At 62.9% G+C, this 922,746-nt stretch carries 800 protein-coding genes, 7 tRNA genes, 20 pseudogenes and 2 riboswitches (1 of these 829 cut by a window edge); of the genes and pseudogenes, 405 read left to right on the top strand and 422 right to left on the bottom strand.

Annotation, left to right across the window (positions count from 1 at the left end; translation table 11 throughout):
- Positions 1 to 85: 85 nt before the first annotated feature.
- The 4 genes from V1273_RS26290 to V1273_RS26305 all read left to right on the top strand — a co-directional run bounded on the left by V1273_RS26290 (position 86) and on the right by V1273_RS26305 (position 4,792).
- Positions 86 to 1,657, top strand: coding sequence for an ABC transporter ATP-binding protein (locus V1273_RS26290; protein WP_334411379.1), 1,572 nt, complete (start codon positions 86 to 88; stop codon positions 1,655 to 1,657).
- Positions 1,641 to 2,732, top strand: coding sequence for an ABC transporter permease (locus V1273_RS26295; RefSeq protein ID WP_334411380.1), 1,092 nt, complete (start codon positions 1,641 to 1,643; stop codon positions 2,730 to 2,732). Before V1273_RS26290 ends, V1273_RS26295 begins: the two co-directional genes overlap by 17 nt.
- Entirely contained in the window at positions 2,719 to 3,636 is a 918-nt protein-coding gene (locus tag V1273_RS26300; protein ID WP_334411381.1) for an ABC transporter permease, read from the top strand. Before V1273_RS26295 ends, V1273_RS26300 begins: the two co-directional genes overlap by 14 nt.
- A gap of 76 nt (positions 3,637 to 3,712) precedes the next feature.
- Positions 3,713 to 4,792 (top strand): BMP family ABC transporter substrate-binding protein, encoded by a 1,080-nt coding sequence (locus V1273_RS26305; protein WP_334364152.1) that lies wholly within the window; start codon positions 3,713 to 3,715, stop codon positions 4,790 to 4,792.
- Between the two features lie 49 nt (positions 4,793 to 4,841).
- On the opposite strand, the gene V1273_RS26310 is transcribed toward V1273_RS26305, so the two are convergent.
- A complete protein-coding gene (locus tag V1273_RS26310; protein WP_334381078.1) occupies positions 4,842 to 6,191 on the bottom strand; it encodes an 8-oxoguanine deaminase in 1,350 nt (449 codons plus the stop codon).
- A 143-nt stretch (positions 6,192 to 6,334) separates the two neighbouring features.
- Here V1273_RS26310 and V1273_RS26315 point away from each other — a divergent pair, with 143 nt between their 5' ends.
- Positions 6,335 to 7,156 carry an FAD binding domain-containing protein gene (locus V1273_RS26315; RefSeq protein ID WP_334411382.1) on the top strand — a complete coding sequence of 274 codons (822 nt, stop codon included), beginning with the start codon at positions 6,335 to 6,337 and terminating at the stop codon, positions 7,154 to 7,156.
- Complete coding sequence (locus V1273_RS26320) at positions 7,153 to 9,876, top strand: molybdopterin-dependent oxidoreductase (protein WP_334411383.1); 2,724 nt, start codon at positions 7,153 to 7,155, stop codon at positions 9,874 to 9,876. Before V1273_RS26315 ends, V1273_RS26320 begins: the two co-directional genes overlap by 4 nt.
- A 154-nt stretch (positions 9,877 to 10,030) precedes the next feature.
- On the opposite strand, the gene V1273_RS26325 is transcribed toward V1273_RS26320, so the two are convergent.
- The 9 genes from V1273_RS26325 to V1273_RS26365 all read right to left on the bottom strand — a co-directional run bounded on the left by V1273_RS26325 (position 10,031) and on the right by V1273_RS26365 (position 18,280).
- Positions 10,031 to 10,378 (bottom strand): RidA family protein, encoded by a 348-nt coding sequence (locus V1273_RS26325; protein ID WP_334411384.1) that lies wholly within the window; start codon positions 10,376 to 10,378, stop codon positions 10,031 to 10,033.
- A complete protein-coding gene (locus tag V1273_RS26330; protein ID WP_334364157.1) occupies positions 10,375 to 11,517 on the bottom strand; it encodes an NAD(P)/FAD-dependent oxidoreductase in 1,143 nt (380 codons plus the stop codon). Before V1273_RS26330 ends, V1273_RS26325 begins: the two co-directional genes overlap by 4 nt.
- Positions 11,514 to 12,932, bottom strand: coding sequence for an FAD-dependent oxidoreductase (locus V1273_RS26335; RefSeq protein ID WP_334411385.1), 1,419 nt, complete (start codon positions 12,930 to 12,932; stop codon positions 11,514 to 11,516). The genes V1273_RS26330 and V1273_RS26335 overlap by 4 nt, the downstream gene beginning before the upstream one ends.
- Positions 12,929 to 13,225, bottom strand: coding sequence for a (2Fe-2S)-binding protein (locus V1273_RS26340; RefSeq protein WP_065749465.1), 297 nt, complete (start codon positions 13,223 to 13,225; stop codon positions 12,929 to 12,931). Before V1273_RS26340 ends, V1273_RS26335 begins: the two co-directional genes overlap by 4 nt.
- 34 nt (positions 13,226 to 13,259) lie before the next feature.
- Entirely contained in the window at positions 13,260 to 14,399 is a 1,140-nt protein-coding gene (locus tag V1273_RS26345; RefSeq protein ID WP_334411386.1) for an NAD(P)/FAD-dependent oxidoreductase, read from the bottom strand.
- An 8-nt stretch (positions 14,400 to 14,407) separates the two neighbouring features.
- Entirely contained in the window at positions 14,408 to 15,214 is an 807-nt protein-coding gene (locus V1273_RS26350) for an ABC transporter permease (RefSeq protein WP_334411387.1), read from the bottom strand.
- Positions 15,211 to 16,119 carry an ABC transporter permease gene (locus V1273_RS26355; RefSeq protein ID WP_334381073.1) on the bottom strand — a complete coding sequence of 303 codons (909 nt, stop codon included), beginning with the start codon at positions 16,117 to 16,119 and terminating at the stop codon, positions 15,211 to 15,213. The genes V1273_RS26350 and V1273_RS26355 overlap by 4 nt, the downstream gene beginning before the upstream one ends.
- Positions 16,116 to 17,159, bottom strand: a complete 1,044-nt coding sequence (locus V1273_RS26360; protein WP_334381072.1) for an ABC transporter ATP-binding protein — start codon at positions 17,157 to 17,159, stop codon at positions 16,116 to 16,118. The genes V1273_RS26355 and V1273_RS26360 overlap by 4 nt, the downstream gene beginning before the upstream one ends.
- Positions 17,160 to 17,245: 86 nt before the next feature.
- Positions 17,246 to 18,280, bottom strand: coding sequence for an ABC transporter substrate-binding protein (locus V1273_RS26365; RefSeq protein WP_334411388.1), 1,035 nt, complete (start codon positions 18,278 to 18,280; stop codon positions 17,246 to 17,248).
- 258 nt (positions 18,281 to 18,538) lie between these two features.
- On the opposite strand from V1273_RS26365, the gene V1273_RS26370 reads away from it, so the two are divergent.
- On the top strand, positions 18,539 to 19,468 hold the full coding sequence (locus V1273_RS26370; protein ID WP_334411389.1) for a LysR substrate-binding domain-containing protein: 930 nt from the start codon (positions 18,539 to 18,541) through the stop codon (positions 19,466 to 19,468).
- On the opposite strand, the pseudogene V1273_RS26375 reads toward V1273_RS26370, so the two are convergent.
- The 13 genes and pseudogenes from V1273_RS26375 to V1273_RS26435 all read right to left on the bottom strand — a co-directional run.
- Positions 19,449 to 19,535 (bottom strand): annotated as a pseudogene (locus V1273_RS26375) (ribose-5-phosphate isomerase); the annotation flags it as partial. The gene V1273_RS26370 and the pseudogene V1273_RS26375 overlap by 20 nt on opposite strands.
- A 116-nt stretch (positions 19,536 to 19,651) precedes the next feature.
- Positions 19,652 to 20,827, bottom strand: a complete 1,176-nt coding sequence (locus V1273_RS26380; RefSeq protein WP_334411390.1) for a Gfo/Idh/MocA family protein — start codon at positions 20,825 to 20,827, stop codon at positions 19,652 to 19,654.
- Between the two features lie 13 nt (positions 20,828 to 20,840).
- On the bottom strand, positions 20,841 to 21,896 hold the full coding sequence (locus V1273_RS26385; protein WP_334411391.1) for a sugar phosphate isomerase/epimerase family protein: 1,056 nt from the start codon (positions 21,894 to 21,896) through the stop codon (positions 20,841 to 20,843).
- Between the two features lie 84 nt (positions 21,897 to 21,980).
- Complete coding sequence (gene dinB / locus V1273_RS26390) at positions 21,981 to 23,228, bottom strand: DNA polymerase IV (RefSeq protein WP_334411392.1); 1,248 nt, start codon at positions 23,226 to 23,228, stop codon at positions 21,981 to 21,983.
- Between the two features lie 446 nt (positions 23,229 to 23,674).
- Positions 23,675 to 24,544, bottom strand: a complete 870-nt coding sequence (locus tag V1273_RS26395; RefSeq protein ID WP_334411393.1) for an amidohydrolase family protein — start codon at positions 24,542 to 24,544, stop codon at positions 23,675 to 23,677.
- A gap of 3 nt (positions 24,545 to 24,547) precedes the next feature.
- A complete protein-coding gene (locus V1273_RS26400) occupies positions 24,548 to 25,525 on the bottom strand; it encodes an aldo/keto reductase (protein WP_334411394.1) in 978 nt (325 codons plus the stop codon).
- An 87-nt stretch (positions 25,526 to 25,612) separates the two neighbouring features.
- On the bottom strand, positions 25,613 to 26,545 hold the full coding sequence (locus V1273_RS26405; protein WP_057843321.1) for a sugar-binding protein: 933 nt from the start codon (positions 26,543 to 26,545) through the stop codon (positions 25,613 to 25,615).
- A gap of 87 nt (positions 26,546 to 26,632) precedes the next feature.
- Entirely contained in the window at positions 26,633 to 27,715 is a 1,083-nt protein-coding gene (locus V1273_RS26410) for an ABC transporter permease (protein WP_334411396.1), read from the bottom strand.
- Positions 27,715 to 28,479 (bottom strand): ATP-binding cassette domain-containing protein, encoded by a 765-nt coding sequence (locus V1273_RS26415; protein WP_334411397.1) that lies wholly within the window; start codon positions 28,477 to 28,479, stop codon positions 27,715 to 27,717. Before V1273_RS26415 ends, V1273_RS26410 begins: the two co-directional genes overlap by 1 nt.
- Positions 28,480 to 28,491: 12 nt before the next feature.
- A complete protein-coding gene (gene xylA / locus V1273_RS26420; protein WP_334411398.1) occupies positions 28,492 to 29,814 on the bottom strand; it encodes a xylose isomerase in 1,323 nt (440 codons plus the stop codon).
- Positions 29,811 to 31,268 carry a xylulokinase gene (xylB, locus tag V1273_RS26425; RefSeq protein ID WP_334411399.1) on the bottom strand — a complete coding sequence of 486 codons (1,458 nt, stop codon included), beginning with the start codon at positions 31,266 to 31,268 and terminating at the stop codon, positions 29,811 to 29,813. Before xylB ends, xylA begins: the two co-directional genes overlap by 4 nt.
- 82 nt (positions 31,269 to 31,350) lie before the next feature.
- Positions 31,351 to 32,394 (bottom strand): LacI family DNA-binding transcriptional regulator, encoded by a 1,044-nt coding sequence (locus tag V1273_RS26430; RefSeq protein WP_334411400.1) that lies wholly within the window; start codon positions 32,392 to 32,394, stop codon positions 31,351 to 31,353.
- A 405-nt stretch (positions 32,395 to 32,799) separates the two neighbouring features.
- Positions 32,800 to 33,402 (bottom strand): TetR/AcrR family transcriptional regulator, encoded by a 603-nt coding sequence (locus V1273_RS26435; protein ID WP_334411401.1) that lies wholly within the window; start codon positions 33,400 to 33,402, stop codon positions 32,800 to 32,802.
- A 202-nt stretch (positions 33,403 to 33,604) separates the two neighbouring features.
- On the opposite strand from V1273_RS26435, the gene V1273_RS26440 reads away from it, so the two are divergent.
- The 10 genes from V1273_RS26440 (at position 33,605) to V1273_RS26485 (ending at position 51,553) form a co-directional block, all read left to right on the top strand.
- The gene (locus V1273_RS26440; RefSeq protein WP_334411402.1) at positions 33,605 to 34,846 is read left to right on the top strand and encodes an efflux RND transporter periplasmic adaptor subunit; all 1,242 of its coding nucleotides are present in this window, start codon (positions 33,605 to 33,607) and stop codon (positions 34,844 to 34,846) included.
- A 26-nt stretch (positions 34,847 to 34,872) separates the two neighbouring features.
- Positions 34,873 to 38,061 (top strand): efflux RND transporter permease subunit, encoded by a 3,189-nt coding sequence (locus V1273_RS26445; RefSeq protein WP_334411403.1) that lies wholly within the window; start codon positions 34,873 to 34,875, stop codon positions 38,059 to 38,061.
- Positions 38,062 to 38,688: 627 nt separating this feature from the next.
- Entirely contained in the window at positions 38,689 to 43,521 is a 4,833-nt protein-coding gene (locus V1273_RS26450; RefSeq protein WP_334411404.1) for an NAD-glutamate dehydrogenase, read from the top strand.
- Between the two features lie 370 nt (positions 43,522 to 43,891).
- Entirely contained in the window at positions 43,892 to 44,719 is an 828-nt protein-coding gene (locus V1273_RS26455; RefSeq protein ID WP_247830608.1) for a sugar phosphate isomerase/epimerase family protein, read from the top strand.
- A gap of 111 nt (positions 44,720 to 44,830) precedes the next feature.
- Positions 44,831 to 46,468, top strand: a complete 1,638-nt coding sequence (locus tag V1273_RS26460) for an ABC transporter substrate-binding protein (RefSeq protein WP_334411405.1) — start codon at positions 44,831 to 44,833, stop codon at positions 46,466 to 46,468.
- Between the two features lie 5 nt (positions 46,469 to 46,473).
- On the top strand, positions 46,474 to 47,466 hold the full coding sequence (locus tag V1273_RS26465) for an ABC transporter ATP-binding protein (protein WP_334411406.1): 993 nt from the start codon (positions 46,474 to 46,476) through the stop codon (positions 47,464 to 47,466).
- The gene (locus tag V1273_RS26470) at positions 47,463 to 48,461 is read left to right on the top strand and encodes an ABC transporter ATP-binding protein (protein ID WP_334411407.1); all 999 of its coding nucleotides are present in this window, start codon (positions 47,463 to 47,465) and stop codon (positions 48,459 to 48,461) included. The genes V1273_RS26465 and V1273_RS26470 overlap by 4 nt, the downstream gene beginning before the upstream one ends.
- The gene (locus tag V1273_RS26475) at positions 48,461 to 49,396 is read left to right on the top strand and encodes an ABC transporter permease (protein ID WP_334411408.1); all 936 of its coding nucleotides are present in this window, start codon (positions 48,461 to 48,463) and stop codon (positions 49,394 to 49,396) included. Before V1273_RS26470 ends, V1273_RS26475 begins: the two co-directional genes overlap by 1 nt.
- 1 nt (position 49,397) lies before the next feature.
- Entirely contained in the window at positions 49,398 to 50,261 is an 864-nt protein-coding gene (locus tag V1273_RS26480; protein ID WP_334411409.1) for an ABC transporter permease, read from the top strand.
- Positions 50,262 to 50,284: 23 nt separating this feature from the next.
- Positions 50,285 to 51,553, top strand: a complete 1,269-nt coding sequence (locus V1273_RS26485) for an alkaline phosphatase family protein (RefSeq protein ID WP_334411410.1) — start codon at positions 50,285 to 50,287, stop codon at positions 51,551 to 51,553.
- A gap of 186 nt (positions 51,554 to 51,739) precedes the next feature.
- Here the strand turns inward: V1273_RS26485 and V1273_RS26490 are convergent.
- Positions 51,740 to 51,814, bottom strand: a tRNA-Gln gene (locus V1273_RS26490).
- A gap of 290 nt (positions 51,815 to 52,104) precedes the next feature.
- On the opposite strand from V1273_RS26490, the gene V1273_RS26495 reads away from it, so the two are divergent.
- Positions 52,105 to 53,886 (top strand): acyl-CoA dehydrogenase, encoded by a 1,782-nt coding sequence (locus V1273_RS26495; RefSeq protein ID WP_334411411.1) that lies wholly within the window; start codon positions 52,105 to 52,107, stop codon positions 53,884 to 53,886.
- 200 nt (positions 53,887 to 54,086) lie between these two features.
- The gene (locus V1273_RS26500; protein ID WP_334411412.1) at positions 54,087 to 55,364 is read left to right on the top strand and encodes a hypothetical protein; all 1,278 of its coding nucleotides are present in this window, start codon (positions 54,087 to 54,089) and stop codon (positions 55,362 to 55,364) included.
- A gap of 96 nt (positions 55,365 to 55,460) precedes the next feature.
- Here the strand turns inward: V1273_RS26500 and V1273_RS26505 are convergent, their stop codons facing one another.
- On the bottom strand, positions 55,461 to 56,597 hold the full coding sequence (locus V1273_RS26505; RefSeq protein ID WP_334411413.1) for a hypothetical protein: 1,137 nt from the start codon (positions 56,595 to 56,597) through the stop codon (positions 55,461 to 55,463).
- 622 nt (positions 56,598 to 57,219) lie between these two features.
- Here V1273_RS26505 and V1273_RS26510 point away from each other — a divergent pair.
- A complete protein-coding gene (locus V1273_RS26510) occupies positions 57,220 to 57,435 on the top strand; it encodes a hypothetical protein (RefSeq protein WP_057843360.1) in 216 nt (71 codons plus the stop codon).
- Positions 57,436 to 58,354: 919 nt separating this feature from the next.
- Positions 58,355 to 62,635, top strand: coding sequence for a hypothetical protein (locus tag V1273_RS26515; RefSeq protein WP_334411414.1), 4,281 nt, complete (start codon positions 58,355 to 58,357; stop codon positions 62,633 to 62,635).
- Between the two features lie 239 nt (positions 62,636 to 62,874).
- On the opposite strand, the gene V1273_RS26520 is transcribed toward V1273_RS26515, so the two are convergent.
- Positions 62,875 to 63,828 carry a ring-cleaving dioxygenase gene (locus V1273_RS26520; RefSeq protein ID WP_334411416.1) on the bottom strand — a complete coding sequence of 318 codons (954 nt, stop codon included), beginning with the start codon at positions 63,826 to 63,828 and terminating at the stop codon, positions 62,875 to 62,877.
- Positions 63,829 to 64,049: 221 nt separating this feature from the next.
- Here V1273_RS26520 and V1273_RS26525 point away from each other — a divergent pair, with 221 nt between their 5' ends.
- The 8 genes and pseudogenes from V1273_RS26525 to V1273_RS26560 all read left to right on the top strand — a co-directional run bounded on the left by V1273_RS26525 (position 64,050) and on the right by V1273_RS26560 (position 73,463).
- Entirely contained in the window at positions 64,050 to 65,714 is a 1,665-nt protein-coding gene (locus V1273_RS26525; protein WP_334411417.1) for a bifunctional metallophosphatase/5'-nucleotidase, read from the top strand.
- Positions 65,715 to 65,805: 91 nt separating this feature from the next.
- Entirely contained in the window at positions 65,806 to 66,732 is a 927-nt protein-coding gene (locus V1273_RS26530) for a histone deacetylase family protein (RefSeq protein ID WP_334364194.1), read from the top strand.
- A 131-nt stretch (positions 66,733 to 66,863) separates the two neighbouring features.
- A complete protein-coding gene (locus tag V1273_RS26535; protein ID WP_028346794.1) occupies positions 66,864 to 67,115 on the top strand; it encodes an exodeoxyribonuclease VII small subunit in 252 nt (83 codons plus the stop codon).
- Positions 67,116 to 67,262: 147 nt separating this feature from the next.
- Entirely contained in the window at positions 67,263 to 68,561 is a 1,299-nt protein-coding gene (locus tag V1273_RS26540) for a hypothetical protein (RefSeq protein ID WP_334411418.1), read from the top strand.
- Between the two features lie 328 nt (positions 68,562 to 68,889).
- Positions 68,890 to 70,837, top strand: a pseudogene (dxs, locus tag V1273_RS26545) (1-deoxy-D-xylulose-5-phosphate synthase).
- 64 nt (positions 70,838 to 70,901) lie between these two features.
- Positions 70,902 to 71,465: a nucleoside 2-deoxyribosyltransferase gene (locus V1273_RS26550; protein ID WP_334411419.1), complete on the top strand. Its 564-nt coding sequence runs from the start codon at positions 70,902 to 70,904 to the stop codon at positions 71,463 to 71,465.
- Between the two features lie 2 nt (positions 71,466 to 71,467).
- Positions 71,468 to 72,223, top strand: a complete 756-nt coding sequence (locus V1273_RS26555; protein ID WP_334381043.1) for a TlyA family RNA methyltransferase — start codon at positions 71,468 to 71,470, stop codon at positions 72,221 to 72,223.
- Positions 72,216 to 73,463: a class I SAM-dependent RNA methyltransferase gene (locus V1273_RS26560; RefSeq protein ID WP_334411420.1), complete on the top strand. Its 1,248-nt coding sequence runs from the start codon at positions 72,216 to 72,218 to the stop codon at positions 73,461 to 73,463. Before V1273_RS26555 ends, V1273_RS26560 begins: the two co-directional genes overlap by 8 nt.
- Before the next feature lie 201 nt (positions 73,464 to 73,664).
- Here the strand turns inward: V1273_RS26560 and V1273_RS26565 are convergent, their stop codons facing one another.
- Positions 73,665 to 74,525: a DUF1194 domain-containing protein gene (locus V1273_RS26565; RefSeq protein ID WP_334411421.1), complete on the bottom strand. Its 861-nt coding sequence runs from the start codon at positions 74,523 to 74,525 to the stop codon at positions 73,665 to 73,667.
- A 160-nt stretch (positions 74,526 to 74,685) separates the two neighbouring features.
- On the opposite strand from V1273_RS26565, the gene V1273_RS26570 reads away from it, so the two are divergent.
- Positions 74,686 to 74,823 (top strand): hypothetical protein, encoded by a 138-nt coding sequence (locus tag V1273_RS26570; protein ID WP_334411422.1) that lies wholly within the window; start codon positions 74,686 to 74,688, stop codon positions 74,821 to 74,823.
- A 42-nt stretch (positions 74,824 to 74,865) separates the two neighbouring features.
- On the top strand, positions 74,866 to 75,171 hold the full coding sequence (gene clpS, locus V1273_RS26575) for an ATP-dependent Clp protease adapter ClpS (protein WP_028346801.1): 306 nt from the start codon (positions 74,866 to 74,868) through the stop codon (positions 75,169 to 75,171).
- Here clpS and V1273_RS26580 read toward each other — a convergent pair.
- The gene (locus V1273_RS26580) at positions 75,149 to 76,123 is read right to left on the bottom strand and encodes a LysR family transcriptional regulator (protein ID WP_334364201.1); all 975 of its coding nucleotides are present in this window, start codon (positions 76,121 to 76,123) and stop codon (positions 75,149 to 75,151) included. The genes clpS and V1273_RS26580 overlap by 23 nt on opposite strands.
- A gap of 126 nt (positions 76,124 to 76,249) precedes the next feature.
- Here V1273_RS26580 and V1273_RS26585 point away from each other — a divergent pair, with 126 nt between their 5' ends.
- Entirely contained in the window at positions 76,250 to 77,014 is a 765-nt protein-coding gene (locus V1273_RS26585; protein ID WP_334411423.1) for a glutathione S-transferase family protein, read from the top strand.
- Between the two features lie 11 nt (positions 77,015 to 77,025).
- Here V1273_RS26585 and V1273_RS26590 read toward each other — a convergent pair whose 3' ends face one another.
- Complete coding sequence (locus V1273_RS26590) at positions 77,026 to 78,210, bottom strand: adenylate/guanylate cyclase domain-containing protein (protein WP_334412267.1); 1,185 nt, start codon at positions 78,208 to 78,210, stop codon at positions 77,026 to 77,028.
- 110 nt (positions 78,211 to 78,320) lie between these two features.
- Here V1273_RS26590 and V1273_RS26595 point away from each other — a divergent pair, with 110 nt between their 5' ends.
- Complete coding sequence (locus V1273_RS26595) at positions 78,321 to 80,015, top strand: GMC family oxidoreductase (RefSeq protein ID WP_334411424.1); 1,695 nt, start codon at positions 78,321 to 78,323, stop codon at positions 80,013 to 80,015.
- A 15-nt stretch (positions 80,016 to 80,030) separates the two neighbouring features.
- On the opposite strand, the gene aroC is transcribed toward V1273_RS26595, so the two are convergent.
- The 3 genes from aroC to fabI all read right to left on the bottom strand — a co-directional run bounded on the left by aroC (position 80,031) and on the right by fabI (position 82,666).
- Positions 80,031 to 81,119 carry a chorismate synthase gene (gene aroC, locus V1273_RS26600; protein ID WP_334411425.1) on the bottom strand — a complete coding sequence of 363 codons (1,089 nt, stop codon included), beginning with the start codon at positions 81,117 to 81,119 and terminating at the stop codon, positions 80,031 to 80,033.
- A gap of 104 nt (positions 81,120 to 81,223) precedes the next feature.
- Positions 81,224 to 81,823, bottom strand: coding sequence for a histidine phosphatase family protein (locus V1273_RS26605; RefSeq protein ID WP_334411426.1), 600 nt, complete (start codon positions 81,821 to 81,823; stop codon positions 81,224 to 81,226).
- A gap of 12 nt (positions 81,824 to 81,835) precedes the next feature.
- Complete coding sequence (fabI, locus tag V1273_RS26610) at positions 81,836 to 82,666, bottom strand: enoyl-ACP reductase FabI (protein ID WP_334411427.1); 831 nt, start codon at positions 82,664 to 82,666, stop codon at positions 81,836 to 81,838.
- Between the two features lie 184 nt (positions 82,667 to 82,850).
- On the opposite strand from fabI, the gene V1273_RS26615 reads away from it, so the two are divergent.
- Together V1273_RS26615 and V1273_RS26620 are read left to right on the top strand one after the other, a co-directional pair.
- Positions 82,851 to 83,339, top strand: a complete 489-nt coding sequence (locus tag V1273_RS26615; protein ID WP_334411428.1) for an RNA polymerase sigma factor — start codon at positions 82,851 to 82,853, stop codon at positions 83,337 to 83,339.
- Between the two features lie 53 nt (positions 83,340 to 83,392).
- Complete coding sequence (locus V1273_RS26620; protein WP_334364206.1) at positions 83,393 to 84,163, top strand: anti-sigma factor family protein; 771 nt, start codon at positions 83,393 to 83,395, stop codon at positions 84,161 to 84,163.
- Positions 84,164 to 84,568: 405 nt separating this feature from the next.
- On the opposite strand, the gene V1273_RS26625 is transcribed toward V1273_RS26620, so the two are convergent.
- Both V1273_RS26625 and V1273_RS26630 read right to left on the bottom strand, forming a co-directional pair.
- A complete protein-coding gene (locus V1273_RS26625; protein WP_334364207.1) occupies positions 84,569 to 85,537 on the bottom strand; it encodes a J domain-containing protein in 969 nt (322 codons plus the stop codon).
- Between the two features lie 124 nt (positions 85,538 to 85,661).
- On the bottom strand, positions 85,662 to 86,060 hold the full coding sequence (locus V1273_RS26630) for an RT0821/Lpp0805 family surface protein (protein WP_334411429.1): 399 nt from the start codon (positions 86,058 to 86,060) through the stop codon (positions 85,662 to 85,664).
- Between the two features lie 122 nt (positions 86,061 to 86,182).
- Here V1273_RS26630 and pdxH point away from each other — a divergent pair, with 122 nt between their 5' ends.
- On the top strand, positions 86,183 to 86,824 hold the full coding sequence (pdxH, locus tag V1273_RS26635; protein WP_334364209.1) for a pyridoxamine 5'-phosphate oxidase: 642 nt from the start codon (positions 86,183 to 86,185) through the stop codon (positions 86,822 to 86,824).
- A 41-nt stretch (positions 86,825 to 86,865) separates the two neighbouring features.
- Positions 86,866 to 87,618, top strand: coding sequence for an SDR family NAD(P)-dependent oxidoreductase (locus V1273_RS26640; protein WP_065748956.1), 753 nt, complete (start codon positions 86,866 to 86,868; stop codon positions 87,616 to 87,618).
- Between the two features lie 118 nt (positions 87,619 to 87,736).
- On the opposite strand, the gene V1273_RS26645 is transcribed toward V1273_RS26640, so the two are convergent.
- Positions 87,737 to 87,958 (bottom strand): hypothetical protein, encoded by a 222-nt coding sequence (locus V1273_RS26645; protein ID WP_334411430.1) that lies wholly within the window; start codon positions 87,956 to 87,958, stop codon positions 87,737 to 87,739.
- A gap of 129 nt (positions 87,959 to 88,087) precedes the next feature.
- On the bottom strand, positions 88,088 to 89,065 hold the full coding sequence (locus V1273_RS26650; protein WP_334381036.1) for a magnesium transporter CorA family protein: 978 nt from the start codon (positions 89,063 to 89,065) through the stop codon (positions 88,088 to 88,090).
- 339 nt (positions 89,066 to 89,404) lie between these two features.
- Here V1273_RS26650 and V1273_RS26655 point away from each other — a divergent pair, with 339 nt between their 5' ends.
- Positions 89,405 to 90,094 (top strand): L,D-transpeptidase, encoded by a 690-nt coding sequence (locus V1273_RS26655; protein WP_057843542.1) that lies wholly within the window; start codon positions 89,405 to 89,407, stop codon positions 90,092 to 90,094.
- Between the two features lie 28 nt (positions 90,095 to 90,122).
- Here the strand turns inward: V1273_RS26655 and V1273_RS26660 are convergent, their stop codons facing one another.
- Positions 90,123 to 91,277: an extensin family protein gene (locus tag V1273_RS26660; protein ID WP_334411431.1), complete on the bottom strand. Its 1,155-nt coding sequence runs from the start codon at positions 91,275 to 91,277 to the stop codon at positions 90,123 to 90,125.
- A gap of 84 nt (positions 91,278 to 91,361) precedes the next feature.
- On the opposite strand from V1273_RS26660, the gene V1273_RS26665 reads away from it, so the two are divergent.
- Complete coding sequence (locus V1273_RS26665) at positions 91,362 to 92,990, top strand: fatty-acid--CoA ligase (protein ID WP_334381034.1); 1,629 nt, start codon at positions 91,362 to 91,364, stop codon at positions 92,988 to 92,990.
- A gap of 105 nt (positions 92,991 to 93,095) precedes the next feature.
- On the opposite strand, the gene V1273_RS26670 is transcribed toward V1273_RS26665, so the two are convergent.
- The gene (locus V1273_RS26670) at positions 93,096 to 94,130 is read right to left on the bottom strand and encodes a hypothetical protein (protein ID WP_334411432.1); all 1,035 of its coding nucleotides are present in this window, start codon (positions 94,128 to 94,130) and stop codon (positions 93,096 to 93,098) included.
- A 657-nt stretch (positions 94,131 to 94,787) separates the two neighbouring features.
- Here V1273_RS26670 and V1273_RS26675 point away from each other — a divergent pair.
- A complete protein-coding gene (locus V1273_RS26675; protein WP_334364214.1) occupies positions 94,788 to 95,639 on the top strand; it encodes a DUF1499 domain-containing protein in 852 nt (283 codons plus the stop codon).
- 139 nt (positions 95,640 to 95,778) lie between these two features.
- Here V1273_RS26675 and V1273_RS26680 read toward each other — a convergent pair whose 3' ends face one another.
- From V1273_RS26680 to V1273_RS26695, 4 genes and pseudogenes are all read right to left on the bottom strand, one after another.
- Positions 95,779 to 96,696 (bottom strand): MBL fold metallo-hydrolase, encoded by a 918-nt coding sequence (locus V1273_RS26680; RefSeq protein WP_334411433.1) that lies wholly within the window; start codon positions 96,694 to 96,696, stop codon positions 95,779 to 95,781.
- A 179-nt stretch (positions 96,697 to 96,875) separates the two neighbouring features.
- Positions 96,876 to 98,091: pseudogene (locus V1273_RS26685) on the bottom strand (acyl-CoA dehydrogenase).
- A 187-nt stretch (positions 98,092 to 98,278) separates the two neighbouring features.
- A complete protein-coding gene (gene ribB / locus V1273_RS26690) occupies positions 98,279 to 99,352 on the bottom strand; it encodes a 3,4-dihydroxy-2-butanone-4-phosphate synthase (protein ID WP_334411434.1) in 1,074 nt (357 codons plus the stop codon).
- Positions 99,353 to 99,833: 481 nt separating this feature from the next.
- A complete protein-coding gene (locus tag V1273_RS26695) occupies positions 99,834 to 101,561 on the bottom strand; it encodes a cation:proton antiporter (RefSeq protein ID WP_334381025.1) in 1,728 nt (575 codons plus the stop codon).
- A 76-nt stretch (positions 101,562 to 101,637) separates the two neighbouring features.
- Here V1273_RS26695 and V1273_RS26700 point away from each other — a divergent pair, with 76 nt between their 5' ends.
- Together V1273_RS26700 and V1273_RS26705 are read left to right on the top strand one after the other, a co-directional pair.
- Entirely contained in the window at positions 101,638 to 102,021 is a 384-nt protein-coding gene (locus tag V1273_RS26700) for a DUF3124 domain-containing protein (RefSeq protein ID WP_334411435.1), read from the top strand.
- 68 nt (positions 102,022 to 102,089) lie between these two features.
- The gene (locus V1273_RS26705) at positions 102,090 to 103,331 is read left to right on the top strand and encodes an aminotransferase-like domain-containing protein (protein ID WP_334381023.1); all 1,242 of its coding nucleotides are present in this window, start codon (positions 102,090 to 102,092) and stop codon (positions 103,329 to 103,331) included.
- 23 nt (positions 103,332 to 103,354) lie between these two features.
- Here V1273_RS26705 and V1273_RS26710 read toward each other — a convergent pair whose 3' ends face one another.
- A complete protein-coding gene (locus V1273_RS26710; protein WP_334411436.1) occupies positions 103,355 to 104,341 on the bottom strand; it encodes a Bug family tripartite tricarboxylate transporter substrate binding protein in 987 nt (328 codons plus the stop codon).
- Between the two features lie 35 nt (positions 104,342 to 104,376).
- Here V1273_RS26710 and V1273_RS26715 point away from each other — a divergent pair, with 35 nt between their 5' ends.
- Both V1273_RS26715 and V1273_RS26720 read left to right on the top strand, forming a co-directional pair.
- Complete coding sequence (locus tag V1273_RS26715) at positions 104,377 to 106,089, top strand: FAD-dependent oxidoreductase (protein WP_442894113.1); 1,713 nt, start codon at positions 104,377 to 104,379, stop codon at positions 106,087 to 106,089.
- Between the two features lie 7 nt (positions 106,090 to 106,096).
- Positions 106,097 to 106,975 (top strand): DMT family transporter, encoded by an 879-nt coding sequence (locus V1273_RS26720; RefSeq protein ID WP_334411437.1) that lies wholly within the window; start codon positions 106,097 to 106,099, stop codon positions 106,973 to 106,975.
- Positions 106,976 to 106,987: 12 nt separating this feature from the next.
- Here the strand turns inward: V1273_RS26720 and V1273_RS26725 are convergent, their stop codons facing one another.
- The 8 genes from V1273_RS26725 to V1273_RS26760 all read right to left on the bottom strand — a co-directional run bounded on the left by V1273_RS26725 (position 106,988) and on the right by V1273_RS26760 (position 118,659).
- Positions 106,988 to 108,268, bottom strand: coding sequence for an amidohydrolase/deacetylase family metallohydrolase (locus V1273_RS26725; RefSeq protein WP_334411438.1), 1,281 nt, complete (start codon positions 108,266 to 108,268; stop codon positions 106,988 to 106,990).
- Positions 108,269 to 108,623: 355 nt separating this feature from the next.
- Positions 108,624 to 109,796: a thiolase family protein gene (locus V1273_RS26730; RefSeq protein WP_334364224.1), complete on the bottom strand. Its 1,173-nt coding sequence runs from the start codon at positions 109,794 to 109,796 to the stop codon at positions 108,624 to 108,626.
- Between the two features lie 355 nt (positions 109,797 to 110,151).
- A complete protein-coding gene (locus tag V1273_RS26735; RefSeq protein ID WP_334411439.1) occupies positions 110,152 to 111,093 on the bottom strand; it encodes a tripartite tricarboxylate transporter substrate-binding protein in 942 nt (313 codons plus the stop codon).
- Between the two features lie 70 nt (positions 111,094 to 111,163).
- On the bottom strand, positions 111,164 to 112,177 hold the full coding sequence (locus V1273_RS26740) for a Gfo/Idh/MocA family protein (RefSeq protein WP_334411440.1): 1,014 nt from the start codon (positions 112,175 to 112,177) through the stop codon (positions 111,164 to 111,166).
- An 84-nt stretch (positions 112,178 to 112,261) separates the two neighbouring features.
- Entirely contained in the window at positions 112,262 to 112,702 is a 441-nt protein-coding gene (locus tag V1273_RS26745) for a GlcG/HbpS family heme-binding protein (protein ID WP_334364227.1), read from the bottom strand.
- A gap of 176 nt (positions 112,703 to 112,878) precedes the next feature.
- Complete coding sequence (locus tag V1273_RS26750; protein ID WP_334411441.1) at positions 112,879 to 114,450, bottom strand: alkaline phosphatase D family protein; 1,572 nt, start codon at positions 114,448 to 114,450, stop codon at positions 112,879 to 112,881.
- Between the two features lie 100 nt (positions 114,451 to 114,550).
- Complete coding sequence (locus tag V1273_RS26755; protein WP_334411442.1) at positions 114,551 to 115,042, bottom strand: hypothetical protein; 492 nt, start codon at positions 115,040 to 115,042, stop codon at positions 114,551 to 114,553.
- A gap of 143 nt (positions 115,043 to 115,185) precedes the next feature.
- On the bottom strand, positions 115,186 to 118,659 hold the full coding sequence (locus V1273_RS26760; RefSeq protein ID WP_334411443.1) for an indolepyruvate ferredoxin oxidoreductase family protein: 3,474 nt from the start codon (positions 118,657 to 118,659) through the stop codon (positions 115,186 to 115,188).
- Positions 118,660 to 118,855: 196 nt separating this feature from the next.
- On the opposite strand from V1273_RS26760, the gene V1273_RS26765 reads away from it, so the two are divergent.
- The 3 genes from V1273_RS26765 (at position 118,856) to V1273_RS26775 (ending at position 121,189) form a co-directional block, all read left to right on the top strand.
- Complete coding sequence (locus V1273_RS26765) at positions 118,856 to 119,797, top strand: hypothetical protein (RefSeq protein WP_334364231.1); 942 nt, start codon at positions 118,856 to 118,858, stop codon at positions 119,795 to 119,797.
- A gap of 42 nt (positions 119,798 to 119,839) precedes the next feature.
- Entirely contained in the window at positions 119,840 to 120,640 is an 801-nt protein-coding gene (locus V1273_RS26770; protein WP_334364232.1) for an SDR family NAD(P)-dependent oxidoreductase, read from the top strand.
- Positions 120,641 to 120,964: 324 nt separating this feature from the next.
- Positions 120,965 to 121,189 (top strand): hypothetical protein, encoded by a 225-nt coding sequence (locus V1273_RS26775; RefSeq protein WP_334381012.1) that lies wholly within the window; start codon positions 120,965 to 120,967, stop codon positions 121,187 to 121,189.
- A 132-nt stretch (positions 121,190 to 121,321) separates the two neighbouring features.
- Here V1273_RS26775 and V1273_RS26780 read toward each other — a convergent pair whose 3' ends face one another.
- The 3 genes from V1273_RS26780 to V1273_RS26790 are packed head-to-tail and all read right to left on the bottom strand — an operon-like array spanning position 121,322 to position 124,248.
- Positions 121,322 to 121,705 (bottom strand): cupin domain-containing protein, encoded by a 384-nt coding sequence (locus tag V1273_RS26780; protein ID WP_334364234.1) that lies wholly within the window; start codon positions 121,703 to 121,705, stop codon positions 121,322 to 121,324.
- Between the two features lie 18 nt (positions 121,706 to 121,723).
- Positions 121,724 to 122,428 (bottom strand): SDR family oxidoreductase, encoded by a 705-nt coding sequence (locus tag V1273_RS26785; protein ID WP_334411444.1) that lies wholly within the window; start codon positions 122,426 to 122,428, stop codon positions 121,724 to 121,726.
- A gap of 20 nt (positions 122,429 to 122,448) precedes the next feature.
- Positions 122,449 to 124,248 carry a thiamine pyrophosphate-binding protein gene (locus tag V1273_RS26790; RefSeq protein ID WP_334411445.1) on the bottom strand — a complete coding sequence of 600 codons (1,800 nt, stop codon included), beginning with the start codon at positions 124,246 to 124,248 and terminating at the stop codon, positions 122,449 to 122,451.
- Positions 124,249 to 124,394: 146 nt separating this feature from the next.
- On the opposite strand from V1273_RS26790, the gene V1273_RS26795 reads away from it, so the two are divergent.
- From V1273_RS26795 to V1273_RS26810, 4 genes are all read left to right on the top strand, one after another.
- Entirely contained in the window at positions 124,395 to 125,351 is a 957-nt protein-coding gene (locus V1273_RS26795; protein WP_334411446.1) for an IclR family transcriptional regulator, read from the top strand.
- 187 nt (positions 125,352 to 125,538) lie between these two features.
- Positions 125,539 to 126,783 (top strand): ABC transporter substrate-binding protein, encoded by a 1,245-nt coding sequence (locus tag V1273_RS26800; protein ID WP_334411447.1) that lies wholly within the window; start codon positions 125,539 to 125,541, stop codon positions 126,781 to 126,783.
- A gap of 102 nt (positions 126,784 to 126,885) precedes the next feature.
- Positions 126,886 to 127,761, top strand: coding sequence for a branched-chain amino acid ABC transporter permease (locus V1273_RS26805; RefSeq protein WP_334411448.1), 876 nt, complete (start codon positions 126,886 to 126,888; stop codon positions 127,759 to 127,761).
- The gene (locus tag V1273_RS26810; RefSeq protein WP_334411449.1) at positions 127,758 to 130,292 is read left to right on the top strand and encodes a branched-chain amino acid ABC transporter ATP-binding protein/permease; all 2,535 of its coding nucleotides are present in this window, start codon (positions 127,758 to 127,760) and stop codon (positions 130,290 to 130,292) included. Before V1273_RS26805 ends, V1273_RS26810 begins: the two co-directional genes overlap by 4 nt.
- A 99-nt stretch (positions 130,293 to 130,391) precedes the next feature.
- Here V1273_RS26810 and hemC read toward each other — a convergent pair whose 3' ends face one another.
- The 4 genes from hemC to V1273_RS26830 all read right to left on the bottom strand — a co-directional run bounded on the left by hemC (position 130,392) and on the right by V1273_RS26830 (position 135,528).
- A complete protein-coding gene (gene hemC / locus V1273_RS26815) occupies positions 130,392 to 131,378 on the bottom strand; it encodes a hydroxymethylbilane synthase (protein ID WP_334412269.1) in 987 nt (328 codons plus the stop codon).
- 188 nt (positions 131,379 to 131,566) lie between these two features.
- The gene (locus V1273_RS26820) at positions 131,567 to 133,672 is read right to left on the bottom strand and encodes an acetate--CoA ligase family protein (RefSeq protein ID WP_334411450.1); all 2,106 of its coding nucleotides are present in this window, start codon (positions 133,670 to 133,672) and stop codon (positions 131,567 to 131,569) included.
- Between the two features lie 9 nt (positions 133,673 to 133,681).
- Positions 133,682 to 134,464, bottom strand: a complete 783-nt coding sequence (locus V1273_RS26825; protein WP_334364241.1) for an enoyl-CoA hydratase/isomerase family protein — start codon at positions 134,462 to 134,464, stop codon at positions 133,682 to 133,684.
- A gap of 53 nt (positions 134,465 to 134,517) precedes the next feature.
- Positions 134,518 to 135,528, bottom strand: a complete 1,011-nt coding sequence (locus tag V1273_RS26830; RefSeq protein ID WP_334364242.1) for a tripartite tricarboxylate transporter substrate binding protein — start codon at positions 135,526 to 135,528, stop codon at positions 134,518 to 134,520.
- Between the two features lie 238 nt (positions 135,529 to 135,766).
- Here V1273_RS26830 and V1273_RS26835 point away from each other — a divergent pair.
- The 9 genes and pseudogenes from V1273_RS26835 to V1273_RS26875 all read left to right on the top strand — a co-directional run.
- Positions 135,767 to 135,922: pseudogene (locus tag V1273_RS26835) on the top strand (helix-turn-helix domain-containing protein); the annotation flags it as partial.
- Between the two features lie 6 nt (positions 135,923 to 135,928).
- Positions 135,929 to 136,522 (top strand): IclR family transcriptional regulator domain-containing protein, encoded by a 594-nt coding sequence (locus V1273_RS26840; RefSeq protein WP_334412270.1) that lies wholly within the window; start codon positions 135,929 to 135,931, stop codon positions 136,520 to 136,522.
- A gap of 122 nt (positions 136,523 to 136,644) precedes the next feature.
- Positions 136,645 to 137,892, top strand: coding sequence for a multidrug effflux MFS transporter (locus tag V1273_RS26845; RefSeq protein WP_334411451.1), 1,248 nt, complete (start codon positions 136,645 to 136,647; stop codon positions 137,890 to 137,892).
- Positions 137,893 to 137,982: 90 nt separating this feature from the next.
- Positions 137,983 to 139,401, top strand: a complete 1,419-nt coding sequence (locus V1273_RS26850; RefSeq protein WP_334381004.1) for a M20 family metallopeptidase — start codon at positions 137,983 to 137,985, stop codon at positions 139,399 to 139,401.
- A 182-nt stretch (positions 139,402 to 139,583) separates the two neighbouring features.
- On the top strand, positions 139,584 to 141,380 hold the full coding sequence (locus V1273_RS26855) for a peptide ABC transporter substrate-binding protein (protein ID WP_334381003.1): 1,797 nt from the start codon (positions 139,584 to 139,586) through the stop codon (positions 141,378 to 141,380).
- 21 nt (positions 141,381 to 141,401) lie between these two features.
- A complete protein-coding gene (locus V1273_RS26860; RefSeq protein ID WP_334364247.1) occupies positions 141,402 to 142,361 on the top strand; it encodes an ABC transporter permease in 960 nt (319 codons plus the stop codon).
- A complete protein-coding gene (locus V1273_RS26865) occupies positions 142,327 to 143,247 on the top strand; it encodes an ABC transporter permease (protein WP_334364248.1) in 921 nt (306 codons plus the stop codon). Before V1273_RS26860 ends, V1273_RS26865 begins: the two co-directional genes overlap by 35 nt.
- Positions 143,247 to 144,239 (top strand): ABC transporter ATP-binding protein, encoded by a 993-nt coding sequence (locus V1273_RS26870; protein WP_334381002.1) that lies wholly within the window; start codon positions 143,247 to 143,249, stop codon positions 144,237 to 144,239. Before V1273_RS26865 ends, V1273_RS26870 begins: the two co-directional genes overlap by 1 nt.
- The gene (locus V1273_RS26875) at positions 144,236 to 145,204 is read left to right on the top strand and encodes an ABC transporter ATP-binding protein (RefSeq protein ID WP_334364250.1); all 969 of its coding nucleotides are present in this window, start codon (positions 144,236 to 144,238) and stop codon (positions 145,202 to 145,204) included. Before V1273_RS26870 ends, V1273_RS26875 begins: the two co-directional genes overlap by 4 nt.
- A gap of 148 nt (positions 145,205 to 145,352) precedes the next feature.
- Here V1273_RS26875 and V1273_RS26880 read toward each other — a convergent pair whose 3' ends face one another.
- Both V1273_RS26880 and V1273_RS26885 read right to left on the bottom strand, forming a co-directional pair.
- The gene (locus V1273_RS26880; protein WP_334364251.1) at positions 145,353 to 145,598 is read right to left on the bottom strand and encodes a hypothetical protein; all 246 of its coding nucleotides are present in this window, start codon (positions 145,596 to 145,598) and stop codon (positions 145,353 to 145,355) included.
- A gap of 825 nt (positions 145,599 to 146,423) precedes the next feature.
- A complete protein-coding gene (locus V1273_RS26885) occupies positions 146,424 to 146,624 on the bottom strand; it encodes a hypothetical protein (RefSeq protein WP_334364252.1) in 201 nt (66 codons plus the stop codon).
- Between the two features lie 111 nt (positions 146,625 to 146,735).
- Here V1273_RS26885 and V1273_RS26890 point away from each other — a divergent pair, with 111 nt between their 5' ends.
- Positions 146,736 to 147,167 carry a hypothetical protein gene (locus V1273_RS26890; RefSeq protein ID WP_334381000.1) on the top strand — a complete coding sequence of 144 codons (432 nt, stop codon included), beginning with the start codon at positions 146,736 to 146,738 and terminating at the stop codon, positions 147,165 to 147,167.
- 21 nt (positions 147,168 to 147,188) lie between these two features.
- Here the strand turns inward: V1273_RS26890 and V1273_RS26895 are convergent, their stop codons facing one another.
- The 3 genes from V1273_RS26895 to V1273_RS26905 are packed head-to-tail and all read right to left on the bottom strand — an operon-like array spanning position 147,189 to position 149,725.
- Positions 147,189 to 147,419 carry a hypothetical protein gene (locus V1273_RS26895; RefSeq protein WP_334411452.1) on the bottom strand — a complete coding sequence of 77 codons (231 nt, stop codon included), beginning with the start codon at positions 147,417 to 147,419 and terminating at the stop codon, positions 147,189 to 147,191.
- A complete protein-coding gene (locus V1273_RS26900; RefSeq protein ID WP_334411453.1) occupies positions 147,416 to 147,970 on the bottom strand; it encodes a hypothetical protein in 555 nt (184 codons plus the stop codon). Before V1273_RS26900 ends, V1273_RS26895 begins: the two co-directional genes overlap by 4 nt.
- A 3-nt stretch (positions 147,971 to 147,973) precedes the next feature.
- Positions 147,974 to 149,725 carry an acyl-CoA dehydrogenase family protein gene (locus V1273_RS26905; protein ID WP_334411454.1) on the bottom strand — a complete coding sequence of 584 codons (1,752 nt, stop codon included), beginning with the start codon at positions 149,723 to 149,725 and terminating at the stop codon, positions 147,974 to 147,976.
- 181 nt (positions 149,726 to 149,906) lie between these two features.
- Between V1273_RS26905 and V1273_RS26910 the strand changes: the two genes are divergently transcribed.
- The gene (locus V1273_RS26910; RefSeq protein WP_334411455.1) at positions 149,907 to 150,845 is read left to right on the top strand and encodes a LysR substrate-binding domain-containing protein; all 939 of its coding nucleotides are present in this window, start codon (positions 149,907 to 149,909) and stop codon (positions 150,843 to 150,845) included.
- A gap of 89 nt (positions 150,846 to 150,934) precedes the next feature.
- On the opposite strand, the gene V1273_RS26915 is transcribed toward V1273_RS26910, so the two are convergent.
- Complete coding sequence (locus V1273_RS26915) at positions 150,935 to 151,381, bottom strand: hypothetical protein (RefSeq protein WP_334411456.1); 447 nt, start codon at positions 151,379 to 151,381, stop codon at positions 150,935 to 150,937.
- Between the two features lie 421 nt (positions 151,382 to 151,802).
- Between V1273_RS26915 and V1273_RS26920 the strand changes: the two genes are divergently transcribed.
- Entirely contained in the window at positions 151,803 to 152,369 is a 567-nt protein-coding gene (locus tag V1273_RS26920) for a 4'-phosphopantetheinyl transferase family protein (protein ID WP_334411457.1), read from the top strand.
- 4 nt (positions 152,370 to 152,373) lie between these two features.
- Here V1273_RS26920 and V1273_RS26925 read toward each other — a convergent pair whose 3' ends face one another.
- The 3 genes from V1273_RS26925 to V1273_RS26935 form a co-directional block, all read right to left on the bottom strand.
- Complete coding sequence (locus V1273_RS26925; RefSeq protein WP_334411458.1) at positions 152,374 to 153,672, bottom strand: lysine N(6)-hydroxylase/L-ornithine N(5)-oxygenase family protein; 1,299 nt, start codon at positions 153,670 to 153,672, stop codon at positions 152,374 to 152,376.
- A gap of 21 nt (positions 153,673 to 153,693) precedes the next feature.
- Positions 153,694 to 154,692, bottom strand: a complete 999-nt coding sequence (locus V1273_RS26930; RefSeq protein ID WP_334411459.1) for a GNAT family N-acetyltransferase — start codon at positions 154,690 to 154,692, stop codon at positions 153,694 to 153,696.
- A 293-nt stretch (positions 154,693 to 154,985) separates the two neighbouring features.
- Positions 154,986 to 156,689 carry a cyclic peptide export ABC transporter gene (locus V1273_RS26935; protein WP_334411460.1) on the bottom strand — a complete coding sequence of 568 codons (1,704 nt, stop codon included), beginning with the start codon at positions 156,687 to 156,689 and terminating at the stop codon, positions 154,986 to 154,988.
- A 314-nt stretch (positions 156,690 to 157,003) separates the two neighbouring features.
- Between V1273_RS26935 and V1273_RS26940 the strand changes: the two genes are divergently transcribed.
- Together V1273_RS26940 and V1273_RS26945 are read left to right on the top strand one after the other, a co-directional pair.
- On the top strand, positions 157,004 to 158,065 hold the full coding sequence (locus V1273_RS26940; protein WP_334411461.1) for a siderophore-interacting protein: 1,062 nt from the start codon (positions 157,004 to 157,006) through the stop codon (positions 158,063 to 158,065).
- A gap of 70 nt (positions 158,066 to 158,135) precedes the next feature.
- The gene (locus V1273_RS26945; RefSeq protein WP_334364264.1) at positions 158,136 to 158,960 is read left to right on the top strand and encodes an ATP-binding cassette domain-containing protein; all 825 of its coding nucleotides are present in this window, start codon (positions 158,136 to 158,138) and stop codon (positions 158,958 to 158,960) included.
- A 45-nt stretch (positions 158,961 to 159,005) separates the two neighbouring features.
- On the opposite strand, the gene fhuB is transcribed toward V1273_RS26945, so the two are convergent.
- The 13 genes and pseudogenes from fhuB to V1273_RS27015 form a co-directional block, all read right to left on the bottom strand.
- On the bottom strand, positions 159,006 to 161,012 hold the full coding sequence (gene fhuB, locus V1273_RS26950; protein WP_334411462.1) for a Fe(3+)-hydroxamate ABC transporter permease FhuB: 2,007 nt from the start codon (positions 161,010 to 161,012) through the stop codon (positions 159,006 to 159,008).
- Positions 160,999 to 161,934 (bottom strand): ABC transporter substrate-binding protein, encoded by a 936-nt coding sequence (locus V1273_RS26955; protein ID WP_334411463.1) that lies wholly within the window; start codon positions 161,932 to 161,934, stop codon positions 160,999 to 161,001. The genes fhuB and V1273_RS26955 overlap by 14 nt, the downstream gene beginning before the upstream one ends.
- A 76-nt stretch (positions 161,935 to 162,010) precedes the next feature.
- The gene (locus tag V1273_RS26960) at positions 162,011 to 163,015 is read right to left on the bottom strand and encodes an alpha/beta hydrolase (protein ID WP_334411464.1); all 1,005 of its coding nucleotides are present in this window, start codon (positions 163,013 to 163,015) and stop codon (positions 162,011 to 162,013) included.
- Between the two features lie 8 nt (positions 163,016 to 163,023).
- Positions 163,024 to 179,469, bottom strand: coding sequence for a non-ribosomal peptide synthase/polyketide synthase (locus tag V1273_RS26965; protein WP_334411465.1), 16,446 nt, complete (start codon positions 179,467 to 179,469; stop codon positions 163,024 to 163,026).
- Positions 179,462 to 186,053, bottom strand: a pseudogene (locus V1273_RS26970) (amino acid adenylation domain-containing protein). Before V1273_RS26970 ends, V1273_RS26965 begins: the two are co-directional and overlap by 8 nt.
- Positions 186,054 to 186,055: 2 nt before the next feature.
- Complete coding sequence (locus V1273_RS26980) at positions 186,056 to 195,808, bottom strand: amino acid adenylation domain-containing protein (RefSeq protein ID WP_334411468.1); 9,753 nt, start codon at positions 195,806 to 195,808, stop codon at positions 186,056 to 186,058.
- A 54-nt stretch (positions 195,809 to 195,862) separates the two neighbouring features.
- A complete protein-coding gene (locus V1273_RS26985) occupies positions 195,863 to 196,831 on the bottom strand; it encodes a TauD/TfdA family dioxygenase (protein ID WP_334364271.1) in 969 nt (322 codons plus the stop codon).
- Positions 196,800 to 197,555: a thioesterase II family protein gene (locus V1273_RS26990; RefSeq protein WP_334411470.1), complete on the bottom strand. Its 756-nt coding sequence runs from the start codon at positions 197,553 to 197,555 to the stop codon at positions 196,800 to 196,802. The genes V1273_RS26985 and V1273_RS26990 overlap by 32 nt, the downstream gene beginning before the upstream one ends.
- Before the next feature lie 22 nt (positions 197,556 to 197,577).
- Positions 197,578 to 197,805 (bottom strand): MbtH family protein, encoded by a 228-nt coding sequence (locus V1273_RS26995; RefSeq protein WP_334411471.1) that lies wholly within the window; start codon positions 197,803 to 197,805, stop codon positions 197,578 to 197,580.
- A gap of 48 nt (positions 197,806 to 197,853) precedes the next feature.
- Entirely contained in the window at positions 197,854 to 198,084 is a 231-nt protein-coding gene (locus V1273_RS27000; protein ID WP_334411472.1) for a hypothetical protein, read from the bottom strand.
- 116 nt (positions 198,085 to 198,200) lie between these two features.
- A complete protein-coding gene (locus V1273_RS27005; protein WP_334411473.1) occupies positions 198,201 to 200,519 on the bottom strand; it encodes a TonB-dependent receptor in 2,319 nt (772 codons plus the stop codon).
- Between the two features lie 273 nt (positions 200,520 to 200,792).
- Positions 200,793 to 201,941, bottom strand: coding sequence for an amidohydrolase (locus V1273_RS27010; protein ID WP_334411474.1), 1,149 nt, complete (start codon positions 201,939 to 201,941; stop codon positions 200,793 to 200,795).
- 337 nt (positions 201,942 to 202,278) lie between these two features.
- Positions 202,279 to 202,355: transfer RNA gene (locus V1273_RS27015), tRNA-Pro, on the bottom strand.
- A gap of 69 nt (positions 202,356 to 202,424) precedes the next feature.
- On the opposite strand from V1273_RS27015, the gene V1273_RS27020 reads away from it, so the two are divergent.
- From V1273_RS27020 to V1273_RS27035, 4 genes are read left to right on the top strand one after another with little or no spacing between them, the layout of a single operon-like run.
- On the top strand, positions 202,425 to 203,417 hold the full coding sequence (locus tag V1273_RS27020) for an L-threonylcarbamoyladenylate synthase (RefSeq protein ID WP_334411475.1): 993 nt from the start codon (positions 202,425 to 202,427) through the stop codon (positions 203,415 to 203,417).
- 11 nt (positions 203,418 to 203,428) lie between these two features.
- Complete coding sequence (locus V1273_RS27025) at positions 203,429 to 204,856, top strand: FAD-binding oxidoreductase (RefSeq protein WP_334411476.1); 1,428 nt, start codon at positions 203,429 to 203,431, stop codon at positions 204,854 to 204,856.
- Positions 204,853 to 205,314, top strand: a complete 462-nt coding sequence (locus V1273_RS27030; protein WP_334411477.1) for a GNAT family acetyltransferase — start codon at positions 204,853 to 204,855, stop codon at positions 205,312 to 205,314. The genes V1273_RS27025 and V1273_RS27030 overlap by 4 nt, the downstream gene beginning before the upstream one ends.
- 14 nt (positions 205,315 to 205,328) lie before the next feature.
- Complete coding sequence (locus V1273_RS27035; protein WP_334411479.1) at positions 205,329 to 205,910, top strand: NUDIX domain-containing protein; 582 nt, start codon at positions 205,329 to 205,331, stop codon at positions 205,908 to 205,910.
- A 144-nt stretch (positions 205,911 to 206,054) separates the two neighbouring features.
- On the opposite strand, the gene V1273_RS27040 is transcribed toward V1273_RS27035, so the two are convergent.
- The gene (locus V1273_RS27040) at positions 206,055 to 206,822 is read right to left on the bottom strand and encodes an SOS response-associated peptidase (RefSeq protein ID WP_334411480.1); all 768 of its coding nucleotides are present in this window, start codon (positions 206,820 to 206,822) and stop codon (positions 206,055 to 206,057) included.
- Positions 206,823 to 206,884: 62 nt separating this feature from the next.
- Between V1273_RS27040 and V1273_RS27045 the strand changes: the two genes are divergently transcribed.
- From V1273_RS27045 to V1273_RS27065, 5 genes are all read left to right on the top strand, one after another.
- Positions 206,885 to 207,397, top strand: a complete 513-nt coding sequence (locus V1273_RS27045) for a hypothetical protein (protein ID WP_442893665.1) — start codon at positions 206,885 to 206,887, stop codon at positions 207,395 to 207,397.
- Between the two features lie 92 nt (positions 207,398 to 207,489).
- Entirely contained in the window at positions 207,490 to 207,909 is a 420-nt protein-coding gene (locus V1273_RS27050) for an NUDIX hydrolase (protein ID WP_334411481.1), read from the top strand.
- A 62-nt stretch (positions 207,910 to 207,971) separates the two neighbouring features.
- A complete protein-coding gene (locus V1273_RS27055; RefSeq protein WP_028346913.1) occupies positions 207,972 to 208,349 on the top strand; it encodes a TIGR02301 family protein in 378 nt (125 codons plus the stop codon).
- Between the two features lie 87 nt (positions 208,350 to 208,436).
- Entirely contained in the window at positions 208,437 to 209,072 is a 636-nt protein-coding gene (locus V1273_RS27060; RefSeq protein ID WP_334412271.1) for an HAD family hydrolase, read from the top strand.
- Positions 209,073 to 209,225: 153 nt separating this feature from the next.
- Positions 209,226 to 209,492, top strand: coding sequence for a hypothetical protein (locus V1273_RS27065; RefSeq protein ID WP_334364416.1), 267 nt, complete (start codon positions 209,226 to 209,228; stop codon positions 209,490 to 209,492).
- A gap of 108 nt (positions 209,493 to 209,600) precedes the next feature.
- On the opposite strand, the gene V1273_RS27070 is transcribed toward V1273_RS27065, so the two are convergent.
- The gene (locus V1273_RS27070) at positions 209,601 to 210,935 is read right to left on the bottom strand and encodes a dihydroorotase (protein WP_334364417.1); all 1,335 of its coding nucleotides are present in this window, start codon (positions 210,933 to 210,935) and stop codon (positions 209,601 to 209,603) included.
- A 149-nt stretch (positions 210,936 to 211,084) separates the two neighbouring features.
- Here V1273_RS27070 and ygfZ point away from each other — a divergent pair, with 149 nt between their 5' ends.
- From ygfZ to V1273_RS27095, 5 genes are all read left to right on the top strand, one after another.
- Complete coding sequence (gene ygfZ / locus V1273_RS27075; protein ID WP_334411482.1) at positions 211,085 to 211,966, top strand: CAF17-like 4Fe-4S cluster assembly/insertion protein YgfZ; 882 nt, start codon at positions 211,085 to 211,087, stop codon at positions 211,964 to 211,966.
- Positions 211,963 to 212,589 (top strand): DNA-3-methyladenine glycosylase I, encoded by a 627-nt coding sequence (locus V1273_RS27080; RefSeq protein ID WP_213290264.1) that lies wholly within the window; start codon positions 211,963 to 211,965, stop codon positions 212,587 to 212,589. The genes ygfZ and V1273_RS27080 overlap by 4 nt, the downstream gene beginning before the upstream one ends.
- Entirely contained in the window at positions 212,586 to 213,197 is a 612-nt protein-coding gene (locus tag V1273_RS27085) for an HD family hydrolase (RefSeq protein WP_334364419.1), read from the top strand. Before V1273_RS27080 ends, V1273_RS27085 begins: the two co-directional genes overlap by 4 nt.
- A gap of 132 nt (positions 213,198 to 213,329) precedes the next feature.
- Positions 213,330 to 213,836, top strand: a complete 507-nt coding sequence (locus tag V1273_RS27090; RefSeq protein WP_334380839.1) for a tyrosine phosphatase family protein — start codon at positions 213,330 to 213,332, stop codon at positions 213,834 to 213,836.
- A gap of 133 nt (positions 213,837 to 213,969) precedes the next feature.
- Complete coding sequence (locus tag V1273_RS27095; RefSeq protein ID WP_334411483.1) at positions 213,970 to 216,672, top strand: DUF2339 domain-containing protein; 2,703 nt, start codon at positions 213,970 to 213,972, stop codon at positions 216,670 to 216,672.
- Positions 216,673 to 216,683: 11 nt separating this feature from the next.
- Here the strand turns inward: V1273_RS27095 and V1273_RS27100 are convergent, their stop codons facing one another.
- From V1273_RS27100 to V1273_RS27115, 4 genes are all read right to left on the bottom strand, one after another.
- Entirely contained in the window at positions 216,684 to 216,917 is a 234-nt protein-coding gene (locus tag V1273_RS27100) for a DUF6894 family protein (protein WP_334364422.1), read from the bottom strand.
- A gap of 156 nt (positions 216,918 to 217,073) precedes the next feature.
- Entirely contained in the window at positions 217,074 to 217,691 is a 618-nt protein-coding gene (locus V1273_RS27105) for a hypothetical protein (protein WP_334364423.1), read from the bottom strand.
- Between the two features lie 110 nt (positions 217,692 to 217,801).
- A complete protein-coding gene (gene acuI / locus V1273_RS27110) occupies positions 217,802 to 218,788 on the bottom strand; it encodes an acrylyl-CoA reductase (NADPH) (protein ID WP_334364424.1) in 987 nt (328 codons plus the stop codon).
- 43 nt (positions 218,789 to 218,831) lie between these two features.
- On the bottom strand, positions 218,832 to 220,082 hold the full coding sequence (locus tag V1273_RS27115) for an MFS transporter (RefSeq protein ID WP_334411484.1): 1,251 nt from the start codon (positions 220,080 to 220,082) through the stop codon (positions 218,832 to 218,834).
- Between the two features lie 430 nt (positions 220,083 to 220,512).
- On the opposite strand from V1273_RS27115, the gene V1273_RS27120 reads away from it, so the two are divergent.
- A complete protein-coding gene (locus V1273_RS27120; protein WP_334368994.1) occupies positions 220,513 to 221,757 on the top strand; it encodes an IS4 family transposase in 1,245 nt (414 codons plus the stop codon).
- A gap of 178 nt (positions 221,758 to 221,935) precedes the next feature.
- Here V1273_RS27120 and V1273_RS27125 read toward each other — a convergent pair whose 3' ends face one another.
- The 3 genes from V1273_RS27125 to V1273_RS27135 form a co-directional block, all read right to left on the bottom strand.
- The gene (locus V1273_RS27125; RefSeq protein ID WP_334411485.1) at positions 221,936 to 223,363 is read right to left on the bottom strand and encodes a cell wall hydrolase; all 1,428 of its coding nucleotides are present in this window, start codon (positions 223,361 to 223,363) and stop codon (positions 221,936 to 221,938) included.
- A gap of 402 nt (positions 223,364 to 223,765) precedes the next feature.
- Positions 223,766 to 226,636 carry a pyruvate, phosphate dikinase gene (ppdK, locus tag V1273_RS27130; RefSeq protein WP_334380835.1) on the bottom strand — a complete coding sequence of 957 codons (2,871 nt, stop codon included), beginning with the start codon at positions 226,634 to 226,636 and terminating at the stop codon, positions 223,766 to 223,768.
- Between the two features lie 92 nt (positions 226,637 to 226,728).
- Positions 226,729 to 226,884 carry a DUF3096 domain-containing protein gene (locus V1273_RS27135; protein WP_082637306.1) on the bottom strand — a complete coding sequence of 52 codons (156 nt, stop codon included), beginning with the start codon at positions 226,882 to 226,884 and terminating at the stop codon, positions 226,729 to 226,731.
- 242 nt (positions 226,885 to 227,126) lie between these two features.
- On the opposite strand from V1273_RS27135, the gene V1273_RS27140 reads away from it, so the two are divergent.
- Positions 227,127 to 227,486 (top strand): DUF1236 domain-containing protein, encoded by a 360-nt coding sequence (locus tag V1273_RS27140; RefSeq protein WP_334364428.1) that lies wholly within the window; start codon positions 227,127 to 227,129, stop codon positions 227,484 to 227,486.
- Positions 227,487 to 227,746: 260 nt separating this feature from the next.
- Here the strand turns inward: V1273_RS27140 and V1273_RS27145 are convergent, their stop codons facing one another.
- The 7 genes and pseudogenes from V1273_RS27145 to V1273_RS27180 form a co-directional block, all read right to left on the bottom strand.
- The gene (locus tag V1273_RS27145) at positions 227,747 to 228,349 is read right to left on the bottom strand and encodes a class I SAM-dependent methyltransferase (protein WP_334364429.1); all 603 of its coding nucleotides are present in this window, start codon (positions 228,347 to 228,349) and stop codon (positions 227,747 to 227,749) included.
- Between the two features lie 3 nt (positions 228,350 to 228,352).
- A pseudogene (gene glyS / locus V1273_RS34130) lies at positions 228,353 to 230,882 on the bottom strand (glycine--tRNA ligase subunit beta).
- Positions 230,882 to 231,817, bottom strand: coding sequence for a glycine--tRNA ligase subunit alpha (locus tag V1273_RS27160; protein ID WP_334411486.1), 936 nt, complete (start codon positions 231,815 to 231,817; stop codon positions 230,882 to 230,884). Before V1273_RS27160 ends, glyS begins: the two are co-directional and overlap by 1 nt.
- 220 nt (positions 231,818 to 232,037) lie before the next feature.
- Positions 232,038 to 232,229, bottom strand: coding sequence for a hypothetical protein (locus V1273_RS27165; protein WP_028346932.1), 192 nt, complete (start codon positions 232,227 to 232,229; stop codon positions 232,038 to 232,040).
- A gap of 110 nt (positions 232,230 to 232,339) precedes the next feature.
- A complete protein-coding gene (locus V1273_RS27170; RefSeq protein ID WP_334364432.1) occupies positions 232,340 to 233,245 on the bottom strand; it encodes a S49 family peptidase in 906 nt (301 codons plus the stop codon).
- Between the two features lie 248 nt (positions 233,246 to 233,493).
- Positions 233,494 to 234,255: a tRNA1(Val) (adenine(37)-N6)-methyltransferase gene (locus tag V1273_RS27175; RefSeq protein WP_334411487.1), complete on the bottom strand. Its 762-nt coding sequence runs from the start codon at positions 234,253 to 234,255 to the stop codon at positions 233,494 to 233,496.
- Positions 234,248 to 234,475: a putative signal transducing protein gene (locus tag V1273_RS27180; protein ID WP_065744676.1), complete on the bottom strand. Its 228-nt coding sequence runs from the start codon at positions 234,473 to 234,475 to the stop codon at positions 234,248 to 234,250. Before V1273_RS27180 ends, V1273_RS27175 begins: the two co-directional genes overlap by 8 nt.
- A gap of 133 nt (positions 234,476 to 234,608) precedes the next feature.
- Between V1273_RS27180 and V1273_RS27185 the strand changes: the two genes are divergently transcribed.
- Together V1273_RS27185 and V1273_RS27190 are read left to right on the top strand one after the other, a co-directional pair.
- A complete protein-coding gene (locus V1273_RS27185) occupies positions 234,609 to 235,619 on the top strand; it encodes a polyprenyl synthetase family protein (RefSeq protein WP_334364434.1) in 1,011 nt (336 codons plus the stop codon).
- A 143-nt stretch (positions 235,620 to 235,762) separates the two neighbouring features.
- Positions 235,763 to 236,392: a LysE family translocator gene (locus V1273_RS27190; protein WP_334364435.1), complete on the top strand. Its 630-nt coding sequence runs from the start codon at positions 235,763 to 235,765 to the stop codon at positions 236,390 to 236,392.
- On the opposite strand, the gene V1273_RS27195 is transcribed toward V1273_RS27190, so the two are convergent.
- The 3 genes from V1273_RS27195 to V1273_RS27205 form a co-directional block, all read right to left on the bottom strand.
- A complete protein-coding gene (locus V1273_RS27195) occupies positions 236,389 to 237,273 on the bottom strand; it encodes a 4-(cytidine 5'-diphospho)-2-C-methyl-D-erythritol kinase (protein ID WP_334411488.1) in 885 nt (294 codons plus the stop codon). The two genes, V1273_RS27190 and V1273_RS27195, sit on opposite strands and share 4 nt — an antisense overlap.
- A 27-nt stretch (positions 237,274 to 237,300) precedes the next feature.
- A complete protein-coding gene (locus tag V1273_RS27200) occupies positions 237,301 to 239,082 on the bottom strand; it encodes a tetratricopeptide repeat protein (RefSeq protein ID WP_334364437.1) in 1,782 nt (593 codons plus the stop codon).
- Between the two features lie 265 nt (positions 239,083 to 239,347).
- Positions 239,348 to 241,006 (bottom strand): electron transfer flavoprotein-ubiquinone oxidoreductase, encoded by a 1,659-nt coding sequence (locus V1273_RS27205; protein WP_334380828.1) that lies wholly within the window; start codon positions 241,004 to 241,006, stop codon positions 239,348 to 239,350.
- 133 nt (positions 241,007 to 241,139) lie between these two features.
- Here V1273_RS27205 and V1273_RS27210 point away from each other — a divergent pair, with 133 nt between their 5' ends.
- On the top strand, positions 241,140 to 241,964 hold the full coding sequence (locus V1273_RS27210; RefSeq protein WP_334368993.1) for a uracil-DNA glycosylase: 825 nt from the start codon (positions 241,140 to 241,142) through the stop codon (positions 241,962 to 241,964).
- A 28-nt stretch (positions 241,965 to 241,992) separates the two neighbouring features.
- On the opposite strand, the gene V1273_RS27215 is transcribed toward V1273_RS27210, so the two are convergent.
- The 5 genes and pseudogenes from V1273_RS27215 to V1273_RS27240 form a co-directional block, all read right to left on the bottom strand.
- Positions 241,993 to 243,498, bottom strand: a complete 1,506-nt coding sequence (locus V1273_RS27215; RefSeq protein ID WP_334364439.1) for a glycosyltransferase family 39 protein — start codon at positions 243,496 to 243,498, stop codon at positions 241,993 to 241,995.
- Positions 243,499 to 243,576: 78 nt separating this feature from the next.
- A complete protein-coding gene (locus V1273_RS27220; protein ID WP_334364440.1) occupies positions 243,577 to 244,368 on the bottom strand; it encodes a ribonuclease HII in 792 nt (263 codons plus the stop codon).
- A gap of 60 nt (positions 244,369 to 244,428) precedes the next feature.
- A pseudogene (locus V1273_RS34135) lies at positions 244,429 to 245,003 on the bottom strand (GNAT family N-acetyltransferase).
- A 60-nt stretch (positions 245,004 to 245,063) separates the two neighbouring features.
- On the bottom strand, positions 245,064 to 245,513 hold the full coding sequence (locus V1273_RS27235) for a VOC family protein (RefSeq protein WP_334364442.1): 450 nt from the start codon (positions 245,511 to 245,513) through the stop codon (positions 245,064 to 245,066).
- A gap of 174 nt (positions 245,514 to 245,687) precedes the next feature.
- Positions 245,688 to 246,848 carry a PA0069 family radical SAM protein gene (locus tag V1273_RS27240; protein WP_334380822.1) on the bottom strand — a complete coding sequence of 387 codons (1,161 nt, stop codon included), beginning with the start codon at positions 246,846 to 246,848 and terminating at the stop codon, positions 245,688 to 245,690.
- 190 nt (positions 246,849 to 247,038) lie between these two features.
- Between V1273_RS27240 and V1273_RS27245 the strand changes: the two genes are divergently transcribed.
- The 3 genes from V1273_RS27245 to V1273_RS27255 all read left to right on the top strand — a co-directional run bounded on the left by V1273_RS27245 (position 247,039) and on the right by V1273_RS27255 (position 248,837).
- Entirely contained in the window at positions 247,039 to 247,611 is a 573-nt protein-coding gene (locus V1273_RS27245; RefSeq protein WP_334380821.1) for a glycosyl transferase, read from the top strand.
- 153 nt (positions 247,612 to 247,764) lie between these two features.
- The gene (locus V1273_RS27250) at positions 247,765 to 248,685 is read left to right on the top strand and encodes a bifunctional helix-turn-helix transcriptional regulator/GNAT family N-acetyltransferase (protein ID WP_334411490.1); all 921 of its coding nucleotides are present in this window, start codon (positions 247,765 to 247,767) and stop codon (positions 248,683 to 248,685) included.
- Complete coding sequence (locus tag V1273_RS27255) at positions 248,682 to 248,837, top strand: hypothetical protein (protein ID WP_334411491.1); 156 nt, start codon at positions 248,682 to 248,684, stop codon at positions 248,835 to 248,837. Before V1273_RS27250 ends, V1273_RS27255 begins: the two co-directional genes overlap by 4 nt.
- On the opposite strand, the gene moaB is transcribed toward V1273_RS27255, so the two are convergent.
- A complete protein-coding gene (gene moaB, locus V1273_RS27260) occupies positions 248,812 to 249,375 on the bottom strand; it encodes a molybdenum cofactor biosynthesis protein B (RefSeq protein WP_334411492.1) in 564 nt (187 codons plus the stop codon). The two genes, V1273_RS27255 and moaB, sit on opposite strands and share 26 nt — an antisense overlap.
- Before the next feature lie 165 nt (positions 249,376 to 249,540).
- On the bottom strand, positions 249,541 to 250,479 hold the full coding sequence (gene ypfJ, locus V1273_RS27265; protein ID WP_334411493.1) for a KPN_02809 family neutral zinc metallopeptidase: 939 nt from the start codon (positions 250,477 to 250,479) through the stop codon (positions 249,541 to 249,543).
- A gap of 278 nt (positions 250,480 to 250,757) precedes the next feature.
- Here ypfJ and V1273_RS27270 point away from each other — a divergent pair, with 278 nt between their 5' ends.
- The 3 genes from V1273_RS27270 (at position 250,758) to V1273_RS27280 (ending at position 253,281) form a co-directional block, all read left to right on the top strand.
- Entirely contained in the window at positions 250,758 to 251,891 is a 1,134-nt protein-coding gene (locus V1273_RS27270; protein ID WP_334364448.1) for a site-specific DNA-methyltransferase, read from the top strand.
- Between the two features lie 242 nt (positions 251,892 to 252,133).
- On the top strand, positions 252,134 to 252,460 hold the full coding sequence (locus V1273_RS27275) for a hypothetical protein (RefSeq protein ID WP_334364449.1): 327 nt from the start codon (positions 252,134 to 252,136) through the stop codon (positions 252,458 to 252,460).
- Positions 252,461 to 252,594: 134 nt separating this feature from the next.
- Entirely contained in the window at positions 252,595 to 253,281 is a 687-nt protein-coding gene (locus V1273_RS27280) for a glutathione S-transferase family protein (RefSeq protein WP_334411494.1), read from the top strand.
- 55 nt (positions 253,282 to 253,336) lie between these two features.
- Here the strand turns inward: V1273_RS27280 and V1273_RS27285 are convergent, their stop codons facing one another.
- Both V1273_RS27285 and V1273_RS27290 read right to left on the bottom strand, forming a co-directional pair.
- Positions 253,337 to 253,468: a DUF1127 domain-containing protein gene (locus V1273_RS27285; protein ID WP_334364451.1), complete on the bottom strand. Its 132-nt coding sequence runs from the start codon at positions 253,466 to 253,468 to the stop codon at positions 253,337 to 253,339.
- 90 nt (positions 253,469 to 253,558) lie between these two features.
- Entirely contained in the window at positions 253,559 to 253,993 is a 435-nt protein-coding gene (locus tag V1273_RS27290; protein WP_334411496.1) for a nuclear transport factor 2 family protein, read from the bottom strand.
- Positions 253,994 to 254,082: 89 nt separating this feature from the next.
- On the opposite strand from V1273_RS27290, the gene V1273_RS27295 reads away from it, so the two are divergent.
- Positions 254,083 to 255,006: a LysR family transcriptional regulator gene (locus V1273_RS27295; protein ID WP_334411497.1), complete on the top strand. Its 924-nt coding sequence runs from the start codon at positions 254,083 to 254,085 to the stop codon at positions 255,004 to 255,006.
- 137 nt (positions 255,007 to 255,143) lie between these two features.
- Here V1273_RS27295 and V1273_RS27300 read toward each other — a convergent pair whose 3' ends face one another.
- The 3 genes from V1273_RS27300 to V1273_RS27310 form a co-directional block, all read right to left on the bottom strand.
- Positions 255,144 to 255,761 (bottom strand): glutathione S-transferase family protein, encoded by a 618-nt coding sequence (locus tag V1273_RS27300; RefSeq protein ID WP_334412272.1) that lies wholly within the window; start codon positions 255,759 to 255,761, stop codon positions 255,144 to 255,146.
- 82 nt (positions 255,762 to 255,843) lie between these two features.
- The gene (locus V1273_RS27305) at positions 255,844 to 256,320 is read right to left on the bottom strand and encodes a nuclear transport factor 2 family protein (RefSeq protein WP_334380816.1); all 477 of its coding nucleotides are present in this window, start codon (positions 256,318 to 256,320) and stop codon (positions 255,844 to 255,846) included.
- On the bottom strand, positions 256,301 to 257,161 hold the full coding sequence (locus tag V1273_RS27310; RefSeq protein WP_334411498.1) for a helix-turn-helix domain-containing protein: 861 nt from the start codon (positions 257,159 to 257,161) through the stop codon (positions 256,301 to 256,303). The genes V1273_RS27305 and V1273_RS27310 overlap by 20 nt, the downstream gene beginning before the upstream one ends.
- A 115-nt stretch (positions 257,162 to 257,276) precedes the next feature.
- On the opposite strand from V1273_RS27310, the gene V1273_RS27315 reads away from it, so the two are divergent.
- The 6 genes from V1273_RS27315 to V1273_RS27340 all read left to right on the top strand — a co-directional run bounded on the left by V1273_RS27315 (position 257,277) and on the right by V1273_RS27340 (position 262,268).
- Entirely contained in the window at positions 257,277 to 257,651 is a 375-nt protein-coding gene (locus V1273_RS27315; RefSeq protein WP_334411499.1) for a nuclear transport factor 2 family protein, read from the top strand.
- 154 nt (positions 257,652 to 257,805) lie between these two features.
- Positions 257,806 to 258,084, top strand: a complete 279-nt coding sequence (locus V1273_RS27320; RefSeq protein WP_334411500.1) for a hypothetical protein — start codon at positions 257,806 to 257,808, stop codon at positions 258,082 to 258,084.
- A gap of 363 nt (positions 258,085 to 258,447) precedes the next feature.
- Positions 258,448 to 258,855: a hypothetical protein gene (locus V1273_RS27325; RefSeq protein ID WP_334411501.1), complete on the top strand. Its 408-nt coding sequence runs from the start codon at positions 258,448 to 258,450 to the stop codon at positions 258,853 to 258,855.
- 145 nt (positions 258,856 to 259,000) lie between these two features.
- The gene (locus tag V1273_RS27330; protein WP_334411502.1) at positions 259,001 to 260,017 is read left to right on the top strand and encodes a methyltransferase; all 1,017 of its coding nucleotides are present in this window, start codon (positions 259,001 to 259,003) and stop codon (positions 260,015 to 260,017) included.
- 155 nt (positions 260,018 to 260,172) lie between these two features.
- Positions 260,173 to 261,462 carry a flavin-dependent oxidoreductase gene (locus tag V1273_RS27335; protein WP_334380813.1) on the top strand — a complete coding sequence of 430 codons (1,290 nt, stop codon included), beginning with the start codon at positions 260,173 to 260,175 and terminating at the stop codon, positions 261,460 to 261,462.
- A gap of 17 nt (positions 261,463 to 261,479) precedes the next feature.
- A complete protein-coding gene (locus V1273_RS27340; protein WP_334411503.1) occupies positions 261,480 to 262,268 on the top strand; it encodes a bestrophin-like domain in 789 nt (262 codons plus the stop codon).
- 30 nt (positions 262,269 to 262,298) lie between these two features.
- Here V1273_RS27340 and V1273_RS27345 read toward each other — a convergent pair whose 3' ends face one another.
- A complete protein-coding gene (locus tag V1273_RS27345; protein WP_334364460.1) occupies positions 262,299 to 262,718 on the bottom strand; it encodes a PaaI family thioesterase in 420 nt (139 codons plus the stop codon).
- A gap of 75 nt (positions 262,719 to 262,793) precedes the next feature.
- A complete protein-coding gene (mutY, locus tag V1273_RS27350; RefSeq protein ID WP_334411504.1) occupies positions 262,794 to 263,894 on the bottom strand; it encodes an A/G-specific adenine glycosylase in 1,101 nt (366 codons plus the stop codon).
- 171 nt (positions 263,895 to 264,065) lie between these two features.
- Here mutY and V1273_RS27355 point away from each other — a divergent pair, with 171 nt between their 5' ends.
- The 9 genes from V1273_RS27355 to V1273_RS27395 all read left to right on the top strand — a co-directional run bounded on the left by V1273_RS27355 (position 264,066) and on the right by V1273_RS27395 (position 274,439).
- Positions 264,066 to 264,545, top strand: coding sequence for a DUF721 domain-containing protein (locus V1273_RS27355; protein WP_334380810.1), 480 nt, complete (start codon positions 264,066 to 264,068; stop codon positions 264,543 to 264,545).
- 117 nt (positions 264,546 to 264,662) lie between these two features.
- The gene (locus tag V1273_RS27360; protein ID WP_334411505.1) at positions 264,663 to 265,319 is read left to right on the top strand and encodes a DsbA family protein; all 657 of its coding nucleotides are present in this window, start codon (positions 264,663 to 264,665) and stop codon (positions 265,317 to 265,319) included.
- A 226-nt stretch (positions 265,320 to 265,545) separates the two neighbouring features.
- Positions 265,546 to 269,010, top strand: a complete 3,465-nt coding sequence (gene smc, locus V1273_RS27365) for a chromosome segregation protein SMC (RefSeq protein WP_334380808.1) — start codon at positions 265,546 to 265,548, stop codon at positions 269,008 to 269,010.
- Positions 269,011 to 269,174: 164 nt separating this feature from the next.
- Positions 269,175 to 270,152, top strand: a complete 978-nt coding sequence (locus V1273_RS27370) for a small ribosomal subunit Rsm22 family protein (RefSeq protein WP_334411506.1) — start codon at positions 269,175 to 269,177, stop codon at positions 270,150 to 270,152.
- A gap of 288 nt (positions 270,153 to 270,440) precedes the next feature.
- Entirely contained in the window at positions 270,441 to 271,001 is a 561-nt protein-coding gene (locus V1273_RS27375; protein WP_028346966.1) for a LemA family protein, read from the top strand.
- Positions 271,002 to 271,167: 166 nt separating this feature from the next.
- Positions 271,168 to 272,364, top strand: a complete 1,197-nt coding sequence (locus tag V1273_RS27380; RefSeq protein WP_334411507.1) for a M48 family metalloprotease — start codon at positions 271,168 to 271,170, stop codon at positions 272,362 to 272,364.
- Between the two features lie 164 nt (positions 272,365 to 272,528).
- A complete protein-coding gene (locus V1273_RS27385) occupies positions 272,529 to 273,278 on the top strand; it encodes a hypothetical protein (RefSeq protein ID WP_028346968.1) in 750 nt (249 codons plus the stop codon).
- A 59-nt stretch (positions 273,279 to 273,337) separates the two neighbouring features.
- Complete coding sequence (locus tag V1273_RS27390; protein ID WP_334364469.1) at positions 273,338 to 274,006, top strand: hypothetical protein; 669 nt, start codon at positions 273,338 to 273,340, stop codon at positions 274,004 to 274,006.
- 100 nt (positions 274,007 to 274,106) lie between these two features.
- The gene (locus V1273_RS27395) at positions 274,107 to 274,439 is read left to right on the top strand and encodes a GIY-YIG nuclease family protein (protein ID WP_334411508.1); all 333 of its coding nucleotides are present in this window, start codon (positions 274,107 to 274,109) and stop codon (positions 274,437 to 274,439) included.
- A 170-nt stretch (positions 274,440 to 274,609) separates the two neighbouring features.
- On the opposite strand, the gene V1273_RS27400 is transcribed toward V1273_RS27395, so the two are convergent.
- From V1273_RS27400 to petA, 6 genes are all read right to left on the bottom strand, one after another.
- Positions 274,610 to 275,149, bottom strand: coding sequence for an adenine phosphoribosyltransferase (locus V1273_RS27400; RefSeq protein ID WP_057841738.1), 540 nt, complete (start codon positions 275,147 to 275,149; stop codon positions 274,610 to 274,612).
- Positions 275,150 to 275,302: 153 nt separating this feature from the next.
- The gene (locus tag V1273_RS27405; RefSeq protein WP_334411509.1) at positions 275,303 to 277,468 is read right to left on the bottom strand and encodes an anthranilate synthase component I; all 2,166 of its coding nucleotides are present in this window, start codon (positions 277,466 to 277,468) and stop codon (positions 275,303 to 275,305) included.
- A gap of 411 nt (positions 277,469 to 277,879) precedes the next feature.
- The gene (locus V1273_RS27410) at positions 277,880 to 278,782 is read right to left on the bottom strand and encodes an NAD-dependent epimerase/dehydratase family protein (RefSeq protein WP_334411510.1); all 903 of its coding nucleotides are present in this window, start codon (positions 278,780 to 278,782) and stop codon (positions 277,880 to 277,882) included.
- Between the two features lie 33 nt (positions 278,783 to 278,815).
- A complete protein-coding gene (locus V1273_RS27415; RefSeq protein WP_334411511.1) occupies positions 278,816 to 279,490 on the bottom strand; it encodes a dienelactone hydrolase family protein in 675 nt (224 codons plus the stop codon).
- A gap of 143 nt (positions 279,491 to 279,633) precedes the next feature.
- Positions 279,634 to 281,706, bottom strand: coding sequence for a cytochrome c1 (locus V1273_RS27420; RefSeq protein WP_334364473.1), 2,073 nt, complete (start codon positions 281,704 to 281,706; stop codon positions 279,634 to 279,636).
- A 69-nt stretch (positions 281,707 to 281,775) separates the two neighbouring features.
- Complete coding sequence (gene petA / locus V1273_RS27425) at positions 281,776 to 282,306, bottom strand: ubiquinol-cytochrome c reductase iron-sulfur subunit (RefSeq protein ID WP_334380801.1); 531 nt, start codon at positions 282,304 to 282,306, stop codon at positions 281,776 to 281,778.
- A 281-nt stretch (positions 282,307 to 282,587) separates the two neighbouring features.
- On the opposite strand from petA, the gene V1273_RS27430 reads away from it, so the two are divergent.
- From V1273_RS27430 to V1273_RS27460, 7 genes are all read left to right on the top strand, one after another.
- Positions 282,588 to 283,073 carry a tRNA (cytidine(34)-2'-O)-methyltransferase gene (locus tag V1273_RS27430; protein ID WP_028346976.1) on the top strand — a complete coding sequence of 162 codons (486 nt, stop codon included), beginning with the start codon at positions 282,588 to 282,590 and terminating at the stop codon, positions 283,071 to 283,073.
- Complete coding sequence (queE, locus tag V1273_RS27435) at positions 283,070 to 283,702, top strand: 7-carboxy-7-deazaguanine synthase (protein WP_334364475.1); 633 nt, start codon at positions 283,070 to 283,072, stop codon at positions 283,700 to 283,702. Before V1273_RS27430 ends, queE begins: the two co-directional genes overlap by 4 nt.
- A 31-nt stretch (positions 283,703 to 283,733) precedes the next feature.
- Positions 283,734 to 284,099, top strand: coding sequence for a 6-pyruvoyl trahydropterin synthase family protein (locus V1273_RS27440; protein WP_334364476.1), 366 nt, complete (start codon positions 283,734 to 283,736; stop codon positions 284,097 to 284,099).
- A gap of 113 nt (positions 284,100 to 284,212) precedes the next feature.
- Complete coding sequence (gene hemF, locus V1273_RS27445; RefSeq protein ID WP_334364477.1) at positions 284,213 to 285,100, top strand: oxygen-dependent coproporphyrinogen oxidase; 888 nt, start codon at positions 284,213 to 284,215, stop codon at positions 285,098 to 285,100.
- Positions 285,101 to 285,169: 69 nt separating this feature from the next.
- Positions 285,170 to 285,433 carry a YodC family protein gene (locus V1273_RS27450; RefSeq protein ID WP_065745887.1) on the top strand — a complete coding sequence of 88 codons (264 nt, stop codon included), beginning with the start codon at positions 285,170 to 285,172 and terminating at the stop codon, positions 285,431 to 285,433.
- A gap of 145 nt (positions 285,434 to 285,578) precedes the next feature.
- Positions 285,579 to 286,307: an HAD family hydrolase gene (locus V1273_RS27455; protein ID WP_334364478.1), complete on the top strand. Its 729-nt coding sequence runs from the start codon at positions 285,579 to 285,581 to the stop codon at positions 286,305 to 286,307.
- Between the two features lie 140 nt (positions 286,308 to 286,447).
- On the top strand, positions 286,448 to 287,488 hold the full coding sequence (locus V1273_RS27460; protein ID WP_334411512.1) for a hypothetical protein: 1,041 nt from the start codon (positions 286,448 to 286,450) through the stop codon (positions 287,486 to 287,488).
- A gap of 5 nt (positions 287,489 to 287,493) precedes the next feature.
- Here V1273_RS27460 and V1273_RS27465 read toward each other — a convergent pair whose 3' ends face one another.
- Genes V1273_RS27465 through V1273_RS27485 form a run of 5 tightly spaced genes read right to left on the bottom strand, consistent with a single transcriptional unit; the run spans position 287,494 to position 291,080 of the window.
- Positions 287,494 to 288,255: a sulfite exporter TauE/SafE family protein gene (locus V1273_RS27465; protein WP_334411513.1), complete on the bottom strand. Its 762-nt coding sequence runs from the start codon at positions 288,253 to 288,255 to the stop codon at positions 287,494 to 287,496.
- On the bottom strand, positions 288,252 to 289,511 hold the full coding sequence (locus V1273_RS27470) for a CCA tRNA nucleotidyltransferase (RefSeq protein ID WP_334411514.1): 1,260 nt from the start codon (positions 289,509 to 289,511) through the stop codon (positions 288,252 to 288,254). The genes V1273_RS27465 and V1273_RS27470 overlap by 4 nt, the downstream gene beginning before the upstream one ends.
- On the bottom strand, positions 289,508 to 289,771 hold the full coding sequence (locus V1273_RS27475; RefSeq protein ID WP_334364482.1) for a DUF6111 family protein: 264 nt from the start codon (positions 289,769 to 289,771) through the stop codon (positions 289,508 to 289,510). The genes V1273_RS27470 and V1273_RS27475 overlap by 4 nt, the downstream gene beginning before the upstream one ends.
- Positions 289,768 to 290,430 carry a CoA pyrophosphatase gene (locus tag V1273_RS27480; protein WP_442893666.1) on the bottom strand — a complete coding sequence of 221 codons (663 nt, stop codon included), beginning with the start codon at positions 290,428 to 290,430 and terminating at the stop codon, positions 289,768 to 289,770. The genes V1273_RS27475 and V1273_RS27480 overlap by 4 nt, the downstream gene beginning before the upstream one ends.
- Positions 290,431 to 290,438: 8 nt before the next feature.
- On the bottom strand, positions 290,439 to 291,080 hold the full coding sequence (locus tag V1273_RS27485; protein WP_334364484.1) for a DUF1285 domain-containing protein: 642 nt from the start codon (positions 291,078 to 291,080) through the stop codon (positions 290,439 to 290,441).
- A gap of 260 nt (positions 291,081 to 291,340) precedes the next feature.
- On the opposite strand from V1273_RS27485, the gene V1273_RS27490 reads away from it, so the two are divergent.
- The 4 genes from V1273_RS27490 to V1273_RS27505 are packed head-to-tail and all read left to right on the top strand — an operon-like array spanning position 291,341 to position 298,163.
- Positions 291,341 to 292,342, top strand: coding sequence for an AAA family ATPase (locus tag V1273_RS27490; RefSeq protein ID WP_334364485.1), 1,002 nt, complete (start codon positions 291,341 to 291,343; stop codon positions 292,340 to 292,342).
- Positions 292,342 to 293,286 (top strand): DUF58 domain-containing protein, encoded by a 945-nt coding sequence (locus V1273_RS27495; protein ID WP_334364486.1) that lies wholly within the window; start codon positions 292,342 to 292,344, stop codon positions 293,284 to 293,286. Before V1273_RS27490 ends, V1273_RS27495 begins: the two co-directional genes overlap by 1 nt.
- Positions 293,286 to 296,096: a DUF4159 domain-containing protein gene (locus V1273_RS27500; RefSeq protein ID WP_334412273.1), complete on the top strand. Its 2,811-nt coding sequence runs from the start codon at positions 293,286 to 293,288 to the stop codon at positions 296,094 to 296,096. The genes V1273_RS27495 and V1273_RS27500 overlap by 1 nt, the downstream gene beginning before the upstream one ends.
- Positions 296,097 to 296,099: 3 nt before the next feature.
- A complete protein-coding gene (locus V1273_RS27505; RefSeq protein ID WP_334380794.1) occupies positions 296,100 to 298,163 on the top strand; it encodes a hypothetical protein in 2,064 nt (687 codons plus the stop codon).
- Positions 298,164 to 298,290: 127 nt separating this feature from the next.
- Here V1273_RS27505 and zigA read toward each other — a convergent pair whose 3' ends face one another.
- Positions 298,291 to 299,499: a zinc metallochaperone GTPase ZigA gene (gene zigA, locus V1273_RS27510; RefSeq protein ID WP_334380793.1), complete on the bottom strand. Its 1,209-nt coding sequence runs from the start codon at positions 299,497 to 299,499 to the stop codon at positions 298,291 to 298,293.
- Positions 299,500 to 299,817: 318 nt separating this feature from the next.
- Between zigA and V1273_RS27515 the strand changes: the two genes are divergently transcribed.
- From V1273_RS27515 to V1273_RS27525, 3 genes are all read left to right on the top strand, one after another.
- Positions 299,818 to 300,240 (top strand): DUF2946 family protein, encoded by a 423-nt coding sequence (locus V1273_RS27515; protein WP_334411515.1) that lies wholly within the window; start codon positions 299,818 to 299,820, stop codon positions 300,238 to 300,240.
- 108 nt (positions 300,241 to 300,348) lie between these two features.
- Positions 300,349 to 302,733, top strand: coding sequence for a TonB-dependent receptor (locus V1273_RS27520; RefSeq protein WP_334411516.1), 2,385 nt, complete (start codon positions 300,349 to 300,351; stop codon positions 302,731 to 302,733).
- Positions 302,734 to 302,861: 128 nt separating this feature from the next.
- Complete coding sequence (locus V1273_RS27525) at positions 302,862 to 304,658, top strand: cation:proton antiporter domain-containing protein (protein WP_334411517.1); 1,797 nt, start codon at positions 302,862 to 302,864, stop codon at positions 304,656 to 304,658.
- A 29-nt stretch (positions 304,659 to 304,687) separates the two neighbouring features.
- On the opposite strand, the pseudogene V1273_RS27530 reads toward V1273_RS27525, so the two are convergent.
- From V1273_RS27530 to V1273_RS27545, 4 genes and pseudogenes are all read right to left on the bottom strand, one after another.
- A pseudogene (locus V1273_RS27530) lies at positions 304,688 to 305,201 on the bottom strand (GNAT family N-acetyltransferase).
- 69 nt (positions 305,202 to 305,270) lie between these two features.
- The gene (locus V1273_RS27535; RefSeq protein WP_334411518.1) at positions 305,271 to 306,206 is read right to left on the bottom strand and encodes a glycosyltransferase family 2 protein; all 936 of its coding nucleotides are present in this window, start codon (positions 306,204 to 306,206) and stop codon (positions 305,271 to 305,273) included.
- A gap of 47 nt (positions 306,207 to 306,253) precedes the next feature.
- Positions 306,254 to 307,393 (bottom strand): hypothetical protein, encoded by a 1,140-nt coding sequence (locus V1273_RS27540; protein WP_334411519.1) that lies wholly within the window; start codon positions 307,391 to 307,393, stop codon positions 306,254 to 306,256.
- Positions 307,394 to 307,459: 66 nt separating this feature from the next.
- Positions 307,460 to 307,948: an NUDIX domain-containing protein gene (locus V1273_RS27545; protein WP_334380788.1), complete on the bottom strand. Its 489-nt coding sequence runs from the start codon at positions 307,946 to 307,948 to the stop codon at positions 307,460 to 307,462.
- Positions 307,949 to 308,043: 95 nt separating this feature from the next.
- Between V1273_RS27545 and V1273_RS27550 the strand changes: the two genes are divergently transcribed.
- Positions 308,044 to 308,934 carry a metallophosphoesterase family protein gene (locus V1273_RS27550; RefSeq protein WP_334364496.1) on the top strand — a complete coding sequence of 297 codons (891 nt, stop codon included), beginning with the start codon at positions 308,044 to 308,046 and terminating at the stop codon, positions 308,932 to 308,934.
- On the opposite strand, the gene V1273_RS27555 is transcribed toward V1273_RS27550, so the two are convergent.
- The 3 genes from V1273_RS27555 to V1273_RS27565 form a co-directional block, all read right to left on the bottom strand.
- The gene (locus V1273_RS27555; protein WP_334364497.1) at positions 308,931 to 309,485 is read right to left on the bottom strand and encodes a hypothetical protein; all 555 of its coding nucleotides are present in this window, start codon (positions 309,483 to 309,485) and stop codon (positions 308,931 to 308,933) included. The genes V1273_RS27550 and V1273_RS27555 overlap by 4 nt on opposite strands.
- Positions 309,486 to 309,803: 318 nt before the next feature.
- Entirely contained in the window at positions 309,804 to 310,013 is a 210-nt protein-coding gene (locus tag V1273_RS27560) for a DUF4170 domain-containing protein (protein WP_036013800.1), read from the bottom strand.
- Positions 310,014 to 310,087: 74 nt separating this feature from the next.
- Entirely contained in the window at positions 310,088 to 311,725 is a 1,638-nt protein-coding gene (locus V1273_RS27565; RefSeq protein ID WP_334411521.1) for an isocitrate lyase, read from the bottom strand.
- Positions 311,726 to 311,920: 195 nt separating this feature from the next.
- Here V1273_RS27565 and V1273_RS27570 point away from each other — a divergent pair, with 195 nt between their 5' ends.
- From V1273_RS27570 to V1273_RS27580, 3 genes are all read left to right on the top strand, one after another.
- The gene (locus V1273_RS27570; protein ID WP_334380784.1) at positions 311,921 to 313,366 is read left to right on the top strand and encodes a helix-turn-helix domain-containing protein; all 1,446 of its coding nucleotides are present in this window, start codon (positions 311,921 to 311,923) and stop codon (positions 313,364 to 313,366) included.
- Between the two features lie 657 nt (positions 313,367 to 314,023).
- Entirely contained in the window at positions 314,024 to 314,251 is a 228-nt protein-coding gene (locus V1273_RS27575) for a hypothetical protein (protein WP_334364500.1), read from the top strand.
- Positions 314,252 to 314,520: 269 nt separating this feature from the next.
- Positions 314,521 to 314,796, top strand: coding sequence for a hypothetical protein (locus tag V1273_RS27580; protein ID WP_334364501.1), 276 nt, complete (start codon positions 314,521 to 314,523; stop codon positions 314,794 to 314,796).
- A 125-nt stretch (positions 314,797 to 314,921) separates the two neighbouring features.
- Here the strand turns inward: V1273_RS27580 and V1273_RS27585 are convergent, their stop codons facing one another.
- From V1273_RS27585 to V1273_RS27610, 6 genes are all read right to left on the bottom strand, one after another.
- Positions 314,922 to 315,335, bottom strand: coding sequence for a VOC family protein (locus tag V1273_RS27585; protein ID WP_334380783.1), 414 nt, complete (start codon positions 315,333 to 315,335; stop codon positions 314,922 to 314,924).
- 43 nt (positions 315,336 to 315,378) lie between these two features.
- Positions 315,379 to 315,840 carry a hypothetical protein gene (locus tag V1273_RS27590; protein WP_334364503.1) on the bottom strand — a complete coding sequence of 154 codons (462 nt, stop codon included), beginning with the start codon at positions 315,838 to 315,840 and terminating at the stop codon, positions 315,379 to 315,381.
- Entirely contained in the window at positions 315,833 to 316,429 is a 597-nt protein-coding gene (locus V1273_RS27595) for a DinB family protein (RefSeq protein ID WP_334364504.1), read from the bottom strand. The genes V1273_RS27590 and V1273_RS27595 overlap by 8 nt, the downstream gene beginning before the upstream one ends.
- A 204-nt stretch (positions 316,430 to 316,633) precedes the next feature.
- On the bottom strand, positions 316,634 to 318,919 hold the full coding sequence (locus V1273_RS27600; RefSeq protein ID WP_334411522.1) for a xanthine dehydrogenase family protein molybdopterin-binding subunit: 2,286 nt from the start codon (positions 318,917 to 318,919) through the stop codon (positions 316,634 to 316,636).
- 18 nt (positions 318,920 to 318,937) lie between these two features.
- Positions 318,938 to 319,414: a (2Fe-2S)-binding protein gene (locus V1273_RS27605; RefSeq protein WP_334411523.1), complete on the bottom strand. Its 477-nt coding sequence runs from the start codon at positions 319,412 to 319,414 to the stop codon at positions 318,938 to 318,940.
- 3 nt (positions 319,415 to 319,417) lie between these two features.
- A complete protein-coding gene (locus tag V1273_RS27610; protein ID WP_334411524.1) occupies positions 319,418 to 320,287 on the bottom strand; it encodes an FAD binding domain-containing protein in 870 nt (289 codons plus the stop codon).
- Between the two features lie 297 nt (positions 320,288 to 320,584).
- On the opposite strand from V1273_RS27610, the gene V1273_RS27615 reads away from it, so the two are divergent.
- Both V1273_RS27615 and V1273_RS27620 read left to right on the top strand, forming a co-directional pair.
- Positions 320,585 to 321,934: a lytic murein transglycosylase gene (locus tag V1273_RS27615; protein WP_334411525.1), complete on the top strand. Its 1,350-nt coding sequence runs from the start codon at positions 320,585 to 320,587 to the stop codon at positions 321,932 to 321,934.
- 284 nt (positions 321,935 to 322,218) lie between these two features.
- Positions 322,219 to 322,722 carry a DUF1993 domain-containing protein gene (locus V1273_RS27620; protein ID WP_334364509.1) on the top strand — a complete coding sequence of 168 codons (504 nt, stop codon included), beginning with the start codon at positions 322,219 to 322,221 and terminating at the stop codon, positions 322,720 to 322,722.
- Positions 322,723 to 322,725: 3 nt separating this feature from the next.
- Here the strand turns inward: V1273_RS27620 and V1273_RS27625 are convergent, their stop codons facing one another.
- Positions 322,726 to 323,313, bottom strand: a complete 588-nt coding sequence (locus V1273_RS27625) for an HD domain-containing protein (RefSeq protein WP_334411526.1) — start codon at positions 323,311 to 323,313, stop codon at positions 322,726 to 322,728.
- A gap of 6 nt (positions 323,314 to 323,319) precedes the next feature.
- Positions 323,320 to 323,760, bottom strand: a complete 441-nt coding sequence (locus V1273_RS27630) for a hypothetical protein (RefSeq protein ID WP_334380777.1) — start codon at positions 323,758 to 323,760, stop codon at positions 323,320 to 323,322.
- Between the two features lie 378 nt (positions 323,761 to 324,138).
- On the opposite strand from V1273_RS27630, the gene V1273_RS27635 reads away from it, so the two are divergent.
- A complete protein-coding gene (locus tag V1273_RS27635; protein WP_213288421.1) occupies positions 324,139 to 324,528 on the top strand; it encodes a RidA family protein in 390 nt (129 codons plus the stop codon).
- An 87-nt stretch (positions 324,529 to 324,615) separates the two neighbouring features.
- On the opposite strand, the gene V1273_RS27640 is transcribed toward V1273_RS27635, so the two are convergent.
- Positions 324,616 to 325,164 (bottom strand): DUF2380 domain-containing protein, encoded by a 549-nt coding sequence (locus V1273_RS27640; protein WP_334411527.1) that lies wholly within the window; start codon positions 325,162 to 325,164, stop codon positions 324,616 to 324,618.
- 227 nt (positions 325,165 to 325,391) lie between these two features.
- On the opposite strand from V1273_RS27640, the gene V1273_RS27645 reads away from it, so the two are divergent.
- A complete protein-coding gene (locus V1273_RS27645; protein WP_334411529.1) occupies positions 325,392 to 326,159 on the top strand; it encodes an SDR family NAD(P)-dependent oxidoreductase in 768 nt (255 codons plus the stop codon).
- Positions 326,160 to 326,166: 7 nt separating this feature from the next.
- A complete protein-coding gene (locus V1273_RS27650) occupies positions 326,167 to 327,339 on the top strand; it encodes a cytochrome P450 (protein WP_334364513.1) in 1,173 nt (390 codons plus the stop codon).
- 21 nt (positions 327,340 to 327,360) lie between these two features.
- On the opposite strand, the gene V1273_RS27655 is transcribed toward V1273_RS27650, so the two are convergent.
- A complete protein-coding gene (locus V1273_RS27655) occupies positions 327,361 to 327,558 on the bottom strand; it encodes a hypothetical protein (RefSeq protein ID WP_334364514.1) in 198 nt (65 codons plus the stop codon).
- Between the two features lie 241 nt (positions 327,559 to 327,799).
- On the opposite strand from V1273_RS27655, the gene V1273_RS27660 reads away from it, so the two are divergent.
- Positions 327,800 to 327,952, top strand: a complete 153-nt coding sequence (locus V1273_RS27660) for a hypothetical protein (protein ID WP_156438217.1) — start codon at positions 327,800 to 327,802, stop codon at positions 327,950 to 327,952.
- A 322-nt stretch (positions 327,953 to 328,274) separates the two neighbouring features.
- Here V1273_RS27660 and V1273_RS27665 read toward each other — a convergent pair whose 3' ends face one another.
- Entirely contained in the window at positions 328,275 to 329,204 is a 930-nt protein-coding gene (locus V1273_RS27665) for an alcohol dehydrogenase catalytic domain-containing protein (protein WP_334411530.1), read from the bottom strand.
- A 267-nt stretch (positions 329,205 to 329,471) separates the two neighbouring features.
- Here V1273_RS27665 and V1273_RS27670 point away from each other — a divergent pair, with 267 nt between their 5' ends.
- A complete protein-coding gene (locus tag V1273_RS27670) occupies positions 329,472 to 329,786 on the top strand; it encodes a hypothetical protein (RefSeq protein ID WP_334380772.1) in 315 nt (104 codons plus the stop codon).
- 10 nt (positions 329,787 to 329,796) lie between these two features.
- On the opposite strand, the gene V1273_RS27675 is transcribed toward V1273_RS27670, so the two are convergent.
- The gene (locus tag V1273_RS27675) at positions 329,797 to 330,063 is read right to left on the bottom strand and encodes a DUF2277 domain-containing protein (RefSeq protein WP_028347019.1); all 267 of its coding nucleotides are present in this window, start codon (positions 330,061 to 330,063) and stop codon (positions 329,797 to 329,799) included.
- A gap of 130 nt (positions 330,064 to 330,193) precedes the next feature.
- Here V1273_RS27675 and V1273_RS27680 point away from each other — a divergent pair, with 130 nt between their 5' ends.
- From V1273_RS27680 to V1273_RS27695, 4 genes are all read left to right on the top strand, one after another.
- Positions 330,194 to 330,433 (top strand): DUF2188 domain-containing protein, encoded by a 240-nt coding sequence (locus V1273_RS27680; protein WP_334364517.1) that lies wholly within the window; start codon positions 330,194 to 330,196, stop codon positions 330,431 to 330,433.
- 81 nt (positions 330,434 to 330,514) lie between these two features.
- Positions 330,515 to 331,579: an alpha/beta fold hydrolase gene (locus V1273_RS27685; protein ID WP_334364518.1), complete on the top strand. Its 1,065-nt coding sequence runs from the start codon at positions 330,515 to 330,517 to the stop codon at positions 331,577 to 331,579.
- A 196-nt stretch (positions 331,580 to 331,775) separates the two neighbouring features.
- Positions 331,776 to 332,129, top strand: a complete 354-nt coding sequence (locus tag V1273_RS27690) for a hypothetical protein (protein ID WP_334364519.1) — start codon at positions 331,776 to 331,778, stop codon at positions 332,127 to 332,129.
- A 6-nt stretch (positions 332,130 to 332,135) separates the two neighbouring features.
- Positions 332,136 to 332,792, top strand: coding sequence for an MSMEG_1061 family FMN-dependent PPOX-type flavoprotein (locus V1273_RS27695; RefSeq protein ID WP_442893667.1), 657 nt, complete (start codon positions 332,136 to 332,138; stop codon positions 332,790 to 332,792).
- A 213-nt stretch (positions 332,793 to 333,005) separates the two neighbouring features.
- On the opposite strand, the gene bfr is transcribed toward V1273_RS27695, so the two are convergent.
- Together bfr and V1273_RS27705 are read right to left on the bottom strand one after the other, a co-directional pair.
- Positions 333,006 to 333,491, bottom strand: coding sequence for a bacterioferritin (gene bfr / locus V1273_RS27700; RefSeq protein ID WP_334364521.1), 486 nt, complete (start codon positions 333,489 to 333,491; stop codon positions 333,006 to 333,008).
- A gap of 150 nt (positions 333,492 to 333,641) precedes the next feature.
- Positions 333,642 to 333,917, bottom strand: coding sequence for a (2Fe-2S)-binding protein (locus tag V1273_RS27705; protein WP_334364522.1), 276 nt, complete (start codon positions 333,915 to 333,917; stop codon positions 333,642 to 333,644).
- Between the two features lie 432 nt (positions 333,918 to 334,349).
- Here V1273_RS27705 and V1273_RS27710 point away from each other — a divergent pair, with 432 nt between their 5' ends.
- Entirely contained in the window at positions 334,350 to 334,661 is a 312-nt protein-coding gene (locus tag V1273_RS27710; RefSeq protein WP_057841790.1) for a hypothetical protein, read from the top strand.
- Positions 334,662 to 334,918: 257 nt separating this feature from the next.
- Complete coding sequence (locus tag V1273_RS27715; RefSeq protein WP_057841791.1) at positions 334,919 to 335,191, top strand: hypothetical protein; 273 nt, start codon at positions 334,919 to 334,921, stop codon at positions 335,189 to 335,191.
- 290 nt (positions 335,192 to 335,481) lie between these two features.
- On the opposite strand, the gene V1273_RS27720 is transcribed toward V1273_RS27715, so the two are convergent.
- The 4 genes from V1273_RS27720 to V1273_RS27735 form a co-directional block, all read right to left on the bottom strand.
- Positions 335,482 to 336,750 carry a lytic murein transglycosylase gene (locus V1273_RS27720; protein WP_442894114.1) on the bottom strand — a complete coding sequence of 423 codons (1,269 nt, stop codon included), beginning with the start codon at positions 336,748 to 336,750 and terminating at the stop codon, positions 335,482 to 335,484.
- On the bottom strand, positions 336,750 to 337,340 hold the full coding sequence (locus V1273_RS27725) for a TIGR00645 family protein (protein WP_028347030.1): 591 nt from the start codon (positions 337,338 to 337,340) through the stop codon (positions 336,750 to 336,752). Before V1273_RS27725 ends, V1273_RS27720 begins: the two co-directional genes overlap by 1 nt.
- 127 nt (positions 337,341 to 337,467) lie before the next feature.
- On the bottom strand, positions 337,468 to 339,117 hold the full coding sequence (gene ettA / locus V1273_RS27730; protein ID WP_334364524.1) for an energy-dependent translational throttle protein EttA: 1,650 nt from the start codon (positions 339,115 to 339,117) through the stop codon (positions 337,468 to 337,470).
- On the bottom strand, positions 339,081 to 339,464 hold the full coding sequence (locus V1273_RS27735) for a hypothetical protein (protein ID WP_334412323.1): 384 nt from the start codon (positions 339,462 to 339,464) through the stop codon (positions 339,081 to 339,083). Before V1273_RS27735 ends, ettA begins: the two co-directional genes overlap by 37 nt.
- Before the next feature lie 238 nt (positions 339,465 to 339,702).
- Between V1273_RS27735 and V1273_RS27740 the strand changes: the two genes are divergently transcribed.
- Positions 339,703 to 340,662, top strand: a complete 960-nt coding sequence (locus V1273_RS27740; RefSeq protein ID WP_334411532.1) for a D-2-hydroxyacid dehydrogenase family protein — start codon at positions 339,703 to 339,705, stop codon at positions 340,660 to 340,662.
- Between the two features lie 255 nt (positions 340,663 to 340,917).
- Here the strand turns inward: V1273_RS27740 and V1273_RS27745 are convergent, their stop codons facing one another.
- The gene (locus V1273_RS27745) at positions 340,918 to 341,883 is read right to left on the bottom strand and encodes an NAD-dependent epimerase/dehydratase family protein (protein ID WP_334411533.1); all 966 of its coding nucleotides are present in this window, start codon (positions 341,881 to 341,883) and stop codon (positions 340,918 to 340,920) included.
- A 197-nt stretch (positions 341,884 to 342,080) separates the two neighbouring features.
- Positions 342,081 to 343,436, bottom strand: coding sequence for a L,D-transpeptidase (locus tag V1273_RS27750; protein WP_334412274.1), 1,356 nt, complete (start codon positions 343,434 to 343,436; stop codon positions 342,081 to 342,083).
- A 346-nt stretch (positions 343,437 to 343,782) separates the two neighbouring features.
- On the opposite strand from V1273_RS27750, the gene V1273_RS27755 reads away from it, so the two are divergent.
- Entirely contained in the window at positions 343,783 to 344,598 is an 816-nt protein-coding gene (locus V1273_RS27755) for a hypothetical protein (protein WP_334411534.1), read from the top strand.
- A gap of 17 nt (positions 344,599 to 344,615) precedes the next feature.
- Here the strand turns inward: V1273_RS27755 and sseA are convergent, their stop codons facing one another.
- From sseA to V1273_RS27770, 3 genes are all read right to left on the bottom strand, one after another.
- Entirely contained in the window at positions 344,616 to 345,470 is an 855-nt protein-coding gene (gene sseA / locus V1273_RS27760; protein WP_334411535.1) for a 3-mercaptopyruvate sulfurtransferase, read from the bottom strand.
- A gap of 126 nt (positions 345,471 to 345,596) precedes the next feature.
- Positions 345,597 to 346,007, bottom strand: coding sequence for a rhodanese-like domain-containing protein (locus V1273_RS27765; RefSeq protein WP_334364530.1), 411 nt, complete (start codon positions 346,005 to 346,007; stop codon positions 345,597 to 345,599).
- Positions 346,008 to 346,166: 159 nt separating this feature from the next.
- Positions 346,167 to 347,342 carry a vWA domain-containing protein gene (locus V1273_RS27770; RefSeq protein ID WP_334411536.1) on the bottom strand — a complete coding sequence of 392 codons (1,176 nt, stop codon included), beginning with the start codon at positions 347,340 to 347,342 and terminating at the stop codon, positions 346,167 to 346,169.
- A gap of 141 nt (positions 347,343 to 347,483) precedes the next feature.
- Between V1273_RS27770 and V1273_RS27775 the strand changes: the two genes are divergently transcribed.
- The 3 genes from V1273_RS27775 (at position 347,484) to V1273_RS27785 (ending at position 350,252) form a co-directional block, all read left to right on the top strand.
- Positions 347,484 to 347,726 carry a GlsB/YeaQ/YmgE family stress response membrane protein gene (locus V1273_RS27775; protein ID WP_028347039.1) on the top strand — a complete coding sequence of 81 codons (243 nt, stop codon included), beginning with the start codon at positions 347,484 to 347,486 and terminating at the stop codon, positions 347,724 to 347,726.
- 98 nt (positions 347,727 to 347,824) lie between these two features.
- On the top strand, positions 347,825 to 348,667 hold the full coding sequence (locus V1273_RS27780) for an AAA family ATPase (RefSeq protein ID WP_057850028.1): 843 nt from the start codon (positions 347,825 to 347,827) through the stop codon (positions 348,665 to 348,667).
- Positions 348,668 to 348,749: 82 nt separating this feature from the next.
- On the top strand, positions 348,750 to 350,252 hold the full coding sequence (locus V1273_RS27785; RefSeq protein ID WP_334411537.1) for a flavin-containing monooxygenase: 1,503 nt from the start codon (positions 348,750 to 348,752) through the stop codon (positions 350,250 to 350,252).
- 133 nt (positions 350,253 to 350,385) lie between these two features.
- Here the strand turns inward: V1273_RS27785 and V1273_RS27790 are convergent, their stop codons facing one another.
- On the bottom strand, positions 350,386 to 351,180 hold the full coding sequence (locus V1273_RS27790; RefSeq protein WP_334411538.1) for a hypothetical protein: 795 nt from the start codon (positions 351,178 to 351,180) through the stop codon (positions 350,386 to 350,388).
- A gap of 116 nt (positions 351,181 to 351,296) precedes the next feature.
- Entirely contained in the window at positions 351,297 to 351,848 is a 552-nt protein-coding gene (locus V1273_RS27795; RefSeq protein WP_334411539.1) for a hypothetical protein, read from the bottom strand.
- Between the two features lie 141 nt (positions 351,849 to 351,989).
- Between V1273_RS27795 and V1273_RS27800 the strand changes: the two are divergent.
- Positions 351,990 to 352,216 (top strand): annotated as a pseudogene (locus V1273_RS27800) (FAD-containing monooxygenase EthA); the annotation flags it as partial.
- Positions 352,217 to 352,259: 43 nt separating this feature from the next.
- On the opposite strand, the gene V1273_RS27805 reads toward V1273_RS27800, so the two are convergent.
- A complete protein-coding gene (locus V1273_RS27805) occupies positions 352,260 to 353,336 on the bottom strand; it encodes a methyltransferase (RefSeq protein ID WP_334411540.1) in 1,077 nt (358 codons plus the stop codon).
- 150 nt (positions 353,337 to 353,486) lie between these two features.
- Between V1273_RS27805 and V1273_RS27810 the strand changes: the two genes are divergently transcribed.
- Genes V1273_RS27810 through V1273_RS27820 form a run of 3 tightly spaced genes read left to right on the top strand, consistent with a single transcriptional unit; the run spans position 353,487 to position 356,283 of the window.
- Positions 353,487 to 354,536 carry an aromatic ring-hydroxylating dioxygenase subunit alpha gene (locus V1273_RS27810; RefSeq protein WP_334411542.1) on the top strand — a complete coding sequence of 350 codons (1,050 nt, stop codon included), beginning with the start codon at positions 353,487 to 353,489 and terminating at the stop codon, positions 354,534 to 354,536.
- Positions 354,537 to 354,540: 4 nt separating this feature from the next.
- A complete protein-coding gene (locus V1273_RS27815; RefSeq protein ID WP_334411544.1) occupies positions 354,541 to 355,293 on the top strand; it encodes a GntR family transcriptional regulator in 753 nt (250 codons plus the stop codon).
- Positions 355,294 to 355,302: 9 nt separating this feature from the next.
- Positions 355,303 to 356,283 (top strand): PDR/VanB family oxidoreductase, encoded by a 981-nt coding sequence (locus V1273_RS27820; RefSeq protein ID WP_334411545.1) that lies wholly within the window; start codon positions 355,303 to 355,305, stop codon positions 356,281 to 356,283.
- Between the two features lies 1 nt (position 356,284).
- On the opposite strand, the gene V1273_RS27825 is transcribed toward V1273_RS27820, so the two are convergent.
- The 8 genes from V1273_RS27825 to V1273_RS27860 form a co-directional block, all read right to left on the bottom strand.
- On the bottom strand, positions 356,285 to 356,992 hold the full coding sequence (locus V1273_RS27825; protein WP_334411546.1) for a hypothetical protein: 708 nt from the start codon (positions 356,990 to 356,992) through the stop codon (positions 356,285 to 356,287).
- Between the two features lie 52 nt (positions 356,993 to 357,044).
- A complete protein-coding gene (locus V1273_RS27830; RefSeq protein WP_334364537.1) occupies positions 357,045 to 357,236 on the bottom strand; it encodes a hypothetical protein in 192 nt (63 codons plus the stop codon).
- Between the two features lie 1,254 nt (positions 357,237 to 358,490).
- Positions 358,491 to 359,396 carry an EamA family transporter gene (locus V1273_RS27835; RefSeq protein WP_334380755.1) on the bottom strand — a complete coding sequence of 302 codons (906 nt, stop codon included), beginning with the start codon at positions 359,394 to 359,396 and terminating at the stop codon, positions 358,491 to 358,493.
- Positions 359,397 to 359,593: 197 nt separating this feature from the next.
- Positions 359,594 to 360,004, bottom strand: a complete 411-nt coding sequence (locus V1273_RS27840) for a hypothetical protein (protein WP_334411547.1) — start codon at positions 360,002 to 360,004, stop codon at positions 359,594 to 359,596.
- Between the two features lie 16 nt (positions 360,005 to 360,020).
- Complete coding sequence (locus V1273_RS27845; protein WP_334380753.1) at positions 360,021 to 361,664, bottom strand: GMC family oxidoreductase; 1,644 nt, start codon at positions 361,662 to 361,664, stop codon at positions 360,021 to 360,023.
- Positions 361,665 to 361,688: 24 nt separating this feature from the next.
- A complete protein-coding gene (locus V1273_RS27850) occupies positions 361,689 to 362,282 on the bottom strand; it encodes a GNAT family N-acetyltransferase (protein WP_334380752.1) in 594 nt (197 codons plus the stop codon).
- 81 nt (positions 362,283 to 362,363) lie between these two features.
- Positions 362,364 to 363,290 (bottom strand): SMP-30/gluconolactonase/LRE family protein, encoded by a 927-nt coding sequence (locus V1273_RS27855; protein WP_334380751.1) that lies wholly within the window; start codon positions 363,288 to 363,290, stop codon positions 362,364 to 362,366.
- 149 nt (positions 363,291 to 363,439) lie between these two features.
- Positions 363,440 to 364,273 carry an AraC family transcriptional regulator gene (locus tag V1273_RS27860; RefSeq protein ID WP_334411548.1) on the bottom strand — a complete coding sequence of 278 codons (834 nt, stop codon included), beginning with the start codon at positions 364,271 to 364,273 and terminating at the stop codon, positions 363,440 to 363,442.
- Between the two features lie 117 nt (positions 364,274 to 364,390).
- Here V1273_RS27860 and V1273_RS27865 point away from each other — a divergent pair, with 117 nt between their 5' ends.
- Positions 364,391 to 365,497 carry a mandelate racemase/muconate lactonizing enzyme family protein gene (locus tag V1273_RS27865; RefSeq protein WP_334411549.1) on the top strand — a complete coding sequence of 369 codons (1,107 nt, stop codon included), beginning with the start codon at positions 364,391 to 364,393 and terminating at the stop codon, positions 365,495 to 365,497.
- Between the two features lie 16 nt (positions 365,498 to 365,513).
- On the opposite strand, the gene V1273_RS27870 is transcribed toward V1273_RS27865, so the two are convergent.
- Positions 365,514 to 365,909 carry a hypothetical protein gene (locus tag V1273_RS27870; RefSeq protein WP_442894115.1) on the bottom strand — a complete coding sequence of 132 codons (396 nt, stop codon included), beginning with the start codon at positions 365,907 to 365,909 and terminating at the stop codon, positions 365,514 to 365,516.
- A 194-nt stretch (positions 365,910 to 366,103) separates the two neighbouring features.
- Between V1273_RS27870 and V1273_RS27875 the strand changes: the two genes are divergently transcribed.
- Positions 366,104 to 366,337: a hypothetical protein gene (locus V1273_RS27875; protein WP_334364544.1), complete on the top strand. Its 234-nt coding sequence runs from the start codon at positions 366,104 to 366,106 to the stop codon at positions 366,335 to 366,337.
- Between the two features lie 83 nt (positions 366,338 to 366,420).
- Here the strand turns inward: V1273_RS27875 and V1273_RS27880 are convergent, their stop codons facing one another.
- The 3 genes from V1273_RS27880 to V1273_RS27890 form a co-directional block, all read right to left on the bottom strand.
- Positions 366,421 to 366,558, bottom strand: a complete 138-nt coding sequence (locus tag V1273_RS27880; protein ID WP_334364545.1) for a hypothetical protein — start codon at positions 366,556 to 366,558, stop codon at positions 366,421 to 366,423.
- A gap of 5 nt (positions 366,559 to 366,563) precedes the next feature.
- Positions 366,564 to 366,998, bottom strand: coding sequence for a cupin domain-containing protein (locus tag V1273_RS27885; RefSeq protein WP_334364546.1), 435 nt, complete (start codon positions 366,996 to 366,998; stop codon positions 366,564 to 366,566).
- A gap of 301 nt (positions 366,999 to 367,299) precedes the next feature.
- Positions 367,300 to 367,953 carry a glutathione S-transferase family protein gene (locus V1273_RS27890; RefSeq protein ID WP_334411550.1) on the bottom strand — a complete coding sequence of 218 codons (654 nt, stop codon included), beginning with the start codon at positions 367,951 to 367,953 and terminating at the stop codon, positions 367,300 to 367,302.
- A gap of 176 nt (positions 367,954 to 368,129) precedes the next feature.
- Here V1273_RS27890 and V1273_RS27895 point away from each other — a divergent pair, with 176 nt between their 5' ends.
- Positions 368,130 to 369,353, top strand: coding sequence for a polyhydroxyalkanoate depolymerase (locus V1273_RS27895; protein ID WP_334411551.1), 1,224 nt, complete (start codon positions 368,130 to 368,132; stop codon positions 369,351 to 369,353).
- Between the two features lie 196 nt (positions 369,354 to 369,549).
- A complete protein-coding gene (locus V1273_RS27900; RefSeq protein WP_334384153.1) occupies positions 369,550 to 370,344 on the top strand; it encodes a substrate-binding domain-containing protein in 795 nt (264 codons plus the stop codon).
- Positions 370,345 to 370,436: 92 nt separating this feature from the next.
- On the opposite strand, the gene V1273_RS27905 is transcribed toward V1273_RS27900, so the two are convergent.
- The 6 genes from V1273_RS27905 to V1273_RS27930 form a co-directional block, all read right to left on the bottom strand.
- A complete protein-coding gene (locus V1273_RS27905; protein ID WP_334411552.1) occupies positions 370,437 to 372,173 on the bottom strand; it encodes a bifunctional protein-serine/threonine kinase/phosphatase in 1,737 nt (578 codons plus the stop codon).
- 62 nt (positions 372,174 to 372,235) lie between these two features.
- The gene (locus V1273_RS27910) at positions 372,236 to 373,087 is read right to left on the bottom strand and encodes a formate/nitrite transporter family protein (protein WP_065744419.1); all 852 of its coding nucleotides are present in this window, start codon (positions 373,085 to 373,087) and stop codon (positions 372,236 to 372,238) included.
- Between the two features lie 648 nt (positions 373,088 to 373,735).
- The gene (locus V1273_RS27915) at positions 373,736 to 374,482 is read right to left on the bottom strand and encodes a transporter substrate-binding domain-containing protein (protein WP_334412276.1); all 747 of its coding nucleotides are present in this window, start codon (positions 374,480 to 374,482) and stop codon (positions 373,736 to 373,738) included.
- A 112-nt stretch (positions 374,483 to 374,594) separates the two neighbouring features.
- On the bottom strand, positions 374,595 to 375,257 hold the full coding sequence (locus tag V1273_RS27920; RefSeq protein WP_334364550.1) for an OmpA family protein: 663 nt from the start codon (positions 375,255 to 375,257) through the stop codon (positions 374,595 to 374,597).
- Entirely contained in the window at positions 375,257 to 375,673 is a 417-nt protein-coding gene (locus V1273_RS27925) for a hypothetical protein (RefSeq protein ID WP_334411553.1), read from the bottom strand. Before V1273_RS27925 ends, V1273_RS27920 begins: the two co-directional genes overlap by 1 nt.
- Positions 375,674 to 375,859: 186 nt before the next feature.
- The gene (locus V1273_RS27930) at positions 375,860 to 377,053 is read right to left on the bottom strand and encodes an MFS transporter (RefSeq protein ID WP_334411554.1); all 1,194 of its coding nucleotides are present in this window, start codon (positions 377,051 to 377,053) and stop codon (positions 375,860 to 375,862) included.
- A gap of 68 nt (positions 377,054 to 377,121) precedes the next feature.
- On the opposite strand from V1273_RS27930, the gene V1273_RS27935 reads away from it, so the two are divergent.
- From V1273_RS27935 to V1273_RS27945, 3 genes are all read left to right on the top strand, one after another.
- Positions 377,122 to 377,922, top strand: a complete 801-nt coding sequence (locus V1273_RS27935; protein WP_334411555.1) for an AraC family transcriptional regulator — start codon at positions 377,122 to 377,124, stop codon at positions 377,920 to 377,922.
- A gap of 237 nt (positions 377,923 to 378,159) precedes the next feature.
- On the top strand, positions 378,160 to 379,512 hold the full coding sequence (locus V1273_RS27940) for a malonyl-CoA decarboxylase (RefSeq protein WP_334364554.1): 1,353 nt from the start codon (positions 378,160 to 378,162) through the stop codon (positions 379,510 to 379,512).
- Between the two features lie 21 nt (positions 379,513 to 379,533).
- Positions 379,534 to 379,965 carry a GNAT family N-acetyltransferase gene (locus V1273_RS27945; protein ID WP_334411556.1) on the top strand — a complete coding sequence of 144 codons (432 nt, stop codon included), beginning with the start codon at positions 379,534 to 379,536 and terminating at the stop codon, positions 379,963 to 379,965.
- Between the two features lie 14 nt (positions 379,966 to 379,979).
- Here V1273_RS27945 and serA read toward each other — a convergent pair whose 3' ends face one another.
- From serA to V1273_RS27980, 7 genes are all read right to left on the bottom strand, one after another.
- Positions 379,980 to 381,239 (bottom strand): phosphoglycerate dehydrogenase, encoded by a 1,260-nt coding sequence (gene serA, locus V1273_RS27950; RefSeq protein ID WP_334411557.1) that lies wholly within the window; start codon positions 381,237 to 381,239, stop codon positions 379,980 to 379,982.
- A gap of 343 nt (positions 381,240 to 381,582) precedes the next feature.
- Positions 381,583 to 381,831 carry a DUF3297 family protein gene (locus V1273_RS27955; protein WP_334411559.1) on the bottom strand — a complete coding sequence of 83 codons (249 nt, stop codon included), beginning with the start codon at positions 381,829 to 381,831 and terminating at the stop codon, positions 381,583 to 381,585.
- Between the two features lie 17 nt (positions 381,832 to 381,848).
- A complete protein-coding gene (locus V1273_RS27960) occupies positions 381,849 to 382,325 on the bottom strand; it encodes a glutathione peroxidase (RefSeq protein WP_334364557.1) in 477 nt (158 codons plus the stop codon).
- Between the two features lie 68 nt (positions 382,326 to 382,393).
- A complete protein-coding gene (locus V1273_RS27965) occupies positions 382,394 to 383,785 on the bottom strand; it encodes an amidase family protein (protein ID WP_334411560.1) in 1,392 nt (463 codons plus the stop codon).
- 72 nt (positions 383,786 to 383,857) lie between these two features.
- Entirely contained in the window at positions 383,858 to 384,424 is a 567-nt protein-coding gene (locus V1273_RS27970) for a c-type cytochrome (RefSeq protein ID WP_334411561.1), read from the bottom strand.
- A gap of 132 nt (positions 384,425 to 384,556) precedes the next feature.
- Complete coding sequence (locus V1273_RS27975; protein WP_334411562.1) at positions 384,557 to 385,909, bottom strand: PQQ-dependent sugar dehydrogenase; 1,353 nt, start codon at positions 385,907 to 385,909, stop codon at positions 384,557 to 384,559.
- A 177-nt stretch (positions 385,910 to 386,086) separates the two neighbouring features.
- On the bottom strand, positions 386,087 to 386,344 hold the full coding sequence (locus tag V1273_RS27980; protein ID WP_028347078.1) for a DUF6894 family protein: 258 nt from the start codon (positions 386,342 to 386,344) through the stop codon (positions 386,087 to 386,089).
- 305 nt (positions 386,345 to 386,649) lie between these two features.
- Here V1273_RS27980 and pqqA point away from each other — a divergent pair, with 305 nt between their 5' ends.
- The 11 genes from pqqA to V1273_RS28035 all read left to right on the top strand — a co-directional run bounded on the left by pqqA (position 386,650) and on the right by V1273_RS28035 (position 398,356).
- Entirely contained in the window at positions 386,650 to 386,730 is an 81-nt protein-coding gene (gene pqqA, locus V1273_RS27985; protein ID WP_082637312.1) for a pyrroloquinoline quinone precursor peptide PqqA, read from the top strand.
- A gap of 143 nt (positions 386,731 to 386,873) precedes the next feature.
- Entirely contained in the window at positions 386,874 to 387,803 is a 930-nt protein-coding gene (gene pqqB, locus V1273_RS27990) for a pyrroloquinoline quinone biosynthesis protein PqqB (protein WP_334411563.1), read from the top strand.
- Positions 387,804 to 387,823: 20 nt separating this feature from the next.
- Entirely contained in the window at positions 387,824 to 388,579 is a 756-nt protein-coding gene (pqqC, locus tag V1273_RS27995; RefSeq protein WP_334412277.1) for a pyrroloquinoline-quinone synthase PqqC, read from the top strand.
- A 42-nt stretch (positions 388,580 to 388,621) separates the two neighbouring features.
- A complete protein-coding gene (gene pqqD / locus V1273_RS28000) occupies positions 388,622 to 388,933 on the top strand; it encodes a pyrroloquinoline quinone biosynthesis peptide chaperone PqqD (RefSeq protein WP_334411564.1) in 312 nt (103 codons plus the stop codon).
- Entirely contained in the window at positions 388,930 to 390,138 is a 1,209-nt protein-coding gene (gene pqqE, locus V1273_RS28005; protein WP_334364561.1) for a pyrroloquinoline quinone biosynthesis protein PqqE, read from the top strand. Before pqqD ends, pqqE begins: the two co-directional genes overlap by 4 nt.
- Positions 390,128 to 391,114 carry a prolyl aminopeptidase gene (pip, locus tag V1273_RS28010; protein WP_334411565.1) on the top strand — a complete coding sequence of 329 codons (987 nt, stop codon included), beginning with the start codon at positions 390,128 to 390,130 and terminating at the stop codon, positions 391,112 to 391,114. The genes pqqE and pip overlap by 11 nt, the downstream gene beginning before the upstream one ends.
- Before the next feature lie 11 nt (positions 391,115 to 391,125).
- Positions 391,126 to 391,791, top strand: coding sequence for a hypothetical protein (locus tag V1273_RS28015; RefSeq protein WP_334364563.1), 666 nt, complete (start codon positions 391,126 to 391,128; stop codon positions 391,789 to 391,791).
- Positions 391,792 to 392,224: 433 nt separating this feature from the next.
- Positions 392,225 to 393,424 (top strand): chromate efflux transporter, encoded by a 1,200-nt coding sequence (gene chrA, locus V1273_RS28020; RefSeq protein ID WP_334411567.1) that lies wholly within the window; start codon positions 392,225 to 392,227, stop codon positions 393,422 to 393,424.
- A gap of 257 nt (positions 393,425 to 393,681) precedes the next feature.
- On the top strand, positions 393,682 to 395,484 hold the full coding sequence (locus V1273_RS28025; protein WP_334364565.1) for an FAD-dependent oxidoreductase: 1,803 nt from the start codon (positions 393,682 to 393,684) through the stop codon (positions 395,482 to 395,484).
- The gene (locus tag V1273_RS28030) at positions 395,454 to 397,304 is read left to right on the top strand and encodes a 2-oxoacid:acceptor oxidoreductase subunit alpha (protein WP_334411568.1); all 1,851 of its coding nucleotides are present in this window, start codon (positions 395,454 to 395,456) and stop codon (positions 397,302 to 397,304) included. The genes V1273_RS28025 and V1273_RS28030 overlap by 31 nt, the downstream gene beginning before the upstream one ends.
- Positions 397,301 to 398,356 carry a 2-oxoacid:ferredoxin oxidoreductase subunit beta gene (locus V1273_RS28035; RefSeq protein WP_334364567.1) on the top strand — a complete coding sequence of 352 codons (1,056 nt, stop codon included), beginning with the start codon at positions 397,301 to 397,303 and terminating at the stop codon, positions 398,354 to 398,356. The genes V1273_RS28030 and V1273_RS28035 overlap by 4 nt, the downstream gene beginning before the upstream one ends.
- Here the strand turns inward: V1273_RS28035 and V1273_RS28040 are convergent, their stop codons facing one another.
- From V1273_RS28040 to V1273_RS28050, 3 genes are read right to left on the bottom strand one after another with little or no spacing between them, the layout of a single operon-like run.
- Entirely contained in the window at positions 398,357 to 399,901 is a 1,545-nt protein-coding gene (locus V1273_RS28040; RefSeq protein ID WP_334364568.1) for a SpoVR family protein, read from the bottom strand.
- Positions 399,898 to 401,169, bottom strand: a complete 1,272-nt coding sequence (locus V1273_RS28045) for a YeaH/YhbH family protein (RefSeq protein WP_334369005.1) — start codon at positions 401,167 to 401,169, stop codon at positions 399,898 to 399,900. Before V1273_RS28045 ends, V1273_RS28040 begins: the two co-directional genes overlap by 4 nt.
- A gap of 19 nt (positions 401,170 to 401,188) precedes the next feature.
- Positions 401,189 to 403,132: a PrkA family serine protein kinase gene (locus V1273_RS28050; RefSeq protein ID WP_334364569.1), complete on the bottom strand. Its 1,944-nt coding sequence runs from the start codon at positions 403,130 to 403,132 to the stop codon at positions 401,189 to 401,191.
- Between the two features lie 508 nt (positions 403,133 to 403,640).
- Between V1273_RS28050 and V1273_RS28055 the strand changes: the two genes are divergently transcribed.
- From V1273_RS28055 to V1273_RS28085, 7 genes are all read left to right on the top strand, one after another.
- Entirely contained in the window at positions 403,641 to 404,240 is a 600-nt protein-coding gene (locus tag V1273_RS28055; RefSeq protein ID WP_334411569.1) for a DsrE family protein, read from the top strand.
- A gap of 408 nt (positions 404,241 to 404,648) precedes the next feature.
- Positions 404,649 to 407,495: a bifunctional transaldolase/phosoglucose isomerase gene (locus V1273_RS28060; RefSeq protein ID WP_334411570.1), complete on the top strand. Its 2,847-nt coding sequence runs from the start codon at positions 404,649 to 404,651 to the stop codon at positions 407,493 to 407,495.
- Between the two features lie 12 nt (positions 407,496 to 407,507).
- Entirely contained in the window at positions 407,508 to 408,503 is a 996-nt protein-coding gene (gene gnd, locus V1273_RS28065) for a phosphogluconate dehydrogenase (NAD(+)-dependent, decarboxylating) (protein WP_334411571.1), read from the top strand.
- 6 nt (positions 408,504 to 408,509) lie between these two features.
- Entirely contained in the window at positions 408,510 to 410,021 is a 1,512-nt protein-coding gene (gene zwf / locus V1273_RS28070) for a glucose-6-phosphate dehydrogenase (RefSeq protein ID WP_334411572.1), read from the top strand.
- 3 nt (positions 410,022 to 410,024) lie between these two features.
- The gene (gene pgl, locus V1273_RS28075) at positions 410,025 to 410,780 is read left to right on the top strand and encodes a 6-phosphogluconolactonase (protein ID WP_334411573.1); all 756 of its coding nucleotides are present in this window, start codon (positions 410,025 to 410,027) and stop codon (positions 410,778 to 410,780) included.
- A complete protein-coding gene (locus V1273_RS28080; RefSeq protein WP_442894116.1) occupies positions 410,749 to 411,291 on the top strand; it encodes a gluconokinase in 543 nt (180 codons plus the stop codon). Before pgl ends, V1273_RS28080 begins: the two co-directional genes overlap by 32 nt.
- Positions 411,288 to 412,091: a Cof-type HAD-IIB family hydrolase gene (locus V1273_RS28085; protein WP_334411574.1), complete on the top strand. Its 804-nt coding sequence runs from the start codon at positions 411,288 to 411,290 to the stop codon at positions 412,089 to 412,091. The genes V1273_RS28080 and V1273_RS28085 overlap by 4 nt, the downstream gene beginning before the upstream one ends.
- Positions 412,092 to 412,301: 210 nt before the next feature.
- Here the strand turns inward: V1273_RS28085 and V1273_RS28090 are convergent, their stop codons facing one another.
- Complete coding sequence (locus V1273_RS28090) at positions 412,302 to 414,107, bottom strand: glycoside hydrolase family 15 protein (protein WP_334411575.1); 1,806 nt, start codon at positions 414,105 to 414,107, stop codon at positions 412,302 to 412,304.
- 72 nt (positions 414,108 to 414,179) lie between these two features.
- Positions 414,180 to 416,126, bottom strand: a complete 1,947-nt coding sequence (gene malQ, locus V1273_RS28095; RefSeq protein ID WP_334411576.1) for a 4-alpha-glucanotransferase — start codon at positions 416,124 to 416,126, stop codon at positions 414,180 to 414,182.
- A gap of 299 nt (positions 416,127 to 416,425) precedes the next feature.
- Here malQ and treS point away from each other — a divergent pair, with 299 nt between their 5' ends.
- From treS to treY, 5 genes and pseudogenes are all read left to right on the top strand, one after another.
- Positions 416,426 to 419,719, top strand: coding sequence for a maltose alpha-D-glucosyltransferase (gene treS, locus V1273_RS28100; RefSeq protein WP_442893771.1), 3,294 nt, complete (start codon positions 416,426 to 416,428; stop codon positions 419,717 to 419,719).
- The gene (gene glgB / locus V1273_RS28105) at positions 419,716 to 421,863 is read left to right on the top strand and encodes a 1,4-alpha-glucan branching protein GlgB (protein WP_334364578.1); all 2,148 of its coding nucleotides are present in this window, start codon (positions 419,716 to 419,718) and stop codon (positions 421,861 to 421,863) included. The genes treS and glgB overlap by 4 nt, the downstream gene beginning before the upstream one ends.
- Before the next feature lie 3 nt (positions 421,864 to 421,866).
- Entirely contained in the window at positions 421,867 to 423,942 is a 2,076-nt protein-coding gene (gene glgX / locus V1273_RS28110; RefSeq protein ID WP_334364579.1) for a glycogen debranching protein GlgX, read from the top strand.
- A complete protein-coding gene (gene treZ / locus V1273_RS28115) occupies positions 423,939 to 425,690 on the top strand; it encodes a malto-oligosyltrehalose trehalohydrolase (RefSeq protein WP_334364580.1) in 1,752 nt (583 codons plus the stop codon). Before glgX ends, treZ begins: the two co-directional genes overlap by 4 nt.
- Before the next feature lie 4 nt (positions 425,691 to 425,694).
- Positions 425,695 to 428,485 (top strand): annotated as a pseudogene (gene treY, locus V1273_RS28120) (malto-oligosyltrehalose synthase).
- Positions 428,486 to 428,489: 4 nt separating this feature from the next.
- Here the strand turns inward: treY and V1273_RS28125 are convergent.
- A complete protein-coding gene (locus V1273_RS28125) occupies positions 428,490 to 428,801 on the bottom strand; it encodes a polyhydroxyalkanoic acid system family protein (protein ID WP_334364582.1) in 312 nt (103 codons plus the stop codon).
- 165 nt (positions 428,802 to 428,966) lie between these two features.
- On the opposite strand from V1273_RS28125, the gene V1273_RS28130 reads away from it, so the two are divergent.
- Entirely contained in the window at positions 428,967 to 429,131 is a 165-nt protein-coding gene (locus V1273_RS28130; protein WP_065727178.1) for a DUF3309 family protein, read from the top strand.
- Positions 429,132 to 429,232: 101 nt separating this feature from the next.
- On the opposite strand, the gene ligD is transcribed toward V1273_RS28130, so the two are convergent.
- Positions 429,233 to 431,899, bottom strand: a complete 2,667-nt coding sequence (gene ligD / locus V1273_RS28135; RefSeq protein ID WP_334411577.1) for a DNA ligase D — start codon at positions 431,897 to 431,899, stop codon at positions 429,233 to 429,235.
- 98 nt (positions 431,900 to 431,997) lie between these two features.
- On the opposite strand from ligD, the gene ku reads away from it, so the two are divergent.
- Together ku and V1273_RS28145 are read left to right on the top strand one after the other, a co-directional pair.
- Positions 431,998 to 432,882, top strand: a complete 885-nt coding sequence (gene ku / locus V1273_RS28140) for a non-homologous end joining protein Ku (protein ID WP_334364584.1) — start codon at positions 431,998 to 432,000, stop codon at positions 432,880 to 432,882.
- Between the two features lie 109 nt (positions 432,883 to 432,991).
- Positions 432,992 to 434,599, top strand: coding sequence for an AMP-binding protein (locus V1273_RS28145; protein WP_334411578.1), 1,608 nt, complete (start codon positions 432,992 to 432,994; stop codon positions 434,597 to 434,599).
- 203 nt (positions 434,600 to 434,802) lie between these two features.
- Here the strand turns inward: V1273_RS28145 and V1273_RS28150 are convergent, their stop codons facing one another.
- From V1273_RS28150 to V1273_RS28195, 10 genes are all read right to left on the bottom strand, one after another.
- Positions 434,803 to 435,408 carry a pyridoxamine 5'-phosphate oxidase family protein gene (locus V1273_RS28150; RefSeq protein WP_334364586.1) on the bottom strand — a complete coding sequence of 202 codons (606 nt, stop codon included), beginning with the start codon at positions 435,406 to 435,408 and terminating at the stop codon, positions 434,803 to 434,805.
- 210 nt (positions 435,409 to 435,618) lie between these two features.
- Positions 435,619 to 436,179 (bottom strand): hypothetical protein, encoded by a 561-nt coding sequence (locus V1273_RS28155; RefSeq protein ID WP_334411579.1) that lies wholly within the window; start codon positions 436,177 to 436,179, stop codon positions 435,619 to 435,621.
- Entirely contained in the window at positions 436,157 to 437,173 is a 1,017-nt protein-coding gene (locus tag V1273_RS28160; RefSeq protein WP_334411580.1) for a serine hydrolase domain-containing protein, read from the bottom strand. Before V1273_RS28160 ends, V1273_RS28155 begins: the two co-directional genes overlap by 23 nt.
- 106 nt (positions 437,174 to 437,279) lie before the next feature.
- On the bottom strand, positions 437,280 to 437,969 hold the full coding sequence (locus V1273_RS28165) for a response regulator transcription factor (RefSeq protein WP_334380711.1): 690 nt from the start codon (positions 437,967 to 437,969) through the stop codon (positions 437,280 to 437,282).
- Positions 437,966 to 440,683, bottom strand: a complete 2,718-nt coding sequence (locus V1273_RS28170; protein WP_334364589.1) for a sensor histidine kinase KdpD — start codon at positions 440,681 to 440,683, stop codon at positions 437,966 to 437,968. The genes V1273_RS28165 and V1273_RS28170 overlap by 4 nt, the downstream gene beginning before the upstream one ends.
- Positions 440,684 to 440,724: 41 nt before the next feature.
- A complete protein-coding gene (locus V1273_RS28175) occupies positions 440,725 to 441,327 on the bottom strand; it encodes a K(+)-transporting ATPase subunit C (RefSeq protein WP_334364590.1) in 603 nt (200 codons plus the stop codon).
- A 114-nt stretch (positions 441,328 to 441,441) separates the two neighbouring features.
- Positions 441,442 to 443,556 carry a potassium-transporting ATPase subunit KdpB gene (gene kdpB / locus V1273_RS28180; RefSeq protein ID WP_334411581.1) on the bottom strand — a complete coding sequence of 705 codons (2,115 nt, stop codon included), beginning with the start codon at positions 443,554 to 443,556 and terminating at the stop codon, positions 441,442 to 441,444.
- Between the two features lie 24 nt (positions 443,557 to 443,580).
- Entirely contained in the window at positions 443,581 to 445,284 is a 1,704-nt protein-coding gene (kdpA, locus tag V1273_RS28185) for a potassium-transporting ATPase subunit KdpA (RefSeq protein WP_334411583.1), read from the bottom strand.
- 115 nt (positions 445,285 to 445,399) lie between these two features.
- Positions 445,400 to 445,489 (bottom strand): K(+)-transporting ATPase subunit F, encoded by a 90-nt coding sequence (locus V1273_RS28190; protein WP_016846764.1) that lies wholly within the window; start codon positions 445,487 to 445,489, stop codon positions 445,400 to 445,402.
- Positions 445,490 to 445,925: 436 nt separating this feature from the next.
- Positions 445,926 to 447,170 (bottom strand): IS4 family transposase, encoded by a 1,245-nt coding sequence (locus V1273_RS28195; protein ID WP_334368994.1) that lies wholly within the window; start codon positions 447,168 to 447,170, stop codon positions 445,926 to 445,928.
- Positions 447,171 to 447,543: 373 nt separating this feature from the next.
- On the opposite strand from V1273_RS28195, the gene V1273_RS28200 reads away from it, so the two are divergent.
- Positions 447,544 to 448,008 (top strand): hypothetical protein, encoded by a 465-nt coding sequence (locus V1273_RS28200; RefSeq protein ID WP_334411584.1) that lies wholly within the window; start codon positions 447,544 to 447,546, stop codon positions 448,006 to 448,008.
- Positions 448,009 to 448,036: 28 nt separating this feature from the next.
- Here V1273_RS28200 and fdhF read toward each other — a convergent pair whose 3' ends face one another.
- From fdhF to mobB, 8 genes are all read right to left on the bottom strand, one after another.
- The gene (gene fdhF, locus V1273_RS28205; protein WP_334411585.1) at positions 448,037 to 450,802 is read right to left on the bottom strand and encodes a formate dehydrogenase subunit alpha; all 2,766 of its coding nucleotides are present in this window, start codon (positions 450,800 to 450,802) and stop codon (positions 448,037 to 448,039) included.
- Positions 450,799 to 452,517, bottom strand: a complete 1,719-nt coding sequence (locus V1273_RS28210; RefSeq protein ID WP_334364596.1) for an NADH-ubiquinone oxidoreductase-F iron-sulfur binding region domain-containing protein — start codon at positions 452,515 to 452,517, stop codon at positions 450,799 to 450,801. Before V1273_RS28210 ends, fdhF begins: the two co-directional genes overlap by 4 nt.
- A 308-nt stretch (positions 452,518 to 452,825) precedes the next feature.
- On the bottom strand, positions 452,826 to 454,478 hold the full coding sequence (locus V1273_RS28215) for an OFA family MFS transporter (protein ID WP_334411586.1): 1,653 nt from the start codon (positions 454,476 to 454,478) through the stop codon (positions 452,826 to 452,828).
- Positions 454,479 to 454,844: 366 nt separating this feature from the next.
- Positions 454,845 to 456,869 (bottom strand): sensor histidine kinase, encoded by a 2,025-nt coding sequence (locus tag V1273_RS28220; RefSeq protein WP_334411587.1) that lies wholly within the window; start codon positions 456,867 to 456,869, stop codon positions 454,845 to 454,847.
- Entirely contained in the window at positions 456,862 to 458,295 is a 1,434-nt protein-coding gene (locus tag V1273_RS28225) for a sigma-54-dependent transcriptional regulator (protein WP_334411588.1), read from the bottom strand. The genes V1273_RS28220 and V1273_RS28225 overlap by 8 nt, the downstream gene beginning before the upstream one ends.
- 109 nt (positions 458,296 to 458,404) lie before the next feature.
- Positions 458,405 to 458,641 (bottom strand): sulfurtransferase TusA family protein, encoded by a 237-nt coding sequence (locus V1273_RS28230; RefSeq protein ID WP_065744462.1) that lies wholly within the window; start codon positions 458,639 to 458,641, stop codon positions 458,405 to 458,407.
- 41 nt (positions 458,642 to 458,682) lie between these two features.
- Entirely contained in the window at positions 458,683 to 459,939 is a 1,257-nt protein-coding gene (locus V1273_RS28235) for a molybdopterin molybdotransferase MoeA (protein ID WP_334411589.1), read from the bottom strand.
- Between the two features lie 8 nt (positions 459,940 to 459,947).
- Positions 459,948 to 460,475: a molybdopterin-guanine dinucleotide biosynthesis protein B gene (gene mobB / locus V1273_RS28240; RefSeq protein WP_334411590.1), complete on the bottom strand. Its 528-nt coding sequence runs from the start codon at positions 460,473 to 460,475 to the stop codon at positions 459,948 to 459,950.
- Positions 460,476 to 460,694: 219 nt separating this feature from the next.
- On the opposite strand from mobB, the gene fdhD reads away from it, so the two are divergent.
- From fdhD to V1273_RS28255, 3 genes are all read left to right on the top strand, one after another.
- Positions 460,695 to 461,585: a formate dehydrogenase accessory sulfurtransferase FdhD gene (gene fdhD / locus V1273_RS28245; RefSeq protein ID WP_334411591.1), complete on the top strand. Its 891-nt coding sequence runs from the start codon at positions 460,695 to 460,697 to the stop codon at positions 461,583 to 461,585.
- Positions 461,530 to 462,195, top strand: coding sequence for a molybdenum cofactor guanylyltransferase MobA (gene mobA / locus V1273_RS28250; protein WP_334411592.1), 666 nt, complete (start codon positions 461,530 to 461,532; stop codon positions 462,193 to 462,195). The genes fdhD and mobA overlap by 56 nt, the downstream gene beginning before the upstream one ends.
- A 315-nt stretch (positions 462,196 to 462,510) precedes the next feature.
- A complete protein-coding gene (locus tag V1273_RS28255; RefSeq protein WP_334411593.1) occupies positions 462,511 to 463,101 on the top strand; it encodes a hypothetical protein in 591 nt (196 codons plus the stop codon).
- Between the two features lie 62 nt (positions 463,102 to 463,163).
- On the opposite strand, the gene V1273_RS28260 is transcribed toward V1273_RS28255, so the two are convergent.
- The 3 genes from V1273_RS28260 to V1273_RS28270 are packed head-to-tail and all read right to left on the bottom strand — an operon-like array spanning position 463,164 to position 467,423.
- On the bottom strand, positions 463,164 to 464,294 hold the full coding sequence (locus V1273_RS28260; protein ID WP_334364605.1) for an FAD-dependent monooxygenase: 1,131 nt from the start codon (positions 464,292 to 464,294) through the stop codon (positions 463,164 to 463,166).
- Positions 464,295 to 464,347: 53 nt separating this feature from the next.
- Positions 464,348 to 466,309, bottom strand: a complete 1,962-nt coding sequence (locus V1273_RS28265) for a molybdopterin biosynthesis protein (RefSeq protein ID WP_442894117.1) — start codon at positions 466,307 to 466,309, stop codon at positions 464,348 to 464,350.
- 1 nt (position 466,310) lies between these two features.
- A complete protein-coding gene (locus V1273_RS28270) occupies positions 466,311 to 467,423 on the bottom strand; it encodes a molybdopterin-binding protein (protein ID WP_334411595.1) in 1,113 nt (370 codons plus the stop codon).
- A gap of 180 nt (positions 467,424 to 467,603) precedes the next feature.
- Between V1273_RS28270 and V1273_RS28275 the strand changes: the two genes are divergently transcribed.
- Positions 467,604 to 468,815, top strand: coding sequence for an ABC transporter substrate-binding protein (locus tag V1273_RS28275; RefSeq protein WP_334364608.1), 1,212 nt, complete (start codon positions 467,604 to 467,606; stop codon positions 468,813 to 468,815).
- 33 nt (positions 468,816 to 468,848) lie between these two features.
- Here V1273_RS28275 and V1273_RS28280 read toward each other — a convergent pair whose 3' ends face one another.
- On the bottom strand, positions 468,849 to 470,093 hold the full coding sequence (locus V1273_RS28280) for an IS4 family transposase (RefSeq protein ID WP_334368994.1): 1,245 nt from the start codon (positions 470,091 to 470,093) through the stop codon (positions 468,849 to 468,851).
- 375 nt (positions 470,094 to 470,468) lie between these two features.
- A complete protein-coding gene (locus V1273_RS28285; protein WP_334380696.1) occupies positions 470,469 to 471,434 on the bottom strand; it encodes a TAXI family TRAP transporter solute-binding subunit in 966 nt (321 codons plus the stop codon).
- 171 nt (positions 471,435 to 471,605) lie between these two features.
- On the opposite strand from V1273_RS28285, the gene V1273_RS28290 reads away from it, so the two are divergent.
- A tRNA-Ile gene (locus V1273_RS28290) sits at positions 471,606 to 471,681 on the top strand.
- Between the two features lie 414 nt (positions 471,682 to 472,095).
- Here V1273_RS28290 and V1273_RS28295 read toward each other — a convergent pair.
- Positions 472,096 to 472,779 carry a TetR/AcrR family transcriptional regulator gene (locus tag V1273_RS28295; RefSeq protein ID WP_334411596.1) on the bottom strand — a complete coding sequence of 228 codons (684 nt, stop codon included), beginning with the start codon at positions 472,777 to 472,779 and terminating at the stop codon, positions 472,096 to 472,098.
- A gap of 114 nt (positions 472,780 to 472,893) precedes the next feature.
- Here V1273_RS28295 and V1273_RS28300 point away from each other — a divergent pair, with 114 nt between their 5' ends.
- The 5 genes from V1273_RS28300 (at position 472,894) to V1273_RS28315 (ending at position 476,953) form a co-directional block, all read left to right on the top strand.
- Positions 472,894 to 473,787: an NAD(P)/FAD-dependent oxidoreductase gene (locus V1273_RS28300; RefSeq protein ID WP_334411597.1), complete on the top strand. Its 894-nt coding sequence runs from the start codon at positions 472,894 to 472,896 to the stop codon at positions 473,785 to 473,787.
- A gap of 21 nt (positions 473,788 to 473,808) precedes the next feature.
- A complete protein-coding gene (locus V1273_RS28305; RefSeq protein ID WP_334364659.1) occupies positions 473,809 to 474,282 on the top strand; it encodes a methyltransferase family protein in 474 nt (157 codons plus the stop codon).
- Positions 474,283 to 474,440: 158 nt separating this feature from the next.
- Positions 474,441 to 475,304 (top strand): class I SAM-dependent methyltransferase, encoded by an 864-nt coding sequence (locus V1273_RS28310; protein ID WP_334411598.1) that lies wholly within the window; start codon positions 474,441 to 474,443, stop codon positions 475,302 to 475,304.
- Between the two features lie 162 nt (positions 475,305 to 475,466).
- The gene (locus V1273_RS34140) at positions 475,467 to 475,736 is read left to right on the top strand and encodes a DUF7660 family protein (RefSeq protein WP_247383583.1); all 270 of its coding nucleotides are present in this window, start codon (positions 475,467 to 475,469) and stop codon (positions 475,734 to 475,736) included.
- An 806-nt stretch (positions 475,737 to 476,542) separates the two neighbouring features.
- Positions 476,543 to 476,953: a hypothetical protein gene (locus V1273_RS28315; RefSeq protein ID WP_334411599.1), complete on the top strand. Its 411-nt coding sequence runs from the start codon at positions 476,543 to 476,545 to the stop codon at positions 476,951 to 476,953.
- Between the two features lie 8 nt (positions 476,954 to 476,961).
- Here V1273_RS28315 and V1273_RS28320 read toward each other — a convergent pair whose 3' ends face one another.
- Positions 476,962 to 479,673: an alkaline phosphatase family protein gene (locus tag V1273_RS28320; RefSeq protein WP_334411600.1), complete on the bottom strand. Its 2,712-nt coding sequence runs from the start codon at positions 479,671 to 479,673 to the stop codon at positions 476,962 to 476,964.
- A 1,037-nt stretch (positions 479,674 to 480,710) separates the two neighbouring features.
- On the opposite strand from V1273_RS28320, the gene V1273_RS28325 reads away from it, so the two are divergent.
- From V1273_RS28325 to V1273_RS28350, 6 genes are all read left to right on the top strand, one after another.
- Complete coding sequence (locus V1273_RS28325) at positions 480,711 to 481,220, top strand: hypothetical protein (protein WP_334411601.1); 510 nt, start codon at positions 480,711 to 480,713, stop codon at positions 481,218 to 481,220.
- Positions 481,221 to 481,229: 9 nt separating this feature from the next.
- Positions 481,230 to 481,898 (top strand): hypothetical protein, encoded by a 669-nt coding sequence (locus tag V1273_RS28330; protein ID WP_334411602.1) that lies wholly within the window; start codon positions 481,230 to 481,232, stop codon positions 481,896 to 481,898.
- 9 nt (positions 481,899 to 481,907) lie between these two features.
- Positions 481,908 to 482,222: a hypothetical protein gene (locus tag V1273_RS28335; RefSeq protein WP_334411603.1), complete on the top strand. Its 315-nt coding sequence runs from the start codon at positions 481,908 to 481,910 to the stop codon at positions 482,220 to 482,222.
- A 24-nt stretch (positions 482,223 to 482,246) separates the two neighbouring features.
- Positions 482,247 to 482,558, top strand: coding sequence for a hypothetical protein (locus V1273_RS28340; RefSeq protein WP_334411604.1), 312 nt, complete (start codon positions 482,247 to 482,249; stop codon positions 482,556 to 482,558).
- Positions 482,559 to 482,989: 431 nt separating this feature from the next.
- Complete coding sequence (locus V1273_RS28345; RefSeq protein ID WP_334411605.1) at positions 482,990 to 483,652, top strand: DoxX family protein; 663 nt, start codon at positions 482,990 to 482,992, stop codon at positions 483,650 to 483,652.
- Between the two features lie 29 nt (positions 483,653 to 483,681).
- Positions 483,682 to 484,428, top strand: a complete 747-nt coding sequence (locus V1273_RS28350) for a class I SAM-dependent methyltransferase (RefSeq protein ID WP_334411606.1) — start codon at positions 483,682 to 483,684, stop codon at positions 484,426 to 484,428.
- Position 484,429: 1 nt separating this feature from the next.
- On the opposite strand, the gene V1273_RS28355 is transcribed toward V1273_RS28350, so the two are convergent.
- From V1273_RS28355 to V1273_RS28375, 5 genes are read right to left on the bottom strand one after another with little or no spacing between them, the layout of a single operon-like run.
- Entirely contained in the window at positions 484,430 to 485,203 is a 774-nt protein-coding gene (locus V1273_RS28355) for a glycosyltransferase family 2 protein (RefSeq protein WP_334411607.1), read from the bottom strand.
- Positions 485,200 to 486,279 carry a radical SAM protein gene (locus V1273_RS28360; RefSeq protein ID WP_334411608.1) on the bottom strand — a complete coding sequence of 360 codons (1,080 nt, stop codon included), beginning with the start codon at positions 486,277 to 486,279 and terminating at the stop codon, positions 485,200 to 485,202. Before V1273_RS28360 ends, V1273_RS28355 begins: the two co-directional genes overlap by 4 nt.
- Complete coding sequence (locus tag V1273_RS28365; RefSeq protein ID WP_334364673.1) at positions 486,276 to 487,649, bottom strand: glycosyltransferase 87 family protein; 1,374 nt, start codon at positions 487,647 to 487,649, stop codon at positions 486,276 to 486,278. The genes V1273_RS28360 and V1273_RS28365 overlap by 4 nt, the downstream gene beginning before the upstream one ends.
- Positions 487,646 to 488,350, bottom strand: a complete 705-nt coding sequence (locus tag V1273_RS28370; protein ID WP_334380685.1) for a TIGR04282 family arsenosugar biosynthesis glycosyltransferase — start codon at positions 488,348 to 488,350, stop codon at positions 487,646 to 487,648. Before V1273_RS28370 ends, V1273_RS28365 begins: the two co-directional genes overlap by 4 nt.
- Positions 488,347 to 489,156, bottom strand: coding sequence for a nucleoside phosphorylase (locus V1273_RS28375; RefSeq protein ID WP_334384146.1), 810 nt, complete (start codon positions 489,154 to 489,156; stop codon positions 488,347 to 488,349). Before V1273_RS28375 ends, V1273_RS28370 begins: the two co-directional genes overlap by 4 nt.
- Before the next feature lie 316 nt (positions 489,157 to 489,472).
- On the opposite strand from V1273_RS28375, the gene V1273_RS28380 reads away from it, so the two are divergent.
- Together V1273_RS28380 and V1273_RS28385 are read left to right on the top strand one after the other, a co-directional pair.
- The gene (locus tag V1273_RS28380; protein WP_334364675.1) at positions 489,473 to 490,618 is read left to right on the top strand and encodes an acyl-CoA dehydrogenase family protein; all 1,146 of its coding nucleotides are present in this window, start codon (positions 489,473 to 489,475) and stop codon (positions 490,616 to 490,618) included.
- A 122-nt stretch (positions 490,619 to 490,740) separates the two neighbouring features.
- Entirely contained in the window at positions 490,741 to 491,586 is an 846-nt protein-coding gene (locus V1273_RS28385; RefSeq protein WP_334411609.1) for a phosphate/phosphite/phosphonate ABC transporter substrate-binding protein, read from the top strand.
- A gap of 48 nt (positions 491,587 to 491,634) precedes the next feature.
- Here the strand turns inward: V1273_RS28385 and V1273_RS28390 are convergent, their stop codons facing one another.
- The 3 genes from V1273_RS28390 to nagA form a co-directional block, all read right to left on the bottom strand.
- A complete protein-coding gene (locus V1273_RS28390) occupies positions 491,635 to 492,669 on the bottom strand; it encodes an Rv1681 family radical SAM protein (RefSeq protein WP_334412279.1) in 1,035 nt (344 codons plus the stop codon).
- A 208-nt stretch (positions 492,670 to 492,877) separates the two neighbouring features.
- The gene (locus tag V1273_RS28395) at positions 492,878 to 494,080 is read right to left on the bottom strand and encodes an aspartate kinase (protein ID WP_334364678.1); all 1,203 of its coding nucleotides are present in this window, start codon (positions 494,078 to 494,080) and stop codon (positions 492,878 to 492,880) included.
- Complete coding sequence (gene nagA / locus V1273_RS28400; protein ID WP_334412280.1) at positions 494,081 to 495,268, bottom strand: N-acetylglucosamine-6-phosphate deacetylase; 1,188 nt, start codon at positions 495,266 to 495,268, stop codon at positions 494,081 to 494,083.
- Positions 495,269 to 495,379: 111 nt separating this feature from the next.
- Between nagA and V1273_RS28405 the strand changes: the two genes are divergently transcribed.
- From V1273_RS28405 to V1273_RS28415, 3 genes are read left to right on the top strand one after another with little or no spacing between them, the layout of a single operon-like run.
- On the top strand, positions 495,380 to 496,318 hold the full coding sequence (locus V1273_RS28405) for a BadF/BadG/BcrA/BcrD ATPase family protein (RefSeq protein ID WP_334411610.1): 939 nt from the start codon (positions 495,380 to 495,382) through the stop codon (positions 496,316 to 496,318).
- 19 nt (positions 496,319 to 496,337) lie between these two features.
- Positions 496,338 to 497,294: an N-acetylmuramic acid 6-phosphate etherase gene (locus tag V1273_RS28410; RefSeq protein ID WP_334364681.1), complete on the top strand. Its 957-nt coding sequence runs from the start codon at positions 496,338 to 496,340 to the stop codon at positions 497,292 to 497,294.
- Positions 497,295 to 497,305: 11 nt separating this feature from the next.
- Positions 497,306 to 498,304: an SIS domain-containing protein gene (locus V1273_RS28415; RefSeq protein WP_334364682.1), complete on the top strand. Its 999-nt coding sequence runs from the start codon at positions 497,306 to 497,308 to the stop codon at positions 498,302 to 498,304.
- Positions 498,305 to 498,423: 119 nt separating this feature from the next.
- On the opposite strand, the gene V1273_RS28420 is transcribed toward V1273_RS28415, so the two are convergent.
- The 9 genes from V1273_RS28420 to V1273_RS28460 all read right to left on the bottom strand — a co-directional run bounded on the left by V1273_RS28420 (position 498,424) and on the right by V1273_RS28460 (position 509,618).
- Positions 498,424 to 499,578, bottom strand: a complete 1,155-nt coding sequence (locus V1273_RS28420) for an alpha/beta fold hydrolase (protein WP_334380680.1) — start codon at positions 499,576 to 499,578, stop codon at positions 498,424 to 498,426.
- A 58-nt stretch (positions 499,579 to 499,636) separates the two neighbouring features.
- The gene (locus tag V1273_RS28425) at positions 499,637 to 501,025 is read right to left on the bottom strand and encodes a DUF4403 family protein (protein WP_334411611.1); all 1,389 of its coding nucleotides are present in this window, start codon (positions 501,023 to 501,025) and stop codon (positions 499,637 to 499,639) included.
- A 522-nt stretch (positions 501,026 to 501,547) separates the two neighbouring features.
- The gene (gene cbbX, locus V1273_RS28430; RefSeq protein WP_334364685.1) at positions 501,548 to 502,462 is read right to left on the bottom strand and encodes a CbbX protein; all 915 of its coding nucleotides are present in this window, start codon (positions 502,460 to 502,462) and stop codon (positions 501,548 to 501,550) included.
- Between the two features lie 130 nt (positions 502,463 to 502,592).
- Complete coding sequence (locus tag V1273_RS28435; RefSeq protein WP_334364686.1) at positions 502,593 to 503,012, bottom strand: ribulose bisphosphate carboxylase small subunit; 420 nt, start codon at positions 503,010 to 503,012, stop codon at positions 502,593 to 502,595.
- A gap of 12 nt (positions 503,013 to 503,024) precedes the next feature.
- Positions 503,025 to 504,485, bottom strand: coding sequence for a form I ribulose bisphosphate carboxylase large subunit (locus tag V1273_RS28440; protein WP_334369011.1), 1,461 nt, complete (start codon positions 504,483 to 504,485; stop codon positions 503,025 to 503,027).
- Positions 504,486 to 504,540: 55 nt separating this feature from the next.
- On the bottom strand, positions 504,541 to 505,626 hold the full coding sequence (gene fba / locus V1273_RS28445; RefSeq protein ID WP_334364687.1) for a class II fructose-bisphosphate aldolase: 1,086 nt from the start codon (positions 505,624 to 505,626) through the stop codon (positions 504,541 to 504,543).
- Positions 505,627 to 505,659: 33 nt separating this feature from the next.
- The gene (tkt, locus tag V1273_RS28450; protein WP_334364688.1) at positions 505,660 to 507,696 is read right to left on the bottom strand and encodes a transketolase; all 2,037 of its coding nucleotides are present in this window, start codon (positions 507,694 to 507,696) and stop codon (positions 505,660 to 505,662) included.
- Entirely contained in the window at positions 507,693 to 508,568 is an 876-nt protein-coding gene (locus tag V1273_RS28455) for a phosphoribulokinase (protein WP_334364689.1), read from the bottom strand. The genes tkt and V1273_RS28455 overlap by 4 nt, the downstream gene beginning before the upstream one ends.
- Positions 508,569 to 508,580: 12 nt before the next feature.
- On the bottom strand, positions 508,581 to 509,618 hold the full coding sequence (locus tag V1273_RS28460) for a class 1 fructose-bisphosphatase (protein ID WP_334364690.1): 1,038 nt from the start codon (positions 509,616 to 509,618) through the stop codon (positions 508,581 to 508,583).
- Between the two features lie 145 nt (positions 509,619 to 509,763).
- Between V1273_RS28460 and V1273_RS28465 the strand changes: the two genes are divergently transcribed.
- From V1273_RS28465 to V1273_RS28485, 5 genes are all read left to right on the top strand, one after another.
- A complete protein-coding gene (locus V1273_RS28465; protein ID WP_334411612.1) occupies positions 509,764 to 510,735 on the top strand; it encodes a LysR family transcriptional regulator in 972 nt (323 codons plus the stop codon).
- A 268-nt stretch (positions 510,736 to 511,003) separates the two neighbouring features.
- Positions 511,004 to 511,549, top strand: a complete 546-nt coding sequence (locus tag V1273_RS28470; RefSeq protein WP_247512247.1) for a TRAP transporter small permease — start codon at positions 511,004 to 511,006, stop codon at positions 511,547 to 511,549.
- A gap of 1 nt (position 511,550) precedes the next feature.
- The gene (locus tag V1273_RS28475; RefSeq protein WP_334411614.1) at positions 511,551 to 512,858 is read left to right on the top strand and encodes a TRAP transporter large permease; all 1,308 of its coding nucleotides are present in this window, start codon (positions 511,551 to 511,553) and stop codon (positions 512,856 to 512,858) included.
- 14 nt (positions 512,859 to 512,872) lie between these two features.
- On the top strand, positions 512,873 to 513,847 hold the full coding sequence (locus tag V1273_RS28480) for a TRAP transporter substrate-binding protein (protein WP_334411615.1): 975 nt from the start codon (positions 512,873 to 512,875) through the stop codon (positions 513,845 to 513,847).
- A 436-nt stretch (positions 513,848 to 514,283) separates the two neighbouring features.
- Positions 514,284 to 515,075, top strand: a complete 792-nt coding sequence (locus V1273_RS28485) for a calcium-binding protein (RefSeq protein ID WP_334411616.1) — start codon at positions 514,284 to 514,286, stop codon at positions 515,073 to 515,075.
- Between the two features lie 65 nt (positions 515,076 to 515,140).
- Here the strand turns inward: V1273_RS28485 and V1273_RS28490 are convergent, their stop codons facing one another.
- Together V1273_RS28490 and V1273_RS28495 are read right to left on the bottom strand one after the other, a co-directional pair.
- A complete protein-coding gene (locus V1273_RS28490) occupies positions 515,141 to 515,908 on the bottom strand; it encodes an SDR family oxidoreductase (protein ID WP_334364695.1) in 768 nt (255 codons plus the stop codon).
- A 131-nt stretch (positions 515,909 to 516,039) separates the two neighbouring features.
- Positions 516,040 to 516,906, bottom strand: coding sequence for a TetR/AcrR family transcriptional regulator (locus V1273_RS28495; RefSeq protein ID WP_334412281.1), 867 nt, complete (start codon positions 516,904 to 516,906; stop codon positions 516,040 to 516,042).
- A 29-nt stretch (positions 516,907 to 516,935) separates the two neighbouring features.
- On the opposite strand from V1273_RS28495, the gene V1273_RS28500 reads away from it, so the two are divergent.
- From V1273_RS28500 to V1273_RS28610, 23 genes and pseudogenes are all read left to right on the top strand, one after another.
- Positions 516,936 to 517,937: an alpha/beta fold hydrolase gene (locus V1273_RS28500; RefSeq protein ID WP_334411617.1), complete on the top strand. Its 1,002-nt coding sequence runs from the start codon at positions 516,936 to 516,938 to the stop codon at positions 517,935 to 517,937.
- Positions 517,937 to 519,364: an MATE family efflux transporter gene (locus V1273_RS28505; protein WP_334411618.1), complete on the top strand. Its 1,428-nt coding sequence runs from the start codon at positions 517,937 to 517,939 to the stop codon at positions 519,362 to 519,364. The genes V1273_RS28500 and V1273_RS28505 overlap by 1 nt, the downstream gene beginning before the upstream one ends.
- A 200-nt stretch (positions 519,365 to 519,564) precedes the next feature.
- The gene (locus tag V1273_RS28510; RefSeq protein ID WP_334380665.1) at positions 519,565 to 520,815 is read left to right on the top strand and encodes an ABC transporter substrate-binding protein; all 1,251 of its coding nucleotides are present in this window, start codon (positions 519,565 to 519,567) and stop codon (positions 520,813 to 520,815) included.
- A gap of 139 nt (positions 520,816 to 520,954) precedes the next feature.
- Positions 520,955 to 521,782, top strand: a complete 828-nt coding sequence (locus V1273_RS28515) for an AraC family transcriptional regulator (RefSeq protein ID WP_065745730.1) — start codon at positions 520,955 to 520,957, stop codon at positions 521,780 to 521,782.
- Between the two features lie 130 nt (positions 521,783 to 521,912).
- Entirely contained in the window at positions 521,913 to 522,923 is a 1,011-nt protein-coding gene (locus tag V1273_RS28520) for a branched-chain amino acid ABC transporter permease (protein WP_334380662.1), read from the top strand.
- Position 522,924: 1 nt separating this feature from the next.
- Positions 522,925 to 524,007 carry a branched-chain amino acid ABC transporter permease gene (locus V1273_RS28525; RefSeq protein ID WP_334411619.1) on the top strand — a complete coding sequence of 361 codons (1,083 nt, stop codon included), beginning with the start codon at positions 522,925 to 522,927 and terminating at the stop codon, positions 524,005 to 524,007.
- On the top strand, positions 524,000 to 524,782 hold the full coding sequence (locus tag V1273_RS28530) for an ABC transporter ATP-binding protein (protein WP_334411620.1): 783 nt from the start codon (positions 524,000 to 524,002) through the stop codon (positions 524,780 to 524,782). The genes V1273_RS28525 and V1273_RS28530 overlap by 8 nt, the downstream gene beginning before the upstream one ends.
- Positions 524,775 to 527,009 carry an ABC transporter permease gene (locus V1273_RS28535; RefSeq protein WP_334411621.1) on the top strand — a complete coding sequence of 745 codons (2,235 nt, stop codon included), beginning with the start codon at positions 524,775 to 524,777 and terminating at the stop codon, positions 527,007 to 527,009. The genes V1273_RS28530 and V1273_RS28535 overlap by 8 nt, the downstream gene beginning before the upstream one ends.
- 2 nt (positions 527,010 to 527,011) lie before the next feature.
- Positions 527,012 to 527,845 carry a phosphoenolpyruvate hydrolase family protein gene (locus V1273_RS28540; protein WP_028347174.1) on the top strand — a complete coding sequence of 278 codons (834 nt, stop codon included), beginning with the start codon at positions 527,012 to 527,014 and terminating at the stop codon, positions 527,843 to 527,845.
- A 24-nt stretch (positions 527,846 to 527,869) separates the two neighbouring features.
- On the top strand, positions 527,870 to 530,779 hold the full coding sequence (locus V1273_RS28545) for a flotillin family protein (protein WP_334380659.1): 2,910 nt from the start codon (positions 527,870 to 527,872) through the stop codon (positions 530,777 to 530,779).
- A gap of 9 nt (positions 530,780 to 530,788) precedes the next feature.
- On the top strand, positions 530,789 to 531,226 hold the full coding sequence (locus V1273_RS28550; RefSeq protein ID WP_057842976.1) for an SRPBCC family protein: 438 nt from the start codon (positions 530,789 to 530,791) through the stop codon (positions 531,224 to 531,226).
- 1 nt (position 531,227) lies between these two features.
- A pseudogene (locus V1273_RS28555) lies at positions 531,228 to 531,672 on the top strand (SRPBCC family protein).
- Between the two features lie 16 nt (positions 531,673 to 531,688).
- Positions 531,689 to 532,507 carry an FAD binding domain-containing protein gene (locus V1273_RS28560; RefSeq protein ID WP_334364707.1) on the top strand — a complete coding sequence of 273 codons (819 nt, stop codon included), beginning with the start codon at positions 531,689 to 531,691 and terminating at the stop codon, positions 532,505 to 532,507.
- 6 nt (positions 532,508 to 532,513) lie between these two features.
- Positions 532,514 to 532,993, top strand: coding sequence for a (2Fe-2S)-binding protein (locus V1273_RS28565; RefSeq protein WP_334411623.1), 480 nt, complete (start codon positions 532,514 to 532,516; stop codon positions 532,991 to 532,993).
- A gap of 11 nt (positions 532,994 to 533,004) precedes the next feature.
- Positions 533,005 to 534,591: a xanthine dehydrogenase family protein molybdopterin-binding subunit gene (locus V1273_RS28570; protein ID WP_334411624.1), complete on the top strand. Its 1,587-nt coding sequence runs from the start codon at positions 533,005 to 533,007 to the stop codon at positions 534,589 to 534,591.
- A 2-nt stretch (positions 534,592 to 534,593) separates the two neighbouring features.
- A complete protein-coding gene (locus V1273_RS28575; protein ID WP_334411625.1) occupies positions 534,594 to 535,616 on the top strand; it encodes a xanthine dehydrogenase family protein molybdopterin-binding subunit in 1,023 nt (340 codons plus the stop codon).
- A gap of 8 nt (positions 535,617 to 535,624) precedes the next feature.
- Positions 535,625 to 536,506, top strand: a complete 882-nt coding sequence (locus tag V1273_RS28580; protein WP_334380654.1) for an AAA family ATPase — start codon at positions 535,625 to 535,627, stop codon at positions 536,504 to 536,506.
- On the top strand, positions 536,503 to 537,621 hold the full coding sequence (locus V1273_RS28585) for a vWA domain-containing protein (RefSeq protein ID WP_334411626.1): 1,119 nt from the start codon (positions 536,503 to 536,505) through the stop codon (positions 537,619 to 537,621). Before V1273_RS28580 ends, V1273_RS28585 begins: the two co-directional genes overlap by 4 nt.
- Positions 537,618 to 538,508 (top strand): amidohydrolase family protein, encoded by an 891-nt coding sequence (locus V1273_RS28590; RefSeq protein WP_334411627.1) that lies wholly within the window; start codon positions 537,618 to 537,620, stop codon positions 538,506 to 538,508. The genes V1273_RS28585 and V1273_RS28590 overlap by 4 nt, the downstream gene beginning before the upstream one ends.
- Before the next feature lie 45 nt (positions 538,509 to 538,553).
- Positions 538,554 to 539,402, top strand: coding sequence for an MBL fold metallo-hydrolase (locus V1273_RS28595; protein WP_334411628.1), 849 nt, complete (start codon positions 538,554 to 538,556; stop codon positions 539,400 to 539,402).
- Between the two features lie 19 nt (positions 539,403 to 539,421).
- Positions 539,422 to 540,999 carry an isochorismatase family protein gene (locus tag V1273_RS28600; RefSeq protein ID WP_334380650.1) on the top strand — a complete coding sequence of 526 codons (1,578 nt, stop codon included), beginning with the start codon at positions 539,422 to 539,424 and terminating at the stop codon, positions 540,997 to 540,999.
- 13 nt (positions 541,000 to 541,012) lie between these two features.
- Positions 541,013 to 541,639, top strand: a complete 627-nt coding sequence (locus tag V1273_RS28605; RefSeq protein WP_334380649.1) for an FMN-dependent NADH-azoreductase — start codon at positions 541,013 to 541,015, stop codon at positions 541,637 to 541,639.
- 73 nt (positions 541,640 to 541,712) lie between these two features.
- Positions 541,713 to 542,726, top strand: a complete 1,014-nt coding sequence (locus V1273_RS28610; RefSeq protein WP_334411629.1) for a zinc-dependent alcohol dehydrogenase family protein — start codon at positions 541,713 to 541,715, stop codon at positions 542,724 to 542,726.
- 32 nt (positions 542,727 to 542,758) lie between these two features.
- On the opposite strand, the gene V1273_RS28615 is transcribed toward V1273_RS28610, so the two are convergent.
- Entirely contained in the window at positions 542,759 to 543,685 is a 927-nt protein-coding gene (locus V1273_RS28615; RefSeq protein ID WP_334411630.1) for a DUF2066 domain-containing protein, read from the bottom strand.
- A 490-nt stretch (positions 543,686 to 544,175) separates the two neighbouring features.
- On the opposite strand from V1273_RS28615, the gene V1273_RS28620 reads away from it, so the two are divergent.
- From V1273_RS28620 to V1273_RS28635, 4 genes are read left to right on the top strand one after another with little or no spacing between them, the layout of a single operon-like run.
- Positions 544,176 to 545,249: an efflux RND transporter periplasmic adaptor subunit gene (locus V1273_RS28620; protein WP_334411631.1), complete on the top strand. Its 1,074-nt coding sequence runs from the start codon at positions 544,176 to 544,178 to the stop codon at positions 545,247 to 545,249.
- Positions 545,250 to 545,296: 47 nt separating this feature from the next.
- Positions 545,297 to 545,977 (top strand): ABC transporter ATP-binding protein, encoded by a 681-nt coding sequence (locus V1273_RS28625; RefSeq protein ID WP_057842962.1) that lies wholly within the window; start codon positions 545,297 to 545,299, stop codon positions 545,975 to 545,977.
- On the top strand, positions 545,974 to 547,134 hold the full coding sequence (locus tag V1273_RS28630) for an ABC transporter permease (protein WP_334411632.1): 1,161 nt from the start codon (positions 545,974 to 545,976) through the stop codon (positions 547,132 to 547,134). Before V1273_RS28625 ends, V1273_RS28630 begins: the two co-directional genes overlap by 4 nt.
- 2 nt (positions 547,135 to 547,136) lie before the next feature.
- Complete coding sequence (locus tag V1273_RS28635) at positions 547,137 to 548,327, top strand: ABC transporter permease (RefSeq protein ID WP_334364721.1); 1,191 nt, start codon at positions 547,137 to 547,139, stop codon at positions 548,325 to 548,327.
- A 5-nt stretch (positions 548,328 to 548,332) separates the two neighbouring features.
- Here the strand turns inward: V1273_RS28635 and V1273_RS28640 are convergent, their stop codons facing one another.
- Positions 548,333 to 549,310: a Bug family tripartite tricarboxylate transporter substrate binding protein gene (locus tag V1273_RS28640; protein WP_334411633.1), complete on the bottom strand. Its 978-nt coding sequence runs from the start codon at positions 549,308 to 549,310 to the stop codon at positions 548,333 to 548,335.
- A gap of 224 nt (positions 549,311 to 549,534) precedes the next feature.
- Here V1273_RS28640 and V1273_RS28645 point away from each other — a divergent pair, with 224 nt between their 5' ends.
- The 3 genes from V1273_RS28645 to V1273_RS28655 all read left to right on the top strand — a co-directional run bounded on the left by V1273_RS28645 (position 549,535) and on the right by V1273_RS28655 (position 555,006).
- The gene (locus V1273_RS28645) at positions 549,535 to 550,479 is read left to right on the top strand and encodes a LysR family transcriptional regulator (protein WP_334380644.1); all 945 of its coding nucleotides are present in this window, start codon (positions 549,535 to 549,537) and stop codon (positions 550,477 to 550,479) included.
- Between the two features lie 275 nt (positions 550,480 to 550,754).
- Positions 550,755 to 551,999, top strand: coding sequence for an IS4 family transposase (locus tag V1273_RS28650; RefSeq protein WP_334368994.1), 1,245 nt, complete (start codon positions 550,755 to 550,757; stop codon positions 551,997 to 551,999).
- A gap of 328 nt (positions 552,000 to 552,327) precedes the next feature.
- A complete protein-coding gene (locus V1273_RS28655; RefSeq protein WP_334411634.1) occupies positions 552,328 to 555,006 on the top strand; it encodes an alpha/beta hydrolase fold domain-containing protein in 2,679 nt (892 codons plus the stop codon).
- A gap of 54 nt (positions 555,007 to 555,060) precedes the next feature.
- Here V1273_RS28655 and V1273_RS28660 read toward each other — a convergent pair whose 3' ends face one another.
- Positions 555,061 to 555,450, bottom strand: a complete 390-nt coding sequence (locus V1273_RS28660; RefSeq protein WP_334411635.1) for a TfoX/Sxy family protein — start codon at positions 555,448 to 555,450, stop codon at positions 555,061 to 555,063.
- A 148-nt stretch (positions 555,451 to 555,598) separates the two neighbouring features.
- Here V1273_RS28660 and V1273_RS28665 point away from each other — a divergent pair, with 148 nt between their 5' ends.
- Both V1273_RS28665 and V1273_RS28670 read left to right on the top strand, forming a co-directional pair.
- Positions 555,599 to 556,099 carry an L-2-amino-thiazoline-4-carboxylic acid hydrolase gene (locus tag V1273_RS28665; RefSeq protein WP_334364725.1) on the top strand — a complete coding sequence of 167 codons (501 nt, stop codon included), beginning with the start codon at positions 555,599 to 555,601 and terminating at the stop codon, positions 556,097 to 556,099.
- A gap of 106 nt (positions 556,100 to 556,205) precedes the next feature.
- Positions 556,206 to 557,057: a phytanoyl-CoA dioxygenase family protein gene (locus V1273_RS28670; RefSeq protein ID WP_334380640.1), complete on the top strand. Its 852-nt coding sequence runs from the start codon at positions 556,206 to 556,208 to the stop codon at positions 557,055 to 557,057.
- A gap of 177 nt (positions 557,058 to 557,234) precedes the next feature.
- Here V1273_RS28670 and V1273_RS28675 read toward each other — a convergent pair whose 3' ends face one another.
- From V1273_RS28675 to V1273_RS28685, 3 genes are all read right to left on the bottom strand, one after another.
- Positions 557,235 to 558,686, bottom strand: coding sequence for a flavin-containing monooxygenase (locus V1273_RS28675; protein ID WP_334412282.1), 1,452 nt, complete (start codon positions 558,684 to 558,686; stop codon positions 557,235 to 557,237).
- Positions 558,687 to 558,707: 21 nt separating this feature from the next.
- On the bottom strand, positions 558,708 to 558,899 hold the full coding sequence (locus V1273_RS28680) for an NAD(P)-binding protein (RefSeq protein WP_334411636.1): 192 nt from the start codon (positions 558,897 to 558,899) through the stop codon (positions 558,708 to 558,710).
- A gap of 169 nt (positions 558,900 to 559,068) precedes the next feature.
- On the bottom strand, positions 559,069 to 559,800 hold the full coding sequence (locus V1273_RS28685) for a gamma-glutamylcyclotransferase (RefSeq protein ID WP_334364728.1): 732 nt from the start codon (positions 559,798 to 559,800) through the stop codon (positions 559,069 to 559,071).
- A 204-nt stretch (positions 559,801 to 560,004) separates the two neighbouring features.
- On the opposite strand from V1273_RS28685, the gene V1273_RS28690 reads away from it, so the two are divergent.
- The gene (locus V1273_RS28690; protein WP_334380639.1) at positions 560,005 to 561,597 is read left to right on the top strand and encodes a gamma-glutamyltransferase family protein; all 1,593 of its coding nucleotides are present in this window, start codon (positions 560,005 to 560,007) and stop codon (positions 561,595 to 561,597) included.
- A 138-nt stretch (positions 561,598 to 561,735) separates the two neighbouring features.
- Here the strand turns inward: V1273_RS28690 and V1273_RS28695 are convergent, their stop codons facing one another.
- From V1273_RS28695 to V1273_RS28715, 5 genes are all read right to left on the bottom strand, one after another.
- Positions 561,736 to 562,950 carry a DUF1236 domain-containing protein gene (locus V1273_RS28695; RefSeq protein WP_334380638.1) on the bottom strand — a complete coding sequence of 405 codons (1,215 nt, stop codon included), beginning with the start codon at positions 562,948 to 562,950 and terminating at the stop codon, positions 561,736 to 561,738.
- 114 nt (positions 562,951 to 563,064) lie between these two features.
- Positions 563,065 to 564,357 (bottom strand): NAD(P)/FAD-dependent oxidoreductase, encoded by a 1,293-nt coding sequence (locus V1273_RS28700; RefSeq protein WP_334380637.1) that lies wholly within the window; start codon positions 564,355 to 564,357, stop codon positions 563,065 to 563,067.
- 10 nt (positions 564,358 to 564,367) lie between these two features.
- Positions 564,368 to 565,099 (bottom strand): amino acid ABC transporter ATP-binding protein, encoded by a 732-nt coding sequence (locus V1273_RS28705; protein WP_334411637.1) that lies wholly within the window; start codon positions 565,097 to 565,099, stop codon positions 564,368 to 564,370.
- Positions 565,096 to 565,749: an amino acid ABC transporter permease gene (locus tag V1273_RS28710; RefSeq protein ID WP_334411638.1), complete on the bottom strand. Its 654-nt coding sequence runs from the start codon at positions 565,747 to 565,749 to the stop codon at positions 565,096 to 565,098. Before V1273_RS28710 ends, V1273_RS28705 begins: the two co-directional genes overlap by 4 nt.
- Positions 565,749 to 566,516, bottom strand: a complete 768-nt coding sequence (locus V1273_RS28715) for an ABC transporter substrate-binding protein (protein WP_083754544.1) — start codon at positions 566,514 to 566,516, stop codon at positions 565,749 to 565,751. The genes V1273_RS28710 and V1273_RS28715 overlap by 1 nt, the downstream gene beginning before the upstream one ends.
- A 161-nt stretch (positions 566,517 to 566,677) precedes the next feature.
- On the opposite strand from V1273_RS28715, the gene V1273_RS28720 reads away from it, so the two are divergent.
- Positions 566,678 to 567,373, top strand: a complete 696-nt coding sequence (locus tag V1273_RS28720) for a cupin domain-containing protein (protein ID WP_334411639.1) — start codon at positions 566,678 to 566,680, stop codon at positions 567,371 to 567,373.
- Positions 567,374 to 567,390: 17 nt separating this feature from the next.
- Complete coding sequence (locus V1273_RS28725) at positions 567,391 to 569,688, top strand: molybdopterin-dependent oxidoreductase (RefSeq protein ID WP_334411640.1); 2,298 nt, start codon at positions 567,391 to 567,393, stop codon at positions 569,686 to 569,688.
- 154 nt (positions 569,689 to 569,842) lie between these two features.
- Here the strand turns inward: V1273_RS28725 and V1273_RS28730 are convergent, their stop codons facing one another.
- Both V1273_RS28730 and V1273_RS28735 read right to left on the bottom strand, forming a co-directional pair.
- Complete coding sequence (locus V1273_RS28730; RefSeq protein ID WP_334411641.1) at positions 569,843 to 571,108, bottom strand: D-amino acid dehydrogenase; 1,266 nt, start codon at positions 571,106 to 571,108, stop codon at positions 569,843 to 569,845.
- Between the two features lie 63 nt (positions 571,109 to 571,171).
- On the bottom strand, positions 571,172 to 572,500 hold the full coding sequence (locus V1273_RS28735; RefSeq protein WP_334411642.1) for an aspartate aminotransferase family protein: 1,329 nt from the start codon (positions 572,498 to 572,500) through the stop codon (positions 571,172 to 571,174).
- A 153-nt stretch (positions 572,501 to 572,653) separates the two neighbouring features.
- Between V1273_RS28735 and V1273_RS28740 the strand changes: the two genes are divergently transcribed.
- Positions 572,654 to 573,202 carry a cupin domain-containing protein gene (locus V1273_RS28740; protein ID WP_028347208.1) on the top strand — a complete coding sequence of 183 codons (549 nt, stop codon included), beginning with the start codon at positions 572,654 to 572,656 and terminating at the stop codon, positions 573,200 to 573,202.
- Positions 573,203 to 573,299: 97 nt separating this feature from the next.
- Entirely contained in the window at positions 573,300 to 573,716 is a 417-nt protein-coding gene (locus V1273_RS28745) for an ester cyclase (protein WP_334411643.1), read from the top strand.
- A 151-nt stretch (positions 573,717 to 573,867) separates the two neighbouring features.
- Here V1273_RS28745 and V1273_RS28750 read toward each other — a convergent pair whose 3' ends face one another.
- On the bottom strand, positions 573,868 to 575,430 hold the full coding sequence (locus V1273_RS28750; RefSeq protein ID WP_334411644.1) for a winged helix-turn-helix domain-containing protein: 1,563 nt from the start codon (positions 575,428 to 575,430) through the stop codon (positions 573,868 to 573,870).
- A gap of 147 nt (positions 575,431 to 575,577) precedes the next feature.
- Between V1273_RS28750 and V1273_RS28755 the strand changes: the two genes are divergently transcribed.
- Entirely contained in the window at positions 575,578 to 575,835 is a 258-nt protein-coding gene (locus V1273_RS28755) for a DUF1127 domain-containing protein (RefSeq protein WP_334411645.1), read from the top strand.
- A 23-nt stretch (positions 575,836 to 575,858) separates the two neighbouring features.
- Here the strand turns inward: V1273_RS28755 and V1273_RS28760 are convergent, their stop codons facing one another.
- Positions 575,859 to 576,470 (bottom strand): TetR/AcrR family transcriptional regulator, encoded by a 612-nt coding sequence (locus tag V1273_RS28760; RefSeq protein WP_334411646.1) that lies wholly within the window; start codon positions 576,468 to 576,470, stop codon positions 575,859 to 575,861.
- Between the two features lie 120 nt (positions 576,471 to 576,590).
- Here V1273_RS28760 and V1273_RS28765 point away from each other — a divergent pair, with 120 nt between their 5' ends.
- Positions 576,591 to 577,079: a tautomerase family protein gene (locus tag V1273_RS28765; protein ID WP_334364741.1), complete on the top strand. Its 489-nt coding sequence runs from the start codon at positions 576,591 to 576,593 to the stop codon at positions 577,077 to 577,079.
- Positions 577,080 to 577,129: 50 nt separating this feature from the next.
- The gene (locus V1273_RS28770; protein WP_334411647.1) at positions 577,130 to 577,909 is read left to right on the top strand and encodes a crotonase/enoyl-CoA hydratase family protein; all 780 of its coding nucleotides are present in this window, start codon (positions 577,130 to 577,132) and stop codon (positions 577,907 to 577,909) included.
- Between the two features lie 19 nt (positions 577,910 to 577,928).
- Here the strand turns inward: V1273_RS28770 and V1273_RS28775 are convergent, their stop codons facing one another.
- Positions 577,929 to 578,855: a LysR family transcriptional regulator gene (locus V1273_RS28775; protein WP_334380625.1), complete on the bottom strand. Its 927-nt coding sequence runs from the start codon at positions 578,853 to 578,855 to the stop codon at positions 577,929 to 577,931.
- A gap of 89 nt (positions 578,856 to 578,944) precedes the next feature.
- On the opposite strand from V1273_RS28775, the gene V1273_RS28780 reads away from it, so the two are divergent.
- Positions 578,945 to 579,382 (top strand): cupin domain-containing protein, encoded by a 438-nt coding sequence (locus V1273_RS28780; protein WP_334411648.1) that lies wholly within the window; start codon positions 578,945 to 578,947, stop codon positions 579,380 to 579,382.
- 48 nt (positions 579,383 to 579,430) lie between these two features.
- Here the strand turns inward: V1273_RS28780 and V1273_RS28785 are convergent, their stop codons facing one another.
- Positions 579,431 to 579,709, bottom strand: a complete 279-nt coding sequence (locus V1273_RS28785; RefSeq protein ID WP_213289204.1) for a DUF1488 family protein — start codon at positions 579,707 to 579,709, stop codon at positions 579,431 to 579,433.
- 169 nt (positions 579,710 to 579,878) lie between these two features.
- On the opposite strand from V1273_RS28785, the gene V1273_RS28790 reads away from it, so the two are divergent.
- The gene (locus V1273_RS28790; RefSeq protein WP_334411649.1) at positions 579,879 to 580,283 is read left to right on the top strand and encodes a DUF4864 domain-containing protein; all 405 of its coding nucleotides are present in this window, start codon (positions 579,879 to 579,881) and stop codon (positions 580,281 to 580,283) included.
- A 3-nt stretch (positions 580,284 to 580,286) separates the two neighbouring features.
- Here V1273_RS28790 and V1273_RS28795 read toward each other — a convergent pair whose 3' ends face one another.
- Entirely contained in the window at positions 580,287 to 581,486 is a 1,200-nt protein-coding gene (locus V1273_RS28795; protein WP_334412283.1) for an MFS transporter, read from the bottom strand.
- A 97-nt stretch (positions 581,487 to 581,583) separates the two neighbouring features.
- Between V1273_RS28795 and V1273_RS28800 the strand changes: the two genes are divergently transcribed.
- The 3 genes from V1273_RS28800 (at position 581,584) to V1273_RS28810 (ending at position 584,053) form a co-directional block, all read left to right on the top strand.
- Positions 581,584 to 582,108, top strand: a complete 525-nt coding sequence (locus V1273_RS28800) for a hypothetical protein (protein WP_334411650.1) — start codon at positions 581,584 to 581,586, stop codon at positions 582,106 to 582,108.
- Positions 582,109 to 582,244: 136 nt separating this feature from the next.
- On the top strand, positions 582,245 to 582,706 hold the full coding sequence (locus V1273_RS28805) for a cupredoxin domain-containing protein (RefSeq protein WP_334364749.1): 462 nt from the start codon (positions 582,245 to 582,247) through the stop codon (positions 582,704 to 582,706).
- A gap of 273 nt (positions 582,707 to 582,979) precedes the next feature.
- Positions 582,980 to 584,053 carry an AI-2E family transporter gene (locus tag V1273_RS28810; RefSeq protein ID WP_334411651.1) on the top strand — a complete coding sequence of 358 codons (1,074 nt, stop codon included), beginning with the start codon at positions 582,980 to 582,982 and terminating at the stop codon, positions 584,051 to 584,053.
- Between the two features lie 123 nt (positions 584,054 to 584,176).
- On the opposite strand, the gene V1273_RS28815 is transcribed toward V1273_RS28810, so the two are convergent.
- Positions 584,177 to 585,019, bottom strand: a complete 843-nt coding sequence (locus tag V1273_RS28815) for a GNAT family N-acetyltransferase (protein WP_334411652.1) — start codon at positions 585,017 to 585,019, stop codon at positions 584,177 to 584,179.
- Between the two features lie 211 nt (positions 585,020 to 585,230).
- On the opposite strand from V1273_RS28815, the gene V1273_RS28820 reads away from it, so the two are divergent.
- From V1273_RS28820 to V1273_RS28830, 3 genes are all read left to right on the top strand, one after another.
- Positions 585,231 to 585,632 (top strand): hypothetical protein, encoded by a 402-nt coding sequence (locus V1273_RS28820; RefSeq protein WP_334364752.1) that lies wholly within the window; start codon positions 585,231 to 585,233, stop codon positions 585,630 to 585,632.
- A 735-nt stretch (positions 585,633 to 586,367) separates the two neighbouring features.
- Entirely contained in the window at positions 586,368 to 586,556 is a 189-nt protein-coding gene (locus V1273_RS28825; RefSeq protein ID WP_082637412.1) for a hypothetical protein, read from the top strand.
- Entirely contained in the window at positions 586,553 to 586,957 is a 405-nt protein-coding gene (locus V1273_RS28830; RefSeq protein ID WP_334380618.1) for a hypothetical protein, read from the top strand. Before V1273_RS28825 ends, V1273_RS28830 begins: the two co-directional genes overlap by 4 nt.
- A 521-nt stretch (positions 586,958 to 587,478) precedes the next feature.
- Here the strand turns inward: V1273_RS28830 and V1273_RS28835 are convergent.
- From V1273_RS28835 to V1273_RS28845, 3 genes are all read right to left on the bottom strand, one after another.
- Complete coding sequence (locus V1273_RS28835) at positions 587,479 to 588,081, bottom strand: hypothetical protein (RefSeq protein WP_334411653.1); 603 nt, start codon at positions 588,079 to 588,081, stop codon at positions 587,479 to 587,481.
- A 355-nt stretch (positions 588,082 to 588,436) separates the two neighbouring features.
- Entirely contained in the window at positions 588,437 to 588,787 is a 351-nt protein-coding gene (locus V1273_RS28840) for a DUF6665 family protein (protein WP_334364755.1), read from the bottom strand.
- A 45-nt stretch (positions 588,788 to 588,832) separates the two neighbouring features.
- Positions 588,833 to 589,981 (bottom strand): OpgC domain-containing protein, encoded by a 1,149-nt coding sequence (locus V1273_RS28845; protein ID WP_334411654.1) that lies wholly within the window; start codon positions 589,979 to 589,981, stop codon positions 588,833 to 588,835.
- A 531-nt stretch (positions 589,982 to 590,512) separates the two neighbouring features.
- On the opposite strand from V1273_RS28845, the gene V1273_RS28850 reads away from it, so the two are divergent.
- Positions 590,513 to 593,851, top strand: a complete 3,339-nt coding sequence (locus V1273_RS28850; RefSeq protein ID WP_334411655.1) for an adenylate/guanylate cyclase domain-containing protein — start codon at positions 590,513 to 590,515, stop codon at positions 593,849 to 593,851.
- A gap of 198 nt (positions 593,852 to 594,049) precedes the next feature.
- Here the strand turns inward: V1273_RS28850 and V1273_RS28855 are convergent, their stop codons facing one another.
- Positions 594,050 to 595,042 carry a LysR family transcriptional regulator gene (locus V1273_RS28855; RefSeq protein WP_334380614.1) on the bottom strand — a complete coding sequence of 331 codons (993 nt, stop codon included), beginning with the start codon at positions 595,040 to 595,042 and terminating at the stop codon, positions 594,050 to 594,052.
- A 93-nt stretch (positions 595,043 to 595,135) separates the two neighbouring features.
- Here V1273_RS28855 and V1273_RS28860 point away from each other — a divergent pair, with 93 nt between their 5' ends.
- Positions 595,136 to 595,699, top strand: coding sequence for a YybH family protein (locus tag V1273_RS28860; RefSeq protein ID WP_334411656.1), 564 nt, complete (start codon positions 595,136 to 595,138; stop codon positions 595,697 to 595,699).
- 374 nt (positions 595,700 to 596,073) lie between these two features.
- Positions 596,074 to 596,463 (top strand): VOC family protein, encoded by a 390-nt coding sequence (locus V1273_RS28865; RefSeq protein WP_334411657.1) that lies wholly within the window; start codon positions 596,074 to 596,076, stop codon positions 596,461 to 596,463.
- Positions 596,464 to 596,516: 53 nt separating this feature from the next.
- Here V1273_RS28865 and V1273_RS28870 read toward each other — a convergent pair whose 3' ends face one another.
- Both V1273_RS28870 and V1273_RS28875 read right to left on the bottom strand, forming a co-directional pair.
- Positions 596,517 to 597,158, bottom strand: coding sequence for a hypothetical protein (locus V1273_RS28870; RefSeq protein WP_334364760.1), 642 nt, complete (start codon positions 597,156 to 597,158; stop codon positions 596,517 to 596,519).
- Positions 597,159 to 597,507: 349 nt separating this feature from the next.
- On the bottom strand, positions 597,508 to 597,693 hold the full coding sequence (locus tag V1273_RS28875) for a hypothetical protein (RefSeq protein WP_334411658.1): 186 nt from the start codon (positions 597,691 to 597,693) through the stop codon (positions 597,508 to 597,510).
- A gap of 308 nt (positions 597,694 to 598,001) precedes the next feature.
- On the opposite strand from V1273_RS28875, the gene flhA reads away from it, so the two are divergent.
- Both flhA and V1273_RS28885 read left to right on the top strand, forming a co-directional pair.
- On the top strand, positions 598,002 to 600,137 hold the full coding sequence (gene flhA, locus V1273_RS28880; protein ID WP_334364762.1) for a flagellar biosynthesis protein FlhA: 2,136 nt from the start codon (positions 598,002 to 598,004) through the stop codon (positions 600,135 to 600,137).
- Between the two features lie 328 nt (positions 600,138 to 600,465).
- Positions 600,466 to 600,672: a hypothetical protein gene (locus V1273_RS28885; RefSeq protein WP_334364763.1), complete on the top strand. Its 207-nt coding sequence runs from the start codon at positions 600,466 to 600,468 to the stop codon at positions 600,670 to 600,672.
- Positions 600,673 to 600,841: 169 nt separating this feature from the next.
- On the opposite strand, the gene V1273_RS28890 is transcribed toward V1273_RS28885, so the two are convergent.
- From V1273_RS28890 to fliI, 4 genes are all read right to left on the bottom strand, one after another.
- Complete coding sequence (locus V1273_RS28890; RefSeq protein WP_334364764.1) at positions 600,842 to 601,747, bottom strand: anti-sigma factor; 906 nt, start codon at positions 601,745 to 601,747, stop codon at positions 600,842 to 600,844.
- Positions 601,748 to 601,750: 3 nt separating this feature from the next.
- Positions 601,751 to 602,308 carry a sigma-70 family RNA polymerase sigma factor gene (locus V1273_RS28895; protein WP_334411659.1) on the bottom strand — a complete coding sequence of 186 codons (558 nt, stop codon included), beginning with the start codon at positions 602,306 to 602,308 and terminating at the stop codon, positions 601,751 to 601,753.
- Positions 602,309 to 602,505: 197 nt separating this feature from the next.
- Positions 602,506 to 602,922, bottom strand: coding sequence for a flagellar export protein FliJ (fliJ, locus tag V1273_RS28900; RefSeq protein ID WP_057842912.1), 417 nt, complete (start codon positions 602,920 to 602,922; stop codon positions 602,506 to 602,508).
- Positions 602,923 to 603,031: 109 nt separating this feature from the next.
- Entirely contained in the window at positions 603,032 to 604,357 is a 1,326-nt protein-coding gene (gene fliI, locus V1273_RS28905; RefSeq protein WP_065746183.1) for a flagellar protein export ATPase FliI, read from the bottom strand.
- A 366-nt stretch (positions 604,358 to 604,723) separates the two neighbouring features.
- Here fliI and ctrA point away from each other — a divergent pair, with 366 nt between their 5' ends.
- From ctrA to V1273_RS28930, 5 genes are all read left to right on the top strand, one after another.
- The gene (gene ctrA / locus V1273_RS28910) at positions 604,724 to 605,425 is read left to right on the top strand and encodes a response regulator transcription factor CtrA (protein ID WP_016848562.1); all 702 of its coding nucleotides are present in this window, start codon (positions 604,724 to 604,726) and stop codon (positions 605,423 to 605,425) included.
- Positions 605,426 to 605,588: 163 nt separating this feature from the next.
- Complete coding sequence (locus tag V1273_RS28915; RefSeq protein ID WP_334411660.1) at positions 605,589 to 606,395, top strand: cytochrome P460 family protein; 807 nt, start codon at positions 605,589 to 605,591, stop codon at positions 606,393 to 606,395.
- A 145-nt stretch (positions 606,396 to 606,540) separates the two neighbouring features.
- Entirely contained in the window at positions 606,541 to 606,945 is a 405-nt protein-coding gene (locus V1273_RS28920) for a DUF350 domain-containing protein (protein ID WP_213289180.1), read from the top strand.
- 2 nt (positions 606,946 to 606,947) lie between these two features.
- Positions 606,948 to 607,349 carry a hypothetical protein gene (locus tag V1273_RS28925; RefSeq protein WP_334411661.1) on the top strand — a complete coding sequence of 134 codons (402 nt, stop codon included), beginning with the start codon at positions 606,948 to 606,950 and terminating at the stop codon, positions 607,347 to 607,349.
- 5 nt (positions 607,350 to 607,354) lie between these two features.
- Entirely contained in the window at positions 607,355 to 608,512 is a 1,158-nt protein-coding gene (locus V1273_RS28930; protein WP_334380605.1) for a glutathionylspermidine synthase family protein, read from the top strand.
- A gap of 191 nt (positions 608,513 to 608,703) precedes the next feature.
- On the opposite strand, the gene V1273_RS28935 is transcribed toward V1273_RS28930, so the two are convergent.
- Genes V1273_RS28935 through V1273_RS28945 form a run of 3 tightly spaced genes read right to left on the bottom strand, consistent with a single transcriptional unit; the run spans position 608,704 to position 612,404 of the window.
- Positions 608,704 to 609,009, bottom strand: a complete 306-nt coding sequence (locus tag V1273_RS28935) for a hypothetical protein (RefSeq protein WP_334411662.1) — start codon at positions 609,007 to 609,009, stop codon at positions 608,704 to 608,706.
- Positions 609,010 to 609,054: 45 nt separating this feature from the next.
- Entirely contained in the window at positions 609,055 to 610,971 is a 1,917-nt protein-coding gene (locus V1273_RS28940) for a putative bifunctional diguanylate cyclase/phosphodiesterase (protein WP_334364770.1), read from the bottom strand.
- Between the two features lie 2 nt (positions 610,972 to 610,973).
- The gene (locus V1273_RS28945) at positions 610,974 to 612,404 is read right to left on the bottom strand and encodes a sensor histidine kinase (RefSeq protein ID WP_334411663.1); all 1,431 of its coding nucleotides are present in this window, start codon (positions 612,402 to 612,404) and stop codon (positions 610,974 to 610,976) included.
- 211 nt (positions 612,405 to 612,615) lie between these two features.
- Between V1273_RS28945 and V1273_RS28950 the strand changes: the two genes are divergently transcribed.
- Complete coding sequence (locus V1273_RS28950) at positions 612,616 to 614,094, top strand: sensor histidine kinase (protein ID WP_334411664.1); 1,479 nt, start codon at positions 612,616 to 612,618, stop codon at positions 614,092 to 614,094.
- Positions 614,087 to 614,476 carry a response regulator gene (locus V1273_RS28955; protein WP_334364773.1) on the top strand — a complete coding sequence of 130 codons (390 nt, stop codon included), beginning with the start codon at positions 614,087 to 614,089 and terminating at the stop codon, positions 614,474 to 614,476. Before V1273_RS28950 ends, V1273_RS28955 begins: the two co-directional genes overlap by 8 nt.
- Positions 614,477 to 614,502: 26 nt before the next feature.
- Here V1273_RS28955 and V1273_RS28960 read toward each other — a convergent pair whose 3' ends face one another.
- Positions 614,503 to 615,294: an outer membrane protein gene (locus V1273_RS28960; RefSeq protein WP_334411665.1), complete on the bottom strand. Its 792-nt coding sequence runs from the start codon at positions 615,292 to 615,294 to the stop codon at positions 614,503 to 614,505.
- Positions 615,295 to 615,416: 122 nt separating this feature from the next.
- On the opposite strand from V1273_RS28960, the gene V1273_RS28965 reads away from it, so the two are divergent.
- Positions 615,417 to 616,910, top strand: a complete 1,494-nt coding sequence (locus tag V1273_RS28965) for an aminotransferase class I/II-fold pyridoxal phosphate-dependent enzyme (protein ID WP_334411666.1) — start codon at positions 615,417 to 615,419, stop codon at positions 616,908 to 616,910.
- A gap of 228 nt (positions 616,911 to 617,138) precedes the next feature.
- Here V1273_RS28965 and V1273_RS28975 read toward each other — a convergent pair whose 3' ends face one another.
- The 6 genes and pseudogenes from V1273_RS28975 to chpT all read right to left on the bottom strand — a co-directional run bounded on the left by V1273_RS28975 (position 617,139) and on the right by chpT (position 623,780).
- Positions 617,139 to 618,017, bottom strand: coding sequence for a CheR family methyltransferase (locus tag V1273_RS28975; RefSeq protein WP_334411667.1), 879 nt, complete (start codon positions 618,015 to 618,017; stop codon positions 617,139 to 617,141).
- Positions 618,014 to 619,180 carry a protein-glutamate methylesterase/protein-glutamine glutaminase gene (locus tag V1273_RS28980; protein WP_334411668.1) on the bottom strand — a complete coding sequence of 389 codons (1,167 nt, stop codon included), beginning with the start codon at positions 619,178 to 619,180 and terminating at the stop codon, positions 618,014 to 618,016. The genes V1273_RS28975 and V1273_RS28980 overlap by 4 nt, the downstream gene beginning before the upstream one ends.
- A gap of 80 nt (positions 619,181 to 619,260) precedes the next feature.
- Positions 619,261 to 619,626: a response regulator gene (locus V1273_RS28985; protein WP_028347253.1), complete on the bottom strand. Its 366-nt coding sequence runs from the start codon at positions 619,624 to 619,626 to the stop codon at positions 619,261 to 619,263.
- A gap of 58 nt (positions 619,627 to 619,684) precedes the next feature.
- Entirely contained in the window at positions 619,685 to 620,155 is a 471-nt protein-coding gene (locus tag V1273_RS28990; RefSeq protein WP_334411669.1) for a chemotaxis protein CheW, read from the bottom strand.
- Positions 620,156 to 620,227: 72 nt separating this feature from the next.
- Positions 620,228 to 622,940: pseudogene (locus V1273_RS28995) on the bottom strand (hybrid sensor histidine kinase/response regulator).
- Positions 622,941 to 623,132: 192 nt separating this feature from the next.
- A complete protein-coding gene (gene chpT, locus V1273_RS29000; protein WP_334373217.1) occupies positions 623,133 to 623,780 on the bottom strand; it encodes a histidine phosphotransferase ChpT in 648 nt (215 codons plus the stop codon).
- 150 nt (positions 623,781 to 623,930) lie between these two features.
- Between chpT and V1273_RS29005 the strand changes: the two genes are divergently transcribed.
- Entirely contained in the window at positions 623,931 to 624,755 is an 825-nt protein-coding gene (locus tag V1273_RS29005) for a 3'(2'),5'-bisphosphate nucleotidase CysQ family protein (RefSeq protein ID WP_334411670.1), read from the top strand.
- 62 nt (positions 624,756 to 624,817) lie between these two features.
- Here the strand turns inward: V1273_RS29005 and V1273_RS29010 are convergent, their stop codons facing one another.
- The gene (locus tag V1273_RS29010) at positions 624,818 to 625,282 is read right to left on the bottom strand and encodes a YHS domain-containing (seleno)protein (protein ID WP_334380594.1); all 465 of its coding nucleotides are present in this window, start codon (positions 625,280 to 625,282) and stop codon (positions 624,818 to 624,820) included.
- 263 nt (positions 625,283 to 625,545) lie between these two features.
- Here V1273_RS29010 and V1273_RS29015 point away from each other — a divergent pair, with 263 nt between their 5' ends.
- The 3 genes from V1273_RS29015 (at position 625,546) to V1273_RS29025 (ending at position 627,792) form a co-directional block, all read left to right on the top strand.
- The gene (locus tag V1273_RS29015; protein ID WP_334364783.1) at positions 625,546 to 626,178 is read left to right on the top strand and encodes a DUF1134 domain-containing protein; all 633 of its coding nucleotides are present in this window, start codon (positions 625,546 to 625,548) and stop codon (positions 626,176 to 626,178) included.
- Between the two features lie 139 nt (positions 626,179 to 626,317).
- Positions 626,318 to 627,601: a hypothetical protein gene (locus tag V1273_RS29020; protein ID WP_334411671.1), complete on the top strand. Its 1,284-nt coding sequence runs from the start codon at positions 626,318 to 626,320 to the stop codon at positions 627,599 to 627,601.
- 116 nt (positions 627,602 to 627,717) lie between these two features.
- A tRNA-Val gene (locus tag V1273_RS29025) sits at positions 627,718 to 627,792 on the top strand.
- 357 nt (positions 627,793 to 628,149) lie between these two features.
- Here the strand turns inward: V1273_RS29025 and V1273_RS29030 are convergent.
- Entirely contained in the window at positions 628,150 to 628,350 is a 201-nt protein-coding gene (locus V1273_RS29030; RefSeq protein ID WP_028351264.1) for a hypothetical protein, read from the bottom strand.
- A 180-nt stretch (positions 628,351 to 628,530) separates the two neighbouring features.
- Between V1273_RS29030 and V1273_RS29035 the strand changes: the two genes are divergently transcribed.
- Both V1273_RS29035 and V1273_RS29040 read left to right on the top strand, forming a co-directional pair.
- Positions 628,531 to 628,659 carry a hypothetical protein gene (locus V1273_RS29035; RefSeq protein ID WP_334364786.1) on the top strand — a complete coding sequence of 43 codons (129 nt, stop codon included), beginning with the start codon at positions 628,531 to 628,533 and terminating at the stop codon, positions 628,657 to 628,659.
- Between the two features lie 1,045 nt (positions 628,660 to 629,704).
- Positions 629,705 to 630,079, top strand: coding sequence for a nuclear transport factor 2 family protein (locus V1273_RS29040; RefSeq protein WP_334364787.1), 375 nt, complete (start codon positions 629,705 to 629,707; stop codon positions 630,077 to 630,079).
- 313 nt (positions 630,080 to 630,392) lie between these two features.
- Here the strand turns inward: V1273_RS29040 and V1273_RS29045 are convergent, their stop codons facing one another.
- The 5 genes from V1273_RS29045 to V1273_RS29065 form a co-directional block, all read right to left on the bottom strand.
- A complete protein-coding gene (locus V1273_RS29045; RefSeq protein WP_334369288.1) occupies positions 630,393 to 630,533 on the bottom strand; it encodes a hypothetical protein in 141 nt (46 codons plus the stop codon).
- Positions 630,534 to 630,633: 100 nt separating this feature from the next.
- Positions 630,634 to 630,813, bottom strand: a complete 180-nt coding sequence (locus tag V1273_RS29050; protein WP_156433882.1) for a hypothetical protein — start codon at positions 630,811 to 630,813, stop codon at positions 630,634 to 630,636.
- Between the two features lie 122 nt (positions 630,814 to 630,935).
- Positions 630,936 to 632,255 (bottom strand): M20/M25/M40 family metallo-hydrolase, encoded by a 1,320-nt coding sequence (locus V1273_RS29055; RefSeq protein ID WP_334411672.1) that lies wholly within the window; start codon positions 632,253 to 632,255, stop codon positions 630,936 to 630,938.
- 22 nt (positions 632,256 to 632,277) lie between these two features.
- Positions 632,278 to 632,793, bottom strand: coding sequence for a hypothetical protein (locus tag V1273_RS29060; RefSeq protein WP_334411674.1), 516 nt, complete (start codon positions 632,791 to 632,793; stop codon positions 632,278 to 632,280).
- A gap of 147 nt (positions 632,794 to 632,940) precedes the next feature.
- On the bottom strand, positions 632,941 to 634,488 hold the full coding sequence (locus V1273_RS29065; protein WP_334364790.1) for an acetolactate synthase large subunit: 1,548 nt from the start codon (positions 634,486 to 634,488) through the stop codon (positions 632,941 to 632,943).
- A 229-nt stretch (positions 634,489 to 634,717) separates the two neighbouring features.
- On the opposite strand from V1273_RS29065, the gene V1273_RS29070 reads away from it, so the two are divergent.
- The 3 genes from V1273_RS29070 (at position 634,718) to V1273_RS29080 (ending at position 637,375) form a co-directional block, all read left to right on the top strand.
- Positions 634,718 to 635,314 (top strand): L,D-transpeptidase, encoded by a 597-nt coding sequence (locus V1273_RS29070; RefSeq protein ID WP_334364791.1) that lies wholly within the window; start codon positions 634,718 to 634,720, stop codon positions 635,312 to 635,314.
- A gap of 175 nt (positions 635,315 to 635,489) precedes the next feature.
- Complete coding sequence (locus V1273_RS29075) at positions 635,490 to 636,224, top strand: DUF2927 domain-containing protein (protein WP_334380326.1); 735 nt, start codon at positions 635,490 to 635,492, stop codon at positions 636,222 to 636,224.
- Between the two features lie 152 nt (positions 636,225 to 636,376).
- On the top strand, positions 636,377 to 637,375 hold the full coding sequence (locus V1273_RS29080) for a LysR family transcriptional regulator (protein ID WP_334380325.1): 999 nt from the start codon (positions 636,377 to 636,379) through the stop codon (positions 637,373 to 637,375).
- A 10-nt stretch (positions 637,376 to 637,385) separates the two neighbouring features.
- Here V1273_RS29080 and V1273_RS29085 read toward each other — a convergent pair whose 3' ends face one another.
- On the bottom strand, positions 637,386 to 638,489 hold the full coding sequence (locus tag V1273_RS29085; RefSeq protein WP_334380324.1) for a M48 family metallopeptidase: 1,104 nt from the start codon (positions 638,487 to 638,489) through the stop codon (positions 637,386 to 637,388).
- A 21-nt stretch (positions 638,490 to 638,510) separates the two neighbouring features.
- Positions 638,511 to 639,668: a DUF898 family protein gene (locus V1273_RS29090; RefSeq protein WP_442894118.1), complete on the bottom strand. Its 1,158-nt coding sequence runs from the start codon at positions 639,666 to 639,668 to the stop codon at positions 638,511 to 638,513.
- A 346-nt stretch (positions 639,669 to 640,014) separates the two neighbouring features.
- On the opposite strand from V1273_RS29090, the gene V1273_RS29095 reads away from it, so the two are divergent.
- Positions 640,015 to 641,028, top strand: a complete 1,014-nt coding sequence (locus tag V1273_RS29095; protein ID WP_334411675.1) for a hypothetical protein — start codon at positions 640,015 to 640,017, stop codon at positions 641,026 to 641,028.
- A gap of 11 nt (positions 641,029 to 641,039) precedes the next feature.
- Here V1273_RS29095 and V1273_RS29100 read toward each other — a convergent pair whose 3' ends face one another.
- The gene (locus V1273_RS29100) at positions 641,040 to 642,212 is read right to left on the bottom strand and encodes an isovaleryl-CoA dehydrogenase (RefSeq protein ID WP_334411676.1); all 1,173 of its coding nucleotides are present in this window, start codon (positions 642,210 to 642,212) and stop codon (positions 641,040 to 641,042) included.
- A 223-nt stretch (positions 642,213 to 642,435) separates the two neighbouring features.
- On the opposite strand from V1273_RS29100, the gene V1273_RS29105 reads away from it, so the two are divergent.
- The 3 genes from V1273_RS29105 to V1273_RS29115 all read left to right on the top strand — a co-directional run bounded on the left by V1273_RS29105 (position 642,436) and on the right by V1273_RS29115 (position 646,813).
- Positions 642,436 to 643,707 (top strand): cytochrome P450, encoded by a 1,272-nt coding sequence (locus V1273_RS29105; RefSeq protein ID WP_334411678.1) that lies wholly within the window; start codon positions 642,436 to 642,438, stop codon positions 643,705 to 643,707.
- Positions 643,708 to 643,739: 32 nt separating this feature from the next.
- Positions 643,740 to 645,014 (top strand): cytochrome P450, encoded by a 1,275-nt coding sequence (locus V1273_RS29110; protein ID WP_334411679.1) that lies wholly within the window; start codon positions 643,740 to 643,742, stop codon positions 645,012 to 645,014.
- 329 nt (positions 645,015 to 645,343) lie between these two features.
- A complete protein-coding gene (locus V1273_RS29115; protein WP_334412285.1) occupies positions 645,344 to 646,813 on the top strand; it encodes an FAD-dependent monooxygenase in 1,470 nt (489 codons plus the stop codon).
- Positions 646,814 to 646,973: 160 nt separating this feature from the next.
- Here V1273_RS29115 and V1273_RS29120 read toward each other — a convergent pair whose 3' ends face one another.
- Positions 646,974 to 647,276: a hypothetical protein gene (locus V1273_RS29120; protein ID WP_334411680.1), complete on the bottom strand. Its 303-nt coding sequence runs from the start codon at positions 647,274 to 647,276 to the stop codon at positions 646,974 to 646,976.
- A gap of 525 nt (positions 647,277 to 647,801) precedes the next feature.
- Between V1273_RS29120 and V1273_RS29125 the strand changes: the two genes are divergently transcribed.
- Together V1273_RS29125 and V1273_RS29130 are read left to right on the top strand one after the other, a co-directional pair.
- Complete coding sequence (locus tag V1273_RS29125; RefSeq protein WP_334411682.1) at positions 647,802 to 648,404, top strand: helix-turn-helix domain-containing protein; 603 nt, start codon at positions 647,802 to 647,804, stop codon at positions 648,402 to 648,404.
- Positions 648,405 to 648,415: 11 nt separating this feature from the next.
- Positions 648,416 to 649,204, top strand: a complete 789-nt coding sequence (locus V1273_RS29130; RefSeq protein WP_334411683.1) for an SRPBCC family protein — start codon at positions 648,416 to 648,418, stop codon at positions 649,202 to 649,204.
- 453 nt (positions 649,205 to 649,657) lie between these two features.
- Here V1273_RS29130 and V1273_RS29140 read toward each other — a convergent pair whose 3' ends face one another.
- Positions 649,658 to 650,878, bottom strand: a complete 1,221-nt coding sequence (locus V1273_RS29140; RefSeq protein WP_334364802.1) for an ABC transporter substrate-binding protein — start codon at positions 650,876 to 650,878, stop codon at positions 649,658 to 649,660.
- A gap of 390 nt (positions 650,879 to 651,268) precedes the next feature.
- A complete protein-coding gene (locus V1273_RS29145; protein WP_334411684.1) occupies positions 651,269 to 652,192 on the bottom strand; it encodes a LysR family transcriptional regulator in 924 nt (307 codons plus the stop codon).
- 128 nt (positions 652,193 to 652,320) lie between these two features.
- Between V1273_RS29145 and V1273_RS29150 the strand changes: the two genes are divergently transcribed.
- The 5 genes from V1273_RS29150 to V1273_RS29170 all read left to right on the top strand — a co-directional run bounded on the left by V1273_RS29150 (position 652,321) and on the right by V1273_RS29170 (position 657,980).
- Entirely contained in the window at positions 652,321 to 653,487 is a 1,167-nt protein-coding gene (locus tag V1273_RS29150) for an acyl-CoA dehydrogenase family protein (protein ID WP_334380314.1), read from the top strand.
- Between the two features lie 9 nt (positions 653,488 to 653,496).
- Complete coding sequence (locus V1273_RS29155; RefSeq protein WP_334411685.1) at positions 653,497 to 654,627, top strand: CaiB/BaiF CoA transferase family protein; 1,131 nt, start codon at positions 653,497 to 653,499, stop codon at positions 654,625 to 654,627.
- Positions 654,624 to 655,475, top strand: a complete 852-nt coding sequence (locus V1273_RS29160) for an FAS1-like dehydratase domain-containing protein (RefSeq protein WP_334411686.1) — start codon at positions 654,624 to 654,626, stop codon at positions 655,473 to 655,475. Before V1273_RS29155 ends, V1273_RS29160 begins: the two co-directional genes overlap by 4 nt.
- Before the next feature lie 120 nt (positions 655,476 to 655,595).
- Positions 655,596 to 657,224, top strand: a complete 1,629-nt coding sequence (gene mdlC / locus V1273_RS29165; protein ID WP_334411687.1) for a benzoylformate decarboxylase — start codon at positions 655,596 to 655,598, stop codon at positions 657,222 to 657,224.
- A gap of 324 nt (positions 657,225 to 657,548) precedes the next feature.
- Positions 657,549 to 657,980: a hypothetical protein gene (locus tag V1273_RS29170; RefSeq protein ID WP_334411688.1), complete on the top strand. Its 432-nt coding sequence runs from the start codon at positions 657,549 to 657,551 to the stop codon at positions 657,978 to 657,980.
- A 138-nt stretch (positions 657,981 to 658,118) separates the two neighbouring features.
- On the opposite strand, the gene V1273_RS29175 is transcribed toward V1273_RS29170, so the two are convergent.
- Both V1273_RS29175 and trhA read right to left on the bottom strand, forming a co-directional pair.
- Complete coding sequence (locus V1273_RS29175; protein ID WP_334364809.1) at positions 658,119 to 658,913, bottom strand: SDR family oxidoreductase; 795 nt, start codon at positions 658,911 to 658,913, stop codon at positions 658,119 to 658,121.
- Between the two features lie 27 nt (positions 658,914 to 658,940).
- Positions 658,941 to 659,639 (bottom strand): PAQR family membrane homeostasis protein TrhA, encoded by a 699-nt coding sequence (trhA, locus tag V1273_RS29180; protein ID WP_334380308.1) that lies wholly within the window; start codon positions 659,637 to 659,639, stop codon positions 658,941 to 658,943.
- Positions 659,640 to 659,910: 271 nt separating this feature from the next.
- Here trhA and V1273_RS29185 point away from each other — a divergent pair, with 271 nt between their 5' ends.
- Entirely contained in the window at positions 659,911 to 661,374 is a 1,464-nt protein-coding gene (locus tag V1273_RS29185; RefSeq protein WP_334411689.1) for a YcjX family protein, read from the top strand.
- Positions 661,371 to 662,402, top strand: a complete 1,032-nt coding sequence (locus V1273_RS29190; protein WP_334364811.1) for a YcjF family protein — start codon at positions 661,371 to 661,373, stop codon at positions 662,400 to 662,402. Before V1273_RS29185 ends, V1273_RS29190 begins: the two co-directional genes overlap by 4 nt.
- 191 nt (positions 662,403 to 662,593) lie before the next feature.
- Here the strand turns inward: V1273_RS29190 and V1273_RS29195 are convergent, their stop codons facing one another.
- On the bottom strand, positions 662,594 to 663,166 hold the full coding sequence (locus V1273_RS29195) for a hypothetical protein (protein WP_334411690.1): 573 nt from the start codon (positions 663,164 to 663,166) through the stop codon (positions 662,594 to 662,596).
- Between the two features lie 783 nt (positions 663,167 to 663,949).
- The gene (locus tag V1273_RS29200; protein ID WP_334412286.1) at positions 663,950 to 665,449 is read right to left on the bottom strand and encodes a glycosyltransferase family 39 protein; all 1,500 of its coding nucleotides are present in this window, start codon (positions 665,447 to 665,449) and stop codon (positions 663,950 to 663,952) included.
- 402 nt (positions 665,450 to 665,851) lie between these two features.
- Here V1273_RS29200 and V1273_RS29205 point away from each other — a divergent pair, with 402 nt between their 5' ends.
- Together V1273_RS29205 and V1273_RS29210 are read left to right on the top strand one after the other, a co-directional pair.
- Positions 665,852 to 667,582, top strand: coding sequence for an adenylate/guanylate cyclase domain-containing protein (locus V1273_RS29205; protein ID WP_334380303.1), 1,731 nt, complete (start codon positions 665,852 to 665,854; stop codon positions 667,580 to 667,582).
- Between the two features lie 383 nt (positions 667,583 to 667,965).
- A complete protein-coding gene (locus V1273_RS29210; protein WP_028351035.1) occupies positions 667,966 to 668,166 on the top strand; it encodes a cold-shock protein in 201 nt (66 codons plus the stop codon).
- A 148-nt stretch (positions 668,167 to 668,314) separates the two neighbouring features.
- Here V1273_RS29210 and V1273_RS29215 read toward each other — a convergent pair whose 3' ends face one another.
- Positions 668,315 to 668,974 (bottom strand): hypothetical protein, encoded by a 660-nt coding sequence (locus V1273_RS29215; protein WP_442894119.1) that lies wholly within the window; start codon positions 668,972 to 668,974, stop codon positions 668,315 to 668,317.
- A gap of 246 nt (positions 668,975 to 669,220) precedes the next feature.
- On the opposite strand from V1273_RS29215, the gene putA reads away from it, so the two are divergent.
- The 3 genes from putA (at position 669,221) to V1273_RS29230 (ending at position 674,206) form a co-directional block, all read left to right on the top strand.
- Positions 669,221 to 672,232: a bifunctional proline dehydrogenase/L-glutamate gamma-semialdehyde dehydrogenase PutA gene (putA, locus tag V1273_RS29220; protein ID WP_334380302.1), complete on the top strand. Its 3,012-nt coding sequence runs from the start codon at positions 669,221 to 669,223 to the stop codon at positions 672,230 to 672,232.
- A 109-nt stretch (positions 672,233 to 672,341) separates the two neighbouring features.
- On the top strand, positions 672,342 to 673,547 hold the full coding sequence (locus tag V1273_RS29225) for a CaiB/BaiF CoA transferase family protein (RefSeq protein ID WP_334380301.1): 1,206 nt from the start codon (positions 672,342 to 672,344) through the stop codon (positions 673,545 to 673,547).
- 11 nt (positions 673,548 to 673,558) lie between these two features.
- The gene (locus V1273_RS29230) at positions 673,559 to 674,206 is read left to right on the top strand and encodes a glutathione S-transferase family protein (protein ID WP_334380300.1); all 648 of its coding nucleotides are present in this window, start codon (positions 673,559 to 673,561) and stop codon (positions 674,204 to 674,206) included.
- A gap of 27 nt (positions 674,207 to 674,233) precedes the next feature.
- On the opposite strand, the gene V1273_RS29235 is transcribed toward V1273_RS29230, so the two are convergent.
- Together V1273_RS29235 and V1273_RS29240 are read right to left on the bottom strand one after the other, a co-directional pair.
- Positions 674,234 to 675,736: a hypothetical protein gene (locus tag V1273_RS29235; RefSeq protein WP_334364819.1), complete on the bottom strand. Its 1,503-nt coding sequence runs from the start codon at positions 675,734 to 675,736 to the stop codon at positions 674,234 to 674,236.
- 89 nt (positions 675,737 to 675,825) lie between these two features.
- Positions 675,826 to 676,824, bottom strand: coding sequence for a hypothetical protein (locus tag V1273_RS29240; RefSeq protein WP_334380299.1), 999 nt, complete (start codon positions 676,822 to 676,824; stop codon positions 675,826 to 675,828).
- 240 nt (positions 676,825 to 677,064) lie between these two features.
- Between V1273_RS29240 and V1273_RS29245 the strand changes: the two genes are divergently transcribed.
- The gene (locus V1273_RS29245; RefSeq protein WP_334380298.1) at positions 677,065 to 677,439 is read left to right on the top strand and encodes a Crp/Fnr family transcriptional regulator; all 375 of its coding nucleotides are present in this window, start codon (positions 677,065 to 677,067) and stop codon (positions 677,437 to 677,439) included.
- Positions 677,436 to 678,248, top strand: coding sequence for an MBL fold metallo-hydrolase (locus V1273_RS29250; protein WP_334380297.1), 813 nt, complete (start codon positions 677,436 to 677,438; stop codon positions 678,246 to 678,248). Before V1273_RS29245 ends, V1273_RS29250 begins: the two co-directional genes overlap by 4 nt.
- A 272-nt stretch (positions 678,249 to 678,520) precedes the next feature.
- Here V1273_RS29250 and V1273_RS29255 read toward each other — a convergent pair whose 3' ends face one another.
- The 3 genes from V1273_RS29255 to V1273_RS29265 are packed head-to-tail and all read right to left on the bottom strand — an operon-like array spanning position 678,521 to position 680,540.
- Positions 678,521 to 679,018 (bottom strand): TPM domain-containing protein, encoded by a 498-nt coding sequence (locus V1273_RS29255; RefSeq protein WP_334380296.1) that lies wholly within the window; start codon positions 679,016 to 679,018, stop codon positions 678,521 to 678,523.
- A gap of 2 nt (positions 679,019 to 679,020) precedes the next feature.
- Positions 679,021 to 679,911 (bottom strand): TPM domain-containing protein, encoded by an 891-nt coding sequence (locus tag V1273_RS29260; protein ID WP_334411691.1) that lies wholly within the window; start codon positions 679,909 to 679,911, stop codon positions 679,021 to 679,023.
- A gap of 20 nt (positions 679,912 to 679,931) precedes the next feature.
- Positions 679,932 to 680,540, bottom strand: coding sequence for a LemA family protein (locus V1273_RS29265; RefSeq protein ID WP_334411692.1), 609 nt, complete (start codon positions 680,538 to 680,540; stop codon positions 679,932 to 679,934).
- Positions 680,541 to 680,703: 163 nt separating this feature from the next.
- Between V1273_RS29265 and V1273_RS29270 the strand changes: the two genes are divergently transcribed.
- Genes V1273_RS29270 through V1273_RS29280 form a run of 3 tightly spaced genes read left to right on the top strand, consistent with a single transcriptional unit; the run spans position 680,704 to position 683,921 of the window.
- Positions 680,704 to 681,555 (top strand): enoyl-CoA hydratase, encoded by an 852-nt coding sequence (locus V1273_RS29270; protein WP_334380293.1) that lies wholly within the window; start codon positions 680,704 to 680,706, stop codon positions 681,553 to 681,555.
- A gap of 22 nt (positions 681,556 to 681,577) precedes the next feature.
- The gene (locus V1273_RS29275; protein ID WP_334411693.1) at positions 681,578 to 682,711 is read left to right on the top strand and encodes an acyl-CoA dehydrogenase family protein; all 1,134 of its coding nucleotides are present in this window, start codon (positions 681,578 to 681,580) and stop codon (positions 682,709 to 682,711) included.
- A 13-nt stretch (positions 682,712 to 682,724) separates the two neighbouring features.
- Positions 682,725 to 683,921 carry an acyl-CoA dehydrogenase family protein gene (locus V1273_RS29280; RefSeq protein WP_334411694.1) on the top strand — a complete coding sequence of 399 codons (1,197 nt, stop codon included), beginning with the start codon at positions 682,725 to 682,727 and terminating at the stop codon, positions 683,919 to 683,921.
- Positions 683,922 to 684,112: 191 nt separating this feature from the next.
- Here V1273_RS29280 and V1273_RS29285 read toward each other — a convergent pair whose 3' ends face one another.
- Both V1273_RS29285 and V1273_RS29290 read right to left on the bottom strand, forming a co-directional pair.
- On the bottom strand, positions 684,113 to 686,440 hold the full coding sequence (locus V1273_RS29285) for a xanthine dehydrogenase family protein molybdopterin-binding subunit (protein WP_334411695.1): 2,328 nt from the start codon (positions 686,438 to 686,440) through the stop codon (positions 684,113 to 684,115).
- Between the two features lie 145 nt (positions 686,441 to 686,585).
- Entirely contained in the window at positions 686,586 to 687,686 is a 1,101-nt protein-coding gene (locus tag V1273_RS29290; RefSeq protein WP_334380290.1) for a S1C family serine protease, read from the bottom strand.
- 321 nt (positions 687,687 to 688,007) lie between these two features.
- On the opposite strand from V1273_RS29290, the gene ftsH (V1273_RS29295) reads away from it, so the two are divergent.
- Positions 688,008 to 689,849 carry an ATP-dependent zinc metalloprotease FtsH gene (gene ftsH, locus V1273_RS29295; protein ID WP_334364831.1) on the top strand — a complete coding sequence of 614 codons (1,842 nt, stop codon included), beginning with the start codon at positions 688,008 to 688,010 and terminating at the stop codon, positions 689,847 to 689,849.
- A gap of 22 nt (positions 689,850 to 689,871) precedes the next feature.
- Here the strand turns inward: ftsH (V1273_RS29295) and V1273_RS29300 are convergent, their stop codons facing one another.
- A complete protein-coding gene (locus V1273_RS29300) occupies positions 689,872 to 690,747 on the bottom strand; it encodes a dihydrodipicolinate synthase family protein (RefSeq protein ID WP_334364832.1) in 876 nt (291 codons plus the stop codon).
- A 401-nt stretch (positions 690,748 to 691,148) separates the two neighbouring features.
- On the opposite strand from V1273_RS29300, the gene V1273_RS29305 reads away from it, so the two are divergent.
- Both V1273_RS29305 and V1273_RS29310 read left to right on the top strand, forming a co-directional pair.
- Positions 691,149 to 692,894 carry a hypothetical protein gene (locus tag V1273_RS29305; RefSeq protein ID WP_334364833.1) on the top strand — a complete coding sequence of 582 codons (1,746 nt, stop codon included), beginning with the start codon at positions 691,149 to 691,151 and terminating at the stop codon, positions 692,892 to 692,894.
- 41 nt (positions 692,895 to 692,935) lie between these two features.
- On the top strand, positions 692,936 to 693,346 hold the full coding sequence (locus tag V1273_RS29310) for a hypothetical protein (RefSeq protein ID WP_171583683.1): 411 nt from the start codon (positions 692,936 to 692,938) through the stop codon (positions 693,344 to 693,346).
- Here V1273_RS29310 and V1273_RS29315 read toward each other — a convergent pair whose 3' ends face one another.
- Together V1273_RS29315 and V1273_RS29320 are read right to left on the bottom strand one after the other, a co-directional pair.
- On the bottom strand, positions 693,347 to 695,446 hold the full coding sequence (locus V1273_RS29315) for a BTAD domain-containing putative transcriptional regulator (protein WP_334411696.1): 2,100 nt from the start codon (positions 695,444 to 695,446) through the stop codon (positions 693,347 to 693,349).
- Positions 695,447 to 695,485: 39 nt separating this feature from the next.
- Positions 695,486 to 696,547, bottom strand: a complete 1,062-nt coding sequence (locus V1273_RS29320) for a YcaO-like family protein (RefSeq protein WP_334411697.1) — start codon at positions 696,545 to 696,547, stop codon at positions 695,486 to 695,488.
- Between the two features lie 12 nt (positions 696,548 to 696,559).
- Here V1273_RS29320 and V1273_RS29325 point away from each other — a divergent pair, with 12 nt between their 5' ends.
- Both V1273_RS29325 and V1273_RS29330 read left to right on the top strand, forming a co-directional pair.
- Positions 696,560 to 696,865: a hypothetical protein gene (locus tag V1273_RS29325; protein WP_334411698.1), complete on the top strand. Its 306-nt coding sequence runs from the start codon at positions 696,560 to 696,562 to the stop codon at positions 696,863 to 696,865.
- Positions 696,866 to 696,915: 50 nt separating this feature from the next.
- Positions 696,916 to 697,470 carry a hypothetical protein gene (locus V1273_RS29330; RefSeq protein ID WP_334364835.1) on the top strand — a complete coding sequence of 185 codons (555 nt, stop codon included), beginning with the start codon at positions 696,916 to 696,918 and terminating at the stop codon, positions 697,468 to 697,470.
- Positions 697,471 to 697,661: 191 nt separating this feature from the next.
- Here the strand turns inward: V1273_RS29330 and V1273_RS29335 are convergent, their stop codons facing one another.
- From V1273_RS29335 to V1273_RS29355, 5 genes and pseudogenes are all read right to left on the bottom strand, one after another.
- A complete protein-coding gene (locus V1273_RS29335) occupies positions 697,662 to 698,108 on the bottom strand; it encodes a helix-turn-helix domain-containing protein (protein WP_334364836.1) in 447 nt (148 codons plus the stop codon).
- Positions 698,109 to 698,170: 62 nt separating this feature from the next.
- On the bottom strand, positions 698,171 to 698,527 hold the full coding sequence (locus tag V1273_RS29340) for a hypothetical protein (protein WP_334364837.1): 357 nt from the start codon (positions 698,525 to 698,527) through the stop codon (positions 698,171 to 698,173).
- A gap of 243 nt (positions 698,528 to 698,770) precedes the next feature.
- Positions 698,771 to 700,412 (bottom strand): annotated as a pseudogene (gene pgm / locus V1273_RS29345) (phosphoglucomutase (alpha-D-glucose-1,6-bisphosphate-dependent)).
- A gap of 97 nt (positions 700,413 to 700,509) precedes the next feature.
- On the bottom strand, positions 700,510 to 700,764 hold the full coding sequence (locus V1273_RS29350) for a DUF3551 domain-containing protein (RefSeq protein WP_334364839.1): 255 nt from the start codon (positions 700,762 to 700,764) through the stop codon (positions 700,510 to 700,512).
- A gap of 72 nt (positions 700,765 to 700,836) precedes the next feature.
- Positions 700,837 to 702,480 carry an ATP-dependent acyl-CoA ligase gene (locus V1273_RS29355; RefSeq protein ID WP_334411699.1) on the bottom strand — a complete coding sequence of 548 codons (1,644 nt, stop codon included), beginning with the start codon at positions 702,478 to 702,480 and terminating at the stop codon, positions 700,837 to 700,839.
- 201 nt (positions 702,481 to 702,681) lie between these two features.
- Here V1273_RS29355 and V1273_RS29360 point away from each other — a divergent pair, with 201 nt between their 5' ends.
- The gene (locus V1273_RS29360; protein WP_334411700.1) at positions 702,682 to 704,304 is read left to right on the top strand and encodes an AMP-binding protein; all 1,623 of its coding nucleotides are present in this window, start codon (positions 702,682 to 702,684) and stop codon (positions 704,302 to 704,304) included.
- A gap of 22 nt (positions 704,305 to 704,326) precedes the next feature.
- On the opposite strand, the gene V1273_RS29365 is transcribed toward V1273_RS29360, so the two are convergent.
- From V1273_RS29365 to V1273_RS29390, 6 genes are all read right to left on the bottom strand, one after another.
- Positions 704,327 to 705,484 (bottom strand): ABC transporter substrate-binding protein, encoded by a 1,158-nt coding sequence (locus V1273_RS29365; RefSeq protein WP_334411701.1) that lies wholly within the window; start codon positions 705,482 to 705,484, stop codon positions 704,327 to 704,329.
- A 27-nt stretch (positions 705,485 to 705,511) separates the two neighbouring features.
- On the bottom strand, positions 705,512 to 706,297 hold the full coding sequence (locus V1273_RS29370) for a cyclase family protein (RefSeq protein ID WP_334364843.1): 786 nt from the start codon (positions 706,295 to 706,297) through the stop codon (positions 705,512 to 705,514).
- 28 nt (positions 706,298 to 706,325) lie between these two features.
- On the bottom strand, positions 706,326 to 707,567 hold the full coding sequence (locus V1273_RS29375; RefSeq protein WP_334411702.1) for an SDR family NAD(P)-dependent oxidoreductase: 1,242 nt from the start codon (positions 707,565 to 707,567) through the stop codon (positions 706,326 to 706,328).
- The gene (locus V1273_RS29380) at positions 707,564 to 708,742 is read right to left on the bottom strand and encodes a thiolase family protein (protein WP_334411703.1); all 1,179 of its coding nucleotides are present in this window, start codon (positions 708,740 to 708,742) and stop codon (positions 707,564 to 707,566) included. The genes V1273_RS29375 and V1273_RS29380 overlap by 4 nt, the downstream gene beginning before the upstream one ends.
- Positions 708,743 to 708,876: 134 nt before the next feature.
- The gene (locus V1273_RS29385) at positions 708,877 to 709,674 is read right to left on the bottom strand and encodes an aspartate/glutamate racemase family protein (protein WP_334411704.1); all 798 of its coding nucleotides are present in this window, start codon (positions 709,672 to 709,674) and stop codon (positions 708,877 to 708,879) included.
- Positions 709,675 to 710,172: 498 nt separating this feature from the next.
- A complete protein-coding gene (locus tag V1273_RS29390) occupies positions 710,173 to 711,009 on the bottom strand; it encodes an alpha/beta fold hydrolase (protein ID WP_334411705.1) in 837 nt (278 codons plus the stop codon).
- 139 nt (positions 711,010 to 711,148) lie between these two features.
- Here V1273_RS29390 and V1273_RS29395 point away from each other — a divergent pair, with 139 nt between their 5' ends.
- From V1273_RS29395 to V1273_RS29410, 4 genes are read left to right on the top strand one after another with little or no spacing between them, the layout of a single operon-like run.
- A complete protein-coding gene (locus V1273_RS29395) occupies positions 711,149 to 712,297 on the top strand; it encodes an ABC transporter substrate-binding protein (RefSeq protein WP_334411706.1) in 1,149 nt (382 codons plus the stop codon).
- Between the two features lie 38 nt (positions 712,298 to 712,335).
- Positions 712,336 to 713,379 carry a branched-chain amino acid ABC transporter permease gene (locus V1273_RS29400; protein ID WP_334411707.1) on the top strand — a complete coding sequence of 348 codons (1,044 nt, stop codon included), beginning with the start codon at positions 712,336 to 712,338 and terminating at the stop codon, positions 713,377 to 713,379.
- The gene (locus V1273_RS29405) at positions 713,376 to 715,145 is read left to right on the top strand and encodes a branched-chain amino acid ABC transporter ATP-binding protein/permease (protein WP_334411708.1); all 1,770 of its coding nucleotides are present in this window, start codon (positions 713,376 to 713,378) and stop codon (positions 715,143 to 715,145) included. The genes V1273_RS29400 and V1273_RS29405 overlap by 4 nt, the downstream gene beginning before the upstream one ends.
- Before the next feature lie 5 nt (positions 715,146 to 715,150).
- Positions 715,151 to 715,855, top strand: a complete 705-nt coding sequence (locus V1273_RS29410) for an ABC transporter ATP-binding protein (RefSeq protein ID WP_442894171.1) — start codon at positions 715,151 to 715,153, stop codon at positions 715,853 to 715,855.
- 84 nt (positions 715,856 to 715,939) lie between these two features.
- Here the strand turns inward: V1273_RS29410 and V1273_RS29415 are convergent.
- The 3 genes and pseudogenes from V1273_RS29415 to V1273_RS29425 form a co-directional block, all read right to left on the bottom strand.
- Positions 715,940 to 716,534: pseudogene (locus tag V1273_RS29415) on the bottom strand (IS5 family transposase); the annotation flags it as partial.
- Between the two features lie 121 nt (positions 716,535 to 716,655).
- Positions 716,656 to 717,573, bottom strand: coding sequence for an alpha/beta fold hydrolase (locus V1273_RS29420; RefSeq protein WP_334411710.1), 918 nt, complete (start codon positions 717,571 to 717,573; stop codon positions 716,656 to 716,658).
- 79 nt (positions 717,574 to 717,652) lie between these two features.
- Positions 717,653 to 718,528: an aldo/keto reductase family oxidoreductase gene (locus V1273_RS29425; protein WP_334411711.1), complete on the bottom strand. Its 876-nt coding sequence runs from the start codon at positions 718,526 to 718,528 to the stop codon at positions 717,653 to 717,655.
- Positions 718,529 to 718,624: 96 nt separating this feature from the next.
- Between V1273_RS29425 and V1273_RS29430 the strand changes: the two genes are divergently transcribed.
- Positions 718,625 to 719,560, top strand: a complete 936-nt coding sequence (locus V1273_RS29430; RefSeq protein WP_334411712.1) for a LysR family transcriptional regulator — start codon at positions 718,625 to 718,627, stop codon at positions 719,558 to 719,560.
- Positions 719,561 to 719,919: 359 nt separating this feature from the next.
- On the opposite strand, the gene V1273_RS29435 is transcribed toward V1273_RS29430, so the two are convergent.
- From V1273_RS29435 to V1273_RS29465, 7 genes and pseudogenes are all read right to left on the bottom strand, one after another.
- Entirely contained in the window at positions 719,920 to 720,897 is a 978-nt protein-coding gene (locus tag V1273_RS29435; RefSeq protein ID WP_334411713.1) for a 3-hydroxybutyryl-CoA dehydrogenase, read from the bottom strand.
- Positions 720,894 to 721,985: an NAD/NADP-dependent octopine/nopaline dehydrogenase family protein gene (locus V1273_RS29440; RefSeq protein WP_334411714.1), complete on the bottom strand. Its 1,092-nt coding sequence runs from the start codon at positions 721,983 to 721,985 to the stop codon at positions 720,894 to 720,896. Before V1273_RS29440 ends, V1273_RS29435 begins: the two co-directional genes overlap by 4 nt.
- Positions 721,986 to 722,025: 40 nt before the next feature.
- The gene (locus V1273_RS29445) at positions 722,026 to 722,673 is read right to left on the bottom strand and encodes a flavin reductase family protein (protein WP_334411715.1); all 648 of its coding nucleotides are present in this window, start codon (positions 722,671 to 722,673) and stop codon (positions 722,026 to 722,028) included.
- Between the two features lie 9 nt (positions 722,674 to 722,682).
- Positions 722,683 to 723,594 (bottom strand): fumarylacetoacetate hydrolase family protein, encoded by a 912-nt coding sequence (locus V1273_RS29450; protein WP_334411716.1) that lies wholly within the window; start codon positions 723,592 to 723,594, stop codon positions 722,683 to 722,685.
- Positions 723,595 to 723,701: 107 nt separating this feature from the next.
- Positions 723,702 to 724,830: pseudogene (locus tag V1273_RS29455) on the bottom strand (cupin domain-containing protein).
- A gap of 43 nt (positions 724,831 to 724,873) precedes the next feature.
- Positions 724,874 to 725,278 carry a RidA family protein gene (locus V1273_RS29460; protein ID WP_334411717.1) on the bottom strand — a complete coding sequence of 135 codons (405 nt, stop codon included), beginning with the start codon at positions 725,276 to 725,278 and terminating at the stop codon, positions 724,874 to 724,876.
- Between the two features lie 40 nt (positions 725,279 to 725,318).
- Positions 725,319 to 726,494: an acyl-CoA dehydrogenase family protein gene (locus tag V1273_RS29465; RefSeq protein WP_334411718.1), complete on the bottom strand. Its 1,176-nt coding sequence runs from the start codon at positions 726,492 to 726,494 to the stop codon at positions 725,319 to 725,321.
- Positions 726,495 to 726,775: 281 nt separating this feature from the next.
- Here V1273_RS29465 and V1273_RS29470 point away from each other — a divergent pair, with 281 nt between their 5' ends.
- Genes V1273_RS29470 through V1273_RS29500 form a run of 7 tightly spaced genes read left to right on the top strand, consistent with a single transcriptional unit; the run spans position 726,776 to position 734,570 of the window.
- Positions 726,776 to 728,938: an indolepyruvate ferredoxin oxidoreductase subunit alpha gene (locus V1273_RS29470; protein WP_334411719.1), complete on the top strand. Its 2,163-nt coding sequence runs from the start codon at positions 726,776 to 726,778 to the stop codon at positions 728,936 to 728,938.
- A complete protein-coding gene (locus V1273_RS29475) occupies positions 728,935 to 730,479 on the top strand; it encodes an indolepyruvate oxidoreductase subunit beta family protein (protein WP_334411720.1) in 1,545 nt (514 codons plus the stop codon). The genes V1273_RS29470 and V1273_RS29475 overlap by 4 nt, the downstream gene beginning before the upstream one ends.
- Before the next feature lies 1 nt (position 730,480).
- Positions 730,481 to 731,443, top strand: coding sequence for a PDR/VanB family oxidoreductase (locus tag V1273_RS29480; RefSeq protein ID WP_334411721.1), 963 nt, complete (start codon positions 730,481 to 730,483; stop codon positions 731,441 to 731,443).
- An 11-nt stretch (positions 731,444 to 731,454) separates the two neighbouring features.
- Positions 731,455 to 732,768 carry an aromatic ring-hydroxylating dioxygenase subunit alpha gene (locus V1273_RS29485; RefSeq protein ID WP_334364861.1) on the top strand — a complete coding sequence of 438 codons (1,314 nt, stop codon included), beginning with the start codon at positions 731,455 to 731,457 and terminating at the stop codon, positions 732,766 to 732,768.
- A 1-nt stretch (position 732,769) separates the two neighbouring features.
- The gene (locus V1273_RS29490; protein ID WP_334380265.1) at positions 732,770 to 733,282 is read left to right on the top strand and encodes an aromatic-ring-hydroxylating dioxygenase subunit beta; all 513 of its coding nucleotides are present in this window, start codon (positions 732,770 to 732,772) and stop codon (positions 733,280 to 733,282) included.
- 6 nt (positions 733,283 to 733,288) lie between these two features.
- Positions 733,289 to 734,023 (top strand): SDR family NAD(P)-dependent oxidoreductase, encoded by a 735-nt coding sequence (locus tag V1273_RS29495; protein ID WP_334380264.1) that lies wholly within the window; start codon positions 733,289 to 733,291, stop codon positions 734,021 to 734,023.
- A 19-nt stretch (positions 734,024 to 734,042) separates the two neighbouring features.
- On the top strand, positions 734,043 to 734,570 hold the full coding sequence (locus tag V1273_RS29500) for a MarR family winged helix-turn-helix transcriptional regulator (protein WP_334411722.1): 528 nt from the start codon (positions 734,043 to 734,045) through the stop codon (positions 734,568 to 734,570).
- A 33-nt stretch (positions 734,571 to 734,603) separates the two neighbouring features.
- Here V1273_RS29500 and V1273_RS29505 read toward each other — a convergent pair whose 3' ends face one another.
- Positions 734,604 to 735,440 carry a dienelactone hydrolase family protein gene (locus tag V1273_RS29505; protein WP_334411723.1) on the bottom strand — a complete coding sequence of 279 codons (837 nt, stop codon included), beginning with the start codon at positions 735,438 to 735,440 and terminating at the stop codon, positions 734,604 to 734,606.
- 154 nt (positions 735,441 to 735,594) lie between these two features.
- On the opposite strand from V1273_RS29505, the gene V1273_RS29510 reads away from it, so the two are divergent.
- The gene (locus tag V1273_RS29510; RefSeq protein ID WP_334411724.1) at positions 735,595 to 736,524 is read left to right on the top strand and encodes a GlxA family transcriptional regulator; all 930 of its coding nucleotides are present in this window, start codon (positions 735,595 to 735,597) and stop codon (positions 736,522 to 736,524) included.
- A 29-nt stretch (positions 736,525 to 736,553) separates the two neighbouring features.
- Here V1273_RS29510 and V1273_RS29515 read toward each other — a convergent pair whose 3' ends face one another.
- From V1273_RS29515 to V1273_RS29545, 7 genes are read right to left on the bottom strand one after another with little or no spacing between them, the layout of a single operon-like run.
- Positions 736,554 to 737,972 carry an aldehyde dehydrogenase family protein gene (locus tag V1273_RS29515; protein ID WP_334364867.1) on the bottom strand — a complete coding sequence of 473 codons (1,419 nt, stop codon included), beginning with the start codon at positions 737,970 to 737,972 and terminating at the stop codon, positions 736,554 to 736,556.
- A gap of 43 nt (positions 737,973 to 738,015) precedes the next feature.
- Positions 738,016 to 738,777, bottom strand: a complete 762-nt coding sequence (locus V1273_RS29520; protein ID WP_334364868.1) for an SDR family NAD(P)-dependent oxidoreductase — start codon at positions 738,775 to 738,777, stop codon at positions 738,016 to 738,018.
- 16 nt (positions 738,778 to 738,793) lie between these two features.
- Complete coding sequence (locus V1273_RS29525) at positions 738,794 to 739,765, bottom strand: Bug family tripartite tricarboxylate transporter substrate binding protein (protein ID WP_334364869.1); 972 nt, start codon at positions 739,763 to 739,765, stop codon at positions 738,794 to 738,796.
- 44 nt (positions 739,766 to 739,809) lie between these two features.
- Positions 739,810 to 740,904, bottom strand: coding sequence for an alpha/beta hydrolase (locus V1273_RS29530; RefSeq protein ID WP_334411725.1), 1,095 nt, complete (start codon positions 740,902 to 740,904; stop codon positions 739,810 to 739,812).
- Positions 740,905 to 740,960: 56 nt separating this feature from the next.
- Entirely contained in the window at positions 740,961 to 741,932 is a 972-nt protein-coding gene (locus tag V1273_RS29535; protein WP_334411726.1) for a DUF6282 family protein, read from the bottom strand.
- A 29-nt stretch (positions 741,933 to 741,961) separates the two neighbouring features.
- Positions 741,962 to 742,894 carry a hypothetical protein gene (locus V1273_RS29540; RefSeq protein WP_334411727.1) on the bottom strand — a complete coding sequence of 311 codons (933 nt, stop codon included), beginning with the start codon at positions 742,892 to 742,894 and terminating at the stop codon, positions 741,962 to 741,964.
- A complete protein-coding gene (locus tag V1273_RS29545; protein ID WP_334411728.1) occupies positions 742,878 to 743,696 on the bottom strand; it encodes an HpcH/HpaI aldolase family protein in 819 nt (272 codons plus the stop codon). The genes V1273_RS29540 and V1273_RS29545 overlap by 17 nt, the downstream gene beginning before the upstream one ends.
- 136 nt (positions 743,697 to 743,832) lie before the next feature.
- Between V1273_RS29545 and V1273_RS29550 the strand changes: the two genes are divergently transcribed.
- Positions 743,833 to 744,612 (top strand): DNA-binding transcriptional regulator, encoded by a 780-nt coding sequence (locus V1273_RS29550; protein WP_334364874.1) that lies wholly within the window; start codon positions 743,833 to 743,835, stop codon positions 744,610 to 744,612.
- Between the two features lie 168 nt (positions 744,613 to 744,780).
- Positions 744,781 to 745,056, top strand: a complete 276-nt coding sequence (locus V1273_RS29555) for a winged helix-turn-helix transcriptional regulator (RefSeq protein WP_334380253.1) — start codon at positions 744,781 to 744,783, stop codon at positions 745,054 to 745,056.
- Positions 745,057 to 745,119: 63 nt separating this feature from the next.
- On the opposite strand, the pseudogene V1273_RS29560 reads toward V1273_RS29555, so the two are convergent.
- The 8 genes and pseudogenes from V1273_RS29560 to V1273_RS29595 form a co-directional block, all read right to left on the bottom strand.
- A pseudogene (locus tag V1273_RS29560) lies at positions 745,120 to 746,236 on the bottom strand (mandelate racemase/muconate lactonizing enzyme family protein).
- A 16-nt stretch (positions 746,237 to 746,252) separates the two neighbouring features.
- Positions 746,253 to 747,290, bottom strand: a complete 1,038-nt coding sequence (locus V1273_RS29565; RefSeq protein WP_334411729.1) for a tagatose 1,6-diphosphate aldolase — start codon at positions 747,288 to 747,290, stop codon at positions 746,253 to 746,255.
- The gene (locus V1273_RS29570; protein WP_334411730.1) at positions 747,287 to 748,261 is read right to left on the bottom strand and encodes a sugar kinase; all 975 of its coding nucleotides are present in this window, start codon (positions 748,259 to 748,261) and stop codon (positions 747,287 to 747,289) included. Before V1273_RS29570 ends, V1273_RS29565 begins: the two co-directional genes overlap by 4 nt.
- Positions 748,258 to 749,331 carry an ABC transporter ATP-binding protein gene (locus V1273_RS29575; protein WP_334380249.1) on the bottom strand — a complete coding sequence of 358 codons (1,074 nt, stop codon included), beginning with the start codon at positions 749,329 to 749,331 and terminating at the stop codon, positions 748,258 to 748,260. Before V1273_RS29575 ends, V1273_RS29570 begins: the two co-directional genes overlap by 4 nt.
- A gap of 5 nt (positions 749,332 to 749,336) precedes the next feature.
- The gene (locus V1273_RS29580) at positions 749,337 to 750,341 is read right to left on the bottom strand and encodes an alcohol dehydrogenase catalytic domain-containing protein (protein ID WP_334411731.1); all 1,005 of its coding nucleotides are present in this window, start codon (positions 750,339 to 750,341) and stop codon (positions 749,337 to 749,339) included.
- 7 nt (positions 750,342 to 750,348) lie between these two features.
- Positions 750,349 to 751,176: a carbohydrate ABC transporter permease gene (locus tag V1273_RS29585; protein ID WP_334364881.1), complete on the bottom strand. Its 828-nt coding sequence runs from the start codon at positions 751,174 to 751,176 to the stop codon at positions 750,349 to 750,351.
- Between the two features lie 9 nt (positions 751,177 to 751,185).
- On the bottom strand, positions 751,186 to 752,073 hold the full coding sequence (locus V1273_RS29590) for a carbohydrate ABC transporter permease (RefSeq protein WP_334380247.1): 888 nt from the start codon (positions 752,071 to 752,073) through the stop codon (positions 751,186 to 751,188).
- Between the two features lie 74 nt (positions 752,074 to 752,147).
- Positions 752,148 to 753,449 carry an ABC transporter substrate-binding protein gene (locus V1273_RS29595; protein WP_334380246.1) on the bottom strand — a complete coding sequence of 434 codons (1,302 nt, stop codon included), beginning with the start codon at positions 753,447 to 753,449 and terminating at the stop codon, positions 752,148 to 752,150.
- A gap of 198 nt (positions 753,450 to 753,647) precedes the next feature.
- Here V1273_RS29595 and V1273_RS29600 point away from each other — a divergent pair, with 198 nt between their 5' ends.
- From V1273_RS29600 to V1273_RS29625, 6 genes are all read left to right on the top strand, one after another.
- Positions 753,648 to 754,676 carry a LacI family DNA-binding transcriptional regulator gene (locus tag V1273_RS29600; RefSeq protein ID WP_035728164.1) on the top strand — a complete coding sequence of 343 codons (1,029 nt, stop codon included), beginning with the start codon at positions 753,648 to 753,650 and terminating at the stop codon, positions 754,674 to 754,676.
- A gap of 14 nt (positions 754,677 to 754,690) precedes the next feature.
- On the top strand, positions 754,691 to 755,425 hold the full coding sequence (locus V1273_RS29605) for an SDR family NAD(P)-dependent oxidoreductase (RefSeq protein WP_334411732.1): 735 nt from the start codon (positions 754,691 to 754,693) through the stop codon (positions 755,423 to 755,425).
- Between the two features lie 135 nt (positions 755,426 to 755,560).
- Complete coding sequence (locus V1273_RS29610; RefSeq protein WP_213251868.1) at positions 755,561 to 755,782, top strand: hypothetical protein; 222 nt, start codon at positions 755,561 to 755,563, stop codon at positions 755,780 to 755,782.
- Positions 755,783 to 756,081: 299 nt separating this feature from the next.
- Positions 756,082 to 757,104, top strand: coding sequence for a YeiH family protein (locus V1273_RS29615; RefSeq protein WP_442894172.1), 1,023 nt, complete (start codon positions 756,082 to 756,084; stop codon positions 757,102 to 757,104).
- Positions 757,105 to 757,341: 237 nt separating this feature from the next.
- Positions 757,342 to 757,479 carry a hypothetical protein gene (locus V1273_RS29620; RefSeq protein WP_334411733.1) on the top strand — a complete coding sequence of 46 codons (138 nt, stop codon included), beginning with the start codon at positions 757,342 to 757,344 and terminating at the stop codon, positions 757,477 to 757,479.
- 77 nt (positions 757,480 to 757,556) lie between these two features.
- Complete coding sequence (locus tag V1273_RS29625; RefSeq protein WP_334380243.1) at positions 757,557 to 758,357, top strand: methyltransferase domain-containing protein; 801 nt, start codon at positions 757,557 to 757,559, stop codon at positions 758,355 to 758,357.
- Positions 758,358 to 758,417: 60 nt separating this feature from the next.
- On the opposite strand, the gene V1273_RS29630 is transcribed toward V1273_RS29625, so the two are convergent.
- Positions 758,418 to 758,996: a hypothetical protein gene (locus V1273_RS29630; RefSeq protein ID WP_334364888.1), complete on the bottom strand. Its 579-nt coding sequence runs from the start codon at positions 758,994 to 758,996 to the stop codon at positions 758,418 to 758,420.
- A gap of 386 nt (positions 758,997 to 759,382) precedes the next feature.
- Here V1273_RS29630 and V1273_RS29635 point away from each other — a divergent pair, with 386 nt between their 5' ends.
- Together V1273_RS29635 and V1273_RS29640 are read left to right on the top strand one after the other, a co-directional pair.
- Positions 759,383 to 762,247 (top strand): penicillin-binding protein 1A, encoded by a 2,865-nt coding sequence (locus V1273_RS29635; protein ID WP_334411734.1) that lies wholly within the window; start codon positions 759,383 to 759,385, stop codon positions 762,245 to 762,247.
- 8 nt (positions 762,248 to 762,255) lie between these two features.
- Complete coding sequence (locus V1273_RS29640; RefSeq protein WP_334411735.1) at positions 762,256 to 763,263, top strand: hypothetical protein; 1,008 nt, start codon at positions 762,256 to 762,258, stop codon at positions 763,261 to 763,263.
- Positions 763,264 to 763,324: 61 nt separating this feature from the next.
- Here V1273_RS29640 and V1273_RS29645 read toward each other — a convergent pair whose 3' ends face one another.
- Positions 763,325 to 763,621: a cytosolic protein gene (locus V1273_RS29645; RefSeq protein ID WP_334411736.1), complete on the bottom strand. Its 297-nt coding sequence runs from the start codon at positions 763,619 to 763,621 to the stop codon at positions 763,325 to 763,327.
- A gap of 477 nt (positions 763,622 to 764,098) precedes the next feature.
- On the opposite strand from V1273_RS29645, the gene V1273_RS29650 reads away from it, so the two are divergent.
- The 4 genes from V1273_RS29650 (at position 764,099) to V1273_RS29665 (ending at position 766,087) form a co-directional block, all read left to right on the top strand.
- On the top strand, positions 764,099 to 764,761 hold the full coding sequence (locus tag V1273_RS29650; RefSeq protein ID WP_334411737.1) for a hypothetical protein: 663 nt from the start codon (positions 764,099 to 764,101) through the stop codon (positions 764,759 to 764,761).
- Positions 764,758 to 765,024, top strand: coding sequence for an HGGxSTG domain-containing protein (locus V1273_RS29655; protein WP_334411738.1), 267 nt, complete (start codon positions 764,758 to 764,760; stop codon positions 765,022 to 765,024). Before V1273_RS29650 ends, V1273_RS29655 begins: the two co-directional genes overlap by 4 nt.
- A gap of 155 nt (positions 765,025 to 765,179) precedes the next feature.
- Positions 765,180 to 765,359 carry a hypothetical protein gene (locus V1273_RS29660; RefSeq protein ID WP_334380235.1) on the top strand — a complete coding sequence of 60 codons (180 nt, stop codon included), beginning with the start codon at positions 765,180 to 765,182 and terminating at the stop codon, positions 765,357 to 765,359.
- Positions 765,356 to 766,087, top strand: a complete 732-nt coding sequence (locus V1273_RS29665) for a Fic/DOC family protein (protein WP_334411739.1) — start codon at positions 765,356 to 765,358, stop codon at positions 766,085 to 766,087. The genes V1273_RS29660 and V1273_RS29665 overlap by 4 nt, the downstream gene beginning before the upstream one ends.
- 122 nt (positions 766,088 to 766,209) lie before the next feature.
- On the opposite strand, the gene V1273_RS29670 is transcribed toward V1273_RS29665, so the two are convergent.
- On the bottom strand, positions 766,210 to 766,563 hold the full coding sequence (locus tag V1273_RS29670) for an addiction module antidote protein (protein WP_334411740.1): 354 nt from the start codon (positions 766,561 to 766,563) through the stop codon (positions 766,210 to 766,212).
- A pseudogene (locus V1273_RS29675) lies at positions 766,560 to 766,864 on the bottom strand (type II toxin-antitoxin system RelE/ParE family toxin). Before V1273_RS29675 ends, V1273_RS29670 begins: the two are co-directional and overlap by 4 nt.
- Before the next feature lie 175 nt (positions 766,865 to 767,039).
- Between V1273_RS29675 and V1273_RS29680 the strand changes: the two are divergent.
- Positions 767,040 to 767,306 (top strand): HGGxSTG domain-containing protein, encoded by a 267-nt coding sequence (locus tag V1273_RS29680; RefSeq protein WP_334411741.1) that lies wholly within the window; start codon positions 767,040 to 767,042, stop codon positions 767,304 to 767,306.
- Positions 767,307 to 767,363: 57 nt separating this feature from the next.
- On the opposite strand, the gene V1273_RS29685 is transcribed toward V1273_RS29680, so the two are convergent.
- Both V1273_RS29685 and V1273_RS29690 read right to left on the bottom strand, forming a co-directional pair.
- On the bottom strand, positions 767,364 to 767,873 hold the full coding sequence (locus V1273_RS29685) for a hypothetical protein (protein ID WP_334411742.1): 510 nt from the start codon (positions 767,871 to 767,873) through the stop codon (positions 767,364 to 767,366).
- A gap of 528 nt (positions 767,874 to 768,401) precedes the next feature.
- Positions 768,402 to 769,016 carry a hypothetical protein gene (locus tag V1273_RS29690; RefSeq protein ID WP_334411743.1) on the bottom strand — a complete coding sequence of 205 codons (615 nt, stop codon included), beginning with the start codon at positions 769,014 to 769,016 and terminating at the stop codon, positions 768,402 to 768,404.
- 161 nt (positions 769,017 to 769,177) lie between these two features.
- Here V1273_RS29690 and V1273_RS29695 point away from each other — a divergent pair, with 161 nt between their 5' ends.
- Together V1273_RS29695 and V1273_RS29700 are read left to right on the top strand one after the other, a co-directional pair.
- On the top strand, positions 769,178 to 769,678 hold the full coding sequence (locus V1273_RS29695) for a hypothetical protein (RefSeq protein ID WP_334411744.1): 501 nt from the start codon (positions 769,178 to 769,180) through the stop codon (positions 769,676 to 769,678).
- 350 nt (positions 769,679 to 770,028) lie between these two features.
- The gene (locus V1273_RS29700) at positions 770,029 to 770,268 is read left to right on the top strand and encodes a hypothetical protein (RefSeq protein ID WP_334411745.1); all 240 of its coding nucleotides are present in this window, start codon (positions 770,029 to 770,031) and stop codon (positions 770,266 to 770,268) included.
- A gap of 124 nt (positions 770,269 to 770,392) precedes the next feature.
- Here the strand turns inward: V1273_RS29700 and V1273_RS29705 are convergent.
- Positions 770,393 to 770,467, bottom strand: a tRNA-Glu gene (locus V1273_RS29705).
- A 126-nt stretch (positions 770,468 to 770,593) separates the two neighbouring features.
- Positions 770,594 to 770,932 carry a hypothetical protein gene (locus V1273_RS29710; RefSeq protein ID WP_334372987.1) on the bottom strand — a complete coding sequence of 113 codons (339 nt, stop codon included), beginning with the start codon at positions 770,930 to 770,932 and terminating at the stop codon, positions 770,594 to 770,596.
- A 70-nt stretch (positions 770,933 to 771,002) separates the two neighbouring features.
- Between V1273_RS29710 and V1273_RS29715 the strand changes: the two genes are divergently transcribed.
- Both V1273_RS29715 and rpoH read left to right on the top strand, forming a co-directional pair.
- Positions 771,003 to 772,016 carry an RluA family pseudouridine synthase gene (locus tag V1273_RS29715; RefSeq protein ID WP_334412287.1) on the top strand — a complete coding sequence of 338 codons (1,014 nt, stop codon included), beginning with the start codon at positions 771,003 to 771,005 and terminating at the stop codon, positions 772,014 to 772,016.
- Positions 772,017 to 772,231: 215 nt separating this feature from the next.
- Positions 772,232 to 773,128 (top strand): RNA polymerase sigma factor RpoH, encoded by an 897-nt coding sequence (rpoH, locus tag V1273_RS29720; RefSeq protein ID WP_334364943.1) that lies wholly within the window; start codon positions 772,232 to 772,234, stop codon positions 773,126 to 773,128.
- 239 nt (positions 773,129 to 773,367) lie between these two features.
- Here the strand turns inward: rpoH and V1273_RS29725 are convergent, their stop codons facing one another.
- The 4 genes from V1273_RS29725 to V1273_RS29740 all read right to left on the bottom strand — a co-directional run bounded on the left by V1273_RS29725 (position 773,368) and on the right by V1273_RS29740 (position 777,085).
- The gene (locus V1273_RS29725; RefSeq protein ID WP_334380228.1) at positions 773,368 to 773,991 is read right to left on the bottom strand and encodes a peptidoglycan recognition protein family protein; all 624 of its coding nucleotides are present in this window, start codon (positions 773,989 to 773,991) and stop codon (positions 773,368 to 773,370) included.
- Between the two features lie 35 nt (positions 773,992 to 774,026).
- The gene (locus V1273_RS29730; RefSeq protein WP_334411746.1) at positions 774,027 to 775,250 is read right to left on the bottom strand and encodes a GGDEF domain-containing protein; all 1,224 of its coding nucleotides are present in this window, start codon (positions 775,248 to 775,250) and stop codon (positions 774,027 to 774,029) included.
- A 765-nt stretch (positions 775,251 to 776,015) separates the two neighbouring features.
- Positions 776,016 to 776,633 carry a LysE family translocator gene (locus V1273_RS29735; protein WP_334411747.1) on the bottom strand — a complete coding sequence of 206 codons (618 nt, stop codon included), beginning with the start codon at positions 776,631 to 776,633 and terminating at the stop codon, positions 776,016 to 776,018.
- A 50-nt stretch (positions 776,634 to 776,683) separates the two neighbouring features.
- Positions 776,684 to 777,085 carry a response regulator gene (locus V1273_RS29740; RefSeq protein ID WP_334364947.1) on the bottom strand — a complete coding sequence of 134 codons (402 nt, stop codon included), beginning with the start codon at positions 777,083 to 777,085 and terminating at the stop codon, positions 776,684 to 776,686.
- Between the two features lie 153 nt (positions 777,086 to 777,238).
- Between V1273_RS29740 and V1273_RS29745 the strand changes: the two genes are divergently transcribed.
- Entirely contained in the window at positions 777,239 to 778,084 is an 846-nt protein-coding gene (locus V1273_RS29745) for an SDR family NAD(P)-dependent oxidoreductase (protein ID WP_334411748.1), read from the top strand.
- A 234-nt stretch (positions 778,085 to 778,318) separates the two neighbouring features.
- Here the strand turns inward: V1273_RS29745 and V1273_RS29750 are convergent, their stop codons facing one another.
- Positions 778,319 to 779,125, bottom strand: a complete 807-nt coding sequence (locus V1273_RS29750) for a lytic murein transglycosylase (RefSeq protein ID WP_334411749.1) — start codon at positions 779,123 to 779,125, stop codon at positions 778,319 to 778,321.
- Positions 779,126 to 779,321: 196 nt separating this feature from the next.
- On the bottom strand, positions 779,322 to 780,113 hold the full coding sequence (locus V1273_RS29755; protein WP_334380226.1) for a lytic murein transglycosylase: 792 nt from the start codon (positions 780,111 to 780,113) through the stop codon (positions 779,322 to 779,324).
- 249 nt (positions 780,114 to 780,362) lie between these two features.
- Here V1273_RS29755 and V1273_RS29760 point away from each other — a divergent pair, with 249 nt between their 5' ends.
- On the top strand, positions 780,363 to 781,955 hold the full coding sequence (locus V1273_RS29760; protein WP_334411750.1) for a hypothetical protein: 1,593 nt from the start codon (positions 780,363 to 780,365) through the stop codon (positions 781,953 to 781,955).
- 34 nt (positions 781,956 to 781,989) lie between these two features.
- Here the strand turns inward: V1273_RS29760 and V1273_RS29765 are convergent, their stop codons facing one another.
- Positions 781,990 to 783,336 (bottom strand): MFS transporter, encoded by a 1,347-nt coding sequence (locus tag V1273_RS29765; RefSeq protein ID WP_334411751.1) that lies wholly within the window; start codon positions 783,334 to 783,336, stop codon positions 781,990 to 781,992.
- 145 nt (positions 783,337 to 783,481) lie between these two features.
- Here V1273_RS29765 and V1273_RS29770 point away from each other — a divergent pair, with 145 nt between their 5' ends.
- Positions 783,482 to 783,718 (top strand): hypothetical protein, encoded by a 237-nt coding sequence (locus tag V1273_RS29770; protein WP_028350223.1) that lies wholly within the window; start codon positions 783,482 to 783,484, stop codon positions 783,716 to 783,718.
- Positions 783,719 to 784,107: 389 nt separating this feature from the next.
- On the opposite strand, the gene rpoD is transcribed toward V1273_RS29770, so the two are convergent.
- Both rpoD and dnaG read right to left on the bottom strand, forming a co-directional pair.
- Positions 784,108 to 786,219 carry an RNA polymerase sigma factor RpoD gene (gene rpoD, locus V1273_RS29775; RefSeq protein ID WP_028350222.1) on the bottom strand — a complete coding sequence of 704 codons (2,112 nt, stop codon included), beginning with the start codon at positions 786,217 to 786,219 and terminating at the stop codon, positions 784,108 to 784,110.
- 338 nt (positions 786,220 to 786,557) lie between these two features.
- Positions 786,558 to 788,558, bottom strand: a complete 2,001-nt coding sequence (dnaG, locus tag V1273_RS29780) for a DNA primase (protein ID WP_334380223.1) — start codon at positions 788,556 to 788,558, stop codon at positions 786,558 to 786,560.
- A gap of 193 nt (positions 788,559 to 788,751) precedes the next feature.
- Here dnaG and V1273_RS29785 point away from each other — a divergent pair, with 193 nt between their 5' ends.
- Positions 788,752 to 789,318 (top strand): chlorite dismutase family protein, encoded by a 567-nt coding sequence (locus tag V1273_RS29785; RefSeq protein ID WP_334380222.1) that lies wholly within the window; start codon positions 788,752 to 788,754, stop codon positions 789,316 to 789,318.
- A gap of 6 nt (positions 789,319 to 789,324) precedes the next feature.
- Here V1273_RS29785 and V1273_RS29790 read toward each other — a convergent pair whose 3' ends face one another.
- On the bottom strand, positions 789,325 to 789,723 hold the full coding sequence (locus V1273_RS29790; protein WP_334364957.1) for a gamma-glutamylcyclotransferase family protein: 399 nt from the start codon (positions 789,721 to 789,723) through the stop codon (positions 789,325 to 789,327).
- Positions 789,724 to 789,873: 150 nt separating this feature from the next.
- On the opposite strand from V1273_RS29790, the gene V1273_RS29795 reads away from it, so the two are divergent.
- Positions 789,874 to 790,725, top strand: coding sequence for an N-formylglutamate amidohydrolase (locus tag V1273_RS29795; RefSeq protein ID WP_334411752.1), 852 nt, complete (start codon positions 789,874 to 789,876; stop codon positions 790,723 to 790,725).
- A 22-nt stretch (positions 790,726 to 790,747) separates the two neighbouring features.
- Here the strand turns inward: V1273_RS29795 and V1273_RS29800 are convergent, their stop codons facing one another.
- The 3 genes from V1273_RS29800 to V1273_RS29810 form a co-directional block, all read right to left on the bottom strand.
- Complete coding sequence (locus tag V1273_RS29800) at positions 790,748 to 791,365, bottom strand: LysE family translocator (protein WP_334380220.1); 618 nt, start codon at positions 791,363 to 791,365, stop codon at positions 790,748 to 790,750.
- Positions 791,366 to 791,459: 94 nt separating this feature from the next.
- Positions 791,460 to 792,014: a hypothetical protein gene (locus V1273_RS29805; RefSeq protein ID WP_334411753.1), complete on the bottom strand. Its 555-nt coding sequence runs from the start codon at positions 792,012 to 792,014 to the stop codon at positions 791,460 to 791,462.
- Positions 792,015 to 792,024: 10 nt separating this feature from the next.
- Positions 792,025 to 793,470 carry an LVIVD repeat-containing protein gene (locus tag V1273_RS29810; RefSeq protein ID WP_334411754.1) on the bottom strand — a complete coding sequence of 482 codons (1,446 nt, stop codon included), beginning with the start codon at positions 793,468 to 793,470 and terminating at the stop codon, positions 792,025 to 792,027.
- 113 nt (positions 793,471 to 793,583) lie between these two features.
- On the opposite strand from V1273_RS29810, the gene V1273_RS29815 reads away from it, so the two are divergent.
- The 3 genes from V1273_RS29815 to V1273_RS29825 are packed head-to-tail and all read left to right on the top strand — an operon-like array spanning position 793,584 to position 794,867.
- On the top strand, positions 793,584 to 793,898 hold the full coding sequence (locus V1273_RS29815) for an ArsR/SmtB family transcription factor (RefSeq protein WP_334364965.1): 315 nt from the start codon (positions 793,584 to 793,586) through the stop codon (positions 793,896 to 793,898).
- Positions 793,891 to 794,358: an SRPBCC family protein gene (locus V1273_RS29820; RefSeq protein WP_334380217.1), complete on the top strand. Its 468-nt coding sequence runs from the start codon at positions 793,891 to 793,893 to the stop codon at positions 794,356 to 794,358. The genes V1273_RS29815 and V1273_RS29820 overlap by 8 nt, the downstream gene beginning before the upstream one ends.
- The gene (locus tag V1273_RS29825; RefSeq protein ID WP_334364967.1) at positions 794,355 to 794,867 is read left to right on the top strand and encodes an SRPBCC family protein; all 513 of its coding nucleotides are present in this window, start codon (positions 794,355 to 794,357) and stop codon (positions 794,865 to 794,867) included. Before V1273_RS29820 ends, V1273_RS29825 begins: the two co-directional genes overlap by 4 nt.
- A 49-nt stretch (positions 794,868 to 794,916) precedes the next feature.
- Here V1273_RS29825 and V1273_RS29830 read toward each other — a convergent pair whose 3' ends face one another.
- The gene (locus V1273_RS29830) at positions 794,917 to 796,161 is read right to left on the bottom strand and encodes an IS4 family transposase (RefSeq protein ID WP_334368994.1); all 1,245 of its coding nucleotides are present in this window, start codon (positions 796,159 to 796,161) and stop codon (positions 794,917 to 794,919) included.
- A gap of 389 nt (positions 796,162 to 796,550) precedes the next feature.
- On the opposite strand from V1273_RS29830, the gene V1273_RS29835 reads away from it, so the two are divergent.
- Entirely contained in the window at positions 796,551 to 798,779 is a 2,229-nt protein-coding gene (locus V1273_RS29835) for an ATP-binding protein (protein WP_334411755.1), read from the top strand.
- Positions 798,780 to 799,079: 300 nt separating this feature from the next.
- Here the strand turns inward: V1273_RS29835 and V1273_RS29840 are convergent, their stop codons facing one another.
- The 3 genes from V1273_RS29840 to V1273_RS29850 form a co-directional block, all read right to left on the bottom strand.
- On the bottom strand, positions 799,080 to 800,690 hold the full coding sequence (locus V1273_RS29840; protein WP_334412288.1) for an acyl-CoA synthetase: 1,611 nt from the start codon (positions 800,688 to 800,690) through the stop codon (positions 799,080 to 799,082).
- Between the two features lie 142 nt (positions 800,691 to 800,832).
- A complete protein-coding gene (locus tag V1273_RS29845; RefSeq protein ID WP_334411756.1) occupies positions 800,833 to 802,359 on the bottom strand; it encodes an FAD-dependent oxidoreductase in 1,527 nt (508 codons plus the stop codon).
- 91 nt (positions 802,360 to 802,450) lie between these two features.
- Positions 802,451 to 802,906 carry a GatB/YqeY domain-containing protein gene (locus V1273_RS29850; RefSeq protein ID WP_065743197.1) on the bottom strand — a complete coding sequence of 152 codons (456 nt, stop codon included), beginning with the start codon at positions 802,904 to 802,906 and terminating at the stop codon, positions 802,451 to 802,453.
- 272 nt (positions 802,907 to 803,178) lie between these two features.
- Between V1273_RS29850 and carA the strand changes: the two genes are divergently transcribed.
- From carA to V1273_RS29865, 3 genes are all read left to right on the top strand, one after another.
- Entirely contained in the window at positions 803,179 to 804,369 is a 1,191-nt protein-coding gene (gene carA, locus V1273_RS29855; protein ID WP_334364971.1) for a glutamine-hydrolyzing carbamoyl-phosphate synthase small subunit, read from the top strand.
- Positions 804,370 to 804,524: 155 nt separating this feature from the next.
- On the top strand, positions 804,525 to 805,025 hold the full coding sequence (locus V1273_RS29860) for a PaaI family thioesterase (RefSeq protein ID WP_334411757.1): 501 nt from the start codon (positions 804,525 to 804,527) through the stop codon (positions 805,023 to 805,025).
- A gap of 146 nt (positions 805,026 to 805,171) precedes the next feature.
- A complete protein-coding gene (locus V1273_RS29865) occupies positions 805,172 to 805,705 on the top strand; it encodes a cupin domain-containing protein (RefSeq protein WP_334411758.1) in 534 nt (177 codons plus the stop codon).
- Positions 805,706 to 805,717: 12 nt separating this feature from the next.
- Here the strand turns inward: V1273_RS29865 and V1273_RS29870 are convergent, their stop codons facing one another.
- Together V1273_RS29870 and V1273_RS29875 are read right to left on the bottom strand one after the other, a co-directional pair.
- Positions 805,718 to 806,056, bottom strand: a complete 339-nt coding sequence (locus tag V1273_RS29870) for a hypothetical protein (protein ID WP_334411759.1) — start codon at positions 806,054 to 806,056, stop codon at positions 805,718 to 805,720.
- 204 nt (positions 806,057 to 806,260) lie between these two features.
- Positions 806,261 to 807,370: an HlyD family secretion protein gene (locus V1273_RS29875; protein WP_334380210.1), complete on the bottom strand. Its 1,110-nt coding sequence runs from the start codon at positions 807,368 to 807,370 to the stop codon at positions 806,261 to 806,263.
- A gap of 260 nt (positions 807,371 to 807,630) precedes the next feature.
- Here V1273_RS29875 and V1273_RS29880 point away from each other — a divergent pair, with 260 nt between their 5' ends.
- The 7 genes from V1273_RS29880 to V1273_RS29910 all read left to right on the top strand — a co-directional run bounded on the left by V1273_RS29880 (position 807,631) and on the right by V1273_RS29910 (position 816,276).
- Positions 807,631 to 808,284: a hypothetical protein gene (locus tag V1273_RS29880; RefSeq protein WP_334369020.1), complete on the top strand. Its 654-nt coding sequence runs from the start codon at positions 807,631 to 807,633 to the stop codon at positions 808,282 to 808,284.
- 123 nt (positions 808,285 to 808,407) lie between these two features.
- Entirely contained in the window at positions 808,408 to 810,012 is a 1,605-nt protein-coding gene (locus tag V1273_RS29885) for a DUF1254 domain-containing protein (RefSeq protein WP_334412289.1), read from the top strand.
- A gap of 197 nt (positions 810,013 to 810,209) precedes the next feature.
- Entirely contained in the window at positions 810,210 to 812,528 is a 2,319-nt protein-coding gene (locus V1273_RS29890) for a DUF3604 domain-containing protein (RefSeq protein ID WP_334380209.1), read from the top strand.
- 105 nt (positions 812,529 to 812,633) lie between these two features.
- Complete coding sequence (locus V1273_RS29895; RefSeq protein ID WP_334380208.1) at positions 812,634 to 813,473, top strand: peptidylprolyl isomerase; 840 nt, start codon at positions 812,634 to 812,636, stop codon at positions 813,471 to 813,473.
- Positions 813,474 to 813,479: 6 nt separating this feature from the next.
- Positions 813,480 to 814,520 (top strand): HupE/UreJ family protein, encoded by a 1,041-nt coding sequence (locus tag V1273_RS29900; RefSeq protein ID WP_334380207.1) that lies wholly within the window; start codon positions 813,480 to 813,482, stop codon positions 814,518 to 814,520.
- A gap of 300 nt (positions 814,521 to 814,820) precedes the next feature.
- Positions 814,821 to 815,810: a SphA family protein gene (locus V1273_RS29905; RefSeq protein WP_334369022.1), complete on the top strand. Its 990-nt coding sequence runs from the start codon at positions 814,821 to 814,823 to the stop codon at positions 815,808 to 815,810.
- Between the two features lie 31 nt (positions 815,811 to 815,841).
- Positions 815,842 to 816,276: a DUF2721 domain-containing protein gene (locus V1273_RS29910; RefSeq protein ID WP_334364982.1), complete on the top strand. Its 435-nt coding sequence runs from the start codon at positions 815,842 to 815,844 to the stop codon at positions 816,274 to 816,276.
- Positions 816,277 to 816,354: 78 nt separating this feature from the next.
- Here V1273_RS29910 and V1273_RS29915 read toward each other — a convergent pair whose 3' ends face one another.
- Together V1273_RS29915 and V1273_RS29920 are read right to left on the bottom strand one after the other, a co-directional pair.
- On the bottom strand, positions 816,355 to 816,663 hold the full coding sequence (locus V1273_RS29915; RefSeq protein WP_334380206.1) for a hypothetical protein: 309 nt from the start codon (positions 816,661 to 816,663) through the stop codon (positions 816,355 to 816,357).
- Positions 816,664 to 816,843: 180 nt separating this feature from the next.
- The gene (locus V1273_RS29920) at positions 816,844 to 817,377 is read right to left on the bottom strand and encodes a Dps family protein (protein WP_213288794.1); all 534 of its coding nucleotides are present in this window, start codon (positions 817,375 to 817,377) and stop codon (positions 816,844 to 816,846) included.
- Positions 817,378 to 817,500: 123 nt separating this feature from the next.
- On the opposite strand from V1273_RS29920, the gene V1273_RS29925 reads away from it, so the two are divergent.
- The 5 genes from V1273_RS29925 to V1273_RS29945 all read left to right on the top strand — a co-directional run bounded on the left by V1273_RS29925 (position 817,501) and on the right by V1273_RS29945 (position 823,710).
- Positions 817,501 to 818,205, top strand: coding sequence for a class I SAM-dependent methyltransferase (locus V1273_RS29925; RefSeq protein WP_334369023.1), 705 nt, complete (start codon positions 817,501 to 817,503; stop codon positions 818,203 to 818,205).
- A gap of 81 nt (positions 818,206 to 818,286) precedes the next feature.
- A tRNA-OTHER gene (locus V1273_RS29930) sits at positions 818,287 to 818,362 on the top strand.
- A gap of 256 nt (positions 818,363 to 818,618) precedes the next feature.
- Positions 818,619 to 822,083, top strand: a complete 3,465-nt coding sequence (gene carB, locus V1273_RS29935; RefSeq protein WP_334411760.1) for a carbamoyl-phosphate synthase large subunit — start codon at positions 818,619 to 818,621, stop codon at positions 822,081 to 822,083.
- Between the two features lie 209 nt (positions 822,084 to 822,292).
- Positions 822,293 to 822,766: a transcription elongation factor GreA gene (greA, locus tag V1273_RS29940; RefSeq protein WP_141686413.1), complete on the top strand. Its 474-nt coding sequence runs from the start codon at positions 822,293 to 822,295 to the stop codon at positions 822,764 to 822,766.
- A gap of 533 nt (positions 822,767 to 823,299) precedes the next feature.
- Complete coding sequence (locus V1273_RS29945; protein ID WP_334369024.1) at positions 823,300 to 823,710, top strand: DoxX family protein; 411 nt, start codon at positions 823,300 to 823,302, stop codon at positions 823,708 to 823,710.
- 154 nt (positions 823,711 to 823,864) lie between these two features.
- Here the strand turns inward: V1273_RS29945 and V1273_RS29950 are convergent, their stop codons facing one another.
- Positions 823,865 to 824,344, bottom strand: a complete 480-nt coding sequence (locus V1273_RS29950; protein ID WP_213254143.1) for an Lrp/AsnC family transcriptional regulator — start codon at positions 824,342 to 824,344, stop codon at positions 823,865 to 823,867.
- Positions 824,345 to 824,622: 278 nt separating this feature from the next.
- Between V1273_RS29950 and trxB the strand changes: the two genes are divergently transcribed.
- From trxB to dapA, 3 genes are all read left to right on the top strand, one after another.
- Positions 824,623 to 825,588, top strand: a complete 966-nt coding sequence (gene trxB / locus V1273_RS29955) for a thioredoxin-disulfide reductase (RefSeq protein ID WP_334411761.1) — start codon at positions 824,623 to 824,625, stop codon at positions 825,586 to 825,588.
- Positions 825,589 to 825,590: 2 nt separating this feature from the next.
- The gene (locus V1273_RS29960) at positions 825,591 to 826,511 is read left to right on the top strand and encodes a LysR family transcriptional regulator (RefSeq protein ID WP_028350191.1); all 921 of its coding nucleotides are present in this window, start codon (positions 825,591 to 825,593) and stop codon (positions 826,509 to 826,511) included.
- Positions 826,512 to 827,093: 582 nt separating this feature from the next.
- The gene (gene dapA, locus V1273_RS29965; protein WP_334411762.1) at positions 827,094 to 828,026 is read left to right on the top strand and encodes a 4-hydroxy-tetrahydrodipicolinate synthase; all 933 of its coding nucleotides are present in this window, start codon (positions 827,094 to 827,096) and stop codon (positions 828,024 to 828,026) included.
- A 48-nt stretch (positions 828,027 to 828,074) separates the two neighbouring features.
- On the opposite strand, the gene V1273_RS29970 is transcribed toward dapA, so the two are convergent.
- Positions 828,075 to 828,215, bottom strand: a complete 141-nt coding sequence (locus V1273_RS29970; protein WP_334364991.1) for a hypothetical protein — start codon at positions 828,213 to 828,215, stop codon at positions 828,075 to 828,077.
- 232 nt (positions 828,216 to 828,447) lie between these two features.
- Here V1273_RS29970 and V1273_RS29975 point away from each other — a divergent pair, with 232 nt between their 5' ends.
- On the top strand, positions 828,448 to 828,582 hold the full coding sequence (locus tag V1273_RS29975; protein WP_334364992.1) for a hypothetical protein: 135 nt from the start codon (positions 828,448 to 828,450) through the stop codon (positions 828,580 to 828,582).
- Positions 828,583 to 828,653: 71 nt separating this feature from the next.
- Here the strand turns inward: V1273_RS29975 and V1273_RS29980 are convergent, their stop codons facing one another.
- The 6 genes from V1273_RS29980 to V1273_RS30005 all read right to left on the bottom strand — a co-directional run bounded on the left by V1273_RS29980 (position 828,654) and on the right by V1273_RS30005 (position 831,798).
- Positions 828,654 to 829,334: a ParA family protein gene (locus V1273_RS29980; RefSeq protein ID WP_065743187.1), complete on the bottom strand. Its 681-nt coding sequence runs from the start codon at positions 829,332 to 829,334 to the stop codon at positions 828,654 to 828,656.
- A gap of 176 nt (positions 829,335 to 829,510) precedes the next feature.
- Positions 829,511 to 829,840: a hypothetical protein gene (locus V1273_RS29985; RefSeq protein ID WP_334364993.1), complete on the bottom strand. Its 330-nt coding sequence runs from the start codon at positions 829,838 to 829,840 to the stop codon at positions 829,511 to 829,513.
- Positions 829,841 to 829,939: 99 nt separating this feature from the next.
- Positions 829,940 to 830,290: a hypothetical protein gene (locus V1273_RS29990; protein ID WP_334411763.1), complete on the bottom strand. Its 351-nt coding sequence runs from the start codon at positions 830,288 to 830,290 to the stop codon at positions 829,940 to 829,942.
- A gap of 129 nt (positions 830,291 to 830,419) precedes the next feature.
- A tRNA-His gene (locus tag V1273_RS29995) sits at positions 830,420 to 830,496 on the bottom strand.
- Positions 830,497 to 830,712: 216 nt separating this feature from the next.
- The gene (locus tag V1273_RS30000) at positions 830,713 to 831,147 is read right to left on the bottom strand and encodes a phasin (RefSeq protein ID WP_334364995.1); all 435 of its coding nucleotides are present in this window, start codon (positions 831,145 to 831,147) and stop codon (positions 830,713 to 830,715) included.
- Positions 831,148 to 831,414: 267 nt separating this feature from the next.
- Entirely contained in the window at positions 831,415 to 831,798 is a 384-nt protein-coding gene (locus V1273_RS30005) for a phasin family protein (protein ID WP_334364996.1), read from the bottom strand.
- 290 nt (positions 831,799 to 832,088) lie between these two features.
- Here V1273_RS30005 and V1273_RS30010 point away from each other — a divergent pair, with 290 nt between their 5' ends.
- Positions 832,089 to 835,106, top strand: coding sequence for a PAS domain S-box protein (locus tag V1273_RS30010; protein WP_334412290.1), 3,018 nt, complete (start codon positions 832,089 to 832,091; stop codon positions 835,104 to 835,106).
- Between the two features lie 36 nt (positions 835,107 to 835,142).
- Here V1273_RS30010 and V1273_RS30015 read toward each other — a convergent pair whose 3' ends face one another.
- Positions 835,143 to 835,862, bottom strand: coding sequence for a glutathione S-transferase family protein (locus V1273_RS30015; RefSeq protein ID WP_334411764.1), 720 nt, complete (start codon positions 835,860 to 835,862; stop codon positions 835,143 to 835,145).
- 318 nt (positions 835,863 to 836,180) lie between these two features.
- On the opposite strand from V1273_RS30015, the gene V1273_RS30020 reads away from it, so the two are divergent.
- From V1273_RS30020 to V1273_RS30055, 9 genes and pseudogenes are all read left to right on the top strand, one after another.
- On the top strand, positions 836,181 to 837,149 hold the full coding sequence (locus V1273_RS30020; RefSeq protein ID WP_334411765.1) for a Bug family tripartite tricarboxylate transporter substrate binding protein: 969 nt from the start codon (positions 836,181 to 836,183) through the stop codon (positions 837,147 to 837,149).
- On the top strand, positions 837,146 to 837,631 hold the full coding sequence (locus tag V1273_RS30025) for a tripartite tricarboxylate transporter TctB family protein (RefSeq protein WP_334380198.1): 486 nt from the start codon (positions 837,146 to 837,148) through the stop codon (positions 837,629 to 837,631). Before V1273_RS30020 ends, V1273_RS30025 begins: the two co-directional genes overlap by 4 nt.
- Complete coding sequence (locus tag V1273_RS30030; protein WP_334411766.1) at positions 837,631 to 839,130, top strand: tripartite tricarboxylate transporter permease; 1,500 nt, start codon at positions 837,631 to 837,633, stop codon at positions 839,128 to 839,130. The genes V1273_RS30025 and V1273_RS30030 overlap by 1 nt, the downstream gene beginning before the upstream one ends.
- 337 nt (positions 839,131 to 839,467) lie before the next feature.
- Complete coding sequence (locus V1273_RS30035; protein WP_334411767.1) at positions 839,468 to 840,361, top strand: tachylectin-related carbohydrate-binding protein; 894 nt, start codon at positions 839,468 to 839,470, stop codon at positions 840,359 to 840,361.
- A gap of 376 nt (positions 840,362 to 840,737) precedes the next feature.
- A complete protein-coding gene (locus V1273_RS34145) occupies positions 840,738 to 840,983 on the top strand; it encodes a CPCC family cysteine-rich protein (protein WP_442894120.1) in 246 nt (81 codons plus the stop codon).
- Positions 840,984 to 841,324: 341 nt separating this feature from the next.
- Positions 841,325 to 842,169 (top strand): annotated as a pseudogene (locus V1273_RS30040) (metallophosphoesterase family protein).
- A 275-nt stretch (positions 842,170 to 842,444) separates the two neighbouring features.
- Positions 842,445 to 843,755 carry an adenylate/guanylate cyclase domain-containing protein gene (locus tag V1273_RS30045; protein ID WP_334411768.1) on the top strand — a complete coding sequence of 437 codons (1,311 nt, stop codon included), beginning with the start codon at positions 842,445 to 842,447 and terminating at the stop codon, positions 843,753 to 843,755.
- Positions 843,756 to 843,802: 47 nt separating this feature from the next.
- Positions 843,803 to 843,928: a hypothetical protein gene (locus V1273_RS30050; RefSeq protein WP_334365004.1), complete on the top strand. Its 126-nt coding sequence runs from the start codon at positions 843,803 to 843,805 to the stop codon at positions 843,926 to 843,928.
- Positions 843,929 to 843,994: 66 nt separating this feature from the next.
- Complete coding sequence (locus V1273_RS30055; RefSeq protein WP_334411769.1) at positions 843,995 to 847,324, top strand: adenylate/guanylate cyclase domain-containing protein; 3,330 nt, start codon at positions 843,995 to 843,997, stop codon at positions 847,322 to 847,324.
- An 18-nt stretch (positions 847,325 to 847,342) separates the two neighbouring features.
- Here the strand turns inward: V1273_RS30055 and V1273_RS30060 are convergent, their stop codons facing one another.
- Together V1273_RS30060 and V1273_RS30065 are read right to left on the bottom strand one after the other, a co-directional pair.
- Positions 847,343 to 847,828, bottom strand: coding sequence for a Crp/Fnr family transcriptional regulator (locus tag V1273_RS30060; RefSeq protein WP_334411770.1), 486 nt, complete (start codon positions 847,826 to 847,828; stop codon positions 847,343 to 847,345).
- A 136-nt stretch (positions 847,829 to 847,964) separates the two neighbouring features.
- The gene (locus V1273_RS30065; RefSeq protein ID WP_247518417.1) at positions 847,965 to 848,282 is read right to left on the bottom strand and encodes an ArsR/SmtB family transcription factor; all 318 of its coding nucleotides are present in this window, start codon (positions 848,280 to 848,282) and stop codon (positions 847,965 to 847,967) included.
- 71 nt (positions 848,283 to 848,353) lie between these two features.
- Here V1273_RS30065 and V1273_RS30070 point away from each other — a divergent pair, with 71 nt between their 5' ends.
- From V1273_RS30070 to V1273_RS30080, 3 genes are all read left to right on the top strand, one after another.
- Complete coding sequence (locus V1273_RS30070; protein WP_334411771.1) at positions 848,354 to 849,319, top strand: threonine/serine dehydratase; 966 nt, start codon at positions 848,354 to 848,356, stop codon at positions 849,317 to 849,319.
- Between the two features lie 196 nt (positions 849,320 to 849,515).
- On the top strand, positions 849,516 to 850,541 hold the full coding sequence (locus tag V1273_RS30075) for a Fe(3+) ABC transporter substrate-binding protein (RefSeq protein WP_334411772.1): 1,026 nt from the start codon (positions 849,516 to 849,518) through the stop codon (positions 850,539 to 850,541).
- A gap of 208 nt (positions 850,542 to 850,749) precedes the next feature.
- Positions 850,750 to 852,396, top strand: a complete 1,647-nt coding sequence (locus tag V1273_RS30080; protein ID WP_334411773.1) for an ABC transporter permease — start codon at positions 850,750 to 850,752, stop codon at positions 852,394 to 852,396.
- Between the two features lie 138 nt (positions 852,397 to 852,534).
- Here the strand turns inward: V1273_RS30080 and V1273_RS30085 are convergent, their stop codons facing one another.
- The 7 genes from V1273_RS30085 to V1273_RS30115 form a co-directional block, all read right to left on the bottom strand.
- The gene (locus V1273_RS30085; RefSeq protein WP_334369026.1) at positions 852,535 to 853,188 is read right to left on the bottom strand and encodes a GNAT family N-acetyltransferase; all 654 of its coding nucleotides are present in this window, start codon (positions 853,186 to 853,188) and stop codon (positions 852,535 to 852,537) included.
- Between the two features lie 4 nt (positions 853,189 to 853,192).
- On the bottom strand, positions 853,193 to 853,843 hold the full coding sequence (locus tag V1273_RS30090; RefSeq protein WP_334365013.1) for a 3-oxoacid CoA-transferase subunit B: 651 nt from the start codon (positions 853,841 to 853,843) through the stop codon (positions 853,193 to 853,195).
- Positions 853,843 to 854,580 carry a CoA transferase subunit A gene (locus V1273_RS30095; RefSeq protein ID WP_028350172.1) on the bottom strand — a complete coding sequence of 246 codons (738 nt, stop codon included), beginning with the start codon at positions 854,578 to 854,580 and terminating at the stop codon, positions 853,843 to 853,845. The genes V1273_RS30090 and V1273_RS30095 overlap by 1 nt, the downstream gene beginning before the upstream one ends.
- Positions 854,581 to 854,663: 83 nt before the next feature.
- A complete protein-coding gene (locus tag V1273_RS30100) occupies positions 854,664 to 855,359 on the bottom strand; it encodes a hypothetical protein (RefSeq protein ID WP_334411774.1) in 696 nt (231 codons plus the stop codon).
- Positions 855,360 to 855,436: 77 nt separating this feature from the next.
- Positions 855,437 to 855,565 (bottom strand): hypothetical protein, encoded by a 129-nt coding sequence (locus V1273_RS30105; RefSeq protein ID WP_334411775.1) that lies wholly within the window; start codon positions 855,563 to 855,565, stop codon positions 855,437 to 855,439.
- Positions 855,566 to 855,642: 77 nt separating this feature from the next.
- On the bottom strand, positions 855,643 to 856,095 hold the full coding sequence (locus V1273_RS30110) for a hypothetical protein (protein ID WP_334365016.1): 453 nt from the start codon (positions 856,093 to 856,095) through the stop codon (positions 855,643 to 855,645).
- A gap of 26 nt (positions 856,096 to 856,121) precedes the next feature.
- Positions 856,122 to 859,391, bottom strand: a complete 3,270-nt coding sequence (locus V1273_RS30115; RefSeq protein ID WP_442894173.1) for a CHAT domain-containing protein — start codon at positions 859,389 to 859,391, stop codon at positions 856,122 to 856,124.
- A 498-nt stretch (positions 859,392 to 859,889) separates the two neighbouring features.
- Between V1273_RS30115 and V1273_RS30120 the strand changes: the two genes are divergently transcribed.
- The gene (locus tag V1273_RS30120; protein WP_334412291.1) at positions 859,890 to 861,830 is read left to right on the top strand and encodes an AsmA family protein; all 1,941 of its coding nucleotides are present in this window, start codon (positions 859,890 to 859,892) and stop codon (positions 861,828 to 861,830) included.
- Between the two features lie 70 nt (positions 861,831 to 861,900).
- Here the strand turns inward: V1273_RS30120 and V1273_RS30125 are convergent, their stop codons facing one another.
- From V1273_RS30125 to V1273_RS30135, 3 genes are all read right to left on the bottom strand, one after another.
- Complete coding sequence (locus V1273_RS30125; protein WP_334411777.1) at positions 861,901 to 862,275, bottom strand: hypothetical protein; 375 nt, start codon at positions 862,273 to 862,275, stop codon at positions 861,901 to 861,903.
- A gap of 379 nt (positions 862,276 to 862,654) precedes the next feature.
- Positions 862,655 to 862,867 carry a hypothetical protein gene (locus tag V1273_RS30130; RefSeq protein WP_334365019.1) on the bottom strand — a complete coding sequence of 71 codons (213 nt, stop codon included), beginning with the start codon at positions 862,865 to 862,867 and terminating at the stop codon, positions 862,655 to 862,657.
- Positions 862,857 to 863,243: a hypothetical protein gene (locus V1273_RS30135; protein ID WP_334411778.1), complete on the bottom strand. Its 387-nt coding sequence runs from the start codon at positions 863,241 to 863,243 to the stop codon at positions 862,857 to 862,859. Before V1273_RS30135 ends, V1273_RS30130 begins: the two co-directional genes overlap by 11 nt.
- A 97-nt stretch (positions 863,244 to 863,340) precedes the next feature.
- Between V1273_RS30135 and V1273_RS30140 the strand changes: the two genes are divergently transcribed.
- The 6 genes from V1273_RS30140 (at position 863,341) to V1273_RS30165 (ending at position 869,179) form a co-directional block, all read left to right on the top strand.
- Positions 863,341 to 863,520: a DUF3072 domain-containing protein gene (locus V1273_RS30140; RefSeq protein WP_334411779.1), complete on the top strand. Its 180-nt coding sequence runs from the start codon at positions 863,341 to 863,343 to the stop codon at positions 863,518 to 863,520.
- 245 nt (positions 863,521 to 863,765) lie between these two features.
- On the top strand, positions 863,766 to 865,040 hold the full coding sequence (locus V1273_RS30145; protein ID WP_334411780.1) for an SDR family oxidoreductase: 1,275 nt from the start codon (positions 863,766 to 863,768) through the stop codon (positions 865,038 to 865,040).
- Positions 865,040 to 865,516, top strand: a complete 477-nt coding sequence (locus tag V1273_RS30150) for a DUF2269 family protein (protein ID WP_334365024.1) — start codon at positions 865,040 to 865,042, stop codon at positions 865,514 to 865,516. Before V1273_RS30145 ends, V1273_RS30150 begins: the two co-directional genes overlap by 1 nt.
- A gap of 335 nt (positions 865,517 to 865,851) precedes the next feature.
- Complete coding sequence (locus tag V1273_RS30155) at positions 865,852 to 867,237, top strand: ABC transporter substrate-binding protein (protein ID WP_334380181.1); 1,386 nt, start codon at positions 865,852 to 865,854, stop codon at positions 867,235 to 867,237.
- A 221-nt stretch (positions 867,238 to 867,458) separates the two neighbouring features.
- Positions 867,459 to 868,331 (top strand): carbohydrate ABC transporter permease, encoded by an 873-nt coding sequence (locus V1273_RS30160; RefSeq protein WP_334411781.1) that lies wholly within the window; start codon positions 867,459 to 867,461, stop codon positions 868,329 to 868,331.
- Positions 868,328 to 869,179 (top strand): carbohydrate ABC transporter permease, encoded by an 852-nt coding sequence (locus V1273_RS30165; RefSeq protein WP_334365028.1) that lies wholly within the window; start codon positions 868,328 to 868,330, stop codon positions 869,177 to 869,179. The genes V1273_RS30160 and V1273_RS30165 overlap by 4 nt, the downstream gene beginning before the upstream one ends.
- On the opposite strand, the gene V1273_RS30170 is transcribed toward V1273_RS30165, so the two are convergent.
- The 3 genes from V1273_RS30170 to V1273_RS30180 are packed head-to-tail and all read right to left on the bottom strand — an operon-like array spanning position 869,180 to position 872,090.
- Positions 869,180 to 869,998 carry an ABC transporter permease gene (locus tag V1273_RS30170; protein WP_334380180.1) on the bottom strand — a complete coding sequence of 273 codons (819 nt, stop codon included), beginning with the start codon at positions 869,996 to 869,998 and terminating at the stop codon, positions 869,180 to 869,182.
- Positions 869,995 to 870,909 (bottom strand): ABC transporter permease, encoded by a 915-nt coding sequence (locus V1273_RS30175; protein ID WP_334411782.1) that lies wholly within the window; start codon positions 870,907 to 870,909, stop codon positions 869,995 to 869,997. The genes V1273_RS30170 and V1273_RS30175 overlap by 4 nt, the downstream gene beginning before the upstream one ends.
- Positions 870,906 to 872,090 carry an ABC transporter ATP-binding protein gene (locus V1273_RS30180; RefSeq protein WP_442894121.1) on the bottom strand — a complete coding sequence of 395 codons (1,185 nt, stop codon included), beginning with the start codon at positions 872,088 to 872,090 and terminating at the stop codon, positions 870,906 to 870,908. The genes V1273_RS30175 and V1273_RS30180 overlap by 4 nt, the downstream gene beginning before the upstream one ends.
- Before the next feature lie 169 nt (positions 872,091 to 872,259).
- Between V1273_RS30180 and V1273_RS30185 the strand changes: the two genes are divergently transcribed.
- From V1273_RS30185 to V1273_RS30195, 3 genes are all read left to right on the top strand, one after another.
- Complete coding sequence (locus V1273_RS30185) at positions 872,260 to 872,760, top strand: GlcG/HbpS family heme-binding protein (protein WP_334411783.1); 501 nt, start codon at positions 872,260 to 872,262, stop codon at positions 872,758 to 872,760.
- Between the two features lie 38 nt (positions 872,761 to 872,798).
- The gene (locus tag V1273_RS30190; RefSeq protein ID WP_334411784.1) at positions 872,799 to 873,605 is read left to right on the top strand and encodes a hypothetical protein; all 807 of its coding nucleotides are present in this window, start codon (positions 872,799 to 872,801) and stop codon (positions 873,603 to 873,605) included.
- Positions 873,606 to 873,763: 158 nt separating this feature from the next.
- Positions 873,764 to 874,108, top strand: coding sequence for a hypothetical protein (locus V1273_RS30195; protein ID WP_334411785.1), 345 nt, complete (start codon positions 873,764 to 873,766; stop codon positions 874,106 to 874,108).
- Positions 874,109 to 874,132: 24 nt separating this feature from the next.
- Here the strand turns inward: V1273_RS30195 and V1273_RS30200 are convergent, their stop codons facing one another.
- The 4 genes from V1273_RS30200 to V1273_RS30215 form a co-directional block, all read right to left on the bottom strand.
- The gene (locus tag V1273_RS30200) at positions 874,133 to 875,149 is read right to left on the bottom strand and encodes an adenylate/guanylate cyclase domain-containing protein (RefSeq protein ID WP_334411786.1); all 1,017 of its coding nucleotides are present in this window, start codon (positions 875,147 to 875,149) and stop codon (positions 874,133 to 874,135) included.
- A gap of 14 nt (positions 875,150 to 875,163) precedes the next feature.
- The gene (locus V1273_RS30205) at positions 875,164 to 876,624 is read right to left on the bottom strand and encodes a glycerol-3-phosphate dehydrogenase (RefSeq protein WP_334411787.1); all 1,461 of its coding nucleotides are present in this window, start codon (positions 876,622 to 876,624) and stop codon (positions 875,164 to 875,166) included.
- Positions 876,625 to 876,717: 93 nt separating this feature from the next.
- On the bottom strand, positions 876,718 to 878,244 hold the full coding sequence (locus tag V1273_RS30210) for an ABC-F family ATP-binding cassette domain-containing protein (protein ID WP_334412292.1): 1,527 nt from the start codon (positions 878,242 to 878,244) through the stop codon (positions 876,718 to 876,720).
- Between the two features lie 403 nt (positions 878,245 to 878,647).
- Positions 878,648 to 881,353 (bottom strand): sensor domain-containing protein, encoded by a 2,706-nt coding sequence (locus V1273_RS30215; RefSeq protein ID WP_334411788.1) that lies wholly within the window; start codon positions 881,351 to 881,353, stop codon positions 878,648 to 878,650.
- 258 nt (positions 881,354 to 881,611) lie between these two features.
- On the opposite strand from V1273_RS30215, the gene V1273_RS30220 reads away from it, so the two are divergent.
- A complete protein-coding gene (locus V1273_RS30220) occupies positions 881,612 to 882,715 on the top strand; it encodes an NAD(P)/FAD-dependent oxidoreductase (RefSeq protein WP_334365037.1) in 1,104 nt (367 codons plus the stop codon).
- A gap of 86 nt (positions 882,716 to 882,801) precedes the next feature.
- Here the strand turns inward: V1273_RS30220 and V1273_RS30225 are convergent, their stop codons facing one another.
- Positions 882,802 to 882,987, bottom strand: a complete 186-nt coding sequence (locus V1273_RS30225; protein ID WP_057858669.1) for a YdcH family protein — start codon at positions 882,985 to 882,987, stop codon at positions 882,802 to 882,804.
- A gap of 240 nt (positions 882,988 to 883,227) precedes the next feature.
- On the opposite strand from V1273_RS30225, the gene V1273_RS30230 reads away from it, so the two are divergent.
- The 3 genes from V1273_RS30230 to V1273_RS30240 all read left to right on the top strand — a co-directional run bounded on the left by V1273_RS30230 (position 883,228) and on the right by V1273_RS30240 (position 884,182).
- Entirely contained in the window at positions 883,228 to 883,434 is a 207-nt protein-coding gene (locus V1273_RS30230; protein ID WP_028350152.1) for a YdcH family protein, read from the top strand.
- Between the two features lie 201 nt (positions 883,435 to 883,635).
- Positions 883,636 to 883,902: a hypothetical protein gene (locus V1273_RS30235; protein WP_334411789.1), complete on the top strand. Its 267-nt coding sequence runs from the start codon at positions 883,636 to 883,638 to the stop codon at positions 883,900 to 883,902.
- A 28-nt stretch (positions 883,903 to 883,930) separates the two neighbouring features.
- The gene (locus V1273_RS30240; protein WP_028350150.1) at positions 883,931 to 884,182 is read left to right on the top strand and encodes a hypothetical protein; all 252 of its coding nucleotides are present in this window, start codon (positions 883,931 to 883,933) and stop codon (positions 884,180 to 884,182) included.
- A gap of 126 nt (positions 884,183 to 884,308) precedes the next feature.
- Here the strand turns inward: V1273_RS30240 and V1273_RS30245 are convergent, their stop codons facing one another.
- Positions 884,309 to 884,995 carry a GGDEF domain-containing protein gene (locus tag V1273_RS30245; protein ID WP_334380177.1) on the bottom strand — a complete coding sequence of 229 codons (687 nt, stop codon included), beginning with the start codon at positions 884,993 to 884,995 and terminating at the stop codon, positions 884,309 to 884,311.
- Positions 884,996 to 885,146: 151 nt separating this feature from the next.
- Here V1273_RS30245 and purE point away from each other — a divergent pair, with 151 nt between their 5' ends.
- Together purE and V1273_RS30255 are read left to right on the top strand one after the other, a co-directional pair.
- The gene (purE, locus tag V1273_RS30250; protein ID WP_334380176.1) at positions 885,147 to 885,635 is read left to right on the top strand and encodes a 5-(carboxyamino)imidazole ribonucleotide mutase; all 489 of its coding nucleotides are present in this window, start codon (positions 885,147 to 885,149) and stop codon (positions 885,633 to 885,635) included.
- Complete coding sequence (locus tag V1273_RS30255) at positions 885,632 to 886,735, top strand: 5-(carboxyamino)imidazole ribonucleotide synthase (RefSeq protein ID WP_334411790.1); 1,104 nt, start codon at positions 885,632 to 885,634, stop codon at positions 886,733 to 886,735. Before purE ends, V1273_RS30255 begins: the two co-directional genes overlap by 4 nt.
- 25 nt (positions 886,736 to 886,760) lie before the next feature.
- On the opposite strand, the gene aqpZ is transcribed toward V1273_RS30255, so the two are convergent.
- On the bottom strand, positions 886,761 to 887,483 hold the full coding sequence (aqpZ, locus tag V1273_RS30260) for an aquaporin Z (RefSeq protein ID WP_334365043.1): 723 nt from the start codon (positions 887,481 to 887,483) through the stop codon (positions 886,761 to 886,763).
- A gap of 246 nt (positions 887,484 to 887,729) precedes the next feature.
- On the opposite strand from aqpZ, the gene rpsU reads away from it, so the two are divergent.
- Both rpsU and V1273_RS30270 read left to right on the top strand, forming a co-directional pair.
- Entirely contained in the window at positions 887,730 to 888,032 is a 303-nt protein-coding gene (gene rpsU, locus V1273_RS30265; RefSeq protein ID WP_028350145.1) for a 30S ribosomal protein S21, read from the top strand.
- A gap of 224 nt (positions 888,033 to 888,256) precedes the next feature.
- A complete protein-coding gene (locus V1273_RS30270) occupies positions 888,257 to 888,901 on the top strand; it encodes a tetratricopeptide repeat protein (protein WP_334411791.1) in 645 nt (214 codons plus the stop codon).
- Here V1273_RS30270 and V1273_RS30275 read toward each other — a convergent pair.
- The 16 genes and pseudogenes from V1273_RS30275 to V1273_RS30350 all read right to left on the bottom strand — a co-directional run bounded on the left by V1273_RS30275 (position 888,898) and on the right by V1273_RS30350 (position 901,011).
- The gene (locus tag V1273_RS30275; RefSeq protein ID WP_334411792.1) at positions 888,898 to 890,001 is read right to left on the bottom strand and encodes a hypothetical protein; all 1,104 of its coding nucleotides are present in this window, start codon (positions 889,999 to 890,001) and stop codon (positions 888,898 to 888,900) included. The genes V1273_RS30270 and V1273_RS30275 overlap by 4 nt on opposite strands.
- A gap of 193 nt (positions 890,002 to 890,194) precedes the next feature.
- Positions 890,195 to 890,479, bottom strand: a complete 285-nt coding sequence (locus V1273_RS30280; RefSeq protein WP_057847321.1) for a cupin domain-containing protein — start codon at positions 890,477 to 890,479, stop codon at positions 890,195 to 890,197.
- A gap of 15 nt (positions 890,480 to 890,494) precedes the next feature.
- Positions 890,495 to 891,592, bottom strand: a pseudogene (locus V1273_RS30285) (calcium:proton antiporter).
- Between the two features lie 4 nt (positions 891,593 to 891,596).
- On the bottom strand, positions 891,597 to 892,454 hold the full coding sequence (locus tag V1273_RS30290) for an alpha/beta hydrolase (RefSeq protein ID WP_334380171.1): 858 nt from the start codon (positions 892,452 to 892,454) through the stop codon (positions 891,597 to 891,599).
- A 57-nt stretch (positions 892,455 to 892,511) separates the two neighbouring features.
- Positions 892,512 to 892,949, bottom strand: a complete 438-nt coding sequence (locus V1273_RS30295; RefSeq protein ID WP_334411793.1) for a serine hydrolase — start codon at positions 892,947 to 892,949, stop codon at positions 892,512 to 892,514.
- Positions 892,865 to 893,581, bottom strand: a complete 717-nt coding sequence (locus V1273_RS30300; RefSeq protein WP_334380169.1) for a serine hydrolase domain-containing protein — start codon at positions 893,579 to 893,581, stop codon at positions 892,865 to 892,867. Before V1273_RS30300 ends, V1273_RS30295 begins: the two co-directional genes overlap by 85 nt.
- A gap of 14 nt (positions 893,582 to 893,595) precedes the next feature.
- Positions 893,596 to 894,993 (bottom strand): NAD(P)(+) transhydrogenase (Re/Si-specific) subunit beta, encoded by a 1,398-nt coding sequence (locus V1273_RS30305; RefSeq protein ID WP_334365051.1) that lies wholly within the window; start codon positions 894,991 to 894,993, stop codon positions 893,596 to 893,598.
- 47 nt (positions 894,994 to 895,040) lie between these two features.
- Positions 895,041 to 895,359: pseudogene (locus tag V1273_RS30310) on the bottom strand (proton-translocating transhydrogenase family protein).
- 11 nt (positions 895,360 to 895,370) lie between these two features.
- Positions 895,371 to 896,498: a Re/Si-specific NAD(P)(+) transhydrogenase subunit alpha gene (locus tag V1273_RS30315; protein WP_057847316.1), complete on the bottom strand. Its 1,128-nt coding sequence runs from the start codon at positions 896,496 to 896,498 to the stop codon at positions 895,371 to 895,373.
- 135 nt (positions 896,499 to 896,633) lie between these two features.
- Positions 896,634 to 896,786: an aa3-type cytochrome c oxidase subunit IV gene (locus V1273_RS30320; protein ID WP_171709814.1), complete on the bottom strand. Its 153-nt coding sequence runs from the start codon at positions 896,784 to 896,786 to the stop codon at positions 896,634 to 896,636.
- An 83-nt stretch (positions 896,787 to 896,869) separates the two neighbouring features.
- Positions 896,870 to 897,256 (bottom strand): type II toxin-antitoxin system death-on-curing family toxin, encoded by a 387-nt coding sequence (locus tag V1273_RS30325; RefSeq protein WP_334380168.1) that lies wholly within the window; start codon positions 897,254 to 897,256, stop codon positions 896,870 to 896,872.
- Positions 897,253 to 897,513, bottom strand: a complete 261-nt coding sequence (locus tag V1273_RS30330) for an AbrB/MazE/SpoVT family DNA-binding domain-containing protein (RefSeq protein ID WP_334369030.1) — start codon at positions 897,511 to 897,513, stop codon at positions 897,253 to 897,255. Before V1273_RS30330 ends, V1273_RS30325 begins: the two co-directional genes overlap by 4 nt.
- Positions 897,514 to 897,644: 131 nt before the next feature.
- Positions 897,645 to 898,232 (bottom strand): dioxygenase family protein, encoded by a 588-nt coding sequence (locus tag V1273_RS30335; RefSeq protein ID WP_334380167.1) that lies wholly within the window; start codon positions 898,230 to 898,232, stop codon positions 897,645 to 897,647.
- 101 nt (positions 898,233 to 898,333) lie between these two features.
- Positions 898,334 to 900,196 (bottom strand): M3 family oligoendopeptidase, encoded by a 1,863-nt coding sequence (locus tag V1273_RS30340; protein ID WP_334380166.1) that lies wholly within the window; start codon positions 900,194 to 900,196, stop codon positions 898,334 to 898,336.
- Positions 900,197 to 900,238: 42 nt separating this feature from the next.
- Complete coding sequence (locus V1273_RS30345; protein ID WP_334380165.1) at positions 900,239 to 900,682, bottom strand: hypothetical protein; 444 nt, start codon at positions 900,680 to 900,682, stop codon at positions 900,239 to 900,241.
- Complete coding sequence (locus V1273_RS30350) at positions 900,679 to 901,011, bottom strand: helix-turn-helix domain-containing protein (RefSeq protein WP_334365056.1); 333 nt, start codon at positions 901,009 to 901,011, stop codon at positions 900,679 to 900,681. Before V1273_RS30350 ends, V1273_RS30345 begins: the two co-directional genes overlap by 4 nt.
- A gap of 147 nt (positions 901,012 to 901,158) precedes the next feature.
- Between V1273_RS30350 and V1273_RS30355 the strand changes: the two genes are divergently transcribed.
- From V1273_RS30355 to V1273_RS30375, 5 genes are all read left to right on the top strand, one after another.
- Positions 901,159 to 901,431 carry a hypothetical protein gene (locus V1273_RS30355; protein ID WP_334365057.1) on the top strand — a complete coding sequence of 91 codons (273 nt, stop codon included), beginning with the start codon at positions 901,159 to 901,161 and terminating at the stop codon, positions 901,429 to 901,431.
- 120 nt (positions 901,432 to 901,551) lie between these two features.
- Positions 901,552 to 902,196 (top strand): TerC family protein, encoded by a 645-nt coding sequence (locus tag V1273_RS30360; protein WP_334365058.1) that lies wholly within the window; start codon positions 901,552 to 901,554, stop codon positions 902,194 to 902,196.
- 102 nt (positions 902,197 to 902,298) lie between these two features.
- Entirely contained in the window at positions 902,299 to 903,798 is a 1,500-nt protein-coding gene (locus tag V1273_RS30365; protein ID WP_334365059.1) for a sigma-54-dependent transcriptional regulator, read from the top strand.
- A gap of 360 nt (positions 903,799 to 904,158) precedes the next feature.
- On the top strand, positions 904,159 to 906,318 hold the full coding sequence (locus V1273_RS30370) for a L,D-transpeptidase family protein (protein ID WP_334411794.1): 2,160 nt from the start codon (positions 904,159 to 904,161) through the stop codon (positions 906,316 to 906,318).
- 253 nt (positions 906,319 to 906,571) lie between these two features.
- Entirely contained in the window at positions 906,572 to 908,215 is a 1,644-nt protein-coding gene (locus V1273_RS30375; RefSeq protein ID WP_334411795.1) for a DUF882 domain-containing protein, read from the top strand.
- 167 nt (positions 908,216 to 908,382) lie between these two features.
- On the opposite strand, the gene V1273_RS30380 is transcribed toward V1273_RS30375, so the two are convergent.
- Together V1273_RS30380 and V1273_RS30385 are read right to left on the bottom strand one after the other, a co-directional pair.
- Positions 908,383 to 908,658: a DUF2312 domain-containing protein gene (locus V1273_RS30380; RefSeq protein ID WP_028351317.1), complete on the bottom strand. Its 276-nt coding sequence runs from the start codon at positions 908,656 to 908,658 to the stop codon at positions 908,383 to 908,385.
- Positions 908,659 to 908,847: 189 nt separating this feature from the next.
- Entirely contained in the window at positions 908,848 to 909,150 is a 303-nt protein-coding gene (locus tag V1273_RS30385) for a DUF1244 domain-containing protein (protein WP_028351318.1), read from the bottom strand.
- Between the two features lie 187 nt (positions 909,151 to 909,337).
- Here V1273_RS30385 and V1273_RS30390 point away from each other — a divergent pair, with 187 nt between their 5' ends.
- Both V1273_RS30390 and pyk read left to right on the top strand, forming a co-directional pair.
- Entirely contained in the window at positions 909,338 to 909,922 is a 585-nt protein-coding gene (locus V1273_RS30390) for a DUF1036 domain-containing protein (protein ID WP_334365062.1), read from the top strand.
- A complete protein-coding gene (gene pyk / locus V1273_RS30395; protein ID WP_334365063.1) occupies positions 909,919 to 911,355 on the top strand; it encodes a pyruvate kinase in 1,437 nt (478 codons plus the stop codon). The genes V1273_RS30390 and pyk overlap by 4 nt, the downstream gene beginning before the upstream one ends.
- A 77-nt stretch (positions 911,356 to 911,432) precedes the next feature.
- Here pyk and V1273_RS30400 read toward each other — a convergent pair whose 3' ends face one another.
- The 4 genes from V1273_RS30400 to V1273_RS30415 form a co-directional block, all read right to left on the bottom strand.
- A complete protein-coding gene (locus V1273_RS30400; RefSeq protein ID WP_334380163.1) occupies positions 911,433 to 911,858 on the bottom strand; it encodes an OsmC family protein in 426 nt (141 codons plus the stop codon).
- A gap of 105 nt (positions 911,859 to 911,963) precedes the next feature.
- A complete protein-coding gene (locus V1273_RS30405) occupies positions 911,964 to 912,638 on the bottom strand; it encodes a TetR/AcrR family transcriptional regulator (RefSeq protein ID WP_065743132.1) in 675 nt (224 codons plus the stop codon).
- A gap of 268 nt (positions 912,639 to 912,906) precedes the next feature.
- A complete protein-coding gene (locus V1273_RS30410; protein ID WP_334365065.1) occupies positions 912,907 to 914,037 on the bottom strand; it encodes a ribonucleotide-diphosphate reductase subunit beta in 1,131 nt (376 codons plus the stop codon).
- 25 nt (positions 914,038 to 914,062) lie between these two features.
- Positions 914,063 to 916,969: a ribonucleoside-diphosphate reductase subunit alpha gene (locus V1273_RS30415; protein ID WP_334380162.1), complete on the bottom strand. Its 2,907-nt coding sequence runs from the start codon at positions 916,967 to 916,969 to the stop codon at positions 914,063 to 914,065.
- A 115-nt stretch (positions 916,970 to 917,084) separates the two neighbouring features.
- Positions 917,085 to 917,303, bottom strand: a riboswitch (cobalamin riboswitch).
- A gap of 132 nt (positions 917,304 to 917,435) precedes the next feature.
- A riboswitch (cobalamin riboswitch) is annotated at positions 917,436 to 917,649 on the top strand.
- 113 nt (positions 917,650 to 917,762) lie between these two features.
- On the opposite strand from V1273_RS30415, the gene metE reads away from it, so the two are divergent.
- Together metE and V1273_RS30425 are read left to right on the top strand one after the other, a co-directional pair.
- On the top strand, positions 917,763 to 920,153 hold the full coding sequence (gene metE / locus V1273_RS30420; protein WP_334380161.1) for a 5-methyltetrahydropteroyltriglutamate--homocysteine S-methyltransferase: 2,391 nt from the start codon (positions 917,763 to 917,765) through the stop codon (positions 920,151 to 920,153).
- Between the two features lie 44 nt (positions 920,154 to 920,197).
- Positions 920,198 to 920,398, top strand: coding sequence for a hypothetical protein (locus V1273_RS30425; RefSeq protein WP_057847301.1), 201 nt, complete (start codon positions 920,198 to 920,200; stop codon positions 920,396 to 920,398).
- 130 nt (positions 920,399 to 920,528) lie between these two features.
- On the opposite strand, the gene ftsH (V1273_RS30430) is transcribed toward V1273_RS30425, so the two are convergent.
- Together ftsH (V1273_RS30430) and tilS are read right to left on the bottom strand one after the other, a co-directional pair.
- Positions 920,529 to 922,451, bottom strand: coding sequence for an ATP-dependent zinc metalloprotease FtsH (gene ftsH, locus V1273_RS30430; protein ID WP_334372821.1), 1,923 nt, complete (start codon positions 922,449 to 922,451; stop codon positions 920,529 to 920,531).
- Between the two features lie 269 nt (positions 922,452 to 922,720).
- Positions 922,721 to 922,746 carry the end of a tRNA lysidine(34) synthetase TilS gene (tilS, locus tag V1273_RS30435; protein WP_334380160.1) on the bottom strand. The gene runs 1,006 nt beyond the window's last position, so the window shows 26 of its 1,032 coding nt (coding positions 1,007–1,032); the start codon falls outside the window, past its right edge — the gene reads right to left on this strand; its stop codon occupies positions 922,721 to 922,723.

Below are 922,746 nucleotides of genomic sequence, written 5' to 3' on the forward strand. Positions count from 1 at the left end.
CGGGGCTGACGCGTTTTCCCCACTTACGCGCGGGTCCAAACTAGCCCAATATCGAGGCATCCTTTCCTCTTATGCGTGACGACGAATGCAGGACTCTACGACTGACTCGCAGCACACCGACGCTAAACCTCTGCTTCAGGCAGTTGGTTTGACCAAGCGCTACGGTGACTTCCTGGCGGACGACCGAATCGACATCGATATCTGGCCGCAACAGATCCACGCCCTGCTCGGCGAGAACGGCGCGGGAAAATCCACCCTGGTGAAGATCATCTACGGATTGATCCGGCCGACCGGTGGCGAAATGCGCTGGCAAGGCGAGGCCATGGTTCTCTCCGGACCATCGGAAGCGCGCGTGCGCGGCATCGGCATGGTGTTCCAGCATTTCTCGCTGTTCGACAATCTCACCGTCGCCGAAAATGTTGCGTTGGGTCTCGACGGCAGGGAATCCTTCAAGGACATGTCGGCGCGCCTTGAGGAAGTATCCCGTGTTTACGGGCTTCCGCTCGATCCCAAGCGCGAGGTCTGGCAACTGTCGGTTGGCGAGCGTCAGCGCATCGAAATCGTTCGAGCACTGATGCAGTATCCGAAATTCCTGATCCTCGATGAGCCGACCGCGGTACTGACTCCGCAGGAGGCCGACCAGCTCTTCACTGTGCTCGAGCGCCTCAAAGCCGAGGGCCGCGCCATCCTCTACATCAGCCACAAGCTCGAAGAGGTGAAGCGGCTATGCGACACCGCCACGATCCTGCGCGGCGGCAAGAAGATCTCGACCTGCAATCCCAGGATGGAAACCGCGGCTTCGCTCGCCCGCATGATGGTTGGCGGCGAGATCAAGGAAGTGAAGCCGGCTGCCAACCGCAAGATCACGGTGCCGCGCCTCGTGGTCAACGACCTCAGCCTCGAGCCCGACGATCCGCACGGCATCCAGCTCCAGCACATCTCCTTCGAACTCAAAGGTGGTGAAATCCTGGGCATCGCCGGCGTCGCCGGCAATGGTCAGGACGAGCTTTTCGCCGCCCTGTCAGGGGAACGGCTGGCGCAGGACCCCGGCACAGTTGTGATCGACGGAACTGCCGCCGGTCACCTTTCGATCACGCGGCGGCGCCGGCTCGGCGCGGCGTTCGTGCCCGAAGAGCGGCTCGGTCACGGCACAGCGCCACGCATGAAATTGTCCGAGAATGCATTGCTGACCGGGCATGCCGCGAGCAACATGGTTCAGCATGGTTTTGTGAAAACCGCCGCAATGCTCCGAACCGTTGATCGCACCACTGAGGCCTTCGACGTGCGCAAGGCCAAGCGCGATCCGGAAGCTGCCACTCTCTCGGGCGGCAATTTGCAAAAATTCATCGTCGGTCGGGAAATCCTGCGTAATCCTGCCGTGCTCGTCGTGAATCAACCGACCTGGGGCGTCGACGCGGGCGCCACCGCCGTAATTCGGCAGGCGCTGCTCGACCTCGCCGCCAGCGGCGCCGCCGTTCTGGTCACGAGCCAGGACCTCGACGAACTCGCCGAAATCACCGACCGCATCGCCGTGATGTTCCATGGCCGTTTGTCGGAGCCGGTGGCCACCCACGATGCCAGCCGCGAGGAACTCGGCTTGTTGATGGGCGGAAGCAGTATCGAGCAAAAGGACGCGGCGCATGCAACTGGTGCTTGAAAAGCGCGCCGAACGATCAAACACGATCGCGCTGGTTTCGCCGTTGATCGCCATTGGCCTCACGCTCGCGACCATGAGCATCCTCTTTGCGATCCTTGGAAAGAATCCGATCTCCGCGCTCGGCGTTTACTTCATCGATCCGCTCACGGACGGATATTCGCTGCAGGAGATCGCGGTGAAGGCGACTCCGCTGGTGATGATCGCGATCGGCCTCTCACTCTGCTATCTCGCCAATGCCTGGAACATCGGCGCCGAAGGCCAATTCCTGATCGGCGCCGTCGCCGGAAGCTGGCTTGCGGTGAAGACGCACGGCACCGACGCTGGCCACTGGGTGCTGCCGGCGATGCTCCTGCTCGGCGCAGCAGGCGGCGCGCTTTATGCGCTGATCCCGGCGATCTGCAAGGTCAGGTTCGGCGCCAGCGAGATCCTGACCAGCCTGATGCTGGTTTATGTCGCCGACCTCCTTCTCGATTATCTCGTGCGCGGTCCGTGGCGGGATCCCGCTGGCTTCAACTTTCCAACCACCGCCGAATTCGATCCGGTCGCGACGGTGCCGGTCCTGATTGAGGGCGGCCGCCTGCACCTCGGCGCGGTCATTGCGCTCATTGTCGTGGCGGCCGGCGTGGTGCTGCTCGGGAAAACCATCAAGGGCTTCGAAATCCGCGTCATCGGCGCCGCCCCGCGCGCCGCGCGTTTCGGCGGTTTCAAGTCCAACCAGTTGGTCCTTCTGACCTTCGCGATGTCAGGCGCGCTGGCAGGTTTGGCCGGAATTATCGAGGTGGCCGGTCCAGTCGGAAATCTCCGGCCCGGCATCTCGCCCGGCTACGGCTTCACCGCGATCATCGTCGCGTTTCTGGGGCGACTGAACCCAGTTGGAATACTAATTGCAGGCCTTTTCCTCGCACTCACCTTCATTGGCGGCGAGCAGGCCCAGATCGCAATGAAAATCCCGCTTGACGTAACCAAGGTATTTCAGGGGATTCTGCTGTTCTACGTGCTCGCCTGCGACTCCCTCATTCTGTATCGGTTCCGATTGATTTTGCCTGCGCCAAAGGTGTCCCGTGGGGCTGCTTGAAGCAATCATCCTTGCCGTGCTCGCGGCATCGACGCCGCTGCTGATCGCCGCCACCGGCGAACTGGTGACGGAGCGGGCCGGCGTCCTCAATCTCGGCGTTGAGGGCATGATGATCGTGGGAGCGGCTTGCGGGTTCGGCGGCGCCTGGCTCACCGGCTCAACCATGATTGGCGCCCTTTGCGGGATCGCCGCCGGCACGTTGCTCTCGCTGATCTTCGCGATGATGGCGTTGGGCCTGGCGGTCAACCAGGTGGCGACGGGTCTCGCGCTGACGATCCTTGGCGTCGGGCTGTCCGGCCTGATTGGCGCCCGTTTCGTCGGCGAACGGATAACGACGGCTCCGCATCTTCACATCCCGGGCCTCACCGACATTCCGCTGGTCGGGCGGATTCTGTTCGGCGAGGACGCATTCGTCTATTTCTCACTGGCGTTGGTTGTCGGCGTCTGGCTGTTCCTGTACCGGACGCGGGCCGGATTGGTACTGCGGGCCGTCGGCGACAATCATGTTTCGGCGCATGCGCTCGGATATCCGGTGCTTCGGATACGGATGCTGGCCGTTATGTTCGGCGGCGCATGCGCGGGGCTGGCTGGCGCGTATCTTCCCCTCGCCTACACGCCGTTCTTCATCCCGGGCATGACGGCCGGCCGCGGCTGGATAGCGCTCGCGTTGGTCGTGTTTTCGTCATGGCGACCGGCCCGTCTCGTGATCGGCGCGTACCTGTTCGGCGCTGTCACCATCCTGCAGCTTCACGCGCAGGGCTGGGGTGTCGGCATTCCATCGCAATTCATGTCGGCATTGCCGTATCTCGCGACGATCATCGTCCTGGTTCTGATTTCGCGGGCGCGAACCGGGGGCTCGACTGCACCCGCCTCCCTGGGCACGATTTTCGTGCCCGACCGATAGATATATCCGAAGTGCGCGCGACGGGGCGTGCGCGCTTCGGGAGTAACTGGCCACCCCTTACTAACCGGAGAAACCCATGAGAAAAATTCTCATCGCGACCACGGCGGTAATGCTCGCCGCCAGCGCAAGCATGGTCGGTGCTTCCGCCGCCGAGAAGCTCAAAGTCGGCTTCATCTATCTCGGTCCGGTCGGCGATCTAGGCTGGACCTACCAGCACGATTTGGGCCGCCTGGCCATGGTCAAGGAATTCGGCGACAAGGTCGAAACGACCTATCTGGAAAATGTCAGCGAGGGCCCGGACTCGGAACGTTCGATCGAGCAGCTGGCGCGCGCCGGCAACAAGCTGATCTTCACCACGTCATTCGGTTACATGGACCCGACGCTGAAGGTCGCCAGGAAATATCCCAACGTGCATTTCGAGCACGCGACCGGCTACAAGCGCGACAAGAACGTGTCGACCTATTCCGGCCGGTTCTATGAGGGCCGCTATATCCAGGGCATCATCGCCGCCAAGATGTCGAAGGCCGGCGTGCTCGGCTACATCGCTTCGTTCCCGATCCCGGAGGTCATCTCGGGCATCAACGCCACGATGCTGGGCGCGCAAACGATCAACCCCAACATCAAGGTCAAGATCATCTGGGCGAACACCTGGTTCGATCCCGGCAAGGAAGCCGACGCGGCCAAGGCGCTGCTGGATCAGGGCGCCGACATCGTCATGCAGCACACCGACAGCCCGGCACCGATGCAGATCGCGTCGGAACGCGGCAAGCTGGCGTTCGGCCAGGATTCCGAGATGATCAAGTTCGGACCGAAGTCGCAGCTCACCTCGATCATGAACAATTGGGGACCCTATTATATCGCGCGGGTCAGGGCCGAACTCGACGGCACCTGGAAGTCGGAAGACTACTGGGGCGGCCTGAAGACGAAAATGGTCGTTATGGCGCCCTACACCAACATGCCTGACGACGTGAAGAAGCTCGCGATGGAAACCGAAGCCGCTATCACGGAAGGCAAGCTGCACGCTTTCAAGTGTCCGGTGATCGCACAGGACGGCAAGGAGGTGGAGTGCAAAGGCGGCACTCACCTCGATGACGGCCAGATCCTGGGCATGAACTTCTACGTGAAGGGCATCGACGACAAGATTCCCGGCAAGTAAGGCAGGAAAGCCGGCAGACAGAAGGGCCCGGCGGCGCAACGCCGGTCCCTCATCCCGCGTGCATCGCGCGCGCCGCGGCGCTGTGGCGACGGATCAGATCGGGCACATCAAGTCCCGGGACGGTGCCGTCGACCACCACCCAGTTTCCGCCGACCATGACCCGATCGGCGCGATGCGCGCCGCAGAGAACCAGCGCGGCCAAGGGATCGCCATGGCCGGAGAAGCGCAATTCATCGAGCTTGAACAGCGCGAGATCGGCGGCTTTCCCAACTGCGATCTCGCCGAGCTCGGGACGGCCGACGCAGGCCGCCGATCCCTTGGTGGCCCAGCGCAACGCGTCCTTGTGGCTGACGCGCTCGACGCCGTAGCGCGCCCGCTGCAGCAGGAACGCGGCGCGGACTTCCTGCATCAGGTTGGACTCGTCATTCGATGCCGAACCGTCGACGCCGAGGCCAATCGAAACCCCCGCCTCCTCCATCTCGCAGACCGGACAACAGCCGGATGCCAGGATCTGATTGCTGCAGGCGCAATGGCTGATGGCCGCCTTAGCCAGACCCAGCCGTTTCATCTCGTCCGGATTGAAGAAGATGCCGTGCGCCAGCCAAGTCCGCGCACTGAGCCAGCCACATTGCTCGAGATAGTCCAGCGGACGGCAGCCATGCATCTGCTCGCAGAATTTGTTCTCGTCCTCGGTTTCGGCGAGATGCGTATGCAGGCGAACGTCGAACCTGTCCGCCAGTGCCGCGGTTGCACGCATCAATGAGGTCGTTACCGAGAACGGCGAGCATGGCGCCAGCGCGATCTGCACCATCGCATCCTCGCCGCGCTGGTGATGCTTTGTCACCACGCGTTCACTGTCGGCCAAAATTGTATCTTCGTCCTGCACTACGCTGTCCGGCGGCAGGCCGCCGTCCCGCTGCGACCGGTTCATCGAGCCGCGCGTCAGCAGCACGCGGATGCCCAACCGCCGGGCGGCGGCGACTTCGATATCGATGGCGTCCTCGAGCCCGGCCGGAAAGACGTAATGATGATCGGTGGTGGTGGTGCATCCCGACAGCAGCAATTCGGACATCGCCACGGTGGCGCCGAGGTGAAGGAATTCCGGTGTCAGCCGCGCCCAGACCGGATATAGCGCCTGCAACCAGGGGAACAGTCCGCGATTGAGCGCCGCCGGCAGCGCCCGGGTCAACGTCTGGTAAAAATGATGATGGGTATTGATCAGGCCCGGCAGCACGACGTGCGCGCCCGCGTCAAAAGCGGAAATATTGGTCGTTGCCGGTTCCCGGCCGCGCGGCACCAACTCGACGATCCTGCCGCCGCGAACCACAATGCCGCGTTCGGCGCCCTCGGCCAGAATGGCGAGAGGGTCCCTGATCCAGCTCGCCCGCGCTTGGTCCATGATCCCACCCTCTTCCAACGGAGCGCCTTAGCAAACGCCCGCTTCTACACTGCAAAGTCCGTCCCAATGGCATTGGCAATTGGCGCTGGTCTTGCAAGACTTCATAATCGGAGATGCATCCTCTTGAAAGCGTTAGCGTATCCATGGACCTGAACACCATTACCGCGGTTGCGCATCCTAAGAGGCGGGATCAATTGCCCGTTTGGACGGCAGGCGACGCTTGGCTTGCGGGCGGAACCTGGCTGTTCTCCGAACCGCAGGCCCATCTGCGCCGGCTGATCGATCTCACCGACCTAAAATGGCCGGCGCTGACCGTCAGCGAGGCCGGGCTGTCGATCTCGGCGACCTGCACAGTCGCACAGCTCGATGCGTTGGCCTGCCCACCGGAGTGGGTCGCCTCACCCCTCGTCAGCCAATGCTGCCGGGCGTTTGTCGCCTCCTTCAAGATCTGGAAGACTGCGACTGTCGGCGGCAATATCTGCATGTCGCTGCCGGCGGGGCCCATGATCTCGCTGACATCGGCGCTCGACGGCGTCTGCACGATCTGGCTGGCTGACGGTGGCGAACGCAGGATTGCGGTGGCCGATTTCGTCACCGGCGACGGGCGCAATTTGCTCGGGCCCGGCGATCTGCTGCGACAGATCGATATCCCGCTCGCGGCGTTGAGGCGGCGTTCGGCACTTCGCCAGATATCGCTGACGCCGGTTGGCCGGTCGGCGGCGTTGCTGATCGGCAGTGTCAGCAACGAGGGCGCGTTGGCGCTGACGGTCACGGCGTCCACCGCCAGACCCGTCCCGCTTTCCTTTGACCGGATTCCGACAGCGGAAGAGCTGCGCAACAAGATCCTGCAACGCATCCCCGACGACCTCTACCATGCCGACGTTCACGGCAAGCCCGAGTGGCGCAAGCACATGACCCTGCGGCTAGCCGAAGAGATCCGCCGCGAATTGCAGGCATTGCCATGAGTTTCGAGATCAATGGCAAGTCGTTCTCGCAATCCCCGCGGCTCGGACAGTGTCTGCGGACGTTCTTGCGCGAGCTCGGTCATTTCGGCGTCAAGAAGGGCTGCGATGCCGGCGACTGCGGCGCCTGCACCGTGCTGCTCGACGGCGAGCCCGTGCATAGCTGCCTGATCCCAGCCTTCCGTGCCGATGGCCATGCAATCACGACCATCGAGGGCCTTGCGCCGGAAGGTCACGTTCATCCCATGCAGCAAGCATTTCTCGACGCGCAGGGCTTTCAGTGCGGGTTCTGCACCGCGGGCATGATCCTGACCTGCGCATCGCTAAACCAGGCGCAGCGTCAGGATCTCGGTGCTTCGCTGAAAGGAAACATCTGCCGCTGCACCGGCTATCGGCCGATCGAGGATGCGCTCAACGGTAAGATCAATATCGAAGACGCCGCCGCAGGTCACGCATTTGGCCGCAGCCTTCCCGCGCCCGCCGGCCCGCAGATCGTACGCGGCGCGGCGCGCTATACCTTCGACACGCAGATTGAAGGCCTGCTGCACATCAAGATGCTCCGCTCGCCACATCCGCACGCGAAAATCATCTCGATCGACGCGAGCGCGGCGCTCTCCATCCCCGGCGTCCATACGGTGCTGACCTTCGAGGACGCTCCGGATCGTCTGTTCTCTACCGCGCGGCACGAGTGGGACTGGATGGACCCGGACGATACCCGCGTGCTCGACAATGTCGTCCGCTTCATCGGCCAGAAGGTCGCGGCTGTCATCGCCGACACCGAGACCGCCGCCGAGGAAGGATGTCGGCGCTTGAGGGTCGCCTATGAGATCCTGCCCGCGGTAGTCGATCCCGTTGCGGCGATTGCGCCGGGTGCGCCGGTGCTCCATGGCGACAAGACAGCAGAGCATCGCGTCACCAACGCCCAACGCAATATCGTTGCGGAAACCCATGGAGAATTCGGCGATGTCGCCAAAGCGCTGGCAGAGGCGGCGGTCACTTACGAAGGCACGTTTACCACCCAGCGGGTCCAGCACGCCGCGCTCGAAACCCACGGCGGCCTTGCCTGGATCGATGCCGATGGTGTCCTCACCGTTCGCTCGAGCACGCAGGTGCCGTTCCTGACGCGGCGCACGCTGGCGGACCTCTTCAATCTGCCGTCCGACAAGGTCCGGGTGTTTTGCGAACGCGTCGGCGGAGGCTTTGGCGGCAAGCAGGAAATGTTCGTCGAGGACATTCTGGCGCTGGCTGCGCTCAAGACCGGACGGCCGGTCAAGTTCGAACTCACCCGCGAGGAACAGTTCACCTCGACTTCGACGCGCCATCCGATGCGCGTCACCGTCAAAGCGGGCGCCGACAAGGACGGCAAGCTGACGGCGCTGCAGCTCGACGTGCTTTCCAACACCGGGGCTTATGGCAATCATGCCGGCCCGGTGCTGTTTCATTCCGTCGCTGAGTCGCTGGGCGTCTATAACTGCCCGAACAAGAAGGTCGACGCCGTCGCCGCCTATACCAATACGGTTCCCTCCGGCGCTTTCCGTGGTTACGGCTTGCCGCAGGCTTTGATTGCGGTGGAAGCCGCGATCGACGAACTGGCAAAACAGCTCGGCATCAGTCCTTTCGACATGCGCCGTCGCAATGTGGTCAAACCCGGAGATCCCATGCTGTCGCCGCCGGGCTCGAAATATCACGATGTGATGTATGGCTCTTACGGCCTTGACCAATGCCTTGACCTGGTCGAGCGCGCGATGGCCGCGGAAACGCCGAAACCTGTGCTTCCCGCCGAATGGCTGACCGGTGATGGCATTGCGCTGACCATGATCGATACCGTGCCACCAGCCGGCCATTTCGCCGACTCGACAATGTCGCTGCGCGCAGACGGCGGCTTTGACCTCACGGTCGGAACAGCGGAATTCGGCAACGGCACCTCGACCGTGCATTTGCAGATCGCGGCCACTGCGTTGGCGACGACGCTCGAGCGTATTCACCTCCGACAATCCGACACCGCCCATGGCGGCCACGACACCGGCGCATACGGCAGCGCCGGTACCTTCGTCGCTGGGCGCGCCACGCAGGCGGCGGCCGAGGCGCTGGCCGACCAGCTGAAGAACTTCGCAGCATCCCTGATCGCCGAAAAGGCGGATGCGTGTTCGCTCGACGGTGACGCGACAGTCTGCGCTGGCCGCCGCACGTCCTACGCCGAGATAGCCGCTTCAGCCCAGGCGCTCGGCAAGACCTTCACAGCAGTCGGCAGCTCGGCGGGCACACCGCGGTCGGTCACCTTCAATGTCCAAGGCTTCCGTGTCGCAGTAAATAAAGCCACCGGAGAGATCAAAATTCTGAAAAGTGTGCATGCCGCCGATGCCGGCAGCGTCGCCAACCCGATGCAGTGCCGCGGACAGATCGAAGGCGGCGTCGCGCAATCGCTTGGGGCGACGCTTTATGAGGAAATGGTAATCGACGAAGGCGGCCGCGTCGTTAATCCCAGGTTCCGCGATTACCACTTGCCGTCCTTTGCCGACATTCCCCGCACCGAAGTGCTGTTTGCGGACACGTCGGACGCGCTGGGACCGATGGGCGCGAAATCGATGAGCGAAAGCCCCTACAATCCGGTGGCAGCCGCACTCGGTAACGCCATTGCCAACGCCACCGGCATTCGCTTTGTCGACGTTCCGTTAAAGCCCGACCGGCTGCATCCGCTCCTGTACGAGAAGTATGGAAGCTAGCCCTCTATCCCGGTCCTACCGTGCATTCGACGATCGGCCACGATCAGTACCGCGCCATCACCGGGAAGTTTGAGCTGGCTACGGCAAGCCACGTCTAACGTGTGAGATACCTTGCCGATGGGAATGAAATGCTCCTAATACACGCGCGCTGGTCTTAACTCTTTAGGGCGGTGACCACCACTTCAATCAAGGCACCGCCGCCGAGATCGGTCACACCTACTGTTGCTCGCGCCGGCAGGTTGTCGGCGAAGAACTCGGTCCAGGCCGCGTCCATTTCCTTTTTCTTCGACAGATCCGTCACGAAGATCGAGGCACTTACAATGCGGGACGAGTCCGTTCCTGCTTCCTTCAAGTAGCCAGCAATCTTGCCAAGGATGTTGCGGGTCTGCTCGCCCATTGAGGCGCTGGTGTCGTCGGCGATTGTCCCGCCGACGAACACAAAACCGTTGGCCTCGATGGCGCGATGCATGATTGGCGTGCGGATGTTGCGGATGATGCTCATAATGTCTCATCTTCGTTTGCGGGATTAAAGGAAAAGAAACGGTCGATGCCCAGTTCGCTGATCCGGGTCTGGGTGCCGCCGTTGACAATCAGCTCGGCCATGACAGCGCCGGCGCCGGGGCCGAGTTGGAAGCCATGCAGCGAGAAACCGAACTGGTGGTAGAGCCCCGTGTGGCGCACGCTCGGACCCAGAACAGGCAGATCGTCGCGCGTCCTTGCCTCGATGCCGGCCCAGGCGCGAACGATCGATGCGCTCCGCATGGCTGGAAAGAGATCGAAGACGGTGCCGGCACTGACCGCAAGACTGCGCCAGTCCAGTACGGTCTCGTTTCGATCCTGGTCCGCCGCTGCCAAATGGCCGCCGCCGATCAGGACTGTGCCGTTGGCAAACTGCTTGAAGGAGAGTTTGCGTCCGCGCAGGATCACCACCGGATCGATGAAATGCGGCACGCGCGAGGTGATCATCAGCATCGGCGCCACGGTCTCCACCGGCACCGGCTCGCCAAGTGCCGCGGCAATACGGCCGGCCCACGCCCCGGCGGCGTTGACGAGCACCGGCGCCGCATAGGTGTCGGTGCCGACATCAACCCGCCACAGACCGTCCTGCTTTCGGATATTGGTCGCCGCTACGCCTTCGCGGACGGTTGCACCCTGAGCTGCCGCCTTGCGGCGGAAGACAGTGGTGGTGCGCGCGGGTTCGGCCGCGCCGTCGCGCCGGGACACGACGCCGCCAGGGCAGGTTTCGGCAACGGCCGGCACCAGCCGTCGCAGCTCCGGCCGATCGATAAGTTCCTCGTGGGTGAAGCCGAGCGCGTTCAGCTCGGCGACGCGCGCGCGGCAAGCATCGAATTCGGCGTCGTTCTCGGCGACCAACACCTGGCCGTGGCTTTCGAATCCGCAGCTATCATCAACCAGCTCGCCGATCCCCTCCCATATGCCCATGGAACGGATCGAGAGCGGAATTTCGGCGACATGCCTTGCGAGCTGACGGACGCCGCCGGCATTCACCCCCGAGGCGTGGCGGCCAGCATAGTCCTTCTCGATCAGCACCGGCTTCATCCCGGCGAGACTCAGGTGAAGTGCAGTCGAACATCCGTGGATGCCGCCGCCGACGACGATAGCATCCACAAGCCTGGTCATCCCCGCACCACGGCGTTCACGTCGGCCTCTGTCTTCGCCACGGCCGCCAATTCCGACAGCGTGATCGGCTTTACGGGTGCACGCAGCCGATAGTAGCCGATCTCCTGCGGACTCTTGCCGCGGGCCTCGGCCATGAGTTCGGTGACCGTGAGCCCGCAGAGCCGCCCCTGACACGGGCCCATGCCGGTGCGGCGATAGGCCTTGAGCTGATTTGGACCCGTCGCGCCGATTGCGACGGCGTCGAGAATGTCGTTGGCAGTGACTTCCTCGCAGCGGCAGACGATCGTGTCGCCCGAAGGAATACGGAACTGCCGCGCGGGCCTGAACAACGTGTCGAGAAAGACGCGCCCGCGCTCGGCGCGAGCCAGATTAGTCCTGAGCGTAGCCATGGGTGCGAGCTTTGCCGCCTCCTCGGGCGCCAGAGTTTGAACTGCGGCTCTTGCTGCGATACGGCCCCGGAAGACGGCAGCTTCCATGCCAGCGATCCCGGCGCCGTCACCGGCGATGGCGATGCCCTCGACCGACGTGTTACCTTTGTCGTCGAGCACCGGCGACCAGCAGAGCTGCCCGTCATCCCAGCGATGCTCGATTCCGGCTGCCATGGCGAGATTGACGTTGGGTACCACGCCTTGATGCAGCAAAAGCAACCCGGCGGGAATCGTTTCACGTCGGTCGCCTGCCGCATAGGTGACGGTTGCAAGCTGGCCATCCCCCTCAGCAGAAAGTTCGTTGACGCCGGTCACGACGCGCACTTTCGCCCGCACTTCCCTCATCATCGCTAGTCCCTTCGCGAAATAGGGTGAGGTCATGAAGGCGAAGGCATGGGGCAGCGCGGCGAGATAGTTCCGGCGCGCGGTTGTATCGAGGATGCGGTCGATGCGGCCGCCAAGGCGCAGGATCTGCGCCGCGAGCAGCCAAAGCAATGGTCCCTGCCCGGCAATAACCGTGCGCCCGTCAGGCACGAGACCTGAAGACTTCAGCATCGTCTGCGCGGCGCCGGCAGTCATCACCCCCGGGAGCGTCCAGCCCGGAATGGGATACGGCCGCTCCAGCGCGCCCGTCGCCAGGATCACGCGACCCGCCTTTATGAAGGCCGACGCGCCGCCCACGGAGACACCGACTTCGAGGTTGCGGTCAAGGCTCCAGACGGTCGCGCGATGGATGATTTCGGCACCGCTCGACTGCACCGCCTGGACGAGGTCCGCGCCCGCCCAATAGTCTGCGCCCAGTTGCTCGCGCTCCACTACTGGAGTCGATGAGATAGCGCGCCAGACCTGGCCGCCGGGACCGGGGTTCTCATCAAGCAGCAGGGTCGACAGGCCGGCCTCTGCTGCGAACACGGTGGCGGCGAGACCAGCAGGCCCGGCCCCGATCACCACGATGTCGTAGCTATCGCGCTTGGGGGTCGCTCTCATCGCCCGATCTCCCGCTTGCCTTTCTGGATTTCAATCTGCATCCCCTCGGCGACCGGCACTAGGCAGCCTTGGCGGTTGCCGACGCCATCGATCGTGACGAGGCAGTCGAAGCACACGCCCATCATGCAATAGGGTAGCCGCGGCGCGCCGCTGACCGCGGTAGCGCGGCGGGCGTCGCGGCCGGAGGCAAGCAGCGCTGCGGACACCGTGTCGCCCTCTCGCGCCTCGACTGCGGTCCCGTCGACGAAGATCTGCAGGGGTCTTCTGGTGTCCTGATCGGATCGCTTGAACATTGATGTCTCCTGGCCCCTTCGAGCCATGTCGATTTCAGTAATAGCCACTGCCGGTCGCAGCGCGGTCTTCGACGAAGCGCCGGGCTGAGAAGGCGCCGACGAGTTCCGCGTCGAGCGCATCCTCGGCGACCATCCGGGCAATCTCGAACGCGTGATTGGACGCGAGCGTTACGCCGGAATGGCAACAGGCGACGAAAGCGCCCGGCTGGCTCTCCGACTGGTCGTAGATCGGGAAACCGTCCTGCGGCATCACGCGGATACCGGACCAACTCCGCACCACGTTGAGGCGGGCAAGGTGAGGAAACATGCGCTGCGCGCGATCCGCCATGACAGCACTGACGGAATGGTTCAGCACGCGGTCGTCGAGTTGCTCTTCCTTGCTGTCCCCGATCATCACTGTCCCCTCGTCGGTCTGGCGGATCGTAGTCAGCGGATGCGGGAGGAACGGCACTGTGCGCTCGGTGACCACGATCTGACCACGGGTCGGGCCCATCGGCGCTGACAGCCCGACCATCGGCGCCAGTGTCTGGTTGGCGTTGCCGGCGGCGAGCACGACTTTCGCTGCACGGATATCGCCCTGCGGCGTCGACAGGTGGAATTCGCCGCCGGCGCGGGTTATCGCTGAAACCGGTCGCTCGGGAAGATAATCGACACCAAACAGCTTTAGGCCGATATGGAAAGCGCGGAAGGTGCGCAGCGAATTCACGTGCCCGTCAAGCGGACAGAAACTGCCGCCGGAGACTTCGGGGCCGACGAGAGGCAGCATCTTTTTCACTTCGGACGCCGACAGCATCTCCATCCGGTAATCGGCCGCCCCCACCTGGTTATGCATGCGCGTGACGAGTTGAGCGCGCTGCTCGAATTCGTGCTCACCGAGCGTTAGATGAAAGCCACCATTCTGCTGCAGGGCAACGTCGAGACCGGTCTGCTCCTTCAATTCAGCGGCAAGCGCTGGCCATGTCTCGGAGGCGCGGACGGTCCAGCCGGTGTAGGCCGGCATGCCGAGGCCTTTGCTCTGCACCCAGATGAGCGCGAAATTGGCCCGCGAGGCACGCCTGGCGATATCGCCCTCGTCGAGGACGGCGACCTTCTTGCCGAGCCGGCCAAGACCCCAGGAGATGGCGGAACCGAGCAGACCGCCGCCGACGACAGCGACGTCGTAATCCTTTGACATGGCTTCTCCTATCGCCCTGCGTCGCTCTTGCCGGCGAGCACGCGATCGAGTCCGTAGAAGCGGTCGAGCAGCACCAGAGCTGTCATGGTGATTGCGATGACGCTGGCGGAGACGGAGGTCACCAGCGGATCGATGTTGTCCTGGATGTAAAGGAACATGCGGACCGGCAGCGTCTCGGTGCCGGGCGTGGCAAGGAAGACGGTCATGGTCAGATCATCGAAGGACTGGATGAAGGCGAGCGCCCAGCCGCTGACGACGCCAGGGAGGATCAAGGGCAGAGTCACGCGGCGGAACAGTGTCCAATCGTCCGCGCCGAGCGAGAGCGCCGCCATCTCGACCGAGCGGTCCATGCCGGTCGCCGCAGCCAGCGTCAGCCGGAGCGCGAACGGAAACACCACCAAGACATGGGCAATGATGAGCGCCGCGAAACTGCCGCCGATGCCGATCGACGTGAAGAAGCGGAGGAAGGCGATGCCGAGCACGACATGGGGAATCATCAGCGGCGAAAGGAATAGCGCCGCGAGCGCATCGCGGCCGAGGAAGCGGTAGCGGGCGATGGCGAGCGCCGCCGGCACGGCGAAGAGGAGCGCCACGAACGACGACAGCGCGCCGAGTCCGAGGCTCACCCAGAAGGCGTGAACAAATTCGGGATAGCTGGCGATCGCCCTGAACCAGCGCAGCGAGAAGCCGTTGGTTGGCAGCGACAGGAAGCCATCGGGCGTAAAGGCAACGAGGCAGACCACCACGATCGGCGCCAGCATGAAGACGACGAATACCGTGTGGAACACAAGAGAGATCGGGCCATTTGTCCTCATCGGAATACCTCGGCGTAGCGCCGCTCGATCAGCGCGTTGCTACCGACGACGATCAGCACGAGCGCCATGAGGAGCAGCACGGCGACTGCCGCCCCGAGCGGCCAGTTCAGCGTATTGAGAAATTCGTCATACGCCAGCGTCGCCGCGACCTTGAGCCGACGTCCGCCGATGATCGCCGGCGTGGCAAAGGCACTGGCCGACAGCGAGAACACGATAATCGCCCCCGACAACACGCCGGGCATGATCTGCGGCAGGACGATGCGGCGGATGATGGTGAGCGGGCTGGCGCCAAGCGACAACGCGGCGTTTTCGATTTGCGGATCGAGGCGCTGCAATGCGGCCCAGACCGACAACACCATGAACGGCATCATCACATGGGCAAGCGCCACGACCATGCCGGTCTCGGTGAACATGAAGGGCAGTGGCGAGCCGATCAACCCGAGCGACATCAAGAACTTGTTGACGAGGCCGTTGTTGCCGCCGAACAGAAGCGCCCACCCGAGCGTGCGTGCGACCACGGAGATCAATAGCGGGCCGAGGATGACGAGCAGAAAGAAGCTCTTCCAACGTCCGCTCATGCGGTTGAGGATATAGGCTTCCGGCGCGCCGAACACGGCGGTGATCAGCGTCGCGAGCAGCGCGACGCGGAAGGTGCGCCAGAACATCTCGGCATAGTAGGGATCGGTTGCGATCTCGTGCCAGTTTTTCAAGATGAAAACCGGCTCAATGCCCTTGTATTGGCCCCAATCATGGAACGAGAGCATCACGGTCATCGCGAGCGGGATCACAAGGATGCCGATGAACAGCATCAGCGCGGGCGCGGTCAGCGCCCAAGGGGCGCGCGCGGCGCGTTCATCGGTCGATGGTCCTGTGGTCAAGACAGACGTGTCGGGAGCCGTGCTCATTTGGCGCCTCCGGCGGTGCGCAGGCTCATGTCTTCCGGCCGCCAGGCAAGCCGGACGGCCTCGCCCTCGGCGGGTTGCGGTTGACCGTCATTCTGGCGGATCACAATCGCAGGACCAGATTCGGTCTCGCACTGGAACAGCCAGTGATTGCCCTGGAAGATGCGGGTGATGATCTTCGCTGCGAGCCCCGTGTCGCCGAAGCCAATTCGCTCGGGGCGAATGCTGACCGTCACCGAGCCGGCGACACCAGCGGGCGCGGGCGCGCTCCAGGAGCCGGCAACCAGCCGCGCCGGAGCGGCGGTCCGGTCGATCGTCGCGGCGAAATCGTTGGTCTTGCCAAGGAACTGAGACACGAAGGCCGACACGGGCCGCTCATAAGTCTCCTGCGGCGTGCCGATCTGCTCGATGCGGCCCTGGCTCATCACCACAATACGATCGGAGAGCGACATCGCCTCGATCTGGTCGTGGGTGACGAGGATCGTGGTGGTGCCCAGGTTGCGCTGGATCTGGCGCAATTCGATCTGCATCTCCTCGCGCAGCTTGGCGTCGAGATTCGACAGCGGCTCGTCGAGGAGCAACACGCTCGGCCGGATCACCAGCGCGCGGGCGAGCGCCACGCGCTGCTGCTGGCCACCCGACATGCGTCGCGGATAACGATCCTCGAAGCCGGCGAGCCCGACCATCGCGAGGGCGGTGCGGACTCGCTCGCTGCGATCAGCCTTCGGCACGCGCCGCATCTCGAGTCCAAAAGATACGTTCTCTGCCGCGGTCATGTGCGGAAACAGCGCGTAGCTCTGAAATACGATGCCGAGGCCACGCTTGGCCGGATGGACTGCGGTGAGGTCGCGGCCCTCGAGCCGGATCGCGCCGCGCGAGGGATCCAGGAAGCCTGCGATCATCTGCAGCGTGGTGGTCTTTCCGCAGCCCGATGGACCGAGGAGGGAGATGAACTCGCCCTTGCCCACGGCAAGACTGAAGTCGTCCACAACGGTCTGCGGGCCGAACTGCTTCGCGACACGGTCGAGCTCGAGAAAGGACATGGATTCGGATCCTGGTGTGGCCGACGCCGATACGCGGTCAGTGGCGTTCTCGGCTGCTGAAGCGAAATCCCGTCGGCCCGCCTGGTTCAGCGCTCAACCTCGCGATTCCACCGCTTGGTCCATTCCTCGCGTTTCTCGTTGATAATGGTCCAGTCGGGCGTATAGAGCTTCGCCGCGCGCTCGCCGATCGGCGCCATTTTGCCGAGCTCCGGCGGAACGACCAGAGACTTCAGCACCGGGCCGTAGCCGTAGTCCTTCAACAGGACGAGCTGCAGTTTCGGGTCGAGAAGTGTCTTGACGAACGTCGCGGCGAGCGGTGAAGCGTTGGGCTTGGCGACCGGACACGCACTTGCGAGGAGCGTGGCGGCGCCTTCCTTGGGATACACGAAGTCGACAGGAAAGCCGGTGTTCGCGAAACTTTGGACCCGGCCTGTGCCCCACACGGCCAACACGGCTTGGCCTGACTGGAACAGCTCGGTCATCTTGCCTGGCGAGGGCTCGTAGGCCAGCACATTCGGATTGATGTCATTCTTGAAGATCTTGAACCCCGCGTCGACGTTGGCTTCGCTGCCGCCGTTCATCCTGGCGAGCATCAGGAGAGCTTCCAGGCCATAGGTGTTGTTGATCGGCGGAATGACCAGTTGCTTCTGGTATTTCGGATCTTTGAGGTCGTTCCAGGAGGTAGGCGGCGCCCAGCCCTTCTCGGCGAAGATCTTGGTGTTGTACATCAAACCGGTCGCGACCAGCCCAATGGCAACCGCTTGGTCATCCTTGAAGCGGGCGGCATCATAGAGATCGGCGGGTAGGCCTTCGATCTTGCTGCAGAAGCCAAGCTGAATCGCCTGATACATCGGACCGTCATCGACGATGGCCACGTCGATCTGTTGGTTGCCCTTCTGGGCCTGCAATTTGGCAAGCGTATCCGTCGAGTTGCCGGCAACGTATTCGACCTTCACGCCGTGGGCCTGCTCAAAGGCAGGGACCACGGCGTCCCGGATCGTTTTTTCGAAGGAGCCGCCGTATCCGGCGACATACAGCGTCTTCTGCTGCGCCGAAACCGGCGACGGGACCGAGGCCAGGGCCGCGATGCTGACCGCTGTCAAAAGGCCGAGATGCTTCATGTGGACGAGCTCCGAATTGCGTGGTTGCGACGTGACGTACCGACGACCTGACATCTGGCGCGCATTCTGACTGGCATCCTCCCCGAGACGGATGTGCCCGTTCGTCGGGATCGACGGACCGCCTCGCCTCGGATTGCCCGACCCTGCTCAAAAAATGAGCCGTCTCGAGTCTTGCTGAAAAAGATCGCAATCCCCGCTTTCGCCGTCCAATTAATAATGGCACCATCTTCATACTGGAATGTTATGAATGGAGCGGGGATGGCGCGCATCAACTCGCGGCAGGTCGAGGCCTTCCGAGCGACAATGCTGACGGGCAGCGTCACGGACGCGGCGGCGCTCATGGCTGTGACGCAGCCGGCGGTGAGCCGCCTCCTGCGCGACTTCCAGGCGCTACTCAAAATGAAGCTGTTCGAAAAGCGTGGCACCGGACTTGTGCCAACGGCAACCGCCACGGCACTCTACATGGAAGTCGAGCGTTCATTCGTTGGTCTCGAACGGATCACTGCAGCAGCCGAAGAAATCCGCAGCCGCCGAACCGGCACGCTTCGGATCGCCGCCTTGCCGGCGTTGTCCAACGGCTACCTGCCAAGGCTCGCCGGGCGGTTTCTGAGGGAGCGGCCGAACCTCAACTTGGCGTTCTTTGGCGTGATCTCACCGATTGTGGTCGACTGGGTATTGAACAACCAATGCGACATCGGCTTCGCAGAGGTACCTATCGCCCATGTGGGCCTGTCGATCGTGCGGTTGCCAGCGCCCCCTCGCGTTGCAGTTCTGCCCGAAGGACACCGACTCGCGGCCAAGGCGATGCTGGAGCCGCGCGATTTCGAGGGCGAGACCTTCGTGTCGCTGACGACCGGGTCGACAGGCCGGCATCTGATCGACCAGGCCTTCAATCGCGACGATGTCCGCCGTGTCCTTCGGGTCGAAACCAGCCTGTCTGAGATCATGTGCGGGTTGGTGTCATCCGGAGTTGGCGTGGCGATCTGCGATCCATTCACGGCGCGAGAATTCGAAAGCCGCGGCGTCATCGCGCGCCGCTTCACGCCGCGGATCGATTTCGAGTTCGCTGCTGTTTTTCCGCCGCAGCGCAGCCCCTCGCCAGTCGCGTTGGATCTGGTGGAGGCCATGCGGCAGGCGCTCGACGACATTGACGGGCCCATGTCCGGCCTCAGCCCTGTTCATCCATGACGCGAAGCTTTTCGACTCGCCGACGGAAATCCTCGTCCGTTGAGAATTCGGCCGACAGGTACGACGCCTTCGTTCAACCACGCATGTCGGCCGGCAGCTCGATCCCGTGGAATTTCTTGTAGATACGTCGAGTTTACCGTTCTTGACGTTCAGCCAAAATCAGCATTGCAGCCACGTCGGCATTTACGTGATCCGAACCCAGGCGCCATTGCTTGCGGATGAGTTCACCGCAGCTTCGATGAACTTCACGCCGGCGAGGCCATCCGCGACAGTCGGGAAAATCACCGCCGGATCGGGCGGCTTGCCGGCCTGTGCTGCGCGGATAGCGCGCGCTGCCTCAGTATAGATTGTTGCGAACCCCTCAAGGTAACCCTCGGGATGCCCCGATGGCACGCGGGTGAGACGGCCCGCCTCGACCAAGGCGCCGGCACCGCCGCGGGTCAGGAGTTGCTTGGGCTGCCCATAGCGGGTGAACCAGAGATGGTTCGGATTTTCCTGTACCCATTCGAGTCCGCCCTTGGTCCCATAGACGCGCAGCGTCAGGCCGTTCTCATTGCCGACCGCGACCTGGCTTGCCCAAAGCATACCTCTGGCACCTCCCTTCCACTTGAGGAGGATCTGGACGTCGTCATCGAGACGCCGGCCGCCGACGAAGGTCGAGAGCTGAGCGAGCAGTTCGTCGAGCTCAAGTCCAGTGACGAAGCAGGCGAGATTGTAGGCGTGGGTGCCGATGTCGCCGATGCACCCGCCAGCCCCGGATCGGGTCGGGTCCGTGCGCCACGCGGCCTGCTTGTGGCCGCTTGCCTCTAATCGCTCCGTCAGCCAATCCTGCAGATATTCTGCCTGGACGAGCCGGATCTCGCCGAGATCGCCGTTCGCAACCATGGCGCGGGCCTGTCGGACCATGGGATAGCCCGTGTAGTTGTGGGTCACGACGAAGACCTTGCCCGTCTTCCTGACGAGCGCCACCAGTTCCTCGGCCTCGGCGACGGTCGTCGTCAGCGGTTTGTCGCAGATGACGTGGATGCCGGCTTCAAGGAAGGCCCTGGCAACCGGGCTGTGCATGTGGTTGGGGGTTACGATCGAGACCACCTCGATGCCGTCCGGGCGCGCGGCTTCCGCCTTCGCCATCTCTTCGAAAGAGCCATAGGCGCGGTCGTTGGCGATACCGAGCTCCTTCGCCGAGGCCTTGGCTCGGACCGGATCCGACGCCAACGCGCCGGCTGTCAACTCGAACTGGTCGTCGATACGCGCGGCAATGCGGTGGACGGCGCCAATGAAAGATGCCTGGCCGCCGCCAACCATGCCTAGCCGAATACGACCATGGCCGCCAGTTTCGCTGTTTGCCTCAATCGCCATTCTTCTTCCTCGCTCAGGAGATGCCGAGCATCTTGCGGTTCATCTGGTCGTCGGCGCCGGAGCCTGCGAAATCGTCGAAGGCCTTCTCCGTGACCCGAATGATATGTCTTTTGATAAATTCGGCGCCCTCGCGCGCGCCTTGCTCAGGATGCTTCAGCGCGCATTCCCATTCCATCACCGCCCAGCCGCCGTAATCGTACTGCGTGAGCTTCGAGAAGATCGCGCCGAAATCTACTTGGCCATCGCCCAGTGAGCGGAAGCGGCCAGCTCGATCGACCCAACTCTGGAACCCGCCATAGACACCCTGGCGGCCCGTCGGGTTGAACTCCGCGTCCTTGACGTGGAAGGCCTTGATGCGTTGGTGATAGATATCGATGAAGTCGAGATAGTTGAGCTGCTGTAGCAGGAAGTGCGACGGGTCGTAGAGCAGGTTCGCGCGCGTGTGGCCATTCACCCGCTCGAGAAACATCTCATAGGAGACGCCGTCGTGCAGGTCCTCGCCTGGATGGATCTCATAAGCGACATCAATGCAGTGCTCCTCCGCATAATCAAGGATCGGCCGCCAGCGCCTGGCGAGCTCGTCAAAGGCGGCCTCGACGAGGCCGGCCGGACGCTGCGGCCAGGGATAGACATAGGGCCAGGCCAATGCGCCGGAGAAGGTCGCGTGCGCCGTGAGCCCGAGGCGCCCTGAGGCGCGGATTGCGCGCTTGACCTGGGCAACGGCCCACTCGGTGCGCGCCTTGGGATTGCCGCGCACCTCCGGCACGGCGAAGCCGTCGAATACTGCGTCATAGGCCGGATGAACGGCGACGAGCTGGCCCTGCAGATGCGTCGAGAGTTCGGTGATGGAAAGGCCGTGACCGGCTGCGATCCCCTTCACCTCATCGGCATAGTCCTGGGACTCTGAGGCCTTGTTGAGGTCGAAGAGTCGTCCATCCCAGCTCGGGATCTGAATTCCCTCGTAGCCGAGCGAGGCGGCCCATCCGCAGATAGATTCGAAGGAGTTGAACGGCGCCGCGTCGGCAGTGAACTGAGCGAGGAATATCGCCGGTCCCTTGATCATCTTCATCAAGCGCTTCCTTCTCCTCTGGACGCCGCAGCAGCGCGTGCCCGCTGAGCCCGATATCCCACCGTAGCCCGTGATCGGCGATGGTTACAGGTCCTTCTCGGCGAGCTTGCGAAACTCGTCGGGCACGGAACGAGAAATACCCAGCGCCGCCGAACCGTATCCGATAGCATCCCGTCCGAAGCGATCGCGGATCTTGTCAACGGCGCAGTCAGCCGCCCAACGTGCCATGCCCATTTTGGTGCCGGGGCGGCGCGCTTCATTTCGAAGTCCAAACGGGAGTTCCAGCTCCAGATCCCAGTGCGCCTCAAGATGCGAAACGGAGATCGCCACCAGAGAGATGGTCTTCTCGTCCGGATGATTTGCAAGGATTGCGCGCACCAGTTCCTCTGCAAGCTCCGCGAGGATCATGGTCGCGGAAATTGGTGCATCGAGCGTTACCGAGCGCGTGACCGAGCTCAGGTCGGCGAAGCGAACGCGGACCGTCACAGTTCGACCAGGCAGGGACTTCGCCCGGAGCCGCGTTGCAATGCGGTCCGCAAGGTGAAGCAGGGTAGATCGAATAATTCGCATTTCGGCCGGCCTCCTGCCAATAGCCGATTGCGCTCCTGCCGATCGGGCCCGGCGGTGAGGCTTGAGTTGCCGCGGATCGCGATTCCACGCCAGCGCTGCGAGTTTCTGCCCTGCCGCGGGACCGAGCAGGTGCTCGAGCGACGATCCCGGCGTGTTTGCCAGCTGCCCGATCGTCAGCACGCCGATCTTGGCAAGCCGCGCCTTCGTGACCGGACCCACGCCCCACATCAGGTCGACGGTCAGTTCGTGAAGGAATTCCAGTTCAGCGTCGGGATCGACAATCACGAGCCCGTCGGGCTTGGCTACTTGCGAGGCAATTTTCGCCAGATGCTTGGTCCGCGCGACGCCCACTGAGATCGGAAGCCCCAGCTCGGTGCGCACGCGCCGACGGATTGCCGTAGCTATGTCGGCAGGCGTACCAAAGAGATGGGTGCAGCCTGCGACGTCGGCAAAGGCCTCGTCGATGGAAATCCGCTCAACGAGGGGTGTGAAATCGCCGATCACCTTGATGGCGGCATCACCCAGCCGTTGGTAGTCCTTGAAATGCCCGCCGACAAAAATGAGTTGCGGACACAGCTCGCGCGCCTGCCGTCCTGGCATGCCGCCGCGGATCCCGAACGCCTTGGCTTCGTAAGAAGCGGCAAGCACAACCCCGCCACCGACGGCTATTGGTTTACCGCGTAACGAAGGGTCGAGGAGCTGCTCAACCGAGGCATAAAAAGCATCCAGGTCTGCATGAAGGATGGTGGATGTAGTTGCCACCCGGCCGTTCACCTGTGACACTTGACCGAAATTTGGTGCCGTCTTTTGGATGGCACATTCGACGTAAGAACAAAATAGGAACATTCTTTTGGTTGGTCAACGGAAGTTAAGCAACGTCCGTCCATCAAAGTGGTGATCCGCTGGATGCAGCACCTTGATGGCCAGACTTTCTCCATTGCGCGAGCAGATGGAGGGCCATCATGCCTAGCGGGGATGAAGTAGAGATCGCAGTCCGCGGTGAAGAATTTTTTGGCTTGGTTGATCCTGCTGCTGAGACACCCGGAGTTCGCGTGGCTTCTTTGGCAACATAACGGACCTCCGTATAGATAAGATGCCAGGTCCGATTGAAAAACTTGAACTCTCGCTCCAGTCCATCAGCACCAATGTCCCCTGCGAACCCAAGACGTCAATCAGCGGTATGGTTCGTTTGGGCCCCTCATCCGGCGCTACGCGCCACCTTCTCCCACAAGGGCAGAAGGAATAAGATATGCCCGCTGAGCGTTCGCCCCAAACGCCTTGTCGCGCACGTGCGGACCAAGCTTCATCAGGCACTCCTCGAGCGCGCCCTTGGTCGCGCCATAGCTTCCCGCGAGCAAACACACCGGCCAGTCGGAGCCGAAGATCAGGCGATCCTCGCCAAAGCATTTGGCGGCGTGCGCGACAAACTGAAGCAGACGTTCCGCATCCCAGTCGTCCCACCTTGCCTCGGTGGCGAGACCCGAGATCTTGCACCAGACATTGCCGCAAGCGGCGAGTGCGGCGAGAAGATCGGCCCATTCACGGCTGAATCCCTCCGCGATCGGCGGCTTGGCGGCGTGATCGAGGACAAAGCGCCCTTGCGGAAACGCCTGCGCAGTTGCGATCGCGGCCGGCATTTCACGCGTGCGCACCAGGAGATCATAGGCGAGATCGCGCGCGAACACGGCGGTCAGACCGCGCTGCACGTCCTCGCGCAGCAGCCAATCGGGATCGGACTCGTCGTGCACCTGGTGACGAATGCCGACCAGCCTGTCGCCTCCGAGCGAACCACGGAGCCGCTCGAGCGTCTCGTCGACCGCCCCGTCCGTCAGGTCGGCCCAGCCGACCACACCGACGACGAAGGGCGTCGCAGCGGCGACGCGCAAGAATTCCTCGGTCTCCTCGATCGAGGAGCGGCATTGCACCAAAATGCTTACATCGACCCCGTTGGCGAGAAGCAGCGGCGCGAGATCGCTTGGGCCGAAGGCGCGGTGGATCCGCGCGAGTTCGGGCGCCTCCATCCAGGGATAATCGGCGCGCGCGGGATCCCAGAAATGCTGATGACCGTCGATCACCATGGGTCAAGCTCCACCCGGCAGCGGTGCGGACGCATCGACTAACTTGCGCTCGCGCAGCTCCTGCCAGAAGGAGGACGGCACCAGCCGCTCGGACATCGCGATGTTGTCCGAAACCTCCGCAGCGCTACGCGCACCTTGTAGCGCGACCGTTACCGCCGGATGGGCCATACAGAACTGCACTGCGGCGGCCTTGAGCTCGGTGCCATGCTTGCGGCACAGCGCCTCCAGCGCCAGCGCGCGGGCGACGAGCGCCGCATCGGCGTCTTCGTAATTGAACTTCGCGCCGGCGCGCGGGTTGGCGAGGATGCCGCTGTTGTAGATGCCCCCGAGAATGACGCCGATGCTCTTCGCACGGCAGATCGGAAACAACGTCATCAGCGCGCCCTGGTCGAGCAGCGTGTAGCGGCCCGCCAGCAGGAAGCAATCGACCGGCGCCGCTTCGGCGAAGCGGGCGAGCATCTCGGATTGATTCATACCGGCGCCGATCGCCTTGACCGTACCATCGTCGCGCAAGCGCCGGAGCGCGCGGAAGGCACCGGCAACTGCATCCTCATAGTGGTCATCTGGATCATGGACGAGCAGTACATCGACGCGGTCGAGCCCGAGACGGGCGAGGCTTTCCTCAACCGATCGCATCACGCCGTCGTAGCTGAAGTCGAATTGCGGCCGCTCGGCGGACGTGCCCTTGTAGTGATCGTCTTCCGCAGCAGCACTGGCTGGGCGCAACAAGCGGCCCACCTTGGTGGAGATTGCAAAGGAGTCCCGCTCCTGCCGGCGCAGAAAACCACCCAAGCGACGTTCGGCCAATCCAAAGCCGTAAAGCGGCGCGGTATCGAAGAAGCGGACGCCGAGCAACCAGGCGCGTTCGATCGTCGCCTCTGCATCCGCATCGCTAACCGGCGCAAACAATCCACCGAGAGGAGCGGTTCCGAGACCAATCGCCGTGACGTCGATCCTATCCGCAAGCCGTGTACGCTTCATTCCAAGCTCCAGGGTCGAACCAGCACTCCCTCTCCCGCAACCGGGAGAGGGAGTGTAGCGCAGGAACGTTGGGGCTGAGAACGTTTCCTACTTCAACAGTTGAGCGACATTGTCCTTGGTCACGAGGTCGAGGCCGGTATAAATGACCTCGGGAACCTTCTGGCCCTTCTTGATTGCCAGCAGAGTGTCCATCGCCTTCTCGCCCATCTCGAACGGGCGCTGTCCCGTAAGCGCGTTGGAGTAGCCGTCACGCAAGAGTTCAAGCTGCATCTTGAGCGTATCGGCGACGACGAGCGTCAGCTTGCCGGCATCGATGTCCTTCTTGTTCTTGTTGACGAAGGCCTTGTAGCCTTCCGGCGCAAACATCGGCCAGCCGCCAACCGGCACGATCGCGCCGAGATCCGGCGTGGCAGTGCGCAGATCCGCCATCTGCTGGACCGCGAGCGCAGGATCGTCATTGCAGAAGGTCGGCGAGCCTGCGACCTCGACCCACTTCGAGCCCTTGAGCGCCTCGCGCACGCCATCGACGCGCTCGGCGAGGTTCTTGGCGCCCGGACCACCGGAGACGACGGCATACTTGCCGCCCTCGGGCTTGAGCTGCAGCAATTGCTTGCCGAGCGCGAGGCCGAAGTCCTTGTTGTTGGTGCCGATATAGGCAATGCGCTTGGAGCCTGGCGCATCCGCATCGAAGGTGATGACAGGAATACCGGCCGCGGTCGCAGCCTCGATCGACTTGGTCATCGCTGCGACATCCGCGACCGAGATCGCAAGACCATCCACCTTTTGCGTAATGAAATCCTGGATGATCTGCGCCTGCGTCGCCGGCTCATGCTCGACCGGCCCCTTGTAAATGCATTCGACGTTACCGAGCTCTTTGGCGCGCTTCAGGCAACCGTCGCGCGCGACGTCGAAGAACGGATTGTTCATCGCCTTGGGCACGATCACGAACTTGTAGGTCTGGGCGAATGCCGGGGTCGCCATCATCGCGATGGCCATTCCGGCGAGAAGTATTTTCCTCATTGGTCCCTCCACATTTGTGTCTATCCTTTTGAATTGAATCTCCAGAAGGCGGATAGACGAAGTGTTCGTTGCTCCCCCGGAGTAACCTCAAGTGATGCGTGAGCGGATGCGGTCGACCAGCACGGCCAGAATGATGATCACGCCCACGAGCGTCTGCTGCCAGTAGGAGCTGACCTGCGCGAGCACGAGGCCATTGCGGATCACCTCAAGCAGCACGCAGCCGACGATGGCCCCGAGCGGGCCGCCGACGCCACCTGCGAGATTGGCACCGCCGATAACCGCCGCTGCGATCACGTTGAGTTCGTAGGATGTCGCCATGTTCGCGGGCGCAGACCCCAGCCAGCCCGAGACGATGATGCCCTGCAGCCCTGCGGCCAGCGCACAAATCACGTAGACTTCGATCTTGACCCGTACGACCGGGATGCCAGTCAATTCCGCCGCCTTCTCGTTGCCGCCGAGCGCGAAGACATGACGGCCGAAGCTCGTGTGGTGCAGCACGATCGCCATTACCGCCGCGAGGATCACGAGATAGATGAATGGCGCCGGTACGCCGAACAGATCGCCCGATGTCAGCGCGTAGAAATAGTCGGCATCCGGTCCGCCCGGAAAGCTGCCGCGCCCGTTGGAGACGACATAGCCGAGACCGCGGACGATCGAGAGCATGCCGAGCGTAGTGACAAAGGGCGACAGCCCGAGCACGGCGATGCAGAAGCCGTTGACGAGGCCGACGATCAGCGCGGTGACAAGTCCCGCCAGGATCGAGACAAGCAGGATCAGCCCCGGTACATTGGCGACCACGGTCTTGCCGTCCGCAGCCAGATGCACGAACAGGGACGCGCCGGGCATGCCCGGCGTCGACAGGCCCGACATCACCATGGACGTGATCATGGCGGAGAAGCACATCATCGATCCCACCGAGAGATCGATGCCGCCGGTGATGATCACGAAGGTGATGCCGAGGGTGGCAATGGCGATGAAGGAAAAGTTCTTCGCCACGTTCTGCATGTTGCCTTCGGTAAAGAAATATGGACTGGCAAAATGCATCACGACGAGCAGCACCAGCAGCGCGAGCAGAACGTAACCGGTTTGCGAAGCGAAGATGCCACGCTGCCACCATCTGATACGACCGACATTGGCAAACGAGATCGGGGATTCCAGGGGCATGGCCATCACGCTGCCTCCTTTGCGCCCGTGATCAGGGCGGTGACTTCCTCAGGACTGGTGTCGCCGATCGGCTTGTCCGCCCGCTTCTCGCCGCGGCGCATGACGACGACGCGGTCGCAGACCGCGAAGACATCGGGCATGCGGTGGGAAATCAGCATGACGGCGACGCCCTGCTCTTTCAGCCGATGGATCAGGCCCAGGACCTGCTCGACTTGGCGGACCGAGATCGCCGCGGTCGGCTCGTCCATCATCACGAGCTTGGCGTTCGACAGGCGGGTTCGTGCGATCGCAACTGCCTGGCGCTGGCCGCCCGACATCTGCTTGACGAGATCATGCGGTCTTGTCTCGGAGCGCAGCTCGCCGAACAGCTCCAGCGCGCGCGCCGCCATCGCATTGTGATCGAGGAAAGCGAACGGGCCGAATTTGCGCTTGAGCTCGCGCCCGAGGAAGACGTTGGCCGCCGCCGTGAGATTGTCGGCAAGCGCCAGGTCCTGATAGACGACCTCGATCCCGACCGCGCGGGCATCGATGGGACGGTAGAAATGCACCGCGTTGCCGCCGAAGCGGACCTCGCCATGGGTGGGGCGGAAGTTTCCGGCGATGATTTTGACGAGCGTCGACTTGCCCGCGCCGTTGTCGCCCATCAGGCCGACCACCTCGCCGGGGAAGACCTGCATGTCGACGTCGTGCAGCGCGCGGATCGCGCCGAACTCCTTGCCGATCCCTGTCAATTCCAGAACCGGTTGCCCGGCCGCACCTGCGGTTTCCATGCTCGGCCTCGCTCAGACGTACCGGTTGACCAGTGATTCCAGATATTCCTGACGACCCGAGCGCGGCTGCGGATCGAAACCGGGTGCCAGCGCGCGATCAGCAAGATCGGCAAGCGAACGCTGGCCAGCGAGGATCGCGCGTCCCTCGGCATCAGCCCATCCGGCGTAACGTTCCGCAATCGGCATCGTCAGCGCCTCGGCATCGAGCATGTCGGCGGCGGCAACGAACGCCCGCGCGCAGGCGTCCATCGAGCCGACATGGGCGTGGATCAGATCGTCCGGATCGATCGATTGCCGCCTGATCTTGGCGTCGAAATTGAGACCGCCCGTCGTGAAGCCACCGGCCTTCAGGATGTCGTGGAACGCCAGCGCCAGCTCTGGCACGTTCATCGCGAACTGGTCGGTATCCCAGCCGAGCAGATCGTCGCCGCGGTTGATGTCGAGCGAGCCGAACACGCCGAGCGCCTGGGCCAGCGCGATCTCGTGCTGGAACGAATGGCCGGCAAGGATGGCGTGGTTCTGTTCGATGTTGAGCTTGACGTCGTTCAGAAGGTCATAGCGCTGGAGGAACCCGTAGCAGGTGGCGACGTCGAAATCATACTGATGCTTGGTCGGCTCCTTCGGCTTCGGCTCGATCAGGATCGGTCCGTTGAAACCGATCTTGTGCTTGTGCTCGACGACCAGCGAGACGAAGCGGCCGAGCTGATCGAGTTCGCGCTGAATGTCGGTGTTGAGCAGCGTCTCATAGCCTTCCCGTCCACCCCAGAGCACATAGTTCTGACCGCCGAGCCGATGCGTTACCTCAAGCGCGGCGCGGACCTGGCCGGCGGCATAGGTGAAGATGTCCGGATCCGGATTGGTCGCGGCGCCGGCCATGTAGCGGCGATGCGTGAACAGATTGGCCGTACCCCAGAGTAGACGCACCTTGGAAGACGCCATCTTCTGTTCGAAGAGATCGGCGATGGCGTTGAGGTTGGCAACGGACTCTGCCAGCGAGGCGCCTTCCGGCGCGGCGTCGACATCGTGGAAGGTGAAGAAGGGCACATCGAGCAGGCGGAACAGCTCGAACGCGACGTCGGCCTTGGCACGCGCCATTGCCATCGCATCCGCGCCATGATGCCAGGGCCTCATGAACGTCTCGCCCCCGAAAGGATCGCCGCCGGGCCAGCAGAACGAGTGCCAGTAGCAGACCGCGAAACGCAGGTGGTCCTCGAGCCGCTGCCCGTGAACGATGCGATTCTTATTGTACCAGCGGAACGCGAGCGGGCTTTTGGCGTCCTTGCCGCCGTAGGCGACCGGCGCACTCGCCCCGAAGAATTTGGGTGACACGTTCACAGGGAGAACTCCTTCAGCGCGGGATATAGTTTTCGCCACTGGTGATGGGCTTCATCGTAGGCGGCTTCGGCAGACGGACGCGGCGTGAAGCTCGCAAGCCGCCGCGGACGCGTGCAGACTTGTGCAGGGGTTTCGTTGGTTGCGGCAAGCCGGCCGAGCCGTGCCGCGCCAAGCGCTGCACCGACCTCGCCCTCCTCGACGCGGTGGACGGGAATGCCGAGCACATCGGCGCAGATCTGAGCCCACAGCGCCGAGCGCGAGCCGCCGCCCACAAGGTCGACCTCCGTGATCGCCGAACTGGCATCGCCGAGCGCCGAGAGATTGTCGCGCGCGGCGAAGGCCACGCCTTCGAGCACAGCCTGGACGATCTGATCGCGTCCCGTCGCGCCGCGAAGACCCACGAACGCGCCGCTGGCGGCAGCGTCGTTGTGTGGCGTGCGCTCGCCATCGAGATAGGGAAGGAACTTGACGGGGCTCGGTCCGCGGACGGTCTCGCCAAGCGGCGCCAGCAGCGCGGCGGCAGGCGTCGCCATGACGCCCGAAAGCCAGGCGAGCGAGGCGGCCGCCGCCAGCATCACGCCCATCTGGTGCCAGAGACCCGGAAGCGCATGACAGAAGGCGTGCACAGCCGACGCGGGCGCCGGCGCAAAACTGTCGGTGACGCGAAACACCACGCCCGAAGTTCCCAGCGACAGGAACGCATCGCCGGGCGTGATGGCGCCGAGCCCGATCGCGCTCGCGGCACAGTCTCCCGCACCGCCGGCAACCATGACATCTTTCGCCATGCCCCAGCGCTTCGAAAATTCGGGGTTGAGTGCCGCGCCGATCTCGCTGCCTTCGACCAGGCGCGGCATGTGGTGAAGATCGAGCCCCGTGGCATGCAGCAGCACCGCAGACCAACGGCGCTGACCGACATCGAGCCAGAGCGTGCCGGCGGCGTCCGACATGTCCTCGACCATCTCGCCGGTCAGGCGGTAGCGCACATAGGCTTTTGGCAGCAGCACTCTTGCCACGCGCTCGAAAATCTCGGGCTCATGGCGCGCTACCCAGAGCAGCTTTGGCGCGGTGAAGCCTGGCATCGCGAGATTGCCGGCGATAGCGTGGAGCGAGGGACAGCGCGCCTCCAGCTCCTTGCACTCGGCATAGGAGCGGCCATCATTCCACAAGATGGCCGGACGCAGCGGACGGCCGTCCTCGCCGAGCAGGGTAGCGCCGTGCATCTGGCCGGAGAGACCGATGCCACGCACCTGCGCGACGTCGCTCGGATGAACGGACGCGAGATCGTCGATGGCGCCGATCGCTGCATCAACCCAGGCGTCCGGATCCTGCTCGGACCACAACGGTGCGGGATGCAAGAGCGCAAGCTCGCGCGCGGCTGTCGCGACGATTGCGCCAGTCTCGTTCACGAGCACCGCCTTCACACCGGACGTGCCGATGTCCATCCCGAGATACACGTCGTCATCCTCCCTTCCGGCCCGGTTCGCGATCTCTGTCGCCTTCCCCACACCGGGCCGTCTTGCAAATCAGTTCTGCAGGCTATGGCAGATTGTCCCGCATCACGATGTCGATCCGGATCTTCTCCTGTTCACTCAGGATCGGCTCGCCGCGGGCGAGCGCGAGCAGCACGCGCACGGCGGCGCGGGCCTCATGTCCCGGGTTTTGCGAGATCGCCGCATCCATCACGCCTTGCAACAAGAGCTTGCGCGTGAGCACGGTGACGTCGTGTCCGACGAACACCACCTGCTTCTCGCGATCGGAATCGATCAGGGCCTTGGCAACGCCTTGCGTGCCGGCGCCGACATTGTAGAGGCCGACGATGTCAGGATGTTTGCCGAGCAGCCGCGACATGAGCTGTTCCGAGCGCTCGTCCTCGTCGCGCCCTTCGAGCACGGGCAGCACGTTAAGCCCAGCAAACTCCGACGCCATCACCTGATTGAAGCCGAAGATGCGCTCGGCATGGTCGCGCAGGCCTTGCGAGCCGGCGACGATCGCGACTTTGCCGGATCGCAGACCAACGAGGCGGCCGACCAGCGCGCCGGCGGTGCGCCCGGCGGCGATATTGTCGATGCCAACATAATAATGACGGCGCGACGACGGCACGTCAGAAACCAGCGTCACCACCTTGGCGCCACCATCGACGAGATCATTGATGGCGGCCCGCACGCTCGGATGATCGAGCGCGACAACCGCGACGCCGTCATACTCGCCGACAAGAGCCTCCAGCGAGTTCGCGAGAACGGAGGCATCGAACACGTCGGTCGCGACCATCTCGACCGCGAGCCGGCGGGCCGACAGCCAGCCCGACATCTCGCCGAGATAGGACTGGATCTGCTGCATGAACAGGTTCGGCCCCGACGGCATCACGAAGGCGAAGCGCCGGGCGCGGCCACGGGCGAGCTCGGCGCCGGCCACATGCGGCTGGAAGGAGTTGCGCGCGATCGTCTCCTTGACACGGCGGATCGTATCCGGCCGCACGCCGGGGCGGTTGTGCAGGACGCGATCGACCGTCGCGAGGCTGACGCCAGCCTGGCGGGCGATGTCCCTGAGCGTGAGAGGGTTGTCGGCGTCCGGCTCCTTCATGGGCTGAAGGCTAGCAGAGGTTATTTGAGGTACGCAACTCATTTTGAGGAATACGGCGCAGCAGCGGGGAGCTGCTAGAACTCCCGAGGCAAAGCCGATGGTGAATTGCAGCACGGCGCCAATTGCGCACAAGTGGCCCAGCTCACTGAGCAGTACGAGCTCAGAGCTGTCGGATTCTCAGCTCACGAAGCCTTGCTATGTCCCATCGTGCGGACCGTCGGGAGGTTCGAGTCGGGGGAGCGCTACCGTTTTTGCCGACACCAACCGAACCTGCGATATCTCATCGCATGAGGCAGTTCATGCGCGTTCGGGCTGCTGCCTTTGAGATGTACGAAGGGCACGAACTGCCGTGGAGCATGTTCGGAGCCACCGCCGTGCGTGGGGCTGCAGCTGAACTGCGGATCATCAACGTTTCGTCGACTGTTCCTCGAAAACTTTGACGGATACGTTCGCCACCTGTCGCAGTGCTTCCCGATCGGCGCCTGATGACGCTATCACGCCCATGCCGGCGGACACCGCCGAGAGATAGCGCGCCAGCGCGGCAGCGTCGGCGGTCTGCTTCAGATCGCCCTCCTTCTTCGCCCTGACGAAGCGTTCGCGGAGCTGATCCTCGGTCAGCGCACGACGCGCTGCCAGCTCAAAGGGAACGTTCTCCGAACCGGTACCGCAGGCAAGGCCGCCCTGCACGAGCAGGCAACCGGGCGGATTGTCGGGATCGGTTTGGCTGTCTGCGGTACCCAAGAGCATCCGCTCCGCGACGTCGCGGGCGGTCGGCGCGCTCAAAACCCCCTCCATCCAGGCCGCACGTTTGGCCGTGTACCGGTCGAGCGCAGCCTTCAGGAGACCTTCCTTATTTCCAAATGCCGCATAAAGGCTCGGCGGGTTAATGCCCATCGCCTCGGTAAGCTGGGCAATGGTCGCGCCCTCATAGCCATGTCGCCAGAAGACTTCCATCGCCTGATCCAGTGCGGCATCGGCGTCGAATTCCCTCGGGCGTCCCATGGCCATTCGCGTTACTCCCTTGAAGCCGACGCCGTTTTCCGCTCGGCGTTCAATCCTCTAACATTCTGATTTATCGTGGTTCTTTTATTTGATTTCCAGTCTTGCGGCTTCCGACATAAGATTTTCGTAGTGTACAGTACATAAGTATCTTGCGGACCGTCGTCCAGCTCCATATCTGTAGTGATCACTACATTTATGGAGCGCGCAAATGCCCCCATCCGCCAATACCTCCCGTTCCGGCCGATTCCGACACGTTGTCGGCGGCGTTGCCATCATCGGCGTCCTCGCGGCGGCCGGTTCGATCGCGAGCGGCCGCTATTTTCATGCAGCCCAGGCGACCACAGGGACCGCACCCGAGCAGGCCGTCTCCGTCACGATCGCGGTGGTCGAGCCGCGCCGGACCGCGCTGTGGGATGACTTCTCTGGACGTCTCGAAGCCGTCAACCGCGTCGAGCTCCGCCCACGCGTCGCTGGCGCGATCCTGTCGGCCAACTTTGCCGAGGGCGCGTTGGTGAAAGCCGGCGATGTCCTGTTCAAGATTGATCCCGCGCCCTACGCCGCCGAAGTGGATAAGGCGAGCGCACAGCTCGAGGCAGCAAAAGCGCGTGCGATCTTCACTGCGAGCGAAGTCGAGCGCGGCGCGCAACTCGTCGGCAACGCCGTCGTCACGCGTCGCGATTTCGATCAGCGCGAGAACGCCAATCGCGAAGCGATCGCCAATGTGAAGGCGGCCGAGGCGACGCTGCAGACTGCAAAGCTCAACCTAAACTACACCGAGGTCCGCGCACCCGTCGATGGCCGCGTCGGCAAGATCGAGGTGACCGTCGGAAATCTCGTGGCCGCAGGGACTGCCTCCCCGGTCCTGACCTCTCTGGTCTCTGTCAACCCGATCTATGCGAGTTTCGATGCGGACGAAGAGATCGTGCTGCGGGCGCTGAATTCCATTGCAGATCATTCGGGCAAGCGCGGCAATCTTGATCAAATACCCGTCGAGATGACCACCTCTGGCGGCACATCGGCCAAAGGCCATATCCAGTTGATCGACAACCAGGTCAATGGCCAGAGCGGCACGATACGCGTCCGCGCGGTATTCCAGAACGAGGATGGCCGCCTCATCCCCGGCCAGTTCGCGCGGGTGCGGATGGGCCAGCCGCAGCAACAGACGCTGGTGATGATCGACGAGCGAGCCATCGGCACCGATCAGGATAAGAAGTTCGTTATGGTGGTCAGCGACGACAACCGCGCGGTCTATCGCGGAATAACGCTCGGCGGCGCCGTCGACGGGCTCCGCATCGTGACGGGTGGCCTAAAATCCGGTGACCGCATCGTCGTGAATGGCCTACAGCGGGTACGCCCGGGCGCACTCCTGAAGACCGAAATTGCCCAGATGGGCTCGCGCGGCCCACAGCAAGCATCGAACGACAGCAACCAGCAAATCGTGCAGCGCTAACTACCCGCAGCGCTTGGGGCATAGCAATGAAACTCTCAAAGTTTTTCATCGATCGGCCGATCTTTGCCGGCGTGCTTTCGATCGTGATCTTCCTGGCCGGCCTAATCTCGCTCTTTGCCATGCCGATCTCGGAGTATCCGGACGTCGTGCCGCCCTCCGTGGTGGTGCGCGCGACCTACCCCGGCGCCAATCCGAAGGTGATCGCGGAGACAGTGGCAACGCCGATCGAGGAGCAGATCAACGGCGTCGAGAACATGCTCTACATGAGCAGCCAGGCAACCACCGACGGGGCGATGACACTGACCGTGACGTTCCGCCTCGGTACCGATCCTGACAAGGCGACACAGCTTGTACAGAACCGCGTGCAGCAGGCCGAGCCGCGCCTGCCGGCGGTAGTTCGCCAGCTCGGCATTATCACCAAGAAGAGCTCGCCCGACCTCACCATGGTCGTGCACCTGCTGTCGCCAAACAACCGCTACGACATGACGTATCTTCGCAACTACGCGGTGCTGAACGTCAAGGACCGCCTTGCGCGGATCGACGGCGTCGGTGATGTCCAGCTCTACGGTGCCGGCGACTACTCGATGCGCGTCTGGGCCGACCCGCAGAAGGCCGCCGAGCACGGCCTGACCGCAAGCGATATCGTGAGGGCGATCCAGGCGCAGAACGTCGAGGCCGCCGCCGGCGTGGTCGGCTCCTCGCCGAGCGTCAAGGGCATCGACCTTCAGATGTCGGTCAACGCCGAAGGTCGGCTCGCGAGTGAGGAACAGTTCGGCGACATCGTGGTCAAGACCGGTTCGCGTGGCGAGGTGGTGCGGCTGCGCGATGTCGCGCGCATCGAATTAGGTGCGTCCCAATACGGCCTGCGCTCGCTGCTCGACAACAAACAGGCCGTGGCGATCCCGATCTTCCAGGCGCCGGGCTCCAACGCGCTCCAGATCTCCGACCACGTCCGCGCCACCATGGCCGAGATCAAGAAGAACATGCCCGAGGGCGTATCCTACCAGATCGTCTACGACCCCACACAGTTCGTGCGCTCGTCGATCGAGGCGGTGATCCACACGCTGCTGGAAGCGATCGCGCTGGTGGTACTGGTGGTCATCCTGTTCCTCCAAACCTGGCGGGCTTCCATCATTCCGCTTCTGGCCGTCCCGGTGTCGATCGTCGGCACATTCGCCGTGATGCACATGTTCGGCTTCTCCATTAATGCGCTCAGCCTGTTCGGCCTGGTGCTCGCGATCGGCATCGTCGTCGACGACGCTATCGTCGTGGTCGAGAACGTCGAGCGCAACATCGAGGCCGGGCTGTCGCCGCGAGACGCCACCTACCAGGCAATGCGGGAGGTCTCCGGCCCCATCATCGCGATCGCACTGGTCTTGATTGCCGTATTCGTTCCCCTCGCCTTCATTTCCGGCCTCACCGGGCAATTCTACAAGCAGTTCGCGCTGACGATCGCAATCTCGACCGTGATCTCCGCGATCAACTCACTGACGCTATCGCCGGCATTGTCGGCGTTGCTGCTCAAGGGCCACAATGAGCCCAAGGACAGGCTGACCCTCATTCTAGAAAAAGGGCTCGGCTGGTTCTTCCGCGGCTTCAACCGCGCCTTCGCGCGCGCCTCGGAGAATTATAGCGGCAGCGTGTCCAAAGTGATCTCCGGCAAGGCCGCGGTGATGGGCGTCTATGTGCTCCTGATTGGCCTGACCGCCCTGCTCTTCCAGCAGGTTCCGAGCGGCTTCGTCCCGGGTCAGGACAAGCAGTACCTCGTCGGCTTCGCACGCCTGCCCGACGGCGCCACGCTCGACCGCACCGAAGAGGTCATCCGCAAGATGAGCGACATTGCGCTGACCCAGCCCGGCGTCGAGAGCTCGGTGGCGTTTCCCGGCCTGTCGATCTCCGGCTTCACCAACTCCTCCAACGCCGGAATCGTGTTCTCTACCTTGAAGCCGTTCGACGAGCGCAAGGATCCCGCGTTGAGTGGCGCCGCGATCGCGGCCGAGCTGAACAAGAAATATGCCGGGATTCAGGAAGCCTTCATCGCCATGTTCCCGCCGCCGCCGGTAAACGGGCTCGGCACCATCGGCGGCTTCAAGCTCCAGATCGAGGACCGCGCCGGCCTCGGCTATGACGCGTTGAACGAGGCGACCAAGGCGTTCATGGCCGCGATGCAGAAGGCACCGGAAATCGCCGGCGTCTTCTCGAGCTTCCAGGTCAACGTGCCACAGTTGTTCGCCGACATTGACCGCACTAAGGCCTTGCAGCTCGGCGTGCCCGTGACAGAGGTCTTCAACACACTGCAGATCTATCTGGGCTCGTACTACGTCAACGACTTCAACAAGTTCGGGCGCACCTATTCGGTCTATGTCCAAGCTGACGCGCCGTTCCGTGCGCGGGCCGACGACATCAGGCAGTTGAAGGTGCGCTCTGCGTCCGGCGACATGATCCCGCTCTCGGCGCTCTTGAAGATTCGCCAGAGCGCCGGGCCTGAACGCGCGATCCGTTACAACGGTTTCCTGTCCTCCGACATCAACGCCGCGGCAGCGCCCGGCTATTCCTCCGGCCAGGCCCAGGAAGCGGCCACCCGCATCGCCGCCGAAGTGCTACCGCCTGGCTTCGCCTTTGAATGGACCGACCTGACGTATCAGGAGTTCATCGCCGGCAACTCCGGCATCTGGGTTTTTCCACTCGCGATCCTCCTCGTGTTCCTGGTGCTGGCTGCGCTCTATGAGAGCCTGATCCTGCCCCTGTCGATCATCATGATTGTGCCAATGGGGTTGCTTGCCGCGATGTTCGGCGTCTGGATGTCGAAGGGCGACAATAACGTCTTCACCCAGATCGGGTTGATCGTGCTGGTGGGATTGTCTGCCAAGAACGCGATCCTTATCGTCGAATTCGCGCGCGAACTGGAATTCGCAGGTCGTTCGCCGATCCAGGCAGCGATCGAGGCAAGCCGCCTGCGGCTGCGTCCGATCCTGATGACCTCGATGGCATTCATCATGGGCGTCTTGCCCCTGGTGCTCTCGACCGGTGCCGGTTCGGAAATGCGCCGAGCTATGGGCGTCGCCGTCTTCTCCGGCATGATCGGCGTCACGGTGTTTGGCCTGTTCCTGACACCCGTATTCTACGTTCTATTGCGCACCGTCACGGGACTGAAGCCACTGACAAACCATTCCGCCAGTGTAGCGACCGGTCATGCGCCGGAGCCCGGTCGCTGATGCGGGGCACTCTGACCGAACGACGGACATGGGTTGGCCGCGTCCAAACGACGAGCGCCCATAGGCCGCGGAACGCCCGCGAGCCGCGGCCTATGGCGCGGGGCAGAACGAGCCGCGCACGATCGACGAATAGATCAATCTCGACGAGTACGACCGGCGTGTGTGCTTGCAGTACGGCTTGCGACCATGCGGCGAGCTGCTTGCATTGACATTTCGGGGCCGCCAGCGGGCTCCAACCGCTACCGTCAGGAGTACGAAATCGCAGAAGATCGTAGCTTGGCGTAGAAAATCGCGGCCCGTGGTAGCGGGGGGCCGCTACCGCCTTTCCCCACACCAACCGAACCTGCGATATCTTCTTCAATCTTCCGACTCATGGAAGCGACCGAGCAGATCGGGACGTGGAACGCACCGCACACGGCGAGCTTGTCCACGGGCATTGTAGAACTGGGATGGCACCGCTATGGCTGGCGGGGGCCGCTCTAGGATGGTATTGTCTTCAGGAGCTATTGAAGCTCCGAGACCGAGGATTTCCCTTACGCGATCAATCGCGGTCGGGACAATGGCCCTCGAAGAGATGCACTCCAAGGTCAAGCGGACGATCGCGCCTGCGGTCGGATGGCGCGGAAAATGGAGGACGTTATGACGTCCTGGCGTGACGACAGGGTCAGGGCAACCCTGATCCGCGATGCAGCGGGAAGCGTCCAGCCGGGCAAGACCCCCCGGACTTTTGCCGAGCTTCTGTTCGGCCACACCAATAGCGAGGATCTCACCAGCTACGATGCCGCGTCCCTCGCCTTCCTGGCGGAACAGGCTTGGGAGCATGTGCAGCAACGCGCGGCAGGCCGTGCCGATATCCGCGTCATCAATCCAATGATGCCGGACGGGCGCGAGATTTCAGTGCTCGAAGTTCTCAACGACAACATGCCCTTCCTCTTCGATTCGACCATGGCGGAACTCGCCGAGCAGGGCATCGAAGTCACGCTGGTCGCCCATCCGATCATAGCCGTCGAGCGCGACGCGTACGGCAAGCTGCTGCGCTTCTATGGCGAAACACTGCCCGAAGGGTCAGAGGGCGAGCGCGAAAGCCTGATCCATCTGCATATCGCCCGTCTCGACGCCGCTGACGACCGGCAGAAACTGATCGACGGCCTCACCAAGACGCTGAACGACGTGCGCGCTTGCGTGACCGACTGGCGAGCCATGCGCGCCCGCGTCGAAGGGGCGATCAAGACCTTGAGCTCCAATCCGCCGCCGCTGCCGATCGACGAGGTCGCCGAAGCCAACCAGTTCCTGCAATGGCTGTGCGCCGACAATTTCACCTTCCTGGGCCTGCGCGAATATCGCTTCTCGCCCGACAGCGCTGCGTCGGACGAGATCAGCAGCGGCGAAGGTCTCGGCATCCTGCGTGATCCTGATGTGAGGGTGCTGCGCCGCGGCACCGAAATGGTGGTGATGACACAGGAAATCCGCGAGTTTATGCGCGAGCCGACACTCCTCATCGTTGTCAAGGCCAATGTCAGCAGCCGCGTCCATCGCCGCGTCCGGATGGACTACGTAGGCATCAAACTGTACACACCGGACGGCCGGCTCGACGGCGAACTGCGCCTCGTCGGTCTGTTCACCTCGGGCGCCTATACTCGTTCGGTGCGACAAATCCCCTACGTCCGCCACAAGGTGGCGCAGGTGCTCGAGCGCGCCGGCTTCGACCCCAACAGCCATTCCGGCAAGGCGCTGCTGCATATCCTCGAAGAATATCCGCGCGACGAGATCGTCCAGGTCGATATCGAGACGCTCTATAATTTCGTCATGGAAGTCCTGATGCTTTATGAGCGCCCTCGCTTGCGGGCGTTGGCACGAGCTGACAAGTTTGACCGCTTCGTCTCCATTCTCGTGTTCATTCCGCGCGAGAAGTATGACACCGACGTACGGACGCGTGTCGCCGCCTTCCTGGCCCAGGAATACAAGGGGACCCTGGCAGCCTCCTACGTGTCCTTCCCCGAAGGTCCGCTTGCGCGCGTCCATTACATCATCGGGCGCTATGAAGGCAAAACGCCCGTCGTCGAGCGCGCCACGCTTGAAGGCGGGATCAGCGCAATCATCGCAACATGGGGCGACAAGCTGAAAGCTGCGCTTGCGACCACCACTGACGGCATGCGGGCTCGCCTGCTCGCGAACCGTTATGCTCGGGCCTTTACCGGCGGCTATACGGAGATCTTCGACGCCTCACAGGCCATCACTGACATCGCCACCATCGAAAAGCTCAACGCTGCTCGTCCCGTGGCGCTTTCGGTCTACCGCATCGACGGCGATGATCCGACGCGTTTCGGCCTTAAGGTCTTTTCGCGCGGCACGCCGCTATCACTGTCCTATCGCGTCCCGGTAATCGAAAATCACGGCCTGCGCGTCGTCAACGAGCGCACCTACCAGATTACGCCCAGCGCCACGCCTGCACCCGCACCGGTTTGGCTACACGACATGACGATCGAGGCCAATGACGGCAAGCCGATCATTATTACCGCGGAATTCGGCCGTCGCCTGGAAGCCTCGATCATGGCGGTGGTGGGCGATCGCGCCGAATCCGACGGATACAACGCCCTTATCCTGCGCACGCACTTGAGCTGGCGCGAAGTTTCGGCCATCCGCGCCCTCTCCCGCTACCTGCACCAGATCCGCGCTCCGTTCAGCCAGGACTATATGTGGGGGACGTTGCGCAAGAACAGCGCAATCACCACCAGCATCGTCGCGCTGTTCCAGGCTCGCTTCGACCCGCGGCTCGCCGCCACCAATGCCGAGCGCTCGGCGCGGGAGACGGCGCTCCTCGCCGAGATTGAGGGGCAGCTGAAATCCGTCGCCTTGTTAGACGAAGACCGCATTCTGCGCCGCTTCACCAATCTGGTGCAGGCCATCGTCCGCACCAACCTGTGGCAAATTGGCCCGGACGGACATCCGCGTCCGGTGATTTCCTTCAAGTTCGACGCCCGCAAAATCGATGACCTGCCGGCTCCGCGACCGCTATACGAGATCTTTGTCTATTCGCCGCGTCTCGAAGGCATCCATCTACGTTTCGGCAAGGTCGCGCGCGGCGGCCTGCGCTGGTCCGACCGGCCGCAGGATTTCCGCACCGAGATCCTCGGCCTTGTCAAGGCACAGCAGGTCAAGAACGCCGTCATCGTGCCGGTCGGTGCTAAGGGCGGCTTCGTGCCCAAGCGCCTGCCGCCGCCCTCCAATCGTGAGGCCTGGATGGCGGAAGGCACCGAAGCCTATCGCATCTTCGTTCGCTCGCTGCTCGAACTTACCGACAATCTCGATGGCGATGCGATCGTGCCGCCCGACGACACCGTGCGGCACGACGAGGATGATCCCTATCTCGTCGTCGCGGCCGACAAGGGCACGGCGACTTTCTCCGACACCGCCAACGCGATCTCAGTCGAGAAGGGCCATTGGCTCGGTGACGCTTTCGCCTCCGGCGGCAGCCAAGGTTATGACCATAAGAAGATGGGCATCACCGCGCGCGGTGCGTGGGAAGCAGTCAAGCGCCATTTCCGCGAGCTCGGCACCGATATCCAGACCATGCCCTTCACCGTTGCAGGTGTCGGCGATATGTCCGGCGACGTCTTCGGCAATGGCATGCTGCTTTCGCCGGCGACAAGGCTGGTGGCGGCCTTCGACCACCGGGACATCTTCATCGATCCCTCGCCCGACCCTGCCATCAGCCACGCCGAGCGCCTGCGCTTGTTCAACATGCCGCGGTCGAGCTGGCAGGACTACAACAAATCGCTGATCTCGCAGGGCGGCGGCGTGTTCTCGCGTTCGCTCAAAGCGATTCCGCTCGCGCCGGAAGTGCGCACCCTGCTGGATCTCGACAAGCCGCAGGCCACGCCTTTCGAGGTGATGACGGCGATTCTGAAGGCACGCGTCGACCTGCTCTGGTTTGGCGGCATCGGCACCTATGTCCGCGCGTCTACGGAAAGCGACGATCAGGCGGGCGATCGGGCCAATGATCCGATCCGTGTTACCGGTTCTGACATCCGCGCCCGGGTGATCGGCGAAGGTGCCAATCTCGGCGCGACCCAGCGCGGCCGCATCGAAATGGCGCAGAGAGGCGTCAAGCTCAACACCGATGCCATCGACAATTCGGCGGGAGTGAACACTTCCGACGTCGAGGTCAATATCAAGATTGCGCTGGCGCGTCCCGAACGCGAGGGACGCCTCAGTCCGAGTGACCGCAACAGCCTGCTTGCCGCGATGACCGACGAGGTCGGCACGCTGGTGCTTCGCAACAATTACCTTCAGTCGCTGGCGTTGTCGCTGGCCGAACGCAAGGGCGTGGCCGACAATGGCTTCCTTGCCCGCCTGATGCAAGCGCTCGAGCGGAGGGGCCTCCTCGACCGCGCCGTTGAGTTCCTGCCGGACGACGTCGCGATCGCCGCGCGCACCCAGCGCGGCCAGCCCTTTACGCGGCCAGAACTCGCCGTCCTGCTCGCCTATGCCAAGCTTACCCTTTACGATGATCTGCTCGTCACAAGCGTGCCGGACGACCCTTATCTCATCGGCGAATTGTCAAAATATTTCCCGCACGAGATTCGAGACAAGTTCCCCGATTCCATGAAACACCATCGTCTGCGCCGGGAGATTATCTCCACCAATCTTGCCAATGCCGTAATCAATCGCGGCGGCCCGACCTGCATCGGCCGCCTGATCGATGAGACGGACGCCGACGTATCCACCATCGCCATGGCCTTCGTGGCGGTGGAGGAATCTTATGGTCTCGAGCGGCTGAACAACGCGATTGATGCGCTTGACACGGAGATCAACGGTCAAGTCCAACTTGGCCTCTACGCGGCGATTCAGGATCTCCTGCTCTCCCGCATGATCTGGTATGTGCGCAACGTTGATTTCAAAGCCGGCTTGGATGCGGTCATCTCGCGCTTCGGCCCGAGTATCCGAGAGATCGCCGCCGGGCTCGACAACGCCCTGCCGCATGACCTGCAGTCTGGCCGCAGCAAGCGGCGACGGGACCTGGTCGATGCCGGCGTCCCCACCGACCTCGCAAACGAACTCGCCGATCTCGACGCCTTGGTCTCCGCACCGGATATCGTGACTGTCGCCGAGCGCACCAGCCGAGCCATCGGCGACGCCGCCACGACCTTCTTCGCTGCCGAGGCCAATTTCCACCTTCATCCCATCATCGTCGCCGCGCGCAGCGTGCCGGCAAACGATCACTTCGAACGTCTCGCCATCGACCGCGCGATTGACCAGATCGCAGCAGCCGAAAGAAGATTGGCCGCGGATATGCTGACAACCGGCCAATGCGGCCAGCAGGCTACCGAGACCTGGCTCGCGGCTCATCCTGAGGCGACGCGCATCCGCCGCTCCGTCGAGGAGATCGCTGTCAGCGGACTGACGCTCGCCAAGCTGACTGTGACGGCGAACCTGCTGGGGGATTTGGTCAAGAGTTGATGGGCGCGCCGCGGCGAGACGAGAGCTGCGATGTCCAGACCATCAACCTGCCGGACCGGATTGCAACAAGTCGCCGGCTTGCGTGCAAAATCGCACGCAATTTCAATAGCTTGACAATCGTTTCCAAATGAAGAGGTAGCCTCTCGCAGGCAGGATCAGTCTTGCAAAATTTGAGGCAACGTGCCGCGCACGTGTCGACCGCGAAGAGCCGGAAACTCGACGCCGATGCGAAAGAACGACAGCGCCGTTGTTGAAAACGAGTTCATATGCGCTGCCGAAAACCCAGGCGCTCCATCCAGTCATGCGCACGTCATGCTTTGCTTATAGCCGGTCATGCTGACAGCAGATTACGCCGCTTGTGGAGTTTACGATGCCCGCCTCGTCCGATCTTCCGGTAGTTGGCGCCGCGTTGACCAGCACGACCCTCGCGTTGCATCGGAACTGGATTCTCGAACGACAACGCGACCTCGAGATCCAGGACTTCTTCGAGGCGGAGACGCTTGACGGCGATTGGCGCGCACAGGTTGAGTCGATCCGCAAGCTTCTCGACGGCTATAAAGGCCGGCTTGGCATTCACGGGCCTTTCTGGGGCTTCAAGATCGACAGCCAGGATCCGCTGATCCGCGCGGTCGTCACCAAGCGTTTGCTTCAGGGGCTCGAGGTTTGCGAAGCCCTTGGCGCAACACAGATGGTCATCCATTCGCCCTACTCGACCTGGGATTACAACAATCTCGATATCAATCCCGGTGCCCGCGCGCGCGTCATCGAGCGCGTCCACGCGACGCTCGGGAATGTCGTGAAGCGCGCCGAAGGCATCGGCTGCGAACTCGTCATTGAAAACATCGAGGACAAGGATCCAATGGACCGTGTGGAACTTGCGAATAGTTTCGCAAGTCCTGCCGTGCGCGTCTCGCTGGATACCGGCCATGCAAACTACGCCCACGGCTCCACCGGCGCTCCGCCCGCCGATTTCTACGTCGATGCCGCTGGCGACGCGCTTGCCCATGTCCACATCCAGGACACCGATGGCTATGCGGACCGGCACTGGCTTCCCGGCGAAGGCAACGTCGGTTGGCCGGCGGTCTTTCGCGCGCTGGGCCGTCTTTCATCCCGTCCGCGCCTGATCATTGAGGTGAAGGACCAGACCAACATCCGCGCAGGCGCGGCGCATCTCGAAGCGCTGGGATTGGTGGTCTGACACGACGGCCGCGCGGCCTGGGCGTGTTGCATCCGGTTCACCTTCGCCGCGATCAGGCCAAGGGTCTCGTGCGCGAAATATCGGCTTGCTTTGTCTGAGAAGGAGAAGTCCATGATACGCCCCTCCCGCCGTTCGGTCGTCGGCCTCGGCGCCGCCGCAGCCGGCACGCTGCTGCTGCCACGCTTCGCGATTGGGCAGACTGACAACCGGCCGACGATCACGATCGCGGTGCAGAAGGTCACCAATTCGAACACGCTGGATGTGCTGCGCGAGCAGTCCAACGTCGGAGAGCGCGTGTTCTTCTCCTCGCTGTGGGAGGCGCTGATCGGCAAGAACTGGCGCGGCAGCCTTGAAACAGTCCCCGGTCTCGCCACGGAATGGCGCCGCATCGACGAGCAGACCGTCGAGTTGAAACTGCGTGCGGGCGTGAAGTTTCACAATGGCGACGAGATGACTGCAGAGGACGTCGTGTTCAGCTTCGGCCGTGAGCGCATGTTCGGCAGCACCGAGGCCAAGAACCGCACGACCATCAAGGCGTTCGAACAGATCCCAACGCCCCGCCCCGGCAAGGAACTGCCGCCTGAAGTCTCTGCCACGGCCCGCCGCATCTGGCCGGATCTCCTGCGCGTCGACGCCGTGGACAAATACACGGTGCGCTTCGTCAATGCGACGCCGGACGTAACGCTGGAAGGCCGCCTGTCCCGTTACGGCTCCAACATCTTGAGCCGCCGCGGTTGGGAAGAGGCTGCGAGCTACCTCGACTGGGCGCGCAAGCCGGTCACGACTGGTCCTTACAAGGTCGTCGAGTTCAAACCTGACGTGTCGCTGACGCTGGAGGCCCATGACGAATACTGGGGTGGTCGGCCGCCCCTGAAGCGCATCCGGTTCGTCGAAGTTCCAGAAGTTTCGAGCCGCGTCAACGGACTCATTTCCGGCGACTATCAGTTCGCCTGCGACATTCCGCCGGACCAGATAGCCGGCATCGAGAAGAATGCCGCCTTCGAAGTTCAGGGCGGCACGATCCTCAACCACCGCCTGACCGTGTTCGACAAAAATCATGCGCAGCTCGCCAATCCGCTGGTGCGCCGCGCCTTCACCCATGCGATCGACCGGCAGGCGATCGTCGACAGCCTCTGGTCTGGACGCACGCGCGTACCGCGTGGCCTGCAGTGGGAATATTACGCCGACATGTTCCAGGCCGACTGGACGGTTCCCGAATACAATCCGGCTTTGGCGCAGGATCTCCTCAAGCAGGCGAACTACAAGGGCGATGCAATTCCATACCGGCTGCTCAACAACTACTATACCAACCAGGTGGCGACCGCGCAGATCCTCGTTGAGATGTGGAAGGCCGTCGGCCTCAACGTCCAGATCGAGACCAAGGAAAACTGGACCCAGATCATGGAGCGCTCAAACACCCGCGCGGTGCGTGACTGGTCCAACTCCGCACCGTTCAACGATCCGGTTTCTTCCATCGTCGCGCAGCACGGGCCGAACGGCCAGCAGCAGCAGATCGGCGAATACGCCAATGCCGAAGTCAATACGCTCTCGGAATTTCTGGAAACCTCGACCGACCGCCCCGCGCGCAGGAAGGCCTTTCGCCGCATGCTGGAAATCTGCGAGCGCGAAGACCCCGCCTACACGGTGCTGCACCAGAACGCGGTCTTCACCGCCAAGCCGAAGTCAATCAAATGGAAGGCTGCGCCGGCCTTCGCGATGGATTTCCGCGCCGGCAATTTCGAGGTCTGAAGCCGATGGCGCCGCTGGTCTCGATCGAAAGCCTCACGGTCGCCTTTGATGGGGCAGCGGTGCTGCACGGGATCGATCTGCAGGTCGAGCGCGGCGAAGCGCTCGGCCTAGTCGGCGAGTCCGGATCAGGCAAGTCCGTCACCTGGCTCGCTGCCCTCGGTCTGCTGCCGCCGAAGGCCGCCTCGATTGGCGGCCGCGTCAGGCTGGAAGGAGCCGACATCCTCGGCGCCGCGCCGGTCGAACTCGACCGGGTTCGCGGCGGGCGGATCGCCATGATCTTTCAGGATCCGGCAAGCGCACTCAATCCGGTGTTGTCCATCGGCAAGCAGATCGGTGAAAGCCTCGCACTGCATCGGGGCATCTCCGGCGCGTCGATCCGCTCCGAAGCTCGGCGTCTGCTCGATCTTGTCGGCATTCCCGATCCGGAGCGACGCCTCTCCGCCTATCCGCACGAATTCTCGGGCGGCCAGAACCAGCGCATCATGATTGCCATGGCGCTTGCGGGAGACCCGGACCTGCTGGTCGCCGACGAACCGACGACGGCGCTCGACGCGACAATTCAGTCTCAGATTCTCGAACTGATCGGCAGTGTCCGGCGCGAAATGGGAATGGCGCTAGTGCTCATCAGTCACGACCTCGGCGTCGTTGCGGAAAATTGCGACCGGGTCGCCGTGATGTATGCGGGCCGCATCGTCGAGGAAGCCGCGGCGGACGAGCTATTCGCCGATCCGCGTCATCCTTATACGCGGGGCCTGACGGGCGCGCTGCCGCCGATCGACGGTCCGCGTCGCCGATTGACCGCCATACCCGGCATGGTGCCGAATCCGAAGGCGATGCCGCCAGGCTGCGCGTTCGCGCCGCGCTGCGCTTCGTCCGACCGGCTCTGCGAAAACAAGCCGCCGCTTCTGCGCGCAATCGGCGAACGGCGACGGCTCGCCTGCATGCTGGAGGGCGGTGCTCTGCTGCATTCGCCTGTGCTGGAGGCAGCGGCAGAATGACGGCGCCTCTCGTCAAGGTCGAAGCCGTCGTCCGCAGCTATCGCATGCGAACCGGCATGTTCGGGCGTGTCACAGATGTGCGCGCGGTCGACGGCGTCTCGTTCGACATCCAACGCGGCGAAACACTCGGTCTCGTCGGCGAGTCCGGTTCCGGCAAGTCGACCACTGGGCGGATGGTTCTCGGGCTCGAAGCGCCCGACAGCGGCTCGGTCGCCTTCGAACGGGCGGCAATGACGACGATCGGATCTCCGGCATGGCGCTCTCAACGTGCCCGCATGCAAATGATATTTCAGGACCCGCTCGGAGCACTCGATCGCCGCTGGACGATCGCGAGACAAGTTCGCGAACCGTTCGACATCCACGCTATCGGTGACGATGCCTCCCGCGCAGCGCGCACCGACGAACTGCTCCGTTCGGTCGGCCTCTCGCACGATCAAGGGCTGCGATATCCGCACGAGCTCTCCGGCGGTCAGCGGCAACGGGCGGTAATTGCGCGAGCGCTGGCAACGCGGCCGGACTTCCTGGTCTGCGACGAACCGGTCAGCGCGCTCGATGTATCGATCCAGGCCCAGGTCATCAACCTGCTGATCGACCTGCAGGCGGAACTAGGCCTCACCATGCTGTTCATCAGCCACGACTTGCGCGTCGTGCGACAGATCAGCAGGCGGGTCGCGGTGATGTATCTTGGCCGTATCGTTGAGCTCGGCGACGCGGACCACCTCTTCGCCACCCCTCAGCACCCCTATACACGCGCGCTGGTCTCCGCATCGCCGGCACCAGGGCGACGCAGTAACAAGCGGATCGTTCTGACCGGCGATCCGCCAAATCCCGCCGCCCGTCCGCGCGGCTGCGCCTTTCACCCGCGCTGTTCTCACGCCTTCGCACGCTGCCGCGTGGAATCGCCGACACTCGTTGAGATCTCACCCGACCGCAGCGTTGCCTGCCATTTGATCGATACCGGGACCGTCCCGGCCGCCTCGGAGGCCGCCGCCTGATGCTGCGATTTTTCGCCGTCCGCATTGCCCGCGCAATGCTCACCATCACGCTGGTCGTCACCTTCGCCTTCGTCGTGCTGCGCCTTTCCGGTGATCCGGCGCTGATCATCATGGGACCGGAAGCGCCGCCGGAGGTGATCGCCGCCTTCCGCAAGGCCTGGGGACTCGATGACCCGATCTGGATGCAGTATCTCGACTATTTCGGGGCGATCGCTCGTGGCGAACTCGGCCGCTCGATGCGGGACGGGCGACCGGCGATCGAGCTGGTCGCGGAGCGGATTCCGGCGACGCTGGTTCTCACAATTCCAGCGCTGCTCCTCAAGCTTGGCATCGGCATTCCTGCCGGCATCCTTGCCGCGCTTTACCGCGGCAGCGTCATCGACCGCGTGGTGATGGCCGCGGCCGTGGCCGGCTTCACCGTCCCGAGCTTCGTTCTCGGCCTCGTGCTCGTCCTCATCTTCGCGGTACAGCTCGGCTGGTTACCCTCTGGTGGTCAGGATAGCTGGCGGCATGCCATCCTGCCCATCATCACGCTCGGTATCGGCGGCGCTGCGGTGCTGGCGCGCTTCACCCGCAGCGCGATGCTGGAAGTGCTTGGTCAGCCCTATGTACGGACGGCATCGGCCAAGGGCCTCGCATGGCGCGCGGTCATCGCCCGGCATGCGCTGCCAAATGCGGCGATCCCCACCGTGACGATCGTCGGCTTTATGGTGGGGACGCTGATCGCCGGTGCCGTCGTCGTCGAAAGCGTATTTTCCTGGCCGGGCGTTGGCAGGCTGCTGGTGGTCGCGGTAGCCAACCGCGATCTCGCGGTGGTCCAATGTGTCCTGCTGCTGGTAGCTGCGACGATGGTCGCCTCAAATCTGGCCGTCGATTTCCTCTACGGATTCCTCGACCCGCGGCTGCGGACCGGAACACAGGCGGGAGCGCATTGAGATGGTCGACCTGTCGCTTCCGCAGCAGCGCGCCGCCCGTCGACGTCTCTCGCTGCCGAAAATTCCGACTGCGGTGGTGATGGCGATTGTCTGGATTCTAGCAATCCTTGTCGTCGCACTGCTTGCAGACACCATCGCGCCCTACAGCCTGACCCGAATGGACCTGAAGAACCGGCTGTCGATGCCCGGCAATGCGGAGCATTGGCTTGGGACCGACGAACTCGGCCGCGATGTGCTCTCGCGCCTGCTATTCTCGATCCGGATTTCGTTGTTGATCGCCTTTGGCGCGACGGCGATCTCCGCCGTGCTTGGCACCTTGCTCGGCTTCCTGGCAGCGCATTTCCGCGGCCTGATCGAACAGATTGTGCTCATGCTGGCTGATTTTCAGGCCAGCATGCCGTTCCTGATCCTGGCGCTCGCCGTGCTGGCCTTCTTTGGCAGTTCGTTGCAGCTCCTCGTATGTCTCATGGGGCTCTATGGCTGGGAGCGCTACGCGCGGATTGCGCGCGGCCTTGCCATCTCGGCCGCGGCACAGGGCTATGCGGGAGCCATCAGGCAACTCGGCGCAACGCCGTCCCGGATCTATTTCCGGCACATTCTTCCCAACATCGCATCTACCCTGATCGTCTCGAAGACGCTGGTATTCCCGGAAGTGATCCTGCTCGAATCCGGGCTGTCGTTTCTGGGCCTCGGCGTGCAGCCGCCAATGACCAGCCTCGGCAACATGGTCGGCTATGCCCGCGAATATCTTGGCCGCGCGCCGTGGATCATGCTTGCCCCGGCCACGACCATCGTCCTGACGACCCTTGCCGTCTCGATCATCGGCGACTGGCTGCGCGACAAGCTTGATCCAACCCTGAAATAGCCCCTCTGCTTCCGGATATCGTCATGCCCCACCCCATCGTCGTCACCGTCATTTGCGACGGCCACAGGCCGGATTTTGTCTCTGACGAGACGACCCCGCACATGGCTCGCCTAAGGCGTGCAGGAACGTGGTTCGCAAATCACCGGGGAATTTTTCCATCGGCCACTCGCGCCTCCTCTGCCTCGATCGCCACCGGCTCATGGCCACGATCGCATGGCCTGCGCGGCAATACCGTCGCGCTGCCTGTGGTCGACGGGCATGAAGTCCATGACGCCGGCAAACCGGCGTTCTACGATACCTATCGCGATCACTTCGGCCGCCTGTTGGCGCGCCGATCATTGGCCGAACGCGTGGCACCTCTCAACGGCGCCGTCCTGTGCTCCAACGTCTCGCCCGGAGCGGCTTTCTTCCATGATTCGTACGGTCACGGAACCTTGCTGCATCGCGAGCTGTCTTACGCTCCGGGGCGACAGCCTCTCAAGGAGACGATCGATGCGCCGCCTGGAAGCATCGGTGATGCCTTGCTGACAGATCGCTTTCTTGCCGAGCTCGCCTCGAATCCGCCTTCGATCGCCACCTTGTGGTTATCCGAACCGGACAAGACGATGCACGCATTTCCACTTGGCTCGCCGGAGCATCTCCTCGCGCTGCGTGCGGTCGATGATCATGTCGGCGCGGTTGGTGAGGCAGTCGAACGGCTGCGGGATAACGGCCACGATGTTCTCCTTTTGATAGGCTCCGATCACGGACATGAATCCGTGACGGAAACAGTTCCGGTCGAGCGCCGACTGTTCGAGGCTGGATTCAAGAGTTCGCTCGAAAGCTCCGAAATTGCCGTCGCGCCGCAGGGCTCATCTGCTTTCATTCACTTTGGTGGCAGCGCATTGTCGCGCCGCGCCGAGGTCGCCTCCTGGCTCGGCGAACAGCCCTGGGCTGGCCGCATCATATCCGGCGAGGACCTTGCCGAACTGGGCCAGATCCCCGGCGACGATCTGCTGGCCGTCGATATGGCGAAGAGCTCGGGCTCAAACAGCAACGGCGTTCCCGGCCTGACCGCCATGGCGGTGCGGTTTTCCGAACAGGAGGACGCGACCCGTCGAGACCGCGGTATGCATGGCGGTCTGGGCGCTTACGAAACGCAACCAACGCTGATCGCAGTAGGGCGTGGCTTTGAGGCAGGCGCGTCGTACACGAGAACGAGCCGCATCATCGACATCGCGCCGATGGCACTGGCGCATCTCGAACTTCCTTTGGACGAGCTCGACGGAACTGCGCTGCAGAAGTGGCCGTAGCCCCGTGCACACGCTCCGCCGCCGTCAAGCACGCGCCCCCCAAATTGCGCCAACGCCATGGAGATAAGACGATATGGTCAGCATGACGCGCGACGCCGTTTAGTTCGATTCTCGACCGAGCTTCAGAAGCTCCATTTCGGCTGAGAACAGAGCTGTTTACCTAACGAACTCAGGACCTTGAGCCGCTGGCTGGGGCGGGAGGGATCGAACCTCCGAATGGCGGAATCAAAATCCGCTGCCTTACCGCTTGGCTACGCCCCAAAAGGCCTGGCCGGGACACGGGGCCGATCGATGCAATCCGTGCCCGGCACCGCCGGTCTATAGAGGGAGCCCCGCCATTTCAACAGGCAGCGGGGGCGAATTTCACCCAAAATCAGCTCCCTCGACGTGCCCCTCCATAAAGGGTCACTATAAAGGGTCACTGCTTCGGGTCTCCCGAGCCGGTTTCTCGCGCCCGGGCGGGAGCGATACCGCCCACCGGAGAGTTGAGAGAACCCCGGTTTCGTGGGAAGACGGCGGCAGCTCACTAGCCAAAAAGCGAGATTTTCGTCATGACTTACCGCGCGCCGATCTCCGACATCCTGCTCGCGCTCAACCACGGTGCCGGCCTGCAGGCGGCCGTGAAGGCCGGCCATTACGGCGATTTCGACGCCGAGATCGCCGCCGCCGTGCTGGAGGAAGCCGGCAAATTCGCCGGCGACGTGCTGGCGCCGCTGAACCGGGTGGGCGACGAACACGGCATCAAGCTTGCCGACAACAAGGTGACGACCGCGCCTGGCTGGCCCGATGCCTACCAGCGCTGGGCCGCCGCCGGGTGGAACGCGGTATCGGGCCCCGAAGCGTTTGGCGGCCAGGGCTTGCCGCTCGCCATCAACGCCGCCTGCACCGAAATCTGGAGCGCGTCGAACATCGCCTTCGGCCTCTGCCCGCTGCTCACGCTCTCGGCGATCGAGGCGCTCGACGCCCATGGCAGCGAGGAACTGAAAAAGATCTATCTGCAAAAACTCGTGTCCGGCGAATGGACCGGCACCATGCAGCTCACCGAGCCGCAGGCCGGCTCCGACGTCGGCGCGCTGCGCACCCGTGCCGAACGCGCCGGCGACGGCACCTACCGCATCAAGGGCAGCAAGATATTCATCACCTATGGCGACCACGACATGACCGACAACATCGTGCATTTCGTGCTGGCGCGCCTGCCCGATGCGCCCGCGGGCACCAAGGGGATTTCGCTGTTTTTGATTCCGAAATTCCTCGTCAATGCCGACGGCTCGCTCGGGAAGCGCAACGACATCTATCCGTCCGGCGTCGAGCACAAGCTCGGCATGCACGCCTCCCCCACCTGCACCATGACGATGGGCGATCATGGCGGCGCCATAGGCTACCTGATCGGCGAGGAAAACAAGGGCATGCTCTGCATGTTCACAATGATGAACCAGGCCCGCCTCGGCGTCGGCCTCGAAGGCGTCGGCATTGCGGACCGCGCCTATCAGCAGGCGCTGGCCTTCGCGCAAGAACGTAAACAGGGCCGCGCGATCGGCAAGAAGGGCGACGGGCTCGATCCGATCATCGTGCATCCCGACGTCAAGCGCATGCTGTTGCAGATGCGCAGCATGACGGCCGCGGCGCGCTCGATCTGCTACGCGACGGCAGTAGCGCTCGATATCTCCGCTCGCGCCAAGGACCCGAAGGTACGCGCCGATGCGGCCGCGCGCGGCGCGCTGCTGACGCCGATCGCAAAGGCATTCTCCACCGATATCGGCAACGAGGTGACGTATTTCGGCGTGCAGATTCATGGCGGCATGGGCTTCATCGAGGAGACCGGCGCCGCGCAGCATTATCGCGACGCGCGCATCACCTCGATCTACGAGGGCACCAACGGCATCCAGTCGATCGACCTCGTCACGCGCAAACTCGCGGCGAATGGCGGCGCATCGGTGTGGGCGCTGCTCGATGAACTCAACGGCATCGTCAAGCAGGTCGAAACCTCGAACGATCCCGCCTTCGGCACGACCGGCGCGAAGCTGCGCGAGGCGCTCGGCTCGCTCGAGCGCGCCAGCAAGTGGCTCCTGGAGCGCGTGGCGTCTGCGCCGAACGACGCGCTCGCCGGCGCCACGCCTTATCTGCGCCTGTTCGGCTCGACGCTCGGCGGCTGCATGCTGGCCGGCGAAGCGCTGGCCGCGAAGAGCCATGGCGATGCCGGCGATCCGCAGCGCTACGTGACGGTTGCGCGGTTCTTTGCGGAAAATATTACCGTGCAGGCGGGATCGCTGGAGAAGACGGTGACCGACAGCGCCGATGCGGTGAACGGCGCGGACGCGGCATTGCTGGGGTAAGTCCCTGTCGGTACCGCACACAAGTCCCAAAAATACACAATAAGTTCCATTGTGCCGCTCGTGGTTTTGAAGCAACACCCTTAAAAAAACAGATAATCCCGTACTCTCCGGCCGTTGCGCATTGATTTCGCAATCCGAAGAATGAACCCTGTCGCGTGCTTGTGTAATCAGGCTCATGCGGAGCCTTGGGAGGCCGGATCATGGACCCCTGGCAATTGGCGACGACGGCGCAGCGCCGCATCAACGTTCTCGCGGCCCTGGCTCTCGTGAGCTGGATTCTCGTTTGTCTCGCTGGCTTCGATTCGGCTTCCACCGAACGCGTCAGCGTTTCTGTCGTCCGCGCTTCCACCAAGAATGCTGCTGCTTCCATCGAGAAGGCCGAGGCGCCTTCAGTCGTGGAACGTCAAGAGCCATCTCTCACCGCAACCGCCGCGCCTACGCACACGCCGCCTGTGATCGCCCTGGCAAGCGCCGCCATCGATGCCATCGATGTGCCGATCCCTATCGCATCCGTGATCGAGAAAGCGCCTGACACAACGAAAGCTCCTGATACGTCGAAAGCTCCTGACACGACCGCGAGCTCGGATGAGCCGAAACCTGTTGTCGTGGCCGCGCTGACCGATCCGGCGGAGATACTGCCGCCGGAAGTTTCTTCCGCCGAGGTTGCGACGACGATCACGCCCGATTCCGCACCCGACAATGCCGTGCAGGCTGTGCGCACCATCGAAATCAACGAGGAATGCCTGGTCGCGGAGCCCTGCATCGATCGCTATTTGTGGGCTCTCTACGAGCGCGCGCCCAAGATCGACGCCATCAAGGTGCATGAGCGGAGGAAAGTGACGGTCAAGCGGAAGGGCAAGACGGTGACTGTCACCAAAACCTTTACCAGGCGTGTCGACGAGGATTTTACGTGGAAGGACCCGAAGGCCGCGGAAAGAGCCGGCATGACCATGATGGACTACGTGATCGGCGGCATGGACAAGAGCTTCAAGCTAAAGCTCTTTCATATGCTCCACGCGGCCGAGCAGGCCGGGCTCTCGCCCGGCATCACCAGCGCATTTCGCGATGACTACCGTCAAGCAATCGCCAGCGGCCTGAAGGCGGCAAGCGATCGGTCTTACCATGGCGGGAGTTTGCGTGGCGGCTACGGCCGCGGACTCGCGGCTGACCTGGTGAGCGTCAAGGGCGCAAGCCGGGCGCAGCGATGGGTCTCCACGGAAAAGTTCTGGAAATGGATCGACGAGCACGGCAAGGAATTTGGAATCGGACGGCCCTACCTCGACCGGGATCCGCCGCACGTCGGTCCGATCGACGGCAAGGAGTACGCCTCTCGCCGCGGCGGAACGAAGACGCAAGACGCGCAAGCGAGTGCAAAGAAGCGCGTCCGTGTGACCGCACGGCACGATCACAAGCGGCACGATCACAAGGCAGCAAAACCGGCGAAGACCGCGAAATTGTCGAAAGGCAGGACCATGTAACCGGTCCAAGGGACGCGCTTACCGCCATTGGCAGGAAGCGCGTAGCCCGCATGACCTCAGCGACATGCGGGACCGAATGAAGTTGACGTGTACTCCTTAGCGTCGCGAACTGGCCGCAGCGACCGTCAAGGCGATCGCTGCGGGATCGCAGCAGAGCACCATCAACAATATCAGCCAGCGAACCGCGGCTTCGGGTGCGGCACCGACCATCATCGCGAGATACTGGATCGGTCCTGCGGATGCCTCGATGCGCGAACGTTCGCCGGCCAGCGCCGCGCGTTGCGCCTGCAGTCCAACCAGCGTTGCGGTGGCCGTCTGGCGCTGCGTATCCAGCCCGTCCCGCGTCGCGCGCTCCTGTGTTGCGATGTTGATAGCCCGCGTCACCCGGCCGCGCCGTGTCGATTCATCCACGGCACGGTCGATTTGCGCGATGCGGTTGGCCAAATCGGCCACGACAGCCGATTGCGCCGAGACGCGGGCGTCGAGCGATTCGATGCGCTCGGTGACGCCGGAGCGCGCCGTGGCCGCGACGCTGACATGCGCCTCGACCAGCTTGCCGAACACGCCGGCGGCGTTGATCAGCGCAAGCCCTGCAACGAGCGCGACCATGACGAAACGCATTTTCCAGTTGGTCCGGCGCCAATGCGCCGCCAGCCATCCGGCGATCACCAGCTTGCCGGCCTCCATCGTGGCGGCAAGCACCATCACGGCAACCGGATCACCGGGAAATATTTCGGCCATGCCAGCGACTGAAAAATAGGCCGCAACCGTTGCCAGCGCGAGGGCCGCGGCAATGGCAAAGGTCCGGCTGGTGCGCTCGCTCCTTGGTGGGGCGGGAACGGGAGAAACGATCTCAGGCACAGCAGGCGCGGCGGAAACCGGCGGTGGCTCAAGCGGCGCGCTGGGCACCTCCGGCTCGCTACCGATCTCAGTAGCCTTGACTTCCGTTGCCTGGTCTTCCGTTGCTTTGACTTCCGTTGCCTTGGCCTTAGTCGCCCTGCCGGCCTTGGCACGCCCCGCCGCTGGAGCGGAGCGGCCACGTTTCTTTGCTGCTGGGGGCGTCTTGCCGGACGGTTCAGTGCTGAACTCTTCCGCCGGTGTCGCCACCAATCTGGGGGCGCGAGGTGAGGCATTGGCCCAGGCATCAAGCTGATGCCTGATGCGCGCAGCATCATTGTCGCCGTCCGTCAGTTCGGTCGCGGAGATCGCTCGCGTGGTTGCACGGCCTGTCATGGAGCCCTCGGAACCACGGCGACAACTGTCCCTGACTCGTGATCGTTGGCAACGTTTTCGACTTGCTCGCCAATCGCAAACTTCGACATCGAAAACTCCTTCTGGATTCGTCGATGCGATTATATCTCCACGAGCGGGCCGTAGCTGCTCAACGATTCGCCCTCCGGAATTTAGGACGCCGGTTGTTGCATGAATGTCTCATCCTGCTCGTCGCGCGAAACCGCCTCACACGTTACGCGCGAGGCGAACATGGCGCGATGTCAGGATTGAGTCCGAAATGTTGTCGAGAAGAAAATCAGTCGGACAATCCAAATCTTCCATGCGGCTGAGCGTCATTACGTTCCGAACAACGCCATGCATAACTGTTGCTGCATAATGACAGTCGGGCTAATCCGCCGCCGAGACCGTAGTTCTACGCTTTGCGAATCGCCCACGCCCGGATTCTACTTTCACCGCAATTGTTTCCCTTGAGCGTTCGACTAGATCGTCCCCGCGCCGAAAAGGCGCGGCTTTGCAGTGCGTAGTTTTACGGGCCGATTTCCTTAAAGGCCGGGCGCGCACCCTGCTGGCACGAACCCTGCATGGCGTGAGCGAACCGGGTATTCAGCAACGAAGGTCACCCATGCTCGTTACTCTCGTCGCCGTTCTCTGCAACAGCCAACTCTGTCTCGAAAAAATCGTCACCACCAGTGACCAGTCCGGCATCACCATGAGCGCCTGCGCGGTCAACGCGCAGATTGGAATCGCCGACTGGCTCGCCAAGGGCCCGTATCGCGAATGGCGATTGCAGCGCTACAAGTGCGTGCTCGGAAAGTACGTTCCGAAAAACGAAGCCTGAGGCGCCGCAGGCTGCCTCACGCGGGCGCCGTTGTTTGCCTGATATAACGAACTTGTTTGCGTCAACGTTCGTAAGCATGATCTCGCCTTCTCGCGGCGCGGCTAGCGCCCGAGGTTTGCATGAACCTTTTCCCTCAAAACAGAGGGAGCAGGGAATGCCGGGTGCTTGCTGCACCCGCGGTCTCGTGTGCAAGAGATGGAGTGAGATGCGCACACGAGCATACAGGTACAGCCGGAGCACTCCGGCATTCCCTGCGCAATGGTTTGACGGCTTATGCCGCGCTCTCCCTGGAGACGAATTCCTCTTGCCTCCATCACTGCCGGCTTGATGGCGAGATCGATCCGGTTGGATCAAATTCGCCACCGGCAGCTTGGCACCAGCCACGGGTGTCAGGACCACACGGTTTTGCCGTACGCTTCAGCGCCGTACGTCTTGCGCGCCGTGTTCGCTCACGGATAACCGCCCTGCGAACGACTTCTCGCGCCTGACGCTGTTGCGTCCACCGCATCCCACCCCGCGTCCGTGACGATCGCGATCCGCCCCTCGTGAGGGATGAGACGGCGGAATTTCTAGTGCTGATTTGGGGTGATCGAAAAGGAAATTGTTTTTTCGGAAGGGACTGGACGGGGCAAATCACGTTGATTTGGCTGATGAAATTAGTATTTGCGCGCAAGACCTGGAAGTGAGCACGCCAGTCGCTCGGCGTAAGTCGGGGTACGGGTGTTATGGGAACATCTGCGCTTTTTGAGTGGGGCCATGAAGGTCTAAACAGCAAGAGGGCGAGGCCCGTTGCGACTGCTCGTCATCAAATGCCGGCCGCATGCAGTCCATTGTGCGCCGCGCATTTTGTCACCAGGGTAATCGCGCGTTGCGAGCATAGTTTCTAGCTGGCTACCTTTCTTTGTCTTATAGTTTCTCGATGCCGGAATTCTACATTCAAAGAAAGCTGCACTGCGGCGATAAGCTCTTGATAGACAGCGAACTGGTCGGACAGAGCGGGATATTCGTCGTTCTTGCTGAGCCTGGCGCTGGAAAGTCGGACTTGCTCGACTTTCTGAGCAAGAGCTATGAGGTTCCCCGTCAGCCCGCAAGTCAGTTTGTTCATGAAGCTCCCGCTACGAAGAGCGTGCTTGTGATCGATGCACTCGATGAAGTGGCGCGTATCGGTGAGGAGAAAATCAACGAGATCATTGTAAAAGCGCGCGCATCGACGGCGACAACTGTCATTCTTGCAAGCCGTTCATACGTTTGGGATCAGGCGCGCACGACGGCGGTTCGCGATTGTTTCGGCATTGAGCCAACTATTTTGCGTCTCGAGCCATTCGATGACGACGAACAGCGCCAGTTGTTCGCAGACTATCTACCTTCCGAAGACTTCGAGGCGTTCCGAACCGAGGCGACCCGTTTCGAGCTCACGCCCATCCTAGGCAATCCGCAGTTTCTCAAGCTATTCGCCGACGCTTACGTGCAAGGTGGCCGGCGTTTCTCGTCAAAGAAGCAGATTTACGCAGATGCGGTACGCAGGCTTGCCAGCGAGCGAAGAAACGCTCCTGGAGCGACGGCTCGTCCGGAGATCGTCTCTATCGTCGCAGCAGCCAGCGAAATCTTCGCCAAACTGCTTCTTTCTGGCACTTTGGGCGTTTCAGCCAACGAAGAAATTGAAGGCGATGCCTATCCTTATCTCCGTAGCATCGCGTCGGATTCGGAAATCGCTGACTTTGCTCTGAACACACGCCTCTTTAAACCGACCGACACAGTCAATCGGCACGATCCCGTCCATCGGATCGTCGCCGAATATTGTGCGGCCGATTACCTGATCAAGCGCATCGAAGACACTACCAATACCTTTTCGTTAAGGCGGTGCCTTGCGGTTGTCGTTCCCAATTCCACGGTACGCAACGAACTGCGCGGCCTTTTGGGATGGATGGCCTCGCTGGGCAACCGCGAGACGCAGGAGACAATTGTCAAGCTTGACCCGTATGCAGTGTTTGCTAACGGCGATGCATCGCAGCTCGATTCATCGGTCAAACCGTTGCTGCTTAACGGACTAAAGTCGCTAGCTGAGAACGATCCATTTTTTCGGCGCATGGATTCATGGAGGAAGTTCAACGTCGCAGGTTTCTTTACGGTTGACATGATTGCGCATGTCCGCCCTCTCCTTTCTGGAGCCAATTCCAAAACGCATTTGCGCGGATTGATACTCGAACTCCTTTACGACACAGAAGCAGGAAGAGGCCTTGAGCAAGAGTTTCGAACCATCCTTCTAGACCCCCAGGCCGAAAGGCATGACCGAGACCAGGCATATCAAAACATCTCAGCGATCTCGAAAAATGGCCTGGTCAACGACTTCGACACACTGGTCACGCAGGCGACGCGCGACTCGCTTGATATTGCATCGCAGATTCTCCGAGACGAGGGGATGTCGCGTATGGGGCAGTCTCGCGCCCTCGCGTTCGTCAGAGCGCTTGCGACGCTCTATCCCGAAAGCCGGTTACGCGAGCACAGGTTCGGGTCGAGATATTTTATTCGTCAGGTCATATCGACGTTCAGCCTTAACGATACGCGATACCTGCTTGACGGCATCACAAGCAACCTCGCGTGCACATGTGCCAAAACCAAACCACATCGTTGCACTTGCCGTCGAGGAAGCAGCAAGATTGCCGGCTACCTTCTTGACCATTACTTCGAGCTTATGGTCGGCCCTCACGACCCACGTCAAATCCAGCGGTGGACTGAACGTCTTGTGTTTGAAAACCATAAAAACGCTGACCAAAGCAAATCTGTCGATGCGATGGCGCAGAACGCCGGCCTTCGCCGGGCAATCCAGATCTCAATGATTGGCGGATTATCCGATCCAGACCAAATCCTCGACACTCGCGTCAATTTCTTTATGAGCGCAACCCATTCCGGCTTGAGCTTTCGTGAAGGCGATTACGACGCGCTCGTGGACCATGCGCTTGCTGTCGGGAACGTCGTGCTTTGGCAACATCTGATCGTCTCTCACAGCCGTTACGATAGTTCAGCAAGAGGCCCCAATCCAACCAGAACTCGAATGAGAGCTCAGGCACGTTTGTCACCCGACCTGTTGCGTATCTGGACCAAGGTCAATCGAGCTAATCGCGAGCTCATTCGAAGAGATCACGTCAGATTTGGGCACTCTCGCAGGCATTACAAACGTATGGAGGCTCAGCGCAAAGCTGGTTTGCTCGCCAATTTTGAGGCTAACCGCGCGCTGATCGAAGCGGGACAACACTGGGGCTGGCTGGTTGCTTTGGCCCAACGCTATCTTCACGGCGCACACGAGGATGATCTGGTTACCAATGACGAACAGTTCATCGAAACTGCCCTGCTCAACTGCTTTAGCTTCATTGCTCCCGAGGTTCCTTCAATCGAACTAATAGCAGAGCAAGGCAGCACCAACGTTTTAATGGTCCTTGAAGCAGCTTGCCTTGCGAGCTTTCGTAAGACTGGAACGCTAGCAGACATTTCCCTCGATATGCTTCGTGCCGTAAAAGCTGGAGGCATAGGAGGATCAGCGTATCAGGAAGGCGAAGCTGAACGCTTCGAACTAGTCATTGACGGCCTGATCTTCTCGTCCGACGCCGACAAGATCGAATTCATAATTCGTCTCATCGAACCCCAACTGACTCGCACGGGAGATGCCGCTTCCGCCGTCTACATGCTCGATCGCCATGAAACTTTCGCGAACGTGAAAGGCGCGCTCGCTATTGATTGGCTCACACGTTATCCGGCTATGCCCTGGCATTCGCGGCAAACCTTATTCGGCATCGCCGCAACTCACGCGGACAGAGCTCAGCTCAATGCTCTTATTGAGACGCGCTGCAACGACCCTATAGATCCCTCCGATGGTGGTGTGACCCGCCGGAAATTCTGGCTGCTGCGCCATTTCTTTTTCATACTGCCCACTTCCGACGCAAGATGGGCAGAGTTCAGCGCCGATCCAATAGCGATACTTGAGATCGAGCACTATTCGGGCCGGCTTGGCCGGCATGACTCACAGGGATGGCCGCAACTCAACGCAGAACAGGTTTATCGTGTCCTCGACGCGTTCGTTTCAGTGTGGCCGAAGGTGTCCTTGCCAAGCAGTTGGGGCACTGGCGACCCGCCAGGAGAAACCGCTTACAGATTCCTGACCGATGTAGTTTTCACCATCGGAAGAGACGATCCTTCGAACTCTATCCCGGTGTTTGATCGAATATTGTCAGACTCCAGGTTTTCTGACTTCTGGAACTCGGTTAAGAGCCAACGCGCAGAAGCGGTCAGGCAGCAAGCGCTATCCGGTTTTCGCGCTCCAACGCCGGCCGACGTCTCACAACTTCTCGACGATAGCAAGATTGCGTCCGTAGAGGACATGCGGGCCCTACTGATCGAGCTTCTGGATGAATTTCAGCACCGGCTAAAGGGAGATGCAACAAATCCTGTCGAGGTGTTTTATTCAGGCGACAAGCGCGTCAACGAAAATAAAGCGCGAGACCGGATCGTCGACAGGCTGCAGGATCTTTTCCGTGCGCTCAACCTTGGCGTTGTCGTCGAGCACCAAATGGCCAACGAGAAGCGCTGTGATTTTACAGCCTCCGCCATAATCGACAAATCTCAAGTCATTCTCGTGACCGAACTAAAGGGTCAGTGGAATCCTGAACTCTACACCGCTGCTTCGGTTCAGCTTGCGGCGCGTTATACCATATATCCGGGGGCAGCAGATCAGGGCGTGTACCTGGTCCTATGGTTCGGCGGCGATGAAAAAATCGCGGGTCGGAAAGACCCTTCGATAACTTACCCCGCCCTGCTGCGCGAGGAGATCATTAAGAGAATGCCCACGGAGCTCGCCGGCAGGATAGACGTCTATGTGCTCGATGTATCGCGTGCGAAGACTGCCAAGAAGAAAAATGAGGCAACGAAGACTGCCAAAACAACTCGCGCAAAGTCGGCAGCGACCACAAAGACCCGCACAACGGCCGCGAAGAAAGTTACAGCGAAGCCTTCTGCGCACCGCGCGAAGAAGGCAATCTCCAAAGCTATAAATAAAACAGCGGCTAAGAAGGGAACAAAGACTGGTGTCAAGCGCACCAAAAAGATCGCCGTCAAGAGCTCAAAGACGAGCGTCAAGCGAGCGAAAAAGAGTGTCGTCAAACGAACGAAAGCCAGGAAGGTGAGCAAAACGACAAAGTCGCGTCGCTAGCTGCGCGCTTTTTACTCACAAGGGCCCGCTTTCGCGTAGTCATCTGCCTTGACATGCGCCTTAGCGAAAGCGGCCAAGGGTCTCCTAGCTCATTTCGGGACGATCGGGCGGGATCAGAGCGCGCATCGCGGGCAGCAAGGAGTAACAAAGCCCGTAGGATGGGTGGAGCGAAGCGATACCCATCAATTGCTACGCAAAACAGTGATGGGTTTCGCTACGCTCTACCCATCCTACAGAATCTACGAAATCGGCTTCAGCCCCGCCTCGATCGCTGCCCGTCGCGGCTCCAGGAACGGCGGCAGCGCAAGCTTTTCGCCCAGCGTTTCCATCGGCTCGTCCGTCGCAAATCCCGGGCCATCCGTCGCGATCTCGAACAGGATGCCGTTGGGCTCGCGGAAATAGAGGCTGCGGAAATAGAAGCGGTCGATCTCGCCGCTGTTGGGGATGCGAAACTGGTTCAGGCGCTGGGTCCAGGCGTGGTACTGCGCCTCGTCCGGCGTGCGGAATGCGACATGGTGCACGCCGCCGGCGCCCTGCTGCGCGACGGCTAAACCCTTGGCTTCGATCACGTGCAATTCGGCGGCGGGGTTACTCTGTCCCTTTGCCTCGCCCATCTCGAACACATGAATCTCGGCACCGTGGGCGGCATACTCGCGCACGCGACGCATGTTCATGACCTCGGTCAGTACGAAGGCGATGCGTGACAGCTCGTGCACGGTCAGCACGATCGGACCGAGGCCGCGGATCTGGTGCTCGACGGGCACTGGGCTGCGCTCCCATGGCGAGGCCGGCCCCACACCGCCATCGTCGACCAGCACCAGCCGCTGCCCCTCGCCGTCCTCGAACGGCAGCGTCAGCCGGCCGTCGACTTCGATGATATCGCGGGCCGCTGCGCCCGCCTTCTTGAGGCGATCCCGCCAGTAACCGAGGGTCTTCTCGCCGGCGACGCGCAGCCCGGTGCGCGAGATCGAATTGGTTCCGCGACGTTCGGGAGCCGCGGGAAAATCGAAGAAGGTGAGATCGGTGCCGGGATTGGCTTTGCCGTCGGCATAGAACAGGTGATAGGCGCTGACGTCGTCCTGGTTGACGGTCTTCTTCACCAGCCGCATGCCGAGCAGGCCGGTGTAAAACGCCAAATTCTCCCGCGGCTTCGCCGAGATCGCGGTCAGGTGATGAATTCCGCCTAGCTGCATTGCGTTGTCCTCGTAGTCACTTCGGTGGGCGGGACAGTTTGGCCTCTTGCTGGATCATGTAGGATGTGGCCACCGTCATTGCGAGCCAACGGGTCGGGCGAATGCCGGCCCGATGACAGGCTCCGCGAAGCAATGCATTCCTTCTTTATGCGGTACCATGGATTGCTTCGCTGCGCTCGCAATGACGTGGAAAAGTCAAACTACCTACTAATGTCAGTGCCATGAGAAATCTCCTCCGTCCCATCCTTGCATTGTTGATCTTGCTTGCGCCTGCGACGCTATCAGGCGCCCAAACCACCGCGCCGGTGGACCTGCGCATTCTCGCGATCAACGATTTTCACGGCTACCTCCGTCCGCCGCCGGGCGGAATCACGATCGCCGATCCCGAGGACCGGACGAAGAAGGTCACGGTCGCCGCCGGCGGTGCCGAGCATATGGCGACGCTGGTGAGTCAGCTTCGCGACGGGCGCAAGAACTCGATCTTTGTTGCGGCCGGCGACCTGATCGGCGCCAGCCCATTCCTGTCGGCGATGTTCCATGACGAGCCGACGATCGAAGCGCTGTCGATGATGGGGCTGGCGCTTTCCTCCGTAGGCAATCATGAGTTCGACGAGGGCAAGGACGAACTCTTGCGCATGCAGAATGGCGGCTGCCATCCGGTCGACAAATGCCAGGGGCCGCACCCGTTTACGGGCGCGAAATTTCGTTATCTCGCCGCCAGCACGATCGAGAAGAGCAGCGGCAAGACGGTGTTTCCTTCTTACGAAATCCGCGCGTTCGACGGCATCCCGGTCGCCTTCATCGGCCTGACCTTGAAGGGCACCCCTGGCCTCGTTGCACCTGTCGGTGTTGCCGATCTCGAATTCCGCGACGAGGCGGATACGGTGAACGCGCTGATCCCTGAACTGAAGGCGCGCGGCGTTGAGGCCATCGTCGTCCTGATCCACGAAGGCGGATTGCCGGCCGGCGACTACAACGACTGCCCCGGCGTTTCGGGGCCGATCGTCGATATCGTGAAAAAATTCGACAAGGCGGTGGATGTCGTGGTCTCCGGCCATACTCATCGCGCCTATGTCTGCGAGATCGACGGCCGGCTCGTTACCTCCGGCGACAAATACGGCACGCTCGTCACCGCGATCGATGTCAAGCTCGATCCCGTCACGCGCGACGTCATCAGCGCCAAGGCCGACAACACCATCGTCCGCACCGCAACGCTGGCGAAGGACGCCCAACAGACCGCGCTGATCGAATCCTATGACCGGCTGGCCGCGCCGATCGCCAACCGTCCGGCGGGCTCGGTGACCGCAACGCTATCGCGCGTGCCCAACGCCGCCGGCGAGAGCCCGCTCGGCGACATCATCGCCGATGCGCAACTCGCCGCGACCAGCAGCGAGACGAAAGGCGGCGCGGTCATCGCGTTCACCAATCCCGGCGGCGTGCGCGCCGACGTAACGCGGAAGGAAGATGGCGCGGTGACCTATGGCGACGTGTTCGGCAGCCAGCCGTTCCGCAATCAACTGGTGACGCTGACGCTCACGGGCAAGCAGATCAAGGACATGCTGGAGCAGCAATGGCTCGATCCGAAGCGCCCGCGGATCCTGCAGGTGTCGAAGGGATTTGCCTATGCGTGGGACGCGACCAAGCCTGACGGTGAACGCGTGCTGCCCGAGCGGATGTTGCTGAACGGGCAGCCGGTCGATCCGACCGCGAGCTATCGCGTCACCGTCAACAATTTCCTTTTCGTCGGCGGCGACGGTTTCACCGTGCTCACGCAAGGAACCGCGCCGCAGGTCGGCATCTACGACGTCGACGCGCTATACGCCTATTTCAAGGCCAGCAGCCCGGTCAGCCCGACCGCCGCCGATCGCATCACCAGGATCAACTGAGCCGAAAGGCCGGAGGCCTTTCCGAGCGGCTCTTAAGAGCCTAGATTAGCCGCTCCTTACCGGCGCGTTCCTTATACGCCAGGATTTTTGCATGACGCTGCTTCTGACCCATACCGCCTGTCTCGACCATGTCACGCCTCCGGGGCATCCCGAGCGCCCCGACCGGCTGCGCGCGGTCGCCGAGGTGCTGGGGGAAGAGCGTTTCAAGCCGCTCTCGCGCGGCGATGCGCCGGAGGGCGATCTTGATTCCGTCACGCTTTGCCATGGCGAACATTATATCGGCGAACTCCGCCACATCGCCCCTCAAAGCGGGATGATCTATATCGACGGCGATACCTCGATGTCGCCGGGCACCTGGGAAGCGGTGATGCGCGGCGTCGGCGGTGCAGTGGCTGCGACGGATGCAGTGATGTCCGGAACCCACCAGAACGCTTTCGTCGCGGTGCGCCCGCCCGGCCATCATGCCGAGGTCTCGAAGCCGATGGGCTTCTGCTTCTTCGACAATGTCGCCATCGCCGCACGTCACGCCCAGCGCAAATACGGCATCGGCCGCGCCGCGATCGTCGATTTCGACGTCCATCACGGCAACGGCACGCAGGACATCTTCTGGCACGATCCGACCGTGATGTATTGCTCGACGCACCAGATGCCGCTGTTTCCCGGCACCGGCGCCAGCGGCGAGCGCGGCGAGCATGACACCATCGTCAATGCCCCGCTGGCTTCCGAGGACGGCAGCGCAAAATTCCGCGCCGCGTTCGAAAACCTGATCCTGCCGCAATTACAGAAGTTCTCGCCGGAACTGATCATCATCTCCGCCGGCTTCGACGCGCATTACCGCGACCCACTCGCCTCGCTCAACCTGAAGGCGGACGATTTCGGCTGGGTGACCCGCAAGCTGATGGATGTGGCGGACCATAGCGCCGGTGGGCGGGTCGTCTCAGTGCTGGAGGGCGGCTACGACCTGCAGGGGCTGAAAGAGTCGGTGGCGGCGCATGTCACGGCGCTGATGGGCGCGTAAATCTCCGCCACAATAGGCCCTCAAAAGCCCTTGTTTCGACGCGTTTTCTTCACGCGAGCCGGTGCCCACGTCGCTCGAAAAACGCTACACTTTGATTCCGCGCCTCAATGGCGCGCATTCGGGAACTTGATATGGCCGAAAACAACCAGATGGACGTCAAAAAACTCTCCTTCGAGCGGGCGATCGAGGAGCTTGAATCGATCGTGAAACGGCTCGAGGACGGCAAGGTGCCGCTGGAGGAATCGGTCGCGATCTACGAACGTGGCGAGGCGCTCAAGCGCCGCTGCGAAGAATTGCTGCGGCAGGCAGAGGCCCGCGTCGACAAGATCACGACCGATGCGAACGGCCAGGTCACGGGGACCGAGCCGCTCGACGTGCAGTAAACCTGCCGTCCAGTCTTTCGGGGTTCGCGCAACAATCGGGAATATTGGGCAAATTCCGCCCTCCCGGCCGTGGGAGGCGGACCAGCCGAATTAGTTCCTTGCCCCCCGCACAGCCTGATATAGTCCGCCGACATTTGGGGACAGTACGTGCGCGTCGAGCACCGCCATATCATCTATATTCAGGGCTACGATCCGCGCGGGCTGGCGCAATATTACCGCATGTTCCGGACCGAGCTGCGCAAGTTCGGCCGGCTTTATCAGCTCCAGGCCACCATCAGCCGGCCAAAGGTGGCATCCGACGACGAGATCGCGTCCTGGACCATCGATACCAAGGCTGAGGACTGGCAGACACGCACGTCCTACGACTTCCTCCGGTTCGAGGACTTCATCCAGCAAGACCTGGCGGCGCCGATCTGGCGCACGGTGTTCAGCGCGGTCTGGATCTATTGGCGTCTCCTCTTCTCCGGCACCATCGCCCGCTTCGGCAAGGCGAACTGGCGTTTTGCGACTTTCATCACCTATCCGCACCTGATGCTGTTGCTGGAAGCCGCGTGCGCTGCGGCCATCGCCTTCGTGTTCGAGAAAGGCCTGAACGCCATCGGCATTCCCGACGCATTCAGCATCGCTACGGCCGCCGCCATCTTCGTGGCGCTGCTCGGGGCCGTGCTGAAATATACGGAGAATGCCACCTACGTGCTTTATCTCCTGTGCGACACGATCTGGACCTGGGAGTTCTCGCACCGCGAGCGCCAGGAATGGGACCAGCGCATCGACCGTTTTGCGCAGCATCTGGTCAATGTCGCCAAGAGCACCGACGCCGACGAGATCGTCATCGTCGGCCATAGCTCCGGGTCGTTCCTGTCGACGGAAATGCTGGCGCGTGCGCTCAAGCTCGATCCCGCGCTCGGCCGTCACGGGCCGCGGATCGTGCTGCTGACGATCGGCGGCAATTTTCCGATCGTCGGCTATCACGCCGTATCGAAAGAATTTCGCGAGCATCTGCGGATGCTGGCGGTCGAGCCGTCGGTCGACTGGATCGACTGCCAGGCCCGCAAGGACGTGATGAATTTCTACCAGTTCGACCCGATCACGAGCCACGGCATCGACGCAGGCGCCGCGCGGCGCAACCCCAAGATCGTGCCGGTTCGCTTCCGTGACATCATCCGGCCCGAGCACTACGAGAAATTCCGCTGGCAGTTCTTCCGCGTGCATTTCCAGTTCGTAATGGCCAACGAACGGCCCAACGCCTACGACTTTTTCATGATCGTCTGCGGGCCGGTCCCGCTCAGCGCGCGCATGGCCGTCCCCGACGCTGCGCTTGATGTCGCCACCGGCGATTCCGGAGCGCGCGATCGGGCCTGGAAGAGGATCGAAGCGGCCACCGCCGCGGCCACAAGTGCCGCCGATTTGAGCAAACTGGAACCATCCGCCCGCCGCAGCGGTTGAAAAATCGAAATTTTTCGGCCCTGCGCCCCGGAACCGAATCGGCCCTCCGGGTTGGCTTTGGCGGCGGCTTTGGTGTAAAGCTTGCGGTTCTATGCGCCGGGGAAGGCAGCCTGCCGGGCAACTTTCCACGGCTGCAAGCACCTCAAATAGCTAAAGAAACTGAACCGGGAAGGGTTAGAAGCGACTAAGTGATGCATATCACATGGTTTAAACCGGAGTGCATCTAGGCTTTCAAATCAGGTACCGGCCTGCCGGACTGGCAGGCGGGCCCGGATTTTCGCGGCGCGGTTAACGCGCTTCCCGTCTCGCGTCGGGCCTTTATCCCGACATGCAAAATTGGAATATCGCAGTGACCACATATAGTAAAACGCCGCTTCTCGATACCATCCGCACGCCCGACGATCTTCGCAAGCTCAAGATCGAGCAGGTGCGGCAGGTCGCGGACGAACTCCGCCAGGAAACCATCGACGCCGTCTCGGTGACCGGCGGCCACTTCGGCGCCGGCCTCGGCGTCGTCGAACTGACCACCGCGATCCACTACATCTTCGACACGCCGCGCGACCGCCTGATCTGGGACGTCGGCCACCAGGCCTACCCGCACAAGATCCTGACCGGCCGCCGCGACCGCATCCGCACGCTGCGCACCGGCGGCGGCCTTTCCGGCTTCACCAAGCGCAGCGAGAGCGACTACGATCCGTTCGGCGCGGCGCATTCCTCGACCTCGATCTCGGCCGGCCTCGGCATGGCCGTGGCGCGCGACCTCGCCGGTGGCAAGAACAACGTGATTGCCGTGATCGGCGATGGCGCGATGTCGGCGGGCATGGCCTATGAGGCTATGAACAATGCGGGCGCGATGAATTCGCGTCTGATCGTCATTCTCAACGACAACGACATGTCGATTGCGCCGCCGGTCGGCGCGATGAGCGCGTACCTGTCGCGGCTCTATTCCGGCAAGACCTACCGCTCGCTGCGCGAGGCGGCCAAGCAGATCAACAAGCGTCTGCCCAAGATCCTGGCCAACCGCGCCAACCGCGTCGAGGAATATTCCCGCGGCTTCATGATGGACGGCGGCACGCTGTTCGAGGAGCTCGGCTTCTATTACGTCGGCCCGATCGACGGCCATAACCTCGACCATCTGCTGCCTGTTTTGAAGAACGTCCGCGACATGGAAACCGGCCCGATCCTGGTTCACGTCGTGACCCAAAAGGGCAAGGGCTACGCCCCCCGCGGAAGCCTCCGCCGACAAGTATCACGCCGTGGTCAAGTTCGACGTCGCCACCGGCGCGCAGGCCAAGGCCAAGCCGAATGCGCCGGCCTACCAGAACGTGTTCGGCCAGAGCCTGGTCAAGGAAGCCGAGAAGGACGACAAGATCGTCGCCATCACCGCCGCGATGCCGTCGGGTACCGGCGTCGACATCTTCAACAAGTCATTTCCGGAGCGCACCTTCGACGTCGGCATTGCCGAGCAGCATGCGGTGACGTTTGCGGCGGGGCTTGCCACCGAAGGCTACAAGCCGTTCTGCGCGATCTACTCGACCTTCCTGCAGCGCGGCTATGACCAGGTGGTCCATGACGTTGCGATCCAGAGCCTGCCGGTCCGCTTCGCGATCGACCGCGCCGGCCTGGTCGGCGCCGACGGCGCCACCCATGCCGGTTCGTTCGACAACGCCTATCTCGGCTGCCTGCCGAACTTCGTCATCATGGCGGCGTCCGACGAAGCCGAACTGGTGCACATGGTCGCCACGCAAGTCGCGATCAACGACCGCCCGAGCGCGGTGCGTTATCCGCGCGGCGAAGGCCGCGGCGTCGAGATGCCCGAGGTCGGCATCCCCCTCGAGATCGGCAAGGGCCGCATCGTCCGCCAGGGTAGCAAGGTCGCCCTGCTCTCGTTCGGCACGCGAATGGCCGAGTGCGAAAAGGCTGCCGACGAACTCGCCGCCCACGGCCTGTCCACCACCATCGCCGACGCCCGCTTCATGAAGCCGCTCGACGTCGATCTGGTGCTGAAACTGGCGCGCGACCACGAGGTGCTGCTCACCATCGAGGAAGGCGCGATCGGCGGCTTCGGCTCGCATGTCATGCAGACGCTGTCCGACCACGGCATGCTCGACGGCGGCCTAAGGATGCGTGCGATGATCCTGCCCGACGAGTTCATCGACCACGACTCGCCGAACGCGATGTATGCCCACGCCGGCCTCGACGCCAAGGGCATCGTCGCCAAGGTGTTCGACGCGCTCGGCAAGGACTACAAGACCGAGACGGTCAAGCTCGCCTGAGGCACAGCCCCTTCGGTTCTGCCCTGATCAGAACTGAAGGTCTGGCTCTTTCGCAGGTAAACCCATGAAGATCTATCTGGCAGGTCCCGATGTGTTCCTGCCGGACGCCATCGAGATCGGGCGCCGCAAGGTCGCGATCTGCGACCGCCATGGCGTGAGCGGCCTCTACCCCCTCGACAATACGGTCGATCTTGCAGCCGCTGACGCCTCGCTCGCCATTTTCAAGGGCAACGAAGCAATGATGGATGCGGCGGACGCGATCATTGCCAACCTTACGCCGTTTCGCGGCCCCAGTGCCGACGCCGGCACCGTCTATGAACTCGGCTACATGGCCGGTCGCGGTAAGCTGTGCCTGGCCTATAGCAACGACCCCGCGGTTTATGTCGAGCGGGTAAAGCGGAACTACGATGTGACCAGATCCGCCACCGGCCACCTGATCGACGGCGACGGGCTGGCGGTGGAAGATTTCGGCCTGCCCGACAATCTCATGATGATCCACACGCTCGATCTGCATGGTGCTAGACTGGTGACGCCGCGGCAGCGGCCGCAAGATATCTGGCACGATCTCACCTCGTTCGAGGCCTGCGTCGCTGTGGCGGCGGATCGCGCTACCGGCAAATCGGACTGAACTTGGCTGACAAGAGCGACAGCAAAACCTCTCCCCGCACGCGCGTGGACGTGCTGCTGGTCGAGCGCGGCCTGTTCGAAAGCCGCGCCCGCGCACGCGCTGCGATCGACGCCGGTGGCGTGACGGCCGACGGCAGGCCCGTGTTGAAGGCGTCGGAGATGATCGCCGCCAATGCCGAATTGTCCGCCCAGCCCGCGCATCCTTACGTCTCGCGCGGCGGCGTCAAGCTCGCCGGCGCGCTGGAGCAGTACCCGATCGAGATCGAGGACCATGTCTGCCTCGACGTCGGCGCCTCCGCCGGCGGCTTTACCGAAGTGCTGCTGCAAAACGGCGCCAGCCTCGTCTTCGCCATAGATGTCGGGCGCGGCCAGTTGCATCCCTCGCTGCAGAGCCATCCCAAAGTCGTGTCGATGGAAGAAACCGACATCCGCCAGTTCGAGGGCAAGCGCCTGCCCGCCCGGCCGGATGTCGTCGTGATCGACGTCAGCTTCATTTCCTTGAAGGCGGTGCTGCCGGTGGCGCTGGAGCTTGCGGCAGCGCCAACGCAGCTCCTGGCGTTGATCAAGCCGCAATTCGAGGCGGAACGAAAGCACTCCAAGCACGGCATCATCCGCAACGCGATGGTGCATCAGGCGATCTGCGACGACATCTCGGCGTTCGCCGCCTCGCTCGGCTGCACCGATATCCAGGTGTTTCCGTCGTCGATCAAAGGCGGCGACGGCAATATCGAGTTCTTCATGGGCGCGCGCCGTGGCTGAGAGCGAACGCCTCGTCATCGACCATGTCGGCCATCAGGGCGACGGCGTCGCCATATCAGGCGGCGGCAACATCTATGTGCCGTACGCGCTCGGCGGCGAAACAATAGAGGCCGGTCCGGTTCCCGGCCACCATCCCGACCGCCGGCAATTGCTCAAGGTCGAGACAGCGAGCGTCGAGCGCGTCGCACCGTTCTGTCCGCATTTCGGCGTCTGCGGCGGCTGTGCGATCCAGCACTGGGACGCCGAACCCTATCGCGCCTGGAAGCGCGAGTTCGTGGTGACGACGCTTTCGCAGGCAGGAATTGATTGCGACGTCGCAGCCCTAGTCGATGCCCATGGCGCGGGCCGCCGGCGCATCACCCTGCACGGCCGAATCGGAACGCATGGCGTGCTCAAGGTCGGCTATGCAGCGGCCGGTTCGCACGACATCATTCCGATCGACCGCTGCCCGATCCTCGATCCCCAACTGAGTGGCGCAATCGAGGCCGCCTGGGCCATCGCCGAGCCGTTGATCGCGATAGGCAAGCCACTCGACATCCAGATCACCGCGACCAATAGCGGCCTCGACGTCGATGTGCGCGGCTCCGGGCCGGTATCTTCAGCCATGATCGCGCGGCTGTCGCGCATCGCCGAACAACACCGGCTGGCGCGGCTGACGCGCCATGGCGAATTGGTGCTGATGCGAACGCCGCCCGTAATCTCTATTGGCGCGGCGCAGGTCACGCTGCCGCCCGGCTCATTCCTGCAGGCCACGGTGGCGGGCGAGGAGGCGCTGGCTGCGCTCGTCTTCGAGCATTGCAAGCGCGCCAAACATGTCGCCGACCTGTTCTGCGGCGTCGGCCCCTTCGCGCTGCGGCTTGCGGCGAAGTCGCGTGTAACCGCTTTCGACAGCGACACCGGCGCGGTAGCAGCCTTGCAGAAAGCCGCGACGTCCACCTCAGGGCTGAAGCCGGTCAAGGCCGAGCCGCGCGACCTGTTCCGACGCCCGCTGATGCCGCAGGAACTGCGCGACTACGACACCGTCGTGTTCGATCCTCCGCGGCAGGGCGCGCAAGCGCAGGTGACCCAGATTGCAGCAAGCAAGGTGCCGACGGCGGTTGCGGTATCGTGCAACGTCACGACGTTCGCGCGCGATGCGAAGATCTTGATCGACGGCGGCTTCAAGATCGAAGGCGTCACACCCGTCGACCAGTTCCGCCATACGCCGCATGTGGAATTGGTGGCGTGGTTCAAGAGGTAAGCACCCTATCTTCACCCTCCCCTGGAGGGGTCCGGACGAGCGAAGCTCGCTCGGGGGTCGACGCTCATGAAATGAGCGGCGGGGTGGGGTGACGGTCCATCCTCTGGATCAGCGCCCGAGTGGAGAGATCACCCCACCCCGTCTCGCATTTCGCTACGCTCATGCGAGCCGACCCTCCCCCTCCAGGGGAGGGTAAGAAGGCTACCTCCCCCACCTGTCCTGCCAGATCTTCTCGCCTATCATGCAATTGACGCGCGGCTCCCTGCCCGCTGCAGGCACTACCGGGCGTTCGGGCGTGCGGCCGGCGATCTCGAGCAGCAGCTTGGTGCGGATGGCTTCCTTGAACTTGTCGCGGTCCTTGATGGTCACCACGAACGAGCCGGGGCCGCCGATGACGCAGTCCTCGTAATACAAATCGAGATTGTCGATATCCATGGTGGAGTAAGACGGCTCCTTCACCATGATTGGCAGGCCATTGATGACGATGCCCTTTTCCAACGCGGCATCGCGCGCGATGAGGACCGGCGCGCCGTTGTTGTTCGGGCCATCGCCCGAGATATCGATCACCCGCCGCAAACCGCGGTGCGGGCTCTCGTCGAACAGCGGCATGGCGAAGTTGATCGCACCCGAAATCGAAGTGCGCGATGCCCGGCGGATCGGGGTCTTGACGATCTCGTTGGCGACGGCATCGGCCGTCTCGGGTCCATCGATCACGCGCCAGGGGATGATGATCTTCTGGTCGGTTGATGCCGCCCACTCGAAATAGGTGATCGCGATCCTGCCGTTCGGTCCGCTCTTGAGCGCCTGCAAAAACTCCTTGGAGACGATCGCCTGCGCGTAGCCCTCCCGCTGCAGCGCCAGTTCATCCATGTCCATCGAATAGGAGACGTCGACGGCGAGGACGAGTTCGAGGTCGACGGTGGGATTGGCGTCCTTGTCGGCCAGTTGGCGGGCAGCGGCGCTCGGCCGGTTCGTTGGGTTCGGCGCGGCAACACCTGCCACGTCGCCGCCAGCCAGCATGCCGGCTACAAGCACGACCCCGATCGAGACATACCAGCGCATTGCGGCCCTCCCGTCGAACGTCAGTGATGGTGACATGCAAAATGGCCGACGCAAAGCGCTGAAATCATTTGTCCTTCACATTCGGGTTAGGATCAGGCTTCGTCCACAGCAGCCTGCTCGGCCGGTTCCGCGCAGCGATTGGCCTGTCCGAGCCGGCGCGATGGCCGCCCTGATCGAGCTGAAACACTCGGCCCCCCGGTTTCAGGACCGGCCTGGAGCCTGTAAACTGATCGAGACGGCCGTCAGCCGCGGCGATCAGACCTTGGCGCAGCGCCTGGCGGACTGCCGCGCCAACTGAACGCGGCGGGCTCGTCGGATTTCCTTCGCTTCGGGACTAGAAATGGCAGATACCGTCGTCACGCCAAAAACCAAGGTCAAAACCAAGGTCGAACGGCCGCGCCTGCACAAGGTCATCCTGATCAATGACGACTACACGCCGCGTGAATTCGTCGTCACGGTGCTGAAGGCCGAATTCCGCATGACCGAGGACCAGGCCCACAAGGTGATGATAACCGCGCACCGCCGCGGCGTCTGCGTGGTCGCCGTGTTCACCAAGGACGTCGCCGAGACCAAGGCGACGCGCGCCACCGACGCCGGCCGCGCCAAGGGCTATCCGCTCTTGTTCACCACCGAGCCGGAGGAATAGCCAGCCCGGTCTGCGCAAGCTGTTTTCTGCCAGTGTTGCGCCGGGCGGCACGCAGCCATCGGCGAACCACCGCCAGAAATTCCGCTGCAGGCGGCGACAGCTCCCGCTCCTGCAAGCGCATGATGCCGATCGGACAAGCGAGCCGCCGGCCGATCAAGGGCCGCGAGATCAAGTTCGGGTCATCCAGGGGCGGACGTTCGCTGGCGGGGACGACGGCGAGGCCCACGCCATTGCGAACCAGGCCGTGAAGCGTCGGCAGCCTGTTCGTCGTCATCAGATACCGGAGGGACAGCCCGGCAGCCGCCGCGGCGTCGTCCAGGATGCGGCGGGTTCGCGACTCCGCCGGGAACGAAACCAGGGGAGCGTCCGCCAACGCCTGCAACTCGATCTTCCGGCGCCGCGCCAGCCCGCTGTTCCTCGGCAGAACGAGATGAAAGGTCTCAATGCCGAGTTCTTCGGCGATGAACGATTTCGGGGCATCGTCGACATAGCCGATCCCGAAATCGGCCAGGCCGCTGCGCACTTCGTCCCTCACCACGCTGTGCAGCCCTTCGCGCAGGTGAATCTCGATCCGTGGAAATCGCCGGCTGTAATCCGCAATCAGCGTCGGAAGAACCGCGTTCGCCAGCGAGACAACGCTAGCGACGACAATCTGTCCGCGCGGCTGCCCGGTCAGCTCCCGCATGTTCTCGACGCTGATCTTTAGATCGTTGAGCCAGCGCTCGGCGAACGAGACGAACTCCTGCCCGGCATCGGTGACCGTCACCTGGCGGGTGCTGCGGGAGAACAATGGGACATCCAGCTCAAGTTCGATCTGCTGGATCGCTCGCGTCAGCGCCGGCTGTGAAGTCTTCAGCGCGTTCGCCGCAGCGACAAAGCTCCGATACTCCGCCACCGCCAGAACCGCGCGAAGCTGCCGCGAGTTCAGGTTGGGGAAATTGTCGCGTCTCATGCCGTCCTCTCTCCGACTACCGGCGATAGCGTTTCTCGATTAATGCAAATATTGGAATTATTCTGCGTATCAGAAAGAAATTGCAACAACTGGTTCGCCGCTGCAGGGTTCGGCCGGGAGAACATCATGACGATTTGTCTATATGGCAGCCCGATCAGCACCTTTGCCCGCAAGGTGGCGATCGGCCTCGAGCTGAAGAAGCTGGACTACGACCTGATCGACGCGCTGACGGCCGATCGCCGCGAGCAATTGCGACAACTGAATCCGAGGCTGGAAGTCCCGGTTCTGACCGACGGCGATCTCGTCATCGTCAATTCCGGCGACATCCTGCAGTATCTGGATTGGCGCTACCCTCAGTATCCGCTTTATCCGACCGCGATCGAGGAGCGCGTCGTCGCCCGGGCATTCGAACGGCTGGCCGACCAGCGTTTCGATCCAATCGTGGTGGATTGCTCGTATTGGCACTGGGCCGAACGGGAAGACGAGCCGCCGCCGGGCCTTCTGAACGCAGCCAGGAAAGATATCGACGTGCTGTTCGAGCGCCTCGAAACCATGCTGCTCTCCCGGCCCAAACCGTGGCCCTTCCAAACTCCCGGCGTTGTCGAGTGCGCCTGGTTTGCCAACCTCGCTGCACTACGGACGTTCGGCCTGGCGATCGATTCCGAACGCTTTCCGGCAGTGAAGAACTGGTTTGGCGCAATGCGCACGCACCCGACCTTTGTCGCCGATGCACAGCGCACCGGCGCCTTTCTAAGGGACCTCAAGCACCTGACCCATGAGCGCAAGCGGCTGTTCTGGAGCGGCGATCGGCTGGAATGGCTGATCTCCCGCGGGTTCCATCAATGGCTTGTCGGCGAAATCGATGCCGGACGTGCCGTGTTTCCGGGATAAATCCGCGGCGACTAGGCTGCCGAAGTCTCGTCGGCCAGCCCGTAAACGCGTGCGGCCTTGGAGAAGCCGGCGACAGGAAACTCGCCAAGCTCGCTCCAGCCGCCGCGGCAAATTCCGGCAAAGCCTTCGGAGGCGACGACGGTGCGGCCGAGCTGGCTGGCGATCTTTTCGAGCCGCGCCGCGAGATTGACCGCGGGACCGATGCAGGTGAAGTCGAGCCGGTTGCCGCCGCCGATATTGCCATAGAGAATGCGTCCGACATGCAGGGCGAGGCCGAAACGAAAACGTTCGACCGCGTCGCCAATCGGGTAATTCAGCTCGGCCACGCTGGCGCGGGATTCGTGGGCGGCCTCCAGCACATGCGAGCAGACCTGTTTCTCGTCGCCGACATATTCGTCGATCGGGAACACCGCGAGCAGCCCGTCACCCATATACTTCAACACGTCGCCGCCATGCTTCTTGATCGCGGCGACCTGGCAATCGAAATACTGGTTCAGAATGTCGACGACGGTCTCGGCCGGCAGCCGGTCCGACAGCGCCGTGAAGCCGCGCAAATCGGACAGCCAGATCGCTGCATTCATCGTCTCGGTATGACCACGGCGGATCTGTCCACCCATGATCCGCTCGCCGGCGCTGTTGCCGACATAGGTGTCCAGAAGACTCGCGGCCATGCGGTTCAAACTAAGGATCTCGACCACCCGCGCCAGTGGCTTTGCGAGGCTCCGCAGCGCCGCCAACTGTTCCTCCGTGAAGCCGCCCGGCTGTTTGGTGGTCCAGCTCGATGCGTTCACCGTGCCGCCGATGAAGGGCAGCGGCAGCGCGACATAATCGGTAACGCCTTCGGCGCGAAGGTCGTCGATGATTGGAAAACGCCTGCTCTGGGGATCATCGGGCCGGGCTCGAACTTCCAGCCCCTGTTGGAACACGATGATCAGCGGGCTCGTGTGAAAATCCGGTGACTGCAGGATATTGTAATCGACCGAACCGATCTCGACCTCGGCGCCTGGCTTCCAGATAAAGCTGCGCCCGTAGATTTCGGGATGCAGGGTACGAACGAACACGCCGACACGCCACAGCGGCAAGCCGGCCGCGACCATTCGCTCGCAGCACTCGGCCATGAACCGGGTCGGGCTGGTCGCGGTTCGCCCGCCGTCGATCAGCCAGTCGGTCAGCTTCTGCAGTTCGGAGATATCCATCACGCCGGTATTTGCTGCGCAACTCCGTGAAAGGTCAAGCGCGCTCCCGGCGTGACCCGACGACGGAGCTGCGCTAGCTTTACGATGCAAAAACAAGAGGAAACGTCAAAGTGTACGACATCATCATCGTCGGCGGCGGATCGGCGGGCTCGGTCTTGGCCCACCGGCTCTCCGCCAGGAGCGCCAACAAGGTCCTGCTCTGCGAAGCAGGCCAGGACACGCCGCCCGGCAACGAGCCGCCCGAGATCCGCGACAGCTATTCGGGGCTGGCATATTTCGATCCGCGCTTCCACTGGACCGAACTCAAGGTCACGACCCAAATCGTCAGCCACAACAACCCCGATGAAAGCCGCCCGCCGCTCCGCAAGTATGAGCAGGCGCGCGTACTGGGCGGCGGGTCCTCCATCAACGGCCAGATGGCCAACCGCGGCGCGCCGACCGACTACGCGGAGTGGGAGGCCCGCGGCGCCACGGGCTGGAACTGGAAGGACGTGCTGCCCTACTTCAAGAAGGTCGAGCGCGATCTCGATTTCGACGGGCCGTTGCACGGTAAAGACGGCCGTATCCCCGTCCGCCGCATTCCGCACCAGCATTGGACAGGGCATTCGCAGGCGATGGGCGAGGCCTGCAAGCTCGCCGGCTATGCGTTCCTGCCCGACCAGAACGGCGAGTTCGTCGACGGCTACTTTCCGGTGACGCACTCCAATCAGGACGAGCAGCGTGTCTCGGCTGCGATGGGCTATCTTGATCGCGAAACACGCAAGCGCGCAAACCTGACGATATCGACCAACACGCAAGTCAAGGAGCTGCTGTTCGAGGGCACGCAATGCGTCGGCGTGAAGGCGCTGGTCGATGGCCGCGAACAGGAGTTTCGCGGTCGCGAGGTCATCCTTTCATGTGGCGCGATCCATTCGCCGGCGCATCTGTTGCGCGCTGGTATCGGACCGGTCGGGCACCTGAAGGAAATGGGCATTCCGGTCCTGATGGGCCTTGCGGGCGTCGGCCAGGGTCTGATGGATCATCCCTCGATCGCGCTGTCGTCTTTTGTCCGCCGTGGTGCGCGCATGAACGCGCACACCAGACGCCACATCCAGATGGGGCTGCGCTACTCCTCGGGCCTTCCGGGAACGCCGGCCGGCGACATGTTCGTCGCCGTCCTCACCAAGTCGGCGTGGCATTCGGTCGGCGAGCAGATCGCCTCGCTGCTCACCTTCGTCAACAAGACCTATTCGGAAACCGGGCAGGTGAAACTCGCCTCAACCGACCCGCGCGCAGAACCAATTGTCCAGTTCAACCTGCTGTCCGACAGGCGCGATCTAGATCGCCTGATGAGCGGCTTTCGCAAGATGGCGGCGCTGCAGATGAGCGCGCCGCTCAAGGCCGTTACCGACAAGCCATTCCCGGCCTCGTATTCCGACCGCGTGCGCAAGATCGGTGTGGTCAACACCAAGAACAAGATCCTCACCGCCATTGCCGCAACGCTGATGGACGGGCCGGCGGCGTTGCGTCACGCCATGATCGATAACTTCATCGTTGAAGGTTTTACGTTCGAGCAGGTCATGCGCGACGACGAGGCGCTCGAAGCCTTCGTGCGCAAGGCGGCGATCGGCGTGTGGCACGCCTCCTGCTCATGCCGGATGGGCCGGGCGGACGATCCGATGGCGGTCGTCGACACGCAAGGCCGCGTCAAGGGCGTGCAGGGATTGCGCGTGGTCGACGCCTCGATCTTCCCGGTGGTGCCATGCGCCAACACCAATTTCCCGGTTCTGATGGCCGCGGAAAAGATCGCAGACGCCATGCAGTGAGAGAAAGCCTGGTCCTTACCCGCCGACCTGCCCGCGATGGCGCAGGAAATGATCGGCCAGCACGCAGGCCATCATCGCCTCGCCGACCGGCACGGCGCGGATACCGACGCAGGGGTCGTGGCGGCCCTTGGTCATGATGTCGGTGTCGGCGCCGGCGCGATCCACCGTCTTGCGCGGCGAGAGGATCGACGAGGTCGGCTTCACCGCAAAACGCACCACAACCGGCTGGCCGGTCGAAATGCCGCCGAGCACGCCGCCAGCATTGTTCGAGAGGAAGCGCGTGCCGTTATTGCCGGTGCGCATCTCGTCGGCGTTTTCCTCGCCCGACAATTCGGCAGCAGCAAAGCCCGCGCCGATCTCGACACCTTTCACCGCATTGATGCTCATCATGGCCGCCGCCAGGTCGGCGTCCAGCTTGGCGTAGATCGGCGCGCCCCATCCTGCTGGCACGCCTTCGGCGATCACTTCGATGACCGCGCCGATCGAGGAACCGCTCTTGCGGATGCCGTCCAGATACTGCTCGAAGAAGGCGGCCTTGTCCTTGTCGGGACAAAAGAATGGATTGCGCGCGATCTCGTCCCAGTCCCATCTGTCGCGATCGATCTTGTGCGGGCCCATCTGCACCAGCGCGCCGCGCACTTTTACCTCGGGCAGGATCTTTCGGGCGATGGCGCCGGCCGCGACGCGGGTTGCGGTCTCGCGCGCCGACGAGCGTCCGCCGCCGCGATAGTCGCGCAGGCCGTATTTTGCCTCATAGGTGAAGTCGGCGTGGCCGGGGCGAAACTTGTCCTTGATCTCCGAATAGTCCTTGGAGCGCTGGTCGGTGTTCTCGATCAACAGCGCGATCGGCGTTCCCGTCGTCACCTGCGCGCCGGACTCGGGATCGGGCATCACGCCGGAGAGGATTTTTACCGCGTCCGGCTCCTGGCGCTGGGTGGTGAAGCGCGATTGTCCCGGACGGCGGCGGTCGAGATCGTGCTGGATGTCCTCTGATGTCAGCGGGATCAGCGGCGGACAGCCGTCGACCACACAGCCGATCGCGACCCCATGGCTTTCGCCGAAGGTCGTGACCCGGAACAGATGGCCGAAGGTGTTGAAGGACATGGTGTGTCGTAACGCGGTGCCGCGCGGCGGTCAAACCCGTAGACCGTCATTCCGGGATGGTCCGAAGGACCAGACCCGGAATGACGGCGTTCATAGGTCCGCCCCTAACTATACTTCTTAAGCCCCCCGTCGCGGAACACGTAGACCGCGCCCTGCTCGATCACGAGGTCGGCGGCGCTGGCCGGCGTCTCGATGCCGAGCGCCACCATCAGCGCCCGCGCGGTGCCGCCATGGGCTACCGCAACGGTATCCGCGCGCACGGAATCGTACCAGTCGCGCATCCGATGCTGCACCTCGGCATAGGTCTCGCCGCCTTCCGGCGCCATCGTCCACTTCGCTGTCAGCCGCTTGGCATAGAGCACGGGGTCGGCGGCCTGCATCTCGGCCAGCGTCGAGCCCTCCCAGACGCCGTAGCGGATCTCACGCAGGCGGTCGTCGAGCGCGTAGTCTTCCGGCCGAAGTTCTAGGGCGCCACGCACCAATTCCATCGTCGCCCGTGCGCGGCCGAGCGGGCTGGCGACAAACGGCAGCGCGAACTTGTCGCGGCCGTCCCGTTTCAGGAGATCGGCGAGGACATTGCCGGCGTGGGCCGCCTGCTTGCGGCCGAGATCGTTCAGTGGAATGTCCTGCGCGCCCTGCAGCCTGCCTTCCGCGTTCCACGACGTCTCGCCATGGCGGATGTAGTAGATCACGGGCGCAGGCATCGGACTTTACGGCTATTCCTTGGCTACCGAATTGGAGAGCGAGATGTCGGGCGCGTCGGGGCGCTTCATGCCGACGACGTGATAGCCGGAATCGACGTGATGAACCTCGCCGGTGACGCCGCGCGACAGGTCCGACAGCAGATACAGTGCGCTGTCGCCGACCTCCTCGATGCTCACGGTGCGGCGCAGCGGCGCGTTGTATTCGTTCCACTTCAGAATGTAGCGGAAATCGCCGATGCCGGAGGCCGCCAGCGTCTTGATCGGCCCTGCCGAGATCGCGTTGACGCGGATGTTCTTCTCGCCAAGGTCAGCGGCGAGATAGCGCACGCTGGCTTCCAGCGCTGCCTTCGCCACGCCCATGACGTTGTAGTGCGGCATCCATTTCTCGGCACCGTAATAGGTCAGCGTGATGATCGAGCCGCCGTCGGTCATCAGTTTCTCGGCGCGCTGCGTGATCGCGGTCAGCGAATAGCAGGAGATCAGCATGCTCCTGGTGAAATTGTCCTGCGTCGTCTCGAGGTAACGGCCGTCGAGTTGGTCCTTGTCGGCGAAGGCGATGGCGTGGACCACGAAATCGATCTTGCCCCACTTTTCGCGGAGCACATCGAACACCGCATCGATCGTCGCGGCATCGGTGACGTCGCAATGACCCAGCAGGATACCGCCCAGCTCCTTGGCCAGCGGCTCGACCCGCTTCTTCAGCGCATCGCCCTGCCAGGTGAGCGCGATTTCCGCGCCCGCGTCGTGGCATGCCTTGGCGATGCCCCAGGCGATCGAGCGGTTGTTGGCGACGCCGAGGATCACCCCGCGCTTGCCCTGCATCAGACCTGATTTCTGCGACATCTGGTTTCCAATCGAGCTTCCCTGTGGGGCTTGGAGGTACACCAGCAGTCCAGCGCGGTCGAGCCTAAATCGGCTCTCGGATTAACGCTGTTCCGGATCGGCCTCAATGGCTGGAATAGACGCGGCGATTGGGTGTTATGCTAGGTAAGGCGTTCGCGCCCGCAACTCTTGCAATCTGGTCCCGATGAGCGCGTTTCGTCAAAGTGTCGAAGCCATGATTCCGGCGCTCCGCCGCTATGCACGCGCACTCGCGCGCGATGCCGACATCGCCGACGACCTGGTGCAGGATACGCTGGTGCGTGCGTTGCGTTCCGAGCGGCTGTTTCTCGGCGGCGACGTCAGGAGCTGGCTCTATACGATCCTGACCAATTTGAACAAGAACCGGCGACGCTCGCTGGCGCGGCGGCCGCAATTCATGCCGCTGCTCGACAACAACCCGGACGCCAGCGGCACCGAGGCGGAGGGCCGCGACATTGCGCGGGCGCTGGCAACGTTGGTGGAAGAACAGCGCTCGGTGCTGCTCCTGGTGATGCTTGAAGGGCTGAGCTACCGCGAGGTCGCCAACATCCAGGGCGTGCCGATCGGTACCGTAATGTCCCGGCTTGCCCGCGCACGCGCGCATGTCAAAGCTTCGCTCGAGGGCGAACGCGCGGCGCTCAGGCGGGTGAAATGACGAAGGTGCACGAAACGCGTTACGCAGCAGATCAGGAATAGACAGAGACGACAATGACCGATCGCAACATTCCCGTCACCGAAGACGAGCTGCATGCTTACGTCGACGACGAGCTGCCGGCAGAACGCCGCGGCGACGTCGAAGCGTGGCTCGCCTCGCATCCCGACGATGCCGCGCGGGTGCGGTCGTGGCGCGCGATGGCGGAAGCGCTGCATACCAGGTACGATTCGGTTGTCGACGAGGCGGTGCCGAGACGGCTCGAGATCGAGCGGCTGGTGCGACAGCCGCGCAGATGGGTGTACGGCGCGGTGGCGGCGACGCTGGCGGCGTTCATCGCCGGCGGCGGCATCGGCTGGTTCGCACGCGGCGCGGCGACTGCACCTTCGGCTTTCCAAAATTTGACGGTGCATGCGATCGAAGCGCACCGGCTTTACGTGGTGGAAGTGCGGCATCCCGTCGAGGTGCCGGGCAGTGAACGCCATCATCTGCAGCAATGGCTGACCAAGCGCTGCGGCTGGGTCGTCCGCGCGCCGGAACTGGCGGGGGCCGGATTGAAACTCGTCGGCGGACGGCTGTTGCCGGGTTCCGGGGGCCCAGCGTCCTTCATGATGTATGAGAGCGCCTCAGGCGAACGCTTCACGATCTACACCGCGAAATCGGACGCCGAGGCGACCCAAATGCGGTACGCGGCGGAAGGTAAGGAGAGCACCCTGTTCTGGGCCGACGACGGCGTCGTCTATGCGGTGGTGTCTACCGGCGCCGACAGGGGACGGCTGACCCAGATCGCCCAGGCCGTCTACGATCAGATGGAAAAGAAGGGCTGACCAGAAGCCCCCGGGGGAGCTCAGCGGAACCCGGGGATCGTTGCGATCGGATCACGTGTTCCCGGATTGCGCTCTGCTTCGTCCGGGTTGCGGGCGGCGAAAAGCGACGAATTGGCAACACCCGCGCCGCTTGTCCAAATTCTGACATCGAAAATCTGGAATCAAAACACCGGTGCGTCTCATTAATGCACCGGGTGATCACGCGAAAATGAGCAGCGTTCGATCCGCCGATCGGCGCAAGCGGCCTCGATCGGGGTTTGGTACCGCGCTGGTCCCCCTTTCGAGGCCGCCCCTTTTCCGGGAAACCCTTTGTTTCCAGGAAAGAAATGCACTTTTTTGGGAAACTCCCGCTCGGAACCCCGCTATTCAATTCCACGCAAAATTTGCGCCGCGAACCCGGCCGAATCAGCCGAAATCGCTGCGCGGATTGTACGGGTGGCCATCGCGCCACTTCTGCATCAATGCCTCGAGCTCGCTATCGTTCCCGTCGGGCAAAATAATCCGGGTGGTGACGAGCAAGTCCCCGGTTTCCCCGGGCTTGGGCAGGCCCTTGCCCTTGAGGCGGAAGGTGCGGCCGCTTGAGGTATTTTTCGGGATCGAGAGCTCTACCGCGCCACCCAGGGTGGGCACGCGGACCTTGCCGCCCAACACCGCCTCATAAAGCGTGATGGGCAGATCCAGGCGCAAATCGCTGCCATCGACCTTGAAGAAGGGATGCGGGGCGATGCTGACCGTAATCAGGAGATCGCCCGGCGGGTGGCCCGGCGCAGTTTCGCCCTGCCCCTTTAGCCGGATCTGCTGACCGGCGGTGACGCCTGCGGGGATCTTGACGTTGAGCTCCTTGCCGGTCGGCAAACGGACGCGCTTTTCCCCGCCCTTGACCGACTCTTCCAGCGACACCGTCATGGTGACGTTCAGATCGAGATCGAGGCCGACTCCACCGGTGTCGAATTCAAAGGTTCGGCCGCCGCCGGCACGTCCGCTCCTGGCTGCGCCGCCGAACATGCTGTTGAGGATGTCCTCGAAGCCCGCGCCGCCCATGCCGCCGGGGCCGCCCCCGCTGCGGAAAGTGTAGGATTCGAAACCACCTCCACCGGCTCGGCCGCGCGGGTCGCCGGAAAAGCCGCCACCAGGAAAGCCTTGGAAGCGCGGCTTGCCCTCGGCATCGATCTCGCCGCGATCGAACTGCTTGCGCTTGTCCTCGTCGCCGATGATCTCGTTGGCGGCGTTGATCTCGGAAAATCGCGCCGCAGCCTTCGGATCGTTCTTGTTGTTGTCGGGGTGATGCTTCTTGGCGAGCTTGCGGTAGGCACTCTTGATCGCCGTAGCGCTGGCGCCTCGCGGCACCCCCAAGACCTCATAGGGGTCGCGCATCCGTCACGTCTCCTTCACGGAAATTCGGTTCTTGAAGCTTAGGGCAATTCGCCCGCTTTGGCTTCATCTGGGGAGCCAGTTGCATTTTTGCAACTACCATGTCGCTTGAAGTCGATTTGAGGCGTTATCCCCTCGTCCACGGCTTAATTGTATGGATTTCCCATCTACCGTGGCCTGCCTTGCAGGCGGCGCCCTGCAGCCAGCTTTCCGAGCGGCCGTTGACGTAGCTCGCCAGGAAATCCCGGCAGGTGCGCCCATCTTCCGCAGAATAGGCCTGCGACAGCGGCGTCACCGAGCCGCGCGCGCCGGTCTCCGGATTTTCCCAGGGTTGGCTGGAATCCTTGTCACCCTTGGTCAGCACGTCGGAGGCGGCGGTGCGGGCAAAGGCGAGATCGCTCTCGGTCGGCACCGGCGATTGCTTGCCCAGTGCACCCGTGACGTCGGCAGCGTTCATCTTGGCGTAGGCATCCGGGCGCGAGAGGCTGCAGCCGCCTGAGCCGAGACCGATCAAAATCAACGTCATCACAGCGCCCCTCGGCCCGATCGCCGATAGGCCAACGCGTCCCCATGCCCTATATAGGGCGTGCCCGTATCGGGGCTGCAACGCGTTCTGGGACGCGAGGGTACGCAACTGGGACTCCTGACATGACGGACACGACCTCCATCAAACACCCGACACCGTTAACATCGGGTGATTTTACCGCGGCCGAGGAACCATTTGCGCTGTTTGCCGAGTGGTTTGCGGAAGCCGTGAAGTCCGAGCCGAACGATCCCAACGCGATGGCGCTGGCGACCGTCGATGCCGACGGGCTACCCGACGTCCGGATGGTGCTGATGAAGGGCTATGATGCGGATGGTTTCGTGTTCTACAGCCACATCGCCAGCCAGAAGGGCCGCGAACTCGCCGCAAATCCTAAGGCCGCTTTACTATTTCACTGGAAGTCGCTGCGCCGTCAGGTGCGCGTCCGCGGCAGCGTGACGCCGGTGACGGACGAGGAAGCCGATGCGTATTTCGCGACGCGTCCGAAGCAGGCGCAGATCGGCGCCTGGGCCAGCAAGCAGTCGCAGCCGCTGGAGAGCCGCTTCGCTTTCGAGCAGGCAATCGCCAGGGTCGCGGCCAAATACGTCATCGGCGAAGTGCCGCGCCCGCCCGGCTGGAGCGGTTGGCGCATTACGCCCCAGCGTTTCGAATTCTGGCACGACCGACCATACCGCCTGCACGACCGCATCGAATTCCGCCGCGATGCGCCGTCACAGGCCTGGAGCAAGGTGCGGCTCTATCCCTGACGCTAAACGCACGCGACGACGTTCAAAGTTGAAAGACCTGCATGCCCGCTCCATCCAATGCGCCACGGCGCACGCTGCTTCTGACCGGTGCCAGCCGCGGCATCGGCCATGCCACCGCGATCCGGTTCTCCTCGGCCGGCTGGCGCGTCATCACCTGTTCGCGGCACGCCTTCCCGGAAGTCTGCCCGTGGGGCGCCGGCCCGGAGGATCACATCGAGGTCGACCTCGGCAGCCATGACGACACCGTGCGCGCGATTTCCGAGATTCGCAGGCGGCTGGAGAACGACGAGTTGCACGCGCTGGTCAACAATGCGGCGATCTCGCCGAAGGCGCCGGGCGGCGGGCGGCTCGGCACCATGGACACCGATGTCGAAACCTGGAACCACGTCTTTCACGTCAACTTCTTCGCGCCGATCATGATCGCGCGCGGACTGCTCGAGGAGTTGAAACACGCCAGGGGCGCGGTGGTGAACGTCACCTCGATCGCGGGCTCGCGCGTGCACCCGTTCGCGGGCGCGGCCTATGCGACGTCGAAGGCGGCGCTTGCCGCGCTGACGCGCGAGATGGCGTTCGATTTCGGCCGCGTCGGCGTCCGCGTCAACGCGATCGCGCCCGGCGAGATCGACACCTCGATCCTGTCGCCGGGCACCGAGAAGATCGTCGAGCAGCAGATTCCGATGCACCGCCTCGGCACGCCGGACGAGGTGGCGAAGATCATTTACGTGTTGTGCACGGAAACCAGCTCTTACGTGAACGGCGCCGAGATTCACATCAACGGCGGCCAGCACGTGTAGTGCATGACGTGATCTTGTAGGATGGGTAGAGCGCAGCGAAACCCATCAACCGGCTCGCGATGAAGCGATGGGTATCGCTTCGCTCCACCCATCCTACGCTACGTCGCATGCTTGCCGTTCACTCCGCGCAAAACTTCCGCTGTGCAGTGCGCAGAGCAGCCGTCGCAGCGACGTTGAACGTGCTCGAACACTCATCCTCGTTCTCGCCGTCCGCCAGCACAGCACCGCAGTGCCGGCAAAGCCGCGTCGAGAACGCCTGCGCCTTGCCAACGCTGCGGCTCTGCTGATAGCGGGCCAGGTCGATGACGTTGCGTGGCGACATTATAAGTTTCTCAACCATGGGATCCTCGCGGCCTGAGAGACGCGTTATCGCAGACAAGTTTCGACCATTCGTTCAGTCCACTGCTCAAATTTTAGCGGTGGGATTGAGTCGATCTTTCGCACATCGGGAACCGCACGGAACTGTGATCTACAGCCACTTCTTCCATCTGAAGAACAAGTACGGCAGCACTGCTGCCATGAGCATCATGAGCAGCGCCATCGGATAGCCGTGCGCCCATTCGAGTTCCGGCATCACCTTGAAGTTCATGCCGTAGACCGACGCGATCAGGGTCGGCGGCATCAGCACCACCGCCATTACGGAGAACAGCTTGATGATGTTGTTCTGTTCGAGATTGACGACGCCGAGCATGGCATCGAGCGTGAAGGTGATCTTGTTGGAGAGGTAGGAGGCGTGGTCGGTCAGGGAACCGACGTCGCGCTGCATGGTCTTGAGCTGTTCGCGCATATCCTTGGACCATTTGACACCCTCCACCACCGCCGACAGGAAGGTGACGACGCGGCCGATCGAGACCAGGCTCTCGCGGATCTTGGAGACCAGATCCCCCTTGCGCCCGATCGCGATCAGGATCTGCGAGTATCGCTTGGCCTGACCATGGCGTGCGCTTTCGGGCTCGAAGATGTCGTGCGAGACCTGGTCGACCTCGGCGCCAGCGCGCTCCAGAATGTCGGCGCAGCGGTCGATCACCGCGTCGAGCAGTTCCATCAGCACCATCTCGCCCGATATCCCGGGCAGGCAGGAGCGCGCCAGCTTGTGCTCAACGAGCGCAAACGGCTTCGGCTCGTCGTAGCGCACCGTCACCAGACGGTGACCGGCGAGAATGAAGGTGACGGCCGTGGTCCGCGGCATATCGGTGTCGGATTGGCACATCAGCGTAGCGGTCATGTAGCGGGCGGCGTTCTCGATATAGAGCCGGCTGGAAATCTCGATTTCCTGCATGTCCTCCCGGGTCGGTACTGCAATCCCGGTCAGCCGCTCGACCGCGCGGTCCTCCTGCCCCGTCGGGTTCAACAGGTCGATCCAGACCGCATTGTCCGGCAATGCTGCCGGGTCCACATCCGGGAGCTTCTTCAGGGTAGATTCGAAGGGAACAAACACCGAAAACATGGGCAACTCCGGAACCGGTAGACATCCCACCCAGCGGCACTAGACCCGATTCTGGCAAGTGCTTCATGACCCTCGCATTAACCGGCGTCGATATTTATGGCAGCGGGGTGGCGGCGGCGCGGCCGCGATTTGGCCCCTGCGCCATCCCTGCCCAGAAATCAACCGGAAGCCGCAAAACTTGCGGCATAAAAGCCACAGCCAGCCTTCCGCAGCGCAGAATGGACGTGCAAATGCTGGCATGTCAGCCGGCTTTTGCAGATAATGAGATTAATGGAATCGTCGCGTTTGAGGCGCAAGATTGTGGCTTGCGAACGCCTGACTTTCGATTGGAAGTGTACCATGTCGTCGCTGAAAGTAATTTTGGGGCTGCTCGCCGCCGGCCTTGCGTTGTCCGGCTGCATGCCGGCAACCACCTATCAAGCTGCACCTGAAGCCACCCTCAAGCCGAACGACAAGGCCCAGCTTGCCAAGGCGCGCTATGCCGCGGTCAAGCCCCCGGAACCGTTCCGCCGCGCCATCGTCGACTATCACCGCAAGGAACTGCCCGGTACCATCGTTGTCGATTCCGACAACCATTACCTCTATCTGGTCCAGGACGGCGGCAAGGCGATCCGCTATGGCGTCACCGTCGGCGAGGAAGCCCTCGCATTCTCCGGCATCGCGCGCGTCGGCAACATGGCGGAATGGCCGAAATGGACGCCGACCGCCGACATTCACAAGCGTATCGAAGGCCTGCCGGCCTCGGTGCCCGGCGGCGTCGACAATCCGCTCGGTGCCCGCGCGCTCTACCTGTACCAGGGCAACCGCGACACGCTGTTCCGCATCCACGGCACCAACCAGCCGGAATATATCGGCGCCTCGATCTCGTCGGGCTGCATCCGCATGACCAACGAAGACGTCATCGACCTCTACAGCCGGGTGAAGACGGGCACCGTGGTCGTCGTGCTCGAACCCAAGCAGGGTGACTCGCCGTTCAATTCCAAGATGGCGCTGCAGGGCGGCGGCAACAGCAGCTCGATGGCGCAGTAGCCGACGCCGGTTACACTGCAGTGGAAGATCAAGAGCGCCGGTTTTTCCGGCGCTTTTTCGTTGCGGGCTTGTCCTCGCGCGCCGGCTCGGCCTTTTCCGATTTCTCGCCATTCGATTCAGCGTCCGGCTTGGCCGCATCGGGCTTCGCACCAGACCTGTTTGCATCAGGCTTGTCAGACCTGTTCGCGTCGGATTTGGCGTCGTCGGGTTTGGCGGCGACCTCGCGCGGCGGCGCTTCCTCGGGCCGTTCGGCCGGCAATAGCGGCGCTCTCTGCGGCAGCGGGTCCCAGACGTCCCATTGGCAGATCCGGTAATTGCCGCGCCGCTCCATCAGATCGAGATGGATGTGGTCCTCGTGGTACCAGTCCGAACCCGGGCCGAGCACGGTCGAGAACCGCGTGCAGGCGGAGTGCAGCACGGTCTCGCGCAATTTCCGCGGCACGGTCCGGTCGGTTAGCGAGATCGAGGTGCCATCGGTGAGCTTGAAGGCGCGCACGTCGAGCGCGTTGGCGCGGCCGTGCTCGGAGAGTTTTGCGCCGACGATGCGGTTACGGCCACGGCACTCGAACGAGTCGAAATTGTCGAGATCGGAGACGGTGCTGCCGAGGCGCTCAGCGAGCGGTGCGATATCCTTGCGGATCCACTCTGCCAGCGCAGACGCCATGGGACAACGCAGGATCGCCGCCGGCTTCACCGACACCCGCCGCTTGTCCGGCAGCACGATCGCCTCGAGCCGCACCAGATCCTCGCCGCCGCAGCCGTTGGCGCCGCGGATGTCCGGGATGCTGGGCGCAATGGCGACTTCGTCCGTCAGCGCCAGGCGGCACGCGGAGGGTTGTGGCGTGGGCTGCGGTGCAGGCGCCGCCTGCTCCTTGGCCTTGTCTTTCTCAGGCGACGCCTGCTCCTTCTCGGCCGGCTGCTCAGGCTCGGCAGACGGCGCCTCAGCGGGACGCGGCCTCGGCAGCGGCACAGCCACACGGCGCGCCTTTGCTCGCGGACGTGGTTGTAAATGCCTGAATAGGTTGTCCCACGGCGCGGCGTGCGAAGCCTTTGCCGCCCAGGCCGGCTCGACTGGCATGCCAATCAACAGCGCGGCCGCGGCAGCGGTAACCATTGCCGCTGCAATGCGGCCAAAGGTGCCATTAGCCCATTTTCGGCTTGCTTTCTGCGCGGTAAAGTTCATTTCAATTCCATGAACTTAACCCCGATCCGCCAGCAATGTTCGCGGATCGTGCGGCAATAAAACAACCATCGGAGGAAAGTGCGTATGCTCGGATTGATGCAAGATTGGCCTTTGCTTTGCCATCGGATTATCGAACACGCGGCGAAGTATCACGGCACGCAAGAGGTCGTCACGCGGTCGGTCGAAGGCCCCATTCATCGCACCAATTACGCCGAAATTCATGCACGCGCGCTGAAAGTATCGCAACGGCTCGACCGCGACGGCATCAAGCTCGGTGACCGTGTCGCCACCATCGCCTGGAACACCTGGCGCCATCTCGAATGCTGGTACGGCATCATGGGAATCGGCGCGATTTGCCACACTGTCAATCCGCGGCTGTTCCCCGACCAGATTGCCTGGATCATCAACCACGCGCAGGACCGCGTGGTGATCACCGATACCACCTTCGTGCCGATCCTGGAAAAGATCGCGGCCAACCTGCCGAGCGTCGAGCGCTACATCGTGCTGACCGACAAGGCGCATATGCCGCAGACCACGCTGAAGAACGCGGTCGCCTATGAGGATTGGGTCGCGGAAGCGGACGGCAAGTTCACGTGGAAGGATTTTGACGAGAATACCGCGGCCGCGATGTGCTACACCTCGGGAACCACGGGCGACCCCAAAGGCGTGTTGTATTCGCATCGCTCCAACGTGCTGCACGGGCTGATGGCCAACAACGTCGACGCGCTCGGCACCAGCGCCGCCGAGACCATGCTGCCGGTGGTGCCGTTGTTCCATGCCAATAGCTGGGGCATCGCATTCTCCGCGCCTTCGATGGGCACCAAGCTCGTGATGCCCGGCGCCAAGCTCGACGGTGCTTCGGTCTATGAACTGCTCGACACCGAGAAAGTCACCCATACCGCCGGCGTGCCGACGGTGTGGCTGATGCTGCTGAACCACATGTCGGCCAACAATCTGAAGCTGCCCCACCTGAAGAGCGTGGTATGCGGCGGCTCGGCGATGCCGCGCTCAATGATCAAATCGTTCGTCGACATGGGCGTGCGCGTACGCCACGCCTGGGGCATGACCGAGATGAGCCCGATCGGAACCGTGGCCGCGCTGAAGCCGCCGTTTGCCGAACTCACCGGCGAGGAGCGGCTCGACATCCTGCAGACCCAGGGCTACCCGCCGTTCGGCGTCGAGATGAAGATCACCGACGATGCCGGCAAGGAACTGCCGTGGGACGGCAAGACCTTCGGCCGCCTCAAGGTGAGTGGGCCCGCGGTCGCCAAGGGCTATTTCAAGGTCGATACCGATATCCTCGACGAGGAAGGCTATTTCGACACCGGCGACGTCGCCACCATCGACCAGCACGGTTACATGCGGATCACCGACCGCTCCAAGGACGTCATCAAGTCCGGCGGCGAATGGATCTCATCGATCGATCTCGAAAACCTCGCGGTCGGCCACCCGGCGGTCGCGGAAGCCGCTGTCATCGGCGTCTACCATCCCAAATGGGACGAACGTCCGCTGCTGATCGTGCAACTCAAGGCCGGCCAGCAGGCAAGCCGCGAGGACATCCTGAAATTCATGGATGGCAAGATCGCGAAATGGTGGATGCCCGATGACGTCGTCTTTGTCGACGGCATCCCCCACACCGCAACCGGCAAGATCCTGAAGACCGCGCTGCGCGAGCAGTTCAAGAGCTACAGCTTCCCGAACGCGGCGGCGTGACGCGAAGCCTGGGCTCGATTCAAAGAGGCCGCCTTCCGGCAAAGCGGGAGGCGGCCTCTTCCTAAAAAATCTTACTCAAGCGGGGTGCAATACGCCCGCCCAGGATCAGCGCGAGAGCGCCAGCGCGTCGAGCCGTCGCTGCGCGTCGGGTTCGCCCCATTCCTTTGCCCGCTGATACCAGATGCGGGCCTGCGCGACGTCCGCCAGCGGGCCATCGGCACCCATCTGCCTGAGCCGCGCCGGATCGTAGGTCGAGCCGACGAGCAGCGCCGCGCGTGCATCCTGCGCTTCCGCCCCACGCATCAGCACCAACCGCGCCGACTGCACATCGCCGGCGGCGAGCAAGTCCTGCCCGCGTTTGATCAGGGCAGCGATCTCCTTCGGATCGAGGCTTCGCACGACTTCCGCCTGCTGCCGCACGGCTGGCATCGGCGGCGCGGCCGCGGCCATGGCGACCGGCGGCGGTACAGCGACTGGCGCTACAGCAACCGGCGCGGCAACGACCGGGGCTGGCGCGGCAACCGGCGGCGCAGCGACAGGGGCCTTTGGCACAGGCGCCCAGGTCAGTCGCGTGGAGGTGCCGGTGAGCGCCACGCCATTGCCGTCACGCAGCTCCGCCGTCACCAGCATCTGGCCGGTGAAGCCATCCGGCGGAATGACCGAAACGCCGGAAATCTCCGTCGCCGACACGCGCCACTCGCTCGGACCGACACGCTTGCCGGATGTGAGCCGTGCGCCGGCAGTAAGTCCATTGATGGATACGTAGGCGTCGGGCGGCGGAGAGCCGACGTGGATCCCGAGCGGCACGGGATCGTTGGTGAACCCACTGCCGTCCTGTACGGCCAAGGTCGCCGTACGCCTCGCTGGCTGCGGCTGCGGCGCCGGAAGCACCGACGATTTCACCGACTGCCAGGCGGCCGAGAGCGACGCATTATCCTGGTTGGCCGGGCGCTGCGACGACGGAATGGCCATGACCAGAAGCATCGCGATGCTCGCTGCGATCGCCACGGCGATCGAGAAACGGATGACCTGCTGGAACAGCGCGCGGCGTCCCGACAGGTCGCGGAGCACGGATGGCGCTTCGACCGGCGCGGTCTCCCTCGCCTCCTGCATGGCCTGGGCCACGGCTTTGGTGAACATTTCGGAATCTTGGCGGCGCGCGGGCTTGCTGAAGGGCTGCAAGGGCGGTCCTTCCGTTGGCATTCGCGGACGCCAGCCATCGTCGTTCTGCATCAGCATCGTGCCCGGTTGATCGCTGCTCGTCCGTTCCCTCTGCTCACGCGGCGCATAATATGGCCGGATCGTTCGGGCCGACATATCGTTCGTGCTTTGCATCACTCATACTGAACACTCGCCCTCATGGGGCCTTCCGCCAGCCCCGCGGACGTATGCCGATTGCGCCCTCTGCGATCCTAGAACTCCGGGGGCGCAACCGCAATTTTTTTGCGACTCCGCCCGCAACAAGGACCAAGAGTTGAGATCATCCTGCAGCGCTTCCGGCTGACGCCCACCGTTTCCCCTTGGCTGGCGTTCGCCGGTGTCCGTGCAGGACAGTCCCGTGTTGCGGCAAATACGACAACCAGGCGGCGAGAGGTAGACGAAAATTGGACCAACTTCAATGTACAACTAATAATCAATTTACAGGGATGGTTACCCATGAGGTTGCTGCACGCAGCGCATTTGCCCGATTAGTATCGCCTGCAAACTTGAAATTCGCGCCACGCCGTGGTCTCAAGCTTGCGAGTTTGCAGCCGGCCCGCCGGCCACACAGATTTCAGAAACCCGGCAGATTCACCGATGGCCCGAAGGTTTTCCTCTCCTTACCAGTCGGAGCCCGTGTCCAGCCTCGCCACCTGGTCGCGCAACCTCGCCATCTTCGCCGTGGTCGCGGTGGTGGTGTCGATCATCATCGTCCGCTTCGGCTTCCTGGAGGTAAAACCCGCGCTGGCGACGTTCTTCGGCGCGCTCGGTTTGGCTGTGCTTTCGATCCTGGTCGGCCTCGCCGCCTTTGCCGCAATCTGGCAGAACGGATCGCGCGGCATGGGCCGGATCGTGCTGGCGTTCCTGATCAGCGCCCTTCTGCTCGCCTACCCGGCCTACCTCGCCCTGCAATATCGCAAGCTGCCGCCGATCCACGACATCACCACCGATCCGATCGATCCGCCGCGCTTCGAGGCGCTGGCGCGGCTGCGCAGCGGCGAAGGTGCCAACTCCGCCGTCTATGCCGGACTCTATTCGGCCGAGCAGCAGCGGATCGCCTATCCCGACATCGAGACCGTGGAGCTCGAAGTACCGCCGCAGCGGGCCTATGAGGTGACGCTGGCGCTGGTCAACAAGCGCAAATGGCTCGTGATCGACGAACGGCCGCCGCAGCCGCCACGCCGCATCGGCCGCATCGAGGCGGTGGCGCGAACGCCGATCATGGGATTCCGCGAGGACATCTCGATCCGCATTACCCCCGACGGCGACGATTCACGCGTAGATATCCGCTCCTCCTCGCGCTATTTCGAAAGCGACCTCGGCAGCAACGCCGCCCGCGTCTCAAAGCTGATCGAGGACATCAACGCCGCCGTCGACAACGCCAAGCCGGCGGCGCCGAAGAAGCCGCAGACACCGGCCAAGGCCCAGGCAAAGAATGTAAAAAAATGACGCGTCAGCATCATCCCGGGGCGCGCGAGGCGCGAACCTCAGGTGCGCAATTGCGCACCGGGGGATCTCGAGATTCTCGGGTATGCAATTGCATACCCTAGTTCGACACTTCGTGTCGCCCCGGAATGACGGTGAGAGCTCAAGCCAGCCGATACGTCCCGCCGATCACCGGATCGCCATCGGTCGCCACGATCCCGCGGGCGACCAGATCTTCCAGATGCGCCAGCACGGAATAGCCGGCGGCATTCGTCAGCCGCGGGTCGATACCGATATAGATCGCGCGCACCATGGTCGGGATGTCGGCCTCGCCCTTGGCAAGCCGATGCAGGATCGAGGCCTCGCGGGCCTGGCGGTGCCGGGTCAGGAAACGGACGTAACGCGGCCCTTCCGGAATTTCCGGCCCGTGGCCTGAAAAATACAGATCCTCCTCGCGCGCTTCCAGCCGCGCCAGCGAGGCCATGTAGTCGCTCATCGATCCGTCCGGCGGTGCGACGATCGAGGTCGACCAGCCCATCACGTGGTCGCCGACGAAATTGATCTTTCGCTCGGGCCAGGCGAACGCCAGGTGATTGGCGGTGTGGCCGGGGGTTGCGACCGCCTCCAGCGCCCAGCCCCGCCCTTCGATGACGTCGCCGTTCTTGACCTCGATGTCGGGCCTGAAATCGCGGTCGGCGCCGGATTCCGGATTGTGCTTTTCGCTCTCGAAGCGTGGCCGCGAGGCGCGGTGCGGCCCCTCGGCATAAACGGGCGCGCCGGTGGCCGCCTTGATCCGCGCGGTGTTCGGCGAATGGTCGCGGTGGGTGTGGGTGACGAGAATATGCGTCACCGTCTCGCCGCGCACGGCGTCGAGCAACGCCTTGGCATGCGCATCATCATCGGGACCGGGATCGATGATCGCGACAGTGCCCTTGCCCACGATGTAGCTGACCGTGCCGGTGAAGGTGAACGGGCTAGGGTTATTGCAGAGGACGCGCCGCACGCCGGGACGCGGCTCATCGACGACGCCGGCTCGAAGCGGAAAGTCGCGGTTGAACGGGATGTCGTCGTTGTCGGCCATGCGGAGTTCCTACCATCACTCCCGTCATACCCCGCGAAGGCGGGGTATCCGGTAATCACTGACGTTCGAGAAGAAACGAACCGCCGCGGCGTACTGGATCGCCCGCCCCAGTGCGCAATTGCGCACAAGGCGGGCGATGGCGGCATAATGTGGGGCTACTTCTGCGCGCCCCTCACACTTTACGAAAACGCCTGTATCCCCGTGATGGCCCGGCCCAGGATCAGGGCGTGGACGTCGTGGGTGCCTTCATAGGTGTTCACGGTTTCCAGGTTCGCGGTATGGCGCATCACGTGGTACTCGATCTGGATGCCGTTGCCGCCGTGCATGTCACGCGAGACGCGGGCGATGTCGAGCGCCTTGCCGCAATTGTTGCGCTTGACGATCGAGATCATTTCCGGCGCCATCTTGCCCTCGTCCATCAGGCGGCCGACCCGCAATGAGGCCTGAAGGCCGAGCGCAATCTCGGTTTCCATGTCGGCGAGCTTCTTCTGCACGAGCTGCGTTGCCGCTAGCGGCCGGTTGAACTGCTTGCGGTCGAGCGTGTATTGCCGCGCGCGGTGCATGCAGTCTTCCGCCGCACCCATTGCACCCCAGGAGATGCCGTAGCGGGCGCGGTTGAGGCAGCCGAACGGTCCCTTCAGGCCTGATACGTTGGGCAGCAGCGCGCTCTCCGGCACCACCACGCCGTCCATCACGATCTCGCCGGTGATCGAGGCGCGCAAGGACAGCTTGCCGCCGACCTTCGGCGCCGACAGGCCCTTCATGCCCTTCTCGAGAATGAAGCCGCGGATCTGGTTGTCATGCGCGGCCGACTTGGCCCAGACGACGAAGACGTCGGCGATCGGGGCATTGGAAATCCACATCTTGCTGCCGCTGATGCGATAGCCATCCGACACCTTCTCGGCACGGGTCTTCATGCCGCCGGGATCGGAGCCGGCATCCGGCTCGGTCAGGCCGAAGCAGCCGACCCACTCGCCGGTGGCAAGCTTCGGCAGGTATTTCTTGCGCTGGTTCTCGTCGCCATAGGCGTAGATCGGGTACATCACCAGCGACGACTGCACCGAGTTCATCGAGCGATAGCCGGAATCGACCCCGCTCGATCTCGCGCGCCACCAGGCCATAGGCGACGTAGCTCGCGTTCGCGCAGCCATATTCTTCCGGCAGCGTGACACCGATCAGGCCGAGCTCGCCCATCTCGTTGAAGATCTCGCGGTCGGTCTTCTCTTCCAGATACGCGTTGATGATGCGCGGCAACAGCTTGTCCTGCGCATAGGCACGCGCGGTGTCGCGGATCATGCGCTCGTCTTCGGTGAGCTGGTCGTCGAGCAGGAACGGATCGTCCCACTGGAAGGAAGCCGCCGCCGGCTTGTCCTTGGCTTGAGGGCGCACGCTCATGAAAATCCCTTTCGCATCATTGTCCTCATGTAAATTGTCGACAAATTAATGCGCTATCGGCAGAAGCGCAAATGTTTCACCACGTCATTCCGGGGCATGCGAAGCATGAACTGTGGGGCGCCCCTTGCACCCCTGAGAATCTCGAGATTCCGGATATGGTGCTAGCGCACCATTCCGGGAATGATGACTACTCCAACTTCTCGTTGGAAACGATCTCGATGCCGAAACCGGATAGCCCCTTATAGTCGTGCACCGACGAAGTAAGATTGACGATCGAGGTGATGCCGAGATCGCGCAGGATCTGGGCACCAACGCCGACTTCACGCCATTGCCGGTGCCTGTCCGCCTCTGCTGTTTTCTGTTCGCCGACCGGCTCGACGGGAACTCCGGCCGCGCCGTCGCGCAAGTAGACCAGCACGCCGCGGCCGGCCTTCTTGAAATGGTCCAGCACGACCTGCATCCGCGCCTGGCCGGTGAAGAGATCCTTGACGATATTGGGCTTGTGCAAGCGCGTCAGCACGTTCTTGCCGTCGCCGATCCCGTTATAGACGAAGGCAGCATGCGCGATCTCGTCGAAGGGCGAGCGATAGGCATAGCCCTGCAGCGGACCGATCGGGCTGTCGGTGGTAAACGTCGCGACCCGCTCGATCAACTTTTCGCGCGCCTGACGGTAAGCGATCATGTCAGCGATTGTGACATGCTTGAGCTTGTGAGTGGCGGCGAATTTCGTCACCTGCTCGCCCTTCATCACAGTGCCGTCGTCGTTCATCAATTCAGAGATGACGCCGACCGGCGGCAGGCCGGAAAGCTTGCAGAGATCGACCGCCGCTTCGGTATGGCCGGAGCGCAGCAGCACGCCACCGTCGCGGGCGATCAGCGGAAAGATATGACCGGGCCGGGCAAAATCATTGGCGCCGGCGTTGGGATTGGCGAGCGCGCGGCAGCAGGAGGCGCGCTCCTCCGCCGAAATGCCGGTGCCGCCATCGGGTTTGTAGTCGATCGAGACGGTAAAGGCGGTGGTGTGATTGGACTCGTTATGCGCCACCATCGGATCGAGCCGCAGCCGCCTGGCGTCGTCGGTGGTGATCGGCGCGCAGACGATACCGGAGGTGTGGCGGATAATGAATGCCATCTTCTCCGCGGTGCAGAGCGAAGCCGCAACGATCAGATCGCCCTCGCCCTCGCGATCGTCATCGTCGGTGACGACGACAAGTTCGCCTTTGGCAAAGGCTTGCAGAACTTCCTGGATGCTATCGGCCATTTCTCAAAATCTCGCCAAATCTAGCTAGCTTCAGCCAGTGCATTAGCCGGACTCCATGGCCGGCGCCAGCGTCAATACGCAGGGCAGGCCGCTGCCGGCGGGCGCGAAGCGGCCATGCTGCGGCGGTGCTGAAGCGGGATAAATTGTCGACGATTTCCGCCCGGTGGCATCGGCCGGTTTCGTCCCGATCAGGCGTAGATATGCCGCCTTGCCGGAGAAGTCAGCCCGCGGCGCCCGTCTTTTGCCGCTAGCATGCTGATTTTTGTTTAGATCGATTTGGCCGCAGACGCGCTTCACCTCTCCCGCTTGCGGGGTCGAGACGAGCGAAGCTCGCTCTTAGGTCGGCGCGAAGCGCCGGGTGGGGGGTCTTTCCACTCAGGCAGTGTCGCCCGCGGAGACACCCCACCCCAACCCTCCCCCGCAAGCGGGAGAGGGAGCGCACCTTATTCGTGGTCGCAGTCAAACCTATTTTCGTCAGGCTCTACGGCAGCACCTCGCGGCGCTCGCTGAGCAGCGCGTCGGTCTCGGCGCGCTTGTCCTCCAGGAGCCCGGCCTGGGCGGCTTCGATCACCTTGTAGAGTTCGTGGGCGTCGCTGAGCCGCGTCACCGTCACGTAGTCGGCGCCGGCCTCGTAGAGGTCGTTGACGTTGGCCAGGATCTCCGCGGTGGCAACGATCTTGGCGGTCGGGTTGAGCGAGCGGACGTGCCGGACCAGCTTTTCGTTGTCGGCGCCCTTCAACAGCGAATCCGGGATGCTGAGGATGATCAGTTCGGCCTTGCCGACGCCGGCATGCACCAGCGTATCGACGTTGCTGATGTCACCATAGACCACGTGCATGCCGCGGTCCGTCAAGGTCCTGAATACCAGCGGATTGAAGTCGATCACGGTGATCTGCTCCAGCACCGCCGGAGTGAGGCGCTCGATCTCGGCAACCAGCGCGCTGGCGGCGCGGAAGAACCCGAGAATGACGATCCGGCGCGCCTCCCCGTGCCCGCCCTCGTGCGCTGCGTCGGCCTCATGCTTGTGATCGAGGTCGCGAAGCCCGATCCGCTTCAGCGGACCGATCAGGCCGCGCGTGACCTGGTCGCTGCGGCCCATGACGAAGGTGCTCAGGACCGCCAGCACCACGAAGGCGAACGACGCCGCGCTCGACGTTTCCGGGCTGATATGGTGTGCCAGCACGCCGGTCTGGATCACGACCAGCGAAAACTCCGAGATCTGCGCCAGGTTGATCGCCGGCAGGAGGCTCGCGCGCAGTCCCTGTTTCATCAGATAAAGCGGCGTGAACGTCGTCACCATGCGGCTGACGACGGTGAAGGCCGCGATCGCGAGCGCCAGCCCGATCACCGACGCACCGGGGACCGGGATGGTCATGCCGAGCGAGACGAAAAACAGCGTGATGAAGAAGTCGCGCAGCGTCGTCACCTTGGCGGTGACGTCGAGCGCATAGGGGAATGTCGACAGCGATACGCCAGCCACCAGCGAGCCCATCTCGCGCGACAAATGCAGCCTCTCCGCGATCTCGCCGATCAGGAAGCACCAGGCCAGTGCCCCGAGCAGGATCAGCTCGGGCCGGCGCGCGATCTGGTGGAACAGCCACGGCAGCACATAGCGGCTGAGCACCAGCGCGGTCGCCACCAGCACGCCGACCCGGGCGATCGACAAGAGGATCACGCTCACTTGCAGATTGTCGAGGCTCGGCTGCACCGCCAGGAACAGGATCGCGAAGATGTCCTGCAGCACCAGCACACCGAGCGTAATCCGCCCAGGCAGCGTGTCGAGCTCGCGCTTCTCGTACAGCACCTTGACGATGATGACCGTGCTCGACAGCGCGCAGGCGATGCAGAGATAGAGCGCGTCGAAATGCCCGCTCCCCATCGACAGGCCGATCCCGATAAAGAACAATATTCCGAGCAGGACGCCGCCGACCAATTGCCCGCCCGCGGCAAACAGAATCACCTTGCCGGCGCGCACGATCTTCTTCAGGTCGATTTCCAGCCCGATCATGAACAGCATGAAGATCAGGCCGAGCTCTGAGATGACGGTGATCGAATCCTGGGATTCGACCCACTTCATGCCGAATGGACCAATGAAGAACCCGGCGATAAGGTAGGCCAAAATCAACGGCTGCCGGGAAAAATGCGCCAACAGGCCGAGCACCCAGGCGAACAGGATGCATAAGGTGATATCGCGAATAAGCTCGTGCATGGTTCCGGACTTCCCCCTTTTGCAACCTAGAGGTCCCGGCGCAAGGGTCAAACAAGCAATGTGTCACAGCCATAGAATGGGGGCTTTTCTCGCGATTCTGGCCGTGTTGTCGATCCCGTACGCCTCCACCGCCAGCGCCCGGACCACAGGCGGAATCGAACAGAATTTCGCAAACTCCCACCCCCTGATCCCCCAGCGGATCGCCTATTTCGACACATCAGGCAAGATGGCGGGGAGCTACCTCAAGTCCCCGATTGCGTTAAAACCGTTCGCGACCGTCGAGGTCTTCATCGCTGCAGACGACGTGCGCGGCGAAACGGGAGCCAATTTCGTGGTCGACTGGGCGGCCACGGGCGAGATCACCGAGCCCACGGTCGAGGCGCTGATGGTCGGCGTCGGCACCGGACATCATGCCTTCGTCAGCCAGGCCGATCAGGATCGTCGGCAAGAACCAGGCTGAAACGACGACGAGACGAGAGAGCCGCCCGGTCGGGCCTCTCAACAAGAAACAAGATGGAGTGAACATTCATGTCTACCGCTTCCTTCGATTTTGCGCCCTTGCTGCCCACCGGATTGCCGGCGCCGGCAGCGCGGTGGACCGGCCTTGCCAGATACAGCTTTGTCGGCGGCAACAATGATCCCGAGCAGGTTCCGGTCGATGGCCTGATCGACGCCGTCAATACCGTTCTCCGGCGCGAGGGCAAGACGCTCGCGACCTACGGCCTAGCCAGCGGCCCGCAGGGCTATCGCCCCTTGCGCGAATTCCTCAGCGCGAAACTCAAGCGCGACGCCGGCATCGCCTGCATTGCCGACGATATCATGATCGTCTCCGGTTCGCTGCAGGCGCTCGACCTCGTCAACCAAACCTTGCTGGCGCGCGGCGACACCGTGCTGGTCGAGCAGGAGACCTATCAGGGCGCGCTGACCCGGCTGACGCGGCTTGGTGTCAAGGCGATCGGCATCCCTCTCGACGAGCAGGGCATGCGGATGGATGCGCTGGCGGCAGCCCTTGCCGACCATAAAAGCCGCGGCATCACGCCGAAATACATCTACACTATCCCAACCGTGCAGAACCCGACCGGCAGCATCCTGCCGGAGATGCGGCGCGCCGAGATGCTGAAGCTGTCGCAGCAATATGGCGTGCCGATTTTCGAGGACGATTGCTACGCCGACCTGGTTTGGGCCGGCAAACGTCCGCCCGCGATCTACGCCATGAGCAAGCATGGCGGCGTCATCCACATCGGCTCGTTCTCGAAGTCGATCGCGCCGGCGCTGCGGGTCGGCTTCATCGTGGCACCCTGGGAGATGATGTCGCGGATGCTGGCGCTGAAGACCGACGCCGGAAGCGGCGCGCTGGAGCAGATGGTGCTGGCCGAGTACTGCGCGCCGCATTTTTCGACCCACGTGCCGAAGCTGACACGCGGCCTGCGCGCCAAGCTAGACACGCTGATGGAAGCGCTCAGCGAGCAGTTCGGCACCTCGGCCGAATTCGAGGAGCCCGAGGGCGGCATCTTCCTGTGGGTGAAGCTGCCCGACAATGTCGACACGCTAAAACTCTATCAGGCCGCGCTTGCCGCCGGCGTCGCCATCAATCCGGGGCCTGAATGGTCGACCGACAAGGCCTATGCCGGCAGCCGGCTGCGGCTGTGCTTCGCAAGTCCCTCGCATGAACAGATCCGCGAAGGCGTCGCCGTGCTCGCCGAAGTCTGCCGCAAGGAGTTCGGCGTGCCGGCACGGATCGCGAATGTGGAGAAGCGGGCGCGGAGCTGAGCCTGCAAGCCTTGGCCAGCGTCCTATTCAGCCTTGATCCCGGCCTCGGTAATCAGCTTGCCCCATTTCACGCTTTCGCTCTGGATGAATTTTGCAAAAGCCTCGGGCGAGGTGGGCGCGGGTTCGGCGCCGAGAACGCGGATTTTCTCGATCGCCGCGGGATCGCTCAACGCCTTCACGAAGGCGGTATTCAGCGTTTTGACGATGTCGGGCGGCGTGCCGGCGGGCGCGACGATGCCGAACCAGCCGACGGATTCGAATCCGGAGAGGCCCTGCTCCGCCAGCGTCGGAACATCGGGCAGGAAGGCCACGCGTTTCGCGGCGGAGACTCCGAGCGCCTTCAACTTGCCGTCGCCGATCAACTGCTTGGATGCAGGGATATCCAGCACGGCCAGTGGGACGTGGCCGGCAAGAACGTCTGTCGTCGCCGGCGCGGTGCCGCGATAGGCGATCAACTGAATTCCGACACCGGCCTTCTGGTTGAACAAGGCCGAGGTCAGGTGCATCGCCGTGCCGTTGCCGCCATGGCCGATCGACAGCCCCGCCGTTTGAGCCTTGGCCTTGGCAATGAGATCGGCGACAGAGGCAATGGCCGATTGTTGCGAAGACACCAGCACGAACGGGATTTCCGCCAGCAAGGTGACCGGCGCCAGGTCCTTGATCGGATCGAACGCCATCGCCGCGCGGCTGAGATGGGGATTGACGGTCAGCACGCCGGCTGCGGCCACGCCGAGCGTGTAGCCATCAGGCGCTGCCTGCGCCACCGCGCCGATCCCGATATTGCCGCCCGCGCCCGCCCTGTTCTCGATGACAACGGGCTGACGCAGCGTTTCCGATAATAACGGCTGCAGGGCGCGGATGACGATATCGGCACTGCCGCCGGGCGGAAATGTCACGATGATCTTGATGGGTTGATCGGGATATGCGTTTGCTGCTTCAATCGCCGACAACGACAGCGACAAAACAACAACAAGGGCGCGGGTCATGCCTTGCCGGATCGACGGAAACATTGATGGTCCCCTGATGATCTCTGTGGCGCTCAGTAATGCATGATCGTCCCAGCGCAGCAAGCGACAAGGCGGCAAGTGACAAGGCGGCAAGTGACATGGTGAAGACCAGCGTTCTCGTGGTTGGTGGCGGTCCGGTTGGTCTCAGCTTGGCGATGGACCTCGCATCGCGGGGAATATCCATCACTATCGTGGAAACACGCGCCGCCGGCGAGCCGCCGAGCGTGAAATGCAACCACGTCTCGTCGCGCTCGATGGAGATTTTTCGCAGGTTAGGACTGGCGCAGAAGCTGCGCGACGCCGGATTGCCGGCCGACTATCCGAACGATTGCTCTTACCGCACCACGGCAACGGGGATCGAGCTCTCGCGTATCCTCATTCCCTGCCGGCGCGATCGCTATACCGCCACCGGCGGGCCAGACACCGGTTGGCCGACGGCCGAGCCGCCGCACCGCATCAACCAGATCTATATGGAACCCGTGCTGTTCGCCCACGCCGCCGCCATCAACGGGCTGCAGATTCTGAACCGCACCGCATTCGAGGATTTCAGCGAAGTCGATGAGGGCATCGTTGCAACCCTCCGCAACCTCGATACCGGAGCCGCCTTTCAGATTCACGCCGATTTCATCGTTGGCTGCGACGGGGCGCGGTCGCTGGTTCGCAAGGCGATCGACGCCAATCTGCAGGGAACGCCGATCATCCAGCGCGTGCAGTCGACCTACATCCGCGCGCCCGCCCTGCTCGGCCTGATGGACCGGCCTGCCTGGATGACGCTGTCGCTCAATCCGCGGCGCTGTGGCACGGTTGTCGCGATCGACGGCCGCGAGAAGTGGCTGATCCACAATCACCTCAATCGCGAGGATGAGACCTTCGAATCCGTCGATCGCGATGCCTCGATCCGCGCCATCCTCGGCGTCGGCCCCGACTTCGAATACGAGATTCTGAGCAAGGAGGACTGGGTCGGCCGCCGCCTTGTCGCCGACCGGTTTCGCAACGGACGCGCGTTCATCTGCGGCGATGCCGCGCATTTATGGATGCCCTACGCCGGCTACGGCATGAACGCCGGGATCGCCGACGCAACGAACCTCGCATGGCTGCTCGCCGCCTATCTGCAGGGTTGGGCCGACATCGCCATCCTCGACGCCTATGAGGCCGAGCGTCTGCCGATCACCGAACAAGTGTCGCGCTTTGCGATGGAGATGGCGGGCAAGGTCTTGAGCCAGCGCCGCACCGTTCCTGATGCAATCGAGCAGCCGGGGCCGGAAGGCGATGCCGTCCGCAAGCAGGTGGGGCAAGCGGCTTATGACCTGAACGTGCAGCAATATTGCTGTGCCGGCCTCAACTTCGGGTATTTCTACGATCGCTCGCCGATCATCGCCTATGACGGCGCCGAGCATCCGGGCTTTACGATGGCGGACTTCACGCCGTCCTCGACGCCGGGCTGCCGGCTTCCGTTCGCGAAATTGCCGGACGGACGGCCGGTCTATGATGCGTTGGGTCCGGGCTACACGCTTTTGCGCTACGATCCGGGTGTTGTGGTTGCGCCCTTGACCGATGCGATGCGCGCCAATGGCGTCCCGTTTGAGATCGTCGATGTACCCGGCGACCAAGCGCCGCCGCCCGGCGGCCACAAACTCATCCTTGCGCGCACCGACCAGCATGTCGCCTGGCGGGGTAACGCGATCCCTGACGATCCCGCGCCGCTCGTCGGCAAGCTGATCGGCCGAAGCCTCACCCCCAGCCCGGATTGATCCCCTGATGTCGGAGGCGCGCTCCCAGCATCGCCTAGGCTTTGCCCTGGTCGTCGCCGCCGCCATTGCCTGGAGCACGGCGCCGTTCTTTACAAGGCTGCTTCCCTACGACTCCTGGACCATCCTGTTTTGGCGCGGATTGTTCGGCGGCGGCCTGATCGTGGCGATCATGCTGGTGCTGCAAGGCAGCGCCGGACTGCGGGACCTGACAAGGATAGGAAAAAGCGGCTGGCTGGTCGCATCATTATCGACATCCGCCATGATCGCCTTCATCCCATCGCTACAACTGACCAGCGTGTCCAATGTGGCCATCATCATCGCGACAGGCCCCTTCGTCACGGCCGCGCTTGCCTGGGCGTGGTTGCAAGAAGTCCCGCATGCGCGAACTATGGTCGCGAGTGTCGTGGCGCTCTGCGGCGTTGCGGTCATCGTCGGCAACGCGCGCATCGGGTCCGATATCCTGGGAATAGCGCTCGCTTGCTTCACGACGCTGGCGATCGCCGCGATGACCGTCATGGTCCGGCGGCACAAGGATACGTCCATGGTGGCCGCCGCCGCGCTATCCAATTTTCTGGGCAGCATCGTCAGCATTCCCTTTGCCGGCAGCATCGCCGGCATCCCCGGGGCCGATATCCTGATCCTCGCGATGTTCGGATTTTTCCAGGTTGCGCTGGGGTTGACGCTGTTTTTCCTCGGTTCGCGGCTGCTGCCTTCCGGGCAGGCCGCCCTGATCTCCACGCTGGAGACGCCGCTGATGCCGTTCTGGATATGGGTGGGATTTGGCGAGGTGCCCACACTACGGGTCCTCGCCGGCGGCGCTCTGGTGATGGGCGCCGTCATTGCCGACATCGCCGGCGATATCCGCGCGCAGCGGCCATCAAAGTGAATGGGCGGCGGCTCACCGCACCGCGAACGGCGCCTGATAGGGCCGGCCGAACGGCACGCCGTTGATCACGGTCTGCACGGGCTTGAGCAACAGCTTGCCCTCGCGCTTGTTGTTGCGGGTGTCGACGAACGAGGTCTGCGCCTCCACCAGATCCAGGATGGCGACGTCGCCGGGTGCGCCGATCTGCAGCGTGCCGATCTTGGGCGCGCGGTTGATGATTTTCGCCGGCGTCGATGTCGCCGCCGCCACCACCTGCTCCAATGTAAGGCCGAGCGTGATGAATTTACTCATCACATTCGGCAAATACGGCATGCCTGGCGAGTTGCCGGAGAAGACATGGATGTCGGAGGAAATCGTATCCGGTGTGCAGCCGCCGGGAAGCGCGACCTCCGCCACCGTGAAATCGAAACTGCCGCCGCCATGGCCGACGTCGAACATCACGCCGCGCTGCTTGGCTGAGAGCGCTGCCGGCAGCAGCTTGCCGTCCTGCACGATGTTGGTGAAGGCGCCGCCGATGTTCGGTGCGCCGGAATAGGCGTGCGTCAGCACGTCGCCCGGCCGCATCAGGTTGAGAATCTCCGACATCAGCTCCTTGGTCTCGACGCCGCCTATATGCACCATCATCTTGGCCGGCCAGCCGCACATTTCGCAGGCTTTGATGCCGCGCTTCAGCGGCTCCAGCCCGTGCCTGGCGATCACGTTCTCCGACATCCTGACCTTCACGCCGAGCAGGAATTCCGGATTTTCCGCCAGCGCCATCGCGCAGGCATCGACTTGCGCGTAATCGATGTTGTAGAGCTCGGCCACCGGGAAGCCGGACAATCCGTTGTTGGCGATATGGACGAAGGCGTAAATTCGCGCCCGCGATTGCGCCACGATGTAACGCCGCAGCGCCGCGAGATTGTTGACGCCGGCATCGCCCGCCGACACCACCGTGGTGGTGGCCTGGGCCTGCACCAGCTCGTCGGCGGGAATGCCGATCGCCGAACCATAGGGGTAGACGTGCGAATGCAGATCGATCAGGCCGGGCGTCACCAGCTTGCCTGAGGCATCGATGGTCTTGGCGGCGCGCGCGGCCGGAATCTCGTTCTCGACGGCCTCGATCACACCCCAGCGGATACCGATATCGCGCTTGCCCTTGAGCGACTGGCTCGGATCGAGCACGTCGCCGCCCTTGATCACGAGGTCGAATTTGTCATTCGGTCCCATCGTGGCATGGGCGCTTCCGGACATCGCGGCGACCGCGGCCGATCCGGTCAGGCTCAGGAAATGACGGCGTGAAACCCCGCTCATGGCAGCCTCCCCAGTTTGATTGTTATGGCGCGATGATGCGCCCGCTCCCAGCCTTGCGCAAGCAAGAGTAAAGCCTGCCCATTCTCGTCCCACGCTGGATTGAAGCTCGGCGCTGCCGGTTTGCAGTGGGCGCTTGCTGTATCGACGTTCGCAGCTTTGCCTCTCGCGGCGCACGCATGCGCGACACGGCCACAACAAGAGAAGCGATCGGACGAGTGGTCATCAAGAAGAAGTATCGTTACTGACGCCTCGAATCGCATCGCGTCGCGCCGTTCGGTCCGGATGACCCCAAACGAAAAATGGCCCCTCGCGGGGCCATTCTCTTTGTTTTGCGTGTCGCTGCGTTCGAAAAATATCAGCTATAGATCTCGAACAGGCCGGCGCCGCCCTGACCGCCGCCGATGCACATCGTGACGACGCCCCACTTGGCCTTGCGCCGGCGGCCTTCCTGCAGGATGTGGCCGGTGAGACGCGCACCGGTCATGCCGAAGGGATGGCCGATCGCGATCGAGCCGCCGTTGACGTTGTACTTCTCCGGATCGATGCCGAGCTTGTCGCGGGAATAGAGACACTGGCTGGCGAAGGCTTCGTTGAGCTCCCAGAGATCGATGTCGTCGATCTTCAGGCCATGGCGCTTCAGAAGTTTCGGCACGGCGTAGATCGGACCGATGCCCATCTCGTCCGGCTCGCAACCCGCCGCCGCCCAGGCGACGAAGCGGCCCATCGGGTTGAGACCGCGCTTCTCGGCATCCTTGGCTTCCATCAGAACGACCGCCGCCGCGCCATCCGAAAGCTGGCTGGCGTTGCCGGCGGTGACGTATTTGCCCGGGCCCTTGACCGGCTCGAGCTTGCCAAGGCCTTCCATCGTCGTATCGGGACGATTGCACTCGTCGCGGTCGACGGTGTAGTCGACGATGCTCTCCGCCTTGGTCTGCTTGTCGACCACCTTCATCTTGGTCTTCATCGGGACGATTTCGTCCTTGAACTTGTTGGCCTGCTGGGCGGCGGCCATGCGGCGCTGCGATTCCAGCGAGTACTCGTCCTGATATTCACGGCTGAGCTTGTAGCGCTCGGCAACGATATCGGCGGTATCGATCATCGCCATGAAGATATCGGGCGCGACCTTGAGCAGGTCCGGATCGATCGATTCCTTGGGCGAGCCGCCGCCGGGGATCGAGATGCTCTCGACGCCGCCGGCCACGATGCAGTCAGCCCCGTCAGAGCGGATCGAGTTGGCGGCCATCGCGATGGTCTGCAGGCCGGAGGAACAGAAGCGGTTCACCGAGACGCCGGCCGTCGATTTCGGCAATCCCGCGAGCAGCGCGGCCTGGCGGCCGATGTTCGGCGCGCCATGCGCGCAATTGCCGAGATAGCAGTCTTCGACATAATCCTTGTCGACGCCGGCGCGTTCGACCGCGTGCTTGATGGCGTGAGCCGCCATCGACATCGGCGGGGTGATGTTGAACCCGCCGCGGCCGGACTTCGCCAGCCCCGTACGTGCATAGGAAACGATGACAGCTTCACGCATTTGAAAGACCTCCCTTTGATGCGATCCAGTATGGACTGGAGCCGCGGCGGTGTGTAGCGAAAACCCGAATTCCGGCGGACGGAACAGAATGAACCGCAGGCCGGCTCAAGGCCGGGATTTGCACAATGCCCGTTCTTGGGCAAGGCCACGTCTTCTGCGGCCGATGCGCGACGAAGGCCGCATGCGCCGGCTGTTTCACTCAGCGAAATTGGCCGCTATTGAGATCGCCCGCAAACAGCGATCCAAGACAGGTCAGGGGTGCGATAGTAAGGACATTGCGCTTTCCGTACCGCTGGCCGTAGCGGCCATCTCACGGTGACGCTCTAAGCCCATTTCATGTGACACACGAGACGCCTCACTTCCCTGTTCCGGCCACGGCGAGAATGGGTGCCCAGCGTGCGATCTCGGATCGAACGAAACGGTCGAATGCCGCCGGATTGCGCTCGTCCTTTGCCGGGATCGAGCCGCCGAGCTGGGCGATCCGCTCGCGCACGACGGGCTCATCGAGCGCCCGGTCGAGCGCATCGGAAAGCCTCGCGATGATTTCGGGCAAAACGCCCTTCGGCGCAAACAGTCCCGCCCAGACGCTCATCTCGTAGTTGATGCCAGCCTCCCCCGCGGTCGGAACATTCGGCAGCGTTTCGAGGCGTTTCGCAGCCGAGACCGCGAAAGCCTTGACCGAACCGGCCAAAACCGACTCCGCCACGCTGACCGATTGCTCGCACATGAAGTCGACGTGACCGCCGACCAGGTCATTCAAGGCCGGGCCTGATCCGCGATAGGCAACGAGCGCCGGCTTCGCGCCGAGCTCCGCGGTGAACAGCAGGCACGCCATATGCGAGGAGGCACCGACGCCGCCATGGGCCTGCTTCACCGCGTCGCCCCGTTGCCGCAGCGCTGCGACGAACTCCTTCAGGTCGTTTGCCGGGAAATCCTTCCGCGCGATCACGACTGCCGGGGAATGCGCGGTGATGCCGATCGGCACGAAGTCGGCAACGGGATTGTATTTGAGGTTCGGCGTCAGCACTGGCGCTGCGACATGCGAGCCCATGGCAGCGGCAAGCAGGGTATAGCCGTCGGGTGCGGCAGCCGCGACGCGGCCGCTACCAACCGTGCCGCCGGCGCCGCTGACATTCTCGATGACGATGGATTGCCCGAGGATCTTCGACATCTGATTGGTGACGATCCGCGCCACCACGTCGCTGGCACCTCCGGGAGGGAACGGCACGATCACCGTAATCGCCCTGGAGGGGTAATCCTGCGCACGCACCGATCCTGCGATGCCAGCGAACAGCATCGCAACCAGGCAGGCCTTCCAGAGACACGTGCAAGGTCATAACGCGCTCCTGTCCCTTGCTGCTGCGCGGTCATACGTTTCCGTCGTTCAATATTTCCGCGACCTCGACCGAACGCCCCTCACGCGCCGAAAGAATGCCGGCGCGCACGACCGCGAGCGATCGCGTCGCCTCCTCGCCGCCGACTTCGTGCTGGCGCTGCCCGCGCGCCGCCGCGGCAAATTCCTCGAGCTCTTCGACCAGGGTATCGGCGTTGGTGCATGGTACCGCGACCGGCTGGCTTTCACCGCGCTTGAGCAACCGGAGCCCGTTGTGCAAGTCGTAGAACGCCGTCATCTCCTTGCCGTAGACGTTCATCAGGTAGTACTCGGACGCCGAGGCGTAGCTTGCATTCAGCGTCGAGAGCGCGCCGTTCTCATGCTGCAGGATCAGGCTCGCGACATCCGGATTGTCACCGGGCAGCACCAGTTGCGCCGACTGTGCGCGTACCGCCTGGATCGGCCCGATCAGGTGAGTGAGCACGTCGACATAGTGGATGCCGATCTGCAGCATCACGCCGCCCGGCATGCCTGCAGCCTGGTAGCGCCAGGAGGTGAGATCGATCTTGCCAAGGCGGTCGCGGCTGATATTCGCCTCGGCATTAACGAGCCTGCCGAACCGGCCGGCGTCGATCTCTCGCCTGATGTAGCGGAAATGGCTCTCGCGCCGCCGCTGATAGCCGAGCGCCAGCACCACCCCGGCCTTGCGGCAGGCCTCGGTGATGGCGCGGCCGTCCGCGATGGTGTTGGCGATCGGCTTGTCCAGAAAGACGTGCTTGCCGGCGGCCGCGGCAGCGCAGGTCGTCGCGAGATGCACATCGTTCGGCGTCGTATTGATGATCGCCTCGATCTCGGCATCGGCCAGCAGCGCCTCGTAGCTCGCGGCCGGCCGGCAGCGGTATTTTGCCGCGAAATTTTTGCGTTTCTCATCCGACCTTGTGTAGCAGCCGCGGATCTCGAGCTTGCCCGAGCGCTGGATGGCATCCGCCAGCACGTCGGACCACCATCCCATCCCGATACAGGCCACGCGGAGCGGATCGGCACTCATCACTTCGCCCTCCCAAGGACCTTGCTCTCAAAGATGCCCTTCCCAAAGGCCGCCTTGGTCCGGCCGGCTTCGGTCCCTGCTACTTCATTCCCACTTCGCACCGATCGACTCGACGGCCGACCTGGCGATCCGCAAATCGGTCTCCCAATCGCCGCCGCTGACGCCGACACCGCCGATGCATTCGCGGTCGACCAGCACCGGCACGCCCCCTTCCATCGCCGTCCACCGCTCCGGTCCGGCGGCGAGCGCGAGCCCGATCGCATGGCTGACGTCGAGGTCCTGGCCGGCCGCGCCTTTCGCCGTTGTCGGACGCCGGTTCGACGCGGCGCAGACCGCCTTGGTGGTGCAGGAGTGCACGGTATGGAAGCGGCCGCCGTCCATTCGTTCGATCAGGATCACATGGCCACCGGCATCCACGACGGCACAGGAGATCGCGATGTTGGCCTGGCCGGCCAATTCCAGCGCCGTCGCCATGATCCTTTTCGCGCCCTGATGCGTCAGGCGTTTGCTCTCGGCAACAAACATGGCAGCGCTCCGGTCGGGAGGGACAGGCGGATTGTGCCCCATCGAGAAACGACGTGCAATCTCCGGCTGCTTTTCTTTCAGCACACGCCCCGCGCGATGAAGCCTAGCCAGACTATGAGGCGCGAACATGGAAGGTCGTCAGGAATTCCGTGCCGACGGCCTGGCGGCCGAACGCCTCAGATATGCTGCGCCATGATCCGGCCGGGCCGCGCATCCGGGCGAGGCTCGATATCGACCGACCACAGGTCGTGGTTGTCGACGTCCTTCAATGTCACGGTCATGACTCCGGTCTTGCCGTCGATGTCGACGCGGCCGAAAAACTGTAGGCCGAAACAGGGAGCGAGATTCTCGCCGCTGCACCCCTTCTGGAACATTGCTTTCGGGCCGAACGTATTGTCGAGCGGGGCCGGCGCCCAAGTGCCCGCATGTAGCGGGCCGGAGACGAACTCCCAGAACGGCTCGAAGTCCTGATAGATCGCGCGGTTCGGATCGTAGTGATGCGCGGCCGTGTAATGCATATCGGCGGTCAGCCACACAATGTTGCGGATGCCGGCGCGCTTCATGAACGACAGCAGATCGGCGATCTCAAGCTCGCGCCGCTCCGGCGGACCGTCGCCGAGCGCAATCGCGTCCTCGCTGAACAGGCCGATCGGCATGTCGGCCGCGATCACCTTCCAGGTGGCGTCGGAAGCCACCAGCTCGCGCTTCAGCCAGGCCAGTTGCGCCGCGCCGAGGATGCAGGTGTCGCTGTGGTCGTCGCGCTGGTTCAACGTGGAATCGCGGTAGCTGCGCATGTCGATCATGAAGACATCGAGCAGCGGGCCGTAGGCGATCTTGCGATAGATGCGGCCGTCCTGCGCGGGCGTCGCGCGCATCGGCATGAATTCATGGAACGCGCGGCGCGCTCGGGCCACCAGATGCGAGGTGCCGTCCTCGGCATAGCCGCTCGCGTCGGCGGTACCGACCGGCGCCCAGTCGTTCGTCACCTCGTGATCGTCCCATTGCGCGAACAAGGGGATCGCCGCATGGAAGGCGCGAAAACTCGGATCCAGCCAGTTGTATTTGTAGTTGCCGCGGAACTGGGCGAGGGTTTGGGCGACGACAGACTTTTCCTCGGTAACGAGGTTTCGCCAGACCCCGCCATCGGGCAGTTTCAGTTCCCGCTCCACCGGGCAGTCCGCATAGATGTGGTCGCCGCAATGGATGAAGAAGTCCGGACGGTTGTCGAGCATGGTCCGGTAAGTCCGCATGCCGCCGCGGCTTTCGTCGATGCCCCAGCCCTGCCCCGTCGTATCGCCCGACCAGGCAAATGATACGCTGCTCCGTGTGGTGGGTGCGGTACGAAAATGCCCGACCTGCGCCTCGCCGGCGATCCCCGGCTCGCTTTCAAACCGCACGCGATAGAAAATATCCTGCCCCGGCGGCAGTCCGTCGAGCAGAACTTTCGAAGTGAAGTCGGCATCCGGCAACGCATCGGCAGAAGCCGTGCCAATGATGGTCTTGAAATCTTCGCTGGCCGAACACTCGACTTGCATCCGCGCCGCCCGGTCGGCGCGCGCCCAGACCACCGCGGAATTGGCCGAGACGTCGCCCGATTGAATGCCGCTGGTGACGAGCGGCCGAGCCGCGGCGCGGCTGAGGTAGGGTCTGGCGAGGCCGCCGAAACCAGCGACGGCGAATGTCGCGGCAGAGCGGACCAGCCATTGACGCCGCGTCAGAGCGGACTTGGCGCGAATCGCAATCGGCATCGAATACCCCTCGTCGAATCACGACGAAGGTGTGCCCGAGCAATTTGAATGCTGGCCGAAGGTTTTGCGACAGGTGGATGAAGGTGAAGAGTTGTAGCAACTACCGCTGCCAGTCGCAGATGCCGCCGGACTTGCACGGCCAGGTCTGGATCCGCGTGTCGCGGGCCTGGGCGTCGAGCGGGTTGCTGTGGGGTCGCGCCAATTTGGTGCGGGCAGAGCCGCGCGGTTTCTGCACACGCTCATGCGCCACGTGAGTCTTGGGCGCGACAGTCGTGGGCGCGACAGTCTTGGCGGCAGCAGTTTTGGGCGCAGCAGTCCTAGGCGCAGCAGTCTTGAGCGCAGCCGTTTTGGACGCGGCGGCGGGCTTTGGCACGACCACGCGCTCCGTCTTCACCTGCTTGCGATCGGTTCTGGCCTCGATCCGGACCGGGGCGAATCGCGTCTCCGGGCCGAGCCGCTTCGGTGAGAGCATGGCCTTGGAAGGATCGAGCTCGAGGAGTTCGCCCGCGCGATATTCGTCTGCCAGCGCGGCGCTGCCCGACATCAGGAGCCCAGCGCAAAGTGCTGCGGCAATAGCGTTTTTCAGGACCATCGCAGGCCTCCTGAAATCAACCCAAAAGACTTAAGAACAGCCGTCATGTAGGGCACCGGCCGGACAATTCCAGCCGTTCCCGCCCTCAGTTACCGGTGACTGATCCGGGCTGCGAAAAACTTCACGTGCCGGATGAACAGTTCCTACTCGGCGGCCTGCGCCACCGGCTGACCGATCGCCGCTTCCAGCCGCGTGCACTCCGCACGGTATTTCGCGACATTGGCTTCCTTGACATGGCCATAGCCGCGAACGAGTTCCGCTGATTTCGCCAGCGCCACCAGACGCGGCCAGTCATGCGGCTTGGCCCTGTCGAGGAGGCGGAAGATCATCGCGGAATATTCGCCCGGCAGGGCCCGCTCCATCCGCCGCTCGGCTGAATAGCCGAACGGATCGAACGCGGTGCCGCGGAGGAACTTGAAGCGGGACAGGATGTCGAAGGCGCGGAATATCCAGGAGCCGAATTCGCGCTTGCGCAAATGCCCGGTCAGTCTATCGCGGGATGCCAGCAGCGGCGGCGCGAGGCTGACCTTGACGCTCGCGTCACCGTCGAACTGCTCCTTCAGCGCTTTTGCAAACTCGCCGTCGGAATAAAGTCGAGCGACCTCGTATTCGTCCTTGTAGGCCATCAGCTTGAACAGGCCCTTGGCAAAAGCCTCGGTCAGTTCATGCGAGCCCGGCGCGGCCTTGGCTTCCGCGGCGCGGACGCGCTCGACCTCGGCGAGATAGCGCTTCGAGTAGGCCTCATTCTGATAGTCCGTCAGGAACTTGGCGCGGAACGCGATGCTTTCGTCGAGCGTGCGCCGGACCGGCGCCGCGCCCGAACTCTTGAAGCGTGCGGCGCTGACGACGCGCGGCAGATCGTGCGCCGCGAGCCGGCCCCAGGAGAACGCGAGCTTGTTCATCTCGATCGCCGCGCCATTGAGGTCGATCGCCTTCATGATCGCTTCCAGCGACAGCGGGATTGCCCCGCGCTGGAACGCAAAGCCGAGCATGAAGGCGTTGGTGGCGATGCTGTCGCCCATCAGCGCGGTGGCAAGCCCGGTGGCATCGAGAATGTCGAGGTCGGATGCGCTGACCGCCTCGTTGAGCGAATCCCGCATCGTTCCCGCCTCGAAATCGATGTCGGGATTGATGACGAAGCTCGCGGTCGGCAAGAGGTCGGCATTGACGATCGCCCGCGTCACGCCGCGCTCGGCCCGGCTCAGCGCGGGGATGCTGGTGGCAACCACGATGTCGCAGCCGAGGATGAGATTGGCGCCGCCAGGGGCGATGCGGACGGTCGAGAGATCGTCGGCCTGCGGCGCGATGCGGACGTGGCTCATCACAGCGCCGTTCTTCTGCGATAACCCTGTGAAGTCGAGCGTCGAGCACGCCCTGCCCTCGACATGCGCGGCCATGCCGAGCAGCGCGCCGATGGTGATGACGCCGGTGCCGCCGATGCCGGTGACGAGGATGTTGTAGGCGCCATCGAGCGCGGGGCCTGCCGGCGTCGGCAGATCGGCAAACAGCGCCGAGGGATCAGCCGCCGCCCGATCGGCTTTCCGCAAGCGTCCGCCATGCACCGTGACAAAGCTCGGGCAAAAGCCCTCGATGCAGGAAAAGTCCTTGTTGCAGTTCGACTGGTCGATCCGCCGCTTGCGGCCGAATTCGGTTTCCAGCGGCTGCACCGAGACGCAGTTCGAAACGGAAGAGCAGTCGCCGCAGCCTTCGCAGACGCGTTCGTTGATGAAGACGCGCTTCGGCGGATCCGGATAGAGTCCGCGCTTGCGGCGCCGGCGCTTTTCCGCCGCGCAGGTCTGGTCATAGATCAGGACCGTGAGGCCTTTGACCTCGCGCAGCTCTTTCTGCACGGAGTCGAGCTCGCGGCGGTGGTGAACGGTCGCGCCAGAAGGGAAATAACTCGTCGGATATTTCTCGGGATCGTCGGAGACGATGGCAAGCCGCTTGGCGCCCTCCGCCGAAACCTGGTGCGCGATCTGCGATACCGAAAGCCCGCCTTCGGCCGGCTGGCCGCCGGTCATCGCGACCGCATCATTATAGAGGATCTTGTAGGTGATGTTGACGCCGGCAGCCGCCGCCGCGCGGATCGCGAGCAGGCCGGAATGGGTGTAGGTGCCGTCACCGAGATTCTGGAACACATGTGGCTCGCTGGTGAACGGCGCCTGCCCGATCCAGGTGACACCCTCCGCGCCCATATGCGAGATCGTTTGCGTCCGGCGGTTCGGCACCGACAGCGCCATGCCGTGACAGCCGATGCCGGCCATCGCGCGGCTGCCCTCGGGGATCTTGGTCGAGGTGTTGTGCGGACAGCCCGAGCAGAAATACGGTGTCCGCTGCAGCTTTGCGGTGCCGACGCCGTCCACGGGACGGTCGAACGCCTCGAGTTTTGCCAGACGCTGCTCCAGTGCCGGGCTGCGATGACCTAGTTTTCGCAACCGCGCCACGATGGCCGCCGCCACCATGGTCGGCGTCAATTCGCCTTCGCTCGGCAACAGCATGGCGCCGCCCTCGTCAAGCTTGCCGACCACCGAAGGGCGCTTCGCGGCATCCATGTTGTAGAGAATGCGGACAAGCTGGTCCTCGATAAAGCCGCGCTTCTCCTCGACCACGAGCACGTCCTGCAGGCCTTCGGCAAAGGCCCGCGCGCCGGATTCCTCCAGCGGCCAGGTCAGCGCCACCTTGTAGATACGCAATCCCAGTGCCCGCGCTTCCACATCGGTAATGCCGAGATCGGCCAGCGCCTGCCGCAGATCCAGATAGGCCTTGCCGGTCGCCATAATGCCGAGCCGCGCCGGCCTTGAATCCAGCACGATACGGTCGAAGCGATTGACGCGCGCGAATGCGGCGACCGCCTGCATCTTCGGACCGTGCAGCCGCCGCTCCTGCTCCATCGGCGCATCGGGCCAGCGGATCGAAAGCCCGCCCGGCGGCATCTCGAAATCGTCGGGCATGATGATCTTGATGCGATCGGGATCGCTGACGATCGAGGCCGAGCTTTCGACCGTCTCGGAAATCGCCTTGAACCCGACCCAGCAGCCGGAATAGCGCGACAGCGCAAAGCCCAAAATGCCGAGATCGAGATAATCCTGCAGCGTGGCCGGGTTGACCACCGGCATCAGCGCCGCGGCGAACACCTGCTCGCTCTGGTGCGCCAGTGTCGAGGACTGGCAGCCATGGTCGTCGCCGGCCAGCGCAATCACGCCGCCATTCGGCGAGGTGCCGGCGGAGTTGGCATGCTTCAGCGCATCGACGGAACGGTCGACGCCGGGGCCCTTGCCATACCAGATGCCGAATACGCCATCGACCTTGGCGCCCGGGAACATGCCGACCTGCTGGCTGCCCCACACAGCGGTGGCCGCCAGGTCCTCGTTGAGACCCGGCGAGAACTCGATGTCATGCTGCTTGAGGAAAGTTTTGGCGCGCCACAGCGCGTGATCGTACATGCCGAGCGGCGAGCCGCGGTAGCCGGAGATGAAGCCTGCGGTATTGAGCCCCTGTGCGCGATCGCGTTCGCGCTGCAACATCGGCAACCGGACCAGCGCCTGCGTACCGGACAGAAAAATCCGTTTCGCATCCAGACGGTACTTGTCGTCCAGTCCCACTTCCATCAACGCCATTCGTCCGCTCCCCGTCGCACGTTCCGCCGGTTATTTGAACCGGTCTAATTGCGAACAGCATGCACCGATTTTGCTATGCGTGCCCAGCGTGAATTCATGGCCGCAGGGCATATCTCGCCCGTGTTGTGGATCGGCCGGGCCTCTTGCGGAAGCCTTCCTTCTTTGAAACGCTTAGGAATAAAGGGAGACGCCAGCGATGACAGAACCGGCCTTCAGAACCGAGATATTGGAGAGCGGTAATCTGCTCGTCGGGCCGTGGCGGAGCCCGAGGCAAATGCTCCACGCGCAGGTCTACGATTCGCACGCCTCGATCCACGACGATGCGACCGCGCAGAAGCTCGGCTTTCAGGGCGGCACCATCGAGGGCCCGACCCATTTCAGCCAGTTCGCGCCGCTGTGCGAACGCATCTGGGGCCAGGCCTGGTTCGAAACCGGCTGCCTGTCCGCGCACTACCGCAATCCCGCCTTCGAAGGCGAAGAAGTGCAGGCGAACATCGAGAAACCGAAGCCGGGGCAAACGACTTGTGCGATCGGGATGACCAAGCACGACGGCACCGAGATTTTGCGCGGCACCGCTTCCGTCGGCGACGTAATGGAAACAGCACTTTCCCGGCGACTCGGCGAATTGAAGCCGCTCGCCGATCCCGTCATCCTCGCCGACGTCAAGGTTGGCATGAAGACGCCGCGTCAGGCCGTGAAAATGGATTTCGACCAGCATATGGGCGATCTCTATCCGTTTTCGCTTGAGCAGAAGCTGAAGCTCATCACCGAACCATCCGCGTATTATTCCCAGGAGCTCAATCCCTGGGGCCGCGCGATCATCCCGTTCGAAATGCTGAGCGTGCTGTTTCAGTACCGCGCCCGCGAAGACCGGCTGCCGGTCCGCGGCCCCGCGGTCGGGCTGTTCGCGGATCAGGAGATTCGCCTGCTGCGCGGGCCGCTATTCGTCGGCGAGACCTATGCAACCGAACGCGAGGTCGTCGCGCTCAGCGGCAGCCGCCGCACCGAAAGCGTCTGGGTCCGCACCACCGTGTTCGCAGCCGACGACACACCGGTCGCCACCATGCTGTTGAACATGGCGAGCATCAAGGATTCCTACGCTAACTACGAGCAGGAGCACCAAGCGCTCTACGGCTAGGGCATGATCCGGAAACAGTACCGATGCGGGGAGTGGAATGAGATGCGCCTAAAAGATCGTGTCGCCATCGTCGTCGGCGCCGGCCAGAGCCCCGGCGAAGGCATCGGCAACGGCCGCGCCACCGCGCTGACCTTTGCGCGCGAGGGCGCCAAAGTGCTGTGCGTCGATCATAATCCAGCCTCGGCGCAGGAGACCGTCGACATGATCGCCGCAAGCGGCGGCACCGCGGCAGCCTTCAGGGCCGATGTCACAAAAAGCGCCGAGTTGAAGGCGATGGTGGCGGATGCGCAAGCACGCTGGGACCGCATAGACGTGCTGCACAACAATGTCGGCGTCAGCCTGGCCGGCGGCGACGCCGAACTGCTCGATATCAGCGAGGAAGCGTTCGACCGCTGCGTCGCGATCAACCTTAAGAGCTGCGTGTGGGCGGCCAGGCACGTCATCCCGATCATGCGGGCGCAACGAAGTGGCGCGATCATCAACATCTCCTCGATGGCCGCGATCACGACTTATCCGTACGTCGCCTACAAGGCGACCAAGTCGGCGATGATCGCCTTCACCGAACAGCTCGCCTACCAGAACGCGCAATACGGCATCCGCGCCAACGTGATCCTGCCCGGACTGATGAACACGCCGATGGCGGTCGACACCCGCGCCCGCGAATTCAAAAAGAGCCGCGCCGAGGTCGAGGCCGAACGCGACAGCAAGGTGCCGCTGCGCCAGAAGATGGGCACCGGCTGGGACGTCGCCAACGCCGCGCTGTTCCTCGCCTCAGACGAAGCGAGTTTTATCACCGGCGTGACACTGCCGGTCGATGGCGGCGCGAGCGTGCGGCGGGGATAGTCGTGATGTGTCCGCGAGAATCGTAGATACAGTGGCGGGAACCGTATTACTCCCGCCCCGTGTGTTTACCTTTAATTAGTAACCTTCTCTTAAGGATTGCGGCCGTTGGGCGGTCTTTTTGACGCGCCCCTGCTCACGCGATCTGCGCCGGCGTTGTTCGTTTTTGGTCGCCCCGCGTGATTCGAAAAAAATCGATCGATTCCAATGACACGATGATGTGACAGCAACGTCGTCGCTTGTCGAAATCCCGTCTCGTTGCGGTCGTACGAATTTCATGTGCGCTCGCTATGAGGCGCCACAAGAATTGTGGGAAGCCGAGGCACCATGAACGAAGAATTCGACTACGAGCTGACACCGGCGCAGTGGGAAACGCTGAAGGCATTGCGGACTCCATCTTCGAGCCTGCCCCGCATGAGCCGCACCACGATCGACGGCCTGATCGCGCTCGAACTCGCCGTGATGCACGGCGATGTGCCGGTTATCACCGCGAAGGGACGCAAGGTGCTGATTCGCGGCTCGTCACTGCTGCTGCAGGATCTTGCGGCGTGATTCTTGGTTCCGTGTCCCGGACGCGGTGCAGCGTGCAACGCTGCGCCGCAGAGCCGGGACCCACCAACAGCGTATGGACCCCGGTTCTGCAGCGCACCGCTAACGCGCTGCGCTGCGCCCGGGAAACGCAGCTCACACCGGTTTCTCCTCATCCGTTACCGGCGAGGTGATCACCAGGAACACCAGATCGACCAACCCCGAATTCGAAATGGCGTGTTCGACGCCGGGCGGCAGGAAGATGACGTCGTGCTTGCGCACCACGTGATTTTTTCCCGCGATCTCCATCAGCCCCTCGCCTTCGAGCACGTGATAGATCTGCTCCTGCACGAGGTGCTTGTGGCGCGCGACATGGGCCATCGGCTGGTACATCGAGATGCGATAGTCGATGTGGCGGGAGCCCGCGGTCTCCGGCATCGCCAGCGGCTTTGATAGGGCGCCGCCAAAGTGATTGGGGAATTCGCGCCACGGCACTTCGGCGATATTGCGGATAAAGGCGCCGTTGTTTTCTGGAGCCATGATTGCCTCCTTTGCCGGTCAGATCACTAGCGCCCCGCCATCGACATAGACGATCGATCCGGTCGCAAAACCGTTCGCCATGAAGCTCAGGATTTGCCGCGCGATGTCCTCAGCCGCACCGACGCGCCCGGCCGGCAGCGCCGCCGCCGTCTTCGCCAGCATGTCGCGCCGCGCCTCTTCCGGCATCGCAGCACGGATCGGGGTGTCGATCACGCCCGGCGAGACCGCATTGACACGCACCGGCGCCAATTCCAGCGCGAGCGCCCTCGCCAGCGACTCCAGCGCGCCGTTGGCGGCGCTGACGATTGCCGAGTTCGGCCGCGGACGGACACTGAGAAAACCCGAGACCAGGGTCAGCGAGCCGCCGGCGCGGATTTCGGCCTCGCGCGCGACCCGCCACGCGCCCCAGAACTTGCCCTCCATGGTGACGCGCACATCTTCCATCGCCACCGTCTTGAACGCCCCGGTGCGAAGCTGCGCCGCCGTGACCACGACATGATCGACCGGACCGCAACGGCGGAACAGCTTTGCGACACTATCATCGCTGGTGACGTCGGCGGGGATCGCGATGGCGTTCAGCTTCTCCGCCACCTGGTCGAGCTTTTCGACATTGCGGGACGCAATGATGACGTCGGCACCCTCGCGCTTCGCCATCTCCGCGGTCGACATGCCGATGCCGGAGGAACCACCGACGACGACGACTTTCTTGCCTGCTAGCAGCATGTGATTTCCTCGAAGTGAGATCAGGCGGGCTGGTAACGCGTGCCGATACCGGCCTTGCTCTGCCCGAGCCCGGGCAATTCCCAGACGCCCGCACCGACCGGATTGATGTCGGCGGCGATATCGACGTCGATCAGATAGGGTTTGTTCGCCGCGATGGCTTTGCGGATGGCCTCGCCGAGATCGCCGGCGCGATCGACGCGCACGCCCTCGACGCCGCAGGAACGCGCCATCGCGGCGAAATCCGGATTGTAGCGCTCGCCGGAGTTGGGATCGTGGAAATCGGTCGCGAGCTCGCGGCCACTCAGATAGCCGCGCTGCAGCCCGCGGATCGAGGCGTAGGCGTAGTTGTTCCAGACCACCCAGACTACGGGCAGATTGTATTCGACTGCCGTCCCCAGCACGTTGGCGTGCATGAAGAACGCGCCGTCGCCGCACACAGAGACGCAAGGACGGTCGGGCGCCGCGAACTTCGCGCCCATCACGCCGGCAACGCCAAAACCCATCGGGCCAAATCCCATCGAGCCGATCAGCGAATCCGGCCGGCGCGGCTTGCAGAAGCCGAGCAGCCAGTTGTGGTGCACGCCGATATCGCTGACCAGAATCGCATTCTCGGGGAGCGCCCTGTCGATTTCGAGCGCGGCGCGCTGCGGATTGATCGGCGTGGTGTCGTCGGAAAAGCCGGGGGCGACGAACTTGTCCCACTCTTTCCGATAGCCATCGATCTGCGAGAGCCACTTCTTGCGCGCGTCCAGCTTCTTCGCGAGATCGCCGCGGCGATCGAGTTCGGCATGCACCTGCCGCAGGAAGGTGCGGACGTCGGCCATCAGGCCGAGCGCGACCGGATAGTTGCGGCCGATCTCCTCGGGATCGATGTCGACATGGATCAGCCGGGTCGGCGGGATGGTGAAGGAATAGCCCGGGATCCACGAACTCGAGGTGCGATCGTCGAACCGCATTCCCATTGCCAGCAATACGTCGGCCTGACGCGTCGCGTGGTTGGCCTGATAGTGCCCGGCGCGCGCGACGAGGCCCAGCGCCAACGGATGGTTGCAGTCGATCGCGCCGAGGCCGCTGGCGGAAGCCGCGACCGGAATCTGCAGCCGCTCGGCGAGCCGCAGCAGTTCCTCCGCCGCGCCGCCGTAGCGCACGCCTTGGCCGACGATGATCGCCGGCCGCTCGGCGCCGAGCAGCATGTCGACGGCTTTCACCACGCCCTCCGGATCGGCGCCGCAACGGCTCGATATGTTGGCGTTCCACTCGATCGCATTCGGCGCCTCCTCGGCCGCCGATTCCATGAACACGTCGAAGGGCACGTCGAGCACGACAGGCCCGGGGCGGCCCGTTGTCATGGTCTTCCAGGCCTGCCGGACCGCCAGCGGCACCATTTCGCCGCGCGTCGGCTGGAACACCTTCTTGCAGATCGTGCGCACGGTGGAAGGAAAATCGGCTTGATGATGCCGGTACATCTCCTGGAAGGCGCCCCGGTTGAACTGGCTGGTCGGCACGTTGCCGGTCACCGCCAGGAACGGCACGGAATCGAGAAAGGCATTCGCAAGCGAGATCGGCAGGTTCGCCGAGCCGGGCCCGCAGGAGGTAAACGTCGCCGTCGGCCGGCCCGAGACGCGGTAGTAAACGTCGGCCATGAAGCCGGCGACGCTCTCGTGATGCACCGAGATCGTCTTGATATCGTGGGAACGTTCATACAGCGCGTCGATGAACTGGATGTTGCCGTGGCCACACAGGCCGAACACCTGCGGCACCTTTTCCTGGATCAGATAGTCGACGATGACCTGGGCGCCGTTGAGCATGTTACGCGACATCGATTCACTCTCTCTCCCTAAGCCCAACGAATTCGCCTCCGCGTCTTTACCTCGCGCGGTCGGCTGCCTCGCGAACCTATTTCTCATAATACTGTACGTCAATTGCTATTGTGGTATGCTGCGAATCGCGCCTCCGACCGGAGGTGATGCCGTTGAAGGGCAAGGGCGACCTGCTAGACTTCGCCTCGCCCACCTGGAGAACTGATTCCGTGAAGCCGCGCGCCAAGCCGAAGACGAGCGACAAGCCTGCAGGCCCACGCAAGGTTTCGATCGCAAGGCTGATGCCGTCGAGCGAGCCCAACATCGACGACGAAGCCGAGGAGCGCGCACGCGGCGGCGTGCAGTCGCTCGGGCGCGCGTTCTCGATCCTGGAAGAAGTCGCGCGCCACCGCGAAGGCATTGGATTGGCTGATCTCAGCAAGCTGGTCGGCCTGCACAATTCCACCACCTTTCATCTCGCCAAGACGCTGGTGTCGCTCGGCTATCTCAGGCAGGAGCGCGATTCCAAACGTTACCGCGTCGGCCGGCCGCTGTTTGCGCTGGCGGCCAGCGCGCTCGACGAAATCGAGATGGTCAATCTGGCCACGCCAATCCTGGAAGAGCTGTCGCGAGAGACCGGCGAGAGCGGTCATTTTGCCGTGCGCATGGGCGACGCGGTGGTCGTGATCGCCCGCACCAGCGGGGCTGGCGCGTTCCAACTGGCCGACCGCGTCGGCGTGGTGCGGCCGGCGCACTGCACCGCGCTCGGCAAGATCATGCTGGCCTCGCTCCGCCCCGATCAGTTGAAGCGCTTTCTCGAACGCGTCGAGCTGAAGCCCTCGACGAAAAAATCGATCACCGATCCCGCCGTGCTGATGCGCGAGATCGCCGAAATCCGCCGCAACGCGATCGCGTTCGACGACGGCGAATACAACGCAGAAGTCCGCTGCGTTGCGGTGCCGGTGTATCATTTCACCGGCGAAGTGATCGGCGCGCTCGGCATCTCCGGCCCGATCTGGCGCATGACCGATCAGGTGGTGCAGAGCCGCGCCAAGCTGGTGCAATCGGCCGCCAGCCGGCTGTCGATCGAATTCGGCGCACGGGGTCTGGTGAAATCCTCCTGATTTCCTGACCTCGCTCTTTCTGAATTGCCTCAGTGCGCGGTGCTGCGCGGCCACGACGCATTTGGCGTTGACAGCCGACGCCGCGTCCGGAAATATCCTACAATAATAAAAGAACGTCTCTCACATTGTCGCATAAGCGGGAATCGGAGGGGGAACGTCAAGGCGAACTCTCGGGAGGAGATCAGTCATGACCCGCTTTAGCCGACGCACTCTGTTGAAGGCCGGCGCCGCTTTTGCCGGCGTATCCGCTGTCGGATCTCCCGCCATCGTCCGCGCACAGGCCGCGCGGATCAAAATCGGCCATCTGGTGCCGCTGACCGGTTTCCTCGGCGCGATCGGCAGCTACGCCCAGCTAGGGGTGAAGATGGCGGCGGAAGAGATCAACGCGTCCGGCGGCATCATGGGCAAGCCAATCGACCTGATGTCGGAAGACTCCGTCAACCCCGCCACCGCCTCGACCAAGGCGCAGCGCATGATCGAACAGGACGGCGCCGTGCTCTTGTTCGGCGAAATCTCATCCGCCTCGTCGCTGACCATCATGCAAGTCGCCGAACGCAACAAGAAGGTGTTCTTCTCGACCGGCGCGCGCTCGGACGCGCTGCGCGGCAAGGATTGCAACCGCTACTCCTTCCATTGCGACATTCCCAACACGGTGATGGTCAACGCCGTCGGCACCGCGCTCAAGCAGAAGAGCATGGTGAAGGGCAAGAAGTTCGTCACGCTGACGGCGGACTATATTTTCGGCCACGACCTCTTGAAGGCGGCAAAGGCCTTCTTCAGCGCCAACGACGCTACCCTGATCGGCGACGAGCTGATCGCGACCGACGTTACCGACTTCAGCCCGTATCTCCTGAAGGTGCGGCAGGCCAAGCCCGATGTCGTCTGCTGCAACCTCGCCGGCAACCAGGTCACCAATCTCGTCAAGCAATATGCCGAGTTCGGCTTCCCCTACCCGCTCGTCGGCTTCAACCTCAATACCGGCGACGCCTGGGCGATGGGCGAAGGCAATCTTTCCGGCACCTGGCCGACGGTCTGGTACCACACGCTCGACAATCCGGCGTCCAAGGCCTTCGTCGAGGCCTTCAGCAAGAAATACGGCAAGCCGCCGGAGAACCATGCCTGGATCGAATACATCACGCTGAAAATGATCGCGCAGGCGATCACCGAGACCAAGTCGACCGAGAGCGACGCGCTGATCGGCTATTTCGAGAAGCAGACGCAGTTCGACATCATGAAGTCGCGCAAGGCGTATTTCCGATCCTGGGACCATCAGCTCGTTCAGGAGGCCTATCCCTTCACGGTGAAGGCGAAGAACGAGATGAAGGACAAGTGGGACATGCTGGTGCTCGGCGAGGCCGTTCCGGCCGCGGGCGCCGACCTTGAAACAATCTACCCGACGAAGACGCAAAATCCCTGCAACATGAAGGCATAGAAGCCCGAATCCGGGCGTCGGGCACACTGGCGTTAACGGCGCCGGCACAGATCGGCCGGCGCCGCCTCTTTTTCAAGGTGCGGTTAGGGTCGCGGATCGCAGATGCAGTTTGGATTCCTGCTTGAACAGGTGGTGAATGGCCTGGTGCTCGGAGGCTATTACCTCCTGATTGCGCTTGGGCTGTCGCTGATCTTCAGCGTCGGCGGCATCGTCAACCTCGCGCATGGCGCGTTCTATGCGCTCGGCGCCTACATTTCCGTCGAGATCACGAAGTATCTCGGCTTCGGCTCGGCGGTGGTGCTGTCGCCGGTTGCGGTCGCGCTGCTCGGCATTCTCTTCGAGCGCTTCATCCTGCGAAGGTTCTACGACGCCGACCCGATCCTGAGCTTGCTCGTGACGTTCGCCCTCGCCATGGTGACTGAACAGGCGATCCGCATCATCTGGGGCGCGCCGCCGATCTCGGCCGCGATCCCGCGGGCGCTTCGCGGCTCGGTGTTCCTCGGCGATTTCCTGTTCTCGCGCTATCGCTTGCTCATCCTCGCCGTCGTCGCTGCAGTCCTGCTCGGTGTCTGGCTCTTGCTGCACAAGACCTCGTTCGGCCGCGTGGTGCGCGCCGGCATCCAGCGGCCGGACATGGTCACCGCACTCGGCATTCGCTTGCAGCCCTACATGACCGCGATCGTCATGCTGGGCGTCGGCATGGCCGCGCTCGGCGGCGCCTTCTTTGCACCGATCACGATCGTGCATCCGGCGATGGGCGCCGAGATCATCACGGTTGCCTTTGTCGTCGTCGTGATCGGCGGCCTCGGCAGCTTTTGGGGCGTGGTGATATCAGCCCTTCTGGTCGGTGTCGTCAGGGGCATCACCATCCACTTCGCGCCGGCTGCCGGTGAAGCCTCGATCTATGTGCTGATGTTCCTGGTGCTCATGGTGCGGCCGCGCGGGCTGCTCGGCGAACGTATCGAGAAGTTCGAATGATGACGCCTGCCGCCAAATTTCGTCCGCTGCTGCTGGCCGCGCTTGCCGTCATCGTGCTGCCGCTCGGCCTCTATCTGCTCGGCCTGTCACTCAACACCGGCACGATGGTGGTGGCGCTCGCCATTGCCGCGATGGGGCTCAACCTCTGCATCGGCTATACCGGGCTCGTCTCGTTCGGCCACGGCGCCTGGTTCGGCATCGGCGCCTATGCGGCGGGACTGATCCAGCGCAACTGGTTCGGTGGCGACATCTTCCTGCCGCTGCTACTTGCGGCGATCGTCGTCGCCGTCATCGCGACCTTCGTCGGCTTCGTCATTTTGCGCCGACGCGGCGTCTATTTCTCGCTGCTGACGCTGGCGCTGTCGGCGCTGACCTATACCATCGCTTTTCGCTGGACCGCGGTAACCGGCGGCGAGGACGGTCTCGGCGGCCTGAAGCGGGGCAGCATTGGCCCGTTCAGCCTCGATAACGCACTCAACTATTACGTCGTCGTCTCCGTACTCTGCCTCGGCGTGCTTTATCTCCTGCTGCGGCTGGTGCGCTCGCCGTTCGGCCATGTGCTGATGGCGATCCGCGAGAACCAGTTGCGCGCCACGTTCCAGGGCTATCCGGTCGAGCGCTACAAGCTCGGCGTCTTCGTGATCTCGGCGGTCGTGACCGGCTTTGCCGGCGGGCTGATCGGCTTCCAGAACTATCTGGTCTCTGCCGAGGCCGTTTCCGTGCCGTTCTCAGGCGAACTGCTCGCCATCGTCGTGATCGGCGGCATGCGCAGCATGCTCGGCCCGGCGATCGGCGCGCTGTTCTTCATCCTGTTCCGCGAGTTGTTTTCAATCTGGACGCCGAACTGGCTGCTCTGGTTCGGTCTCGTCTTCGTCGCCTTCGTGCTGTATTCGCCAGGCGGCCTCGTCGGCATCTGGGCGACACTCGTAAAGCGCTGGTGGCCGCCGCCGGAAGAAACCGCCGCGATGAGCAGGCGCAAAATCTACCAAGACCTGCCTTTACCGGCCTTCCTGCGGCCGAAAGCGCTCGAGGGTATTGTGCTCAACGTGCAAGGCGTCTCGAAGAGCTTTGGCGGCATTCGCGCGGTGACCGATGCGAGCCTCACCGTCGGCGCGGGCGAAATCCACGCCTTGATCGGGCCGAACGGCGCAGGAAAAACCACGCTGTTCAATCTGGTCTCCGGCCTCTATCCGACCGACAGCGGCACCATCAGGCTGAACGGCCGCGAGATCCAGGGTGTGCCGTCGGAGGCGATCTGCCATCAGGGGCTGGCGCGCTCGTTCCAGATCACCAACCTGTTCAAGGGGCTGTCGATCTACGAAAACCTCCGCCTGTCGCTACAGGCGCAAAGCCCGGGGCGTTTCGACCTGTGGCGCGACATCGACCACTACAGGGATATCCACGCCGAGACCGCGGAGCTGATCAAGTTCCTCGGCCTCGAAGGCATCGAGACAATCGAAGGCGGCGAACTGTCCTATGGCGGGCAGCGGCTGGTCGATCTCGGCATCGCGGTCGGCTCCAAGCCGCAGGTGCTGCTGCTGGATGAACCACTCGCCGGGCTTGCCGCCGCCGAGCGCGAGCGCGTCTCGAACCTGGTCAAGAACATCGCCGCCAACATTCCGGTCCTGATCGTCGAGCACGACATCGATCGCGTGCTCGGCTTCTCCCGCACCGTCACCGTGATGAACCAGGGTGAAGTGCTGATGACCGGCACGCCCGAGGCCGTGCGCGCCGACCGCAAGGTGCAGGAGATCTATACCGGCACCGGCGTTCCCGAGGTCGAGCATATCACGAGCGAGCAGGCCCGCGACAGCACAGCCCCCATTCTGCGCTTCGAACGCGTCAACACGTTCTACGGCAAGAGCCATATCCTGCACGACGCCACCCTCGACGTGCGCGAAGGGGAAATCGTTGCGCTGCTCGGCCGCAATGGCGCCGGCAAGTCGACGCTTCTGAAGACGCTCGCAGGCCTCGTGCCGTTGTCGTCAGGCGCGATCGAATATGCCGGCATGGACATCTCCCGCCTGCCTGCGCCCGAGATAGCGCGCGCCGGCATCGGCTATGTGCCGCAGGGCCGCGGCCTGTTCGCCGGGATGACGGTACGGGAAAATCTCTCGCTCGGGCGTCTCGCGCGCAAGACCGACGGCAGCAACGGCGTGGTGTGGGACGAAGCGCAGATCCTCAACTATTTCCCGCGTCTGCGCGAGCGCATGGACGTCGCGGCGGATTATCTTTCCGGCGGCGAGCAGCAGATGGTGGCGGTGGCGCGCGCGATGTCGGGCAATGTCAAACTCCTGCTGCTCGATGAGCCCTTCGAGGGGCTGGCACCGGCCGTGATCCTCGAACTGTTCAAGGTGTTCGACCGGCTGCGACAACACATCTCCATCGTGATCGTCGAGCACAATCTCGACCTGGTGCTGGCGCTCGCCGACCGCGTCTTCGCTCTGGAACGCGGCGCGGTGTTCCATCAAGGACCGGCGCAACCGCTGCTGACCGATCTCGAATATCGCAAGAAGATCTTGTGGCTGTAATACTCACCCGTCATTGCGAGCGCAGCGAAGCAATCCATGTCTACGCTTGCGGCTCTATGGATTGCTTCGTCGCTTCGCTCCATCCGGGGAACGCGTCCCTCACGAAAGCAGGGAATCCTCCTGCGGCCGCGTGCGCGCGATAATCTCTGCCGCGCCCTTGTCGAGCAGATCGAGCCCAACGGCGCGACCGAGTTCGCGGGGGCGATCTGCCGGGCCACTCCGCGACACCTCGATAAAGCAGTCGCCGGCTTCATCCAGCACGGCGGCCGTCAGCGTCATCTCACGATCCGCCAACGTCGCATGGCCGGCGATCGGCGAGTTGCAGTGGCCGTTTAAAACCCACAGCACTTCGCGCTCGGCCTCGGCGCAGAGGCGCGACGAGGCGTCCTCGATCTTGGCGAGCCGGCCGCGCGTGACCCAGTCCTTCTCGACGCATTCCACCGCGACGATGCCCTGCCCTACCGCGGGCAGCATTTCGCGAACCAAAAAGTCATGGACGATACGCGATGCCATTCCGATGCGTTCGAGCCCTGACCTTGCCATCACCAGCGCATCCGCCGGTCCCACCTCGCCGCCATCGGGAAGCCGCTGCTTGTCGCCGCGATCGAGCTTTGCGACACGGGTATCGGCGGCGCCGCGGAAATGGATTACGGTGGCCTCGGGGAATAGCCGGCGCAGATAGGCGGCGCGTCGCACCGCATTGGTGCCGATCTTGAAGCCTTTACCTTTCGATGCGCAAAACGCATCCAGCGAAAGGCCCGGACGCAACACCAGCGCGTCGTTGGCCGGATCGCGCGGCAGGGTCGCCGCGATGATTAGGCCCGGCGTCTCCTCGTTGCCGGGAACGTCCTTGAGCGAATGCATCGCCGCCTGCAATTCTCCGCCGCGCATGGCCTCGCGAATTTCGGCGACGAAGGCGCCGCCCTTGCCGCCGTGGCGCAGCAGCTTGCTGGTCTGGTCCTGGTCGCCGCGGGTTTCGAACTTGACGATCTCGACATCAAGCGCGGGATCGGCCGCGCGCAGCAGCCGTGCGATCGCTTCAGTCTGCGCCAGCGCCATCGCGCTCTTGCGCGTGCCAATCTTCAAGGTCTGTCCGGACACAAGGTCTCCGTTCGATCACAACGATTGTCTCGAGCGTAGGGGATAGAGCAAGCGGTCCTCCAGAACAACGTCTTTGGCGGCGGGAAAACCGGCCGCTTGATAGCCGGCCCCTTCGGCCGCTCATCTCGAAGCAACCCATTGTGCAACAAAGCAATTTACCTGCCAGGAGGGCTTCAGCCTCTGCCATCCCCATCTGCCGCGACAACGACGACACCGTCTCCCGCCTTAACTCCGTTCCCTCTCGGCAAGACAAACAAAGGATTGATCTCCGCCTCCAGTAGGTTCTTTCCGATCGACGTCGCCATGCTGGAGAAAGCGAGCATGGCGTCGACGAGAGCATCGACATCCGCAACGGGACGGCCGCGAAAGCCGCGCAGCAGCGGGGCAGACTTCAGCTCGTCGATCATTTCCTCCGCATCCCGCCGCGAAAGCGGCGCCAGTCTCACGGCGGTGTCCTTGTAAAGTTCGGCGGCGATGCCGCCCGTGCCGAGCAGGATCGAGGGGCCAAGCTGCTTGTCGTACTTGAAACCGAGGATCATTTCGATGCCACCGGTCACCAGTTCCTGAACCAGAAATCCCTCGGGCTTTCGGCCTGTCGCCGACAAAAAGCCTTCTGCCATACGCATGCAGATGGCTCCGGCCTCACCGGGCGCGATATTAACCGCCACTCCCCCGACATCGGACTTGTGAAGCACCTCGCGCGAGAGAATCTTGATCGCGACGTTGCCGCCGAAATTCAGCGCAGCGGGCGCAGCTTTCTCTGATGTAGCGACACAGACCTCGCGGGTGATCGGAACGCCGAACTTCGCAAACAGCGCCTTGCTCTCATACTCGTTGAGAGGACCTGGCCGCAGCATGCTCTGGACATCGGCTCCAAACGCCGCGGGGACAGTCGGCGCGCTGACTTGCGGAGAACTCTTGTCGCGCATGCGCCACATGGCGGAAAACGCGGTGGCGCAGGCCTCTGGGGTGGCGAAAGTCGGTATGCCCGAGAGATTGAGATGCCTGATCGCCTGCGGCGCGTGGGGACTGGCAAATGTCACAATCGGCTTGTCGGTCCGGGCGAAGCAATCGCGCAAGGGCGCGCCGACAATCTCTGGCTCGGTGATCGAGGACGATCCCAGGATGACGGCAACCGCATCGTAGGAAGGACTTTCGAGCACGCTGTCGAGCACACCTCGAAAGTATTCGGATTTCACGCCCGCCAAGGTAACGTCGATCGGGTTTCGATCCAGCACGACATCCGGGATGTTCAGCGCCTTCAAGCGCTCGGCCGTCATCTGGTCCGGCGCCAGGGTCTCAAACCCCGCCAGGCCGGCCGCGTCGGCGACCAGGCTCGCCGCGCCGCCGGTTGATGTCACCACGGCGATACGGCGACCTTTCAGTCGCCGCCCGGAGCTTAATGCCAGCGGAATATCGAGCAGATCGGAGAATTGCAGCGCCCTGATGATACCGAGTTGCCTGAACAACGCATCGTAGACGGCATCCGATCCCGCGAGCGCTCCGGTATGCGAGCTTGCGGCATGGGCGCCGGACTCGGATCGCCCGACCTTGAAGGCGACGATCGGCTTGCCGGCCTGCGCCGCCCGCTGCGCCGCCTGGCGAAACTGCATCGGCTTGCGCAGGCCTTCCAGATAGAGCGCAATCACCTGCGTGGCGGGATCGTCGATCAGGTAGCCGACGAGATCGGATACATCGATATCGGCTTCATTGCCCGTCGCGATCAGTTTGGAAAACCCGATCCCCTGGGCCTCGGCTCTCGACAGCAGCGATCCGAGAATGCCCCCGCTCTGCGATACCAGCGCGATCGAGCCGGGCACAGCCTGGCTGTTCTGAAGCGCCGCACTCGCCGACAATGCGATCCCATCGGTGAGATTGACGAGGCCGATCGTATTCGGCCCGAGCAGCCGCATGCCGCCCGCGGCGCTTTTCAACGCCTGCTGTCGCGCCATTCCGTCCGCGCCGCTTTCGCCAAATCCGCCGGCGAGCACGATGGCCGCCCCGGTGCCGATGGCGCCGAGGTCCCTCACCGCTTCCGGAACGCGCGCAGAGCCGACCAGAACGATGGCAACATCGGGCGCATGCGGCAACGACCGGATGTCCGGAAAGCAGGGATGGCCGGAAATCGACGGATAGCGTGGGTTCACGGGAAAGATTTCGTGCCCGTAGCCATGCTTTTGCAGAAAGGCGAGCGGACGGCTGGTCAACTTGCCGGCATCGGCCGACGCGCCGATGATCGCCACGCTCTTCGGTCGGATCAAACGTTCCAGAGCGTCCATATCGGCCTCCTAGCGCCCGGATTTGTCGAGGAATACCGCCACCGATTCCCGGTGCTCGGCAGTCGTGTAGCAGATCGCCTGGGCCTCGCGTCCCAATGCAAAGACCTGCTCTTCCGCCGTTTCAAACGTGCGGTCCATGATCCCCTTGGTCAGAGCGATGGCTGCAAGAGAACCCTTGCTGAGATCGCGCGCCCATGCGGCCGCATCATGCACGAGCGTCCCGGCCGAACGCACGCGATCTGCGAGGCCAATCGCGATGGCTTCGGCCGAACCCACGGGACGGCCGGTGAAGATCATCTCCTTGGCGCGGGACAGCCCGATCCGGCGCGGCAGGAAGTACATGCCTCCGCCATCGGAGACCAGTCCGCGACGAACGAAGCTCATGCTGAACGCCGCATCTTCCGAAGCCACGATGAAATCGCAGGCGAGCGCGAGATCGCATCCGAGACCCGCGGCGGCGCCGTTCACCGCCGCAACCGTCACCTTCCCCATGCCGTGGAGTGCCGCGACACTGCGGTGAGTCTGCTGCTGTCTGCGCCAGCCGTTGAACGCCACCTTTCCGGCCGGCGCCTGCAGCCGATCGCGCATGCCGGAAATATCGCCGCCCGAACAGAACGATTTTCCATTGCCGGTGAGGACCACTGCCCGCACCGCCTCGTCGTTACCGGCGCGGTCGAACACGGCGATGAACTGGGCACGCATCTCATCGTTGATGGCGTTGCGCACATCCGGCCTGTTCAATCGCACGATGGCGACGGAATCCTCAACTGAATACTCGACCAGGCTAGTCATCGTTACCTCTCACCGGATGATGGATCTCATGGATGTCCTGGCGACGTTGCGGACTACTCCACCTTGATGTTCGCGTCCTTGATCAGCTTGCCCCATCGCGCTTCCTCGTCCCGCACATAGCGGTCGAGCTCTTCGGGGGCGCCGCCGACCATGATCAGGCCCTCATTGGTTTCGAGGCGCTTGAAAGCCGAGGATTGAACCGCCTTTGCGACGGCCTTGTTCAGACGCTCGATGATTGGCGCAGGCGTCTTCGCCGGCGCGTACAATCCGTACCAGCTCTCCGCGGCGTAGCCTGGCACCCCGGCCTCGGCGACCGTCGGCAAATCGGGAAATGCAGACGAACGTTCCGCGGTAGTGACGGCCAATGCTCGCAATTGCCCGCCTCCGATGAGCGAGGCGGCGCTTGCCACCGTGGTGAAGATGACATCGATCTGGCCGCCCAAAAGATCGGTGATCGCCGGCGCGGCGCCCCGGTAAGACACCGTGGTCAGGTTCACATTGGCCATCGATTTGAACAGTTCGCCCGCCAGATGGGCCGAAGTCCCCGTGCCGAACGTACCGTAGTTGAGTTTTGCAGGGTTGGCCCTGGCTTCCGCGATCAAGTCGGCGACCGATTTGATCTTCGATGCTGGATTGACGACGACGATATTGAGCGATCGCGCGATCAGCGAGACCGCCGCGAAATCCTTGTGCGGATCAAACGGAAGCTTGTTGTTCAGACTCGGATTGACCGCATGGGCGAAGCTTGCCAGTAGCAGCGTGTAGCCATCGGGCTCGCTGGTCGCGACAAGCTGGGTCCCGATGACGGTGCCGGCGCCCGGCTTGTTCTCGATGATGACCGGCTTACCCAAATCCGTCGAGATCTCCTGTGCCAGCGTTCGCGCGATGATGTCGGTGCCGCCGCCGGAGGAGAAGGGAACGACGATCTTGATGACCTTGGCCGGGTATTCGGCCCGGACCGGGGTGCCGGCCAGCGCCGCCATCAACGACAGAGCGGCAACAATGATCGGCAGGCGCCGGCGCGCCGCGGTTCTTGAAGGACAGATGGCCTTGCTCTTTGGCATGCGTGCCTCCCTTGGGCTGTTTTCGGGCATTTGGAAAATGCGTCTGTCACGGCGGCTTCTTTCCGGGCCGCGCTCCTGCAGCTAGCACGGGCAATTCTGCAGCGCCCGAGGCCATTTCCATCTAGTGGAATTGGCAGAACAGGTGCCGACGCTGCCAAGGTGACGGCATGGGCCGGCCGCTTGCTTCCCGCCGGCGATCTCGCCTATCCCTTGGACAAGCCGAGGGAGGCGGCGCGCCATGAGAGCTGCGGGCGGCAATCGTTCGTTGCAAAGGGGCATCGAGATCCTGCGCGCATTCCGCCAGGGCATCGATGTTCTCGGAAATGGAGAGATCGCGGAACGAACCGGAATTCCCCGCGCAACGGTCAGCCGGCTCACGCGCACGCTTGTGCAATCGGGCATGCTGGACGACGTTCGCAGCGAACGCGCCTACCGGCTCGCCGCAGCGGTGATCAGCTTCGGGCATGCGATGCGCGTGAGCTCGCCGGTGCTCAACGCCTTGGGCCGGATGATGCGTGCCGAATCCATGCGGCGAAGGATAAATGTAGGACTGGCCACCGCGGACCGCTCGATGATGGTCTATCTGGAATCAGTGCGCTTCGACCCGCGCGTGGCGCTACGCAACGTCGTTGCGGGACAGCAGGTGCCGATGGAGTTGACCTCGCTCGGGCGCGCCTATCTGGCGGGCATCACTGAACAGGAAAGAGCCCGCCTGTTCGCAACATTCAAGCGGCGCAGCGCCGGGGCAACGCAAAGCTTGCTCGCCGAGGTGCAACGATCGATCCGGTCGGTCAAGCGCGATGGGTATTGCGCCGTGTCGTGGCAGCGCGGCGTTCTCGCGGTTGCGACACCGATCGTCGTCAAAGGTCTGCCGGTCTATGCGCTGAACATGAGCACACAGAATGTGCAACCAACCGCGCGGCTTTCCGCCGAGATGGGTGCCTATCTCATGGTGTTTGCCAAGCGGTGCAATGAGGCACTCGCCGGCGAATAGGTCAGCCTGGCAGCACTGATCTGCCCGATCGATGTGCGTTCGGCCGATGGTCTGCCATTCGAAAACGCCGATTGTGCATCGCACTAGAATCCATAAGGTGCCGCGCTCAAGAGGGTTTTTCGTTGTCCGATACCAGTGCCGATGCCTTGGCCGCTTCAGGCCACCGCCCGATGGGCTTCCCCGAATTTGTGATCGTGATCGCGTCGATCATGGCGCTGAATCCGCTTGCGATGGACATGATGCTGCCGGCGCTGCCGGACATCGCGTCCGCCTTCCACATCACCTCGGCCAACCGGCCGCAGATGGTGCTGTCGATCTTCCTGGTCGGCTTCGGCGTCGGGCAGTTCGTGATGGGCCCCTTATCCGACCGGTTCGGCCGGCGGCCGGTCCTGCTCGGGGGCATGGCCGTCTATTGCATCGCCAGCCTGCTCGCGATTGCCGCCCCCTCTTTCGAAACGCTGCTGCTGGCTCGCGCACTGCAAGGCCTCTGCACCTCGGCAACCCGCGTGATCGCGACATCGATCGTGCGCGACTGCTATGCCGGCCGGCGCATGGCCAGCGTGATGTCGCTGGCGATGATGATGTTCATCGCGGTGCCCGTGGTCGCCCCGGCCTTCGGCCAGGCCGTGCTGCTGCTGACGCAATGGCGCGGCATCTTCATCGTGCTGATGCTGTATGGCGTGGTGGTGCTGATCTGGAGCGCGCTGCGCATGCCGGAGACGCTGCCGGTCGAAAAGCGCAGGTCGCTCGCCGTCGGCGAGGTGCTTGACGCGTTCCGCCAGACGCTGACCAATCGCCAGACGCTGGGTTATGCGCTGGTCGCCGGCGGCATATTGGGTTCGCTGTTCGCGTTCGTGTTTACGTCGCAGCAGGTGTTCACCGAGATCTACAAGCTCGGATATTATTTTCCGCTTGCGTTTGCCGGCGTCGCGGTCGGAACCGCCATCGCCGGCTTCGTTAATTCCCGCCTCGTCGGCCGCCTCGGCATGCGTGTGATCTCCCACGCTGCTCTGCTAGGCTTCGTGGTCATCGCCGCAACCATGCTGGTCGCGGCGAAAATGCAGATGCTGCCGTTGCCGCTGTTCATGGTGCTCTCGGTATCCATGATGTTTGCGTTCGGGTTGATGATCGCCAATTTCACCGCGCTCGCCATGGAGCCGCAGGGCCATATCGCCGGCACCGCCGCGTCGCTGTACGGCTCGATCACCACCCTGCTCGGCATCGGCATCGGCGCCACCATCGGCCAGGATTACGACGGGACGCTGGTGCCGTTCGCGACCGGCTTTCTGCTCTGCACGCTGGCCGCGCTCGCGGTGGTGCTGGTGGTGGAGAAGGGCCGGCTGTTCAGGCCGCACGTCTTTAAGGTGTGACGAGCATGGCGGATACCTGCCCTGCGCTGGGCGTTATCTCGCGAAGCTGGTAACAATTGCTCACATCGCCTCTAAGTCAGGAATTGGAAGATGGATAACCGCAGTAGCATCTGGCGTGGCGTCGACACCATCAAGCCGCGCTTCATAGACTTGAGCAACCGGGTCTGGGCGATGCCCGAGATCTGCTACACCGAGACGCGTTCTTGCGCCGAACATCTCGCCGAGCTGCGTCATCAGGGTTTCCGCATCACGGAGCAGGTCGCAGGCATTCCTACCGCCCTGATGGGCGAATGGGGCAAAGGCGGACCCGTGATCGCCTTCCTTGGCGAATATGACGCCCTGCCCGGTCTCAGCCAGGAGGCTGGAGTGGCGGAACCGCGGCCGCTGCAGGCCGGCGGCCATGGCCATGGTTGCGGCCACAATCTGCTCGGCTCCGCCGCCCTGCTCGCGGCCACGGCCGTGAAGGATTGGCTCGCCGAGCACAAGGTGCCGGGGCGCGTGCGCTATTACGGCTGCCCCGCGGAGGAAGGCGGAGCGGCGAAAACCTTCATGGTGCGATCGGGCGCCTTCGACGACGCCGATATCGCGATCACCTGGCATCCCCACAGTTTCTGGGAAGTCGTGGTGACGCCCTCGCTCGCCAACACCCGCGCCGACTTCATCTTCACCGGGCGCACCTCGCATGCCGCGGCCTCGCCGCATCTCGGCCGCAGCGCGCTGGATGCGGTCGAACTGATGAATGTCGGCGTTAACTACATGCGCGAACACATGCCGAGCGACGCGCGTGTTCACTATGCCCTGCTCGACACCGGCGGCATCGCCCCCAACGTGGTGCAGGCCCATGCCCGCGTGCGCTATTCGATCCGCGCCCGCGATCTGCCCGGCATGAACGAACTGGTGGAGCGCGTCCACAAGATCGCGCAAGGCGCGGCGCTGATGACCGAAACGGGTGTGGAGATGCGGATCATTTCCGCCGTCTCCAATTTGCTGCCCAACACCCCGCTCGAACAGGCCCTTCACGACATCATGGAGGAACTCGGCCCGCCGCATTTCGACGAGGCTGACAAGGATTTCGCGCAAAAAATCCGCTCGACGCTGACCGAGAAGGATATCGCTACCGTCTACCATGCGATCGGCATGGAGCCGACCGACCGGCCACTGGCCGATTTCATCGTGCCGCTGGACGCCAAGCGCAACCCGCTGATCGGATCCACCGATGTCGGCGACGTGAGCTGGGTCGTGCCGACCGTCCAGGTTCATGCCCCGACCATTGCCATCGGCACCCCCTTGCACACCTGGCAGGTGGTGGCGCAGGGCAAGAGCCCGCACGCCCACAAGGCCATGGTGCAGGCCGCCAAGGCCATGGCGGCGCTGGGCGTCAGGGCTCTGACGGAACCGGACCTGATCGCCGCCGCCAAGGCCGACCTGAACAAGCGCACCGCCCGCACCCCCTATGTCAGCCCGCTGCCGGACAGCGTGGCCCCGCCGCTGGACATGTCGCTGGTCTGACCAAGCGAACAAATTTGGCGCACAGAAACGGCCGGATTGCCGAAGCCGTGTGCGGTGCAAGGACTTTTTGCCCAAACGACGACCATTGAACCGTTTGCGTTCAAACGATGCGCAATCTACCTTCCGTCGGCCGCGGCCCGCGGGCCCGGCCACAACCAAACGAAAACCAGACGGGGACAACGATGCTGGACACTGAACTCAAAGCCATGATCGACGAAGTAAAGGACGGGCGCATGGATCGCCGCGGCTTCGTTCGGCGTATGCTTGCTTTCGGTCTCACCGCACCCATGGCGACGCAGATTCTGGCCATTGGCGGCGTGGCCATGGCCGAAGGCCCCTCCGTCTACAAGCCGACCAAGCGCGGCGGCGGCGGCGCGCTGAAACTGCTCTGGTGGCAGGGACCGACCCTGCTCAATCCGCATTTTGCCACCGGCACCAAGGACCAGGACGGCTCGCGCCTGTTCTATGAGCCGCTCGCCTGCTGGGACCCGGACGGCAACATGAAGCTGGTTCTGGCCGCCGAAATTCCCTCGCTGCAGAACGGTGGCCTCGCCGCCGACGGCAAATCGGTGATCTGGAAACTCAAGCCCGGCGTCAAATGGCACGACGGCAAACCCTTCACCGCCGATGACGTGGTGTTCAACTGGGAATACGCCCGCGATCCCGCCACCGCCACCGTGACCATCGGCTTTCATCGCGACATCACTGTGGAGAAGGTCGACGACCTCACCGTCCGCATCCTCTTCAAGAAGCCGACGCCATTCTGGGCCGATGCCTTTGTCGGCGCCCCCAACTGCATCATCCCAAAACACCTGTTCGCGGACTACAAGGGAGCCAAGTCGCGCGAAGCGCCGAACAACCTCGCCCCCGTCGGCACCGGTCCCTACAAATTCGTCGAGTTCAAGCCGGGCGATGTGATCCGCGGCGTGCTCAATCCAGACTACCATATGCCGAACCGCCCACACTTCGACACCGTCGAGATGAAGGGCGGCGGCGACGCGGTCTCGGCTGCGCGCGCCGTCATCCAGACCGGCGAGTATGATTTCGGCTGGAACATCCAGGTGGAAGACGACGTCCTGCTGCGCCTGGAAAAGGGCGGCAAGGGCAAGACCGTCTATGCGGTCGGTGGCGACACCGAATTTATCGCCCTCAACTTCACCGACCCCAATACCGAGGTCGACGGCGAGCGTTCCTCGATCAAGACCAAGCACCCGCTGCTCTCCGATCCCGCGGTGCGCAAGGCACTCTCGATGCTGGTCGACCGCGAGGCCGTTAAGAAAGTCATCTATGGCCGCGCCGGACGCGTCACTCCCAATTTCCTCAACGGCCCCGAGAAGTTTGTTTCCAAAAACACTAGCTGGGAATTCAGCATCGAGAAGGCGTCCAAGCTGCTGGAGGACGCGGGCTGGAAAGTCGGCGCGGACGGCATTCGCGAGAAGGACGGCAAGAAGCTGAAGCTTCTTTACCAGACCGCGATCAACGGCCCGCGCCAGAAGACCCAGGCGATCGTCAAGCAGGCCTGTCAGAAGGCCGGCATCGACGTCGAACTGAAATCGGTGGTCGCCTCGGTGTTCTTCTCCTCCGACGTCGCCAACCCCGACACCTACGCCAAGTTCTATGCTGACCTCGAGATGTTCCAGATCCCGATGAGCCAGCCGGATCCGGCCCAGCACATGCGCCGCTATCATTCGCGCAATGTCGCCACCAAGGAGAACAAGTGGCAGGGCGTGAACTTCCCGCGCTGGGTCAACAAGGAATATGACGCGACGATCGACGCCGCCGAGGCCGAGACCGACATGGTGAAGCGCGCCGCTCTCTACATCAAGGCCAACGACATCATGATGCAGGACATCGTGTTCATCCCGGTGATGCACCGCCTGAAAGTGGAAGCTGCCGCCAACACGCTCCGCCCGGTGATCAGCGGCTGGGCCAACGAGACCGACAATCTGTTCGACTGGTATCGGGAGGCGACGGGCTGATCGCGAAGGGATTTTTCCCTCATGAGCCAGTATGTGCTGCGTCGTCTCATGATCGCCGTGCCGAGCCTGCTCGGCATTTCGCTCGTTCTGTTCATCGTGCTGGCGCTCGCGCCCGGCGATCCCTTCAGTGAACTGGCGACCAATCCGAACGTGCCGCCCGAAGTCGGGGCGGCGCTTCGGGCCAAGTTCGGCCTCGACGATCCGATCTACGTCCGCTACCTACGCTGGCTCGCGGCGATGGCGCAAGGCGACTGGGGCTTTTCCTTTGTCAGCCGGATGAATGTCGACACGCTGATCCTGCAGCGCCTGCCGACCACGCTTTACGTGATTGGCTCGGCGCAAATACTGGCGCTGCTGATCGCGATTCCCGTGGGCGTGTTCGCCGCGACCAGGCCCTATTCGATCTTCGATCAGATTGCCAACACATTTGCCTTCATCGGCTTCTCGCTGCCGACTTTCTTCACGGGGCTGCTATTCATCCTGGTCTTCTCGATCACGCTGGACTGGCTACCCTTTGTCTATTCCAGCGACATCAAGGCGACCGGGATACGCTGGCTTTTCGAGCATATCCGCCAGGCCATCATGCCGGTGATGGTGCTCGGCCTGTTCCAGGCAGCTTCGATGACGCGCTTCGTGCGTTCGGCCATGCTGGACGTGATCCGCCTTGACTACGTCACCACCGCCCGCGCCAAGGGCCTCGGGCAATCGAGAGTGATCGTCAAGCACGCGATGCGCAACGCGATGATTCCGGTCGTCACCCTGGTCGCGCTGCAGATGCCCGCCGTGTTCGGCGGCGCCATTGTCACCGAGCAGATATTCCGGATTCCGGGGATCGGCTCACTGCTGATTTCCTCCATCCTCTCCAACGACACGCCGGTTGTGATGGCCGTGACCTTCGTCTTCGCCTGTCTTGTGGTGCTCTTCAACTTGATCGCGGATGTCCTCTATGGCTGGCTTGACCCTCGCATCTCCTTCCGCTGAGCGGCGGCCGGCCTGGTCGCCCTGGCGCGAGACTTGGCGGCGCTATCGCCGCCACAAGCTCGCCGTGGTCAGCGCGTTCCTGCTGCTTGTCCTGATCGCAGCGGTGGTATTCGGTCCCTTCGTCTGGCGCGTCAGCATCAACGACATCGATTTCAATGCGCGCCTTGAGGGCCCCTCGCTCGCCCATCCCTTCGGCACCGATGATCTCGGACAGGATATCCTCGCCCGCATGATCTATGGTGGACGTATCTCGCTCGCGGTTGGGCTTGCCGCCATGGCGGTCGCCGTCCTCGTCGGTACGCTGATCGGTGCGCTCGCCGGCATGTCGCGCGGGGCGCTCGGGCACGCGCTGATGTGGCTGACCGACCTGTTCCTCTCGCTACCGCAACTGCCGCTGCTGCTGCTTCTGATCTATCTGTTCCGCGACGGGCTCAAATCCGTGTTCGGGCCCGAGGGCGGCATCTTCATCCTGATCGTGCTCGTCATCGGCGGCCTGCGCTGGATGCCGGTCGCGCGGCTGGTGCGCGCTCAGTTCCTCTCCTTGCGCGAGAAGGAATTCGTCGAAGCCGCGCGCGCGCTCGGCGCCAGCCCGTTGCGGCAGGTGGTGCGGCACATCCTGCCTAACGCAGTCGGCCCCGTGATCATCGCCGGCACCATCGACGTCGCCGCCGCGATCATCGCCGAATCGACGCTGTCGTTTCTCGGCCTCGGCTTTCCGCCGGATACCCCGACCTGGGGGCGGCTATTGTTCGACGCCAAGGATTATCTCGACATCGGTCCGCATTGGGCGTTGTTTCCGGGCGGCGCCATCTTCATCGCGGTCGTGGCCATCAATTTCATCGGCGATGGCATGCGCGATGCGCTCGATGCGAGGCGGGTGATCTGATGGCCCCATTGCTCGAAATCAAGGGCCTGAAAACCCACTTCGCCACCGACGACGGCATGCTGAGGGCGGTCGACGGCGTCGACATCACGCTCAACAAGGGCGAGACGCTCTGCGTGGTCGGCGAGTCCGGCTGCGGCAAGACCGTCACCGCGATGTCGGTCCTGAAACTGATCGCAATGCCGCCCGGCCGCATCGTCCAGGGCCAGATCCTGTTCGAGGGCCGCGACCTGGTGCCGCTCACCAGCAGCGAACTGGATAACATCCGCGCCAAGGATATCGGCTTCATCTTCCAGGAGCCGATGACCTCGCTCAACCCGGTGCTGACTGTCGGCGAACAGGTTGCCGAGAGCCTGCGCCGCCACGAGGGCCTCTCTAACAAGGACGCACTCGCCCGCACGGTCGAGATGTTCAAGCTGGTACAGATCCCCAACGCGGAAGCCCGTGTCCATGATTACCCGCATCAGTTCTCGGGCGGCATGCGCCAGCGCGTCATGATCGCGATGGCGCTGGCCTGCAAGCCCAAGCTTGTCATCGCCGACGAGCCGACCACCGCGCTCGACGTGACCATCCAGGCGCAAATTCTCGACTTGTTGCAGGACATGAAGGAACGCTTCGGCATGGCGGTGATGCTGATCACCCACGCCATGGGCGTGGTGGCCGAAACCGCGCAGCGGGTCGTCGTCATGTATGCCGGCAAGGTGGTCGAAGAAGCCGATGTCGACAGCCTGTTCGAAAGCCCGCGCCATCCCTACACGCAAGGCCTGATCCGCTCGATCCCGCGCATCGACCTTGCTGCCGCGCGCAAGACCCGGCTGGAAGCGATCGGCGGCACGGTGCCGAACCTGATCAATCCCGCACCCGGCTGCCGCTTCGCGCCGCGCTGCCGCTACGCCTTTGGTCGTTGCGCCGAACAGGAACCGGTGCTGCGCGAGGTCGCACCGGGCCATCGCATGGCGTGTCACCTCGAAGACGTGCGCGGAGAGACGGCATGAGCGAACCCCTGCTGCGCGTCACCGATCTGAAAAAGCACTTTCCCGTCAAGGGCGGATTCCTTTCGCGCGAGGTCGGGCGCGTGCATGCGGTGGACGGCGTGTCGTTTGCAGTCAATCGCGGCGAAACGCTCGGGTTGGTCGGCGAGTCCGGCTGCGGCAAGTCCACCACCGCGCGCTGCGTGCTGCGCCTGGTCGAACCCAGCGAAGGCGAGATCGTCTTCGATGGGCGCGACGTGCGAGGCCTTTCCGGCGGCGACCTGCGCGCCATGCGGCGCAACATGCAGATCGTCTTCCAGGACCCCTTTGCCTCGCTCAATCCGCGCATGACGGTCGGCGCGATTCTCGGCGAAGCCTTCACCATCCACGCGCTCGCTTCCTCGGCAAGCGAGCGGGATGACCGCGTGGCGAGCCTGCTCGTCAAGGTCGGGCTGAAGGCCGAGCACATGCGCCGCTACCCGCACGAATTTTCCGGCGGCCAGCGCCAGCGCATCGTGATTGCGCGCGCACTTGCGGTGGAACCCAAGTTCATCGTCTGCGACGAGCCGGTTTCCGCGCTCGACGTCTCCATTCAGGCGCAGGTGATCAATCTGTTGGAAGACCTGCAGGCCGAGCTCAAGCTCACCTATCTGTTCGTCGCCCACGATCTCTCCGTGGTCGAGCACATTTCCGACCGCGTCGCGGTGATGTACCTCGGCCGTATCGTCGAGTTGGCTGACGCGAGCGACCTCTACCGCAATCCCCGGCATCCCTACACGCAGGCGCTGCTTTCCGCCGTGCCGGTGCCGGACCCGAAGGTGAAGCGCAAGCGGATCCGACTGCAGGGCGACGTACCCAGCCCGATGAACCCGCCGCGCGGCTGCCACTTCCACACCCGCTGCCCGATCGCCGAGCCGCGCTGTCGGGAAAGCGCGCCCGAACTGAAGCAAGGCAGCGACGGGCATTTCGTCGCGTGTCATCTGGCCTGACAGCGGCGGCTTATTCCGCCTGGCTATCCGCCGCGTCTCATGGGGCGGCGGCACAGAATTCAATCCTTGAAAACAATACGGCCCCGCCCCGGCAGCGGTCGAACCACTCGTGCCGGGGCGGGGCCGAAATCAGATCGTGGGCGCTAGTCTAGCGCGTGTGGACGCCGTTTTTGCGGATCAGGTCCGAAAGCTGGGACAAAAGCTCCCGAAGCCTGGCATTCTCCTCGATCAGCGCATGGGCTTCGTCGGCCTGTTCGTTTCGACGAAGGGCGGGCTCGTCCCCGCGCAGGGCATTCTCAAGCAGTGAAAGAGCGTCGTCGGTCGGTTCCTCAACCCAAAATGAAGGTTCAGCGCGGCGGTCTCGCTTATTAAGCTGCGGATGGTCTACTCGCATGATTGATACTCCAATTTTAAAAAGCGGAACGTGCCCCCAGTCACCCTGTCTCGCGCGCGGAGAATGAGGTGAGTCGGCAGGCAAATTTGCGACTAAAATTGGAATCGTGCGGAGACGACCCCGGCGCTAAAGCGGCGTGATTGCGGCAAACCGTAAGGCCCGCGCGGGGCAAACCTGCAGCCTGCGCGTGCGATTTAGAGAAACGTCGACAATTGATAGAGCGCGTAAAGAACCTCAAGCCCCATGAGAACGAGGGCTGCGATCATCAGATAATAGCCAAAATGCATGCGGAATTTGAAACCAATGCCTCTCGCGGCCCGTGCGGAATCGCGCCAGGCCGTAAATCAAACTCGATACGCGTCGGAAGGGACAAGCCTCCGGCGAACCATGCGTCGGGCAACCAGGAGCAAAAAGGCCTCCGCCGCCGCGGAAGTGACGCCTTTGCCTCTGCCTTGGTCGCGAGCCTCTTCTTGACCGGAGGTCTCTAGTTCGACGCCAGCTCGCCTGTTCACACACCGTGGAAAATCTTGATTCCCCACAGCACGATGACGATGGCCAATACCAGCGTGGCCGCCGTCAGTACACTTTCTAAGGAAGCGACTCTCATACTAACTCTCCGCTTCCCAGCCCCGCTAACGGTCTAGGCGATTCGTTGATTCGACCGCAATCGCGCGATCACAATGGCTTGAACGTTGCTCGGCGGTTGTGTTTTAGAGGTCACACATCTGGCGTATGGCGGCGCGTTTCTCCGCCGCGATGACGCAGCCACGCGCCTGCGGAAGCGGAAAATGCCCGCCTCTTGCGACGGTTTCTCGATTGAAGGGTTTATTCGGGCCGGCTTGCCGGAACGTAGGAGCCCGCCGGAACCGGCGCGCTTCGCCGCTGTTCGGCGAGCGCCGCCAAGCGATCGTATTCTTCCGCTACCTTGAGCAGGCGCCCCTGATCCTTGACGGCAACCGCAGCTAGCTCCCTCGTCCGTTCCGCGCGCTTGCGCCAGTGCTCCGCATTGGTCAGGAAATCCGTCATCGGTACGCCCCTAAGGTGGTTTGCTCCCCAGCCCACCCCGAGACGCCAGAAAGGCCGGCGGTACGTCAAAAATTGGGCCTAATCCGATCTGCCGTGTGACTCGAACGACGCATGAACTATCTGGCGAGCCTTTTCGCCGTTGCCTTTCCGACGCAAATTTGCCCCGGACTCAATGGAAAGTTGGTCGCTGAAAAGGCGACTGTGCCACCTTGTGATCAGGAAATTGTCATGAGTACCGAACATTCACCGCGTGCCAGACAGGCCGGCGTCGATGCATTTCGGGACGCCGGACATCGCGACAACGTCGTGCCGCTGCGTCAGGGCAAGTACGAGCTTCAAGCGCGCGACGCGCCGCTTCGAGGCGACGCCCTGCTTGCCGCGCTATCGCCCCTGCTCGACGAAGCCGACGGACTTCGCAGAGATGGCGCGCGGCAGCAGGAAAACGGCGATCTCGGGCTGCTGCTCGAGGAGAATGTCCGGCTGCGAAAGCTTGCGGTCAGGCTGTCGAATCTCCTTGGCGACCTTCCCGAACAAGGCAAGTGAGATCGGCCTTGCCGCCGCTCGTCACGCATACGTCGCCGTAACGCTCCCGAACGGGCCGAAATCCGCGACATAGGTCTCACCGGGCTTCGGCCGCAACATGCCTGTCAGCGTTCCCGTGCTGACGGTCTGTCCCGCCTTCATTCCGATGCCGGTGCGCGAGAGCTCGTTGGCGAGCCAGGTGAGCGGCACCATGGGATGGTCGAGCGCCTCCCCCGCCGTGCCCTTTCGGCGCAGCATGCCGTTGCAGGTCAACGACACTTCCTGCCCGGCGATGTCGCGCGTCTTCCAATCGGGGATCGCGGCGCCGCAGACGATGATGCCGCTTCCCGCGCCATCGGCGAGGATCGCGGGCAGCGGCGGAAACGCGGCGTCGTGGACGAAGCGGCATTCGGCGAGTTCGATTCCCGTATGCAGCGACACGACCGCTCGGTGACCTCAGCCAGCGTGTAGGACTTTTCGCGCGGCGGCAGATCGACGCCCAAGCGCGCCTGATACTCGACTTCGGGAATCGGGCTGCAGAGTTTGGCGTGCTCGACACTGGCCGGCGATTCCATGATCGGTGCGAACACGCGGCCATAGATCGGCGAGTCCGTGCGAAGCTGACGCTGCAGCCCCTCCTTCATGCCGGCGATCTTCCAGCCGACGACCTCCCAGCCCAGTTCTTCCGCGACCATGCCGGCGACGCGATAGGCTGTCGCCTTGTCGGGCGGCACCAGCCGTTGATCGAGGCCGCTCTGCGGTCGTCGTTCACGGCGCAGCGTCGCGAGCAGGCGGGCGAGTTCACGTTGGTGAGCGATGTCCATGACCTATCCCTGCACCAGCGCGGCAGCCTCGCGCAGCGAGACCGGCGCATCGCCGAGCAGCAAATCGATCGCTGCGTTCTCCCAATGCTGCGCCTGCAGATTGGTCGACGAATGTTCGGCCAAGCGATGCTCGAGCACAAAACGCGAAAGCAGCAGGCGGCGTGCGTCGCCGCCGTCGTTGCCGAGGCGCGTACCTTGGGACGCCAATAGCGCGGCCGTCGTGGCGTGGTAGAGCTTTCCGGCGGCGATCCTGCAAAAACGCTCGTTCTCGGGATCCGCCCCAACCTCTTCCGCAAACCGCATCGCATCCGTCAGCGCGCCGGAAAGGCGCGTCCGAAACTGACCCGGCATCCCGGCCGTGTCGTCCAACCGGTGGCCGAGATCGTCGCGCAACGCTTCGTGGCCCCGCGCCTTTCCGACCGCGCGCTGGACCGCATCGAGCGCGTTGATGTTGCTGGTGCCCTCCCACAACAGGCCGAGGTGGGCATCGCGAACCAGCCGCGCGTTCGGCCAGTCCTCGATGTAGCCATTGCCGCCACGGGCCTCCATCGCACCCGTGGCGACCGTGACGTTGTCCCGGCACGCCCGGTATTTTGCGATCGGCGTCAGCAGCCGCAGCACCCTGTCGGGCGCGGTTGCCGCGTACAGTAGCGCCGACAGCGCCTGCTCGGTCGGGACCATCAGCTTGAGCAACTGCCGGCGCATCAGCGGATGGTCGATCACCGCGCGCCCGAACGCGCTGCGATGCCGGGCAGCGATCATCGCCTCATTGAGGCATCGCCGCATCATGCCGGCCGCGCGCGCAAGGTGCGACACCCGGCTCGAATTCACCATCACAAGCATGTGCTTGAGGCCCTGATCGAGCTCGCCGAGCTGGTACGCTGTGGCGCCCTCGAACACGATCTCGCCGCTTGCCATGGTGCGGCTGCCGAGCTTGTCCTTCAACCGCAGGATCCGGTACGAATTCCGCCGTCCATCGGGAAGCACTTTTGGCATCAGGAACAGGCCGAGCCCGCGGCCGCCGGCCACCGCGCCCTCGGGCCGGGCCAGCAACACGGCCAGTTCAGCGTCGACGTTCGAGCAGAACCACTTTTCACCCCACAGCTTCCAATCCTGGCCATCGCTGACAGCAGCGAGTTCGCCGGCGCCCACATCGGAGCCGCCGGTTTTCTCGGTCATGAACTGCGCGCACTTGAGCAGCGCGGCAGGATCCTGACTCCACATCCGTTCGAGATATCGCTGGCGCAGCTCATCCGTGCCGAAACGGCGCACCAGCTCCGAAGAACTGTCGGTGAGGTTGACCGGGCAAAGCAGGCCGAACTCGGCTTGCGCAAACAAATAATGGAATACGTATTTTGCGATCGGCGGCATCGGCGATGGCCAACCCAAGACGCCACCGCGATTGCACATCGCGTGCATGCCGAATTTTTCGAACGCGATGCTTTCCATCTCGCGATACGCCGGGTGATACTCGACCCACTCCTCGTCGCGGCCATAGCCGTCGCGCGGGTGCAGCACCGGCTGATGGCGCTCGGCCTTATCAGACAGGTCATGCAGCCGGCCTCCGGCGAGTTCGCCGAGTTCCGAAAGGTGCGGCGCGAGATGCGCCAGCAGTGATGCCTCCATGTAATGGGGCAAGAGGTCGCGCAGGCTTTGGTCGAGCGAATAATAGTTCAGCCCGCGACAGGTCGGCGCCAGTGCTCTGGAGCGCCGGGCTGCCGCCTCGCGGCCGGTCAGATCGACATGAATGGTCATGGGCATCTCCCTCGGCTCCGCCCGCCCGGGCCGCACCGGCCTGGACGAAACTTGCGGAAAATATCGGCGTATGAGCCGGGGAGCGTCCGTGCAAACGACTTCTTGGGTCGGGGGCTTGAGCCAGACTCAACGCTGCGGTTCCCCCGTTTGCCGGCCGTTCCTTTTGAACTAAGCTCCCGCGATGGCATCACGACGACTTCCTCCCTTGCATGCGGTGCGGGCGTTCGAGGCCGCTGCACGGCATTTGTCGATCACCCGGGCCGCCGACGAACTGAACGTGACCGTCGGCGCCGTGAGCCGGCACGTGCGCGCCCTGGAAGCGCGAATGGGGACCGCGCTCTTTCTGCGCGGCTCGCGCGGTCTGGTTCTCACCTCCGCAGGCAAGACCTTCGCCGATTCCGCCCGCGAAGCATTGGACCGGATCGCAGATGCCGCCGACGGGCTGCGGTTGCGGCGTTTCAGGCGGCTTTCGGTCGGGGTCTACGGCTTCTTCGTCTCGCGCTTCCTGCTGCCGATCTGGCCCACGCTTAATGCGGCCTATCCCGATCTGGAGGTCGACCTGCACACGAGCTCCAATCCGCTCGACCTTCTCGCCAGCCGTTACGATGCGGTGATCGCCGTCTCGGACGGACAGCCTCGCGCCGGGCTCGTCACCCATCCATTGATGCCGATTGCGACCGTGCCGGTCTGCGCGCCGCAATTCATGACGAGCGGCGCCGTGGATTTCGCAACCGTTCCTCTCCTGCATGCGCGGCCGCGCCCGGACGATTGGCGGCGGTGGCTCGATCACGCGCAATTCGTCGACGTGCCCGTGCAGGGCGGCAGCAGCTTCGAAAGCCTCGGCCTGACCATTGAAGCCGCCGCCGCCGGCATGGGCGTCGCCATCGCCATCGACGGCCTTCTCGCGCCCGACCTCGCACGCGGCAATCTCGTCAAGGCCCATCCAACCGTTCGCCCGACGCGCCGGCAGTTCGTGCTCGAATACGAGCAGCGTATGGCTGACGATCCCGCCCTGACGGCCTTCGTCGCCTGGCTGAACAATGCGCGTGGCCAGCAAGCGCCGAAGAAGCCCGCCGCGAAGAAGACTGCGATGAAGGCAGGTTCAGAATACGCGCGTTGAGCTTCACTCAAGGCGCGTTCAAAACGGCTCGAATATTTCGGCTTTGCGGATGAGGCGTAGACGGGTAGCGAACGCGCGGCACCCTTGCATCAAGTATCATGGCTCACTGCGATCCGCCGTTCCGGCCGCCGGATATTTTCACGCTCGCCGTATGAACCGAACTCGCGCAAGATCTTGTCTCTGTCCTCGGACGAGATGACCGATCTGGGCACCGACCGGCTGGCCTTTTTCTCGAGCAAAGCGTGCCGAAAGCCAAATCGGCAGATCACGCTATCCAGACTCTCATCGTTGCGCCGAAGGCGGCGGCCATGAAAATCCATCCACTTCTCGATCCGCTGCAAACTCAGGCGTCCGAGGCCAGGCTGCCCAAGGAGTTCGCCCCTGGTATGGAGCGACGCAATCTCGAGAAGGTAGTTGATGCGCGTGGATGGTTCCTTGCTGACGAGCCCCGCGTGGTGACTGCGAACCAGTATGGTTGCAATTCGCTCCGGCAGATAGCTATCGATATGCTGCTCGAGAGGGACGGATTTTATCATGACCGGTTCCACGTTGAATATCTGCCGATGCGATTGAGAATGAATCTATCAGTACCGCAAGCGCACGCGATCTCGGCTTGTCTCAGTTAGATGGATTCTAAGTCAGATCACCTCGACACAGGCCTGTATACACCCGGGGGTTGCAGACGGTTGCACATTGGTCGATAAGCCCGTGGACATGGCCAACTCCCTGAAGGCTCGACAAGGACCCTTTGCCGCATCGCTTTCAATGGCGCATGCAAGCGTCTCACTCGCGTGGTCGATCGCCGTGAAATGCGCGACTCCGCAGGATCAATTGCGGGTGCGATGCTTGGGCGATGCGGATATCACGAGGCCGGTCGGGCCGTTGGAACCGGAAGAAATTCTTTTCTGGCTGGCAGCGATACCTCCATCGCAGGAGATCGCTGCCGGCGAACCCGGCATGCTCAGCGTCGAGCGAGCTGCGAAGGTGCTCGATGCCGATGAGACCGATCGCATGGGGCGATTTCTGCACATTGAAGATCGAATGAGCTATCTGGCTGCGCATGCGGGCGTTCGCCTCATGCTTGGCAGGCTTGTCGGTCAACCGGCCGAAGCGCTGCGGTTTCAACCATCGGAGCATGGCAAGCCCATGCTCGTTGCTGGCCCAGTGGAGATCGACTTCAGCCTGAGCCACGCGAGAGGCTCTGTCGCCGTTGCAGCGGCCCGCATGCCGATCGGCGTCGATATCGAACCGCTGCGGGAAATCGCCGATATGGATCCGGTCGCCGAAATCGTCCTGGCGGCCGAAGAGCGAAAGATTCTTCGGAACGCTCCCGCGGCGCTTCGGTCCCGGCTCTTTCTTCGCTACTGGACCCTCAAGGAAGCCTTGCTGAAGGCGGCCGCCCTCGGATTCACGATAGCTCCGAACACCGTGATCGTCGACGCGGGCCCGTCACCTGCCGTGCTGTCGGTGCCGGCCGCGCTTGGATCAGCCGCGCAGTGGCGGCTCATCGCGCCCGCCATCTGACACCCTACGCGATGAGCTCGCGGCGTGAAATCGTCGAAAGCAGCGATTCTGCGATTTCCTGCGAGCGCGTGGCAAGAACGGAGAGCAGCGTGTCGCTCAGGCCGTGAGAGGCCTCCGAATATCCCTGGAGATGGATTTGCGGTCGAAACGCCGGGGTGGTGACGAGCTTGTAGTTGCGGTCCAACACGGTGTCGCGAATGTAGCGCTGGATCGGCTCCAGAAACGCGTGCGGCGTCTCCCTGTCATAGCCCGTCGCCAGAATGACCGCATCGTAGGTGGATCGGCGCTTTGCACCGCCGAACTTGTCAACTGTGCCGATCTCGATGCCTTCAGGTGCGGCATCGATACTCACTATTTCGCTACGCGGATGCAACGCGATCCCTGCCGTGCCGCTGACGCGCTGCTGGTAGAGCAATCGATACAACTGGTCCAGGAGGTCGGCATCGACCACCGCATAGTTCGTGTTCCGGAAGTTGCGAACGATCGCGTCTCGCCGCTCGGCGGGCTGCGCATAGATGAAGTCGGTGTAATCAGGATTGAAAATCTCGTTGACGAACGGGCTGCTGTCAGACGGCTTCAAGGCATGGCCGCGAAAGATCAGATCAATGCTCGCGTCCGGAAATCGCCCGCGAAGGTCGACCGTCACCTCGGTCGCGCTCTGCCCTCCCCCGACCACGGCCACGCGCGCGGCCTTTCCACTGAGGCCGATGTCATCGACCGTGTCGAGATAGCGGCTGGAATGCAATAATCTCGGATCATCGGCGATCTCTGCAAACACTTGTGGGATATACGGTCGCCCTCCCACCGCGACTACCAGATTCCTTGCAAGCCGCACCGTTTCCCCGCCGGCGAGTGTCCGTGAATGAACGCGCAAGGACGTCACCGACTGCCCGACCGTCACCGGCTCGATGGCGACGATGGTTTCGCCGTAGGCCGCCTGAGACTTGAACTGGGCTGCTACCCACCGCAGATAGTCGTTGAATTCAATCCGGCTGGGATAGAACGTTCGGCAGTTGATGAAATCCTGCAAACGGCCGCGCTTGTGCAGATAGTTCACGAACGTGAACGGACTGGTCGGATCACGCAACGAAACGAGGTCCTTGAGAAACGAGATCTGCATGTCGCTGCCTGGAAGCAGCATGCCGCCGTGCCAGGTGAACTGCGGCTGCTTCTCCACGAACAGAGCGGCGCATTTCAGACGTGATCTTCTGGCCGATTCATCCAATGCGATCGCAAGCGCTAGATTTGACGGTCCGAATCCGACGCCGATAACGTCGTGCTCGATCGCAAACTGGTGAGACATGAGCTGCGCTCCGTTCGGGCGTTAGGACCTGGTTGCCGGGCTGGTCGCTACCGGCAGCCACAGCCGGTCACCAAAGAAGCGTTCGCGCAATAGCATCACGAGCGTGGCCCGCTTGTGCGGAAAATCGAAGTTTTTGATCTTTGCGAATCCCGAGACTTCCAGATTGCGGAGTTGCTGCGCATGCGCCGCCGCCGGCTCGCCGACGATTCGTTGTGTTCGACAGTCGTCCAGGAACATGTAGTGCATCAGTGATGGCAGCCAGGCGCTGATATAGCGGCGCCCGCGATAGGCGTCCTCGCCGACGACGACATGCCAGCCGCGATCGTAATCGTCGGCATCGTAGAACGGCGCGATACGATTCTCCTTGGCCCAGTAGAGCTCGAAATAGCCAAACGGCTCGTCGTCGAAGCAGCCGATGAGCGGCAGCATGTGCGGATCGGCCAGGATGCCGGAGAGATAGCGCCGATGCTTTTCGAGATCGCCCGCTTCGTTCCAGAACGCGTCGACGCGGGGATCGTTCATCCACCGGTGCAGCAGATGCAGATCGCCGTCCGTGTTGGCGACGCGAAAGGAGATGACTTCGGCGAGCCAGGGTATGAAGCGGGCATAGACCTTCCCCGCCGGCTTTGGCGAACGTCGCGGATGGCGCTTGCCGTCCGTCATGACGTGGAGTTGCGGCAATGGCGGCCGTTTGGCATTGACCAGCCAATTGTCCCGCCGCTGCATGATCAGTTCGGGAAGCAGCACGAGGTCTGCCCCCACCATGAGAGCGAGACCGTGGTTCATCAGCTCGCGCGCAAGCTCCACGCTGGCTGAATCCAGCACAAGCCGGTCGAGACTCGGCCGCCATCCAAACGTGGCTTCAGCCGCCGCCGAAACCGCCGAGATCGCCAGTTGCGGATCGTCGGGAGCGGTCAAGATTTTCAGGTGATCGAGCCGTTCATCGAGACACAGGCGCATCACCGTCGTGATGCCTACGGCAACGCGGATATCTCCACCGCCGTCTTGAACGACGGTCATGGAAAACTCCGGCCCAATCGGGAATGCGCGAGGCCCAGTCGCGGAGCTCGAAGCTTTGTTCATCCGGCCCTCGCATCGCAAACGTGGTTGCTTGAAACAGCACGCGATCTTGACGCGCGCCTTGCGGTGTAAAGCACTCGCGTACAGGATGACAAGAAATGCAGGCACACGCAGTTTAGATTTCTTACAAATCTGACAAAACGGCGTCGCGAAAGACATCGCACGCGTTCCCCGGCGCGCCTCTCGAAAGAGCCTGAACTTCGACGCAAATCTTCCGGAAGAATAAAATAGCTCTAAAGAGAGGCGTCAGTTGGAACCGATGACGACTTGATGATGTCATGGGTCTTCGCATCGCCCGCGACCATCTTGCCGTGCCGCAGTCGCACCAGATGATCTGCCACGCCGAAATAACGGTCATCATGTGAGATCACGATGATCGTCTTGCCCATACGCTTCAGGTCCGGCAGCAGTTCCGTGTAAAAGATATGCCGGAAGGCAGGGTCCTGATCCGCGGCCCACTCGTCGAACACGAGTACCGGCCTCTCCTCGAGCCAGGCATTCATCAATGCCAGCCGCTTGCGTTGACCGGTCGACAGATCCGTCGTCGTAAACACGCCGTTCTCGACCGAGACCTTGTGCGCGACCTCCAACCGCTCCAGATAGCGCTCCGCGACGTCAGGCACCATTCCCGCTCCCTGCAGAAGATCTTCGAACAGGTAATAGTCGGAAAAGATGGTCGTGAAGAGCTGCCGGTAATCATCCCGCGTTTCCGTCACGACGGGCAGACCGTCGCGAAGCAGCGTACCGCTCTGTGGAGCGTAGAGACCCAGCAGCAATTTGATCAGCGTGGTTTTTCCGCTTCCGTTTTCACCGACAATGAAAACGATGTCGCCTTGCCGGACGTGCAGGTCAATCGGTCCGAGAACGAAGGGGTTGCTGCCGGGCACCGCGCGAAAGCCGTACGATACGCCACGGAGCTCGATCGATTCGATCCCGCCTGATCCATCCGGCGCGGCCGAGGGCGCGGCCAGCAAGTCCTGCTCGGGCGTCGCGAACTGCTCCGAAAGCTCGGCGATCCGCTTCATCGCCACCTGGGCGCGGCCCAATGCCGGCAGGATGCCGATCACCTGATCGATGGGCCCCCGCATATAGAGCAGCACCAGGACGAAGCCGCTGGAGACGGCCGCCGGACTGTCAGGCCAGAGGAACGGACGCAACGTCAGCGCGACGCCGATCACGACGAAAAACAACATCGTACCCAACGCCCGCGCGGTCACAAAGAGGTTGATCGATTTGATCTGCACCGCGCTGATCCGGTCGACGGTGCGCTGAAGCTGGTCGACATAGACGCGCTGACGGCGGGCGCGGTTCAGACGCAGCTCCTTCGCGCCCTCGGCGATCGCGCGGTAGTGCTTCTGCAATTGGTCTTCCGAATCGCGGGCGACGTTGAAGCCCTGAACGCCGCGCGTTCGCGCATAGGCATGCGCGAGCGAGCCGAGGATGATGACCAGCCCCGTGATCAGAAAAAGCGGCCACGACAGCACCGCCAGATAGACCATGCAGCCAAGCGTGATAACGACGGACACGAAGAAGGAGGAGAAGAAGAACGCGAAATCGCTGATGGTGTCGACGTCATGAGTGAGGACCGGAATCAATCGATGCGTCCGGTAGATTTCGAGCTGGTCGATCGGAGCGGCCAAAATTTTCGCGGCGAGCGACTTGCGCAGCTCGGCGATGATCCGCTGCCCAACATAGTTGGCGCTGATATCGGCGCCGATCGAGCCGATCAGGATCAAGAGACACAGGCCCGCAAACGCGAACAGCAGCGTTGTGACGTCGTCTTGCGACGCGTAAAGTCCGCGATTGACGACCGCGAGCAGTCCCGCAACGCTGGCGCCGCCGACAACGCCGAGAGCGGTGCCGCCCAGCACGATCGGCCAGTAGGGCCGCAGGAGATGCAGAATCTGCGCCGTCAGGCCGCTTCGTGGATTCATCATGAGTGCCGCGCTGGAGTAGAGCTGAAGCGAACCTACACGGCCCGTCGTAATACGAATAGCCTTGCGGGAGTGATGCGAATACACGATGGCAGCATCGCTCCTCCAGAGCTTATTTTTCGGCCTCTTTCGATTGATTCTAATATGTGATCGGCAACGCGTTTAATAAAATGCGAGTAGTAGAACCTTTGCGTCGCAGCCGGCGAGCGAGTAGGACATGGATCCACCAGCGACATGGATCCGATGTCGGGCTGCGATATCCGGAAATCGAAGCGTGCGCAGGCCAGCATCGGGCAGGCCCGACTGGAGAAATGACTTTGGATTCGCTTGTTTCCGAAACCCGCATCCCGATTGCTGATGCCGCCGGCCTTGCTGCCCGAATGATCGATCATCTTGCCGAGCATGATATCGCCTTCGAGGACCAAGGTGGCCTGATGGTGGCGAAGCTGCCGTTTGGAACCAGCTCGCTCGCCGTCGAGGCCGAGGCGCTCAAGATCCGCGTCGAGGCCAACGACAAGGGCAATCTGGAAATGCTGCGCTCGGTCGTCGCTTCCCACGTCATCGAGTTTGCCGGCGAGGAGCCGCCGACCATCGTCTGGTCCGGCCACGAATCCAACGGCGGCACGCTGGCCAACTTCCGCGAGGTGCGGCTGAAGGCAGCGATCGACCTGACACCCCGGATGCGCCGGCTGACCTTCACCGGCAACGACATCGCCCGCTTCGTGAACGACGATGACCTGCACGTCCGCCTATATTTTCCGCCGGAAGGCCTCGCCAAGCCTGAATGGCCTTGGCCCGCCCCCGACGGGCGCATCCTGTGGCCGGAACCGGACCGCAGACCCGTCACCCGCTACTACACGATCCGCCGCATCGACCTGCAGGCTTGCGAGATCGACATCGATTTCGTGGTCCACGATCATGCCGGACCGGGCTCGGCTTTCGCCCTCAATGCGCAAACCGGCGCCATTTGCGGCATGGCCGGTCCGCTCGGACGAGGCATTCGTCCGGCGCGCTGGTTGCTGCTGGCGGGCGACGAGACCGCCCTTCCCGCCATTGCGCGAATTCTCGAGACGCTGCCGGCGATGGCAACCGGTGAAGTCTTCATCGAAGTCGCCGACTGGCTTGAGCAGGTTCCGTTGATCGCGCCAGCCGGCGTATCGATCCAATGGCTGCATCGCGGCGAGCGTCCGGCCGGGACCACGCAGCTATTGGTCGATGCCGTCAAGGCCGTGCGATGGCCGGATCATCGCGAGGTCTTTGCATGGGTCGCGTGCGAAGCGCAGGCGTTGAAGGCGCTGCGAAACCATCTGCGTGACGAGCGGAAGCTCGCCCGCGAGCAGCATCTTGCGGTCGCGTATTGGAGCCTGCGGCAGCCATGACGTCCCCGCATCCGCAGGCCGACGGGACGACATTCACCTCGCACCGCATTACCCCCGCAGGCACTTTCTCATGCATGTAGTTCGGCCAACCGAAATCGCGCAAGCCGCGCCCGATGCGGCCGCGCCCTTGTTCGAACTGGACCAGGTGGAGTTCGCTGTGGCGGGGCGCGCGCTGCTCGAACCGCTCACCCTGTCGCTTCCCGCGCGCAGCGTCGTCGGCCTGATCGGGCACAACGGCTCCGGCAAATCGACTTTGCTGAAGTTGCTGGCGCGGCAGCAGCCGAGCTCATCCGGCACGATCCGGTTCGAAGGCCGCGCTTTACGCGAATGGAGCGATCGGGAGTACGCCCGCAAGGTCGCCTATCTGCCGCAGCAGACGCCGCCCGCCGCCGGCATGCTGGTGAAGGAGCTGGTCGCGCTCGGGCGCTATCCCTGGCATGGCGCGCTGGGCCGGTTCGGCGACACTGACCGCGACAAGGTCGCGGAAGCCATGGCACTGACCCACATCGAGCCGTTTGCGGACCGGCTGGTCGATACATTATCAGGCGGCGAGCGCCAGCGGGTCTGGATCGCCATGCTGGTCGCGCAGGATGCCGAATGCCTGCTGCTAGACGAGCCGACTTCAGCGCTCGACATTGCCCATCAGATCGAAGTGCTGTCGCTGGTGAAACGGCTCGCGCGGGAGCGCAATCTCGGCGTGGTCGTCGTGCTCCATGACGTCAACATGGCGGCGCGCTTCTGCAACGAGATCATCGCCTTGCATTCGGGCAAGCTGATTTCGCGCGGCGCACCGGACAAGATCATGACGCCTACCGAACTCGAAACCATCTACGGCATTCCGATGGCGGTGATGCCGTCTCCGGATCACAGCCATCTCATCAGCTTCGCACGGTGAGATCGCAAATCATTCGGCGCCACTTCGCTGGAAAACGCTCTAGCGTCATCCGCGCTGCGGTCGCAACAGCCAGAGCAGATAGGGCCCGGCGAGCATCATCGCGAAAATGCCGGCCGGCATCTGGAACGGAAATATCACCATTCGCCCGGCCCAGTCCGCAAACACCATCAGGATGGCTCCAATCAGCGCGGCCAGCGCCGTCTGGTGAAGCGCGCGCTGCGCCCCCATCATCCGCGCCATATGCGGCGCGATGAAACCGACCAGGCTCAGCAACCCAACCATCAGCGTCGCGGTCGCCGTCAACAATGCGGTCAGCAGCATGATGATGATGCGGCTCCTCGCCATCGATATGCCCACCGAACGCGAGGCCGCCGAGCCGAGCGGCAGAATGTCGAGCCAGCGAGATAGCATCGGCACCATGATCAACAAAAGGGCCGCCGCGGCGGCAAGCACCGAGGCCTCGGCCGGACTGATCTGATAGAGCGATCCGGTCAGCAACGACAGCAGCATGCCGATGCGCGGATCGCCGGTCGCCAGCGCCATGGCGACGATTGCGGCAAAAGCCGCGCTCATGGCGACACCGGCCAGCAGCACACGCTCCGGACTGAATTCGGACCGCCGGCTGAACAGCAGAACCAGCCCGAGCACGATGAAGGCTCCGATCCCGCCGCCTGCAATCTGCGCCACGCGCGTGTGGGACGGAAGGAGATAAAGAAGAACGATCACACCCATCGCGGCGCCGTAGCTGATCCCCATCACCTCTGGGGCCGCCATTGGATTTCCGGTCATGCGTTGCAGCAGCGTGCCCGCCACCGCCAGCGTGGCCCCCGCGGCCAACGCCGACACCACGCGCGGCCAGCGCCACGGCAGGAATTCCTGGATGCCGGCGAGACCACTCCAGCTCCAGCCCTCGGCGCCGACCCCAACCGCGAGCGCGACCCAGACCACGAGCAACAGCAAGGCCAGACCAAGCAGGATCACCCGCCAGGGATGCTCAAGACGTGGCGGAACGGATGGTGTGAGGTTTCCCACTGGAGCTGCGGACCGTAGCCGCGGCAGCAGCACCAGCAACATGGGCGCGCCGATCAATGCCGTGGCTGCGCCGGCCGGCATCTCGCGATAGCCCGGCGGAATCAGCAGCACAAGCTCGTCTGCCAGCCACAGCAAGCCGGCGCCGCAGAGCGGCGCCCAAATCAGCCGATCGCGGAAACGCCGCGCACCGGCAAGCATGGCGAGAGCCGGCCCGGTCAAACCGACAAAGCCCAGTACGCCGACCACGCTGACGACCGAAGCGCTGAGAGCGATCGCAATGCCAAGCGCGCAGACCCGCGCGCCCGTCAGTCCGAGGCCGAGGTTGCGCGCGGTCTCGTCGTCGAAACCGAGCAAGGTCAGCGGGCGGACCATCGCCGCGATCAGCACGAACGAAATCAGAAACCGCGGCGCCAGGAACGCCGCATTGCTCCAGTCCTGCTGATTGAGATAGCCAGCGCCCCAGATGAACAGGCCGATCAGGTAGTCATGGTTGAGCAACACCAGGGCCTGGGTCGTCACGGCGCAGTAGTATCCCACGATCAACCCGGCCAGCACCAGCACGACCGGCGATAGCGCACGTTTCCAGGTGAGGCCGAACACGCACAGGAACGCAGCGAACCCGCCGACCAGCGCAATCCACTCGCGGCCCAAAGCAAGCAGCGACGGCGCCCACAAGGTCGTCACCGCCAGCGCGAGATAGGCGCCGTTCGAGACACCGAGCGTGGTCGGTTCGGCCAGCGGATTGCGCAGCACCTGCTGACAAACAGCGCCGGCAAGGCCCAATGCTGCGCCGGCCAATAGCGCCACCGCAATTCGCGGAAAGACGGTATAATGCACGAGCATCTGCTGCGGATCGTTGATTTCAGGACGCCACAGCACCGGCAACCACGCGTTGACAGGCAGATAGCCCGACAGATGCCGAAAGGTCAGCCCAGCCGCCGCCGCAAACAATAAGCCGATCAGTATCGCAGGATGCATCTCGATCCCGGATCGGGCGGGCAGCGCGTCAACCTTGCTCATTGTTTTCCTGCGGCAAACGTTCGGCGAGAAGGCGTGCGAAGCGTTCAGCCGCCGGCACGCCGCCATAGAAGAATTGATTTCCCAGCACCGTCAGCCGCCCCGAGCGGAGGAACGGCAAGGTCCGCAGCACCGGGCTTGCGTTGAGCAAGGCTTCGATATCGGCAACCCGCGAACTCATCAGAACCAGCCGCGCATCCGGAACCGCAGCGAGCACTTCAAGGCCAACGCTGGTATGTCCCCACGGACCGCTCTGGCCGGTCCAGGCATTCTTCAACCCGAATTGACTGAGGACTTCCTGGTAAAGGCTGTTCGGCCCGAACACGAGTGCACGGTTACGCGCGATTTCGCTGACAAGATACAGCGGCTTGTCGCTGCGGCCACGAAGCCGATCACGGTAGCCGGTCATGGCGGCATCGAAGCGCGCCAGATAGGCCTCGCATGCCGCCTGCACACCGAGACGCTGCGCCAGCTCCATCGTCGAACTGCGCGCTGTTTCAAGCGGATGGCGGCCGGGCTTGAAAATCGTAAAGACCTCGACCGGGGCAATCAGCTTGAGCCGGGGTATTGCGGCCGTGATGCTGGGATCGATGATGATAATATCAGGCGCAAAACTCTGCAGCAGTTCGAGATTTGGCTCCGAACGCAGGCCGATCTCCTGAACGCTTGACGGGACAGCCGGCTCGACGACGAGCCGGCTGTAACGCTCGATTTCCGGAATAACCAGCGGCACGACGCCGAGCGCCAGTATGGTCTGCGCGCAGGCCCAGCCGAGCGCGGCGATGCGGGGGCCTCCTTGCGGTGCGGCGGCTTGAGCAAGCGTCATTGGCCAGCCGCCTGCAAGCACCCCGCCGCCGATGCCCGCGCCCGCTGCGAGAAGCGCGCGGCGAGACAGCTTGTAGTCGGAGAGTGAATTCTTGCTCATGGGGTGCGGCTCGGGAACGGCTTGCGGCGAGGCTGCGAGAGACGGGAGTTATGACATACCTTCATATGCCATAGCTTCATATGCTCTGTCTTTCCATGCCCGGCCGCTGCCTTTCGCCTGCGGCTCGAAAGGCGCTGGCCAGCGCCTGCCCGATCGCCGCCCGCGCCTGCAGAGCATCGGCCACGACATTGCCCATGCGCAGGAACTCGTGGATCATGCCCGGATAGATATGCAGGTCGACCGAAACGCCGGCGGCGCGGAGCCTTGCTGCGTACTCACGCCCCTCGTCGACCAGAGGATCATATTCGGCAAGCACGATGAGCGCCGGAGGCAGCCCTGAGAGATCTTCCGCGGCCAGCGGCGCAAACCGCCAATCGTCGCGGTCTGAATCGTCGCGGAGATACTGCCCGAAGAACCAGTCGACGGTGCTTCGTTCCAGAAGATAGCCGGAGCCGTATCGTTCGTAGGAATTAGACGTTTGCCGGGAGCTCAGGCCGGGATAGGCGAGCACCTGGAGGACGGGCTGCGGCAGGTTTCGGTTCGCCCTTGCTTCGATGGCGAGCGCCGCGGCGAGCGTTCCGCCAGCGCTATCGCCGCCAACGGCGACGCGGCCGGCATCTAGTCCCGCAGCAGGTCCCTCGCGGCCGATCCAGGCCAGCGCATCGAGCGCATCCTCGAACGCGGTCGGAAACTTGTGCTCCGGCGCAAGCCGATAGCCGACCGACAGCACAGCCGCGCCGCTGTCTTCGGCGAGACCGCGGCACAATGGCTGATGTGAGTTCAGGCTTCCGACGACAAAGCCGCCGCCGTGCATATAGAGCAAGACCGGCGCCGGATTGCGACGGCTCGGCTCCTGCTTCGCGTAGAGCCGCGCGTCGATCGTGGCTCCATCGCGCGTCGGCAGCGCGAGATGGCGCTCATACGCGAGCGCCGGCGGATCGACATCGAGCAACGGTGAGAATGCATCGAAATCAGCGCGTGCCTGTACGGCCGTCAATTGCGGAAACGGAATGCGTGATCCGCTTTCGGTGCCGGCCTGCACCATCTCGAGCAGTGCGGCGATATCGGGATCAAGGCTCATGCGAATATTCACTCCGCAGGTTCCGGCACCGTGTCCTGCGACGCCGCCGATGCCGTCTCCGGCACGAGCAGGCCGCAGATCTCATCGAGCAAGCCGGCATCTTTGAGGATCGTGAAGTGGTTGTCTCCGACAACGCCGCGGTCAACGGCATCAGGCAGTTGCGTCTCCAGCCGATCGCGCTGCGTCAGGCGGCCCGACGTCCACCAGCACAATGGCTTGACCGCAAGACGGCGCGGCGGCGCGGCATTCTGCGTCAGGGACTTGAGGTGCCGGCCGACTGCGAAGGCTGCTGACAGGTCGTCGACACCAAGCAGTGTGTCGTCCGTCGATGCTCCCTCCCCCAATATCTGTGCGACCAGACGCCGGACGCTCTCGGATGTCTCCGGCATGCCTGCGGCCTCCGCTTCCTCTACATGCGAGCTGATACGAACGGCCGCGGCGTGCGGAAGAACGGCCGACAGCAATCCCGCGAGATCATCGGTCCAGTGGGCTGCCGTTTCTTGCCGATCTGATCCGCCGTGCTGCCGCAGCACAAAGCTGTCAACCATCAGGAGACAATCGACGCGTTCACCGCACCGTTCGAGCTCGGCTGCAACAAGCGTGACGAGAAGGCCTCCGAGCGACCAGCCGATCAAACTATAGGGACCGTTTGGCTGAACCTGCCTGATCTCGCTCGCATAGTCCGCCGCCATCGCTTCGAGCGACCGATCGCTCCACGAACTGTCGACCAGCATCCTGGACTGCAGCCCGATCACCTGCCGGCGTCCTTCGAGGCGGCGCGCCAGCGGCCCATAATCGAAAACAGTGCCGAAGCCGCCGTGTACAGAGAATACCGGATGCGCGCCATCAACCGCGGCATTCAGCGGCAGCAGCGCTGTCGGCGGCGGCGCAGCGGCGGGCTCCGGGGAAGCGTTATCCGCGAGCAGCGCGCGGATCGTCGGCTTCTGCAGGAGATCGCGCAGCTTGATCTCGATGCCAAACGTCTTGTCCTGCCGCAGCCGGGCCACGACCTTCAGGCTGAGAATCGAATTGCCGCCGAGCTCGAAGAAATTATCGGTGACGCCGACCTGCGGCAGCTTGAGGATGTCGGCCCACAGCCGCGCCATCGCGGTTTCGGCCGGCCCTTGCGGAGCCACGAAGCTTCGCCCAGCCGAGTCGGGGGCCGGCAGCGCGCGCCGGTCAACCTTGCCGCTCGACAATACCGGCAGCCGCTCAAGCACCATGATCCGTGCCGGCACCATATAAACAGGCAAGGTCTGCTTCAGGAACGAGGTCAATCTGTCGACCAGAGCCTCGGCATCATCTCCCGCTGCGTTCTTTGCCGCCTTCGGCGCGACATAGGCAACGAGTTGGTTTCCGGCTGCGCCCGCTAGCGCCACTACGGCGGCCTGTTCGATCTCCTCGTGACGAAGCAGGGAAGTCTGGATCTCGCCAAGCTCGATCCGGAAGCCGTTGACCTTGACCTGATCGTCGCTGCGGCCGAGATATTCGACGGTACCGTCCTCGCGCCAGCGCGCGAGGTCACCGGTCCGGTATAGCCGCCCGCCTGGCACCGCAGAGAATGGATCGGGCACGAAACGCTCGGCAGTCATGCCGGCCTTGCCGTAATAGCCGCGCGCCAGTCCGAAGCCGCCCAGATAGAGCTCGCCGGCGACACCGGCGGGAATGATATTGAGCGAACTATCGAGGATATACCCGCGGCGGTCGCCGACCGGCACCCCTATCGGCGCATACGGCGTCTCGCATTCGGATGCGCCATCGACCTTCCAGACCAGTGGCGTAATGACGGTCTCGGTCGGGCCGTAGCCATTGATCAGAATCCGGGGCTTCAGAACGCGCCTGACCTTGTCGAAGCCAGCTTTCGGCATCGCCTCGCCACCGAATGAGTAGAGCTTGACCGGCGGCGGATTGCCCACCTGCTCGACCGCCTCCGCGACCTGCTGCAGATAGGCCGGCGGCAATCCGATATGGCTGACACGATGCGCGTGCAGGTTCTCAACCGTTTGCTCCGGCGTCCACAATTCGGCGTCCCGCATCAAGAGACGCGCGCCATGCGACAAGACCGTCAGCCAGCGTTCATGGGCACCATCGAAGGCAAGCGACAGGAAGTGCAACTCGCACGAGCTCTCGTCGATCTCGTAAAGCCGGCCCGTGACATGACAGTGCATCGCGAGCGGCCCATGGGCGACGGCGACGCCTTTTGGTGTTCCCGTCGAACCGGACGTGTAGATCAGATAAGCGAGATTCTCGGGATGCAGCTCCGGTTGCGGCGCATGCTCCGGGCCGGCATCGAAATTGAACGTCGCAAGGGAGACTCTCTCGACACCCTCGATGCCTTCCCGGACATCGAGCTGTCCCGTCAGCAGGAACGAGATCCCGGCATCGCGCATGACAAAGGCGCGCCGCTCGGCCGGAATCTCCGGATCGAGCGGAACGTAGGCCCCGCCCGCCTTCAGTACGGCCAGCAGCGCGACCATCGTAGCCTCGGTTCGCTCGACCACGACGCCAACGCGCTGCTCAGGCTTCAACCCGCGGCCGATCAGGTGATGGGCAAGACGGTTGGCCCTGGTATCGATCGCCCCGAACGAGAGCGTTCTGCCGCCGATGGTAAGCGCTGTCCGTTCCGGATGACGCCGCGCGTGGGCGCTGATCGACTCGTGAACCAGCGGCAATGCGGCCGCCGACGTCGCGTGGCGATTGCAGTTTTCGGCGAGCGCGGCGTCGACCGCCGTGACCGGATCGATACTGCCGAGCAACGCCGACCCGTCGCACGTCAGCACTTCAAGCAGACGCTCGAACTGCGCCTTGATCTGCCCCGCCTGTGCCGCGGTGAAATGGCTCGGCATAGAGGTGTACTCGACCTGAAGCGTGTCCTCGACGAGCACCGACAGGTCCATCGGATAGTTCGTCACGTCGACATTCCTGAGGCCGCCGAACTGCAGCGAGCCGTCGCCCCGGTGCATGCTGCGCTCGATCGGATAGTTTTCGAACACGATGATGCTGTCGAACATCGCCTGACCGGCGCGGCCGGCCCAGCTCTGGATATCGTACAGCGGCGTATGCTCATAATCCCGGATCGCCGAATTGCGATCCTGAAACGCGCGCAGCCATTCTCCGACCGTGCTCGCGGACGGCGGCGTTTCGATCACGGGCAGCGTGTTGATAAAGAGCCCGAGCATCTGCTGCGATCCGTCGAGACTAGCCGGGCGGCCGGCAACCGTAACGCCAAACGTCACGGTCTGCTGGCCGGTATAGCGTTGCAGCAGCAACGCCCAGATGCCTTGAACGACGGTATTGAGCGTGATCCGCTCACGGCGCGCGAATGCTTTCAGCTCCGCGGTCGCCGTCTCTCCGAGCCGCGTGTAGCAGCGCTCGTGGCCGGATGCCTGGTGACGGCGGGCGCCGAAAGCGTCCGCCAGTTGCGTCGGCTCGTCGAAGCTCTTGAGCTGTTCGCGCCAGAAACGTTCGGCAGCCTTGGCGTCCTGCGCCAACAGCCAGGCGATATAGTCGCGGTAACGCATCGGGTTTGCTGCGGGAAAGCCGCCATAATAGCATTCCAGCACTTCCCCGACGAACCTTGCCGAACTCCATCCGTCCATCAGGATGTGATGATAGGTCCAGATCAGCCGATAGAGGTCGTCCTTGAGGCGCAGCAGCCGCACGCGCTGCAGCGGCGGCGTCGAGAGATCGAACTCGGCGGCGCGTTCGCCGGCAAGCGCCGCCGCAATCCGGTCCTCATTGATGGCTTGTCCGCGCCAGTCCTCCTGTTCGAACGGCGCGACGGCGTCGCGATAGACGGCTTGCAGCGGAGATCCGGCAAGCTCGCGCCACAGGAAGCCGGTCCGAAGCATCTGATGGCGAGCGGTCACCTCGCGCCATGCTCTCCCGAGGCGCTCCGCATCAAGTCCGCGGATTTCAACACTGACCTGGTTGACGTAAACGCCGCTGCCGGCATCGCGCAGGCTGTGGAATAGCATGCCCTGCTGCATCGGCGACAGCGGGTAGATGTCCTCGATGCGGCTCCAGTCCAGATCGAGCCGATCGAGCTGTTCACTGGTCAAACCCGACAGTGAGCCGCGCGCTGATGCCGGAGTGTCATTGTTCGGGCTGACGTCGCGGGACAACGCGGCCAATGCTTCGATCGTCTGGTGCCGGAAGACATCGCGCGGCTCGATCGATACGCCTTCGCGGCGCGCGCGGCTCACCATCTGCAGCGAGATGATCGAGTCGCCACCGAGCTCAAAGAAGTTGTCGGTGACGCCGATATTGGGCTGGCGCAGCAGATCGACCCAGATCGCGGCCAGCGCCGCTTCGGCTGGCGTACGCGGCGCGACGCGCTCGGTTGATGTCGCGAGCTGGTCCGGCGCGGGCAGCGCCTTGCGGTCGATCTTGCCGTTCGGCGTCAGCGGCAGCCGGTCCAGCACCACGATCCGTGCCGGCACCATATAATCCGGCAGCAGCGACGACAGCGCGGTCTTGAGAGCTGTCCCGTCCAGCGACGTTTCACCGCTGACATAGCCGACGAGCTGGCGGGCAGCGCCGAGCTCGCGCGCCACCACCACCGCCGATCGCACGCCAGCCTGCGCCAACAGCCGCGCCTCGATCTCGCCGAGCTCGATCCGAAAACCGCGGATCTTCACCTGGTGGTCGGCGCGGCCGATATATTCGATCACGCCATCGGCGCGCCACCGCGCCACGTCGCCGGTGCGGTAGAGCCGCGCGCCTGGCGGGCCAAACGGATCGGGGATGAAGCGCTCCGCGGTCAGTGCGCCGCGCCGCCAGTAGCCGCGCGCCAGGCCCGCGCCGCCGATATAGAGCTCGCCCGCGACGCCAACCGGCGCGAGGTTGAGGTCGTTGTCGAGGATATGCAGCGTGGTGTTGCCGATCGGGCCGCCCAGCACCGGACGATCGTCCTTGGCATCGAGGCGATGGCGGGCCGACCACACCGTGGTCTCGGTCGGGCCGTACAGGTTCCAGACTTCGCCGGCCTGCGCCACCAGCCGCCGCGCCAGATCCGGCGGCAAGGCCTCGCCGCCGCACAGCACGCGGCAGCTTGGGGGCAGTGATGGGCCGTCATGATCAAGCAGCATCCGCCAGGTCGAGGGCGTCGCCTGGATCATCGTGACGCCGTGCTTCGCCACTATCGCCTTGAGGCGCGAGGGATCATGCGCGGCGGCGCGATCGGCCAGCACCACGCATGCCCCGAGCGTCAGCGGCAGCCACAGTTCCAGCACCGCGATGTCGAACGACAGCGAGGTCAGGCCAAGCACACGATCTTCGCGCGTAAGGCCCGGCCGCTCCGCCATGGTTGCCAAAAAGTTCGTCACGGCGTCATGGCGGACCATCACGCCCTTGGGCAGGCCGGTCGAGCCCGAGGTGTAGATCACATAAGCGAGGTTCTCGGGATGGACGGCGACGCCGAGATTCGCCGCATCACCGCTCTCGCCACCTCCGTGCTGCTGCTCGTCGAGCAACCACGCCTCGGCATCGGTCTCCTCCAGCACCGGAGCGAACTGTTCCAACAGCATCCGCTGCGTCAGCACCAGCGCCGCGCCGCTGTCGCGCATCATGTGCGCCAGCCGCTCTGCCGGATAGTCCGGATCGAGCGGCAGATAGGCCCCGCCCGCCTTCAATACCGCGAGCAGCGCGACCATGATCTCGACGCCGCGCTCCAGCGCCAGCCCCACCACCGCGTCGGTTCCGACGCCGCGATCACGCAGCCGCCACGCCAGCCGATTGGCGCGCACGTTCAACGCGCGATAACTCAGCTCCTTATCGCCAAACACCAGCGCAACAGCGTCCGGAGATTGACCGACCTGCGCCTCGAACTGCTCGACAATTCCCCGGCGCGGCTCATCGCGGCGCGTGTCGTTCGTCCGGGAGAGTAGCGCATCATCAGCCGGATCGCTGGCCGCGATCATGCCGACGGGCCGATCGGCATCGATACTCAACGCGTCCATCAACTGCACAAAAGTGCACTGCAGCCGCGCGATCTGCGCCTCATCAAAATGCCTGCGCTGATAGTTGAAGACCAGCCGCAGCCGGTCATCGAGGCCGATGCTGGCGAACAGCGGATAATTGCTGGTCTCGACGATCCTGGTCTCGCCGACACGGATCTGTCCATCTTTCCCCATCAGCGCGTGGTCGACCGGGTAATTCTCAAACACCAGGATGCTGTCGAACAGCGGCCGCCCAGGACGTCCCGCCAGGCGCTGAATCTCGTAGAGCGGCGTCCAGCCGTATTCGCGCAAGGTCAGATTGCGATCCTGCAAGTGACGCAGCCATGCGCCGACTTTCTGCTGCGGACCGACATCGTCGATAACAGGCAAGGTGTTGATGAACAGGCCCACCATGTCCTCTGCGCCGGCCAATTCCGGCGGCCTGCCTGATACGGTGACGCCGAAGCAAACCGTTCCCTGCCCCGTATATTGCCGTAGCAGTTGCGCCCAAGCCGCTTGCACGAGCGTGTTCAGCGTCACACGCTCGCGCGCAGCAAATTGCTGCAGACGTTCAGTCGCCGCAACATCCAGCTCCAGCGTGAGCATGCCGTGACCGGGCGACTCCGCATCTGCATGTTCGGTCGGACCACCTGCCAGGAAGCTCGGTTCTTCCAGCTTTGCCATGGCATTGCGCCAGAACGCCGCCGATGCATCGCCGTCCCGGCTCTGCAGCCAACCGATGTAGTCGCGATAGCGACGCTGCAATGCAGGCAGCCGGCCGTCGCCATTGTGCTGCATCACCTCGGCGATCAGCCGCGCCGAGCTCCATCCGTCGAGAAGGATGTGATGGTGCGTCCAGATCAGCCAATGACGATTTTCTCCGAGCCGGATCAACCGCACCCGCTGCAGGGGCGGCTTCGACAGGTCGAACCCTTCGACCCGTTCACGCAGCGAAACTTCGCCCAGCGCAGCCTCCAACTGGGACGGCTCGGACGCCGCGGCTCGCGCGCGCCAGTCCTCCTCGACGAACGGCACCTCAGCCCGACGATAGACGATCTGTTGCGGCGAGCCTGCCAGGTCGCGCCAGACGAAGCCCGTTCTCAGCACCGCATGGCGATCGCTGACCGCCTGCCAGGCGCGATGGAGCTTTCCGGCATCGAGGCCGCGCACTTCCGCAGCGACCTGATTGACGTAAAGCCCACTCTCGCCGTCGTGCATGGCATGGAACAGCATGCCCTGCTGCATCGGCGACAACGGATAGATGTCCTCGATCTCTCGCCAATCCAACTCCAGCCTGTCGAGATCGGCCTGGCCAAGTCCTGACAGTGCCACGTCCGACGGCGTCACGCCGCAGGCGCCGCTGGTGCAGTGATCGACCAGTTCGCGCAGCGCCGCTTCGTACAGCCCAGCCAGTCGCTCGATCGTCTCGCGCCGATAGCGCTTGCGACCGAAGCCGAACGAAAGCCGCAACTGGCCTTCGCGCACGGTGCCGTTCACGCTGAGCCAGCGCCGCAACGGGCTCGATGCGTCACGCGAGGGGCCCGCGCTCTCCGATGCCATGGCGAACAATGCCGCGTCTTCAACGCCGCCGTCGATCTGGCCGAGATAGTTGAAGGCAAGCTTCGGCTCGGCAATGTCAGCCAGCGCCGCGCGCTGCTCTTCGGAGCCGAGATAGCGCAATACGCCATAACCGAGTCCCCGGCCGGGAATGCCGCGAAGTTCCTCCTTCACGGTCTTGATGAGTGACGAGGGGTCCTGTGACCCGCCAGCCAGCCGCACGGGAAACGCGGTGGTGAACCAGCCGACGGTGCGCGAGATATCGAGATCGCCGAACAGGTCCTCGCGGCCGTGGCCTTCCAGCTCGACCAGCACATCGTCCTGTCCGCTCCATTGCCAGACAGCGCGTGCAAGGCCGGCGAGAAGAAGATCGTTGATCTGCGTACGATAGGCGGCCGGCGCGTCCATCAGCAGGCGCTGCGTCAATTCCCGCTCGAACGTGAGCAAGACTTCATCGGCATCGGCGACATAGTCGGTGCCGCCATGGTCGTCATCGCAGGGAATATCCGCATCCGCACGGCGATCGATCCAATAAGACAATTCAGTCGCCAGTTCGGGCGATGCTGCATAATCTTGCAGCCGCTTGCCCCACACGGCATAGGGGTGGCTCTTCGGCGGAAGCGCAACCGCCGCGTCGCCGTTCACTAGCTGCGCATAGGCGGCGGCGACGTCTTCCAGCAGAATCCGCCACGACACGCCGTCGACCACCAGATGATGGATCACGATCAGAAAACGCTGAGTGCCATCGGCGACGTCGATCCCGACCGCCCGCAGCAGCGGTCCCCTCGATATCGAAAGGCTTGCCTGCACTGATGCCGCCAACGCCGTCACGGCTTCCCCGTCGGCCGCGCTTCGTATCCAAAGTAAATCGCCGGCGGCGGGCGCGGCACCATGCGCCGCGCGCCACGTTCCTTCGGTTTCCTCGAAGCGAAGCCGCAGCGCGTCATGATGGTCGATCACGGCTGCCATCGCGCGCCGCATCATTTCCCAATCCAGACGATCCCTCGGCCGCAGCAGCACGGCCTGGTTCCAGTGATCGCGCTCTCCGGCGTCCTCTGCAAAGAACCGCGCCTGGATCGGCAGCAATGTGTGCGGGCCAATGACCTGCCCCTGATCGGCGAGCGCCTCGCTGCGCTGCTCGGCACGTGCGGCGAGCGCCAGCGCTTCGAGCGTCTGATGCTGAAACACATCGCGCGGTTCGATCAGGTAACCGGCGCGGCGGGCCCGGCTCACCATCTGCAGCGAGATGATCGAATCGCCGCCGAGCTCGAAGAAATTGTCGGCAAGGCCCACAGCAGGACGGCCGAGCAGTTCGGTCCAGATCGCCGCGAGCGCCAGTTCGGCCGGCGTATGCGGTGCCTCGTACTGCGCAACCGTGGACGCGGCGTCGAGCGCCGGGAGTGCGTGCCGGTCGATCTTGCCGTTCGGCGCCAGCGGCAGCCGCTCCAGCACTGCGATCCGCGACGGCATCATGTAATCAGGCAGAACGGCCGACAGCGCCGTCCGCAAGACCTGTTCCTCCAGTTCACTCGCGCCGCTGACGTATCCGACGAGCTGGCGGCCTAATCCGACCTCGCGCGCCACCATCACCGCGGCGCGGACACCAGGCTGCTCGAGCAGCCGTGCCTCGATCTCTCCGAGCTCGATGCGGAATCCGCGGATCTTGATCTGGTGATCGGACCGCCCGATATACTCGATCGCGCCGTCGGCGCGCCAACGCGCCAAATCACCCGTTCGATATAGCCGCGCGCCAGGGCGGCCGAAGGGATCGGGAAGGAAGCGTTCCGCCGTCAGCGCCCGGCGTCGCCAGTAGCCCCGCGCCAGCCCTGCTCCACCAATGAACAATTCACCGGTCACGCCGGCCGGCACCATGTTCAGGTCGGTATCGAGGATACGTGTGACCGTACCCGGGATCGGCCGTCCGATCGGCACCCGCGCCGCGCCATCGTCACGACAGTTCCAGTACGTGGCATTGATCAGGGCTTCGGTCGGACCGTAGCGATTATCGAAACGCACATTGGGAAACGCTGCGAGCACACGCGCCTTCAACTCCGCCGACAAGGCTTCGCCGCCGGCAAATAGCCGCCTCAAGCTGACGCAGCGTTTCGCTTCGGGCTCGGCAGCAAAATGCTCGAGCATCTGCGGCACGAAATGCAACGTCGTCACGTCGTGAGCGACGATGGCATCGACCAGCAGCCGCGGCTCCCGATGCGCTCCCGTCGCTGCGATCGCAAGCCGTGCGCCGGTCGCGAGCGGCCACAGGATCTCCCAGACCGAGACGTCGAAGCTGAACGGCGTTTTCTGCAGCAAGGTCTCGCCGGCATCGAGGCGATACTCCGCCTGCATCCAGCCAAGCCGCGCGGCCAGCGCACCGTGCGAGCAGGCCACGCCCTTGGGCAAGCCGGTCGATCCTGACGTGTACATCACATAGGCCAGGCCGTCCGGATGCAGCGTCACGTCGAGATTGCGGACCGGCTCTCCTGCCCAAGTCTCCCTTTCTCTTTCTATAGCCCAGGCTTCAACGGACACGTTCGCAATTACGGGCGCGAGACGATCCAGCAGCCGGCCTTGCGTCAGCACCAGCGCAGCTCCGCTGTCGCGCAGCATATGCAGAAGACGGTCCGGCGGATAATCGGGATCGAGCGGCAGATAGGCTCCGCCGGCTTTCAGCACGGCGAGAACACCGACGATCAGCTCGACGCTGCGCTCCAGTGCGAGCCCGACCAACCGGTCGCGGCCGATGCCATGGCCTTGCAACCGTCGCGCCAGACGATTGGCGCGAGCGTTCAGCTCCTCATAGCTGACCTGCTGGTCGCCAAATACCAACGCAATCGCGGATGGCGAAGCAGCCGCCCGAGCCTCGATCTGAGCAACGATACTGTCGCCAACATTCGGCGCCTTGGCAAAGCCACCGCTCCAGCCGAGCACCTTCCGCGTCTCATCGGCATCGAGCCCGCTGAGTTCACCCAGCGGTCGGGAAGCATCCGCGACGATCTCGGCAAGGAGCCGCGACAGCGTGAGCTGCAGATATCTGACCTGGCCTTCATCGAACCGGGCTCGGTCGTAGCGGAAGCCGAGATTGACCCCGTCGGTCTTGGCGAACACCGCCACCGTCAGCGCATAGTTGGTAATCGAGACCTGCTCGACCCGCCCGAAGCGGCGACCGCTTTCGTTCTCGCCGCGCAAGGCCTGGTCGATCGGATAGTTCTCGAACACCAGGATATTGTCGAACAGCGGCCGACCGGATCGTCCGGCGAGGCGCTGGATCTCGTAGAGCGGCATCCAGCCGTGATCGCGCAGCTCGATGTTGCGTTCCTGCAGGTCCCGCAGCCATGCACCAACATCGGTTTGCGGATTTGCCCGATCCACAACCGGCAGGGTGTTGATGAACAGGCCCACCATGTCCTCGGACCCGCCGATCTCTGCCGGCCTGCCCGATACCGTCGCACCGAAGCAGACCACGCGCTGACCGGTATGACGGCGCAACAATTGCGCCCATGCGCCCTGCAACAGGGTGTTCAGCGTGACGCGCTCGCGCCTTGCAAATGCGTGCAGCTTTGCCGTCAGATCGGCAGTGAGAAGCAGGTCGAGCGAACCATGGCCGGACGCGCCGGTGGATGCAGGTCCTCCCAGCGTATCCACCAGGAAACTCGGCTCATCCAGTTCCGCCAATGCCGTGCGCCAGAACGTCCCGGACACGTCGCGGTCCTGCCGTTGCAGCCAGGCGATGTAGTCGCGGTAGCGGCCCTGCACGGCAGGTAAACGATGGCCGCGTTCATGTTGCAGTATCTCGGCCACCAGCCGCGCCGAACTCCAGCCGTCCAGCAGGATATGATGATGCGTCCAGATCAGCCAGTGACGGCTTTCGTCAAGCCGGATCAGGCGCACGCGCTGCAACGGCGCCTGCGACAGGTCGAATCCCCTAGCGCGCTCGGCCTGCGACGCCTTCGCCAGCGCCGCATCGAGTTCGCCGCAGTCCATGGCTGCGGCCTGCTCGCGCCAGTCTTCTTCCACGAATGGCAGCGTCACATGGCGATATACCACCTGCTGTGCCGCGCCTGACAGCTCGCGCCAGGCAAAGCCGGTTCGCAGCACCGCATGACGCGCGCCCACCTCGTGCCAGGCTGCACGCAACCTGCCGGCATCGAGACCTCGCACTTCGAGACCTACCTGGTTGACGTAATTGCCACTTTCTCCGTCGCGCAGCGCATGGAAAAGCATGCCCTGCTGCATCGGCGACAGCGGATAGATGTCTTCGATATCGCGGCAATCGATCGTCGCGCCCAGGAGATCGAGATCGGCTTGCCTCAAATTCGACAATGCGAAGTCCGACGGCGTGATGCCGCGGGCGCCACTTGTGCAATGGTCGACGAGTTCTCTCAGCGCCGCGGCATAATGCTCTGCGAGGCGTTCGATCGTGGCTCGCCGGTAACGCCTGCGGCCGTAGCTGAACGACAGCCGTAGCTGGCCTTCCCGCACCTGGCCGTTGATGCTCAGCCAGCGGCCAAGCGGCGCGCTGTCGCTGCGCGACGGCCCGGCGCTCTCAGGAGCGATCCTGAACGGTGTGCCCTCACCCACGCTGGAATCGAACTGGCCGAGATAGTTAAAAACGATGCGCGGCTCGGGCAGCGCGGCAAGCGCATGGCGCTGCGCCTCGGTGCCGAGATAGCGCAATATGCCGAAGCCCAACCCGCGGGCGGGAATCGCCCGAAGCTCTTCTTTAACGGATTTGATCAGGGAAGCATCATCGCCGGAGCCGCCCGGCAAGCGCACCGGGAAAGCGGTGGTGAACCAGCCGACCGTGCGGGAAATATCCACCCCAGAGAAGATGTCCTCGCGGCCGTGCCCTTCGAGTTCGACGACAACGTCCTCAATTCCGCTCCAGCGCGATACCGCCCGCGCCAATGCCGCCAGCAGCAGATCGCTGACCTGGGTCCGGTAGGCGGACGGCGCTTCCTTGAGCAGCCGCGTCGTTAGCCCGGCATCGAATGCCAGCAGGATTTCCTCGCCCTCAGCAACCCGGTCGACACCATCATGATCGTCGTCGCACGGCAGATCGACGCGCGATCCCCGTTCGAGCCAATAGGGCAATTCGGCAGACAGCTCATCTGTGCCGCTATGTGCCTGCAAGCGCACGCCCCAGGATGCATAGGACCGGCTCCTCGCCAGCGCGATCGACGCTGCGCCTTGCTGAAACTGCCCGTAGGCCGCAGCAAAGTCTTCGAGCAGCACGCGCCATGATACGCCGTCGATGACGAGATGGTGCACGACGATAAGAAGCCGCTGGCTGCCGTCGGCGAGATCCATGCCGACGACGCGCAACAGCGGACCTGCCAGCGACAGGCTCGCCTGGGCGGCGGAAGCGGCGGCCGTTACCTCGGCTGCATCGCGGATGCCGCTCCGGATCCACAACAACTCCGAAGCTGCCGGCGCGGCGCCATAGGTTGCGCGCCAAGCGCCATCGACTTCCTTGAAGCTAAGACGCAGGGCGTCGTGACGCGCGATAACAGCGGCGACCGCGCGCTCAACGCTCGCCCAATCCAGCCGCGCCTTCGGCATCAACAGGACGGCCTGATTCCAGTGATGACGCTCGCCGGCATCCTCGCTGAAGAATCGCACCTGGATCGGCAACAGCAGATGTTCGCTGCCCTCGAGGTCTCTCTCGGGAGCCGCCGCTTCCACCGACCGCTCAATGCGCGCGGCCCGCGCCAGCTCCTGCAAGGTCTGGTGCCGGAAAACGTCACGCGGTTCGATCACGAGGCCCGCCTGCCGGGCGCGGCCGACCAGTTGCAGCGAGATGATGGAATCGCCGCCGAGTTCGAAGAAATTGTCGTCAACGCCAATGAGCGGCTGACCAAGCAGCTCGGCCCAGATCGCGGCAAGCGTCGCCTCGGTCGCGGTGCGCGGCGCGACATGTGCGGCCGTTGCAGAGGGCATCTCGGGCGCCGGCAGCGCTCCGCGGTCCACCTTGCCGTGCGCGGTGAGCGGCAGCCGCTCAAGCTTCACGATACGGCCCGGCACCATGTAATCGGGCAGTTCGTCTGAAAGTGCCGCGCGCATTGCCGCTTCATCGAACGTGCCCTCGCCGGCGACATAGCCGACCAGTTGGCTGGTTACGCCGGCTTCGCGGGCAACGACCACCGCCGATCGCACGCCCGGCTGGCGCATCAGCCACGCCTCGATCTCGCCGAGCTCGATCCGGAAGCCGCGGATTTTCACCTGGTGATCGGAGCGCCCGACATACTCGATCACGCCATCGGGGCGCCATCTCGCCAAATCGCCGGTGCGATACAGCCGCGCGCCCGGCGCACCAAAGGGATCGGGGATGAATCTCTCGGCCGTCAGTCCGGCGCGCCGCCAATAACCTCGCGCCAGTCCCTCGCCGCCAATGAACAATTCGCCGGTTACGCCAACCGGCACGATGTTCAGGTCCCCATCCAGAATATAAGCCGAGCGGCGTCCCACGGGACGGCCGATGGGCGCATAGTTGCCCTCGATCTCTTCGCTGGCATCGACCTTCCAGACCAGCGGCGTCACGACGGTTTCAGTCGGGCCGTAGCCGTTGATCAATGTCCGCGGCTTGAGCGCGCGCTTGACCTTGTCGAAGCCTGCCTTCGGCATGGCCTCGCCGCCGAACGAGTAAAGCCCGACCGGCGGCGGATCGCCGCGCCACGCCGCAAAGTCGGCGAGCTGCTGCAAATAGGCCGGCGGAAAGCCCGCATTGGTAACGCGCTGCTCGCGCAGAACGTCCAGCGTCTGTTCGGCCGACCAAAGGTTCTCGTCGCGCATCACGAGCGCCGCGCCGCAAGTCAGCGCGGTCCAGAGCCGCTCATGGGCGCCGTCGAACGTAAAGGACAGGAAGTGCAATTCGCGCGAATGCCGGTCCATGTGGTAGAGTCCGGCGGTCACCTCGCAATGCATCGCAAAGGGCCCATGCTCGACGGCTACTCCCTTCGGGATGCCGGTGGAGCCCGAGGTGTAGATCACATAGGCAAGGCTTGTTGCTTCGACGGCAATGCCGGGATCGCTCTGCGGCTCTTGGCCGAGATCGTTCGCGTCGAGCGGGACCGCCGTGATCGCTGACGGAAGCGCAGTGAGTGCCGAGCCTTCCAAATCAACCAGCACGAAGCGCGCGCCGGCGTCGTGCATGGTTCCGACCTGTCGTTTTGCCGGATGCTCGGGATCGAGCGGCAGATAGGCCGCGCCGGTCTTCAATATAGCCAGCAAGGCTGCAACGAGCGATGGCGAGCGCCGCGCCGAGATGCCGACCAGATCGGCAGGACTGACGCCCAGGCGGATCAGACGATGTGCGAGCCGATTGGCGCGACGGTCAAGCTCGGCATAGGAGATCACATCGTCGCCAAAGATGAGCGCCGGCGCGTCAGGCGTTTCCGTGGCCAGCCGCGCGACCGTTTGGTGCACCGGCGTAAACGGCGCGCCCATCCCGGCACCCCCGCAGTTCCACTCGCGCAGCGTGGCCACTTCCTGCGCGGAAAGCAGTGCCATGCCGGCGACCGACTGCGCGCCGTCCTCAACCATCGTGTTCAGGATCGTGATCCAATGCGACGCAAGGCGTTCGATCGTCGCCGGCTCGAACAGCGCGGTCGCATAGGTAAAGATCGCGCGGATTTCCCCTGCTGGTCCCTCTTCGCTGTCGAGCGCCAGGTCGAACTTGACCGTGTCGACTTCGGCGTCGATCTTCTCGATCTGCAGACCGGTACGGTCGGGCGGATTGTCCGACACGCGCCGACGCTGATGATTGTAGAGCACCTGAAAGAGTGGGTTCTGGCTCAGGCTGCGCTTGGGTTGCAGGATTTCCAGCAACCGCTCGAACGGAAGGTCCTGGTTCTCCTGGGCTTCGATCGTGGCCGAATGAACGGATGCGATGAAGTCAGCGATCGTCGCGCGACCATCGAGCTGCGTGCGTAGCACCTGGGTGTTGACGAACAGCCCGATCACGCCGTGCGTCTCGTCGCGGTGGCGATTGGCGACCGGCACGCCGACGCTGATGTCGGACTGGCCGGTGTAGCGATAGAGCAGCAGTTTGAAGCTCGCCAGCAGGACGACGAACAGCGTGGTCTGATGCCGGCGCGCCACCGCGCGCAAGCCCTCGGCGAGCGCCGGATCGAGCGCCATGCGGAGCGCGGCGCCGGCGAGATCGAGAACCGCCGGCCGCGCCCGATCGATTGGAAGCTGCAGCGCCGCCGGATCCTTTAAGCGCGCCGTCCAGTAATTGACCTGGCGCTCGCCATCGACGGCGCTCATCCAGAGCCGCTGCCAACAGGCATAGTCGGCATATTCAATATCAGGCTCCGGCAAGACCGGCGCCTCGCCGCCTGCGAATGCCGCGTATAAGCGCCAGAACTCGTCGACCAGCACGCCCATCGACCAGCCATCGGCCACGATGTGATGCAGGCTGACGACAAGGAGATGGTCGTCTTGTTCCAGCCTCAGCAGCGCGGCGCGCATCAGCGGGCCGGCTTCGAGATCGAACGGCAGCGATCCTTCCTGCCGCGCCAGCAGATACGCCTGTTGCTCGCTGTCATCGCCATCGAGCGCTACATGCCGCAACGCGAACGGTTGCGGGTCGAGCACGACCTGCTCGGCTTCCTTGCCCTGCTGCCGGAACACCGTACGAAGCGCGCTGTGACGGGCGACCAGCGCATCGAAGGCCTGCTGCAGGGCGTGCCGCTGGAGCTGCCCTCGCACCCGTACCGTCGCCGATATGTTGTAGGCGGCGCTATCCGGATCCATCCGCCACAAGAACCAGAGGCGCGATTGCGCAAAGGAAAGCGGTGCCCGCGTTTTCTCCTGACGCGCAATCGGCAGCATGGCGAGATTGACGCCCTTCGCCGCGAGCTGCGTCAGGAACGCTTGTTGCTTGCTGGCATCAAGGCGCATCAAGCGTCGTGAGATGTCACGAAGCTGCTGCTTCTGCGTGGCGGCGATATCACTCATCGGAAAGTTCGACTTCCTTCAACATGTCGAGCATCGCGGCGATGTCGTCGCTGCGCTTGTCGACCTGAATCTCCGGGGCAAGCGCAGCAGCCATCGTCTCGATGGTCGTCATTTCAAACAGGCGGTTCAGCGGCAGGTCGTGACCGAGATCGCGCTTGATGCGGCTGACGAGCTGGACGGCGGTGAGAGAGTCGCCGCCGAGCTCGAAGAAATTGTCGGTGACGCCGACATTGGGCTGGCGCAGCAGATCGGCCCAGATCGCGGCGAGCGCCACTTCGGCCGGCGTGCGCGGTGCCACGCGCTCGGTTGATGTCGCGAGCTGGTCCGGGGCGGGCAGCGCCTTGCGGTCGATCTTGCCGTTCGGCGTCAGCGGCAGCCGGTCCAGCACCACGATCCGCGCCGGCACCATGTAGTCCGGCAGCAGCGACGACAGCGCGGTCTTGAGAGCTGTCCCGTCCAGCGACATTTCACCGCTGACATAGCCAACGAGCTGGCGGGCAGCGCCGACCTCGCGCGCCACCACCACCGCCGACCGCACGCCAGCCTGCGCCAACAGCCGCGCCTCGATCTCGCCGAGCTCGATCCGAAAACCGCGGATCTTCACCTGGTGGTCGGCGCGGCCGATATATTCGATCACGCCGTCGGCGCGCCACCGCGCCACGTCGCCGGTGCGGTAGAGCCGCGCGCCTGGCGGGCCGAACGGATCGGGGATGAAGCGCTCCGCGGTCAGCGCGCCGCGCTGCCAGTAGCCGCGCGCCAGGCCCGCGCCGCCGATATAGAGCTCGCCCGCAACGCCAACCGGCGCCAGGTTGAGGTCGTTGTCGAGGATATGCAACGTGGTGTTGCCGATCGGGCCGCCCAGCACCGGACGATCGTCCTTGGCATCGAGGCGGTGGCGGGCCGACCACACCGTGGTCTCGGTCGGGCCGTACAGGTTCCAGACCTCGCCGGCCTGCGCCACCAGCCGCCGCGCCAGGTCCGGCGGCAAGGCCTCGCCGCCGCACAGCACGCGGCAACTCGCGGGTAGCAGTTGGCCATCGTCATGATCGAGCAGCATCCGCCAGGTTGACGGCGTCGCCTGGATCATGGTGACGCCGTGCGTCACCACTATCGCCTTGAGCCGCGACGGATCATGCGCAGCCGCGCGATCCGCCAGCACCACGCATGCTCCGCGCGTGAGCGGCAGCCACAGTTCCAGCACCGCGATGTCGAACGACAGTGAGGTCAGGCCGAGCACGCGATCCTCGCGCGTAAGGCCCGGCCGATCCGCCATCGTCGCCAGAAAGTTTGTCACCGCATCATGGCGGACCATCACGCCCTTGGGCAGGCCGGTCGAGCCCGAGGTGTAGATCACATAAGCCAGGCTTTCGGGGTGGACCACGACATCAAGATTGCCGCCGTCACCGCCCTCGCCATCTTCGTGCTGCTTCTCGTCGAGCAGCCACGCCTCGGCGCCGGTCTCCTCCAGCACCGGCGCAAACTGATCCAGCAGCGCCCGTTGCGTCAGCACCAGCGCCGCACCGCTGTCGCGCAGCATGTGCGCCAGCCGCTCCGCCGGATAGTCCGGATCGAGCGGCAGATAGGCCCCGCCCGCCTTCAATACCGCGAGCAGCGCGACCATGATCTCGACGCCGCGCTCCAGCGCCAGCCCCACCACCGCGTCGGTTCCGACGCCGCGATCACGCAGCCGCCGCGCCAGCCGATTGGCGCGCACGTTCAACGCGCGATAACTCAGCTCCTTATCGCCAAACACCAGGGCAACAGCGTCCGGAGATTGATCGACCTGCGCCTCGAACTGTTCGATAAACGAGCGGTCCCGTGGATATTGTGCCTGCGTCCGATTCCACGTCTCCAGCAAAAGCTGACGCTCTTCGTCAGGCAGAACATCCAGTTGCCGCACCGGAGAGCGAGGCGCGCGCTCCAGCACCTCCGCCATCTGATCGAGCGCCTGCTGCATCAAGGCGCAGATGCGATCGGCCGAGAGCGGATGGACGACTTGAGCGGTCAAGCCGAGCGCCTGACCATAATCCTCGACCGCCATCATCAAGGGATAGTTCGTACGCTCTTCGCCGCCGAGCCACTCGATGCCCTTCAGGCCTGCGCCGCCCTGCCCCGTGGACGAAGCCTCCGGCATGGCGTTGTGCCGGTAATTCAGGATCGAACTGAACAGGGACGCGGGCGCGGCGACACCGCTGCATCGCTGCGCGAGCGCCAGCGAGGCATGTTCATGTGCCATCAGCTCGGCCAACCTTGCGTGAGCATGACGAACGCTGTCTTCAACCGCGCTGTCATCGAGATCAAGCCGCAGCGGCAATGTATTGATGAACAGCCCCATGGTGCGGTCGCCGCCGGCGCCCGCATGCATTCGGCCGAACAGAACCGTGCCGAACACGACGTGCTCACGCGCGCTGCTTCGCGCCACTACCTGACCCCATGCGAGATGGCAGAGGCTGGCAAGGCTAACCCCCAGCCGCCGTGCCAGAGCGCGGAGCCGTGCATTGAGCTGCTCCGGAAGCGTTCGCCGCGTTTCCGCCACGCCGCCACCGTCGCCATGCACGCGATCCAGCCCAAACGGCGTGGTCGGCTCATCGATATCAGACAGCATGCTTCGGAAGAAGCGCTCGTGCTCCGCAATAGCTGCCGATCCACGCGACTGCGCCACCAGATTCCGGAACGGATAGGGAGCCGGAAGCTCATGACCGCGTCCGGACAATATTTGCTGCACTTCCTCGTGCATCACTTCCAGAGTGGAGTGATCGCCGATCATATGATGCAGCAACACCAAAAGCAGCCAGCGCTCCTCGCCGGGATCGCGCGCGACCGCAAATCGCAACAGCGGCGCCTTGCCAAGATCGATCCGATGGCGGCGCGGATCGAAACGCCGCGCAAGCTGCTCATGCGCCGGGCTCTCGCGGTCCAGCACGACCTCGGTGATGACTACAGAAGCTCGCCGCCAAACCACCTGCGCCGGAGCTGATAGCCCCTCCCATGCAATGGACGTGCGGAGAATATCGTGCCGGTCGATGACCTGCTGAACGGCGGCGAGATAACGGTCGATCAGGTCGCGGCTTGCGAACGCCATCTGGCCGACCAGCAGATACGGGTCGCCCTGCTTCGACAGCAGATGGTGAAACAGGATGCCATCCTGTAGCGGTGACAGGCCGTAGATATCCTGGATGTTGGCGATGCCGCCGGGCACGTTGGCCACGATGCTGTCGATGTCGGATTGCTTCAACGCGATCAACGGCAGCAGCTCAGGCGTAATCGCCGTCGTCTGCGGCGTGATCAGATTGGCCGGAACAGCCGCGCCGACGCCGCCATTGAGGCTGGCGGCGAAATCGGCGAGCACGGGATTGGCGAACAGCGCGCGCACATCGGCGCTCAGCGAATGCCGCTGCAAGCGTTCCAGCATGCGGACCGCAAGCAGCGAGTGGCCGCCCAGTTCAAAGAAGTGATCGTTGCGTCCGATACGATCGACGCCGAGCAGCTCGGTCCAGATCCTTGCGACGACCTCCTCGGTCTCCCCTTGCGGCGGCTCGAAACTGCGCCTTGCAAAGGCATCATCCTCCGGCGCGGGCAGCGCCCTGCGATCGACCTTGCCGTTCGGCGTCAGCGGCAGTGTGTCCAGGCGCACGAACGCCGACGGCACCATGTAGTCCGGCAAGCGCTCACGGAGGTGATTGCGCATCGCAGCCGCAAATTCACCGGCATCACGCTTCACGCCGTCGTCCTTCGTGGCCACATAGGCGACCAGCCGGGGGTCACCGCTGCGATCCTGAAGCGCCAGCACCACCGCGTCGGTCACGCCGGTGTGCTCATTAAGGCGAAACTCGATCTCGCCCAATTCAATGCGGAAGCCGCGGATTTTTACCTGATGATCGTTGCGGCCGAGGAACGCGATGTTGCCGTCCGGCAGGTAACGTCCGAGATCGCCGCTGCGATACATTCGCGCGCCAGTAACGCTACTGAAGGGATCGCGCACGAAACGTTCCGCCGTCAGGTCGGCGCGATTGAGATAGCCGCGAGCGACCCCTGCCCCGCCGATATAGATTTCGCCGGTCGCCCCGAGCGGAACGGGCGCAGCGAACCTGTCCAGCAGATAGATTCGCGTATTGGGAAGCGGACGACCGATTGGGACGACATCGCCATCAAACCCCGCCGGCCGCAGCCAACTGGTAGCGCAGACCGTTGTTTCCGTCGGCCCGTAGCCATTGAAGACGGCAACGCCAGGCGGCAGATCCTTGATCAATTCCACCTTGGGCAATTCGCCGGCGACGACGAGCACCTGCAGCGACGCCAGCCTGTCGAGATCATCCCCGCCCCTGCAGCATGGCCGGCGGCAAGGTCGCGTGCGTAATGGCGTTGTCCGAGAGAAAATCGAGCAGTTCCGACGTATTGCGGTGCTGTCGCGGACCGACGAGAAACAGCTCGGCCCCCGAGCACAGGGCCATGACAATTTCCCAGGTGCTGGCGTCGAAGCTGAACGAGGCAAACTGCACGATGCGGCTGCGCTGGGAAACGTCAGACAGCGCTCGCTGTGCCAGCGCCAGATTTACCAGGCCGCGATGCTCGACCATCACCCCCTTTGGCCGGCCGGTAGAGCCGGACGTGTAGATGATGTAGGCGAGATGCCGCGATGTAAGTCCCGTGACACGGTCGCCTGGATCTGATGCCGCCAGACTGGCGACGGTGGATGCGCTCGCCTCCAGATCGACAACCTTGCACGCCGCATCCGCGAAGATTGCGCGTCCGGCATCGTCAACGATCAACAATCCCGGGCTTGCATCCTCCACGATCTGCCGCAGCCGCTCCGCAGGATAGGCCGGATCCAGCGGCAGATAGGCGCCGCCCGCCTTCAGCACGGCCAGCAGGCTGACGACCATGGCGATGCCGCGCTCCAGGCAGATCGCGACCGGCTGATCTGGACCGACGCCCAAAGCGATCAGGTGCCGCGCGAGCCGATTGGCCTTCGCATCAAGCTCGCCATAGCTCAGACGAACGTCCTCGTGAACCAGCGCTGTGGCTTCGGGGGCGGTTCGGACTTGCTCTGCGAACAGTTCGTGGATGCAGCGCTCCGATGGGAACGGCGCAGCAGTTTCGTTCCATGTATCCAGAACGAGCTTGCGTTCCTCTTGGCCGACAATATCGATTTGATCGACGATTTGATCCGCGTCGATGACCATGGCCCGCAGCAAGACGAGCAGATAGTCCCGGTAACGCTTGATCGTCGCTTCGCCGAACAGTGCCGTTGCATAGTTCAAGGCACCGACGATGCGGCCGTCCACTTCGCCCAGATTGAGCTCGAGATCGAACTTGACCTGCTGCAGCGGGATATCGGCTATCTCGGCCTTGAGGCCTGGTAGCTCAACGATTGCCGCCTCGTTGTTCTGCCAGGCGAACACGACCTGAAAGACCGGCGTATGCTCTAGCCGCCGCGGCGGCTGAATGATCTCGACGAGTTGCTCGAACGGCAGATCCTGATGATCCTGAGCTTCGAGCGCCGCAGCGCGCACGCGGCTGAGCAACTCCGCCACATCAGGCTCTCCCGATAAATCGACGCGGAGCGCCAGCATGTTGACGAAGAAGCCGACCAGGCCCTCGATTTCGCGCCTGTTGCGGTTTGCCGTCGGCGTGCCGATCACGAGATCGGTCTGCCCGGAAAGTTTTGACAACACCGCCGCCCAGGCCGCCAGCACCGTCATGAATGCCGTCGCGCGGTGCGACTGGCTGAATATCCTGATGCGATGCGCAAGCTCGGCGTCGATCTCGATCGGCAATGACGCGCCGGCGAGAGACCTGACCGGCGGGCGGGGCCGGTCTGTCGGCAATTCGAGCACCGCGGCAGCGCCCGCGAGCGCCTGCCGCCAATAGTCGACCTGCCGCTGCAACCGCTCGCCCGTCAGCCACTGCCGTTGCCAGGCAGCGTAGTCCGGATACTGAATTGCCAGCGGCAGCAACGGATCATGTTGGCCCGCCGTGAAGGCTCGGTAAAGCGCGCCCAGTTCGCGCACGAGCACGCCCATCGACCAGCCGTCAGATATGATGTGATGCTGGGTGAGCAGGAACAGATACTTCTTCTCCGCTGTCCGTATCAGGCGTCCGCGGATCAATGGTCCTGCGGCGAGATCAAACGGCGTAGCGACCTCCTCGCGGCACAAGCGCGCGAGTTCCTGTTCGGCATTCAGGCTTTGCCGCAAATCATGTTCGAGCACCGGCAGGTGCTCATCGGCCGACAGCGATTCAACGCAAGGCTTTCCTTCGACCACGCGGAAGACACTGCGCAGCGCTTCGTGACGCGCAAACAACCGGTCAAGGCTGCGACGCCATGCATCGACGTCGAGATCACCCGCGAGGCGCAAAGCGCCGCGAATGTGATAGTTGGCGTTGGCGCCATCGACCTGCGCCAGCAACCAAAGCCGCTGCTGTGCAAAAGACAATTCCAGCGGCTCGCCGCGCGGCACCGCCGGAATCGAGGAGATTGCATTCTTGCCGGCAGTTCGACCGCGGTCTCTCGCCAGCGACAGGAGCTTTTTCACCTGTGCGGAATCCAGATCACGCAAACTTGGCATTGATGGTTCAGCCATGTTCACTGCCCCGCCGCGATCAGATCCTGGAGCTCATCGGCATCGAACTCCTGCTCGATCAGCCTGATCGACACGACGCGCGCGAATGACGCGAGGTCGGGATGAACGAACAGATCTGAAACCGGGATCGACACGCCGATCTCCTGCGACACCCGGCTAAGCACCCGCACCGCCAGCAATGAGTGTCCCCCGAGCTCGAAGAAGTGATCGTTGCGTCCGATCTGCTCTACGCCGAGCAGTTCGGCCCAGATCTTCGCCAGCGCGATCTCGATTTCGTCCTCGGGCGCCTCATAGAAGCGGTGCGGCTGGGCATCCTCGTGCGGCGACGGCAATGCGCGGCGGTCGATCTTGCCATTGGGGGTCAGCGGCAATTGCTCGAGCACCACGATCGCCGATGGCACCATGTAATCAGGCAGAATGGCCGACAGCGCATCGCGCAAGGCGCGGCCGTCAAGGGTCGGCTCGCCGCTCGCATAGGCGATCAACTGACGCCCGGTCCTGCTCTCGCGCGCCACCACGGCGGCGGCGCGCACGCCGCGCTGCTCGAGCAGGCGCGCCTCGATCTCTCCCAATTCGATCCGGAAGCCGCGGATCTTCACCTGCTGGTCGGCGCGGCCGACATAGTCGATCACGCCGTCCGCCCGCCACCGCGCAAGGTCGCCGGTCCGGTAGAGACGCGCGCCGCTACCGCCGAACGGATCCGGGATAAACCGTTCCGCTGTCAGCGCGGCCCGGTTCAGATAGCCTCGCGCCAATCCAACACCGCCGATGAACAGCTCGCCAGTGACACCAACGGGTACAATGTTGAGATCGGCATCGAGAATGTAGGCGGACCTATTGCCAACGGGCCGTCCGATCGGCGCCGGCTGGCCCGGCGTCAACGCGGCGTCGTCGACGAGCCACGCTGTCGGCGCGATCACCGTTTCGGTCGGGCCGTAGGCGTTGACCAGAAGGTCGACATCGGCGGCCTGGCGAAGCGCTTTGATTACGCTATCCGACCAGGCCTCGCCGCCGACAATGCAGGCCCTGATCGAAAGCCGGCGCCCACTCTGCCGCAACGCTGCGCTCAATTGGTCCGCATAGGCCGGCGGCAGAAAGATCGACGTTACCGAGTTTCTCGCAATCTCATCGACGAGGTCGTCGATCAATAGACCTGGCCTGGACGGCAGCACGAGCGAGCCACCTGTCATCAGCGGCACCAGCCAGCGCTCGTGCGCGATGTCAAAATTGATCGAGGCCGACTGGAATTCCCGGTCGCGGGAAGTCATGCGGTACAATCGGCCGATCGCTTCGCAATGCATGGCCAGCGGCCCATGCGTTACCGCCACGCCCTTCGGCATCCCGGTCGAACCCGACGTGTAGATCACATAGGCCAGACTATCCGGATGAATCTCGACGTTCAGATTGGCTGTATCTTCGCCGACGGGCCGTTGGGGCTCGTCGATGCACCAGGCCTCGACGCCGGTCTCGCGCAGCACTGGCGCGAGGGGTTCGAGCAGCGCGCTTTGCGTCAATACCAGTGTCGCCGCGCTGTCGCGCAGCATGTAGGCGAGCCGCTCGGCCGGATAATCCGGATCGAGCGGAAGATAGGCGCCGCTTGCTTTCAGGACGGCCAGCAGCGCGACCATCATTTCAGGGCTGCGCATCAAAGCGATGCCGGTCAGGCGATCTGGACCGGCGTCGAAGTGGCGAAGCCGCCGCGCAAGCTGGTTGGCCCGGGCATTGACCTCGCCATAGCTCAAGCGCTGGCCGCCCCATACAATCGCAACGGCAGAAGGCGCCGCCGCGGCTTGCGCCTCGATATGCGCGACGACGCCGACATAGGAAGCACCTGTCGCCAAGCGGCCGGCACTGCTCCATTCCAGAATTCGCCGGGCCTCATCACCGGCGGATAATCCGAGATTGCCGATCGGCCGCTCCGCATTGGCAGCGATCCGCTCCAGCAATCCGTGCAGGATGTCCCGGAGGCGCCGGATGGCAACCTCGTCAAAGCGGGCGCGGTCGTAGCTGAACTCGAGATCGAGCCGTTCGCTTCCGGCAAACACGGCAACCGCCAGCGCATAATTTGTCGGCGTCACATGTTGCACCCGTCCCAGGCGCGGGCCGCTCTCCCCCGTTCCGCGCAGCGCCTCATCGATCGGATAGTTTTCGAACACCAGAATGCTGTCGAACAGCGCCTGCCCGGCCTGGCCGGCGAGGCGCTGGATTTCGTAGAGCGGCGTCCAGCCATGCTCGCGCAAGGCCAGGTTCTGCTCCTGCAACTGACGCAGCCACTCGCCAGTTCGCGCTTGCGGGCTCGGCGCGTCGACAATCGGCAACGTATTGATGAAGAGGCCCACCATCTCCTCGGAGCCCGGCAGGTCTGCCGGACGGCCCGACACGGTCACCCCGAAACAGACGGCGGCCTGCCCCGAATGCCGCCGCAACAACTGCGCCCACGCCGCCTGAACGAGCGTATTGAGCGTCACGCGCTCACGTTTCGCAAATGCCTTCAGCCGTTCGGCCAATTCCGGATTCATCGAAAGCGCAATGCTGGCGTGTCCCTCCTCCGATGTTTTGTTGTTCGTAGCCGGCGCATTCGCCAGCAGGGTCGGCGCTTCGAGCCCTGCCAAAGCGTCGCGCCAGAATTTTTCGGCGCCTGCATGATCGCGGCCCTGCAGCCATGCGATGTAGTTGCGATAGCTGCCCTGCACGGCCGGCAGTGTGCCCCCGCTCACATGCCGAAACACCTCCGCAACCAACCGCGCCGAGCTCCAGCCGTCGACAAAGATGTGGTGATGGGTCCAGATCAGCCAGTGGCGCTTGTCGTCGAGTCGGATCAACCGCACCCGCTGCAACGGGGGCTGAGAGACGTCAAAGCCGCTCTCGCGCTCCCGCCGCGACGCATCCGCCAGCACGGCATCCAGTTCAGCGCGCCCGCCATTGCGTTCCAGCGCTGCCGTCCGGTTGCGCCAATCCTCTTCGACGAATGGCACCGTCACATGACGGTGCACAACCTGCTGGGCCGCGCCTGACATATGTTGCCAGACAAAGCCGGTCCGCAAGGCGGCGTGCCGGTCACTCACTGCCTGCCACGCGGCTCGAAGCTTGTCGGCCTCGAAGCCGAACAGCTCGAGCCCAATCTGGTTGACATAGGCATCGTTGTCGCCATCGCGGACCGCGTGGAACAGCATGCCCTGCTGCATCGGCGAGAGCGGATAGATGTCCTCGATGCCGCGGAGATCGAAAGTCGTCGCCAACCGATCGAGATCGGCCTGGTCGAGCCCGGACAACGCAACGTCCGAAGGCGTGAGACCAGATGCTCCGCTGCAGCAATGCGCCACCAGCTCGCGCAGGGCCATTTCGTAAAGTTTCGCCAGCCGCTCGACCGTCTCTCGCCGATAGCGCTTGCGTCCGTATCCGAACGACAGATACAGACGTCCCTCACGCACCAGACCGGTGATGTTCAGCCATCCCCGCAAGGGAGCGGCGGCGCTGCGAGACGCACCCGCGCTCTCGGGCGCGAATCCGAACAGCGAGGAAGCCCCCACGCTGCCGTCGAAGCGGCCGAGATAGTTGAAGACGATCTGCGGCTCCGCCAGTTGGGCCAGCGCCTTGCGCTGGTCCTCGGAGCCGAGATAGCGCAACACGCCGTAGCCAAGCCCACGGTTCGGAAGCGCGCGAAGCTTCTCCTTCACCGTCTTGATCAGGGAGGCATGGTCGTCCGACCCGCCTTGCAGCCGCACCGGGAAGGCCGTCGTGAACCAACCGACCGTCCGGGATACATCCGCATCCGGAAAGATGTCCTCGCGGCCATGCCCCTCGATCTCGATCGTCACATCGTCGCGCTGGCTCCAGCGCGATACGGCACGCGCCAGGCTCGCCAGCATCAGATCGTTGACCTGGGTCCGATAGGCCGACGGCGCCTCCTGCAGCAGGCTTGACGTCACTTCGGTATCGAACACCAGCGACACCTCTTCGCCGTCACCGACGCGATCGACGCCGCCATGATCATCGTCGCACGGCAGGCTTGGACCCGCCGCACAATCGAGCCAGAACGGCAGTTCGCCAGCTAGCTCCCTGGTCGCCGCGCAGGAATGCAACCGTTCACCCCAGGACGCATAAGACTCGCTCTTCGGCGGCAGCGTCACGGCGGCGCCTCTCTTCAACTGGTCGTACGCCGCGGCCAGATCCTCAAGAAGTACACGCCAAGATACGCCGTCGACAACCAGATGATGGATCGCGATCAGCAGCCGCTGGCTGCCGTCCGCAAGGTCCATCGCCACCGCACGCAGCAAACGACCCGCGGACAGCGACAAGCTTTCCTGCGCGGCCGATGCAAGCGCGGTGACCTGTGTCGCATCTCCGACATCGGTATGGATCCACAGCAATTCCGAGGGCGATGGCGGTGTGCCCTGCGCCGCGCGCCACGCGCCGTCGACCTGCGCGAACTGCAGGCGCAACGCATCGTGATGATCGACGATCGTCGTCAGCGCACGCCGCAGCGTCTCCCAGTCCATCCGCGTCTGCGGTGCCAGCAGCACCGCCTGGTTCCAATGGTTCCTGTTGCCGATGTCTTCGCTGAAAAAACGCGCCTGAATGGGCAGCAAATGACGCATGCCGGTTGCCGCATCGGTCGAAACCTTTGCGGTCGAACTCTCCTTCCTTGCCGCAGGTGCCGCCGCGACGGCGGCAACGGTTGCCAACCCCGCCACGGTCTGCTGGCCGAAGACCTGCTTCGGCGTCAGGCGAATGCCGCGCTTGCGCAAGCGTGCGATGATCTGCAGGCTGAGAATGGAATCGCCGCCAAGCTCAAAAAAATTGTCGTTGCGGCCGATGCGTTCGCGACCGAGTACCTCACGCCAAACCGCCGCAATCTGTTCCTCAGTGTCTCCCAGCGGGGCGGAATAGTTCGCGGCGACCACACCTCCCGCCGGCTCCGGCAGCGCCTTGCGGTCGACCTTGCCGTTTGGCGTGAGCGGCAGCCGCTGCAGAACAATGACGTGCGACGGCACCATGTATTCCGGCACCACCGTCGCCAATTGCTGCTTGATCATATCCGGCTTCGGCGTGGCGCCCATCGCGGGCACACAATAAGCAACGAGCTCCTGGCGTTCGGCGCTGCCGCCGATGGCGCGTGCGACAACCACCGCGTCGTCGATCCCCTGCAGCGCCTTGATCGCGCGCCCGACTTCGCCAAGCTCGATGCGATAGCCGCGCAGCTTGATCTGATCATCGCTACGGCCGAGGAATATCAGGCGACCTGCCCGATCGCAGCGAACGCGATCGCCGGTGCGATACAGCCGCGCTCCGGCAGGCCCAAACGGATCCGGAACAAAGCGTTCGGCGGTCAGGCCAGCCTCGCCACGATAGCCCCGCGCAACGCCGGCGCCGCCAATATAGAGTTCGCCGGCTACGCCGATCGGCACTTCGTTCAGCGCATCATCCAGAACGTGCGCGCGCAGATTGGCAAGCGGCAAGCCAATCGGAACCGAACCCGTCCCGCATTCAGCTTCACATTCGTGCGTGACCGCGCCAACTGTCGTTTCCGTCGGCCCGTAGTGATTCAGAATTCGGCATTGCGGCCGCAACGGCCGGATCTCGTTCAACAGCGCAGAATCACTGGCTTCCCCACCGAGGATCAGCGCATCGCTCGGCAGGAGATCGGCCGAGCGTGACGCCTTCAGCAGCCCTCGCAGATGGCTGGGCACGATCTTGAGAACGCCGACTTCGCCGTCCCGCATGACTTTCGCGAACGCATCCGCATCGAACACCACTTCGGGCGGCAACAAATGCAGCGTCGCGCCGGAGGCGAGCGCACCGAACAGGACGGTATGGCCGAGATCCGCCGCGACTGTCGAGACCATCGCCATGTTCGCCAAGTGCTGCGGTTGCAGGCGCGGCAGCAGGGCCTGCACATAGTTCGCCAACGCGCCGTGCGAGACGGCGACGCCCTTCGGCGTCCCGGTCGATCCGGAGGTATAGATGACGTAAGCGGTCTGCGTCGGGTGGATCAGATTGTCGAGCGGTACGCTCGATGTATCCCCGCGCGCCGCTTCGGCTTCCGCATCGAGCACAAGGCAATCGAGTGCACGCGCTTCCGCCAGCTTATCGCCGGCAGCCAGCACGATTTCGATGCCTCCGTCCTTCAGGATGCGCCTGATGCGCCCCAGCGGCCATTTCGGATCGAGCGGCACATAGGCGCCGCCCGCCTTCAGCACGCCAAGCAGCGCGGCAACAAAGGCCGGCGAGCGCTCGATCCACAGCGCCACCGGCACCTCGCGCGTCACGCTCTTGCTTGCAAGCATGTGAGCGATGCGGTTCGATTTCCGCTCCAGCTCGGCAAACGTCAGCGTCTCGCTGCCGCACCGGATGGCAACCGCGGCCTGGCGATCGGCGGTCGACGCGCGATGAAGATTGACCACATCGGTGAATCCGAACACGGCTGCCTCGCTCGGCACGACCTGCCGGTTCGCATCGTCGATGACGAAGTCCGATATCCGCCGCTCCGCATTTTCCGCGATCTGCCGCAGCAATGAACCGAATTGTGCGGCCAGCCGCGCGATCGTCGGGGAATCGAACAGATCGGTGGCGTAGTTGAATGTCGCCTTCATGCCCCCGGCGCCGTCGACGACATCAAGCGCGAGATCGAAATGTGAACCCGCGAGGTCCATGATGTCGATCTCGGCGGTGAGCCCTGCGATGCCGTCGAACCCGCGCGGCGCCGTCATGTAGTTGAACTTGGCCTGGAACAGCGGATTGTGCCCACTGCTTCGTTCAGGGCGCAGCCCGTCGACCAGCATTTCGAAGGGCAGGTCCTGATGGGACAGCGCCTCGATCACCGCGTCCTTGACCTCTCGGAGCAGGTTCGGGAAGGTTGCTTCATCGGCAATCTCGGCGCGCAGCACCAGCGTGTTGACGAAGCAGCCAATCAGCCGCTCGAGCTGGGCGTGACGACGCCCCGCGACCGGCACGCCGACGCGCAAATCGCTCTGCCCCGTGTAGCGATACAGCAGCGCCTGATATGCACCGAGCAGCAGCATGAAGACGCTCACGCCATATTTTGCGGCGATGTCCCGCAAGCGGGCGGCCAGCGCGCCATCGATGGCAAGGCCGATCGTATCGCCGGCATGGCTTTGCGTTGCGATACGCGGACGGTCATGGGGCAGCGCCAGCACGGGGTGCGCGTCACCCAGCTTTGCGCGCCAATAGGCGAGCTGCCGATCTCCCTCGCCACAAGCGAGCCAGTTTCGTTGCCAGACTGCGAAATCGGCATATTGCATCATCGGCACCGGCGGCCGGCCTGCGTCCTGCCCGGTGCCGTTGCGGTAGAGTCCCGCCAGCTCTTCGAGCATCACGTCGAGCGACCATCCATCGACGACGATGTGGTGAGCAAGCAGCAGCAATTCGTGCGCATCATCTGCGAACTGAAGCAACAGCGCCCGCAATAGCGGCCCATTGACAAGGTCGAACGGTTTTCCGAGTTCGAACCGTCTGACTTCCGCCGCATGCTCGGCGGAAAGACCCCGGAGATCCTGGTGCCAGATATCGACGCCGAGGGCGTCGTGAATAACCTGCCTTGCGCGACCGTCCGTTGCGACGAATGTGGTGCGCAGCACTTCGTGACGCTGAACGATCTCCGCAATCGCCTGCGACAAGGCGGTATGATCGAGCTTTCCCTTGAGCCGGATCGTGCTCGCGACCGTATAGGCCGTACCATTGGGGTCCAGATTCCAGAGAAACCACAGCCGCTCCTGCGCATGGGACAAGGTCACGCGGTCGGCCGGCGCTGCCCGCTGGATCGGAGGAAGCGCCCTCTTCGCGCCCTCGCGCAACAGGGCGTCGATATGATCAGCGAATGCTGCAAGCTTCGGCACGTCGAAAAAGCTGCGCAGTTCCAACTCGACGCCGAAGCGTTCGCGCAGCGCGGCCGCGGTCTGGCCGGCCGCGATCGAGTTTCCGCCCAGCACGAAGAAATCGTCCTCGCGATGCACGGCCTGGACGCCCAGCGCCTCGCACCAGATCGATGCCAGCGCGCGCTCGGTGTCGGTTACGGGCGCCGTCAGCGTCGCGCCATCGCGGCGTCGCCCTCGCTCAAACACCATAAAGCTGTCGAGCGTGTTGTTGGCCCAGCCGGCGGCGCAGGCGGAGCGCTGCAGTTTTCCGCTCGTCGTCAGCGGCATCGCTTGCGGATTCAGCAGGACGATCACGGCCGGATATTCCTGCGCCTGCCGCAGCACCGCCTCGCCGATTCCCTGGGCGAGAGCCTCGGGACGCTCACGCTTGAGAACGGTACGGCTGAACTCTGCCGCGACACCAATGCTTTCCCGTCCATCGATCTCGACCGCAAACGCGGCAACCCGTCCGCTGCGGACGGTTTCGACCTCGGCCTCGACCGCCTGCTCGACGTCAGTCGGATATACATTCTGGCCGCGAACGATCAGCAGGTCCTTGAGCCGGCCCGTCACGATCAGCGTGCCGTCCTTGACGAAACCGAGATCTCCGGTACGCAGCCAGCGCATGCCATCGCGCGCGACGAAGGCTTTTTGCGTGGCCTCAGGATTATTCCAGTATCCGAGCGCGACACTCGGGCCGGCGACCCAGATCTCGCCGACTTCGTCGGCCGGTGCCGCAGCCGACCCATCGATGCGCATGATGCGCGTGACGTGGCCCGCGACCGCCCGACCGCACGCCACGAGATCGGTCCCTTGGTCGGCTGTTGCGACGCGGCCCGCCGCAAGCGCCGCCGTATCGAGGGTATAGCTGACAGTTTGGGTCGAGAGGTCACCTGCCGTCACCAGCAGCGTCGCCTCGGCTAGGCCGTAGCAGGCGTTCAACGCTCGTCGATCGAACCCGGCCGGCTTGAATCGTTCCCCGAATATGCGGAGCGTATTGCTGCGAACAAACTCCGAGCCGGAGAATGCGAACTTCCAGCGGCTAAGGTCGAGCCGGTCGATCGTTTCGTCGGAAATGCGGTCGGCACACAGCGCGAAGGCAAAGTCGGGTCCACCGCTGATCGTGCCGCCGTGACGATCGATGGCCTCAAGCCAGCGTCGCGGCCGCTCGAGAAAATTGCGCGGCGACATCAGGACGGCGGTAAAGCCGGTAAACAGCGGATTCAGCAGCCCGCCGATCAATCCCATGTCGTGATAGAGCGGCAGCCAGCTTACGAAGACGTCGTCGAGCGCTCCTCGGGCCACGGCCTCGATGGCCTTCTCGTTGGCCGTCAGGTTGGCGTGCGAGACGCAAACGCCTTTCGGCTGCGAGGTCGATCCGGACGTATACTGCAGGAAGGCGACCGCATCTGCCTCCGGCCTCGTCTCGCGCCACTCCGCAGCAAGCGCCGCCGGTATCGCATCTACCGCAACGATCTCTATGTTCGCCCGCTCGGGAAGTGCCGCCTCCACCGCACCAACCAGCGCGGCTTCCGTCAGGATGAAGCGAGGCGTCGCATCGCGCAGAATGCCGTTGAGACGCCCCGCATAGCGTTCGGCGCCGCCCTCCGGCGGATAGGCTGGGACGGCGATCACGCAGGAATACAGGCACGCATAGAACGCCACGGCATAGTCGAGGCCGCTGGGCAGCAGGATAACCGCGCGCTCGCCCGCGCCGCCCAACTGCTGCAGGTAGGCTGCGACGGATCGAATCCGGGCGTCGAGACCGGCAAACGTCAGCTCTTCGGCGACGCTGTCTCCCTCCAGGAAGCGCAACGCGATCCGATCGGAGCGTAACGCGGCGTGGCACCGTAGTCGTTCGACGAGGTTGTCTTTGTACATCTTCTCGAATCCAGTCCGCGCGCGACGACGATTCTCGCCGCCCGAAAATGCCGATCAGCCCTGCCGATGCGCTTCCGCCATCGCGACGATCACCTTGCGCGGCCCCTTGAACGGCGCGCGCGCATGCGCGGTGAGCATGTTGTCAAGCATCACCACATCGCCGGCCTGCCAGGGAAAACTGATCTTGTGCGTTTCGAGAACGTTGCGGACGGTGGCGAGCGTCTCGTCATCGATCGGCGAACCGTCGCCGTAGAAGACGTTACGCGGCAGTTCAGTCTCGTCGCCGACCACGTCGAGCAGACTCTCGCGAACTTCCGGCTCGAGATTGGAGACGTGAAACAAATGGGCCTGATTGAACCAGACCCACTCTCCCGTCGCCGGATGCCGCGCCGTCCCCTGACAGATCTGGCGCGTGCGAAGCTCGCCGTCGTCCTTCCATTCGCATTCGATATCGTGCCCGGCGCAGTAGGCCTCGACCTCCGCCCTGGACTCCGTGCCGAACACCTGCTGCCAGTCGACGTCGAGCCCGTTGCCGTAGTTCCGCACATACATCACGCCCTTCTCGGCGAAACGCTCCCGAATGGCCGGCGGCATATCGCGATAGATGGCGCGGCTGTCGGCGATCGGCGTTTCGCCGCCCTCCTGCGCCGGCTGCATGCAATAGAACCAGATCTTCATCGGCCAATCGCGCGTATAGGCCTGCTCGTTGTGCAGCGGGATATGCTGGTGCGGCGGGTACTCCGTGGAGGTGTAGACGCCGGAGGTAACCTGCGAGCGCGGCGTCGATCCAAACTCGTAGGTGAGCAGCGGATGACCGAAATCGGCCGCGAACGCCCGGAAGGCATCAGGGCCGTCGAGAGAGAAATCGCGAAACACGATGCCGCCGCAATCGGTCAAATGCCGGTCGATGGTGTCGCGCAGCATGGGAAGCGCCGCGCCGAGCGGCTGCCCGATCTTATCGGCCTTCAGCAACAGCGGAAGGCTTTTGCCTTCAATGAGTGGCTGGACGGAGAATACGCTCATGATCCTCGCTCCGATGCGAACCGATCGATCGCCCCGACCGTCGGGCCAGGGCCGATCCGATCAGGCCGAGCAGTTCGGTTTGCTGCGTGTGAATGAAGAAGTGATGGCCCGGCAGCGTGTGAAGCGTGAATTCCGCCGAGGTCTCCTGTTGCCAAGCTTGTAGCGATTCGCGGCTGGTCTCGTCGTCGGCCCCGCCGAAGACGTGCACGGGACACGACAACGGACGCCGCCGCCGATAGACATAGGCGCCGCACATCAAAAAATCGGCGCGAAGCACCGGCAATGCCGATCGCATCAGCTCCGCATTCGACAACGCCTCGTCCGGCGTGCCCTGCAGATCGCGGAGCTCCTTCAGCAACGCCTCGTCGCTCAATGGCAGGCGCCATTTGCTGCCGTCTCGAACGGCCGGCGCCTCGGCGCCGGAGGCAAAGAGAATAGCCGGCGCGGGCGCGCCGCGATCACGCAGGAAATGCGCGAGTTCGAACGCAATCAGCGCGCCGAGGCTATGTCCAAACAGCGCATAGGGCGCATCGAGCTGGGCGTGAAGTTCTGCAGCGAGCTGCCATGCAAGCGCGTGGGGGTCGGTCGCCAGCGGCTCGTCCATGCGCGCGCCGCGCCCCGGCCACTCCACCGGGTAGACATCGATCCATGACGGCAAAAGCCTGCGCCACCGCGCATAGAACATGGCGCTGCCGCCGGAGTAAGGCAGACAAAGAAGCCGCATCGGAAGACAAGGCTCCGTTGGCTTAAGCCGACTTCTGCGGGGCCGTCTCGTCCATGAATTTGCGCAACGTCAGCGGGCGCATGTCGGTCCACACCTGCTCGATGTGTTCAAGGCATTCCTTCTTGCTGCCGGTCTTGCCCACTGCTGTCCAGCCGTTCGGAATTTCCTTGAACGTCGGCCAGATGGAGTATTGCTCTTCGTGATTGATGACGACGGTGAAGGTGACGTCGTCTCTGTCGAACACCATCATGGTTCGGTCCCTTCTTCAGAAAACGAAAGCAATGCCGTGTTGACTAGGTCAGAAGCAAATCATGGTCAAAGCAATATCGACGACGAAGTTTTTAATAGCTCCAAGTTGGCGATGACGTGACACGATGCAACCTCCGCGCTTGCGGGCCGGCGCGCATGAGGCGCGCATGACAAGTGACTGATGGGCAATGCGATGCGCAGTTTCTTGCAATTCTAACTCGCCAGTCCGGAACCTTTTCGATTTTCGAAATCGCACATCCAGCATCCGATGATCTTTCATCGCATTGTCATCAATTTCGATGAGTCAGTTTTGCTGAAACCATCAGATCAAAGAAATACCGCCGCGGATGAGATCCGCGGCGGCACAAATTGCAGGTGATTGGATTGACGCGACGCTCAGAAGTTGAACGTCGTCGACAAGAGATAGGTGCGCGGGGCAGCAAGCGTGATAACGCCGCTGTAGGCCGAGGCCCAATAGGCTTCGTTGAAGACGTTCTCGATATTGGCGCGGACGACGATCGGCTTGCCGTTCCAGGGCGATGTGAAGGTATACCGCGCTCCAATGTCGACCCGCGTCCACTCCGGCAGCGAGAGCGTGTTGGTAATATTGACATATTGCGAACTGGTATAAATGACCCTAGCCGAGAGCGTCAGGTCACGCATGAACGGCGTATCCCACTCCGCTCCGATATTGGCGGTGATTGCCGGAACGCCTACCGCCGTCCTGCCGTCAGTGGCACCATTGGGCGTCTTGATCTGTTTGCCATCGATCAACGCGACACCGCCGAGCAACCGAATCGCAGGCGTGACTTCGCCGAACACGTTGAGTTCGACGCCCCGATTGCGCTGCCTTCCGTTAAGCTGCTGGGACGGAGGGATCCCCGTCGCCACCGTGATGATGCTCGGCTGTTCGATATCAAACACGCTCATAGTCGTCGTCAGACGGCCCGCATCGATCTTCACGCCCGCTTCAGCCTGCTGGGTCTGCCCCGGCGGGAATACAGTCCCGGGATTGGAAAACCCCGGACCCACGACATGCGGCGTCTGGAGTCCTTCGATATAATTTGCGTATAGCGAAATGTTCTCGACCGGCTTGACGACAAGGGCGTACGCCGGGGTCCACACGGTTTCATCTTGAAAAGGATGGCTTAAACTGGGCGCAAGGATATTCGTCACCTCGCTTCCGGCCGTCTGACGACGAACACCGACCGTCAACTGAATGCGGTTATTCAGCATCGACATGGTATCGGAAAAGCCGATGCTTTGGAGATTTACGTTGGTATTTTGTCTTAGAGTCGGGACATTCAAATTCGGACGAGGGACATTCGTCGGCGGGGTGTAGAGATTCCAGGCAATTAGCCCTGCTGAACTCAGGACACTCTGATCATAGGTCCGGTCATTGATCGAATAGTTCATGTTCAGAGCATGATTTATCGGGCCAGTGTCGATCGACGCGCGCACGCCCGTTTCTCCCGCAAAGGTCTCGAACGTCTCATGCCCAAGTCCCGGACGCCCTACCAAAGAGCCGTTGGCGTTGATAATGCTGGGAGAGGGATAAGTATAGTCGATCTTGCTGTCATGATAGCCAAACGACGCATACGCGGTCATCCAGTCAGTCACGTCCACTTCACCTTTTACGGTGGTGAAGAAGTCCTTCGGCTTATAGTAGGCCCACGGCACCTGGAAGTTCGTCCCGGCCTTCGGCGGCGCAGGAATGGATGTGAGGCCCGGGCCAATTCCAAAGAAGCGTAGCGGAGGAGTCAAATTGTCGGCTTGATAACCGACATCGACTGCCATGCGCGCGTTCTCGCCCCGGTAGTCGAGGCCGAGAACGACGTTGCCGAATTCGTCGGTCTGACGGTCCCACGGTGTATTGCCGTTCGAATAGGTGCTGTTCACCCGAACGCCCCACTCCTTGTGCTCGCCATAGCGCCGACTGACGTCCATATTCGCGCCGAACTGCGATTTGGAAACGTAGGTCCCCGTCAGCCGCGTAATGTCAATGTCGAGAGCATGTTTGGTGATGAGATTGATGCTGCCGCCGACCGCACCGCCGCTCGCAACACCGGTACCGCCAGTGGTCATGCCGTTAAGCACGGCACTCGGGCCTTTCAGAACCTCAACCCGCTCGATGAAATTTGCCCCGATGGAGTAGTATGGCGCGATTCCGTACAGGCCGTTCAGCCCGAAATCGCCGCTGTCATAGTAGAAGCCGCGGACGAACAGACTGTCGGCGCCGCCGCCTGCTGCCTGGATGACCCGCACGGACGGATCATTCGCCAGGACGTCACGGATGGTTCGAGCCTGTTGATTCGCGATCAACTCCGCCGTGTAGCTGGTCTGGTTGAACGGCGTATCCATCACGCTGCGGTTGCCGAGAAGTCCGAGGCTCCCGCCCGTCGCCACCTGTCCGCCGGCATATGCAGGCGGCACCGTGCCAACTGTGCCCCTTGAAGGCACCACATACGGAACCGGCTCCACCCGACGCGGCGCCGGCGCCGCGACGCGCCGCTGCACGCGCGACGTGGACGTTTGCGTTCTCCGTGCTGGGGCGGGCCGCGCGCGTTGCTGGGTTGGAGCATCGACGGTGACGGGCGGCAAATTCTGCGCGAATGCTTTGTGGCCGCCGGCAAAATCCAGAGAGAGCGCAAGATAGCTCACCGCTCCCAGCGAAACAGCGCGCACAACATTTCTGGCAGCGACTTGATACGTCATACTTCCACCCCAAAAGCCCACAAGCAGGTCTCGGCTCGTTCTAACTTCTGAGGTGCAAACGGCGAGTAGAAGCCATCTAAGGTAACGAAGCGTGCACATAACGGATTGCGTTAGTGGCGATGAGGCAACACCTCACGTTTTTCGAAGCGTTCTAAACCGTATGAAATTTTTAAGCGTTCTAATTTGTGAGGTGAACGCGAAGTCGAATGCAGCGGTCGGCCGAGTCGTGATGCTTTGTTGTGCAGCGATATCAGGAAATTGATTCGCGCCACATCAACCCAACAGATTGCGCAACGCGCGAATGAAGACCCGCGAGCCGACTTCGATCAGCTCGTCCGGAAAATCATAGTCCGGCGCATGCAGGCCGGCATGATCAACACCTGCGCCCAGGAAAAACATCGCAGACTTCGCTTGCCGGTTAAACAGGCCGAAATCCTCAGAGCCGCGCAGCGGCAGACCCCGCATGGAGTGCGCGATCCCTTCGGCATCAAGCGCCTTCTTCAGATGAACGACGGCCTCCGGCGCGTTCGTGCAGTGAGCGAATACGTCGCGATAAGCGATCTCCACTTTCAGCCGCTCGTCTTCTGCAACGCGCCGAACCAGATTCTCAGCCTGCAAGCGGATGCTTTCCATCTTTGCATCCGTCAGCGTTCTCAGCGTCAACCAAAGCTCGGCATGACCCGGCGAGATGCCAAACGCCGGCTCGCCCAGCCGCGCGTGGGTGATCGTGACCATAGAGAATTCGCTAGTCAGCTCGCCGCCCTGTCCCAGCGCAGGGATTTCGTTCAGCAGCCGGACCATGGCTCGTTGCGGCGAAACGCCGAGCTCCGGATTGGATGCGTGTGCCGTTCGGCCGAACAATGCGATCTGCATGCCGCGCGAGGCGCAATTGACCAGGCCTTCTGCGATGGCAACTTCGCCCAGCGTAAGTCCCGGCAGATTGTGCAAGGAAAACACAAAATCCGGCTGGACCTGCTGAAATTTTTCGTCGGCAAGCACAGAAGCCGCGCCCGATCCATCCTCTTCAGCGGGTTGGAACAGCAACACGGCCCGCCCGCAGCTCGGACGCGTTCGGCAGAGATCGCGCGCTACGGCTGCGAGGATCGTCATATGACCGTCATGACCACAGAGATGCGCTTTTCCCGGCACCTCGGACCGATGCGGAATCGCGGACGTCTCTTGAATCGGCAGTCCGTCCAGTTCGGCCCGAAGCATGATCGTCGGGCCCGGCGTACTCCCGTCATAGATCCCGGCCACGCCGTCCCCGCCTAATTGCGTAATGATCTTGTCGGCCCCGGCCGCCCTGAGAAACGCCTGTACGGTTCGCGCCGTCTCCTTCTCCTGCCCCGACAATTCCGGCCTGCGATGCAATTCGCGGCGCCAGGCCACCAATTCGGCGAGGTCCTGTTCGCGCAAGAACATGAGCTATCCCAGGTTCGTGACCATCGAGACCATCTGGCGGACGTTGAAAAATTCATCGATCGTACGCAATCTGATTCAACCTCTCCTTCGAGATGTTCCAAACGAGTCAGTCCGCCGGCAGTGACGGAGGCAAAAGGAATTCGTCTCCGGGGAGCGCGGCATAAGCCGTCAAACCATTGCGCAGGGAATGCCGGAAGCCCCGGACGCCATGCGCCGCGGGAACGCTGACTTGCGATCGGCCTTGGGAGGGGAATCGGCGGTTGACTCGGGAACCGCTAGCAATCAGAAAAAGCCCTGAAAAATGAACGGCAAGACAAGAATATTTGGCATAAATAATTGGTCGGAGTGGCAGGATTCGAACCTGCGACCCCTGCGTCCCGAACGCAGTGCTCTACCGGGCTGAGCCACACTCCGACTTGGAACGCGGCTTATAGCCTTGGGTTTCGGCGACCGCAAGCAGCCGAATTAAGGAAATTAATCACAGTGAATGTTGGCCTGAAAACCCAGATTCTGTCTGCCGGCGAGGCCGCCGTGGCGGCTGCCGCGCGTGCACTTTCAGAAGGCGGGCTGGTGGCGTTCCCGACCGAGACGGTCTACGGCCTCGGCGCCGATGCCACCAATCCGGCCGCGATCGCCCGCCTCTACCAGGCCAAGGGCCGGCCCGCCTTCAACCCGCTGATCGCCCATGTCGGCGATCTCGCCGCCGCGCGGCAGATCGCCCGGTTTGATGCGGCTGCGACGGCGCTGGCCGAAGCGTTCTGGCCCGGCCCGCTGACGCTGGTGCTGCCGAAGACGGAAGGTTGCGCAGTCGCCGATCTCGCCACGGCCGGCCTCGATACGGTCGCGGTCCGCATTCCGGCCCACAGGATCGCGCGCGACATCCTGCGTGAGTTCGGCGGCCCGGTGGTGGCGCCATCCGCGAACATCTCGGGCCATGTCTCGCCTACCACGGCCCTTCATGTGCAGAGCGACCTCGCGGGGCGGATCGACCTGATCGTCGATGCCGGCGCGGTCGAGGTCGGCGTCGAATCGACCATCGTCGGCTGCCTTGACGCGCCGATGCTGCTGCGCCCCGGCGGCCTGCCCCGCGCCGAGATCGAGCGCGTGCTGGGCCGCGCGCTGGTGCAGCCGCCGGCGGACACCGAGAGCGAAAGCGGCCAGCCGCTGGCGCCGGGCATGCTGGCCTCGCACTACGCGCCGCGCGCGCGTGTCCGGCTCAATGCTGTTGCGCTCGAGCCGGGCGAAGCATTGCTCGCGTTTGGCCTCGGAGCAATTTCGGGAATTGACGCCGCCTCTCACGTGATGAATCTGTCGGAGCGCGGCGATCTCGACGAGGCCGCCGCCAACTTGTTCGGCCATCTTCGCGCGCTCGACAGCAAAGGCGCGCGCACCATCGCGGTGATGCCAATTCCCGACGAAGGATTGGGCGAAGCCATCAACGACCGGCTGCGCCGCGCAGCGGTGGGGCGGGAATGAAAGAGAAGAAAATGAATATCGTTCAGGGTTCCATGCCGCCGCTTCCCGCCGAGCTGATCGCAAAGTTTCGCGCCATCGTCGGCGACAAATATGCGGTGACCGATGCCGCCGATATTGCGCCCTACGTCACCGAGGAACGCGACCTGTTCCACGGCCGCTCGCCGCTGGTGCTGCGACCGGGCTCGACGGCAGAAGTGTCCGCGATCTGCAAGCTTGCCAGCGAACACAAAATCGCGCTGGTGCCGCAGGGTGGCAACACCGGGCTGGTCGGCGGGCAGACCCCGCACAATGGCGAGGTCGTCGTCTCGCTCCGGCGGCTGGACAAAATTCGCGAGATCGATCCTGCCTCCAACACCATGACGTGCGAGGCCGGCGTGGTGCTGCAGATCGCGCAAGCTCGCGCGGCCGAAGTCGATCGCCTGTTCCCGCTCTCGCTCGGTGCGGAAGGAAGCTGCACCATCGGCGGCAATCTCTCCACCAATGCCGGCGGCACGGCGGCGCTCGCGTACGGCGTGGCGCGCGAGATGGCGCTCGGGCTGGAAGTCGTCCTCGCCGACGGCCGGATCCTGAACGGATTGTCCAAACTGAAAAAGGACAATACCGGCTACGATTTGCGCAACCTCTTCATCGGCGCCGAGGGCACGCTCGGCATCATCACCGCGGCGACGCTAAAGCTGTTTCCGAAGCCGCACGCGGTGGAGACCGCCTATATCGGCCTCCAATCGCCGGCGCAGGCATTGAAGCTGTTATCGATCGCGCAGAATGAGGCCGCCGGCAGCCTGACCAGCTTCGAATTGCTGGCCGACATCGCCGTCGATTTCAGCCTGCGTCACGGCATCGACATCCGCGATCCGCTCTCGACCAAGCACTCCTGGTACGTGCTGATGGAATTGTCGTCCTCGCGCGACGACGCGCGTGACGCGCTGGAAGCGATCCTCGCCAAAGGCATGGAGGAAGGCATCGTCGATGATGCCGTGATCGCGGCGAATCTCTCGCAGCGCGCCGCGTTCTGGAAACTGCGCGATGAAATGTCGGCCGCGCAGAAGCCGGAAGGTGGCTCGATCAAGCACGACATCTCGGTGCCGGTCGCGGCGGTGCCCGCCTTCATCGAGGAAGCCAACGCGGCCGTTGTAAAGCTCATTCCGGGCTCGCGGCCGGTGCCGTTCGGCCATCTCGGAGACGGCAACATCCACTACAATGTCAGCCAGCCGATCGGCGGCAACACCGCCGATTTCATGTCGCGCTGGCATGAGGTCAACGAGGTGGTATTCGAAATCGTGCTGCGGATGGGCGGATCGATTTCCGCCGAGCACGGCATCGGCGTGCTCAAGCGCGACGAACTGCCCGACGTCAAGGACAAGGTCGCGATCGAACTGATGCGCGGCATCAAGTCGATGCTCGACCCGCTCGGCATCATGAACCCGGGCAAGGTGCTGTGACCGTATCAGCGACAAAGCCCGTACCTGCGCTCGCCATCACCGACATCGCGGATGCCGATGTCGCGGCCGTGATCGCGCTGTGGCAGGCCTGCGGCCTGACGCGGCCCTGGAACGACCCCGCCAGCGATATCGCGCTCGCTCGCCGCGGACCGCACTCCACGGTGCTGATCGGCCGCGAGGGTGGCGCAATCGTTGCCACCGCCATGGTCGGCCATGACGGCCATCGCGGCTGGGTGTATTACGTTGCCGCTGATCCCAAGCTCCGCGCGCAAGGCTATGGCCGCGCCATCATGAATGCAGCCGAGGACTGGCTGCGCGCAGCCGGCATTCCGAAACTGCAATTGATGGTTCGGCGCGAAAACTTGGACGTCGCCGCATTCTACGAGTCGATCGGCTACGAAGAGGCCCAGACCGTCGTGTTCGCCAAATGGCTCGACGGCCGCGCGCCGACGCGGTGAGCTGAAGGATTGCCATGAGCCTCGCAGATCGTGTCCGCTTCAAGAACGTCCGCGTGCTCTCCGACCGGCACTATCGGTTGGAGGAGGTCGAGTTCGACTATCGCCGCGGCAACGGCGAATGGCAGACGATGAAGCGGGAGGTTTTCGACCGCGGTCACGCCGCCACTCTGTTGGCGTACAATGTCGCAAGCCGCACCGTCGTGCTGACGCGGCAGTTCCGCCTGCCGCCCTATCGGGCCGGTCACGACGATCTCATGATCGAGGCCGCCGCCGGCATGCTCGACGACGAGACTCCCGAGAATCGGATTCGCGCGGAGACGGAGGAGGAAATCGGCTATCGACTGCACGATGTGCGCAAGGTGTTCGAGGCCTTCATGAGCCCGGGCTCGGTCACGGAGAAACTGCACTTCTTCGTCGCCGAATACGAAGCTGCGATGCGGGTCGGCGACGGCGGCGGATTGGCCGACGAAGGCGAGGACATCGAGGTGCTGGAATTGCCGATCGACCAGGCACTCGCGATGATATCGGACGGCCGCATCGTCGACGCCAAGACCATCATGCTGCTGCAATACGCGGCGCTGAATATTTTTCGGTAGATCACTCTGTCGTCGTCCCTGCGACCCATAACCCCAAAATGCTGGTTGTGGATATGCGAACGTGGCCCCGGCGTTGTTCAACATTCAGATCAGTGGTTATGGGTCCCCGCGTTCGCGGGGACGACGATGGAGAGAGCATCACGCTCAAAACAACGAGCCCTGCCCGTCATCCTCCGGCACAGCCGAAGCCACCTTGCGCGGCGCAGCGCGCTTCGCAGGCTTCGGCTCTTCCGCTGCGCGCTGCTCGTCGGTGATCGGCAGCAGCAATTGCGCGTCGTCATTGACGACGCGGTTGACGCGCGTCGAAATCTCGTGCCAGGCGAATTCGCCCTCAACAGGCCCGCGCAGCAGCGGCATGACATCTTCTGCGTCGTGGATGCGGCCATCGAGCCAGCGCTCGAATTCGTCGGGCGCGATCGTCACGGGCACGCGGTGATGCAGCGTGGCGAGATCGCGGCTGGCGGGCGCGGTGACGATGGCGACGCCGTCAGTCTCCTCGCCGTTCGGCCCCATCCAGGTCTCCGCCAGCGCAGCAAAGCCAACGGGACGGCCGTCGCGGCGATGGATGAAGAATGGCCGCTTGCGGCCGCCGGCGTCCTGCCATTCGTAGTAGCCGTCCGCCGGGATCAGACAGCGCCGCCGCTTGATGGCGTTCTTGAACGCGGGCTTGTCGAGCACCGTCTCCGAGCGCGCGTTGATCAGGAGCGTAAATTTACGAGGATCTTTCACCCAAGCCGGCACCAGGCCCCAGCGCATCAGCCGGAAATGGCGCCCGCCATTTTCCAGAATCACCACCGGAATCGGTTGAGTCGGCGCGATATTATACCGCGGCGGGAAATTGGGCTGCTCGATATAGCCGAAGATTTGCCGAAGCGCCTCCGGCGGCGAGGTGATGACGAAGCGTCCGCACATTATCTGACCAACATAAGCTTCCGTTTAATGGGTGTTAACCCCAGATGTTAACAGTGCGATGGATGACCTCCATGGCTGCCACAGAAGTGCGATCCGATCCGCCGATGCCGCCACCGACGGGCCGGATAGACGAGGCCCGCGCGGAGCAGTTGCGCGCCGCCAATATCAATCCTCGCACCGGGCTCGCCACCGACTATCTGAATCATTTCAACGAAGCCGTCATGCTGCTCGAAATGGTTCCGGACATGCCGGAATGCGCCGAGGATTTTCTCACCTGGACGCCGCTGTCCTACGCCGAGCATTTCTGGGCCTCCAACTTCAAGGCCCGCGACCTCGCGATCGAGGCCTATGAATGCGCCGACCCCAAGGTCCGTGCCGATTTCGACAAGCTCACGGCGACCATGACCTCGATTCTGACCGCGGTGGGCAAGGCGATGCGCGAGGCCCAGCAGGACAAGACCCGCGCCACGCTGGCTGAGCAGGCCACCGCCTGGGTCAAGCCGCTGGTGGCGCTGGCCGGCGGCGTCATCAACGGCAATGCCGAGGCCGACTTCGACGCGGTGATGTCGAACTAGCCGCCTCGTCCCCGGCCCACCACATTAGACCTGCGTGGCCCGATCGGGCATGATTGCTTGCGCAGCGAGTTCCTTGGCTACCGGATCACCCCTTGACCTCCCCCATTCAGTCGGACCGCCCCCAGCTCGCCGTCAGCGGCGCGATCTTCCGCGACGGCAAGGTCCTCTTGGTCCGCCGCGCCCGCTCGCCGGGCAAGGGCTTTTACTCGCTCCCCGGCGGCCGGGTCGAATTCGGCGAATCCCTGCATACCGCGCTCCACCGCGAAGTGGACGAGGAGACGGGCTTGCGAATCGAGATTCTGGGCCTGGCCGGCTGGCGCGAGGTGCTGCCTCGGGCCAGCGGCGGCGGGCATTACCTGATCATGTCGTTCGCGGCGCGCTGGACGGCCAGGGAGCCGGTCCTGAACGACGAGCACGACGATTTCAAATGGCTGGCGCCAGACAGGCTCGGCGATCTCAAGGTGACCGGCGGCCTCCTGGAGGTCATCGAGGCCGCCCGGAAGCTGGTCTAGGCCGTCCTACCGGCGCCTCATGCCTTGCCTCGGGCGTATTGAGGGGGCATATCGGCCCTCAAATGTTCAAGCACGCCCTCGCCGCCCTCATTCTCGTTTCGGCATGCCATTTGGCTCCCGCACGCGCCCAGGACGCGGCTGCGCCGTTCGACGGCGACCTGCAGCGGCTGGCCGAGATTCTCGGCACCCTGCATTACCTCCGGGGCATTTGCGGTGCCAATGAAGGGGCGAAATGGCGCAACGAAATGCAGGCGCTGATCGATGCCGAAACCCCTTCCGGGGACCGCCGCGCTCGCATGATCGCCGGCTTCAACCGCGGCTATAACGGCTTTCAGCAGACCTACCGGACCTGCACGCCGGCAGCCTCGGTCGCGATCCGCAGATATATCGAGGAAGGCTCCAAAATCTCGCGCGACCTCACCGCGCGCTATGCGAACTGAGGGTTGCTGTTTGACGCATTTTCTCACCGCGAACCGGTGCCCACCCCGGATCAAGTCCGGGGCAGGCTTTCGCTCGAAAGCGCTATGATGAACACGATCTATTTCGATCTCGACGGAACGCTGACGGACCCCAAGCTCGGCATCACCCGCTCGATCCAGTATGCGCTGCAAAGGCTCGATCATCCCACCATCCCGACCGAGGACGAACTGACCTGGTGCATCGGCCCGCCGCTGCGCTCAAGCTTTGTGAAGTTGCTCGGCGATCACTCCGCGGACCGCGCGGTGACGCTCTATCGCGAGCGATTTTCCGACATCGGCCTCTACGAAAACGGCGTGTACGACGGCATCGACGAAGTGCTGACGGCACTCCGCGCGTCCGGCCACCGGCTGTTCGTCGCTACCAGCAAGGCGCACGTGTTCGCCGAGCGCATCATCGACCATTTCGGCTTGCGCAAGCACTTCGAACGCGTGTTCGGCGCCGAGCTCGACGGCACCCGCGCGGACAAGTCGCATCTGCTGGAATATGCGTTGAAAGAAGTCGCCGTTGATCCGTCCAAAACCCTGATGATCGGCGACCGCAGCCACGACATGGTCGGCGCAAAAAACAACGGCATGAAGGGCATCGGCGTGTTGTACGGCTACGGCAGCCGGGCCGAGCTGATCGAGGCCGGCGCCCACCATGTCTGCGCCACGCCCGGAGCGATCCTCGGTTGCATTCCTTGACGATGGGAACCTCATGGAACCGCCGCCTGAAATTCGAGCAGCGCCGTTAACCTTTCCTAAAGATGTGGCTAGGCGGCCCCGCACCGCGTGCTACAGCTTGTCGCGTTAGGATGCGAACCGCCCTGGTTCGCGCGCAGATTTTCGTTGAGCTTCATGAGCCGCCCAGTCTCCTTCTCGACCGCCCACGACCCGCTTCCGGATCTCGAACAGAAGCAGACTGCCCTTAGCTACCTGAGCGAGGCCTGGGCCGAAGCGCGGCACGATGGCGTCGACGGCGATTGCCTGGCGCAGGCGAGCCTGTTCACGGCGCTCGCCGAACTGGTCTCGACCTATGGCGAGGACGCGGTGGCGAAATTCGCCGAAGGTCTTTCGGCCCGCGTGCGCAACGGCGAATTTTCGCTGACGCTGGCGAAGCAGTAGCGGCTGCATCGTCATTGCGAGGAGCGCAGCGACGAAGCAATCCATCCATCCGTCATGCCGCGCGATGGATTGCTTCGCTGCGCTCGCAATGACGGGAGAGATTCTGCCCTACGCCTTCAACGTCTCCAGGAACCGCACCGGTTCGCCGGTGGACGGCGTCGTTACCTCGCCCTGCCACATCACGCGCCTGCCGCGCACGAACGTGCCGACCGGCCAGCCGGTGACGCGGACGCCGTCATAGGGCGTCCAGCCGGCGCGCGAGGCCACCCATTTGTTGGTGATGGTCTCAGAGCGCTTGAGATCGACGATGGTGAAGTCGGCATCGTAGCCCGCCGCAATGCGGCCTTTGCAGGCGATGTTGTACAGCCGCGCGGGACCTGCGCTCGTGAGATCGACGAAACGCTGTAGCGACAGCCGGCCCGCGTTGACGTGATCGAGCATCAAGGGCACCAGCGTCTGCACGCCGGTCATGCCGGAGGGCGAAGCCGGATAGGTCTTCGCCTTTTCCTCCAGCGTATGCGGCGCGTGGTCGGAGCCGAGCACGTCGATGATACCCTGCTCGATACCATACCAGATTCCCTCGCGGTGATCGGCCGAGCGCACCGGCGGGTTCATCTGTGCAAGCGTGCCGAGCCGCTCGTAGCATTCCGGTGCGGCCATGGTGAGATGATGCGGCGTCGCCTCGCAGGACGCGACATCCTTGTGGTCGCGCAGATAGTCGATCTCCTGCTTGGTCGAGATGTGCAGCACGTGGATGCGCTTGCCGGTCTCGCGCGCAAGATTGACCAGCCGCTGGGTTGCCATCAGCGCTGCAGTCTCGTCACGCCATACCGGATGCGAGCGCGGGTCGCCCTCGATGCGGAGCGACTTGCGGTCGTTGAGGCGATATTCGTCCTCGGCGTGAAAGGCGGCGCGGCGGCGGATTACCTGGAAGATGCGCCGCAGGCTTTCGTCGTCCTCGACCAACAGCGCGCCGGTGGAAGAGCCGATGAACACCTTTACGCCGGCACAACCGGGCGCGCGTTCCAGCTCCGGCAGATGGTTCACGTTCTCGCGGGTGCCGCCGATGAAGAAGGCAAAGTCGCAATGCATGCGGTGACGGCCGGCGTTGATCTTGGCGGTGAACGCCTCCTCGGTGACCGTGAGCGGATTGGTGTTCGGCATCTCGAACACCGCGGTGACGCCGCCCATCACGGCGCTGCGCGAGCCGGTCTCGAGGTCTTCCTTGTGCGTCAGCCCCGGCTCGCGGAAATGCACCTGCGTGTCGATCACGCCGGGCAGGACGTGCAGGCCCTTGCAGTCAATGGTCTCGCCGGCGGAGGCCTGTCCGAGCCCCCCGATCGCAGCGATCCGGCCATTGGAGATGCCGATGTCGCAGATGCCCTCACCGTCCTGATTGACCACGGTGCCGGATTTTAGAATGGTATCAAATCGCTGATTCATCGCTGCTTCATGGTCCTCTGGCGCTCGCTTTAAGGCCTTGTTGACAGCACCTTAGCGCCTTACGTTCTCATGTGATATCCGGCTCCTGCGTTTTCCCGGGAACTTGAAAGCTCACTGCAAGCCGCACTGCAAAAGAGGCCGTTTTACTAATGAAAGCAGCGTTTCTTCCGGACCGGGGCGTGGTCAAGGTCAGCGGCGAGGATGCCCGCAATTTCCTCAACGGCCTCGTCACCACAGACGTCACGCCGCTGCAGCCCGGTCTTGGCCGGTTCGGCGCGCTGCTGACGCCGCAGGGAAAAATCACGACGGACTTCCTCATTACCGAAGCCCCTGCAGGTCACGGCGGCGCCTTCCTGATCGATGCGCCCCGCGTGCTGGCGCAGAACCTCGCTGACAAACTCGGCTTCTACAAGCTGCGCGCCAAAGTCGCCGTGGAGAACATCTCCGACAGCATGGGCGTGCTGGCCGCCTGGGACGGCGAGCCCGCGGTGAAGCCCGATCTGGCCTTTGCCGATCCGCGGCATGAAGCTCTCGGCTGGCGCATTCTTGTCCCTGAAGATCTCAAGCAAAAGGTGGCCGAGCTGATCGGAGCCGATCTCGTCGACAGCGAGGCCTACGAGGCGCATCGCATCGCCTTGGGCGTGCCGCGCGGCGGGCTCGACTTCACGTACAGCGACGCATTCCCGCACGAGACGAATATGGACCGCCTGCACGGCGTCGATTTCGACAAGGGCTGCTATGTCGGCCAGGAAGTGGTGTCGCGCATGCAGCATCGCGGCACCGCGCGCACGCGGATCGTGCGCGTCACGCTCGAAGACTTTTCGCCGGAAACCGGCGTCGCCGTTCTCGGTGGCGACAAGCAGGTCGGCACCATGGGATCGACCGCCGGCGGCCACGGCCTCGCACTGGTCCGGATCGACCGCGTTGCGGATGCGCTCGATGCAGGACTTTCGCTGACCGCCGGCGGCCTTGCGATCCGGCTGACCGATCCGAACGACGTCCGCGTCCCACCGAAGCAGACCGTCGCATGAGCAAATCTGCGCGCCTGCACGCCGACGGCAAGACGCGGTGCCCGTGGCCCGGCGAAGACCCGTTCTACATGGCCTATCACGACACAGAATGGGGTGTGCCTGAGTATGACGACCGGGCGCTGTACGAAAAGCTGATCCTCGACGGTTTTCAGGCCGGCCTGTCGTGGATCACGATTTTGCGCAAGCGCGAAAACTTCCGCAAAGCGTTCGACGATTTCCAGCCGGAAAAGATCGCGCGCTACAACGCCAAGAAAATCCACGCGCTGATGAACGACGCCGGCATCGTTCGCAACCGCGCCAAGATCGAAGGCGCCGTCAACAGCGCCAAGGCCTATTTGAAGATCATGGAAGAAGGCGCGGGCTTCTCCAAATTCATGTGGGACTTCGTCGACGGCAAGCCCATCGTCAACCAGTTCAAGACCACGGCCAGCGTACCGGCCTCGACACCGGTCTCGGTCAAGATCTCAAAGGAACTCGGCGCACGCGGCTTCAAATTCGTCGGCCCAACCATCGTCTACGCCTTCATGCAGGCTACCGGCATGGTCAACGACCATCTTGTCACGTGCTTCTGCCACGAGGCCTGCAGCGGCAAACTGCGCAAGCCCCGGCTCAAGGCCAAATGACGGCGCGAAGATCGTCCGGCGTCGCCACGCGCGCCTGGCAGCGGATGCTGTCGGGGCGACGGCTCGATCTGCTCGATCCCTCCCCGCTCGATATCGAAATCGCCGACATCGCCCATGGCCTGGCGCGCGTGGCGCGCTGGAACGGGCAGACCAGCGGCGCGCACATCTTCTCGGTGGCGCAGCACACGCTATTGGTCGAAGCCGTGATGCGTGAGCAGATGCCGCGCGTCGACGCCCGCTTCCGCCTCGCGGCGATGCTGCACGACGCACCGGAATATGTCATCGGCGACATGATCTCGCCGTTCAAGGCAGTGCTCGGCGGCGATTACAAGGCGGTTGAGAAGCGCCTGCTGGCCGCGATCCATGTTCGCTTCGGCCTGCCGCCAAGTCTCGCCGATGAAATCACGAGCGCCATCAAAGCGGCCGACCGCGGTGCGGCCTATCTCGAAGCCACCCATCTGGCGGGATTTTCGGTAAGTGAAGCGAAGCGCCTGTTCGGCAGGGATCCCGGCCTCCCCGAGGCCACCGTGCGGGACTACCTGACGCCGTGGACTGCGGCCCGGGCCGAGAAGCAATTTTTGGCGCGATTCGAGCTATTGCTTGGTTGAATGGGGGCCGTTGTAGGGTGGGCGCCCACCATTATTGCCCCGGAACCAAGATGGTGGGCACGGCGCAAGGGCGCCTTTGCCCACCCTACGACACCGGTTATATTGCTGACCAAAGACTACCCAGGGAACGCCATGCTTCACGTCTGCTCGCTTGCCGCACTTCCCGACACCGTCAGGACGACCGGCGCCAGCCACATTCTCACCGTGATGGCCAATGTCGATCAGGTGCAGCGCCCGGCCTCGGTGCTCGAGGCCAACCATCTGAAAATCTCGATGGACGACATCATCGAGGAGATGGACGGCTTTGTCGCGCCGGCGGATCATCATATCGAAAGGGTGCTGAATTTCGTTCGAAGCTGGGACCGCAGCGCGCCGATGGTGGTGCATTGCTATGCCGGCATCAGCCGCTCGACGGCGAGCGCGTTTGCCGCCGCCTGCGCCCTCAATCCGCATCGCGCCGAGATCGAGATCGCCCGGCAAATTCGCGCCCGCTCCCCGATCGCGTCGCCGAACCGGTTGATCGTCAGCCTCGCCGACAAGGCGTTGGGCCGTGAGGGGCGAATGCTGCGCGCGCTGGACGAAATGGGTCCGGGCAGCATGATGGTCGAAGGCCGGCCATTCCGACTAGATCTGGAATGACGTGGCGTTCCCCGGATGCGCCAAATGACGCCCGGATCGGCGTGAACTTTTAGCGGACAAAAGCACACACAGGATTGCAACCTGGCTGCCGACATGGCCGGTTAACGCTCTGACGCGCCCGCCTGGAGGCCCGATGTTCGACGACCCCTTCGTTTTCTTTTCGCTTGCGATCGCGATCGTCGCCCTGATCTTGGCGCGGAAGGCCATGAATCAGGTGGCGGAGTTACGCCAGCGCCTGGAGGCGATGCAGGCCACGCCGGCGGCCGCTGCTGCAGCCGTGCCTCCGCCCCTCACGCCATTCGAAGCCTTCGAGCAAAGCCTGCCGCCAGCTCCGAGCGGGGCCACACCGACGCCTCCGCCGATCGTTCCCGAGGCGGAATCCATCGCGTCCGCCGCCAGCCCTGAGGCGGCTGGGCAAGCCGCCGGCGGGGCACCGCCGCCGCCTCCATTGCCGCCGGCCGATCGCGGTTTCGAGGAAACCGTCGGCACGCGCTGGGTGGTGTGGATCGGCGGTCTGACGCTGGCGCTCGGCGGATTCTTCATGGTGCGCTATTCGATCGAAGCCGGTTTGCTCGGCCCTGGCGTGCGCACCATCCTCGGCGGCCTGTTCGCTCTGGCCTTGCTGCTTGCGGGCGAATGGACGCGGCGCAAGGAAAGCATTTCCACGATCGACGCGCTACCGATCGCCAATATCCCGGCCATCCTGACCGCCGCCGGAACGGCGGTGGCATTTGCCACGGTTTACGCAGCCTATGCGCTGTACGGCTTCCTGGTGCCGGCGACCGCGTTCATCCTGCTCGGTCTGGTAGCGCTGGGCACGCTGGCCGCGGCGCTGCTGCATGGCCCGGCGCTGGCCGGCCTCGGCGTGGTCGGCGCCTTTGTGACGCCGGTCCTGGTCTCGTCCGACAAACCGGACTTCTGGGCGCTCTACATCTATCTCGCAATCGTCACTGCGGCAGCCTTCGGTCTGGCGCGCATCAGGCTGTGGCGCTGGCTCGCGGTCACCACGATCGCGTTTGCCCTGCTATGGACATTCCCCTGCCTGCAATGCGGCCCGTCGATGGTCGGCCCGCATGCGTTCCACGTGCTCGCCGGATTCATTCTCGCCGCGCTACTCGTGGTGTGCGGCTTCATGTTCGGCCCGCCCGCGGACGAAGGCCAGGTTGAGCCGATCTCGTCCGGCTCGCTTGCGGCCTATCTGCTCGGCGCGACCTTGATCGTGCTGAACGGTTTTCATGCCGACGCCGCGATGATCGTATTCGGGCTGCTGGTGGCCGGCAGCATCGCGGTTGCCTGGCGCAGCGATGCCGCCGCGGGTGCCGTCGGCGCCGCTGCTGCGTTGGTCTTCGTCGTGTTCGCCGAATGGGCCATTCGGGCCAATCCCGACATGCTGGTGCTGCCCGGCGGGCCGCTGCAAGGCATCGGGCCGACCGCCACGGACGGATCAGTGTCGCTGCATCTGATCTCGGCCGCGATCTTCGCGGCGGGCTTTGGCGTGGCGGGATTTTTCGCGCAGGGCCGCTTCGCGGGGCCGGTGATACCGGTGATCTGGTCGGCCGCGGCGGTGTTCACGCCGCTGGCGCTGTTGGTCGCACTCTACGCCCGCATTGCGCATCTCGACCGCTCGATTCCGTTTGCGATTCTCGCGGTAATGCTCGCCGCGGCCTATGCCGCTGCGACCGAGATACTCAGCAGGCGCGAGGATCGTCCGGGACTACAAGCCTCGATCGCGCTGTTTGCGACCGGCACCCTCGCAGCGTTGGCGCTGGCGCTGACCTTTGCGCTGGAAAAAGGCTGGCTGACGATCGCCCTGGCGCTGATGTCGGCAGGCACCGCCTGGATATCCACGCAGCGGCCGATTCCGTTCCTGCGTGCCCTCGCTGCCATCCTCGCCGGCATCGTCGTGCTGCGCATCGGCTACGAGCCGCGCATCGTCGGCCAGGCCGTCGGTACCACGCCGATCTTCAACTGGCTGTTGTGGGGCTATGGCATTCCGGCGGCATCATTCTGGGCCGGCAGCATCTTCCTGCGCCGCGGCGGCGATGACGCACCACTGCGCACGGTGGAATCGGCGGCGATCCTGTTCACGGTGCTGCTGGCGTTCATGGAAATCCGCCATGCCGTGAACAATGGCGACGTCTACCATGCGAGCGCCGACCTCACCGAAGTCGCGCTGCAGGTCTGCGTTACGCTCGCGATGGCGATCGGGCTGGAGCGGCTGCGCATCCGCACCGGCAGCATCATTCACAATGCCGGCGCGATCCTGCTGACGGCGTTTGCCGGCCTCGCGACGGTGTTCGGGCTGTTGCTGCTGGAGAACCCGATGCTGCGATGGATCGATGTCGGCGGCATTGTCATCAACCTTTTGCTGCTCGGCTATGCCCTGCCCGCGGTGCTCGCGCTGCTATTGTCCTATGCCGTCGCGGGTCGGCGGCCGGTCGCCTATGGCAACACGATCGCGGCGGCAGCGCTCGTTCTCGCGCTTGCCTATGTGACGTTCGAGATCAGGCGAATCTATCACGGTCCGGCGATTGCGGCCGGCCCGACCAGCGGCGCCGAGCAATATACCTATTCGATCGCATATCTCGCCTTCGGCGTCGTCTTGCTCGGCATCGGTATTCTCTCCAACTCGCAGCGCGCGCGGCTGGCGTCCGCGGTGGTCATCGGACTGACGATCCTGAAAGCATTCCTGATCGACATGTCGGCACTGACCGGCGTCTATCGCGCGCTGTCCTTCATGTGCCTCGGCCTGGTGCTGGTGGCGATCGGGTGGCTGTACCAGCGGATCCTGTTCCGCAGGCAAGCGGCAGCGCCGGCCGCGCCGACGGGAAGCTAGAGGATGATCCTCTAACCGACGGATTCGGCGACGAGGCGAATCCTGAACACGGGCTTTTTGGCTTCGTCCAAAAGCTCCATCTGCCATTCGGCGTTCTGCTTCAGGCTGCGCGAAAGGCTGCCGAGAAGGTTACCGCAGACCTCGGTCATCTCGGCCCAGGCGGCCTCGCGGCTTTCGAATTCGGATCCCTGATCGGACGCGCCTGCGTAGCGACCGTGGCTGATCCGAAAAAAATACAGCGGCATGATTGATCTCATGTGTTGGGCCGCCTCCCGGCCTTCTCTGCCGGTCACTTGGAACGAGATTCGCTACCAGGACATGAATGCGCCAGCCCGTATGACTACGGGTTCCCGTTGGCTGACAATGTGGGATTTGGCGGCGGCCGCAGGCGCAGTTTGCGATCAATCAGTCGAGCGGCGCAACTCTGGGGCGCTCTCGGCCTTTGCGGGTTCGGGCTTCGCCTGCTCCACCTTCGGCTCGGATTTCACCGGCTCGAGTTTGGCGCTCTCGACCGCAGGCGTCTCGACCCGCGTCGTTACTTCGGCCCGTGCATCGACCGGCACACGCGACGGCTCCTCCCGACGATGCAGCGAGCGCGGTCGCGCCACGGAGCGCGCCATCAGCATCTGCGAGGCGCCCTGATGGCGGAAATCGCAATAGGCAAAGCCCATGCCCGAGACCGAGCCGCGGAACGAGCGATCATCACGCTTGTCGAGATTGAAGCACGGCTCGAACGGCAGTCCCTTGATCGAAGCGCAGACGGCCTGGCCGCGAATCTGCAGCGTGTTGCCGGGCAGGCGCACATGACGGATCGGGCCCGAGCCGCTGAATTGGACGGAGCCGGCTGCGCCGAGATCGTCAAGGATGCGTCCAGCGCCGCGGGTGCCGTCAAAGCAGGTAAAGGCGAAAACCTTGCCGCTCACGAACCTGCGGGCCTCGTCGGCATTCATCATCCCGGCCAGCGCAGGAACGATCATCGCACTGGCCGTGACGGCCCCCAGAACCAAACGCGCAAGCATGCAGCTACTCCAACTTAACAAGAGCGCGGGCGCCCGCCTTTACCCGCTGCTTACCATACCAACCACCATGGCAACATTGGAGCAGGTTGGTTGGTAAAGTCTGAACACCGTTAGGGGATTTTTACCACGATTCGACCGCGGACCTTCCCTGCGAGGATTTCGGCGCCCGCGCCGATCACCTGGTCCAAACCGATTTCGTGAGTAATATCAGCTAGTTTTCCCTTATCCAGATCGCTGGCAAGGCGATTCCAGGCAAGCTTGCGCTGCTCGATCGGGCACATCACCGAGTCGATGCCGAGAAGGCACACTCCACGCAAAATAAACGGTGCGACGGAGGACGGCAAATCCATACCGGCGGCAAGGCCGCAGGCGGCAATGGCTCCGCCATATTTGGTCATCGACAGCAGGTTGGCGAGCGTGGTCGATCCGACGCTGTCGACGCCACCCGCCCAGCGCTCTTTCGCCAGCGGCTTGGCGGGACCTGCGAGCTCGGCCCGATCGATCACTTCGGCGGCGCCGAGGCCCTTCAGGTAGTCGGCCTCCGACATCCGCCCCGTGGACGCGATGACGTGATAGCCGAGTTTCGAGAGCACGGCTGACGCGACCGAGCCGACGCCGCCGGCGGCGCCGGTCACCACGATGGGACCGCTCTTCGGCGTCAATCCGTGTTTCTCCAGCGCCAGCACCGACAGCATCGCGGTGTAGCCGGCAGTGCCGATCGCCATCGCCTCACGCGTGGAGATGCCATCGGGCAGCCGCACCAGCCAGTCGCCCTTGACGCGCGCTTTTTCGGCATAGGCGCCAAGATGAGTCTCGCCCATGCCCCAGCCGTTGCAGACGACCTTGTCGCCGGTCTTCCACGCCGGATGCGAAGATTGTTCGACGGTACCTGCGAAGTCGATGCCGGCGATCATCGGGAAACGCCGTACGACGGGAGCCTTGCCGGTGACGGCTAGACCATCCTTGTAGTTCAGCGTCGACCACTCGACGGCGACGGTGACATCGCCTTCCATCAGCTCGGCTTCGTCGAACTGCGTCAGCGCGGCGGTGGTGCCTTTATCGGCCTTGTCGATCCTGATGGCCTTGAACGTACCCACGGCAAACTCCCCGGACTTTTCTCTGTCAGGAGTGTTTACCGCATCAGGCGGGTTGTGCAACCGGGCGCGCGACCGGCTGCTCGACGATCGGCAGGTTGATCAGCGCCGACAGCACGCCGAACAGGATCGAGAGCCACCAGATCGGGGTGTAGGAGCCGAACTGCTCGAACACGATGCCGCCGAGCCAGACGCCGAGGAAACCGCCGACCTGATGGCTGACGAAGGCAAAGCCGTACAGCGTTGCGAACCACTTTGTGCCGAACATCAGCGCCACCAGCGCCGAGGTCGGCGGCACCGTCGAGAGCCAGGTCAGGCCGCTGATGGCGCCGAACGCAATAGCCGAGAAGGTGGTGATCGGAAACGAGATGAAGGCGATGATCGACAGCGCTCGCGTGAAATAGATCAGCGACAGGATATAGCGCTTCGGAAAATAGTTCTGTACCCAGCCGACGCTGAGCGAGCCGATGATGTTGAACAGGCCGATCGCCGCAATCACCCAGCCGCCGGTGGATGCGGGAATGCCGCGATCGACGAGATAGGCCGGCAGATGTACGGTGATGAAGGCGAGCTGGAAGCCGCAAGTGAAGAAGCCGAGCACCAGCAGCACGTAGGAGCGATGACCGAACGCTTCCGCCAGCGCGGTCTTGAAGGATTGCTGCTCGGCGGGCGGCGCATCGGCCGTTGTTGCGGCCGGTGGCGTTGCCAGCGCCAGCGACAGCGGCACGATAAGGAGCATCAATGCCGCAAATACAATGAGCGCTGCTTGCCAGCCGAACTGATCGATAACGGCCACGCCGAAGGGAGCGAACAGGAACTGACCGAACGAACCAGCGGCCGTGCCGGCGCCGAGCGCGAAACCGCGCCGTTCCGGCGGCAACAGCTTGCTGAACGCTGACAGCACCAGGTTGAACGACGAGCCTGACAAGCCGAAGCCGATCAAGACACCGGCACTAAGATTGAGCGACAGCGGCGTCGACGAATAGCGCATCAATAGAAGACCGGCGGCATAAAGAAGCGCGCCGATGACAATGACGCGCAGGATGCCGAAGCGATCGGCGATGGCGCCTGCGATCGGCTGCCCTAGCCCCCACAGCAGGTTCTGCAGTGCCAGCGCGAGGCCGAACACGTCGCGGCCCCAGGCAAACTCAGCGCTCATCGGTTGAACGAAAAAGCCGAGGCTGGAGCGCGGCCCGAAACTCAACAGCGCAATGATGCAGCCGCAGATCATGATCACCAGCGGGGTGCGCCAGGTGCCGAGGCCGGAGGATGGACGAAGGTCGGTCGTTACAGCCATTTGCTTCCCCCTGGACCAATCGGCGCCCGGGACGGCCCGAGCGAAACGTTACGGTGAGTTAATGCAGGTGCATGAAAACCCCAAGAGGGAGGGAGAGAAAAATTTTCCGCTGCAGGGCAGCTCTGCAAAATTGTCGAGGGCAATGAGTGCAATTTATTGAGCGGGGCACCTGGCAGAGATGCCGTCCCTGCGAACGCACTAGGGCATCTACACGTCTTGGGGACGCGACAGATTGACTCGGGGCGGCATGATGTGCGTTCGCCGCAGCGTTTTGTATGATTCTCTCTCTGGCGCTTTGATTCGAAGGAGCGCCAGAGATGCAGCAGGAACCGGATTTGTCCCTGGGTAAGTTTGGAGACGTTCGCCTCGATAAAAGGGGGCGGCGCTTCTCCGGGCTATGCTTTGCACGCGCAGTGTCTGTTTGCGCCAGATGGCGCAGGGCAACTGGGCCGCGAACATGGCGTTCTGGCGGTTTGTGAACAATCCGCAAGTCACGATCGACAAGCTGATTGAAGGCTGGAGCCTGCAGACGTCGATGGCGGTCAGCGGGCGTCATGTGCTGTCGATCCAGGACACCAGCGAGATCAACTTCCACACTCGTCCGGGACATCGGCGCGACTTGGGCAAGGTCGGCAAAGGCAATGCTCGCGGCGTGCTGCTGCATGCCATGATGGCGGTCGATGCCGATAGCGGGGTCTGTCTCGGGCTCACCGGCGGTGAGGTGTGGACGCGCAAGCGCAAGGCCAGGATCGCTCACGAGAAGCGCGCCTTGGCCGACAAGGAATCGGCGCGCTGGGTGACGACGGCTAAGCAAGGCTGCGAGGTTCTGGTCGCTGCTCGTATGATCACCGTCGTCAACGACCGCGAGGGGGATTTCTTTGCTCACTGGTCGCTGACACCCGCTGACAATGTCCACCTCCTGTCGCGCGCCATGCACGACCATGCGCTGGTCGATGGCGGCACGCTTTATCAGGCGGTCGCGCGGGCCCGCTTCTGCGACAAGGCGGTGATCGATCTACCAAAGCGAATGGATCGCCACGGTCGCCAGGCCCACCTCTCCATGCGCCTGGGAACCGTTGTGCTCAAACGACCGCAGCGCCCCGGCGTGAAAGACCTGCCACAGGGCGTCAAAGTCAGCTTCGTGGAGGTCGTCGAGTTGCACCCCCCGAAGAGCGCCAAGCCCATTCATTGGTTGCTCCTGACCACTCATCCGGTCGTCACCGCCGCCGATGCCTGGCGGATCGTCTCCTGGTACAAGCAGCGCTGGATCATCGAACAGCTCTTTCGCTCGCTGAAGAGCCAGGGTCTGCGCATCGAGGATAGTCAGCTCGACAGCGCTGAAGGCCTGATCAAACTCGTGGCGATCGCCACCAGAGTAGCATGTATCGTCATCCAGCTCGTTCAAGCCCGCAATGGCGGCGAACAATTGCAGGTCGAATTTGTGTTCACGCCGGACGAGATCGAAGCGCTCAAGGCCATTAACAAAACCCTGAAAGGCCGCACCGAGCTCCAGAAGAACCACCATCGCCCCAACACTGTCGCCTGGGCGGCATGGATCATCGCAAAGCTCGGCGGATGGACCGGTTACGCCTCTCATCGCCCACCTGGACCAATCACCTTCCACATGGGAATGGCTCGCTTCCAACTCCTCGTATATGGCCCGGCAAGCGTGTAGATGCCCTAGTTGCGTTCGCAGGGACCCATAACCACCAGCCTACATTGTTGAAGCGCAGCCGTCGCTCCGAGTGCCCATTCCGCCGGCCGCGGCGTATGGGCCCCTGCGTTCGCAGGGGCGACAAGTTGAGGGGTCTCGCCTCTATTCCGTCATCCTGCGTTCGCAGGGACGACATTTGTTACCGCTTCGCGCTCGCCTGCTCGGCCGAGCTTTGCGCGGCTTCCGCGAGCTTGGCGGAGATCGCCGCGGTCTCGGCAGGCGTGCCCCAGCTCGGAGCGTCGCTGCCATTGCCCCAGGCGCGTGGCCGGTAGAAGGTGTGCACGCCGAACTTGTGCATCTTCTTCATTTCATTGACCCAGGACGGCCGCACCCAATAGGCGTGGTAGTGCGTCGACTTGTCGACTTCCGGCAGCCAGAGCTGGCCATCGAGCATCGCCTTCGCGATCTTCTTCGCCCGCTCCCACATGTCGGGCTCCCGAATGACATCCTTGTTGTTATCGCAGGCGAAGGTGAACTGGCACGCCAGATGGCGATGCTTGTTCTGGTAGACCACGCCGCACACGGTTTCGGGATATTTGCCGGAGAAGGCGCGGTTCAAAACCACCTGCGCCACCGCGATCTGGCCTCGCACCGCTTCGCCGCGGGCCTCGAAGTAGATCGCTTCAGCCAGGCACTTTTCCGACTTGGCGCGCGACTTCTCGTCAAACAGGCCGAGACGTTCGGCCGGCGTCTTGGCGTGCTGGTTGTCGGCGTTGACCTCGCCCTTCGGCGCGACGCTTTCGCCCATCTCGCCGGCTCGCACCGGACCATCGGCATCGACCGGCAGCGAGGCCATCATCTTCATGTCGGGATCCGGATGCGCTGGTGGCATGACAATGACAGGCTCTTCGCCGGGCTGCCAGCGTTCGATGCTTTCGGGCGAGCCGAGCGAGGAGCCAAAGAACAGGCTCGAGGTCTTGAAGGAGAAACCATCGCGCGGTGGCGTAGCCGCTTGCGGCGCGACCTTGAGATCGTCCTGCGGCTTGCTCTCAAGCGACAGCGACATATCCAGTGGCGGAGCGTTCAGCGCGGCCTGCAGCTCGGGATCGAGCGGTACACGCTCGACGGGCGGCGGCGTCTCGGCAGTCTTGGCGCCCTTGACCGATGCATTTGATGTCGCTGGATCCTCGATCGCCGGCGCTCGATCGGCAGGGCCAGTGGTCTCCACTGCCGGCGACGGCGGCGCGATGATAAGGCGGTCGCCCTTCAATGTGCGGTCGACCTTGGGGAAATCGGCGGCGTGATAGCGCGGCGATGGAGCGACCAGCGGATTGCGCGTCACCGAACCCGTGATGTCGATGCCCTGAGTGTCGAGACTTGCGAGACGGTAAGTCGCGGTCTGCGGCGACGAGGTTCCGATCGGGCGACCGAAGGAGAACGTCGCGACCTGGATGCCGGCGGAGGAGAACACGCGCTTCTGCCAGCGCTCGGCGACGCCCGGCTGGCGCGCCAGCAGCGAGGCGATATCCTGATATCCGATCTCGGTCGGCATCAAAGCGAAGACGCAGAGACCGAGACCGAAGGACGCGAACCGCGCGCCCTTCGGCTGGTTACGCAACACAAACATCGATACGCTCACGCAACGCTTACACGGGTCGAACGTCAGTACATCCGTGCAATTCGACCTTTTTCGTTGGTATCGAATTTAGGTTGCCGGGGAGTTAATCGGCGTGGCGTGCGTGCTACACGCAAGACATCGCGCAATTTTTCCGGATCGCATGAGAAGTGTTGGTAAATGGCCGCTCGATGAAAGTGGTAAACATCCCGTCAACGAAGATGATGAAGAGATTCTTGCGCGGCTCACTCACCTCGCAATGGCGCGAGTTCCAATTCACTGTGTCGCGCTGAAGCGTTTGAGTTCGTCATTGCTGTCGATGAATTGCGACGACCCTCACCTAGGCAGCAAAACGCAAATGCCCGGGACAAAGCCCGGGCATCACGTCGTGTTCGTAATCGTATCGAAGAAGCCCTACGCCTGGCTCTCAATCTTCTTGCCGAGCGCGGCCTGCGCGGCGGCGAGGCGCGCAATCGGCACGCGGTAGGGCGAGCACGAAACGTAGTCGAGCCCGATCTCGTGGCAGAACGCCACCGAGGCGGGATCACCGCCATGCTCACCGCAAATGCCGACCTTCAAATTGGGCCGTGTCTTGCGACCACGGGTGACGCCGATCTTCACCAGCTCGCCCACGCCATCGCGATCGACCGAGATGAACGGATCGATCTCGAGAATTCCCTTGCTGACATAGGTGCCGAGGAAACTCGCGGCGTCGTCGCGGCTGATGCCGTAGGTAGTCTGGGTCAGGTCGTTGGTGCCGAACGAGAAGAACTCCGCGGTCTGGGCGACATCGCCGGCCAGCAGGCACGCACGCGGCAGCTCGATCATCGTACCAACTTGATAAGCGAGCTTCTTGCCGGTCTCCTTCATCACCGCCTGCGCGGTGGCGTCGATCCGCGCCTTGACCAGGTCGAACTCGGCCTTGGTCGCGATCAGCGGCACCATCACCTCGAGGCCGACGGCCTCGCCGGTGCGCTTCTCGGCTTCTACCGCCGCTTCGAAGATCGCGCGCGCCTGCATTTCGGCGATCTCAGGATAGGCGATCGCAAGACGGCAGCCGCGGAAGCCCAGCATCGGGTTGAACTCGGCGAGATCACGGGCGCGATCGGCGAGCTTGCGCGGATCGGTGTTCATCGCGCGCGCGACTTCCTCGATCTCGGCCTGGGTGTGCGGCAGGAATTCATGCAGCGGCGGATCGAGCAGGCGGATCGTGACGGGCAGGCCCTTCATGATCTCGAACAACTCGACAAAATCGGCGCGCTGCATCGGCAACAGTTTTGACAGCGCCGCGCGGCGCGACTGTTCGTCCTCGGAAAGGATCATCTCGCGCACGGTGCGGATGCGGGTTTCCTCGAAGAACATGTGCTCGGTGCGGCACAGCCCGATGCCCTCGCCGCCGAATTTTATCGCGGTGCGCGCATCTTCCGGCGTGTCGGCGTTGACGCGAACTCCGAGCTTGCGAACCTGATCGGCCCAGCCCATCAGCGTGCCGAACTCGCCCGACAGTTTCGGCTCGATCATCGGCATCTTGCCGGCCAGCACCTGGCCGAGCGAGCCGTCGATGGTGATGACGTCGCCGGTCTTGAAGGTGCGCGAGCCGACGCTCATGGTGCCGCGGCCATAGTCGACGCGAATGGCACCGCAGCCGGAAACGCAGGGCTTGCCCATGCCGCGCGCCACCACCGCGGCGTGCGAAGTCATGCCGCCGCGGGTGGTCAAAATGCCTTCGGCGGCGTGCATGCCGTGAATGTCTTCCGGACTGGTTTCGACGCGCACCAGAATGACGTTGCGGCCGTCGGCCTGAAGTTTCGCGGCTTCATCGGACGAGAACACGATCTCGCCGGATGCGGCGCCGGGCGAGGCCGGCAGGCCGGTCGCGATCACGTCGCGCTTGGCCTGGGGATCGATGGTCGGATGCAGCAATTGATCCAGCGAAGCCGGATCGATCCGCATCACCGCGTCCTTCTTTGAGATCAGGCCTTCATTGGCGAGCTCGACCGCGATGCGCAGCGCTGCCTTCGCGGTGCGCTTTCCACCGCGGGTCTGCAGCATCCACAACTTGCCCTGCTCGACCGTGAACTCCATGTCCTGCATGTCGCGATAGTGCTTTTCGAGCAGCGTGTAGAACCGCGTCAGCTCCTTGAAGGCCTCCGGCATCGCGCTTTCCATCGACGGCTTGTCGGAACCGGATTCCTGGCGCGCTTCCTCGGTGATGTCCTGCGGCGTGCGGATGCCCGCCACCACGTCCTCACCCTGCGCGTTGATCAGGAATTCGCCGTACAGCTTGCTCTCGCCGGTCGAAGGATTGCGCGTGAACGCGACGCCGGTCGCGGACGTTTCGCCCATGTTGCCGAACACCATGGCCTGCACGTTGACCGCGGTGCCCCAGGATTCCGGGATGTCGTGCAGGCGGCGGTAGGTCACTGCACGCGCATTCATCCAGGATGAGAACACCGCGCCGATCGCGCCCCACAATTGCTCGTGCGGATCCTGCGGGAAATCCCTGCCGGTCTCGCGCGCCACCGCTTCCTTGTACTTGCCGACCAGTTCGACCCAGTCGTCGCCGGTGAGATCAGTGTCGAGCGTGTAGCCCTGGCTGTCCTTGAAGGTGTCGAGAATGTCCTCGAAGTGATGATGCTCGAAGCCGAGCACCACGTCCGAATACATCGTGATGAAGCGGCGATAGCTGTCATAGGCAAAGCGGCGATCGCCGGAGAGTTCGGCGAGCGCTTCGACCGTTTTGTCGTTGAGGCCGAGATTGAGCACGGTGTCCATCATGCCCGGCATCGACGCGCGGCCGCCGGAACGAACCGACACCAGCAGCGGATTTTTCGAGTCGCCGAATGCCTTGCCGGTCAGCTTGCCGACATACTCAAGCGCCTTCTCGACCTGCGCCTTCAGCGCGGGCGGATAGGTTTTGTCATGCGCGTAGAAATAGGTGCAGACCGAGGTAGGAATGGTGAAGCCCGGAGGCACCGGCAGGCCCAAATTGGCCATCTCGGCAAGGTTGGCGCCCTTGCCGCCGAGCAAGTCGCGCAGGCCCGCTTTGCCCTCTGCCTTGCCGTCCCCGAAGGTATAGACCCACTTGCCGGATTTTACCGCCTCGGCGGCAGGCTTGCGGACGGCAGCCTTCTTGGCCGCGGCCTTGGCGACCGGCTTGGCCGGGGCCTTCTTCAGCGCCTTGCGGGCCGAGGCCTGCGGCGCGGCCTTCGGCCGGGCGGATGGCTTTGATTTCGCTACAGATTTCACTGCAGCCTTCTTGGACTTCGCGACGGCTTTGGCCATGGATTCCAACTATCCGAAAAAGGGAAGAAGATTGCGCGCCTTACACCATTTTGAGGGGTTCCGCGCAAGCCGCGAAACCCCGCTTTCCAGTGCTAGAACTTGAACATCTTGAGCACGCCAAGACCCACCAGGCCGACGAAGATCAAGTAGATCGCGACGATGTAGTTGAGCAGCCGCGGCATGATCAGGATGAATATCCCGGCGAGCAGAGCAACGATCGCGGGAACATGCGTGGCGGTGATGGTCATTGAAATCTCCAGATGATCGGGGGGCGGGAAATCGAATCGAGGGCGGCAACTTAACCGCTGGCGCGGTTCGGGAATAGCAAGACGCTTAACCGCTTCAATGGGTTCCAGCCTCCGCAACAATTCCCCAGAAATGTCGCGGATGAGGCCGCGCTTTTACCGGAACAATGCTGCACGCGATGAATTGGCCCGCATTGTGTGTGTGCTGGCGAAAGCCGGCACCTCTTCTCGCGAAGGAGTTGACCATGCGGAACAGACTATTTGCCATTGCGGCGATCGCGGGCGCGATGGCCGTCCCGATCGCGGCTCAGGCGCAATCCACGATCGGCACAGGTGGCGGCAGCGCGGTCGTCATCGGTGAACATGTAGAAGGCATCGCGCCCGACGTGCGTCCGGCCTTCCGCGAATACATCGTGCGTGAGCGCGTGCCGAATTACACTATTTCCGAGCGTGTGACGGTTGGCGCCGTGCTGCCGGAAACCGGCGTGACCTACTACGACGTGCCGCAATCGTTCGGGGTGACGCCCTATCGCTACACCGTGGTGAACGGCCAGACGATATTGGTCGAACCGCGTTCGCGCCGCATCGTTCAGGTGGTCGATTGACCTTCAGTAGCCTGAACGATTGGTCCGGGCGCCGCGCAAGCGGATGTGCGCGAGATACGACCGGACAAGAAGCCCCGCCCGGCGTCCCCTCCGGGCGGGGTCTTTCTGTGCGCTCGTTCACTGTCGTGTCCCGGACGCGGTGCAGCGCGGAGCGATGCACCGCAGAGCCGGGACCTATGTATGATTGAGGCGAGATGGGCCCCGGCTTGGCAGCGCACCACTTCGTGCTGCGCAGCATCCGGGGCACGGGCAGCGGTCAGCTATTCCCTGATTTCCAATCCAGGCTTCTTCACCACCAGCCGGTGAATCTTCTTTCCCGATGAGGCGCTGACGATCTCTTCGTCGAGCAATACGGTCGCGGTCGTCAGCTCCGCCTGCACGACCGCCGGATCGAACGCGGCGTAAAGCCGTCCCTGCGCGTCGCGCTGATCGGCGCCCTCGGTGACGCGCCAGCTCAGATAGAGAATGCCGCTGGGCTTGACGATATCGAGCAGGCGGCGGACCGATGCCGCAATCTCCTTGCGGTCGAGATGCATGATCACGGTTTCGCACAGCACGTTATCGAACGTGCCGATACCGCGCAGATCGGGCAATTCGGCATGCGCGAACTTGCACGACGGATAGCGCCGGCGCGCTTCGTTGAGCAGGCCCTCCGAGGCGTCGAAGCCCATCGCCGAAAAGCCGTGGGTGTGAAGCCAGGCGACCTCGCGGCCGCAGCCGCAGCCGATATCGGCCGAATTGCCACCGCGCACGAAAAAGCGTTCGACGACTTCCTGCAGGTCGACGGGCGCCGGCTGACCGAGCCAGTCCTTCGCGCACGCCGCCGCATCCTGGTCATAAGCGGCGAGCGTCTGAGGATCCATGGTCTAGCCTTCGATCTTGGAAAAATCCGCAACCGCGCGGGTCGCCGCGCGGATTTCGTTCAGGAGTTTTAGTCGATTCTCGCGAACATCAGGTTCATCGGCATTGACCTTGACCTTGTCGAAGAACGCATCGACCGCGGGCCTCAGCTTCGCCATTGCGCTCATCGCCGCGGCGAAATCTTCCTTCTGCACTGCGGCTCCGGCCTCGCTCTTGACCTGGTCGATCGCCTTGGCGAGCGCCTTTTCTTCGGCAAGCGCGTAGAGCCCGGCATCTGGCGCACCGTCGAACGTGCGCTTGTCCTTTTTTTCCTCGATCGCGAGGATGTTACTCGCGCGCTTGGTCCCTGCAAGCAGGTTCTTGCCGTCGTCGGTGTCGAGGAACTTGCCGAGCGCCTCGACGCGACGGACGACCAGCAGCAGGTCATCCTGGCCTTCCAACGCAAAGACGGCGTCGACAAGATCATGACGCGCTCCTTGTTCGCGGAGTTGGACTTTCAGGCGATCCGCAAAGAAGGAAAGCAGATCCGTTGCATTCTTGCGAGTAAACCGAATCAAATTGATATCTTCGACTGACCCCGGAGGCTGCCGGGACGGCCAAACGCTGAGATCTTTGTAATCTGAATGAGCAAGATTGAAGTCCGCTAAGGCAACAATCCGCCCGATCAAACTGTTGGCATTACCTAGTGCCTCGCTCGCGGAAGAGACCTTCCAGCCAAACGTGTTGTTGTCCTCCCAGCAAACTTCAACATTCCGTCGCAGCGCCTCAGAATTTGCCAATGAGCCAAAGTTAAACTCACCACCGGGCTGCTTTTCGTCTTCGATCGCTCCGATCACGACTCCAATATACGAAGAAAGCAATCCGTCGTGATCAAGATACGCAGTCTCGAATGGAAATTCCTTCAATAACATCGCTATTTGATAATCGACGTCGCGGCCCGAGCTTTCTGTAATGCGCCGCCAAATAAGATACCCGGCACCGAATGCCAACCGCTGCCGAAACAGCCGTGCTAGAAAGTCAACTTGATCTATGCGGATTTGATTACTCAGAACGATCCTGATGACGCCCAGCGCCGCCCGCCGCAACGCATAGGGGTCCTTGCTTCCCGTCGGTTTCTCGTCGATCGCCCAGAACCCGACCAGCGTGTCGATCTTGTCGGCCAGCGCCACCGCCACACTCACCGGATCGCTCGGCACGCGATCAGTCGGCCCCTGTGGCTTGTAATGGTCCTCGCTCGCGGCGGCGACGGAGGCGTCTTCGCCTTGCGCCTGCGCATAGTACTTCCCCATCAGGCCCTGCAGCTCCGGGAATTCGCCGACGACTTCGGTCAACAGATCGGCTTTTGCCAGATGCGCGGCTCGCTTGGCCTTCGCGACGTCGGCGCCGACCAGCGGCGCGATCTCGGCCGCCAGCCGTTCGATCCGTTTGATCCGCTCCGCCTGCGTGCCAAGCTTCTCGTGAAACACGATCTGCTCGAATTTTGGCAGCCGGCTCTCCAGCTTCGTCTTCAGGTCGGTCTCGTAGAAGAATTTTGCATCGCTCAACCGCGCGCGGATCACGCGCTCGTTGCCGGCGACGATCACCTTGCCGCCGTCGGTCGCTTCAATGTTGGCAGTCAGAATAAATTTGTTGGCGAGCTTCCCGGTCTTGGGGTCGCGCACCACAAAGCATTTCTGGTTGTTGCGGATGGTGGCGCGGATCACTTCGCCCGGGATCGGCAGGAATTCCTCATCGAAGGAGCCCATCAGCGCGACCGGCCATTCGACGAGGCCGGCGACCTCGTCCAAGAGCCCCTGGTCCTCGACCAGCTCAAAGCCTTGCGCGAACGCCAATTGCTTGGCGTCGGCGAGGATGATGTCCTTGCGCGCCTGCGGATCGAGTACGACCTTCGCGGCCTTCAGCTTGGCTTCGTAATCCGCGAAGCGCCGCACCGGAATCGCCGACGGCGCCATGAAGCGGTGGCCGAACGTGGTCTGCCCGGCCTCGATGCCGTCGACGGAAAACTTTACCACATCGGGTTCTTCGGTCTCCGGACCGAAGGTCGCGATGATCGAGTGCAGCGGCCGCACCCAGGAGAGCGAACCCGATTTGGTCGAACGAGCGCCCCAGCGCATCGACTTCGGCCACGGGAAGGTTCGGATGATGACCGGCAGAATCTCAGCGAGCACATCGATGGTGGCGCGGCCCGGCTTTTCGATCAGGGCGATGTAGAAGTCGCCCTTCTTCGGGTCGGTCTGGATCTTGGCGTCTTCGATCCTGGCCAGACCGGTCGCCTTCAAGAATCCCTGGATCGCGGCATCGGGGCCGCCGACGCGCGGGCCGCGGCGCTCTTCCTTGAGGTCGGACTGCTGCGCCGGAACGCCGTGCACGGTCAGCGCCAGCCGCCGCGGCGTCGCGAACGCTTTCGCGCCTTCATAGACCAGGCCCTCCGCGACGAGCTTTGTCGGTCACCATGCGGCGCAGATCGTCCGCCGCCTTCGCCTGCATGCGCGCGGGGATTTCCTCGGAAAACAATTCCAGCAGAAGATCAGGCATCAGACCGCCCTGCCCGCTTCGGTGTGAACCCAGGCCTCGCCGCAGGCCTTTGCCAATTCGCGCACGCGCATGATGTAGCTCTGCCGCTCCGTCACCGAGATCGCGCCGCGCGCATCGAGCAGGTTGAAGACATGGCTCGCCTTGATGCACTGGTCATAGGCCGGCAGCGCCATCAGATGTTCTTTCTGATTACCGCCCTCCTTCCACCCGGCCGCGAGATATTTCTTGCAAGCGTCTTCGGCCATCTTGAACTGCTCGAACAGCATCGCCGTATCGGTGTGCTCGAAATTGTGCCGGGAATATTCCTGCTCGGCCTGCAGGAAGACGTCACCATAGGTGACCTTGTCGGCGCCGTCGCGGCCATTGAAGTTGAGATCGTAGACGCGGTCGACGCCCTGCACATACATCGCAAGACGCTCGAGTCCGTAGGTGAGCTCGCCGGAAACGGGTGCGCATTCGACGCCCGCGACCTGCTGGAAGTAAGTGAACTGGCTGACTTCCATGCCGTCGCACCAGCACTCCCAGCCCAGCCCCCATGCGCCAAGCGTCGGGCTTTCCCAATCGTCCTCGACGAAGCGGATGTCGTGCAGGCTCGAATCGATGCCGATCGCGGCCAGCGACTTCAGGTACAGATCCTGAAGGTTCGGCGGCGACGGCTTCATGATCACCTGAAACTGATAATAGTGCTGCAGCCGGTTGGGGTTCTCGCCGTAGCGTCCGTCCTTCGGCCGGCGCGAGGGCTGCACATAGGCCGCATTCCAGCGCTTCGGCCCCAACGCGCGGAGTGTCGTCGCCGGATGGAAGGTGCCTGCGCCCATTTCCATGTCGTAGGGCTGCAGGATCACGCAGCCCTGCTCCGCCCAGAACCGCTGGAGAGCAAGGATGAAGCCCTGGAACGAACGTTCCGGGCGCATATGGGCAGGCAAAGCGTCCATCGGCAGAATCGGTCTCGCGAAGGGGGGTTTGAAGTGCGCGGGACCGTATCGGCGTAGGGGCAGGGAATCAAGGCGATGGAGCCTTGTATTCCTCATGGTGAGAAGCGCGGCGGGCCGCGCGTCTCAGGACGATGCCAGCATCGCCGAACGAGCCATGAGGCCCCGAACGTGTGGGCCATCCTTCGAGACGCGGGCTGTCGCCCGCCCCTCAGGACGGAGGCTAGCCCGGCCGGTAAGCGCCGGTGACGGGGTCGCGGCGCAGCGTTGGGATGTCGGCCGTCTGTGTGGCCTCGGCGACGCGCGCCAGCCGTGCCTCTTCGAGTTCCCTGTTGATGCGGACGGCGGTCTTGTAGGCCCAGCGGACCACGGCGAGCCCTCCCAGGGCACCCGCGAATGCGATCAGCGGCGGCATCGGTCGATCCTTGTCGTTCAGGTGTCAGCCCCCAATGGCTCGCATTCTCGCCGAAGCCGGCCTGCATCGCAATTACGCTTTTGGGACTAAATGGCGCGGGTACCCCCGGCCTAGAACCCGAATTTGGCCCAAATTGCCCGGGTCTCCAGCGCCGAAATCAGGTCATCCGGCAATCCCCCGATACCGTCGGCCAGCGAACCCGCGCCCGGTGATCTCCGGCCCAACAGCCCGGCCAGCATTCCGCTTGCCGGCGCGATAAGGGGCGTCAGCACTTTGTCACCATAGCGCTCGCGCAGCGTCGAGCGGAGATCGCCGATCTTGTCCGCAAGGCCGAGCGACACCGATCTCTCGCCCGCCCAGTATTCGCCGGTGAACAGGACGTCGTCGGCCCCCTTGAGGCGTGCACCGCGGCTGCCTTTGACCAGCGCGATGAAGATGGCGTGGATCTCGCGCTGAAGCGTCTTCAGGCGGGCGACGTCATCCGGGTCTTCGGGCAAGAAGGGGTCCAGCATCGCCTTGTGCTCGCCTGCCGTGTAAAGCCGCCGCTCGACACCAATCCTCTTGATCAAGTCCTGAAAGCCGAAACTGCCGCCGACCACACCGATCGAGCCGAGGATCGAGGACGGATCGCAGAATATCTCGTCGCCCGCGCAGGCGATCATGTAGCCGCCGGATGCCGCGACGTCCTCGACGAACACCAGCACCGGCAGTTTCTTTTCCGCAGCAAGCTGCCTGATCCGCAAATAGATCTGTCGCGATTGCACCGGCGAGCCGCCGGGCGAATTGATCACCAGCGCCACCGCCTTGGCGTGTCGGGTGGCGAACGCGCGTTCGAGCGTTTTGGCGATGCCGGCCAGCGTCAGGCCCGGCCGCAATGGCGTCACCGCACCGATGACGCCCGACAGGCGAACCACCGGAACGACCGGGACGTCGCGCCGGAATTTTGCCGGAATGAATCGTTTCATCCTGTCAATGAGGCCCGGCAATCCCGTGCGATCACTTAATTGTTCACTCATGCCGTTACCTCGAATTAACCATTTTTTATCACACCAATGTCATTGGAAAGGCCGGAACGCCTTTTGGCAGGACGCCTTTTGCATCGCAGACGAGAGACTGCAATGGCGCAGCGGAGACTGACATGAAAATCTACCTGCTGATAATGCTCATCGGCAGCCTTCTGACCGCGATTCACTTTACGTCGGCGCCCAAACAACAGTCCGAGACGCTTCCGCAATAGCGAGTAATTGGGAGTTGCGGGCCGACTTTACAGGTTCGCCAACGGCAAGGTTCCCTTCCCGGCCAGAATCTCCTGCCCCCTTTTATGGGGCTGACCTTGCTCGTCATTGAGCATCAGGGCGGGATGGATTTGCGTCGGCGCCCGCCCACCCTTGGTGGCGCGAACCAGGATGCGATTGGCAGGCCCCCGTGCGTCACCGTGAACCGGCAGCACCTGCAGGCTCCCGAAACCGTGATCGAGCGCCGAGAGCACTTCGGCGATTCCATCGGCACGCCAGATCAGCGTCAGTGCTCCCTTCGATTTGAGAATGCGCCGCGCCGCGTGAATCCATTTCGAGAGCGTCGTTGCGGTCGCCATATGCGCGGTCCCGCGTGCCGTGTCCGGCGAGACGCGATGCCGCGCCGGGTCGTTGAAGGGCGGATTCATCAGCACCGCATCGACGCTGTCAGGAAGGAGTCCGGCAGCGGCAAAGGCCGTAGCATCGGCCTCCACGTCAAGCACGATCACGTCGGCTCGAATCGCATTCGCCTCCGCATTGGCGCGCGCAAGGCCCGCCAGCACAGCATCGATCTCGACCAGAACCAGATCGATGCCGGCCACGCGCCTGGCAACCGCAAGCCCCGCGACGCCGACGCCGGCGCCGAGATCGGCCACGCGGTCACCCGGACGGGCTGCCGTCGCTGCCGCCAGCAGCACTGCATCATGACCGGCGCGATGTCCCGATTTCAGTTGCTTCAAACGCAATTGCCCGCCGAGAAACGCATCCTCGGTGAGTTCGAGGTCAGTCATCGGGGCGCAATTCGTGAGCCAGACCCGCCTCGGCCAGCAACTGGCGGGCTGCGCGATTGTCGTCCTCATGAACCAGGATGCGGCGTGGCAGGATGCCGAGCGATCCCTCGATGACGCTCATGTTCTGGTCCAGCACCAGATGATGGATATTGGCGCCGTCGAGCAGCGCGCCGATCGCAGAAACCAGCACGATATCGTTGGTCCTGACCAATTCCCGCAAGTGGTGTTCTCCTTTTCGCCCCGATGCGACGACGGCACGGGGTCCGTCAACCGCTACGTGCCCTTGCCGCGATTGCCGGCACTTTCTATTGTAGAACAAGGATAGCGCGAATTGGCCAAAATTGGAGACCCATGTGGCGGTTATTGTACCCTTCGAAAGCCCGTCGAACGCTTCGATAGATGCGCTGGTCGGGCTGGTCGCCGCCGACATGGAGCGGGTCAACGCCACGATCCTGTCGCGCACGGGATCGGAAGTCACCATGATTCCGGAGGTCGCCAACCACCTGATCTCATCCGGCGGCAAACGTCTGCGCCCGATGCTGACGCTGGCGATGGCCCAGCTCTCCAACTATTCCGGGGACGGCCATATCAAGCTCGCCGCCGCGGTCGAGTTCATGCACACGGCAACCCTGCTGCACGACGACGTAGTCGACGAGAGCGAACTGCGCCGCGGCAAGCTGTCGGCGCGGATGCTGTGGGGCAATGAGGCCAGCGTGCTGGTCGGCGACTTCCTGCTCGGCCAGGCCTTTCGCATGATGGTCGAGGTCGGCTCGCTGCGTGCGCTCGACATTCTCTCCTCGGCTGCGGCCACCATCGCCGAAGGCGAAGTGATGCAGCTTGCGGCGGCCAAGAACACTGCGACCACCGAGGACGAATACCTCGCCGTGATCAGGGGCAAGACCGCCGAATTGTTCGCCGCCGCCTGCGAAGTCGGACCCGTGATCGCCAACCGCCCGAAGGCCGAGCAGACCGCATGCCGCTCGGTCGGCATGAATCTCGGCATCGCATTCCAGCTCGTCGACGACGTGCTGGACTATGGCGGCAAGGCCGCGAAACTCGGCAAGAACATCGGCGACGATTTCCGCGAAGGCAAGATCACGCTGCCGGTGGTGCTGGCGTTCCGCCGCGGCAATGACAGCGAGCGGAAGTTCTGGATCAAGGCATTGGAGCGTGGCGAGATCGGCGACAGCGACCTCGATCATGCCATCGGCCTGATGACCAAGCACCGCGCGCTGGAGGACACGATCAGCCGCGCCCAGCACTACGGCGCAATGGCCGTCGACGCGCTCGCGCTATTCCCGGCCTCGCCGATGAAAACCGCACTCGAACAGGTCGTGGCGTTCTGTCTGGCGAGGTCACATTGATTCCGCTTCCGTCATACCCCGCGAAGGCGGGGTATCCAGTACGCCGCGGCCTATCGATTCAATCACTGATGTCTCTGGAATACTGGATCACCCGCCTTCGCGGGTGATGACAGCGCTCTACCCATCCTACGAGAGAGATCGCATTGAACAGCACCAACTTCACGTTGTTCCTCTTGGCCGCGCTCGTCATCGCCGCCGTCCCCGGTCCAGGAATCTTTTACGTCGCCGCACGGACGCTGTCGGGCGGCAAGAGCGCCGGTATCGCTTCGACGTTCGGGACTGCGCTTGGCGGCTTGGTGCATGTGGTCGCGGGCGGGCTTGGGGTCTCGGCGCTCATCCTGGCCAGCGCTGAGCTGTTCACCGCGCTCAAATTCGCCGGCGCAATCTATCTCGTGTGGCTCGGCATCAAGACGTTTCGCGAAGCGCGCGATCTGCTGCCGCAACAAGCCGTCGCGGTCGGTACAGAGCGGGCGTTTCGGGAAGGCGTGCTGGTCGAAGCCTTGAACCCGAAGACCGCGGCGTTCTTCCTGGCCTTCATTCCGCAATTCCTCGACCCGGCCGGCAGCTATCCGGCGCTCCAGTTCATGGCGCTGGGCCTGATCTCGGTCGCGCTGAACACGCTTGTCGATATCATCGTGGTAATGATGGCCGCGACGGCGCGCAGTGGTCTCACGCGCAGGCCGAACTTGCTTCAACGATTGCGACAGGGCTCGGGGCTGTTCATCGCGGGCCTCGGTGTTTCGCTGGCGCTGGCGCGGCGGCCTGCGAGCTAACTCAGCGTTCCCGCATGCACCCACCATCCGGGGTGATCGCGCCGGATCTGCTCTGCCGCGCGTCCGGCTTCGACGGTGTTCTCGTAGATCGCAAAGCAGGTGGCGCCGGAGCCGGACATCCGCGCCAGCCAGGCGCCGTTGGTCGCGTTGAGCGCTGCGATGACGTCGCCGATCACGGGCTGGACACGCATGGCGGGCGCTTCCAGATCGTTGGAGCTGGCGGCGAGCGCTTCGACCCAGTCTTCCAGCGACGCCTTCTCGTCCGGCCAGCGGTCCCGCAGCAGCACGTCGGTGACACCGACCAGCAATTCGCCGCTGCGCAGGCCCAGCGCATTGAAAACGTCGCGGGTCGCGACGGCAACGCCGGGGTTGACCATCACGCACGGCATTTTCGGCAGACTGAGCGGCTGCAGCGTTTCGCCGACGCCGGTCATGACGCAGCCGCGTGAGTTAACGCAGACCGGCACGTCGGCGCCGGTCAGTTGCGCGACCTCGACGATGCGGGGATCGTCGAGCGCGAGCCCGTTCAACTGTGCAAGCAACCGCAGCGCCGCCGCGGCATCGGCCGAACCGCCGCCGATACCGGCCGCGACCGGCAAGACCTTGTCGAGCGTAAAGCTGCCGGCTTTCATATCCGGTACGCGCTCGGCCAAGAGGCGCGCGGCCTTGAGCACCAGATTGTCCGAGGTCTCGCCGCAGGCCTGCGCCAGCGGTCCCGACATCTTCAAATCCAGATCCGCACCCGGCGTCAGCGTCAGTCGGTCGGCGCAGTCGGCGAACGCCACCACGCTTTCGAGATCATGGTAGCCGTCGGCACGGCGGCCATTCACCCGCAAGGTCAGGTTGACCTTGGCGCGCGCCTTGTCACTCAACAGCGGCATTGCCGAACAGCCCCCAAAGTCCTTGCCTCAGCCACCCCTGCCGTCTTCTTTCTTCTTGTCGGCGGAAGCCGCAGAGGAAGTGTCTTCGGGCAGGCCGTTGGCAATCTTGGCTTCGATCTTCGGCAATTCCTCCGCCTCGGGCTTGAGGTCGCGGGCATGGGCCCACTGGAATTTGGCTTCCAGCGTCCGCCCGACGCGCCAATAGGCATCGCCGAGATGGTCATTGATGGTCGGATCCTCCGGCTTGAGGTCGATCGCACGCTCGAGATGCTTTACCGCGTCTTCAAAATTGCCGATCCGGTAAAACGCCCAGCCCAACGAATCCACGATGTAGCCGTCATCGGGGCGCTGGTCGACGGCGCGCCGGATCATCTTCATGCCTTCGTCGAGGTTGATGCCCTGGTCGATCCAGGAATAGCCGAGATAGTTCAGGACATGCGGTTGCTCGGGCTGCAGCTCCAGCGCCTTGCGCATGTCGGCCTCGGCCTTGCTCCACTGCTTGGAACGTTCCTCGCAAATGCCGCGATAGTAATAAGTGACCCAGGTGTTCTTGTCCGTCACCCCGGGCATCGCGTCGATCGCCAGCGTATAGGTATTGGCGCAATCGCTGAACTTCTTGCGGCCGCGCTCGATGTTGCCGAGCGCCATGATGGCTTCGATGTCCTTCGGCGCGTCCGCGGTGACGCCTTTCAGGATCTTGATCGCCTCTTCGCTGCGGTCGGCGGCGTCGAGATTGGTGGCGAGCTGGATCTGCGCATTGCGCTTGAGCGGCGAACTGGCCGGCATGCGCTCGTAGACCTTGATCGCCATCTGCGGCTTCTTCACGGACTCGTAGAGATCGGCGAGCGACAACAGCGCCAGCGGATGATTGGGCTGCAGGTAGAGCGCGAGCTGCAGATAGACCAGCGCCAGATCCTCGCCGCCGCGGCGTGTCAGCGTGGCGCCGATTCCGTACAGCGCCTCGGCCGCGCCGGCCTGCGCCGAATCGACCAGCGCCGACATCTTCTTGCCGGCCCGGGTCTCGCGCAGGCCTTCCTGCACCAGCGGATGCCGCGGCAACTTCTTGTCGAACGCTTCGTAAATGCCGGCCGCCGCCGCGCCATCCTTGTTGCGAGACAGCCAGCGCGCATAGGCGTCGGACACGCGCAGCATTGAATCGTCGAGTTTGTAGGCGCGCTCGAACCGCGTGCCGGCGTCCTTGTCCTTGCCAGAGATCTCCAGGATCATGCCGGTGTGGAGATCCTTGAAGATCGGATACCATTCAGGTCCGGTCAGCTTGTCGATATTGGCAACCGCGGTCTTGGCATCGCCCGCGCCGTAGCTCGCCCATCCCGACAACAGCGTCGCCACCAGGTCGGTGATCGGTCCGCGGATCGACTGGTTGATGTTGAGCTGCGCGGCCGCATATTTCTTCTGCTTGAGGTCGCGGACGCCGACCACCAGCCGCGCGACGCGGTTCGCCTTGTCCATCGTCAGGATGCGATCGGCGAGCTTGACCGCTTCATCGATGTCGCCATCGGCGAGCGAAGAGATGAAGGCGCGATCCAGGAGTTCGTTGTTCTTCGGATCGGTGCGCAGCGCGGAGCGATAGAATGCCGCAGCCGAGGCCGCATCGCGCTCGACGCTGGCATGGCGCGCGGCGAGATAGCTGCCTGCCGTCGTCAGCGACTTCAGATCGGATTTGGTGGGGAATTGCGCGGCGTTGTCGGCCGTATGTTCGGGCGTCTGGGCCCAGGCCACGCCAGGCGCGGCCAGGCTAGCAACAGTAATTGCGGCGATGGTCCAACGATTCATACGAGTGGAAAGCATCACAGTTCGCCTAGCTCCAGGATGTATGGCGGGATCGTTACGATCGGTCTCGAATGCAAACCCAAGCGGCGGCATCTCAGCCTGCGACAATGCCGCTTTTGGCCTTCAACCGCAAGGATACGGGTTGGCGAATCGATTGGCAGATAGGCCCTTAGGGCTCCGATTTAGCCAGCCCAACCCGGAAACGCTTTTACTGTGGCGGTATCGTGGCCGGAGGCGGTATCACCCTCCTCCAACTCACGCAATCGTGGTCTATACGGCCTCTCTACATGCCCTGGTAATTCGGCCCACCGCCGCCTTCCGGCGGAACCCAGGTGATATTGCCGTTCGGGTCCTTCACGTCGCAGGTTTTGCAATGGACGCAGTTCTGGGCGTTGATCTGGAAGCGCGGACCTGAAGCCTCCTCGACCCATTCATAGACGCCGGCCGGGCAATAGCGGTTCGACGGACCGGCATAGACATCGTGCTCGGATGCCTTCTGCAGGTTCATGTCGGCGACCTTGAGATGAACCGGCTGGTCCTCCTCATGGTTGGTGTTGGAGAGGAACACCGAGGACAACTTGTCGAAGGTGAGCTTGCCATCCGGCTTGGGGTAGGCGATCGGCACATGCGCCTTGGCCGGATCCAGCGTCTTGCGGTCGGACTTGGCGTGCGACTGGGTTCCGAACAGCGAGAAGCCCAGCGTGTTGCACCACATGTCGAAGCCGCCGAGCGCCACGCCGATGATGGTGCCGAATTTCGACCATAGTGGCTTGACGTTGCGGACCCGGTGCAGGTCTCGACCTACGGCGGAATCGCGCCAGGCGTTTTCGTATTCCACCAGTTCGTCATTGGCGCGGCCGGCGCCGAGCGCCGCCGCAACATGTTCGGCCGCGAGCATGCCGCTGCCCATCGCGTTGTGCACGCCCTTGATGCGCGGCACGTTGACGAAGCCTGCCGCGCAGCCGATCAGCGCGCCGCCCGGGAAACTTAAGCGCGGCACCGACTGATAGCCGCCTTCGGTGATGGCGCGCGCGCCGTAGGAGATACGCTTGCCGCCTTCGAACACGGTTCGGATGGCGGGATGCGTCTTAAAGCGCTGGAATTCGTCGAATGGCGAGAGATACGGATCGTCGTAATTGAGATGCACGACGAAACCGACCGCCACCTTGTTGTCGTCGTAATGGTAGAGGAACGAGCCGCCGCCGGTCTTGTTGTTGAGCGGCCAACCGAACGAATGCTGGATCAGGCCCTTCTGGTGCTTGGCGGGATCGATCTCCCAGACTTCCTTCAACCCGATGCCGAATTTCGGCGGCTCGCTTTTCGCGTCGAGCGAGAATTTCGCGATCAGTTCCTTGCTCAGGCTGCCGCGCGCGCCTTCGGCGAACAGCGTGTATTTGCCGAGCAGTTCCATGCCGCGGGTATATGAATCCTTGTGGCTGCCGTCCCTGGCGATGCCCATGTCGCCGGTCGCGATGCCGCGCACCGCGCCGTTATCGTCATACAGCACCTCGGCCGCGGCAAAGCCGGGATAGATTTCGACGCCGAGCGCCTCGGCCTTCGGCGCCAGCCAGCGGCAGACATTGCCGAGCGAGCCGATATAGCAGTGATGATTGTTCATCAGCGGCGGCATTGCGAAGTTCGGCAGCCGGATCGCGCTGGTCGCGGTGGTCCAGTAGAAGCGGTCGTCCTTGACCTCCGTCTTCAGCGGGCAATCGGCGTCCTCACGCCAATCCGGAATCAGCTTGTCGAGCGACACCGGGTCGATCACCGCGCCCGACAGGATGTGCGCGCCGACCTCGGAACCCTTCTCCACCACGACGATGCTGAGATCGGCATTGAGCTGCTTCAGCCGGATCGCCGCAGCGAGGCCAGACGGCCCGGCGCCGACGATCACGACGTCGAATTCCATGGATTCGCGGGGAGAAAGCTCTTCTGCACTCATGATCTGATCTCAGCCCAATTGAGAACGGCTCTAAAGGCTCGTTGTTTCCGATTTTTGCGGGGAGGACAACCATGGAAATGCAATGCGAGGCGTTTCACGCCGGCGCGATCCATACTAGATTGGCATCATGGATTTGATCTCCGAACCCGCGCCTAATGTCAGGCAATTGCTGGCTTTTTATCTGGAGGCCGGGGTCGATTGCGCGTTGATGGAGGAACCAGTCGATCGGCTGACCGAGCCCGCCCCCCCTGCTGCCCCCATCGCTGTCCGCGAGACTGCGCCACCCCGCCCCGTCAGGGAAATGCCCGCCGCGATGCCGGCGGTTCCGCGCAGCGAAATAGCGCCCGCGCCGGAGGCGGCCATCGCGCTTGCGCGCGAGGCGGCGCGAACGGCGCCGACGCTGGAAGCGCTGCGCGCGCTCCTGGAAACTTTCGACGGCTGCGCGCTCCGAAACACCGCGACGCGGCTGGTGTTTGCCGACGGCAACCCGCAGGCGCGCATCATGTTCGTCGGCGAAGCACCTGGACGCGACGAGGACATCGAGGGCCTGCCCTTCGTCGGCCGTTCCGGCAAGTTGCTGGACCGGATGATCGCGGCAATCGGACTGGACCGCAGCAAGGCCTACATCGCCAACGTGATTCCCTGGCGGCCGCCCGGCAACCGGACGCCAACGCCGCAGGAGACGCAAATCTGCTTGCCGTTCATCCAGCGGCAGATCGAACTCGTGAACCCCGACATACTGGTGACGCTCGGCAACCCCTCGACGCAAACGCTGCTGTCGACCCGCGATGGCATCATGAAGACCCGCGGAAAATGGTTCGACTACGACACCGGCACCCGCACGATCCGCGCCATGGCGACGTTCCACCCGGCCTATTTGTTGCGCTCGCCGTCCTACAAGCGCATGTCCTGGCAGGACCTGCGCGCGATCGCAACGGCGCTAGAGCAAGCGAATTAGCTCGTGTCCCGGACGCGGTGCAGCGCCTCTACTGCGCCTTCGGCCGTACGATCGCCCAGCCGATCCGCAGCAATGGCTGGCGGCCGTTCACCATCCATTCGAAGGCGCGCGGCACTTCCGGCACCAGGCCGGGAAAGCGTTGCGCGATATCGGGCGGCGGCGCGCCTGAGGTATCGGAGGCGCGCCAGACCACGACACCGCCGGTTTCGTTGAATTTCGCGACCGACAGCCATGGGGTTCGCTCCGGCGTGGCATCGAGCAACAGATGCGGACGTCCGCTGTTCATGGCGATGAAGCTTGCCAATTGCGGATCGCCAGCGACCGCACGCAGGCGCTGGTTGGTCCGGCGCTCGAAGCTGTCGCCGAAGAAATGCGCGATCGCCTTTGCTGGCAGCGAGGTCGACACTTCGCTCGCGGTCCACGGCAAAAACAGCGTGGCCGCGATCGTCACCAAGGCAGGCGCGACGACCGCCGCCGCCCATGCCGTCCGCAACAGGCGCTGGCGCCGCAGATGGATCAGATCGCCGCTCGCCACGATTACGGCGAGCCCCGACATCAACAAGGCGACGCCCTCCCCGCCGACGACATGATCGAGGTTGAAGATGCCCGCGATCAGGCTTCCGAGCAGCGCCGGCGCAAGCGCAAAGAAATAGACGAAGTCGCGCGCCAGCGGATCGACCGGCGGCCGGTAGATAATCGGCGCCTCCCCGGCATGGCGGGCGAACCGGCCGGAGTTGAGGATCGCCAGCAGCACGATGGCAGACATTGCGAGCACGAGGCCAACGAGTAGCCAGCCCCATTGCAGGACGCGCCCGCCCAGATCGTAGATCGCGGGCCACGGCGGCATCGCGAGCGCATCGGCGCGGAGCAACCAAATCAGATAGGGCAAGACCAGGACGGCGATCACGAGCAGCGCATAGAGCGGATCGAGCGACATCAGCACGCGCCGCCCCCGCGCGGTGGCAACGGCAAATCCGGCGAGCAGCAGCAGCAATCCGAGCGCAGCCGGCGTCGTCAGCAACAAAAGCCCGGCCTCGATCGACCAGGCGAACCAGGCGTTGCGCCGGTTCTGGCCGATCAATTGCCAGGAATGCAGCAAAAGCAGCGCCCATAACGGGCGCGCCAGCACCAGCGGGCCGAACTCGACGCCGGGCGAGCTGAAGGCCACCACCGTCATCGACAGCAGCACCGCGAGCACCGCCTGCTGCCCGCCGACAATCGCGCGGCCCAGTTGATAGTAGATCCAGAAAGTGACGACGGCGCAGACCTGCGCCAACAGATAGACGCCGAACATATGGTTGCCGGCGGCACGAAACGCGATATCGGCGAGCCAGAACGCCAGCGGCGGACCGAGCCATGTTCCGACCTGGTATTCCCGGCCGAAGGCCAGCGCGGTCGCAAGATCACCGGGCGGGCTGCGGTACAGCAGCATCGGCAGGATCAGCCAAATTGCGGCCTGCACCAACACCACGAGCCAGACCACCAGCCGCGGCCGGGCGCGGATCAGTTCGACAACGAGCGATGTGAAGCGCATGAAACGTCCGAATGCCGGGCCGGGCAGCCCTGTCCCCCGACGGTTGATAGAGCGCAGGAGCCGTCGAGGCAACCGATCTCAGATCGTGGCCGAAACCTCGGAAGCAATCTCTCCGTCCACGCTGAAGAGGTCGGGTTCGACCGTCTCTTCGACTGTCTCGGGGAAGTGTTTCAGCCGCGCGGCAATGACGGGTGCAAAAAACCGGCGGTGGTGGATGCTTGGACCGAGGCGGTCCAGCGCCTCGCGGTGTTCCGGCACCGCGTAGCCCTTGTGGGTTTCGAAGCCATAGCCCGGGCAATCCAGCGCCAATGCGCTCATCAGGCGGTCGCGCGTCACCTTGGCGATGATCGAGGCGGCTGCGATCGACACGACAAGGCCGTCGCCGCCGATCACGGCGTCACAGTCGCAGGGCGCATCGATCTTGTCGCGGCCGTCGACGAATACATGCTTCGGCATTTCGGGCAGCGCGCGCACGGAACGCGCCAGCGCCCAGAGCGAAGCGCGCAAGATGTTGTCGCGGTCGATCCGCGCGGGCGAGGCAAAGGCGACCGCAAACGACGAGGTGGCGCAGATCTCCTCGAACAGTTCCTCGCGGCGTTCGGGCGTCAGCCGCTTGGAATCGTCGATGCCTTTGGGGATTCGCTTGGGATCGAGGATGACCGCGGCCGCCACCACCGGACCCGCCAGCGGGCCGCGCCCCGCCTCGTCGCAGCCGGCAACCGGCCAGACGCCGCGCTTGATCAGCGCCCGCTCGCGGCGAAAGCTCGGCGGGGCAAGCGTGATCACGCCCTTGAGCAGCTCGGCATCTTCCTTGCCGGCTTTCTTGGCCGATTTCCCGTCAGATTTCTTGGCAGACTTGTCCCGAATCATGGTCGAGATTCGTGCGCCAGCGCGCGGCGGCGCGCAACCGGGAACCCGGCACAATTCCCGTTATTCAGCGTGACCTCGTCGCCACTCCCCGGCCTCGATCACATAAACGCCCCGGCTGCCGCGCTTGGGCTCCGCAATCGTCTGCCGGTAACGCATTCCGAGCTTCTCAAGCGCGTGAATTGACGGCACATTTCTCGGGTCGACCAGTCCGAGCAATCTTTCGCATTTGAGTTGGTCGAACCCGAAAGCGAGCTGCGCCTTCCCAATTTCGGTCGCGATCCCCGGCCCCATACCCGGCGCGCAAGGACAAACCCGATCTCAAAATCGTTAGTTCCCAACGCATCGCATGGGGACAAGCCGGCAAAGCCGATGATTTCACCCGCAGGCTTTTCGGCCAAAACCGCCATCCCCGTGGGGCTGCCACCGAAGGTGAAGAATCGCCGAATGAAATCCTCGGCAGCCTCCCTTGCCAGCGGCGCTCCGGCGAATGCAAAGCGCATTACATCGCTATCGCCAAGAATCAGATCCCGCAGGACCGATATGTCCCTTTCAGCCGCAGCGCGCAGAATCAGGCGCGGCGTTGTCAGAATGACGAGCGGCTGCTCTTCCGACGCTGGCGCGGGCTGCTGGTTCATCAAACCGCAATACGGCAATTCACCGGCCGGGAGAAGTGGCGCTGCCGCAACGTCGCGCGTTTAATCCGGCAGGTGCACCCGCCGGTCCTCGCCGACCTCGATACCGGGCGCCACCACGACTTCCCAAATGTGGTTGTCGGGATCGCCGAAATAGCCGGAATAACCGCCGTAATCGGTCTTGTGCGCCGGCTTCAACAGCGACGCGCCGCAGGAGATGGCGAAATCGAGCGCAGCGTCCACCTCCTTTGTAGAGCTGCAATTCCAGGCGAGCGTCGTGCCGCGAAACGTCTTCGGCCGCGGCTGATCCGGCAGCTTGGCGTCGCCGGCGAGTTGATCCCACGGGTAGAGCGCAATCACCGTGCCGCCGGTGTCGAAGAAAGCGACGGCCTCACCGGTTGCGCGCATTTTTCTTGCAAAACCGAGCGCTTCATAAAAGGCGATGCTGGCGCGCATGTCGCTGACGCCGAGCGTGATGACCGTGAACCGGGGGATTGGCCTGCCAGTGCTCATGCAAATCTCCATCCGTCATTGCGAGAAGCGGAAGCGGCGACGTGTCCGCCGTAGCTCGTAGAGCGAAGGCGGAAGCAATCCATTCTTCCTTGCTTGGCGCGATGGATTGCGTCGCGGAGCCTGTCATCGGGCGCGCATTCGCGCGACCCGTTGGCTCACAATGACGACAACGACCTAGAACAAACTAAGTTGCTGTCCGCTTCGCTTCGGCTTGACGAAATGATCGGTCGTCAGTTTCGAACGCCGCTTGTTGAGGCCGAGCTTCTCGCAGGCGATTTCGAACCGCCGCCCGATCATCCAGGCCATCGGGCCGGTGCCCTTCATCCGCGTACCCCATTGCGAGTCGTAGTCGCGCCCGCCGCGCATGTCGCGGATCAGGGTGAAGACGTGACGGTAGCGGTCGGGATAATTCGCCATCAGCCATTCGCGAAAGAGGTCGCGCACCTCAAGCGGCAGCCGGAGCAGCACGTAGCTCGCCTCCTTGACGCCGGCGTGAGCCGCAGCATCGAGAATCCGTTCGATCTCGGAATCGTTCAGCGCGGGAATAACGGGTGCGACCATCACGGTGGCAGGGATGCCGGCCTGCGACAATTGCCGCAGCGCCTCCAGCCGCTTCGGCGGCGTCGAGGCGCGCGGCTCCATCGTGCGGGCGAGCTTGGGGTCGAGCGTGGTCACGGAAATCGCAACCTTTGCCAAATTACGCTTTGCCATTCGCTGCAGAATATCGATGTCGCGCGTCACCAGCGCCGATTTGGTGACGATGCCGACGGGATGACCGGCCCGATCGAGGACTTCGAGAATGCCGCGCATGATCTTGTGCTCGCGCTCGATCGGCTGATAGGGATCGGTGTTGGTGCCGATCGCGATCATGCGCGGCTCGTAACCGGGCGCCGCCAATTCTTTCTCGAGCAATTCTGGCGCATCCGGCTTGGCGAGCAGTTTGGATTCGAAATCGAGCCCGGGCGACAGGCCGAGAAAGGCGTGGGTCGGCCGCGCGAAGCAGTAGACGCAACCGTGCTCGCAGCCGCGGTACGGATTGATCGAGCGGTCGAAACCGATGTCGGGCGAGTCGTTGCGGGTGATGACCTTGCGCGAGGTATCGAGCGATACCGTGGTCTTGAACGGCGGCAGCTCGTCCAGACTCTGCCAGCCATCGTCGAAGGCGACCCGCGCCTCGGCTTCGAACCGGCCGCTGTCGTTGGACTGCGCGCCGCGGCCGCGCCGCCGCTGGCGTTCGATGGCGACCGCGAGTTCGGGAAAAGGTGTCGCACCCGCCGGTTCGGCGGGCGGCTTGACCGGCGGGTGCTTGAGGGCATGAGAGGATGCTCGGCTCATGAAGCGAACATAGCACGCACCAAGAACAAATCAAGAACATAACCGACAACAATTCACCGGAAGCGCAGACACCGGCGACGGAGCCGGCGCCCGATGCCGCAAAAATCTGCACGCAAGCGGCTGTTTTGATTGTGACAAGATGATAACTGTGCAGCGTTTTTCACTGCTCGAGCCATCGAAAACCTCACTCATGTTGAGCGTGATCATTCCGACCGAAGGAATAGAACAGCCCGCCGTCGCCACGCTGGCAGCGTTGGTGCCGGGAGCCGCAGCCGGCGTCATCCGCGAGGTCCTGCTGGTCGACCGGGCCGGCAACGGCGTGATCGAACGGGTGGCCGACGTGGCCGGTTGCCGCTTTCTTAAGTTCGAGGGAACACGCGCCGCGGCATTGGCCGCCGGGGCGCGGGTGGCGCGCTCGCCATGGCTGATGTTCCTGCACGCCGGCGCGGTGCTCGACAGCGGCTGGATCGACGAGACCACACAGTTCATCCAGAACGTATCGCTCAGCGGCCGGCCGCGCGCCGGCGTCTTTCGCTATGCCCGATCGCCCTATGCCGATACGAGCCTGCGCGACGGCTTGAAGTTCATGGCCCGCATGATTGTCGGACCGTCGGCGGAACAGGGGCTGTTGATTGCCCGCGATCATTATGAGCGGCTTGGCGGCCATGGCGTGGATTCCCGCCGTCCCGAGACGCGGCTTTTGCGCCAGCTCGGCCGCGCCTCACGCACCCAGTTGCGCAGCCGGATCATGGTCGTCGCCTAAAGCGATACACCGCAGGCCCGGACACAAAATATCGAAAACAACCCCATGCAAAGTAGAAGCGGGACGAGCCGGGCGCCTCCCTCATGAGAATATACTTGCCAAAGTCAAATATCTATTTGACAATGACAAATATCGAGGTGCCCGAGGTCCCAGATGAATTCCGAACAAGAAGTCGCGGCCGTTCGCGCCTTCAACCGCTTCTATACCCGCAAGCTCGGCATCATCGAGCCGAAGCTGCTGCACAGCCCCTTCACGCTGCAGGAAGCGCGCATCATCTACGAGATCGCGCATCGCCCGGCCTGCACCGCCACCGACCTCACCCGCGACCTCGGGCTCGATCCCGGCTTCCTGAGCCGCACCCTGCAGGCGCTGCAGCGCCGCCAGATCGTGACGCGAAAGCCCTCAAAGGATGACGGCCGCGTCAACGAACTCTCGCTGACCGCCAAAGGCCGCGCCGCCTCTGCCGAGCTCGAGCGCCGCTCGCGCGAGGAGGTCGGAAGCCTGCTCGCTTCGCTCGAAGACAGTCAGCGCGCCGCTGTCGTGCAAGCGATGACGACCATCGAGCAGGCGCTGGAACGGCCCACGGCGAAGCCAGCCGCCTTTCTCCTGCGCAGCCACCGGCCCGGCGACATCGGCTGGGTGATCTCGAGCCAGGCCAAGGCCTATGCCGAGGAATATGGCTGGGACATCAGCTACGAGGCACTGGTCGCCGAGATCTGCGCGCAGTTCATCAGGAACTTTGATCCTTCGCGCGAGCATTGCTGGATTGCCGAAGCTGGCGGCGAGCCACTCGGCTCGATCTTTCTGGTGAAGGGCAGTGATGACGTCGCCAAGCTGCGGCTGTTGCTGGTGGAGAAAAAAGCGCGCGGGCTCGGCGTCGGCCGCGCGCTCGTCGAGCAATGCGTCCGCGCGGCGCGCGAGAAAGGCTACAAGAAAATGACGCTGTGGACCCAAAGCATCCTTGTCGCCGCGCGAGGCATCTATCAGGCCGCGGGCTTCCGTCGCGTCAAGGAAGAGCCGCACCATAGCTTTGGCGTCGATCTGGTCGGCGAGACCTGGGAGCTGGATCTGTGAAGCCCGGGCGCCGCGATACCTCGCGGCGCGTCACGCCGGAATTGCTCGCGTTCCATACCAGGCGCGCGCATCAATTGCGCGTCGAGGCCTGGCACAACATGTGGCGTGCGTTATGGGCGTTGCTGGTCAGGCTGAAGCGCCTTGGGCTTTAGGCCGCCGCAGGTGCTCATCCAGCCGCGGCATGATCTCGACGAAATTGCACGGGCGCGTGCGGTAGTCGAGCTGGGCGGCGAGAATGCCGTCCCATGCATCGCGGCAAGCGCCCGGCGATCCCGGCAGGCAGAAGATGAAGGTCGCCCCCGCCACGCCGGCGGTGGCGCGGCTCTGCACCGTCGACGTGCCGATCTTGGCATGGCTCAGCATGTGGAAGGCGATGGAAAATCCATCCATCCGCTTTTCGAACAGCGGCTCGACCGCCTCCGGCGTCACGTCACGGCCGGTGAAACCAGTGCCGCCGGTGGTAATGATCGCATCGACGCCAGGATCGGCGATCCAGCGCTTGATGATGACGCGGATCGCATCGACGTCGTCGACAATGATCTCGCGCGCGGCAAGATGATGGCCTGCCGCCGTCAGCCGGTCGGCCAGCGTGGCGCCGGATTTATCGTCCGCCAGCGAGCGGGTATCCGAGATCGTCAACACCGCGATGTTCAGCGGCACGAATTGTTTGGTTTCGTCGATGGAGGACATGTCGCTTTCCCCGTGTCCCGGACGCGGTGCAGCGCGAAGCGGTGCGCCGCAGAGCCGGGACCTATGTGTGTCCAAGTGGTTTGGGCCCCGGATCAGCAGCGCATCGCCGGAGTCGCGCGGAGCGCGATCCCGGACGCGCTGCGCAGCATCCGGGGCACGAGACCATCACAACGCTCCCGCCGCAAACGTGTTGCAGGCCTGCACCGTGCCCTGCTGGTAGCCGGTCATGAACCACTGCTTGCGCTGCGCTGCCGAGCCATGGGTGAAGCTGTCGGGCACCACCCTGCCCGTCGACTGCCGCTGCAGCGTGTCGTCGCCGATCGCGGTTGCCGTTTTCAGTGCCGCGTCGATATCGCCGGGCTCGATGAAGCCCGGACGCTTCTTCTCTTCGCGATTGACCCAGACGCCGGAAAGACAATCCGCCTGCAGCTCGACCTTGACCTGCAGCGCATTGGCTTCCGCCTTGCTGCCGGCCTGCTGCTGCAGCCGTGTCACGCGCGGCAGGATGCCAAGCAGGTTCTGGATGTGATGTCCCGCTTCATGCGCGATGATGTAGGCGGCCGTGAACTTGCAGGCACTGCCCGAACAGCCGCGGAAGCGCGTTTCGACTTCGCGGAAGAAACTGGTGTCGAGGAAGATCTGCTTGTCCGGCGGGCAGTAGAACGGCCCCATCGCCGACTGCGCCATGCCGCAGCGGCCGCCATTGGTGGCGTTGCGAAACAGCACGATGCGGGGACCGGTGTAATTTTGGCCGCTGGACTGGAAGATCTCGCTCCAGCGGTCGTCGATCTCGCCGAGAATGCCTGCTATCATGCTGCCGACTTCATCCTTCGGCGCGCCGGTCTTGGCCGGCCCGGACCGGCGATCGGTCTGGTAGGTCGGCGCCTGACCGCCGCCGGTCAGGATTTCGGCGCCGCCGATCAGGATGCGTGGATCGATGCCGAAGGCGTAGCCGACGAGGCCGAGCACGATGATGGTGCCGATGCCGAGCCCGCCGCCGCCCATCGGCAGGCCAAAGCCGCCGCCGCCGCCACCCATTCCGCCGCCGCCCTGGTCGCGACGGTCTTCGATGTCGTCGCTGCGGCGGAAATCATCGTAACGCATGGCGCTATTTCCTCATCCCCGGCTGTCGGCCCGAACCTTCAACGCGGCAATCACGTAAAATTTCCATTCCATTAATCAATAACCCGCCCGGCAAAAATTGCCTAGTGCGCAAGCCACCGCAATCTCTGCTGGCAATCTGGCCGATGATCTCTCTTCGCATTCTGCGTCGATAACTTTGTTGGTTAAGTCGATTTTTACTTTGCCCGGTCAATGTATCGCCAGTCGGTTGTTTAGTCCCGCGTCGCCGACAGCGTCGCCTGAGTCAGAGTAATTGAGTCATGGTTGTGTCGCGTCGCGGGGCGTCTGCAAGGGCGCCCCGCACCAAATTTGAGTCTGACTCAAGCGTGCGTATCGTCGTCGGCGATTGCGTCGCCGAGATGTCGAAGCTTCCGGCCGGTTCGGTCGATCTGGTGTTCGCAGATCCCCCGTACAACCTGCAGCTCAAGGGCGATCTGAAGCGTCCCGATGAATCCCATGTCGATGCCGTCAACGACGACTGGGACAAGTTTTCATCGTTCGCCGCTTACGATGATTTCACCCGCGCCTGGCTGCTGGCCTGCCGCCGCGTCATGAAACCGTCGGCAACGCTGTGGGTGATCGGCTCCTACCACAACATTTTCCGCGTCGGCGCGATCATGCAGGACCTCGGCTTCTGGGTCCTCAACGACATCGTCTGGCGCAAGACCAATCCGATGCCGAATTTCCGCGGCCGCCGCTTCACCAATGCCCATGAAACCATGATCTGGGCGGCGCGCGACGAGAAGGCCAAGGGCTATACGTTCAACTATGAGGCCCTGAAGGCCGCCAACGAGGACGTGCAGGCGCGTTCCGACTGGCTGATCCCGCTTTGCACCGGCGAAGAACGCCTCAAGGGCGCTGACGGCAAGAAAGTGCACCCGACCCAGAAGCCGGAAGGGTTGCTGGCGCGCGTGCTGCTGTCGTCGTCAAAGCCCGGCGATCTCGTGATCGATCCCTTCAACGGCACCGGCACGACAGGCGCCGTGGCAAAGCGTCTCGGCCGCCGATACATCGGCTTCGAGCGCGAAAAGACCTATGCGGCTGCGGCCGAAGAACGCATCGCAGCGGTCGAACCGCTGCCCGAGGCGACGCTGGCGCCGTTCATGACGGCGCGCGACGCCCCGCGCGTGGCATTCTCCGAACTGATCGAGCGCGGCATGATTCCGCCCGGCACCAAACTGGTCGACTCCAAGAAGCGCCACGGCGCGCTGGTCCGCGCCGACGGCGCCATCATGCTCGGCGACAAGGTCGGCTCGATCCACCGCATCGGTGCGGTCGCCCAGGGCTCCGGCGCCTGCAACGGCTGGACCTTCTGGCACGTCGAGACCAAGAACGGCCTCAAGCTGATCGACGAACTGCGCGCCGAAATCCGCTCCGAAATGGCGGCGGGGTAAGGCCTGGTTCACCACATCGCGTCCGGGTGCGCGGTCCGATGGCAGGGCCGCGCCAAAGCACCGTAACATGCGTACGGTTTGCGGGCCGACATGGCTCAAAATGCGACTTGCCCAGACCATGCGCAGCCGGCGTGATTGGCCGGCATGGCAGCCGTGCCGCGCTTGCAGGTGGCGTTGTGCCTTTTCGCCCCTATTTGAAGGCAAATAAGCTATATTCATTTTCCCATTGCGAGATTACTGCCATGCGCACACGAGGCTCCGAGTCCTTCATTGTGCTGCCGCTGCTGCCGATCTTCCTGATCGGCCTGTTTCCGATGCTGCTGTTGAGCTTGCTGGGTCCGGCTGGGCTGATCATCCTCGGCATTCTGGTCGCCTGCGCAGGTCTGACCGACATTCTCGACGCCAGCGGCACTTTCAGCGAGCAGATCATCGTCCACGGCTATGCGCGAGGATCGGAACGCGCGGGACAACGAACGGCGCTGCGTTCGGAAGTGCGCTTCGCATCCGTCATGATCGCTGCCGGTGCGGGCCTGGCCGTCGCCGGCATAGGCGGTCTGGCGCTGTCTTAAGGGTCCGCCCCCGCCGGTCACAAACTCCTCGCTTGCGCATCCCGCAAAATTTGAGCATGGACGTGGCGCCCGGCGGTAATGCGCCGCTTGCCACCCAAGTTTTCCTTGCAAGAAGCAATGGAGGAGAATTCCAAATGCTCAAGTTCTATTTCAACGGCTCGCCCAACCCGACCAAGGTCGCGCTCTTCCTGGAGGAAGCCGGCATCGCGTATCAGCCGGTCGCCATCGACACCCGCAAGGGCGACCAGTTCAAGCCGGAATATCTCGCCATCAATCCGAACGCCAAGGTACCCGCCATCGACGACGACGGCATCACAGTGTTCGACAGCAACGCCATCCTGCTTTATCTGGCGGAAAAGACCGGCAAGTTTCTGCCCGCGAACACGCCAGCCAACCGCGGTGAACTGCTGTCATGGCTGATGTTCGTCGCCACCGGCGTCGGGCCGTTCTCCGGCCAGGCCGTCCACTTCAAGCATTTTGCGCCGGAAAAGGTCGACTACGCCCACAACCGCTACCAGTTCGAGGCGCAGCGACATTTCGGCATTCTCAACGATCATCTGGCCAAGCGTCGCTACATGGTCGGCGACACCTACACCATCGTAGACATGGACGTGTGGGGCTGGGCACGCATGATCCCCTTCGTTCTCGGCGAAGAAGCGGCCGCAAAATATCCCAACGTCAAGCGGCTGGTCGACGAGATCTCGGCCCGTCCGGCAGCGGCCAAGGCGATCGCGCTGAAGGACAATTTCAAGTTCAAGGCCGAGATGGACGACGAGGCCCGCAGCAACATGTTCAGGCATCTGTCGGTGAAGGCCGCTTGAGCGCAGCACAATGGATGAAACGGCGCCCTCGCGGGCGCCGTTTTTGTTTCAGTCATCACTTTCGCCAGAACGGCTTGGCCGCCTCCGCGGCGACCTCCGACCAGCTCGTGCCGATATCCTGCAACTCGCGATCGCTCATCGCGGCCAATTGATGCCGGACGCGAGCGCGCCTGCGCCAGATCCGCATAACCGCAAGGGCTCTTGTCGCGTACGCTCCGGCCCCTGCAAGTGCAGTTCGTCGCGCGGCCGACTCTCCGCGCAAACGCGGTTCAATGTCTTAAACCGCGGCAGCAAGCTTCCGCTCTGCCGGGATCGGCCCGAGCACACGCTCGACCAGCGCGGAGTCGCAATATTCCCTGATCTCCTTGATCTTGCCGTCCTCGATGCGCCAGACCATGCAATATTGATTGTCGTAGCGGACGCCGTCCTTGGTGATGTTGTCGCCGCGCGCTTCGACGACAACGTAATCGCCTTCCGCGATGAAGTTGAAGGCCACCGTGCGCGGGCGTGCGGTAGCGAGACGTGAGCGCAAATGGCCCATCAGCCCGTTATTGATCGCATCGCGCCCCCTAAATTCGTGCGACCACGAATACTGGCCGGTAACGATCCAGGTTGCGTCCTCGGCAAGGTTGTCGAGAAATGTCGTCCCGCTCCGGTTGGCGGAATCCGTGTAGACCTGCTGCACTAGTTTCTTGTTCGCTGCTGCGCTCATGGCGGCTTCTCCTTTGATCGGATGTCGACATCATCGCGCGCCGCGCGGCATTCTTCCAATCAATAGCGAATATGATATATATTCACTCTATGAATTTGAATTCGCTTGACCTCAATCTGCTGGTGGCGCTCGACGCGCTCTTGAGGGAAACCAGCGTCAGCCGCGCCGCGATGCGGATCGGGCTGTCGCAGCCGGCGGCGAGCCACGCGCTGCAGCGGCTGCGCGACCTGATCGGCGATCCGCTGCTGGTTCGAACCGGCGCGCACATGGAATTGACGCCGCGGGCGCAAGCCCTGCGCGCGCCGCTGGCGCAGGCGCTCGACCAGGTGCGCTCGCTGTTCATCGCCGATGAGTTCGACGCCGCGCGGAGCGAGCGCCAGTTTCGCCTGATGATGCCGGATCTGGCGGTCGAACTTCTGATGCCGCCGCTGATGGAGAAGATCACCAAGGCTGCGCCGAACGTCCGGATCGACGTGGTACCATGGCGCGGGCCGGCGATCTTCACCGCGGAATTCGCTCGCACCATCGATCTCGTGATCTCGATCGGCAACGCCTTCACCGGATTTCATCGGCAACGTCTCTACACCGACAGCGATGCGCTTGCCGTCCGGCGCGGTCATCCCGCCGGCGCGCGGCTGAAGCGGATCGAAAGCTTTCTCGACGCGCGCCATGTCGCGGTCGTGATCCGCGGCCAGAGCGAGGACCTGATCGACATGTGGTTGCGCCCCAAGGGCATCGAGCGACGGATCGCGCTGGTCGTGCCGGGCTATCTCGAGGCGCTGCACGTCGCCGCGCGCACCGATCTCGTCGCCTTCGTGCCGCGCCGGCTGATCGGTGCGCTGTCGAAGCAATTGTCGCTTTCAACCGTCGCGCCGCCGCTCGATCCCGGAATCGACGAGCAGTTCATGTTCTACCCGACCCGCGCCCAGATGGACCCCGGCTCGATCTGGCTGCGCAACATCATGCTCGGCATCGGCCGCGAGATGGAGCGCGCCACGATTCGTGCGTCATAACAACTGTCGTCCCTGCGAACGCAGGGACCCATAACCACAGCGCGATGTTGCTGAAACGAGCTGTGGTCCCAGCGAAGCACAACATTGGCGTTCGTGGTTGGGTCCCGGCTCGCGCTTCGCTTGGCCGGGACGACGGCTTAAGCCTTCTCTTCCGCCATCACCTTCTGCACCGCCGGCCGGTCCGACATCCGCTTGCGGTGAGCGGCCACCTTCGGCAGCGTCGCGAGATCGACGCCGTCGCCTTCCAGCCAGCCTGCGATCGTATACAGATAGGGATCGCAGATCGTGTACTGCTCGCCCATCACCCACGGCCCCTTCAGCATGTCGCGCTCGATCAACGCAAAGCCGGCGGCCATGGTCTCCGGCACCTTGCGCTTCATATCGGCAAACGAGGACTCCTCGGCCGCCCAGCGATAGCCGCGCATTTTGTGGGCGTGCGACACATGCACGGTGGAACAGAGATAGCTGTTGAAGGACTGCGCCTGCGCGAAGGCGAAGGGATCTTCGGGCGCAAGCTGCGCCTTCGGAAAACTGCTCGCAATGAAGGCGAGGATCGCCGGCGTTTCGGTCAGCGTGCCGCGGTCCGTCACCAGCGCGGGCACGCGGCCCTTCGGGTTGATGGCAAGATATTGCGGGGTGGTCTGCTGGCTGTTCTTGAAGTCGAGCCGCTCTGCCGTGTAGGGGGCGCCGGCCTCTTCCAGAGCGATATGCGATGCGAGTGCGCAGGTGCCGGGGGCGTAGTAGAGCTTGAACATAGCTGTCCTCACGGGAAAGCCGGACGTTAACGGCATGCTCATCCGCCGTCCACACCCAAGTGTGTGGAGCGGCCTTCGCAGTTCAATTCGCCCGCGGCTGAAGCGTTCCCTCGATATAGACGCTGACGATCGTATCGTCGGGGGGATAGTGCTCGGGAGCCACCGCTGTTAGCTGGGCCTGGATGCACTTCCACGCGCCGTTCTCTAACAGATATGTGTCGGTGTACATGGTCATGCCGGTCACTTCGTTGCCGTCGCGGCGGCGGATGTGCTTGTTGGTCGAGCGCACCAGCGCAACGTCGCCGATGATGGTGATGAACTCGTCACGGACGTCCCAGTAGACGATAACGTTAGGATCGAAGGCGGTCGCCCAATAGTTCAAATAGGTCGCGCGATCCCACCGCTGGCCGGTCGGCCAGATATTGATGAAATCAGGATGCAGTAGTGCATCGTGCGAGGCCACGTCGCGCGTTACGAAATTATGGATGAAGCGGGCGTTCAGGGCACGCAGCTCGTCCATCGTCGCGGCCGACTGATGATCACGCAGGGCATGTTGCATCTTGATCTCCCGGAGTTTGAAGGGCCATCTGGCGCGCCTTCTCGGCGGTCGCATTATCAGCCGGAAAGAAGCACTCGATCTTGATCTGCTGCAGAGCTGCGTCCATCGGCATCGCCAGCGTCGTGAAGGTGGAGAAGAAGGCGAGACGATAGTCGCCCTTGGCCAGGTGCATCGTCATGACCGGCGAAGACGCCTGCGGATGCCGCGGCAGCCGCCAATCGGCCGACAACCCCGGATAGGCCATGATTTCATCGAGCAATTGCGCCGCGGCCCGGCTGCCCTGGGCGACGTCGCGGTGCAGGATCTGGATCAACTGTCGCGCGAACTCGTCCCAGTTCAACATGAACTGCCGCAGGCCCTTTGGATGAAAGACGACGTGCATGGCGTTGTCTGCAAGGCGATTTTCCATCTCATACGAATCGCGGAAAGGCTTTAGCAGGCGGGCCGACGCCTGATTACGGATGCGAACGTCCCAATGCCCGTCGATCACAATGGCAGGATACGGCTCCTGCTGCCGGAGAATGAAGTCCAGCGCCTGCCGCACCGGCTGCAAATTCTCGGCCGCCAGCCCCTTGTCGCCGTAGGGCGGCACGAAGCCCGCAGCGACGTGCAAGGCATTCCTCTCCTCGAGCGGCAGATCGAGCGCGCTGCCGAGTAGCTGCACCATCTCGCGGCTCGGCTGCGACCGGCCGGCCTCCAAAAAGCACAAATGCCGGGCCGACACGTTTGCGTCCGCCGCCAGTTCGATCTGGGTCAGCCGACGAACGCTGCGCCAGTGCTTCAGCAGGCGGCTGAAATGTCCAGCCGGGATTTCGTGCGAGTTCGTGTCTGAAGCAGCCATCCCGACAATCTAGAGCATCGCTTCGGAAGGGCAATTACCTCGGATGTAAGTGACGAGCTTCGGAATTCCTTGCAGAGTGAACCCTGTAGAGACCCGAAGTTCAAGGACAGCACGGATGGACAAAAGCGCAATCGCGAAAACCGTAACGCAGTACATGGCGGCATGGAACGAGCCGGACGATGCGGCTAGACGCACCCTGCTCGCGCAATGCTGGAGCGACAACGGCGTTTATCTCGATCCGAACGTCTCGCTGGCCGGACGCGACGCGCTGGTGGAGAAGATCGGTGAGGTGCTGGCCAGCCGGCCCGGCGCGCGGCTGGAGTTCATGAGCGGCATCGATGTCCATCACAACATGGTCCGCTTCCTCTGGCGCCTGGTGCGTGCGGATGGAACCTGCGGCGACACCTCGATCGATTTCGGCGAGGTCGGTCCCGATGGCCGGCTAATCAGGATCGTCGGCTTCTTAGGCCCGGCCCCGCCGCTTCCGTAAACTAGGCCGTGACTCACAAACTTGGTTGCGTGAAGCGCTGAAGTAAGCTGACCAGCAATGCGGAGCACGAGGCAATCGGCTGGTTTCGCCGGAGCCTCCAGGCCACCGGAATCACGCGCTCTCACATTTTCAATTCGCAGCCGCGTTGGCGCTGGTGGGAGACCTGAAAGAGGCGCGATCCGTCGCCGCGGCCGGACTCGCGCTCGATCCCAGCTTCACGATCCGCCGCTACCGCATCAACGCCAAAGGCGACAACCCGGCCTATCTCGCCAAACGCGAATGCTTCTACGAGGAATGCGTTTGGCCGGCCTGCCGGAGGGGTAATGTCGGCCTCGGGGTTGGAAAGGATGCGCCGTGGATAGCCCAATGTCCGCTATGGGTTCACAACTCCGCCGCAGTCGTCGCCTCCGGACGACACGCCAATTTGTCGTAGCGGCGCACTTACCGCCGACCGAGCCGTGGGGCCGGTCAGTCACGCTGACTTACTATGTCAGTTGTCCGGAGTGAAGTTGCCGACATCGGGTCCAGTGTTCAGCCTTCAGGTTCTAACCAATTTGAGACATTGTGCTTTTTTGATGCTGTTTCTCAGGCGCCTCGGGTCGAGTATAATTTCGTTGCCCTTGAAACGGGACAGCCGAAATCGCCGTCCGGGGCGAACGAGCAGCACTGATGCCATCGGCAGGCACGCTCTCTTAACAGACCGACGCTTTTTTTCGGTTCGCACCACCATTCACATTCCACGAAATGCGCGCGCCGCTTCTGCGGCGGCTCGTTGCGCGACCTCTGGAGAAAAGCGATGAACAAGATCGATCGAAGGTCAGCATTGGGAATCGGGTTGGCAGCGGCTTCGGCGGCCATGATGAAGCCAGCCGCCGCTCAAACCACGGGCTACAAGGACACGACGCCGTGGCCCGGTGTCGTGGTGCGTGCTTATGATGGCGAGACACCATCCATCATTCCCGGTTTTAAGACCGTCTCAATGCGCGATGTCATTATGCAGCCGGCATCGAAGACAGCCGGCCCCCCGATGATGAATGCCATGATCTGCCATATCACCGAAGGGGAGCTTCGGCTCGAGCAGGACGAAAAGACCTTTACGGCCAAGAAGAACTTTGTCTGGACCTGCAACAAGGACACAAAAGAGCAGGCGTACAATGACGGAAACGTGGTCGCGATCATGCGGATCACGGACCTGAAGGCTTAAGGCTCCTTATCTTCGTAAGAGACTGATTCTAGGTCCGGATGGCGCACTCGACGAGGCGCCATCCGCGGAATGTCGACCGCCAACGAGCTAATTGCTGGGGGTTCGAAGATGATGTGAGCATCTTACCATTCAAGGGGAAAATGCTATGGCGTCCCAGCCGGAACAGGGGAAGATCGAACCGAAGACAATCTTTCGGCATGTCTACGGTGTCTATCCCTCGATGGCGATGCTGGCCGGGATGCAGCTCGACGTCTTTACCCCGCTCAAGGACGGGCCGATGAGCGGCGCGAGACTAGCGGAAGCGTTAGATGTTCCACAAGAAAAGCTTCGACCGCTGCTATACGCGTTGGTCAATGCCGAGTTGCTCAGGATTGAAGACGATCAGTTCGCCAACACGCCCGAGAGCGATCGCTATCTGGTGCGCGGCCAGTCGACTTATCTCGGCGGCACGCATGAGCTGTATTCCGATCTTTGGAGTGCGGCTCTCACGGCAGGCCAGTCGATCCGCACCGGCACGCCCCACAAGAAGCATGATTTCGCAGCTATGTCGGATACCGAGCTCGCCGCCTTCTTTCGCGGCCTCCATGCGGGGGCGCTGGCGACCGGCCGCCAGCTGGCTGCAAGCCGTGGCTTCACCGGTCGCCGACATCTTATAGATGTCGGCGGCGGCTCAGGGGGGCTGGCTATTGCTGCTTGCCAGAATTGCCCCGATCTCCGCGCGACAGTGTTTGAGCTGCCGCGGGTCGCCGAAATTGCCCGATCCTTCGTCGAGGAGGCGGGCATGACAGACCGCGTACAGGTGCGCGCGGCCGACGTGCTGGCGTGCACGCCCGAAGGGCGCTTCGATGTCGCGGTGCTGCGCAATTTGATCCAGGTGCTGGGGCCTGATGAGGCGCGCTGCGCACTGCACAATATTGGCGACGCAATCGAGCCGGGAGGCCTGCTCATCATCGTTGGCCATGTCCTGCACGACAGCCGACTCGAACCTGTCGAGGCTGTGGGGTTGAACCTTGTCTTCCTCAGCATTTATGATGCGGGCCAGGCCTATACCGAGCGCGAGCACCGCAGCTGGCTCGGCGAAGCTGGTTTCGCTGACATTGAGGTTCAATACGGCGCCGCGCCGGCTGGGACGAGCATCGTGCTGGCGCGAAAAACTAGATGATGCGCCCCTCCCTAGAAGCCCAAACCCATGCAACCGCATCGGGTCAAGGCCATTGATGTCCGTTCCGGCGCCACAGTGAGGGACTTGCCGCCCCTTCGCAGTTGCCCCCTGCCCTCCCTCATGCCATGACGCCCGGGAAGCAACAGGGGCGTACCATGACTGTTCTCATCGCGGGCGGCGGCATCGGCGGGCTGACGCTAGCGCTCAGCCTGCATCAGATCGGCGTATCAGCTAAAGTTTTCGAAAGCGTGCCCGAACTGCGACCGCTCGGCGTCGGCATCAACGTGTTGCCGCATGCGGTGCGCGAGCTGATCGAGCTCGGCCTGCATGATGTGCTTGATGCGGCCGCCGTCCGCACCAAGGAGCTCGCGTATTTTTCCAAACACGGCAAGCCGATCTGGAGCGAGCCGCGCGGCATCGAGGCCGGTTACAAATGGCCGCAGTTCTCGATCCATCGCGGCGCGCTGCAGCAGATCCTGCTCGATGCCGCAATCGAGCGGTTGGGAAGAGAGAACATCCTGACCAGCCATCACCTCTCCGGCTGGACCGAAACGGAGAATGGCGTCCGCGCCGAATTCATCGACAAGGCGACTGGCAAGTCGAAAGGCGCTCACGATGGTGCGCTGCTGGTCGCGGCCGACGGCATCCATTCGGCGGTTCGGGAAAAGCTCTATCCCAACGAAGGCCCGCCGATCTGGAATGGACGCATCCTGTGGCGCGGCATCACCGACAGCGACGCCTTCCTGTCCGGCCGCACCATGATCATGGCCGGCCACGAGATCCTGAAATTCGTCTGCTATCCGATTTCGAAGCAGGCCGACAGCGCCGGCAAGTTCCGGATCAATTGGGTGGCCGAGCGGCACATGCCGCCGACCTATCAGTGGCGGCGCGAGGACTACAACCGCACCGCAAAGCTCGAAGAGTTTCTGCCCTGGTTCAAGGACTGGAAGTTCGACTGGCTCGACGTGCCCGGCCTGATCGAGAACTGCCCGCACGCCTACGAATATCCGCTGGTAGATCGCGATCCGATCCCGCAATGGACATTCGGCCGGGTCACACTGATGGGCGATGCCGCGCACCCGATGTACCCGATCGGCTCCAACGGTGCGTCGCAGGCAATTCTGGACGCCCGCGTCATCGCCCGCGAGATCCTCGCGAAAGGCACGACCAATGCCGCATTGTCGGCGTATGAAGCCGAGCGCCGGCCCGCCACGACCGACCTCGTGATGCTCAACCGCCGAAACGGCCCCGAGCAGGTGATGCAGATGGTCGAGGAACGCGCGCCTGATGGCTACAACGTCGTGACCGACGTGCTCTCGCTGCAAGAGCTGGAAGACATCGCCGCCAATTACAAGCGCGTCGCCGGCTTCCAGGTCGAAGGCCTCAACGCCAAGCCGCCGATTGTTCAGATTATGCGGGAAGCGTCGCGGGCTGGCGCCGGCTAAAAAACCAAGGCATCGGCATGAGCGACTGGCTGCATAATTTACCGGTGTGGGCCATGGCGCTGGTCGTCTTCGGCTTCACCTATCTGCTCGCCATCGCCGTTTTCCTGGGCGTGACCGCCCTCGCGACGGAGGAGCGGGCAAAGTCGTTCAAGACCATCTCTCCAGGCATGCTGCCGGTACTGGGCATCATGTTCGGCCTGTTCGTTGCATTCACCGCTGCGCAGGTCTGGAATGACGGTGACCGCGCCGCCGCGGCGGTGAGCCGAGAAGCAAGCGCGCTGCGAGCTGCGATGCTTCTCGCCGCCGGCTTGCCCGCGGAGAATGAGGCCAAGTTGCGCGGTCTCGTTCGCGACTATGTCGAACACTCCGCAACGGTGGAATGGCCGATGATGGCGCGCCAGACAGCCTCGCTGCGGGCCGCTCCGCCGGCGCTCGTCGAAGCCCTGCAACTCGTCGTCGCGATCGCGCCACAGGGAGAAGGTCAGCAGAACGCGCAGCGCGAAATCATCTCCGCACTTCAGTCCGCCCTGGATGCGCGAAGGCAACGCATCATTGTCAGCCAGGCTGAGGTGAACCGGGTCAAGTGGTGGTGCCTCTATCTGCAGGCGATATGTGAGCTGCTGGTGATCGCGATCGTTCACTGCGACAATCGGCTGGCGTCGGCCATTGCGTTGGCGCTGTTCGCGACCGGTGTTGCCGCGTCAGTGCTGCTGATCGCCGCACATGACCGACCGTTTACGGGCCAGATATCAATCGGTCCGGAGCCCCTGCTGCAAATCATGCCGAGCGATCTCACCAGCCGGTAAACGGCTTGCGGCCCGCCCGGCCTTATCAAACTATCGAATGGCCTTTGTGCTCTCGACCAGCCGCGCGCTGGTCGTAGCCGTCGCCAGCAGCGTGCCATCCTCGGCCGTCAGCCGTCCCTCGACAAAGGCGACGGTCTTGCCGAGCTGGGTGACATTGGCCTCGCCCGTGATCGGCCCCGGCCTGGCGGGGCTGAGAAAATTCACCGTCATGGTGATGGTTGCGGTGTAGAGCCTTCCCTCGGTCATGGCGAACACCGCAGGCCCCATGGTGTCGTCGAGCATCGCCGAGAGAATGCCGCCCTGCACGAAGCCGGCCGGGTTACAGAACTCCCGCTTGCCGTCGAATCCGATACGGATCCAGCCGTCCTTGGGACGCGCGTCAAGCAGATGCCAGCCGAGCAATTTGGAAGATGGCGGGGCGGTGAAATTGTCGAAGACAGTGCTGATCATGGGAACCTCCGTGAGGCTCCCTCCTAACGCAGCCCTCCTGCCAGCATGGTGTCAGCAGCAAACAGTCTCGCATCTTCAAATGTCCAGCCCGTGGGCAATCGCCTTGCGCATCACATTGGGCAACGCCTCGTCGGCGAGCGTTGCAATCGGCACCCAGCGCATGCCCGCAGGTGCCCGCGTGCGCGCGGCGACATCGGCGGTGTAGATCACGAGCTCGAGCGGAAAATGCGTGAATACGTGAGTGACGACGCCGGTCTTGCGGTGCCAGCGCGTCACGCCGTTGACCTGAGGCGCCTGCTTCAGCGCCATCTTGTCGTCCTGCCCGGCGAGCCAGGCCGAGCCGGGTACTTCCGTCATACCGCCGAGCAGGCCTTTCTCCGCCCGGGTGCGAACGAGGAGTTCGTCGCCGCGGGTGACGATGAAGGCGGCTCCGTGGCGCAGCGTTCCCGCTTTCTTCGGCGCCTTGCGCGGAAAGGTCTCCTGATCGCCGCGCAGGCGAGCGGCGCAATCATCATTCAGCGGGCACAGCGCACAAGCGGGCTTCTTTGGCGTGCAGATCGAGGAGCCCAGATCCATCAGCGCTTGCGCGCTGTCGCCCGCACGGGATTCCCCCAATAGTGTCTCCGCCAATTCCCCGATCAGCGGCTTCGCCTGCGGCAATGGCTCCTCGACCGCGTAAAGCCGCGACACCACGCGCTCGATATTGCCGTCGACCGGCATGGTTCGGATATCGAAAGCGATCGCTGCGATGGCCTTCGCCGTGTAAGGCCCGATTCCCGGCAATCGGCGCAGGCCTTCCTCGGTATCGGGAAATATCCCGCCATGGTCACGCAGCACGGCGACCGCGCAGGCATGCAGATTGCGCGCGCGCGAATAGTAGCCGAGCCCGGCCCACATCCGCAGCACGTCATCCAGCGACGCGCGGCCGAGCGCAGCGACATCGGGCCAGCGCGCCAGAAATTTCTCGAAATACGGCCCGACCGTTTTGACGCCGGTCTGCTGCAGCATGATTTCCGACAGCCAGACCCGATACGGATCGGCCCGCTCGCCCGCTGCCGCCCGCCACGGCAAGCGACGGCGATGACGGTCGTACCAATCGAGCAGCAGCGCGGGGCGGGAACCGCTTCCGGCAGGTACTGCCTGTCGTTTGATTTTTGCGGCCGCGGACGACGTCATCCACCTACTTTAGTGCCGGAACGCAAATCTCTCCACGTCATGGCCGGGCTTGTCCCGGGCATCCACGTCTTTCTTGCGTTGATCGGATACGTGGACGGCTGGGTCAAGCCCGGCCATGACGAGGTTGCACTGGCGATTTCTACCGCAATTGGCGCCGTGTTATAGAGCCCCATGGCAAAACCCCTCCCGATCTCGGCGAAACCTCTCTCCGTCCTGCTCAGCGACGTCTTTTCCGACGCCTATGCCAAGCAGGGATTTGCCGCACGCGAACTGGTGACGCGCTGGGCCGAGATCGCCGGCTCCGAGATCGCCGCCCATTCCGAGCCGCTCAAGATGCAATGGCCACGGCCGGTGGAGGGGCAGCCGCAGGAACCGGCAACCCTGGTACTGCGGGTGGAGGGCCCGATGGCGCTGGAGATCCAGCATTCCTCCGACGTGATCCTGCAACGGGTCAACCGCTTTTTCGGCTGGAGCGCGGTCGGCCGGCTGGCGCTGCGGCAGGCGCCGCTGTCGCGGCGAAATCGCCCCGCGCCGCCCCGCGCGCCCGACCCGAAATCGGTCGCGAAGGTGGCCGAAACCCTGTCCGCCGTAGAGGATGAGGAACTGCGCGCTGCGCTGGCCCGGCTCGGCGCCTCGATCAAGCGAAATTGAGCCCACAGCGCGGCACGACCGCCACGACCCGCCATTGCCACAACTGGCGTTTCAAGCTAGCGAAGGCTTCTTTTTCGCAGTTCTTTCGGGCGTGAACGCGCCATTCGGGAGCAGACTTTGATGATCACGCGCCGCGCCTTCACCGCCGCTCTCTCGCTGACCGGGCTTGGCCTGCTCGCCGGCTTCTCGCCGCTGCGACTGATCACCGATGCGATGGCGCAGAGCCCCGCTGACGTCGCCAAGCCGCAGTCGCTGCCCGACATGGCGCTCGGGCCCGCCAACGCGACCGTGACCATCACCGAATACGCCTCGATGACCTGCCCGCATTGCGCCGCGTTCGGCGAAAAAGTGTTTCCGAAGATCAAGTCGGAATTCATCGACAGCGGCAAGATCCGTTACGTGTTCCGGGAATTCCCGCTCGACATCAAGGCGGCTGCTGGATCGATGCTGGCCCGCTGCATCGCCAAGGATGACGCCCCGAAATATTTCGCCGTCATCGATCTCCTGTTCAAGCAGCAGAACGACTGGGTGGCGAAGAATACCACGGAGACGCTGATCCGGATCGGCAAGCAGGCCGGGCTTACGCAAACGCAGGTCGAGGATTGCCTGAAGGATCAGGCGCTGCTCGACAAGATCGCGGCCGACCAGAAATATGCCGCCGAGGTGCTGAAGGTGCAGTCGACGCCTACCTTCTTCATCAACGGCGAGATGATCAAGGGCGAGCAGAGCTTCGAGGAGTTCGCAAAGCGCATCAATGCAATGCTGAAGAGCTGATTCGCGCGAACCGGATTCATTCGCGCTCGTAAGTCCAGCAAAAGGCGCCACACAAGCGCCTCAAATCCCTTGGGAAAAGCCCGCGGGGGCGTTGCTCTCCGGCCTCGGCCTCGCCATTGTCGCGGCTCATAAGCGCCGCAACGGGCGGCTCATCCACACTGACATTGCCTTCTATGGTATTGTCACGGCAGGGAGATTCGCGCCCGGCCAACAGAGAATTGTGTTCATGAAACTCACGCGCCTCCGCCTCCACGGTTTCAAGTCGTTCGTCGAACCCACTGATTTCATGATCGAACCCGGCCTCACCGGCGTGGTCGGACCGAACGGCTGCGGCAAATCGAATCTGGTCGAAGCCTTGCGCTGGGCGATGGGCGAAACTTCGCACAAATCGCTGCGCGCCGCGGACATGGATGCGGTGATCTTCGCCGGTTCCGGCAACCGTCCGGCGCGCAACCACGCCGAAGTGACGATGACGATCGACAATGCCGATCGCACGGCGCCGGCCGCCGTCAATGACAGCCAGGTGCTGGAAATCTCCCGCCGCATCGAGCGCGAGGCCGGCTCGGTCTATCGCATCAACGGCCGCGACGTACGCGCCCGCGACGTGCAGATCCTGTTTGCCGACGCCGCCACCGGCGCGCGATCGCCGGCGCTGGTCCACCAGGGCAAGATCGGCGAGATCATTCAGGCCAAGCCCGAGCAGCGCCGCCGCGTGCTGGAAGATGCCGCCGGCGTCGCCGGCCTCCACGCCCGCCGCCACGAGGCCGAGCTGCGGCTGAGGGCTGCCGAAACCAACCTCACCCGCGTCGAGGACGTGATCGGGCAACTCTCCGGCCAGATCGACGGGCTGAAGAAGCAGGCGCGGCAGGCGATCCGGTTCCGCGAAGTTGCGGCCAAGGTGCGCAAGGCGGAGGCCACGCTGTTCCACCTGCGCTGGCTGGAGGCCAATGCCGACGTCGCGGAAGCCGCGCATACGCACGACGTCAACGTGCGCGAGATGGCCGAGCGCACCCGCGAGCAGGCCGAAGCGGCGCGTATCCAGGCGATCCGCGCTTCCGAATTGCCGGCCTTGCGCGAAGGCGAAGCTCGCGCCGCGGCGGGACTGCAGCGCCTCACCAACGCCCGCGAACAACTCGACCGCGAGGAAGAGCGCGCCAAGGAGCGTGTCGCCGAGCTCGACCGGCGGCTGAATCAGTTCACCGCCGACATCGCGCGCGAACAGCAGCAGACATCCGATGCCGAGATCGCGCTGCAGCGCCTCGACACCGAGGACGCCGAGCTGAAGGAAGAGATCAAGTCACGCGTCGAAAAGCGTTCTGGCGTCGACGAGCGCGTGTCGGAAGCGGAAGCGACACTGGCCGCGGCCGAGCGCATGTTCGGCGAACTGACCACGGCGCTCGCCGACCTCACCGCCAAGCGCAACCAGTTAGAGGCCGGCGTGCGCACCCATCGCGACCGGCTGGCCCGGCTCGACCAGGAAATTGCCACCGTCCAGGCCGACGAAGAAAAGCTCGCGCAGGAGACCGGCAATCTCGGCGACCTCGACGCGCTCGCCGCCGCCATGGAGACCGCGCAGGAAACGCTGGCCGTATCCGAAGCGGCAGCGCAAGCCAACGAGACCGGCCACATCGCCGCACGGCAAAAGCTCGAAGCTTCCCGCGCTCCGCTCACCGAGGCCGAAAAGCGCGTGCAGCGGCTCGAGACCGAAGCGCGCACGATTTCAAAACTGGTCAATGTCGAGACCAAGAATCTGTGGCCGCCGATCATCGACGGCGTCACCGTCGCCAAGGGCTATGAGAAAGCGCTCGGCGCCGTCCTCGGCGACGATCTTGACGCGCCCGTCGATCCCTCCGCGCCAATGCGCTGGACCAATGCCGGTGCAAGCTTCGACGATCCGGCCCTGCCGGACGGCGTGGAGGCGCTGGCTGCGCATGTCGAGGCGCCGGCCGAACTGGCACGCCGTCTCGCGCAAATCGGCGTCGTGCCGAAGGAGCGTGGCGCGGAGTTCGTTTCGCAATTGAAGACCGGCCAGCGGCTGGTCTCGCTGGAAGGCGACGTCTGGCGCTGGGACGGCTTTGTCGCCGCCGCGCATGCGCCGACCGGTGCCGCTCGGCGTCTGGCCGAACGCGCCCGCCTGGTTGATATCGAACACGAGCTGGACCAGGCCCGCACTGACGCCGCTGCCAAGCGGCAGGCCCTGGATGACGCCGAGGCGGAACTGAAGATGGCATCCGCTGCCGAAACCGCCGCCCGCGAGGCCTGGCGGGCCGCGCAGCGCGAGGCCGATGCGGCGCGCGAACGCCATGCCGCGACCGAGCGCGAGATCAATCGCCACGCCGCGCGCAAATCGGCGCTGACCGAAGCCCATACCCGTCTTGCCGCCGACCGCAGTGAAGCGGAGGCCGCGCATGAGAGCGCCACTGCCGCGCTGACCGAACTGCCGCCGACGGATGAGACGGAAGCGAAACTGAGCGCCGTTCGCACCGAGATCGACGGACACCGACGCTTTGCCGCGCAGGTGCGGGCCGAAGCCCAGGCGCTGGCGCGCGAAGCTGAATTGGCCGACAAGCGCGTACAGGCGATCACGGCCGAACGCACCGAATGGCAGAACCGCAAGCAAAGCTCGGCCTCACAGGTCGCCACCGTCGAGGCGCGCATCACCGAAGTAACGGCCGAGCGCGCCGAGCTTGAAAATGCACCGGCCGTGTTTGCCGAAAAGCGCCGCGCGCTGATCAACGAAATCGAGTCTGCCGAAGGCGCCCGCCGCGTCGCCGCCGACGCATTGGCCGCCGCCGAAAGCCTGATGGCGGAGACCGATCGCGCGGCCAAGGCATCGCTCGAAGCGCTCTCCTCTTCCCGCGAGGCCTGCGCCCGCGCCGAGGAACGCATGGAGGGCACCAAGCGCCGGCTTTCCGACATCGAGCGCGAAATCCACGACATGCTCGAAGTCGAGCCGCACGCCGTCGCCACGCTCGCCGAGATCGAGCCCGGTGCGGAATTGCCGCCGCTTTCCGAAATCGAGGAAAGCCTCGAAAAGCTGCGCCGCGACCGCGAGCGCCTTGGCGCTGTCAATCTGCGCGCCGAGGAAGAATTGCGCGAGGTCGAGACCCAGCACACGGCGCTGACCACCGAACGCGACGATCTGGTCGAAGCCATCAAGCGGCTGCGCCAGGGCATCCAGAGCCTCAACAAGGAAGCCCGCGAGCGGCTGTTGACCTCGTTCGAGACCGTCAACGAGCACTTCAAGCGGCTGTTCGTCGAACTGTTCGGCGGCGGCGAAGCGGCGCTTCATCTGATCGAGAGCGACGATCCGCTGGAAGCCGGCCTCGAAATCATCGCCAAACCACCCGGCAAGAAGCCGCAGACGCTGTCGCTGCTTTCGGGTGGCGAGCAGGCGCTGACCGCGCTGGCGCTGATCTTCGCGGTGTTCCTCACCAACCCGTCGCCGATTTGTGTGCTGGACGAAGTCGACGCGCCGCTCGACGACCACAATGTGGAGCGGTTCTGCAACCTGCTGCACGAGATGACCTCGTCGACGGAAACCCGCTTCATCATCATCACGCACAACCCGATCACGATGGCGCGGATGAACCGGCTGTTCGGCGTCACCATGGCCGAACGCGGCGTCTCGCAACTGGTCTCGGTCGGCCTCGACGACGCCGTGAAGATTTTGGATCAGAACGTGGCGTGAGGCAGTTCGCCTGCCCAGTTGACGTCATCATCCGCGAAGGCGGATGATCCAGTACACCGCGCTGTCCGTGATCGTCACAGCCGCCTCGGCGTACTGGATGCCCGCCTGAGCCTGTCATCGGGCTCGCCGAAGGTGAGACCCGGTGGCGGGCATGACAGGAAACGATGATCTCACCCGATCTCCCCGCCGAACTGAAAGCCGCGCTCGATGGCAAGCTGCGGGGTTTTTCGCGCAGCGACGCCGCCGGCCGCGCAGCCGTCATCTCGAAAAACTACCGTGAAGAACGCGGCTCCACGACCATCCGCTCAGAGACGGACGCGCTCGCCTATGCGCTGGCACGGATGCCTGCAACCTATGCCGCGGTCACGGCCAGCCTGAACGCGCTCGTCGAGAACAGACCTGACTTCGCTCCAAAGGCCCTGCTCGACGTCGGCGCCGGGCCGGGCACGGCCTCCTGGGCAGCCGCCGAAGCATTCCCGTCGCTAACAGGTTTCACGCTGCTGGATGCCAACGCGGCGTTGCGCACGCTGGCGCTGGATCTGGCGCACGACAGCACCCGGCTACGCGGCATCGGCTACCAGCTCGGCGAGGCCCGCGCCGCGCTTGCCAAAGCGGATACGGCAGACCTTGTCGTGGCGAGCTACATGATCGGCGAGATCGGCGAAGCGGAGCAACGCGCGCTCGCCGAACTGTTGTGGCAGCAGACCCACGACACGCTGCTCGTGGTCGAACCAGGCACGCCCGCCGGCTATGCCCGGATCATTGCGCTGCGCGCGCACCTGATCACGCTGGGCGCACATGTCGCCGCCCCCTGCCCGCACGACAGCCAATGCCCGCTACAAGCACCGGACTGGTGCCATTTCACCCAGCGCCTGCAGCGCTCACGCGCGCACAAGCAGGTCAAGGGCGCGGAGCTGCCATACGAGGACGAGAAATTCTCCTATGTCGCGTTGACGCGCGCGGCGGTGGAACGGCACCCCTCTCGCGTGCTAGCGCAACCGATCGTCACCAAGGTCGAAGTAACGGCGAAACTTTGCACGCCTGAAGGTCTCAGCTTCGCGAAAATGCCCCGCCGCGCCAAGGCAGATTATGCCCGTGCGCGCCGCTGGCGGTGGGGCGATGCGGTGATCGAGGAGAGCTGATCTATTACCGGTCGCGTGCCCGGACGCTGCGCAGCGCGCCGCGCTTGCGGCGTGATGCGCAGCAGAGCCGGGGCCCAGCTCTGCTGGCGACAGTGGGTCCCGGCTCTGCGGTGCACCGTCAAGAGACGCTGCACCGCGTCCGGGACACGCAAACCGACACAATCCGGTCTTGAACTTATCCCGCCCCACTTCCGACTAAAGCCATGCCCCACCTCACGGGCGGGCTGCCGCACGCCCCGGTTTTCGTCTAGGTTCGCTGTCTTTCGTCCCCCTTAGGAGCTCTCCATCATGTCGACCGGCTGGATCGTTCTCGGCGTCATCGTCATCATCGTGCTGTTTGCCTTCGCTGCGTATAACCGCCTGGTCGCGCTCAGCCAGCGTGTCGGCCAGGCCTTTGCCGATATCGACGTGCAGCTCAAGCAGCGCCACGACCTGATCCCGAACCTGGTCGAGACCGTGAAGGGCTACGCCTCGCACGAACGCGGCACGCTCGACGACGTCATCAAGGCGCGCAATTCCGCGATGTCGGCGCAGGGACCGGCCCAGGTATCGGCTGCGGAGAACCAGTTGAGCGGCGCGCTCGGCCGGCTGATCGCTCTGTCGGAGGCCTATCCGGACCTCAAGGCCAACGCCAATTTCCAGCAACTTGCCAGCGAGCTCTCCGACCTCGAAAACAAGATCGCGGCGAGCCGACGCTTCTTCAACAACGCCGTCCAGGAATACAACACCGGCATCCAGCAGCTTCCGGCAGCACTGTTTGCCGGCATGTTCGGCTTCACCCGCAAGGAATTCTTCGATCTCGGCACCAGCCGCACCGAAGTCGAGACAGTGCCGAGCGTGAAGTTCTGAACGGATGAGAACTCACTACCGCCGTCATTCCGGGGCACGCCAAAGGCGTGAACTATGGTGCGCAATTACGCACCTGAGAATCTCGAGATTCTCCGATGTGCAATTGCACATCGTAGTTCGCCGCTTCGCGACGCCCCGGATTGACCGTGGTTAGCGAAAGTCCATCATGGCCGCGTATGGTCTCTACACGCATATCGCATCGAACAAGTTTCGTTCGATGCTGCTGCTCGCCGGGCTATTTCTGCTGATCTACGTGCTGGTCTTCGCCGGCGCGCTGGTTGCGGAAGTGGTGCTCAATAGCGGTGCTTCACTCAACTATTATCTGACGCGCGCCTCGCGCGACCTGATCTCAGCCCTCCCCTATGCAACAATCATCGCCGCCTTGTGGATCGTGATCGTCTATTTCTTCCACCAGAACATGATCGACGCCGTGACCGGCGGCGAGAGCGTGACGCGGCAACAGCAGCCGCGGCTCTATAATCTCCTGGAAAACCTCTGCATCTCGCGCGGCATCACGATGCCGAAGCTGAAGGTGATGGACAGCCCGGCGCTGAACGCCTTCGCCACCGGGCTCAACCGGCGGCAATATTCCATCACGGTGACCTCGGGCCTTCTGCAGGCGCTCAACGACCAGGAGATCGAGGCCGTGCTCGGCCACGAGCTCACGCATATCCGCAACGGCGACGTGCAGTTGATGGTGATCGCCATGATCATCGCCGGCGTGGTGGGCTTCTTCGGCGAACTGTTCTTTCGCACGTTCACCAACCTGTCGTGGAACTCGACCGGCAGCGATTGGTCTTCATCTTCATCCTCCTCCTCATCATCATCATCGTCCTCTTCTTCGTCCGACCGCGGCAAGGGCGGCGGCGGCGCCGTCATGGCGATCATTATCGCGGTGGTGCTGATCCTGCTGGCCTGGCTGTTGTCGCAAGTCGTCAAGCTGGCGCTGTCGCGATCGCGCGAACTGTTGGCCGACGCCGGCTCGGTCGAACTCACCAAGAACCCCGACGCCATGATCACGGCGCTGCGCAAGATCGAAAATCGCGGCGAGCTGCCCGGCGCGACGTCTGCGGTCATGGAGCTCTGTGTCGACAATCCGCGCGAAGGGTTTGCCGACCTGTTCGCGACCCATCCGTCAGTCGACCGACGCGTCAAAGCGCTGGTGCAGTTTGCCGGTGGCCGCGATCCCGGCCCGCTCGCCCTCCCGTCCGATACGGCGGATGAACCCGAGTCGGAGGAATCGGCCACGGAGCAACTCCAGCCGCCGGTTCCCCGCGGCCCGTGGAGCGACGCCAGCAAGCCTGCCGGCGTTCCGGGCGCCCGCTCCGGCCCCCCGGACGGCCCTTGGGGCCCGCATCGCTAAACAGCGCCCGCCGACGCGCGGGATTAACGAATTCCGTGCGGAATAATGGCGACGGCCGTCTAATGAATTGAATTATCCCTTGTTTCTGCCATGTTCGCGCCCAAAGCAGGGTATGGGGCAAGCCGGCCGCTCCCGCGGTCGGAACTGCTGTTCAAGGGATTTCCATGGCAAAGCCAGTCGTGATTGTGGTGGGCGCGGACAAGGGCGGGGTCGGCAAGACGACCGTGTCGCGGACGCTCCTGGACTATTTTAGCGCCAATAACGTGCCGACCCGGGCATTCGATACCGAATCGCCGCGCGGCACCCTGAAGCGCTTCCACCCCGACATCACCGAGATCGTCGACATGACGACGACATCGGATCAGATGAAGATATTCGACACGCTGAGTGCCGGGCCTTCCGTGACCGTAATCGACGTCCGCGCCGGACTGCTGTCGCCGGCGCTGGCTTCGCTCCGCGACATCGGCTTTCTCGATGCAGCGAAGGCCGGGCAGATCACCTTTGCCGTGTTCCACATCCTGGGCCCCTCGATCGCCTCGCTGGACGAAATCGCCGAGACCGCGAACTTCATGCAGGGTGCCAAATATTTCCTGGTGAAGAACTTCATCAACGACACCCAGTTCTTCCAGTGGGATCAGTCGACCTACAACTCCTACTTTCACCGCATCAAGGACGCCACCGACCTCACGATCCCCAAGCTCAATGAGATGGCCTATGAGCAGGTCGAGGTTTCCTCGGTGCCGTTCCTCAAATTCGTCGCCAACAAGGGCAAGGACGACGAGGCCGCGAACTATTCGTTCGTGCTGCGCGGCTATGTTCGGCACTGGCTCGCCAACGTCTGGAGCGAGTTCGACCGCATCAAGCTGACCGATCTCGTCGGTGCCAAGCCTGGCGTGCGCGGCGGCGAAAAATAGTCGGATAGCCGCCGCGACGGGGCTGGATTAGGCGAAAAATTCCTTTGATATAGCGGGTGATGAGCTCCACGCCTGTCTACATCATCTGCTCGCCCCGGCCGCTGGTCGGCAAGACGCTGCTCGCGCGCCTGTTGAGCGAGTTCCTGCTGCTGAAGGATGGGACGGTATCTTCCTTCGACATCAACCTGAAGGAACCATCACTGCTGGAATATCTGCCGCGCATCACCGAGACGGCCGACGTGATGGACACCTATGGCAAGATGCAGCTCATGGATCGCCTGATCGTCGACGACGGCGTCGCCAAGGTGATCGACCTCGGCTTTCATGCGTTCGACGAGTTCTTCAAGATGATCAACGAGATCGGTTTCCTCAAAGAGGCCGCACGGCGTGGCGTGGCGCCGATCATCCTGTTCGTGGCCGATACCGACCGCGTTTCCGCGCGCGCTTATTCGACGTTACGGGAGCAGATTCCGCTGAAAGCGCTGATTACGGTCGACAACGAGTATGTGGTGCGTGGCGAACTGCCCGAGGCGATGGGCCTGGGTCGGGTGCTGCGCATATCAGCGCTGCCCTCGTTCCTGAAAACCTATATCGACCGGCTGACCTTTTCCTTCACCAACTACCTGCGCAACGAGCGGGACTCGTCGACCGAGCTGCATCAGTGGATCCGCAGGAACTACACCTGCTTTCGCGAGCTCGAGTTCAGCCTGCTCCCGCAGCGGCCGTGAAGCCTCCACGACGGCAAATATTACCCGGGTAATATTGACGCTGGGCGGCCAGTCTGTTAGTGCCTCCTCCTACCCCTGACCATTTCCCGCGAGGCATCCCGTGACATCAGCCAGAAAGGCAGCCATTGCCGCCTACAAGGAGCGGAAGACCATCGCGGGGGTCTTCGTCATCCGCTGCAAGGCGACCTCCGAGACATGGGTCGGCCAGACGCCCAATCTGGAGAAAATCCAGAACCGCATCTGGTTTTCGCTGCGCCAAGGCAGCCACCCCTGCTGCAGCCTGCAGGCAGCGTGGGCCGCGCACGGGTCCGACAGTCTGACGTTCGAGGAGTGCGAGCGGCTGGAAGACGAAGAGACGTCCTATATCCGCGACGCGCTTTTGAAGGAGCGCGCGCTGCATTGGAGGGTGGAGCTCAAAGCAGAGGCAGTTTGATCTAGTCCGGATAATTGGTGGTCGTCGTCCCTGCGAACGCAGGAACCCTACCGCGTTGCTCTCGCGGTTGAGGCGACATGGCTGACGCTTTTTCCACCAACTAATGACGGTGGCTATGGGTCCCTGCTTTCGCAGGGACGACGCGTGGAGAACTTCGCGCGCAAAAAAACTTAATGCCCCTCGAACGCCATCAGCGTACGCACCGGCACTTCCATCGCGCGCAGCTTGGCGGCGCCGCCGAGATCGGGCAGATCGATGATGAAGCAGGCCGCGACCACGTTGGCGCCGATCTGGCGCAGCAATTTCACCGCGCCTTCCGCGGTGCCGCCGGTGGCGATGAGATCATCGACCAGGATGACGCGCTCGCCAGGATGGACCGCGTCGGCATGCATTTCCATTTCATCGAGGCCGTATTCCAGCGAATAGGCGATCCGCACGGTGGTATGCGGCAGCTTGCCTTTTTTCCGGATCGGAACAAAGCCGGCGGAAACCTGATGCGCGACCGCGCCGCCGAGGATGAATCCCCTCGCCTCGATGCCGGCGACCTTGTCGATCTTCAATCCCGCCCAGGGTTGCACCAGCTCATCGACGGCACGCCGAAAGGCACGCGCGTCCGCCAGCAGGGTCGTGATGTCGCGAAACAGGATACCCTTTTTCGGGTAGTCCGGAATGGTGCGGACGGTGGCCTTGATGTCGTGATCGAATGTCATTGGTGCTTATCTCGCTTTCAATTGTCCCCAATGTCATTGCGAGCCACCCGGTCGGCGCAAAGCGCCGCCGGATGACAGGCTCCGCGAAGCAATCCATCGTACCACGAAAGGTATGGATTGCTTCGTCGCTTCGCTCCTCGCAATGACGGTCAATCAATTCGCCTCCGCGTTCAGCCGAAACGCATTCTCGACGATGCGCAGACCCACCTCGCCGCCGAGCGACATCAGCGATTCCGGGTGAAACTGCACGCCGCCGACCGGCAAGGTCTTGTGTTCGATCGCCATCGCGACGCCGTCCTCGGTGGTCGCGGTGACTTCGAGAACATCGGGCACGCTGTCGCGCTCGACATAGAGCGAATGATAGCGGCCGATCACGATCTCATTCGGCAGGTTCTGCATCAGCCGTCCGCCGCGGACCTGAACCCGCGACGGCCGTCCATGCGCCGGCTGGGTGAGCTGACCGAGCTGGCCGCCAAAATACTCGCCGATCGCCTGCACGCCGAGGCAGACACCGAAGATCGGCAGTTTTCGGTCCAGCGCCGTTCCAATGGTCTTCGAGATTCCAAAATCTTGAGGACGACCCGGGCCCGGCGACAAGACCAGGAGATCCCAGCCCTTCCGCTTCAGCATCTCCTGTGCATGCACGTGCCGGACCACGGTTACGCTTGCGCCGACCTGCCGGAAATAATCCGCCAGCATATGAACAAAACTGTCGTCGTGGTCGATCAATAGCACCTTGCGGCCCGAGCCGGTCGCGTCGGGCGCAAAGGTCGAGAGCGGCTTCGGCGCGTCGCCCCGCAGCGCCTGGAACAGCGCAGCCGCCTTCACCTGGCACTCGCGGTCTTCGGCGGCCGGATCGGAATCGAACAGGCAGGTGGCGCCGACGCGCACTTCGGCCAGCCCATCCTTCATGCGGATGGTGCGGATGGTCAGCCCGGTGTTGATGCTGCCGTCGAAATTCACGGCGCCGATGGCGCCGGCGTACCAGCGCCGCGACGAACGCTCATTGTCCTCGACGAACTGCATGGCCCACAATTTCGGCGCACCGGTCACGGTAACCGCCCAGGCGTGCGTCAGGAAGGCATCCAGCGCATCGAAGCCCGGGCGCAGCATGCCTTCGACATGGTCGACGGTGTGGAACAGCTTCGAATAGGTTTCGATCTGCCGCCGCGCCAGCACCTTGATCGTGCCGGGGACGCAGACGCGCGCCTTGTCGTTGCGGTCGACGTCGGTGCACATGTTGAGCTCGAACTCATCCTTCTCCGAGTTCAGCAATTGCCTGATTTGCTCGGCATCGCCGATCGCATCGACGCCACGCGCGATGGTGCCCGAAATCGGGCAGGTCTCGACCCGGCGGCCGTCGGAGCGCACGAACATTTCCGGCGAGGCCGACACCAAAAATTCGCCGTCCCCGAGATTCATCAGCGCGCCATAGGGCGACGGGTTGATGCGGCACAGCCGCTGGAACACCTCCGCCGGCGAACGCTCGCAGGGCTCGGCGAAGAGTTGCCCCGGCACCGCCTCGAACAGGTCGCCGCGCGCAAACGCCGCACGCGCGACCTCGACCGTTGCCTGATATTCGCCGGGCGCATGATCGGCAAATCCCTGCCGTGGCGTTTTGGCGTAAACGCTCTCGGCGGTGTCGCGCGGCAGGCCCTGGGTGGACCTTCCCTTCCAGGAGAAATCGTAGCTCAACACCACGCCACGGCCGGTGGCACGGTCGTAGGCCAGAAGGCGATCCGGCACGTAGAGCACAATATCGCGCTGGTCAGCCTCGCGCGCCCTCTTCTGCACGAGGTCCTCGATTTGGAACACGAGGTCGTAGGCGAAGGCGCCGAACAGGCCGAGCAGCGGATCGTCGTTTGCGGTGAAGGCGGCGACGAGATCGCGCACCAGCGACATCACGCTGGCACGGCGGGTGCGCTGATCTTCCTCGACCGGCGCGGCGCCGCGGACGATGTGGCCCGCCAATCGCCGCTCGCTCCGCTCCGAAATGACGACGCAGGGCTCGCGCAGCACATCGCCGAGGAAGGCGATCAGCACCTCGCCGCGCGCGTTCAGCGCTTGGAGCGAGAAATTAGAGCCGGCCGTTTCCAGCACCAGCGGCGGATCGGCAAAGCCGAGGTCAAAGCTTTCGTAGCGCCCCGGCACCGTGGTGCCGGAGGACAGCACCACGCCACGGCGGCGATCGAGCAGCTCGATCAGGTCGTCAAGGCGCTTGGCGTTGCCGGTGAACTGCTCGACGACGCGCGAAATCGCCAGACCGCCGCTGGTCCGGTATTCGCTGTGCTCCGGCAGGGAGAAGGCTGTCCTGTTCATGTGATCCTCTTACGAAACCTCGGGAGGGCGCGCCACACAGGACAAACGAAGGAACCGTCGCACTGCGATGGCGACCTTCGACGATTGAAAAAATGAAATCGCACCGGCCACCTCTTAGGAGGTGCGCCACCAGAGACGGCAGGGGGCAACAACGGTGCTCATGGGAACCTAATCACCATCCGGCGGAGGCGATGTCAAGGGAGGGATGGGCCGGGACGCCCGCCCCAAGCCCAACTCTGGGTGGTTCGTGGTCAGAAGTATCGCCCAACAAACCGCGTCGTCCCTGCGAACGCAGGGACCCATAACCACAGGGAGCAGTCGTTGCGCGAAGTCGTCGAACAGCCTTGCTAAAATGAGAGGCCGCGGCGTATGGGTCCCTGCTTTCGCAGGGACGACAGTTGGGTTGCGGCGCTACTCCCGATAACACCCGCTCTCGATCTCCTCGATCAGTCCCCGCGCCTTCGGCTGCCAGCCAAGTTCCTGCCGCGCGCGTTTCGCCCGCACCCTGCTGTTCGACGCCATCGTGTCCTCGGCCGTGCCCTCGCCCCATTCGGCGGCGGCTTCGGCCATCGACATCGCCGTCGGCGGTCCCGCAAAACCCAGCATGCGGTTGATCGCCTCGCACGCTTCACGCATCGAGCTCTCGCCGTTCTCGACGAAATAGAAGCTACCTGCCGGCGCCTTCTCGATGGCAAGCGCGTAGAGCGTCACGAGATCGTCGATATGCACGTTCGACCAGACGTTCTCGCCGGGCCCGGCATGCGCCGCGTTGCCGCGCTTTTTTGCGAGATTGATCAGCAACGGCACCTGCACGCTGTCTCGCCCAGCGCCATGACCGAGGCCATAGATCAGGCTCGGACAGATGATGACCGGCCAACATCCCTTATTGCGATGGGACAGAATGAACTCGTTCAGCGCGACCCGCGCCGCGCGCGCGGGCGATGGCGTAATGGGCGTGTCTTCGTCGAAGATCGCATCCGATCGCTGGCCCTTGGCGCGGGTGCCGACGATGCTCGATCCCGATGTGTGGATGAACGGCTTGCCGCTTCCGGCGAGCGCGCCGAGCAGGCTCTCGACCGCGCCTCTGTGGTCGGCGCTCGCCGCATTGACGACAATTTCGGCGGCCTGCGCCGCTTGCGCCAGAACGTCCCTGTCGTCGAGCGTTCCCAGCAAGGGCTGGACGCCGCGCGCGCGAACCGCCTCGGCCTTTTCAGGCGAGCGAACCAATCCGGTCACCTGATGTCCGGCGGCAATGAGATGAGCCGCAACCGACCCGCCGATATAGCCCGATGCGCCCGTGCAGAAGATTTTCATGCGCGGCCAACCCTTCGCCAAGATGCGCTCAACTTAACCTAGATGCTGCCTGAAAAATTCCGTCGCCCGGCCCCAGGCAAGCTCGGCGGCCTGGCGGTCATGCACGGCCATGCGCTGCTCGTTCACGAAGGCATGTTCGGCATCATAGCGGAACAGCTCGAGCGACTTGCCGGCATCCTTCATCGCCTTTTCGAAGGCGTCGACCGCGGCCGGCGTGCACCAGTCGTCCTTGTTGGCGAAATGCGCCTGCAGCGGGATTTTCACGTCGGCAGGTTTAGCGGCCTGCTCAGGCGGGATGCCGTAGAATATGACGCCCGCCGTGAGCTCCGGAATTTTGGTGGCGCCGATGATGGTCACGGCGCCGCCGAGGCAAAAGCCGGTGAGCCCCACCTTGGCGCCGTTGCGTGCGAGATATTGCGCGGCGCCACGTACATTTTGGGTAGTGGCGTCCATGAAATCGAGCGAGGTCATCTGCGCGTTGGCCGCGTCCGTATCGTGATACGGCACCACGACGCCCTTGTAGAGATCGGGCGCCAGCGCATCGAAACCGGCCGCCGCAAAGCGGTCGCACAGGCCCTTGATGTTCTCCGACAGGCCCCACCATTCCTGCACCACCACCACGCCCGGTGCGTTGCCGCGCGCGGCATTGGCGAGATAGCCGGCGGTTTCCTTGCCGTCCGGACGCTCGAAGGTGATGTGGGTGCCCATGGGTTCCTCCGGGACTGCTTCTTGAATGTGTGGCCATTTTGGCGGCTGCAAAAGCCGGACGCAATCGCCTGTCGGCGCATTGCTGCACCCAACAAAAAAGCCCCCGCAGGGGCTTTTCCGAAATCGCGTTAAAGACGTCGTGATCAGTGGGCGTTGGCCCAGACCTTTTTCTTGGTGAAGTACAGCAAGACGGTGAGCAGGATCAGGAACACGAACACCTGCAGGCCGAGCTGCTTGCGCGCCTCCATGTGCGGCTCCGCAGCCCACATCAGGAACGTGGTGACGTCCTTGGCGTATTGCGCAACTGTGGCCGGCGAGCCGTCGTCGTAGGTGACCTGACCGTCGTTCAACGGCTTCGGCATCTTGATGGCATGGCCGGGAAAGTAGGTGTTGTAGTAGGATCCTTCCGGCAGATTGAAGCCAGCCGGCGGCTTGTCCTCATAGCCCTGCAACAGCGCCGTGACGTAATCCGGTCCCTGCTCCTGATACTGGGTGAAGAAATCGATCAGGAACATCGGGAAGCCACGGCCGTAGCTGCGCGCCTTGGTGATCAGCGACAGGTCCGGCGGATACGCGCCGCCATTGGCCGCGCGCGCCGCCTGCTCGTTGGGGAACGGCGACGGAAAATAATCGGCGGGCCGGCCCGGCCGCTCGAACATCTCGCCCTGGTCGTTCGGGCCGTCCTTGACCTTGTATTCGGAGGCGAACGCCTGGGCCTGCGCCACCGAGTAACCGGGACCGCCGGTTTCGGCGAGATTGCGGAAGGCGACGAACGACAGGCCATGGCAGGAGGCGCAGACCTCCTTGTAGACCTTCAGACCGCGCTGCATGGCGCCGCGGTCGAACTTGCCGAACGGGCCCGAAAACGACCACTTCTGCGCCGGCGGCTTGGTGCTGCCTTCGGCGGCGCGCGCGCTCTCGGCGCCGCCCAGCAGCAGACCGCCGGCCACCATCAGCGCGATCACGGCCGAGACCATCGGCGCAGCCTTGCCGCCCGACTTAGCCAGCACGTCGTCCGCGATCGAGTTCGGCACCGGACGGGGCTTCTCGATCCGCGCCAGCAACGGCAGCAGGATCAGGAAATAGGCGAAGTAGAGGAAGGTCAGGATGCGGCCGACGATGACATAGATGCCCTCCGGCGGCTGCGCGCCGAGATAGCCGAGCCCGATGCAGACAGCGACAAAAACCCAGAAGAACTGCTTGGCCAGCGGGCGATATTTCGACGAGCGCGTCTTGGCGCTGTCGAGCCAGGGCAGGAAGGCCAGGATGAGGATCGCACCGAACATTGCAATAACGCCGGCAAGCTTGTTCGGGATCGAGCGCAGGATCGCGTAGAACGGCAGGTAGTACCATTCCGGTACGATGTGCGCGGGCGTCACGGCCGGATTGGCCGGAATGTAGTTCTCGGGGTCGCCGAGATAGTTCGGCATGTAGAAGATGAACCAGGCGAAGAACAGCAGGAAGCAGGAGACGCCGAACATATCCTTCATGGTAGCGTAAGGCGTGAACGGCACCGTGTCCTTTTCGGTCTTCGCTTCGACGCCGGCCGGATTGTTCTGGCCCGCGACGTGCAGCGCCCAGATGTGCAGCACGACGACGCCGGCGATCACGAACGGCAGCAGGTAGTGCAGGGAGAAGAAGCGGTTGAGCGTCGGATTGCCGACGGAATAGCCGCCCCACAGCAGCGTCACGATGCTCTCGCCGAAATAGGGTACGGCCGAGAACAGATTGGTGATGACGGTAGCGCCCCAGAAGCTCATCTGGCCCCACGGCAGCACGTAACCCATGAAGCCCGTCGCCATCATCAGGAGATAGATGATGACGCCGAGGATCCACAGCACTTCACGCGGCTCCTTGTACGACCCGTAATAGAGGCCGCGGAACATGTGGATGTAGACCGCAAAGAAGAACATCGACGCGCCGGAGGCGTGGATGTTTCGCAGCAGCCAGCCGTAATTGACGTCGCGGACGATCAGTTCGACCGACTTGAAGGCCATATCGGCATGCGGCGTGTAGTGCATCGCCAGGATCACGCCGGTCAGGATCTGCACGCCCAGCATGAACGAAAGGATGGCGCCGAACGTCCACCAGTAGTTCAGGTTACGCGGCGTCGGATACGCCACGAACGACGAATGCATGAGTCCCATGATCGGGAGGCGCCGTTCGATCCACTTCAAGGCGGGATTGGTCGGCTGGAAATCGGATGGTCCGCTCATTGATGCGATCCTGAGGAAGTAAAACGACGCAACGGCTTAAGGAGAGGTCTCGGACTGGCGTCCGAGCCCTTAGCCGATCTGGATTTTGGTATCGGAAACGAAGGTATAGGGCGGCACGGCCAGGTTGGTCGGCGCGGGTCCCTGCCGAATCCGGCCCGACGTGTCGTACACCGAACCGTGGCACGGACAGAAGAAGCCGTCGTACTGGCCCTCATGGGCGATCGGGATGCAGCCGAGGTGGGTGCAGATGCCGACCACGACCAGCCACTGGTCATGGCCCGGCTTGACCCGCGCCTCGTCGCTCTGCGGATCGGGCAGGCTCGACACCGACACCGCGCGGGCCTCGTCGATCTGCTTTTTGGTCCGGTGGCTGATGTAGATCGGCTTGCCGCGCCAGAACACCTTGATGTCCTGCCCTTCGGCGATCGGGGTCAGGTCGACCTCGATCGGCGCACCGGCCGCGACCGTGGAGGCATCCGGATTCATCTGCGAAACCAGCGGCCACACCGTGGCAGCCGCGCCTACGGCGGCGACGGCTCCCGTTGCAACAAAAAGGAAATCACGGCGTGTCGGATGGTCCGCCGAAGACGCTGTCGTCACGATCTCAAGCCCTTTCTTATCTGCAGCCAGCGGAACCGCCCCGGACCCGCGCAAAAGCGCGCCCCGGAGGAGGCTGCCGGCGCCCGCGGCCCCCGCGGCGGCAGAAAAAACCGCTTTTCCTCCCCCATTCCGGCGGAACAAGCAGTCCAGAATCGTTCTATTGGCACCCTTGCCGTGAGAGCGCAAGCCCGCTATCGGCTCGATAGCGTGCAATGCACTAAATCGGCGCCCGGCCGTGATTTATTCGAAACATTTCATTCGCGCCACCAAAGCCTGACACCATGCAGATTGCGCTTTTCCAGCCCGACATCCCCCAGAACACCGGGACGATTCTGCGCCTGTGTGCCTGCCTGGGCGTGGCCGCCCATATCATTGAGCCGGCGGGATTCCCGACCTCTGATCGGCATTTCCGCCGCGCGGGAATGGACTATCTCGATCATGTCGTCCTTACCCGCCATGACTCATGGCCAAAATTCGAGCAATGGCGTAACGAGGCTGGTTCCCGGCTGGTGCTGTTTACGACCAAGGCGGCCGGTTCCTATCTGGATTTCCGCTATCGAAGTGACGACGTCCTATTATTCGGGCGGGAATCCGCAGGAGTTACCGACGAGGTCGTCTCCGCGGCCGACGCTCGGGTGACGATCCCGATAAGGCCGGGCTTGCGTTCGCTCAATGTGGCGATGGCGGCCGCCATGGCACTAGGCGAGGCGATGCGTCAGACGGGTCATCCGATTGCAGGCGAGATCGGGTCCAAGGAGAAGGTGTGAGCTACGCGGTCAAGGAAATATTTCTGACGTTGCAGGGCGAAGGCGCACATGCCGGCCGCGCGGCAGTGTTTTGCCGTTTTTCCGGCTGCAACCTCTGGAGCGGCCGCGAACAGGACCGCATGAGCGCCACCTGCCAGTTCTGCGATACCGACTTTGTCGGCACCGACGGCACGCTCGGCGGCCGCTATGCCACGGCGGACGAACTCGCCGACACCATCGCCGGGCAATGGACCGGCGAGAATACCAACCGCTACGTGGTCCTGACCGGCGGCGAGCCTCTGCTGCAGGTCGATCCCCCCTTCATCGATGCGCTGCATGCGCGCGGCTTCGCCGTTGGCATCGAGACCAACGGCACGATCGAACCGCCCGAAGGGATCGACTGGGTCTGCGTCAGTCCGAAAGCCGGCGCCGATCTCGTAGTGCACCGCGGCCACGAATTGAAGCTGGTCTATCCGCAAGCAGGCGCAGCGCCGGAAGATTTTGTGAGGCTCGATTTCGAGCGCTTTTCGCTGCAGCCGATGGATGGACCCGACGTGCTCGAAAACACCGCGCGTGCGGTCGACTACTGCCTGCGCCATCCGCAATGGCGGCTCAGCCTGCAGACGCACAAGACACTTGGCATCAGATAACTTGGCATCAGATAGGATTTAGATTTTCAAGATGTGGGAACTGACGAAATCGTTTCGCTTCGAAGCTGCGCATTCCCTGAAGGGAACGACCTTCGGCGCGGCCAGCGAGGAAATTCACGGCCACTCGTTTCGCGCCGAAGTGAGCGTGCGCGGCACGCCCGACCCGGAAACCGGCATGGTGCTCGATCTCGGCCTGCTCGAACGCAGCATGGAAGAAGTTCGCAAAGCACTCGACCACAAGCTCCTCAACAAGGTCGAGGCGCTGGGGACGCCGACGCTGGAAAACATTTCGCGCTACATCTTCGAGCGGGTCCAGCACGCAGGCCAAGTTACTCGCGTCAGCGTTCATCGCGACAGTTGTAACGAGAGCTGCACGTATTTCGGGCCGCAAGGCTAACTTTCACCGTCATTGCGAGGAGCGGAAGCGACGAAGCAATCCAGTACTTTCATGCCACGATGGATTGCTTCGCTTCGCTCGCAATGACGGAAAGGTAACGTTGGGAATTCCTAATGGACGTATCCGTCATCGAGGATCGCAAGACGCGCGCGAGAGCCTGGTTCGAAGCGCTGCGCAACGACATCTGCGCGGCCTTCGAAAAGCTGGAAGACGACGCGCCGCCTGCCCTCTATCCCGGCGAGGCCGGTCGCTTCGTCCGCACGTCCTGGGACCGCACCGACCACACCGGCAAGCCCGGCGGCGGCGGGGTGATGTCGATGATGCGTGGGCGGCTGTTCGAGAAAGTCGGCGTGCACTGCTCGACCGTGCATGGCGAGTTCGCGCCGGAATTCCGCGCGCAGATACCCGGCGCGGCCGACGATCCCAGGTTCTGGGCGTCGGGCATTTCGCTGATCGCGCACATGCGCAACCCGCATGTGCCGGCGGTGCACATGAACACCCGCTTTGTGGTCACCACCAAGGCCTGGTTCGGCGGCGGGGCGGATCTGACGCCGGTGCTCGACCGCCGGCGGACCCAGGATGACCCCGACACGCTCGCTTTCCATCAGGCGATGAAAGAGGCCTGCGGGAGATCGAACGGCGTGGCCGATTACGACAAGTACAAAAAATGGTGCGACGAATATTTCTATCTGCCGCACCGCAAGGAAGCGCGCGGCATCGGCGGCATCTTCTACGACTGGCACGATTCAGGTGACTGGGACGCCGACCTCGCCTTTACGCAGGAGGTCGGCCGCGCCTTCCTGAAAATCTATCCTGAACTGGTCCGCCGCAATTTCGCCCTTCCCTGGAATGCCGCCGACCGCGAGGAACAGTTGATCCGGCGCGGGCGCTACGTCGAGTTCAACCTGCTCTACGACCGCGGCACGATCTTCGGGCTAAAGACTGGCGGCAATGTGGATTCCATCCTCTCGTCGATGCCGCCGGAGGTAAAGTGGCCATGATCGCATGATCGGGTTGTCATGACTGATCGCTATGGTGCGATTCGTGTCATGTCATCCGAGGAGTAGATCATGGATTTGAAACCAGGCGACGTCGTCATTCTGAAGTCCGGCGGCCATCCTCTCAGTGTGGTGGAGGTCAAGGACGGCAACGTTGCGTGCGTATGGATGGGCAATGAAGGCGATCTGTTCCGCGAGACGCTGCCGCTTGCCGTCCTAGAGCTCGCCGAAGCCGATACGTCAGAGGACGACGAAGACGAAGAAGACGACGAAGACGAGGACGAAGAGGAAGCCGAGGACGAGGAAGAGGACGACCGCGCCAACAAGGTTGCGTGAGGCACTTTTTGACGCCGCCGGGCTTCCATGGTCCGGCGGCGTGGTTTCCCGGGATTGGACCCGGTGCGGGTGATCTGATATTCGCGACAAGTGCGCCGCTGCTTCCCGCGGCCGATGACGCTTGAAGTGAGATGGCCGCGAAACAATGATCCACCTGCCCCGCGCGATGCTGATCGATATGGACGACACCATCCTGTCGGCCTATGGACGTCCGGAGATCGCCTGGCACAATGTCACGTCCGAGTTCGCCGCCGAGTTCGAGCCCCTGACCTCGCAGCAGGTTGCCGTCGCCGTTCTGGACTCCGCGCGCAAATTCTGGGCTGTTGCCGAAGCCGAATGGCGGCTGAAGCTCGATGAAGCACGGCGCCTCACCGTCAGAAACGGATTTGCCGCGCTTGCCGAAGACGGCCACGTCCTGCCTGAAGACCTCGCGACACGGTTGGCCGACCGCTTTACCGCCTACCGCGAAGAGGAAATGTTCGTCTTCCCCGGCGCGCATGACGCCATCGACGAATTGAAGGCACGCGGCGTGAAGCTGGCGCTGGTCACGAACGGCGCCGCGGGTACCCAGCGCGCCAAGGTCGAACGCTTCGCGCTATCGCACCGCTTCGATCACATCCAGATCGAGGGCGAGCACGGCTTCGGCAAACCGGACGAGCGCGCTTATCTGCACGCGATGCAGGCGCTTGGCGTCACCGCGCCCGAAACCTGGATGATCGGCGACAATCTCGAATGGGAGGTGGTGGCGCCGCAACGGCTTGGCATCTATGCCATCTGGATCGACGTGCATGGCGACGGCCTGCCGCCGGATTCCACGGTGAAGCCCGACCGCATCATCCGCTCGCTGACGGAACTGCTGCCCCGCCAAGGCTGACGGCCCAAGAGCTGACGGCGGCTCCCTGCCCATCACACGATCGCGTGTAGTGTGAGTTGTCTCACAGAGCCGAGGCCGACAATCCCAGATTGTGTCGAGATTGGTTCAAGGTTGAAGTCCAAGGGCTGGGGAGTTCACCGATGCCGAACGACGACACGCATGACATCGCACCGAAAGCCGCTCCGCTCAGGTGGCTCTGGAAGTTCAATCACGGGCTCGACATCGTCAAAGGCCTGTCGCTGGTTACGGTGCTGAGCAGCCTCTTGGTCGGCTACTTCCAATATCTCAACGCCTATCAGGAGAAGGTGAGCAGCCAGGCCAAGGAAGACATGAACTCGGCCGCCGCAACTTTCACCGAGATCTCACACGCATTCTCCAAAATGCAGGGGCTGCAGCAAACCCTTTACACCGACTTCGTGCGCGCCGTCGGCGAGAAATCCGATGCCAGCGACAAGGCGCTGGCCACCAGCAACGCGCGGGCGATTTCGGAACGTTATGAGAAAGCACGGAACGAACTCCGTGAAAACATCGACCTCCTCACCCGAAAGGCCGAAATCTACATCGACTGGGCCAGCAATACATATCGCGATCCGGCCGAGAAGCGTAACGTCGACGAGGACCCGCTGTCACGACGGGTGTTGCGCGACTACGCCTTCGATTGTTCCGACAAGTTCAATTTTCCGGCCTTCGGAAACGTGCACGCGCCGGATGACGACACACCACCCAAGGAAGTGGCCGACGACAAATATTGCACGATGGCCGAAAAACGTGGCGTTGACGATACGACCACACCGAAAGACGCGTTCATCCGAATCTGCGCCGGCCCTCAAGACAGGGCAGCAAAGCGAATCTACTGGTACAGCGCCAAGCACCATGTCCTGACGATGCATTACTGCTTCGAGGCCGCGCACAACAAGCTGGCGGCGGCGCGGCAATGGGCCGCCGGGAGCGTCGGCGACGCCGCGAAGGAAAGCGATATTCTCCAGGGAGAAAAGGAGATCAACGCTGAACTGGACGATCTGGCTGGCCGGATCAATGCGTTCAGCAGTCTGGCGCTGTATCAGTTGGAGCAAATTCGGGTGAAATATCGCCCGGCCGGCCTTTGGTGCAACGTGCCCTTTGTCTGGAACATATCAAGCTTGAACTGCTTCCCGATCCGCACGGCATCGCTCACGCGTTGATCCGATCAGTGCCGCAGCGCCGCGGTGATCATGACGAGGCCGCCGACAATCACGGCGGCGTCGAGGATCGCAGTATGGATATGCACCGGCATGCGTTCAACGAAGGCCTTGGCAAGGAACGCGCCGGGAATTGCGATGGCGCCGATCAGGAGCGCGAAGGCAAGCACCTGCGCGGTGACGACGCCGGCAAGGCCGAACACCAAAATCTTGATGAGACCGGTCACGACCGAGATCACCGCGTCGGTAGCGATCACGGCAGCTCCCTCGAGGCCGGACGCCATCAGCAGCGACAACAGGATCACGCCCGAACCCGATGTGCCGCCGACCACCACGCCATAACCCACCGCGCTCACGCCAAGGCCGGTATCGCCGATCTTGATATCGCGGTGCTTGGCCAGCCGGCGTAGCGGCACGCTTAGGATCAGCATGCCGCCGATCACGAACGCCGCGCCGGCGCTGGTTAGCCGCGTGTAGCCATAGGCGCCGAGCGCCGTCGTCAGCATGGCGGCGCCGATCACGATCAGGGCGCGACGCCGGTCGGCGTAGCGAAAATACGCCACGAATCGGCTGATATTGGTGAAGATCGCTGAGATCGCGATGATCGGCACCACGGGCTCGGCGCCGACCAGCGGCACCAGCACCAGCGGCATCAAGGCGCCGGTACCATAGCCAGCAAGCCCGCCGATGACGGAGGCCAATAGCGCCATGCCTCCAACCAGCACGAGTTGACCGAGCGAAACGTCGGCAAACCCGGCCAGAATATTCACAGCCGGTGATCGCGGGTGAAACGGGCGGCGGCCCGGTCGGCGATCGCGGCAAGGGCGGATGGTTCAAGCGGAAAATCCGCGGCCAACCAGGCGTCTTCCGCAAGCGCCAGCACGTGACCGAGACCGGGACCTTCGGCAATGCCGCGGGAGATAAAATCGGCCGCCTTCAGCGGAAATTTCGGCGCGCTCCAGCGCTGCGGCAAGGTTGCAAGCTCATGCCAGCGCGCGTCGCCATTGCCGACGCCGCCTGCCCGCGCCCACGCCAGCATCAGCCGGTCTCGATACGGATCCTCGCCGAGCCGATAGAGAAGCTGTCGCGCACGCGCGTCGTCCTTGCTCGCGAGCCGCCACCAGCGATGGCCCATCGAATCCAGCGCTTTGGTTTCCGCGTTGGAAAGCCGAAGCCGTGCCGAGACGCGCCTGGCGTCCTCGGTGACGGCGACCGTGAGCGCGGCCAGCCGGCGCACGGCGCTTGGCGGCAGGCCCAGCGCCCGTTCGGCCGCGATCATCGCCGCGAATGTCCCCGTATAGGTGACGCCGCCGAAGATCGGTAGCAGCAGGCCGGCATCCGCCATCGCCTGCACCGCAACCGCGGCGCCTTCTGCGATCAACAGCTTCAACATCTCCATGCGCACGCGTTCGGCGGAAAGGCTCGAAAGCCCCGCACGCCCATCGATGCAGGCGAGATATCCGGCACGGTCTGGCTCGCCCGCCCCGTAGGCGGCATGCATGCGAAAGAAGCGCAGGATGCGCAAATAATCCTCAGCGATGCGCTGGCCGGCGTCGCCGATGAAACGCACGCGTTTGGCCTGGATATCGGCAAGCCCGCCGACGTGGTCGTGCACGACGCCCTCGGCATCGACCGAAAGCCCGTTGATGGTGAAATCGCGCCGTTCCGCATCGCGAACCCAGTCCCGCCCGAACGCAACCCTGGCCTTGCGGCCAAAGGTCTCGGTGTCCTCACGCAAGGTCGTGACCTCGAATGGGTGGGATTCGACGACCAGCGTGACCGTGCCGTGGTCGATGCCGGTCGGGACGCATTTGATGCCGGCCGCCTTGGCGCGGCGGACGACCTCGTCGGGCAAGGCCGTCGTCGCGATATCGATGTCGCCGAGAGGAATTTTCAGAAGCGCATTGCGCACGGCACCACCGATCACGCGGGCTTCCTCGCCATCGCCATTAAGCAGCGCGAGCACGCGCGCGGCCGGACCGGATCTGAGCCAGGGCGCGTCCGACAGCACGCGTGCCTCGCTCATTTCTCCCCCCCGTGAACCAGCTTGCCGTCTTCCAGATGCGCGGGAACGTAGGTCGAATTCGGCGGCGCGCCGGAGAATTGGGCGAGCAGCACGAAGCTGATCGCGACCAGCAGCAGCGATCCCAGCGCCAGTTTGGCGACAAGATGTGCCGGCCAGGAGGAGGACGCGAACACGCCGGAACGGGTGGCAATCAGAAACAACGCGTAGGCCACGAACGGGACCAGGAATATTGCGATCTCGGTCAGAACCGGACGGATCATGCGAGATAAATCCGCTCATATAGCACGCGCAGGATTCCCGCGGTCGCACCCCATATGTAACGCTCGGCGAACGGCATGGCGTAATAGGAGCGCTCCATGCCGCGGAATTCCTTGGAATGGATCTGATGGTTCTCGGGATTCATCAGGAACGCCAGCGGCACCTCGAAGGCGTCGACCACCTCGCCTTCGTTGATCGTCAGCTCAAAGCCGGGCTTCACACGCGCCACCGTCGGCAGGATGCGAAACCCGAAGGCGGTTCCATAAAGATCCAGATAGCCGATCGGCTCGATGAACTCGCGCTTGAGGCCGATTTCCTCCTCTGCCTCGCGCAAGGCGGCATCGAGCGGGGAAGCGTCGATTGCGTCGATCTTGCCGCCCGGAAAGGAAATCTGGCCGGCGTGGCTGGAGAGATGCGGCGAGCGCTGCGTCAGCAGCACCGTCGGCTCGCGGTGATCGACCACCGGGATCAGCACCGCCGCCGGGCGCACCGGCTGCTCGCGCGCCACGATCTCGAGCATGCGATCATTGCCCGCATCGCCCGTCTTCGGAATGACATTGGGATCGACCAGGCCGGGCGGCACGTCGAAGTTCAGCCGGGTCTTGCTTCGCGCGAAGAATTCCGTCGAGCTGATCGGAGCCGCCTCCATCTTCGTCAGCATCGGCTCGTTCAAACCGCATCCCTCACCTGCTTCGCGTCCGCCATGGCAAAGAACTCGCCGCCGGACTCGATGCCAAACATCGGCTGACCATCGACCATCCGCTCCTCCCCCATGTCAACCAGATCGTAATAGAGCGCGCGCGTCACCTTCGCCCACAGATCGGCGCGGACGTGCAGATAGGGCGTCAGCCCGCCGTCGGCGGCCATCTCGAAGCGCAGGCGATGGCTGGAATCGCATGGCACCCAGTCGTCAACGTTGGTGCGGAAGCGCAACAGCCGGCCGCGATCGCCGGCATCGTTTTGCATCTCCACTGCCAGGAACGGCGCATCGTCGACGCGGATGCCGACCTTCTCGACCGGGGTAACGAGAAAGTGCTTGCCGTCCTCGCGCTTGAGAATGGTCGAAAACAGCCGCACCAGCGCCGGCCGCCCGATTGGCGTCCCCATGTAGAACCACGTCCCATCGCCGGCGATTCGCATGTCGAGATCGCCGCAGAACGGTGGATTCCACAGATGAACCGGAGGCAGTCCCTTCCCGGTTGGGGCGCGATTGACGGCTTCGGTGGCAGCAACCGTCAGACCTTCAAGACCTTTGCTGTCGTGGCCCTTGCCTTCCTGACGCTGGCCGCTGGTTTGCCCTTGCTTCGCCATTGTTTGCCCTGAGTCTCGGCGCCTCGATTGGCACGATTGGTGCACATATACCGAGATATGTGTTCCCGACGATTTGTGTCCGTACTATTGCGGATCAAGTCGCCATATCGTGATGCCGTTCATACCCCGAAATACCGATAATGTGGGGATAGTTTAATTCAACGAATGCATGGCCTTTACACAGGTCTAGCATGAGGTTCGTGGCATGACGACGCAACCAACGGCGTCATGAAGCGGTTAGGTTGTTGAAGGAGAAAGACATGGCGAGCGCAGACGGTGTCGAGAAACTCGAGGACGCGATCGTCCGGTCGGCCGAGCAGGTCGCCGGCCAGATCCGCGCCGCGAAGGAAGCGATCTCCACCGTCATCTTCGGCCAGGTTCGGGTGATCGAAAACACCCTGGTGACGATCCTGTCCGGCGGCCACGCGCTCTTGATCGGCGTTCCCGGCCTCGCCAAGACCAAGCTTGTCGAAACCTTGGGCATCACGCTCGGGCTGGATGCCAAGCGCATCCAGTTTACGCCTGACCTGATGCCCTCGGACATTCTGGGCGCCGAGGTGCTGGACGAGAGCAATTCCGGCAGGCGGTCGTTCCGTTTCATCTCCGGACCGGTGTTTGCGCAGCTTCTGATGGCCGACGAAATCAACCGCGCCAGCCCGCGGACGCAATCGGCGCTGCTGCAAGCCATGCAGGAACAGCACATCACCGTTGCAGGCGCGCGGCATGATCTCCCCAAGCCGTTCCACGTGCTCGCCACCCAAAACCCGCTGGAGCAGGAAGGCACCTACCCGCTGCCCGAGGCCCAGCTCGACCGCTTCCTGATGGAAATCGACGTCGATTATCCCGATCGCGACGCCGAACGCCGCATCCTGTTCGAGACCACGGGCGCGGAAGAGACGCTTGCCAAGGCCTCGATGGACGCGGAAACCCTGATCGCGGCGCAGCGGCTGGTGCGGCGGCTGCCGGTCGGCGACAGCGTCGTCGAGGCGATCCTGTCGCTGGTGCGCGCCGCACGCCCCAACACCGAAGACGGCGGCGACAAGCTGATCGCCTGGGGGCCGGGCCCGCGCGCCAGCCAATCGTTGATGTTGGCAGTCCGTGCCCGCGCCTTGCTCGACGGCCGCCTTGCGCCCTCGATCGACGACGTGCTCGATCTCGCCGAACCCGTTCTCAAGCACCGCATGGCGCTGACCTTCTCGGCGCGCGCGGAAGGCCGCACCATTCCCGACGTAATCAGACAATTGAAGACGCGGATTGGTTGATGGCCGCAGAGACCAGCCACGAGAACAGGGAGATTGTTGCGATCCGACGTGCCGATGGCGAAAGCCGAACGCTCGCCGCATCGCTGCCCCGTCTCGTGCTCGATGCCCGCCGCATCGCCGCCAACGTCATCCATGGCCTGCACGGCAGGCGCCGCGCCGGCGCCGGCGAGAGCTTTTGGCAATATCGCCGCTTCGTCTCCGGCGAACCGTCGCAGAACGTCGACTGGCGGCGCTCGGCGCGCGACGATCATCTCTATGTCCGCGAACAGGAATGGGAGGCGGCGCATACGATCTGGCTGTGGCCCGACCGTTCGCCGTCGATGGCATTTGCTTCCAAGGGGGCCCGCGACTCCAAGCTGGAGCGTGGCCTGATCGTGACCTTTGCGCTCGCCGAACTCCTGGTTTCGGGCGGAGAGCGCGTCGGCATTCCCGGCCTGATGACCCCGACCGCAAGCCGCAACGTGATCGACAAGATGGCGCAGGCGATGCTGCATGACGATGCGGTGCGCGCCAGCCTGCCGCCCTCCTTCGTGCCGTCGGCCCTGGCCGAAATTGTCGTGCTGTCCGACTTCTGGTCGCCGATGAGCGAAATCAGGACGATGCTCGCCGGGCTTTCGGCCTCCGGCGCCCATGGCACGCTGATCCAGGTCGTCGATCCTGCCGAAGAGACCTTTCCTTACGCCGGCCGGATCGAGTTCGTCGAGCCGGAAGGTTTTGGCGTCATCACCGCCGGCCGCGCCGAGAGCTGGGCCAGCGACTATGTCGCCCGCGTCACGCTGCATCGCGATGAGATCCGCAGCGAAACCAACAGGCTCGACTGGCTGTTCTCGACCCACACCACCAGCCGGTCCGCCGCCGAACTGCTGCTGTTCCTGCATTCCGGCATGATGGCAGCCAAGGGAAGCGTGCGCGGCTCAACGGTCAAGGCGGGGCGCAGCGCATGATGGCGGGCATCCCCTTAAGCTTTGCGCAGCCGCTGCTTCTGCTGGGCCTGCTGAGCCTGCCGGTGCTGTGGTGGCTGTTGCGCGTGATGCCGCCGCGGCCGAGACGGATCGAATTTCCGCCGACCCGGCTGTTGTTCGACATCAGGCCCAGGGAAGAAACTCCGTCGCGGACGCCGTGGTGGCTGACGGCGCTGCGTCTCGCCGCCGCGGCGCTGGTCATCCTTGCCGCCGCAGGCCCGATCTGGAATCCGCAGACCGGGGTCGGCGGCAGCAATGCGCCGCTTGTGATTCTGCTCGACGACGGCTGGAGCGCGGCCGCAAGCTGGGACACCCGGATCAAGGCCGCGGACGAATTGATCGCCAACGCCGACAACGACCGCCGCGGGGTCGCGTTGGTTTCGCTTTCCGAACCCGCACGTGACATCACGCTGATGCCAGCCGGTACCGCACGCGTCGCGCTGCGCCAGATTGCACCAAAGCCGCATTCGATCGACCGCGTCGACACGCTAGGCGCGCTCGACCGCTTCCTGAAGGCCACCGGTGATGCCGAGATCGCGTGGCTGTCCGACGGTGTCGATACCGGGCGCGGCGCCGAATTCGTCGAGAATCTCGCCAAGACCATCGGCGACCGCAAGCTGACGGTGTTCGAGGGCGGCGCGGCGCCAGCGCAAGCCTTGGTCGCTGCCGAAAACGCCGCGGCGAAAATGACGGTCAAGGTGCTGCGCACCACCGGCGGCGTCGCAGCCGGCGTGGTCCGCGCGATCGACGCCAAGGGCTCGCCGATCGGCGAGGCGCGCTACGCGTTCGGCATGCAGGACCGCGAAAGCGAAGCGGCATTCGATCTGCCCGTCGAACTGCGCAATGACATTTCGCGGCTGGAAATCTCGGGTGAACGATCGGCCGGTGCGGTGCAATTGCTCGACAAACGATGGCGACGGCGCGCCGTTGGCGTCGTCACCGGCGCGACCAGCGATACCGCCCAACCGCTATTGGCATCGACCTTCTACCTTACCCGCGCCCTGTCGCCATTCGCCGACGTGCGGCTCGGCGACCGCGGCGCGCCGCAACAGGTGATCGCGCAGTTCCTCGATCAGCGGCTGCCGATGATCGTGCTCGCCGATGTCGGCACGCTGTCGCCGGAAATCCGCGAGCGGCTGAACGCATGGATCGATCAGGGCGGCGTGCTGGTGCGTTTCGCAGGTCCCCGCCTGGCGCAGGCCGATGACGATCTGGTGCCGGTGAAACTGCGTCGCGGCGGCCGCGTCCTCGGCGGCAGTCTGACCTGGGAAAAGCCACAACATCTGGCGTCCTTCGCCGCCGACGCTCCGTTCGCGGGCCTCGCGGTGCCCAAGGATGTCACCGTGAACCGGCAGGTGCTGGCCGAGCCCGATGCGGTGCTCGCCACCAAGACCTGGGCGTCGCTGGAAGACGGCACGCCGCTGGTGACCGGCGAGCATCGTGGCAGGGGCATTGTCAGCCTGTTCCATGTCGGCGCCGACTCGCGCTGGTCTGACTTGCCGATGTCCGGCAGCTTCGTCGAGATGCTGCGGCGGCTCGTTGACATGTCCGGCTACACCACGAAGCCCGGTGCTGGCGTTGCGAGCGAGGCGACCAACGTCGAGACGGTTGCGCCACTACGCACCCTCGATGGTTTCGGCGCATTCGGGCCGCCGCCCTCGACCGCCAAGCCGATGCCGGCGGATTATCGTGATCGCGGTACATCGGAACATCCCCCGGGCTTCTACGGCCCGGCCGATGGCCCGATCGCGGTCAATACGCTGGCTGCAGCCGATCGTATCGCGCCGCTCGAAACATCCTCGTTGCGCGCGCAGCGCGCCAGCTACACCAATGCCGAACCGCGCGATTTGCGCGGCATCCTGCTGTCGTCGTCGCTGGTGCTGTTCCTGATCGACGCGGTCGTGGTCGCGATGCTGGGCGCGGGCCTTGCCGCGCTGTGGCGGCGGCGCACGGCGACGGCCGCCGTTCTACTTGCCCTGATTCTGGTCGCGGCCTCGACTGCGCCTTCGCCGACGCGCGCCCAGGGCAACGATGAATTCGCCATCAAGTCGGTGTCGCAGACGCGGCTTGCCTATGTCGTCACCGGAAATGCCGACGTCGATTCCATCGTCAAGGCGGGCATGGCCGGACTGACGCTGTTCCTGGCGCAGCGCACGGCGCTGGAGGCCGGCGATCCCGTCGGCATCGATCCCGCAAAGGACGAACTGGCATTTTTCCCGCTGATCTACTGGCCCGTTGTACCGGGCGCGCCGAAGCCGCCGCAGGACGCCATCAACCGCATCGACGCCTATATGAAACAGGGCGGCACGGTGCTGTTCGATACCCGCGACGCCGTCGAGGCGCCGCCGGGCGAGAACGGCGCGTCGCAGACGTCGGGCATGCGCACCTTGCGCGAGATTCTCTCCTCCCTCGACGTGCCTGAACTGGAGCCGGTGCCGCGCGAGCATGTGTTGACCAAGACGTTTTATCTGCTGCGCGATTTTCCCGGCCGCTTCACCTCGGGCCAGACCTGGGTCGAGACCCTGCCGCGCGAGGATGAAGACGATACGGCCTCGCGCCCGGCACGCGGCGGCGACGGCGTCTCGCCCATCATCATCACCTCGAACGATCTCGCCGGCGCCTGGGCGCATCGCCCGGACGGCCAGCCGATGCTGCCGCTGACGCCGAACGAGCCGCGCCAGCGCGAATTCGCCTTCCGCTCCGGCGTCAACATCGTGATGTATACATTGACCGGCAACTACAAGGCCGACCAGGTCCACGCGCCCGCCCTGATCGAACGGTTGGGGCAATAGGCCATGCAGTACGGCATCGCGTTTACTCCTCTCGTTCCGACACTCGTGCTGTGGATCGCGCTGGCCGCGATCGTCGTCATCGCGGCGCTGCTGCTGTTCAGCCGCGCGCGCGGTGCGGCCGTGCGGGTCGCGGCGCTGGCGCTGATCCTGCTGGCGCTCGCCAACCCCTCCTTCACCCGCGAGGACCGCGAGCCGTTGTCATCGGTCGCCGCCGTCGTGATCGACAAGAGCCCGAGCCAGAATTTCGGCACCCGCAACCAGGAGACCGCGAAGGCGCAGGAAGCGCTGGTCGACACGCTGAAGAAGATCAAGGGACTGGAAGTCCGCGTCGTCGAGGCCGGACAGGCCGACGGCGAGACCGACGGCACCAAACTGTTCGGTGCGCTGTCCTCGGCGCTATCGGATGTTCCGGTTGACCGGGTCGCTGGCGCATTCCTGATCACGGACGGCCGGGTGCACGACATCCCCGCAAATGCCGCTGCGGTCGGCTTCCAGGCGCCGGTGCACGCGCTCGTCACCGGCCGGAAGGACGAGCGTGATCGCCGCATCGCAATCACGGCCGCGCCGCGTTTCGGCATCGTCGGGCAGCCGCAGACCATCACCTACCGGCTGGACGACCAGGGGGTCACCGGCCAGCGCGCCAAGATCGTGGTGCGCCGCGACGGCGAGGTGATCAGCGAGCGCAATCTGGTCAGCGGCCAGACCGCCAATGTCGACGTCGATATCAAGCATGCCGGCCCCAACATCGTCGAGATCGAGGCCTCGCCGCTCGAGAACGAATTGACGCCGGTCAACAACCGCGCCGTGGTCGCGATCGACGGCGTCCGCGACAGGCTGCGCGTACTCCTGGTGTCGGGCGAGCCGCATTCCGGCGAGCGCACCTGGCGCAACCTGCTGAAATCGGACGCCAGCATCGACCTCGTGCATTTCACGATCCTGCGCCCGCCGGAGAAGCAGGACGGCACGCCCATCAACGAGCTATCGCTGATCGCGTTTCCGACCCGCGAACTGTTCCAGCAGAGGATCAACGATTTCCACCTGATCATTTTCGACCGCTACGCCCGCCAGGGGGTGCTGCCGATTGCCTATTTCGACAATATCGCGCGCTATGTCCGCGCCGGCGGCGCGGTGCTGGTGTCGGCTGGTCCCGATTACGCCTCCACCACCAGCATCTGGCGCACACCGCTCGATACGGTGCTGCCGGCCGAGCCCGTCGGCGTCACCGAAAAGCCGTTCTATGCGCACTTGAGCGACGCCGGTAAGCGCCATCCGGTGACGCGCGGCCTCGAAGGTTCCGCCAGCGAACCGCCGCGCTGGAGCCGTTTCTTCCGCACCGTGGAAACGCGCAACGCGATCGGCGCGCCCGTGATGACCGGTCTCGACGGCAAGCCACTGCTGCTATTGTCGCGCTTTGGCGAAGGCCGCGTAGCGCTCCTGCTGTCGGACCACATCTGGCTGTGGGCGCGCGGCTATGAAGGCGGCGGGCCGCATCTGGATCTGCTGCGGCGGATGTCGCACTGGCTGATGAAGCAGCCCGATCTCGACGAAGAGGCGCTGCGCCTGCAGATCCAGGGCAAGGACCTCGTGGTGCTGCGCCAGACCATGGCCGACAACGTGCCGCCAGTGACCGTGACCTCGCCGAGCGGCGCCACCAAGGAGCTCACGCTGACCGCGAGCGAGCCCGGCACCTGGCGCGCGACCATTCCCGCCAATGAGCTCGGGCTGTGGCAGGCGACCGATGGCGCGCTGAAAGCCCTGATCAATGTCGGGCCGACCAACCCGAAGGAATTTTCGGAAGTCACCTCCACCACCGAGATGCTGAAACCTCTGGCGCAGGCGACCGGCGGCGACGCGCGACGCGTGGCCGAAGGCGGAAGCATCGACCTGCCCCGCGTGGTGCCGGTGCGCGCCTCCGGTATCTTCCACGGCGACGGCTGGATGGGCGTCAAGATGCGCGAGGCCAGCGTCGTCAAGGGCGTCGGCGTGCTGCCGATGTTTGCCGGCCTAGTCGGGCTGTTGCTGCTGCTCGGCGCCTTCGCCGCGACCTGGGTGCGCGAGGGGCGCTGACGGCACGCCCGCCTCGTCGATGCGCCTTCGATCATGATGCGATTTCGTAGAATCGCATCATGATCTCATCTCTTTGTTTGAGCATGATCTTTTCGGAAAACCGCTTCGCACTTTTCCGGATCATGCTCTAGGCAGCCTCGTCCGCGCGTCGCCACCTCGGAAATGGATCGGCAAGCCCGGACCATTCCGCAACGCGCATTCCCGGCTTTCCTGAAACAAGGCAAGCATCGAGACGCGCCGTGATCGCGTCCTGATCCATATTCGTGCCGATGAAGACGATCTCCTGCCGGCGATCACCGTACACCTCGCTCCAGTTCTTCTTGAGCGATTGTCGCCAGAACGGATCGTCCGGCCACCGATCGACCGGCACATTCGCCCACCAGAAGCCCAGCCCCTCGGTTCGGACGATCGCACCGGCCTGGCTCAGCTCGCCAAGCCATTGCGGGCGAGTCGCTATCCAGAAATGTCCCTTGGCGCGGATGACGCCAGGCCAGCTTTCTTTCAGGAATTGATGAAATTTCGCGGGCTCGAACGGCCGTCGCGCGCGATAGACGAAGTTCTTGACGCCATATTCCTCGGTCTCGGGCGTATGACCTGCAAAGCCATAAAGCTCCTTGAACCATAGCGGGTGTTGCTGCGCGCGCTCGAAATCGAAGCGGCCGGTATTGAGAATGCGCTCCAGCGGCGCATTGGAGAAGTTGGTCTCGATGATATCGGCCTCGGGATTCAGAGAGCGGATTATCATTCGGGCGGAGTCGCGTTCTCCCTGCGACGCCGCATCGATCTTGTTGAGCACGATCACATCGGCAAATTCGATCTGCTCGACCAAGAGATCCACCAGTGTGCGCTTGTCATCTTCACCGAGCGACTCGCCGCGATCCGCCAGAAAAACGGTAGAGGAATAGTTCTTCAGCAGATTGACGGCATCGACGACCGTGACCATCGTGTCGAGGCTTGCCACATCGGACAGACTTTCTCCGTCTTCGGACCGGAAATCGAAGGTTGCTGCGACCGGCAGCGGCTCCGAGATGCCGGTGGATTCGATCAGCAGGTAGTCGAACCGTTCGCTCTCGGCGAGCGCCCGCACTTCCTTCAACAAATCGTCGCGCAGCGTGCAGCAGATACAGCCGTTGGTCATCTCGACCAGCTTTTCGTCAGTCCGCGAGAGGTTCGCACCGCCATCGCGGACGAGGTCTGCGTCGATGTTGACCTCGCTCATGTCGTTCACAATCACCGCCACCTTCAGGCCCTGGCGATTGTTGAGCACGTGATTCATCAAAGTTGTCTTTCCAGCCCCGAGGAAGCCGGACAAGACGGTGACGGGGAGTTTTCGCATGGAGATCGAAAAGCCTCTTGAGCTCACGGGGCCCCAACCGGGGAGGAAGACGCATGCGAGGGACCCCGTTGGTGGCGGATAATGTTATGTTATAACATAACAATGCAAGACCGAGGGATTGTCAATTGGCGAAACAGGCGGGGTACGCGGGGCAAAAGCGCCGATGTTGCGCGAATCTCACACTTGGCGGAATTGTCAGGGCTCCGGAAAGACGGCAGCCCGGTGTCGATTGACACTCCGCGGTGTTCGCGACGTTATAATGTTACATTGGGGTGGCGAGATGCCTGAGCCGCCCCGGGGGACAAGGCGTCAATCGTCGTGAACTGGTTCCGAAAACACCTCAAGCACGGCTCGCGGCTGGCGCTGTTTGCGCTCGCGATCCAGTTTGCGCTGTCGTGCGGGCATTTTCACGCGGTGGCCGCGCAGGCCTCACCGGCCATTCAAAGCGGGCTGACCGGCGTCAATCTTGCGATCGCCACGTCCGTCGCCGCACAAAATGCGCACTCCGAAGTCGCGCAGCCGCAGCAGCCTGCGGGCCACGATGACGACGACCAACACACGACCAATGTCTGCGCGGTCTGCGCCGTTCTCTCATTGGCCAACAATTTCCTGTTCATCACGCCGCCCGTGCTGGAGTTGCCGGGAGCTGTCGAACTTCTGTACCTGGTCACCGGTGCTGAGTTCGCCCATCTCGGCGCGTTGCATCCAGCGTTCCGCTCCCGCGCACCTCCCGTCTCCTGACATCGATTGATTGATGCATTCCTGGAGAGAATCGCCGCACTATACGGTGTCTCCCGAGGAGAAATCGGAATCGATCCGTCGCACATCGACGGAATCAGGATCGGGACAATGACATTCAAGAAGAAACAAGCGTTCCATTGCGGTGGAGCAAGCTGGCTATTGCTATGCGCGATGGCCGACGGGGCGATGGCACAGGCCACGTCACCGGCATCGACGCAACTGCCTGAAATCACCGTGACGGCGCCGAGCCCGATCGTGCGGCGCAAACCCGCGCCCGTACGAACGCCGGCGCGCGTCACCCGCGCAGCGCCCGGCCAGAACCGTGAGCGCGCGCCAGAACCACAACCAGCCCCGGTGGTCGCCGCGCCCCAACAAGGCGTGCTGCCGATCGTGACTGATCAATTCGCAACGGTTACCGTGGTGCCGAACGAGGAGATCCGCCGCCAAGGCACCGCCCAGCTTGGCGATCTCCTGTTCTCGAAGCCCGGCATTACCGGCTCCACCTTCGCGCCCGGTGCCGCGAGCCGGCCGATCATCCGGGGTCTCGATGTCAATCGCGTCGGCATCCTCGAGAACGGCACCAACGCTGGTGGCGCCTCCGATCTCGGCGAAGACCATTTCGTGCCGGTCGATCCGCTGGCGACAAACCAGGTCGAAGTCATCCGCGGTCCGGCGGCGATGCGGTACGGATCAACATCGATCGGCGGCGTCGTCAGCGCAACCAACAATCGCATCCCTGACGCCTTGCCTTCATGCGCGGCGGCACCCTTCCAGACTTACGGGCTGCCGGCGAAGGCGCCGCTTGCAAACGTGGGGTCACCTTCCTGCGTCACGGTCGAAACCCGAACGGCCGTCAGTTCCGTCGACCGGGGTGTCGATGGCGGCATCCTGATTGATGCCGGCGGCGGCAATTTCGCGTTCCACGCCGACGCTTATGGCCGCAAGGCCAGCGATTACAGCATTCCGAGCTATCCGTACTTGTTCGACCAGACCCGCCCGGTCAACGGCCGGCAGCCCAATTCGGCGATGCAGGCGGCTGGTGCATCGATTGGCGGCTCCTACATCTTCGATGGCGGATTTATTGGCGCGGCGATCACGCAGAACGACACGCTCTATCGGATTCCGGGCATCGACGGCGCCGATCATCAGACCCGCATCGACGCGCGTCAGACCAAATTCACGGCCAAGGGCGAATACAGGCCGGACGCGGCGGCAATCGACGCAGTACGTTTCTGGGCGGGCGCGACCAATTACAAGCACGACGAGATCGGTCTTGCAGATCCCGCCGACTTGTCGTCCGCCGGGGTGCGGCAAACCTTTACCAACAAGGAGCAGGAAGGGCGCGTCGAGGTGCAGATGGCGCCGTTCAACGCGCGCTTTGCCGCTGTTACGACCGCCTTCGGTCTGCAGGCGGGGCATCAGGAACTGACGGCATCAAGCCCGGACGATCCGGGCAGCCCGCTCAACGGGTTGTTTGATCCTAACAAGAATAACAGGGCCGCCGGCTACGTCTTCAACGAGTTGAAGTTCACTGACTCAACCAAGGCGCAGATCGCGGGCCGTATCGAGCATGTCAGTCTCAGCGGAACGACGCCGGCATTTGTTCCGGAGCTGTTCGACCTCAACGTCGACCCTGCTGCCATTGGTCCTGCCACACCGCGCAACCTGAACTTCACGCCGAAAAGTGCGAGCGTCGGTCTGCTCCAGGATTTGCCAGGGGGTCTTGTCGCAAGCATTACCGCCCAATACGTCGAGCGCGCGCCCAAGCCGGCGGAATTGTTTTCGCGCGGACCGCACGATGCGACCGCCACGTTCGATATCGGCAATCCCAATCTCGGCATCGAAACCGCCAAATCGATCGAGATCGGATTACGACGCGCCACCGGCCCCTTCCGATTCGAAGCAACTGCGTACTACACCAAGTTCAATGGCTTCATTTTCCGTCGCCTCACCGGCAACACCTGCGAGGATGTCGCTTGCGTCGGTCCTGCGGACCCGGCTTTTCCCCTTGAACTCAACCAAGCGATCTATTCGCAGCGCGACGCCACCTTCCGTGGCGGCGAATTCCAAAGCCAGTTGGACGTCGGGCCGCTCTACGGCGGCATCTGGGGCATCGAGAACCAGTTCGATGTCGTGCGCGCGACCTTCAACGACGGCACCAATGTCCCGCGCATCCCACCCGTGCGCGTGGGTGGCGGCCTGTTCTGGCGCGATGCCAATTGGCTCACGCGGATCAACCTGCTGCACGCCTTCGCCCAGAACGATATCGCCCCGATCGGCGAGACGCCGACGGCGGGCTATAATCTGTTGAAGGCGGAGGTCAGCTACAGGACGAAGCTCGATCCAACCTGGTTCGGCGCGCGGGAAATGCTGGTTGGGCTCGTCGGCAACAACCTCTTGAACGAGAACATCCGCAATTCGGCGTCCTTCAACAAGGACGAGGTCTTGCTGCCGGGCATTGGCGTGCGGGCGTTTGCCAATCTGAAGTTTTAAGCCGCATGAGCAGACGGGTGGCGTTAGCTGGTGCTACCAGCTAACGTCCAGGTGGGATGACTGGGGACACCAGGCGCAATCCCGCGTCAATGTCCCCTGCCCACTGAAAGCGGATGCTCGACGATTAGATGACCTCGTCCATCAATGTTCCCGTCTACAGCGACGCGCTCGTTCTGCTCGGCACCGCGGGCGTCGTCATTCCCTTGGTGCGGCGGTTCGGCCTCAATCCCGTTCTCGGCTATCTAGGCGCCGGCGCGATCCTGGGCCCTCTCGGCTTGGGATCGTTCATCGAGAGTTTTCCGCTTCTCTACTGGTTCACCGTTGTCGATCCCAAAAACGTCTCCGGCATTGCGAACCTCGGAGTTGTGTTCCTGCTCTTCCTCATCGGGATGGAGCTATCGTACGATCGATTGAAGGCAATGCGCCGCCTGATATTCGGGCTAGGCAGCTTGCAGATCGTACTCTCCACGGTGGCGATCGGCGTGGTCGTCGCCCTCCTGGGCAACAAAGCTCCGGTGGCCTTCATCCTCGGTGCCTGCCTTGCCTTGTCCTCGACGGCCATTGTCGTCGAGATGCTTTCCAGGCAGCGACGACTTAGTACAAACGCAGGCCGGGCAAGCTTCGCGACGTTGCTGGCGCAAGACCTGGCAGTCGCCCCTCTCCTGCTCTTTATCTCCATTTTTGGCGCAAGTGAGTCCGGTTCGGTCGTTGCGACGCTCCTTCTCGCGCTCACCAACGCAGCCGTCGCGCTCGCGGTGATCGTCATCGTCGGCCGCGTCGTGATGCGACCGCTGTTCCGTCTGGTGGCATCAGTGGGCATGAGCGACCTGTTCGTCGCCACGACGCTGTTCGTGATCGTCGCAACCGGCGTGGCTGCCGCCGTGGCTGGCTTTTCCATGGCGCTCGGCGCCTTTGTCGCCGGACTGCTGCTTGCCGAGACGGAATTTCGCAAGGCGATCGAGACCGCCATCGATCCGTTCAAGGGCCTCCTGCTTGGTCTGTTCTTCTTCACGGTCGGCATGAATATCGATTTCCGCGAGCTCGCGCGTGACCCGGTCTGGCTGATCGCGGCTGCGGCCGGGCTGATCGCCGTAAAGTCCGTCATCCTCATCTTCCTGGCGCGGATGTTTCGCCTCTCATGGCCCGCTTCTATCGAAGTCGGGCTGCTGCTGGGTCCCGGCGGCGAGTTCGCTTTCGTCGGGATTGGAATGGCGACGACGCTTGGTCTGATCGATGCCAGCGTATCGAGCTTCACGGTCGCACTGACCTCGCTGACCATGATGCTCACCCCGGCGCTATCTCATGTCGCACGCCGACTGGCGCCGATGATGCGCGAAGACAAGCCGCCTGACCCTGAACTCGCCGTTGCGCCAAGCGGCGGGAGCGGCCATGCCATTGTCGTCGGACATGGCCGGGTGGGACAGGTCGTCTGTACGATGCTGGACCGGCACCAGTTCAAGTACATTGCGGTCGACAATGATGCCGCGGCCGTCCCCGAGCAGCGAAGACAGGGGCGTACCGTCTTTTACGGTGACGCAACAAACCCGGAGTTTCTGAAGAGCTGCGGCCTCATGGACGCCGCCGCTGTCGTCGTCACGATCAATCAACCTGAAAACATCGACGAAATTGTCGCGCAGGTCCGCGCGCTGAGGAAAGACATGCTGGTGGTTTCACGCGCCCGCGACGCCGACCACGCGCGGCATCTCTACCAAATCGGCGTTACCGACGCGGTGCCGGAGACCATCGAGGCTAGCTTGCTGTTATCGGAAGCCGCCCTGATCGGGCTCGGGGTGGCGATGGGTCATGTCGTCGCCAGCATCCACGAAAAGCGCGAGGAGTTCCGGCACGAATTGCAGAAGGCGGCGGGAAGCGCCGCGGTCACGCCGGTTCGGACGACCGGCACCAAAAAGCGGCGATTTTTCTGATGGACTGCGGCGGCGGCACGCCAACGGCCCTATCGCGCCTTGCTCCAGTCCGGCCGGATATTGCCGGACACGCCGTCGAACGCGCCCTCGACCAGTTCTGCCACCAACAGGCGGCTGTAGTCGACGGGGTCCCGGCATGGTCACCCGTCCCTTCGGTATCACCCTGAAGCCGACGCGGCTGTAATAGGGTTCGTCGCCGACCAGAATGACCAAACGATGGCCCTTGGCCTTGGCGTCCTGCAGCGAACGATCGAGTAGCATGCGGCCGACGCCGCGCTTCCGGAACGGCGGCTCGACCGTCAACGGCCCGAGCATCAGGGCCGGCGTGTCGCCGATGCAAATCGGCAACTGGCGCACTGAGCCGACCAGCAATGTGCCGATCCGCGCCGTAAACGAGAGGTCGAGCAGATGATCGACATGCTCGCGCAGGCGGTAGGCGCTCAGCACGAAACGGCCGGGACCGAACGTGCGCTCGTGCAGCCGTTCGATCGCCTGGGCGTCCTTCGGTGTTTCGGCCAGGATGGTGACGTCAAGTTCGCTCATGATGGAGCGCGGGATAGCATCTGGCGACGGCGCGGTCCATCGCTGGAAGACGGCAATCCCTGTATTGCCTCAATCCCTGACAGGGGCGGGCTGGGACAAATAGGCCAGGAGCTTCATCTCGCGGCGGCCGCGTGTCACCGTATCCAGCACCAGCCCCGAGCTGACCGACAGCACCGCCACGATCATCAGGCCCATCGATAGCACCGCAGTCGGTAGCCGCGGAACGATGCCTTCCTCGAGATAGGTGACGATCACGGGGATCGCGAGGCCGATCGAGACCAGCATCAGGAAGATGCCGATCACCGTGAAGAACCGCAGTGGCTTTTCCGACCGGTACAGCTTCAGGATGGTGCCGAGGATCCGGAAACCGTCGCGCCAGGTGTTGAGCTTGCTGAACGATCCCTCGGGCCGGGCGTAATATGGCGTCTCGACTTCCGTCACCGGCAGCGCCAGTTCGAGCGCGTGAACGCTGAGCTCGGTTTCGATCTCAAAACCGTCGGACAGCACCGGAAAGGATTTGACGAAGCGACGCGAGAACACGCGATAGCCCGAAAGGATGTCCTTGAATGCCTGACCGAACACCGCGGAGAGGAAGCTCGTCAGCATCCAGTTGCCGGTGCGGTGGCCGGGCCGGTACGCCGCGACCGATTGGTCGACGCGAAAGCCCACCACCATGTCGAGGTGGCCGCTGACCAGCGCGTCGATCATGCGCGGCGCGCTCGGCGCGTCATAGGTGGCGTCGCCATCGACCAGTACATAGATGTCGGCATCGATGTCGGCGAACATGCGCCGCACCACATGCCCCTTGCCCTGGCGGCGCTCGCTGCGCACGATGGCGCCAGCCGCGCGCGCGACCTCGATGGTGCGGTCCCTCGAATTGTTGTCGTAGACGAAAATCTGAGCCGTCGGCAGCGCCTTGCGGAAGTCGGAGACCACGGTAGCGACCGAGGCCTCCTCGTTGAAGCACGGCACCAGAACCGCGATCCGTAGCGCTGGTGCCGTCATCGCGGGCACACAGAATCAAGTCTGTTCATGGAACATCTATACCGCAATCAGGCACTGGCCGGTTGAGGGAAGGCCGACTTATCCGCGGGCAAATCGAGCGTTGCGAACAGCAGGGTCCAGAGCGATAGCATGTCGATCGGAATAATATAATAAGGCGTAAAGATCGGATGGGTCATGAAGAAAATCAGGTTCACGGCGAGGTTTGCAGCGACCAGCAGGGCAACTCCTCTGGCTCGGCCCCGATCGGACCACCACAACCAAGCGGTCCAGCCGACCGATATCGCCAGCAAGGTGAATTGAACGTCAACAAGATAGCTCAAGAGTACGCCCGCATTCAGTTCAGGCGGCACGACATCGACGCTGCCGTAGGTGGTCGAGAACGGGCTCCCCGCATTGATCGCATTCGCGATCAGCGTCGGCACAATCCCGATCAGGAACGAAACACCAAACGCGAGCCCGTGCAGGAAAGTCTCCTTGCTGCGCGCCAGCAGGAACGCGCCGGCAAAACACAGGCAATAGCCTGCCGCCAGAAACAGGTTCGGCAAACGAAAGTTGACGGAAAGACCGATCAGCAGGCCCACCAGCGCAATGATAAGGAGCCGACGCTGTCGCCGGACCGCGAAGAGCTTCGCGGTCAGGAAGCCCGCGGCCGCGCATACCATCATGGTCGGCGCCACCGAATAGCTCGCCTTGCTCGGGTTGATCATCAGGTAAAGCGCCGCAAAGCCGAACACCGCCGCCAGCGCGAGCGATACCGGTTCGCGTGCGCGGAACAGCGCAAGCAGCGCAAACGCGAAGATCGTGACATTCGTCAGCACGTAGAGCGGGATCGCCTGAAATCCAGTGGGAAACAGCGAGAGGACGAAGCCGGTCCCCGGCGGATACTGCAGCACATACTTGTCCACTGCGGGAATGAAGGGGTGGCAGGGCGCGCGCTTCACGTCATGCCATTCCGCGTAGCCGATCGCCTTCAGGCCGTTCTTGAGATAGTGGTCGTCGTCAAAGGTGACGTTGGTGTCGATGCCTCGGAGGCCGAACCTCTCGAACAGATGCGCCTGCCGCAGATAGCAGATGTCGTCATAGACACCGCGGCTTTCGCTCCAGCGCGAAATGCTCCAGACGTTGCTAGCCAGCACCGCCAGGAAGCCAATGGCGCAAAGCAGCTTCAGGACCCCCATCCTGCCCATGTCGATTCCCGCCCCCGTTTCCCCGCTTCTATGCATTGCGGGGCGGCGAAGCAACCGAGTCTTGCGTCAGCGCCAGGTCGCAGTCCGCGCGGCACCGTCGAGCACTTCGGCGATCCGGAGCCGCGTGCCCCTGGTCGTCTCCGCCGGCAGCGCGCCTGCCGCATAGAATCCGCACTCGACGATCTCGTGGTTGGGCTCGGGCAGGCGGTCCTGCCGGAACTGCCTGACGACATAGACCGCGACATGGTCGCGGCGGGAAACGTGGCCGTTGAAGAACAGGCCGTGCAGGACCGGCTCTCCGGTCAATTCGATCCGCCCCTCTTCCACCAGCTCCCTTCGCAAGGCTTCGAGAAAGGTTTCGCCGACCTCGACCCCGCCGCCCGGCAGGTGCCAGCCCGCGACATAGCTGTGCCTGACCAGGAACACCTTGTCATCGCCATCGAGCACGACGCCGCGAACCCCGAGCGTCATGCCGCGGGCCATCCGCCAATAGAGGTGAAATACGCGCCGCAACTGCCGTTCGAAACGTTTTCGCAAGTGCTGCAGCGCCGTCACGCAAACCTCGGATGGACAGTTATCACGTTTGATCCTTATATCGCCGACATGATGGTGCGACGGCTCTATATCACAGAGAATGCGGCGGAGCGCGAATGACCGATACCTTTACGCTGGCGCATCTGTCGGACCCGCATCTGCCACCGCTGCCCGCGGCGCGGCTGCGCGACCTCGCGGGCAAACGTGCGCTCGGCTATTTCAATTGGACCCGCAACCGCCATAAATATCACCGCCGCGAGGTGCTGGACGCACTGGTTGCCGATATGCAGGCGCAGCGGCCGGACCACATCGCGGTGACCGGCGATCTCGTCAACCTGGCGCTGGAGGCGGAATTCATCCCGGCCCAGGCGTGGCTCGAAAGCGTCGGCACGCCGCAACAGGTGACCGTCGTTCCCGGCAATCACGACGCCTATGTGCGGGCGACGCGGCATCATTTCACCGGCGCGTTCGAGCAATATCTGCGCGGCGATGCCGCGGCGGACGGAGCGTCGTTTCCGTTCGTGCGGCGGCGCGGTCCGCTGGTGCTGATCGGAGTCTCCTCGGCGGTGCCGACGCTGCCATTGATGGCAACCGGCCGGCTCGGCCGCGCGCAGCTCGATGCGCTCGACCGCCAGCTTGCCCAGTTGCCGCCGGACGAGGCATTCCGGGTGCTGCTGGTCCATCACCCCCTGCAATCGAGTTCGCGGATGAAGCGACTGACCGACTCGAAGGCGCTGCGCGCCGTGCTGAAGCGGCGCGGCGCGGAACTGGTCCTGCACGGCCATGACCACATCCATTCGACGATGTGGCTTGAAGGCGCCGGCCACCAGATCCCCGCGGTTGGCGTGCCCTCGGCATCGGCGCTGGCGCACCGGCATTATCCGGCCGCTGCCTACAACCTGTTTTCGATCACGCGCGACGGCGGCAAATGGCGCTGCGTACAGACCGTGCGCGCCGTGGATGCCGACTTCCGTGTCAAGCAAATCAAGCAGGCGACGCTGCTTTAAAAGTTCTTCAAGCTTGCATACAGCGCCAATCCGAACAGCGCCACCGCGCCCAGCACGAAGCCGAGCACGAACATGCCCAGGCCGCGGCGGCGCGGTTTCTTTTCCACAACAGGTTCGGCCACGGGCATTGCCACCATCGCATGCTCGCGCTCGATCATGCGGCGCGCGACATAGCCGGTGACGGCATCGACGATGACGGGCACATCATGCGACTCGGCAAGCACGATGCGGCCGAAGCGCGTATCCTGCACGAAGCGGTAGATGCGCTTGTCGCGTCCCATCACGATATGCGCGACCACGTCGATCCACAGCCGCGGCGTTTCGCCCTGACTGACACCGCGATCGAACAAATCGATTTGCTCCGGCACCTCAGCGAACAGCGGATCGAGCGCCTCGTTCAGGATCTCGAGCCGCGCGACCTCGGCATCGCGCAGTTCGACCACGACGCCGGTCCGATCGGCGGCCTCGATCCGGGCCTGGCGGAGCGCATCGCGCAGCCGGGTCGGTCGCATGTCGCGGGCTTCGTTGCCGGTATTTTGCGCGTTTGACATCGGGAGCCGCCTTTATCCTGCAGGGGTTAGCCTGGGCTTAACCTAGCAGTAACCATGCCTTGCGCAATGGTTCTTTGTTTTCAATAGGTTATCCCTCCACCGTTATTCCCCGCGGCGGCACCCCCACCGTAGCAGATGCTCTGCATCGGCGTTTTTCTTCAAGGACGGCGGCCGCAGGCCGCCTACGCCCTCCCCCGCACGCGGGAGATGGTGAAGAAACGCGCCTCCCTGGAACGCGCAAACGGCCCCAGCCGGAATTCCGGATGGGGCCGCCTGTCCTTGGACGTTTCTTCTGATAGGTAGGTGGGCAGCAGCCGGTCAGGCCGAGACGCGCGAGGGCTCTTCGACGATGGAGAAGCGTACGCCGGCTTTATGGCGGCTCTCTTCCGAGACCTCCTTCCAGCACTCTTCGGCTTCCTTGCGGGTCTTGAACGGGCCTTTGACCTGGGCCGAGCCTTCGACGAGCTTGTGGAAGTTCATCGAACCGAACTCGCCGCCGATCACCCAGAAATTGCTGCCTTTGGTCATTTTCAGTCTCCTGTTGTCCGAGTAGCGTGATCAGTCTGGAATCCGGCCAGGCCCCAGACTGATCAATTCCACCGTTAGCCGAACTGGTTCATCGTGTTGTGGACGCCGCCCGCCTTCAGAGCGGCTTCACCGGCGAAATACTCCTTGTGATCGTCGCCGATATCGGAGCCGGCCATGTTCTGATGCTTGGCGCAGGCGATGCCCTGACGGATCTCCTGACGCTGAACATTCTTCACATAGCCCAGCATGCCCTGCTCGCCGAAGTACTCCTTCGCGAGATTGTCCGTCGACAGAGCTGCCGTGTGATAGGTCGGCAACGTGATCAGATGGTGGAAGATGCCGGCACGCTTTGCTGAATCGGCCTGGAAGGTGCGGATGCGCTCGTCGGCTTCAATGGCCAGCGGCGTATCGTCGTATTCCGGCTTCATCAGCTCGGCCCGATTGTACTTGCTGACATCCTTGCCGGCTTCCTTCATCGCGTCGTACACCTGCCAACGGAAGTTGAGCGTCCAGTTGAACGACGGCGAGTTGTTGTAGGCCAGCTTTGCGTTCGGAATGACCTCGCGAATACGGTCTACCATCTTGGCGATCTGCTCGATATGCGGCTTCTCGGTCTCGATCCACAGCAGGTCGGCACCGTTCTGCAGCGAGGTGATGCAGTCGAGCACGCAGCGATCTTCGCCCGTGCCGGCACGGAACTGATAGAGGTTGCTGGCAAGCCGCTTCGGACGCATCATCTTGCCGTTGCGGTTGATGATGACATCGCCATTCCGGGCCGTGGCGGCTGTCACTTCCTCGCAATCCAGGAAGCTGTTGTACTGATCGCCGAGGTCGCCGGGCTTGTGGCTCACAGCGATCTGCTGCGTGAGACCGGCACCCAACGAGTCGGTGCGGGTCACGATGATGCCGTCTTCGACGCCCAGTTCGAGGAAGGCATGGCGGCAGGCCCGGATCTTCGCCAGGAACACCTCGTGCGGCACGGTCACCTTGCCGTCCTGGTGGCCGCACTGCTTTTCGTCGGAGACCTGATTCTCGATCTGCAGGGCGCACGCACCCGCCTCGATCATCTTCTTGGCGAGCAGGTAGGTTGCCTCGGCATTGCCGAAGCCGGCGTCGATGTCGGCGATGACGGGCACGACATGGGTCTGGAAGTTGTCGATCTTTTCGATCAGCGCCTTTTCCTTCGCCTTGTCGCCTTCCTTGCGGGCCGCGTCGAGCGCGCGGAAGATATCGTTGAGCTCACGGGAATCCGCCTGACGCAGGAAGGTGTAGAGCTCTTCGATCAGGGCCGGCACCGAGGTCTTCTCGTGCATCGACTGATCAGGAAGCGGTCCGAACTCGGAGCGAAGCGCGGCGATCATCCAGCCGGAGAGATACAGATAGCGGCGATCGGTCGTGCCGAAATGCTTCTTGACCGAAATCAGCTTCTGCTGCGCGATGAAGCCATGCCAGCAACCGAGCGACTGGGTGTACTTGGTGGGATCGGCGTCATAGGCAGCCATATCGCTGCGCATCAGCGCCGCGGTGTACCGGGCGACGTCCAGGCCGGTCTTGAAGCGGTTCTGCAGACGCATGCGCGCCACGGCTTCGGCGGTGACGCCATTCCAGGTCGGCTGGGCCTTCAGGAGTGCTTCAGCAGCTCCAATCTCGCTCAGATAGGAGGCCGGTCCTTGGATAGTCCGGTCACTGATTCCACGCGGCTGGTAGTTCATGTGCATGATCCTTGTCTTCCACTGTCTTCAATCGACATTCTTGACAGTGCATTGCGAAACGTCCTGAGAGCTAAACGCGGAAAAGAGAAATTCGTATAGATACCTTGCATTTTATTGGTGATGTCTTGTAACATATGAACTTGTAACAGATGTCATTTTGTAAATTTTGTCACAATCTTAGGTCAGGAACCTTCTATGGCCGCCGAATCCGGAAAGAAGCTTTTTGTCGGGCCGAGGTTCCGGCGGATCCGCCAGCAGCTTGGACTGTCGCAGACCCAGATCGCCGAGGGGCTCGGGATCTCGCCGAGCTACATCAACCTGATCGAGCGGAACCAGCGGCCGGTGACGGCGCAGATCCTGCTGCGGCTGGCCGAGACCTATGATCTCGACCTGCGGGACCTCGCCACCGCCGATGAGGACCGCTTTTTTGCCGAGCTGAACGAGATTTTTTCCGATCCGCTGTTCCGCCAGATCGACCTGCCGAAGCAGGAACTGCGCGACCTCGCCGAACTCTGCCCGGGCGTGACCCATTCGCTGCAGCGCCTCTACGCCGCCTATACCGAGGCCCGCCGCGGCGAGACGCTGGTGGCGGCGCAGATGGCCGACCGCGATGAGGGCGCCCGCTTCGAGGCCAACCCGATCGAGCGCGTGCGCGATCTGATCGAGGCCAACCGCAATTATTTTCCCGAGCTCGAACAGGCCGCGGAAAATTTGCGGGACGAGCTCCACGTCTCCGCCGAGGAACTGTTTGCCGCGCTCGCGGCGCGGCTGCGCGAAAAGCATTCGATCGTCACCCGCATCATGCCGGTCGACGTGATGCGTGAGACGCTGCGGCGGTTCGACCGCCATCGGCGCCAGCTTCTGATCTCCGAACTGGTCGACGGCTCGGGCCGGGCCTTCCAGCTCGCGCTGCAGATTGGCCTCGCCGAATGCGGCGCATCCATCGACGCCATCGTCAACCGCGCCGGTCCGCTCGACGACACGCCACGGCGGCTCTACCGGATCACGCTGGCGAACTATTTCGCCGCCGCCGTCATGATGCCCTATCAGCCATTCCATAGTGCTGCGGAAAACCTGAACTACGATGTGCACGTGCTGGCGCAGCGCTTCAACGCCGGCTTCGAGCAGGTCTGCCACCGCCTCACCACGCTGCAGCGGCCGAACGCGCGCGGCGTGCCGTTCTTTCTGCTGCGCGTCGACAATGCCGGCAACGTCTCCAAGCGATTCTCGTCTGGCACGTTTCCGTTCTCGAAGTTCGGCGGCACCTGCCCCCTTTGGAACGTGCATTCGACCTTCGACACGCCGGACCGCCTGCTCAAGCAGGTGATCGAGCTGCCCGACGGCACGCGTTATTTTTCCATCGCGCAGATGGTGCGCCGGCCGGTCGCACCGCACCCGCAGCCGCAGCCGCGCTTTGCGATTGGTCTGGGCTGCGAAATCCGTCATGCCTCGAAGCTCGTCTACGCCGCCGGGATGGATCTGGAGAAGGCGGAGGGCACGCCGATCGGCGTCAACTGCCGGCTTTGCGAACGCGAAAACTGCAGCCAGCGCGCCGAGCCGCCGATCACGCGGACGCTGATCCTGGACGAGAACACGCGACGGGTGTCGTCGTTCGCATTTTCGAATGCACGGGAGTTGTGAAGCCCACACGCTCTCCCCACGTCGTCCCTGCGAACGCAGGGACCCATAGCCACCGGCGGACGTTGTGAGAGGCGCTGTAGCCACGGCCTGGCAGAACATGAACATTTGTGGTTATGGGTCCCCTGCGTTCGCAGGGACGACGGATAGATATGCGCTCGCATCCTCGCGGCGCGTTGCGCCCGAGTTGTGCTTGAATTCTTCACCCCCTAAAAATCAGAGGGCGCAGGGAAGGCCGGGTGCTGGCTGGCACCCGCGGTCTCGTGTGCAAGGATGCGCAAAGAGACGCACACGAGCATACAGGCAACAGCCGAAACAACCGGCCTTCCCTGCGCAATGGTTTGACGGCTTATGCCGCGCTCTCCCCGTGCAGGACTGGACCGGGGCAAATCAGCTTGAAATGATTGAGAAACTTTTTGTTTGCGCGCAATGCCCGTGGGGTTGATTAGCGGCAGCGTAAGCCACCAAACTAGAAGGCATGCGGCGGATGATGCTGTCGCCAATCCGGCCTGCGACCTGGGCCACCTGAGCACGAAATTTCGGCGCGAAGATGAAGGACTGTTCATCAGCATTACATCGCGGGTCGGTCCATCGGGAAAAACCGGAACATCGCTGCATCCAGGACGTTGCATTTCGTCCAACGACACGAAGGAGAGACCAATGCTGAAACCATTGATTGCCGCGACCGCCGCCCTGCTGGTCGCAACCTCGGCGTTTGCGCAGAGCGACAAGATGAAATCCTCGGATTCCTCTGAGTACTCGTCGGCACAGAAGAAGATGCAGAAGACGTCGGAACAGAAGATGAAGAAGAGCAAGGCTTCGACCGCGAAGGGGGCACCGGAAAGCGCACCCGGCACGACCACCGGAGCGGGTGCGAAGAAGTACTAATTCTCCAACAGCGCGGCCCGGCATCGATGCCGGGCCGTTTCGCGTGCGCATGTCCACAGGTTCGATCTTTCTATAGGTCCTCTCGTGTCTTTGGCGCAGTGCGATACATCAATGGACCGCTTTCTCCCGCCGGCAAGCCGCTTCTGTGTCCCGCTGGTGACGATCACATTTAAAACGTGGGTATTCCGCAATTTTGCGATGGAACGGCCAAGCCGATTCGCTAGTTTAAAAGTAGCGATTCTCAGAACTCGCGGATGGATGCAGGGCCAATGTTGCGACGCGTCAAGCTGATGAACCCGTTCGAAATCGTCCAGGACCGGCTTGCGCCGGAGCGGCCGCAGCCGATCGAGCGTAAGGTCGTCAATCGCGCCGCCCGTTCCACGCCGGTCTGCGATGCCTGCGGTTCCGACGACATCATCTGCCACGCCACGGCGCAATGGAGCAACGAAGCGCAGGAATGGCAGCTCGCCAACACTTTTAACCAGCCGGCGCACTGCAACACCTGCCACCGCGACGTCAATTTGGTGTGGCTGACGCTGAATTAGAGCACTACGCCCTACTCTCTCCATCGTCATGCCCGGGCTTGTCCCGGGCATCCACGTCTTTGCTCGCGATCGAGATAGTCAAATCGTGGATGGCCGGGACAAGCCCGGCCATGACGGAGAGCGCATCAAATCTCCGCATACACCTCCAGCAGGTTTCCATCCGGGTCCCTGAAGAATAGCGTGCGATGGCCGAACGGCTGGTTGGTCGGCGGCTCGAGCAGATCGACGCCGTGCCGCACCAGCTCGTCGGCACAGCGATCGACGTCATCTGCGCCAACCTTGAAAGCGAGCTGCAGCGACGCGCTGCCTGTGGGCGTCGGCGCATCCTTCGCCGTCCGGCTCGGCCGGGCCAGAGCGAGCGTGTTGCCGCCGATCTGGTATTCGATCCAGCCCGCCGACAATTCGCGCGTCAGGGATAAGCGAAGGACGTCCTCATAGAAGCGGCGCATCGCCGCCATGTCGCGCACGAAGATCACGGTGTAGTCGATCGCGCGGATGGATTGGAAGGGAGAAGTGGTGGGTGCGTTCTGATCGGTCATGATGGCTTTCGAATTCGGCGCGCAGCCCGGATCGGTCCGCGACCTAAGCTTTCTCGAAGTGAAAAGCAACCACGCGACCGTTCTGCGGAGGCAGAGAAACATCGCCCGGCAGTTTCCAATTACCCGGTTCACCGCTGATCCAGGTAGTCCCGTCGATTCCCGACGTTACGACTACGTCGGCCAGCGCGGTTAGAAAGACCTCGGCCCGATCGTGGAACATTCCGCCACTTGGCATCGGCACCAAGCGGTGGAACGACTCGAACGACACAATACCGTCCTCGGACATCAGCCAGTCCCTTGCCGCGGATATCAAATACCACGAACCATTTCTCGCGATCTGGACCGGCCCGGAGTCCAGCAGAAGCAGATATTCGACGACACGCGCCGCAAGACGCGCGCCGGTTGGGTCACTGCCAACGAACATCTCTGGCCGTTCTCGGATGCAGGTGACGGCGTTAGCTACGATCTGGATATCCTTCTCGGAGTAGACTGGCTGCTTATCCATTCGCTGATTCTCCCCGATGGTCTGCCGGTCTGGGCCCGCCCCAGATCCGCTCCTCCGTCCAACCCAGCTCCGCGAATTCCGTCGCCCGCAACGGCGCTTCACCTGCCGAGAAGAACTCGTCGAGTTGCGGCGGGCTCACCGAGGTGCCCGAGAGCATGGCGTGGGCCTGGCCGCGATGATGCACCTGGTGCTGGAACAGATGCAGCAGCAAGCGGTCCATCCGTTCGCGCTGGATGGAGGTGCCGCGATGCACGGAGACGATACGCTGCAAGCCCGCGCCGTCCAGCGCTTCGACGACCGTGAGCAAACGTTGATCGACTGCGGCCTGCGCTTCCTTCAGCGTGGCGACCGTTGCGCAAGGTTCCTGATCCGCCCAGGCGGCCGGGCCGAGCGTGCCGCCTTCCATCGCATCGACGTAAAAATGGTCGATGATCAGGATGTGATTGAGCGTGGCGCGCAGGCTTGGGAAGAAGCCGGTTCGCTTCGCGGTGAATTCATCCTGCGACAGCCCGAGGCAGGCTGTGAGCAGCCGATGGTTTGCCCAGGCGTTGTTGTACGCCATGGCGCGATAGGGAAGTACGTCGCTCATTTGCGTTGCCAGCCAGTAGCCCGCATGAGCGCAGCGATATGCGGGGAACGATAGTGAAGGTCCCGGATATTGCTTCGCTCATCCGGGCATCTACGCACGCCCGTCATTGCGAGGAGCGAAGCGACGAAGCAATCCATATCTCCATTTGCCGCGCTATGGATTGCTTCGCTTCGCTCGCAATGACGGCTCGGCGATACGGCCTCCCTACTCCGCCGCCTGCTGCGTCGGCGCTTCCAGCACCTCCAGCACCTTCGGCGGCGACATCGGCAACGCGTAGAAGCGTTTGCCCAGCGCGTTGTAGATCGCGTTCGCCACCGCGGCCATCACAGGCACCAGCGGCACTTCGCCGACGCCCTTGACGCCTTGCGGGTGTTTCGGGTTCGGGATCTCGACCATGATGCAGTCGATCATCGGCAGGTCGGAGCAGACCGGCATGCGGTAGTCGAGGAAGCCGGGGTTATCGACCTTGCCCTCTTTCGTGTAGATGTATTCCTCGTTCAGCGCCCAGCCGATGCCTTGCGCGACGCCGCCCTGGAGCTGGCCCTCGACATAGCCGGGGTGGATGGCGCGGCCGACATCCTGCACGGCGGTGTAGCGGATCACGCGTGCGATGCCGAGATCGACGTCGACCTCGACGTCGCAGACATGCGTGCCGAAACCGCCGTCGGCGCCTTGGGTGTTGAGCTGCACGCCGGCCCCGATGGGGCCGCCCATCGCAGGTGCTTTCTCGGCGAGCTCTTCCAGCGTCAGCGGCTCGAACTGGCCGGCGTTCGGGCTCGCCGGATGCGCCGCGCCGTTCTCCCACTTGACCGCTTCGGGATCGATCTCCCAGATCTTGGCCGCGCGCTCGCGCAGCGTCTGGATGATCTTCTCGGTCGACTGCGTCACCACCATCGAAGACGCGAACAGCACGCGGCTGCCGCCGGTGAGGTTGGAGAAACCGACCGTCTGGGTGTCGCCGATAATCACGGAGACGCGGCGGTAGTCGATGCCGAGCAACTCGGCGCAGATGTTGGCGATGCCGGCGCGCGAGCCGCCGATATCGGGATGGCCAGTGGTGACGACGACGTTGCCATCCTCGGTGATGTTGACCTGCGCGGAGGATTCGCCGCCGGCGTTGAACCAGAAGCCGGAAGCGACGCCCCTGCCTCTTAGTTTTCCTTGCAGCTTGCCGTTGCCGTCGCCGAGCGGCGCGGCATAATGCGGCGAGCCTTTTGCTGCTTCCACCGTCTCGATATAGCCGATGCGCGGGAACACCGGGCCGTGCGCGGCCTTCGTTCCTTCCTTCGCGGCGTTCTTCAGGCGGAAGTCGAGCGGGTCCATCTTCAAGGCTTCCGCGACTTCGTCGAGCACGCATTCCACCGCATAGGCGCCGATCGGCGCGCCCGGCGCGCGATAGGCCGCGACCTTGGAGCGGTTGGAGCAGACGTCGTAGCCTTCCGAGAGCAGGTTCGGGATGTCGTAGGGCGTGAAGCTGCAGCCCGCGGCGCCGCGGATCGGCGAACCCGGGAAGGCGCCGGCCTGCAGGTAGAAGGTGCCATGCGCGGCGACGATCCTGCCGTCCTTGGTGGCGCCGATCTTCACCGTGCTTTTCGAGCCTGAGGTCGGGCCGGTCGCGCGCATCACTTCCTCGCGCGTCATCACCATCTTCACCGGGCGGCCGGATTTTTTCGCAAGCAGCGTCGCGAGCGGTTCGAGATAGACGATGGTCTTGCCGCCAAAGCCGCCGCCGATCTCGGCGGGGATCGCGCGGATGTCACTCTGCGGGATGCCGGTGAGATAGGCCGTCATCGCGCGCACCATGAACTGGCCCTGGCTGGAGCTCCAGATCGTGGTCTTGCCGTCTGGCGCCACCGAAATCAGGCAGGCATGCGGCTCGATATAGCCCTGGTGCACCGGGCGCGTGGTGAAGGTGCGCTCGATGACGAGGTCGGCCTTCTTGAAGCCTTCCGCGATGTCGCCCTTCTTGTGCTCGAGGCGGCCGACGATGTTGGACGGCTTGCCGTCGAACTTGTTGAACTCGTGCAGAACAGGCGCATCGGGCTTGAGCGCATCGTCAATCTCGATCGACCACGGCAACACCTCGTAATCGACCTCGATCAGCTTGCAGGCTTCCTCGGCGATCGCTTCCGTGGTCGCGGCGACGGCGGCGATGGGGTGTCCGGGGAACAGCGCCTTGTCGCGCGCCATCACGTTGCGGCACATCCAGCGCATGTCCTGGATGCCCAGCATTACAGCGCCCTTCTCGATCGGGAAATCGACGATGTCTTTCGAAGTGACGACGGCCTTCACCCCCGGCAGTTTCTCGGCCTTGGAGGTGTCGATCGATCTGATGCGCGCATGCGGATGCGGGCTGCGCAAGACCTTGCCCCAGATCATGCCGGGCATGGTGGTGTCGGCGGCGAACTGGGCGCGGCCGGTAACCTTGTCCATGCCGTCAGGGCGAATGGTGCGCTGGCCGATCCATTTGTTGTTGGTGACGAGGTTCATGGGGCTATCTCCCGAAAATTAGTGCGCGCGCATTTCGGCGGCGGTTTCCATCACCGCGCGGACGATCTTGTCATAGCCGGTGCACCGGCAGAGATTGCCGGCGAGCCAGAAGCGGACTTCCTCTTCACTCGGGTCCGGGTTTTTCTTGAGGAGCGCGTCGGACGCGACCAGCATGCCCGACGTGCATATGCCGCACTGAAGCGCGGCCATTTCGAGAAATTTTTGCTGCAGCGCATGCAATTTCTCGCCCTGCGCCAGGCCCTCGATGGTCCTGATGTCGTGGCCCTCGGATTCGACCGCGAGCATCAGGCAGGAGCAGACCAGCCGATCGTCAATCGTGATCGAGCAGGCGCCGCAATCGCCTGAGGCGCAGCCTTCCTTGGAGCCGGTCAGGGCAAGCGGCCCGCGTAGCGCGTCGAGCATGGTATCGCTGGGCTCGCACAGAAATTCCATCGGCTCGCCGTTGATGGTGGTCGTGACGTGAACTTTAGCCATGAATTACTTTCCTTGCGCGCGTTGGGCGGCGATCGCGGCGGTGCGCTTGAGCAGCACGCCGGCCACCTTGATGCGATAGGCGATGGTGCCGCGCTTGTCGTCGATCGGGCGGCAGGCGGCGGAGCAGGCGCTGGCTGCCTTCGCCAGCGCGGCGTCGTCGAGCTTTGAGCCGATCAGCGCTTTCGCAGCGTCTTCCACCAGCAGCACGGTCGGCGCCACCGCCCCCAAGCCGACGCGGGCTGATGTGACGATGCCGTCGTTCATGGTGAGGCTGACACCGCAGCCGACCACGGCGATGTCCATTTCGGTGCGCGGTATCATGCGCAAGTAAGCATCGCTCGATCCGGGCGGGCGCGGCGGCAGCGTGAAGCTGACGAGGATCTCGCCGGGCTTTAAGTTGGTGCGGCCGGGGCCGGCGGGGACGTCCTCCACCTTCATCTCGCGGCGGCCATCCGGGCCCTGCACGGTGACGGTGGCGCCGGCCGCGACCATCGCGGGCACGCTGTCGCCGGCGGGCGAGCCGTTGCAGAGATTGCCGCCGGCGGAGGCGCGGCCCTGCACCTGCTTGGAACCGATCAGGTTGACCGCTTCGAGCACGCCAGGCCAGACCTTGCCGAAATTCCGGTGTTCGGCGAGCGCCATGCCGGAGACCGCGGCGCCAATGCGAAAGCCGCCATCGGCGGTCTGTTCGATTGCCGTCATCTCGGGGATTTTCTTGATGTCGACGATCACGCCCGGCTTGAGCGCGCCCGATCGCATTTGCACCAGAAGATCGGTGCCGCCGGCCAGGATGCGCGCGGCGCTGCCGGCTTTCGCAAATGCACCGACCGCTTCGTCAAGCGTATCAGGCGCCAAATATCGGAGTTCCGTCATGGTCTTCCGCCATCTCCCTCGTTCCGCCCGCCCCGGTGATTGTCGGCTCACCTTCAAAAGTCGGGCAGACCGCAAGCCTACACGGGGAAAAGCGGTTGGAACAGCCTGCGAGATCAGGTTGATACGGCAGGCTCCTATGCGCATGACGGGGCTTGCGCGGCCGATTGCGCCGAGGCGGGGATCGCTTGGGCAGAGTCCCATCCGCCGTCATTGTAATGACGGGGCTGGCACCGTTGGCTAATGCAGTCAGCCGGTCTAAAACCCGGGCTTCGGATTCACGATTTTTGTGGGGGATGGATGCCGCTTTTCAGATACCTCGTTGCTGCCACGGCGTCCCTGACACTTTCATCCTCCGCCATCGCCCAAACGGCTCCCTCGCCTGTCCTTTCCGCACCGAGACCTGTGGTCGCACCGGCACCCGGTCAGCAGCCGCCGGCCGCCGCTCCGCGCGCACCCCGCGCCGCGGCTTGCCACAACGGCCTGTCGTTCGACCGCTTCCTGGCCGACCTCAAGCAGCAGGCCGCCGCGGAGGGCGTGTCGCAGCGCACGTTGGCCGAAGCGGCGCCCTACCTCGTCTATGACCAGGGCATCGTCAACCGCGACCGCGGCCAGCGCGTGTTTGGCCAGGTGTTCACCGAGTTCGCACGGAACAGGGCGTCCGATGGCGCGGCGAAAAATGCGCAGGCGCGAATCCGGATGCATGCGGCCGCGTTCAACCGCGCCGAGAAGGAATATGGCGTACCGCCGGCCGTGATCGCCGCGTTCTGGGGGCTGGAGAGCAGTTTTGGCGCCGAGCTAGGCAATCTGCATACGCTGCGCTCGCTGGTGTCGCTGGCCTACGACTGCCGCCGCTCCGAGATGTTCAGCAAGGAAACCATCGCCGCGCTGAGGATCATCGAACGCGGCGATCTGACGGCAAGCGAGATGATCGGCGCATGGGCCGGCGAACTCGGGCAGACGCAGTTCCTGGCGACGCACTACTTCAACTACGCGGTGGACTATGACGGCGACGGCCGCCGCAACCTGTTGCGCAGCGCGTCCGACGTGATCGGCTCGACCGCGAACTATCTCGCCAACGGTTTGAAATGGCGGCGCGGCGAGCCGTGGCTGCAGGAAGTGCGCGCGCCGCAGAACTTTCCGTGGGAGCAGGCTGACCTCACGACAAAGCTGCCGCGCGCAAAATTCGCGCAGCTCGGCGTCACCTATCCCGACGGCCGGCCGCTGCCGAACGACGACCTGCCGGCCTCGCTGCTCTTGCCAATGGGCCGCACCGGACCGGCGTTCCTGGCCTATGCGAATTTCGCCGCCTATACCGAGTGGAACAACTCGCTGATCTATTCGACCACCGCCGCCTATCTCGCCAGCCGCATCGCCGGCGCCCCGCCAATGCGGCAGCCATCGGCGCCGGTCGCACAACTGCCGCTCAACGAACTGAAAGAGCTGCAGCAACTCCTGGTGCGCGCCGGCTACAATGTCGGCAAGGTCGACGGCGTGATGGGACAGTTGAGCCGCACGGCGGTGAAGGCGATGCAGATCAAATACGGCCTGCCGGCGGATTCCTGGCCGACGGCGGAGCTCTTGGCGCGCATGCGCGGCCCCAGCGTCCAGGCGCAGCCCGCCGGCCTGGTGATGCCGGCGGCGCGGTAGCTCTTCTCCCTCTCCCCGCTCTTCGCGGGGAGAGGGTTGGGGTGAGGGGCTCTATCCGCGAGCGAAGTCTATCGGAGAGACCTGTGCCCCCTCACCCGGATCGCATCTGACGATGCGATCCGACCTCTCCCCGCAAGCGGGGCGAGCTTCAGCAGCGTCACGCGCGTTCGGAATATTTCGCTGCATCAGCATCCTGCCCGAGTTGCATTTCCTAGGGCGCTTCCCATCTCGAGCAGCACCTCATCCTCTTGAGATGAATTTCCACATCACGAAAAGAGCATCGCATGTCTTTCCACGACCTAACCGTGCCCGCCTTCCTGCAGATTCTCGGCAGCCTTTCCGGCCTGCTCGGCAAGGCGGAAGCGCATTGCAAGGCAAAGAACATTCAGCCCGAAGTGCTGCTCAATGCCAGGCTTTACCCGGACATGTATCCGCTGACACGCCAGGTGCAGACTGCCTGCGATTTTGCCGCGAAGACCTGCGCCCGGCTGACCGGCAACGAAGTGCCGTCCATACCCGACACCGAAAAGAGCTTTGAGGAATTGCAGCAGCGGATCGCGAAAACGACCGATTATGTGAAGGCATTCAAGCCGGCGCAGTTCGAGGGCGGCGAGACGCGCGAAGTGACCTTCCCGATCGGCCCCAGCAACACCATGACGATGAAGGGCCAGCAATATCTCGTCAATTTCGCATTCCCGAATTTTTACTTTCACGCCGCCACTGCGCACGGCATTTTGCGCCACAATGGCGTCGAGATCGGCAAGCGCGATTTTCTCGGGGTGAGGTAATCGTCAGCGCAAAGCGGCTAGCTCGCGCGCAAGGTTTTCGCGGGCTTGGCCGTCATATCTTGCGGCAAAGGCCGGATCGGGAAAGATCACTGGCCGCGCGGCGAACTGGCCGAGCACATGAGCGCGGCCGGCGCGATAGTCAGCGTCCGGCACGTGGATGAACTCCTGCCGGATCGCGGCGGCGTAAGCGTCGTAGCGCGCGGGCTCCGCGCCGAGAATGCTGAGGTCGATCGAGATCAAAATGGCGCCCAGGCGATCGTCGCCCTGGACGTCGTGTGTCTTTGTCAGGCGGATCAGGCGGGCTACTTCCGCTCCGATATCCTCGCGGACGTGCTGCTCGGCCAGCCGCGCGCTGAGCTCTTCATTGTCCGCGCGGGTCGGGTCGTAAACGACATCGTGCCACCAGATCGCCTCGGTCAGGATTTCGCGCTCGCGCTCCGAAAGATTGTCGACGCGCGCGAGCGCAGCGAGACAGTCTTCAACGTGCGTGAGGTTGTGATAGTGGCGGCCCGGCGCCTGTAGGCGGTGACAAGCTGGTCGCGGTTCATCGCAAGGCTCCGCGTCGGGCGCGCATTCGCGCGCCCCATCCAACAACCGCTACCGCATCGTGATCGCTAATCCGCTGAGATCGGCGTTCGCCATCAACCCGACCTGGTGCCCGGTCAATTCCAGCACCGCACCCTTCTGGTTGGTGAGCACGATCGCGCGTGCGCCGCGGCCGACCGCCAGGCCCGCGCCGGCTGCGCCGTAGACGCCGGCGACATCGGATGGGCGATAGATGTTGCTGACGCGGCCGCGCAGCACGGTCTTCGATCCGCCGAACACCAGGCCGTAGTCGAGCCCGCCGGTCGACAGCGGATAGCGTCGCCCGTGAAAATTCAGAACGCCGCTGCCGCCGGAGCCGCCGATGATCCATCCCGCCTTGTAGATCGTGAGTTGCACGAAACCTTCGTCGGCATGCGCGGCGGACGACAGCGTGACGCCGGCGAAGGCCGCTAACGCGAGCACGGTGGCGCGAACGGCGGATGGCATGTTCATGGATCGTATCTCCGGAGGGCTTGCAAATCGGAAAAGTGTCGGGCGGGCTTTGCGGTGCAGATTGAGTCGCAACTATCGGATTGTAGCCGATCGGCGCAAGGGGCAAAGCATAATCAGGCCCTGCGCGATGCTCTGTGTGCCGACCCGCGCCGCGCGCCCGACACAATTTCATCACGATTGCACGAACAAAAAATTGCGGCCCTGTGAACTGCATTACTGTCGCAGCAACCGTAACCCGCTATTTCGTGTCGGGTGAATTCCCTGACGGGCGGGACCTACAAACCAATCGGCGGGTCGTGAAGCGCGGGCGCCGCTGCCTTTCCAGCGAGGCAGCGGCGCGTTAGGCTTCAAGGCACCGAACCAGCCACGAGGTGTCCCATGCCCCCGATCCAGCATTTTGCGCCGCCCGCCGGCGTCAAGGCCCCGCCGCTATCCTTTGCCACGCGCACCGGCGACCTGTTGTTCATCTCGGGCATTCCGGGCTTTGACGACAAGGGCGCGCTGGCGGATGGTTTCGAGGCGCAGTTCGGCTTCGTCGTCGCCAATATCAAGCGCGTGCTCGACGAGGCCGGCGCGACGTTTCGCGATCTGGTCAAGGTCAACGTGCTGCTGACGCGCGCATCCGACGTCGCCACGATGAACGTGCTGTATGCGTCGGCGTTCGGGCCGGCGCCCTACCCCGCCCGCACCACCTGCGTGGTGCAGGCGCTGCCCGACCCGAAGATGCTGATCGAGATCGAAGCTGTTGCCTCACTGACGAAGGCGTAGAAAGCGTAGGGCGACTAGCGAAGCGTAATCCGCCATTCACGGCAAGGTCGGCGGATTACGCTACGCCAATCCGCCCTACGGAACATCTCACGGCTTCGGCATGGATTCCTTCAGTGTATTGCCGACGAAATCGGCGGCATGGCGATAGGCGGCATCGTTGTCGCCGCGGAACGTCACCGTTCGCCGCATCAACAGTTTCTCGGCTTCGAGGTCGAGCAACTGGATTTCGCCCCATTGCACCAGCGTGCTCATCTTGCGGATGCCGCCATAGACCACGAGTCGCGCGCCGGCCTTGCGCGCGGCGGCGATGAAGACGTCCTGCGACATGCTGGTGGCGGTGCAGGGGTGATCTGGGCATTCGATCGGCACCACGCGATAGCCGCCCTGCGCCGCGAGATTATCGCGCAGCAACGTGGCAAACGACGCCACTCGCGCCTGATGCTCAGCGCTCTGGTCCGTGACCTCGCCGGAAGTATCGAAATAATCGAAATCCGCAACCGCGACCGCGATCGGCGCGGCGGCCGGCGATCCGCTCGATGCAAGCGACAATGCGGCGAGCGCGCAGAGCATCGTCAGCACCGCGCCGGCGCCATTGCGCCGGCGTGAGACGCGCCATCCGGTTGCCGCTTGCATCATGCCTGGCCTCCTTCAACTCCGACGTCGGTATCGCCACGCTGCCGACCGGAGCAAATTGTAACCGACATGTGTAGGGTGGGCAAAGGCGCGCAGCGCCGTGCCCACCTTTCTTATGTCTTCGCGATGGTGGGCACGCTATCGCTTTGCCCACCCTACGAAATCGTCCCTCTTGTACAAGCGGGCGCGCTTGCTATCCTCTGGCAAAACCAAGCAAGAGGAAACGCGCCATGCCCCTTCTCCAAAATCACATCGCCGTCATCACCGGCGCAGGTTCCGGTATCGGGCGCGCCATTGCGAGCGGCTATGCACGGGAGGGCGCGCGGGTCGTGCTGCTCGACAGGGACGAGAACGCGGTAGCAGAAGCGGCAAAGGAAATCCGCGACGCCGGCGGCAATGCGGACAGCTTTGCGCTCGACGTCGCAAAACGCGAGGACTGCGTCGCGATGGCGGAGCAGATCGCCGATAAGGTCGGCCAGGTCTCGATCCTCGTCAACAATGCCGGCATCGTCCGCCGCAACGGCATGCTGGGCGCGGCAGAGGCCGTGATCAGCGACTGGGAAGACATTATCGCGATCAACCTCACCGGCGTCTTCAACGTGACGCATGCCTTTCTCGATCCCTTGCGCGCGAGCAAGGGGCGCATCGTCAACATCGGCTCGATCCAGTCCTTTGTGCATGTGCGCACGCCGAGCTCGCCGGCCTACACCGCCTCCAAGCACGGCGTGCTCGGCTTCACCAAGGCGCTCGCCGCCGAACTCGGCAAGGAAGGCGTCCGCGTCAATGCAATCGGCCCCGGCTTCATCGCAACGCCACTGAACGCCAATGCCCGCGCCAACAATCCGGAACTGGTGAAGACCTTCATGGATCACACGCCGCTGGGACGTGCCGGCACCGCGGAGGACATCGTCGGCCCCGCGATCTTCCTGGCGTCCGATCTGTCGGCTTACGTCTCCGGATCGATCGTGATGGTCGACGGCGGCTATCGGGCGGTGTGAGGTCATCATGTCCAATGCCCCGCATTTCGACATCGACGTCCCCGCCTTCTGGGCCGATCCCTATCCCGCGCTGGCGAAGATGCGGAAAGAGACGCCGATCGCGTTCGTGCCGCAGCTCGGCTCGACCGTGTTCACCCGGCGCGACGACATCTTTACCCAGGAGAAGCGCATCGACGTGTTCTCCTCGCATCAGCCGAACGGGCTGATGAACGTGCTGATGGGCCACAACATGATGCGCAAGGACGGCGAAGCGCACATGACGGAGCGGCAGGCGATGTTTCCCGCCGTCTCGCCGCGCACGGTGCGCGATACCTGGATCCGGCAATTCCAAGCCCATGCCGACCGCATCCTTGATGAGCTCGTGCCGCAAGGCTCCGCCGATCTCTGCAAGGCGTTCGCGCTGCCGCTGTCGGCCGAATGCTTAAAAGACGTCACCGGGCTGACCAACATGCGCTACCAGGACATGGACGCATGGTCGCAGGCGATGATCGATGGCATCGCCAACTATACCGGCAACAAGGAGGTCGAGGCGCGCTGCCATGCCGCGACCGCCGGCATTGATGCTGCGATCGACGACATGATTCCGGTGGTGAAGAAACACCCCAACACCTCGATCCTGAGCGTGCTGCTGGCATCAGGCCAGAACATGGAGAGCATCCGCGCCAACATCAAGCTCGCGATCTCCGGCGGCCAGAACGAGCCGCGCGATGCGATATCAGGCGCGACCTGGGCCTTGCTGACGCATCCCGATCAACTCGCGCTGGTGCGCGAGGGAAAAGCAAAGTGGATCGACGTGTTCGAGGAGTATGCGCGCTGGATCGCGCCGATCCAGATGTCGCCGCGCCGCGTCGCAAAACCGTGGACGTATCACGGCGTCGACTTCGAACCGGAGGACCGCGTGTTCTTCATGTTCGGATCGGCCAACCGCGACGAGGCCTGTTTCAACCACCCCGACCGTTTCGACATCACGCGCGATACGCAAAAAAGCATCGCCTTCGGCGCCGGCCCGCATTATTGCGCCGGCGCGTTCGCCTCGCGCGCCATGGTGGCCGACGTGGCGTTGCCGGGCCTGTTCGCGCGGCTGCAAGGCCTGCGGCTGGACGAGCGCGAACCAGTGCGGATCGGCGGGTGGGCGTTTCGGGGGTTGCTCAATCTTCCGGTGAAGTGGGATGCGAACTAGCGTCTCTCTGCCGCGCAGGCATCAATCGTGCGGCAAGAGCCGCATGCGGCGGAACGACCAATGCATCGCGCGGTACCAGAAATAGCCGGCCAGCGCGCCGCAAACCGAGAGAATGATGATATTGGCGGGATGATACTCGCCGCTCCACCACAACATTCCGCCGACCCAGAAGATCGTGAAGAAGATGGCGCCGAGCTTCAACCGCGTTGCCTGATCCATGATACCCCTCCGATGGATGGCACCATGAGCGCTGCGACCTCGCCGCACCGTGAGCAGCGTCACGCTGCGTCGAGGCTATGAACCCACAAAATCCAGAGTGGTTGGCGGACTTCCGCTTTGATGCGCGCTCCGGACTCACATCGGACATCGCGTGAGGTCCGAAAGGGCCAATAAGCGAACATGCAGTAACCGCATCTACAGGGGTCGGGTCTATAGACGTGCCGCTAAGTGAGGCGAGAGAATGAAAGCAGATAATCGGCTGGCGGTGTTTTGCCTGGTAGTGCTGTCCATCATCATTGCGGGCATCATGGTCGAGAAGTTTTGGGACTGTCGTCTCAAAGGAGGAGCGGAAGAGGCCTGCTTGTTCACGCCTGCTCCTTACACGCCACCATAGGGCGCCAACTGAGGCAGCCTAATCGTAGCCCTTGCCATTAGGTCTGCTGGAGCGAAGACCGCAATGGGTCAAAAGCGTCGTTTTCACCGTCTGACGAAGACTTCCGGTGTACCCCGGTGAACGGACATCGCCAGGGCCGGTCGGCATGTCTCAAAAGGGCCAATTCCAGACCTTGGCACTTGCAGACGAGAAAGTCTCAAAGGCGATCATCCTGAAATCACGCCTTGGGGCCAGGGTAGAAGCACGATCTTACCGCCGAGTCCGCCGGCATCGATGCGGGTGTGGGCCTCGCGCGCGGCCGCGAGAGGCAGACGGTCGATAACTACGGGATGGATAGCGCGGTCGCGAACAGCGTGACCATGTCAGCTTTGAAATCTTCTGGGTGCGCTGATCGGCGTGAGGTGATGTTGTAGAACACGGCGTGACGGCCGCCAAACAGACCGCTCAATGCGTTCCACAGTTTGAGCCGCGCCAAACCGAGTGCCGCTGACGCCAAGCCTGCGCCGCCAACTGCCATTGTCTGGGCACCGTAGCCGACGAGTAGGCCGCCGGGTGCGAGGCAAGCGAATGACCGCGCGAAATGCGCGCCGCCAATCGCATCGAAGGCTGCATCGACGCCGACCCCGCCCGCACGCCCTGCGGTGAGCCCGCGCACAGCCGCGACGAAGTCGCCGGCGCGATAGTCGATCGCCGTTGCGCCGAAGCGCTCTACCACAGCCATGTTGGTCGCCGAGCAAGTGCCAATCGCCTTCAGGCCGAGATGGCGCGCCAGATCGAGTAGCGCCGTGCCGACCGTGCCAGAGGCACCAATTACGAGGATAGTTGCTCCGCGCGGTAGGCGACCGTATCGGGTGAGCATTTGGTAGGCGGTGAGATAGGCCAGCGGGATGCACACGGCTTCGGCGGGATCGACGCCATCGGGGACCGGCACGAGAAAGCGCGCGGGGCGGATCGCATACTGTGCGTACCCACCGACGACACAGAGATCAGCAACCAACTGTCCGGTGAGCTGGGCAGGCACGCCGGGTCCGGCCTCTTCGACGACGCCGACAAGGTCGTAACCCGGGGTGAACGGCAGTGGCCCCTTGAAGTCTGGGTAACGGCCGCGCCGGATGAAGGTATCGGTGAAGCCGGTGCCGGCAGCGAGCACCTTGATGCGGACCTCGCCATGGCCGGGCTGGGGAATTGTCGGCTGTTCCGCCAGTTCTAGGACCTCGGGGCCGCCGAACCGAGCGATACGAATGTATTGCAACGCCATGCGTCGAATATAGCGACGGGTTGACCGCTTGTCGAACGTACATGTCCGTCATGGGTCAGTTGCGTCGTTCTGACGGCGCGCAGGCCACTTCCGGTCTACCTCAAAAAGCAGACATGTTTAGAGTCCGGAGGCACGTCTCAAAGGGGCCAATTCCAGACGCTCGGATTCAATGCAGGCACTACCGCTACCGCTTATACCGGTGATTAACCGGCGCAGGCCGAAAGTGCAGGTGATTGATTGCGATTCTTGAAAAGCAGAGCCTTGGCCGTGAAGAAAATCGGCGTCTTTCTTGTGTTCCTGCCTGCGGCAGTTGCGGCCGCCGCCTTGTTCGGCATGATACACGATCAGATTAGCTACTCCGTCTCGCCGGAATACTACACGAAGTTCAAGTTTATTCAGTTTCGAGTGATCGATCTTCACGTTCCTGATCGCATTCGCGTTGCAATCGTGGGTTTCCGCGCATCATGGTGGATGGGAATTCCATTGGGCATCCTCTGCGGCTGGCCGGCAAATGAGGCTGTCCGCGCGGCGTTCAGCAGGGCGACGCGACTTCCGAAATGTCATTCGCGTCGATGAGCCCACGCCCCTACCCGAACCGCGCCCGCGACCGCTCCCTCGCCTTCTCGGCCTCGACCTCGCGGTCGCGCGGCGGCGCGTTGGTCTGCAGCGAGGCGAGCAGACGCCGCGCGCTGTCGGAGACTTCGGAAACCGCGCGGTTGAACGCCTCGGCGTTCGCCTGCGAGGGCGAATTGAAGCCGGAGAGCTTGCGCACGAATTGCAGCGCGGAGGCATGGATCTCCGCGTGCGTGGCCGGGGGATCGAAATTGAACAGGGTCTTGATGTTACGGCACATGGTTCTCTCTTCTGCAGAGGTCTTCGATCAAGGACGAACGGCCGGTGCAAAATCCGACGGCTAGGCTTATTCTGTCATGAAACTAGCGGCGTGTTCACCCCTGTCGGAACCTGCAAGCAGCGAGTTCCCGATGCCCCACGTGATCTACAAGATCGTCGAACATGACGGCGGCTGGGCCTACACCGTCAACGGCGTGTTTTCCGAGCCGTTTCCGAACCGCGCCACGGCGCTGGCAGCCGCCCGGCGCGCGGCCGCCGAGCAGCGCGTGCCCGGGCGCACCGAGGTGATCGAATACGAAACCGATGATGGAAAATGGCGGTCGGAGACCGCCGCCGGCAATGACCGGCCGGAAACCGAAGTGGAAGGTTAGTGCATTGTTCGGCGGTCTGGTGTGCTAGGTTCCCCTGTCAAGCGGTCCGCAAAGACGGCCGCAGTTTTTGGGGAGACCATGATGAATTTTTCGCACGCCGCCTTTTCGGCCGCCGCATTGGCCCTGACCTCCATCACCGCCTTCGCCGCCGATTATCCCGCACCCAAGCAGGGCGACTGGATCGCCAAGAATTTCAAATTCCACACTGGCGAGACGATGCCGGAATTGCGGTTGCACTACACCACGATCGGCGAGCCGACCGGTCAGCCCGTGCTGGTGTTGCACGGCTCGGGCGGCTCGGCGGCCAGCATGCTGACGGCCGGATTCGGCGGGGAGTTGTTCGGCCCCGGCCAGCCGCTCGATGCCGCGAAATATTACATCATCATTCCGGATAGCGTCGGCCATGGCAAATCGTCAAAGCCTTCCGACGGCATGAAGACGGCGTTTCCGAAATACAATTACGAGGATATGGTCGACGCGCAGCATCGCCTGGTCACGGAAGGACTCGGCGTGAAGCACGTGCGGCTCGTGATCGGCAATTCGATGGGCGGCATGCACACCTGGATCTGGGGCGGCAAATATCCTGACTTCATGGACGCGCTGGTGCCGATGGCCTCGCAGCCGACCGAGATGGCGGCGCGCAACTGGATGCTGCGGCGGATGATGCTGGAGACCATCAAGAACGATCCCGATTACAATCGCGGCAATTACATCACCCAGCCGCGCATGATGAAGTACGCCATCAACGCCTTCGGCATTGCGACCGGCGGCGGCACGCTGGCCTATCAGGCGCTGGCGCCGACGGCGGCGAAGGCCGACAAGATGGTCGACGACCGGCTGGCAACCGCTGTTACCGCCGATGCCAATGACTTCATCTACCAGTGGGAAGCCTCGCACGATTACAATCCGGCGCCTTCGCTCGAGAAGATCGAGGCCACGCTGCTCTTGATCAATGCCGCCGACGACGAGCGCAATCCGCCGGAAACCGGCGTCACCGAGGCAGCGATGAAGCGCGTCAAGAACGGACGCCTGTTCCTGATCCCGGCCTCCAGCGAGACGCGCGGCCATCTCACCACCGGCAATGCGAAGTTCTACAAGAAGGAGCTGCAGGAGTTGCTGCAGAGCGCGCCGCAACGGGCGATGTAAGCCTGGGCCTTTGGAAAGGGCACAATCCGCGCGCCACAAGAAGCCATGATTTCGCACCGCATCAAGTCTGCTTCGCTCACATCGCTCATTATTTGAGCGTGCATCGACAAGCGGGCTCCGCTTGAATTGTCCTCAGATTACGAATCGTGAGCGGCATGCGCCGTCGCGAGGAAGAGGCAACGCAGCGGAGGATCGGATGCGAAGGCTTGCGCCATTCGGCTTGCTCGTCTGCCTTTCGGTGCTGGCCGGCGCAGCACTCGCTGTCGACAGGGGCCAGTACGACCACGTGCCGCCGGATATCCGCGCCTGGTTCAAGAGCGTGATCGCGCCGAACGGCGTGCCATGCTGCGATGAGTCGGACGGGCATCGCACCAGCTACGACGTTCGCGACGGGGCCTATTGGGTGCCGATCGAGGGCCAATGGATGCAGGTGCCCGAGCGCGCGGTCATTCGCGACCAGGGCAACCCGGTCGGCGAAGCCGTGGTGTGGTACGTGCACCACCGCGGCAGCATCATCATTAGCTGCTTCGTGCCGGCGGACGCGGTCTAGTCCAAGATGACGGTGGCACCGGCGGATGATAATCTGAAGGAAAATCGAAAGGAGCCGCCCTTGTCCGATCTTGCCCCTGGCGACCTCGCCACGATCTATCCCGCTCCCACGCCGCGCGTGGTCGCCAAGGCGCGGCCGGAGATCGACGCGCATGCGAAAAAATTCATCGGCATGTCGCCGTTCTGTGTGCTCGCCACCTCAGGTTCGGACGGCAGCGTCGATGCATCGCCGCGTGGCGGCAATCCCGGCTTCGTCCATGTCGCGGGACCGAACCTGCTCTTGATGCCGGATCGCTCGGGCAACAACCGCATCGACAGCTTTCGCAACATCGTCGAGGGCTCGGGCTTCGTACAGTTGATCTTCTTCGTGCCCGGGATCGACGAGACGCTGCGCGTCGGCGGCAAGGGCAAGCTATCCGTCGATCCGGAGCTGATGGCGTCGATGATCGAATTCGGCAAGCCGCCGCGCGCGGTGCTGCATATCGACGTGAGGGAAGCCTATTTCCACTGTGGCAAGGCGCTGATGCGCTCGAAACTGTGGGCGGCCACGCAGGTCGAACGCTCGGTGATGCCGAGCATCGGCGAAGTGATCCACGACCAGACCGGACTTGGCGAGCGCGAAAGCCAGGCGGAGATCTACGAGCGCTACAAGACGCAGTTGTAGGATTGTCTCGGCAGGATCCTGATCACCCCCCTGGAGGGGTCCGGACGAGCGAAGCTCGCTCGGGGGTCGGCGCTCATGAAATGAGCGGCGGGGTGGGGTGACGGTCTCTCCGCTCGATCAGCCCCCGAGTGGAGAGACCGTCACCCCGCCCCGTCTTGCATTCGCTTCGCTCATACGAGCCGCCCCTCCCGCTCCAAGGGGAGGGTAAGAAAGTCAGTCCCCGTTCTCGAGGCCGCCGACGTGCTTCTGGGTGTAGAGCTCAAGCCCGATGCGCTGGATCAGGTCAAGCTGGGTTTCGAGGAAGTCGATGTGATGTTCCTCGTCCTTCATCACGGTCTCGAACAAGTCGCGCGAGACGTAATCCTTCACGCCATGGCAGTAGGTCGCCGCTTCCTGATAGAGCGTGCGCGCGGTCATCTCAGTTGCGAGATCGCATTCGATGATTTCCCTGACGTTCTGGCCGATCCGGAGCGGATCGAGCACCTGCATGTTGGGAAAGCCGTCGAGGAACAGGATCCGGTCGGTGAACTTGTCTGCGTGCTCCATCTCCTCGATGGATTCCTTGCGCCAGACCTTGGCAAAATCCAAAAGGCCCCAATTGTTCAGGAGCCGGTAGTGCAGCCAGTACTGGTTGATCGCGGTGAGCTCGCTGCGCAGGCCCTTGTTGAGATAGTCGATGACCTTGGGATCGCCCTGCATGGGTCCACTCCAATTTCCTCAGGCCGACACGGCCTGACACTGTATTTAGAACGCTTCTAAATCAGTTTGGAGCCAAGAGCAACTGTTCCGCGCAAAAATGCGGCGGGAACCGGGGAAATCGGGGAAATTCGAAGGGATTTCAGACGGATTTCAGCAGGCCGCGAGGGCGAAGGCCGGAGCGGTTTCCTGCGCCGGCTCGTCGTTGGCGGCCTGGCGCGTGTGTGGGCAACCGGAGCAGCACTCCTTGGCGCAGGCGCCGAGCGCTTCATCGATGATGGTCTTGATGGTGCGCGCGCAGCGGCCGCATTCGGCGCTGCAGCCGAGGCAACCGTAAATCTGCTTGGGATTTCGCGGCAGGTCCGAAGCTGCAGTCACAGCATTACGGACATCGTGGTCGCTCAGGACGTTGCAGGAACAGACGATCATGAAACCGGTAGAACCCTTGGTGATGCCTGCTCATCGATATGGAAGAGAGCTGCGAGATGCAAAAGGAAAAGCCGCATTTTCAAGCAATTCCAAACTGATGCCGGGGAAATACTGGAATGAATCTAAAAGGCGGTGTTGCGGTAGATCAAATGGGCGCTGATCTCCCGATGGTTCCGGCATCAGTCGCCGCCACTGCTGCCGCCGCCTCCGCTCAGCGCCCGCCAGCATGAATACCGTGATTCCGCTCCTCGTCGCCGTGTCCTGCGTTCAAGGAAAAAGAAGAACATTTCGGTGTCTTCGCATCGTGACCTGCCTCACTTCCCGTTTCGTCGCCCCCGCCCTGCGCGGCCGTTCATTGATCATTCAAGCGAAATGTGGAACTTTTGCCGGGACGGAACTTAACGTCGTTTGCTCCACGAGAAAGGTGAGGCCATGAAGAAGACATTGATGGCGCTCGGCGCCGCCGCCGCGTTGGCCGTTTCGGCCGTGGCTGTTCCCGCTCCCGCCCAGGCGCAGCGCGGCGTTGCGGCGGGCGTCGCCGCCGGATTGATCGGCGGCGCCATTGTCGGCGGCGCGATTGCTTCGCAGAACGGCTACTATTACGGCCCGGGCTATTATGAGCCCGGTTATGGCGGCCCGGCCTATGTCGTCGATCCCGGCTACGGCGAGTCCTGCATCTGGCAGCGACAGCGGTTCTGGGATGGCTATGGCTGGCGGGTCCGCAACGTCAGGGTCTGCGACTAGAGCCGCTTCGCTCGAAAACGCTCGAGCTGCCGTTCATCTTCATTAAATTGCACCCGACACCCCGGAAAAGGCAGTGCTTTTCCGGGGTGCATGCGATTTCCGGCCCGAAAAAGACCGCTTTTTTCGACGACCGTTTGAAGACGTTTACTTTCGATTGACCCATGTGCGCTTTTTTAGCGGAGCGGCAGTTCGAAACAGCGTGTGAGTCATCCCCTAAACCCGGCGCCCGAAGGCGTCACTCCAGGAGAGCCCAGGACATGAAGAAGACATTTGCTGCCTTCGTCGCGGTCGCAACGATTGCCGGTTCGCTTGCCTCGACGCCCGCGAGCGCACAGCGTGGCGTTGCCGCAGGTGTGGCGGCCGGCTTGCTCGGCGGCGCGATCATCGGTGGCGCGATCGCCTCCAGCCGCCCGGCTTACGGCGGTCCGGTGTATGTGGAAGAGGCGCCCTATCCGGCGTGCCGCATGGTTCGCGAGCGCTTCTGGGATGGCTACGACTGGCGCTATCGCCGCGTCGAGGTCTGCCACTGATCTGACATCAACGCGATCTGCGCGCGTTGATCAAGGCCCGGCCGATATCTCGGCCGGGCTTTTTGTTTTCGCCACAGAAATCCGGATGTTTGCTCACCCTCCCCTGGAGGGGTCCGAGACGAGCAAAGCTCGCTCGGGGGTCGACGCTCATGAAATGAGCGGCGGGGTGGGGTGACGGTCTCTCCGCGTCCAACAGTGCCCGAGTGGAGAGATCACCCCACCCCGTCTCGCATGTCGCTTCGCTCCACACGAGCCGACCCTCCCCCTCCGGGCCCTCCAGGGGAGGGTGACTATCGCCCCGCGCTCATCGAACGCAGCACCGCTTCGCTCGGCCAGCAATCGACCTTGAGGCCCGCCGACTTCTGATACGCGCCCAATGCCGCACGGGTCTGCATGCCCGCCTTGCCGTCGAGCTTGTCCTTGTAGAGACCGATGCGCGTCAAATGACGCTGCATGGCCTCGACATCGGCGGAGCGCAACTGCGTCGAGGCCGACCACGGGGTTGCGAACGGTAGCGGGCTCGTCATGCGGTCAGCGAGATGGCCGACGAACAGCACATACAGATCGGAGAAATTGTATTCCTTGATGACGAAATAGTTCTTCGTCGTGAGGAACGACGGGCCGTAGATGCCCTCCACCTGTAATAGCGAGGCCGGCTGCGCCTGTTCGGCCGCACTCAGCCTTTGTCCGCGCACCGGCACAAAGCCGGCGCGCAGCCACTCGGCGATCGGCTTCGTCACCTCGGGCACGCCCATGGTGCAATCGGCATTGGCGGGCGCCTTGACCTCATAGGCCCAGCGCACGCCCGCCTGCCAGCCCTTGTTGACGAGCTGCTGCGCGGCGGACGCCAGCGCGTCCGGCACGGAATTCCAGATGTCGACACGACCGTCGCCGTCAAGATCGATGCCGTGCTTGTAGTATTCGGACGGCAGGAACTGGGTGAGGCCGGTGGCGCCGGCCCAGGACGAGCGGAAATCCTTGCGCGCCACCGCGCCCTCGCCGAGAAGTTTGAGCGCCTGAATGAACTCGGTGCGATACTGATCCTTGCGCCGGCCGACATAAGCCTGCGTCGCGACCACGCGGAGCATATCGTAAGGCAACCGGTAGCGGCCGAAATCAGTCTCGCGGCCCCAGATCGCGAGCACGATGGATGCAGGAACGCCAAAACGCTTTTCGATCTCGGTGAGAGCGGCGCGATGCTTCTGCATCAGCTTTTGCCCCTCGGCCGCCAGCCGCGCGATCGAAGCCTCCTTCACGTAGTCGGCTGGGACCTGCACGAACTCGGCCTGCGCCGGCGCGCCGGTGGGGGGCCGCCCAGGCAGCAGCAGGTCGGGCAATTTGTAGTCGGGCTCTAGTCCTTGCGTCTCGCGATCGAACGTCGCGCGCGACACGCCGGCCGCCTGCGCCTCCGGCCATAGCGAGGCGACGAACTGGGTGAAGGCGGCGTCGGCGGAGAACGCCGGTTGCGCCGCGCCGAGCGTCACCGCAGTCACTATCAGAACTGCGGCAGCCGCCCTCGTTCGCAAAGCTGAAAATCCGATGATCGACAGGCCGCCCATCAATGCGAAGTGGCGCGCTTTGCTTCGTCGATAGCCATGTTCGACACCCGGTCGACATAGGCAATGCCGATGGCCGACAGAATGAAGACCGTGTGAATGATGGTCTGCCACATGACGCCGGTTTCGGTGTAGACGCTTTTTCCCGACGCCAGTGCACCGGCCTCGATGAAGGTCCGCAAGAGATGGATCGAGGAGATGCCGATGATCGCCATCGCCAGCTTGATCTTGAGCACGCTGGCGTTGACGTGACTGAGCCATTCCGGCTCATCGGGATGGCCCTGCAGGTTGAGACGGGAGACGAAGGTCTCATAACCGCCGACGATCACCATCACCAGCAGGTTCGAGATCATGACGACGTCGATCAGGCCCAGCACCGCCAGCATGATCTGCTGCTCGCTGAAATCGAAGGCATGGGCGAACAGATGCCACAGCTCCTTCAGAAACAGCACGACATAGACGCCTTGCGCCACGATCAGGCCGACGTAAAGCGGCAATTGCAGCCACCGCGAGCCGAAGATCAGCATCGGAACAGGGCGCAATGCCTTCCCCTTACCTTTCGGCGGCAAGGGTGTTTCGGGGGTAAGGGACATCAGAGGTGGCTCGCTGGAGGATTGGAACTGCGGAATGAAGCCTATATCTACGCACTGTCACCGCCGTGTGAAGCGACAACTGGCCGCAGCACAAGCGGGACACTAATCATGCAAACGCCCGATTGGTTCACCTCGTCAGCTTCTTGTACTTCACGCGGTGCGGAATGATGCTGTCCTGGCCGAGCCGGCGCATCTTGTCCTTTTCGTAATCCTGGAAGTTGCCTTCGAACCATTCGACATGGCTGTCGCCTTCGAAGGACAGGATGTGGGTGGCGATGCGGTCGAGGAACCAGCGATCGTGGCTGATGATGACGGCGCAGCCGGCGAAATCCTCCAGCGCCTCTTCCAGCGCGCGCAGCGTATCGACGTCGAGGTCGTTGGTCGGTTCGTCGAGCAGCAGCACGTTGGCGCCTGATTTGAGCATCTTGGCCAGATGCACGCGGTTACGCTCACCGCCCGACAGCGCGCCGACTTTCTTCTGCTGGTCGGCGCCCTTGAAATTGAACGACGAGCAATAGCCGCGCGAATTGACCTCGCGCTTGCCGAGCAGGATCAGTTCGTTGCCGCCGGAAATCTCTTCCCACACCGTCTTCTTGCCGTCGAGATCGTCGCGCGACTGGTCGACGTAGCCGAGGTGGACGCTCTCGCCGACGGTGATGGTGCCCTTGTCAGGCTCTTCCTGCCCGGTGATCATGCGGAACAGCGTGGTCTTGCCGGCGCCGTTGGGGCCGATCACGCCGACGATGCCGCCCGGCGGCAGCTTGAAGGTGAGATCGTCGATCAGCACGCGGTCGCCGAACCCCTTGGTGAGCCCTTCGAAATCGACCACGTTCTGGCCGAGGCGCTCGGCCACGGGAATGGTGATCTGCGCGGTCTGAGTCTGCTTCTCGCTCGCCTGCTTGAGCAACTCCTCATAGCGCTGATAGCGCGCCTTGGACTTGGCCTGGCGTGCCTTCGGTGAGGACGCGATCCATTCCTGCTCGCGGGCCAGCGTCTTCTGGTGCGCGGCCTCCTCGCGGCCCTCCTGCTCGAGGCGCTTCTGCTTCTGCACCAGCCAGGACGAATAATTGCCCTCGTAGGGAATGCCACGGCCGCGGTCGAGCTCGAGGATCCAGCCCGTGACGTTGTCGAGGAAGTAGCGGTCGTGGGTCACGATCAGGATCGCGCCGGGATAATTGCGCAGGTGGCCTTCCAGCCACGACACCGACTCGGCATCGAGGTGGTTGGTCGGCTCGTCCAGCAGCAAGAGGTCCGGCTGATCGAGCAGCAATTTGCACAGCGCGACGCGGCGGCGCTCGCCGCCGGAGAGTTTTGTCACGTCGGAATCGTCGGGCGGGCAGCGCAGCGCGTCCATCGCCTGGTCGACCTTGCTGTCGAGATCCCAGAGACTCGCGGCCTCGATCTCGTCTTGCAATTTGGTCATCTCATCGGCGGTTTCGTCCGAATAGTTCATCGCCAGCTCGTTGTAGCGTTCGAGGATCGCCTTCTTCTTGGCGACGCCCAGCATGACGTTCTCGCGGACGGTAAGCGCAGGGTCCAGGTGCGGCTCCTGCTCGAGGTAGCCGACGCGGGCGCCCTCGGCGACCCAGGCCTCGCCGGTATATTCCTTGTCGAGACCAGCCATAATCTTGAGCAGGGTCGACTTACCGGAACCGTTGACGCCGAGCACGCCGATCTTGGCGTCCGGGTAGAAGCTCAGATGGATGTTATCGAGCACCTTTCGGGTCGGGTAGCTCTTGGTCAGACCCTGCATGAAATAGATGAATTGGCGAGCCATCGCGATCCTTGGAATCGTTGGATTTTACGGAAATTTGCTGCCGCTGATGTAGCGGCGCGGCCCCCAAAGGGCAACCGCGGCGGGGCGTTTTCCATCCGTTCACCACGGATGAATACGGGATCGTCACCATGTCCGCCGAGATCTCGACAATTGAAACTATCTTTTAATAAAATCAGGCGAAAACTCGTTTTCAGCGCCGAAAAAGGCGTCTTGAAAACAAGGGCCCGCGTCATGGCTACGATCGGTTCGGCATCCCTTTCCGCCCCGGCACATGTAGGCGCCGGACTGGCAAAACCTTTGGCAGAACTCCGCGCTTTCTGGCGCCAGTTCGTGGCCAGGGCGTTCAACCCCTACCGCCCGGAACTGCACTATATGCGTGGTCCGGGACCGGCCTGGCGCGCCAAGCATCCCGGCCATTCGAACTGAGATTTCCTGGTTCTTGAGCCTGCCCTGCATTTGAGCCTGCCCTGCATTTGAGCCTGCCCTGCGTTTAGTCCGCTTGCGCCGCTACCGATTGCGCGCAACCATGGCGACCTTTCCGACGGCGTTTCCCGCCGTCATCCTCGCCATCAACGGACCTCTCAAATGACGCGGCTGCGCTGTGCAATCCTCGACGACTATCTCAATGTGGCGCTTAAGGTCGCCGACTGGTCCAAGGTCACCGACCGCGTCGACATCACGGTATTCAACCAGCCGTTTGCCACGGCCGAAGCCGCGGCCGCCGCGCTCAAGGATTTCGAGATCATCTGTGCGATGCGCGAGCGCACCCCGTTCCCGCGCACCATGTTTGCAGGCCTGCCCAACCTAAAACTCCTGATCACCTCGGGCCTGCGCAATGCCGCCATCGATATGGAGGCCGCCAAGGACCATAAGGTGGTGCTGTGCGGCACGAAATGGGGCCGCGACCCGACGGCGCCGCTGACCATGGGCCTGATCCTGGAGCTGACCCGCAATATCGGCCGCGAAAACGCCCGCATGCATGCCGGCGAGCCGTTGCAGGCACATGTCGGCATGGAGATCGAGGGTCGCACGCTCGGGGTGATCGGCCTCGGCAAGCTCGGCACCAAAGTATCGAAGCTGGCGCAGGCCTTCGGCATGAACGTTATCGCCTGGAGCCAGAACCTGACTGCTGAAAAGTGCAAGGAAGTCGGCGTCAGTTATGTGAGCAAGGAAGAGCTGTTCTCGACCGCCGACATCGTCACCATCCATGTGGTGCTGAGCCAGCGCACGCGCGGGCTGGTCGGACGCGATGACCTCGCGCGGATGAAACCGACCGCCTATCTCGTCAACACCGCGCGCGGGCCGATCGTCGACGAAGACGCGCTGTTGGAAGCGCTGACGCAAAAGAAGATCGCGGGCGCCGGCATCGACGTGTTCTCGGTCGAGCCGCTGCCGGTCGACCATCCCTTCCGCAAGCTCGACAATATCGTGCTGACGCCGCATCTCGGCTACGTCACCGAGGACAGTTTTCGAAACCACTATCAGCAGATGGTGGAAGGCATCGACGCCTGGTTCAACGGCGAGCCGAAGCAGCGGCTGGCCTGAGAATGGCCGATCTCGCTCCCAACCAAAAACATCGAAAACAACCCCATGCAAAGTAGCAGGCAGCCGCTGGCATCGAGACTCCGAGCGTCCGCTTGCGGGGGAGGTCGGCGCGGAGCGCCGGGTGGGGGCTCTCTCCACTCGGGCAGTATCGCCCGCGGAGACACCCCCACCCGAGCCCTCCCCCGCAAGCGGGAGAGGGAGCGCACCTTCTGCGTGGTCGCAGTCAAATCTAAGTTCACCAAGCTTTAGTCACGCTTACGCTGCGTGCTGCGTGGTTGCGCCGCTGGCGACCTCTGCAAATCCCTGACGCCACGACGGATGCGCCGGCTGCCAGCCTAGCTCCCGCCTGGCCTTGGCGTTGGAGCTTGCCTGCACCTCGGTCATCATGGAAACCAGGTGCTCGCCGGCGAACAACCGGCCGAGCCAAGCCGGCACGCGAATCGGCGGCCTGGCTCCGACCAGCGTGGCAAGCGCAGGCAGCCACTCGCCGACCGGCGCAGGGTCGTCGTCGACGATGCTGTAGATTTCGCCTGATATGCCGCGCTCGATGGCAGCGACGGTAGCGGACGCCGCATCATCGACATGGATGAACGACCACCTTCCGCCACCGCCGCCGATCAGCGGCACGCGGCGGCGCTGCACCTGTGCGATCATCGCGCGTGAGAGCATGCCGGTGTCGGGGCCATAGAACGATCCATATCGCAGGACGATCCCTTCGAGATTCGCCGAGCTGGTGACGGCGTCCTCCAGATACTGAATCGCGTCCAGCGTGCGGCGCAGTTGTTCCGGCGGATCGAAATCGAGCGGATCGGCCTCCGTCTTGATCGGGTCGCCGCTGCGGCCGTAGGTCCAGCCGCAGAAGCTCTGGGCGATGAGGCGCTTCACGCCGGCCCCACGGGCAGCCGCCAACAGAAAATCGGTGCCCTGCGTGCGCAATCGATTGGTGCTGGCGAACGCACGATCGAAATGTCTGAGATCCGTGACCCCGGCAAGATCGGTCATCTGGTCGATGATGACATCCGGCTTCGCTGCAAGCACTGCGGCGCGAATGGCCGACGCGTCGAGCCCATCGGCGATAGCAGGTTCCGCGCCCATCCGTCTGATGATCGCGGCCTTCGCCGCCGTTCGCGTCGTGCCAACGACGGAATGACCGGCCGCAATCAGGGCGGCAACGAGTGGACGGCCCACAGCGCCAGTGGCGCCTGCAACAAAGATCCGCATGGCAAATCCTCCTGCTGCTGCCCCACAATTATGGCCGGCAGGTAGTCGAAGGAAATGTGAATTCAAGCGCGCGAATGTGGCTGAAGGCCCCTGTCCATCCGGACTTGTTCCGCAAGGCCAAGCCGCATCGCGCGCGGATCGACAACAAAAAGGCGCGCCGTGGGCGCGCCTTCGAAACGTCGTTGTGACTGAGACTCTTACCGAATCGTGACCGGCGCGGGCAGCGGCGGCACCACCGCCGGCTGCGCACTGGGAGCGGGCGCCAGTTGGGCCTGTGCCGGACGGGGGGCTGCTGCGGCTGCCGGGCCGGCGGCGGGCGGCGGAGCGGCTGACGCGCTAGCGGTATTGGCGGGCGGGGGGCCACCGGGCATCACCACCACGCGGGTACCGACCTTGGCGCGCTCGAACAGGTCGGAGACGTCCTCGTTCAGCATGCCGATACAGCCCGAGGAGACGAACTTGCCGATCGTCGAAGGCTGGTTGGTACCGTGAATGCGGTAGATGGTCGAACCCAGATACATTGCACGTGCGCCGAGCGGATTGCCGGGGCCGCCGGCCATGAAGCGCGGCAGATAGGGCTGGCGCTCGATCATCTCGGTCGGCGGATGCCAGTCCGGCCACTCGGCCTTGCGGCTGATCTTCTGCACGCCGTTCCAGGTGAAGCCGTCGCGGCCGACGCGGACGCCGTAGCGAATCGCACGTCCGCCACCGAGCACGTAGTAGAGGTGGGTATTGGCGGTATCGACGACGATGGTGCCCGCGGGCTCCTTGGTCGTGAAGGCCACTTCCTGGCGGCGCAGGTGCGGCGGAAGCTGCGCAGGGCCGACTTCCGGCTGCTCTTCCGGCGGCAGCGCGGCGAGTTGCACCGGCTTGCCATCAGCCCCAACGGCGGGTTGCTGCGACTGCGGGAGCGCGCCAGTGGCGGCGGGCGCGGCCGCCGGTGCAGCGCCGATGGCCCCCGGCGGGCGCAGGCCGGCGCGGTCGTCGTTCGGATAGACGATACCGGCGCCGGGAATGCGGCTATCGCCGCGGTCCGAATAGACCGGCTGCTGCGCACCGGGCGGGCGGTCCGCATAGATGACCGGCGGCGGACCGGCCGGGCGGCCGTAACGCGGATCGTCGGGCGAAAGGATCGGGCCCGTCGGCGTCGCGGCGCCACGGTCCGAATAGGCCGGGCCAGCGGCCGGCCGGCCATAGCGCGGGTCGTCCGGAGAAAGGATGGGGCCGGTGGGCACCGGGGCGCCGCGCTCCGAATAGACCGGGGCGGGCGCCGGGCGGCCATAACGGGGATCGCTGGGCGACAGCACCGGGCCGGGCGGCGGCAACGCAGCCGAACTCGGCGCGTTCGGCGCCTCGTCGTCTTCCAGTGCGTCGAAATCAGGGTCGCCGGGGCGGCGATCGTCAACCGCATAGCCACCGGGCACGTACGGTCCCGGAGCTGTCGAATAGGTCTGGCCGGGAGCTGACGGATAGCTCTGCGCATGGGCGAGCGAAGTTCCCGCCATGCCAGCGGCAATGGCGGCACAAATCGTCAAAATGCGGTTGTTCATCATCGCCTTTGTATAGACCCCAAGCCCCACCGGACGGTTAACGGCAGATGACGGAAGATCGCGGCGCATTCAAGACAAATCCTCGAAATTCGGCCCAAGCCAGTCATTTGTGATCGCAGCCAAGCTGCGGCAAAGATGCCTCAGGACGGCGGAAATCGCCATCGGCGGGTGGTGCGCGACGTCGAACCGCAGATTTTGTAACGAAAAGCCGCCCGGCATTGAGATATTCTCAAATCGGCCTGATTCGCGTGCACCCCCCACCCCGCCGCATCCGGCCCGCACAGTGGTCACCGCGTTCCCTTGGCAAGCAATAACCCTTCAGAGATCAAGGAGGGTGGAACCCTGGTCCATGCTTCCCGGCTTTCGTTTCTTGTTCATCGCTATCGTGCTGTCGATGTCGATCCTGGTTTTTGGTCTTGGCGCTGCCGCCCTGTTGCGGGCCGCGCATGAGGAATTTGCCAATCTTCCCTCGCGACGGGCGGCGCCCGAGCCAATGTTCGCCCGCCAGATTGACGAGCAGCCGCCGACGCTGGCGCTGCTGCGCATCGACACGCCAGTCGTGCAGAACCCCACGGAGAGTGTTCCGGCCGCCACCGCTCCGGAAGCAACCGCGGACACCCCGGCACCGCCGACTGCGGACGCCAGTCCGGCTGAGCCCCAGAAACTGGCAGTGCTGAAGCCGGCAGAACCGATGCAAGTCGAAGTCGCCAAGGAAGTTGCAAAGGATGCCGCCAGGCCGGAACCTCTCGCGCGAGAGGCAAGCGCGGAGACCCCGCCCGCTCCGGCTCCCGCAGCCGAAGCTCCCGCTACCAATACGGAACTGAAGCTCGCCGCCATCCTGGAGACGCCCGGACCTTCAGCCGTGGCGACCCCGTCGTCCCCGGCCGAGCCGGCGACGGAGGCAGCTTCACCTGAAGGCAGCCTCGCTGCGACCCGGATCGCGACGCTCGGCGGTCCAGCCGTCCTCATCGATGAAAAGACATCGGCCACGGAAGCGAAGCCGGATCGCAGCGCAATCAAGAAGCAGGCTGCACAGCGGGCCCGGGAAAAGCGGCGAATTGCGGCGGCGCGCCGCGCACGTCTGGCACGTGAGGCAGCGCTGACTCTGCAGCAGCAGCAACCCAATCCGTTCTTTCCGCTCCCGATGACGAGCGCGACGAGGTAGCGTCCAAAATTTGAGGATCAGGCCGGGCCGGTCGCAACCGGGGGACCGTCGGTTGCGCCCCACTCCGTCCACGAGCCGTCATACAGCGCCGGGTTCTCGACGCCGAGACGATAAAGCGCCAGCGTCAGCACGGCGGCGCTGACGCCGGATCCGCAGCTCGTCACGATCGGTACATCGAGCTTCACGCCGGCGCCTGAGAACGCCGCCCGCAACTCATCGAGCGGCTTCATCGTCCCGGTCGCGGCATCGAACAAATTGTTGTAGGGCAGGCTGAGGCTACCCGGGATGTGCCCGGAGCGAAGTCCTGGCCGCGGCTCGGCAACCTTGCCCTGATAGCGTTCATTGGCGCGCGCATCGATCACCTGCTCGGCGCGGGTCGCGAGGTTTTCGACCAATTGCTGCATGCTGCGCGTGCGCCGCGCATCGAACGTCGCCTTGAACGTCGAAGGCTTCGGCGTCACCTGCCCGCTCTCGACCTTGCGGCCTTCCGCGACCCACTTCTTCAGGCCGCCATCGAGCACGCGCACGTCCTTGCCGAACGACAGAAACATCCACCACACCCGGGGTGCAGCGACCCAGCCGCCGGAATCATAGACCACGACGGTGTCGTCATTGCCGATCCCAAGCGCGCCGACGTCACGACCGAATTGCTCGGCGGGAGGAAACATGTGCGGCAGCGGATTGGAATGGTCGGACACCGCATCGACGTCAAAGAACACCGCGCCCGGAATATGCGCGGCGAGATAGTCGTCTTTCGGCAACGGCATCACGCCCGGCATCTTGAACGTGGCGTCGACGATTTTGACGTTGGGATCGTTCAGGTGCGCGGCGAGCCATTCGGTGGAGACGAGCGGGTCAGTGGTGGTGGGCATGGAATTGAAGTCTCCGGCATTTGCTGAGATCGTCATTGCCGGGCTTGACCCGGCAATCCATCGTTCTTCGGAACGATTCACTTCAGGGTGGACACGCGGGGTCAAGCCCGCGTGTGACGAGCTGCCCTATTTCTTCTTCGGCTCCCATTTCTCGACCGGACCGCCAGCGTCGCGCCAGGCGGCGAAGCCGCCACCCATATGCGCAACCGGCTTCAGGCCCATGTCCTGCGCGGTCTTGGCCGCGAGCGCCGAGCGCATGCCGCCGGCGCAATGGAAGATGAACTTCTTGTCCTCCTGGAAGATCGGCTTGGCATAGGGGCTTTGCGGATCGATCCAGAATTCCAGCATGCCGCGGGTGCAGGAGAACGCGCCGGGAATCTTGCCTTCGCGTTCGATCTCGCGGGGATCGCGGATATCGACGATCACGACGTTGGGATCCTGCGCCGCCTTGATGGCCTCAGTGGCGCTGACAGTCTCGATCTCGGCATTGGCTTCGTCGATCAGGGATTTGATACCGCGGTGAATGGTCTGGGGCATTTGTCACCTCTTTATGCTTGTGCCTGCCCTCGCGTGTCCCGGACGCGGCGCGGCACGGAGTGACGCGACGCAGAGCCGGGACCTACATCGCGGCCAACCGATGGGCCCCGGCTCTGCAGCGCACCGCTGGCGCGCTGCAGAGCCGGGGCGCGAAAGCCGTTACCGCACCAATTCCTTCATCGCGGCCTCTAAGCCTTCGATCGTGATCGGATACATCCGATCCGAAAGCAGCCGGCGGATGATGGTGGTGGATTCCGAATAGTCCCAGTGTTTCTGCGCCACCGGATTGAGCCACACCGTATGCGGATAGGTGCGCGTGATGCGCTCCAGCCAGACCGCCCCGGCTTCCTCGTTCACATGCTCGACCGAGCCGCCCGGCACCATGATCTCATACGGTGACATCGAGGCGTCGCCGACGAACACCACCTTGTAGTCGTGCGGATATTTGTGCAGCACGTCCCAGGTCGGCGTGCGGTCGGTGAAGCGACGCTTGTTCTGCTTCCACACGCCTTCATAGAGGCAGTTGTGGAAGTAAAAATATTCCATGTGCTTGAACTCGGATTTCGCGGCCGAGAACAACTCCTCGACCTGCTCGATATGGGAATCCATCGAGCCGCCGATGTCGAAGAACACCAAAACCTTCACCGCGTTGCGCCGCTCGGGGCGCATGTGCACGTCGAGATAGCCGTGGTTGGCGGTCTCCCTGATCGTGGTATCCAAATCGAGTTCGTCGGGCGCGCCGGTACGGGCGAATTTGCGCAGACGGCGCAGCGCGATCTTGATGTTGCGGATGCCGAGCTCGACATTGCCGTCGAGGTCTTTGAACTCGCGCTTGTCCCACACCTTCACGGCGCGGTTGTTGCGGTTCTTCTCCTGCCCGATTCTGACGCCTTCGGGATTGTAGCCATGGGCGCCGAACGGCGAGGTGCCGGCGGTGCCGATCCACTTGTTGCCGCCCTGATGGCGGCCCTGCTGTTCCTTCAGGCGCTGGCGAAGCGTCTCCATGAGCTTGTCCCAGCCCATCGCCTCGATCTGCTTCTTCTCTTCCTCGGTGAGGTATTTTTCCGCGAGCTTCTTCAACCATTCGGCGGGAATGTCCGCCTTCTCCATGGCGTCCAGCAGGCTTTCCAGCCCTTTGAACACGGTGCCGAAGACGCGGTCGAACTTGTCGAGGTTGCGCTCGTCCTTCACCAAAGCGACGCGGGAGAGATAGTAGAAATTCTCCACCGTCTGATCGGCAAGGTCGGCGTCGAGCGCCTCCATCAGCGTCAGATATTCGCGCAGCGTCACCGGGACCTGCGCGTCGCGCAACGATGTGAAGAATTGCAGAAACATAGGTTACAGATTGCCCGCCGGGCGGCACACGTCAAGGGCCAGAGCCTCTCAAAGGCCGGCGCATGGCTGTCAGGCCTAGACCGGGTGGGTTTTTCAATTACAATTGACCTGTAAAAGGCTTATTCCGGCAGGGGAAATTCAATGGGAATCGTAGCGGCGCTGGTCATTGGCGGTATTGCGGGCTGGCTTGCCGGGTTGATCGTGCGCGGCGCAGGCTTCGGGCTGATCGGCAATATCGTGATCGGCATCATCGGCGCGCTGCTGGCGAGCTGGTTGTTGCCGCAGCTCGGCGTCAGCCTCGGCGCAGGCTGGATCCGCGATATCGTCAACGCCACGATCGGCGCGGTGATCATCCTGGTGATCCTGTCACTGATCAGACGCTGACGAAGCCGCAGCAACTCCAATCGCGACCGCCGGACCGGCGGTCGTTTACTGTTCAGGCCGCGAGCGGCTGACGAACGAACCACAAGGCAAACGGATAGATGAAATTTACCGGCACCAAGGACTATGTCGCCACCGACGACCTCAAGGTCGCCGTCAACGCCTCGATCGTGCTCGAGCGCCCGCTGCTGATCAAGGGCGAGCCCGGCACCGGCAAGACCGTGCTGGCGGAAGAAGTCGCCAAGGCGCTCGGCGCGCCGCTTCTGACCTGGCACATCAAGTCGACCACCAAGGCGCAGCAGGGCCTTTACGAATACGACGCGGTGTCGCGGCTGCGCGACAGCCAACTCGGCGATAGCAGGGTTTCCGACATCTCCAACTACATCAAGCGCGGCAAATTGTGGGAAGCGTTCACCCACGACAAGCGCCCGGTGCTTTTGATCGACGAGATCGACAAGGCCGACATCGAGTTCCCGAATGACCTCCTGCTCGAACTCGATCGCATGGAGTTCTTCGTCTACGAGACCGGCGAGAACATCAAGGCGAGCCTGCGCCCGATCGTGATGATCACCTCGAACAACGAAAAGGAACTGCCGGACGCGTTCCTGCGCCGCTGCTTCTTCCACTACATCAAGTTTCCGGACGCCGACACCATGGGCCGGATCGTCGACGTGCACTTCCCCGGCATCAAGAAGCGCCTGGTGGAGGAAGCCTTGCGCATCTTCTTCGAGGTGCGCGAGGTGCCGGGCCTGAAGAAGAAGCCCTCGACCTCGGAGCTGCTCGACTGGCTCAAGCTCTTGCTGAACGAGGACATCACCCCGGAGATGCTGCGGGAGCGCGATCCGCGCAAGCTGATCCCGCCGCTGCACGGCGCGCTCTTGAAGAACGAACAGGACGTGCACCTGTTCGAGCGGCTGGCGTTCCTCAGCCGACGCGAAGTGTAATTCGCTGACGACTGCGACGCCAGAACCTGAGGTTCTGGCGTTTTGCTTTTCAGAACACGACCAACAAAAAAGAACAGGGAAGATGAACGTTCAAAGCCAGATCGACGCAACGTCGCCCCGCACGACGGAGCATTTCGACGTCCTGATCGCCGGTACCGGCATCTCCGGCGTGGGCGCCGCCTATCACCTCACCACGCAATGCCCGGGAACGACGTTCGTGGCGCTCGAAGCGCAAAAGACCTTCGGCGGCACCTGGACCACCCACCGCTATCCCGGCATCCGCTCCGACAGCGACCTGCATACCTTCGGCTACCGCTTCAAGCCATGGACAACAGCACCGATCGCAAGCGCTGCGGAAATCCTGAAATACATGGGCGAGGTGATCGAGGAAAACGATCTCGCCCGTCACATCCGCTACCGGCACACCATCACCTCGGCCAAATGGTCGAGCGAGGAAAACCTCTGGACCATCGAAGCCACGCGCACCGACACCGGCGAGAGGCTGCGCTTCACCACCAATTTCTTCTGGATGTGCCAGGGCTATTATCGTCACACCGAGGGCTATACGCCGGGGTGGAAGGACATGGCCAAGTTCAAGGGCCCGATCGTCCATCCACAGAAATGGCCTGACGACCTCGACTACAAGAACAAGCGCGTCGTCGTGATCGGCTCGGGCGCTACCGCAGCGACGCTGATCCCGGCGCTGGCTCCCGATTGCGCGCACGTCACCATGCTGCAGCGTTCGCCCACGTATTTTCGCACCGGGCGCAACGCGATCGAAATCGCCGAGGAGCTGCGGAAACTGCAGGTCGACGAGACCTGGATTCACGAAATCACACGACGGAAAATCCTGTTCGACCAGGACGCCTTCACCCTCAAGACGTTCAATGAGCCGGAAGCGGCTAAGAAGGATTTGTTGTCGGCGGTCGAAGCCTATCTCGGCAAGGACTACGACATCGCGACCCACTTCACGCCAAAATACCGGCCGTGGCGGCAGCGCATCGCCTTCATTCCTGATGGAGACCTGTTCCAGGGCATCAAGTCCGGCAAGGCTTCCGTCGTCACCGACGAGATCGAGAGCTTCACAGAGAAGGGAATCCTGCTGAAATCCGGCAAGGAGCTGGAGGCCGACATCATCATCACCGCGACCGGCTTCAATCTCTGCGCCACCGGCGACATCGAGTTTGCCATCGATGGCAAGCCGCTCGACTTCGCCGATACCGTGACCTATCGCGGCATGATGTTCACCGGCGTACCGAACCTCGTCTGGGTGTTCGGTTATTTCCGCGCGAGCTGGACCCTGCGCGTCGACCTCGTTGCCGACTTCGTCTGCCGGCTGCTCACGCACATGAAAGAGACCGGAGCGAAAAAGGTAACGCCGCAGCTTCGTCCCGAAGACCACAACATGCCGCTACTGCCGTGGATCGATCCGGAAAACTTCAATCCCGGCTACATGATGCGCGGCATGCACTTGCTGCCCAAGCGCGGCGACAAGCCGGAATGGCAGCACAACCAGGACTACTGGGCCGAGAAGGACGAATTCCCGGCGATCGACCTCAAGGACAAGGCGTTCGTTTACCGATAACCGTGGCTCGATACCGCCACGATCAGCGTCCCGAGCGGGACTGCGAGGCTATTGGTCGCATGGAAGTAGGTGTTGGCACGGCAAGAACTGGCCTGTCCAGTCCGCTGCGCGTGTTGACAACACGTACCTCAAGCTATTTGGGCCGGGGAAGAGTAATCAAGCCCATTTGTTCAAAATGCCTGAAAGCTTCAGTAAAGCTCTTTTTGATCTTAAGCCCGAGAGCTTCGTCCTTTATCCAAACCGTATAGTCGATGCACGACTGCATCGTTTGCGCAAACCGTTGTCCAGACGAAATGGAATCCGCGCCACCACGATTTAGCGAGTGAGCCGATGAAGGAACCAACGTGAAATATAATAGCTGTCGGCCCAAAACCTTGTTGTAATCCTGCTTCTGGGTATGCATCGAATGGATGGTAGCAAACGCATCAGCGTCAAGCTCCTGCTGCGGGTCAAACCTCTTTTCAAAGTGTCCTAGTACGATGTGGCCGATTTCGTGGAGCAAAATGAACCCGACCCAAGGTGCCATTTCTTCTCCGAGAGGCTCGAAGGGTCCGCTGCCAACGGGTCGAAGAGCTTGAGCTATTTCGGGACAAGTAGCTGTAAGATATTTGTCTATTCGAGGCATCAGCGCATTTGGCGGGAGTCCGGGAACAGGTCTTAGAAATTTTGACGAATCTGCAAAATAGCCACGAATGCACTGAGCGGTCTTAATTTTAATATCTAACTCGCTCAGCCGAACAATCGACAGGTTCATCATCAATCTATAGAGCCCGGTAGAGACTCTTATTACGTATTTTCCATTCTCTTTCGTCGAATAGACACTGTAGTCCGATGTGAAATCGACTTTAACTTCCGTCAATTCGACTGCTGTACGATAAGAGTCGTATCGCGCGATATAGTTTTTGTAGTAGCTGAACAGTGACTCCATCCACGATTGCGCGAAATCATTTTCATCCTTTCGAAACACAACAAACGATTCGCTCCGATCGTCCTCCTGAGATCGGGAGGAGGAAGAGCAAAAAATGAGAAGTACCGAGAAAGCTACTACTCGAAGACTTGAGCCCACGTCATATATTCCTCTAATTCAGCTTTCGTAAGGGCAGGAAATTTTGCCTTAAGCGCGGAATACCTCGCGATTTCAGGCTGATACTTCTGTTTCAAAAGTTCCTCGCGAAACTCAGAAATCCCAAAACATTCCTTCATTTCTTTTGGGTTGGTCGAGGACTTGCACGAGTTGGAGTAGGTCCTTGACGCGACAAGAAACGAATATTCATTTTGCTTATTGTCGATCCCAACCCGCGCCCCGGCGTTGAAAAAACGCTTGATCTTGCCGTCGCTGTCGATCTCGATAGCATTAAACATTGACAATGCTCCAAGCCCGATTCCCAATAGTAAGCAAAGCGCCCCGGGGCCGAATCCAGAAAATTCAAATGTCCCCAGCGGCCCAACGCTTAACTTTGCTGTCTTGTTCTTTGAGATCTCGCCCGCCCTCCTTCGCAGCAGCAAAAAGCCCAGCCATATGGCAGTCGCAGCAATTGATAGGACAAAAACGCGCTCAAAAATCCTCATCGCAATTAGCATGTCACTTATCAGCATATGAACCTTCAAAGTTCAGACTCTTGGACAATCCTACCGCAAGGCATTCCAGACTTGCAACCTAGCGACGATCGCCATCACCTAGCAAAATGGGCGTCAAATTTGCGTTGCGTTACGCGCCTTTGGACCTCACCGTGCCTGTTGCTCGAGGCCGACATCATCATCGATGGCAAGCCGCTCGACTTCGCCGATACCGTGACCTATCGCGGCATGATGTTCACCGGCGTGCCGAACCTCGTTTGGGTGTTCGGCTATTTCCGCCCAAGCGCGGCGACAAGCCGGAATGGCAGCACAATCAGGACTACTGGGCGGAAAAGGACGAATGTCCGGCCATCGATCTGAAGGACAAGGCGTTCGTTTACGGCTGAAGCCGGTCACCGGGTGAAGGCTGCATCCCCTCACCCGGCGTCTTCAGGCAGGACGCGCCTCAATCAGATTGAAGCGGCCGGCCGGATAACTCGTGACTAGATCGAAGCCGCTCTGGTCGAGCAATTCGCGGTACTGTCGCTCGGTGCGCTCAAGTCCTCCGGGCCCGCGAAGCATGTTCAGATCGCTCAGCGCCTGCTCTCTGTCCTCGTCCGCCATGGATGGCCTCTCCGGCATCAGCCGTTCCACCAGAAGCAGTTTGCCTTCGCCCGGGAGCGCCTTGCGACAGTTTTGCAGGATCGTGACACTGCGCGCATTATCCCAGTCGTGAATGATGCTCTTGAGGATGATCGCATCAGCGATCGCCGGCACGGTCTTGAAGAAATCGCCGGCCACAAATTCCACGCGGTCATCGACACCGATCTGTCTGAGATGCTTGCTCGCGGCCTCGGCACATCTCGGAAGATCGAAAACAGTTCCGCGCAGTTTGCTGTTTTGCTGCGCGATAACGCCGAGCAATTCGCCGGATCCGCCGCCGACGTCCATCAGGTGGCGTATCCCGCTGAAGTCATAGGACTGAAGGACATTCGGTGTGACAAGACGGGTAAGCTCCACCATCGCCACATTGAACTTGTCCACAATCTCAGGCGTCCGGCCCATCAGCTCGAAGCTGTCATCGACGCCTTGCAGTTGCGCTGCGGTCTTGCCGGTCATGATGGATTCAAGCATTCCGCTCCAGGATTTTGAAATCAGTTCGGTCTCAAGGATTGCCCAGCCCTTGACCGAATGTTTCGCGGAGCTATCGAGGCAGGCACCCATATCCGTCAACGCATAGCGATCTTCGCCGCTGCGCGAACAGATGCCGATGGTGGAAAGCGCGGTAAGCAGGCGTCCGAGCGAACGCTCATCCGCCGCGGTTGCCTTGGCGAGCTTGCCGACCGTCTGCGGTCCGTAGCTCAACAACTCGGCGAGCCCGAGTCTGGCCGCGACATAGATCACCGCCGTAACACGTTGCGACTGGATCAAATCGAAAAGCCTGAGGGCCGATACTTGAGATGACATCGCGCCTCCTGTTGTCGTGATTGTTGATCTCCCTGCGGACTTGCGCGCTTGACCTATCAAGCGTGGCGCCTAACCGGGATGAATGAAATGAACCAACTCACAAAACTCATGTATACTGTAAAGGTATTTTGATACTTCAACTTCGGTATTATTTGCCAAACGATCGCGATCATTGTATACAGACTGCACCCAAGACGAAGGAGTGCAGCCATGCCGCCCTCATTCCCCCTCAATGCCTGGTACGCCGCTGCCTGGGACGTCGACATCAAGCATGCACTGTTTCCGCGCACGATCTGCGGCAAGCATGTCGTGATGTACCGCCAGTCCAACGGGCGGGTCTGCGCGCTGGAGGACGCCTGCTGGCACCGCCTGGTGCCGCTCTCGAAGGGACGGCTCGACGGCGATACCGTCGTCTGCGGCTATCACGGGCTGAAATTCAATGCGCAGGGCCGCTGCACCTACATGCCCTCGCAGGAGACCATCAACCCGTCCGCCTGCGTGCGTTCCTATCCCGTGGTTGAGCGCCATCGTTTCATCTGGCTGTGGATGGGCGATCCGGCGCTGGCCGATCCCGCGCTGGTGCCCGACATGCACTGGAACGACGACCCCGCTTGGGCGGGCGACGGCAAGACCATTCACGTCAAATGCGATTACCGCCTCGTCGTCGATAATCTGATGGACCTGACCCACGAAACCTTCGTGCATGGCTCCAGCATCGGCAATGATCACGTGGCCGAAGCCCCGTTCGACGTCACCCATGGCGACAAGACGGTCACCGTGACGCGCTGGATGAAGGGCATCGACGCGCCGCCGTTCTGGGCCGCGCAGTTGCAGAAGCCGGGCCCGGTCGACCGCTGGCAGATCATCCATTTCCAGGCGCCCGGCACCGTCAACATCGACGTCGGCGTGGCGCCCGCCGGCACCGGCGCGCCGGAAGGCGACCGCTCGCAGGGCGTCAACGGCTTTGTGCTCAACACCATGACGCCGGAGACCGACACCACCTGTCATTATTTCTGGGCCTTCGTCCGCAATTACCGGACGACCGAACAGAAACTGACCACCGAAATTCGCGAAGGCGTGTCGAACATCTTCCACGAGGATGAAATCATCCTCGAAGCGCAGCAGCGCGCGATGGACGAGAATCCGGACCGCACCTTCTACAACCTCAACATCGATGCGGGGGCGATGTGGGCGCGGCGCGTGATCGACCGGATGGTGGCGCGCGAGAGCGCACCGCAGGCCATGCAAGCTGCGGAGTGAGGAAATGAGCGAGCGCGACGCCGAACGTTCCGTGTCGCAGACCGTGCGGGCGCAGCTCGCGCTGCGCGACATGATCCTGTCCGGGCGGCTGCGCCCGGGCGAACGCATCTCCGAATTGCAGGCGGTCGACATCACCGGCGTTTCGCGGACCCCGGTGCGGCTGGCGCTGGTCCGGCTGGAGGATGAAGGCCTGCTGCAGGCGATCCCGTCCGGCGGCTTCATGGTGAAAGCGTTCACCGAGCGCGACATTCTGGATTCGATCGAGCTGCGCGGCACGCTGGAGGGCCTCGCCGCGCGCTTTGCGGCCGAGCGCGGCGTCAGCGCGCGTAGCCTTGAGCCGCTCAAGGAGTGCCTTGCCGATCTCGACCAACTGGTTCGGCAGGACCCGATTTCGGTCGAAGCCTTTTCCGCCTATGTGACGATGAACGCGCGGTTTCACGCGCTGCTGAACGAATTGTCCGCCAGCGCGCCGCTGATCCGGGAGATCGACCGCGTCTCGGCGCTGCCGTTCGCTTCGCCAAGCGCGTTCGTGATGGCGCAGTCGGCGCTGCCGGAAGCGCACCAGATCCTGCTGATCGGGCAGGATCATCACCGCGTGGTGGTCGATGCGATCGAGAACCGCGAGGGCGCGCGGGCCGAAGCCGTGATGCGCGAACATTCCCGCCTCGCCGCGCGCAACCTGCGGCTCGCGATCCGGAACCGCGCGCATCTCGATTTGCTGCCCGCGCTCGCCCTTTTGAAATCGCCAGTCGAATAGAGATAGCCCATGCGTTTTGCCGAGCAATGGAGCTGGTGCACCGTCGAATCGATCCGCGACGTGACGCCGACGATCCGCGAGTTCCGCCTGCGTCCTGAAAGCGGCCGACTAGCCCCCTACCCGGCAGGCAGCCATATCGGCGTCTCCGTGCTGATCGACGGACAGCCGGCGCGGCGCTCCTATTCGCTGGTGGAGAACAGTGACGCCGGCACTTATCGCATCGCGGTGCGGCTGGCGCCGGATAGCCGCGGCGGCTCGCGCGGCATGTGGAATTTGCGAACTGGCGCGCGGATCGAAATCTGCAACCCAAGCTCGCTACTGGAGATCGACTGGACGCGGCGAAATTATTGCCTGATCGCCGGCGGCATCGGCATCACGCCGATGACAGGCATCGCAGCCGCACTCCGCCGCAGGCATATCGACGCCCCGCTGCATTATGCCGTGAAATCGCGCGGCGACGCGGCCTTCTTGGACGAACTGACGACGCTGCTCGGCGACCGGCTGAACGTCTACGCCTCCGATGAAGGCGCGCGGCTCGATCTCGAGGCCACCTTCCGCGCCTTGGCGAGCGACGCCATCGCCGTCATCTGCGGGCCGATGCGGATGCTGGAAACCGCACGGCGTGTCTGGAATGACTTAGGCCGCGCGCCCGCCGATCTCCGCTATGAGACCTTCGGCTCCAGCGGCTTGATGCCGACGGCGGAATTCCGGGTGCGGCTGAAGGATACGGACACCGAACTGGTGGTGCCGCAGAACAGCTCGATGCTCGACGCGCTGAACGGCGCCGGCTTCGAGGTGATATCGGACTGCCAGCGCGGGGAGTGCGGCGTCTGCGCCGTGGATGTCGTGGCCGTCGAGGGCGAGATCGACCACCGCGACGTGTTCTTCAGCGATCAGCAGAAGCAGGACAACCGCAAGATCTGCCCGTGCGTGTCACGCGCGATCGGTGTCGTGACCATCGATACGCTGTACCGGGCTGAGGCTGTCTAGTTTAGCGCTCGGACAGGCGGATTATCTGGCGCCCGCTATTCATCGCCTTGAGATTGTTGACGTACTCCTCAGGGCGCTGCCAGCGGTGAGGAACTTTCAATCCCATGAATTCCGCGATGTCACCGATGAACGCAGTGCAATTGGTTGTTTCGGCGTTCCAGACCGGTGAACTCGCCTGCAATTTCTTGATGTAGGCGAAAACCCTTTTTGCGTCCGGCTCATTCAAGTAAACGCGATAACTAGCGGTCAGGTACTGCGGATCAAGATCGCCATAGCTTGCCGTGGTCTCGGACGGCACCCACATCAAATGACCAAGGACATAAGCTGCGTTGTCTCCCGCAGGGGTAAGGCCTGCGACTTCAACTGCTCGCTCGCTTGTCTTCCCAAACCAGACGAAAGCGTGTCCCCAGCTCGCCGCCGTCCTGGCTCTGAAATCAACGTAGTACGGGCCCTTTGCTGATCCCGATCCCGGCTTTCGAGTCGACTGCGGCGCCGATTTGGATTCAATGGGCGCCGCCTCACTGGAAACAAGCGCGTTCGCAGCGGCGGCGCGCTTGTGGACCTCCCGTTTCTGGGGAATGAAACGTTCCGAGCGGGCGCGAGTGTCAATCTCGCGTGCAGAAGCTGATTGGGTTTTGCACTGGAGCAAGACAGCGAGTGTGAATCCCGCAAGCAAGCATATTCCCAACCTCTTCGGCCTATTTGCCACGCTTCGCCCTTCAACTGTCGACGATAAAGGTCAGATTCCGCGAGACCTTAAATCAATACCGCGCATAGGGCCGCGGCGGCGCGACAGGCGTCTTGCCGATTGGGGTCTTCCCGATTGGGGTCTTGCCAATCGGCATCTTTCCGACTTGGGCCGTCTGATAGACGGGCTGTCGGCGCGGAATGTCGGCAGCACCAGCGGCAGTCACCACGGCAAGCGTTGCACCGACAACAATCACAGTCTTCATCACGGTACTTTTCCTCCAGGTTAGAAGAAACAAGGCAGCAAACTGCTGCGGCGTTCTCCTCAGACCCGCCGTGAGCATGAGCGTCGGAATACGTCGACAGTGCGGCAGATCAGACACGTTCGAGGGATAGGTCTACAGTGCGGCATATATGAGACATGTTGGAACCTCGACCCTATTGGGTCGATGGTGCGATAGCCGAACGCCATTGTCGCGCCAATCCATCCGATGGCGACGCCAAGGCGATATTGACAACGGGCCTACGTTGTTCGGCTTTGGGCAAACTCGGAAGTCCGGAGGTGATCGGCAATAGAGTAACGGAGGCTGCCATGTGGGCAGCCTCTCTCCATGCCTTGAAGCTATCTCCACGTCGCCGCCTGCCCCCGTCATGGGGACTCATCCCAACGTGGAGATGAAACGACAGGGCTCACGCCCATCCCGAACTCACGTGTGGGCTTCCGATCGGTCCTCAACAACCGTTGTGCGGCCTCGGGTTTTGTGGCGCAGCGCTCGAGCCAGCGAGCCACGAGAAAATCAACCCGCGCGGCAAATCGCCGTTGAGCCGCTGCCAGCAAAGGCCTCGCTCCCAAGCTCTGATTGGATGGTCTTTTGACGTCGTTGCGGGCGTTCATCTTGCCCTCCTGCCGGTTCGGCGGAGGGAGCGGCCCTGCGCCGAGAGTTACACTCTTGCTTTGCGGATCAGCCCCGCTTCGAGCTGAAAGTTCGGGCCCCACGTCATCACGGACATGCACGACCAATCGGCCAGCCGAATAAGCGGCCGGACGCGGACGGCAGTCTCTGCGATGTGTGTGCGCGCGTTACGCATTGCGGTCCTCAAGAGTGCAGGCAATTTCACCCGCGACGAATGTCACGATCTAAACGCAGAGAAAATTCGGCGCGTCAATGTTTTATGCGCACGAGGTGCGGGATTTGTTGCGCGCTAGTAATTTTCGAACGCTAGCGGAGCCGACTGGGTTCGAAAATTTCAGGCTATTGTCCGTTGGGCGGAAGTGGCGGTTTACTTCGCCATGTCCGGTCTACCCCCGGGAAGCACACACCAATCGGACGGATCGGCGTGTCCAGTTGGGGGTCATTAGCTGAACCTACAGCCCATCTCCGGACTTCCGTTCTGCCCGCGAGAGCAGACGTTGCCCATCGTGATCGTCATGCCGGCGATGGGCCAGGAGCGGACAGTTAATGAGGCCTCAGCACCCCTTGTCGCGCCAAGTTTTGTCGTCGATCCGCAGTGGATCGCTGTCAAGTCCGCTCATCGGCACTAGAAAAGTAGAGAAGCGCCGCAACAGAGCTGATCACTAACGCCGCGCCCGTTAAGCTCAGCATCGTAATACGTTCGCCAAGGATCCATGCTCCTAGCATGAGCGCGACGACTGGATTGACGAAGGTGTAAGTGGCGACAACCGGGGCGGACATGCGATCGAGCAGCCACAGGTAGGCTGTGTTCCCGACGACGCTACCGAGGAGCGCCAGATAGAGCATACCGCCGAGTGATACGATTGAGACCTGGCGCGGCGAGAAGTCGATCCATTCGCCGACCAAATGACTCAGCATCAACAGGCCGACGCTACCGCAGATAAGCTGCATGCCAGCAAGATCATGGGGCGGAATATGGGCTGCGCGCCTTTGCACGTACACGCTGCCGAGTGCCCAGGACAGAGAGGATACCAGAAGCAAAAGAATCACACCGATCGGCAGCGAATTGTGCGTATTCGATGTTTCATTCCATGCGATTACTGCAACGCCGGCCAAGCCGGGCACAAGCGCTAAGAGTCTTCTTAAAGCTTCGCTTTGACCAGTTGATACGTTGACAAGCACGATCCAGAACGGAATCGTCGCCAAAAAGATGGCCGATAACCCCGAAGGGACATAACGCTGGGCATATGCGAGGGTCCCGTGACATCCGATGAAGAGGAGCGCGCCACTGATTGCAGCGTGCCACCAATCTTCCCGCGATCGTGGAGTCAATCTCCTCAATTGCGAGAAGCCAAGCAATACAGCGCCACCAAGAATGGAGCGCGCTCCAATCAGAAGCAAAGGAGGGATTGACTGCAAGCCTAGCGCGATTGCTAGATATGTTCCCCCCCATAATAGATAGATGGCGCCGAATGCGCCTATTAATTGGGCTCGGCGTGTGCCTATCGACATAGATGCCCTCTTGCTGTTGACAATCAAGACAACAGCATGCCAACGCATCGACAAGCGGCGAGGTTTCCGTTGCTGATAAAGGCTCGCTCCGAGGTGAAATGTCTTCTCCGGGTCACGAGCGGCAATCCTCTAACTGATCGTAAGATTTCCGCCTCTCCGTCCGAAGCGAAAATCTGCGCCTTTGTGAGTCCACGCCCCTAGAAGAATTCGTCGAGGAACGCCGCCGCTTCATCCGAGATGCCGGCGATCTTATTCGTTGCCTGACGATAGAACTTGAAATTGAGCTCGGTCCCGGGTTGGCCGTCATTCCAGTCGGTGAAATGCTTGAGCTCGCTCCGCCCCAGCGGCCGCTTCGCGAGCGCGGTGCGTCGGATGGTGACGCTCACGCGCGGTGTTTGCCTGGTGATGCCGCGCTTCCTGGCGATCGCTTCAGCCGAAACCACAACGCCGCGCGCGATAAGGCCCTGCCCGCCCTCGTTCTCGCTCGCGAACACGAAAACCGTGTCGCCTTCGGCGATATGCTTGCCGCCATACATGGTCTTTTGCGCTGTCAACGCGAACGTCTTCGGCCGCAGATCGGAAACCTCGGCCTTGATCGCGAACGCCATGCTCCTCGTGCCAATGCTAGGCCGACACCGGGAATCTGACGGCTTCCAGCGCGGTCTTGCCGCGGATCATGTCGGAGGCCTTGTCGGCGATCATCAGCGTCGAGGCATTGAGATTGGCCGAGATCATGCGCGGCATGATCGATGCATCGACCACGCGCAGGCCCTGCAGTCCGTGCACACGCAACTGGTCGTCGACCACGGCCCATTTGGCATCCGCCGGTCCCATGCGGCAGGTGCAGCCGGGGTGGAATGTGGTCGTGCCGCGCTCGGTGGCGGCCGCCAGGAATTCGTCGTCGCTCTGCACCTTGGGTCCGGGGAAATCCTCATAGGCGTAGTATGGCGCGAGCGGCTTGGACGCGAGCAGCCGGCGCGCCAGTTTCATGCCGGCGACGACGACGCGGCGGTCGATCTCTTCCACCAGATAATTGGTCTGGATGATCGGCGGCGCGAACGGATCGGCGGAGCGGATGCGGACATAGCCGCGGCTCTCCGGGCGCTGCTGCCATGAGGCAACCGTCATGCCGGGCTCGTCCTCGAGCTGGCCCTGCACGCCTTCCTTGTAGCTCGCCGGCGTAAAGGTGAGCTGCAGGTCGGAGCTTTCGGTGGTCTCGCCCGAGTGCCAGAAGCAATAGACCATGGTCGGCGACAGCGACAGCAACCCGCGCCGCGTCGTCGCCCATTTCAGCGCCTCGACCCAGAGGCTCAAGCCGCGCCGGAGTTCGTTGATGGTCCTGATGTTCTTGACGCGCGCGACCGAGCGCGGCGCGTAATGATCCTGCAGGCCTTCACCGACGCCCAGCAGCGCGTGACGAACCTCGATCCCGTGCGATTGCAGTAGTTCGGGCGAGCCGACGCCGGACAATTGCAGCACCTGCGGCGAGTTATAGGCGCCGCCGGAAAGAATGACTTCCTTGTTGGCGCGCACCTCGACGGGCGTGCCTCCCTTGCCGCCCCGGAGATAACGCACGCCGACCGCGCGCTTGCCCTCGAAAATGAGGTTGGTGACATGCGCATGCGTCCGCACATCGACATTCGGCCGCTTCCGCGCCGGATGCAAAAACGCCTTGGCGGCGCTCATGCGCAGACCGTTCTGGATGGTGCGCTGGCAGTAGGAGACGCCCTCCTGGATCGCGCCGTTGTAATCGGGATTTTTGGGGATCCCGAGGCTGACGGCACCTTCCATGAAGGCCTCGCACAGCGGATCCTGCCAATCCATGGTGGTGACGATAAGACTGCCTTCGCGGCCGCGATAGGTCTCGTCGCATTCGCCGACGCGGCACTCCAGCCGCTTGAAATAGGGCAGTATGTCCGGATAGCCCCAGCCGCGGTTGCCTAGCTGCGCCCAGGTATCGAAATCCTGGCGCTGGCCGCGGTTGTAGATATGGCCGTTGATCGACGACGAGCCGCCCAGCGTCTTGCCGCGCGGCGCGTAGATGCTGCGCCCGCCGGTCCATGGCCCCGGTTCCTGCTGATAGGCCCAGTTGACGCTCTTCATGTGGAACGTCTTGATGAAGCCGGCGGGCAGATGGATGTAGGGATGCCAGTCCTTGCCACCCGCTTCGAGCACGCAGACGCGGCTGGAAGAATCTTCGCTGAGCCGGTTGGCGAGCACGCTTCCAGCGGAGCCCGCGCCGATAATCACATAATCGAACGTTTCCATCGTCTCTTTTCTGGCGCGGCTTAGTTACCGCGGCTTATCGTTGAGTTGATAATTGAGATGCGCCTTCACCGTCGGCCATTCGCTGGCAATGATGCTGTAAACCACGGTGTCGCGCAATGTCCCGTTCGGCGCGATCTGATGGCTGCGCAGGATGCCGTCCAGCTTGGCGCCCAGGCGCTCGATGCCGCGCCGGCTCTGGTGATTGAAGAAATGGGTACGGAACTCCACGGCAATGCAATTCAACTTCTCGAACGCGTGCGTCAGCAGCAGCAATTTGCACTGCGTATTGAGCGCGCTGCGCTGCACGCGCTTGGCGTACCAGGTCGAGCCGATTTCGACGCGGCGGTTGGCGGCATCGACGTTCATATAGGTCGTCATGCCTGCAATCTTGCCCTCGGCATCAAACACCGTGAACGGCAGCATCGATCCCGCCGCGAACAGGCCGAGCCGGCGATCGATTTCTTTTTTCATGTTTTCGGCGGTCGGAATGGCGGTGTACCAGAGCTTCCACAGCTCGCCGTCCCTCACCGCTTCCACCAGGCCGTCGATGTGATCGTGCGACAACGGCTCCAGCCGCGCGTGCTCGCCGCGAAGGGTTACCGGTTCAAGAAAGGCCATTCTATTACTCCGCTCTCTCCGCCGTCATTGCGAGGAGCAGCAGCGACGAAGCAATCCATCTATCCCCTCGTGGCGCAATCGTCACTTGTTCAAGAAATTCAGCGCCAGTCCCGGCCGCGCCCAGTCCATCGCAATCAACTCGCCCCTCCCCGACAGTGTGATGTACGCCGTCTTCAACTCCGGCCCGCCGAATGCGATATTGGTGGTGACGCGGTCGCCGGTCGGCACCTGCTCGACCAGCGTGCCGTCAGGCGCGATCACCGAGATGCAGCCCGACACCAGCGTCGCCACGCAGACATTGCCACTTGCCTCCACCGCCATCGAGTCAAACATCTGGTAGCCACCGAGCCCCGCGATCGGCTTGCCGCGCTCGCCGCGGTAGATCACGTCGCGCGGCTTGATGGTGCCGGGCTCGGATATCTCATAGGCCCACAACCGCGCGGTCGGCGTCTCCGCGATGTACACTGTCTTCTCGTCCGGCGACAGGCCGATGCCGTTGGCGGGCAGCACGCCGTGCACGACCTCCACGACCTCCGTCATGCCCGGCTTGATGTAGTAGAACGCCCCGACATCCATCTCGCGGGCGCGGCGCTTGCCGAGATCGGAGAACCAGAGGCCGCCGTGCTTGTCGAACACGAGGTCGTTGGGGCCCCGCAGGGCGTGCTCACCGCATTTGGTGACGACGGTCTCGATCTTGCCGCTCTGCAGATCCACGCGCTGGATCGAGCCGCCCTGATAATCATCGGGCTGCGGCCCCGGCATGATCATCTTGCCCGTGGGAATCCAGCTAAAGCCGCCATTGTTGCAGATGTACATCTTGCCGTCGGGGCCGAGCGCTGCGCCATTGGGGCCACCGGGAATTTGCGCGACGACCTCCTTGCGCCCATCAGGATAAACCCGCGTCAGCCGCTTGCCGCGGATTTCGACCAGCACCACCGATCCGTCCGGCATGACAACCGGGCCTTCCGGAAACTCCAGATCGGTGGCGAGAACGCGGATATCGGCCATGAATCCTCCCGGCTTGCTTTTGGCTGCAGGCGGATTTCTGGCTCGGCCCCGCACGCGCAACAATTCGTCGCGGCAGTTATGGCAAAGTCGGTTTGGCTTGCCAAGCAATCACGGGCAATGAAGCGGCGCAGGGCAGCATTGCGGAGACGCTACTCCTTGACCGGCACCCAGATCTCCAGCCCGCCATTGCCGGTGGCGGGATCGAAATTCTCGTCGTAGCGCTCGAAGCTCGGCGCATCTGCCGCCTTCATGCCGGATGCCGGCAGCCAGTGATTCCAGATCGTGTTGACGGTGCGGCGGATGGTCGAGATGTGCTCTGAGTGGGTGAACACCGCATACTTCTGCTCCGGAATCCGCACACGGGCGAACTCGCGCGGCAGATCGGAGAAGTCGGCGACTTCGACGCCGGCGATGTAGTCGAAGCCGGAATCATCGCCATTGCAGCAGACGCCGTAGGCCACCTTGCCGACCCGGTTCGGGATGTCGTCGACTTTCTGGTGAAATTGCTCCCACTGGTTCGGAATGCCGGCGCCGCCGTTCTCATGCGTGCAGCGTTCGCTGATGCCGGCGATGAGCAACGGCTTGGAAGTTTCGAAACGCGGCGGCTTGAGAGTATCGAGCAGAGTTGAATCCATCATGATTGGCTCCTGAAGCTTGAGATGATCAAGGCACGTTGCGGCGCGGACCGCTTCGGGCGTGATGCCGAAATGGTCGCGGAACGCGCGGGTGAAAGCTTCGTGAGAGCTGTAGTCCGCATCCAGCGCGAGGCTTAGAATGTCGGGCGCGCCGGCGGCCAGCGCCTGCGCCGCCTTGGTCAGCCTGCGGGCACGCACATAACGCATCACCGAAAGGCCAATCGCGGCGGCAAACGCCCGCACCAGATGGAAGCGCGAGACGCCAGCAATGCCCGCGATCTCATCGAGCGTCAGCGGCTCGGCGAGATGACTTTCGATGTACCAGAGCGCCTTCTGGGCTGGATTCATGACAGACAGCTCTCATGCGAAGCGTTGGCATTATCGGCGGTTCCGCCGCGCTTCATTTGACAGTCCTTGCTCTTCGATCGTGCCACTGACAAGGTAGGGAACGCTTTCGGAGGTACCATGCTGATTACCAATGTCCGGGCGCACCATATCCGTATTCCCTATGACGCCGGTGTCGCGAGCTTCAAGCAGGGCGCATCCGCCATCTCGGCGCTGGAAATCGTCATGGTGGAAGTTTCGACCGACTCCGGCATCACAGGCTGGGGCGATGCCTTTGCCTATGTCTGCCCGCGAACCAGCTACGCCGCCATCGAGGAAATGATTGCGCCGCAAGCACGGGGACAGGAAGTCCCAGATGCGGCCGGCATTCCCGCCCTCATGGAACAGATCCAGCGCAACCTGCATCTGTTCGGCCGCTATGGCATCACCATGTTTGCGATCTCAGCGTTGGATATTGCGCTGTGGGACCTCGCGGCAAAGGTCAAGGGCGTGCCGTTGTACCGCCTGATCGGCGAAGCCAAGCGCACGCGGATTCCTGCGTATGCGAGCCTGCTGCGGATCGGAAAGCCCGAGCTGATCGCAAGCGAATGCGAGACCGCGCTGCGGCAGGGCTACAAGGCGATCAAGCTGCATGAGACCACAACGCCTGCGGTATATGCCGCGCGGCAGGCGATCGGCGCCGGCATTCCGCTGATGGTCGATTTGAACTGTCCACTGAATGGCGAGGAGGCGATCGCCTTCGCGCATTCCTGCCGCGACGCCGCGCCGCTGTTCCTTGAAGAGCCGGTCTGGCCGCCGGAAGATTTTGCAACGCTGGCCGAGGTGCGAAGCAAGGGCGGGCTCAACGTTGCAGCCGGAGAGAATGCCTGCACGGTTCATCAATTCAGGCAGATGCTGAAGGCGGGCGCGGTGAGCCATGCGCAACCCTCCGTCATCAAGGTCGGCGGCATCACCGAATATCTGAAGGTGGCCGTCTTGGCCGACAAATTCGGCGTCAGGCTTGCACCGCATTCGCCGTATTTCGGCCCGGGCTTCCTGGCGACGCTGCAATTGATGTCGCTGCGCGACGACGCGAGCTTTATCGAGGTGTTCTCCATGAGACGCGCCGCCTGCTTGTGGCACGGCCGCATCGACGTCGATGCCAATGGCAATGTGGAGGTGCCGCAGGGGCCGGGTCTCGGTTACGAACCGGACAAGGCCATCATGGAGCAATACCGCGTGGCGTAATCCGCGGGGCAGCCCCCTACTTCGCGCCGTCTTTCGGCGTCGCCGCATCCTTCGCAGCAGGCGCTGAATCCTTCGCCGTGGGCGCAGCGGTCTTCTTCGCATCCTCCGCCGCCTTGTTCTGCGCCGCCTGCAACTCGCCGACCAGCTTTTGCAAGCCGATGACCGCGTTCTTCAGCGCCTCGATCTGCCGGTTGGCGGCATCAGTTTTCTGCTGATGGTCGGTGGTGAGTTTTGTGATCGTCTTCTGCAGGAAGTCGACATTGCTCTGCAGGCAAGAGGTGCGCCGCTCCATGGTTTTTTCGACGGTGCAGATCTCGATGCCGGGAACGTCCTGCGCGTGGACGCTCGCCGGCAACAAAGCCATCAGCAGCGCGATGGCGACGATCATGATCCTGGGCGTCGGAGCAATCATCAAAATCCTCGTTCCACAAGCATCTCACGCAGGGGAACGTCTATCACGGCAATTTGCGCGAAGCAGGGCCCCGTCCCCAGAGATACCATACTGATACCTCATTCAGGCGTTGTGCTTCATCCCGTTAACAGTGGATGGATTTCGCCGCACCTCAAACCGGTGTGTTTGCCGGCTGCGGCAGTGGAGATTGATTGATGGCAACGCGTGAAAAACGACTGGCGCAGTTCGACGGCAACGGGGAGCCGCCGCCGAACCTGCCGGTGGAAGTTCTTTGCGAGGATCACAGCGGAACCTATCAACTGCCGTTCGCCTGCCGATGGATCGACGGTCAATGGCGCAATGACAGGACCGGCGGCATGGTCGAGGCCACCGTGGTCGGTTGGCGACTGCCGCGGCCGAGATCTGAAAACGCCGCGGAAAGGCCCTGAGCCGTCGCAGATTGCGTCAAAATGCGACGGATGCGCGCGGAACTTTAAGGTTCGGAACAGCTACGGAACGAACCGCGCCCGAATCACTGATTTGGTGCCGTACGCTCCTGTTCACGGCTAGATGTCGGGCGCCATCCCAGCCGGCGCACCACATAAAGCACCACAGCAATCGGTCGCAGCCAGCGGCCGACGACAAAGGTTAATTCCTCGGCGGATGACATGGCGGTCAGCTCCACGGCGTGGGCGGCGGCACCTTGTCGATCGCAGGAGGGACGTCGACGGTCTTGAAGTCGGCGGGGCTGACGATCTCGAGGTACTCCATGTCCTTCGAGTAATCGTACAGGTAATGCGTGATGCCCGGCCGCTGATGCACGACATCGCCGGCCTGCACCAGGGTCGACTTGTCCTCATACATGAAGCGCGCCCAGCCCTTGGTCATGATCACGATCTGGAATTCGCATTCGTGCTTGTGCCAGCCGGTGCCCTCTTCAGGCGGCAAGTCGGGGTTGGCCTTGACCAGGTGGCAAATCACCTGCCCGCCGGTGGCATCGGCAATGCCGAGATCGCGGTACAGGAAGAAGTCGCGCAGACCTCCGCCCTTGAACTCGGTATCGCCGGGTTTGACGTGCGAGAATTTACTGACGATGGCCTGCTGGTTCATGGAAACCTCCACGGTTTTTGTTCGCGAGACCGCGAGGCAAGGCGTCCAAATTTTCGGCAGCGTCGCATCGTCGCGTTCACGGCTGCATGTTGCTATGCGAAATCCACGCCAGTCGCGCTGCAATGCAGCGGTCGCCGGCATCGGTGTAGCGAACCGCTTGGCCGGAGGCAGAAATCCGGTTTCGGCAGCGTGCGAAAAAATGGCGAACGGGTCGGCCGCACACAGATCACGACCGATACCGGCTTGAGCAAGCCTGCCCGTTGCCTGAGCCGTCCAAACGGGCATGCCGCGCCAGGCCTGCCTAATATTCGACCTCGAGTTCCTCGATATCAGCCGGCTCGGCCTTGGCGGCCTCGATCCATTCCTGCATCTCTGGCATCGCCATGATGGTACTGGCGTAGGCAGCGAGGACGGGCTCGAGCTGGACGTCATAAGTCATGAAACGGGTCACGACGGGCGCGTACATGGCGTCCGCCATGGTGCGCTCGCCGAACAGGAACGGCCCGCCTGATTCCGCAAGGCATTCGCGCCAGATGGTGCAGACCCGGTCGATATCGGCCTGCGCGCGCGACCAGATCTTGAAGCCGGGGAAATAGCCCTTCAGGTTGACCGGCAGCGAGGCACGCAGGGTGGTGAAGCCGGAATGGATTTCACCGCAGATCGAGCGGCAATGGGCGCGCCGGATCCGGTCGGCCGGCAGCAGGCCAGCGCCGGGCATGGCCTCGTTGAGGTATTCCGCGATCGCCAGCGTATCCCAGATGGTGGCGCCGTCGTGGCGCAGGCACGGCACCAGGATCGACGACGACAGCAGCAGGATTTCGGCCCGCGCCGAGGCATCGTCGGGAGCGGTGATGACCTCCTCGAATTCGAGACCTGAGAATTTCGCGAGCAGCCAGCCGCGCAGCGACCAGGACGAATAATTCTTGCTGGAGATGGTCAGTGTCGTCGTCGCCATATGGCCTTCCCTCGAATCCCCAAAACGGCTTTGCCGGGCAAGGGCGGCCGACCGCGGCGCCGCCCAATGCCTGTGCGCTGGGCATTTGCGCAGCAAACCACGTGCCAGTTTTAGAGGCGGCCGGGCCCGCTGTGGCGTCGATATTGCATGGCGTTATGGGACAGGGGCTGATGTGAATGATGTCAATGATGTACCAAGCCTATCAGAACCACATGGACCTGACGTCGCCATGGCGGACCGGGGCGGCAGCGGCACTCAGATATCTCAACCTGGTGCCGCAGGGCGTCTCCGACAAATTGTTCGGCCGGCTGGCCGCTTCGCTCGAACTGATCTCGCGCTCCTCCCTCACTTATCACCGGCCAGCCTATGGCATCGACAGGGTACTGGTCGGCAATCAGGAGCTGGAGGTAACCGAGGAAGTCACCTTCGCCACCCCATTCGGCTCGCTGCTGCACTTCAAGAAGGAGCTTGCGCCGGAGCAGCCGCGGCTGTTGCTGGTGGCGCCGATGTCCGGCCATTTCGCGACGCTATTGCGCGGTACCGTGAAGACACTGCTGCAGGACCACGACGTCTACATCACCGACTGGCACAATCCGCGCGACATTCCGCTTCGTGTCGGCCGGTTCGGGCTCGAGGATTACACCGATCACCTGATCACCTTCCTGGACAAGATCGGTCCGCGTGCGCACTTGGTGGCGATCTGCCAGCCGTCGGTCTCGGCGCTGGCTGCGGCTGCCGTGATGTCGGAGGATAATCACCCCGCCCGCCCAGCGACTCTGACCCTGATGGCCGGGCCGATCGACACGCGGATCCTGCCGACCAAGGTCAATGAATTCGCCAGGAGCAAGCCGATCAACTGGTTTGAAAAGAACCTGATCAATTACGTGCCGGTGCAGTGCAAGGGCGCGTTCCGAAAAGTCTATCCCGGCTTCGTGCAGCTCACCGCCTTCGTATCGATGAATTTGGAGCGCCACATCAAGCAGCACATCGACCTCGCCAATCATCTCGCCAGGGGCGAAAAGGAAAAGGCCGCGATCATCAAGACCTTCTACGACGAATATTTTGCGGTCATGGACCTGCCCGCCGAATTCTATATCGAGACTGTTCGCGACGTGTTTCAGGAGCATCTGTTGCCGCAGGGCAAACTGATGCATCGCGGCCGGCCGGTCAGCCCGGCCGCGATCAGGCGCATGGGCCTGATGACGGTCGAGGGCGAAAAGGACGATATCTGTTCGATCGGCCAGACGCTGGCGGCACAAGACCTCTGCACCGGCGTGCGCGCCTATCGCAAGGTGCACCACATGCAGGCCGGCGTCGGCCACTACGGCGTGTTCTCCGGCAAGCGCTGGAACAACGAGATCTATCCGCTGCTGCGGGACTTTGTGCATCTGAATTCGTGAGGGCTGGCGCACCGCTCTCTCCACGTCATTGCGAGGAGCAAAGCGACGAAGCAATCCATTGGCTCCTCGTGCGCCGAGAGATGGATTGCTTCGGTTCGCTCGCAATGACGGAGTGGCGGGTCTAGCCGTCCTCCCTCTCGCGCGCTAGCATTTGCCAAGGTCGACCGCTCAAGAGTCGTCCCAGGAGGATTTCATGATGCGGCTTTCAAAAACACTTCGCACACTCGCGCTCGCCACTCTCAGCGCACTCCTGCTGTCCGTCACAGCCACGGCTGCCGAGGTGCACGTGATGATCTCGGGCGGACTGTCGGCCGCCTACAAGGCGCTAGTTCCGGAATTCGAGCGCAGCACCGGCCACAAGGTACTGACGGCCTACGGGCCATCGATGGGTACGACCACGAATGCTATCCCGGTACGGCTGGAGCGAGGCGAACCGGCGGACGTCCTCATCATGGTCGGTTATGCACTCGACGATCTCGCCAAGAAAGGCAAGGTGACTGCCGGCACCAAAGTCGATCTCGTCAAGTCGCCGATCGGGGTTGCCGTCAAGTCAGGCACGCCGAAGCCGGACATCTCTACGGCGGATGCGCTCAAGCGCGCGCTGCTTGCGGTGAAGACGGTCGCCTATTCCGACAGCGCCAGCGGCGTCTACGTCTCGACCGAGATGTTCGACAAGCTTGGCATCAAAGAAGCCATGCAGGGCAAGGCGCGAAAAATTCCGGCAACCCCGGTCGGTGAAATCGTCGCCCATGGCGAGGCTGAGATCGGCTTCCAACAGATGAGCGAATTGAAGCCCGTGGAAGGCATCGAGATCGTCGGCCCGCTGCCGGACGAGCTGCAGAAGATCACGGTGTTTTCCGCAGGGATCGCCAGCGTCTCGAAGGAGCCCGACGCCGGCAAGGCGCTGATCAAGTTCCTCGCCTCACCCGCCGCGCGCCCCGAGATCGTCAAGAGTGGCATGGACCCGATTCCGGCGGGCGCGACGAACTAAAGCCCCGCAGGGCCTGGACACAAAATCGCGAAAACAACCCCATGCAAAGTAGGTTTGCGCCCCCACGAAAAGCCAGACGCGGACGGGGCGCCCTACCGATGCCCACCGTGCTGCATGGCGAGCAGCACGATCACGGCGAGCGCCAGCACGACCGTCGTGCTCTTCCAGAACAAGAGCGGATTGCGCTCGATCAGCGGCGTCCGTGACGTCGAGAGATAGTTGGCATTGGGATGGCGCAGGTCGAACAAGAATTCCGAAAAACTGTCGTAACGCTTGTAGGGATTGGAGTGCACCGCCTTTTCCAGCGTGCCGTCGATCCATTGCGGCAACTCGCGGTCGCCATGCGACGCCGGGCGGTAGACCAGCTTGTTGAATTGCGACCTGGTCCGCGCCTTTGCGATCTGCGCGCCGTAGGGCAGTTTTCCGGTCAGCATCTGGTAGGTGATGACGCCGAGTGAAAACAGGTCCGAGCGCGTCGTCGCCGGCTCGCCGAGGAAATATTCGGGGGCGGTGTATTGCTGGGTGCCGAGAATGTCATTGCGGATGCCGGAGGGCTCGCCCTCGACGACACCAGTGATTTTCGTCGAACCGAAATCTATGATCTTCACGGTGCCCGTAGCATCGATCATGATGTTGTCGGGCCTGACGTCCTGGTGCAGCATCTCCTTGCGGTGGAAGGCGCGCAAGCCCTTGGCGATCTGCTCGACGATGCCGCGCACGGTCTCCAGGCTCGGCTTCGGATTGTCGATCATCCATTGCGTCAGCGTCTGACCGTCGATGTACTCGGTCGCGACATAGAGGAAGTTGCGCTTGCGCTGCAGCAGGCAGGGTTTCAGCACATGCGGGCTGTCGATCCGCCGCGCCACCCACTCCTCCATCATGAACCGCTTCAGGTAAGCGGGATCGTCGCGCAAGTCGATCGACGGAATCTTGATGGTGACCACCGCGTCGGTTTCAATGTCGACGGCGAGATAGATATGGCTGCGGCTGGAGCCGTGCAGTTCGCGGACGATCCGGTAGCCGTCGAACACGGTGCGCGCCTCCAGAAGCGGCGGCAGCGGCAGTTCATGCGGCTGCGCGAACACTTCGCTGGCGGCGCCGTCGGGCACCTCATCGACGCGGACGATCTGGACGGTGAGATTGTCCTTGCTGCCAGCTTCAAAGGCCTGGTCGACAATCCCCTTCGCGGCCGCATCGAGATCGGCGCCGCCTTCGTTCACCGCCTTTGCCATGCGACGGGCGCTAAGATGCTCGTAGACGCCGTCGGTCGCGAGAACAAAGACGTCGCCCGGCTCGAGCCGCAGCATCTGGTAGTCGATCTCGATTTGCGGATTTACGCCGAGCGCCCGGCCAAGATAGCTCTGCTGCGACGAGATGACGATGCGGTGGTCGTTGGTCAGTTGCTCCAGCGTGTTGCCGGAGAGACGATAGATGCGGGAATCGCCGATATGAAAGAGATGCGCCGTGGTCGACTTGATGACCATGGCGGAGAGCGTACAGACGTAACCGCGGTCCTTGTCATAGGCATACTGGCTGCGCGTCTGCGAATGCAGCCAGGAATTGGTTGCCTCCAGCACGCGCTGCGCCGAGGTGCGCACCGACCAGGATTCCGAGGTGCAGTAATAGTCGGTCAAAAACCCCTTGACCGCCGATTCCGCGGCGACCCGGCTGACCTTGCTCGTGCTGATGCCGTCGGCCAGCACGATGGAAATGCCCTTGAGGCTGAGCAGCGGCTCGTCCGGGATCAGGACGCCATGGAAATCCTGGTTGGTTTCCTTGAGGCCCTTATCGGAAAATTGTCCGACCGATATTTTCAGCTCGCGCGGCATTCCCGGCTTTCACGACAATGGGCCTCTCCCGTTACGAGGAGAGGCCCATCCTCGTCTTAAGATCAAGCGGCAATGCGCGAGGACGGCCGCGAAGATGCCGCAGCCGACGCGCTACGCGACGGGCCGGTCTTCACGTGAGTGGCGTAAAGTGTCAGCCCGGTGAAAGCGAGACCACCAACGAGGTTGCCGACCACGGTCGGGATCTCGTTCCAGACGATGTAGTCCCACCAGGTGAACTTGCCGCCGAGCAGCAGGCCCGACGGGAACAGGAACATGTTCACGATGGAATGCTCGAAGGTCATGAAGAAGAACAGCATGATCGGCATCCACATCGCGATCACCTTGCCGCTGACGTGGGTGGAAATCATCGCGCCGACGACGCCGGCCGAGACCATCCAGTTGCAGAGCATGCCGCGGATGAACAGCGTCAGCATGCCGGCCGCGCCATGGTTGGCATAGCCGACGGTGCGGCTCTCGCCGATCGTGCCGATCACCTGTCCGACCTTGTCCGGCGGCTGCGACCAGCCGAAGGTGAACACGATCGCCATCATCACGGCGACCGTGAAGGCGCCGGCAAAATTGCCGATGAAGACGAGGCCCCAGTTGCGCAGCACGCCGCCGAGCGTCACGCCAGGGCGCTTGTCGATCAGCGCCAACGGCGCCAGCACGAACACGCCGGTGAGCAGGTCGAAGCCGAGCAGATACAGCATGCAGAAGCCGACCGGAAACAGCGCGGCGCCGACGATCGGCACGCCGGTCTGCACGTTGATGGTGATCGCAAACGCCGCGGCAAGCGCAAGGATCGCTCCGGCCATGTAGGCGCGGATGACCGTATCGCGCGTCGACATGAAGATCTTGGATTCTCCGGCGTCGACCATCTTGGTCACGAATTCCGAAGGCGCGAGATAGGCCATTCCAGTTCCCCTTTCGAGACAACGTTGAAGCGCGCCGGATGCTGCGCAGCCGTGCACCGATTGAATGAAAAATCTTGCCGTCCTCGTGCGCGACAGATCCCGCGCCGCCTTTGAACGGCACAGAACGACGCAGGTCACGCCCGATCAGGAACGGAGGATGCGCGAGCTATCGTGAGGTGGTCCCGAAGACTGCTCGAAGCGCCTCACGCGAGGCCGCTTGATCCCAACGCCTTCAGCCAACGCTGGCCTTGGCAATCCGAACGGACGGCAGTCGTCATTGACTGAGACAGGATTAAGCAATCGATGTGCCAACCCGAAATCGAGCCGCAGGCTCAAAAAGGCGCGTATTTCTACGTGGTTATGGCCCTATCGCGCGGTGCCCGGAGAGGAACTGCTGCCTTGTATTTGTGCAGTTGCACATATGTTAGCGCCTGCTGTGCAGCGCCTCGTCGTGCCGAAGCGCGCGTAGCACGGCGCTGAATCCGCAAACTCGCTGTCGTCCCGGACAAGCGAGCACGGCGAGCGCCGATCCGGGACCCATAGCCACAGGACAAAGTTTTGCGAACGCTGGCGCCCCTGCATCTTCCAACAACTCAATCCTGTGGCTATGGGTCCCTGCGTTCGCAGGGACGACAGCGGAGCAAGCTTCTACTTCGTCTGCGTCCGGATCGGCCGATCTTGCAGGCCGTTATTGTCGTAGGCCTTGCGCAGCGTGCCGTTGGAGATCGCTTCGTTCAGGAACTTTACCGCAAACGCCAGCGACAGCGGATGATTGGGCGGCACCGCCACCGCCGTCACGGTCTGCTTGAAGGTTTCATCCAGCACGCGCGTGCCCGGAATCCTCTTTGCCATCGCGTTGAGCTGATCGCGCGACAGCGCGAACGCATCGATCTCGCCATTCTTGAGCAGGCCGAAGATTTCGTCATAGGTCTGGTAGCCCGTGACCTCAGCGTTCTTCAAATGCGCGAACGCGCCGCGCATCGTGGTCGTGTTATTGACCGCCGCGACCTTGATCCCGGGTTGATCGAGTGTCGCGAAATTCGTGACTGTCGAGCCAGGCTTGACGATGTAGGTCGCATCCGACACCTCATAGATCGGTCCGAACGACATCCTGCCCTCACGTTCCGGATCCTTCGGCAGGAAGGTGATGTCCCAGGCGCCCTTCGACGCCGCATCGACGATCTGCCCGGAATTGTTGTGCGCGACATATTCGACGGGGACGCCGAGTTGCTCCGCCATCGCCTTGCCGAGATCGACCGGCACGCCGGCATAACCGGTCTCTGTCCTGGTCGACCAGAACGCGCCGCCGGCCGGACTGATCGCGATCGCCACCCGCAGCTTGCCGGTCGGCGCAATCTCATCCTTCAAGGCATCGGCTGTAGCGGGCATCGTCATCATCACCGTCAATCCCAGCAAGAGACCGGCCGTTGCCGGCGAGAGTTGATTGAACATCGGGTGCTCCTTTCCCAGCCGGCGGCTGGCGTCGCGCTCACCCCTTCACCGATGATCAGCGCTTCTTTTTTGCCGCAGCCGCACCTTTTGGAGCCGCAGCCGGTGTTGCCGGCTCGGCCGTTTCGAACTTGCCGATCGCCATGATCTGGACGCGCGCATTGGCTGATGACGCCGGACGATTGACATCCTGCAACTGTTCCTCGCCTAAACCAAGCGCCTGAAGCCGTTTCGGCGACACCTTGAAGGTGTTCACCAGAACGTCGCGGATCGATTCGGCGCGCCGCTGGCTCAGGATCAGATTGTGGTCGCGCCTTCCGGCGGATTCGACATGATCGACGATCAGATAGCGGTAGGGCCGCGTCTTCGGATCTGTGAGCGCGTCCGCGATGCTGCCGATGGTCTGATAGGAGGCCGGCCGGATCAGGGAGGAATCCTGGTCGAACACGACGTCGACACGGATTTGCGGCAGCTTCGTCAGTTGCGGCGCGATCGGCGGGCGCTTCTGCGGCTGCGCATCCGCTCTTGCCTTGATGCGGTCGGCAGCCTGCTGGCGCAACGCAGCCAAGTCGATATCCGACTCGGCTTCGACGGCAAGCTTCTCAATGATGTCCCCGCTCGACATGGCGGTTTGCGCCCGGCTCGCCGTTATCGGCAGGGCAAAGGCAGCCATGGCGCCCAGCGCGAGACCGATGCCGCACAGCTTTTCTCCGCCAAGCATCAGCGATACCCCGCGGCGCTGATCGCCTTGTTGCAGTTCGGGGTCGCCTTCTGGGTGGATTCCAGCAGGCATTGCAGACCCTTGACAGGATCGGTCCGAACCTCGCCGCAGAAGCGGTTCAATTCCCAATTGCACAGTCTCACAAGCGAGGTGCGCGCGGTAATGCGCTGCTGGATGGCGCCGAGGGCCTGGGGATAATCGGTCTTGCACTTCGCCGACACCACATCCTGATTGCGGCCCAGGCACTCCTTCAGGCGCGTCGCATCGAGATTGACGCCGCGGCAATTGTCATCGATGTCCTTGCCGCAGCTCGCGGCCAACATGGCCGCGGCCTCCTCGAATTTCATGGTCTGCGCCGTCGCCAGCGAAGGTATAAATATCGCAATGATGAACAGGAAAAGCCGGATTCGGGTCATGCGCTCACCTCACACAAGGAGGGTGGCGATGGTCAAGTGTTCTGTTTGAGTTCACGGCCGCACAGCGGAGCTATTGCGCCGCAACAAATCGTCGCGGGTCGCAGGGGCCAGCACCTCCGTTCGTCATGCCGGCCTCGTGCCCGCCTTCCATGACGGAAAGGGTGCATGATCAATTGATTAGTGATGTCACGGCGCGGTTTGCGCGGCCGGTACCTTGATCTCCTGCGGCAGGATGATCGCCGCCACGATCACCAAAAGGCACAGCGCGCCGAACGCCTGCAGCATGGTGACGAAGCCGCCCTTTTCGTAGAGCCACGCCACCAGGCCGACCGAGGCGCCGGCCGCAGTGAAGCCGACGAAGTAGCGCACCGAGTAGGCGCGCGAGCGCCACTCCTCGGTGGTGTACTTTCCGACCATGGCGTCGTTGACGGTGACCTGCCCGAACGCACCCATCACGATGCCGATGGACGCGATGATCAGCGGCAGGTTCGACAGCGTCGCCGCGAAGTACATGAACGGCGCCAGCAGGAACGACAGCGGCAGCATCACGGCCTTCAACGAATAATGGTCGATCAGCTTGCCTATGGTATATTGCGTCATCGCGCCGAACACATAGACGCCGGCCGCGATCACCCCGAGCAGGGCCGGACTGTTGGTCAGGCCGGCCAACCGCTCGGCGAACAGTTTCGGCATCGCCACGGTGATGGCGTTAAAGGTCGTGGATATCGCGATCACCACGATCAAAAGCGCCAAAAACACCCGCCACATGTCTTCTTTCGCAACCCGCGCCTGCGCTGCGGCCTGCCTGGTGCCGGTTCGGTCCTCGTGCACTACCATCAGCGCAAAGGCCGCGCCGATCAGGATTGTGACGATTCCCGGCCCGATGAAGGCCCAGCGCCAGCCGAGATACTGCCCGATCACGCCGGTGACCAGCGCCGAGGACGCCACGCCTAGATTGCCCCAGACGCCGTTCAGGCCCATTTCACGGCCGAGTTTGTCGGCATAGGACACGATCATCGCGGTGCCGACCGGATGATAGATCGAGGCGAACAGGCCGATCGCCAGCAGTGCCGCGCCGAGTTGTAAGGGCGTTTGCACGAAGCCGACGGCGATCATCGACGCGCCGATCCCAGAGAAGAAGATCACCATCATGTGGCGCCGGCTCCAGCGGTCGCCGAGCCAGCCGGTGACCAGCGAGCCGGCGCCGAAGGCGACGAAGCCCGGGGTGGCGTAAGGCAACAGCTCCGAATAGGCCATGCCGAGCGCCGGGCCCATGATGATGACGGCGGCGGCGAAGATCAGCATCGAATAATGGTCGATGAAGTGGGCGGCGTTGACGAAAGTGATCACCCGGCTTGCGCTGTTCCTTGGGCTGTTCATGGTCGATTCCCGAATCCCGCAATTTTTCGAAATAGGTTATACGGGGTTGTCCTGACGGGATGTCGCCAATGAATATCGCCGAAAAGCCAATTGCCGCCATTATCGGGCGCCGCATCTCGACCGGTGACGGCATCCACATGATTGCGAACAGCTACCGGAAGGGCGTCCGGCTCGACACCCACATGCACCGCGAGGCGCAGCTCGTCTATGCGGCGAAGGGCACCATGCAGGTGACGACGCCAAAGGGCCGCTGGCTGGTACCGCCGGACCGTGCGGTGTGGGTGCCCGCGCTATCGGAGCATGCGATCGACGTGCTCGCCGATATCGAGATGCGTACGCTCTATTTCGAACTCGACTGGCTGCAGCGCGAAGTGCGCAGCCACAGCCTGGATGCGGAATTCGTGGTGCGGGTGTCGCCGCTGCTGCATCAGACCATCCTGGCTTTGTTCGACGATCGCGGCGACCGCGAGCGAACCGAGCTTCTGCTGCGACTGGCCATGATGGAGCTCGACCAGGCCGAAGATTCAGCGACGTTCATCCCGCTGCCGCGCGAGCTGCGCTGCCGGCGCGCCGCCGACATCGTGCTCGCGGACCCAACCGGCGACCATGAGATCGAAACGCTGGCGCGCGAGGTCGGCACCTCGGTGCGGACGCTGTCGCGGCTGTTCTCGTCGGATACGCAATTGAGCTTCAAGAGCTGGTGCCAGCGCGCCCGGATTGCAGCGGCGATCGAGAGGCTGTCGACGGACGCCGGCGTCTCCGTCAAGCAGCTTGCCTCGGATTTGGGCTACGCCAGCGTGCCGGCGTTTTCCCATGCTTTCCGGCAGGTTACCGGCAAAACGCCGACGGAATTCGCTGGGAAGGAGTGAGGTAAACGACATTGTATTGACGTCATTACCCGCGAAGGCGGGGTAATCCAGTATTCCAGAGGCGGTGATGATTAACGAACAGGCCGCGGCGCGTACTGGATACCCCGCAGGAGCCTGTCATCAGGCTCGCCGAAGGCGATGGCGGGGCATGACGACCTGGACTTCTTGATTGTGATCGGCACCGACCTAAATCCCATGTAAGATTCCGCAAAACCCCCGCTGGATTCGACCCGCCACATGGCCAATGCCTTTTTCTCCGATCTTCTCGCGACGATATCAGAACGCGGCCGTACACTGCTGCGGCGGGCCGGACCGTCCGACGACGGCCAGGACGCTTCGGAGCTGATCGAGTTATGTGAAGCGCTGCTGTCGGGCCGCGGCGAAGCGTCCGGCACCGCGATGGCGCGCGAGGTGCTCGATCGCTACCACGATCTCGACGCCGCCGGCCGGCTCACCTTCTTCGAAACGCTGGCCCGCAACTTCGGCCCCGACCGCGAGAAGCTGTCGCAGGCGATCGAGAGCTGGCGCAGCCAGCCGAATGACAGCGATGCCAGCGACCTTCATTTTGCGTCCGAGCCGCGTCGGCAGGAGCTGATCCGCCGGCTCAACCGTGCGCCCGGCGGCACCAGCGAGCTGGTGGCGATGCGCGCCGACCTGCTTTCCTTGATGAAGGGCAACAAGGATCTGGCCGCGCTCGATCGCGACGTGGTGCATTTGCTGTCTTCTTGGTTCAACAGGGGATTTCTCGTGCTGCGAAGGATAGACTGGTCGACGCCGGCCAATATTCTGGAACAGATCATTCGCTATGAAGCCGTGCACGAAATCCGCGACTGGAACGATTTGCGCCGCCGCATAGATCCCGTCGACCGGCGGTGCTACGCCTTCTTCCATCCCCAGCTCAACGACGAACCGCTGATCTTCGTCGAGGTCGCGCTGACCGAGACAATTCCGACCGCGATCGCACCGCTGCTTGCCGCCGAACGGCAACCGGTGCCGATCGAACGCGCGCGCACCGCCGTGTTCTATTCGATCTCGAATACGCAGAAAGGGCTTGGCGGCATTTCCTTCGGCAGCTTCCTGATCAAGCAGGTGGTCGAGGAGTTGCGGCGCGAACTGCCGAAGCTCGACACCTTCATCACGCTGTCGCCGGTGCCGGGCTTCATGCAATGGCTGAAACAGGCCGACGATGTTCCGCTGGGCGATGAGGAGCGGATACTGCTCGAAAGCCTCGACAAGCCGGACTGGTTCGAGAACGACGAACTGACCGCGCAATTGCGCACCGTGCTGGAACCGCTGGCGGCGTACTATTTCCTGAAAGCCCGCACACCGAAGGGCCGACTGGTCGATTCGGTGGCCCGCTTCCACATCGGCAACGGCGCACGGCTGGAGAAGATCGACTGGCTCGGCGACCTCTCGCCCAAGGGCCTGCGGGAATCTGCAGGCATCATGGTCAATTACCTCTACCGGCTCGAGGACATCGAGAAGAACCACGAGGCCTACGCCAACCAGGGCGAGATCGCCGCCTCCAGCACGGTGAAGAAACTGCTGAAGACCGAGGGGCGGCGGTTATTGGACATGCGGCTGTCATAGGACGGCGCGGAGCCCTTCGCGATGACGGTCATTTGGAGCGACAGCCGCGACGGCGTGGACTGGCAGGAACTCGAAGCGCTCTATCGGGCTGCCCCGCTCGGCACCAAGAAGGCGGCCGATCTCGAAGTGGTGTTCGGCAACAGCATGTTCTGCTGCTTTGCCCGCGATGGCGACCGCCTCGTCGGCGCCGGTCGCGTCCTGGCTGACGGACGCGATTGCGCGTATCTTTGCGACGTCGCTGTTTTGCCGAGCCATCAGGGTACAGGTCTCGGAAAACAGCTTATCGAAAGACTGCTCGCCCAATCACAAGGACACGCGAAGATAATCCTCTATGCGGTCGCCGGCCGCGAGCCGTTGTATGCGAAATTCGGCTTCCTGCGGATGAAGACGGCGATGGCCATTTTCAGGAACAGGCAATCAGCCATCGAGAAGGGGTTGCTGTCCGAGGGCTGATCTGGGAATCCGCTTCAGGACTTGTACTCATAGAGCAACCGGGCTCGGATGGTGCCTTCCAGCGCCCGGATGTCCGCGAGCACGCGCTGGCCGTCGGCGGCCGAGGCATCGACGTCCAGCACCACGTAGCCGACGTCGTGCGCGGTCTCGTAATATTGCGCGGCGATGTTGACGGTATGACGCGCCAGCACTTCATTCAAACGCCCGAGCATGCCCGGCAGGTTGCGCTGCACCTGAATGAAACGCGTGCCTGACGGCCGCGGCGGCAATTGAACCTGCGGGAAGTTGACGGCGCCCATGGTCGAGCCGGAATCGCTGTAATCGACCAGCTTGCGCGCGACTTCGGCGCCGATACGCTCCTGCGCCTCCTCGGTCGAACCGCCGATATGCGGCGTCAGGATGACGTTCTCCAGGCCCTGCAGCGGCGAGACGAAGCGCTCGGAGTTCGAGCGCGGCTCGACCGGAAAGACGTCGACTGCGGCGCCGCGGAGCCGGTTTTCCCGCAGCGCCTCGGCGAGCGCCTCGAGGTCCACGACAGTGCCGCGGCTGTTGTTGATGAAATACGCGCCATGCTTGATCGCGCGAATCTCCTCGCGCCCGATCATGCCGTTCGTGGCGGGAGTTTCCGGCACATGCAGGCTCACGACATCGCTTTGCGTCAGAAGCTCATGCAGGCTCGCGGTCGGCTCGGTGTTGCCGTGACGAAGCCTGTCGGTGTGATCATAAAAGATCACCCGCATGCCCAGCGCTTCCGCGAGGTTGGAGAGCTGCGAGCCGATATTGCCGTAACCGATGATGCCGAGCGTCTTGCCCCTCACCTCATAGCTGTCGTTGGCCGACTTGTCCCAACGTCCCTCATGGGCGGCGTTGGAGCGCGCGACGATCCGGCGCAGCAGGACGACGATCTCGCCGATTACAAGTTCTGCCACGCTCCGCGTGTTGGAGAACGGCGCGTTGAACACCGGAATCCCGCTCCGGCGCGCGGCCTCAATGTCCACCTGGTTGGTGCCGACGCTGAAACATCCGACCGCGATCAGGCGGTCCGCAGCGTCGAGAACCTCCTTGGTGATTTGCGTGCGCGAGCGGATGCCGAGCAGATGCACCCCCTTGATGGCCTCTTTCAGAGCATCGCCCTCGAGCGCCTTGGATAGGCGCGTCATGTTGGAATAGCCGGCAGTCTCAATTATCTGCACGGCGCTGTCGTTGACACCTTCAAGGAGCAAGACGCGGATCTTGTCCTTAGCAAGCGAGAGTTGGGGAAGCGTGGTGGCCAAGATCGCGACGTCCTTCAACGATGGATGAGCGGTAAACTAGCGGCCCGGAAATCCATGATCGGCGCCAGAGCGAATGCCCTGTCCAGGCCACCGATTCCAGTCTTTCCTATGGCATCCGGCCCTACGCCGCCAGCGCCTTCATCTCGGCATAGAGATCGGATTTTCCCTCCCGGCCATGGCGTTCGGCGAGTAGCCGGAACAGCGGCTTCCCTGCGATCTTCGCCACCGCGTCCCTTCTGCCGTCATTGCGAGCGAAGCGAAGCAATCCATCGAGCCGCGCATATGGACGGATGGATTGCTTCGTCGCTTCGCTCCTCGCAATGACGGTTGATGCAGATTTGGCTCAAGACTTCGCCTTGTCGCGGAAATACGGCTCCACCGGGCCGTGCACCTTGATGGTCAGCGGATTGCCGTAGCGATCCTTGGCATTGCCTGCGGTGACGCGCACCCAGCCCTCGCTGATGCAATATTCCTCTACATTGGTCTTCTCGACGCCCTTGAAGCGAATGCCGACGTCGCGCGCGAGGATATCGGCGTTGTAGTACGGGCTGCTCGGATCGACCGAAAGACGGTCGGGGAATTGGTCGCTCATTGCTTTGTCGGTCTCGTTCACAGCAGTGCCTCGATTTCTCTTCTGATTCCCTCGGGCGTCGCGGTTGGGGCGTAGCGCCCGACCACCCTGCCCGAGCGGTCGACCAGGAATTTGGTGAAATTCCATTTGATCGACGGACCCAACAGTCCCGATTTCGCGTTCTTCAGATGGTTGAACAACGGATGCGCATGGCTGCCGTTGACGTCGATCTTGGCGAACATCGGAAACGTTACGTCATATTTGCCTGCGCAGAATTGCTCAATCTGCTTGGCGTCGCCCGGTTCCTGCCCGCCGAACTGGTTGCAGGGAAACCCCAGCACCGCAAAGCCGCGCGGCGCCAGTTCACGATGCAACTGCTCCAGGCCCTTGTATTGCGGCGTGAACCCGCAGGCGCTGGCAGTATTGACGATCAGGAGCACCTGGTCCTCGAACCGCTTCAGCGGAATGTCTTCGCCGGTAAGCGACTGCGCCGTAAAATCATAAACGCCTGACATCGTCCTCTCTATTGTCACCGGAGCATGATCTTATCCGAAAACCGGTACCCACTTTTCGGGATCATGCTCTAGCTCGCCGGATCGATCGCTGCCGAAGGCGTTCCGCCGGCTTCCACCGCCTCGCCTGCGGCGAGACAGAGATCTTCGCGATAGCGCCCGGAAACCAGTTGCACGCCGACGGGAACGCGTCCGACCAGTCCGGTCGAAACCGTTAGCCCGGGCAGGCCCATGAAGGGAATGGCGATCTGCGGCAATTGCGCATGCCAGACGCGCGCAAACGACGCCTCGTCCTTGCGGTCGAGCTGATCGGGGAACGGCAATTCGCCCGATACCGGCATCAGCAGCACGGCATATTGTTCGAAGAACCCCAGCCATTCGCGGGTCAGCGTCGCACGCCGTGTCAGCGCTTTCGACAGGTCGAAGGGATGCACTTTCGCGCGGTTGCCGCGCAGGCACGCCAGCGCGCCGGGATCGCCTTCGCGCTCGGCGGCTTCCAACTGCGCCTCATAGCCGTCGCCGAGCCAGAGTTTCGTCTGCAGATCGGCGGCCTCGCGCAGCGGCGGCGTGTCGGCGATTTCCTCGACGATCCAGCCCGCGCGCTCGAGCCGCTTGCCGGCGTCCACCACCGCAGCTTTGACTTCAGGTACAGGATCAAGGCCGCCAGGGTTGAGGCACATCGCGACGCGCTTCGGCATTGCCGGCCCTTCGAGCGGCGCCGGCACCCACCAGGGATCGCGATAATCCTGCGCCGACATCGCAGCCAGCGCGATCCTGATATCGCCGATGGTGCGGGCCAGCGGGCCCGACACGGCGCTGATCTGCGGCCCGATCGGCCGTTCGGGGAGCGCCGCGTTGAACGCCGCGATGCGTCCCATGGTCGGCCGCAGCCCGTGCACGCCACAGGCGTAAGCCGGATAGCGGATCGATCCCGCAATGTCGGTGCCGTGCGCGATATGACCGATGCCCGCTGCGACCGCCGCACCAGCGCCGCCGGACGAGCCGCCGGGGGTGATGCCGGGGTCACGGGGATTCTTGGTGTCGCCATGGATGAGGTTGGTGGTGAACCAGCGATAGGAGAACGCCGGGCAATTGGTGCGACCGAGAATGACCGCGCCGGATTTGCGCAAATTGTCGATCACCGGGCTGTTGCTCTTGGCGATCGCGTCGCGCTGCAGCTTCAGCCCGTTGGTGGTGGGAAAACCTTGCTGGTCGATATTGACTTTCACCGTAACAGGCACGCCGCCCAGCGGGCCGGCATCCTCGCCGCGCCCGATCGCGGCATCGATGGCGGCAGCCTGAGAAAGAACGTCCTCGGGCCTGTGGTCGACAACAGCATTGATTTTGGGATTGACCGCGTCGAGCCGCGCCAGCGCCGCGGTCGCTGCCTCTTTCGCCGAGACTTTTTTCGACCTGATCAGTGAGGCCATTTCCGCAGCCGACAGTCGCCATAGGTCTTGCATGCAAAACTCCATCCAATTGCCGCCCTTGTAGCGCCGCGCGCCGGGCAATGCCAGCGGGGCCGCCGCCCGGATCTAGCGCATACGGGCGATGTAATGGGCGAGATCGGCAATCTGCCCTGGCGAGATCGGCGCCATCACGTCGGCCATGCTGGCGTCGTAGCCGTGGCGGCTATTGTCTTTGTACTCGCCAAGCGTCTTGGCAAGATAATCCTCGCGCTGGTTGGCGATGCGCGGGACGTTTTCCTTGCCGGCGAGGTCGCCGTTATGGCAGCTATCGCAGCGATGCTGCCGCACCAGCGCCTGGCCGCGCTGCATCCGCGCCGGATCGCCATTTTCCCCTGGCGGCTCAGGCTTCGGCATCTTGGCGATGAAGTCCGAGAAAAGGCGGAGATCGTCGTCGGTCAGCGGCTTCGTCATCTCATTCATCGGCTCGAAGACGCGCAACTTCTCGCGGAACATGAAAAGCTGGATCAGCGTATAGGGCGCCTGCTGGCCGCCAAGCGACGGCGTGTTTTCGGTTTCCGATTGACCTTTCTCGCCATGACAGGCGAGGCACGGCGCGATGCGTTGTTCGATGGTTTCGGCGCTTGCTGATAGGGCGATAGAGGCAAACGCCAGCGCCATTATTGTTTTACGCATCGGCCTTTTCCCGGCACTGTCGTCATTCCGGGGCGATGCGAAGCATCGAACCCGGAATCTCGAGATTCCGGGTCTGGTGCTTACGCACCAGACCCGGAATGACTGCTACTCGCAATGACGGTTGTTGCTGGACTACGACTTGCCCGCCGTCTTCTGCTTGCCGTAGGTGATGCGATAGACAGCGCCGTTGTAGTCGTCGGAGACCAGCAGCGAACCGTCCTTCATCTGCAGCACGTCGACCGGACGGCCGATATACTTGTTGTCTTCCAGGAAGCCGGTGAGGAACGGCTCCAGCGACTTCATGGTGCCGTCCTTGTTCAGCTTGGCAATGACGACATCGCCGCCAACCTTCTTGGAGCGGTTCCAGGAGCCGTGCCGGGCGATGATCGCCGCGTTCTTGTAGGCTTTCGGGAACATGTTGCCGGTGTAGAAGCGCATGCCGAGCGCTGCGGAATGCGGGCCCAACAGCCCTACCGGCGCGGTGTATTCGTCGCAGGATTTGCCCCAGCCGAACTCGGGATCGACGATGTTGCCCTGCAGGCAAAACGGCGCGCCGAAATGTTCGCCGACCTTGGTGATCCGGTTCAGCTCGTCCTCGGGCACGTCCTCCGACATCCAGTCGCGACCGTTGTCGGTGAAGTAGAGCTGCTTGGTCTCCGGATGCCAATCGAATCCGACGGTGTGGCGCAGGCCCCGGGCGATCACTTCCGCGCCCGAACCGTCAAAATTCATCCGGCGGAGCAGGCCATGCTCGTCATCGTTGAGCACGTTGTTGCCGGGCTGGCCGACGGGAGCGTAGAGCTTGTTGTCGGGACCGATGGCGATGAACTTCCAGCCATGGGCCTCATCCTTCGGCAGCTTGTCGAAGATCACGGTCGGCTTCGGCGGGTTATCCAGATTGTCTTCGACCCTCTCGATCTTGGAGATCTTGGACAGTTCAGCGATGTAGAGCGTGCCGTCCTTGAAGGCGACGCCGTTCGGCCGGTACAGGCCGGAAGCCAGCACCTTGACCTCGCGCTTGCCGTCCTTGTTGACGATGGCATAGACCTTGTCGACGAGGCGGCTGCCGACGAACACCGTGCCCTTGTCGCCAAGCGCGAGCGAGCGGGCATTCGCCATGCCGGCGGCATAGACCTCGATGTTGAAGCCGGCCGGCACCTTGAGCTTTGCCGTCGGCAGCTTGTCCGGCGCCGCGGGGATCGGCGGCGGCGCGATCGGCGCCAGCTTGGCGGCGGCATCGTTGCCCGCGGGACGTCCGATCAGCGGCGATCCCGGCGGAAGCGAGGGTGATGCCGCGGTACCGGCGGGCGGCGGCGCGCCGGCAGCCGGCGGCGTAGCAGGCTGCTGAGCAGCCGGCGGTTCGGCGGACTGCTGGGCAGCAGCCGGCGGTTCGGCGGACTGCTGGGCAGCCGCGCTTAGTATGAAGGCACTCAGGAATGCGCCGGACAGCAGCACGCTGCGCGGCACCGACAAATAGCTCATCATGGGCGTTCTCCCTGGCGGAAGCCTCTCTCTTCGCGCGGGCTCGCACCGGCGCCGGAGGCTTTCCCGGCCGGCACTCTCCAATATTTATCCGCCGGTGCGCAATCGCAAAACTTGCGCCCGGAAGTTGCATCGCAAAACCGAGCGAACACGAAGCTCCGACGCCGGTACAGCGCGCCGTCAGTGCCTGGTGATAGGACCGCCAGGCGCATCTAGAATCGCTTCGGCGAACGGAAACTCCAGCACGATCTCGCCATCGTCGTCGGTGACTTCGATGGTGGCGCTGAGAAGCGCACCGTCGGCGCCATCGGTCTTGAGCAGTTCCCGGATCATGGCACGCGCCATTTCCCAGGCGCGATCGGGATCCCTGAGCACTTCGCCGTCGGGATCGGAAATCAGCTCATCGCCGATACGGGTGTTGAAGTAATATCGCGGCATCGGCGGAAACCTGGCTCCCAGTTGAGCCCCCGCAACCGGAAGGCCCATCTCACACGTTCTTTATCCGGAGCCGGCAGCGCTCCGTCGCACTCAGAATTGCCATTCGCGGTGGTGCGAACAACCGCGAAACGCTTGATCCCACGCTGTTTTGACCAAGGCCCTCCGCACAACTCCGTGACTTGTTCTTTGCGGCGCAGCATAAACAAATAGGGGTTCCAGGCAAAAGATTTAACTGGCGAACTTTTTGATCCGCAGTACTTTAACCAGCGAGGGCGGAAGTCGTCCGGTAGCAAAAGGAGCACCAAATGGCCTGGAAGGCACCGAAAATCGCCGAAGTATCGGTCGGCATGGAAATCAACATGTATATGTGCGCCACCCGCAAGTAAGCGGCAGCGCGTATCAAATCTCACGCAGGTGGACTTCCAGACCTGACGCGTTCCGCGAGTGCGGAATTGTGTCCGAGGCTGGTATCCACCTCGTGGCGTTTTTGGTTTGTATCTTCGAGTTTCGAATCTCCAGGAGACGGATCATGCTTCGCGTCGTCGTCCTGGGCGCCGCGGCTGGCGGCGGAGTTCCGCAGTGGAATTGCGGATGCCCGGTGTGCCGGAAAGCACGAAGCGATCATCCCGAATTGCGGAGCACCCAGGCCTCGATCGCGGTCAGCGCCGACGGCGAGCATTGGTTTCTCGTCAACGCCTCGCCCGACCTGCGCCAGCAGGTGACTGCAACGCCACCGCTTCATCCCCGGGCTGGACAGCTCAGGCACAGCCCGATCGCCGGCGTGATCCTGACCAATGGCGAAATCGACGCCGTCGCGGGACTGTTGTCGATGCGCGAGGGTTCGCCGTTTACGCTCTATGCGCATGAACGGGTACTTGCGATTCTCAGATCCAACAGCATCTTCAATGTGCTGAACGAGAAAAACGTGAAGCGGCAGCCGATCGAGGTCGACAAGGCGTTCGAGCCGGCGCTGCCCGACGGCAAGCCGTCAGGTATTGAGGTGCTTCCGTTCGCGGTTCCCGGCAAGGGCGCGTGGTATCTCGAAGGCAAGGCGCATCCGGCAGGCGGCGACGGCGCGGGCGACACGCTGGGCTTGCGGATTCTGGACAAAGGAAGCGACAAGTATTTCTATTTCCTGGCCGCCTGCGCACGCGTGACCGATGATCTCAAATCGCGCCTTTCGGGCGCTGCACTGGTCTTCTTTGACGGCACCGTGTGGCGCGACGATGAATTGATCGCAGCCGGCCTCGGCACCAAGACGGGACAAAGCATGGGCCATATTTCGATGTCGGGCGATCATGGCGCGATCGAGAGCCTCGCCGATCTCGACGTTGGAACGAAGGTGTTCCTGCATATCAACAACTCCAACCCCGCTCTGCTGCGCGGCTCGGACGAGCGCAAAGCCGTGGAGCAGGCAGGCTGGCACATCCCCGCTGACGGAACGGAGATCAAGCTGTGAACGTCGTCGCTGCACCCGCAATGACCGCCCTATCGATCGGCAAGGGCATTACGCTCGATAGCGCCGAGGAACTGGAGGCGACCCTCCGCCATATCGGCGCAACGCGCTATCACAGCTTGCATCCGTTCCATCGGCTGTTGCATGGCGGCAAGCTCAACAAGGGACAGGTGCAGGCCTGGGCACTGAACCGCTATTATTACCAGAGCACGATCCCGCTGAAGGATGCGATGGTGATCTCGCGGTTCCGCGACCGTGCGACCCGGATCGAATGGCGGCACCGCATCGAGGATCACGACGGCGATGTGGGCAGCGAAGGCGGCATCGAGCGCTGGCTCAAACTGACGGAGGGGCTCGGTCTCGACAGCGCCTATGTGGAATCGACCGAAGGCATCCTGCCGGCAACGCGATTTGCGGTGGAGGCCTATGTGCATTTCTGCCGCGACAAGACGCCACTGGAGGCGATCGCTTCCTCGCTTACGGAACTGTTCGCGCCGAACCTGCACGAGGAGCGCATCTCCGGGATGCTGCAGCACTATGATTTCGTCAATCCTGACATCATGAGCTATTTCAGCCGCCGCCTGACCCAGGCGCCGCGCGATGCCGGTTTTGCGCTGGAATACGTCAAGGCGAACGCAAAAACGCCGGCGGAGCGCGAGGCGGTCTGCAACGCGCTGATCTTCAAGACCAATGTGCTATGGGTTCAGCTCGACGCGCTGTATCATGCCTATGTCGAGGGCCACATACCGCCCGGGGCATTCGTGCCCCAAGGAAACTAACAAGGAAACTAACGAGGAAACCGACAAAGGAACTGGCGATCGATGGCTCCAGGCCGCAACATCAGTGTGAGCGAGGCGAGCCGGCCGAAATTGCCGCGCCACGCTCGCTTGAAGTTCGATGAGACGCGCCAGGTCTGGGTGATCCTGGCGCCGGAGCGGGTGCTGGCGCCGGATGAGATCGCAGTTGAGGTATTGCAACTTTGCGACGGCGTGCGCAGCGTCGCCGACATGGTCGACCAGCTCGCAGCCAAATATGCCGCGCCGCGCGAGGCGATTTTGACCGACGTCGTCGCCATGCTGCAGGACCTCGCCGACAAGGGCTTTCTGACTGAAGCGCGTGAGAAGACGTCATGACCGACATCCTCGCAGACGGCAAAACAGCCAGCGCCGCGCCCAGTGACGGGCTCGCGGTGCTCGAGCAGAAGCGTTCGACCGCGGAGACGTTCGGCATTCCGCTTGCCGTGCTCGCCGAACTGACGCACCGCTGCCCGCTGCAGTGCCCCTATTGCTCCAACCCGGTTGAGCTCGACCGCGGCAGCAGCGAATTGACTACAGAAGAATGGAAGAAGGTCTTGAGCGAGCTCGCCGAAATCGGTGTGCTGCAAATCCATTTCTCCGGCGGCGAGCCGACCGCGCGCAAGGACTTGGTGGAATTGGTGCAGCACGCGACCGATGTCGGGCTGTACAGCAATCTCATCACCTCGGCGGTGCTGCTGAACAGGGAAAAGCTTTCGGCGCTTGCCGATGCCGGGCTCTGCCATGTGCAGATCAGCTTCCAGGGCAACGAGCCGATCGTGGCCGACCGCGTCGCAGGGCTGAAAAATGCGCATGAGAAAAAGCTTGAAGTCGCTAAATGGACGCGCGAACTCGACCTGCCGTTGACGGTAAACGCGGTCATGCACCGCCAGAATTTGCACCAGCTCTCCGACATCATCCAGATGGCGGTCGATCTCGACGCCGACCGGCTGGAAGTCGCCAACGTCCAATATTACGGCTGGGCCTTGAAGAACCGCGCGGCGCTGATGCCGACGCTCGAACAGATCGAGGAAACCAGCCGGATCGTCGAGGAAGCCGCGACGCGCCTGAAGGGCATCCTCGCCATCGACTATGTCGTTCCGGATTATTACGCGCTGCGGCCGAAGAAGTGCATGGGCGGCTGGGGCCGGCAGTTTTTCAACATCTCGCCCGCGGGCAAGGTGCTGCCCTGCCACGCCGCGGAAAGCATCACCGGTCTCGAATTCGAATCCGTACGCTCAAACCATTCGATCGCCTGGATCTGGCAGAACTCGGAAGCCTTCAACCGCTATCGCGGCACCGGCTGGATGCCCGAGCCGTGCAAGAGCTGCGAGTTCCGCGAGATCGATTTCGGCGGCTGCCGCTGCCAGGCTTTTGCGCTGACGGGTGACGCCGGCAATACCGATCCGGCCTGCACGCTGTCGCCGATGCACGAGCAGATCTTCAAGGATGCCGAACGCGAGGCCGCCGCGCACCAGGACCGCTTCCTCTACCGCAATTTCGCCGGCGGCACGCTGGAGACGGAAGGCGAGCATGGCGCCTGATGCCGATGCCGGCAAGTCCATCAAACGCGCCGACCCCTTTGCGCCGCTGACGTCGGAGCAGTTCGCGGTCGGTGACGATCACGACATCTACGTCGAGAGCATCGGCCGGCCCGATGGCACTCCAGCGGTCTATCTGCATGGCGGGCCCGGCAGTGGCTGCCAGCCCGATCATCGCCGGCTGTTCGATCCCGAGCGTTTTCATGCGGTGCTGTTCGACCAGCGCGGTGCCGGACGCAGCCGCCCCAAGGGTCGTCGCGAAGCCAACACGCTGCCGCATCTGATCGCCGACATGGAAATGATCCGCGAGAAGTTCGGCTTTCAGCGCTGGATGGTCGTCGGCGGCTCCTGGGGCGCGACGCTGGCGCTCGCCTATGCGCAGGCCCATCCCGACCGCGTCAGCGGCATCGTGCTTCGCGCTACTTTCCTGGGCACATCAGAGGAAATCGAAAACGGCTTTCTAAAAGTGCTGCCGCGGTTCTATCCTGGGCTTTACGACGACTTCATGAGCGTGTTGCCGGAAGGCGAGCGCGCGCAACCGCTGCAGGCCTATTTCCGCCGCATCCTCGATTCCAATCCCGACGTGCATATTCCTGCCGCGCGGGCATGGGGCGAAAGCGAACGCATACTTTCCGAACACACGCCGAACCGCACGCGCCTCGACCGCTCAACGCTGAATTCATCGCGCGGCCTGCCGACAACGCCCTTCATGGAAGCGCATTACTTTGCCAATGACTGCTTCATGCAATCGAACCAGTTGTTGCGGGAAGCGGGTAAGCTCAGAGGCATTCCCGGCATCATCGTGCAGGGCCGTTATGATCTGCTGTGCCCGCCTGCGACCTCGCATGCGCTTGCTGCCGTGTGGCAGGAAGCCGAAATCCGCTTTGTCGAGGGCGCCGGCCACACGCTGTACGATCCCGGCGTCCGCGACACCGTAATGAAGGCAATCGCGGACATGGCGTCCCAAGCCAGCAAATAGGAAACAAGAAAATGCCGATCGCCGGAAAGGGCATGCTGCTGACCTCGATGAATATCGATGCCGAGCACGAAGCCGAGTTCAATCGCTGGTACGATCGCGAACACCTCGAAGAGCGTGTCGCCATCAACGGCTTCCTCGAAGCCCGCCGCTACGTCGCCCACGACGGCAACCCGAAGTATCTCAGCCTCTATTCCACCGAAACGTTCGAGGTGCTGGACAGCCCGGACTATCGCGCGGCGCTCGCCAACCAGACGGCGTGGTCGAACGCCAATATCGCCCGCTTCCAGAACATGATCCGGGCGGTGGCGCGCATCACGATCAGCCGCGGCACCGGCCGCGGCGCCGCGCTCGGCATCGTCAGGTTGCGGCCCACCGGCGATGGCGAGGAGAAACTGCGCGCCGCGCTGAGCGAACATCTCGATCCCGCAGAGCTTGACGGTATTATTTCCCTGCACCTGATCGAGAGCGACCCGGCGCTGTCGAAGCCGATCACCGATGATCCGTCCGCGCCCAATCCCGGCGCCGGCGACTGGTTCGTGCTGATCGATGCGACCGATGTCGGCGCGGTGCCTGCAGCCATGTTGCGCTTTTCCGGCAATATCGCGTTGAAGCCGCTGATCATCTCGAGCGGAATCTACCGGCTGATGTGGGATCTGGCGAAGAGCGATATCGGCTAGGCTCTTTCCCCGCTGCCGATGGTCGCGCGCAGGTACGTGAACCCGGTTGGCGGCTTGATCGCGGCGTTCCGAAACGGTAACTAGCGATGCCGCTCCGTAAAAACCCGGTGAAGGCGTTGTTAACGCGACGTCGAGTAAACCGGTGGCCAAGATTGCTTTCTGGCATGGATTGCCTGGTCCGGAGCGGGTCCGCACGATTGGTGCTTGCGCCAAGCGGCTTCAATTCTTCTTCTCGTAACGGTCGAATGCCTTGATAAGGCAGGTGAGAATTTCTGCCGAAGTCTCTAATATCGCTTTCAGTTACCCTGCTGATGTTATCTCTCAGATGTGCGATGGTCGCGTGGAAGCGCTCCTTCTTGCAGGTGCTGGGGCGATCGATCGGCTGAAGATGCCACATGCATCTACTTTTCAGCCCACACTGGAGTTGCATTGCATGGCGCAAAAGTCCGCGAACAGTATCGCCGAGATTTTCGCCGCCTTCCTCAAATTGGGCCTCACATCGTTCGGCGGGCCGATCGCGCATCTCGGCTACTTCAGGGCGGAGTTCGTCGAGCGGCGAAAATGGCTGAGCGAAAGCAGCTATGCTGACGTCGTTGCGCTCTGCCAATTCCTGCCGGGCCCGGCGTCCAGCCAGGTCGGCTTCGCCCTCGGCGTCCTGCGCGGCAACGGCCTGCTCGGCGGGTTAGCTGCGTGGTTCGCTTTCACCATGCCATCTGCCATCATTCTCTTCGCTTTCGCGCTCGGTGCGAGCATCCTCACTGGCCCGTTTGCCGAAGGCATTCTCCACGGCCTGAAGCTGGTGGCGGTTGCTGTGGTCGCACAGGCCATCTGGGGTATGGCGAGCAGCCTGACGCCGGACCGCGAACGCGCCGCCATCGCGCTTGCCGCCGTTGCGATCGTGGTTTTCGTCGGTGGGTCGTTCGGACAGATCGGCGCCATCGCGCTTGGAGCCTTGGCCGGACTCTGGCTGTGCCGCGGAGGCGGACCCGCTCCAACCGGCCATCTCGGATTCTCCGTATCGCATCGACACGGCGCGGCGGCGCTCGTGCTTTTCGCGGTCTTGTTCCTGGTCACGCCGCTGGTGACAGCAAAAACCGGCTCGCAAGGGCTTGCCCTGTTCGACGCCTTCTATCGTTCCGGCGCCCTGGTGTTCGGCGGCGGCCATGTCGTGCTGCCGCTGCTGCAGGCGGAAGTCGTAACGCCGGGCTGGGTCAGCAACGAGGATTTCCTCGCCGGTTACGGCATGGCGCAAGCAGTGCCCGGACCGCTGTTCACGTTCGCGGCCTATCTCGGCGCCGTCGCAGAGCCCGCCCCCAACGGGCTCGCCGGCGCTTCGATCGCGCTCATCGCCTTATCCCTGCCGGGACTGCTGCTGGTCTACGGCATGCTGCCGTTCTGGGACGCGCTGCGCCTGCGCCCCAAGGCCCAGGCCGCGATGTGCGGCACCAATGCCGCTGTCGTCGGCATCCTTGGCGCCGCGCTCTACAATCCGGTCTGGACCAGCGCCGTGCTCACGCCACGTGACTTCGGCGTCGCGCTGGCCGGCTTCCTGCTGCTGACGGTCTGGAAGCTGCCGCCATGGATTGTCGTCGTCATTCTTGCGACGGCCGGAGCTGCGCTGCGGCTGACCTGACGTCTGCCCGTTCATTCAGCATTAAATCAAAGCTGCACTGCACATGCTGCAGTGCCACATCAGCGCTGCGACGCTAAATTCACGTCTCCGTACAATTGGAGGGCTGGAGATCGCACAGAATTGCCTTGTGCGCAGCGTCTGGAATGGCTCTAATAAGATAACCCTATGATCCAATTTAAAAACCACAAGAACGCTCGTTAAGCGTTCGCAGGCAAAAATAAGGCCGCGTTTCCTAAGCTTGCGCGGACAAGGTAGGAATGAAACCGACTGATATCTCGGCGCCAGACTACTTTCACAAAGTGGTTGATTGCCAATGGGCCTGCCCCGCACACACCCCGGTTCCCGAGTACATCCGTTTGATTGCCGAGGGGCGTTATAGCGACGCCTACATGATCAACTGGAAATCGAATGTGTTTCCCGGAATTCTGGGACGCACCTGCGATCGTCCATGCGAGCCCGCCTGCCGGCGCGGCCGCGTCGAGGAAAACCCGGTTGCGATCTGCCGCCTGAAGCGCGTTGCCGCCGACTTCAAGGACGACGTCAAGCACCGCATGCCGAAGCCATCATCGGCGAAGAACGGCAAGCGCATAGCGCTGGTCGGCGGCGGGCCTGCGTCGCTTGCGGTGGCGCGGGACCTCGCACCGCTCGGCTATCACTGCACCGTGTTCGATTCCGACCCCAAGGCGGGCGGCATGATGCGGAGCCAGATTCCAAAGTTCCGCCTGCCTGACACCGTCATCGACGAGGAAACGGGCTACATCCTCGACCTCGGCGTCGAGTTCAAGGGCGGCCACCGCGTCGACAGCCTGAAGAAGCTGCTCAACGAGAACTACGACGCGATCTTTATCGGCTCCGGCGCGCCGCGCGGCCGCGAGCTCGACATCCCCGGCCGCAAGGAAGCGGCTGGCAATATCCATATCGGAATCGAATGGCTGGCATCGGTCTCGTTCGGCCATGTCGAGAAGATCGGCCGCCGCGTGATCGTGCTCGGCGGCGGCAACACCGCGATGGATTGTTGCCGCACCGCGCGCCGGCTCGGCGGCGAGGACGTCAAAGTGATCGTGCGCTCCGGCTTCGAGGAGATGAAGGCAAGCCCCTGGGAGAAGGAAGATGCCCTTCACGAGGATATTCCGATCCTCAATTACATGGTGCCGGTGGAATTCAAGCATGTAAGCGGCAAGCTGATCGGCGTCACCTTCCAGAAGGTGAAGGCCGAATACGACGCCAAGGGCCGTCGTAACCTGGTGCCCACGGGCGAGCCTAACCAGACCATCCCTTGCGACGACGTGCTGGTCGCCGTCGGCCAGGAGAACGCGTTCCCCTGGATCGAGCGCGACTGCGGCATCGAATTCGACAAATGGAACATGCCGCAGGTCGATCCCATCACCTTCGTCTCGACCAATCCGAAAGTGTTCTTTGGCGGCGATGCCGCCTTCGGTCCGAAGAACATCATCTGGGCGGTGGCGCACGGCCACGACGCGGCGCTGTCGATCCACAAGATGCTCTCTGGCGAGGACATCAACGAGCGTCCGCTGCCCGAGGTAAACGTCTTCTCGCAGAAGATGGGCATCCACGAGTGGAGCTACGACAACGACATCTCCGGCGACAAGCGCTTCAAGGTGCCGCATCGCGACAAGGTGATCGCGCTAAAGGACATCAAGGCGGAGGTCGAGCTCGGCTATGACGTCAAGCTCGCGCTGGGCGAGGCGCAGCGCTGCCTGAACTGCGACGTGCAGACGATATTCTCGGCGCCCGCCTGCATCGAATGCGACGCCTGCGTCGACATCTGCCCGATGGATTGCATCACGTTCACAGAGAACGGCGAGGAGGACGACCTGCGGCAGCGGCTGAAAGCGCCGTCGCCGCATCACGACCAAGCGCTCTATGTCGCCGAAGGGCTCAAGACCGGCCGCGTCATGGTGAAGGATGAAGACGTCTGCCTGCATTGCGGGCTGTGCGCCGAGCGTTGTCCGACCGGTGCCTGGGACATGCAAAAGTACCTCATCGATATGACTCACGCGGGATCAACATGTCAGTCCAAAGCCCGATCAGCAGCGTAAACGACTTCGTCGTCCGTTTCGCCAACGTCAACGGTTCGGGTTCAGCCAGCGCCAACGAACTGTTCGCGCGCTCGATCCTGCGCCACGGCGTGCCGGTGTCACCGCGCAATATCTTCCCTTCCAACATCCAGGGACTTCCGACCTGGTACGAGGTGCGGGTGACGGAGGCCGGCCATCTCGGCGCCCGCGGCGGCGTCGATTTGATGGTGGCGATGAACCCGCAGACCTGGGACAAGGACGTCGCCTCGATCGAGCCCGGCGGCTATCTGTTCTACGATTCCACCAAGCCGATGCCGTCGTCGAAATTCCGCGCCGACATCACCGTGATCGGCGTGCCGCTGACTGCGATCACCAATTCGACCTATACCGATCCGCGCCAGCGCCAGCTCTTCAAGAACATCATCTATCTCGGCGCGCTCTGCGCCCTGCTCGATCTCGATCCCAAGCTGGTCGAGCAACTGATCGGCGAACAGTACAAGGGCAAGGAAAAACTCCTGTCGTCGAATGTCCACGCGCTGCATCTCGGCCGCGACTGGGCACTGCAGAACCTGAAGTGCCCGATCGGTTTGCAGGTGAAGAAGTCCGACAAGGTCGGCGACCGCATCTTCATGGAAGGCAACAGCGCGGCGGCGCTAGGGGCGGTCTATGGCGGCGCCACCGTCTGCGCCTGGTATCCGATCACGCCTTCGTCGTCGGTGGCGGAAGCCTTCACGAGTCACTGCAAGAAGCTGCGGCACGACCCTGAGACGGGCAAGGCGAAATACGCGATCGTGCAAGGCGAGGATGAGCTCGCATCCATCGGCATCGTGATCGGGGCCTCCTGGAACGGCGCGCGGGCCTTCACCGCAACCTCCGGCCCCGGCATTTCCTTGATGACCGAATTCATCGGCCTGTCCTACTTCGCGGAAATTCCGGCCGTGATCATGAACATCCAGCGCGCCGGCCCCTCGACGGGCATGCCGACGCGCACCCAGCAATGCGACATCATCGCCTGCGCCTATGCCTCGCACGGCGATACCAAGCACGTCCTGCTGTTCCCGGAAGATCCGGCCGAAGCGTTCGAGTTCGCCGCACAATCATTCGACCTCGCCGATCGGCTGCAAACCATGATCTTCCTGATGATCGACCTCGACATCGGCATGAACCACCGCCTCTGCCGCCCGCTGAAGTGGGACGACGCCAGGCAGTATGACCGCGGCAAGGTGATGACTGCGGAAATGCTCAATGAACCGGGGCGCGATTTCGGCCGCTATCTCGACGTCGACGGCGACGGGATTCCCTACCGCACCTATCCCGGCACGCACCCGACCAAGGGTTCGTTCTTCACCCGCGGCACCTCGCGCGACCGCTACGCGCGCTATTCGGAAGAAGGCGCCATTTACGCCGACAACATGCAGCGGCTCGTGCGCAAATTCGAGACTGCGCAGGACATGGTGCCGCGGCCGTTGCAGGCCAACGCCGCCAGGCCGACCAAATACGGCGTGATCTATTTCGGCTCAACGTCGCCCGCGATGGACGAGGCGATCGGGATCTTGGAAGCGCGCGGGCATCAGCTCGACCGCATGCGCATCCGCGCCTTCCCGTTCCACTCCAGCGTCGCGAGCTTCATCGCCGACCATGATTTCGTTTATGTGGTCGAGCAGAACCGCGACGCCCAGTTGCGGCAGTTGATCGTCAACGAGAACGGCATCGATCCGGTGCGGCTGGTGCCGATCCTGCACTATGACGGCACGCCGATCACCGCACGCTTCATCGCCAATGCGATCGGCGACCACCAGGATCATCTGAAAGTGACCCCTCTCCGCAAGGCCGTGTCATGACCTACATTGCAAAACCGAAATTCCAGCATCCGGGCCTGCCGAAGAACGAACTCGGCTACACCCACCGGGATTACGAGGGGAAAGTTTCGACCCTGTGCGCCGGCTGCGGCCACGACTCGATCACCGCCTCGATCATCGAGGCCTGCTATGAACTCTCGATCGAGCCGCACCGGGTGGCGAAGATTTCCGGCATCGGCTGCTCGTCGAAGACGCCGGACTATTTCCTCGGCAATTCGCACGGCTTCAATTCGGTGCACGGCCGGATGCCGTCGGTCCTTACCGGCGCCAACCTCGCCAATCGCGACCTGATCTATCTCGGTGTCTCCGGCGACGGCGATAGCGCCTCGATCGGCTTCGGCCAGTTCGCGCATTCGATCCGGCGCGCCGTCAACATGACCTACATCGTCGAGAACAACGGCGTCTACGGCCTGACCAAGGGACAATTTTCGGCAACCGCCGATCGCGGCTCGAAGTCGAAAAAGGGTGTGATTAACACCGACAACGCCATCGACCTGGTGGCGATCGCGCTGCAATTGGGCGCGAGCTTCGTGGCGCGCAGCTTCTCCGGCGACAAGAGCCAGCTCGTGCCGCTGATCGCAGCGGCCATCCGGCACAAGGGCGCGGCGTTCATCGACGTCATCAGCCCCTGCATCGCCTTCAACAATCACGCCGGCTCGACCAAGAGCTTTGACTATGTCCGCGAGCATAATGATGCGGTCAACCGCCTCGACGTGCTCACCGGACGCGACCCGATCACCGTCGAATATGCGCCGGGCACGGTGCAGGTGGTCGAGCAGCATGACGGCACGCGACTGGCGCTGCGCAAGATCGACGCCGACTACGACGCCAACGACCGTCTGGCCGCCATGACCTTCCTGCAGAAGCACGCCGCCAAGGGCCAGGTCGTCACCGGACTGCTCTATGTCGATCCGGACGCGGAAGACCTCCACACCCATCTCGACACCGTCGAGACACCGCTCAATACGCTAGAAGCCAAGGACCTGTGCCCCGGCTCGGCGGCGCTGGAAAAGATCAACGCCAGCCTGCGGTAGCTATGCTACCGCGGCGATCTTCCGCGGATTTGCAACGTACTCCTTCAAGACCGTACCGGATGCATCGGCCTCGACGAGAGATACGTCGTAGGTCCAGAGATCGGCAAGGTGCTGCAGCACGCGCTTGGCGTCGGCCTCGATGAGCTGTGCACCCTTCACCACGGTGTGGCGCAACATCAGGCGACGATCGCCGGCAAGGTCGACATCGACGACTTCGATATTCGGGTCGATGAAACCGACATCGTACTGCCGCGCCAGTTCGCGGCGGAGCCGGCGATAGCCGCGCTCGTCGTGGATGGCATCGACCAGGATACCGGCCCGCTCTTCCGGATCGTCATGCAGATGGAACATGCGGAAGCGCCGCATCAGCCGCGGGCTCATGTACTGGCTGATGAAGCTTTCATCGCGATAATTGGCCCAGATGTCGCGCAACACGCCCATCGTGTCGCCGGTCCCGGCGATATCAGGGAACCAATCGCGGTCCTCGGCTTCCGGATTGGTGACGATGCGCTCGATGTCCTGCATCATCGCAAATCCCAGCGCATAGGGATTGAAGCCGGAATAGCGCGGATCGTCGAACTCGGGCTGGAACACGACGTTGGTGTGCGACTGCAGGAATTCGAGGAAATTGCCGTCCGTCAGCCGCCCCTGCTCGTGCAGCCGGCTTATGATGCGATAATGAACGTAGGTCGCCGTGCCCTCGTTCATCACCTTGGTCTGACTCTGTGGATAGAAATACTGCGCGATGTGCCGCACGATCCGCAATATTTCGCGCTGCCAAGGCTTCAGCCGAGGCGCCGTCTTCTCGAGAAAATACAGCAGGTTTTCCTGCGGCAGACCGAGCATCTGGCGACGGCGCTCCACATCCAGTACCGCGCCGCTCTTGGCCGGGCCGGTGGGAACGGTGCGCCACAGATCGTTGAACTCCCTCTCCTCGTGGGCACGGCGCCGGCCCGCCCGCTTTTCCTCCGCGCGTAGGTCGAGGCTCTTCTTGCCGGGATAGCGATCGATGCCGTGCGACATCAAGGCGTGCGCGGCGTCGAGCGTGTGCTCGACCGCCAGCCGGCCATGGCGCTCCTCGCAGTGCGCCACATAGCGCTTGGCGAATTCGAGATAGTCGAGAATGCCGTCGGCATCGGTCCATTGCTTGAACAGATAGTTGTTCTTGAAGAAGTGATTGTGGCCGAAGGCGGCATGCGCGATGACGAGCGTCTGCATCGTCGCGGTGTTTTCCTCCATGAGATAGGATATGCACGGCGAGGAGTTGATGACGATCTCGTAGGCCAGACCCATTAGCCCCTTGCGGTAGGATGCCTCCTGGAAGGCAAAGTGCTTGCCGAACGACCAATGCTTGTAGAACAGGGGCATGCCGACCGACGAATAGGCGTCCAGCATCTGCTCGGCGGTAATGACCTCGATCTGGTTGGGGTAGACGTCGAGCCCCAATTCGTCCCGCGCAATCTGCTCGCAGGCGTCGCAGATCCGCTGCAGCGTCCGAAAATCCCAGTCGGCCCCCTCAAACAGCAACTGGTCGGTCGCGGTCATGACCCGGTCCTTTCCTGCTGGCCACGGCGCTGGAAGAGATCGTGAAACACCGGGAATATCTCGCTGCGTTCGTTGACCTTGCGCATCGACAGCGGCGCACCATTCGCACGCAAGCCCTCGTAAAGGGTCCAGAGCGCCGAATTGGGCATTTCGTAGGACAGGCCGTTTTCCTGGCCGACTTCCAGGTAGGCAAAAAACTGGGTGACCGGCAGGATGTTATCGGTGAGGAGCCGGCTCGCGACTTCGCCGTCCGCGTAGGAATTGTCGCCGTCGGAAGCCTGTGCAGCGTAGATGTTCCAGTCCGCCGGCCGGAACCGCGACCGCACTATGTCATGCATCGCCTGCAACGCGCTTGACACCAGCGTGCCGCCGGAAGCCGGCCCGTAAAAGAACGTCTGCTCGTCGACCTCTTCGGCCCGGTCGGTATGCCGGATGAAAACGATCTCGACGTGGCGATAGCGCCGCTTCAGGAAGACGTAGAGCAGCATATAGAAGCGCTTGGCGAGATCCTTCATATGCTCGGTCATCGAACCGGAGACGTCCATCAGGCAGAACATCACGGCCTGCGCCACCGGCTTCGGTACCGTCTCGAAACGCCGGTACCGGATGTCGATCGGATCGATAAACGGGATGCGGCGCATCTTTGACTTCAGGGCCTCGATCTCGGCCATGAGCTCGGCGCGACGCTCCTCGCTGCAATCCAAAAGCTCCGCTTCGAGCGCCTCCAGCACCTCCCGCCTCGGTCGCCGTAGCGCAACGCGCCGCGCCAGAGCGCGACTTACCGTTCGGCTCACCGAGATGTTGGCGGGCGATCCGGATGTTGTGTAACCGGCCCGGCGAATGCCTTCGCTCTCCACCTCAGCCAGCTTTCGCTTGGCAAGATCAGGCAATTCCAGGTCGTCCAGGAACAGGTCGACAAACTCGTCGCGGCTGAGAACGAAGCGGAACGTATCTTCGCTGTCGCCCTCGCCCGCTCCTCTTCCCCTGCCGCCGCTCTGGTTTGGTCGCGGCAGGATATCGCCTTCGACGAACTTCTTGTTTCCAGGCAGCACCATGTCGCGCGTGCCGCCTTCGCGGCGAAAGCGCGGCTCGTCCATGCCGTCGATCGGGACGCTGACCTCGCCGCCTTCCAGGACATCCTTGATGTCCCGGCTCTGCGACGATTTCTTCACAGCTCCCTGGACCAGCGCCTTGGCCCTGCGCAGAAAGCGCTGGCGATTCTCGAGACTCTTGCTGCCTGGATTCAGGCGCCGGTCGACGATGTGAATAGCCACGTTTTCATCCGCCTCAGCCTGCTTGTTTTACGCGCATATACCACTCGACCAACCGGCGGACTTGCCGCTCGGTGTAGCCGCGCTCGACCATGCGCGCGACAAAGTCGTCATGCTTCTTTTCGGTATCGCCGTCCTTCTTCGAGCCGAAGGATATCACGGGCAGCAGATCCTCGACCTGGGAGAATATCCGCTTCTCTATCACTTCCCGGATCTTCTCGTAGCTGGTCCACGCCGGGTTCTTGCCGCTGTTCTGGGCGCGCGACCGCAGCGAGAACTTGACGACCTCGTTGCGGAAGTCCTTGGGATTGGCAATGCCGGCCGGCTTTTCGATCTTGGTCAGCTCCTGATTGAGCAGGTCGCGATCGAGCAGTTGTCCGGTGTCGGGATCCTTGAAGTCCTGATCCTCGATCCAGGCATCGGCATAATCGACATAGCGATCGAACAGGTTCTGGCCGTAATCCGCATAGGATTCGAGATAGGCCTTCTGGATCTCGTTCCCGATGAACTCGGCGTAGCGCGGCGCCAGTTCGGCCTTGATGAATTCGAGGTAACGCTTCTCGACTTCGTCGGGAAGCTGCTCGCGCCGGATCGCCTGCTCCAGCGTGTACATCAGGTGGACCGCGTCGGCACCGACCTCATTGGTGTCGTGGTTGAAGGTCGCGGCGAGAACCTTGAAGGCGAAGCGGGTCGAGACGCCGTCCATGCCTTCATCGACGCCGGCAGCATCCCTGTATTCCTGGACGCTGCGCGCCTTAGGATCCGACTCCTTGAGGCTTTCACCATCGTAGATCCGCATCTTGGCGAACACGGTCGAATTTTCGTGCTTGCGCAACCGCGACATCACCGAGAAGCGCGCCATGGTTTCCAGCGTGGCCGGAGCGCACGGTGCTGTGGCCAGTTCGGAGCTCTGGATCAGCTTCTCGTAGATCTTCTGTTCTTCGGTGACCCGCAGGACGTACGGCACCTTGATGACGCAGATGCGGTCGATGAACGCCTCATTGTTCTTGTTGGCTTTGAAGCTTGTCCATTCGGCCTCGTTGGAGTGGGCGAGAATGACGCCGCTGAAGGGGATCGCACCGATGTTCTCGGTCCCGATATAGTTGCCCTCCTGCGTCGCCGTCAGCAGCGGATGCAGCATCTTGATCGGCGCCTTGAACATCTCGACGAATTCGAGAATGCCCTGGTTGGCGCGGTTGAGGCCGCCCGAATAGCTGTAGGCGTCGGGATCGTTCTGGGCGAAGGTCTCCAGCTTACGGATGTCGACCTTGCCGACCAGTGACGAGATATCCTGGTTGTTTTCGTCGCCAGGCTCGGTCTTTGCGATCGCGATCTGCCGCAGCCGCGACGGCTGGATCTTGGCGACGCGGAATTGTGAGATGTCTCCACCGAACGCTTCGAGACGCTTGTAGCACCACGGACTCATCAGTCCGTTGAGGCGACGGCGCGGAATGCCGTACTTCTCCTCGAGCATCGGCCCGAGCGAATCCGGATCGAACAGGCTGAGCGGGCTTTCGAACACGGGGCTGAGTTCGTCGCCGGCCTTCAACACGTAGATGGGGTGAACTTCCATCAACGATTTGAGGCGCTCGGCGAGCGACGACTTTCCGCCGCCGACGGGGCCCAGCAGATAGAGGATCTGCTTGCGCTCTTCGAGACCCTGCGCGGCGTGGCGGAAGAACCCGACGATGCGCTCGATCGTGTCTTCCATGCCGTAGAAGCCCGCGAACGCCGGATAGAGCCGCATCGTGCGATTCAAAAAGATACGGCCAAGGCGAGGGTCCTTGGCCGTGTCAATCATCTGGGGCTCGCCGATCGCAGCTAGTAGTCGTTCGGTCGCATTGGCATATCGCATCGGATCGTTTCGACACGACTCGAGATATTCCGCCATCGACATGTCGGCTTGACTTCGAGCTTCGAAGGACCGGGCGAAAGCATTGAACAGAGAATCGTTGTACATGATCCGTCTCTCCATGGTCACCTGTAAATGCCGGACGCACCACTAGGGTTCCCAGTATCGGAGCGTCACAGCTTCCGTTCGCGAATCACCGTCGTCACATATGACGATTGGACACGCGAGCGACTTCACAATGCAATGCAATACTCATGCTAAGGGCCTCTACCTCGTAAAGATACGGTGCCATTTCGCTCGCGTTGTAGCCGGGCAGCAACATTTTTCACCGGGGAAGTACTGAGCAATATGTAAGGGGTTTTTTAGGGATTGTGAGCAGGTGCGGGGCTCAAATCTGCACCGGGGCCCGGCAAGGCGAAGGCGGCAAACGCTGTAAGCCCCGGGCTCTGAACCGGGGATAAACGCCGTATTTATCACGCATTCAGGCCTTTGGGCGGGCCGCGCTGACGCAAAATGGCCAAATATCCCGTCAGGGCCAGTCGCGAACCTGCGTTTGAACGCACCCGGCGCCACCTGCAACTAAAGTAATATGCCGCGCGTTTAATCCGAGTCTGCCATGAAATATCTCTGGATCGTTGCCACCGTTGCCTCCCTCGTCGGAGCCAATGCCTGCCACGCCCAGGATGGCGTCGATAAAGCCAGGACCGCCGCATTCGACGGGCAAATGTTCGGCAGCCCGCTCAGCCAAAAGACGTATGCCTGCTTTGTGCGTCGTTATGACGCCAACCATCTGGCGCGGCATCCGAAGCAGAAGGTCAGCGCGATGAAGCTTTTGGTGACGGCCGAAGACGTGCCGGAAGACAAGACCATCAATTATTCCTTCCGCCTCGGTTTCAAATATCGCCACCGCGCGGGCAATTTCGATTCCAGCGGCTATTGCAATCACATTGTCGCCGAAAACACCGGCGGCGAAATTCGTCTCGGCTGCAGCATCGATTGCGAAGGCGGCGGCATTGAAGTGGCGATGAAGGACGATAGACGGCGTGTCGGTCAATTCTCCAAAGCCGGAATCGAGCTCGCCGCCTGTGGCAACACCATGAAAGCCCAAAATGTCGCACTGGAAGATTTGCTGCCGGGCTTCATTGCCGCCGACCGCGGCGGCGTGGTGCGGATCGCCGAGTTGCAATCGCAGGGCTATCTTTACCTGAGGCCGTGAGGCGTTGCTGATTGACGTGAACAATTCACGTCGATCGCGCATTTGGACAATTTGGACGCCGCACTTTCGCCGCTCCATCGCGCTGAATACTTCTTGTGCTCTGATCCAGGCCGCACAAAATCGCGAGACAGCCCGGATGCGAGAAAACGGCGCCATGACGGGCTCCTTCACGACTTCGTGCAATGTGCCCGTCGGTGTCGCCATTCCGAACCCTGGTTCGACCAACCCGCCAGTCTCGCGGCGGGCAAGAACGGACTTTTCCGGGATCGAACCGGAGCCACTGGCGTTATCGTCCCGGACAGCTCCCATTCCATCCGGCTGTATGCCCAACCAAATATTGACTTTCCGGCCCTGCCCCCGAAAGCTGCCGGAAGCCCAAAAATCGACCGATCGAACAGAACAGGCACCATGAATCCCGTCAAAGCACTCGAAAACCATGGCCAGGCAGTCTGGCTGGACTTCCTCGCCCGCGGCTTCGTCGCCAAGGGCGACCTCAAGGCGCTGATCGATACCGACGGTGTCAAGGGCGTGACGTCGAATCCCTCGATCTTCGAAAAGGCGATCGGCAGCTCGGACGAATATGACGGTGCCATCAGCCGCGCTCTGAATGCGGGCGACCGCCCCGTCGCCGAACTGTTCGAGGCGCTCGCCGTTGAAGACATCCAGAACGCCGCCGACGTGCTGCGCCCGGTGTACGACCATTTGAACGGAAATGACGGCTTCGTCAGCCTCGAGGTCTCGCCCTATCTGGCAACGGATACCAAGGGGACCATTGCGGAAGCCCAACGGCTCTGGAAGGACGTCAAGCGTCAGAACTTGATGGTGAAGGTGCCGGCCACGCCGGAAGGCCTGCCCGCGATCGAACACCTGATCGGCGAAGGCGTCAGCATCAACATTACACTGCTGTTCTCGCAACACGTCTATCGCGACGTGGCGGAGGCGTACATCGCGGGCCTGGAAAAATACGTCGCTAACGGCGGCGATCCCTCTCACATCGCCAGCGTCGCATCTTTCTTCGTCAGTCGTATCGATACCGCGGTCGACAAGCAACTCGACGAGAAGATCGCGAGAGCCAATGACCCCGGTGAGAAGGAGCGGCTGAGCGCATTGAAGGGCAAGGTCGCCATCGCCAACGCCAAGCTCGCCTATCAGGACTACAAGCGGCTGTTCGCCGGCCCCCGGTGGGAGAAGCTTGCCGCCAGGGGCGCCAGGCCGCAGCGGCTGTTGTGGGCCTCCACCGGCACCAAGAACAAGGACTACAGCGACGTGCTGTATATCGAGGAGCTGATCGGTCCCAACACCGTCAACACCGTGCCGCCGGCAACGCTCGATGCATTCCGCGATCATGGCAGGCTGAGAGACAGTCTCGAGGAGAATATCGAGGACGCGCGCCACGTGCTCGAAGAGCTCGAAAAATCCGGCATCTCGCTCGACGCCATCACGGCCGAGCTGGTCAAGGACGGCGTCACGCTGTTCGCGGACTCTGCCGACAAGCTCTATGGCGCGGTCGCATACAAGCGTGCGACCTCGCTCGGCGGCGGCATCGACCGGCAGCAGTTCGCGTTCGGCGATGGCATCGGCAAGGCCGTCGAGAAGAGCACCGAGGAGTGGCGCGCGTCGGCCAAAATCCGAAGGCTGTGGCAAAAGGACAGGTCGGTCTGGACCGGCGACGACGAGAACAAATGGCTGGGCTGGCTGAACAGCGCGGCCGCCGCCAACATTGCCGACTACGAGGATTTTGCCCGCCGCGTGAAGGGGCAGAATTTCAGCGACGCGGTCGTGCTCGGCATGGGCGGATCGAGCCTCGGACCAGAGGTGCTGGCCGAGACGTTTGCCAAGAAATCCGGTTTCCCGAAGCTGCATGTGCTCGATTCCACCGATCCCGCGCAGGTGCAGGCGATGGAGGAGACCGTCGACCTCGCCCACACGCTGTTCATCGTCTCCAGCAAGTCCGGCGGCACCACCGAGCCGAACGTGATGAAGGATTACTTCTTCGATCGCGTCGCCAAGACTATCGGCAAGGACAAGGCCGGCCATCGCTTCATCGCGGTCACCGATCCCGGCTCGTCCCTGGAGAAGGTCGCGATCAGCCAAGGCTTTGCCCGCATCTTCCATGGCGATCCCACAATCGGCGGACGCTATTCCGTGCTGTCGCCGTTCGGACTGGTGCCGGCGGCTGCCGCCGGCATTGACGTCCGCAGCCTGATCACGCACGCGCTCGCGATGGTGCGTTCCTGCGGCGCCGACGTGCCGCCGCACGAAAATCCGGGCGTGCAACTCGGACTGGCGATGGGTCTTGCCGGCCTCGACGGCCGCGACAAGGTGACGATCACCTCGTCGGAGAAGGTCGCGGATTTCGGCGCCTGGGCCGAGCAACTGATCGCCGAATCCACCGGCAAGGAGGGCAAGGGCCTGATCCCGATCGATGGCGAGCCGCTCGGCGACCCCTCGCTTTACGGCGACGACCGCTTCTTCATCGATATCCGGACCGAGGGCGAGGACGACGCCTCGCATGATGATCGGCTCAAGGCGCTCGAGGCGGCCGGACATCCCGTGGTTCGCATCGTCATGAAGTCGATCGACCATATCGGTCAGGAGTTTTTCCGGTTTGAGATGGCGACCGCCGTCGCAGGCGCGATCCTAGGCATCAATCCGTTCAATCAGCCCGACGTAGAAGCGGCCAAGATCAAGACGCGCGAGCTGACGGGTGCGTTCGAAAAGACCGGATCGCTGCCGGCGGAGGAGCCGGTGATTTCGACCGACGAGGCTGATCTTTACACCGACGAGCACAATGCGGCCGAGCTGCGCAAGGCTGGCGCCGACGGCACGCTCGGCTCCTGGGTCAAAGCGCATCTTTCGCGCTCCGACGGCGGCGACTATGTCGCCCTGCTGGCCTATATCGCGCGCAATCCCGGCACGATCGGCTCGCTGCAAAAGATGCGGCTTGCGGTGCGCGACAAGCATCATCTGGCGACCTGCGCCGAATTCGGCCCGCGCTTCCTGCACTCGACCGGCCAGACCTATAAGGGCGGCCCCGACAGCGGCGTGTTCCTGCAGATCACGGCCGACGATGCCGAGGATTTGCCGGTGCCCGGACAGAAGGCGAGTTTCGGCATCATCAAGGCGGCGCAGGCGCGCGGCGATTTCGACGTGCTCACCGAACGCGGCAGGCGCGCGCTGCGCGTCCATCTCAAGGGCGATCTCGGATCGGGGCTGTCGGCGCTTGATGCTGCGATCGCAGAGGCGCTCAGTTAGGGAAGTCAGGATATGCAACTCGGCATGATCGGCCTCGGCCGGATGGGCGGCAATATCGTCCGCCGGCTGATCAAGAACGGCCACACCGCCGTGGTCTACGACAAGGACGCCAAGGCGGTCGCCGCACTCGCGGCGGAAGGCGCAACCGGCGCTGACACGCTGGAAGATTTCGTGGCGAAACTGGAGAAGCCGCGCACCGCCTGGGTAATGCTCCCGGCAGGCAAGATCACCGAGAAGACCATCGAGGCATTGGCAAAGCTGATGCAGCCCGGCGACGTCATCATCGATGGTGGGAATACGTTCTGGCAGGACGACGTCCGCCGCGGCGCGGCGCTGAAGGCAAAAGGCCTGCATTACCTCGACGTCGGCACCAGCGGCGGCGTCTGGGGCATCGAACGCGGCTATTGCATGATGATCGGCGGCGATAAGATGGTGGTCGACCGGCTCGATCCGATCTTCAAGACGCTGGCGCCGGGCGCGGGCGACATTCCGCGCACACCGGGACGCGAGGGCCGCGACCCGCGCGTCGAGCAGGGCTATATTCATGCCGGGCCGTCTGGCGCCGGACACTTCGTCAAGATGATCCACAACGGCATCGAATACGGCCTGATGCAGGCCTATGCCGAAGGGTTTGATATCCTGAAGAACGCTAACATCGACGCGCTGCCGCCGGAGCATCGTTTCGAGTTCGACATGGCCGACATCGCTGAAGTGTGGCGGCGCGGCAGCGTGATCCCCTCCTGGCTGCTCGACCTCACCGCTTCCGCGCTTGCGGCAAACCAGACGCTCGACACCTACTCCGGCTTTGTCGAAGATTCCGGCGAAGGCCGCTGGACGGTCAACGCCGCGATCGACGAAGCTGTGCCGGCGGAAGTGCTGACGGCGGCGCTCTACGCGCGCTTTCGTTCGCGCAAGGACCACACCTTTGCGGAAAAAATTCTTTCCGCGATGCGGGCCGGTTTCGGCGGCCACAAGGAGCCGCCGAAGAAGCCCACTGCGAAGGTGTGAGCGCTCATGGCGGTCGGTCAAACAACGCAGAAGAAGCCCGATCCCTGCTCCTTCGTCATTTTCGGCGTCACCGGCGACCTCACGCACCGACTGGTCGTCCCTGCCCTGTATAATCTTGCCGCCAGCGATCTCCTGCCGGATAGGTTCTGCCTGGTCGGCGTCGCTCGCAAGGGCATGACGAGCGACAGGCTGCGCGAGAGCCTGATGAAGGGCCTGCGCCAGTTCGCGACCCGACCGGTGGAGGATGCGATTTCGCGTCGTCTTTTGGACTGCCTGACCTGCATCGAAGCCGATCCGAAGGATCCGGCTTCGTTCGACGCGATGAGCAAGCAGCTCGGCGAGCTGGAAGCCGCGCGAAACACTGGCGGCAACCGCCTGTTCTACCTGGCAACGCCGCCGAACGCCTTCCTGCCGATCAGCCGCGAGCTAGGCCGCACCGGCATGCTGGCCGAGAACGGCGCGTGGCGGCGGCTGGTGGTGGAAAAGCCGTTCGGCACTGACCTCGCTTCCGCCAAGGCGCTGAACAGCGAATTGCTAAAGCTCGTCGATGAGCACGAGATCTACCGGATCGATCATTATCTCGGCAAAGAAACGGTGCAGAATATTTTGGTGCTGCGCTTCGCCAACGGCATGTTCGAGCCGATCTGGAATCGCAACCATATCGACCATGTCCAGATCACGGTCAACGAACAGCTCGGCGTCGGCCACCGCGGCAGTTTTTACGACCAGACCGGCGCGCTGCGCGACATGGTGCCGAACCATCTGTTTCAACTCTTGTCACTGGTCGCAATGGAGCCGCCGATCCGGTTCGACGCGCATTCGGTCCGCACCGAAAAGGCGGACGTGCTGGCAGCGATCCAGCTCCAGAGCGAGGCCGAGGCGCTGCGGAATTCCGTGCGCGGCCAGTATCTGGCCGGCCGGATCGGAGACAGCGAGATTGCGGACTATCGCAAAATCGAAGACGTCGCGGCCGGCAGTACGACCGAAACATATGTGGCGCTGAAGCTAATCATCGACAATTGGCGCTGGGCGGGTGTTCCCTTCTATCTGCGCACCGGCAAGGCGCTCGGCGTCAAGCGCACCGAAGTCGCCATCAAGTTCAAGCAGGCGCCGTTCGCGATGTTCAACTGCACGCCGGTGGAACGGCTGGCGCAGAATTACCTCGTGATCGGGGTCGCGCCGAACGAAGGCATCGCGCTGCAGTTCAATACCAAGGTGCCCGGCCCCTCGATCCTTATCGACGGCGTCGAGATGAAGTTTCGCTACAAGGACTATTTCAAGGCTGAGCCTTCGACCGGCTACGAGACGCTGATCTATGACTGCATGACCGGCGACAACATCCTGTTCCAGCGCGCCGACAGCGTCGAGGCCGGCTGGAAGGCGGTGCAACCATTCCTCGACGCCTGGAAGAAGGTAGGGGCCGAGGGCTTGCAGACCTACAAGGCCGGCAGCGAAGGTCCGCAGGAAGCGAACGAATTGTTGACCCGCGAAGGCCGAAGCTGGCGAAAGCTCGGGTGAGCGATGACAGCGAACGACAATCGCCGCGTGATCGCGGTCGCCGATCCGGCCGCACTGGCCGAGGCCGCGGCCGATCGCGTGCTCGCCAGGATCGAGGCCAATATTGGCCGCGTGGCGATTTGCCTGACCGGCGGATCGAGCCCCAGACAGCTTTATCAATTGCTCGCAACCGATGCCTATCGCAGCCGGATTCCGTGGCAGCGCGTGCACTGGTTCATTGGCGACGAGCGCTTCGTGCCGGCAGACGATCCGCTCAACAACATGGGCATGGCGCGAGAACTTTTTCTGGATAGCTGCGCGCCGGCGGCAAACATTCATCCGATTCCAACTGCGACCGCCGACCCGACCGATCCGGACCGCTGCGCCGCACTTTACGAACGGGAACTGCAATCGTTCTATGGGGCGGACACGCTCGATCAAGCCAACCCCTTGTTCGATCTCGTGTTGATGGGTGTAGGTCCCGATGGCCACACCGCATCGCTGTTTCCCGGCGATCCCGCGCTCGATGAGACCGCGCGCTGGGTGGTCGGCGTGCCACGCGCGAATGTCGAGCCATTCGTCCCGCGGGTCACCCTCACGCTGCCCACCCTTGCCTCCTGCCGCGAAATGCTGTTCGAGATTGCCGGCACCGAGAAGCATGCGATCTTGACGCGCCTCTTTGCACGCGAGAACCTGCCTGCCAACCGTGCGCGATCCACCGGCGAGACGGTCTGGCTGGTGGACCGGGATGCGCTTCCGGAGGATTTTGGTGGGCGATAGAACTCCCAGCGCGCTGGTGGTGATGGGCGTTTCCGGTTCGGGCAAGAGCACCATCGCCGATCGTCTCGCAAGACGCCTCGGCTGGCGCTACGAGGACGGCGACCGGTTTCACCCGCCAGCCAATGTTGTGAAGATGAGCGCCGGCCACCCGCTGACCGACGAGGACCGCTGGCCGTGGCTGTGGGCAATCGCCGACGAGATCGACCGCCTCTCAGGGTCCGGCGAGCACGCCGTGATCGCCTGCTCGGCATTGAAGCGCGCCTATCGCGACATTCTCGTGCATGGTCGCGACGATGTCCGCATCGTTTTTCTCGACGGAACGCAGGACTTGATCGCGGCCCGGCTTGCCGCCCGCAAGGGACATTTCATGCCGCCGGGCCTGCTCGCCAGCCAATTCAGGACGCTGGAGCCGCCGGGCGCGGGCGAGCGGCCGATCACTGTATCGATCGATGCCCCGGTCGAGAACATCGTGGATGACATCGTCCGTCAATTGAACCTGGTCCCCCAATGACACGTATCGCGCTCGTTGTTTCCGACGTCGACGGCACTCTGTTGACGCACGACAAGATCCTGACCGATGGCGCCAAGGCGGCCGTTCGCAAGCTGCATGCGGCCGGCATCGGTTTCACCATCGTCTCCAGCCGGCCGACCATCGGCATGGGTTTTCTGATCGAGCCGCTTTCGATCGCGCTTCCCGTCGGCACCTTCAACGGCAGCTCGATCGTCGATGCCGGGCTCAAACCGATCGAGCAGCATTTGATCGGGGCAACCGTGGCCCGGCGCAGCCTCGACGTGCTTAATGCTTTCGGCGTGGATATCTGGCTGTTCACCAATCAGCGCTGGTACACGCGCAATCCCGACGGCGAGTACGTCCCGCACGAGAAGCTGGCCATCAAGGCTAATCCTACCATCGTCACCGACTTCACGCCGCATCTCGCGGAGACCTGCAAGATCGTCGGCGCCAGTTCGGATGCTGAGCTGTTGCAGCGTTGCGAGGTGGCAATGCAGCAGGCGCTCGGCCGGGAGGTCGTCGCGGTCCGCTCACAGACCTATTATCTCGATGTCACGCCGCCCGGTCACAACAAGGGCACCTTCGTGGACGCCATGATCAGCCGACTCGGCATTTCGGCGGCAGCGGTCGCGACCATCGGCGACATGGAGAACGATCTTCCGATGTTTGCCCGAAGCGGCGTTTCGTTTGCGATGGGCAATGCGGCCGAAGACGTCAAAAAGCACGCGACGCACGTCACAGACAGCAACGAGCGCGACGGATTTGCGGCGGCGATCGAGACGGTGCTGCGGCTCGGATAGGCAAGAGCCGGCGTATCAAGCCCGTCTGAAGGATAAATCGAGGAACTCTCAAAGTCTTCGCGCGGCGAATCCGTTTCTGTCGGCCGGCACGATCGGCAAGCGCGAGCCGGTGCCCGACCGCCGTCTCCTCCATGAAGGCAGGCTCACCAGCCCTAGCCTGCCGCGGCGAAGATGAGTACCGGCTCGCGCGACCGGCTGGGACCTCGCCCGCTATTTCGAGCGCTGCATCGCCGGCTTCTCGGTCGACTTCTTCGCCACGCTGAGGTTCTGCGCGGTGTTGATCAGCGCGATATGCGTGAGCGCCTGCGGGAAATTTCCGGTCTGGCGACCGGCCACCGTATCGTACTCCTCGGCCAACAGGCCGAGGTCGTTGGCAACTGCGACGACGCGAGCGAACAACTCCTGCGCCGTGCCGAATTCGCCAGCCAGCACATACGCGTCCGCAAGCCAGAGCGTGCAGGCGAGGAACGCGCCTTCGGCCGGTTGTTTCTCCGCCGGGACTTCCCGCGGGTCGTGCCGCAGCACAAAACCGTCCCGCATCAGATGCCGTTCGACCGCGACAAGCGTACCGCGCACACGGGGATCCTCCGGCGGCAGAAATCCCACCGACGGCAGCAACAGGATGCTCGCGTCGAGCATTTTCGAGCCGTATGACTCGACGAACGCGTTCAACTCGGAGTCAAAGCCCTTCGCGCAGACGTCGGCGTGAATGGCGTCGCGCAGCGCGCGCCATTTCTCGAGCGGCGCCTTGAAGCCAAATGTTTCCGCGCTCTTGATGCCGCGGTCGAACGCGACCCAGGTCATTACTTTCGACGAGACATAATGCCTGCCCGCGCTCCGGCGCTCCCAGATGCCGTGATCCGGTTGGGCCCACCGCTCTGCAAGGTGCTGCAGCACGGCGCATTCCAGCGCCCAGCTCGTTTCATCCATTTCGAGCTTGGCCACGCGCCACTGGTGAAAGGCGTCGATCAATTCGCCGTAAACGTCGAGCTGCAGTTGCGCATGCGCGGCGTTGCCGATCCGCACGGGACGTGCGCCTTCATAGCCGGGCAGCCACGTGGCCTCCCATTCCAGGAGACGCCGCTGGCCCATGATGCCGTACATGATCTGCATATTGGCGGGAGAACCCGCCGCTGCCCGCAACAGCCAATGGTGCCAGGCGGAAGCTTCCTCGGTATAGCCCGAGTTCATCAGCGCCAGCAGCGTGAAGGTGGCGTCGCGCAGCCAACAGAAGCGATAATCCCAATTCCTGGCGCCGCCGAGCTTTTCCGGCAGCGAGGTCGTCGGCGCAGCGACGATGCCGCCGGTCGGCGCATAGGTCTGCGCCTTCAGCGTGATCAGCGAGCGCATCACGAGAGCGCGGTATTCGCCCTCATAGGTGCAACGGTTGCTCCACTCGGTCCAGAACGCTTCGGTATCCTGCAATGCATAGGCAGGATCGATCGGCTTGGGCACCGGCAGATGCGAAGGGCCGTAGGTGAGCACGAAGGGGACGGTATCGCCCTCGCCGACCTCGAAATCGGCGACCGTCGTCAGGTCCTCCCCGCGCGTTTCCACCGGGGTGCGCAACACCGTCATGTCCTGCCCGCAAATAGCGAGCAGGGCGGAGCCGTCCTCGGTCTTCTTGACCCAGGGAATATCGGTGCCGAAGCCGAAGCGGATGACAAGCTGCATGTGCATCCTGACCCGGCCGCGAAGGCCGCGTACCAACCGCACCACATCGGAGGCGTTGCCGCGCGGCGGCATGAAGTCGATCAGCTCGACCGCGCCGCCAGCGGTCTCGAACCTCGTCTGCAGGATCAGGGTGTCGCCCCAATAGTTGCGCGAGGTGCCGGTGACTTCCTCCACCGGTGCGATCAGCCAGCGGCCGTGCTTGTGGGTACCTAGAAGGGCTGCAAAGCAGGCGTCGGAATCGAAGGCCGGCCAGCATAGCCAGTCGATCGATCCGTCGCGGCCGACCAGTGCCGCGGTCTCGCAATCGCCGATCAACCCGTAGTCTTCGATCCGGCACGACAAGGTGATTCACCGCCAGAACGGAATGGCATTTCTTCCAACTGTCATCCCGCTCTGCCTTCCTTCTCGAACTCGTCAGATCGCGGCGCGCGACCGCTCATGGGTTGCCGCCTTGAGTGCGGCGATGTCGACCGTGGACGTCATCTCCTCGATCGACACCGGAAGCCGCCGCCGCCAGTTCGGATGCTCGTTGACGGTGCCGGGGATATTAGGCTGGTCGACCAACCCAAGCAGATCCTCCAGCGAGACCGCGAGCAGCCGCGATTTGGTCCGCGCCAGGAAATTCGCGACCGAATAGAGATCGTTGCGGTAGATGGCGTGATGCCGCAGCACGTCATCCAGCATGGCAAGCGCGTGCCAGCGCGCATCGTCGCTCTCGCCCGGATCGATCCCGAGCGAACGCTTCAGCTTGAGATCGCCGAACGAGCGCCAGCCGGCATAGGTCGAGAGATCATGGGTGTTGAAGGTGACGAGCGCGTTGGTCAGGTAATGATCGATGCTGCGGAACGATCCGTGGTCGTCGCGCTCGAACATCATCACGAGATACGACCAGATGCCCCAATCGGCGATCTGGTCGCGAAACCCTTCCGGCACGGTGCCGAGGTCTTCGCCGATCACGACGCAGCGATGCGCGAGGCTTTCCAGCGCGGTTACCGCGAGCAGCGCCTCGAATGGCATCTGTACATAGACGCCGTCGCGTGCGGTGAAGCCCTGCGGCACCAGATAGAGCCGCTTCAGCCCGAGCACATGATCCAGCCGGATCGCGCCGGCGTGCCGCATCGAGGCGCGCAGCATGTCGCGATACGGCGCAAAGGACTGCCGCTCGAGCCCTGCCGCATTGAAGCCGGCAAGACCCCAGGTCTGGCCGGCGGTGTTGAGCGGATCGGGTGGCGCGCCGACGCCGAGATGGCGAGAGATCGCGACCTGTTCGTTCCAGGCATCGAACCCGTCGGCCTGCACGCCGACCGCGACGTCGAGATAGAGCCCGACCTTCATGCCGAGCTTCTTCGCCAGATCGCTGGCCGCGCCGAGCTGCCGGTCCGCGGTCCATTGCACGAATTCGACGAATTCGATTTCACTGGCGTCCGCGCCCTCGCGCAATGCGGCGCATCTGGCGTCGTCCGGCTGCCGCCACTCTTCCGGCCATTCCCACCACGGCTTGCCGAATTTGTGCCGGAGTACCTCGAAGCAAGCAAAATGCGACAGCAAGGTACCGCACTCGGAGCGGAATTTGTCGAAATCCTGTTGGCGGGCCGGTTTGGCGCCGGCCTTGAAGGCAGCAAAGGCGGAGCGAAGCGCGCGCCACTTCAAACCGGCGACGCCGACATAATCGACGACGGCGCGTGCCCGCAACGGCGCCAGCGCCTCGCTCGTTTCGGAATCGAGTTGAAATTCGGGAATCTTTTCAACGTCGATATAGAGCGCGTTGAGAAACAACCGGCTGTTTGGCGAATACGGGCTGCAATCGCCCGGGCGATCGTCGAACAGAGCGTGCAAGGGATTGAGGCCGACGCCGTCGGCCCCGAGATGGTCGGCGAGTTCGATCAGGCTTGCGAGGTCGGTGAAGTCGCCCATGCCCCAATTGCGCGCCGAGCGGACGCCGTAAAGCTGGGCCGCGAGCAACCAGCAGCGGTCGAACTCGCCGCCAAACGCCCGTTCCGGCGCCGAAATCAGCGGCACATCCTCGACTCTCGCGGCATCGCTCAACTGCAGCCGGTAGATGCCGAGCGGCAGGTCCCTAGGCCAGTCGATGGCATGATCCGAGCTCTCGCCCTTGGCGATAACTCCTGAATCCGCAACGATTTTCCACTCCGCCGGGAGCGTGGCTGTGGGGATTTCGGTTCGCGACGGCCGTCCGGACCGGACCACGACCGGGTGGCCGACCAGCGGCCCCGGCGCCTGCGGCGGCAGGGCATCCAGGATAATTTTCAGGGCGGCCGCGTCTGTCACACGGCGATTACCCTGACCATCCAGGAATTCGGTTTGAATTCCCAGGGCTTTAGCTTGGGCGAAAAGATCCATTCGGCACGTACTTTGCACGCAAACATCAAACCGATGTCGCGAAATTGTCCAATTACGGGAAGGAGATAGACGGTGTCTAACGTTCGGGCCCGCCAACGGTTCCGCTGGAACCAAAGCAAGCCGAGCGGCTTTCTATCTCTATGTCCGGAACGTCTCCCTTTCTGCAAACGAAACGGGGACGTCATTTCCATGGCAATGGCATCACCGTGAACAAAAAAGCGCAAACCGCCGAGAGCTCCAACGCCGGCGTCTCCCTTCCTATCGACGGCTCCTATCCGCTGAATCCGGATAGCAGCCTTGTGGTCGAAGCAAAGCAGCTGCCCGCCGCCGAGGTCGCCACCGACGAGCTCTGGTACAAGGATGCGATCATCTATCAGTTGCACGTCAAGGCCTTCGCCGACAGCAACAATGACGGCATCGGCGACTTTGCCGGGCTGACGGAGAAACTTGGGTACCTGCAGGACCTTGGCGTCACCACATTGTGGCTGTTGCCGTTCTATCCCTCCCCCGGCCGCGACGACGGCTACGACATCGCCGACTACGGCGACATCAACCCCGATTTCGGGACGATGAAGGATTTCAGGCGCTTCATCCAGGAGGCCAAGAAGCGCGGCCTGCGGGTCATCACCGAGCTCGTCATCAACCACACCTCCGATCAGCACGACTGGTTCAAGCGCGCCCGCCGCTCGGACCCGAATTCCTCTGCCCGCAACTGGTATGTCTGGAGCGATACCGACCAGAAATATTTGGGCACGCGAATCATCTTCACCGATACCGAGAAGTCGAACTGGACCTGGGACCCGGAAGCCGGCCAGTTCTACTGGCACCGCTTCTTCTCGCACCAGCCGGATCTCAATTTCGACAATCCGCGCGTGGTGAGCGCGCTGGTGCAGGTGATGAAGCGGTGGCTCGACACCGGGGTCGACGGTTTCCGGCTCGACGCCATTCCCTATCTCTGCGAGCGCGACGGCACCAACAACGAGAACCTGCCGGAGACGCATGCCGTCATCAAGCGGCTGCGCAGCGAACTCGATGCCTACGCAAAAGGCAAGGTGCTGCTGGCCGAGGCCAACCAATGGCCGGAGGACGTACAGGAATATTTCGGCCGTGGCGACGAATGCCACATGGCCTATCATTTTCCGCTAATGCCACGCATCTACATGGCAATCGCGCAGGAAGACCGTTTTCCGATCACCGACATCCTGCGCCAGACGCCGGATATTCCAGGCAATTGCCAGTGGGCGCTGTTCCTGCGCAACCACGACGAACTGACGCTGGAAATGGTCACCGACGTCGAGCGCGATTACCTGTGGTCGACCTACGCCAACGATCCCCGGGCCCGCATCAATGTCGGCATCCGGCGGCGGCTGGCGCCGCTTATGGACAATGACCGACGCAAGATCGAGTTGATGAATTCGCTGTTGTTCTCGTTCCCGGGCACGCCGATCATCTATTACGGCGACGAGATCGGCATGGGCGACAACATCTATCTCGGCGACCGTAACGGCGTCCGCACCCCGATGCAGTGGACGCCGGATCGCAATGGCGGCTTCTCCCGTTCCGACCCCGCGCGGCTCTACGCGCCGACCATCATGGACCCGGTCTATGGCTATGAGTCCGTCAATGTCGAGGCGCAGTCGCGCAGCCTCTCCTCGCTGCTCTCTGCCACCAAGCGGCTGATCGCGGTCCGCAAATCCACGATCGCCTTCGGCCGCGGCAGCATGACATTCATCCGCCCGGAAAACCGCTCCGTGCTGTGCTACGTGCGCCAGTACGGGGACGAGGTCATTCTGTGCGTCGCCAATCTGTCGCGGTCGGCTCAGGCTACCGAACTGGATCTCTCCGCCTTCAAGGACCGCATCCCGCTGGAAATGCTCGGCCGCACGCGCTTCCCGGCGATCGGCGAGCTGCCCTACATGATCACGCTGTCGCCTTACGGCTTCTACTGGTTCGAACTGCAGGAGCCCGACAAATCGGCGCCGGTGCCGCAGCGCGCGGTGCCCGAATTTGAAACGCTGGTGGTACCGTTGAACGCGACCTGGGTATCGCTGGCGCGCGAGCGCGGCGTGTTCGAACGCGACGTACTTCCGGGACATCTGGCGCGCAGCCGCTGGTACCCGGAACGCTCGGCCAAGGCGATCCATCCGAAACTGACGTCGGCGATTCCATTTTGCGACATCGGCGACAACCGGCCGTGGCTTGCTTTTTTCGAAACGACGCAGCGCGGCGTCACCACGCGCTACGTGTTGCCGATGCAGATCGAATGGGTGCGCTTCGACCGCGAGCGCTACAATCCGCATGCGCTGGCCGCCGTTCGCCAGGGCGCGCGCGAGGGAACGCTGCTCGACGTTGCCACCGACCAGATCTTCGTCGCGCTATTTTTGCGCAATCTGCAGCAATCGCTGACGGTGGACGAGAGCGAACAGGGATTGCGGCTCGAATTCCGCCCGACCGGCCGCTTCGGCGACAAGCCGATCCGGCAGCCCGAGTACATCCGCACCATTGAATCCGAACTGCCGCGCAGCACAGCGCTGGTGGACAATGACTATGTCGTCAAGATCTACCGGACACTTCAGGTCGGTCCCAGTCCTGAAATCGAGATGGGACGCTTCCTGACTGATGTCGCCAACTTTCCCAACGCGCCGGCGCTGCTCGGCAGCGCCGAGCTGGTCGAGGGCAACGAGAAGAGCGCGGTCGGCGTCGTTCACGCCTTCATCGCCAATCAGGGTGACCTCTGGACCGTGAGTGCGGCCTATCTCGATCGCTTCGTCGAGGAGCAGCGCCTGCTCGCAGCGAGCATCCATCCCGGCGAGCGCGAAGAAGAGATCCCTTATCTGCGCTACATCTCGCAAGCCGGACGGCGCGTGGCCGAGCTCCATGTTGCGCTGGCCAGCAACGGCGAGCTTGCCGAATTCGCGCCCGAGCCGACCGGCGGCGACGACGTGCAGCGCTGGGTCGACGACCTAATACGCAGCGCCGGGCACGTCTTCGATGCGCTTCGGCAGCGGCGAGATACGCTGAAGGAAGCCGACCGAGCGTTGGCCGATCAGGTGCTGGCGTTGCAGCCGGCCCTGCCGGATTGGCTGGAAACGCTGCTGCTGCGTGAGGCTCACGTCGCCAACATTCGCGGCCATGGCGACCTCGATCTCACCCAGTTGCTGATCGTCAAGGACGACATCTTCATCGTCGACTTCGAAGGCGCGCCGCGGCGCAGTATCGCCGAACGCCGGCGCAAGATGCCCGCAGCACGCGACATCGCAAGCCTGATCCGCTCGATCGATTATTCGGCGACCGCAGCCCTTGAGCGCGCGCTCAAAGTAGCCCACGATGACCACGGCAAGCTCGGCGCGGCGCTTGGCGAATGGCGGGACCGGGCGACGGCTGCATTTCTCGCCGCCTACCGCGAAGCGATGACCGACCAACGGCTGTGGCCGGCCGATCCGACGTCAGCAGACGGCTTGCTGACCTTCTTCCTGCTCGAGAAGGCCTTGAACGAGATCGAACACGAACTGTCATTCCGGCCGGAATGGCTGCGCGTGCCACTGAGCGGAATTATCAGAATGTTGTCACAACCGTCCTTCGAGGCCTCATGACCAAGCTATCCGCAGAGGCCTACGCAATCATCGAAGGCAAGCATTCGGATCCGTTTCGATATCTCGGCTTGCACAGCGAAGGCGGACACAGCGTGGTGCGCGCTTTCATCCCGGAAGCGTCCAACGTGGAGGCGGTCGGCGAGCAAGGCGAGACGGCGCCGCTTGAGCGCATTCACGATGCCGGGCTGTTTGAAGGCGCGCTGCCGAACGGATCGAAACGCTATCAGCTCCGCGCCCGCTTCGGCGAGAACGTCGTCGATCTCGACGACCCCTACCGCTTTCCGCCCGTGCTCAGCGACTTCGACCTCTATCTCCTGGGCGAAGGCACCCACCGGCGGATCTATGACAAGCTCGGCGCGCATCCGATGACACTCGATGGCGTCGACGGCGTGGCGTTCGTGGTGCTGGCGCCGAACGCCAAGGCAGTCAACGTGGTCGGCGATTTCAATTTCTGGAATGCGCGGCGGCATCCGATGCGGGTGCGCGGCGTCGGCTATTGGGAACTGTTCGTGCCCCATGCCCGCGCCGGCGACCGGTACAAGTTCGACATTACCGGCTCCGACGGACGGCATCTGCCGCTGAAATCCGATCCGGTGGCCTTTGCGGCGGAAGTCCGGCCCTCAACGGCCTCGATCGTCGTCGACGAAAACAGAATTCCGCATCCACGCCCAGCGCCGTCGGGCATCAACGAGCTGGAAGCACCGATCTCGATCTACGAGGTTCATCTCGGCTCCTGGCGGCGCAAGAACGGCAATGAATGGCTGAGCTATCGCGACCTCGCCGAACAGCTTCCGGCTTATGCAAAAGATATGGGCTTTACCCATCTCGAGTTTCTGCCCGTCAGCGAACATCCGTTCGACGGCTCCTGGGGCTATCAGCCGACCGGCCTGTACGCACCGACCAGCCGGTTCGGCCCGCCGGAAGATTTTTCCGCCCTCGTCGATGCCTGTCATCGCGAGGGGCTCGGCGTGTGGCTCGACTGGGTGCCCGGACATTTTCCCGACGATCCGCATGGGCTCGGCTATTTCGACGGTACCGCACTCTACGAGCACGCCCACCCGATGCAGGGCCGCCATCTCGACTGGGGCACGCTGATCTACAATTACGGCCGCACCGAAGTGGTCAATTTCCTGGTCTCCAACGCGCTGTTCTGGCTCGATCGCTACGGCGTCGACGGTCTGCGCGTCGATGCCGTCGCCTCGATGCTCTACCTCGACTACAGCCGGCCCGCCGGCGAGTGGATCCCGAACCGGCTTGGCGGCCGGGAAAACCTCGAAGCCATCGAGTTCCTGCGCCGCTTCAACATCGAACTGTTCGGGCATTTTCCGGAAGCCACCACGGCTGCGGAAGAATCTACCGCGTGGCCGCAGGTCTCGCGGCCGGTCGAATATGGCGGGCTCGGCTTCGGCTTCAAATGGAACATGGGCTGGATGCACGACACGCTGCAGTATATCGGCAAGGATCCGATATACCGGAAGCACCATCACGGCGACGTGCTGTTCGGCCTGCATTACGCATTTTCAGAGAATTTCATTTTGCCGCTGTCGCATGACGAAGTCGTGCACGGCAAGCGATCGATCCTCGGCCGTATGCCCGGCGACGAGTGGCAGCGCTTTGCGAACCTGCGTGCCTATTACAGCTTCATGTTCGGCCATCCCGGCAAGAAGCTCCTGTTCATGGGCTGCGAGTTCGGCCAGGAGCGCGAATGGAACCACGATCATTCGCTCGACTGGCACCTTTTGGCGCAGCACCGCCATAGCGGCATGCAGAACCTGATCCGCGACCTCAACCGGCTCTATCGCAGCGTGCCGGCGCTGCACCAGATGGATTGCAACCAGGCGGGATTTGAATGGGTCATCACCCACGATTCCGGCGGCAACGTCTTTGCCTGGCTGCGCAAGGGTTTCGATGCGCGCGCGCGCTGCCTCGTGGTGGTGAACTTCTCGCCGAACGTCTATCACAATTATCGCGTCCGGGTGCCGTTCGCCGGCAAGTGGAAGGAAGCGCTCAATTCGGACTCTGCGCATTATGGCGGCAGCAATGTCGGCAACGTCGGCGAAGTCCAGACCCTGGAAGGCAGCATCCCCGAACTCAGCCTAACCATTCCGCCTCTGGCTGCGATCTTTCTCGTACCGGAAAGCTGACGCATGCGACTGTCCGCGGGAAGCCCCGCCCGCCTCGGAGCAAGCTGGGACGGCAGGGGCACCAACTTTGCGCTGTTCTCGGCCAATGCGGAGAAGGTCGAGCTTTGCCTGTTCGACGGCCAGGGCCGCCGCGAACTCGAGCGAATCGAACTGCCCGAGCGCAACGAGGACGTCTGGCACGGCTATCTCAACGACGTCTCGCCCGGACAGCTCTACGGCTATCGCGTCCACGGCCCCTATGCGCCGGAGCGGGGACACCGTTTCAACGCCAACAAGCTGTTGCTCGATCCCTATGCCAAGCGGCTCGCCGGCCGGCTGGTGTGGAGCGACGCGCATTTCGGCTATCGAACGGGGAGCGCGCGCGAGGATCTTTCGTTCGACCGCCGCGACAATGCCCGCGGCATGCCGAAGGCGGTCGTGGTCGACGAGACCTTCAACTGGGGCCGCCGCGAGATACGGCCGAACATCGCCTGGGAAGACACCGTCATCTATGAGGCCCACGTCAAAGGCCTGACGCAGAGGCGCGACAACGTGGCACCGGGCTGGCGCGGCACCTATGGCGGGCTGTGCTCGCCGGCGATGATCGACCATCTCAAGCGGCTCGGCGTCACCACCATCGAACTGTTGCCGATCCACGGCCTGATCGATGACCGGGTGCTGGTAGAAAAGAAGCTCTCCAACTACTGGGGCTACAACACGCTGGCGTTCTTCGCACCGGAGCCGCGCTATGCGCAGGACAATGCGCTCGATGCGTTCCGCACCACGGTGGCGCGGCTGCACGACGCCGGCATCGAGGTGATGCTCGACGTAGTCTATAACCACACCGCCGAAGGCAATCATCTCGGCCCGACGCTGTGTTTCCGCGGCATCGATAACGCGTCCTATTACTGGCTCAACAAAGAGCATCCGCGCTACTATGACGACTTCACCGGCTGCGGCAGCTCGGTCAACCTCACCCATCCGCGCGTGCTGCAGATGGTGATGGATTCGCTGCGCTACTGGGTCGAGGTCTGCCACGTCGACGGCTTTCGCTTCGACCTCGCCACCACGCTGGCGCGCGAGCCGAACGGTTTTGACCGCAATTCCGCGTTTCTGACCGCGGTGCGGCAGGACCCGGTGCTGGCAACCGTAAAACTCGTCGCCGAGCCATGGGACCTCGGCCTGGGCGGCTATCAGGTCGGCGCGTTTCCCTCGCAATGGTCGGAATGGAACGACCGTTATCGCAGCGCGCTACGGCGCTACTGGAGCGGCGAAGGCAGCCTGATCGGCGAGGTCTCGCGCCGCATGACCGCCTCATCCGACCTGTTCCACCATGACAACCGCGCAACGCGCGCCAGCATCAATCACATCACCGTCCATGATGGTTTCACGTTGGCCGACCTGTTCAGCTACAACGAGAAGCACAACGAGGCGAACGGCGAGGACAATCGCGACGGCTCCAACGACAACCACAGCAACAATTGCGGCCATGAGGGCCCGACCACGGACGCCGCGATCGTGGCGCTGCGCCGGCAGCTCCGCAGGAACCAGTTCGCCTGCCTGTTCCTCGCGCAGGGGACGCCCTTGATGCTGGCCGGCGACGAGGTCGGCAATTCGCAGAACGGCAACAACAACGCCTATTGCCAGGACAACGAGATCGGCTGGGTCAACTGGGAAAATCTCGGCAAGCCAGGCGAAGACCTCACCGATTTCGTCGGCCACATGACCGCGCTGCGCCGGCGCTTTCCGCAACTGCGCTACCAGCGCTGGCTCTCCGGGCGGCGCAAGGACGGCTCCTACGGCGTGCTGTGGCTGACGCCGGCAGCCGAGGAAATGCAGGAAGCCGACTGGAATTTTCCGGAAGGACGGTTCCTCGCCTATGTGCTGGGGCCTTTGGAACCAGGTCAGCCGCCGATCTTTATCGTGCTGAACGCTGCGCCCGAAGAGATCGCTTTCAAGTTGCCGCAGATGCCCGAATACAAGAGCTGGCAGCAGGTACTGAATACGACCGAGGCCGTGCTGGCCGCCGCTGAATTCGCTTCGGGCGTCGAAACCAGCGCGCCGCCGCGATCGGTGCTTGTCTTTGCGGGCGCCGCATGAATGACAGGCAATTCGGCCCGCTTCTGACAAACTACGGCACGCGGTTTCGGCTGTGGGCGCCGGGGGCCAAACGCGTCGAGGTGATGCTGGAGCAGCCTCACGCGATGAGACGCGGCGAAGACGGCTGGTTCACGGCCGATATTGCCGGTGTCAAGGCTGGCGCACGCTACAAATTCCGCATCGATGGCGAACTCGATGTCCCCGATCCAGCTTCGCTGTTTCAGCCCGAGGACGTTTTCGGCCCGAGCGAAGTGATCGATCATGAAGCGTATCGCTGGCGGGCCGCAAGCTGGCACGGACGGCCGTGGCAGGAGGCGATGATCATCGAGGCGCATGTCGGCACCTTCACTGCTGAAGGCAGCTATCGCGCCATGATCGACAGGCTCGACCATCTCGTAGCCACCGGCATCACCGCATTGGAATTGATGCCGCTGGCGGATTTCGCCGGCTCCCGCAACTGGGGCTATGACGGCGTCTTGTGGTACGCACCCGACAGCTCCTATGGCCGTCCCGAAGATCTCAAGGAGCTGATCGACGAGGCGCACCTGCGCGGGCTGATGGTGATGCTTGATGTCGTCTACAACCATTTCGGCCCCGAGGGAAATTATCTCGGCCGCTATGCGCCCTCCTTCTTCACCGAAGCCCACACGCCATGGGGTAGTGCGATCGACTATCGCGTCAGGCAAGTCCGTGCCTTTGCGATTGAGAACGCGCTCTCCTGGTTGCGCGACTACCGCTTCGACGGACTGCGGCTCGATGCCGTCAACTCGATCGTTGAACCGGGCGGGCTGTCGCTGCTGCACGACATCAGCGCCGCTACCGGCCAATTGGCCGCGGAAACCGGCCGGCACATTCACCTCGTGCTGGAGAACGGCGACAACCGCGCCAGCATCCTGGATTCCGTCCAGGACCCACCACACGGCAAATACCGCGCGCAATGGAACGACGATTACCATCACGCCTGGCGCGTGCTGATGACCGGCGAGAAGCAGGGCTACTATGGCGATTACCAGCGTTCGCCGAGATCGGATATCGCCCGCTCGCTGTCATCAGGTTTCGTCTACCAGGGCGAGCCATCGGCTTTTCGCGGCGTCAGGCGTGGCGAACCGAGCGGCCATCTTGCGCCGACCGCCTTCATCAACTTCCTGCAGAACCACGACCAGATCGGCAATCGTGCGCTGGGTGACCGGCTAGAAGGCAACGCCGACACGCGGATGATCGAAGCGGGGCTTCAGATCCTGCTGATCGCGCCTCACATCCCCATGCTGTTCATGGGCGAGGAATGGGGCTCGACGGTCCCGTTCCCCTTCTTCTGCGATTTCGGCGGCGAACTCGCCGACGCGGTTCGGAAGGGCCGCCGCATCGAATTGGCCTGGGCCTATGCGGAATATGGTGATGAAGTCCCCGACGCGCTCGCCGCTTCGACCCGCGATTCCGCCGTTCTCGACTGGGATGGCCGTGACGCTCCGGCAGGGCGGAAACGCCTGACCATGGTGCGAAACCTACTGCAGGTCCGGCGGCAGGAGATTGTGCCGCGGCTGGCCGGCGCAGCTTTTGGGAAAGCAGACGCGGAAAGCAACGGATTGCTGACCGCCGATTGGCGCATGGGCGATGGCACCGCGCTTCGCCTCACCGCCAACCTGTCGGAAAAGGCCGTCAGCCACGGCGAAGCTGCAGGAACCCTGATCTGGGGTAGCGAGTTGGGCAATAGCGTCCCGCCATGGTCGGTGCACTGGCGCATCGGATAGGAAAATGCCCCCGGCGATCCCGATCGCGACCTACCGCCTGCAACTGTCGGCGGATTTCGATTTCGACGCCGCCGCTTCCGTGGTGCCCTACCTGAAGGCGCTCGGCATCACCCATCTCTATGCATCACCCTTCACGCGCGCCCGCAAGGGCAGCGCGCATGGCTACGACGTCATCGACCACGCCCAGTTCAATCCCGAACTCGGCGGCGAAGCCGGCTTCGAGCGGCTGAGCGCCATGCTGCGGCAACATGATCTCGGGCTGATCCTCGATTTCGTGCCCAACCATGTCGGCGTGCATTTTGACGATAATCCGTGGTGGCTCGACACGCTGGAGTGGGGGCCTGCCTCGCCGCACGCGGCCTCCTTCGACATCGACTGGGAGCAATTGCCATATCGCGCCCGCGGCGGGGTGTTGCTGCCAATCATCGGCTCGTCCTACGGTCAGGCGCTGGAAAACGGCGAGATCGAATTGCGCTACGACGCCGGCGAAGGCAGTTTTTCGGCCTGGTACTTTGAGCATCGGCTGCCGATCGCGCCGGAGCGTTATGGCGAAATCCTGCGTATGATCGTCAAGGAAGCCGGCGCGGAGGAAAGTGCGACCGGCAGGGCCATGCTTGCGCTGGCTTCCCGCTATCAGGGGCCGCGACGCCCCAACCGCAAGGAAGCACCTGCGTTCAAAGCCGAGCTGAAGGGCATCACGGGCGCCGCCGAGATCATCGCGCATGGACTTGCAGCCTATCGGGCCGGGCCGGATCGCGCCGCTGCAACGCTGGCGCTGCATCATCTGCTCGAACGCCAGCACTACAAGCTCGGCCACTGGCGGCTCGCTTCCAGTGACATCAATTACCGGCGCTTCTTCGATATCAACACGCTGGCGGGCCTGCGCGTCGAGGACACCGGGACCTTCGAGGCGATCCATCGCTTGGTCAAACGGCTGATTGCGGAGGACAAGCTTGCGGGGTTGCGGCTCGATCACATCGACGGCCTGCGCGATCCCGTCCAGTATTTCCAGCGCCTGCGCCGGCTGATCCGCGACGGCTTTGGCGGGCGGAACAGGCCCTTCTACGTGGTGGTCGAGAAAATTCTCGGCGAGCACGAAAAGCTGCCGCCGTTCGCCGGCGTTCACGGCACCACCGGCTATGAGTGGCTGAACGCGATCACCCATGTGCTGACCGATGGAAGCGGCCTGGAGCCGCTCGACGAGGTCTGGCGGCAGATCAGCAACCAATCGCCAAGACTCGAACCGATCCTGCGAGATGCAAAACGTCGCGTGCTGGAAACGCTGCTGACCAGCGAGTTCACGGTGCTGATGCGCCTCTTGGCGCGGATTGCCAGCGGACATTATTCCACCCGCGACTATTCCGCCGACAGCCTGCGGCAGGCGCTCGAACTCTACGTGCTGCACTTTCCGGTCTATCGCACCTACCTGACAGCGTCGGGCCCATCCGCGCATGACCGCCAGTTGATAGCAGGGACGATCGAGCGGGCGCGCGCCGACTGGTTTGCCGCCGATGACGGCATCTTCGATTTCCTGCGCGACGCCCTGACAATGGACCTGATCAAGCCTGGACGTACCCACCACAGCGCGCCGCGGGTGCGCCGGTTTGCCTTGAAGATGCAGCAGTTCACCGGACCGATGATGGCAAAGTCGCTGGAGGACACGACGTTCTACCGCTACCACCGCCTGCTTGCCCTCAACGAGGTCGGCGGCGATCCCGCCGCAAGGGCGCTTTCGGCCGGCGAATTTCATGGGATGATGCAGTCCCGCGCCGGCGCATCGCCGCACGGCATGACGGCGACGGCGACGCATGATACCAAGCGCGGCGAGGATGCGCGTGCGCGCATCCTGGCGCTTTCGGAAATTCCGGGCGAATGGACCGGCACGGTAGCCCGATGGAAACTGCTCAACGCGCCGCATCTGCTCGTCGATGGCGATCTGCGCGCGCCCTCGGCGGCGTTCGAATACATGCTATATCAGGCGCTGGTGGGGGCATGGCAGCCGAACGACGCTTCGTTTGTGGACCGGATGCAGGAATATGCGCTGAAGGCTGCGCGCGAAGGCAAGCAGGAAACGAGTTGGCTCAATCCCCACGTGGCCTACGAGACGGGTGTCAAGAGCTTCATCGCGAAGATCCTCGACCCCTCGCTGTCAGGCGAATTCCTGAATTCCCTGCAGACGCTGGCGCAGCGGCTCTCGTTGCTGGGCGGCCTGAACGCGCTCAGCCAGATCACGCTGAAGACGACGATACCGGGCGTGCCGGACTTCTATCAGGGCACGGAACTTTGGGATTTTTCGCTGGTCGATCCCGACAACCGGCGGCCTGTCGACTTTGCCGAACGCGCTGGCCGACTGGGCGCGGTGGAGAATCCGGATTGGGATCGCCTGGTCGAGAAGTGGCCGAGCGGTCATCTGAAGCTGGCCTGGACACGGCATCTGCTCAAGCTTCGAACCGAGCTCGCCGATACGTTCACAAGCGGTGATTACGAGCCCTTGGAAGTTAGCGGACCGCGTCGCGACCATTTCATCGCGTTCGCCCGCCGGCGAGGCCGCGAGGCTGCGATCGTCGTGGTCACACGATGGTTTGCGCCGTTCACCCGATGGCGGCAGACATTGGCCCGGTCCGGAGAACTACGACGCCGCGCTGAACGTCGGCGGCTACGCGATTGAAGGTTTTGCAGACGCCGATGCTGCGCAATTGCGCCTGTCAGACCTGTTGACGCATATGCCGGTCGCGGTGTTGAAAGCCAGGTACAATGGCGCGACAAAACCCGCGCCAGGGCGCCGTCGCGGCTGATACGTCAGTTTTTCTTGGTCAGCAGCAACTGGCCGCGGCTGCGGATCGCGGCCTGGGCCGCTTCGGCAAAGCGCTGCAACAGCCACGGCAGCACCACTTCCACCTGCACGTGATCGTCGGCGACGTCGACATGGCCTGCCGCGCCTTGCCCGAGGGCGCGCACGTGGAAGATCATGCGGTTGTCTTCCCAGCGCTCCTCGTCGACACTTAGCATCGGTACGCTGGAAGCGGCGCGCGACAGTCCTGTCTTGAGGCGGCGCATCGCCTCCTCGCGGCCCAGACTATGCGGGATGGAAACCACGAGCGGTTTGGTCATCGCTGAAAAATCCTCCCTGATCTATCTACATGTAATTGTACGCGGTTCGAAAGTAAGGGACGACCGTACGATCGCCTCCCGCACCGGAACTTTCGTGATTCACGCTTGTTACTCTCCGCGAAGGCAGGATAGACACACGCCCCGCTTCGGGCTGAGGAGAGATTTATGTCTATCGGCACAATCATTCTGATTATTCTCATCATCGCCCTGCTCGGCGGTTTCAGTGGCATCGGTGGCGGCCCGTTCTATGGCACCGGATATTACGGCGGCGGCGGACTGGGTCTGGTGATCGTGATCCTGTTGATCCTGCTGCTGCTCGGAAAGATCTGAGCCACGCGTCGAGAATCGTAGGGTGGGCAAAGGCGCACCTGCGCCGTGCCCACCCTTCTTGTTGAGATAAAGATGGTGGGCACGCTGTCGCTTTGGCCACCCTACATTGAGGCCAATTTCTTCATCGCCGGCTTGATCGACGCTGCCGCGTCATCGTAGCCGTCCCACGCTTTCGTCTTCGCCAGTAGCGACGGCACGGTGCGGATCGTATATTTCTTCGGATCGAGATCGCCGCGCACCTGCGTCCAGGTCAGCGGCATCGACACGGTAGCCCCCTCCCGCGCACGGGGCGACAAGGCAGCGATCGCCGTCGACATCCGGTCGTTGCGAAGATAGTCGAGGAAGATTTTTCCCTTGCGCAGCTTCTTCGACATGTTGAGCAGATAGCGCTCGGGATCATCGCTCGCCATCCACTGGCAGATGCCTTGCGCGAACACCTTGGCCTCCTTCCAAGAAACCTTGTCCCTTGCGCCATAAAGCAGCGGCGTCACCACATGCAGCCCCTTGCCGCCCGTGGTCTTGCAGAAGCTTTCGAGGCCAACAGCGGTCAACCGCTGGCGCATGTCTTTTGCCGCTTCGATGACGTCGGAGAATTCAACATTGGGCGCGGGATCGAGATCGAACACCAGACGTCCCGGCGTGTCGTAAGCGTCCGGTGCACAATTCCAGGGATGCAATTCGAGGCCGCCGATCTGCGCCACCGCAGCCAATCCCTCGACCCGGTCGATCTGCAGATAGGGCTTGCGGTCGCCCGAAACCTTGGCCAGCTCGAACAGGTTGGACGCACCCTGCATGGCGTGGCGTTGAAAGAATTTCTCGCCATGGATGCCGTCGGGCGCGCGAACGATCGAGCATGGACGGCCCTTGAGGTGACCGATCATCCATTCGCCGACGCTCTCGAAATATTGCGCGAGGTCGAACTTTGTAACGCCCTCGCCGTCGCCGGCGTCGGGCCACAACTCCTTGTCCGGCTTTGAGATCACCACGCCCATGACCTCGCCGGCCTTGTTCGTTGTTGCGGGCGTTGCCCGCACCGTCGCACCCTTGCCCTTGCCCGGTTTCGGCTGCGCGACGCCTGCCTTGGACGGTGTTTCCGCCTCCACCTCCTCGGCCGGCTTGTCCTGCCGCAGGCCTTTGAACGCCGCCTGACGAATGTTTCCGTCCGCGGTGAACCCCGCGAATTCGATCTCGGCGACCAACTCCGGTTTCAGCCAGTGCACGTCGCGGGTTTTCTTCGGCGCGTTCTTGCCGCCGAACGGATTCTTGTCGGAGGCTGCTGCCTTCAGCGCCGGCATGATGCGGCGCACCTTGTCCTGCCCGAAACCGGTACCGACCATACCGACAAAGGCGAGATGATCGCCGCGGTAGACGCCGGCCATCAGCGAACGGAATTTGCCGTTGGTGGTCTTCCAGCCGCCCAGCACCACCTCATGCCCGGCGCGGCATTTCGCCTTGGTCCAGCTCTCGGTGCGGCCCGAGCGATAGGGCACATCGAGTTTCTTGGAGACGATGCCTTCGAGTTCGAGCTTGCAGGCCGATCGCAGGACGGCATCGCCGCCGCTTTCAAAATGCTCGACATAGCGGATCTGCTTGTCCTTGCCCTTCTGCGCCTCCAGCAATTTCTTCAGCCGCGCCTTGCGGTCGCCGAGCGGGAGCTTTCGAAAATCTTCACCATTGGCAAACAGCAGGTCGAACGCATAGAAGATCAGGCTCTCGCTGTCGCCGTCCGACAGCGCCGCCTGCAGGGTCGAGAAGTTGGGCGCGCCGTTATGATCGAGCGCGACGATCTCGCCATCGATCAGCACGTCGGGAAGCGATTTCGCTTCCTTGGCGATCGCCTGGAATTTATCGGTCCAGTCGAGGCCTTTTCGGGTGCAGAGCACCGCATCGCCATCCTCCACCCGCAATTGCACGCGGTAGCCGTCGAACTTGATCTCGTGACACCAGCCTTCGCCGCCGGGCGGCCGCTCGACGACTGTGCAAAGCTGCGGCGCGACGAAATCGGGCATCGCCGCGACCTTCTTCGGCTTGACCATCGGGGCCGGGGCGCGCGTTTTGATCTCCGGCGCGGCGCGCAAGGCGGCCGTCTTCCGCAAGGCCCGCGCCTCGGCCGCATCGCCGCGGTTCGATTGCCAAACCGCGTCGGCCTTTGTAGCCGTAGCCAGCATGAACGGCTTTGGCGCCTTGCCCTTGCCTTGCGCGATCTGCTCCATCGTGCGCCCGGAGGCGACCGAACGGTCCTCGTCGAGAATGTCGTTATCCTCGCCTTCCCTGGCGAATTCGTCACGGTGCTTGATCAGGAGCCAGTTGGTGCGCTTGCCGCCGTAGCGGTCGCCCCGCATCCGCACCAGCACCCAGCTTCCGTGCAGCTTGTCGCCATGCAGGGTGAATTTCAGGTCGCCCTTCTTGAAGCCGCGATCGGGATCATCGGACTCCCAATAGCCCCGGTCCCACAGCATCACCGTGCCGCCGCCGTACTGGTCTTCGGGAATGATGCCTTCGAAATCGCCGTAATCGAGCGGGTGGTCCTCGACCTCGACCGCGAGCCGCTTGTCGTGAGGGTCGAGTGACGGCCCCTTGGTAACGGCCCAGGATTTGAACACGCCGTCGAATTCCAGCCTGAGATCGTAATGCAGCCGGCTCGCATCATGCTTCTGAATCACGAACCGCCGCTCTCGGGCGGGCGCGACCTCGACATCGCCGGAGGGCTCCGCCGTTTTGCCGAAATCACGCTTCTTGCGGTACGTGCTGAGCTTCTTCAACGCCACGGCCACACCTCAATCAATCCGCCCCGCGGCAACACCCGGAACGAAAACCCATACTAACCGTTGAAGTTCCCAAACCCAAACCGCGCCCGGAGATTGCAATGGCCCCCCGCGCCTACTGGAAAGGCTCGCTTAAGCTCTCTTTGGTGTCATGTCCGGTCGTGCTGTATCCGGCCTCGACATCGGTCGAGAAAACCCGCTTTCACATGATCAACAAGGAGACCGGCAACCGGCTGAAGCAGCAAATGATCGATGCCGAGACCGGCGACGTCGTCGAGAGCGACCAGAAAGGCCGCGGCTATGAGCTGAAAAAGGGCCAGTATGTCGAGATCGAAAAGGAGGAACTGGAAGCCGTCCAGATCGAGAGCAATCATACCATCGAGATCGACAGTTTTGTGCCGCGGGACGAAATCGACAAGCGCTACTACAATCACCCCTACTACATTGCCCCCGACGGCAAGGCCGCGGTGGACGCCTTCGCGGTGATCCGGGACGCCATGAAGGATGAGGAACGGGTGGCGCTGGCGCGCATCGTGCTGACCAACCGCGAGCACGTCATGGCGATCGAGCCGCTCGGCAAGGGCCTGCTCGGCACTACACTGCGGTATCCGTACGAGCTGCGCGACGAGGGCGACTTCTTCGATGACATCAAGACCCCGAAGATCACCAAGGACATGGTCGAACTCGCGGGCCATATCCTGCACAAAATGGCCGCGCATTTCGATCCCTCGAAGTTCAAGGATGAGTATGAGGACGCGCTGAAGGCGCTGGTGCGCCGCAAGGCTTCCGGCAAGCCGATCAAGGTCGCCGAGCCCGAGGAGAGGGCGGACAACGTCATCAACCTGATGGACGCGCTGAAGGCGAGCCTGAAAGGCAAAGCGGCGACGAGACGGCGCGCACAAGCCCCGGCCTCGCGGCGGGCGCCGGCACGCCGGACAGCAAGGAAAGCACACCGGTCGTCGGCGAGGCACCGCAAGGCGAGCTAGGCTTGCGCTGGCCGTCATTGCGAGCGCTTGCATTACCCGAAGCCGGAAGGCATTTTCCTCTTGGAACTGACGCCACCGACAATAGCGGCGTCGGACCGGGGAGGAATGAATGGCATTGACGAAGTCGCACGTCGCAGGACCGACCACGCCTGCGGTACGGGAGATGACATTCGGCGATCTCTTGCGCAAGGCGGCTGAGGCCGCGCCCGATCGCCTCGCCCTGATCGCGGGCGTGCCTGACCCGGCGCAGCGGCGGCAATGGACCTACGCACAGTTCTATCGCGAAGCCCAGCGCACCGCCCGGGCGCTGCTGTCGCGCTTCAAGCCCGGCGAGCGCATTGCCGTCTGGGCACAAAATATCCCGGAATGGATGATGCTCGAATTCGGCGCCGGCATGGCGGGCATGGTGCTCGTCACCGTCAACCCGGCCTTCCGCGCCCGCGAAGTGGAATATGTGCTGAAACAGTCGCGCTCTGCCGGGGTCTTCGTGGTCAACGGCTTCCGCGGCAACCCGATGCTGGAGACCGTGCAGGCAGTGGCGCCGAATTGTCCCGAGCTGCGCGAGATCATCTGCTTCGATGACTGGAATGCCTTCATCGCGGCTGGCGACGACGAGGGCATCAAGCTGCCGGCCGTCAGCCCAGACGATCCCGTCATGATCCAGTATACCTCGGGCACGACCGGCTTTCCGAAAGGCGCCCTGCTCCGCCATCGCGGGCTGCTCAACAACGGTGCCGATACCGCCGACCGGATGGGCGTCGACGACGGCGACGTCTTCGTCACCACGATGCCGTTGTTTCATACCGGCGGCTGCGTCTGCTGCGTGATCGGCGCGGTATCAAAGGCCGCGACCACGGTGCTGGTCGAGGCTTTCGAGCCTGGGCTGGTGCTGGAAATGCTCGGGACCTATCGCGGCAACGCCATGCTCGGCGTGCCCACCATGCTGGTTGCGATGCTGGAGCACCCGACATTCGCGGCGACCGATCTGTCCTCCGTCAAGGCGATCTGCTCCGGCGGCTCGACAGTGCCGGCCTCGCTGGTGCGGCTCCTGGAGGAAAAGCTCGGCGCGCCCTTTACGATTGTTTTCGGCCAGACCGAATGCTCCCCCGTCGCGGCGCAGACCCGCACCCATGACAGCGTCGAGGACAAGGCCAACACGATCGGCCTGCCGCTGCCCAATATGGAAACCAAGATCATCGATCCCAACACCGGCGAGACCGTTCCGATCGGCACGATCGGCGAGTTCTGCACCCGCGGCTATCACGTGATGATCGGTTACTTCGAAATGCCCGATGCGACTGCGGCTGCGATCGACGCCCACGGCTGGCTGCACACCGGCGATCTCTGCGCAATGGACGCGCGCGGCTACTGCACCGTGGAAGGCCGGCTGAAGGACATGATCATCCGCGGCGGCGAAAACATCTATCCGCGCGAGCTGGAAGAGCTGCTGTTCAAGCATCCCAAGGTGGGCGAGGTCGCCGTGATCGGCCTGCCGCACGAGAAATGGGGCGAAGAGGTCGCAGCCTTCATCCGCCCGGCGCCAGGCGCCGCGATCGACAAGGACGAGCTGATCGCCTACATGCGTGCCTCGCTCGCCCCGCACAAAACGCCAAAACAGTGGTACATCGTGGACACATTCCCGCTGACCGGATCGGGCAAGATCCAAAAATTCAAGCTGCGGGACGCCTGCACCAAGGGCGAGATGACGGCGATCTAGGCCGCTTCCGTTCATTTCAAATACTTTCGCCGTCGTCCCTGCGAACGCAGGGACCCATACGCCGCGGCTTATCTGCGGCGCGATGGGGCCAGTTGCCTTCGCTGCAATCTAGGCCGATGGTTATGGGTCCCTGCGCCCCGTGCGCAATTGCGCACTAGGCAGGGACGACGAGGGTGATTTTCGGTGTGGGCTACAATCGCTCCCTACCCCTTGAATGTCGGTTGGCGCGGGTGGATGCAGTCCTTGAAATCCGCAAAGCCTTTCCACGCCGGCTCCGGCGCGTCCTGTCCGGCTTGAGGCACATAGATCGACGGCTCGATCGACCGCATCGCCGGAATATATCGCGGGCAGTTCGGAAAGATCGCACGCGCCGTCACGCGAACGATGAGCTGCGCGCCGACGGTCTCCGACAGCAGCGGGTCGCTGTCGCTCACGCTGGCGCTGCCGTTGACACGCAAACGCCGCGGCTTGCCATGCATGGCGATGAACAGCAGGCCGACATCGGCATTAACGACGATGTTGCCGAGACTCTTGAACATGCCGTTGCCGTCATAGTCGGGAAATGCGAGCTCGGAAGGCCCGGTGATGCGCACAAACCCCGGCGCCCCACCCTTGAATGAGCAATCGGGCCGGCCTTCGGCATCGGCGGTTGCCAGAAAGAAATAGGGTAGGCCTTCGATGAACTGCTTGTCGTCAGCGGTGAATTCCTTGCGCATCAGCTTCTCTTCCAGCCGATCCGAAATCCGGCGGCTGTCGAACCGGTCCTGCAATTGCCTGTTACCTTCGTGATACATGACGCTCTCAGCCATGGTCGTGCTCCGTCCTGCCCTGAGCCTCTTCCGCGCGAGCTCAGTCTGGATCAAACTACACAATTAAGCATACCACTGTACGGTTGCAGCGCACGCGGCAAGCTGACCAGCACGATCGACGGCAAACGGCCATGAGGAGCCGTTGGTTCTGATTACCGCCGGTGGCGGGGAAGTAGTCAGCGATCGAAGATGGCGAGAGGCGGCTGCCTCTCACTCCTTCACTTCGCCGTACAGAGTTGTCTTGGTGCCATCGGTATTTTCGAAGGCGACTTCAACTTTGTTGCCATTGAAAGCGAGAATCCAGAGTTGCGTTTCGCTACGTCCGAGGATTCGGCGCTCCAATGCAAAGGTACGCTCGTCGAGCCAGCGTCCTTTGGATGCATTGATCCCGTAGTTGACTGGAGGGCTCTTTCGAAAAATTCCGTCAAGCCCCAGCAGTCCCGAAAAACGTCCCGCAGGCTGGTCCGCCCTTCCAGCGTAGGTGGTGATTTCCCAGAACGGATCCGGATCGACGAGGTTCAGCGCGAATGTCTTTACTCTGAGAATATTGCTACTCACTTGATAGGTCTTCCCCGATATCTGTTTCGCCAGTTCGGGGGTCTTGCCGAGCGGTGACGGCCGCTCCGTAGCAGCTTCGCGAACTGATGCCGCGAGCAGGGATTGCGCGACGGCGTCAGGCGGCAGCGGCTGGTCCGACTTGACTGCGCTGGCAATATCATCGATCAGCCTGGCCGTTGGATAGAACTGGTCATCCCGCAAAATGCCGGTCATGACCGATATCCAGCTTCGGAAGCACAAGAATCAACTGCGAATGGCGACCGCGGGCCATGTAGGCGTCCTTTTCGGGCAACGACCACCACAGATTTGCGTAGCGAAACCCGAAAGTCGCCTTAACCCTTCCTTCCCTCGCCCGATCAACCCATGACGCTGGAATGATCTGCTTGCCGTCCCACATCCCATTGCGAAGGTAGAGATAGCCAAACCGGGCCATGTCGTGCGGCGCCAGCGACAGTCCCGCTTCGCCATCGATGACTCCCTGGGCGTCGGCCCGGCCCCAGCGAGCGCTGGTGATACCAAGCGGCCCGAACAGCTCTTTCTCCGCAAAATCCAGCGCATTCTGACCGGTCTTCCTGTTGATGAGCGCGGACAGCACGTACGGATTGCCGCTATTGTAATAGAATTTGGCGCCTGGAGCATCCGACATCGGCTGGCTTAACACGAAGGCGGTCCGATCCGGCGCCTGATACATCCGCATGAGGGTCTCGTCGGGCGTATAGGATTTCTCCTGCCACTCCAGGCCCGAGGTCATGTCCAGCAGGTGCTGAACGGTCATTGCTTTCTTGGCTTCATCAATGTTGGGAATTTGCTTGTCGGCGAACAAATCCATAATCGGATGATCAACGCTGTCGAGCAGGCCTTGCTTGATTTCGATGGCCGTCAACGTGCTGACAACACTCTTCGTTACCGATCTCAGGTCGTGCGTAATGTTGGGCTGATAGGGGGCATAGTAGGCATCAAGCACGATCTTGCCGTGCCGGACGATCAGCAGGCTGTCCTGCTTGTAGCCCCCCACGGTCTCCACGAGCCGGGCCAGCGTACCGGATTGCATCCCCTGCTCTTCGGGAGTTGAGACCGGCCAGGCCTTGGTGGGCCATACCGCTTCCTGAACCTGATTATCCGCCGTGCCCGCAATCAAGCCGGAGGCGACGAGACATTGAAACCCGGTAAAAAACACTACGGCTGTCGCGTGACGCAGACGCAGCATCGGCGGTTCTCCTATGATTATGTTCTCGAACGGAAAAGCTCCCCAGTAGAGCGCTTCTCTTTGCACTACGCAAGATTGTTTTCGTGCTCAAACGGTATCGCTGCGCTTAATCCGGCGCGCGCAACCGGTAGCCGATGCCGGTCTCGGTCAGCACGAATTGCGGGCGCTCAGGATCGGCTTCGATCTTCTGACGTAGCTGGCGGACGTAGACGCGCAGATACTGCGCATCCGTCAACTCGTCCCACAGCTCCTTCAAGAGGAAGCGATGGGTCAGCACCTTGCCGGCATGCTGCACCAGAACGCGCAGCAATTCGTATTCCTTCGGCGAGAGTTTTACTTCGCGCTCGCCAACCTTGACGATGCGGCGCACCAGATCGACCGAGAGGTCGCCTGCGCGGAATACCGGCCGCTCGCCCTGCACCTGCAATTGGTGCCGGAGCGCTGCGCGCATCCGCGCCAGCAACTCGTCCATGCCGAACGGCTTTGTCAGATAATCGTCGGCGCCGAGATCGAGCGCCTGCACCTTGCCGGCCTCGTCACCGCGGCTCGACAGTACCACGATCGGCACACTCTCGTTGCGGCCGCGGATCATGCGCAGGAGCTCATGGCCCTGGATGTCGGGCAGGCCAAGATCGAGGATGATCAGCGCCGGGCCATCCGCGAGCTTCTCCAGCGCAATCTTGCCGTTGGAGGCTTCGAGGATGTCGTAGCCCTGCGTGCTCAACCCCATCCGCAGCAATTTGCGGATCGGCGGCTCGTCGTCGATCACCAAAACCTTGATCTGGGCGGCGTTCATGCGGCGGTATCCAGCGCGCTATCGGAGGCCGGGACGGGCAGTCGAATAGTGATGATGGCCCCAGAGCGATCGGTACGATTGGCGGCCGATATCGTGCCATGCATCGCCTCGACGAAACCGCGCGAGATGGCGAGCCCCAGCCCGGTGCCGGGACGGATGTGGTCGCCCTTTTGAGCGCGATAGAACTTGTCGAACACGCTTTCCACCTCGGCAGGCGGAATACCGCTGCCTTCGTCGAGGATCTGCAGCGACACACTTGCCGGATCGCGCGTTCCCCGGATCGAAATCGTGGTTCCGGCCTGCGCGTATTTGGCCGCGTTATCGAGCAAATTGAACAATACCTGTTCGAACAGAACCGCATCCAGCTCCAGCATCGGCAGATTGGGACTGAGTTCCAGTGACACCTTGTGATGCAGGAGGATCTTGTTCGCGCGGCGCAGCGTGCTGCCGACGATCTCGGAGACGTCATGCCGCGCGGTATTCGGCACGATCGCACCGGATTCCAGCTTGGTCATGTCGAGCAGATTGGCGATGAAGCGATTGAGGCGCTCGGATTCGTCGATCATGGTGGCGAGCAGTTCGTTCTTCTGCGCGTCGTTGAGGCTGGAGCCGAGATCGCGCAGGGCGGAAGCGGCACCGAGCACCGAGGCCAACGGCGTCTTCAGATCGTGCGAGATCGAGGTCAACAGCGCGCCGCGCAGCCGGTCGGATTCCACCGTGCGCTTGACCCGGTCCATGTCTTCCACCAGCAGCACGCGCTCGATCGCCAGCGCGCCCTGATCGACCAGCGCATCGAGCAGGCGGCGCTGATCCGGCGTCAGCAACGGACCGGTGCGGTCGTCGTCGATGCCGATGACGCCGATCGCGCCGCGCCCGGTTCGCATCGGCAGGAACAGCCGTTTGGCGCCCGGCAGCGTATCCGAGCCGCGCCCGGCCGCACGGTCGTTGTCCCAAGCCCATTTGGCGGCGGCAAGGTCGGCCTCGCCCAGTTGATCCTCGGGCGGATAACCCGACTTCACGGTGAGCACACCGTCCTCCGGCAACAGCAGCACCACCCTCACCTTCAGCATCAGCGCGGTCTGATAGGCGGTCGCCCACAGCACATCGTCCAGCGTCGCGGTGCCCGCGAGCTTGCGGCTGAAGGCGTAGAGCGATTCGGTGGTGCGCACCCGGCCGATCGCGGTGTCGGCCTGAGAGCGCACCCGTGCCGCGAGATTGGAGACCAACAGTGCGATCAGCATGAAGAGGAAGAACGCGGCAATGTTGATCGGGTCGGCGATGGTGAAGGTATGGACCGGCGGCATGAAGAAGAAATTGTAGCACAGCGACGCCGCGACGCTCGCCAACAGCGATGGCAAGAGCCCGTAGCGAACGGCGACGCCGACCACGGCGGTGAGGAGCACCAGATCGACATTCTCGATGCCACCGAACATCGGCTGGATCAGTTTGGCAGCGCCGAGGCTGACCGCGACGAACAATAGCGCCATCATGTAGGGCCGCGGGTTGAACGGCTCCTGTCGCGCCGCAGTCTGCACCGCCGCTTTCGCCACGCCCTGTTCGTCGCCGGGGATGACGTGGACGCTGATATGGCCGGCGCGGCGCACCAGATCGTGCACGACAGAACCGCGCGTCAGCTCGAACCACCAGGAGCGGGTCGACTTGCCGATGACGATCTGCGTGACATTATTGGCGTGCGCGAAATGGATGACGTCGTCGGCGATGCGGCGGCCGACGCCGGGAATGGTCAGCGCCTCACCGCCCAGCGCTTCCGCCAGCCGCATGGTATCGGCCAACCGGTCGCGCTGCTCGTCGGTCAGTTGCAGGCTACGGCGTGTCTCGATGCTAATAGCGGTCCATTGCGCGTGCAGCCGGTCGGCCAGCCGCTTGGTATAGCGCACCAGCCCGGCCGCGCGCGGATCTTCGCTGACGCAAACCAGGATGCGCTCACCTGCCGCCCATGGACCTGCTATGGCGTTGGCCTGCATATGGGTGAGCAACTGCTCGTCGACGCGTTCGGCGGTGCGCCGCAGCGCCAGCTCGCGCAACGCGGTCAGGTTGCCTGGCGAGAAATAATGCTCCAGCGCGCGCTCGGCCTGTTTGGGAACGTAGACCTTGCCCTCCTTCAGCCGCTGGATCAGATCGTCGGGCGTGAGGTCGATCAGCTCGATGGCGTCGGCGCGGTCGAACACGGAATCCGGCACAGTCTCACGGACCCGCACATGCGTGATCTGCGCGACCACGTCGTTGAGGCTCTCGATGTGCTGGATATTGACTGCCGTATAGACGTCGATGCCGTGGGACAGCAATTCCTCGACGTCGAGATAGCGCTTGGGATGACGGCTGCCGGGCGCATTGGTGTGAGCGAGTTCATCGACGAGCGCGATCTGCGGCCGCCGCGCGATCAGCGCATCCAGGTCCATCTCCTCGAGCGTCTGCTCCTTGTAGGCGAGCCGCCTGCGCGGCAGCACCTCGAGACCGTTCAGAAGCACTTCGGTTTCAGCCCGGCCGTGGGTTTCGACGATGCCGACCACGACATCGGCGCCCGCCTTCTTCTTGGCGTGGGCGCTCTGCAGCATCTCATAGGTCTTGCCGACGCCGGGCGCAGCGCCGACAAAGATCTTGAGCTTGCCGGCGCGGCTCTCCTCGCGCCGGGCGGCCTCCAGCAGGGCCTCCGGTGATGGACGTTGTTCGGGGTCGCGGCGGGCTTGGACCATGCGGTAGTATAGTCCTCACCCTTCGAGGGGCCTAGCATGTCTCATTTTGAAACCTCATCCAGCGCCAGGTTCAACGCCAGTACGTTAATGCGCGGCTCGCCAAGCAATCCAGCCATGCGGCCCTGAATGTGCTCGGTAACCAGTTGCTGGACGCGCGCCTCCGGCAGGTTGCGGGCCTTCGCCACGCGCGGGACCTGGAATAGCGCGCCTTCCGGCGAGATGTCGGGATCGAGCCCGCTGCCGGAGGTGGTGACGAGATCGACCGGTACGGCAGCGGCCGGGTTTTCGGTCTTCAGCTTCGCGAAGTCCTCCTTGATCCGGTCGGCCAGCGCCTTGCTGGTCGGCCCAAGATTGGAGCCACCGGAATTGGCGGCGTTGTAGGGCGCAGGGACCGTCTTGGTCGGATCGGCCGGGTCCGGCGCCGAAGTCGCGGACGGGCGGCCGTGGAAATATTTGTCTTCCTTGAACTCCTGCCCGATCAGAGCGGAGCCGATCACCTTGCCGTCCTTTTCAATCAGGCTGCCGTGCGCCTGCCTCGAAAAGATCGCGCCGGCGATGGCGGTCATGGCGAGGGGATAGGCAAGGCCGGTGATCGCGGTGAGTAGCAGCAGGATGAGGATCGCGGGACGGATTTCTCTGAGCATTTTAGGTCTCCGTAAGTTTTCCGTCATTGCGAGCGAAGCGAAGCAATCCATGGCGCCACAAGTGGATAGATGGATTGCTTCGTCGCTTCGCTCCTCGCAATGACGGTTGTGGTGTTAGGCCAGATGCAAAGCCACAACCGCAAGGTCGATGGCCTTGATGCCGATAAAGGGAACGATGATGCCGCCCAAGCCGTAGATCAGCAGGTTACGGCGCAGAAGCGCCCCTGCACCGACGGCGCGATAGGCGACGCCTTTCAGCGCCAGCGGGATCAGCGCGATGATGATCAGCGCGTTGAAGATGATCGCCGACAGGATGGCGCTCTGCGGGCTTGCGAGGTGCATGACGTTGAGCACCTCGAGCTGCGGGTAGAACGCCAGGAACATCGCCGGGATAATGGCGAAATACTTTGCGACGTCGTTGGCGATCGAGAACGTGGTCAGCGCGCCGCGCGTCATCAGAAGCTGCTTGCCGATCTCGACCACCTCGATCAGCTTGGTCGGGTTGGAATCGAGATCGACCATGTTGCCGGCCTCGCGCGCCGCCTGCGTGCCGGTGTTCATGGCGACGCCGACATCGGCCTGCGCCAGCGCCGGCGCGTCGTTGGTGCCGTCGCCGCACATCGCGACCAGTTTGCCCCTGGCCTGCTCGTCGCGGATCAGCTTCAGCTTGTCCTCCGGCGTTGCCTGGGCAAGGAAATCGTCGACGCCGGCCTCGGCCGCGATGGCGGCTGCGGTCATCGGATTGTCGCCGGTGATCATCACGGTGCGGATGCCCATCCGGCGCAATTCCGCAAAGCGCTCCCGGATGCCGCCCTTGACGATGTCCTTCAGATGCACGACGCCGAGTAGTTTCCCGTCTTTGGCGACCGCCAGCGGCGTGCCGCCGGCTTTCGAGACCTCGTCGGAAACCGTTTGGATCTCACGGGCCGCCTCCGAGAGGACGCCCGACACGGCGCGCGCCGCATTCCCGGAAGCGACCGCGCGGATCGCGCCGCCACCATCGACGTAATTCAGGATCGCATCCACCGCGCCCTTGCGCTCCGACGATGACCCGGCGTCGATGCCGCTCATGCGTGTCTGCGCGGTGAAGGGAATGAAGCTCGCGTTGAGCTCCTTCATGTCGCGGCCGCGGATGCCGTATTTCTCTTTCGCCAGCACGACGATCGAGCGACCTTCCGGCGTCTCGTCGGCGAGCGAGGCGAGCTGCGCCGCATCCGCCAGCTCCTGTTCGGTGACACCGCGCAAGGGGCGAAACGCCGTGGCCTGCCGGTTGCCGAGCGTGATGGTGCCGGTCTTGTCCAGCAGCAGCGTGTCGACGTCGCCAGCGGCCTCCACCGCACGGCCGGACATGGCGAGCACGTTGAAGCGCACCAGCCGGTCCATGCCGGCGATGCCGATCGCCGATAGCAGCGCGCCGATGGTGGTCGGAATCAGCGTGACGAACAGTGCCACCAGCACCACTACCGAAATCGAGCCGCCGGCATAGGCCGCATAGCTCGGAATCGTCACGGTGGCGAACACGAAGATGATGGTCAGGCCGGCGAGCAGAATATTGAGCGCGATCTCATTCGGCGTCTTCTGCCGCTCCGCTCCTTCCACCAGCTTGATCATGCGGTCGATGAAGGTCGACCCTTGCGCCGCCGTGATCCGAACGCGGATCCAGTCCGATAGCACTTGCGTGCCGCCGGTCACCGCCGACCGGTCACCACCGGATTCGCGGATTACAGGCGCAGATTCACCCGTTATCGCCGCCTCGTTCACCGAAGCTACACCCTCGATCACTTCGCCATCGGAGGGGATGTTGTCGCCGGCCTCGACCAAGACGATGTCACCCACCTTCAGGCTGGTGCCGGAAACCAGACGATAGTTCTTGCCGGGACCTTCCAGCAATTTTGCCTTGCTCTCGGTGCGGGTCTTCTTCAACGACAGAGCCTGCGCCTTGCCGCGGCCTTCGGCAACGGCCTCGGCGAAATTGGCGAACAGCACGGTGAACCACAGCCACAGGATGATCTGGAACGTGAAGGCGAAGTTCTCGCCGCCGGCCACCAGATTGCGCAGGAATATCACGGTCGTGAGCGTGGCCACGATTTCGACCACGAACATCACGGGGTTCTTCACCATCAGCCGCGGATCGAGTTTTGCAAAGGCCGCCCGGATTGCCGGCAGCACGATGCTCGGATCGAACATCGCCGACGCCGTCGCCTTTTTCTGCAATTTCATGGTTTCCATGGACGTAACTCCTGACGGCTTCGATCAGAACAAGGTGTTGGCGTTCATCGCCAGGTGCTCGACGATCGGCCCCAGCGCCAGCGCCGGGAAGAAGGTCAGCCCGCCGATGATCAGGATGACGCCGACGACGAGGCCGACGAACAGGCCGCCGGTGGTCGGCAGCGTGCCGGCCGAGGGCGGGATCGATTTCTTGGCCGCAAGCGACCCCGCCAGCGCCATTGCCGGCACGATCATGAAGAAGCGGCCGACAAACATCGAACTGGCGAGTGTCAGATTGTAAAAGAAGGTATTGCCGGTCAGGCCGCCGAAGGCCGAGCCGTTATTGCCGGTCGCCGAGGTGAAGGCATAGAGCACCTCGGTAAAGCCGTGCGGACCGGCATTGGCGATCGACGCCACCGCCGGAGGGAAGACGACCGCAACGGCCGTCCAGCCCAAAATCATCAACGGCAGGATCAGGATTGCAAGCATCGCCATTTTGACCTCGCGCGCTTCGATCTTCTTGCCAACAAATTCCGGCGTACGGCCGACCATCAGGCCGGCGACGAAGATCGCCAACACGACGAACAGCAGCATGCCATAAAGGCCCGCGCCGACGCCGCCGACGATGATTTCGCCGAGTTGGATGTTGAGCAGCGGGATCATGCCGCCAAGCGCGGTGAAGGAGTCGTGCATGGCATTGACGGCGCCGCAGGAGGCAGCGGTGGTAATGACTGCGAAGAGTGAGGAGGCGACGATGCCGAAGCGGACTTCCTTGCCTTCCATATTGCCGCCAGAGAACCCCAGCGCGCTCAGCGTCGAGGTGCCGTTGGCTTCGGCCCAATAGGTGACGGCGACGCCGGCAAGGAAGAGAACGCCCATTACGCCGAGGATCGCCCACCCCTGCCGCTGGTTGCCGACCATCCGGCCGAACACGTTGGTCAGCGCCGCGCCGAGCGCAAAGATCGAGATCATCTGCACGAAGTTCGACAGTGCGGTGGGGTTTTCAAAGGGATGTGAGGCATTGGCATTGAAGAAGCCTCCGCCATTGGTGCCGAGCATTTTGATCGCGACCTGCGAAGCGACAGGGCCGACCGCAATCGTCTGCTTGCCGCCTTCCAGCGTGGTCGCCTCGACATAGGCGCCGAGCGTCTGCGGTATGCCCTGCCACACCAGGAACAGCGTATAGACGAAGCAGATCGGCAGCAGCACGTAAAGCGTACAGCGCGTCACATCGACCCAGAAATTCCCGATCGTGCGCATCGAGGAACGCGAGAAGCCGCGGATCAGCGCCACTGCGAGCGCGATACCGGTCGCTGCCGACAGGAAGTTCTGATGCGTCAGGCCCAGCATCTGCGTCAGGTACGATAGCGTGCTTTCGCCGCCGTAGTTCTGCCAGTTGGTGTTGGTGATGAAGGAAATCGCGGTATTGAAGGACAAATCCTGGGCGACGGCGGATTGCCCCGCCGGGTTGAACGGCAGCATCGCCTGCAGCCGCATCAGGCCGTAGATGATGAGGAAGCCGCCGACATGGAACAGCAGCATCGCGACCGTGTAGGTCAGCCAATGCTGTTCGCGCTTTTCATCGACGCCGCCGATCCAGTACAGCCCAGCCTCGACCGGCCGCAGAATCGGAGACAGAAACGTGCGCTCGCCGCTGAAGACGCGCGTCATATACCAGCCGAGCGGCTTTACGAGCGCGACCACGATCGCGCAGTACAGCAAAATCTGAAACCAGCCGACAAGTGTCATGGGTGAGTGTCCTTCGTATTACCTTGCAGGCAGCAACACGCGCAGCAGCACGACGAGCAGCGCGGCGGTCGCAAGAAACGCCAGCACGATGGCGGCGAGCGTGGTCATGACCCGTTCAAAATCGCTCGGGGCGCAGCAGCGCGTAAGTCAGGTAGAACAGCAGGCCAAGCGAAACGAGGCCGGCGAGCGAGTAATCGAAGATCATGGCGCTCTCCTCCATAGCGTCTTCGAGCGAAAGCCTGCCCCGGACCTGATCCGGGGTGGTTTTCGGTTCGCGCGAAGAAAACGCGTCAACATTTAAAGCCGCTCGCAGACATAGGCATAACCAATGCCCGCTACGAAGAGGCCGAGAGCGAGCGCCAGCATCACAATGTCCAGCATGGGATGTTCCTCTGCGACGTGAACCGTGCAGCCGAAGATACGGCTATGCGTTCCGGCCTGAGGTGCCACCGGGCGCATAGGTTTTCGAGACGGGAAGGATGGCGACGTTATAGGAATCTCATAAAGACGCCTTCCGTCGTCCCTGCGAACGCAGGGACCCATAACCACAGGCGTTAATTATTTCGCGACCTGCTCGTTATCTTTCTTTTCCAAACAACACCGGCCGCGGAGTATGGGTCCCTGCGTTCGCACTAGGGCATCTACACGCTTGCCGGGCCATATACGAGGAGTTGGAAGCGAGCCATTCCCATGTGGAAGGTGATTGGTCCAGGTGGGCGATGAGAGGCGTAACCGGTCCATCCGCCGAGCTTTGCGATGATCCATGCCGCCCAGGCGACAGTGTTGGGGCGATGGTGGTTCTTCTGGAGCTCGGTGCGGCCTTTCAGGGTTTTGTTGATGGCCTTGAGCGCTTCGATCTCGTCCGGCGTGAACACAAATTCGACCTGCAATTGTTCGCCGCCATTGCGGGCTTGAACGAGCTGGATGACGATACATGCTACTCTGGTGGCGATCGCCACGAGTTTGATCAGGCCTTCAGCGCTGTCGAGCTGACTATCCTCGATGCGCAGACCCTGGCTCTTCAGCGAGCGAAAGAGCTGTTCGATGATCCAGCGCTGCTTGTACCAGGAGACGATCCGCCAGGCATCGGCGGCGGTGACGACCGGATGAGTGGTCAGGAGCAACCAATGAATGGGCTTGGCGCTCTTCGGGGGGTGCAACTCGACGACCTCCACGAAGCTGACTTTGACGCCCTGTGGCAGGTCTTTCACGCCGGGGCGCTGCGGTCGTTTGAGCACAACGGTTCCCAGGCGCATGGAGAGGTGGGCCTGGCGACCGTGGCGATCCATTCGCTTTGGTAGATCGATCACCGCCTTGTCGCAGAAGCGGGCCCGCGCGACCGCCTGATAAAGCGTGCCGCCATCGACCAGCGCATGGTCGTGCATGGCGCGCGACAGGAGGTGGACATTGTCAGCGGGTGTCAGCGACCAGTGAGCAAAGAAATCCCCCTCGCGGTCGTTGACGACGGTGATCATACGAGCAGCGACCAGAACCTCGCAGCCTTGCTTAGCCGTCGTCACCCAGCGCGCCGATTCCTTGTCGGCCAAGGCGCGCTTCTCGTGAGCGATCCTGGCCTTGCGCTTGCGCGTCCACACCTCACCGCCGGTGAGCCCGAGACAGACCCCGCTATCGGCATCGACCGCCATCATGGCATGCAGCAGCACGCCGCGAGCATTGCCTTTGCCGACCTTGCCCAAGTCGCGCCGATGTCCCGGACGAGTGTGGAAGTTGATCTCGCTGGTGTCCTGGATCGACAGCACATGACGCCCGCTGACCGCCATCGACGTCTGCAGGCTCCAGCCTTCAATCAGCTTGTCGATCGTGACTTGCGGATTGTTCACAAACCGCCAGAACGCCATGTTCGCGGCCCAGTTGCCCTGCGCCATCTGGCGCAAACAGACACTGCGCGTGCAAAGCATAGCCCGGAGAAGCGCCGCCCCCTTTTATCGAGGCGAACGTCTCCAAACTTACCCAGGGACAAATCCGGTTCCTGCTGCATCTCTGGCGCTCCTTCGAATCAAAGCGCCAGAGAGAGAATCATACAAAACGCTGCGGCGAACGCACATCATGCCGCCCCGAGTCAATCTGTCGCGTCCCCAAGACGTGTAGATGCCCTAGTGCGTTCGCAGGGACGACGGAGATAGCGCTTATGAAATCCCTATATTTACAACCCTCGCCCCCACTCGTTTTCGAATGGCGTTTTCGCCAGTTTGGGAGTGCGGTTGCAGTCGCGGCCGCGCGAATGAACGAGACGACGCCATGTCAATTCTTTTGGAACACCGCGTCACCACCGATCTCGGCGATCGGCTTCGCGACGCCTGCTGCGTGACGGTCGAATTCCTCTCCGACATCGCCGCAGCATGCCGGCGATTTCCGTCAACAGCCCACGGCGCAAAGACCGCCCGCATCGAGCAATTGATCCAATCTCACGCCTGGATCGATGCCGCGCTGGCGCTGATCGATCTGGAATTGCCGCAATGGCAGATTCGACGGATCGCCTATGATGAGGGTGAATGGTACTGCGCACTGTCCCGGCAGCGCGAACTGCCGGACTGGCTCGATCAGTCCGTCGAAGCTCGTCATGCCGATCTGACGCTGGCAATCCTGAGTGCATTCGTGGAAGCGCAGCACATCAGCACGACATCGCGCCGGACCAGCGTCCCGCCCGTGCCGCAGAATGTCAGCCCACTGTACGAGCCAGTTTGCACCGACAATTTTGCGTGACTTTTGTAGATGGGTAACGGGCCACCTACTACTCCGCCGCAGACTGCAGCGCCAGCTTTTCGGCGCGCACGGCGCAGAACTTGAACTCGGGGATCTTGCCGAACGGATCAAGCGCTGGGTTGGTCAGCAAGTTGGCCGCCGCTTCCGCGTAGCAGAACGGCATGAAGATCATGTTCTCCGGCACGTCGCGGTCGGAGCGCACCTTGACCTCGACGGCGCCGCGGCGGGTCATCAGGCGGATGAAATCGCCGGGCCAGACGCTGAGCTTGCGCATGTCCTTCGGCGACATGAACGCCATCGCCTCCGGCTCGATCTGGTCGAGTACGCTCGAACGGCGGGTCATCGAGCCGGTGTGCCAGTGTTCGAGCACGCGCCCGGTGGACAGCACCATCGGATATTCGGCGTCGGGGATCTCGTCCGGCGCGATCACCTTCGCCGGCACGATCTTGCCGCGGCCGCTCGCGGTCGGGAAACCCGTGGTGAAAATGATCTCGTTGCCGGGCTCGTTCGGATCGTCGACCGGATAGGTCACCGCACCCTCGCGCACCAGCCGCTCCCAGGTGATGTTCTTCAGCGACGGCATCACCTGCGTCATCTCGGTGAAGACATCAGCCGGGCCGTCGTAGTTCCACGGCAGCCCCATGCGCTTGCCGATCTCCTGGATAATCCAGAGATCCTGCCGCGCATCGCCCGGCGGACGGATCACTTCCCGCGCAAGCTGCACGCGGCGGTCGGTATTGGTGAAGGTACCGCTCTTTTCCGCAAACGCCGAGGCCGGCAGGATCACGTCGGCATGGAACGCGGTTTCGGTGACGAAGAGATCCTGCACCACCAGATGGTCGAGCATGGCGAGCGCTTCGCGTGCATGCTGCAGATCGGGGTCCGACATTGCGGGGTTTTCGCCCTCGATATACATGCCGGTGATTTCGCCGGCGTGGATCGCGTTCATGATCTCGACGACGGTGAGACCGCGAACCGGATCGAGATCCTGATGCCAGAGTTTTTCGAACGGCTCGCGCAGATCGGTGCGTCCGACCGGCTGATAATCCGGCAGGAACATCGGGATCAGGCCGGCGTCGGAAGCGCCCTGCACGTTGTTCTGGCCGCGCAGCGGATGCAGGCCGGTGCCGGGGCGGCCGACCTGGCCGGTGGTCAGCGCCAGCGCGATCAGACAGCGCGCATTGTCGGTGCCGTGGATGTGCTGGCTGATGCCCATGCCCCAGAAGATGATCGAGGCCTGCGAGCGCGCGTAAATTCGCGCCACTTCCTTCAGCGTCTCGGCCGGAATTCCGCAGATCGCTTCCATCTTCTCCGGCGGGAATTCCTTGATGCGCTCGGCGAGCTCATCAAAGCCTTCGGTATAGCCCGCAATATATTGCTGGTCGGTCAGCCCTTCGGTGATGATGGTGTGGAGCATCGCGTTCAGCATGGCGACGTCGCTGCCGGGCTTGAAGGCGAGATGCTTCCAGGCGTGGCGCGACAGCGACTGCCTGCGCGGATCCATCACGATCAGCTTGGCGCCGCGCTTGGCCGCGTTCTTCAGGTAGGTCGCCGCGACCGGATGGTTCACGGTCGGATTGGCGCCGATCACGATGATGACCTCGGCATCCATCGCCGCAGCAAACGGCGCCGACACCGCGCCAGAGTTGAGGCCTTCCATCAAGGCCGCGACCGACGAGGCGTGACAGAGCCGCGTGCAGTGGTCGACATTGTTGGAGCCGAAGCCGGTGCGCACCAGTTTCTGGAACAGATACGCCTCTTCGTTCGAACCCTTGGCCGAGCCGAAGCCGGCCAGCGCCTTGACGCCCTTCTCGTCGCGAATTTTCACGAGGCCTTTTGCGGCGATGTCCAGCGCCTCTTCCCACGAAGCTTCGCGGAAATGGGTGAACGGGTTGGCCGGATCGACCTGGTCGTTGGCGTCCTTTTTTGCATTCGGCAGGCGCACCAGCGGCTTTGTCAGCCGATGCGGGTGATGGATGTAGTCAAAACCAAAACGTCCCTTGACGCAGAGCCGGTTGTGGTTGGCCGGGCCGTCGCGGCCTTCTGCGTAGATGACCTTCTCGTCCTTGACCTGATAGGTGACCTGGCAGCCGACGCCGCAGAACGGGCAGAGCGAATCAACTTTCTTGTCAGCGTAAGTGACGCGGGTCTGGTTCTCGTCCAGCATCACCGACGGCATCAAGGCACCGGTCGGACAGGCCTGCACGCACTCGCCGCAGGCGACGCAGGTCGATTCACCCATGGGATCGTCGAAGTCGAACACGATCTTGGCGCCGGCATTGCGATAGGCCATGCCGATGACGTCGTTGACCTGGACCTCGCGGCAGGCACGCACGCACAGGCCGCATTGGATGCAGGCATCGAGATTGACGCTCATCGCGGGATGGCTGGTATCGCCCTGCCACCGCTCGGCCGCCGGGAAACGGCTCTCGGTCACCTCGACCTTTTCGGCCCAGTGCCAGAATTTCGAATCGGGATCGTGCGAGGTCTCGCGCGCGGGCTGGTCGGCGACCAGAAGCTCCATCACCATCTTCTGCGCCGCGACGGCGCGGGCGCTTTCGGTCTTCACCTTCATGCCGACGCTCGGCGTGCGCTTGCAGGACGCGGCCAGCACGCGCTCGCCCTCGATCTCGACCATGCAGGCGCGGCAATTGCCGTCAGGCCGGTAGTCCGGCTCCGGCGAATAACAGAGGTGCGGGATTTCCTTCTCGTGGCGTTTTGCCACCTGCCAGATGGTCTCGCCCGCGTTGGCCTCGACCTGTTGGCCATCGAGCTCGAACTTGATCTTGGTCATTCCGCGGCCTCTTTCGGCACGAATTCTTCCGGAAAATATTTAATCACTGACGTGAGCGGGTTCGAGGCGGCTTGTCCAAGCCCGCAGATCGAGGCGTCGCGCATCGCCTGGCTCAATTGGTCCAGCAATTCGCGGTCCCAGACCGGCCGCTGCATCAAAAGCGCCGCCTTCTGGGTTCCAACGCGGCACGGCGTGCACTGGCCGCAGCTTTCATCCTCGAAGAATTTCATCAGGTTCAACGCCGCGCCCTTCACACTGTCCTGCTCGGACAGGATGACAACAGCGGCGGAGCCGATGAAGCAGCCGTATTTTTCCAGCGTGCCGAAATCTAGCGGGATATTGTCCATCGAGGCCGGCAGGATACCGCCGGACGCGCCGCCCGGCAGGTAGGCGTGGAAGGTGTGTCCGTCAGCCATGCCGCCGCAGAACTCGTCGATCAGTTCGCGCACGGTGACGCCAGCCGGCGCCAGCTTCATGCCGGGATCCTTCACGCGGCCCGAGACCGAGTAGCTGCGCAAGCCGTGGCGGTCGTTGCGGCCATGGCTCTTCCACCAGTCGGCGCCCTTCTCGACGATGTCGCGCACCCACCACAGCGTCTCGATATTGTTGATCAGCGTCGGCAGGCCGAACAGGCCGACCTGGAACGGATAGGGCGGCTTGTGCCTGGGCAGACCACGCTTGCCCTCGATCGATTCGAGCAGTGAGGATTCCTCGCCGCAGATGTAGGCGCCCGCGCCGCGGCGCATATGCAGCGCGGGACCGCCGGGCGGCAAGTTTGCGATTTCACGCGTGAGGATTTCGCGCGACGCCGGATATTCGTCGCGCAGATAGATATAGACGTCGGTCGCCTCGACGACATGCGCGCCGATCAGCATGCCCTCGATGAAGCGATGCGGATCGGTTTCGAGATAGAAGCGGTCCTTGAACGTGCCGGGCTCGCCCTCGTCGCCGTTGATCGCCATCAGCCGCGGGCCGGGCTCACCCAGCACCGCGCGCCATTTGCGCCCGGTCGGAAAGCCCGCGCCGCCGAGCCCGCGCAGCGAAGCGTCGTCGAGCGCCTTCAGCAGGTCTTCTTTCGTCATCGCGCCGGAGCGCAGGCGATTGAGCAGCTTGTAGCCGCCGCCTGCGACATAGGCGTCATAGTCGGTATATTCGGGTAGATGTGCGTGGGTGTCGCCGGCCTTGGCGGCGGCGAGCACATTCGTAACCGTGGCATGATCGACAAAGTGATGGCCGACTTCGGCGGCGGGCGCGGTGTCGCAGCGGCCAACGCAAGGCGCGCGCACCACGCGGATGCCGGGGCCGGCACTGTCCTGCAGTTCGTGCAGCAGCTTTTCCGCGCCCATCATGGCGCAGGTCAGCGAATCGCAGACCCGGATGGTCAGCGGCGCGATATCGGGCGCGCCCTCCTTCACCACGTCGAAATGCGCGTAGAAGGTCGCGGTCTCGAACACTTCGGCAAACGACAGCTTCATCTCGTCGGCAAGCGCCGCCAGATGCGCCGCCGAGATCTGGTGATACTTGTCCTGGATCAGGTGCAGATGCTCGATCAGCAGGTCGCGCCGCCGCGGCCGGTCGCCGAGCAGGAGCTCAATCTCGTGCGCCGCGATAGGGTCGACCTGGCGGCCCTTCGGCGTCGCCTTGGCCCGCTTCCGTCCCGCGCCCGGATGATCGAACGAGCGGACTTTTTGTAGGTCGTGTACGTCGTGATCCATCGAAACGTCTCGTTCCTGCCAGTCTGCCAGCCAACTCTAGTTCAGTGGCATGCCAGATGCCAAGAGATTTATCAGATATTTAGGGCAACACAGGCCGCGAGCTTTCGATCCTGTCCGCGCCCGGAACAACCACGTTTGCTTTGCCTGATCACTGGATGAGAACGCGAATTTGGTCGGGAGATCAATAAAGCCGTCTCATGCTGCGATTGCGAATGCGCATTGATCTGGATTTCCGATTACCCGATTTGAATTCGACATCGCGCCTGAAACGCCGTCGCGGAACGCTCGCCCCGCGACGGCCAGAAGAGTCAGAGGATCTTGACGGCGCTTTCCAGCGTCTTCCACACGCCCCAGGCCAGGGGGATGCCGACGAACGCCCAGAACAGCGCAGCCTTGGCGTCGAGCCCACCGAACCCGATGCCGTAGGATCCTGACGGCCCCGAGCTACCCGCGCTCGCCGTCGCCGCCTGCAGCTTGGCAACCTCGGCGTCGCTCATGTGCCACTTCGCGTCGACCGGCTTGATCAGGTAGTTGCAGATCAGGCCCGCGATCAGCATCGCGCACAGGATGTACATCGTCGTGTTGTAGAGCTGGTCGCGCGGCACGCCGGCGGCAAGCTGGAACTCGCGGATGTAATTCACGACTACGGGACCGATGATGCCCGCGGTCGACCACGCCGTCAGCAGACGGCCATGGATGGCGCCGACGAACTGTGTGCCGAACATATCGGCGAGATAGGCCGGCACGGTGGCGAAGCCACCGCCATACATCGACAGGATGATGCCGAAGCCGAGCACGAACAGAAGTTTTGAGCCCATCGCCGCAAATGTCGGCGCCAGCGCATAGAGCACGATGCCCAGGATGAAGAACGTATAATAGGTGTTCTTGCGGCCCATCTTGTCCGACAGCGAGGCCCAGAAGAACCGGCCGCCGATGTTGAACAGCGAGAGCAGCCCGGCAAAGCCGGCCGCAATCCCCGCAATGGTCGCCTTCTGCGTGGCGTCAAGCTGGTTGAAGCCGACGTCGGGCAATCCGATCAGCTTGCCGGCGAAGATTTCCTGCAGCATCGGCGAAGCCATGCCGATCACGCCGATGCCGGCGGAGACGTTGAGGCAGAGCACCCACCAGATCAGCCAGAACTGCGGTGTCTTGTGCGCGTCCTTCAGGTGGACGTGGTTCTGCGATATCATCGCATTGGCTTTCGCCGGCGGCGTCCAACCCTCGGGCCGCCAGCCCGCCGGCGGAATGCGATAGCGGAAGGCGCCGATTATCATGAACACGAAATAGATCGCGCCCATCGCGATGAAAGTTTCCCAGGCGCCGACCGAGGTCGGCGACTTGAAATAATTCATCAACAGGTTCGCCAGCGGCGCGCCGATCATGGCGCCGCCGCCAAAGCCCATGATGGCCATGCCGGTCGCCATGCCGCGGCGGTCCGGAAACCATTTCACCAGCGTCGACACCGGCGAGATGTAGCCGAGGCCGAGTCCGATGCCGCCGATGACGCCGCTTCCTAGCCACAACAGCCACAGTTGATGGGTGATGATGCCGATCGCGCCGAGCACGAGACCACCGCACCAGCACAGCGCCGACACAAAACCCGCCTTGCGCGGTCCGACGCGCTCCAGCCAACCGCCCCAGATCGCGGCCGAGACGCCGAGCAACACGAAGAACAGTGTGTACATCCAGCCCATGCTGGCGACTTTCCAGTCGCAGGTGGTGGTGAACAATTCCTGCACCAGCGTCATGTCGGGGCAGGCCTTCGGCGCGGTCACGCCGATCGCGCGCGACAGCGGCAGCCAGAATACGCTGAAGCCATAGGCCATGCCGATGCACAGGTGAATGCAGAGTGCGGCCGGCGGCACCAACCAGCGATTGAAGCCGGCGGTCGCAATCATTCGCTCCTTGTCGAGAATCCCGAGCGCACCCGATGGTGCGAGCGTGGCATCGGCTGTCGTCATAGGCATATTCTCCAGGTTCGCTGCCTTACCGGGCACGATTGTTGAGAGGTTGGGGTATTGGATGGGGGGCCACGCAGCGCCGACCGTATGCGCGGACGTGCGATGTCCACGCGACAGATCGGAGTTCAAGTCGAGGCAAAATCGTTTTGAAGTGCGGCGTGGGCACGTCAAGAAGACGGCAAGCGCGCGCAGTCGCCCAGCTTGCGACCGAATATCCGATCATCGCGCCCTCCCCACTCCAACCCTTGAGTGAGAAGTCAGCAATCCGCGTGCCAAATCGCACGATGCAGAAAATCAATCACTTAACCAAATGCCTGCCGATGTATCGGACAAAATGTCCTGATAGCCGCTGGACAAAATGTCCGGTCAGCTCGCTTCCGGCAGCCACACCCGGAATGTACTCCCGGAGCCGATCCGGCTTTCCACCGTGATCTGGCCACGCTGGCGCTTCACCAGCGTCTGACTGATGGAAAGGCCAAGGCCCGTCCCCTCCCTGCGTTTCGTGGTGAAGAAGGGATCGAAGACCTTGTCCAGGACGTCAGCGCTCATGCCGATGCCGGTGTCGGCCACGTCGATTGAGATGCCCGGGTTGCCGTCGCGATCGGCGTCGAACGAGCGCAGCGTCAACGTGCCGCCGTCCGGCATGGCGTGGATCGCGTTGACGATGAGGTTGATCACGACCTGCTGCAGTTCGGTGCGGTTCATCAGGACCAGTCGGCTCGACCGATCTTCCCGCGCAACCCTGATTTCGGTCTTGTTCAGGAGATGCTGCACCAGCGGCAGGCAGTCCGCCACAACGCTTCCGGGCGCATGACGCTCGACATAGCCGGCATACTCTTCCGGCCGCGCAAACTGCAAGAGCTTGGTGACGATCTGGCTGATGCGATGGATCTGTTCATCGACAAGCCGAAACTCGACCTTGGCTTTCTCGGTGTCAGCGCCGATCACGCTGCGGATGACATCGAGATTGCCCTGCATCACCGCGATCGGGTTGTTGATCTCATGCGCAACGCCCGCGGTGATCTCGCCGATGGCAGCGAGCTTCTCGGACATGATGAGCTGCTTGGTGGTCGCCTCCAGCTTCAGATTGGCAAGTTCGAGGTCCCGGGTGCGCTCGCGCACGCGCGTGTTCAACTCCTCGTTCCACTCGCGCAACTGACGATCGCGCTCCTGAATCTGGTCCAGCAAGTTATCGAGATGAACCGCCACGCGGCCGATCTCGTCACCCGATGCCGGCAGTTTGGTGCGGGCAGAGAGGTTACCGCTCTCGACTTCACCGATCGTCGCCGTGACGCGTTCGAGCGGCATGAAGATCGATTGCGCCCAGCGCAGGAAGATCGGCACGCTTGCCGCCGTGATCGCGATGAACGCGAGCGCAATGATGAGAATCGTCTCAAGCTTTGCGTCGTTGAACGGCTTCTGCAGAAATCCGACATAAAGCATGCCGACGCGCTTGCCGTAGGTGTCGACGAGCGGCTCGTAGGCCGAGATGTACCAGTCGTTAACGACGAAGGCGCTGTCCAGCCAGGTGCGCCCCTCTCCCATCACCGCAGAGCGCACCGCCGCCGACACCCGCGTTCCCAGCGCCCGCCGTCCCTCAAACAGGCGGACATTGGTCGAAATCCGCACGTCGTCCAGGAACAGCGTCGCCGTTCCCTGGCTGCCCTCGGGCAGGCTGGCCGCCCGATAGACGAGGTCGTTGATCGTATCGATGAATTCTAAATTCTGGTTCAGCAGAATCCCGCCAACCAGCGCGGCTGGCCCTCCTCCGGGCGCCGTGGCGCGGCTGGCCGCATGCACCACCATGCCATGGGTTTCCGTGCTGCGATCGGTCGGCACCGCGTTTGGCGTCGGCACCAGGTCGAGACGCGCGCGCTGGGCAAGCGCCGGCGAAATCGCCGCAAGCTCGTCGTTGGTGAAGATATCGATCCCCGTCGACGGAGATTCGCCTGACAATGCCGACGTAATGATCGGCCAATCGGCCCTTGGCGCTCCCTCAAGCGCAGGTGACGAGGCGATGATTTTTCCACCGGCATCCATCAAATAGAGGAAGTCGAGACCCATCTCCTTGCGGGACTGTTCGAGCAAAGTCTCCTCAGCGGAGATCGTTTCCCGCTCTTCGACCTCCCGAAAGCGGAACGAAAGGCTCAGGCCGCGGATCTGAACGCCGGTCTTTTCCAGAATGCGGGCCAGGTATTGGTGGGCGATGGTGAGGTCGCCGTTCACCTTGGAGATCAGCGTAGCGTCAAACCGCGTATTCCAGCGATAGATGGCGACCCCAAGCAGAAGCGGCAGGATTACCAGCATCGGCAGCAGCGCAATCGCGAGCAGCCGGAAGCGGACGGATCGCCCGCGCACCGGCCCCTCGATGCGGCGTGCCCGGTCAGCCATTCCATAACGCGAGTTTGCGGTCGATGGTCTTGCGCGAGATGCCGAGCCGCCGCGCCGCTTCCTCGCGGTTGCCGCCGGTTTCCTTCAGCACCGAAAGAATATGCCGGCGCTCCAGGTCCGCGAGACTGTCGGCGGTGGTGACCTGCCCGTCGTTCCGTGGGCCTGCGAAATCGTCCGGGAACGCGCCGAGGATCAAGGTGCGCTCGATCAAATTGCGCAGCTCGCGCACATTGCCCGGCCAGTCGTAACTCGCGAGCGCGGCACGCACTGCGCTATCGATTGGAACCGGCGGCATACCGAGTTGGATCGAAAGCTTGTTCATGAAGATGGTAGCGAGCTCCTGCACGTCGTCGCCACGGTCCTTCAATAGCGGCAGATGAATCTGCATGACGTTCAGGCGGTAATAGAGATCGGCGCGAAAGCGGCCCTTCTCCACTTGCTTTTGGAGATCGGCATTGGTCGCAAAGATGAAACGAAGATCGACCGGCACTTCACGCTCGGAGCCGACGGGGCGGACGCGGCGGTCCTCGAGAACACGCAGCAGCTTGCTCTGCATCGGCAACGGCAGTTCACCGATTTCATCGAGGAATAGCGTGCCGCCATGCGCATAGAGGAACAGGCCCTCGCGGCTGCTATCCGCGCCCGTAAAGGCACCCTTGATGTGACCGAACAGCTCAGCCTCGATCATCTCGGGCGGAATGGCAGCGCAATTGACGGGCACGAAGGGCTTGTCGGCACGATCGGAGAGGGAGTGAATCGAGCGCGCCGCGACTTCCTTGCCGGTGCCGGATTCCCCGGTGAGCAGGATCGATGTCGGTAGGCGGGCGACGCGGGCAATGGTTTCGCGCACGCTGCGGGCCGCGGGCGACTCCCCGATCAGATTGTCGCGCAGGAAGGTGCGATCGGATGAAGCGCGCAGCGCATAACGCAAAACGTAGTTCTCGCGCTGCAGCCGGACCCGGTCGAGGCAGCGTGCAACCGCATTGAGGATTTGGTTAGAGCGGAACGGTTTCAGCACGAAGTCGACTGCGCCGGCGCGCAGCGCCTGGATCGCTGTATCGAGATCGGCAAAGGCTGTAATCAGGATGGCATCGGCGAAGAAGCCGACGGCCCGCTGCTCCGCCAGCCAGTCGACGCCGTTCTTGCCCGGCATGATGTTATCGAGAATGACGACGTCGAACCGGCTCTTGTCGAGCTTGCGCGAGGCTTCGTCGGTGTCGGCGGCCTCTTCCACGTGCTTGCAATGCGGCCCCAGCGTGCGCACCAGAAAATTGCGCATGCCGGGCTCGTCATCGACGATCAGGATCGAGGCCTGCGCCAGCGCGCTGAATTCGGGACCGCCGGCCGGCTTGCCTGGTTTGGCCGCCGGTTCATTGACCGTTGCCGGGGATATCGCCGCGCTCGCCTTCGATGTCGGGAAGTTCATGCCGAGATTTGTAGGACCGATTGTCGCACCCGGCAATCGGACGCTGTCGTGAACTCGTCTAAATCAACGCGCGGGCGCTTACCCGCGGGATCGCTCAAGCATTCGGCTTTTATATCGTCCCATTTGCTTTTTCTATCAGAAACACGATGCGGCTTGGGCTGCGCTCGGTGATTTCGACCTTGTCGCCGGTCTCCCGAATGAGGTTCGGAATGTCGATCACCGACAGCGGATCGGTGCAAAGCACTTCCAGCCTGTCGCCGGGCGGCAGCGTCTTCAGCGCCTTGCGTGTCTTCAACGCCGGCAGCGGACATTTCAGGCCAGCGAGATCGAGTTTTGTCGTCGTCATGCGCCGACCATGGCGAAGGGGGCCCGCATCGTCAACGGACATCAGTTGATCAGGCTTGCATAGGATAGGAACCCGACGGTCTGGCCGGGCGACACCTGCGTGATGTCCTCACCGAGTTCGACGAGGCCATCGGTGTCCGCCAGCGACGACAAGAGCCCTGCGCCTTCGCGCGGAAATTTTACCGCTTCGAGCGCGCCATCGGCACCCTTGCGCAAGCTGACGCGGACATATTCGCGGCGCGAGATCTTCTTCTTGTAGCTGAAGGCGGCGCGAACCGGCATCGGCCGAAGTGGCTCCGGCCGGGCACCGGACAGCGCCAGAATGGTCGGCCGCACCACGTGGACGAAAGTGACAAAGCTCGCCACCGGATTGCCCGGCAATCCGATGAAGGGCGTGCCGCCGATGATGCCCATTGCGACGGGGCGTCCCGGCTTGATTGCCATCCGCCACAGCACCAGCCTGCCCACGCTTTCGACGCTCGCCTTGACGTGGTCCTCCTCGCCGGTCGAAACGCCGCCCGTCGTGAGGATCAAATCATGACCGCCGGCGACCTCCTGCAGCGCGCGGGACAGCGAGGCGCGATCATCCCTGATAATACCGAGATCGCTGACCTCGCAGCCGAGCCGCGACAACATCGCCATCAGCATGAAACGGTTGGAATCGAACAGTTGCACCGCGGCGCGCGCCTCGCCCGGCGAGGCCAGTTCGTTGCCGGTGGAAAACACGGCGACGCGAATGCGCCTTGTGACATCGAGTTGTGTCAGGCCAAAGGCTGCGGCAAGCGCAACGTCCTGCGGCCGCAGCCGCTGCCCGGCCTGCAGCGCCGCAAAACCTGAAGCGATGTCTTCGCCTGCGGGGCGTACATTGGCGCCCGGCTTGAGGCCTGCGGGAAGCACGACCTTATCGCCCTCGACGCGCACGTCTTCCTGCATGAACACGGTATCTGCGCCTTCGGGCATCGGCGCACCGGTGAAGATGCGCATTGCCTGCCCCGGCTTGAGCGGCGCAGATGCGGAACTACCCGCCTGCACGCGACCGGTAACCGGAAACGTCTGCTCTTTGTGCTGCGGGAGGTCGCGGCTCGCAACCGCATAGCCGTCGACCGCGGAATTGGTGAAGGGCGGCAGCGGCAGCGGCGCCAGTATCTCGTGCGCCAGAATGCGGCCATCGGCGCGGGCGAGCGTAACCGTCTCGATATCCACAACCGGCGTCACACGCGTGGCAATGAGACCGACGGCCTCATCGACCGACATCATCGGACCGCCGAAGGCAAAGCAATCGTCGGACAATTGCGCCATGTGCCTGATCAGCCCTCAGCTTCGCATTTGGCCAGCACGTCTTCGAGCGATATTGCAGACTGCAACATCATCGCCGCCACCGCCTCTATGTCGTCGAGATGGGCGGTCGGCAGCGTGGTTTCAACCGCCGTATCGGTCGCGATTCCGACGATACCGGGATCGTCGGGGAACAGCAGCGGCTTTTCATTCGCGGCGCGATAGATCTCGATCTTGCGGTGCGGCTCGCGCTTGAAGCCCTCGACCACGACGAGATCGACCGGCGACATCTTGGCCAGCAATTCCGGCAATCGCGGCTCATGCGCCCCGCGCAGCTCATGCATCAAGGCCCAGCGCCGCCCCGATGACACCAGAACTTCGGCCGCGCCGGCCTCGCGATGCCGCCAGGAATCCTTGCCGGGTACGTCGACGTCGAAGGCGTGGTGGGCGTGCTTGATCACGGACACCCGCAGGCCCTGTTTTGCGAACTGCGGGATCACCCGCGTCAGCAAAGTCGTCTTGCCGGCGCCGCTCCATCCCGCGAGGCCTATCACTTTCATCTCATACTCCGACAGCGGTATTTAGTATCCCCGCCAAGCCCGGGCAAAAGCGCGAAGCGCGTCTTCACCCTGGAAGTCCCGGGCATCCACGTCTTGACGCTATCGCAGCAAGAAAGGCGTGGATGGCCGGGACAAGCCCGGACATGACGGCTAGACCGTGACTTGTTAACTCCGGTCCTTATATCAGCCCGGAGACAAAGTCATGCTAACCTGCGTCCTATGATGAAGATGGAAAAAGCCCCGGCCCCCCTGATCGTGCCGAACCCCGAGGATCCGCGGCTGACCGAGCGCGTCGCCGGGACCGATCAGACGGGCGCGGCGGTCGAAATCCGGGTGCCGGTGGAGCGGCCGCTGACGCTGTACCTGAACGCGCAGGAGATCGTCACCATGATGACGATCGGCGACTATCCGGAATATCTGGCGCTCGGCTATCTCCTGAACCAGAACATGCTGAAATATGACGACGTCGTCACCGAGGTCGAGTATGACGACGACCTTCAGGTCGTGGTGGTGCGCACCGAGCATCACACCAATTTCGAAGCCAAGCTGAAGAAACGCACGCAGACGTCCGGCTGTGCACAGGGCACCGCGTTCGGCGACCTGCTTGAAGCGGTGGAAAGCGTGGCGCTGCCGAAGGCGGAGCTGCGCACCTCGTGGCTCTACCATATGACGCGCACGATCAACACCATGCCCTCGCTTTATCTGGAGGCCGGCGCGATCCATGGTTGCGTGCTGTGCAAGGAAGGCACACCCGTCTGCTATACCGAGGACGTCGGCCGTCATAACGCGGTCGACAAGATTGCCGGCTGGATCTATAGGCACGGCGTCGATCCCGCCGACAAGATCCTTTACACCACGGGCCGGCTCACCTCGGAGATGGTGATCAAGACGGTGCGGATGGGCATTCCCATCCTGGTCTCGCGCTCCGGCTTCACCGCATGGGGCGTCGAACTGGCGCGGCAGGTCGGGCTGACGCTGGTTGGCCGCACGCGCGGCAAGCGCTTCATTGCGCTATCAGGACAGGAGCGGATCGTGTTCGACCAGGACCTCGACTATGTCGAGGAAGAATCCGCGCGACACAAGCGCAAGGGCGAAGAGCGTGACGAGTAAAATTCCTGGCGTTCTGCTCGCCGGCGGATTGGCGCGGCGGATGGGTGGCGGCGACAAGCCGATGCGCACGATCGCCGGCCGCACCATCCTCGACCGCGTGATCGCGCGCCTTGCGCCGCAATGCGACGGCCTCATCCTCAACGCCAATGGTGACCCAGCGCGTTTCGCAGCGTTCGGCCTTCCCGTCATTGCCGACAGCGTCGCCGATTTTCCTGGCCCGCTCGCCGGCATTCTGGCAGCACTCGACTGGGCTGCGGCCAACCGGCCCGATGTAGAATTTGTTCTCAGCGCCGCCGCAGACTGTCCATTCCTGCCGCGCGATCTGGTCTCCAGGCTATATGACGCGGTGGAAGCGGAGAATGCCGAGTTGGCCGTTGCCGCCTCCGATGGCCAGTCGCATCCGGTGATCGGATTATGGAGCATCGGCTTGCGCGAACAACTTCGCCACGCGCTGGTCGTCGAGGACATCAGGAAGATCGACCGCTGGACCGCGCGCTACAGGCTCGCCACAGTGACATGGCCAGTCGCGCCGCTCGATCCGTTCTTCAATGCCAACACCATGGAAGACATCGCGGAAGCAGAACGGCTGGCGGCGCTGGATGGCGGTTAGGCTTCGTGTCCCGGACGCAGCGCAGCATTACACGTTGCGCCGCGTCCGGAACAATCTACGCGCCAGCAGCGCTGTCCCGCCCTTCGCGAAGACGACCGAGAAAAGACTCCCACCAAGCTACCTGGACATTGACGAAATTGGTCGTGATTTCAGATTCAGATTAAATGCGATTTAATGTACTTGCCGATAAAGTTGCCGCGGCGGATTCAACGCGAGGCCGTGGCAATGTTCGGACGCAGGACGACTTTCGGCACCAAGCAACCAAGCCTTTCCGAATTTAAGGAGACGATGCGTCCGACACCGGACGCAGATGGTGTGACCCGCGTTTTCCCCAAGGAACTCTGGGACGATCCAAAGATCGGCAGGTTTCTGCAGGAAGTCGGCTTTGCTCCGGATGATGCGCGCAACATCCTGCCCACGGCACAGGACTATATCGCTCTCTTCGCCGCGGCCAAGAAGCGGCTGGATGAGCGCACCGAGGCTTTCAACCGTGAAATGACCACGCGCTACGGCTATTGCCGCGCCGCGCCATTCCTGGTCATCGACCACACAATCTGGGACGGCGAGCATGGTGCGTTTCTATATGCCCAGATGAATCTCATCGGATACGATGACTGGAACGTATTGATGTTGGCGGCGGACGTACGCACCAAGGAGCTCTGTGACATCGCAGGCCATCCCGGCACGGTGCCCGCGGTTACGGAGGTCATGACCAAGCGCGTGATCGAATGGAAGCAGCGCCATGATCTCGCGCTCGAAGCGTTCGGAGTTACCGCGAAGGGTGGCCAAGGTATCACGCGAGAGCAATACGAGGCCGAGCAGGACGCGCTGCGCAGGGAGATCACGGACAACGTCGGATGGATGAAGCCACGGATAATAAGCGAGCTGTTGCGGGTTCAGGGCTAGAGCATGATCCGGAAAAGTGGGAGCCGGTTTTCCGAAAAGATCATGCGCAAATCAAAGAGAAACTACGCCGCCAGCGGCACGGTCCAGGCGTCGTAGCAGTACACCCAGTCGGTATCGGTCCTGCCGCTGAGCCAGGTATTCGCGCGCGACGTAGCCTGAATGCGCGTGGTTCGCTCCTTGCGCGTCGCCTCGAAGCGGCGGAATGCGTGGGCGACGCCTTCCCTCTCGACGCCCTCGAGGCAACGCGACAGCACGGCGGCGTCCTCGATCGCCATCGCTGCGCCCTGCGCCATGTAGGGCGTCATCGGATGGCAGGCATCGCCAAGCAACGTCACATTGCGATCCGCCCAATGCTCCTGCGAATTGCGATCGACGATCGCCCATTTGTGCACGTCGGGGCACGCGGCCAGCACCAGCTCGACCTGGCGGTGGAAGCCGGCGAACGCCTTGCGCAATTCCCTGACATCGCCTTTCGCCGACCAGGATTCGATCCGGAAATCCGGCTCCGGCTGACTGGTGACGAGGTAGATCTCGCTGCGGTCCGGCTTGACGTAATAGATGACGATGTGGCGGTCCTCGCCCCACCATTTGGTGCAGTCGTCGATCGTCTCGCCGCCGAGCAGCGCGGCGGGATACGTGGTGCGGTAGGCGATCCGCCCGGTGAAGTTCACCGGTGACGTGCCGAACAGGATATCTCTCACGACCGAGTGGACGCCGTCGGCCCCGATCACGGCATCGGCTGTAACGCTTGCGCCATTGGCAAAGGTGAGCCGAACGCCCTCGCCGGTTTCCTCCAGCCCGACCAGTTTGTGGTTGAGCCTGATGCAGGCATTGGGGACGGCGCTGGCGAGCGCCGCATGAAGGTCGCCGCGATGCGCCAGAAGATAGGGCGCACCGAATTTCTGCTCGGCGCTCTCGCCGAAGATCATGTCGAACTTGATGTCGCCGGTGCGCCAGTCGCGGTTATTCCAGGAACGCGGATAGAAGGATTGCGCGCGCAGCCTCGCCTCCAGCCCCAGGGCGCGCAACACCTTCATCGCATTGCAGCCAATCTGGATGCCGGCCCCGATCCGCGCGAACTGCGTGGCCTGTTCATAGACGGTGACATCGATGCCGACCCGCCCTAGCGCCGCGGCGGTTGCGAGCCCGCCCATGCCGGCGCCGACGATCGCAATCGATAGCGGTCTTGCCATTCCCATCCCTGCCCGAGCCGCTTCTGTTGACGGCTTCTTCAGCTCCGACGGCTTCAGGCCGGCCGGAAACCTGCCTGCTCGAGCGCCGCGCGCGCCCCGTCTGACGCCAGCGCGTCGAGAAAGGCCTGCACGGCCGGTCTCTGCTTGCGCGCCGTCACCAGCGCAAAATCATAATGCTCCTCGGCAAAGGGAATGAAACCCAGATTTGACGCATGCGCGACCGGCGCAATGGTCATGCCCCAGTCGGCACGGTGCTGCGCGACCGCCGCGGCTACCGCGTTGTGCGAGCGCGGCTGATTCCAGTAGCCGTCCGGGCGCGCACCGCCAAGCAGCCGGTCGATCAGGATGCGCGTGCCGGCGCCCTGGTTGCGATTGACCATGATGCAGGCGGGATCGGCCAGCGCGGCACGCACCGCATCCTCCGCGCTCAGGCCTTCGAAGCGCTTGTCGCCTTTGCGGAAGACGATGCCTTGCATGCGACGCCATCCCGGCACCAGTTCGAGCCCGTCGCTGAGATACGGTGTGTTGTAGGTCTCGGTCTTCTCGTCGAACAGATGGATCGGCGCAAAATCGCATTCGCCGCGCTTGGCGGCCGAGAGGCCGCCGAGGCTTCCGACGGCGATCGAGCGCACGGTGAGCCCGGCATGCGCCAGCGGTGCCGTGACGAGATCGAGCCCGGTGCAATGGCTGCCGACGATAACGAGATCGGGCACCCGCACATGCGGCGTGAACAGCGTCACCTCGGCATCGCTGCCGGCCGGCATCTGGTCCGCCAGCGCATCGATGCGCAGAAAGCCGTCGGCCTGGGCAAAGGAGGTGATGGCGCCGGAGCCCTTGCCTGTAGGATACGCAATCAGCCCATCCGCGCCTTCAACCAGCGACACCATGACGAATTCGGCGCGGCCGAGTTCGGACGCGATCCGCACGGGAACGCGCGCGGCCACCTTGGCGTCCGAGCGCGGCGGCAGGCCGGCCATCCGCCGCAGCACCGGCACGATCATGTCGTGGAAGGTGAACATCGCCGAGGTCGGAAATCCCGGCAGGATGATGACAGGCTTGCCGTCGCATACCGCAAGGCACAGCGGCTTGCCTGGCTTCAGCGCCACGCCATGGGCGATGATGCCGGGCTTGCCGAGCCGGCCGATAATGCGGTGGGACACGTCGCCCGCGCCCTTGGACGTGCCGCCTGACAGCACCAGCATGTCGCTGCTCGCGAGCGCCTCACGCATCGCGGATTCGAGTTGCGCCTCATCATCGGCGATGGCGCCGAGAAACTTGGCCTCGCCGCCATTCTCCGTGATCGCCGCCGTGACGATCGCGCCGTTGGTGTCGTAGATCGCGGCCAGCCGCAGGGAATGGCCGGGCTGCACCAGTTCATCGCCGGTGGAAATGATCGCAACGCGCGGCCGACGCGCGACGGTCACTTCCGCGATGCCGCAGGCCGCCAGCATCCCGATCTCGCGCGAGCCGACGATGGTCCCGGCGCGCAGCAGCGCCTCGCCACGGGCGATATCGGAGCCGGCATAGGATACGAATTGCCCGGGCGAAGCGGCGCGGCGGACGTCGATCGCACGATGTCCCGCCGGCTGGGTATGCTCGACCATGACGATGGCGTCCGCCCCGCGCGGCACCGGACCACCGGTCGCGATCGGCGTGGCTGTTCCTGACAACACCGGCCGCGTCGGGGCGGTGCCGCACGCGATCACTTCGTCGTTCAGCATCACGCGTACCGGTGAAGCTTCGCCGGCCGAAGCGAGGTCGGCGGAACGCACCGCAAAGCCATCGACATTGGAGCGATCGAACGGCGGCACGTCGATCGGCGCCACGACGTCCTCGGCGAGCGCGCAGCCGAGCGCCTCCGCAAGCGAGCGTTTCTCGCTCGCGACCGCACGCGGAAACAGCGCGGCTTCAAACCGCGCCAGCGCATCCTCGCGCGACAGGATGGTCAGGAATTGATCCTGATCGATATTGTCGCGGCCTTTCGGCGAGGGCGTATTCGTCATTCCCGAACCCATGTCACTCCCGCAGCATATAGGCATCGACCCGGGTGCCCGCCGCAAATCCTTCCGATCCGGCGGGCACCACGAGCCAGGCCTCGGCGCGCGCAATCGCATCGAGCGACAATTCGCCCACCGCCAGCGGGACCCAGGCATCCTGCTCTCGTTCCAGCAGCACGATCTCGGCAATGCCGACGCTTGAAGCAATCTTGCGCGCCAGCGGCAGATTGAGCGTGCTGCGCCGCCGCCGGCCCGACAAACGATCGAGCGCGGGAAGCGCCAGCGTCCACCACGCCGCCAGGGCCTGGTCGGACGCGCCTGGCAACACCACGACCGGCGTCTTGCCTGCACGACCAACGGCCGAAGTGCGGCCTGGTTGCAGGGCAATGCCATGTGCGAGAATCTTCCCGCGCGCGCCCAATGCCGTCACCGCGGCGTCGGTGCGGCCGACTCCGGAGCCGCCGACGATCAGCAGCAGATCGCACGCACCGTCATCGATCGCCGCGGCAATCGATGCGGTATCGCGACCTGCAGCCGCGACCAGGACGACCTCACCGCCCGCGGCCCGCGCGCTCTCGGCGACCAGATCCGCGGTTACCGTGCCCCGGGGAATATTGACGATGCGCAGGCGTGGGCGGCGCACGTTCAACCGCGCCATTCCTGCGGCGCGGGCGACCATGAGATGGCGCGGCAGCACGCGCTGGCCGGCTTCAACGGGACGGTTGCCCGCTGCGATATCGCTGCCGGCCCGGCGCACGCCCTGCCCCGGGATCGCCTCCGCCAGCGCCTGCACCAGCGGACCGGACATCTCGACGGAATCGGAATCCAGCACGCAGTCGCAGTTGTCAGGAATGATCTCGCCGGCCTCGACCCACGCCGGCGCCGCCGTTATTGGCAGCGGCGAATAGGAGGATGCGCCGACAAGGTCGCGCGTGCGGAATGCGTAGCCGTCCGCGGCAGCGATATCGCGCGGCGGGTGGGCATCGAGCCCCGGCATATCCGCGGCAATACAGCCCAGCGCTTCCGCCAATGCCAGTTCCACCGGCGCGGCAGGATCCACGCCCTCCAGCAACGCGGCGAGCGCCACATCGAGCGGCGTTAGCGAATTCGGCAAGCGCTGGTTCGAGGTCATTGGCGCGCCTATGCCCTGAATCGGGAGGAAAATAAATAGAACCGGATATGGCGCGCGCGGTTTAGCCCATCGAACCCACATTGACGTCGGCGCGAAATAGTTGCAAATGAGACCAATTGGCGGAACCAACCGCCTGACAACACCAACGGCCAATGTGCTGATTCCTAGGGAGAAGACAGGATGTTCGCCAGGAAACTATCCAGGCTTGCCGTGCTCATGGCCGCGCTGCTGGCGTCAACCGCGGCGCTCGCTCAAATCTCGGACGACGTCGTCAAGCTCGGCGTTCTCACCGACATGAACGGCCCGGCGGCAACGGCGACCGGCCAGGGCTCGGTCACTGCCGCGCAGATGGCGATCGACGATTTCGGCGGCAAGGTCCTGGGCAAGCCGATCAGCATCATCGTCGGCGATCACCAGTTGAAGCCGGATATCGGCGGCGGCATCGCGCGGCGCTGGTATGACGTGGATCAGGTCGACGTGATCCTCGACGTTCCGGTTTCCGCGGTCGGGCTTGCGGTGCAGAACATCACCAACGAGAAGAAGAAGCTGTTGATCGTGCACTCGACCGGCACCGCAGACTTCCACGGCAAGTTCTGCTCGCCGCACGCGATACAATGGGTGTTCGATACCCGCGCGCTGGCGGTCGGCACCGCGCAGGCGGTGGTGAAGCGCGGCGGCGATAGCTGGTTCTTCATCACCGACGACTATGCGTTCGGTCACTCGCTGGAGCGCGACGCTTCCACCGTGGTCACGGCCAATGGCGGCAAGGTGCTGGGCTCGGTGCGCCCGCCGCTTGCCACGCCTGATCTGTCATCCTTCGTGCTGCAGGCCCAGGCCTCGAAAGCCAAGATCATCGGCATTGCCGCCGGTCCTCCGAACAACATGAACGAGATCAAGACCGGCGCGGAGTTCGGCGTGTTCAAGGGCGGCCAGCAGATGGCCGCGCTGCTCGCATTGATCACCGACATCCATTCGCTTGGGTTACCGGCAGCGCAGGGGCTGTTGCTGACGACGTCGTTCTATTGGGACATGGACGACAAGACCCGCGAATGGTCGAAGCGCTACTTCGCCAAGATGAACCGGATGCCGACGATGTGGCAGGCCGGCGTCTATTCATCGGTCATGAGCTATCTCAACGCCATCAAGGAAGCCGGCACCGACGAGCCGCTGAAGGTAGCGGCGAAGATGCGCGAAAAGCCGATCGAGGATTTCTTCTCCCGCAACGGCAAACTGCGCGAGGACAATCTGATGATCCACGACCTGTGGCTGGTGCAGGTCAAGAAGCCGGATGAATCGAAATATCCATGGGACTACTATCAGATCCTCGCCAGGATTCCCGGCGACGAAGCGTTCGGCCCGCCCGATCCGGCGTGCGCGATGGCGAAGAAGTGATCTCTGGTCGTCCCTGCGAAAGCACTAGGGCATCTACACGCTTGCCGGGCCATATACGAGGAGTTGGAAGCGAGCCATTCCCATGTGGAAGGTGATTGGTCCAGGTGGGCGATGAGAGGCGTAACCGGTCCATCCGCCGAGCTTTGCGATGATCCATGCCGCCCAGGCGACAGTGTTGGGGCGATGGTGGTTCTTCTGGAGCTCGGTGCGGCCTTTCAGGGTTTTGTTGATGGCCTTGAGCGCTTCGATCTCGTCCGGCGTGAACACAAATTCGACCTGCAATTGTTCGCCGCCATTGCGGGCTTGAACGAGCTGGATGACGATACATGCTACTCTGGTGGCGATCGCCACGAGTTTGATCAGGCCTTCAGCGCTGTCGAGCTGACTATCCTCGATGCGCAGACCCTGGCTCTTCAGCGAGCGAAAGAGCTGTTCGATGATCCAGCGCTGCTTGTACCAGGAGACGATCCGCCAGGCATCGGCGGCGGTGACGACCGGATGAGTGGTCAGGAGCAACCAATGAATGGGCTTGGCGCTCTTCGGGGGGTGCAACTCGACGACCTCCACGAAGCTGACTTTGACGCCCTGTGGCAGGTCTTTCACGCCGGGGCGCTGCGGTCGTTTGAGCACAACGGTTCCCAGGCGCATGGAGAGGTGGGCCTGGCGACCGTGGCGATCCATTCGCTTTGGTAGATCGATCACCGCCTTGTCGCAGAAGCGGGCCCGCGCGACCGCCTGATAAAGCGTGCCGCCATCGACCAGCGCATGGTCGTGCATGGCGCGCGACAGGAGGTGGACATTGTCAGCGGGTGTCAGCGACCAGTGAGCAAAGAAATCCCCCTCGCGGTCGTTGACGACGGTGATCATACGAGCAGCGACCAGAACCTCGCAGCCTTGCTTAGCCGTCGTCACCCAGCGCGCCGATTCCTTGTCGGCCAAGGCGCGCTTCTCGTGAGCGATCCTGGCCTTGCGCTTGCGCGTCCACACCTCACCGCCGGTGAGCCCGAGACAGACCCCGCTATCGGCATCGACCGCCATCATGGCATGCAGCAGCACGCCGCGAGCATTGCCTTTGCCGACCTTGCCCAAGTCGCGCCGATGTCCCGGACGAGTGTGGAAGTTGATCTCGCTGGTGTCCTGGATCGACAGCACATGACGCCCGCTGACCGCCATCGACGTCTGCAGGCTCCAGCCTTCAATCAGCTTGTCGATCGTGACTTGCGGATTGTTCACAAACCGCCAGAACGCCATGTTCGCGGCCCAGTTGCCCTGCGCCATCTGGCGCAAACAGACACTGCGCGTGCAAAGCATAGCCCGGAGAAGCGCCGCCCCCTTTTATCGAGGCGAACGTCTCCAAACTTACCCAGGGACAAATCCGGTTCCTGCTGCATCTCTGGCGCTCCTTCGAATCAAAGCGCCAGAGAGAGAATCATACAAAACGCTGCGGCGAACGCACATCATGCCGCCCCGAGTCAATCTGTCGCGTCCCCAAGACGTGTAGATGCCCTAGTGCGAAAGCAGGGACCCATAATCCCAGGGTCGCGTTGTTGCGAAGGCTGGAGCCGCCACCTGACGTAACAACGGGCATTGGTGGTTATGGGTCCCTGCGTTCGCATTGCGTTCGCAGGGACGACGAGTGGAAATAGACGCGCTCTACTTCGCCAGTCCGACTTCGCGAAAATACTTCATCACGCCGGGATGAATCAGTCCCGCGTTCGGCGCCGCCGCAACCGTGTTCGCGGCCGTGGTCTCACAGGCCTGCGGCAGCTTCTTGCAGAGCGCGGCCTCCTGCCCATGAAGCGCGCGCGCCAACCTGTAGGCGACCTCGTCGGGCAGGCTTTCACGCGCCAGCACAAAGCTCCAGGAGCCTATGGAATCGATCGCGGTCGGCTGGTTCGGATAACTGTTGGCGGGCACCGTCAGCGGTTTGAGGAACGTGTGCTTGGCACGGACGCGCGCGATCTCGCCGGCGTCGGGTGCGATAAATCGCGCGCCGCCGGGAGCTTGCGCCATCGCCGCAAAGCCGGGCCAGCCGACGCCCGCGCCCCACAGCGCGGCGGCGCGACCGTCCTGGACCATGGCGGGGCCGTCACCGGCGCGGTCGAGATAGATCGACTTGAAGTCCTCGTCCTGCTTCAGCCCGATGCCGTCGAGGATATAACGCGACAGGATCGGCAGGCCCGAGCCCTTGGCGCCGAAGGCAATCGGCTGGCCGACCAGATCCCTGATCGTCTTGTAAGGACTGTCCGCCCGCACCACGAACATGCCGGGGCTGGAATACATCGCGGTCAGGATTTTCAGCTTCGTCGCCGACCGGCCGATGCCCATGAAGGCTTCGTAGGCTGGCTCCCCCGCCACCAGCGCGATATCGAGCTGGCCGGCTTCCAGCAGCGGGATGTTTTCGTTGGAGCCCTTGGTGTTGCGCGGCTCGATCGACAGCGCCGGATCGGCCGCATGCATCACTTCTGCAAATGCATCGCCATAAACCGGAAAGCCGCCGCCCGGCGTTGCGGTTCCCAGGCTGATCGTGGTTCTGGTAATGGCCTTGCCTCCCTCCTGTGCTCCGGCGCTGCCCGCAAGCAGCAGCAGGCCGGCGCAGGCAATCCCAGCGAGTTTCATTGTTGGCCTCAAACGTTCGGTGACGATGATGCACGGAAGGTTGTAGGCAAGCGCGAGCGCTTGTGAAAGCGCGTTTTCGGCCCACAAGGTCGGCATTGCCGTATCGCTGTCATGCCTGTAAATGATGGCGGCACCGTTGCCGGCCGCCTCCCCCGCGGCCGCTCCGCGGCGGGGCCTGTAGCTCAATGGTTAGAGCCGGCCGCTCATAACGGTCTGGTTGCAGGTTCGAGTCCTGCCGGGCCCACCAGCAAATCAATGGCTTATGCGGACACTTTGAAAACGACTCTATTTCCGCTTTAAGAACGACTCGATTTCGTTTTGAAAACGAATCGATCTCAGATCTCCCTGAAACGCCTGTCAAATTTCTCCTCGATTTTTTCGCCGAATTTGCGACCCGAAAAAAGTGAGGGGGGTCTTTTCTCGTCGAGGGCTGTCCGCTGCATCTCCAAGGAAGATGGGTGCCGCCGATTGACCGGACGCCCCTTTTCTTCCCAACTGACAAGAGCGGGTGGGCGCGCGGGAATCATCGTGCGGACTGGTATCGCAACCGATAGTTCAACAAGCGTATTTTTCCGCGATCTTGTCGCCAATCGAAAGCTCTTCAGCCTCCATGATTTTCAAACCGGTCTCGGTTATTTTGACAACATCGGTCACGCACGATTCAAATTTTGTCTTTTGACCTTGGGGCAGGCAAATATCCGCCCACGTGGTCGTTGCCACCGTGCGCGGCGATGAACATGGCGACGGCCGACCGGCAATAGGATTCGATTTCGTTGTCGTCCTCTGCTCTCGCCTCATCGAAGCGTGCGATAATCAGGAGATCGGATCCTTTGAAAAGCGCGGCAAACAAGCGGGCGGACCGGAGAGGATCGGGCACGTTCAGAACCGCCTTCGCGTGCAACTGACGCAACAGGGCCTCGATTTGGGCGATGACATGGGCGGGGCCGGCTTCGTAATGGAGCTTGCTTAACGACTTTTGATTCGTCTTGTCGGCCATGATCATGGCTTCGACACTGCGGACGTCTGATCTCAACAGCGTGCGAAGCAGTGATGATCCCACCGCCATGAGCTGATCTTCGACCGAACCGTCGACGCCTTCAAGAAGGGCCTGTGGTGCAAACAACTGATGGCAGCCGGCCGCGATGGCCGCGCTGAACAGCGCCTCCTTGTTCTCGAAGTGCCGATAGATGCTGAGCTTGGATATCTTCGCCCGCTGGGCGACCTTGTCCAATGTCGTCGCTTGAAAACCCAATTCCACAAAGAGTTCGCACGCGGCGTCGAGTATCGTTTGGCCAAGCGCCTGGTTGGCGGGCCGGCCGCGCCGGCCCTGGCTATTTTCGGTCACGACAATTCCAGTACTTGACAGTATCCTAATTCTTGAATTACGATACCATCTAGTCTCTGAAATGTGCAAGCCAATGGGTAGGTTTCACCTGTCCTCCAAACGGAGCCCATCACCATGGATGACGTCATCATCATCGGCGGCAGCTTTGCCGGTCTCGCCGGCGCTCTGCAGCTCGGCCGTGCCCGCCGCAAGGTCACCGTTCTCGATACCGGCCTGCCGCGCAACCGCTTCGCTGGCCACTCGCATGGCCTGCTCGGCCACGATCACAAGCCGCCGCTGGACATCCTGGCCGAGGCGCGGCAGCAGCTGGCGCGTTATCCCACGATCAGGCTGGTCAGTGCCCGGGCCGAAAGTGTCTCCGGCGCCATCGACGATTTCTCGGTCCTCACTGGCGATGGCGAAAGCCTTGGGGCGCGGCGCCTGATCCTGAGCTATGGCGTCGCCGACCAGATGCCTGATATTCCGGGCTTTGCCGAAAGCTGGGGCACGTCCATCGTGCCCTGCCCCTATTGCGACGGTTTTGAAGTCGCCGGCCAGCATTGGGGCCTCGTCTGGTCCGGCCCGCAGTCGCACAATCAGGTCAGGCTGTTCCACGATTGGACCGACAAGCTGACGCTCTTCGCCGATGGTCACGACATTCCACCCGATATCCGGGCCGATCTGGCGCGCCGCAACATACCTGTCGTCGATCGCCGGATCACCGAGATCGCCCATCACGGGGGCCATAACGCCACCGTCAAGCTCGATACCGGCCGCAATGTCGCGGTCGACATCCTGTTCGCCAATCCGCGCAACAAGCCGTCCGCAAGTCTGCATGAATCACTGGGCCTCGCCACGGTCGATACGCCCGTCGGCATCGCCCTCAAGGTCGACGAGCGCCGCCAAACCAGCATGCCCGGCATCTACGCCGCCGGCGACCTCACCACGCCCTTCTTGCCCTCGGTCACCCAGGCATCATCGCAGGGCGCGATGGCGGGTATCTTCGCCCAGCAGTCGATGGTGGTTTGAGAGCACAGATTGGAGATGAGCATGGCCGTCGAACCGGACAGCGCGGGTGTGCGCTTCCCTCCGCCCTTCGTCTATCTGGGAGCGCTGCTGTTGGGGCTGGCGGCGGAGCGGTTCGTCACCCTGCGCTCTTTCGGCATCGACTGGCGGTTGCTGGTCGCGACGGGCGCGCTGCTGTTCGTTGCCGGCGCGGCGATGATGCTTGCGGCGGCGGGGCTGTTCCGGCGGCTGGGCACCAACGTTCCGCCGTCGCAGTCAACGACCCTCATCGCAACGACCGGCCCTTATCGGTGGACCCGCAATCCCATGTATCTCGGCATGGCGCTTATCTATGCCGGCCTTGCGATCGGCTTCGACGGGCCGATCGCCTTCGCCTTGCTCCCGTTGGTGCTGATCGCGATCCAGACGCAGGTGATCGCCCGCGAGGAGCGCTATCTCGAAGCGAAGTTCGGCGACGACTACCGCCGCTACAAGGCCGAGGTTCGCCGCTGGCTCTGACTATTCCGCCGCTGCCGCCTGCTGGACCTTCTGATAAACCAGCACCGGCTTCCTTGCCGCGAGCTATCACCGGGTAGCTGGAGGCGGGATCGCTGGAGACGAAGCGCGCTTTGGCATCGGACAGCTTAGTTAAGAACGAACCAGAACAAGGATATGCCATGGCACAGCACAATGCCGATAGGGTCGCCGACTGGAATGGCCAAAGCGGGGAGCGCTGGGTCGCCCACCAGGCCCGGCTCGACGCCAGGCTGGCGGTGTTCGGCCAGGCCGCGATCGAAGCCGCCGCGCCCGCGGCGGGCGAGCGCGTGCTGGACGTCGGCTGCGGCGCGGGCGCGTCGAGTCTGGCTCTGGCCGCCCGCGTCGGCGCGCGGGGCCAAGTGCTGGGCGTGGACATATCCGAACCGCTGATCGCCCGAGCGCGCGCGCTTGCGCCACAGGATACGCCGGTCCTGTTCCGGGTGGCCGACGCCAGCAGCGCCGAGCTGCCCGAGGGGGCGTTCGACATCCTGTTCTCGCGTTTCGGGGTGATGTTCTTCGCCGATCCGACAGGGGCGTTCGCCCATATGCGCCGCGCGCTCCAGCCGGGCGGGCGGGTCGCTTTCGTCTGCTGGCGTGGCGCGGCCGAGAACGATTGGGTGCGCCTGCCGATGGGCGCGATCAAAGGCATCGTCCCGCCGACGGCGCCGCCCGATCCCGAAGCGCCCGGCCCATTCTCGTTCGGCGACCGGGGGCGGGTGGCTCGCATCCTGACGGCGGCAGGCTTCACCGATATCGCTATCGCGCCCTTCGATGCTTCCGTCCCGTTTGGCGAGGGCGCGACGCGGGACGCGGCGATCGACGACGCGGTGCAGATGACGTTCGAGGTCGGCCCGCTGTCGCGCGCGCTCGCTGATCAGCCCGACGACATCCGCGCCCGCGCCTCGGCCGCGGTTCGTGCCGCCTTCGCAGGCCGCCCCGGCGAGCGGTCGGTGATGATCGACAGCGCGACGTGGATCGTCACGGCGCGCAATCCCGCAAGCTGATAGCGATTAGCAGGGGAGACGCCCCGCTCGGTGGAGGGGGGCGTCTTTGGCCGGTCAGCGGGACCAGATGAGGGCGTATTCGCCGGCGGTCTCGGTCTCGGAGAGTAGAGAGTTAGTTAGTTGGCCAATCGGTCAGGGTACGCAGAAGAGATGGGTGCTGACATGAGTCACCGGCTTATCGATGCCGCTCCCTCGAATGCGTCCGAGCTCTCCGCTTATGTGGAGAGTCTCCGCGAGCACTTGCTGGCGCATCCGGAGGAATGGGAGCAGGTTACGCTGGACCAATATCTCGAAGCTTTCGCAGCTGTGCTGCGAGACCATCAAGGGCCGAGCCCCCTTGGCCAAAGCCGCCTCCTGGACGGGCATGAGCGGGAAAGCATGCCTTACGCCGTCCTTGCTCGACTGCTGCATGCGGCCAGCATCTACGAGTAGCCCTGACGCGCCTTCGGTTGACCCTGGCGAGCCGGAGCGAATTCGATCGTGCGATCGCCGGCAACATCGTGCGAATACGGCTTTCAACTTCGTCCTGAACCAGGACTATCAGCGACTGAGCCGAAGCTGCCGGACCGAGCGCCCGCCGACACAAAAAACGGGGCGAATTCCGCAGCGTCTCGAACGACTTGCAGGATCGAGTCGTTTTCAAAAACGAAAGCGCCGCTGATCGAGTCGTTCTTAAGGTCAAGATCGAGTCGTTTTCAAAATGCAGGAATCAGCAAACTCAAGCACTTAGCCGAGTCGTTTTCAAAGTGTCCCCACACCTTCGGGCTACGCGTGGTGCAGCCACGCGGGGCCGAAGGTCGAAGCGTGGTGTCCGGCGTACCTTGAGCAAAGCGAAAGCGAAGACGGACTGGAGCGGCGAAGGGCGGACCGCGCTGCGCTCCCAACTAAAATATCGAAAACAACCCCATGCAAAGTAGCAGGTGGTCGCGGGCATGGATGCCTTGAGCGAATCCTGCGAAAACATTTTGACACGTCGGGCAAATCAGCGGCACGATTGCATCGTCGCGCAATTCGTTAAGCGCCCATGGCCCCACCCAGCAGCAGGCTCTTCGGCGCGATTGCAGGCAAAACCTGTACAAGCGTGCATGGTCTCGATCAAGAACCGCTGATTTTGCTTGGTTTCCCGACAGAGCCCGCTGCCGGACTTGATGCATTGGTTGCGGGCAAGCTGTCACGTGCCTCTTGAGCGGCCTCTATCACCGTCTGGCGATCGGCCGGCGCGCTACGAACAGCCCACGGTGCCGCTGCCGGACCGTCTGCTGGTCCACATGCGGCGCTGGTACGACAAGAAGATCATCGCCAACTACTTCGTCGAGTGGCAGGGGGCTGGCGTCAAGTCGGTGAAGAACGGCTTCGCGCGGGCGGTGGAGGTGGCGAAGCTCGACCTCTCGGACGGCAACGTCACGCCGCACACGCTGCGCCATACGGCAGCGACCTGGCTCATGCAGCTGGGCACTGCCCCATGGGAAGCGGCTGGTTATCTCGGCATGTCGGTGAAGGTTCTGATCGACACCTACGGTCATCACCATCCCGATTACATGAAGGAAGCGTCGGGCGCGATCACTCGCAAGAAGGAGACCACCAAGCGTCTAGTCGGCGCCCAGGCAGCCAAGCCAGCCGTCCGCACTCGCAGCATTCGAGCAATCTAGGCGCGAAACTATAAATCTGCCGGGCGGGCGGCTTGCCTTGCTGCTCTGATCTTGTCGGAGACTTCCCTCAAATATGCCTGCGCTTGCTCCAGCGTTTGGATTGCTCGAACTCGCTCCACGATTTCGTCCTTCCGTTCAGGCTCGAGACGCATGTGCTGTATTGCCGCCACTTGGAGTGTTGTCGCGAGCATACTGTCAAGGCGCTCGCCGGCATCCGAAGGCGGTAACTCCCTCGCGACTTCACCATCCGCGACCTCAGGCACGTCACTTACGACCGAGTCAGGCAGCCGAGCGGGCGTATCCGTTCGAGGCTGAGACAAACTCGCAAGATGCGACACTCCGCAAATTTTGCGCAGATCGCGGCAGTGCTGAAGTCGTGGGACATCGAATAGGTCCATCAGAGTCTTGATCACAGATGAGTGCTCCAGAAGCCGGTGTTCGATGGTTCCCTTCGGTATCCATGGCGACACCACGACCGCGGGCACTCGTGGCCCCAGCTGATCGAACTTGAAGCCGTGGTGCTTACCCGTTGAGCCAGTTGGTTCAGCGGCAGGGGGCGCAACATGGTCGTAAAAGCCTCCATGCTCATCGTAGGTGATGATCAGCATGCTGGAATTCCAATGAGGCGAGTTTCGAATAGCCTCATAGACTTTCTTGATCAGTCGCTCGCCAGGAGCAACGCCTCCTCTGGGGTGTTGCGAATTGCCGTGGCTGAAATCGGCTGCCGTAATGTCGCTCAATGACGGGAAGTAGCCCGGCTCAATGTGTATGAATCGGGCGTCGAAGTCGGGGTCATTAAGATCCTCCAGAAAGTCTTCCCATTCGTCTTCAACGTCCAGCCAATTACTGACGCCTTCGAGCTCGCCCACAACGGGATAATCGTCAAAAGCCACAATGGCGAACTCGATGTCTGCGTCATCGAGGGCGTCAAAGATTTGGCCACCTTCGAACTCGACGCCGCCTTCCACCGGTATGACGCTGCCAAATCCGATATCCGTGCCGCTCGGAGAGTCGTCGTATTTTCCGCTCGTCGCTGCGCTGAAGAAAAATCGGTTGGGCTCGGTGGGTCCCGGCATTGAGCAGAACCACCGATCGCACACGGCAAACTCGCGGGCCAGGGTCGTCAGCACGGGCAAATGATTCGGATCAAAGCAGCGCATGATGCTCCGGTTCCGCTTGCCGTTGGTTCGACGATCGAACTGAGACAGGAATCCTGTGTTGTTGATATCCGGATACGGGCCGCCGCTCGGGTACGTCGCAGGTGGCCCGCACAGCTGCTCGAGAACGTGCAGGAAGTTGTGTCCAGGGTCAGCGATAACGTCAGAGGCGCCACGCTCCACGAAAAAGCGCTGTCCCTGGAAACAGTTGAACTCGGTGCCCTTGAGGCCGTCCGCTGTCGCAGGCTGCCCCGTTGCCGCGTCCCTGCCACTCAGCTCAGCGAAGCCGAACAAGTGATCGAACGATCGGTTCTCGAAGGTCAGCAAGAACAAGTGCTTGATCTTCTCACGCGCGCGCTGGTCCCTGATGATCTCTCTTCGGATAATCGCATCGTGATTGGAGCGGCGCCCAAAGTCTGCGAGCACAAACGCCGCCTCCGCAAACGCGCCCTCCCCAATGTTCCGAGACACCCAGACTCCGGCGTCGCCGAAACCGACAATGTCCGGCTTTCCATCCCCATCCACGTCGGCAAGAAAACGCGGATGATCGTCAACTCGCCATCCGAAATTGACACCGAGGTTTGCTAGTACGAATTGCGCCGGCTGGAAGCTGCCGTCGCCGTTGCCGAGCGCCACCCAAACGCCGTCATCACCAAAGCCAATGACGTCGGCGCGACCGTCTCCGGTCAGGTCCGCGACGAAGCGCGGATGATTGGCGACTCTCCAACCTACAGTAAACCTGAAGTCGGCCGAAACAAGCCTGGCCGGCTGGAAGGTCCCGTCACCATTGTTCAGCGCAGTCCAGATTCCATCCATGCCGAAACCGATGATGTCCGGACGACCATCAGCCGTCAGATCAGCAAGGAAGCGCGGGAAATCGGCATTCCAACCTTGGTTGAAGCCCAACTCATTGAGGACGAATTGCGCCGGCTGGAAGCTGCCGTCGCCGTTGCCGAGCGCCACCCAAACGCCGTCATCACCAAAGCCAATGACGTCGGCGCGACCGTCTCCGGTCAGGTCCGCGACGAAGCGCGGATGATTGGCGACTCTCCAACCTACAGTAAACCTGAAGTCGGCCGAAACAAGCCTGGCCGGCTGGAAGGTCCCGTCACCATTGTTCAGCGCAGTCCAGATTCCATCCATACCGAAACCGATGATGTCCGGACGACCATCAGCCGTCAGATCAGCAAGGAAGCGCGGGAAATCGGCATTCCAACCTTGGTTGAAGCCCAACTCATTGAGGACGAATTGCGCCGGCTGGAAGCTGCCGTCGCCGTTGCCGAGCGCCACCCAAACGCCGGCATCGCCAAAGCCAATGACGTCGGCGCGCCCGTCTCCGTTGAGATCAATGACGAGCCGAGGATGATCTCCAACTCGCCACCCTTCATTTGCCGTGAATCCGACTAAACCAAACGTAGGCTCGCCGAACCCAAGACCGCCCTGGCTCAAGGATGACCAGATGCAATCCGGACCAATCCCGACAATGTCAGCGCGCCCGTCCCCATTGAGGTCAGTGACGAACCGCGGATGCTCTGGAGTCCAATTGTAATTAGTGGTGCTCATGATCGTCCCCCCTCACCAGGAAGAACAATGAGCCGATCCCCAAAGAAATCGCTCGATGGACGCGATCCTCATGTCATCCTCCATTTCGCCAATATTTGATGGCGCGCACGGAGGCACGCGCCACATGACGCTTGCACTCGGCCAAAAGGATGTCGCGTGCGATGGAGTGAGAGCCCGCCGAAGGCATTCAGGCTGCCGTATATGTTCGAGATTCGGCCATCTCGTGTTGTTGAGCAGCTCGCAACGACAATATTCCGATGCACGCGCGGTGGCAAATCCAAAATGTGCGGAGGTGGTAGCTAATGACCGCTCAACTCAAGGTTATTCGTCCAAAGCCATAGTTCGTCGATCCGCTTCATCGGGCGGATTCACTCGCCGCCACAGCTGGTATTGCCGGCCAGAGCAAGCATACCGAAAACAGCGATCGAGCACGCGGCGGCCGCAGCCCTGAGGTCCCAGCGAACCAGGTGACGGAGTGACTGCAGATCGGTGTGTCGAAGCGAAGGTCGGTCCCGCGCTCCGCAGTATTCGAACTCCGTTCCGGGTCATTCGCGACCGGGTCGCAGCAATAGCAAGTCCAGCCATGTCCGCTATGCCGCCGAGGACGGAAGTAGATTCAGAGCATTGGCGGTAGTGCATAGGCATGGCGCATATGACGGAATCAGCTGTTCTTCTGGTCGTCGCCATCGCCGATCTGCCGCTCGAAGGATCGGGTCTGGCCGAACGGGAACCGACGTGCTCGGCACGCTGCTGTTCGCACTCGCCCTGCTCACCGCGGGAGTAGGGGGTGCGCACGTTCGCGTCCGGTCGAACGCGGGAGTCCTGACCCGCGTCGATGAGGGGCTTTGTCGACAGATGTGATCCCTGTGACGCGTTCGACAAGGGTTCGCATCCCACCCGGCGACGTGGCCCGTGGGCCTCTTGCATCCGTCACCGACCCGAAGGATACTCAGGCTCAGCGCAGACAGGTCGGCCGCACGCCCCGGCTCACTGCGCGATCATCCGACGAGAATCATTCCTCAGAATGAGAGGTCGTCATGAGCACTCTCAACGTCGATGCGTTCGGATCCGCTGAGCTGCAGCGGGCATTCCTCACGTGGGGGATCGGTCCGGGCGATCTGGCCTCCATCATCGAGCAAGAGGCCCGACGCACGATCGAGGACGCCAAGGGGGACCGACATCGTGCGATCGATCTCGGGCTCAGGCGCATGCAACGCGATCATCTGCTCACCGACGCCGACGTGAAGCGCTTGGAACAGGTAAGCCTCGTCGTGTTCCAGGTCGAAGTCGGGAAACAGTCGCCCGAGAAGGGCTCGGCGATCCTCGAGGGGCTCCATCGTGAGTCCCTGGACGACCCAGAGGCGAGCGATCTGGGCTCCACGATGATCGGCACGAGCTACTCGGCGCGGAACAGCACCGTCGCCCCCGCGATGGGGTTGTTCGGCATGCTCATCGGCGCGCTGCTCACCGGTGGGTCCGGAGGAATGCTGATCGGCGGCCTCGTCGGCTGGACCGTCGGCAAGGTCTGCGGCGACGAAGAGGACTGAGGTACGCGCATGGCGATTCTCCGGCTCCAATCGATCACGTGCCTCGGCCAGGCGGAGACCTTCACCGATGAGCTGTACGTGACGTTCAACGGGACGAAGCGGTCGTTGCCGAACATGACGCGCGGTGAGACCAAGCCGCTCAGCGACGAGTTCTCCTTCGAAGGGGAGCGACAGCTGAGCCTGTTCGAGAACGACGGCGACCATTGGTACGACCGCGACGACTTCATCGGTCGGCACACGATCGACGACTCACCAGCCGATAGGACGCTCGAGTTCACGGGAAGCGGAAACGCTCTCGGGGCGCGCTACACGCTGAGCGTGAGCGTCGACCCCGCACCGCAGTCTGCCGTTCTCCGCCTCAGATCGATCACCTGCAACCAGCAGGCCGAGACGTTCACGGATGAGCTGTACGTGACCTTCAACGGGACTAAGCGCTCCCTTCCCAACATGACGCAAGGTCAGACCAAGGATCTCGACGACGAGTTCCTGTTCAGCGGATCACGAGAGTTGAGCCTGTTCGAGAATGACGGCGACCACTGGTACGACCGCGACGACTTCATCGCGAAGCACACGATCACCACGGCCGCAACCGAGTCGACCCTCGACTTCATCGCGTCCGGCGGCAACGCCGGGAATGCGCACTACTCGCTGAGCCTGAGCGTCACCCCCGGACCATAGGAAGGGTGCGTGATCATGCCGGTCCGAGAGAAGTTCGTCCGTTCCGGAGACTGGCGCACGCTGGAGACATTCTGGAACGTCACCACGACAGCATGGTTCCAGAAGCCTGCGGGCGCAGAAGTGAAGATCCGCTACTCGGGTTGGTGGTTCGGCGCCGATCGGCAACGCCAACGCCTCGACGGCAGCACCGTGAAGCGGCTGGTCATCAGCCGCTGGTCGGTCTTCGCTGCGCGCCTCCAGATCCGGGTGACGAACGACACGGCGGTCATCTACGTCGTCGAGGCCGGTGACGTCGCCAACCTGCCCCCCGAAATCTCCTTCTGATCCGCCCCGTCGGCCTTCGGGGCGATGGATTGCCGCGAATCCGGCGGCATCCTTCTCTTCCTGCTCTTCCTCCTCCGGCAGCGGACGGTGCACACCCCGATCCTGTCGCTCCGGCTGTTCCGGATCCGCAACTTCTGGTCGGGCAACGTCGCGACGCTCTTCATCTACGCCGCCCTTTCGCTCGTCGTGGATCGGCGCCAAGCGACGCGTTCGATGTCCGAAGGGGGTCAATCGCGACCGGGTCGCGGCAATAGCAAGTCCAGCCACGTCCGCTATGCTGCCGAAGACGGAAGTAGATTCAGAGCATTGGCGGTAACGCATAGGCATGGCGGGTGATCTCATATAACTGAATCAGCTCTTCTCCTTTGTTCTTCGGGTCCTGTCGGGGTCCCGGTTGGGTCCCGCATGAACGTGAACGAACGCAGAAGATCGCAAATTGTCGACGTAAAAAACCCCGAGAAAACAAGCGCGCCCTGCTGATCCAGACCGCTCATAACGGTCTGGTTGCAGGTTCGAGTCCTGCCGGGCCCACCAGCAAGATCAGGCTGGCTTCGCAATCACCGCACAACGCGGTCTCTTGCGCGGGGAAAGACAGGAAGCCTTCCCGGGCGAGGTACGGGCGCTATCTAAGTTTTTAACGGGCCTTCTGCGTAATAACCACGCGTTCTACTGCGTAATAACCTGGTAGGCGCCCTCGACGCCCACGCGGCGGTGCGCCAACTGGCCGATAGGCAGAGCAACTATTCAATTCATTGGAGCACGCGCCCATGCCCAAGAATCCATTTACCGATGTCTGGCAGTTCCTGACCGCGACCACCGGCGACTATCTTCAGCTCGGAAACTGGCGCTTTCTGATCCTGGCGCTGTTCTGGGCGCTGCTGCTCGCCGGCATTGCGGTGGCCTTCCAGAATTGGCGGGAGGATCCGGCGCAACGCACCGGCCGACATCTTGGAATCTGGCTGGTCCGGGTCCTGATCGGCTGCATGTGGTTCGAGGGCATGTTGTGGAAACTCCCGCTGCCCGTGTCCGGCGGCCTGCAATACTGGACCGAACAGGAAACGACCCGCGCGGCGTTCGAGTTTCACGGCGCCTTCGTGAAGGATATCGTGTTGCCCAACATGAATTTCTTTGGGCCAATTGTTTTTCTTGCCGAGCTTGCGTTCGCCACTTCGATGATCCTCGGGCTTGCGGTACGATTTGTCGGCGTGCTGGGTCTCGCCTATACGCTGCAACTCTGGCTCGGCATTTATCGGCCGGGCGATCCGGCCGAGTGGCCGTGGTCTTACATGTTCCTGGCCATGCTGATGTTCCTGTTTGTGGTCGAGGGCGCCGGCCGCAGTCTCGGCCTTGATGCCTGGTTGCGCCGCAAAATCCCTACCGTGCGCGATGGGAAGGGACCTATTGGCTGGTTCTTCAACATCGCCGGTTAGTCGTTGTCGTTCTACGTGGGGAGACGAGCATGATAGCACTGGCCCGCGCGGTGACGCTTCTTGTGGGCCTAGGCCTAGGCGCAAGTTGCGGACATGCCGCTGACATTGGCTATCTTGCTCCGCCGGGTGTCCCTGCAAAGGAGTTTCCCGCGCCTCAGCGCCCGGTTGCGCAGATCGTCAGCCCAGGCCGTGCCTCCGAGCAGCACCGCGATTCCCTGAATGAGGCGGGTGAGATCGCCCGCCTTCTTGAACTCAAGCCAGGCATGACCGTCGCCGACATTGGTGCAGGCAGCGGCTACCACACGGTGCGTCTCTCCGGTCTCGTCGGTCCCACCGGCGCCGTCATCGCCCAGGACGTCACGCGAAGTTACCTCATCGCGCTCGCCAGGCGAACGCAACGCCTGAGGCTGACAAATGTCACATTCGCGCTGGGCAAACCACACGACCCGCGCCTTCCCGGCTCCTCGCTCGACGCTGCCATCCTCGTGCACATGTATCACGAAATAGCTCAGCCCTACGCCTTGCTCTACAATCTGGCGCCCGCCTTGAGGTCGGGCGCGCGGGTCGGAATTGTCGACCTCGAGCGTCCGACGTCGGAGCATGGCACGCCGATCGAGCTGTTGCGTTGCGAACTGACCGCCATTGGCTATCGCGAGGTCGCCACACATCAGCTCGCAGGCGACGGCGGATACCTGGCGGTGTTTTCGCCACCGGAGCCACGGGATCGAAAAGCCCCCCGGGACATCGTTGCTTGTCGGGGTGCCGGCACTCGCTGATCTAGCCATGCCTCTCTCCCGGACCCCTTTGGTGTCGCAGCTCAATTGCGAGGCGAACAAATGTCGTCGAAATCGACCAAGCTGCCTTGATGCCGGCAATGAGATTGCCGGAGACCTTCGATACCCCACCGATCCGGCGCCGCTGCCCCACGGCGATCTCGAGTGCCGGCAAGCGAGCGGCCGCAACCCGCATCAGCATTTCCAGGTTCCAGCCATACGTCTCCTCCTTCATACCGAGATGTCTGAGCTCATCCCGCCGGATGGCGCGAAACGGCGACAGGTCGGTGAAGCCTACGCCATAGACGACGCGCAGGAGCAGCCTGGCGACATGGGCCGCGAGGAGCTGCTGCGGCGCCAGGCTGCCGGATTCGCGTGAACCGCGAACGCGCGAGCCGACAACGAAGATGGCCTGCCCAGCCATGATCGGCGATACAAGATCTGAGATGCGCTCTGCAGGATCACTGCCGTCACCGTCGAGAAAGACCAGAATGTCGGCGTCGTCGCGCACAGCGGCGATGCCTGCCTGGATGGCGCGACCGTAGCCACGTCGCGGCTCGGCAATCACGCGAGCTCCGGCGGCCCGGGCCCGCTCGGCCGTGCGGTCCCGCGAGCCGCCGTCGACAACGACGACTTCACTCACGTTCTGTGCCAGCACTGCAGCTACGACCTGGCCGATTGCCGTTTCCTCGTCGAGGCATGGAATGATCGCCGAAACGACTGGCGGTTGACACAACACGGGCCGCTTCCCGCCGATCCCATGGGTCACCTCTTTCACAGGCTCCAGCGCAGGCCGCAATTGGAGCAGCTCTTAGGCGGCTTGTCCGATAGCAGGGCCGCACGAAACTCCCGATACGCGGACCCGTTCCAGATGTCGTGTAAGGACTGCTGCCCTGCATGGCCAAGCGTGTAGTTCTCGTAGCCATGTTGCGAAAATGGCGCGATGCAGCATGGCAAGGCGCGGCCATTGGCCGTGAAATACATCAACGACCACGGCCGTCGGCAGAGCGACCACGGCGAACCGTCACCACTGCCCTTTAGGCTCAGTCCCGGCTCGGTTGCGGCGCCCGACGCGCTGAAGGTCACGCCGAGGGAATGCGCCAGATCCTCCGCTTCTTTCAAGTAGGCCGCTTCTGCCTGCGTCAGGCGCTCGAACAGGGCCTGATCCGGTCGCGCCATGCCAATGGCGGATTCAGTGAAGAATACGAGCCGTTGCAGATAAACCTCTTTGACACCGATCTCCGCCGCAACTTTCACAAATGCAGGCAGTTGCTCGACAGTCTCTTTCAGGCCGGTGAGCCAAACGGAAACTTGCGGCCTTGCGAACCCCTCCCGCTCCTGTAGCTCGCGAAAGGCGCGAACATTGCGGACAATCCGACCGAAATAATCCCTGCCACGGATCGCCTTGAAGCTCTCGCGGTTTGACGCGTCGAGCGATACACGCAGCTCATCAAGCCCGGCGTCAATCAGAGCACGGCCGTTGCGCTCACTGAGGACCGTTCCATTGGTGTTGAACAAGACGTAAACGCCGCGCTCTTTCAGGTATTTGACCATTCGCGGCAGGTTCGGGACCAGCATCGGCTCGCCAACGCCGTGCAGAACCACGCGCGCCAGATCGGGAAGCTGGTCGACAATCGACGTGAACAAATCCCAGCTCATGTCTGCCGGCGGCTCGAGCTCCTCGTAGGTGCGAGGACAGGTGGTGCACAGCAGATTGCAGCGGTTGGTCACTTCCAGATAAGCGCAGACCGGCGGACGCTGGGCAACCTCGGTGCGCTCGCCCGTGACCGTCTCGTGATAGCGGCGCGGATCGAACGGCGCGCCAGTGCCCTGCACTTCGCCGGAAATGTTCATTGCGATGCCCCGGAATCTGCAGTCCGCTGCATGCGGGCCCTCCACGCCGTAAAGGCGCAAGCCAGGAAAAGACCTCCGAACAGAATTGATTTGCTCACAATTCTCGGAATGTAGAAATCCCAATCGAGCTGTTCGGACAGCAACAGCGCTCCGATCGAAACGGCCCAGGTAGGCGCCGATCCACACAGGGCGACAAACGGCATTATAATGAGAAAATGCCAGGGATAGTTGGGCGACAACAACAGAAGCGTGAGAAGTAACAGCATGTTGATGTCGGCAAGACGGAATGCGATGCTGTGATGAGAGCTGCGGGCCACGGAGAGCCCCGTGAACCAAAGAGCCAGCGCGGCCAGTGCAACGTAGGCGGCAACATCACCTTCATGATAGCCAAACACAAGGCGCCAAAGTGACAACAGCCAGAGATCGTTGCCGCCACTGATCCCCTGTTCTGTCAGATAGCCTTTGGTCAGGAATCCGAGAACTCCCGAGCCGACCGACAGATAGGGAAGATAGCAAAGCGCGACGGTAGCGATCACGACGAGCGGCATCTTAACGTCCCAAGGGCGCCAGATCCCGGCCAGCACCGGCGCCGCATAGGGCTTCACCAGCACCGAAAACGCGATCACGACGGCTCCGCGGAGAGCGTGGCCGGTCAGGGCAATCCACAGGCCCAGCAGCATCAGCGCAACCATCAGCGCGTCGACATGGCCGTTGTTGGCAATCTCCCACACAGGCAGCGGATGCCAGAGATAGGCAACTACGCGCGTCACCGGGCGGTCCATACGCCGCAGCAGGACCACGATCAGTATCACCGTGACGGACTCGCACGCCAGCAGCGCGAGACGCATCGTCGTCACGCTCTCGCCGATCCGCGTGACAATGAGGAAGAAGAATTGCGCCACGGGAGGATAGATGGTTACGGCGGTATCAGCCCGGTTGATGTGAGGAAAGACCATCCTGTCGCGCAGAAACGCCAGCGACTCATCGGCTGGCATGAAGCGATAAGGATTGATGCCTGCGGCCTGAATCCTGCCATCCCAGACGTAGCGATAGACGTCGCTGGACAGAAGGGGATCGAACAGCAGCACATAAGCTCTCAGCGCGATCCCAAGTCCAACGATAAGCCATAGTGCGCGACCAGTTGGCGAACGTTCCGCCAGACCTGTCGCTACGATCGTCAGCAGACCTGCAAGGATGCTCAGAGCAATGAAGGCATTGTCGCCAGCCGCCTCGAAGGCATAAGGAGTCACCAGGGTAAGACCGCACAAGACAACTCCGATGCCGGCCAACAGGAAAAGTGGAGACATCTTGTGGTCGGAACGCATCAGTCGACCGAATTGACCGGCGATCGCTCCTGGCATGGACTTCATTGGCTTACCTGCGGCGCGTCCTTCAAAAAGGCCCGGCTCGCCGCGGCAAATCCGCCGCCGCGAAAGCGGGTCGAATGCCCGGCTAGCTCGTCCCGCAGCCACCGCAAGGTTTCGATATCGTCGACATCGTACCATTCCGGTAGCAGGGTCGTAGCGAGCCCGATTTCGGCGGCGCGCTCGCAAGTACTGCGAGCCACGGTTTCCGTTCCCCATGCGATCTGCGTAAACAGGTGCTTGTGCGGGTGCTTCAAGCCGATGAGATAGTAGCCACCGTCGCTTGCTGGCCCAAGCACCATCCGGTCTCCGGGCGCGCGCACGGCCTCAATAGCCTGTACCAGCAAATGGATTGGCAGCGTCGGGCTGTCGCCATTGACGAGCAGGACACAGTCATGTCCGGCGCCCAGGAACGCGCGCGTCGCGCCCAACAACACATGCCCCAAATCGTCGCCAGCCTGTAGCAACAGTCCGAACCCTGCCGGAAGCAGTTGCCGCATGACGTCTTCGGTGCCCGCCGGCGCGTAGATGCCGTAGCCGCGCCTGCCGAGCGCCTCAGGGACCGCCTCGATTGCCGCGGCCACGTCGCGCAAAAAGCAGGCGGACAGCTCGGAAGCGGCAACGTCGCCAATGACCGTCGCAAGTCGCGTCTTTGAGCGGCCGGGCAGCGGCGCCTTGCATACAATCCCGATCGCCGCGACGCTCATGGCAGCCGTGACCGCAGGCGATCGGCGGCGATCGCGATCAACTGCAGCGCGTCATCGCTGCCGTCTGCTTCGCCCTTTTCAAAATCCCCGTCGACGCGCCCCATTTGATTTGTCACATGTGCGAAGCACAGGACGGGCTTTTGCCTGACTTGTGCGAACGCATAGAGCGCGGCTGCTTCCATTTCGACTGCCATCAGATTCCTTTTGACCATGGCGTCGATCGCCGGCTGGGTCTCGCGGAACGGCGCGTCGGTTGTCCAGGTCGCGCCTGTGAGCACCGGCACGGGAAATCCACCGAATGCGCCGTCGAGCGCCGCGATCAATCCGGCATCCGCATCCGAATAGTCGGACGGCGCCATGTAGTGATAGCTGGTGCCTTCGTCGCGCAGCGCGCGTTCGATGATGATGAAATAAGGCGGCGGGCGCGTCGGCACGATCTGCCCGGAGGACGTGACGCTGATCAGGAGCTTGCAGCCCGATGCGAACAATTCCTCGGCGATCAGCACCGCGTACGAGGCGCCGACGGCGCAGCCGACAATTCCGAACTCAATCCCGTCGCGACTGAAGCTGTAGAGCTGCGTGTGATAGCAGGCCCATCCCGCTTCAAGCCGGGCCTCGCCACGGGCGAGCAGGCTGCGCACGATGTCGCCGTCCGGATCGAGGATGCAGATGTTCGGGATGCCGGCGTCAATAATCCGCTTTTGCCTGCGCGCTTCGCGCAGCAGATTTTCCGGCGTGAAGGCGGACGGCTGCGCATAGTGCTTTTGCGCGAGGATGGGCGGGACCCCGCCCTCATTGACTGCCATCACCAGACAAGCCTCGTCACCCGGTTGCCGGTCATTGGTAGCGTTCTCTCCGACAACGGGCAAGTTCTCCGCAACAGCGGGCAAGCGCCGCCAAGGTTTCGGCGACGTCAAAAAAAGATTTCAGGTGGTGTAACAAGATGGCCTTGAAGAACGTAATAACCGCGGCCCGTACTCGCTGCTGGCACGGCAAGGGCTTGCCATGCCCCAAGCCAGTCGTGTTGATCCGATGGTGCGCGTGGCGTAGCATTGGTCGCAAGGGTAGCGGATGCGATATTTTCGAACTTTGGTACGCAACACCTAAGCGTCGAGGGTCGCCATGAATCACGAGACCGCAGTTTCGAATGCCAAAGAAATCGCCGATCGCATTCTCGCACCGGCGGCCAGGCAAAACGACAAGGAAGCTCGATTTTCGTCCGAGGCAATCGCAGCGCTCGGTTCGGCCGGATTGCTGGGGGTCATGCTGCCCACCGAGGTCGGCGGGTCGGCCCTGGGACCGCGGACGTTCGCTGCCGTCGTTGCGACGCTCGCAGAAGCGGACGCGTCCGCCGCGATGGTTTATTTGATGCACATGAGCGCTACCGCAACGATCGCGGCGGCCCGTCCGGGTGCCACGGTTGCGCAGACGCTAAAGGATATTTCAGCCGGAAAACACCTAACTACCCTGGCATTCAGCGAAGCCGGATCGCGCAGCCACTTCTGGGCGCCCGTTTCGCGAGCGAAGCGCAACGCCGCCAACGTGCACCTCACGGCCAAGAAATCATGGGTGACAAGCGCCGGTCACGCACAAAGCTACGTCGTCTCGGCGATCGCGCCTGAAGGGCAGAGCCCAACGGATTCGACCATTTATCTTGTCGCCAGTGACACGGCCGGACTGTCGGTTGCCGGCCCGTGGGATGGTCTCGGGATGCGCGCCAACGCTTCCGCGCCGATGATGCTCGATGATTGCAAGATTGAAGCCGATCTCCAGCTCACGGACGACGGCGCCGGATTCAAGGCGATGCTGGAGGTCGTGCTTCCGCTATTCAACCTCGGAACATCGGCGGTCGCGCTTGGTCTTTGCCGGGCTGCGGTGTCGGGGACGGCAGCACATCTCAACGGCGCTCGCTTCGAGCATTTGGGCCAGACGCTCGGCGAGAGCCTGCCGACGCTCCGCGCACAGCTTGCAACGATGCAGATCGACACCGATGGGCTTGCAGCGCGCATCGACGATCTCGTTGATCATCTTGAGCGCCCCCGAGACACCACTATGCTGCGTGTGCTGGAGAGCAAGGCGGCGGCGGGTGATGTCGCCATCGCCGTCACCTCGGCGGCGATGCGGGCGTGCGGAGGCGCTGCATTTTCCAAGCATCTGGCCATCGAGCGATTGTTCCGCGATGCACATGCAGGCGCCGTCATGGCGCCGACGGGCGATGTGCTGCGCGAGTTCATCGGCAAAGCCGTTTTGGGAATACCGCTGTTCTAGTGGTCCGATCCCAACATTCGCATTCCATTCGGAACCAGGTTTGCGAACGTTGGGATCAAAGACCACTGGCAAACTATGGTGATCGCATTTGGAATATTGAGCCCGAGAAGCGAGATGCAATCATGAGCCGGACGATCTGGGTAGGCGCCGTCGCATATGACCCGAAGGTGATTGGCATCTGGGAGGGCATGCGACGCTACTTTCACGAGGAAGCGGGCCTCGCCGTCGAGGTGGTGCTGTTTCAAAGTTACGAGGCGCAGGTCGCTGCCCTCCTGGCCTCGCCGAGCGAACGGCTGCCGCGCATCGACATCGGATGGAATACGAACCTCGCCTATATCCAGGCCGATGCCTGGAGCGACCATCGCTGCCGACCGATCGCGATGCGCGACACGGATGTGGGCTGGATGACCAAGATCGTGGCGGTCACTGGCGGCCCGGTGGCGACGCTTGCCGATCTCAAGAGCCGCACCCTCGCTCTCGGCAGCCGCGACAGCGGCCATGCGGCAATCCTCCCGGTCTATTTTCTGCACCGTGAGGGACTGGTTGAGGGGAAGGACTACCAAACGCTGCGCTTCAACAGCGACGTCGGCAAGCACGGCGACACGGGTACAAGCGAGTCCGAGGTCGTTCGCGCGGTGCTCGACGGCCGCGCCGATGCGGGCGCAATCGGCAGCCCATTCTGGAACGCGGTGCGTACCGAGCGTCTCGTGCCGCAAGGTGCGCTGACCGAGATCTGGACCTCGCAGCCCTATAACCACTGCATGTTCACGGCGCGATCGGATCTGGACCCCGCGTTGGAGCAGCAGTTTGCCGAAGCATTATTTGGGATGAGCTACGATAACCCGGCCCATCGTCCTGTGCTCGAAGCGGAAGGGTTGCGCCAATGGATAGCACCGCAGCTTGAAGCGTATGCGCAGTTACGGGAAGCGTCGACGCAGCAAGGTTTCCTAACGCGGCCTTTGGCCTAGCAGCCGAGCCAAAGGCCCGATCCAGCGTTGAGTGAGCTCCGCGCCTTGTCAGGCGCAATTGAAAATCATCGCCAACCTGCGCTGATGTTCGGATTCGCGATCGAAGGCGCGGCGCACGGCTGCGAAGGATTCGGCGAGCGGAAAGATTTCACGGCTGACCAGCAGGTCGTCATCCTCGGCTCCAACGGGATGCCAAAACACGCCCTCCGCCGTAATCGTCATCTCGGGAACCAGATCTGCCCTTGCCAAAGCGATGCCCTGCGTGGCGGAGCCTCGCAGCGCAATCCGCCTGATCACCCGGTTCTCCTCGCTAATATGATGAGCGTCAAGGAAGCTGCGGAACTCATCGGCCTCTGCGTCAGTCGACACTGTAGCCGCCAAACGCACCCGGAATCCTTCAGCGCGGGCCCGTTCGATTCCCTTCCAGGCGCGTGCCCATGTCCCCTTTCCTCGATGGCTGTCGTGGCGCTCCGGCGTGGGACTGTCGAGACTAATCTGGAAGGTTACGCGCTCGCGCGGCAACGAGCGCAGCGTTGCGAGCCGACTCCCGGCAAACAGCATGCCGTTGGTGAGAACTGTGGTCGGCGCCGCCGCAGCGCACGCGGCAATGATCTCGCCAATATTCGGCAGCATAAATGGCTCGCCGCCGGTAACAAAAATCTCCCTGACGCCGAGCTCCGGTGCCTCGGCGGCGATCTGTCGCACCCGCTCGATACCGAGGGCCCGCCGCGGAGCTTTGGGTGACGAGCGTACGCAACAATAGTCGCAGCTCAGGTTGCAGTCGAAGTTGGTATAAAGCCACAGGCGAGAGCCGACGAGCCGATCTTCTGCGACGTTCTCGGGAGCCTCTCCGTACCGGAGCACCCAACGGGTGCGACCTTTTTCGACGGCTGTGTCGACCAAACTGTTGCGGGTGAAACGACACCATGCCTCGAGCTCGGGGCCGATGCTCGGATCGCCGCTGATCACGGCCACCAGATCGCCTTTACGGATTCGGCGGAGCGCAGCTATCAAATCCGGCAAGAGACCCGAGGCAAATGTCTTGCTGCCAGCATCGAGTTCAACGTTTGCGTTCGTTCTCATGAACAAACCCATGGTCCTACAGACGTTCCGCGCGGACCGCACCAGCTTCGCACCAGAAACGATCTGGCCAGAACGCAATGAACAGGATCAATCTCCGACGAAAATGCAGGAAAATCAACGATCGCGTTGTTTGTCCTCCCGCTTATACCAGTCCGGTTGCAGGTCGAGTCCTGCCGGGCCCACCAGCGATCCCCGCCGCTTCTCGAAACTATGTTTGCTGGACAAGGGAATGCAACGCCTTGACCGCGGCCTCCCGGTTCTCCACAGGGACAAACAGACTGACCGAATGCGGCGACAACACGTAGTTGTCGGGGACGATCCCGTGATGTCCGAGAACCTGCAACGCCTTGAACGGCAATTCCGACGAAACGCCACCGAAGCAGGTGAGACTCACCGAGCTCGAAGCCTCGCGCAGTTTGCGCAGACCCTTGCTTGCCTCCAGCGTGCGCAGCAGGGCGTCGAGCCACTCCGAATCACAGGCCACGGTCATGCTGGTTTTTCCCGCGGTGAAGTGTGATGCCAGGAGCTGCGGCCAGGACAGGCTGTTTTGCTTGAGATGCTGCGCGAATTTCTCGAATCCGTGATTGAGATCTTTGGAATCGATTTCCACATGCTCAATGCGAGCCATCGAGTTGACGGCCAGAACCCTTCCGTTTTCCATGTCTGCAACCCCTTTCGTCACTTGCGTGCTGTGTTCAACGCCGCCCCACTGCTTGAGAACCAGAGGCACATCCTGACTTTGCGCCAGCTCTACGCTGCGAAAATGCAGGATCTTTGCACCCCAGAAGCACATCTCGGACAGGGATGCGAAGTCCACTCGCCGCAGCGGCCTTGCATCCGGCACGATGCGCGGATCGGCCGAACAAATTCCGTCGACTTCTTTGATGATTTCACAGCGTTCGGCCTTCAACGCCGCAGCCATCGCAACGGCCGTGGTGTCGCTGCCGCCCCGGCCAAGCGTGGTGATTTCCCGGGTCGCCGGGTTCACGCCCTGAAATCCTGCAAGCACTACGACGCGTCCGCGATCAAGCTCCTCACGCACTCGAATGGGCCGTACATCCAGAATGCGTGCGGAGGAATGGGAGCCGTCGGTCATCACGCCGGCCTGGCTGCCGGTGAAGCTGATCGCGGGCACGCCGAGATCGGAAAGCGCCATGCTCATCAGGGACATGCTGATGCGCTCGCCGGTCGTTAGCAGCATGTCGAGTTCACGGCGATTGGGTGTCGGGCTTACCTGATAAGCCATCTGGATCAATTGGTCGGTGGTCTTGCCCATTGCGGAGACGATCGCCACGACACGATGACCACGGCCATGCAGGTCGGCGAGACTGCGCGCAACCGCGCGAATTTTCTCCGGTGTTTCTAGGCAGACACCGCCATATTTTTGCACGATGATGGGATGGTTGCGCATCTAACCTCGGTGAGAAGCCTCGCTCGCCTCGCCCATCGAACCGACACCGCCAATCCATGTGCCGACGACTTCAAAATTCGGATTGAAGGCGACAAGGTCCGCGCGGTATCCGGGCGCGATCCGTCCAAGCTCGGACTCAAGGCCCAGAAATGCCGCTGATGTCCGCGAGGCCATGATGAGGGCATCGACAAGGGAGATTCCGAGCAGCGCAACAGCGTTGCGCACCGCCTCGATCATGGTGAGGTGAGCGCCCGCGAGCGTGCCATCGGGGCCAGTCAGGCGATTTTTGTGCAACGTGATCTGCCTTCCTTGCAGCATGAATTGCCGGTCGTTCGTGCCCGCCAGTGGCATGGCATCGGTGACCAGCATCAATCGATCGCGCCCCTTGCAGCGGAAAGCAATACGCAAACCGGTGCGGTCAACGTGGATGCCGTCGCAGATGATCCCTGCAAACAGCCGGTCATCCCCAAGCGCCGCGCCCACCAAACCCGGCTCCCGGGCGTTCAACTGCGACATGGCATTGAACAGATGGGTGACCCCCGAGATACCGCGATCGACCACCTGCCCGATTTCGGCTGCGGTGGCGTCGCTGTGGCCGGCCGCGATACGCAATCCGGCGCCGATCAATTCATCGATCATGGACGCGGGCACGCATTCCGGGGCCAAGGTCACAATGGAGCGGCCGCGGCCCCCAAAACTTTTGATCGCGGCGAGATCGCGCCGATCGGGCACGCGTATCTCGGCTTCCGGATGAATGCCCTTGCGAGACCTGTTGAGGGCCGGTCCTTCCAGATGAAAGCCGAGAACGCCGGAAATCTTCAGACAAGCCTGGGCGACTGCAGCCAATCGCTCGATGACCTCGCTGCGATCGGTGATGAGGGTCGGCAAGCAGCCCGTGGTCCCCGCCTTGCGGTGCGCCTCGACGATGCGTCGAACGCCAGCCTCCGTCGGCTGGTCGTTGAGAAGAACGCCCCCGCCTCCGTTCACCTGGATGTCGATGAATCCGGGTGCAAGGATCGCGTCTGCGGGAAGACGGATTGAGGCGCGCGCCTCCGCCTCGCCGAAGGTGACGCTTTCAATCCGCCCCTGCGAGATCCTGACCGACCCCGGCCCGCGCATCTCGGCACCATCAAAGATGTGCTGCGCGGCAATGGTGAGAGAGGAAGAACCTGCGTGGCCCATCAGCATTGATCCGACAATGGTAGTCACGGACTCGTGAGACGAGTCCCGTACAAGACTTCATATGTACACCAAGGCGCTTTGGGAGGACCCGGAGCGAAACCTTCGCGTTAACTTTCCATGGGAACAAAGGATACCACGTATCTCGGCATTGATGGCGGCGGAACCCGCTGCCGCGCCCGGATCGAGGACGAAAACGGCAGGGTACTCGGTGCAGCAAGCTCGGGACCTGCCACGACGCGGATTGGCTTCGAGAAGGCCTGGCGGTCCATCATGGAGGCCACTGAAGCGACAGCCGCACAGGCCGGACTGACGCACGAGGATTTCGCGCGGATGCACGCCGGAATTGGCCTTGCCGGTCTTGGTCGCCGGGGTGCGGAAGCGGCACTCAACAAGATCGCGCATCCCTTTGCCTCCGTCATCTTCATCAGCGACGGCCTGGCGGCCTGTCTCGGCGCCCATAGCGGCGCGGACGGGGCCATCGTGGTAGCCGGCACAGGCTCGGTGGGTGTCGGCCTCATCGATGGCCGCGAAATCCGTATCGCCGGTTACGGCTTTCCCGTGTCGGATGAAGGCAGCGGTGCCGATATCGGCCTGCAGGTTGTTCGACTGGCGTTGCGGGCCGCGGATCGACGCGGCGAGCTGACCCCATTGCTTTCAGAGGTGCTGGGCGCATTCGATCATGATCCTTATCAGGCGGTGGCCTGGTCTGAAGAAGCCAGGGCCACAGACTACGCTGCGTTCGCGCCGATCGTGATGCGGCACGCCAATCAGGGCGATCCGGTCGGCCGACGCATTGTGGAACGCGCGGCCGATGCCATTGGCGATCTGCTCGATCTGTTTCTGGCGAGAGGAATTGACCGGCTCTCGCTGGTGGGCGGGCTCGCGGATGCCATTACGCCGTGGCTGACGCCCGACCTGCGTGCCCGCCTGAGGTGTCCCGACGCCGACGCGGCGGCCGGCGCGTTACTGGTTGCGCGAGGGCGGCTTGACCTGCCCAAGAGAGAACTGCCCGAGAGAGAAGCTGACCAGGAACAGGCTTCAAAGTTCCGCGTTTGATGGCGCATGGATCAACGATATGGCCACCGAAGAAGTCGATCCCCGCTTTGCCGATCTTGATGCATGGCCGCTGACGTCAGCGATGGAAGCGATGTGGGAGGGCCAGCTTGCGGCAGTCGCGGCGATCGGCCATGCCCTTCCCGCGATCACCGCGGCGACCGAAGCGGCCAAGGCGGCGCTGGGCGATCGCGGACGCATTGTGTATGTCGGCGCCGGCACCTCGGGCCGCGTGGCGGTCCAGGACGGTGCCGAGCTGATGCCGACCTTCGCCTGGCCCAACGAGCGCGTCCGCTTCATCGTCGCCGGCGGAGACAGCGCGTTCGTCAGCAGCATCGAGGGCGCGGAGGATGATGTCGATGATGCGGTCACGCAGATCAATGCCGCGCGGCTCACAGCGCACGACGTGGTGATCGCCGTTGCCGCCAGCGGAACGACGCCATTCACGGTCGCGGCGCTGCAGCAGGCAGGCTCTTTCGGTGTAGTGACGATCGGTGTCGCCAACAATCCCGGCACCGTATTGCTGGCATCGGCAAAGTTTCCGATCTTGATCGAGACCGGCCGCGAGCTGATCGCCGGCTCCACGCGGATGAAGGCGGGCACCGCACAGAAGATTGTGCTCAACCTGATCTCCTCAGGGATCATGCTGCGCCTTGGCCGGGTGTATCGTGGCATGATGGTGAACATGCAGCCGACCAATGCCAAACTGAAGCGGCGCGCCGAGGCCATGGTGGCGCAAATCGCGCACTGTGATCCGTCGCACGCGGCACGCTCGCTTGAGCAGGCCGAGGGAGACATCAAGACGGCAGGCCTTCTGGCGTTGGGTCTCGACAGGGTTGATGCCGAGACCATTCTGAAAAGCTGTGACGGCAACCTTCGGCGCGTGTTTGCCGAGCTCGCCAAGGATCACAACAAGGATCGCAACCGGCATCCCAAGGAAGCGGCGCCACGCAAGCAAGGCGGAGCGGTTGAGCCGTGACGACATCCGCGATGGCGAGCGAAATCGGCGAAAGCGCGGACGTTGTCGCCAAAATCGTTCGTAACCGCCCCGCCACCCGCGACATCGCGCAGCGGATCGGGATTAGCTCTGCCCCCCTGTGCGTCGTGTGCGGCCGGGGAAGCTCTGGGCATGCCGGGGTTTTCTTGAGGTACCTTGTCGAGACGCGGCTTCGCCTTGCCGTTTCAGCCAGCGCTCCTTCGGTGATCACGGCATTTCGCACGCCCTTGATGCTGCGCCATGCGCTGTTCATCGTGATCTCCCAATCCGGGCGCAGCCCGGATCTTGTCGCGGCGACGAGGTCGGCGCGCGCCGCGGGCGCCCGCACCATCGCCATCGTCAATGCGACGCCCTCGCCGGTGGCCGACGAAGCGGAGTTCGTCGTTCCGATCGGAGCCGGCCAAGAGCACTCCGTAGCGGCGACCAAGACCGTGATTGGCTCGATGGCTGCTAGCGCCGAACTTGTTGCCGAACTGGCGGAAGATCGTGCGCTGCGGTCGGCCCTCGACAGGCTGCCCGAGCGCCTGCACCGCGCGCTGGCGCTCGACTGGTCCGAGATTGCCGATGATCTAGCCAAGGCATCAGCCGTGTTTGTGGCGGCGCGGGGCTTGGGCCTGGGCTCGGCGCGGGAGATCGCGCTCAAACTTTCGGAAATCCTGCGCCTGCCTTCCATTGGTCTCAGCGCCGCCGAGCTGCAGCATGGGCCGCGCGCCGCGTTATCATCGCGCACGCCGGTCGTCATGATGCGCCTCATGGATGAAACGGCGGCCACGGTGGACGCGCTGGCAGAAGAGTTGCGCGAGCAAAAGATCGCGCTGCATCTATGCGGCGGACCGCATGGCTCGCTGCCCTGGTTGGCCGAGGATGACCCCGCCACCGACCCGATCACTATGCTCGTTCCGGCCTATCGGATGATCGAGCAGGCGGCGCGCGCCTGCGGATTTGATCCCGATCGTCCCCCTCGCCTGAGCAAGATTACCGAGACGTTTTGACAGCAACTGATCGCTGGCTGGCGACCGAAGCCGGGCACCGCCGCACGCTACAGGTGAAGTCGAAGCTGTTACGCCCATCGAGCAGATAGACGATTCGTTCGTAGCTCTATGGACAAGCTCTATCTGACGCAATTGTCCGGAGGTATTTTCCCGGCAAAGCGGTCAGTCATCCAGTTCACCGCCGCCATCGTGCTCGCTTGCGCGGCGCGCGCGTGGCCGATACCGGACAGCATGACCATCCTCACCTTGCTGCCGGCCTTGCACAGCTTGTCCATGTAGACCTGGGTGACCGCGGGCTGGATGATCTGGTCGTTGGTCCCCTGCGCTAGAAAGATGGGGATATCAGGAGAGAGCACGCCGGTGCTGTTCTGTTGAAGAAGCGAGCGCCAAGGTTCGGCCTTGGTCGGATCTTGCACCGTCAGGAAATATTGCTCGAGCGGCCTCCCTGTTCTCTGCCTGACGATCAGGTCGAAAGGCCCTTCGATGCATTCTTGCGCCAGCCTGTCGATCGCGGGCATGGCGCGCGGATCGATGACGTTGTCGATGACGGCTCCGTAGACGCGGTGCCACGACCATAGCGTCATCGCCGTGATGTTCTTGCCGCCGATCGAGTTGATATCGTCGCTCATCAGCTTTGCGAGGTCGGTTGCCGGCGCCGCAGCAGCGACGCCGAGAAGCCTCAGCTCAGGGGCGTAAGCCTTTGCCATCATCCCGGCGAAGAGCGCGGCTTGCCCGCCTTGCGAATGTCCCCACACTGTGAAGTCCTTGCCCTCGCCTGCGCGGGGAAGGGAGCGTGCCGCGCGCACGATATCGATCACGGCGCGACCTTCGCTCTCACCAACCAGATAAGGATGCGGGCCCGGCGTGCCGAGCCCCGGATAATCAGTCGCCGCCACGACGAAGCCACGAGAGATCATCGAGCGAAGGCCCTGGATCTGCTGAAACAGAAAAATGGCAAGCGACGGCGCGCAGCGCGGGACGATACCCGATGTAGGATGTGCCCAAGCAACGATCGGACGACCGCCTGGCGGGGGCGCGCCTTGCGGAACAACGACGACGCCGGACACAAAGATCGGCCGACCATTCAGCCCCGTCGACCGATAGAGCACGCGATAGGTGGAGGCGCCGAGCGGAGCGCCATCCATCGGATCCTGCCGCACCAAGGTCCCCGGGGCACCGGCGAGCAACGATTCCGGCGCATCATAGAATGCCGTCTGGGCCGACGCTATTCGCGCCAAGCCAAAGATAGCCGCGGCGACGAGCGCCTTCGGCATCCATTTGCCCCGCCAGCGGCCAACGGAATTGAAGCATCGCATGGTCCAACCCACGTGCTCACAGTCCGTAAAGTATCTTCAGACCGCCGCTGGCATGAAGGGCAATCAGGATGCCTTCGCGCAGCAACTGCACCTTTTCGAGCCTTGCCGAGTCGAGGTGGCCCTCCATGCGAAAGCCCTCCTTCAGCGGGCGCGTCAGGCGTTCGTTCGCCGCCATGAGCAGGTTCTGGTAGGAGATGCCGTAGTCGAGATTAGCGACATTCCTCAATTGCGCCGCTAGCTGTTGCACGGCAGATCCAATCTGGCTGTCGTCTGATGAAGTTGTCAGGTCGATTTCGGAGAGGCCGACGGTCTTATTGTTCGTATCGACTTTTGGCGTGGTGGAGAGATAGGTCCATTGGCCCGCGCTAGAATCGGTATCCGAGCTCTTTGCAATACGCAGGCCGATCACAAGTTTACCCGACGACGGATAAACCTGAACCTCGCGCACGGACGTGTCCTGCGCCGGCAAGGCTGTGATCGCCTGGCTTATCTTGTCCTTGAGCGTGTCGTAGTTGATGCGGACGGGAAGAATGACATCGAAGGTGCCCGGCTCGGCCACCGCGGTGCCGAGCGGCGGAAGCGCCGTTGCCGCGACAGCCGGCGGCTGCTGCCCGATTACGGTTTCGGCGGAACCGGCAAGCTCAAGCGATCCCCACAATAGCTTGGCATTGGCGCGGACACCCGCGAAAGCAGCGCTCTGCGGGGTCACTTGCAGCCAGGCCGGCGGATCGTCCGCGAGCTTGATGGGTTCAAACGCGTGACGCCACGCCGTCTCCGCCTTGCCGTGCAGGTCGAGTGCGCGCGCCGCCGCCAGCGCCCGCGACCGGATGTGGCCCAACTGCGTCCGGATGTTGGGCTCGACGTAGGGTGCAAGGTCAAACTCGCGGCCGAGCACGTGAAGGTAGGGATGTTCGCTCCAGTGGAAGGAGTCACTGATGTTTAGCTGGAGCGACCCGTCCCGCCGCAGCTCGGGGCGCGCTTCAACCTCGATCGTCGCGCGCGCCTCGGTGTCGCCGCGAATACGCGCCGTGAAGCGATTGGCTCCCTGGCCCTCGGCGGCGCCATATATAGAGACCGCTCCGAAGACGCGGTCGCCCCGACCATACAGCGAGACCGGGCTAGTCCGGTCGACAAAACCCCAGACGTCGCAATTGGCGTTGATGCGGAAGATGAAAACACGACGATGAACGCAATTGACGCGCTCGTCGATGGTGGCAAGCCGCTTTGGAATATCCCGCTCGATCGCCGCAGCGAGAGCCGGCAGGCCGAACTCGACCGTCGCAGAGATGCGCGAAGTCGTTACGAGCGGCGTTGCTGCGTCCGGGCTCAGCGCCGGCTTATCGGCGCCGAACGCGATCGACGGGAGCGCCCCAAGAGCGAGCGCGGCCAGGCGGGCTATGCCCATGCGTGATCTATTCGCGATCGAATCGTATTGCGACTGATATGTGCGTGACGGATGAGTCATTTTAGTGCTCCAGTTTCAGGAAAAACCAGAACCACAGTCGAAACTCAGTGCGCTCGCTAGCAACAAGGCCCTATGCGTTAGGGCTTCACGAATGGCGGAAGCTGTTTCACGATCCGGCTCGGCAAGCTGGCAGCTCCCGCGATCTCCAAGATCGAGCTACCTCCATCCTGTCCGTTTTCGACAAGTGTTGGGCGGATCCGACCCCACCAGCTCGAGAACCTCAAAGCCAACTTCGCATTGAACGCCCGACGTCTCGCAAGAGAAGCAACAAATCATGCAAAACGATGGCCTTGCAACCCCTCCGTGTTACCGCACCAGTTTCGCACCAGAAACGGCCTCGACAAAGCGCAACGAACCCGGCTGAAATCGACCGAAACCACAGGACGGTCAATGAAACTGACCTATATCTTCCCGCTCATGACGGTCTGGCTGCTGGTTCGATCCTGAACGCGCGATCGCGCTTCACGCCGAGCCAGCCACCGGCTTGTCCTTCAGAAAGACCCGGCTGGCGAGCACGTCTGACGCCTCCAGCGACATGATGTCGTCAGCCGTCAGCACGCGATCGAGATCGGCGACGAGACGATTGGCCTGGCGCAGGCGCATGCGGTCGAGCGCGTTTCGGATCGAGCGCGCGTTGGAGAACAGCGGCTGGGTCTTGCGCAGCGCGATGTAGCGGATGAACGCTTCGCGCGCGTCGGCGCTGAATTTGTAGTTCATGTCGCGCAGTATCAGCTCGGCGATGGCAAGCAATTCAGGCTCGGAATAGTCCGGAAAATCGATGTGATGGGCAATGCGGGAGCGGAAGCCGGGATTGCTGGCGAAGAATTTATCCATTCGATCGCCGTAACCGGCGAGAATCACCACGAGATCCTCGCGCTGGGATTCCATCACCTGCAGCAGGATCTCGATCGCCTCCTGACCGTAATCGCGTTCGTTGTCGGGCCGGTGGAGATAATAGGCTTCGTCGATGAAAAGCACGCCGCCCATCGCCTTCTTCAGCACCTCCTTGGTCTTGGGCGCGGTGTGGCCGATATATTGTCCAACCAGCTCATCGCGGGTAACCGACACCACCTGGCCGCGCCGCACGAAACCGAGCCTGTGGAGAATGCTCGCGATCCGCAGCGCCACCGTGGTCTTGCCGGTGCCGGGATTGCCGGTGAACGACATGTGCAATGTCGGCACCTCCGACGTCAGATCAAGCCGCTTGCGGATACGTTCGATCAGCAAGAGCGATGCGATTTCGCGGATACGGGTTTTGACGGGCACTAGCCCGATCAACTCGCGGTCGAGCTGCGTGAGGATTTCCTCAATGCCGACGGCTTCGAGCTCCTCGCGGAGGTTGACCGTGTCTGTCATGTCGGCGGTACCCATGTCCATCTGGCAAACCTCGACGCAATGCATGCGCGGTCGGAAAAAACTCCGTCGCCGCTTCAGAGCGACGGAGCAGTGTATCCGGCAGACGCGGCACGATGAGGGAGAACACTCGTCTGTCGGACCGAACCAGTGACTAACCGTAGCGCCGGCCCTCCGGACGGTCGGCGGCGTATGATTTGGTCGTATAGCGGATGTTGCGGCCGGCAACTTCGTGCCGCTCGAGGCGGAAGCCGGGTTCCTCCTTCGGTCGGTTGACGATGAAGGACAGCCGTACCGATTCCCAGCCGTGACTGGAATCGAATGCCGACAGGCGGATGTAGCTGTTACCATACACCTTGCGACATTGGTTCAGCTCCATCATCACGCCGGCGGCGTCGCGGAGGTCGAACATCGGCAATCCCCACATTTCCCAGAAATTGTTGCGGGGATGCGGATCGTCGGTGAATTCGATGTTCACCGCCCATCCGTTCTCCAGGCAGTATTGCACCTGGCGCGAGATCTGCTCGTCGGTGAGATCGGGCAGAAACGAGAAGCAGCCTTGGGTAATGCGCATGATTTCCGCTCCTTACATCGCAACGCTGGGCGTGGGCACGTAGTCTGGTGTGTCGGTCGATTCGTAGTTGAAGGTGACGTCCTTCCAGACCTCCAGCGCCGATTTCAACGGCGTACAGGTCTCTGCTGCCTTGGCGAGAATCTCAGGACCCTCGTGCAGATAGTCGCGGCCTTCATTGCGCGCGAGGATCATGGCTTCCAACGCCACGCGGTTGGCGGTCGCGCCGGCCTGAATGCCCATCGGATGGCCGATCGTGCCGCCACCAAACTGCAGGATCACGTCTTCGCCGAGATGATCGAGCAGTTGATGCATCTGGCCTGCGTGAATGCCGCCGGACGCGACCGGCATCAGCTTGTTGAGGCTGGCCCAATGCTGGTCGAAGAACACGCCGTGCTCCAACCGCATCGGATTGTAGTCCTCGCGGCAGATGTCGTAATAGCCGCGCGTGGTCGCCGGATCGCCCTCGAGCTTGCCGACCACGGTGCCGGCATGGATGTGATCGACGCCCGCAAGCCGCATCCATTTCGCGATCACCCGGAACGAGACCCCGTGATTGCGCTGCCGCGTATAGGTCGAGTGCCCGGCACGATGCAGATGCAGGATCATGTCATTGCGACGCGCCCACTTGGCCATCGACTGGATCGCGGTGTAGCCGATCACGAGATCGATCATGATGATGACCGAGCCGAGTTCCTTGGCAAACTCGGCGCGCTCGTACATGTCTTCCATGGTGCCGGCGGTGACGTTGAGATAGGTGCCCTTGATCTCGCCGGTCGCCGCCTGCGCCTTGTTGACCGCCTCCATGCAATACAGAAACCGCTCGCGCCAATGCATGAACGGCTGCGAGTTGATGTTCTCGTCGTCCTTGGTGAAATCGAGCCCGCCTTTCAGGGCCTCGTACACCACGCGCCCGTAGTTGCGCCCGGATAGGCCGAGCTTCGGCTTCACCGTGGCGCCGAGCAGCGGCCGGCCAAACTTATCCATACGCTCGCGCTCGACCACGATGCCTGTCGCAGGCCCCTGGAACGTCTTCACGTAGGCCACCGGCAGCCGCATGTCCTCGAGCCGCAATGCCTTCAGCGGCTTGAAGCCGAACACGTTGCCGATGATCGAGGCCGAGAGGTTGGCAATCGACCCGGGCTCGAACAGGTCGAGGTCGTAGGCGATATAGGCAAAATACTGTCCCTGCGAATTCGGGACGGGATCGACGCGAAAGCATTTGGCGCGGTATTTCTCCGCCGCCGTCAGCCGGTCGGTCCACACCACGGTCCAGGTCGCGGTCGAGGATTCACCGGCGACTGCCGCCGACGCCTCGATCGGATCGACCCCGTCCTGCGGCGTGACGCGGAACAGCGCGATGATGTCGGTGTCCTTGGGCTCGTAGTCGGGCTCCCAATAGCCCATCTTCTTGTATTCGAGGACGCCGGATTTATAGCGATCCTTGCCGCGGACAGTCATCGAGTGCATGTTCATGTCGCTCTCCTTCGGTGGTGTGCGGCGGTTGGCCGGGATCGAACGCGTCGTCAGCTCATTCGGCGGCATCGGCTATTTCTCCGATTTGTGGATCGAGTGCACCCGAACGGTAGCGTCGCGCCATCTCGGCCAATGGGATGACCTTGATGTGGGACGCATGCCCCGCCGTGCCGAATTGCTCGAAGCGTTCGCGGCAAAGATCGCGCAGGCCATCCATCGCCGGTTTCAGAAATTTGCGCGGGTCGAACTCGTTCCTGCTCTGCGTTGCGACCTTGCGGAACGCCGCGGTCATCGCCAACCGGCAGTCGGTATCGATGTTGACCTTTCGGACACCGTGCTTGATGCCGCGGACGATTTCCTCGACCGGCACGCCCCAGGTCTGCGGCATCTCGCCGCCGAACTGGTTGAATGCGTCCTGCAGCGGCTGCGGCACCGAGGACGAGCCGTGCATCACCAGATGCGTATTGGGCAGCCGGTGATGGATTTCCTCGACCACCCTCATGGCAAGAATGTCACCGTCCGGCTTGCGCGAAAATTTGTAGGCGCCGTGCGAAGTCCCCATCGCAATCGCCAGCGCATCGACCTTGGTAGCGCGAACGAAGTCGACCGCCTGATCCGGATCGGTCAGCAACTGGTCGTGGCTGACCTCGCCTTCGACGCCGTGACCGTCCTCCTGCTCGCCGCCGCCATGCTCCAGTGAGCCGAGCACGCCCAGTTCGCCTTCGACCGAAGCGCCGATCCAGTGCGCCATGTCAACCACGCGGCGGGTGATGTCGACGTTGTACTGATAGCTCGCCGGGGTCTTGGCATCGGCCATCAGCGAGCCGTCCATCATCACCGAAGTGAAGCCGTGCTGCAGCGCGGTGGCGCAGGTCGACTCCTCGTTGCCGTGGTCCTGGTGCAGACAGAGCGGGATCTGCGGATACATCTCTTCCAGCGCCTCGATCATCTTTGCCAGCATGATATCGTTGGCGTAAGAGCGCGCGCCCCGCGAGGCCTGGATGATGACGGGCGCATCGACAGCAGCCGCCGCCTCCATGATGGCAAGGCCCTGCTCCATGTTGTTGATGTTGAATGCCGGCACGCCATAGCCACGCTCGGCGGCATGATCCAGTAATTGCCTCAGCGTTATCAGCGCCATCGCAGCCTCCGTCCCATTGCTCTCGTGTTTTCGTCATGCCCAGGTTGCCGTCATTCTTGACCGCGCGATGCAGCGCATAGCCGCTATGGCGACGGCGTTCGCGGTAATGCCGAATTCGCGATAGAGTGTTTCCGCCGGCGCTGATGCGCCAAAGCCGGTCATACCGACGAATTCGCCACCGTCGCCGAGCCAGCGCGCCCAGTCGCCCTCGACCGCGGCTTCGACCCCGATCCGCGGGGCATCTCCAAGAACCTCCGCCCGGTACTCGTGCGACTGCTGACGGAACAACTCGAAGCACGGGGCCGAGACGACGGCCGCGCGAACATTATCCATTGCGAGCGCTTTCGCAGCCTCGATGGCGATCGAGACTTCCGACCCGGTCGCAATCAGCGAGACATCGCGTCCGCCCTCCGGCTCAACGACGACATAGGCGCCCCGCGCGACCAGATTGTCACCACCGTCCTCGCGGAAGGCAGGCAGCGCTTGCCGCGACAGACACAGCACGGACGGACTGGCCTGCGCCCGCAGCGCGCAGTCCCACGCCTCGGCGGTCTCGATGGCATCACCCGGTCGGAAGACCAGCAGATTGGGGATCGCCCGAAGCGATGCCAGATGTTCGACCGGCTGGTGGGTGGGGCCATCCTCGCCCAGCCCGATGGAGTCGTGCGTCATCACATGGATGACACGAATGTTCATCAGCGCCGCTAGCCGGATCGCCGGACGGCTATAGTCGGCGAAGCTGAGGAACGTACCGCCATAGGGGATGAAGCCGCCATGCAGCGCGATGCCGTTCATCGCCGCCGCCATGGCATGCTCGCGGACGCCATAGTGAATATAGCTGCCTGCAAATGAACCGGGCTGCACCGGCCGCTGGGTCCTGGCCCGCGTCAGGTTGGAATGCGTGAGATCCGCCGAGCCACCGAGCAGATTGGGCAGCGCCTCGGCGATTGCATCAATCACGCGCTGCGACGCCTGCCGGGTGGCAATATTCGGTCGCTCAGTCGCGAAGTCATCGCGCAGCTTTGTCATTGCTTGCGCATAGCTGCACGGCAGGTTGCGATTCAGCGCATCGTGAAATGGCGAACGGGAATCCGAACTCAGACGCTTGGTCCGTTCGATCCAGCAGCGGCGGGCGGCATGCCCGCGGCGGCCTGCCTGACGCCACTGCGCGAGGATGGCTTCCGGGATCTCGAACGGCGCGTGCGGCCAGTTCAGCGCATCGCGGGTTTTGGCGGCTTCTTCGCCACCCAGCGGCGCGCCATGGACTTTCTCGGTTCCCTGACGGTTCGGCGCGCCGAAGCCGATGATCGTGCGGCAGGCAATCAGCGACGGCCGGTCGCTGTTGCGCGCCCGCTCGATCGCGGCCGCGATCGCTTCGGGATCGTGGCCGTCGATTCGGCTGGCCGACCACCCCGCCGCCTTGAACCGTGCGAGCTGATCATCCGAGCATGACAGTGACGTGGCGCCGTCGATCGAGATTTCGTTGTCATCGAACAGCACGATCAGACGATTGAGCCTGAGATGCCCGGCCAGCGAGATCGCCTCGTGGCTGATCCCCTCCATCAGGCAGCCGTCGCTCGCGATTACGTAGGTGAAATGATCGACGCAGTCGTCGCCGAAGCGGGCGTTCATCAGCCGCTCGGCCAGCGCCATACCGACGGCCGTGGCAATGCCCTGCCCGAGAGGTCCGGTGGTCGTCTCAACGCCCTCCGTATGGCCATATTCGGGGTGTCCCGGTGTCTTCGACGCCCACTGGCGGAAGGCCCTGAGTTCGTCCAGCGTCATGCCTTCGTACCCGGTGAGGTGCAGAAGCGCATACAGCAGCATCGAGCCATGGCCGGCCGACAACACGAAGCGGTCGCGATCCGGCCACGCCGGGTCCAAGGGATCGAACTTGAGGAAGCGCGAAAACAGAACGGTCGCGACGTCAGCCATGCCCATCGGCATGCCCGGATGACCGGACTTCGCCTTTTCAACAGCGTCGATCGCCAGGAAGCGTATGGCGTTCGCCATCTCTGCGTGTGACAGATCCGGGCGGCTGGCTATGCGGGACAGAGCGGGAGCGTTCATATCGTGCGCCTCTTGCGTTCCATCAGTTGCAGGATCAGTGGGGTGAGGATGAGCTGCATCGCCAGATCGAGCTTTGCCCCGTGGATCACGATCGAATTGGCGCGCGACATGAAGCTGTGCGGAATCATCGACAGCAGATAGGGAAAATCGATGCCGCGAGGATTCTTGAGACGGATCACCACCATCGATTCGTCGGGCGTCGGAATCCACCGCGCGATGAACGGGTTCGACGTATCGACGGTCGGCACGCGCTGGAAATTGATGTCGGTCTCGGCGAACTGCGGACAGATGTAATTCACATAATCCGGCATTCGCCGCAGGATGGTGTCGGTCACCGCTTCAGCGGTATAGCCGCGATCGCGACGATCGCGATGCAGCTTCTGGATCCATTCCAGGTTGATCACCGGCACGACGCCGATCTTGAGATCGGCATGCTGCGCCACGTTGACCTTTTCGGTCACGACCGCGCCGTGCAACCCTTCGTAAAACAGCAGGTCGGAGCCTGCCGGCAGTTGGTCCCACTCGGTGAATGTTCCCGGTTTGGCGCCATACAGCCTCGCCTCTTCGTCGTCGTGAACGTAATGACGCGTCATTCCGGTGCCGGATTCACCGTAGTCGCGAAACACTTTTTCGAGCTCTTCGAACAAGTTGGTTTCCGGACTGAAATGGCTGAAGTGCTTGTTTCCGCGCTCGGCCTCCTCCAGCATTTTGCTGCGCATCTCGAAACGATTGTAACGATGGAAGGCATCGCCTTCGATGTAGGCCGCGACCACTTTTTCGCGGCGGAAGATCTGCTCGAACGTCTTCTTCACCGACGTGGTGCCGGCGCCCGACGAACCCGTAATCGATATGATGGGATGAGCCCGCGACATCGTGATGCTCCGTCAGCGGAACAGGCCGCGCCGCGCGAACAGCGGCGCATCGCTATTGTCGAACATCGGCTCGATCCTTTCGTGAATGGCAGCGATGTCGCGCACGCCACGCAAAGAACCCATGATCAGCGGCACCCGCTGGTGCGGCGTTCTCGCAGCCACTTCCAGAATTCGCCGCCGTCCGGTCGAGGCCGCGCCGCCCGCCCATTCCATTACCAGCGCCATCGGATGGGCCTCGTACAGCAGGCGAATCCTCCCTTCGCGATAGCTGGGGCGGGCATCGGCCGGATAGAGAAACACGCCGCCGCGCGCCAGAATGCGAAGCGATTCCGCAACCAGCGAACCGATCCAGCGCATGTTGAAATCCGCCTCACCGCCACCGCTGGTACCGGCGAGACATTCATCGATGTAGGCGCGAACGGGACCATGCCAGTGCCGACGATTGGACGCATTGATGGCGAACTCCGGCGTATCGCGTGCGACCTGCACGGCCTGCCGGATCAGCAGAAATTCCCCCGCGCGCCTGTCGAGAATGAAGATATCGACGCGCGCGTTGAGCGCGAGAACGAACGTGGTTTGTGGACCGTAGACGAAAAAGCCTGCCGCGCACTGCGCCGTACCGGGCTCAAAGAAAGTCGAAAGGATGTCGTTGCCTCGCGGGCGGATCGAAAAGATGGTGCCGATCGAGATGTTGTTTTCGAGATTGGCCGATCCGTCGAGCGGATCGATCGCAACACACAGGTGCGCCTCGGGCCGCAAGGTTTCCGGCAGCGCCGCTTCCTCGGAAAGGATTGCCGCCACCGGCGCGTCGCGCAGCGCACGCCGCATCATTTCGTCGGCGACGATGTCGATGTCTTTCTGCCGGTCGCCATCGGAATTGATGCCGCTATCCTGCCCGGTGATATCGGCGAGCGGCCCATTCGCAATCAGCGCGGCGAGTTCGATTGCAGCGGCGGCAATGGCCTCGATCACCGCACCGACCGCCGCGCCATGCGGGATCTGCGCAATAGACTTCTCGAGATGTGAACGCAGCGTCACGCGTTCGTCCATGGCCGTCTCCCGGTGCGCTCTCTCGGCGCTGTCGAAGCGTCCGCCGATTGGCGACCCGCGCTCTTAAGCAAGCGCAGTTTGCCGAATTAGGGAAATTTTGTTATCTTTGGCCTGTGCAAAGTTTTTGTTATAATGGAGGCGTGCCATGGCTGGCCGATTGTTGCGTGAATTGACCATCCGCCAATTGCGCGCGCTGGCTGCCGTGCAGAAGCACCGATCGGTCACCGCCGCGTCGAAGCAGCTATACCTGACACAGCCTGCGGTAACGTTGCAGCTACGCAACCTGCAGGCGGTCGCGGGATTGCCGCTGATCCAGCGCACCGGCGACGGCATGCTGCTGACGGATGCCGGGCGCGAGGTATTGGCGCTCGCCGAGCGGATCGAGGCGGCGATCACCGATTGCGAGACCACGTTGGAGATGATGGCGGGAAAGACCGCGGGCCGCATCTCGATCGGCGCGGTCTCGACCGCGAAATATTTCGTGCCGTTCATGATCTCCGGATTCTCGAAGCTCTATCCGAACGTCGAAATCACGCTCTCGATCGGCAACCGCCAGGAGGTCGGCGAGGCGCTACGCGGCTACGATCTCGACTTCGCGATCATGGGCCGCCCGCCCGCTGATATCGACATGAACGTCCACCTGATCGGCGATCATCCGCACGTCATCATCGCGCCGACTGCGCATCGGCTGGCGCGAAAATCCCGCATCGCGCCGCGCGAGCTCGCCGGCGAAACCTTCCTGACGCGCGAGCCAGGGTCCGGAACGCGTGGGCTGATGGAGCAATTGTTCGAGACGTCGGGCATCCGCCCCAGGATCGGCCTCGCCATGAGCAGCAACGAGACCATCAAGCAGGCGGTGATCGCAGGGCTCGGCATCGCCTTCCTCTCTGCGCACACGGTCGCGACCGAGCTCGACGAACGGCGCCTGGTCACTCTGGACGTCGATGGCCTGCCGATCGTGCGGCAGTGGTTCGCGCTTGCACGCAAGGACAAGGTGTTGCTGCCGCCGGCGCAGGCGATGCTCGATTTCCTCAGCGCCAAGGGCAAGCAGTTTCTGCCCCGCACCCATCGCCGGCTGCGGCTCACCCGGCCGTCAGGCCGTGCCAGGCGCGGCTGACGTGCTCTTCTTTCACCTCGCTTGGCACGAGAAAAGGAATAGAGCCAAGGTCCGGCCGCGATCGGAATGGTATCCGCCGAAAGAGTCGCAGGATTTGCGTGCGTCCTGCCTTGACTGTCCGCAGCAACTCCGAAAACCTGTCCCCTTAGAAGGCTGATTTCGGTCGCTTTGGCGGGACGCGGATCGATCGGCCCTTCCAGTAGGAACGACCGAAAATGGTACGTCTATTGCTTCCAGGCAATATGCGTGCGAGGGGTAAGGACTCATTATGATCCGCGTGTTTCTTGATCGGCTCTACCTTTTCTCCGGCTATCTTGCCGGACTTTTCCTCATTGCGATTTTTGTCCTGATGCTGCTGCTGTCGGGTGGCCGGCCGTTTGGCATCAATATTCCGGCGGGCGACGATTTCATCTCCTGGTGCATGGCGGCGACCGCCTTCCTCGGGCTCGCGCATACGTTCAAGCACGGCGAGATGATCCGCGTCGGCCTGTTGATCGACCGCCTCAACGATAATGTGCGCCATTATGTCGAGATCGCAGCCCTCCTGGTCGGCGTCGGCTTCATCGGCTTTTTCGCCTGGCATGCCGTGATCATGACCTGGCAGTCGTGGAAATTTTCCGACATTTCGCAAGGCGTCATCGCGGTGCCGCTGTGGATTCCGCAGCTTGGTTACAGCGGCGGCCTCGCGGTTCTTTTCATCGCCTTCGTGGATGAACTGATCCATGTGCTGCGCGGCTTTGCGCCGCGCTACGAATTACCGAAGCCGCAGAGCGCCGAGGAAATCGTCGAGCGTGCCATGCAGAGCGGGGTCTGAGATGGAGCTGCTTTCCATCGCCGCCATCCTGCTGGGATTCCTGGCGCTGCTGCTTGGCGCCGGCGTCTGGATCGCCGTCGCGCTGATGGCGACGGGATGGGCCGGTATGCAATTCGCCGCCGGCGGCATTCCGGCCGGCAGCGTGCTGGCGACGACGGTGTGGGGCAACAGCGCATCCTGGTCGCTCGCCGCGTTGCCGCTCTTCATCTGGATGGGCGAAATTCTGTTCCGCACGCGCCTGTCGGAGGAAATGTTCCGCGGGTTTGCGCCGTGGCTGAACTGGCTGCCGGGCCGGCTCATGCACGTCAATGTGCTCGCCTGCGGCGTGTTCGGTTCGGTATCGGGATCATCAGCCGCGACCTGCGCCACGGTTGCCAAGATCGCCCTGCCCGAATTGAAGAAGCGCGGCTATGACGAAGGCTTGAGCCTCGGCTCACTGGCCGGTGCGGGCACGCTCGGCATTCTCATCCCGCCGTCGATCACCATGGTGGTCTACGCCGTGCAGGCGAACGTCTCCATCATTCAGGTCTTTCTCGCCGGGTTTCTGCCGGGTATGTTGGTGATGGCGCTCTATTCCGGCTACATCGCGATCTGGTCGCTCGCCAATCCGAAAAACACGCCGCCGGCCGAACCGTCCATGAGCTTTCGCAGGCGCGTTGCCGAGTCGCTCAATCTCATTCCCTGCCTGCTGCTGATCATTTTCGTCTTTCTGTCGCTGCTGATGGGCTGGGCGACGGCGACGGAATGCGCGGCCTGGGGCGTGTTGGGGTCGCTCGCGATTGCATGGTGGCAGGGCGCGCTGACCTGGCAATCGTTCTGGGCGAGCGTCATGGGCGCGACGCGGGTCAATTGCATGATCCTGCTGATCCTGGCGGGCGCCTCCTACATGGGCACGTCGATGGCCTATACCGGCATCCCGATGGCGCTCGCGAACTGGGTGAACGGGCTCCAGCTCAGCCCCTATGCGCTGATCGCGGCGCTCACCGTGATGTACGTCGTGCTCGGCACGGCACTCGACGGCATCTCCATGATCGTGCTGACCACCGCCATCGTCATTCCGATGGTGAAGCAGGCCGGCTTCGACCTGGTCTGGTTCGGAATCTTCCTGGTGCTGGTGGTGGAAATGGCGGAGGTCTCTCCGCCCGTCGGCTTCAACCTGTTCGTCCTGCAGACCATGAGCGGCAAGGATTCCAACACGGTCGCCAAGGCGGCCCTGCCGTTCTTCTTCTTGCTCGTTCTGGCGGTTGCCATCATCACGGTCTTTCCTGATATCGTGATGCTGCTGCCGCGGATCGCGTTCCCTGGCTAGAGAAAGGTATTGTCATGTTCAGACTTATAAAGACGTGCGCATTGGCCGCCTGCGTCGCGGCGCTCGCCGCCCCGGCAATGGCGCAGACAAAATGGAATCTTCCGGCGGCCTATCCGGCGGACAATCCGCATTCGGTGAATCTGATCGCGTTCGCCAAGGACGTTGCCGACGCCACCGGCAACAAGCTGCAGATCACCGTGCATCCCGCCGCATCGCTGTTCAAGGCGCCGGAAATCAAACGCGCCGTCGCAACCGGGCAGGCGCAGGCCGGCGAGGTTCTGATTTCGCTGCATGAGAACGAAGATCCGATGTTCGGCATCGACGTGATCCCTTTCCTGGCGACGAGCTATCCGGCAGCCAAGAAGCTGTGGCTCGCCTCGAAGCCTGCCATCGAAAAGAAGCTCGCCTCGCAGGGACTGATGCTTCTGTTCGCAGTGCCATGGGGGCCGCAGGGCATTTATGCCAAGAAGGACCTCAACACGGTCGAGGATATGAAGGGCTTGAAGTGGCGCGCCTATAACGTCGGCACCTCGCGCATCGCCGAACTTGTCGGCGCGCAGCCCGTCACCATCCAGGCGGCGGAACTGCCGCAGGCGCTGGCCACCGGCGTCGTGAACGCGTTCATGACCTCGGGCTCGACCGGCTACGACAGCAAGTCCTGGGAAACCATGACGCATTTTTACGATACGCAGGCCTGGATTCCGAAGAACGTCACCTTCGTGAACAAGGCGGCGTTCGACGCGCTCGACAAGCCGACGCAGGACGCGATCCTCAAGGCGGCGGCAGTCGCCGAAGAGCGCGGCTGGAAGCTCGCGGAAGAAAAGGCGAAGTGGTATCTCGAACAGCTTCAGGCCAACAAGATGAAGGTGCTGCCGCCACCTCCGGCGCTGAAGTCCGGCCTCGAGAAGATCGGCGAGCAGTTGACGGCCGATTGGCTCAAAAAGGCGGGCGCCGATGGTGAAGCCGTGATCGCCGCCTACAAGAAGTAAGGCCAGCATTATCGCGCGCTCGTAGCGTCCGGCGTTGATTGCCGGACGCTGGCATTTCGCGGACGACGCTCACTTACCCGAAATAATAATGCTGCCGACAAGTATCCTTCGATACATCCTTAGGTAGACGAGTAATTATTTCTTAGGAGCATCGCGATACCGTTCAGGCATCTTCACAGCATGTCGCCGCTTGAAGGCGGCAACTGGGTTTGGAAATGCCGCCATGAGAGTGCTCTACAATCCTCTTTCCCCGTCGTTCCGACCCTGGCAGTTGCCGCAGCCGCCGGAGCCGCCGCAGCTTTTGGCCACGCTGGCGTCCAACCACCAGGCTTCATCGAAGGAGAAATCGCAAAGCGGACCTTCAACCCCATCCACCGGCAGCATCGGGCAATCACCGGTAGTACAGGCGTTCTTGCTGCGGTTGCAGGAACTGGGAATGTCATATCGCCCGGGGACCGACGGCGACGACGCGCTGTCCGGTTGGAGCAGGACTCTCGCCGATGGCGGCGACGGCAACGATACGATCGATGCCTGGTCCGATAGCGTCGTCGATGGTGGCGCAGGTAATGACACGCTCCGTGCCTGGTCGGGATCGGCTGTCTATGGCGGCGCCGGCAACGACCAGATCGACGTCTGGTCCGATAGCGCCGTGGATGCCGGCGATGGCGACGACATGGTGCGCGCATGGTCAAATACCGTGACGATGGGTGGCGCCGGAAGCGACACGATCAGCGCCTGGTCGGAGAGCCTGGTCGATGGTGGCGCAGGGAATGACACGATCTCGGTATGGTCCGACAGCCGCGCCTATGGTGGTGACGGCAACGATTCCATCTCAGCTCTCGTCGGCAGCTATGTCGAGGGCGGTGCCGGCAACGACACCATCGATGCGGACAATGGAACGATCGTTGCCGGCGGTACCGGCGACGATACGATTCGCGCTGACCGGGGCTCCACAATCCTGTTCAACGTCGGCGACGGCAAGGATACCATCTTCACCAACCGCGACGTTACCATCAAACTGGGCGAGGGCTTTTCGGCCGAGAATATGAACGTCACGATATCAGGAAACGTCGCAACAGTGTCCTTCGGAGACGGATCGGACCAGTTGACGTTGGATATCGGCTTCCATCCGGTAAACCTTTCCTTCGCTGATGGCTCAAGCGCCGAAATCAAGGTCGACGCGTTCAGTGCCTTGCGTGCGCGGTCAGGCGAGGCGAAACCGGCTTGACGTCTGCCAGGCGCGAAACGCTCCTTGAAGACTTGTGCCGGACTGCGTGAAAGACGCGCCAACAATTAAAGACAGGTCGTGATGCCGCCGTCGACGTAGAGCGTATGCCCGTTGACGAAGGACGAGGCATCTCCCGACAGAAAGACGGCGGCGCCTATCAGTTCGTCCACGTTGCCCCAGCGCGAGGCCGGCGTCCGCTTTTCAAGCCACGCTGAAAATTGGAGATCGTCGACCAGCGCTTGATTCAGCGGGGTCTTGAAGTAACCCGGCGCAATGGCATTGATCTGCAGTCCGTGCCTGGCCCAATCGGCGCACATGCCGCGCGTGAGGTTCTTGATCGCTCCCTTGGTAGCGGTGTACGGGGCAATGCCCGGGCGGGCCAACTCGCTCTGAACCGACGCGATGTTGATGATCTTGCCCTTTCCGCGCGGGATCATGTGGCGCGCGACGGCCTGGCCGACGTAGAAGGCGCTCGAGACATTGGTCCTGAGCAATTGCTCCCACTTCTCCGCGGGAAAATCCTCAAGCGGCGTGCGAAACTGCATGCCGGCGTTGTTGACGAGAATGTCGATTACCCCGACCGTCCGTTCGATTGTCGCAACTCCTTCGCGGACATCGTCGGCCACGGTGACGTCGAAACCGGCGACCGCAACCTTGTGCCCGGCTGCGGTCAAGCTTGCGGCGGCGGCCTCGAGCTTGCTGCGCTCCCGTCCGTTCAGGACCACGGAGGCGCCATGCTCGGCGAGCCCTCGCGCGATGGCAAGGCCGATCCCCTGGGACGATCCTGTGACGAGCGCTCGTTTGCCGGCCAGATTGAACAGTTCAAATGCCACGGCGGACCTTCTCCATGCGTGCAGGTGGGTCGGATGGACGTAGAAATACCGCACACCGCGGTCAAGCCAAAACGGCAGATCATCCGGGATGGCAAGCGTACCGGCGACGCCGCCGGCTAAGACAGGCGATTTCACCTGGGCTTCGGATAGATGTTTAGAAACCCTGTCGTTGCCGCGCAGGCCCGCCGCGCGATTTCGGCGGCACTCGGGCGATCGGCCACTTGAAGCAGCAGGCCGGTCATCAGGTCGCCCCAGAGCAGCCCGGAGAATTGTTCGGCCATCGCGGCAGGATCGCCATCGCACAGCCCGGCCGACTTGGCGTTTGCCATGATCTCTCGCAATGAATCACGCGCAGGCCGGCGAGCGATCGATTCCAGCGCTTGTGCAACCTTTGGCGCGTGCACTGTTTCGGATATCGCCAGCCGGAACATAGCAACGACGGCCGGATCGGTCGTTTCCGTCAAAAGCCTCGTTCCAAAAGCGGTAAGCACGTTGGCCAGGGTTTCCTTGTCGCGCAACTCGGGCAGATCGGTCGGCGCTTTCAACCGCCGGGCGCGCTCGGTGATGCAGGCGACCAGCATCGCTTCCTTGTTGCCGAACAGCGAATAAAGCTCGCGTTTCGACACGCGTGCGCGTGTCGCAATCTCCAGCGTGCTGGTCTGCGCATAGCCGCCCTCCATGAATGCCGAAAGCGCCGCGCCGAGAATCCGCTTCCGGACTGCGGCTCCATCGGTTTCTTCCTCGCGCGGCTTCATCTTCGGACTCATCGACGTCATTTCCCTCTTGACTTGGTACCCAATGGTACCATACATCGCTGGTTGGGTACCAGACAGTACCAAAACTGGTTGTGACGGTAAAGGATCGGCGGCGTTCACCCACTCGCTGCGAGTACGCCGGCTTGGCCTGAGGAAAGTCCATGAACAGGCGTCAGCTACTAACGACGGCACTGGCACCGCTCGCATTGCGAGTTGCCCCAGGCGCGATCTCGTCAAACGCATCAGCAGCAACTTCGGAGCGGGATGGAAAAATGAGCAAGGCCACGCAACGAATCATCGAATGCAACGGCATCCGCATCAATATTGCCGAACAGGGCGAAGGACCGCTGGTGCTGCTGGTGCACGGCTTTCCTGAATCCTGGTTCTCCTGGCGGCATCAGATCGATGCGCTTGCTGCCGCCGGCTTCCGTGTCGTCGCTCCGGACCTGCGTGGTTACGGCAAGAGCGACGCGCCGCAAGCGATCGATCAATACACGATCCTGCATCTCGTAGGCGACATGGTAGGCATCCTTGACGCCTTGGGTGCGGCGACCGCCGTCATCGCCGGTCATGATTGGGGTGCCAGCATCGCCTGGCAGGCAGCTCTCATGCGGCCCGACCGCTTCCGGGCGGTCGCAGCCCTCAGCGTCCCGTTCCGCCCGCGCGGCAAAGTGGCGCCGACCAGTCTCATGCCGCGCACGGAGACGGCGCAATTCTACCAGCTCTATTTCATGGAGCCCGGACCGGCCGAGGCGGAATTGGGGCGCGATCCGCACGCGACCATTCGCAACATGCTGTTCGGAGCGTCCGGGGACGGCGTAGCCGCGGCTCGCGCGGCCGTCGCTGCGGGCGAGCCCGCGCCGAACCTTGGCATGGTGCGGAAGGGCAGCGGATTTCTGCAAGGACCCGGCGCCCCCAAAATCCTGCCATCCTGGATCAGCGAAAGCGACATCGACTTTTATGGCGAGGAGTTCAAGCGAACCGGTTTCCGGGGCGCGCTCAATTACTACCGCAACATCGATCGCAACTGGGAAATCACGGGTGCTGTGGCCGGCATGCAAGTGTCTGTACCGGCGCTCTACATCGCGGGCGATCGTGATTTCCTGCTCTCGTTTCCCGGAACGGACCAGTTGCTCGCCAACCAGAAGAACTTCGTTCCCGGCCTGCGCAAGATTCAGATGCTGCCCGGCTGTGGCCACTGGACCCAGCAGGAGCGGCCGAACGAGGTCAGCACCGCGCTGATCGAGTTTATTCGAACCCTGCCGAGCCGATGATGACGACCCTGACGCCGCAACAATCGTCGTTGCCGCGACCGGTGGCCGTGGCCGGCAGCGTGAAAGAAAACGAAGCGGCGAAGGTCAAGCAGAGGTCGATGCTCGAGGGCCCCGTGCTGCCGACGCTGCTGACGCTCGCTCTGCCGACGCTCGTGGTCATGGTCGTGCAAACCCTGGTCGGGGTCGCGGAGACCTATTTCGTCAGCTTCCTCGGGACGGAAGCGCTGGCGGGCGTCAGCCTGGTGTTTCCCGTCTTCATGCTGATGCAGATGATGTCGAACGGCGGCATCGGTGGTGGTGTCGCATCGGCAATCGCGCGTGCGATGGGCGCCGGCAAGGTGGCGGAAGCCGAGGCGCTGGCGCTCAACGCACTCGTTCTCGCCATTGCTTTCGGAGTGATCTTTGCCGCCGCCGAGTGGCTGTTCGGCGAGGCTGTCTACCGCTTGCTCGGCGGTCAGGCAGGAGCCCTCGGCGCAGCTCTCGAATATGGCCACGTCATCTTCTTCGGGGCGATCTTTGTCTGGATCGTCAGCCTTCTGGCGGCGGCTCTTCGTGGCGCAGGCAACACGGTCGCGCCGGCGGCCGTCATTCTGCTGGGCGTGTTCGTGCTGCTTCCGCTTTCGCCGGCCTTGATCTTCGGCTGGGGCCCCTTTCCGCGGCTCGACGTACCGGGAGCCGGCGTTGCCGTCGTCGTCTACTATCTCGTTGGTGCGCTCGTGTTGATCGTTTACATGCGCTCCGCCCGGGCCTCGTTGCGACTGCCGTTCGACGTGCGCCTCATCAAGTGGCGGCAACTTGGCGATATTCTTGGCGTCGGCGGGTTGTCGGCCATCGGCACCATTCAGTCCAATTTGACTGTCGTCCTGGTCACTGGCGCCGTCGGGCTGTTCGGCACTGACGCCATCGCAGGCTACGGAATTGCGTCGCGCCTCGATTACATCCAGATTCCGCTGCTCTTCGCGCTTGGCAGCGCAGCGCTCACGATGGTCGGGGTCAACATCGGAGCGGGCCAGATCAGGCGGGCGGAGCGCATCGCCTGGGTTGCCGCGTTTTTTGCGGCCGGTGTCACCGAACTCCTCGGACTTGTCGTGACGATATTTCCACACGCCTGGCTGACGCTGTTTAGCACGGAGCCTGAGGTTCTGGCCGCCGGTTCGATCTATTTCCGCAACGTAGCCCCCTTCTACGGCGTGGCGGGTCTTGGAATGCTGCTCTACTTCGCGGGCCAAGGCGCCGGCCGCGTGATGTGGCCGGTTTTCGGCGGAACCGTCCGGCTGCTCGTCGCCGCGGGAATTGGCTGGCTCGTCGTTGCCTATCTTGGCGGCGGATTGCGGGAGCTCTTCATTACCGTCGCCGCGGGCTCGATCGTTTCCGGGGGCATTGTCGCATCTGCGCTTTGGCTCCGTGGCTGGGGACGGGCCGGCTAGGCTTCGCCAGCCTCGGCATCTCGTCGCGGCGCAGCATGCAAAATGAGACTACCGGTCAAGTTGCAGCGGGCGAAGCTGCGCGCGCCGCCCCAGTCATCGGCTAGCTTTTCGCCCGGCGGTCCCGGTCGCAATGCACTGTGAAGGGCATGGCGACTTCGGAACGACCTATAGAAAAACTGGCGATACAAGGGAGGGGTTCGATGTTTAGAAGCTGTGCGGGACTGGTCGCGCTGAGCAGCCTGTTGCTTTCCGGCGCCGCCTTAGCTCAAGAGAAGATCAAGGTCGGCGTCACCGCGACCCTCGAAGGCACCTATACGGTGCTCGGCGAGGACGGAATCCGCGGGCATCAAACGGCGATCAACACGCTCAGCAAGAAGGTCGGCGACAAGGAAATCGAATTCATCATCGCTTCGACGGATGCCACGCCAGACTCCGCTGTCCGCGCCGTGCGCAAGCTGATCGAACAGGACAAGGTCCAGATCCTGCTCTCGCCCTTGTCCGGAGACGAAGGCATCGCAGTCAAGAACTTTGCCAAGACGCGCCCCGAGCTGACCTTTGTGAATGCTGCTTCCGGCGCGCAGGAAACCACTTATGTCGATCCGGCGCCGAACTTCTTCCGCTACAACATGGACGGCGCCCAGTGGCAGGTGGGCCTCGGCAAATACGCTTACGACACCAAGGGTTACCGAAAGATCGCAACGGTGGGCGAAGACTATTCGTTCATCTACACCCAGGTGTTCGGGCTTGTGCTCGAGTTCTGCGGGGCCGGCGGACAAGTCACTAACCGGCAATGGGTGCCGCTCGGCACCAAGGACTTTGCCTCCGTCATCGCCGCCCTGCCCGACGACGTTGATGCAATCTATCTCGGCCTTGGCGGCGCGGACGCCGTCAATTTCCTGAACCAATATCAGCAGGCCGGCGGCAAGGCGCATCTGATGGGCGGCTCGATCATGGTCGACCAGACCATCCTCTCCGCCAAGGGCAACGCCAAGAATGCGCTGCTCGGCACCATCGCCGCGAGCGGTCAGGCCGATACCTGGGAGGATGCGGGCTGGCAGAAATTCGTGAAGGCTTATCAGGACGCCTTCCCGCCGAACAAGCGGTTCCCGAGCCCGTCACTGCTCGCCACCAACTACTACAACTCGACGATGGCGCTCATACTCGCGCTGCGCCAGGTCAACGGCGACCTCAGCAACAACCAGGCCAAGCTCAAGGAAGCCCTCGCCAAGATCGAACTCGACGCGCCCAACGGCAAGATCAAGCTCGACTCCAACCGCCAGGCGATCGGAACCAACTTCGTCACCGAAGTGGTGGATGACGGCAAGGGCGCCCTCTTCAGCAAGGTCGTGAAGGTGATTCCGAACGTGAACCAGACGCTCGGCTACGACCCGGCAGTGTTCTCCAAGATCGGGCTGCCGAGCCGGACGGTTCCGGAGTGCAAGAAGTACTGAGTTCTTCGCATCTGCGAACGGGCCCCGGTCACGCCGGGGCCCCGGGCGCGGCCGGGCAGCATGTGATCTTCCCTTGCATTCTCGCGGCGGATGTTGAACGCTGACTGAAAAGACAAGAACATCCCGCGGGAGGGAAGGCATGAGCAAGGCTCTCGCCGTCTTCCACGGCCGGTTCGGTCGCGCGACGGTCTATCAGTTGAACCGCCCCTTCAACATGCATGCGCATCGCGAAGGGCACCTGATTTTTCATGTCGGTGGAACGCCAGCCCGCATTGATGTGTGCGATGAGCGATGGCTGCTTGCGGAAGACTCCATCGTTGCCGTCAACCCCTGGGAACCGCACAATTTTGTTCCGACGGACATGGAGAACGGGGCGATCTTCTTCGTGCTTTACGTTAACGCCGAATGGTTCGCCCCCGACGCGGCCCGCGCCCACAGCCTGCGGTTCGGCCGCACCTGCTTCAAGCGTACGGCCACGCTCGACAGGCATATTCGCCGCTCTGCCGCGCTGGTGTGCGGCGCGCCTTCGCTGAGCAGCCTCGACTGCGAACTCAGGCAGTTGATCGACAGTTGTTATGACGAAAGCTGGCAGACGTCCGAGCCGGTGCAGGAGACGCGCACCGCCACCGCCGTCACCGACTTTCGCGTCCGCAAATCCATCAAGCTGATGTCCGAAAGCCCGGGCGCCGAGATCGAGCTGGATTCGATCGCGCGGGCCTCCGGGCTGTCGCGCCCGCACTTCTACCGGCTGTTCCGCACCCAGACCGGCGTCACGCCAAACCTCTACCTTAATACACTGATCATGGAACAGGCGCTGGACGCCCTGGTCGCGACCGAAGTGCCGATCGCCGATATCGGCTTCGATCTCGGCTTCTCCTCCCAGAGCGGCTTCACCCGCTTCTTCGCGGCCAATGTCGGGATGGCGCCGACTGAATACCGCCGCGCCGCCAAAGTCTTGCGCCCCTGACGCGTATCCGGCGCGAAAAGATACTGACAATCAAGTGCAAGGTCCGCGGCGCCGTTAGGATGCCCCAAAACGCGAGCCGAAACGGCCGCGGCGTCTGGGAGGACGGTATGGCGACGGCCGGGCTGCTACCGTGACAAGATTTATCGAACGCCATCCGGCATGGGCGCTGATCCTGCTGATCGCCGTCGCGGTGCTGTTGTGGCTGATCCTTGCCGTCTGGCCGCCCGGCCTTGAAGAGGCGATCGGCAGGAAGCGGGTCTTTCTCAACGCCCTGTTCAACGGCATCACGCTCGGCAGCCTTTACTTCCTGGTGGCCAGCGGCTTCACGCTCATCTTCGGCCTGATGCGCAACGTCAATCTGGCGCATGGCTCGCTTTATCTGTTCGGCGGCTACATCGGTTACGCCATCAGCGCCTGGACCGGTTCCTGGATCCTCGGCTTCATCATCGCATTTTTCGGTGTGGCGCTGGTCGGCATCGTCCTGCAGATCGCCGTCTTCCGCCGCATGGAAGGGCAGGATCTGCGCCAGACCATGGTCACGATCGGGCTCTCGATCGTGTTTGCCGATCTGATGCTGTGGGCCTTCGGCGGTGACTTCTATCAGATCCAGACGCCGAGCTGGCTGGTCGGCCCGATCGAATTGCCGCTGGTCACCGCGGTCAGATCGTCGGGCGAGGCGGTCTATTTGCGTTATCCGCTGGTGCGGCTCGTGATCCTGGTCGCGGCGATCGTGATCGGCATCGCGATGTGGCTGGCGCTCAACCGAACCCGCGTCGGCATGATGGTGCGCGCCGGCGTCGATGACCGCGACATGCTGGCGGCGACCGGCGTTCCTATCCAGCTCGTCTTCGTTGCCGTGTTCGCGCTTGGCGCCGGCCTTGCCGGCATCGCGGGCGTCGTCGGCGGAACCTTTCAGTCGCTTTCGCCCGGCGAGGATACCCGTTTTCTGCTCGCTTCCCTCGTCGTCGTCATTGTCGGCGGCATGGGATCGATCCCGGGCGCGGCGCTGGGCGCCGTCATCATCGGCCTCGCCGAGCAGCTCGGCTCCGTCTACATCCCGACTTATGCGATTGTCGTGACCTTCCTCATCATGGTGCTGGTGCTGGCGCTGCGGCCGCAGGGCCTGCTTGCGAGGCGCTGACATGTCGTTGGTCCAGGGCGCACATCCTCAGACCAGTCAACCGGCAAAAGTGCGCGCGGCGTTGTTGGCATGGCCGGAATTCAACAAGCCGGCGGTCTGGCTGGTGGCCGTGATCCTCTTGATCACGCCGTTCATCGCCAACGGCTTCTTCCTGATCGAGATCTTTGCCACGACGCTGATCCTCGGGACCGTCGCGCTCAGCCTGATGTTCCTGGCGGGCTATGGCGGCATGGTCAGCCTGATGCAGCTCACCGTCGCCGGCTTTGCCGCCTATATGGTCGCGGTGTTCGGCATGAGCGCCAACACCAATATCAGCCTCGGCTGGCCGTGGTGGCTCGCAACGCCGATGGCGCTCATTCTGGCCACGGCGTTCGGCACGCTCGGCGGCGCGCTCGCGGTGCGCACCGAGGGCATCTACACCATCATGATCACGCTCGCGATCGGCGCGGCCTTCTACTATTTCACCAACCAGAACTGGGCGATCTTCGGCGGCCACACCGGCATCAACACCATCGCCACGCCGCGCTTCTGGGGCATCGACTGGCGCTCCGATATCCCCTTTTATTACGTCACGTTGGGCGTCGCAGCGTTTTGCTACTTCGCCGTTCAATACGTCTCGCGCGCGCCTTTCGGCCTCGCGCTGCAGGGCGTGCGCGACAATCCCCGCCGCATGGCGGCGCTCGGCTTCAATGTCAACGCGCACCGCGTAGCGGCCTACGCCTTCGCGGCCTTCATCGCCGCACTCGGCGGCGTCCTGCAGGTCTGGAACTACCGGCAGATTTCGCCCGGCTCGGTCAGCGTCGGCGCCTGCATCGACATCCTGATCATCGCCGTTGTCGGCGGCATCACCCGCCCCATCGGGCCCTTCATCGGCGCCTTCATCTTCGTCATCCTGCGCACCTTCGCGCTCGATCTATTGGTCAAGCTCGGGCTCGACGGCAACCGCTTCCGGCTGCTGATCGGCCTCGGCTTCCTCGCCATCGTGTTCTGGTCGTCGGATGGCGTGATCGGGCTATGGGAGCGGTGGCGCCGCGGCGCGGCGACCGTCGATAAACGCGCAGGCGGAGGCCACGGCCATGGATAGCGCCGCGCCACGCTTTTCTGCTGTCGGCGCCGGCGCCGCGCTGGAGCTGCGCGGCGTAACCCGGCTGTTCGGCGCGCTGGCGGCGCTGACCGACGTCACCATCACGGTTCGTCCGGGCGAACGCCGCGCCGTGCTCGGCTCCAACGGCGCCGGCAAGACGACACTGTTCAATTGCGTGACCGGCGACTTTCCGCCGTCCTCCGGCACCATCCGCTTCTTCGGCGAGGACATCACCCACTTCCCGCCCTATGAGCGTATCAGGCGCGGCTTGCGCCGCACGTACCAGATATCGGCACTGTTCCCCGGCCTTACGGTGAGGGACAACGTCTACCTCGCCTGCCGCGGCGTTTCTCGCGGGCGATTCTCGCCGCTGCGCCCTGGGGCGAACGATGCCCTCATGCATGCGACAGAGGCGCTGATCCAGGCGGTGCACCTGACATCGGTCAGCGAGCAACGGGTCGCGGAACTCGCCCATGGCCAGCAGCGGCAGCTCGAGATCGCGCTCGCGCTCGCCGGCGCGCCGCGCTTCATCCTGTTCGACGAACCGGCCGCGGGCCTGTCACCCACCGAGCGGCGCGAATTGATCGATATCCTGACGTCGCTGCCCGCCCATATCGGCTACATCATCATCGAGCACGACATGGATGTCGCGCTTCGCGTCGTCGAAAGCGTCACGATGATGCACAACGGCCGTGTCTTCAAGGAAGGCCTGCCGCACGAGATCGAAGCCGACCCGGAGGTGCAGGAACTCTATCTGGGGGCCGGCCATGAGTGATTTCAGCCGTTCAGCACCTGCCCTCGAAGTCCGGGGCCTCGACGTTTACTACGGCCATTCCCACGCGCTGCAGGGCGTCGAGCTGACGCTGGATTCCGGCGTGTTCTCGGTGGTCGGCCGCAACGGCATGGGCAAGACCACGCTGTGCAAGACCATCATGGGCTTGCTGCGGGCGAGCGGCGGTTCGGTGCGCGTCCGCGGCGAGGACATTACCCGCCTCAGCCCGGCGCGAATCGCGCAAGCAGGCGTCGGCTACGTTCCGCAAGGGCGAAGGCTGTGGCGCTCGCTCAGCGTGGACGAACATCTGCGGCTGGCGGCCGGGATGCGGCGCGGCGTCTGGACCATCGATCGCATCTACCAGACGTTTCCCCGCCTTGCCGAGCGCAAAGATCATGGTGGCGGCCAGCTCTCGGGCGGCGAACAGCAGATGCTGGCGATCTCGCGCGCGCTTCTCACCAACCCGCATCTCCTCATCATGGACGAGCCGACCGAAGGCCTTGCGCCTGTCATCGTCGCCCAGGTCGAGGAAATGCTGGTGCGGCTTGCCGAAGACGGCGAGATGTCGGTGCTGGTGATCGAGCAGAATATCGGCGTCGCCACGGCGATTTCGAAGAACGTCGCGATCATGGTCAATGGCCGCATCAATCGCATCATCGACTCCGCGCGCCTTGCCGCCGACCGCGAGTTGCAGCAACGTCTGCTCGGTGTTGGAGTCGTTGGTGTCCACGCCGAGCTGGAAACGGATATCGAAGCTACCGATGCGAGCGCGGAGAAGACGCATCCCTCCCCGCCGCGCGCCCCGAGCACGGCGCCAATCCGCATCTATATCTCCAATCCCACGCTGCCGACGCGCTGGTCGCAGCCGGCACCGATTGCGCGCATCGAGGCAGCCGCGCGCACGCTTTCGACGGGTATCACCCGGATCGAAGACGTCGCACGACAAAAACGCCAAGCCGGTGCCGTCGTTCAATCCGCGTCCGGGCCACCGGTCGTTCTCGTCGTCGGCACCCTCGATACTAAGGGCGAGGAGCTGCGCTTCATCCGCGACGTGATCGCCGGTCACGGTTTGCGGACGCGCCTGGTCGACGTGTCCACCAGCGGCAAGCTCGCCACCTGCGACGTCTCCGCCCAGGAAATCGCGCTCAACCACGGCCGCGGCGGGTCGAGCGTGTTCGGGTCCGACCGCGGCGCGTCGGTGACCGCGATGGCCGATGCCTTCGCCAATTGGCTGCGCCGTCAGAACAGTGTCGCAGGCATCATTTCGGCCGGCGGCTCCGGCGGCGCCTCGCTGGTCGCGCCGGGCATGCGCGGCCTTCCCGTCGGCGTGCCGAAACTCATCATCTCATCCGTCGCATCGGGAGACGTCGGCCCTTATGTCGGACCTGCCGATATCACGATGATGCATTCGGTCACCGACGTGCAGGGGCTCAACTCGATCTCGCGTGCCGTGCTCGCCAACGGCGCCAACGCCATCGCCGGCATGGTGAAGGCGCGTCTCGAAAATCAAAGCGCGGCCGAGCGTAACGCGCGGGTTGCGTTGCCCGCTGTCGGCATCACCATGTTTGGCGTGACAACACCAGCCGTGCAGAAGATCGCCGCCGATCTCCGCAGTGATTTCGAGTGTCTCGTCTTCCACGCCACCGGCGTCGGCGGCCGCTCGATGGAAAAGCTGGTCGATTCCGGAATGCTCGCAGTCGTCGTCGATCTCACGACGACGGAAGTCTGCGATCTCCTGATGGGCGGCGTGTTCCCGGCGACCGACGACCGCTTTGGCGCGATCATCCGCAGCCGCGTCCCCTTCATCGGTTCGGTCGGCGCGCTCGACATGGTCAATTTCGGTGCGCCCGACACCATCCCCGAACGCTACCGCCAGCGCAAATTCCACGTTCACAATCCGCAGGTGACCTTGATGCGCACCACGCCGGAAGAGAACGACCGCATCGGCCGCTGGATCGGCGAAAAACTCAACCGGATGGACGGGCCGGTGCGCTTCTTCCTGCCGGAAGGCGGCGTTTCCGCGCTCGACGCCCCTAGCCAGCCGTTCTGGGATCCGGAAGCCGACGCGGCGCTGTTTACAGCGCTGGAACGCAGCGTGCGCCAGACCGGCAACCGCCAGCTCATCCGCATCAGGCGCCACATCAACGAACCCGAATTTGCATCCGCCATCGTCAACGCGCTCCGTCCTCTGGTCGGACGCCCGGGGACACGTCGGAAAGTCGCGAGGTGACCATGGCGAAGTTCGAACGTTCAGCCATCCTGAAGAAGTTTCGCAACATGGCCGCCAAGGGCGAGCCGATCGTCGGCGGCGGCGCGGGCACCGGCCTATCGGCCAAATGCGAGGAAGCCGGCGGCGTCGACCTGATCGTGATCTACAATTCCGGCCGCTACCGCATGGCCGGTCGCGGCTCCCTCGCCGGACTGATGCCCTATGGCGACGCCAACGCGATCGTGCTGGAGATGGCTGGCGAAGTGCTCCCCGTCGTCACCCGGACGCCGGTGCTGGCGGGCGTCAACGGCACCGACCCGTTCCGCGACATGGACAGTTTTCTCGATCAGTTGAAGGCGCTCGGCTTTGCCGGCGTGCAGAACTTTCCGACCGTCGGCCTGATCGACGGCGTATTCCGCGCCAATCTCGAGGAAACCGGGATGTCCTATGCGTTGGAGATCGACATGATCGCCAAGGCGCGCGACAAGGACATGCTGACGACGCCCTATGTGTTCAGCGAGAGCGAAGCCGCGGCAATGGCGATCGCGGGCGCCGACATCATCGTCTGCCATCTCGGCCTGACCACCGGCGGCGCGATCGGTGCGCATACCGCGCCGAAGCTCGAAGACTGTCCGGAACAGATCGACACCTGGGCGGCAGCCGCGCTCAGCGTCAATCCGGACATTTTGGTTCTGGCCCATGGCGGCCCGATCGCCGAGCCCGCCGACGCCGACTTCATCATGAAACATACGCGCAAGTGCCACGGCTTCTACGGCGCCTCCTCGATGGAGCGCCTGCCGGTGGAGCGGGCGCTGACGGAACAGGTCCGCAAATTCAAGGCGATCGGCGCGCGGTAACGCCGAGACCAAAGGGAGGAAGAGATGTCGGGGACTCTGGTTGGCGAATTGATCCTCTGGCTGATCGTCGCGATCATCGTGATCGCCATTGTCGTCTATATCGTGAACTGGCTCTACCACCGATCGTCGAAGGAAGTGTCCTTCGTCCGCACCGGTCTCCTGGGCGAGCGCGTGGTGATCAACGGCGGCGCCTTCGTGCTGCCGTTCATTCACGACTACACGCCCGTCAACATGAACGTGCTGCCGATGGGGATCGTGCGGGCCAAGCATGACGCCGTGATCACCCGCGACCGCATGCGGATCGACATCGAGGCAGACTTTTACGTGCGCGTGCAGCCGACCCGTGAAGCCGTCGCGATCGCCGCCGCCACGCTCGGGCGGCGCACGCTCGAGCCGGAGCAGTTGCACGCCCTGCTCTCCGGCAAGTTCGTCTCCGCCATACGTTCAGTGGCCGCCGAAATGACCATGGAGCAGATGCACGAGCAGCGCGGCGAATATGTCGCGCGAGTGAAAGCTGCCGCTGCCGAAGCGCTGGCCCAGAACGGACTTGAACTCGAATCGGTTGCCATCACCGATCTCGACCAGACGGACCTCGAATATTTCAATCCGTCGAACCGCTTCGACGCCGAGGGCCTCACCCGGCTGATGGAGGACATCGAGGCCAAGCGCAAGCTGCGCAACGACATCGAACAGGATTCGATGATCAAGATCCGAGCCCGCAACCTCGATGCCGAGCGGCAGGCATTGGAGATCGAGCGTGAGAGCGAGACCGCCCGCCTCGAACAGGAACGCGACATCGAGATGCGCCGGGCGCTGCAGCGCACCGAGGTAGCTCGCGAGCGCGCGTTGCGCGAGACCGAAGCCGAGCAGGCGCAGATCGCTGCCCGCGAGGCGATCGAAAAGGCGCGCATCGCCAACGAGCTCGCCATTGCCGAAGCGCGGATCGCCTCCGAGCGCGAAACAAGGCACCGCGAGATCGAGCGCACGCGCGCGGTCGAGGAAAAGGAGCTGCTGGCGCGCGAGGAAATCGAAAAGGCCAAGATCGCCAATCAGCGCGCGGTCGATACCGCCCGCATCGCTTCCGAGCGAGAGGTGCGGCAGCGCGACATCGAGCGCACGCGGACGGTCGAGGAGGCCGAGATCACGGCACGGGAAGCAATCGAGAAGGCGCGCATCCAGCAGGACCGCGCCGTCACCGACGCGCGGATCGCCAACGAGGAAGAAACCCGCCGGCGCGAGATCGAGCGCACCCGCGCGGTCGAAGAAGCCGAGATCGCGGCGCGCGAGGCGACCGAAAAAGCGCGCATCGCCCAGACCACGATCGTCAACGTCGAACGCATTGCGTCCGACGAGCGCACCCGCGCGCTGGAAATCCAGCAGGTCCGCACGATCCAGGAAGCGGAGATCGAGGCGCAGAAGGCCGTGGAAGCCGCACGGATCGCACGCGAACGGACACTCGCAGCCGATCGGATCGCCGCCGAGCACACCACGCGCAAGCTGGAAATCGAGCGCAACCAGGCGCTCGAGGTCGCAGGTATCTCGGCGCGAGAGGCGACCGAAGCCTCCCGCATCGCCCAGGAAGAACGCGTTCGCTCGCTCGAAATCGCGCGCAACCGCGCCGTCGAGGAGGCCGATATCGCCTCGCGCGAAGCGATCGAGGCCGCCCGCATCTCCCAGGAGAAGGTCGTCGCCGCGCAGCGTATTCGGGCCGAACGAGAAACAAGGGGACTCGAGATCGAGCGTACCGAAGCCATCGAGGCCGCCGAACTCAAGCGGCGTGACGCGATCGAGCGGCGCCGCGTCGAGGTCGAACTGGCGCTCGAAGCCGAACGCATCGCCTCGTCCAGGACTCGCGAGGTGCTCAATATCGATCAGAAGAAAGCGGTCGAGATCGCCGACGAGGAGCGCGTGATTGCGCTCGCCGCCAAGCGCTCCGAGCGCATCGACGCCGATCGCCAGGTCAAGCAGGCCGAGATCAACGCGCGCAAGGAAGTCGAGACCACGGACGTCTCGCGTGAACAGGCGCTGGAGGCCGCCCGGCTGGCACGCCGGCGCGCGATCGAGCAGCTCGAAGTCGGTCGTGTCCAGGCGCTGCAGGAAGCCGAGATTGCTTCCCGCGAGGAAGTCGAGCGGGCGCGCATCGCCGCCGATCGCGGCCTCGACGAAGCCCGTATCGGCCGCGAGCGAGACTTGCGGAAACTCGAGGTCAATCGCGAGAAGGACGTCGAAACGGCGCTGATGGAGAAGGCGATCGCCCTTTATCAGAAATCGCTGGAGGAGTCTGCCGCCAAGGTGGCCGCCGAGGATGCGCGGGTGCGGGCGACCGAAGCGGCCGAGCGCGTCGTCACCGCCCGCGAAAGCGAGATCGCCAAACGACAAAAGACCGTCGAGGTGCTTCTGGCGGAGAAGCGGGCCGAGGAGACCCGTATCGCTGCCGACGCCGAACGCGTGCGCGCCGCGGTCGAAGCCGAGGCGCAGCGGCTGCTCAACGAGGCCGAGAACGTGCTCACCGACCAGGCGCGCTACTCGCTGTTCCGTCGCAAGCTGCTCGACCGCATCGAGGGCATCGTGCGCGAGAGCGTCAAGCCGATGGAGAAGATCGAGGGCATCCGCATCCTTCAGGTCGACGGCCTCAATGGCGCCGGCGGCGGTGGCAATGGCGGTCGCAGCGCCACCGACGAGGTGATCGACTCGGCGCTGCGCTACCGGGTGCAGGCGCCGCTGATCGACTCGATCCTTTCCGATATCGGCGTCGAGGGCGGAAGCCTTGCCAAGATGCCCGGCCTCATTCGCGAAGCGCGCGATATGCAGGGCATCAGGGACTCCGCGCGTAAGGGCGGCCAAGGGAAGCTTGAAGGCAAGTCCGAGGCGCCTCCTGCGGTCCCCGGCCCCGGCGAACCCGCCCCTGAACGCGGACCGCGCAAGAAAGGGTGAGCACGCGTCATGGCCCGGGTGTACGTTTCCACCGTCGTCAACGCCCGCAACGACCGCGTCTGGGCGCGCGTGCGCGACTTCAACGGGTTGCCGAACTGGCATCCCGCGATTGCGGAGAGCCGCATCGAGGGCGGCGAGCCCGCGGACAAGATCGGATGCGTGCGGGATTTTCGCCTGCGCAACGGCGATCGCATCCGCGAAAAGCTGCTCGGGCTCTCCGACTACGACATGTTCTGCACCTACTCCATCCTGGAGTCCCCGATGGGCGTGGAGAACTACGTCGCGACGCTGCGGCTGACGCCCGTGACCGACGGCGACCAGACCTTTCTGGAATGGACGGCCGAGTTCGACTGCGCGCCCGAGCGTGAGAACGAACTCGTCAGCAACATCGGGACCGGCGTGTTCCAGGGCGGCTTTGATGCGCTCAAGCGTGCCTTCGGAGGCTAGCGTGCCGCATATCGTCAAAAGCACGATCCTCGACGCGCCGACAATCGCGGTCTGGAACTGTGCTGCGCGATTTCAACGGCCACGACCGCTGGCATCCTGAGGTCGCCACCAGCACGATCGAGCGCGCACAGGCCGCCGACAAGATCGGCTGCGTGCGCCGCTTCAAGCTGCAGGACGGCTCGGAGCTGCGCGAACAACTGCTCGCCCTGTCCGACCTCGAACAGACCTTTAGCTATTGCCTGCTCGATACGCCGATCCCGATGTTCAACTATGTCGCCCATGTCCGCCTGCTGCCGGTCACCGACGGTGACCGCACGTTTTGGCATTGGGAATCCAGGTTCACCACGCGGCCTGCCGATGCCGAGCGGCTGACGCAGATGGTCGCGGAACAGATCTATCAAGCCGGCTTCGACGCCATTCGCCGGCACCTGAAGGAGGCCGCATGAAAGCGGAGGTGAAGCCATGCCCGTCACGGTGAAGACATTCGCGAATTTTGGCGAGGCGGCGTCGGCATTGTCGTCCGACCGCAGCGCGCGCTATCTCGGCGGCGGCACGCTCGTCATGCGCGCCCTCAACGAGGGCGATGTCTCGATCTCCACCGTCGTGCGCGCGACCGACCTGGCGCTGACCCGCATCGACGTCGCAAGCTCGCGCGTCACGATCGGCGCCGGCGTCACTTTTGCGAGGATTCTGGCCGAGCGCGAACTCGCCTTTCTGCACGCGCCGGCGCGCTCGATCGGCGGGCCGGCCGTGCGCAACATGGGCACCGTAGGCGGCAATCTGTTCGCGCCCAGCCCCTACGGCGACTTCACCGTCGCCCTGCTGGCGCTCGACGCGACAGTCTCCGTCCAGGGCGGTCTTGGCGCCCGCGACATGCCAATCGAAGAGTTCCTGCAATCCCGCGAACGGCAGAGCGGCGCGCTGGTGCTGGCGGTCGCGTGTCAGCGGCCTGCAAGCGCCGACGCCTTCCGCTATCGCAAGATCGCCCGCATCAAGCCGAAGGGCGGCTCGGTGATTACGCTGGCGGCGCACCTGCCTTCGAGCGGCGGCCGCGTCTCAGGTGCGCGCATCGCGCTCGGCTCGATGGCCGCAACGCAAATTCGCGCAAGGGCCGCCGAGCGGGCGCTGGAGGGCCGCGCGCTTGACGACGCGGCGATCAACGCCGCTGCGGCGGTAGCCGCCGAAGGCGTGTCACCCTCAGATAATGCCCTTGGCAGCGCCTGGTATCGCCGCGAGATCGTCGGCGTTCATCTTCGCCGCCTGTTGTCCGGCCTGGAGTAAGCCTTCATGACCAAGACCGCCCTGCAATTTCGTCACAATGGCCGCGACGTCGCGCTATTCGTCGACGGCGGCGTCAATCTGCTGGTCGCGCTCCGCGAATCAATTGGCGACATGACGCCAAAGTTCGGCTGCGGCCAGGGCGGCTGCGGCGCCTGCAGCGTGCTGATCGACGGCGAGCTGCATCTCTCCTGCCTGACGCTGGCGGAGACCGTGAACGGTCGCTCGATCGAAACGGTCGACGGGCTGAAGGACGGTCCCAACCTGCATCCGCTGCAGCGCGCCTTCATGGAGCAGTTCGCAGCCCAGTGCGGCTACTGCACGCCGGGCATGCTGATGGCGGCGAAAGCGCTGCTCGATCGCAATCCGTCGCCGAGCCGCGCCGAGGTCATCGAGGCGATCTCCGGCAATATCTGCCGCTGCACCGGCTACGAGCCGATCATCAACGCCGTGCTCGCCGCCGCCACGAGCGGACGCGCCCGCGCCTAAAGGAAACCACCATGCTGGAACTGCGCAAGGACATCTTCGCCGACGAGCGCGACGATAACCTGAAGGAGATCGGGAAAGGTACGCAGCGCCAGGACATGCTCGGCCATGTCACGGGCACTTCGACCTATTTCGACGACCATAAGCTGCAGGGCATGCTGCATCTCAAAGTGCTGCGCAGCTCGCACGCGCATGCCCGCTTGCGCCGCATCGATACGATGGAAGCGGAACGATCCCCCGGCGTGCGGCGCATCATTCGCGGGGCCGACGTGCCGCGCAACCTCAACACCCTGCTCAGCCTGATCAATTTCGGCAAGGACGACGAGCCGTCGCTCGCGGTCGACAAGGTGCGCTATAAGGGCGAGCCGATCATTGCCGTCGTCGCCGACAGCCCGCGGGAAGCCTATGAGGCGATGGCGAAAGTGCGCGTCGACTACGAGCCGCTGCCGGCGGTGTTCGACGTCGAGGAGGCGCTGAAACCGGGCGCGCCGGTCGTCAACGAGACTTACCCAAAAAACACATTCATCTATCACGACGTCTACGATCACCAAAAACTGCGCTTCGGCGACGTCGAGCGCGGCTTCGCCGAGGCCGATCATGTGCTCGAGCAGCGCTATCAGATGTCGCCGATCGAGCATGCGCCGACCGAGACCAACGGCTCGATCGCGGCGCCCGACACCAACGGCCGCTATGTCGTCTACACCTCGACGCAGGCTTTGTTCTTCTCGCTTGATACCTGCGCCAAGATCCTCGATGTGCCCTCCAACACCTTCCACTTTATTGGCGGCACCGTCGGCGGCGGCTTCGGCGGCAAGGTGGATACGCTCACCGAGCCGCTTGCCATTCTCGGCGCGATGCTGACCGGGCGCCCGGTGCGCTATCAGCTCGGCCGCGAAGAAGAGATGCAGTTCGGCTCGCCGCGCGGAGCCGAGCGCATCTACATCAAGGACGGCGTGATGCGCGACGGCCGCATCGTTGCGCGCAAGATCCGCGCCTATTTCGACAGCGGTGCCTATACAAGGCTTTCAAGCTACGCCGTCGTCAAATGCGTGGCCCACCTGCCCGGCCCCTATACGATCCCGAACGTCCACGGCGACGTCTACTGCGTGTTCACCAACCGGACGCCTGCTACCGCCATGCGCGGCTTCGGCGTCACGGCAATGGACTTTGCGCTCGAATGCCAGATGGACAAGCTCGCGCATCTCGTCGGCATCGACCCGATGGAGTTCCGCATCCTCAACGCCTATCGCGACGGCGACATGAAGGCGCACCGGCGCGAGGCCAAGAACACCGCGCTGATCGAATGCGTCCAGGTCGCCGCCGAGAAAGCAAAATGGCCGCTGCGCGAAGAGGTCAAACAGATGTCGTCGCGCAAGGATGGCGGCGGCAGCCGGGCAGTAATATCGCCGACGCCGCTTGAACCTGTTCTCCAACGCGCCGCGGCTGTGCAGCAGCGAACCACCTACGATCGGACACCGCCTGCAACGACCCAGCAACCGCCGCCCCCCACGCCGGCGCCGCCTCCCCCGAGGCCGCCGGCTCCGTCGCCGTCACACGGCGCCACCCGCTTCTCCTCCGTCTTCGGCACCAGGAGGCGCTGACCATGGCCAAGCATCGCGGACGCGGCATCGCCTCGATCAACTATCCGATCGGCATGAACCTTGGCGGCGACCCCAGCCAGGCGTTGGTGCATTCCAACCCCAGCGGCAAGTTCACGGTGTCGCTGTCATCAATCGACCTCGGCCAGGGCATGAAATCGGTGACGCGGCAGATTTGCGCCGAGACGCTCGGCGTGCCGGTCGAGGACGTCTATGTCGATACCGCCGATTCCGACACCGGACCGCACTGCATGGGCTCGTTCGCCTCGCGCGGCACGCATCGGGTCGGCAATGCGGTGATGGCGGCGGCGAAAGAGGCCCGCGGCGTCATGATGGAAGCTGCAGCGGAGGAATTGGAGGTCAACGCCACCGATCTCGAGACCGACGGTCGCGGCAATATCCACGTCAAGGGCGCGCCGCATCGCTCGATCTCCACCAAGGATGTCGCGATTGCCGCGCAGTTCAAGCAGGGCAAGACGATATCGGGACGCGGCATCTTTCTGGTGCCGCTGTCCGAGGTGAACCCTGAGACCGGCGAGATGTCACCTGCGACTTGCTATGCGCACGCCTGCCTGGTCGCCGAGGTCGAGGTCGACGACGAGACCGGCGAGGTCGCGATGGTGCGCATGGACAGTGCATACGAACTCGGCCGCGCGCTCAATCCGCGGCTGGTGGAGCAGCAGCTCGTTGGCGGCGCGTGGATGGGAATCAGCCACGCGCTCTTTGAAACACCCGAACCCTATTATCCCGACCCGGCGCATGGTCCGCGCGATTTCGTCGAATATCTGATGCCCGGCCCCGGCGACACCTGTCCGCACGATATCGCAGTGCTGGAACGCCCTGCGGCCGACGGCCCGTTCGGCGCCAAGGGCCCTGGCGAGATGTGCGCAAACCCGGTGTTGCCCGCGGTCGCCAACGCCATCTTCAACGCGGTCGGCGTGCGGATGGATGAACTGCCGATCACGCCGGAGAAAGTCTTGCGGGCGATCAAAGCGCAGGGCGGCGCGCGGCCGCAAGCGCGGCGCTGAGGTCAGGCATGACGGTCCGCGGCAACATCGTCGGCATCGACAGCCCGGAGGCGCTCGAAAGGGCGCTGCGGACGGCGTACTACCTCGCCGACGAGGGCCTGGCGACGGCGTCCTATCTTGCGCTTGCGCTCGGCAAGCCGTTGCTGCTCGAAGGCGCGCCGGGTGTCGGAAAGACCGAAGCTGCAAAAGCCATCGCCGCCGTGCTCGGCCGCCGCCTGATCCGGCTGCAATGCTACGAGGGCATCGACGCATCAGCCGCGCTCTACGAGTGGAACTACCCGCGCCAGATGCTCGCGATCCGCCAGGCCGGCGAGGAGAGCATCGACATCTATGGCGAGACTTTTCTGATCGAGCGGCCGATGCTGGCCGCCTTGCGCGCGCCCGACTCCACCGTGCTGCTGATCGACGAAATTGACCGTGCCGACCAGGAGTTCGAAGCGTTTCTGCTCGAATTCCTCTCCGACTTCCAGATTTCGATTCCCGAACGCGGCACCGTCCGCGCCGCCGAGCGCCCCGTCGTCGTGCTGACCTCGAACCGCACCCGCGATCTGCACGAAGCGTTGCGCCGGCGCTGCGTCTACCACTGGATCGATTATCCCACCGCCGAGCGCGAAGCGCGTATCGTCATGATGCGGGCTTCCAGTGTCGCCGAAGCGACCGCGCGCGCGGTCGTCGCCGCCGTCGGCCGGTTGCGACGCGAACCATTGAGCAAGGCGCCAGGCATTGCCGAAGCTGTGGAATGGGCCGAAGCCGCCACACTGCTGCACGCGCGCGGCGCCCGCTGGCCGGACGCGTTCAAGCGCTCGATCGGGGTTGCACTGAAGGACGAGGAGGATCTCACCTTCATCTCCGGCCGGCTCGACGCCCTCATTGCGGAGGCTGCCGCGTGAGCGACGAACCTCAATTGCCACGTGCTGCCGGCGTCTTCGTGTCCTTTGTCGCTCTATTGCGCGCCAACGGTTTTGCCGTGGCGCCGGAACAGACGACTACGTTCCTGGCCGCCATCGAGTTGCTGGGTCCGCGCAGCCTCGAAGCCATTCGGCAGGCTGGATTGGCAACGCTCGCGCCGCCACCCGAGCGGCGCGCGACCTACGATCGGCTGTTCGACATCCATTTCCTCGGCAGCGAAGCGGTCGATCGTGCCGGCGCCGAAGATGAGGAAGTGGTTCGCGTGCAGGAGGAAGGCCGCGGCGAGGATGAAACGTTGCTCGCCGATGAAGCTAACGAGTCAGGGCTCGCTGCGGCCCGCGCGGAGGCGCTGGTCGAACGCCGCTTCGCGCCAAGCCAAATTGGCGAGGCCTTGCGTCGGCTGTCACGCGAAGCCCCTGCCCGATTACCGCGACGCCGCGGCCACCGCCGCATGCGCGCCCGCCGCGGGCCGTGGGCGGATCTGCGGCGAACCTTGCGCGACAGCGTGCGCAACGATGGCGAGGTGCTGCGGCTCGGGCGGCTGAAGCGGCGCACCCGTCCGCGCAAGCTGCTGCTCTTGATCGACGTCTCGGGTTCGATGAAAGGGCGCACGGACGACAATATGAAGCTCGCCCATGCCGTGGTGCATGCGGCTCCCAACGTCGAGGTGTTCACCTTCGGCACAAGGCTCACCCGCGTGACGCGTGCGCTTCGTCTCAAGCGCCGCGAGCAGGCGCTGTTCGCCGCCGCGCATCTGGTCAGCGATTGGGATGGCGGCACCCGCATCGGCGATGCGCTGCAGGCGTTCCTGGCGGTACCGCGGTTCGGCAGCTATGCGCGCGGCGCCGCCGTCGTCATCCTCTCCGACGGCCTCGAACGTGGCGATCCCTCCGCCCTGCGCGACGCCGTCGCAAAACTATCGCGGCGCGCCTGGCGCCTGAGCTGGCTGACGCCGCTGGCGTCAGGCCCCGGCTTTCAGCCGCAGACCGAAGCGCTGATCGCGATCCGCCGTTTTGTGGACGATCTGGTCGATGGCGGATCCACGGCTGCGATCGTTTCGCATGTACTCTCGCTTGGACAAAGGAAGGCCGCGTGACCGAAATCGTCGATGCCCATCACCACATCTGGCGTCAGGCCGACCTGCCGTGGCTGGTTGGCCCGATGCAGCCGCGCATCTTCGGCCCCTACGAGCCGATCCGGCGCGACTATCCGATCCAGGAATATCTCGCTGACCTCGCAGGTTCCGGCGTAACGCGTTCGGTCTATGTGCAGACCAACTGGGCCAACGACCGTTTCGAGGATGAAACGGCCTGGGTGCAAGAGACCGCAAAGGACCATGGCTGGCCGCACGCCATCGTCTCCTATGCCAATTTCAACGTCGACGATATCCGCCCGCAACTCGACCGTTTGGCCCGCTATCCCCTTGTGCGGGGCGTGCGCATGCAACTGCACTGGCACGACAACCCGCTTTATCGTTTTGCGGCGCGGCCCGACCTCTGCGCCGATCCAAAGATCCGGCGCAACATCACGCATCTCGCCCACTATGGCTTCAGCTTCGATCTGCAGGTGTTTGCGCCGCAGATGGCCGATGCCGCGGGTCTCGCCGAAGCGTGTCCCGATGTGACCTTCATCCTGCAGCACGCCGGCATGCTGGAAGACCTCTCGCCGCAAGGTCGATCCGCCTGGCGAACTGGGATGACCCGCCTCGCGGCCCGTCCGAACGTCGTCTCAAAACTGTCCGGCCTCGGCACCTTCATCCACCGCAACGACCCTGCGCATGTAGCCGGTGTTCTCACCGAGACGATCGCGATCTTCGGTGCCGACCGCTGCCTGTTCGGCTCCAATTTTCCGATCGAAAAACTCTGGACCACTTATCGTGAACTGATCGACGCCTATCTCGCCGCGACGGCTTCGCTTGCCGTGGATCAGCGCGATGCAATTTTGCGAACGACCGCCACGCGCGTCTACCGGCTTGACCGATGACGGCGCACGCGGATCCGCCGATTAAGAGAATGTGGGAGGGAATATATGCCGCTTGAAATCAAAATCCTCGACTATGGGGATATCGAACTGGAATCGAGCTTTCTCGTGCTCGGCCGCGATTGCGGCCGGACCCGCCGTGTCCTGACGCTCGGCTTCCTGATCGTCGGCGGGCCCTATCCGGTGGTGGTCGACACCGGCTACCGCTCCAACCAGATCATGGAAACGCTGGGCATGCGCGGTCTGCAATACCACGAGAACATGATCGAGAATCAGCTCGCGCGCCATGGCGTGCGCATGGGCGACGTCCGCTTCGTCTGCCACACCCATCTGCACATCGACCATGCCGGCAAGGATGATCTGTTTCCGATGAACACCACCGTCGTGCTCAACCGCAAGGAGCTGGAATATTCCGTCTCCGGGTTGATGCATCCGCAATATCCAGCGCCCGACATCAAGCACCTGATCGACCGCTTGCACACCAAGAGCGCGCTGCGCTTTCTCGATCTCGAGGTGACCGGGCCGATCGAACTGATGCCGGGCGTCTATTGCGATGCGGCCAACGCCCACACAGAAGGTTCGATGAACATCCACGTTCACACTGCCGACGGCATCGCCACCATCTGCGGCGATGTGATCTACGACTTCAACGACCAGATCGTCACGCCCTTTAATGAGATTCACGATTGGGAACCGCGCACGACAGGCAATCACGGTACCAGCAAGCGGGCGGAGAAGGCGGCCATCAAAAAGCTCCTGAGCAACTCGCGCTATCTGCTCCCGGTCCACGACCGGCCGGCCAAGATCGAAGGCGGCATGGTGGTCGGCCGGCTCCATGACCAGGTGCCAGGCCCCGTGGTGCAGAGCCTGCCGCAACGCAATTGGTTTCCGGCCTGAGCGCTGAAAGGACGGACCGATGACGCACGTCACGCTGCGCCCGGAATTCGAAACGTTGATCGACCCCTATGCGCCGGTCGGCCAGGTCGGCACCGGCTTCGAATTCACGGAAGGGCCGATCTGGCATCCGATTCATCAGTATCTGCTGTTTTCGGACATGCCCGCCGACGTGCGCCGGCGATGGGACGCCAAGCGCGGTGTCGTCGAGGTCAAGCGCCCCTCCAACAAATGCAACGGCATGACCTATGACGCCGGGCTCAATTTGATCGTCTGCGAGCACGCCACCTCGTCATTGATCCGCGAACGTCCCGACGGAAGACGCGAAGTGATTGCCTCGCATTTCGAGAATCAGGAGCTCAACAGCCCGAACGACGTCTGCGTGCATTCGAGCGGCGCGATCTATTTCAGCGATCCCTGGTACGGCCGCATGCCGGTCTACGGCGTCGAGCGGCCGCGCCAGCTCGGCTTTCAGGGCGTTTTTCGCGTGCCGCCCGGCGGGGGCCCGCCGAAACTCGTGGTCGATCGGCACATGTTCGATCAGCCGAACGGCCTTTGTTTCGCGCCCGACGAGCGCCTGCTTTACGTCAACGACACCACGCAGGCGCTGATCCGCGTCTTCGACGTCGAAACTGATGGCTCGCTCGCCAACGCGCGCGTCTTCGCCAGCGGCATCCGCTCCGAGCTCGAGCCCGGCCTGCCCGACGGCATGAAGTGCGACCAGCGCGGCAATGTCTGGGTCACGGCGCCCGGCGGTGTCTGGGTCTATTCGCCATCAGGCGAGTTGCTCGGCAAGGTGCGCGTTCCCGAACTCGTCGCCAATCTCACCTGGGGCGGACCCGAGTTTCGCACGCTCTATCTGACCGCCACGCATTCGGTCTATGCGATTCCGGTCAAAGCCGGGCCGCGCCATGAGCCCTATATGAGCGGGCGGATTTCGACCGGCCCCGATATCGGTGCCGCGCAGCCCGCCTCACCACAACTTACCAGCGGCGACATGCAACTCGATCCGCGCCGCTGCGCCATGATCATTCAGGATTTGCAGAACGACGTGATCATGGAGGGCGGCGCGTTCGCCGATTCCGGATCGCCCGTCCATGCGCGGCAGCAGCGGGTGGTCGACAATGTCCGCCGCCTTGCCGAGGCCGCACGGGCCCGCGGCGTCGTCATCATCCATGTCTGGTTCATCGTCGAACCGGGCGCGCCCGGCGTCACGCTCAACGCTCCCTTGTTCGAGGGGCTGGTCGATAGCGGCGCGATGGTGCGCGGAAGCTGGGGCGCCGCGCCGGTTCCGGGGCTTGAGCCGCGCGCCGGCGATTTCGTGGTCGAGAAGATGCGCATGAGCGCCTGGGAGGGCACGCGGCTGGAAACCATCCTGAAGGCGACCGGCCGCGACATGATCATCAACACCGGCGCCTGGACCAACATGTCGGTCGAGCACACCGCCCGCACCGGCGCAGACAAGGGCTACTTTATGGTCGTGCCGGAAGACTGCTGCTCGACCATGAACGCCGACTGGCACAACGCCTCCATCAATTTTGCCATGCAGAACGTCGCCGTCGTCACCAACGCCGATGCGGTTATCAGGGGATTAGGATGACCAGAGCGCGGCCATGCCAAAACTCTTTCACCTGAGCTGCTCGCCGCGCGCGGACTCGGAATCTTCGGCCGGCGCGCACGTTTTTATCGACCGCTTCCGCCAGGCGCGGCCGGACTGGGACATCGACGTGATGAACCTGTGGCGGGATCACCTGCCGGAATTCGAGGGTTATGTACTGGAGGCCAAATATGCCCGCATCAATGGGCGGGCCTTCACCGATTCACAGCGCGACGCCTTTGCGGTCGCCGAGCGCATCGCGCTGCGGTTCGCGCTCGCCGACCGCGTGCTGATTTCGACGCCGATGTGGAATTTTGGGATTCCTTACAAGCTGAAACAATGGATTGACGTGATCACGCAGCCTGGGCTTACGTTCCGGTTCGATCCCGCGCAGGGATATCTGCCCTTGGTCGCAGACAGACCGACGGTGGTGATCCTGGCAAGCGGCAGCGACTTCGTCACCGGCATGAATCGCGGCCGCATCGACATGGCGACGCCTTACCTGCGCGAGGCGCTGCGGTTCATCGGCGTCAGCAATGTGCGTTTCGTGCCGATCGGACCGACGACCGGGCCGCTCGAACCGATCCGGGCGGCTCGCGAAGGCGCGCATCGGCGGCTGGCCGAGATGGCTGCGCGATTCTAGCTCGCAGGGTTGGCGGAACCGGAATACTTGCGGCAATATAGCGCTCACCGGACCGCGTCGAAGGAGATCTCCGTTGAAGTGCTACGAACTACAGGGACCGAGCGGAATCGATGGACTTGCCCTCGTGGACAAGCCCGTGCCGGAGCCCGGCGACGGCCAAGTGCTGGTTCGGCTCAGGGCGGCAACGCTGAACTATCGCGATCTCATTACGGTCAAGGGCGGTTACGGCTCGCGTCAGAAATTTCCACTCGTGCCGGTTTCGGACGGCGCGGGCGTGGTCGAGCGGGTCGGTCCGGGCGTGCGAGAATTCGCAGCCGGCGACCGCGTCATCGGCAGCTTCTTCGAAAGCTGGATCGGCGGCGAACCGAGCGAAGCAAAAATGCGCTCAGCCCTTGGCGGCGCGGTCGACGGCGTCCTTAGCGAGTATCGCGTCTTTCCGAAGCACGCGCTGGTCCGAACGCCGGAGCACCTCAGCGACATCGAAGCCGCCGCGCTTCCCTGCGCCGGGCTCACGGCCTGGAGCGCGATCGTCAAGCTCGGCGGCATGAGGCCCGGTCAAATCGTTCTGACGCAGGGGACGGGCGGCGTATCCCTGTTCGCAGTTCAGTTCGCCAAAATGTGCGGCGCGCGCGTCATCGCAACCTCGTCCAGCGATGCAAAGATCGAACGCCTCAAGCAGCTCGGAGCTAACTTTACATTGAACTACAGGACGACACCCGACTGGGGGAAGAAAGCCCGCGAATGGAGCGGTCACGGCGTCGATCTGGTCGTGGAGGTCGGCGGTGTCGGCACGTTAAATGAATCGATCCGGGCGACCAGGATCGGCGGCACGATCGCGTTTATCGGCGTGCTCGCCGGCCCGCCGCCGTCCGACCTGCGGTTACCCTTGATGGTCATGCAGCAGCAGCGGTTGCAGGGCGTCACCGTCGGATCGGTCGAGGATCTCCAGGCGATGGTGGATGCGATCACCACCAACGGCATGAAGCCGGTGATCGACAGAACGTTCAGTTTCGATCAGACCAAGGACGCTTTTGCGCACATGGAGAGCGGCGCGCATTTCGGCAAAGTGGCGATCGAGATCGGGTGAAGCGCCTTCCCGCTAACCCGCGGCCCATTCCGTCAGCGGCGCGCATGACCGCCCGGATCGCCGTTGTCTGATAAAATCTGGGCCGCGCCGCCGACGCCACGTCGGAACGCCTCATCGAAAGTCACGCCGCGGATTTGCCAGCGGTGCGTCCGGCCTTGCCAGTCCATTCGCCAACGCGTGACCCACCCAAGCTCGCGATCATTCCAGACCAGATGTCCGACCAACGCGAGTTCCCCACCCTGCTCGGTCGCGAGCGGCGCCAGAGTCGAGGACGGCACAGTCTCGAGCTTCGCGCCTTCGAGGCCCGATTTCGCCAACGCAGCCATGCTGGGCAGCACGATGTTCATCCCGCGCCTGTCGGCGGCTGCGAGCAACGCGTCGCGCTGCAAATCGGACTGAGCTCCATCCGCCGTGACGATAAAGTTCCTCGGGCCGTTCTCCATCCCGACAAAGACGGCAAGGCGCGGGCGATGTGAAAGCCACGGCTTGAGACCAAGCGCCTTGAGAATGTCGTCGATTTTCTTTTCCTCGAAGTCGACCGTCAGGTCGTAGGGCCGATCGCGGGTGCCCTGCTCGTCACGAATGGGCTTGCCCGAAAACTGGTCGCGATAACTGAATGCCCTGACGAAACTTTTCGCGTTCGATTTGTACGTCGCCAATCGACGGTCACCTGCGAGTTTCTGCGCGCCGGACACCTTGATCAGGACGTCCTCCAGACAGGAGGCAAAGCCGATGATGCGGTTGGCCTCGCCCTGCCCCGTGACGACGGTCTGCGCCCGATACAGATCAGCTCCCGCCGCCGCCATCGCGCTCGCGCACCAAACCAGGGTTACTGCTAGGAGTATCCTGACGATGGCGCTGATAGCACCAAGCCACATCAAAACAGGCTGGCGTCTCGTCATAGGCAGATCAACCATGATGAGGCTTCCGCGATTCCTCAAGCTCTTGTCTTGGAACATTTGTAAATGCGAACGCCAGAAATATGGTCTTAAGAAAGCCCTGCCGGCTGGTGGGCCTTCAACCCTAGCATTATGTATCTTTGCGCCGAAAAGCATATACGCGGGTCCAATGACAGGGTTCCGAGTGCAAGATTTTGCCGGGTTTTGAGGTCATTTCACGATCATCGGCGTCTACGCAGGGATCCGCGATGCTGACGGCCTGGCAATTGGCGGCGCGACGGATACAACTCTTGCTGGTTCCAAGAATTGCTTCTATCGCCATTAGGCTTTAGATTTCGCAATTCGCTCGTCGAAAAATGGGCGCCGCCTGGCGCGCGCGAGAGCTGAACGTGATCTACAACCGAGCTGGGGGTCGGCGCCTCACGAAAAAGCTGAGGGCTCGACCGCCTGCTATGGCGAGACATGTAGATCGGCTGTAAGAGAGACCGCCCGCGCGAGGACGACGTCGCCCGCGCGGAAGCTGCAGCGAGCAGCCGGATGGAAATGAACGATGCGCGAAGACAAGAGCAAATTGCTGAGATCGCTGACCATCGATCGCAGCGCCAGCAAGGTGGAGCGACCGAAGAGCCGCTGGCTGCCGATCTCGGCGGCCGTTGCCGCCTGCGTTATCGTCGCATTTGCCGCCTTTGCCGCCTTCGAATTGCGCAGGCAGGACCAGCCCAAAGAGACGACATCGCAAGCCGCACCGCAGCCAGCCTCACAGCCGCAAGCGCAGCAGCAGCCTCAGCAGCCCGCAACGAATGGCAAGGCGGCCGGCAGCCTGGCGGCCTCCGGCTATGTGGTGGCGCGCCGCAAGGCAACCGTTGCGGCCGAAATTACCGGCAAGGTGGTCGAGGTCTTCACCGACGAAGGCAGGACGGTGACCGAAGGGCAAGTCGTCGCGCGGCTCGACAGCGTGCTGGCTGAAAGGGACTATGAACTGGCGCGCTCGCGTGTCGAGACCGCCGACGCCGCCGTGGCCGCGATCAGCGCCGATCTTGAGGATGCGACCCGGATCATGTCGCGGGTACAGACATTGTCGCAGAAGAACTTTGCCACCGAGGCTGATCTGACCAAGGCGCAGGCTCGGGTCGGCGTGCTCAGTGCGCAATTGCGCCAGGCGCAGTCGCAACTCGAGACCGCCAAGATCGACGCCAAGCGCAGCGGCTCGATGCTCGACAAGCACCAAATCCGAGCACCGTTTGCCGGCGTCGTCATCGACCGCAGCGCCCAACCCGGCGAGATGATTTCACCGATGTCGGTCGGCGGCTACACCCGCACCGGCATCTGCACCATCGTCGACATGGATTCGATCGAAATCGAGGTCGACGTCAACGAGGCCTTCATCGGCCGCGTCACCCCCGGCGGTCCCGTGAATGCGGTGCTGGATGCCTATCCGGACTGGACCATTCCCGCCTCGGTCATCGCGATCGTGCCGACTGCAAACCGCGAGAAGGCCACGGTGAAGGTCCGCATTCGCTTCGAAAAGAAGGACCCGCGCATTCTGCCCGACATGGCAGTGAAGGTGAATTTTATGCGCGAAGCCAAGGCGAACGGCTCCGCCGACGCCAGCGCCGCGAACTAGCTCCCGACCGATTCAAAGAGGAGACAAACGTGACAGCCGAACACCCGATGGTTCGCCTTACCGGCGTAAGCAAGCGCTTCACCAAGGGCAAGGAAACCATCTCGATTTTCGACCATCTCGATCTTGCGATTCCCCGCGGCGATTTCGTCGCCGTCATGGGACCATCGGGTTCGGGCAAGACGACGCTACTCAACCTGCTGGGCGGCATCGATCGCGTCGACGCGGGCGAGATTGCGGTGGCGGACCATCGCATCGACGGCCTCTCCGAGGGCGAACTGGCAGCCTGGCGGGCGGCCAATATCGGCTTCATTTTCCAGTTCTATAATCTGATGCCGATGCTGACCGCCGCGCAGAATGTCGAACTGCCGCTGTTGCTCACCAAATTGCGCAGCAAAGAACGCGCCGAGCGTGTTCACACCGCGCTTTCCGTGGTCGGGCTTGCCGATCGCGTCAAGCACCGTCCGCGCGAAATGTCGGGCGGCCAGCAGCAGCGCGTGGCGATTGCGCGCGCCATCGTCTCGGACCCGAACCTGTTGCTGTGCGACGAACCGACCGGCGATCTCGACCGTCAATCCGCCGACGAAATCTTGTCGATCCTGCAACTGCTCAACGGCGAGCTCGGCAAGACTATCGTGATGGTCACCCACGATCCCGCGGCGGCAAACTATGCCAAGCGCGTCTTGCATCTCGACAAGGGCCGCTTCGTCGAACGGGAGCTTGCCGCGTGAACGACTTCGATCTGGTAAGGAAAAACCTGTTCCGCCGCAAATTGCGCGCGAGCTTGATGATCGTGTCGATCCTGATCGCCTTCATGATCTTCGGTGTGCTCGCCGGATTTTACCGTGCCTTCACAGCCGGCGAGGATGCCGCCGCCGCCGATCGGATGATCACGGTCAACAAGATCAACTTCACCCAGCCGATGCCGATCGCCTATTTCAACCGCGTAAAAGCGGTGGAAGGGGTGCGGCAGGTGACATTCGCCAACTGGTTCGGCGGTTACTATCAGGACCCCAAGAACTTCATCATGGCGCTCGCGATCGAGCCAAACACCTACTTCGACGTCTATCGCAGCGAAATCGACGTTCCTCCCGAGCAGCTTCAGGCCTTCATCCGCGACCGCGGCAGCGCGGTGGTCGGTGAAGCGCTGGCGCAGAAGTGGGGCTGGAAGATCGGCGATCGGATTCCTCTCAATAGCAACATCTTCAGCCAGAAGAGCGGTGGTCATACCTGGGATCTCACCATTGTCGCCATCGCCAAGGGCAAGGCCCAGCACGTCGATACCAACTTCCTCCTGTTCCAGTATCCCTATTTCGACGAGACCCGCAGCTTCGGAAAGGACACCATCGGCTGGATGATCCTGCAGACCACCTCGCCGGAAAACAACGACCGCGTGGCCAAGACCATCGACGCGATGTTCGCCAACTCCACCGCCGAGACCTCGACCGACACCGAAAAAGCATTCGGCAAGGCGTTCGCGGCGCAGTTCGGCAATATCGCCCTGATCGTGCTATTGGTGGTCGGCGCGGCCTTCATCACCATCCTGATGATCGTCGGCAACACGATGGCGCTCTCGATCCGCGAGCGCACCCGCGAGATCGGCGTGCTGAAGACGCTCGGCTTCTCAGGTCCGCGGATCCTGACGATGGTGCTCGGCGAATCCGTGCTGCTGGCGCTGCTCGGCGGCATTCCGGGCCTTGCGATTGCAGCGCTGATTGCGATGGCGCTCCGCACCAGCCTCGCCAACATCGCGCCCGCGTTTGCAGTATCGCCGACGATAGCGCTGCAGGGATTGGCGCTGATGATCGCGCTTGGATTGATCACCGGGATCATCCCGGCGCTCAATGCCATGCGGCTCAAAATTGCAACCGCGCTCGGACGGGGATAGGCATGCGTTCGCTTTGGCTTCAAGTGGCGGCGGTCACCGCCATCAATCTCAAGAGCATTTCGCAGCGCCGCTGGCTTTCGCTCTCGACGGTGATCGCAATCGCACTGGTAGTGATCGTGCTGCTCGCATTCCTGGCGATGGCGAACGGCTTCCAGCGCACCATTGCGGGATCCGGTGCCGACGACATTGCCATCGTGCTGCGGGCCGGCTCGCAGGCCGAGATCAACAGCACCGTGAGCCGCGATCAGGTGCGGCTGATCGAGGATGGACCTGGGATTGCGCGCGGTAGCGACGGCAAGCCGCTGATCTCGCCGGAACTCTATCTTGTGGTCGACGGCATCAAGCGCACGACCAAGACCAAGGCCAATCTGCCGCTGCGCGGGATCGGCGAACAGGGCTCCGAGTTGCGCAAGGACGTTCGCATCACCGCAGGCCGCATGTTCAGTCGCGGCAGCAACGAAGTGGTGGTCGGCAAGGCATTGCTGCGGGAATTTGAGGGGCTGGACCTCGGCTCCACAGTATCGTTTGGCGCCACGCGCTGGACCGTCGTCGGCGTGTTCGAGGCCGGCGGCAGCGTGTTCGAATCAGAGATCTGGGCCGATCTTTCCGTGGTCCAGAGCCTGTTCAACCGCAACAACATCGTCCAGACCGTGCGCGCGCGGCTCACCGGACCGGCTGCACTGAATGAGCTCAAAAGCTACAGCGACAACGATCCGCGGCTGAAGCTCGATGTCAAATCCGAAGCGAGTTACTTTGCCGAGCAGGCCTCGCAAACCTCCGACCTGATTCAGAAACTCGGCTGGCCGCTGGCGATCGCGATGGCGCTCGGAGCGGTCGCCGGAGCGCTCAACACCATGTATTCGTCGGTCGCCGCGCGCGCGACGGAAATCGCAACGCTACGCGCCATCGGGTTCGGCGGTTTCCCGGCTTTTGTCGGAACATTGGCCGAATCGCTGTTGCTCGCCGTCATCGGCGGCCTGTTAGGCGCGGCCGCGACTTACCTGATATTCGATGGCGTCACGGCGTCGACGCTTGGCGGCAACTTCACCCAGGTGGTGTTCGACTTCAAGCTGAGCCCCTGGCTGATCGCCGAGGGCGTGGCACTCGCACTGATCGTGGGCCTGATCGGCGGACTGTTTCCGGCGCTGCGCGCCGCGCGATTGCCGATCGTCGAAGGCCTGTATGCGAACTGAACGCCCTATTCGCCTTTGAGGCCTGCGGCGCGGATCACCTCGCTCCATTTCCGTGTCTCGTTGTCGATGAACCTGCCGAATTCGGCGGCCGAGCCGGCGCGGGCTTCCAGCCCCTGGGCCAGCAGCTTCTGTTTCACCTCGGCGTCGGCGAGCGCGCGATTGATCTCTTGCTGCATCCGCTCGACGATCGGCTGCGGCGTCCCTGCCGGCGACATGAAGCCGAACCATCCCGAGGCCACCACGTTGGGAAAGCCTTGCTCGCGCAAGGTCGGAGCCTGCGGGTAGATCGCGCTCCGCTCGGCCGAGGCAACACCTAGCACGCGGAAATCGCCGTTCTGGATGTGCGGTAACGCCGTGCTGATCGCAGTCAGGGTGGCATCGACACGGCCGGCGAGCAGTTCCGTGTACGCCATCGCATCGCCGCGGTACTGCACGTTGAGACCCTTGACGCCGGCGTCTCTCAGCAGCAACTCGGCCGCCAGATGCGGTTGAGAGCCCGCGCCCGGCGAGGCGAAGGTCAGGCCGTCCGACTGCGACTTGCCGTAGGCGATCATCTCCTGCAAATTCTTGAAGCTCGCCTTGGCGTTGACGATCAGGAACAGCGGCGCCATGACAGTCATCGCAACCGGCTGCAGATCCTTGCGCTCGTATTTCAGTTTTCCGAACAGCGCTTCGGCGGTGGCATAGGGCGCGGCGGCATAGAGGAAGGTGTATCCGTCCGCCGCTGCGCGCGCGACCAGCTCGTTGGCAATGCGCGTGCCCGCCCCTGGCTTGTTCTCGACGATGAACTGTTGGTTAAGGCTGCGCCCAAGCTGCTCGGCCAGAATACGCAGCGAGATGTCGTTGGCTCCGCCGGCGCCGTAGGGCGACACCAGCCGCACCAGCCGTGACGGCCAATCGCCTTGGGCAAATGCCTCGAAGCCGGAGCTTGCCGAGAGGCAGGCGGCGATGGTCCCGAGCAAGGTTCGGCGTGTGACTTTCATGAATGCCTCTTTTTGAGCCGCCTGAAAATGCGGAGCAGCCCGTCGCGTCCATCCCATTTTTATTCGAGCCACATTGGCGCGATCGCACGGCTGGATCGCCGGGCCCTTCATCCTATAGAGGATGCAACGATAGATACGCGCCTTCTATCGAACAATGTGTATTTTTTGACCAATTGATAAGCTCGCCCTATGAATACAGAAACGACGATGCCGGGGGACGCGGTATGGCGATGGATGTGACAGTGCGGCAGTTGCGCGCCTATGTGGCCGTGCTGGAGACCGCGAGCTTCTCGGAAGCCGCCAAGGCCATGCACCTGTCGCAGGCGGCGCTGTCCGGCCTGATCAAGGAGCTCGAGAGCCGCGTCGGCGTCCGCCTCTTGGACCGCACCACCCGCAAGGTTTCTGCGTCTATCGTCGGCGAGATCTTCGCCCCGATGGCGCGGCGCGTGCTGTCGAACCTCGACGAGGCGCTGGAGAGCCTGACCAACCTGAAGGAGCTCCGCCGCGGACTGGTGCGCGTAGCCGCGCCCGAGACCTTATCGTGCACGCTGCTGCCGGAGCTGATCGCTGAATACAACAACAGCCATCCCGGCGTGGACGTCCGCTTTGACGACGTGCCGATCCAGGAGGTGCTGGCTGGCCTGCAGAACGGCTCGACCGACATCGGCTTCGGGCCGGCAGGCGTCGTTCCCGATCAATCGATGGAGGTGCACATGATTTGCGCCGACCCGCTCTGGGTGGCGCTGCGTAGCGATGATCCGCGGGCAAAGGGCAAGTCGGTCAGTTGGAAGGATCTCCGCGAGCGGCCCCTGCTCAACTACATGCCCAACATCGCCGTCAATGTGTTGAGCAACGTGCCGCCTAGGCATCACCCGAAGGAGCTGGTTCCGGTGCACCGGGTGAACACCGCGCTATCGATGCTGCGGGTGAGACAGGGCGCCGTGATCTGCCCCTCGATGGCGGAGCCGCTGGTGTGCGGCTTCGGACTGGCGTTCCTGCCGCTCACGCAACCCACGGTCAAATGGAAGATCGCGATGTTCGTCCGGAACAGCGCATCGCTGTCACCCGCCGTGGAAAGTTTTCGTGACTTCACACTCGATTTCAGCCCGAATTGGGCGCCCCGCGGAATAGAGCGCCGGCGCACGAATGAGCGACGCAAGCGCGTCTAGCGAACGAGCGCGCGGCATACTCTATGTCGTCCCTGCGAACGCACTAGGGCATCTACACGTCTTGGGGACGCGACAGATTGACTCGGGGCGGCATGATGTGCGTTCGCCGCAGCGTTTTGTATGATTCTCTCTCTGGCGCTTTGATTCGAAGGAGCGCCAGAGATGCAGCAGGAACCGGATTTGTCCCTGGGTAAGTTTGGAGACGTTCGCCTCGATAAAAGGGGGCGGCGCTTCTCCGGGCTATGCTTTGCACGCGCAGTGTCTGTTTGCGCCAGATGGCGCAGGGCAACTGGGCCGCGAACATGGCGTTCTGGCGGTTTGTGAACAATCCGCAAGTCACGATCGACAAGCTGATTGAAGGCTGGAGCCTGCAGACGTCGATGGCGGTCAGCGGGCGTCATGTGCTGTCGATCCAGGACACCAGCGAGATCAACTTCCACACTCGTCCGGGACATCGGCGCGACTTGGGCAAGGTCGGCAAAGGCAATGCTCGCGGCGTGCTGCTGCATGCCATGATGGCGGTCGATGCCGATAGCGGGGTCTGTCTCGGGCTCACCGGCGGTGAGGTGTGGACGCGCAAGCGCAAGGCCAGGATCGCTCACGAGAAGCGCGCCTTGGCCGACAAGGAATCGGCGCGCTGGGTGACGACGGCTAAGCAAGGCTGCGAGGTTCTGGTCGCTGCTCGTATGATCACCGTCGTCAACGACCGCGAGGGGGATTTCTTTGCTCACTGGTCGCTGACACCCGCTGACAATGTCCACCTCCTGTCGCGCGCCATGCACGACCATGCGCTGGTCGATGGCGGCACGCTTTATCAGGCGGTCGCGCGGGCCCGCTTCTGCGACAAGGCGGTGATCGATCTACCAAAGCGAATGGATCGCCACGGTCGCCAGGCCCACCTCTCCATGCGCCTGGGAACCGTTGTGCTCAAACGACCGCAGCGCCCCGGCGTGAAAGACCTGCCACAGGGCGTCAAAGTCAGCTTCGTGGAGGTCGTCGAGTTGCACCCCCCGAAGAGCGCCAAGCCCATTCATTGGTTGCTCCTGACCACTCATCCGGTCGTCACCGCCGCCGATGCCTGGCGGATCGTCTCCTGGTACAAGCAGCGCTGGATCATCGAACAGCTCTTTCGCTCGCTGAAGAGCCAGGGTCTGCGCATCGAGGATAGTCAGCTCGACAGCGCTGAAGGCCTGATCAAACTCGTGGCGATCGCCACCAGAGTAGCATGTATCGTCATCCAGCTCGTTCAAGCCCGCAATGGCGGCGAACAATTGCAGGTCGAATTTGTGTTCACGCCGGACGAGATCGAAGCGCTCAAGGCCATCAACAAAACCCTGAAAGGCCGCACCGAGCTCCAGAAGAACCACCATCGCCCCAACACTGTCGCCTGGGCGGCATGGATCATCGCAAAGCTCGGCGGATGGACCGGTTACGCCTCTCATCGCCCACCTGGACCAATCACCTTCCACATGGGAATGGCTCGCTTCCAACTCCTCGTATATGGCCCGGCAAGCGTGTAGATGCCCTAGTGCGAACGCAGGGACCCATAACCACCGGCGGACGTTTTGCGAAAGACGTCTGCGACGCTGCCTTATCGAGAGATCACGCGGTATATGGGTCCCTGCGTTCGCAGGGACGACATCGGGGATGCAGTCCGGTAGAAGATGTAGAGCGAAAAGCGTTGCGGTTAAGTCGCTGCCACTCGCGGAGAAATTCGCGAAATCGCGGACTCGGAGGCGCCGCGGCGCGCGTCTGCAGCAAACACTCAACGATTGCATATGTCCTGATGACAAACTGAACACGCAGCAGTAGCCTCCTCCAAATTATAAAACATACGGGAGGAGTGGCATGCCAGACGCAGCGGTCGCAGCACGTTCTTCTGAAGCGACAAACAGCGGTACGACACAACAGGTCGATGTCGCGGTCGTCGGCGCCGGGTTTGCCGGCCTCTATCTCCTGCATCGCTTGCGCAAGGCCGGCTTCTCGGCGGTCGTGATCGAGGAAGCCGGCGATGTCGGCGGCACCTGGTACTGGAACCGCTATCCCGGCGCACGCTGCGACATCCAGACCATCGACTACGGCTACACCTTCGATCCCGAGCTGGAGAGCGCGTGGCAATGGTCGGAGAAATACGCAACGCAACCCGAGATCCTGCGCTATCTCGGTTTCGTCGCCGATCGATACGATCTGCGGCGCGACATCCGCTTTGGCACCAATGTCAGGGCGGCAAATTGGGATGAGGCGGCCGAACGCTGGCGGCTCACGACCAGCAATGGCGCTGATGTTTCCTCTCACTATTACATCATGGCGACCGGCTGCCTCTCTGCGCCCAAGCCGCCGGAGATCGACGGCGTCAAGGACTTCAAGGGCGAGATCTATTTCACCGGCCGCTGGCCGCACGAAGAGGTCAAGCTCGCCGGCAAGCGCATCGCCGTCATCGGCACGGGATCATCGGGCATCCAGTCGATCCCGCTGCTCGCCGAGCAGGCCGCGCATCTCAGCGTTTTCCAGCGCACGCCGAATTTCGCCCTTCCCGCCCACAACGGTTCCGCGCCGGCGGACCGGCTCGCACTGCTGCAGGGCGACCGCGCCGGCTATCGCGAGCAGGCGCGGTGGTCGCTCGCAGGCGTCCCCTATCCGCAGCAGATGGCGGTGAGCTGGCAGTTGAGTGATACCGAGCGCCGCGAGCGGTTCGAGCAGGCCTGGGCCGCCGGCGATCTCGTCTACATCCTGACTCAGCTTTGGGCCGACCAGGGCGTCGACGTCGACGGCAATGCGCTGCTCGCCGACCTGATCCGCGAGAAGATCCGCGAGATCGTCAAGGACGCGGAGACGGCGGAAGCGTTGACCCCGCGCGACCATCCGTTCGGCGCCAAGCGTCCCTGCCTCGATACCAACTACTACGCTACGTTCAACCGCCCCAACGTCACGCTGGTGAACTTGCGAAAGGAGCCGATCACAGAGATCACGGCTTCGGGCATCACGACCGACAAGCGCACGTTCGACGTCGATGTGATCGTGTTCGCCACCGGCTTCGACGCAATGACTGGCGCCATCAAGGCCGTTCATCCGATCACAGGCCGCGATGGCAAATCGCTGTCCGACGTCTGGGCCAACGGTCCGCAGACCTATCTCGGGCTCACGGTCTCAGGCTTCCCCAATCTGTTCCTGATCACGGGCCCGGGCAGCCCGTCGGTGCTGTCGAACATGGCGGTCTCGATCGAGCAGCATGTCGACTGGGTAGTTGACCGGCTGGCGGCGATGCGCGAAGCCGGCTTTACGACCATCGACGCGACCGAGACGGCGCAGGCCGGCTGGGCGCAGCACATGGCCGACTGTTCGACGCTGACGCTGCATCGGCTCGCCAACACCTGGTATACGGGCGCCAACGTGCCCGGCAAGGCGCAGGGCGTGATGCCCTATACCGGCGGCGTCGGCCCCTATCGCAGCATTTGCAACGAGGTCGTCGCCCGCGGCATGCTCGGCTTCAAACTCACCGGCCCGAACGTTGCGGAGCAATGCAATGACGGCCAGGTCGTACGGCTGCAGCCGGACGTGCGGCTGGTGCTGGGCATGCTGGCGGAGATGAACCTGCCGGCGATCGAGTCGCTCGGCGCCCAGGGCGCGCGCGACTTCCTCACTGAATTCAACAAGAGCCGTCCGGCCGGCCGGCCCGTCGGCGAGGTCGGCGACGGCGTGCTGCACGGCGCCGATGGCCTGTTGCAATATCGTCTTTATCGGCCGGCAACGCCGGGGCCGCATCCGATCGTGGTCTATTTTCACGGCGGCGGCTGGGTGCTCGGCGACGAGCAATCCGACGATCCGTTCTGCCGCGACATCTGCCGCCGCAGCGGGATGATCGTCGCCAGTGTCGGCTATCGCCATGCGCCCGAGCATCGCTTCCCCGCGGCGGCCGAGGATGGCTATGCGGCAACGCGCTGGATCGCCGAGCATGCCACCGAACTCGGCGGCCGGCCGGGACCCGTGCTGGTCGCGGGCTGGAGCGCCGGCGCCAATATCGCCGCCGTCACCTGCCAGCTCGCACGCGACCGCGGCGGGCCAGAGATCGCAGGCCAGCTCCTGGTGTGCCCGGTCACCGATTGCCGGTTCGACCGTCCATCCTACACCGACAATGCGATCGGCTATTTCCTGACGCGCGCGCTGATGTTCTGGTTCTGGGATATCTATTGTTCGCCCGCGGACCGCACCGACCCGCGCGCCTCGCCGCTGCGCGGCAATCTGGCGAACCTGCCGCCGGCGTTCGTGGCGACCTGCGAGTTCGATCCGCTGCGTGACGAGGGGATCGAATATGCCGAGGCGATGGCCGCCGCAGGCGTGCCGGTCGAGCAACTGCAGGCGCGTGGCCACATCCACACGTCCCTGATGATGGTGGATGTGGTGATCACCGGCGTCAGCCCGCGTGCCAGGATGGCCGAAGCGTTGCGCAGTTTTGCGGGGTTGCCGCGAAAGCTGGAAGAGAGCGGCGAAGGCGCTTCGCCGATCGCGGTCAACGCGGCTGCGGGATAGGCACGAGGCAACGGCCGCTCGGCTTGATTCGAGCGGCCAAAAGATTTGAACCGCTTACGACGGGCGTTTGCGCGGCCTCGGCGCTTTGCGTTGCTTTGGCGCAGGCCTCTTCGCCGCAACGCGATGCGCCGCCGCCAGTGCGGCGCGCGCCCACGCGGCAAGCTCATCGGGTTCGTCGAACAGCCGCTCCGGCGCGCGCCAGAACGCGAGGTCGATGGTCTGACCCTTCTTCACATAACTGAGCGGTGGAAACGCCTCGGCCTCTCTGAACGTCTCCCGGTTCTGGTCATCGACCCGGAAATAAAGCGTGTTCTCCGTCACCACGGCGAACATCAGCCCGGCGCAGAACACACCGGTCGCGCCGAACATCGGCCGCATGGTGAGACGGCCAAGCGGCGCGAACTGCTCGCGCAGAAACTCGGCATAGCTTTCGCTGACAGTCACTCCGCGGCCACTTCCTGCAATCGCCCCGACGTTCCCCGCAAGGGTCATGCATCAGATTTTCTAAGTCAATCGTTCAATTTATCTCGGTTGCGCTCGCCTCGCCGGCAGCCGAATCTCGCTGAAGGTCGGGAAACCAAAGGATACTGCGATGAACGTGCTCGACGATTATATGGTCGATCCTCGCCTGTCGCTGTTGGACAAAACGCGGATCCAGGCGCAGGTGCTGGTGCCGATGCTGCGGGCGCTGCGCGCGGAACTGGGCCAGGAAAAGGCTGACGCGATTGCGCGACAAGCCTTGCGCGACTGGTCGAAGGCGCTGTTCGCCGCCATCGGCGAGAACGTCGAGGGCAGCGCGCGGCGCAAATGGGCCACCATGCATACCGCGCTTGCCGAAGTTACCGAGCGGGAAGTAACGGTCGAGATGCGCCGGCACGATGAGGCGGCGCTGGAATTCGACGTCACGCATTGCCGGTTCGCGGAATTCTTCCGCGCGCTGGGCGAGCCGGAACTCGGCGCTCTGCTGGTCTGCGCCACCGATTTCGATATCGCGGCAGCCGGCGGCAACGAGGTCAGCCTCAGGCGCGACCAAACGCTGATGCAGGGCGCGCCGAGCTGCACGTTCCGCTACGCATTCGCACCGCGATCATGATCTGCGCCACCGTCGACGCTGCAGAAATCTCGTGAAAAACGCCTTTAGTTGCGTATGATATGCCGCAAGCGGCCTGGCTTGACCGGGCTCACGAGGGAGAGCGCAGATGGCAGCGGCAGCGGAGCAGGTTTTGCCCTGGCTCGGGGCACGCTCATTCGCCTCCTTAAAGGAAGAGTTCGACCGCAGCGGTTACCTGATCTTCGAACGTGTTCTTGCGCCCGACCGCGTGGCCGAAATCCGCGCGGCGCTGGCGCCGCATCTGGCGCGCGATCTGTTCGGCCGCAACGATTTCGAAGGTACCAGAACCAACCGCGTGTATGCTCTGCTGGCGAAAGCGCCTGTCTTCGCCGAGCTCGCGATCCATCCGCTCGCGATGGCCTTTGTGGAAGCCGAACTCGGCGAGAGCTGCCTGTTGTCTGCTCTGCTCGCGATCAATCTCCATCCCGGCGAGACCGTCCAGCCCTGGCATTTCGACGACAGCGGCGTGAAGATTCCGCGCCCCCGCCCCGCCCTTGGCATCAGCACGTTCTGGGCGATCGATGATACGACCGAGCAAAATGGCGCCACCGAAATCATTCCCGGAAGCCATCTGTGGGACGGGCAATATATCGAGGGCGCGGTGAAGCCAACTCATTTCACTAACGAAGCCGGTCACGAGGAAGGCGACAGGCCTGACGCCGTGAAGCTGATCATGCCATCCGGCTCGCTGGCCATCACCAAGGGAACGCTATGGCACCGTGGTGGCGCCAACCGGTCGGACCAGCCGCGCCTGATCATCACGCCGCAATATTGCGTGGGCTGGGTGCGGCAACTCGAGAACATGGCGCTCGCGGTCCCTGCCGAGGTCGCCAGCAAATTGCCCGAGCGCGCTCGCGAATTGATCGGTTATTCGATCCATCCGCCGTTCATGGGCTATGTCGATGGCGTTCATCCCAGGCGGCTGCTGCGGGCGCAGTGACGTGATGCAAGCAAAGGCGCGAGCGCGACGATCGAACTCGAACTCGTAGGATGGGTTGAGCTCTTGCGAAACCCATCGCCTTTCCAAAGACGATGGGTTTCGCGGAGTCCTTCACCGGGCCGGCCGAAGGCGGACCTGTAGGCTCAACCCATCCTACGCTCAGCCTTTATGCGTATTTTACTCCGCGGCGGCCGCGGACCTCGCCGCTGCCCGTGCGCCCGCATCGAACACGATTCCCTCATACCCGCTATCGGCAACTTCGGTGATCGCCGCGACATATTTCGGCGTGCCGCCATTATAAACGAGATACCGAGTCTTGCCGTGCTCGTGGCCGGGGATATTGGAATTGTAGCCGGTGAACCACGACTTGGCTTTGCGCATCAGCATGATGGCGTACATCTTGGTCACGTGCGCGGTCCAGCGCGCCTGCGCTTCGGCCGTTGGCTCGGCCCGCGTGTAGCCGCGGTCCCACATGTGGCCGAGCAGGCCCATGCACCAGCCGACGCCGTTCTCGATGCCGCGCGGAAAATTCGTCGAAGCCGAACCGCTTTGCGGCCCGGTCGGCATCAGCAAGTTCGGAAAGCCATGCGCCATCATGCCGAGAAAGGTCGAGGGTCCCTCGCGCCATTCGTCGGCGAGCTTCACTCCGCCGACGCCGGCGATGTCGATCGCGTCGAATGCACCGGTGATGGCATCGAAGCCGGTGGAGTAAACGATGATATCGAGCTCGTAATCGCGCGCGCTGGTGCGCAGGCCCGTTTCGGTGACTCGCAGAATCGGCGTCTCGCTGATGTCGACGAGATGCACATTGTCACGGTTGTAGGCCTCGAGATAATTGGTCTCCAGCGGCACCCGCTGCACGCCAAAACCGTGATCCTTCGGAATCAGCTTTTCCGCCGTCACCGGGTCCTTCACGCGGCTTCGGATGCGATCGGCGACGTAAGCGGAAAACTCGGCATTGGCCGCCTCGTCGGTAAAAATCTCGCGAAAATTGCTGAGCCAGATCCCGAAGCCGGGCTCGTCATAGAGCTTGTTCCACAGCGCGATCCGCTCCTCGCGGGTGGCTTCATAGAAGCCGCGCCGGTCCGGCTCGTGCTCGAAGCCGCCGGGCGTGCGCTTGCAGGCGGCAAAGATTTCATCGTAGCGCGAACGGATGTCGGCCATTTCCTCGTCCGAGATCGGACTATTGTTCAGCGGCGCGCTCCAGTTCGGACGCCGCTGAAACACAGTGAGTTCGCCGACCTTGTCGGCGATCTCGCCGATCACCTGGATCGCGGTGGCGCCGGTGCCGATGATGCCGACCTTCTTGCCGGAGAGTTCAACCGGCTCGTGCGGCCAATAGAAGGTATGGAACGAACGCCCCTTGAACGTCTCCATGCCCTCAAGCCGCGGCAGCGTCGGTACCGAGAGCAACCCGACCGCAAGAATGAGGAATCGGCAGCTCAGTTCACGCCCATCGTCGAGCCGGAGCCGCCACAGATGACAGCCCTCGTCGAACGCCGCCGCTTCCACCTTGCGGTTGAACCGCATGTATTTGCGCAAATCGAACTTGTCGGCGACATAGTTGAGGTAGCGAAGATTCTCCGGCTGGCTCGAAAACCGCTCCTGCCAGTGCCACTCGTTGAGCAGCTCTTTCGAGAACGAATAGCCTTAGGTGTAGCTCTCGGAATCGAAGCGCGCGCCGGGATAGCGGTTCCAGTACCAGGTTCCCCCGAGATCGGGGGCGGCATCGAGCACGAGGGCATCCACGTCGAGATCGGCCAGCCGCTTGATCTGGTAAATGCCCGACACGCCCGCGCCGACGACAACGACCTCGTAGTGCGACTTGATCTCCCCAGTCATGCGCGCCCTCTCCATTGATTATTTCGGCGTCGATTGTCTCCGCGCGGCGGCTCTTATGATGCCAACTATCCGCGTCCAGCACTTGCGTCAGGATGCCGGATTGTGCGGGAAAATCAGCCTGAAACATTGTTTGAAAGTAGACTCGGCAGGCCGCCGTGAGGTGACCGCCTCAAGCACCGGGAGCGCCGCCGATCTGCGCATGCAACTGCGCGACATACGGATCCTCGATCTCCAACGCCTGCAACTGCGTCGCCAGTTGCAGGAGGTATTCGCGGTTGGTGCCGAGAACGCCCTTCCCGGTCGCGATCATCGCGGCGGTCTCGGCGAGCGGCAGTTCGCCGACATAACTCGGGTGCGAGCGGTTGGAGGTGAAGGCGAGTGCGGTGATTGGTCCCTGCGGCGTCGTCATCGGCACCATCGCCGGCGCATAGCCGCCGCGCAGCATTTCGCGGCGCCACAGGATCGCGGTCTCGGCATGGACAGAATCGGCCGCAATGCGGAACGCCAGCCCGCGGCAACATCCCAATTGCGGCTCGAGCGAGAGCATCAGCGCCGGATAGTCGTGCGATCCCCGACCGAGATTGATCTTCAGCGTGAAGCGGCGCTGATAATTTTCGACGTCGGCGAGCCGGACTTCGGCGAAGTGAAAGCCGGGGTCCCACATCAGCGAACCGTAGGAGTAGACCCAGAGGTCGTCGCCATCAGGATGATCGCCGAGCACCGCAAGCCGCGACGCCTCGATCGCTTCGTCCGACAGCCGCCAGCCTGCCGGCCATCCCGCGGCCCGCGCCCGCTGCTCCCACATCGAAAACATCTTTGGCGTCAGGCGCAGCAGCGACTTTTCCGGGTGCGTTACCCGGGCCCGCAGCTCCGGCAGATGAATAAATGCGTCGGCGGTCAAGCCAGTATGCTCCTTTGTGGATACGGTCATCGTTCGCAATGTGCCATTGTCCGACGCAAGACGCCAACACGAAGACGGGCGATGCGAATTCCCAGCATGTCATTCTGTCATGGCTGGCCTGAGATTTTTAGGGTGTAATGACGTCGACGAGATCTTCTGCCCGACCGGCAACCAGACACGTTACAGGGAATCAAAGGCAATCCGATGCGCGACCAGTTCTCCAATACCCAAGCGGTACGCAAGCCGGCCGTCACTTCCAGAGGCGGCATCGTCGCTGCGCAATCAAGCAGGGCGGCGCAGGTGGGGGCCGAGGTGCTGGCCGCGGGCGGCGACTGCATCGATGCCGTGATCGCGACGACGTTTGCACTTGGCGTTCTGGAGCCCTGGATGAGCGGGGTCGGCGGCGGCGGCGCGATGGTGCTCTACCGGGCGGGCGAACGCCGTTATGAGGTGATCGACTACGGCATGCGGGCGCCGCTGAGCCTGCGGGTGGAAGATTATCCGCTGACCGGCGGTGGCGCGGCTTCCGACATCTTCCCCTGGCCGCGGGTAAAGGACGACCGCAACATTCATGGCCCCAGTTCGATCGCCGTGCCCGGCGTGGTCGCCGGCATGGAAGAGGCGCACCGCCGCTACGCCAAACTGCCGTGGAAGGAGTTGCTGGCGCCGAGCATTGCACTTGCCGGCGAAGGGCTTGCGGTCGACTGGTGGACCACGGTGATGATTTCGAGCGCGGCAGCAGACTTGCGGCGCTACCCCGCGAGCGCCGCCGCCTATCTCCAGGACGGCCTGCCGCCGAACCCGCAATGGGGCATCAGGTCCAAGGTCCGCATGCCGCAGGATCGGCTCAAGGCCACGATGGCGCAACTCGCCAGCGCCGGCCCGCGCGACTTCTACGAAGGCGATCTGGCGCAAAGCCTCGCCGCCGACATTCAGGCCCTCGGCGGCGCGCTGTCGGCCGAGGATCTCAAGCCATTTCGGGGCATTGTGCGCGAGCCGCTGGCGATCCCCTATCGCGGCGGCGAGGTGTTCGCGACGCCCGAACTCACCGCCGGGCCGACGCTGGCGCGCACGCTTCGTCTGCTGCAGGAAAATCTCGAGCCTGCGCGCAGCGGACCGGACGCCGCGGCCTACATCGCCTATGCATCGGCGCTGCAAAAAGCGTATCGCGAACGCCTCAAGGACATGGGCGATGAAGACGGCAGGCGCGCGCTCGGCGCCGAAGCGCTGGCGCCTGCCTGCACCACGCATTTTTCCGCCGTCGATCGCGACGGCAACATGGCCGCGGTAACGCAAACCTTGCTGTCCACCTTCGGCTCCAAATTCGTGACGAACCAGACCGGCATCACCATGAACAACGGCATCATGTGGTTCGACCCGACCCCGGGCACGCCGAATTCGCTGGCACCGGGCAAGCGGTGCCTTACCAACTACACGCCCGTGCTGGCGCAGGCGGCGGACGGAAGGCGCGTCGCGGCCGGGGCTTCGGGCGGCCGGCGCATTCTGCCGGCGGTAAGCCAGCTTCTGTCCTTCGTGATGGATTACGGCATGGATCTCGATGCCGCAATCCATCAGCCGCGCATTGACGCCAGCGAAGGCGCGATCGTGATCGGCGACGTCCGCCTGCCGCAGGCCGCGCGCGAAGCGCTGGGCTCGCGTTTCGATTACGAGGAGGCGCGCATCCAGAACCTGCCGATGAAGTTCGCCTGCCCCAGCGTGGTGCTGCGCGACGGCGGAACCAACAGCGGTGCCACCGAGCCGTTCCACGCCTGGAGCGAGGCAGTGGCGGAGGGATAGAAAGCGGACAGGCCTCCGGGGAGCGGCGCGGCAATGACAAAATGCCGCTCAACCGGAAAAGTGCGGCAGATCGGATGCCGCACTTTCCATTTCTAACCGGCTGACGTGGCGGCCTCTTGCGAGACCAGACGCACCCGCTTACCGCGCCTGTGGCTCAAGCGTAACCGTGCACTCGCCGCCTTGCATGGTGACCACGATCTGTCCTTCCGAGGCGCCCAGTGCAATCGGGTTCGTCGATCCACCGCCGCCCGGCGCACGAACGCTTACGCTGATCGAATCCTGCGGTGCGGTCGAACCAACCGTCGTGGGCGAGACCTCAGTAAGATTGCCCGCGGTATCCCGCCGCATGATACGGCAGGGCGCACCGCCGGCCTGAGCCATCGCGTCGGCCGCACGTCCACTGCCGGCGGCCTCGCCGCCTGCAGCGCGAATGCGCGACGTGTCACGGGGGATATGGCTCACGATCCGCTGCGTGCGGGGTTCGACGATCACGATTTCCTCCTCGGTCGTGAAGTAATCGTAGCCGCGGTACTGCGGCTCGATCGACACGATCGTGGGTGGCAGCCGTTGCACCCGCACATGGCGCGGGAGCCGCTCGCCGACCCGGATCGAGATGTTGAGATTGCGCTGCGGCGGCGCGAGACGTTCGCGGGTCAGCGTCTCGGAGATGCGCACCTGCTTCTCGGTCGAGATCTGCTGGCGGTCCTGCGTCTGGCTGGCCTGGGTCTGTGTGCGCGTGGCGTCAGTCGCGGTCGCCGGCCGGTCCTTGCTCTGTTCAGCCGCATCCTTCGAGGTTCTGTCCTGTTGATCGCGGCTCGGCTCCTTCTGCGTGGTGGTTGCGCCCTCGCGCTCCTTCTGGGATGTCGTTGTTCCGCTCTTGGTCCTCTCGGACTCGGCGGTGCCCTTGGTTCTGTCTTTGGCACTGTCCTTAGCGCTCTCCTTGGCATCGCGGCCGCGATCGGCCTCCCGATCGCCCGGGCGGGCGCCCTTGGTTTGCTCCGTGGCCCTCTTCGCGTCATCGCCGCGGCCACGCTTGCTGTCTTCGCTCGCAGCCGTTGGACGCTCGGCCCCAGGTGCAGCTTTGCCCTTCTCTCCTGCCTGCCGGGAACCGGGTCCTCTTTCCTCACGACCCGCCGCGCCTTGAGCCTTCTGTTCCGCACCCTTCTCGGCGCCCTTGGCGCGTTCCTGCGCTCGCTCGGCGCCGCGTTCTTGCGATGCAGCACCCTTGCCACGATCGCTCGGCTGCATCTGCTTCGGTTCCTCGCTTCTCCCGCCCGGGGCCTGGCCATACGATAGCCCCGGTGCCAGCATCAGGCAGATAATCCCAGTCGATAACAGTAACTGCTTGCGCATCTTGACCTCCTCGAAATCGGCCCTGCGCTAGCGAACGTTCGCGGGGGATGGAAGGTTCCGTCGAAGGCGGGCGATGTCTCGGTTTGGCTGTTTGAGGGCTGCGCGGCCGCGGCGTCAGATTCCCAGCCGGTCCCGCACCCGCCCGGCCAGTACGGCCGCGGTGACGCCGAGCGGCCAGAACGCGTGCATCGCCATCGGCTTGATGCCTGAGATCGGCATATCGATCACAGCATCTCTTCCGCCAACGAGACGGCGCGCGAGCTGTGCACCCATCGCGGTCGAGAGCGCGACGCCGCGGCCGTTGCAGCCGAGCGAGATCAGAAGATTCTTCGCCGGCTCATGCACATGGGGATAATGATCGGGCGTGATCGCGAGCCGACTATTCCAGCCGTGCGTCCAGGTCACGCCTTTCAGCCGCGGCCACAGCCGTTCGGCATAGCGGATGAGATAGGCGACATCGCCAGGCTTGCTGATCCAGCGCATCGGCCCACGTCCGCCCATCAGCAAACGATTATGCGCATCGATCCGGTAATACACCGTGATGTAGCCGCTCTCGTACAACACCGAACGCGTCGGCATGATTTCGCGCGCGACCTCCTCGGATAGAGGCGCGGTGGCCGCAATCGATGAAAACACCGGCACGATAGTGCGGCGGAGGCCCGGCCACAGATCGTCCGTGAATCCGTTGGTTGCCAGCAGCACTTTTTCGGCGCGCACGATCCCGCGCGGCGTCTCGACGCGCCAATGCGCGCCTTCACGCGACAACGAAAGCGCCGGCGTCTCGCCATGGACGGCTGCGCCGGCCGCGATCGCGGCGCGCGCCAACCCGCGCGCATAGCTCAGCGGATGCAGGTCGCCACCGCGATTGTCCAGCATGGCGCAGAGATAGCGGCCGGTACCGGTCACCTCCCGCATCTGCTCGCGATTCAAGAGCGTCACCGGCATGCCGCGCCGGATGCACTGCTTTGCCGTGTTTTCGATTCCCCTGGCGCTCGCCTCGTTGTAGGCCGCGCGCAGCGTGCCGTTCTGCCTTGCTTCGCACGGAATCTGGTAGCGGCGGATCAGGTCGAACGTGTAGTTGGTGGTGCCGTAGGAAAACGCGATCATCCGGCCGCCCAGTTCGGCGCCGAAATCGGCCTCGATCTGGTCGGGGTCGTGCTTGAGGCCCGGATTGACCTGGCCGCCATTGTTGCCCGAAGCGCCCCAGCCCGGCTGTTGCGCTTCCAGCACGATCGCATTCACGCCCTGCTCGGCCAGATGCAATGCGGTGGACAGCCCGGTGAAACCGCCGCCGATGATCGCGACCGCAACGTCCTTGTCTCCATCGAGCGGCGGCGTCGGTGCCGGCGCGACCGCCGTATCGGCGTAGAGACTTGGCGGCAGCGGCAGTCGGATGGGCGCATTCATGCTGGCGAACTCAGAGCGGATGCAGCACGCGCCGCAAAAAATCCTGCGTGCGCGTATGCTGCGGTTGATTGAGCACGGACTTCGCCGGCCCCTGCTCGACGATCACGCCGCCGTCGATGAACAGTACGCGGTCGGCGACATCTCCGGCAAATCCCATCTCGTGGGTGACGACGACCATGGTCATGCCGTCGTCGGCGAGCTTCCGCATCACCGAGAGCACGTCACCGACCAGTTCGGGATCGAGCGCCGAAGTCGGCTCGTCGAACAGGATCGCCTTCGGCTGCATCGCAAGTGCGCGGGCAATCGCAACACGCTGTTGCTGACCGCCGGAGAGTTGCGGCGGATAGCTGTCGGCCTTTTCGGCGAGCCCCACCTGCGCCAGCAGCGCGCGGCCACGCTCCAGCGCCTCGGCGCGCGGCTCCTTCTTCACATAGAGCGGCCCCTCGATGACGTTTTCCAGCGCGGTACGGTGCGGAAACAGGTAGAAGCGCTGGAACACCATCGAGACTTGCGTCCGGATCGCTACGATCGAGGGCGCGCTGCGATCGACCCGCGCGCCTTCGACGAGGATGTCGCCGCTGTCATAGCTCTCCAGCCCGTTGATGCAGCGCAGGATGGTGGATTTGCCGGAGCCTGACGGGCCGATGACGCAGACAACCTCGCCCTTCTCGACGGAAGCCGTGATGCCCTTGAGCACCTCGACCTTGCCAAAACTCTTGTGAACGTTGCTGAGCTCGATCATTTGTGGCCCGCGCGCTTCTCGAAGTGACGGACCAGAAGAATGAGCGGGATGCTCATGGTGAGATACATCAGCGCCACAAGTGTGAACACGCTGGTGTTCTTGAAGGTGGAGGACGCGATCAGCTTGCCCTGCAGGGCGAGTTCGGCGACCGTGATGGTCGAAGCTTGCGACGAATCCTTCAGCATCATGATCATGATGTTGCCGTAGGGAGGCAACACGATCTTCACCGCTTGCGGCAGCACCACGCGGCGCATGGTCTGCCACCAACCCATGCCGATCGCCTGCGCCGCCTCGATCTGTCCCCTGTCGATCGCCTCGATCCCGGCGCGGAAATTCTCCGCCTGGTAGGCCGAATAGGCGATGCCGAGGCCTAAGATCGCCGCCTGCAGCGCCGTCAGCGTGAGGCCGAGTTCGGGCATCACGAAGTAGAGATAGAACAGCATGACGATGATCGGGATGCCGCGGATCACGTTGATCAGCCCGGCGCTGACCCCCGAGAAAATGCCGATACCGGATACCCGCATCAAGGCCCAGACCAGGCCGAGCGCGGTCGACAGCAAGAGCGAGCCGATGGTGACGATGACCGTCAACGCCACGCCGCTCATCAGGATCGGCAGGAACTCGGTCGCGTCGCGCCAGAACGCCTGCATCAGGCACCCTGCGCCTTGAGGCCCCATTTATCGAGGATCTTTTCGACCGTGCCGTTCGCCTTCAGCTTCGCCAGCGAGGCATTGATCTTGGCGAGCAGCTCGGTATCGCCCTTGCGCACGCCGATGCCGACAGAACCGACGGTCGCGGGCTTGTAGCTCTCGACAATGCGCGCCTCAGGGAAGCCGCCTTGCTTCAGGTTGTAGGCGAGGATCGGATAATCGGCGAAGCCGGCCTTCAGCCGGCCGGCGTTCACGTCGCGCAGAATATCGGGAATGGTGTCGTAGGCCTTCACCTCGCTGAACAGTCCCGACTTTTTCAGCGCATCGACGAACGCCGTACCGACCTGCGCGCCGACCACTTCGCCTTTCAGATCGTCCTGCTTGGTGTACGTCTTCGTATCGCTCTTCGGCACCAGGAGGCCCTCGCCGTAGCTGTAGAACGGCTCGGAGAAATCGATCACTTCCTTGCGCGCGGGCGTAACGAACATCGCCGCTGAGATGATGTCGATCTTGTTCGAGGTAAGCGAGGCAATCAGGGTCGAGAACTGCATCGGCTCGATCTGAACCTGGAAGCCGGCGTCCTTGCCGATCTCGGTGATGAGATCGACCATGATGCCCTGAATGCTGTTGGTCTTGGTATCGAGGAATGTGAAGGGTACGCCGGTCGGCGTCGAGCCCACCTTCAGTACTTTTTGCGCGGATGCCGGCATTGCGGCTGTGAGAACCAAGGCCGCCACCGCGGCCTGAACGAGACGCTTCAGAGCCATCGCACCACCTCCTGAAACTGCACGCCGCCCGGGCCCGCCCGCCTTAGACCAAAGAGTTGCGGGCAACGCCGTTCAGGCCTATTTTCACCAATATGAAATTGTGGCCACACTTCTCCAAGGTTTGCAAGCGATTTTCATGCACATGAAGGAAGCGGTCTGACGTGAGCGGCGGCAAGCGAATAAAGAAACCGGCGTTCAAGGCCAAGGCAAGGGCCAGGAAAAAGGCCGCCGGAAAGGCAACGGCCCGGCCGAAGGCGAAGACCGCCGTCAGGCCGGCCGAGCCGGCGATGGACCTTGCGGTCGGCCGCCGCATCCGCGACCTGCGCCGCGAGCACAAGCTCTCGCTGGAGACGATTGCGGCGAAGACCGATCTGTCGATCGGCTTTCTCAGCCAGATCGAGCGCGGGCTGTCGTCGCCTTCGCTCCGCGTGCTGGCGACGCTGGCCGACGTGCTTGGCGTCGGCATCGCCGCGCTGTTCGGCTCGCAGCCGAACGACGGGGCGGCATCCGGCGGTGTGGTGACGCGCGAAATGCAGCGCGCCGAACTGAAACTGTGGCGGACCGGCATCTCCAAGCAATTGCTGAGTCCGGCGGGTACTGAGAACCGCCTCAATCTGTTTCTCGTGCACATGGAGCCCGGCGGCAACACCGGCGATGAGCTTTACACGCATGACGGCGAGGAAGCGGGGCTGGTGCTGGAAGGCGAGATGACGCTGACCGTCGACGCCGAGTCCTGGTTGCTCAAGCGAGGAGACAGTTTTCGCTTTGCCAGCCGCCGCCCGCACCGCTTCTCAAATCCCGCGAAAGATGCGAAAGCGGTCGTGCTGTGGGTGAATTGCGTGACGCAGGCGTCATGAACAGTCTGGAACAAGGAATGGATCAAGCCCGAGAGGATTGGAGCCCACACAGCGCGCATTGGGGCGCCTTCGCGGCGCGGTGGAACGGCGCGACGCTGGATATCAAGCCGTACGAGCACGACCCGGCGCCCTCCCCGATGTTGCAGAATTTCAGCACGGCGATGCGCCACAAGGCCCGCATCCTGCGGCCGATGGTGCGCAAGGCGTGGCTGGAGCGAAGCGCACCCGCTCCGCGCGCCTTCGACCAGAAATTTGTCGCGTGCCCCTGGGACGAAGTGCTCGACCTGCTCGCAGGCGAATTGGCGCGGATCCGAACCGAATATGGCGCCGCCGCGGTCTATGGCGGCTCCTATGGCTGGGCCAGCGCCGGACGTTTCCACCACGCGCAGAGCCAGGTTCACCGCTTCCTGAACACCGCGTTCGGCGGCTACGTGCGTTCGGTGAACAGCTATAGTGCCGGTGCCTCGGCCGTGATCCTGCCGCATGTCCTCGGCGGCTTCGAGGGCATCTCGCGCCATAACGTGACGTGGGATCAGATCGCCGAGCATACCGATACGGTGCTGGCCTTCGGCGGCATGGCGCTGAAGAACTCGGACGTCGCAAGCGGCGGCATCAGCCGGCACATCGAGCGCGACGCTATGCAAAGGGCCGCGCGCCGTGGCGCCGTGTTCTACGGCATCGCTCCCTTGCGCGACGACATGCCGGAAGCGGCCGGCGCCCGGTGGATGCCGATCAAGGTCGGGACCGACGTCGCCCTGATGCTGGCACTCGCGCACACGCTCCTCGTCGAGGATCTGTGGGACAGCGGCTTTGTCGCACGCTATTGCACCGGCTTCGACATCTTCGAACGCTATCTGCTCGGCCGCGACGACCATACGCCAAAGGACGCGGCATGGGCCGCCGACATTACCGGCATTCCGGCCGGCACAATCGTCGACATCGCCCGCCGGCTGCCGCGCGGACGCACCTTGATCACGGTCTCGCATTCCCTGCAGCGGGCGCAATATGGCGAGCAACCGGTATGGATGGGCGTGGTGCTCGCGGCCATGCTGGGCCAGATCGGCCTGCCCGGCGGCGGATATAATTACGCGCTCGGTGCGCTCGGTCATACCGGACGCCGTCTCAACGCGGTTCCGATCCCGACGCTGTCGCAAGGCAAGAATGCTACCGCCGACTTCATCCCGGTCGCGCGTGTCGCCGACATGCTCCTCAATCCGGGACAAATGTTCGAATACAACGGCCGCACGATGCGGTATCCCGACATCAAGCTGGTCTACTGGGCGGGCGGCAACCCTTTCCATCATCACCAGGATATCAATCGGCTGCGGCAGGCCTTCAATGTCCCGCAAACCATTGTCGTGCACGAGAGCGCCTGGACGCCGATGGCTAAGTTTGCCGACATTGTGCTGCCGGCGACCATGACGTTGGAGCGCGACGATATCGGCGCCGCCGGCACCGATCCGAGGCTGGTCGCGATGCGCAAGGCCGTGGACCCGATTGGCGAAGCCCGCGACGATTTCGATATTTTTGCCGCGCTGTCGCGGCGATTGGGCGTCGAACAGGCCTTCACGGAAGGACGCGATACCAGGCAATGGCTGGCCCATCTTTACGAGCCGACGCGACGGGCGCTTGCCGATGCCGGTTGGGATGCGCCGGATTTCGACGAGTTCTGGCGGCGTGGCGAACTCGCGCTGCCATCGGCCCCTGATGACGGCGGCTTTCTGCGCGCCTTCCGCAACGATCCCGTCAAGAACAAGCTGCCCACGCCAAGCGGCAAGATCGAGATCTATTCGAAAATCATCGCAGGCTTCGGCTACGACGATTGCCCGCCGCACCCGGCATGGCTGCCGTCGACCGAACCGCCAGATCAGCGCCACCCGTTGACGCTGATCGCCAACCAGCCAGCGACCCGGCTGCACAGCCAGCTCGACTTCGGTGCGTACAGCCAGTCCAAAAAAATTGCCGGCCGGGAAGCCGTCCGTCTCAACCCCGTTGACGCGACGCGTCGCGGCATCGCCGATGGCGATATCGTCCGCCTGTTCAATGATCGGGGCGCGTGTCTGGCCGCCGCCGCCGTCTCAGACGACGTGATGCCCGGCGTGGTGCAATTGTCCACCGGCGCCTGGTACGATCCGCAAGCCGGCGCCGCAGAACATCCGCTCTGCGTTCATGGCAACCCGAACGTGCTCACCCGCGACATCGGCACCTCGCGGCTCGCGCAAGGTTGCTGCGGTCAGGTGACCGTGGTCGAGTGCGAGAAGTATTCGGGCACGCTGCCTCCGATTCGAGCCTTTGATCCTCCCGATCAGGAGTGATGAAGGCAACGACACCCCGCATTGCGTGACGAGAGCTAGTCCGCTAATCCCGCCGTCATTGCGAGCGAAGCGAAGCAATCCATCGCCACTTGCGGAGACATGGATTGCTTCGTCGCTACGCTCCTCGCAATGACGGGTTGGCTATCGTGCGTTACTACCCAAACCGCTGATCGTACCGGCTCACGCTGAGCTCGCTCACATCGATATCCGGCTTCCGTCCCGAAATCATATCGGCCAGCACCCTCCCCGAGCCGCACGCCATGGTCCAGCCGAGCGTGCCGTGGCCGGTGTTGAGGTGCAGATTGCCGTAGCGCGTCGCGCCGATCACCGGCGGGCCGTCCGGCGTCATCGGGCGCAGGCCGCACCAGAAGCTCGCTTTGCTCAAATCGCCGCCGCGCGGAAACATGTCGGTCAGCGAATGATCGAGCGTCGCCCGCCGCGCCGCATCGAGCGAGTTCGAATAGCCGGAAATTTCCGCGGTGCCGCCGACGCGGATGCGATCCCCCAGCCGCGTGATCGCGACCTTGTAGCTCTCGTCCATCACGGTCGATACCGGCGCGCCGTCGGGATCGATGACGGGGACCGTGATCGAGTAGCCCTTCACCGGATAGACCGGAACAAAAACACCCAAAGGTTTGAGCAAGCGCGGCGACCAGCTTCCGAGTGCCGCGACATAGGCATCGGCCTGCAACAACCCGGCGCTGGTGACGACGCCGGTGATCTTGCCGCCATCCGCGACCAGCCGCTCGATCGTGGTATTGAACCTGAACTCGACGCCGAGCTTTTCAGCTTCCCGAGCGAGCGCCTGCGTGAACATGTGGCAATCGCCGGTCTCGTCCTGCGGCAATCGCAACCCGCCGACGAATTTTTCCTTCACGGCCGCGAGCGCCGGTTCCGCGCCGATGCAGCCGGTGCGATCCAAAAGCTCGTACGGCACGCCGTATTGCTTGAGCACCGCGATATCATCGCCGGTCGAGTCGAGCTGCTTCTGCTTGCGGAAGAGCTGAAGCGTGCCGCGGCTGCGCTCGTCATACTTGATGCCGACCTCGGCGCGCAGCGCGCGCAGGGAATCGCGGCTGTATTCGGCGATCGGGATCATCCGGCTCTTGTTGACCGCGTAGCGCTCTGCCGTGCAGTTGCGCAGCATCTTCAGCCCCCAGATCCACATGACGGGATCGAGCTTGGGCCAGATCACCAGCGGCCCATGCCGCATCAATAGCCACTTGATCGCTTTGACCGGCACGCCGGGGCCGGCCCAGGGCGAGGAATAGCCGGGCGAGACCTCGCCGGCATTGGCAAAACTGGTTTCCTGTGCAGGCTCAGCCTGGCGGTCGACGACAACAACTTGGTGGCCGGAACGCGCCAGATAATAGGCTGTCGTGACGCCGATCACGCCACTGCCGAGAACGATGACCTTCACGATCCCTCACGCATTCGCCGCGGCACAATTGCCGCGGCCTCTGTCTTTCCCTGCGAGCAAGGATCAGGCCACACGCTTGATCGCGTCGCCGAGGATCGAAACCATGTCGTCGATGTGGCTCTTCTCGACGATCAAGGGCGGCGACAGCGCAAAGGAATCGCCGCTCATGCGCAAATAAAGCCCGCGATTGAAGCAATCCACCATCACGTCATAGCCGCGTGCGCCGACGCCGTCGCTGCGCGGCGAAAGCTCGACCGCGCCCATCAGGCCGACATTGCGGATGTCGATCACCTTCGGCAGACCTTTCAGCGAATGCAGCGCATCGCGCCAGTATTCGGCCAGCGACGCGCCGCGCGTCAAAAGCCCCTCGTCCTTGTAGATGTCGAGCGTCGCCAGCCCCGCGGCACACGCGGTCGGATGCGCCGAATAGGTGTAGCCGTGGAACAGCTCGATCGTGCCCTCAGGCCCGGTCATCAACCCGTCGTGGATCTTGCGGCTGGCAAACACCGCGCCGCAGGGGACGGTGCCGTTGGTGATGCCCTTGGCGGTCGTCATCATATCAGGCGTGACACCGAAATAATCAGCCGCAAACGGCGTGCCGAGGCGGCCGAACCCAGTGATGACCTCGTCGAAGATGAGCAAGATGCCGTGCTTGTCTGCGATCTCGCGCAGCCGCTTCAAATAGCCCTTCGGCGGCGGCAGCACCGCGGTCGAACCCGGCACCGGCTCGACGATGACGGCGGCGATGGTGTCGGCGCCATGCAGCGCCACCATCCGCTCGAGATCGTCGGCGAGCTCGGCGCCGTGCTCCGGCTGATCCTTCGCAAAGGCGTTGCGGGCGAGATCATGGGTGTGACGGATGTGATCGACTCCGGGCAGATGGGTGGCGAACGCGCGGCGGTTGGCCACCATGCCGCCGACCGACATGCCGCCGAAGCCGACGCCGTGATAGCCGCGCTCGCGGCCGATCAGGCGCGTCCGCGTCCCCTGCCCGATGGCGCGCTGATAGGCCAGCGCGATCTTCAGCGCGGTATCGACCGACTCTGAGCCTGAATTGGTGAAGAAGACGCGATCCAGTCCCTTCGGCGCGATCTCGGTGAGCCGCTCGGCAAAATCGAACGCCGGCGGATGGCCCATGTTGAACGAGGGCGCGAAGTCGAGGTTCATCAATTGCCGTTCGACGGCAGCCGCAATCTGGCGGCGGCCATGGCCGGCGTTGACGCACCAGAGGCCGGCGGAGCCGTCGATCACCTTGCGGCCGTCGACGGTGGTGTAGTGCATGCCCTCGGCGGAGGCGAACAGGCGCGGCGTTTTCTTGAACTGCCGGTTGGCCGTGAAAGGCATCCAGAACGAGTCGGTCTGCAGGGTGTTCGGCTTCTGATGAAGGGTCACGGTCTAGCTCCTTTGCTGGCAGCTCAAGGGACCACCGGGCCACGCTCGGGAAGCCACAACAAGTCCTTTTCTGCACTCCTGCAACCCATTGATTTTGCTAACTCGATCAGGGCATATTTGTTCGATCCGAAACACCTGCAACAGGGATTTTCGATGAGCGTCGATATCGGTGGGCGACTCCGCTTCGTCCGGGCCCGCCACAAGCTGTCGCAGCGTGAGCTGGCAAAGCGCTCCGGCGTGACCAATTCGACGATCTCGCTGATCGAGTCGAACCAGATGAACCCCTCCGTCGGCGCGCTGAAGCGCATCCTCGACGGGTTGCCGATGGGGCTCGCCGAGTTCTTCGCGATCGAGCCGGAGCGGCCGCGCAAGGCGTTCTACCGCTCTGACGAGCTGACCGAAATCGGCAAGCAGCCGATTTCCTACCGCCAAGTCGGCGACAATCTGTTCGGCCGCGCGTTGCAGATTCTCAAAGAGCGCTATGAGCCGGGCAGCGACACCGGCCGGGTACCGCTGACGCATGACGGCGAGGAAGGCGGCATCGTGGTGAGCGGCCGGCTGGAAGTGACCGTCGACGACGAACGCCGCATCCTCGATCCCGGCGATGCCTATTATTTCGAAAGCCGCCGCCCGCACCGCTTCCGCTGCGTCGGCGGAAAGCCGTGCGAGGTGATAAGTGCCTGCACGCCGCCAACGTTTTGAGCAGCCAAGGCTGCGTACTCATCAATCCGCTACTTGCAACGACAGGCTTTGGCTTTCAATACTCGGGCACAATTAGATTTCGGCCCAAGGAGGGTTCATGTATGAACCGGTGTTAAACTTGGACGGCGTTGTCCTCTCACCTCAAAAAGAGCTTGTGCGCATGTTCTACAAGGAGATGTGGGATCGTGCGGACAAAAGTCTAATCCCCTCCATTTTCCATCCGGACTTCACGTTTCGTGGCTCTCTCGGTCCTTCGCTGGTCGGGCATGGCCAATTCGCCGAATACGTGGATTGGGTAACAACCGCCTTCGCCAACTACACGACGGACATGCTGGTTCTGATTGAGGAAGGCAATCGCGTGAGTGGCAAGATGCGCTTTCACGGCTACCATCGTCAGGGGTGTTCGGGGTGGCGCCAAGCGGCCGCCATGTATGGTGGACCGGTATGCCGATCTTCACATTCGACGGCGGCAAGGTTCGGGACCTCTATGTACTCGGAGATATCTACGGTCTGATTGAGCGAATGCGCTCGGCATAATATTCGTCACCGCATACGTCCGAGTCGAGTCATGTGCAGGCATCCGCCTATTTCGATATCGGCGGAACGGCGCGCGATGATGCGGGGTCAGGAAGCGCCAGTCCTCTTTAGAGCATTCGGCATCACGATTAATCGGGAAGGCCTGCATTCCGGAGACCTTTGGCGAAGGTGGCGAAGTCCGCCTCCCGACGAAACATCGCTAAGTCTCTCAGATTGGTGGCGCGCAAATTGGGATTACATTCGAGTGCTCGTGACATCGCTCGTTGCGCCAGGTCAAGTCGCCCCGCGAGCGCATTGCTCGCTGCGGAAATGCATGTGGCCAGTAGGAAAGTCGGATTGAAACGCAAAGAGCTTTCGGCGCATGACGACGCCGTGTCATAGCGGCCTGCGAGAAAATGGGCATAGGCCATGGCCCCATGCAAGGCGTACGTGGAAGGATCGAGCGGGCTCAATCGCATGGCATGCGCAGCGTGCTCAAGTGCTAAGTCCGGCTCACCTCTCCAAACTCTTAACCACGCACTAAGCATCCAACTTCGCCCCAAGTTAGGATTTACCGCAAGTCCCCGGTCCATGAACGCCGTCGCATCGTCGAACTCATGAGCTACGAAGGCGAGCGCATACCCACCCATACACAGTGCAATGGGGTCATCTTCGCCCAGCAGCACCGCCTTCCGAGCCAGCCGTACAGCTTCCGCACTTTCCTGAACGCGTTCGTCCATCCAACCACGCGCTTTCCGCCGCACGTAGCACCACGCAGCCATGCCATATGCGCAGGCCAGACCATGATCGAGCTCGACTGCCTTGCAAAAGAGCCGGAGCGCCTCGACGTTCGCATCCTTGGTCCACCGACTAGCGCTGGACAGCCCCCGCAGATAATAGTCGTATGCATCCAGATTTTCAGTTGGCTTGCGCTTTGCCCGCTTGATTTCCTCGCGCTGCAGTTTTGGTGCTATTGCCCCCACCACGCTGGAAGTCACATGGTCCTGTAGATCAAACAGCTCCTTGAGCTCACCATCAAAGTGGTCAGCCCACAGATGCGCTCCCGTTTCGGCATCAATAAGCTGCCCTGCGATGCGCAGGCGATTTCCTGCCTTGCGCACGCTGCCTTCGAGTACGTAGCGCACCCCAAGCTCGCGACCGACCTGCCTCATGTCTACACTTCGGCCCTTGTAGGTGAAGCTCGAATTGCGCGCGATCACAAAGAGCCAGTGAAAGCGCGACAGCGCCATGGTGATGTCCTCTACGACGCCGTCGGCAAAATACTCCTGCTCTGGATCTAAGCTCAGGTTGACGAATGGGAGGACAGCAATTGAAGGCTTGCTTGGCAGCGGCAGGAAGTGTTTCGGCGGTTCTGCCCAGTTATCGGGCGCCGCGCCGCCTCGCTCTTCCTGCACTTGCCCGACAAAACGGAAGCCCTTCCGCGCCAGTGTTCTGAGGAGGCGTTGCTCTTCGCCGGAATCGCCGATCGCATTCCGTGCGGCGTTCAGGCGGGTCGTCAATGCAGCATCAGATACAATGCGTCCGTTCCAAACGCCAACAATGAGGTCGTCTTTGCTGACGACGCGCTCCCTGTTTCGAATCAAGTAATCAAGCAAGTCAAAAGCCTGAGGTGCAATTGACACCGCATCCGCTCCGCGGAGCAGTTCACGCTTTTCGGTGTCAAGCGTGTAATTCTCGAAGAGATAGCGCAAGTTGCCATTCCTTCTGGGTCACCTCTAAGGGCTTCCGAAGCACGAAGAATAAGCTGCCGATAAGGGAAATGTAAGCCACCAGTTAAGCGCGCCAGCGCATCTTGCGGCAACTTCGCCCGGTGAAAAGTCCAGGCAGGACACACCGTCATGAGCGCGATTCGGGAGCCTATCGAGCTGGGACCAGCAACCGCAAAGCGGCAGGCCTACAGTCCTCTCGAAGCATATTGGAATGCATTTCAGGAGTGGCGCAAACGCGAGAAGCTGCGAACCGAGTTGTGTCGCCTGACGGACAGCGAGCTTGCGGACATCGGTATCACGCGCGGCGAGATTGACTACGTCGCCTCAAGCCGCTCAATCTCGCTGGATCCCCTCCATTGGATGTCTGATATCGGCACCCGAAGGTGATCGACATCGGAATGCACCTCGCCCTACTTCGCCAGCGCGCTCGACAACAGCCATTCGAGTTCCTGCCTGACATCGTCAAGCGGCTGGGCGCTGCGCGCGGCGCGGCACATTGCGACCGTTCCTTCGGTCGATGCGATGACGAGCGCCGCCAGCCGCCGCGCGCGCGCAGGCGCCACGCCCTCGCGGCGCAACGCCGTGAGCATGATGCGCTGCCAGTCGGCAAACACGCCGTCGGCGAGATCGAGCAGATGGCGTTGGGCGGCTTCGTCAGGTTCGCCGCCCTTCTCGGTCGCATCGTTGACATATTGCTCGACCGCGACTGCGAGCACTGGACAACCGGCCTGGAATTTCGACTTCTCCAGCGTCTGACGCCACAGCGCGATGAAGGTGCGCAGACCCGCAATCGCGCCGCGCGACTGCGTCAGTTGCTCCAGCGGCCCGCTGACCTGCTTGCCCGCAAATACCAGCGCGTCCTCGATTAACTGCTGCTTGCCCCGCGGAAAGTGATGACCAATCGAACCGCGCGGCGTGCCGGTGTGGCGGACCACCTCACGCATGCTAGTGGCGTTGACGCCGCGGCGGCTCATCAGGTTGGCGGCCCCTGCCACCATTTTTGCGCGGGTATCCGACGTCATCGCGAATCTTCCTTCGTCTGCATGACCGCATGCTAGATTATGACGCTTGACATAGCCAGCTCAATGTGAAGTTATGACGTTCGTCATAGTCAGAAGAATGCCGACGCGAGGAGACGCGCAATGACGTTTATCCATGTGATGACGCCGCAGGGACGGTTGAACGCCGATCAGCGGCGGGTGCTGGCAAAAACGCTGACGGACGCCGTCCTCGTGCCGGAGGTCGGCAAGCTGACGCCTGAAGCGCGCCGCGGTTATCAGGTCCATTTCGTCGAGCGCCCGCTCGACATGATCGCGCACGGCGGGGAACTGCTCTCGGACAAGCCCAGCGACGTGATGGTGCTCGACGTCGTGGTGATGGACTGCTGCTGGACGCGCGAGGATCGCGCCACCGTCATCCGCAATATACACGCCGCGCTTGCGGACGCCTGCGGGATGAAGACGCCCTCGCCGGGCTGGTGGATCAATTTCCGTATCATCGAGGAAGGAAGCTGGGGTTCGCGCGGCGGCGTGCTGTCGTTCCTCGACCTGCTCGACCATGGCGCATCGCACTTTTCGCCGGAACGCGCCGCGTCAATCCGCACCGCACTCGCCGTCAAATACGAGCGATAGACACGCGCGTCTTGCACTGCATTTTTAGAACAATCAGGACGGAGGAGATCATGAGCGCCGAAGGAACAATCCGCACCGAAATCCACGATCGCATCTTCAAGATCATCATCGACAACCCGGCCAAGAAGAACGCGTTCTCGCCCGCCATGATGGAGCAATTGTCGGACGCGCTGACGGAGCTCCACAACAACGACAGCTATTGGGTCGGCGTCATCTGCGCCGAAGGCAAGGATTTCACCGCCGGCCTCGACATGCCGAAATTCTTCGGCCCCAACGCCGAGAAGCGGAATGTTAGGGAGGGCAATGTCGACGTCTTCGGCCTGCAGAAGCGCTGCAAGAAGCCGATCGTGTCAGCGGTGCAGGGCATCGTGTTCACCGTCGGAATCGAGCTGATGCTGGCGGGCGACATCGTCGTCGCCGCCGACGACGCCCGCTTCTGCCAGATGGAATCCAGGCGCGGCATCGCCCCGCTCGGAGGTGCGCATTTCCGCTTCCTGTCGCGCACCGGCTGGGGCAACGCTATGTATCATCTGTTCCTGTGCGATGAATTCAGCGCAGCGCGCGCCCGCGAGATCGGGCTGGTCCAGGAAGTCGTGCCGGCCGGCCAGCAAATCGAGCGGGCGATGGCGCTCGCCAAGATCATTGCCGGCAATGCGCCGCTCGGCATTCAGGTCACCAAGGAAGCGGCGCTTAAATATGTCGAGCACGGCGAGGCGGCGGCCATCGCCTACATTCCAAAAGTCCGCGAGCGCGTGCTCAACAGCGCCGATGCGCGCGAGGGCATCCAATCCTTCATCGAGCGTCGCGCTGCGGTGTTTCAGGGCAGGTAGGCGCGGGGCTGCCCGCCTCTCATCCTGTCAGGATCGATTTCAACGAGTCGCGTTCTTCCACGATGAAGTCGAAGAACGCCGCGATGCGCGGGACGCGCCTGATATCGGGGTGGGCCAGGAGCCGCCAGCTTCGGGTCAATTCAGGAATGGGCCCGAGCACGCGAACCAGATCCGGCTCCGCATCGCCGAGCGCCGTCGGCAGCGGACCGAGGCCGACGCCGGATTTCACGGCCGAGACCAGCCCGAGCACGCTGTTGTTGCGCACCGGCATGGGGGCGCCGGGCGCCACTTCCTTCAGCCATTTGGCGGCGCGGTGGTTGGCGAGCGTCTCATCGAAACCGACGAGAAGGTGACGCGACAGATCCTCGGTCCGTTCGGGCTTGCCGTGGCGCTCAATGTATCCAAGGCTGGCATACACCGCCCAGACCGAGTCGGCGATCTTGCGGCCCACCAGCTCGTCGTCGGTATCGCCTGAGCGAAACGCAACATCCACCTCGCCCTTCGACAAATCAAGATAGCGGTCGCTGGTGATAAACTCGACGCGAAGCTGCGGGTAACGGGCATGGAAGCGGTCGATCAGCGTTGACTGGGTCATGCGATAGACGATCGGCTCGGGACAGGTGACGCGGATCACGCCCTTTAGTTCCTGCTCGACGTCGGTTGCCCGCCTTTGGAAATCATCGACCGCCGCCTCGATGCGCTCGGCATATTTCAAGAGCGTGTTGCCGTATTCGGTCAGGCGATAGCCGGTGTTCTGCCGCGTCACCAGGGCGCGCCCTAGTCTGCGTTCGAGTTCTTCGAGGCGGCGGTGCACCGTCGACTGGCTGGTGCCGAGCGCCTTGCCGGCCGCGATCGTGCTGCCGTGACGCGCCACCGCGAGAAAGTATTTCAGATCGTTCCAGTCGAACATTCGCCCATTATGCACTTCTGCGGCGGGGTTTCGCAATCTTGCGGCTCCCGCGGCAGGGCGGCGGCCCGTAGGCTTCTTCGCGCCGAAACACCGCGCGGTACCTGACCGACACAAGGAGCGAAAACATGCGCAGCCAATTCATCCCGGCCATTTTCCTTCTCACCGGCCTCGGCGCTGGCCTCGACAATCCCGCATCGGCGCAGCAGCAAGGAGCGCCTGCGCCGAATATCGCCAAGCCGAATATGGTGCTGCAACAGATCGTCGAGGGATTGCCAAAGGATGACAAGCAAACCGTGCGGGTGATGACCGCAACGTTCAAGCCGGGCGACAAGACCGTGTATCACACCCATCGCTTTCCAGTGACGGTCTACGTCCTCGAAGGCGCCTTCACGCTCGAACTCGAAGGCCGTCCACCGCTTAACGTCAAGGCCGGCGAAGCGATGGTCGAACCGCCGAACGTGCCCATGACCGGCTATAACCGCAGCGCCACCGAGCCGACCAAGGTGGTTATCTTCTATGTCAGCGCGAATGACACGCCGTTCCTGGACTTGCATTCGCACTAAGCGGCCAGCCATCGCGGCGACGACATTGCCTGAGGGTCAGCAATAGAGCTAGCCGCGAAAATCGATGCTGCGCAGGATGATGCCGGGCGGGGTCCCCTCGAACTCCCCCGCTTCGAACTTGCGCGACGCGCATTGTTCGATGCGGTCGCGCAACCGAAGGAATTGTTCTTCGCGCTGGCTGGTCGCCGTACGCGAGGCATGCTCAAGAGCATCCATCGCGGAGGCGCTGACCGCGCAGGGTATTTCCCTCGGGCCGTCCATCATGGAAAACAGCAGCACCATGCGGTCGAACTCGTAACCGCCAATGTTTCCGCGTGCGAGTGTCATCGGATGTTCCTCCCCGAGAGAAACGATACTTGAAAAACGATAAGTGCCTTGGCTTGTTCCTTATCTCGCCTGACGCTTACGCGAATAGTACTTCCGCCCGCGTGCCGGCGGGTATAAATTTCCGCGTGTCTGCACCGCGGCAAGCACCGCCAGTTCGGGGGCATTTTGCATGCGCGCTCTTGCTCTGGTTCTCGCATTCCTGATCGGGTTGGGCACCCCTGCCCTCGCCGACGACGTCGCTACTGCCCAGAGCGTGATCCGCGCGCAGGAGCAGGCGTTCATCCGCGACGACGCCGCGGCCGCCTATTCCCATGCCGCGCCCGAGATCAGGCAGATCTTTCCGCAGGCCGACATCTTCATGCAGATGGTTCGGCAAGGCTACGCGCCGGTCTATCGCCACAAGAGTTTCGAATTCGGCGAGGCGCGTTCAGCCAATGGCCGGATCGCGCAGCGCGTCCATATCGTCGACGACAATGGCGAGGCGTGGGAAGCGATGTGCACGCTGGAGCAGCAGCCGGACGGCAGCCTGAAGATCACGGGCTGTTCGCTGCTGAAAGCGGGACAGGCGGTATGACGCTCACGCCATCGCCAGCCGCTGGCGTGCCCGCATCAGCAGCAGCACCATGATCGTGATGTTGAGCGCGTTCCACGCCAGCCCATTGGCGAACGCGGCGCCGTAGGAGCCGGTGGCGTCGAAGATCGCGCCCGAGATCCAGCCGCCGAACGACATGCCGAACACGGAAGCAAAGATCACGATGCCGACGCGGGTCGCCGCTTCGGAGGCCGGCATCGCCTCGCGCACGATGATCGCATAACTCGGCACGATGCCGCCCTGGAACAGGCCGAACATCGCCGAGATAATATAGAGTGAGGTCAGGCTGTCGAAGAACAGGTAGAACAACAGCGCCGTGCCCTGCGCGAACGACCCGATCAAAAGCGTGCGGATGCCGCCGATCTTGTCGGCGAGAAAGCCGCTTCCGATCCGGCTGATGATGCCGAAGCCCAGCATCAGCGACAGCATTTCCGCGCCGCGCGCCACGCCATAGCCGAGGTCGCCGCAATAGGCGACGATGTGCACCTGCGGCATCGACATCGCCACGCAGCAGGCAATCGCGGCGAGCGACAGAATCGCCGTCAGCGCGTTTGTGGAGAGTTTTAGATCGACGCGCGGCGGCGCCGCGTTGTCGTGGTCGCGCTGGCCTCCCGCGCCCATCAGCATCCGCAAGCCGATCAGCGCCAGCGTCATCGCTACCGCCGTGAAGATGCCGATCGCGATATGACTGGTGCGCCAGCCGAGCTGCTCGATGCCGAAATTCACCAGCGGCGGCCAGATCGTGCCGCCGATGTAATTGCCACTAGCGGCAATCGCGACCGCGAGCCCCCGATAGCGGTCGAACCAGTGCGAGGCCTCCGCCATCAGCGGGCCGAAGGTGGCGGACGAGGACAGCCCGATGGCGAAATGCACCAGGATAAAGTGCCAGATCGAGGTCGACATTCCCGCGACGACATAGCCGAGGCCCAAAATGCCGATGCCGAGCCCGATCGCGGTGACGATGCCGTAGCGGTCGGTGATCTTGCCGGTCAGCACCCCGCCGGAACCGAACCCGAGCATCACCATGGTAAAGGCCAGCGACGCGGTGCCGCGGCTCGCGGCAAACTCCGTCTGCACCACCGGCAGCGCGACCACCACCGACCACATGCCGACGCTGCCGAGCGAGCCGATCAGCACGGCCACGACAAGCCGGATCCACGCCCGGCGCGAATCGGGAACGAACAGGTCGGAATCTCGGGAAAGCTCAGAAGAAATCACCACGGCAGCCGGAACTTCGGGGTCAAATCGCCCAAGGTCAAGCCACAATGCCGCGATGTTAGGCATGCAGTTGTGGGGGGCAACGCCCCTGCATTGCCTTGGCGGAATCGTCCGTCGGTCCTACCTTCCCATCATGTTCGTCCGCCTGACGAGACCTGCGCGTGTCAAAGCGGGGTGGTTCGCCGCCCTGCTCTACCTGTTTTGCGTGCTCGCGCCGGGCGTGGCGCTGGCGCTCGGCGATGCCGCGTCCTGCCTTATGCACCAGCCCGGAACGGCGGGTGCCGCTCATTTCCATGACGGTGCGCAGCCGGAGCATGTCGCCGCGCATCAGCATCACGAGATGCAGACCGATCAGCACGCGATGGATCACGCCGATGCCGGCGACGTGATGCCCGTGCCTGCCAAGCATCAGCATGACGGCAAGGGCTCTGCGGGACCGTGCTGCGCCACGCTCTGCGTGTGCGCGATCGCGGCCGATCCGCCTGCCGTCGCAAAGCCCTCGCAGCCGATGTCGATCTGCGCCTCCAAGAACGTCCAGCGCCTGCCCGGTGAGGCGCCGCCGCGACACTTCCGTCCCCCCATCGCCTGATCTCTGACGTCACGACATGGGCAGCCGCGCGAGTGAAGCGCGCATGCCCATGGCTTATTGCAAGATCATGGATTCAGCCTGGCGGCCCGCGCCTCGCGGCCGCGCTTCGCTGACAAGGAAACAGGAAAGAACAGAGATGAAGAACATCATGACGGCCGGCCTCGCATTGATCGCCGTTTCGGCATGGACGCCACTGGCATTCGGCCATGACAAGCACGCCCACGAAACCTATTCGGCGGGCGAGCCCGGCGACCCCAAAAAACCCGCGCGCACCGTCGAGGTCGACATGAGCGAGATGAAATATGCGCCCTCGAGCATCGAGGTGAAGCGCGGCGAGCAGATCCGCTTCGTGATCCGCAATGTCGGCGAGGATGACCACGAATTCCTGCTCGCCACCACGGAAGAAAACCTCAAGCATGCCGAGGACATGCAGAAGCATCCGCATATGGAGCACGAGGAGCCGAACGCGGTGCGGCTCACGCCGAAAAAATCGGCCGAGATCGTCTGGAAGTTCACCAAACCGGGCACGTTCGAATATTCGTGCCTGATCCCCGGCCACCGCGAGAACGGCATGATCGGCAGGGTGACAGTGAAGTAGCGGCGACGAGACGGACACCGCTAATCAGAGGATGGGCACTGCGCCATGCGCTTTGCTCATCCTCCAATTCCTGCCAGACCTCATCCTAAGGAGCGCGCCTTCGCGCGTCTCGAAGGATGAATGGCACCCCAGCCGGGCCACATGGTTCGAGACGACGCTTTCGCGCCTCCTCACCATGAGGGTTCAATGGTTGCTGCATTTCCTTTTCATCGTGGCCGTGCGACAAGCACCGAACGGCCGCGCGGCCATATGGAAGGAACCAGCGAGACGCCCGTGCGACGAATTGACGAACAGGTTTTCCGCCTCCTGCTGCTTGCCGTTACGCTGGCTTTCGCCTGGGTGGTTCTGCAGCCGTTTTACGGCGCCGTGCTGTGGGCGATCATTATCGCCGTCATCTTTGCGCCGGTTAACCGCGCGCTCCTGCGGTCGATGCCCGGCAGGCCGAACCTCGCGGCGCTGGTGACCGTCCTGCTCATCATCGCGATGGTGATCCTGCCGCTCGCCATCGTTGCGGCCTCGCTGGTCCGCGAAGCCACCAGCCTGTTCGGCAAAATCCAGTCGGGCGAATATGATCTCGCCGGCTACGTCCAGCGCATCTTCGATGCGCTGCCGGCCTGGGTGATCGGCTGGCTCGAGCGGCTTAACCTGACCAACCTTTCAGGGCTTCGCGAGACCTTGTCGTCCAGCCTGATGAAGGGCGGGCAGATCCTGGCGCCGCAGGCGCTCAGCATCGGCGTGAACACGTTCGAGTTCGTGATCGGCCTCGGCATCATGCTGTACCTGATGTTCTTCCTGATGCGTGACGGGCGAGTGCTGGCTGATCGGATCAAGGAGGCCGTTCCGCTCGGCGCCGACCACAAGACCGCGCTGTTCAGCCGCGTTGCCGACGTCGTTCGCGCCACCGTCAAGGGCGGTGTTCTGGTAGCCATTGCGCAAGGCGCGCTCGGCGGCCTGGCGTTCTGGTTCCTCGGCGTTCACGCGCCGCTGTTGTGGGCGGTGCTGATGGCGTTCCTGTCGCTGGTGCCGGCGATCGGGGCCGGCCTGGTGTGGCTCCCCGTCGCGATTTACTTTCTCGCCACCGGCGCGATCTGGCAGGGCCTCGGGTTGATCGCGTATGGCGTGCTGGTCATCGGCCTCGTGGATAATGTGCTGCGCCCCTTCCTGGTCGGCAAGGACACCAAGCTACCGGACTATGTCGTGCTGATCTCGACGCTCGGCGGCATCGACGTCTTCGGCCTCAACGGTTTCGTCATCGGTCCGCTGATCGCCGCGATCTTCATGGTGAGCTGGGAGATTTTTTCGGCGTCCCGGCGCGCGTCACGGGATGAGCGGGTGAGCGACCGGTAGTATTCGCTTCAAGGCGATGCGTACTCCATCGTCATTGCGAGCGAAGCGAAGCAATCCATTTCTCCGCACGGGGATAGATGGATTGCTTCGTCGCTCCGCTCCTCGCAATGACGGTTGTGTCCCCTATCCCAGCTCAAAGCTGGTCACCCCGAACACCCGCTCCAGCCGCAGCGGCGGGATTGCGCCGGTATACATACGCGCCGTCTCGAACACCGGCGCGAGCCCAAAACCTTCCGCCAGCGCAACCGCGTCGCGGTTGATGCTGGGCACGTCCAGAAAAATCTCGCCGCCGCCCACCTTGGCGAGCAAAGCGGACAATACCGCTTCGGCCGTAGCGCGGTCGTCGGCCACCAGCGGCCCGATCTTAAAACCCTTCCGGCACGGCCGGATCACACCCCAACCCACAAGCCGTCCATCGCGCACGACCGCGCACCCGACATGTCCGGGCGAGCCAATCCAGGTCCGCAGGAACGCCGGCCGTCGCGCGGGAAACACCGTTGCGTCGTCTGCTTCCACGTCAGCCAGCGGAACTTCGCTCAGGTCAATCACCCCGGCCTGCGGCACACTCCGCGCCGCGACCATGCCGCCATAGCGGACGTTGGCGTAAGCAAGCTGAAAGCCGGACTTCCTGTAATTGTCCTGCTGCGCCGTCACGCCATCGAGTCCGATCACGCGCGCGCCGGCATGCGCGATGGCCGCATTCCACATCCGCAAGCCGTAACCTTTGCCGCGCAAATCTGCCCGCACGATGTAAAAGCCGAGAAAGGAGAAGCCCGCGCTGTAATTGATGCAGGAGACAGTCGCGACAGGCGCACCATCGATCTCGCCGATGATAAAGCCGTGCGGATCAACGGACGAAAAACAGGTCGCATCCGCAAGCCCCGGATTCCAGCCTTCGGCGGCGGCCCAGTCTATGGCGAGTGAGATTTCGTCCGGCCGCATCGTGCGGATGGTGAAGTCGCTCATGATGACGATCCTTTGGATGTGTCTCCAGCCGTCATTGCAATGACGCGCCACGCTGAGGCATTCACAATTACGACAATCGCCGACACGCGAATGTGTGCGCAGTCCAGAAATGGCACACTTCTTCGCGCAAAATATCATTGCGCAGCTCGAATTGTTTAGCGAAAATTAACCACGCTGGCTGGCGCGGCTTGAGTAGTTGGAGGCTTCACACATGTACCGATCATCGCTCACGCTGGCTTTCGTCGTCCTGTGTTCCGGGGTTGCCGCGGCCAGCGATCTGTCGTCATCCGTCTACGTCGCGCCAGGCGGAATCTACGCGCCTTCCGCAAACATCAATGTGCGCCCGCGACCGGCTTATCGGCCGTACGCGGAACCCGGTTACCGATATCCGGACCCTGCCTACCGCGCACCGGCAGCGGTCTATGGCGAGTACGGAACGCCCTACCCCGCGCAGCCCGTCTACGTCGAACGTGCGCCAGTCTATCGCGAACGCTACTACGCGCAGGAATACGACTATGCGGGCGAATACGCGCCGCGGCCGCCGCTGCCTGTGCCGTATCGTGCGCGAGCGCGATGCGACGACGGCTATGGCGGGTGGAGCTACTGCGATTGAGCCGCCCGCTCGCGCGGGTTCCTAGTGCGGTGGTTTGCCTACATTCCTGTTGCGCAACGTATCGGCTAACGCACGGCTGACATTTGCCATGACCGGGTGGGACGCGCGCAGCATCCCGGCGTCAGCCCGGTGTGAGCGTCAGGCTGTATCTGCTGCAGCAAGGGCCTTAGCTCCGTCAGGAGTTGAGGCCCTTATTTTCAATGCATGTGGACGAATGCCGGCGAAGTGCTTCCGGTAACTTCCGGCCAGTCGTCGGACACGCGCCAAGCTGCCACTCCGACGCACACGGTGAGCATCAGGGACATCACGAGCAGAAGCATAAAGGAAAACTGGCTCAACTTCCTTGCCCCGCAAACCAGACTCAAATTTCGAGGAAGCCAGCACGGACTGCCGAGTCGCACAATGCAGTTCGCTGACCTAAGCGGAGTTTTCCCCACGCAGGATTTCTTGGCGCACATCCGAGTTCAGAAGACAGTCACTCACGGCCGGAGGCGGTCCGATCTTTCCATCTCGCCGCAAGATAGCGGCTTGAAAGATCGCAACCACAACCATCGCGGCCGCAATCCGTCTGCGCCCAGTAGACAAGTTCCATCCACATAGTTCGGCAGGGCTCCTGCCAAACATTGAAATAAAAATTGATGGAACTCTGAAGAAAAAACGTGGAGAAAACCCAAATGGGGTCTTGATTTGCCTTCTTTCTTTTAGCGGGGGCGCTGTGAGTAACGAGTAACGCGTATGACTGATCAACAATTGGCTATTCGGGCGATTGGCGAGGCGCAACTCATACTGGAAGAATACCTGCAACCCCGGCCGCAGAACAGTGAGCGTATCCTCGACAAATTGGTAGAAGTTCTCGAACGTCCCGATGTGATGGCTGCTGTGAGCCGCTTGCAGCAACGTAGTTGCTTCGAGCCACGCAAATGAGCAAGCAGCCCTCATCAATGGCTCTGACGGCTTTCGTTGCTGCGCTGTTGTTGTTGGGGATTCCAGGTGCGGAAGCGAAACAGGAATGCAGCGCCGCGGCGCCGTCAAATCCGAATGGAAAATGGTGGTCGTATCGTCTCATCGACGGACGAAAATGCTGGTACGAAGGCAAGCCGGGGCTTTCGAAAGCCTTGCTGGAGTGGCCCAAGGGCGTGGCCGCACAACCGTCGCTCAAGGACGTTGTGACAAAGCGTTTCAATCCACAAGACGCGCAAGCGTGGGTACCGAAAGAAGCCGTGCAAGCGTGGGCACCGGAGGAAGCCGTGCAAGCCCGGGCGCCGAATTACGTTCCTGACACTTTTGATGAGTTATGGAGCGGAAGGATCTGGCTTTTAGATTAGAAAATTGACGGTGCGCTTGGTTCTTGGCTTCGGCTTTTGTGCTCACTGACGTCTGTTGTCGAGTTAACGCTGATTTCAGCCGGTCGCCTGCCGTTCTCACGACAACTCGCGCTTGTTTTGATCGAAGGCCGACCCGGACGCGTTCTTGGAACCAGTGTGCGCTTCGTCTTGCGTGAGTCGCCCTTAGAGGAGGGTGCGGTGAGTAACGTACGAGATGCGAGCGACGCCGGGCGGTGCCAGCCGCCTCAACATCCAACTTGCAATCATTGCGGCGGCATAGCGCGGCCCGTGGTGATCCTCGACAGTCGCCAGGGCAAGAGCTTTCGCCTCCTCCGCTGCCTTAGCTGCGAGAAAACGGATTGGGCTGAAGAGCAGTAGCCGTTGCAATCGAGAGCACGGTCGTGGCTACCAGTAGTCGGACATCGACTAGAAGCATCCAGGCCAATGCGCGATGCTATAGGGAGCTGAAAGTCAGGGAGATTACTTGGCCACTGCCTGCATAGGACAGCCACTGCTCCCGATTAATCGCGCAACAGCACGGCCTCCCGAAGGGTCCGGCTCGAGGCCAAGACGGAGGCGAGCCCCAGCGCCATCAGCAGCGCGCCAAGCCAGGTTGCCATCCAGCCCCAGCCGTCATCAGCCGCCTCGGCGATCGGAGAGGCGACCGGTGCGGCCGGAGGCACGGAGACCGCAACCGCCTCGCTTGGCGCCGGTGCGGCTGCCAGAAGTGTCTCCGCGTCGAGCCGGCGCGGCGTGGGGTGGTCAGGCGTGAGCTGATCGGTCGCGCGGTTGGCGACGGTTGCCGGCGTCACGAAGGCTGCGGCCGCCGTAGCCGGGACGGAAGCGGCATCGACCATCTTGGGCTCGGGCGCGGGTGGCGTCGGCTGAGACGTTTCCGCCGGTGCGGAGCGCAGCAGCTCTGCACGCGCATCCATGACCGCCTTCTGCTTGGTCCGCGCGGCCTCATTCTCCTCGGCAGTGGCGACACGAGGCTTCGCGACGCGATGACGAACCTGCTTCACCGTCGCGGTCCCCTCGGCAGCCTGGAACCAGCATTTGCGGCGCCCCTCAGTACGATAGACCCAGCGCTGACCTTCCGCCGTCGACGTACCGGGTCGTGGCAAGCACTCGCTTTCCTTTTCCGCGGGAGCAGGCGCAGGGGCTGTCTGCGGAGGAGAGACATTGAACAAGTCTGCAAGCGGATTCGAAGATGCAGGCGAAGTCGGGAGACTTGCGAGAAGGACAATAGCGGCGGTGCAAGATCGCAAATGACCGGACATAGGAACCCCGAAGTTGCGCCCCCTTGGAAACGACCTTTGGCCGTGACCTGGGTCACAATAGGGCTCAAATCCGGCAAGGCGGTGGATTCATTCTGGCCTGGAAAACGAGATCGGGGCGCGAGTGCCGGGCAGCCGCACGAACGTCCGAGGCCGCTTCTTACTCATCTCGAACTCGATGGGTCGGTCGAAACTCAGCAAGTCATGTTGCTGACAGCATCGATGTGGCAGGGACTACCCCCATGCACTGCTGCACCTCGTTCGGCACGTTGTAGTCGCGCATGACAGGGCGGCTGTCGCGCAAGCCACACGCCTCTCGCTGCACCACGAACATCCAGAGCGCGTGGCCTGCCTCCGTCACCAGCAGGCGCCGTGCCTGCTGCGCTGACGCCGGCGCGCCCGAGCGTGGTTGGGTGGCATCGAACTCCCGCAGCCTGGCGAGGGCCGCTTCCAGCGCTCGCCCCATCCGTCCGAGCGCAACGGCCTGGTCCTGGGCGATCTCATAGTTGAGAACGTCGACGGGAGTGCGATCAAGGCGAAAATCGCGGGACATGGGGAATGTATAGCGCCACATGGATCGCATGTGCAACGATGCGCGTTACTGTTGCGATCGCTGCCTGGGTTTGATGCTGATCGAGCTTAGCAGTGTTGCGGTCACGATCATCGCTGCGATGCCAGCGATACTCAATGCTATCTGCATCGCAAGTCCGTCCGAGATGTTGAGCAGCGCCGCGTAGCTGGCGAACGTCAAGAGAACGCCGACGCAATAGATTGGCAGCGAGTTCTGGCCACAGAGGATCGCGCCGCGCATCACCGGCGTCGTCAGCCCTCGCCACTTGCGGGGCACGAGCCATGACGCCAAAACCGCAAGGGCCAAAAAATGCAGCAGTCGCAATGGATCGAGATTCGATTTGTCCAATGGATAAAATAGTTTCGCCAGCGCCTGCGGGATCAGTGCTTCCAGCGGCTTGATGCGCCAGCTCAATGCGATGACCAGGGTGAAGAGCAGATACAGGATGGCAAGCACAAGCGTCGTGCGTGACGTCACCCACGGCTGGTGTCTCTTGACGTCGATCATCCACCACGCGCCAAGCACGAACAGCAATTGCCAGGCCAGCGGATTGAAAGCCCAGTGGCCGTTCGGCCAGGCCGGGACGGTCCAGCCAAAGACATGCACCAGCACATAAAGCGCCAGCGAGGCGCCAAGCGTTGCATTCGGCGCTCGCAGCAGCAGCCACAGCAGCGGCGCGAACAGGAGGTGAAGAAGCACGAAGACCGACAACACGTCGGTATTGACCGGACGGTATTGCAGGATCGCCGCGCGCGCGAACGTTGCGCCCGGATGGTCCAACAAGATACGCGTATTGCTCTCGTCAGCAATACGGCCCGTGCCTGCGAGGTGAACCAGGATGGCGCAGGCGAGCGTGAGCAGCAGAAATGCGACATAAATGTCCCAGCTTCGCCGCAGCGTTCGGCTGATCACTCCGGTCCAGCCCTCGCAGCGCCATGCTTTGCCGTAAGCCAGCGCGCAGGTTACGCCCGAGACGAACATGAACACTTCCGCGGCATCGCTGAAGCCGTAGTTCCGCAGCGTCAGCCAAGCTCCGATGTTGTTGGGAACATGGTCAAGAAAGATGAACCACAGCGCGATGCCTCGGCAGGCATCTATTCGCAGGTCGCGGCCGTGGTCTCTCAGCTCCGGCAGCTCGCCGACCACGAACTTGGGGATGGTAATTCGGTCGTGCATCTGGGTCGTCCCGAAGCCAGCAAAATGGACCTGCCGCTCGAGCTCCTGGTGTGAGCTCGTTCACCATTAAAGGCTTATTTTTTCAGGCGAATCTGCGCGCGAGCGTTGAGCCTTGCCGGCTTTGCACGTGATCATTTGAGCCACGTGGTGATTTAAGGCCGCCCGTCCTTCGGCGCTTCGCGAGGTCCGTCCGATGTCGGCTGTTAGAGAAGAGGTAGACTAGGTTTCGCGTGGTCAGGCAGTACGTGGGATGGGTGGAGCGCCGAGTTCTTCGAACGCATGGATCATTGAGCTGGCGACCGTTTTCTAAGAAACACACGTCTGAAAAAGCTCAAGCGTTGCAGCAGAGCTGAAAGGGAACGCTCGCGTAGACGAGACGCCCGGGAGCGTCGTTTGCGATTGTCACAACCCTGCGTACAAAATCGCTTCAGTATTGCGACGCGATGCCTCGTCTTTGGCCGAGCGCGGAGAGCTGGCCTCCAGCCAGACCTTCGTCTACACTGCCGCCCTGTTCCGAGCTGGAGGGCGAGCATGGAGTGCCCAAGCTGCGGAAGCACCAATCAGGGTGGCAACCGATTCTGCGGGAACTGCGGCGCGCCGCTGCCGCAGCGTTGCGGCGCCTGCGGTCGCAAGAATCCGATCGGCAATAGCTACTGTGGTTTCTGTGGCGCTCCTTTGACCAGTGCCGCTCCTCTGGAACGAGCCGAAAATGCGGCTGCCAAGCCGGCATTAGCCGGTGCCGAACGCCGGCGTCTCACTGTCATGTTCTGCGATCTCGTCGGCTCGACCGCGATTGCGTCTCGGCTTGATCCGGAAGACCTGCGCGAGGTGCTCAGCAGCTACCACAAAGACGTTGCGAGGATGGTGGGGAAGTTCGATGGCTTCGTAGCCAAGTATATGGGCGACGGAGTTTTGGTCTACTTCGGCTACCCGCAGGCGCATGAGGACGACGCAGAGCGAGCTGTTCGCGCCGGCCTGCAGATTGTGACAATGGCGCGGTCAGCGCCGGCTGCGCCCGGCGGCAGACTGGCGGTCCGTGTGGGTATTGCCACGGGTCTTGTCGTCGTCGGTGATCTCATCGGCGCCGGAGAATCCCAGGAGCGCGGTGTAGTGGGCGAGACGCCAAATCTTGCGGCGCGACTGCAAACTTTGGCGGAGCCGGACAGCGTCGTGATAGACGCGAACACGCACAGGCTGACGAGCGGGATCTTCGAATATGACGAACTCGGCATGGTCGAGCTAAAGGGCTTTGCTGAGCCTGTGCGTGCGTGGTGCGTGCAACGAGAGAGCACGATCGAAAGCCGATTCGAAGCACTGCATCCGGCGACCGCTCTCACGCCACTTGTTGGGCGTGAGGAAGAGATCGAGCTGCTGGTCGAGCGCTGGATACAGGCAAGATCCGGTGCGGGCCAGGTGATCCTGCTCTCCGGCGAGCCTGGCATTGGCAAGTCGCGCCTGACCGCTGCCCTCCTGGAGCGGGTGCGTGGTGAGCCCCACGTCCGGCTGAGCTGTTCGTGCTCGGCGCACCACCAGGATAGCGCGCTGCACCCGACGATCGTGCAACTCGAACACGCGGCAGGTTTCGAGCGGGGCGATACACCAAAGATGAAGCTTCGCAAGATCGAGGCACTGCTCTCGCCGACTTCGTCGACGATTGCGGGTCTGCCGCTTATCGCCGAGTTGCTACACATTCCTGCTGACGATCTGTACTCACCGAGCGTGCTAAATCCGCAGCGCAAAAAAGAGGAGACATTCGAGCTGTTGCTCCACCAGCTCGTCGTCCTCGCGCAGAGCCAGCCGGTATTGTTGGTCTACGAGGACGTCCATTGGATCGACCCCAGCTCACGCGAGTTCCTCGATCGCGTGGTCGATCGCGTCGCAGACCTGCCTGTGCTGTTGCTGATTACATTCCGGCCCGAGTTTCAGGCGCCATGGATCGGGCAGTCACACGTCACGATGCTCGCCCTCAGCCGCCTCGACCGGCGCCAGGGTGCGACCCTCGTGCAGTGTGTCGCAGGCGGCAAAGCGCTCCCCGGGCATACAGCGGAAGAGATCATCGAGCGCAGCGACGGTGTGCCACTTTTCATCGAGGAATTGACGAAGGCTGTCGTAGAAGCGCAAGCCAGTCGACATAACGGCGTAGATGCGAGCGCGGCAACGTCGCGATCGGCGCTAACCGTACCCGCAACCCTCCACGCCTCGTTGTTGGCTCGGCTTGACCGACTCGGGCCAGGTCCGAAGAAAATGGCGCAAATCGGAGCGGCCATTGGCCGCGAGTTTTCATACGAACTGCTCGCGGCTGTCGTTGCCTTCACCGAGAGGGAGGCACAAGACAGCTTGGCGCGGCTTGTCCATTCGGAACTGGTGTTCCAGTACGGCACGCCGCCGGAGGCCGCCTATAGCTTCAAACACGCTCTGGTGCAGGATGCGGCGTACAGCACGCTGCTCCGCAGCGATCGACAGCGGTTGCACGCGCGCATCGCCGGTGCCCTCAAGGGGGATTTCCCGGACCGCGTGGCGCGCGAGCCCGAGCTACTGGCGCACCACTATACTGAAGCCTGCCAAATTGAACGTGCCGTCGGCTATTGGCTGAAAGCAGGCGAAAGCGCTGCCCAACGTTCGGCCAATCTCGAAGCAATCCGGCATCTCACCCGAGGGTTGGAGGCGCTGAACGCGCTACCGGAAAATTTCGAGCGGGATCGGCAGGAGCTCGCTTTTCAGATCGCGATCGGTACTCCCATGATCGCCGTATACGGCTATTCCGCCCCACAGACAGGCGCCGCCTATGGCCGTGCACGCGCGCTTTGCGAACGTCTCGGCGAGGCCGAGCCTCTCGTCGCGACCCTCAGCGGTGAGTTCGTCTATTACTTCGTGCGGGGCGATTATTCCGCGATGCGGCGATTAACCGACGAGGCCTGTCGTGTAGCGGAGCGCCTTCCAAGCCCGCTTATCCGTCTTGCCAGTCACCGCTTGGCCGGGATCACGGCCATGCACTTCGGCGAGTTTGCCGAGGCACGGTCCGAATTTGAGGCGATCTTGCGCCTCTACGACGCACGCCGGCATCGATCACAACCGGTGCACTACGTTCACGACCCGAAAGTGTCGGCTCTCACCTATCTTGCACCCGTCCTCTGGATTCTGGGCTTTCCCGAGCAAGCGCGCCGCTCGAGTACCGCAGCGTTCCACTGCGCCGCGGAGTTGGACCAGGCCAACCTCACGGCGCATGTCCACAATTTCGCTGGCGCGGGTTTGGACGAACTGCTCGGCGATGTCTCAGGCGTGAAAGCCCATGCCGAAGCGATCATTGAACTGGCCGATCGGCACAGCCTTGGCTATTGGCGCGTGAATGGGTTGATTCTTCGCGGCTGGGCTATGGTACAGCAGGGCGCCCCAGAGTCGGGTATCGCGCTCATGTGTGAGAATACCGAGCGCCGCGCGGCTCTCGGCGTCAGTTGGTATCAAGCCCGGTATCTCTGCATGCTCGCCGCGGCCTATGCGCAAGTCGGCCAGGCCGAACTAGGGCTACGGATCGTTGCGGAGGTGGAGGACCTCATCGCCAACAATCACGAACACATGTGGGAGGGCGAAGTTACACGCATCAAGGGGGAGCTCATGCGGGTGCAAGGGAGATCAACCTCCGAGATCGAAGCCTGCCTTGCGCGAGCTATGACAATAACGCGCGCACAAGGCGCCAAGTCGCTCGAGCTCCGCGCCGCCCGCAGCTTGGCGCGCCTGTGGTGTGATTTGGGGCGGCGCAAGGATGCCTGCGCGCTGCTCGCACCGCTCTTTAGCTGGTTTACTGAGGGCTTCGAGACCGCGGATCTGAAAGCCACAAAGGTATTGCTCGACGAGTTGACCTGCGGCGCATGAGCGATTTTGCGCGGTTCTCCCTCGTACAGCAAGCGTAGCCCGATGAGCGGAGCGACATCCGGGTTGGTTATGCCGAGTCCCGCATATTGCTTTGCTTGTGCGCGCTACTTGCACCCCAAGCTCTGGAGACAACATCAGGTCAGAGTCACCGAAGCCGTTCCACTGAACGGGTGTCACCGTAAATTCGCAGCTTCCAGGTCAACACGGCTTGCGACGCCTCCGTTCTTGCCTCGAGCGCGAACCGGTGCTCGTACTTATGCAGCTCGCCAACGTCTCGAACAGCCAAGCGAGGCCGGCATCGGCCATCGCGGCCTGCGATGCGACGAGGCGTATCGGATCGGGCCGCCAGGGCAACGGCACCGGGCGCACCACCAGATTGAACCGCGCGGCGTGGTACTCGACCAGCCTTCGCGGCAAGGTCGCAACCAGATCGCTTTCGGCGAGCTGAACCAGCGCCATCATGAAATTCGGAACCGTCAGCGCCACGCGCCGCGAATGCCCCCGCTCGGCAAGCATGGCATCGACGACTCCCTGCGCATCGCCGATGGCCGAAACCAGCATGTGCCGTGCCTTCAGGTATGCTGCCAGGTTTGGTGCGCGCGCCAGTGGATGACCTTTTCGCATGGCGACGACGAAGTCTTCCTCGAACAGCAACCGCTCGGCGAAACGGGGCGGCAACGGGCCGATCGGGAGTATTGCAAGATCGAGCCGGTGGGAGTCGAGCTCCGTGAGTGTGGTTTGCCAGACTTGGCTCGTCGGCTTGCCGTGATGTTGCGGCATGAGCTGCAGCAACCGGATGTCGACACCTGGCGCCTCGCGGGCCAAGCGGGAAACGAGAGGGCCGAGGAAGATGGCCGCCAATGCATCAGGCGCACCGATGGTAAAGCATCGCCGCGTGCCTCCGGGGTCGAACGGCCCGGCCATCGACATGATTCCATCGACACGCGCGAGAGCCTCAGCAACTGGACCGGCAAGTGCGAGGGCACGGTCCGTAGGCTTCACGCCACCGGGCGTCTTGAGGAACAGCGGATCATGCAGGAGATGCCGCAGCCGGCGCAGCCCATGGCTGACGGCCGAGGGTGTGAGATTGAGTCTTTCCGCCGCGCGCGCGACATGCCCCTCCTCGAGCACGGTGCTGAACAACACCAGGAGACTGAGATCGATGCGCAGGAGCTGAGCCGGCTTCAGCATGGTGCTGAGACTTTATCACTGGCTTCACGATACCCAAAGGGTCATCTAGCGCCTCGCTCATCACACGGGTTCGTTCAACACTGGGGTGCTTACATGTCGAAGAAATCACCGATGACGCCCGGCGCGGGCTCGCCTCCGGCGTTATCCCGGCGTCGCGCCATCCCGGCGATGGCGGGTCTGCCGCTCGCAGCAGCGCAGCCGGCCGCGGCAGAAGATGCGGTCGCCAAGCTGATCAAGCATTCCGAAGTGTCGAACGCGGCGCTGATGCGGGGAGACGCAGAGACTTACCGAACGATGATCGCCATCACCGACGATTTCACATTGATGTCTCCGTTCGGCGGGCCACCCTCGCACGGCTCGCATTATACGTCCGAGACCTGGGACAGGGTGGGACGGTTCTTCAAGAACGGCACCCACAAGCAGGAGGTCGTCCAATCCTATGGCTCGGCCGACATGGTGGTTCTCGCGCTGATCGAACGGGACCATGTCGAGGTCGGGGAGCTGCCCGCACAGGAATGGGCGTTGCGCGTTACGCTCGTCTATCGGCGGGACGGGACCGAGTGGCACCTGGTGCATCGCCACGCCGACCCGCTCGCCCATGGCATCAGCCTGCAGCAATCGGCGGCACTCGCGCGCGGCCCTGGCATGAAGGAATGACTTCAATCGGCTGGCGCGAAGCGTAGCTCCGAGGACGCAAATGCTGTTCGGTTTTCGTTTCGGCTCCCCCACGCATCGTTTTCAGTGAGGCCGCGTAGCGTCCCCTCGTCTCCTGCCGCGCGGCAGCCAAAATCATTTGACTGCATTCCAACGAATGGAACTCAACCGAAGGTGTGCTGGTTAGGCGGTGGAGCCGTTTGGCAGCAAGGCTTGAGCTGCGGCTACTCGAACGAGGTCAGCCGCCTCGTCCGATCCATTCTGGCGCCTGAAGACAGCCGGTAGCAAAGGCTCGTTGTTCGCGCTGTCGAGAAGCTCTCTTTATGGATCGAACAAACCAGCGGCGCGCAGCGCAAAATCTTTAGGGAGAAGCGAACATGGCGGTCCATTTCAACCACACGATCCTGCCGGCGCGCGACAGCAAGGCTTCCGCGAAGTTCCTGACCGATATATTGAACCTTCCAGCCCCGAAGCACGGGGGGCCGTTTGAGATGGTCGCTACCGAAAACGGAGCCTTTCTCGATTACATGGACACCGACGAAATCGCGCCGCAGCACTACGCCTTTCTGGTCAGCGAAGCCGAGTTCGACGAGATTTTCGGTCGGGTTCGGGAACGCAAGCTTGCCTACTGGGCCGATCCGGCGCGCAAGCAGCCCGGCGAGATCAATCGTCACGACGGCGGACGCGGGGTCTACTTCGAGGATCTCAACGGTCACCTCCTCGAAATCATCACCCGCCCCTATGGCAGCGGCGGATGGAATCCATGACGGGCGGCGGCGAGAAGTGGCTCGTTAGAAGCAGCTTCAAGCCGTTCCGATAATCAGATTTCGCAGTCGACTGAATTCAAAGCCTTGCGCAAGCCACCAAACGCGCTTAGCCGACAGGGCTCGGTGTCGCTGGCGGTCTTTCGCCGCTCGGAAATGGTAGTTCGCCTGATATCGGTTGTCTTTGGCTTCGGCTTAGGAGCGGCGGCGGTCGTGACCTTCTTTGATTTGCGATCGTGCCGATGGCGGTTGATTATCCTCGGGGGCTCCGAAGAACCGACACTGATGCCTTGCGGCGGAGAAATGCGTTCGTCGACCAGAGCATGATGACTTTTCTTCGAATCGTCATCCTGCCCTATCTCTTTGATTTGAGCATGATCTTCGCGCAAACGCGTTCCGCGTTTGTCGCGAGGGAAAACCGGTACCGACTTTTCGCGAACGCGGCCCTCTGGGTCCGGATCATGCTCTAGAGCATGCTGCGCTGGCGTCTCGCTGCTCGCAGCGGCAAATTCAAGTCGATCAGCCTTCGCCAACGCAGCATGTGAATCGGAAATATGTGAATCGGAAACGCCTACGGTTGTCTCGGCAAGGGGCTGGACGACCACTAGTGCATTACGCGCAGGAGTTCTGAGTTCCATTGCCGCGAGCACGCCAACACCCAATGGGATGAGGAGGCCCAACAACATCATTCTCAGCATGATGCTCCTCCACTTTGTTTAGTGGCAGTGAAAATTCTCCGGTCCAATGCGGCAACTTGGCGGCGGCTCGAGTAACAAACCGACCCACGTACAGTCTGTTTGCCAACAAGGTTAACCCGCCGGCCTAGATGTTCCTGAACGTTAAATGGAGGAACAGGATCGCTGCTCGGTGATTTCCCGGACGGTGCGGCAAGGATTGCCTGCAGCAAACACGCCCTCAGGAATGTCCGCGTCACAATGCTTCCCGCGCCGATCACTGCCCGCGATCCGATCCGGACGGCAGAATGATCGCTCCGCCGCCGACCCATACGTCCGATCCGATTTCGATTGGCTTGCCGAACTCTTCCTTTCAGCGCTGTTCGGCGTTCCAGGGGTGCATCGGCGTCAGAATTTGCGCCGCCGGGCCGAACAGCGTGAAGTCGCCGATCCTTACCGGGCATACGTCGAGCACCACGCAATTGAAGTTGAAGAAGACGCGCTCGCCGAGTTCGATGTTCGAGCCGTAATCGCAGAAGAACGGCGGCTGCATCCACACCGTCTCTCCGCCGGCGCCGAACAATTCGGTCAGTGTGCCCTTCGCGGGTATGACAGGAAAATGTGGAGCGACTTACGGCGGCAAAGCCATCGGCGTCGGAATAACCGGGCCAAACCTCCCCCGTTAACCCTTTGCTAACCATACACCGGGCAAAAATTGCCGGGTGAAGTCGAGTGTCGTCGGCCGCGTAAAACGGGAGGAACCCCGTGGACGCCAGTGCGGTGCCTCACTTTCGGAACGGCGGCCCTTCAGCCGCCGCCAAGACGTCTGGCGCCCGATGGCGGCAGACGCGGGGGGAAGCGGCTACCATGGTCGATGTCACGGCGGGTCAGGGCGGCGCAGGCACGGGCGGCAAGTTTCCGTCCTTGAGCGAAATCGGCGATATCCTGAAGCGCGGCGATCTGGCGCTGGCGCTCGGCGTCCTCGTCATCCTCGTGGTGCTGATCCTGCCGCTGCCGGCGATCGTGCTCGATCTGTTCCTGGCGATCTCGATCACGGTGTCGATCCTGATCCTGATGACGTCGCTGTTCATCCAGGCGCCGCTGGAATTCTCGGCATTCCCGACCGTGCTTCTGATCTCGACCATGCTGCGGCTGTCGCTGAACATGGCCTCGACCCGCCTGATCCTGTCGCACGGCCATGAGGGCACGGCCGCCGCCGGCCATGTCATCGAAGCGTTCGGCAATTTCGTGATGAGCGGTAATTTCGTGATCGGAATTATCGTGTTCGCGATCCTCGTGATCGTGAACTTCGTCGTCATCACCAAGGGTTCGGGGCGCATCGCCGAAGTCGCCGCGCGCTTCCAACTGGATTCGATGCCGGGCAAGCAGATGGCGATCGACGCCGATCTCTCCGCCGGCCTGATCGACGAGAAGACCGCCAAGGAGCGCCGCAAGGCACTCGAGGACGAAAGCGGCTTCTTCGGCGCCATGGACGGCGCCTCGAAATTCGTCCGCGGCGACGCGATCGCGGGCCTCTTGATCGTCTTCATCAACGTGATCGGCGGCATCATCATCGGCGTCGCCCAGCAGGGCATGAGCTTTGGCGACGCCGCCCGTACCTACACCATTCTGACGGTCGGCGACGGCCTGGTGACGCAGGTGCCGGCACTGATCGTCTCCACCGCCGCGGGCCTCCTGGTGTCGAAGGCCGGCATCACCGGTGCGGCCGACAAGGCGCTGATGAAGCAGCTCTCGGGTTACCCGCAGGCGCTCGGCATGTCGGCCGGCGTGATGCTGGTGCTGGCGCTGTTGCCGGGCATCCCGATGCTGCCGTTCCTGGCGCTCGGCGGCGGCGCCGCGGCGCTGGCCTGGAAAGCGCGAAACCACAACAACGTCACCAAGGCTGCCGAGGCCGCCGCGGCCGCTGCACCCGATCTCGCGGCGGCTGCCGCCAACGCCGCGGCCGAAGAGCCGATCGCCACCGCGCTCAAGATCGACGACCTCAAGATCGAGCTTGGCTATGCGCTGCTGCCGCTGGTCAACGGCCCTGACGGCACCGACCGCCTGACCGAGCAGATCAAGGCGTTGCGCCGCTCGCTCGCGATCGAAATGGGGTTTGTGATGCCCGCCGTGCGCATCCTCGACAACGTCCAGCTCGAGGCCAACACCTACGTCATCAAGATCAAGGAAGTGGACGCCGGCACCGGCAAAATCTGGCCGAACCAGTTCATGGTGATGGACCCCGCCGGCAACCAGGTCGGCGTGCCCGGCATCCACACCGTCGAGCCGACGTTCGGTCTGCCGGCCACCTGGGTCGATGCCGCACTGAAGGAAGAGGCCTCGCTGAAAGGCTACACGGTGGTCGATGCCGCGACCGTGCTGTCGACGCACCTCACCGAGCTGCTCAAGAACAACATGAGCGACTTGCTGTCCTATGGCGAGGTGCAGAAGCTCTTGAAGGACCTGCCGAAGGAACAGGGCGAACTGGTCAAGGACATCGTGCCGAGCCAGGTCACGGTGTCGGGCATCCAGCGCGTTCTGCAGCTTCTCCTGGCCGAGCGGATCTCGATCCGCGACCTCTCCACCATCCTCGAAGGCATCGCCGACGCGCTCGCCTTCTCGCGCAACCCCGCCACCATGGTCGAGCACGTCCGCGCCCGCCTCGCCCGCCAGATCTGCGCACAGAATACCACATACAACGGTTATCTGCCGCTGATCGCGCTGTCGTCGCGATGGGAACAGGCGTTTGCGGAATCGATCGTGGGTCAGGGCGAAGAGCGCAGCCTCGCAATGCAGCCCTCAAAGCTGTCGGAGTTCATGGCCAGTGTTCGCAACGCCTTCGAGCAGGCAGCGCGCGAGGGCGAGGCGCCGGTGCTGGTCACCTCCGCTGCAATCCGCCCGTTCGTGCGCTCGCTGGTCGAGCGGTTCCGCTCGCAAACCACCGTGTTGTCGCAGGCGGAAATTCACCCGCGCGCGCGGCTGAAGACGGTCGGTAGCGTCTAGTTTGGCGGCGGGCGCGGCGCAAATCACCGGCGAAAATGGCGAAGCCTTTTCGCCACAGGCAACTGGTTTGTCGAAAATGGCCGATATGGCACCATTCGGCCTTGAGAAGCGGTGATCTCCACATAAGCTATTACAGAGACTGAATATTTATTCATTTCCGGCGATCGCCGCAGGCGTTCCGATCGCGGCCGTTCAAGTCTTTTCACCGCCTTGTGATCGCTCCTTTGGAAACAGATCCCGGAGTCCTACGTTTTCTGACGCGAGACGTTGAACCAGCCTGCGGACGCATCCAACAAATCCGTTAGGCCGGAGGCGGCAGGAGACTTCCATGAACCATTCGATCTACAGCGCGGATCGCACGACCCATCTCAAGATCGTGGTCGTGGCCCTCGTGGCAGGTGTCGTGGTCGCCGGGTTCAGCATCTCCGCGCGCAACAGCTCGGATGAAGGTCTCACCCAGACCGCGAGCACGCGCGTGATGAAGGCCGGCAAGCCGGTGGCGATCACCAGTTCCGGTAACTCAGTCGTACGTTAACGGAGGAATCCGCAACAGGAATTCACGGAATTCACGCGGCTCTTTACAGCCCCCCAAAGTCGCCACGTGGATATATAAGACCCCAACTACCCCCAAGTTGACTGCGAAAACGCCCGCTCCCCACGGGCGTTTTCTTTTTTGTTGGCGTGCTGCTCCGCCCCAGCAGGCGCTAGCGAGCAGCCGGTACCGTCTCGATCAGCTTGCCGCTAAAGACCGGCGCCGAGGTCGGCTGGCCGCTCGGCGAGCCGCCGGCCTGCTCGACCGTCACCGCAAAGAGAGCGGTGTTGATCGTACTGGCGTCGTAGGTGGCGAGCGCCGGGCGCGCGGTGAATTCGCTGCCGCCGATCACGCCGAGCGAGCGCGGTTGCGGCAGGCGGTCGGAAATCAGCCAGAGCTCAAAGCTCTTGCCCGGCTCGGCATCGGCCCCGACCTTGCGGACGGTGAAATTTTTCGTCGCCGCATCGACCGTCAAGATGAACGCGGGTGAACCGCCGTCACGCTGCAGCAGCGCGACATATTGCGCCGAGGGTGTCGGCTGTGGCGCCGGCGTCTTCACCTCGACGGTCTGGATGCGCGGCTTGGGCCGCAGCGCCTCCGGTAACAGTTCCGGCCGATAGACCTGCACCGCCAGCATCGCGATAAGCGATGCGGCAATTGCGGTGGCAAAGGAAGCCACATTGCGCCAGCGCTTCGCGCGGCCCGTCAACTGGATGACGTTCGAACTGTCCGCAACCGCATTGTCTGCCACGCCCGGCGCCGTGACGGCTGGCGGTGCCTCGGCCACCACGGGCTCGGCCGGAGGCGCAGGCTGCGGCGCCTGAGGCAGCGTCAGCGGCGCCTGCGCTTCCGTGGAACTTCCAATCGCGGCCTTGATGTTTTCCCACACGATCGGCCGCGGCTCGACCGAACCGACCATCTGGTTCAAGACGCCAAGGCGGTATTCCCAGGCGTGAACGAGCGCGCTGTATTCGGCATCGACGGCCATCATGGTCTCGACCTGCGCGCGCTCGTCGGCATCGAGGGTGCCGAGCGCATATTCCGCAGCGAGTGCAATATGGTCTTCGCTATAGGCCATCGTTCAAGACCCGGACCCTAGTCCGAGACACTCCCTTATCTCCATCATGCTGCGGCGCAGCCACGTCTTCACCGTATTCACCGGTGTCTCGAACTTGACGGCGAGCTGTTCGCGGCTCCAGCCGTTGTAGTAGGCGAGCAGCACGAGCTTCTGCCGATCCGGCTCCAGGCGGCCGACGCATTCCAGCAACCGCTTCAACTCTTCCGTCATCTCGCGCCGCGCCAGCGGATCGGGCGACTCGGCCGCCACTTCCATGGCGGTCGGCTCCTCCTCGATCGAGCTTTCGCTCTTCTTGCGCACCACATCGATCGCCCGGTTGCGCGCGATCGACGCCATCCACGTGATCGGCGAAGCGAGCGCCGGGTTGAACTGTCCCGCGCTGTTCCAGATCTTGACGTAAGCCTCCTGAATGACCTCCTCCGCGAGGTCCTGACGCCTCAAGATACGGAGCACGACGCCGAAGAGTTTCGCGCGCGTGGCGGCGTAAAGGCGCTCAAAAGCGGCCTCATCCCCCTTCGCCACCGCGGCAATCAGCCAGACCAGCTCCGCTGGCGTCAGCATTCAACGACCCCCAAGATCGATCTCGGTCCTCCATCGCGTCGTACGCTGGAGCAATCGAGAAGTTTCGTAGCATACCCTGCGTCAAACTGGGCACCAAGTCGCCGATTCCGGGCAATCCGCCAAGAAAACCACCAAGAAAAAACCCGGGCCTTGTGGCCCGGGTTTTCGATTCCTTCAACCGATGAGTGTGAGAAGCGTCAGGCGACGCCAAGCCGGGCGCGCATCAGGCCGATACTGTCCATGTCGGCCTGTTCGCGGGCGCTCTCCTCGGCGCGCTCGCGCGCCTGGTCGCGCTCGTCGAGCAGTTCGACCTTTTTCAATTCCTCGAACGCCTCGCTCAACAGGCTTTTGGCATCCTCGAGCTGGATGCGCAGTTCGTCGGCGGAGCGGGTCAGGTTTTCCCGGCGCTGGATCGCGGCCTTGGCGTAGGTCGGATAGGCGAAGTGGGAGGGGTCGTTGATTCCGGCCCGCTCCTGCTCGGTCTGGATTTCGCGCTCGAGATCAACCGACATGCGCTGGAAGTCGGCGATCATGCCTTCGATCTGGGTAACCCTTCGGCGCTTCTCGTCGACCTGAAATTTCTTCAGGCGGATCAGCGTTTCTCGTGACTTCATCGACTCATACTCCCCAGAAGTCCCAATCTGAACGCGGGACGGAGCCGGCTCCCTCGGGGGACCCCACCGGCGTCATTAATCATGTGCCGGGGATGATGGCCTGACAAAGTTAGCGTTCCGTTTCCAAATTGGCGAGGATCTGCGCCAATTGGCGGTAGCCGTCATCGAGGCTCGAGTTTTCGTCCTTGGCCTGGCGCAGAAAGGCTTCCAGCGGCTCGTGCAACCGGATCGCCTCGTCGACCTCCGGGCTCGAGCCTGCCCGATAGGCGCCAAGCCGGATCAGTTCCTCCATGTCGGCGTAGGTCGCCATCACCTGGCGGCCCCGCATGATTATGGGAAGATAGTCGGGATTGGCCGATCTCGGCATGGTGCGCGAGACCGATTTGAGAATATTGATCGCGGGAAACCGTCCGCGCTCTGCAATCGAGCGCTGCATAACGATGTGACCGTCCAGAATGCCACGCACCGCATCCGCGATTGGTTCGTTGTGGTCGTCACCATCGACCAAGACCGTGAAAATGGCAGTGATGGTGCCGACGCCGGTGCCCGGCCCTGCCCGTTCCAAGAGTTTTGGCAGCTCCGTAAACACCGTCGGCGTATAGCCTTTCGCGGTCGGCGGCTCGCCGGCCGACAGCCCGATCTCGCGCTGCGCCATCGCAAAGCGCGTGACCGAATCCATCAGGCACAGCACGTCCTTGTCCTCGTCGCGGAAATATTCTGATATCGCCAGCGTCAGGTAGGCGGCCTGCCGCCGCATCAAGGCGGGCTCATCCGATGTCGCCACCACCACCACCGAGCGCGCCAGGCCTTCGTCGCCAAGATCCTCCTGCAGAAATTCCTGCACCTCGCGGCCGCGTTCCCCGATCAGGCCGATGACGGTGATATCGGCATCGACATTGCGCGCCAGCATCGACAGCAGCACCGATTTGCCGACACCGGAGCCGGCGAAGATGCCGAGCCGCTGGCCGCGGCAGCAGGTCAGGAACGTGTTGAGCGCCCGCACGCCGAGATCGAGCGGCGCCCCGACGCGCTTGCGCGAATGCGCCGGCGGCGGCGCATTGCGATAGGGCATGGGCGACGGGCCCTGCACCAGCGGCCCCTTGCCGTCGATCGGCTCCCCCATGGCGTTGATGACCCGGCCGAGCCAGGCCGGCGACGGCCGCACCTGGCTTGCCGCCGTCGCAATGACCGCGCGGCAACCACGCCGGACGCCGTCGAGTCCACCGAACGGCATCACGACAGCATTGCTGCCGGAAAAGCCGATTACCTCGGCCGGGATGAAGCGGCTTCCGCCGGTCTCGATGACGATGCGGGCGCCGACCGACATCGCATGAATGGGCCCTGCGATCTCGACCATCAGGCCGCGCACGCCCACAACGCGGCCATATATATTGACGCCGTCGATATCGCCGATCTGCTCCGCGAGCGCCTTCATTGCGAAAACCTTAAGTTTCCGCACTTTAAGAAACCGCGCTTAACCTCGTGTTTACCCGCATCATTAATCATTGCGTCACTGTCTTTGGTGACTGAAAGCGCTTGCCCGTCAGAAGAAGGGCTAAACGCGGGAGTCGGTTAGGCCCGCCTCTTAATCTGGAACCTGAGTGGGCACTATGGAGAAAAGCTGCTTCCGAGCAACATCTTAGGGCGATTCGTTAGAAATTGCACTTAAAGAGCTTGCGAACCGGAATCAGATTTTGTTAACCATGTGTCTGTCAGGATCCGAATCAGTTGTTAAAGGCGTTTTGAGTGCCGCAAGTGCGGCCGACCTGACGCCCGGAGCGGCGGACTAAAGGGGACTGGCATGCGCGTTTTGCTGATAGAAGATGACAGCGCCGTCGCGCAGTCGATCGAATTGATGCTGAAATCCGAGAGTTTCAACGTCTACACGACGGATCTCGGAGAAGAAGGCGTCGATCTAGGTAAGCTTTACGACTACGATATTATCCTTCTCGACCTCAACCTGCCCGACATGTCCGGCTACGACGTGCTCAAGCAGCTCCGGGTATCGAAAATCAAGACTCCCATTCTGATCCTCTCCGGCCTCGCCGGCATCGAGGACAAGGTCAAAGGTCTCGGCGTCGGTGCCGACGACTACATGACCAAACCGTTCCACAAGGACGAACTGGTTGCCCGCATCCACGCGATCGTGCGCCGTTCCAAGGGTCACGCCCAGTCGGTCATCCAGACCGGAGATCTCGTGGTCAATCTCGATACCAAGACGGTCGAGGTCGGTGGCCAGCGCGTGCACCTGACCGGCAAGGAATACCAGATGCTGGAGCTGCTCTCGCTCCGCAAGGGCACCACGCTCACCAAGGAAATGTTCCTCAACCACCTCTATGGCGGCATGGACGAGCCCGAGCTGAAGATCATCGACGTCTTCATCTGCAAGCTGCGCAAGAAGCTCGCGAACGCCTCCGAAGGCCGCAACTTCATCGAAACCGTGTGGGGCCGCGGCTACGTGCTGCGCGAGCCGCACGAGGCAGACGAGCGCATCCCCGCCTGATCAGGGCTTACGGCGAGCCCAAGGCTCGCCACCCCCGACTGGACCCCGCCCGAAATGGCGGGGTTTTTGTTTGGGCCACTGCCACGCGACAAATTCGCCTCCCCGGATTGAAACCCGCTTTGTCTCGTACTTGACGGAGTCATCCGCAAACGAGGGGGAAGTCATGAAAAACGTCAGGCTGGCTGCCGCTGTCGCGCTCGGATCGGCATCGGGCGCACTCATCGGCTATTCGGCGCTCGCCGGCGGCGACAAGGTCGCCTTCCCGGAGAATTTCGACAAGGGCACGCTCTACGCCACGGTCGATCGTTACGACAACAAGCAGTATCGCGAGCTCTATGCGACGCCAGCAGCGGTCGATGCGGTACGCAAGGGGCAACCGATCCCGAGCGGCACGGTGCTGACGCTGGTGCAGTACAAGGCGCAGCTCGATGCGGCCGGCGAGCCTCTCAAGGATGCCAACGGTCGTTTCCAGAAGGGCGAACTCGTTGCTTACACGGTGATGGAAAAGCGCGACGGCTGGGGCACCGAGTACAAGGACGACATTCGGAACGGCGAATGGGAGTATCAGGCGTTTGGCCCGGACAAGAAAGTCAACGACAAGGCCAATTTGACGGCCTGCTTCACCTGCCACAAACCGCATGCCGGGCAGGATTTCGTTATCTCACTGGCGGGCTTGAAGGGCACGCCCGAAGGCGCCATGGCAAAGCCGGCGCCGGGGCCCGGCGTGGTCTCAATCTCCGACTTCAAGTTCGGGCCGGAGACCGTCGTCGTCAGCAAGGGCCAGACCATCACCTGGCACAACACTGACTCCTCGCCGCACCAGGTCACGATCACTAGCCCCAAGGCGCAGCGCTCGCCGATCGCGTTGAAAGGCCAGACCACCCAGCTCACCCTCACTGACGCCGGAATCTACGATTACATCTGCGGCCTGCACCCGGCCATGAAGGGCAAGATCGAGGTCAGGGAATAGCCGGCTGAATCAAGGCCGCCATGGAAGTTTTGCGAACCCCGCCCGAAATGGTGGGGTTTTTGTTTGGGATTGAACCGCCTGCCCCGATGCGTCGACTGACAGATCGTGCGAACCTGCCGGAACGCACGAGTTGGGGCGAAATTCAATGATCCTGCAATCCCTCGCCGGGCTGCCGGCGTTTCTGGTGTATTTCTGCACGGCGATCGTTGCCGTGGTTGCCTACCTCTTCGTCTATACCCGCATCACCGCGCACAACGAGTTCGATCTGATCCGCGCCAATGAGCCGGCCGCCGCGATTGCGCTGGGCCTGAGCCTGCTCGGCTTCGTGCTGCCGCTGGTCAGCGCCATCACCCATTCGGCCAATGTCTGGGATTGCCTGATCTGGGCCGCGATCGCGCTGATCGTGCAGATCATCGTCTATTACCTCGTCAGGGTTCCGGTGCCGAACCTGTCGAAGCGGATCGCATCGGGCGAACTCGCCGCCGCGATCTGGCTCGGGCTGTCCTCGCTGGCCGCCGGCGCGATCAACGCCGCTTGCATGACCTACTGACCATGGCGAACAATTCAGAGCCTGAATTCGGCAAGCGCAAGCCGGTCTCGGTGCCGGCGGCGCCGCGTCCCGTTCCGCCGCCGGCCAAGCGTTCAGGCCATGTCGCACTCCTGCTGATGGGCACGTTTGCCGTCGGCGCCACCGCCTACACGCTGATGCCAAACCGCACTTGCGAGCAACCAAACCCGCACTTGGCATCGCCGACGCAAAACACCGCCGAGTGCTCCTCCCACAGCTCTTCCTCGGGCCATGGCGGCGGCTCCGGCGGCGGCTCGTCGCGCAGCGGTTACTATAGCAGCGACTACTCCTCTTCGAGCCATTCCTCCTCCGATTCCGGCTCGCATTCGGTGCAGCGCGGCGGCTTCGGCTCGTTCGGGCATGCCATCGGCTTTTCAGGCGGTTGAATTTCATGCAACGGATCGTCTGCCCCGAACGTGACGACTGGCGTGCCACCGCCGAAGGCGTCGGGTTTACTTTTCACACCATCAATGGCGAACGCTATTGGGATGAACGGGCCTATTACGCGTTCACGCTGCAGGAAATCGAACGGCGGATCGAGGCGCCCACCGCCGAGATCGATGCGATGTGCCTTGAGCTGGTCGGCCGCGTGATCAACGACGAAAAGTATTTGCGCCGATTGAAAATACCCGAAGCGTTCTGGCCGCTGATTTCCGAGAGCTGGCGCCGCCGTGACGCCAGCCTCTACGGCCGGCTGGACCTGAGCTACGACGGCTGGAGCCCGGCGAAACTGCTGGAATACAATGCCGATACGCCGACCTCGATTTTCGAAGCAGCGGTTTTTCAGTGGACCTGGCTCGAACAGGCGATGGAGCGCAACATCATCCCGAAACGCGCCGACCAGTTCAATTCAATCCACGAGCGCCTGATAGACGCCTGGAAGAAACATGGCGGCGCCAAGCATCTTCATCTCACAGGAATGACCGACAATGCCGAGGATGCCGGTACGCTGGCCTATCTGCAGGACACTGCGAGCCAAGCCGGATTGAAGACGACATTGATGGACATCAAGGAAATCGGGTTGGATGGCAATGGCCGCTTCGTCGATCTCGACGACCGCGCCATCGAACTCGCCTTCAAGCTCTATCCCTGGGAATGGATGTTCCGCGACACGTTCGGCGAAAAACTCGCAACCGCGCCGACCCGCTGGATCGAACCACCATGGAAGGCGATCCTCTCCAACAAGGGCATCCTTCCCCTGCTGTGGGGGATGTTTCCGAAGCATCCCAATTTGCTGCCGGCCTATTTCGAGGACGATCCGAAGGCGGCCATGCTCGGCTCCTCGTTCGTGCGCAAGCCGCTCTATTCGCGTGAAGGCGCCAATGTTGCGCTCGTCAGCGCCGGCACCACGCTGGCGGAGCAGCAGGGCCCCTATGGCGCGGAAGGATTCATCCGGCAGGCTTTCGCACCGCTGCCGAGCTTCACCGACCTATACCCGGTGCTCGGAAGCTGGCTGGTCGATCACACGCCATGCGGCCTGTCGATCCGCGAGGACGAGAACCCAATCACCGGCAACGCGTCGCGTTTCCTGCCGCACGCGATCTTGTAGCGCGGCAGCAGAGGCGGTGTGTCGCGCTCCCTCGCCCCGCTCTTCGCGGGGTCGAGACGACCGAAGCTCGCTCTTAGAGGGTTGGTGGGGTGAGGGTGAGGTCGCATCCCTCGTTGAAGGGGGCACGCCTAATGGGCTTCGATTTTTAACCTTTAGACTAACAGACATCACTAAATGATGCCGTTATTGAGTCAGCGCTCGCTGGGGATCGAATCCGAAACAATGCGAATTAGATCAGCCGTGATTTCAACTTGTGCTTGGCAATATACGAATTGCAACGCGGTCATTTCTGATAGCTCACTCGCGAGCGCAAGCTTTCGAGCGTAATCTAACTTCACGGCCACAACCCGCTTTAGAAGAGCGATTGTTTCCTTGGAAGCTGGTGCAGCCGACTTTGTCCCGGCGTCGAAAAAGAACGCAAAAGCCTTTTCAGCGTTATCGAGGCCAGTGGCGACCAGGAGACGAAGTTCTGTCGGTACATCGAGTCCGGTTTCCATCACCGGCTCTCGGACCAATCAATCGGGTTGAACCTAGCACACACTTCAGGAACCGGAAGCTGGCGCACCAGCGGCTTTAAGCTGCTCCAGCAATCCAGGCACTTCGGCTGGTGGTACCGGTTTGCTGAGCAGGTATCCCTGAACTTCGATACAGCCCTCCTGGTTAAGGCAGCGCATTTGCTCTTCCGTCTCGACTCCCTCGGCGGTTGTCGTGATGCCGAAGCTCACACCCAGCCCGGCGATCGCCCGAACGATTGCCAGGCTACCCTCATCAACGAGCACATCCCGGACGAAGGATTGATCTATCTTGATCTTGTCAAAGGGAAAGCTGCGCAGGTAACCGATGCTAGAATAGCCCGTGCCAAAATCGTCCATGGATATCCGGACGCCCAGTGCGCGCAAATGGTTCAAGATCCCGATGTTTCTTTCGGATTTTTCGAGCAACACCGATTCCGTGATTTCCAACTCGAGGCGGTTTGCTGGCAGTCCCGACGAAGCCAACGCGCTCATGACGGTTGAAACAAGGTTCCCCTTGGCGAACTGCAAAGGAGACAGATTGACCGAGAGGTTGATTTCGTCCGGCCAGTGGACCGCCTCCATACATGCTTGTCTCAACGCCCACTCGCCCAGCGGCAGGATCAGGCCCATTTCCTCGGCGACCGGAATGAATTCCGACGGCGCCACCGAGCCCCGCTCGGGATGATGCCAGCGCATCAACGCTTCAAAGGCGGTTACCTTCTTGGTCTGCAGGTTAACCAGCGGTTGATAGAACAGGCTGAAGTCGCCCTGGGCCAACGCGTTGCGCATATCCCGCTCCAGCGACCGCCTGGTCTGGACGATGGCATCCATCTGCGGATCGAACATGCGAAATGTGCCGCGACCGCCGGACTTCGCGCTGTACATCGCGAGATCCGCGCATTTAAGGACGGTTTCCGCATTCATTTCACCAGGATGCACAATCGCAATTCCGACGCTCGCGCCCACAGTCACGTCGTTTCCCTCGATAGTCTGCGGATGAGCCGCGACCTCGATGACTCGCTCCGCAAGAGCGAGCGACGCTGATGGTTGGATACCCGATATCTGCAGGATCGCGAACTCGTCGCCGCCAAGCCGCGCAATGCGGTCCGTTGGCGGCAGCAGATCGCGAAGCTTGGCAGAAAGGGACTTCAGAAGCAGATCGCCGACCGAGTGGCCCCCGGTGTCGTTGACCGCCTTGAATCCATCGAGATCTACGAACAGGACCGCAAGCGGATGCGGTGTCACCGTTTCGTCTGTAAGCGCCTGCTCGAGTTGTTCCTTGAACAGCATCCGATTGCCGAGCCCCGTCAGCGAATCATGATAAGCTAGATATTGGGATCTCGCCTGCAGTTCCTCACGATCCGCGATCTCTTCCTTGAGCCTTTGATTGGCGTCGGCGAGGCGCTTGGTGCGCTCTTCCACGCGCGCCTCCAATGCTTCATTTGTCCTGCGAAGCTGCTCATTCGCAAACTCCACCTGCTGCTCGGCGCGCCTGCGGCTGATCTGCGTATTAACCCGCGCCAATGCGACCGAAAAATCCACCGGCTTCGTGACGTAGTCATTGGCGCCGCACTCGAGGGCGTCGACAATGTTGGTGCTTTCCGACTTGGCGGTAACCATGATGACGGGAAGTGCGGACGCCGATTTTCGATCGCGGATCCGCTTCAAGGTTTCTATGCCGTCAATTCCAGGCATCATGACGTCGAGAAGGACGAGATCGAACGTCTCTCTCTCGATCAGTTCAATGGCGGCAAGCCCGGATTCCGCCTCCGTGACGGCAAAGCCGCGCCGTTCAAAGCGCCGCGAAAGGATCGCGCGATTGTCGCTGATGTCGTCGACAATCAGCAAATGGGGACGCACCTCAGCATCGCTGGCGGTGGTACTCGTGGACTCCTGTGACGCAAAGTCCTCGAGACGAGTTACATTTGTGTTCTGGATGGACATCTTTACACCGCCGATGAACTGGCGACCGCAAACGCGGGCATGATGGACGGTTCATCGGCCGGCTGCTGCTCGGTCATCCAGGCCAGCACACGTATGGTGAAGCAGGATCCTCGTCCAGGCTCGCTGGTTGCCGAGATGCCTCCGCCCATCAGCGCACAAAGCTTCTGGCTTAGCGCAAGACCGAGTCCCGTTCCGCCATACTTGCTGGATGTCGCTTGGCTCGCCTGACCAAAATTCTGGAAGAGTCTCCCGATTTCGGACTCGCTGATGCCTATTCCGGTGTCCTGAACCTGGATCTCGATCCAGTCGCCCGCCTGATGCTTGCGGCGCTGCGCCGAGAGGACGATCGTGCCCGCTTCCGTGAACTTCGCGGCATTGCTCAACAGATTGAGCGCGGCCTGTCGCAGCTTGGTCTGGTCCGTCGACACGATGCCCAGGTTGGATGGGCACCTGACGACAAGCTTGTTCTTCTTTTCGGCCACCGTCGGCTGAACCGTGGCGACAACCTCGAGAACCATGTCATTCAGATCGAACTGTTCGATCTTCAGCTCGACATGGTTGGACTCGATCTTCGACAGATCGAGAACGTCGGTCACCAACGACAGCAGATGCTTTCCTGCGGAATTGATCCGTTCGAGATCCGGCTTCTTTCGGCTGTTCTTGCCCTCGAATTCCACACCCTCGAGCAAAATCTCGCTGAATCCGATCACGGCATTCAGCGGCGTTCGAAGCTCGTGGCTCATCTTGGCCAGGAAGATCGACTTCGCGCGGTTCGCCTCATCGGCCCTGTCCTTGGCTTCGCGCAGGCGCACCGCCGTCTCCCGATGCCTTTCGGCTTCGCGCTCGAGCTCGGATCCCACGGTGATCATGTTGGCGTAGTAGATCGCCATCCACGACATGTAGATCGTGGCGGAGAGGATCGAGATCCAGCCGACCGTCGAAAGTTGTTCGTGCGACAGTAGCGTCGGAAAACCCCACAGCAGGTAGGCAAGAATGAAGCCAAGAATGTTGAACGTGAACAGGCCGACGACGAGGATTGGCCGTTCCGACAGATAGAAGAAGCCAAGCAGCAGGCTGACGATCAACCACGGCAGAAATGGCGAGCTGACGCCGCCGTAGAAGTAGGCGCCGAACAACGAGGTGAAAGCAAGCAACTCAACGGAGATCAGCGCCGATAGCTGCAGGTTGCCGCTCGTCTTGTAGACGAACGGAAGAGTCCAGAACAGCCAGATGCAAGTGATGACGGTCCAGCAGGCAAAACCCTGGTGCGGGTCGCTGAGATAGAGAAACAGACTGATGGACTGCGAAAGTGCAGGCCCGAACAGATGAGTGAATATGAAGTTCTGCGCGAGTTCCCGCTCGGAGCGCTCGAGCTTGGCCTCCGCCGGAACAAACCAATCAATAAACTTAACGACTTCTTGCCAAACGGGCATATTGAGCCCCCACTGAAGTTTTATGGCAGGCAAGCTAGCGCACCGCCTTTTAAGAATCGGTTTAGTCGGGGGTGACTGTCGATTAACGCGGTTTTAAGCGAGCTGTGAAACTGTTAGCTGCCGGAAACTGTACTTATTTTTACTTGCAAAGTCGCAAGGGCAACGGATCGGAATATCGGAACACTAACTCGCAGGAAGCGGGCCCAATTTCATGAACGCCAAGTTTGCAACGGCACTTGCTGCCCTCGACAATCTGGTCAATTACTTCATTCCGCCCAGCATCGCCTCCGACCGCGATACGAGAAACCGTGCTCACGTGTTTCTTGTCAGTCACATCCTGGGTCCGTTCATCGGAAACGTCGTCCCGATTTCAATCTATCTGCTAGATCCTGCGCCCGGATATGACGTGGCGGTGTTGGCGGCGTCGATCACGTTGTTCTGGGTATTTCCGTTCATTCTGCGCGCCGGCGCGCCCTACGACACGCTTGCGCTCGTCTCGATCGAGAACCTGATCTTCTGCATTCTCTGGAGCTGCTTCTTCTATGGCGGCGTGACCTCCCCCACGCTTGCCTGGGTACTCGTCATACCGTTACTGGCATTTTTCTATCTGGGCTCGTCGAGCAAGCTGCGCCTGATCGTAATGATCATGTTCGTTGCCAACGTGGCGGTATTCACCTTCTTCTACTCGCGTGGGTTCGAAATCAACAGCAAGCTGCCGGTTGCTGCGATGCAGGGGCTTGGTCTCGTCTCGACGACGGCGGCGTCGATCTATGTGGCGATGATGGCGCTCTATTATGCGAAGATCCAGGCCTCGCAGGGCGAGCTAGAAAGCGAGATGCGGCAGCACATGGCGACGGCATCGGCGTTGCGTGCGGCTACCGAGGAAGCCGAGCGCGCGGGAGCCGCGAAATCCGAATTTCTGGCCAAGATGAGTCACGAGCTGCGCACACCGCTCAACGCAGTGATCGGCTACAGCCAGATGCTGCTCGAAGACGCCGAGATAGAAGGCGACAGGGAGGGTATTGCTGACCTGACCAAGATACACACGGCCGGACAGCACCTGCTGAAGCTCGTCAACGAGGTGCTCGATCTTTCCAAGATCGAAGCAGGAAAAATGGAGCTGCATCTGGAAGAAATAGATTTCAGCGAATTGCTTCGGGATGTTGCCGAACGGGCGAGGACCGCAGTTGAGGCAAACGGAAGCGAGTTCGCATGTTCGATCTCCCCCGATCTGGGGACCGCGCTCTGCGATGCTGGAAGGTTTCGCAATTTGGTTGGGCAGCTGACTGATAACGCAGCGAAATTCACCCACAACGGTACGGTAGAAATCGCCGCGCGACGCCTCAAGAGCGTGGCGGGCGATCAACTCATCGTTGACGTCATCGATACGGGAATCGGTATCGCGCCGGATCAAATGCCGAATCTCTTCGAGAAATTCACTGTCGCCGACGACTCCAGCACCAGCAAGTATGGCGGTACGGGACTTGGATTGGCGCTCAGCCAAAGGCTCTGCAAGTTGATGGGCGGCCAGATCTCCGTGGAAAGCGAACCCGGAAAGGGCAGCCGCTTCACCATCCGAATGCCACTCGTCGAAGGTCGGCGGAAAACCGACCGCTACGCCGCGGCCACGCTCGTTCCCGACGTCACCGATACTGCTCTGCCTGCTCCCGCCGGAATTGCCAATGCATAGAATTCTGCTTGTTGAAGACAATGAGATGAACAGGGACATGCTTACGCGCCGTCTCGAGCGCAACGGCTTTTCTGTCTGCTCCGCTTGCGACGGTCCGACGGGCGTGGATATGGCAGCGAGCGAATTGCCCGATCTGATCCTGATGGATGTAGCGCTCGGCGAAATGGACGGTTGGGAAGCAACACAGCGGATCAAGGCCAATCCGGCAACATCGGCCATTCCCATCATTGCACTGACAGCCCATGCGCTTGCCAGCGATCGCGACAAGAGCGTCGAAGTCGGATGCTCCGATTTTGATACGAAGCCTGTCGACATGCAGCGGCTGCTCGGCAAGATGCGGTCGCATCTGCCTTCGGTCGCTCGCGAGAGTCCGGCCGCCTAGGCCCACGCCGTCGAACTTCAGCGCGGTCAGTACTTCGCGACCACGGGGCCACCAAACCTGTAGTTCACGCGGGTCGTGACGAGATCAACATCCTGACGGGTGGCAACCGTGCCGGCGTAAGCACCAGCCGGGCTGGTAAAGTCAAACGTACGATCCTGCATGAACAGATGATCGTACTCCACACCGACCGACCAGTTCGAAGCGAAGCCGAATTCGAGGCCGACGCCTACCGCGGCTCCCCATCGCGTGTCGTTCGCAGCGCCGAGAACGATGCCGGTTGCATTGTCGGTGTAGCGGAAGCGGCTATCGGTGACGGCGCCGCCGCCCTTGACGTAAAACAGTGTATTTTCGACGGCCCAGCCGATCTGGCCGGTGAACAGGCCGAACGCTTCGATCCGTGACCGGTTGGTCGTGGCAGGGAACGGCGGGCTGATCTTGCTGCCGTTGAGGTCAGCCCAGTTACCCTGCGCTTCCAGACCAAAGACTGCGGCGCCTGCCTGCCAGCGATAGCCGATCTGGCCGCCGGCTACGGCGCCTGTCGCATCGTGGCAGCCTTCGGGGCCGAGCAGCGCAGGGGGTACCGGCGTGGGCGGAACAAGATCCCAGCAGTTGCGACTTGAGCCCCAGCCGCCGTTCGCGCCGATATAAAAGCCGGTCCATGAGAATACCGGAACAGGCGGGATGGGCGGGGCCGCCTTCACAGGCAATCGCAAATCCGCAGCGAATGCGGGCGCGGAAAGCGCACAGACAACCATCGCTGCCGCCGCGACCTGGCTTGAAATTTTGTGGAATGGCTGGCCTTTCAGGACGCCGATCATGAATTCCTCGCTTGCTCCGGATGGGCCTTGAAACATGAAAGACACATTGCGCCATCTATGGTTAACGCCGCCTTTACGCGCGCGGGCGCCCAAGACCCCCGCGGCCCTTCCTGGCGTCCGCCATGACTTTCTGTGCAGCTCTTAAGGTACAGAAAACCAAACACAAATTTCGCCGGAAAAGGCCGGAAAACTTCCCAATATCCAACCAGGAATTAATCTCGTCCCGGGCATCCTGCACGCTCAACAGAATAACCAAAAAATACGAGTTCGGGATGGCTTCAAACGATTCATACACCGGTATTGCGCCGGCCGCCTTGACGGGCAGCATGAGGGACTTCCGCGTCCCCGGTGGGGCAGACCTTTTGGGACGCACCGAAGGTTTCTTCCGCTGGCAGGATCTGCGCCGGCATCACGGCCTCTGGCCCTTCTCTCGTGCCACGGAGGACGGTCCCAAGACCGTTTGCTCTGCTCAGGACGACCGGGGCAACAGGATGCTCGGCGTAAACTTTGCTTCGCAGGACTATCTCAGCCTGGCATCGCATCCGGCCATCAAGGCAACGGCGATCGAGACTATCGAGCGCTGTGGGGTACATAGCGCTGGCTCTCCTGCGCTTGTCGGCAACACTTCGTACTCGGTAGCGCTCGAGCGCAAGATCGCCGAATTCCTGGCGATGGACCACGTCGTGTTGTACCCGACAGGTTGGGCCGCGGGCTTCGGCGTCGTGAAGGGCCTCGTCAGGTCGGCCGACCATATCGTGATGGACATGCTGGCACACTCCTGCCTGCAGGAGGGCGCTCACGCCGCAAGCACCAACCTTCATCTGTTCCGGCACCTCGACAACGAATATTGCCGGAACATCCTCGCGAAAATCCGAGCCAAGGACAAAGAGAACGGAATCCTCGTGATCACGGAGGGATTGTTCTCGATGGACTCTGACACCCCCGATCTCGCTGTCCTGCAAGCTCTCTGCCACGAATTCAATGCGACTCTTGTCGTCGACGTCGCACATGATCTTGGCTGCTTGGGCGAGGACGGCCGCGGCCACATCGGCTTGCAGAACATGCTCGGCAAGGTCGACATAGTGATGGGGAGCTTTTCCAAGACGTTTGCGTCAAACGGCGGGTTCGTCGCCTGCAAGAGCCGAGCGGTGCAGGAATATCTACGCTTTTACAGCGCCCCTGCCACTTTCTCCAATGCCCTTTCGCCGGCGCAGGCCGCGACGATCCTGAAGGCATTCGAGATCGTCGCTTCCGGCGAAGGGCACGCGCTACGGCGCAAGATGCTCGCCAACGTCCTGTCGCTTCGTCGCGAGTTGAAGCAGGCCGGCCTCGACTATTATGGCGACCCATCCGCGATCGTTTGCGTCAAAATGGGTTCGGAAGGCCTTGCACGTCTTGTTTCAAGACGCCTTATCGAACTCGGATTGGTCGCCAACCTAGTGGAATTTCCCGCCGTTCCCAAGGGCGCGGCCCGAATTCGCATGCAGGTGATGGCCAATCACTCCGAGGAAAACATCGCCTACGCTGTGCGAATACTGGCCACTGCAAAGGCGGAAGCGGAACTGGAACTCGATGAGCTGCGGCGGATCAAACCCGTAAAGGGCGTCGCAGCTTGATGCCGCGGCCCCCTGTCGAATGGCGAGTACGCCGTCACTCGCGCTGAGAAGATCGAAGTACTGTTTGCACACCTGAAGATCCTCCGCCTCGACCGGCTGAGGCTGAGAGGCCCCTACGGAGGGGCTCTACCCGCGAAATCCGATGACAACCGGAGCGCGCCGAGCGACCCCTCACCTGGCGCTACGCGCCGACCTCTCCCCGCGAAGAGCGGGGCGAGGTAAAGAAGATCAGCGCGCCGCGGCAACCGCCCGCAGGGTTTGCGGCACCAGGGTCGACGCCCCCACCCGTATCACCGGTGCGATGTTCGGACGATAAAGTCCGCGTCGCTCCGGATAGGGCTTGAAGCTGTTGGTGATGCCGACCACGGATTCGGCAGCGCCCAGCGCCAGCACGCCATCGGGCTCCAGCATCCGGGAGAGCCGCTCGAAGATGTTAGCCTTGGTATTCTGATCGAAATAGATCAGCACGTTGCGGCAGAAGATGACGTCGAACACGCCGAGATGGGAGAAGTCCTGCAGCAAATTGAGCTGACGGTGCTGCACCATGCCGCGGATCTCGGCATTGATCTGCCAGAGTTCGCCGTTCTGGGTGAAATATTTCACCAGCAACCCAATCGGCAATCCGCGCTGCACCTCGAACTGGCTGAAGGTACCGGCCCTGGATTTTTCCAGCACCGCCTGCGACAGATCGGTCGCGACGATCTCGGTACGCCAACCGGACAGCAGGGGTCCCGCCTCCTTCAGGCACATCGCGATCGAATATGGTTCCTGCCCGGTGGAGGAAGCCGCGCACCAGATGCGCAACGACCGGCGGGCCGCGCGCGCCTGCACCAGCGCCGGAATGACCGCTTCGCGCAAATGATCGAACGGAATCTTGTCGCGGAAGAAAAACGTCTCGTTGGTGGTCATCGCCTCGACCACCTCTGCCGTCAGCGTGTTGGCCCCGCCCTTCATCTTCTCGACGAGTTGGGAAATGCCCGGCAGGCTGGACTTGCGGGCCAACGGCAGCAGCCGGCTTTCGACCAGATATTGCTTGTCGGCCGAAAGATCGAGCCCGGAGCGCTCTTTCAGAAGCTTACGCAGATACTCATAGTCTGAAGGCGTCACGAACGATCTCCCGAAAACAACCGAACCAGTTTTGGCGCGATCTGATTGAGCGGCAGAACCGCCGCGCAAATACCTGCATTGGCGGCCGCGCCCGGCATGCCCCACACCACGCTGGTCGCTTCGTCCTGGGCAATCACGCTGCCGCCGGCGGCGACTATCTCCTTGCCGCCGCGCATGCCGTCGGAGCCCATGCCGGTCAGAATCACCGACATGATGCCGCCCTGCCAGACGTCGATGGCGGAGTTGAACAGCGGGTCCACCGCAGGCTTGCAGAAATTCACCGGCGGCCCGTCGTCGAGCGCGATCGTGGCGTCCGCGCCATGGCGCACGACGCGCATGTGGCGGCCGCCCGGCGCAAGATAGATCCGGCCGGGCTTGACGATCTCGCCGTCAACGGCCTCATGCGCCGTCCGGCGGCTCGCACGTGCCAGATGCTCGGCGAGAATTGTGGTGAAGGTTGGCGGCATGTGCTGGGTGATCAGCACCGGAAAACGATCGATCACCGGGCCGATGTCGGCGACCAGCGCCATCAGCGCCTGCGGGCCGCCGGTCGACGAGCCGATCAGAAGCACACGCGGCGCCAGCATGCTGAAGGGCCGGCGCGCCAGTGGCAGTTGCGCAACCGGTGCGGCGACCGGATGAACGGATACCTCGCGCACCCGCTCGGCTGGTGCCGGAGCCGGGCTCGCGCCCGGCGACGCACGGCGGCGGGCCCTGGCGCCCAGATGGCGAATCTTCTGGATCAGATCGTGGTGGAACGTCTCGGCAGCGGTGGCCTCGCGCGTGCTCTCCGGCTTTGGAATGTAGTCGGCGGCGCCGAGCGAGAGCGCCTTGAAGCTGATCTCCGCATTGCGGCGGGTCAACGTCGACGCCATGATGATGACGAGGTCGCGCTTTTTCGCAAGCAACTGGGGCAGCGCAGAAATGCCGTCGAGCTCCGGCATTTCGATATCGAGCACGGCGACATCGGGTTTGATGCGATCGATCTGGTTGACGGCGTCGAGGCCGGTGCGCAGGGAGGCGGAGACCTCCATGTCCGGCTCGGCGCCGATCCAGCGCGAGATCATCCCGCGGATCACCACGGAGTCGTCGACCACCATCACGCGCAGCTTGTCTTGCCTTGTCGAGATTGGCGGCGGACACTTCGTTAACGCAACACTCATTACTTCACCCGACCCAACTCAAGCGGCACACTTGCAAAACCAACGCCGATGGCCGTCGAGCCGCCGGGATCACATAGAGATCAGATCAAGCCGACTTCCTGGAACTTCGCGGTGACGATGTCCTTGTCGAACGGCTTCATGATGTATTCATTGGCGCCGGCATGCAGCGCACGCGCGATGTGCGCGACGTCGTTTTCGGTGGTGCAGAACACCACCTTGGGCGCGTCGCCGCCGGGCATGCGGCGCAGATTGCCGAGGAATTCGTAGCCGTCCATGACCGGCATGTTCCAGTCGAGCAGAACCGCCTCGGGCATCGCGCGCTTGCAGACTTCAAGCGCCTTCTCGCCGTCCTCGGCTTCGACGATTTGAAAGTCGAGACCTTCGAGGATACGTCGCGCGACTTTTCGGATGACGCTGGAGTCATCAACGACCAGACATGTTTTCATTTTAGGCCTCCACTTGCATCAATTCCCAAGAGGGATGTTTCCGTACCGGGTTGGATTCTCATGCCGCCATCAGGTCAGGCATGATTTCGAGAACGCGATCGACGTCGAGGACGACCATGAGCTGGCCGTCGAGGCGGTGCACGCCGCCGGCGAGCTTGGCGAAGCGGGAATCCAGGTTGACGGGGTTTTCCTCGCGGCCATTGTCGGGCAGCCGCAGCACCTCGCCGATCTGGTCGATCAAGAGGCCGTAGGACTCGCCGCGCAAGTCGACGCCGACCGCCATCGGCGGCTTGCCGTCGTCGTTCTTCGGCAAGCCGAGCCGGGCGCGCATGTCGACCACGGTGACGATGCGGCCGCGCAGATTGAGCACGCCGGCGATCTCGGCGGAGGACAGCGGCACCCGCGTCAGCCGTTCCGGCATGAACACGTCCTGGACGCGGGAGATCGGCAGGCCGAACAATTGCCCGCCGATCACGGCGGTGACGTATTCGGCCACGGTGCCCTCGATGGTCTCGGTCTTGGTTGTCATGGTCTGTTACCGTTCTCTCGTTTTGAGCATGATCATTTCGGAAAACCGGTTCCCACTTTTCCGGATCATGCTCTAGGCCGCGCGCCGGGTCTCGGCGGTCTGTTCCTTCAGCGCCGCGATCAGGCCGGGGCGGTCGAACTTGGCGACGTAGTCGTGGAAGCCGGCCTGCCGGCCGCGCTCGATCGCCGCCGGCGACACCAGCGAGGACAGCGCGATGATCGGCAGCGTGCCCAGATTGTTGTCGGCGCGGATGACTTCCGCGAACTCGAAGCCGTTCATGTCGGGCATCTCGATGTCGGTCAGCACCACGTCGAAGGTCTGGCCCGAGCGCAGCGCCGAGAGCCCCTCCTGGGCGTTGACGGCGACCCGCACCTTGTAGCCGGCGGCCTTCAAGACCGGCGCCAGCATGTTGCGGAAGAAGGCGGAGTCGTCGACCAGCAGCACCGATTGCGCGGTCGAGGAGGCCCGCATCTCCTTGCGCGAGAACCAGTCGGCAAACGCCATCGGCAGGAAGTGGCCGACGTCGATCACCTCGGTGGCCTGGCCCTTGATCACGGCGGAACCCAGAATGCCGTCCTGCTGGCCGGCGACCTCGATGTGCAGCCGCTCCTCGACGATGTCGATGATCTCGTCGACCACGAGCCCCATCGAGCGGCCGTCGTCGGCGAACACCAGGATCGGCTGCGAGCCGGTGCTCTGGACCGTGACGCCGGCCATCTGCACCAGCGGCATGAGCTGGTCGCGGTACTGCACCATGTAGCGGCCGTTGGAGAGCTCGATCTTGTCGGTGGCGATCTCTTCCAGCCGGGTGACGAGGCCGAGCGGCACCGCCTTGGGCTGCGAGGAGCCGGCGCGGAACACGAGCAGCGAGGTGAGCTGTTCGCCGGACATGGCATGCGCCGCGGAGGCTTCGTCGGCCATCTCATGGGCCGAGGCGCCGGAGGCGCCGAGCGCCTTGGCAATGCCGTTGGGGTCGATGATCATGATCACGGCGCCATCGCCCAGAATGGTGTTGCCGGAGAACATGTCGATGTGCCGCAGCTTGGTCGACATCGGCTTGACCACGATTTCTTCGGTGTGGAACACGCCGTCGACCACGATGCCGAAGGTCTGGCTGCCGACCTGCGTCACCACGATGAAGCCGTTCTCGGGGTCGCTGGACGAGCCGTCGTCGATCTTCAACAGCTTCTTCAGGTGCATCAGCGGCAACAGCTTGTTGCGCAACCGCAAGACCGCGGTGTCCTTGATGCGCTCGATGCGGTGTTCGGAGTTGGCGCGGGCGCGCACCAGCTCGACCACCGACAATTGCGGGATCGCAAAGCGGTCGCCGGCGGCTTCCACGATCAGGGCCGAGACGATCGCCAGGGTCAGCGGGATCTTGATGGTGACGGAAGAACCTTCGCCGGCCACGCTCTTGATGTCGATGGTGCCGCCGATCTGGTCGATATTGGTGCGCACCACGTCCATGCCGACCCCGCGGCCGGAGACCGAGGTGACGGCGGCGGCGGTGGAGAAGCCCGGCGCGAAGATGAACTTGTGGATCTGGGCTTCGGTCATCTTCTCCAGTTCGGCCTCGGTGACGAGACCGTTCTGCAGCGCTTTGGCCTTGATCCGCTCGGTGTTCAGCCCGCGGCCATTGTCGGCGATGCAGATGATGATGTGGCCGCCCTCGTGATAGGCGGAGAGCCGGATCGTGCCCTGCTCGCCCTTGCCGGCCGCGAGCCGCTCGGCCGGGGTCTCCAGGCCGTGGTCGGCGGAGTTGCGCACCATGTGCGTCAACGGATCCTTGATCAGATCGAGCACCTGGCGGTCGAGCTCGGTGTCGGCGCCGTGCATCTCCAGTTCGATCTGCTTGCCGAGTTCGCCGGAGAGGTCGCGCACGATGCGCGGCAGCTTCTGCCAGGCATTGCCGATCGGCTGCATCCGCGTCTTCATGACGCCTTCCTGCAGCTCGGCGGTGACGTTGGAGAGCCGCTGCAGCGGCACCTTGAACTCGGTGTCCTCGTTGCGGCGGGAGATTTCCAGGAGCTGGTTGCGGGTCAAGACCAGCTCGGAGACCATCGTCATCAGATGTTCGAGGGTGTCGACGTTGACGCGGATCGACTGGTTGGCGATCTTGTCGGCGACCTCGCCGTCGACTTCGGCGGCGGCGGCGCGCTTGGCCGGCTTTGCCTTCGTTTCCTTCGCAGCTTCCTTGGCCTCCGGCGCCGGCGCAGCCTTGGCGACGGGAACCGGCGCGGCTTCGGTCGCGGTCTCGCGGAAGGCGCGCTCGAGGTCGTCGAGCGAGACTTCGCCCGGACGCAACGGGCGTTCCAGCACCTGCTCGACCAGCGTGCCCTTGGTCATCGCGGGCGGAGCCGGCGGCGCGGCGACGACGGGAGCGGGTTCAGGCTGCACCTCGGCAGGGTGACCACCTTCGGCCATCGCATGCAGCTTCTCGATCAGGTCTTCGTCGGTGCCCTCGGGCTCGGTCTCGGTGGCTTCCAGGCCTGCGAGGATTTCCTTGATGCGGTCGATGCTCGACAGGATCAGCGTCACTGCTTCGGCCTTGACCGGCATGCCGTCGCGGAACTTGCCCATCAAGGTCTCGCCGGCATGGGCAAGGGCTTCGAGCCGCGGCAGGCCCAGGAAAGCCGCAGGTGCCCTTGATGGTGTGGACGAGGCGGAAGATGTTATCCAGAATCTTCGCGTCGCTCGGGTCCTGCTCGAACCGCACCAACTGATTGTCGACCGTATCCAGGCTCTCGCTGGTTTCGGTCAGGAACTCCCGCAACAAATCATCCATGAAACTGGCCTTCGTACGCACCGGCACGCGACATCGACGCGCCTTACGGAACAGGGCCAGCTTCTATGCAAAGCGTTTAATATTGGTTGAGCAAATGGAAAAGAACGGGATCAACAAAGAGATAAGACGGCAGAAATGAATTCTGCCGCCTGTTTTCAACCGTTGGTTAACCATGTCGGCGCTGCGCCGCGCTCAGGAAGCAGTAACGAGCACTTTTTCCCCGTCGGGCTCAAGCGTCACGCTCAGCCCGCAGGCCTGCGCCAACAGCCGCGTATAGTAAGGCTGCACCGCATGCGCGTCGACGGTCGCCGTCGAACTCGCGCTCACGAGATTGGCGATGTTCTGCGGCACGCGCGCGTTGAGGCCCGAAGACGTGACGCGAAAACCCATCGTCTCGCCGTCGCCGATCGGATCGATCGTCAGCGTGCCGCCGCGCGGGATCGTTTGCTGCGCGATGATCAGCATGTTCAACAGCAGCTTGACGCGGTTCTTCGGCAGCAACAGCCGCGGCAGATTCCAGGTGATGGTGATCTTGCCGTCCTCGATGTGGCCGCGTGCCATGGTCTGGGCATCGCCGAGATCGATCTGCGCGCCCGCCGATCCGGCAGCGCCGAACGCCAGGCGGCAGAACTGCAACCGTGCGGAGGCGGTCTTGGCGCTCTTGCGGATCAGATCGAGCGCGAAATCGCGGTCTTCGGGCTTCGGGTTGTCGTCAAGCACCTCAAGCCCATTGACGATCGCGCCAACCGGGCTGATGAGATCGTGACAGACTCGCGAACACAGCAGCGCCGCAAGTTCGAGGGTATCGGGAGCCGGACCGGGAGATGAAGTACCAGACATCATGGGTTCCTGGAAAGCCGCCGGGTCACAAATTGCTGGCGGACCGTTACGAATCACGCGTGCTTATCGGTTTGATACACTGCGCAGCCCCGTGCTGCCAGCAGGGGGCGGCAATGGTAAGGCAGGACGAACAGCAAATGGGCCGAGCTCATGAATGAGGCACGTCCGCCCGCGCTCGATCGCGAGGCCGCAGCAGTGCTGATCGAACCGCTGACCGAGATCGTGATCCGGGCCGGCGCCGCCATCCTTGCCGTCAACCGTTCCGCCATGAAGGTCGACGGCAAGACCGACGGCTCGCCGGTAACGGAGGCCGATCTGGCGGCCGACCGAATCATCGCCCAGGGCCTTGCCCAGGTAGTGCCCGAAATACCTGCGCTCTCGGAAGAGCGCGTCCAAACGTCCGCGCTGCCCTATATGGAAAGCTTCTTCCTGATCGATCCGCTCGACGGCACCAAGGAATTCGTCGCCGGCCGCAACGAATTCACCGTCAACCTGGCGCTGGTGACCCGGAGGACGCCGCTGCTTGGCATTATCAGCGCACCTGCGCTCGGGCTGATCTGGCGCGGCATTGTCGGACGCGGCGCGGAGCGGCTGACGCTCGGCAAGGGCAAGCCGCTCGTCGAGCCTATACGTACCCGCCCCTGCCCGCCGCGCGGCCAGCCATGGACCGTGGCGGTCAGCCGCTCGCATGGCGACGCCAGGACCGAAGCCTTTATTGCCGCAAGACCGGGGGCCGTACGGTGCGAGCTTGGCTCGGCGGTCAAATTGGGCCGGGTGGCCGAAGGCTCCGTCGATATCTATCCCCGGCTGTCGCCGGTCTCGGAATGGGACGTGGCCGCGGGCCATGCCGTCGTCGCGGCCGCCGGCGGCAAGATCACGGATTCAACCGGCGCCGCCCTGCAATTTGGCACGGGACGGACGGGCTTCATCGTTCCCGAATTCATCGCCTGGGGCGATCCGAAGGCGACGCCCTGAACGCGGGGCCTGTAACCCGGGCGAGCGCAGCGACCGCGGGAACAGTGCCGGCCAAATGGAAGCTACTGCGCCAGCCCTCGCTCGAGCGCCGGCCAACGTGCGGTGGCTTCCTCGACGAAACGCGCCGGTTCGGCGGCGAACGCATCGCGGTTGTCCTCGCGGCCGAACAAATAGAGCCGCTGGCCCGCAACCACCCAAAAGCGCGGGTTGCCTGCATAGGTAACCCCTCGCCCCAGGTCGACCGGATCATAGCCGCCGAACTGAGGCCCGTAGATATCCGGATGCGCGACGAAAGAAGCGCGATTGCCCTCGTTGCGGAAACGCCAGACGGCGCCGGCTTCGCGAGCCTCGAAATCGGGTAAGCCCTCGATGGCCATGGATTCCGTAAAGTAGGCGACGGGATCGAAGCCTCCGATGGCGAGTCCGGAATAGCGGTTCACCACCACCCGCTCGGTGGTCGCGGCGCGCGCGGCGAAATCAAGGCTGGCTGCGCAAAAAAAACTTGCCAATAAGGCAAAAGCGGCCATTTGGGGGCGCGAACCGTATCTTTCCTGCCGTTGTGCCGTCATTGTCTGAATTGATACCAATTGAACCGTTGATTTTCCTTGGCCGATGGCAGGAAGCCTGAAACGGTGGACTTATGCCGTTATATCGAAGCCAAAATGCCGTTGTGCCGTCATAGTTGGTGCCGATAACATGCGAGTCGAGGGGACACTGGGCGCAACCTAGAGCCATGCTTGTTGGCGTCAGGTTAAGGCGGCGGCCAGAATTCGATGCCAGGGGTTCTTTCATGACGTTTGCTTCACGCCTTGCCGCGGTGACGTTCGCCGCGCTGATGTGCTGGACCGTGCCAGCTTCTGCGCAGCAGCCGCCGCCGGGAGGGCCTTATCCGCCCCCACCGGGCGGACCTTACCCGCCACCACAGCGGCAGCCGGGTCCCGAGACTTTCGGGCCCGAGGAGTTGGTGTCGGCCGGGCACAAGTTCTTCGGCAACGTCTCGCGCGGCCTCGCTTCGGTCATCGAACGGGCGGTGAGCCAATGGGGCTTGCCCAATGGCTATGTGCTCGGCGAGGAAGGCTCCGGCGCTTTTGTGGCGGGCCTGCGCTACGGCGAAGGCACGCTCTACACCAAGAATGCCGGCGACTTGCGTGTCTACTGGCAGGGGCCGTCGGTCGGCTTCGACTGGGGCGGCGACGGCGCGCGCACCATGACGCTGGTCTACAACCTGCCCGCCACCAACGCGATCTATCAGCGCTTCGTCGGCATCGACGGCTCCGCCTATATCGTCGGTGGCTTCGGCATGACCGCGCTGACCGCCAACAACATCGTGCTGGTGCCGATCCGTTCCGGCATCGGCTTAAGGCTCGGCGCCAATGTCGGGTATCTCAAATATACTCCACGGGCGACCTGGAACCCATTCTAAGCCCAGCTTCAAGCACAGACGCCAAGTCTCCCCGGATCTCCCCGGGTGGATTCAGGTTAACGCGGCATCGGGCTGGCGCAGGGTCGGGCTGGCGTGGCAATGTGATTAACGATTCCTTGTCTGTGTGGAGTAACCATCCATGATCGAGCCGATCATGTATCTGGCGATCGGTTTTCTGGTCTCGATGTTGTTCGGCCTGATGATCGTGCCGCTGGTGCATAACCGCGCGGTGCGGCTGACGACCCGGCGGCTGGAGGCGGCGACGCCGCTGTCGATGGCCGAAATCCAGGCCGACAAGGATCAGTTGCGCGCGGAATTCGCCATGTCGGCGCGGCGGCTCGAAATGAGCGTCGAGCAGCTCAAGAACAAGACCACCAGCCAACTCGCCGAACTCGGCAAGAAGAGCGATGCGATCAATCGCATGAAGATCGAGCTCGGCGAAAAGAACGCCACGATCTTTGCGCTCGAAGCGCGCGAGAAGGCGATGAAGGAGCAGCTACGCGCCACCGAAGAGGAATTCGCGGCCAAGACCGAGCTGTTGCGCAACGCCGAGCAGGCGCTGACCGACAAGCAGGCCGAACTCGCCAGGATCAATCACGAATTGAACGACCGTTCGATGATGGCGGACAGCCGCCAAGTCGAGCTGGTCACGGTGCGCACGCAGATCGAGGAACTGAAGAGCCGCGTCGGCGACGCCGAGAAGGAATTTTCGGCAACCCAGACCCGCCTCGCGCAGGAGCGCGCCGAGTCCGAGCATGCGACGCGCGAATTGACGGAAGCGCGCAGCCGTGTCGAAAATTTGAGCCAGCGCGTCACCGATCTCGACCGGCAATTGATCGTCCAGGTCAAGGAAGCCGAGATGCTCGGCAACCGCGTCAACGACCTCGAAGCGCGGCTGGCCACGCAAGGCAAGATCCTGGCTGAGCGCGAATACGAGAACAATCAGCTCCGGCAGGCGAACGAAAACGCCGAACGCACCGCGCGCGAACTGCGCGAGGAGATCGCAGGCATGAGCGGCGGCAAGTCGCCGACCGTGGAAAAATTGCGCACCGAGAAGGCGGCTCTGGAAGAGCAGCTTCGCATCGCCCGCGACGAGCGCGCCAAACTGCAGCGCGACATCAACGCGATCCAGCAGCAGGCCGAAAGCTCCTGGGCGACCGAGCGGATGGAAAACGCGCTGCTCCGCGAGCGCATCAACGACATCGCGGCCGAAGTTGCAAAACTCGCGATGCAGCTCGAGGGACCGAATTCGGCGATCGAGGCCATGCTGGCCGCGGAACCGGCCGTCCCGAAAGTGCCTGCCAAACCCGCCAACGACGTCGCCGGTGCCGCCCCCGCGATGGCGGAAGGCGGCGGGACGCTGGCCGAGCGCATCCGCGCGCTGCAGTCGCACGCTTCGCGGGCCCGCCAGCAGGGGGCGTAATTCCCCGTCCCCGCGCGAAAACGCGAGGTCACGGCCCGACTGATCGCTTGACACTATGGGCCCGTCCTTCGTAAATCGCGGGCTCTGACGGGGCTCATCGTTCGCCCATATTTCCCGGACGCATAGCTCAGCGGGAGAGCGTTCCCTTCACACGGGAGAGGTCCAAGGTTCGATCCCTTGTGCGTCCACCATTCCAAAGCCCGTAAATCGGGGCTTTTCTCTTTTGGTACCCGCCTATTCGGTAGATAGTCGCGTCACCAGCGTGACGCGTGTAGGCGCATCGAAATCGGCTTACCTATTCAATGCGGGCTTTTTCCTTCAGGTCGCGGATGCGAATTTCGGCCTCTTCCTTCGAGGTCACGATTTCGGACTGATCGGGGGACGCGGGCCTCCCGGCTGAGCCTCTTCAATTCCTCAAGCTGTTCATGCGTGGGCTTTTCGGTCATGGGTACCTCCTCTGACGGGGCAACCGTGTCAAGAACGTCGTGTTCCCCTTGAGACGACCGTTGCGGCCGCCACAGGAAGAGAGAGGCGCAGCCCAGGCGGCCTTACTCCGGCGCCCTCATGCCGGGCGAGCGGAGCCATTCGTTTAGCCGAGATGCGGCTTCCATCTGTCGCGCCCGCCGCAAGAGCAGTTCCCGGGCCATGCCGGGCTGTGCCTCCCTTGCCGCCTCTCTGAAGCGCTTGGCCTCTTCCGCCAGCCGTTCTTCGAAGGTCTTCTCATGCTTGATGCGCCGTCGTGTTGGCATGCCCGTGGTCCTCGTTCACGAGGGCCATTGAAATCCCGTGCCGGATCGCCGTCTGCCCGGCAGCAGACTCATCGAGCAGGCTGCTTGCTTTCGCCAATAAGCCGCGGCCCGTAGTTTGCCCGTCTTGCCGGAACTCGATTCTCGGGGCGTCGTGGTGGCGGCACTTTCCGGGAGCGAACCATGCTTACAACCCTTCTTGTGATGGCGGCCATCACCATCATCGCGGGCGCCGCGCTGATCGCTATTTCCGAGCTCACCCGTGCGCGCCACCCGCAAGCCGGTCCGCCGCCGCGGCGCCGGGCGTTTTAAAGGCGCGTCCCGCGTTCGCAGCGGAGCCCTTGTTGCAGGCCATCAGCAGAAAGGGCCCCAGCGGCGGCGCTGAGGTCCTTTCAGTTAATGTCGCATCGGGGATGTGCGACACACGGTCCAATGCGGCTCGCAGATTTTCGTTCCTATCGCGCTATGGCGCCGCGGGATCCAGTGCAGCCGCATTTAGCGCGGCGACGATCGCGTCGATATCAAGTTCGGCCAAATGCCAATCCCAATGAATTAAATGGCGCCGATTACTCGTTCCAGGACCTTTTCGTTTTAGCCAGCGCGGCTGCGCCAATTCTGGCACAACCGCGCTATCGGATTTCACAGGGGATTGAACCACTATTCAAGCAGCATGCGGGTTAACAACCGTGTACCCTCGTAACGAGCGTGCATGGATTCTCGTTGCGCGGCCGCCCGAGTTTGCATCGTATGCCATCCACGTATCACCTTCGACATGTCGCTCTAGAACGAAAACGTGCCCACGCCGCGCAGCGACCATTCCGGGTGCTGGCGATGTTCGTGGAAAGCGCAGCCAGTTGGATGCGAGATTTAGACCAGGCACGATCCGGCCGAAAACACGTATAGACGCGCCGCAGCCGCAGAACGAGCGGGGACAACCGGCCGGACGACCGCCGACCGTTTGACCGCGATCGACACTCACGCCCGCCAATTCGCGACGGTAACTCTGTGCGGTCGCTTGATGTGTGTAAGAACTAATCCGCTCACGACGGGGTTGCGAAAACGAGAAGTCGCAAGGCATCGTCACATTGCATTCGGGTATTTGAGCGGTACGGGAAGGACGGGCTTCCGAAGCGATCGACCCGGTTACAACAAGGACAGACGCAACAAGAATTTGTTTGAGCATGCAGAACTCCGATTTAACGGTCCTGCCCCGCAGTCAGAAGCCGATAACAGTTTGGCGAAAATGCGTTTAGGAGCGGCCGATGCTTCGGTGTGCGGAACCCCCAACCGCATCTGAACGCCTGGTTCACAACGTGTTCATTTGCTTTGCCGTTAATTATTCGAAGGAGGATCTGACATGACAAATGCGAATAATCGCTTCGATGCGATCGATGTTGTCGTTGGCTGGATCGACGCCTGTAAGCAGCGACGCCTCGATGCGCTATTGGACTTGTATGACGATGCCGCCACCGTCGAATGCTGTGAGGACGGCCGCTTCAATGGCCGATCGGACATGGAGCGATATTGGCGGCCACGACTCGCCAAGGCGGGAAACAACGCGTTCGCCATTGACGTGTTGATCCCGGAGGTGGACGGCATTGCACTGGATTATCGCGGTTACGACGGAAGGATCATGAGAACGCATTTCCGATTCACGCAATCCGGCAAGATCCGGCACACGGCGTGCGAACCAGTAAAATCCGCCGCGTGGCGACGAACGATCGGCCATTGATGTGAAGCCGCTCGGCAGTCAGATCGAGCACGTCTCTCGGTATTTGAACCGTCGACCCGGATGATGATGATCGTTGCCTTGGCGGGCATCGGGGTCTGCGCCTATCGACGGCGTAATCCATTTGCTCGGGCATGACCCGCCAGCCCTTCTCTCAGAACAACGAAAAAAAGACCGCCCAAGGGGCGGTCTTTTTTTCGTTCTGGTTCAGGAGATCAACTACGTGATGCTGCAGCGCCGACGATGGTGCGTCCTGTTAACCGGACAAGGCAGGCTTCCTCGTGACCGGCAGCACGCGGGTCGCACAGAGATAGCCTCAGATCCCGAGCACCCAGATCGCCACGATGGTGCCCAGCGTCGCTAGTCCGCTGATGGTCCATCCGGTTGCATAAGAGAACTCATTATCGCTGGTGCCGCGCATCTCGTCGGCGCCTGTGGATGCAGACCGCCACCGCATGGCATTGCTCCAAAAAGCCTGCCCGCAGGTGTAACGTCGGCCCGGGTTCCCGGTTCCACTCAATCTGTAGGCCGTCGGAGAGACGGCCACGAATCTTCGATCAAACGAAGGAAAGCCGGCGCGCGTCGGCCGGTGCGACCTCGTTTTCGTCGCCGACGATGATGGTGACCTTCCATCCCTCGCTGGCCCAGACCCGCGCTTTGGCGACCGCCACCAGCATGCTGCTTCGGTCCATCCTGACGGTCTCGTCCTTGCGTTCCGCCACGATCCTGTACGCCATGCCACATCCCCTACGCACGAAGAACTACTGGGGAACGATGTTCCGTTACCGCTTTGGCCGCAATTGGCCGACAATTTGTCCAATCGGGGGCATGGTTAACGGTGCTGGGGACAGCTCGGCCGCTATTTCGCGGCGTTTCGCACTGCAAGCGCCGGTTTGGTCACGCCGTCGAGCCCGGTCAGTATCAGGACGGTCAACAGGGCGTTCTGCGGGCCGTACCAGGCGTTGGTTGGCTTGTACCATTCGTTGCGCGAGTGCCAGTTGCCGCCCTCGCCGCCGCCGCCAATGGTGACGGCAGGGATGCCGAGCGACATCGCGATGTTGGAATCGGTGGACGAGCCGGCAAAGGTCGGCCGCGGCCCCTTGGTGACCGCAGAGACCGCGCGCTGGGTCGCCTGCACGATCGGCGAATCCATCGCGACAATGCCCGCCGGCCGGTCGCCGATCAGTTTTGCCTCGACCGTCATCTTGTCGGACTTCCAGCGCGCGTTCTCATCCGCCACCGCTTCCTTCACGAGTTCAAGCAGCCGGGCCTCGAGCTTGAGCAGTTCCTCGGTCGAATTCGAGCGCATGTCGACGGCCATCCGGGCTTCTGCGGCGATGGCGTTGACCGAGGTGCCTCCGGTCACAGTGCCGACGGTAAACGTGGTCTTGGGATCGATTGGGGTCTGCAGCTCGGAAATTTTCGCGATCGCCCGGCCCATCGCATGCGTCGCGCTCGGCAGCCCGAACTCCTGGAACGAGTGCCCGCCCGGGCCCTTGAAGATGAACTCGTAGCGATGGCTGCCGGTCGCCTGGTTGACGACGCGGGTGATGCCGAGCCCGTCGATCGAGATGAAGCCGTCGACATCGGTGTGATCGCGGAACAGCGCCTTCACGCCGCGCAGATTGCCGAGCTCTTCCTCGCCGACGGTGCCGACGAACAGGATGTCGCCGACGGTCGCGATCGCGTTTTCGTTCATCACCTTGATCAACGACAGCAATGTCGCAAGACCGCGTGAATCGTCGCCGATGCCTGGCGCTACGATCGCGCCGTCCTTTTCCTTCACCGTGACGTCGGTGCCTTCGGGAAACACCGTGTCGAGATGCGCGGAAACCACGAGCTTGGGCCGGCCACCGCCACTGCCCTTGCGTAGCGCGATCACATTGCCTTCGGCGTCGATCGACGCATTCTTGAAGCCGAGCTCCTGCATCCGGTTCTGAAAATATTCGGCACGGACTTTTTCCTTGAACGGCGGCGCCGGAATTTCGGTGATGCGCTTCTGCTCGGTGAAGGTCCGCTCGTCGTCAGCCTTGATGTCGTCGAGCGTCTTGGCGATTTTGGGATGGGCCAGAATGGCTTCCAGATCGGGCGCGGAAGCTTGCGCGGCGGCCTGCTGCACCAGAGCGTGCTGTGCGACGGCGATAAATGCGATGGCCAGGATCGATCGACTGAGCGTCATCAAAAATCTCCCTTCGCGGACTTCAACCTGCGCTTAGCCCTGCATCCTTCAGTCGCTGCGCGAACCAGCCGGACAGGGCCCGGTCGAGAACGCCGCTGGTATAGACCTCCGACATCGCGACGTGGGTCTTGCCCAGCGTCAGCAGCACGCCGATCCAGTAGGCGAACCACAAGTGCGGATCGGTCAGCGCGCGCAGCTTGTGCTGGTCATGTTCGAGCGGCTGGTGATTGGCCGATTTGCGCACCTCGACCGCGAGCAGATTGTTGGGAATGACGCGCTGGTGCACCACGATGTCGGGATAGATGGATTTTGCGAGGTGATCGTCGGTCGAGACGGTGGATCCGTGCGGCAGCCGCAGCGTACGGTCGCCGAGCCGGTCGTATTCGCAATCGACCTCCCAGCCCGGGAAGTGCTTTTCGAACTGCACCGCCAGCCGGTGCGTCAGCGCGCGCTCGCCGACATCCCGTTCGAGCAGGAAAGTTTCGCATGCATAAAACTCGCGAAGTGCGGTGACGACCTTGTCCAGTTCGGTCTGCATCTGGCCTCCGCACCGTCATTGCGAGGAGCGAAGCGACGAAGCAATCCAGTCTTGTTTCCTGGCTTTCTGGATTGCTTCGCTACGCTCGCAATGACGATTTCATAATTGCGGCATTCCGGCTAGCTCAAAACTTTCGATGGTCGTTCCCTACATCTGCACTTCGATCAGCCGCGGCCCCGGTTCGGCCACGGCTTCCGCCAGCGCCTTGTTGAAGTCGTCGGCATTGGCGACCGCGCGGCCCGGCACGCCCATGCCCTTGGCAAGCGCCACGAAGTCGAGGTCGGGACGATCGATCTTGAGCATATCCTGCGCGCGCTGCCCCGGCTCGCCGGCGCCGACGCCGTCGAATTCGCCGCGAAGAATCTGGTAGATCTTATTGGCGAATACGATCGTGACGACGTTGAGGCCTTCGCGCGCCTGCGTCCACAGCGATTGCAGCGTGTACATCGCGCTGCCGTCGCCGACCATGCAGATCACCTTGCGGTCCGGGCATGCCACCGCGGCACCCGTCGCGACCGGGGTCGAGAAGCCGATCGAGCCACCCATGTTCTGCAGCCAGTCGTGCGGGGCGGCAGCGGCCGTCGGCGGAAAGAAGCCGCGGCCGGTGGTGATGGATTCATCGACCACGATGGCGTTTTCCGGGATCGCCATCGCAATCGCCTGCGCGATCGAGGCGTGCGTCAGCGCACCGGTCGGTTTGGCGATTTCGACCATCTTTTGCGGCTGTCGGTCCTGCGGGTGCGCGTGCAGTGCGCCAGCCAGCGCTTCCAGCGCGGCAACGGAATTTTCCGCGCCCGTGGTCATGCGGTGGACCTCGCAGCCCTGCGGCTTCAGCATGCTCGGCTTGTTCGGATAGGCGAAGAACGCCACGGGGTCGTTGGCCTCGACCAGCACGATGTTCTTGAAATCCTTCAGGATCGGCAGCGCCTGCTCGATCACGTAAGGAATGCGGTCGATCGCGAACCGGCCCCGGCCGCGCGCCATGCGCGGATTGTAGGTCTGGCCCATCACCTTGCAGCCGGTCTTGCCCGCGATCTGGGCAGCCAGCGCCAACCCCTGCTCGGTCAGCGCGCTGCCGGTCATCAGCAACAGCGTCGACGCGCCGCCGTTGCGCAAAACCTTGGCGGCATTGTCGACGGCCTGTGCGGAATAATTGGCGCGCTGGCTTTCCGCCGGCGCCAGCGCGATGCCGTCGGCCTCGTTCCAGGCAGTGTCGGCGGGCAGGATCAGCGTGGCAATCTGCGGCGGCGAACTCCTGGCGGCGGCGATCGCGGCCGCGCCATCGGCGGCAACGGATTTGGCATCCGGCGAGGTCCGCACCCAGGACGACATCGGCCGCGCCAACCCTTCGATGTCTGACGTCAGCGGGGCGTTGTAGCCGATGTGGTAGGTCGCGTGCTGGCCGACGATGTTGACGATGCCGGAATTGGCCTTCTTGGCGTTGTGCAAATTGGCAAGACCGTTGGCAAGACCGGGCCCGAGATGCAACAGCGTCGAGGCCGGCGTGCCCTTCATGCGGTAATAGCCGTCGGCAGCTCCCGTCACCACGCCCTCGAACAGGCCGAGCACGCAGCGCATCCCCTCGACCCGGTCCAGTGCGGCGACGAAATGCATCTCCGAGGTGCCGGGATTGGTGAAGCAGACGTCCACCCCGCCCGCGACCAATGTCCGCACCAGACTTTCCGCACCGTTCATGGTCTCATTCCCCTTCGCGCTTTGTTCTTAAGAACCGCTAACGATCAAACATTGTTCGCACGTTTCGTCAAAGGTTTAGCGGAACAATGCAGCCATCGATTCCAGCGTGTTGCCTTTTTTAACCGCGGCGTCTGAAAATGGCTGTGGTCACAGGCTCGTTGCTTGCACGACCGCCGCAATTATGGCCTGTCTCAACCTGCATATTCAGATTTTTTCGCGAGGGAGAAAAATGATCCGGGCTTTTGCTTTGCTGTTTGCAGCAATCACGATGCTGGTGGGGACCGGTCACGCGCAGGCCCAAAATCTCTTTTTCTTTGAAGACTCGCGCGACATCATGGGCGGCGGCCCCGGTTTCTTCCGACCCGGCATGCCCAGCGGAGCGAGCCCGATCCCGCGCACGACCGTGTATTTTCCCGGCGGTTACGCGCCCGGCACGATCTACATCAACACCGCCGAGCGCCGGCTCTATCTCATTCTCGGCAACGGCCAGGCGATCCGCTACGGCATTGGCGTCGGCCGGGACGGCTTCCGCTGGGGCGGAACCCACCGCATCAGCGCGAAGAAGGAATGGCCGAGCTGGACGCCGCCGGCTCAGATGCTCCGGCGCCGGCCGGATCTGCCGCGCCACATGGCCGGCGGCATCGACAATCCGCTCGGCGCCCGGGCGATGTATCTGGGATCGACGCTGTACCGCATCCACGGCTCCAACGAGCCCGAGACGATCGGACAGGCGGTCTCGTCCGGATGCTTCCGCATGACCAATGAGGACGTGACCGACCTCTATAGCCGCGTCCGCATCGGCACGCCGGTTATCGTGAGAAATTAGGCGATAGCCATCCCGGAATTGGGTGTCATGCGCGCAAGCGCGTGATCGAGCCTTTCAAGCCTTGCACGCACGCGCCAATTGCTGCAGCGTTGTTTGAATGCGCACGCCCCGCCGATTCCTGTATGTACGGATGCTAGCGGCTGCTCTGTGCGCCGCGTCACTCGGCGGAACCTTCATGCCGTGCACGGCCTTCGCCGATATTCCCGCCATCGCGCAGCGTCAGCGCACCGAGAAAAAGATCTTCACCGACAGCGAGATCGTCGAGGGCTTTCTGAAGATCGCCTTCGGCGCCGAATATCATCTCGCCGGCCGCGTCGACCGCATCCGCAAATATGACAGGCCGGTGCGGGTGTTCGCCGACGGCACGCGCGCCGACCGCAAGGCGCAGCTTGCGAAGATCGTGGCCGACATCGCCGCGCATGTTCAGCACCTCGACATCGCCATGGTCGAAACCAGCGAAGACGCCAACGTGCAGGTCAAGCTGGTGCGCGACCGCGATCTCCAGCGCACTATCGCGACCTTCTACGGCAGCGAGCGGGCGCGCCAGATTCGCTCTTCGCTCGACCCGCAATGCCTGTCCGGCTTTCGCAAGAACGAGAAATTCGAAATCGAGCATTCCGACGTGATCCTCACCGTCGACAATGGCGACTTCGTCTTCTTCGACTGCGCCTATGAGGAATTGCTGCAGTCGCTCGGGCCGATCAACGATACCTCGACCGTGCCCTGGACCATGTTCAACGACAATGTGTCGAGGGGCTATTTCGATATCTACGACCAATACCTCCTCAACCTTCTCTACGATCCCCGGATCAAGCCCGGCATGACCGTTCAGGAGGTCAAGGCGCTGCTGCCGGACGTGCTGGCCGACGTGCGCACCTGGGTACGAAAGGTCAACAACTTGCCGCAGTGACCGGCCGCGCTCCGATTCCGTCTCGGCCCCCAAATCGGGGCTATCCACCTTTTTTCCAATGACAACGCCAAGTTTTATTGATGAAAGGTTGTGACTTCCAAGAGCAAATCCTGTCTAATGGGGGTCATGGGTGCTTGCTATAAGTCTCTCAAATGAACGACCTGCCGCGGATCCAGGCTCTGCGCTGCTTCATCACCGTGGCCCGCGAAGGCACGGTTTCGCGTGCGGCCACCCTCCTGCACCTGACCCAGCCTGCCGTCAGCCTGCAATTGAAGGGCCTGGAGGAGAGCACCGGCTTGCAGCTTTTCAACCGGACGCCGGGCGGCTTTACCCTGACGGAGGCGGGTGCCGCCCTGCTGCCGCTGGCACATCGGACGGTCTCGGCGTCGGCCGATTTCAGGACCGCGGCGGATTCCTTGCGCGAATCGCTGCGGGGCACGCTGCGCGTCGGCACGATCCTCGACCCCGAGTCGATCCGGCTCGGTCCGTTCGTGCGAAGCCTCGCCATCTCCTCGAAGAAGACCGAAGTCTTCTTGCGCTACGGCATGGCCGAGGACGTGCTGGCGCAGATCGGCAGAGGCGAGCTCGACGTGGGATACTACATCGACACCACACCAGCCGGATTGCTTACGTCAGGGATGCTGTCCGAACGCACCATCGACGATGGCAAGTTCCAGCTCATGGCGCTGACGCGCTTCGACTACCGCGTGATCGCCCCTCGCCAATGGAGCGGCAAGGTCCTAGGCAAGGGCTGGGCCGATCTCGTCGACCTGCCCTGGATCGGAACGCCGCATGACTCGGCGCAGCGGAGGCTGGTCGACGACGTGTTCCGGCCGATCGGCTCATCGCCGAAGCGCATCGGCTTCGCCGATCAGGAAGAAGCCATGATCGATCTTGTCGAAGGTGGCAATGGCCTCGGCCTCACCCGCGACAGCGTGCTCGACCGCGTCACGAGCAAACGGAATTTCGTGATTGCCGACAAGGTGGCGCTAACCTGCGATCTCGGTTTCGCCTGCCTGACGTCGCGGCGCAACGAGCCGATGATTGCACAAGCCTTCTCGGCCATGCAGGCGGTGTGGGACTTGAAGCCGGCCGGTGCAGCACCTGCACCGATCGAAGCGGCGAGATCACGGAAGAGCGCCCGTAGATAAGCCAGCCCGGTCAGATCTTGCCGTCGCAGATCGATTTCAGCGATCGCCATTCCTCTGATGTCAACAGTGGCGGCCCGCTGGCCGGCGGGTCTTGCCGGCTCATCCTTGCCAGCCGGTCCTCGCTCAAGGGGTGGGTGGAGATGATGGAGAGACCCTTGCCCTCCTTTCCAGTGACCCGAAGCAGCAATTCCCCGGTCGGCTTCGCCGGCCGGCCGAGCCGGTGCATGACGTCGATCGCAAAACTGTCGGCATCGGTCTCGGCTTCGCGCGAATGCGACGACGTCACCAGCGTGCGCGAGCCGAAGATGAGCGCGCTGGATCCCGTGATATCGCCGAACAACAATCCGATCAGGAACGACGTGCCGCCGTTGTGAATCATTGCGCGCATGCTGTCGCGATGCTTGAGATGGCCGAGCTCATGGGCCAGCACGCCCGCAATCTCGTCGGCGTTCTCGGCCTTCGCCAACAATCCGTTGAACAGATAGACCTTGCCGCCCGGCAGCGCGAAGGCATTCGGCAACGAGCTCGACAGCACGCCCGACTGCACCGAGGTGTCGAGGCCCGCGGATTCGCGAAGCGCGGTGACGAGTTTTGTGAAGGCCTTCTGCCCGGCGGCATTGTCGCACACCTTGGCATCGAACATCGTCTTGACCTGGCTGTCTGCGACATCGCCGAGCCGCCGTTCGAACGCTTCGGGCACCAGCGGCGTGAGGCGATCGGCCGCGAGCGGAAGTCCGAACAGCACCACGGCGACGATCGACGCCGCGGCCGCGAGCGACCAGCCGACGATGGCGGCAACGCCGCGGCGGCCGATCATGTGGTCATCGATGTTGGTGCAGCGCGACACCAGCTCGTTGGCAAGCTCCTTGTCGCGAAGTTCAAGTCGCGCCAGCGCGGGCGCGGTCAAGCAGCTCAGGCGCAGCACACCGGCCGGGCTGTCGGCGCGGCGGATGTCGGCGTAGGCCCACGCCGCCAGCGCTTGTTCGCCCTCGTCGATTGCGAGCCGGTCGGCAAGGCGGAGCGTCACCATGCGCCGCCGGCTCGACGTTCCGTCGAAATAGGTCGCCGAACCGAGCGTGGTCGATTTTGCAGGCGTTGGTGTATCGCTATCCATGACCATCAGGACTCTGAAGCCTTAGAAGCCGCCGACATCGAGGCCGTCGGCGAATCCTTCGCCCAGCGCGTTGGCCATTCCGCCGCGCGCCGAAACGTTGGCGGCTGTCTCGATACCGCTGACATTGATCGATCCGAGCACCCTGACCCAGAGATCACGCAACAGATAGACCCGGATCACGATATTCATCGTCAGCGCAAACACCAGGTAGCCGATGCCCGCGAGCACCAGAAGCGGAATGCTCTTCATGAATTCCTGCGACTTGAAGAACTCGCTGAATGCATCGCCACTCATGCTGGCGACCAATACCGCCGCCAGCGCGAGGTAAGCCGAGAACACCAATCCGAGCACCACGATCCAGCCGATGACTTTCCAGTACAGGCCGATCAATGCGCTCTTGGGCAAGGACGATTCCACGCGCACGCCGCCGAACCGAATGCCCGAGAGCCACCAGCGCCATTCGATCGCCTTGAAGGCTCCGTAAATGAACGGGGCGAGCGGGAACACGTAAAGCGCAATCGGCGTGAGCAGCCACAGCCACCAGCCGCGCTTGAAAAACTCCCAGCCGCGCCCCTCAAAACGGCCCTGCAGGTCGCCGTAGAAGGTGTGGCGCATCTTGTAGCGTTCGAGCGCGGCCGAGCGCCACGGCAGCGCCAGCCCAAGGGTCACCGCCGACAACAGGCCCCACAGCGATGCCTGCAAGGCATAGATCCAGCCCGAGCCAGTCATCCAGAACTGCAGGCCGCGCCACACCGTGCGCGTCAGCCGGTAACGGCGCGCGCGGTAGATCGCGAATTGCCCGAACACATAGAAGAACGCGACCAGCGGAATACTGGCAAACGCCTGGATATGCTCGGCCTCGAGGCCGACCAGAAAGTAGCCGAGATAGACCGGCACCAGGATCGCGAGCGCGACCAAAAATCCGATCAGCAATTCCTTGCCGCGGCCGGTATATTCAGCGGCGTCGCCGTCGACATGGGTGTTGGCCCAGAGATGGCGGCGAATGTCGGTGAGCAGCCAGAACCGGTAGAAGCCGAGCGTGACGAATTCCAGCCCGGCGCCGCGCTTGACCAGATCAAAGAATTCGCCGCGGCTGCCCGAAAACGCCACCGGCATTGGCGGCGGCTCGGGCAAAGGCTGCGGTGGCGGCACCTGCGGCGGCCAGCTCATCTGGTTCATGGTTCAACTCCAGCGCGAACGGTGGGAGATCAAACCACAGATTTGCCGGTTGTTGTGTGACCCAGCTCCCACAATCGCTTGCTATAGTGGTGAGCTCATCAATCGAGATTGGCCGGGATCGCTTGATCCGACAGGGCTTTTCGGCGGTTTACGGATTGAGGTCGAACATGGCCTAACGTCCGATGTCGTGACCGAATACGCTTCATGCCCAAAAATGCAGTCCAGGCTCTCGCGCTATGGCAGCGGCTGGCGGCTAAGCTCTCATTAAGTAACTCACCGACATTAACGGAGCTTTTGCGTCTGATCGTCAACAATGAGACTATCTGTCCTGAACCGATGCAGCATCATGCGCCCTTCACCGCATTCCAATCACTTTATCCTGGAAACATTTGATTGCGATTTGTGGTGTCCCATCGCACAGATGCGCTTTCATGTCGGCGACATCGGGCCGCTTCGCTCGATCCTTGGAGAAGACACGAGCCAGGATCCTGATCTGAATCATACCTATTGTCTCGGTGATGACCAGCTTGCGGCGCTGATCGAGCGCTTCGACGTCAAGTATGATCGTGCCGAATTCAACTCCACTGATCTCGCCATCGCGCTATTTCGGTGGCACGACGCCAGTGAAGCGCCCTATCTGATCCATACCGGATATGAGCTACCTCTCCTGCTGGACGGTCGAAAGAAGCTTGCGCGCATGTCTCACGCTTGTCCGCCGATGACGTTCGATGGTGAACATCGATTTGATCATTGGGTGGCCGAAGGCATGCTGCACCGGGAAGAGATTATCGAACCATCCGACCCTCCGGGTAAAAAATATTTCGGTCATCGAACGGTGCTTTACACGCCGAAGGGCGAGGAGTGGCGAATTCCTGCGCACAACCTGATCTGGCAAGCTTCAGCGAAATCGGCAGGGTGGAATGAGCATCTTGAGCGGCTTGAAGGCATGCTCTTCGGCTATGAGGACTGGCAGAACGATTGGTGGATCGACTGGCAACGAGGCCGTGGCCGCTTCGATGGCTTGTGCTTTTGCTGTTCCGTTACTTTGGCCGGGCTGGCATGGATGGAGGCGGCCGGCTTTCGCGCGCTTCCGCCCATTGAGAAGCCGGACTTGATCATCGCAAACTATGATGCGGACGCAAAGAATGACTTGGAAGCACTCATGCTTGAAAGCGCGGATAGCGTGGCGTTGGTCCGCTTCAATCTGCCCGGTCAGGAAGCCAAGAATTTCATAGACCTTCGAAACTACGGTCCTTGGCATGTCGGAGCGGAGCGGATCGGCGAACTGAATAAGCACCTTAGAGGCTCAGTAGCCATTGTTGCACGCCGAAACGAAGCTGGCCATTTGCAACGGACTTGAGTTTGGAAAGGCTACGCCGTCTTTTCGAACAGCTCCCGTCCGATCAGCATGCGGCGGATTTCGCTGGTGCCGGCGCCGATCTCATAAAGTTTGGCGTCGCGCAGCAGCCGCCCGGTCGGGTAGTCGTTGATATAGCCGTTGCCGCCGAGGAGCTGGATGGCGTCGAGCGCGCATTGCGTCGCCTTCTCCGCCGCGTAGAGGATCGCACCGGCGGCGTCCTCCCGCGTGGTCTCGCCGCGGTCGCAGGCTTTTGCCACGGCGTACACGTAGGCACGCGAGGCGTTCATCGTGGTGTACATGTCGGCAATCTTGCCCTGCACCAGCTGGAAGCTGCCGATCGGCTCACCGAACTGCTTGCGCTCGTGCACGTAAGGCAGCACCACGTCCATGCAGGCCTGCATGATGCCGATCGGGCCCGCCGCCAGCACCGCGCGCTCATAGTCGAGGCCGCTCATCAAGACGTTGGCGCCGCGGCCGACCTCGCTCAGCACGTTGTCTTCCGGCACCTCGCAATCCTCGAACAAGAGTTCGCAGGTGTCGGAGCCGCGCATGCCGAGCTTGTCGAGCTTTTGCGCGGTGGAAAATCCCTTCATGCCCTTTTCGATGAGGAAGGCGGTGATGCCACGCGGGCCGGCGTTAGGATCAGTCTTGGCGTAGACCACCAGCGTGTCCGCCTCGGGACCGTTGGTGATCCACATCTTGTTGCCGTTCAGCACGAAGCGGTCGCCCTTCTTTTCGGCGCGGGTCTTCATCGAGACCACGTCTGAGCCAGCACCCGGCTCCGACATCGCGAGCGAGCCGACATGCTCGCCCGAGATCAGCTTCGGCAGATACTTCCGTTTCTGCGCCTCATTGCCGTTGCGGCGGATCTGGTTGACGCAGAGGTTGGAATGGGCGCCGTAGGACAGGCCGACGGAGGCTGATGCCCGCGACATTTCTTCCAGTGCGATGCAGTGCTCGAGATAACCGAGGCCGGCGCCGCCATATTCCTCTTCCACCGTGATACCGTGCAGGCCGAGCGCGCCAATCTTCGGCCAGAGATCGCGCGGAAACTGATTGCTGCGGTCGATCTGCGCGGCGCGCGGGGCGATCTCGTTTTGCGAAAACGCATGCACGGTCTCGCGGATTGCGTCCGCAGTCTCGCCAAGATCGAAGTTGAACATCCGATGGGCGTTGGAAATCATGGCCGCCTCCCGGCGAATTTAACGTTGTTTCAAACAGACTTAGTACCCGGGCCTATACTTGTCACGCGGCGAAATACGCGCGCGCCGCCCAAGATCGAACCGGCACTGCGATGCGGCCAAATGCGCCCAACTCGCCCTTGCGCCGGGGCACGGCTCGGGATGTAATAGGGTAAAACATCACCCGTTCGGCACGCTTCGCACGGGGAATCAGGGAGAGCGGCTCATGCACGGAACCATCGATCTCGCCGGAGATTCTCATCTGCGCGCCGCGCGCGATGCGGCTCAATCCATGCCGCTGGCGGATTTCGATGTCGGCAATCCCGAACTGTTTCAAAACGATTCATTCTGGCCGTATTTCGACCGGCTGCGCCGGGACGACCCGGTGCATTACTGCAGGGACAGCATGTTCGGGCCGTACTGGTCGATAACCAAGTACAACGACATCATGGACGTCGAGACCAACCACGCGGTGTTCTCCTCGGCGTCGTCGCTTGGCGGCATCACCATTCGCGACGTCGCGCCGGACCTGCGCCGCGAAAGCTTCATCGCGATGGACCAGCCGCGCCACTCAGCGCAGCGCAAGACGGTGGCGCCGATGTTCACGCCGACGCACCTGGACCAGCTCGCGATCAACATCCGCAAGCGCTCCGCCGAATGCCTCGACAACCTTCCGAAGAACGAAACGTTCGACTGGGTCGATCAGGTCTCGATCGAGCTGACCACGCAGATGCTCGCCGTGTTGTTCGACTTCCCCTGGAAAGACCGCCGCAAGCTGACGCGATGGTCCGACATCGCAACCACGATTCCGCATCATGGCGGCCTGGTCGAGACCGAGGACCAGCGGCAGGCCGAGCTGTTGGAATGCGCGACCTATTTCGCAAGACTGTGGAAGGAGCGCATCAACCAGCCGCCGAAGAGCGATTTGTTGTCGATGATGGCGCATAGCGATGCTACGCGCGACATGGACCCGAAGAATTTTCTCGGCAATCTGATCCTGCTGATCGTCGGCGGCAACGACACCACGCGCAACACGCTCTCGGGGAGCGTCTATGCGCTGAACAAGAATCCGGACCAGTATCGGAAGCTCCGCGACAACCCCGAACTGATCGACAGCTTCGTCCCCGAAGTAATCCGCTGGCAGACGCCGCTGGCGCATATGCGGCGCACCGCGCTCGAAGACATCGAATTCCGCGGGCGTCAGATCAAGAAGGGCGACAAGATCGTGATGTGGTACGTCTCGGGCAACCGCGACGAGGAGGTGATCGAGCGTCCCTACGAGTTCATCATCGACCGCGCCCGCCCCCGCACCCACCTTTCCTTTGGTTTCGGCATCCACCGTTGCGTCGGGATCAGGCTGGCGGAATTGCAACTGAAGATTATCTGGGAAGAAATCCTCAAGCGGTACGATAATATTGAGGTGATCGGCGAACCGAAGCGGGTATATTCGAGTTTCGTCAAGGGCTACGAGACCCTGCCGGTCCGCATCGCCGCCTAGCCGCGCTCACGCTCACCCGGGATGATCGAACAATGAACGTTCAAACAGCCATCAGAGCCGACCGACAAGAGCTGCTGCGCGCCGCGCGCGAGGAGGCCTATTCGACGCCGCTGAAGGACTTTCATCCCGGTGCGCCAAAACTTTTCCAGAACGACACGCTGTGGCCGTGGTTCGAGCGGCTGCGCAAGGAAGAGCCGGTTCACTACTGCGAGAATTCGCCGATCGAGCCCTATTGGTCGGTGACCAAGTACAACGACATCATGCATGTCGACACCAATCACGGCATCTTCTCCTCCGATTCCACGCTCGGCGGCATCTCGATCCGCGACGTGCCGCCCGGCTACGACTATCCGAGCTTCATCGCGATGGACCAGCCCAGGCACTCGGCGCAGCGCAAGACGGTGTCGCCGATGTTCACGCCGACGCATCTGGATGAATTGGCAAAATTGATCCGCGAGCGCTCGCAAAAGGTGCTGGACAATTTGCCGCGCAACGAGACCTTCAACTTCGTCGAGCGCGTCTCGATCGAGCTGACGACGCAGATGCTGGCGACGCTGTTCGATTTCCCCTGGGAGGAGCGGCGCAAGCTGACGCGCTGGTCCGACGTCTCGACCGCGCTGCCCAAGAGCGGCGTGGTGGAATCGCCCGAGCAGCGGCGCCGGGAGATGGACGAATGCTACGCCTATTTCTCGAAGCTGTGGAACGAGCGCGTCAACGCGCCGCCGAAGAACGACCTGCTGTCGATGATGGCGCACAGCGATGCGACGCGGCACATGGACCCCGATAATCTGATGGGCAACATCATCCTCTTGATCGTCGGCGGCAACGACACCACGCGCAACACCATGAGCGGCTCGGTGCTGGCGTTGAACGAGCACCCCGACCAGTATCAGAAGCTGCGCGACAATCCGGCGCTGATCGATTCCATGGTGCCGGAAGTGATCCGCTGGCAGACGCCGCTCGCCCATATGCGCCGCACCGCGTTGGTCGACACCGAGATCGGCGGCAAGAAGATCAAAAAGGGCGACCGCGTGGTGATGTGGTACGTCTCCGGCAACCGTGACGAAGAAGGCATCGAGCGGCCCGACGAATTCATCATCGACCGCGCCCGTCCCCGCACCCATCTGTCGTTCGGCTTCGGCATCCACCGCTGCGTCGGCATGCGGCTGGCCGAGTTGCAGCTCAAGATCGTGTGGGAAGAAATGCTGAGGCGTTTTGACCGCATCGAGGTGGTCGGCGAGCCGAAGCGGGTCTATTCAAGCTTCGTGCGCGGCATCGAGCAGTTGCCGGTGCGCATTCCGGGGTGAGCGGCGCGCGCAATCTCGTCTGATCACTACAGGCCGCAAAAGAAAAAGCCGCCCAAAGGCGGCGTCCACATTCGAACCTGATGATCGTGGATCAGGCAGAGATCACTGCTGGCTGTGTCTTCCGGAAATATCCGGAAAGCAGAACACCCGTCTTCCCCCACTTCAATATGTAGCGCACAAGGGGCTTGCTTCAAGACCCCGGTCATCCCGTAGAACCGCCGACCGAAGCCACAACCTACGGGGGTCACGAAATGAGTGCATTTGCCGTCGACGTGCCGATCGCGCAGGGCCGGGTTGATCGCAGCCGCGGAAACGACCGGCGTTTGGCGATGAGCGAGCATGCGGTGGTCATCGTTGGCGGAGGCCCGACAGGGCTGGTGTTGGCCGGCGAGTTGGCGTTGGCTGATATCGACGTTGCCATCGTCGAGCGGCGCCCTGACCAGGAGCTCGTCGGCTCGCGCGCGGGCGGTCTGCACGCACGCACCATCGAGGTGCTCGATCAGCGCGGAATCGCCGATCGGTTTCTCTCGCAGGGACAGGTGGCCCAGGTCGCAGGCTTCGCCTTGATCCGTTTGGACATCAGCGACTTTCCCACCCGGCACAATTACGGGCTCGCACTGTGGCAAAATCATATCGAGCGCATCCTCGCCAGCTGGGTCGAGGAGCTGGCGGTGCCGATCTATCGCGGACGTGAGGTGACGGATTTCGCGCAAGACGACACTGGCGTCGACGTCGTGCTGTCCGATGGCCAATCATTGCGGGTGAAGTATCTCGTCGGCTGCGATGGCGGACGCAGTCTGATCCGCAAAGCGGCCGGCATCGACTTCCCTGGCTGGGATCCGACAACGAGCCACCTGATCGCCGAGGTTGAGATTGCCGGGGAGGCAGAATGGGGCATCCGCCACGACGCCCGCGGCCTTCATGGCCTGAGCAGGCTGGAGGATGGCGGGCCGGTGCGGGTCATGGTGACCGAGCAGCACCTGGGATCCACCAGCGAACCCACCTTGCGCGATCTCAGCGAAGCGCTCATCGCTGTCTTCGGGACCGACTACGGGATCCACAGTCCGACCTCGATCTCCAGATTCACCGACATGACCCGGCAGGCGGCGTCCTACCGCAAGGGACGCGTGCTGCTGGCTGGCGATGCCGCGCATGTGCACTATCCCGCGGGAGGACAGGGCCTCAACATCGGCGTGCAGGATGCCGTGAATCTGGGATGGAAGCTGGCGCAGGTGGTCAAGCAGACGTCACCGGAAAGCCTGCTGGATACCTATCACGCCGAGCGTCACCCGGTCGGTGCCCGCGTGCTGCGCAACACGATGGCGCAAGTCGCGCTGATGCGTCGCCCGGACGACCGCGTGAAGGCCTTGCAGGACACCATGTCCGAACTCCTCGGCATGGACGAGCCCCGCAAACGCTTCGCCGCGATGATGTCCGGTCTGGACATCCGTTACGACCTCGGCGAGGGACATCCGCTACTCGGACGCCGCATGCCTGATCTCGACCTGGTCACCGCCGACGGTCCGCTGCGAGTGTTCACTCTGCTGCACGGTGCCCGCCCCGTGCTGCTCGACCTCGGTCATCCCGACCGCATCGACATCACGCCGTGGGCGGACCGGGTCCAACTGATCAGCGCCGAATATGCTGGTGCGTGGGAGCTGCCGGCAATCGGCGTAGTTGCTGCGCCCACCGCCGTGTTGATCAGGCCAGACGGATATGTCGCCTGGGTGGGGGACCAAACTGAGTTCGGGCTCACTGAGGCGCTAACGACCTGGTTCGGACCACCTGCCGCAACGTAGCCGCAAGGGTTTTGCCGGGCCTCTCGCTGATCCGCGGGCTGGCCCGCCCATGTCCGCCCCTGAATCGAAAGCTGAGATCATCTGGTTCGCCCGCAACGTAGACTTGGGGCCAACAGCGGGCCTTATAGGCGCTATGGCGCTTGAGGGCGGCCTTAAGCTTCTATCGGGCCCTTGAAGTGAGATTGCTGATCCACACTCCGAGCAGCATGGCTGCTAGGAACGGCGGAACGAAAAACATGGGATAATAGTATGCATAGAAGACGCCGACACTCATCGCGTTGAGTGACCCTGGATAGATTTTCTCCGCGGCTATGACCCCTGCAATGACCGAAACGGCAAGTGATGACGTTGCGCCAGTCCATGAGCCGAACAATGCTCCGATGATCCAGCCCAATACCGCGCCGGGGATGGCGGCGAAGAAAAAGACGAGCCCCCAAACCCAAATGATCACTGCGTTAGTCAACTGAGGCGGTCCTGATAGAGTTTATCTGCCTTTATGAAGGCGAAGATCGCGCCCACCATCGTGGGTAATCCGAAGAATAGCCGCGATTAAAACCGTTGGGAGGAGCAGCACGAAACCGACAAGCACGAGTAGGATTTTCTTCATGAAGACAATTCTAGGTCGCGGACGTTAACAAACTATCCATTTGTTAACGGACACTCCGGCTTCAACTAGGACAACCGGGGATAAATACGGACAGCCCCCATGGCTCCTAGAAATGTAGGACCAATTCAAGACCAAGGAAGTTCGTTGGCTGGATGTCCGATTTGGGGGCACAAGCGAGCTCGGCCCTGCCCTATCCTATGTCCGTGTGACCCTCGAATGCGGACATCGCCGCCGACGGCGTTCGATTCCCCTTGTGCCAGGAAAAGCATCGCCATCTCGCTTGCGCAGGTTCGACAACTCCATTCGGATGAGAATGCACAGTCGCGTCGGGTAGGAACTGCGACTGAACGCAACTGCCGCGCTTGACAAAAAAATTTGTCAATGTACGTTACCGCCATGCTCGATATCGAAGTGATCAGCGATCCGGCGGTTGCAGTTGCTGCCCTTGACCCTATTCGAAGCGCGTTGTTGGCCGAACTTGCAGAGCCCGCGTCGGCGGCGATCCTGGCGACGCGCCTGGGACTGCCTCGTCAGAAGGTGAACTATCATTTGCGCGCGCTCGAAGCCTGCAGGTTGGTCGAGGTCGCGGACGAACGGCAGTGGGGCGGATTGACCGAGCGGCTATTGGTGTTATCGGCCAAGTCGTTCGTTGTTTCGCCAGAGGCGTTAGGCGCGGTCGCAGCCGATCCGAAGCGCAGCAAGGATCAGCTCGCGGCCAGCTATCTGATTGCACTCGGCGCCCGGATCGTTCGCGAGGTCGGCGATCTCTGGAAACGTGCGCGGAAAGCCGACAAGCAGCTTGCGACCTTGTCGATCGATACAGAGATTCGCTTCGCCTCCCCCGCCGCCCGCGCCGCGTTCACGCGCGAGCTGATACAAGCCATCACCGAGTTGGTCAGCCGCTACCACGATGCGAGCGCTTCGGGCGGCCGTAACCATCGATTGGTGATCGTGTCTCATCCCTTGCCTCAAACGTCTCACTGAAAGGACGGACCATGCCCGTAAAGAAGGAACCGTCTGGCCGTCGCAGCGTCGAAGCCAAGGTTGAGGTCCCCGGCACACCCGAAGAGGTGTGGCAGGCGATCGCGACAGGTCCCGGCATCTCGTCGTGGTTTGTGCCGACGACGTTGGACGAGAAAGTCGGCGGCAATACCAAATCGAGCTTTGGCCCGGGAATGGATTCCGAGGCTAAGATCACCGCTTGGGAGCCGGCCAAGCGTTTCGTCGCCGAAGCAGAGGGAGGACCTGGCACGGTGGCCACCGAGTGGACCGTCGAAGCCAAGGACGACGGCACATGTGTGGTCCGGGTCGTTCATAGCTGGTTCGCCAATACGGACGATTGGGATGGCCAGTTCGAGGGACACAGCTACGGCTGGATCGCGTTCTTCCAGAACCTGCGGCTCTATCTGGAGCAATTCCGTGGGCAACAGTCGACGACCGTGGCGCTTTCCGCGATGTCGAACGAGCGCGATGCCTGGAGCCGCCTGGTCGGCCCGCTCGGATTGGCTGACGCAAGCGCCGGTGCACGCTTTGCGACACCGGCTGGAGTGCCAGAGCTACGCGGCATCGTAGAGAATGTCAGTCCTCCGCAATGGCCAGGGCTGCAATTGCGGCTCGAACATCCCGCACCCGGCATCGCACATCTCTTTGCCATGCCGATCGGAGGGCCGATTCTGCTGACGGTCCGTCTCTACCTCTACGGAGACGCCGGGCGCGCCGTGGCCAATCAGGTCGAGGCCGATTGGCGGCGTTGGCTTGATCGTCAATTTCCACCACAGACGTAGCGGCTGACGGTGATGGCCATTCCGGCAAGCCACTAAGCGGCGTTAGCAAGTTGGCGCGACATGGATAGGATGGCGAGCATGGTCTCGGCCGGCTCCAGTGTCGGGTGAAGATGCGTGCCTTGCAGTCTTATTACCGGCCATCCGCGGCGCTGCGCTTCCAACGTTGCGTGATCGTAAATGGGCGAGCATTGAATGAACCCGGCCGGAACGTGGTCCCAGCCGGCGCGCGTTCCAATTACGAAATTCGATAAACGAGACATGCAGTTCAAAGATCTGCTTACCGGGTTCATCAGACTGCACATTCTGCATCACGCAGCTGTACATGAGATCTACGGTCAATGGATCATCGATGAACTCGCCCGTTGAGTAGCTGATAAAGCGTGCCGGGACTGAGCGCGCACCCGGCCGAACCATTTCCGACTCGAAGGAGGCGGCAAGAATCGTGGGCGCTTGCTACTTGTCCGTGCTGGCAAACGCGGTTTCGAGGACGTCGCCGATCGGCTGCCAGGTGCGGCCGTCGAACTGAACGAGCCGCATATGCTTGATCGGCCGGAAATTCCAGGGACCGGTGCTGATCTTGATGCCGGGCAGCAGAACGGAGCCCTGATAATCCTTCAGCGCCGCGGCCTGTTTCATGACGTTCTCGCGCGATAGATCATCGCCGCACTGCCTGAGCACCTGCGCCAGAGTCTCGGCGGCTGCGTAGCCGAACATGGCGGCGCTTTCGTCATGGCCGCCGGCGCGACGATAGTTTTCCAGGAACGACTGCCAGTCGGCGCCAGACTGGTCGTCCTTCCAGGCCGGATCGTTGGCGTCCTTCAGATAGGCAGCGGTAGTCACGCCCACCGCGTTCTCGAGACCCGCGGGTTTCAGCCCTGTCCCGATTGAGGAGGCCATCTGATTCATGATGAACACGGGACGCCAGTCGAGGCTCGCCGCCAGGCGGATAACTTTTGCGGCGTTTTCGGGTACGCCCGCGAACACGAGAATTTCGGCGCCCGATCGCTTCAGGATCGATACATGCGTATCCAGATGTTCATCCCTGAGATCATAGGCGATACCGACCCTGATCATCCGCGCGACGGGACCGAGGCCGTCCTCCATCCCCTTGATGACCTCCCGGCCGAAATGATCGTTCTGCCAGAGAACGACGATCCGCTTGCCCGGATAGAACGCCTGAATGTAGTTGGCGTAGATGCGTCCCTCCTCCCGGAACGAGGGCTGCCAGCCCATGGTCCATGGAAACAGCGAGGGATCGCTGAGATGATCGTCTCCGGAAGCAACGAACAGTTGGGGAAGCTGGCGTTCGTTGAGATATTTGCGGACCGCAAAATTGCCCGGCGTTCCGAACGAGCCGAACATTAGAAGCACGTTGTCTTCCTCGACGAGCTTGCGCGTCAGGCTAAGGGCGGAAGCAGGATCGGATTTGTCGTCGTAGGAGATGAACCGCACCTTGCGGCCGTTGATGCCACCGCGCGCGTTGAGCATCTCGAAATAGGCTGCTTCGGCCTTGCCGATCGCCCCGAAGATCTCGAGGCTCCCGCTATAGGGCATGAGATTGCCGATGCGGATTTCGTCATCGGTCACCCCCTCCAGCCGCAGCCGCTCCGAAATTGCGCCCAGCGAGGCAACGGCTACAACGATCGCCAGCAGGATCCGGAGGAGCGTGTTCATGGCAGGAACTCCACCTGAGACAGGGGCGTCAGATTTCAAGTCTGCTGAGTTAATCGCTTGATCTGAATCCATGACCAGCCACTTCCCGGTGGGGGATCGGCTGCTCGGGCATCTTATGAGGCTCCGCGAGGGCTGCAATTGCCAGAAGCGGTCATTTCGATCAATTGCCTGCGAACAAAGCGGTGACAGGAACAATGGCGTCAGGCTGACTGCTCGGCAAAAGCCGTCGTGTGGTTGCGATGCATCAGCCGAAAAAAGCCCTTTGCGACGGTTAGTGCCAGCAGGCTGCCCCGCCGCCCCTATACAATTGCGGCATGACAGAAGTAGCCAGATGGGAATGCCGCACCCGGCTGTTTTGTTCTAAGCCACTACGCAGGCCCTCGCATCGGCTCAGGCGAGCTTGATGTCCCAGAGGCCCTCTTCGCGGCAGGCGATCAGTTCGTCGCGGAGCAATTCGGTGACTAGCGCAATCGCAGTCGAGCCGGGATGATCGATGGGAGACGCAAGGGTCAGTTCGCGCATCGGCGACGGTTTTGCTATCGCCGCGGTTTCCAGCCGGCCGCTGGCGACCTCGTGGCGCACCGAGGACGGCGGCAGCAGCGTGTACCCCAGCCCTTCCTCGACAAGGCTGGTCAGCACGCGGAAGGAATCGGCCTCCAGCTTGACGTCGAGCTTGATTTTCTTCTTCGCCGCCGCCTGCTCGATCAGCGCGCGGAGCCCATGCGAATGACTGGGCAGCACGAGGCGCTGCCGCAGCAGCCAGCCGATATCGACCTGCTTCCTCTCGGACAGCCCGCTGCCGCGCGGCCCGACGGCGACGATGGGATCGCGGCCGAGGCTTTGCACGGAAAGATGCAGGTCGCTCGATGGCCCGTAGATCAGCGCCAGGTCCATCTCGCCGCGGTGCAGCCATTCCGTCAGATGGCCGCTATAGCTTTCGACGATGCAGAGCGAGATGCCCGGATACTTGTCGACCGTGCGCCGGGCGAGCCGCGCCGAAATCACGTAGCTCACGGTCGGCACCAGCCCGAGCACCACCCGGCCCGAGGGCGGGCCGCCGGCGGACTGGATCTCGTCGCGCACCTGGTCGATCTGCCGGACGATCCCCGCAGTGCGCGCCAGCAGCAGCCGGCCGGCGTCGGTCAGCACCATGCCGCGGCCGTTCCGCGTGAACAGCTCGGCCCGCAATTCATGTTCGAGCAGCTTGATCTGGCGGCTCAGCGCCGGCTGCGCCACCCGCAGCGTATCGGAGGCCTTGCTGAGGCTGCCGAGCTCCGCCACGCAACTGAAGGTCCTGAGCTGCCGGATATCCATTACTTGCCAATCTTCGAAGGCAGGTTCATACGCTATAACAATTCAGCATAGGTGCCCAGCCGCCGTTTCACAACGTTCCGCGTCCTTAAGCAATTGACATCAACCCGCATCCATCGCCAGAAAACCCAATGACCGCACAAGAACAACAAGACGAATTCCACGACATCCGCGACGCCGTCGCAAAACTCTGCGCCCAGTTCCCCGGCGAATACTGGCGCAAGCTCGATCGCCAGATGGCGTATCCGAAGGAGTTCGTCGATGCGCTCACCGAGGCCGGGTACCTCTCCGTGCTGATCCCCGAGGAATATGGCGGCTCCGGGCTGAAGCTGTCGGCCGCGGCCGCGATCCTGGAAGAGATCCAGCGTGCTGGCTGCAACGGCGGCGGCTGCCACGCCCAGATGTACACGATGGGCACCGTGCTGCGGCACGGCAGCGATGCGCAGAAGGCGAAATACCTGCCCGGGATCGCTAGCGGAAAATTGCGGCTGCAGGCCTTCGGCGTCACCGAGCCGACCAGCGGCACCGACACCTCCTCGCTGAAGACCGTCGCCAGGCGCGACGGCGACCACTACATCGTCAACGGCCAGAAGATCTGGACCAGCCGCGCCGAACATTCCGACCTGATGATCCTGCTCGCGCGCACCACGCCGAAGGAGCAGGCGAAGAAGCGCACGGATGGTCTTTCCGTGTTCATCGTCGACATGCGCGAGGTCAAGGGCAAGGGCCTGGAGATCCGCCCTATCAGAACCATGATGAACCACGCCACGACCGAAGTGTTCTTCACGGACATGCGGGTGCCGGCCGAAAACCTGATCGGCGACGAGGGCAAGGGTTTTCGCTACATCCTCTCCGGCATGAACGCCGAGCGCATTCTCATTGCGGCCGAATGCATCGGCGACGCCAAATGGTTCATTGCAAAAGCCACCGCCTATGCCAAGGAGCGCGCCGTGTTCGGCCGTCCGATCGGCCAGAACCAAGGCATCCAGTTTCCGATTGCAAAAGCCTACGCCGCGATGCGTGCGGCGGAATTGATGGTGAAGGAAGCCACCCGCAAATACGAGGCCGGGCTCGATTGCGGCGCCGAGGCCAACATGGCCAAGATGCTGGCGGCGGATGCGTCGTGGGAGGCGGCGAACGCATGCGTGCAGACCCATGGCGGGTTCGGCTTTGCGGAAGAATACGACGTCGAGCGCAAGTTCCGCGAAACGCGGCTCTATCAAGTCGCGCCGATCTCGACCAATCTGATCCTGTCCTACGTCGCCGAGCACGTGCTCGGCATGCCCCGCTCCTACTGAGAACAGAAGATGCTGCCGTTAGAGGGATTGATCGTCGTCTCCGTCGAACAGGCGGTTGCAGCCCCGTTCTGCAGCTCCAGGCTTGCGGACGCCGGCGCGCATGTCGTCAAGGTCGAACGCCCCGAGGGCGATTTCGCCCGCGGTTATGACGCCGCCGCCAAGGGCCAGAGCAGCTATTTCGTCTGGCTCAACCGCGGCAAGAATTCGCAAGTGATCGACCTCGCCACCAAAGAGGGCCGCGCTGAACTCGAAGAGCTGATCGCAAGCGCTGACGTGCTGCTGCAGAACCTCAAGCCCGGCTCGATGGACAAGCTCGGCTTCTCGCTGGAGCGCCTGAAGAAGGATTATCCCGCGCTGATCTGCTGCACCATCTCCGGCTATGGCGACGAGGGCCCCTATGCCGATCGCAAGGCCTACGATCTCTTGATCCAGGCCGAGAGCGGACTTGCCTCGATCACCGGCGGCCCCGAAGGCCCGTCGCGCGTCGGCATCTCCGTCGTCGATATCGCCACCGGCGCCACCGCGCATGCCGCGATCCTCGAGGCGCTGATTGCGCGGGGACGCACGGGCCGGGGCGCCGATATCCGGATCTCGATGTTCGATGTGATGGCGGACTGGATGGCGGTGCCGCTGATCAATTCGGAAGCCGGCAATCCGCCAAAGCGGATGGCGCTGGCCCACCCCTCGATCGCGCCCTATGGCGTGTTCAATTCCAGGGACGGCAAGGGCATTCTGATTTCGATCCAGAGCGAGCGCGAGTGGAAGAAGCTCTGCGCGGAAGTCCTGGATCAGCCCGACCTGCCCAATGATCCGCGCTTTGCCAACATGGTCGAGCGCGTGCGCAACCGCCAGCTCACCGACAAGGTGGTCGCCGACAGTTTTGCCGCGATGATGCGCGCCGAACTCCTGAAGCGCCTGGACGACGCCGACATCGCCTTCGCCGAGGTCAACAGCATGGCCGACCTCTCGGTGCATCCACATCTGCGCCGCATCGAGGTCGACACGCCGAACGGCAAGGTGAGTTACGCCGCCCCCGCCGCGATCTTCGTCGGCGAGGAACGGCACTATGGCGCGGTGCCCGCCATCGGCGATCACGTCGAACTTCCCAAAGCTCCCCGTAACAAGAGCCGCCAGCCATGACCGAAGCCCTCAACCTCGATCATTTGCGCCAATGGATCGGCCGCAGCGCGGAAGCGTCAGACATCGTCACCGCGCAACTCGTGAAGGGCCTGCGCGCGACGCTATTTCAGGACATCGGCGACCCGAAGCCCGGCGATGCCGCGCCGTGGACCACGCATTGGTGCCTGGCGCAGCCGGTATTTCCGATGTCGCAGCTCGGTCCCGACGGCCACCCGACCCGCGGCGGCTTCCTGCCGCCGGTGCCGCTGCCGCGCCGGATGTGGGCCGGCGGCGAAATCGAATTCCTCCAACCGTTGCGCGTCGGCGATGAATCGACGCGCACATCGCGCATTTCAGACGTGACGATGAAGACCGGCTCGACAGGCGTGCTGTGCTTCGTTTCCGTCGAACACACCATCACGACGCCGCGCGGGGTTGCCATCCGCGAACGGCAGGACATCGTCTATCGCGACATGGGGAGCGCTGCCCCCGCTTCGCCGCCGAAAGCCGCTCCGCCACCGGTCGCACGGCATCGCGAAACCCATGTCAGCGATCCCGTGCTGCTGTTTCGCTACTCGGCACTGACCTTCAACGGCCACCGCATTCATTACGACCGCGACTACGCCACCAAGGTCGAGGGTTATCCGGGCCTGATCTTCCACGGCCCGCTGCAGGCCGCCCTGCTCGTCGAGTTCGCCGCCAAGCTGCACGGCGACTCGGCGCCGAAGAAGTTCAGCTATCGCGGCGTGCAGCCGCTGTTCGAAGGCGGCGAGTTCTCGATCAACGCCAATGAAACCCACGCCGGTATGGAGCTGTGGATCGCGAACGCGGAGGGACAGCCGACGATGAAGGGCACGGCTGTGTGGTGATAATTCACCGTCATTGCGAGGAGCGCAGCGACGAAGCAATCCATCTGTCCCCGCGTTGAAGCATGGATTGCTTCGCTTCGCTCGCAATGACGGAAAGCTAGATACAATGGGAATCACCTGATGTCGTCTCGCAAACCAGCCAAAGCCGCCGCCGCCTCCCTCACCGTCAAGGACGCCACCTTCGGCCTGCTGCGCGCGTTCGGCATCAAGCGCGTGTTCGGCAATCCCGGCTCCACCGAACTGCCCTTCCTCAGCGACTGGCCCGACGACATCGACTACGTGCTCGGCCTGCAGGAGGCTTCCGTCGTCGGCATGGCCGATGGTTATGCGCAGGCGACCCGCAATGCCGGTTTCGTCAATTTGCATTCCGGCGCCGGCGTCGGCAATGCGCTCGGCAATATCTACACCGCCCATCGCAACCAGACGCCGCTGGTCATCACCGCAGGCCAGCAGGCGCGCTCGATCCTGCCGCTGCAGGCTTTTCTCTATGCCGAGCGAGCCTCCGAATTCCCGCGCCCCTACGTCAAATACAGCGTCGAGCCGGCCCGCGCCGAAGATGTGCCGGCAGCGATCGCGCGCGCCTATTACGTCGCGATGCAGCCGCCCTGCGGGCCGACCTTCGTTTCGATTCCGATCGACGACTGGACACGCCCGACTCAGCCGGTCGAGGCCCGCCACATCAGCCGCGAGCTCGGCCCCGACCCGCAAGCGATGAGAGCGCTGGTCGCAGCGCTCGCAGCCAGCAAACGCCCCGCCTTCGTCGTCGGCCCGGCCGTCGACCGCGCCGAGGCCGTCGATCTGATGGTGTCGGTGGCGGAGAAGGCGAAGGCTGCCGTCTGGGTCAGCCCGTTCTCGGCGCGCTGCGCCTTTCCGGAACGTCATCCGCAATTTGCGGGCTTCCTGCACGCCTCGCCGGGACAGCTATCGGACGCGCTGCGCGAGCATGACCTCGTGGTCGTGATCGGCGCGCCGGTGTTCACCTTCCATGTCGAGGGCCATGCTCCGATCTTCGATGGCGCCACCACGATCTTCCAGGTCACCGACGATCCGGATGCGGCCGCGGTCACGCCGTCGGGCGCCAGCATCATCGCGACCATGAAGCCGGCGCTTTCGATGTTGCTCGACCTCTTGCCCGAAACCGCGCGCGAGATGCCGGCGGGCCGCGTGCTGCCGCCGGCGCCAGCGGCGGCCGATCCGCTCCCGGTCGAATTCCTGCTGTATCAGCTCTCGCAAGCCATGCCCGACAATGCAGCACTGGTGGAGGAAGCGCCCTCGCACCGCCCGGCGATGCAAAAGTTCATGCCGATGCGCGGCCAGGACAGTTTTTACACCATGGCGAGCGGCGGCCTCGGCTACAGCCTGCCTGCCGCGGTCGGCATCGCGCTCGGACGCCCCGGCGTCCGCACCGTCTGCCTGATCGGCGACGGCTCGGCGATGTATTCGATCCAGGCGCTGTGGACCGCGGCGCAGCGCAGGCTGCCGCTCACCGTGGTAGTCATCAACAACGCCGGCTACGGCGCGATGCGCTCGTTCAGCCAGGTCATGCAGGTGCGCAATGTGCCGGGGCTCGAGCTACCCGGCATCGATTTCGTGAAACTCGCGGAAGGCATGGGCTGCCACGCCGTGCGGGTGACGAAATCATCCGAACTCGCGGGCGCGCTCAGCTACGGGCTCTCTTGTGACGGCGTCAGCCTGATCGAGGTGATGGTCGATTCCGCCGTTCCCCTGCTCTACGCGCAGAAGGGGTGAGGCACGCCTTTCGCCACGTCATTGCGAGGAGCAACGCGACGAAGCAATCCATCTCTCCTCGTGCGGTGAGATGGATTGCTTCGCTTCGCTCGCAATGACGTGGATGGACCATTGCGGCCGCGCGGAAGAGCTAGGCCCGACGCGCCGCAGCGATCAGCGCATGGGGCGATCCTGCGTCGCTGGGCCCGTCCGAATAGCCTGGCATACCAGCTCATGACCCATAGGGCTCGTCTATTGGACCGCGAGTTCCATACGCGTCATTTACTTGACGTTGTTCTACGTTCGCACGAGAATTCGGCATGGGGCAACCATGGAGTGAATGCCATGAAACAGCCAAGCCTCAGAAAAGCTGCCCTCGCGATCTCCGTCTTCACATGCGCGACCATGCTCTCGTTTGATTGGAGCGAACAAAGGAACGTTTCGCTATCTGTCGAGCGCGCGCAAGCACAGACGGTTGATCCGTTGACCCCGGCGCCGGGCGTTACCCGGCGGCAGGCGCGGCGGGCCGCGGCCGGTGCCGCCGCGGTGGGCGCCGGTGCTGTCGCAGCCGGAGCGACTGCCGCCTACTACGGCAGCGGACCCTACGCTTACGACCGCGGCAACGGACCCTACGCCTACTACGGCGGCAACAGTCCCAACGCCTATTACGGCGGTCCGGGCGTATGGAGCCAGGACTACGCGGCGCGCAACGGCATAATCTGCCAGCCCGGCACAATGGTCCGCCTGGACGACGGCTTGATGCACAGGTGTCAGTAGCAAAGGAGTAATGCGAAATTCTCTCCTCCGTCATTGCGAGGAGCAACGCGACGAAGCAATCCATGCCTCCGCGTGTTGAGCCATGGATTGCTTCGCTTCGCTCGCAATGACGGGGGAGAGGTCCGTGTGCCCCTCAGCTCATTTCCCGTAAGCTTCCCGCATCTTCGCCTGGATCTTGGCCATGCCCGCGATCCAGCGGTCGTAATTCTCGGTCTTCTTGCGCATGTAGCCGAGCACCTGCGGGTGCGGCAGGATCACAAAGGTTTCCTCTTCCAGCCCCTTCAGCACGTCCTGTGCTACCTGCTCCGGCGAGAGATCGCCGTCGCCCGATTGCGGGCCCTTCGGGATCGAGCGCAGCATGTTGGTGTCGACGCCCTGCGGGCACAGGATCGAAACCTTGATGTTGTCGGCCTTGTGCGAGATCGCGAGATTCTCTGCAAAGCCGACTGCGGCATGCTTGGTGGTCGAGTAGGCCGGGCTGCCGACCTGCGACAATAGTCCCGCCGCCGAGATCGTGTTGAGGAAATAGCCGCCGCCGCGCGCCTTCATGCGCGGGATCAAATGCCGCGCCGCATAGACATGGGCCATCACATGAACGGCCCAGCTTCGCTGCCACGGTTCGTCGGAGTTTCCGCCGGCATTCACCGACAGTGGATCGAAACCGCCGCCGATGCCGGCATTGGAGCAGAACAGCGCAATCGGGCCGAATTGATGCTCGGTCTCCTCGATGACGTGAAGGACGTCCTTCTCTTTTCCGACATCGCATTTGAAGGCCGCCCCACTGATCGGAGTGGCGACGGCTCGCGCGCCATCGGGATCGATATCGGCAACAACGATCTTGGCGGCGCCTTCACGATGAAAGGCCTCGCACATCGCCTTGCCGATGCCATTGGCGCCACCGGTGACGACCACGACTTTGCCTGTCACCTGCATGGTCGCTCTCTCCCGTTTGTTATGATCCTACGTCAGGACCACCATATCGAGAATAGCCGTATAATGGCAGGCGGCGCCGAGCAAGACGAAGCCGTGCCAGATCGCGTTCTGGAAGCGCAACCGCTGCCAGGAATGGAAGATCACCCCAAGGCTATAGAGCACGCCGCCTGCCACCAAAAAGCCCAGCGCCAGCGGCGGCACCGCCTTCACCACGGCGTCGTAAAGCGTGACGCCGCTCCAGCCCAAGGCGAGATAGAGGCCGACCGCCAAACGATCGTATCGCCCCGGCAGCGCCAGTTTCAGCACCACACCGGCAATCGCGATGCACCACACCCCGGTCAGCAGCGCGATCGCGAGATAGCTGTCCCGGAGTTCCACGATGAACGGGGTATAGGTCGCGGCGATCAAGAGATAGATCGCCGAATGATCGAAGCGGCGCAGCACCCATTTGGCGCGCGACACCGGCCAGAGATTATAGACCGCCGACAATGTCAGCATCGCGAGCAGGCCTGTGACGTAAACGGACACCACGGTAATTTCGAACGCACCGGCATAGACCGCCGTCAGCACGATCAGGGCGGTGGCGGCGATGAGCCCGAAACAGACGCCGACGATATGCACGACGCCATCGGCGATCAGCTCGGCGCGGTCGTAATTCCAGTGCATGGCGCCAGCCGCCGCATGGATGGATGTCGAGGCGATTTGTTTCAGTCTGAAGATAGTCATGCAGGTCCGCAGTACGTGGTGAGGGAGCGATTATATATGGGTCTTCCGAGGTCAACGAACCGTTCACGCCGCCGGCTCCAGGGCCGTCGCCATGCGCTTTCGCTGACGATGCCAGTATCCCGTCGCCGTGGCATTTTCGTGCAGCCGGTAACCGCCGGATATCCCGAGCGGATTCGCTCGTCAGACGATCACAAGCGCTTGATTTCGGTCCGCCAATCGCCACTTCTCCGGTAATTGCACACCAACGCCCCTCTCGAGCTTTCCGCCCCGTATGGCCCCCAGTTTTTCAGATATCGTCGAGGAAGCGCGCCTGTCGGCGCGGGCGCTGCTGGACTACGGCGACAGCTTTTTCAATCCCACTGTGCGGCTCGGCGTCACCGGCCTGTCGCGAGCCGGCAAGACCGTGTTCATCACGGCGCTGATCCACGGCCTGACCCGCGGCGGCCGGTTTCCGGTGTTCGAACCCTACGCCTCGGGCCGGATCGCAGGCGCCCGGCTCGCGCCGCAGCCGGACGACGCGGTGCCGCGCTTCGACTATGAAAACCACGTCCGCACCCTCATCGAGCAGCGGCGCTGGCCGAACTCGACCACTGACATCTCTGAATTGCGCCTCGTCATCGATTACCAGCGGCAGAACGGCGCGGACCGCACGCTCACCATCGACATCGTCGATTACCCCGGCGAATGGCTGCTCGATTTACCGCTGCTCAACAGGAGTTTCGAGCAATGGTCGGCCGAGAGTCTTGCGCTGTCGCGCGAAGGCCCGCGGGCAACACTCGCCGCGCCCTGGCACGCGCATCTGAAGGCGCTTCAACCCGAGAGCCGCGAGAACGAGCAGGCGACGCTCGCCGCCGCAAGACTTTTCACCGATTATTTGCGCGCCTGCCGCGACGAACGGTTTGCCATGAGCCTGCTGCCGCCCGGACGTTTCCTGATGCCGGGCAACCTCGCAGGATCGCCGGCGCTGACCTTCGCCCCGCTCGACGTGCCCATTGATGGCGCCGCGCCCGACGGTTCGCTGTGGGCGATGATGCGGCGGCGCTATGAAGCCTACAAGGACGTCGTGGTGCGCCCGTTCTTCCGCGATCATTTTGCGCGGCTCGACCGCCAGATCGTGCTGGTCGATGCGCTCGCGGCCTTCAATGCCGGGCCCGAGGCGCTGCACGATCTCGAAGCCGCGCTTGCCGGCATTCTCGATTGCTTCCGGATCGGTCGCAGCACCATCCTCAGCAGCTTGTTTCGTCCGCGGATCGACCGGATTCTGTTTGCCGCCACCAAGGCCGATCATCTGCACCATTCCAGCCACGACCGGCTCGAAGCCGTGCTACGGCGGGCCGCCGCCAAGGCAGCCGACCGCGCCGAATATGCCGGCGCCGCCATCGACGTGGTCGCGCTATCAGCGGTACGCGCCACGCGCGAGGCAATGGTTACGCGCGGCCGGGAGAAGCTGCCGTCGATCCTCGGCACGCCCGCGCCCGGCGAGACCGCCAATGGCGAGGCCTTCGATGGCGAGACCGAAGTGGCGACCTTTCCGGGTGATCTCCCCGCCGATCCCGAAGAACTGTTCAAGGGCGGCTTTCGCGGCCTTTCCAGCATACCGTCCGACAGCGCCGATTTCCGCTTCCTGCGCTTCCGGCCGCCGCTGCTGGAGCGCACCGGCAAGGACGAGCCCGCGCTGCCTCACATCCGCCTCGACCGCGCCCTTCAGTTCCTGATCGGAGACCGACTGCAATGAGCGAGAAAACGCCGCATCGGCGACCGGCGACGTTCAAGCTCGGCGATCCCGGCGTCATCGTGATAGACCCGGACGACACCGGCCGCCCTGCCCGCGGCACGGTGCAGATCACACCGGAGGCGGATCCGGCGCTGTTGCCCGTTCCACTCGATGCACCGAGGGTCCCGATGCGCCGCGGCTTTCGCTGGGGCGCGCTGTTCTGGTCGGCTATCGGCGGGCTGGTGCTGCTCGGCACAGGGCTCGGCGTCGTCAACCTGATCGAGGACCTGTTCGCGCGCAGCCAGACATTGGGCTACGTCGCGCTGGCATTTGCGGCGGCGGCCGGACTGGCGCTGACCGTCGTCATCGCGCGCGAGGCGTTCGGGCTGGCGCGGCTGGCGGCGATCGAAAAGCTGCACCAGCGCGCCACTGAAGTGCTGCGCAGCGACGACCGCGCCGAGAGCCGCGCCGTCGTCAACGAACTCCTCAAGCTCGCGCATCAAAACCCGCAACTGGCGCGCGCCCGCGCCACGCTTGCCAGCCACGCCGACGACATCATCGATGGCGCCGACATGATCAAGCTTGCCGAGCGCGAACTGATGGCGCCGCTGGATGAGGAGGCGCGCCGGCTGGTTTCAACGGCCGCGCAGCGCGTTTCGGTCGTGACCGCGGTGAGCCCACGCGCGCTGATCGACGTGCTGTTCGTGTTCGTCGCCGCGATGCGCTTGATCCGGCAACTGGCGCGGCTCTATGGCGGCCGCCCCGGCACGCTCGGCATGATCAGCCTGTTGCGCCAAATCATCGGCCATCTCGCCATCACCGGCGGCATGGCGGTGGGCGACAGCCTGGTGCAGCAGATGCTCGGCCACGGTATCGCGGCAAAGCTCTCGCAACGGCTCGGCGAGGGCGTGCTCAACGGCCTGCTGACGGCAAGGCTGGGATTGGCCGCGATCGATGTGACGCGCCCGCTGCCGTTCACGGCATTACCGCGGCCTGCGCTCTCCGATCTCGCCAAGGACCTTTTGAGCAAGCGCGAAGATGAGGCGTAAGCCAATCGCCACGGCATCTGCTCTCACCGTCATTCCGGGCGCGACGAGCGGTGTCTGACGCGGGGGTCCGTACCATCAGATCGATGTCACCTATGAATACCGCGAGCCCCGCGGCAGTTACTTTCTATCCGTCCTATATCGAGCAACGCAATTTTCGGAAATGGCTTGGTGGCGCGTCCTGTTCTTTGACGCTATTTTCTTTGCTCCCACTGGATGAATTTCTCAAGCAGAGCTTCGGATTTTTCGGGCGCCTTAGCCGTTCCAGCGGAGGCGGGTTCGGAAACAGCACGTTCCGGGCTATTGCTTTCTTGTGATTGTTGAAACTGCATGAAACCGTGTAGCAGCTCTTGGGAGTCTTTGGGCGTCGTTTGAGCCGGTGTAGCCAATGCGGGAGTGGAAATGGAAACAGCGAGCTCCGAGCGATCGCGTTCTAACTTTGGAACTAGGTTAAAAAAGATGAGCGCCACGACCACAGCGACACCGATTGCTGCGGCAACTCCACCCGCAACGGCAAACAGCGCGCGTCGTGGACGGCGTTCGTGAGCGAGTTGCAACTCCAGCGGATGCCGGTTGGATTTGGCGAAGGCTTCCTCACGCATCTCATCAAAACGAGACCGAGAGGAAGTGGGAGGCAAATGGTCCGATCTCGTCTGTGTCGCGTTAGATCGATGGGCCGCTTCACTGCGCACCGCGCGCGGTGCGTAGTAAAGAGGATCGTCTGGACTATGGGGCGCGGAATGTTCGTCCGAACGGATGAAACTCATTTGCACTGCTCCTCACGACGCCAAAATTGCTACTCCGGTGCTTTGGTATGGGCGAGATTGTCGTCGCGAAATCCTAGCGAGTCAGTTGCGTTGAGTCATCTCTAAATCACTAGGTCTGTCATCTGTGACGTCGTATGTGACTGCCCGACGAGCAAATCACTTCTGATTTTCAGAAATCGTGTCAAGCCCAGGAACCAAAAATATTCCGCTTAACTTCCGGAGCAAATCATCGGCATAACTGCGCCCGTCTCACCCATTGAGGGGCGCTCGCGATCGTCACGAACGTGCGGTGAGATGCGATGGACGCGGAATGCGCAAGACGTAGGCGCAGGAAGCGTACGGCGAAGTCGTGTGGTTCGGGCGCCGCGGTGCTGGCGTTAAGTCTGCGGGAAGTGTCCCGCCGACGACGGAGGCAAAAGAGCCGTTCTCCGGGAAGAGCGCGAAGTAAGCCGTAAAGCCATTGCGCAGGGAAGGCCGGGATGCTCCCGCTGTACCTGTATGCTCGTGTGCGTTTTTGCTTTGCGCACTTGCATACGAGACCGCGGGTGCGGCAAGCACCCGGTCTTCCCTGCGCCCTCTGAATGAGAGGGCGGGAAAAGAAGATGCAAACCTCGGGCTAAACATGTCGCGAGAATGCGAAACTGTAGCCACACGTCATTGCGAGCGAAGCGAAGCAATCCATTGCCACCTCATACGCGGAAAGATGGATTGCTTCGCTTCGCTCGCAATGACGTGGAAAGGCCACGGCGTACTGGCCCCCCGCATGCGCGGGGGATGACGACCTCACGAAAGGCGATTGTCATGCGCCTCGCGCCCCGCCAGCACACGCCAGCGGAACAGCGGCGAATCCGGCGGCGGCGAGAGTTCGGGGGTCCAGCCCGTCAATTTTTCCAGCGCGTAGGTATCCATCACCATCCCGCGCCAGACGCGCTCGACCCGCTCCAGCGGCTGCCGCTTCGCGGTGGTGAGATTCCAGAGCGGCAGGCGATGGTCCGGCTCACGGGCGACGTAGAGGCCGGGATGATCCTTGATCAGGTTCATGCCGGGATCGCGAAAGCCTTGAAACCGTCCGCGCTCGTTGATCTGGATGACCGGCACCTGCCCTTTGAAATACCAGCGCAACATTGCATAGGTGCGATAATCCGACGTCGCGATCCAGCTCGCACCGGTCTCTCGCAACTGATCCCGCGCGCGCGTCGCGACTTGCTCATAACCGGCCTCGCCACCGATCGGATCGGTCCTGCCGATAAAATTCCAGGGCGCCGCGATATAATAGAAGAACACGCCGACCACGAAGGCGATGCCGGAGATCACCGCCACCCTCGCCCACCGGAACGTCGATTGGACCATCCACTCCGAAAAGCCCTCACGCGGCAGCATGACGAGGTTGATGGCGGTCGCGGCAAAGCCGGCGGGCCACAGGAACATCGGCCAGGTGTCGCCGACCCGCAGGGTCAGCGACTTCCAGAGGAAATAGAGGAAAGGCACCAGCACGGCGGTCGACAGCAGGATCGCGACCGGCTCGCGGGTGCGGTAGCCGCGCCAGGCCGTCAGCATGACGCCGGACAGCACCACCGGCAGCAGCACGAAGCCGACGAGACCGAACTGCAGGCCGATGAATTCGCCGACAGTGCGGAGCGACAATTGATGGGTCGCGACCGCGCGCACGAACTGGAAACGGAACGAGGCCCAATCGTGCTGCGCATTCCAGATCAGTACCGGCGAAAACACGATCGCCGCGATCAGCGCTGCCCGCCATGGATACTGGCTGAGCAGCCAGCGGCGGCGCCAGTCCGGCACCAGCACGAACGCCACAACCGCCGGCAACAGCATGATCGCGGTGAACTTCGACAGCAGCGCCAACCCTGCGAACAGTCCCGCGGCAAGCCACCAGCGAGGGTTGCCGCTCTCATGCAGCCGCACCAGCGCCCACAGCATGGCGACCGCAAACGGGATCATCGCGGTGTCGGGCGCGACCTTCGCCATCAGCAGCCCGTAATACAGCGCTGCTTCCGGCAACAGCATGGCGAAGATCACGGCGCGAACATCATGCGTCACGCGCCGGACGATGTCGGCGAGCAGGAGCTGCGTGACCAGCATCGCGACGATGCCGCCGAAACGCACGCCGAGATTGGTGTCGCCGAAGATCGCGGTGCCGAACCGGATCAGCCAGGCGATGCCGGGCGGATGATCGAGAAAAGCGAGCGCGCTCTCCTTCGACCAGGTCCAGTAATAGGCCTCGTCGGTACGGAGATCGAGCACGCTGGCATAGACCAGCCGCATCGCCGTCAACGCGGCGATCAGCAACGCCACGGCAAGCCAGGGCGGCGTGGCAGAACGGTCCGGTTTGGCTTGGCTGTTATTGGGCGGGGCTATGGTCACGGCGCGCTTTTCCTCGACTGTGCCGGGAGTGTCAACGAGCCGCGGCGGAAAAAAGTTGATCGTCGTCCCTGTGAACCCAGGCGACCCATAACCACCGATCATGATAAGGAAAACCGCATGGCCACAGCCCCACTGAGAGGCCGCGAGTATGGGTCCCTGCGTGCCGCCTTCGCTAAAGCTTCGGCGAGCCCAACGTCAAACCCCGGCGAAGCCTTGGCGAAGACGGGTCGCAGGGACGACGGCGAGTGGTATTCACCGTATGAATTAGTCGCTACCATTGCCCAATATTGACCTATGGATCGCATGGCCGCCCTCTCCCGAGACCAGATCACGACCTTCCTCCGCGGCATCAGCCTGCGGCAGGTCCGCCTTGTCACCGGGGTGATTTTGTTCGCCTATCTGGTCAGCCATTTCCTCAACCATGCGCTCGGCAACATCTCGCTCGAGGCGCTGGCGACCGGCGTCTATCTCCACACGTCGTTCTGGCAGTTCCTGCCGGTCACGGTCCTGTTCTACGCGGCATGCCTGGTGCACACCGCGCTCGGCATCTGGGCATTGTATGAACGCCGGCAATTCCGCTGGAAGGCGATCGAGCCGCTGCAGCTTGCACTCGGCCTCAGCGTGCCGATGCTGATCATCGCCCATATCATCGGCGTCCGGCTCGGCCAGACGCTCTACGGACATGAGAAACTCTATCCGCAGATCCTGTTCCTGTACTGGATCTGGGCGCCGTGGCGGATCTGGATGATGCTCGCGGTCATGACCATCGCTTGGGTGCATGGCTGCATCGGGCTGTATCTGTGGCTGCGGATGCGGGCGTTCTACAAGCGCGCAGCCCCGTTGCTGCTCGCCGCGGCGGTACTTATTCCGACGCTTTCCATGCTCGGCTTCTATCAGAGCGGGCGCATGGTGATTGACAATGACAGCGTGGAATGGCGGGCGGAAACCCAGTCGGAGCGCCAGATCGGCACGCGGGCCGAGGCGCAGGCGCTCGATCGCATCACCGACTATTTCCTGTTCGGCTATTTCGGCCTAATCGGCATCGCGCTGGTGGCGAGAGGCGTGCGCGCCATCAACGAGCGCCGCCGCGGCATGATCAGCCTGTCCTACGGCAACGGGCGCACCGTCCGTGTGCCGAAGGGCCTGAGCGTACTCGAGGCGAGCCTGCGCAACAACGTGCCGCATGCCAGCGTCTGCGGCGGCCGCGCCCGCTGCTCGACCTGCCGCATCCGCATCATCGGCGACTGCTCTGCGCTGCCAGAGCCGTCGCAGCGCGAGGCGTTCGTGCTTGGCCGGGTCGGCACCTCGGATCCATCCATCCGCCTCGCCTGTCAGTTGCGGCCGCCATCCGATCTCTCATTCTTTCAACTCTTCCTGCCGCTCACCTCCGCCGACGGTCACGAGTCGCACCCGACGCGGATTGGTCAGGAGCGCTATCTCGTCAGCCTGTTCGTGGACATGCGCGGCTCGACCAAGCTTGCGGAAAAGCGCCTGCCGTTCGACACCGTCTTCATCGTCAACCGGTTCCTCGGCGCGGTGTCGCAGGCGGTGCTCGCGAGCGGCGGCATGCCGAACCAGTTCGTCGGCGACGGCATGCTGGCGCTGTTCGGACTTTCGACCAGCCGGCAGGAAGCCTGCCGCCAGGCATTGCACGCGGCGGCGATGATCGCTGCCAACATCGACGAATTGAATAAATTTCTCGAACATGATTTGCGCGAACCGATCCGCTTCGGCATCGGCATCAACGGCGGCGAAGTGATCGTCGGTGATATCGGCTACCGCGATCACATGGTGTTCACCGCGCTCGGCGACGCCGTCAACGTCGCGGCGCGCCTGCAGGACATGACCAAGAGCCTTGCATGCGAAGTCGTCATCTCGGACGAAGTTCGCGCTACCGCTGGCCTCGCCGCCGATGCATTGCCGCAGCATGAAGTCGAGATCCGCGGACGCAACGAGCCGATGATCGTACGCAGCGTGACAGATGCGCGGATGCTGCCGGCGCTGGCTAACGAAGAGCAAAGCGCCGCCGCGTGAAATCACGCCGGCAATGGTGGTTCGAGGCGCATGAATAATCGTTCAGAAAAGTGTCGGCGAACGCGGCGCGGCCATGCCCAAGCGCGGCGCAGCCATGCTGAAGGCTCGCCGCCGCCACCCTCCAGGCGAAAGAATGGCGTCAACGCAGCGGATCGATCCACCCGCCAAAAATTGGAATTGCCGGCCGCCCGGCCGCGTCAAATGGACCGGAAACCCTCAAAACGGCCGGAATCGGCTGGGAATGGGGGCATTTTTGCCGAAACGGCCGGTCCGTTTACGCTACCCAGCCTGCCCCAACCCGCGTATCCTCATGCCTCGGGCATGCCGGTTAGTGCGGGGACCGGCAGCTCGTTTATTTTTTTGATTCCGCGGAGACGACGTGAATGGCTAAAGGTACGGTGAAGTGGTTCAACCCGACCAAGGGATACGGGTTTATCCAACCCTCAAGCGGCGGCAAGGACGTGTTCGTTCATATTTCGGCAGTTGAGAAAGCTGGTCTTTCGACACTCAATGAAGGGCAGACCGTCGAGTACGAAGAGATCGCCAACCGCGGCAAAACTTCGGCCGAGAACCTCAAGGTTTAGCGCGACCGCGCAATCGGCAACGGCGCACTCTCGGACCTAAATCCGGGAGTAGGGCTTAAGAAACTTCTCGAAAACTGTGAGCGTTCGGCGGAGCGGGCACCGCTTCTGCACGCACGATGGCTAGATCGTTGCGCGAAAAACCGGCCGCTCAATCTTCCGTGACCCACTTCTGAACCGTCATCACGTCCGGTGGCTGCAGGTAGCCGCGCGGCCAGAGATCGACGACCCATTCGACCCTGGTGGCGCGATCGACCAGCACCGCGGTGTTGTGCGGTGTCTGCAATACCAGCGTATTACCGCGATAGCGCGGATCGCCGATCGCGTGATGCTTCAACAGGCCCCACTCCTGCAGCACCAGCAAAAGACTGGTGGTGTTGCGCGTGGTGTCCCAGCAATCGTAATTGTGCTTGTCGTCGAAGTAGCGGAAGTCAGCTTTCGCCACGCGCTTGTTGGTGCCGATGATCGGCCCCATGCGGCGATCGAACCACACCACCGCCCTCTGCACTGCCGCGCGTTCGGCCGCGGCCGAGGCGCGGCCCGCTTGCATGATCTGTGTCAACGCGCTGCGGTCGCCGGCCGTGAAATCGAGGATTTCGCGGCGCCGGCAGACGAAGCCGTAGCATACGGTCATGGATTTGGCTGAAGGCGGATAGATCGAAACCGAGCTGTAGAGATTGGCGACCTCGGCGCTCATCTCGACCGCTCTCGCCGGCGGCGCTCCAAACAGCGCGGCCAGAATCACGCCAAGCGCGGCCGCGAAGCTATTCCGCGCTCGGCTTCCCTGTATCGGCTGAGCGGCACCTCTCATGATCCCTGCTGTTCCCAAGCGACGGCGTGCCTGACGATTAGCGCGGCTCCCGCACGCTGCCAACCAGCAAGCCCGCGATCTGTGGATCAGGCCGGCGAAATTCCGGCCGCTGTGTTTTCCATGCGCCAGTCGGTTCCGCCGGCGCCGCCATCCCCAGCGCAATTGAGGGGACTTGCGGGCCTGTTCCGCCCATCCCGGCCCCGTTAGACTGGCCGAAGCCAAGAGAAATCCCATGCTAGAAATCCCATGCTGATTCCTCCGTCGCCGCTTCCACCCTTCCGCGCGCCCTACGCGCCCGATGACCGCGCGATGGCCACCCGCCTGCTCCAGGCCGCGCGGCTGGACGCGGCGCAGGAGCGGCGCATCGATCGCGCAGCGACTGCGCTGATCAAAGCCATCAGGGCCAACGACGATCCTCTCGGCGGGGTCGAGGACATGCTGCGCGAGTTCGCGCTGTCGACCAAGGAGGGGCTGGCGCTGATGGTGCTGGCGGAAGCGCTGTTGCGGGTCCCGGACGCCCGCACCGCCGACCAGTTCATCGAGGACAAACTCGGCCAGGGCGACTTCATCCATCATGAAACCAGGTCGAGCGCCTTCCTGGTCAACGCCTCGGCGTGGGCGCTCGGCATGTCGGCCCGCGTGATCCAGCCCGGCGAGACCCCGCAGGGCACCATCGGGCGGCTGACCAAGCGGCTGGGCGCGCCCGCGGTGCGGGCGGCAACGCGGCAGGCGATGCGACTGATGGGCAATCATTTCGTGCTCGGCGAGACCATCGAGGCGGCGCTGTCGCGGGCGCAACCGCATTCCGCGCGCCAGCAACGGTACTCCTTCGACATGCTCGGCGAAGGCGCCCGCACCGACGACGACGCCGCGCGCTACTTCACTTCCTATGCCAGTGCCATCGAGGCGATCGGCCGCACGGCCGATGACCGTCCCCTGCCCGACCGGCCCGGCATCTCGGTCAAGCTCTCCGCGTTGCATCCCCGCTTCGAGGCCGTGAGCCAAGCGCGGGTGATGGACGAACTGGTTCCGCGGCTGATCGATCTCGCCCGGCAAGCCAAAGCCTATGATCTCAATTTCACGGTTGATGCCGAGGAAGCGGACCGGCTGGAATTGTCGCTCGACGTGATCGCGGCAGCCTTCGCTGATCCCTCGCTTGCGGGCTGGGACGGATTTGGGCTAGCGATCCAGGCCTACCAGAAACGGGCCAGTGACGTGATCGATTACGTCGATCGGCTCGCACGCAGCCTCGACCGCAACATGATGGTGCGGCTGGTCAAGGGCGCCTACTGGGACACCGAGATCAAGCGCGCGCAGGAACGCGGGCTCGACGGCTATCCCGTATTCACCCGCAAGGCGATGACGGACCTGAACTACGTTGCCTGCGCAAAACAATTGCTGGCGCTGCGACCACGGATATTTCCGCAGTTCGCCACCCACAATGCGCTCACCGTCGCGACCATCCTCGAACTGGCAACGGAGCAGAGCGGATTCGAATTCCAGCGCCTGCACGGCATGGGCGAGGCCCTCTACGCAAAGCTAGGCGAAGACCGTCCCGATATCGCTCATCGCACCTACGCGCCGGTCGGCAGCCACCGCGACCTCCTCGCCTATCTGGTGCGGCGATTGCTGGAGAACGGCGCCAATTCATCCTTTGTCGCGCTCGCCGCCGACGGGGCGGTGCCGGTCTCGCAATTGCTGCGGCGCCCTGCTGATATCGTCGGCAGCGCCGATAATGCCAGACATCCGAATATCCCGCTGCCGCGCGACCTCTATGGGCCGCAACGAAAAAACTCCCGCGGAATCGAATTCGGTGAACGCGCGGCGTTGAGCAAACTCGTCTCGGCCATCGCCGCGGAACGACTGCCCGCATCCGGAAGCATTGCGGATGCGACGGAGATGGAGGCGAATGCGGCGGTATCGGCCGCACGCGCCGGCTTCACGAATTGGAGCAGAACACCGGCCAAGACACGCGCAGCCGTGCTTAAAAAAGCTGCGGATCTCCTGGAAGCCCGCGCGGCGCATTTCATCGCGCTGCTGCAACGAGAGGGCCGCAAGACGCTGGACGATTCGGTATCAGAAGTCCGCGAAGCCGTGGACTTCTGCCGCTACTATGCGGCACAGGGACGCGAGCTGTTTGGCGATGGCAAGCCGCTTGTGGGCCCAACCGGCGAGAGCAATATGCTCCGTCTGCGCGGCCGCGGCGTCTTCGTCGCGATCTCGCCGTGGAATTTTCCGCTGGCGATATTCCTTGGACAGGTCGCGGCGGCATTGATGGCGGGCAACGCGGTCGTCGCGAAGCCGGCCGAGCAGACGCCGCTGATTGCGGCTGAAGCCATCAGGCTGTTGCACGAAGCCGGCGTGCCGGCATCAGCGCTGCATCTGATCGCCGGCGACGGCCGGATCGGCGGCGCGCTGGTGGCACATCCCGAGATCGCCGGCGTCGTCTTTACCGGCTCGACCGAGGTGGCGCGCACGATCAACCGCGCGCTCGCTGCCAAGGATGGGCCGATCGTGCCGCTGATCGCCGAGACCGGCGGCATCAATGCGATGATCGTCGATGCCACCGCCCTGCCCGAACAGGTCGCCGACGACGTCGTGACCTCGGCATTCCGCTCCGCCGGCCAGCGCTGCTCGGCACTGCGGCTGTTGTTCCTGCAGGACGACGTCGCCGACCGCGTGATCGAGATGATTGCGGGCGCGGCGCGCGAACTCGTCATCGGCGACCCCTGCGATCCGGCCACGCATATCGGACCGGTGATCGACGCCGAGGCCAAGCAGCGGCTGGACGCGCATATCGAACGGATGAAGAAAGAAGCCCGGGTGCACTTTGCGGGTCACGCACCACAGGGCAATTACGTCGCACCGCATATTTTTGAACTGTCCGATGCCGGCCAGCTCACGGAAGAAGTGTTCGGCCCAGTGCTGCATGTGGTTCGCTATCGCGCTGACCGGTTCGACGAGGTGCTGCAATCGGTCGAGCGCTCCGGCTACGGACTGACGCTCGGCATCCATTCCCGGATCGACGATACGGTGGAAGACGCCATCGAGCGCCTGCAGGTCGGCAATATCTACGTCAACCGCAACATGATCGGCGCCGTCGTCGGCGTGCAGCCGTTCGGCGGCCACGGGCTATCCGGCACCGGGCCCAAGGCCGGCGGGCCGCATTATCTGGCGCGTTTTGCAACCGAGCAGACGGTGACCATCAACACGGCGGCTGCCGGCGGAAATGCAGCGCTGATGTCTGGCGGCGAGTAGTTGCATCGCCCACCCCGCATGGGCCAAATGGCATCCGAATTCCAGATTTTCGCTAGCGGTAATTCCGACTTGCGAAAAAAATCAACAAGCCACACGGAGCGGCGGCACTATGGAAAAGGGTATCTTCGACGGCCTCAAGGTTCTGGATTGCGCGAGCTTCATCGCCGCGCCCGCGGCCGCCACCGTGCTGTCGGATTTCGGCGCCGACGTGATCAAGATCGAGCCGCCCGGCGCCGGCGATCCCTATCGCAACCTGCCGAATTTGCCGGGCTACCCGCATAGCGAGTACAATTTTGCGTGGATGCTGGAGGCGCGCAACAAGCGGAGCCTCGCGCTCGATCTCTCCAAGCCCGAGGGACAGGCGGTGCTGCATCGCCTCGCCGCCCAGGCCGACGTTTTCATCACCAACTACCCGCCGCAGGTGCGCCAACGGCTCGGCATCACCCACGAGCATCTGGCACCCCACAACGAGCGCCTGATCTACGCCTCGTTCACCGGCTATGGCGAGAAGGGCGAGGAAGCCAACAAGCCCGGCTTCGACTCCAATGCCTATTGGGCGCGCTCCGGCCTAATGGACCTGGTACGGGCGGACGAACATACGACGCCGGCGCGCTCGATCGCCGGCATGGGCGACCACCCCTGCGCGATGGCATTTTACGGCGCGATCGTCACAGCGCTCTACAAGCGCGAGCGCACCGGCAAGGGATCGCATGTCAGCTCCAACCTGATGGCCAACGGCGTCTGGGCCGCTTCGGTGCTGGCGCAAGCAAAACTGGTCGGCGCGAAATTCGGCGAACGCCGTCCGCGCGAGCGCGCGCTGAACGCGGTGACCAACCACTACCAGTGCAAGGACGGACGCTGGCTGATCCTCTCCCTGCTCAACGAGGACCGGCAATGGCCGACGCTAGCGCGCTGCCTTGGCCGCGAGGATCTCGTCACCGATCCCCGCTTCGAGACCAAGAAGGACCGTCATGCGCGGTCGATCGAGCTGATCAAGATTTTCGACGAGACGTTTGTGACCAAGGACCTTGCGGAATGGCGCAAGATCCTCGACGGCAACGGCCTGGTATTCGGCGTGGTCGGCATCCTCGACGATATTCCGAATGACAGGCAGATGATCGAGAACGAGGTACTGGTGCCGTTCGAAAATGACACCATGCTCACGATCAACAGTCCGATCTGGGTCGACGGCAGCCGCAAGGTCCAGCCGCGCAAGCCGCCCGGCATCGGCGAGCACAGCGACGAAATTTTGCGTGACGCCGGCTATGATGAGGCAGCAATCAAAGCGCTGCGCTCGGCCGGCGCAGTGGCGTAAGTCGAAAAGCCATGCCCAGATATCGACTGCATTACTTTCCGGAGTCGGGAAACAGCTACAAGCTCGCGCTGATGCTCACCCTGTGTGGGCAGAGCTTCGAGCCGGTATGGACCGATTTCGGCGGCGGCATCACGCGCACGCCGGAATGGCGGCGCGACGTCAATCCGATGGGCGAAATTCCCGTGCTCGAGGTCGACGGCGAGCGTCTCACCCAGACAGCGCCGATCCTACTCAAGCTGGCAAAGCAATTCGGCCGGTTCGACGGCGAGACCGAGCAGGAACAGTTCGAATTGCTGCGCTGGCTGTTCTGGGACAACCACAAGCTCACCGGTTACATGGCGACGTACCGCTATTTCCGAACCTTCACGCCGTCGCCGGACGAGCACGTGCTGAAACATTTCCGCAGGCGCCTCGACGATTTCCTGTCGATTCTCGAACAACACATGCAGAAGAATGCATTCGCCATCGGCGAACGGCCGACGGTGGCCGACATTTCCATGATGGCCTATCTGCATTATCCCGCAGACGAGACCGGGTATGATTGGGCGGTGAGCCATCCCGCGATCAACGCCTGGCTCGCGCGGATGGCGCAACTGCCCGGCTGGAAATCAGCGTATGATCTGCTACCCGGCAAGCGCCTGACGCACTACGCCAAATAGTCGTGCGTCAAGCGACCTTGCGTATCGCTACCGGCTTTTGACGAAGCACATGCCGATGCGCGAGATCTTGCCGGCGGCTTGACAGGTCAGCCCTTCGGCGCAGGTCCAGTCGCGAAAACTTCCGTCATCGTTGGCGGCTGACTTGCCTCGCACATAACAATGCGCGCCCCAGCCGTCGTAGTAGTTGCTGCCGGCAAGTTCGGTGCTGCCGCGCAACTGCGGACGGCTGGCAAATCCGCGCGAATAGTCCGGCGGCTCGCCGTCGCGCAGCGCCGCGAGAATATCGCGGCGGCGGATCTGGTCGCCGAAGAAGTGCGGCGACGCCGGCACCACGGTTGTATTCGAAGGCTTGTCAGCCATCCAGTCGACGCCTGGGAAATGAAAGCCACCGATGCCGCGCGTCTGATGGCAGCCGGAACAGGTCACGTCGTTGAGCCGCCGCTCGAACCCGGCACGCGAGCGGATATTCTGCAGCTTCGCGCCGCCTTCCGTGGCCTTCCTTAACGCCGTCACCACGTCAGCATCGCTGAACACGGCGCCCTCTCCATGCACCAGCCCGAATTCCGGCTCCAGATCCGACGGATCGAATCCGACCGGCGTTGGCGCAATCGCGCCGCTCGCGAGGAATTTTTCCGGGATCAGCACGGTGCCACGATCGAACGCGACGAGATTGACGGGATCGAGCAGCCATGCCCTGAACTCGCGCTTGAGGCCATCGTCCGCCAGAAGGCGCGCACGGTCGATCTGGTTCTCCATCGGCGATTCCACGAACGCGCGCGCTTGCCGGTCGTAGCGAAACACCTTCAGGAGATAATCAGTACGGAAGTCGCGAACCGAGGATTTCGGCGCGTGCGCGATCTGGAGATTGGTCTCGATGCGATCGATATTCTGATAGTCGATCAGATCGAGCGGGCCATCGCTCGCCGACGGCTCTCCGCCGAGCCAGCGCCTGGCAATTTCGGAGCATGCGATCGCCGCCCCCTCGCCTCTTGCCTTCAGCACGAGGTTCAGCGTCATCGGCAGCCGCGGCGGCGACGCATCGTCGCCCGCCGCCTTGTTGACCCGCGTCAGGCGGTAAATCAGGCGTATCTCGCCGCAGCTTGCTTCTGCGGCGTAGGTGCGGTCCATACGATTGACGATGCCGGCCAGCACGAACCGCGTCTCTTGTGAATAAAGCAGCGTGCGGTCGAACAATTGGAAATCGAAGCCCTCGCCGATGCCGATCGTTTCCTTTGAAAGGCTCGCGTGATGCCGCGCGATGTAGCGATCGAACTCGCCGTCGATCGCATGCCGGACTGTCGCCATCGATGGCAAAGCGAATAATTCGCTATTGGCAAGCGGGATATCCGCCGACCGCTCCGGCACGAGCATGCGGTCGAGGCGAAGTTTTCCACCATCAAGCCCGCGTAACGTCACGGGATCGGTGATAGCGGCACCGCGCCCAAGCGCCGCACCCTGTGCCGCACGCGCCGACAAAGCACCACACAGCAGAGCAAACAAAATGGCGAGAAATCGTGGCGCGCGGCTCATGTCGCAACTAACACCGCGCGAAGAGGTCTATTCAAGAAAAAAGGCGCTTCACATCGCCGTGAAACGCCTTGCTGTTGGTTTGTCGTGCGTTATCGCGCGGCGATCAGGCCTTTGCTGGTCACGACCACCCAACGGCCGTCCTGCTTGCGAATGGCGTCGACACGGCCGAGGCCGGGCACGGGATCGCCGGCATAGACCTCATACATGCCGCGGCGGCTCTCGATCAGCGCGCTGCCGTTGCCGACATCGCGCAATACCCAGCCTTCGACGGTCGGCAGGCGGGCGACTTCAGGCTTGGGCGGAACCGCGGGTGCTGGCGCGGGCGCGGCGGCAGCAACCTGCTGCGGCACCGAGCCGGTCACTTCCTTCGCAGGGGCCGGCGCGGCAGCAGCGGTCGTTGCGGAGGCCTGGGCGGCGCGGAGCTTGTCGACGGTCTCGCTGAGCTTGGCAAGTTTCGCCGCGGGCTCGGCCTGGGCCTTCTCGACCTTGTCGAGGCGATCACTGGCCTTGTTGAGCTGGCCTGTCGTCGTCTTGGACGTCTGCTCCAGGCTCGCCTTCAGTGCACCGATCTCGGCATCGAGCCGCGCCACCGAGGCTTCGAGGGCGCTGTCCTTTGCCGACGCCTGGGTCGAATCTCCGGCCATCAACTTTCCAATACCTGTGGTCGCCAACGCGCCACTGAGCGCACCGGCCACGGTCGCCAGCGCCACAACGGCGGCCATGGCGCCGATCCTGCGCTTGCCGGACGATGGCTCCGCCGGCGCAGCCTTCGTCTCAGTGCCGACGCGGTCGCCAGGCGACATGATCGTCACATTGCCGGGGAAGCGCGGCGCTTCCGGCTTTACGGCGTCGATTTTGGGAGCATCAACCTTGGGAGCCTCAACCTTTGGCGCTTCCATGTTGACGGCGTCCACCTTGGGCGCGTCTGGCTTCGGGGCGGTCTCTTCCTGCTCGGGCGCCAGTCTCACGGGCTCGACCTCAGCCGCGGCGGCCACCGGCTCGCTCGGCGCCGGTTTGTCCGGTGCGGCTGGCCCGGCCCCAAGGGTTCCGGTCTCACCGCTGGTGGGCTGGGATTGTTGATCGCTCACGTTGGATTCTCCAGAATTGATTGACCATTTGGTAACTTTTATTGCTTGCCAAATCGTTACCGGCCCGGGCCTTACCGAAATTTTAGGAACTGATCCGGTCCGGTTTTGGCCTGATACACGTCAGCCATCCCGGTCCAGCCTTTCCTATGCTGCCCTGCGGCATCCGTGGTTCCGTTTGCGCCGGCTCTTTTCCCGACTAACATGGACGCAACCGACCAGCCAGAAAGGCAGGGGGCCACCATGACCATCGAGAAATGCATCAACGAGTTTGATGTAGATGACGTCATTTTTGAGGAAGGCTCGACCGGCCGGGAACTGTTCGTCGTGCTCGACGGCAAGGTCGAGATCGCCAAGATGAACGGCGCCAGCAAGACCGTGATCGTCACGCTCGGCAAGGGTGAGTTCTTCGGCGAGATGGCGGTAATCGACGGCTCGGCGCGTTCGGCGACGGCCATTGCGGCCACCCCACACACCCGCGTGATGCGCATAAATCACGCCCGCTTCGTCTACCTGGTGAGCCAGCAGCCTGCCTTTGCGCTGATGATCATGGATGCGCTCAGCAAGCGCCTGCGGGCCTCCAACACGGTCGCCTTCCGAACCGCGGGCGGTTCATGAGCGAGCGCAGACCAAGCCCGTTCAAGACGCTGCTCGAGAGCGACTTCTGTACGCTGATCCAGGCCGCCGAAGACGTCTACCAGGTCCGCTTCAAGAACCGTGCGGCGAACGCCTATCTGGTGCGAGGGAGCTCGCGCACCATCCTGATCGATGTCGGGCTATCCTCGAACTATCCGCACCTGCTGACGTCTCTCGATCACGTCGGGGTAAAGCCCGACGATATCGATATGGTAGTGCTGAGCCACGAGCATCTCGACCACATCGGCGCGGCCTATCATTTCCACGGCCGCGCCTTCATCGCCGCGCACCGCCTCGCCGCCAACAAGATCATGCTGCGCGACGACTTCTCAATGCTGCGCAAGATGTTCAACGAGCCGAACGTGCCGATCAACATCGATCTCTGGCTTGAAGAAGGCAATTTGATCGACCTCGGCAGTTTCCGCCTCAACGTGATGCACACGCCCGGCCATACCTCGGCCTGCATCACGCTGTTCGACCAGGACAAGGGACTGCTGTTCGCCTCCGATACGTTGATGCCCGGTGGCGTCATGGGCGGCGTGTTCGGCTCCGGCAGCATCGCCGACTACATCCAGTCGCTGGAGCGGCTGAAGGGCCTGAACTCGAAAATCCTGCTGTCGGGCCACGGACGGCTGTCCGACACGCCGCAGGAGGATGTGCGGATCGCGATCCAGCGCTCGCATGGATTGTTGTCGGATACCGCGCAATTATTCGACGCGCTGGACGCGCGAGCGAATTTCGAGCCGATCATGCAGTCGGTGCGCGACCTCAACAAGCTCGACGACAGCTAGGCCTGCCGGCCCGCAGGATACAATGTCGAGCAGTTCGCTGTCCGCTTGATCAAGAAAAAGGCCGGCGGGCGTTACGCCGCCGACCTTGTCTTGCAACTGCCGGCTCGCGGGTCCGGTTCCGTTGCTTTGCATTCCGCTTACTGCATTATCGGTAACACCCAGCATCGGCTGATGCCATTGCATGCAGGTATGGCCAATCCGTCCAGAGGTAGGCTCACACTATGGAAACGGATGGAGCCGACTATCCATTGGTTTAGGGCATTGGGCGTGGGTTACATCACCACAGGTGCATCCGGGAGTTCATTCGGCCCGCCGCCCGCCTTCGGAAAATGCGTCACCAGTTCCCGCGACACAGCCTGGACGCCAGTGATCACGCCCCGCTCGAAATGCCCGGCGCGGAAATCGGCTTCCATCTGCCGGCAGATTTTCTCCCACCCCTCAGCACCGACCTTAGCATCGATCCCGCGGTCGGCGACGATCTCGACGTCGTGATCGGCGAGCAAGAGATAGATCAGCACGCCGTTATTGTCGGCGGTATCCCATATCCGCAAATGCGAAAAGACGTCCAGCGCCCGTTCTCGCGCGGGCTGGTTGCGAAACAGCGGTGCGCCGTCGAGCGCGCCTTCGACCACGAAACGGACCTGCCCGGAATGAGTTGCCTCGCCCGCTTTGATCGCCTGTTCGATCCCTGCCAAGACGGCTGGCGGGAAATCGCGGCGGCGACGCCAGTGATGCTGGAGAAGATGCCTGATGATACGTGCGATGCTCATGTCTACCAGCTCCCCGATGCACCGCCGCCGCCAAAGCTGCCACCGCCACCGCGGAACCCGCTGTCGCTGGAGCTGCCACCGCCGGACCAGGAGCCCGCGCTGCCACCGACCCATCCACTGTCCCTGCCGCGGCGTCCCACGCTTGGGCCCATCGAGCCCATGTTCTGGACGAGGAAACTTACGACGAACGCGATAAAGCCGATGAGGATCGCCACTGCGAACGATCCCGCAACGAACCAGCCGAAGACGCCTGCGATGCCGCCGGTCGCCGCCGCGCCGATGAATCGGCCGAGCACCGCCCTCAGCACCCCACCGACAATGAAAACGAAGACGAGGATAAATGGATTGAACGGATCGACATAGTTGGACAAGCCGGGACTTTGCCAGTGTGGCGGTTCCGGCTCCGGCAGTTTCTCGCCATTGGCGACCGCGATCATCCGGTTGACGCCTGCCGAAACACCGCCGGCGAAATCGCCACTCTTGAATTTTGGCGTGATGTCCTCGTCGATGATGCGCTTGGTCGTGGCATCCGTCAGCGCGCCCTCGAGGCCGTAACCGACCTCGATCCGCAAGCGGCGATCGTTCTTGGCGATCACGAGAAGCGCGCCGTCGTCGATCTTCTTGCGGCCGATCTTCCAGGCTTCCGCGACGCGGAGCGCGAATTGCTCGATGGCCTCGCCGTCCGTCGTCGGCACGATCAGCACGGCGATCTGGCTGCCTTTTCGCGCCTCGAGATCCCCAAGCTGCTGCGTCAGCGCGGCGACGTCGCCGGCAGCGAGTGTGCCCGTCTGGTCAACGACCCGCCCGCTCAAGGGCGGCACCGCGACGAGCGCCAGAGCTGAAGCAGCCCAGCACAGCAGTAGTGCAAGAAGGGACGCTCTCGCAGCGTTCATCGCAGTGGCCTTTTCAGCCGCTACTTGGCAGGCGCCGGCGTCGGGTTGAAGTCCACCTTCGGCGCCGTCGAGATCGCCTTCTCGTTCTCGACCGCAAAATTCGGCTTTTCCTGGTAGCCGAACGCCATCGCCGTGAGATTGTTCGGGAAGGTGCGGATGCCGACATTGTAATCCTGCACCGCCTTGATGTAGCGGTTGCGCGCCACCGTGATGCGGTTCTCGGTGCCTTCGAGCTGCGCCATCAAATCGCGAAACAGCGTATCCGATTTGAGCTGCGGATAATTCTCGGTGACGACCAGCAGCCGCGACAGCGCGCTCGTGAGTTCACTTTGGGCGGACTGGAATTTCTGGAACGCAGCGGGATCGTTCAGCACCTCTGGCGTGGCCTGGATGCTGCCGACCTTGGCGCGGGCATTGGTGACGCCGAGCAGCACGTCCTTTTCCTGTTGCGCAAAGCCTTTTACGGAATTGACGAGGTTGGGCACCAGATCGGCGCGGCGCTGGTACTGGTTGACCACCTCCGACCACCCCGACTTGACCCGCTCGTCATTGGCCTGGATGGCGTTGTAGCCGCAATTGGTCAGGCTCAGCGTCGCCAGCGCCGCCAGTACAGTCCAAACTCTGCGCATCGAACTCTCCCAAAGGAAAGTTCAACGCCAACCGGTTTGATTGGTTGCGTCTGGCATGCAAGGCGCAAGCCTGCTTCAGGTTCATTTTGCAGCCCGATGGCCCTTGCCTATCATTCGCCGAAATAACAACATGGCCCGATAACAATAATTGAGGGAGGGCCGATTGACCGCTTTCGAAACCATCGTCGTGGAGCGGCCGGAGCCGCGCATCGCGCGGATCGTGATGAACCGACCCGAGGCGCGCAACGCGCAGAACCTGCAGATGACCTACGATCTCAGCACCGCCTTTGATCAGGCGGTGCAGGACGACGCAGTCAAGGTCATCGTTCTCGCCGGCAACGGCCCGCATTTTTCGTCAGGGCATGACCTGCGCCCCGGAGCCAAGAATACTGCCGGCGTGGATTTTCCGCCGGTCGGAAATTGGGGCGGGTTCGCCGAACCCAACGCCCACGGCCGCTTTGCGCGCGAGCAGGAAATCTATCTGCAGATCACGCGGCGCTGGCGCAACCTCGCAAAGCCGACGATTGCCGAAGTGCATGGCAAATGCATCGCCGGCGGATTGATGCTGGCGTGGGCCTGCGACCTCATCGTCGCAAGCGATGACGCCGAGTTCTGCGATCCCGTGGTCACCATGGGCGTCTGCGGCGTCGAATGGTTCGTGCATCCCTGGGAGCTAGGCCCGCGCAAGGCCAAGGAATTGCTGTTCACCGCCGACGTCTGGAGTGCGCAGGAAGCCCACCGGCTCGGCATGGTCAACCACGTGGTGCCGCGAGACGAGCTTTCCCCCTTCGTGATGAAGCTTGCTGAAAGGATCGCGGCAAAACCTTCCTTCGCGCTGAAGCTGACCAAGGAGGCCGTCAACCGCTCGGTCGATGTGACGGGACAGCCTGCGGCGATCGAGCAGGCATTCGCGCTGCATCAGCTCTGCCACGCGCACAATCTTCAGGAATTCGGAATGATCGTGGATCCCGCGGGCCTTCACCCGTCCGTCCGAAAGCCGGCGCAGGCCAGCTAAGAAAAAGGCAAAAGCAAATCAGATGGACCTCAATCTGAGCGACGAGCAGCGATTGCTGCGCGAAAGTGCCGACCGCTTCGTCAATGAGACTTACACCGCCGATCACCGCCGCAGGATCGCGAACGATCCGCTCGGCTTCAGCATGGATATCTGGAAGCAGTTCGGCGATCTCGGCTGGCTGGCACTGCCGATTGCCGAGGCACATGGCGGGCTCGGCGGTGGCGCTATCGAGATCGGCATCCTGATGGAAGCATTTGGACGCGGCCTCGTTACCGAACCTTATCTCTCCACCGTCGTTATCGGCGCTTCGCTGATCGCGGAGTGCGGCACGGAAACGCAGAAGCAGCGACTGCTGCCCAAAATTGCCGATGGTTCACTGATTTTGGCATTCGCGCATTCCGAACGGCAGGCGCGCTACGACCTTGCCAGGGTGGCTACGACAGCGAAGAGAACACCTGACGGCTGGCGTATCGATGGACAGAAGATCGCCGTGCTCGACGGCAACGCCGCTGGGCAGATCATCGTCTCGGCGCGCATCGATGACGGCAAGATCGGTCTGTTCATGGTGCCGCGAGGCGCCGCCGGCCTCACCTCACATGATTTCCCGCGGCTTGGTGGCGGCCGGGCCTGCAACCTCGAACTCAGGGATGTGCAGCTTCCCGCCGATGCCCTGCTCGGCGACGGCAGCGACGCGCTGCCGGCGATCGAAGTCGTGGTCGACCGCGCCATGGCTGCGCTCGGTGCCGAAGCCGTCGGCATCATGCAGGCCCTGCTCGACCAGACACTGGAATACACCAAAATCCGAAAGCAATTCGGCCGGCCGCTCTCTGCCAATCAGGTGATCCGTCATCGCCTCGCCGACATCGCCATGCAATGCGACGAGGCGCGCTCGATGGCACTGCGCGCGGCATTGATGGCCGATGCCGAACCGGTCGCGCGCAATCGCGCCGCCTCGGGCGCTAAAGCCAAGATCGGCAAATGCGCGCGCTTCGTCGCCGAACAATCCGTCCAGCTTCACGGCGCGATGGGCGTTACCGAAGAGCTCGACATCGGCTCCTACTTCAAGCGCCTGCTCGCCTTCGAGATGCTGTTCGGCGGCAGCGCCCATCATTATCGCCGTCATGCCGCCCTCGGCGGACGAGCCGTTGAGGCTTGAAAGGAACATACCCATGGATCTCACCTTCAGCGCCGAGGAGCGCGCCTTCGAAAAGGAGGTGCGCGACTTCATCGCCGCCAGCCTCACGCCGGAGATGAAGCGCGCCACCGCGCTGACGCCTTCGGTGTTCTCCGATCCTGATATCGGCATGGCCTGGCAGCGCGCGCTGCACAAGAAGGGCTGGGGCGCGCCGGGCTGGCCGGTGGAATATGGCGGGCCGGACTGGACGCCGGCGCAACGCTGGATTTTTGAGGCCGAATGCGCCCGCGCCGGCGTGCCCAATGTGAACGTGATGGGCGTCAAGATGGTCGGCCCGGTCATCATCGGCTTCGGCTCGCCCGAGCAGAAGAACTTTTATCTGCCGCGGATTCTCTCGGGCGAGGATTATTGGTGCCAGGGCTATTCCGAGCCGGGCTCCGGCTCCGACCTCGCCTCGCTGAAAACCCGAGCCGCGCGCGACGGCGACGACTACATCATCAACGGCACCAAGATCTGGACCACGCACGCCCACCACGCCAACCGGATGTTCGCGCTGGTGCGCACCAACGAGACCGAGCGGCAGCAGGACGGCATCTCCTTCATCCTGATCGACATGAAGACCCCGGGCATTACCACGCGGCCGATCCTGACCATCGGCGGCGACCACGAGGTCAACCAGGTGTTTTTCGACGACGTACGGGTGCCCATCGCCAACCGCGTCGGCGAGGAAGGCAAGGGCTGGACCTACGGCAAGTATCTGCTCGAGTTCGAGCGCGGCTCCGGCATCGCCTCGGCCAAGCTGCGCGAAGCGCTGAAGACGGTCTCTAGCCTTGCCGAATCTCACGCGACCGGCCGGGCCATCGGCGATCCCGATATCGCGGTGCGGATGTCGGAGATCGAGGTCGATATCGACGCGCTCGAGATGACGGAATTACGCGTGCTGTCGGCGCTGCAGACCGGGCAAAATCCCGGCGCAGTGTCGTCGCTCTTAAAACTGCGCGTCAGCGAAATCCGCCAGGCGGTGACACGGCTCGGCGTCGACGTGATCGGCAATGACGGGCTCTATGTCGAGCCAATACGGCCGCTCTACCGGCTCAACGAGGCGCCGGGAATCCCCGAGGAGTTGCTTCCCGTCGTGCCGGAGTATCTCAACGGCAGGGCCTATACGATTTTCGGCGGCTCGTCGGAGATCCAGCGCGATATCGTCGCAAAGATGGTGTTGGGGCTGTAGGCACGAATACCCTCCCCTGGAGGGGGAGGGTCGGCTCACATGGAGCGCGGCGAAATGTGAGACGGGGTGGGGTGATCTCTCAGCTCGGACAGTGTTCGGGAGGAGAGACCGTCACCCCACCCCGCCACGCATCTTCGATGCGTGCCGACCCTCCCCCTCCAGGGGAGGGTGAAGGAACGACGTCGGACGTTTTAGAGCCCCGCCGCCCTCGCATCCCTTATCGCCTGCCAGACCTTCGCCGGCGTCAGCGGCGTGTTGAGTTGCTTGATGCCGAGCTCGCTCAACGCGTCCATCACGCCGTTGGTGACGCAGGGCGGCCCGCCGATGGCGCCGGATTCGCCGCAGCCTTTGGCGCCGAGCGGATTAGTGCGGCACGGCGCGGAATCGTCCAGCGCCACCGCGATCGGCGGAATGTCGTCGGCGCGCGGCACGCAGTAGTCCTGGTAACTCGCGGTCAATAGCTGCCCTTCCTCGCTGTAGGCGACGCCCTCATAGAGCGCCTGCCCGATGCCTTGGGCGACACCGCCGTGCACCTGACCGGTCACCAGCATCGGGTTGACGGCAACGCCGACGTCATCGACCGTCGTGTAGCGCACCACCTTACTGACGCCGGTTTCCGGATCGATTTCGACCTCGCAGATATGCGTGCCGTTCGGCCAGCTAGGGCCGTCGACTTCGCCTTCGGTATCGACGGAGAGCCGCGCGCCATCCTCGTTCTTCGCGATCTCGAACAGGCTGATGCGCTTGTCGGTGCCGACCACCGTCAGCCAGCCGTCGCGGTATTCGATATCCTCGATGGACGTTTCCAGCACGTTCGAGGCCTTCTCGCGCGCCTTCTGGATCATGTCGTTGCTCGAAACCGCAACTGCCGTGCCGCCGACAAACAGCGAGCGCGAACCGACGCTGCCGAAGCCGGTAGCGAGATCGGTATCGCCCTGCACGACGTCGATCTTGTCCATGGGAATTCCGAGCGTATCGGATACCATTTGCGTGTAAGTGGTCTGCAGGCCCTGCCCCATCGCCATGGTGCCGGAATGCAGGATAATGCGGCCTTCCGCGGTCGCGTGCAGGCTGACCTTTTCGGTATGCGCGCGCCCGCCGGTCCATTCGATATAGCTGGTAAGGCCGCGACCGTAGAGCAGGCCCTTCTTCTTCGCCGCCTTCTTGCGCGCGTTAAAACCATCCCAGTCCGAAAGCTCGGAGGCGCGCGACAGCATGTGCGCGAAGGCGCCGGAATCGTACACCTGCCCGACCGCATTGGTGTAGGGCAGTTGCGCCGGCTTGATGTAGTTCAGCTTGCGGATGGTACGCGGGTCGATTCCGATCTGACGCGCGGCGGCATCCATCAGCCGCTCGACGATGAACACGGCTTCGGGCCGCCCGGCGCCGCGATAGGCGCCGACCGGTGCGGTGTGGGTCATCACCGATTTCACCTCAAAATGCACCAGCGGCAGATCGTAGACGCCGGTCTGCACGAAGGGCCCGAGCACCAGCGGAATGATATTCGCGGTCCCCGACGAGTACGCGCCGGTGCCTCCGATCGAACGCACGCGGTAAGCGAGCACGCGGCCCTTGGCGTCGAGCGCGAATTCGCCGGTCGAGGTAAGATCTCGGCCATGGGTGCCGCCGACGAACTCGTCGGTGCGGTCGCCGCGCCAGCGGATCTTCTTGTTCAGCTTGGTCGCGGCGTAAGCAACGATGCCGTCTTCGGGATAGAGGCTGGTCTTCTGGCCGAAGCCGCCGCCGATGTCGCCGACCAGCACGCGGACGCTATCCTTCGGTCGCTTCAGAATGGATTCCGCCAGCAGGTCCCGGGTCGAGCCGGGCGTTTGCGACTGTACGTGCAGGATCAACCGGCCGGTCTTCTTCTCGATCTCGGCAATCGTCGAGCGAGGCTCCATGGCGGAGGGCACCAGCCGCTGGCTGACTAGGTCGAGCGAGACCACATGCGCAGCCTTGGCGAAGGCCTCCTCGACCTTGGCGGCGTCGCCGTAGCTCATGGCAGCCACGATGTTGTCGGGCGCCTCGGGCCATACGACGGGTGCGCCGGGCTTCACCGCCTCGACAGGGTCGACCACCGAGGGCAGCACCTCGTAATCGACCACGATCGCTTCGGCCGCGGTCTGCGCCAGCACGCGCGACGTCGCGACCACGGCGGCCACAGCTTCGCCGGCATATCGCACGATTTCATGGGCAAGCAGGCGTCGCGGCGGCACCGTCATCGGCGATCCATCCGGCCGCTCGAAGATCGCAAGCGTCGGGATGGTGCCGATATCGTCCTTGACCAGCTCGGCGCCGGTATAGATCGCGTGGACGCCCGGCATACCGGCGGCATCAGTCGTGTCGATCGAGACGATTTTGGCGTGGGCATGGGGCGAGCGCAGCAAGTAAAGCCACAGCGCGCCCTCCTCGGGCTTGTCGTCGATGAACTGCCCCTTCCCGGTGAGCAGTCTCTGGTCTTCCAAACGCTTGACCGGCTGGCCCGCACCGAAACGCATATTGCCGGGAAGAATGTTCATCAGTTTGTCCTTAGCTTGTTCGGATTGAGCGGGGTTTTAGCGGTTTTTCGCCGCGAGACAACTATTCAGCCCGCAGCAACAAGAGAGCCAGCGCTGCGGGCGCGAGCACCGCAGCGGGGCACGATTCTGCCTTCAGAGGGGACTATTAGCCGCGGCCGATATCCACGATATCGACGTTGACATCGCGCGTTTCCGAACCGCGTTTCAGTGTGATGCGGACGCTCTTGCCGGCGCCGACCTGCTCGATCTGGTCGGTCAGGTCGGAGAGCCGGTGAACCGGCTTACCATCGGCTTGAACGATCACGTCGCCGAGCGCGCCCGAGTTGAAATCGACGCCACGGATGCCAGCCCGTTCGGCCGGACCTCCGGGCGCGGTACGCACGACGATCACCCCTTCGACGCCCATGCGCGTCGCAACGGCTTCGCCGGCGGCGACGATCCCGATTCCAGGGGTCGGCACCCGACCATTCTTGATGAGTTCGGGCACGATACGATTGACGATATCGGCCGGAATGGCGAAGCCGATGCCGGCGCTGGAGCCGGAGGGCGAGATGATGGCCGTGTTGACGCCGATCAACCGTCCCGCCGAGTCCAAAAGGGGGCCACCGGAATTGCCGGGATTGATCGCGGTGTCGGTCTGGATCACGTTGGCGATCTCGCGACCGCTGCTGGTCGGTAGCCGCCGCTTGAGCGCGCTGATGATTCCGCTCGTCAGCGATTGATCTAGTCCGAATGGGTTACCGATCGCAAATGCAATTTGGCCTACCTTGAGGTCGTTAGAACTGCCAAGCGCCACCGGCGGCGGCAACTGACGCGGATTCCTGATCCGCAGCACCGCCAGATCGTAGTTCGGTGCAACGCCGACGATTGAAGCCTGGGCCACCTCGCCTGAGGCGAAGCGAACGGCTACCTCGCGGCCATTTTGCACGACGTGATTGTTGGTGACCACATGACCGCTACTGTCCCATATAAAGCCAGTGCCGGATGCCGCCCGGCCGGAGGCTGCCGGGCCTTCCTCTTCTTCGAAGGGATTGGCCACGGCGGATCGTGCCGCGACCTGCACGACAGACGGCGAGACCCGCTCGAAAAGCTCGATGTTTGCGCGCTCGGCGTCAGACAGTGGGCCCCGCTGGTCGACGCTGCGGGCGACTGTATTGGTCCACGGGCTGTAGCGGATATTGGAGACGGTCAACGCCACCAGTACGGCTGCGATGGCGGCTAATGAAAGCGCGAAGCGACGATTCATCGATCACTCATTTGATATCGCGCAAAGCGCGATGCGGAAGATTAAGCAGGCCGGGCATCATCACCCACCAAACGTCCTGGCCGGACTAAAGTTTCTGAACTTTCAGAGACTTAATCATACGGCAAAATCGGGCCGGTTGAGTGATTTATGCATGACGGCTTGTCGCGCAAGCGGTGCGGCCTTGAAACCAAATCCTGCCATTCTAATTGTTCTAAAGCCGCAGTCCGTCATTGCGCCGCCGGTCCTGATCGGGCGCCTGGCATGGCCATCAGGCAAAGGTCCCGATGCGGCTTCCTGCGACAGGGCGTCCGGAGTTGCGAGATGAACAACAAGACGCGTTTCAATATCGGATATGCGATCGCCGCGATCTTTGCCGTCTTCATCATCCAATATTTCGTTTCCACGGCGAGCCAGATCGCCATCATTCCCTACAGCGAATATCAGCAATTGCTGAAGCAGGGAAAGGTCGCGACCGTCGGCATCTCCGACCGCACCGTGCAGGGCACCTTGAAGGAGCCGCTGTCCGGCGGACAAAAGCAGTTCGTCACCACGCGTGTCGATCAGGAGACCGCACAAGAGCTCGAGAAATACAACGTAAAATTCACCGGCCAGATCGAGAGCACTTTCCTGCGTGACCTGCTGTCTTGGGTCATGCCGGTGCTCCTGTTCTTCGGTCTGTGGTGGTACATCGCCAGACGCGCTGCAGAAGGCGGCGGCCTTGGCGGCGGGCTGATGGCGATCGGCAAGAGCAAGGCCAAGATCTATGTCGAGTCCAATACCGGCGTGAATTTTTCCGATGTCGCCGGTGTCGACGAAGCCAAGGACGAACTGCGCGAGGTCGTCGACTTCCTGAAAAATCCGACCGACTACGGACGGCTCGGAGGGCGTATGCCCAAGGGCGTGCTGCTGGTCGGTCCGCCCGGCACCGGCAAGACGCTGCTGGCCAAGGCGGTGGCCGGCGAGGCCAAGGTGCCGTTCTTCTCGATTTCAGGTTCGGAATTCGTCGAGATGTTCGTCGGCGTCGGCGCGGCGCGGGTGCGCGACCTGTTTCAGCAGGCACATCAGAAAGCGCCTGCCATCATCTTCATCGACGAACTCGACGCGCTCGGCCGCGCCCGCGGCATCGGGCCGTTTGCGGGCGGCCACGACGAGAAGGAGCAAACGCTCAATCAGCTTCTCGTCGAACTCGACGGCTTCGACTCGCGCTCCGGCCTCGTCATCCTCGCCGCCACCAACCGGCCGGAAATCCTGGATCCGGCGCTTCTGCGCGCCGGTCGCTTCGACCGCCAGGTGCTGGTCGACCGCCCCGACAAGAAGGGCCGCACCGAAATTCTCAAAGTTCATATGAAGAAGGTGCAGCTCGACTCCGGCGTTGATGCCGAGGCGGTCGCTGCACTGACGCCCGGTTTCACCGGCGCCGACCTTGCCAATCTGGTCAACGAAGCCGCGCTGCTGGCGACACGGCGCGGCGCCACTGCCGTCGCAATGACCGATTTCAACAACGCGGTCGAGCGCATGGTCGCGGGGCTGGAGAAACGAAACCGGCTGCTGAATCCGAAGGAGCGCGAGATCGTTGCCTATCACGAGATGGGGCACGCCTTGATCGCGCTGTCGCTGCCGGGCGTCGATCCCGTGCACAAGGTGTCGATCATCCCGCGCGGCGTCGGCGCGCTCGGCTATACCATCCAGCGCCCGATCGAGGATCGCTTCCTGATGACCAAGGAGGAACTGGAGAACAAGATGGCGGTGCTGCTCGGCGGCCGGGCGGCGGAGTTGATCGTGTTCAGCCACCTGTCCACCGGCGCCGCCGACGATCTTCGCCGCGTCACCGACATCGCCCGCAGCATGGTGACGCGCTACGGCATGTCCGAAAGACTCGGCGGCGTCGCCTACGAGCGCGATCCCGGCAGTTTCCTGGCCGGCGCCGATCGGCCCTTCCCCACGCGCGAGCGCGATTATGCCGACGAAACCGCTGCGGCAGTCGACGAGGAGGTTCGCGCGATCGTCGATCGGGTGTTCGACCGCGCGCAGGGCATCCTGCAGGCGCGCCGTGCGATCCTGGATCGCGCGGCGAAAAAACTTCTGGAGAAGGAAACCCTGGAGCAGAGCGACCTCGAAGCGCTGATGCGCGAAACGCCGAAGGAGGCGCTGCGGGCTATCTAGCCATGCTCGCAAGCTGCTGCGCTTATCCGAGATCGCGCAGCGCCGCCTCGACCACCTTGCGCTGCTCGGCCGTCAGCGCCACCTGCGGCGGGATGGGATCGCCGACCGCGTAACCCTGGATGTCGAGTCCGGCCTTGATGCAGGCGGCGAGGTTGAACCGCGCAAAAGCCTCGTTGATGCGCCACAGTTTGCGCTGCAGCGCCATCGCCTCATCCCAGCGCGCCGCCTTGCAGAGTTTGTAGAGCTCGACGCTCTGCCGCGGGATGATGCAGGCAGGACCGGCCATCCAGCCCACCCCACCGATCAGCATCACCGCCGCGGGGATATGGGCGGATGCGGAGAACACGCGGATCGCCTCGCCACAGCGGTTCATGATCGACAGTAGCCGGCCGGTATTGGTGGAGGCGTCCTTGATGTGGCCGATGCGCGGATGGGTCGCGAGCCGCGCAATCACGTCGAGCGTGAGGTCGGAGCGCTGGAATTGCGGATTGGTGTAGATCACGACGGGAATGTCGACCGCGTCGGCGATGGCGCGGAAATAGGATTCGACCTGCGCGTCGGCGACCGGGAAGTAAGCCTCCATGATCGCGAGAATGCCGTCGGCGCCGAGCTTCTGATACGCCTTCGCCTGCGCCACCGCATCTGCCGTCGATGTCGAGGCGACGCCAGCGATCACCGGCACGCGGCCGTTCGCGGCTTCGATCGTAGTCTGCACGAGGCTGGCACGCTGCGCCTGGTTGAGATAGGCGAACTCGCCGGTCGATCCCAGCGGCGTCAGCCCGTGCACGCCCGCCTTGATGAGGTCGTCGCACAATCGGCCCAGCACCTCGGTGCGAATTTCGCCGGAAGCATCGATCGGTGACACGAGATAGGGAAAGACGCCGTGGAAGTCAGCCATGGAAGGAAAGCGCCTCAAGCGGGAAGTATATGCCATGGCTATCCGGAATGCCGGTCCAAGGCAATGTTTCGCAAACATCACGCCGGGTTTGCCTTCACTTGCGTGCCTTGATGCAGGTATCGAGCGCGGCAGCGCACACCGCTCCTGATACGACAATTATCACCGCGAGCATTGGCCGAAATGGCGCGCCAAGGGTGCTGCCTCAATCAGCTTCACACGCGCTTCTATGCCAGCCGCCACTGGTCATGCCGCCGCGTCACCAATCGTGAAACAGGCGTGAGCGGCCCGCAGAATGACCAAAAGATGTCCACATATGTCCACAGGTTCTAACGATTTAACTCACGATTATTTCACGACTTTCTTTCCAATCTCGCCGCATTGATCAAGCGAGAGCAGTTCTGATGGCTGTGCAGAAGGTCGCCGACGCATCCTCGTTCCGAACTTCAGAACTCGATACGCGCGCCCCTATTTCGTCGGCAACGACTCCCGGCTTTCGTCATTTCTTCGGCACGCCCGCTCCGTCGCAGCGCTTCCGCGCCTTCGGTATCGATCCGCTCGAGTCGCCGTCACACCATGCAAAGCTTCGCGGATTGATGCATCGCCTGTCGCGGCGAATGGATGCTGCCATAAAATGGCCGTCACATCAGGTTCGATCACTGGAATATTGGGAAAATCCCTGCATCCCCTCGGGCTATACCTATCTGCTGCAGTTCATTGCGCATGATCTGGTTCACTCGGCGATTCCGCTTTCGGTTGCGGGAGGGCTCGGCCGAGGGACGACCAACGCCCGCCGCACCCCGCTTCGGCTGGAGACGCTGTACGGCAGCGGCCCGGTCGGATCTCCGCACATCTATGCACTCGACGCGCCGAATGACGACCGTCGCACCAAGCTGCGGCTCGGGCGAATGCGCTGGAAGGAAAAGCAGTCGGCGACCGGCTGCCCATTTCGCGATATCGCACGGACCCCCGCCGAGAACGTGACGGGCATTGATCGCAGTATCAAGGGTGTCCGCGTTGCACTCACTGAAGCGCTAGTCGCCGATCCGCGCAATGACGATCACGCCGTGATGTCCCAGCTCACCGCGTTGTTTGCGCTGCTGCACAACGGGCTCGTCGATATCATTCGCCGCCGCGAAGGCGAAGCGGGGCCAAACGGCCAGTTCGGCGCCGCCTACAAGCGCTTCCTGTGCGCCCGCGGCGCATTGACGGCCATCTATCACAACATCATCCGCAACGACCTGATGCGACGGGTGATTCATCCGGCGATCTACGCGAGCTACTGCGGGCCTGCCCCACACTTCATCGACCGTCTCGCATCAGGCGAAGGTCTTGCGATCGGAGATTGGGAAATTCCGTTCGAGTTTTCGCACGGCGCATTCCGCTTCGGTCACGCCATGGTGCGACCCGAATACCAGATCAACGACCTGTCGCTCCATGATCTCAACAATACGCTTGAAAAGAGCTCGGTAAACGACCCGGCAAACATGCCGCTCGACGAGACCTGGATGGTGCAATGGTCGCGCTTTTTCGAGATCAACGGCTCGACGCCAAATTTGAGCCGCCGCATCGGACCACATCTCAGCGATGGGCTCGGCAATGACCAGATCTTTCCGGCGTTCGACGAGACGGAACGGGTCGGCCTGCTCTATCGCGACCTGCTCGGCGCCGGCCTCGCCGGCATGTGGTCGGTAGATGCACTGATTGCCGAGATCAGCTGCAGGCGGCCGCAGTTCATCGCCACGTCGCGCCTGCTTGCCGACCGCGCCCACCGTGTCAATCAGCTTCGCGAATGGCTCGTTTCGACACCGGCCTACGGCGCGCTCACGGACGAGGACATTGAAACCCTTTCGAACGATCCGCCGCTGCCGTTTTTCATCCTGTTCGAGGCGATGCAGCAGACGGAGGGCCTGCAACTCGGGCTGCTCGGTTCGATCATCGTATCGGAAGTGATATTCGGGGCGCTCGCGAGCGTCCCGCAATCGACCGGCGGAGGCGGCGCGCTCGTCGATCAACTGGATCTCGTTTCCCGCGAATTTTACCTGACGAACGTACTTCAGGACATTCCAGAGATCTCAAACATGGCGCAGTTGGTGGAGTTGACTACCGAAATTGCTGAGCTGCAGCAGGCCGTGCCTGCATTTTTGTGAGCGGAATTGTCCGTCTCGCGCAACCCGGAGGAGTAGAAACTATGGCCCTCGAAAGAATGCAAGTGACCAACCATGAGCGCTGGGGCAACCTCGTAAAGACCTGGTCGACGGGCAAGAACTATCTTGACGACGATAACGAATACCCGATCCCGACCACCGTCGAGGAGTTCAAGGAGCAACTCGCCAAGGCGCAGGTGTTCATGACGGTGCCGGATCGCTATACGAAGGTGAAGTTCGTTGAGCAGCAGATGGACACAATCGTGGTGCGCTTGCCGCCCGCCGTGGCGATCGCGGATTCCGAAGAGAAGCTCAGCAAGCCAGGCGCAACCTACCCGCTTCCGCCGTTCTACAAGCGGCTGTTCAACGGGATGGATCCGGTGATTCCGGAAGCCGACAAATTCAAGGTGCATGCCGAGCGTATCGGCGACTACACGATCAGCTTCTGCGCCTAGTCAGAGCTGGCCGATCTCCCCGACAGGAAGCCCTGCGCCGAGCAAGCCTCGACGAAGGGTTTCCTGTCGCTCTCGCACGCTAATCGGGTGAGCCTGCATGACCCACCGCACGACAGCCTCGTCGGTCGGGGTCGATGTACCGATCCAAAATGAACGTAATCCATTCACGAAGCGCTGGGCTTCTTCGCGCGCCTTCCCCAACTCCCCAAGATAGAACAGCGCAGCGGTCCGCCATGCGGGTAATGTCCGCCCGACGCTATTGGCGCGATCGCAGGCCTCGACGGCGCCTGCGTAGTCGCCGCACAGAAAACGAATAGTGCAATGATAGGCCCATTCAAGATAGGAAGGCGCAGGTGAGAGCGTCAGCGCTTGATCGGCCCTGAGCCGGGCCTGCTCGATTGATCCGCAGAAGACCTCATAGTGAGCGCTCGACAGCAACGTCCACGGGTCATTGTCATTGAGCTCGCAGGCAAGCGCCATGTGCGGCGCAGCTTCGGCTTCCCGAAGCGCCATCACATAGGACCAGCCGCAGCACAGATGCGCCCTGGAATCGACCGGATCCAGTTGAACGGCGGTCTTCGCCAGTTCCACAGTGGCCTTGGCCTTTTCGAGATCGCGAAAGATCCCGGGATGCACCAGATGCTCGATGTTGTTCATCTGCACGAGGCTGCTGTAGCAGGGCGAGAAGCTCGGATTGTCGCGGATGGCATCGCGAAAAATGGCGACTGCCCGCCGCCAGCTTTCGGGATCGAACTTCGACATGAGGTTCTGTCCGCGCAGCCAGCGGTCATGCAGGTCGAGCGATACGTCGGGCTCACCGGCCAACCGCATCAACCGTTCGGTCGAGAGCTGCACGTTCAGGGAGGTGGCGATCCGGCGGATGATGCGCTGCTGTGTTTCGAACCAGTTGCCGAGGCCGAGTCGGAAGCTTTCGCTCCAGACGTAAATCCCGGTGGTATCGTCCCGAAGCACCATCACGATGTTGATTTCGGCACCCGCCTGGTAGGCGGTGGTCTCGATACAGTATTGCGGAGACGTACCCGCCGGAAGCACGAGGGCCGCCGGAGGACGATCGACGACGCTCCATTCCCGGAAGCGCACGAGACAGGCAGCGAGATGCTGGGAGAAGCCCTGCACCAGATGGCTGTGGTCCTCGTCGACACCGTGCATCGCAAAGGGCCGCAGCACCAGGCGCGTCTTGGCAGGTGCATTGACCGGTGGCGCCATCGGGACTACCGGCTGGGCGGCGGTCCCTCTGACCATCCTGACAGCGAATTCATCATTCGCTGCCGATGCGGCCCGATCGGCCGGCGCGCGCTCCAGAATGCCGAGCTTGATGTTCGCGACGAGTTCTTCGGTGGCCGACGACGGCTCCATGGCGTAGTCGCGATCGAGCAGGTCCCACAGCGCCTTGTAGATGCGCAGCGCGCCGGCAATATCGCCTTCCTCCGCATGCGCCCGCATCAGATAGCGGCAGGCGTATTCATGAGTCGGATCGAGATTGACGATCGCGGCCGCAATCCTCTTTTTGGACTCGGCGGCTACGCTTGCGGAGGTCAAGCCCTCGTCGAGATTGCGCATCAGCCGTTCATGGATGGTCTGCCGCTTCGCCAGCACCCAGACCCGGAACGACGGGTCGAGATCGTCCATTCCTTCGAGCAAGCGCCCGTCGAGCTGCGGGGTGTCGAGCAGCAGCGGGTGAACGCGCCCGCCTTCGGCGAGTTGAATCACGCTTTCGATATCGACTTCGATTCGTCCAACGTCGAGGCCGATCAGGAGCCGCTCCGCGACAAAGCCGTCGTAGCCGGCCTCCTCGAACATCGCCCGCAGTTCGCGCACGACCTGCCGCAGCGAGGCACGCGCCTTTTCCTCGTCGGAACGGCTCCACAGCAGGCCGACCAGCCGCTCGCGGCTCTCCTGCTTGGTCTCCAATAGCGCAAGATAACTAAGGACCGCCCCGGCCTTGCGGGTTCGCAGTTCGATCGGGCGGCCGTTGAACCGCACGCCGAGCCGGCCGACCAGCGATACCGACAGACGCGGAGCGCTTTCGGGCGCCGCCGCGGCATTGTCTGATGTCATGGCGTTGGCACTGGCCGGCATGAAACGGTTTCCGGAACCGGTTGGTTAATTCCCGCCACTCTATATCAAAGGGACGCCCCCGGTATAGGTTGCGCCGCCTCCACTCCCCGCCATCGCATCCTGCAGCCTGGCCGTGACGATTTCGGATGGCTCGAGTTGCAGGCCCGGGGCGATCACGCGGACCACTGGAATGGCGAAACGCTGGCGCGTGAGTTCGAGGTAGAATGTTTCGATTCCGAGCTTTTCCAAACGCTGTACGATCAATCCAAATATGACGCTCGCTTCAGTTGCGGCAAGGGACAGGTGGGCCGCGCACTCTGCGACCGGCTGCAGCAATCTGCACTCGTCGGCGTTGATCGCTGCGCGCTGCAGGTGGATGCGATCCTGTGCGTTGAGCGCGTCATCGCCGCGTTCCCTGCGTTTGGTTGCGACGACGATGTCGGCCAGTTCGAGCTGGCACATTTCGAGAATCGCCGAGCGAACTGCGGCCTCGAGGGACGGCCGCGCGGCGAGGCCGAAGGCGAAACCGGAACCGTCCGCCCGGCAGGAGACCGCCGCGACGCAGGGCACGCCGATATCCGTCGTAATATCGAGCAGCCATGTCCGGCGCAGCATCGGTGCGCCATCCCGAAGCTGCCGCAACAAGCCCTCCGCTGCGATGCCCGCTTCATGCTGCGGCGGAATCGATCGCGGCAACTGACCGCCTCGCCACCACAGGCTGGCAGCATCGCGCTCGATCAATTCCAAGAGGCCATGCAGCGCTGCGGCGTCTCGTGACGGACCGGCGGCCGATCCGATGCTCAGCGGGAACGGCGGCGCAAACTCGCGTTGCGCTGGCGGCCGCCGCAGGCAGATGTCCGCCGGAAGCAACACCTCGCCGCCGTCGGTCAGTCGTGTTGCGCGACACCAGGAAAGCGCTCGCTCCGGTTGCATGCGGCGTTCCGAAACGGCAGCGACCAACTCCAGCGCCTTCGGCCCGAGCTTTCCGGCCCAATCGTCGACGCCGGGTTTGAGCAACAGGTCGGTTCCGGTCTGCAATTGAGAGAGGTACTCGATGCCCTCGCCGATGCAGCCCTGAAACGCTTCCCGCAACGTCAGACCGACGCCGGAAACGCCGACCATCGGGCTTTCCTCATGCAAGGGATCGGCAAGCGCTGGATCGAATTGTGCGCCAAAGCTGATCAGGCCTGGCGCATCGGGCGAGGCCAGTTCGAACACGCGCGCAAATCGGGAAGCAGCGATCAGCAAATGCGCGCGATTCGCGAGCTGCGAATCAATCCCGTTGCTGGATTCTTCGGCATATTCCAGCGCCTGAAGGATGAGTCTGGCATCGTGATCGCCGGCTGCGTCCACATCGTTGCCAAGAAGCAACGATGCAGCGCGCGCGAACAATTTCTGCATCGAATTTTCGGTACCGCTCACGGTGACCTCACGACTTGACGTGCAGACTCCGGACGTGAGGCCAGTCCGCCCTCGCCCTGGAGGAACTTATGCTCGCGAAAGCCTTCGTCATAGCCATGGCAGCAGATATTGCTCGATCGGATTACGCCAAGCCGACCTTGATTCGCAGCCGCAGCCGCGAGTGGCTGATCGCCTGCCGTTGGGGACCGGAGGGTGAATATCTTTCGATTGCGACAGCCGGCCCGATCACGGAGCCTCTCGCATTGGTTGCACCGCAGGCGATCGCGCCAATCCACAGCCTGGTCGGCTTGCTGGTTTCCGAATCGGAGACGCAATCCACCAGCACATTCCTGCTGGTGCGCCAGTTGCCTGCTGCGATCGAGCTTGCCGGCACGTTTTTTCCGGCCGACGGATACGTGCTGCTGCAGGATCACGGCGATGTCCATCTCGTCTGCAAGACGCGCTATTCGCATAGCTGCGGCTGGCTCGACGGCAAGGAGATCCGCAAGGACATTCCCGATCCGGCACCCTATTCGGCTGAGGCGATGTCCTGGCATATCGAAGCAACGCGCCGCGACTGGATCGGCGAGTTCATTCCCGGCAGCAGGCCGCCGGAGCGGTTTGCGATTCGCGCGACCGGCTGAAGCCGCGAGCGGACTAGAGCCTTTCGGTTCTGATTTAATCAGAACCGGGCTCTCGATTCTTGTTTTGACGCGTTTTCTTAACGTGAACCGGTATCCACCCCGGATCAAAATCCGGGGCAGGCTTTCGCTGGAAAACGCTCCAGCGGCAGAAACGGGGCGGCACGAGGTTGCCGCACGTCTTCTACGAAAGACTATCCTCGCGAGGGAAACCTCCGTCGATCGCCGCGATCGACAGTATTCAGCCGCGCAACCGTGGCCTTCGCCCCCGCCGTTCGATCGCCGATGCTTTCAACCAGCTTGGCGACGCAACGCCGCACGCGTGGGGGCGTTCGTGCATAGGCCTTGAGAACGCGCAAGGCGCCCGGCTCGGCGAGCAAATGAACCGGTGAATTCAAGCCGGGAGATCCGGGCCGGGAAGATTCGAACAACTCACCGACCGAAACGTCGAGCACGGAAGCGATTTGCGCCAACCGGCTGGCACCAACCCGGGTGGCGCCCCGCTCGTATTTCTGCACCTGTTGAAAAGTGACGCCGATGCGTTCCGCAAGCATGGCTTGGCTGATGCCACGGTTGACGCGAAACAGGCGAATCCTGACGCCCACCATCGCATCGAGCGGGCCTGACTTCCTCGTCGCCATCGGCAGGCTCCCCAACTATTCAAGCTGGGAGATTCTAGCACAACCTCAGGGAGACGCAGGTGCTAATTTGCGATCCTGGGAAGCAATTTTATCCGCTTCTCCTCGGTGACATGCTCGATGGTCAACCGGCCTTTCGGGTCGATCGCCGCCTTCATGGCCGGCGGGTGACCGGTTTCAAGGAAATGTTGCAGGGCGGCACGGCTCTCATCCGGGAGCGCAAACAGCCCGCGCATTAATTCAAAGAAGCCAGGTTCTTCCGCGACATAGAGCAGTTCCCGCAATTCCGCGCCGGTATACTGCCCCAACGCCGTTACAAGCCATTCGGTTTGGTCGTTCGGATCGCTCTCCGGCACGCGATTCAGATAGTAGACAACCGATTCCGCACTCATTTCATCCCCCGGTACCTCGCGATAGCTCACAGGCCGCCCGTTCGGTACGGCTTTCTGGCAGCTAACTCCCGAGCCTAACACTGCGTGGGCTCTCGTGATTTCAGCGTGATCGCAAGCGCAACGGTGACCTGAAATTCCGTTGCCAGGTTCCAGGCTGTGCCGAACTGGTGCAGCTTTGGGCAGCCAGGCGCAATATGCAATACTCTGCCGCCGTTCGGCGGCGGTCTGGCATTTACCCGTTACACATCTTCCAACCGCCTCGCGGCGTGGCAGTCAGAAAGCCTTTGCTATGGCCCGCTGGGCATCCTGCTGAATCGTCTTCAGGTGATTCTGGTCCCGAAAACTCTCGGCATAGATCTTGTAGACGTCTTCGGTGCCCGATGGCCGCGCGGCGAACCATCCCACCTCGGACTCCACCTTGATGCCACCGAACGATTGATCGTTACCCGGCGCCCGGGTCCGAATCGCGCTGACCGGTTCACCGGCAAGCTGGTGCATGTTGAGCTGCTCCGGCCCAAGTGCCTTTAGCGCGCTCTTCTGTTTGGGCGTCGCCGGCACGTCGATCCGCTCATAGAAGGACACGCCGAGCTCGGCGGTGAGGGCGGCAAACTGCTGGCTCGGATCGCGGCCGGTGCGACCGAGCATTTCGGCGGCGAGCAGCCCCATCACCATGCCGTCCTTGTCGGTCGTCCAGACCGAGCCATCGCGCTTGAGGAACGATGCGCCGGCGCTTTCCTCGCCCGCGAATCCGAAGCCGCCGGTGCCAAGGCCATCGACGAACCATTTGAAACCGACCGGGGTTTCGACCAGCTTGCGGTTCAGCTTTTTCGCGACACGGTCGATGATCGAACTGGAGACGATGGTCTTGCCGATCGCGGCCTCGCTGCCCCATTGCGGCCGATGCGCGAACAGGTACGCGATCGCCGCCGCGAGAAAATGGTTCGGATTCATCAGCCCGCCGGTGCGGGTCACGATGCCGTGCCGATCGGCATCGGTGTCGTTGGCGAAGGCGACGTCGAACTTGTCGCGCATCTGGATCAGGCTTGCCATCGCGAACGGCGAGGAACAATCCATCCGGATCTTTCCATCCCAGTCCACCGTCATGAAGCGAAACGTCGGGTCGACGGCGTCGTTCACGACAGTTGCGTTGATTCCGTAGTGCTCGATCAGCGGCTGCCAGTAGTGAACGGCGGCGCCGCCCAGCGGATCGATCCCGATTCTCACGCCGGACGATTTGATCAGCGCCATGTCTACGGCATTGCCGAGATCGGCGACATAGGGACGGATGTAGTCGTGCAGATGCGTCGATGGCGCCTTGCGCGCACGCTCATACGGCATCCGCGCAACGCCCTTCATGTCGGCTTCGATGTAGGTATTGGCAGCCCTCTCAACCTTGGCCGTTACGTCGGTATCGGCCGGGCCGCCATGCGGCGGGTTATATTTGTACCCGCCATCCTCTGGCGGATTGTGCGACGGCGAGATGACAACGCCATCGGCAAGTCCGCTCGTTCGCCCCTTGTTGTAACTCAGGATTGCATGCGAGATGACGGGCGTCGGCGTATAACCGCTGCCCTCGTCGATCATGATGTTGACGCCGTTGGCGGCAAACACTTCTACCGCGCTCGCCAGCGCCGGCTCGGCCAGCGCATGGGTATCGATGCCGATGAACAGCGGACCGGTCAGTCCCGTCTCGCGGCGGTGATCGCAGATCGCCTGCGTCGTTGCCAGGATATGATTTTCGTTGAACGAGTTCTTCAACGACGTCCCGCGATGGCCCGAGGTGCCGGAACGCAACACGCTGGGTGGGATCGGACGGATCCGGCTTCGACGCAAAATAGGCCGTTATCAACCGCGGTACGTTGACGAGGGAGGCGGAATCGACCGGTTTGCCGGCAGCGGGATTGGGGGCAGTCACATGACCTCACGGGATGATGGTTTCGCCGGATTATAGGTGCAAGCCTTGGCTTGGGCAAAATCGGGCGTCACGTCTGCGACGCCAGCCGATGCCACCTTTAGTAAACGCCGCGCTGCCGGGGCGGTTTCCTGACGCCTTGCGCAAAGTACGGATTGTTCAAACATTGGGCCGCGCGGCCCGAAGCAGACGCGGCGCACTGCTCCAGCGAAGCAAAGCTGCAGTCGATATGGCCGCCACCGATGGCATAGGTTTGCAGGCAAACCGGGTAGTTTGGATCATAGGCCTGGGCGCATGCGAGCGCGGGCGCCAAGACCGCTCCAAGCGTCAGAATCGTCCAAGCCAATACGCGCATTGGGAGCTCCTTCGGGACAACCGATCTGAAGAACGCCGTGAAGCAAGCGACGCACCAAGGCCGCGCCTGATTTTAACGACGCAATTTGTATCCGGCGGCATCGCGGTCCCAGGTGTCCGGAGTCTTCCCAGCCTCGCGCAGCGCGGCCTTGCGTATCTTGCCGTTCTCGGTCAACGGCATCTCGGTGACGATCCGGACAAAGCGCGGAATCGCGAAATAGGCCATCTTGCCCTCGCAATGACTGATGATCTCGACAGGATCAAGCGTCTGGCCGGTTTCGAGCTGGACCGCCGCCGCAACCTCGTCCTCGCCGAGCTCGGACGGCAGCGGATAGATCGCGCAGGCAGCGATCGCCGGATGCTTCAGCAACACATGCTCCACCTCCCAGGACGAAACATTCTCGCCGCGCCGGCGGATCGAATCTTTCATTCGGTCGACGAAGCGATAGTGGCCATCCGCATCGCGCACGACCCGGTCGCCGGTGTGAAACCACCGATTCCGCCAGGCTTCGGCCGTCTTGTCGGGCATTGCGAAATATCCCGTCGCAAACGCGAGCGGTTCGCGCGCGCGTAACAACAGCTCGCCGGCTTCACCGTCAGGCAGGGGTTCGTCCTCGGAGCTGACGATACAAGCCTCCACGCCTTCGACGAGATAGCCCATGGTGCCGGGGCGATCGGATGGGATCGTGCCCGCGAACACGAAATTCGTCTCGGTCGAACCGTAACCGTCGAGCAGCGGCACGCCAAAACGCTCGAGGAACGGACCGTGAAATTGGCCGGGCACGCCGCCACCGAGCGCTACACGCACGAAATGCGCGGTGTCGTTCGCTGACGAGGGCTGTGCCAGCAACATCACGGCCATCGCGCCAAGGAGATAACCGACCGTTGCCTGATGTCGGCGCGCCGCGGCCCAGAAACCGGAGGCGGAGAATTTCGGCTCGAGCACGTAGGTGCAGCCGTTGAGGAGCGCCTGATAGAACGCGTTCAGCGCGTTGGTGTGGAACAGCGGCAGCGTCGTGAACAGGACGTCGCCGTCGCGAATGTCGAGCGCACGCGCCGAATAGACGCCCCACCAGAACATCTGCGCCTGCGGGCAGCAAACGCCCTTGGAAGGACCTGTGGTGCCCGACGTGTAGAGGATCGCGACCGTGTCGCTTGGCTGCACTGGCGCGGGCGGCGCTCCTTCGCCGAGCGCCGGCAGCGGCGAGATCGATCCGGGCGCGAGTTGAGACGCGACACCTTCGTCGATTGTCCAGACAGTATCCGGCGGCGCGACGTCGCTTTCCAGCGTGTCGATGGCGGGCATGAAGCACGACTCGATCACCAGCAGATTCGGCGTGGAGTTGCGCAGGATGTGGCTGAGCTGGATACCGCGCAGCGCGGTGTTGATCGGCACCGTGACGGCGCCCATCCAGGCGCAGCCGACATAGATTTCCAGGAATTCCGGTCGATTCGAGCACATCAGCGCGACGCGGTCGCCGGCGCGAATTCCGGCCTGCATCAGGCGCGCGGCCGACGCAGCGGCGATTGCAGCCGTTTCAGCATAGCTCCATCGTGTTTCGCCAAAGACAAACAGGGTGCGGTCACGGTACCGCGCGGCTTGCCGTGTCAAAATGGTCGAGAGAATTCGATCCGCCGGCGGAAAACGCTCAGCCGCCTGCGGCCAGATCGACCCACCCCGCCGCTGCCCGGCCGCGCCACTATCACCTGCCTGCATACGCACCTCCAAGGCCCAACTCCAAGGCCACTTCCAAGACCACTTCCAAGCTTCGCCGGGCTGGTCTGCGATAGATCGCTATTGGCCAGCAATATAGTTTAGGCTTAAAGTATTCGACGAAGACCGCTGCAGCAAGCGCTGCATGCGGACTTCCGCCTACCTGCGTCCGGCGGCAGGACATGAATGGGAGCGACGCTCGCAATGAGTCTCAACATTCCGTATCGATCGCCATCCGATGCTTTCGCCGCCACGGCTGCAAGGCGGCCGGACGCACCATTCCTGCTGGCGCCTGCGAGTGCGCAACTGCCCTACGCACCAGAAGGTTTCAAGATCGAATACGGCGCCTTTAGGTCCGAGGTCGAGCGTCTGCGTGCCGAATACGCGACCGCCGGCTACGGACGCGGGGCGCGGGTCGCCTTGCTGCTCGAAAATCGTCCGGTCTTCTTTCTCCATTGGCTCGCGCTCAATGCGCTCGGGGTTTCGATCGTTCCGATCAACCCCGACGTCCGCTCCGATGAACTGTCCTTCCAGCTTGAGTTGTCGGAGGCCGACCTGCTCGTGGCGACGCTCGATCGCATCCATGTGACTAAAGATGCGGTGCTCGGCCGCGCCCGCCTGATCGATACCGATAGCCGCATTCCACCGTGCCAGACGAACGTCAGCGCCCAAAGCCCCGAGTACAATGATGAATGCGCGCTGCTGTTCACTTCAGGCAGCACCGGCAAGCCAAAGGGCTGCATGCTCTCGAACCGCTATTTTCTGCAGGTCGCCGACTGGTACCTCGCGCAAGGCGGCGTGGCAGAGCTAAGGCCGGACCGCGAGATCAACCTGACGCCGTTGCCGATGTTTCACATGAACGCGCTCGGCTGCAGCGCCGTCGGCATGATGGTGCTCGGCGGCGCTGTGGTGCCGCTCGACCGCTTCCACGCCACTCGCTGGTGGCAGTGCGTGGCCGATAGTGGCGCCACCGTCGTGCATTGTCTGGGCGTCATCCCGGCCATCCTGCTGCAATTGCCTGTAACTGAAGTGGAACGGCAGCATCGCGTGCGCTTCGCCTTCGCGCCCGGCGTCGATGTCCGCCACCGCGCCACCTTCGAGGAGCGCTACCGCATCCCGATCGTCGAGGCCTGGGCCATGACCGAGACCGGGGGTGCGGCGGCGACGACCACCGCCCGTGAGCCCGCGGGGTTTGGCGCGCGCTGCGTCGGCCGGCCATCATCAGATATGACGTATCGCCTCGTTGACGATCAGGGCTCCGATGTCGCGCCTGGAAAGCCTGGCGAATTGCTGGTCCGCGCAAAGGGCGACAATGCCCGAGCCGGATTCTTCAGCGGTTACCTGAAGGACGAGGAAGCCACCGAAGCGGCCTGGCAGGACGGCTGGTTCCACACGGGCGATCTGGTTTTCGCCGACGAGGACGGGCTTCTGTATTTCTTCGATCGCAAGAAGACCATCGTGCGCCGCAGCGGTGAGAACATCGGCGTGCTCGAAGTCGAAAGCGCGCTTTACATGGACACGCGCATCGGCGGCTGCGCGGTGACGCCCGTTCCTGACGATATCCGCGGCGAAGAGGTCTTTGCTTTCATTGTGCCGAACATGGAGGTTGATGATGGTGCCGCGCTGGCGGCTTCGATCGTCGAAACCTGCGCCGAGCGCCTCGCCTATCACAAGGTGCCCGGCTACGTCGCCATCCTCGACGAGTTGCCGCTGTCGTCAACGCGCAAGCTCGCCCGGGGCGAGATCAAGACGTTGGCGGCTGCCGCCGTCAGCGCCAATCGCGCGATCGACATGCGCGCGCTGAAGGCGAAGCTACGACACGCCTGAGCCGCGGGTACCGGCCCGGCAACTACGGCAGCAGCTTGTACTTCCCGTTTTCGATCTGGACCAGTATCCGCGCGCGGCCATCGACGCCGTGACGATCGGCCGGCGTATAGGTATAGATGCCGTGCGCACCGACGACATCCTTGGTCGTGAACAAGGCTTCGCGTAACGCGTTACGGAACGCCGGCGTTCCGGGCGTCGCGCCGGTCGCCTTGGCACGTTTGGCGGCATCGATGAACACCAGCCAGCCATCGAACGCATAGGGCGAAAAAGCGTCGGCCGGCGCCTCGCCATTGGCCTTCTCATAGGCCGCGCGGAATGCGAGCGCGACCTTGCGGATAGGATTGCTCTCGGGAAGCTGTTCGCCTGCCGTGACCGGCCCGGTCGGGCAGATGATGCCCTCGGCCGATTTGCCGGCAAGCCGCAGAAAATCCGCGCTGATCATGCCGTGATTGCCGTAGAGCGGCCCCTTGTAACCGCGCTCTGATAGCGCGATCACGGGCAGCGCGCCGGGCGTTCCAGTGCCGCCCAGCATGATCGCGTCGGGACGCAGGGAAACTGCACGCAGCACCTGCGCAGTGACCGAGTTGTCGGAGCGCGCATAGCGTTCGTTGGCGATCACCTTGATGTCGGCCTTCTCGGCGCTTTGCAGCAACGAGTTATACATCAGGTCGCCAAAGGCGTCGGAGAAGCCGATGAGGGCCACGCTCTTCACGTTGCGGTTCTTCATGTGATCGACGATGCCCTGGACGAGCAGCGGCGTCGGCTGCGGGGTTTGCACCACCCACGGCCCGCCCTCTCCGGCCGACACTGGCGCGATCGGTGAGACCGCTATCATCGGCACTTTCATCTCGATCGCGGCGGTCGCCATCGCCAGCGTCTGCGGCGCGCCTGACGTGCCGATCAGGAAATCAACCTTTTCCTGCTCGACCAGCTTACGCGCGTTGCGCGTCGAGGCGGCCGGGTCCGAGCCGTCATCGAGCTGGATGACGCGGACTTTTTCACCATCGATCTCGCCGACATAGGCCTGACCCGCGGCCAACCCCTTGGCGTTCGGCACGCCGATCGAGGACACCGGTCCGCTCAGGCCGGTAACAAAACCGACGAGGATTTCGGCATGCGCCGGTGCCACGGCGGCGAGCAAGAGCGCAGCGCCGATCAACAAAGTCTTTTTCTTGTTCATGATGTCACTCGATGTCGACGAAAAGGTTCAGCCCTGCCCGGGTACCAACGCAAGCACGCGCAACGGACTGCCGGAGCCATTCTGGATTTTGAGTGGCGCAGCCACGATCACCGCGCCGGTTGGCGGAAGCTGATCGAGATTGCACAGGCACTGCAGGCCGTAACGCCCGCCGCCGTGAAGGAAATGATGCGCCGGATAGGGCGGATCGAGATGCCCGGCCTGGCCGGCATCCGTCCCGATCGTCTCGGTGCCAAAGCCGATGACGCCGCGCTCCTCGACGAGCCAGCGCATCACGGCGGCGTTCGGTCCGGGCGTGTGGGCGCCGTCGTCCTTCAGATTGGCGTAGTCGCGCCAGCCTTTCTTCGACCAGTCGGTGCGCAGCAGCACCCAGTGCCGCTCCGGAATCCGCCCGTGGCTTTTTTCCCAGGCCTCCACGACCGGTATCGTCAAAAGGAAATCCGCATCCTTTGCGGCCTGCGCCGAGCAATCGATCACGCAGGCCGGCGCGATCATGTCGCGCACCGGCAGCGTGTCGACTGCGTTGTTCGGCAGATCCTTGCCGGTGAACCAGTGAACCGGCGCATCGAAATGCGTGCCGGTGTGCTCGCCGAAGCTGAGATTGTTCCAGTACCACGCAGGACCATTCGCGTCGTAGCGCGAAATCTGCTGGATGCGGACCGGCGCGGCCTGACCAAATTCCGGCGGCAGCACGATGACCGGAAAATCGGGACTGAGGGTGAAAGTCAGATCGACGACACGCACCGCGCCGGATGCAACCGCGCCGGCAAACTGCATGAGACTGTTGCTTCCCATTGCGCTTCTCCCGTCCTCAACAAGCCGCCTACGCCCCCAGCTCTCGCTCGACCGCCTTGGGGTTGGCGGCCAGGCGCCGGCGAATGTCTTCGGCGACATCGCCCACGAACACATCTTCAAGCCCGCGCGTGAGCGCCGACACGATCGCACTCGCCACCGCGCGGGGCGCGACCTTCGGCGGCGGCACCGTCTGGAACCACTCGATATCGAGCGGACCCGTGAAAACGTTCGCCACCTTGACGCCGCCGGGCCGAAGCTCCGCCCGCAGGCAGTGCGACAGCGACAGACAGGCGGCTTGCGACGCAGAATAGGCGCCGAACACCGGCCAGTTCGCCAGCGCATAGACCGACAGGATATTGACCCAGGCGGCAGCGCTGTTGACGCCATCCGAGCCGCGCATCCGCATCGCCGGTCCGAACGCCTGCGCCAGATGCACGAATCCGAGATAGCTCTGGTCGATCTCGTCGCGCACGACGCTGGTGCCTTGACGATCGAGCAGCCCGCCGGCACGGACATGCTCTGTGGTGTTGACGAGAATATCGACCTTGCCGCCAATATCGGCCGCCAGATCTGCGACCGACTTCTCGTCGCCGATATCGAGCGGCACGATCTCGACGCCCTCCATGCCGCGCAACGCCTCCTCGCCGCGGAACGGCTTCCACGGCTCGGCGACGCCGACGAACACGATCGACGCGCCGGCTGTCTTCAGCGCAGCCACCGCTTCCTGACCGACGATGCTGCGTCCGTTGGTCACCAGAACGCGCCGGAATTTTGGATCGGCGGTCATCTCACGCCACTGCCTGTCGTCCGTCATGTTGGGAGTCTCACGTTCGGGGTGTGCGAAGGCCACGGCCTGCCCGCTCTTGTCCAGTTGGAACGACATCACGACCGGCCCGCCCTCTTCGCAATCGGCGTGCAGGTGCGTCACGAGGGTTGGCCCGCATTCCATCGCAACCAGGCCGATGCGCCATGGCGCGCGCTCGCGGAAGTGCACGTCCGCCGTGACATGCAGCGTCGTTTCAGACAAAAGCGTCCCTCGCCGCGGCGCGTCCGTGAAGGCTAGATCGGCGGAAAGGCATGCAGGGCATGCATCGCGCGCCGGATAACAGAACGTTGCACAGGAGCCGCAGCGCTGCAGCATGAAGCGGCCCTCGGCGGCGGCCCGCGTAAACCCGTGCGAGGCGCGGCTGCGTGCGCGTGGCGGCGACGTCGGCAGCCGCGTCCGCTGCAAAGGGTTCTTCCGGCGCGGTTTGACGATCGGTTCGATCATGCGCCTGATCCCGCGAGGATCGCCGCGCCCGAAGCGAGGCCGCGATCATAGTTGATCATTCCAAAACCCGAAGCCAACCCGACGCGTGCATCCCTAACCTGCGTCGGACCGGCCTGCCCGAGAACCTGGCGCAGCGCCTCGACCACGCCGAGATAGGCGCCGCCCGCACCGGCCTGCCCGACCGAGAGCTGACCGCCGGACGTGTTGTGCGGGAAGCTGCCGTCGATCGTGAGATCGTGCTGCCGAACGAAGTCCGGTCCCTCCCCCTTCCGGCAGAAGCCGAGGTCCTCGAACTGCATCATCGAGATCACCGGATAATCGTCGTAGGTCTCGACAAAGTCGAGATCGTCAGGCTTGACGCCCGCCATTGCGTAGAGTTCATCGACATCAACGGCCCATCCGCCGCGCACCTGAACGGGGTCGTCGCCGAACGCATTGTGGCGCTCGATCGTGGCGAGAATTTTGGCGGCGGGCAGGTTCAGGGACGCGGCGACATCTTCGCCCATCACCAGGAAGGCCTCCGCGCCCGCGCACGGCATCACGCAGTCGAACAAATGGATCGGATCGGCGATCGGCCGCGCCGACATGTATTGCTCGATGGTCAGCGGCGCTTTCATCAAAGCGTTGGGGTTGCGGAGCGCATTGCTGCGCTGGGCGACGGCGATCTTGCCAAAATCCTCGCGCTTGGCGCCGAACGTTCGCATGTAGTTGCGCGCGATCAGTGCAAAGCTCGCATTGGCGCCGCCGGCGCCATAGGGATAGACGGCATCCTGGTTGAAGCGCGAGAAGTTTTCCAGTGTGTAGCGGAAGGAATCGACGTGGTTGGTATCTCCAGCCACGCAGGCCACGATGCGGGCGTCGCCCGCCTGCACCGCCCGCGCCGCGCGGCGCAGCGCGGCTATTGCGCTCGCGCCCCCGAGCGGAATGGTGTCGATCCATCGCACGCAGAGGCCGAAATGCTGGGTGAGCCCGATCCCGCTGTCCAGCCCCGCCGTGAAACTCGAAACACAGAAGCCGTCGATGTCGCGCGGCGTGATTCCGGCGCCATCGACCAGCGCCTTCAGCGCGCGGCCGATCCACCACTGCGCGCTCTCGATCGAGTAGCGCACGTATGGGATCGTCACTGGAACTGCCATCACGACCCGATCGTAAGGTGTTCGGATGGAGCTCTGCATCGGACCGCCGGATTCCTGTGAGCCGTTCAGAGTACGGTCAATTTGACGTCGACGCTCGCCGCCTTGTCGCGCCCGCCGGTCGCCGTCACCTCGGCTTCATACAAGATCTTGTCGGGCTGCAGCATGTCTTGTCCTCAAGCGCCATTCGGTTTGTCGGGCGTGCGCGCCACAGTGGTGCGGAAATCCCGGCGGGCACGGTCATTGGCCAGCGCAAAACTCGGCCCGCGGCTCGGCTCGGTGCCATTGAGACGCTGCAACTGCACCCACATCTCGGCGCTCTTCAGCGCGACCGCCGCACAGTTCACCACGGGCGCATAGCCGATCTTGAAGCCACGCTCGCTCGCAATCAGGAGACCGGGCAGCACGCCGGCCGGAATGATGACATCGGCGCCGCGATCGACCAGCGGCTGCGCGCAGGCTGCAAAGTCGCTCAGCATGCGTGCCTTCGCCGCCGCATCGCCCGCAAACGCGGCGCTGAAATCTTCCGGACGACAGCCCATGCCGGTGACATGCACCACGCGGCCGGAAAGCCCGTAACGATCGGCCTGCTCATAATGCCAAACTTCGAAAGCTGAATCGAGCGTGACAAGGCCGAGCCGACGGCCAAGCTGCGAGGCCGCGAGCAGCGTGGCTTCGCCGGCGCCGACCACCGGGATCGTCAGCGCCGAACGCAGTTCGTACAATCCCGGATCCTGGAAGTGGCCCATGACGTAGGCGTCGAAGCCGTTTTCCTGCGCTGCGAGTCCGTTGTCGACCGCCTGGATCGCGCAACGGAATTCGCTGAGGCGGCCGAAGTCGCGATCGGCAGGCGTGATGCCCTCGACGTGGATGCTGGTGCCGGGTGCCGCGATCTCGTTCAGATAGGTCGCAAGCCGCGCCATGTAGGGCGCGCTCGTAGCCCGGTCGACGAAGCTCTGCCAGAAGATGCGCACAGCGGATATCCCGTTCACAGGCGACGCGCGCCGATCGATCCTCAAAGCACGCAGTCTGAGAGGACTGACGATATGCGCAAGGCCATCGATGTGAAGGCACGCGATAGCTTAGCGCGCCATTCCATCGACTGAAATATTTCAACCACAAAATAATTTTCGCGTCAATTGAACGGCTTTCCGACGATATCTGCGCGCGACGAGATCGAGTTGCCGAAAGGACAGGCAGAGAGCGCCTCACGCTTTTGCATAGGCGAATTCAGTTTTTGCGCTTGCACGCGCCGCCGCAAACTTTTCCGCGAAGCCACGAAGCTGGCGTATTGACGTTCGGCCGATAAATACTTTAGGCTTTAAACAATTGACGGGCATCCACGCCTGTGCGGGCATGCGTCGCATTGGTCGTTGCGTTGATAAAGGTCATCAATCGTGGCTGAGATTATCGACCTCGAAACAGCAGGTGTTGCAGACGGGTTCGCATCCGCCGCGGTTGGATCCGGCGCTTCAGGTGCCGTTCCCGCCCTTGGCCACCTCGGCGGCGACGAAGTCGCGGACCAAGCCGGCGAAGGTCTCGGGCATCTGATCGGGAAGCGGCACCATGCCTCCTGAGAGCTCGCGCAAGATACTACCCTCGATAGCTCCGGCAACTCTTGGAGCCACGGGATGAACGTGCGGATCGGCTGTCGGAGCAATGACCAGCGTGGGACACTGGATGCTTCCCAGACGATCCTCCATCCGATAGCGATTCACCACCCGATGGCCTTCCGCCGCCATCTCGCCAGCCCGCAACGCATCGACCATAAAGCGCTGCAGCAAATCGATATCATCAGCGGGATAGAACGGCTGCCGGCGCGCCCAGAGCTCAGTGAGATGGGAGCCGTCGGTACGCGCCTCGACCTCGTCGATCACACGCATGCCGTCATGCCTGGCCCGGCGCGCCGCATCGACGAAAGGACAGGCCGAGAGCACCAGTGCGCTCACCCGCGCAGGCGCCGAGGCGGCCATTTCGACCGCAATCACCGCGCCGGTGTGATGACCGGCGATCGCGGCCCGCGGCTCTTCCAGCGCATCGAGCAGCGCGAACGCCCCTTCGGCCCACAGTTCAATCGAAGGATCAGCGGCAGGCCGCTCGGAATCTCCGAAGCCGAGCGTATCCATTGCGATCGCGCGGAAATCGCGGCCGAGCAGCGGCAGCACATCACGGTATTCGTCCCACGAGCGCGGCGTCTGATGCAGCAGGAGAACGGGAAACCCGGTTCCGGCCATAGCGACATGGATGCGGCCAAGACGCGTCGTGACGAAGCGGCGCTCGAGATTGGAACCGACTTTGCTGACGCTCATTTCATAACTCCCATCCGGAGGCGGGGACCGGACCCGCGCCGGGTTTCGGCGACAATCACGGCATCGATCGTGCTGGTCCGACCCGATCCATGCTGACATCTCGCTCAGGTCGCGGCTGTTTTCAACCAAGGGGAATGCAATGCGCAAGATGTTGAGTTTGACTGCCCTCATCGGCGGCCTCGTTGCGGCATCGACCGCACAGGCCGACATCACGATTGGCTTCGTGACGTCGCTCAGCGGGCCCGGCTCCTCGATCGGCATCCCATATGGACGCGGCATCCAGGCTGCGATGGAGTACAAGAACGAGGTCAACGGCGAGAAGATCAAGCTGATCCAGCTCGATGACGGCTCCGATCCCTCCGCCGCAACCCGAAATGCGCGCAAGCTGATCGAGGAAGAGAAGGTCGATCTCCTGATCGGCACCGCAACCGCTCCATCGACCATCGCCATGATGGCAGTTGCGACCGAACTGAAAGTGCCGATGATCGCCGTCTCTCCGGTGATCGGACAACCGAATCCGGCGGACCAATGGGGCATTTCCGTTCCGCAACCCGCTTCGCTGCTGGTCAAGGTCGTCGCCGATCGCATGAAGCGCGACGCGATGAAGAACATCGGCTATATCGGCTTTTCCGATGCCTGGGGCGATCTCGTCTACAACGGCGCCAAGGCGGTCGAAACCGAGGACGGCATCAAGGTGCTGACCAACGAGCGCTATGCGCGCGTCGATACGTCGGTCACCGGCCAGATCCTTAAGGTTCTTGCCGTCCGTCCGGATGCCGTTCTGATCGGCGGATCGGGCACGCAGGGCGCGCTGCCGCTGCTCGCGCTCGGCGAACGTGGCTTCAAGGGCAAGACCTACGGCACGGTCGCGCTGGTCAATCCCGATTTCGTGCGCGTCGGCGGCAAGGCCGCGGAAGGCATTCAGGTCTCGGCCGGTCCGGTCATCGTGGCCGAGCAGCTTCCGGACAGCCATTTCGCCAAGAAGCTCGCGCTCGAATTCCGCGCCGCCTACCAGAAGGCCAACAATCTCGCGAGCACGGACGGCTTCTCGGCCTATTCCTTCGACGGCTGGATGATCTTCACGTCAGCCGCGGCGCGCGCGCTGAAGACCGCTAAACCCGGCACCATCGAATTCCGCAAGGCCCTGCGCGACGAGATCCTCAACACCAAGGAGCTCTCGGGCGTGCACGCGGTCTACAACTTCAAACCCGGTGCCTATCACGGCGTGGACGAGCGCGCGCTGGTGATCGTTCGCCTGGTCAACGGCGCCTGGACCTACCAGCCCTGAGCGATGCCGAGGCGTAATACGGAAGGACGACTGAGGGCATGACGGCAGACATCGCAGCGATCCTTGCGATCGACGGAATAGCCACCGGGGCGGTCTACGCCCTGGTGGCGATCGGCACCGTGCTGATCTTCACCGTTACGCGGGTGATCTTCATTCCGTTCGGCGACATCGCAGCCTTCACGGCGCTGACGCTGGCGGCGCTGGATGCCAAGCAGCTTCCCGGAACAGTCGGATTGGTTGTCGTGTTGGCGTGCATGGCCTGCGCGATGGAAGTCGTCTCGCTGGCGCGGTCCGGCGAGCTTCGCGCGGTGCCGAAGGCCGTCCTCTTCTATCTCGTGTTACCTCTGATCGTTGTCGGGACCGTCTGGCTGACGATGCGCTTTGCTCCGCCGATGCCGGTCAGGATCGTGCTGGCGCTGCTCTTGATCATGCCGATCTCGCCGCTACTGGACCGGATCGTGTTTCGCCCAATCGCGGATGCCTCTGTTCTCCTCTTGCTGACCGTCTCGGTCGCGCTCCACTTCGCGCTGGTCGGACTTGGCTTGCTGTTCTTCGGCCCCGAAGGCGTCCGGACCGAGCCGCTGACGTCGATGGCGATGGAGATCGCCGGGGTGCACGTCTCCGGACAGACGGTGCTGATCCTGGCCGCCGCGCTGGTGTTCAGCGGCCTGCTGTTTCTGTTCTTCGACTTCACGCTGATCGGCAAGGCGCTGCGCGCGACCGCCCTGAATCGGACCGGCGCCCGGCTGATGGGTATCAGGCCGGCGCGTGCCGGGACCATCGCTTACCTGCTGGGATCACTGATGGCGGGCGTCTCCGGCATCCTCATCGCGCCGGTGAACACGATCTTCTATGACTCCGGATTTCTGCTCGGCCTGAAAGCCTTTGTCGGCGCCATCGTGGGCGGCATGACGAGCTACCCGGGGGCTGCGCTCGGCGCGTTCGGCGTCGGCCTTCTCGAAAGCTTCGCCTCGTTCCAGAGCAGCACCCTGAAGGACGTCATCGTCTTCTCGCTACTGATTCCCGTGCTGCTCTGGCGCTCGCTCGCCTCGCAACATTCCGAAGAGGAAGTCGAGGAATGACGCCGCAGCAGATTCGTCTCATCATTGCCGCGGCGATCGCCTGCCTCGTGGCGGCACCCTTTGTGCTCAATCCGTTCAGCATCACCTTGCTGAACTATATCGGCATCTACTCGCTTGCGGCCATCGGCTTGGCGCTATTGACCGGCGTCGGCGGCATCGTCTCGTTCGGCCAGGCCGCTTTCGTTGGCGTCGCCGCTTATGCGACAGCGTGGGTCACAGCGCTGAACGGCTATTCGCCCTGGCTCGGACTGGTGCTGGCCGTCATTCTGACCTGCAGCATCGCGGCAATCCTGGGCTTCGTGACGCTGCGCCTGGGCGGCCACTTCCTGTCGCTGAGCACGGTCGCGTGGGGACTGGCAATCGCGTTCCTGTTCGGCAACATCCAGGGGCTCGGCCAACATAATGGCATCTCGGGCATTCCGCCGATCTCGATCGGCCCGTTCGCGCTGGTGGAGAGCCGGCAGATCTATTTCTTGATCTGGGCGATCGTCGTCGCAGTCCTCCTCCTCTGCTACAACCTTCTCGACTCCCGCATCGGCCGCGCGATGCGCGCGCTGCGCGGCGGCAACACGCTGGTCGAAAGCCTCGGCATCAGCGCCTTCCAGATCAAGCTGGTGACGTTTGTGATCGCCGCATTCCTCGGCGCGCTGTCGGGCTGGCTTTATGCCCATCTCGGCCGTTTCGTCAGCCCCGGGCCATTCGAGGCCGGCATGGGCATCGAATATCTGATGATGGCGATGGTCGGCGGCGCCGGCAGTATTTTGGGCGGCGTGGTTGGTGCTGCGATCGTCACGCTGCTGAAGAACACCGTGCAGGATTATCTGCCGCTGATTGCGAAGGGCGCCTCCGGCCAGCTCGAGATCGTGGCGTTCTCGGCACTGTTCATTCTGTTCCTGCAGCGGGCCCGGCAAGGCATCGTTCCGTTTCTGTTAGGTTTCCTCCCGGACCTCAAGCAGTCCCGTCCGCAACCGGCTAACCCGCTGCCGCGCCGCGAGCAGCCGGCGCCCGGCACGCTTCTTCTTAAGGTGAGCGGCGCGCAGCGGCGGTTTGGCGGCCTCGTCGCCGTCAACAATGTCAGCTTCGAAGTGAGGTCCGGCGAGATCCTCGGGCTGATCGGGCCGAATGGCGCCGGCAAAACCACGATGTTCAACCTGCTCACAGGGGCGCTGCGCGCGAACAGCGGCGAGATCGCTTTCGCGGGACACTCCATCACCCACGACCAGCAATTCCACATCGCTCGCTCCGGCATCTCCCGCACCTTCCAGCACGTCAAGCTGCGCCCGCGCATGACGCTGCTCGACAACGTGCTGCTCGGCACCTATTCGCGCACCAAGACCGGCCTGCTCGCCGGCGCGCTCCGCCTGAATCAGGCGGAAGAGGCCAGCGCACGCTACGAGGCGTTGCAGCAGCTCGAGCGGGTCGGGCTCGGCGACAAGCCGTTCGAGCTCGCCGGCAACCTGCCGCTCGGCAATCAGCGCGTGCTCGAGATCGCCCGCGCGCTCGCAGCCGACCCGACACTGCTCGTTCTCGACGAGCCCGCGGCCGGCTTGCGCCGCCAGGAAAAGCTAAAATTGGCCGAACTGCTGCGGTCGCTTCGCGCCGACCATCTGACGATCCTCCTCGTCGAGCACGACATGGAGTTCGTGATGTCGCTGGTCGACCGCATCGTCGTGCTCGATTTCGGCTCAAAACTCTGCGAAGGCGAGCCGGCGGCAATACGCAACGATGCCCGCGTCCAGGAAGCCTATCTTGGAGGTGTCGCGTGACACAGATGTTCTCGATCGAGAATGTGTCGGTCGCCTACGGCAAGGTGGAGGCGGTGCGGAACGTCTCGCTTTCGGTCGAGCAAGGGCAGATCGTGACCGTGATCGGGCCGAACGGCGCCGGCAAGACGACGCTGCTGATGGCCGCCATCGGTCTGCTGAAGTCCACCGGACGAATGGTCTTTCAAGGCAACGATCTTGCGCGGATCGATGTCGAAGGACGTGTCGAACGTGGTCTCTGCCTCGTGCCCGAGAAGCGCGAGCTGTTCGCCGACATGTCGGTCGCCGACAATCTGTTGCTCGGCACCTACAGCCTGCGCGATCGCTCGACGACGCGCAAAAGCCTCGACGATGTGTTCGACCGCTTTCCGCGGCTGAAGGAGCGCAGCAAGCAAGCCGCCGGCACGCTGTCGGGCGGCGAGCGGCAAATGCTGGCGCTCGGCCGTGCGCTGATGGCGAACCCGAAGCTCCTGGTGCTCGACGAACCCAGTCTCGGCCTTGCGCCGCTCATCGTCCGGGAAATCTTCCGCACCATCGCCTCGCTGCGGAGCCTCGGCGTGTCGGTCCTGCTCGTCGAGCAGAACGCCCGCGCAGCGCTGGAGACCGCGGATTACGGCTATGTGCTGGAAACCGGCGAGATCATCCAATCGGGGCCGGCGGACGCCCTGATCCACGATCCGAAGCTGATCGCGGCCTATCTCGGCGGGCATTAGAGCAACTAAGAGCGGGACCAAAAATTGCGAAAACAACCCCATGCAAAGTAGAAATGGGGCCTCGCATCATCCGAACGACTAGATCTAGGCCGCGGACTCATTACCCGCAGCCAGCCACAGCCTGATTGAAGCGAGTCGGATGAAGGCAAGGTAGTTGGCGGCAAGTTTGTCGTAGCGCGTCGCCACTCGACTACATTGCTTGATTCTGTTGAAGAAGCGCCCGACCCGATTGCGGGCGCGATATAGGTAAGAGCTAAAACAGATCGGCTCGCTGCGATTGCTTTTGGGTGGGATGTTGGTCCATGCGCCCTTCTTCACGGCAAGTTCTCTAATCCAGTCGGCGTCGTAGCCACGGTCTGCAAGCAGCATCGACCCAGGCTTCATGCGAGACAATAGCTTTCCAGCAAGCCGACTATCGTGAGCCTCGCCGGGCGTCAGCGCAAGCCGAACCGGCAGCCAGTTTGTATCGACGAGCGCATGAATCTTGCTGATCTGCCCGTGACCGCCTCATGCATTGCTTTGTATTCCCGTTGATGCAGGCTCCGTGCTGATGCACGCGGACAATCGACGTGTCGATCATTTGCACAGCGGCATCATGCGCACCTGCCAAGGCGTTCATGATCGCGGCCCACACACCTGCTCGTCGCCAGCGAACGAAGCTGTCGGGCAGATCGCGCCATGCGCAATCGGGGACGGTCTCGCCAAGATCGACCCGAACAGCCCTAACACGATGAGATTACACGGAGCCGCTCGCGCCGATCCGGCGGGTCGTGACCGGTATGATCTAAGTCGTCAAGTGCTTAGGCGCCAAGGAACCGGACGATGTGGTCGCAGAACGTACTCTCAGCTTCCTCAGCAACGAAGTGACCGCTGTCCTCGACGACGACGCCCACATGTCGGTCGCAGCGCGGCGCGAGTTGCTGGGCGAGCTTGTCGCCGACGCTGTAGCGACCACCGATCGTCATCACCGGCATGACAAGCCGGCGATCACTCAACGAAGCCACCAGGGCGGCGTCGGCCTTGAGCGCCCGATAAAGGTTGAACCCGGCCGTCATCCCGCCCGGCTTCGCGTAATGCGAGGCGTATTCGGAGATCGCCTCGTCGGTCACCGCGTCCTTGCGATGACACCATGACTTGATCTGAGCAGCGATATAGTCGCGTTCGCGGCCCTTCGTTAGAAGTTCCGGAATCTCGGGCGCCATGTGGAACCCGTAGTGCCATAGGCCACCTCGCGATGCGTCCATGTTCTCCGTGCCCGGCACCGAACAATCGACGAGCACCAACCTCGAGACGGACTCCGGCGCCACAAGGGCGAGCACAAGCGCCGCCTTGCCGCCCATGTCGTGACCGACGAGATGCGCGCGACCGTCCGCTTCCAGTTCGATCAATTGCCGGACGTCCTCGGCAATGTTGCGCTTGTCGTATCCAGAGACCGTTTTTTCCGAGAGGCCCGTGCCCCTGATGTCGGGCGCGATCAAGCGGTATCGGTCGGCCAGCCTGTGCATCACGCCTAACCATGCGAAGGACGTTTGTGGCCACCCGTGGAGCAGCACGACGGTAGGACCTGAACCCGCGACCCGATAATGAATGTCGCAGCCATTCAAGCGGGCAATCCGGGATTCAATCTCGCCAGAGCGTGCGAGAGCCTGCGGGGCGGTTGCGGCGGCGAGGATAGCGCCGGCCAGGGTCTTGAAAGCATTGCGACGTCCGATGTCCATGAGCGTTTTCCATTTTCATACTGTCGGCCCCAATTTGCCATGAGGCAGCACTGGCACCATGCTGCGCCTGGAAACCGTCTCAACCGGAGCTGCCGGCAAGGCCATTTAGCTCATCCATTGCATCATCCGGTAAATCGAGTTCGGCTGCGGCGAGATTCTCGCGCAGATGCGCGACGGACGAGGTGCCGGGGATAGGGAGGATGTTGGGCGCGCGTCGAAGCAGCCAAGAAAGCGCTACCTGCATGGGTGTTGCACCGAGGCGAGCAGCGACATCGGTTAGAGTGGACGATTGCAGGGGAGTGAACCCGCCGAGCGGAAAGAACGGCACGTAGGCGATGCCGTCCCGGGCAAGGTCGTCGATCAAGGAGTCGTCAGACCTGTGGGCCAGATTGTATTGGTTCTGCACGCAGACGATCTTGCAAATCGTGCGTCCTTCCGCGACCTGCGTGGCGGTCACGTTGCTCAGCCCAATATGCCTTATCAGGCCCTGACGTTGGAGATCCGCCAAGACGTTCACCGGCGCTTCGATCGAGCCCTCGGCCGGGCCATGCCGGTCGATCATGACGCGAAAGTTGACGACATCGAGTGCGTCGACCCCGAGATTGCTCAAGTTGTCGTGGACCGCCTGGGTGAGCTCTTCGCGCGAGAAGGCCGGATTCCATGAAGCGTCCGCGCCACGCCGAGCCCCGATTTTGGTGTCGATGACGAGATCCTTGGGGTAGGGGTGCAGCGCCTCACGGATCAACTGGTTTGTGACATGCGGGCCGTAGAAGTCGGCTGTGTCGATATGGTTCACGCCCGACGCGATGGCCGCTCGCAGGACAGCCAATGCCGCGGCGCGATCCTTGGGCGGACCGAACACGTGGGGGCCAGCAAGCTGCATGGCACCGTAGCCAAGCCGCTTTACGCGGCGGCCTCCGAGGTCAAAGCTAGCGGTTGGGTCGGTGTTGGGCATAGGTCATCTCCATGAAACCAATGGTCGGTAGGTAGACGTTGGCCGCGTGCTCGATAACTGGGTACAATCCGAACGGGTCGTTCGGAGAAGCGAACAGTGAAAATCGATCTGGGTGAACTGAACGCTTTTGTGACCGTCGCGCGGGCCGGAGGCTTTCGCGACGGAGCTCGGTCGAGCGGGGCCAGTGCGTCAGGACTCAGCGAAGCGGTAACCAGGCTGGAAGCGCAACTCGGCGTCAGGTTGTTGAGCCGAACGACGCGGACCGTGGTGCCCACTGAGGCAGGTCAGCGTCTCCTCGATCGGCTCGGGCCAGCATTCGCCGAGGTGGAGGCTGCAGTCGACGTCGTCAACAGCTACCGCGACAGGCCAGCGGGTACGTTGCGTCTCAACGTACCTGTCAGCGCGGCACGCCTCGTGCTGCCCACCATCGCGCCCCGCTTCCTCGCCGCCTATCCAGACATTCGGCTGGAAGTCATTGCGGAGAGTAATTTCATCGACGTTCTGGCCGCGGGTTGTGATGCTGGCATCCGATACGACGAGCGTCTGGAGCAGGATATGATCGCGATTCCAATCGGACCTCGCGTTCAGCGCTTCGCAACTGCTGCCTCTCCAAACTATCTCGATCGCCACGGCCGGCCCAATCATCCTCGCGACCTCCTTAACCACGCTTGTCTTGGCGGTCGTTTTTCGTCCGGTGCGATGGTGGCCCCGTGGGAGTTTGAACGGGAGGGCGAAATCGTTCGCGTCGAACCCAAAGGACCGCTGCTGGTCAGCGTCGGGACGGCGACAGATCTCGCCGTTGCCGCGGCCATCGCCGGTACCGGCATTGTCACCCTCTTCGAGGACTGGTTGCGTCCCTATCTCGCCAGTGGTCAGCTCGAGCCGGTCCTCGAACCCTGGTGGCAAAGCTTTTCGGGTCCCTTTCTCTACTATCCTGGCCGACGTCTCGTGCCGGCGCCGTTGCGCGCGTTCATCGACTTCGTAAGGGATGAACCGTCGCACTCACCGCATGGAGCGATGCCCACCGCGTAGCCAATGCGTTCGCCAGCAGCGAGGCGCTCACATTTTGAGGGTTCAGACACGGCTCGAAGCGAATCCAGACGCCATGCGGGCGCGACGTGAGACAGTCGATCGGCACGAAATCGTTGCCAGTACCCGGAGCAATTCCACGAGTTTTTGGTATCTGAATTGGCCCGCTGGAAGGTCCGTAACGGGCAATATCCCGGTGATAGTCGTGCCCCGGGCGTGCTCAGGCCGGTTGCAGGTCGGCTCTTGGCCCATCTGCGACTTGGGAGAATCTCCGCTCTTGGGCCGCTGTTGGGGTGAGACCGGACACCAGTCGGCGAACCGCTTAATGAGTACATGCCCAAGCTAGCTAGGGCAGCGCCGCGTTACGCGACGGGTTCGCGCGCAAGCCCCATCGCCCGCAGCGCCGAGGCAAAAGCGGCTAGGCGCTGCTCGCGATAGGCAGCCTGGTCGACGCCTTCGTAGTTCATGAATCCCTGTCCGGTCTTCATGCCGATGCGGCCCTCGCGCATATTGGCGGCAATGATCGGCGGCGCGGCGTAGCGGCTGTCGCCGAGCGCCTCGACCAGATAGCGGCTCGCATGATGCAGGATATCGCCGCCGCCCCAGTCGATGAACTCGAGCAGGCCGAGCACCGCGAAGCGGAATCCGAAGCCATAGATCACGGCCTTGTCGATATCTTCAGCGGAGGCGACGCCCTCCTCCACCATCCGGGCGGCCTCGTTCATGGCCAGCGCCTGGATTCGGGGAACGATGAAGCCCGGACGCGCTGCACAGACCACCGGCACCTTGCCGATGCCTTCGAGCAGCGTCTTCATCCGCGCTGTCGTCTCCGACGCGGTGAGCCGGCCGGGAGACAATTCGATCAGCGGCACGAGGTAGGCGGGATTGAGCCAGTGCGCGTTGAGGAAGCGGCCGGGATGTTCGATCGATCCGGCGAGGTCGTCGACCAGGATCGTCGAGGTGGTCGAGGCGATGATAGGACCCTCACCCGCCAGCCGCGAGGCTTCCGCCAGCGCTCCCTGCTTCAACTCAAGGATCTCCGGCATTCCCTCGAAGATGATGTCGCAGCGCGGCAACGCCGCGGCCGCGTCCTGCCGAGATACGATTGTGATCCGTTCGGCAATCGTTGGCACAAGCTCAGGCGGGAGCAGATCAATGCGCGAGAGGATCTCAAGCGTCGAACGGATTTCGGCCTTGGCTTCGGCCGTTAGCGTCTCGAAGGCCGACGCCTCCCGTTCCTTGAAATCGATGACGACAACCTGATGACCGGCGAAAGCGAACACGACGGCAATGCCGCGGCCCATTCGTCCAGCGCCGAGGCATCCGATCACCGGTTTCATCGGAAGCCCTCGGCCAGAAGATTTTGCAACGCAGCCCGGTCGAGATCGCCGAGGCCGAGCGAGGACAAGCTCCGGCCCGTCACCGCGAAATCCTCACCGGTGATGGCGGAGCCGATCGCGAGGAACGCCTTGACCAGCGGCGTGTGCACGCCTGCAAGACCAGCGACCGATGCAAGGAACGACAACCCGAGACGCAGATCCTCCAGCATATAGCGGTGCTCGACAAGAATGAGGCGTTCGGACCAATCGCCGGAATCGGTGAGTTGCTCGTGCGCGTCGCGCGCATACATCCAGGGCTCACCATCCCGCGAATAGTGATCGGCCAGGGGAAAATGCGGCGTTCCATAACCGAGCGCTTCGCGAACGGCGATGCGCTCAGCATCGAGCGCATCCGTGACGCGGCGTATGGCCGGCTGCGTTCCCTCCTTGTGAATATCCCATTTGTCGAAGTGTTCGATCGGACCGGCGTTCATGGTGATCAGCGGCGGATGAATGATCGGGCCGGCATTCATCAGCGCCGCCGAGAGCGCATCGCCGCATGGCTCGATGGCATTCGGAAACGCGCGCTCGATCACATCAAGCGCGTGCGGGGCAAGGCGCTGCGGAAACACACCGGTTGGCAATCGAGCGCCCCTGCCCGAGATGCGGACCGCATGAGGGCCCTGCTTGCGCGCCAACCACGGCAGGGTCCCGGTCTCCGCCGTTGCAATCTCCGCGCGGTTGCCCGCGTCCCGCGCGGCGCGCGCAAAGATGTAGGAGCCGAATGTGCCGGGCGGCAAATACACGACCTGGCCGTCGCGCAAATGCGGCGCGGCCAATTCGGCGATCGCGCGTTGCGCAAAGGCCGGCGCCGGACACAGGATGAGATCGGCAGCGTCGATCGCTTCCGCGATCGAAGATGTGATCGCAGCCAGCCCGGCCTCGCGGCGGCCTGATCGATCGATGACCGTTATCGTGGCGCCCTGCGCACGGTGTGCGTCGACATCTCCGGGATTTCGCCGCCACAGCCGGATTTCGTGACCGGCCAACGCGAGGTCGCCGGCGGCCGCGAACGAACCGTTTCCTCCACCCAACACTGCGATCTTCAAGATGTCCTCCGCTTCGTCGCTTCGCGTATCGGCAATCCTGTCACGCAGGCTCCGCCTTGACACTCTTTTGCTGCCACGTCGCCCAGGTTGGCCGATCGATCTGGAACAGATCGGTGGAGCGCGCATACCAGCCGCTGCCGTGCATGCGGGCGATCAGCCGCAGCGCCTGCGTGTCGATGTGGCAGCGCTCCTTGTCCAGAATTACCGCATCGTCGACATGGGCGCGAACGATACGACCGATCACGGCCGTTTGTCGCGGTCCCGTCACCAGCGACGTGAGTACCCGGCACTCGAATGACACCGGCGATTCCGCGATACGCGGCGGGCGCACTGCCTGCGAGGCAGCCGGGGTCAGTCCGGCCAGCGCCAGTTCATCGATCTCGGGCGGCGCATCGATGCAGGTAATGTTCATGGCCTCGGCGTTGCGCTCGGCGACGAGATTGACGACGAATTCCCCGGTATCGAGGATATTCGCCGCCGTGTCCTTGAATCGCTGCGAACCTGCCAGCAACCCGATCGCGACGGTCGGCGGCTCGTGCCCCATCACGTTGAAGAAGCTGAACGGCGCGGCATTGATCACGCCGCTCGCGGAGAGCGTGGTGATCCAGGCGATCGGCCGCGGCGTCACCGTGGCCGTCAATATTTTGTAGCGGTTCTGAGCTTCCAGCGTCTCCATGTCGAAGATCATGCCAGCCCCTCAGATCGCTACCACCGGATGACGCAGCCGGCCGATGCCCGTTACTTCGGCTTCCACCACATCGCCCGGCCACAGCCATTCCTGCGGAGAGCGGCCGGCGCCGACGCCCTCGGGCGTGCCCGTCGCGATGATGTCTCCCGGCTCCAGCGTCATCGCGGCCGAAATGTCGGCGATCAGGAGCGGCACCTTGAACAGCATGTGACGCGTGTTGGAGCGCTGCTTCTCGACGCCGTTCACCGTGAGCCACAGATCGAGTGCATGCGGGTCGGTGATTTCATCTGCCGTGACGATGCACGGCCCGAACGGCGCGTAGGTGTCCTGCCCCTTGGAGTAGATCCACTGGCCGGCACGGCGGTTGTCGCGGGCGCTGACGTCGATCATCACGCTGTAGCCGAACACGAAGCCGAGCGCGTCAGCTTCCGACACGCGCCGTGCGGTTCGCCCCATCACGACGGCGAGTTCAACTTCCCAGTCGAGCTGCTGCGTGATCGCCTTGTTGTGATGAATGGCCTCGTCCGGTCCGATGACGCTGGTCGGTGGCTTCGAAAAGATGATCGGCTGCTTGGGCAGATCTTTTGCGGTGTCGAGCGCGCGCGAGGATTCCGCGACGTGCTGGACATAATTCAGGCCGATGCCAAAAATGTTCTTCCGGGGACGCGGTATCGGCGCGAGCAGCCTGACGTTTGCGAGCGGCAACGCAGCGCCGACTGGCCAGTTATCCCTGCCTTCGTTCAGCATCTTCTTGAGCGCCGCCAAGGCCGGCGGTCCGAGATCGATGAAGTCGAGCATCGATGAGGGAAGAGAAACCCCGGTATGCTGGCCCAATTTCTCGACGTCCACGACGAGATCGCCGACAACCGCGCCGAGACGGGCGGCAGCTTCAACGGTGCTGCGATAGGTAACAAGACGCACGATGCCCTCCTATAGCGTTTTCAAGCGAAGTGGATACCGGTTCGCGTGAAGAAAACGCGCCAAACAAAAATCGAGAGCTTCGGTTCTGATTGATCAGAACCGAAGCTCTAGGGTACGAGCGGCTGGCGGCCGCCATTGTCGCCAAAAGCTTCTTCGCGATAGAGCCCGAGCGCGTGCATGACCGGCAGGTCGTTGAAGGTGAAGAGGCAGGCGTCCTCGCTGGCGGATGCGTTCACATGCTCATGCCAGGCCCAGGACGGAACGCAGAAGATATCCCGCTCCTTCCAGTCGAAGCGCTTGCCGTCGATGATCGAATGACCGCGCCCCTTGGCGACCTGATAGATAAAGCTGCCGGTGTGACGATGCGCGCGCGTGCTTTCGCCCGGCCGCAGCATCTGCATCGACGCGCCGATCGTCTGCATCACCGGACCGCCGGTCACCGGGTTGACGTAGTTCATGAGAACGCCGTCATAGGGCGAGCCGTCGGTCGCCTTGGCGTAACGCTCCAGCGCCTCGTAGGTCGGACCCCACTCATACTTCAGCAGCGGCGAATATCCCTTGGACCATTCGGCGCCCGCCGGGCGCAGGCCGGCATTGCCCCAGGTATGCGTCATGTCGTCGACGGGATAACCGACGCTCTGCTGCAGGTCGGGGTGGACCACATAGAAGTTGGCTTCGAGCGTGTTGACGAGGGGAATGTCGAGGCCGTCCTGCCAGATGCAGGGCGTGCCGTCGCTGGAGACGCCGTGCTCGTGCCAGGTGCCGTTCGGCGTCAGCACAAAGTCGTTGGCACCGAGCGTCATCTTGTGACCATCGACGATGGTATAGGCGCCCTCGCCTTCCATGATGAAGCGGAGCGCAGAGGCCGAATGGGCGTGGGCGGATGCGACCTCGCCCGGGTGCATCACCTGCAGGCCAGAATAGAGCCAGCCCACCGCGGCGGCGTGCTCGCGGCGTCCGGGATTGTTCAGATAGATGACGCGGCGCCCGGCTTTTTCGGGCGACACCAGTTCAACGGAACGCAGCACGTGCGCGCGGAGGTCCTCATAGCGCCACAGCACCGGAATGGAGGACGATTTGGGCTGCCACGGCTCGATCTTGTTCGCGACTGTCCAGAGTGCGCCCGCCTCCAGCCGTTCGAGCTCGTCATAGTAGGCTAGCAATTCAGGGGTGTCTTCGACATTGGCCCCGCCCGGCCACATCTTCCCGGTGGTTTTCACGCGCTTTCGTTGCCATGTCGCCCTCCTGTGGGGTTGGCGCCGCTTCCGGCGTCGCGTTGTCAATTCATCTCGTCAGGTATCATTGCGATCGCCTGGATTTCGACCTTGGCACGATCCTCGACCAGCCCAGATACCTGCAGCGCGGTCATGGCCGGAAAGTGCCGGCCCATGACGTCGCGATAGACGACGCCGATTTCCTTCAGGCGCGCCGAGTATTCCTTGCGATCGAGCAGGAACCAGGTCATCGACACTACATGCCCCGGCGCCGCGCCGCCGGCGCGCAAGACCGCATCGACGTTCTTCAGGGTCTGGCCGATCTGATCCACCAGATCATCGGACTCGAACTTGCATTGCTCGTTCCAGCCGATCTGGCCAGCGACGAAGATCATCTTGCCGCGCGCGGCGATGCCGTTCGCGTACCCCCTCGGCTTGGCCCAACCGGGTGGTTGCAAGACCTCGAACATTTCATACTCCGTAGCAGGACGCGACTGAACGACCGTTCGGCTAGACCGCCTTCAAGACGTCACGACCGATGATGAGTTTCTGTACTTCGGTCGCGCCTTCATAGATGCGCAACGCGCGTATCTCGCGATAGAGTTGCTCAACGACTTCGCCGGAGCGCACGCCGCGGCCGCCGAACATCTGTACGGCGCGGTCGATCACCGCTTGCGCGGTTTCGGTGGCGACCATTTTGGCCATTGCCGCTTCACGGGTCGTGGAAGCTTTCTGCACGTCGCGCCGCCACGCCGCGCGGTAGGTGAGAAGCGCGCTGGCGTCGACGCCCGCGGCCATGTCGCCGAGGGCTGCCTGCGTCAATTGCTGGTCGCCCAGCACGCCACCGAACATCCTCCGTGACAGTGCATGCGCCACCGCCTCGTCGAGCGCGCGGCGGGCAAAACCCAGCGCGGCGGCTGCAACCGATGCGCGGAAGATATCGAGGGTGCGCATCGCAATCTTGAAACCTTCGCCCGGCGAACCCAACAGCCGCGCCGCCGGGATCCGGCAAGAATCAAAACGCAGCGTCGCCAGCGGATGCGGCGCCATCACATCGATACGGTCGGCGATCGAAAACCCGGGATCATCCGGCAGCACCACGAAGGCCGAGATGCCCCGCGCGCCCGGTGCCTCGCCGGTTGGCGCAAACAGCGTATAGACGTCGGCAATGCCGCCGTTGGAAATCCAGGTCTTCTCGCCATCGAGGACGTAGTGGTCGCCTTCGCGGCGGGCGCTGCAGCCCATGGCAGCGACGTCGGAACCGGCCTCCTTCTCCGACAAGGCAAAGGCGGCAATCCACTCGCCACGCCGCGCCTTCGGCAGCACCAGCGCGCGCAATTCGGGCGACCCGGCAATCGCCACCGCACCGGTTCCAAGTCCCTGCATCGCAAATGCGAAATCGGCAAGCCCGCTGTGCCAGGCAAGCGTTTCGCGGGCGAGACAGATCAGCCGCGAATCGATCACCGCATCGGACCGATCGCCCGCGACCGATGCCTCCAGCAATCCGGCCGCGCCAAGCTGGCGTACCAGCGAACGGCAGGTTTCGTCGACGTCATGGCCGTGTGTATCGCCGAGGTCGCCTGCAAATGCGTCGAGCGCGGCGGCGTATTCGCTGTGGCGGGAATCGAAGAACGGCCACGCGAGGTGTTCGCGCGACGGCCCGCGTAATGGCGAAACCGGAGTCATGTCAGTCTCCCGCAAAGGCCGGTTTTGCGCGCGCCCGCCAAGTGCAACGCGCGCCTCAATAATGTTTCATGGCTAAAATATCCTGTCAAGCGAACCGGCCGCCGATCGGAAGCCCGGCGCGTGTGCATGAAGCCTATGAAACAGGCTAGAAACTGCACTCAAATGCGCGTGAAGCGTTTTGCGGCATCAGAACTCGCGGGTTCGATTGACATCATTTTTGTTTGATGTCTAAAATTATATTAGGTCATCCGGAGTTCCGGGCGAGCCCTCAGGAGGCGAGCATGGCAGAACGCTCTTTCGCGCGCGAGGTGGAAGACCTGAAGCTCGGTGCCGGGCAGGAATTTCGCGGCGAAGGCATCCTCGCCATTACCAAGGCGTTGCTGGAATGCGGCGTCAGCTATGTCGCCGGTTACCAGGGCGCGCCGATCTCGCATCTGATGGACGTGCTGTCGGACGCGCAGGACATTCTTTCCGACCTCGGTGTGCATTTCGAATCCAGCGCCAGCGAGGCCACCGCCGCGGCAACGCTGGCTGCCTCCGTGATGTATCCGGTGCGTGGCGCGGTCACCTTCAAGGCGCCCGTCGGCATCAATGTCGCGTCTGACGCGCTCGCCAACCTCTCCTCGGGCGGTGTGACCGGCGGCGCGCTCATCATCATCGGCGAGGATTACGGTGAAGGCTCCTCCATCATGCAGGAGCGTTCGCATGCGTTCGCGATGAAGTCGCAGCTCTGGCTGGTCGATCCGCGGCCCAACGTGGCGTCGATCGTCAAGGCCGTGCACGATTCCTTCGAGCTGTCGGAGGCGTCGAATACGCCCGTGATGCTGGAGGTACGGATACGCGCCTGCCATGTGCATGGCCGCTTCGCCACCCGCGACAACGTCCGTCCCGCCCTTCCGCTGGCCCGCGCGCTCGAACAGCCGTCGCGCGACACCAACCGTATCGTGCTGCCGCCGGCCTCGTTCCTGCACGAGAAGGAGAAGGTCGAGCATCGCTGGCCCGCCGCGGTCGAATTCATCCACGCCCGCGGCATGAACGAGACCTTCGACGGCGACATCGACGATATCGGCATCATCATGCAGGGCGGCATGTACAACGGCGTCGTCACCGCGCTGCGCGAGGCCGGGCTTGCCGACATCTGGGGCGAGACGCGCGTGCCGCTCTATGTGATGAACGTGACCTACCCGATCGTCGATCGCGAGGTGATCGACTTCTGCCGGGCTAAGAAGGCAGTGCTGATGGTCGAGGAGGGACAGCCCGAGTTCATCGAGCAGGCGTTGCACAAGATTCTGCGCAACGCGGACATTCCGGCCAAGCTGCACGGCAAGGACCTGTTCCCGATGGCCGGCGAATATACGGCACAAGTCATGGGCGAAGCGATCGGCGCTTTCATCCGCCGCTGGCGCCCGGATGCCCTGTCGGATGCCGCGCGCGCACCGAACATCGACCGCACCGAAGTCGATGAGAAAATCCGCGTGCTCGCCGACGTGGTGCCGCCCCGTCCGCCCGGCTTCTGCACCGGCTGTCCGGAGCGGCCGATCTTTTCCGCAATGAAACTGGTGGAGAAGGAACTCGGACCGCATCACATCGCCGCCGATATCGGCTGTCACTTGTTCTCGATCCTGCCGCCCTTCAATATCGGAGCCACCACGATGGGGTACGGGCTAGGCCCGGCCTCGGCCTCCGCCTTCAACGTACCTGCAGGCAAGCGGTCGATCTCGATGATGGGCGACGGCGGCTTCTGGCACAACGGGTTGACCAGCGGCGTCGGCAACGCCGTCTTCAACCAGCACGACGGCGTAATCGTCGTGGTCGACAATTACTATTCCGCTGCGACCGGCGGCCAGGACATCCCGTCCTCGCGCGCCGACAACCGATCGCGTTCGACCAAGCACCCGATCGTCGAGGCGGTGAAGGGCGTCGGCGCCAAATGGGTGCGCCAGATCGACCGCACTTACGATGTTACGCGCATGCGCGACACGCTGCGCGAGGCGCTGACAACGGAGGAGAAGGGTCCGAAGATTATCGTCGCTTCGTCGGAGTGCATGCTGAACAAGCAGCGCCGCGTGAAACCGCTGGTGGCCGCTGCCGCCAAGCGCGGCGAGCGCATCGTGCGCGAGCGCTTCGGCGTCGATGAGGACGTATGTTCCGGCGACCACGCGTGCATCCGCCTCTCCGGCTGCCCCTCGCTGTCGGTGAAGCCGACCAGCGATCCCCTCAAGGACAATCCGGTCGCCGCCGTCGACAATAGTTGCGTCGGCTGCGGCCATTGCGGCGAGGTCGCGGACGCGGCCGTCTTGTGTCCCTCATTCTACCGCGCCGACATCGTATCCAATCCGACCCCGTTCGAAATGCGGCTCGATCGCCTCTGGCAACGAATGATCGGCGCTTTGCAGCGCTGGCGCGCCGGACGCCGCGTCACGTTCGAGCAGGAGCCGGCATGAACGTCTCGGTCGCGCCCTCCTCCATCGCGCTTAGTCAGGCTCGTCCGATCACCGTTGCGGTGCTGGCGATGGGCGGCCAGGGCGGCGGCGTGCTGGTGGACTGGATCGTGGCACTGGCCGAGCGGCGTGGCTGGTTCGCGCAATCCACCTCGGTGCCCGGCGTCGCCCAGCGCACCGGCGCCACGATCTATTATATCGAGATGATCGCGCCCGACACGAGCAGGCCGGATCGTCACCCCGTGCTGTCGCTGATGCCGGCACCCGGCAAGGTCGATATCGTGATCGGCGCCGAATTGATGGAAGCCGGCCGCGCCATCCTGCGCGGGCTGGTCTCGCCTGATCGCACGCTGTTGATAGGTTCGTCGCACCGCTCATTGGCCGTGATCGAAAAGACCGCGCCCGGCGACGGCACCGCAGACGCGGCACAGGTTTACGAGGCGGCGAATGTCGCCGCCAACCGTTTTATCGCCTTCGATATGGCTGAAATCGCCGATGCCACCGGCAGCGTGGTGTCCTCGGTGCTGTTCGGCGCGCTCGCGGGCTCCGGCGCTCTGCCCTTTGCCACCGAGGATTTTGAAGCCACGATCCGGGCCGCGGGGGTCGGTGTCGATGCCAGCCTGCGCGCCTTCGCCGCCGGCCGCGAACGGGCCGTGGCCATGGTCAAGCAGGATCCCAAGATCAAGCCTGTGGCGAAGCCGCCGCTCGCAAAGCATTTTCCGCGCCTCGACGCAATCGGCCACGCCGGCTATGACGCGCTGGTCGCGCGAGCGCGGCAGTTGCCGCCGGAGGTGCATGGCATCGTCGCCGCCGGCTTGCAGCGCGTGGTAGACTATCAGGACGTCGCATACGGCAGTGAATATCTCGACCGGCTCGAAGCGATGCCGCGCGAGGCGACCGGCCTGCTGCAGGCTTTTGCAAAGTATCTCGCGGTCGCAATGGCCTATGACGACGTGATTCGCGTGGCCGATCTGAAGACACGAGCGGGACGATTCGACCGGGTCCGCCGCGAGGTCCGCGCCGGCGACGACCAGGTTGTCGCGATCACCGAGTTCTTCCATCCACGGATCGAGGAATTAGCGGGACTCCTGCCACCAGCTCTCGGCGAAAAAGTCGAGCGTAGCCAGCGGCTGGCCCGGCTGATCGATCATGGGCGCAAGCTCCGCACGACCGCGCCGTCGTCGTTCCTGCTGCTGTACGGCGTGGCCGGACTGCGGCGCTTGCGACGGCGCACGCTGCGGCACGCGCGCGAGATGCGCCATCTCGAGGAGTGGGTGCAGCGCGTCCGAAAATTCGCCGGGACCGATCCCGCGCTTGCGACCGCCGTGTGTGAGGCTCGCCGTCTCGTCGGCGGCTACTCGGACACACATTCGCGCGGTGAATCGAAGTTCGAAAAGGTCATGCTTGCGTCCGAGCGCCTGGCGGGCCGGCTGGATGCCGCCGAATGGGTGCAGCGGCTGACCAAGATGGCGCTGAAGGACGCCGATGGCGACGAACTCGACGGCGCCTTGCGCACCGTCGAGACACTGTTCGAAGGCGCCTAGGATGGATCAATTCGAAGTCGTAGTGTCGAAGGCCGAGGCGCTCACGTCGCGCATTCGCGAATTCGTGCTGACGCGCGTCAACGGTGAGCCGATGCCGGGCTGGTCCGCCGGCGCCCATATCGACATCCACCTGCCTGATGTTGGCCGTCGCTCCTATTCGCTGATCGAAACGGCGTCGCCGCGCGCGGCCGAACATCCGACCGCCTATCGCATCGCCGTGCTGCAGGAAAGCAAGAGCCACGGCGGCTCCAGCTTTATGCACGGCCTCAAGACCGGCGATCGCCTGACGATCTCGCCACCGGCGAACAATTTTCCGCTTCGAGCCGGTGCGGGAGAAGTGGCACTTGTCGCGGGCGGCATCGGCGTAACGCCGCTGCTCACGATGGCCTGCGAATTGAACGCGGCGAAGCGGCCGTTCTCGTTCTACTATGCCGGCCGCAGCCGCGGCGAACTCGCCTTTCTCGGCGACATCGAGCGGCTGGCTAGCGCCGGAGCGACCATCCACGCCGACGACGAAGCCGGTCGCTTCTTCGACCTCGAGGGCTTGATGAGCCGGCTCGCCCCCGATGTGCCGCTTTACCTCTGCGGACCGCTGCCGATGATCGAGGCAGCCATCGCGCTGGCGAAGCGGATGAACTGGCCGCAAGGGCGGCTGCATTTCGAAATTTTCACCGCGCCCGAAGAGAAGTCCGGCGACTCCGCCTTCGAGGTCGAACTCAGGAACAGCGGACGCGTCTATGAGATTCCCGCCGGCAAGACCATCCTCGACGTGCTGATCGAGGCCGGCGAGGACCCAATGCATGACTGTAAGCGCGGCGATTGCGGCATCTGCCAGACCACGGTGATCGCGGGCATTCCCGATCATCGCGACTACATCTTGAGCGACAGCGAGAAGGCCTCGAACAAGGTGATGCAGATCTGTATTTCGCGCGCGAAGACCAAGCGACTCGTGCTCGACCTGTGATGGAGAAACGCATGACCCGATATGCCGGCAATGTCGCGGCCATTCGCGACCTGGTCCGCGACCAGGAGGTTCACCGCGACGTCTATGTCAGCGAGGAAGTGTTCCAGCTCGAGATGGAGCATATGTTCCCGAATAGCTGGGTCTATGTCGGCCATGACAGTCAGGTCCCCAATCCCGGCGATTATTTTGGCACCACGATCGGCACGCAGCCGATCCTGCTGGTCCGCCACACTGACGGGACAGTAAAGGTGCTGCACAACCGCTGCCCGCATAAGGGCACGCGCATCACGTCCGAGACCTGCGGTAATGCCGGAAAGTTCTTCCGCTGCCCCTATCATGCCTGGAGCTTCAGGACCGACGGCTCGCTGCTCGCGATTCCCCTGAAGAAGGGCTACGAGAATACCGGCTTCGAACAGAGCCATGCGGCGAGCGGAATGGCTCCGGTGCGCCATGTCCGCAACTACCGCGGCTTCGTATTCGCCAAGATCAATAACGGCGGCCTCGATTTCGAGGAGTTCTTCGGTGAAAGCCTATCGAGCTTCGACAACATGATCGACCGTTCGCCGGTGGGCCAGCTCAAGGTCGCCGGCGGCGTGCTGCGTTATATGCACAATTGCAATTGGAAGATGCTGGTGGAAAACCAGACCGACACCTGCCATCCGATGGTCGCGCATGAGTCCTCCGCCGGGACCGTGGTCGAAGTCTGGAAGAAGGCGCCGCCCGGCACCAAGAAGCCGATGGCGGTCGAGATCATCGCTCCCTTCATGAGTCCGTACGAGTTCTTCGAAAACATGGGCATCCGGATCTGGGACAATGGCCACGGCCACACCGGCGTGCACCACTCGATCCATTCCGACTATTCGGCGGTGCCTGGCTATTTCGACAAGATGAAAGCGGCCTATGGCGAAGAACGCGCCAAGGCGATCCTCGGCGAGAACCGGCACAACACGGTCTATTTCCCCAACATCATGATCAAGGGGCCGATCCAGTTATTGCGGCACTTCAAGCCGATCGCGGCCAACAAGACGCTGGTCGAATCCTGGACGTTCCAGCTCGTCGATGCGCCCGACATGCTGCTCGAGCGCACGCTGATGTACAACCGGCTGATCAACGCGCCGACCTCGATCGTCGGCCATGATGATCTCGAAATGTATGAACGCGCGCAGGAGGGCCTGCACTCGAACGGCAATGAGTGGGTGAACCTCCAGCGCCTCTACAGCCCCGACGAAGCCGGGCAGACCAACGTAGCAGTCAACGGCACCAGCGAGTGGCCGATGCGCCACCAGTTCCGTGCGTGGACCAAGTTCATGACGATGGGGATGTAACATGAGCATGGTCACTGAGGCTCAAGTGAAGAATGCGATTCCCACCGATCAAGAACTGATCGACTTCTTGGTTCGCGAGGCGCGGCTGATCGATCAGCAGCGTTTCGACGAATGGCTCGATCTCTACGCTGACGACGCTTTCTACTGGATGCCGCTGGAATGGAATCAAACTGATCCGCGGCTGACCTGCTCGCTGATGTATGAGGACAAGCTGTTGCTCTCGATCCGGGTCGAACGGCTCAAGGGCGCGCGGACGTTCAGCCAGAAGCCGAAAAGCCGCTGCCATCATGTGCTGCAGACGCCGCAGGTGGATTCGCGCGATCCTGCCGCCAACAACTATGTCACCTGGACCCCGATGCATTACATCGAGACCCGCATGGACGAGCAGACACTCTATGCGGCCTGGGCCACGCACCATCTCAGCGTCGAGAACGGCAGGCTGAAGATCAAGCTCAAGCGTGTCGACCTGATAAATTGCGATGCTGCCTTCGGCAACATCCAACTCTTCATGTGAGGGAGGATGAACGTGGTCCACCACACGGCGATCGTGAGCGGCGGTAATACCGGCATTGGCGCTGCGATCGCGCGCGGCCTGCTCGCCGAGGGCTATGACGTGATCTCGCTGTCGCGGCGCAAGCCGGACTGGAGCCATCCCAAACTCTCCTCGCGCGAGGTCGACCTGCTCGATGCGACGGCAACGCGCCAGGCGGCGACGGAAATCGCCGCGAGTTTTGCGATCACCCATGTCGTGCACAATGCCGGCGCTATTCGGCCTAAGCCTCTGGAAGAGGTTGACGACGAGGACGTCGGCGCCTTGGCGCAGCTCCATTTCGGCGCCGGGATTGCGCTGGCGCAAGCGGCGTTACCCAACATGAAGAAAGCCCGCTTCGGCCGCATCGTGCTATTGTCCTCCCGCGCCGCGCTCGGCGCCGCCACACGCACGGTCTATTCGGCCACCAAGGCCGGCATCATCGGCATGGCACGAACCTGGGCACTCGAGCTTGCTCCCTTCGGAATCACCGTCAATGTCGTCGCGCCGGGCCCGATCGGCGATACCGAGATGTTCGAGAGCGTGATGTCGCCGGAATCCGAACGCGCGAAAAAGCTCGCGCAATCGATCCCGCTTGGCCGACTCGGCAAATCCACCGACGTCGCCCGCGCGGTCAGTTTCTTCAGTTCACCGGATGCCGACTTCATCACCGGGCAGACGCTCTATGTCTGCGGCGGAGCCAGCATCGGGTCGATTTCCATCTAGCTTGGAGTGAGTTCCAGCCATGGACGCCACGGTCAAACGAAAGGCTCGATCCGCCAAGGGCGCGCGCATGCAACCGCTGCGCCCAGGCGAGCCAGCGCACGAATCCGACGGCGCGCATCTCGAATTGCGCATCTGGCTGCGGCTGCTTGCCTGCTCCACCCGGATCGAGAAGGCGCTGAACGCACGGCTGCGCAAGGAGTTCAACACCACGCTGGCCCGCTTCGACCTTTTGGCGCAGCTCGCGCGCAAACCTGCAGGCGCGACCATGTCCGAAGTCTCCGAGCTCCTGATGGTCTCGAACGGTGCCATCACCGCGCTCGTGCAGAAGCTGGAAGCCGACGGCTTTATCCATCGGGAAGTCGATTCCGAAGACCGCCGCACTTTCCGCCTGCGCCTGTCACAGGACGGCGCCAAGGAATTCACCCGAATGGCGCGCCGGCACGAGGAATGGGTGATAGCCCTGATCGGCGAGTTGTCGCCGGTCGCACAGTCGGACCTGCTGCAACATTTGACGCTGCTCAAGCGCCGCCTCGACAAGCACGCCTGACGCGAATGTCAGCGGCGTCGCCGCAAACGGCTATTAGCCGCGACCGCTTCGCGAAGGCACGAGCCGATGCCTGAAGAACGCCAGGATTTCGTCGCGGGCGGCGATCGTCGGCTGGCCGGCCTCGTCGATCAGGTGCGCGGTGACGACGCTGTGCGGGGTCGTCACGTGACGCGCGAAGAACGGCGCAAGATCGGTATTCGCCGCGCTATCCGGCAGCACCCGCCCGATGAATCTGTCGCCGAGCGCTTCCACATAGGCCGCGAAGCGTTGCTCCATGCAGAACTTGTCGCCTGCGAAGCGATAGGCCATCACCGTAAGATCTTCCCGCTCCATCCGTTCGCGAACGGCCCTGACTTCGTCCGGGGCGATTTCGATGCCTGCCGGATCGTTCAGCGGCAGCGACGGCTGCGAAAGCACCGGCGCCAGCATCGACGGTTCGAGCATCATGGTCAGCGCAAAGTTTCCCGTAAAGCACATGCCAATGGCGCCGACGCCGGGACCGCCGCACTCGCCATGCGCCAAACGCGCCAGCGACCGCAGCCACTTTGTCACCGGGCTGGACTGGTTTGAGGACAAGGCACGAAACTCGGCGCTTACACAGGCGCGCTGAAAGATCGCAGCGCCCTCCTCCGCGCCTGGAACGGCACCATCGCGGCCGAACAGCGACGGCATGTAGACGGTGAAGCCGGCGTCGCGAACCCAGCGCGCAAATCGCGCGACATGCGGGCTGATCCCCGGCATCTCCGTCATCACGATGACGGCCGCCCCCGTGCCGGCCACGTAGACGATCTTGGTGACGCCATCGAGCGCGATGTCGCGGCGCGTGAAGTCCTCAAGTGGATCGTCCTGCTTCATGGACCGTTTCGGCATCGGCGCAATTCCCTTTGTCGATCAATGGATGCTCAGACAGGAGCCGCGGCGCAGCGGCCGTAGATACCTACAAACGCCGTTCTCGTGACTATCGTTGCGATTTCGGAGCCACCGGTCTAGTGTCAAAAATGACATTTATTAGGCATTTTTTGACATGACAAAAGTCGCCGTTGTCGAGATCGAGGGGTGCATGGCCTCGAGCGCGGCCATCACCCACGACGTATTGGCGACCGCGAACCGGATCAGCGCTGCGAAACGCGTTCTGCCATTCAAGGTGACGACGGTGCGTTGCGGGTCCCGCCGCAGCGACGTCGATCTGCGCGGAATTGAACTCGTCATCGTTCCCGGGCTTGGCACGGCGTCGGCAGACGAGCTGAAGACGAAGTTGATGAGCCCGGCGTGCCGGCGCGCGGGCGACATGATGACCCGGGCGCACGCGACCGGAGCCATGCTCGCTGCGTCCTGCGCCAGCACCTTCTTGTTGGCAGAGGCGGGCCTGCTCGACGGTCGGCGCGCGACCACGACATGGTGGCTCGCGCCGCTGTTCCGGCAGCGCTATCCCCAAATCGAGCTCATGACGGAGCAGATGGTCGTCGCCGATTGGCCGATCGCGACCGCTGGCGCGGCCATGGCGCAGATGGACCTGATGCTCGCGATCGTCAGCCGATTTGCCGGACCAGGCCTGGCGAAAGCCTGCGCCAACTATCTCCTGCTGGATGAGCGTCGCTCCCAGGCGCCATTCATGGCGATTGCTTATCTGGCAGGCCAGGATCCCAGGATTGCCAAGGCCGAGAAGTGGGTGCGCGACAACATCGCGCGTGACTTTGCGATCGAGGAGCTGGCCGCAGCCGTCGCGCTGGCACCGCGGACATTTGCCCGGCGAATTGCGGCGACCTGCGGCATATCACCGATTCAGTTCGTGCAGCGGATCAGGCTGGAGACAGCGCGCTTCCTGCTTGAGACCACGCGCCTGTCGGTCGAGCAGATCGCGCGGCAGGTCGGATATGCGGAGCCTTCCACGCTTCGCCGGCTGATCCGGCGCGATACGAAACATCCGCCCGGACATTTCCGCCCTGTCGCTTGAGCATCTCCCTCGCCCGCGACTCGCCAGTCTCAGTGGCCCAGTATCGCCTTCACCTCGAGATATTCTTCAAATCCGAAGATACCGAATTCGCGCCCATTGCCGGACTGCTTGTAGCCGCCAAACGGCAGGCTGCGGTCGAACGGAGCACCGTTGAGGTAGACGCGCCCTGCGCGGATGCGGTTGGCGATGGTGCGAGCTCGGTCCGCATTCCTGGACTGCACGAAGCCCGCCAAGCCGAACGGCGTGTCATTGGCGATTTCGATCGCCTCCTCCTCGCTATCATAACTCATGATCGACAGCACCGGGCCGAAGATCTCCTCACGTGCAATCTTCATCTGCGGCGTCACGTCGCCGAAGACGGTCGGACGAACATAGTATCCGCGGTTGATTTCGGCAGGCCGACCAGTTCCGCCCGCCACCAGCGTCGCCCCCTGATCAACGCCGGACTGAATAAGATCCTGAACTTTCTGAAACTGCGCCTGGCTCACCAGCGGCCCCATCGTGGATGCGGGATCGAGCGGGTCTCCCAGGCGAATGCTGTCGACCGCCTCGCGCGCCGCCTCGAATGCCGCATCCCGCTGCGCGCGTGGAATCAGCAAGCGCGTGGGAGATTGGCAGTTCTGGCCGGCATTGGTGTAACAGGCGTGAACGCCCTGGATCACGGCCGCTTTCAGATCAGCATCGGCAAGGATGATGTTGGCGGACTTGCCACCCAGCTCCTGCGCGACGCGCTTGACCGTATCCGCCGCAAGCTTGGCCACCCTTACGCCAGCCGCCGTCGATCCGGTGAACGACACCATGTCGATTTCGGGATGGGCGGCGATCGCCTCGCCCACTGTGGGACCGTCGCCGTTGACGAGATTGAAGACGCCCGCCGGCACGCCAGCGGCGTCGACGATCTCGGCGAACAGCATCGCGCTGAGCGGCGCGATCTCGCTTGGTTTCAGGACGACCGTGCAGCCGGCTGCGAGCGCGGGTGCGACCTTGGACGCGACCTGGTTCAGCGGCCAATTCCACGGCGTGATCAGTCCACAGACGCCGATCGGTTCACGGCGGATGATCCCGTTCCCCATCCGCTCCTCAAACCGGTAGCGTGCAAGCACGCGCGCCGCTTCCTCGAAATGAAACAGCGCGACGGTTGCCTGACGCTCCGTCGCAAACGTGATCGGCGCGCCCATTTCGAGGGTCATCATCCGCGCCAGTTCCGGCAGGCGCGTTCTAAAACCCTCGATGACCTTCTGAAGCCAGGACAGACGTTCTTCGACGCTGGTTTTGGAATAGGTGGCAAAAGCGCGGCGGGCTGCCTTGGCGGCCCGATCCACATCCGGACGGGAGCCCAGGCTGATCTGCGCGAAGATCTCTTCGGTTGCAGGATTGACGATTCCAAGCGTTGACGGCGCGGCCGGATCCACCCAGGCGCCTTCGATATAGAATTTCAGTTTTTCCATTGTTCTCTTTTCATGATGTCCGCACAGCGGCGGAGTTGCTCCGTCAGAGGTGCCTGCCCTCATCCACCGGCACCACAATTCCCGTCGAACTGGTGAGGTTGACGATGCAGGCAACTACCGCCCTTGCGACATCGTCAGGCGTGGTGAGGTGAGCCAACGGCAGTTTCACGGCGGTCTTCTGCAACTGTTCACGGGTCCGGCCGGCGACAAAATCCGTGTCCACGCCGGCTGGCGAGACGGAGAAGACGCGGATCCGCGGCGCAAGCACTTTCGCGAGCGCGATCGTCAGCGCGTCGACACCCGCCTTTGCAGCCAGATAGGCCAGGCTGCTGCCCAGACCCGTGCGAGCCGCGATGGACGAGATGTTCACGATCACTGACCCGCTGCCGCGCTCCAGCAAGGGACGGAAGGCGCGAACCATGGCGAATGGCCCGCGCAGATTGAGCGTAACGGTCCGGTCGAAGATATCGTTCGTCAACGCTTCCAGATCAGCGGCGGGCACGGGCGTCGTGGCGCCCCCACAATTGACCAACGCATCGAGCCGCCCGTACTGCTTGTCCACGGCCGCCGCGGCCTCGGAGATGGAAGTCGGATCGTCGATCGCGATCCGCATGGCGACGTGTCGGCTGCCTTGCAGCCCATCGATCACTTCTTCGGCCAGTGAACGGCGGCTGTTGTAGCCGACCACGACAGCAGACCCCATGGCGGCAAGGCGCGCCGCCGTCGCCTTGCCGATGCCGCTGTTACCGCCTGTGACGAGGACAACCTTCGGGATCGACAGCGCAGGAATTTCAATAGCAGTCATCTATGGCGATCTCGCTTTACTGCATCGCGATCTTTGCCGCCTCGATCACGGGCCGCCATTTGTCGCGTTCGCCATCGATGAACGCCTTGAGGTCTTGCGGCGCGCCTCCGACGCCTTGCAGCGAATTTTGTTCGAGGATGGTCTTGCCCTTGTCGCTCTTCAGAAAGGCATTCACCGCCTTATTAACCTTCATCACGATCTCAGGCGGTGTACCGGTTGGAGCCACGATCGCGTACCATGCGGTCGCCTCGAAGCCCTTGAATCCCGCTTCCTGCACGGTAGGTACATCGGGCAGTTGCGCGACGCGCTGGCTCGTCGTCACTGCAAGCGCGCGGATCTTGCGGTCGGCTAGCAGCGGCAGATAGGTCGGCATGAAATCCATGGCGACGTTGACTTGCCCGCCCAAGAGGTCCGTGATCAGCGGGGCGGACCCGCGATAGGGTACATGTGTCATCTCGACGCCGGCAAACTGCTGGATCAGCGCCGAGGTAATGTGTCCGAGCGTGCCGTTGCCGGGATGGCCGACATTGACCTTGCCCGGGTTCTGTTTGGCATAGGCGATCAGGTCGGGAAGCGTCTTCGCTGGAAAGTCTGACGTCGCCGTGATGATCATTGGAGACTTGGCGACGAGCACAACCGGCGTGAAATCTCGCTCGGAGTCGTAAGCCAGGCCCTTGTACATGAGCTTGTTGAGTGCGATCGGCGCCGGCGTCCCGAACAGCCAGGTATGGCCATCTGCAGCCGCTTTGGCGACAGCCGCCCCACCGAGATTACCGCCTGCCCCCGCACGGTTTTCGACGATGAACTGCTTGCCGAAGTCTTCGCTCAGCGCATGGGCAACGGCGCGCGCCAACGAGTCAACGGCGGCGCCAGCCGGGAACGGCACGATCATGGTGACAGGCCGGCTCGGCCACTCCTGGGCTGCGGCGCGGTGACATGGTGCAATCGCAAGCGCAAGACCTATGAGGCCGAATGAGAGCAGGCGCATGTTTCCTCCCGAGCTGTGCGCAGGTCCTGCGTGGGCACCAGCGCTTATTCTTCGGCAAACTTGTCCAGGCCCTTGCGGCCCAGCCATTTGGACAGTTCGTCCGCAACGGCTTCATTGTTGAGATCGGCAAAGGCGATATGCGTGTTGCCGCGCAGACCCGCATCGGGAAGCAGCAGAACTTCGCAATCTCCGCCGTGACGATTGACGATATCGCAGAAGGTCCGTGCCACCTTGACCGAGGCGGCCCAGATCGGACGTGTCTCGGTGTAGTCGCCGAATACTATCTGGATCGGAAACTTGGTCAGCTTCTTGAACTCGACGAGCGGCACGGAATTGGGACCGTACGGGGCATCCGGCTTCGGCTCGGGCCCCTCGCCCACCGGAAAGACGAAGCCAGGCGTTTCGTAAGCGACGATGCCCTTCATGTTGTCGCTCTTTGCCTTGAGTGCCGACAACAGCGCGCGCCAGCCGCCCGCGGAATTGGTGACGGCAATCACGGGACCGATCTTGTCGATGGCCTGGCCGCCGGCCTCCGCCTGCAACAGTGCATTCTCGAGCGTATCGAACTCGTCGTAACGGGCGCGCGTCGCCTGATTCCAGGCTTCCTTGTCGGCCGTCGGAAACTGCAGGCCCGGATGCCAATTGAGATAGGTCAGGCCGAAACGCCAGGCGGCAAAGTTGCGCTGATCGAAATAATCCGGCGTGTAGGTGATCGGCTCGCAACTCCAGTTCGCGCGACCGACGCGCGGGCCGTCCCACAGGTAAACAGGATAGCCCTTGCGCAAAAAGATACTCTTGTAGCCTTCGCCGCCGTCCCAGCGGTTCTCCCACACCTTGGTGCTGGAGCTGTGCCACATGATCAGGCCGACGCTACGCCTTTTCGCGGGGATGAAGTATTCGACATAACCATGGTCGCAGGAGAGTGTCTGGCTGGGATCGCCGGGCTTGGCAACGACCTTGCCGCCCACTTCATACGCGCCCGTCGATTCCAGGATGATCGGCGGCTTCGGCGGCTTGCGCTGCTCTTCCGCGGCTGCGGTATGGCTTGTTCCCATGAACAGCAATGCCGCCACGAATGGCATGGCTCGCGCCCCGATGCGGTCTATCAGCGCGTCACCGTCGCGATCTACCCGTTCCATGCTGACTTCCTCCCCTTAAGCGAACGCCGCTTTTCGCGGTCTTTGGGCTTGTCCCGCTAAGCGGCGTCTTGCGCGGTCGACTGCATCACCGGAAGGTTCAGAAACCGTGCCGCGTTGCCGCTGATGAGTTTTTTGATCGCAGGCCGCGGCATCTGCAGATCGAGCAGTATCTGGGTGATGCTGCGGAAGCCGTCGACCGGACGCTGCGACCCCTGCAGTCCGAGATCGGACGACAGAATCGTGTTGTCGACGCCAGCCACCTCGATCAAGTGCGCGAGATTATCCGCGCTGTACTTTAAGGATTTGCCTTCGATGAACATGCAGATCGAATGCTCCATCTTGACACCTCGCGCGACGAGCTGGCGGATATCGGTGTCATTGCAGCCGACGATGTAGGTCGGATGGTTGACCATCATCTTCTTGACGCCGCGTCGCGCCGCCTCATCGAACAGGATGTGCAATTCGCTGGCCGGCAGGTGGCCGCCGGCCAGGATAATGTCCGCCTCGGCAATGAGATCGATGACTTTTTTGGTGTCGTCCGTGAGCTTGCCATTGGCGTCGAGCGCGGAAAGCGGGATCGGTTCGAGCATCTTTTGCGAAGTCTTCGGAAACGTCGAGTTTCCAGCCGCCATCGCCTCGATATGGTTCGCCGCCGACAGCGTCGGCATCCAGACGATCTTGCCGCCGAGCTTGATCGTATGGTCGACCGCATGCGGGTTGATACCACCCGAGGCATTGTTCAGCACGATGCCGGAGAACAGCTTCACATTGGTTTCGGGAAACAGCTTCTCCAGCAGGATCGCATGCGCCATGCCGGCATAGAAGTGATCCTTGTAGAGCACGGCACGGAACTTCGCTTCCGCCGCATCGAGCAGCTCCTCGTGATGATCGAGGATGCGCGGCATGGCTGCCGGGCCGCTATGGCAGTGCAGATCGATCGCGCCGACCAGAAGCTCGGCGACTTCCGCCGCCCGCGACAGCGGCGGTAGCGGCACGGTGTGCGGGTAGGACACTTGCTTGTCGGCCATGGTCGAAGGCCCTTTCAGATGGAGATGTGTCAGGCCGCGGATTGTCCGGCGGCGGTTTGCGCGGGCATCGGATAATCGTCCTCGTTCAACACCCAGCCCGGCTTGGCCGAGAAATCCAGGCGCGGCGGGCAGAAGATGTCGACGAGAACGTTGAGCTTGGGATCGACGGCTTGCGACGTGTGAATGGCCGGCGGTGGAATCACGGCAATGGAGGGCGATCCGCAGCGTTCGTGATCGTCGTCGCGCCACTGGGCCATGTCGGTCGTCCACGGCCAGCGCAAGTGATGAACAAAGGTGCCGGCCAGCGCCAGCGAGCATTGCTCGAAATCTTCATGGTGATGCGGCGACATCTTGCTTGGATCGCGCGGGCCGTTTCGCGGCTCGAGGAAATTCACCATGAAGGTCGAGCAGCGGAAGATGCGCCCGAACCGGCCCGGCGTCGCTGCAACGTCGAGACTGTAGGTGTGGATCTTCGCGCCCGCAGCCGCCTCCGGCCACGGCTCGAACGGCGGCAGATTGGGATGTGGCGTCGCGTAGGACGCGGCGTTCGAGCAGAGTTTTGCGAGATCTTCCGATCGCGTCGTCACCATGCGCACCACCTTGGCAGCACCCAGCAGCGTGACGGAGCTTGCACCCGCCGGCACGAAACTGATGGAATGACCGTTGACGACCTTGCGCTCGTTGCCCCAGACGATCTCGGCGCCGGCGCCGGGCTCCGGAAGCAGCACGACGTATTCGTCGGGCTGGTTGGTCCGGCTCAGCACCGCGCCCTCGTCGGCCTCGCTATAGGCAATGATGAAGTTCTGGCCGCGGGCATACCAGGTGCGCGCGCCGTTCCGATTTTCGGCCGGCGGCGTTTCGTAGAATTTGGCGTACTCGGCGCCTGCAAAGTGGGTGGCGGCGGGCTTTGCGCCGACGGGCGTGGCGGCGAGCGCAGCGCGCGGATCAGTGCTGTGATACATGTGAGCCATCCGTGGTTCGAACGAGCGTTTTGAAATCGGTGAGCGTTTGCGCCGCGGCCCGGCGCATCAGCCCCTGATCCGACGAGATGATGAAGGCGCTGGCGCCGAGGTCGGCGAGATCCTTGGCTTCCGCCGAGCTCGCGACCATCACGCAGACCGGCTTGGCGACCTTCTTCGCCGCTGCAATGATCCTGATCACCGCGTCCTTGACGGACGCGTCGGCCGACGATTTGGCGCCAAGGGCAACCGTGAGATCGCCGCGGCCGATGAAGAAGCCGTGGATTCCGTCGACCGCGGCGATGGCGTCGATGTGATCCAGCGCTTCCGGGTCCTCGATCATCGCAATCGCGCAAACCGATTCATCTTGTTCATCGACCAGAGTCCACATCGGCGTGCCGCCGTAGGCGCCGGCGCGGGACGAGCCGGAATAGCCGCGCCGTCCACCGCGATAGCGGGCGGCAGCCGCAATTGCGCGAGCCTTCTCGACCGTCGCGACATGCGGCACCAGCACACCGGCTGCGCCGCAATCCAGGCAGGACAGGATCTTGGCCGGGTCATCCGACGACACCCGCACGATGCCGGCGAGGTTGCTGGCGCGCGCGGCCAGCAGCATCACATCGGTCATCGCGCGATCGATCGGCGCGTGCTCCTCGTCGATGACGACGAAATCGTAGCCGAGCGCGCCGAATATCTCGGTCGCATGCGTGGTCGGCGTCTTGATAAACGAGCCGACGACTACCTGCCGCGCGGCGAGGCGGCGGCGGAATGACGAAAAATGCGGCCTGACGACGTCTCCGGACACGGTTGCTCCTCCCCGGCCATCTGCACAGGCTGTCTTCAGAAGGCAGGCCCGGCGTGGCGCTTGGCGAAAACCATTGCAGGGACGACGCCGGTCGGCCATAGCTATTCCGTCGCGTTCCACCAGGTGGAATTTCAGGATGCCGCTCAAATCCGACACCGTCGAAGCCGCCTCGCGCACGCTCCTCTTGCTGGAGGAGCTCAACCGCCACCGCGTCACCTCGATCGATCGCCTGCACAGGGCGACGGGGCTGCCGAAATCGACTGTCGTGCGGTTGATGAAGTCGCTCTGCGCGCTGGGCTATGCCGCCAACGACCGGCGGCAGGGCGGCTACGCGGTCGCCTCGCGGGTCAAATCGCTGAGCAACGGCTTTCACGGCGATCCGCTGGTGGTGGAGGCTGCGCGCCCGTGGGCGCTCGCCTTCACGCGGCAATATCACTGGCCGATCGCCATCGCCGTCCTCGACCGGAGTTCAGTCGTGGTCCGCTTCAGCACCATTCCCGATAGCCCGGTCTCGCCCTTTCACGGTACGCTCAACATGCAACTCAGCCTGCTCGGGCGAGCGCTGGGGCGAGCCTATCTGGCGTTCTGTCCGGTCAGCGAGCGATCGATGCTGCTCGACATGCTGGCCCGCTCGCAGGAGGCCGAAGACAAGCTCGCCACCGAACGAAAGCGGGCATTGGCTTTGCTGGCCACGATCCGCAAGCAAGGTTTTGCCGAACGCGACCCGATGGTCGAACCGCGCTCCTCGAACACGATCGCGCTCCCCGTCATGGTCAACCGCCGCGTGCTCGCCACCGTCGGCATGACCTACTTCACCTCAGCGCTCGACCGCGCAGACGTCGTCGAGCGCTACGTGCCGCTCGTGAAAGCCCTGGCGGACAATATTGCCGCAAGTGTCTCGTCGTTGCAGGAGTAGAGGCTAGCGGCGAGCACAATGATGGGCATCCTGTGTACTCGCGATGGAGCAGCGACATCCCCAACGCTTGACAGAGGGGATGCTACCTATTTAGTAGCGAGAATGCCTATGAGCCAAACACCAAAACCTGGGAGACCCGTCCGAGGCTCGCGGACAGGCGTCCCTGTCATGGCGCTCCTGGACCTGTTGGGGCGCCGCTGGACATTGGGCGTTCTGTGGAATCTCAGCAATGGCGGACCCTGCACATTCCGCGAACTGCAAGAACGTTGCGAATCGATCTCGCCTACCGTTCTCAATTCGCGCCTGAAAGAACTGCGTGAAGCAGGCTTGGTCGAGCATTCGCACGAGGGTTATCGCGCTACACCGACCGGACATGAACTTTATGCCCTTCTTGTTCCTCTTGGTGTTTGGGCGAAGAAGTGGGCAGCGAAGTTACCGGCGTAAGTTACGATAGGGCGAAATGAAAGCGCTGCTCTATCCGAACGAGATGCATGCGGCCCCGTCGGATCAAGCAGTCCGGTACTGCTCGATCGGACTCAGATCCGGCTCGATTCCCAATCCCGGCTCTTCGCCCAGGGTCACGGTTCCGTTCGTCACGTTGATGAGCGGTCCGCAAAGTCGGTCGCGCAGCACATTGTCGTTTGAATCGACTTCCAGCAGACCATCGCCACCAATCCCGGCAAGCAGATGCGCCGATGCGAGCAGACCAATTCCGCCGCCGAGATAGTGCGGGCAGAAGGTCTTGCCCGACGCCAGGATGTCGCGCGCGATACCTGCGCACATGGTCAGGCCACCCCATTTGGCGATGTCGGGCTGCACAACGCGCAACACGTTGTCACCGAGGGCTTGCTCAAACCCCGCGCGGCTCGCGATGTTCTCTCCGGCCGCCAGCGGGATGCCGACGCTTTCACGCAACTCTTGCCATTCCCGCCACGGCCGATCGGCCCGGATCGGCTCTTCCAGCCAAGCAAGATCGAACTCGCGCAGATGCGGCGCAATCTCCAGCGCACGGGCCAACGACCAGCCCTGATTGGCATCCGCCGTCGCCCACCAGATCGCGTAGCGACGCCAGATTGGCGCGGTCTGTCGCCAGTTCGAAGCCGATCTTCAGTTTCAGTGCGCGATGCCCGCGCTTGATGGCCGATTCCGCCACTTGCCGCGAGCCCGTCGGATTAATTCCGCTGGCGTAGACCCTTATCGTCTTGCCGTTGCAACCAAGCAACCGCCACAGTGGCAGCTTCCGCCGCCGCGCGAACAGATCCCAAATTGCAAGATCAATGCCGGCTATTGCCTGCGCGAACGGACCGTGCTCGCCGGATTGCAGCGCCAGCACGGCGGTGCCTTGTGTCAGGTCCTCGAATATTTCCTGGGGGGCGCCGACTGTGCGCCCGCATGTCGCGGGCGCCAGGACCTCGTTGACGAGTCGCGTTCGATGTTCGGCTCCGACCGATGGAAAGTTTGACCAAATCTCGCCCCAGCCGGCATTGCCGTCAGTGTCTTCCACACGAACGAATACTGCCGGCCTGTCAAGCATCTTGCCGAAGGAGGTAACAACCGGTGTCGACAATGGGTAACGATAACAGAAGGCCTGCACGCTACGGACGGTGAATGGTTGCGACGTCATGTCAGGCCTCGGAAAATCAATACGCTCGCGCGAAATCACCTTCCTGCCTGATTTCGCTGAAGGCGGGAAAGCGCGCTGTCCAGGCCTTTGCCTTGGCCTTGGTCAGCGTGTTGAGCCGTTCGAGCACGCCGACCCCGTCCTTGCGAAGGCTGGCGGCGACTGCCGCGCGATCAGGGAAATGGCTGCGCACGGCATCCAGCCAAATCGTTCGGCCGGCCAGAAAGCCGCCGGCGCCGGCGGCGTAGGCGAAGTCCAGCACGCGCTCGAACTTTTCCGGTGCCGCACCGCCTGACAGCAGCACCCAGGGGATGTTGCGTTGGCGACAGATGTCGCCGATTGCTTCGAACTCCTTCTGCGCAGCTTTGGACGCAGCGCTTCCATCGCGCGGCGGCAGGCTGTTGGCCGCAAGCGGACTTTCGAGCTTCAGCAGATCGACGCAATATTCGGGCTTCGCAAACTCCTGCACGCTGTCGATGACAAGCTTCGGCAACTTGCCCGGCGATTCCACATAGTCGGCGGTGTGGTTGGCGCTCCCGAGGAAGGGGTATACCAGCAGCTCGAGCACATAAGGGATGTCGTGATGGGCGCAGTCCTCGCCGACCGACCGCACGAAGCGCTTCTGATGTTCGTTGACGGCAGGATCGGCATCTGGCCGGTACCAAGCGAGCACCTTCACCGCATCGCCGCCGATCGCGCGGATCTTCTCCACGCTCCAATCGGTGATCGCCCGCGACTTGCGGCCACCCGGAGTTTCCTCGACGCGATGCTCCTCGAGCGTCATGATGAGGCCGCAGCGGGCCGGCAATAGGTCGATGGCCGCGGGCACCGCAAAATTCGGATCAAACAGCATCGAGCTGCAGTGTGGCGCCAGCGCCTCCACCAGAAGCCGCTTGGCCGCGGTTACATCGGCATACTCGACCTGGTCCCTGGTGATGCCTTTCGCCTGGGCTATGGCATCAAACAGCGGCGGCCGCTGGTCGAGCGCGACCATGCGAAAATGCCCTTCCGCATCGGCCAGACGCGCAAGCCCGCGGTTCTTTCCAATTGTTCTCATTGGTTCGTCCTCATGAATGCAAGACAATTTTCGATCGAGGGAATTCCGGCGCGTCCGCCCGAATGCTCACATTTCAACGCTGCCGTGGCGGCAGCGAACTCCATCGCATCGCGCACGGCGAGACCCATACCGACCGCAAAGGCATAGGCGCCGTGAAAGACGTCGCCCGCACCCGTCGTGTCCACGACCCTGACGCGGAATGCGGCCTGCTTTTGCAAGGTCCCATTTTCGTACCAACTCACCCCTTCATGTCCGCGGGTGACCGCGGCGATGCGGCAATTGAAGCGCGCAATTTTGGCCAGCGCCGCGCCGTCGGCCGACCCCATGAAGGCTGCCAGTGCGGGTTCGGAGAATACCGCGTGATCGGTGAGCGGAAGCAGGCGCTCGAATATGGCGGTTTCGGCGACATCGCCGTCGAGGACGGTCGGAATACCCAATGCGCGCGCCTTGCCGAACAGCGCAACAGCTCCCTCCGGCCAGCGCGGATCGGCAAGCACGGCGGAAGCGCCTGCGACGGCATCGAGCGGTAGCCAATCGGTTCGCTCGGGATACGACCCTCGAAAATTCACGATCTGCCGTTCGCCGGACTTGTCGACGATGACGCCAGAGACCGACGAGCGGCCTTCGGGAAACAACTTGAAATTCGCAACATCGATGCCTTCGGCTGATAGCGCTGACCGCATCTCATGCCCGGCGGCGTCATCGCCGCCACGGCCCCAGAAAGCAGCGGACCCGCCGAGGCGCGCGATGGCGACCGCAGCGTTTGCGGCCATGCCACCGCCCAGTGTGGAATAGTCGAGACTCCTAATCTTTTCGCTTTCGCCTGAAAACCTTTGGTCGACGCGCCAGATCTGATCAAGCGCCGAGAGGCCGAGGCAGATCACACGCGCGCGCTTTGCTTTGGCGGCCATGTCTTTGGAGGCCGTATCGGCCAACCTCGTCCGCGTCGCGGGATTGGCGTGCTCGTTCACCGCAGCACCTGGCCATTGCTGCCGTCGAACAGATGCGCCCTGCCGGGCTGCGGACGCAGGTTAAGACGATCGCCGACCTTCGGCCGCAGCGAGGGATCGACCCGCGCGATCGCCGATGCGCCGGCCAGATCGAAATGAATCAGCGTGTCCGAGCCAAGCGGCTCGACCAGCCTCACCGTCACCGCCACGGCTCCGGCAGCATCTGCCGTCACCGAAAAATGCTCAGGACGGATTCCGAATACGCCATGGCCGGCCTTGCGCAATAGATCGCGGCTCTTCGCGTCGAGCGGCGCGTCAGCGCCATCCTGCGAAAAGACGATCTGCTCTCCGCGTAGTTCGATCGGAAAGAAATTCATCGCCGGCGAACCGATGAAGCCGGCGACGAACTGATTGGACGGCCGCTCATAGACCGCTTCCGGGGTGTCATATTGCTGAACCGTGCCGCTCTGCATCACCACGATCCGGTCAGCCATGGTCATGGCTTCGATCTGGTCGTGCGTGACGAAGACCATCGTGGTCTTAAGCTGTTGCGACAGCGCCTTGATTTCGGCGCGCACCTGCCCACGCAATTTGGCGTCGAGGTTGGATAGCGGTTCGTCGAACAGAAAGGCCTTCGGATTACGCACGATCGCGCGCCCCATCGCCACACGTTGCCGCTGGCCGCCAGACAATTCCTTCGGCTTGCGGTCGAGATAGGGCTCGATGTGCAGCAAGGCCGCCGCGCGCTTGACCCGCGCATCGATCTCGGCCTTCGGCGTACCGCGCAGCTCGAGCGCAAAGGACATGTTCTCGTAAACCCGCATGTGCGGATAGAGCGCGTAATCCTGGAACACCATGGCGATATCGCGCTGGGCGGCGGGAACGCCGTTGACGCGATTGTCGCCGATATAGAGCTCGCCGGAGCTGATCGGTTCAAGACCGGCGATGATCCGCAGCAAGGTCGACTTGCCGCATCCGGACGGACCGACGAAAACGACAAACTCGTGGTCCGCAATCTCGAGATTGAGATCGGGAATGACGGTGAAGCTGCCGTAACGCTTGACGAGATTGCGGATCGAGATCGAGGCCATGACCGCTAGCCCAGCGCCAGTACGGGCTTGATCAATTCGCCCTGGGCGAATCGCGCAAAGTTCTCCGGCAGTGCCGAGAGTCCGAATTCGCCGTCGACCAGGACGCGATATTCCTCCATGTATTGGCGCAGCAAGGCCACGTTGGGCTCGAAATCGCTGATCGGGAAGTAGAACGTGCGGATCATGTAGAAATCCTTGCGCCGGAACACCTTGCCTTCCTCGATCGTCCAGGGCGCGGCGTTCTCACCTACCAGCACCAGTGCTCCGCGCGGCAAGACGAGCTCGATGCCGAGATTACGGGCCGCGTGCGCGCCCGAACATTCCATGATCAGCGCGAAGCGCCTCGACGTATCACCGACCGGGTGCGCCTTTGCGCCGAAGGACTGCGCGATCTTGAGGCGCGCCGCATTGGGATCGGCGACATGAATGTCGCGATAGCCGAGACTGCGGAGCGCCAGCACCACGCCAAGCCCAACCGGCCCGGCACCCATCACCAGAACCGGCCCCGCCTCTTGCGGCGGCACAATACGGCTGACGAAACGCACGGCATGACCTGACGTGCCGATCACGTCGAGCAGAAGCGGCGCCAGGCTGTCTTCGATGTCGTCAGGTACCGGCAGCAGGCAATTTTCCGGGACCGGCACGTATTCGGCATAACCGCCCGGTCTGTTCCAGCCGATCAGGCTCGATATCTCCAGGCACATCTGCGTATCGCCGCGTTGGCAGGCCGCGCAGCGGTCGCAATGCAGCGGGATGTAGACGGCGCAACGTTTGCCGTGCATGGGATGGCCGGGCTGCTCGACCACACCGAAGATCTCATGGCCGGCGGTAAACTCGGCGCCCTTGTGCCAGAGCTTGAAATCGGAGCCGCACAGCGCGGTTCGCAAGACTCGCATCAGCACCTCGCCGATCGCCACCTCCGGCATTGCGATGCGCTCGATGGTGATGCGGTCGCCGCCGTGGAACACGGCAGCCTGCATGATCGAATTCGGTAGCGGAACGACGTTCATCCAATCCCTAGCCTTTCACTGCGCCAAGCGTCAGTCCGGATACCAGCCAGCGCTGAACCAGCGCGGCCAGGATCAGCGGCGGTAGCGCGATCAGCGTCGCGGCGGCCATCAACGCGCCCCATTGCGTCGATCCCTCGCCGATGAAATTGAATGCGGCTGCAATCAGCGTCTTGCTGTCGCCGTTCGAGAGCACCAGCGCAAACAGGAAGTAGTTCCAGGAAAACACGAAGGCCAGGATGGATGCCACCGCGACGCCAGAGGCGACCAGCGGCAGCGCGATCCGCCAGAGGATGCGCGTGACGCTGCAACCATCGACCTGTGCGGCCTCAAAGACGCTGCGCGGGATGCCGTCGAACGACGGTAGCAGCACCCATATGACGATCGGAAGCGTGATGACGGCATGGCTCAGGATGAGCGCGGTATAGGAGCCGATCATGCCGACCTGGCGGAACATCACGTACCACGGCAGCAGGAACAGCGTTCCGGGCGCCATACGCGCCGCCAGCGTCAGTATCGCCGGCCATGAAATCCGCGTCCACGATACGGCAAACGCTGCGGGAATTCCGAACAACAGGCCAAGGGCGGTTGAGCCGATGGTGACGATCAGGCTGTTGATCGCGTAGCTCAGGAAGGGTGTGGTTTTCGTAAGCTGCGAATAGTTCTCGAGCGTCGGCGCGAATATCAGGGTCGGCGGATAGGCCGTCACCTCGAATGACGGCTTCAGCGAGGACAGCACCATCCAGAGCGTCGGCGTCAGCACGATGATGCCGGCGACCACGAGCTGAAGCAGGTTGAGGCGACGGATCCAGGCATCGGTGATCGGTGCATCGGTCATGACTTCACCTCACCAGGCCACCGCGCCACGCAGGCGGTTGAATGCCAGCACCGCGCCGAACACGATCGCGGTCAACGTCAACATCAGCGCGCTCGCATAGCCAATGTTGAAGAACTCGAAGCCGACCCGGAAGCCGTAGATGTTGAGCGTGTTCGACGCGTTGCCGGGGCCCCCTTGGGTCGTGATGTAGATGATGTCGAAGAAGCGCAGCAGATCGACGCTGCGCAGGATCGTTGCTGTGACGATCGTCGGCAACAGCAGCGGCAACGTGATGCGCTGGAACGTCTTGAACGCCGACGCGCCATCGATTTGCGCCGCCTCGTAAACGCTTGGCGGCAGCGACTGCAGACCGCCGAGCACGATCAGCGCGACATAGGGCGTCCACTGCCAGGTGTCGATCAGCGCAACCGTCGGGATCACCCAGACCGGCGATGCCAGCCACTCCGACGGCGGCAAACCCAGGGATTGCAGGACGTAGTTGGCGGCGCCGAGCGACGGATCGAGGATGACCAGCCACATCATGCCGGCGACCACCGGCGGCATCATGAACGGCGAGATGAAGAGCGAGCGTACGATGCCCGGAAGGCGTTTGGCGTGAAAAAGAACCAGCGCCAGCCATACACCGAACACGAGTTGCAGCACCAGCGAGAGGACATAGAGCGCAATCGTCACCCATAGTCCGTGCCAGAATTCGGCATCGGCGAGCAGCCTTGAATAGTTCGCCAGCCCAACAAACGACTGCTTGCCGGTGGAGGAAAAGCTGTGCAGCCCGAGCCAGACCGTATAGACGACCGGGAATGCAATCATCGCGACGGTGAAGATTACCGCCGGCGCCGAAAGTGCGGCCAGCTCTAACCTCTGCCGATCTTCAGTAAATGTAGCGGCAGCCTCGGACATGCCTGCATGTTTTCCCGGATTAGATCTGGAACGGAAAGGCGTCGACCGCGGCAATGCCGTCGACGCCTCATGCACTACTTCTGTGCGATCAGGACATCGAGCGCCTTGTCGGCGTCGGCGCAGGCCTGATCGACGGTCTTTTGCTTGAGGATCAGATCCTGCACGGCCTGACCAATGAATTCGCGCGACTCCGGATTGGCAACAATGGGATAGCCGACCTCAGACGAGCCTTTCGCAGCCAGGACATCGAGGGCGGCCTGCCATTGCTTGCGCACCGGCTCTTCCTCAATCCACTTGCGATACGCGGGATCGTTGGCAACAGCAGAGCGCGGTGGCGCAATCCCCTGCAGCGCCATGCGCTTTTGAATTTCCGGGCTCGTTGCCCATTGTACGAAATACCAGGCAGCCTCGGGCTGCTTGCTGTGGGCGGAGACGGCCATGCCCCAGCCGATCGCTGTCGGGACCTGGCCCGCATCGCCGGCCGGGAACGGAACAAGCGCCGTGTCCTTCAGCCGCTCGCCGCCATCCGTCACGGTGCGCAGCTCGTTCGAGGATTCGAATGACATCGCCGCGCGGCCGCTGCGATAGAGCGCCGAGATCTGCTGGAAGCTGTAATTGACGACGCCAGGCGGTCCGTAATCCCTGAGCAGGCCGCTATAGGTCTCGAGCGCTTCCTTGCCCTTGGCCGAGCAGAGGTTGGATTTGCCGTTGGCGATGTAGTTGCCGCCGATGTTGTGCAGCATGTTGCTGAAGGTATAGGCGATCGCAGGCTTCAGGCCGCGCGAGACGAATGGCGTGATATTGGCGTCGCACGCCTTCAGCTTCTTCGCTGCCGGCTCGATGTCCTTTATGGTCGCGGGCGGTTCGACGCCGCATTTCTTCAGAATGTCAGTCCGATAATAGAGGATCGGCCCTTCGATATTCATCGGCATGCTGGTGAGCTTGCCGTCGAAGGTCCCCGCCTTCAATAGAGCCTGGCTGAGGCCTGCATAGTCGTAGTCGCCGGCAACCGCGCCCTTGGTCATGGGCGTCAGATCGGCGTACCAGCCGGCAGCAGCGAATTGCGGGCCTTCGCGCGACGGCAAGGACATGAACACGTCGACCTCGTCGCTGCGTGCGTTCATCACGGTCACGAGGCGCTGGCGCATCTGCTGCTCCTGGTAGGCGTCGACCTTCAGCGTGATGCCGGTGAGCTTCTCGAAGTCGGCCTTGTGCGTCAGCAGCGCCTGCGCCACCGGATTGTTGTTGGCGAGGAAGGTAACGGTCTTGCCCTGGAATTTCTTCCAGTCGAAATCAGCGGCGCAGGCCACCGAGGCAGCATTACCGGCCGCGACAAGAGCAAGCGCAAGGCGCGCCGCAAAGGCTTTGGCTTTCATCGATCTCCTCCCTGATGGGGCTGACGCCCTCGTTTCCGGCTCAACCGGATTTCTTGAAAACGGTTACATACTAGGCCGATGAAATTGGCTGTCAAGTTTGCGCAAAATACAACTTGTAAGGCAAATACCGATGGACTTCCCATCTACTATCCGCCATCCTTGCATTTGTAACGTTACATTCTGCCGACTGACGTGACGATGGAAAGATCCGCAAAGCAGGGAATTCGCGCGGTGGCGGCCGAGGCTGGCGTGTCGACTGCCTCGGTATCGCGCGCCCTCAACAACCCGGACTCGGTCAGCGCGCCGCTGCGGGCGCGCATCGCGCGCGCCGTCGAGACGGTCGGCTATATTCCGCACGCACCGGCACGCGAGTTGTCGTCGCGCCGGTCGCGCACGCTCGGCGCGATCGTCCCGACGATCGACAACACCATGTTCGCGCGCGGCATCGCCTCCCTGCAGAAATATCTCTCTTCCGTCGGCTACATGCTGTTCCTGACTACGAGCGGCTACGACCTCGACGCTGAACTGGAGCAGGCGCGCAACCTCGTCAGCCGCGGCGTCGACGGCCTCGTGCTGCGCGGCGACTGCCATCACGACGGCTTGCGCAAGATGCTTGCCGACTATTCCGTGCCCTTCATCAATGTCGGCATCTATCGTCCCGACCGGCCCTATCCCTGTGTCGGCACCGACAATGAAGCCGCCGCGCACCGTGCGGCCTTGCATGTGATCGAACTCGGCCATCGCCGAATCGGAATCGTCTCCGCACTCCAGCGCAACAACGATCGGGCGAGCGCCCGCGTCGCCGGCTTTCGCCGCGCGATGGCCGAACACGGCATCAAGATGCCCCCGCAATGGCATGTCGAGGTGCCCTATACGCTGGACGATGCGCGCGAAGCCGCCCGCTACCTGCTTGGCCTCAAGGACCGGCCGACGGCGGTGGTCTGCGGCAATGACGTTATCGCCTATGGCGTGCTGCTGGAGGCCGAACGCAGCGGATTTTCGGTGCCCGACGATCTGTCGGTGGTCGGCTTCGACGATCTCGACTGGAGCCGGCATTTGCGCCCCAGCCTCACGACCATCCATGTACCGACCGGAGATACCTGGCAGCGCGCCGGCGAGTATCTCGTGCGTCACCTCGCGGGCGAGCAGACCATCATGCATCACGAAGTCGACTATTCGCTGATCGTCCGGGAGTCCACTGCATCGCCGACGCGATCATCCAAATAGCAAGGAACAATCCGATGAACGCACCCTTCGCGCTGGCTCCTGGATTCCACGCCGTTGTGATTGGCGGCGCGGGCGACATCGGCGCTGCCATTGCCAATCTGTTCTGCGATCTCGGCGCGACGGTAACCGCCACCGGCGTCGACGAGGCCGATATCGCGCGCACCGTGCTACGGCCCCGGCCGGGATTGCAGTTGGCTCCCCTCGATATCACCAATGATGAAGCAGTCGCATCGTTTGCAGGCCGACAGGCACGCGTCGATGCGCTGGTCAACTGCGCCGGTATGTTGGCGCGCGACAAGGAATTTGAGATCGAGACCTTTACAAAGGTGCTCGATGTCAACCTCGTCGGCACGTTCCGCACCTGCATGGCCTTTCGGGCCGCGCTTGCCGGCACCAAAGGCTCGATCGTGAACATCGCATCGATGAACGCAACGCTCGCGCTGCCGCGCATTCCCGCCTACTGCGCCAGCAAGGGCGGCGTCGTCATGCTGACCAAGGCGCTGGCACTGGCCTGGGCGGAAGAAGGCATCCGCGTCAACGCGGTCGCGCCGGGCTACATCGAGACGGCAATCAATGCAGCAGGACGATCCGATCGCGCGCACTACCAGCGCATTGCCGATCGTACGGCGTTCAAAAGGTGGGGACAGCCGGAGGACATCGCCGGCGCGGTTGCATTTCTTTGCATGCCGGCGTCGCAATATGCGACCGGCACGGTTGTCGCCGTTGATGGCGGATTTCTCGCGGGCTGAGGGCGATAGAAGAAAACCCTAGCCCGGGGCTGCAGCGGAAAACGAGCTTCCACGCCGCTGCCACAAAAGGCATTCCTCTACCCTTGCTTCCGCGCAGCTATTGGCGACATTAGCCTTAGCGAAACGGAAGCTACCATGAGCCAGCCCGCATTCGATCCCTTTGGAGAGCCGGTCCCGGCGGTCGATCCTTCGACCGCGCCGGTCGGCGCGTCCAAATGGCTGAAGTCAGCCGGCATAGGCCTATTCTGGGGGCTTGTCGGCGTCATCGTGCTGGCGCGCGCGGTCTATTTCGAACCGGGCGATCTCTCCTTCGAGCGCGCCGTCGCGTGGGCGCAGGGCTTGCTCGCCTCGCTTTAATATCTTGCCGGCATGCGCTGTTGGGTTGCCCCGACGTCCCGATCCAATGATCCGTTCGAACGCGACCGCGGCAGGATTACCTCGAACCGCCCAAATTGATCTGATCGCCGTTGGTCGCCACCGGGACGATGGCCACGCCGACGCCTGCAAATGCAGGTTGAGGGATATAACCTCTCTGTATGGGCACAATCCGAAAATGTACTAGCGAGCCCGCGTGGTCCGGCGCATAAATTATTCTCCAAGGAGGATAAGTGCCGCCACCCCAAAGCAGTTCTGACGACGCAAGGCCACGACCCGGCATGCTCGGCCGCGGCATGGCCCTCGTTCCAGGGGTCGCGCTCTGCGGCATCATCACCGCCGTTTCGCTGGGCGCGCAACGCCTCGAAGAGCACGTCTTCGTCCATCCTTACGTCGAGGCACTGGTCATCGCGATCTTGCTCGGAATGGCGATTCGCACCGTCTGGCAACCATCCCAACGCTGGCGTTCCGGCATAGCCTTCAGCGCCAAGCAACTGCTCGAGGTCGCGGTCATGCTGCTCGGTGCGTCCGTCAGCTTTGGCGCGATCGCGGCCTCCGGCTATCTCTTGATCGGCGCAATCGTCGCCACCGTCGCGGTGATGCTCGCGGTGAGCTTCAGCCTCAGCCGCATGCTCGGGCTTCCTACGAAAATGTCGATCCTGATCGCCTGCGGCAATTCGATATGCGGCAACTCGGCAATCGCCGCCGTCGCGCCGGTGATCGGAGCCAATAGCGACGATGTCGCCTCCTCGATCTCCTTCACCGCCATTCTCGGCGTGTTGATGGTGCTGGGCCTGCCGCTCCTGATCCCCTTGCTGGGCCTGTCGGCGACACAATACGGCATCCTGGCGGGCCTCACCGTCTATGCCGTCCCGCAGGTTTTGGCGGCGACGGTGCCCGCGGGCATCATCAGCACGCAAATTGGTACGCTGGTCAAGCTTGTGCGCGTGCTAATGCTGGGGCCGATCGTGGTTGCCCTCTCGCTGGTCGCGGCGCGCCGCCGCAAGCTCCACGCCGATCAAACGAAGGTCGCCGCCATCAGCCCATTCAAGCTGGTGCCCTGGTTTATCATCGGCTTTCTGGTGCTCGCGGCCCTGCGCTCGCTCCAGCTCGTGCCGGATCTTATGGTCGCACCGGTGACGAAGACGGCGGCTGTCCTGACCGTGCTCTCGATGGCTGCGCTTGGCCTTGGCGTCGACGTGCGCGTGCTCTCGACCGTGGGCGGAAGGGTCACCGCCGCCGTTACGCTGTCGCTGCTTCTCTTGCTGGGCCTGAGCATCGGGCTCGTCCATCTATTCCCGTGACCATGTGGCGCGCAGCCCGTCGAAGCCTCAATCGTGGGATTTCCATTTCGGATTGAAACGCAGCGCGCCGCACCGCGGCGTACACGCGACACAAGCCGCACGGCTTGGGAATGATCCTCTCGCCGCCCCGCTGATTCAATCAGAACCGGAAAGGCTCCAGGCAGCCGTCTTAAAACCGAAACCGTCACTGCCAAGATGCTTCTGCAGATGCTCGACCCGGCGCCGAACGAGGGCCGAGTGCCCTTACAGGGAAAGCCGGTGATCCGGGAGCGGAACTCTCCGGAGCTCGATCACGCCATCGTGCTTGCCGATCCCTTCGACTTCCGCGAGGATGTCGAAGCTTGGTCGGCAGGCGAACCCGATACCGGGTTGTGAAAGGCCTCCCGGATCAAGGCATCAGCTTGCCCGACCATGAAGCGTTTCACCAGCTTGCTTTTGCGCGAGGTGACACGATGACCTCACCTGTTTCGCAAACCTTGATCGACGCTGCGAGGACCTACGAGGCACTGTTCGTTCCGGCACTCTTTCAGCAATGGGCGCCGATGGTGGCAGATGCTGCCAGGATTGAGCGCGGCGATCGCGTTCTGGACATTGCCTGCGGCACCGGGGTTCTGGCGCGCGAGGCGGCAAGGCGGACCGAAAGCTCAGCTCGTGTCGCCGGACTCGATCCAAACGCAGGAATGCTGGCCGTGGCGCGAAGCCTCGCGCCCGGCATCGACTGGCGCGATGGAGCGGCCGAGGCGCTGCCGTTTCCGGACCGTTCGTTCGATGTCGTTGTGTGTCAATTCGGCCTGATGTTCTTTTCGGATCGCGACAAAGCAGTCCGGGAGATGCTGCGCGTGATGGTGCCTGGCGGCAGGTGCGCGGTCGCAGTTTGGGATGTCATCGAGCACGCCTCCGCATTCGCTGCCCTCGTAGACCTGCTCGATCGCATCGCCGGAAAGCCCGCCGGTGACGCGCTTCGCGCACCGTTTGTGCTGGGTGACAGGCAGGGGCTCGCCGTGTTGTTCAAGGGCGCCGGAGCCGGCTTGGTGGATCTCACGACCTGTAACGGCACAGCACGGTTCCCCAACATACGCGAATTCGTCGAGACGGAACTCAGGGGGTGGCTGCCCGTCATGGGAGTTGTGCTGCCGGAGCCGCAGATCGATCGCATCCTGGCAGAGGCGGAAACAATCTTCGCTCGCTATCTCACGGCCGATGGGCTTGCTTTCGGCATATCGGCGCATCTCGCGACCTGCAGACGACCTTAGGCGGCGGAGGTTCGCGACTTGCTTCGATCCCGAGGAAGCAGATCACTTCAAGTACAAACTTCACTCGTCCAATTTCTTGCTCACTTCAGGATCAAGCTTGCTCCGATCGATAGATTGATAGAACGTGATGGGTCTGCATTTTCCCTCGAAATCCGCGAGGACAATGGCTGTCCACGGGCTTGTGTTCTCGCCCGAACCCTCGCGGAGGTCCGGCATGACCTTGCGAGCAGCGATCACATACCACGCGCGACCGGCTGCCGCGGCCTTCGCAGCCGCCGCGAACTCATCCAATATTCCGCGCAGGTTTTTGCGCATTTCTTCTTCACTGTCCCCGCGCAGATATTTTCGAGACGACCTTCCCGCCTCTCCGTATTCATGATGAATGTTCAACTGCAGTCGGGCATCATCCACTTCGATCTTGGTGACCCGTATCACGGCTCCGCCTTCGCGAAGATAGTCTCGCACCCGAACGTCGCAGGCCAAAAATCTATCCGTGGGTGGCTGAGCGACGCTAGCTGAAGGGGCGACCGCGGTCTTCTTTTTTCGAGGAGCAGCATCCGCAGGCATCGTGGCGATGGTGGCGCTGAGGAGCGCCGCGGCAAGCACGACCGGAAAAAAGGCATTAAAAAAGGCATTCATGAGTACGCTGCCAATGCTGAGCTTCTAAAACGCATTGGCTGCAGCGTTGGTTCCGCGGCCCGGAGCGGTGCTGAACGGCCGGAGAAGCGGCGGGGCACGCCATCGCATGGCTGCGCTCAGCCGTAGATGATCTCTTCGTTGCCGATGCAATCGGCGGCAATGGCTTGGGCCGACCGGATGTTGTCGAGGTAGCTCGAAGGACTGATCCCGACACGCGCGTCGCGTGCACCGGCGGTACCAGAGGTCCCACTGCTTTTCCTGAATGACCGGCATCTCACCGCGGCCAAAGCGAGCTAGCGGGAACTTTTTCCGCAAAACAGCCTTGTTTAATACTGTCCTACAAAAAGGGACCTTACGGAGGCGGTGTTTTTGACCGTCGGCAGGTCATGGACTCGATTCTCATCAAGATCTTCGCCACGGCGCTTGCCTTCAGTCAGGTCACCACCCGGCCGGATGGGGTCAAGACGGAGTTCGATGCGGTGCGCGACCGCTCCGAGGTGGCGCAGCTTTTGAGTGCCGGCTGCGCCCACATGCGCAAGGCTTTCGACATCGAGGACATCAACCTGGACGATCTGATTGCCACTGCCATGGATGACAAGGAGGCGCTGAGCGGCGAGATCAAGGCGCTCAAAGGACTGAATCTGGCCGACCTCCACGTGGCCTACCGGGAGTTCTGCAAAGTCGAAAAAGTGAAAGGATCTCCGGTCGATCTCGGTCAGGTCATCGCTTTCTACAACAGCGCGGCCAGGGATCTGCCCGACGCCGAGCAGCTTAAACAGCTCAGGCTTCCCGGCACCAGTGTAATCCTCGATAACAAGAGCGAGCGCGTCGCCGAGATTTACGCGCCGAACAATCGCCGCATCTGGGTCAAGCTTGCGGATATCCCGGAAGCGGTGCGCAACGCATTCATCGCCGCCGAGGACAAGCGCTTCTTCCAACACAGCGGCCTTGACGAGCGCGGACTGGTCCGCGCCTTCATCGGCAACTTCACGAAGCCGGGCCGGCCGCAGGGCGGCTCGACCATTACGCAGCAGGTCGCCAAGAACCTGCTGGTGGGCAACGACGTCACTTATGAAAGAAAATTGCGCGAGATGATCGTTGCCTCACGGATGGAGCGCGCCCTGACCAAGGCGGAAATCCTCGAGCTCTATCTCAACTCGATTTATCTCGGTCGCGGAGCCTGGGGCATCGAGATGGCGGCGCGCAGCTATTTCGGCAAACCGGCCAAGGCGCTCTCCGCAGTCGAGGGCGCGCTGCTCGCCGGGCTCGCCAAGGGACCGAACTACTTCAATCCCGACCACCACCCTGAGCGCGCACGCGAGCGCCTTGCCTACGTGCTGGGCCGCATGCAGGACGACGCCATGATCGATGCCGCCGCGGCGCAAGCACTATTGCCGCAGCTCGTCGAGTACCGGCCGACGCGGCGGGACTTCGGTTTTCACTTCGTCGATCACGTCGCCCGCGAGGCTAAGGCGGTCGCGGGCCTCGATAATCTCACCAATTCCTCCTACACAGTGCGCTCGACCGTCAACTCGGCCCTGCAGCGCGTAGTCGAAGCGACCTTGCAGGAGGGGCTGGCGCGATACGAACTGAACACCGGTCGTTACAAATTTGAGGGACCCGAGGCGAACATTTCCGATGCTGTCCGTCTGAGAGCGGCTGACGTGAGGACCACGGAGCCAGCTTGGCTCGTGGCGTTGAAGACGACGCGACTGCCTCTCTATGACGTTCACTGGCAATCGGCGGTCGTCCTGGAGAATGCGCGCGGCAAGCGCGGCCATGCGATCAACGTCGGCCTGACCGACGGAAGCATCCTGCCGCTGAACACCTGGAGCGCCGCGATCGGGCGCGGCCTCAAGCCGTACGACGTGGTCTATGTGCAGGTGCGCGAAGCCAAGGGTAAGCAGGCGGCGCGTGCCGATCTGCGCATTCGACCGACCGTACAGGGAGCGGCGCTCGTACTCGGGAACGAAACCGGCCGCATTCTCGCAATGGCGGGCGGCTTTTCGTATCCGGCAAGCCAGCTCAACCGCGTCGTCCAGAGCCTGCGGCAACCCGGATCGACCTTGAAGCCGCTGACCTATCTCGCCGCTCTTCGGAAGGGATTGCAGCCCAACACGCTGGTGATGGACGAACCTATTACGCTGCCACCGATCGGCGCGACGGTCTACGCGCGCCAGCGCGGTTTCTGGTCGCCGAAGAACTACGAGGGCGGCGCTTCGGGCGCCATTACACTGCGGCGTGCGCTGGAAAACTCCCGGAATCTCGCCACCGCGCAACTGCTCGCGACCGGTCTCGACGACAGCGCCGAGCGAGGACTCGACCGGGTCTGCGAGATCGCGATGGAGGCGCAGCTTTACAAGGAATGCATGCGCTACTACCCGTTCGTGCTCGGTGCCCAAACTGTGCGGCTCATCGACCTTGCGGCGTTCTATGCGGCGATCGCCAACGAAGGCGCACGGCCCCGGCCCCATGCGATCGAAACGATCGAACAGGACGGCCGCCCAATCTACCGGCACGATCCGCATGCGGTGGACTGGATCGGCTCCGCCGACCGCGCATCGTTTTACCAGTTGAAATCAATGCTGCAGGGCGTGCTCGCGCGCGGAACCGCGCGCGCGGTGAAGCATCTCTCGCCCTATGTCGGCGGCAAGACTGGTACCACCGATAATTCGGCCGATGCCTGGTTCGTCGGTTTCACAAACGACGTCACCGTCGCCATCTGGGTCGGCTACGACAACAGCGACGGCGGCCGCCGCACCCTTGGGAGCGGCCAGACCGGGGGGAAAGTGGCGCTGCCGATGTTCGAGCCGATCGTGCAGGCAGCCTGGGAGCTGCACGCTCCCAAGACGGCGTTGAACGGCCCTTCGCGCGAAGCCATGCGTCAGCTCGCTACTCTGTCGATCGATCCTTATACCGGCGATCCTGCACCGGCCGGCTCCGGGCGCGCTTTCACCGAGTACCTCAAGAGAGATCCGGCGGGCAGAATTGATGATACGCAATTTCGCATCGTCTCGCGTGCAGAAAGCTACACCTATCGCGGCGGTCGTGACGAAGACGACGGGCCATTCCAGCAGTGGTCCTACGGCAACCGCCTTTACGGCGATAACCGGCTACCCTTTCCATTCCCGAACTGGCGTCTTGGTCCGCGCGAATATCCCTCCTGGCGCGGATATCCCGATGACGAGGACCGCCTCCCGCGACCGCCGCTCCGAGTCGATCCCGATTACTTCTGGCGGCGGCTGAATTGAGCATTGCCATGAGCCTCCACCGTGCCGCTGTCCTCATCGCCGCCTACGTGGCCACTTGCACGGGCGCGGCCGCGCAGGAATTCCAGGTGGAGGACGTGCCCGCAGCCGCCAGCGTTCCGATCGCACAGATCAAACCGCGCACGGTCATCTTCGCCGACCAACGCAACGACAAGCTCGCCGATTCCTCGACCGGGCTCATTCCTTTCGACGATTGGGCCCGCTCACGTCCGGTTCAGCGGCGCTTCCTCTCGCTCTTCCCGAGCTTCGTTGAGCCTACGCTCAAGCAACAAACGAAGCTGAAGCTCTCGGTCTACCAGGCGGAGGCGCGGTTTCGACTTCCAAAACCGGCAGCGGCATTGGATCTGTCGCGGTATGCTAATGTCGCGTTCCTCGAGCAGATCGATCCGGCGGTCAAGCACCGGCCGATCACGGCGGGCGATGCTGTTCCCAACAAGGACGCGAGCGCCGCGCACAACCGTCCGCTGGATCGCCGCTGGTGCGAGGAAGCGAAGGCGGTTTGCGTGCAGTCCCGCTACATGTTCGAAGGAAAAATTCCGGCGGGCATCCAGCTTGCCAACAAGCTGCGCGAGGAGGGCAAAAAGCCCATCCCGGATTTCATCGAGTTCCAGAGTGAGATCATGCTGGTGACGCAGCCGCACCTTGCCGAGCTGCCGAGCCTGACCGGGCTCGACTCCACAGTCACCAGCGCGCTCGAGCAGAACATCTTTTGGGTCAACCAAGTCATCCAGTTCGGCAAGCTGCTTGCGGTTCTGCAACAGCATCCGACCGAGCGCGAAGCCGCCATCGCGACGGTCTACATCCTGATTGCGGTCAGGAACGACGTGCTGAACAAGCAGAAGGAATACAGCAATACACCGATGCTGCGAAACCTCGTGCCCGCGCAACTGCTCATGGGCAACAGCTCCTTCAACAGCGGCGATTCGCTGAGCGCCGGCCTGCCGAAATACGCCAAAGGCCGCATCAAGGCGATCGCCGAGATCATGGAGCGGGAATGAGCAGATCGCGCGCGCGAACTAGACTGGCGCCTCACGCGCATCCTGCGCGATCAAACGTGCCTCAGGTTTGTTCTTGCAATATCGCGGCGCCGAGTTCGTCGAAACGAAACAGTTGATAGATCCGCTGGCCATTGTAATCGAGCATCCTCAGATCGTCTGTTTCGTGCAAATCGCTCTCGACCGCGTGGAAATGTCCGCCATAGCGCGCCTTCGCGAGATCGAGCGGCACATCGAAGGCGACAAACTTGCCGATTCCCTTGGCTTTGAGCCTGCTCAGGAACTTCGGATCGTGCAGCGTTTCGTGGGACGTGAGGACCAGCAATGGGCCACCGGCCGTAAGCAGCAGAAAGGACCTCATCGATCGACTCCCTGGTCGTTGGTTTCACCAGCATCGCTGGTCCCCGCGAACAATGTCGCGGTTGCCGTCGGGCTGGTGCTTGTCGATAGATACATAAGACCGGGAATGACGACTGAGAATAGGAGCGCGTAGGACGGGTCGAGCATTTGTGAAGCCCATCATTGCGGATGACGTTCGAGAACTCCGCTTGGAAGGCGCGCGCTCGCGAAAATATCGAAAACAACCCCATGCAAAGTAGCAGGCGGCCGCCGGCATTCGACAACGCAACTTGACACGTCGGGCAAATCAGGGGCATTTTTCGATTATTCCGAAATCCTGTACGCGCCCGTCGCCCCGCAATAGCGGGCGCGTCCGTCGCGATTGCAGCCGAAAAATCCTCACCCACAATTGAAATTGCACCGGACCGCCGCGGCGAGCGATCGCCTGCGCGTGGCCGAACCGCGCGCGCGGCAAGCGCGCGGCCTAAGGAATCTCGACATGAACACCGCTCCTGATATCACTGTGCCAACGGCGATCGCCGCAACCGACCCGATCAAAGCTGCCGCAGCCCCGCGAATAAAGCTTCTGTCGCACGGTTTCTCCATCGACCATCCAGATCAAGAGCTCGGCGAACAGCTCATGACGAATGCGCTCGGGGTCGCGGATCGCGAAGCGATGCATGGCATCCTCAGGCAATTGGTCAAGGCCAGCGTGAGCGGCGAGAGTCCTGACGAGGTCAACCTCTCTTTCATGATTTCGATGGTGAAGAGCATTCGCCCCCGGGATTCGGTCGAGGCCATGCTGGTGGCGCAGATGGTTTCGGTTCATGTGATGGCGATGCGGTGCGCCCATCACCTTGCGAATGCGGACGATCTCGCCCAGCACGACAGCGCCGCGCGCGCATTGGGCAGGCTCGCCCGCACGTTTCCCGCCCAGATCGAGGCGCTCAACCGCTACCGGAGCCATGGCGAGCCCGCCATCACCGTGCAGAACGTGTCGGTCGGGGATGGCGGCAAGGCCATCGTCGGCAACGTCACGCAGCACGCGCGCGTGATCGTTTCGGACAAGAACCCGGCGTCCGCGGCGCGGAATGCGCCGAAGGCCGCGGGCTCCAGGCGAAGGCACGCTTCCGCTGATGCCAAGCGGGAAGCGCAGGCTTGAGCGATCACATCAGAAATACCGGCCCGATGCTGGCGAGCCCACGTTGTGGCGCCAGAACCCGCGCCAGTGGCGCGTGCCGCTCGCCGGCGGTGCACGACAAAAAGCGCTGCCGCATGCACGGCGGCGCACCGGGATCCGGCCCGCCAAAGGCAAACCAGAACGCGCGCAAGCACGGCCTGTTCACCAGGGACGCGATCGCCGAGCGAAGGCAGATACGGGCGTTGTTGGGTGACGCGCGGAAGCTGCTGGAGGAGATGAAGTGAGAGGCTTTCGCCACGACAGAGCGCCTACAACCCACTGATTTCTGGCCCTGTTCGTTAATGGAATTTCAGTCAAAAAGTGCTATATTGATGATATGAATAAGCTAACTTCCTCTTCGACCGCAGAGCACATACGGACCCTGGCCCGGACGTTCCAAGTGTCCTACACGGAGGGTCCAAATGATCGCCTGGCACACCACATTTCCCGCCTGGCGGGGGACACGGTTGAGCTTGATGAGATCGAGCAGTTGCTGATTGGTTTGCAGCGAGCCAAACACATTACACGCATAGAGATGATCCAGCTTCAGGCCCGCTACCTGCACGAAGCCAAGCCGTGACATTCGATCCGTTCGGCGACTTTGAATCGCGCGGGTATCTAAGGAATGTTGCTCAAGAGAAAGACCCTGCCATTGTGAGGCGGCTGGAGCATGCCTCCTTTACAACCGGGATCGACGACGCTTTCGAAGCGCTAAAAACGAAGAAGGCCCTCACCTACTCCGACGTGCTCAGCACGCACAAAATACTGTTCGAAGCAATGTATCCGTGGGCCGGGCAGGATCGCACCCAAACAGCGCCCAACATTGCGGTAAGCCGTGGCAGCGTCCTCTTCGCCCATCCAAAGTATATTCAGAACGCAATCGAGCATGCGCTAAAGCTCGGCAACGCCCCGAAAGCGATGCGAGAGAAAGCGGGCGAAGTCATGGGCTACCTCGCCCATGGCCATCCCTTCCTGGACGGCAATGGACGCACCATCATGGTCGTCCACTCAGTCCTGGCTCAGCGTGCCGGCTTCAGTGTCGATTGGGCCTCGACGGACAAAACTGCCTATCTGCAAGCATTGACCAAAGAGCTGGATGATCCTGGCAAGGGAATTCTCGATAAATATCTCGAACCGTACATCCGACCGGCAGTCACTGATCTCAAAGAGCACATTGCAGCGGCCAAGGGCCTCGATGGCGGCACAGGCGATGCCGATAAAGTTCGCGGCAGCAACGACGATCCGGCAGTTATAGCCGAGTACAAACAGCAGCAGCTTAAACGCGACGAGCATACCGGCGGCGCCTAGGCTTTCGAGCGTACTGATGCTGTGAAGTCCCCAAACCTGCCCTTGCAGCGCTCGTGTATACTGAGCGCGCGGAAGCTGCTGGAGGAGATGAAATGAGTGCGTTTCGCAGCCTCGCTCGCCACCTACGCTGCTGTCAACTTGCGAGCCTTCTTCGCTCGCACTGGCAACCTGCTTTCGACTGAAAACCCGACATTCAGCGCCCGCATGATGGTGGCAATCGTTTCGAAACGCGGCTTGGCACCCGGTGCCAGCGTCTTGTACAGGCTTTCCCGGCCGAGACCGGACGCCTTCGCGACCTCCGCCATGCCGCGCGCCTTGGCGACGTCTCCAAGCGCCTTGAGTAATACGCCGGGATTTTCGTCGCGGGCTGCGACCGAAAGATATTCCGCAATCGCTTCCTCACTCTCGAGATAGTCAGCGGCCTCGAATGGCGCGTAAGTGACTTTTGCCTTTGCCCTGGCTTTGGCCTTTTTCATCGCCCGCTTTCCTTCAATTCCTTCGCCATGAGCTTTGCCCTGGCGATGTCGCGGCGCTGGCTGGACTTGTCGCCAGCGCAAAGCAGCACATAGACGGCGACACCATGACGCACGAAATAAACACGGAATCCCGGACCATGGTGGATACGCATTTCCGAGACGCTTCGCCCACCGGCTCGCAATCCCCGAAATTACCCAAGGAGGCTTGCGACAGCCGGTTGAGTATCCGCGCCTTGGCCTTCTGATCTTTCAACCCATCCAGCCAATCGGAAAAGACGGATGACCGAATGAGCGTGTTCATGGCTCAATGTATCTAACTGGATACAATTTAGCAAGGCCATTGTCGGCAACGTCACGCAGCATGCGAGCGTGATCATATCGGACAAAAGCCTGGACTCCGCGGCGCGGAAGGCACCGAAGGCCTCGGGCTCCAGGCGAGGGCAAGCTTCCGCGGATGCCAAGCGGGAAGCACAGGCATGAGCGATCACATCAGAAACACCGGCCCGATGCTGGCGAGCCCGCGGTGCGGCGCCAAAACCCGCGCCAGTGGCGCGTGCCGCTCGCCGGCGGTGCACGGCAAAAAGCGCTGCCGCATGCACGGCGGCGCACAGGGATCCGGCGCGCCAAAGGCAAACCAGAACGCGCGCAAGCACGGCCTGTTCACCAGGGATGCGATCGCCGAGCGAAGGCAGATACGGGCGTTGTTGGGTGACGCGCGGAAGTTGCTGGAAGAGATGAAGTGATCTGTTTCGCAGCAACCTGGGGCAGCGATGAACGGTGGTGTCTTGGCCCTCCCGCCCTTATCCCGCAAGACGGTTCGCACGACCATCAAACTGGAAAATGATGTCCTTGGATGATCCTTCCCGGTTCACCACGATGGACCACTGATCGACCCAGAACGGACATGGAATGGCCTCCGTCAGACGAGCCTCTCCGCTAGTTAAGTCCACATCCCACGTTCCCCCGTCGAAACTGACCCGCAGGAAATGGGCGCCGAGCGCAAACATCAGCGCCCCTTCTCGCATGCTGCTGTTGTTGTAGAGTAGGTTTTCGGCTCTCAAGGCAGGTCCCCTGATTTCGGCGTCGAGCACAGCGACATCGCGTTTGACGTTCTTGGTCGAGATGACAGCCGTAGGTCGATTGGGTTGAAAGTGCAAAATGGCCGGCTTCTCACGTAGTGGGCCCTCGGGCGGGACGATGCGCATGCCAAGTGGGATACCGTCCAACTCAGCGCGCTCGAAAAAAATATCTCCCGGTCGAACGTCCTCAAATTCTATAATGCGAAATCCGAAATCGAACTTTGTTACCATCTGACGAGAGTCTCCGGTTTGCTGCGTGCTTCGACGGCCACGAACTGTCGCCGGGGATGCCTTCACATTGGCCGAAGATCAACCTGCACGCAACCACAGATCAGCGCTTGATGTTTTTCACGACGAACCGCTGAGCGGTGTTACCCGACGAGCATGAGTGGGCGGCCACCGCGCCGCCCTTTTCTTTTCGGCGTCACTTGCTAAAAGCTAGCATGACAAACACCATGCCCAAGATGATCCTCCCCACGCTGCTCGTGCTCGCGATGCTGACCGGCCGCCTCGGCACAATCGAAGAGGTTCTACGACTCGTCCGGTAGAAGTGTCGGCACTCGTCGACCGACAGCAGCGGCACGGTCACGAACTACGACGCACGCGGCAGGGTCATCAACCGCGAGTCGACCAGCGGCAACACGTCGACATTCTATGACGCGAGCGGTCGCAATGTCGGACGGTTCACGACGAGCCGCTAGCAAATCGGGCTTGCTGACGGCACCAACCGGCAAATTTGCCGCTTGATCGGAGCGGCGGTTACGAGCCTCTTGCTTTTTTGATATCGGCTGCTGCTTGCAGCTTTCCGAGGACGAAGGAAAGGCTCGTCATCAGTCTGCCGCTGTGATCGCGGTAGTCCAACGCCTCACCCGGGCTCACGCGTCTATCGCCTTTGCCATGCGCCGATAGGTTCCTCGCTCTCCGCAAGGTATGAAAGAGATCGCGCGCATTCTCATCGACTTCCCTACGCTCATATAACTCATTCATTATCCGGTCAGCGCTAGTCCGCTGAATGCCCAGAATATCGCCGATACGAAACAGAATGCCCTCGATGTCCTTATAGACCTCTGTGATCGCTGCCTCGGGAAACTCATTGGCAAGTCGCAAAAATTTCTTCTCATCGGTCAGCGGCACAATTCGTTGGTCGTCGGGTATCTCGTCCGGAGACGGCGAAGACGGCGGCAATTTCTCTGCTTCTTTACGCGCAGTCTCCAATTGCTTTTCAAAAGTCGCTTTTGCGCCGCCGAGCGAAAACTCTTGAAGTCTTTCAGCAAGCGCCACTAGTTGTTTTCGCAAAATGAACAACAGGCTCAAAACAACGATAGGCCACGCCAACGAGCCGACTATCGCGGCGATGAATGCCTTCCAATCCATCCCCTTCTCCCCATTATCAGCGAGCAACTGACCGTCACCACACGTCCTAGCACAAACTAGCGCTACCATTCACGCTGCTCTGTGGAAAATCGAGTGGTAAGGCGTGCTTTGTGCAATCGGTAGGCGTAGAATTCTGGACCGACGTAACGGGGAGGGTTAAGTTGGGGGCAATCTGGAGCTTTGTGCGTGATTACTTCGATGTAGCCGGGGCAGCCGCCGCGCTTGTGGCGAGCATTCTGCATTCACGAGACCAAACGCGCAGTCGTGTCCAGCTAGTGATTGCATGGACAATTATCGCGCTGGCACCATTGGCCTTTGCGTCCATGCTCTTCGCGCCGCCGCAAACAGTCACGCTCCGCCAGATGGGCGTCACCTTGGTGATATACGCGGCGGCATTGTATGCCCTGATTTGCGATGGTTTACGCTTTGGATGGGCTGCACGTTTGACAAAGATGCGCGGCGAGAAGTGGATTAAGGAATTGGATTACGTCTATCTTTCATTAGGCGCGTTGGGCATTCTCGGCTCAATCAACAGACTAGACCTTGCTCCAAGCGGACACTACACGCGACTGGATTTCCTTGGACCAATCATTCTAACCACAGCCTTGGTGGTAAGGTTCGTGAAGACGCGGGCTGATATAGGGGGCTGGAACAAGCTCTGACCCCATGCCGCCGATCTTCCGGGATCACTCGGCGCGACCGCCTGCGGCGTCGTCACTATTGCGGCTTTGGTGCAGTGACTGTTGATTGATAGAAGTGTTCCTTCACAACCACGCCAGCGAACGTAATTGCCTGACCGTTGCACGCTGCACGGCGTGCGCAAGCACACCGCAAGCGCGTTGGCCGAGGAAGGCGCGACACCGCACCAGATGGCTCGGTAACCGGCCACACCTCGCTCAAGGAGATCGAGCGCTACACAGCGAAGGCCCGGCGCAAGCGGCTTGCGACCGAGGCCATCGGGAAGCTGAAGTGGGCCCTACAATTTTGGAAAAGGCTTAAGGAGGATTAGCAAATGAAAGTGATGGTGACTTTTGAGATCGATAGTGCCGAGGCCCTCCATCGATCTATTATTGAACGAGCTCGCGTCCTTGGCCAGTTGGAAGCGTATGAGCGCCATATCGCCGATTGCAACATCACAAACCCCGGACCTATCGATCTCGGTTTTGCTGGCATCGAATGGATTTTGCAAACCAACATCGGAAAGGAGGGTAACGGCTTCGAGTTGATCAACATCGGCGGGAGCGGTCGGTGAAGAAAACGCCCAAGACTGTATCAGCGTTGCGGGCGAACCCTCAAAGCGCGACTGTCGCACTTTCTTGCGGTGGGACAATTTTGGGGCAAAAAAGACAATGCTTTCAGCGCCGATGGTCGGGGGGTGGCGCTCCCTAGGGGAATCGAACCCCTGTTTCAGCCTTGAGAGGGCCGCGTCCTAACCGCTAGACGAAGGGAGCGTGTGCTTCAGGGAATAGCCTCGAAATGTGCGGTCGGCAAGGCAAGTCTGAAGCCTTCGCACGGGTGGTTAACCCTGTTGCTTCGGGTCCTCGTGCCGACCCGGCGCACACCCGATCCGCCCTGCCTCAGGGTTCGTTGACGAATCTGAGCTTTCCGGCGGGTTTCAGCGTCTTGGCGTCGAAAGTGCGGATTTCGGTCACCCCGCTTATATCCAGCGTCAGCACCAGCCGCTCGCCGGCGACCGCGGTCGAGACGATGCGGGCGCCCTTGGGCAGGGTTTCCGTGATGTCCGTCGTGCCAGGCGTGGGGCTTCCCTCGCCGCGGTAAAGACGGTACCCGACGGCGATCAGGACCACGGCCACCGCAAGCGCCGAGGTCAGGCCCGCGATCAGCATCATCCGCCGCACCCGCGCGATTAGCGCGGCCTGTTCGGGGGTCGGTTCGGGCGCAACGGTATCGGTCATGCAAGGCTCTTTAAAGTATGATCCGGAAAAGTGGAAACCGGTTTTCCGAAAGGATCATGCGTCAAACATGATGGAACAGAGATCATCGAACGGCGGTCAAAGGCTGGAGGTTACCGTCGGCGGCGACGAGGGATCGCCCCGCCTCGACCGCGTGCTCGCGGTGCTCCGCCCGGAACTGTCGCGCTCGCGGCTGAAAGCGCTGATCCTGGCCGGTTCCGTCACCGCCAAGGGCACCCCCATCCGCGACCCCGCTTATCATGTCGCGCGAGGGGATACGATCACAATCGACGTCCCCGAAGCCGCTCCGCCCGAGCCTTTGGGCGAAGATATCGCGCTCGATATCGTCTATGAGGACGACGACATCATCGTCATCGACAAACCGAAGGGGCTGGTCGTGCACCCGGCCGCCGGCCACGAGAGCGGCACGCTGGTAAATGCATTGATCGCGCACTGCGGCGCCAGCCTTTCCGGCATCGGCGGCGTACGGCGGCCGGGCATCGTGCACCGGCTCGACAAGGACACGACGGGCCTGATGGTGGTCGCCAAGAACGACCACGCCCATCAATCGCTGACCGTGCAATTCGCCGATCACGGCCGCACCGGTCCGATGCAGCGCGGCTACATGGCCTTCATCTGGGGCGTACCCAACCGACAGCGCGGCACGGTCGCAGCCCCGATCGACCGGCATCCGTACGCCCGCGAGAAGATGGCGGTGCGCCCGGGCGGACGCGAGGCCGTCACCCATTGGGAATTGCAGGCGGCCTATCAGGGGCGCGACGGCAAGCCGGTCGCTTCCCTCCTCGCTTGCCAGCTCGAGACCGGACGAACCCATCAGATCCGGGTGCACCTCGCCCATATCGGCCACCCCCTGATGGGCGATGCCGTCTATGGCCCGCACTTCAAGACCAAGGCCCGCCACCTCGGCCCCGAGGGCCAGGCGGCGCTAGCCGCCCTCGGCCGGCAGGCCTTGCACGCTTATCTGCTTGCCCTGGAACATCCCCGAACGGGAGAACTTTTGCATTGGGAGGCGCCCCTGCCGGAGGATCTCATCCTTCTGCAAAACGCCCTGGAAGCGGCCCTATGACGCAGGCCTTTCAGGAAAATTAAGCTATACCAACAGGTTATGGCTGCCACACGGGGACGTGACGTCAGCATTCCTTCCCTATTTGTTCGTTTTTTGCTATGTTGCATATGCGTTGAATATCCAACGCGGAACATCGCAGCGTGATTGGCTTTAACACAGCGATCACCTGCCGGGCCCGCCGCTATCGGGGGCCTGAACCACTGGAGGGCGCTCAAATGGCCCGTACAGCTACGTTACCGGTTCTCAATGGAGAATCCGGTCTCTCTAGATACCTCGCCGAGATCCGCAAATTTCCGATGCTGGAACCCCAGCAGGAATACATGCTCGCCAAACGCTGGCGCGAGCATGACGATCGCGACGCGGCACATCACCTTGTCACCAGCCATCTCCGGCTCGTGGCCAAGATCGCCATGGGCTATCGCGGCTACGGCTTGCCGATCTCTGAAGTCGTTTCAGAGGGCAATGTCGGCCTGATGCAGGCGGTCAAGCGGTTCGAGCCCGAGAAGGGTTTTCGTCTCGCCACCTACGCCATGTGGTGGATCAAGGCCTCGATTCAAGAGTACATTCTGCGTTCATGGTCGCTCGTGAAAATGGGAACCACCGCGAACCAGAAGAAGCTCTTCTTCAACCTGCGCAAGGCGAAGAGCAAGATCTCCGCGCTGGACGAAGGTGATCTCCGCCCCGATCAGGTAAAGCTGATTGCCAAGCGTCTCGGCGTGACGGATCAGGACGTGATCGACATGAACCGCCGTCTCGGCGGCGACGCGTCGCTCAACGCGCCGATCCGCGACGACGGCGAAGCCGGCGAATGGCAGGACTGGCTGGTCGACAACTCGCCCAACCAGGAAGCCGTGATGGCCGAGCACGAGGAGTTCGATCATCGCCGTCAGGCGTTGAACGGCGCCATCGGCGTGCTCAACCCGCGCGAACGCCGCATCTTCGAGGCGCGGCGCCTGGCGGAAGAGCCGATGACGCTGGAAGACCTCGCCGCCGAATTCGGCGTCTCGCGCGAACGCGTGCGGCAGATCGAGGTCCGCGCTTTCGAAAAGGTGCAGTCGGCCGTCAAGGGCACGATTGCCCGGCAGGAAGCCGAACTCGAAGCCGCGCACTAATTCGCGGCAGAGGTATCAAGTAACGAAAGCCGGCGGCAACGCCGGCTTTTTGTTTTTGGGGGGTGCTGCTTCACCACGCTGTCGTCCCTGCCTCCGTGCGCAATCGCGCACTTGGCGCAGGGACCCATACGCCGCGGCCCGCGGAAATGGCACATGCGGAGACGGCTTTGCTTCAACGACGAAGTGCAGTGGTTATGGGCCCCTGCGTTCGCAGGGGCGACAAGCTTGATGCAGCCCGCCTACTCCCCCCACTCCCGCGCCATTGTCGCCAGGGCACAGCCTTCGCAATAGCGCGCGTCCTTGAAGTCGATCCAGTTGTGCGCATAGACGCGATCGAGCGGAATGCCGTAACGCGCGCGCAGCACCTTTAGCAGAATACGCCACGCCGCTACTTGCGCATCCGTCGGGCCCCGCGTCACATCAGGAAAATTGCCGGCGAATTCGACGCCGACCGAATTGCTGCCGATCACCTGGCGATAGGTCGGGCCGTTGTCGATGTACTTGTTGTCGTTGCGGTTGGCGCCGTCGCCATGCGTCGGAACGAGATGTTCGCCGACCGCCCAGTACACCGTGCCGTCGGTTTCGACCCATACCATGACGCCGCGCCGCGTCGGGTTCTTCGATTGCGCCAGCGCGCCACCGCGCGCGGAGCCAGCCGGCCCCTCGGTCTGATGCACGATGATGTTGCGCCAGGGATGGGCCTTTGCGAGATCGCCCCATGGCGCCAGCCAGACCATCTTCAAGCCGGGAATATCCGGCGTGCCCGACGAACGCGCGATCGCGGCGAGGTCGGGCGATTGCGCGCAGGCGCAAGCAGGAAGCGACAGAGCGAACAATACCGCCGCGACGACGCGAAAATTCATGACCGAGGTCCAGTGACGAACCTTAGTAGCACGCCTCAGGCCCGCTTGCGGAGGGCCACGTCCGCGGCCGTTTCGGCTTCAGGCACCAGCGGCGCCGCCGGATCGTAGACAGCAAAGCCGTTTCGGCCGGCCTTCTTGACGTCGTACAGCGCGTGGTCGGCGGCAGCGATCAGGCGATCGGGGAAGCCGCCCATCTCGCGGGTCCATTGGGCGACGCCGATCGAGACGGCGATCGGAATGTCGTTGCCGGTGCATTGTTCGGCGTCCGCGCGGCAGACCTCCAGTACGCGGCGCGCGATCATCGCGCCCTCGCGCAGCGTCGAGGACGGCAACACGATGCAGAACTCGTCGCCGCCGGTGCGTGCCAGCATGTCGCCGGGCCGCAGCCGGGTTTGCGCCATCAGGGTGAAATGCTGCAGGCAGGCGTCGCCCGCGGCGTGACCGTAGGTATCGTTGATGCCCTTGAAGCCGTCGAGATCGATCACCAACAGCGCGAAGGGCTGACCGCTGCGTTCGGAGCGCGCGCACTCTTCCGTGAGCCGCTGCACCAGATAACGGCGATTGCCGACGCCGGTAAGGTCATCGAGCAGCGCCAGATCCGCGACCTCGTTGCGCAACCGGTCCATCGCCATCAGCAGGAAGCCGAAATTCAGCGACATCGACAGGAACACCAGCACCAGGATGACGACCGACTGCGCCGGGGTGAAATGCATGTAGGAGAAGCCGGGCCCCATGCCGGTGACCGCGCCGGTCAACCGAGCCGCGAGAATGATCATGATGATGATGGTGACGACGCCGGCCAGCCGGGCGCCCGGATTGGCGCGCCCTTCGTGCGGAGTCAGCAACAGCTTCAGGCCCATCGCCATCGGCAGTACTTGGGCGATCGTAAAGACGGTCATCCGCGCTGGCACGCTGTCGTAGACAAAAATGAAAAAGGACAGACCGACAAAGGCAAAGCCGGTGGTCAACGCGGTGCGAAGCCACGAAACGGGCCGGGTGAAGAATTTCTGAATTCCCATCGTGGCAAGGCAGATCGCCAGTACCAGCGTGGTGCCGGCGAACAGCAACGGCACGAGAGAATCCGGGAAGACTACGCGCAGCATCGCCATCGCAGCGCCCGCCGCCGCCGTGAACGCCGAGCCGGTCCAGAACCGCGCGGCCTCGAACGACGGATAGCATCGCATGACGTAGGCCCAGATCAGGCCCAGCGCGAGAAAATTGATGACGAACACCGTCCACAGCGTAGGAACGCTCAGCATCGCGAACTCAGGACGCGCGCGCGTCCCGTCTCCCCTGTTATCTCACGACCGCCTGGGACTTTCGCGCGCCAGCCTTCTCCCACGACAATCCCCGTCGTCTTACGGACAAAATGCATCTGCGCGGCTTAACGGACCCTGAGGGCCGCCGGCCAATCCAAACCGTGGTTTTGAATTGATGAAGATCGCGCGCGTTCGGACATCGTTAAGCATGATGCGCGCGCATGCGAGCGGCAGCGGCGATGCTCGTTTCGGCAAAAATCGCATCAAAATGCATAACAACTGTGGATAACGTGATGACACCGCCATGACGGCACGCGGCAGCAGCCTGCGAATCTGCTGGGATCGTGTGCGAGGATGTTGCGAGGCTGGCCCTCCGCCAAGCATGCCTCGGTGTCGCGTTTCAATCCATGAAAACCTTGAGAGGATACTATGGCTAAGAAAGCGAAGAAGGCGAAAAAGGCGAAGGCCAAGAAGGCCAAGAAGTCGAAGAAGAAGTGAATTTCGGCCCGGGTGGAGTGCTCAGCTCCGCCCGGGCTCCCAACTCCGGGTTAGTTTTGGAGAATGGCGGGCCGCGGGTCCGCCTTTTTGATTCCGAATCTATTCGCCGTCGTCCCTGCGGACGCAGGGACCCATAACCACAATCCTTCGTAATAGATGAAGATGTCCGCCGCGGTGCCCGAAGAGAAGCCGCGGCGTATGGGTCCCTGCGTTCGCAGGGACGACGGAAGGGCAATGTTCGGATTGTCGCCGCGCGCGGCGCAGGCGTCACCGCTCCGCAAGCGCCAGCTTCGCCCCGAGCGCGGCAAATCCCGCCGCAAAGCTGCGGCGCAGCCATGCCATCACCTTCGGCCGGGTGATGACGCGGTCGCGCATCGCGGCCGCAAAGAGGCCGTAGAGCGCGAACACCGCAAACGTCATCGCCATGAACGCTGCGCTCAATTCCAGCATCCGCGCCAGCGGATGCGGCTCGTCGAGCGCAACGAATTGCGGCAGGAAGGCCAGGAAGAAGATCGAGAGCTTTGGATTGAGGATGTTGACCAGGACGGCGGTCACGATGACGCGCCGGCTGGAGCGCGCCTTCGCGGCCGGGCGCGCGTCGATCGCAAGCGCGCCCGTCTCGCGCAACGCCTGCCAGGCCATGTAAAGCAGATACGCCACGCCGCACCATTTCAGCGCGGCAAAGGCCAGAGCACTGGTGTGCAGCACGGCGGCGAGCCCGAGCATGGCGGCCAGCATATGCGGCACGATGCCGAGGGTGCAGCCGAAGGCGGCCGCGATGCCGGGCCGTGCGCCCAGCGTCAGCGCCACTGCCAGCGTGTACAGCACGCCGGTGCCGGGGGAAGCGACCACGATCAGCGAGGTCAACAGGAACGACAGGGTCATGCCCTGCTATTAACACGACGACATTTGGCGCGAAAGCAGGGCGGCGGCGCTCACGGGCGCGGTCCGCCGCCGTGCTCTCGTTGATAGACCATGCGCTCCGCCTCGCGGATCACGTCGAGCGGCGCCCAGGGCTTGGCCCAGAACTGCACGCCGTCGGGCAATTCCTGATGCAGCGGCTTGCCCGAGGTGACGATCACGCCCATCTCGGGATTGTACTTCCTTGCGATGTGCGCGAGTTCGACACCATCCATGTTGCCGGCAAGCTGCACGTCGGTCATCATCAAGACCAGACTGCCGGCAGCGCGCTCCAGCACCAGTTCAGCGGCCTCGGCGCTCTCGCATTCGATGACATCGACCTCACTCTCCTCCAGCAGCAGGCAGATCATGTTCCGCTGCATCGGGTCGTCCTCGACAATGAGGGCCGTTGCGCGATGGGGTTTGGATTGTCCCATGTGAGCCTCCTCTCAGGATCGCGTCGGCTGGCGATGCCGCCCCTCTGTCGGGTATTCGACACTAAGCGCGGAAACCGCTTTATGGTTCAGTTCCAATTTGCGAAAGTTTGCAGGAACCCACCGATCCTCGACCTGCAAGGAGTTCGATCCGACATGACTGCGATATCTGGAAGCGCGGCCGCCGTGACCGGCGCCGCCAGCGGCATCGGCCGCGCGCTGGCGCTGGAACTGGCCGCGCGCGGCTGCGATCTCGCGCTCGCCGACCGCGACGAGGCCGGGCTGCAGCAGGTGGCCGCCGAGATCGGAAAGGCGCACAAGCGCAAGGTAACGATCCACTGCGTCGACGTCGGCGAGCCCGCCCAGATCCAGGAGTTTGCCGACGCGGCAATCGCCGCGCATCCGGAGCTGAACATCGTCATCAACAATGCCGGCGTCGCGCTGCTCGGTGCCTTCAACGAGGTCGACCAGGCGCAGATGGAATGGCTGATCAACATCAACTTCTGGGGCGTGGTGCACGGAACGCGCGCTTTCCTGCCGCATCTATCGAAGCAGCCCGAGGCGCATATCGTCAACCTCTCCTCGATCTTCGGCATCGTCGCCCCGCCCGGCCAGACCGCCTATTGCGCCGCCAAGTTCGCGGTGCGCGGATTTTCGGAAAGCCTGCGGCATGAGCTCGCGATGGCGAACAGCCCGGTGAAGCTCTCGGTGGTGCATCCCGGCGGGGTCCTGACCAACATCGTGCGCAACTCCCGCACCGGCAACGGCATCGCCGACAATGCGCGCCGCGCCGAATCGATCGAACGTTTCGACGCGATCGCCAGGACCACACCGCCGGCCGCGGCGCAACGCATCATTCTCGGCATCGAGAAAAACCAGCCGCGCATTCTGATCGGCAACGACGCGAAGTTCATGGACCTTTTGCAGCGGTTTCGCCCGGCGACCTATTGGGCGGTGTTGGCGAAGCGGATCGGGAGGGTGGCGGAGGAGAAGGGGAAGTGAGCTTGAGGTGGCGCGCGATCTATCAAATGTCGTCCCTGCGAACGCAGGGACCCATACGCCGCGGCAGTTCTTGCTAGAAAAGACAAGTTAACTACGACCTCGCAAAACAACTTCGGCCGGTGGCTATGGGTCCCTGCGTTCGCAGGGACGACGGAAGATTTTCATGTTTGAGATCGACGAGCTGTCATACATCCGCGTTCTCGCGACGCATCTCGCCCGAGGCTTGCATCTTCGTCACCGCCCCGTCAGACGGTCCGCAAAATACCCAATCGTCTTGCGGTAGATCGTCGCCCTGTTCCACTCCCGCATGGCTTCGAAATTCGCGGTGCCTTCGCCGTATGGCGCGCCGGGCTTGAAGCCCGACACGTGCAGCAGGTTCGCGGTGGAGGCGAGCACGTCGGGCACGCTGTGGCGCAGGTCGACATGGCCGTTGCCGTCGAAATCGACACCGTATTTGATGTAGGACGACGGCAGGAACTGCGTCTGGCCGATCTCGCCGGCGAAGGCGCCGATCAGGTCGCGCAGCGGGAGATCGCCGCGCTGCACGATCTTCAGCGCGGCCAGCAATTCGCCCTGAAACAGTTCGGTGCGGCGGCAATCATGGGCCATGGTCATCAGCGTGCGGACCACCGGCATCTTGCCGATGTCGCCCTTGCCGTAATCGCTCTCCAGCCCCCAGATCGCGACGATGATCTGCGGCGGCACACCGAACTTCTGCTCGATGCGGGCCAGCAGTGACGCGTGCCTCAGCAGCATCTGCCGCCCGATGTTGATGCGTCCGGGGCCGACGCGGGTCGAGACATATTGCTCGAACGTCTTGTTGAAGGTGCCGCGCTGGCGGCGGTCGAAAGCGAGCACCGCCGGATCCTGCGTGATGCCCGCGAACGCCTGACTGATCACCGCCTGCGACACTCCGGCCGCCTGCGCCTCCGCCGCCATCGCCGATACGAAGGTGTTGAAATCGCCGCCACAGCGGGCGGCGTAAGTGGGGGTGGAGAAGATGACGGCGCCGAGAAAAATGGCCCAACGAAATATGCGCATGCGAATCCCTTGTTGCGTCTCGGGCTAATCATGCCACGGGAAAGCGGCACACGAAACCTCGTCGTCCCCGCGCACGCGGGGACCCATACGCCGCGGCCGATATTGTTAAAGCGGACTGGTTGACGGCTTGGCTTCAACAATCGCCGCCTGTGGTTATGGGTCCCTGCGTTCGCAGGGACGACGCCGCAACTGGCCGCTACTCCCCACCATCAATCTGGCGGCCCATCAGCGCGATCGCCTTCTGATAGACGCCCGCGGCATTCCAGGCCTGGATGGCCGCGAAATTCGGCTCGCCCGGCTGATAGCCGGCGCCCGCGCGCCAGCCATGCGCCTTCAAAAAGTTCGCGGTCGACATCAGCGCGTTGGCCGAGTTTTCGAGATTGCCGGTACCGTAGGCCAGAATGGCTTTTGGCATGAACTGCGTCTGGCCGACCTCGCCATGCATCGAGCCGCGCTGGCTGGCAGAGAGCGCGCCGCGATCGATCAATTGCAGCGCCGCGTAGAGGTGCTCGGTGAAATAGGCCGAGCGCCGGCAGTCATAGGCGAGCGTCGCGATCGAGGCGAGCATGTTCTGATTGCCGCGCTGGCTGCCGAATCCGGTCTCCATACCCCAGATCGCAAGCAGCGGCCCCGGCGGCACGCCATAGCGGCTCTGAATGGAGGCAAACAGCGCGGCCTGCGATTGCTTGAGCTGCCTCCCCCTCGCGACGATGGTGGTGGCCCCGCGCTTCGCCAGAAACTGATCGAGCGAGAGATTGAAACTGCGCTGGCCGCGGTCGGCATTGATGGTCGCTTGCGCATAGTTCGTCGCCATCAGGGCGGAGATTGTGGAGGCGCCGATGCCCTTGGCCTGCGCTTCAGCGGCGAATTGCTGCTTCCAGGCGGCATAGCCAGCGGCGGAGGTGCCGCATTGGGCGGCGTGGGCGTGGGGGCTTAAGGACGCGAACAATGCGACGGTGGCGCTGAAAGCAAATGCGATACGAAGCATGGAAAGACCATTCCTGAGAGAGCACTGCAAGTACGCATCGGTTTCTAGCACGTCCTCAGCCGCGCTTCGAGAGTTGCGGCAGATGCATGGGCAGAATCTGCTAGCCCTTGGCCATCTCGAAAACGGCCATGATTGCGACTAATTTGAATCGATCGATATGCCGGCCGTTCGTTGAACCGCCGCGTCGAATTGGTGGCGCTGTAACGCCAACGCGTGGGCCGACGCCCGCCTTGGCGCTTCCCAGGGACAATGGCCATGCCCAGGTCCAGTGGTTTAAAAGTCGGAATGGCAATTGTGATCGCCGCGCTCTTGGCAAGCCAGAATGCGGCCGCCCAGGCGCCAACGCTTTCCATCGACCCTTCACGATTGCCCCGTCTCGGCACCATCGACGAACGCTTTCAATCGTACAATGTAGAAATGGTCGAGGTCACCGGCGGACGGTTCTGGAAACCCTACAGGACGAGTGCCTCGGCGCCATCTGCTCGGGGCGCCGGTAACGCCGAAAATGTCCCGGCGGGCGTGAACCCCGATCACTACGCGTATCGGGCGCCGATCGACCTGTCGAACCGCCGGCTGCGTATCTTGGCGGCCGCGCTGGCCCCCGCCTACCTGCGCGTCAGCGGCACCTGGGCCAATAGCACCTACTTTGCAGAAAGCGATGCGACGCCTGCGACGCCGCCTGACGGCTTCCGCGCGGTGCTGAGCCGCGAGCGCTGGAAAAGCGTGATCGACTTTGCCCGCGCCGTCAGCGCAGAAATCGTGACGTCGATGGCCATAAGCCCCGGTGTCCGGGACGCAGCAGGCCGATGGCGGAGCGATCAGGCGCGTCGGTTGTTCGCCTACACCAGATCTATCGGCGGCAGAATTGCCGCCACCGAGTTCATGAACGAGCCGACGCTGGCCGCCATGGGGCGCGCGCCGAAAGGATACGATGCGGCGGCCTACGGGCGGGACTTTAAAGCCTTTGTTGCCTTCATCAGGGCCAGCGAACCGGATGTGATCGTTCTGGGCCCCGGTTCGATCGGCGAGACAACAGCGTCACAATCGCCCCCGCAATCCAGCTCCGATTTTCTTGGTACGCGGGATCTGCTTGCTGCATCCGGTCCCGGCATCGATGCTTTTTCCTATCATCACTACGGCGCCCTCTCGCAACGATGCTCCGGGATTCCGGGCCAGACCACACCAGAGGCCGCACTTTCGGAAAGCTGGCTTAAGAGCACGGAGCAAACGCTCTCGTTCTACCGATCGCTCCGGGACGAGTTTGCGCCTGACAAGCCGATGTGGCTGACCGAAACCGCCGAGGCCGCCTGCGGCGGCAATCCCTGGGCTTCCACTTTCCTCGATACGTTCCGATATCTCGATCAACTTGGCCGGCTTGCCAGGGCCGGCGTCCAGATGGTGGCGCACAACACGCTGGCGGCCAGCGACTACGGCCTGCTTGACGAGACGACGTTGCGACCGCGACCAGACTACTGGGCGGCGCTGCTTTGGCGCAGACTAATGGGCACGACCGTTCTCGACGCCGGCGTGCACGCTGGCGTGCACCTCTACGCGCATTGCCGACGAGGCATGCGTGGCGCCGTCACACTGCTCGCCATCAATACGGACAAGACGAGCGCCGCAAAGCTGCGATTGCCCGCGGCCAGCGAGCGTTACACGCTGTCGGCGGATCATCTGCAAAGCGCCAGCGTGAAGCTGAATGGAACGGTTTTGGAGCTCGGCCCAAATGACGATCTTCCGCGGCTCGCCGCGATGACATCGCCGCCGGGTTCGATCGAGATCGGACCGGCCACGATTGCTTTTCTCACGGTCGGGGATGCCAAGAATCCGGCATGCGCTTGAATTTCCTGCGGATGCCGGTCGCACAAATAGACCTTCAATCCACGTGCAGCCGAAGGCAGAGCACAGCGCTGGCCAGCGCTGAAACTCCCAGCAGCACCAGCACGCCGGGAAATCCGGTCAGCGCGAAGACGATACCGCCAAAGGTCACCCCGACCGTGCCGCCGAGAAAGCTGCACGAATTGAGTAACCCAGAGCCTTTCCCTGCCTGCGATTGGGGCAGCGTTGCAAGTCCGAGCCGCGGCGCCGAGGCGTAAATGAGCGCGATTCCAGCGCCGGCGACAAAGAGACCGGGCATCAGAAGAGCGAACCTTGCTTCGATCTGAAACGACGACCAGATAATTGCGCAGCCGAGCGCAAGCAAGAGCGATCCACCCGTCAGCATGCGCCGCACGCCGATGCTCATTCCAATAGTAGGAGCCGCTCGCGCGAAGGCAAACAGCGCAACCGAGAGCGGCAGCAGAGAAAGGCCGGCCGCAACGGCTGATATGCCGAGCCCATCAGCAGATTGCGCAAAGAGGTTGTAGTAAAGCAGCAGCGTCATGATGTCGAACATCACGAGAAACAAGAGGCCGGCGCCAATCGCGAAATTCCGGTTCGCGAACAGGCCGAAGTCGACCAGCGGCTGAGGGCGCCGCGTCTCCGTCCGCAGCAATAGAGGAAACGCGATCACCGCCAGCGCAAGCGGGACGATGGCAGACAGCGGGTTGGTGCGGACATGTGCCAACGCCTGCAATCCCGATATCAGCGTCACCATGAAGAGTGCGAGAAGGCCAAGTCCGCCCCAGTCCATCGAAATCGCGCGCCGGCCGCCGGCGCCGGGATGCCGCAGCAGCATCAGGCCGGCGGGCACCATCGCAATGACGTTCAGCCAGAAGATGAAGCGCCAGCCCGCGTAATGCGTCACGGCTCCGCCGACGAGCGGCCCGATGCTGAAGCCGAGCATCAGAAAACCGGTCCAGGCGCCGATCGCCTCCGGGCGCCGCTCGTCAGGTGCGGCTTCGGTCACCGCCGCAAGCGTTCCGGCCACGGCAAACGCGGCTCCCAGCCCTTGCAGCGCCCGCGCGCCGACCACCACGAAGCCGGCCGGCGCCAGCGCGATGAGCAGCGACGCAAGTGCGAACACGGCGATGCCGGCAATCGAGGACCTTCGCGCGCCGAGCTGATCCGCCGCGCCGCCGCCGACAATGATGAAGATGGCGGCGGTCAGGAGATAGGCATTGACCACCCATTCGAGCTCCGCCGGACCAAGCTGCAGGCTGCCCTTCATGTCGGGAAGCGCCGCCATGATCGCCGTGCTGTTGTCGCCCACCGCCAGCATGGCAAGGCAGCAGGCCATCAGCACCGGCTTGAGGTTGCTCTTCGCGTGGGAGGTTGCCAGCATCACCACCACCCCTTCCGTTCGTTCCAGGCGAACAGTATGCCGGCAAAGCGGTCATAGATAAATCGCGCCCACGCCGTCTCGCAAGGCAGACCGGCGCGCAGCGAGGATGATTGACAGCGGCGCCTCTATCGAGGACAAGCCGCGCATGCCAAAGAAACCCGGGACCAATCCCAAAGGCGAGTTCGCCTTTTTCAATGTCGTCTATGAAGACGACTCGCAGCGCTCCAACCGGCGCGTGCCTGCCGAATTGCTCGGCGGGCTCGACGGCGACGAGCCGGCGCGCGGCTACATCATGGAGCAAGACCGCGAGATCGCCGAGAAATCTGGCCGCCCACAGCTCAAGATCAAGAGCATCAGCCGCGTTGGGGCGAAGAAGAAGTAGGCTCGCAGGCAAGGCCCGATTGCATCAACCAACGTCGCGGTCGCTGGAGAGCGTGTTTTCCACGTTCTCAATTACCAGCGGAGCAAGCGGCACCCCTCTCCCTAACCCTCTCCCGCAAGGGGAGAGGGAACCCTACCGCCGATGCGTCCCTGACTCGTGCCAATCAGGTCAGGGATAGCCAAGATGCAATGCGAGGTGAGCACACTGGTACGGCTTCCTCCCCCCTTGCGGGGGAGGGTGGGGAGAGGGGTGGCCCCGGGCGCTGGCGTGAGAATTTGGCGCGACCTGAGCAGACAAAAACGGCGGGCATTCGCCCGCCGTTCTTTGTCTGGATGGATTGACGGGTCCCGTCTTCGCCGAGCAAGCAAGTCCGGCAATGACAGGCAGTACTAGTTATCGAGGAAGCTCCGCAGCTTCCGGCTTCTTGACGGATGCTTCAGCTTGCGCAGCGCCTTGGCTTCGATCTGGCGGATACGCTCTCTCGTGACCGAGAACTGCTGGCCGACTTCTTCCAGCGTGTGGTCGGTGTTCATGCCGATGCCGAAGCGCATGCGGAGCACGCGTTCTTCGCGCGGGGTGAGCGAGGCCAGGACCCGCGTGGTGGTTTCGCGCAGGTTGGACTGGATCGCCGCGTCGATGGGGAGGATCGCGTTCTTGTCCTCGATGAAATCGCCGAGGTGTGAGTCTTCCTCGTCGCCGACAGGCGTCTCCAGCGAGAGCGGCTCCTTGGCGATCTTCAGGACCTTGCGGACCTTCTCCAGGGGCATGCCGAGCTTTTCGGCGAGCTCTTCCGGGGTCGGCTCGCGGCCGATCTCGTTGAGCATCTGGCGGCTGGTACGCACGATCTTGTTGATGGTCTCGATCATGTGCACGGGGATGCGGATGGTGCGGGCCTGGTCGGCGATCGAGCGCGTGATCGCCTGCCGGATCCACCACGTAGCGTAGGTCGAGAACTTGTAGCCGCGGCGATACTCGAACTTGTCGACCGCCTTCATCAACCCGATGTTGCCTTCCTGGATCAGGTCGAGGAACTGCAGGCCGCGGTTGGTGTACTTCTTGGCGATCGAGATCACGAGACGCAGGTTGGCCTCGACCATTTCCTTCTTGGCCTGGCGCGCCTCGCGCTCGCCCTTCTGCACGCCGTGCACGATCTTGCGGAATTCGCCGATCTCAAGACCCGTCAGCGCCGCCAGCGACTGAATCTCGTGGCGGAGCTCCTTGATGCGGTCCTTCTCGTGATGGACGAAATTTTTCCAGCCCTTGGCCGATAATTTCGAGACGCGGTTGAGCCAGCGCGGATCGAGCTCCGAGCCCTGGTAGTTGCGCAAAAAGTCTTCGCGCGCGACGCCGTGGCTGTCGCCGAGGCGCAAGAGGCGGCCTTCGAACGAGACCAGCTTCTTGTTGATGTCGTAGAGCTGCTCGACGAGGCTGTCGATGCGGGCCTGGTTCAGGCGCAGCGACTTCACCTCGACGATGATCTCGTCCTTCAGCTTCTTGTACTTGCGCTCCTGCGAGGGCGAGAGCGACTCGCTCTGAAGCTGGTTGGCGATGTCCTGCTCCTGCAGGCGGCGCAGCTTCTTGTATTCGGAGGCGATCTTGTCGAAGGTCTCGACTACCTTCGGCTTCAGCTCGGCCTCGATCGCGGCCAGCGACATCTGGTTTTCGAACTCGTCGTCATCCATGTCGCCTTCGGCGGCGGCTTCCGCCGGATCCTTCTCTTCCGTCTCCACATCGCCCGCGGGCGCTGCGCGGAACGGGGTCGCCGACGGGGGAGCAGCCGGCGGCGCGACATGCGCGGGCGCGGCCTCGCCGTTGGCGGCCTGGCCGTCGCCCGCAGGGGCGGCGATCATTGCCGGGTTCATGTTGTTCTTGGCGTCGGGGCCAGCATAGGTGGCTTCGAGATCGATGATGTCGCGAAGGAAGATCTTTCCTTCGTTGAGCTCATCGCGCCAGATGATGATGGCCTGGAAGGTCAAGGGGCTCTCGCAGAGACCCGCGATCATCGCCTCGCGGCCGGCCTCGATGCGCTTTGCGATCGCGATTTCGCCTTCGCGCGACAGCAATTCCACCGTGCCCATCTCGCGCAGATACATGCGGACGGGATCGTCGGTGCGCTCGCCGGGTTCGGATTTCTTGACCTCGGTGACAGCCTTCGCCGTGACCTCGACAAGCTCGTTGTCGGTGTCGTCGTCGGCTTCTTCCTTCTCGGCCTCTTCATCGGCCTCTTCGGCCTCGGAGACGTTGATGCCCATGTCCGAGAGCATCGACATGATGTCCTCGATCTGCTCCGGCGAGGTGGTGTCGGAGGGCAAGACTTCGTTGAGCTGATCGAAGGTCACGAAGCCGCGCTTCTTGGCCTGCTTGATCATCTTCTTGACCGCGGCATCCGTCAGGTCGAGCAACGGCGACGGCGCGTCGGGGCTATCCTTCTCAGGGGCGTCCGCTGCCTTGTCGTCTTTTTCCTTGTCCTTAACCTGCAGCGTCTTTGCCTTGGTGGCCATTCATCAAGCTCCCGAAACGCGCTTCATGCGGGCGTGCGTCGCCGCCCGCGCTCTTCAACTCAATTCGTTCGAGATGACGTCGTTCGATCGTCACCTTGCTCTGTTCATTCGCCTTCGCATGATCGGTCGAAAGCGGCACCCGCTTTTCCGCACCATGGTTACGACGCGCAAAGGGCGGCGCAGACCGTCGCCACCCCTGCCTTTCGCATCACCGGTTTCTGTCTTTCGTAGCCCGAAGGCCCTTAAGCTTTGCTTAACCCTGTTTTTGCCGCCAAATCATGGATTTGGCGAGTCTTTTCGCGGGCTCGGCCAAGGCCGTCCGCATCATTTTTTAATCGTCAAACGCTTTTGCGGAACCGGCCCGAAAGCTCGCCAAAACCCTCAATCAGGGCCTCGGTGCCATCGAGGGAGTCCAGCCGGGCGCCGACATCCTTCAGCCACGCCAGATTGGCCTCGCTGGTCTCCTCGGCCAATGCCAGTTCGGCATCTTTCTTCTCCCTAAGTAGGGCGTGCGTTTTCTGATGCAAGACAACGAGTTGCTGCCAAGTGGCCAAAACGTCCTCGCGCGCCGCGCCGGGGCGGGCGGCCCACACCGCCACCGTCGTGATCGCTCGCTCAACCCGTTGAAGAACCTCGCCTAATCCACGCGCTTCGAGATCCGCGCGCATTTTCTCGGCCTGCTCCTCGACGTCGGGAGAATGATGATGGTCGTTGGCGAAGGCCGTAATAATACCGGCGCGGAGCTTGGTGGCCTCGGGATGCGCCAGTTCCAGCATAGCCACCTCCTCCAGATGATCGTGCAGCAGCCAAGGGTGGTTAATCAGGGATTGCAGGATCAAGGCCTCGCGGCGGGACATCGCGCTGCGCTGGCCGCGCATGATCGGGCTGGACGCAAGCTGGGGGCTCGCCGCCTGGTAGGGGCCGGGGGCGATTCCTGAAGTTATCCCCAGCGGGCGGCCGCGGGGGGCGAATCGGCCGGCCGGACTCGCTCCGCGCGGGGCAAACGCGCGGGGTGATTCGGGGCGGCCGGTCCGGAAATTACCCCGGCCGTAACCGCCGCGGCCAGCATCGGGCGCAAAGGTGCGCTGCAGGCGCTCGGCGAGATCCTGGCGATAGTAGCGACGCACGACCTCGTCGCGGATGCCGTTAGAGAGTTCGTTGATACGCGCTTCCAGCGCGGCGCGCCGTTCGGGAGTCGCAAACGTGCCGCCTTCGATCTCGCGCGACCAGATCATATCGGCGAGCCCGCGCGCGGCGCCGATCACCTCCTCGATCGCAACCCGGCCCCCGGTGCGGGCGAGGTCATCGGGGTCCTGTCCCTCCGGCAGCAGCGCGAAGCGCAGGCTTTTGCCGGGCGCAAGATTGGGCAGCGCCAAGTCGGCGGCGCGGTACGCTGCTTTTCGCCCGGCGCGATCGCCGTCGAAGCAGAGGATCGGCTCGTCCGCCATCTTCCAGAGCAGTGCGAGCTGGTTTTCGGTGAGCGCGGTGCCGAGCGGGGCGACGGCGCCGGCAAAGCCTGCGGTGACCATGGCGATGACATCGACATAGCCTTCGACCACGATCAGTGGCGAGCCGTCATGCGCCGCCTGTCGCGCAGTGGCGAGGTTGTAGAGATTGTCGCCCTTGTGAAACAGCGGGGTTTCCGGCGAGTTCAAATATTTTGCCGAAACGTCCTTTTCCAGCGCGCGGCCGCCGAAGGCGATGACGCGGCCTCTGGCGTCGGCGATCGGAAACATCACGCGATCGCGGAAGCGGTCGTAAGGAACGGGAATATCGTCGCCGCCGACGAGCAGCCCCGCTTCCACCATGTCCTCGGTGGAAATGCCCTGCGCGCCCAGATGCTCCTTCAGCGCAAAACGCTCGCCCGGGGCATAGCCGAGGCGAAACTGCAATTGCGTCGCCGACGAAATGCCACGGTCGCCGAGATAGCCGCGCGCCTTGGCGCCGTTCCGCGAGGCCAGCGTATCGGCAAAGAATTTTGCCGCGAGTTCCATCACGTCGTGCAGCGTCTTGCGGCGCTGCTCGTGGCGCGCGGCATCTGGCGTTGCCGCCGGCAGCGGCAGGCCGGCCATGGCGGCGAGGCGCTCAACAGCCTCCGGAAACGAGACGCCTTCCGTCTCCATGACGAAGTCGAAAATATTGCCGTGCTTTCCGGTCGAGAAGCAGTGATAAAACTGCTTCTGGTCGTTGACCGTGAAAGAGGGTGTCTTCTCCTGTTGGAACGGCGACAGCCCCTTAAACTCCCGCCCCGCTCTCTTCAGCTTGACGCGCCGGCCCACGACTTCCGAAACTGAAAGCCGGGCGCGCAGTTCGTCGAGAAATTGGGGCGTGAAGCGCATGGGTGGAGTTTTGCCGAGTCGTAGGGCCGTGCCAACCGACCATGGATATAGGGCCGGGCCGCTAAAAGGCGAAGTCGGCCGGATTTCTCGCCGCTATTCACAGCCCCATCCGTCATTCTGGGGCGTCCGAAGGACGAACGCGGAATGACGGAGACACCTTGAATCGCCGCCGGTTCCGCGCTTCCATAGCCGCATGTTCGCGATCTTCCGGGGTGGCAGGAGCGGGGCGTGGCGGGTGACGCGGTTTGCGCCGGTCAAGGGCGCGTCGCTTTCGCCGACGCCTTCGCTGTCGGTCGTGCATTCCCTGTCGATCACGCTGCCGATCCTGCCCTCGCCGACCTCGTGGCGGCTCGCCGGCTTCGCCAGCCATCTGCGCTATACCGAGCGCGCCGAGAAGACGCAGCTTGACGCCGTGCGGGCCGAGATCGGCCGACCTGAGGCAACCTTTGCGGCGCTGATCCCGATCAAGAAATCGGCGGCGTGGTGGGAGCTGACGCAGGAGGAGCGGCGGCAGATCTTTGAGGATAGATCCCACCACATAGCCGACAGCCTGAAATACCTGCCGGCGATCGCCCGCCAGCTTTATCACAGCCGGGACCTCGGCGAGCCCTTCGACTTCCTGACCTGGTTCGAATACGCGCCCGCACATGCGGAGGAATTCGAGGAGCTGGTTCGCACGCTGCGCGCCACCGAGGAATGGCGCTATGTCGAGCGCGAGGTGGATATCAGGCTGGAGCGCGAGCGGCTGGATGCGGGCTGACTCGTCCTACATCTCCAGAAACTTCCCCGAGGCGATGCGCGGCAAGCCGGCGACCGGCCAGTTGTAGACATAGGTCCACGCCTCGCCGGCGGTGCCGTCTTGCAGCGACAGCGGCAGCATGCGGCGGATGTATTCGGTCGGTTCCGGAAACCCGGCGCCACAGGCCTCATACATGTCGAACTCGGCCAGCAACGCGTCGCGATCGCGCAAACGATAGAGCTCACCGAACACGACGTCGTTGGCGTCATCCGACAGCACCAGCCCCGGATAATGCTTGATGAGATAAAGCCGGCCGCGGCAGGTGGCGGTGCCCAAAAAATCCGCACTGCGCGACAATAGCTGCGCCATCGGATGGTCGAAGCCGCGCATCAGCGTGCCGTAGACGAACAGTCGATCTGAAATCATGGGATTTCTATGTCATTGCGCGCGAAGCGATGCAATCCGCCGGGGGTCTATCGCCAAAACCGTCTTGTGGGGAAGCATCCGGAGCGGCATCGTTAAGCCATTATCGATTCGGATACGTCTCCTCGACCAGCAACGCTCAAGGAAGATACGTTGAACGACGCCGCCGGCCCCGCCCCGCTCCTCAGCGCCGAGGATGTTCCTCCGGTCCACGAATACAACACCGCAGGCCGCTCGCCCTTTCTGCTCACATGCGACCATTATGGAAGGCTCATTCCGCGCGTGCTCGGCGACCTCGGCCTGCCCGAGAGCGAGTTGACACGCCATATCGCCTGGGACATCGGAATTGCCGGCGTCGCGGAAGCGCTCGCAAAGCATCTCAATGCCCATCTGATCGTGCAGCGTTACTCACGGCTCGTCATCGACTGCAACCGCCCGCCGCACGTCGCAAGCTCGATCCCGCGCATCAGCGAGGCGACCACGATCCCCGGCAATGAAGGCATTTCGCGCGAGGCGGCCGCGATACGGCGGGCGCAGATCTTCGATCCCTACCACCGGCGCATCGACGAGATCATCGACCAGCGCGGAAACGCTGCCATGCCGACCGTGCTGGTATCGCTGCACAGTTTCACGCCGGTCTATGCCGGGATTGCACGGCCCTGGCATATCGGCACGCTCTACCACCGCGACAAGCATCTGCCGCCGCGCTTGCTGCAAGCGTTTCGCGCCGAGGGCGATCTGGTGGTCGGCGACAACGAGCCTTATGCGGTCAGCGACGAGACCGACTACACGATCCCCGTCCATGGCGAGGCGCGCGGGCTGATGAATACAGGGATCGAAATCCGTCAGGATTTGATCTCGGATCCCGCCGGCGAGAAAGCCTGGGCGGAGCGGCTGGCGCGGATACTTGGGGAGATCGAGGAGATGTTGCGCAGGCAGCAATTAATCGCGTCTCGCCAAGGCGAAGGTCGCGCTCCCTTGCAGCTCGCGGCCGATCGGGACTAGCTACATCACTTGGATCGCGAGCTTACCGCGCCCGCGTCAGTGCCAGCCAGATGCCGCCGCCGATCATGAAGCCGCCGGAGACGCGCGACACCAGCCGCGTCCGCTGCTTGGAGAAGAACATTCGCGCGCGTCCGGCCAGCAGCGCGTAGACCGCGTCGGTCGATGCCGCGATCACCATGAAGGTGACGCCGAGCAGCGCTACCTGCGGGAAGTGGTCCTTCTCCATATCCATGAACTGCGGAATGAACGCGCCGAAGAACACCAGCACCTTCGGGTTGGAGAGCAGCACCAGAAGCCCCTGCAGAAAGAAGCCGCCGCGCGGCGGCGGTGGCGGCTCGTCGGCGTTGACGCCTTCCGCAGGCTGCCAGATCAGCTTGATGCCGAGCCATATCAGATAGGCGGCGCCGGCAAAGCGCACCCAGTCGAACCAGTAGCCCATCGTCGCCATCAGCGACGTCAGCCCGATCGCGACGATGCCGATCACGATGGCAAGGCCGGTTTGCGCGCCGGCGCAATTGATCAGCGCCGCGCGGGTGCCGTGCCGCAGGCCGTTCGCGATCAGCAGCGTGACGACGGGACCCGGCAACAGCGCGAGCGCAATGCAGGCGGCGACAAAGGCGAGATAGACCTGAAGGGACATGGGGGGAACTCGGTGGGAGAGCGGTTACGTCATTATGCATGCGGGGGCGAAAGATGGAAGCTGCGCTTCCTGCTCCCTCTCCCCGTCTTAACCGTCATCGCCCCTCCATCGCGGCCATCATCCAGCGCGTCATTTCGCGGGTCGCCAGCAACGCCAGCGCCGCGCGCCGCGTTTCCCACGCGTCACCGTTACCGTGCGCGACGGCAACGAGGAGGTCGCAGCGGCGCGAGACGGCAATGCCGATGGCAGCGCGCCGCGAACCATCGGATGGTTTGAGATCATAGGCCCTGGTCCGCCCGGCCATATCGGCGACCTGCACGACCTCGCCTGGCGCGAACGGCACGAAATATTGGCTGATCAAATCAACATCCGCGACGCGGTCGACTTCGTCGTCGTCGGCGACGCCGCGGTCGCAGTTGCAGAAGCCGATTTTCGGCCGAACGTATACCTCGATGCCATCGCCACACGACGCGCCGCGGCAACGAAACGCGCGTCCCGCGGGCCAGCCATCGCGCGGGAACGACCAGGCGATCTCCTGCCACGAGCCTTTCTGTTCACCTTGGCGCGGCACGATGTGCTGGTAGGCCGCGGCACCCAACAACGCACCGAGCGCGGCGGCCGCAACAACGATGACCGGCCATCGACGCATCACCGCCTCATCACGGCAGGCCGGCGACGGCGCGCGCCGGGCCGGTCAGTTCCAGGATGTGCAGGCCGGTATTGGCGCGATCGACGATGTAGATGTAGCCGCGCTCGTCGGTTTCGACATTGTTGGTCTGGATCGCGACCTTGCAGCGATCCTTGCCGTCGATCTTGACGCAGCGCTTGTCGGTCGCGGCCGTGATCGACGGGATGAAATAGCCGACCTCCCTGGGATGATAGGGATCGCGAATGTCGAGCGCGCGAACGCCGGCATTGAAGAAGGCGATGAAGGCCATCTTCTTGTAGAAGACCTGTGCCATGCTCTCGTTGGAAGAATGCGCGCCGAACCGCCCGCCCCGTTCGCAGAACGTCCCGCTCGCTTCCGGCACGGTGTAGCTCGAAATCATCATCGGCGCCTTCTCGACCGTGACGTCGGCGAACCACACCATCTGCCGCGGCTCGTTGCATTCGTTCAAAATCGCCTCGTCGACGATCATCACGATGTCGCGGGTTTTGCCGTCCTTGTCGCGCGCAAATTCCGCAATTTGCATGCCCGGCATCGGAAACGTCGTATGCGCGCCGTTGAATGGCGACATCGTCAGCCGCGCAATTTCCGGCGAGCGCAGATTGTCCGGGGTTGGCTCTTTGGGCCCGCCCAGCAATTTCTCGCGATCGACGATCTGCAAAATCCCGCCCTTGTTGGTGCCGTAGCCGAAATAGACCCGGTTGCCGGAAGGTCCCGTCGAGATCGGCCCGTGCAATTCGGTCGGCACTGCACCGGTCGAGCCCGGCTCCTGGCCGGGCAGACCGAAATCGCGGATCTTTTGCGGGTGCGCGGGATCGGAGAGATCATAGACCTGCGTCATGCGGCGCGTGCGCCAGTCCGGCGCGCCCGACACCAGGAAGGCAATGCCGGTGTCGCATTCCCACCAGCTCTTGTGCGTGTCCTTCAATCCCGCAATCCGCCTGATCAATACGGGACTGGCGGGATCGGCAACGTTCCAGATTTCATGCGCCTCGCCGCCGAAGGTGCGCAGCATATAGACCGCGTTGCGATCGCCCTTCGGCAGCGCCTTGCCGTCGCAAATTCGCACCATCTGCGCGCCGCCGCCTTCATATTTGCCCTCCTGGCCCGGCAGGTGACGCAGATATTTCGGCTGCGAGGGATCGGTGACGTCGACGATCGACGTGCCGTTCGGCTCAGTCTTGCCGGTCTGCGGATTGAGCGGCGCGGGAATCTCGTCGCTGCCGCCGTGATGGCCGATATAGGCGATCCAGCGGTCGCCCTGATGATGGATGGTGGGCTGGTAGGCGCTGCGCGCCTGCAGGTCGCTGGTTCCAACCAGCTTCATGTTGAGCGCTTCAGGCGGCGCCCCAATCACTTGTTGCTGCGCGAAAGCGATGCCTGACGATGCAAGGAAACAGATCGCGAAAGAGGCTGCGAGTTTGAGGCGACCACTCATGTTCCACCCCGACTGTTTAAGGCCAGTCTGCGCTGGCTGACCGCACGATAACACAGGCTGTGGACCGCGCCCAACCTTGACATGCAACCTTTTGGTTGCCTAATATCTGCCCCATGGATGAGGTCTTCAAAGCGCTTGCCGATGCGTCGCGGCGCTCGCTGTTGGACAGGCTTCACGCCAGAAACGGACAGACGCTGAACGAACTTTGCGACGGCCTCGACATGACGCGGCAGGCCGTCACCAAGCACCTTGGGATTCTCGAGGCGGCCAACCTCGTCACGACACTGAGACATGGCCGCGAGAAGCTGCACTACCTCAATCCGGTTCCGATCCATCAGATCGGCGAACGCTGGATCAAGAAATTCGAGCGCGGGAAACTCTCCGCGCTCTCGGAGTTGAAACGACGGTTGGAGAAGCGTGATGAGTAAGCCGGAATTCGTCTACGTCATCTATATCGAGACCACGCCGGAGAAATTGTGGGAGGCACTGACGTCCAGCGCGTTCTCCAAACGCTACTGGTTCGGCACCGAGCTGAAGTCCGACTGGAAGGTTGGTTCGCCGCTGGCGCTGGTCATGAACGGCACCACGACCGATACCGGGGAGATTCTCGAGGCCGACCGGCCGCGGCGGCTCTCCTACACTTTCAAGCACGTGACCAACGAGGCATACCGCAACGAGAAGGCTACGACGGTGGTCTTCACCATCGAGCAGCACGGCAGATTCGTGAAGCTCACGCTCACGCATGAAGGTTTTGCAGAGGGCAGCAAGCTGTTGGACGGCATCTCCAAGGGATGGCCGGCCATTATGTCCAGCCTCAAGAGCCTGTTGGAATCCGGCACTGCGCTCGAAATTCCGGTTTCCGCTCTCGGCATCGAAGGTGTGTCATGAACATCAAAGACTTCAAGCCTGCCATTGTCTACACGATCTACATCGCCTCGACGCCGGAGAAAGTGTGGGAGGCACTGACGCAAGCGGAGTTTTCCAGGCAGTATTTCTCCGGCCAGGCGGTCGAGGTCGATCTCAGGGTCGGCGGCGCCTTCATCATGCGCACGCCGGACGGCGCCCTGCATATCTCGGGCGAGGTGATCGAGTGCGAACCGCTGAGGAAGCTCACCGTCACCTTCAACGTCAACTGGCCGGCGCTGCTCGAAAAGCTCGGGCCGACGCTCGTCACCTACGAGATCGAGCAGGCCGGCGATGTAGTCAAACTGACGATGCTGCAGTCGCATGACCGGGAGATCAGCGACGACATCCTGTCCGGCGGACGTACAGGCTGGCCTGCAATCCTGTCGAGCCTGAAGAGCCTGCTGGAGACCGGCACCGCGCTGACAATCAAGATGCAGCCGCCGGAGCGAATGCTGGCCGCGCTGAAGGAACTGGGGATCGGGACACCGTAGGTCTCGCTGTCGTCAGCTGTTCGTCGTCCCTGCGTTCGCACTAGGGCATCTACACGCTTGCCGGGCCATATACGAGGAGTTGGAAGCGAGCCATTCCCATGTGGAAGGTGATTGGTCCAGGTGGGCGATGAGAGGCGTAACCGGTCCATCCGCCGAGCTTTGCGATGATCCATGCCGCCCAGGCGACAGTGTTGGGGCGATGGTGGTTCTTCTGGAGCTCGGTGCGGCCTTTCAGGGTTTTGTTGATGGCCTTGAGCGCTTCGATCTCGTCCGGCGTGAACACAAATTCGACCTGCAATTGTTCGCCGCCATTGCGGGCTTGAACGAGCTGGATGACGATACATGCTACTCTGGTGGCGATCGCCACGAGTTTGATCAGGCCTTCAGCGCTGTCGAGCTGACTATCCTCGATGCGCAGACCCTGGCTCTTCAGCGAGCGAAAGAGCTGTTCGATGATCCAGCGCTGCTTGTACCAGGAGACGATCCGCCAGGCATCGGCGGCGGTGACGACCGGATGAGTGGTCAGGAGCAACCAATGAATGGGCTTGGCGCTCTTCGGGGGGTGCAACTCGACGACCTCCACGAAGCTGACTTTGACGCCCTGTGGCAGGTCTTTCACGCCGGGGCGCTGCGGTCGTTTGAGCACAACGGTTCCCAGGCGCATGGAGAGGTGGGCCTGGCGACCGTGGCGATCCATTCGCTTTGGTAGATCGATCACCGCCTTGTCGCAGAAGCGGGCCCGCGCGACCGCCTGATAAAGCGTGCCGCCATCGACCAGCGCATGGTCGTGCATGGCGCGCGACAGGAGGTGGACATTGTCAGCGGGTGTCAGCGACCAGTGAGCAAAGAAATCCCCCTCGCGGTCGTTGACGACGGTGATCATACGAGCAGCGACCAGAACCTCGCAGCCTTGCTTAGCCGTCGTCACCCAGCGCGCCGATTCCTTGTCGGCCAAGGCGCGCTTCTCGTGAGCGATCCTGGCCTTGCGCTTGCGCGTCCACACCTCACCGCCGGTGAGCCCGAGACAGACCCCGCTATCGGCATCGACCGCCATCATGGCATGCAGCAGCACGCCGCGAGCATTGCCTTTGCCGACCTTGCCCAAGTCGCGCCGATGTCCCGGACGAGTGTGGAAGTTGATCTCGCTGGTGTCCTGGATCGACAGCACATGACGCCCGCTGACCGCCATCGACGTCTGCAGGCTCCAGCCTTCAATCAGCTTGTCGATCGTGACTTGCGGATTGTTCACAAACCGCCAGAACGCCATGTTCGCGGCCCAGTTGCCCTGCGCCATCTGGCGCAAACAGACACTGCGCGTGCAAAGCATAGCCCGGAGAAGCGCCGCCCCCTTTTATCGAGGCGAACGTCTCCAAACTTACCCAGGGACAAATCCGGTTCCTGCTGCATCTCTGGCGCTCCTTCGAATCAAAGCGCCAGAGAGAGAATCATACAAAACGCTGCGGCGAACGCACATCATGCCGCCCCGAGTCAATCTGTCGCGTCCCCAAGACGTGTAGATGCCCTAGTGCGTTCGCAGGGACGACGGTGACCGGGATACAGTTCTCCGCGAGTGGACTCATGCCCGCCTAAGGGATATTGCAGCACGAGTCTAAGATGGCACGCAGATTCAACGTTATTCTATCGCAACACGAACCGCTGATTTGAGCGCGGAACGACGCACCGATGAGCCTGCGCACACGGCTATTGATACTGGTCATCGCCGCGATGCTGGTGCCGGCCATCCTTGTGGGACTGCGCTTCGTGCAGAATCGCGCAAGCGAAATCGAAGCCGCACGCGCCAGCCTGTCGGCGACCGCCAACGATATCTCAAGCGATCTCGATGAGAAAATTCAGGGCACGGCCCAGCTTCACTATGGTCTGGCCCGCGCCCGCGACCTCGATACGCGCGACAAGGCGGCTTGCTCCGCCTTCCTGTCCGCCGTGCGCGAAGAGTATCCGCGGTACACCGGCATTTTGACCATCAATCCGGACGGCAGCCTGTTCTGCGACTCGTTGCGAACCGACCGGACGCTCGATCTCAGGGATCGCGAATATTTCAAGCGGGCGCTGGTTGCACACGGCACCGTCACACTCCAGCCTGTGTTCGGCCGGTTGACGGGGACCTCCGTGTTGCAGATCGCCTATCCCGTTCGCTCGGAAACAGCAGAGCTGAAATTCATCCTGCTCGCCTCGTTCAATCTGAAGAAATTCGCCGATGACCACGACAAGCGGCTGTCGAACGACAATCAGATTCTGCTCGTCGACAGGAACGGCACGATCCTCGTCGCGCCCGAGGGCAAGGACTGGACCGAACCGCCCGGCACATCGATGGCAACTTCGGAGCTGTTCCGGTTTGCGACCTCACCGAATCATGAGTCGTTTCGCGAAGTAACCGGGCGGGACGGCCGAACCCATGTCTGGTCCGCCGCGCGTTCCCCCTCGGTGCGCGATGCCGGGCTTTACCTTATGGTCGGGCGGGCCAAGGACGGTCTGGTGGCCGCAGCCAATCGCCGCCTCTACGAGGACCTGGCGATACTTGCGGTGGCCTCGCTGCTGTTGCTCGCAGGCGTATGGGTTCTGGCGACGATGAGCATCGGTCGTCAGGTCGGACGCCTGGCTGCGATGGCGACGAAGCTTGGAGTTGGCGATCTGAGCGCGCGGATTGCTCCACCCCATCCGCGCGGCGAGCTCGGCGGGCTGATGACATTGCTCAACGGCACCGCTGAATCGCTCCAGCATCAGCGCGCCGCCATCGACGAGCTCAACCTGAAGCTGACCCAATCCCAGAAAATGGAGGCGATGGGTCAGCTCACCGGCGGCGTGGCGCATGATTTCAACAACCTGTTGACCGTCATTCTCGGCAATGCGGAGCACCTTGCCGAGAAGCTTGCGACACACAAGGAACTGCAAAAGATCGCCGAGAGCATCGCGACCGCCGCCGAACGCGGCTCGGACCTGACGCGCAGCCTGCTCGCGTTTGCGCGCAAGCAGCCCTTGATGCCGAAGCACATCGACATCGGCCAGAAGATCGTCGGCATGGAGCAGTTGCTGCGCCGGACGCTCGGAGAGCATATCGAATGTGAATTCCGTCTTGATCAAGAGCTGTGGCAGGCCAGCGTCGATCCCGGCCAACTGGCGTCGGCACTGCTCAACCTGGTGCTGAATGCGCGCGACGCCATGCCGCTCGGCGGCAAGCTGACGGTCGAGGTGCAAAATACGTCACTCGGTGAATCCGACGTGGACGTCAACGGTGAGGCGCGTCCCGGCTATTATGTCATGATCGCCGTGACGGATACCGGCACCGGCATGACGGCCGAAGTCGCCAGCCGCGCCTTCGAGCCGTTCTTCACCACCAAGGAGGTGGGCAAAGGCACGGGTCTCGGCCTGAGCATGGTTTACGGATTTGCGCAGCAATCCGGCGGGTCGATGCAGATACGCTCCGAACCGGGACATGGCACCGCCGTCAAGCTGTTCTTCCCCCGCGTTGGGGCAATTCAGACGACCGCCGCGCCGTCCGCCGGTCAGCCGGCCGCGCCCACAGGCAGCGAGACCATTCTCGTCGTCGAGGACGACGACATGGTGCGCCGCTATGTTGAAGGTGAATTGAAGGCGCTCGGCTATCGCGCCATCGTCACACGCAACGCGGCCGCGGCGCTCGAAATATTGCGCGGCCCGGACAGCATCCATCTCCTGTTCACGGATGTCGTGATGCCCGGCGGCATGTTCGGAACCGAGCTTGCGAAGCAAGCAGCCCGCCTGCGGCCTCAGTTGAATATCCTCCTGACTTCCGGCGATAGCGAACATCCCGTCGAGGCGATCGATGGGGCCGGCCGCGACGTACGGATTTTGAACAAGCCCTACCGTCGGCACGATCTGGCAGCGATGCTGCGTTCGGTCCTGAAGGCGAGTTGACCTCACTGTCGTCCCTGCCTCCGTGCGCAATCGCGCACTCGGCGCAGGGACCCATACTCCGCGGCCTTTGTTGCCGGAAAGGACAGATAACGACCGGCGTACAAAACAACTTCCGCTGGTGGTTATGGGTCCCTGCGTTCGCAGGGACGACGAAATAGAGGCGAGAATCCCTCAACTTGTCGCCCCTGCGAAGGCAGGGGCCCATAACCACCGGCTTTCGTTGTGTGATAAGGTGTCTGCTACCGCGCTTCCTCGATAGATCACGCGGTATCGGCCCCTGCGTTCGCGGGGACGACGAAACTAACCCAGCGCCCGCAACTCGCGCCGCAACACCTTTCCCGTTGCGGTCATCGGCAGCGTGTCGGCGAACTGCACGAAGCGCGGGTATTCGTGGGCGGCGAGCTGCACTTTCACGAACTCCTGGATTTCGCGCGCCAGCGCATCGCTCGCGGCAAAGCCCGGGCGCAGCACGATCCAGGCCTTGATGGATTCGGTGCGGATCGGATCGGGTATGCCGACCACCGCCGACATCGCCACCGCCGGATGCTTCATCAGCGTATGTTCGATCTCGGAGGGGCCGACGCGATAGCCGGCGGTGGTAATCACGTCGTCCTCGCGGCTGACGTACCAGAAATAGCCGTCCTCGTCCTGCACGCCGAGATCGCCGGTCAGCAAAAATTCGCCGGCATATTTCTTCGCGGTCGCTTCCGGGTTCTTCCAATATTCGATCATGGTGCAGGGACAGGGCTGGCGCACGCCGATGATGCCGCGCTCCCCCCTGGGCAATTCCTCGCCGCGATCATTGACGATGCGGACGTCGAAGCCGGGTGTCGCCTTGCCCATCGAACCGGGGCGGATCGGAAACAGGTTCGAATTGCTGCCGATCACGAGGTTGCATTCAGTCTGGCCGAACACTTCATGCGCGTCGATGCCGAAGGTTTCGCGCACCCAGCCGAGCAATTCGCCGCCGAGCGATTCACCGCCGGTAAAAATGCTGCGCAGTTTTACGCCGGAATTTTTCACGCCGGCCTGCCGCATCAGTTTCAGCGCGGTCGGCGGCAGGAACGTGTTGCGGATGCTTAAGTCCGCCATCATCGCCATCGCTGCCTGCGGCTCGAATTTGCGGGCGCGATGGCCGACCAGGGGAATGCCGTGATACCAGAACGCCAGCAGGCCGTTGATCAGCCCGCCGATCCAGGCCCAGTCGGCCGGTGTCCACATCAGGTCGCCGGGCCGCGGCAGGAAGTTGTGGCACATCTCGACATTCGGCAGATGGCCGAGCACCACGCGATGCGCGTGCAGCGCGCCCTTCGGATTGCCTGTGGTGCCGGAGGTGTAGATGATCAAGGCGGGATCGTCGGCTGCGGTGTCGACGGTCGCAAAATCCGGCGACGCGGCCTTCAGCGAGGACCAGAACGGCTTCGTGCCGGGAGGCGCGCGGTCGCCGATGACGTAAACGTTCTTTAGCTCAGGAAGATGATTGCGTATTTTCGCAAGCTTCTCCCAACCGGCCTCGTCGGTAACGACAGCCTTGGCCTCGGAATTCGACAGGCGGAACTCCAGCGCGTCCTCGCCGAACAGCGCGAACAGCGGGATCGAGATCATGCCGGAACGAAACGCGGCGAAATGCGCGATCGGCAGTTCAAGAGATTGCGACAGGAACACCGCCACGCGGTCGCCGCGCGACAGGCCGTCGGCTTTCAGGACGTTGGCAAAACGGCGCGACTGCTCCGCGACGTCGTCGAAGGACGTGCGCGTCGTGGCGCCGCCCTCGTCGACATAGATCAGCGCCAGCCGGCCTGAGCCATCCCCATGCCGGTCGCAGCACGCGGTTGCCATGTTGAAGCGAGCGGGAATGTCCCAGCGGAAGTTGCGGTAGAGTTCGTCGTAGGTTGAGGCTTCGGTGAGCATGTTGGGCGACCCATCCCTAACGTCCGTCATGGCCCGGCTTGTTGCCGGCCATCAACGTTCTTGTTGCTTACCGCGAGTTTAAAGACGTGGATGCCCGGGACAAGCCCGGGCATGACGCGGAGCGAGGTTTTGCAGCCCTGACTTAAGGCGCCCGCGCCTTCTCCATCGCGAGCTCGACCTCGAGGCTTGCGAGGTCCCGATAGATCGAGGCGACGGCGAGCACGCGGCCGTTGCGCTTGTATTGCAGCAGGCAATCCTTGCCGGGGATGTCGCCGTCGACGATGGTTTCGTCCCATTTCTCGGCGTAGCCGACATAATTGATCGGCACATCGTAGTGCTGGCTCCAGAAAAACGGCACCGCATGGAACGGCTCGCGTTGCCCAAGCATGTTTCGCGCGGCGGTCTGGCCCTGACGCTCGGCCACCACCCAATGTTCGACACGAATGGTCTCAAGGGAATGCGGATCGGGCCAGCGCGCAATATCGCCCGCGGCATAGATGCCGGGGACGCTGGTTTCCAGATAGGCATTGACCGTGACGCCGCGATCGATCGCCAGCCCGGCCTGCTCGGCCAATTCAAGGCGCGGACGCACGCCGACGCCGACCACCACGATATCGGCGTCGATCGCGCCGCCGCTTTTCAGCGTCGCGCGTTTGCCGTCGATCCCGGTTACGGTGTCGCCGAGATGGAAGATGACGCCGTGCTCTTCATGCAGGGCACGAACGAAGTCGCCCATCTCAGACCCCAGCACGCGCTCCATCGGCCGCTGCTCCAGGCCTACGACATGGACCTCGATATTTCTGGCGCGCAGCGACGCCGCGACTTCGAGGCCGATGAAGCTCGCGCCGATCACGACCGCGCGTCGCGCGCCGCCGGCCGATGCGATGATGGCGCGGGAATCGGCCAGCGAACGCAGCACGTGGACGTGTGGCTGATCTGCGCCCGGTATCGGCAGGCGCACCGGCTCCGCGCCGGTCGCCAACAGCAAGCGGTCATAGGAGATGGTCTCGCCGCCTGATGTGACGACATGGCGCGCGTTGGGATCGATCGACGTAACCTCGGTGTTGAGCCGCAGGTCGATCTTCGCCTCGGCGTAGAAATCATCCGGCCGCAACGGCACCCAGTCCTCCGGCGCGCTGCCGGCGAGATAGTCCTTTGACAGGTTCGGCCGGTCTACCGGTGCCGCGGCATCATTGCTCAGCATCACGATGCTGCCGCGATAATCCTGCCGCCGCAGCATCTCGGCGGCGGCAAACCCTGCCGCGCCACCGCCGACGATCACGATTTTGCCGGGCGCATCGACGGCGCCCTTCACCTGCGGCTTGGGCTGTTCAAGCTTCTCCCGAACAAAGATGCGACCGTCTTGCTGCTCGACCTTCCAGACCGCGACCGGACTGAGCGCCGGCGCCCGGGTAGCTTCGCCGGTGCGCAGGTCAAAACAGGCATGATGCCAGGGACAGCGGATTCCCTGGCCCGTCACGAGACCTTCGGCGAGCGGCCCGTGATAATGGGTGCAATGGGCGCCGATCGCGAAGAGCTCCGAGCCCGAACGCACCAGCAGCACTTCATCGTCGCCGACATGGCCGAGCAACATCTCCCCTGCGAATTCGGACGGGGCTATGCCCTTTGACAGATCGGGACCGGCGGGCAGAGCTTGCTGGTCAGCCATGCCTTCCTCCGCTCGCGTTGCGATACGTCATCGCTCCGAGTTTGACTCAAACGATGTTTCATCAGCACGAAGGTTCCCGAGCGTAAAAAATTTATCCTGATAGCGCCGCCTTCACCAGGCCGCTGGCCTTGCCGAAATCCATCTGCCCGGCGAATTTCGCGCGCAGCACGCCGATCACCTTGCCCATGTCCTTCATGCCGGCAGCGCCGGTCTCGGCGATCGCGGCCGAGATCGCGGCCTTCACCTCGTCGTCCGACATCTGCTTCGGCAGATAGGCTGATATCACCGCGATCTCCTCGCGCTCCTGCGCGGCAAGCTCGGCGCGGCCGCCCTTGTCGTAGAGCTCGACCGATTCCTGGCGCTGCTTGATCATCTTCTGCAGCACGCCGAGCACGTCGGCGTCCGACAGCGGCGGCTTGCCCTGCCCGCGCGCGTCGATGTCGGCGTTCTTGATGGTCGAATTGACCATGCGCAGCGTGGAGAGCTTGCGCTCGTCCTTCGCCCTCATGGCGTCCTTGACCGCATTGTTGATGTCGTCGCGCAGCATGGGTGCCTCACTGAAAATGGTGCCGCCGGAAAGATGCCGGGTTATGTAACGATTCCACCTATATAGGACGGGAACGACCAGGATCGGCAGTCGAATTGCCCTGCCGGTTCCAGATTCGACCGGATTTGGTGAAAAACCGGAAAACCCGGCTCAGGTCCATAGAACCGGCTGTCAAATATGCGGCAAACGCATGTGAATAGCCGGTTTTCTTTGGCTTTTCTTGGCCTTCCGGCTTTGACGCGCGGGGGTGCTTGCGACTATGAAGTGCGCTCATGACAACATCTGAAAACGCTTCAGCCTGGCCGGACCATAAACCGACCGCGCTCCTCGTGCTTGCCGATGGTACCGTGCTGGAGGGATTTGGCCTCGGCGCAGAAGGCCACGCCGTCGGCGAAGTCTGCTTCAACACCGCGATGACCGGTTATGAGGAGATACTCACCGATCCCTCCTATGCCGGGCAGCTCATCACCTTCACCTTCCCGCATATCGGCAATGTCGGCACCAACGACGAGGATATCGAGACGGTGAACATGGCGGCGACGCCGGGCGCGCGCGGCGTTATCCTGCGCACGGCCATCACCGATCCCTCGAACTACCGCGCCACGCGGCACCTCGATCAGTGGCTGCGCGCCCGCGGCATCATCGGGCTGTCGGGCATCGATACGAGGGCGCTGACTGCGCTGATCCGCTCAAAGGGCATGCCGAACGCGGTGATTGCGCATGCCAAGAACGGCGTGTTCGACCTGCACGGCCTGAAGGAAGAGGCGCGCGAATGGCCCGGCCTGGAAGGCATGGATCTGGTGCCGATGGTAACTTCCGGCCAGCGCTTTACCTGGGACGAGACGCCGTGGGCCTGGCAGAACGGCTTTGGCCGGCAGAGCGAACCTGAGTTCAACGTGGTCGCGATCGACTACGGCATCAAGCGCAACATTTTGCGGCTCCTGGCCGGTGAAGGCTGCAAGGTCACGGTGGTGCCGGCGACGACCTCGGCCGAAGACATTCTGGCGATGAAGCCGGACGGCGTGTTTCTTTCCAACGGCCCGGGCGACCCGGCCGCGACCGGCAAATATGCGGTGCCCGTGATTCAGCAGGTGATCCAGTCCGGCACGCCGACTTTCGGTATTTGCCTGGGTCATCAGATGCTAGGCTTGGCCGTCGGCGCCAAGACCATAAAGATGCATCAGGGCCATCACGGCGCCAATCATCCGGTCAAGGACGAAACCACCGGCAAGGTGGAGATTACCTCGATGAACCACGGTTTTGCCGTCGACCAGGCGACCCTGCCCGAGGGCGCGATGCAGACCCACATCTCGCTGTTCGACGGCTCCAATTGCGGCATCGAGCTCAAGGGCAAGCCGGTATTCTCGGTGCAGTATCATCCGGAAGCCTCGCCGGGGCCGCGTGACTCGCATTACCTGTTCAAGCGGTTTGCGGATCTGATGCGAGAGAAGAAGCGGGCGTAAGCCGCTCACTTGTCATTGCCGGGCTTGACCCGGCAATCCATCTTCTTGAAGAGCGATGGATGCCCGGGTCGAGCCCGGGCATGACGGCTGGTATGTGCCGAAAAGCGCTATGACTTCCTGCGCGGTTTATTATGATGGCCACAGGACGCATTCCCATGGATGACAAACCCGCCGCCACCAACGTCGAATACGGCGTAGCGCCGACCGACGTCATGGCCTCGATGTCCGGCCTCGACTTCGTGCGCGCCATCTTCGACGGCAAGTTGCCGGCGCCGCCGATCATGCAGAAGGTCGAGCCGTTCGATTCCACCGCCGAGAAGGGACATGTGGTGTTCTACAGCGTGCCCGGCTTCCGGCATTACAATCCGATCGGCTCGGTGCATGGCGGCTATGCCGCGATCCTCTTGGATTCCGCGATGGGCCTTGCGGTGCATTCCGCCCTTCCCGCCGGCACCGGCTACACCACGCTGGAGTTCAAGATCTCTTTCATCAGGGGCATGACAAAGGATACCGGGCCTGTCCGCACCGAGGGCAAGACGCTCAATGTCGGCCGCCGCGCCGCCACCGCCGAGGCGCGGATCACCGACGCCAACGGCCGCCTGCTCGCGCATGCGACGACGACGTGTCTGGTTTTCGAGATTCCGAAGGGAACGTGAAGCGCGGAGGGCGGTTTTGAATTGTAGAGAGGGCAAAGGCGCACTTGCGCCGTGCCTACCATTCACGTCCGCGCTCTGAATGGTGGGCACGGCGCTAACGCTCCTTTGCCCACCCTACGATCTGCTGCGATTTGTGGAGAACAACCATGTCCATCGTCAGCGCCGATGTCGAGCCGCTCACCTTCGTGTTCGAGGATGACGGCCTCGTGCCCAACAATCCCCTGCCGCTGCTGGTTTACAAGGGCGCGGTCTATGTCGCCAACGATCACCCGGAAAAGACCATCGAGGCGCTGTTCGGCGGCAATGGCTGGGGCGCGATGTGGCGCAACGGCGTCTACGACTATGTGCACTACCACGCCACGGTGCATGAGGCGCTCGGCGTCGCCCGCGGCCGGGCCCGAGTCCGCTTCGGCGGCAGCAACGGCAAGGAGCTCGAAATCACGCCCGGCGATGTCGCGATCCTTCCCGCCGGCACCGGGCATCAATGCGTGTTTGCCAGCCCCGATTTCTGCGTGGTCGGCGCCTATCCGCCGGGACCGCCGATGCAGATCACGCGCCCGACGCCGGAGAACCACGCAAAGGCGCTGAAGACGATCCCGGAAGTGAAGCTGCCGAAGACTGATCCGGTGCTGGGCGAAGACGGACCGCTGGTCCGGTTGTGGAAGCGCGGCACGCGATGAGGCGGGGCGCCGTCATCCGCGCCTGGCAATCGGGACATTAGGTTCGGAAAAAGCCTCCGGCATCGGTTCGCTCGACGAAACCCGCATCGCCGCGATCCGCGCGACAAAAAGCCCGATCACGAGATTTGTTCGTTCGATCTCCAGCTTGTCGCGGATCGGCCCGTGCGGCTCGGTCGCGCACAACGTCTTGATGCATTCGAGGGTGCGGGACAATGAATCGACCACCGCATAGATCGGCTCGATCGACGGCACCGCCGATTGTGAGCCCGGCGTGTGTCCGGCCGGCTGGCCGGAGGGGCTGACCCGATGGCCGGACGATGCCACGTCACGGAATTCGATAATTTTCTGCATCGCTTAATTTTTCCAAACCTGAGGAGCCGCGGCACACGACCAAGCTGTACCCGCATCATTCTGCTTGGGGTCGTTGGCCACCACCGATCATATTGGCGCCTCCCACACGCTCGCTTAAATTGATTATCGGAATCTTGCAGGCGACCATTTGTGCGCGCGGCTTTTTTTGCGCATCGCCAGCACTTTGGCGCCGTCGTTCGACGGCTAGAGGTATGCCATGTAGGAGCTCACCCACACCAGAATTGACGCAAGCAGCCCGATCACCCCGGCGTTGTTGGCAAAGGCTGTGGCGTTGCCGGACATGCCCAAGCGCAGCGTATCACGATTTATCCCCTCGGGAATCGATATCTCCGCCGGAAACACCGTCGCGCCGCCGAGCGCATTGGTGCGAGCGAGCGTGCCCGACGCGGCGATCTGTCCCTGTCCGATGCCCTTTGGAATGCCGATGATTTTGGCGTGATAGATCCGGCCCGGCACGTTGTCGAACACGATGTCGACCGCGGTGCCTTCCTTGATGGTCTGGAAGCCGTTCTGCGAGAACATGCCGACCAGCGTGATCTCCTTCTCGACAATGAAGGACATTGCCGATCGCAACTGAAATGCGCGATCGCCGACGGTCAGGGCGACCACGGTGACATAGCCGTCGGCGGGCGCACGGATGGCCGTCTGCGACAATTCCCAGTTGGCGTTGTCGAGCTGCGCCTGAAGTTGCGCGACCGTGGTGTTGACGCCGCCGATCTCGGAGTCGAGCGCGAGCTTGGCGCTCTGCTGCGCCGCCTTGGCAGCGGTGAGCTGCGCCGACACGGTCTCGTACTGAACCTGCTTGTCCTGCGCCTGAAATTGCGTGTTGGCATCGTCGGCGGCGAGCGTCTCGATGTCGGCGAGACGCTTCTTGTTGTAGGCGGCCTGTGCGGCAAGTCCCTCCACATTCGCGGTTGCCTGTTCGTAATTTGCTTTGAGGATTTCGGTCTGCTGCTTCGCTGCCGCGAGCGAAGCCTGAAGCTGCTTGACTTTGTACTCAAACGGCGCCGGGTCGATCTGAAACAGCACGTCGTCCTTTTTCACCGGCACGTTCGGCTTGACCGGGATTGCAACAATTTGTCCGGTCACATTCGGCGTCACTTCCACGACGCGGCCAGTCACCGTCACACGCCCCGAGGGCGTGAGATAATTAAAAAGCGCCAAAAATGTCGCGAGGATAAATCCGCCGACGAGCAGCGAAATTGTCCCCGACACCCAGCCCCACCGCACGAGCTTGAATTTCGAGAACACGAGCCACATCGCAAGGATGTAGAGGCAAAAAATGATAACCATGGCTGGCGTCCCTTTGCCGGTTGTGCTAATATTTCCCGTGGAGGTAGCCGAAGCATCACTCTTCTAAAGTCAACCTTAGACTGCAAGAGACGGCAAGCTTAAGACCTTTAATTCCAGCGCGTTTTTGATTCTGCAGACGCCACACAGCGTAAACTGCAGCCGGAATTGTATTTCTTCATTGCCGACCTCTCGCTTGGAGCGAGAGCGCCGATCGAACTTCTTCGCGCAATTAGTAAGGAGTCGATGTCATGCGCACAAAAATGAATCAGATTTTCGGATTGCTGGCTCTGGCCACCACCCTATGCGGTACGGACGCAGCCCTTGCCCAGAACGCTGCAACACCGCCCTCCATGAAAACCATCGGCGCGCCGGCCAAGCCCGAGATCGTGCCCTCGCTGTTCGTGCTCAACTCCCGCGGCGCGACGCTGCTGGGCGACACCCTCACTCTGACCGGCGTGTCACCCAGTTCGATCATCTTTGCAGACCGTCCGGTGCGGGGCGCGGGCCATCAACCCACCGCCGACGTGATCGCGGAATGGGGGTCGGGCGAGGACAGTTTTGCAAAGAATCCGCCGAACGCGACGGTCTCCGTGCTCGGCAAGGATGGTTCGGTGAAGGACGCCGTCGTGGTCCTGAAGAATCCGAAGCTCGAGGGCGACAAGCTCACCTTCAATGTCCAGACCCTTGAAGGCGATCTTGCCGGCGCCGACGGCGGGGCCGCGCTCTTCATCGACATCATCGGCCGTCCGTTCACGCCGCTGTCGTTTGCCGGTTTCGCCCGGCGCAGCGCATTCCGCGGCGCGATGTATGCCGGCGCGCTCGGTGCGGCAGCGTATGGTGCGGCTGCGTACTACCACCCCTACGCGTACGCCCGTCCGGCCTGCGGCTATTATCCGTACCCGCCCTGCTATTGAAACGAATGAAGACACGGGGAAGCACGCGCTTTCCCGTGCTCAATCGACTGGTTCGCCTTCGACCCGTGATTGAACGTATCAGTGCTTGAAAGGAATGCCGCCGTGAAACAGCTTGTCGAACTGATGACAGCAGCCGTCGTCTGCGCAACACTGGCGCTGCCTCAGCTGGCCGCCGCCCAGACTGCCGCCGCAACCCCTCCTTCGCTTGTGACGCCGGACAAGGTCGACACACGGATCGGCACGCTCGAGTTCAAGGACGGCGCGCCCACCATCGAAACCGCAGAGAAGGTCCGCGACACGCTGGACTTCACACGCGCCCTGAACGTGTACAACAACAGCTTCCGCGGCGCATCGGCGTATGCCCTGGGAAAGGGCTTCCAGAGTATCGGCGCCGAGGACAACACCCCGATAATCTTCTCCGATTTGATGGACGCAAAGTCGCTGTTTCTCACCGCCAACGCTGACACCATCTACTACATGGCGGTAGTGAATCTGTCGAAGGGCCCGATGGTGGTGGAGCAACCGCCGAAGGGACTGGGCACCATCAACGACATGTGGTTCTCATGGATCATCGATATCGGTTTCCCTGGGCCGGATCGCGGCGAGGGCGGCAAGTACCTCATCATACCGCCCGGCTACGATGGCCCGCTGCCCGAAGGCGGCTTCTACATCGCGCGCTCGAAGACCAATCGCGTGCTGTACGCAGCGCGATCGTTCCTGACCAACAACGATCCCAAGCCAACCGTTGAGCTGATCAAGAAGCACCTCAAGATCTATCCTTACACTCCGGGCGGCGTAGGCACGAGCATCGCGACAGCTCTGGAAGGCAAGGTACGGCTCGCCAAGAACCCGTCTCCTCCTGAGACCAAGTTCATCGAGGCCAGCGGCAAGGCGTTCAACACGATTCCGCCCGGCGATTACGGCTTCTTCGAAATGATCAATGAGAACGTCCAGCAGGAGCCGGCCACCAGTTACGACGTAGAACTCGCCGGGCAAATGGCCGCCATCGGTATCGTGAAGGGCAAGCCGTTCAAACCTGATGCGCGGATGAAGAAAATACTCACTGATGCTGCCGCCGTGGGGAACGCGGCCGGTCGCCTGCTGAACTGGCGCTACGCCGTGTCCCATCCGGAATGGGCGTACTATCCCAACTCGATGTGGGGAAGCATGCTGTGGGAAGGTGGGTCCAACTTCGAGACACCGCCGCCGGAGTTCACCAGGGAGGGCATGTTCAGGCCGCTGCCGCCGACCGGCGCACGGACGCTGGATTCGAGGACGGCGTTCTATTACGGCTACACGCTCGATTCACCGGGCATGATCATGCGCATTCCCGACGTCGGCTCGCAATATCTCATGGGCTTCGTCGATTCCGCCAACAACCCCTTTGACGGCGGCAAAACCTACAAGGTAACGCTACCCAAGGGCATCCCCGCGCGGGCGTTCTGGTCACTCACGCTCTACGACAACCAGACGCGATCGCTGCTCGACACGCCGCAGCGCTTTCCGCGCGCCGGCAGTCAGACCTATCCATCGCCCGCTGCCGAAGCCAGCGCCGACGGCTCGACGACCGTCTATTTCGGCCCGACGCAGCCGCAAGGAGTGCCGCGCGGCAACTGGATTCAGACCATGCCCAGCAAGGGCTGGTTCACGATCCTGCGCCTCTACAGCCCGCTGGAGCCGTTTTTCACGAAGGAGTGGCGGCTGAGTGAGATCGAGTTGGTTCGGTGAGTACGCGCCGAACACGGAAGCGCCTTCGATCCTGCCACCGGGGACAGGCACCTGGCAGCCGCCGGCGATCGTGGCGGCGCAGTGATGTTTGTGGTGGGCCGCTATCACGAAGAAGAGGTGGCGACCCACCCGTGCAATAATTCGCAATGCGTCGATCTATCGATTTGGAATTGAACTAGGTGCACAGGGGTACTGACATGAAGAGCAAAAACCACCGCATCGCGTTGTTCGCCTTTGCAGCTTCCACCGCCCTCGTATCGCCGGCGTTCGCACAAACCACCCCGGAGCGAAACGCGTATTTCGGGGAGACCCACGTCCATACGGGCTGGTCGTTCGACGCCTACATCTTCGGCAACACCAAGACCGGGCCGGAGGAAGCCTACAAATATGCGACGGGACAGATCATCCAACACCCAATGGGTTATCCGATCAAGATCACGACCCCGCTGGACTGGATGGGCGTGACCGATCACTCCGAATATGTCGGGACGGTGAAGCTGGCGAATACTCCTGGCTCGGCCTTGAGCAAGCTGCCGATCGCCGAGAAGCTGAAGGTTCGCACCCCTGCCGATATTCAGAGAATATATCTTTGGCTCGGCTACACGATCGTCGACAAGAAGCCGATCAAGGAATTGATCAGCCCGGAAGTAGCCGGCAACATCTGGAAAGAGAACAATGCGATCGCAGATCGCTTCAACAAGCCCGGCAAATTTACCGCGTTCTGTTCCTATGAATGGACGTCGACGCCCGACAACCGGAACATGCACCGTAACGTGTTTTTCAAAGACTGCGCCAAGGTGCCGGAGCTGCCGTTCAGCGCCATCGACTCGTCGGCTCCGGAAGACCTGTGGGACTGGATGGACGTCCAGCGCAAGGCCGGCAGCGAACTGCTAGCGATCTCGCACAACGCCAACCTCTCCGACGGAATCATGTTCCCGACGGAGGTGGATTTCAAGGGACGGCCGATCGACAAGGCCTGGGCCGAGTCGCGCGAACGCAATGAGAAGCTGTCCGAGATCAAGCAGATCAAGGGACAGTCAGAGACGCATCCCAGTCTGTCGCCCAACGACGAGTTCGCGAATTTCGAGGTGCTGACTTATCTGCTCGGCGATCCGGCGGGACGTTTCCCGACCATCCCGGGCAGCTACATTCGCGACGCCTACAAGACCGGCATCGCGATGCAGGATTCGCGGGGTTACAACCCCTACAAGTTTGGAATCGTCGGCGGCTCCGACTCGCACAATACCGGCGTCCCCTATCGCCAGGAGAACTTCTACGGCGGCCACGCCCGCAACGACGGCGATGAAAAGCAGCGCATGTCGGGTCACGTCTTCGCTGGTCTCGACGTTCGTCTCGAGAATCCCGCCGGCCTCACCGGCCTGTGGGCCGAGGAGAACACCCGCGCTTCCCTGTTCAACGCCATGCAGCGCAAGGAAACCTTTGCCACCAGCGGACCGCGCATTCAGCTCCGCTTCTTTGGCGGGTGGGATTACAGCCAGGACGCAAAAGACGTAAAGAACAGGGAAATCTGGAATATCGTTCCGGATTGGCTGAAGGACCGGCTGTGGGTCCGTACCGCCTATGCGCAAGGCGTGCCGATGGGAGGCGACCTGCCAGCTATGCCGGCCGACAAGAAGGCACCGTCCTTTGCGGTGTGGGCGGTGAAGGACCCGACATCGGGTAACCTTGACCGCATTCAAATCGTCAAGGGATGGACCAAGGACGGCCAATCTTTCGAAAAGGTCTTTGATGTGGTTTGGGCGGGCAAACGTACGCCCGATCCGGTTACGGGCAAGGTCCCGCCAATCGGCAGCACCGTCAACATTCAGGAAGCGAGCTACAAGAACACCATCGGTGCGGTCGAGCTCAAGGCCGTGTGGAGTGATCCCGAATTCGACCCGGGTCTGAACGCGTTCTATTACGCCCGGGCACTCGAAATCCCGACGCCGCGGTGGACCACGATTCAGGCCAAGAATCTCGGGATCAATCCACCCGAGATCGTGTCGGCCACGGTCCAGGAGCGCGCGTGGGCTTCGCCGATCTGGTACACGCCGACCGAGCAGGCGCGCGTGACCGCAAAACCGGGCACCACCGTCGCCAGCCTGCAACAGCAGTCGGGCACGACCACCCTGAATGATGACCAACTCAAGGATCTGATCGTCGGCAAGTCGACCTGGATTCGCAACAACGCGACCGGCAGCGTGTTCCAGGTCATCTGGAGTACGGCGGGCCGGCGCCTGATCACCAATGTTGACGGGACTCTGCCGCAGCCGGGGCAGGTCGGCGACGTCATGCACAGCGGTGAACTTGGCTCGCCATCCTCCTATTCAATCAAGGACGGCAAGATCGTCACCGCGTTCGGAAACCTGCCTTACGAGGTCACCGTCTACAAGGTGGGCGACAAGTACTTTGGTGCGCGCAGCAATGAGTACGGCTACGCCAATTATGAGATCGTTCCGACACCGGTAAATCTGGAGAATCTCAGTTTGGGTCAGGCTGAGCGTTCTCCGTTCTAGCGTGGCTGGTTGGTAGTGCCAGATCATCCAACAGATGGGAGCGCTGCGTCCGGCAAGAATCCGGACGCAGCCGTACCGGCTCAGCCATCGCTGCTGCGACGATGGTTGCGCGAACCGCTGGTTCATTTTCTTCTGGTCGGCTTGGTGCTGTTTGCGGGCTACAGCTTCCTGCGTCCAAAATCCGAAGCGACATCCGAATCCAACCGGATTGTCCTGACGCCGGACGATCTTGTTCAGATAAGTGTGGCTTGGCTGGCGAAGGGCCGGCCTCCGCCAACTCCGGAGCAAATGCAGAACCTCATTGAACTCAAGGTTCGGGAGGAGGTGCTGTTTCGGGAAGCAATGGCGCTCGGGTTGGACAAGGACGACACGATCGTGAAGCGGCGCATGGCGCAGAAAATGGAATTTCTGGCCGAAGGCGCTTCAATCGATAAGGACCCTTCGACCGACGCGCTTCGGGCCTGGTTCAAGGACAATCAGCAGCGATTTGCGCTTCTGCCGCGCGTCTCTTTCCGCCATCTTTATTTTTCTTCCGATCGACATGGTGAACGCACCCGGGAAGCCGCTGCGAAAGCCCTGGAGAAAGTCGCAGACCAATCGGGCGAAGCGAAGGACGTTGCGGCTCTTGGTGACCCCTTCATGTACCAGGATCACTACGGCGATCGGTCTTTCGATGATATCGCCAAGCTGTTCGGACTAGATTTTGCTCGGGCACTCGTGAGCATCAAGCCTGGCTCCTGGCAAGGACCGGTGGAATCCGGGTACGGATGGCACCTGGTTTTTGTCGACTCTTCCGCTCCGAGCAGGCTACCCGCCTTCGAAGAAATCGAGTCGGACATCAAGGCCGGATGGATCGCTGACCAGCGCGCTCAGGCGAAAGCAAAAGCCTACGAGACGATGCGAGCGCGCTACCAGGTCGTGCTGCCGGAGAAGCTGCCAAACTAGACGACGATGGTTGCCCAAGAAGCGATCCTTCGGAGAAAATTCTTGAGTTTACGATCGGCATTTCTCGGCATTTTCTTCGCAACGCTCGCAGTTTTGAGCAGCGCGTCCGCACACGAGTCCCGTCCGGCGTATATGGAAGTGACCGAGATAGCGCCGCAGCGGTATCAGATTGTCTGGCGCACGCCGCTGCTATCCGGCACGCGGCTTCCGGTAGCGCTCCGATTCCCCGAAAAAACGCGCAACGTCACCGAACCCATACTGCGCGAACTCCAGGATTCGCTGGTCGAACGCAGGCTGGTCGAACTGGACAACGGCCTCACCGGCACGCGCATCGAAATCGTCGGCCTGCAGGCGACAATCACCGACGCGCTGGTGCGCGTGCAGTTGCTCGATGGTACCTACTCCACCACGCTGGTACGACCGTCCAAACCGTGGATCGAGATCGCAACCTCGCGCAGTTCGCTTGAGGTCGCCACCACCTACCTGATGCACGGTATCGAGCACATCCTGCTCGGCTACGACCATTTGCTGTTCGTACTGGCCCTGATCCTGATCGTGCGTCGCGGCCGGGTGCTTCTGATCACGGTCACTGCCTTTACTGTTGCACATTCGATCACTCTGAGCCTTGCCACATTGGGGGTTGTGCACATACCCGGTCCGCCGGTCGAAGCAACGATTGCGTTGAGTATTCTCCTTCTTGCCTGCGAGATCATTCGATCCGACCGGGGACAAGCCAGCCTGACCGCGCAATGGCCCTGGCTGGTCGCGTTCTCGTTTGGCCTGCTGCATGGATTTGGCTTCGCCGGCGCGCTGACTGAAATCGGCCTGCCCCAGGGAGATATTCCGCTTGCGCTGCTTGCGTTCAATGTCGGCGTGGAGGCCGGACAACTGGTCTTCATCGCAGCCGTCCTGGGCGCCCTGGCATGCGCCAAATGGATCAGATTACCGGCTTTCCTCGAACGTCATGCGAGGCCGGTGATGACCTATGCGATCGGGATCATGGCCGCATACTGGTTTATTGCGCGATTAGCTGGATTCGCCGCCTGAGCGGGCGAGCGATCACATACCGGACCTCGGACGTGGGTTCGTCCGCGAAACCCCCGTTGAGGTGCATAGCAGGCGATTGCCTCGTGACCTCAACGCAACAGTCGCGATGGATTTTCGATGTAGACCGTTTCGCAGAGCGATACCTTACGACGGGACATTCAATCTATGCCAATCTAGGGTTGATCACTGTGATCTCGAGCCATTAGGGGCAAACAGATGGCGCACAACATTCCTCAACGAGATTCAGGCCGTCGGCACATTTGGCGCGGCATCGGCGTGGTTCTGCTGATATTCGGCGCCATGCCGGAAGCCGCCTACGCCGACGAGAGCGGAATTTCCTACTGGCTTCCCGGACGCTTCTCGAGCTTTGCTGCGACACCGGCGGTGCCGGGCTGGTCCATGGCCGCGGTGTATTATCACACCTCGGTCGAAGCATCGGGCGCCGTCGCCGCGGCACGGCAGATTCAGATCGGCAGATTTCCGGCAACGGTGAACGTCGATTTCAATGCCAGCCTGAACGCACAAGGCGATCTTATTCTGCTCAATCCCACCTACACTTTCGCCACACCTGTGCTGGGCGGCCAACTGGCCATCGGCGTCACCGGCATATTCGGCCGGGCAAGCACCGGCATTGACGGAACGCTCACCGCGGCAGTCGGACCGATCGTGACGACCCGCACGGGAAGCATCTCGGATTCACTCACTTCCGTCGGCGACCTGTATCCGCAGGCCACGCTGAAGTGGAATGCCGGCGTGCACAACTTCATGACCTATCTGACCGGAGACATTCCGGTGGGCGCCTACAACCCAGCGCGCCTCTCTAACCTCGGCATCGGTCACGCCGCGATCGACGCTGGCGGCGGCTACACCTACTTCAATCAGGCCGCCGGGCACGAATTCTCCGCCGTCGCGGGTTTCACCTACAACTTCAAGAATCCCGACACGCAATACCAGAACGGGATCGACTTCCATGTCGATTGGGGAATCTCGCAGTTCCTCTCCAAGCAGTTCTTCGTTGGTTTCGTCGGCTACGGATACCAGCAGATCACTGACGACTTCGGCCAGCATCCGCAGCTCGGCGGTTTCCGGTCCCGCGTCTTCGGCATCGGCCCGCAGTTCGGATATCTGTTTCCCGTCGGCGACATGCAGGGATATCTGAATCTAAAAGGCTATGGCGAATTCGCCGCCGAGAACCGGCCGGCGGGATGGAATATCTGGCTGACATTCGCGATCTCGCCAATGGCTCCGACCAGCACCGTGACGCCAACGCGCCGGGTGGTAACGAAGTAAGGCATCAATCGCGCGCAGAAAGCGGCAACCGATGCTACCCGATACGCCGACCGTCAGTCAGCTATCCCATGTCATTTCGCAGGCGGCGGCGCCTGCGTTTCTTCTCGGCGCTTTGGCAGCTTTCATAGCCGTCCTGATTTCCCGCCTGAACAGAGTGATCGATCGAACGATTGTCCTCAACGGCATCTCCGAGGATGACACCGTCAGATGTCGGCTCAAGGCTGATCTTCCACGTTTGATGCGACGTGCGGTCATGCTGAATCGGGCAATCTTCTGGGCGGTGATCGGAAGTATTTCGGCAACGCTCGTTGTCATCGTCGCGTTCGCAAGTGCGTTCCTCCAGATTCAGCATGAGCGCGGGGTGGCCATCCTGTTCATGGTGGCCCTCGGTGCCTTCACGGTATCGCTTGTCGATTTTGCCCGGGAGGTGCGCATTGCGTTGAGCGAGTTCGATCATCACGCCTGACGCAGTGACGCTCGCCATCACCCCATTAGCCGGAGGCAGCCAGCGCCATCGCCTGAGTGAAATACCAGCCCGGGGCAGCTAACGGGCCCACTGACCCATCTGCAGACAGGTGAGCAAGCTGACGTAACTTGGCGTGCCGCCGATGCTCTCTAGCGAGATGCAGCTTGCCCGGCTTGGCGCGGGGAATTTCGACCATTGGCTTGCGAGCTGCCGCTTCGCCTTCTGTTCATCGTTCACGCAGCTCTTTATCGACTGATCGACGGTGAGGCCGGCAGTCGCGGCGACGTCGAGCTTGCAACTCCGGGCAATGTCGAATTTCGGCACGCCGTCTGCGACCGCAACAACCATCTGCGAGCTCAAAACGATCATCGAGAAAGAAATAGGCATCTCCAGCCCCCTTCCGATCGCAGCCAAAGCTTCCGGGCGCAGCGCTTCTATTTAGAGCTGCAACGCCAGTCTATGCCAAAACCGGCCGGAACGCGACGGGAATGTCAAATCGGAAGGCAGTCGCCGCAGAACGCAGGGATGGCAAAGCCCGCCCTGCGAATCTGCGAATCGCATCCGCGCTCACGCCACGTTGGCGCCTTCCTGGCGGCTGGCCTCGAACAGGAACCAGGTGCGGCGCTCGGTCTCGTCGATGAAAGTCTCGAGCAGGCCCGCAGTGCCGGAATCCTCGTGCTCGTCGGCGAGCTTATGCGCCTTGCGCATCGCCGCCGCCACATGCTTGTTGTCTTCCATCAGCTCGCGCAGCATTTCGCGCGGCGGCACGTAGTCCTCGTTATTGTCCTTGATGGTCTGCAGCTTGGCGACCTGCCCGACCGAGCGCAGCGTGGTGCCGCCAAGTTTGCGGACCCGTTCAGCGAGTTGGTCGGTGGTGGCGAAGATCGCTTCCGACTGCTCGTCCAGCATAAGGTGATAGTCGCGGAAATGACGGCCGCTGACGTGCCAGTGGAAATTCTTGGTCTTCAGATAGAGCGCAAATGCGTCCGCCAGCAGCGTATTGAGCGAGGCCGATATCTTGTCCACGGCGGCCGGCGGCAGGTCGGTCGGCGTATCGAGGTCGGCGGATACCTTGTCGGATTTATTGCTGGTTTTGCTCACGTTGAACCTTCCTGTTAGGAATTGGGCACGACGGCATTGGCAGGGAGCGCCGGACCGTCTAACGCCCCCACCTAGGTACCGGTTCCGTTACCGGAACCCCCAGTTTTGCCGGACCCGCCTGCGATGGACGAATGGATCGACTACTACGACTCCACGCATACGATTTATGTGAGCAGGCTGCATCGCGACCTGCATTTCCAGGTCATCGCGCGCGATATCATCGGCTATATCGCTTCGCCCGACGCGGTCGTGCTGGACTATGCCTGCGGCGAAGCGCTGTCGGCTGCCAAGGTGGCGGACGCCTGCGCAAAACTCTATCTGGCCGAACCGGCGCCCGGCGTCCGCGGCCGGCTGATCGCGCGTTTTGCGCCGAACACCAAGATCCGCGTCCGCTCGCTCGAGGATCTCACGCGAATGGCGGAAAGCTCGGTCGACCTCGTCGTCATGAATTCGGTCGCGCAATACATGACGCCAGGGGAGTTGGATTCGGCGCTTGCCGTCATTCGCCGGTTGTTGAAGCCCAACGGTCGCCTGGTGCTCGGCGATATCCTGCGGCCAGAAGTCGGCATGGCCAAAGACGTGCTGGCGCTCTTGAAATTCGCCGCCGCGCACGGCTTCCTGAAAGACGCGCTTTATGGCCTTGCGAGCACGGCGCTGTCGGACTACCGCCAACTGCGCACGCGCGTCGGGCTGCAGCGCTACCGTGAAGACGAGATGATCGAGAAGCTCGCCGCCTCAGGCTTCACCGCCTCCCGCGCGCATCAGAACATCGGCCACAACCCGTGGCGGATGACGTTCGTCGCGCGGCACGCATTCCAGCGCCATTAAGCGCGACGCGCGTTGAGGTTGTTTTAACCCTAAAGCACGGTAAGGATGGTTCACCGCGCCGTGATGGGCAATGATTGCTACGGCCCGGTGGCGGAAGCGTCGACGCGGGAGCAGTGCAATGCTCTTTATCCTGGTTCAAATCCAGGCCGGGCCTCCAGCCTTCGCTGCTCCGCAGCTTCGGCTCGGCAAGCCAGCGGTGGCGAAGGCTGTCGCGCCGTAGCGGAGCGAAGGCGGACCTCAGAAATACGGGTCAATTTCCTCAAAAACGCGGTTGATGAAGGTTTTTGGGGGGTTTCGCGGGTGCGGAATCTGGTCTAAAGACCACCCGCGCGCGAGGATGACCCGCGCTCTTGGCTTAGGGGACGCGCGGCTGCGCGCCCTTTTTTTGTGCCCAAAATCCAGTCTGAGAGCTGATGCCCAAAAGAACAGATATCTCCACCATCCTGATCATCGGCGCGGGTCCCATCGTGATCGGCCAGGCCTGCGAGTTCGATTATTCCGGCACCCAGGCGGTGAAGACGCTGAAGGAAGAGGGCTACCGCATCGTCCTCGTCAATTCCAATCCGGCCACCATCATGACCGATCCGGAATTGGCTGATGCGACCTATATCGAGCCGATCACGCCCGAAATCGTCGCCAAGATCATCGAGAAGGAGCGCTACGTCATCCCCGGCGGCTTTGCGCTGTTGCCGACCATGGGCGGGCAGACCGCGCTGAACTGTGCACTGTCGCTGCGCCGTCAGGGCACGCTCGACAAATTCGACGTCGAGATGATCGGCGCCACCGCTGACGCGATCGACAAGGCCGAAGACCGCCAGCTTTTCCGCAACGCGATGGAGAAGATCGGTCTTCAGACGCCGAAATCGCGGCTCGCCAATGCCTCGGCGCTGAAAAAGTCCTATCGCGACAAATACCTCGCCGAACGCGAGAAGCTAACGGGCGACGCGCTGGATGAGCTCGAACGGCAATGGACGCTCGGCGAAAACGAGCGCCGCAAGCGCTACCAGGAGCACGCGCTCGGCGAGGCGCTGATGGCGCTGTCCGAGATCGGGCTGCCTGCGATCATCCGCCCCTCCTTCACCATGGGCGGCACCGGCGGCGGCATCGCCTACAACAAGGAAGAATTCCTCGACATCATCGAACGCGGGCTCGACGCCTCCCCGACCAACGAAGTGCTGATCGAGGAATCCGTGCTCGGCTGGAAAGAGTTCGAGATGGAGGTGGTGCGCGACAAGAAGGACAATTGCATCATCGTCTGCTCGATCGAGAACCTCGATCCGATGGGCGTGCACACCGGCGATTCCATCACCGTGGCGCCGGCGCTGACGCTGACCGACAAAGAATACCAGATCATGCGCGATGCCTCGATCGCGGTGCTGCGCGAAATCGGCGTGGAGACCGGCGGATCCAACGTGCAGTTCGGCGTCAACCCCGACGACGGCCGCATGGTGGTGATCGAGATGAACCCGCGCGTGTCGCGCTCCTCGGCGCTCGCATCAAAAGCCACCGGCTTTCCGATCGCAAAAGTCGCCGCCAAGCTCGCGGTCGGCTACACGCTCGATGAAATCGCCAACGACATCACCGGCGGCGCCACGCCCGCCTCGTTCGAGCCGACCATCGACTATGTCGTGACCAAGGTCCCCCGCTTTGCGTTCGAAAAGTTTCCCGGCGCCTCCACCACGCTGACGACCTCGATGAAGTCGGTCGGCGAAGTCATGGCGATCGGCCGCACGTTCCAGGAGAGCCTGCAGAAGGCGTTGCGCGGGCTCGAGACCGGACTGACCGGGCTCGACGAGATCGAGATCGAGGGGCTCGGGCGCGGCGACGACAAGAACGCGATCCGCGCCGCGTTGGGCACGCCGACGCCGAACCGCATCCTGCAGGTGGCGCAGGCGATGCGGCTCGGCTGGTCGAACGAAGACATCTTCAATTCCTGCAAGATCGATCCGTGGTTCCTCGCCGAGATGCGCGGCATCATCGACATGGAAACGAAAATCAGGACGCATGGCCTGCCGCCCAACAGCTATGGCATGCGCATGCTGAAGGCGATGGGCTTTTCCGACGCACGGCTTGCCGTGCTGTCCGAGTCCACCGAAGCCGAGATCACCGCGAAGCGTCACGCGCTCGGCGTACGCCCCGCTTTCAAGCGCATCGACACCTGCGCCGCCGAGTTCGCCTCCCCCACCGCCTACATGTATTCGAGCTATGAAGCGCCGTTTGCGGGCGCGCTGGCCGACGAGAGCGCGCCCTCCGACCGCAAGAAGGTCATCATTCTCGGCGGCGGCCCGAACCGGATCGGCCAGGGCATCGAATTCGACTATTGCTGCTGCCACGCCTGCTTCGCGCTCGACGATGCCGGGTATGAAACCATCATGATCAACTGCAATCCGGAGACGGTGTCGACCGACTACGACACCGCCGACCGGCTGTATTTCGAGCCGCTCACTGCCGAGGACGTGCTGGAAATCGTCGCCACCGAGCGGCAGAACGGCACGCTACACGGCGTGATCGTGCAGTTCGGCGGCCAGACCCCACTGAAGTTGGCGCGCGCGCTGGAAGCCGCCGACGTGCCGATCCTCGGCACCTCGCCCGACGCCATCGACCTCGCCGAGGACCGCGACCGTTTCAAGCGCGTTCTCGACAAACTGAAGTTAAAGCAGCCGAAGAACGGCATCGCCTATTCAGTCGAGCAGGCGCGGCTGGTGTCAGCCGATCTCGGCCTGCCGCTGGTGGTGCGTCCGTCCTACGTGCTGGGCGGCCGCGCGATGCAGATCATCCGTGAGGAAACCCAGCTCGACGATTACCTGCTCGGGACGCTACCCGAGCTGGTACCGGCCGACGTCAAGGCGCGCTACCCCAACGACAAGACCGGGCAGATTAATACCGTGCTCGGCAAGAACCCGCTGCTGTTCGACCGCTATTTGTCTGATGCCACCGAGATCGACGTCGATTGCCTCTGCGACGGCAACGACACCTTCATCGTCGGCATCATGGAACATATCGAGGAAGCCGGCATTCACTCCGGCGATTCCGCCTGCTCGCTGCCGCCGCATTCGCTGGACGGAAAGATGATCGAGGAGCTCGAGCGGCAAACCCGCGAGCTCGCACTCGGCCTCGACGTGGTCGGCCTGATGAACGTGCAGTATGCGATCAAGGACGACGAGATCTACGTGCTCGAGGTCAATCCGCGGGCGTCGCGCACCGTTCCGTTCGTCGCCAAGGTCGTCGGCACGCCGGTGGCGAAGATCGCTGCACGGATCATGGCCGGCGAGAAGCTCGCCGATTTCAAGCTGAAGAAGAAGCAGCTCGGCCATGTCGGCGTCAAAGAGTCGGTCTTCCCCTTCGCACGCTTCCCCGGCGTCGATACCGTGCTCGGTCCGGAGATGCGCTCGACCGGCGAGGTGATGGGCATCGACCGCTCGTTCGAGGTGGCGTTCGCAAAAAGCCAACTCGGCGGCGGCACCCGCGTGCCGCGCAAGGGCACCGTCTTCGTCTCGGTGCGCGAGATCGACAAGACCCGTATCGCCGAGGCGGTCCGGCTCTTGCACTCGCTCGGCTTCAAGGTGATGGGCACCTCGGGCACCCAGCGCTTCCTCGCCGACAAGGGCATTCCGACCGAGAAGGTTAACAAGGTGCTGGAAGGGCGGCCGCACATCGTCGATGCCATCACCAATGGCGACATTCAGCTCGTTTTCAACACCACCGAAGGGCCGCAGGCACTGGCCGACAGCCGTTCGCTGCGGCGGGCTGCCCTCTTGCATAAAGTGCCGTATTACACCACTCTTTCGGGTGCTGTTGCGGCCGCCCAGGGCATCCGCGCCTATCTGGGCGGGGACCTTGAGGTCCGCACGCTACAGAGTTATTTTTCCGAAAACTGATCGTTTGCCGGGCGAAAATGCCCGCGAAACGATTGGCAATAAGCCGGCATGGCTGGAACCCACCGCCCTTTGGATGTTGTAAGGCCCCTGACGGGGCCTAAAATCAACGGGCTGGCGGGTTCGTGTGTCGAGTTCCTGATCGAAATCGAAAGCGTGGCTCGTGCGCGCAACTTCTGGCGGCTCGCACGAGGGAAGGACGGAAAGAGATGATGGACAAGGTTCCGATGACTGCTAGCGGGTATGCCGCCCTGGAGGTCGAATTGAAGCAGCGCCAGTCGGTGGAGCGTCCGCGCATCATCGAGCATATCGCCGAGGCGCGCTCGCATGGCGATCTCTCCGAGAACGCGGAATATCACGCGGCCAAGGAAGAGCAGTCGCACAACGAAGGCCGCATCGCCGAGCTCGAGGACAAGCTCGCGCGCGCCGACATCATCGACATCTCGAAACTGTCCGGCGACACCGTCAAGTTCGGCGCGACCGTCACGCTGGTCGACGAGGACACCGAAAAGAAAGCGGTGTGGCAGATCGTCGGCGAACCGGAAGCCGACGCCAAGAAGGGCCGCATCTCGATCACCTCGCCGCTGGCGCGCGCCCTGATCGGCAAGAAGAAGGGCTCGACCGTGGAGGTCGTGGCTCCCGGCGGCGCCAAGGCCTACGAGATCACCAAGGTCGAGTGGCGCTAGAGCGCGATGACGTTCTTCGAATCGCCATCCCGCCCTATCTCATTTGTTCGAGCATGATCTCCGCGCAAACGCGCTCGGCGTTTGTCGCGAGGGAAAACCGGTATCCACTTTGCGCTGACGCGGCCCTTCGGGTCCGGATCATGCTGTAGTCACCTGCAAGTTACTGTTGCGACAAAGCCGCGTTTCCACGCGGCTTTTTTGTTGCAGCGGTCCTGACAGGAATGTGAGTGGTGGTGCGGCGGATTTCAGAATATCCGAATCCCGGACGATGTTTATAGACTATAACTAACTGGAGCAGGGGCGTGCCGGCGTTGCGAAGCATCGGCATTTTGCGGCGATGAGCTGCAGGCTACTGCCGAGGCGGCATCGTGCTGCGCTGCAATCGCAACAATGTCGCGAAGCTGTGCGGTGAAGGGGAATGATTCAATCTCAGGGGTGTTGTGTCGGCATCACACGCGATCCGACAAGACCGTGTAATCTCGTGGCGCTAAGTTTCAGCGCGTCAAACAAAGGGGGACTAGGACATGGAACAAATCGACAAGATGCTCGCGAAATGGCAACCGCCGGCGCTGAGCCTGTTTCGCTTCATCACCGGGCTGTTGCTGTTTCAGTACGGTGTCGCGAAGATTCTGAAGTTTCCGACTATTCCGGAGGGTAACGCTGCCGCGTTCCTCAACAAGGTGCAGTTGATGTCGCTACCGGGAGCCGCCGGTATGATCGAGTTGATTCTAGGCGGGCTTTTGCTGCTCGGACTGTTCACGCAGCCCGTGGCCTTCATTCTCGCCGGCGAGATGGCCTTTGCCTATTTCATCGGTCATGCGCCGAGGGGCTTCTTTCCGCTCATCAACGGCGGCACGCTCGCGATCCTGTTCTGCTTTGCCTGCCTTTATCTTTCGACTGCAGGCGGCGGTCCGTACAGCATCGACGCGATGCGGAAGAAGTAAAGCTGAGGTCTCACCTCGTCATTGCGAGCCACCCGGTCGGCGCGAAGCGCCGCCGGATGACAGGCTCCGCGAAGCAATCCATCTCTCCGCGTGGGAAGAATGGATTGCTTCGTCGCTTTCGCTCCTCGCAATGACGGGGATAGGCTGGAGCACCTCACCCCGCCACCTTCACATCGAGCGGCACCGCCGCTTCATATTTCGAATTGTGCAGCACCAGCGACGTCCTGACGTTGCGCACATGCGGCGCGGCCGTCAGGTGCGTGACGAAATCCTGAAACGTCGCCATGTCGGGCGCGACGCATTTGAGGATGAAGTCGATCTCGCCCGACAGCATCCAGCATTCCCGCACCAGGGGCTCGGCGCGGACGAAATCCTCGAACGCACGCAAATCCGCATCCGCTTGGCTGGACAAATGGACCGAAGCAAACACGGTGACGTCGAAGCCTAGCCGACGCGGATCCAACAGGCCCCGATAGCCCTGGATGTAGCCTTCTTCCTCCAACGTGCGGACCCGGCGCAGGCAGGGCGGCGGCGAGATACCGACGCGCTTGGCCAGTTCCACGTTGGTGATTCGGCCGTCGGCCTGGATTTCGGCAAGAATTCGAAGGTCGATTTCGTCAAGATTCTTCGACACGCGCGTCGGGTTCCCTAATTCTGGCCGCGTGGGCTGGCCTTACTGGCAACTCTCTTAGCGCACGCCGTGCAGCTTGCGCAATTTTATTGCGCGCCCGATGCCATATTTCGCGATTGTTACTTCAGTTCCGGGGAAAATTCGCTGGGATGAATTGCAATTCTTGCATAGCTACCCAGATATCTTAGACTTGGATTTGACACTTTCAGCGCCGTCGACCTCCTTCCGGGCGCTTTCTACTCAAGTCAAAACAAACCCCCGAATAAGAGAGGGATCCGCCGATGCCTGCGCCTATCCATGCCAAGGTCGTCATTATCGGTTCCGGCCCCGCCGGCTACACCGCGGCGATCTACGCGGCGCGCGCGATGCTGGAGCCGGTGCTGATCCAGGGCATCCAGCCCGGCGGACAACTCACCATCACCACCGACGTGGAAAACTATCCGGGCTTTGCCGACGTGATCCAGGGCCCCTGGCTGATGGAGCAGATGGAGAAGCAGGCGGCCCATGTCGGCACCAAAATCGTCACCGATTTCGTCAACAAACTCGAACTGGCGCAGCGGCCGTTCCGCCTGACCTGCGATAGCGGCGACGTCTATCTGGCGGAAACCGTGGTCCTCGCCACTGGCGCGCAGGCGCGCTGGCTCGGCATTCCCTCGGAAGAAAAGTTCAAGGGTTTTGGCGTCTCGGCCTGCGCGACCTGCGACGGCTTCTTCTACCGCGGCAAGGAGGTGATCGTGGTCGGCGGCGGCAATACCGCGGTCGAGGAAGCGATGTTCCTGACCAACTTCGCCTCGCAGGTCACGATCGTGCATCGCCGCGATCATTTCCGCGCCGAGCGCATCCTGCAGGACCGGCTGTTCAAGAATCCGAAGATCAAGGTGGTGTGGGACTCTGCGATCGACGAGATCTGCGGCGCCGAGAACCCGAGCAAGGTCACCCATGTGCGCCTGAAGAACGTCAGGACCGGCGCACTCACGAGTGTTGCGGCCGACGGCGTCTTCATTGCCATCGGGCATGCGCCGGCCACCGACCTCGTCAAAGGCCAGATCAAGCTGAGGCCATCAGGCTATGTCGAGGTGGCGCCGAACTCGACCGCAACCTCGATCCCCGGCCTGTTCGCCGCGGGCGATGTGGCCGACGAAACCTACCGCCAGGCGGTTACGGCTGCCGGCCTCGGCTGCATGGCGGCCCTTGAGGCCGAACGCTTCCTGGCTTTGCGCGCGAGCGATCGCGCGGCGGCTGAATAGTCATGCCTAGAACACGAGACGGATTTGACATGGACTGGGACAAGCTGAAGGTCTTTCACGCGGCGGCGGAAGCGGGAAGCTTTACCCATGCCGGCGAGCAATTGGGGCTCTCGCAATCCGCGGTATCGCGGCAGGTGAGCGCGCTGGAGCAGGAGCTTGCGGTGTCGCTGTTCCACCGCCACGCGCGCGGGCTCATCCTCACCGAGCAGGGCGATCTTTTGTTCCGCACGGCGCATGACGTCTTCATGCAGTTGCAGGCGGCGCGCGCCAAACTCACCGACAGCCGCGAGCGGCCGAGCGGCGACCTCAAGATCACGACGCCGCCCGCGCTCGGCATCAACTGGCTGATCCCGCGGCTCGACGAGTTCACCGCGCTTTATCCTGATATCCGTATCTCGCTGATCGTCACCGACGAGGATCTCGACCTGTCGATGCGCGAGGCCGACGTCGCGATCCGGACCCGCAAGCCGACCCAGCCCGACCTGATCCAGCGCAAGCTGTTCTCGATCGGCTTCCATGCCTATTGCTCGCCGGAATACATCAAGCGCTTCGGCACGCCGCGGACGCTGGACGACCTCGACTCACACCGCATCATCATGCTCGGCGATGCGCAGGTGCCGCCGCATCTGCAGAACCGGAGCTGGCTGATCGATGCCGGCCGCAACGGCTCGGGCCCACGCGAGGCCTACTTCAAGGTGAACAACATCTTGGGGCTCGTTCGCGCCTGCCAGCAGGGGCTCGGCATCGCCGCCCTGCCCGACTATCTGGTCGAGGAGAACAACCGCCTGGTGCAGTTGTTCGGCGAAACCGATTCGATCGCGGTGGACACGTATTTCGTTTACCCCGAGGAACTGAAGACGGTCGCACGCGTGCAGGTATTCCGCGACTTCGTGGTGAGCAAGGCGCAGCGCTGGCCCTCCTAGAGCATGATCCGGAAAAGTGGGGACCGGTTTTCCTCGGGGGACAAACGCGAAGCGTTTGCCCGGAGATCATGCTCCAAAATAAAAGCTAGAACGGTGGCGCTTCGTCTTTCGCTTTCCGGATTAGCCTATTTTATAGAGGCCCCGCTCTTCGCATGACTGACATGCGGCTCGGACGGTTGCTGCAAGGCACTGATGAGGATCATAGTGCCCAAACGCTGAGCGGTCGCGTCGCGCATATGTCCCCCTCCTCCAGTGACGCGGCGGTTCAGTAATCCCTCTTGGAAGGTGATTGTGTCGGCCTCACGTGGCCAATACCTCAAGCCGGGCTCTTTCGGGCCCGGCTTTTTTTCGCGTCAGTGTCATGTTCCCGCACAGATTGACATTGAGGTTCTCGGCCTCCATCATCTGCACATGATCACGAGTTCGTGCGCAGCAGTGTCGTCGAAAAAAGGTCCCCATCCGGGGACCCGAGATCGACGCGCGCGCTAGTCTGTCGCGAACCCACGATCCCGAACCCCGCCGTCTGGACGGGGTTTTTTGTTGGTCCCGTCTCCGGCGCTTACCCCCAAAGGAGATGGAACGATGACTGCCCCTTCGACCAACGACCTGGCAAGCCGGCTGCAGGGCCTGTGGCTGCCGCTGATCACGCCGTTTCGCGATGGCGAACTCGACGAGGCGTCGCTGCGCCGGCTCGTCCGACACTATGCGGCTGGCCCTGTCGACGGCTTCATTCTCGCGGCGACGTCGGGCGAAGGCATGTCGCTCCGCGCAGACGAACTCGAGCGGCTGGTGACGCTGACGCAGAGCGAACTCTCCGCCACCCGGCGTCACTTGCCGATCCTGCTCGGCCTGTCCGGCGCCTCCACCGCGAAGATGCTCGATGCGCTGGATGAGACGGCGACCTGGCCGATCGACGGCTATCTGATCGCGAGCCCCTATTATATCCGGCCGTCGCAGCGCGGCCTCGTGCAGCACTTCACCGCGCTCGCCGATCACGCCTCATGGCCGGTCGTGCTCTACAACATTCCCTACCGGACAGGCGTCAGTCTCACCAATGAGACGTTGCTGCAACTTGCCTTGCATCCAAACATTGTCGGCATGAAGGATTGCGGCGCCGACCGCGCGCAGTCGATTGACTTTCTGGCGAGACGGCCAGCAGGCTTTCGCGTGCTGACCGGCGAAGACGCGGAGTATCACGACGCGCTCGCCGACGGCGCCGATGGCGCAATTCTGTTGTCGGCGCATCTGGAGACCGAGGCCTTCGCATCGCTGCGAACGCTGCTCACGCAGGGCGACCGCGACGGCGCGCGGGCGCGCTGGAAGAAGCTCTCCCGGCTGTCCCGGCTGTTGTTCGCCGAGCCGAGCCCGGCGCCCGCAAAATACTGGCTGGCGCGCAACGGACTGATCGACAGCGCCGAGGTTCGCCTGCCGATGGTGGAGATAAGCGCAGAGTTGGCGGCATTGCTCGACGAGGAAGTCGAACAGCGGAGGCCACAGCTTTTGCGGCGGGCTTAAGCATGGCATCGGCTCCCTCTCGCCCGATGGCGAGAGGGAGAAATGGAATTAGCTCACCAGCAGGCGATAGGCCATCACGGGTGCGAAGCCGAGCAGCATCGCCCAGGCGGCGAATGACGACACCAGAAGAACGTCGTGCATGCTCTGGGCGTATTCGGCAATCGGAAATTTCTTGTCGTAAGTGCTCATCGTTTTTCCCCGTCGTTTTTCTGAGCGGGAGATCCATACGCCTAAAATTCTAACGTTACGGGGGAGGCTTCGATCGACTTTGACGGCATGCGGTCACGGAAAGTTAACCAGACATGGCGGTGGTTAATCGGCGGTAGCAGGTGCGGTCAAATGCAAGCGAAATCGCAACCGGCTTTTTAAAACCGTTGGCGTATCAACATCCCCATACAACAGAAAAACGCGGGGGCGCGTCGTGCATTTCGAGAACAACAGCATTCCTGGACAACAGGGCTTTTCAACCGAGGACATTCTGTGGGCTGTCGGCGTCTGGTCGGTGATCCTGACGCTGTCGCCGGTGGTCGTGTTCTACGTGCTGATGGTGGCGTAACAAGTAACAAAAAGAAAAACGCGCGGGGCCCGCGCGTTCTTTATCAGTCCGGCAGATCGAGAGCGGCGTTGTTACGCCGCCTGCTTGTGCATGGCGCCCGATGCCGACGCCGTTCCGCGGATCGCCTTGATCGAACGTTCGATCGCGCCCCACAGCCTGCTGATCTCCGCGGCCGCCCGGCCTTCCGCGTAATATTCGCGGGCGCCTTCGCCCTGGCTCAGCGCCATGATCAGATCGGCGCGGTTGGTGATCTGGCCGCTCCACACCGGCGCGCGGAATTTCGCCAGCGCTTCACGCGCGATGCTGACGATGCGGCTCTCGGCGCCGTCGCGTTCGGCAGGCGCACCGTTGATCACGACCGCGTAGGGCTTGCGCGCCGAACGGCAGGTCTGAATGGTTTCCTGCACCGCGTTGACGTCGAACACGCCGGGCCGCGCCGGAATTATCACCATGGTGGCGTTGCGGATCGCATCGTCGACGACGGCCGACAAATTCGGCGGCGTGTCGATGAACACCCATTCGATGCCGTCGCGCTTGGCGGCAGCGACGATGCCGCTGACGGAATTCACCGCGGCCTTGATCGGCGGCTCGTTGGTGCCGCGCAATTTGTGCCAGAGCGTAAGCGAGCCCTGCGGATCGGCATCGACGAGCAGGATGGGCTTCGTTGCCTTGTGAACATGGGCAGCGAGGTGAGCAGCCAGGGTACTCTTTCCCGAGCCCCCCTTACGTGATGCGAAAACAATTACGTTCATATCTTGGCCTCCAGTTGACCCCAGAAGCCGAAAATGAATCAGCGCGGTGATTCGTGAAAGAAAAATTTATCACCCGCCGTGATGAAGCCACTTAATTGCCAATAAGGCTGGTTTTTGAGTCACACCGTGCAACCCCGGTGACCTTGAGAAGGAATCGAAAGCTCACCTTGCCTGGCTCACTGCGCGCCTTTTGTGCGCTCGCGTTCGAGCTTTGCGCGCTGGCGTTCGAGCCATTTGCGTTCGATCCATCCAAGCCCCAGCGACAACGGCTTCTGCAGTGGCGGGATGTCCTGCGCGAACAAAAGGAGTCCGAGCGGCAGCATCCAGAGCCCGAGCACAGGCAGGAAGCTGAGAAAGCCGCCGGCGACCAGCAGTATGGCAAGCGGTACTCGGACGTAGATCGACGACGGCTTGCGCACCCAGCCGACGAACTTCGCCGGCCCCGATGGCAGCTTCCTCTCGAACCAGGCAAAATGCCGGTCGAGCTCTTTACTGTGATCTATCAATGAACCCTCTCCTCTTCCCCATGGGAGATGTTCACTGAATCGGCCGCTGGCAAGCGTCAGTCTGTCGCGAAAAGCGACCTTGAAACGGGCGCGCTGCCGTCAGGTCGCAGGCTTTTTCGGCTTTTTTCGCGGCTTGGCCGCAGCGGCTTTGCGCGGGGCTGCCGGCCGGATGATGGTCGGCCGGCCCACCGGCCGGGCCGTGATTTCATCGGGCTCGGGACGGAAGTGCGCCCGGCAAGCCGGCGAGAGCTGCGACTTGTTGCGCACCATGCAGGCGGTGACGCGGCTGATGTCAGGGATATCGGAGCTGCAGAGGCGGAACGCGTCCCCGGTGCAGGCCTGCTCCTGTTCGCGTGTATAGGTCTGACTGACGGCGGGCGAGATCGAAACGGCTAGTGCGGCGGCAAGCAACAATCCGAGCTGAAAATTTTCGATCCGAAAAATCGCCATGAATTCCCCCAAGCCGCAATGATTTACGGAATAGTGGGTGAACGAGTGGGGCTTGGCAAGCACGGCTGGACAACGCGCCACAGCACAAGTGTCGCGGCAGGTCGGGAGATAATTCAGCGACTGAAGGATTGGTACAGTTGGGTGGGCTCGAACCACCGACCTCCTGTTCCACAGACAGGCGCTCTAACCAACTGAGCTACAACTGCATCCCTCACGCGGAAGCCCCAAAGAGGGGGGCGCGAATTGGCCGGAAACTAGGTGCAACGCCGGCCTTTGGCAAGGCCGGGAAGCATCTGATTATAGTCGTTTCGGGCGCGTGTTGCGTTCAAACGCGGATCGCGCCGGGGCCCGCAAAATGGTCCCGTAACAGCAAAAAGCCCGGGGCGCTTCGCCCGGGCTTTTCGTTGGCGATGCGAGCCCGATCAGGCGGCGGGCTTGTAGTACTTCGAGGCGGAGGCCTTGATCGGCTCGACGGTCTCGGTCGCAACCTTCTGGCCAAGCTCGGCAAGCTCCTTGGCCTGCGCGGTGAAGGCCTCGTACTGCTTCTTGGCGTGCGCAGTCCACAGTTCGAGCGCTGCCGCCGGCGTCTTCACGCCGAGCAGCTCCTGCGCGAAATCGAGCGAGGACGAGGTGTTGGCCTTGAAGAACTCGATCAGCTTGGCGTTGTACTCGCTGGCGCCCTTGCTGGCGGTAGTGAACACGGCCTCGATGGTGCCATTGTGGGTTTCGGCTGCATCCTTGAACTTGGCGTAGTTGTCGCGGGCCTGCGAAACGCCCTTTTCGGCGAGTGCGCGCATCTGCTCGGGAACTTCGAAGGGAATGATGGAGGCGGAGAAGGGATCGGTGGAGCTGGTCACAGGTTGCATCCTTCACAATGGGGTTAATCGATGTTCCCCTGGCGGGTGCCGGGCGGACGACCGGAAGGAACGCCAAAAGGGATCACATACACACACGCACTCACGGAAGTTTGCCCATCCACGGGCTCGCCCAATAAGCACCCATATCGTGTCAAATTTGTGCAACGCACTGCAATTTCTGGTGCGACGCCGCATAGGGACCCGCACCGGATGCGTCTTCCAGTCGGTCCATTTGGCGGTTGCAGTACTGCCCGCTGCAGGCGGGGGTCAGGCTTTCGGCTTCGCCGCATCCATGGCGGCTTTGCCGACGATCTGGCTCATCTCGCTGGCCTGCTCCGCCAGCACACGCATTTGCCCCTGCACATATTCGCTGTGCAGCCGCGTCACCTCGGCCAGATCCTTGGCCTTCAGAAGTGACTGCGCGTAATCGAGCGAGCCCTGCACGTTCTTCTCGGCATAGGCGACAGCCTTCTGCCGGACATCCTTGGCGCCCTCGCGCATCGAGGCATTACGCTCCTCGATGGTATCCGCGGTGGTCTGCGCGGCGGCGACAAATTTCTCAAACGTCTTGCGGGCCTGCTCCAGGCTCGCCTCCGCCATCGATCGCATTTCCTTGGGTATCTCGAAACGGTCTCGCACTTCGCCACTCATGGCGCGTTCCTTTGCATTGGCTGGGATTGCGTCCGGATACTGTCAGGGGGCCGCTCCGGGGACGGATGCGGCGCCGGGAGGTTCCCCGTTGAACCCTTGACTGCCGTTTGCAACCACCCAACGCGGCGGCCAGCCAAAGGGTCCAGCCGGGGTTAAGGTTATCCGCCGCTTAAACCACGGCCGGACGGCCGGGCCGTGGACCTGCTGCCGCCGGCTTGCGATAGTAACGATCCCTTAAGGTTATCGGCATTTTGGTGCCGATCGTGGCGCCGGACGGTCATGTAGTTGCGATGAAGGACGCGGAATTTCAGTGGCGGATGCAGAGCGATCCGCGATTGGCGGCCTATGCGGCGAGCCGCCCGCCGGCATGGCTGTGGACGGCCGACGGCAGGCGGATCCTGTGGGCCAATCCGGCCGGCGCCCGCATGTTCGGCGCCGCCAGCGCCGCAGCCCTTGCTGAGAAGACCTTCGGACCGGCCGACCGGCACCGGCGGCAGATCGCGCGGCTCGCAGGACGGCTGCTCGCCAACGGCGCCATCCGCCTGGAGCGGTTACAGGGGTTTGGCGCAGCGCCCGGCATGCTTGCGACCTGCGGCTGTTCGCGGTTCGACTTTCCCAATGGCAGCCATGGTGTCTTGATCGCGGCCGGCGACATCGCGCTGATCGCGCCGCGGCCGGCGCGGGCGCATGAGCAGCCCGAGAACGAGATGCGGCCCGAGGCCACAGCCTCAAAGCCGGCCCCGCAGCCGAGCGCGCCCGTCATGGAGCAAGCGGCCGTGCCGCAGCCAGTTCCCGATTACGACCAGCCCGCGCAATCGGGCGAAGCGCCCGCCGAGTTTGCATTGTTCGATGCGTTTGCCGAGCCAGCCGCCGCGGAGGAGCCGGCCGCGACGGAGCCTGCTCCACGCACGCCATTCCCGGCGCTCGAAGCATTCGCCAGGCAGCCGACCCGCCGCCTGCCGCTGCGCTTCACCTGGCAGATGGATCGGGAAGGCCGCTTCACGCTCGGGACCGACGAATTCACTGGCCTGATCGGCCCGCGCACCACGGCCGGCTTCGGGCGGCCATGGCGCGAGATCGCCGAGAGATTTGCGCTCGATCCCGACGGGCGGGTGATGAAGGCGTTCGCCACATGCGCGACCTGGAGCGGCATCGTGCTGAACTGGCCGGTCGATGGCGGCGGCACTCTGCCGGTTGAATTGTCCGGCTTGCCGATTTTCGACGGGCAGCGGAATTTCATCGGATATCGCGGCTTTGGCGTCTGCCGCGATTTCGACGCCCTCGCCCTGCTCGCCGCCCTGCGCCTGGCGGAATTGACCGGCGAGATGGCAATGCCGCAAGAGCCGCCCGCCCCGGAATTTCCCAGCCCGACAGGCGTTGCACCGCCTTTGGTCGACGATTTGCCCGAACCGATTGCTGCCGAGACTTCACATCAAAACGATTTGGAAACGCCCGTGGAACCTCCCAAGGAAAGCGTCAAGGAAAGCGCCAACGAAGCCTTGAAGGACACCGTGACGGAATTGCCCGCAGATGCTCCCAACGTCGTGCCATTCCGCGCGCCCGGCGAGGCGAAGCCGCTATCGCTGACGCCGGTCGAGAACAGTGCCTTCGACGAACTCGCGCGGCAATTGTCGGCGCGGCTCGTCACCGAGAATGGTAACCAGGCGGTGCCGAACGTCACCGGTGAAACGATCTTTGAACCAACCGTCGCATCGTTCGCGCGCGAACCAGCCGGCGGGCCGCCCGAATGGTTGGCCTCGCCCGAACCGCCCGCGCATGGCGAAGCCGCGCGCGACAAGGCGCTGCTCGATCTCTTACCCGTCGGCATCCTGATCTACCGCCTCGACCGCCTGCTCTATGCCAACCCCGCCTTCCTGACGCAGATGGGCTATGCCAGCGTGCATGCGCTGGAAGAGGCCGGCGGCCTCGACGCGCTCTATGTCGAACCCGGCACGTCGAATGCGTCCTCGACATCGGACACCGGCAGGCCGGTGACGATTTCCGCAAGCGGGCCTGCGGATGCAAACGCGCCGTCATCGGCCGCCGAGGCCCGCCTCCACACGATTTCATGGGACGGCGATTCGGCGCTGGCCCTGATCTTCTCGACCACGCGCCATGAGGGCGCGGCGATCGCCGCCGCCATCTCGCAAGCCGAGCCGGTAGCGGAGCTGGACATCCCCGAACCGTCCGATGTCGGCCATGCCAACGCCGAAGAACTCGCCGCCATCCTCGACACCACAGCCGAAGGCATCCTGATGTTCGATGCCGAAGGCAACATCCATGCAGCCAACCGCAGCGCCGAAGCGCTGTTCGGCTATGACGGCGACGAACTGGTCCAACGCAATCTCGCCGATCTCTTTGCGCCCGAAAGCCAGCACGGCGTGTTCGAATATCTCGCCGGCATCAAGGCCTCCGGTGTCGAAAGCCTGCTCGATCACGGCCGCGAGGTGCTCGGCCGCGAAAGTAAGGGCGGCATCATTCCGCTGTCGATGACCATCGGCCGCACCCGCCCAGACGGCCCGAATTTCTTCGCGGTGTTCCGCGATCTCTCGCAGGCCAAGAAGACCGAGAGCGAGTTGCGCGAGGCGCGACGGCTGGCGGAACGCGCCGCCAACGCCAAGGCCGACGTGCTGGCCCGGATCAGCCACGAGGTGCGAATGCCGCTGAACGCCATCATCGGCTTTGCCGAAGTGATGATCGGGGAGCGTTTCGGCGCGCTCGGCAACGAGCGTTACCGCGAATACATGAAGGACATCCGCGCCGCCGGCGAACACGTGATCGCCATCGTCAACGACCTGCTCGATCTCTCTCGGATCGAAACCGGCAAGCTCGATCTCGCCTTCACCAACCAGAATCTCAACGAGATGGTCGAGAGCTGTGTGGCGGTCATGCAGCCGCATGCCAACCGCGAGCGCATCATCATCCGCACTTCGCTCGCGCACACGCTGCCGCCTGTGATCGCAGACGCGCAGGCGTTGCGCCAGATCACGCTGAACCTGATCGGCAATTCGATCCATCTCGCCAATGCCGGCGGCCAGGTCATCGTCTCGACCGCGCTGTCCGATTTCGGCGATGTGATGCTGCGGGTCCGCGACACCGGCCACGGCCTCAACGACAACGAGGTTGCCGCAGCCCTCGAGCCGTTCCGCACGCGGGCGCCGTCGGATCAGTCCGAGAGTGCGGTCGTCAGCCTGTCGCTGACCAAGGCGCTCGTCGAAGCCAACCGCGCCAAATTCCAGATCAAGACCGGCGGCCGCTCCGGCACCCTGATCGAGGTCGTGTTTCCGCCCGCGGTGGTGCGGGCGTAGCCGGAGACGAACGGGCGTGGGTAGCCGCAGCGTCGATCACGTCACTATTGGCGAGAGAAACGCTGGAACGCTGCGGCCATCGCTGCGCAAATAGTCGGCCATCGGTCGAACGACCTTGATGACGGCCGGTCTCGTCGTCATGCGCTGCCGCCATTGCAGAAGTCTCGGCGTTTCGCCGGTCATGTCGGCACCCATGCGGGCACCGAAGAGCTGGGCCATATAGAACGCGATATCGGCAAAGGAGTATTCGCCGGCGAGAAACTCGCGGTCGCCAAGGACACGCTCCATGGTTCGATAATAGGCAGCAGCGGCCTCGCGCGCGGGCTTCCCGGCAGGATCCCTTGGCGTATTCCAGAGCGGCATCAATTTGATGATATGCGGGAAATAGACCTCGTCCGATTCATGCTCCAGCCGGCGAGCCCAGGCTCGCGCGGCAGGGGTCGCAGGCCACAGCGCAGGGCTCGGCTTGATGTCTTCGAGATACTCGAAGATCTGGGTGGAATCGAAAATCTCGAGATCGCCATCGATCAGCACCGGGACCTGGCGCTTCGGATTGATGCGCAGGACTTCCGGATGCTTCGGCGCATAACCCTCCTTCTGGGTGAAGGGGACCATGACCAGTTCGAAATCGATGTCCTTCTCGTGTGCAGCGATCTGAACCTTTGCGCCGAACATGCTCAGGGCGGCGGAGAACAGCCGCATCTTGGGGCCGCTGCTTCGATCGGCTTCTCGACCGGATTGAGCATTCTCGTGCATCGATTTCCCCTCAATCATCAGCGGCGCGTTCGCCTCCGAGGCCGTGGCCCCTTCGTCATCGCGTCTTATTCAGGCGCCACAGCCAGGCCAAGGCAACGCAAAGCACGGTGCCTGTTCGGGACGTGTGCCGAGCAGTTGGCGTTTCACTTTCGGTCAGGCAAGTGCCGAAGGCCAAAAACGCACGAGCTTCAAAGCCCTGACGAAATCTGAAAGATCCGGTCCGCCCCCACAAAGGTCCTTCTGGACAGCGGCGGATTTTCCGGCTGATATGCGACGAATTGACACACAGCGGCTCCGCGTGAGCCTGGAGGAAATCCCATGATGCCGTTTCATACGCGCCTGTTCGGCGCGGTCGTCGCGTTGACGCTTGCAGCCACAGCACCTGCCCTCTCGCAGCAGCTCGAGCTCAAGATCATGGCGCCCGCAGCCCCCGGCGGCGGCTGGGATCAGACCGCCCGCGCGATGCAGCAGGCTTTGGTCGCTGCCAAGATCGCCCGTAGCGTCCAGGTCACGAACGTTGCCGGCGCCGGGGGCAGCATCGGCATCGCGCAGTTCGTCAATGGCGCCAAGGGTGACGGCAACCAGATGATGGTGAACGGCTTCGTCATGGTTGGCGCGCTCGCCATGAACAAGTCGCCGGTGACGCTCGAACAGGTGACGCCGATTGCGCGCCTCACCGAGGAAATCCAGGTGATCGTGGTGCCGGCGAATTCGCCGCTCAAGACAGCGCAGGATCTTGCCGCGGCCGTGAAAGCCGATATCGCCAAGGTAACCTTTGCCGGCGGCTCGGCCGGCGGCGTTGATCATGTGATGGCAGCGTTGTTTGCGGGAACGATCGGCGCCGACGCCAAGAAGATCAACTACATTCCATTTTCCGGCGGCGGCGAGTCGCTGGCGGCCATTCTCGGCGGCAAGGTCACCGCAGGCATTTCGGGCCTGAGCGAATACGAAGGACAGATCAAATCCGGCAAATTGCGCGCGCTCGGCGTGACCTCGGAGAAACGTATCGCCGGAATCGATATTCCGACCTTCAAGGAACAAGGGATCGACCTCGTGCTCGCCAACTGGCGTTCGGTGGTCGCGCCTCCCGGGATCACGCCGGAGCAGCGCAAGACGTTGAGCGACGCCGTCGAGAAGATGATCAAGTCCGACGCCTGGAAGGACATCCTCAAGCAGAAGGGCTGGGATGACGCCTATCTTTCTGGCGATGCGTTCGCCGACTTCCTGAAGAAGGAAACCGCGCGTGTCACCGACGTCTTGAAGTCGGTCGGCCTCGTCAAATCATGACGGACCTTCCGCAGGCCCCGGCGGCGCGGCGCATCGATCGTGCGGGCCTGGTCGTTGCCGCGGCGCTCGCAGCGCTTGCCGCGGTGCTGGTATGGGACTCCAGGCAACTGCCGGCTACCACCATGTACGGCATGGGGCCCGAGGTGATGCCGGTCGTCGTCGCGGTCGGGCTCGGCCTGCTCGCGATCGGCAATCTGATCGATGCGTTGCGCGGCAACCTGCCGCCGCGCGAAAGCGCCGATCCCAGAGCGGTGCTGCTGATCCTCGGCGGACTTGCGCTGCTGATCGCCATCATCGGCCTCGGCGGCGGCTTCATCCTGGCGACATCGGCGCTGTTCGTCACCACCTCGGCGGCGTTCGGGCGCCGCGCCATCCTCGCCGACCTCGTCATCGCGCTCGTGATGACCACGCTGATCTATCTCGCCTTCGATCGGGTGCTGACGCTGAGCCTGCCGGCCGGCCCTCTGGAAAGACTGCTGTAATGGAAACCTTCGCTGCGCTTGCGCATGGCATGGCCGTCGCCGTCCAGCCGATGAACCTGCTTTATGCGCTCATCGGCGTGTTCCTCGGCACTGCCGTAGGCGTGCTGCCCGGCATCGGACCGGCGCTCACCGTCGCGTTACTGTTGCCGGTGACCTACAAGCTCGATCCCGGCGGCTCGCTGATCATGTTCGCCGGAATTTATTACGGCGGCATGTATGGCGGATCGACCACCGCCATCCTCATCAACACGCCCGGCGAGAGCGCGTCGATGGCAACCGCGCTCGAGGGCAACAAGATGGCCAAGGCCGGCCGCGGCGGTCCGGCGCTGGCGACGTCGGCGATCGGCTCATTCGTCGCGGGCACCATTGCCACCATCGGCCTGGCTTTTCTCGCACCGTGGCTGGTGGATTTTGCCGTGCGCTTCGGGCCTGAAGATTATTTCGCGCTGATGTGCGTGGCCTTCGTGACGGTGTCTGCGACCTTCGGCGATTCGCCGATCCGCGGGCTGACCAGCCTGTTCATCGGGCTGACGCTCGGGCTGATCGGCATCGACAAGCTCACCGGCCAGGCCCGGCTCGCGTTCGGAATTCCCGAACTGCTCGACGGCGTCGAGGTGACGACGCTGGCGGTCGGCCTGTTCGCCTTAGGCGAAGCGCTCTACGTCGCATCGCGCCGCCATCACGCCGAGGAGAAGATCGAGCCGGTGCGCGGCTCGCTGTGGATGACGAAGCAGGACTGGATGCGGTCGTGGAAGCCGTGGCTGCGCGGGACGATGTTCGGCTTTCCGATTGGTGCGCTTCCCGCGGGTGGCGCGGAAATTCCGACATTCCTGTCCTACTCGACCGAGAAGCGGCTGTCGAAACATCCGGAGGAATTCGGCAAGGGCGCGATCGAAGGCGTCGCCGGGCCGGAAGCTGCCAACAACGCCTCCGCCGCCGGCACGCTTGTGCCGCTATTGACGCTCGGGCTTCCGACCTCGGCGACGGCTGCGATGATGCTGGCGGGCTTTCAGCAATACGGGCTGAACCCGGGACCGCTGCTGTTCGCCGAGCGGCCCGATCTGGTGTGGGGCCTGATTGCGAGCCTCTTCATCGCCAACGTGATGCTGCTGGTACTCAACCTGCCGCTGGTCGGGCTATGGGTAAAACTGCTCGCGATCCCACAGCCGTGGCTGTACGCCGGCATTCTCGTGTTCGCGACCATGGGCACCATCGCCGCAAAACCTTCGGTGGTCGAGCTGTCGATGCTGGCAGCCTTCGGCGTGTTGGGCTTCCTGATGCGTCGGTTCGACTTCCCGATCGCACCTGTCGTCGTCGGCCTCATCCTGGGTCCAATCGCCGAAAGCCAGTTGCGCCGCGCGCTCGCGATCAGCCTCGGCGATCCCATCGTGCTGCTGCAGAGTCCGATGTCGGCGACGCTGCTCGGCATTGCGCTGATTGCGCTAGTAGCGCCGTTCGTGCTGAAGGGGCTCGGCCGGTTCAAGGCGAGCGAGGACTAGGTTCAGTATTCATCAATCCAGATTCGTGAGCGCGGCTTATCGATGTCCGCTATCCGGCGCTTTGCGGCCTCGAATCAGACGTCGCCTGAAGTCCGAAAAGGGCCAACAAGCGACATACCGGCAAGAAAAACGGTTGGCCGCCGTGAACCGGCTCACATACGGCAACGCCGCAGCCGCGGTATTCCTTCGAATTAGCCTTGCAGCCGTTTGAAAGCAGCGCGTTGTGTTCTCAAACTGGTCAAACCATTGAAGCCTGCGTTGCGAACCGACCTCTGCCGCCGCAAGTCCAATTGTCTGACTGTATTCAACACGCGCCATGTCGAAACAGGAGGAGCTCATGGCCAGGACAAATGCTTCGTTCGGGACCGGCGACCTGCTGTCCTATGCGGACGACGGGACTCCCGGTAATGTCAACGTTGGGAGCCCAATGGTCGTCGGGTTCGGCGGGTGGCAGGATTTTAAGTTTCTCTTCTCCGGTAGGAATGTTCGCCGGTTCGAGCCGACCGGCCTGGGCGGCCGGATGACGGGCAACGCGCTGGTTAGGCCAGCTCTGGACGTTTGCGATCAGGCGATCTGTGAGAACCGCATCTACGCTGTGAGGAGACCAGACGACGACCTGCTGTCCTATGGGGACGACGGAACTCCCGGTAATGTCTCGAGCCCAGTGGTCGTCGGGGTCCGGCACGGATGGCAGGATTTCTGGCGTCTCTTCTCCGGTGTAAACCTCGCCGGTTGGCCCCGCATCTACGGTGTGGCCAGCGGGGGCCGACTTGTGTCCTATGGGGACGACGGGACTCCCGGTAATGTCAAACACGGGAGCCCGGTGGTTATCGGGCCCCAAGTTGGTGCGTGGTCTTTCGATTTTATCTTCTCCGGTAGGAACGTCGCCGGTGAGAACCGCATCTACGCTGTGAACCACAACGGCGACCTGCTGACCTGGGGGGACAACGGAACTCCCGGTAATCTCTTTGCCGGGAACCCATGGATGGTCGTCGGGTTCGGCGGGTGGCAGGATTTTAAGTTTCTCTTCTCTGGTAGGAACGTTGCCGGTGAGGACCGCATCTACGCTGTGAACCACAACGGCGAACTGCTGTCCTATAGGGACAACGGAACTCCCGGTAATGTCTCGAGCCCAGTGGTCGTCGGGGTCGGCGGATGGCAGGATTTTAAGTTTCTCTTCGCCGGTAGGAACATCGCCGATGAGAACCGCATCTATGCTGTGGTCGCCTAACCTGAAGGGTGCGGAAATTGATCGGCACCGTCAGCGACGATGTTGTGGCTGATGTGTAAGCAGGGTCGATGTGCTGGATCTTCACGGTACCTCGGTCAAGCTTTTCTATGATGGACGCTTCGGCGGACGATCCAAGCGAACGCTGCCGGCGCCAAGGCAACCATGCCGTTCTGACCTCCTCCCACTTCAACGTCAGCTTGGGGTCAAAATGCGACATCGCCGGCTTAAGAATGCGCATCCGCTTTTCCCCCAAGATCGGACTTTACAGATCGATGCAGCCACTTCTGCCCAGGGCCAGAAGCCGAACCGAGACGGCGTCTTTTCAGCAAGGGGCCCCATGACAAACCATCGGGCTTACAGGTAAACTCCCCTCCCAATGCCGCCCAGCCCTTTATTCCCTTGTCCGTGCTGTGGATTTCCCACTCTTTCCGAGAGGAGTGCATGGGAAATCTGCTGCGTTTGCTGGTGGGAAGATGATGGTCAGGGCGATGTAAGCGTCATGAGGTTTGGGGAGGACCGAACGGGAGCTACTCGCTCGCCGCTGCGCGCGCGAATTTTTTCTCGCATGGCCACATGTACGACCGGGGAAAAGGAATCCAGATCGTTGAGCGACCCTCAGTAGAGCGAAGCGCATTGCTATCCTACGTTCGCGGCGTGCTTGACTCTCATGAGGCTCTCGACCCAGGCAAGCTTCAAAAGTTGATCAATGCTGATCGAGAGGCGCGCAATTGATTGGCCCTTTTTGGGGCGCACGCGAGTCCGTTCTGGGTCATTTGCGTCGATTTGCCATATCTACGATATGTCCGATATCCGGCCCATTTCGGAGCTGCCAGTAATCTTTCTATCGGGGGACCGGTCCTGTCTGAACATCAGGGTCGGCACAAATCTTGCTCGAATCCACTCTGCCTGAATGCATCCGACTGCGGATCGCCTGTTTCCCGGGCATATTTGGATTTGATCATTATGCGCTGCCTCGTTGTTGCCGATCTGCATTATTCGCTGCCGCAATTTGACTGGCTGCTTGCGGCGGCTCGTGAATTCGACGTGGTCATCTTTGCCGGCGACGCGCTCGATATCTCCTCTTTCGTCGACTTCCGCGCGCAGATTCTGGTGGTGAAAAATACCTGTCGCTGCTGTCCCAAGAGACACGCGTCATTCTCTGCTCTGGCAATCACGATCTCGATGACCGCAGGGCCGAGGGCGAGAAGATCGCGCGCTGGATCGGTGACGTCCGCGAGCTCGGGATCGCCTGCGACGGCGACAGCCTGACCATCGGCGGCACGCGCTTCACGGTGTGTCCGTGGTGGGATGGGCCGCTGCTCAAGAGCCGCATCGAAACCCAGCTTCGTGAAGCTGCGCTCGAGCGGGCGAAACGCTGGATCTGGGTGCATCACGCGCCGCCTGCGAATTCGCCCACGAGCTGGGGCGGCAAGCGGTTCTTCGGCGACGTCGAACTGGTGCAATGGATCGCGCAATACCAGCCGTCGATGGTGATATCGGGCCATGTGCATCAGTCGCCCTTCATCCCCGACGGCGCGTGGTTCGACCGCCTCGACACGACCTGGGTCTTCAACACCGGCCTGCAGCATGGCCGTCCGCCGGTCTATATCGTGATCGATCTCGACGAGAGCGCAGCATTCTGGATTGCCGCCGGTGAAGCGCAGCGCATCGATTTGCGCGCGCCCTTGCGGCGGCCGGCGAAAACGATCGAGACGCCGCCGCCTTGGCTTATATCTTTGGGTCGGATCGCCGATCCGCTTTTCTCCTCATCGACAAGCGCCGGAGAAGTTCGAAAAAGGCCCGTGTGACAGCGCAGGACTGCACCCGTATCGTTCGTTGGACGCTCGTGGGTCCTGCGCTACGAAGTACGTGGCCCGCCACTCGGCCACCGCGCGACCATGCACGGAGCAGCACATTGAAGGTGGCTTGTGTGATGGCTGTTCTGGTAAGCAGCAGCCGATTACCGCATGCCGAAGCCGAGCTACGCGGTTTTGGCTTCCGCGCACCGCGGCAAGCTGGTAAGATTTAGAACGCACCTGCTCACCGGAAGCCGATCACGCCACGTTATGTGAAGTGATGTGCAATGGTTCCGAAAACGCAATACGCAAAGAGCGGTGATGTTCGCATCGCCTATCAGGTTGTCGGCGAAGGGCCGTTCGACCTCGTGTTCGTTCCCGGTTTCATTTCCAACCTCGATGTCGCTTGGGAAGAACCCTATCGTGCGCGAGTCTGGACCCGCTTGGCGGCCTTCGCCCGCCTGATCATGTTCGACAAGCGCGGCACCGGGCTTTCTGACAGGACGGTTGGCGTGCCAACCCTGGAAGAGCGCATGGATGACGTTCGCGCCGTCATGGATGCCGTGGGCTCGGAGCAGGCCGCCCTGTTCGGCATCTCCGAAGGCGGCGCGATGTCAGTCCTGTTCGCGGCCACCTACCCGGAACGCACCCGAGCACTGGTCCTGTATGGCGCCTATGGCCACTTCCGCTCGTGGGTTTTGCCGCCGGACGAAATCGAAGGCGCCCTGGAACGCATGGAGAAGAATTGGGGGACCGGCGAGAGCCTCCGTTTGTTCGCGCCCAGCGTGGCATCAGATGAGACGTTCAAGCTGGCATGGGCCCGCTTTGAACGTCTCGGTGCAAGTCCCTCTGCGGTCGTCGCACTTATGCGAATGAACAGCGAAATCGATGTCCGTCCAGTCCTACCGTCGATCCAGGTGCCAACGTTAATCATTCATCGACAAGGGGACGTTCGCGTCAACGTTGAAGCCGGCCGGTTCATGGCCCGGCAAATCCCCAACGCAAAATATCTTGAACTGCCCGGCAGCGATCACCTGTTGTGGACTGGCGAAACAGAACGGGCATTGGATGAGGTTGAGGAGTTTCTGACAGGGTCGCGGTGCGCAATCGAATCTGATCGCGTGCTCGCCACCGTGCTGTTCACTGACATTGTGAACTCAACCAAGCGTGCCGAGACGATCGGGGATCGCGCATGGCACGACGTGCTTGACCGGCACAACGCTCTCGTGCGGCGGGAGATCTCGCGACATAGAGGGCATGAAGTAAGGACAATGGGAGACGGCTTCCTGGCAACCTTTGACGGGCCGGCTCGATCAATCCGGTGCGCGCTGGCGATCAATGAGGGCGTTGAAGCGCTTGGGCTGCAGGTGAGGGCCGGCCTTCACACCGGCGAGATCGAAATCACCGATACTGATCTGAGCGGCATCGCGGTCCACATTGCATCACGCGTTGCGACGATGGCAAAGCCCGGGCAGGTTCTGGTGTCGAATACAGTCCGTGATCTTGTCGCAGGCTCGAACATCCGGTTTCACGATGAAGGCAGTCATTCCCTCAAGGGCATCACAGAAAGCGTTAGATTGTTCGCAGCCGAACGTTAGTGGCGCAACGCGCGCGTTGCGCAACGAGTTGTCGTGTTGCAAGACAGATGCTGCGCGAATTTTTGTCGCCGGCTCCCGTTCAATTTGCCGGCGTCGTCGATCATATCAGCCTGGTTGTTGCACGTGATTTTTCGATGAGCCCGCAGCCCAATACCGCATCCCGCAAATATTGAATGGCATTTTTTTAGCAGTAGTCCAAAATCCGACCAGCCGCCAGCCAGAACAGTTCGGTGGAGCCAATGCAGCAGATTGCAGACTGGCTCGAGAAGCTTGGACTTGGACAATACGCGTTGCGTTTTGCCGAGAATGGAATCGATATCGGTGTCCTTCCCGAGCTGACGGATCAGGACTTCGATAGACTCGGAGTCCTGCTGGGCCATCGCCGCAAGATGCTGCGCGCGATCGCCGAACTCAAGCAAGTCGAATTAGTCGACGAGCCGGCTCGTCGGCATGATGCCGAGCGACGCCACCTCACCGTGATGTTCTGCGATCTGGTCGGCTCGACTGAGCTGTCTGCTCGCCTTGATCCAGAGGACATGTGGGAGGTGATCCGCGCCTATCGGACGGCCTGCGCCAGAGTTATTACCACCTACGACGGCAGCATCGCCAGGTTTGTCGGCGACGGAGTGCTCGCCTATTTTGGTTACCCCCGCGCGCACGAGGATGACGCCGAGCGCGCCGTGCGAGCCGGGCTCGACATGATCGCCGCAATAAGGCCGCTCGAAACGCGCGCGGAACAGGTTGAGGTGCGGATCGCGATCGCGACTGGACTTGTCGTGGTGGGCGACCTCATCAGCGGAGGCGCGTCGGAGCAGCAGGCGATGGTCGGCGATACGCCGAACATCGCCGCCCGGCTCCAGGGCCTGGCTGAGCCGGGGGCGGTTATCGTCGCTGCTTCGACGCGCGAGCTGCTTGGAGAATTGTTCAATTTCCGTGGCCTCGGCCTGCGCCAGGTCAAGGGCATCTCCGAACCCATCGCGGTCTGGGCGGTCGAAGGTGGGGCGGCGTCGGAGAGCCGCTTCGAGGCGGTGCGCACGGCGCGCTCGCTGGGCTTTGTCGGCCGTAAGGCAGAAATCGAATTCGCGCTCTCGCGCCAGCAGTTGGCGTGGCAGGGGCAAGGTCAGGTGGTGTTGATTTCCGGCGAGGCCGGGATCGGCAAATCGCGCCTGGTCGCAATGCTCTGCGAGAACCCTGTGTTGGGGGCACACTGCCGGGTGCGGTATCAGTGCTCGCCTTACCACATCAACAGTGCGCTTCATCCCTTTGTCGCTCAACTCGAGCGCGGCGCCGGTATCAGGTCACAGGACACGCCCGAGCAAAAGCTCGACAAGCTTGAGGCAATGCTTGCACTTGGAACGCAGCAGGTGGCCAACGCGGCACCGCTGATCGCAGCACTTCTTTCGATCGCAACGGGCGAGCGCTATCCGCCGATCGGCTTGAATCCGGTGCAGCAGCGGCGACAGACGTTCGCCGCCCTCCTCGATCAGCTCGAGGGTTTGGCCCGGCAGCAACCTGTGCTGATCGTCTGCGAGGATATGCATTGGGCCGACGCCACGACACTTGAGCTGTTCGATCTCGCGGTCGACCGGATCAGGGGCTTGCCGATCCTCGCGCTCATGACTTTCCGGCCCGAGTTCGAGCCGCCTTGGGCGGGTCTCGCCAATGTCAGCCTGCTGCGGCTCGACCGACTTGACCGGCAGGACGCGCGCACTCTGATCGAGCAGGTGACCGTCGGTCGACAGCTGCCAGGCGAAATGATGACGCGGATCATCGACAGGACGGATGGCATCCCGTTGTTTATCGAGGAACTGACCAAGACAATACTGGAATCCGGACTGCTGGTGGAAGATGCCGGGCGCTATCGCCTTGATCGTCCGCTACCGCCACTCGCCATTCCCGCGACGCTGCAAGACTCGCTGATGGCGCGCCTTGACCGACTGGCGCCGGTCAAGGAAGTGGCACAGATAGGCGCCGCCATTGGCCGCGACTTCTCATACACATTGCTGCGGTGTGTGGCAGGGCGCGATGATCTGACGCTGAACACCGCGTTGAGGCAACTGGAAGAGGCCGAACTGCTATTGCGCCGCGGGACGCCGCCGGAAGCGAGCTACAGCTTCAAGCACGCGCTGGTCCAGGAAGCGGCGTATGAGAGCCTGCTCAAGAGCCGCCGGCAACTGCTGCACAAACATATTGGCGATGTGCTGCGCGATCAGTTTCCGGCCGTCGCCGAGACCGAGCCCGAAGTCGTGGCCTATCACTTCACCGAGGCGGGACTCGACGGGGTTGCTCTCGATTGGTGGCTCAAGGCAGGCCAGCAGGCGCTCAAGCGCTCCGCCTATACCGAGGCAATCGCGCATCTCGGCAAGGCAATTGCAATTGCCGACGGGCTGCCGGATGACCCGGGCCGAACCATGAGCCGGCTTCATCTTCAAATTATCTACAGCCGCGCGCTGCGGGGCAGCCTCGGGCACAGCGCCCCCCAAACCGTCGCCGCGTGGACGCGCGCCCGGCAATTCGCGGCTGATATCAATGATCCGGTTGAGCTGGCGCCGATCTATTCGGGATTGTTCAATGCCTGTCTGACGCATGGCGAGATCGCGCCGATGTGGGAGTTGGCGGATGCAACCATGAACGCCGCCAATAGGCACCCGGACTCCCCAGTGGCCGCAGTTGTCGCGCATTGGACAAACGGGGCGACCTGCTGGTTCGGCGGCGACTATATGAACGCGAGAACGCATCTTGAGCAGGCGCTTGCGACCTATGGTGCGGAACCGAATCTGGAGACCTTCAGGGCTTCAACGCTGGACCTGCCGTTCGTCATCATGAGATTTCTTGCTCTGGTGCTTTGGCCGATCGGACAGATTGATCGCGCCCGCCGGCTCGCCGCGGAAGCGGTGCGTTCCGCGGGAGAAAAGCGAGCGCTCTCCCAAGCCAATGCGCTCGTCCATAAGGCGGTTTTCGACGGACTGTGCGGCGGGCCGTTACAGCAAACAGAGACAATCCTTGCGCTCGCCCTCGCTCGCGACCATACGATGCCGTTGTATGTAGCCGCGGGCACATATCTCACTGGCCTTGCAAAGTGGCGCGCCGGCGACCGAGAGGCCGGGCTTGCGGAAATGCGTCGAGGTTGGACCTTGCTGCATGAGAATGACTGTTACCTTTGCGAACCCTTTTGGGGAATGCAGGTTGCCATGGCGAATGCAGCGGCAGGACAAACGGACGCTGGGTTGGAGATACTGCGCGAGTTGATCGACGTGACAGAACAGTCTGGTCAGCATTGGCTCGATGCCGAACTGCATCGTGCTCGGGGTGAGCTTCTGTTGCGTCGCGACCCGACGAACCTCTACGGGGCTGAAGGCGCCTTTAACCGGGCGCTTGAGATAGCCCGAAGCCAGCAGACGAAAGCTTTCGAATTGCGCAGCGCAATTGGACTTGCGCGTCTTTGCATCAACAACGGCCGGGAAGCGGCCGGATCCGAGGTGGTCGCGCGAGCGCTCGTCGATTTTGAAACGGGGCAAGACTTCCCCGAAATCGAACAGGCGAAGAAACTGCTCAGGAAAAGCCGCTAGCCGATGCTACCAATGCAGCTAGAGTCTGGAGTCGGATTGCCGATCCGAGCCTGGCGAAACCTGCGTCGGCGGCAGGTTGATCATGCTCTGCAGGAGTTCGCCGACCATCGAGAGATGGTTACCGTGGTCGCCATACTGATGCATGAGATCGGCGAGATAGGTGGTCGCGACATTGAGGCGCTGCGCAAGCAACCGCGCGATCAAGAGCGCCACCGCCGGCTGGTCGCGCAGGAACGCCGCGGCGTCGTCGAACTCGTAGACCACAGAATCGGAAGCGGCGCGCACGGTCGCTGTATGGGGCTGCTCGAGCAGCACCGACATTTCGCCCAGCATCGCCCCCGGCTCGCTGAGGACGGCCACGACGCTGTCGCCCTTGATGACCTCAAGCCGCCCTCGGATCAGGACAAAGAGATGCCCGGTCTTGCCGCCCTCGTAAATGAGAACGGTGCTGGCCGGCACCTCCCGTTCCACTCCTCCGGTGCAATAGTCCAGTACCGCGCGCATTGGCATCATCTCCGCTCCAGCCAAGACTAGGCACTGATGATGCCAACGTCGAACGGATAACGTGCGCTTCGCTGCTCAAAATGTCGGCACGGAGCGCCCAGCGTCGGCGCGCGCTGGCGCAGCCCACGACCGAACATCAGATCTTTTCGAGCATGGCGGCTTTCAGCTTGGCGATGCGCGCTTCGTCGCGCTTGTAGAACGTCCACTGCTTGACGCGCTTGGCGCTCACCAGTCCCGCCTGCGACAATATCTTCAGATGCTCGCTCACGGTGGGTTGGCTGACGCCGAGCTTTTCGGCAATCAAGACCCCGCACACGCCGTCCTTGACGAGGTCGCCGTCGACCTGCGGGCGAAAATGCGCCCGGGGGCGTTTCAGCCATTCCAGGATCAACAGCCGCCGATCGCTGGCGAGCGCGCGAAAAGCAGACTCGACGTCATCCTCGAAAGAAGCCATATTGCTAATTAGCTAAATGACTAATTCATGTCAATCGAGCCTTGATCGACAAAGCCTTGGGAGTCGTTGCAATGGATGCCTCAGCGGATGTCGTAACGTCGGAATTGATCGTCCAATGCGAGCGGCTGATCCGGCCCTTTATCCGGCGGACGCCGGTCGTCGAGGTCGATGGCGCCGAGTTTGGGCTTCCCGGCCGTACGCTGACGCTCAAGCTCGAGCTTCTTCAGCACTCCGGCTCGTTCAAGGCGCGCGGCGCTTTTGCCAATTTATTGACCCGCGATGTGCCGCAGGCGGGCGTCGTCGCGGCGTCGGGCGGCAACCATGGCGCGGCAGTCGCCTATGCCGCGATGAAGCTCGGCAAGCCGGCCAAGATTTTCGTTCCGAGCGTCTCGTCGGCTGCGAAGGTGCAACGCATCCGCGACTATGGCGCCGACCTCGCGATCGAAGGCGACCGCTATGCCGATGCGCTCGCGGCAAGCGAGATATGGGCGCAGCAAACCGGCGCATTGCCGGTGCCGGCCTTCGACCAGAAGGAAACCATCACGGGACAGGGAACGATCGGCCTTGAGCTCTCGGAGCAGGCACCGAATATCGACACCCTGCTCGTAGCTGTGGGCGGCGGCGGGCTGATCGCCGGGATCGCGGCCTGGTATGCCGGCCGCATCAAGGTGGTCGGCGTCGAGCCGCTTGCATCGCCCACGTTGACCAGGGCCCTTGAAGCCGGCCATCCAATCGATGCCGAGGCCGGCGGGCTGGCTGCGGATTCGCTTGCGCCGCGGCGCGTCGGCGAACAGGTCTTCCCGATCGTCCAGAAATATGCGCGACAATCCGTACTGGTTTCCGACGCCGCAATCGCCGACGCACAGGCGACGCTTTGGCGCGCCTTGCGCATCGTTGCAGAGCCGGGCGGCGCAGCGGCGTTCTCCGCGATCCTGTCGAGCGCCTACAAGCCCGCCGCCGGCGAACGCATTGCAGTCGTCATCAGCGGCGGCAACACCGCCGCTGTCGATTTCGACCTCGCTGCTGACAGCCGATAGGTCGTGCCCCAGTTATCTGCGTCCCCGCCGTGCTTCACGGGTCGCATGGTGCGACAGCTCGCCATGTTTGGAATCGCTCTAAACTATAGCGTGGAATCCTTCTAAATCGAGCCGTTCGCGACATCCGGTCGCTGACGGCACCATGGCCGCTGCGCTACTGAGACGGGCATCTTCATCAGCTTTGTCGGGCAGCCCCATGATCAATATTCGCGCTACCGCCGCAACCGCAGCGTTGCTTTTTCTTACCGCGTTCGGAGCCTCGACGGCGTTCGCCGACGGCGAGGTCAACGTCTACACCTACCGTGAAACCAAGCTGATCCAGCCGCTGTTCGATGCCTTCACCAAGGACACCGGCATCAAGGTCAATGTCGTCTCCGCGAGTTCTGGTCTCGAGCAGCGCATGAAGGCGGAAGGCGCCAACAGTCCCGCCGACGTACTGCTGACGGTAGACATCGGCCGCATCGACGAGGCCGTGCAGGCCGGCGTCACCCAGCCGATCAAGTCGGTGGTGATCGACGAGATCGTGCCGGCGCAATATCGCGATCCGGACGGCCACTGGGCCGGCATTTCGATGCGCGCGCGGGTGATCTACGCCTCGAAGGACCGCGTCAAGCAGGACAAGATCACCTATGAGGAGCTCGCCGATCCCAAGTGGAAGGGCAAGATCTGCATCCGCTCCGGCCAGCACATCTACAACAACGGGCTGTTCGCGGCGTATACCGCCAAATACGGCGAGGCCAAAGCCGAGGAATGGCTGCGCGGCGTCAAGGCCAACCTGGCGCAGAAGCCCTCCGGCGGCGACCGCGAAGTCGCGCGCGATATCGCGGCCGGCAAATGCGACATCGGTGTCGCCAACACCTACTATTGGGCGCTGATGATGAACAACGATCCCGAGAAGAAGCCGTGGGCGGAAGCAACGAAAGTGGTCCTGCCGACCTTCGAAGGCGGCGGCACCCATGTCAACCTCTCCGGCGTGCTGCTGGCCAAGCAGGCGCCCAACAAGGCCAACGGCGTCAAGCTGATCGAATGGCTGGTCGGTGAAAACGCGCAAAAGATCTACGCCGACTCAAACTACGAGTATCCGGTTCGCGCCGGCGTCGCCGTCAATCCGACGATTGCAGGCTACGGCAAGCTCAATGCCGACCCGCTGCCGATCGCCAAGATCGCCGCCAACCGCAAGGCGGCCTCGACGTTGGTGGACAAGGTCGGATTCGATAATTGAACGGCTGCTAGCTTCTTTGAAGTAGAACCGTGAGCACGCACCACGCACCGCTGCGTTCCCTCCCCCCTTGCGGGGGAGGGTTAGGGAGAGGGGTAAGCCACACGGGCAGCATCGCTCGCGGCCAGCCCTCTCCCCCGCTCTCCCCCGCAAGGGGGGAGGGAGCCCACCTGCACAAGCGGAGAGGCCTTAGCCCGCTTCGTGTGCGGACGTGAGTCCCGTCACGCGCCCGGGCCGCATCGCGGCAGCGATTGCGGTTGCGACCGCCATCCTCGTCGCAGCCCCCGTCATCTCGATCATTGCGCTCGCGCTGCAGCCGGCGCCTGACGTCTGGCAGCACCTGATCGACTACGTGCTGCCGGCCACCATCCTCGACACCGCGCTCCTGCTCGGCGGCGTCGCTGTCCTGTCGCTTGCGATCGGCACCGGCACGGCGTGGACGGTTTCGCTGCATGAATTCCGCGGCCGGAAAATGCTGATATGGCTGCTGCCGCTGCCGCTTTCGATCCCGACCTATCTCGCGGCTTACGTCTATGTCGACCTGTTCGAGCCGCTGGGCCTGGTGCACAAGACACTCGCGCACTGGCTTCCACTGCAGGACGCCGTGCGCATGCTTCCGAATTTGCGCTCGCTGCCGGGCGCGGTCGTTGTGATCGCGCTGGTGCTTTACCCCTACGTCTATCTTTCGGCGCGCACGATGTTCCAGTACCAGAGCGCGGAGTTCGCCGAGGCCGCGAAGACGCTCGGCGCCAGCCGCTGGACCACCTTCTGGCGTATCTCGCTGCCGATGGCACGTCCCGCGCTGGCGGTCGGCGTCGCGCTGGTATCGCTGGAAACGCTGAACGACATCGGCGCCAGCGAATATCTGGGTGTCCGTACCCTCACGGTGTCGGTGTTCACGACCTGGCTCAACCGCGGCAGCCTCGCCGGCGCCGCGCAGTTGTCCTGCTTCATGCTGGCGATCGTGGCCGGCCTGATCGCAGTCGAACGTTACGGACGCCGCAATGTCACGACGGAGTTTTCCGCCGAAAGCCCGCGGCTCACGCCGCGGACCCCACTCGCCGGCATCAAGGGCGGATGTGCATTCGCGGCCTGCCTGCTGCCTGTGGTGCTGGGATTCCTTGTGCCGCTATTGTACCTCGCGCAGCAGAGTTTCAAGCGCGGGCTTTTTGCCAATTTCGACGCAGCGCTGTGGCGCGATGCATTCAACTCGGTCGCCTTCGCAAGCATTGCCACGTTGACCGCGCTGCTGCTCGGCTTTGCGACCATTCTCGCGTGGCGCTGGCGGCCGAATGGGTTGCGCTTGGTCGCAATGAACATCGCGCAGACCGGCTACACGCTGCCGGGGCTGGTGCTGGCGCTCGGCCTGCTCGCACCGGTGCTCGCCATCGACAACGGACTGAACGCACTCGCCGGATGGCTTGGACGATCGCTGCCGGGATTGATCGTGGTCGGCTCAGGTGCTGCCGTGGTGATCGCCTATGTGATCCGGTTTCTGGCGGTGCCGACCGGATTCATCAAGGCAGGGTTCGAGCGGATCCCGCACGACTACGACGACAGCGCACGCGCCGCCGGCGCCGGCCAGACTACGACGATGCGGCTGATCCATCTGCCGCTCTTGCGCCCCGCCATGCTCGGCGCGGTCATCGTCGTATTCGTGGATTGCCTGAAAGAGTTGCCGGCGACGCTGCTGTTGCGGCCACTCAACGTCGAAACGCTGGCGACCTCGATCTACCAGTACGCCAGCCGCGGCAGTTTCGAGGAAGGCGCGCTTGCCGCGCTCCTGATCGTTGCCGCCAGTATCGGCCCGGTGGCGTGGCTGACGCGATTTTCGGACGTACCGGCCGGGCCGGCGTGAAGTTGAGATTTCCGTCGTCCCTGCGAACGCAGGGACTCATAACCACCGGCCGTTGTTGTTACGAAGGCAACTGGCCCCAGCGCCAAAAACGAGAGGCCGCGGAGTATGGGTCCCTGCGTTCGCAGGGACGACACGCGTCTAAATTCCGCGCACAAATCGCCGGAAGCCCGGCGAACCGGTCAACGCTTCGAACGCCGGATCGCGTTTTTCTTCGGCGAATGCAAAACCCGCCTTCGCATAACACCGTTCCGCCGCCTCGTTGCCGATCAGAAACGAGATCGATGCGTGATTGAAGCCCGCGGTCTTTCCGGCAGCCAAAGCATGCCCGATCAGCGCCTGCACCAGCCCGCGCCCGCGATATTCCGCCAGTGTGGCGACATGTTCGATCAGCCAGTCGCCCTCGCCGCCCTGCACCCAGCAATTCGCTCCATAGGCGCCGCGCCGGAAGATCGCCTTCAGATCGACGGCGCTCAGCCCTATCGCGGTCGCCACCTCCTGGATCGCCGCCCGCGCGGCGGTCTCGGTGCCTTTAGCGGGCAGCGCGCAGAGCGATGCCGCCGGCTCACCCTCGACTTCAGCGACGATGAATTGGGTGATGTGCCACCACGATTGCGTTGGCGCGATCGCGATGCATTCGACGAACGCAAGGCATTGCGGCTCGTCCCAGCCAAGCGCGATGTCGAACCAGCCGCGCGGGAACGGGCCGCGCTGCGAGGACAGGATGTTGCGGGCAATGAAGCTTGCGTCTTCGGGACGCGCGGGACGGATCGCAAGTTGCGACCGCCCCGCCATCACGTTAAGCGTTCTTCAGCGCGACGCGGAACTCGGCTTCGGTCTTTGCCTTTACCTCATCCAGCGTCACGCCATCGGCGAGCTCGATCAGCGCCATGCCGTCCTTGCCGTGCTTGTCGATGGTGAAGACCGCAAGGTCGGTCACCACCATGTCGACCACGCGCTCGCCGGTCAGCGGCAGGTCGCATTTCTTCAAGAGCTTCGGGCCGTCCTTGGCGGAATGCTCCATCACCACGACGACGCGCTTGACGCCGGCGACGAGGTCCATCGCGCCGCCCATGCCCTTCACCATCTTGCCGGGGATCATCCAGTTGGCGAGGTCGCCGTTCTGCGCCACCTGCATCGCGCCGAGGATCGAGAGATCGATATGCCCGCCGCGCACCATGCCGAACGAATCCGCCGACGAGAAATAGCTGGTCGACGGCAATTCGCTGACCGTCTGCTTGCCGGCGTTGATCAGGTCGGCGTCCACCTCGTCCTCATAGGGGAACGGGCCCATGCCGAGCATGCCGTTCTCGCTCTGCAGGCTGACGTCGATGCCTGCAGGGATGTAGTTCGAAACCAGCGTTGGAATGCCGATGCCGAGATTGACGTAATAGCCGTCGCGCAGTTCCTTCGCGGCGCGCGCCGCCATCTGTTCGCGGGTCCAGGCCATCAGATTTCTACTCCCGTTGCCGCCGCGGACGCGCTCGATGGGCGCGGGCGGGTGTTGCGGAACTCAATGCGCTTCTTGGCCGTGCCGACCTCGATGATGCGTTTGACGAAAATGCCGGGCGTGTGGATGTGGTCGGGATTGAGTTCGCCGGCCGGAACCAGGTGCTCGACCTCCGCCACCGTGATCTTGGCGGCGGTCGCCATCATCGGGTTAAAATTGCGCGCGGTCTTGCGGTAGATCAGGTTGCCGGCGGTGTCGCCCTTCCAGGCGTGGACGATGGCGAGATCGGCGAACAGGCCGCGCTCCATGATGTATTTTTCGCCGTCGAACTCCTTCACTTCCTTGCCCTCGGCGATCAACGTGCCGACGCCGGTCTTGGTGTAGAACGCCGGGATACCGGCGCCGCCGGCGCGGATGCGTTCGGCCAGCGTGCCCTGCGGATTGAACTCGAGTTCCAGTTCACCGGCGAGGTATTGCTGCGCGAACAGCTTGTTCTCGCCGACATAGGACGAGATCATCTTTTTGATCTGGCGCGTCTCCAGCAGCCGGCTCAGCCCGATGCCGTCGACGCCGGCATTGTTGGAAACCACCGTCAGATTCTTGACGCCGGAATCGCGGATCGCGTCCGACAGGGTTTCGGCGATACCGCACAGACCGAAGCCGCCGGACATGATCATCATGCCGTCCTTGAGAACGCCGTCGAGTGCCGATTTGGCGTCGGGATAAACCTTGTTCATGCAAATAAGACCTGATGGAGGGAACGGCCGAAGGCCGGCATGAGCGGATTATTAGGCGAATTTTTCGCGGTGCGTCAATGCGCTCAGCCGCCAATAACGCCCTTCAGACCGGCATACAGGGACCCGGCCGCGGTCCCCAAGATACCCACCATGGGCCCGGCCGCCGTCATCAGATCCTGAATGATCCGAGCGCGGCGGCGCAGGTGCTCCGCGCCGACATGCCGACCGACGAGCAGGCCTGCGGCCTTGTAGGCAAGCGGGTTGGGCTTGCCGCCGCCCTGCGTCACCGTTTTCGGCAGCACATCGACAATCAGGAAGCCGAGAATGTTGCCGGTCGCGAAAGCGAGCGCGATGCTGGCGGTATATTCGATCACCTCTCGCCATTCGATCCAAGGTCCGGGCACGATCGGAACGTTGTCGTTGATGCCGGTTACGGTGAGCATGCATGTCACGGCGATCGCCGCCGTCAAAAGCCCGACCGCAATAGCGCCGCGCCATCCGATTTTCAGATGCGAATGCATCAGGAAGCCAAACGGCAGCGGAATGACCACCGAAGCAAGCCGGAGATAGAGCGGGGTAATGTCCAAGATGATAGTGATGAGGGTGTGAGCGGCCACCAGCAGGATGACCGGGATCAGGACATAGGCAAGCGAATGAACGCCGTAGTATCGCAAAGGGGACCGAATCCGCTCGATGCGGGCATTGGTCCGATCGAGTTCACGCTGCAGGGCGTCGAGTTCGATGACGATTTTCTCGATCTCGATGATGACAGGGCGCACGATCCGCAGATCCCGCGAGCAATGTTTGCAGACGACTGCCTCATCCTTGATCGTTTCGGCGCAGAACGGGCATTCCATCAGGCTGACCGATTTTTTCTGCGGCGCCTGAGCGCCTCGACTTCGCTCTTCGCGCGCTCCAGTTCGAGGCGCAACGTGTCGCGCTTGCGCGCCAGTTCGTCACGCTCCACCATCAGCGATTGCGGCACCGCGATCTCCCGCGAGCAGGAGCCGCACACCAGCGCCTCGGGCGGATTTTCCCTCGCGCAGTATGGACAGGCGGCGCTCAGGGGACGACCTTCAGGATAAAGCTCGTAGTCCCGACACGCCCGTCGGTGTCCTTGATGTCGACCCGCACCATGTGCTCGCCAGCCGGCAGTTCGACCTCCGGCATATCAATCCCGCGCGGCCCAACGAAGGATTTGACCCGCGACGTGAGATCGACGTTCGGGGTCCGGAGATAGGTCATCTTGACCGAATCCGGATCGATCTTGGCCCCGCCATAGGGTTCGAATTTGAGCTGAAGCCGCATCGGAGACCGGAGCTGCCCGCCGCCGGTCAGGAGATCGACCTTGGGTCCCCGCGTGATTCCGCGCCGCTCGGCCGCGACCGCGCCTTTCGGCGGCGGCAGCGCGGCTTCCTCGGCCGTGATCAAAACCTGCGCCGCTTTCGCCGGCAGCGCTCCGGCGGCGATAATCGCAATACTTCCCAGCAAAAACCGCAAGCCGCAGATACGCACGATCGTTCTCCCCCTGCCCTTCAACATTATCTCACGCCGCCATCGCCGATGATGGTGTACGGCGCCCAAAACAACGGATGTGCATAAGCGAATTCGGTCTTGCCGTCGGCACCAGTGTAGCCGGGGCCGTCCACCAGAGCCATCATCGCCAGCCGCAGCGCTTCACCGCGCGTCAATTTGGGATCCTGCGCCTGGCGCCTGAACAGATCGGTCACCAGTTCACGCGCCGACTGCGAGTGAACCGACCAGTTGGTCACCAGCAGCGCGCGGGTGCCGGCGTAGAAAAACGCGCGGCCGAGGCCTGAGGCGGCCTCGGCACCGGCGCCTGCTCCGGCGCCGGTGTTGCACGCCGACAGCACGACCCAGTCGGCGTCGAGCTTCAGCCCAAGGATTTCCTCCATCGTCAGCAGGCCGTCGCCATCGCCTCCGGTAACAGTGGGCGATGACAGCGCCAGCGCCGGCTGCGACAAGCCGTTCAGCTCGCCGGGTACGAGACCGTGGGTGGCGAACGCCAGCACCTTGAACCCCGAAAGATCCATCGTCTTCACCGCCTGCTCGCTGGCCTGCTTGCCGAGGTTGAGGACTTTCGACGGATCGGCCTGCAGCGCCAGCGCGATCGACTTCAACTCGTCCGACGTATCGGGCAGCCGCGGCAACATCGCCAGTTCGGCGCTGTCGACGCCATCGAGTTTCGGGCTGTTGCGCCGCTTCAGTGGACCGCCTCGCGTCGTGTTGCCGGAGGCATCGGCGACCCTCACCTTGTCGGCGTTGTCAGCCTCGGCCTCCTGTTCCTTGCTGAAGTAAGGATCGCCGAACGCGATCAGTTCGCCGCGGTTGGGCTTGCCGGGCGGCAATTGACGCAAGGTACGCAGCGCCGCGGCCGAGGGAACGGTCGTGACCGCGTGCGTCCGCGCCAGCCACGGCACATCCTTGTAGCTTGCAAACAGCGGATCGTCGTCGCCGCGGATCTCGGTCGGCGCCGTTGGCAACAGCGACAATGGCAACAGGCCGAGCGCGCCATTGGTCACCAGGATCAGATTCTTGGCTGGCTTCCATCCGCTCTCGACCGGCTGCAGCAGCAGCGAATAGAGCTCATGCGCGAGCTTGAGATCGAACGGCGGAATGTCCGAGATCATCGCCGCCTGCGGCTCCAGCGCCTCGCGCAGCTTGCGCACCTTGCTCTCGATGTCGCCGCTACTCGCCTTGATCGCAGCGAATGCGACCGGGCCGTTCTTCGGAACCGCCCAGACGAAACTGCTGCTCTGTCCGAAGTAGAACGACAGCATTGCTTCGCCATCGGCCAGTGTCGCCCTGATCTGCTCCACGGATGGCGATTTCGGCGCGACCAGGTCTGCATAAACCGGGAATCGCCGGCTGATCTCCTGGCGCGCTTTCAACCGTTCGGCGCGCAGTGCATTGATCGAGGCGTTGATCGCGTGAACGCCCTTGTCGTCGCGCTCGTGCGACGGCAGCGACAGCACGTTGTTCAGCGTTCCCAGTTGCGCATTCACCTGCTTGCCGAGGTTCTGTTCCTTGCGGACCAGTTCGGCCAGCGCCGGATCCTTGGCGGCGGCGCGCGCACTTGACGCCGCCAACGCCTGCTGCACCGAACGGCCGCGAATGGCGTCGGCTAGGCTGAAGGTTTCGACGCCGACATCGCCCGACAGGTTCTTCTCCTGCGCCAGCATGTTGAGATAGGCTTCGACGATGCCCTGCAGGCGCTGATTGCGCGCCGCCACCGCCGTGGTGTCGTCGTCATCGGCGTTCTCGCGCGACGACGCCATCAGGATCGGGATCGCCGTCCTGAACTCGCGGATCGCATCCTGGTCGCGTCCGGCCCGCATCAAGCCGATCGCCAGCGTGCCGCGCGCCGAGGCGGTATCGAGATGATTTTCGCCGACCCGGGAAATCTGCTTCTTCAGGAGCTGTTCAGCCGCGGCAATGCCGGCTTCGATTTGGCCGGAGGCATAGAGCGAGTAAATGCGCCCGCCGTTGAGTTCGAAAGCCTCTCGCCGCGCCGGCTCCCATTTCGCGATCGCCTTGTCGATCTGCGCAAAGACCGCGATCGCATCCTTTCCCTTGCGCTGCAGATTCAAGATGTTGCCGAGCTGCGACAACAACTGCACAGTCGAAAGAGAATCTTCAGCGACGCCAACCGTCCGGGTAATGTCCAGGCTCACCCTGGCCAGTTGCTCCGCTTCGGCGTAACGGCCTTGCTCGACAAGAATGCCGGCCAATCCCGCGATAAAGCGCGGCGTGGTGGGATTGTATTTGCCTTGGTTTTTCAACTGCGACAGCAGCGCCCGGCGAGCATCGACCTCGGCTTCCGCAAAGCGTCCTTGCCGCGCTTTCATTCGGGCCTGGTTCAAGATGTTGAGATCGACGGCGAGCACCATGCTGGACTCGGAAGGCGGATTCTCTGCACCCGACAACATTGGCTTGATCGCAGCGCGCTTGCGCAGCTCGCCGAGCTTGTACGAGGCCTCGGCATCGCGGAATTGCCCCCGCGCTTCGAACAGCATGGCGCGGCCGATTTCGACTTCGGCTTCCCAGTTCTGACCGTAGGTATTGTAGGTCGACCGCATGATCGGATGGCCGCTGGTTCGCGCTTCCTGGAGCAGCGGCTGGCTGCGGCGCAGGTAGGCCTCCGCCTGCGCGATATCGCCCATCTGGATCAGGATGCCGGCGATCGCGCGGTTCGCACCGACCAGGTACCCCCTGGCCCCCTTCTGGTTGGATGTCTCGCGAAGCAGCCGCTGAAACAGTTCAAAAGCCTTCTTGGGATCGCCGGCGGCCATGTACTGTTGGGCGGCAAGCGAAATCAACCTTCCCATCATGTTGGCCGAAACCGCGCCGCGGCCGACTTCGATGGCCTTGTTGGCGTCGGCGATAGTATCGGCGAGCCGGCCGAGCTGGGCCCTGGCGTTGCCGCGATCGAAGTAGAACTGCGCCAGATCTTCGCGCGATTCCTTGCCGGTCGGCTTGGTATCGGCCTCGGCCTTCAGTTTCTCGATGGTCTTGAGATCGGGCTTCTCGCTGTCCAGGATCGCGGTGATGTCGGTGATGGTTCGCGGCGGAGCGACGAATCCAGCGGGCAGCGCGCTTCCGGGCGCAACTTTCGGTGCGGCTTCGGTTGGAATAGCGACGGCGACATTGGCGCGACCATTAGCCTTGTCGAGGGCGGCCATCACGCAGGCGCGGACTTGCGGCGTCGCCTTCTGGCGACAGGCTTCGATGTTTCCCGCTCCGCCGGAGGCTCGCATGCAAGCCTGAACGATGGGCCTGCCGACCGTCATCCGGCAGCTTTCCCGGGCGGTCTCGACGCTGAGCGCCTGCGCCACCGGCGCGGTTACCGCAAGCACCGCCGTCGCGATGGCGCATCTTGACGTAGCGGCTTGGATTGCAAGGAAATTGGCAGCCCTAAAACGCAGGTGAGAATTAGTATGCGAGGACATTTAATGACCCCAATATAAACATTAACGATATGCAATAAGGAAATACTAGCAAGCCGGCCCAAGGCTGTCATGGAATTCCAAAGCCAGGCATGCAGGGACTTCTGGTCGCACCCGGAATCGTACGGGCTTTTGGGCGGAGCGGGCTGTAAAGGCCTGTGATCACGACCCAGGAACCGGCGTTGTCGGCCTTGAAAGCGTCAAGAAAACCCTTCAAGTTGCGAGGGTTGGCACAGGGTTACCGATGCGTCGCCTGCCCTGATCGGCAGGACACCTAATCAACAAGACCTTAAACACAGAAACCCGACTTCGGTTTAGCCAGATCCGGATATGTCACTGACGATGGCCCAAGGAATGAAGCGCCTCGGGATGCCGGTTGCGGCGCTGTTCGGCATGGCCGTGCTCGCCCTGATCGGAACCTCCTGGTTCATCAACCGCGACGCGTTGCGACAGGCGGTCGAGGCACAGATTCGCGCGGTTACCGGGCTCGATCTGGTCGTCACCGGCGCGATCGACGTATCGGTGTTTCCGGGCAGCTATGTCTCGTTCCACAATGTCGGGCTGAAGGGCGGCGGCACCACCGACCCCGCGCTGCAGGTCGATGTATTGACCGCAAATCTGCGCCTGCTGCCATTGCTGCTCCGCCGCTTCGAAATCGCAGACGTCATGATGTTGCGGCCGCATATCCGCGTCGTCAGAGAGGCCGGCGGCCAGAGCAACTGGACGCCGTTCGTCGAACGCATCGCGCGCACGATGAAGCCCGGCGCCGAAAACCAGGTGTCGTTCTCGGAAATCAGGATTCAGGACGGCGTGCTCAAATACGAGGATGCCGCCAACCGCGCCACCGAACAGCTCAGTGACATCGATCTCTCGCTGGCCTGGCCGTCGATCTCGCGCTCGTTCGCGGCGACCGGACAATTCGACTGGCGCGGCGAACGCGTCGACGGCTCGATCTCGGCCAGCGACTTCGTCGCGATGCTCTCGGGCGACCGCTCGGGTCTGAAGGCGCGGCTGGTCAGCGCGCCGCTGAAGCTGGCCTTCGACGGCTCCTTGGCCAACCGCACCAGCCTGATGATGGACGGCACGGTTACCGTCGACAGCGTGTCGCTGCGCAACGCGTTGCGCTGGATGGGACAGCCGGTGCCTGGCAGCGGCGGGTTCGGCCGCTTCGCGCTGAGGGCCCGCGCCAATGTCGTTGGAGCCTCGGTTGCGCTGACGAATGTGAATGTCGAACTCGACGGCAATGTCGCCGAGGGCGTGATGACGGTTGCCAATAACGGCCGCCAGACGCTGCAGGCGACGCTCGCCGCGGGCAACCTGGATTTCACGCCCTATATCTCGACCGTCCGCCTGCTTGCGAGCGGCGCGCGCGACTGGAACCGGCAATTGTTCGACCTCACCTCGCTCTCCGCCACCGACCTCGACATGCGCCTGTCGGCAGCGAGGGTGACGGTCGGCCCGACGAGACTCGGTCGCACCGCGTTCGGCGCCAATCTGCGCGGCGGCGCGCTGGCGCTCTCGGTCGGCGAAGCGCAGATGTATGGCGGCATCGCCAAGGGCTCGTTCGGCATCGCGCGTTCGGACGCGATCGCCGACGTCAAGGCGCAGTTCCAGTTCACCGATGTCGATCTGCAGACCTGCGCCAGCGAATTGTTCGGCATCACCAAGCTTTCCGGCCGCGGCAATCTCGGCGTCTCGTTGATGGCATCCGGCTCGAGCCCGTTCGGCCTTGCCTCCTCGCTCGACGGCACCGCCACGCTCACCGGTCATGACGGCGCGATCGCCGGCTTCAATGTCGAGCAGTTGCTGAAGCGGCTGGAGCGCCGCCCGCTATCCGGCGGCGGCAATTTCCGCTCCGGCACGACCCCCTACGACAACCTCATCGTTTCGGTGCACTTCAACGACGGCATCGCCACCGTCGAGGATATCCGCGTGGACGGACCGACCACGCGCCTGACGCTGACCGGCACCGCTTCGGTGCCGAGCCGCGAATACGACCTCAAGGGCGTCGCCAGCCTGACCTCGGCCGCCGCCGGCGACAAGGGCTTCGAACTGCCCTTCGTGGTGCAGGGCCCGTGGGACGATCCGCTGGTGTTTCCCGATCCGGAAAGCCTGATCCGCCGCTCGCCGGGCGCAGCGCCCCTGCTCGATGCGGTGAAGGATCGCAAGACGCGCGATGCGGTGCGCTCGGTGATCGAACGGTTTACCGGCGGAGGATCGCGGCAAGCGGTACCGGAGGCGGCGGCGGACGCGCCGGCCAATGCACCGGCGAAGGCGAATTAACGTAGGGCGGACTAGCGTCAGCGTAATCTGCCTTAACGCCCCCCGAGTTGGCGGATTGCGCCTGAGCCTGTCATCGGGCCGCGCCGTGCGCGGACCCGTTTGGCTCATCCGCCCGTCTACTGTACTGGCCTTGGTAGCTAGAAAACATAGCGACGACATCGACCAATGCGGCAGCTCCCGCCGCAATGACGATCGCCAACGTGAACGCGTGAAGGAGATACTTCTTACACGCAGGCCGCTTTTCGCGCTCGGCCGCAAATTCTTTTGCGAACGGTTTTGAGAAAACGAGGATCAATGCGGCAGCCAGACTCAGAACTCCCATTGTCGCGCCCCAGATGACGCCGACATGCACCCGGCCAGCAAAGTCCCAAAATGCAAAGGCGGCAGATCCCGCAGCAAGAAAGTAAAATGCCGCACCTGCGTATCGCGCAATTTTGCTGAACAACCAGAGGGCCCACCAAAATAACCAGCGCTGCCACCGCGTGGACCGCAAGACCAGAGCTAAAGCGTGGCAGATACCACTGCGAATAGATGAAAACGCTGCAATTCACCGCCGCGATCAAAGCCAAAAGGTAAAGCGCCGCCCTATAGCCGCATCGCTCAAACATCCAACCTCCTCCAAATTATTACGCTCAATTCCATCGCAAGCGATCTTCAGGGAATGTTGTTGCTGCGGCCACCGATGCTATGCGGCCTGTTGAGGAAGTAATCCCGATTGCCCAGCGCCGCCTCGGCATATTGATCGATTGCGACAACGATCGCCTGGACATGGGCATGGCACCATCCTTCCCGCGTCGCCCTGATCCGAACCTCCGCCAGGGCTTTTAGCCACGGCGGGTTATCTGCGTTGGGGTCGTACCATCTGAGCGGTCCTGACATCGCCGGCCTCTGTTGATGAAATCTTCCAACTCCGCCCGCTTGCGCGCGAGCAGGAGTTGCGCCTGGGCGTTATCCAGGCCGGATTGATTGAGCTGACGAGCAAGCTGATCCAGTTCGGCAATCTGCCGGCGCAGGGCCTGAATGGCATCATCGCTCACGGCGGCCTCGAGCCTTCTCCGTTCCGATTGAATCGGAACGGGGCTCTGGATTTTTTATTTGACGCGTTTTCTTGCCGCGAACCGGTTCCCATTTCGCTGGAAAACGCTCTGGCGCCCCGATCGCAGGCTTCCTGCTGACCGCACGGACATCGAGCTTCAGCCGCTCATCGACATTGAGCAGCCGCTCTTCGCCGCCGAGCCGGTTCCGCTCGCCGATGAGCCCGACCATGGTGACCCGCATGGCCATCAGACGCGTTGCTGTTTCCGAACAGTCCTCATCGCGGTTGAGCTGTTTGCGGATGTTATCCTCCGCGCTCAGCATCTCCGACCGTAAGAAGCTGATTTTCCTGCGAATTTCATTCAATTTGTTGTCCATGGGGCCACCTCGCTGCGGTAGAACCCCATAAGAACAAATAAAGAACAAATTTCAAGTTAAGAGTTCGGATCGAATCGAAGATTCTTTGGGGTTTCAGATGTCCCGGCTATCGGACCAGGTGGATGCGCCGATGACGCCGCGCCAATTGGCGGCGCTGCGCACGCTCAGCGCCGAGGCCTACCAGCCAAAACTGTTCGAGAAAAACCTGACGGCCAGGGAAGCCGAGCGGCGGATTGCCGCGCTGAAGGCGGAGATCGAATTGGCGAATTCGTTCTGAGCCGCCTGCCCGGTCCCCGTGACCGGAACGAAGGGACATGGAGCGCCGCCATAGCCCAAACCGATGCGCCACCTTCAATCCAAAACCGACCCGAGCCCGGTTTGATCCAGGAACATTGCTCTTCGCTGCGTGCTTATCCCTGAATGAAGGAAAGCCGTCATGCGGTGCCGCGTGCAGGCGTGGAGGAATTCGTTCGGGGCGTACGTTCTCGGAAGCAGGCGTGACTTCTCGGCGCGGAGCCGGTCATGAGGATTGCCGTTGTAGGAGGGACCGGACTGATCGGATCGGCAATCGTGGCTCACCTGTTCTCGCGCGGTCATTCCGTCGTTTCAATGAGTAGAAGCGACCATTCCGGCCCTGGAGCTCACAGGGTCGATATCTCCGAGGCGAAGTTGCCCGCATACTGGCTGCCGCATCTCGATGGCATCGAGGCGGTTGTGAATTGCGCAGGCGTACTCCAGGACAGCCCCGGCGATTCCACCTCAATGGTGCATCATCACGGCATCGCAAATCTCTTTGCCGCTTGCGAGCAGCTCCAGATCCGTCGCGTCATCCATTTTTCCGCCATCGGCGTCGACCGCGAAACCCCGAGCGATTTTTCCCGATCCAAATTGGCCGGCGACAAAGCGCTGATGGAGCGCGATCTCGATTGGGTCATCTTGCGGCCTTCCGTGGTGATCGGCCGCGCGGCCTATGGCGCCAGCGCGCTGATGCGAGGCCTGGCGGCGCTGCCCGCCATTCCCGTGATGCCGAACACGGGACAGCTCCAGATCGTCCTGCTTGAGGACGTGGTACGGACCGTGGAGCACTTTCTCGACCCGGCCGCGCCCGCGCGGCAGATTATCGAACTGGTCGGCCCGCATCGCTATTCCTTCAGCGCGGTCGTTGCGCTGTTCCGCCGCTGGTGCCGTTGGCCGCCGGCGCGGGAGCTGCACCTGCCGCGGTTCGCTTCCAGCCTCATGTACAAATTCGGCGACATGGTTTCATATCTCGGCTGGCGGCCGCCCGTACGCCGCACCGCCGAACGGGAGATCGGGCGCGGCGCCGTCGGCAATCTCGAAGACATGCAGCGGCTCGGGCTGCATCCCAAAAGCCTTCCGGAATTCTTCGCCTCTGAACCGGCCTCCGTGCAGGAACGCTGGTTTGCCGGCATGTACCTGGTCAAGCCCGCGATCTTTGTCGTTCTATCCCTGTTCTGGCTCTCGACCGCGTTTGTCTCGCTGGGGCCCGGCTGGGGTTATGGCATGGGCCTGATGGGCGAAGGCGGCGTGGAAGGAACGGCTGCGGCGGTGACGATCATCGCGGGCGCCCTGGCCGATCTGGTGATTGGAATTGCGATCGCCTACAGGCCGACCAGCCGCTACGGCCTCTATGCTGCCATCGCGATTTCCTTCACCTACGCGATCATCGGCACCATCCTGGTGCCGCGGCTCTGGGCCGATCCGCTGGGGCCGATGCTGAAGATCTGGCCGATCATCGTGCTGCATTTCGCGGCGCTGGCCGTGCTCGAGGACCGGTGATGCTGTATTTCGTTCTCAAATATCTCCATGTCGTCGGTGCCGCCGTGCTGCTCGGCACCGGCGCGGGCATCGCCTTCTTCATGCTGGCGGCTCACCTCGGCGGCAAGCCGGCCGTGATCGCAGGCGTCGCCCGCATCGTCGTGATTGCCGACTTCATCTTCACGGCGACCGCCGTCGTCGTGCAGCCCATCACCGGCACGCTGCTCGTGCTGAACGTCGGCTATTCGTTCTGGGACGGATGGATCGTCTGGTCGATCGTGCTGTACGTCATCACCGGCGCGCTGTGGCTGCCGGTGGTGTGGATGCAAATGCGCCTGCGCGACCTCGCCGTGATCGCAGCGGCGGAAGGCAAGCCGCTGCCGATAGAATATCACCGGATTTTTTGGCTATGGTTCGCGTTTGGCATTCCGGCGTTCACCGCAGTGGCGATCATAATGTGGCTGATGATCGCCAAACCGCAGATCGGGGTTTTCTGAAATGCGCCGGCAATCGACGAGGACATTGAGCGAAGCGATAGCCGCGGCTTTCATCTCCGCATCTTGGCTCGCTCATTAGGGCGCTGAACCTAGCTAGCGCCTTCGACGCCAGGCGCTGAGCCAAACTCCCCGGCTTCCGGCATCCGAGGACGCAAAAATGATTGAACCAAAATGGTTGAACCAAAATGCCCCCGCGTGCGCAGACATCTTTGCCGCATTTGCGCCCTGAATATCCCCCTACAGAAGTTTGCATCGCCCCATCTGGATCGCGCCGCGCGCATGGGCTAGTCTTTTATCCAACCGGTTAACAAGCCGGCGTTTTCAGGGAGAACAACGTGATATCCAAAAAACTAGGTGGGCTTTCACTTGCGGTCGCTGCGGTCGGGCTGTTTTACGCCACTGCACCCGCACTGGCCCAGCAAAAGACCATCACCGTCTGGTTCGGCAAGGGCTTTTACAAGTCCGAGGACGACGCGCTCTTGGAGGCGATCAAGAAATTCGAGGCCAAGACCGGCATCAAGGTCGAACTGTCGCAATACGCCATTCAGGACATGATCCCGAAGACGGTGGCGGCGCTGGATTCGGGCACTGTGCCTGATGTCGCCTATTCCGACAGCTATGACGTGCAGGCGCAGGGCAAGTGGGCCTATGAGGGTAAGCTCGAGGATCTCTCCGATATCCTGCTGCCGATGAAGTCGGCGTTCGCGCCGAACACGCTGGAAACCGCGCTGCTCTATAACGACGTCGCCAAGAAGAAGGGCTATTACGGCTTTCCGCTGAAGCAGCAGAGCATGCACGTCCAGATCTGGAAGGACATGCTGGAACAGGCCGGCTTCAAGGAAAGCGACATCCCGACCAAATGGGAGGACTATTGGTCCTTCTGGTGCAACAAGGTGCAGGCCGCCAGCCGCAAGGCCACCGGTCAGCGCGTCTATGCCGTCGGCCAGCCGATGGGCGTGGAATCCACCGACTCGTTCCAGTCGTTCTACACCTTCATGGACGCCTACAACGTCAAGCTGGTCGATGACGACGGCAAGCTCCTGGTCGACGATCCTAAGGTGCGGGAAAACCTGATCAAGGCGATGAAGGATTACACCGACACGTACATCAAGGGCTGCACGCCGCCCTCCTCCACCACCTGGAAGGATCCGGACAACAACGTCGCCTTCCACAACAAGACGATCGTGATGACGCACAACTTCACGATCTCGATCGCGGCGAAATGGCTCGACGACGCCAACAACCCGGCGCTGACGCCGGAGCAGCGCGCGCTCGGCAAGAAGAACTACGATGAGACCATCATCACCGCGTCCTTCCCCAACAAGCCGGACGGCACGCCGATCAAGTATCGCTCCGACGTCAAGACCGGCCTGATGTTCACGGTCGCCAAGAACAAGGCGGAGGGCAAGGAGTTCATCAAGTTCCTGCTGCAGGAGGAGAACGTCCGGCCCTATATCGAAGGCGCGCTCGGCCGCTGGTTCCCGGTAACGACAGCCAGCCAGCAGAGCCCGTTCTGGCAGGCTGACCGGCATCGCAAGGCGGTGTACAATCAGTTCACGGGCGGCACCACGCCATTCGACTTCACCAAGAACTGGAAGTTCACGATCTTGAACAACGAGAACGTCTGGGCCAAGGCGATGAACCGCGTGGTGAGCGAGAAGGTGCCGGTCGACAAGGCCGTCGACGAACTGATCGCCCGCCTCAAGCAGGTCGCGGGTTAGCGTAAGCAATGCCGGCCGCCGCGAACGTATGGTGCTTGTCGTCCCTGCGAAAGCAGGGACCCCCGCGTGAGCGCTTGCGCTCATCGCGAGGCCGCGGCGGTCGTTTTGCAAAATGCCGGTCGACGACCTTGCGCAATAACAACGACCTGTGGTTATGGGTCCCTGCGTTCGCAGGGACGACGGCGTAGCGACGGCCGGCCTCTCGCTCCAAGAGTATACGTATGGCAATCACGCTTTCGGGCGATCAGGCAATTCCAAGCCCGCCTTTGTCAGCCCGGCTGACCACACCGCAGGTCTGGGGCATCGTGCTGCTCGCCCCCTATCTGCTGGTGTTCATGGCCTTCGTGGTCTATCCGGTCGGCTACGGGCTGTGGTTGGCGCGGCATCCGGCGAGCTATGTCGCGCTCTATCACGACCCGATCTTCGCGCGCGCCGCCGTCAATACGCTGATCTTCCTCCTGGTCGGCATCAATCTGAAAATGGCGATCGCGCTGTTCCTATCCGGCTTCTTCGCCCAGCAGCGCACCTGGATCAAATGGCTGTCGGTGCTGTTCATCCTGCCCTGGGCGGTGCCGTCGATCCCGACAATCCTTTCCGTGCGCTTCATGCTCAATCCGGAATGGGGCGTCATCAACCAACTGATCTTCAAATTCACTGCCGAGGACGGCCCGAACTGGCTGAACGATCCGAGCGTCGCGCTCGCCATGGCGATCGGCGTGCACATCTGGAAATCGCTGCCGTTCTGGACGCTGATCCTGATGACCGGGCGACTAGCGATCTCGCACGATCTCTACGAAGCCGCCGAAGTCGACGGCGCGAGCTGGTCTCAGAAATTCCGCTACATCACCTGGCCGTCGATGCAGACGCTCTATATCACCTGCACGCTGCTCTCGATGATCTGGACGCTGGGCGATTTCAACAGCGTCTATCTGCTCACCGGCGGTGGCCCTGCCGACCTCACCCACGTACTGGCCACGCTCGGCATCCGCTATCTCCGGCTCGACCAGCTCTCGCTCGCGATGGCCTCCATCGTCTGCGCGCTGCCGTTCGTGTTGCCGCTGGTCTATTTCATGATGAAACGGTTGTCGCGATGAAGCTGCCAACACTCCGCGAGATCGGCACCGAAGCAAAATTGCTCCTGATCGGCATCCCCGTGCTGATCTGGACGCTCGTGCCGATCTACCACATGTTCCTGTTCGCGATCTCGCCGAAGGAAGACGCGTTTTCCGGCAAGCTTTGGCCCACGCATCCGACGCTGAACAATTTCAAGATCGTGTTCTACCAGGAGCACTACTTCCTGCGCGATTTTTGGATCCAGTTCTTCAATTCGGTGGTGATCGCCCTTTCGGCGGGCGCGCTGACGCTCTTGATCGCGACCGCCGCGGCGTTCTCGATCTCGCGGCTGCGCGTTCCCGGCGGGCGCTGGGTGATGAATCTGGCGCTGTTCACCTATTTCATCCCGGCGGCATTCCTCGCCGTGCCGATGTATCGCACCATGGGCAATTACGGCCTCCTCAACAATCACTGGTCGCTGATTCTCGCGATGGTGACGATCGCGTCCCCTTACGCGATCTGGGTTTTGAAGCAGGCGTCCGACAAGCTGCCGGTCGAACTTGATGAAGCCGCCACCATGGACGGCGCTACCACCCTGCAACTGTTCCGGCTGGTGTATGTGCCGCTGATGATGCCCTCGCTGGTGGCGATCGGCACCTACGCGATCCTGCTCGCCTGGAACGAATATCTCTACGCGTTCCTGCTGCTGTCGAAGGATACCGAGATCACGCTCCCCGTGGCGCTTGGCAACTTCCTGGCCGCCGACGACTCGCCCTGGGAATTGCTGATGACCACCGGCTTCATCTACGCGCTGCCGCCGGCCGCGATCTATTACGCGTTCAAGCGCTACATGGTAGGCGGACTGACGGCCGGCGCGGTGAAGTCGTGACTACAGCGGCGCCGCGCTCTTAGCCTCCGAGCTCGACAGCTTCGCAGCGAGCGAAGCGAGCACGATGAGCACCGCGATCAGCGCGATCACCATGGTGCAGATCGCGTTGATCTCCGGCTTTACCCCCAGCCGCACCTCGGAATAGATCCGGATCGGCAGCGTTGCCGAGCCGGGGCCGGTGGTGAAGCTTGCGATCACGACATCGTCGAGCGAGAGCGTGAAGGCCAGCATCCAGCCTGCGGCAATGGCAGGCACGATCAGCGGTAGCGTCACCCGAATAAACGCCTGCACCGGATCGCAACCGAGATCCATAGCGGCCTCTTCCAGGCTGCGATCGAGCGAAGCGAGGCGCGACTGCACCACCACGGTGACGAAGCACATCGTCAGCGTGGTGTGCGCGATCGTCACGGTCCAGAAGCCGCGCTCGGCGTTGAGCGCCACGAACAACAACAGCAGCGACAGCCCTGAGATCACCTCGGGCATCACCAGCGGCGCGTAGAGCATGCCGGAAAACAGCGTCCGCCCCCTGAAGCGCTCGCCGCGAACCAGCCCGACTGCCGCGAGCGTGCCGAGCAGCGTTGCGATCGTGGCCGATACCGCGGCGACGCGAAGGCTCATCCATGCCGCATCCAGCATCGCGCGGTCGTTGAAGAATTCATGATACCAGCGCAGCGACCAGCCGCCCCACACCGTGACCAGCCGCGAGGCGTTGAAGGAATAGATGACGAGGATCACGATCGGCAGATACAGAAACGCCATCCCCAGCGCGAGCGCGGTGATGTTGAATGGCGAGATCCTGCCGATACGTTGCGCCATCATCGATCGCCCTCCAATGTGCGGCGCTGCAGCCGGTCGTAGAGCAGTAGCGGCGGCACCAGCAGCACCAGCAAGGCGACCGCGGCGGCGGCGGCGACTGGCCAGTCCTTGTTGGTGAAGAATTCGAGCCACAGCGTCTGGCCGATCATCATCGAACCGGAGCCGGCCAAAAGATCGGGGATCACGAATTCGCCGATGATCGGAATGAAGCACAGCAGCGCGCCGGCGCCGACCCCAGGCAAGGACAACGGGAACGTCACCAGCCAGAACGCCTGAAGCGGCGACGAACCGAGATCGCTTGCGGCTTCCAAAAGCGAGGGGTCCATCTTCGAAAGCGTCGCGTACAGCGGGAGGATCATGAACGGCAGATAGGAATAGACGATGCCGAGATACATCGCAGTATCGGTCGAGAGCCACACCACCGGCGACGAGACCAGATGCAGCGCGAGTAGAATTTTATTGAGCAGCCCGTCATGCTGCAAAATATTGATCCAGGCATAGATGCGGATCAGGAACGAGGTCCAGAACGGCACGATCACCAGCATCATCGCGATCGGCTGCCAGCGCTGCGGTAGCCGCGCCATGCCATAGGCGATCGGATAGCCAATCAAGAGCAGGATCAATGTCGAGGTTACCGCAACAACGACGCTGCGCAAATAGGAGCTGATGTAGAGGCTGTCCGAGATCAGCAGCCTGAAACTATCGAAGGACAACTGCGCGAAGGCCGCGCTGATCGCAGCCCATCCTTCGGAGAAATCGAACACGGGCACATAGGGCGGCTGCGCGATCGCGGTCTGCGACAGGCTGATCTTCACTACGAACCCGAACGGCACCAGGAAGAACAGGACCATCCACAGGTAGGGCGCGATGGCGGCATACCGCGCCGGCTGCGCGAAGATGCGGCGCGTGCTCATCGCTCCAGCACCACGCAATCGTCGGGCGTGAACCACGCCACCACGCGCTGACCGGCGCTCAAAGTGTCGATATCAAGCCGCGCAGTATTGGCGATCGACGAGCGTACCACCGCGCCGGAATCGAGCTTGATCTTGTAGACGGTCGAGCCGCCGAGATAGCTGACATCGGCAACAACGCCCTCGAGCCGGTTGATTGCCTGCAAGGTGCCCGTATCCGATGCCGGGCCGCGGCGCGACAGCTTGACCTTCTCGGGGCGTATCGCGACCGAGACCACCGTCTTGCCGACGAGATCGCGCGGCTCGGCGACCACGATGCTTCCGCCGTCGCGGGTCGCAATCGTCAGGCGATGGTCTTCCTGCGAGGTGACCTCGCCGTCGAACACATTGACGTCGCCGACGAACTGGGCGACCCAGCGCGAGGCGGGCGCCTCGTAGAGATCGCGCGGGGTAGCGACCTGTTCGAGCCGGCCGGCATCCATGACGCCGATCCGATTCGCCATCGTCATCGCCTCTTCCTGGTCGTGGGTGACGACAATGAAGGTCATGCCGAGGCGGCGCTGCAGTTCCATCAATTCGAGCTGCGTGCTTTCACGCAGCTTCTTGTCGAGCGCCGCCAACGGCTCGTCAAGCAGCAGGACCTTGGGCCGCCGGGCCAGCGAGCGCGCCAGCGCCACGCGCTGCTTCTGGCCGCCGGAAAGCTGATCCGGCCTGCGCTTCTCCATGCCCTCGAGCTTGACCAGCGCGGCCATCTCGCCCACGCGGGTATCAATGGCGGCGCGCGCCATCCCGGCGCGCTTCAGGCCGAACGCGATGTTGTCCCAGACCGAGAGATGCGGAAACAGCGCGTAGTTCTGGAACATCATGTTGACGGGCCGCTCATGCGGCAGCACCGGCGCGATATCGCGGCCACCGAGCAGGATGCGGCCCTCGTCCGGGGTTTCGAAACCGGCAAGCATCCTGAGCAGCGTGGTCTTGCCGCAGCCGCTCGGGCCCAATAGCGCAAAGAACTCGCCTGCGTTGACGTCGAGCGAGAGCCGGTCCACGGCGCGGAAACTGCCGAATTTCTTGGATACGCCTTCGATGCGGAGCAGCGGCGTGTCGCCGGCCGGCGCCATCGGCGTCGCCTGCGCTACAGCCGTGTTGATTTTCGCTGTGTCGATCTCAGGCGATTGCCCGCTCATGTCATTTGCCTGCGCCATCATGGCCGCACGCTAGCGGCGGATCGCCATCCGCTCAACCGGCCCGGAACAAGCAGCCACAATATTCTGGATGCAGCTCCCGTCTCTGGTAAGGTTCGGAATTCGCAGAAAGCCGGCCGCCGCGCGCGATGGGAATGATCGGGAGAGATTGATGACCGTTCGAAATTTGGTGGCAACGACGGCGATCTCTTGCCTGCTCGCCAGCTCGGCCGCCGCCCAGGAAGCCATCGTCACCTACAAATCGCTGAGCCCCGAGGTGGCGCTCGATCTGGCGCGCGCGACGCTGGCGGATTGCCGCAAACGCGGCTTTCAGGTGTCGGTCGCCGTGGTCGATCGCTTCGGCGTGACGCAAGTATTGCTGCGCGACCGCTTTGCAGGTCCCCACACGGTGTCGACCGCTTCGGGCAAGGCGTGGACGGCCGTCAGCTTCCGCACCAGCACAACCGAACTCGTTGCCAACAGCCAGCCCGGGATGATGCAGTCCGGAATCCGTGATCTGCCGGGCGCAGTCATCATCGGCGGTGGGCTGACGGTCGAAGCGGCAGGTTCGCTGGTGGGCGCTGTCGGCGTCTCCGGGGCTCCCGGCGGCGACGAGGACGAAGCCTGCGCCAAAGCAGGCATCGATGCCATACGCGACAAGCTCGACTTCTAGACCTGACGATGTCATCGCACGCCCCTAGGACAAGAACGATGAACCGCGACAGATATGACCTCCCGCTGACAACCGCCTCGGATCGCGCCGCGGCGCATTATCGCGAAGGCGTCGACTGCATGCTGTCGGCCTGGCACGGTGCCGAGGACGCCTTCGACAAGGCGATTGCGGAAGATCCCGGCTTTGCGCTGGCGCATATCGGCCGCGCCCGGCTGCATCAGCTCAACATGGAGGGCAGCAAGGCGCGTGCCGTGGCGGCGCAGGCCCGTGAACTGGCCGCCGGCGCGAGCCCGCGCGAAAAAAGCCATGTCGAGATCATGGCCGCCGTGATCGAGAGTAAGCCGAAGGTCGCGGTGACCGGCGCCGAGGCGCATCTCGAAGAGTATCCGCGCGACGCGCAGGTGCTGTCGATCCTGCTCGGCGCGTTCGGTCTCTACGCGTTCTCGGGCCGTCCCGATCACGATGCGGCCAAGCTCGCGATCTGCGAACGCCACGCACGCCATTATGGCGAGGACTGGTGGTTTGTCAGCTACCTCGGCTGGTCGCACACCGAGGCGGGAAATCTCTCCACTGGCCGGACGCTGTCCGAGCGCGCGATGGGGCTGCGATCGGCCAACGCCAACGCGGCACATGGTCTCTCGCATGCGATGTTCGAGCAGGGCGACATGGAGGCCAGCCGCGGCTTCCTTTCGCAATGGATGCCGGCGCATGAGCGCCAGAGCTTTCTGCATGGGCACCTGGCCTGGCACGGCGCGTTGACATTGCTCGACGCCGGCGATCCCGACGGCGCGCTTGCGATCTACGAACAGCATATCAAGCCGGCGGCCGGCCATATCCGCCGCTGAACATCTTCACCGACGGCGCCTCGCTGCTGTGGCGGCTTGCGCTGGCCGGCCAGACCGGACTGGAGGCGCATTGGCAGGATATCGCCGCCTATGGCGAAAAGTACTTTCCGCAAGCCGGCGCGCATTTTGCCGACGTCCATTTTGCGCTGGCTGCCGCAATGACCGGCAGCGATGCGCTGGAGACGCGATTGGCGCAGCTCGAAGCACGCGCAGCCGACGGCAAGCTGTTGCCGGGGCAGGCCGCCATCGACCTCTGCCGCGGCATCCGGGCGTTTGCGGAAGGCGACAATGCGGAGGCAATCCACCTGCTTGAGCCGACCCTGGCCGAGTTGACGCGGATCGGCGGCAGCCACGCCCAGCGCGAATTGTGGGAGGACACGCTGATCGTGGCGTACCTTCGCGCCGGTCGCGGCGAAGCGGCCGCGAGCCGCATCTCGGCCCGGCTTGACCGTAGGCCTTCGGCGCGTGACGAGGCCTGGTCGCGGCAAGCGCAGCGAAACTAGGCGAGGTCAAGCAGGTCGCGACGATCAGCCACGTCGCTCGACGGCAAACACCTCGATTGCCGCCGCCCGTCCCCGCAAGCGAACTTCGCCGAGCGCTTCGACGGCGAAAACCGGCTTCAGCTTCATGTGGCGCAGCAGGTCGGAAGACACCAGCAAGTTCCGGCCAACCTCCTTGCAGTGCTCCTGCAGCCGCGCCGTCACGTTCACGGTATCACCGAAATAGGCAAGCTGGCGGCGTGAGCTGCCGCACTCGCTGATCACCACGTAACCGGCATGCAGGCCAGCGCGGAAGCTCGGCACCATGCCGAACTCCTGCCGATAAGAGTCAGCTTTGTTCGCTATGCTGTCGGCAATCGCGAAGAAGCATTCGATGCAGCGGGCCCCCGACATCCTGTCATCGAGCGGCCACGTCACGATGACCTCATCGCCGACATAGGCGTGAACCTCGCCGCCATGCGCGACGATCGCACCATCGATGTCGAAGAAGAAGCGGGTGAGCAGGCCCTGCACGCGCAGTTCGCCCATCGTCTCCGCGAGCGAGGTCGAACCTGCGAGATCGAGAAACATCAGCACGCGCGCTTCCCGCACCGGGCTTCGGTATCGCCCGAGCGCTACGTTGAACAGCACGCGGCTGCCGACCAGCCGTGTCAGTTCGAAGGTTGACAGGACGATCAGGGATGCGAAGAAGCTAAACGCAACGACAATGGGAAACTTCTCAATCAGCCACTTCGTCTCGATCCATTCCCAGTACAGTGCCGCCTGCAAGACCAGCGCCGCGCTCGCGACCACGATGGCCATGGTCGCTGAGCGCACCGCCAGATCCATCAGCAACGGCCATTTGCTGATCCACGCACTTCGTCGCGACGTGAAGTAGAGATGAACACCCCAGGCGGCCAGCGTGATGCCCATCCCATGCAACATGCTCCGGAGATAGTACGGCAACGTTGCTTCGATCGGATCGTCAATGAAATAGCGATAGGCTATTCCCCCGAGCAAGCCGATGATCGCCAGGAAAACGGTTGGCCTGATCACGCCCCGCATGTCGCACCCATTCGTCAGACGGCCGCCGCCATGAACGTCGCCAGCGCGTCGCGGTCCTCCGGCAGCATGGTGAGGCCAAGCTTCGTGCGCCGCAACAAGACATCGTCCGGAAAGCGCGCCCATTCCCGCTGCATGAGATAGCGGACCTCTGCGCCCGTCAATTCCGGTCCGAAAGCAAGGCCGAGTTCGTCGCGCTCCTTGGCGTCGCCCAGGATCGCCTTGACGTTCGAGCCGTAGGCCGCGACCAGGCGCCGCGCTTGATCCTCGCCGAGAAATCGCCAGCGCTCGCGCACTTCGTCGACTTCGTTGTCGAAGCGGTCCCAGGTAAAATCACCGCCGGGCAGCGGCGCCGTCGCGGTCCAGCGCGGCGACATCGGATAGAACGGCGTCAGCTTCGAGACCGCCTGCTCTGCGCGCAGCCGCGACGTCGTGACGTCGCCGCCGAACACCGTGAGCAGCGGCGCTCTTCCGCGGCCGTGGTCGAGCGTCATCGCCCCGTCGCGTCCGCTCGCGGCGTTCCGCACCATGTTGGCCCCGGAAAGCGTACGCACCACATCGACCGTCTCGATCCGCTCGCGGAAATAGCGGTTCGCCGCATCGCAGAGATAGGCGACGTCACCGGCCGCCATCGCAACGATGGCTGGATCGCCCTTGAAAGCATGGTTGACGGTGCCGATCAGGGTAAAATCGCGCTCATAGGGGCTGGCGAAAATCAGTCGTCCATCGCTGTTCTGGAATACATAGATATTGTCGCTGTCGAACAGACGACGGACCACGATCTGGTCCATCTGCTCGGCGGCAACCTTCGGCGGCGGCACGCGCAACACCGTCTCGGCGACGGACGACGTCCAGGCGCCGCTGGCGTTGACGATCGCCCTTGCCGTGATCACCTTGCGAAAACCGCGATCGATCGTCACCAGCCGCCATTCCCTGCCCCGTTCGGCCCGGGTGCAGCGCGCGCCGGTGCGAATCACCGCGCCGCGCGCCGCGGCATCGACGGCCGTGAGCACCACCAGCCGGGAGTCGTCCACGACACAGTCGGAATACTCGAAGGCGGTGCCGAACGGGCGCTTCAGCGCGTTGCCGATCGGATGATGCGTGACGTCGACAGTCGCCGAGGCCGGCAGACCGCTGCGCGAGGCCAGCCGGTCGTACAACAGCAGCCATGAGCGCAACTGCCAGTCCGGGCGTTCATCGGAATGGGCGGGAATCGCAAAGCGCATCGGGCGCACCAGATGCGGCGCGATCCTGAGCCAGATGTCGCGCTCGGCGAGCGCCGTCCGAACCCGCAAGAAATGCCGGCGCTCAAGGCTTGCCAGATCGCCGTGAATCAGCCGAGGCGAGGCCGACGAGGCGCCCGCGGCGAGATCGCCCTGCTCCAGCAGGATGACGCGCAGGCCGCGGCCTGCGGCGTCCCGCGCGATGCTGACGCCGTTCAACCCGCCGCCAATGATCGCGAGATCGTAGTCCGCCATACGCTATGGGTGACTGGAGAGAAGCTGATTTCACTACACTAGGTCATGATGGCCAAAAGTGGATGGCGCTCCTGGAAATGAATCAAGCGCCGCTCAGCCGGTTGCGCCGATCGATGCGAAAAAGCGCTCTGGTCCTTCCAGTTCCACCAGCTTCTTTTTTTCGATCAGCCAGAACCGGTTTCCGACCGTGCGCATGAAGTTGCGATCATGTGAAACCAGCAGGCAGCTTGCCTGATGCTCCAGCAATTCGTCCTCCAGCACTTCCTGCCCCTCGATGTCCAGGTGATTGGTAGGCTCGTCGAGCAGATAGAAGTTTGGCTGGGCAAGCCGCAGCAAGAGCATGCCGAGACGCGCCTTCTGTCCGCCGGAAAGCCGGCAGATCGGACGGCTCTGCATCGCAACCGACAGGCCTGCTCTGGCGAGCAATGCGCGTGCACGCTGATCGCCGACATCGAATCGGCTGACGATCGTGTGCATCGGCGTGTCGGCATCGGCAAGATCGGCAAGATCCTGTCCGCAATAGCCGAGAGCAAGCGACTGCGTAACCTTGATACAGGCCCGCATGGCTTCCGGGTTTTCGATCGCTTGGCGCAGCATCGCCACGAACCGGGTCTTGCCCGCCCCGTTCGGTCCCAGGAGCACGATCCGGTCTCCCTTGCAGATGAACTGCTTGCCGGTCTTGAACAGCAATCTGCCGTCCGGGGCAGAGACGGCGGCATCGTCCAGCGCAATCAGAACCTTGGCATGTGTTCCGCGATTGGCCAGCTTGATCATCCCCGCGGGTCGCTCCAGATGCGCGGGTTTTGCCGCATCTTCCAGCCTCTCCGCCCGCTGCTTTAATTGTTTGGTTTTTTGCAACAGAAGGGCGCTGCCGGAATTGATGCCGATATTGTTGAGCTTTGCGGCGCGTTGGCGAAGCTGCGCGGCCGCCTTTACGTCACGTTGGTAGCGCCGTTTGTCCGATGCATCGATCTCGCTAAGCGCGACGCGAGCCCGCGTGTAGGGCAGGGAAAATATTTGCGACTGCTCGGGTCGCAAGAATACCGTGCGGTTCGTGGTTGCGTCGAGAAAGGCCCTGTCATGGCTCGAAATGACGACCGGCATATCGCGCGGCAGCGCGTTCAGCCAATCTTCAAGCTGACGGATCCGGGCGAGGTCCAGATGGTTGGTTGGCTCGTCGAGCAACAACACGTCGGCCTCGGTCACCGCGACGCGGGCAAGCAAGGCAAGCCGCTGCCAACCGCCACTCAGTTGCTTCAGCGGCCTCTGCCACAGCGCCTCGGGCACCTCCAGCGATTCCAGAGCAATTTCGACTCTCCAGCTCTCGCTTTGCCGTCGTTCGACGGGTAGCGCCTCGAGCACCGCCGCCTCAAACGGCGTATCCATCAGCACCGACGGCACGTCCTGCTCGACATAGCCGATGGTCAGCCCCCGCGATCTGGTGATCTTGCCTTCTCCTGGCTCCATTATGCCTGCAATGCAGCGCAGCAACGTGGATTTGCCGCGCCCATTCGCCGCGACGAGCCCGATACGGTCACCGGCATTGACGAGGAGGTTCAGCCGAGAAAACAGCGGAGCATTCAGCGTCACGCCGAGATTGCGGATAGTGATAAGGGTCATGATCGTTTTCTGGTCTTGCCGGCGACCACGGCATCCGGGCATGCAGCCATCAGCGGATGTCCGCGTCGAAGCGCGGCGCGTTACTGAAATGCGGGCGTGAACGAGCAACCGTTCGACGCCGCAATTGCAACGAGGGCAGACCAGGAAGAGATTTGCGAAAGGTCTCTGGTCAGCCCTGCAAACGCATTTGCAGGGCGTTGACGGGGCCACGCTGGCGATAGTGCCGGAAAAATGTCGTCACCGCGCAGCCCTCCTTTCTCGATCAGATAGGCCGTCAAAGTAGCCGGGCCTGCAAAGGAAGGCAAGCAAAGGCATGGTCGAGCTCAAATCCGAGAAGCCCGAAAGGTTACGCGCTCAATGGCATCATTGGGTCGTGAGACATCGGTGACGCGGTTTGGCGAAATCAGGCGCTGGCGAGCTTGCGCGCAGCCTCGATGGCATTTGCGACGCTGCGGCCGACCAGCGTGGCGTAGTGCCCGATAGGTTGGGGCTTGCCGAGGAAATAGCCCTGCACCGCGTCGCAGCCCTCGTCGGCGAGGAAGCCGAGCTGTTCCTGGGTCTCCACGCCTTCGGCAACAATCGACATTTCGAGGCCGTGGCCGAGATCGATGACGGCGCGCACGATCGCCGCCGATTGCGGATTGCGCCCGAGATTCATGACGAAGGCGCGGTCGATCTTGATCTTGTCGAACGGGAAGGCCTGCAGATAGCTCAGCGAGGAATAGCCGGAACCGAAATCGTCCATCGAGATGCGCACGCCGAGCGCCTTCAGCCGCCGTAGCAGTGCCAGACCGCGGTCAAAATCCTCGATCAGCACGCCTTCGGTGATTTCGAGCTCGAGCCGGTCGGGCGCGAGGCCAGTCTCGAGCAGGATCGAATGCACCAGGCTGACCAAATCGCCGTGCATGAATTGCGCCGGCGACAGGTTGACGGCGATCTGCATCGGCACCGGCCAGGAGGCAGCCTCCCGGCAGGCTTCACGCAGGATCCAGACGCCCATTTCGACGATCAGGCCGCTTTCTTCGGCAAGTGGAATGAAATCGCCGGGCGACACGAAGCCGCGCACCGGATGTATCCAGCGCGCCAACGCCTCGAAGCCGATGACCTTGCTGTTAGCGATCGTCGGGCCCGCCGCGGCCTGCGGCTGGTAGTACAGCGACAATTCGCCGTTCCTGATCGCCATCGAAAGATCCTGGTGCAGCACGCGGCGATCGCGAATCTGCTGGTCCATCTCGGGCTCGAAAACATTGATCGAGCCGCGCGACTTCTGCTTGGCGCGGAACAACGCCGCGCCGGCATTGGCCAGCAACGAAGCGGCATCCGGACCGTTATGCGGAAAAACCGAGATGCCGGTCGTCATACCAGTCCGCACCGATTTGCCGTCGATCACGAACTCGTCTGACAGCGCCTGCGCGAGTTTTTCGGCAAGCGCCTTGCCCGCCTCCGGCTGCTTGCCGTCGATGATCAGGCCGAACTCGTCGCCGGAGAGGCGGGCCACCACGCCGCCGCGGGCACAAGCCTGGATGCGGCCGGCAACCTCGATCAACAGCTTGTCGCCGGTGGCGTGGCCGAATACGTCGTTGATTTCCTTCAGGCCGTCGAGGTCGACGCACAACACCGCGAATTCCTCGTCCGTGCCGGCACAGGCCTCGATCATCTGGGCCAGCGCCTGCAGGAAAGCGGCGCGGTTCGGCAGATCCGTCAGGCCGTCATGGTAGGCCATGTGCGCCATCCGCGACTCGGTCTGGCGGCGATCGGTGACGTCCTCATGGGTCTTGATCAGATATTGCGGCTCGCCGGCCTCGTCGAGCACCGTCATGCGGCGGGTCAGGAACAGCCGCAAGCCATCCTTGGTCGAGATCGGGTGCTCTTCGGTGAGCAGGCCACGCTTCTTGATCGCGGCCTCGTCGCGGGCGATGATCAATTTGGCTTCGCGCGGATTGAAGATGTCGGCGGCGGTCAGGCCGGTAGCATCCTCACGGCGGCGATTGAGAATGGTCTCGGCGCTGCGGTTGGCGAGCAAATACCGGCCGTCGCTGACACGCTCGACGATCAGCGACACCGGGATGTTGTCGACCACCAGTTCGAGGAATTTCTTGGTGTTTTCGAGTTCGCGCGACAGCGACCGGCGGTCGGTGACGTCGTCGAACAGCGTAATCAGGAATTCCGGCTTGTTGTTCTCGTTGCGCGCGACGACGCGGTTTGCGGAGACAACGCGCTTTTCGTCACCCCGTTCGACGACGTATTCGCTGCGGTGATAGCCTTCCGGCGCGGTCAGCGCCGCCTGGTCCGCCGCTTCGATGCTTTTCGCGGTTTCGGGCCGGGAGATCTCGTCGGCGCGCCTGCCGATGATGTGATCGCGGGAGAAACGCGAGAATCGCTCGAACGCTCGGTTGGCGAAGATATAGCGGCCGTCCTCGATGTTCTTGGCGGCGACGCAGACCGGAACGTTGTCGAGCACCGATTCCAGAAACTTGGTGGTCGATGCCAGCTTGCGCGACAATTGGCGCTGCTCGGTGCAATCCTCATGCGTTCCGATCGTCCCGCCATTGGGCAGGCGGAAGATCTTCGACAACACCGATCGACCGTTCGGCAGTTCGGTGACGACACCTTCCGGGCGGCGGGCAAGCTTGCCGAACTCTTCGGCGGTGTGATTGAGCAGTCCCCGCTCGCGCCGCAGTTCGAGCAGTTCGCGGCCGGTCATGCTGCTCGAAATCTCGGTGCGGCTCAGCCCGTACATTTCGAGGAAACGCTCGTTGCAGAAGACCACGCGGTTTTGCGCGTTGGTCATCATCACGCCCTGGTTGAGATTGTTGAGCGCCGAACTGATGAACGCGCTGCGCTGCAATTGCGCGCGCTTCGCCCCGCGCAGCGCCGACAAAATCCAGATGCCGATCGCGGCCAGGAAGGAGGTGACGACGATCCCGCCGAGCAGGAACTCCCAGGCCATAGTGGAATCGAATTCCCCGATATGGCTCGCCGGCGCAAAGCCGCTCGAGGATGCGGCCCCCCAAGCCAGCCCGCACGGCGCGGCAATGGCGAGCAGACAGACGAGGACCTGCGCCGGAATCCAATTCTTCCGTCCTGCCTGCCGGTTGCTGTCAGCCATTACCCACCCGAGGTTTGCGGGTGGAGTGTCTGGCTTGACGGGTTTGGATCGGGTAAACGACTACCCGCACAATTCTAAAATATGACCCAAATTACGGCAATTGGCCCGACATGATTAATGCTTCGTTAATGGGACTGCGTTTACTGCGTATTTCGAGGCAAACCAACGGGTTGTTCGACAGCTCCACCGAACCCAACGATGATTGCCGAGCGTGGCAAGCGCCGATTTCGGCGCCAGATTTCCGGGCCTGAAGCTGACATGGACAAGGTCGATTGCGTCGTCATCGGAGCGGGGGTGATCGGGCTCGCGATCGCACGGCGCCTGGCCCAGGCGGGCCGCGAAGTGATCGTGCTCGAGGCCGCCGAGGGTATCGGCACCGTCACCTCCTCGCGCAACAGCGAGGTGATTCATGCGGGCATCTATTACCGTGCCGGCAGCCTGATGGCGCAGATGTGCGTCAGCGGCAAGCGCGCGCTCTACCGGTATTGCAGCGACCACGGCATTCCGCATCGCAATTGCGGCAAGCTGATCGTGGCGACGACGCCGAAGGAAACCGAGAAGCTGCAATCGATCCGCGCGCATGCCGAGGCCAACGGCGTCGACGACATGCAGTTGCTGACGGGCGAAGCGGCGCGCGAACTGGAGCCGGCGTTGAATTGCGATGCGGCGCTGTTGTCGCCATCCACCGGCATCATCGACAGCCACGCCTACATGCTGGCGCTGCGGGGCGATGCGGAAGAAGCCGGCGCGGCTTTCGCATTCCACACCCCGCTGCTGCACGCGCGAACCAACGCCGGTCATATCGAAATCGAAGCCGGCGGCGATGCGCCGATGACCCTTGCGTGCAACCTGCTCGTCAATTCGGCCGGATTGGGCGCGCCCGCGGTGGCGCGCAGCATCGAGGGCATGCCGATCGAAATGATTCCCTGTGCTTATCTCGCCAAGGGCAATTATTTTAGCTGCAGTGCGCGGGCTCCATTTTCGCGCCTGATCTACCCGGTGCCGGAGCCCGGTGGGCTGGGCGTGCACCTCACCCTCGACATGGCCGGACAGGCCCGGTTCGGCCCCGACGTCGAATGGGTCGAGAGCATCGACTATGCGGTGGACCCTGCCCGCGCCGAACGATTCTATCCCGCGATCCGGCGCTATTGGCCGACGCTGCCGGACGGCGCGCTGATGCCAAGCTATTCCGGAATCCGTCCGAAAATCGTGCCGCCGGCCGTCGCCACGCAGGATTTTCTCATCCAAGGTCCTGCCGATCACGGCATCGCCGGACTGATCAACCTGTTCGGCATCGAATCGCCGGGACTGACATCATCGCTTGCGATCGCCGATCACGTCGGCGCGCTGGCGGAGCTGTGACGGAGGCCGAAGTATCACCGACAGGCGGACGAGCGCATCGGCGCCCATCCGGCCGTGTGGGGATTTTCGATACTTTGCTGGACTACTTAGTGGAGGGTTTCGTCGGCGGTTTGCTTCAACCGCTCGATCTGATCCTTGACCATCAACTTGCGGCGCTTCAACTCGACAATTTGCAGGTCGTCTGTGGAAAGGTGCACGAGCGCTTCGTGCAATTCATTCTCGAGAATCTTGTGCTTACGTTCAAGCTCAACAAGATGCGCCTGTAGTGCCATACGAAATCTCCTCGGTGGGTGAAACCTCAGATTCGATCCGGACGTGCGAGTGTACACCAGCCGCCGAATCTGTCGATGGGTATCCAGAATCGGGGCCTCTCATATTTTCGGATTTATCTGTAACCAATCGTGACTATGGAACCCGATCAGCTTGCGGAGCGGCCTCGCAGGGACGATATTCACCGCCAGCTTCCGAAGAATCCGTTCGCAACCTGATCGCGCTTTCAGCTAACGTACGCCATGACCGACGATGATGAGCGCGAGCTTGAAACCGAGCTCGCCAGGCTGCAGCAGGAGCATCGCGATCTCGATGCGGCGATCGATGCGCTGCATCAGTCGCCGGCGCCGGACTTGTTGCGGCTGCAGCGGCTGAAGAAGCGCAAGCTGCAGTTGCGCGACCGCATCGCCTTCATCGAAGACCAGATCACGCCCGACATCATTGCCTGATCGTTGCGCTTGCCGCGCTCCGCTGGTTCGGCGCGCAAAACCGTGCGCCTTTCGGCAAATCCTTTTCCCCGACATCCACACCCACGGCGGCTCGTGGGCTTGGCGGACGGCCAAAAAACAGGCCTTCGGCTGGCGGATGCGGCTTGACTCGACTAGAACAAAAAGAGAACATACCTTCCTGCCAGCCTCGGGAGTCCAGCCATGTCCACCACACCGCCCCTGTCCGACAACAACCGCTACGAGCAGGCCTGCGATCAGGCGATCGCGATGTGCGACGGCAATCTGCGCTCGACTATCAAGGCGCTGATCATGGCGAACGAGTATCTGGAAATCGAACTGGGGGAGCTGCAGGCCGCGATAGCAGCCGGCTGTGTGCCGGCGAAAGCATTTTCGAGCGGAGTGGATACCGGTTCGCGTGAAGAAAACGCGTCAAAACAAAGACCACGTGCGAGTAGCAACGCGGCCTGATCCGGAGCGATCACACTGGAGCGATACAATGGCCGATGTCACCTATTACGTCGCAATGCCATTCCTGCAGGACGATAGCGGCTCGCCGGTGGCGGGCGCCGCGGAAGAATGTCAGAGCCCGACCACCGCGTTGCGGCGCGCCGAGACGATGTCGCGGATGGCCGGCAGCATCGGCGCCGTTGCCTTCAGCCGCAGTGGCGATCCCATGATGGGTGAATTCGGCGATGCGAAACTGCTGCGCAAGTTCGGCAACGTGCCGGACGATCTCAGCGGGCTTTAGCCAGATCGTTGATCGGAATTTGTAGGGTGGGCAAAGCGCAAGCGTGCCCACCAACTTTTCTTCCATGCTCGTCTGTTGGTGGGCACGGCGCGAAGCGCGCCTTTGACTCAGTAGGATTGGCCCACACTACGCCTTCGCCTCATGCCGCCGCAGCGCCTTGCGCACATACATGGCGCTGTCGGCCGCTTCCAGCGCACGACCGGCTTCGGAGTGGGTATCGAGCACTGAGACGCCCGCGGAGGCGCCCGCGGTAATGGTGCGGCCATCGAACACGAAGCTGAGGCGATCGATCGCCTCCTCCAGCGCGGCCGCCTTGGCCCTGGCGTCGGTCTCGCTGAGATTCCACAACAGCAGCGCAAACTCGTCGCCGCCGAGCCGGCCCACCATGTCGGAAGAGCGCACCTGCGCCAGCAGCGCCGCGGCAACGGCCTTGAGCACCTGGTCGCCCGCGGCATGTCCGAAGGCGTCGTTGATCGGCTTCAGCCGATCAACATCGAGCACGACCAGGGCACCGGAGGCGCGATAGCGCTTCATATAGGCGATCGCGCGATTGAGCTCGCGCTCGAAACCGCGCCGGTTCGGGATGCCCAACAGGAAGTCGGTATCGGCGGAGGCCTGAAGTTCCTCGATCTGCGCCTGCGTCCGGGCCAGTTCGGCCTTGAGACGGCGAATCGTTGCCTTGGTGCCGTTGGATACCGCTGGCGGCCGGGACGCCTGGCCGGACGCCCGCCTTGGAGCGATTTCTCGCCCGGAAGCCGCGCTTTTAAGGCGTTTTCCGGCCCTGGAGGCGGTCGCCCTGGTTTTCTTCTTCATGGCCTTCCCTGTGCAGGCACGCTTATGAAGGCTTGCCGGGATTCACCAAGACAGGATAGTCCATTCCTGATCCCTTGCCACGCCTTGGATGAGCCCCGGGCCGACCCTATAATCGGCCTATGTTTCTGGATTCCCGAACAGAATTGACGAGATGACCGCACCGATCGCCATCATTATGGGCAGCCAGTCCGACTGGGAGACCATGCGCCACGCCGCCGAGACGTTGGCGGCGCTCGGGATCGATTGCGAAAAGCGCATCGTCTCGGCCCATCGGACCCCGGACCGGCTGTTCGCCTTCGCCAAGGGCGCCAAGGCTCTGGGTTTCAAGGTCATCATTGCCGGCGCCGGTGGCGCGGCGCACCTGCCCGGCATGGCGGCGGCGCTGACGGAACTCCCCGTGTTCGGCGTTCCCGTCGAATCCAAGGCGCTGTTGGGGATCGATTCGCTGTACTCGATCGTGCAGATGCCGGCCGGCGTTCCCGTCGGCACGCTGGCGATCGGCAAGGCCGGCGCCATCAACGCAGCCCTGCTTGCGGCAAGCGTGCTCGCGCTGAATGACCCGGCGCTGGCGACGCGATTGGCCGCCTGGCGCAAGCAGCAGACGGATGCGGTCAAGGAGCGCCCGGAGGGTTCGGCGTGACGGTTTCAGACAAGGTGAAGCTGAAGCCGGGCGACACCATCGGAATTCTCGGCGGCGGACAATTGGGCCGGATGCTGGCCATGGCGGCGGCGCGCCTCGGCCTCAAATGCCAGGTGTTTTCGCCGGACCCGGATTCGCCCGCCTTCGACGTGGTGCTGAACGCAACCTGCGCCGAATATGCCGACGTCGAGGCGCTCGAATTGTTCGCCAATGATGTCGACGTCATCACTTATGAATTCGAGAACGTGCCGGCCGCCACCGCCATGGTGCTGGCTGCGCGCCGTCCGGTGTTGCCGGCGCAGAAAATCCTCGAAACCACGCAGGACCGGCTGATCGAGAAGGATTTCATCAAGCGGCTCGGCATCGATACTGCCGACTATGCCGACGTGTCGTCGGCGGAAACCCTGCAGAGCGCCATTGCCCGCATCGGCCTTCCCGCCGTGATCAAGACCCGCCGCTTCGGCTATGACGGCAAGGGCCAGGCGATTATTCGCGAGGGCGACGACCCCATCCGTATTTGGGAAGAACTCGGCACCAAATCCGCGATCCTCGAAGCCTTCATTCCCTTCGAGCGCGAGATCTCCGTGATCGCCGCGCGATCGGCGGATGGCCATGTTGAATGCTACGACGTCACCGAAAACGAGCATCGCGATCACATCCTGAAATTCTCGCGCGTGCCGGCCGCGATATCGGATGAGTTGGCCGCACAGGCGCGAGCCGTTGCCGAGAAGATCGCTCATGCGCTCGACTATGTCGGCGTGCTCGGGGTCGAGCTGTTCGTCGTTGCCGGAAACGGCGGACCGCACGTGTTGGTCAACGAGATCGCGCCGCGGGTGCATAATTCCGGGCACTGGACGCTGGACGGCGCCTCGATCTCCCAGTTCGAGCAGCACATTCGGGCGATTGCCGGCTGGCCGCTCGGCAAGCCGGTTCGTCACGGCCAGGTCACCATGACCAACCTGATCGGCGACGATATCCTCGACTGTGAGCAATGGCTGACGGTTCCCGGCGCCACGGTTCATCTTTACGGCAAGGGCACACCGCGGCCGGGCCGCAAGATGGGCCATGTCACTGAGGTGGCTCCGGCAAGCAAGAAGTAGTTCGCCCGTCGGGCGCGTTTGCAGATCAGGCGGTCTTCAAGCCTTCCACGACGCCGGCCGGCTCCTCGCTGAGCCAGCGATAGATCGCGCCGCCGAGCGCACCGCCGATCAAGGGCGCAACCCAGAACAGCCAAAGCTGCGCCAGTGCCCAGCCGCCGACGAACAGCGCGGGCCCGGTGCTGCGCGCGGGATTTACCGACGTGTTGGTGACGGGGATACTCACGAGATGGATCATCACCAGCGCCAATCCGATGGCGAGCGGCGCAAAGCCCGCAGGCGCCTTGCCGTGGGTGGCGCCCATGATGATGAACAGGAACGTCATGGTCATCACCACTTCGGTGATGAAGCAGGCCACCATGCTGTACTGACCGGGCGAATGCGCGTCATAGCCATTGGAGGCAAAGCCCTTGGCCAGATCGAAGCCGGGCGCGCCGCTTGCGATCACATAGAGCAATGCCGCAGCAGCAACAGCACCGATCACCTGCGCGATCACGTAAGGAACGATCTGCTGCGCCGGAAACCGTCCGCCGGCCGCGAGGCCGATCGTGACGGCGGGATTGAGATGACAGCCGGAGATGTGGCCGATCGCATAGGCCATGGTCACGACGCTCAGGCCGAATGCCAGGGACACACCGACCAGGCCTATACCGACCTCCGGAAAACCGGCGGCGATGACCGCGCTGCCGCATCCCGCAAAAGTGAGCCAAAACGTGCCGATCGCTTCAGCGGTATATTTTTTGGTATTCATACTCGCCTCCCGCATGTTTTTGCGCTGCTGGATGTTAGGGAGGGGCCCGTGAAGGGCTCGTTATTTGAGGAAACGGGCCCGTATCAGCCGATTTTTCGCAGCTTTCCGGGGCCGGAAACCGCCTTCTCAGGTGGACATCTGCGGTTTTGTCTGCTACATGCCCGCGCTCAGGGTTGAGGACCAGGCCTTTCGCCGGCCCTTCGCTTTACCAGAATTCCTATCCGATCAATTGAAAGAGGATGCCGCGTGCAGGTTCTCGTCCGCGATAACAATGTCGATCAAGCCCTCAAGGCGCTGAAGAAGAAGATGCAGCGCGAGGGTATCTTCCGCGAGATGAAGCTCCGCGGCCATTACGAAAAGCCGTCCGAGAAGAAGGCCCGTGAAAAGGCCGAAGCCGTGCGCCGCGCGCGCAAGCTGGCCCGCAAGAAGCTGCAGCGTGAAGGCTTGCTGCCGATGAAGCCCAAGCCGGTGTTCGGCGCCGGTCCCGGTGGCGACCGTGGCGGCGCCGGCGGCCGTGGCCCGGGCGCAGGTCCGCGCGGACCGCGCTAAGCAGTTCGCTAGGTTTGAATGAAAAACGCGGGCCCTTGGGTCCGCGTTTTGTTTTTCGCGCTTCTGTTCCACAGAATTCGGGCGCGCCGGAAAATCGGCGCTCTCGCGCGCGGCCTGCTCGATAACACGCATCGCCGTCGACGCCGTTGCGGCCATTTTGACCGATGCATTTTGCGAGCCATCGGGTTACCTATGCCATGTTCGACGCGCGAGAATTCCGCCGCATGGCCCTTACCGATTGCAACACACTTCCCTGCGCTTCGCGCTTCACGGCCGCATCCATCGTGCTGCTCGCGATCGTTCTCGGCCTGCCCCTCGGCGGTTGTTCGTTCGACCTGGGATCGTGGGGATCGGACAAGGAAAAGCCACAGGCCGTCGAGCAGAAGCCGACCGGCACGATCAGCGGACAAAGCGTCAGCGATGCCCAGGGCCACGCAACGCGCGGCCAGACGCTCGCCAAATCCGGCAAGGCCGAGGAAGCGCTCGCGGAATTCGAGCGCGCGCTCGCACTCGATCCCTACAACGTGCAGGCGCTGTACGGCCGCGGCCTGATCTATCAAGCCGACAAGCAGCATGAGCAGGCGATCGCCGATTTCACAGCGGCCAATGGCCTGACGCCGCAACGGGTCGAGCCGCTGCTGGCGCGGGCGAGCAGCTACCTTGCCCTCGACAAGGCAAAGGAAGCCGCTTCCGATCTGGACGAAGCGGTGCAGGCCGATCCCAACAGCGCGCCAGCTTGGTCGGCACGTGGCGTCACCTATGAGCGCCTGGGCGAAAAGGCCAAGGCGTTCACATCCTACGGCCGCGCGCTCGCGCTCCGCCCCAAGGACGAAGCCGCACGAAACGGGCTCGCCCGTACGGGCGGTTAGCGGCTTTCTGTCGAAGACCGCAGACTATTTCTCGGGAGCACCGCGTGGAAGATCGACTTCGCAGTCGACAGCGCGTCCTCGGCAGCCGCCGTGGCGCGTTCGCGGACGGAAGGCTCCGCAACTTCGGCACGCAGATCGAGCGGGCGCGAGACCGGAATTTCGGCGGGCGGGACTGGGCGGTTCGGGTCCGTGGCCTCAGCATAAGGCGGCCGTGCCTGCGGCGAAACCTGACCAATGGGTTCGCCAGCGGGTGAGCCCGAGACCATGACCGGCGGCGGCAGCGGACGAAGCGTGGGCGCATTCACGGCAGCCGGCGCACTTGCGACCCTGGGTGCTTCGGAAGCACGGGGTGCTTCGGAAGCACGGGGTGCTTCGGGAGCACGGGCCGTCTCGGGGGCGCGCGGAGACGTTTCGCCGTTGGCGCGCAGGCGTTCGATCGCGGCGCGCGCCAGATCGTTGGCGTCGCGCCGTTCATCCGGAGTAACCGCAGTCTCGACCGGGGCGGCCGGCGCAGCCGCCACAACCGGAGTGGCCTGGGACGCCACCGGCTGCACGGGCGACGGCAGCACGACCCTGATCTTTTCCTTTTCGCGCGGCGCCGCTGCATGACGGCGCTGATCGGCCGGATTGCTGGTGGCGTCGGCCGGGTTCTCGGCCGATTTCACGTCGGACTTAGGATCGGAAGGCTTGGAATCGGAGGATTTGGAATCGGAGGATTTAGCATCGGCTTTGGCGTCAGCCTTCGCTTCGGACTTTTCTTCGGCTTTCGCTTGGGCCTTTTCAGCCACCGCCGGTCGTTCGGCAGCGGTCTTCTCCATGATGGCCTTCTCGGAGATACCCCTCGCCTTGACGCCTGCGGCCGGAAGATTGCTGACGCTGGCCGTGGTCTCAGACGTCTTCGCATCGGACGTCTTCGCATCGGAGGTCTTGGCACCGGATTTGGCTTCAGCCTTGCCGGGATTGGCGGCCGACGCCGCCGCCGCGGGAGCGTCCGCGCTGGGCTTGGTCACGATGTAGTGGTTGACGATGTACGCCCCGATGACCGTCGCGGCCACCGAGGGGAAGATGTCCACCGCAAATTTCTTCACGTAATTCAGCATTCCGGCCACTCCCCGCGGCCCTTTAATTGCTGGAACTTTGAGGCACATTGAGGGATCAACTGCGACGGATCGGTGGCAATTCAGCAGTTCTCGTGCAGGTCGGACGACACCGGCTTGGGTCGGCTAAAGTTACCTAGCTGGTCCGGGTCACAGGGCGAGGCCCGGAAACAGCCTAGAACCCGCGGCTAGGTGGTCAGGGCTTCAGCTCGACCTCCAGGAACACAATCTCGCTTGCGGTCTCGTTCAGCACGTCGTGCTGGACCCCAGCTTTCCGGAAATAGGATTTGCCGGAGGCGAGCTGCGCCTTGGTGCGTTCGCCGTTGGGCGCCACGATCGTCATCTCGCCCGACGTCACCGGCACTATCACGTAATCCATTTCATGGGTGTGGTGGCCGGTGGCACTGCCCGGAGCCAGCCGCCATTCGGTGACGCGGACTTCTGATGTGTCGACCTGAACGTCGGATTTGGCGGCAAGCATTTCACTCTTCTCCGATTACGGCACGAACACCATAAACACGAACACGGCAAACACTACCATGTGCACCAGCCCGAACAGGATGTTGGTACGGCCGGTGCCGAAGGTGAGCATGCTCAGGAAGAACGTGAGCAGCAGCAACACCATGCCCTGACCATTGAGCCCGAGCACGAGTTCCTTGTCGAGCGCGTAGGTGGCCACGCCGACCGCGGGAATAGTCAGCCCGATGGTTGCCAGCGACGATCCGAGCGCGAGATTGATACTCTTCTGCAGATCATTGTTGCGCGCCGCTGCAATAGCGGTGACCCCCTCCGGAAGCAGGATGAGGACCGCGACCAGAACGCCCGCGAACGCCGGCGGGGCACCGATCATCGCGGTTACGACGTCGACCACGAGCGAAAATTTCTTCGCCAGAAGCACCACGGCAAGCAGGGAGATAAGCAGCAGCGCGACGCTGAGCGCCAGCATCCGGTTCGACAGGGATGATGCTTCGGTGGCAGCACCGTCGCCTCCCTTGATGAAATAATCACTATGCCGGATCGTCTGGGTATAAAGGAACACGCCGTAGAGCATGAGCGTGACCAGGTCCACAAAGCCAAGCTGCGCCGACGAATAGATCGGCCCGGGCGCCGTCAGCGTATAATTGGGCATGATCAGCGTAATGGTCGCCAGCACGAACAGCACGCTGAGATAAAGGTTGGCGCCCGAGACCTGAAAATCCTGCTCGCGGTAGCGCAAGCCGCCAATGAAGATGCAGAGGCCGACCAAGCCGTTGCACACGATCATCACCACCGCAAACACGGTGTCGCGCGCCAGCGCCGGCTACGGCTTTTCGCCGAGCATGATGGTGGCGATCAGCGCGACCTCGATGATGGTGACGGCGAGCGTCAACAGCAGCGTGCCATAGGGTTCGCCGATCCGCTCGGCAATCACCTCGGCATGGTGCACCGCTGCGAATACGGTGCCGAACAGGATCGCCAGCAGCAACACCGCAAACACGACCCCGCCGGCCGATGGTGTAAAGTCGATATCGAGGCCGGTAGCCACGGCAAAGAGCAGCACCGCCAGCACGGGGAATATCCAGGCTGATCGCGGCATCGGTTCATGTGCGCTCATGCGGTCAAGTTCCCAACCGGTTCGTGGACGGAAGGTACGCCCGTCCATGCTGCGACCATCCCTGCGCAAGGTTGATAAAATTCCGCGCGATTTCAATCGCGCCGAAATTGTCCAGATCGTTGTGACCTCCCCGGGCAAGGCGGACAAACCGTTTCGGCTCGTTCGCCAGCGCGAACAGCCGTTCGCCAAAGGTAACGGGTATCGTGGGATCGAGCGCGCCATGCATCATGAGCAGCGGAACCCTGATCCGGGCGATGTGCCGGTCGGAGTGAAACCGATCGCGCATAAATAGCCGCACCGGCGCGAACCAGAACGCGGACGCGGCGACGTCCACAATGGAAGTATAGGACGCTTCCAGGATCAGCTTTCCGACGGGCTGCTCGCCCGCCAGCGCAACTGCGACGCCGGTGCCAAGCGAGAATCCCCACGCAACGATTCTGTCCGCGCTGTATCGCGCTGCCGTGAAAGCATAGGCCGCCGCGGCATCCTGCAGCAATCCCTGCTCGCTCGGCTGCCCGCTCGAGCCGGCATAGCCCCGATAGGAGAGCGCGACGATTCCTATCCCGTCGGCGACCAGGCCGCGAAAACGGCCGAAGAAGCCGGCGAGATAATCGCCATTGCCGTGGAAGTAGAGGACGACCGGACGCCCCGGCTTGGCCGGAACATGCCAGACGATGACCTTCTCACCGTCGGCCGTGGTCAGGACATGTTCTTCTGCTTCGGGAAAGCCCGCCGCTTGCGGCGGCGTGCGCACGCTTGTCGGAGCAGGAAACAGCATGGCGCGCTGCGCGAAGAACAGCGCGAGCAGACCACAGATATAACCCGCCGAAGCGATGATGAGCAGCCATTTCAAGGTGGTCATGACTCTGCGATGCTTACAGGCAACATTGCCTATCGGCCAGTGTGATCTCCCAGGCTATTACAACACGCTCGCTAGCACGACTTCACGGATCACCCAGATCGGCGGCATCCACTGATTCCCGTCATTGTAGTTACCAGCCGTAGTAGCTACCGAAATGTCGAGTTCAGAAAACACGAATAGTCTCTGACCTCCGTAACCGAATGCCCCAATCCAGTGAGCGATCGGGCGGTTCGGCGGTTTACCGTACTGGAGATCGCCAATGTACCAGAAATCGCCATAGCGACGCGCTTCATCGACAGCGACATAACTCTTGAATGATTGCTCGAGCCAACCCGCCGCCACGACCTGACGGCCTTCCCATTCTCCGCGACTAAGAATGAGCTGGCCGACGCGCGCGAGATCGCGCGGCGTCATGCGCAGGCCCGAAGAGGGCGCGGGCTCGCCGTTGAAACCTTTGGTCCATTCGATCCGTCCAACGCCGATCGGGTCGAACAACGCGGTCCGGGCAAAATCGGGCAGCGATTCCAGCGAGTGCCGGGCTCGGCCATGAACGGTCGACTGAAGATATAGCGATAACGATCTGGCGAGGCTTCCATCAGTACCTCGCTGTTGTTCGGGTCTTCGTAGGGAATGTCCTCATTCCAATCCAATCCGAGCGCCATCGTCAGGGCATGCGCCACTGTCATGCGCCCATGCCGCGGGTCGGTAGCGAGATCCGCGCATTCGGGGAACGACGCCAATATCGGCTGATCGAGAGTCGGGACCTTTCCGGCCGCTAGTGCTACGCCGTAGAGCAGGCCGAGAACGCTCTTGGTGACGGAGCGCAGGTCGTGCAGCGTGTCCGGCCCGAACGCGACGCGGCCGATGGAGCGACCCCAGTTTTCGTCTTCGCCGTCGAAATAGCGCTCGAACACCAGCTTGCCGCGACGCGCGACAACAACACTATGCAAGCCCCAAATGCGCCGGTCGGCAATCAGTCCATCGAGGCGCGATTCGATATCGGGAGCAAAGCCTGTTTCAGTTCGCGGTACTTTGCGCCACTCGAATGCCACTGCCGAGAGCGGACAGATGACGGCACTGCCGACCGTCGCCGCGGCGCCAATGATCATCTGACGACGCGCGAACATGGTGCCCCGATCGGTTACATCCCCTTGACGATGTTCTCGGTGACCTTCTTGGCGTCACCGAGCAGCATCATGGTGTTGTCGCGATAGAACAGCGGATTGTCGATGCCGGCATAGCCCGATGCCAGCGAGCGCTTGATGAACATCACGGTGCCGGCCTTCCAGACCTGCAGCACCGGCATGCCGTAGATCGGCGAGGTCTTGTCCTCTTCCGCGGCCGGATTGGTGACGTCGTTGGCGCCGATCACGAAGGCGATGTCGGCCTGGGCGAATTCGGAGTTGATGTCCTCGAGTTCGAACACCTCGTCATAGGGCACGTTGGCTTCGGCGAGCAGCACGTTCATGTGGCCGGGCATGCGGCCTGCGACCGGGTGAATCGCGTACTTCACCTCGACACCTTCCTTCTTCAGCATGTCGGCCATTTCGCGCAGCGCGTGCTGGGCCTGCGCCACCGCCATGCCGTAGCCGGGCACGATGATGACCTTGGAGGCGTTCTTCATGATGAAAGCGGCGTCGTCAGCCGAGCCGAGCTTGGCGGGCTTCTGTTCGCCGGAGCCGCCGCCCGCGGCCGCCGTTTCGCCGCCGAAGCCGCCAAGGATGACCGAGATGAACGAGCGGTTCATCGCGTGGCACATGATGTAGGATAGGATCGCGCCCGAGGAGCCGACCAGCGCGCCGGTGATGATCAACGCGGAATTGCCGAGCGTGAAGCCGATGCCGGCCGCGGCCCACCCCGAATAGGAGTTCAGCATCGAGATCACGACCGGCATGTCGGCGCCGCCGATCGGGATGATCATGAGCACGCCAAGCACCAAGGCGATGATGGTGATAAGCCAGAAGTCGAGCGCGCTGCCTGAGCGGACCAGGCCAAAAATGAAGAACACCAGTGCAAGCGCGAGCGCGATGTTGATGATGTGGCGGCCGGGCAGGATGATCGGCGCGCCGCTCATGCGGGCGGAAAGCTTCAGGAACGCGATCACCGAGCCGGTGAAGGTCAGCGCGCCGATGGCGACGCCGAGCGACATTTCAACCAGGCTGGATGCGTGAATGGCGCCGGGCTTGCCGATATCGAAGGCTTCCGGTGCGTAAAAGGCGCCGGCGGCGACCAGCACCGCGGCCATGCCGACCAGCGAGTGGAAGGCCGCGACCAGTTCCGGCATCGACGTCATCGGCACCCGCCGCGCGATGACAGCGCCGATGCCGCCGCCAATGGCGATGCCGAGCACGACCAGCAGCCAGGCCACGCCGTCCGCCGGCGGATGGCTCGCGAGCGTCGTGCCGATCGCGATCGCCATGCCGATCATGCCGAACAGATTGCCCTGGCGTGACGTTGCGGGGCTGGACAGTCCGCGCAGCGACAGGATGAAGAGCACGCCCGCCACGAGATACAGCAATGCAGCCAGATTGGCGTTCATCTCAGGTCCCCATTGTCTTTGTCACCCGCGAGGTGCACGCCGTCATTTCACTTGGCCTTCTTCTTGTACATCGCCAGCATGCGCTGGGTGACAAGGAAGCCGCCGAAGATATTCACACAGGCAAAGATCAGCGCGACGAAGCCGAAGCCGCGCGCCCAGCCCGAGCCGCTCGAGATCATCGGCACGCCGACCGCGAGCAGCGCACCGACCACGATCACCGAGGAGATCGCATTCGTCACCGACATCAAAGGCGTATGCAGCGCCGGCGTCACCGACCAGACCACGAAAGTAGCCGACGAAGACCGCGAGGACGAAAATCGACAGCCGAAATACGAAGGGGTCGACGACTTGGGCGACATGCTCCATGGCTTCTCTCCTTAGGCTTTCGGCTGGAAGTTCGGATGGATGACGGCGCCATCCTTGGTCAGCGCGGTGGCTTTCACCAGTTCGTCTTCCCAATTGACCGCGAGCGCCTTGTTCGCCTTGTCGACCAGCGTCTCGATGAACGAGAACAGGTTGCGGGCGTAAAGGCTCGAGGCCGATTGCGCCACGCGGCCGGCGACATTGGTGTAGCCGACGATCTTGATGCCATCGAGATCGACGACTTCGCCGGCCTTCGCGCCCTCGACGTTGCCACCGCGCTCGACGGCGAGATCGACCAGCACCGAACCCGGCTTCATCGATTTGACCATCTCGGCGCTGACGAGCCTTGGCGCGGGGCGGCCCGGGATCAGCGCGGTCGTGATCACGATGTCCTGCTTCTTGACGTGCTCGGCGGTGAGCGCGGCCTGCTTTGCCTGATACTCTTTCGACATTTCCTTGGCGTAGCCGCCGGCGGTCTGGGCGTTTTTGAACTCTTCGTCCTCGACCGCGAGGAATTTGGCGCCAAGCGATTCGACCTGCTCTTTGGTGGCCGGACGCACGTCGGTTGCGGTAACGACGGCACCGAGCCGGCGCGCGGTCGCGATTGCCTGCAGGCCGGCAACGCCGACGCCCATCACGAACACCTTCGCCGCCGGCACGGTGCCGGCCGCCGTCATCATCATTGGGAACGCGCGGCCAAAGGACTCGGCCGCCTCGATCACCGCGCGATATCCGGCGAGATTTGCCTGCGAGGACAGTACGTCCATGACTTGTGCGCGGGTAATGCGCGGCATCAGTTCCATCGCAAACGCCGAGACGCCGGCATCTGCGATCGTCTTCAGCGCCGCCTCATTGCCGTAAGGGTCCATGATGGCGATGACCAGCGCGCCGCGCTTGTACTTGGCGAGTTCTGAGGCCTCCGGCCGTTTCACCTTGATGATGATGTCGGCGTCCTTCAACGCGTCCGCGCTGACTGTGGCGCCGACGGCGGTGAATTCGGAATCCGGCAGGCCCGACTTGATGCCCGCACCCGGTTCGATCGCAACTTCAGCGCCCAGCGCCTTGAATTTCTTGATTGTGTCCGGGGAAGCGGCAACCCGCGGTTCGGACGGATCGATTTCCTTGGCAACGGCAATTTTCATGAGGCCTCCCCGGCGCGGCGGGCGCGCGCAAGCAAACTAGCGTCTTTTTCGCTTAGTTGGATACCGGTTTCGCAACCGGCATGCGTGCGAATTTTCTTGCCACCGCCGGGGCCCGGCGGTGCAGGCAGCGACGCGTCAGGTCAGGAAATAGCCCATCAGGGCGACAATGATTACGACGGCGGCGGTGCCGTATTTGACCAACATGATGAACCCTTCATAGGTCTGCTCATGGGCCGCGTAGTCGTTGCCGTCAGCGGTCGTGTAGGCCACTTCGTTATGGTCTGCCATCGGTATCCCCAGTCAAAATCCGCGTTTCTCGCGTGCAATTACCGCAAAGCGTTTGGGAGGGCAACGGCCCCCTGCCTATCGGGTCATTCGGAAGGCCAATTATCCCGGATCCAGCGGGCCAGGCTTTCTTCGCTGACCTCGCCCGCGGCGAGGGAGAGGATGATGGCGGTGGCGTGCGCCGGATCGGGCGCAAAGGGTATATCGTTGACGCGCAAGAAGACCATCATGGCGTGGAACGCGATCCGCTTGTTGCCGTCCACGAACGCGCGATTACGGGCAAGACCGAACGCATAGGCTGCGGCGAGCGCTGCCATATCGGTCTGCCCGTAATTCCATTGGTTCACTGGCCGCAAAATCGCCGACTCAAGAAGACCACGGTCTCGAATGCCTTCCGGTCCACCGAATATCGCCAGTTGCTCGGCATGCATGTCGATGACTTCATCGACATCGAGCCAAATTGGCTCACTCATTTTGCAAGCGCTGCAAACGTATCGCGATATTCGTGCATGACCTTGCGGGCGATTTCCATGGTCCGCGCGTGCTTCGGATTGAAAGGTGAGAGCCGCAGACTGCCATCCGGTTGCTCGACCGGATAGAACTTGTCTCCCTCCTTGAGATTGAGCCGGGCAAGAAGCTCTTTTGGCAGGATCACGCCGACCGAGTTACCGATCTTCCGGATTTGAAGGGCGGTGTCCTCCAGCCTGTATTCGCGAGAGGCTTCTTCCATTCCGCGAGGGGTTTTGCTCATGACACCAGCTCCGTGTTGTACAATATGTATAACACGGCCTTACGGTCCGTTCAACGAATGTTTTACGCTGGGTTCTCCACTCGGTCGCTCGGCCGGAAAGCGAGCCGCCCCTAAGCCACCACGAAATCGAAACGCCCGGCGAGCCAGCCGGCGTTCTTGGCCGTGCGTACCAGCAACTCCTTGCGAAACAGGCCGTCAGTGCGGTTCAGCGCTTCGCCCGGGAAATAGAGCTGAGTGGTCAGCATGCGGCCGCCGCGCGGCTGCACCTTCACGTGGATATGGCGTGTGCGGCCGACATAGGCGCCGGGCACGATGCTGCGCAACCTGTAGCGCCCTTCCGCATCGGAGAACTGGTGACCGCGCAAGCGAAAACCGGAATTGTCATATCGGCCCTTGTCGTCGGCCTGCCAGAAATCCAGCAAGGCTCCGGCGACCGGCTTGCAGGCGCGGGTAAGAACGAAGCCGACCAGCTCGATCGGCTGTCCCGCCATGCCTTCTTCAATCAGCTCGACGCGCTCGGGCGAAGAGGGCTTGAAGAACGGCCCTTCGGTCTGCGCCACTGTTGCGGCGTCGCCGTCATGGCATTCGGGGGTGGGAGCAAGCGGCGCCTGAGCAACGCTACCGTCGATGACAAGCAGCGAACCGGCTGCGAAGACGCCCGCTCCAAGCACCGCGCGCCGTGTTGGGGTGTCGATCATGGGGCACTCCCCTCTTGTCGCCCCTATCATGTAGGGTGACAGCGGCGGAAATTGTATCCGCGCCCATCACAATTCCGTTTCGTGCCCCGGGGCCGAACCTGTCAGCCCATCGCTTCCAGCTCGTCGATCATGCCTGCGATGACCGACAGCCCGCCGTCCCAGAATTTGGGATCCCTGGCATCGAGCCCGAATGGCTTGAGCAGCTCGGAATAATGCTTGGTGCCGCCGGCTGCGAGCATGGCGAGATAGCGCTCGGCAAAACCCTCGGTTGCGTTTTCGTAGACGGCATAAAGCGAGTTCACCAGGCAATCGCCGAACGCATAGGCGTAGACGTAGAACGGCGAATGGATGAAGTGCGGAATGTACATCCAGAAATTTTCGTAGCCCGGACGTATGTCGATGGCCGGCCCGAGGCTTTCACCCTGCACGCTGAGCCAGATCTGGCCGATGCGCTCGGCGGTCAGTTCGCCGTTCTTGCGCTCGGTGTGCACGGCGCGCTCGAACGAATAGAACGCGATCTGCCGCACCACGGTGTTGATCATGTCCTCGACCTTGCCGGCCAGCAGCGCCTGGCGCTGCTTGGCGTTTTTGGTCTGCGACAGGAGCCTCTTGAAGGTCAGCATTTCGCCGAACACGCTTGCCGTCTCCGCAAGCGTCAGCGGCGTCGGCGCCATCAGCGCGCCGTTCTTCGCGGCCAGCACCTGGTGCACGCCATGGCCGAGCTCATGCGCCAGCGTCATCACGTCGCGCGGCTTGCCCTGGTAATTCATCAGCACATAGGGGTGCGCCGAGGGCGTGGTCGGGTGCGAGAACGCGCCTGGCACCTTGCCCGGCCGCACCGGTGCATCGATCCAGCGGTCGGTGAAGAAACGTTCCGCGATATCAGCCATCTCGGCGGAGAAGCCGCGATAGGCCGTCAGCACCATCTTCTGCGCCTCGGGCCAGGCGATCGTGCCGGCCGCCGCGAACGGCAGCGGCGCGTTGCGGTCCCAATGCGCCAGCTTCTTCTTTTTGAACCAGCCGGCTTTCAGATTGTAGTAGCGGTGCGACAGCCGCGGATAGGCCGCACGAACCGAGCCGACCAGCGCATCGACGACCTCGCGTTCGACGCGGTTATTCAGGTGGCGCGAATCCGCAACGTCCTGGAAGCCACGCCAGCGATCGGAAATTTCCTTGTCCTTGGCGAGCGTGTTGGTGACGAGGGCAAAGGTCCGCTCATTATCCTTGAACGTTTTCGCCAGCGCCTGCGCGGCGGCCTTGCGCTTTTCCGGCGCACGGTCCTGCAGCAGATTGAGTGTCGGCTCGATCGCGAGCTCCTTGGTCCCGACCTTGAAGCGCAGGCCGGAGATGGTCTGGTCGAACAGCCGGTTCCAGGCGGCATAGCCGCTCTGGGATTTTTCGTGAAACAACTGCTCGACGCGATCTTCGAGCTGATACGGCTTGTCCTTGCGCAGATCCTCGATCCACGGCCGGTAATGCGCGAGCTCGGGCGTTTGCATCGCGCGCTCGATCGCGGCGTCTTCGATGCGGTTGAGTTCGAGCGCGAAGAACAGCAGATGCAGCGAGGCCGCCGTCAGCCGCTCGGAGACGTCGCCGTAGAACTTGGAAATCACGGGATCGACGCTGTCGCCGGCATGAACGAGGCCTGCATAGGAGCCGAGCCGGCCGGCCAAATCGTCGATCGCCTCGTAGCGCCCGACCGCCTCCGCCAGCCAAAGACCGCCCTCGTCGCGGGCAACGCCTTCCGCCAGCTTGCCTTTGTAGTCCGTTTCAAACGCGACGCAGTCGGTATCCATCTTCTGCAGATCGCGAGCGATTTCAGGCGCGTCGATGCCGGAGTAAAGATCGGCGAGATTCCATTCCGGCAATTTGCCGGTTTTGGGTTTGGCTGCGCTCCCCTTGCTGCCCTTGACGGGCTTACGGGACGTATTGACGGCTCGGGAGGTCGCAGATTTTGCGCTCATGACACTTTCAAAATTGAGAGGTGATCAGGAAATTGGGCGAGATCAGGCGAAAGCCGAAAGCTGCGGTGCCAATTGGACAAGCAGTTCCTCGCTTTCGGCGAGCATCGGCTCGACCCTTTCATTCATCACGCTACGGATCGCGCACCACAACACGATCGCGCGCACCATAAGCCACGACGTGCTCGGGACTGCCGCCCGCGCGTGCAACGCGACGAGATCGAGGTTTCGGTGCTCGAAGAGCAACCGTCCAAAACCATCCTCAAGGATATAACGTCCGCCGATCCGCGACACACACAACTCGCAAGCCTGATCCGGAAGCGGTCCCAGCAGGTAGAACTGGGCATCGCGCTTCTCCGTCATGCCGGTTTCCCATTCGCGTCCGGTGCCCGGCGCAAGCGCTGCGCTCAGAGCCGCGACAATGGTGCTGAGTTCTCGCTCACTCCACTCACCCGCGTCCTGTTTGCGCTCGAACGCAACCACGCTCATGTGCTTTCCGCTCCGAACAGCAGCCGGTGCAATTCCGGCTCGTAGTACCTTAACAGATGCCTAGCGAAGGCGGCCGGTTCAAGACCCAATTCGCCGGCCCAAGCTCCCATAATTTCAGTTGGAACTCGACTGAACCCGTTCTCGACCTGGGAGATGAACGTGTAATATTTCAGGCCGAGGCGAGCAGCGAGATCCGCCTGCGACAATTCGGCATCCGCCCTCCGCTGCTTCAGCCAATCCCCGGCCAGTTTCCGCAACTGCTTGGCGTCCGGCGCGGCCTTGGCCGGCTGACGTTCAGCGGAACCATCTTGATGTTTTACTCGTTTCATGATTACTAAACTATCTGGAATGAATGACCGGGTAGGTAATGTTCCCTACCACAATCTCAGCTCGCGAATAAGAATCCGATGGCATTCTTGGACCGCAGTCAGATTGTTGAAACGACCGCCCGCACCCCTGCGGCTCGCGGCAAGGAGTTGTTCGCCGGCATCCTGCTCGTGGCGCTGATTGCGACCGTGGGAATCCGGAACGTGGTGCCGGCGGAGGCGCTGGCGCCCGCGATCGTCACCCTGCTCTTCGGCGTTGCCGCATTGACGGCCGGCTTCGCGCTGCTCTGCCGGCGCGACCGATTCCGCATCATGTGGTTCGACCTCGCCGGAAGCCTGACGTTCATCGGCGTCGTTCTGTCCGTTCTGATCGAACCGGATCAACTCGTCGAGCTCTTCGCCCTTTCCGACCAACCTGAGTAACGGAAGCAGTTTTTCGCAGCCTGACTGCGCCCTTTTACATGTGTTCGTCCAAGCCCGGGCCCCTCTGGCAGTTCACGCAAACTGCGATGTCGGATTGGACACTTCAACGGAGTGGCCCAAATGCTAGAGTTGATCTCCTCTCAATCCCTGACAGCGCTTTTCCAGGTCGTGATGATCGATCTGGTGCTCGCCGGCGACAATGCGATTGTCATCGGCCTTGCGGCCGCGGGGCTACCCTATGATCAGCGCAGAAAAGCGATAGTGGTGGGCATTCTGGCGGCAACGGCGCTGCGCATCGGCTTCGCCTCCGTAACGGTCCAGTTGCTGCAGATCATCGGACTGCTGCTCGCCGGCGGCGTCCTGCTGCTTTGGGTGTGCTGGAAGATGTGGCGCGAGTTGCGTACGTCGCATCATGACGAACCGAAATTGCAGAGTCTCTCAGCTGCAAGCACGATCGATGCGTCCGCCCCTGAACGTCATCGGAAAACGCTTGGCCAGGCCGTCTGGCAGATCACGCTGGCCGACGTCTCGATGTCGCTCGACAACGTGCTCGCCGTCGCGGGCGCAGCGCGCGAGCATCCGATGGTTCTGATTTTCGGCTTGGCGCTCTCCATCGCGCTGATGGGGCTTGCCGCCAACTTCATCGCCCGCCTGCTGGAGAAGCAGCGCTGGATCGCCTATGTCGGCCTCGCCATCATACTCTATGTGGCTCTCGACATGTGCTATCGCGGCGCGCTTGAAGTGTGGCCGCACCTCAGCGTCTAGCCGCTTCTCAACAACGCCGTTTTTCAACGTTTAAGAGAACGTTAATCGGCATCGGCGAAATTGCCCCGATTCGGTACAATACAGTAGCGTGCGGGGAGAGCCATGGCTGCCACCATTTTGATTGCCGACGACGACGCCGTGCAGCGCCGTTTGGTTGAAAACATGGTGCAGAAGTGCGGCTATGAGCCCCTGGTCGTCGACAGCGGCGATGCGGCCGTGGCCTTGCTGACCCCACCGGACGCGCAAGCGATCGACGCGGTCGTGCTCGACCTCGTAATGCCCGGCCTCGACGGGCTCGGCGTGCTCGCAAAAATGCGTGAAGCAGGCCTGAGCATCCCCGTCATCGTGCAGACCGCGCATGGCGGCATCGACAACGTAGTTTCGGCAATGCGCGCCGGCGCGCAGGATTTCGTGGTCAAGCCGGTCGGCTTCGAACGGCTACAGGTGTCGCTGCGCAACGCGCTCAACACCTCAGCGCTCAAGGGCGAATTGCAGCGCATCCGCCACAGCCGCGAGGGACGGCTGACCTTTGCCGACATCATCACGCGCAGCGAGACTATGGCAGCCGTGCTGCGCACCGCGCAGAAGGCGGCGGCATCAAGCATTCCTGTTCTGATCGAGGGCGAATCCGGTGTCGGCAAGGAATTGTTTGCCCGCGCCATTCACGGTTCCGGCGAACGCAAGGCAAAACCCTTCGTCGCGGTCAATTGCGGCGCCATTCCCGACAATCTCGTGGAGTCGATCCTGTTCGGCCATGAGAAGGGCGCCTTCACCGGTGCCACCGAACGGCACATGGGCAAGTTCGTCGAAGCTTCCGGCGGCACGCTGTTTCTCGACGAGGTCGGCGAGCTCCCGCTTGCGGCGCAAGTAAAGCTTTTGCGCGCGCTGCAGGAAGGAACCGTCGAGGCGGTCGGGGGTCGCAAGCCGGTGAAGGTCGACGTCCGCATCATTTCCGCGACCAACCGCAAGCTGCTCGATCTCGTGAAGAGCGGCGCGTTCCGCGAGGACCTGTTCTACCGGCTGCACGTGCTGCCGCTGACCATCCCGCCGCTGCGGATGCGGCGCGAAGACATCCCGCATCTGTTGCGGCATTTCCTGGCGCGCGTTGCCGCCGAGGAGAACCGCACCATCACCGGCATCAGCGGCGAGGCCGTGACCCATCTCGCGCAGCTCGATTGGCCCGGCAACATCCGCCAACTCGAAAACACGGTGTACCGCGCCGTCGTCATGAGCGAAAGCGATCAGCTCGGCCTGTCTGATTTCCCGCAAGTCCTCGGCCAGGGCGTACCGGACGGCCAGATAACGCACAGCGAGCCGTTGGTCGTCGCGCCGTCGACGGCGCCTGCCATGGTTTCGGGTAGCGAGATACCAATTGCCCCGCTCGCCACTGCCGGCAGCCTTTCGATGCTAACCACCACCGGCGAGGTGCGGCCGCTCGAAGACATGGAAAACGAGATCATCCGTTTCGCGATCTCGCATTATCGCGGCCAGATGTCGGAAGTCGCGCGCCGGCTCAAGATCGGTCGTTCCACGCTCTATCGTAAGCTCGATGAAGCTGCCGCCAACGACCCGGCCGAAGGCGGCGCGCAGGACGCTAGTTGAGACGCGAGCAACGGGCGCTTACGCGATTACGGCGCCCGCGTGGCAAAGATCGTGGCAAACCAAGGACATCGGTCGTTCGGAAGCTTTTGAACCGTGGCTTGGCGGTGACAGACAAATGGCGGGTGGCGTGGCAAAAACTGCGTGACCCGAATGCAAACGGGTAGTTTGAGGTCAGTTTGTCGTGAGTTGTCCCGCATGGCGCTGGCTGCATGAGAGGGGCACATGTATCGTCTGCGTTTGAATCGCGACTGCAGGCGTACGACTGAGAAACCGATCGAGGCCGGCGCTTTCCCGCGCAAGCTATGAACGATGCCAACGACTGTTCCATGCCGGGGCAGTTTCGCCCAAGGGGGTGTGACGATGCGTGACTGTTCGAATCGTGCAGGATTTGACCGCGTGCTGATGGCCGTCGCGGCAACCTTCCTCACGGTATCAGCGACCTCAGCACTGGCGGCTCCGTCGGATACACCGCGCGCCAGCGCTGCCGAACTCGCGATCGACGCAGCAGTTCCCCGTCCCGAGCCCGCCAACGTTCCGCCTCCCACCATCGGCGATTTCAAGATGGACTCGACCGGCGCAGTGCCCGATGCGGCCAAGGGCACAGACAAGGCCACAGAGAAGCCGGCCGAACCGGGGATGGCCCAGAAGGCGGCTGAACCCAAGACGGATATCAAGCCGACGGAGAACGTCACCGCGCCAGCGGCCAAGCCGAGCGACGCCGCCACAACCACGCCCCCGGCTGCGACAGCCACCGCGCCCGCCCCCGAACCTGCCAAGGAGCCGGTGAAGGTCAGCACTGTCGCGCCGGCCGACCAGCCGGTCGCCGACCGGTTGCGCGACATGCTCGGCGCCAAATCGTTGCGCTATTTCGACCGCAAGAACGAGCGCGCTGCCGTCGAGAAGTTCTACTCGACGCGGGACTATGCGCCGCAATGGACGCAAGCCGGCAAATTGACCGACAGCGGCAAGGGCGTTATCGCCCGCCTGAAGGACGCCGCCGCCGAAGGCCTCAATCCGGCGGATTATCCGGTGCCGGATTTTGCCGCCGCCACTTCGCCGGACCAGCTCGCCGAAGCCGAACTGAAACTGACCGCGAGCATGCTCGACTATGCGCGACAGGCCCAGAGCGGCCGGATGCACTGGTCGCAGGTCGCTGGCGACATCCTCTACCCCGAGCACCCGACCGACCCGGCGGAAGTGCTCGCCAACATCTCGACCGCCAAGGACGCTTCGGCGGCGCTCGACGGCTACAACCCGCCGCACAAGCTCTACAAGGATCTGAAGGCCAAGCTCGCCGAGCTGCGCGGCCAGGGCGACGGACCGATGATCCACATCGCCGAGGGTCCGGCGCTGGCTTACAAGGCCGCCACCAAGAAGCAGGGTGAGGTCGCGCCGGAAGACCCGCGCGTGCCGCAACTGCGCGCCAAGCTCGGCGTCACCGAAAATCCCGACGGCACGTATTACGACGCCAAGGTTGCTGCCGCCGTCCGCAAATTCCAGGAGAGCGCCGATCTCAAGCCGACCGGCGTGCTCGACGACCGCACGGTCAAGGCGATCAACAGCCCGAAGCGCGACCGGCAGATCGATACGGTCCTCGTCAATCTGGAGCGCTTGCGCTGGTTGCCGCGCCAACTCGGCGCTGCCTCGCTCGGCAACGCCTATGTCATTCTCAATGTGCCCGACTTCACGCTGAAGGTGATGCAGAACGGTCACCCGGTCTGGACCACCCGCGTGGTGACCGGTAAGCCGGGCAAGCACGCCACGCCGATGCTGACGGAAACGATGAAGTTCATCACCGTCAACCCGACATGGAACGTACCGCCGTCGATCATCTACAACGAATATCTGCCTGCCCTGCAGCAGGATCCGACCGTGCTGGATCGCATGGGTCTGCGGCTCGAGCGTAACCGCGACGGCAGCATCCACATTTCGCAGCCGCCCGGTGAAGCCAATGCGCTCGGCCGCATTCGCTTCAACTTCCCGAACAAGTTCCTGGTCTATCAGCATGACACCCCGGACAAGCACCTGTTCGCGAAGGAAGAACGCGCGTTCAGCCATGGCTGCATGCGCGTGCAGAATCCGGATCAGTACGCCTCGACCCTGCTCAATATCGTGATGCCGAACGAGCGCTACACGCCGGAAAAAATCCGCAGCATGTACGGCCGCAGCGAGATCGACCTGAAATTCCCGACGCCGATTCCGGTCAACATCACCTACCAGACCGCTTTCGTGGACGACGCCGGCAAGCTGCAGATTCGCAAGGACATCTATGGCCGCGACGCCACGATGATCGCCCTGCTCAGGAACGGTCGCAGCAAGGATTTGGAAGCCATGGTTGCCCATTCGCAACCGAGCTATTCGCGCCCGTCCGGCTCAAGCCTGCCGGCCGGCGTCAACTTCGCCAGCGACAACACCTTCTCCTCCGGCCCGTCATTCTTCGAGCGCCTGTTCGGCGGTCCGTCGCCCATGACGCCGCCGGCCCCGATTGGTCGCCGGCCGCAACCGCGGTTCACCCGGTAATCCGGAGGACTACGGTCAGTAGCGCGGAATTGCCGAATGAAATCAACAATCTCTCTTCGGCGGAGAGATTGATTGGTTAACCATTAGCCATCCCGGATTCGGCAGGGCACGTTTTCGCCACAGTCCACGCGTTAGGTTAAGGCTTGCTTGGGGGCAGGACGGTAAACCTCGGTTAACCCTCCTGCTTTAAGAAAGCGTTCATCGTCTTTTGCCGGGGGTCTGCAAAAGAACACCGTGAACGCTCGTCGACTGGGTGGGCTCATACGTGCTGGCTGGTTTCGCGCGCCAATTCAATCCGCTTGCTCTGCCAAAAGCCGGATATCGGGTCGGCTTGACGTCGCTTTTGCTGCTGGCTGGCGCGGGCACGGTGCATGATGCGACGGCGCTGAACGAAACCCGCACCCTCTCCTTCCATCATACCCATTCCGGCGAAGATCTCACCGTCACCTTCAAGCGCGACGGGCGCTACGACGAAGAGGCGCTGAAGAAGCTCAATCATTTCCTTCGCGACTGGCGCAGCCAGGACTCCACCACGATGGATCGGCACCTGTTCGATATCATCTGGGAGGTTTACCGAGACGTCGACGGCAAGAAGCCGATCCAGGTCATCTCCGCCTATCGCTCCCCCGCCACCAACTCCATGCTCCGCCGCCGCTCCTCCGGCGTGGCGCGTTTCAGCCAGCACATGCTTGGCCACGCCATGGACTTCTACATCCCGGACATACCGCTGGAGCAGATCCGCGCCGCCGGTCTCCGCTTGCAGCGCGGCGGCGTCGGCTTCTACCCGACCTCCGGATCGCCTTTCGTCCACCTCGATACCGGCAGCGTTCGTCACTGGCCGCGCATGACCCACGATCAGCTTGCCAGGGTATTCCCGGACGGACGCACAGTGCACCTGCCGTCTAATGGCGGTCCGATGAAGGGCTATGAACTGGCCCGCGCCGACATCGAACGCCGCGGCAATGGCGACAGTGCCGCAACCATCAAGATGCCGAACCTGTTCGCAGCTCTGTTCAGGGGCGGCAAGACGACTGAAGAGGATGACGAGGCCGCCAGCGCCCCCGTCAAGAACGAGAAGCCTGCACCGACCAGTGTGGCTGCCGTGAAATCCGCCGAACCGGTCCCGACACCGCGCGCAAAGCCGGTCGGTGCGACGATCCAGCTCGCCTCGGCCGACGCCCAGATCGTGTCGGCGCCCAGAGCTCGAGCCGAGCCCAAGCCTGAGACGAACAAGCCTGAGACGAAACAGGTTGCGCAGGCGTCCACCGACAAGGCCGAGCCGAGGCCGCAAACGCCGGCCGATATCATCAATTCCCGCGGCTTCTGGGACGACGTACCGACCGCGGCGAACCAGGCAACCCCGGCACAGGTTGCGGCCCTGCGCGCCCGTCAGGCGCTCGCCGCCGCCACCGATCCGCAACCGACCGCCAGCGTCAGCGACGCGTTCAACAAGGCGATGGCCTATGCGCCGGCCGCTTCTTCGCCGCTCGATCGCTCCAACATCGTCGCCGCCTCCGCGGCTATCCCGCGCCCCGCCCGCCCGGTGCGCAACTCCGGCGCCGCCGCGACCGAAATCAACACCGTTGTCGCCAAAGGCACCCAGGGTCAGGACAGCGTGGTCGCCACCTCGACCCGCCTTGCCGCCGCACAGGGCAACAATGTCTGGATGCGGGTGGTGATGCTGGCGCCGAGCGCCAGCAGCGCGATGTCGACGACCGTGCTCGGCGACACCGAGATGACCCAGATGCGCGCCCACTTCGTCAAGCCGCAGGCCGCGGTCTCCATGACTTTCTCGGAAGATCCGATGATGGGCATGACCTGCGACCGCTTCACGGGATCGGCAACCGCGCAACTGCCGACGCAGTCGTTCGTGCTGCGCACCGCCGCGCTGCGCTAGGTTCCGGTCGTACTGCTTCCACAAGCTCCCTGTCGTCCTCGCGGACCCCATCACCACGAACGTACGCGTTGGAGCCGGCTGTAGCCCCGGCTTTGCTCAACATCACCATTTGTGGTTATGGCCCGGCTCGCGCTCATTTCGTTCGCTTGGCCAGGACGACGAAAACCTCACAGCATTCCGAGCGCCTGCATGTAGGTTTCCAAAATGGTTTCCTGCTCGGCGCGCTCGTTGGCATCCTGCTTGCGCATCCGCACGATGGTGCGCAGCGCCTTGGTGTCGAAGCCGTTGCCCTTGGCTTCGGCATAGACGTCACGGATGTCGTCGGAGATCGTCTTCTTCTCTTCTTCCAGACGCTCGATGCGCTCGATGATGGCCTTGAGCTGGTCTTTGGCAAATCTTGTCGCGGGCTCGTCCTGGACGGCTGCAGCGGCGGAGGTGGCCATCGGATACTCCTGAATGGAACTGACGGTGATGCTGAAAGATCAAGCGCCGCACGCGTTACCGCACGGCGCTTTTTTCGCAGATGACCCTCAAGATCGGGGGGCCTCGCGTCAAGGCAGCATCGCGCTCATCCACAGCGCGCCCACAGGAAGGTAGGAATCGTAGCCCGGAAGAATCTCACCGACGGCCAATCAATGCCCGGGATGAACCTTCTTCATCGCGGCTAGCTGCTCGGGCGTGGCGGTGCCCTGATATTTCGCCTTCCACTCCTCATAGGGCATGCCGTAGACCGCCTCGCGGCTCTCGTCCTTGCTGACGGCGACCCCTTTGGCGTCGGCCTCTTCCTTCATCCAGTTGGAGAGGCAGTTGCGGCAGAAGCCGGCCAGATTCATCAGATCGATGTTCTGGACGTCGGTGCGGGCACGCAGGTGGCCGACCAGGCGCCGGAAAACGGCGGCTTCCAGTTCTGTTCTGGTTTTGTCGTCGATCGTCATGGTCTTGGACCCCGCGTCACATTGATATCAGGTGGGAATCGTCACAGATTTTGCCATATCTGCGCGCAAAATTGGCTACCTCACAAGGGAGTCCCGGTTTCCCATAGCGCGGGAAAGGCGTTCCCGGCCGTTGACAGGGCCCGCCGGGTCACGCGAAATCGTCAATGATTTGATATAGCTTCGCCGCATGATCGGAAAAGATTCGCGCTGCTTGCCTTCCCTCCCCGCTCGCGTGACCGCCGCCGGCCTTGCGCCGCTGCTTGCACTGGCGGTGGCGTGTCTGTGGAGCAGTCCAGCAGCGGCCGATTTCCGGCTCTGCAACAACACGTCCAGCCGGGTCGGCATCGCGCTGGGCTACAAGGATGCCGAGGGCTGGACCACTGAAGGGTGGTGGAACGTGTCGTCACGCAGTTGCGAGACACTGCTGCGCGGAACTCTTGTTGCGCGCTACTATTACATCTACGCGCTTGACTATGATCGCGGCGGCGAATGGTCGGGGCAGGCCTTCATGTGTTCGCGTGATAAGGAATTCACCATCAAGGGTACCGAGAACTGCCTGGCGCGTGGCTATGACCGCACCGGGTTCTTCGAGGTCGATACAGGCGAACAGCGAGCGTGGACCGTGCAATTGACAGAAGCCAACGAGCAGCCCGCGCAGCGCGTGCCGGGAATTCCAGGAACAATGGGACCGGGGGGCCCCGGCGGGGTTCCCGGCCTGTCCAATCCGCCGGCCGGACCGGGTCTGCCGCCAGCCCCGGCGCCCAAGCAATGAGACGGCTCCGTCGTATCAAGATTCTCGCAACCCTCGGCCCGGCATCGTCCGACAGCGCGATGATCCGGAAGCTGTTCGAGGCGGGTGCGGACGTGTTCCGCATCAACATGAGCCACACGCCGCACGACAAGATGCGCGAGCTGGTCAATACCATCCGCAATGTCGAGAGCAGCTACGGCCGTCCGATCGGCATCCTCGTCGACCTGCAGGGACCGAAGCTGCGGCTCGGCGCGTTCACCGAAGGTTCGATCCAGTTGAAGAACGGCCAGAGTTTTGTACTCGATTCCGACAAAGCGCCGGGAGACAACAACCGCGTGCAGTTGCCGCATCCGGAAATCCTCGCAGCACTTCGGCCGGGCCATGCGCTGCTGCTCGACGACGGCAAGGTGCGGCTGATCGCCGAGGAAACCACGTCCGAACGCGCGGTAACGCGCGTGGTGATCGGCGGCAAGATGTCGGACCGCAAGGGCGTCAGCCTGCCCGATACCGACCTGCCGGTGTCGGCGATGACGCCGAAGGATCGGGCCGATCTCGAAGCAGCCCTGGTGACCGGTGTCGACTGGATCGCGCTCTCCTTCGTGCAGCGCGCCGAGGACGTCCATGAAGCCAAGCGGATGATCCGCGGCCGCGCGGCTGTCATGGCCAAGATCGAAAAGCCGCAGGCGATCGACCGGCTCGCCGAGATCATCGATGCTTCCGACGCGCTGATGGTGGCGCGCGGCGATCTCGGCGTCGAGCTGCCGCTGGAGCGGGTGCCGAGCCTGCAGAAACAGATGACGCGGATGGCGCGCCGCGCCGGCAAGCCGGTGGTGATCGCAACCCAGATGCTGGAATCGATGATCCAGGCGCCGGTGCCGACGCGCGCCGAAGTCTCCGACGTCGCGACCGCGGTTTATGAAGGTGCCGACGCCATCATGCTGTCGGCTGAGTCGGCCGCCGGCAAATTCCCGGTCGAGGCGGTTTCGACCATGAATCGCATCGGCGAGGAGGTGGAGCGCGATCCAACCTATCGCTCGGTGCTGTCGGCGCAGCGGGCCGAACCGGAGAATACGGTCGGCGACGCCATCGCGGACGCCGCGCGGCAGATCGCCGAGACGCTGGAATTATCCGCGGTCATCTGCTGGACCTCATCGGGCTCCACGGCGATCCGCGTGGCCCGCGAGCGGCCGAAGCTGCCGGTGGTGGCGATCACGCCGAACCTTGCGACCGGCCGCAAATTGTCGGTCGTCTGGGGCGTGCATTGCGTGGTGGCGGAAGATGCGCACGACCAGGACGACATGGTCGACCGCGCCGGCTCGATCGCGTTTCGTGACGGCTTCGCCAACGCAGGCCAGCGCGTGATCATCGTCGCCGGCGTGCCGCTTCGCATCCCCGGCACCACCAACATGGTACGCATCGCCACTGTCGGTGGGGAAGGCAAGCCGGAGAAGTGATGGCGCGTAGGTGATGGCCGTCAGCTCCCGCCGTCATTCCGGGGCGCGCGCAAGCGCGAACCCGGAATGACGGAGAACTATTGCAGTTTCGCGTCCAGCGTGATCTTCGTGTTCAGAAGTTTCGAGATCGGGCAGCCCTCCTTGGCCTTACCCGCCAGCTCCTGAAATTTCGTGTCCTCAGCGCCCGGAATCTTCGCATTCAGCGTCAGATGAATCGAGGTGACGGCAAAACCATCGCCCTGTTTTTCCAGCGTCACGTCGGCCTTGGTTTCCATCTGCTCGGCGGTGAGCTTGGCTTCACCTAGAATCAGCGACAGCGCCATGGTGAAGCACGCGGCGTGCGCCGCGCCGATCAATTCTTCCGGATTCGAGCCGGCTTTGCCCTCGAAGCGGCTCGAAAAGCCGTAAGGATAATCATTCAGCGCGCCGCTCTTGGTCGAGATCGCGCCCTTGCCGTCCTTGATGCCGCCCTGCCATTTGGCGGACCCTGATGTCGTGCTCATCGCATGCTCCTGATCGCGGGTTGGACCGTCGATAAGCCGCAGCGTGGCAAATGGTTGCGACACAAATGGTTGCGGCAAAGGGCGTGTCGCAAAGGGGGAGGGTTTCTAGGCCCCGACCAGCGCCTTTGCCGGCAGCACCGCCTGCACCACGAGGCCGCGGGCGCGGGCGTCCATCACGCCGACGGCGCGTAGCGCCAAAAGTGTGACCGTCTGCACGGCGTCGCGCAGCTTCGCGGGGTCATCCAGATTCTCGGGCGCCAGCGGGCCAACCAGCGATTCATGCAGCGCACCGAGCAGCGCGGTGGCGGCGAGCGCGGTATCCTGCGCCGGCAAATGGCCGGCGCGCACCGCGGCGTCAATTCTGGCAGCGATCTCGCCGGAGATTTCGCGGCGGCTGGCAAGCCGCGACACCGAGACGTCGACATCAACGGGTTCGGCCAGAATGCCCCAGGCGAGCTTGCGCTGCGACAGCACATGTACGGCAACCGTGGTGACGGCGGCGGCGAGCGCCGACGACGGTCCCGGCGCCGCATCCGCCGCGCGGCGGATCGCGGCCAGTTCATCCCGCGAGACCTCGGCGATCAGTTCGGAAATCAGTTCGGCCTTGGAGGGGAAGTAACGATAGACGGTGCCGGCCGCGACATTGGCGCGGACCGCAACCGGGGCGATCTGCACCGCCGCCATGCCGCCTTCGGCCGCAGCATCCCGCGCCGCCGCCAGTATGGCGCTACGCCGCGCCGCCAGTCGCTTTACGACCTGATGGGTTCGCCGATAGACCATGGCGCGTTTTCCGTCCCCGGCGCGCCCTCGAGCCCCGCGGAGCCTGCCAGAACGCGCACACCTTCAATGTCTTGAGCGATAAGAAGCGCTATCGCTTTGAAGAAGTGAACAACTATTCACGGCTGATGACAAGACGGTTTTGCAACGCGGATCTGCAGAGGTTTTGCCGGCGGGGCTTGCGAGCTATTTACCTCAACACTGGCCGGTTTGGCATGCGCCGGGTTCCCCGCGTTCGCGGGGACGGCGTGTTGGGAGAGTATGGCTTCCCCTACTCCCAGCTCAGCGCACCGCCGTTCTGGTACTCGATCACCCGCGTCTCGAAGAAATTCTTCTCCTTCTTCAGGTCCATCGCTTCCGACATCCAGGGAAACGGATTCTCGGTCTCGTCGAACACCCGCTGCAGCCCGAGTTGCGCGCAGCGGCGATTGGCGACGAAGTGCATGTAGCTCTCGCACAGCGCCGCATTCAGCCCGAGAAACCCGCGCGGCATGGTGTCTCGCCCGTAGGCCGCTTCCAGTTCGGCCGCCTCGCGCACCATGGCGCGGACTTCGTCCTGGAACGCCTTGGTCCATAGATGCGGGTTTTCGATCTTGATCTGGTTGATGACATCGATGCCGAAATTCAGGTGAATGGACTCATCGCGCAGGATGTACTGGTACTGCTCGGCGATGCCGACCATCTTGTTGCGGCGGCCGAGCGAGAGAATCTGCGCGAAGCCCGTATAGAACCACATGCCTTCGAATATGACGTAGAAGGCGACGAGATCGCGCAGGAACGCCTGGTCGGCTTGCGGCGTGCCGGTCCTGAAATCCGGATCGTCGAGATGCTGCGTGTGCTTCAGTGCCCACGCCGCTTTGTCGGTAATCGACGGCACCTCGCGATACATGTTGAACAGCTCGCCCTCGTCCAACCCCAAGCTTTCGACGATGTATTGGAAGGTGTGGGTGTGCACCGCCTCCTCGAACGACTGCCGCAGCAGATATTGCCGGCACTCCGGATTGGTCAGATGGCGGTAGATCGCCAGCACGATATTGTTGGCGACCAGGCTTTCGGAAGCGGCGAAGAAGCCGAGGTTACGCTTGATGGCGCGGCGCTCGTCTTCCGTCAGCCCGTCGCGCGATTTCCACAGCGCGATGTCGGCCTGCATGGAAACTTCTGTAGGCATCCAGTGATTGTTGCAGCCGGCGAGATATTTCTCCCAGGCCCATTTGTACTTCAGCGGCAGCAATTGATTGACGTCGGCGCGGCAGTTGATCATCCGCTTGTCGTCGACAGATACGCGTCCGCCGCGACGATCTATCATGCCGAGGCCGGTTTGTTCGGCCTGGGTAACGGATTGCACCACGACGGGCGGCGGCGTCTGACGCGGGGATGCGGATGGTTCGGACCAGTCGAGCATTGTGATTTCCTCTTGTTCTTGCTGCTTACTGGCAGGCTTCGCATTCGGGATTATCGATCGAGCACGCCACCGCACCGGTCAAATCCGGCGCGGTGGCGGCCGGCGCGACGATGATCGGGGCTGGAGCCATCATCGCCGCGGACGCGACGCTGTTGAGCTTGCCGTCGGTCCCCCGGAGCGTGGACTTTTCGACATGCGTCGCGCTGCGCGAGCGCAGGTAATAGGTCGTCTTCAACCCGCGCGCCCACGCCAGCCGATAGAGCGCATCGAGCTTCTTGCCGCTAGGGTTGGCGATATAGAGGTTGAGCGACTGCGACTGGTCGATCCATTTCTGCCGGCGCGATGCTGCCTCGATCAGCCAGGCGCTGTCGATCTCGAACGCGGTGGCATAGAGCGCCTTGAGGTCGTCGGGAATGCGATCGATGGCCCCTAAGCTGCCGTCGAAATATTTGAGGTCGTTGACCATCACCTCGTCCCACAACCCGCGCGCCTTGAGGTCGCGGACCAGAAATTCGTTCACCACGGTGAAGTCGCCGGACATATTCGACTTGACGTAGAGATTCTGGTAGGCGGGCTCGATCGACTGCGCGACGCCGCAGATATTGGAAATCGTCGCGGTCGGCGCGATCGCCATCACGTTCGAATTCCGCATGCCGGTCGCCTTGACGCGCTCGCGCAAGCGATCCCAGTCGAGTGTCATCCCGCGGTTCATCGCGAGACTGCCGCGGGCTTCCGCCAATAGTTCGATCGAATCGATCGGCAAGATGCCCCGGCTCCACAGCGAGCCATCGAACGACGGATACCGCCCGCGCTCGGCCGCCAGATCGACGGAGGCCGAAATGGCGTAATAAGAAATCATCTCCATGCTGGTATCGGCGAACGTTACCGCCGCATCTGAAGCCATCGCAATCCGCATCGCCTGCAGCGCGTCCTGGAATCCCATCAGCCCGAGACCGACCGGGCGGTGCCGCAGGTTCGAACGGCGCGCTTCGGGGATGGTGTAGAAATTGATGTCGATGACGTTGTCGAGCATCCGCATTGCCGTCGTCACGCTGCGTTGCAGCCGCGCCTCGTCCAGCCGGCCTTCCCGCACGTGATTGAGCAGATTGATCGAGCCGAGATTGCAGACGGCGGTCTCGTCATCGGAGGTGTTAAGCGTGATCTCGGTGCAGAGGTTCGAGGAATGAATCACGCCGGCATGGCGCTGCGGCGAGCGCAGATTGCAGGGATCCTTGAACGTGATCCACGGATGCCCGGTCTCGAACAGCATGGTCAGCATCCTGCGCCAGAGATCGGTGGCGCGGATCTGCTTGAACACGCGGATCTCACCCCGCGCCGCCTTTGCTTCGTAAGCTGCGTAACGTTCGGCGAATGCGTTGCCGTAGAGGTCATGCAGGTCGGGCGTCTCGTCCGGCGAGAACAGAGTCCATTCGCCGTCGGCCTCGATGCGCTGCATGAACAGGTCGGGCACCCAGTTCGCGGTGTTCATGTCATGGGTGCGGCGGCGATCGTCGCCGGTGTTCTTGCGCAGGTCCAAGAATTCCTCGATGTCGATGTGCCAGGTTTCGAGATAGGCGCAGACCGCGCCTTTGCGCTTGCCGCCCTGGTTGACGGCGATCGCGGTGTCATTGGCTACCTTTAGAAACGGCACCACGCCCTGGCTTTCGCCATTGGTGCCCTTGATGTGCGCGCCCAGCCCACGCACGCGGGTCCAGTCGTTGCCGAGCCCGCCGGAATATTTTGCGAGCAGCGCATTGTCCTTGACCGACTTGAAGATGCCGTCGAGATCGTCGGCGATGGTGGTGAGGAAGCAGGACGACAATTGCGGCCGCAGCGTGCCGGAATTGAACAGCGTCGGAGTCGAGGCCATGATGTCGAACGACGATAAGAGATCGTAGAACTCGATCGCGCGCGCCTCGCGGTCGATCTCACGGATCGCCAGCCCCATCGCGACGCGCATGAAGAACGCCTGCGGCAGCTCGATGCGATTGCCGTGCACATGCAGAAAGTAGCGGTCGTACAGCGTCTGCAGACCCAGAAACTGGAACGCCAGGTCGCGTTCCGGCTTCAGCGCGACTGCAAGCTTTTTCAGGTCGAAGCGCGCCAGATCGGGATCGAGCAGTTCGGCCTTGATGCCTGCCTTGATATAGGCTGGAAAGTACTCGCCGTAGCGCTCGGCCATCTCGGCCTGCGACGCGCTGGTCGGCGCATCATGCACGAAAGACAGCACCTCGGTGCGCAGCTTGTCGAGCAAGAGCCGCGCGCTGACATAGGCGTAGTTCGGCTCCTGCTCCACCAGCGTGCGCGCGGCCATCACCGCCGCCAGCGCCAGTTCGTCCTCGCTGATGCCGTCATAGAGATTGCGCTGCGTCTCGGCGAGCACCGCCGTGGCGCCGACTCCCTCGAGACCGGCGCAGGCTTCTTCGATGATCAGCGTCAGCCGCGCGATATCGAGCGGGACCTGCGCGCCGCTGGCCAGCGTGACACGTAACGAGGGCTTCCCCGATGGCTGGGCGGCCTTGGCCACGTCCTGTCCGGCGCGCTGGCGCGTGCGTTCCTCGCGATAGAGCACATAAGCGCGCGCGACCTTGTGGTGCTCGCTGCGCATCAGGGCGAGTTCGACCTGGTCCTGCACGTCCTCGATATGGAAGGTGCGGCCCTCGCTCATCCGGCGCGACAGCGCGCCGACGACGTCCGAGGTCAGTTGCTCGACGATTTCATGCACCCGGCGGGAGGCCGCCGCGCCATGTCCCTCGACCGCCAGAAACGCCTTGGTCATCGCGACCGAAATCTTGCTCGCGTCGAATTTCGAAACCGTGCCGTTGCGGCGAATCACCTGCATCGGCGGCTGCGATTCCGAGGCGGCAAGCGATTCGGGGCGCAGTCGGATGAATGGAGCGACGTTGGCTTCGCGATCGGGAGAGAGTGACATCAAGAGACCCCGTGATGGTGTTGGGGCCGGATGTCGGAGAAGACGCTGCTTCAAATGCTCGGCGAGAAACGCCGGCATGAGTCCGCAAGCGCCGCCGGGACACCCCGCCCGTGGACGTTTTTTCGGTGTCGCGGCAGGTCTCCTGGCTCGCAGGTCGCCGTCGTTCCCGTGTCTTCCCAATGCGATGCCGCATCAGTGACGTAAGATTCGGAACAACTCACTGCTTACAGTTGCGGGGGCAGCGCCGGATTTTCGCGGCAAATACGCGATACACCGGCTTCCCTCTTAGCCACCATGTGTTGGGTCATGGCGGACCGTGACGGCTATATCTGGTGCGATTTGAACGAACGTGTCAATGGGGGAGCGGGCGATGTGCAAGAATTTCGGCGACGGAACCCCGCGGCTGTGAACAACGATGACAACGCGCCGGTGAATGTCGCCGAGTTGACGCGCCTGCCGCGTTGCCGATAAGTGGACCCGTCGTGGTTCTTCGGGAGACGTTCTTCCGAAGCTAAGAGGGAAGCCGGTGCGGCCGAAAAGCCAAAGCCGGAGCTGCCCCCGCAACTGTAAGCGGCGAGCCGCTGTCCAACAAAGTCACTGAGACCTCGCAAGGTTTCGGGAAGGCCGGACAGCAGCACTGACCCGCGAGCCAGGAGACCTGCCTCGACAACATACACGTCCTCGGGCGGGGTGTCCCGGTGGTGCGGTTGCGATTTTCCGCGCGCGCTCTGCCGTTCGCGAAAATCCAGACGTGTCACTTCGGCCTTTGCCCCCAACTTTTGGGGTTAAGCCAATGTCTACTTCCAATGCTACTTCTTCCAAAGCTACGTCTACTTCCACCATCTCCACTTCTTCGCTTCCCGTTGCCTCCCTCGGCGCGCCGCGCATCGGTCCGCGCCGCGAGCTGAAATTCGCTTTGGAAAGTTTCTGGTCGGGCGCAACCGACGAGAAGGCGCTGATCGAAACCGGCGTCGGGCTTCGCGCCGCCAACTGGGCGCGCCAGAAAAAACTCGGCGTTAGCGTGATCCCGTCGAACGATTTCTCGTTCTACGACCACGTGCTCGACACATCAGTGATGGTCGGCGCAATCCCGGAGATCTATCGCTGGAACGGCGGGCCGGTCCCGCTTGCGACTTACTTCGCGATGGCCCGCGGCGCGCAAGGCAAGCCGCATGAGGCGAGTTGCGGGCATGCCGGTCACGGACATGACGATGCGCACGGCGTGCCGGCGCTCGAGATGACAAAATGGTTCGATACCAACTACCACTACATGGTGCCCGAACTGACGAAGGATCAGAAATTCATCCTCGCCTCGCGCAAGCCGATCGAGGAGTACGAGGAAGCCAAGGCGCTGGGCTATCAAACCCGCCCCGTGCTGGTCGGCCCCGTCACGTTTCTCAAACTCGCCAAGAGCAAGGATGCCGGCTTCAATCCGCTGTCCCTGCTTGATCGCTTGCTGCCGGTTTACATCGAGGTGCTGCGCGAACTTGCCTACCGGGGCGCGGAATGGGTGCAGATCGACGAGCCGTGTCTCGTGCTCGATCTCGATATCGTCGCCCAGCAGGCGTTGCATCATGCCTATGCGGAGATCGCGAGCGGCGTGCCGCAGCTCAAGATCATGCTGACGACCTATTTCGGCGCACTCGGCGCCAACCGCGACACCGCGCTATCCCTGCCCGTCGCCGGCCTGCATCTCGACCTCGTGCGCGCGCCGGAGCAGATCAACGACCTCGCCGGAGTTCCTGATAACCGCGTGCTGTCGCTCGGAATCATCGATGGCCGTAACATCTGGCGCGCGGATTTGAGCCGGCTTCTCGACCGGCTCGAGCCCGCAATCGCCAAACTCGGCAAGCATCGTGTGCAGATCGCCCCCTCCTGCTCGCTGCTGCACGTCCCGATCGATCTGGCGCTGGAGACCGGGCTCGATCCCGAAATCAAGAGCTGGCTCGCGTTTTCGGTGCAGAAGCTCGAGGAACTGGCCACGCTCGGAACGGCACTCGCCGATGGCCGCAGAACAGTCGAAGCCAACCTGAACGCATCGGACCAGGCGGCGACCTCCCGCAAGGCCTCGCCGCGCATTCACGATGCGAAGGTCGCGGCACGCGTTGCCGGCATCAATGAACCGATGCGCTTCCGCTCCAGCATCTTCGCTGAACGCGCCACCGTTCAGCGCGAGCGCTTCAATCTGCCGGCGTTCCCGACCACCACCATCGGCTCGTTCCCGCAAACCGCCGACGTCAGGAATGCTCGCTCCGCTCACGCCAGGGGCGCCCTCACGGACGAAGCCTATAAGCTCTATCTGCAGAATCAGACCGCCCGCACCGTGCGCTGGCAGGAAAATATCGGGCTCGACGTTCTCGTGCATGGCGAGTTCGAGCGCAACGACATGGTGCAGTATTTCGGCGAACAGCTCGCAGGCTTTGCCTTCACTACGCACGGCTGGGTGCAATCCTACGGATCGCGCTACGTTCGCCCGCCTGTGCTATTCGGCGACGTCTCGCGCCCAAAGCCGATGACGGTCGAGTGGTGGCAATATGCCCAGTCGCTGACGAAAAAGCCGATGAAGGCGATGCTCACGGGGCCCGTCACCATTCTGAACTGGTCGTTTGTCCGCGACGACATTCCGCGCAGCGAAGCCTGCCGGCAGATCGCGCTCGCGATCCGCGACGAGGTCGCCGATCTCGAAGCCGCCGGCGCTGGCATGATCCAGATCGACGAGGCCGCGCTGCGGGAGGGCCTGCCGCTGCGCAAGTCCGAATGGAAGGTTTATCTCGACTGGGCCGTCGACGCCTTCCGCCTCTGTTCGTCCGGCGTGCGCGACGAGACGCAGATCCACACCCACATGTGCTACTCGGAGTTCAACGACATTATCGGCGCGATCGGCGCGATGGACGCCGACGTGATCTCGATCGAGACCTCGCGCTCGAAGATGGAGCTGCTCGATGCATTCAGGGATTACCGCTATCCGAACGAAATCGGCCCCGGCGTCTACGACATCCATTCGCCGCGCGTCCCCGAGATCGGCGAGATGACCGGCCTGCTGAAGCTGGCGCGAGAGCGGCTCCTGGATACCCAGATCTGGATCAATCCGGATTGCGGATTGAAGACCCGCAAATGGGAGGAGGTCCGACCCGCGCTCGCCAACATGGTCGCCGCGGCACGCGAATTGCGGGCGATGGCGTAACCTGCCCGCCCCGTCTCTCATCAAGGCAAATCAAGGAGGACGTCATGCGCTTCTGGATCGAATGCACGCGATTTGAGACGGGGCAATCTACCCACATCAACATTGCCCTCGTCGGCAGCATGTGGCGCGACGGCGAGCGCACGGTGCTCGCCTTTGTCGGCGGCGATGGGCAAAAGGTCGAAGTGGTCGAGACGCCGGAACACATTCTGGCCGTACACCTCGGGGCGCCGGCCGCGGCGCCATGAAGGTTCGAAGTCAATCCCGGTCTGCACCAGATGCTATTGGCCCGCGTCTATTCGCGACAAAGGGGCCGATCACAAGCACAAAAAACGCGGCGTCACCGCCGCGTTTTCGTCGTTCAGAACTGACCGCCGCTTACGCCTGGGGCTGCGGCTCCAGACCCGGGTCCGGATCGGGACGCGGGCGCGGCTTGCCGGCCGGGGGTACGGCAGAAGCGCGCGGCGTGCTCGGCTCCAAGACCGATTCGCGGTTGGGCTTCTTGCCCTTCAACAGATCGATGATCTCGTCGCCGCTCAGCGTCTCGAATTCGAGCAGGCCCTTGGCCAGTGTCTCGAGATCCTCGCGCTTCTCGGTGAGGATCTTGGTGGCCTCGTTGTAGCCTTCCTCGACCAGCCGCTTGATCTCCTTGTCGATCTTCTGGACGGTCGCTTCCGAGGCGTTCTGCGTGCGCGACACCGACATGCCCAAAAACACCTCGTCCTGGTTTTCGCCGTAGGACACGGTGCCGAGCTCTTCCGACAGGCCCCAGCGCGTCACCATCATGCGCGCCAGCCGCGTCGCCTGCTCGATGTCGGAGGCCGCGCCCGAGGTGACCTTCTCGCGGCCGAAGATCAGTTCTTCCGCGACGCGGCCGCCCATCATGATGGCGAGGCGCGAGGTCATCTGCTCGAGCGACATCGACAGCTTGTCGCGCTCGGGAAGCTGCATCACCATACCCAGCGCGCGGCCGCGCGGGATGATCGTCGCCTTGTGGATCGGATCGGTCGCGACGACGTTCAGGCCGACGATGGCGTGGCCGCCCTCGTGATAGGCCGTCAAGAGCTTCTCTTCCTCGGTCATGACGAGCGACTTGCGCTCGGCACCCATCATCACCTTGTCCTTGGCCTCTTCGAACTCGGCCTGCGTCACCATACGCTTGTTGCGGCGGGCAGCCGTCAGCGCCGCCTCGTTGACGAGGTTCATCAGGTCGGCGCCGGAGAAGCCCGGGGTGCCGCGCGCGATGGTCTTGAGGTTGATATCGGGTGCCAGCGGCACCTTGCGAACGTGAACTTTCAGGATCTGCTCGCGGCCAACGACGTCCGGGTTCGGCACCACCACCTGGCGGTCGAAACGGCCGGGACGCAGCAGCGCGGGATCCAGCACGTCAGGCCGGTTGGTCGCGGCGATCAGGATCACGCCTTCATTGGCTTCAAAACCGTCCATCTCGACCAGCAACTGGTTGAGCGTCTGTTCGCGCTCGTCATTGCCGCCGCCGAGGCCCGCGCCGCGATGACGGCCGACCGCGTCGATTTCATCGATGAAGATGATGCAGGGTGCATTCTTCTTGGCCTGCTCGAACATGTCACGGACACGAGAGGCGCCGACGCCGACGAACATTTCGACGAAGTCAGAACCGGAAATGGTGAAGAACGGCACGTTGGCTTCGCCCGCGACCGCCCGCGCGATGAGCGTCTTGCCGGTGCCGGGAGGACCGACCAGCAGCACGCCGCGCGGAATCCGTCCGCCGAGGCGCTGGAATTTTCCGGGGTCGCGCAGGAATTCGACGATCTCCTGCAGGTCCTGCTTGGCTTCGTCGACACCCGCGACATCTTCGAAAGTGACGCGGCCATGGGCCTCCGTCAGCATCTTGGCGCGCGACTTGCCAAAGCCCATCGCCTTGCCGGCGCCGCCCTGCATCTGGCGGGACAGGAAGATCCAGACGCCGATCAGCGCGATAAAGGGCAGCCACGAAACGAGCAGCGACACGAACCAGGGCACGTTGTCGCCGGGCGGCTTGGCGGTGATCGAGACCTTGCCGTCATAGAGACGCTTCACCAGCGTCGGATCATTCGGTGCATAGGTCTGGAACGAGGAGCCGTTGGTAAAGGTGCCGTGGATTTCCGGCCCCTGGATCACGACGTCGCGGACGCGGTTCTGATCGACCTCGCTCAACAACTGCGAAAACGTGATGTCCTGCGAGGAGGTACGCTGACCCGGATTCTGGAAAAGCGTGAACAATGCCAACAGCAGCAAGACAATGATGACCCAGAGGGCGAAGTTGCGCAGATTGGCGTTCATTGATCTTCCTTCGTGGTCGCGCGGATCGCGGCCCTATGTCCTTGGTAGTAACCCTAGAATATTCCTTGGGTAGTGAGGCGAGAATCCCCGGTCCACTGCACCCAATCTAGGTGGCGCCCGGGTCAATGCCAAGGGAACCACACGGGACTATTTAACGCATCTTAACGCGATTCCCGGTCAAAAAATGGCGCAAAACGCCAGTGTTTTTCCGGGGTGGTTAAGGCTCTCCGTCCCGACATTGCGGATATATTGGGAGATAGGAACGCTTCTCACGCCCGGCTACCCCGCGGCGGCG

Origin of the sequence: Bradyrhizobium sp. AZCC 1721 (assembly GCF_036924715.1) — a bacterium.
GTDB lineage: Bacteria > Pseudomonadota > Alphaproteobacteria > Rhizobiales > Xanthobacteraceae > Bradyrhizobium.

Bases quoted from the DNA above. Each gene is read 5' to 3' on its own strand.
- V1273_RS28280 (WP_334368994.1), bottom strand. From the start codon at position 470,093: ATGGCGCAGGGCAACTGGGCCGCGAACATGGCGTTCTGGCGGTTTGTG.
- V1273_RS26655 (WP_057843542.1), top strand. From the start codon at position 89,405: ATGTCGTCGCTGAAAGTAATTTTGGGGCTGCTCGCCGCCGGCCTTGCG.
- V1273_RS27215 (WP_334364439.1), bottom strand. From the start codon at position 243,498: ATGCGCTTCACATCGCTCGTTGTCGAACTGATCCGCGCCCGGCCGCGG.
- V1273_RS28190 (WP_016846764.1), bottom strand. From the start codon at position 445,489: ATGATCTTCGATTACTCGCTCGCCGGCCTCGTTTCGCTTGGCCTGCTG.
- V1273_RS27080 (WP_213290264.1), top strand. From the start codon at position 211,963: ATGAGCAAATCTGCGCGCCTGCACGCCGACGGCAAGACGCGGTGCCCG.
- V1273_RS26965 (WP_334411465.1), bottom strand. From the start codon at position 179,469: ATGAGTGATATCGCCGCCACGCAGAAGCAGCAGCTTCGTGACATCTCA.
- dapA (WP_334411762.1), top strand. From the start codon at position 827,094: ATGACTGCCCCTTCGACCAACGACCTGGCAAGCCGGCTGCAGGGCCTG.
- V1273_RS27035 (WP_334411479.1), top strand. From the start codon at position 205,329: ATGAGCCTCGCAGATCGTGTCCGCTTCAAGAACGTCCGCGTGCTCTCC.
- V1273_RS27915 (WP_334412276.1), bottom strand. From the start codon at position 374,482: ATGACGATGCCCGCTACAGCCGATGCCTTGAAGGATGAGATTGCGCCG.
- V1273_RS29395 (WP_334411706.1), top strand. From the start codon at position 711,149: ATGCGCAAGATGTTGAGTTTGACTGCCCTCATCGGCGGCCTCGTTGCG.
- V1273_RS28655 (WP_334411634.1), top strand. From the start codon at position 552,328: ATGCCAGACGCAGCGGTCGCAGCACGTTCTTCTGAAGCGACAAACAGC.
- V1273_RS28365 (WP_334364673.1), bottom strand. From the start codon at position 487,649: ATGAAGTCCATGCCAGGAGCGATCGCCGGTCAATTCGGTCGACTGATG.
- V1273_RS30095 (WP_028350172.1), bottom strand. From the start codon at position 854,580: ATGAACAAGGTTTATCCCGACGCCAAATCGGCACTCGACGGCGTTCTC.
- V1273_RS29770 (WP_028350223.1), top strand. From the start codon at position 783,482: ATGCCAAAGAAACCCGGGACCAATCCCAAAGGCGAGTTCGCCTTTTTC.
- V1273_RS27605 (WP_334411523.1), bottom strand. From the start codon at position 319,414: ATGGCTAAAGTTCACGTCACGACCACCATCAACGGCGAGCCGATGGAA.
- V1273_RS30345 (WP_334380165.1), bottom strand. From the start codon at position 900,682: ATGAGCGTGGTTGCGTTCGAGCGCAAACAGGACGCGGGTGAGTGGAGT.
- V1273_RS28855 (WP_334380614.1), bottom strand. From the start codon at position 595,042: ATGCTGAAGCCGGCTCAGCTCCTGCGCATCGATCTCAGTCTCCTGGTG.
- V1273_RS28525 (WP_334411619.1), top strand. From the start codon at position 522,925: ATGTCGTTGGTCCAGGGCGCACATCCTCAGACCAGTCAACCGGCAAAA.
- V1273_RS30065 (WP_247518417.1), bottom strand. From the start codon at position 848,282: ATGGCTTCTTTCGAGGATGACGTCGAGTCTGCTTTTCGCGCGCTCGCC.
- V1273_RS28200 (WP_334411584.1), top strand. From the start codon at position 447,544: ATGTCAATTCTTTTGGAACACCGCGTCACCACCGATCTCGGCGATCGG.
- V1273_RS27540 (WP_334411519.1), bottom strand. From the start codon at position 307,393: ATGGGCAGGATGGGGGTCCTGAAGCTGCTTTGCGCCATTGGCTTCCTG.
- V1273_RS28895 (WP_334411659.1), bottom strand. From the start codon at position 602,308: ATGCTGACGCCAGCGGAGCTGGTCTGGCTGATTGCCGCGGTGGCGAAG.
- V1273_RS26800 (WP_334411447.1), top strand. From the start codon at position 125,539: ATGACCCGCTTTAGCCGACGCACTCTGTTGAAGGCCGGCGCCGCTTTT.
- V1273_RS28785 (WP_213289204.1), bottom strand. From the start codon at position 579,709: ATGACACTCGCACGCGGAAACATTGGCGGTTACGAGTTCGACCGCATG.
- V1273_RS29020 (WP_334411671.1), top strand. From the start codon at position 626,318: ATGATCGAGCCGATCATGTATCTGGCGATCGGTTTTCTGGTCTCGATG.
- V1273_RS26680 (WP_334411433.1), bottom strand. From the start codon at position 96,696: ATGGCCGACAACGACGACATCCCGTTCAACCGCGACTTTCCGCTTCGA.
- V1273_RS29235 (WP_334364819.1), bottom strand. From the start codon at position 675,736: ATGAGCCGCGCGCCACGATTTCTCGCCATTTTGTTTGCTCTGCTGTGT.
- V1273_RS28480 (WP_334411615.1), top strand. From the start codon at position 512,873: ATGTTCAGACTTATAAAGACGTGCGCATTGGCCGCCTGCGTCGCGGCG.
- V1273_RS28765 (WP_334364741.1), top strand. From the start codon at position 576,591: ATGACGTTTATCCATGTGATGACGCCGCAGGGACGGTTGAACGCCGAT.
- V1273_RS28815 (WP_334411652.1), bottom strand. From the start codon at position 585,019: ATGAGCGACTTCACCATCCGCACGATGCGGCCGGACGAAATCTCACTC.
- V1273_RS28030 (WP_334411568.1), top strand. From the start codon at position 395,454: ATGTCAGTCCAAAGCCCGATCAGCAGCGTAAACGACTTCGTCGTCCGT.
- V1273_RS30090 (WP_334365013.1), bottom strand. From the start codon at position 853,843: ATGGCCTGGACCCGCGAACAGATGGCGGCGCGCGCCGCGAAGGAACTG.
- V1273_RS28235 (WP_334411589.1), bottom strand. From the start codon at position 459,939: ATGGCGCAATTGTCCGACGATTGCTTTGCCTTCGGCGGTCCGATGATG.
- V1273_RS29890 (WP_334380209.1), top strand. From the start codon at position 810,210: ATGAAGAGCAAAAACCACCGCATCGCGTTGTTCGCCTTTGCAGCTTCC.
- V1273_RS27615 (WP_334411525.1), top strand. From the start codon at position 320,585: ATGCCGCTTTTCAGATACCTCGTTGCTGCCACGGCGTCCCTGACACTT.
- V1273_RS28405 (WP_334411610.1), top strand. From the start codon at position 495,380: ATGGGAACAAAGGATACCACGTATCTCGGCATTGATGGCGGCGGAACC.
- V1273_RS27165 (WP_028346932.1), bottom strand. From the start codon at position 232,229: ATGCCGCCGCTGATCGCATTCGCGGGTGCCCTGGGAGGGCTCGCCGTG.
- V1273_RS29335 (WP_334364836.1), bottom strand. From the start codon at position 698,108: ATGGCGACGAGGAAGTCAGGCCCGCTCGATGCGATGGTGGGCGTCAGG.
- V1273_RS29800 (WP_334380220.1), bottom strand. From the start codon at position 791,365: ATGTCCCTTCAGGTCTATCTCGCCTTTGTCGCCGCCTGCATTGCGCTC.
- V1273_RS29685 (WP_334411742.1), bottom strand. From the start codon at position 767,873: ATGGTAACAAAGTTCGATTTCGGATTTCGCATTATAGAATTTGAGGAC.
- V1273_RS27970 (WP_334411561.1), bottom strand. From the start codon at position 384,424: ATGCGTAAAACAATAATGGCGCTGGCGTTTGCCTCTATCGCCCTATCA.
- V1273_RS30185 (WP_334411783.1), top strand. From the start codon at position 872,260: ATGACCGTTCGAAATTTGGTGGCAACGACGGCGATCTCTTGCCTGCTC.
- V1273_RS28725 (WP_334411640.1), top strand. From the start codon at position 567,391: ATGGATCAAGCCCGAGAGGATTGGAGCCCACACAGCGCGCATTGGGGC.
- V1273_RS27330 (WP_334411502.1), top strand. From the start codon at position 259,001: ATGGCGTCCCAGCCGGAACAGGGGAAGATCGAACCGAAGACAATCTTT.
- purE (WP_334380176.1), top strand. From the start codon at position 885,147: ATGACCGCACCGATCGCCATCATTATGGGCAGCCAGTCCGACTGGGAG.
- V1273_RS27695 (WP_442893667.1), top strand. From the start codon at position 332,136: ATGACGGTGGCACCGGCGGATGATAATCTGAAGGAAAATCGAAAGGAG.
- V1273_RS34145 (WP_442894120.1), top strand. From the start codon at position 840,738: ATGCCGCCCAGCCCTTTATTCCCTTGTCCGTGCTGTGGATTTCCCACT.
- V1273_RS26570 (WP_334411422.1), top strand. From the start codon at position 74,686: ATGGCCGCCCTGATCGAGCTGAAACACTCGGCCCCCCGGTTTCAGGAC.
- V1273_RS27000 (WP_334411472.1), bottom strand. From the start codon at position 198,084: ATGAAAGATCATCGGATGCTGGATGTGCGATTTCGAAAATCGAAAAGG.
- V1273_RS29585 (WP_334364881.1), bottom strand. From the start codon at position 751,176: ATGACCGATGCACCGATCACCGATGCCTGGATCCGTCGCCTCAACCTG.
- V1273_RS29680 (WP_334411741.1), top strand. From the start codon at position 767,040: ATGAGCGATCACATCAGAAACACCGGCCCGATGCTGGCGAGCCCGCGG.
- V1273_RS29035 (WP_334364786.1), top strand. From the start codon at position 628,531: ATGCTTACAACCCTTCTTGTGATGGCGGCCATCACCATCATCGCGGGC.
- V1273_RS27135 (WP_082637306.1), bottom strand. From the start codon at position 226,884: ATGACCATCACCGCCACGCATGTTCCCGCGATCGTTGCTCTGCTCGCC.
- treZ (WP_334364580.1), top strand. From the start codon at position 423,939: ATGAATGACAGGCAATTCGGCCCGCTTCTGACAAACTACGGCACGCGG.
- V1273_RS28415 (WP_334364682.1), top strand. From the start codon at position 497,306: ATGGCGAGCGAAATCGGCGAAAGCGCGGACGTTGTCGCCAAAATCGTT.
- V1273_RS27575 (WP_334364500.1), top strand. From the start codon at position 314,024: ATGCTGAAACCATTGATTGCCGCGACCGCCGCCCTGCTGGTCGCAACC.
- V1273_RS29160 (WP_334411686.1), top strand. From the start codon at position 654,624: ATGACCGAAGCCCTCAACCTCGATCATTTGCGCCAATGGATCGGCCGC.
- V1273_RS30300 (WP_334380169.1), bottom strand. From the start codon at position 893,581: ATGTTCGCGCGTCGTCAGATGATCATTGGCGCCGCGGCGACGGTCGGC.
- V1273_RS26850 (WP_334381004.1), top strand. From the start codon at position 137,983: ATGGATAACCGCAGTAGCATCTGGCGTGGCGTCGACACCATCAAGCCG.
- hemF (WP_334364477.1), top strand. From the start codon at position 284,213: ATGGACGTATCCGTCATCGAGGATCGCAAGACGCGCGCGAGAGCCTGG.
- V1273_RS27945 (WP_334411556.1), top strand. From the start codon at position 379,534: ATGACGGTCATTTGGAGCGACAGCCGCGACGGCGTGGACTGGCAGGAA.
- putA (WP_334380302.1), top strand. From the start codon at position 669,221: ATGCTGATTCCTCCGTCGCCGCTTCCACCCTTCCGCGCGCCCTACGCG.
- V1273_RS26700 (WP_334411435.1), top strand. From the start codon at position 101,638: ATGGGGGCTTTTCTCGCGATTCTGGCCGTGTTGTCGATCCCGTACGCC.
- V1273_RS27870 (WP_442894115.1), bottom strand. From the start codon at position 365,909: ATGATTGCTCCGACGCCCAGGATCATGATCGTCGCCATCGCGCTGCTG.
- smc (WP_334380808.1), top strand. From the start codon at position 265,546: ATGAAACTCACGCGCCTCCGCCTCCACGGTTTCAAGTCGTTCGTCGAA.
- V1273_RS29060 (WP_334411674.1), bottom strand. From the start codon at position 632,793: ATGCAGACCGAACTGGACAAGGTCGTCACCGCACTTCGCGAGTTTTAT.
- V1273_RS29215 (WP_442894119.1), bottom strand. From the start codon at position 668,974: ATGAGAGGTGCCGCTCAGCCGATACAGGGAAGCCGAGCGCGGAATAGC.
- V1273_RS26890 (WP_334381000.1), top strand. From the start codon at position 146,736: ATGAACTATCTGGCGAGCCTTTTCGCCGTTGCCTTTCCGACGCAAATT.
- V1273_RS27740 (WP_334411532.1), top strand. From the start codon at position 339,703: ATGACGCGGCTGCGCTGTGCAATCCTCGACGACTATCTCAATGTGGCG.
- V1273_RS27060 (WP_334412271.1), top strand. From the start codon at position 208,437: ATGAACACGATCTATTTCGATCTCGACGGAACGCTGACGGACCCCAAG.
- V1273_RS27055 (WP_028346913.1), top strand. From the start codon at position 207,972: ATGTTCAAGCACGCCCTCGCCGCCCTCATTCTCGTTTCGGCATGCCAT.
- V1273_RS29715 (WP_334412287.1), top strand. From the start codon at position 771,003: ATGGAACAGAGATCATCGAACGGCGGTCAAAGGCTGGAGGTTACCGTC.
- V1273_RS28600 (WP_334380650.1), top strand. From the start codon at position 539,422: ATGACGCACGTCACGCTGCGCCCGGAATTCGAAACGTTGATCGACCCC.
- V1273_RS26345 (WP_334411386.1), bottom strand. From the start codon at position 14,399: ATGTCAAAGGATTACGACGTCGCTGTCGTCGGCGGCGGTCTGCTCGGT.
- V1273_RS29925 (WP_334369023.1), top strand. From the start codon at position 817,501: ATGGACGAATGGATCGACTACTACGACTCCACGCATACGATTTATGTG.
- ppdK (WP_334380835.1), bottom strand. From the start codon at position 226,636: ATGGCCAAAGCCGTCGCGAAGTCCAAGAAGGCTGCAGTGAAATCTGTA.
- V1273_RS28345 (WP_334411605.1), top strand. From the start codon at position 482,990: ATGCCCAAGAATCCATTTACCGATGTCTGGCAGTTCCTGACCGCGACC.
- V1273_RS28635 (WP_334364721.1), top strand. From the start codon at position 547,137: ATGCGTTCGCTTTGGCTTCAAGTGGCGGCGGTCACCGCCATCAATCTC.
- V1273_RS26290 (WP_334411379.1), top strand. From the start codon at position 86: ATGCAGGACTCTACGACTGACTCGCAGCACACCGACGCTAAACCTCTG.
- V1273_RS28230 (WP_065744462.1), bottom strand. From the start codon at position 458,641: ATGACGACGACAAAACTCGATCTCGCTGGCCTGAAATGTCCGCTGCCG.
- V1273_RS26860 (WP_334364247.1), top strand. From the start codon at position 141,402: ATGAGCCAGTATGTGCTGCGTCGTCTCATGATCGCCGTGCCGAGCCTG.
- V1273_RS26315 (WP_334411382.1), top strand. From the start codon at position 6,335: ATGGACCTGAACACCATTACCGCGGTTGCGCATCCTAAGAGGCGGGAT.
- V1273_RS28175 (WP_334364590.1), bottom strand. From the start codon at position 441,327: ATGCTCAGAGAAATCCGTCCCGCGATCCTCATCCTGCTGCTACTCACC.
- V1273_RS30020 (WP_334411765.1), top strand. From the start codon at position 836,181: ATGATGCCGTTTCATACGCGCCTGTTCGGCGCGGTCGTCGCGTTGACG.
- V1273_RS27535 (WP_334411518.1), bottom strand. From the start codon at position 306,206: ATGACGGCACCAGCGCTACGGATCGCGGTTCTGGTGCCGTGCTTCAAC.
- V1273_RS28050 (WP_334364569.1), bottom strand. From the start codon at position 403,132: ATGTACAACGATTCTCTGTTCAATGCTTTCGCCCGGTCCTTCGAAGCT.
- V1273_RS27975 (WP_334411562.1), bottom strand. From the start codon at position 385,909: ATGATGAGCTATTTGTCGGTGCCGCGCAGCGTGCTGCTGTCCGGCGCA.
- V1273_RS27335 (WP_334380813.1), top strand. From the start codon at position 260,173: ATGACTGTTCTCATCGCGGGCGGCGGCATCGGCGGGCTGACGCTAGCG.
- V1273_RS29825 (WP_334364967.1), top strand. From the start codon at position 794,355: ATGAACATCAAAGACTTCAAGCCTGCCATTGTCTACACGATCTACATC.
- V1273_RS27200 (WP_334364437.1), bottom strand. From the start codon at position 239,082: ATGCTTTCCACTCGTATGAATCGTTGGACCATCGCCGCAATTACTGTT.
- V1273_RS29630 (WP_334364888.1), bottom strand. From the start codon at position 758,996: ATGAATGCCTTTTTTAATGCCTTTTTTCCGGTCGTGCTTGCCGCGGCG.
- V1273_RS26660 (WP_334411431.1), bottom strand. From the start codon at position 91,277: ATGAACTTTACCGCGCAGAAAGCAAGCCGAAAATGGGCTAATGGCACC.
- V1273_RS27680 (WP_334364517.1), top strand. From the start codon at position 330,194: ATGCCCCACGTGATCTACAAGATCGTCGAACATGACGGCGGCTGGGCC.
- V1273_RS27835 (WP_334380755.1), bottom strand. From the start codon at position 359,396: ATGTCGATAGGCACACGCCGAGCCCAATTAATAGGCGCATTCGGCGCC.
- V1273_RS29510 (WP_334411724.1), top strand. From the start codon at position 735,595: ATGACAAAAGTCGCCGTTGTCGAGATCGAGGGGTGCATGGCCTCGAGC.
- V1273_RS27635 (WP_213288421.1), top strand. From the start codon at position 324,139: ATGCCCCCGATCCAGCATTTTGCGCCGCCCGCCGGCGTCAAGGCCCCG.
- V1273_RS27590 (WP_334364503.1), bottom strand. From the start codon at position 315,840: ATGGATAAGCAGCCAGTCTACTCCGAGAAGGATATCCAGATCGTAGCT.
- V1273_RS30365 (WP_334365059.1), top strand. From the start codon at position 902,299: ATGGCTGCCACCATTTTGATTGCCGACGACGACGCCGTGCAGCGCCGT.
- V1273_RS27025 (WP_334411476.1), top strand. From the start codon at position 203,429: ATGAATATCGTTCAGGGTTCCATGCCGCCGCTTCCCGCCGAGCTGATC.
- mdlC (WP_334411687.1), top strand. From the start codon at position 655,596: ATGTCGTCTCGCAAACCAGCCAAAGCCGCCGCCGCCTCCCTCACCGTC.
- V1273_RS29145 (WP_334411684.1), bottom strand. From the start codon at position 652,192: ATGGATATCCGGCAGCTCAGGACCTTCAGTTGCGTGGCGGAGCTCGGC.
- V1273_RS29095 (WP_334411675.1), top strand. From the start codon at position 640,015: ATGCGCCCTTCACCGCATTCCAATCACTTTATCCTGGAAACATTTGAT.
- clpS (WP_028346801.1), top strand. From the start codon at position 74,866: ATGGCAGATACCGTCGTCACGCCAAAAACCAAGGTCAAAACCAAGGTC.
- V1273_RS28325 (WP_334411601.1), top strand. From the start codon at position 480,711: ATGAGCACTCTCAACGTCGATGCGTTCGGATCCGCTGAGCTGCAGCGG.
- V1273_RS27520 (WP_334411516.1), top strand. From the start codon at position 300,349: ATGACATTCAAGAAGAAACAAGCGTTCCATTGCGGTGGAGCAAGCTGG.
- V1273_RS26885 (WP_334364252.1), bottom strand. From the start codon at position 146,624: ATGACGGATTTCCTGACCAATGCGGAGCACTGGCGCAAGCGCGCGGAA.
- V1273_RS29320 (WP_334411697.1), bottom strand. From the start codon at position 696,547: ATGGTCGGCGTTTCCGGCGTCGGTCTGACGTTGCGGGAAGCGTTTCAG.
- V1273_RS26505 (WP_334411413.1), bottom strand. From the start codon at position 56,597: ATGACAGGCCGTGCAACCACGCGAGCGATCTCCGCGACCGAACTGACG.
- V1273_RS29380 (WP_334411703.1), bottom strand. From the start codon at position 708,742: ATGCAGAGCTCCATCCGAACACCTTACGATCGGGTCGTGATGGCAGTT.
- V1273_RS29075 (WP_334380326.1), top strand. From the start codon at position 635,490: ATGCCGTGCACGGCCTTCGCCGATATTCCCGCCATCGCGCAGCGTCAG.
- V1273_RS26520 (WP_334411416.1), bottom strand. From the start codon at position 63,828: ATGCAGCTAGGCGGAATTCATCACCTGACCGCGATCTCGGCGAAGCCG.
- V1273_RS27475 (WP_334364482.1), bottom strand. From the start codon at position 289,771: ATGATCCGTCCGGTTCTGACCGAGATCGCAATATTCCTGGTCCCGTTC.
- V1273_RS27065 (WP_334364416.1), top strand. From the start codon at position 209,226: ATGAGCCGCCCAGTCTCCTTCTCGACCGCCCACGACCCGCTTCCGGAT.
- V1273_RS29315 (WP_334411696.1), bottom strand. From the start codon at position 695,446: ATGCCGGCCAGTGCCAACGCCATGACATCAGACAATGCCGCGGCGGCG.
- V1273_RS28955 (WP_334364773.1), top strand. From the start codon at position 614,087: ATGCATAGAATTCTGCTTGTTGAAGACAATGAGATGAACAGGGACATG.
- V1273_RS28370 (WP_334380685.1), bottom strand. From the start codon at position 488,350: ATGAGCGTCGCGGCGATCGGGATTGTATGCAAGGCGCCGCTGCCCGGC.
- V1273_RS28085 (WP_334411574.1), top strand. From the start codon at position 411,288: ATGACACGTATCGCGCTCGTTGTTTCCGACGTCGACGGCACTCTGTTG.
- V1273_RS26935 (WP_334411460.1), bottom strand. From the start codon at position 156,689: ATGATGAATCCACGAAGCGGCCTGACGGCGCAGATTCTGCATCTCCTG.
- V1273_RS27450 (WP_065745887.1), top strand. From the start codon at position 285,170: ATGGATTTGAAACCAGGCGACGTCGTCATTCTGAAGTCCGGCGGCCAT.
- V1273_RS29600 (WP_035728164.1), top strand. From the start codon at position 753,648: ATGGAAAGATCCGCAAAGCAGGGAATTCGCGCGGTGGCGGCCGAGGCT.
- greA (WP_141686413.1), top strand. From the start codon at position 822,293: ATGGACAAGGTTCCGATGACTGCTAGCGGGTATGCCGCCCTGGAGGTC.
- V1273_RS28420 (WP_334380680.1), bottom strand. From the start codon at position 499,578: ATGCCGAAGGCGCTCGTCGCCGCGGCTATCTTTGGCTTGGCGCGAATA.
- V1273_RS27275 (WP_334364449.1), top strand. From the start codon at position 252,134: ATGCGCACACGAGGCTCCGAGTCCTTCATTGTGCTGCCGCTGCTGCCG.
- V1273_RS29610 (WP_213251868.1), top strand. From the start codon at position 755,561: ATGAGCCAGCCCGCATTCGATCCCTTTGGAGAGCCGGTCCCGGCGGTC.
- V1273_RS29170 (WP_334411688.1), top strand. From the start codon at position 657,549: ATGAAACAGCCAAGCCTCAGAAAAGCTGCCCTCGCGATCTCCGTCTTC.
- aqpZ (WP_334365043.1), bottom strand. From the start codon at position 887,483: ATGAATACCAAAAAATATACCGCTGAAGCGATCGGCACGTTTTGGCTC.
- V1273_RS26455 (WP_247830608.1), top strand. From the start codon at position 43,892: ATGCCCGCCTCGTCCGATCTTCCGGTAGTTGGCGCCGCGTTGACCAGC.
- V1273_RS28055 (WP_334411569.1), top strand. From the start codon at position 403,641: ATGAAATATCTCTGGATCGTTGCCACCGTTGCCTCCCTCGTCGGAGCC.
- V1273_RS28885 (WP_334364763.1), top strand. From the start codon at position 600,466: ATGAACCATTCGATCTACAGCGCGGATCGCACGACCCATCTCAAGATC.
- V1273_RS27745 (WP_334411533.1), bottom strand. From the start codon at position 341,883: ATGCGGATCTTTGTTGCAGGCGCCACTGGCGCTGTGGGCCGTCCACTC.
- V1273_RS29785 (WP_334380222.1), top strand. From the start codon at position 788,752: ATGTTCGCGATCTTCCGGGGTGGCAGGAGCGGGGCGTGGCGGGTGACG.
- V1273_RS28210 (WP_334364596.1), bottom strand. From the start codon at position 452,517: ATGGATCACGACGTACACGACCTACAAAAAGTCCGCTCGTTCGATCAT.
- V1273_RS26855 (WP_334381003.1), top strand. From the start codon at position 139,584: ATGCTGGACACTGAACTCAAAGCCATGATCGACGAAGTAAAGGACGGG.
- V1273_RS29550 (WP_334364874.1), top strand. From the start codon at position 743,833: ATGCCGCTCAAATCCGACACCGTCGAAGCCGCCTCGCGCACGCTCCTC.
- V1273_RS26305 (WP_334364152.1), top strand. From the start codon at position 3,713: ATGAGAAAAATTCTCATCGCGACCACGGCGGTAATGCTCGCCGCCAGC.
- V1273_RS29515 (WP_334364867.1), bottom strand. From the start codon at position 737,972: ATGGAAAAACTGAAATTCTATATCGAAGGCGCCTGGGTGGATCCGGCC.
- V1273_RS27895 (WP_334411551.1), top strand. From the start codon at position 368,130: ATGATGTCAATGATGTACCAAGCCTATCAGAACCACATGGACCTGACG.
- V1273_RS29365 (WP_334411701.1), bottom strand. From the start codon at position 705,484: ATGAACAAGAAAAAGACTTTGTTGATCGGCGCTGCGCTCTTGCTCGCC.
- V1273_RS28285 (WP_334380696.1), bottom strand. From the start codon at position 471,434: ATGAAACTCGCTGGGATTGCCTGCGCCGGCCTGCTGCTGCTTGCGGGC.
- V1273_RS30400 (WP_334380163.1), bottom strand. From the start codon at position 911,858: ATGAGCACGACATCAGGGTCCGCCAAATGGCAGGGCGGCATCAAGGAC.
- glgB (WP_334364578.1), top strand. From the start codon at position 419,716: ATGACCAAGCTATCCGCAGAGGCCTACGCAATCATCGAAGGCAAGCAT.
- V1273_RS28035 (WP_334364567.1), top strand. From the start codon at position 397,301: ATGACCTACATTGCAAAACCGAAATTCCAGCATCCGGGCCTGCCGAAG.
- V1273_RS30230 (WP_028350152.1), top strand. From the start codon at position 883,228: ATGACCGACGATGATGAGCGCGAGCTTGAAACCGAGCTCGCCAGGCTG.
- V1273_RS28155 (WP_334411579.1), bottom strand. From the start codon at position 436,179: ATGACCGGCATTTTGCGGGATGACCAGTTCTATCCAACGGCCAGGCTG.
- fba (WP_334364687.1), bottom strand. From the start codon at position 505,626: ATGGCGCTGATAACGCTGAGGCAATTACTGGATCATGCCGCCGAGCGT.
- V1273_RS30270 (WP_334411791.1), top strand. From the start codon at position 888,257: ATGGCCCTTACCGATTGCAACACACTTCCCTGCGCTTCGCGCTTCACG.
- V1273_RS28080 (WP_442894116.1), top strand. From the start codon at position 410,749: ATGCGCTTCCGGAGGATTTTGGTGGGCGATAGAACTCCCAGCGCGCTG.
- V1273_RS28270 (WP_334411595.1), bottom strand. From the start codon at position 467,423: ATGACCTCGAACCAGCGCTTGCCGAATTCGCTAACGCCGCTCGATGTG.
- V1273_RS28510 (WP_334380665.1), top strand. From the start codon at position 519,565: ATGTTTAGAAGCTGTGCGGGACTGGTCGCGCTGAGCAGCCTGTTGCTT.
- V1273_RS29575 (WP_334380249.1), bottom strand. From the start codon at position 749,331: ATGGCCTCGATCTCGATCCGCAATCTCGTCAAGCGTTACGGCAGCTTC.
- V1273_RS26820 (WP_334411450.1), bottom strand. From the start codon at position 133,672: ATGGACGCTCTGGAACGTTTGATCCGACCGAAGAGCGTGGCGATCATC.
- V1273_RS29205 (WP_334380303.1), top strand. From the start codon at position 665,852: ATGGCCGCCCTCTCCCGAGACCAGATCACGACCTTCCTCCGCGGCATC.
- V1273_RS28830 (WP_334380618.1), top strand. From the start codon at position 586,553: ATGAGCAAGCAGCCCTCATCAATGGCTCTGACGGCTTTCGTTGCTGCG.
- V1273_RS28125 (WP_334364582.1), bottom strand. From the start codon at position 428,801: ATGACCAAACCGCTCGTGGTTTCCATCCCGCATAGTCTGGGCCGCGAG.
- V1273_RS28265 (WP_442894117.1), bottom strand. From the start codon at position 466,309: ATGGGTTCGGGAATGACGAATACGCCCTCGCCGAAAGGCCGCGACAAT.
- V1273_RS28385 (WP_334411609.1), top strand. From the start codon at position 490,741: ATGAGCCGGACGATCTGGGTAGGCGCCGTCGCATATGACCCGAAGGTG.
- V1273_RS27390 (WP_334364469.1), top strand. From the start codon at position 273,338: ATGAGCTCCACGCCTGTCTACATCATCTGCTCGCCCCGGCCGCTGGTC.
- V1273_RS26550 (WP_334411419.1), top strand. From the start codon at position 70,902: ATGAAGATCTATCTGGCAGGTCCCGATGTGTTCCTGCCGGACGCCATC.
- V1273_RS28330 (WP_334411602.1), top strand. From the start codon at position 481,230: ATGGCGATTCTCCGGCTCCAATCGATCACGTGCCTCGGCCAGGCGGAG.
- V1273_RS27300 (WP_334412272.1), bottom strand. From the start codon at position 255,761: ATGTTCAAGCTCTACTACGCCCCCGGCACCTGCGCACTCGCATCGCAT.
- V1273_RS26580 (WP_334364201.1), bottom strand. From the start codon at position 76,123: ATGAGACGCGACAATTTCCCCAACCTGAACTCGCGGCAGCTTCGCGCG.
- ypfJ (WP_334411493.1), bottom strand. From the start codon at position 250,479: ATGCGTTACGATGATTTCCGCCGCAGCGACGACATCGAAGACCGTCGC.
- V1273_RS30390 (WP_334365062.1), top strand. From the start codon at position 909,338: ATGATCGGAAAAGATTCGCGCTGCTTGCCTTCCCTCCCCGCTCGCGTG.
- V1273_RS26485 (WP_334411410.1), top strand. From the start codon at position 50,285: ATGCCCCACCCCATCGTCGTCACCGTCATTTGCGACGGCCACAGGCCG.
- V1273_RS29505 (WP_334411723.1), bottom strand. From the start codon at position 735,440: ATGCCGAAACGGTCCATGAAGCAGGACGATCCACTTGAGGACTTCACG.
- V1273_RS27245 (WP_334380821.1), top strand. From the start codon at position 247,039: ATGTTGAGCGTGATCATTCCGACCGAAGGAATAGAACAGCCCGCCGTC.
- V1273_RS28310 (WP_334411598.1), top strand. From the start codon at position 474,441: ATGGCACAGCACAATGCCGATAGGGTCGCCGACTGGAATGGCCAAAGC.
- V1273_RS27010 (WP_334411474.1), bottom strand. From the start codon at position 201,941: ATGTTCTTGCGCGAACAGGACCTCGCCGAATTGGTGGCCTGGCGCCGC.
- fhuB (WP_334411462.1), bottom strand. From the start codon at position 161,012: ATGAGCAAGGTTGACGCGCTGCCCGCCCGATCCGGGATCGAGATGCAT.
- V1273_RS29350 (WP_334364839.1), bottom strand. From the start codon at position 700,764: ATGCGCGTATTGGCTTGGACGATTCTGACGCTTGGAGCGGTCTTGGCG.
- V1273_RS26325 (WP_334411384.1), bottom strand. From the start codon at position 10,378: ATGAGCATCATCCGCAACATCCGCACGCCAATCATGCATCGCGCCATC.
- chrA (WP_334411567.1), top strand. From the start codon at position 392,225: ATGGCGCAAAAGTCCGCGAACAGTATCGCCGAGATTTTCGCCGCCTTC.
- V1273_RS26675 (WP_334364214.1), top strand. From the start codon at position 94,788: ATGGCCCGAAGGTTTTCCTCTCCTTACCAGTCGGAGCCCGTGTCCAGC.
- V1273_RS29525 (WP_334364869.1), bottom strand. From the start codon at position 739,765: ATGCGCCTGCTCTCATTCGGCCTCATAGGTCTTGCGCTTGCGATTGCA.
- V1273_RS30015 (WP_334411764.1), bottom strand. From the start codon at position 835,862: ATGCACGAGAATGCTCAATCCGGTCGAGAAGCCGATCGAAGCAGCGGC.
- V1273_RS29900 (WP_334380207.1), top strand. From the start codon at position 813,480: ATGGTTGCCCAAGAAGCGATCCTTCGGAGAAAATTCTTGAGTTTACGA.
- V1273_RS26900 (WP_334411453.1), bottom strand. From the start codon at position 147,970: ATGGACATCGCTCACCAACGTGAACTCGCCCGCCTGCTCGCGACGCTG.
- V1273_RS29300 (WP_334364832.1), bottom strand. From the start codon at position 690,747: ATGGCTGACTTCCACGGCGTCTTTCCCTATCTCGTGTCACCGATCGAT.
- V1273_RS27905 (WP_334411552.1), bottom strand. From the start codon at position 372,173: ATGCCGCGCGAGCTGAAAATATCGGTCGGACAATTTTCCGATAAGGGC.
- V1273_RS29265 (WP_334411692.1), bottom strand. From the start codon at position 680,540: ATGCGCAGAGTTTGGACTGTACTGGCGGCGCTGGCGACGCTGAGCCTG.
- V1273_RS27840 (WP_334411547.1), bottom strand. From the start codon at position 360,004: ATGGCGTTCGCGATCAAGGCCGAGGTTTCCGATCTGCGGCCGAAGACG.
- V1273_RS26730 (WP_334364224.1), bottom strand. From the start codon at position 109,796: ATGCGTGAAGCTGTCATCGTTTCCTATGCACGTACGGGGCTGGCGAAG.
- V1273_RS29745 (WP_334411748.1), top strand. From the start codon at position 777,239: ATGACTGCGATATCTGGAAGCGCGGCCGCCGTGACCGGCGCCGCCAGC.
- V1273_RS30115 (WP_442894173.1), bottom strand. From the start codon at position 859,391: ATGACGGTCGGCAGGCCCATCGTTCAGGCTTGCATGCGAGCCTCCGGC.
- V1273_RS27405 (WP_334411509.1), bottom strand. From the start codon at position 277,468: ATGAACAGGACAGCCTTCTCCCTGCCGGAGCACAGCGAATACCGGACC.
- V1273_RS27355 (WP_334380810.1), top strand. From the start codon at position 264,066: ATGGCAAAACCCCTCCCGATCTCGGCGAAACCTCTCTCCGTCCTGCTC.
- V1273_RS30200 (WP_334411786.1), bottom strand. From the start codon at position 875,149: ATGCGGGGCGTGATCAGGCCAACCGTTTTCCTGGCGATCATCGGCTTG.
- V1273_RS27285 (WP_334364451.1), bottom strand. From the start codon at position 253,468: ATGCGGATCTGGCGCAGGCGCGCTCGCGTCCGGCATCAATTGGCCGCG.
- V1273_RS29125 (WP_334411682.1), top strand. From the start codon at position 647,802: ATGTACGTTACCGCCATGCTCGATATCGAAGTGATCAGCGATCCGGCG.
- pqqA (WP_082637312.1), top strand. From the start codon at position 386,650: ATGGCCTGGAAGGCACCGAAAATCGCCGAAGTATCGGTCGGCATGGAA.
- V1273_RS29260 (WP_334411691.1), bottom strand. From the start codon at position 679,911: ATGAACGCTGCGAGAGCGTCCCTTCTTGCACTACTGCTGTGCTGGGCT.
- V1273_RS28820 (WP_334364752.1), top strand. From the start codon at position 585,231: ATGTACCGATCATCGCTCACGCTGGCTTTCGTCGTCCTGTGTTCCGGG.
- V1273_RS29325 (WP_334411698.1), top strand. From the start codon at position 696,560: ATGCAAGGGATCGGCAAGCGCTGGATCGAATTGTGCGCCAAAGCTGAT.
- V1273_RS26795 (WP_334411446.1), top strand. From the start codon at position 124,395: ATGCCGTTGAAGGGCAAGGGCGACCTGCTAGACTTCGCCTCGCCCACC.
- rpoD (WP_028350222.1), bottom strand. From the start codon at position 786,219: ATGGCCACCAAGGCAAAGACGCTGCAGGTTAAGGACAAGGAAAAAGAC.
- V1273_RS27235 (WP_334364442.1), bottom strand. From the start codon at position 245,513: ATGAGCACTGGCAGGCCAATCCCCCGGTTCACGGTCATCACGCTCGGC.
- V1273_RS26440 (WP_334411402.1), top strand. From the start codon at position 33,605: ATGCCCCCATCCGCCAATACCTCCCGTTCCGGCCGATTCCGACACGTT.
- V1273_RS28485 (WP_334411616.1), top strand. From the start codon at position 514,284: ATGTCATATCGCCCGGGGACCGACGGCGACGACGCGCTGTCCGGTTGG.
- V1273_RS29140 (WP_334364802.1), bottom strand. From the start codon at position 650,878: ATGAACACGCTCCTCCGGATCCTGCTGGCGATCGTTGTAGCCGTTGCC.
- V1273_RS27965 (WP_334411560.1), bottom strand. From the start codon at position 383,785: ATGCAAGACCTATGGCGACTGTCGGCTGCGGAAATGGCCTCACTGATC.
- V1273_RS26750 (WP_334411441.1), bottom strand. From the start codon at position 114,450: ATGCCGATTGCGATTCGCGCCAAGTCCGCTCTGACGCGGCGTCAATGG.
- V1273_RS29040 (WP_334364787.1), top strand. From the start codon at position 629,705: ATGACAAATGCGAATAATCGCTTCGATGCGATCGATGTTGTCGTTGGC.
- V1273_RS30120 (WP_334412291.1), top strand. From the start codon at position 859,890: ATGGCCCAAGGAATGAAGCGCCTCGGGATGCCGGTTGCGGCGCTGTTC.
- V1273_RS27325 (WP_334411501.1), top strand. From the start codon at position 258,448: ATGAACAAGATCGATCGAAGGTCAGCATTGGGAATCGGGTTGGCAGCG.
- mutY (WP_334411504.1), bottom strand. From the start codon at position 263,894: ATGACGTCGTCCGCGGCCGCAAAAATCAAACGACAGGCAGTACCTGCC.
- V1273_RS27090 (WP_334380839.1), top strand. From the start codon at position 213,330: ATGCTTCACGTCTGCTCGCTTGCCGCACTTCCCGACACCGTCAGGACG.
- V1273_RS27850 (WP_334380752.1), bottom strand. From the start codon at position 362,282: ATGGCCTTTCTTGAACCGGTAACCCTTCGCGGCGAGCACGCGCGGCTG.
- V1273_RS29605 (WP_334411732.1), top strand. From the start codon at position 754,691: ATGAACGCACCCTTCGCGCTGGCTCCTGGATTCCACGCCGTTGTGATT.
- trhA (WP_334380308.1), bottom strand. From the start codon at position 659,639: ATGACTATCTTCAGACTGAAACAAATCGCCTCGACATCCATCCATGCG.
- V1273_RS28575 (WP_334411625.1), top strand. From the start codon at position 534,594: ATGGCCAAGCATCGCGGACGCGGCATCGCCTCGATCAACTATCCGATC.
- V1273_RS26405 (WP_057843321.1), bottom strand. From the start codon at position 26,545: ATGAGGAAAATACTTCTCGCCGGAATGGCCATCGCGATGATGGCGACC.
- fdhF (WP_334411585.1), bottom strand. From the start codon at position 450,802: ATGACCAAGATCAAGTTCGAGCTCGATGGCCAACAGGTCGAGGCCAAC.
- V1273_RS26450 (WP_334411404.1), top strand. From the start codon at position 38,689: ATGGAGGACGTTATGACGTCCTGGCGTGACGACAGGGTCAGGGCAACC.
- V1273_RS30280 (WP_057847321.1), bottom strand. From the start codon at position 890,479: ATGCTTGCCGCCAAATCCGACGTTCAGGTCGACACATCAGAAGTCCGC.
- mobB (WP_334411590.1), bottom strand. From the start codon at position 460,475: ATGAAAGTGATAGGCCTCGCGGGATGGAGCGGCGCCGGCAAGACGACT.
- V1273_RS29250 (WP_334380297.1), top strand. From the start codon at position 677,436: ATGAGCGAGCGCAGACCAAGCCCGTTCAAGACGCTGCTCGAGAGCGAC.
- V1273_RS27550 (WP_334364496.1), top strand. From the start codon at position 308,044: ATGACCGATACCTTTACGCTGGCGCATCTGTCGGACCCGCATCTGCCA.
- V1273_RS30045 (WP_334411768.1), top strand. From the start codon at position 842,445: ATGGTTCCGAAAACGCAATACGCAAAGAGCGGTGATGTTCGCATCGCC.
- V1273_RS30140 (WP_334411779.1), top strand. From the start codon at position 863,341: ATGTCCCGGCTATCGGACCAGGTGGATGCGCCGATGACGCCGCGCCAA.
- V1273_RS30225 (WP_057858669.1), bottom strand. From the start codon at position 882,987: ATGGCACTACAGGCGCATCTTGTTGAGCTTGAACGTAAGCACAAGATT.
- V1273_RS27830 (WP_334364537.1), bottom strand. From the start codon at position 357,236: ATGAAGACTGTGATTGTTGTCGGTGCAACGCTTGCCGTGGTGACTGCC.
- V1273_RS26670 (WP_334411432.1), bottom strand. From the start codon at position 94,130: ATGTTCACCAAAGCCGTGGCCCAGGCCATGCAGGAGGCGAGGGAGACC.
- V1273_RS29370 (WP_334364843.1), bottom strand. From the start codon at position 706,297: ATGGGAAGCAACAGTCTCATGCAGTTTGCCGGCGCGGTTGCATCCGGC.
- V1273_RS29690 (WP_334411743.1), bottom strand. From the start codon at position 769,016: ATGGATTGGAAGGCATTCATCGCCGCGATAGTCGGCTCGTTGGCGTGG.
- V1273_RS30240 (WP_028350150.1), top strand. From the start codon at position 883,931: ATGGCCGATGTCACCTATTACGTCGCAATGCCATTCCTGCAGGACGAT.
- V1273_RS29105 (WP_334411678.1), top strand. From the start codon at position 642,436: ATGCACGGAACCATCGATCTCGCCGGAGATTCTCATCTGCGCGCCGCG.
- V1273_RS27770 (WP_334411536.1), bottom strand. From the start codon at position 347,342: ATGTTTCTGCAATTCTTCACATCGTTGCGCGACGCGCAGGTCCCGGTG.
- V1273_RS27690 (WP_334364519.1), top strand. From the start codon at position 331,776: ATGCGAAGGCTTGCGCCATTCGGCTTGCTCGTCTGCCTTTCGGTGCTG.
- V1273_RS30290 (WP_334380171.1), bottom strand. From the start codon at position 892,454: ATGACCACCTTGAAATGGCTGCTCATCATCGCTTCGGCGGGTTATATC.
- glgX (WP_334364579.1), top strand. From the start codon at position 421,867: ATGCGACTGTCCGCGGGAAGCCCCGCCCGCCTCGGAGCAAGCTGGGAC.
- V1273_RS29500 (WP_334411722.1), top strand. From the start codon at position 734,043: ATGGACGCCACGGTCAAACGAAAGGCTCGATCCGCCAAGGGCGCGCGC.
- V1273_RS28570 (WP_334411624.1), top strand. From the start codon at position 533,005: ATGCTGGAACTGCGCAAGGACATCTTCGCCGACGAGCGCGACGATAAC.
- V1273_RS27415 (WP_334411511.1), bottom strand. From the start codon at position 279,490: ATGGGCACCCACATCACCTTCGAGCGTCCGGACGGCAAGGAAACCGCC.
- V1273_RS29735 (WP_334411747.1), bottom strand. From the start codon at position 776,633: ATGACCCTGTCGTTCCTGTTGACCTCGCTGATCGTGGTCGCTTCCCCC.
- V1273_RS28435 (WP_334364686.1), bottom strand. From the start codon at position 503,012: ATGCGCATTACCCAAGGCTGCTTCTCGTTTCTGCCCGATCTCACCGAC.
- V1273_RS27935 (WP_334411555.1), top strand. From the start codon at position 377,122: ATGAATATCGCCGAAAAGCCAATTGCCGCCATTATCGGGCGCCGCATC.
- V1273_RS30135 (WP_334411778.1), bottom strand. From the start codon at position 863,243: ATGGACAACAAATTGAATGAAATTCGCAGGAAAATCAGCTTCTTACGG.
- V1273_RS26985 (WP_334364271.1), bottom strand. From the start codon at position 196,831: ATGAGCGTATTCTCCGTCCAGCCACTCATTGAAGGCAAAAGCCTTCCG.
- V1273_RS29470 (WP_334411719.1), top strand. From the start codon at position 726,776: ATGGCAGAACGCTCTTTCGCGCGCGAGGTGGAAGACCTGAAGCTCGGT.
- V1273_RS27940 (WP_334364554.1), top strand. From the start codon at position 378,160: ATGGCCAATGCCTTTTTCTCCGATCTTCTCGCGACGATATCAGAACGC.
- V1273_RS29565 (WP_334411729.1), bottom strand. From the start codon at position 747,290: ATGAGAACAATTGGAAAGAACCGCGGGCTTGCGCGTCTGGCCGATGCG.
- V1273_RS28800 (WP_334411650.1), top strand. From the start codon at position 581,584: ATGCAGTTGTGGGGGGCAACGCCCCTGCATTGCCTTGGCGGAATCGTC.
- V1273_RS27630 (WP_334380777.1), bottom strand. From the start codon at position 323,760: ATGAACATGCCATCCGCCGTTCGCGCCACCGTGCTCGCGTTAGCGGCC.
- V1273_RS28390 (WP_334412279.1), bottom strand. From the start codon at position 492,669: ATGAGAACGAACGCAAACGTTGAACTCGATGCTGGCAGCAAGACATTT.
- moaB (WP_334411492.1), bottom strand. From the start codon at position 249,375: ATGTCCTCCATCGACGAAACCAAACAATTCGTGCCGCTGAACATCGCG.
- V1273_RS26295 (WP_334411380.1), top strand. From the start codon at position 1,641: ATGCAACTGGTGCTTGAAAAGCGCGCCGAACGATCAAACACGATCGCG.
- V1273_RS29790 (WP_334364957.1), bottom strand. From the start codon at position 789,723: ATGATTTCAGATCGACTGTTCGTCTACGGCACGCTGATGCGCGGCTTC.
- V1273_RS28615 (WP_334411630.1), bottom strand. From the start codon at position 543,685: ATGTTCCAAGACAAGAGCTTGAGGAATCGCGGAAGCCTCATCATGGTT.
- V1273_RS29085 (WP_334380324.1), bottom strand. From the start codon at position 638,489: ATGGATAGCGATACACCAACGCCTGCAAAATCGACCACGCTCGGTTCG.
- V1273_RS26785 (WP_334411444.1), bottom strand. From the start codon at position 122,428: ATGCTGCTAGCAGGCAAGAAAGTCGTCGTCGTCGGTGGTTCCTCCGGC.
- V1273_RS26525 (WP_334411417.1), top strand. From the start codon at position 64,050: ATGAGAAATCTCCTCCGTCCCATCCTTGCATTGTTGATCTTGCTTGCG.
- V1273_RS29475 (WP_334411720.1), top strand. From the start codon at position 728,935: ATGAACGTCTCGGTCGCGCCCTCCTCCATCGCGCTTAGTCAGGCTCGT.
- V1273_RS26650 (WP_334381036.1), bottom strand. From the start codon at position 89,065: ATGTTTTCGGTGTTTGTTCCCTTCGAATCTACCCTGAAGAAGCTCCCG.
- V1273_RS26775 (WP_334381012.1), top strand. From the start codon at position 120,965: ATGAACGAAGAATTCGACTACGAGCTGACACCGGCGCAGTGGGAAACG.
- V1273_RS27810 (WP_334411542.1), top strand. From the start codon at position 353,487: ATGCCGCCCTCATTCCCCCTCAATGCCTGGTACGCCGCTGCCTGGGAC.
- V1273_RS27610 (WP_334411524.1), bottom strand. From the start codon at position 320,287: ATGACGGAACTCCGATATTTGGCGCCTGATACGCTTGACGAAGCGGTC.
- V1273_RS30005 (WP_334364996.1), bottom strand. From the start codon at position 831,798: ATGAGTGGCGAAGTGCGAGACCGTTTCGAGATACCCAAGGAAATGCGA.
- fliJ (WP_057842912.1), bottom strand. From the start codon at position 602,922: ATGAAGTCACGAGAAACGCTGATCCGCCTGAAGAAATTTCAGGTCGAC.
- V1273_RS26585 (WP_334411423.1), top strand. From the start codon at position 76,250: ATGACGATTTGTCTATATGGCAGCCCGATCAGCACCTTTGCCCGCAAG.
- V1273_RS28780 (WP_334411648.1), top strand. From the start codon at position 578,945: ATGCGCAGCCAATTCATCCCGGCCATTTTCCTTCTCACCGGCCTCGGC.
- V1273_RS28760 (WP_334411646.1), bottom strand. From the start codon at position 576,470: ATGACGTCGGATACCCGCGCAAAAATGGTGGCAGGGGCCGCCAACCTG.
- V1273_RS29845 (WP_334411756.1), bottom strand. From the start codon at position 802,359: ATGGCTGACCAGCAAGCTCTGCCCGCCGGTCCCGATCTGTCAAAGGGC.
- V1273_RS29820 (WP_334380217.1), top strand. From the start codon at position 793,891: ATGAGTAAGCCGGAATTCGTCTACGTCATCTATATCGAGACCACGCCG.
- V1273_RS28425 (WP_334411611.1), bottom strand. From the start codon at position 501,025: ATGGGCATAGCCCGCCTGGCCGCGCTCGCTCTTGGGGCGCTCCCGTCG.
- V1273_RS26620 (WP_334364206.1), top strand. From the start codon at position 83,393: ATGACCGATCGCAACATTCCCGTCACCGAAGACGAGCTGCATGCTTAC.
- V1273_RS26320 (WP_334411383.1), top strand. From the start codon at position 7,153: ATGAGTTTCGAGATCAATGGCAAGTCGTTCTCGCAATCCCCGCGGCTC.
- V1273_RS27095 (WP_334411483.1), top strand. From the start codon at position 213,970: ATGTTCGACGACCCCTTCGTTTTCTTTTCGCTTGCGATCGCGATCGTC.
- nagA (WP_334412280.1), bottom strand. From the start codon at position 495,268: ATGCTGATGGGCCACGCAGGTTCTTCCTCTCTCACCATTGCCGCGCAG.
- V1273_RS29710 (WP_334372987.1), bottom strand. From the start codon at position 770,932: ATGACCGATACCGTTGCGCCCGAACCGACCCCCGAACAGGCCGCGCTA.
- V1273_RS26715 (WP_442894113.1), top strand. From the start codon at position 104,377: ATGCATGATCGTCCCAGCGCAGCAAGCGACAAGGCGGCAAGTGACAAG.
- pdxH (WP_334364209.1), top strand. From the start codon at position 86,183: ATGACGGACACGACCTCCATCAAACACCCGACACCGTTAACATCGGGT.
- V1273_RS30405 (WP_065743132.1), bottom strand. From the start codon at position 912,638: ATGGTCTATCGGCGAACCCATCAGGTCGTAAAGCGACTGGCGGCGCGG.
- tkt (WP_334364688.1), bottom strand. From the start codon at position 507,696: ATGAACGCTCCCGCTCTGTCCCGCATAGCCAGCCGCCCGGATCTGTCA.
- V1273_RS29210 (WP_028351035.1), top strand. From the start codon at position 667,966: ATGGCTAAAGGTACGGTGAAGTGGTTCAACCCGACCAAGGGATACGGG.
- V1273_RS28215 (WP_334411586.1), bottom strand. From the start codon at position 454,478: ATGACGACAGCCGATGCCACGCTCGCACCATCGGGTGCGCTCGGGATT.
- V1273_RS29465 (WP_334411718.1), bottom strand. From the start codon at position 726,494: ATGACTCCGGTTTCGCCATTACGCGGGCCGTCGCGCGAACACCTCGCG.
- V1273_RS29425 (WP_334411711.1), bottom strand. From the start codon at position 718,528: ATGCCCAACACCGACCCAACCGCTAGCTTTGACCTCGGAGGCCGCCGC.
- V1273_RS27790 (WP_334411538.1), bottom strand. From the start codon at position 351,180: ATGGAGTCACTGTTCAGCTACTACAAAAACTATATCGCGCGATACGAC.
- V1273_RS27375 (WP_028346966.1), top strand. From the start codon at position 270,441: ATGTCGACCGGCTGGATCGTTCTCGGCGTCATCGTCATCATCGTGCTG.
- V1273_RS26810 (WP_334411449.1), top strand. From the start codon at position 127,758: ATGATGACGCCTGCCGCCAAATTTCGTCCGCTGCTGCTGGCCGCGCTT.
- V1273_RS27925 (WP_334411553.1), bottom strand. From the start codon at position 375,673: ATGACCCGAATCCGGCTTTTCCTGTTCATCATTGCGATATTTATACCT.
- V1273_RS30335 (WP_334380167.1), bottom strand. From the start codon at position 898,232: ATGATCGACACCCCAACACGGCGCGCGGTGCTTGGAGCGGGCGTCTTC.
- V1273_RS29445 (WP_334411715.1), bottom strand. From the start codon at position 722,673: ATGATCTTCGACATGGAGACGCTGGAAGCTCAGAACCGCTACAAAATA.
- V1273_RS28380 (WP_334364675.1), top strand. From the start codon at position 489,473: ATGAATCACGAGACCGCAGTTTCGAATGCCAAAGAAATCGCCGATCGC.
- V1273_RS26710 (WP_334411436.1), bottom strand. From the start codon at position 104,341: ATGTTTCCGTCGATCCGGCAAGGCATGACCCGCGCCCTTGTTGTTGTT.
- V1273_RS28740 (WP_028347208.1), top strand. From the start codon at position 572,654: ATGAGCGTCGATATCGGTGGGCGACTCCGCTTCGTCCGGGCCCGCCAC.
- V1273_RS30325 (WP_334380168.1), bottom strand. From the start codon at position 897,256: ATGAGTGAGCCAATTTGGCTCGATGTCGATGAAGTCATCGACATGCAT.
- V1273_RS26415 (WP_334411397.1), bottom strand. From the start codon at position 28,479: ATGGAAACCGCAGGTGCGGCCGGGCAACCGGTTCTGGAATTGACAGGG.
- V1273_RS28790 (WP_334411649.1), top strand. From the start codon at position 579,879: ATGCGCGCTCTTGCTCTGGTTCTCGCATTCCTGATCGGGTTGGGCACC.
- V1273_RS26870 (WP_334381002.1), top strand. From the start codon at position 143,247: ATGGCCCCATTGCTCGAAATCAAGGGCCTGAAAACCCACTTCGCCACC.
- V1273_RS29055 (WP_334411672.1), bottom strand. From the start codon at position 632,255: ATGACGCTCAGTCGATCGATCCTGGCCATCGCATTTATCGCCGTCGCA.
- V1273_RS27505 (WP_334380794.1), top strand. From the start codon at position 296,100: ATGCAGTACGGCATCGCGTTTACTCCTCTCGTTCCGACACTCGTGCTG.
- V1273_RS29815 (WP_334364965.1), top strand. From the start codon at position 793,584: ATGGATGAGGTCTTCAAAGCGCTTGCCGATGCGTCGCGGCGCTCGCTG.
- V1273_RS26665 (WP_334381034.1), top strand. From the start codon at position 91,362: ATGCTCGGATTGATGCAAGATTGGCCTTTGCTTTGCCATCGGATTATC.
- V1273_RS29635 (WP_334411734.1), top strand. From the start codon at position 759,383: ATGGACTCGATTCTCATCAAGATCTTCGCCACGGCGCTTGCCTTCAGT.
- V1273_RS26745 (WP_334364227.1), bottom strand. From the start codon at position 112,702: ATGTTTGTTGCCGAGAGCAAACGCCTGACGCATCAGGGCGCGAAAAGG.
- V1273_RS29495 (WP_334380264.1), top strand. From the start codon at position 733,289: ATGAACGTGGTCCACCACACGGCGATCGTGAGCGGCGGTAATACCGGC.
- V1273_RS26915 (WP_334411456.1), bottom strand. From the start codon at position 151,381: ATGATAAAATCCGTCCCTCTCGAGCAGCATATCGATAGCTATCTGCCG.
- V1273_RS28710 (WP_334411638.1), bottom strand. From the start codon at position 565,749: ATGCAGGCGTTCTGGCGCGACGCGACCGAGTTCCTGCCGATCCTGATG.
- V1273_RS30075 (WP_334411772.1), top strand. From the start codon at position 849,516: ATGATCAATATTCGCGCTACCGCCGCAACCGCAGCGTTGCTTTTTCTT.
- V1273_RS27370 (WP_334411506.1), top strand. From the start codon at position 269,175: ATGATCTCACCCGATCTCCCCGCCGAACTGAAAGCCGCGCTCGATGGC.
- V1273_RS26695 (WP_334381025.1), bottom strand. From the start codon at position 101,561: ATGCACGAGCTTATTCGCGATATCACCTTATGCATCCTGTTCGCCTGG.
- V1273_RS26830 (WP_334364242.1), bottom strand. From the start codon at position 135,528: ATGCCAAAGAGCAAGGCCATCTGTCCTTCAAGAACCGCGGCGCGCCGG.
- V1273_RS26480 (WP_334411409.1), top strand. From the start codon at position 49,398: ATGGTCGACCTGTCGCTTCCGCAGCAGCGCGCCGCCCGTCGACGTCTC.
- V1273_RS28160 (WP_334411580.1), bottom strand. From the start codon at position 437,173: ATGCTGCGTCTGCGTCACGCGACAGCCGTAGTGTTTTTTACCGGGTTT.
- V1273_RS26530 (WP_334364194.1), top strand. From the start codon at position 65,806: ATGACGCTGCTTCTGACCCATACCGCCTGTCTCGACCATGTCACGCCT.
- metE (WP_334380161.1), top strand. From the start codon at position 917,763: ATGTCTACTTCCAATGCTACTTCTTCCAAAGCTACGTCTACTTCCACC.
- V1273_RS29150 (WP_334380314.1), top strand. From the start codon at position 652,321: ATGACCGCACAAGAACAACAAGACGAATTCCACGACATCCGCGACGCC.
- V1273_RS30245 (WP_334380177.1), bottom strand. From the start codon at position 884,995: ATGAAGAAGAAAACCAGGGCGACCGCCTCCAGGGCCGGAAAACGCCTT.
- V1273_RS28195 (WP_334368994.1), bottom strand. From the start codon at position 447,170: ATGGCGCAGGGCAACTGGGCCGCGAACATGGCGTTCTGGCGGTTTGTG.
- V1273_RS26805 (WP_334411448.1), top strand. From the start codon at position 126,886: ATGCAGTTTGGATTCCTGCTTGAACAGGTGGTGAATGGCCTGGTGCTC.
- V1273_RS28920 (WP_213289180.1), top strand. From the start codon at position 606,541: ATGATCCTGCAATCCCTCGCCGGGCTGCCGGCGTTTCTGGTGTATTTC.
- V1273_RS28850 (WP_334411655.1), top strand. From the start codon at position 590,513: ATGGAGTGCCCAAGCTGCGGAAGCACCAATCAGGGTGGCAACCGATTC.
- V1273_RS29835 (WP_334411755.1), top strand. From the start codon at position 796,551: ATGAGCCTGCGCACACGGCTATTGATACTGGTCATCGCCGCGATGCTG.
- V1273_RS26705 (WP_334381023.1), top strand. From the start codon at position 102,090: ATGTCTACCGCTTCCTTCGATTTTGCGCCCTTGCTGCCCACCGGATTG.
- V1273_RS29460 (WP_334411717.1), bottom strand. From the start codon at position 725,278: ATGTTCGAGGTCTTGCAACCACCCGGTTGGGCCAAGCCGAGGGGGTAC.
- V1273_RS27045 (WP_442893665.1), top strand. From the start codon at position 206,885: ATGACCTCCATGGCTGCCACAGAAGTGCGATCCGATCCGCCGATGCCG.
- V1273_RS27125 (WP_334411485.1), bottom strand. From the start codon at position 223,363: ATGTTTGTGTTGCGTAACCAGCCGAAGGGCGCGCGGTTCGCGTCCTTC.
- V1273_RS27620 (WP_334364509.1), top strand. From the start codon at position 322,219: ATGTCTTTCCACGACCTAACCGTGCCCGCCTTCCTGCAGATTCTCGGC.
- V1273_RS28695 (WP_334380638.1), bottom strand. From the start codon at position 562,950: ATGCGCAAGCAGTTACTGTTATCGACTGGGATTATCTGCCTGATGCTG.
- V1273_RS27525 (WP_334411517.1), top strand. From the start codon at position 302,862: ATGACCTCGTCCATCAATGTTCCCGTCTACAGCGACGCGCTCGTTCTG.
- V1273_RS28470 (WP_247512247.1), top strand. From the start codon at position 511,004: ATGATCCGCGTGTTTCTTGATCGGCTCTACCTTTTCTCCGGCTATCTT.
- V1273_RS30070 (WP_334411771.1), top strand. From the start codon at position 848,354: ATGGATGCCTCAGCGGATGTCGTAACGTCGGAATTGATCGTCCAATGC.
- V1273_RS28925 (WP_334411661.1), top strand. From the start codon at position 606,948: ATGGCGAACAATTCAGAGCCTGAATTCGGCAAGCGCAAGCCGGTCTCG.
- V1273_RS27470 (WP_334411514.1), bottom strand. From the start codon at position 289,511: ATGAGCGAGGCACGCGTGCTGTCGGACGCGCCCTGGCTCAGATCCGGT.
- V1273_RS26825 (WP_334364241.1), bottom strand. From the start codon at position 134,464: ATGACTAGCCTGGTCGAGTATTCAGTTGAGGATTCCGTCGCCATCGTG.
- V1273_RS27900 (WP_334384153.1), top strand. From the start codon at position 369,550: ATGCGGCTTTCAAAAACACTTCGCACACTCGCGCTCGCCACTCTCAGC.
- ftsH (WP_334372821.1), bottom strand. From the start codon at position 922,451: ATGAACGCCAATCTGCGCAACTTCGCCCTCTGGGTCATCATTGTCTTG.
- V1273_RS29360 (WP_334411700.1), top strand. From the start codon at position 702,682: ATGAGTCTCAACATTCCGTATCGATCGCCATCCGATGCTTTCGCCGCC.
- V1273_RS27315 (WP_334411499.1), top strand. From the start codon at position 257,277: ATGGACAAAAGCGCAATCGCGAAAACCGTAACGCAGTACATGGCGGCA.
- V1273_RS28560 (WP_334364707.1), top strand. From the start codon at position 531,689: ATGCCCGTCACGGTGAAGACATTCGCGAATTTTGGCGAGGCGGCGTCG.
- V1273_RS27860 (WP_334411548.1), bottom strand. From the start codon at position 364,273: ATGAATCCAGCCCAGAAGGCGCTCTGGTACATCGAAAGTCATCTCGCC.
- V1273_RS26335 (WP_334411385.1), bottom strand. From the start codon at position 12,932: ATGAGAGCGACCCCCAAGCGCGATAGCTACGACATCGTGGTGATCGGG.
- V1273_RS26500 (WP_334411412.1), top strand. From the start codon at position 54,087: ATGGACCCCTGGCAATTGGCGACGACGGCGCAGCGCCGCATCAACGTT.
- V1273_RS30025 (WP_334380198.1), top strand. From the start codon at position 837,146: ATGACGGACCTTCCGCAGGCCCCGGCGGCGCGGCGCATCGATCGTGCG.
- V1273_RS29580 (WP_334411731.1), bottom strand. From the start codon at position 750,341: ATGAACGTCGTTCCGCTACCGAATTCGATCATGCAGGCTGCCGTGTTC.
- V1273_RS27955 (WP_334411559.1), bottom strand. From the start codon at position 381,831: ATGAGCGACCAATTCCCCGACCGTCTTTCGGTCGATCCGAGCAGCCCG.
- V1273_RS27305 (WP_334380816.1), bottom strand. From the start codon at position 256,320: ATGCAACATGCCCTGCGTGATCATCAGTCGGCCGCGACGATGGACGAG.
- V1273_RS27685 (WP_334364518.1), top strand. From the start codon at position 330,515: ATGAATTTTTCGCACGCCGCCTTTTCGGCCGCCGCATTGGCCCTGACC.
- V1273_RS29030 (WP_028351264.1), bottom strand. From the start codon at position 628,350: ATGCCAACACGACGGCGCATCAAGCATGAGAAGACCTTCGAAGAACGG.
- V1273_RS29405 (WP_334411708.1), top strand. From the start codon at position 713,376: ATGACGCCGCAGCAGATTCGTCTCATCATTGCCGCGGCGATCGCCTGC.
- V1273_RS26765 (WP_334364231.1), top strand. From the start codon at position 118,856: ATGACAGAACCGGCCTTCAGAACCGAGATATTGGAGAGCGGTAATCTG.
- V1273_RS27205 (WP_334380828.1), bottom strand. From the start codon at position 241,006: ATGAGTGCAGAAGAGCTTTCTCCCCGCGAATCCATGGAATTCGACGTC.
- V1273_RS28475 (WP_334411614.1), top strand. From the start codon at position 511,551: ATGGAGCTGCTTTCCATCGCCGCCATCCTGCTGGGATTCCTGGCGCTG.
- V1273_RS30050 (WP_334365004.1), top strand. From the start codon at position 843,803: ATGCTGCGCGAATTTTTGTCGCCGGCTCCCGTTCAATTTGCCGGCGTC.
- V1273_RS26360 (WP_334381072.1), bottom strand. From the start codon at position 17,159: ATGTCCTTTCTCGAGCTCGACCGTGTCGCGAAGCAGTTCGGCCCGCAG.
- V1273_RS29595 (WP_334380246.1), bottom strand. From the start codon at position 753,449: ATGAAAGCCAAAGCCTTTGCGGCGCGCCTTGCGCTTGCTCTTGTCGCG.
- V1273_RS28340 (WP_334411604.1), top strand. From the start codon at position 482,247: ATGGATTGCCGCGAATCCGGCGGCATCCTTCTCTTCCTGCTCTTCCTC.
- V1273_RS28645 (WP_334380644.1), top strand. From the start codon at position 549,535: ATGGCGATGGATGTGACAGTGCGGCAGTTGCGCGCCTATGTGGCCGTG.
- V1273_RS27500 (WP_334412273.1), top strand. From the start codon at position 293,286: ATGGCGGGCATCCCCTTAAGCTTTGCGCAGCCGCTGCTTCTGCTGGGC.
- V1273_RS27795 (WP_334411539.1), bottom strand. From the start codon at position 351,848: ATGCTGATAAGTGACATGCTAATTGCGATGAGGATTTTTGAGCGCGTT.
- V1273_RS28350 (WP_334411606.1), top strand. From the start codon at position 483,682: ATGATAGCACTGGCCCGCGCGGTGACGCTTCTTGTGGGCCTAGGCCTA.
- V1273_RS30275 (WP_334411792.1), bottom strand. From the start codon at position 890,001: ATGCTGAATTACGTGAAGAAATTTGCGGTGGACATCTTCCCCTCGGTG.
- trxB (WP_334411761.1), top strand. From the start codon at position 824,623: ATGCCTGCGCCTATCCATGCCAAGGTCGTCATTATCGGTTCCGGCCCC.
- V1273_RS26380 (WP_334411390.1), bottom strand. From the start codon at position 20,827: ATGGCGATTGAGGCAAACAGCGAAACTGGCGGCCATGGTCGTATTCGG.
- V1273_RS26370 (WP_334411389.1), top strand. From the start codon at position 18,539: ATGGCGCGCATCAACTCGCGGCAGGTCGAGGCCTTCCGAGCGACAATG.
- V1273_RS26960 (WP_334411464.1), bottom strand. From the start codon at position 163,015: ATGAGCCTTGATCCCGATATCGCCGCACTGCTCGAGATGGTGCAGGCC.
- V1273_RS29625 (WP_334380243.1), top strand. From the start codon at position 757,557: ATGACCTCACCTGTTTCGCAAACCTTGATCGACGCTGCGAGGACCTAC.
- V1273_RS29640 (WP_334411735.1), top strand. From the start codon at position 762,256: ATGAGCCTCCACCGTGCCGCTGTCCTCATCGCCGCCTACGTGGCCACT.
- V1273_RS34140 (WP_247383583.1), top strand. From the start codon at position 475,467: ATGAGTCACCGGCTTATCGATGCCGCTCCCTCGAATGCGTCCGAGCTC.
- V1273_RS30380 (WP_028351317.1), bottom strand. From the start codon at position 908,658: ATGGCCACCTCCGCCGCTGCAGCCGTCCAGGACGAGCCCGCGACAAGA.
- V1273_RS26930 (WP_334411459.1), bottom strand. From the start codon at position 154,692: ATGACCGTCGTTCAAGACGGCGGTGGAGATATCCGCGTTGCCGTAGGC.
- V1273_RS27910 (WP_065744419.1), bottom strand. From the start codon at position 373,087: ATGGCCTATCTCGCGCCTTCGGAATTCGTGACCAAGATGGTCGACGCC.
- V1273_RS29255 (WP_334380296.1), bottom strand. From the start codon at position 679,018: ATGAGCATCGCACGTATCATCAGGCATCTTCTCCAGCATCACTGGCGT.
- ribB (WP_334411434.1), bottom strand. From the start codon at position 99,352: ATGGCCGATAGCATCCAGGAAGTTCTGCAAGCCTTTGCCAAAGGCGAA.
- aroC (WP_334411425.1), bottom strand. From the start codon at position 81,119: ATGTCCTTCAACACCTTCGGCCATCTGTTCCGGGTCACGACCTTCGGC.
- V1273_RS27380 (WP_334411507.1), top strand. From the start codon at position 271,168: ATGGCCGCGTATGGTCTCTACACGCATATCGCATCGAACAAGTTTCGT.
- V1273_RS26510 (WP_057843360.1), top strand. From the start codon at position 57,220: ATGCTCGTTACTCTCGTCGCCGTTCTCTGCAACAGCCAACTCTGTCTC.
- V1273_RS28650 (WP_334368994.1), top strand. From the start codon at position 550,755: ATGGCGCAGGGCAACTGGGCCGCGAACATGGCGTTCTGGCGGTTTGTG.
- V1273_RS26430 (WP_334411400.1), bottom strand. From the start codon at position 32,394: ATGAAGGAGCCGGACGCCGACAACCCTCTCACGCTCAGGGACATCGCC.
- V1273_RS29875 (WP_334380210.1), bottom strand. From the start codon at position 807,370: ATGGTTATCATTTTTTGCCTCTACATCCTTGCGATGTGGCTCGTGTTC.
- V1273_RS29850 (WP_065743197.1), bottom strand. From the start codon at position 802,906: ATGCTGCGCGACGACATCAACAATGCGGTCAAGGACGCCATGAGGGCG.
- V1273_RS30360 (WP_334365058.1), top strand. From the start codon at position 901,552: ATGCTAGAGTTGATCTCCTCTCAATCCCTGACAGCGCTTTTCCAGGTC.
- V1273_RS26910 (WP_334411455.1), top strand. From the start codon at position 149,907: ATGGCATCACGACGACTTCCTCCCTTGCATGCGGTGCGGGCGTTCGAG.
- V1273_RS28320 (WP_334411600.1), bottom strand. From the start codon at position 479,673: ATGAGCACCACTAATTACAATTGGACTCCAGAGCATCCGCGGTTCGTC.
- V1273_RS28130 (WP_065727178.1), top strand. From the start codon at position 428,967: ATGTCTATCGGCACAATCATTCTGATTATTCTCATCATCGCCCTGCTC.
- V1273_RS27385 (WP_028346968.1), top strand. From the start codon at position 272,529: ATGGCAAAGCCAGTCGTGATTGTGGTGGGCGCGGACAAGGGCGGGGTC.
- V1273_RS26310 (WP_334381078.1), bottom strand. From the start codon at position 6,191: ATGGACCAAGCGCGGGCGAGCTGGATCAGGGACCCTCTCGCCATTCTG.
- V1273_RS28640 (WP_334411633.1), bottom strand. From the start codon at position 549,310: ATGAAAGTCACACGCCGAACCTTGCTCGGGACCATCGCCGCCTGCCTC.
- V1273_RS29645 (WP_334411736.1), bottom strand. From the start codon at position 763,621: ATGAGGTCCTTTCTGCTGCTTACGGCCGGTGGCCCATTGCTGGTCCTC.
- V1273_RS29765 (WP_334411751.1), bottom strand. From the start codon at position 783,336: ATGCTGGCAACCTCCCACGCGAAGAGCAACCTCAAGCCGGTGCTGATG.
- V1273_RS27780 (WP_057850028.1), top strand. From the start codon at position 347,825: ATGAAATTTACCGGCACCAAGGACTATGTCGCCACCGACGACCTCAAG.
- V1273_RS26495 (WP_334411411.1), top strand. From the start codon at position 52,105: ATGACTTACCGCGCGCCGATCTCCGACATCCTGCTCGCGCTCAACCAC.
- V1273_RS27490 (WP_334364485.1), top strand. From the start codon at position 291,341: ATGGCGAGCGCAGACGGTGTCGAGAAACTCGAGGACGCGATCGTCCGG.
- V1273_RS26740 (WP_334411440.1), bottom strand. From the start codon at position 112,177: ATGAGTGCCGATCCGCTCCGCGTGGCCTGTATCGGGATGGGATGGTGG.
- ettA (WP_334364524.1), bottom strand. From the start codon at position 339,117: ATGGCTCGCCAATTCATCTATTTCATGCAGGGTCTGACCAAGAGCTAC.
- V1273_RS30195 (WP_334411785.1), top strand. From the start codon at position 873,764: ATGACCGGCAGCGATGCGCTGGAGACGCGATTGGCGCAGCTCGAAGCA.
- V1273_RS27310 (WP_334411498.1), bottom strand. From the start codon at position 257,161: ATGGCTGCTTCAGACACGAACTCGCACGAAATCCCGGCTGGACATTTC.
- V1273_RS28410 (WP_334364681.1), top strand. From the start codon at position 496,338: ATGGCCACCGAAGAAGTCGATCCCCGCTTTGCCGATCTTGATGCATGG.
- V1273_RS29225 (WP_334380301.1), top strand. From the start codon at position 672,342: ATGGAAAAGGGTATCTTCGACGGCCTCAAGGTTCTGGATTGCGCGAGC.
- V1273_RS28580 (WP_334380654.1), top strand. From the start codon at position 535,625: ATGACGGTCCGCGGCAACATCGTCGGCATCGACAGCCCGGAGGCGCTC.
- V1273_RS26780 (WP_334364234.1), bottom strand. From the start codon at position 121,705: ATGGCTCCAGAAAACAACGGCGCCTTTATCCGCAATATCGCCGAAGTG.
- V1273_RS29185 (WP_334411689.1), top strand. From the start codon at position 659,911: ATGGCCCCCAGTTTTTCAGATATCGTCGAGGAAGCGCGCCTGTCGGCG.
- V1273_RS30305 (WP_334365051.1), bottom strand. From the start codon at position 894,993: ATGAACGCCAATCTGGCTGCATTGCTGTATCTCGTGGCGGGCGTGCTC.
- V1273_RS30150 (WP_334365024.1), top strand. From the start codon at position 865,040: ATGCTGTATTTCGTTCTCAAATATCTCCATGTCGTCGGTGCCGCCGTG.
- V1273_RS28305 (WP_334364659.1), top strand. From the start codon at position 473,809: ATGGCCGTCGAACCGGACAGCGCGGGTGTGCGCTTCCCTCCGCCCTTC.
- V1273_RS28170 (WP_334364589.1), bottom strand. From the start codon at position 440,683: ATGGTCCAAGCCCGCCGCGACCCCGAACAACGTCCATCACCGGAGGCC.
- V1273_RS29010 (WP_334380594.1), bottom strand. From the start codon at position 625,282: ATGGCCGCTTTTGCCTTATTGGCAAGTTTTTTTTGCGCAGCCAGCCTT.
- kdpA (WP_334411583.1), bottom strand. From the start codon at position 445,284: ATGACACTTGTCGGCTGGTTTCAGATTTTGCTGTACTGCGCGATCGTG.
- V1273_RS27585 (WP_334380783.1), bottom strand. From the start codon at position 315,335: ATGACCGATCAGAACGCACCCACCACTTCTCCCTTCCAATCCATCCGC.
- V1273_RS26725 (WP_334411438.1), bottom strand. From the start codon at position 108,268: ATGAGCGGGGTTTCACGCCGTCATTTCCTGAGCCTGACCGGATCGGCC.
- V1273_RS29400 (WP_334411707.1), top strand. From the start codon at position 712,336: ATGACGGCAGACATCGCAGCGATCCTTGCGATCGACGGAATAGCCACC.
- V1273_RS27170 (WP_334364432.1), bottom strand. From the start codon at position 233,245: ATGAGTGAACAATTAAGTGATCGCACGGGATTGCCGGGCCTCATTGAC.
- V1273_RS29755 (WP_334380226.1), bottom strand. From the start codon at position 780,113: ATGCTTCGTATCGCATTTGCTTTCAGCGCCACCGTCGCATTGTTCGCG.
- V1273_RS29050 (WP_156433882.1), bottom strand. From the start codon at position 630,813: ATGGCGTACAGGATCGTGGCGGAACGCAAGGACGAGACCGTCAGGATG.
- V1273_RS27820 (WP_334411545.1), top strand. From the start codon at position 355,303: ATGCGTTTTGCCGAGCAATGGAGCTGGTGCACCGTCGAATCGATCCGC.
- V1273_RS27865 (WP_334411549.1), top strand. From the start codon at position 364,391: ATGCTGATTACCAATGTCCGGGCGCACCATATCCGTATTCCCTATGAC.
- V1273_RS30030 (WP_334411766.1), top strand. From the start codon at position 837,631: ATGGAAACCTTCGCTGCGCTTGCGCATGGCATGGCCGTCGCCGTCCAG.
- V1273_RS29840 (WP_334412288.1), bottom strand. From the start codon at position 800,690: ATGCTCACCGAAGCCTCAACCTACGACGAACTCTACCGCAACTTCCGC.
- V1273_RS28535 (WP_334411621.1), top strand. From the start codon at position 524,775: ATGAGTGATTTCAGCCGTTCAGCACCTGCCCTCGAAGTCCGGGGCCTC.
- V1273_RS28025 (WP_334364565.1), top strand. From the start codon at position 393,682: ATGAAACCGACTGATATCTCGGCGCCAGACTACTTTCACAAAGTGGTT.
- ygfZ (WP_334411482.1), top strand. From the start codon at position 211,085: ATGAAAGCAGCGTTTCTTCCGGACCGGGGCGTGGTCAAGGTCAGCGGC.
- V1273_RS26565 (WP_334411421.1), bottom strand. From the start codon at position 74,525: ATGCGCTGGTATGTCTCGATCGGGGTCGTGCTTGTAGCCGGCATGCTG.
- V1273_RS27560 (WP_036013800.1), bottom strand. From the start codon at position 310,013: ATGACCAAAGGCAGCAATTTCTGGGTGATCGGCGGCGAGTTCGGTTCG.
- V1273_RS26995 (WP_334411471.1), bottom strand. From the start codon at position 197,805: ATGATGGTGTTCGACAGAGACGACGTCACCTTCACCGTCGTCATCAAT.
- pgl (WP_334411573.1), top strand. From the start codon at position 410,025: ATGACAGCGAACGACAATCGCCGCGTGATCGCGGTCGCCGATCCGGCC.
- mobA (WP_334411592.1), top strand. From the start codon at position 461,530: ATGTCGAGGAAGAATCCGCGCGACACAAGCGCAAGGGCGAAGAGCGTG.
- V1273_RS29045 (WP_334369288.1), bottom strand. From the start codon at position 630,533: ATGCGGTGGCGGTCTGCATCCACAGGCGCCGACGAGATGCGCGGCACC.
- V1273_RS28300 (WP_334411597.1), top strand. From the start codon at position 472,894: ATGGATGACGTCATCATCATCGGCGGCAGCTTTGCCGGTCTCGCCGGC.
- V1273_RS29100 (WP_334411676.1), bottom strand. From the start codon at position 642,212: ATGATTTCCAACGCCCATCGGATGTTCAACTTCGATCTTGGCGAGACT.
- V1273_RS28965 (WP_334411666.1), top strand. From the start codon at position 615,417: ATGACTTTCTGTGCAGCTCTTAAGGTACAGAAAACCAAACACAAATTT.
- V1273_RS29590 (WP_334380247.1), bottom strand. From the start codon at position 752,073: ATGTCCGAGGCTGCCGCTACATTTACTGAAGATCGGCAGAGGTTAGAG.
- V1273_RS29760 (WP_334411750.1), top strand. From the start codon at position 780,363: ATGGCCATGCCCAGGTCCAGTGGTTTAAAAGTCGGAATGGCAATTGTG.
- V1273_RS29980 (WP_065743187.1), bottom strand. From the start codon at position 829,334: ATGAACGTAATTGTTTTCGCATCACGTAAGGGGGGCTCGGGAAAGAGT.
- V1273_RS28015 (WP_334364563.1), top strand. From the start codon at position 391,126: ATGCCGATCGCCGGAAAGGGCATGCTGCTGACCTCGATGAATATCGAT.
- V1273_RS30415 (WP_334380162.1), bottom strand. From the start codon at position 916,969: ATGTCACTCTCTCCCGATCGCGAAGCCAACGTCGCTCCATTCATCCGA.
- V1273_RS29810 (WP_334411754.1), bottom strand. From the start codon at position 793,470: ATGAGTGGTCGCCTCAAACTCGCAGCCTCTTTCGCGATCTGTTTCCTT.
- V1273_RS26880 (WP_334364251.1), bottom strand. From the start codon at position 145,598: ATGCGAGTAGACCATCCGCAGCTTAATAAGCGAGACCGCCGCGCTGAA.
- V1273_RS29305 (WP_334364833.1), top strand. From the start codon at position 691,149: ATGGCTGTGCAGAAGGTCGCCGACGCATCCTCGTTCCGAACTTCAGAA.
- V1273_RS30180 (WP_442894121.1), bottom strand. From the start codon at position 872,090: ATGAGCGGGCAATCGCCTGAGATCGACACAGCGAAAATCAACACGGCT.
- V1273_RS27855 (WP_334380751.1), bottom strand. From the start codon at position 363,290: ATGGCCGATATCCGCGTTCTCGCCACCGATCTGGAGTTTCCGGAAGGC.
- V1273_RS28595 (WP_334411628.1), top strand. From the start codon at position 538,554: ATGCCGCTTGAAATCAAAATCCTCGACTATGGGGATATCGAACTGGAA.
- fabI (WP_334411427.1), bottom strand. From the start codon at position 82,666: ATGTCGCAGAAATCAGGTCTGATGCAGGGCAAGCGCGGGGTGATCCTC.
- V1273_RS27655 (WP_334364514.1), bottom strand. From the start codon at position 327,558: ATGGATCAGGCAACGCGGTTGAAGCTCGGCGCCATCTTCTTCACGATC.
- V1273_RS29310 (WP_171583683.1), top strand. From the start codon at position 692,936: ATGGCCCTCGAAAGAATGCAAGTGACCAACCATGAGCGCTGGGGCAAC.
- V1273_RS27340 (WP_334411503.1), top strand. From the start codon at position 261,480: ATGAGCGACTGGCTGCATAATTTACCGGTGTGGGCCATGGCGCTGGTC.
- V1273_RS26920 (WP_334411457.1), top strand. From the start codon at position 151,803: ATGCTCAGCGTCGAGCGAGCTGCGAAGGTGCTCGATGCCGATGAGACC.
- V1273_RS28980 (WP_334411668.1), bottom strand. From the start codon at position 619,180: ATGAGTGTTGCGTTAACGAAGTGTCCGCCGCCAATCTCGACAAGGCAA.
- cbbX (WP_334364685.1), bottom strand. From the start codon at position 502,462: ATGGACATGGGTACCGCCGACATGACAGACACGGTCAACCTCCGCGAG.
- V1273_RS26590 (WP_334412267.1), bottom strand. From the start codon at position 78,210: ATGGATATCTCCGAACTGCAGAAGCTGACCGACTGGCTGATCGACGGC.
- V1273_RS27645 (WP_334411529.1), top strand. From the start codon at position 325,392: ATGCCCCTTCTCCAAAATCACATCGCCGTCATCACCGGCGCAGGTTCC.
- V1273_RS27460 (WP_334411512.1), top strand. From the start codon at position 286,448: ATGCCGAACGACGACACGCATGACATCGCACCGAAAGCCGCTCCGCTC.
- V1273_RS27085 (WP_334364419.1), top strand. From the start codon at position 212,586: ATGACGGCGCGAAGATCGTCCGGCGTCGCCACGCGCGCCTGGCAGCGG.
- V1273_RS29480 (WP_334411721.1), top strand. From the start codon at position 730,481: ATGGATCAATTCGAAGTCGTAGTGTCGAAGGCCGAGGCGCTCACGTCG.
- V1273_RS28150 (WP_334364586.1), bottom strand. From the start codon at position 435,408: ATGGCTGAGAGCGTCATGTATCACGAAGGTAACAGGCAATTGCAGGAC.
- bfr (WP_334364521.1), bottom strand. From the start codon at position 333,491: ATGCAGGGCGATCCCAAGGTCATCGACTATCTCAACAAGGGCCTGCGC.
- V1273_RS27595 (WP_334364504.1), bottom strand. From the start codon at position 316,429: ATGAGCGACGTACTTCCCTATCGCGCCATGGCGTACAACAACGCCTGG.
- V1273_RS28455 (WP_334364689.1), bottom strand. From the start codon at position 508,568: ATGTCGCGGGCTCATCCCATCATATCGATTACGGGTTCGTCGGGCGCC.
- V1273_RS28565 (WP_334411623.1), top strand. From the start codon at position 532,514: ATGACCAAGACCGCCCTGCAATTTCGTCACAATGGCCGCGACGTCGCG.
- V1273_RS28770 (WP_334411647.1), top strand. From the start codon at position 577,130: ATGAGCGCCGAAGGAACAATCCGCACCGAAATCCACGATCGCATCTTC.
- V1273_RS27920 (WP_334364550.1), bottom strand. From the start codon at position 375,257: ATGCTTGGCGGAGAAAAGCTGTGCGGCATCGGTCTCGCGCTGGGCGCC.
- V1273_RS30385 (WP_028351318.1), bottom strand. From the start codon at position 909,150: ATGACGATCGACGACAAAACCAGAACAGAACTGGAAGCCGCCGTTTTC.
- V1273_RS27485 (WP_334364484.1), bottom strand. From the start codon at position 291,080: ATGGCGAAGCAAGGGCAAACCAGCGGCCAGCGTCAGGAAGGCAAGGGC.
- V1273_RS28605 (WP_334380649.1), top strand. From the start codon at position 541,013: ATGCCAAAACTCTTTCACCTGAGCTGCTCGCCGCGCGCGGACTCGGAA.
- V1273_RS29175 (WP_334364809.1), bottom strand. From the start codon at position 658,913: ATGCAGGTGACAGGCAAAGTCGTGGTCGTCACCGGTGGCGCCAATGGC.
- V1273_RS27765 (WP_334364530.1), bottom strand. From the start codon at position 346,007: ATGCCCCAGACCATTCACCGCGGTATCAAATCCCTGATCGACGAAGCC.
- V1273_RS28845 (WP_334411654.1), bottom strand. From the start codon at position 589,981: ATGCACGACCGAATTACCATCCCCAAGTTCGTGGTCGGCGAGCTGCCG.
- V1273_RS28505 (WP_334411618.1), top strand. From the start codon at position 517,937: ATGACGACCCTGACGCCGCAACAATCGTCGTTGCCGCGACCGGTGGCC.
- V1273_RS29355 (WP_334411699.1), bottom strand. From the start codon at position 702,480: ATGCAGGCAGGTGATAGTGGCGCGGCCGGGCAGCGGCGGGGTGGGTCG.
- V1273_RS29805 (WP_334411753.1), bottom strand. From the start codon at position 792,014: ATGCGTCGATGGCCGGTCATCGTTGTTGCGGCCGCCGCGCTCGGTGCG.
- V1273_RS27785 (WP_334411537.1), top strand. From the start codon at position 348,750: ATGAACGTTCAAAGCCAGATCGACGCAACGTCGCCCCGCACGACGGAG.
- V1273_RS26435 (WP_334411401.1), bottom strand. From the start codon at position 33,402: ATGGCCATGGGACGCCCGAGGGAATTCGACGCCGATGCCGCACTGGAT.
- V1273_RS28960 (WP_334411665.1), bottom strand. From the start codon at position 615,294: ATGATCGGCGTCCTGAAAGGCCAGCCATTCCACAAAATTTCAAGCCAG.
- V1273_RS27750 (WP_334412274.1), bottom strand. From the start codon at position 343,436: ATGATGAACAACCGCATTTTGACGATTTGTGCCGCCATTGCCGCTGGC.
- V1273_RS28950 (WP_334411664.1), top strand. From the start codon at position 612,616: ATGAACGCCAAGTTTGCAACGGCACTTGCTGCCCTCGACAATCTGGTC.
- V1273_RS29190 (WP_334364811.1), top strand. From the start codon at position 661,371: ATGAGCGAGAAAACGCCGCATCGGCGACCGGCGACGTTCAAGCTCGGC.
- V1273_RS29435 (WP_334411713.1), bottom strand. From the start codon at position 720,897: ATGAAACCGGTGATCGGATGCCTCGGCGCTGGACGAATGGGCCGCGGC.
- V1273_RS27565 (WP_334411521.1), bottom strand. From the start codon at position 311,725: ATGAACTACCAGCCGCGTGGAATCAGTGACCGGACTATCCAAGGACCG.
- V1273_RS28825 (WP_082637412.1), top strand. From the start codon at position 586,368: ATGACTGATCAACAATTGGCTATTCGGGCGATTGGCGAGGCGCAACTC.
- V1273_RS26445 (WP_334411403.1), top strand. From the start codon at position 34,873: ATGAAACTCTCAAAGTTTTTCATCGATCGGCCGATCTTTGCCGGCGTG.
- V1273_RS29410 (WP_442894171.1), top strand. From the start codon at position 715,151: ATGTTCTCGATCGAGAATGTGTCGGTCGCCTACGGCAAGGTGGAGGCG.
- V1273_RS30215 (WP_334411788.1), bottom strand. From the start codon at position 881,353: ATGGCTGACAGCAACCGGCAGGCAGGACGGAAGAATTGGATTCCGGCG.
- V1273_RS27660 (WP_156438217.1), top strand. From the start codon at position 327,800: ATGAAAGCAGATAATCGGCTGGCGGTGTTTTGCCTGGTAGTGCTGTCC.
- V1273_RS28870 (WP_334364760.1), bottom strand. From the start codon at position 597,158: ATGCTGAGAATGATGTTGTTGGGCCTCCTCATCCCATTGGGTGTTGGC.
- V1273_RS28495 (WP_334412281.1), bottom strand. From the start codon at position 516,906: ATGCGTTTGACGAGATCGCGCCTGGGGCAACTCGCAATGCGAGCGGTG.
- V1273_RS27600 (WP_334411522.1), bottom strand. From the start codon at position 318,919: ATGAACCTCGTCACCAACAACAAATGGATCGGCCAGCGCACCATTCGC.
- V1273_RS27675 (WP_028347019.1), bottom strand. From the start codon at position 330,063: ATGTGCCGTAACATCAAGACCCTGTTCAATTTCGATCCCCCGGCCACG.
- V1273_RS29540 (WP_334411727.1), bottom strand. From the start codon at position 742,894: ATGTATCACAGCACTGATCCGCGCGCTGCGCTCGCCGCCACGCCCGTC.
- V1273_RS29155 (WP_334411685.1), top strand. From the start codon at position 653,497: ATGCTGCCGTTAGAGGGATTGATCGTCGTCTCCGTCGAACAGGCGGTT.
- V1273_RS27270 (WP_334364448.1), top strand. From the start codon at position 250,758: ATGGTTGTGTCGCGTCGCGGGGCGTCTGCAAGGGCGCCCCGCACCAAA.
- V1273_RS27250 (WP_334411490.1), top strand. From the start codon at position 247,765: ATGAATTCCGAACAAGAAGTCGCGGCCGTTCGCGCCTTCAACCGCTTC.
- V1273_RS26980 (WP_334411468.1), bottom strand. From the start codon at position 195,808: ATGTACAAAGACAACCTCGTCGAACGACTACGGTGCCACGCCGCGTTA.
- V1273_RS27145 (WP_334364429.1), bottom strand. From the start codon at position 228,349: ATGGATCCTCAGACGCTCGCCGCTTATGACCAGGATGCGGCGGCGTGC.
- V1273_RS29015 (WP_334364783.1), top strand. From the start codon at position 625,546: ATGACGTTTGCTTCACGCCTTGCCGCGGTGACGTTCGCCGCGCTGATG.
- V1273_RS29555 (WP_334380253.1), top strand. From the start codon at position 744,781: ATGGCGCTCCTGGACCTGTTGGGGCGCCGCTGGACATTGGGCGTTCTG.
- V1273_RS26535 (WP_028346794.1), top strand. From the start codon at position 66,864: ATGGCCGAAAACAACCAGATGGACGTCAAAAAACTCTCCTTCGAGCGG.
- V1273_RS29670 (WP_334411740.1), bottom strand. From the start codon at position 766,563: ATGAAAAAGGCCAAAGCCAGGGCAAAGGCAAAAGTCACTTACGCGCCA.
- V1273_RS28530 (WP_334411620.1), top strand. From the start codon at position 524,000: ATGGATAGCGCCGCGCCACGCTTTTCTGCTGTCGGCGCCGGCGCCGCG.
- V1273_RS29375 (WP_334411702.1), bottom strand. From the start codon at position 707,567: ATGATCGAACCGATCGTCAAACCGCGCCGGAAGAACCCTTTGCAGCGG.
- V1273_RS26460 (WP_334411405.1), top strand. From the start codon at position 44,831: ATGATACGCCCCTCCCGCCGTTCGGTCGTCGGCCTCGGCGCCGCCGCA.
- V1273_RS27420 (WP_334364473.1), bottom strand. From the start codon at position 281,706: ATGAGCGGACCATCCGATTTCCAGCCGACCAATCCCGCCTTGAAGTGG.
- V1273_RS26755 (WP_334411442.1), bottom strand. From the start codon at position 115,042: ATGGTCCTGAAAAACGCTATTGCCGCAGCACTTTGCGCTGGGCTCCTG.
- V1273_RS27140 (WP_334364428.1), top strand. From the start codon at position 227,127: ATGCGGAACAGACTATTTGCCATTGCGGCGATCGCGGGCGCGATGGCC.
- V1273_RS26350 (WP_334411387.1), bottom strand. From the start codon at position 15,214: ATGAGGACAAATGGCCCGATCTCTCTTGTGTTCCACACGGTATTCGTC.
- V1273_RS30010 (WP_334412290.1), top strand. From the start codon at position 832,089: ATGAAGGACGCGGAATTTCAGTGGCGGATGCAGAGCGATCCGCGATTG.
- pyk (WP_334365063.1), top strand. From the start codon at position 909,919: ATGAGACGGCTCCGTCGTATCAAGATTCTCGCAACCCTCGGCCCGGCA.
- V1273_RS28275 (WP_334364608.1), top strand. From the start codon at position 467,604: ATGTTCGCCAGGAAACTATCCAGGCTTGCCGTGCTCATGGCCGCGCTG.
- V1273_RS29275 (WP_334411693.1), top strand. From the start codon at position 681,578: ATGGACCTCAATCTGAGCGACGAGCAGCGATTGCTGCGCGAAAGTGCC.
- V1273_RS28985 (WP_028347253.1), bottom strand. From the start codon at position 619,626: ATGAAAACATGTCTGGTCGTTGATGACTCCAGCGTCATCCGAAAAGTC.
- V1273_RS27345 (WP_334364460.1), bottom strand. From the start codon at position 262,718: ATGATCAGCACTGTCTTCGACAATTTCACCGCCCCGCCATCTTCCAAA.
- V1273_RS29960 (WP_028350191.1), top strand. From the start codon at position 825,591: ATGCCTAGAACACGAGACGGATTTGACATGGACTGGGACAAGCTGAAG.
- V1273_RS28620 (WP_334411631.1), top strand. From the start codon at position 544,176: ATGCGCGAAGACAAGAGCAAATTGCTGAGATCGCTGACCATCGATCGC.
- V1273_RS27930 (WP_334411554.1), bottom strand. From the start codon at position 377,053: ATGAACAGCCCAAGGAACAGCGCAAGCCGGGTGATCACTTTCGTCAAC.
- carB (WP_334411760.1), top strand. From the start codon at position 818,619: ATGCCCAAAAGAACAGATATCTCCACCATCCTGATCATCGGCGCGGGT.
- V1273_RS30055 (WP_334411769.1), top strand. From the start codon at position 843,995: ATGCAGCAGATTGCAGACTGGCTCGAGAAGCTTGGACTTGGACAATAC.
- pqqE (WP_334364561.1), top strand. From the start codon at position 388,930: ATGACCGACATCCTCGCAGACGGCAAAACAGCCAGCGCCGCGCCCAGT.
- V1273_RS28670 (WP_334380640.1), top strand. From the start codon at position 556,206: ATGGCAGCGGCAGCGGAGCAGGTTTTGCCCTGGCTCGGGGCACGCTCA.
- V1273_RS28935 (WP_334411662.1), bottom strand. From the start codon at position 609,009: ATGGAAACCGGACTCGATGTACCGACAGAACTTCGTCTCCTGGTCGCC.
- V1273_RS28945 (WP_334411663.1), bottom strand. From the start codon at position 612,404: ATGCCCGTTTGGCAAGAAGTCGTTAAGTTTATTGATTGGTTTGTTCCG.
- V1273_RS27070 (WP_334364417.1), bottom strand. From the start codon at position 210,935: ATGAATCAGCGATTTGATACCATTCTAAAATCCGGCACCGTGGTCAAT.
- V1273_RS27480 (WP_442893666.1), bottom strand. From the start codon at position 290,430: ATGCTGACGAAGATGGAGGCGGCTCCGATCAGCTCGACGGAATTCTTC.
- V1273_RS30235 (WP_334411789.1), top strand. From the start codon at position 883,636: ATGTCCACCACACCGCCCCTGTCCGACAACAACCGCTACGAGCAGGCC.
- V1273_RS26385 (WP_334411391.1), bottom strand. From the start codon at position 21,896: ATGAAGATGATCAAGGGACCGGCGATATTCCTCGCTCAGTTCACTGCC.
- V1273_RS26475 (WP_334411408.1), top strand. From the start codon at position 48,461: ATGCTGCGATTTTTCGCCGTCCGCATTGCCCGCGCAATGCTCACCATC.
- V1273_RS26865 (WP_334364248.1), top strand. From the start codon at position 142,327: ATGGCTGGCTTGACCCTCGCATCTCCTTCCGCTGAGCGGCGGCCGGCC.
- V1273_RS30190 (WP_334411784.1), top strand. From the start codon at position 872,799: ATGAACCGCGACAGATATGACCTCCCGCTGACAACCGCCTCGGATCGC.
- V1273_RS29245 (WP_334380298.1), top strand. From the start codon at position 677,065: ATGACCATCGAGAAATGCATCAACGAGTTTGATGTAGATGACGTCATT.
- V1273_RS28375 (WP_334384146.1), bottom strand. From the start codon at position 489,156: ATGGCAGTCAATGAGGGCGGGGTCCCGCCCATCCTCGCGCAAAAGCAC.
- V1273_RS28680 (WP_334411636.1), bottom strand. From the start codon at position 558,899: ATGACTGGGGAGATCAAGTCGCACTACGAGGTCGTTGTCGTCGGCGCG.
- V1273_RS29285 (WP_334411695.1), bottom strand. From the start codon at position 686,440: ATGAACATTCTTCCCGGCAATATGCGTTTCGGTGCGGGCCAGCCGGTC.
- V1273_RS29530 (WP_334411725.1), bottom strand. From the start codon at position 740,904: ATGGAACGGGTAGATCGCGACGGTGACGCGCTGATAGACCGCATCGGG.
- V1273_RS26770 (WP_334364232.1), top strand. From the start codon at position 119,840: ATGCGCCTAAAAGATCGTGTCGCCATCGTCGTCGGCGCCGGCCAGAGC.
- V1273_RS27290 (WP_334411496.1), bottom strand. From the start codon at position 253,993: ATGAGCGCAGCAGCGAACAAGAAACTAGTGCAGCAGGTCTACACGGAT.
- V1273_RS28145 (WP_334411578.1), top strand. From the start codon at position 432,992: ATGGCATTGACGAAGTCGCACGTCGCAGGACCGACCACGCCTGCGGTA.
- malQ (WP_334411576.1), bottom strand. From the start codon at position 416,126: ATGGATCTTTTCGCCCAAGCTAAAGCCCTGGGAATTCAAACCGAATTC.
- V1273_RS26410 (WP_334411396.1), bottom strand. From the start codon at position 27,715: ATGGCCATGCCCCTGGAATCCCCGATCTCGTTTGCCAATGTCGGTCGT.
- gnd (WP_334411571.1), top strand. From the start codon at position 407,508: ATGCAACTCGGCATGATCGGCCTCGGCCGGATGGGCGGCAATATCGTC.
- V1273_RS28395 (WP_334364678.1), bottom strand. From the start codon at position 494,080: ATGCGCAACCATCCCATCATCGTGCAAAAATATGGCGGTGTCTGCCTA.
- V1273_RS29330 (WP_334364835.1), top strand. From the start codon at position 696,916: ATGCTCGCGAAAGCCTTCGTCATAGCCATGGCAGCAGATATTGCTCGA.
- V1273_RS26925 (WP_334411458.1), bottom strand. From the start codon at position 153,672: ATGTCTCACCAGTTTGCGATCGAGCACGACGTTATCGGCGTCGGATTC.
- V1273_RS27040 (WP_334411480.1), bottom strand. From the start codon at position 206,822: ATGTGCGGACGCTTCGTCATCACCTCGCCGCCGGAGGCGCTTCGGCAA.
- V1273_RS27410 (WP_334411510.1), bottom strand. From the start codon at position 278,782: ATGAAAATCTTCTGCACGGGCGCATCGGGCTATATCGGCGGGTCGGTT.
- V1273_RS27640 (WP_334411527.1), bottom strand. From the start codon at position 325,164: ATGATGCAAGCGGCAACCGGATGGCGCGTCTCACGCCGGCGCAATGGC.
- V1273_RS29195 (WP_334411690.1), bottom strand. From the start codon at position 663,166: ATGAGTTTCATCCGTTCGGACGAACATTCCGCGCCCCATAGTCCAGAC.
- V1273_RS29535 (WP_334411726.1), bottom strand. From the start codon at position 741,932: ATGGCCGACAAGCAAGTGTCCTACCCGCACACCGTGCCGCTACCGCCG.
- V1273_RS26875 (WP_334364250.1), top strand. From the start codon at position 144,236: ATGAGCGAACCCCTGCTGCGCGTCACCGATCTGAAAAAGCACTTTCCC.
- pqqC (WP_334412277.1), top strand. From the start codon at position 387,824: ATGACCGCCCTATCGATCGGCAAGGGCATTACGCTCGATAGCGCCGAG.
- V1273_RS30220 (WP_334365037.1), top strand. From the start codon at position 881,612: ATGGACAAGGTCGATTGCGTCGTCATCGGAGCGGGGGTGATCGGGCTC.
- V1273_RS27430 (WP_028346976.1), top strand. From the start codon at position 282,588: ATGCAGATTGCGCTTTTCCAGCCCGACATCCCCCAGAACACCGGGACG.
- V1273_RS27570 (WP_334380784.1), top strand. From the start codon at position 311,921: ATGGCCGCCGAATCCGGAAAGAAGCTTTTTGTCGGGCCGAGGTTCCGG.
- V1273_RS27710 (WP_057841790.1), top strand. From the start codon at position 334,350: ATGAAGAAGACATTGATGGCGCTCGGCGCCGCCGCCGCGTTGGCCGTT.
- V1273_RS26400 (WP_334411394.1), bottom strand. From the start codon at position 25,525: ATGAAGCGTACACGGCTTGCGGATAGGATCGACGTCACGGCGATTGGT.
- V1273_RS26470 (WP_334411407.1), top strand. From the start codon at position 47,463: ATGACGGCGCCTCTCGTCAAGGTCGAAGCCGTCGTCCGCAGCTATCGC.
- V1273_RS27100 (WP_334364422.1), bottom strand. From the start codon at position 216,917: ATGCCGCTGTATTTTTTTCGGATCAGCCACGGTCGCTACGCAGGCGCG.
- V1273_RS27715 (WP_057841791.1), top strand. From the start codon at position 334,919: ATGAAGAAGACATTTGCTGCCTTCGTCGCGGTCGCAACGATTGCCGGT.
- V1273_RS29615 (WP_442894172.1), top strand. From the start codon at position 756,082: ATGCTCGGCCGCGGCATGGCCCTCGTTCCAGGGGTCGCGCTCTGCGGC.
- V1273_RS28940 (WP_334364770.1), bottom strand. From the start codon at position 610,971: ATGTCCATCCAGAACACAAATGTAACTCGTCTCGAGGACTTTGCGTCA.
- V1273_RS28915 (WP_334411660.1), top strand. From the start codon at position 605,589: ATGAAAAACGTCAGGCTGGCTGCCGCTGTCGCGCTCGGATCGGCATCG.
- V1273_RS28040 (WP_334364568.1), bottom strand. From the start codon at position 399,901: ATGACCGCGACCGACCAGTTGCTGTTTGAGGGGGCCGACTGGGATTTT.
- V1273_RS27845 (WP_334380753.1), bottom strand. From the start codon at position 361,664: ATGGAAACGTTCGATTATGTGATTATCGGCGCGGGCTCCGCTGGAAGC.
- V1273_RS28500 (WP_334411617.1), top strand. From the start codon at position 516,936: ATGAGCAAGGCCACGCAACGAATCATCGAATGCAACGGCATCCGCATC.
- V1273_RS30425 (WP_057847301.1), top strand. From the start codon at position 920,198: ATGCGCTTCTGGATCGAATGCACGCGATTTGAGACGGGGCAATCTACC.
- pqqB (WP_334411563.1), top strand. From the start codon at position 386,874: ATGCTTCGCGTCGTCGTCCTGGGCGCCGCGGCTGGCGGCGGAGTTCCG.
- V1273_RS26340 (WP_065749465.1), bottom strand. From the start codon at position 13,225: ATGTTCAAGCGATCCGATCAGGACACCAGAAGACCCCTGCAGATCTTC.
- V1273_RS30205 (WP_334411787.1), bottom strand. From the start codon at position 876,624: ATGGCGGACTACGATCTCGCGATCATTGGCGGCGGGTTGAACGGCGTC.
- V1273_RS28360 (WP_334411608.1), bottom strand. From the start codon at position 486,279: ATGAACATTTCCGGCGAAGTGCAGGGCACTGGCGCGCCGTTCGATCCG.
- ku (WP_334364584.1), top strand. From the start codon at position 431,998: ATGGCCCCCCGCGCCTACTGGAAAGGCTCGCTTAAGCTCTCTTTGGTG.
- V1273_RS26955 (WP_334411463.1), bottom strand. From the start codon at position 161,934: ATGAGCAAGAATTCACTCTCCGACTACAAGCTGTCTCGCCGCGCGCTT.
- V1273_RS27885 (WP_334364546.1), bottom strand. From the start codon at position 366,998: ATGAACCAGCAGGCCATCGTCAGTAAATTCTCGCACGTCAAACCCGGC.
- V1273_RS29090 (WP_442894118.1), bottom strand. From the start codon at position 639,668: ATGAACCAGATGAGCTGGCCGCCGCAGGTGCCGCCACCGCAGCCTTTG.
- V1273_RS30160 (WP_334411781.1), top strand. From the start codon at position 867,459: ATGGCAATCACGCTTTCGGGCGATCAGGCAATTCCAAGCCCGCCTTTG.
- V1273_RS30145 (WP_334411780.1), top strand. From the start codon at position 863,766: ATGAGGATTGCCGTTGTAGGAGGGACCGGACTGATCGGATCGGCAATC.
- V1273_RS28465 (WP_334411612.1), top strand. From the start codon at position 509,764: ATGGCTGGCCGATTGTTGCGTGAATTGACCATCCGCCAATTGCGCGCG.
- V1273_RS29905 (WP_334369022.1), top strand. From the start codon at position 814,821: ATGCCGGAAGCCGCCTACGCCGACGAGAGCGGAATTTCCTACTGGCTT.
- V1273_RS26645 (WP_334411430.1), bottom strand. From the start codon at position 87,958: ATGGTTGAGAAACTTATAATGTCGCCACGCAACGTCATCGACCTGGCC.
- V1273_RS27495 (WP_334364486.1), top strand. From the start codon at position 292,342: ATGGCCGCAGAGACCAGCCACGAGAACAGGGAGATTGTTGCGATCCGA.
- V1273_RS29280 (WP_334411694.1), top strand. From the start codon at position 682,725: ATGGATCTCACCTTCAGCGCCGAGGAGCGCGCCTTCGAAAAGGAGGTG.
- V1273_RS27160 (WP_334411486.1), bottom strand. From the start codon at position 231,817: ATGGACGCTTTGCCTGCCCATATGCGCCCGGAACGTTCGTTCCAGGGC.
- V1273_RS30410 (WP_334365065.1), bottom strand. From the start codon at position 914,037: ATGCTCGACTGGTCCGAACCATCCGCATCCCCGCGTCAGACGCCGCCG.
- V1273_RS29130 (WP_334411683.1), top strand. From the start codon at position 648,416: ATGCCCGTAAAGAAGGAACCGTCTGGCCGTCGCAGCGTCGAAGCCAAG.
- V1273_RS29915 (WP_334380206.1), bottom strand. From the start codon at position 816,663: ATGCCTATTTCTTTCTCGATGATCGTTTTGAGCTCGCAGATGGTTGTT.
- V1273_RS29865 (WP_334411758.1), top strand. From the start codon at position 805,172: ATGTCCATCGTCAGCGCCGATGTCGAGCCGCTCACCTTCGTGTTCGAG.
- V1273_RS26905 (WP_334411454.1), bottom strand. From the start codon at position 149,725: ATGACCATTCATGTCGATCTGACCGGCCGCGAGGCGGCAGCCCGGCGC.
- V1273_RS27115 (WP_334411484.1), bottom strand. From the start codon at position 220,082: ATGGCTGTAACGACCGACCTTCGTCCATCCTCCGGCCTCGGCACCTGG.
- kdpB (WP_334411581.1), bottom strand. From the start codon at position 443,556: ATGGAAACCATGAAATTGCAGAAAAAGGCGACGGCGTCGGCGATGTTC.
- V1273_RS27725 (WP_028347030.1), bottom strand. From the start codon at position 337,340: ATGTCCCTTACCCCCGAAACACCCTTGCCGCCGAAAGGTAAGGGGAAG.
- V1273_RS28225 (WP_334411588.1), bottom strand. From the start codon at position 458,295: ATGAACTTCCCGACATCGAAGGCGAGCGCGGCGATATCCCCGGCAACG.
- V1273_RS27775 (WP_028347039.1), top strand. From the start codon at position 347,484: ATGGGAATCGTAGCGGCGCTGGTCATTGGCGGTATTGCGGGCTGGCTT.
- V1273_RS28745 (WP_334411643.1), top strand. From the start codon at position 573,300: ATGTATGAACCGGTGTTAAACTTGGACGGCGTTGTCCTCTCACCTCAA.
- V1273_RS28220 (WP_334411587.1), bottom strand. From the start codon at position 456,869: ATGGCTGACCGGGCACGCCGCATCGAGGGGCCGGTGCGCGGGCGATCC.
- dnaG (WP_334380223.1), bottom strand. From the start codon at position 788,558: ATGCGCTTCACGCCCCAATTTCTCGACGAACTGCGCGCCCGGCTTTCA.
- V1273_RS28840 (WP_334364755.1), bottom strand. From the start codon at position 588,787: ATGTCCCGCGATTTTCGCCTTGATCGCACTCCCGTCGACGTTCTCAAC.
- V1273_RS26330 (WP_334364157.1), bottom strand. From the start codon at position 11,517: ATGACCAGGCTTGTGGATGCTATCGTCGTCGGCGGCGGCATCCACGGA.
- V1273_RS29730 (WP_334411746.1), bottom strand. From the start codon at position 775,250: ATGCTGAGCGTTCCTACGCTGTGGACGGTGTTCGTCATCAATTTTCTC.
- V1273_RS28890 (WP_334364764.1), bottom strand. From the start codon at position 601,747: ATGGCCTATAGCGAAGACCATATTGCACTCGCTGCGGAATATGCGCTC.
- V1273_RS29005 (WP_334411670.1), top strand. From the start codon at position 623,931: ATGAATGAGGCACGTCCGCCCGCGCTCGATCGCGAGGCCGCAGCAGTG.
- V1273_RS28990 (WP_334411669.1), bottom strand. From the start codon at position 620,155: ATGACAACCAAGACCGAGACCATCGAGGGCACCGTGGCCGAATACGTC.
- V1273_RS30170 (WP_334380180.1), bottom strand. From the start codon at position 869,998: ATGATGGCGCAACGTATCGGCAGGATCTCGCCATTCAACATCACCGCG.
- V1273_RS29420 (WP_334411710.1), bottom strand. From the start codon at position 717,573: ATGGACATCGGACGTCGCAATGCTTTCAAGACCCTGGCCGGCGCTATC.
- V1273_RS26615 (WP_334411428.1), top strand. From the start codon at position 82,851: ATGAGCGCGTTTCGTCAAAGTGTCGAAGCCATGATTCCGGCGCTCCGC.
- V1273_RS27960 (WP_334364557.1), bottom strand. From the start codon at position 382,325: ATGTCAGGCGTTTATGATTTTACGGCGCAGTCGCTTACCGGCGAAGAC.
- V1273_RS27195 (WP_334411488.1), bottom strand. From the start codon at position 237,273: ATGCCGCTGTTGAGTGACAAGGCGCGCGCCAAGGTCAACCTGACCTTG.
- V1273_RS29115 (WP_334412285.1), top strand. From the start codon at position 645,344: ATGAGCGAGCATGCGGTGGTCATCGTTGGCGGAGGCCCGACAGGGCTG.
- V1273_RS27880 (WP_334364545.1), bottom strand. From the start codon at position 366,558: ATGTCATCCGCCGAGGAATTAACCTTTGTCGTCGGCCGCTGGCTGCGA.
- V1273_RS29750 (WP_334411749.1), bottom strand. From the start codon at position 779,125: ATGCGCATATTTCGTTGGGCCATTTTTCTCGGCGCCGTCATCTTCTCC.
- V1273_RS28440 (WP_334369011.1), bottom strand. From the start codon at position 504,485: ATGAACATGCACTCGATGACTGTCCGCGGCAAGGATCGCTATAAATCC.
- V1273_RS27650 (WP_334364513.1), top strand. From the start codon at position 326,167: ATGTCCAATGCCCCGCATTTCGACATCGACGTCCCCGCCTTCTGGGCC.
- V1273_RS26945 (WP_334364264.1), top strand. From the start codon at position 158,136: ATGCATGTAGTTCGGCCAACCGAAATCGCGCAAGCCGCGCCCGATGCG.
- V1273_RS28540 (WP_028347174.1), top strand. From the start codon at position 527,012: ATGGCGAAGTTCGAACGTTCAGCCATCCTGAAGAAGTTTCGCAACATG.
- V1273_RS28165 (WP_334380711.1), bottom strand. From the start codon at position 437,969: ATGAACGCCGCCCAGATCAAGGTTTTGGTGATCGACGACGAGCCGCCG.
- V1273_RS27890 (WP_334411550.1), bottom strand. From the start codon at position 367,953: ATGGCGACGACGACACTGACCATCTCCAGCAAGAATTATTCGTCCTGG.
- V1273_RS30085 (WP_334369026.1), bottom strand. From the start codon at position 853,188: ATGGCGGGGCGGTCGCAACTTGCGATCCGTCCCGCGCGTCCCGAAGAC.
- V1273_RS29230 (WP_334380300.1), top strand. From the start codon at position 673,559: ATGCCCAGATATCGACTGCATTACTTTCCGGAGTCGGGAAACAGCTAC.
- V1273_RS27220 (WP_334364440.1), bottom strand. From the start codon at position 244,368: ATGATTCGGGACAAGTCTGCCAAGAAATCTGACGGGAAATCGGCCAAG.
- V1273_RS28460 (WP_334364690.1), bottom strand. From the start codon at position 509,618: ATGGACGAACGCGTGACGCTGCGTTCACATCTCGAGAAGTCTATTGCG.
- V1273_RS29650 (WP_334411737.1), top strand. From the start codon at position 764,099: ATGAACACCGCTCCTGATATCACTGTGCCAACGGCGATCGCCGCAACC.
- V1273_RS26630 (WP_334411429.1), bottom strand. From the start codon at position 86,060: ATGACGTTGATTTTGATCGGTCTCGGCTCAGGCGGCTGCAGCCTCTCG.
- V1273_RS28700 (WP_334380637.1), bottom strand. From the start codon at position 564,357: ATGAATGCGCCCATCCGACTGCCGCTGCCGCCAAGTCTCTACGCCGAT.
- V1273_RS27815 (WP_334411544.1), top strand. From the start codon at position 354,541: ATGAGCGAGCGCGACGCCGAACGTTCCGTGTCGCAGACCGTGCGGGCG.
- V1273_RS29880 (WP_334369020.1), top strand. From the start codon at position 807,631: ATGAATCAGATTTTCGGATTGCTGGCTCTGGCCACCACCCTATGCGGT.
- V1273_RS30350 (WP_334365056.1), bottom strand. From the start codon at position 901,011: ATGAAACGAGTAAAACATCAAGATGGTTCCGCTGAACGTCAGCCGGCC.
- V1273_RS27455 (WP_334364478.1), top strand. From the start codon at position 285,579: ATGATCCACCTGCCCCGCGCGATGCTGATCGATATGGACGACACCATC.
- V1273_RS27295 (WP_334411497.1), top strand. From the start codon at position 254,083: ATGAATTTGAATTCGCTTGACCTCAATCTGCTGGTGGCGCTCGACGCG.
- V1273_RS28690 (WP_334380639.1), top strand. From the start codon at position 560,005: ATGCGCGACCAGTTCTCCAATACCCAAGCGGTACGCAAGCCGGCCGTC.
- V1273_RS29110 (WP_334411679.1), top strand. From the start codon at position 643,740: ATGAACGTTCAAACAGCCATCAGAGCCGACCGACAAGAGCTGCTGCGC.
- chpT (WP_334373217.1), bottom strand. From the start codon at position 623,780: ATGTCTGGTACTTCATCTCCCGGTCCGGCTCCCGATACCCTCGAACTT.
- fliI (WP_065746183.1), bottom strand. From the start codon at position 604,357: ATGAAGGCGCTCGCGGAGCAGATCGGCGATATCGACGGCGTCAATATA.
- V1273_RS29485 (WP_334364861.1), top strand. From the start codon at position 731,455: ATGACCCGATATGCCGGCAATGTCGCGGCCATTCGCGACCTGGTCCGC.
- ftsH (WP_334364831.1), top strand. From the start codon at position 688,008: ATGAACAACAAGACGCGTTTCAATATCGGATATGCGATCGCCGCGATC.
- V1273_RS27875 (WP_334364544.1), top strand. From the start codon at position 366,104: ATGGCAACGCGTGAAAAACGACTGGCGCAGTTCGACGGCAACGGGGAG.
- V1273_RS30035 (WP_334411767.1), top strand. From the start codon at position 839,468: ATGGCCAGGACAAATGCTTCGTTCGGGACCGGCGACCTGCTGTCCTAT.
- V1273_RS28060 (WP_334411570.1), top strand. From the start codon at position 404,649: ATGAATCCCGTCAAAGCACTCGAAAACCATGGCCAGGCAGTCTGGCTG.
- V1273_RS29830 (WP_334368994.1), bottom strand. From the start codon at position 796,161: ATGGCGCAGGGCAACTGGGCCGCGAACATGGCGTTCTGGCGGTTTGTG.
- V1273_RS30210 (WP_334412292.1), bottom strand. From the start codon at position 878,244: ATGACCCTTATCACTATCCGCAATCTCGGCGTGACGCTGAATGCTCCG.
- V1273_RS29065 (WP_334364790.1), bottom strand. From the start codon at position 634,488: ATGAACGGTGCGGAAAGTCTGGTGCGGACATTGGTCGCGGGCGGGGTG.
- V1273_RS29700 (WP_334411745.1), top strand. From the start codon at position 770,029: ATGAAAGTGATGGTGACTTTTGAGATCGATAGTGCCGAGGCCCTCCAT.
- V1273_RS29910 (WP_334364982.1), top strand. From the start codon at position 815,842: ATGCTACCCGATACGCCGACCGTCAGTCAGCTATCCCATGTCATTTCG.
- V1273_RS28550 (WP_057842976.1), top strand. From the start codon at position 530,789: ATGGCCCGGGTGTACGTTTCCACCGTCGTCAACGCCCGCAACGACCGC.
- V1273_RS28515 (WP_065745730.1), top strand. From the start codon at position 520,955: ATGAGCAAGGCTCTCGCCGTCTTCCACGGCCGGTTCGGTCGCGCGACG.
- V1273_RS28860 (WP_334411656.1), top strand. From the start codon at position 595,136: ATGTCGAAGAAATCACCGATGACGCCCGGCGCGGGCTCGCCTCCGGCG.
- V1273_RS27240 (WP_334380822.1), bottom strand. From the start codon at position 246,848: ATGAGCCGAGCATCCTCTCATGCCCTCAAGCACCCGCCGGTCAAGCCG.
- V1273_RS28625 (WP_057842962.1), top strand. From the start codon at position 545,297: ATGGTTCGCCTTACCGGCGTAAGCAAGCGCTTCACCAAGGGCAAGGAA.
- V1273_RS27175 (WP_334411487.1), bottom strand. From the start codon at position 234,255: ATGACTGACCTCGAACTCACCGAGGATGCGTTTCTCGGCGGGCAATTG.
- V1273_RS30315 (WP_057847316.1), bottom strand. From the start codon at position 896,498: ATGAAAATTGCCGTTGCCAAGGAAATCGATCCGTCCGAACCGCGGGTT.
- V1273_RS27120 (WP_334368994.1), top strand. From the start codon at position 220,513: ATGGCGCAGGGCAACTGGGCCGCGAACATGGCGTTCTGGCGGTTTGTG.
- V1273_RS28755 (WP_334411645.1), top strand. From the start codon at position 575,578: ATGAGCGCGATTCGGGAGCCTATCGAGCTGGGACCAGCAACCGCAAAG.
- V1273_RS28260 (WP_334364605.1), bottom strand. From the start codon at position 464,294: ATGGCAAGACCGCTATCGATTGCGATCGTCGGCGCCGGCATGGGCGGG.
- carA (WP_334364971.1), top strand. From the start codon at position 803,179: ATGACAACATCTGAAAACGCTTCAGCCTGGCCGGACCATAAACCGACC.
- V1273_RS27555 (WP_334364497.1), bottom strand. From the start codon at position 309,485: ATGTCAAACGCGCAAAATACCGGCAACGAAGCCCGCGACATGCGACCG.
- V1273_RS30165 (WP_334365028.1), top strand. From the start codon at position 868,328: ATGAAGCTGCCAACACTCCGCGAGATCGGCACCGAAGCAAAATTGCTC.
- V1273_RS27400 (WP_057841738.1), bottom strand. From the start codon at position 275,149: ATGACATTCGATCACGACATCAAGGCCACCGTCCGCACCATTCCGGAC.
- zwf (WP_334411572.1), top strand. From the start codon at position 408,510: ATGGCGGTCGGTCAAACAACGCAGAAGAAGCCCGATCCCTGCTCCTTC.
- V1273_RS29860 (WP_334411757.1), top strand. From the start codon at position 804,525: ATGGATGACAAACCCGCCGCCACCAACGTCGAATACGGCGTAGCGCCG.
- V1273_RS29885 (WP_334412289.1), top strand. From the start codon at position 808,408: ATGACAGCAGCCGTCGTCTGCGCAACACTGGCGCTGCCTCAGCTGGCC.
- V1273_RS28665 (WP_334364725.1), top strand. From the start codon at position 555,599: ATGAACGTGCTCGACGATTATATGGTCGATCCTCGCCTGTCGCTGTTG.
- V1273_RS26760 (WP_334411443.1), bottom strand. From the start codon at position 118,659: ATGGCGTTGATGGAAGTGGGACTGGACGACAAGTACCGTCTGGATGCG.
- V1273_RS26365 (WP_334411388.1), bottom strand. From the start codon at position 18,280: ATGAAGCATCTCGGCCTTTTGACAGCGGTCAGCATCGCGGCCCTGGCC.
- V1273_RS29520 (WP_334364868.1), bottom strand. From the start codon at position 738,777: ATGACTGCTATTGAAATTCCTGCGCTGTCGATCCCGAAGGTTGTCCTC.
- V1273_RS29290 (WP_334380290.1), bottom strand. From the start codon at position 687,686: ATGAATCGTCGCTTCGCGCTTTCATTAGCCGCCATCGCAGCCGTACTG.
- rpoH (WP_334364943.1), top strand. From the start codon at position 772,232: ATGGCCCGTACAGCTACGTTACCGGTTCTCAATGGAGAATCCGGTCTC.
- V1273_RS29390 (WP_334411705.1), bottom strand. From the start codon at position 711,009: ATGAGCGTCAGCAAAGTCGGTTCCAATCTCGAGCGCCGCTTCGTCACG.
- V1273_RS28705 (WP_334411637.1), bottom strand. From the start codon at position 565,099: ATGATCGAGCTCAGCAACGTTCACAAGAGTTTTGGCAAGGTCGAGGTG.
- V1273_RS29725 (WP_334380228.1), bottom strand. From the start codon at position 773,991: ATGAATTTTCGCGTCGTCGCGGCGGTATTGTTCGCTCTGTCGCTTCCT.
- pqqD (WP_334411564.1), top strand. From the start codon at position 388,622: ATGGCTCCAGGCCGCAACATCAGTGTGAGCGAGGCGAGCCGGCCGAAA.
- pip (WP_334411565.1), top strand. From the start codon at position 390,128: ATGGCGCCTGATGCCGATGCCGGCAAGTCCATCAAACGCGCCGACCCC.
- V1273_RS29200 (WP_334412286.1), bottom strand. From the start codon at position 665,449: ATGCGGCTGGTCTATGCCAGCGTGCTCGATCTCCGTACCGACGAGGCC.
- V1273_RS27755 (WP_334411534.1), top strand. From the start codon at position 343,783: ATGCTTCCCGGCTTTCGTTTCTTGTTCATCGCTATCGTGCTGTCGATG.
- V1273_RS28805 (WP_334364749.1), top strand. From the start codon at position 582,245: ATGAAGAACATCATGACGGCCGGCCTCGCATTGATCGCCGTTTCGGCA.
- V1273_RS26840 (WP_334412270.1), top strand. From the start codon at position 135,929: ATGCTGGACGACGTTCGCAGCGAACGCGCCTACCGGCTCGCCGCAGCG.
- V1273_RS30330 (WP_334369030.1), bottom strand. From the start codon at position 897,513: ATGGAAGAAGCCTCTCGCGAATACAGGCTGGAGGACACCGCCCTTCAA.
- V1273_RS26790 (WP_334411445.1), bottom strand. From the start codon at position 124,248: ATGTCGCGTAACATGCTCAACGGCGCCCAGGTCATCGTCGACTATCTG.
- V1273_RS27980 (WP_028347078.1), bottom strand. From the start codon at position 386,344: ATGCCGCGATATTACTTCAACACCCGTATCGGCGATGAGCTGATTTCC.
- V1273_RS26605 (WP_334411426.1), bottom strand. From the start codon at position 81,823: ATGCCTGCGCCCGTGATCTACTACATCCGCCATGGCGAGACGTCGTGG.
- V1273_RS27005 (WP_334411473.1), bottom strand. From the start codon at position 200,519: ATGACGTATCAAGTCGCTGCCAGAAATGTTGTGCGCGCTGTTTCGCTG.
- V1273_RS27580 (WP_334364501.1), top strand. From the start codon at position 314,521: ATGTTGCGACGCGTCAAGCTGATGAACCCGTTCGAAATCGTCCAGGAC.
- V1273_RS26465 (WP_334411406.1), top strand. From the start codon at position 46,474: ATGGCGCCGCTGGTCTCGATCGAAAGCCTCACGGTCGCCTTTGATGGG.
- V1273_RS30175 (WP_334411782.1), bottom strand. From the start codon at position 870,909: ATGAGCACGCGCCGCATCTTCGCGCAGCCGGCGCGGTATGCCGCCATC.
- V1273_RS26395 (WP_334411393.1), bottom strand. From the start codon at position 24,544: ATGGTGATCGACGGTCATCAGCATTTCTGGGATCCCGCGCGCGCCGAT.
- V1273_RS26640 (WP_065748956.1), top strand. From the start codon at position 86,866: ATGCCCGCTCCATCCAATGCGCCACGGCGCACGCTGCTTCTGACCGGT.
- V1273_RS26990 (WP_334411470.1), bottom strand. From the start codon at position 197,555: ATGCGGCTTCTTTGTCTGCCTTACTCCGGCGGCAGCGCCATGTTCTAT.
- V1273_RS30060 (WP_334411770.1), bottom strand. From the start codon at position 847,828: ATGCGCGCGGTACTGGACTATTGCACCGGAGGAGTGGAACGGGAGGTG.
- V1273_RS30340 (WP_334380166.1), bottom strand. From the start codon at position 900,196: ATGAGCGCAAAATCTGCGACCTCCCGAGCCGTCAATACGTCCCGTAAG.
- V1273_RS26625 (WP_334364207.1), bottom strand. From the start codon at position 85,537: ATGCGCGACCCCTATGAGGTCTTGGGGGTGCCGCGAGGCGCCAGCGCT.
- V1273_RS30320 (WP_171709814.1), bottom strand. From the start codon at position 896,786: ATGGCAGACCATAACGAAGTGGCCTACACGACCGCTGACGGCAACGAC.
- V1273_RS29740 (WP_334364947.1), bottom strand. From the start codon at position 777,085: ATGGGACAATCCAAACCCCATCGCGCAACGGCCCTCATTGTCGAGGAC.
- V1273_RS29490 (WP_334380265.1), top strand. From the start codon at position 732,770: ATGAGCATGGTCACTGAGGCTCAAGTGAAGAATGCGATTCCCACCGAT.
- V1273_RS29070 (WP_334364791.1), top strand. From the start codon at position 634,718: ATGATCCGGGCTTTTGCTTTGCTGTTTGCAGCAATCACGATGCTGGTG.
- V1273_RS29080 (WP_334380325.1), top strand. From the start codon at position 636,377: ATGAACGACCTGCCGCGGATCCAGGCTCTGCGCTGCTTCATCACCGTG.
- V1273_RS26515 (WP_334411414.1), top strand. From the start codon at position 58,355: ATGCCGGAATTCTACATTCAAAGAAAGCTGCACTGCGGCGATAAGCTC.
- V1273_RS28930 (WP_334380605.1), top strand. From the start codon at position 607,355: ATGCAACGGATCGTCTGCCCCGAACGTGACGACTGGCGTGCCACCGCC.
- V1273_RS27720 (WP_442894114.1), bottom strand. From the start codon at position 336,750: ATGGGCGGCCTGTCGATCATCGGATTTTCAGCTTTGCGAACGAGGGCG.
- V1273_RS26720 (WP_334411437.1), top strand. From the start codon at position 106,097: ATGTCGGAGGCGCGCTCCCAGCATCGCCTAGGCTTTGCCCTGGTCGTC.
- flhA (WP_334364762.1), top strand. From the start codon at position 598,002: ATGGTCGATGTCACGGCGGGTCAGGGCGGCGCAGGCACGGGCGGCAAG.
- ctrA (WP_016848562.1), top strand. From the start codon at position 604,724: ATGCGCGTTTTGCTGATAGAAGATGACAGCGCCGTCGCGCAGTCGATC.
- V1273_RS29870 (WP_334411759.1), bottom strand. From the start codon at position 806,056: ATGCAGAAAATTATCGAATTCCGTGACGTGGCATCGTCCGGCCATCGG.
- V1273_RS27105 (WP_334364423.1), bottom strand. From the start codon at position 217,691: ATGCTTGCGCGTTTGGTTCTGGGGGCCGTCACGGCCAGTGCGATGATC.
- V1273_RS28865 (WP_334411657.1), top strand. From the start codon at position 596,074: ATGGCGGTCCATTTCAACCACACGATCCTGCCGGCGCGCGACAGCAAG.
- V1273_RS26355 (WP_334381073.1), bottom strand. From the start codon at position 16,119: ATGAGCACGGCTCCCGACACGTCTGTCTTGACCACAGGACCATCGACC.
- V1273_RS27280 (WP_334411494.1), top strand. From the start codon at position 252,595: ATGCTCAAGTTCTATTTCAACGGCTCGCCCAACCCGACCAAGGTCGCG.
- V1273_RS27705 (WP_334364522.1), bottom strand. From the start codon at position 333,917: ATGATCGTCTGTTCCTGCAACGTCCTGAGCGACCACGATGTCCGTAAT.
- V1273_RS28715 (WP_083754544.1), bottom strand. From the start codon at position 566,516: ATGGCTCTGAAGCGTCTCGTTCAGGCCGCGGTGGCGGCCTTGGTTCTC.
- V1273_RS26735 (WP_334411439.1), bottom strand. From the start codon at position 111,093: ATGCTGTTCGCTGGCATCGCAGGATCGGTGCGTGCGCAGGATTACCCC.
- V1273_RS29970 (WP_334364991.1), bottom strand. From the start codon at position 828,215: ATGAGCACTTACGACAAGAAATTTCCGATTGCCGAATACGCCCAGAGC.
- V1273_RS28545 (WP_334380659.1), top strand. From the start codon at position 527,870: ATGTCGGGGACTCTGGTTGGCGAATTGATCCTCTGGCTGATCGTCGCG.
- V1273_RS29990 (WP_334411763.1), bottom strand. From the start codon at position 830,290: ATGGCGATTTTTCGGATCGAAAATTTTCAGCTCGGATTGTTGCTTGCC.
- zigA (WP_334380793.1), bottom strand. From the start codon at position 299,499: ATGCGAAAACTCCCCGTCACCGTCTTGTCCGGCTTCCTCGGGGCTGGA.
- sseA (WP_334411535.1), bottom strand. From the start codon at position 345,470: ATGCCCACCACCACTGACCCGCTCGTCTCCACCGAATGGCTCGCCGCG.
- fdhD (WP_334411591.1), top strand. From the start codon at position 460,695: ATGATGAAGATGGAAAAAGCCCCGGCCCCCCTGATCGTGCCGAACCCC.
- V1273_RS27440 (WP_334364476.1), top strand. From the start codon at position 283,734: ATGTGGGAACTGACGAAATCGTTTCGCTTCGAAGCTGCGCATTCCCTG.
- V1273_RS30370 (WP_334411794.1), top strand. From the start codon at position 904,159: ATGCGTGACTGTTCGAATCGTGCAGGATTTGACCGCGTGCTGATGGCC.